This is a genomic window from Halorubrum sp. LN27 (assembly GCF_016635065.1).
Lineage (GTDB): Archaea > Halobacteriota > Halobacteria > Halobacteriales > Haloferacaceae > Halorubrum > Halorubrum salipaludis.
In genome coordinates this window covers 1559046-2455721 of the sequence record NZ_JAEPET010000001.1, presented here as the reverse complement: position 1 = coordinate 2455721, position 896676 = coordinate 1559046, and the positions used below count along the sequence as shown (strand labels likewise).

The window sequence follows — 896676 nt, the reverse complement described above, 5'->3', positions numbered from 1 at the left end:
GCGACCGCGACCGCGAAGTAGCCACTCTGCTCCATTCGCAGAGTCGCGTCGTGGGCCTCGTCAGCGACGCCCTCCGACAGCACGCCGATGAAGTCGATGACCTCCGACCGCTCCTCCTCGACCGTCGAGATTGCCGAGGTGTAGTCGTAGTGGGAGTACGTCGCGTTCCCGCTGGTTGGGGCCACGTCGTGTGCGTAGTCCCCGGTAACGGGGTTGTACGCGGTCTGTCCCGCGTCCAGCGAGACCGAGGACGGGTCGGAGAAGACCACGACGGTCTCCTGTGCCGAGCCGTCAACCTCGAAGGTCACCTCGTCGGCGTCCTCCGAGACCGGGGTGTTGGCGAGGGTGCCGGTCTCCGAACCAACATCCTCGTCAACGACCTCCGTGCCCTCAGCGGCGACAGCGTAGACGGGGTACGCGCCCTCGGTGAGCGCGTCCACGCAGTTGTCAGCCAGCGGGGAGCCGGAGCCGAAAAGTTCGCGGGCCTTCACGGGCGTCCGCACCGCATACACCGTGTTGACCGAAGCAGTACCGCTCGTCAGGTCTGCCTGCCCGACCAGACTAATCTGGGCGGAAGCACCAACGTTGATACCCGCGCTGGTAGCCGATTCCACCGAAGTCGAGACTCCGGGCAGGGTAGAATTGCCAATCTGAACCATTGTAGAGTAGAGAGAAGTCTATTTGAGAGGGGAGCAGAGCGCCCAGAAGGGGGCTACTCCGCGTCGATGTTGCGCTGGGTAGTCCCCAGCGCGTCCGCCGCCTGCGTCACCCGCTTGACGTACTTGAACCGAACCACCTTCCCGCCCTCGTACCAGTCCGGCTCGACCACGGGGTTCGAGCGCGGCTCGCTCCCACCGACCCGCCACTCGGCGGTGTCGTCGTGGAAAGCCGAACTGTCGTACTCATACGGCAGGAAGGCGTCGTCTATCTGGTCGAGGTACACATCTCGGTCGCCCTCGTCGTAGACGCGGACAACGCAATCAGCGGTGAACTCGAAATACTGGTGGAACTCCCGTCCGGTCGCGGTGCCGGTCTGGGAGTCGCGGGTGAAATCAGCAAACGGGTTCGCGCCGTTTTCGTCAGGGAGACGTTCAGAGCGCCAGCGGACAACCACATAAGGCGGCTTCGCGTCGCCGTCGCCACCAGCAGTACGGACGCCCACTTCGGCGGGAAGCGCCGAGTCGAGGGCGGCCAAGAATTGCTGGATGGCCTCTTGTTCGTTCACAGTCGTCTGAGTTCTTTAGAGATAGAATCCGCCGTCTCGTCGTCGGCATTGCGTTCCGCCCACCGCTGGGCGTGTTCCATATAGTGAATCCCCTCCAGTCCCTCTCGCTTGATTTTGTCCTGTAACCAGAACGCGAGATAGACGTGGGTTGGATGCCACTTGTCGAGGTCAACACTCATCGAGAAACGGGGAAGGGGGGTTACTCGTCAATCAGTTCGTAGGAGTCCGCAAGACCCGCCGAGACGACCTCGGAGCCGACCCTGTCGAGGGCCACTTCCGGGTCTTCGATATCGGCGGCCTCCTCACCCCAGACGGGGTAGGCGAGGCCGTCTTCGGACTCCCAGCCGCCAACCGGGCCGACGTTGCCCTCCAGTTCGGGGCGCTCCGCGAGAGCATCACGAAGGGCCTCCGCTCCGGGGGCATCCATATCCACCGAGAACGACGACTCAAAGTGATTCGCCGTCCCGATGGTGTCACCGGCTTCGTCGTAGAGGTAGAGTTTCCACGTCATACGTCGTACCCGAGTTCTTCGAGTTTGTCCGCTACGTCCCCTTGCGGCTCAAAATGCTTAAGCCACTCTTCGAGGAGCCACGGATAGTGTTCATCGAGGACTTCGAGCCGGTTGAGGTAGTCGTAGTCCGTCGGGTCTTCGGCCATCATCATCTGGGAGAACGTAGCGATGGTCTCGTGGGAGTAGTACGCTGAGTAGTCCCGTTCGAGGAACCGTAAGTGGCGCTCGCTGGGCTTGTTGCCGTTGTTCCAGTATTCGTCCTGTCCCCAGATAGACTGCTTCCACCACGCCCGGTTAACGGTTTCAACCAGACGGTCGAGCGTTCCTGCTTCATCAGACTCCCAGCCGGGGTCGTCCATACCGGGAAGTAGCAGGCCGAGGGCGTTGTTGTACGAATACTGGTTCCAGCGCGTGAACCCGAGAGCAGGCCCGTTCTCGTCGGCCTTGCGGAACATCATATGCTTCGCGTGGCTGACCGGGCCGTTCTCCAGTTCCGTGCCGTCGTCGGCCCATCGAACCTCCGTGATACCCGCGTGGGTCTTCTGGGGAAGTCCCTGTGAGTCCGCGCCCATCTCGTAGCGGTGAGCGTGGACGACCGCGTGGGAGAACTCGTGGTTGATGGTGTCCTCGTAGGGGCCGAGCAGGTACTTATCCAAGTTCTCCTGCGTGTCCCGGCTCTGCTGTTTCAGGATTTTCCGGCGACGGTCGTTCTCGTCGTCGTAATCCTGCTTCTTGAGGACGTTGAAGTTCCAGATGCCGTTGTTCCGGGGACTGATAGCCCCCATACGGAACGCGGGGCCGCTCGGCTGGGTCGCCGGTTCGACCTTGTTCAGCATATGGAGCGTCCGTTTCAGGGCGACCGTGTTCTTGAATCGGGGGAACAGCGTCCCGAACAAGTGGTCTTTCACGAAGTCGAGCCGGGCCGCGTCGAGCGTAGCCCGAGACGTAATCTGGGCGTCCCAGTAGTCTTCGAGCGTCTGCATCTGCTCGGCCCGTGTCAGGTCACCCCAGCGTTGCCCGGCGACGAGTCGGTACTCGCGTCGGTTGTCGAGGTGAACCCGAGTGCCGCCGCTGTAATCAGCAAAATCGACCTCGATGTTCTGGGGATTGAAGTCCCGAACGTAGGCCTTCAGGTACTCCGCGTTGTTTACGTCCCACAAGGCCACTTCTTGGCCGTAGTAGACCAAGTCCAAATCCCACGGCTCGTCGTCGGGAATCTGGAACCACGAGCCGGGAACCCAACTCGGGAGGGTCGCGGCGTCGAAGTCGGTGACAAGTTCCCGCTGAATAAAGTGCGGAAGCCCGTCGTATTGGACTTCGGTGTAGGTGTCGTCCGGGTTAGGGTCGGTGACAACGCCCTCGTAGGCGTCTCCGTCGAACTCCCACCGGAGGGTATCGCCCTTCGTCAACCCAGAGAGGTCGGGGTCGTCGGGGTCGAGGTCGTCCGGGGCGTACTCAACGAACTCGGCGTCCGCGAACCGCCGTCCGAGTGTGTCCTCGAAGCCGCCGTCGCGGAGGGAGTCAACCTCGCCGTACTCCCACAAGCGCCCTTGTCGGGCGTAGTAGGAGTCGCCGGGTTTGATATCCTCGACACCTCGCCGCGTGGTGCCACCAGAGGCCCCAGATTGTGCCGAGACAGCGTCCTCACTCGTCTGGGTACGATTACCCTCGGGGAGTGTGAATCGCTGTCTGGAGCCGCTGGTGGCCCCCGTGTCGCTCCCGTCGCGCTCGGGTGACCAGAGCCGGTCGGTGTCGAAGTTCTCCCCGCCACCAATCCCCCACGGGTCGAAGGATGAATCGGTCGGGAAGTGTTCTCGAACCCACGGCAGGAGGTTCCGAATCGGCGGCCCCCGAGCGCCGAACGCGCCGGGGTCAACGCCGTATTCCATCGGGCCAGCGGCCTCGTCGTCGTTGTAGACCCGGAGAGAGTCGCCCTTCCGGGCCGTTTTGAAGCCGCCGACGAGGTCGCCTTCCCAGATACCGTAGGAGTCCGACGCTTCCTTGCGTCGAATCTCCGCCTCAGCCTCTTCTTGAATCCGCTTGGCAAGCCGTTTAGTGGCCTTCCGAACACCGCGTTCTATCGACTTCTTGATATCCTTGGGGACACCATTATCGTCAACGCTGATTTGGAAGCCTATCTTGCCCATAAGGAGAGAGGAGAGGGGTTATTCAACCACGGTCGTCGTCGCCTCGAAGTGAGACGGATACGGGGTGAGGGCGTCCACTTCGTACACCCGACCGTCGGGGAACGAAACGCGGAAGCCCTCTTCTACCGCCGTGTCGTCGCGGAAAACGAGGAGCGGCGACTCGGTGCGGTAGCGGCCCCCGGAGACTCGGGCCTGTGAAGGAGCAGAACTCCGGGTGTAGGTGCGGACGACCTTCTCGGTCGCCACTCCCGACCACGATTCCGACCCGTCCTTCTTGCCGTAGCCGTTCACGGTGCCATCGCCGGGTTCCTGAATCGTGCAGGAAGCCCCGAGCCTGTGGATGGCGAGCCGGGCTTGTCGGCGCTGGGCGGGGAGAATCATCAGTTATCGAATTGGTAGGTGCGGTCAGCCCGCTCGATTTGGACGTGGCCGATAAGGCCCGTTCCACGTAGAGCGTCGAGCCGCCGGGAGAGGCTGTTCAACCAGAACCCGGCCTGCTCGTCCATCGACTGATGGCGGACTTGCAGTTCGGAAATCGAGAAGTTCGGGGCGTCAATCTCTCCGGTCTTGGCCTTCAGAAAGAGGCACGTCAACCAGAAGAGCGCCCGTTCGGCGTCGAGGTTCCCGCCGTAGAAGTCGAGGTTGTCGTCCCCGGTCTCAGCGGCGAGTTCCGACTTGGCTATCTCGATAAGCGAAAGGAGGTCGCCGTCAGCGATGAGGCCCGCGTCGTAGTCCGTCAGAACACGGACTTCCGCCATCAGAGTCTCGTCGTTAACGGCCATTTATGACCCGTTCAGGCGAGGTTGTCGATGGTGAACTTGACAGCCGAGAGCGGGTCGGCCATCTTCGCGCCGAAGCGCATCGAGCCGTAGGCACCGAGCAGGGCCGCCGGGTCACCGAAGGAGCCACCGGCACCGCCGATGGGAGCGCCCGTGTTGTCCGTCAGTTCGACGGGGCGGACGTAGTTCGTCTTGATGGGCTGGCCCTCGGAGATAACGAACACGTCCATCTCCTCGTCGCCGTTGAGCCACGCCGTCTGGACGAAGCGAACGCCGTCCTCGACCAGCGTGGTCTCGGGGAGCGCACCCTCACGAAGCCCCTCGGCCTCGGGGATGTGGTAGTTCATACCGTCCTTGCGCTCACCGACCATCTCGCCAGCGACCTCGTGAGAGACGAGGGCGACCTGCGGGCGGTAGCCGTGTTCGCGGAGGTCTTTGTTGGCCGCCCGGATGTGCTGGGCGACCGTGTGCGCCGACGTGTCACCGAACAGCGATTCGGTGTCCTCGTGGACGTGGTCGTGGGTGTTCGTGAACGTCTGCCCGGCGTAGGGCTGGGGCGTGTACCAGAGTTCGGTGCCGTCCGCGACACCGTTCTTCAGAACCTCGAAGAGAACCTCGAACTCCTTGGTGTCCGCGCCCTTGACGAGTTCCTGAAACTCCGCTCGGAGAATCTCGGAGGGGTTGTCCTCGATGAACTCGCGGGAGTAGCCGAGGGAACGCTCGTAGGACTTGACCGAGAAGGCCATCTGCTCGCTCGACAGGGTGCCGGTGCGAGCGTGTTCCATCTCGGCGGCTTCCTGCCACGTCATATCACCCGTGCGGGTGAGGAACGTGCGGCTGGAAACCTCCTGAGTGAAGTTCGCAAGGAACGAGCGCGGGGCCTCCTTGTAGGTCTCGATGAGTTCGAGACCGTAGCCGAGAAGGTCGGAGAGGGGAACGTCGTCCTTGGTGGTCAGTTCGCGCTTGCGGGAGGGGTTAACCATTGTAGAATACCTCGAAAGTGTAGAGAGATTGAGAGACTGCGCGGGCCGGATTAGGCAACCGTGTAGTCGTAGTTGATGTTCAGGAACAGCGCGTTGCCGTCCTCGATAGCGACACCGACGACCTGCCGGAGTTCGCCGGAAGCGTCCGCAGGCTCGTCCTGCGTGTAGCCGCCGCCGACCGCGAGGAAGACCGGCTCACCGGGGGTGAAGCCCCAGTCCTCGTCCGCGTTCTCCACGATAACGCCGTGGTTGATGAACGCGATACGGTCGCGGCCAACGAGACTGCGCTCGCTCTCGACAACCGAGCGAACGGTGTCGGGAGCGGTCGCATAGTTCGAGAGGTCGTCAGTAGGCGCGGCGGCGATACCGACAGCGGAGACCGCAGAAGCGGAGTCCGCGTCGGCCTTGACAACGTCGCCGTCCGCGTTGAGGCCAACGAGGTCGGCCTCTTCGACAACGGCCTGCGCGAGACCGCCATCGCGGTTGATGGGCTGTTCTGCACCAGTAGCAATACGTGCGTGAACCATTGGTAGAGAGAGTGAGAGTTAGAAGTCTGCTTACAGTCCGAGCAGGCGGGAAACGTCGTCCTCAGCCTGCTCCGAGAAGGCGCTCTTGTCGGCGTCGCTGGGGACGCGGCCCTTCTCCGGGCGCTCCGAGAAGCGGGTCTCCTCGTCGGCCTCGGCCTCCTCTTCGGGGGCCTCCGGCTCGCTGAACTCGGCCTCCTCGGCCTCGCCAGCCATCTCGATGGTCTCCGCGAGCGAGAACCGCTCGACGATTACCTCCGCTTCGAGGTGGGTGTAGTCAGCGGCTTTCTCAGCGAAGTAGGTCTGGGCCGTCTCAAGGTCGCCCTCAAGAGCCTCGACCTGCTCGCTGTATTCCGCGAGGTCGTCCTCAAGGCCCGCGTAGGCCTCGACGTTCTCGCCGTGCTTCTCCATAAATTCGTCAAGGGTGGAGCGAAGTTCGCCTGCGTCCATCTCCTCGATATCCTTGGTGAGTGAGAACTCGTGCATAGTAGTGTAGAGAGATTATTCGATTCGGTAGGGCCGAGCAAGCAGACAACTCTCTCCCCAGTCGGGCTTAGCGGGGGTCATAAAGTCGTCTACTGACTGGCTGAATTGCGGTGACAGGCCGCCGTTGTCGTAGCCTGCCGGGAACGGCGTCAGGGAGAACTCCTGAAGCCGAGCGTCCTTGAACTGGGGCGACTCGTCGGGGTCGTTCGACTTCTCGACCTTGATGGAACGGAAGTCGAACCCAACGGAGCCGTCCGAGATTGCGGGTGGGTCGTGGGTGAAGTCCTTGATGGTGTCCGTGCGGATTTGGCTCCCCGTGTTCGGGATGTGAGCCATCACCTTCAGGAACCCATCGCTGAACTTGATGTTCGAGGGGTCAATCCAGCCGACGTTAGCCCGCTGTGAGCGGGAGTGGTCGAACTGGAGCGGAAGGCGGTCTCCGTACTGGTGGGAGGCCACACGCCGCAGGAACGCCTCGGTCACTTCGATGCCCTTGCGCTCGCCCGGCTCCATCGCCGCAAAGATAACGTCGATTGAGCCGTCGTCGTGTTCTCGGACGCCGTATTCGTTGAAGCCGTCTTCGTCGCGGACGATGACCTCGGGGGCGCTGAACGAAATGTTCAGCCCGAACCCGGCTTCGTCGTCCGGCTGGGCGTCTTGTGCGGTACTCATTTTAGGTGAAATAGTGCGTTGAATTTCCCGATGACGGCGGCGAGAAGGGAGGAAAGGCCGAACGTGATTCCCGCGAGAACGGTCGTGTTCCGGGTTACCCGAGTGTCGAGGTCTTCGATTGCCTCGGCGTTCTCGGATTGCCGGTTGTCGATTCGTTCTACGCGAGCGTCCATCCGTTCCGTCCGCTCATCGAGCCGCCACAGGATTTCGTCACGCTCGCGGTCGTCCATAATACATCAGTCGTTCGAGATATCCTCCTGTGGGCGGGAGTTCCCGCCGGAAGAATCACGTTCGGGGTTCTGTCGAGTCTTGACTTCTTCGCCGCTCGACCGCGTACCACCGCCTGTATCAGAGGGACGCCCGCCGTCGGGATTCTGAACGTCGTCGCCCTTACCAGCCAACTCTTGGATGATACGGATGTGTTCGTCCAGTTCCCCGTCTTGGGGCATTTCCGTTTCAGGGTCGATGCCTACGCGCTTGGCGGCGGCTTCACGAGAGAGTAGACCATTGTTGACCAGTTTGATTGCCATATCGGCGTCCAGCCGCTCCTCCTCGCTGGAGTGCTGGCCGAACTCGAACTCCGGGGGTAGGACTCCCGCCTCACCCGGCTCGCTGTCACCAGCGAGGATGGAGACGAAAATCTGGTGCCGAACGGCGTCCCGAATCTTCGACCTGTACCGCTGGATGCGGCGGTCGAACTTCGGCATCAGGGCGACGGCCTCGTTCCGGCCACCTTCGGAATCAATATTCCCGAGGAAGGCAGGAAGGCCGAGCGCCGTGTAGATGCGCTTCAGGAGATGCTGGAAGGTGCCTTCCAGTTTCATCGCCCCTTGGTCGGACGAGGTCGAAGTGACCCCGACAACCGAGTGGTCAACGTCGTGGCCGACCGCCAACATCGACTCCGGCTCGATATCCTGAATCGTGTTGAGCCAAGTGTCGATTTGCGTCTGCGTCCACGGGCGCTCTTCGCTCCCGAGTTGCCACAGAATCGGAGGATAGGCCTTCGTGGCGATGAAGCGGGCCATATCAATCTCCATATCGCGGAGCATATCGGCCTGCTCTTCACACGCCTCGATGAGCGAGCGTCCGAAGTCCTCGCCGGGGTGCCGGTGGAACCGGAGTACCGCGAGGTCATACGGCTCGAACTCGATTTCATCGCCGTCCTCTGTCTCAAGGACGTACCCGGTCTCCTTCCCGAACTCGTCGGTCTGGATAGAGACCATCTCCGTCGGGAGGACTTTCGGGCGGAACACGTCGTTCTCGACAACGAGTTCCATAAAGGCCGTCCCGTCGATGAGAGCGTGCTTCACCCACATATCGTAGGCGTCCTCCCACGTCGGGGACATTGCGAACAGAAGTCGTAGGTCGGACACCTCGCCGTCGTCGTCGGTTTGGCCTTCGTCCACGCCGATGACGTTGAAAGGCTCGATGTTCCAACCAGACCCGATGAGATAGTCCACGAACGTCTCGACGCCCTCCTTGATGTGAGGGTCAGTATCCGCCACGAGGCGGTATTCCTGAATCTTCTCCGTCGGCGGCTCGCTCGGCCTCGGTTCGCTTCCCGACCCCTGCCGTTGCTTGATGACGGCCTTGGGGGAGTCGAGTGCGAACGTGGCCTGCTCGCGGCTTACGCCGTCGAGTTCGCCAGCCATCGCTCGGCGGAGAATTTCGTCTTTAACGTTTCCCATCGGTTAGTAGATAGATTAGCGTCTGTGTCTTGCTGTGTAGGAGCGCCGCGAACCGTATCCGCCTCTGCTCCTATTGATACTGGCTGACCCGAACGCCGCGTCTGCGTGGCGCTGGGCCGCCTCTCTCGATACGTCGCGCTTCTCGGGGGTCTGCGGGGTCTCCGTCACCCCCATCTCGCTGAAGGAGTCGTCGGGACTGCGCTGGTCGGCCTGTCGTCCCGGCTGGACTGCGTAACCCGGCGGGAAAGCGGCTAACACAGCGGCCATCGCCGTGTCGTCCTTCCCCGTCTCGGAGTTGTCCTTACCGGAGAACTTCGGCACCGACCAGTCCTCCTTCTTGATTTTCACGACGGACTCAAGTTCGTCGCGGAAGCGGTCGTCGGGAATCAAGGAGACCTGCCCGTTCCGTAGGGCATTGTTGAAGTCTCCCATCATCTCCTCGACGCGCCGCTTGTCTGAGAAGTTGAAGCCGAGAACGGCCCTTCCCAACTTCTCAGTAATCTGCCGGTCGAAGGTCTCGCCCGGCCCCGTCTTGTCGAGAACGACGAGGTCGGCGTCGAGCGCCCGGAAGAGGTGGGCGATTCGAGTGGCGACCTGACGGGCGTTCCCCCGGTCGGGGGAGCCGAACCCGTGCTGGGCCAGCACCTCGTCGGTCACGACCTCCATATAGCGGTGAATCCGCCGGGAGCCGTCGTGGTCGAACACCTGAACAACGGTATCGTCCTTCGAGATGCCAATGTCCACGCCGATAACGCGGAAGTCCGCACTCGGGAGTTCCAGACCCGTCAGCACGTTCTCGCCGCGTTCCATCGCCTCCGCAATCGCCTCCTCGGAGAAGAAGCGGTACTCGTCAACGATGGGCCGACAGAGGTATTCCTGCCCGAACCCGAGCGGGTCGGACGCCCGCTCGTCCTCTATCATCTCGATGTTCATATCCGGGCGAACCGGCTGAACATCCTGCTCGTAGAGGGGCTTGTTTATGTCAATCTCGTCGGCGTTGTAGAACGACGGTTGCTTGATGGCGATGACGCCAACACGCTTGCCGTCCGCGTCGTACCCACTCTCGGTTCCCCGATTGTGGGTAGTCATAAACAGGTCGTTCTTGACGTTCGGCGTCGAGACCTGCACCATCTTCCGGTTCTTCCCCAGAGAGAGGAAAGCCCCGAACGCACGCTTGACCTTCTTCTGGTCTTCGATGAAGGCCATCTCGTCAAGGAGAACTGCCCTTGCGGACTTGTCCCCACGAGAAGCGTCCGGGTCGCCGGAGTAGGCCTTGTAGCCCGAGCCGTTCCAGAGTTCGATTTCTCCCTTGTTGACGAAATTCGTCGGGATATCGACCTTCGCGTTGTCAATCAGGTTCTCGATATCCTCGATGCGGTTCTCGGCCTGCTCGTACTTCCGTGAAACCACGGGGTAGAACGAGTTAGGGACGAGAATCCCCTCTACAAGAAAGCAGAGGCCGTAGATGAACGAGTACCCGATACGCCGACCCTTGTAGTTGTTAATCGTGTCGGCGTCGCCGTAGAAGTAGGCCATCACGGCCTTCCGCTGGGTCTCGAACAGTTCGAGGTCTCGAACCTCGCCCGTGTCCATATCGCGGATACGGAAGATATCCTCCATCAGACGGTCTGGGCGACCGTCCCACCGTTCCTCCACGACCTCCGGCTCGACGCCGAGTTGTTCAGCGAAGGCTGTGAGGATATCTCCGTCTTCTTCCATTGATTATTCCCAAGACGACAGTTTACAGACGATATCGAGGTCAGCGAGAAGCCAGCAGGTGTCTTCGGTGTAGCCGTTTCCCTGCCAACCGACGAACAGCCGTTCGCGGTCGAACTCCTCGTGGGTCTCGATGATGACCTCTTCCGGCTTGTCCAGCCCCTCACCGGGGCCTGCGTGGGAAGAAGTCGCCATCAGCGTACTCGCAACCGTTGGTTCCCATTATGGGGAGCCGCCGAGGTCGGGAGAGCGCATAACTGCGGGAACGCGCTCACGCAAACCGGCCTCCGACAGCGCCCTCCTTCTCGACCAGCATCACGTCGCCCTCCTCGTGAGGGAACGGGAACTGGTCTTCTGGAAGAGCCAACGTGTCAGCGGGGACACCGTGTTCGGGCTTCAGTTGATACCGGACGCCCGAGACCGCCACGTAGACCGGGCCGCCGACCGCGTATTCGAGGTCAGCGTAGAGGTCGTGTGCGACGATGGCGTTCCTGCCGCCGTAGGGCCGAACGTGAACCTCCGGGGCAATCAGGTATCCCGCGCTAAACAGTTGTAGGTACGTCATTTTCCTATTCCGCAGAATCCGACGGAGGCCCGAACTCGTCCGGGTCGTAGGCCTTGTCGGACTGGGTGATGAGCGAGGCCCCGACCTCCGCAAACGACTTAATGAGGTCGCTGGCCTCGTCCGTCTTCTCGGCCTTGAGCCGGGCTTTCCGGCTGATACCGAGATTGTCCTCCATCCGCATAATCAACTTCCGCTGGCGTTGCATCATATCAGCGAGGTAGTGGGGGATATCATCGAAATACATCTCCCCAGAGGGGCTGAAGACGCGCTTCTGACCCTTCTCGCCTTCCTTGAAAATCCAACCCTCGGCTCGCTCTGCTCGAATAATCTCAAGAGCAAGCGCGTGGAACTCGTACTCCGCGTTCGGGTCGGTGGCGGTGTCTACTCCATAAGCCTCGGGCCACTCCTCCGTGACCCACTCGTAGAGTTCGACCTGCCACTCGTTGCCCTCGCGGGTCATCGTGTCGAGTAGCGCCTTGCGTGTTGCCTTCATACCGTGTTTGAGATTAGCGTATTTATCGAGCGATTCGGGGTTGCCGTGCCCGGCTCCGCCGTGGAACTTGCACCGCTTCGTCTCGTGGTCGAGATTGTGAGAGGCGCAGTAACGGTCGGGGCCGTCGTAGTCGTCGGGTTGATGCGGTATCTTAGCGAGACAGTAGCAGTCCTCGAAGTCGTAGATTCGAGAGCGCGGCTTCTCGCTGAACTCGGCCCGCATCTGGGCGAGTTCGGCTTCGGTTTTGCCGCTGACTGACTGTTTCGCCATATTAGGGTACTGAAAGGGGGAGAGTAGATGGGCAGTAGAAGATGCCCGTAGTAGACCAACCAGAAGTGACCACTCCGGTAGAGTCCAATCCAGCAGGAACGCCGACTCCCTGATTAGGAGTCTCCGTTCCCTGAATTGGGATAGAAGGGTAGAACCGAGACCAACTGGCCCCTATGAGCGGTCACCGAATAAAGACTGAAACAGAAGAACCAGACCCAACCAGTCCGTCTGAAGCCAGTTTGTCTCACTCCTAATAATATACACCCTTTTATATAGGGGGTCGTATCTTTATAAGCGACCTCTCGGAGAGTCTGTCACTTCACCCGGTGGTAGCACTCAGAATACCAGAAATTATTGCCGCTTACCAGTAAATCTACTCGATTGCCCGCGTTAAGCGGCAACGGGGGAGATTACAGGCGACCGCCCCGTGGTAGGCAAGCGGACGGTCGCCGTGTCTCTCCCGTTACCATCCGTTGTAGTTTAACTCCTCGTGCCAGCACCGTCTGCTGATCTGAATACCGTTGGAACTACTTGTCAGAGAAACCCGGTGGCTGCTGTGAGTTACGAACCACCGGATTCAGTGATTGTCGACCGGATCAAAAGAGCGTTTCCCTCTGATGAGTTGCGCGAGCGCGCTCGCGCAACGAATCTCATCCAACGAGAGCGCAAGTTCGACACTGTCGCGTTGTTCTACACCCTCTCACTGGGTTTCGCTGCTGGATCAGATCGCTCTATTCAGGCATTTCTCGAACGGTTCGTCGAAATGGCTGACTGTGACGAACTCGCTTATCCAACCTTCCACGGCTGGTTTTCACCCGCGTTCGTTGCACTCCTGCGAGAGATTCTCGATGACGCCATCGAGAATCTCGAACCGGGACAAACCGACCTCAGCGGACGTCTCGAACGCTTTCGAGACGTCCTCATTGTTGACGCCTCTATCGTCTCACTCTACCAAGACGCTACAGACGTCTACGCAGCGACTGGCGAAGATCAAGCTGGCGTGAAGCTCCACCTCACAGAATCACTCTCAACCGGACTTCCTACGCGGTTTCAAACGACTGACGCCAAAACGCAGGAACGGAGCCAGCTACCCACCGGCGAGTGGGTAGCTGGCGCACTCGTCTTACTCGATCTCGGCTTCTACGACTTCTGGTTGTTCGACCGTATCGATCAAAACGACGGCTGGTTCGTCTCACGGGTCAAAGATGACGCGAACTTCGAGATCGTCGAAGAGCTTCGCACATGGCGGGGAAACAGTATTCCACTCGAAGGCGAGTCGCTGCAGGACGTCCTCGACGACCTGCAGCGACAGGCGATCGACGCTCGGATCACCCTCTCATTCGACCGCAAGCGAGGGTCGGGCGTCAGCACGACCCGAACGTTCCGACTCGTCGGTGTGCTCAACGAGGACAGCGGTGAGTACCATCTCTACCTAACGAATCTTGCCAGAGACAACTACCACGCGCCCGATATCGCACAGCTCTATCGGGCGCGCTGGGAGATTGAGCTGCTGTTCAAGGAACTCAAATCGCGCTTCGGTCTTGATGAGATCAATACGACGGATCCCTACATTATTGAAGCGCTGATCATCGTAGCGGCGCTCTCGCTGCTGATGAGCCGCGTTATTGTGGATGAACTCCGCAAATTAGACGCAAAGCGGCAGGGAAGCGACGACGACGCAGCGGCGTCGTCGACGCGTCTCCCACGCCGTCGGTGTTCTCACGCGCTCGAACGTCACGCACACTTGGTCCAACTGTACCTGATGCTAGATCTGGGGTATGAACTGCCAGATCTCGACGAATTGCTGTTGTGGTCGTCACGGGATCCAAATCCACATCGAGCAAGATTACGTGAGCAGGTTGAGTCAGGCGAGTTCTGGTAGAAACTCGCCTGACAAGCCGGTCAGCTCAGACGTTGGTAGTAGTGACAGCTCTGGATCGGCGACGCACTCACCGGAGTGAGTGCGCCGCCTTCAGAGAGTGACACAGATCTCATCATCCGAGACAGAAGAACATCCGTTCAGTTCTCCGATCACACTTCATCAGCGATTGGACTCAACACCGTCTTGGTCAACTATCCGCACAAACACCGCCTCAACGCGCCGCTAAACTACAACGGATGCTCCCGTTACATCTACTGCTACGCCGTACCCCAATATAGCCATTTCGTGAGAACAGAGAAGCACACTTCTGGGCGCTCCACGGAACTCTTTTAGTACCCCGACGACTTCTCTCCACACGGGCACTCCGTTGGTTGCGGAGGCCCACATTTGGGTCTGGTTGGCCCCAAGGTCAACTCAGACGGCGACCGGGGGCGCGTCGAAGGGCTGGTTACCCGACGCCCCCACTTTCACACGCTTCATCGAGCCGGAGAGTGGCGGGAACGACGAGACCCCCCACACAGGTTTTTAAGACAGAAGCCCGGACTCTCACTCAACGCGATGAATCTGAGTCCTGCCATACTCTTCTTCTCCATCGTTGGTGCCGTGTTCTCTTTCTTGATTTGGCGAAGCGGCGAATCAAGAGACCTCTATTCACAGCAAGAAATCATCCGAAACGAGCATCTACACGACGAAGACGAAGACCCGATAACGATTCCGTTCCTCTTCGACGGTAGCCATCTGTTTTTGATAATCTCAATAGACTACATCAAGTGCTACGAACCTGAACCGAACCGCCTCTACCGGCTCAAGCGGCTCGTTTACGGGAGTAATGGCAATACTGCAATCAAACTATCACTCTATTGGAGCGAAACCCCCGACCAGATGCCTAAACTTGGCGCTCTAAATCTGGAACGGGCAATCAGCAGGCTGGACAACGCCGAAGAGTTTGACGGAAAGATATCCCCTTCTGGGTGGGGTAAACAAAATATCGAGGTATTCTCAACCCGACCAAGGAAGGTTAGCAGAGAACTCAATACGTTCTTCAATTTGGTTGAGGAGGCGGTCGAACAGGAGATTGAGGAACACCAAGACGCGGAGGAGACCGAAGCGAAAGAAGCGTGACACCGGCTCGTCCGTTCCCGTCGAGTAGGGCACCGCCGTCACCCAATACAGCAAGTCCTTATATTGGATAGCGCATATAGGCGGATGGCGACTTCGATGTAAAGGGGCCTTTTCCCGTGGTAGGCAAGCGGCTAAGACCCCTTTCACGGTCGCCGTTAAGCGACCATCCGGGTTTTGGGATTCTTGAGCATAAACTCGTTGACTTGAACCGGGCAGAGCCTTTCACACACGGGAATTTTCAGAAATATTATTTTTCGACCCCTTCACATACCCAAAATCTGGATATTTTCGAGGAGACTAACGTATTAAAGTCGAAGCCCCCCCGCCAAGTAGTGTAATAACCCCCACTAAGCCCCCTTATGGGGCTTATGCGCCCTTTCAAGGCCCCTTCCCGGCGGTCTCCCGACCCAGCAACCCTGCTTACTACCCAGTAGTAACACCCAGTTAGGCCCCTTCTCGGGCGTCGATACACTCAAATAAGATGACCCAGATATTACTATGCGTAATGCCCTACGGGGGCCGTTCGGCGGCCTACCCTAAAACGCCGACAGAAGCCGCGAGGGGTTAGTATTCGGGGCTTTCAGGCTACGACGCGGGAGGGACGTACACGATTGTTCACGGAGACTCTTTCACGGTGACCCTTCAAAGGCCCTTCACGGCGGTCTCAAGCCCTATTCGGCGGGAATAGCACCCCCACATCACCCTCCGCCCATCCTGTCAGTCTATCCACCACAACGGCTCTTTATATGTAAATCCGTTCTAAGCCCCCTTCTCGGCGGTCTCAAGCCCCCTACGACTATGTCACGGTTCTTTATGGTATGCTATAACACGATTTAGTATCAACTATCTGGAGACGGGGGGCTTGACCTACTCAAACCCTCACAGACAGCGTTTCCAGAGTCCACGACAAGTTTATATACTCCCCAGTCTTACGGTAGGATGCCGATGAAGGCCCCTCGGGGTTGGAGGATTTTCAACTTGCTTGCCCCCGCCGGTCGGGTAGGCCGGGGGCAAGAGTGTGGGTATGCTGGTAAGGCACCGGGCAAGTGTGGTAAACGCTCCCGAAGCCCCCGAGAAAAGGAGTATCGGTCGGCTTAGCCCCCTTAAAGGCGCGTAAGCGTCTGACTGACGGCTTGAGACCGTCTAAGGGTAGTGTGTGCGGTCGTATTAGCGGCCAAACTCGGCGGAAACGTCAATCACCGGAAAAATACAATATAGCGCAACCCCAGCATATCCAGTCTCCCTCGGGAGACAAAGACGGCAAGGCGGTTAACCAGCCTTGCTTTAAGCCCCCATACGCACGTAAAAGTGGGTAACGCCGAAAACCGGCTTAAGAAGCCCGGTATTCCCCCTTAGCACCCTTCCCGCCGGGGATTGTGCTAAGTTCCATACGTCGTGTGGCTACGGCGGGGTTTACCTATGAGACCGTAAACCGGGATTAGGACGTTTAACTAACCGGAAAACGGTAAAACACCATTATCATACGACCCAGCGGCGATTAGGCTAATCTATCCGTAGTACCTCGCGCAAGCCCCCTTCTGGGGGTTAATCCCGACTATTCCGGGCTTTTCTAAGCCCGTGGTAAGTCGGCGGGATATGCGACGGGAGAAGGGACTTATCCAGCCTATCCTTCGGGATTAAGTCGTACTAAAACCCCCGAAGCGGGGGTTAATGGACTTGATTTTGGTGGCTTGAAACCGCGAAAACGGACAAAACCGCCGACGAAACCAACTTACCCAAAAGCCCCCTTCGGGGGAAAAGAAAATGGTCGAAACAAGGCCCTAAAGGCCTTGTCGCGGGGAAATAGCCTACCTCGCCTTTGACGATGACCTTGGCTCCGTCCCTTGAGGGACGTGAAACAAACCAACCAGACCCAAACAAATGTTTGAACTCCCGACCCAGACCGACAGCACCGCTAACAACCAGACCGACAGCGACAGCAACGACGAAACCACCTTCGGTGGGGAAAGAATCGAAGAGTATGAAGACTACTGGAAGGCCATCTCGATGGTTCGACTTCTTAAGAAGTCGTGTAAGGCCCTCGGCGTCGCAAAAGTGAAGGACTCCGGTAAGTCGCCGTGGGCCGACCACTACGGCCACTTCGCGGCGATTGCCTACGGCACCGACGACGAGCCGGGGCTTAAGGAGACCTGCCAAGACCTACCGGGGAACCTTCCCGAATACAAGGACGAGTTCGAGACCCCCGAAGGGGACTTCGACGTGATTACCGCCGAGACCGCCGAGGACTTCGGCCTTCCCGCCGACGACTTCGGGGACGACGAAGACCCCATCTTCGTCCCTGTCGAATACGAAGCCCCCGAAGAGGTGTGGTACGAAGTGAGCGCCGATGAAACGACCGTTACTGAAGTCCTCGAAGGTATCTCGGGGATTGGCGAAGCCCGAGCCGCCGAGGCTTACAAGGCGCTGAAGGAGGCCGGTCTCCTGAAGGACGACGACAACTGAAGCAACCAACCAACCACCCAACCAAACCCAAATGTTCACCGATTACGACCCTGACGAAACCGACGCCGTAGCACTTGACGACCGAAACGCCGACGTTGAGCCGGACTTCGAGATGGACGAACGGCTGGCCTTCCATAATGGCTGGGGGCTTTCCGACCCCGCCGACCTCTGACCGAAACGGATAAGACCTCTTACGGGGTTTAGATGGCGGCTTGCCGAGAAGGCGGCGGGCTTCTCGCCGGGTTCAATTCCCGGCTCGGCTCTTGGCCTTTAGGCCAAAACCAACCAGACCCAACGATGAGTGACTACGACGACGGCGACGACCGGGAATCGTACCAGACCTACGACGGGGCCGCTGACCCTTCCCCCGACGACTTGTTTATCACCCACAACCGAAACCGCGAGGCGTTCGCTGAAGAGCGCGAGCGGCGTCAGGACGGCGAAGTGATGAACGACCTCTTCGAGTAAAATGTGCCACTTCACCGAAGACTGCGACGCCGAAGACGCCTACTGGGAAGACGAACCTATCCAATTGGGGATGGCTTCGCTCGGAGCGTTCGGCTGTGAAGCCTGCGGATATTCGGACTGCCTGTAAACCAACCCACCAACCAGACCCAAAATGAACCTTAGCCTTGCGAAGTGCGACTGCTGTGACGTTAACGAATACTCGACCTCGGTTCGGGGCGCTGATACCTACCGACAATTCGAGTTCGAGGACGACTTCGAGAATCTGTGTAACGACTGCGCCGAAGAGCAGAACACGCTAACAGCGGACACGATGGAGGATGCCGAACTAATCGCCGCCATCGTCTCGGATTCAATCGGCTACGCCGGGCCGTACCACGCCGCCCGCCACGTCTCCGATTACCGGGAAGGCCGAGAGGCCATCGAGGCCGAAGGCCGCCGATACGGATGCTGGTGTGAACGCGGCTCGGCCTGCTTCAAGAACGACCTCGACGCCCTGATTGAGTCGGCGGTTCGGCATTGGGGCTTCAAATCCGACGAGGAACGCGAGCGCCTTCTCGCCAAGGTCGAACGCTGGCAGGAGATTGAAAGCGACGACCGGCTCGCCGGTATGGCCCTGAGCCTCGCCGCCCCGGTCGGGGGTATCTAAAATGAACCCCGAGCAACACCGAGAGTTCCTTCGAGGATTGAACGACGACTACCTGATGAAGCACATCCGGGCTTACGTCAAGGGCGGGATGGACGCCGAAGCGGGACGAGCGATGGCGGAGCGAGACCGACGACGAGACTGAAAATGAAATACGAATTACTTGTGACGGCTGAGACGTGGGACGAAGCGGTAATCGGCTTCAACGAAGCCTTTGACGACGACGAGAACTACACGGAGGCTTACAGCCTTCACCAATACGACGACGACACTTGGGGAGTGTTCTTCACGGCGGAGAACCCGATTGATACCGACTCCGAGCCGCTGGTATTGGAGGTCGAAGACGAACTCTCCCCACGGCGAGTCGTCTAACCGCCGATACAGTTATCATCTCATACCAAGTTAGAAGGGGGGATACCCCAACACAGCAGGAACGCCGACTCTCCTAACCAGAGTAACCGACCAGACCCAAATGAACCCAGAGATTCAACTAACCCAGAGTGGAACCGCTCTTCTGACTGACGGCGAAGCGTGGCTTGAGACGGACGGATTCGTGTGGCTTGAAGACCACATATGACGCCGATTAACGTTGTCGTCCTTCACGACCGCGAGGAGGTCGAGGTCGAGGGCGTTGAAACGTGGTGGTATGACGAACTGGATTTAATTCTCCGGTTCCCGAGCGGCGAGACCAAAACGTACAGCGGGGCGAACGTAATCGGACGGTTCTAATGAATTACAGAGACGCACTTCAAATCGTAATCGGAGAGGCATCGAGACTGAACGACGAAGGGGCCTTATCGGACTTCGACTTCGAGATGGTGAAAGGCGACGTTGATACGATTGACGACGCGATAGCAACGGCTCGAAGAGCGAGCCGGGGAACGGCCACGGGGGAAGATTCGGGGGGCTTGAGAGCGGAACGCGACAGCCAGTAGCCAACTCGCGCCCGATTAAGGCGCGGCCCTGATTGGCGGCTCCGGGGTTCGATTCCCCGGCGGGGCTTCCGATGACGGCGTAACCAGCCCGAGGAACACGGAGACCAGACCCAAATGGGAGCAAACAACCACCTTACGGTGACGCCGACCAACCACCGGCTCACCGAACGACAGGTCGCTGAAACGATTGGACGAGAATACGACGAGATGGAAGTCTACGGCGAGACCTCCGAGGAACTACTCGAAGCCGTCCGGCTTCTGCTCAAGATGAACGACTACCTCTTCGACGCCATCGAGGCTCACGGTGTTCACGTCGAGTTCACCGAGGAAGACCCCTACGAGACCTACGAGGAGATGTGTTCGGATATAGTCGTTAACGACCGACTCAAAATCTTCTCCGGCGGCACCCACCCGAGCCACATTAGCCGGGATGACAACCTCAAGAGCCGAGCGGTTCACGACTACTGGGGCCACTACAAGAACGACTGCGACTTCTCCTTCTGGGGGGAGTTCCAGAAGTGGCACGCGATGAAGGCGTGGTATCCCGAGCCGGTTCACCGCCTCACATTTCAGGAAGTCGTCGGCCAAACGGGGCTGGCCTACTATTTGGAAGGGGGCTTCTCGAACCCGGAGTTCGAGCAAAAGACGTTCCTCGCTCCGACTCGGTGGGCCGACCTCTGTTACCGGAACTACCCCGGAGACCTTCAGTAACCAACCAACCCAGATGAACCTCGAAGATACCCTTCCCGACGACGTGAAACGCGAACTTAAACAGGCGGGCGAAAAAGAGGCGCGACGGAAGCGCCGAGAGAAAATGCTCCGTTGAACGCCGACGCCGTCTGCGGATCGTATCGCTGATTTCACGGGATTTGGACGCCGTCTGGCGATATGGGACGTCTCAAGACCCTCGCACAGACGTTTCACGAATTCGCCACGAACCATGTTGAACAACCAGACGTACCCGCTGTCGCCGACGGCGACAACGGGTACGCCAAGTCCACCAAAATCGCGCTCCTTCTGCTCAAAGAGGAGATCAACAAGCCGCTTCGGAGGCTCGAAGACTATCTCAACGAGATGCCGGGAATTCTCGGTGTGTTTGATCTTGACTCATCGCCGGATTACTCATCTTTCAGCGTCTGGGACGATGAATTCCCGATGAAAGAACTGCGCCGCCTGCTCCGCGCCTCCGCGGAGCAGGCGGGGCTCTCAGGCACCGCGTCGATCGACGCCAGCGGCTTTCAGCGTGACCAAGCCAGCTCACACTACCGGAATCGGGTCGGTTACTCGTTCAACGCGATGAAAACGACGCTGCTTGTTGACACGGATTCTCTTGCTATCATGGACGCTCATTTCACGACTAAGAAAGCCTATGACGGCCATATCGGGCTGCAGGTCTTTCGGCGGAACGCCGAAGACCTGCAAGCGTTACTGGCCGACAAAATGTACTCGTGGAGTAATCTCCGTGAAGCTTGCCGTGACAGGTCTACACGGCCAGTGATCAAACACTGCGAGCAAAATGCACTCAAGAAAGCCCACAACGCCAGAATTGACGATGATGTCTACAACCAGCGGTCAATGAGTGAGACCGTGTTTGCGATGCTAAAAGACGACGGCGACGAGATCCGCTCCCGGAGCTGGCACGGCCAGTTCCGGGAGCTCACACGGAAGTGTATCGTCCATAACCTCGAGCAGGCGGCGAGTTAGAGCTCGCCGCCTGCTCCCCTTCTCCGAATGTATCCGAGAGAGGCATCGCCATCGTCCACCTCATGCTTTATTTGGTATCTTGTGAAACTGATGCTTTGGTCGCCGCACAATTCCGCTCGAATCGAATCGTCCGATCTGAGAATTTACAGCTAAAGCGCTGCTACCGGTAGAAGATCGAATATCAAAAATCCGATGTTGCCGCCGTCTTGCGTTCAACACGGCAAGAGAAAACGAAGTACGGCCACCTGATGGGAGACGACCGATGAAGTTGACCCTCGCTGTCGGACGTATCTCCCTTCGGGAGTGGCGGCCCCGGCTCATCAAGGACAGGCGGGAAACTACGGTCTCCCTGCTGTTCCCGACCGGCCATTACGCCGAGGCGACTCTCCGACGCTGAAGCCGAAACGCCCCTTCTGGGGGCGTCGTTCCCGAGTGGAACTCGGGGGCCTGACGACGGCAACCAAGCGTCAGCAACCAACCAGACCCAAATGACGTTCCGACTACCTGATACCGACGACGATGAACAGTTCGAGCGGCCCGGAGACGGCCTATCTCCAAATGAACTCAAGGGGGTGATTCGGGCCTACGCCGAGACCGTGGACATAGACGTACCGCTTGACGAGGTCGAGATTCAAGTCTCAAAGCGACTCAAGCGGGCGGCGGGGAAAGCGGGGAAGAAGAACGGTGACCTCTTTATGAGATTCGCGTGGAAGGCGTACCAGTCGTGGGGCTGGGGCGACGACTTCGAGGGGACGATTCGCCACGAACTCGTCCACATCTGGGAGTACGAAACCCACGGAAAAGGGAGTCACGGCCCGACGTTCAAGCAGAAGGCCCGAGAACTCGACGCGCCCCGGCATTGCCCGACGTTCGCTGACGACGAAGCCCGATGGTTCCTCGTCTGCGAGGCCTGCGGCAAGAAGACGCCCCGATTCAAGCGGTCGAAAATCGTGGAGAACCCCGGCCCGTACCGCTCGGGCTGTTGCCGAGCGCGGATTCGTGTTGAGGACGCATAATGAGCGTCATCTCTCACAAAGAGTGGGACGACTACGCCGACGCTTACTCCCACGACTTCACGCTTGAGGCCGTCCCCCGAAAGCCGGGGGAGTACCAACCGACCGACCACTTCGTAAACGAGCGCCGTTCCCGCCGCATCGGAGGCGATGTGATACGGGGCTGTATCGAAGAGGGCGAGGTCTACGAAGCCGAGGGTGACAACCGATACAAGTTCCATTGGTCGCACCCGACGACGCTCCAGACCTACATCCTGATTGTCGAACTAAACCGCTGGGCGTTCCTCGACCCGAGGGACAAGCACGACGCTATCACCGTGTACCGATTCCAGCACTAACCAACCAGACCCAAAATGAGCGAAAATAACCACACCGACAGCGACGACTTTAGCGAACTGATTGACGACACGGACGAGTTCTACACCCAAAGGGTGGAGGAACTGATGGAGTCCGACGGTCTCACGAAGGCCGAAGCCCGGCGGGCGGCGCTTTACGCGATGAAGGACGGAAGCCCCCTTCCGTACAAGGTGGTCGAACAACTGCTCCCGCCGGAGGATTGGCACGTTCGAGACCCCGCAAACATCACCTCCGGTGAGTGCGCTATCTGCGACGACACCGTGTTTATGGCCGAGGCCGACGAGGGCTGTCACTTCTGCGGCGACGGCTCCTACGACGGCGTGAACGACTGGGGCGAACCCACCCACGTCGAGCCGGTCGAAGACCCCGGAACAGCCCGCTGGAACATCGACCCCGACGACGACCGCTGGTTCATCTGCGGCGGTTGCTACGAGGGGATGGACTACCACGGAAGTACCCTTGTGGTGGTGATGCCGGACGGTCGCCGCTGGAAGGTCACTTACGACGGTTCGGTGGTCTTCGACCACGGAGAATACAACCGCGACTACGAATGGCTTGAGACCGGCGCGGTCTACGACCTCGTTGAAGGCATTGTGCTGGGCGAGAAGCGCGTTCCCGTCGATGGCTGGCGCTCCTACTCCGACGGCCCCAGCAACGTCGAGGTCGAGGCGTGGGACGAGTTCACGACTATCGGCGGCGGATGGCACTCCACGATGGAGAAGTCCGAGTTCAGCGAGCGCATTAACGACCTCACAAGCGGCGAGGCGTTACCGCCGTTCCCGATGGCCGTCCGGTTCGGGACGACGAGCAACGTCTTCTCGATGATGGTGGACGTGTACGCCCCGGCGGACTGCGTCGATGACGCGGCGGCGTTTATGGGCCACAAGAAGCACTCGGGGATGGCTGGCGGCATCTCCTACAAGGCCGACTAAGACCCCTTCCCCGTACCGTTGCCGATGACCCCCTTCGGGGGACGGGCAGGCACGATTGAACCAACCAGACCCAACTATGGCACGACTCAACATTGAAGAAATCGGAGAGGCGTTCGCAAACGGCAACTACGACCACCACAACAGCACGATGAACGTTCGTTCCGCGACGGGCAAGAACGACAGCGGCCTGCTCTACTCCTACGGAGCCGTTATCGCGGCTCGATTCGCGGACGGTCACATCGTCTTCTATGACGGCTGGTACGGATACTCGGTGACGACCTCCGGCCACATCACGAAACTGAAGGCCGCCGTCGAGGCCGCCGGGGCCGAGTACGACGAAAGCACCGGGAAGTTCGGGGAGGAACCCGAGGCGGTGACCGCCTAATGGTGGCTCAAGAGATGGCCTGCCCGGAGTGTCGGGGCCAGCAAGTCCGACTCGACGGCGGCTGTCCTGTCTGTCTCCAATGCGGTTGGAGCAAGTGTTAGTGTGGGGACGAAGCCCGACACGGGACACCACGGCGGGAATAGCCTGTTCGGGGTAATGCGGCTCGTCGTTGAAGACCGCGACGGGAACGTTCTCGTGGCGGGATTCATCTCCGACTCGGAGTTGACCTACGACCCGAACCCCGACTTCACCGTGACTATCGACCCAGAGTAGCAGAGAGGGGAGACAATAGAGGGGAGAGTCCTATTCGGTATTCCCCTATTCGGCTTCCCCAATCCAGCAGGAACCCCGACTCTCCTGTTGGGACTACCAGACCCAGAGTACCAAGATATGACATTACAGTTAGAGCCAGAGAAGTACCGTATAGAGACCCAGACGGCTATCGTTGGAGAGATTGTGACCGTCCCGTACCATTCAGTCGGTATCAGTATCCACCCGCTGACTCCGTTCGAGCAGTCCGTGACGGTCTCCTACCTTGTCCCGAACGACGCCGATGAAAGACCCAGCGGAGCCGGTGGGGGAAACGAGTTCACCATCGAGGAGCGAATCTTCGGTCTCGGTGACCACTCCGACGTGGAAATTCCCTACTACGCTACCGGAACCACCGTGTTCAGCCCCGTAGACGACGAATCGACGTTCGTTTACTACCTCGGCTGACCCCGCCGTAGTTTGAAATATCTATGAAAGGGCGGGCGGCATCGAGCGGCAATCAACCAACCAGACCCAACAATGAACGACACCCCAATCCCCGAGATTGAACTGACCAACGACCACATCGACTTCCTATTTCGTGCCGGAGCCAGCCCGAAACTCATCGAGGTCATCCAGAAGACCCTTGATGAACTCCCCAGCACGGTCACCCGGAACAGCGCCCGGAATGAGGTACAGAAGTACGTCAAGTGGGGCAACCTCGACGGCTCGGTTTCCCCGGAAGAGTTCAGCCATATCGGCGGTCACTTCTTCACGGCGCTGTGGGACGGCGACCTCTACGAAGCCTTCTGTCGGGCTGACCTAAACAACCGCAAGATTCTCCTCGACGTGTTCGGGGAACGCCGCATCAACGCTGACCGTCCGAAGCACCGCCCCACGGTGTTCCGGCTCGCCGGAGCGGTATGAGCGAAACCGAACAATCGACGCTCTGCTCATCCGAAGAGACGCGCCCTTCCCGCCCGGAGGGGGCCTGCGTCCTCTGGGACGAGTGCGGGAATATGACTCCCGGCGGAGCGGAGTCGAACAACAAAATGTGCGACGAGTGCCTCGACGCGGCCCGCGCTCGGGGCCGAGGCATCTAATCACCCAACCAGACCCATTATGGCAAACGACGAACACCAGCACGCAGAAGTAACGGTTCGAGTATCGCTTCCCGTCAACGCGGAGTCCGACGACGACCGACGGATGAACCTAATCGCGGATGCCGTTCACGACGCCGTCGGCTCCGGTATGGCCGAGAATCACGGTGTAATCGAGACGGAACTCCTGTTTACGGAGACCCCGGCGGAAGCCGCCGAGCGGGAAATGGCCGAGGCCGAGGGCCGGGCGCTGGCGAAGGCCGAGCGTCGGTACGAACGGCACCTCGAAGAGCGAGCCGGGCGGCATCTCCGATGAAGCACGAAGACCACGTCCCGCCGACGGGGAAGAAGGGGTGGCACGAGATAGCGAACTACTCGGACTTCATCAAGTGGCAGTATTCGGACACTCCCTACCGGGTTGTCGTCCACTTGAACGACCGGGGGCACTTCGAGGCGCTGTTCACGTCGTGGTATCCCGGCCCGTCCTTCCGAATCCGGGGGAACTGCGGGGGCGGACACAAGGGCCGTATGCTCGCCGTAGCCGCCGCGAAGGATTGGATGGGCGAGAACAAGTACGGGTGCGCTCCCCCGAAGGAGATGGCCGTAGAGGCCGGTCAGATAGCGGCGTACTAACCAACCAGACCCAACTATGAAGAAAGACCTACCGGAGACCGTCGAAGTGCCGACTGAAGACATTATCGAGTGGGCGTTTGAGAACGTCAACGAACACGGGGAGTTTGACTTCCCGACTATGGACGGCGTCGATTCCGACCAGTTCTTCGACGGCATCCACCCGTCGAACGCGACCGACATAGAGATTCACGACAACGGTGTAATCGTCTACGGGCGATTCTCTGTTCACGAGGCAGTCGGTCGTATCCCCGCCGGGCCGAACCGGGGCTACGGCCCCATCAACCCGCCTGAGACCATCACCGAGAAGCGAGAGATGGCCTTCGACCTGTTCTGCCCGTGGAGTCTCTACGACGTGGCGGCGGTTCACGTCGAGTGGTACTGAACGGCGACGAGTAACGCCCCTTCCCGAGTCTGAAATATGTATGAAAGCGGCGAGAAGCGAAGCAACCGACCAGACCCAACAATGTCTATCGAAACCCAGACCCAGAGCAACAGCATCGAGACCGAGACCATCGACAACCCCGAGCGCGGATGCGGCTATCTCAAGGAGGGCAAGGCGTACCTCCGGTCGGACGTAGGAGCAGGCGGTGAACTCCCGGCGTTCGTGGAGTTCGCCCAGCCCATCCCCTTCAAGGAGAACCGGAAGCGGTCTTACAAGGAGTTCCCCGGCCTCCAGTTCGAGTTGGCCGTCACCGGCCCCGGTGGCCTGACCGAGACCGTGCCGGAAGGCGAGGCTTCCCGCCACGTCGAGCGCCTGCTCGCTGACCGCCCGACTGGAACCCACGCTGGGGAGATGGTCGAGTTTGAGAGTCACGACCTGCTCCTCTCCGTCGGGAAATCCCATTACCCGACCGCCGAGGAGTTCGTTAACGAGGCCCGCGTTCACGGCGTCTCGAAGGCCATCTCCGTGACCAGCGGGAACGCCCCGCCGGAGATTAACCCCGGACGAACGCGCCTGTTCCTCATCCACCCGAACGCGGTGGAGACGACGAAGGAGGTCGAGACGACCTTCTCGGAGTACGACCCCGAGACCGACACCCTACTCACCGTCGGCGGCGAGCCGGTCAAAGACGAGGCGAAGACCGCCGAGTTGTGCGACGGCGACGTGGAGGTGACGCTTGAACGCCGCCTTCGGACGGCGGGCATCTTCGGCTACACGTACCTCACTCGGGTCGTCTACACGGAGGACGCCGACGGTGAGATTCCGAAGTACGTCCAAGACTACGAGGCGACCGGCGACCTCGACGTGGTCAAGCCGGACACTCCGACGCCGTACAGCGAGCAAGAGGCCTTCAACGAGGATGGCGAACTCCTCGAAGAGTACCACGACCACCTTGACTCCGACGCCATCGTGGGGGAACTGGAGGCCGCCGAAGACGAGATTCGGGACTTCGCGGAGACCTACACCCCGGACGGAGAAGGGGGCTTCGAGGCCGGGCCGCTCGCTGTCGAAGAAATGGAGCGGGCTGACTTCGGAGACCTCGCCGGTCGGGGCTGGGTCGAGGCCGAAAGCCCCCTGATGGCCGACGACGCACTCGAAGGAGCCGACGACGGGGCGCTCGCGGTCGTTGACGGGGAAGCGGTCTTCCCGAGCAACAACCTCAACGTCGAGGAGAAAGGGGGTTACACGAAGGGCGTCTCGGTCGTCGGCCCGTACCGGGTCGAGTCCCGGCTCCTGAACACGGGCGGTCGCCGCGTGAAAGTGGAGAAGACCCGGTAGAGCGGAGCAATTAAGCCCTCAGCGAGCGTGAGAGACGACTATTAGCCTACGGTGAGGGCGACTAACCAGACTATGCCGAACTACGCCTGTCAACACGACGGGGACGGCTTCTACTCCGAGACGGAGACCCACTACGGCTCTTATGATGTGTGGGTTTGCGCCGAGTGCGGCCACGAAGTCCCCATAGATTCACGGAGACCAGAGCGCCTTAAACGGGCGAACTAAGGAAATCACTCCTCAGATATGTCGGGGCCGAGGAAATTCACCGTCAAAAGACGGTCTTGTAGTTCCCTATCTACTCCCAGCAATCGAAGGAGGACATAGAACACAATTGTACGGAGACTTGGAACGATTTTATGCTGATTCATAAGCCTGTCACTATTGATTTTATGAACAATTGGATTACGAATATTGCGGGCAGTTTCAACAATATCTCTAATCTCCTCGCTATCAAACCCAATATCAAGATAATCCATATACATCTTGATTTTCACTACGGAACTTGATTCATATATGTCAGTTCTATCTAAAACCCATTCAATATGGTTAATCTGGGCAGTTTCTCTACTTTCATCTGAATCCCATCTCTCAACCTCGTCTGAGGATTTGTTGATAACTTTGTCTGATTTCCAGTTCTCCCTTAACATCTCCAAAACAGAGTCACGCAATCTCTCCTGCTCATTCTCGTTAAATAGCGGCTGTCTGTTGTTGGTGTATTTGTCATAATTGTGATTGGCGTTTGATTCCAACACAATCCAAAGAAACAGGAATCTTAACATCCAGAACTCCTGTCCTTCTGACTCAAAGAACAACGCGAGACTACGTGTGATTCGAGAGCGTTCATTTTGCGATGCATCATCTAACGCCGTAAGCGCCCTATCGACAAATTCTCCAACGCCACCTCTTCCCGAACCTGTTACGATATGGATTAGTTCGTGGCCGTCATTCTCCAGCGGAAATTCGCCTTTCGATTTCCAATTTTTCCCCTGATACCCCTTCTGATATGGGTAGTAAGTTGTCCAACGGATATCTCTATTCTGCGCGAACGAATAAATAAATGATAACCAAGTCGCTAACTCTTCTGCTCGGTCACGTTCTGCTTTAATATAACACTTCGCAGTCTTCCAATACCCAACAGAGTAGGGACTGCTGTGGTCTTTTCTGTTTTTCTTAAATGTTTCTGCTCCTTTTAGCGGCTCAATTCGGATGTTATACTCCTCATTCCGGTAAGGATAGTTTTGCGGGATGTAGATGTTACAAAAGTCGAAGACATATGTTTGCATATCAGGGACAAGGGATTCATACTAAATTAATGCGAGGTCAGAAGAGGTCGGTCGCGGCGTGGATATACCACTTATCGAGCAACCGTAGCGTTTCCTGTTTTCCACCCTCGCGGTCTTCGGCCCACTTGAAGTCGAGCGTGCCGTATTTGAACGGCCACTTCTTCACGGTGCCGACAACGGCGTTCGGGTGTATCTTCGAGTAGTACCGGCCCTTGTAGGCGTCAGTCATCGTCGCTTCGATTACGACGGCGAAGTTGTCGGCCTGCTGGGCGCGGTCTATCTCGGCCTCGAACCTATTTCGGTCGGTGCCAACTGACCGGGCGAGGTCATCGAGGCTCTTGCGTTCGACAGCGAACTCCGGGTAGAACTCCTCTTTCCCGGTGTTCGGATTCACGTCGTAGTAGCCGAGGCCCTTCACGGCGTAGTCGCCGTAATTGAGGAGAGCGGTCTCGGTCTCCATCGCGGGGAAGTTGTACGGCTTCTTCTCCCGCTCGTCAACGAGGATAATCATTAGAGATGCACCCGATTCAGAACCTTCCCGAAGCAACTGTGGAGCAGATGTTCAGAGTAGTCGAGGTTGGACAGGAGGGCCACAAACAGCCCGTCGTTGGTGTTTTCGTCACGAGACGGGTGGTACATCCTCCCGTCCTCGCGGGCGACCACAGCGGCCACCATTACAGCACAGAGAGTTGCGTCAATCGACCCCGGAGACGAGAGTTCCGAGAGGTCGAGTTCGAGGAACGCTTGGCGTCCTCGGGAGTGTTGGTAGTTCGTCAGTTCGAGTTGCGATGCGATGGCGTCGAAGAGGGCGAGGTTGTCTTGCTCACGGAGCAGTTCGTTGTCGCCCCACTTGCCGTTCCGAACTCCGGTGTTGTACGCGGCGAGCCGCGAGTAGTGGTCGGAGACGGAGCCGGAGCCGTCGAGTCTGTTCTTGGTGTCGTATTGAGCAGAAGCGTCGTAGCCGTAGAACTTCGTAGCGTTAGGAGTGTCTGGTTCGGTCAGAGGCTCTGCGAGGTCTTCGTCGTATGGCATTTGCTGTCACATTTGGGTCTGGTGGAGGGCAGGGCGGGCCGGAGCCGGTGTGCTAATAGTTTCACATACCGACGTGTATCGGCTATACTCGGACTAATCGGAGTCCTAACCGGGGTTCCCCAATGCGGCAGGAACGTAGGACTCCCTGATAGGGGTAGTCTGGTTAGGAGAAGTCTGGTTAGGACTACTCCGAGTAGGACTATCCCAATAGGAGAATACCGAATAGGACTCTCCCCTCTATTGTCTCCCCTCTCTGGGCAGACCGAGGAAGAGTATCGAAATCGGGTGACCGCACCCTGTTTCCCCCATCAAAATGACAGAGACAGTATTAAGCGTGTCGGTGGCAGAGAGTGGTATAGAGATGGCCGAAAACGACTGGAGGGGACCGTATGCGGCAGGTGCCTTAGACTGGGGCGGCAACTTACAGGCCTCCCTCCGCAAGAAGGGGTCTTCCAAGCACGGCTTCGAGGTCTCCTTCGAGGTGAAGTTCGAGAAGGCCAGCCCGGAAGCGGCGGGCCTGCTGGACGAGTTCTGCGAAGACCTCGGCCTCGACCCCAAGGCGAGCGTCTTCGACCGGGACGATGGCTCGGAGCGTTACCGTGTTCGGCTCACCCGCCGCGACGACGTTCGAGGCTTTCTGGAGGCAGTCGGCCCGTTCGTGGTGGCCCGCCACGAGCAGGTCGAGATACTGCTGGAAGACGTGTTCCCCCTTCTGGACGAGGGCCGCCACCGGACGGCGGAGGGGATGGTCGAACTCGCGTCAATGCTCGACAGCGTCCAAGAAGCGGGCTTCCAGCGTGGCGGCGGACACAAGAAGTACGACGCCGAGACCGTGGCCGACGAACTCGGCGTGGACTGGTAAGGCCCCTTCTTGACCCGTCTGACCGGCAACGTTATATAGAGACATACAGTTGAGAGGGGGGCTAAGAGCGGGAGAGTCTCTCTCGACGCTTTAGAGTTCCTCAACCGATACGGTTATAGTACCTCACCAAGTTAGGATGGGGGCTAAAGGCGGTACTCGGTGGGGTACAACCACACAGCCCTTTCTGGAGACGTAGTGATAGCGGCCCATCACGGGGCACGGGTGACGATGAGAAACGTCGCCGGATAAGAAAAGATGCCCAGACGCAGGTTCAAATCCTGTCGTCTCCACTCGGGGATACGCCTCCCCCGACAGAACAACCTCTCTCTACTCTGATTGGCCTCTATGAGCGGCCACGGTAACCGGAGTTCCCCGGTTAGGACGGGGAGCGTTCCTGCTGGGTTCGACTCCCGGCTCCGGCCTTTGGGGTGACCCAAGAAACTCAGATAGTCAGTACCCCACCGAGAGCAGTACCGCCCGACAGAAGACAACCAGACGCAACCAGACCCAAAATGTACGACTACAACTCCTACGAGCAGGACAGCGGCAACAACAACAGCGGCTCCGACAACTCCGGCGGCTCCAACGAGCCGGACAAGAATCTGACCATTACCCCCTACGCCCCCATCGAGGGCGAGATGACCCGCGTGTTCGGTAACGCGAACTCGTGGGGTCAGTCCCTCGGTATTGCGATGGAGAACGTCGAACTGGTAGACGGGTGCCTCTACCACGACCCCGAGAAAGGCAAGTTCAAGGTCTTCTCGTGGCGCGACGTGGTCGGTATCGACCCGAACGACCCCGAGGCCCCCGAGGTCTCGGCGGACGACGCCAACCAGTTCCTCGTGAAAAACTACGGCGGCACCGAGAAGCGGTACGAACTCGTGGAGGCCGTCGTGATGGCGAACGACGACGACCCCGCTGACCTCGGCAACGTCATTATGTGGTACGGCGGCTCCGACCGCTTCGGCCCCAAGTCGGCGTCCAAGACGCTGGCGAAGATTCTGACCACCCACGGTCGGGACGCCGTCGTGGACGACAGCGATATCCACAACTGGCTCGCTGACACCAGCGGCGACAACATCCTGCGTGGCGACCTTCAGGGCCGCCGCGTCGGTTTCTTCGAGGTGAAGAAGCAGTCGAACCAGAGCGACCGCAAGTACCACCACCCCATCGTCAAGGACGTGGAGACCGGCGCTGACGTGACCGTGGCGAACAACACGGCGAGCGAACAGGGCACCCTCGACGGCGGGAACGCCCCCGCCGAAGACGGCGACGCCGAGCCGGAGGCCGTGGCCGACGGCGGCGCGGCGGCGGCACAGGAAGTCCCGGCGGCCATCGAGGACTTCATCTCGACGTGTCAGACCCTCGGGTACGACGACGAGGAGAAGGCCGAGGCCCTGCTGGGCGACCTCGTGGAAGACGCCGGGAACGACCTGACCGAGAATCTGGTCGAAGACTTCGGTGGCCGGGAAGCCGTCGTTGCCCGCGTCTTCCAGTAGGCGCGTAACACTCGCTGACGCGGCCCTCCTTCACTTAGACCAAGCAACCAGACCCTAATGAAAATCGACACCCTCGAAGTTACCTACGACCGCAAAGTTCAGTTAGACCAGTTCGAGCCGATTACGTTCGGCGCGACCGCGACCGTGACCCTCGAAGACGGAGACGACCCCGACGAGGTGTACGCCGAGGTGGCCGGTGACGTTCAGGACGCCGTCGAGCGCGAACTCGCCCGGCGCGTCGCCACCAAGAAGCGCGAAGAGCGCGACGAATAGGGCAGACTCGTTTTCCGCCGCATAGGAGTATGAAATAGCGCAATGAAATAGCGGCGGCGCTGTCCCGAGAGAGAACCGAGGCGTAACCAAACCAACCAGACCCAAATGAGCGTAGAAGCACAACTGTACGACACGACGAACGGAATCGACTGGGACGTTCCCGAACTCCACACCATTCTTCAGGTCACCCGAGACCTCGGCGTGGTCGGGGAAGAAGACACCTGCCTCACCGTCGCAACGGCGTCAATCAACGGTGGTCTCGAAAGCGGGGGCGGCCTATTCGTCCTGTATAGCCCCGCTCGCGGTGGAAAGGACTTCACCCTGCGGAAGACGCTGGAGGCCATCTACGGCCCCGGTATGGTGTACGAACACCCCACCGACGAGTCCGAGACCGCCCGGTACTACTCCGCGAAGGAGGCGAACAAGTACCCCATCCACATCGTCGGTGACCTTGCCCGCGTCGGGGAAGGCACCGAGAAGATGCTCAAGGACTGGGGCGAGGGCAACGACTCGATTCGGAAGGTCACGGACATTACGAAGTCCGAGGACGACGACGACCGCACCCAGACGATGACTCTGGAGTGTCCCCGGATTGTGTTCGCCACGATGGCGACCGACAACCGGAACGCCGACTTTAACGACTTCCCAGAGTTGCTGAAGCGGGCGTTTATGCAGTCCGTGGACACCACGAAGGAGCAGACCGAGCGCGTCATTATGCGGAAGGCCCGCGAACACTCCGGGCAGGTCACGCTCAACGTTGACCCCGTCGAGCGCGCCAAGATTCGGGAGTATTTCGAGGCTATCCCGGTGTCGCTGTTCACGGACAACGTGAACAACAAGGTGATGAAGCCGGGGATGGAGGAAATCGCCCGACAGACCATCGAGGATGGCGCGATGATGCCCACCGAGTTCAACGAAGCCCGCTTCGACTTCGACCGGCTCGCCTCGATGATGGGCAATATGGGCCTGCTCCACCACGCCGACCGGATGACCGTTGACACCGGAAGGGGCCTTCTCCTCCTCTCGACGCCAGTAGACTACTGGTACACGATGCAGGTGATGGGGAACAATATGGTTATGTCGGCGCTGAACCTGACCGACGAAGACCAAGCCATCCTCCGGCTCCTTCACGACCTCGACTACGCCCCTGCTCGGAAGGATATCCAGCAGGAACTTCGCCGCCTCGGTCACAACATCCGAGACAGCGACGTGAAGCGTAGCCTTGACTCGATGCGGGAGTCCGGGTACATCACCGAACACAGCGGAAGCCCCCTTACGTACTCGCTGTCGGACTTCGCCTCCGTGACGGACGTGAGTGTGAGCCTCAACTACGCGGAAATCGTTGAGGCCGCCGCCGAAGAGGTGCGGAACATCTCGGGCATCGAGCCGGAGGTCGCGGACGAGTACGTGCGGCGGTACTGCGAGGGTTCCGGCACCATCGCTGTCCACCCGTTCACGGGGGAGGCCGTCGATATCACCGAAGACGACAGCCTCGGGGAGATGACCGAGCAGGCCAGCGAGGCCCGCAGGGCCGCCTTCAACGGCGAGGAGGTGGACGACGAGATGGCGTCCATCTTCGAGGAAGAGCCACTCCACGCCCAGCAGGCGAAGGAGCAGAAAGCCCAGCAGTCCCTCGGTGGGACGCTTGAGTAGATGGTGAGATGAAGACAGAGACAGAACTCGTAGCCGACGGATTCCGGTACTGGGCGGACTCGTGGCCGCGTCGAGCGACCAAGTACCAGCGGTGGGCTACCACTCCAGAGGAAGCCGCTGAACTCGTCCTCGACGCCGAAGACGACCCCCAGAACTGGCCGTTCATCTCGGTGTATTCGTTCCCAGACGGACACACTAAGGACGGGAACATCCCGCGAATCGACCGGCTGTTCATCGACCTCGACGTTCCTGACACGGGTGATTACCGAGGGAGCGACCGGGGCGACCCGACGGCGGCGTGGATTCGTGATATGAGCAAACTCCTCGTGCGGGCGCGTAAGGTCGCTCGGTTCCTGCTCAAGACCCAAAGCCCGGAGTCGTGGCAGGTCGTTTTGAGCGGCCACAAGGGCATCCACATCGACTTGGTGTTCCCGCCGATTAGCACGTCGAACGGGGACTTCTCCCAGTTCATCAACGGCCTGAACGCCTACTCGGGGGCACTCAAGGAATACATCGTTGAGGCGACCGGGCTGGACGACCTCGATGAGTATATTGACGTGGACTCGTCCGACCTCGGGAGGATGCGCCGGGTGCCGAACACGAAGCACCTCGGGGCGAGCAAGGCCTTCGGGGAAGACCGCTTCTGCGTCCCGGTGACGCTCAAAGAGTTGGCGACCCTGCGACCGGCTGATTACATCGAGTTGACCCGCTCGCGGCGGGAACTCGACGCCCGGTTCAAGCCGACGCCGAACGAGAAGGCCGCCGAGGTGTTGACCCAGCGGATTCGGAACGCCTCGTCGTCCTCCCGGTCGGTCGGAGGCGCGACCTACGACCGGAGCCGCGTAAAGCGGTACGAGAAGAACGCGAACGACAACATCACCGTGGACGACCTCGACTTCGTCCTCTCGGACAGGCCGTGTATTATGGCCTTCCGTGACCGGGATGATGCGTTCGCTCACCGCTCCCAGTCCCATATGATGGAGATGTACGTTATCACGCATATGATGGACAAGAACGTACCCATCGACACGATGGTAGAGTTCTTTAGGGGTCTTCCAGAGTTCGAGGAAGACTACACGAGGGAGCGTATCGAGACATACATCTCACTCGACTATTCCCCAATGAAGTGCGAAACCGTATGGCAGAAGGCTCCTATCTTCTGTTTACAGGATTCGTGCGGCATCTGGGTTAGCGAAAACGCCCGACGGGAACGGGCCTGAACGATACAGTTAAGATAGAGTACCCGGTTATGATGGGGGCTAAGAGGTAGCCTTTCTGAACCGCGAGACAACCGACCAACCACCCGATTCCTCACAGACAACCGATTGAGGCGTTCCGAAGTCCAAGCCTTCCAGCAACGAAGACATATAGACACCTCTCTGCCGTTCTGCCGTCGCTCTCACCGCCGAAATCACCCGAGAGCGAGGAATCTCTGCCGACCCAAATGAATTATCTCGACCAGTTGACCACCAACCAGCGAATTGCCGCAGAAACCATCGGTGAAGACGGGGCTACCGCCGCAGAAGTGGCGGACGCTCTGGGCTACAAGTCCACTTCCGGGGCCTACGACATTATCAGTCGGCTTCGGCAGGCGGGCGTCCGAATCCCCGAGCCGGAAGAAGGGGTCTACCGCATCGACGGCTACGCGCCGACGGCGGACGGCTCCGACGAGACCCCCGGCTCGGTTGAGGTTCTGCGGACACCCACGACCACGAAACAGTCGGTGAGCCGGACGGCGACCGACTTCCTCGCGGAACTCGAATACGACCTGAAGAGCCGCCTTCAGCAGTACGCCCCCGCCCGAGCGGACGGCGGGCTTCTCGCTGAAGAGGGCCACGAGGATATAGTGTTCTTCCGCACCGACGACCACTTCGGGCAGACTGAGCGCAACGAGTACGGTGAGGAGACCTTCAACTCCGATATCGCGGAAGACCGAGTATGGCAGTACGTCGAAGAAGGCCTCCGAGAGAAGGAGCGTCGGGAAGCGGCGGGCGTCGAGTTCGACACCGCCCACCTTCTACTCGGCGGCGACATAATCACGAACGAGACCATCTACGCGACTCAGCCGCACTCGATTGACCTCCACCTTCGGGGGCAGATTGAGCGGGCCTCGACGGTCTACACGGAGGTCATCAAGCGGCTGGCCGAAGAGTTCCTGACCGTCCAAGTGGTGACCCAGCACGGGAACCACGGCGAACTCCGCACGGGTGGACAGACTTCGGCGGCCAACGCCGATGATATCGTTTACTCGATGCTCGACCTCGCCATTCGGCAGTCCGGCATTGACAACGTGACGTTCATCCAGAACGACGCGACCTACTTCACGAATTTCGAGATGCGCGGCCACCGGGGCCACATCCGGCACGGTCACGAGAAGGGGTGCCTCGCTCACATCGGCACCTCGTCTCCGAAGGCCCGCTGGGGTTCGTGGCTTATCGACAATCAGTTCGACGTGGCCTACCGGGGTCACTTCCACGAGATGAAGGTCGAGCCGGTCGCGGGTCGTCCCGTCATTATGGGCGGTACGCTCCAGAATCAGGGCGATTACACCGAAGGTCTCGGGATTGCGTCGTCCCGGCCAACGGGTATCCTCCACGGCGTCAGCGACGACGAGCCGATGGCGTGGATGAAGCCCGTCTACTTCCGGTAACGTTCGAGTTACCTGATAGACAGGACGTAGCAGAGTATTAAATTCACCGACACGTTAATATCTGCTTACTTCCCTAAAGATTACTGCCTACTACGGGGACGACGCTCCCTCCTGAAAGCCGAAATGACCCGCCCGATTAGAGGCGTGGCTATCTCCCGCTCTCTACCAGCGTCACAGAGTAACAACCTCACCTAAATGTCCGCTCACAACGAAGGCGTCCGCGCAGATAAATTCGAGATTACCGATATCCGCTCCCGACTTGTATTCGACTATCACACGGCCTCGTGGCAATGCGACCGCGAACTGGAAGACCATATGAAACCCGCACACGGGGACGACGGCGAGGTGGCCGTGGTCTGTCCGCTGTGTGATATAGACGAGTGTGAGTGGGAGATGTACCCCGGCCTGTACGGCCCGAACACGCTTCTAAAAGAGGTGTTTCACTACACGATGGGATGCCCGGAGTGCGGTTCTCCGGGGTGGCACGACAGTCGGGGAGAAGTTGTTTGTGAGGACGACGAGTGCGGTGTCGTCATTAGCGGCGACGCGCCGATGATGCTCCCAGAAGACCACTTCGACGGGCGATGCGGCGGCGATGGGGGAACCGGGATTCCCGCCATTATGGAAGCCCAGCCCGCAGAACCCGACGTACAATAAGACGACCTTATTCAACGGAAACCCGGTGTTTCCTCTCTCCTACCAGACCCAAATGAGTCAAGAAGTTGAGCCTCCGGTCTCGGACGACCTGTTCGATACCGAGACCGAGGCAGACCCCGAAGTTGAAAAGATGCTCCAGCAGGCCAAGACCTTCCACGACCAGATAGACGCGATGAAGTCGTGGAGCCATCAGGCCTTCGCTGAGGTGACCGCCCGCGCCGCCGTCCTTGAGATGGGCGACGGCGACGAGGAAGACGTTGCGGAACTCCGTGACGTGGCCCGCCACCTGCTGACGGTGGCCGACCGAATTGAGGGCGGCGACGCGAGCCGCGTGAGGCAACCGTGAGATATGAGTGGAAACACGTCCGGCCCGACGAGGATGGCGGCTTCGATGTGGCTGGTCGTGTCGTTCACGTTGCTGTTACTTCGTCTGACCCTACAAGGGGTGCGTATCTGCTGGTGCAGACTGAAGACAGGCGAAATATCCCCTCGGAGTTTGCAGAGGGTTCCGAAGGAGTAGACCTCTACGCGGCGGGAAGCGACGAGCCTGTTGCGACCATCGAAGAAGACCCGACGTGCGCCGGAAAGGGCGGGGAGTGTTCCCGCCGCGTCGAGAACCCCGGCGACCGTTGCTGGCAACACCCGGAGGACGAGTGATGCGAGCGAAGCATTACTGCGCCGACTGCGGCTGGCACTTCCGGGTTGACCCCGCCGTTCACGCCGACCTCGAACACGACGGCGGCCTCTTCCGGGGCGTCGTGAACGGGAACTTCCGCGACTACGAACGCCGTCAACGGTTCCGCGTATGAACATCCTCGCTGTCGCTTTCGTTGCGGCCCTCCTGACTGGGCTTGTCCTCGGTGGCCTCTTCGGCTACCTCGGACTCCCCAGCCCGGCACCCGGTACGCTCGCAGGCGTTCTTGCCGTCTCCGGCTCCGTCTGTGGAATCTACCTCGGATACCTGCTGACGACTACCTACCTATGAACCCCGAACACCGACTCGCAAACACACAGCCCGCTCACCAGCCCGACGACGACGAAGACGCTCCCCACCGGCTCGCCGGGGCGCTTCCCGTTGAGGCACCCGAAGGCCCCCGCGACGAGCGGGGTGACCCCATCTTCGACTAATGACTATCATCGCGGTAGACTTTGACGAGACCCTGACCCGTGACTCCGGCGACCCCTACAAAGTGGGGGGCGAACAGCCGGACGAGGAGATGGTCGAGTACGTCCGGCGGCTCAAGGAAGACGAGCAGTACGATATCGTCGTCTGGACGGCCCGCCCGTGGAAGCACGCGGGCCACATCGCGGGCCTGCTGACGATGTGGGGCGTCCCCTACAACGGCCTGAAGTGCGAGAAGGGTGGCGCTCACGTCTATCTGGACGACAAAGCGGTGAACCACAACCGAGAGGGATGGGAAGACCGCGTAACGGCCCTTGTAGACTATGACAACCACGACCCAAGCCAACGAGTCCTCGAAGAGTACGAAGAGGGACGAGACGTACAGGCGTGAATTTCACTTGATGACCGACGACGGCGCTGTTGGCTACCGAGACGTGGCCGACGCCGCCGAAGTCACCGAGGGGCGCGTCCAACTGGTCTTCCTCAACGGGGAGACCGAGATGGCGGACGGCCAAATCTTCGCCGTCTGGGAAGACGAGTGGAAGATGTGGCTCGACACCGGACGAGGCATCATCAATGCGGAGCCGGTCACCGGCCCCATCCTCACGCTCCCCTACACGAAGACGAACGACCTCATCAAGTTCGACTACGACGGCTACGAACAGCGAAAGGCCGGTCGCATCAAGCGACTGAAGCGAGCCGACCTGTGAACACCCCTTACCAACCAGACCCAAATGGCAGTCAAGAACAACCGCAACGTGGAACAGGCAGGAGAACTCGCGTCCGAGGTCGGCGGCGTCATCGCTGACCGAAACGGCACCCACGGAGACCCCATCGAGAATCACGACCACATCGCTGACCTGTGGAACTCGTATCTGGGCGGCGTCCTCGTAAGGCCCCTTCGAGGCGACGAGGTGGCCGATATGATGATTCTGCTGAAACTCAGCCGGAAGCACGTCGGCGGGATGGACACCGACCACTACCGGGACGCCATCGGGTACGCGGCCATCGCGTCCCTCTACGTCCCCCAAGACGCCGACAACTCGGTAGAGGCCCGAGAGTGACCTTCTCACTCCCCGACGCCGAGGCGGAGTCGGAGACGATTCGGAAGAGCCGGGAAGCCATCGAGACCTTCGAGCGCGACCGTAAGGAGCGGGAACGCCGACGCCTCGAACTGTCCCGTGAACTGAACGACCCCACGCTGGGGCCGGGGATGTGGCTGTGAGCGACCCCGAGGTTCCCGCCGCGACCGACGCCGAAATCGACTCGGTGCCGGGCCTGCGAACGGCGCTCGAAATCATCGGTCACGCAAATCAGACCGCCCACGAGAAGGGCAAGTGCGTCATCGAGTTCGAGAAGACCGAGAGCGGCGCGATGAACATACAGGACATTACCCAGCACGTCGAGGTGCTGGAGGGTGTCAACGACCTGCTGATGCAGGACGACGAGGAAGAAGATGCCAACCCAGAGTGACCGACTGACGAACCTGCGTGACAGCACCCCGAAAGGCGAACTCCCGTATATCAGCAAGAGTCGGCTGACGAAGTACGTGAAGTGCCCCGAGCAGTTCCGGTACTCCTACGTTCAGGGCCTCAAGGAGCCGGGAACCATCTACACCCGGCGCGGAACCATCATCCACGAGGTGCTGGAAGACTACTACTACGCCGTCGAGGCCTACGTCAACGAGACCGGGGAGTTCCCCGAAGACCTCGTCGCCTTCCTGCCGGAGTGGGACAGGTGGGCCGACTATCTGGAGCCGTACATCACGAACTTCATCAACTTCGAGTACGCCCGGATGGAGGCCTCACCCGACCCTGAGACGTGGCTCCCGGTCGGCATCGAGGCGGAGTCGTGGCTGGAAGACCCCCTACCGGACAGGGAGGGCCGACAGCCATCGTGGATGGGGTACGCGGACGCCATCTACGACGACCGCTCCGTTCCCGGCGTCGAACCCGCCGGGGGAGTGGTCATCACGGACTTCAAGACCGGGAAGACCCCCAAGAAGCAGTACCGCGACGAGGGCATCTACCTCGAAGGCGAATACTACGCCGTCCTGTTCGAGCAGGAGTGGGACGTAACAGCGGTCGCTGGGTACTACCCCAAGGGGGACGACCTGATTATCAGCCCCCTCAAGGAGTCTCGCCGGGACTTCATCTACGAGACCATCAGCGAGATGCTGGATATGATGGAGGCTGACGAGCCGCATTGGCCCATCAACGAGACCCCGCTCTGCAAGTGGGGGCCGGGCCGGAACGAGCAATGCTCCTACTACGATATCTGCTCCTCGACGTGGGGAGAAGCCCTGAAACACGACGACCAATTGAAGGAGATGCTGGACGCCGGTATGACGCCCCACGAAATCGCGCAGGAACTCGGTACGAAGTCGAACTACGTGACCTACGCGATGCGGAAGATGAACCTGTAACGGCCCTTCCTGAGTCTGAAAATGTATGAAAGCGGCAGGAAGCGAGGCGTAAACCCAGAGACCAATCAGACCCAGAGAGATGACCAACCTATTCGACTACGAGGACGTTGAAGCGCCGATACTGAAACACCAGCCCCGGCGGCATATTCGTGTCCCGGCCCCCGAGATGCACGGGGTAGCCGGGACGGTCGGTGTTCTCAGGGGGAGAGACGAGGTCGCGTACCTCTCAAAGAGAACCCGAGAAGAACACTTCTACCGGAAGCATCGTGGCTACGCAGTCTCCGACCACATCATCGACTACCTCGACCGGAAGGGCGTCAACACCGTCCTGATAGCCGAGGAAGACACCCGGACGGTCTACGAGTACCACATCAAGGACTTCCGAGACCACGGAATCGACACCACCGACGAGCCGGGCGACCCCCAGACGTGCGTTCCCGTCTCTTTCGCCGCTCGAACGTGGGAGAACCACGCCGCGTACTAACCACCCAACCAGACCCAAATGCTCGAAATACTCGTCACCAACACCGCCTGTATCGAGAACCACGACGACTCCTTCACGCTCCGCCTCTACGGGCGCGACGCCGACGAGGAGCGACACACGGTGACCATCACGGACTTCCGGCCCTACTTCTACGTGGAGGCCGCTGAGGCCCGTGAGCGGAAGAACGAACTCCTCGGAGAGTGCGGGATTCGGGAGTTCGACTTTGACGTTGACCGCACCGGCTTCTTCGGTGAAGAGGTCGCCTGCGTCTACGTCACCACCCCCGGAGACGTTCGGGACGCGAAAAAGGAGTTCCACGGCAAGACCTTCGAGGCCGACGTAAACCCCACCCAGCGCGTCCGAATCGACCGCGATGTGAAGGCGTGGATTCGCGTTCCCGCCGAAGAGGTCACTCTGGACGAGGTCGAGGCCATCGAGGCCCCCGTCGAGAACGACCCCCGGCCTCGGGTGGTCGTGTTCGACATTGAGACCGACGACCGTGGCTCGTTCCCCGAGCCGGGCGAGAAGCGTATCACCTCGCTGGTCGCCTACGACTCCTACGAGGGGGAGTACGTCGGCTTCTTCGACACGGCGGGAAGGCCCTCCGAGACCTGCTTCCCGAACGGCAAGCCGGAGGAACTTGACCGTCTCCACTACTTCCCCGACGAGCGCGTTATGCTCATCAACTTCGGGGAGTGGGTCGAAGAGCGCAACCCCGACCTGCTCACCGCGTGGAACGCTCCCTTCGACGGGCCGTACACCATCGAGCGGATGAAGAAGGTCTCGGCGCACCCCTCCCGGCTCTCCCCCGAGGGGAACGCCCACGTCACCCGGCGCGGCGACCCGAAGATTCTGGGCCGGACGGTCTACGACCTGCTCCACGCCTACAAGAAGAACTCGTGGGGCGAACTCCGCTCCTACTCGCTCGACTACGTGGCGGGCGAAGAACTGGGCGCGTCGAAACTGGCCCACGAGGAAGGGTACTTCGAGATGTGGCGGGACAACCCCGAGAAGTTGATGAACTACAACGCTCGGGACGTTCGCCTCACCGCCGGGATTGACGAGGAGGCCGGTGTGGTCTCCTTCCGCGACTCCCTGCGAAAGATGGTCGGCGTGGACTTCGAGGACACCCGAGAGAACTTCCAGTTCATCGAGATGATGGTTCGCCGCAAACTGGACGAGCGCGGCGAGGTCGGCCCGACGAAGACCCACTCGAACGCAGAAGACTACGAAGGGGGCTTTGTTGTTGAGCCGTACACCGGGAAGGCCACCAACGTCGTCGGAATTGACTTGGCGAGCCTGTACCCGGCGACGATGAAGATGCTGAACACGTCGCCCGAGGTGAAACTCGGCGCGACGGAGCCGGAACTCGGGAAGGTCGCGGTCGCTCCGAACGGGCAGGCGTTCTCGCTGGAGCGGGATGGCCTCTTCCGGCAAATCGTTGACGACGCCCTTGACCTCAAGATGACCTACAAGCGCCTCAAGCGGGAGGCGGAACCGGGTTCAGATGAAGAGGAAAGATACGCAGAAATGTATCAGGTTAGTAAGACAATCACCAACTCAATCTACGGCGTTTTGGCTTGGTCTAAGTTCTTCCTCTACGACCGCAAGACAGCAGAGGCTATCACCCTCGCCGGGCAGGCGGTTCTCAAGGAGACCGCCCGCTACGTCAACGAAGAAACTATCGCGGATGTGATATATGGCGACACGGACAGCAACTATATCAGATTCCCGAGGAATATGCGGCAGGAGTCCTGCCTCGAAGCCGCACAGGAGATTTGCGACACCCTGAACAACGAGGTCTACCCGGCCCTCGCGGAGACGATGGGCGTCCCCGCCGAGGATAACCTCTGGGAGATTGAGATTGAGATGTTCGCGCCCCGGTTCTTCCAATGGGGCCGCAAGAAGAAGTACGCCCACGCGGCCTCGTGGAAGGAGGGGATGGACTTCTCCGACTCCCTCGACCAGTACGATATATCCATCAAGGGGTCTGCCGCAAAGCGGTCGGATGCTTCCCGCCTCACTCGGGACACCGAGAAGAAGGTCATCAAGGCCATCCTCCACGACAAGGACAACAACGAGATAGCCAACTACGTCTATCAGGCGGGAACCTCGCTCGACCCCGACGACCCCGACTGGGAGAACATCGGCATCCCCGGCGGCATCGGCAAGGAGTTCAACGAGTACGACTCCCCGACGGCTCACGTCGAGGCCGCGATGAACTCGAACGAACTCCTCGGCACGGAGTTCTCGAAGGGGAGCAAGCCGATGCGGTGCTACATTATGCCCACTTACGTTGATGCGCTGGGTGAGAAGATAGACCGCATCGCCTACGAGGACGCCGAGCAGGTCGAGGACACCGGCCTGACGCCGGACGTGGGACGTATGACCCAGACGTTAATCATCAACCCGCTCGGCCCCGTCCTCGACGCGGTCGGCATTGACGTTGAAGCCGCCGTGGAAGGGCAGTTACAGACCGGCCTCGGCGCGTTCTTCTAACCACCTAACCAGACCCAAATGAGTACCCAGCAGAAACTACCCGTAGGAGATACATCTGTACCGACCTCAAACCAGCGGGAACGCGACGTAGTCTTCACAGCCCGAGGTTCCGCCGACGCTACCGAAGCGGCGTGGCGGGTCGGGGCGCTCATCGGTTACGAGTCGATGAACTACCGGCCCCCGGAGCGGTTCGACGTGGACTTCGTGGACTGGCCGTTCTCGAAGTTGAAGAAGCAGACCGTTCCCGACGTACAGGGCGCTTGGGAACAGCACTACAAGACCGTGAAAGCGGAGAAGCCGAAGTACGCGGTCGCCCCGGACGACGACGAGAACAGTCCGGGTTGGGGGTGGGTTCTCGACCGGGCCGCCGACCTCAAAGAGTACGCGGAGACCGTTATCGTCGTCCCGAAACTCCACCACCCCCGCGACGTTCCGGCTCGCTATCGGGTCGGCCTTCCCTGCCAAGAACGGTACGGCCCGAGTCCGCACCCGTGGACGGCCTACCGTGACTGCCCTGAAGTCCACTTACTCGGTGGCTCCCCGGTGAAGCAGGCGCAGGCCCGGAAGTACGGCGTCCCCGTCGAGAGCGCCGACACCACAAGTCCCCTTACGGCGGCGAACTGGATGGGCTACTTCGACGGCTACGGCTGGACGAAACTACCCGGTGAGCGGTCGGACTACTACGAGTGCGTCCGGCGTTCGTATAGCAACCTGAGGTTTGCCCTGAATCCTGACCGCTCGGTGTGGTCGCCCCGCGCCCGGAACGAACAGCACGACTACGAAGAGACCTTCTACGACTCCCACCCCGACGCCGATTGTTGGGGGCCGGGAGAGGAAGCGCCGTCTCGTATGTACGAAATGTATGCGGACTAACCAGACCTAATGACAGCATTTGACCTATTCGGAAGCATCGAGAAAGTGAAAGACGCGGCCTCTCTCAAGGCCCTCGACACAGACGACCCGACCATCGAGTTCGCCACGGAGCCGGAACTCTACGGGGCCATCCCCGAGCCGATTCCGGCTAACAAGGTTCTCCCAGAGTGGTACAAGAACCTCGAAGGCAGGATGGGCGACGGCATCAAGCAGTCAACCGTAAAGCGGTGCGCTCCGTTTCTCGATGCCCTCTCGATGGGCTGGATTATCCCCCTCGCTGGGGAAGTCCAGTTCAACTCGAACGGAGAGGGGAACGTGGACTACCAATGGGGCTTCGACCGCGACCTGATTAGCAACCACAGCCACGGGCAGGTCGGGGGAGACGAGTTCCCGACGTTCCCGGCCCCGATTATGAAGTTCCACAACTTCTGGGCCATCAACGTCCCCGACGGCTATTCGGTGCTGTTCACCAAGCCGTTCAACCGTATCGAGACCCGCTTTCAGGTGTTCTCGGGCGTTGTCGATTGCGACACCTACTACAACCACATCAACTTCCCGTTCATCTGGTCTGACCCCGAGTTCTCGGGTGTTATTCCGGCGGGAACCCCGCTGATTCAGGCAATCCCGTTCAAGCGTGACGGTATCATCTCGGACGCGGTCGTGAAGGAGATGAACGAGGACGAGCAGGCGGCCCTCCAGAAGACGAAGACGATTCTGGGGAGCCGGGAGTCGGCGTACCGGAACGAGATGTGGCAACACAAGCGCGGCTCTCGAAACATTCCTGAGCGCGACTAATCGTATGACAGAAAATCATCTACCCGACCCAGAAGTTAGCATCGAAGTCGAATACAGCGGGTTCCCGCCGTATGCGGACAAGTACGGCCTCAACTGGTACACCTGCCTCCAGTTGACGCTCGTGATGAAGTTCCCGGTCTCGGAGACTGCCCACCTCGAATCGAGGATGCCAGCGACCCCAGAGCGGGTGGCCCTGTAAGACTCTCAACAATCGAATAGAAAAAGGCGATATTATATCGAGATTATTCCTTCGGCTTTTGAAGGATTGTTGCCCACTCACACTCGATAACGCCTCCTTCGTGCTTCCTGCTCTTGAACAGGTCACGATTGGTGATGCTGTCCCACGCAGAGCCGACTAATCGGAAGCCCTCGTCTTCTTCAAAGTCCCCACCGTGCCCCTCGAATTTACCGAGGTTCTGTGCGATATCGGCAACGTATTTGTGACTATGGATAAGCCGCTCGCCAATAGTGTTCTCACCGATGACGAAGAAGTAGTAGGCTCCCGGTTTCAGGTGTTCATAGACTCGGGCCAAGTTCTTGAGCATCCCGTCTCCGAAGAATTTCCACGTCACATACGCTTTGCGCTCGGCCTCGTTGTGGTCGAGGTTGTGAATTGCTTGTATGTCCGAATCCAGATTCGGTAACCGCGTCTGTTCGTATTCCTCGTCTGTCCCGTTCCAGAGGTCTCGAAGCGTTGCTGGGAGGTTTCTGTCCACCTTGCTCATCGACACGGAGTTAGTTCCGATGATGGACTGACGGAGTTCCTTCGCGTCGAACTTTTCATCTTCTTCAAGGAAGTCGTATATCCAGAAGAGACGGAGTTTCGACCCCCTGTAGTAGTTCATCGCGTTGATATACGGAGGTGAAGTAACAGCGAGGTCTACCTCTTCGCGGTACTCTGGGATATCGAATGTTCGGGCATCACCCAGCCGAATATCGACCTCGGCTCTGTGTGCGGCGTTGTTTGCTAAGTCACCCTCTTGGTCTTCCGACCCAAACCTCTGAATGGTCTGCTGGATGGTTCCACCGCTGTAGTCCGTATCGTAGATTTCGTTCCATAACTCAACGAGTTTTCCTCGCGCTTCGTTCAGTTGTTCCGCGTGCGTTTCAAGCACATCAGGGGGGTGGTCTCCCTCCTCAATCTTCCGCCGCATCTTCTTCGATTTGTAGGCCTTGGAGATACCGGGGTCGGCGTTAGAAACCTCAAAGACCGTATTCGCAATCATCAGCGTCAACCAGCGGTTTAGACGTGACTTGATTTCGTCTGAACCTATTCCAAGGTCATCGAGAGCCGCCTGTTCATCTTCATTAAGGCCAGCGAGAGCGTCGAAGTCCTCTGCTATGAAGTCAGCAAGTGCCTTCCTGATTCGGGAAAGGTCTCGGATGGCGACCGGCTCGAACCAATGCTCCTTTCCCGTCCTATCAAGGAACTCTGCATCATATTCTTCATATACTCGTTCCTCGGTCTGCTCAAGCAGTCGAAGAAACTCTTCTTCCGCGTTCTCCAGAGAACTTGGTGGGATAGGGGACGTGGCAACTTCTGAGACCAAGCGGGAAAGAGGGTTTATCTCAATCCCCAAATAGTCTCTACCGTTGATTTTTGCTTCCAGCCCTGTAGTACCACTTCCCGAGAAGGGGTCAAGAACAAGCGGCCTTTCCCCGTCTTCGGTTTGCTCAGTTGTGAATTGACGAATGATGTAACTCGGAATATGTGGTATGAAGATAGCCGGGTGCTTGTGGATAGAGTGAGTTAGATATGTGGTGTTAGGGATGCTCCTCCCGTCATCCAGACTGTTGGCGAGGTCTCGGAAATCCATCTCGGGATATTCCTCGGGTTCGCCATCAAATGCGTAGGTAACGCCCTCTCCCTTCGGAACCTCTCCAAGAGGGTATCCGATTTTTTCCGGTGACTCGCTCATACCCGGATTTTCTTGGAAGCGGAAATCTGGGAATACGAGATTACCCTCCTTTGTCATCCTCACATCGCCGTATTGGGTGTAAATAGAACCGACTCCCGTACTTGAAGCCTCCTCAGTCATTAGTAACCCCTTCCTGCGTCATCGTTTAATACCTGCTGGAACTTCGGGAGCATCCCCTTTCATCTTGATGTGGTCGCGGTAATCCAGAAGGATACCGGCGAGTAGGGCATTATCCAGCCCAGTTTCCTGCGCTCTCTGAAGCAACTCAGAGAGTTCTGTCTGAAACTCTCCATATGACTCTATTTCGTCGCCCATTTTCTATTCCCAGTAGACCCTATTACCCCGCCCCATTTAACTGTGTTGCAAAATACGCAACACATATGATTATCGGCTTAATCCTCCATCATCCACCTGTGCCAAAGAACGCGGATGTGGATTCGTCCTTTAGTGAAACAGAACTCGAAGTTATTCACTATCTAATCGAGCATCCAGAGATGAGCCACAAAGAAATTGCTGAGGAAAGAGGAGTGGCTCGTGGTACGGTCAATAATGCGGTCGCGCGGATAAGAGATAAAACACGGACTGCTTTTGTAACACTTCTCGAAAGTCCTCATACGGAACAGGTCGCTAAGGAGATTGATGATGAGGATTTAGACGACCTCATTACACAGTTGATGGAGGGACGGAGCCGCGACTGAGCCACCCATATTTATACGGCCCGTAGTGTTGTTCTCGATTATGAACCATTTTGACCGCAAAATCATCTCTATTCACGATGATGAGGAACTCAATGAAGGCGAGGTTATACTAAAGCAGACAGTAAACACGACAGTCCGAAAACTTCCGCTGGCTACGTTTCAAGAACACGAGAAACAAGACGATGACGATGACGGTGACGGTGACGGAGGAGATAAGTTAACCAACCAGAGCGTAGGTGGTGTTCAACGGGCACGCCAACTGGCGGAAGAGAATCCCAGCGACACGCTTCCCGCTGTATACGGCGGTCTCTTCACGGTTGCCGAGTATTTCACTCGGTCATTTGACGCTATCAAGGGAAAGTTTTTCGAGAAAGTGATAGCCGCTGAAGAAGATACTCACCGGCTTGACGTAGACCGAAACCTCGGCAACCTAACCCAATATCTTCTTGAGCCGGAACTCTGCTGGAAATCGCTGGACTATACCCGCGAAACATTGACTGATGATGAAGAAGACCAGTTATCGAGTCTGGATTCAGTTACACTAAATCTCGCTAAGAATAACAAACAAGCGAACTCTGACGCCACTCTATTTCTTGAGGAAGACGGGATACTCGTCTTTGGGGAACACCGGACGAGCGTAGTTAGTGGTGGGACGACTGCAAGACCGTCGCTAATGCGGAAACCGAAGGCGTTAGTCCGTGAACTCACAAAATCGAATGATGTTGTAACGGTTTCGGACGAACTCGAACAGAAATACGGTGTTGCGGCAGATTCGTATACTCTAACCGAGTTACTGAATGAGGTCGGCATTGACGATATCCATTTCCATATCGGGATTCTGTTCAACGAGAAGCGTACACCTGCACGATGGGAAGAAGACCCCCAGCAAGGAACGAGCCGTAGACTCATAGAGCAGTTTGAGGAGGAACTACCGAGAGACCTGACCAAAGACCTTCATAATATCAGCCTCGACTCCGACAATCTTAAACTCGAATTTGAGGTTCCTGTTTCTCCCGATAGTGATGAAACGATTTCCTTCCACCTCTCGTTCCTCTATGGCGACGTTTACCTAAACACGATTTACAGCGGGTCGCTGGAGGCTGTGGGAAAAGAGGGTTCACTTGATGCGTTTGATTCTCCGCGCTCCCTTAGAGATATTATCAGCGAGAACGAGGCGGATGACCTTTGGCTCGGCTTCTCAATTGCAGAACGAGAGAACAAGGTCTTCGAGATGTCTGAAGAGGGTAGTAACAACGCGATGGCGATGGCGGATATGATTCTTGAGAGAGACGAATTAACGAAACGGCTCGCTGAGTTCCGCTCAATGTTGTTGAGTGGTGAGCGAGAAAAGGCAGACGAGGAGTTGCTATCCTTTGCCCGCGACCTCGCGGAGAAATATAACGAGAGTCGAGATAACAGATATGTCGAGGGGGTGTATGGAGGAGACCCGCTTGACTACCTACAGGATGTAGCAATTGAGGTGTTGGTCTACGATGCAATTTCCCGACCAATATTCCTTCGTGCTTTCCCGACGATGAAGGAAGCAGAAGGAGAAAAAGAAGAGGAACTTGCAGGAGTCCGGCAGACGTTTGAGAAGTACCTCTTCAAAATAGAATCGGACACAGAGAAGAAACGCCGAATATACAGGTGCGTCCGAAACCAGACGGAATATTCGGAGAGCGGAGAAAACATACCCGCAAGCGGGGAAGACGAGGTCAATTGGGCAACAGCACCGACCTCATCGGATATCGGTGGCTTGCTCGATATGCGGGCACCCACAAAGATTCTGAACTCGATGGCTGATGGGACGAAGGGCACCGATGGAGGGATTCTGGTTAACCAAGGGAGCAAATATGCGGTTCCCGCGTCTGTCGCCCAATTAATGGAGCCGTATATGAGGGAACTCCCCGAAGACGTGCGGGCGGAGCAGAGGCAGGCAAGCGCCACGGACTTCTGACCAACTAAAAAGACTCCAGTTTCTCGCGGAGTTCGACAAACTCGGTTTGGGCCGTTTCCTCATCTCTAACTCCCGTGATGACGACTTTTCCAGATGCAAATATTAGAATCGTGCAACTGTTACTGCTCGGTCGGAAGATTAGGCCGGGAAATTGCTCTGGTTCATATTCGGTATTCTCCAGCCCCAACCCAATAGCAAGAGCATTAAGATTTAGATTAGGGTGGTCACCTAACTCAGCGGTACAGACGACGTTCTGAATCTGAAATTCATCGACTACTTCGGACTCCTCCACATCTGTACCAGAAATAATCCCTAACGCCGCAAGGGCGCTGAAAAGTTGTTCTTTGGCTCTATTCACTTCCCCATAGGTGTCTGCTCCCGTAAACATATAGACACCTGATGGCACAAGAATCCCGAGAGAATCACCGTCTATGAAGTGAATTAGGAGGCGATTCCCGTGTCCTCGGTTGTGTTCCACATCCTCGATTATATCCAGTTTGCGGAGGTCTTCGGCAACTGCCGGTAAGTCTAATTCGAGGTTCAGTTTCCCCGAGGCAACGATGTTTGCTATGTCGATATCTGGATTAGATTCTACTTCTGAATCACGGCTCATATGATGCCTCCGTCCTCATTACCGATAGATAACCTGCCATATTGGCTGAACAGTATTCACACAGCCTTAGAAGACTACCGTTCGAGAGACGCAGTTCCCGCCGCACACCGAACCTCTCTGTTTTCGCACCCTTATTCAGTCCGAGCCACGGCGTCGTTAACGGCTCAGCCCCCTACCGGCAAACACAACCGCTACCCGCGTACCGGATTTTCGTAACACGGCAGTCCCCGACAGTCGATTCGGGGTTGAGTACCTTCTCTGATTACCTCGAAACACTTTTTAAGGCAACCGCTGAAATGCCTGTGTTCACCCATTAGAGCGTTTGAAGAACGGGATAGTGGGGCCGGAGGGATTTGAACCCCCGATCGACTGATATCTCCGGTGCGCCTCGGAACTCCAGAGGGTCGTCAACACGACCGATGATCAGTCGGCCGCTCGGTATATCAGTCTGGAGTGTCGTCCCGGGCGCAAGCCTCTGGAGTCAGTCGCCATGCCTGGCTTGGCCACAGCCCCGCGCTATCTCGTAAGCGTTGGTTGCCGAAACGCGGATAAAGGGGTTTCGATCGCGATCGATCGGGCGACGGGACGGCCGAGCGCGACGGAGCGAAACGGAGCGAAACGAGACGAGAGCGCGCGCGACGACGCCGCGGGGTCACTCCTCCCGGTCGTCTGCGCTCCAGTCGCACTCCTGGCACTTGTAGCCGGTGACGAACTCGGTGACGCTCGGCATGTAGCCGACGGAGATGACGTCGCCGCCGCATTCCGGACAGTCGCGGTCGGCGTCCGCGATCGATTCGGCCTCGAGGATAGACTCGCCCTCGACCAGCTCCGCGAGCTTCTCGGGCGTCACCATCCGCCCCTGCACGACGCGATTGGACATACCCGCCGTTCGCCGTCGAGCACCTAAACCCCGGCGACACGCGGGGCGCGGAACCGTTCCCGTCGACCGCGTCCGGCTCTCGGAGTCAGTCGACGCCTACAGCCACGGCGCGCGCGAGTCGTCGTCCGCGAAGGGGTCCGTGCCGTCCCCGTCGTCGCTCGCGGTCGAGGGGTCGCCGCCGTTGGCGATCACCGCCACGTCGTCGTCGACGATGGGACCGGGTGCGGTCGGCGCGTCGAGCGGGGGTTCGGTCGGGTCAACGCGACCCTCGTCGGAGGCGTCGCCGTCGGCGTCCGACCCGTCGGGGGCCTCGTCCGCGCCGTCGGCGGCGGTCTCGGCGGCGTCGTCGGGGTCGTCGGGGGCATCGCCGGCGGAACCGTCCGCCGGCCCGGCGTTCGGGTCGTAAGCGAACAGGGTCGTCACGGCCAGCACCGCCAGCGCGATGGGCGCCTCGGTCTGCATGAGATCGAAGGGGCCGAGCAGGATCGGCAGCGCGAGCACGCCCAGCGCGACGGCGGAGCCGAACCGGAAGCGGTCGATGTCCACGCGGCCGCGGAGGTGCGGCGACAGCAGCGCGATCGCCAGCGCGAACGCGACGCCGACGCCGGCCGCCGCGGCGCCGTTGAGCACGTACTCCGGAGAGGTCCGGAGCACGAACCCGGACGGCTCGAAGCTGGCGACGAGCCCGAGCGAGATGATGACGCCGGGGCTCGGCAGGTACTCGCCGATCTCCGAGCTCGCGGTCTTGGCGGCGATCGTGAGGATCACCAGCCCGGCGAAGCGCTCGAAGACCGGGAGGTTCAGGAATCCCCTGAACGTGGGCGCGAAGGCGGCCTCCAGCGCCGCGAGGGGGATGATGATCGCACCGATAAGCAGCACGGAGCCGGCCATCTGCCGGCGGCTGCCGTCCATCTCCGCGAGGATCACCGCGGCGGTCGCTGAGCCGCCGAAGATGAGGATCCCCGTCTCGATCACGCCCGTCGCGGTCGTCAGGACGCCGGCGACGACTAAGGCGGGGAAGATCCCGTCGACGAGCGGCAGCACCATCACCGTCGCGAGCAGCTTCGTCGCGCTCCCGACCTGCTGTTCCAGTCGGAGGGCGATCGGGTGACGTGAGACGCTCATTCAGGGGCGATGACCCTGACCGACGGGTACACGGTAGGAAGCGGACGACCCGCGATAGCCGAGGGCCCGGCGTACGGAGTCGAATCCGCGAGCGGCCCGACGAGCCCATGTAAAGCGTTTGCGCGGATTGCCGGCTGTAAAGCGGGCGCCGAGGTTGAGAATCGGCTGGCCGGCGATGCGCGCGTTCACGGGACTGTCGGAGTCCATACTTCATATATCTATTTCGGTTGCGTTAAAGGTTGTGTGAGACGTGCCCGCACGGAACGAGAGATCGATGTACGATATCTGTGTAAGTCTTCGATGCGTCGACGCAACGGCGACGCGACTGACGATTCATCGGAGGTTACGCCGATCGCGGCGATCGATACGTGTACGATCGTTTCACGAGTCGGTGCGTGGACCACGAACGACGATCCCGACGCATATAATCGGGGAATAGCTGCCAAATCGATCGATTCTGTCCCGTCTGTTCGCCTGTCGGCGACCAATCCGCGGTCGAACCGACGGCCGCCCGGCCGCTGGAATTAGTGAGAGGCCTACCACCCCTCCAATATCGATCCACGAAATTGCATATTACGTGGATCTGGATGACAACGACGTGCACGTCTGTGCTGACTCGCAACGCTTTTTATCGGCGACTCACGACGGTTTATATGGCGACAGACTCCGACCGATTCTCGGCGAAACTCGACGTCCCTGAAGCGTTGACGTTCGACGACGTGCTGTTAAAGCCCAAGGAGAGCCGCGTGGAGCCCGACGACGCGGACCTCTCCGCGCGCGTCTCGAAGAACGTCGAACTCACGGTTCCAGTCCTCTCGGCGGCGATGGACACGGTGACCGAGAGCGACCTCGCGATCGCGATGGCCCGCGAGGGCGGGCTCGGCGTCCTCCACCGCAACATGACCGTCGAGGAGACGGCCGCGGAGGTCGAGCGCGTCAAACGCGCCCACGAGCTGGTCATCCGACGCGAGAACGTCGTGACCGTCTCGCCCGACGACACGGTCCGCGAGGCCGACGCCGTGATGGAGCGGCAGGGCGTCTCCGGCGCCCCGGTCGTCGACGAGGACGACGCGGTCCTGGGGATCATCTCGGGCACCGACATCCGTCCCTACCTCGAGGTCGGCGAGGACGACGCCGTCAGCGAGGCGATGACCGACGAGGTCATCACCGCGCCCGAGGACGTCGACGCCCGCGAGGCGCTCGAGCTGATGTACGACCACAAGATCGAGCGCGTCCCGATCGTGGACGACGCCGACCGGCTCGTCGGGCTCGTCACGATGCAGGGGATCCTCCAGCGCCGCGAGCACGAGGAGGCCGCCCGCGACGAGGACGGTCGCCTGCTCGCCGGCGTGGCGGTGGGTCCCTTCGAGGAGGAGCGCGCCGTCGCGGCCGACGAGGCCGACGTCGACGTGATCTTCATCGACTGCGCGCACGCCCACAACCTCAACGTGCTCGACTCGGCGCGGGCGATCAAAGAGACCGTCGACGCCGACGTGGTCGTCGGTAACGTCGGGACGCGCGAGGCCGCCGAGGCCGCCGTCGACTTCGCGGACGGCCTCAAGGTCGGCATCGGCCCGGGATCGATCTGCACCACGCGCGTGGTGAGCGGCGCGGGGATGCCCCAGATGACCGCCGTCTCGCAGGTGGCCGACGTGGCCGCCGAACACGGCGTGCCCGTGATCGCCGACGGCGGTATCCGCTACTCCGGCGACGCGATCAAGGCGCTCGCCGCGGGCGCGAACGCGGTCATGCTCGGCTCGTACTTCGCCGGCACCGACGAGGCGCCCGGCCGCGTCATCACGATGCAGGGGAAAAAGTACAAGCAGTACCGCGGGATGGGGTCGGTCGGCGCGATGAAGTCGGGCGGCGGCGACCGCTACCTCAAGGAGGAGGACGAAGACGAGGAGTTCGTTCCGGAGGGCGTCGAGGCCGCGACCCCGTACAAGGGGAGCCTCGCCTCCGAGCTCCACCAGCTCACGGGCGGCATCTGCTCCGGGATGGGATATGTCGGCGCCGAGACGGTCCCGGAGCTCCACGAGCGCGCCGAGTTCGTCCGCGTCTCCAGCGCCGGACAGAGCGAGAGCCACCCGCACGACGTGATGATCACCGACGAGGCGCCCAACTACAGTCCGAACGAGTGACGCGGCGGTAGCGCCCGGCTCGACGGCGCGAACCGCGTCCGGGGCGACTGACTCCCGATCCCGAAACCGGTGACTCGGACCCGAAGAGGTATTTTAATATAGTCCGCGCAGAGACGAAACGTGTGAGCGAACACGTCGTCGCTCCGAGAATCCATGAGTGAGCAACCGCCGCTGGTCCTCGTGGTGGAGGACGAGCCAGACCTGGCCGACCTGTACGCCGCGTGGCTCGGCGACGAGTATCGCGTCCGGACCGCGTACGGCGGCCAGGAGGCGTTAGACGAGCTCGACGAGGCCGACGACGGGGTCGACGCGATCCTGCTGGACCGACGGATGCCGGGGCTGTCCGGTGACGAGGTCCTCGCCGCGGTCCGCGAGCGCGGCATCGACTGCCGCGTCGCCATGGTGACCGCGGTCGAACCCGACTTCGACATCCTGAAGATGGGCTTCGACGACTACCTCGTGAAGCCGGTCACCAGCGACACCCTCCGCGATACGGTCGAGGGACTGCTTCGCCGCGGCGAGTACGACACCGAGATGCAGGAGCTGTTCTCGCTGACCTCGAAGAAGGCGATGCTGGAGACCGAGAAGAGCGCGACCGAGCTCGCGGACCACGAGGAGTACCAGCGGCTCACCGACCGGATCGCTGAGCTCCGGTCTCGCGCCGACCAGTCGCTGGAGGCGGTGACCGAGGACGACGACGACTTCGAGAAGCTGTTTCAGGAGTTCGACACCGACGCCGAGGAGTGACGGCGACGCCGAGCTTCGGCCGGTGAGTCCGTCCCGCGCGACTTTTTAAATACGTTGCCGCCGAACCCGCAGATCGAATGCGCGTTCGCGATCTCCCGCTGTCGGAGCGGTTCGTCGAGCACTTCGCCGACCGGGGGATCCGCGAGCTGTATCCCCCGCAGGCGGCCGCGGTCGACGCCGGCGTCTGCCAGGGCGAGAACGTCGTCGCCGCGGTGCCGACCGCCTCGGGGAAGACGTTCGTCGCCGAGCTGGCGCTGCTGACCGCGGACGGGCCCGGCCTCTACGTCTGTCCTCTCCGCGCGCTCGCCCGCGAGAAGTACGAGGCGTTCGCGGCGCTGCCCGGCGTCGAGGCCGCGATCTCGACCGGCGACTTCGACGCGTCGGGCGAGGACCTCGCGGGCAACGACGTGGTGGTCGCCACGAGCGAGAAGGTCGATTCCGCGATCCGCAACGGCGCGTCGTGGGTCGACGAGCTCGCCTGCGTCGCCGTCGACGAGGTCCACCTCCTCGGCGCGGAGCGCCGCGGCCCGACCCTCGAGGTCACCCTCGCGACGCTCCGTCGACGGAACCCCGAGCTACAGGTCGTCGCGCTGTCCGCGACGGTCGACAACCCGGAGGCGATCGCGGAGTGGCTGGACGCGGCCCTCGTGGAGTCCGAGTGGCGGCCCGTCGACCTCCGCACCGGCGTCGCCGTCGGCGGGGACGTGACGTTCGACGACGGAACAGCGATGTCGGTTCACGTCGAGGGAGACTCGAACGGTGGAGGCGGTGACGACGACGGTCCGGACGACGATCCCACCGACGACGACCTCCCCGACGACGACCTCCCCGACGACGACCTCCCCGACGACGACCTCCCCGACGACACCGAGGTCACCGCCGCCCTCGTCGCCGACGCGGTCGATCGGGGCGGGCAGTGCCTCGCGTTCGTCCGGTCCCGGACGGAGGCGGTCGCGCTGGCCGAGCGGCTCGCGGACGACGGGCTCGCCGACCGATTCGGCGTCGAGTCGGCCGCGGCGACCGCCGCCGACGAGGCCGCCGACGTGGACGGTACCGCGACCGGCCGGCAGCTGGCGGACTGCCTGCGGTCCGGTGTGGCCTTCCACCACGCGGGGCTGCGGGCCGGTCACCGGGCGGTCGTCGAGGAGGCGTTCCGCGACCGCGAGATCGCCTGTATCTGCGCGACGCCGACGCTGGCCGCCGGCGTCAACGTCCCCGCGCGGCGGGTCGTGGTCCGCGACCAGAAGCGGTACGCGGGGTCGGCGATGGAGTGGCTCCCCACGCTGGAGGTCCACCAGATGTGCGGGCGCGCCGGGCGTCCCGGACTGGACCCGTACGGCGAGGCCGTGCTCGTCGGCGACAAAGACACCGAGGCCGAGCTCGTCGAGCGGTACGTCGAGGGGGAGCCGGAGGCGGTCGAGTCGACGCTCGCCGACCCGGCGTCGCTGCGGACGCACGTCCTCTCGGCGGTCGCGACCGGGTTCGCGGAGACCGAGGCCGAGATCCTCGACGTGTTCGAGGGGACCTTCTACGCGCGAGAGGCGGGCGCGGGCGGACTGGCTGACGCCGTCGCCGTCGCGGTCGACGACCTCGTCTCCGGCGGGTTGATCGACCGGGAGACCGGCGAGGGCGGCGTCGAGGCGTACCGGCTGGTCGCCACCCCGGTCGGGGAGACGGCCTCGAAGCAGTACGTCAGGCCGGAGACCGCAGAGCGGATCGTCTCGGGGCTCCGGACCGCCGCGGCGATGTCGAACGCGACGACGCTCACCGTCTTCGAGGTGGTCTGTGACACGCCGGACATGCAGGACACCTACCTCGGCAACGAGGAGCGCGCTGACATCTACCGGTTCGCGCGGGCGAACGCGGGGACGCTGACGACCGCGATGGACGAGGCTGACGACTTCGAGGAGTGGCTGGAGTCGGTGAAGACGGCGCGAATCCTCGACGAGTGGATCGGCGGCGCGACCGTCGAGGAGCTGGTCGAGTCGTACCGGATCGGGCCGGGCGACCTCGACTCGCGCGTCGAGCGCGCCGAGTGGCTGTTGAGCGCGGCCGAGGCGCTCGCGGAGACGATCGGTGTGCGCGTGCCGGCGATCACGAGGGCTCGCTCGCGGCTGTGAGCGGGAACGGGAGAGAGGACGGCAGAGAGGGAGAGAGGGAGAGAGAGAAGACGACAGAGAGGGAGAGAGCGAGGCGGAGAGACGGCGATCAGTCCGCGGGCTCGACCGCCCGGTGGAACGGCGTCCGCGCGATCGTCTGTCGGAGTTCGGCGAGCGAGTCGCGGCCGGCGTCGCCGGCGACGGACATCACCGCGAACACCTCCTGTCTGGAGATCTTCACCCCGGTCTCGGTGAGCGCGTCCTCGGGTCGGGAGCCGAGCTCGCGGAGGGTGCCGACCGCGAGCAGGTACGGGACAGTCCACGCCTCCATCGTGTTCCCGTTCGAGAGCGGCATCGTCTCGAGGTACGCCTGCGCGTCGTCGAGGAACGAGCGGGCGTAGTCGGCGGTCCGGTCGACGACGCGGGCGGACGACTCGCGGTTCTCCGGGTGGACCACGCGCTCCTGATCGACCCCCTCGTCCGCGAGCCACTCCGCGGGGAGGTAGACGTTGTTCTCCTCGGTGTAGTCGTCGTACACGTCCTTCGAGACGTTCACGAGCTGGAGGAGGAGCCCGAACTCCTCGGCGGTGTCGCGGAGCCGCTGCGCCCGGTCCTCGGTGACGTCGCCGCGGGTGAGCAGGTTCGTGATGAGGTTGCCGACCGTCCCGGCGGCGTAGTAGCAGTACTGCTCCAGCTCGTCGCGGTCGTCGATGCGGAGCCCGCCCTCGGTGGCGTGCCGGTCGACGAACATCGCCATCCCGTCGACCATCTCCAACACCGGCGGAACGATCGCCTCGCGGGCCTCGGCGTCGAACTCCGCGAACGTCGCCACGATCGTCGGCGCCTCGGCGACGACCTCCCAGTCGTCGTTGCGCTCCGCGGGGGCGGGGAGCCACTCGTCGACGGCTTCGCGGAACGCCGCGATGTCGGCCTCGTCGTCGGGGTCGATCGCGCGTCGGTACGTCCGCAACACGTCGCTCTGGGCCTCTGGAGGGATGTGGCCCGCGTCTTCGACGGTGTCGGCGACCCGACAGAGGAGGTACCCCACGCAGATGTGCGAGGCCATCGGCTCCTCCAACACGTCGACCGTCAGCGCGAAGGTCCGGGAGACGCCTTGCACCGCCTCGTGACACCACTGGAGGTCGGGCTCGACGGGACCGCGTTCTCGTCCGCTCATTCGGTTACGGACTCTTACGTCACAACGCATAAAAAGCCTCGTGGAACGCCGGGCGGGCCCGCGGTGGGACTTCCGTTCTCGTGGGTCCGGCTTCCGCCCCCGCGGTGTCCGGCTTTTCTCCGGACGAGGCCGCCAAACGCCCGGCCCGTGTACAACCGTGTGGAAACGGCTAAGTTGCCGTGCGGTCACCCCTGATCATGGACTTCTCCCTCTCCGGAGAGCAGCGTCAGATCCGCGACACGGTCGCGGAGTTCGTCGACGAGGAGGTCGTTCCGCGCGCCGCCGAGATCGACGAGACTGACGAGTTCCCGGCCGACCTGATCGACGAGATGGCCGACCTCGGCCTCATGGGGATGCCGTTCCCGGTCGAGTACGAGGGGGCCGGACTCGACTACCACAGCTACGCGATCGGCCTGTCGGAGATCGCTCGCGGCTCCGGCGGCCTCGGGACGGTCGTCGCGGCTCACACGTCGCTCGCGGGCAACATGCTCTACGAGTTCGGCGACGAGCGACAGAAGGAGGAGTACCTCACCGCCCTCAACACGGGCGAAGACATCGGTGCCTTCGCCCTTTCGGAGGCGGAGGCGGGCTCGGACGTGCCGGCGATGTCGACGACCGCCACCGCGGACGGCGACGGCTACGTCGTCGACGGCGGGAAGCTGTGGATCTCGAACGGCTCCGTCGCCGACACGGTCACGCTGTTCGCGAAGACCGACCCCGACGCGGGACGGAAGGGGATCTCCGCGTTCGTCGTCCGCCCCGAGGAGGACGACGGGTTCGTCGTCGAGGGCACCGAGGACAAGCTCGGCGACAAGGGGTGTCCGACCGCCGAGCTGCGGTTCGACGACATGTGGATCCCGGAGGAGCGCCGGCTCGGCGAGGAGGGCGAGGGGTTCGTGCAGGCGCTGAAGACGCTGAACGGCGGGCGGATCACCATCGCGGCGCGCTCGGTCGGGATCGCGCGGGCCGCCCTCGACGAGGCGACCGACTACGCGCAGGAGCGCGAGCAGTTCGATCGCCCCATCTCGGATTTCCAGGCGATCCAGCACAAGCTCGCCGACATGGACACGAAGGTCCGCGCCGCCGAGCTGCTGATGCACGAGGCGGCCGACCTGAAGATGCGCGGCGAGGACTTCATCAAGGAGGCCGCGCAGGCGAAGCTGTACGCCTCCGAAATCTCCCGCGAGGTCGCCAACGAGGGGATCCAGATCCACGGCGGCTACGGCTACACGAAGGACTTCCCGGCGGAGCGGTTCTACCGCGACGCGAAGCTGTCGGAGATCTACGAGGGGACCAGCGAGGTCCTCCGGAACACGATCGCGCAACAGCTGCTCGACGAATAGGCCGGACCCTCAACGAGCAGCGACCGAGCCGCACCGAGCAGGGGCGTCGGGTGCGGGTGAGGACCGACCCTACTTTTCGGCGTCGTCCGCGTCGGCGCTGTCGGCATCGTCGCTCTCGCGGGCACCGATCTCGTCTTCCCCGCTCACCTTGTCGTCCTCCTCGTTGCCGCTCTCGTCCTCCCCGCTCGCGTTCTCATCCTCGCGGTGGATGTCTGACGGATGTCGGTCCACCGCGTAGTCGCCGGTGTCCACTCGCTCGGCCGGTTCGGAGTAGTCGCGATCGCTGCCCGCGAAGTCTGGTCGGATCACGCCGTCGTCCGGGATCTCCGACTCGCTTTCGTCGTTCTCGGAGGGAACCCCGTCGGCGCCGTCGGCGGTCGTCTGCTCGCCGATCCGAGCGTCGGCTTCGGAGATCGGTTCGCCGGTCTCGTCCGGCCCGTCCACGTCGCCCTCGAACCACTCGAACCGGTCCCGTCGATCGCGGCGGTCCGCGACGGCGACCCGGAGCCGCTCCCGGAGGGTCTCGCGGAGCTCAACCGCCTCGTCGGTCGCGAAGTCGACGGCGGCGGCGTCGCTGCCGGCGATGGAGCTGCTGCCGGCGGTGTCTGCGACGATCGTCGCCACGTCCCAGCGCCGCTGGAAGACGGTCCGGGTGTCGATGACGTTCTGGATCCGGTAGTACGGCACGACCGTCACCGTGCGGCTCCAGAACCCGTTCCGGGCGAGCAGGTGGTCCTCGCCGAGCCAGTAGCCGCGGTGTTTCCACTTCAGGTGCGCGGCCGGCGGCACGGCGAGCAGGAGCGCGGCCGGGGCGTACCACGGGGCGCCCGCGCCGAGGTACCAGTCGACGCCGAACGCGACCGTGACGAGGACCCCGACGACGATCGCGTACCGGAACGCGTACCGCCAGCGGATCCGCTTGGGCGGGCGGTTGAAGCGCGGGTCGCCGAACGACTCGACCTCCCGCGCCAGCCGATACACCCGGTCGGTCGCCGCGATCGGGACGGCCGCCTGACTCCCCTGATCGCCGCCCTGTCCGGGGGCGTAGCCGGCGGTCTCGATCGAGAGGCTGGCGTAGCCGAGCGCGCGCTTGGCCGGGTTGTCGGCGATCCGGAGTGCCTGCACCTTCTCCGTCGGGATCGACCCGCTGTACCGGCGGAACAGCCCGCGCTCGTACCGGAGCTCGTCGCCGGCACGGGAGAGTCTGAATCCGTAGTAATTCGTGAAGGCGACCCCCGCGCCGAGCACCCACGACACGAGGAACAGCCCGCCGACGCCGACGATCGCGGTCGCCGTGAGCGCGACCGCCGACGCGTCCGGGATGAAGCTGGAGAGCACGGGAACCGACCCGGAGCTCAGAAAGGCCAACAGCCCGATGAGCCGCCCGTCGAACGACAGGGCTCCCACGAGGGCGAGCTCGCCGGGCGAGATCGCGAACAGCTCCTCTTCGTCCGGGCCGATCCGGTCCCCTCCCGCGCCCGCTCCCGGCCTCGCTCCCGTCCCCGCCTCGCTTTCGGCACGGTCCGCTCCCTCGCTCCGCGTCTCCCCGCCGGACCCGGCCGACTTGCGGCGCTGAACCTCACGCTGGAGCCGGGTCGCCTCGTTGGGCGTGACGAAGCGGATCGACCCCTCGGTGCTGGAGCCGCCGGCGGTCTCTAAGTCCACCGCGGCGACGCCGATCGCGCGCTGGATCACGCTCCGGCTCACGTCGACGTTCTGGATCCGCCGGTAGGGGATCTCCCGCTCGCGCCGGGAGATGACCCCGGAGGAGATGTCGAGGGTGTCCTCGGTCAGCTCGTAGTCGAACCGCCGGTAGTACGCGACCTCGTACGCGAACGCGGCGAGGACGACCGCGGCGCCGACGGCGGTCGCGGCCGCGAACCCCCAGTCGGGGTTGTTGTTCACGACGAAAAAGAGGACCACGACGATCCCGGACACCTTCTGGAGCGCACGGTACGGGACCGACTGGGGCGCGAGCTTCACACCGCGTCCTCCCCGTCCGCGCGGATGGCCAGGCGCTTCAGCTCCTCGCGGAGGTCGCTCGCCCCCTCCGGGGTGAGCCCCGGAATCCGGACGTCGGCGCCGCGGGAGCCGGCCGTGTACACGACGCAGGAGGCGAGCCCGACGCCGCGCTCGACGGGGCCGCGCCGGGAGTCGACGTGCTGGATCCGCACCAGCGGTACCGTCGTCCGGACCTGCGTGACCACGCCCCGGTCGAGGTACAGCGCGTCCTCCCGGATCTCGTAGCTCCAGCGGCGGTACCGGAGGAGCGCGTGCGCCACGCCGAGCACGAGGAAGGCCGCGCCGGCGGCGACCGGCACCCACTCCGGGAGCCGGTCGAAGTAGACGGCGCCGGCGAACGGCGCCGTCAGCACCGCGGCGATGAGCACCGCACGGAGGACCCACACGATCTGAACGCGGGGATGGAGCGTCTGCGTCGTCATCGACGCACCCCCGGCGAGCGTCCGAGTGTCATGGGCCGCCGTTGTCGGCGCCGACGTATAAGTCCGGGCGAAACCGACGACCGCCGGGCGTCGGGACCGCGTCGTCGGCGTCCCGTTTTTCGTGCGAGTCATTCTCAACCGAAGGTGATACTTGCCGAAACCGATATCACCCGGGGCCGAGTCGGGCCGACTATGACGGACGACCCGTTCGAGAACATGCTCGCACAGATGGACCGCGCGGAGGAGTACGCCGACGTGGACCACGGTATCTTCGAGCGGCTCAAACACCCGGAGCGAACGCTCAAAGTCACGCTCCCGGTAGAGCTCGACTCCGGCGAGGTCGAGGTGTTCGAGGGGTACCGCTGTCAGTTCGACAGCGCCCGCGGCCCGTTTAAGGGTGGCGTCCGGTTCCACCCCTCTGTCACCCAGCGCGAGGTCGAGGCGCTCGCGGGATGGATGACGTGGAAGACGGCGCTGGTTGACCTCCCGTACGGCGGCGCGAAGGGCGGCGTCATCTGCGAGCCCAAGGACCTGACCCAGAACGATCTGGAGAGCCTCACTCGGCGGTACACCGAGGGGATCCGTCGGATGATCGGTCCCGAGACCGACGTGCCCGCGCCGGACATGAACACGAATCCGCAGACGATGGCGTGGATGATGGACACCTACTCGATGTACGAGGGGTACTCCGTCCCGCAGGTCGTCACCGGAAAGCCGCTGGAGATCGGCGGGACGCCGGGGCGCGTCGCCGCGACCGGCCGCGGGGTCTCCATCGTCACCGAGCGCCTCTTCGAGTACCTCGACCGCGACCTGTCGGACGCCAGCGTCGCGATCCAGGGGTTCGGCAACGTCGGGTCGCACGCGGCCCGGCTCCTCGACGAGGCGGGCGCGCGGATCGTCGCCACCTCCGACGTGAGCGGCGCGGCCTACGATCCGGACGGGCTCGACGTGGCGGCGCTCGGCGCTCACGTCGACGCCGGCGGCCTGATCGAGGAGTACGTCGCCGGAGAGCCGCGGGCCATGCCCGAGGACCGGCGCACCAGCGGCGGGAACCAGTGGGACGATCCCGACCAGATCACGAACGAGGAGCTGTTGACGCTCGACGTCGACGTGCTGATCCCCGCCGCGGTCGAGGGCGTGATCACCGCGGACAACGTCCACGACCTCCGCGCGTCCGCGATCGTCGAGGCGGCGAACGGGCCGACGACCGTCGCCGCAGACGAGGTGCTCACGGAGCGGGACATCCAGGTCGTCCCCGACATCCTCGCGAACGCCGGCGGGGTCATCGTCTCGTACCTCGAGTGGGTTCAGAACGCCCAGGAGTTCTCGTGGCCGCTTGAGACGGTCAACGCCGAGCTGGAGCGCCGCATCGGCACGGCGTTCGACCAGACGATCGACCAGTACGACCAGAAGGAGCTGCCGGACCTCCGGACGGCGGCGTACACGCTCGCCTTGGAGCGCACCGCGAGCGCCCACGAGTACCGCGGGCTGTTCCCGTAACCGGCGAGCGATAGCGGGAGTACGTGAGTCACTGCGGCGGGTCGGTTGTTTATAAGTCGGATTGTGGTGGTGCTGGCGGATGTTTATAAGCGATCGACGACGCTGGAGTGACGGCCTCCAAAGGCCCAGCCGCTCGGCTGTACGGTGCTTATAAACCGACGATCGACACGAACGCTTCCAAAGCCCCAGCCGCGAGGACGGCGCACGCTCGCTGCGCGCTTCAGTCGCTCGCGGTGCTCGCTCCTTCCAGTGCTTCCGTCGCCTGCGCCGTCCTCGCGGCAGCGAGGCGCTTCGCGCCTCTGGCAGCCGGCGGCTCCGCCGCCGGCGACTGCCCCTTTGGGTCCCACCCACCCGCAACCGCACAGCAGCCTCACGCCTCCCCAGCCTCGTCGGCCGGCGCTTCTAAGCGCCGGCGACCTCGCGCGTGCGTCTCGCGCCCTCCGGGCGCTCGCAGGCACGCGCCGCCTCACGATTCTTTATAAGTAATCGTCGTCGCTCTTGGCTGTTTAAATACCGTATCGCCGATATCGATCTGCAACACTCCCCTCCGAAGTCGATCGCGGGACCGGGTTCACTGGCCGGCCGTTCCGAACAAGGATATGTTCGAGAACAGCATCTCACCGAACGGATCGAATCCGGTCCGCGCCCACCTCGATCGGCTCCGCGTAGCGGACGATCGGATCGCCGTCGGGGCGGTCGAAGCCGTTCGCCTCGAACAGCGTGTTCGCTCGGGTGTCGACGGTCGCCTCGCGCAGCGTCCACGGCTCGTGGGCGATCTCGCCGCGGTACAGCCGGTTTCCCTGCGCGTAGAACCGGTAGTTCTCGACGAGGAACGCGTCGAGCGACCCCGGCTCGGCCGCGAACGCCTCGCCCGTCGGCTCGTAGGTCGCGTCGAACCGCGCGTGCGGGACGCCGGAGTGCGTCCGGCGGCTGGTGAACCGGACGGGAGCGCCCGGGCCGTCCCGGGCGTCCGGGCCGCCGGCGACACCCGAGCTGTCGGCGCTCCGGGGACGGGTCACGTCCATCTCGGCGCGGTAGTACGGGAGGGCGAACAGCCGCCGCGCGACCGCGACGCCGATCGGGTCGGCGGCGTCGAGGTTGTAGAAGTACACCCCCCGACCGGCGGGCCCCTCGACGTAGGTCCGGAGGTTGAGCTCCGGGAACGAGAGCCCGACCGGCGCCCTGCGCGGGCGGATGTCGTCCATCGCGAAGGCAACGACGCTCAGGTACGCGTCGCCCTCGTGGGTGGCGACCGAGAGCCGGTCTGGCAGCGTTCCGGCCACGACGGCGGGATCGACCGGCCAGTGGCAGAACAGCGCGTCGCGCCACGTCATCTCCAGCCAGCGCCGCTTGATCATACGAGCGGTAGGGGCGCCGGCCTGGTAAGCCGCACGCCGGGGCGCGTCAGTTCCGGTCGCGGGCGTCGTCGGCGTCCTTCCACTCGCCGACGCCCGAGGGGTCGAGGTGGACGTGCACGTCGCCCACGTCCTCCAAGTTCCGGAGCCCCGTGACCAGTTCCGTCTCGATGTCGTGGGCCTCCCGGAGCGTCATCTCGCCGTCGACCTCGACGTGGACCTCGACCTCAAGATCGGTGCCGTCGTAGAACACCGTCAGGTCGTGGACGCCCTCGACCGCGGGGTTCTCGCGGAGCGCGGCGGTGACCCGCTCGCGGTCGGCGGCCGGCGGCGCCGCGCCCACGAGGTACGTGACGTTCTCGCGGGCGATCTCGACGCCCTGATAGACGACGAGGACGCTGACGAGCGCCCCGGCGACCGGGTCGAGGATCGGGAACCCGAGCAGGAGCCCGAACACGCCGACCAGGGCGGCGATCGTCGTGTAGATGTCGTTGAGACAGTCGGCCGCGAGCGCGGTCAGCGCGGTCGATCCCAGCGTCGCGTTCACCCGCTCGGTGTACCAGTAGAGGAGGTACATGTCGGCCATCGCGAACAGCAGCGCGGCGACGAGGACCGGGCTCGCGGCGACCTCGACCGGCCCCACGAGTCCGAGCGCCGACTCCCGGAGGAGCAGGAGTCCGAGCAGCACGATCGTCGCGCCCACGAACAGCGCGGTCAGCGGCTCGATCCGCTGGTGGCCGTGCGGGTGGGTCTCGTCTGCGTCGTCGTACCGCGACCCGCCCCAGACGAACACGACCGCGCTGGCGACGAGGTCGGCGACGGAGTGGGCCGCGTCGGCGAGCAGGGCGACGCTGCCGAACGCCAGCCCCGCCGCCCCCTCCACCGCGATCTTCACCGTGTTCCCGACGACGTTCACGCCCGCGGCCCGCTGGAACCGCGCCTTCTCGCCGCTTCCCCAGGGGCCCCACATACGTGTCGGTGGTCACCGCCCGGACTTAAGGACCTCGGCGTCGGGTGCGCGCTCACCCGCCGAGCGCGCGGCGGTACACCCGTCGTAACGACTAAGAACGAAACGCTCCTCGGTTACGGTAATGAACAACGAGTTTTTCGCCCGAGGTGGTTCCCGTGGGCGTCGAGATTAAGGAAACGGAGGTGAGCGACGAGGACTTCGAGGAGATGAAAGGGTTTGTGAGAGATTACCTCGCGGCAAGCGTCGAGAGCGAGGAGGACGGCGGTCGCATGCGCTGGTACCCCTGGCACTCGGCCGACTACCGGTTCAACCACATCCTCAACGTCGTCGACCTGGCGGCCGACATCGCCGAGAGCGAGGGGGCCGACGTCGACGTGGTTCGGGTGGCCGCGGTGTTCCACGACGTGGCGAAGCTGGAGGCCGAGCAGGACGTGCACGCCGAGGCCGGCGCGCGCGTCGCCCGCGAGTACCTCCAGAGCCGCGGCAACTACCCGGAGTCGTTCATCGAGGAGGTGTGCGGCGCGGTCGTCGAGCACTCCTACACGGGAGACTTGGCGGACGTACCCCTCGAGAGCCGGTGTCTGATCGAGGCCGACGTGCTCGACAAGGTCGGCGCGAACGGCGCCGTGCTGATGCTGCTCCGGATGGGGTACGAGTCGCGGACCCACATGGACGCCGCGATGATGGTCGACCGCGTGCTCCAGCGCGCCCGCGACCACACCGAGCGCGTCGTCTCCGACACCGCCGAGAGCATCGCTCACCAGCGCATCAAGCGCGTGAAGTGGCTGCGCGAGTGGCTCGAAGAGGAGGTCGCACGGATGGATCCCGAGGGCGTCACCGACCGCTGACGCGGGAGGCGACCCCTCGCTTCAGGCGTCGGTCTCGACCCGGGGGAGCACCGTCTCCACGTACCGGTCGATCCCCCGCCGAGTGTCGTCGGTCCACTCCCGATCCGTCGTCGTCGCCCAGCGCAGCATGCCCCCGGTGGCGAGCGTCTGAAGCGTCGACGCGACCTCCGCGGGCGAGACGGGGTCGGCGGTCGCGTCGGACCGGTCCGCGTCGCCCGTCTCGTCGCGTACCTCTGCGGTCGCCTCGCGTACCTCCACGGCCGCCTCGCGGACCGTGCGTTCGAGGTACGATCCGAACACCCGGTCGCTGCGGTCGAAGTGATCGCGGTACGCCTCGTCGGTCGCGGCCTGCGCCCGAAGCTCGACGATGGCGGTCATGAACCGCCCGTCGGGGCCGTACTCGCCGGGGATGGAGTCGGGATCGGTCGTCGCCGCGACGTAGGTGTCGAGCTGCTCTCGGGGCGTCATGTCGAACGCGCCCTCCGAGACCGACTCCTCGAAGCCGTCGAGCAGGAAGCCGAGCAGGTCGACCAACAGCTCGTCTTTCCCGTCGTAGTGGTGATACACGAGCGAGGGGCTCTTGTCGAACTCCTCGCCGATCCGCTTTATCGTGAGATCGGCGTACCCGTGCTCGCAGAGCGCGCGGAACGCCGCCCCGAGGATGGCCTGTCGAGTGTCGGCCGGCTCCGCGAACGGGTCCTTCATGGTCCACCTACCGCGGCCGCGCATATAGGGACCCTGATTGAACGTTCATTCAACACGCTTATGTCGGGAGCGTCCGACACGACCGTATGACTCGACTCGACGCGGTCGGTGGACGGGCTGTTGGCCTCCGCGGCGCGGACCGGGCGAACCCGCGTCACCCGGCTACCGGAGGGCGGAGATGAGCCGGGGCGCGCGGATCGCCACGCTGGCGCTGGCGGTCGTCGCGGCCGGGGCGCTCGTCGCCGGCGTCGCGCTCTCCGGCGCGGCCGCGTCCGGGTCCGGCGACGCGCTCGACCGCGGGCAGGCGGCGCTGGTCGGGACCGACGCGATCGGCGCCGATGCGACCGGCGATGGAGCCGGCGACGCCGTCGCGCAGGCCGGCGGCGAGCAGGTCCGCGGCTCGCCCGAGCTCGACCTGTTCCTCTCGCAGCGGACCGTCCCGAGCGGCGCCGAGTCGGCGGTGACGGTCGACATCCTCAACACGGGGACCATGGAGAGGGGCAACGACCTCGACCCGCGCGTGACGACCGCCCGCGGGCTCAGACTGGAGGTCGACGACGGCGACGTGCCGATCGAGGTCGGCGACGGCACGACCGTGGTCGGCGACGTGCGGACCGACGCGAGCCCAGTCTCCGTCCCGCTCGACGTCACGGTCCCCGACGACGTGCCGGACGGTGAGTACGAGGTCGAGGTGACCGCCCGCTACCGGTACACCTTCGAGGTGGTCCCCGAGTTCAACAACCACAAGGACACCCGCGGGAGCGACCGCTTCGACCTGACGGTCGTCGTCGACGACGGCGCGCGGTTCGCGATCCTCGACACCGAGACGGACGCGCAGGTCGGCGGGAGCGGCGAGGTGACCGCGACGCTGCGGAACGTCGGCGACGAGATCGCCCGCGACGCGGTCGTCACCGGGACGACCACCGGCAGCGGCGCCGTGATCGGCGGCGACGGCAGCGGCGAGGCGTTCGTCGGGGACTGGGAGCCCGGCGAGAACCGGACAGTAACCTTTGACTCCGCCGTCTCGTCCGACTTCGGCGGCGGGGCGTACGCGCTCGTCTCCACGGTCGACTACCGCGACCGCGACGGGATCGACGAGACCGCGCCCGCCTCGCGGGCGGGGGTCGTCCCGGCCGCGGAGCAGTCGTTCTCGGTCGAGAACGTCGAGGGGACCCTCGAAGTCGGCTACTCGGGGACCGTCTCCGGGACGCTCGCGAACGAGGGCCCGCTCGACGTCGACGACGCGGTGCTGGTCGCGGACCCGCAGAGCCAACGGGTGAGCGTCGGCGAGAGCAGGTACGCGCTCCCGGAGATTCCGGCCGGCGAGTCGGTCGAGTTCTCCTTCGACGCCGACGTGAACGGCAACGCCGACCCCGGACCGCGGCAGTTCCGGTTCACGACCGAGTACGAGAGCGGCGACTCGACGGTCGCGGTCGACGAGACGCGGCGGATCGAGGTCGCACCGCGTCAGCCCGAGTTCGACCTGGTCGCCGACAACACGACGGTCCCGGCGGGCGAGACGCGCCGGGTCTCATTCGAAATCACGAACCAGCGCCCGGAGACGCTCTCGTCGATCAACGCCGGCTTGTACGCCGACAGCCCGCTGTCGGCCCCCAACGACGAGGCGTTCGTCGACGAGCTCGAACCGGGCGAGTCGACCGAGATCTGGTTCGAGGTGTCGGCCGCGCCCGGCGCCAGCGTCGAGACCCACCCGATCGAGTTAGACTTCCGGTACGACGACGAGCGCGGCAACGACCGGATCTCGGACGTGACCCAGTACCCGATCGAGGTGACCGAACCCACCGACGACGGCGGGTTCCCGGTGGGCTCGCTCGTCGTCGGCCTGCTCGTCGTGGTCGCCGGCGCGGGAGCGGTCGTCTGGTACCGGCGGCGGTAACCGGATGACGGAACCCACACCGGACCGAGCGAGCGAGCGCTCCCCGCCGTTCGCCTGGCGATCGCGGTCCGACGACCGCCGGGGGCGACCGTGACCGCGGCCGACCGGCTCGTCGAGCGCGTCGACGAGTTCGTCACCGAGCAGCCGGTGACGGTGGTCGTGGTCTTCCTCCTCGTCAGCGTCGTCGCCGTCGGCGGGATCGGGGGGATCGAGACGAGCGCCGGCGCCGACCAGTTCACGCAGGACATCCCGGCCCAGCAGGCGTTAGACGACATCGACGAGGAGTTCGAGACGTCGATCGGCGGGTCGGCCACCGCCGCGCAGGTGATCGTCACCGACGACAACGTGCTCTCCCGGACGACCCTGATACGGATCTTAGAGACTCAACACCGGCTGGAGTCGCGGTCGACGCTCAGGGTGGGGTCCACCTCGAGCCACGCGGACGCGATCGCCCGGCGGCTCGACCCGACCGCGGAGACCGCCGCCCAGCGGCGCGACGCGGTCGAAGAGGCGACGCCGCGGGAGCTGCGGACGGCGATTAACGAGGCCGACGCTGCGGGCGCGGTCGAGGCGCAGGTGTCCGTCGACTACAACCCGACCGCCCAGACCGCCGACGCCGCGATCGTCGGGATCACCTACGACGTGCCCGACGCGGCGACGACCGCCCGCGTGACGGAGCTGCAGACGCGCAGCATCGAGACGCTCGACACGGTGCCGGGCAACGAGGCCGGCGAGAACGCGATCCTCTTCGGCGACGGCGTGCTCCAGTCGGAGATCACCGCGCTGCTCGGCGACACGGCGATCATCGTGTTCCCCGCAGCACTGCTTCTCATCTTGGGCTTCCTCGTGTTCGCCTACCGCGATCCGATCGACATGGCGATCGGGCTCGCGGCCCTGCTCCTGTCGCTTCTGTGGACGTTCGGGTTCATGGGGTACGCGGGGATTCCGTTCTCCGACTCCCTCATCACCGTCTTCCCGCTGCTGCTCGCGGTCGGGATCGACTTCGGGATCCACATCGTCAACCGGTACCGCGAGGAGCGGGGCGAGGGGCTCTCGATCGCGGCCGCGATGCGGACGACGACCGACCAGCTGCTCATCGCGTTCCTGCTCGTGACGATCACCACCGTGTTCGGGCTGGTCTCGAACGTGGCGAGCCCCTTCGAGCCCAACCGGGACTTCGGGATCGTCGCCGCCGCCGGGATCACCTTCACCCTCGTGATATTCGGGGTCTTCCTGCCCGCGACGAAGGTGCTCGCGGACCGCTGGCGCGAGCGGCTCCCGATCCCCGCGTTCGGCACGACGGCGCTCGGATCCGGCGGCTCGCGGCTCGGCCGCGCGCTCCGCGTCGGCGTCGACCTCTCGAAGGTCGCGCCCGTCCTCGTGGTCGCCGTGATCCTCGTCGGCGGCGCGGTCGGCGGCGCGTACGGCACGGGGGTGAACACGGAGTTCTCCGAGGAGGCGTTCTTCCCCGACGAGGACCGGTTGGAGACGTACTCGAACCTCCCGGAGCCGTTCGCGCCGACCGACTACACGTTCCTGCGCGTGCTCACGCTGTTCGAGGAGGAGTTCGAGCAGGACTTCGTCGGGAGCGTGACGCTGTACGTCGACCAGTCGGTGAGGGACGATGACGCCTTGGAGCTCATCGACCGGACCACGCGCAACCCCCCCGACACCTTCGAGACGACCGACGAGCGCCGGGCGGCCTCGACCAGCGTCGTCACCGTCATCGAGGACCAGGCCGCGCGGGACCCCGAGTTCGCGGCGGTCGTCGAACGCAACGACCGGCTCGGGACGGGCGTCCCGGACCGCAACGTCGACGAGGTGTACGACGCCCTGCTCGACTCCTCGGCCGAGGGGCAGGCCCGCGGCTACCTCGCCGCCGACCGCGGGAGCGCGCGGATCGACTACACGATCCGGCCGGGCGTCGACAACTCCGAGGCGGTCGCGGACGTGCGCGAGCTGGCCGAGCGCACCCCGCTGGAAGCGGTGCCGACGGGGGACCTCGTCGTCAACGAAGCGGTGATCGACCGGCTCACCGAGTCCGCGATCCGGAGCCTGATCGCCGCGTTCGCGCTCACGGCGGTCTTCCTCGCGATCTCGTACGCCTACCTGGAGGGAAAGGCCGTCTACGGACTTTTAAACCTCGTGCCCGTGCTCGTCACGGTGGGGCTGCTCGTGGGGTCGATGCGGCTCCTCTCGATCCCGCTAACGCCGATCAACGCCCCGATCCTCTCGGTGTCGATCGGGCTCGGGGTGGACTACACCGTCCACTTCGTCCACCGGTTCGTCGACGAGTACAAGGCCGGACACGGGATCGACGAGGCGCTGGACATCACCATCGCCGGCACCGGCGGCGCGCTCACCGGGAGCATGCTCACGACCGTCTGCGGGCTCGGCGTCCTCTGGCTCGCCGTGATCCCGCTCCTGCGGGACTTCGGCGTGCTGCTCGCGCTCGGCGTGTTGTACGCGTACCTCTGCTCGATCCTGCTCGTCCCCTCGCTCGTGGTCGTCTGGGACCGGTACGGCGACCGGGTCGGCCTCGGGCTCGACGGCGGCCTCCGCGACGGGCCCGCGGAACGGGCGGACTAGTCGCTCGTCGACCCCTCGGCCCCGTCGACGCGTTCGGGGACCTCGTCCCCGGCCCGCCGCGACTGAACCTTCCCGGCGAGCACCGCCGCGACGTAGACCCCGACGGCGACGAGGACGATGGTGCCGCCGGCGGTCGTGTTGTAGCGGAACGACAGCGTGATCCCGACGAGCACGGCGATCTGCGCGAGCACGACGGACGCGAGCAGCGCCTCGCGGAACCCCCGCGCGAGCTGGGCGGCGGCCGCGACGGGGACGACCAGCATCGCCGCGACCAGGATGACGCCCATGATCTGCATCGCGCCGACCACGACGAGCGCGGTCAGCGTAGTCATCAGGCGGTTGTACCAGGGGACGTTGACGCCGGCGACGCGGGCCGCGGTCTCGTCGAAGGTCACGTACAGCAGCTGTTTGTAGGTGACCGTCACTACCAGCGCGACGACCGCGAAGAGGACCACGAGGAGGACCGCGTTCTCCCGCGACACCGTCGAGAGGTTCCCGAACAGGTACTGGTTGATCCCGACCGCGAGCCCGCCGGTGTTCAGGCTGATGAGGACCGCGCCGAGCGCGAACCCGGTCGACAGCACGATCGCCATCGACACGTCGTTGTACGCGTCGGTGGTCTCGGAGATGAGCTCGATCGCCAGCGCCGCGATCACGGCGACGACGATGGCCGTGACGTACGGGGAGATCCCGGTGCCGAGCAGCGAGTTGACGAACAGCCCGACGGCGACGCCCGCGAACGCGGTGTGCGCGAGCGCGTCGCCGATCAGCGCGAGCTGGCGGTGGACCAGGAACGTACCGATCAGCGGCGCCATCACCGCGATGAGCGCGCCCACGAGGAGCGCGTGGTGCATGAACACGTACTCCAACATCGCGATCCCAAGCCGCTCGCCGATCCAGCCGAGTCCGTCACTCCACAGCCCGACGAGCCGGGCGAGGAGGTCGTAAGGGGCGGAGAGGAGGGGGACAGAGAGGAGAACGGCGGAAAGAGCAGCCGTCGTCACGTGACGATCCCTCCCTCCTCGCGGCGCACGTTCGTCCCGTACGCGCGGTCGAGCGCGTCGCTGTCGGCGAACTCGACCGGGTCGCCGTCGAAGTACACCTCGCGGTTGAGACAGACCACCCGCGAGGCGTGTTCGATGACGGCGCCGATGTCGTGTTCGACCAGCAGGACGGTCATCCCGTCCGCGACGAGCCCGTCGAGGAGCTCGAAGAACGCCTCGACGGACTCGGCGTCGACCCCGACCGTCGGCTCGTCTAAGACGAGCAGCTCGGCCTCCCCGGCGAGCGCCCGAGCGATGTACGTCCGCTGGCGCTGCCCGCCGGAGAGCGCGGTGATCTTGCGGTCCGCGAGGTGTTCGATCCCGACCGTCCGGAGCGCCTCGCAGGCGCGGTCGCGGTCCGCGGCCGTCACCCGACCGAACCCGGCGTGCGGGAACCGGCCCATCAGGACGACCTCGCTCACCGTGATCGGCATCCGCTTCTCGTCTTCCGTCACGTCCTGTGCCACGTAGCCGACGCGCTCGCGCTCCGCGAACGCCCGGGCGGGGCGACCGAGCAACTCCGCCGAACCCGAGTCGGGCTCGTGGAGCCCTAAGAGGAGCCGGAGCAGCGTGCTCTTCCCGGAGCCGTTCGGGCCCACGATCCCGACGTACTCGCCGCGCTCGACCCGGAGGTCCACGTCCTCGACGACCGGTGCCGCGGCGTAGCCGAACGTCAGGTCGCGGGCCTCGACGAGGGGCGCGTCGTCGCCGGCGTCGGTCGGCGCCGATTCCCGGCTCATGGCTCGAAGTTGCGCCCGTAATCGGCGAACGTTACCTCCTCGGGGTCGTCGACGCCGAGCAGGACCCGGAACGTCGGGAGGTTCACCTCGCGGGCGATGTCGAAGTACCCCCACCCCCGCTCGACCCACGACTCCGCGGTCCCCGCGTACGGCGTCACGGGGAAGTAGCCCGTCACGTCGGTCTGTTCCAATAGTTGGCGCGCCGGGTGGATCGGCTCGAAGACGGCGGCGCCAATGTGCTCGATGCCGTGCTCGGCGATCGCGTCCTGCGCGCGCTGCATGTCCGCGGGCCGCACGTCGTCGTTCGCCGCGAGGTTCACGACGAGGGGCTCGATCGTCGCGTCGTACCGCTCCGCCAGGTAGCCGAAGGCGTTGTGCGCGGCCAGGAACGCCACGTCGCGCTCGGCGGCGTCGAAGGCAGCCTGCCACTCCTCGTCGAGGCGATCGAGCTCCGCATCGATGTCGGCCGCGTTCTCCCGGATCGTCGGTTCGTCGTCGGGCGAGACCGCCGCGAGGCCGTCCGCGATGTTCGCGACGGCCGTCTTCGCGCGTCGGGGGTCGAGCCAGAAGTGGGGGTCCTTCGCGTTCTCGACGGCCTCCTCCTCCTCGTCGAGCGAGTCGGCCAGCGGGATCAACTCGACGCCGGCTCGGCTGTTTATGAGGGTCGTCTCCGCCGACTCGGCCGCGAGCGCGTCGATCGCGCGGTCGACCCACGGCTGGAAGTCGGGCCCGACGTGGACTAAGGCGTCGGCGTCGGTGATCCGGCGCTGGATCGACGGGTCCGGCTCCCAGCCGTGGCCGTGGAGCCCGGTCGGGACAAGGTTCTCGACCGCGATCTCCGTCCCCGCCGCGAGCGAGTCGGCGAAGTCGTAGAACGTGAAAAACGAGGCGACGACGGTGTACTCGGCGTCGCCGGTGCTGTCACCGCCTCCGCCACCGTCGCCATCGCTCCCGTACCCGCCGCCGGCCGACCCCCCGTCGGCCGCGTTCCCCGTGCAGCCGGCGAGTCCGCCGGCGAGCGCGCCGGCGCCGATCGCGGTGAACCGGCGTCGAGAGACGTTCGACGAACTGTTCGCGTTCGTGTGCATACCGTGTTTTAGAGAAGGCATGTATAATATACTTCTGGTCAAAGAAAAAGATTAGACTAATCTAATTTTCGCGCGGTCGTTCGGTCAGGAGGCGTTTTCCGGCCGCTCCGTCGCCTTGACCGCCGCCCGGCTCTCTCTCCGATCGCCGACACGACTTTGTCCCCCGGCGAGGACGGATACGTCGATGGCGGACACCTCCACGCGCGAGCGGTTCAGACGGAACGCGAGCGGCATCGCCTCGACGGTGGTGACGGGGACGTGGCTCGCCGCGCTGCTGCTCGGGTTCGACTGGTGGCTCGGATTCATGCTGTTCGGCTACATCGTGATCGTCCCGGTGGTCTCGATGCTATTCGACGAAGAGGAGGAGTCGGAGTGGGTCGACGACGACCCGTCGACGGAGTGGGAGACGAACCGGGAGACTGGGCGCGAGCGCGGACGAGAGGGGGGACGGAGCCCGATCGGGGACCGCAGCGGCGACCGGGAGCCCGGAGACACAGCCGACGCGCTCGACCGACTCCGGGCCCGGTACGCCGAGGGCGACCTCACCGACGAGCAGTTCGAGCGGAAGCTCGACCGGCTGTTAGAGACGGAGACGCCGGAAGACGCCGCCGAGTACGCGGATCGAGCTCGCGCGGAGCGCGAGGCGAGTGACGCCGGCGGGGACACCAACCGGGTCGTCGACCGCGACGCCGAACGGGAACGGGATCTGTAGGCCCTCCGCGAGGCACGCGATTCGCGCTGTCCGGGCCCGAACCTCAAGCTTCAATGCGCGCGGCCGACTCCACCGTGTATGAGCGACCAAGAGCTTCGCAAGGAAGCGCACGACCTCGACGTCACCGTCTGGGTCGGGAAGAAGGGCGTCGACGCGGTCGTCGACGAGACGGCCGACCAGCTCGACGACGCCAAGCTCGTGAAGGTGAAGTTCCTCCGCGCCGCGCGGGGCGGGACCACGACCGACGAGCTCGCCGCGGAACTGGCCGAGGCGGTCGACGCCGAGCTGATCGAGACGCGCGGGAACACGGCGGTGCTGCACTGATGGGCGCTCCCGCGGGGGCGCTCGGGACCGTCGCGGTCGCGGGCACGCTGGAGCCGCTCCTCGGCCCGCTGACCGGGATCGTCGTCGACGCCGCGATCTTCCTGGTCGTCGTCGTCGCGGCGTACGTGCTTCATAAGGCGGTCATCGCGCCGCTCGCCGGGCGGGTGTTCGACAGGCAGGGGCTCGACGAGCACGCCCGGCGCCCGCTCCAGAAGATCGTCGCGTTCGTCGTGCTGTTCGCGGGGGTCACGGTCGCGTTCGGCGCCGCGGGGTATCAGGGGTTCCTGCGGTCGCTGGCGACGATCGCCGCCGCGGCGACGCTGGCGATCGGCTTCGCGCTCCAAGACGTGATCAAGAACTTCGTCGCGGGCGTGTTCATCTACACGGACAAGCCGTTCCGCATCGGCGACTGGATCGAGTGGAAAGGGAACTCCGGGATCGTGGAGGACATCTCCCTCCGGGTCACCCGCGTGCGCACGTTCGACAACGAGCTGCTCACGGTGCCGAACCACGCCCTGACGAGCGACGTGGTGAAGAACCCGGTCGCGAAGAAGACGCTCCGCCTGAAGTTCGTCTTCGGGATCGACTACGAGGACGACGTGGAGCGGGCGACCGAGATCATCGTCGAGGAGGCCGAGCAGAGCGACGCGATCTTGGACGACCCCGAGCCCTCGGTGCGGCTGACCGAGCTCGCCGACTCGTACGTGGGGCTGCAGTCGCGGATCTGGATCGACGACCCCTCGCGGGCCGACTTCGTGAAGGCGCGCGCGGACTACGTGAAGGCGGTCAAACAGCGGTTCGACGAGGAGGACATCACGATCCCGTTCCCGCAGCGCACCGTCTCGGGACGGGACGCGTGGGAAGAGCCGGCGTCGTTCGGCGGCGACGCGTAGACGGGCCCACCCGAGTCCGCCGGGACCGCCGGGCGCGCCTGCGGCGCGTCCGGATCCTCGCTAGCGATAGTAACGAACTTCAGGGTCCGGTCTCTGGTTGGGCCCATGCACGTGGTCATCATCGGGGCCGGCGAGGTCGGGACCAGCATCGCTGCGAGCCTCGCGTCGGACCACGAGGTCGTCGTCGTCGACGTCGACCCGGACCGCGCGGAACAGCTCAAGTACGAGCTCGACGTGCTCACGATCGCCGGCGACGGGACCACCTCGGAGATCCAGACGGCTGCCGACGTCGGACGGGCGGACATGGTCATCGCCTGCACCGACAACGACCAGACGAACCTCGTCGCCTGCGGGACCGCGAAGACGCTCGGCGAGGGGTTCACGATCGCCCGCGTGAAGAGCACGGACTTCCTCCGCACGTGGGAGGGCAACGAGGGCGCCTTCGGCGTCGACTTCATGGTGTGTACTGATCTCCTGACCGCGGAGAACATCGTCCGGGTCATCGGGCTCCCCGCCGCCATCGACGTCGACCCGTTCGCGAGCGGGCTCGTCCAGATGGCCGAGTTCGAGATCGCCGAGGGGAGCCCCGTCGCCGGACAGACCGTCTCGGAGGCCGACCGCTTCGAGTCGCTCACGTTCGTCGGCCTGTTCCGCGACGGGGAGATGACGATCCCCCGCGGCGACACCGGGATCGCGGTCGGGGACCGCGCGGTCGTGATCGGGAGCCCGGAGAGCGTCCAGTCGTTCGCGACCGACGTGGCGCCGGAGACGACCCCCGACCGCGCCGACGAGATCGTCGTCGTCGGGGGCAGTGAGATCGGCTACCAGACCGCCCGACTGCTGGAGGAGCGCGACTTCAAGCCGCGCCTGATAGAGCGCGACGCCGACCGCGCGCGGTGGCTCGCGGAGAACCTCCCGAAGACGGTCGTGATGGAACACGACGCGACCGACACCGAGTTCCTCTCCCGCGAACACGTCGACGACGCCGACATCCTCGTCACCGCGCTCAGCTCCGACGAGAAGAACCTGCTCGTCTCGGTGCTCGCAAAGCGGCTCGGCGTCGATCGGGTGATCGCGGTGGTCGACAGCCCGGACTACGTCACCGTCTTCGAGGAGATCGGGATCGACATCGCGATCAACCCGCGCACCGTCACCGCCGAGGAGATCACGCGGTTCACCTACGAGAGCGTCGCCGAGAACATCGCCGTCCTGGAGAACGACCAGGCCGAGGTCCTCGAGCTCGAACTCACCGAGGGCTGCGGGCTCACCGGCCGCCCGATCTCGGAGATCGTCGCCGAAAGCGACGCGCGGTTCGTCATCGGGGCGATCACCCGCAACCACAGGCTGGTCACCCCTCGCGGGGACACCGTGCTCCAAGCCGGCGACCACGTCATCCTGCTCGCGGAGTCGGACGCCATCGGCAAGATCACCTCCATGGCGTGAGCAGTCCGTGACCACTGCGATCCGAGTCGGCTGGCGCGCGAGCGTGGGGCTCACCGGAGACGTCCTCGCGGCGCTCTCCGTCCCTCTGGCCTTTCCGCTGCTCGTCGCCGTGTACTACGGCGAGTCGCCGCTGCCGTTCCTCGCGGCGATCGCGGTCTCGCTCGCCCTCGGCGCGGCGTTCCGGTCGGTCCGGGACCCGACGGCGAACCTCGGCCCCCGCGAGGCGTTCCTCGCGGTCGCGATGATCTGGTTCCTCGTCGCCGCGGTCGGCGCGATCCCGTTCGTCGTCGCCGGGGTCGGAACGGTCGCGCACCCCGTCAACGCGATGTTCGAGTCGATGAGCGGGCTGACCACGACCGGGGCGACCGTGCTCGTCGACTTCTCAGTCCACTCCCGATCGGTGTTGATGTGGCGGCAGGTGATCCAGTGGCTCGGCGGGCTCGGAATCTTAATCCTGGCGACCGCGGTGCTCTCCGAGCTCGGGGTCGGCGGCGCACAGCTCATGGAGACGGAGTCACAGACCCAGGACGTCAACAAGCTCACGCCGAAGATCTCGCGGACGGCCCAGCTCATCTGGGGGATCTACGTCGGACTCACGGCGCTCGCGGTCGTCGTGTACTTCGGGCTCGGGCTCGCCGTCGACCCGCAGATGGACCTGTACAACGCGGTCGCCCACGCGTTTACGTCGGTCGCGACGGCCGGCTTCTCGCCGGAGCCGCTCTCCGTCGGCGCGTTCCACCCGCTCATCCAGTGGGCGGTCGTCCCCTTCATGGTGATCGGCTCGACCAGCTTCGTCCTCATCTACTTCGCCATCAACGGCGAGCCGATGCGCCTGTTGAAGAACGAGGAGTTTCACTTCTACCTCGGTGCGATGGGGACGCTCGCGTCGATCGTCGCGCTCGGCCTGTTCCTCGACCCCGCCACCACGTTCGGCGCTGAGGGGACGATCCGCCACGCCGTGTTCAACGTCGCGTCGATCGTGACGACGACCGGGTACGCCAGCACCGACTACGTGCTGTGGGCGCCCGCGGCGAAGCACATGCTGTTCATGGGGATGTTCATCGGCGGGATGGTCGGGTCGACCACCTGCTCGATCAAGTCGCTGCGGTGGCTGGTCGCGCTGAAGTCGTTCCGGCGGAACCTCTTCACCGCGATCCATCCCGAGGCGGTGCGCCCGGTCCGTATCTCAGGGAAAACTGTCGACGAGGCGGCGATCCGGGACATCTACGCGTACCTCCTGTTGAGCATCGTCATCTTCTTCCTGCTCGCCGTGGTCATCGTCGTCGACGCCGAGCGCGCCGACCTCCAGGTCACCGAGTTCGAGGCGCTGGGGGCGGCGGCGACCACGTTCCTCAACATCGGCCCGGCCTTCGGCGACGCCGGCCCCTACGGCACCTTTGCGAGCTTCTCGATGAGCACCCGGGCCGTGATGGTCGTCCTGATGTGGATCGGGCGGATCGAGATCATCCCGGTGCTCGTGCTGTTCACGAGGGCGTTCTGGACGTCGTGACGGCGACCGCGTCCGCCACCCCTTCGACAGTTTAATACAGCGAACGGGCGACTCCCATACCGATCGAACAACTATGTCGTGGGGCGTGAACTGGAAGGCGAGCGTGGGGCTTCTCGGGGTCGGGATCAAGTACCTCGCCGTCACGATGCTGGTGCCGCTCCTCGTGGCGCTGGCGTACGGCGAAGATATCTGGGTGTTCCTCGTCTCGATGGCGCTCGTCGCCGCGGTCGGGTTCGCGGTCGAGCGGGTCGATCCGGATCCGGACCTCGGCCCCAGAGAGGCGCTGTTGTTCGTCTCGCTCGCCTGGCTCGCCGCCGCGGTGATCGGCACCGTCCCGTACCTGCTCGCCGGGTACGGAACGGCGTCGACGGTCGGACTGCACACCGGGTCGTTCGGCGCGCTCGCCGGCGGGATCGTCAACGCGCTGTTCGAGTCCATGAGCGGGTTCACCACCACGGGCGCCACGGTCCTCGGCGAGATCAGCACGGACCGTCACTCCCACGCCCTGATGATGTGGCGGCAGCTCACCCAGTGGCTCGGCGGGATGGGGATCATCGTCCTGATGATCGCCATCCTCCCGGAGGTCGCCGTCAACGGCGCACAGCTGATGGAGTCGGAGGCGCCCGGTCCGGAGCTCCAGAAGCTCACGCCCAAGATCGCCGAGACGGCCCGGGCGCTCTGGCTGATCTACTTCGGGTTCACCGTTCTCTACATCGCGATCCTCTACGGGCTCCACCTCGTCGGAATGGCGCCGAACATGGACCTGTTCAACGCCGTCGCGCACGGCTTCACAACCCTTCCGACGGGCGGGTTCTCGCCCGAGGCCGACAGCATTGCCGCGTTCTCCGCGGCGGTTCAGTGGGTCGTGATCCCCTTCATGGTGGTCGCCGGCGTCAACTTCGCGCTGTTCTGGCACGTGTTACGCGGCGAGGTGGAGGTCATGCTTAAGAACGCCGAGTTCCGCGCCTACGCCGGCGCGCTGGCGGTCGTGACGGCCCTCCTCGCGGTGGTCCTGTTCCGCGGTGCGGCGCCCGCGATCGAACTCGGCGGGGCGACGCAGGGCGTCGCCGAGAACTCGCTCCGGCAGGCCGCGTTCCAGATCGGCTCGCTGTTGAACTCGACCGGGTACGCGACCGCCGACTTCGCGCAGTGGGACACGCACGCGCAGGTGATCCTCTTGTTCGCGATGTTCATCGGGGGCTCCGCCGGGTCGACGGGCGGTGGCGTCAAGATCGTCAGGTGGCTCATCGTGGGGAAGGCGATCCGCCGGGAGCTGTTCACCTCGGCGCACCCGGACGTCGTCCAACCGATCCGACTCAGCGGGAGCGTCGTCGACGAGGACGCGATCCGGGGGATCATGGCCTTCACGCTCCTGTACGTCGTGTTGTTCGCGCTGTCGGCGGTGTTCATCTCCCTCGACACGGCCCGGATCGGCGAGCAGCTGACGGTGCTCGAAGCGATCAGCGCCTCGCTGGCGACGATCGGGAACATCGGACCCGGGTTCGGCCGGCTCGGCCCGTTCGGGAACTACGAGTTCTTCTCGAACGCGTCGAAACTGCTGATGATCTTCCTGATGTGGGTCGGGCGGCTGGAGATCGTCCCGGTGCTCGCGGTATTCATCTCGGCGATCGACACTCGGTAACTGCGGTTCCGGAGCCCGATTCGGCGGCCGTGAGTGGCCGAGGACGCTTCTCGAACCCGCCACGCCACTGAACTGGTAGAGCGCATATTCTTAACCGGTCGGGGGGATACTGATCGGTATGACGAGCATCGACGAGACCGACGGTCAGGACCTGCTCGGCCACGTGCTCCTCCCGGTCGCTCACGAGGAGGACGCCCTGGAGACGGCGATGGCGCTCGAACCCTACGGCCCGGAGCGCGTGACCGCGCTCCACGTGGTCGAGAAGGGCGGCGGCGTCCCGGACAAGACGCCCGTCGAGCAGTCCGAGGAGCTGGCGACGGAGTCGTACGCCGCGGTTCGGCGGGTGTTTCCCGACGCCGACGAACACACCGCGTATGCCCGAGACGTGGTTGGCGCAATCCTCGACGCCGCCGAGGAGGTCGACGCCAGCGCGATCGCCTATCGGTCCCGCGGCGGGAACCGGCTCATGCAGTTCCTCTCCGGCGACCTGTCGGCGAAGCTCGTGACGAACGCGACCGTCCCGGTCGTGGCCCTCCCCCGCGCGGAGGCGGACGAATGAGCGACCGGCGACCGGGCGAGTCTCTGCCGCCCGAGCGCTGACGAGGCGGGGAATGACCGAGACCGACGCCGGACCGACGGTTCTCGTCGCGCTCTCGAACCCGCGGACCGAGGGCGCGCTTATCACGCTCGCCGGCGCGATCGCGCAGCAGAAGGGCGGACGCGTGCTCGCGATCCACGTCGTCACCGTCCCCGACCAGACCTCGCTTGAGAGGGCGGCCGAGGACCGGGAGAAGCTCGACGCCTCCTCCGAGGAGCTGCTCGCCGCCGCCGCGTCCGACGCGGAGGCGTTCGACGTGCCGATCGAGACGAAGACGATCCTCTCGCACCGCGGGATCGAGGAGGTGTTCGACGCCGCGCGAACGAACGACGCCGACACCGTCGTGATGGGCTACGGCGGGACCCGGTTCGCCGGCGGGCGCGTCGAGGGCTCGCTCGACGAGCTCACCCACGACCTCCCGTGCGACTTCCTCGTCTTGGACGGCCAGCGGCTGGACCTCTCGGACGTGCTCGTGCCGACCGCCGGCGGCCCGTCCTCCGACCTCTCCGCGGAGGTCGCGAAAGCCCTCCGGGACACGGCCGGCGCCGACGTGTCGCTGCTGTACGTCGCCGACGCGGGAGAAGCGGAGGCCGGCCGGGAGTTCCTCTCTGGCTGGGCCGAGGGTCACGGGCTGGGCGACGCGACGCTCCGGATCGAGACCGGCGACGTCGAGCGGACGATCGGCCGGCTCGGATCGGAGTACGACCTCGTGATCGTCGGCGCGACCGAGCGCGGGCTCCTGTCTCGGATCGTCCGGGGGTCGCTCGCGTTCTCCACGATAGAGCGCCTCGACACGCCGGTGCTGCTCTCGGAGCGGCCGTCCTCGCGGTCGCTCCGCGAACGCCTGTTCGGCGGGCGCTGACGGAGAGGTCGCTCTCCCGCGCCGAGGGACACAGCGGTAGGCTTTCGGTGGTCGATTTTGAATGGCCGACAAATGTATCTGATCGTCGTCGGCGCGGGCGACATCGGCACGCCGCTCGTCGAGCTCGCGACCGCGGGCGGCAACGAGGTCGTCGTCATCGAGCGCGACGAGGAGCGGGCCGAGCGGGCCTCGCGGCAGTACGACTGTCTGGTCATCAACGACGACGCGACCTCGAAGGAGACCCTACAGGACGCGGGCGCCGACCGCGCCGACGCGCTCATCTCGACGACCGACCAGGACGCGGCGAACATCATGGTCTGTCTGCTCGCACAGGAGCTGTCGATCCCGAACGTCGTCTCGGTCGTCCACAACCCCGAGCACATGAGCGTGTTCGAGCAGATCGGCGTCAACACGATGCAGAACCCCCAGAGCCTGATCGCGGAGTACCTCTACCGGGCGGTGAGCCGGCCGTCGATCGTCGACTTCATGCACATCGGCGAGGAGGCGGAGGTGTTCGAGATCACCGTGGGTTCCGACGCTCCGATCGCGAACATGACCCTGCGCGAGGCGGACGAGGCGGACCTCCTCGGGGGGCAGACCCTGATCGTCGCGATCGAGCGCAACGGGGAAGGCGAGCCGATCACGCCGCGGGGGAACACGCGCATCGAACCGGGCGACCTCCTCACGGTCTACTCCGGTATCGGCGCGGTCCCCGACGTGACGGACGTGTTCGGTCACGCCGAGGACGCCGACTGAGATGTCCGATCGAAACGCCGGTCGGATTCCCTCGGATCTGGGGGTCATCGCGCGCGACGTCGGGTCGCTGCTGCTGATGGAGGCCGGGCTGATGACGATCACGACCCTCGTCGCGCTCGGCTTCCGGGAGTTTCACGCCGCGGCGGCGTTCTTCCTCGCGGGCGGCATTACCGCCGCGGTCGGCGGCGTCGCCACCCGGCGGTTCGCCGACGCGCCGGAGCCGAAGATGAAACACGGGATGGTCATCGCGGCGGGCGGCTGGCTCATGGTCGCCGTGTTCGGGGCGATCCCGCTGTTCCTGACCGCGTGGCTGACCCCGCCGGCCGCGATGGACGCGTTCGTCCCGGCGGCGGCGGACGCGGGGTCGTGGGAGGCGATCGAGGTCGGCGGCACGACGACGCTGTCCAGCCTGGCGTACTTCCGGAACCCCTTGCACGCCGTCTTCGAGAGCATGAGCGGCTGGACGGGGAGCGGCCTGACGATGGCGATTCACGAGCCGTCGCTCCCGCGGGCGGTCCAGTGGTGGCGCTCGTTCATCCAGTGGGTCGGCGGCGTCGGCGTCATCGTGTTGACCGTCTCGATCCTCTCTCGCCCCGGCAGCGGGAGCTACGCGCTGTACCGGAGCGAGGCCCGCGAACAGAAGATCCACCCGAGCGTCGTCTCGACGGTGCGGACGGTCTGGAAGCTCGTCGTGGCGCACACGCTGTTGGCGTTCGGCCTGTTGTTCGCCGCGATCCGCGGCAGCGAGAGCGAGTACGCCGCGTCGCTGTCGGTCGGCGAGACCGCGTGGCAGGCGCTCAACCACGCCATGACGGGGCTGACGACGGGGGGGTTCTCCGTCACGGACAACTCGATCGCGACGTACAACTCGCCGCTGGTCGAGACCGCGCTGCTCCCGATCATGGTCCTCGGCGCGATCGCCTTCCCGATCCACTACGTCGTGCTCCGCGACCGGCGGGTCCGGGAACTGGTGGCCGACCTCCAGACCCGGTGGCTGTTCGCGCTACTCGCCGTCGGCGTCGCGGTGTTGTCGATCCAGAACGCGGCGTCGGTCCCTGCGACGACCGACGCGTTCTCGACCGAGCCGTTCCTCCCGCTGTCGGCGTCGCTCCTCGACGCGGCCCAGCTCGACGCGGTCCGGGACTCGACGTTCCAGTGGATCAGCGCGCTGACCTGCACCGGGTTCCAGTCGGCGCCGATCGGGCGCTGGGTCGCGGGCGGCAAGGTCATGCTCGTGGGGGCGATGGTGGTCGGTGGCGCCGCCGGGTCGACGGTCGGCGGGATCAAGATAATCCGCGCGTATACGGTCGCACGCGGGATCGCGTGGCAGTTCTCTCGCGTGTTCCTCCCGAAGAACGCGGTCGTCACCGCGCGGCTCGGAGACCGCACTCTGGACCGGACGGCGATGGAACGCGAGTTCGGGGAGGCCGCGATCGTCACCCTGCTGTGGATCGTCGCGCTGGGAATCAGTAGCGTCGTCCTCGTCAACCTCGCCGGACCGGGGTTCGGCTACGCCGACGCGCTGTTCGAGGTCGCGAGCGCGCAGGGGAACGTCGGGCTCTCGACCGGGATCACCGGCCCGTCGATGCCGCCGCTGGCCGAGGGAATGTTCGTCCTCAACATGTGGATCGGGCGGTTGGAGATCATCCCGGTGCTCGTGTTCGCCCGAGCGGCGATATACGGGCTGAACCCGTGAACTCACCGTAACGACGGGTCTCGGCCTAAGACCCGGAGGCGGCGCGGCCGGTCGCCGCGCTCAGTCGTCGTCGACGTTCACCCGGCCGATGAACGACCAGTGCGTCTCGCGGGTCGCGTCGGGGAGGGTCTCCTCGGTGACGTGGTAGAGATACGGTCCGTGCGGACAGTCGTCGCAGCCCTCCTCGCAGTGGTGCTGTTTCACGACCTCGGTGTACCCCTCGTGTTCGACGACGCGGAGAACGTCGTCGCTGGGCTCGGGGTCGATCGGGAACTCCGTCGCCTCATGCGACTGGAGCAGTTCCCGGGCGAAGACGATCGCGTTCCGCAGCTCGTCCGGCGACAGGTCCTCTAACTCGGCGGCGACGCCGTCGGGGAGCGCCTCCGGCGGATCGCGGCTCCGTGAGGTGTCGGTCATGAGTCCGCGTTCGCTCCGGAGGCAATTAATAACTCCGCGGGCCGCGGAGCGCCGTCGGAGGCGAGGCGGATCGGAACCGATCGATGTCGGTGAGACGCCGGGAGTCGACGAGGAATCGGGCGGATCCTCCAAAATATAATGAATATTTATACAGCACCGACGGGTACTCGGAGCCATGTACGACGACGACGACCTCGCCGCGATCCGCGAGGCCAAGGAGTCGTGGGAGGCGGAGACGCTCGACCCGACCCTCGACCGGCACGGCGAGCGGAACGAGCGGTTCGCGACGGTGTCGAACCGCGAGGTCGACCGCTTATATACGCCCGCCGACGTGGCCGACGTCGACTACGAGGAGGATCTGGGGTTCCCGGGCGAGGAGCCGTACACGCGCGGCGTCTACCCGACGATGCACCGCGGGCGGACGTGGACGATGCGGCAGTTCGCGGGGTTCGGCACCGCCGAGGAGACGAACGAGCGGTTCCACTACCTGATCGACGAGGGCCAGACCGGGCTCTCGACCGCCTTCGATATGCCCTCGCTGATGGGGCTCGACTCCGACGACCCGATGTCGCTCGGCGAGGTCGGCAAGGAGGGCGTCGCCGTCGACACCCTCCGGGACATGGAGGTGCTGTTCGACGGCATCGACGTGGGCGAGGTGTCGACCTCGTTCACGATCAACCCGAGCGCGCCCGTGATCTACGCGATGTACGTCGCCATCGCGGACCAGCAGGGCGTCCCGCGCGAGGAGCTCCGGGGGACCCTGCAGAACGACATGCTCAAGGAGTTCATCGCGCAGAAGGAGTGGGTGATCCCGCCGGAGCCCTCCCTCGATCTCGTGACGGACACGATCGAGTTCGCGGTCGACGAGACGCCGAAGTTCAAACCGATCTCGGTGTCGGGCTACCACATCCGCGAGGCCGGCTCGACCGCGGTCCAGGAGCTCGCCTTTACCCTCGCCGACGGGTTCGCGTACGTCGAGGACTGCCTCGACCGGGGGCTCGACGTCGACGCGTTCGCCCCGCAGCTCTCCTTCTTCTTCAACTCGCACAACTCCATCTTCGAGGAGGTGGCGAAGTTCCGCGCCGCCCGCCGGATCTACGCCCGGATCATGGACGAGTGGTACGACGCCGAGGCCGACGCCTCCAAGCAACTCAAGTTCCACACCCAGACCGCGGGCCAGTCGCTGACGGCCCAGCAACCCCTCAACAACGTCGTCCGCGTCACGATCCAGGCGCTTGCGGGCGTGCTCGGCGGCACCCAGAGCCTCCACACTAACTCCTTCGACGAGGCGCTGGCGCTCCCCTCCGAGCAGGCGGTGCGGGTCGCGCTCCGGACCCAGCAGATCATCGCCGAGGAGTCGGGCGCGGCCGACATCGTCGACCCCCTCGGCGGCTCGTTCGCGGTGGAGGCGCTCACGGACGAGGTCGAGGAAGAGGCCGTGGCGTACATCGAGGAGATCCGGGACATGGGCGACGGCTCGGTCCGCGACGGGGTGCTCCGCGGGATCGAGGAGGGGTACTTCCACCGCGAGATCCAGGAGGCCTCCTACGAGTACCAGGAGCGCGTCGACGACGGCGAGGAGACCGTCGTCGGCGTCAACGCCTACCAGATCGACAAGGAGACGGAGCCCGACCTGCTCCGCGTCGACGAGACCACCCGGGAGCGCCAGCTCGACCGGCTGGAGTCGGTGAAGGCGGAGCGCGACGACGACGCGGTCGAGGCGGCCCTCGACGACCTCCGCGACGCGGTCGACGCCGACGAGAACGTGATGCCGGCGATCGTCGCGGCGGTGAAGGAGTACGCCACGATGGGCGAGATCATGGCGGTGTTCGAGGCGGAGTACGGCACCTACCGCGAGCGGATCGGGGTCGCGTGATCCGAAGGACGGGAGCGGAAACCGAGGAAACCGAGGAAACCGAAGAACCCGGACGAACCGAGGGACCCGGGCGAACCGAGCCAACCGCCGACCGACGCGCCGACCCCGTTTCGGGCGGTCGAACCCGCCGGGCGAGACGAGACGGCCGCCTCAGACGCCGTCGACCGCCCGCGCCGACTCCGCGCACCACGCGTTACCACGGCGACCGGTCGATCGGAGCTCGAGCTCGACGATCGAACCGCTGTCGAGGTCCGAGAGCTCCGCCTCCACGTCCGGGTCGTCGTACTCGACGACGTGCAGCGTCTCGTTTCGGGGATATTCACGGAGCGTGACCGCCCCGTGGTCGTTGCACGGTTTGACGACGGTGTACTTCCCGGTTCGATTCATCACGTCGTGACAATACGTGTCGGTATGATATAATATTTATGTGGGTTGCTAACACGGCTGTCTGCGGCGCGCGCAAGCGGGGAGTTTTAACCCGACCGTCGCCAGGTACGGCCATGACGGAGACGGAGATCCCAGAGGACCACCCGCGTTACGCGTCGCTCGTGACGCGCCACCGGATCGAGGCGGGCGTCGAGAAGGGGATCACCTCGAAGCAGGGGCTCATCGCGCAGGGCCGCGGCGAGGCGTTCGACTACCTCCTCGGCGAGCGGACGCTCCCGAGCGCGGACCGCGCCGCGCGCGCGGCCGCCGCCGCCCTCCTGCTCGCCGACCGCCCGGTGCTTTCGGTGAACGGCAACGTCGCGGCGCTCGCCCCCGGGGAGACCGTCGAGCTCGCCGAGGCGGTCGACGCCGACGTCGAGGTGAACCTCTTCAACCACACCGACGAGCGGGTCCGCCGGATCGCCGACCACCTCCGCGAGCACGGCGCCGACGAGGTGAAGGGGTTCGCGGGCGACGGCGAGATTCCCGGGTTGGACCACGCCCGCGGGACCGTCGACGCCGACGGGATCGAGGCGGCCGACGTGGTCGTCGTCCCGCTAGAGGACGGCGACCGCGCCGAGGCGCTCGACGCGATGGGGAAGACGGAGGTCGTGATCGACCTGAACCCCGGCAGCCGGTCGCCGCGCACCGCCGACATCCCGATCATCGACAACCTGATCCGAGCCGTGCCGAACGTCACGGCCCACGCGCGCGACCTCGCCGACGCGTCCGCCGCGGCGCGTCGCGAAGCGATCGACTCGTTCGACGCCGCCGAGGCGCTCGCCGAGGCGGAGGCCGCCATCCGGGAGGGCTCCTTCGAGCTGCCCGACGATTCGGTCCCGGACGACGGGATCCCCGGAGACACGTCTGCTCGCTGACGGATTCCGGGGTGTCGGCGGCGGAAGTGCAAAGTTGGCTGGCAGCGTATAGCGCACATGGAACTCGACGAGACGGACCGCGCGATCCTCCGGATCCTCCAAGAGGACGCCAGAACCCCCTTCTCCGAGGTCGCGCGCCGCATCGACATGTCCAGCGCGACCGTCCACGACCGGGTGAACCGTATGGAGGAGGCCGGCGTCATCGAGGGGTATCACGCGTCGGTCGACCCCAAGGCGGTCGGCTACGGGGTCAGCGCATTCGTCGGCCTCCGGGTCGAGCAGGGGCGCGAGGAGGACGCCTTAGAGCGGCTCCGAGAGATCGACGGCGTCTGCGAGATCCACCTGACCACGGGCGAGTGGGACGTGATCCTCAAGGTCGTCGCGGCGGACACGGACAGCCTCCGCGAGCTGATGTTCGAGAGCGTCGCGGAGATGGAGGGGTTCTCCCGGTCGCAGACGATGATCATCCTCGGCACCGACTACGAGGCCGACGGGCCCCCGGTGTGACCGCCCCGGACCGAGCGCGGCGCGACGGCGCGGGACCGGAACCCTCAATTCGGGGACCCTCCCAACGGAGACCATGAGCACACGGGTCGAAGGGCGGTTCGGACTGTCGCCGGAGCGCGCGTGGGCGGCGGTCGTCGGCGCGGTCACGGCGCTTCTCGCGGTCGGGTCCGTCGTCTTCCCGCGGATCGTGTACGACCGGTTCCTGTGGCGGTACTTCTGGGGGCCGGTCGCGGCCGACGGACAGGGCGCGCAGTGCGCCGTCCGCGACGCGAGCGGGACCGAGCTGCTCGGGAGCTCGTCGGCGTGTTCGGCGGCCCTCGAGGCCGGCGAGGTCGTCGCCGAGCCGGGGTACACCACGGTCTCGACCGTGAGCTACGTCGTGATCCTGCTGGCGATGCTGATCGGCGTGGTCTTCCTCCTCCGCCGGCTGGAGATCGGCACCGAGCTGCGGTTCTTCTACGCGCTGTTCCCGTTCATGCTGCTCGGCGGCGCCCTCCGCACCGTCGAGGACGCGGGGATCGCCGCGATGCGGGCCGGCGTGGAACCGCTGATCCCCTTCCCGGCGAGCGCGCTGCTTATCAGCCCGTTCATCTACTTCACCGTCTTCGGCGTGACGCTCGCCTGCGTCCTCGCGGCGTACGCGCTCGCGGACCGAGGCGTGACCGACGACTACGCCCGTCCCCTGTTCGCGATGGGCGCCGTCGCGCTCGCCGTCGCGTTCGGCTACCTCTCGTACCTCTCGGCGGCGACCGACTACGTGCAGTTCTACCCGATCGTCCTCGCCCTGACGCTGGGTATCGCGACCGCGGCGACCGCGGTCACGTGGAAGCTCGCGACCGCGTCCGTCCCCGAGGTCCGACAGGGGACCGGCGCCGCGGGGATCGTCATCATCTGGGGCCACGCGATCGACGGGGTCGCCAACGTCATCGGGCTCAACTGGATGCCGGCGCTGACGGGGACGGCGAACCTCGTCCCGAAGCACGTCGTCAACGCGCTGATCGTCGACTGGACGGCGCGGCTGCTCCCGGGGTCGATCGTCTCGGTCACGGGGGACGCGTGGCCGTTCCTGCTGGTGAAGCTCGCCGCGGCGACGTTCGTCGTCTGGGTGTTCAACGGCGAGATGTTCGACGAGTCGCCGCGCTACACGCTGCTGTTGCTCATCACGGTGCTCGCGGTCGGGCTCGGTCCGGGGACCCGAGACATGCTGCGCGCGACCTTCGGGATCTGACGGGCCGGACGACTCGCGGCTCAGGTCCGCGCGGCTGTCACATCCCCATGTCGGCCGCGGCCTCGGGAACCGGGAGGTCGCCGACGGCGACGCCGAGCAGCTCCGCGGCGTGGTCGAGCGCCATGTCGAAGCCGTAGTACCGCTCTAGCTCGTCGCCGGTCGGTCCCGGGCGGACCTTCAACATCGCGTAGCCGTCGACGTTCTGGGCGACCGTCGCCTCCCGGCCGTCGACCGAAAACGTCAGGCGTCGCTCGCCGTCGGTCTCCTCGTAGCGCGCGTCGATCGCGTTCCCCTCGCCTCCCGCCGTGTCGCTCATACGCACGCTATGCGCCGGCCCCTGTCGAATCTGTCGGTCGGCGGGAGCGCCGTCGACCGGCCGGTCGACTTCGCCTCCCTACCGGGGGTCCCACCCGTGGAACTCGGTCCCCGGCTCCAGTTCGAGGTCGAACGCGTCGATGATCCCGCCGAGCGCCTCGTACCCGCTCGCGGCCGCGGCGATCCCGACGAGCGTCTCGTCGTCGTACCGCGCGGCGGCCTCGTCGTGGACGACCGCGTCGACATCGCCGCGGACGACCGCGAGCGCGTACTCGACGAGGGCCGTCTCGTCGCCGTCGAGGGGACCGCGGTCGTCGGCCCCGAGCGCGGCGATGACCTCGTCGTCGATTCCGACCCCGCGGGCGATGTTGACGTGCTGGTGCCACTCGTAGCGGTTCGTCGTCTCGCGGGCGACCGCGAGGATCACCAGCTCCCGCTCGCGGTCCGAGAGCCCGCTGTCGGTCCACAGCGAGCCGAGGAACGAGCGCAGCCCCGCGAGCACTGCGGGGTTGTTGCCGATCGACTGGTAGACGTGCAGTGGCTTGCCCTGCAGCGACGACTCCAGTAGCTCCTCGTACTCGTCCGGCACGTCCGACGCCTCGACGTAGGGAACGCGGGCCATGGTCGAGAGTCTCCGCCCGCGGCCATAGGTTTGTGTGACTCGGTAGCGTTCGCCGCGACCGGCCGGGACGGGTCCGCCGCGGCGTGGCGTCGCGCAGATGGCAAGCTTAAGGGACGGCACGTCCCTACCGGCGACAATGAGTACCGACGTGTCGCGACGACGGGCGTGGCTGATCGCGGCGCGCCCGCAGACGCTCCCCGCGGCGGCGGCGCCGGTGATCGTCGGCGTCGGCCTCGCGGTTCGAAACGGGGTGTTCGCCCCGCTTCCGGCGCTCGCGGCGCTCGTCGGCGCGGCGCTGATCCAGGTCGGCACCAACTTCGCGAACGACTACTACGACGCGATCCAGGGCGCGGACACCGACGACCGCGAGGGGTTCACCCGCGTCGTCGCCAGCGGGCTCATCGAGCCGGGAGAGGTGAAGCGAGCGATGTGGCTCACCTTCGCGGCCGCGATCCTCGTTGGGACCTCCCTCGTGTACGTGGGCGGCGTCCCGATCCTCGTGATCGGACTCGCCTCGGTCGCGGCCGGGATCGCGTACACCGGAGGCCCCTACCCGCTCGGCTACCACGGGCTCGGCGACCTGTTCGTCTTCGTCTTCTTCGGCGTGATCGCCGTCACGGGCACCTACTACGTGCAGGCCGTCGCGCTCGCGGGCGGGGCGTTCCCCCTGTGGATTCCGGCGGGGACGGTGACCCTCTCGGCCGTCATCGCGAGCCTCCCGATCGCGGCGCTGTCGACGAACATCCTCGTCGTCAACAACGTCCGCGACTTAGAGGAGGACGCGCAGACGGGGAAACGCACCCTCGCGGTCCGGTTCGGCTACCGGTTCTCGCGGATCCAGTTCCTCGCGCTACTCGCGCTCGCGTACCTCACCCCCCTCTGGTTTTTCGCCCGGGGGGACGGGCCGGCCGTGCTCCTCCCGCTCGTGACGCTCCCGCTCGCGGCCGGCGTGACGCGCACCGTATTGACTGAGACCGCCGGCGACGCCCTCAACCCGGCGCTCGAATCGACCGGGAAGCTGCTCGCGGCGTACGCGGTCGCGTTCGCCGTCGGCCTCGCGGTGTGACCCGTGCGGCTCAGCCCCTTCTCGCTCGGACTGACGAGCCCCCTCGAAACCGCCCGGGGCCCCATCGAGCGGCGCGAGGGGTTCCTCGTCGCCGTCGGCCCCGACTCCGACGCCGGATCGGTCCCCGCCCGCGGCCTCGGCGAGGCCACGCCGCTCCCCGGCTGGACCGAGTCTCGGGCGGCCTGCGAGGCGGCGCTTCGCGGGGTCGACGGCGGAGGCGACGACGGCGAGCCGATCGCGCCGGACGCGCTCGACCGGCTCGATCCCGTCGACACGCCCGCCGCGCGCCACGGCCTCGCGCTCGCGCTCGCGGACGCGACCGCCCGAGACGCCGGAGACGCGCTCGCCGAACGGCTCGCCCGGGCCGAGGGGCTCCCGGCGCCCGCCGAGACGGTTCCGGTCAACGCGACGATCGGTGACGGCGACCCGGAAGCCGCCGTCGACGCGGCCGAGCGCGCGGTCGAGCGGGGGTTCGACTGCCTGAAGGTGAAGGTAGGCGCGCGCGACCTCGACGACGACATCGAGCGCCTCTGGGCGGTCCGCCGGGCGGTCGGCGGCGGGGTCGCGCTGCGGGCCGACGCCAACGGCGCGTGGGACCGGGAGACTGCCCGGTCGGCGGTCGAGCGACTGGCGCCGCTCAATCTGGCGTACCTCGAACAGCCCCTCCCGGCCGACGACCTCGACGGGGCGGCCGCGCTCCGAGAACGGCAGACCGAGGTGCCGATCGCCCTCGACGAGTCGCTCGCGAGCCGCGGGCTCGACGCGGCCCTCGACGCCGGCGCGGCCGACGCCGTCGTCCTGAAGCCGATGGCGCTGGGGGGCCCGGACCGGGCGCTGGCGGCGGCGCGGCGAGCGCGGGAGGCCGGCGTCGAGCCGGTGATCACCACCACGATCGACGCCGTCGTCGCGCGCACCGCGGCGGTCCACGTCGCCGCCGCAGTCCCCGAGATCGCGCCCTGCGGTCTCGCGACCGGGTCGCTGCTCGACGCCGACCTCGCTCCGGACCCCTGTCCGGTCTCGGCGGGGAGCGTGACGGTGCCTGACGGTCCCGGCCTGGCCGGCGACGCGTTCGGGGACCTGCCGTAGCTCAGGAGCGGCGGGGTACGGGGTCCACCCGGCTCACTCGACGACCTCGATCCGACCCTCCATCCCGCGCGTCTGATGCGGCGTGCAGACGTACTCGAAGGCCCCGGACTCCGCGAACGCGTGCTTGAAGGCGTGGCCCTCCTCGCCGGTGAGTTCGGACTCGAAGGCGCCGCCCTTGTCGACGACGTTGTGCGCGCCGCCCGCGCCCGTCCACTCCCAACGGACCGTCGTTCCGGCGTCGACGACGAGGTTCGCGGGCGCGAAGGCGAACCCCGCGTCGGCGCCGACGGCGACGGTCACTCGCTCCTCGCCCGTCCGGTCGATCGGGTCCGGCTCTCCCTCCTCGTCGCCGCCGGGGACGACGGCGTCGGCACAGCCCGCGAGCGCCGCGGCGGCGACGGTCCCCACCCCTGCGAGCGCCTCGCGGCGCGTTCGGTCGATCATACCGGATCGAGGCGGCGGGCGGTATAAATCCCCTCGCGAACGGCGGCGGGGGGAACGGGTACAGAGCCGGACCGGCCGTCGTGCGGGTGGACCGTCGGCGGGCGGACCGTCGTCCAACCGGACCGACGTACGAGGGAAGGTGCTTTTACCGCCACCGCCGAAGGTGGGCGTATGAGCGAATGGACCGACGCGATCGTCGGCGAGCGCATGACCGTCGACAACCAGTTCAACGACCGAGTGTCGGCCTCGCGGTTCTCCAGCCAGGAGTGGGGGCTGATCATGACCGCGACCGAGTTCGAGATCGAGGACGCCGGCGACCCCGAAGAGGCGCGGATCGTCGCCGACACCTCCAACCTTCCCGCGATCATGCCGGAGCTCGAGAACGTCCGGTCGCAGGTCGCGGCGATGGGGGGCGCTCCCGGCGGCGACGGCGGGAAGGGGGGATCCGGCGGCGGGCTCGTCGACTCGATCAAGGGCGCGCTCGGCCTCGGCGGCGGAAACGACGGTCCCTCGGACGAGGAGCTCGACGCGGCCGAGCGGCTCGTCCAGGAGTACGCCGACGAGCTGCAGGCGCACTTAGAGGAGGTCGCCAAGTGGGAACAGGTGCGGGTCGCGTATCAGGAGTGAGGCGGGTCTGCGGGGCGACGGGTGCGGCGCTCGACGCCGATCCGACGCCTCACTCGACGTCGCTCCCGCGGAACAGCGTCAGCTCCTCGGCCTCGTAGATGTTGATGAGTTCGCTGACGATCTCGTCGTACTCCTCGTCGTCGAGCCGGAGCGCGTCCAGCCGCTCGACCGTCTCCTCGTCGAGGTGTATCTGGGGCATAGAAGGGGGTTCGTCGGCGGGGGAAATAAAAGCCCGCTGTCGTTTTTTAAGTACGACGCGATAACGGCCGTGCTACTCGAACCGATGCTTCTCGACGGTATCGATCGACCTGTCGTCTCGGGAGAGGTATTCGCGAGCCATCCGTTCGATGTCGGCCTCGCTATCGACGTCCTCCGGTAACAGGAGGCGGCCGTTGAGCTGGACGATCGAGTCGCCCTGATTGAGCAGTTCGAGAAGGGACGAAGAGTCGAGGACTGCCTCTCCCGTATGCAGTGTTCCGGATAGTTCCTCCTTTGACTGAAACTCGTCAAACAACTGCTTTAGTTCGCCCCCGATCCGTCCCGATAGCGAGAGAACAGATCCGTATGTGATATTGTGTCGGTTGGCCGATCGCGACCACGTTCGATACACCGGCATCGCAGGATGACTATGCGAGGCTATCTCGATGCCCGGATCGCCCACCATCCGCGTTTGAGTCGCGGCACTAACACCCGACAAGGCGACGCTCGGACCTATCGAGACACCGGACGACAACAGCCCGATTAGCGATCGAAATAGCTCCGGATCGAGCGGCGTCTCGGTGAGAACTGACGACAGTCCCCCGTTCTCGACGACGGAGATTCCGAATTCCTGATCCTCGACTCCCTCGAAGACGACGAGCGCTGGTGCTCCACCGAGCCCGTCGAGCGAGACCGTTCCGTCCGCAGCGACGATCCGACCGTCTTCGACCGGCAGGCCGCAGTACGCGATGTCGACCTCCGGATCGGTGAGGTTTGCCAGAAGGGTATTCGCGTCGGGGTTGGCTATCAGCTCCCACGAGCCGATTTTGTCCGGGACCGCCGGATCGGAGAGCGCACGGCGCAGACTCTCTGAACGCTCCGCGGAACCGGTTACGGCGATGACGCGGATTTCACCACGGGCCGTCGTCGTTCTCGTGAGTCGGTTCTCGTAGCCGTCAGGGACCAGCACCGCCGTTCCGGCCGGAGACGGAACCTCGTCCGGTGAGGGAACTGCCTCGGAGGTCGAGCCATCGTCGTTCCGGCTGATCCACGGTGACGTACCGAGCGCGACGGGTGCGTCCACTATCGGATCGCCCGATCCCCGGATACGAACCGGAGCGAGCACGTGCGCGAGATGCGGGAGGAGATCCGCGGCCTCGCGAACCGGTTGGAGCACCGCCTCGGTCGGCCACGCGGGCGCGTACGGAGCGACGGTCTCAGGATCGACTTCGAGGTACTCCATCAACCGCTCGCTCATCGACCTGTCGGCCAGGTTCGGCGGGTAAAACGGGAGCTTCGCCCCCACCAGTTCGTACTCGTATCGGTCGGACTTGACGTACCCGTCCGTCCGCGCCAGCGTGTCGAGGAAGAACCACGTCCGGAGTAGTTCCTCGACGCGCTCTTCGAGCGCGACGCCCTCACTCGGAAGCGACTCGACGTAGCCGGTGTCGAGTCGGATCGCCGGCGAGTCGCCGACGACCACCTCTGCGCCGAGGTAGTACGCGAGCGTAGAGAGCCGGTACACGTCGGCGTACGTGGGGCGCACGACTACCTCAATGCCGGTGTCAGGACCGACGAGCGGGCTCGGAATGTCGAGTTCTTCTCCGAGCCGGATCCGGGGCGGATACCCGCGGAGCGTCGGCCACGAGCGCTCGGGGGTGAACTCCTTGATCGAGGAGCCGAACACCGACACCGCCTCGGCGAGCGCGGCCGGATCGTCGGGGACCGTGATCGTCGCCTCCGGGCGAGTGTGCAGCGATCGCGCACCGACCGTGACGGTGGTCGGGCGATCGAAGGTCAGCTCGCCGAACTCCGACTCGGTTATTCCCGTCGCGGAGATCGCCGCGTCTTGTATCCGCACGACGACCTTCACCGGTCCGTTAACGTCGAAGTAGTACGTTTCCCGGTGGAACTCTATCGAATCGTCGAGCTGGGCGAAGAACTCACCCTCAGCATCCCGAACGGTCACTGTGTTCTGTTCCAGAATGGACATTCCTCCGGCCTCGAAGCTAACCGCGCGATCGACGGGGACGTGAAACAGCTCCGGCAGCGCCGGCCGCGGCTCCGGCTCCCGGTCGAAACGGAGCGGAAACTCCTCGCCCTCCAAGGCGTCGCGAATACGCAGCGTCCGCCCGTCCGTCTCGAACCCGATTCGGCCGTCGATCGCGTCGTCAGTCACGGCCTTCTGATAATCCGACAACAGTTATGAGGTTGTCGGTCATTCCCGAGATTCGCCGATTCTGCCGCCGTACGACCGGATTTCACCGCCTCGTGTTAACAAGCGTGACAGCAACTTTAACATGCGACACACGTGACACGCGGACATGGATCAGCGGGTCGAAACCGCTCTCGGCGAGGCGTTTCCGGACCGCTCCGTCGACCGGACGTTCGGGGTCGGCCCCTCGTGGAACGGCGCCAACGAGACGGTCGGCGTCGCCTTCGCCGACGGGGGGCGCGCGTTCTGTAAGGTCGCCGCCGACGGCGACGGGAGCCGGATCGCCCGCGAGCTGGCCGTGCTCCGGTACCTCGGCGCGGAGCGGTCGGTCGCGGGGCCGGCGGTGCTCGCCGGCGACCCGGACGCGTCGGTGCCGTACCTCGTCACCGCGCCCGTGCCAGGCCGCGAGCTGCTCGGCGTCTGGGAGGACGCGGGGGATGAACGGCGCGAGGCGCTGCTCCGACGCGTCGGCGCGACGCTCGCGGCCCTCCACGCGGAGCGCTTCGACCGCCACGCGGAGATCGTCGGGGGGCGCGTGGGCGAGGACGGCGCGCCGTCTCTCGCCCTCGACCCGGCCCCGTGGCCGGACGTGCTCCGCGCGACGATCGAGCGCACCCGCGAGATCGGCACCTCGGAGCGGCTGGCTGACCACTACGACGCCGCGTTCGACTGCGTCGAGGCGAACCGCGACCGGCTGGAGGGCGCCCCAGCCGCGCTGCTTCACGGGGACGTGGCCAAGCCGAACCTGTTCGTGGCCGACGAGGGCGAGGCGGGGGGCTCCCACGGCCGCGGCGACGACGCCGGCCCAGACGGGGTCGTCCCGATCGACTGGGAGCTCGCGCACGTCGGCGACCCCGCCCGCGATCTGGTCCGCGCGGAGGACCAGCTGTTAAACGGGTTCGACAGCAGGGGGCCGGAGCGGTACGCGGACGCCCTCTATCGGGGGTACCGCGACCGCGCCGGCGGGCTTCCGCCGGGGTTCGCGGAGCGGCGTCCGGTGTACGAGGTCGTCCGGATGCTGGGGCGCTCGGGCTTTATCGACCAGTGGACGACGTACCTCGACGAGCCGCTGGAGTCGCTCGTCGATCGGGCCGACGCCGAACTTCGAGCCCGGCTGGACGCGGTCTGATCGGCGACACGTCGGTCACCGGTTCCACGCCGCGTCGTCCGGGTCGATCCGGCGCTCGCCGGGCTCCAGCGCGTCGACCGCGTCGAGGGCGGCGTCGGGAACCTCGGCGTCGACCGCGCGCAGGTTCTCGGTCACGTGGTCGCCGGTCGCCTTCGGGATCGGCGTCACGTCGCGAGCGAGCGCCCACCCGAGCGCGAGGACCGCCGGCGAGAGGCCGTGGCGGTCGGCGATCGCAGTGAGTTCGTCGTCGCCGAACAGGTCGCCGCGGGCCAGCGGGGAGTAGCCGACGAGCCGGTGGTCGAGCTCGGCCGCGAGCTCGCGGAGCGCCGGCTGCCGGAACCGCGGGTGGCACTCGACCTGGTGGGCGGCGATCGGCGCGTCGAGGATCCGGTCGGCCTCGCGCACCAGCTCCGGCGTGAAGTTCGAGACGCCGACGTGGTCGGTGACCCCGGCCTCCCTGAGCGCGTCGAACGCCGGGAGCGTCGTCGCCGGGTCGTACGCCCTCGTCGGCCAGTGGACGTACAGCAGGTCGACGCGGTCGAGCCCCAGCCGGTCGAGGCTCTCGCGGGCCGTCTCGCGGACGTCCTCGGGCGCGAGGTTGTCGGGGTGGACCTTCGTGGCCACGGTCACCTCGTCGCGGTCGACGGCGGCCGCGGCGATCCCCTCGCCGACGGCGGTCTCGTTGTCGTACATCTGCGCGGTGTCGACGTGGCGGTACCCCGCTTCGAGGGCGGCGGTCACCGTGTCGCGACACTCCGCGGGGTCGTCGAGCCCGGACGTGCCGAGGCCGAGCGGGAGTTCGAGCGGCGGCATGGCTCCCGGTTCCGGCCCGGACGACAAAAGAGCGTGCCCACCGGAACGGCTCGCGCGGACCGCCGGAATCGGTGTCGGCCTCCGGGAAGCGTTTTCACCGCGCTGGAAACCCCTCGCCGTTATATGGCCCGTTGCGTCCCTACGTGCAGCCATGACCAACGGGATCCACGTCGAGCTCGCCGTCTCCGCCTGTGAGGGCTGTCCCGTGGCCGCGCTCTCCTCGGACACGCCGGTCGAGGAGTTCCGCGTCGACGCCGACGACGCCCGCGTCGAGTTCGTCGCGCCCGACCCGCCCGAGGACCCGCCGAGCGGCCTCGACCTCGTCGAGTTCGCCGGCGAGGCGCACGGCCGCTACGAGATCGCCTGCGAGCGCCCAGCCACCGACGGCGGCGTCGCGATGGACGCCCCGGAGGCCGAGGTGGGTACCGACGCGGACGCGGGGGCCCCCGCCGGTCCGTCGCCGACCCCGGCCGCGGAGCCGTCCGCGTCGGCGACGCCCGAGTCGGCTTCGCCTCCCCCCGCCGACGGAGTCCCCTGCGAGGGCTGCTCGTGCGGCGGGCTCCCGTCGGCGTTCGCGAACTTCCCGGTGTCGCCGCGCCGGACCGAGATGGCGGACGGGGAGCTGCTCGTCTCGTTCGTGCTGACCGGCCACGAGGAGCTGCAGGCGATCGTCGACGAGTGCGAGGCCGCCGGGCTCGGCGTGGAGCTCCGCCGGCTGTGCGTCGACCGGGGGAACCGGAGCGCGGCGGACGACTCCCGCCGCGACGTGGTCCCGGTCGACCTCGCGGGCGTGACGGACCGACAGGCAGAGGTCGCCGCGGTCGCGGCCGAGAAGGGATACTTCGACGGCGACGGCGCCTCCGCCGCGGAGATCGCCGCGGACCTCGACCTCGCGAAGTCCACGGTCTCGGAGCACCTCCGGGCCGTGACTGACACGCTCTTCTCGCAGGCGTTCGGGGACGGTACTTAAACCCCCGAACAGTTCGCCGCCAGCTATCCGGGGAGTTCGACCGTAGTGATCAGTAGCGGGGTCGAACCCATCGGTTCGGCTCCGGAACCCATGACCCAGTGGACACAGCTCGGACCGCGGGAACGCGAGCTCCTCGCCGTCCTGCGGCGCGCGGACGACCCCCTCACGGCGCGCGACCTGCTCGACGCGGTCGCTAGCCGGGGCGACGACGACGTCGCGTACACGACGGTCAAGCGGACCGTCGACCGGCTCGTCGAGAAGGGGTTCGTCGAGCGCGAGTCGGAACGGTACCGCGGCGGAACGCGGCACCGCTACCGGTTCGACGTCGAGGCCGCCCGCGAGCGGCTGATCCCGGAGTTCGCCGAGGAACTCCGGACGGTGCTCGGCGAGCCGGCGGTCGAGCGGCTCGCTCGAACGGTCCGAACGGAACGCGACGGCGACGAGGCCGACGCCACCACTCAACAATGACTACAGATCCGAACGCGAGCGACGAGCGGTCGACACGGACGGACGAACACGACGAGCGGTCGGCGGACGCGACCCCGGACGACGGGACGGGGACGCCCGCGGACGACGCGGGTCCCGCCGACGACGAGCCGGAGATCGTCGACGGGCGGACGATCGAACACCTGCTGACCGACCACGAGCGCGACATCGCCTCGACCGCGGAGGGAACCGACGCGACCGCGGCGAAGCGACCGACCCTCGACCTCCCGCGCTTGGAGCTCGGGCGGCGCGACTTCATGAAGGCCGGCGCCGCCGTCGGCGCCATGAGCGGCCTCGCCGGCTGTACGAGCATCCTCGCCGACGAGGAGGGCGACGACTCCGGCAGCGCGGTCGCCAGCGGCGAACACAAGGTCGCGCCCGGTGAGCACGACGAGTACTACGGGTTCCTCTCCGGCGGCCACACCGGCGAGATCCGCGTCGTCGGGATCCCGTCGATGCGGGAGCTGATGCGGATCCCCGTCTTCCAGGCAGAGAGCGCGCGCGGCTACGGCCACGACGCGAAGACGAGCCAGATGCTCGAGGAGGAGGGCGACGGCCACGTGTGGGGCGACACCCACCACCCGCGCGTCTCCCAGACAGACAACGACTACGACGGGCGCTGGCTGTTCGTCAACGACAAGGCGAACGGGCGGATGGCCCGCGTCGACTTAGAGTACTTCGAGACGGACGCGATCACGAACGTCCCGAACTGTCAGGGCGTCCACGGCGCGTGTATGCAGCTGCCGGACACCCAGCTCGTCTTCGGCGTCGGCGAGTTCCGCGTGCCGATGCCGAACGACGGCCGCGACGTCGACGACCCCGACGAGTACGGCTCCGTCCTCACCGCCATCGACCCCGAGACGATGGACATCGAGTGGCAGGTCGAGGTCGACGGCAACATGGACAACGGGGACGGCGGCAAGGAGGGCCGCTGGTTCTTCGCGACCGGCTACAACAGCGAGGAGGGCGTCACGGAGTCGGAGATGACGCAGGCGGACCGCGACTACGTGAAGGCGTTCGACATCCCCGCCATCTGGGACGCCGTCGAGAACGGCGAGTACGAGGAGATCAGCGGCGTGCCCGTCGTCGACGGGAGGATGGACAGCTCGCTGAACGAGGGCGACCGCCCGATCGTCCGGTACGTGGCGACGCCGAAGAGCCCGCACGGGGTCAGCGTGACGCCCGACGGGAACTACGCGATCGCCTCCGGGAAGCTCGACCCGAGCTGTACGGTGATCGACATCGAGGCGATCGCCGAGGTCGACGATCCGCAGGAGGCGATCGTCGGGCAGCCCCGGATCGGGATGGGGCCGCTCCACACCGCCTATGACGGGCGGGGCCACGCGTACACGACGACGTTCATCGACAGCGAGGTCGTCAAGTGGGACTACGAGGCCGCCGTCGAGGCCGAGGCCGGCTCCGAGGAGCCGGTCGTCGACCGCCACGACGTGCACTACAACCCCGGCCACCTCATCGCCGCGGAGTCGTACACGGCGTCGCCGCAGGGCGACTACCTGATCTCGCTGAACAAGCTCTCGAAGGACCGGTTCCTCCCGGTCGGCCCGATCCACCCGGAGAACGATCAGCTGTTCCACATCGGCGACGACGACGCCGGGTTAGAGCTGATCAAGGACAAGCCGTCGTACCCCGAGCCGCACGACGCCAGCGTGGTCCACAAAGACAAGATCGACCCGGCGAAGACGTGGGACACCGACGACTACGAGATCGACTACGTCGCCGAGGGCGAGGAGTCCTTCGAGCGGATCGACGACAGCACCGTCGAGATCGAGATGTGGGCGCGTCGCAACGAGTTCTCCTTCCCCGAGGTGACGCTGCAGGAGGGCGACGAGGTGACGCTCCGGATCTCCAACGTCGAGACCACGAGCGACGTGATCCACTCGATCGCGATCCCGGAGTACGACATCAACCTCGCGCTGGCGCCGCAGGACACCCGGGAGGTGACGTTCACCGCGGACGAGCCCGGCGTGTTCTGGGCGTACTGCGCGTACTTCTGTAGCGCGCTCCACCTGGAGATGCGCTCGCGGATCCTCGTCGAGCCGGACGAATAGAGCGCGAACCGCCTCACCCCCATTCCACCCCCACCCCACACGCCATGACCGCCTCACTCGACCGACTGACGGAGCTCAGACGAGCGCTCCCGGTAACGGCGGCGGCGACCTTCGTCGTCGCCCTGCTGGTGCCCGTCTGGAAGATCGCGTTCGAAGCGCCCCAGTACCCCGACGGGCTGCTCGTCGAGCTGTACGCGTACCCGCGGCTCGGCGGCGACTACGCCGAGGTGCAGGCGCTGAACCACTACGTCGGGTTCTACTACCCGGACCCGGTGTTCGTCGACCCGAACTACGCGGTCCACCCGGACGCGATCGCCGCGCCGGAGTGGATCCTCGGGCCGGTCGTCTTCCTCGCGGTGGCCGCCGCGGGCGTGTTCGTCGCGCTCGCGCCGACCGACCGGAAGCTCCGGCTGGGCCTGCTCGGCCAGCTGATCGGGGCGACCGTGGCGTTCGTGGGGACCTTCGCGATCGTCCAGTACCGGCTGTACCAGGCGGGCCACGCGCTCGGCGAGGACGCGCCGGTCGTCGGCGTCGAGGAGTTCACCCCGCCGCTTTTAGGCGGCTACGAGATCGCCAACATCAGCGGGGTGGCGTGGTTCGGTCCCGGCGGCTACCTCGCCGGGGCCGGCTTCCTGCTGCTGGTCGTCGCGTTCCTGCTCCGCGACTCCCGAGTGACGATCGGCGAGGCCGCCGGCGCGGTCCGCGACCGGCTCTCGGGGAGCCGGGATGAGGACGGCGACGGGGACGCCGAGGAGATCGGGCCGACCGTCGAGGAGGCGGTCGAGACCCGGACCGGCGACGGATCCGACGCGGGGGTGCACTGATGTCCCGGCTCCCGTCGGTCGAGGGGCTCGTCTCGGCGCGCGCGGCCTTCCTGGCCGCCGCCGTCGTGCTCGCGGTCGTCCTCGGCGGCGTCGTCGCGGCGGCCGGCGCGGGGGGCGCCGGGGGCGACGACGTCGGGACCGACGGCGAGCCGGTCGTCGACCCGCCGACGTACGACCCGGACCGACCGACCGAGTCGGGGACGGCGAGGGTCCTGCGCGACGGGAGCGAGATCGGGACCTACGACGACCTGTCCGCCGCCGTCGACGCGGCGGGGCCGGGCGACGCGGTCGAACTGTCGGGCGTCTTCGAGGCCGATCGGGAGGTCGTCGTCGACGAGCCGGGGGTGACGATCCGCGCCGCGTCGACCCACGGCGCCCTGATCGACGGGGGCGGAGCGGGCACGGTGATCGACGTGCGCGCGCCGAACGCGACGGTCGAGGGCGTCTGGATCGACGACACCGGCGAGAACCTCGAATCGCGCGACTCCGCGGTGTACCTCACGGAGAACGCCTCGGGGACGACCCTCTCGGAGCTGTACCTCACCGACGCCGCGTTCGGCGTCTGGGTCAACGGCGCCGATCGGGTGACGATCGCGGACTCGCGGATCGAGGGGACGAAGGCCCCGCGGTTCGCGAACCGCGGCAACGGGATCAACCTTTGGGAGACGACCGGCACCGAGGTCCGCGACACCGAGATCACCGACGTGCGCGACGGGATCTACTACTCGTGGGCCTCGAACGTCGAGGCGACGGGGAACACGATGTGGGACCTGCGGTACGGGGTCCACTACATGTACTCCGACGACAACCGCCTCGCCGACAACGTCGCCTTCGAGAACGACGTGGGGTACGCGCTGATGGTCAGCGAGTCGATCGAGCTGGTCAACAACACCGCGGTCGCGAACCGGGGCGAGAGCGGGCACGGGATCCTGCTCAAGGAGATCGATCACACCGTGGTCCGCGGCAACGACCTCGTCGCCAACGACAACGGCGTCTACCTGTACAACGCGCAGGACAACGAGGTGCGCGGGAACCTCCTGTACGCGAACGGCGTGGGGGTCCACCACTCCGCGGGCACCGAGGGGACCGCGGTCGCCGGCAACGGGTTCGTGAACAACGACGAGCAGGTGTTGACGACGACCCGCGAGCTGGTGGCGTGGAACGGCACCGACCGCGGGAACTACTGGTCGGACGCCCGCGTCGCCGACACCGACGGCGATGGGGTGAGCGACGCGCGACACCGCCCGGCCGGCGCGGCCGAGCGGCTGGTCCAGGAGCACCCGGCCGCGGCCGTGTTCGCCGACAGCCCGGCGTTCGACGCGATCCGACTGGTCGAGAGCCGGTTCCCGGCGGTCGAGAGCGCCGGGATCATCGACCACCGCCCGCTCGCGAGCCCCGCCCACGACGTCGAGCCGTATCGCCCGTACGCGGCGGCCGTCGACACGGCGGCCGAGTACGACGACGAGCCCGGAGACGAGCACCACCAGTAACCATGCGCATCGACATCACCGACGTTCACAGACGGTACGGCGACGTGGCGGCGCTCGACGGGGTCGACCTCACGGTCGAGTCCGGCGACGCGTACGGCCTCGTGGGAACCAACGGCGCCGGCAAGTCCACCCTGTTCGGACTGATCGCGGGCCACGACCGCCCCGACGAGGGAGAGATCAGGGTCGGCGACCGCGACGTGGGAGAGTTGGGGTGGCGCATCCGCGAGGCGATCGGTGTCCTCCCCGAGGACCCCGGCTTCCCCCCGGGCGAGACGGGCCGCGAGACGCTGCGGTTCCACGCCGACGTCCGGGGGATCGGTGCGGACTCCGAGGCCGCCGCCGAGCGGATCGCGGGCGCCGCGGCGACGGTCGGGCTCGCGGACGCGATCGACCGCCCCATCGACGGCTACTCGAAGGGGATGCGGCGCCGGCTGGGGCTCGCGGCCGCGCTGCTCGCGAACCCGTCCGTGCTCCTGCTCGACGAGCCGACCGCCGGGCTCGACCCCAACGGGGTCGCCGCGCTCCGGGACGTGCTCACCCGTGTCCGCGAGGAGACCGGCGTGACGATCCTGATGGCGACCCACGCGCTCCGGGAGGCCGAGCGCGTCTGCGACCGCGTCGGCGTCCTCGACGACGGCCGCTTGGTCGCCGAGGGGACGCCCGACGAGCTGGGCGGAGAGCACGAGGACGGGCTCGAAGGCGCGTTCGTCTCGCTCACCGGAGGTGGTCGCGATGCCTGACGGCGGAACCGATCCGGCCGACCGTGCGGGCGAGGCGCCCGACCCGACCGAGCCGGCCCCGGACGGCGGAGTCGCCCTCGACGGGGCGGCCGCGGCGTCCGGAGCGAGCGGGACGAGCGAGACGGGAGCCTCCGCCGAGGTCACTTCAGACGCCGACGAGACCGCCCACGCGACCGACGCCGACGCGGTCTCGATCGCGCTCCCGCGGCCCGGGATCGTCGCGCGGATCGCGCGGCGCGAGACCCGACTCACGACCCGGCGCGGGTGGACGGTCGGCCTGACCGTCGTCTTCGCGGCGTTCGGGCTCCTGCTGGCGACGTTCAGCGGCTCCGGGGTCGCGCCGACCGGCTACGAGCCGGTGGTCGCGAGCTACGTCGAGCTGGCGACGTTCCTCGTCCCGCTGGCCGCGCTGGCGTTCGGCCACGGCGCGGTCGTCGGGGCGGCCGAGCGGGGACGCCTCGGGGTCGTGCTGACGCTCCCCGTCTCGCGCGCCGAGACCGCGATCGGGGTGTACGTCGGCCGCGCGGCCGTCCTCGGCGCCGCGGTCGTGCTCGGCTTCGGCGTCCCCGGCCTGCTGCTGCTCCGCGAGTTCGGGCTCGCCGGCTGGCCGACGTTCGCGTGGTTCCTGTTCGCGACCCTCGCCCTCGCCGTCGCGCTGCTCGGGATCGGGGTGGCGATCTCCGCGGTCGCGCCCACGTCGACGATGGCGCTCGCGGGCGCGCTCCTCGTGTGGGCGTGGGTCGCCTTGGTCCACGACCTGCTCGCGATGGGCGTGCTCGCCGCGCTCGACGGCGCGGGCGGGTTCGTCGCCGCCGCGGTCGCGGCCAATCCGGTCTCGACCTACCGGCTGCTCGCGCTCGCGCCGACCGAGGCCGGCGGCGCCGGGATCGCGGCCGCGCTCGACGGCGGGCTCTCGGTCGGCGTGCTGGTCGGCGCCCTGCTCGGCTGGGTCGCGCTCGGCGTCGCCGTCGCGGCCGTCGCGATGCGCGCGAAGCGGGTTTAAAAGCGGTCCGTCGTCGGAGAGGTCGGTAGTCCGCTGCGTCCCGGGTAGACGTTTTGATGAGTGGTCGGATATCCGTGATTTCGGTGCCGCTGTCGGCCGTGGTCACTTAAAATTGGGCGGAGAGATCCAATCACTCGATGACGGAGCTCGGCCATCTTGGACGACAGACCGGAAGATATCGTCGTCGAGCGTTCCTCTGACTGTGCGAGTTCGTTTCTATAGTAAACGAACCCTTTCGGATCGCATTTATAATGTATACCAGATTCGTTGAGACGAGATTATCAGACATATTACCAACTGAAACGACCGTTCGGTGAAACGTGCGTATTCGACAAACGTGGATTGTTCATTCCGAATCCGAGGTGGTGAATCTGTTTTTCAGTAGATCTTCCGGAAGTCGAAAGCCAGTTTCATCCTGTTCAAACGGGAATATTTCGATAACTGCATCCAACGTCAGGGGTCCGTAGACGTGCGGGAACGCGCTTTTCCCGTCTTCGCCGTCCGTTTCGTATCGTACCGGTGCATCGAGGTGAGATTCATCCAGCAGAACGAGCATCAATTCGTCGTCGTCAGCGTGATTGTAGTCGGCAACTAGACCAATCTGGCCGATCTTCGAGCAATGAACGAATCCCTGTTCATCGAGTGATCGAGGGTGGTATTCCTCTTGATCTTGGAACGTATCCCAGTCCGCTCGTGAGAGGACATGAACGATGTAGGTCATACAGAGACCCATTGTAGGCTGGTGAAGAATATGGCGGAGTCAATCGATTCGAACACTGCCTCTCTTGAAAATCGCTCGACCACTCGTGCTCCCGATCGCTCTCACCGCTCCGGCGTGTCCGATGCCTCCGACGCTCTCACCGCCCCACGGACCAGCTGGACCCCACCGTGCCGGATCACGGTCCCGACCATGTTGCCGGCGAACAGCAGCGCGCCGACGACGACGAGCGCGCCGCCGACCGTGTGGACGAGCCCCCCGGTACCGGCGGCGACTGACCAGTCCGCCCCGAGCGACGCGACCGCGGGTGAGACCGCGGCGGCGAGCACCAGAACGGTCCCCCCGAGGGTCGCGGCGAGGTCGACCGTCGCGACCCGGGCGTCGTAGAGGTCGTCGATCGCGGGCACGCGCTCCAGTCCGACCCGGTCGGCGTACCGGTCGAGCCAGACGATGAAGGGGACGACGTGGTAGAGGCTCCCGACCACGACGAAGCCGATCAGCGCGCCGAGCAGGACGGGGCCGACCGCGGGGTGGCCGAACCGAACGTCCGGGCCGAGAGGGGCCCGGATCCATGACGCGAGCGCGGTCGCGCTCCACGCGAGGGCCGCGACGGCGACGACCGCGTACCGCGAGAGCATCGGGGTGGCCGCCCCGGTCGCGTCACGGACCCGGCGGAGGAGAATCGCGCCCGCGACCGCCGCGCCGCCGGTGACGAGGACGCCGCCGACCGCGGCGACGGGCGAGGCCTCGACCAGCCGGCCGGCCGCGAGCGCGAGGACGCCGACCGGGTACGCCGCGGTCTCGACCCGCGTCGCGCGCGTCTCGACCGCGAGCTCGTCCGTCTGCGTGAACATGGGCCCGAGCTGGTAGAGGGCGCCGATCACGGTCGTCACCACGGCGCCGAGGACCGCCAGCGTGACGTGGGCGTCGACGACCGCGGGCCGCGAGAGCCCGGACCCGGCGAGCACGCCCCACCGGTAGTCCGCGGCGAGGGTCCCGCCGAGGACGGCGGCGAGCGCGAAGAAGCCGACCGCCAGCGCGAAGTGCGCCTCGGTGGTGTCGAACGGACGCGCGCGCCACAAGGTTCGGGAGATGTTGTACGCGAACGCGCCGATCCCGAGGACCATGACGCCCGCCATGAGGGCGGCGTCCGCCGGCCGCCCGAGCCAGAGCCCGGCGGCGAGCCCGGTCACCCCGACCGCGACGGCGACGAGCTGGAGCGTCGCCAGCCGCTCGGAGTGGATCTCGACGCCCGACCAGACCGGGACGAACTGCGTCATCGCGCCGAGGATCGTGAGACACACCCAGCCGACGAGCAGCAGGTGCGCGACAGCGATCCCGTCGAGGCCGGGGGCCGTTCCCGCCAGCCCCGCGGCGCGGAGCAGCGCGAGCCCTCCGCCCGCGACGAGGAACGCCAGCGCGACGAGGAAGTGGCGAAGCGGGATCGTGGTCGGCGGGCGCGTCGAGGTCGTGAGGTCGCCGGGAACGCCTCGCATGTGAGCGGGTACGTCCCGCTCGGCCCTGTGGTTGTGTCCGAACGTGTTCGGGGATTGTTGTTCCCCGTCGGGGACGACGGACGACCACTACCCCCGAACACGTTCGGAACAAACTACGCGGGAGTGAGGGCCCGATCGGTACGTATGGAACTGAAAACGACCGCGCTCGAACGGACCGACGCGCCCGCCGACCGACCCGTCGAGACGCTCGACGTCCGGGAGCTCGGGCCGCCGGAGCCGCTCCGGCGGACGCTCGAGCTGCTTGCCGACCTCCCGGACGAGACCGTCCTCGTCCAGCGCAACGACCGCGCGCCGCAGTTCCTCTATCCCAAGCTCGACGACCGCGGCTACGCCCACGAGACCGTCAAGGCCGACGACGCGGTCGTCACGGCGATCTGGGCGGGAGAGGGGGACGGGGTCGGCGGCACGGGAGGGACCGAGGGGGGCGACCGATGAGCTTCCTCGGCGGCTCCGAGCCCCAGTACGATCCCGCCGACGCATTCGTCCCCGAGCACGTCCCGGAGCCGGGCGCCTTCCTCGCGGACCACGACGTGCTCGCCGGGCGCGAGCACGTCGCGCTCCACCGGGCGGTCGCGGACGCCTTCGAGGAGTACGGGGTGTACGACGCCACGTTCGGCTACAACCTCGCCCGGCTCAACCGGGACCCCCGGCACACCGACGCCGGCTTCCGGTACGCCGAGGAGGCCGACGATCCGACGACGCTCCGGGCCGAGTTCACGCCGACGACCGCCTTCTGCCCGCAGGCCGAGCCGCTCGCGGTCGGGGCGTTCCGCGCGCTCGACGCGGTCGACACCCACAGGTACGACCTGGTCCGCGTCCGCGTCGACGCCACGCTCGACGGGAGCGACGACGTCAACGAGCGGCTCGCGAAGCTGGAGTCCGGCGAACTCGACCCGAACCCGGCGTCGTCGGTCGGCCCCAAACTCACCGAGCGCGGCGGCTCGGGCTCCGGTTCGTCACCGCCCTTCTGACGCGCCCGCCGTCCGCGTCGCTCTAGCCGAGTTCCCGCCCACCCGGGCGAACATGTTCCCGCTAACGACCATGCGCGGTCCGATCGTACGGTCGGCCGATGACGGAGACAGAAACCGTCCTCGACGTGCGCGACCGAGACGACCCGCCGTTCCCGGTCATCAGCGACGCGCTCGACGACCTCGGTCCGAACGAGACCCTACTCCTCGTCAACAGCTTCGAGCCGGAGCCCCTCTACGACGTGCTGGCCGACCGCGGGTTCGACCACGAGACCGAGCGGGTCGACGACGACGAGTGGCGCGTCACGATCGAACGGGAGTAGCGACGAGGAAACGCGAGCGACCGCCGGCTCGGAGCCGGTCGATGTGACCGCGCGCCGTCCCCTTTTATACTCCGGGCCGAACAGTTCGGCCGGTTCCCCTACGATCCGGGAATCCTCGCCGAATGTATTCCCCCTACACTCCTACGTCGAACTGCAATGACCCGACGCACACTCGACCGGCGTACGTTCGTTCAGACGACTGCTGCGGTCGGCGCCACGGTCGCGCTGGCCGGCTGTGGCGGCGGAAGCGGCGGCGACGGTGGCGACGGCTCCGACGGATCGGACGGTTCCGACGGTTCGGACTCTGACGGTTCGGACGGCGGCAGCGGCGGCGAGACCCTCTCCGAGGAGCCGAACTACGACGGGTTCCTCGACGACGTGAGCAACTACGACGGCACCGTCGACATGCGGGACGCGGACGAGGTGACCGTCGAGGTCGGCGCCAACGACGGGCTCACCTTCGGGCCGGCCGCGGTGGCGATCTCGTCCGGCACGACCGTCGTCTGGGAGTGGACCGGCCAGGGCGGCGACCACAACGTCGCGGCCTCCGACGGCGCGTTCGAGAGCGATACCGTCGGCGAGGAGGGCCACACCTTCGAGCACACCTTCGAGGAGGCCGGCACGTACACCTACGTCTGCACGCCCCACGAAGCGGTCGGCATGAAGGGCGCCGTCTACGTGGAGTAACGCCTCGCACAGCAGCGCCGATCGGATCGAATCCGACTGACCGAACGCCGCCGACGACCCTCGACCCCACCCACTGATCACCCATGCCACAGGCACGCTTGCTTGTCGACCTGCCCGACGGACCGTGGATAGCCGACGTGTCGCGCGATTTCCCGGACGCCGGGTTCCGCGTACTCACCGCGGTGCCGGACGATAGCGCCGGCTTCGCGCTCATCAGACTGACGGCCCGCGACGTCGACGACGTGCTCGCGGCGATGCGCGACCACGACGTGCTCTCGAAGGTGTCGGTGATGGCGCGGGGCGACGGGGTCGCGACCGTCCGGATCGAGACGACCGCGCCGCTACTTCTGGTCGCCGCGAAGCGCTCGGGGCTCCCGATCGAGATGCCGCTCGACATCGAGAACGGGGTGGCCGAGGTCGAGGTCACGGGCGAACACGAGCGCGTCGCGGCGCTCGGCAAGCGGTTCGACGAGATGGGACTGGAGTACGAGGTCGAGCGCGTCCGCCAGCGCGTCGACCCGGTCCGGCTGCTGACGGACCGCCAGCAGGAGCTCCTGCTCGCGGCCGTGGAGCTGGGGTACTACGACGTGCCGCGCCAGTCCACGCTGACCGAGGTCGCCGACCACGTCGGAATCGCGAAGTCGACGTGCAGCGAGACGCTCCAGCGGGTCGAGCGGACCGTGGTGCGGGAGTTCGTCGACGACCTCCCGACCCGACCGCTCGGCGACGACGCGGACGCGGCCGGCGCGGCCGACGAAGGCGCCGACGCCGAGGCCGACGCAGACGCGGAATCCGACCCGAACACCGACGGCGGGACCGACGCCGAGGCCGACACGGAACCGGCTCCGAGCCGTCCGACGTACCACTCATGAGCGAAACAGACCACCACGACCACGACGAGACCGCCGAACCGATCACCGACGAGGTCCACGACAACTCCTGGTCGGCGAACCTCGAGAAGCCGAAGTACGCGGACGACGCCGAGCTGGCGGTCCGCGACGCGCTGGTCGCCGTCGACCACACGACGGCGGGCAACCACGTCAACCTCGTCACGCACGGCGACTTGGGGCACCCGGAGGAGTTCCTCTACGAGGCGATCGAACGGGAGTACGGATTCGAGCCCGAGTACGTCGAGCAGTGCGGCTGCGGCGGCCACGTCACGCGCGTACAGGTGGCCTGACTCGCGGCCGACGGACCGACTCACGGCCCGCCGCCTGACGGACCGCCGCGGAGAGACGCCTCGGGACCGCCGCCGCTCGCCGCCACGCTTATTCCGACCGCGACAGTGACACCGAGCAGTGACGTCTCCCCCGTCTCCGACCCTTCCGCTTGCCGACGGGGAGATTTCGATCGGCTCGTTCGCGGACCCGGTCGTCGTCGATCCCGATCCGGCGCTCTTGGCGGCGCTCCTCCGGGCCTACCGGGACGCCGCGCCGGCGGCGATCGACCCCGACCTCGACGCGCTGCGGAGCGGAGCGGAGGCCGGGGGGGACCCCCTCGCGCCGGTCACCGATCTCCCGGCGCTCACGGTGTTCGCGAGCGGTCGGGCGGTCGACGCGATCGCCGACCGGTTCCGGCCGGCCACCAGGCTGGCGGCGCTCGCGGAGGCGGGCGTCTGGGACCTCCGGGCCCTCGGGGAGGCCCAGCCGAACGCGGTCCTCGCGGGGCGGTCCGACGGCTGCGTACTCGTCGCGGCAGCGGGCGACGGAGGCGATGGCGGCGCAGACGCGACGCCGGCCGGCCCCGGACCGTGGTGCCGGATCGGCGACGATCCGACGCTCCGCGGCCGCTACGACGCACCCCTCGCGGACGCGGAGGGGGTGAGGATTCGGACGCCGAGCCGTCACCGGCTGTACGGCGCCCTTCGAGACCGGTGCGGGGACGGGGTCGCGGACGAGGCCGTCCGACTGCTCGACGCCGAGCGCGAGGTGGACGCGGCCCGGGGCGATTCGGCTGCCAGCGGCGGGGACGAGTCTGATCCCCTCGACCGCGGCGGGGCGCGCGTCCGGACGTACGCCGCCGGCGCGCGGCGCGGCGCGCTCGACCGCGACCTGCGGCGCGCCTGCGAGGACGCGGGGCTCGGGAGCTCGGCGACGTTCACGCGGATAAAACGCGAGCTTGCCGAGGCCGGCCTCCTCGGGACGGAGCCGGTCTCGCAGCCCGTGGGGCGCCCACGGAAGCGGCTCGTCGCGCGCGGCGCGCTGGCGAACGCGTCGTCGCCGGCGGCGGCGCTCGAAGCGCTTCGCGAAAACGGGTTATAACGGACCGCCGGGAGCGGCGTCGCTCAGTCGTCCTTCGTCTTGATGTCCGCGGAGAGCCCCTGCGCCATCTCGATCTCCTTCGAGTTGTTCAGGGTCCACGCGGTGCGGTCGGTGACCGCTTCGATCGCCTCACGGGCCGAGGGGTAGCCGTTCCCGGACTTTTTGACGCCGCCGAAGGGGAGCTGGACCTCGGCACCGATACAGGGGAGGTTGCCGTACGCCAGCCCGAGCTCGGCGTGGTCGCGGTAGTAGTTGATCTGTCGGTAGTCCTCGGAGACGATCGCGCCGGCGAGCCCGTACTCGGTGTCGTTCTGGATCTCGACCGCGCGCTCGATGTCGCCGTCGTACTCCAAGAGCGCGACGTGCGGCCCGAACACCTCCTCGTGGGTACACCGGAGGTCGGCGTCGGGGTCGGCCTCGTAGACGAACGGGCCGATCCAGTGGCCGTCCTCGTGGCCGTCGGGGATCTCGTCGGCGTCGAGCTCGGTCCGGTCGACGAGGACGTTCACGTCCTCCTCGCGGGCGAGCTGGTTGTACTCGGAGACCTTCTCGAAGTGTTCGCCCTCGATGAGCGGGCCCATGAACGTGTCCTCCTGAAGGGGGTCGCCGACCGCGACGTCCGCCGCGACCTCGACGAACCGCTCTTTGAACTCGTCGTACACGTCGGTGTGGACGATCAGGCGCTCGGAGGAGACGCAGCGCTGGCCGGTCGTCTTAAACGAGGACATCACGGCCGAGTGGACCGCGACGTCGAGGTCCGCCTCCTCGGTGACGACGATCGCGTTCTTGCCGCCCATCTCGCAGGCGACGCGCTTGCCGGGGACGCCGCCGAGCTTGTCCTGGATGTGGTGGCCCACCTCGGCGGAGCCGGTGAAGAGGACGGTCTCGACGTCGTCGTGCTCGACGATCGCGTTGCCGGCGTCGCCGAACCCTTGGACCATGTTGAACACGCCGTCGGGGATCCCGGCGTCGTCGAACATCTCCGCGATGATCTGCGCGCACCACGGGGTCTGCTCGGCGGGCTTGAACACGACGGTGTTGCCCTCGACCAGCGCGATGGCCATGTGCCAGTAGGGGATCGCGACCGGGAAGTTCCACGGGGTGATACAGCCGGTGACGCCGCGCGGCTTCCGGCGCATGTACGCGTCCTTCGCGGGGATCTCCGAGGGGACGATGTCGCCCTTCGGGTGGCGGGCGTCGCCCGCGGCCCACTCGACCATGTGGGCGGCCTCGACCACGTCGGCTTTCCCCTCCGAGATCTCCTTGCCGCACTCCTTCGTGACGACTTCGCCGAGCTCGTCGGTCCGCTCGCGCAGCTCGTGGTACACGTCCCAGAGGTACTCCGCGCGCTGGATCCGGGAGAGCTCGCGCCATTCCTCGAACGCCTCGTCGGCGGCGTCGACCGCCGCTTCGACGTCGTCCGGCGTCCCGCGCTCGAACGTTCCGAGCGTCTCGCCGGTCGCAGGGTTCTCGCTCTCGAAGGTCTCCGAGCCCGTGCCCGAGACCCACTCGCCGTCGATGTAGTGCTGATACGGGTCCGACATGGGCGGAGCTTTCCGCCGCCACGCCCAAATATCCCACCCGACCATGGTCGGCAGAGTCTTTGTGATGCGGTGCCAATGACGGGGTAACGATGGCTATCACCGACCCGAGCGGGGGCGAGGAGTGGTCCGGGACCCGGCTCACGCTCGACCTGTGGCATCCGAACTGCTGGGCGATCGAGGCGACGGGCCGGACCGACGGCGGCGTCCTCGCCCACGCGATCTACAACTCGCCGCGGACCGACGCGGACGCGCCCAACTCGGTGAACGGGCTGTTCACCGCCTTCGCGGACACGAACGAGGAGGTCGAGGAGCTGCTGGACGCGATCCGGGAATCGGATCGCGCCGGGGAACTCCTCGAATTACAGGAGCGGTTCGGGCGGGCGCGAGACGCCCCCGGCAACGTCGTCCGAGAGTTCTTCCTGGAGTACGACCCCGCGGACATGATGTGTCCGACGCTCTTAGAGCACGGCTTCGTTCACAGCGCGCCGGTCCGGATCGAGGACGGCCGCGAGGAGTGGCAGGTGTGTTTCGTCGGCGAGCGCACCGAGATCCGGGAGTCGCTCGACGCGGTCCAGGAGGAGGCGGGCGCGGAGGTGACCGTGCAGTCGATGTCGTCGTCCGGGCAGCCGGGGCGGTCGCCCCGCGGCCAGCGGCTCGACACGCTGACGACGACCCAGCGCGAGGTGTACGAGCACGCCCGCGAGGCCGGGTACTACGAGTGGCCCCGGGAGACCTCTACCCGAGAGCTCGCGGACGACCTCGACGTGTCGAAGACGACGCTGCTCGAACACCTCCGGAAGGCGGAGTCGAAGCTGCTGGACCCGTGAACCTCGATCGCTGATCACCGGTCGTTGATCACCGATCGCTGATCGCCGCTCCCTGGATCGCGGCCCGTTGATCGCGCCGGATATGCTCGTCGAAGTGGAGACAGAAGGATGTACGTTAGCTTTCGGCGGCCGTGGCTGCGGTGTCGGACTGTTCGTACTTGGTCTCGAACTCCTGAATGAGCTGTCCCATCTTCGCGTACCAGTCGTTGAGCAGACGCTGCATGTCGTCGGCGATCTTGGAGGGATCGGTCGGCGAGTAGACGTGGTAGTAGCCGCCCTGGTCGTAGTTGATCTGGTCTTTCTCGATGAAACCGGTCTGTAGGAGCCGCTGCACGGCGCGGTAGGCGGTCGAGCGTTCGCGGTCGACCGCGTCGGCGATCTCGTCGACGGTCAGGGGATCTTCGGCTTCGACGAGCGCCCGGAAACACTCCTTGTCGAGCTCTTTGAGGCCGTGGAAGCACTCCAGCAGCCCCTCGCACTCCATGTCCCGGCGGAGCTGTTCGGACATCGAATCTGGCATTGTTATCGGTAGTACGTAGGTATCCGGCTATTAAAAGACTTTTGTACAGATTGCACAATTTCGCGATGGATTACGGCGGGCGAGACGGCAACACCGCGCGAGTAACCCGGCGGTGCCCTGAACACGTCTCCGGGTCGACGGACAGAGCCTCTCGGGGTCGACGGACAGCTGACATCGAGCGGGAACCGGATCGACGTTAAAACGGATTAGTCTGCAGCCGTGGTCGCCCGGCGACGCGTCTCACGGAGCGAAGCGATCGTCGTGTAGAGGATCGCGAAGGCGACGACGACTGCCGCGCCGATGACGAGCACCAGCCCGAGCAGTTCGAGCGTCGGGTTGCCGAGGTAGGACCCGACCTCACCGATGCCCACCGCGACGGCACCGATCAACAGCATTCCGCCGAAGTAGATCTTGATGCCGTCAGCGTCGACGACGGCGGTCGCAGCGGACCCGATCCGCGCACCGAGTGCGCTCCCGAACAGCAGGGGGGCGACAATACCGAGGTTCACGCCGCCGCCCTGTCCGTAGAGGTAGCTCCCGAGGCCACCGGAGAAGACGATCTCGAAGAGGTCAGTACCGACGGCGACGGGCACCGGGACGCCGATCGCGTAGATCATCGCCGGCATCCGGATGAAGCCGCCACCGACGCCGAGGAAGCCCGACAGGAGGCCGGTCGCGAAGGCGACGGCCGTGATGACCCAGGCGGAGACACGGACGTCGCCGCGAAGCGTCACCATCGGCGGAATCCGAACGGTCCGCTGAATCCGCTTCGCGATGTCGGGAATCTCGTACTCGCTGAGGTCTTGGTCGGCCGCTTCGTGGTCGACGCCGCCACCGCCGTCGCCCTTCAGGGCGTCGCGGGTGACCATCGCGCCGACGCCGCCGAGGAGGACGACGTAGGCGACGCTGATGATGCCACCGGCGAGCCCCAGCGACTCGAGGTAGTAGACGCTGGCGCGGCCGGCCTCGATACCGATAGTCGTCCCGGTGATCATGATGACGCCGAGCTTGTAGTCGACCTGCCCGAGGTCGTGGTGTTTCAGGGTCGCGATGACGGCGGTCCCGAAGACGAACGCCATCCCGCTGCCGACCGCGACGGGCGCCGGATAGTCCAGCATCAGCAAAGCCGGAGTGACGAGGAACGACCCGCCCATGCCGAAGAATCCGAACAGGACCCCGACGACGAGGCCGAACCCGACGAACAGCGCCAACATCTCCGGGCTCGTCCCCAGGATTCCGAGCCCGTCGAGTAGACTACTGAGCACTCGCTTCACCTCCGACGAGGATCCTCATCAGATAGGGACCGAAGAGCCGTTCGAGACCACCGTAGCCCACGTACAGCACGATCGCTTCCAGTAGGATCGTACCGATGAGCACGGCCGTCTCCGGGTCCCACGTGGGAACCTCTAGTCCCGGCATCGATTCTCCCCCCGACGTTCGAAATTGGTAATTCGCTGTTGGCACATTTCTGCTCAACCCTCTCTACCTGCCTTGTGCCTATAACGGTTTTGGGTTTACTATACAATACTATATTCCGGTAACCTCAGTCGGAGTACCGATAACTTTCAGGGAACGTATGGCGCTCATCGACGCCGAGACGGATGGGAGTACGTCCCGAGAGCGGACGGCCACGCCAGATCCCCACAACTGTGTTATCCGTGCTCAGCGAAGGTGTCGATATGAGGGCCCTGTGTGCGACCGACCTATCGGCTGCCAGTGAGGCCGCAATCGAGAACGAGACCTGTCTCGAGTGTCTGGGCCGTATCGGCGTCGACACGATTCATCTCGTGACAGTCGTACCGGCGAACGTCCACTCCGGGATGCCCGGCGTGAATTTCGAGGAGCGACGCCGACAGGGACTAGACCAGTATCGAACGGTGATCGAGGCGGCCGGGTTCGACGTCGAGGCCCACGTCGTCCGCGGAACTCCGTATCGACGAATCAACGGCATCGCCGAGACCGTCCACGCCGATCTATCCGTCGTCGGATCACGAGGGCAGAGTCCGCTGGAGAACCGTATTATCGGTTCGACCGCCCGCAACCTCGCACGGACGACCGTCGTGCCGTTAGTGGTCAATCGCGTCGAGCGGGCAACGGACGATCCAGATGTCCTTCGAGAACATCTCTTTCAGCGGATTCTCTTCGCGACGGACTTTTCGGAGAACGCCGATCGGGCGTTCGATGCCTTCTCGTACCTCCGTCACGCGACCGAGGAAGCGACGCTCGTTCACGTTCGTTCGCCGAAGGACGAAGGCGCCGACGCCGACGTTGGGCCACGAGAGCGGCTGGCGTCGCACGCGAGCACGCTCGAAAAGTGGGGTATCGACACGCAGCTCGAGGTTCGGCACGGCGATCCCGCCGACGAAATCCTCGCCGTCGAAGCGGAAGTAACGCCGTCGACGATTCTCGTGGGATCGAAGGGGCGAAGCCGCATTCGCCGACTCCTGTTAGGTAGTGTCTCTGAAGAGGTCGTCGCACAGGCGACTGGAAACGTCTTCCTCGTTCCGCCGCCCCGAGCGGTCTGAGAAAGGCGGGCGACTACAACAGCAGAACACTAGCGGCGTACGCGATGCCAAAAGAGAGCATGAACGACCCCGCCCACGCCCCCACGGTCAGTAGTATTTTCCGGACGTCGACGGCGCCCCACCCGCCGACGGCCGCGCCACTTCCGATGATCGCACTGACGACGATCTCGTTGAACGAGACGGGGACGCCGAGCAGGACGGCAAGCTGTGCGATCAGAAACGAGGGGACGAGCGCGGAGATAGCGCGCCGCGGCCCGAGCGACGAGTAGTCCTGCGCCAGTGACTTGATCATCCTGGGAGCGCCCGTCCACGAACCCACAAGCATCCCCAGGCCACCGCCGACCAGCACCACGACCGTCGACACCATCTCGATCTCCCCGAGAAGCGGAATCAGGGGCCCGACCGCGAGTCCGACCTGGCTGCCGCCCGCGGAGAACGCGACGAGCGAGCCGAGGGTGAGCAGCACGCGCTGGAGACCCCCGCGTTGGTCGCGGCCGACGTCCCACCAGACCACGGCGGCGACTGCCCCGGCCGCACCGACGGTAACGAGCACAGCCGACGCGAGCCCGTCGACAGCCAGGGCTCGCTGTCCGGCTTCTCTGACGGTCCCCGCCGAGTTCGTCTCACCGAGGAACCCGAACTCGACGTTCACGAGGACCGCCGTGACGAGGCCGACGAGGACGGGGATACTGTACCGTTCAGGGACGTCAGGCCGCGGGAGGACGCTCGCGCTGGCGTACGCGATCCCACCACCCACGAACGGCGTCAGCACCCAGACGGCCGCGATCTGCTGATACTTCGCCCAGACCGGCGTCCCGCCGAGAGCGAGGCCGACGCCGATGACGGCGCCGGTCACGGTGAACGCGGTCGCGATCGGGTACCCGGTGACGATGCCGACCGCCATCAGGCCAGCCCCCAGCACTAACACGAGGATAACGCCGGCCACGGGCATGCTCATCCCGCCCACCAGACCGCTCCCGACGGCCTCCGAGACGTTCCCGCCCTGTGTAACGGCGCCGACGAACCCGAAGATGCCGACGAGGAAGGCGGCTCGCATCGTCCCGATCGCGTTGGCGCCGACAGCGGGTGCAAACGGAGTGGCACCGCTCGATCCGGCACCGATGACCCACGCCATAAACAGGCTGGCGAGCGCTGCACCGACGAAGAGGGCGACGAGAGCGGGATCCATTGAAAGGGGGAGAAGTTAGTCTGCGCCCGCCGGGGCGGTGTCGCGCGCCTGATTCTGGCTCCGCCAGTAGCCCTGCGCGTACGCGCCGAGGAACATCCCGGCGAGCGCCCAGAGGATTGTGACGTTGCCGACGCCGAGGCTCGCGTACGCCGCCCCGGGACAGATGCCGGAGAGCCCCCACCCGACGCCGAAGACGGCGCCGCCGACGAGGACGTTCCGGTCGAACGGCTTCAGTCGCCGCTCGTAGGGGTTGCCGGTGAGCGGCGCGGCGTCTCGGATCCGGGGGAGCAGCGCGAACGCGATCCCGGAGACGATGGCGGCGCCGAACATCACGAACGGCAGGCCGAGGTCGTCGAACTGGAGGAAGTTCAGCACCACTTCCGGGCGCGCCATGTGGCTGAACCCGAGCCCGAACCCGAAGATCAGGCCGCCGACGAAGATCAGCGGCTTGAACAACGGATGCCGATCCGCCATTACGGGCTCACCCCCAGTGCGGCGACGACCTGTGCCGTCCCGATCGCCACCGTCAGGAACGTCAGCACGCCGACGAGCGACGTCTTCGACGCCGAGCCGACGCCGCAGACGCCGTGGCCGGACGTACAGCCCTTGCCGACGCGGGTCCCGATGCCGACGAGAATGCCGCCGAGGAACAGCCGCCACGGCTGGACGTCGGTCGTCCAGAGCGTGACGCCGGCGACCTCGTACAGCTGTCCGGTGGTCCCGGGTTCGTACAGGGAGCTCGTGACCACTCCGGACTGGAACGTCGCGGCGAAGGCCAGTCCGCCGAGGATGATGCCGGCCGTGAACACGAGCCGCCAGTCCCGCGAAGCGACGTACCGCTGGAACCGCGACTGGCCGGACACGTACGACAGCGTCGACTCGAGGAACGTGCTCGCTCCGGCGGGGATGCCCGTTCCGAGGTAGATGACGACGGTCCCGAGGCCGACGAGCAGGCCGCCGACGGCGTATCGGCCGATCCCGTTGGGGAACAGCTCGGCGGCCGCCTGGAGCAGTGCTGGGTCAGCAACCATCGGCGTCGTCAGTCACCCGCGAGCGACTCCTGGCTCGCCGCGCAGTTGTTGGGGCCGAGTTCGAGCGTGAACGCTTCCTCGTCGTCGACGGCGTTCTGGCCGAGGTTCGTCGCGATGATATCCTCGTAGTTGGCCGGCCGCGGCGGCATGTCCGAGAGGATCAGGTCGACGAACTCCTGTTCGTCCATCGTGAGCGCGTCCATCTCCGCGACGAGCTCGCCGATGGGGGCCGTGTAGGTCCCGTCCGCGGCTGGCTCGGCGGCGTCGCTGAAGTGCGCACCCCCGATCAGCGTGTCGTCGGGCAGCGTCAGCACGCGCTCCTGCAGCGACTCGTAGAGCATGCGGGCCGCGTCCGGTGCGCCGTCGTCGCCCTCCTCGAGGTCGGGGCGAGCGACGCTCTCGATGAACAGCCCGTCGCCGGTCGCGAGCAGGCTTCCGTCGACGAGGTAGGAGGTCATCCCGGTCGTGTGACCGGGCGTGTAGACGGCCTCGATGGTGGCGTCGCCGACCTGGAAGATGTCGCCGTCCGCGGCCGTGGTCAGCTCGTCCGCGTACGTGACGCCGCGGTCGACGGCGGCCTCGGGAATGACGCCCTCGACGCCTTCCGCGTCGAGATCGCGAACCCCGGAGATGTGGTCGGCGTGGACGTGGGTGTCCAGGGCGTACCGGAGGTCGACGCCGAGGTCGTCGGCGTCCTCTAAGTAGCGGTCGGTGAACGCCCGCAGCGGGTCGATGATCGCGGCTTCGCCGTCGTCGTAGAGGAGGTAGCCGAGACAGCCCGAGGACGGGCGCTGGTACTGGAGGAGCGTTCCCGCGCCGTCGTAGTCGGTGACTTCGACGGTCTCGTAGATGCTCGCCCAGCCGTTCATGCCGTCCTCGAGGTGATCGACGTCGTACCCGCGTTCCGCGAGCGTGCCCGCGACGTACTCGCTGGCGCCGCCCTTCGCGCACAGGACGGTCACCTCGCGGTCGTCGGGGATCCGATCGAGGACATCCTCGTCGATGTCGTCCTCGAGGAACTCGAAGTACGGGACGTTGATCGACGTGACGTTCTCGCCGTCGATGCGCCACTCCTCGTAATCGGATTGCATGCGCGCGTCGAGGAGGGTAATGTCCTCGCCGGCGTCGATGCGGTCCTTCAGCGTTTCCGGCTCGACCGACGCGACTTCGACGTCAGGAGTCGGGAAGTCATCAGCGTTCATCTTGTGCAATCGTTTCTACCAGCCGGATGTACAAAAGGATTCTCATAGTATTCCCTAAATCAAACAATACTACTCGGGGCCTACAACACCACGAATCCCTAATTATCGCGCATATGCGTTGTTAGAGCTTATTTACAGCGTCTCTGGCCGAATTAGTAGTTTGTAGTAAGCACAAGAATCGACAATCTTTTAGTCGGGAGGGGGGTATTGTGCGATAGCTCCAATACAGACGAACGGAGCAGATACCCAATGAGTGCAGAATACGACATCGCGGAGACGCTTGACGTGAAGGGTGCATCGTGTCCCATGCCTGTGGTGAAGACGAAAGGCGCAATCGACGACCTCGCCCCCGGTGAGATCCTCGAAGTGCTGGCGACGGACGCCGGCAGCATGAGCGACATCGACGGCTGGGCGGCCGGCACTGAGGGCGTCGAGCTCGTCGCCCAGGAGGAAGGCGACGACGTGTACAAACACTACGTGCGCAAGACGGAGTAAGGATGAGCACGGATACGCCCGACGCGCCGACCGACGACCCGCCCTCGCGTGCGGAGCTGGCCGCACGCGTCGACGAACTCGAGGAGGCGCTCGCCGAAGCCACGGCCGACGACGGGGACAAGAAGATGAGCATCATCGCGACGAAGGGCACGCTGGACATGGCGTACCCGCCGCTCATTCTCGCCAGCACCGCGGCCGCGTTCGGCTACGACGTGACCGTCTTCCACACGTTCTGGGGGCTGGAAATCCTTCACGAGGAGCGCTCGAAGAACCTCAAGCTCAGCTCCGTCGGCAACCCCAACATGCCCGTGCCGAACGCCGTCGCGGCGCTCCCGGGAATGGACCGCGTGACGACAAAGATGATGGAGAAGAAGATCGCGGACAACGACACCGCCACCATCGAGGAGCTCATCGAGACGAGCCTCGAGATGGGCGTCGAGTTCCAGGCCTGCCAGATGACCATCGACCTGATGGGCTACGACGAAGACGAGTTCTACGACGGCGTCACCACGGGCGTCGGCGCCGCCACCGCCCTTCAGGACATGGCCGACGCCGACATCCAGCTCCTCGTCTAACCCTCGATGACGCGTTCGAGGGTCCGATCCCCCGAAACCGACGACGCAACCGAACCAACGCTCCCTCCCTCGAAGGGATTCGGTTACGAATCCGACTCCCTCGTGGCACGCTCGCGCCCGATAGCGCCCGCGAGCGTCAGCAAGTAGCCGAGCCCGTACCGGACGTCCGGGTCCCGTACCCCGCGAAGTAAGCCGACGGCCCCGACCTGCTCCGGCGGTTCACGCTCCGCCTCACCGACACTCTCCAGCAGCGTCTCCATGCCGTCACGGGTGTCGTCGTCCGCCGCCGTCTGTGCCACCTCGCCGAGCGCGGCGCCGGTTCCGGCGAGCGATCTGACCATCTCGTCGTCGAGCGCCGCCGTCGCCAGCGACCCGACCTCCGCGAGTTCGGCCAGTTCGTCGAGCGTCCCGCTCCGCTGGAGCGCGAGCAACGTGTCGAGCGCCTCGCGCAGGTCGTCGCCGCTCTCTCCGACCGCCTCGGCCAGCGCCACGGTTTCGTCGGTCGCCAGTCCGTCGGCGGACTCGGCGAGCGTCGATCCCGTGGCCGAGAGCTCGCGGACCATCTCGTCGTCGAGCGCGCTCTCGCCCAGCGAGATCACGTCCAGCAGCTCGTTGACGGCGTCGAGGTGTTCCACAAACTCGGCGACCGCCTCGGGGTTCCGTTCGATCGCCGCCTCCAACTCGGAGTGCTCGGGACCCTGCCGCTCGGCCATGGTCAGAGCAACCCCCGCGCAGTCAGCCAGTAGGCCTCGTTGTACGCCAGTTTCGACCAGTGGAGTTTCTCCGAGGGCGGCGCCGGCGACGGCGGGTTCTCGTAGTCGAACTCGACGAACGACGCCGCGTCCATCCCCGTCTCGATGAAGCACAGCGTCTTCCCGTCGTAGGTCGCCGTCGCCGGGCGGCCGCGGATCTCGCTGGCGAGGCGCCGCCCGACGACGCCGGCCTGGTAGTGCGCGACGCTGCCCGCGTTCGGGACGCCGGTGTCGGCGGTGTCACCGAGCGCGTACACGTTCTCGGCGGCCTCGGCTTCGAGCGTGTGCTTGTCGACGTCGACCCAGCCGTCGTCGCCGAGGCCAGCCTCTTCGATCAGCTCGACGCCGGTGTGAGGCGGGATCGTCACGAGGAGGTCGTAGTCGAGTTCGGTTCCTTCCATCGACGTGACGGTCTCCGCCTCCGGGTCGACCGACTCGGCGTTGAAGAACGTCTCTACGTGGATGTCCCGTTCCTCCATGATGGGCCGAGCCCACTCGGCGATGTGTGGGTTGCCGTGGACGCGCTGGATCGGGTACGTGTAGGTGATGTCGACGTCCTCCCGCAGCCCCCGCTCGCGGAGCCAGTCGTCAGCCATGAAGACGAACTCCAAGGGGGCGGCCGGACACATGTGTGGCGTTCCGACGACGCTCAACACGAGGTCGCCCTCGGTGAACGCCAGCAGTTCGTCGCGCAGGTCGGTGGCCCCCGACTCGCTGTAGTAGTCGTGGCCGCCCTCCGCGAGGCCGGGGATCCGGTCGGGCTCCAGCGTCGACCCAGTCGCCAACACGAGGTGATCGTAGCTGACTGGCGGAGCACCCCCGTCGAACTGGAGCCGCTGGGCCTCGGTGTCGATCTCGGTCACGCGGTCGATCCGGAGGTCGACGGCGTCGTCGACGAGCTCGTCGAGCGCGCGCCGACCGTCCGCCGGTTCGCGCTGGCCGAACGGCACGTACAGCCAGACCGGCTTGTAGACGTGGTCGGGGTCGTCGTTGATCAGCGTGACGCGGACCTCGCCGGCGTCGAGTTCGGGTTCGAGCCGGTCGGCGAGGTCGTTCGCGAGCACCGATCCGCCGGTCCCGCCGCCCACGATGACGACGTGCTCGGTCATGCTTTCTCCACGTAGAACGCGTCGTGGTCGTCGAGCTTTTCGACCGCGAGTAGTTCGTTTCCAGCCTCCTCGGCCCACTCGGGAACGTCGGTGAGCGACTGGTCGTTGTCGCTCAGCAGTCGGATCACGTCGCCCGACTCGGCGTCCCGAATCCTTCCGATGAGGTCCATCAGCGGACCGGGACAGGCCGCGCCTCTGGCGTCGACCGTGTCGTCTGGCTCGATGTCAGTCATGGCTCTCTCACAGGCGGCAGTTGGAACCGCCCCATATTAGTATTGTGCTTGATTTCCAAGACCATGAAAAACTAAGCGGACAGGCAACCGAGAGTCGCTCTCAGAGCCGCAAAGCTGGGATTCACGGGTGAGTCAAAGCGGAGAATCCGAGATCGATGTTACGTACTGAACACGCTGTGCCGGTAGTTACGTCTCACCCGACGACATCCGCCCGCCGGCCGAGCGATCCGGCCCGACCGGCACGTCCATCGACTGCTACCGGTCGATCCGGGACCGCCACCTCGCTGGAAGCCGAGCGTAGACGACCGCGTTGTCGACGAGTGCGTCCACCGGAACGTACTCATCCGGCGCGTGGGCGGTGTCAGTCCCCAGCGCGAACTCGACGGTCGGGACGCCCGCGTTCCGGAGCTTCTTGGCGTCACCGCCACCCGTCGCGCTCCGCCGAAAGACGCGAGCGCCCGTGACGTCCTCCGCCGTCGACGCGACAGCTTCGACGAGCGGGCTGCCGGGAGCTTCGGCGGTGCCGACGCTCCGGGATACAGCAGCAATCGTTATGCCGTCACAGTCGGCGACGCACTCCCGTATCTCCGCGAGCACGTCGGGCGTGTGGACGCCCGCCGTCAGCCGCACGTCGACCTCGGCGCGGGCGGACTGCGGGACGCTGTTGATGGCGTCGCCGCCGTCGAAGACGCCGAGATTGATCGAGGGGTACTCGAACAACTCACGAGCGACGTCCTCCCCCATCGAGGGGGCGTAGTACTCGACCGACTCCTCGACGATCGGCGCCACGTCGGCGTCGATCTCGAGCCGCCGGGTGCCGAACCGTTCGCGCATCGTCTCGACCGCGTCGTAGAGTCGGTCGATGGCGTTGACGCCGAGCACCGGCCGGGAGCCGTGGGCCCCCTCACCGGTGGCTTCGAGCGTCAGCCAGATGCTGCCACGGTCCGCGACCGTGACGGAGTGACGGCCGCCCTCGCAGGTCGGCTCGCCGATCACGCACGCGTCCGCATCGAGCCGTCCGGCGTCCAGCAGCGCCGGCAGCCCGGCGTCACCGCCCACCTCCTCGTCGCTCACGAAGGCGAACAGGAGGTCGACGGGCGGGTCGGTGTCGGTGGCCGCGACGGCCCGAATCGCGAACAGCATCGACGCGACGGCCCCTTTCATGTCGGTCGCGCCGCGACCGTATATCCGGTCGTCGACGCGCTCGCCGAGCGGATCGCGGGACCAGGCGTCTGCGTCGAAGGGCACCGTATCGAGGTGGCCGTTGTAGAGCAGCGTCTCGTCGGACTCGCCAGGGATTCGAACGAGGAGGTTCGGCTTCGCCGGGTCGACCGCGAACCGCTCGGCGTCGACCGGAAGCGGGTCGAGGAATCGCTCGATCTCGGAGACGATCGCACGCGTGTCGCCGGGCGGGTTCGACGTGTCGATCGCGAGGAGATCGAGGGCGAGCGCGACCAGCTCATCGCGGTGGGCTCGAACGTACTCGTGAGGGGTACCGTCGGTCATGAGCGGTCGCGTTCCGGCTGCGGTTCCGGTCCGCACTGACGGTCGCGTCCGCACTGACGGTCGCGTGCGCTCGGTCGTCCGAACGACGACCCGCGTCCCGAGCGTCGCCCGTCAGGGCGCGGCCGAGTCACAGATGCTTCGCGATCACGGAGCGGAGCCGTGCTTCGTCCTGCATACCGACGAGTCGTTCGGCCGGCTGGCCGTCGGCGAAGAGAACGAGCGTCGGGACGCCCCTGACACCGTGCTCGGCCGCGAGCTGTTGGTTCGCGTCGACGTCGATCTTCGCTACGGTCGCATCAGTCTCAGCGGCGATCGTGTCGACGACCGGTTCGAGCATCTGGCACGGGCCACACCAGTCAGCGTAGAAATCGGCCAGCACGACGTCGCGTTCGGCGAGCAGTTCTGACAGCTCACCGGTTCCGGTCACCGGAACCGGTTCGGAGGGACTCTGCGGTTCTGACGCCTCGTCACCGGCTGTTCGGCCCTTGTTCTGGAGATCCTCCAGCTTCCGCCGCCGTATCTCCTCGATATCGTCCGTCATTACCGTTCTGTTCGTACCGGACTCGCTTATGTGTTTTGCATTTTTAGTACAATACTGTGGTAGCACAGATGTAGAGATATCGGACAAAGCACATTGAAAACAGGTATTGGGAAACGTATCCGAAGAGATTTTGTCTTATCAACCCAAGACAGTACACGAATGTCGCTCCCTATCGACCCGAGTCAGATCGATCCTGCGGACATCGGCGAAGAAGAGGCAACCCTCGAAATGAGCCACGAAGACGCCATCGAACACGTCCGCGACGCGTTCACCGACGCCGGCTTCGGCGTCCCCGTGGAGTTCTCGCCGTCCGAGATGCTCAACGAGAAGCTCGACAGAGGGGCGCAAAGCGGCTCAGGCAGTCGGGCGGGGTCCGACGACGAGGGCCGCGATCCCTACTACGTGCTCGGCGCGTGTAACCCCGAAGTCGCCGATCGCGCGCTCGACGCGACCGACAACAAACTCGGGGGGCTCATGGCCTGTAACGTCGTCATCTGGGAATCGGAACCCGGAACGCAGGTCGTCTATCACGTCTCCATCATGCGCATCGCACGGCTGGTCGGAATGGCGCCCGATAACGAAGCAATGGCGGACATCGTCGCCGACACCGGCGAACTCGTCGACGAAGCCTTCGGGAACCTCTAACGGGAACTGTCACGCTCAACGGGCGTGATACCGATTCGATGACCGAGACTCGGCGTCAGCATCCCGCCGTCGTCGGATCGCGTTTCAATATACCCATCCGGGGTCGTCTTCCCATATCTTTCCGTACCGTTTCGACGACGTTGCGATCTCCGTCACGGACGGTTCGAACCCCCGCTGATACCGCTCAGCGCCCGACGGCCGCGCCCGCTCAGCGCCCGACGATCGCCCGCAACGCGAACAGCGCGTTCGACTTGCGCTCCCGCACCCGCCGGTAGAAGTAGGAGAACCACTTGGAGCCGTACGGGATGTACTGGTACACCTCGGCGTCGACCTCCGGGTCGGCCGCGAGGTCGAACTGCTCTGCCTCGCGGACGCCCATCAGCATCTGGACCTCGTAGGGCGTCCCGTGCTCGGCGTACAGCTCCGTCGCGTACTCGATCATCGCGGGGTCGTGGCTCCCGACCGCGACGCCGTCGTCGAACGCCTCGAACATGTACGCGAGGCAGTCGCGGTACGACTCGTCGACGCGGGCCTTCTTCTTGTACGCCAGTTCGCCGGGCTCGTCGTACGCTCCCTTGACCAGCCGGACCTTGCCGGGGAGGTCGGCGAGCCGTTCGAGGTCCTCGCGCGTGCGCTTCAGGTTCGCCTGCACGCAGACGCCGACGTTGCCGTCGGTCGCGGTCGCGTGGCGCTCGAACGCGTCGAGCGTCACGTCGGTGGTCTCGTGGTCCTCCATGTCGATCCAGACGAAGGTGTCCGAGGCGGCCGGCGACCCCTCGTTCGCCGCCTCCACGATCCGCGCGAGGTTCTCCTCGAACGCGTCGTCGCCGATGTCGAGCCCGATCTGGCTCGGCTTGACGGAGACGCAGGCGTCGAGGTCGCGGTCGGCGATCGCCTCGACGAGGTCGACGTACGCGTCGGCGTCGGCGTCGGCGTCGGGTCGCTCCTCGTAGTGCTCGCCGAGGAGGTTCAGGATGCCGGCCACGCCCCGGCCGTTGAGGCCCTCGACGTGGTCGAGCGCCGCCTCGGCGGTCTCCCCGGCGACGAAGTTGCTCGCGATGGGCGGTATCATACGATCACCGGGGCGCCCGACGGGGATATAAGGGCACCCGACCAATTATTTCACACCACGTGAGAGAATTAAACCGTCTCGGTAATGGTGGGCCGCGTGAGAGGTGCGATACGTCCCAACCGACCATGGACGGGTAGGGTTTCAGATACCCGTACACCAACGAGAACTACAGGTAAGCTATGCCACGAAATAACATGGACCTGACCGACCGGAGAACGCTGCTGAAGCTGACGGGCGGGGCGGGCGTCGCCGCGCTCGCGGGCTGTCTCAGCACGACCGACGACGGTGAGGACGGGTCCGACGGGAGCGACGGGAGCGATGGAAGCGACGGATCCGACGGGTCCGACGGTGAGGACGGATCCGACGGCGAAGACGGGAGCGACGGCGGCGACGCCGGCCCGTACGAGATCGGGATGGTCGACTCGCTGACCGGGTCGCTGTCGGCGTTCGGCGAGCGGAACCAGCGCGGCGTCGAGCTCGCCTTACAGCGGGTCAACGACGTCGGGATAAACGGGCGCGAGCTCGACCTCATCGTCGAGGACTCCGAGAGCGAGAACCAGGGCGGGATCGCGGCCGCCCAGAAGCTCGTCAACCAGGACGGGGTCCCGTTCCTCATCGGCGCGGTCGGCTCCGGCGTCTCGCTCGCGATCTACGAGAGCGTCGTCCAGGACACGGACGTGGTCCAGCTGAGCCAGAACTCCACGGGCCTCGACCTCACGAACTTCCCCGGACTCCTCCGGATGTCGCCGTCGGGGCGCAGCCAGTCGCTCGCGCTCGCGGACATCATCGCCGACGACGGCTACGACGAGGTCGCGATCACCTACGTCAACAACGACTACGGACAGAGCCTCACGGACGCGTTCGTAAACGCGTGGGACGGCGACATCGCCTACAACAACCCGCACGACCAGGAGCAGCAGTCGTACTCGAGCGTCGTCTCCGAGATGAACAGCTCCGGCGCGGACGCGTGGCTCTTCATCACCTACCAGGCGGAGTTCGCGACGATGGTCAACGAGGTGTACTCGTCGGGCTACGACGCGCAGTTCTACGGCGCCGACTCCGTCTCCGGCGACAACGTGATCGAGAACACGCCGGAGGGGAGCATGGAGGGGATGAAGATCGTCGTCCCCTCCGCGCCGGTCGAAGAGGAGAACTACCAGGCGTTCGCGGACGCCTTCGAGTCGGAGTACGGCCAGCAGCCGACCTCGTGGGCGGCGTACGCCTACGACTGCGTCATCAACGCCGCGCTCGCGGTCCAGGCGGCCGACGAGTTCACCGGGTCGGCGCTCCAGGACACCGTCCGACGCGTCTCCGGCCCCGACGGCGAGGAGGTGACCTCCTTCGAGGCCGCCAGCCAGATCCTCGCCGACGGCGGCGGCCCGGACGATGTCGACTACCAGGGCGTCAGCGGCCCCATCGACTTCGACGAGAACGGCGACCCGGTCGGGTTCCTTCAGGTCCTTGAAGTGCAGGATCACGACTACGAAGGCATCGACTTCGTCGAAGGCTAATCCCGACCGATGACCGTCCTCGGATACCTGGCGAACGGGCTGGTCTTCAGCAGCATCATCGTCCTCGGCAGCATCGGGCTGTCGCTCGTGTACAGCATCGCCGACTTCGCGAACTTCGCGCACGGCGACACGATGACCGTCGGCGCGTACGCGGCGCTCGTGACCTTCGGCGCCGTCGGCGGGCTCGGCGGGGCGGTGCTCGGGCTCCCGTACGGGTTCTTCCTCGCCTTGGTCGTCGGCATCGCAGTCGCGGCGGTCGTCGCGGTCGGCACGGAGAAGCTCGTCTACGAGCCGCTCGACATCGACTCGATCGGCCTGCTGATCACGTCGATCGGGATCGCCTTCATCTACCGCGCGGTGATCCAGATCCGGTTCGGCTCCGACTTCACTCGGTACGGGATCCAGCCGCTACGGCCGATCGAGGCGCTCGTCCCGTACGGCGTCCGCGTGACGCTCCACGACGTGGCGATCGTCGGCTCGGCGGTCGTCCTCGTCGCGGGGCTGCACGTCCTGTTGCAGTACACCGACCTCGGTCGGAAGATGCGCGCGATGGCGGACAACCCGGACTTGGCCCGCGTGAGCGGGATCCGTACGAAGCGGGTCAAGCTGTGGACGTGGGTCATCGGCGCCGGGCTCGCCGGCGCCGGCGGCGTGTTCCTCGGACTGTTCAACCAGCTCTCGCCGCGGATGGGCTTTAACCTCCTCCTGGTCATCTTCGCTGCGGTGATCCTCGGGGGGATCGGCTCCGTCTACGGCGCGATGGCGGGCGGCTTCCTCATCGGCATGATCAACCAGCTAACGCCGTTCTTCTCCGGTATCGTCGACTCGCTACCGATCTGGCCGGGGTGGCTCAACGCCGCCCTCGAGAGCCTGGTCAGCATCGAGTACGCGAACGCGATCGCGTTCGTGATCATGGTCGCCGTGTTGTTGGTCCGGCCCAACGGGATCGCCGGGGAGGGCGCGACATGAGCCTCCTCTCGGATCCGGAGGCGGCGATCGCCGACCTCAGCCGCCCCGAGAAGTGGGTGCTCGGCGTCAGCGCCGCGTTCGCGCTGTTCCTGCTCGCCGCGCTGCTCACCGGCGCGCTCGGCCCGACGTACTTCCTGTTCCTCGTCGGGCTCGCGGGGATGTACGCGCTGTTGTCCTTCGGGCTGAACGCCCAGTGGGGATACACCGGGCTGATCAACTTCAGCGTCGCCGCGTTCTTCGGGATCGGCGCGTACGGCTCCGCGCTGATGACCGCCGACAGCTCGCCGATCGCGGGCGGGTTCAACCCGCTCGTCGGGCTCGTCGTCGCGCTCGTCCTCGCGTTCGTGCTGGCGCTGCTCATCGGCATCCCGACGCTCCGGCTCCGCGCCGACTACCTCGCGATCGCCTCGCTCGGGCTGGCGGAAGTCGTCCGACTGATCGTCCTCAACGAGCGCTGGCTGACCAACGGGAGCGCGGGGGTGCGCGGCATCCCGAGCTTCTTCGAGGGGTGGCCGGTGCTCTCGACGTTCCCGGAGACGATGCCGGGGCTCCGGCTCGTGGTGATCCCCGGATCGCCGATACTCCTCGAGACGTCGTTCTGGCGGGCGTCGCTGAACGTCCTGCTCGTGCTCGCGTTCGCGGGCGCGACGTTCCTCGTCTTACGGCGCGCGCATCAGTCCCCGTGGGGCCGCGTCCTGCGGACGATCCGCTCGGACGAGGACCTCGCGCGGGCGCTGGGGAAGAACACCTACTCGTTCAAGATGCAGTCGTTCGTGCTCGGCAGCCTGATCATGGCGCTGGCGGGCGTGTTCTACACCCACCTGAACCTCTACGTCGGGCCGGGCGACCTCGACCCGATCACGACGTTCTACGCGTGGGTCGCCGTGATATTGGGCGGCAGCGGCTCCAACCGCGGGGCGCTGTTCGGCGGCATCGTCATCGTCACCATCCGCGAGGGGACGCGCTTCCTCAACGACGTGGCGCTGCCGATCGACCCCGCGCCGCTCAGGCTGCTTTTGATCGGCGTCGTGATCGTCGCGGTCATGCGCTACCGGCCGCAGGGTATCCTCCCGCCGCAGCGGGAGCTGATCTGGCCGAGCGCCGTCGACGACGCGGGGTCGGATCCGCCCGCCTCGGGCGTCCGCGAGCAGAAGGGAGGTGGTGACGATGAGTGAGGGCGCGCTGCCCAAGGAGGACGCGGTCCTCCGCGTCGACGACCTCCAGAAGTCGTTCGGCGGGCTCGCCGCGACCGACCACGCGACGTTCGCGGTGGAGCGCGGCACGATCACCGGACTCATCGGGCCGAACGGCGCCGGGAAGTCGACGCTGTTCAACCTCATCTCCGGCTTCTACGAGCCGGACGGCGGGACCGTCGAGGTGAACGGGACCGACGTGACCGGGTTGGAGCCGTACGAGGTCGCCGACCACGGGCTCATCCGGACGTTCCAGACCCCCCGCAAGCTGGAGGGGATGACGGTCCGCGAGGCAATGTTAGTCGGGCCGCGGAACCAGCCCGGCGAGTCGTTCGTCAAGCTGTTCGCCACGCCGGGGGCGGTCGCCGAGAGCGAGTCGACGAACCTGGCCGAGGCTGAGCGCATCTTAGAGGAGTTCGAGATCGACCACCTCGCGGCCCAGCCCGCGACCGACATCTCCGGCGGCCAGATGAAGCTCGTCGAGCTCGCGCGGGCGATGCTCGCCGAGCCGGAGGTGCTCCTGTTGGACGAGCCGGTCGCGGGGGTGAACCCCACGCTCGCGAAGAAGCTCAAAGACCAGATCCGGCGGCTCAACGAGCAGGGGACGACGTTCCTGCTGATCGAACACGACATGGAGTTCGTGATGGACTTAGCCGACCCGATCGTCGTCTTGGACCAGGGGAGCGTCCTGACGGAGGGCACCCCGGAGGGAGTCCGCAGCGACGATCGCGTCATCGACGCGTACCTCGGAGGCGGCACATGAGCGACGACACCACTCGGCCCGCGGGGGCCGCCGACGGAACCGACGGCGTCGATCCCGTGCTCTCGCTGTCGAACGTCGACAGCGGGTACGGCGAGGTACAGGTGCTCGACGACTGCTCGATCCGGCTCGATCCGGGCGAGATCGTCTGTCTCGTCGGCCCGAACGGCGCCGGGAAGTCGACCGTCCTCAAGACGGCGTTCGGCATGCTGACGCCGTGGACGGGAACCGTGGAGTACCACGGCCGCGACATCGGCGGGATGGCGCCCGAAGAGATCGTCCGCGAGGGGATCGGCTACGTCCCCCAGACCGACAACGTGTTCGGCTCGCTGACGATCGACGAGAACCTCCGGATGGGCGGCGTCGCCCGCGACGGCGGCCTCGACGAGGTGATCGAGACGCTGTACGACCGGTTCCCGATCATCGACCGGAAGCGGACCGCGAAGGCGCGGACGCTCTCGGGGGGTCAGCGGCAGGTGCTCGCGTTCGCGCGGGCCCTGGTGATGGAGCCCGACGTGCTGCTCATCGACGAGCCGTCCGCGGGGCTCGCGCCCAACACCGCCGACGAGGTGTTCGAGGACGTCCGGGAGGTCAACGACATGGACACCGCGATCCTGATGGTCGAGCAGAACGTGACGAAGGGGCTCGGCATCTCCGACCGCGGGTACGTCCTCGACCAGGGAACGGTCAGGTTCGAGGGCACGCCGGAGGAACTCCTCAACGACGAGGAGGTCTCCCAGCTGTACCTCGGGGGCTGACCCGGGCGCTCCGCGAACCGTTCGACCCTCCGCCCACCGCGATTCGAAACCGCATGTCCGCCAGCATCGGCCGATACGCGTTCGCCCTCGCCCCCCTCGTAGCCGCGGCGCTGTGGGGCGGCATGTACGTCGTCAGCAAGTGGGGGTTCGAGCTGATCCCGCCGGTGACGCTCGGCTTCCTCCGGGTCGCGGTCGGCGGCGGCGCGCTCTGGCTCGTCGTCGCCGGGCGCGGCGGATCCACGCCCTCGCGCGACGAGTGGCCCGCGTTCGTCGCGCTCGGGGGGTGGGTGACGCTGACGGTCGCGACCCAGTTCGTCGGCACGGAGCTGACCAACGCCAGCCAGGGGTCGCTCCTGACGGTCCTCACGCCCGTGTTCACGGTGCTGCTCGGCGCGGCCGTGCTCGGCGAGCGCGTCACGGCGGCGAAGGCGGGCGGGATGACCGTCGCCGGCGCCGGGACCGCCGTCGTCATCGCCGGGCAGTACGACCTCGCGTCGATGGCCGCGGGCAACGCGGCCGGCGTTGCCCTGCTTTTGGTCGGCAGCGGGGCGTGGGCCGGCTACACCGTCTGGGGGCTGCCGGCGGTCAGGCGCCACGGGGCGCTGCGCGCGGCGACGTACTCCTCGCTGGCGAGCGTCCCGATGCTCGGCGCGCTCGCCGCCGTCGAGCTGTGGTACCTCGGGCTCTCGCCGGCCGAAGTCCCGCTGACGGCGGAGTCGGTCGCCGCCGTGCTGTACCTCGGGCTGGCGTCGACCGCGGCCGCGTGGTACCTCTGGTACAAGGGACTGGAGTTCGTGCCCGCGGGGACCGTCGCGGTCTTCTTCTTCGCGCAGCCGGCGGTCGGGGCGGCGCTCGGGGCCGCGCTGCTCGGCGAGGCGCTGGGACCGGGGTACCTGATCGGCGGCGCGCTGATGACCGCGGGAATCTGGGCCGTGAGCCGAGAGCGCGCGGCGTCGACGGACGGGGACGAAGCACACGACGCGGCGGCGGAGTGAGCCGGCGGCGTGGGCGTCGACGGCAGAAAGTCGGCGCGCACGTCACCGCCCGCGTCGCTCACGCGGCCCGCTTGTCCAGTTCCCCGGTGAGCTCGGCGGCGTCGAACTCGTGGTCGGGCCGGATCGCGACGAAGTCGAGGAACCGCCGTGCAGCCAGTATCTCGTCGGTCGAGTAGCTGTCGAGCGCGGCGTCGACGGCGTCGGCCGCGCCGATCAACGGCTCCAGCGCGGCGAGCGCGCTCGCGAGGTCGTACGACCGCGCCGACTCGCGGCCCGCCTCGCTCACGCTCGTCGCGTCGATGACGTAGAGGTCCCCGTCCCGTACCAAGACGTTCTCCGCGCGGAGGTCGCCGTGAGCGAGGCCGGCGTCGTGGACCGTCCGGAGCGTGTCGAACAGCGCCGGGGCGAGCGCGGCCACGTCGGCGGCGGTCAGCTCGTCGAGCGTCCGGAACTCGGGGAGGTACTCCAGCACGACGACGCCGAGGTCGCCGACCTCCAGCGCCTCGATCGGCTCCGGGGCGTTGACGCCGATCTCGCGGACCCGCCGGGTCGCCTCCAGTTCGTGGCGCGCCATCTCGTAGGGGGTCTCGTAGCGCTCGAAAAAGCCCTCGGTGCCCGCGGAGAAGGCGCCGAGGTTCCGCCCGGTGGTGAACAGCGCGTGGACGAGCGTGTTCTGGCGGGTGATCACCTTCACGAACAGGTCGTCGTCGACGACCATCGGGGTCGACAGCCAGTTGTCGGCGTCGAGGAACCGCACCCGCATCTCCTCGCGGTCGTACCGGTCCGCCAGCTCGCGGACGACCCGCTCGATGTCGGGCCAGTCCACGCGACCGCGCACGATCCGGCGGAGCTCCATGGACGCTCCGAGGCGACCGCGGGTGATAAATGATCACGTCGAGAGCGAGGCGACGGGGCGTCTGCCGTCTCGGGGCCCGACCGAAATCGATCACGGTCGTTCGTATCGTTTATGCCACCGCGTCGCAATTCTTGCCCATGGACTTCGAGCTGCCGGCGGAACACCGGATGATCCGCGACACCGTGCGGGAGTTTTGCGAGGAGGAGATCCGGCCGATCGCCCAGGAGATCGAGGACGAACACCGGTTCCCCGAGGAGGTGTTCGCCGACCTGAACGACCTCGATATGATGGGGGTGCCGGTCTCGGAGGAGTACGGCGGGCTCGGCGGCGACCAGCTCATGTACGCCGTCGTCACCGAGGAGCTGGGCCGCGTCTCCGGCGGGATCGGGCTCTCGTACGCCGCCCACACCTCGCTGGGCGCGAAGCCGATCGAGCTGTTCGGGACGCCGGAACAGAAGGAGGAGTGGCTCCGGCCGCTCGCCGAGGGCGGCGAGCTCGGCGCCTGGGCGCTCACGGAGCCCGGCAGCGGCTCCGACGCCTCGGACATGGACACGACCGCCGAGTACGACGCCGACGCGGGCGAGTACGTGCTGAACGGGACGAAGCAGTTCATCACGAACGCGAGCGTCGCGAACTCGGTGCTGGTGAAGGCGGTCACCGACCCCGAGGCGGGCTACGACGGGATCTCCACGTTCATCGTCTCTCCCGACGACGACGGGTTCGAGGTGACGACCGTCTGGGACAAGATGGGCCTCAACTGCTCGCCCACCTGCGAGATCGCGCTGGACGACGTGCGGATCCCGGAGGACCGGCTGCTCGGCGAGGAGGGCGAGGGATGGACGCAGACGATGAAGACGCTCGACGGCGGGCGGATCTCCATCGCCGCGCTCTCGGTGGGGCTCGCGCAGGGCGCCTACGAGGCCGCCAAGGAGTACGCCGGCGAGCGCGAGCAGTTCGGCAAGCCGATCGCGAAGTTCGACGCGATCCGCGACAAGGTGGTCCACATGCACCGCCAGACGGAGCGCGCGCGCCTGCTCACGCACAAGGCGGCGACGACATACGACGCCGGCGAGTCGGTCACGCGGGAGTCGGCGCTGGCGAAGCTCGACGCCAGCGAGGCCGCCCGCGAGGTGGCCGAGGAGGCGGTCCAGACGCTCGGCGGCTACGGCTACACGACCGACTTCGCGCCCCAGCGGTTCTACCGCGACGCGAAGCTGATGGAGATCGGCGAGGGGACGAGCGAGATCCAACACGTCGTGTTGGGGCGCGAGCTCGGGCTGTAGGCGGACGGATATTTAGGGACGAGCCGGGTATCCCGGCACTTGCAGATGTCTCCCGTGGCCGAATATTCGCTTCTTGATCGATAGCGGGAGTAGGTTTCGCAAATTGGCTGTTCGGTTGTTTATAAGTTGGATCTGGGTGTTGCTGACGAGTGTTTATAAGTGAGCGACGATGCTGCGGTGAAGACCTGCAAAGCCCCACCTGCGAGGACTCGCGCGGCTTGCTGCGCGCTTCAGTCGCTCGCTGCGCTCGCTCCTTCCAGTGCTTGCGTCGCCGTGCTTCGTCCTCGCGGCTGCCCCTTTGAGTCCCACCCACACCGCAACCGCAGCCTCACGCCTCCCCAGCCTCGTCGGCCGGCGCTTATAAGCGCCGGCCGACTCCCTCGCGCGTGCTCCTCGGCCGCGAAGCGGCCTCGGAGGCACGCGCCACCGCGTCGTCATTTATAAGTGATCGTCGCCGTCGCTCACAGTTCTTTTAAATATCCTCTCGCATCCACTACTCTGCAATACCCACTCCCGCCGTCGTTCACCGGCACTTCGGGGGAACGCAAATATCTCGCAGCCTTACAGATTCCGCTCGATGTAGCGGTTCACCGACTGTACCCTGTCCGGGTCGAACGTCCAGAGTCCGCGCCAGGTCCGCGGTTCGATCTCGACGGCGAGCAGCCCCACGCCGCCCTCGATCCCGCGTTTGAGATCGGTTCCGGGGTCGACGTCGATCGACTGGGGTCCTTCCGGCGGACGGTACACCACGAACCAGCTGTCGGTGAAGTCCCGCGTGTCGCCGCCGTGGATCACCGCGTCGAGGTCGCGCGGGAAGTCGTCCGGGATCCCGTAGAGGTGCGTGTCGACGCCCGCCGAGGAGACGCGCTCGTACACCCGTCGCGTCCCGACCTCGTCGTCGAGCCGCGAGAGGCGCTGGAACGACGACCGGAGCGTCCCGTCGCCCGCCATCCACGCGGCCCGTTCGATGAACCGCGAGATGGTGATCAACAGGAGCTTCTGTCGGTTCGACTCGGGGTACCCGCGCAGCGAGAACGTCGTGTCGGCGAGCCCGCTGATCACCGACGGGAGGTCGATGTCGTCGAGGGTCCGGCTCCCGGTGATGTACAGGTCAGAGTTCACGAACAGCACCGCGTTGCCGAGCTCGCCGAGCGTCGATCCGGCGACCACCTCGTCGTCTTCGACGAGGAGCGCGAGGTTCTCCAACTCGTCGGCGTCGCCGTCGAAGGGCACGTCCTCGTGGCGCCGGAGGGCGTCGACGTCGATCACCGGCCCCGGATCGCCGGGCTCCGGCGTCTCGGATCCGGCGGGGCCGACGCCCTCCCCGTTCCGGTCGACGATCCGGTCCGTCGTGAACTCCCGGGTGGTGAGCCCGCCGCGGGAGTCGGGGCGGTTCGCGTCGCCGTTTCGGTCCCGGTCGCTTCCGGGCTGTCGGTCGCCTCCGGAATCCCGGTCGCTTCCGGAGCGCCCGCTCGTCTCGACCGCTCCGTCGACCACGTTCACCGCGCCCTCGCCGAACGTGTCGACCAACATGTTCAGCACGGGGTCCGGGTCGCTGCGATTGACGACGACGATGGACCGATCGGCGCCGTCGAATCGGTCGAGGAACTGTGCGAGCGTCACGTTCGCTGACTCGTCGCGTTCTGCAGATAAACGTTCCTTCGCGGTTATCTCGCGTGAAAAACGGAGATCGACGACGCAGAGGCGGCCGTCGAGTCGTGCGGTTCTACGCGCCGACCGCGTCCTCGAGCAGCTGGAGCGGGTGCTCGACCTCGTAGCCGGTGCCGTGTTCCATCTGCATCGCGCAGGTCGGGCACTCGGTCATCCCCACGTCGCCCTCGGCGTCCTCCATGTGCTCGAACATCTCGGCGCCGATCTCCATCGACTTCTCGTACTTCTCCTCCTTCCAGCCGTAGGTGCCGGAGATCCCCGAACAGGAGTCGCCGACGTCCTCTAACTCAACGCCGTCGACGTCGCGGAATGTCTCGACGGCCTGCCGGTCGAGTCCCTGATTGCGGGCGTGACACGGGGCGTGGTAGGCGAACGACTGCTCGTCGGCCAGCTCGGTCCCGGCGAGCTCCGCCTCTAAGTCCTCGTTGATCCGGAGGTACTCCAGCGCCTCGTAGGTGTGCTCGGAGACGTCCTCGATCCCGTGGATGTCGAACAGCTCGGGGTACTCCTGGCGCAGCGACAGCGAACAGGAGGTACAGGAGGCGATCACGTCCGCCCCCTCGCCGATCGCTTCGACGAGGTTCTCGACGTTCGTCTCCGCGTGCCGGCGCGCGTCCTTCAGCATGCCGTTCGCGAACATCGGCGTCCCGGAGCACTTCTGGGGCGGGACCATCACCTCGTAGCCGAAGTGCTCGTACACCCGGACCATCGCCTTGCCGACCTCGGGCGTGTTGTAGTTGGAGTAGCAGCCGTGGAAGTACGCGACGCGCTTGTCGGGGTTCTCCACCTGCGCGCCGCCGCGGGCCTTCCACCACTCGCGGAACGTCTGGGTGGCGAAGTCGGGGAACTCGCGGTCGCCCGCGATCCCGAGCAGCTTCTCGCCGACCTTCATCGCGCCCGGGATCTTCGTCGCGGCGTTCGCCAGCCGCGGCACCTTGCTCGCGATGGAGGCGAAAAAGCGGTAGTTCGAGAGGACCCGGTTGCGGATGTACTCCCGCGAGAGCTTCTCCATCTGCGACTCGACGAACTGCCCGCGCGCCTCGTTGTGCATCTGCGAGAGCGGCACCGAGGAGGGGCAGGCGTCGTCACAGCGCATGCAGTTCGAACAGGAGGTGATCGACTCGTCGATATCGTGGTCGTCCTTGCGCTTGAGCCGCCACTGCTCCGGCCCCTGGAACTTCGGCCCCGGGAACTCGTCGTCGACCTCGGCGACCGGACAGGAGGTGTCACAGCTCGTGCACTTGTAACAGGAGTCGGCGCCCTCCCGGAGGTCCAAGTCGCCGCCCGGGAACACGTCGACCGGGTCGTACGCGTCCGGGTCGAGGTCTGCCGAGTCGCTCCCGCCGGCCGCGCTCTCGACGCCCCCGTCGGTGGCCGGGCGCTCCGACGGAGTCCCTTCGGGCACCTCCCCGTCGTCCGGGACGAAGATCGACGGCTGCTCGTCGCGCCCCGCCTCGGGGACGCCGGGGGCTGGCGACGACGGGGCCGCGCCGGTCGTCGAACCGTCCGCGTCCTCCCGCTTTTCGTCCGGTCCGTCGACGCCCTCCCGCTTTTCGTCCGGTCCGTTCGCCTCCTCCGTCTCTCCGTCGTCCGTGTGTCGTGTCATTGGGTTGCCTCCGTCGCCGCTTCTCGTCCGGCCACGATCCCCGTCGCGAGCGACACCCCGCTCGCGGACTTCTCTCGCGCCGCGTCCGCGCCGCCGACGACCCCGCCGGCCGCGAAGACGTTGTCGTACTCCGGTTCGCCCTCCGCGTTCAGCGCGCGGCCGTCCCCGCCGATCCGGACGCCGAACCGCGCGTACGGCTGGTCGCCGAACGCGTCGTCGACGAACCACTCGTAGCGGTCCGCCGGCTGCGGGACGTGCAGGTCGAAGACGGGCTCCCGGACGCCCTCGCGGTCCGAGTCGAGCCCCTTCCCGACGAGCCCGCCGGTCGCGAGCACGAACGCGTCGGCGCCGTAGGGCGTCTCTCTCCCTTTTTTATCGACCGCGACCGCCTCGACCCGGCCGTCCGCTGCGGTCTCGACCCCGACGACCGGGTTGCCGGTCTCGAACCGGACGCCCGCGTCGTCGAGCGCGTCGTACAGCCGGTCCTCCAGCCTGAGCCCCGGGAGGCTCGGCGGGCCCATCGGGATCTCGAAGACGTCGGCGCCGAGCCGGTCGGCGAGCTCGGCGCGGACCTCGTCGCCCTCCTGGTCGCCGAGGAACGCCGGGAGCCCGACGCGCTCGACCCGTTCCACGCCGCCCGCCTCGTCGACGGCGTCGTGGAGGTGCGGCGCGACCGCCTTCGCCAGCGCCTCGCGGGCGGGGACCCCGTCGATCGCCTCGTCGTGGTCGAGCGCCTTCGCGAGCCGGGTGACCTTCGCGTCCGCCCGGAACGCCTCGGCGAACTCGACCTCCGCGCCGGCGACGTCGAAGGGGACGCCCGCGGCCTCCAGCCGGCCGGCGAAGGCGCGCGCGTCGTACTCGGTGAGCGACCGGAACCCGACGATCAGCGCCGGGCGGTCGTCGCTCGCGAGCCCCGCCTCGGCGGCCGCGGGGTAGCGCGCGGTCGGCTTCACGCTCCCCCCGAACGTCGGGAGGAGGGCGTTGCGGTCGGTGTGGCCCCCGCGGTACGCGTCGCCCGCGAGGTCGTCGAACAGGGCCAGCCCCTCGCGGAGTGCGTCGGCGCCGAGGATCCGGTAGGGATGCGACTCGGGAAGCCCGTCGATCGCCTCGAAGGGGTCGGCGAGCGGCCCCTCCGGGTCGGGCCACTCGTCGCGGTCGAGCTCGCGGCCCGCCGTGGGCGGCCCGTCGCGAAGCGGCTTCGCGGGCTCCGTCGCGGGCACGTAGCCGAGCGCGTCGATCAGCCCGGAGGCCTGCCGGAGCGTGCTCGCCTTGTGGGAGACGAGCCGCACGTCGGCGCCCTCGCGGGCCGCCGCGACTGCCGAGGTGACCGCCGCCAGCCCGCCGCCGACGACGAGCACGTCGCTGTCGATCGCCATCAGGCCCCTCCGTCCGCGGCCGCGTCGTCAGCTGCGCGGCCACCGTCGATGGCCACGTCGTCAGCTGCGCGGCCACCGTCGGTCGCAGCGGTTCCGGCATCGCTGTCCCCGGCAGCGTCGGAGCCGGCCGACCCGGCTTCCGAGCCGGCGTCGAAGGCGCCGAAGTCGACCTCGGCGTCGAGGGTCGCCGGGTCGCCGTCGCGGTTCATCGTCGTCGCGTGCAGCAGGTGGTTCAACATCGCCTGCGAGAGCTGCCGGCCCCACAGCGCGTGGCGCTGGCCCTTCCAGCGCTCCTGATACAGCTCGTCTTCCGCGTCGCGGACGACCGGCTCCGGGTACTCCCGCGCCAGCTCCGCGGCGATCCGGTGCGAGCAGAAGCCGCCCTGGCAGTTCCCCATCGAGGCGCGGGTGCGCAGCCGGACCGCGTTGAGGTCGCTGCCGGCCTCGCCGATCGCGTCCTGAATCTCCGCGCGGGTGACGCCCTCGCACTCGCAGACCACGGGGTTCGGGTCCCACTCGTCGAGCACGTCGTCGGCCCGCGAGCCGAGGCGTTGGCCCGAGCGCCGCGCGACGGGCGACCGGAGCCCGAACTCGTTCATCAGCTCGTCCATGCGTGCGGGGTTTTCGGAGCCGGGGAGCGGCGCCTCCGCGGTGTCGCAGGTCGCCTCGTGGTCGAGCGCCTCGCAGACGTGGTCGGAGATGGACTCCGCCATCATGCGGTAGGTGGTGAGCTTCCCGCCGACGATGGTCGTCATCCCGGGCAGGTCGTCGCGCTCGCCGTGGTCCAAGAGGAAGTAGTCGCGCGTGATGTCCGTCGGGTCCTCGGTGCCGGTTCCGGGCGGCTCGTAGAGGGGCCTGACGCCCCAGAAGGAGCGCAGCGTCCGCGCGTCCTTCAGGGCGGGGACGAGCTCCGAGAGCGTCTCGATCATCAGGTCGACCTCCCAGTCCTCCTCGGGGTAGTCCTCGGGGTCGTCGACCTCCTCGTCGGTGGTGCCGAGGATGCAGGCGGTCTCGTGGGGCACGATGATGTCGGCGTCGCCCTTCGGCCGACAGCGGTTGATCACGGTGTCGACCTGCCGCGTGTTCATCACGGTCATCACGCCCTTCGAGGGGCGCACCTCCACGTCGACGCCGGCCATCTCACCGACGTTGCCCGCCCACGCCCCGGTGGCGTTGACGACGTGGCGCGCGCGGATCTCCTCGGTCGTGCCGGGCTCGCGGTGGACCCGCTTGCCGGGGCCGGTCTCGTGTTCGACCTCGACGCCGACGACCGCGCCGTCCTCGACGAGCACGTCGGTCACCGGGGCGTGCGTCTCGATCCGGGCGCCGTGCTCGCGGGCGTCGGCCGCGTTGGCGACGCAGAGCCGGAAGGGGTCGACCGCGCCGTCCGGCAGCGCGATCGCTTTCTCCACATCGCGCGCGAGGTACGGCTCGCGGCGGCGGGCCTCCTCGCCGTCGATCACCTCGACCGGGATGTCGCACGCGCGGCACCCCTCCAGCTTCTCCTGGAAGTACTCCTCGGAGTCCTCGGGCCGCTTGACGAACAGCCCGCCGGTCTCCTCGACGCAGTGGCCCGCGATGTCGCGCAACACCATGTTCTCCTCGATGCACTCGCGCGCGCTCTTCCGGTCGGAGACCGCGTACCGCCCCCCGCTGTGTAAGAGCCCGTGCATCCGCCCCGTCGTCCCGTGCGTCAGGTTCCCCTTCTCGACGAGCACCGCGTCGAGCCCCCGCCGCGCGAGGTCCCTGACGACGCCGCACCCCGTCGACCCCCCGCCGACGACGACGACGTCCACCTGTTGGTCCATGTCGGTCCGGTCGGACTCCGCCCACTTTACTTTACCTCCTACTGAGGGCCACCCATAACAATCAGAGACGTTCAAGTAGTACAATCGTTGTCGGCGCCGATTTATTTATATACTAGATTTTTCATTCGCCCGCTAATCCGGATTTTAACAGTTAGATTATTATGGTAGTACATTATGTTCATGACTGGCGTGGTAGCTTCCGTGAAGATATGTCGCGGCGGCGGCGACACCGGCTCACCGATCGAGACGCGGACGGTGGCTCGACCGGCGGGAGAGCCGACGGGGCGACGCGAATGCCGGTCCGGGGGACGAACCGGTCTCCCGGCCGTCGGTCGCCGCGCGGGCAACGGTGGCCGCGAAGCTGACGACGCGGCCGCCGATGGTGGCCGCGCGCCCGGCGTCGACGCCGCGAGCGGACCAGCGCCACAGGAGGGATCCAACACATGACACAGTATGTCGGTGCGATAGACCAAGGCACGACCGGTACCCGATTCATGGTGTTCGACCACGAGGGGCAGGTCGTCGCGAACGCGTACGAACAGCACGAACAGATCTACCCCAACCCGGGGTGGGTCGAACACGACCCGATCGAGATCTGGGAGAACACCCAACAGGTCGTCCTCGACGGGCTCGCCGACGCGGGCCTGGAGGCGGACCAGCTCGACGCGATCGGGATCACGAACCAGCGCGAGACGACGATCGTCTGGGACAAAGACTCCGGGAAGCCGGTCCACAACGCCCTCGTGTGGCAGGACCGCCGGACCACGGACCGCGTCGAGGAGCTGCAGGAGGCGGACAAAGTCGAAGAGATCAGACAGAAGACCGGCCTCGAGGCCGACGCGTACTTCTCCGCGACCAAGACCGAGTGGATCCTCGACAACGCCGAACCGCTCAAGATGCAGAGCTCTCGGGGCGGCGACCTCCGCGACCGCGCCCGCGAGGGCGAGCTCGTCATGGGGACGATCGACTCGTGGCTCATCTACAACCTGACGGGCAACCACATCACCGACGTCACCAACGCCTCCCGGACGATGCTGTACAACATCCGGGAGATGGAGTGGGACGACGAGCTGCTCGATGAGTTCGACGTGCCGAGGGAGATGGTGCCCGAGGTGCGCCCGTCCTCCGACGAGGACTACTACGGCCACACGGACGCCGACGGCTTCCTCGGCGAGGAGGTCCCGGTCGCGGGCGCGCTGGGCGACCAGCAGGCGGCGCTGTTCGGCCAGACGTGCTTCGACGAGGGCGACGCGAAGAACACCTACGGCACGGGGTCGTTCTACCTGATGAACACGGGGACCGAGGCCGTCGAGTCCGACCACGGACTGCTGACGACCATCGGCTTCCAGATGTCCGGCGAGCCGGTCCAGTACGCGCTGGAGGGGTCGATCTTCATCACCGGCGCCGCCATCGAGTGGCTCGAGGACGTCGACCTGATTAACAACGCGGCCCAGACCGCCGAGCTCGCGCGGTCGGTCGACTCGACCGACGGCGTCTACATGGTCCCGGCGTTCACGGGCCTCGGCGCACCCCACTGGGACGGTCGCGCCCGCGGCACCATCGTCGGGATGACCCGCGGGACCAGCAAGGAGCACATCGTGCGGGCGACGCTCGAGAGCATCGCGTACCAGACCCGCGACATCGCCGAGGCCATGGAGGCCGACTCCGGCGTGGAGACGACGACGCTCCGCGTCGACGGCGGCGCGGTCAAGAACAACTTCCTCTGTCAGCTCCAGTCGGACATCATCCAGACCGACATCGCGCGGCCGGAGGTCGACGAGACCACCGCGCTCGGTAGCGCCTACGCCGCCGGGCTCGCGGTCGGCTACTGGGACACCGTCGACGAGCTCCGCGACAACTGGCAGGTCGACCGCGAGTTCACCCCCGAGAAGGACCAGGCCGAGGTCGACAAGCTGTACAGCCGGTGGGACGACGCGGTCGAGCGCTCGAAGAACTGGGCGATCGACGAGGAGGACGAGTAGATGAACGAGCTCCTCCTTCAGGTCCCGGTCATCGGCGTCGAGATCAAGCTGTTCCTGCTGCTCGTCATCACCGCGCTGGCGGGCGGCGCGTTCGGGGCCGCGATCGGCGCGCTCCCGGCGTTCATCTTCACCGGGTTCGTCGTCTTCCTCGGCGAGGGGATCGGCGTTCTCCAGCGCCAGATCGGCGCCGTCGAGGGGATCCCCGCCGGCGAGCTCGCCGCCGGGATCACCGGCGTCATCGGCTTCGGCGCGATCACCGGCCCGCACATCGCGTTCGCGGGCGGCGTGGCCGCGTCGGCGTACGCGGGCAAGAAGTACCCCGAGATGGAGCCCGCCGGCTGGGACTACCACTTCGGGAAGAACATCCTGTACGCGTTCGGCACCAAGCCGGACATCCTCGCGGTCGGCGCGATCTTCGGCCTGGTCGGCATGCTGATCACCCAGGTCGCGAACGGCGTCTTCATCAACGTCTTGGGGACGACCCCGCCGACCGACTTCATCGCGGTGTCCGTGTTCGCGACGGCGTTCCTCGCCCGGCCGGTGTTCGGCTACCCGATCGTCGGGAAACCGGCCGGCGACGGGTTCCTCGACATGTCGCCGTTCGAGCGCGAGGAGTCGCACCCGGAGGCCGAAGGCGGCCCTGAAGAACACGCCGGACGGCTGGCGACCGAGCCGTGGCTCCCCCACCAGTACAAGTGGGCGAACGTGGCCACCATCGGTCTCGTCGGCGGCGTCCTCGGGGGGTACATCTACCTCCAGACCGGGAGCATCTTCATGGGGTACGGCATCTCCGCGATCAGCCTGCTGTTCCTCAACCTCGGCGTCGAGAAGATCCCGGTGACCCACCACATCACGCTGCTCGGCTCGACCGGCGCCGTGATCGCCGTGGGCGCGTACGGTGACGTCGGTGCGGTGACGCCGCTCGCGTCGGTCGGCACGACGGGCGCGCTCGTCGCGATCGTCGCCGCCGGCGTGTTCGGCGCCGCCAGCGGGCTCCTCGGAGAGCTCACCCAGCGGCTGTTCTACTCGCACTCCGGGACCCACGTCGACCCGCCGGCAATGGCCATCGCGATCATGATGCTCATCGTCGGGATCCTCGCGATCCTCGGCGTGTTGCCGAACGCCGGATACCTCTGAGGCCGTGGGGGGATCGGCCCCGAAAGGGCGGGGAACGCCCCCGAACCGATTCGTCCGCGCGGCGCCCGCCGCGCGGTCGCAGCGCGCCAACCGTCCCGACACGCCCTCGACCGAGACCGAGACGCCGGAGACACCAATGGAACGCCACACGAGACGCGAGCCACGATCGGACCGAACCGGGAGCGACCGCGCTTCGCACCGGTTTTACCGGAGCACCGCGGAGGGCCGCCCGTGAACATCGACGACCGGATCGAGCGGCGGCTCGGCTACGACGTGGAGGCCGGCGTCGTCGTGGACCTCGACGCCGTCTCGCCGGTGTCGCACACCGAGTCGCCGGTCGGCCGCGGACCGGCGATCGAGCGGCTCCTGGACGCGTTCGAACCGGCCTTCTCCGGATCGCTCCCGCCGAGCGCCTACGTTCACGGGCCGAAGGGGAGCGGGAAGTCGGCGATCGTCTCCGCGCTGTTCCGCCGCCTCGCGGACCACAGCGGCCCCCGACGAGCGATCCAGACGTCGACGCGGGCGGTCGAGCCGACGCTCCCCGGGTTCGTCTACGTGGACGCGCGGCGGGCGTCGACGCGGTTCCGGCTCTGTCACGCCGCGCTCGACGCGGTCAGCGACGACGCCGTCCCCGAGCACGGGGTCGGCACGGACGAGGTGGTCGAGTCGCTGCGGGACGCCGTCGGCACCGGTCCCGACCTGGTCGTCGCGGTCGATCACGTCGACGAGCCGGAGACGCCGGGCGCGACGGCGGTCGTCGAGTGGCTCACGGACGTCAGCGACCGGGTCGTTCCGGTGTGTCTCGGCCGCGACGAGCCGGCGGAGATCGAGTGGACGCCCGACGAGACGGTGGCGTTCGAGCCGTACCGGCGGCACGTGCTCGTCGAACTGCTGACGAGCCGGTGTTCCACCGGGCTCGGACGCGACGCGCTCACCCACGACCAGATCCGCGAGATCAGCGAGTGGGCCGACGGCGACGCGCACGACGCGCTCGCGGCGATCGCCGGCGCGGCCATCACCGCGGAGCGCGCGGGCGCCTCGACGGTGCGGCCGGAGGACCTCGATACGGGGATCGAGTCGGTCCCGCGTCCGGGCGTCGCGCTCGGACGGGTCCTCGCGCTCTCGGAGAGCCGACGGCGGCTCCTCTACGAGCTCGTGAGCCTGCCCGACGACGACCGGGCCTCGGTGAGCGCCGCGACCGAGACGATCGCCTCGCGCGAGGCGGTGGACCTGTCGCCCTCGACCGTGCGGCGCGTGCTCTACGAGCTCGCGGACGCCGGCCTGCTCGACCGGGTGACGGCTCGCCAGAGCGGAGGGAAGGGACGACCGCCGAGCCGGCTCGTCCCGCGGTTCCCGACGCTCGTGTTCCGCGAGCTGTTCGACCGGCCCTCGTGGTCGGTCTGACCCGACGCCGCCGTCTCTTCGCCTCGCGTTCCCGCTTCCGTCGGCCGCGAACGCAAGACAGTTGCGCGTCGCGGGCCGCACGTCCGGTATGGTTCCGCCCCTCGCGTTAGACATCGACGGGACGCTGACGACGGCGAGCGGCCGGATCGACCCCCGCGTCTTCGATCTGTTGCCGGAGTGGGACGCCCCGGTGGTGCTCGCGACCGGGAAGGCGTTCCCGTATCCGGTCGCGCTCGCGCACTTCCTCGGGCGCGCGGAGACCGTCATCGCCGAGAACGGCGGCGTCGTGCACGTCGACGGCGAGACGACGGTCCTCGGCGACCCCGAGGCCCCCAGAGCCGTCGTGGAGGCGTTCCGCGAGCGCGGCGGCGACCCCGGTTGGGGCGCCCGCGACACGGTGAACCGCTGGCGCGAGACGGAGGTGGCGCTGTCGCTCGACGCGGACGAGACCCTGCTGCGCGAGGTCGCCGCGGCCGCCGGCGGCGACGTAGAGGTGGTCGACACCGGCTACGCGTACCACGTCAAGTCGACGGGCGTGAGCAAGGGCCGCGGGCTCGAACGCGTCGCCGACGCGCTGGGGATCGAGCCCGCCGCGTTCGTCGCGGTCGGCGACAGCGAGAACGACGTGTCCACCTTCGCGCTCGCCGGCGAGTCGTACGCGGTCGCCAACGCCGACGTCGCCGCCCGGAACGCGGCCGACACCGTCCTCGAAGAGTCGTACATGGACGGCACGGCCGGCGTGCTCGCCGACCTCCGGGCGCGGAGCGAATAACGCCAAAGCGAGCGGTTACTGTGGATGTCGAGTCGATTGATCCCGGGAGTGAGTGTTGCAGATCGGCGGTGGTGATAGGGTATTTAAACAGGCGTGAGGGCCGGCGACGGTCGCTTATAAACCGATTGTGGTGGCGCGTGCCTCCGAGCGCCCGCCGGGCGCGAGGAGCACGCGCGAGGGACGCCGCGAGCGCAGCGAGCGGCGCGGCTGGGGCTTTGGAGGTCGTCACCGCAGACACATCGATCACTTATAAACAACCGCCAGCACCACCACAATCCGACTTATAAACAACACCTCCACCAACGTGCGAGACCCACTCCCAAAATCGCAGACCATCGCGTCTGTGCTGAACGATCGCGTGTGTCAGACGGCCAACTGCTGGGGATTCAACGAATCGACGTAACCGCTTTCCCGCGCGGCGCCCAGCATCGGACAGTGAGCGAACTCACGGACAGCGGCTCGGACGGGGGCCGAGCCGAACCGTCGGCGCGAGCGCTCCTCCGCGAGGCGCTCGCGGGTGACAGCGAGGCGCCCGGCGTCGAGTTCGACCCGGGGACGGTCCCGCTCCCCGACGCCGACGTGCTCGACCGGCTCTCGCCGCCGGTCCGCCGCTGGTGGGTCTCGGAGTTCGCGGCGCACGTCGGTGAGAACGGCGGGCTGTTCACCCCGCCGCAGCGCGGCGCGATCCCCCGCGTCGACGCCGGCGAGAACTGCCTCGTCGCCGCGCCGACGGGGAGCGGGAAGACGCTCGCCGCCTTCACCGCGGTCCTCGACGACCTCTTCGCGCGCGACCGCGCCGGCGACCTCGACGACTCCGTCTACTGCCTGTACGTCTCCCCGCTGAAGTCGCTCGCGAACGACGTCGAGCGCAACCTCGAGGCCCCGCTCGAGGGGATCGCGGCGGAGATGGCGGCGGCGGACGGCGCAGAGGGAGGCGAAGGTGACGTGGGGGTGGCCGAAGGTGACGTGGAGGGGGCCGAAGGTGACGTGGGGGTGGCCGAAGGTGACGTGGGGGTGGCCGAAGGTGACGTGGAGGGGGCCGAAGGAGACGAAGGGGACGGCCCCGACCCCGGCGTCCGCCAGGCGATCCGCCACGGCGACACGAGCGAGGCGGACCGGCGGGCCATGCTGGAGGAGCCGCCCCACGTGCTCAACACCACGCCGGAGACGCTCGCGATCCTGCTCAACTCGCCGAAGTTCAAGGAGAAGCTCCGCACCGTCGAGTACGTCGTCGTCGACGAGATCCACGCGCTGGCGGGGAACAAGCGCGGCACCCACCTCTCGGTGTCGCTGGAGCGGCTGACCGAGCTCGCCGACGGCTCCCCGACCCGGATCGGCTGTTCCGCGACGGTCGAGCCCCTCGACGAGGTCGCCGACTTCCTCGTCGGCCGCGAGCGCGTCGCCGGCGAGGTCGGCGAGGCGGACGGCTTCGCTCCCCGCGACTGCGAGGTCGTGGACGCCCGGTTCGGCCGCGAGTTCGACCTGCGGCTCCGGACCCCGGCGGCCGACCTCATTCACACGCCCGACTCGGTCGTCACCGACCGCTTCTACGACGCGCTCCACGACCTGATCGCCGACCACGAGAACACGCTGGTGTTCGCGAACTCGCGGTCGGGCGCCGAGCGCACCCTCCGCGAGCTCCGCGAGCGGTTCGGCTACGACGAGACGGACTCGGGCTGTCACCACGGGAGCCTCGGCGAGACGCAGCGCCGCCGGATCGAGGAGGGGCTGAAGGCGGGGACGCTGGACGTGGTGACCACGTCGACGAGCCTCGAGCTCGGCATCGACATGCCGCATCTCGATCTGGTCGTGCAGGTGGGGTCGCCGAAGTCGGTCGCGGCGCTGCTCCAGCGCGTCGGGCGCGCGGGCCACAGCCCCGGCGAGACCGTGGAAGGGCGGGTGTTCGCGCTCGACCGCGACGAGCTCGCGGAGTGCGCGGCGATGCTCGCCCGCGCCGAGGAGGGGTTCGTCGACGGCGTGTCGCCGCCCGAGGGCGCCGCCGACGTGGCGGCCCAACACGTCTACGGGATGGCGATCAACCGGGTCCGGCCCGACCGTGAGATCCGCGAGGTGCTCAGCCGCGCGCACCCGTACCGCGAGTTCGGGGCCCGCGAGTACGAGCGGCTCATGCGGTACCTCACCGGCGACCACGAGGGGCTGGCGGAGCGCAACGTCTACCCGAAGGTGTGGCGCGACGCGAACGACCCGCCGGGGGGCGAACACCACCACGAGGAGCATCCGGTCGGCGAGACGCTCGTCGGGAAGCGCGGCCGGCTCGCGCGGGTCATCTACATGACGAACGTCGGGACGATCCCCGACTCGTTCGGCTGCGACGTGGTCACCCGCGACGGCGACGCGGTCGGGACGCTCGACGAGAACTACCTCGACACGCTCGCGCCGGGCGACGTGTTCGCGCTGGGCGGCGAGCGGTTCGCGTTCCGCTACCGCCGCGGGTCGAAGGTGTACGTCGACCGGACGGACGAGCGCCCGACCGTGCCCACGTGGTACGCCGAGCGGCTCCCGCTGTCAGCCGATCTGGCGGCCGAGGTGCTCGCGTTCCAGGCCGACCTGCTCGACCGACTGGAGGACGGCGGCCCCCCCGCTGTCCGCGCGCGGCTGCGGGAGCTCCCGATCGACGGCAACTCGGTGCGGGCGATCGCCCGGACCTACGCCGAGCAGGTCGCGTACGCGGGCGCGGAAAGCGTGTCGACCCCGTCGCGGCTCGCCGTCGAGGAGGTGCTCGACCGCGACGCGTACAAGCGCCGATTCCACGTCCATTCGACGTACGGCCGGCGGTTCAACGAGGGGGTCTCGCGGCTGGTCGCCGCCGAGTGCGCGGCCCGGACCGACGCCGAGCCGACGGTCGCGGTCGCCGACCGGGGGTTCAGCCTCGCGCTCCCGCTGAACCGCAAGGTCGACGTGGCCGGCGTCCTCCGCGATCTGGACCCCGAGACGGTCCGGGCGGACCTCCGGGCGGCGCTGCGGGGGACCGACCTCCTCCAGCGCTACTTCCGGATCAACGCGACGCGCTCGCTCATGATCCTCAAGCGGTACAAGGGACACGAGAAGTCGGCCGCCGAACAGCAGGTCTCCGCCGAGACGCTGCTCTCTCTGGCCGAGGGGCTCGACGACTTCGCGGTGATCGAGGAGACGTACCGCGAGTTGTTGAACGACCGGCTCGACGCCCCCCGGATCCGCGCGGTCGCCGAGCGGATCAGCGAGGGGGACCTCGCGGTCGTCGACCGGACGGTCGACTCTCCGACCCCGCTCGCGTTCGGGCTGGCGACGCTCGTCGACTCGGACGCGGTGCTCGCGGGCGACGAGTCGGCGGCGCTCCGGGCGTTCCACGACCGGGTGCGGGCGGCGATCGACGACTCCTAACCGTGCGGGCGGCGATCGACGACTCCTAAGGGCTCCCCGGCCGCGGCGGCTCCGGCGGGATCACCTCGGGGAGCCCGTCGAGGAGCGACACCGTGTAGTGGAGGAACACGGCGAGCGCGACGACCGACAGGAGCAGTAAGAACAGCAGGATCATGCGCTCGTCGCTGCGCACGACCGCGCTGGCGTCGCCGGCGAAACGCCGAGCGTCCCCGAGCCGCTGCATGCGAACGGGTACGGCGCGCGCGGCATAAAATGGCGGGGCGAGGTGGAAAAGCGGAATGAGGCGGGACGGCTCAGTCGCTCTCGGCGGTCGGGGCCTGCGAGCGCGTCAGCGGCTCCCCGTCGACCGGCTCGTCCGGGTTCGCGTCGATCGCGGCCTCGCTGAGCCCCAGCTGGGCGTCGACGTCGGCGTCCTCGCGCACGTGGACGGTGCCGCGGTGGATCGCGATGGCGTCGGCGAGGTGGAGCCGGACCGCGTCGAGTAACACGTCGGCCTCGAGGGGCTGCCCGCGGCGCTTGATCTCGTCGACATCGGCGCCCGGAGGCACGTCGAAGGCGCGCTGGGCGATCACCGGCCCCTGGTCGAGGTCGGTGGTCACGTAGTGGGCGGTGACGCCGGCGATGCGGACGCCCGCGTCCTTCGCCTGCCGGTACGCCTCAGCGCCGGGGAACGCCGGCAGCAGCGAGGGGTGGACGTTGATGATCCGGCCCTCGTAGCGGAAGACGACCTCCGGCGAGAGGATGCGCATGTAGCGGGCCAACGCGATCAGGTCCACGTCGTACTCGGCCAGCAGATCGAGCAGGCGCCCCTCGTCGGTGTTGCCGTTGCCGTCGCCCACGTCGTAGAAGGGCTTGTCGTAGCGCTCCGCGAGCGACCGGAGGTCGCCGCGGTTGCCGATCACGACGGGGATCTCGGCCTCCTCGCCGTCGTCGGCGAGGTCGCCGTTGGCCTCGGCCTCTAGGAGGGCCTCGGGCGCGTGGGTCTCCTTGGTGACCAACAGCGCGATCCGGCGCGCGTCGCGGTCGCTCGGGAACCGGACCTGGATGTCCACGTCGAGCTCGCGGCCGAGCTCGGCGAGCGCGCGGCGGAGCTCGCCCCGCGAGGTCTCCAGCTCGGAGGCGTCCACGCGGGTCGTCATCCGGAAGACGCCCTCGCGGACCGCCTGGTCTAAGTCCTCGATGTTGATTCCCCGCTCGAACAGCAGGGAGGTGACCCGCGCGATGAGTCCGGTCTTGTCTCCTCCGACGACCGTGATCTCGGTTAGTTCGCGGGTCATGCGACGATCACCTCCGCGGGTTCGAACGGCTGCATACACCCCACCCAGAACGCGGAGGGGTTTGCCCCTTTCGCTCCGGGCCGACGCTGCCGCCCGCACGATCGACCGGTATATATCCACGAATGTGGATATAAAACGCGTTCCAAAACGGTTTTTACACACGACTCCGCACTACCGGACATGACGGCATACACCGCGACGGTGACGGTCCGCCTGAAGCGGGGCGTCCTCGATCCGGAGGCCGAGACGACCCAGCAGGCCCTCGAACGGCTCGGCTTCGAGCTCGAGGACCTCCGGTCGGCCGACCGGTTCGAGGTCGACCTCGACGCCGCCGACGCCGACGAGGCCGCCGACCGCGCCGACGAGATGGCCGAGCGGCTGCTCGCGAACCCGACGATCCACGACTACGAGGTCGCGGTCGCGGAGCGATGACGGTCTCTGTTATCCAATTTGGCGGGTCGAACTGCGACCGCGACGCGGTGCGCGCGCTCGACCACATCGGCGTCGACGCCGAGCGCGTCTGGCACGAGGACGGGCTCCCCGCCGACACCGAGGGGATCGTGATTCCGGGCGGGTTCTCCTACGGCGACTACCTGCGCGCCGGCGCGATGGCCGCCAGGTCCCCGATCATGGACGAAGTCCGAGACGCGGCCGACGACGGCGTCCCCGTGATCGGCGTCTGCAACGGCGCCCAGATCGGCTCGGAGTCCGGGCTCACCCCGGGCGCGTTCACCACCAACGCCTCCGCGCGCTTCCAGTGCGAGCCGGTCCACCTGCGCGTCGAGCGCGCGGACACCCCGTGGACCGCCGCCTACGACGAGGGCGACGTGATCGAGGTCCCCATCGCGCACGGCGAGGGGCGCTTCGAGATCAGCGAGGCCGCCCACGCCGACCTCGTCGCCGACGATCGCGTGCTCTTCCGCTACTGCGACGCCGACGGGAACGTCACCGACGCGGCCAACCCCAACGGCTCCACCGACAACGTCGCCGGCGTCCTCGGCGAGCGCGAGTCGGTCGCCGTGCTGATGCCACACCCCGAGCGCGCCACGCTCCCCGACCTCGGTCGGAGCACGGACGGGGCGGGGATCCTCGAAGCGTTCGCTTAGGCCCCGGCTCCGTCAGTCTCGTCCAGCTCGCTCCGCCTCGCGGGTTCGGTCCGGGTCGCCGCTTCCCCTCGCGTTGACCCCCTCCCCGCTCTCGCGCTCCAGCTCTCGCTCCAGTTCCCGCTCGAACTCCGCCTCGGTGAGTTCGCCCTCGGCGTACCGACGCTGGAGGAGCTCGACCGGGCTCTCGTCGGGTTCGGCGTCCGCGCTCCCGTCGTCGCCCTGCGACGCGAGCGCGCGGATCCCGAGGACGCCGACCGCGGCCAGGGCCGCGACGGTAACGAGCATGAGGAGGGGGAAAACGAACATCCAGACCCCCATTCCGCCCATCATCCCGGCACCGCCCGTCATCGCCGAGCTCCCGATCATCGTCGGATCCCCCCGTCTCTGAGAACGGTCATGTGTGTCCGTTACACTTCTCCACATAAATACTCGCGGCGCGTTCGTGCGCCGCGAGAGACCGCCGCTCCGCGCGGGCGGCGAGTCGCGTCCGGTGTATGTCCGGGATCCGGTCGGGTACCGGGTGGTGATCGAAGCGCGGGAGTAGCGGAGACAGCGCTGACGTTTGTACTTTTAAGAGGACACGCATCCGACGTATCGGGAAGATGGACGAGGAGACGGTGTCGGACTACGTCGAACGCTCTCGGTCGCTCGTCGACTCGTCCCCGCAGATGGACGAGCAGAACACCCGAGCGCGGCTGATAGATCCGTTTATAAGGGACGTTCTCGGTTGGGACTTCTACTCGACGTCGATCGAGATGGAGTACTCGGTCCAGATGGGGTCGACGAAGAAGAAGGTCGACTACGCGCTGTTCGCCGACGGGTCGCCGGCGGTGTTCGTCGAAGCCAAGGGCTGTGACACGACCGTTTCCGAGTCGCACGCCGACCAGCTCCGGAGCTACATGCGCCAGGAGTGGGTCGACTGGGGGCTGCTCACGAACGGGAAGTCGTTCCACGTCTACCGACTCAAAAAGGACGGCGACAAGCCCGACGTGGAACTCCTCCGCCGTATCGAACTGGCCGATCTCACCGCGAACGACTGGCTCCTCGCGGCGCTGTCCGAGGAGTCGATCCGGTCTGGCGCGTCGACGGAGATCTACCAGCGCGTCGAGCGCCGCCGGAAGGCGATCGAGGCGCTCTCCGACGGGAAGTCGGAGATCGCCGAGGCGATCCGCGAAACCGTCGTCGACCGCGTCGGCGAGGTCGTCTCGCAGCCGGCGGAGTCGCTCTCGAAGACCTTCGTCGACGACCTGATCGCGGAGCTGGAAAGCGATCAGAACGACAGCCCCTCCGACGCGGACGAACCTACTCAATCAAACACGTCGTCAGACCTCGCCCAAAGGACCGAAACTGACGATCAGTCCGGGACATACGTGGTTGAAATTGCCGACCAAGCGAATTCCTCCTCGTTCAGCGACGACGGCCAAGCCGATCTCATGGCGACCGTCGTGGATCACCTCATAAGGGAACACGGCTTGATCGACGCGTATGCCCCGCTTCCGTACGTTCCGGGAAAGAAAATCGCGATCCTAAACGACGAACCGACTCACCCGTCGGGCGAAGAGATGCGACTGTACCGCGCGGTCGGCGGCGGCTACTATGTGTACACCTCGCTGAACAAGGGAGCGAAAAAGCGCCATCTCACCGACTTCGCCGACGCCTGCGGCGTCGACATTACCTTCGACGGCGAGTGGTGACGGGTCTGTCCCCGAACCCGTTCGCCACACCGAGCAACCCTCGCCCCGACGACGCCGTTTAAGACCCCCGAGCGACAGGGTCGAGTATGAGCGAACAGCAGCCGCGGTCGGAGGGAGCAGCCCCCCGAAACCGCGACGACGCGGACCGGTTCGCGGGCGAGAAGGACGAGGACTTACGGAGCAGAGACGTGACGGAGGGGGCCGACAAGGCCCCGCACCGCGCGATGTTCCGGGCGATGGGGTTCGACGACGAGGACCTCTCGTCGCCGATCATCGGCGTGCCGAACCCGGCGGCCGACATCACGCCGTGTAACGTCCACCTCGACGACGTGGCGGACGCGGCGATCGACGGGATCGACGCCGCGGGCGGGATGCCGATCGAGTTCGGGACGATCACCATCTCCGACGCCATCTCGATGGGGACCGAGGGGATGAAGGCCTCACTCATCTCTCGGGAGGTCATCGCGGACTCCGTCGAGCTCGTCTCCTTCGGCGAGCGGATGGACGCGCTGGTGACGGTCGCCGGCTGCGACAAGAACCTCCCCGGCATGCTGATGGCGTCGATCCGCACCGACCTCCCCTCCGTCTTCCTCTACGGCGGCTCGATCATGCCCGGCCAGCACGACGGCCGCGACGTGACCATCGTGCAGGTGTTCGAGGGCGTCGGCGCCTACGCCGAGGGCGACATGAGCGGCGAGGAGCTCGACGATCTGGAGCGCCACGCCTGTCCCGGCGCGGGCTCCTGCGGCGGGATGTTCACGGCGAACACGATGGCGTCCATCTCCGAGGCGCTCGGGATGGCGCCGCTCGGCTCCGCCTCCGCGCCCGCGGAAGACGAGGAGCGCTACGAGGTCGCCGAGCGCGCGGGCGAGCTCGCCTTGGAGTGCATCGAGCAGGACCGCCGCCCCTCCGACATCCTCTCGCGGAAGTCCTTCGAGAACGCGATCGCCCTACAGACCGCCATCGGCGGCTCCACGAACGGCGTGCTCCACCTGCTCGCGCTGGCCGCCGAGGCCGACGTGGACCTCTCGATCGAGGACTTCGACGAGATCTCGCGACGCACGCCGAAGATCGCGGACCTGCAGCCCGGCGGCAACAGCGTGATGAACGACCTCCACGAGGTCGGCGGCGTGCCGGTCGTGCTCCGCCGCCTGCTGGAGGCCGACCTGCTCCACGGCGACGCGATGACCGTGACGGGGCGGACACTCGAAGAGGAGATCGCTGAGCTGGAAGACTCGGGCGAACTCCCGGACGATTCGGAGATCGAGGCGGACTTCCTCTACACCGTCGACGACCCCAAGGAGGAGGAGGGCGCCATCAAGATCCTCAAGGGGAACCTCGCGCCCAACGGCTCGGTGCTGAAGGTGACCGGCGACGACGAGTTCTACCACGAGGGGCCGGCCCGCGTGTTCGAGAACGAGGAGGACGCGATGGAGTACGTCCAGTCCGGCGCGGTCGACTCCGGCGACGTGATCGTGATCCGCAACGAGGGGCCGACCGGCGGCCCCGGCATGCGCGAGATGCTCGGCGTCACCGCCGCCGTCGTCGGCGCGGGCCACGAGGACGACGTGGCGCTCCTGACGGACGGCCGCTTCTCCGGGGCGACCCGCGGCCCGATGATCGGCCACGTCGCGCCCGAGGCGGCCGACGGCGGCCCGATCGGCCTCATCGAGGACGGCGATCACGTCACCGTGGACATCCCCGAGCGCGACCTCGCGGTCGACCTCTCCGAGGAGGAGATCGCGGAGCGCCGCGAGGAGTGGGAGGCGCCGGAACCGCAGTACGAAGGCGGCATCCTCGCGAAGTACGCCCGCGACTTCGCCGGCGCGTCCGACGGCGCCGTGACGAATCCGCGGCTGACCCGCGATCTGTAAGAGACTGGAAGGACCGCCTCCGAGCGGTTATAAGCTGCGCGCCGTTTTCGACCCTCTCCGTCGCTCCTTACTCACCGGCCACCCCGCCGTCGGTGTGGGCCGTCCGGACCGATTCGGCGCGCCAGACGTTGCTCCGGCGGCCGGCGCGCGACAGTTCCATTTTGACCACCGACCCGACCGGGAGGTCCGCGACGCGCTCGCGCGCGTCCTCGTCGGCGTACTCGACGACGTGGTACGTCTCGTTGCGCGGATGTGCACGTACCGTGGTGCAATCGTGATCGTTCTGCTCGGAAATCACCGTGTATGCGTTTGGTCCCGACATCTTATCTCGTTATTCTTGGACATCCTACTTCAATACTCCGTATATTCACTACGGTCGTCGATCAGGTGGTAATACGAATATAAGGTGTTCACAAGCCGAACCGACGGCGGCGTTCGGTCTCGCGTTCGCGCCCGTCGACGCGGTCGCGTCAGCGTGACAACCGTCAGCGGACGACCGTCACCGGAGACGCCGACCCCCGGACGATCTTCTCGGCGATGTTGCCGACGAGGAGCCGGTCCGCGAGGCTCCCGCTGTGGCTGCCGATGACGACGACGTCGAACTCCTCGCTCGCGTCGACGACCGACCGCGCGGGGTGGCCGGCCATCACGTCCGTTTCGATCTCGATCCCGCTCTCCGCGGCGATCTCGCGGGCGCGTTCGAGCAGGTCGCTCGCCTGTTCCCGCGCCGCCTCCTCGGTGTCGTCGGCGAGCGCGAGCCCGGCCGCACCGCCCATCATGGAGGAAGGCTGCCCCACCACGTGGAGCACGACGATCTCCGCGTCCGGGTGCGCCTCCAGCGCGAACCGGAGCGCGCGCTCCGCCATCTCCGACTCGTCCATCGGAACCAGCACGCGGGATATCATGGTCGCCCTTCGCCCGACGCACGGATAAGTGGTGTGTTCGCACGGATCAAACGTGCCCCGCCAGACCAGCACGCATATCTCCGCGGGTCACGCACCGTGAGGCATGGAATCCAGCCGGTCGGACGACGACCCCGTCGGCGTGGCGCTGTTCGTCGACGGGCCGAACGTGTTGCGGGAGGAGTTCGACGTCGACCTCGACGACGTGCGGGTCGCGGCGGAGGCGGAGGGGCAGCTCGTGACGACGCGGCTCTACCTCGACGAGCACGCGACGCCGGGACTCATCCAGGCCGCGGAGGCCCGCGGCTTCGAGGTCGTCGTCACGAGCGGCGACGTCGATGTGAAGCTCGCGGTCGACGCCGCGCGCTTCGCGGCGGAGGGGCGGATGTCGACGCTCGCGATCGCCTCGCGAGACACCGACTTCAAGCCGGTCGTCGAGACCGCAAACGGCTACGGGATCCGGACGCTCGCGATCGCGCCCGGCGAGTTCGGCCGGTCCGACGCCCTCCGCAACGCCACGAACGACTCGGTGACGCTCGACGGCGACAGGGGCGGCGACGCGGACGGCGAGGGGAACGGCGCAGACGGGTCGTGATTTAACGCTCGCGGTCGTCTCGGACCGTTCGACGCGCCGCGATCCGTCCGAAGAGGAGCGCGCCGACCCCGCCGGTGGCGGCGGCGAGGCCGCCGAACCCCACGGCGGTCGGGAGGAGCCCCACCCGCGCGATCGCGGCGTCGACGCCGACGCGGACCCAGCCGAGGTTCGGGACGGCGAACAGCGCCTTGGCGGTGATCCAGTCCTCGCGGACGATCGGGGCGATCCCGGCGCTCTGGTCGTACTCGCCGTTGGCGTCACCGTAGGTGATGTACCCGTCGTAGGGGGCCGGACACCCCGCGATCGTCGCGCAGTCGCCGTCGAGCAGCGCGGGATCGGCCCGGTCGGTCCAGTCTTCGCCGGCGCTCACCGGGAAGGCGATCCGGTGGAGTATCGGCTTCTGGCCGTCGCTCGGCGGGTCGAACACGACCACGTCGCCGGCGCTCCCGAACCTGGTCGGCGCGCCCGGCTCCGCGGCGCCGACGAGCCCGCCCCACGGAAACCGGTCGGTGGACGTGACAACGACCAGATCGCCGCGCTCCACCTCCGGGGCCATGCTCCCGCTCTCGACGGCGACGAACGGGGGCCACGCGCCCGCGACCGCGGCGACGACGACCGCGACCAGCAGGACCGCGGCGGCGGGCGCGAGCAGGCCGGAGAGGTTCCGCGTCACGTGCGGTACCGGGGGAGGAAACGGCTTGAGCCTGTCGGCGGGCGAGGGCGGACGAGGGCGTCGCGACCCCGCCCGAGAGGTGTCCGATGACAAGACCTTAGGTCGGGCCAAGCGACGGTTGGTCCATGACGGACCGACGCACCCCTCTCCACGAGATCCACGAGGAACGCGGCGCGAAATTCACCGACTTCGGCGGCTGGCAGATGCCGGTCGAGTTCGACTCGATCAGCGAGGAGCACGCGGCGGTCCGCGACTCGCTCGGCGTCTTCGACGTGTCGCACATGGGCGAGATCGAGGTGTCGGGACCGGACGCGACGACGCTGATGAACCGCCTCACGACCAACGACGTGACCGCGCTCGACCCGGGGGACTCCCAGTACGCCGCGATCACGAACGCGGACGGCGTCATGCTCGACGACACCGTCGTCTACCGCCTTCCCGACGGGATCGAGGCGGGCGACGGCGCCGCCGCGCTCTCCGGGCTCGACCGCGACCTCGACGCCGGCGACGGCGACCCGGCGTACCTCTTCGTCCCCAACGCCGGCCACGACGAGCAGATGTACGACCGGTGGATCGACTACCGAGACGAGCAGGGGCTCGACGCCGCGGTCGAGAACGCGACCGACGACTGGGCGATGCTCGCGGTGCAGGGGCCGGACGCGGCCGACGCGGTCGACGACGCGACGCCCGCTGACCGGGTCGTCGGCCTCTCGAAGTTCGAGGCGACGGTCGCCGCCGTCGCCGGGGCCGACAGCTGGGTCGCCCGGACCGGCTACACCGGCGAGGACGGGTTCGAGGTGATGTGTCCCGCGGGCGACGCCGAGGCCGTCTGGGCGGCGTTCGTCGGCGAGGACGCCGGTGGACCGACCGCCCAGCCCTGCGGGCTCGGCGCGCGCGACACCCTCCGCACGGAGATGGGGTACCTCCTCTCCGGACAGGACTTCGACCCCGAGAGCGAGCCGCGGACCCCCTACGAGGCGCGGATCGGCTTCGTCGTGAAGCTCGACACGGAGTTCGTCGGCCGCGACGCCCTCGAGGCCCAGAAGGAGGAGGGCGTCGACGAGAAGTTCGTCGGCGTCCGCCTGCTCGAACGCGGCGTCCCCCGAAACGGCTACGCCGTCACCGACGGCGACCTCACGCGGGTCGGCCAGCTCACCTCCGGCACGATGAGCCCCACGCTCGACGAGCCGATCGGGTTAGGGTACCTCCACGAGCACTACACCGAGCCGGGCACCGAGGTGAGCGTCGTCGTGCGCGGCGACGAGAAGCGCGCGGAGGTCGTGATTCCGCCGTTCGTGGATCGGTAAGGTCGAGTTCGGGTTCCGTAGGTCTCCCGTCGCGTTCCCAGTCGAGCAATTCAGGTCGAGCGCTCTGGGTCGACTGATCGGCCTGGAGCGGATGTGTCAGAAGACCGTCGGGAGAAAGCATATACGCACTTCCGATCATGGGCCCGTATGAACCGCCGGCACCTTCTGATCTACTGCGGGATTACCGCTAGTATCGGTGGGTGTCTGGAACGAGAGGCTGACTCGGTCCAAAGCGGTGAGACTGAGTCTCGGAACGGTGAGAGTGACGCCGAATCCGCGAACAACGACAGCGAAGGGGGCGACGGCTCGCCGTCACACGTGATCACCGTCTCGGAACCGACAACCGATATCGACGAGGGTAGTGCTCGCTGCCGGTTTGACGATCTTCCGCCCGGAGCACAGGAGGAGGTCACGAGTGCGATAGACGATCTGCAGTCCGACGCCGACGAGACGGGACGGTACGCCACGTCTGAGAGGCCGGCGCTTTTGGACACGGACTGCTACGCCGCGTATATCCGATACGAGAACCGGTATTACTTCACCGGCGTCGATGCGCTCGGTGGGTAGCTAGAGCGACCGATATCGGTGATATGGATGCTTGAGCTCTTCTGACGGAGATGCGTCTGTTTCGGTGACGGTCACTGTCGGGAGTGAGTCTCGCAGATCGGCTGCGGCAGAACAGTATTTAAACAGCCGTGAGCGGCGGCGATGATTGCTTATAAAGAACGGTGCAGTGGCGTCGCCGGCGGCTTGCCGCCGGCTGCAAGCGAGAGCTTCGCTCTCGCCCTGCGTGCCTCCGAGGCCGCCTCGCGGCTGGGGCTTTGGAGATCTTCACCACAGACACATCGATCACGTATAAACACCCGACAGCAACGCCTTTCGATCCCGTATAAATAGCTGATCAGCCAACGTACAATACTTACTCCCGCCGTCGATCGGGAAGCACTGTTCATCGATCGGTGGCCTCCGCGTGAACGCTCCGGAGCGCCATGTAGAGGTGCCAGTGGTCGACGTCGAGCAGGTCGGCGAGCGCTCGCACCGCGTCGAGGTATCGGTCGTACGCGTCGACCGTCATCGGCTCGGGGTACTGTTCGTCGAGGTCAACACCGATGTCTGCGTCGTCGGTCAGCGCGGCGACGACCGCCCACTCGCGCTCGCCGACGACGAGGTACTCGTCCGGGTCGAGGAACCACAGCAGCGCGGAGGCGACCTCGAGGTCGACGCCCGGAATCCCCGTGAGAGCGTCGAGCGCGCGGTGGTGGGGTGGAGAGCCCGCCTCCTCGTCCAGCGCGTCGACCGCGTCCCAGATCGCCCCCCGAAGCTCCCGGGGCTCCGCGTCGGACACCGCCGACTCGACCGCGCGGCGCGCCCCGTGGTCGATGTCGGTCACCGCCCGACGGAAGTACCAGCGGACGACCCACTCCACGTCGCGCTTGCCGTACTCGCCGCTCCGGAACGCCTCCGGGAGGGACTCGATCGCCTCCGCCTCGACCGGGTGGAAGGGGGCCGACTCCCGGTACGCCTCGACGCGGTCGGCGACCCGACCCTCGATATCGGCGAGCGAGCGGTCCATACCGGTCGAAGGGCACGAGTCGGCAAAACGGTTCGGCGGCCGCCTCGGGCCCCCTTCGGCGGGAGCTTTCGTCCCCTTCGACGGGAACCACCGACACACTCATGCGAGTGGATCACGGATCGTGACACATGATCGCACGTCATGGTGAGCGCCATGTCCGCTGAGGGCGACGAGCCGGTGAAGACCATCTGCCCGTACTGCGGCGTCGGGTGCGGGATCAAGGTGAACCAGGGCGACGACCCCGGCGACGTGAACTTCATGCCGTGGGGCGAGGCGCCGGTCAACGAGGGGCGCGTCTGCATCAAGGGCGGGGCGGCGACGCAGGTCGTCGACCACGAGGACCGGCTGACGGAACCGCTGATCAAGGAGGACGGCGAGTTCCGCGAGGCGACGTGGGAGGAGGCCTACTCGCGGATCGTCTCGGAGATGGAGTCGATCCGCGACGAGCACGGCCCCGACGCGATGGGATTCTTCGGCTCCTCGAAGACGATGAACGAGGAGAACTACCTCCTCCAGAAGATCGCGCGCCGGTACGGAACCAACAACGTCGACAACTGCACGCGGATGTGCCACGCCTCGACGGTGTGGGCGCTCCGGACCAGCCTCGGCGCGGGCGCGATGACGAACAGCATGGTCGACTTGGAGGAGTCGGCCGACGTGCTCTGGATACAGGGCGCGAACCCCGGCGAACAACACCCGATCGCCAACAGCCAGTACTTCCGGCAGGCCGTGCTGGAGGGCGCCACCGTCATCCAGGTCGACCCGCACGCCAACAAGACCACCCGGTCGTTCGAGATCGAGGAGACCGAGCGGCACATGCACCTCCAGTTGAACCCGGGCGCCGACATTCCCCTCCTCAACGTCGTCCTGAAGACGATCCTCGAACGCCACGAGGCGGAGCCCGAGGCGGGCTGGATCGACGAGGAGTTCGTCGAGGAGCGCACCGAGGGGTTCGAGCATCTCAAGGAGACGCTCGCGGACTTCGACAAGGAGGCGGCCGCCGAGGAGGCCGGCGTCCCCCTCGAAGACATCGAGCTCGCCGCGGAGAAGTACGCGATGGCGAACAACGCCGCCATCTTCACCGGGATGGGGATGAGCCAGCACACCTGCGGCGTCGACAACGTGCAGAACGAGATCAACCTCGCGCTGATCACGGGGAACCTCGGGAAGCCCGGCACCGGCGTCAACCCCCTCCGCGGGCAGAACAACGTCCAGGGGACGAGCGACGTGGGCGCGATGCCGAACGTGCTCCCCGGCTACCAGCTCGTCGACGACGACGAGGCGCGCGAGAGCGTCGAGGACGTGTGGGGGTTCAAGGTCCCCGACGAACCCGGGCTCACCAACGTGGAGATCTCCCACGAGGCCGGCCGCTCGGTGAAGGGGCTGTACGTGATGGGCGAGAACCCCGTGATGAGCGAGCCCGACGGCAACGAGGTCGAGAAGCGCCTCGAGTCGCTCGAGTTCATGGTCGCGCAGGACATCTTCATGACCGAGACCGCGGAGCTCGCGGACGTGGTCCTCCCGGCGACGACGTGGGCGGAGCGCGGCGGCACCGTCACCAACACCGACCGGCGGGTCCAGCGCATGCGCGGCGCCGAGACGGTCCACGAGAACACGAAACACGACCTCGATATCCTGATGGAGGTCGGCAGCCGCCTCTTCAGCGACGACGAGTTCCGGTTCGACGACGTGGAAGCGGTCTTCGAGGAGCTCCGGGAGGTCTGTCCGATCTACCACGGGATGACCTACGACGCGCTGGGCGAGACCGGGCTCCAGTGGCCCTGCTACGAGGAGGGCGACGAGGGCGACCAGTACCTCTACGAGGACTCCTTCGACACGGAGAGCGGGCTCGGGCAGATCGAGGGCGTCCGCCACCAGCCCCCGGCCGAGGTGCCCGACGAGGAGTACCCGCTGATCCTCACCACCGCCCGGCTGGAGGAGCACTACAACACGGGGACGATGAGCCGGCGGTCGCCGACGCTCTCGCGTCAGCACCCGGAGAACTTCGTCGACGTGCACCCGAACGACGCGGAGGCCTACGGGATCGAGGACGGCGACACCGTCACGCTCCGGTCGCGGCGCGGCGAGATCGAGGTGAAAGCACAGGTGACCGAGGACATCAAGGAGGGGGTCGTCTGGACGACGCCGCACTTCGCGGCCGCCTCCGCGAACCGCCTCACGAACGACGTGCTCGACGAGCGGGCGAAGATCCCCGAGTACAAGGCCGCGGCGGCGGACATCGCGGTCACCGTCGCCGACGGCGGGGAGAGCGCGAGCGACGGGGCGGCCTCGGACGACGCGGAACCGGCGGACGACTGATCGCGCCGGCAGCGGACGGCCTTTTTCGCTGCCCGAGAACGCGTCCAACACTGATTACGCCCCCGAGAGAAGGCTCCGGTATGGTACACCAGAACCCCGCAGCCGACGGGACCGACGCGAGTGAGGTACCGGCGTCCGACCTCGCGGTCGCGCGCGCCGCGACGCCCCGGCCCGTCGAGGCGGTCGCCGGCGACCTCGGGCTGGGCCCCGACGCGATCGAACCACGGGGCGATGGGGTCGCGAAGCTCACGCGGTCGGCGGTCCGGTCGGCGACCGCGGGCGAGCCCGACGGGACAACGGTGCTCGTCACCGGGATGACCCCGACGCCGAAGGGGGAGGGGAAGACCGTGACGACGGTGGGGCTCGGGCAGGCGCTCGCGGGGCTGGGGGAGTCGGCCGCGGTGGCCGTCCGAGAGCCCTCGCTCGGTCCCGTCTTCGGGGTCAAGGGCGGCGCCGCGGGCGGCGGGTACTCGCAGGTCCTCCCGATGGAAGCGATCAACCTCCACTTCACCGGCGACATGCACGCGCTCACGGCCGCGCACAACCTGCTGTCCGCGGCGCTCGACAACCACCTCCACCAGGGGAACGAGGCGGAGGTCGACGCCCGCCGGGTCGACTGGCCGCGCGCGCTCGACGTCAACGACCGCGCGCTCCGCGAGGTCGTCGCGGGGCTCGGCGGGCCCGCGAGCGGCGTGCCGCGGGAAGACGAGTTCGTCATCACCGCCGCCTCGGAGCTGACGGCCGTCCTCGGGCTCGCGGACGACCTGTCGGACCTCAAGGAGCGAATCGGGCGGATCGTGCTCGCCGAGGACGCCGACGGCGACCCGGTCACGCCCGCGGACCTCGGCGTCACGGGCGCCGCGACGGCCCTCCTGCGCGACGCGTTCCGCCCGAACCTCGTCCAGACGGTCGAGGGGGTCCCCGCCTTCGTCCACGGCGGCCCCTTCGCCAACATCGCGCACGGGACCAACACGCTCGTCGCCGACCGCGTCGGCGCCTCGCTCGCCGACTACCTCGTCACCGAGGCCGGCTTCGGCGCGGACCTCGGCGCCGAGAAGTTCGCGCACATCGTCGCCCGTCAGGGGGTCGTTCCCGACGTGGCGGTCGTGGTCGCGACGGTCCGCGGCGCGAAGCGCCACGGACTGGAGATGTGGCCGACCGACTTCGACGCGCTGGCCGCGACCGATCCCGAGGCGGTCCGAGCCGGCGCCGACAACGTGAAACGCCACGTCGAGATCGCGGAGTCGTTCGGGATCCCCGCGGTCGTCGCGGTCAACGTCTTCGCCGACGACGCCGCGTCGGAGCTCCGAGCCCTGGAGTCCGAGCTCGCCGAGGACGGGATCCCGGTCGCGCGCTCGACCGCTTACCGCGACGGCGGCGAAGGGGCGATCGGACTCGCCGAGCTGGTCCGCGAGCGCGCCGGAACTGGGGAGTTCGCTCCCCTGTACGACCTCGACGCCCCGCTGCGCGAGAAGATCGAGACCGTCGCCCGGGAGGTGTACGGCGCCGACGGGGTGGAGTACGTCGACGGCGCCGCCGCCGACCTCGACCGCATCGAGGCGTGGGGGTACGGCGACCTCCCGGTCTGCCTCTCGAAGACGCCGTACTCCTTCGCCGACGACCCCTCGCTGACCGGCGTCCCGGAGGGGTGGACGCTCACCGTCCGCGAGGCGTCGCCGTCGGCGGGCGCCGGCTTCGTCGTCGTCAAGACCGCGGACGTGATGACGATGCCCGGCCTCCCGGCCGAACCCGCCGCGGAGGAGATCGACGTGGACGCCGACGGGAACGTGAGCGGACTGTTCTGAACCCGACCGCGGTTCGGACTCGGGGGGCTCTACTCGAGCGCCCGCTTCTCCTTCTCGACGACCTCGACCCCGGAGATGCCGGTGTCCGGATAGCCGCCGTCGCCGTCCTTCTCCGCGGCCTTCACCATGTCCCAGACCACGTTGAGCCCGGTCGTCACGCCCTCTAGCGCCTCCATCTCGCAGCCGGTCTTCCCGGTGGTCTCCACGGCGACCGTCAGCTCGATCCGGTCCTCGCCGACGGCGAAGTCGGTGTCGACGTTCGTGATCGGGATCTGGTGGCACATCGGGATCGTCTCCCACGTGTGTTTGACGGCCTGCACCGCACCCACCCGCGCGGTCGCGAGCACGTCGCCCTTGCCGACCTCGTCGGCCTCGACCGCCGCGATCGTCGAGGGCGTCAGCCGGATCTCGCCGCGCGCGACCGCGCGGCGGCTCGTGTCGGGCTTGTCGCCCACGTCGACCATCCGGACCTCGCCGGACGCGTCGGTGTGGGTCAGGTCGCCGGTGGGATCGTCGGTAGGCTCCTCACTCATCACGCATCGCCTCGGGAAGCCGATCGATTAAGTCCGTCGCCACGAGGCCGTTCCCCAGGTCCGCGGCCGCCGCGTCGCCGGCCAGTCCGTTGACGTACGTCCCGGCCGCGGCCGCCTCGAAGGGGTCGGTCACGGCCGCGAGCGCGCCGACCGCGCCCGCGAGCACGTCGCCGGTCCCGCCGACGGTCATCCCCGGGTTCCCCGTGCGGTTCAGCCGGACCGCGTCGCCGTCAGTGACCACGTCGGTCGCGCCCTTCACGAGCAGGGTGTGGCCGACCTCGTCGGCGAACGACCGCACGAGCGCCGCGCGCTCGTCCGGGTCGTCGGCCGTCTCGCCGCCCATGCCGACCAGCTCGCCCTGGTGCGGCGTGCAGATCAGCTCGGCGTCCGTGTCGACATCGGGGACGACCCGCAGGGCGTCGGCGTCGACGACAGCGCGCCCGCCGTACCGCGACAGGAATCGCCGGACGAACTCGCGGGTCCCGTCGCCGCCGCCGAGCCCCGGGCCGAGCACGACCACGTCGTTGCCGGCGGCGAGCTCCAGCGCGCGGTCGACGTGGGCCGGCCCCACGCGGTCGCCCGGGAGGCCGCGGACGATCAGGTCCGCGGAGTACCCCTGGACCGTCCGCGCCACCGTCTCCGGGCAGGCCACGCGCACGAGGTCGGCGCCGGTCCGGAGGGCCGACCGGGCCGAGAGCGACGGCGCGCCGGTGTACGGGCCGCCCCCGATCACGAGCACCTCGCCGTTCTCTCCCTTGTGCGAGGTCGGATCGCGAGCGATCCCGAGCAGGTCGCCGGGGCCGGTGAACCGCTCCGCGGCCGCGGGGATGCCGATGTCCGCGACGGTCACGGCCGCGTCGAGCGCGGCCAGCCCGGGCTTCTCGTCGTGGAAGGTGACGACGCGGTCGGCCTCGACGCGAACCTCGTCGCCGGAGCCCTCTCCGGTCGGCTCGCCGGTGTCGGCGTCGATCCCGGAGGGCACGTCGACGGCGACGACCGCGGCGTCGGTCTCGTTCGCCAGCCGCGCCGCGGTCCGCTCCGGCTCCCGGAGCGCGCCCGCCACCCCGGTCCCGAGCATCGCGTCGACGATTACGTCAGGGTCGTCGAGCGCGAGGTCCGCGGCGTCGGCCACCGATTCGGTCGGGACTCCGGCGGCGCCGAGCGCCTCCCAGTTCTCGCGGGCGATCTCGGTCCGGATCGACTCGGGGCGTCCGAGCAGGCGGACGGTGACGTCGTACGCCGAGAGGAACCGCGCCGCGACGAACGCGTCCCCGCCGTTGTTCCCGCGCCCGCAGAGCAGCTCGACCGTCGCGCCGGGGTCGGCGAGCTCCCGGACCTCGCGGGCGACCGCGTTGCCGGACGACTCCATCAGCTGCTTCCGCGGGACGCCGAGGGCGGCGGCGTTGGCGTCGACCGCCGCCATCCGATCGCTTGTGATCATGGGCGGGACTTCGCGCGCCGCGTGATTAATGGTGTGGCCGTGGGGGACGGTGGGGCCCCGGAGCGGGGTGGGCCGCGGGTCGGCGGCGCGTCCGCGTTCCCGGAGCCGCGGTGCCGGGGCCGCGCCGGTCGTGAAATGAAAATGTTGATGCACGTCCGAAGAAAATCCGCGACGTAACAACCGTGGCACAGTCAGGACGCAACGACGGCGCTACGAGACGATGGTCTCGCGCCCGGGACGAGACGGGGACGGCGCTCCCCCGACCGACAGCGGCCCCGTATGCGGCGGCGTCCCCGACCGCGGGCCGCGGCGGAACGGCGCAGCTCCCCGCCTCCGGAACGCGCTCCGGCTGCGACGCGCGACAGACGACGCGACGACGGTCAGCCCTCGCATGAACATCGGATTCTTCACGGACAGCTACTTCCCCGGCGTCGACGGCGTCACGTACACGATCCGCGCGTGGCGGAACCGGCTCGAGGACCGGGGCCACGAGGTGTACGTCGTCTACCCGGCGAGCAGCCACGACCCCGACGAGCGCGAGCTCCCCGTGCCGTCGCTGCCGAACCCCTTCTACCGCCAGTATCGCGTTCCGCTATACCGACGCCTCTCGACGCTTCCCGACCTCGACGTGGTCCACTGTCACGGCCCGGCCTCGACCGGCCTGCTGGGCCGCCGCTACGCGAAGCAGCGCGGCGTGAAATCCGTGTACACCCACCACACCCCCGTGGAGGACTACTTCGTCCAGGGGCTGAAACTGGAGGCGCTGGCCGGGGTCGCCGGGCGGGCCTACGTGGCCTACGAGAACCGGTTCCTCCGATCGTTCGACTGCGTCACCGCGTCGACCTCGCGGATCCGGCGGGACGTGACGCCGCGGAAGCTCCCGGTCGGCATCGAGACGGACACGTTCCAGCCGGTGGCCGACTCGAAGTTCGCGAGCGACGAGCCGACCGTGGGGTACAGCGGGCGGATGACTCGGAAGAAGCACGTCGACGAGATCCTCCGGTTGGCGGAGCGCCGGCCGGACCTGCGGTTCGAGCTCGTCGGCGAGGGGCCGGTCCGGGACGACCTCGAAGCGGACGCGCCGGAGAACGCGCGGTTCCGCGATTTCCTCCCGCGGGAGGACCTCCCGGCCTTTTACTCCGCGCTCGACGTCTTCGTCACCGCCTCGACCTGCGACACCCTCGGGCTCTCGACGCTGGAGGCGAACGCCTGCGGGACCCCGGTCGCCGCCGCGGACGTGCCCCCCTTCGACCGGACCATCGGCCCGGACAACGGCGCCCGGTTCGAGCACGGCGACCTCGACGACATGGAGCGCGCCGTCGTCGACTGCCTCGACGGCGACAGGCCGACCCGCGCGGCGGTCGAGACGTTCTCTGTCGAGCGAACGATAGACGAGTTAGAGGAGATATACGGGGTGTCGTAGATGGGCGCGGACAACGTCGACGTGTTCCAGCGGCTGGTGTTCAGCGTGCCGCCGCTCTCGCGGCAGCTCCCCGCCATGGCGGTCCTCTCGGTCGTCTACAGCGTCGTCGCGTTCGCCGCCTTCTCGGCGTTCACGCCGTTCTCGCCGGAGCCGTCGACGCTCCTCCCGGTCGCGGTGCTGCTCTTCCTGCTCCCCTTCCTGTTCGCCGGGGAGCTGTTCCACCGCGTCCTCCCGGAGTACCCGCGGTCGTGGAGCTTCTTCCTCGCCGCGACCAACCAGTTCGTCACGTTCGTCTACGCGCTGGTCCTCTCCGGGGCGAACGACGTGGGGAGCGCGTGGAGCATCGTCTGGCTCCTCTTCATCACGGTCTACCTGATCAACATCCTCGCGCTCGTCGTCTCGACGGGGATCGACCGCTACAAGCGGATCCTCCTCGTCGCGCTCGCGGAGCCGGCGGCGCTGATCGCCGCCTTCTACGCGTTCGCCGGCGGGGACCTGGGGTTCTCGACGTATCGCCACGTGTTCGCGTTCGCCTCGCTGCTCATCGCGGCGGCGTTTCTCGTGTTGGTGCTCGCGATCGTCGACTACCTCATCCGGAGCAACACCGACGTCTCCGCGTTCGAGCTCACCTCCGGCATCCTCCAGAACGACCGCGCCTCGCTCGATCTGGGGATCGAGGCCGAGCCCGCCGTCGAGACGCTCGCGATCGACAACGGCGACCGGCTGACGCTCGTCGCGCCCTGGGTCCACCCCGGGCCCCTCGGCGGGTTCGGCGGCGGCCAGCTGAGCGGGAACGTCATCGACGCCCTGAACGACGGCGACGAGGGCGAGAGCGGCTTCTTCCTCCACGTCCCCTGCACGCACAAGGAGGACCTCTCGAACCCGGACGACGCCGCGAAGATCCTCGACGCCGTCGCCGACCCGAACCGCGTCGACCGCGCGTCGCGGCTGGTGAGTCACGACTACGGCGAGATCCAGTTTCACGGGCGACAGATTGGCGACAAGCAGGTGATATTCCTCCACGGCGAGGGGATCGACGACTACGACACGGGGGTGTTCATGGGCGACGTCGACGAGTCCGAGGTGTTGCTCGTGGACCTCCACAAACACGACCTACAGAACGGACCGGAGAAGGAGGTGCTGTACGGCTCCGCGGAGGCGGACCGGCTGAAGCGTCACTTCGACGACTTCCGCGACCGGCTCGCCGACGCGCCCCTGCGCGACTACGCGGCGGGGTTCGCGGTCCGCCGCGCGGACCAGGACGTGGCGGCGGTCGTCGAGGCGGTCGACGGTCAGGAGGTGCTGTGGATGGGGATCGACACCAACGGGGTCACGCCCGACGTGCGCGAGCTGGCGGCCGACTACCGCGGGGAGTTCGACGAGGTCCTGATCTTCTCGACGGACACCCACGCCTCCATCCACGAGCTCGCGAACACGACGCGATCCGACACCGACGCGCTTCGCGAGGCGGTCGAGCGCGCCGCCGCCGAGGTGGCCCCCGCGACGATCGGCCTGACCAGTCGGCGGACCCGCCCCCTCAAGCTCCTGAAAAACGACTACAACGGACTCGTCTTCAGCGTCAACATCCTGATTCGGCTGACGATCATCGCGCTCGTCATCTTGTACGGACTGCTCGTCGTCTGGCTGTTCTTCTGACCGACCGCGGCCCCCTCCGCGAGAGCCCGGTGGGCGGTCCGACTCAGAACGTGATGATCTCGTAGTCGTCGTCGACGAGCGACCGGATGCTCGGGTGGCCGTCGTAGTCGTCGAGGGTGACGAGGCCGGCGTCGGCGACGGCCTCGCCGACGCCGAACGCGCCGGAACAGTAGTCACAGACCGCGACGTCGTCGCGGACCGCCTGATACAGCTCGTGGTAGTCGCTGTCCTCGTCTTCCAGTTCGGGAATCCACTGGGTCCCCGCGCCGTCGAAGATGAGTTCGAGCTCGTCGTCGTCGTTCTCCGCGAACTCCTTGGCCGCCTCCAGCGCGTTCGCCATGCGACCGTAGTCGGCGTGCGACTCGTTGCCGGCGAGAATCACGATTGCTGCTTTTGCCATCGTGCTCCTTCGTAGTGCGCATCGACACATAACCCCCCCGCGGCTGTGTGTTCGGAACGCCGATTCGCCATGTGATCGCATGGAACACGCCGTCAGCGGATACCGATCAGCCGTGATGGCGATGGTCGTGTCCGCCGCCGCGCGAGAACCGCCCGGAGAAGGCGCGGTCGACGACCTCCGAGAGCGCGGGGTGGACGTGGACCGCGTCGCGGACGTCCGCAACCGTCCCCGACCCCGCGGTCATCGCGACGACGACCTCCTCGATCAGATTCGACGCCTCGGGGCCGACGATGTGACAGCCGAGTATCTCGCCGTCCAGGTCGACGAGCACCTTCACGAAGCCGTGGGCGTGCATCGCGCTGCCGCGGGCCGTCTCGTCGTAGGCGTAGGTGTTGGTGGCGTACTCGGCGTCCGCCTCGCGGAGTTCCTGCTCGCGCGCGCCGACGCCGGCGACCTCGGGCGAGGCGAACACCGCAAACGGCATCGCAGAGTAGTCGACCGGCTCGAGCTCGTCGCCGAGCAGGTTCCGGATCACCGCCTTCGCCTCGTGGTTCGCGCTGTGTTTCAGCAGGTACTCGCCGACCACGTCGCCGAGCGCCCACACCCCCTCAGCGTCGGTCCGCAGGTACTCGTCGGTCTCCACGAAGCCGGCGTCGTCGGTCTCGACCCCGGTCGCGTCGAGGTTCAGCGCGTCCGTGTTCGGCCGGCGGCCGGCCGCGACGAGCAGCGCGTCGCCCGTGACGCTCACCGCCTCGGCCTCCTCCGGCGCCCCGACCGTCTCGCCGCCCGCGCGCACCGAGTCGGCCTCGGGGTACGGCCGGGCCTCGACGGTCACGTCGCCGTCCTCCTCGGCGGTCGTGACGGCCTCGTAGCCCGTGTACACGTCGAAACGGTCGGCGTAGCGGTCGGTGAACGCCTCGCCCACCTCCTCGTCTGCCTCGGGCAGGAGGTGCTCGCGTCGACCCACGATCGTCACGTCGCTTCCGAACGTCCCGAAGAAGTGACCGAGCTCGGCCGCGATGTATCCACCGCCGACGATTACGAGGCGCTCCGGCGGCTCCTTCAGCCGGAGCGCCTCCGTGCTCGTGAGGTACTCCACGTCCTCGATCCCGTCGATCGGGGGGACCGAGGGGCGCGTGCCGGTGGCGATCAGGACGGTGTCAGCGCGGAGCGTGGCGCCCGCGTCGTCGCCGTCGACGACCTCGACCGTCCGGTCGTCGACGAACCGACCCGTCCCGCTGAACAGGTCGTGGGCGTCCGAAGATCCTAAGCCCCGCCGGATCGACTCGGAACTCTCCGAGACGTCGTCGTTCACTTTCCGGACGATCTCCGAGAAGTCGATGTCGACCACTTCGGCGTCGATCTCGAACTCGTTTGCGCGCTCGATCGTCTCCAGCACCTCGGCGTGGTACAGCAGCTGCTTCGAGGGGATGCAGCCGCGGTTGAGACACGTTCCGCCGAGCCGGCCCTCCTCGACGACGGCGACCGATTTTCCCCGGCCCGCCATCGCGTTCGCCACGTCCAAACCCGACCCCGACCCGATCACGAGGAAGTCGAACTCCTGCATGCCGCCACCGAGCGCGGCCGGGACCATGAACCTCCGGCCGACGTGCGGGGCGCGCGCCGAGCCGCGGAGATGCGGGCGATCTCAGAGGGTGATGACCTGGTCGACGCCGACCTCGCCGAGCGCCTCGTAGAGGTCCGGGAAGCAGCCGACGGTCGCGCCCTCCACCGTGTCCGTCGGCTCGTAGTGGTCGCGGCCGTGCTCGTCGGTGTGGTCGAACTCGGCGAGCCCTCGACGAGTCGCACACTGGTCGCACAGCATGAGCAGAATCTCCTGTTCGGCCGCCACGTCTGCGAGCCGCTGGCCCAGCGGGTCGTCCTCGCGGAGCGCGTAGGTGTTGTCGTGGAAGAAGAACATCCCGACCACGTCGGCGCCGTGCGCGCCGGCCTCCAGCTGCGGGAGGATCATGTCGCCGAGCACGTAGTCGATGGTCTGTCCGGCAGTCGCGAAGACGTAGGCGACCTTCATACGCCGGGCACAGCCGGTGTCTGCTTGGCTCCGCGTTCGTCGGCAGGAATCTCCGGGGTCGGTGACGCGGGGCTCGGGATCCGGCCGTCAGACCACGACCGACCCGAACGGGTACGCCGGCGAGTCCGCGGTCCAGACGGTCCCAGAGTCGACGTCGACGAGGGAGACGCGGTCGTCGTCGTAGTGCGAGACGGCGAGCCGCCCGTCGCCGGCCGGGGTCGCGACCAGCCCGGGCGCCGCCGTCTCGACGCGCTCGCCGTCGAGCGACCGGAGGCCGGACGCCTCGGCGTCGAGCACCCACCAGCGCCCGGCGAGCCGGAACACGTCGACCGGTCTGGAGAACCCCTCGTGGACCGCGATCGGCTCCAAGCCGAGGTCGAACTCGTGGACGACGCCGTCGCCGCGGCCGGGGACGAACACGCGGCCCTCGGTGACGACGAGGTCGTAGGGATCGGCGCCGACCGCGGCCTCGTCGGAGATCGGCTCGCCGACGGAGAGCTGACCGGACTCGGCACCGGTCTCGAAGGAGACGACGCGCGCGCCGCGTTGGTCGACCGCGTACCCGCGAGTTCCGTCGGACGAGACCGCGATGCCCTGCACGCGCGCGTCGTCGCCGGCGTCGATCGCGGCGAGCCGATCGCGGGTCTCGGTGTCGACGACGTCCACGACGCCCTCGCGTCGGCTCCCCGAGTAGAGTCGCGTTCCGTCCGGCGAGACGGCGAGTTCGTGCGGCTCGGCGCCGACGGCGACCCGATCGACGAGGGTCAGGCGCTCGGGGTCGATGACGGCGAGGGCGTCGCCGGCGGAACAGGAGACGTACAGCTCGCCGTTCGCGGCCGCGAAGTGCGACGGCCCCAACACGCCGGTCTCGACCCGGGTCACCTCGCCGCTCGGGTCGACCGCGGTGACGGCGCGCTCGCCCATGGTCGCGACGACGGTCCGCCCGCGACACGTCGTCGCGTGGACCGGATGGCTCCCCACCGGGACCTCGCCGAGGCGCTCGCCCGTGTCGAGCGCGAACAGCGCGAGGCTGTCGGCGCCCTCGCAGGGGACCGCGAGGACGCGATCGCCGGAGATGCCGTCTCCGGCGTCGGTCGACGCGTCGTCCCGCTCGACCTCCTCGGTCATCCCGTACAGGAGAAGTCGCCGCCGTCGTCGTCGCCGCCGACGCTCCCGTCGGTCTCGACGACGACGTTCGTCGCCGTCTCGACCGGGTATCGCCCCCGATCGCCGTCGACGTTCGCCCACTCGCCGAAGCCGCCGTCGTACAGCCGCACGTCCGCGAAGCCGATCGCCTTCAGCGTCAGCCAGGTCGAGGTGGGGTCGACGTTGTCGTCGCCGTAGACGACGACCGGCTCGCCGCGGTCGAGCTCCGCCTCGCTCTCGTACAGCTGGACGAGCCGGGTGGGTTCGGTCATCCGGCGCCCGGAGACGTTTCCGACCCAGTGGACGTCGACCGCGCCCGGGAGGTGGCCGTGCCGGTCGTGGTCGCCGTTCAGGGCGTCCGAGCCCGCGGCGGCGAGATATGCCTCCGGGACGCGCACGTCGACGAGGCCGGGCCCGTCGGCGTTGAACGTCCCGACCCGATCTGCGATCCACTCGCGGGTGACCCACGCCGAGTCGTCCGGCTCCGGCTCGTACTCGGTCGGCGAGACGCGGTCCCGCGACCCCGTTCCGAGCCGGCCGTTCCAGGCGGAGAGCCCGCCGTTGAGGACGCGGATCGACCCCTCGTGACCGACCGCGGCGAGCGCGAACGCGACGCGGGTGACGCGCGACCCGACGCTCGCGCCGTAGACGAGCACGTCGTCGTCCGGGGACACGCCGACCTCGCCGAACGCGGACGCGATCGCGTCTGTGTCGGGCACGTCGCCCTCCTCGGTCGACTCGCGGGCCGTGACCGCGTCGAACGGCACGCGTCGGGCGCGGTAGATGCGCTCCTCGCGGAACCGCTCCGGGTCGCGGGCGTCGAGGACGACGGTGTCCTCGCGGTTGTCGGCGAGCCAGCTCGGCCCGACGAAGTGTCCCACGTTGCCCGACACCTCGTTCTGCGCCGCCACGTCCGCGGGGGTCGTCACGCCCAGACAGCCGGCGGTGCTCGCCGCGCCCGCGACGGTCGCCCCCGCCGCCGCCCGCAACAGGCCGCGGCGGGTCGCGTTCTCGGCGGGATCGGAGTCGCCGCCGTCGCCGGTCGAGTGCTCCCCCGTCATCCGCAGTAGCAGTGGTCGTCCATGCACCACGACGCCTCCATCTCGCCGAACGTGATCCCGAGCGACGCGAGCGACGCCTGGAGGCTCGCCACGGCGTCGCTCTCCGGACGGACGGTGCCGGCGGCGGCCCCCGTGGGCGCCTCGCCGACCTCGATCGTCTCCGTGACCTCGCGGCTCGCGTGGTCGATCACGGCGACCTGGTTGGCGTCCTGCACGGGGACGTACAGCTTCTCGCGGTTCGGTCCCCACGACGCGGAGATGCTGCTCCCGCCCACGTCGAGGGTCGTCTCGTACTCGAAGCTCTCTAAGTCGATCACGCCGACGCCCTCGCCGGGGATGAGGAGATAGGCGGCCTCGTTGTCCGGCGACACCTCGCTCGTGATCGGCGCGCCGGGCAGGCCGTCGTCGCGGGTGATCTTCCCGACCTCCTCGGGGTTCTCGGGGTCGGAGATGTCCCACAGGCTCTCGGAGCCCTCGCGGGGCACCTCGGGCTCGCCGCCGAGCGTCCCCTCGCCGTTCTCGACGAGGAGGTACTCCCCGTCGAACGCGGCGGTACACATGAACGGGAGGACGTTCCCCTCGGTGACCGGTTCGCCCGCATCGACGCGCGCGACCGTCTCGAACGGGTCGACGCTCAGCACGCGGATCGCCTCGTCGGCCACGTCGACGACGAACGCGTAGTCGCCGTCGGGGCCGAGCGTCATGTCGCAGGGACCGACGTAGCCGGTCTCGATCTCCGCGGTCACCTCGCCGAAGGTCTCGCTGTCGCGGTCGGCGTCGACGCGGAAGATGGCGTGGTTCTCGTCGCCCTCGGGCTCCATCCCGGTCGTCCCGCCCGAGGCGATCAGCAGGTGATTCCCGTCGGGGGTCACGTTCGGGTAGTTCGGGCCGTACCCGGTCTCGACGAAGGCGACCTCCTCGAGCGTTCGCTGGTCGATTCCCCGGACGCCGCCGGAGACGTTGAGCCAGAGCACGTCGTGGTCGTCGTCGATGCCGGTCGAGTACTGGTTGGCCGGGAACGAGGCGGTCGTCCCGAGGAACGCGGAGGTGAGCAGCTCGTCCGACTCGGTGTCGATCACGCTGACGGTCCGGTCCCCGTTGTTGAACACGAACATCGTCGGCTCGGACTCGTCGCCGCCCTCGCCGTCCCCGCCGGAACAGCCCGCGAGGGCCGCGGTCGCGCCGACGGCGCCGGAGCTCTTGAGGAGGCGCCGTCGGTCGACCCCCTCCGCGAAGGGGTTCCGTCGGTCGTCGTTCGCCAGATCGCTCCCCTTCGCGGGGCGGGGATCCGCGGCCCCCTCGGAGGGGCGCGAGTCCGCGTCGGTCGTCCCGCAGCCGCAGTCGTCGCTCATACCCCACCGACGGGTCTCACGGCTAAAGACTCCCCGGACCTCCCGCTCGTTGCCCCGTGTGCCACGTACCGGCGATTATTGCGCCGGCCTCCGACACGAGGGAGCCGTTACCGTCTCCAGCGACGCTTTACGTGCGGGAGCGTTTGGTTCGACAATGCTGCTGTCTCCCGTCGCCTACATCGGCGTCTCTATCGCGGTCGGGCTGTCGTTCGGGGTCCTGTTACAGAAGGCGCGGTTCTGCTTCGTCAGCGCCTTCCGCGACTTCGTCGCGTTCAAGGACACCCGCGTGCTGAAAGGGCTGCTCGCCGGCATCGCCGTGATGACCGTGTTCTGGAGCGTCCAGGCCACGTTCGGCTACTTCCGCGGCTTCTGGACGCCCGCGTGGGGGCTCGGATCGCTGTTCGGCGGGTTCGTCTTCGGGCTCGGGATGACCCTCGCCGGCGGCTGCGCGTCCGGCACCCTCTACCGCGCCGGACAGGGGTACCTCCAGTTCTGGCTCGTACTCTTCTTCATGTTCGTCGGCTACGTCCTCTTCGCGTTCGCGTTCCCCGTCGCGGAGACGTACTACTTCCAGACGCTGAACCCGTTCGAGGGCCAGACGCTGTACCTCTCGCTGCCGTTCTCGCCGGCGATCACCGGGGCCGCCGCGGTCGCGCTCGGCACCCTCGCGTACGCGTTCGTGAAGGGCCGGAGCCAACTCCCCGACGACCCCTCCGGGGGGGCCGGCGTGGGGGCCGACACCCGCGCGCAGGCCGCGATCGGCGCCTCCCGAACCCTCTCGGCCGTCTCGGTCGGGCTGCGCGGCATCGCCGACGGCACGGTCGAGTACGTCCGCGCGCTCCGCGACGACGACCGGCCCCTGAAAGCCCGGCTCCGCGACTCGTGGGACGCCCGGACCGCCGGCGTCGCGATGGCGCTCGTCGCCAGCCTCTGGTTCTACGTGCACGGGCACTGGGCGATCACCGGGAGCGAGGCGCGCTGGGCGGGCTACCTGCTGGCGGGCGCCGGGTTCGACGTGGCGAGCGTCGAGTACTGGGGCTCGATCCTGTTCCGCGACGGGAACATCTCGCTGACCATCGATATGGTGATGATCGCGTCGCTGATCGTCGGCTCCTTCATCGCCGCGTACGCCTCCGGCGACTTCCGGGTCCGGAAGCCGAAGCTGAACCGCGTCCCGAACTACGCGGTCGGCGGGCTCCTGATGGGCGTCGGCTCACGGCTCGCCGCGGGCTGCAACATCGCGAACCTCTTCTCCGGGGTCGCGCTGCTGTCGGTCCACTCCTTCTTGGCCGGCGCGGGGATCATCCTCGGCGTCTACGTGATGACCCACTACATGTACCGCGAGGTCGGCTGCGCGATCTGAGCGGGACGAGGCGCCTCCGGTTCCCGGAGGTCGCGAGTCGACGCCTGCGGTCTACACCTCGACGTCGAAGGCGGCGGCGACGGATCCGCCTCCCGCGCCCCCGTCGCCGAGGACTCCGTGATAGACGAACCGGTACCGTCCCGAAACGAGGTCCGGACAGACTCGGACGCGGTCCGCGTGCCGGCTCGCCTCGGCTATTCCGGCCTCGGTCAGCTCGAGGTTCCACCTGTGGCCGCCGTCGACATCCTCGTCGGTGTTGCTCGGGTCGCGGTCCGTCTCGACGGCGCGGAGCTCGACCCATCCCCCTTCCGTGAACAGCTCGACGTTCCACTTGTCCGAGTTGCCCCTCTCGGGGGCCGTCAGCGTGAGTTCGGCCGTGTCCCCGTATTCGTAGGCCAGTGAGTCGACGCGTATCGAGGCGTTTCCCGCGTCGCCCCATCGCAGTTCGTCCGGATCGTACCCCGCCGGATACCGGTCGAACGCGTCGTCTTCGCAGGTGAACTCCGCCGGCACGCGGTCCGGATCAGTGTCGGGTCGGACGGTGTCTCCGGAGGCGGCGAGACATCCCGAAACAGCCGCGAGCACCGTGCCACTGCCGACGCTCGCTACAAGATCCCGGCGTTTCACAGGCCGCCTGTCCGCCGCTCTCGGGTAAGTGCTTTCTGCCGGTGACCTCGGTCGGGGGCGTCGAACGCGCCGCGGTCCGCCGAGAGACCGCGGTCGAGAGCGGACACACCTCGTAGTTGAGACTACTCGGGACGGTCCGATCGGTTAAAACGAATCGCGTTCGCCGCTCAGGCGTCCGCGGGCGCGCCGGTTTCCAGATCGAAGTCCCACTCCTCGTAGCCGCCGGACATGCTGGCGACGAGCACGCCGTCCTCGACGCCCTCGTAGCTCTGGATCAGCATGGCGGCCTGCTTCGACGACTGGCCGACCGGACACGCGCAGACCACGTCGGTGTCGTCCCAGTCGATGTCGGGGACGCGGGCGGGGAGATCGCCCAGCGGGACGTTGATCGCGCCGGGGATGTGACCCTGCTCGTACTGTGCGGGCGGTCGCGTGTCGATGACGCGGATGTCGCCCTTCTCGACGCGCTCGTTGACTTCCTCGGGGGTGAGTTCCTCGACCATGGTTACTCCTTCCGCAGGAAGATGCGGTAGCGGCCGTCGCCCGACTTCCACACCTTGGCGGTCGCGTCGTCGCCGACCGCCTTCGGGACGTTCTCCGTGCTCGGGACGTGGTCGGTCTTCTGGACCAGCACGTCGCCGGGCGAGAGCCCCGCGATGGCCTTCTTCGCCTCGACCTGCGGGTACGGACAGACCTCGCCGGTCATGTCCTGTACCTCGGTCGCGTCTTCGAGGAGCGCCTCGGCGGTCTCGTCGTCGAGCTCGTCGGGCATCTCGACGACGTCGTCCCACGATGGTTGACTCATGGCGTGCCGTACGCGTCTGTCCCGGTAACCCCTTTCGTGACCGGCAGGCTTCTCCCGTATCTCTGACGGGCGACCGCCGCGCACGACCGCGGTAGCCGTCGAGAACGCCGTTTCCGTCGGACTCTTATTGAGGAGCGATCTACGGGACCCATGAGCGAGTACGCCGTCGACGAGTCGACGATCTTCGAGACGCCGCTGCTGGAGCTCGATCTCGACCTCGAGTCGGACGCGGACGTGTACGCCAAAGCCGAGTGGTTCAACCTCTACGACGCTCCGCACGGCGGCGGCTCGGTCAAGTCGCGCATCGCGAAGGGGATGTTGGACGGCGCAGAGGAGCGCGGGGACCTCGACTCCGGCGTCACCGTGATCGAGCCGACCTCCGGCAACACCGGCAGCGAGGTCGCGCGCCTCGCGAACGCCCGCGGCTACGACGTGGAGATCGTCATGCCGGACAACGCCGCGGGCGGGAAGGTGGAGGCGGTCCGGGACGCGGGCGCGGAGATCCACTTCGTCGACGCCAACCTCGGCTACGACGCGGTGATCGAGCGCTGCGAGGCGATCATCGCCGAGGACCCCGACGCCTACTACCGGCCGAACCAGTACGAGAACCCGGACAACCCCGGCACCCACAAGCGCACGACCGCCCGCGAGATCTACGAGGCGACCAACGGCGACGTGACCCGGTTCGTCGCCGGGGTCGGTACCGGGGGGACGATCACCGGGACGGGACGCGGCCTGACCGACCTGACCGACGGGAGGGCCGAGATCGTGGGCTTCGAACCGGACGAGCAGCTCCACGCCATCGACGGGCTGAAATACCTCAAGTCGGGCGACCACTACCACCCCGACACGTACGACGAGTCGGTGCTCGACCGGACGGAGTACGCCACGACCTCGGACGCCTACGACCAGGCGCGGGCGCTCCGCGAGCGCTACCAGGACCGCGAGATCGCGATCGCGGACCCCGGCCAACACGACGAGGCGACGGTCCGGGACCACCTCCGCGTCGACGACCAGTTCGTCATCGGCACGTCCGCCGGCGCGGGCGCCGCCGTGGTGGCGAACCTCGACGCGGCAGGCGACCTCGACGACGACGATGTCGTCGTGTTCATGCTGTGCGACCGCGGCGACAAGTACGCGGACATCCCGCTCTGGGAAGACTACTTATAAGCGAGACGTCGAACGGGCGGAGGACTGACCGGTAACGACCGGAGAAGGACGGTTACCGACCGCCGCTGGCGGCCGGGATGACGCGGACCTGCGCGTCCGCCGGGACCTCGGCGTCGAGGCCGTCGACGGGCGTTCCCTCGACGTAGACGTTGATGAACTCCTTGATCTCGCCGTCCTCGATGACGCTGTCTCTGAGCTCCGGTCCGTGTTCGTCCGCGTGGTTCTCGAACAGTTCGCGGACCGTCTCGCCGGCGACCTCGACCTCCGAGGTCGAGGATCCCCCGACCAGCACGGCCGGCAGTTTGATCGTTGCCATACCTCCGGTTCGCCGTCCTCACCAAAAAGGGGTCCGTCGACGGCAAGCTACACCCCGGCCTAACACGACCGGGTGACCGAGGAGTACCGGCCCTTTCCGCCGATCGGAGGCGATACACGGGCGGCTCGGCTGGCGGCAGAGGGGCCCGCCGAGCGGTCGTGCGCCCCGAGCGCACCTCCGAGAAGGCGGCAGTACCTCCGGTGGGCGGCTGGCTTATGAGTTTCCGGTGCGTACCGTCGTCAATGAGCGATCTCGACCTCGATCCCACTCAGCTCGATCGGTACTCCAGACACATCATCATGGACGACGTGGGCCCCGAGGGCCAGAAGGACCTGCTCGACGCCGAAGTGCTCGTGCTCGGCGCGGGCGGGCTCGGCGCGCCGATCATCCAGTACCTCGCCGCGGCCGGCGTCGGCACCCTCGGGATCGCCGACGACGACGAGGTGGAGCTGTCGAACCTCCAGCGCCAGGTGATCCACGGGAACGACGACGTGGGGCGCAAGAAGGTCGACTCCGCCGCCGACTTCGTCGAACAGCTCAACCCCGACATCGACGTACGGAAACACGAGCTCCGCGTCCGCCCCGACAACATCGAGGAGCTCATCGACGGCTACGACTTCGTCGTCGACGGCACGGACAACTTCGCGACGCGGTACCTCGTCAACGACGCCTGCACGCTCGCCGGGATCCCCTTCTCGCACGGCTCCATCTTCAAGTTCGAGGGGCAGGTGACGACGTTCGCGGGCGACGACGACTCGCCGTGTTACCGCTGTCTGTTCCCCGAGGCGCCGCCGGCCGGGATGGTCCCGAACTGCGCGACCGCCGGCGTCCTCGGCGTCCTCCCCGGCACCGTCGGCTGCCTGCAGGCGACGGAGACGGTCAAACACATCATCGGCGAAGGGGAGACCCTCGACGGCTCCATGCTCTTCTTCGACGCGCTCGACATGGAGTTCGACAAGGTGGAGATCCCCAAGCGCGACGACTGCCCCGTCTGCGGCGACGACCCCGCCATCGAGTCGGTCCACGACGTGGAGTACTCCGCGTCCTGCGCCATCGACGTCGGCGGCGACGAGGCGGAGCCGGAGATCGAAGCGAGCGACTGACCGCCTTGGCTCCCGCGCGGTGAGCGCGGGCCCGCCGCACCACACTTATCCGACGGTCCGACGAACCGTCGCCACATGACCGACGAGCCGAGCGGCCGCAACCTCGACGGCGACGCGCCGGTCGCGGAGGCCGTCGTCGAGACGGAGGAAGCGACGATCACCGAGGACGCCGAGCTCGAGCGCACCATCGGCCTGACGGGCGGCCTCGCCATCGGGATCGGGACGATGATCGGGGCCGGGATCTTCGTGTTCCCCGGCCTCGCCGGCGGCGAGATCGGCACGGCCGCGAGCGCCTCGTTCGCGGTCGGCGGGGTGATCGCGCTCCTCGTCGCGCTCCCGACCTCGGAGCTGGCGACCGCGATGCCGCGGAGCGGCGGCGGCTACTACTTCATCTCGCGCGGGCTCGGGACGCTCGCCGGGACCGTCATCGGGCTGTCGCTGTGGCTCGGACTGGTGTTCGCCACCGCCTTCTACCTCGTCGGGCTCGGGTACTACGCGCTCGACGCGCTCGCGCAGGTCGGGGTCACGGTCGGTGCGAGCTCGGAGGCCATCGTCTCCGCCATCGCCGTCCTCGCCGGCGTCGCGTTCACCGTCCTGAACGTCACCGGCACCGAGAACGCCGCGAAGCTCCAGAACGGCATTGTCGCGCTGCTGCTCTCGATGCTGACCGCCTTCCTCGGGTTCGGACTCTTAGAGGCGTTCGGGGTCATCGCCGTCGACACCCCGCCCGGGCAGGCCGCGGACGTCTGGGAGGCCGTGCCGATCCTCTCGGTCGCCGCGCTCGTGTTCACCTCCTACCTCGGGTTCGCGCAGGTCGCAACGGTGGCTGGAGAGATGAAGGACCCCGGACGGAACCTCCCGCTGGCGATGGTCGGCTCCGTGGTGATCGTCACGGTCATGTACGTGTTGACCATCTTCGTCGCGACGAACATCTTCACGCGGGACACGCTGTTGGCGTCCGGCGAGACCGCCATGGTCGAGGTCGGCCGGGCGCTCCTCGGGCCGGCCGGGGCGCTGGTGATAATCGTCGGCGGCCTGCTCGCGACGATGTCGTCGGCGAACGCGTCGATCCTCAGCACCTCCCGGGCGATCTACGGGGTCTCGAAGGACGCGCTCCTCCCGCGGTGGGCGAGCCGGATCAACCTGCGGTACGGCACGCCACACGTGGCGCTCGGCATGGCCGGCGGCCCGGTGGTCGTGCTGGCGGCGACCGGCCAGGTACAGCTGCTCGCCGAGGTCGCCTCCTTCCTCCACCTCATCATGTACGGGCTGATGTGCGTCGCGCTCGTCGCCATCCGCCGAGACCGGCCCGAGTGGTACGACCCCGACTTCGTCGTTCCCGGGGGACCGGTCATCCCCGTCCTCGGCGCGCTCGCCAGCTTCGGCCTGATCGCCTTCATGGACCGGCTCTCGATCGGCGTGGGGGCCGCGGTCATCGCCGTCACGGCCGGATGGTATTTCTACTACGCCCGCGACGTGGAACTCAAGGGGGCCCTGTAATGACACGAGTGCTCGTTCCCGTCGCGGTACTGGAGGGCGAAACGGTCTCGCCCGGCCTGATGTCGCTGCTCGGCACCGTCGACGTGACGGTGCTCGGCCACCACGTCCTGCCGGAACAGACGCCGCCGGATCAGGCGCGGCTCCAGTTCGAGGAGCGCGCCACGGCCGCGCTGGAGGACCTGAGCGAGGAGTTCCGGGCCGCCGGCGGCGCCGCCGACCACCGGCTCGTGTTCACGCACGACCGCGAGCAGACGGTCCAGCGGGTCGCCGACGAGGTCGGGGCGAACGCGCTCGCCGTCTCCAGGCCGACCGGCGACGTCGAACGGGTCCTCGTGTCGCTCTCGGGCGACGTCGACGCCGACCGGATCCTCTCGTTCGTCGAGACGCTGGTCGGCGACCGCGACGTCGGGGTCACGCTGTTCCTCGCGGCGGGGGCGGAGATGCCCGACGAGGCCGCGACGGACGACGCCGCGACCGACGACGCCGACCCGACCGATGCGACCGACCCCGGAGTGGCGGACGAGCAGAACGGCGCGGTCGACGGGAGCGACGGAGACGAAGCGCGACTGGAGGCCGCGGCCGATCGGCTCCGCGAGGCGGGGATCGACGCGACCACGGAGCGAGCGACGGAGGGGTCGGCGTTCGACGCGCTGATCGACGCGGCCGCCGGCCACGACGCCGTCGTGATGGGGGAGCGCGCGCCCTCGTTCCGCTCCTTCTTCTTCGGCGACGAGAGCGGTCGGGTCGCGGCCGCCTCGGTTGGCCCAGTTCTCGTGGTTCGGAAGCGGGAGGAGCCCGCCGAGGGCGACCCCGACGCGACGCCCGACGGCGAGGAGTAGCGCGGCGGGACGCGGCGCTATTTAAAAGGGGTCTACCGCTCGTTTAAAACACCTACCGTTCGCTTCGCACAGAGACCGTCTCCTGCTCGAACCCGTCGTCGTCGCCGCGCCAGCGCCACGAGCCGACGAACGGGTAGCCGTCGAGCGCGCAGATGACGTACGAGTGGTCGGGCCACGTGGCCCGCGCGGCGTCCGTCTCGCTCGGGTGCGTCGGCCCGGTCGGGTGCGAGTGGTAGAAGCCGACCACGTCGAGCCCGTCGTCCTCGACCGTCTCGATGAGCTCGAACTGCTCCTCGGGGTCGATCAGGTAGCGGATCTCCGGCGTCTCGGCGACGTTCTCCGCCTCGTAGGTGCGCTCGACGACGCTCGGCTCGCCGTCGTCGCCGTGCCTCCCCGCGAGGACGCCGCAGATCTCGGCCTCGCCGCCCTCGTACGCGTGGTACACGATGTCGTCGTAGACCGCCCGCGAGAGTTCGATCATGGGTGGTGTGAGGGGGCTCCGACCGATAAGTCCGTCCCGTCCGGCAAGCGACGCGCCGCGTCAGAGGTAGCGGCAGGGGTTGGCCGGCGCGGAGCCTTTTTACCGTCCCCTCCGGAAGCGCCCGTATGAGCGACACCGCGGCGGAATCGCCCGCGCCGACCGCCGACGAGGCGCTGCACACGACGCTCGACATGCCGTTCGACGACGCGGTCCCGTTCGTGCAGATCGAACACGAGCTCGCCGACTTCGAGACGGTCCGCGTCACCCGGCTCGACGAGATGATCGAGGGAATGTTGGGCCACGACGACGTGGAGCGCACCGCCCTGATCGTCGTCTGTCACCCGGAGATCGCGTACGACGCGCTCTCGATCGACCCGACGCTCGCCGGGATGTTACCGTGTACCACCCTCGTGTACGAACGCGAGGGCGACGACCGCGTGCACGTCCACCACGTGTCGGCGACGAAGGCGATCCGGGACCTGGGCTGCGCGCCGGGCGACTGCGGCGACGCCGTCGACGACCTCGTGGAGAAGACCGGCGATCTGATGACGGTCGTCTGGGAGAACATCGAGGAGCACGGGACGGAGTAGCGCGGTCGAGGCTCTTTTTAAATACCTTCGACGCGCCTGAGCTTCTCGCGCACGTCCCCCGGCGTGGCGTACGGGCCGCCCTGTACGCGGTGGTCCGGAAAGAGGATCGGGATCGGGTTCTCGCGGAGCGCGTCGGTCACCAGCTCTAAGTCCTCCGGGTCGTCGGCGTCGAGCGCGGCCAGCCGCGTCAGGCGGCTGACCGATACCTCCTCGCCGTAGGGGATCGTTTCGAGCGCTTCGAGGACCCCGCGGCGGTCGGTCGGCACCGTGAGCCCGGTTTCGACGTCGTCGAACGCGTCGCGCTCGCCGCCGACGTACGCCTCGATCCGGTCGAGCAGGTCGTGGTCGGCCGAGGCGTCGTCCGGCGCCGTCGCCGGGAACGACACCGAGATGACGCGGCCGCCGGCGAAGCCGACCTCGACGGCCCGTTCGATCCCCTCGACGTCGCGGGCGAAGACGCCCGACGTTCCCGTCGTGTCCATACCCGCGATCCGTGACCGCGACGGTTAAATCGACGGGAGACGCCGGCGTCGCGGGCCGCGATCGCGGGGGGATCGCCGGACGGGGCCCGTCGCGCAGGGACAACCGCGCCCGCAAGCCTTATGAACAGATACGTGCATTAGTGTACACTAATGGAGGATCAATCCGAGCTGGCCCCGGCGGTCAGATCGATCCTGTCGGCGGCCCGCGACCGGGCGGCCGAGGGCCGATCCGGCGAGGTCGCCGTCGATCCGCGCGGCCTGCGGGCGGCGTTCGACCGCGCGGAGGCGGACGGGCGCGTCCCCGTGATCGCCGAGGTCAAGCCCACGAGCCCGACGACGGAGGGGACCCGCGAGGACGACCCGGTCGCGCTCGCGGAGGGGATGGTGGCCGGGGGCGCGGCCGCGCTGAGCGTGCTCACCGAGCCGGAGCACTTCGGCGGGAGCACCGACACGCTCGAACGCGTGCGCGAGGCGGTCGACGTGCCGGTCCTCCGGAAGGACTTCGTCGTCGCGGAGTCGCAGCTCGACGCGGTCGAGAGCGACGTGGTCCTGCTCATCGCCCGGTTCGTGGGCGACGACCTCCCCGACCTGCTCGCCGCCGCCCGCGACCGCGGCTTCCAGGTCCTCGTCGAGGTCCACGACCGCGACGAGCTGGAGCGCGCCCTCGACGCGGGCGCCACGACGATCGGCGTGAACAACCGCGACCTCGCGGAGCTGGTCGTCGATCTCGGAACCTTCGAGTCGGTGGCGCCCCACGCCCCCGACGACGTGACGCTGATCGCCGAGAGCGGGATCGGCTCGCCCGCCGACGTTCGGCGGATGCGCGCCGCGGGCGCCGACGCCCTCCTCGTCGGCAGCGCGATCATGGACGGCGACGTGACGGCGAACACGCGGGAGCTGGTGCGGGCGGAGGCCGACGCGGAGGCGTCGGATCCGGCCGAGACGGACGCGGCGGACGCGGAGCGGACGGAGACAACGGAGCACACCACATGAGCGAGACCGACACGCGGACGACGGACGAGGCGGAGAGCGCGCGACGGCCGGGACGCGAGCGCGGCCGAGAGGACGGGAAGTTCGGCCGCTACGGGGGCCAGTACGTCCCCGAGGCGCTGATGCCCGCGATCGAGGAGCTGACCGACGCCTACGAGCGCTACGTCCTCGACAACGAGGACGGCTTCATGGACGAGTTCCGCGAGCGGCTCGCGGACTTCGGCGGCCGGCCGACGCCGCTCCAGCGCGCCGACCGGCTCTCGGAGCGCTACGACACGGAGGTGTACCTGAAACGGGAGGACCTCGTGCACGGCGGCGCGCACAAGCTGAACAACGCCCTCGGACAGGTCCTCTTAGCGAAGTACATGGGCAAAGAGCGGATCATCGCCGAGACCGGCGCCGGCCAGCACGGCACCGCGACCGCGATGGCGGCCGCCCACCTCGACATGCCCTGCACGATCTACATGGGCGAGCGCGACATCAACCGCCAGCGCCCGAACGTCTTCCGGATGAAGCTCAACGGGAGCGAGGTGAAGCCGGTCACCACGGGCCGCGGGACGCTGAAGGAGGCCATCTCCGAGACGATGCGCGACTGGGCGGCGACGGTGGAGGACACCCACTACGTGATCGGCTCGATCGTCGGGCCACACCCGTTCCCGGTGATGGTCCGCGACTTCCAGGCGGTCATCTCCGAGGAGGCGCGCGAGCAGTCGATCGAGAAGACCGGCGGCCTCCCGACGGACGTGGTCGCCTGCGCGGGGGGCGGCTCGAACACGATGGGGTCGTTCGCCGAGTTCGTCGACGACGAGGCGGTCGACTTACACGCCGTGGAGGCCGGTGGCTCGACGCTGGAGGTCGACGAGGAGGCGGGGGTCGCCCCGAACTCGGCGTCGCTGTTCGCGGGCGACGAGGGCGTGCTCCACGGCGCGCGCACGAAGCTCCTGCAGGACTCCGACGGCCAGATCATGGAGAGCCACTCGGTGTCCTCCGGGCTCGACTACGCCGGCGTCGGCCCGGAGCTCGCGTACCTCGTCGACGAGGGGCGGGTGAGCCCGGTCGCGGTCGACGACGACGCCGCGCTGGAGGGGTTCCACCGGCTCTCCTCGACCGAGGGGATCATCCCGGCGCTGGAGACCGCACACGCGTTCGGGTTCGTAGAGGAGCACCACGAGGAGCTCGGCGAGCGCGTCGTCGTGAACGTCTCCGGGCGCGGCGACAAGGACCTCGACGCCGCCATCGAGGAGACGGACAAGCGCGACATCGCCGGCGCGCCCGACATGTCGATGTTCACGGGGGGGATCTGAATGGCGGACGCCGGCAACTCGGCCGCGATCGCCGAGGCGTTCGCCGACGGCCCCGCCTACGTCCCCTACCTCGTCGTCGGCGACCCGGACTACGACTCCTCGAAGGCGTACGTCGAGGCGCTCGACCGCGGCGGCGCCGACGTGATCGAGCTCGGGCTCCCCTTCTCCGAACCCATCGCTGAGGGGTCGACGATCCAGGAGGCGCTCGTTCGCTCGCTCGACGCGGGGATGACGCCGGACCGGTTCTTCGCGTTCGCGGAGGAGCTGGACGTCGACGCCGCCCTAGTGTGTATGACGTACTACAACCTCATTTATCAGTACGGGTCCGGAAAGACGCGAAGCGCCTCGGACGCGAGCGGTGAAACCGCGAGCGCCGGCCCGCGCCCCTTCGTCGAGCGCGCCGCCGCCGCGGGCATCGAGGGGCTCGTCGTCCCGGACCTCCCGGCGGAGGAGGCCGACCCGCTGCGGGAGGCCTGCGACGAGTTCGGGCTCGATCTGGTGTTCATCGTCGCGCCGACCACACAGGGAGACCGCCTCGACCGGATCATGGCCAACGTCTCGGGGTACGTCTACGTCCAGGCGCGGCTCGGGACCACCGGCGCGCGCAGCGACGTGTCCGACCAGACCACCGAGAGCCTCGACCGGCTCCGCGAGTACGACGTGCCGAAGGCGGTCGGGTTCGGCATCTCGACGGGCGAGCACGCCGAGCGCATCGTCGCCGGCGGCGCCGACGGGATCATCGTCGGCTCGGCGCTGGTCGACATCGTGGCCGAGGGCGTCGAGGACGACCTCTCGACCGCGGCGGTCGCCGACCGGCTGGAGGCGCTCTCGCGGGAGCTGAAGGACGGCGCGGAGCGCGGCTACGCCGCCCGCGTCGAGGCGGCGGAGGCGGCGGAATCGACTCCGCCCGAGTCGCGGTGACCCCGGCTTCGAGCCAATACGTCCCCGAACGAAACCCACTTACCTACGATTGCCACACTCTCACACAACGACCGACACCAATATGACAGCAGGACTCTCGGCACGACTCGACCGCATCTCCACGAACGACCGATACCTCATCGTCCCCATGGACCACGGGCTCACGATGGGCGCCGTCGACGGCCTCGTCGACATCGAGTCGACGATCGACGGCGTAACGAGCGGCGGCGCGGACGCGGTGCTCACCCAGCGGGGGATCGCGCCGCGCGTCCACGAGCACAAGAACGACGCGGGGTACATCGTCCACCTCAACGGGTCGACGACGATCGGGCCCGACGAGAGCGACAAGCGCGTCACCGGGACCGCGGAGGATGCCGTCCGGGCCGGCGCCGACGCCGTCTCCTTCCACATCAACGTCGGCTCCGACCACGAGCCGGACCAGATCGAGGAGCTCGCGGAGCTGACCGCCGACGCCGAGCGCCTCGGGCTCCCCGTCCTCGCGATGGCGTACGCGCGCGGCCCGGGCGTCGACGAGACCGACCCCGAGGCGCTCGGGCACGCGGTGCGGCTCGCCGAGGAGGTCGGCGCCGACGTAGTAAAAACGGGATACTCCGGCGACGGCGACTCGTTCGAGCGCGTCACGGAGTCGACGCGGCTCCCGGTCGTCATCGCCGGGGGGTCGAAGGGGACCGACCGCGACACCGTAGAGATGGTCCGCGGCGCGATGGACGGCGACGCGGCCGGCGTCTCGATGGGGCGGTCGATCTTCCAGCACGATGACCCGGAGGGGATCGCCCGCGCCGTGTCGGCGGTCGTCCACGAGGACGCGTCGGTCGAGGAGGCGCTCGCCGCGGGCGGGTTCGTCGAGGCGTAGACGTCGAGCCGTAGGCGTCGAGGCGTTTCGGCGGCCCGGCTCAGCAGGCGGCCCGCATCTGCTCTTCCGGCTCCGGCTCGCCCACCGGTCCGTTCGGATCCACCGGCTGCTCGACGTGGAAGACGGTCACGGACTCCACGCTGCGGTCCGTTCGCTCACAGACGTAGTCCGCCACCGGTCGATACCGCGACTCTCCGGCGTTCTTCATCCTGAACCCGAACTGGTGCCAGAGGGTCGTCGGATACGTCTCCGCCGCGTCCGGCGGCGGGTCGTACGTGACCGCCTCCCCGTCGCGCATGTCGACCGAATCGCCCGATTCGAGCGTCCCCCGGACGACGTACCAGCCGGAGGCGTCCGGCGGGTTCGGCGCGAAGAACGACCAACTCACTTCCGACAGTTCACCGCTCGATTCCGACGCCGGGAGGTCGACGAGTCCGATCCCCGCGGCCTGCCACCACACGAGCGCGAGGAAGAAGCCCACGAGCAGCAGGGCCGATCCCACCCGGATCCCGCGACGCACCCGTGAGGGAGCCGGAGACGCGGCCGCGGTCGCGCTTTCGCCGTCGCTTCGGTCGCCCCACTTTGCGCGTCCCCCGTCGCTGCGGGACGCGCGCTCGGCGGGTCGAGCGGAGCCGCGGAGCTTCGACGTGGCGGCCTCGACGAGGTTCCAGGCCCCGGGCGGGAAAAACAGGAGCAGGACCGAGATCATGACGAACGGGAACACGGCGAGCCGCATCGTCGCGGCCATGCCGAGGTGCGCGGAGACGAACGCGAGCGCGACTCCGGCCCTGAGCCACCCGGTCGCGACGACCAGCAGAACGGACGCCGAGAGGAGCGCGATCCAGAGCCAGTTTATGATCGCGAGGACTGCGGCGTGCTCCGAGACGAACGGACCCATCCCCACGATAAACTCCTCCAACTGGAAGATACGAGGGACCGCGACCCCCGACATCCACGCGTCGCTCTGGTACTTAGAGACCGCGTTCGCCGCGTAGATCGACACGAGCGTCAGGAGCGTGACGGCCGTTCCGAGCGAACAGACTCGGGGATCGGCGCCGTGCTCCGGCTCGTCACCGGCCTCTCCCCCGGCGTCGTCCCGATCGGTATCGCCGCTCCGGCGATCCGCGTTGAGCGACCACCGAGCGTCGAGCGGGAGAAAGAGGCTCAGGAAGAGGAACACGACCAGAATCGTGTTCCCGCCGTTGATCACGTACGGGTTCCGAGCGTACAGCGACGCGAGCAGGACGAGCGAGAGACCCGTCGATGTCCGCGTTCGATAGCCGACGAGCAGGCAGCCGGCGGCGCAAACCGCGGTCGCGAGGAGCCCCGTCTGCACCCACGCCGAACCCGACACCGCGTGGATCGAAACGCGCTCTAACAGCGGCAGGACCTCCGCGAGCGTCGAGCGCGGCAGGACGCCGTCGTCCGTGTAAAACGTCCGTACCGCCGGCAGCCGATAGACCAGCAGGTCCCCCAGAAGGAGGAGCGCCACCGCGATCCGGAACGCGCCGAGCGCTCGGGGATCGATCCCGAGGTGCGGCCTGGCGCGCTCGCGGAGGGTGTCGCGCGCCGCGGCGCATCGAGAGCGCGCCTTCGAGAGGCGCTTGCGTGGTGGCGTCATTCGGGTGTGTGATCTAAACGATGTGATCTCTCTGATAAGTGCTTTGTCGTCTCCGAGGCCCCCCTATCGAGCGCAACGCCCGACCCTTTCGCAGTTTTCAAGCCCGCCCGCCGTGAGGTTCCGACAATGACACGCACGGTCTGGGTGAAAGCCGACGGCGAGGTCGGCGACTGGGAGGCGCGCAAGCGACGGATCACGGCCGCCATCGAGGCCGGCGCGGACTGGGTGCTCGTCGACGAGGGCGACGTGGGGCGCGTCCGAGAGCTCGGCGACGTGAACGTCGCCGCCTTCCGTTCGGACGCCGACGTGATCGACGACGCCGAGAGCGACGCCGAGGCCGACGCCTACTTCGTCGGGAAGGGCGGCGAGGGCGACGGCACCATCGACATGCCCGAGGACCTGTCGGGCTCCGCGGACCTGACCACGCTCCGCCGGCGCGACGACCGCGCGCAGGGCGCGTACGTCCGGGTGCTCGGCACCGAGTACGAGCGCTTCGCGCAAGAGGCGGCCGCGGACGCCGAGTTCACGGTGATCGTCGGCGAGGACTGGTCGATCATCCCGCTGGAGAACCTGATCGCGCGGGTCGGCGAGGAGACGCACCTCGTCGCGGGCGCGACCACCGCCGCGGAGGCGAAGACCGCCTTCGAGACGCTGGAGATCGGCGCCGACGGCGTCCTCCTCGACGCCGACTCCCCGGACGAGATCCGCGGCGCTGTCGAGGCCCGCGACGCCGCCGACCGCGAGACGCTCGACCTGCGACACGCCGAGGTGACCGAGATCGAACAGACCGGGATGGCCGACCGGGTCTGTATCGACACCGGCTCGCTGATGGACGACACGGAGGGGATGCTCGTGGGATCGATGTCGCGCGGGCTGTTCTTCGTCCACGCGGAGACCGCGGAGTCGCCGTACGTCGCCTCGCGCCCGTTCCGCGTGAACGCCGGCGCGGTCCACGCGTACGTCCGCAACGCCGAGGGCGGCACCAACTACCTCGCGGAGCTGGCGAGCGGCGACGAGGTCCAGGTCGTCGACACCGACGGGCACACCCGAGAGGCGGTCGTCGGCCGCGTGAAGATCGAGAAGCGCCCGATGTTCCGGATTCAGGCCGAGGTGGAGACGGACGAGGGGACCGACCGGATCGAGACGCTCATCCAGAACGCCGAGACGGTGAAGATCGCCACGAGTGAGGGGCGGAAGGCGGTCACAGAGGTCGAGCCCGGCGACGAGGCGCTCGTCTACTACGAGGACGTGGCGCGCCACTTCGGCGAGGCGGTCGAGGAGAGCATCATCGAGAAGTAGCGAGACTGAGCGAAGCGAAGTCTCGTACGCGAACGGCGAAGCCGCGAGCCGAGCGGCCAACCGAAGGGAGGCCACTACCGAGGGGGATCCGGCGGCGACTCTTCGCTCCGGATCCGGTCGGCGTCGCGTCGACCCGAACGCATTTGTGTGACACGTCTGACTGCTGTCACATGGCAGTCGCGAACGAGCGCCGGCAGGTCGCAGAGTTGGGCTTCGTCGATCGGATCCGCCACCTCGCGGACGCCGCGAATCCGGCGTTCGCGGCCGGGAGCTTCCTCGTGCCGCTCGCCTTTCTCGCCGCGAGCCTCGCGCTCGCGAGCACGGAACTGCTCTTCTACACCCACGTCGCCGCGGGCGCGGTGTGGTTCGGCTTCGCCATAATCTTCCCCGCGATCATCGGCCCGACGCTCGGCGGCCTCGACGAGGAGGCGGCGGCCGCGGTGAACGCCACGCTCATTCCGAAGGCGGTCTTCTTCCTCGTCGGCTTCTCGCTGACGACGGTCCTGTCTGGCACGGTGCTTCTGACGCCCGATCTCGGGCTCGGCTACGGGTTCGCCGGCACGTGGTCGTCGATGGCGCTCGGCGTCGGCTGGGGGCTGTTCGCGTTCGGGCTCGCCGTCCCGCACCGGCTGCAGCTGTCGGCGTACTACGAGACGCTGTCGCCCGATCCGGACGGCTCGCGGCTCGAGTCGATCGAGAAGAAGAACCTCGTCGTCGGGCTGTTCGAGGGCGCCGTGATGCTCGGACTCGTCGTGTTGATGACCGGGTTCCGGCTGTAGGACGTGGCGGCGGAGTCCCGACCGTCTCGGCTCAGATCCCGTACAGCTCGCCGTACTTCTCCTCGACGTAGTCGGTGAACGCGTCCGCCGAGAACTCCTCGCCCGTCGCGCGCTCGACGAGCTCGTTCGTCTCGTAGCGGGCGCCGTGCCGGTGGACGTTCTCGCCGAGCCACTCCCGGAGCTCGTCGAACTCGCCGGCGGCGATCTTCCCGTCGAGGTCGTCGATGTCGTCCTCGGCCGCTTCGAACAGCTGGGCGGCCATCACGGAACCGAGCGAATAGGTTGGGAAGTAGCCGAAGTTGCCGTGGCTCCAGTGGATGTCCTGCAGGCACCCCTCGGCGTCGTTCTCGGGGCGGATCCCGAGGTACTCCTCGTACTTGTCGTTCCAGACCTCCGGCACGTCCTCGACCGCGAGGTCGCCGCGGACCAGGTCCCGCTCGATCTCGAACCGGACGACGATGTGGAGGTGGTAGGTGAGCTCGTCCGCCTCGACGCGGATCAGGTTGTCCTCGTGGACCTGATTGAACGCTTGGTACGCGTCCTCGACGGTGGCGTCGTCGGTCTCGGGGAAGTGCTCTTTGAAGGTCGGCAAGAATAGCTCCCAGAACTCGCGGCTGCGACCGACGTGGTTCTCCCAGAGCCGCGACTGCGACTCGTGGACCGAGAGGTCTCGCGACTCGCCGAGCGGGGTCCCGAACTCCTCCTGCGGGAGCCCGAGGTTGTACTGCGCGTGGCCGAACTCGTGGACCGTCGAGCCGATCGCGCCGAGCGGGTCGGACTCGTCGAACCGGGTCGTCACCCGGCAGTCGAACTGGTTGCCCGCGGTGAACGGGTGCGAGGAGACGTCGAGCCGGCCGCGGTCGAAGTCGTAGCCGACCAGTTCGAGCGTCTCGCGCGCGAGCGCCTCCTGCTCCTCTTCGGGGAACGTCCCCTCGAAGGTGTCGACGGCGAGGTCGGCGTCGGACTCGCGGATCGCGTCGATCATCGGGACGAGCGTCTCCCGCAGCTCCGTCAGGATCGACTCCGCGCGCTCCATCGAGAGGCACGGCTCGAACTCCTCGAAGAGCACTTCGTAGGGGTCCCGGTCGGGGTCGATGTGCTCGGCGTACTCGCGTTTTAGCTCGACGTGCTTCTCAAGGTGGGGGGCGAACGTATCGAAGTCGTCCTCGGCCTTCGCCTCCTCCCACGCCTGCAGCGCCTCCGTACCGGTCTCGGAGATCTCCTCGACGAGGTCGACGGGGACGGCGTCGGCGCGCTCGTACTCGCGCCGGACCTCGCGCACGACGGCGGCCTGCTCGTCGGTGAGGTCGGCGTCGGCGAGTTCGTCGAGCAGCTCGCCCGTCTCCGCGTCGGTGACCATGTCGTGGCGGACCGAGGAGAGCGTCGAGAGCTGCTTCGAGCGGGCGGGGGTGCCGCCCTCGGGCATCATCACCTGCTGGTCCCAGCCGAGCACGCCGGCCGCGCTCCCGACCGCGTTCCACTTCCGAACCCGGTCTAAGAGGGCGTCGTACGCGTCCGGGGCGTCGGCTGCGTCGTCGGCCGCGGCTTCCGTTGCCATACCTCGCGGATCGGCCGCGTCGGTTAAGAAGGGACCGGACGCGGAACTCCGACGAGTCCCCCGCGTTCGGAACCGTTCCGCGACGACGCGGCGGTTCCTCGAACGCGAGATATATCCGAACCGCCGCTGAACGACCACCAACCGATGCCCGAAGCCGACGACGAGTTCATCGACCTGCGGTCCGACACCGTCACGACGCCCTCGGAGGCGATGCGCGAAGCGGCCGCGACCGCCGAGGTCGGCGACGACGTGTACCGCGACGACCCCACCGTCAACGAGCTGGAGCGCCGCGCCGCCGACGCGGTCGGCACCGAGGCCGCGCTGTACGTCCCCTCGGGGACGATGGCCAACCAGATCGCGGTCCACGTCCACACCGAGCCCGGACAGGAGCTCCTCTTGGAGCGCGAGTCGCACATCTACCGCTGGGAGCTGGCGGGCGCCGCCAAGCTCTCCGGCGCTCAGACCCGGACGATCGACGCCGGCGAGCGCTGCGTCCCGACGCCCGACGCGGTCCGAGAGGGGCTCGTCGCGGAGGACCTCCACCGCCCCGGCACCGGGCTCCTCGCGCTGGAGAACACCCACAACTACCGCGGCGGGACGGCGATCCCGGTCGAAGCGATCGCCGCGGCCGCCGAGGCCGCTCGCGACGCCGACGTGCCGGTCCACCTCGACGGCGCGCGCGTGTTCAACGCCGCGGTCGCGCTCGGCGTCGACGCGAGCGAGCTCGTCGCGCCCGTCGACACCGTCTCCTTCTGTCTCTCCAAGGGGCTCGGCGCGCCGGTCGGCTCGATCGTCGCCGGCGACGAGTCGTTCGTCAAGGAGGCCCGCCGCGTCAGGAAGCTGTTCGGCGGCGGGATGCGGCAGGCCGGACTGATCGCCGCGCCGGGCCTGCTCGCCTTAGAGAACGTCGAGCGACTCGCGGACGACCACGCCAACGCCGAGCGGCTCGCGGCCGGACTCGACGCCCTGGACGGGGTCGACGCGCCCGCTCCCGACACCAACATCGTCGTCGCGCACACCGACGACGCCGGTATCGCAGCGTCCGACCTCGTGGCGGCCTGCGAGGACGCCGGCGTCGGCTGCGTGGAGTTCGACGAGTACACGACCCGGTTCACCACCCACCTCGACGTCGGCCGCGACGACGTGGACGCCGCGGTCGAGCGGGTTCGCGACGTGATCAGGGAGCTGGCGTAGTTCCGGGGTTACACGCGACGCCGCGATCGGTTATCCGGGTTTTACTGAGGCGATTCCCAAGAGAATGTACATCCCGGTTCTCACCAGTACAGGCCGGCAGCGATCGACATCGGGGGTGAATGTAGCGAATTGGCTGATCGGTTGTTTATAAGTCAGGTTGCGACATCGCTGGCAGGCATTTATAAGTGGCTGACGGCTTAGGAGTGAGGGGCTGCAAAGCTCCAGTCGCTGCGGGCAGCGCACACTCGCTGTCGTCCGAAAGGCGCTTCGCACCTCTGGCAGTCGAGCAAAATTCGACGACACCGGCCGCGTCGTTCGTTATAAGTGCCCGTCGCTGTCGCTCACTGTCCGTTTAAAAACCGTCTTGCCACCGCCGATCTGCGAGACCCGCTCCCGCAGTTGGCGCAGGCTCGGACATCGAATGTCGACCGCGGACGTTTTCGGTCGACGTCGACCGCGGACGTGTTCCGTCGGGCGATACGCACTCCTCGCCGACCGGCTGTTGGACGCGATACCGTCTCTGAACGAAAGGACTTCGACGGGGTCGGGAGCGCGACCCTCGGAACGACCCGCCCTACTCCCGGACGAGCAGTTCGATCTCGTGGCCGTCCTGGTCCTTCGTGAACGCGTAGTTGTGGTCGCAGGACTCCGGATCGCGGTAGTCGGGCGCCTCGCGGGTCATCAGGTCGTCCCACGCCTCGTCGAGGTCGTCGACGCGGACGCAGAGGTGGCCCCAGCCGTTACCCATCGTGTACTCGCGGCCGTCGTAGTTGTAGGTGAGCTCAAGCTTCATCGCCTCCTTCGGCGCGTCCTCGGGGGCCATGAAGTAGTTCGAGAAGGTGTCGGCCTCCCAGCGCCCGGCCGGCTGCTCCGTGTACTCGAACTTGCGGGTCCAGTAGCCGAGCGCCTCGTCGGCGTCCTCGACGCGGATCATGGTGTGATCGATGCTCCACTTCGCGCCGTAGTCGCGCTTGACGATCTCGATCTCGTGGCCGTCGGGGTCCTTCACGAACGCGTAGCGGTTGCCGCACGACTCGGGGTCGCGGTAGTCCTCGACGCCCTCGTCCATCAGCTGGTCGTACGACTCCTGGAGTGCGTCCTCGGGGACGCGCACGGCGATGTGGCCCCACGCGTCGCCGACCTCGTAGGTGTGGTCGCCGTGGTTGTAGGTGAGCTCCAGCGTCGCGCCGTCCTCGTGCAGCTCCTCGGGGCCGAGGTAGACGTTGGTGAAGGTGTCCGCCTCCCAGCGTCCCTTCTCCTCGTAGTTCAGGTGGGTCTGGTACCAGTCGAGGCTCTCCTCTAAGTCCTCGACGCGGATCATCACGTGATCGAAGGTTCCGTCCATACGCGATCCGTCGGTCGCTCGCCCCAAAAGCGTACTGAAGGGATCGGCGCTGGCCGCGATCCGGCCCCGCGGGGGAGCCGTCACGGCAAACGCGTTCCGCGTTTTCTCCGGTTATTTCCGTATTAATTGATTGGTGCCGGAGATTGATACGTAACCGGCGGGACGCGCCGCGAACGGCGCCGCTCGCCGATCGATGCAAGACAAACGAGATCCGCCGTCGACCGCGATCGACGGCACCGACGAGTCGTATCACGCTGAAGCAACACTCGACGCGGCGTCGACCTCCCGGTCGAAGCCGATCGGTACCGAGGCGACGGTCGCGGCCGCGTCCGCGCCGACCGGCGCGGCGAGCGAGGCGAAGCCGACGCGCTCGGCCGAACCGAATGTGACCGAACCGAACGCGACGGAACCGAACGTAACCGAACCGACCGGCCCCGGACACGGGCTCCTGCAGTCGCTCGTCGGGCTCGCCTCCGGATCCCCGTTCGTGGCGGTCGTCGCCGCGCTCGAAACGGTCATCGCGACCGTCCTGCTGGGGGTGCCGCTCTCGGCCGCGCCGGCCGTGGTCGGGCTCGTCGCGTTCGCGGTGTACACCGTCGACCATGTCGCCGACGCGGCGGCGGACGCCCGGTCGACGCCGGGTCGTGCGCGGATCGCGCTCCGATACGGCGATCAGCTGATGATCGCCGCCGCCCTCGCCTACGGGCTCGCGGTGGCGCTTTCGATCGCGGGCGGACCGCTCGCGCTCGGCGTCGCGCTGCTTCCGGGAGCGCTCTGGATCGCGTACGCCTCCGACTGGCTCCCGAACGCCGGGCGGGCCCTCCGATCGCTCGCGCCGGAGGCCGGACTCGGGACCGGACTGCGGCTCCCGCGCCTGAAGGAGGTCCCCGTCCTCAGTTCCGTCGTCGTCGCCGCGGGGTGGGCGATCGCGGTCACGCTGCTCCCGCTGGCGTTCGCCGGAGGTCCGGGCTCGGGCGCCCCGACGGCTGGTCTCTCGGTATTCGGCGCCGCGCCGATCGAGCCGGTCGTCGCGGTCGCATTCGCGTACTTCCTCCTGCGGTCGTTCGTCGACACCGAGCTCCCGAACGTCCGCGACGTGGAGGCGGACGCCGCGGCGGGCGTCTCGACGCTCCCCATCTCGCTCGGCGTCCCCCGGACCCGGCGCGTGCTGTACGGGGTCGACCTCCTCACGGCCGCGACGCTGGCGGCGGCGACCGCGACCGGGGTCCTCGCGCCGGGGATCGCCGCGGCGCTCGGCGTCGGGCTCGCGGCATCGCTCGCGGTCACCGCGCTCGCCGGTCGCGTCGACGACGCAGGGGTGCTGGGGGTCGCCCCCGACTGCACGTACCTCGTCGTGGCGGTCGCGCTCGCGCTCGTCGCGGCGTGACGGACCGGCGGGTGTGACCGGGCCGCCGAATCCGATCGGGCGCCGCCCGACATCGGCGCGGCCTCGCTGTCCCCGCGTTTCGTTCGCAGAAGGCGGCCGCGGACGGAACGGAACTGTCTGTCCGCCGGAGTAAAATGATTTATATCCTGGACCTCTGTAAATAACCGTGATCGGCCTCAGCCCGCTTTCGGTCGCGCTGCTATGCGCCGTCGTTACGGGTACGTCAGCGGGGATCCTCGCGTGGCGCGAGCGGCCGGAGGCGGGTGCGACGTGGCTGACGTTGCTGCTCGTCGGGCAGGTCTGGTGGACGACCTTCCTCGTCTTCGAGCTGGAGGCGTCGACCCTCGCGGCGAAGTCGCTGTGGTACGACGTGCAGTGGCTCGGGGTGGTGATCATCCCCGTCGGATGGCTGCTGTTCGCGCTGGAGTACACGGGCCGGGAGCGGTACGTGACGCCGCGGCTCGTGGCGGGGGTTTTCGTCGCCCCGATCGTCACCCTCGTCGTCGTCGCGGTCGGCGACCCGTGGGGCCTCATCGTCGCCGACCGCGAGGTCGCGTCGACCGCGGTCGGCTCCTTCCTCCGCGTCGAGACCGGGCCGTGGTACTACGTCATCGCCGGGTACACCTACCTGCTCGGGCTGTTCGGGTCGATTCCGATCCTCCAGCTCGTTCGGGACGACGCGCGGCCCTTCCGGGGACAGAGCGCCGCGCTGATCGTGGGCACGGCGGCGCCGTGGGCCAGCAGCGTCTTCCACCTCACCGGGTCGCTCCCGGTCGCCGGACTCGACCCGACACCGCTCGCGTTCGCGGTGTCCGGGGTGGCGTACCTCCTCGCGCTCTCGCGGTTCCGGCTCCTCACGCTCGCGCCGGCCCCGCGCCGTCGCGCGCGCCAGCTGGTGTTCGAACACCTCCACGATCCGGCGTTCGTGATCGGGACGGAGGGGCACGTGATCGACCTGAACCAGAGCGCGGCGGACACGTTCGGGATCGACCGGCGGACCGCGATCGGAGAACCGGCCGACGCGGTCGTCCCGCGGTACGACGACGTCTCCGCCGAGGAATCGGACCGGTCGCCGCTCTCCATCGTCGGATCGGAAGGGCGGCGCCCCTACGACGTCACCCTCCGGCGCATTACCGACGGGCACGACCGCCCGACCGGCGAGGTGGTGGTGTTCCACGACATCGGCGAGTACCTGGGGCAACAGCAGCGGCTGGACGTGCTCAACCGGGTGTTCAGACACGACGTGCGGACGGAGACGAACCTCATCACCGGGTACGCCGACCGACTGCACGCGGATCCGACCGACGAGCGGGCGCTGTCGGTGGTCAAGCGGAGCGCCGCGCGCATCCTCGAGCTCAGCGAGCGCACCCGGACCGCGAGCGAGCTGTTCAACCCGATGACCGAGGCGCCCCCACCCGTCGCGCTCGGGGCGCTCGTCGACGAGACGGTCGCGGCGCTCCGGGCCGAGTTTCCGGCGGCGAACGTCTCCGTCGAGGGGGCGGTTCCGGCCGTCCGCGTCCCGGCGGTGGTACGGGTGATCGCGGAGAGCCTGTGTTCGAACGCGGTCCGGCACAACGACAGCGACCCCCCGTCCGTGTGGCTCAGCGCGACCGCGGAAGCGGGGTGGATCGAGCTCTCGGTGGCCGACGACGGTCCCGGGATCGACGAGGCGGAGCGCGAGGTCCTGAAACGCGGCACGGAGACCCCCCTGGAACACGGCAGCGGGCTGGGCCTGTGGATCGTGAAGTGGGGGACCAATCAGGTCGGCGGGAACGTCGCGTTCGACGACCGGGAGCCCCGCGGGACGATCGTCACCGTCTCGGTGCCGGTCCGGGGGGACGCCGACGGGGATGCGGACGCCGACGCCGACGCCGACGCGAACGCGGGCAGGGCGGAGACGCGAGCGCGATGACGACCGCGGGTCGGTAGGCACTTGTCCGCGGCCTGTCTTGCGAAAACCATGGACACGTATCTCCCGTACGCCCTGCTCGCGATGGGGGCGTACGCGCTGGTCTCGCCGCTGATGCGCGTCGCGACGACCGGTCCCGACGCGATCCCGAGCGACGTGGCCGTCGTCGTCTCGAACACGCTCCTCATCTGCATGGCCGTCGGAGTGCTCGCGTACACTGGACAGGGGTTCGGCGAGCACCTCGCCTCGCCGAAGATCGTCCACGTGCTCGCGGCCGGCGTCTTCCTCGGGATCGGCATCCTGGCGCTGTACCGCTCGCTCGCGCTCGGCCCGGTGAGCGTCGTGACCCCCATCTTCGCGATGTTCCTCGTCTTCTCTTCGGTGATCGGCTTCCTCTTCCTCGGCGAGTCGTTCACCGCCCGGAAGGCGCTGGGCATCGCCTTCGCCGTCGCGTCGGTGTACCTCGTCTCCGGCGCGTAATTCGCCTCCCTCCGCGTTCGTCCGCGTTCCGGTCTCCATCGATCGACTGCGCGCCGATCCGGGACGAAGTTTGAACGGAGTTTGGAGGGAGTTCGGCCGAAGTGTGTTCGACTGTTGAAAAATCCCTTTAGCCCGTGGCGACCCGTTGGAAGGTATGACAGCACACGAGAGCCGCCGGCGCGACGCGGCGGTGTCGGTCGCGGCCGGCGTCCTCGCGGTCGCCGCCTCCTACGCCGTCGCGGGCGCCACGGCGTCGTTCGTCGCCTCGCCCATCGACCGCGCGATCGTCGACGGGACCCCCGGAGCGATCGTGACGTTCATGATCGAGAACGTCGGCGAGCCGGCGCACCTGCTCCACCTCGGCGGGGCCGTCGCCGTCGCGGTCGGGCTGTTCGGGGCGTGCGTGTTCGGCGGGCTCCGCGTCGCTCACCGGGTCGGAAGACCGCTCGGCGGGACCGTCCTCGCCGCCGGCGCGGCGTGGCTGCTCGCGACCGGCCTGACCGGCGCGCCCGTCTCCGCGGTCGCCGCCGGACTCTCCGCGGGCGTCGTCACCGCGGCCGGCGTCTCCGGGGCGGTCCCGGACGCGGTCGACCCGAGCCGCCGTCAGGCGCTCGCGGCGGTCGCGGCGATAGTCGGCGTCTCCGGGGCGGCGGCGCTGATCGGACGGAACCGAGGGGGCGACGCCGCTCCGGCGGCCGCCCCCGCTCCCGGCGCTGCGGGCGCGGAGGCGCGGCTCGGCGAGGTCGAGGCGGCGTCGCTCGACGTCGCCAGCGACGACCTCCACGGGCTCGTGAGCCCGATAGACGAGTTCTACAGCGTCGACATCGCGGAGTTCGAGCCCGAGATCCCGGCCGCCGAGTGGTCGCTGACGTTCACCGGCGAGACCGGGAGCGACCTGACGGTCGACTACGACGAGCTGACCGAGCGGGAGGCCGAACACCGCCTCGTCGCGCTCCGGTGCGTCGGCGAGGACATCAACGAGCGGAAGCTCGACGCCGCGGTCTGGACCGGCACGCCGATCGCCCCCCTGATCGACGCCGTCGACCCCGAGGGCGCGTGCGACTGCGCGATGTTGCGCGGCGAGGACGGCTACTACGTCCAGTTCCCGGTCGATGTCCTCAGTGAGGGGTTCCTCGCGTGGGGGATGAACGGGCGGGCGCTCCCCCCGACTCACGGGCGCCCGGTCCGCGTGCTGATCCCGGGCCACTGGGGCGAGACGAACGTCAAGTGGCTCACGGAGATCGAGCTGCTCGAGACCGAGGAGGACGGTTACTGGGAGGAGCGCGGCTGGGAGGGGACCGGTCCGGTCAACACCGTCGCCAAGCTCTGGGACGAGGGTATCACGGACCTCGGCGACGGGCGGACCGAGCTCGCGGGCCACGCCTACGCCGGCACCCGCGGAATCGACCGCGTCGAGGTCTCGACCGACGGCGGCGAGACGTGGACGGACGCGGAGCTCTCCGCGGAACTGCCGGACGAGGACGCCTGGCGTCAGTGGCGGCACGTCTTTGAGCCGGACGGCGCCCACGAGGTGGTCGTCCGCGCGACGGACGGCGAGGGGACCCTCCAACCGGCCGCGGAGTCGGGCTCCGTGCCGTCGGGGGCGTCCGGCTGGGTCTCCCGAACGGTGAACGGATGACTGGCCCCGCCCGACTCCCCGGGCTCACCGGCCCCGCCCGCCGCCGGTCGCGTCCCCGTGACGAAACCGCTTTACAGGTACCGTGAGACGGGCAGACGTGACATGGAGAAGGCCCTGTGGTACCTCTTCGTCGGGAGCCGGGGCGGTCCCAACAGGGTCCGCATCGTCCGCGAACTCACCCGTCGCCCGCGGAACGCGAACGAACTCGCCGAGGAACTCGGCCTCGACTACAACACGGTCACGCATCACCTAGACATGCTACGAGAACACGGCGTCGTCGAATCCGGCGACCACGAGTACGGGAAGCTCTACTTCCCCACCGACCGGTTCGAGGAGCACGCGGACACGTTCGAGGAGATCGCGGCGGAGGTGGAGTGACCGTGGCGATGGGATTCCCGACCGCCCTCGCGATGGCGATCACGGCCGTCAACAGCGTCTTACTCGCCGTCCTCGTGGCGGTCTGGGCGTCGAACTACCGCCGGTTCAAGACCACGATGGTGCTCGGGCTGTTAGGGTTCGCCGGCGTCCTCCTCGTCGAGAACCTGGTCGCGCTCGCGTTCCTGTTCAACGGGATGCGGACGCTGTACAGCATGGACCCGTTCGTCGGGCAGGTCGTCGTCGGCATGCGGCTGCTGGAGCTGCTCGCCGTGAGCCTCCTGACGTACGCGACCCTGAAGTAGCCGTTCGGCGCGGCAGGGACCCGTGGCGCTTGGCACCGTCGACCCTGTCGCACCATCGCGACCGCGACGCGGTCACGTGCCCCATCCGGAGACGCCTGCCGGGTGACGAAAGGACTTTGCCGCGGCCCTGAAAAGGGGCGTGTCCGCCGTGTCTCGCCTCCAACGACTCGTCTCCTCGCTCCCGAACCCCTTCCGGGCACTCATCCTCTACATCGGCTTCGCGCTCGCCCGGGCGGGACTCATCGATCGCCACCGGGTGGTCCGGACCACGGACCTCGCGTGGCCGCGGATCGTCACGGGGATCGCCCGGATGTCGAAGAACGCGGTCGACGTGGCGATGGTCGGCGTCGCGGTCGGCACCAGCGCGGTCGCCGGCGTCGGCTTCGCCGGCCCCTACTGGGGGCTCGCCTTCGCGCTCGGCGGCGGCGTCGCCGGCGGCACCATCGCCCTCGTCTCCCAGCGCTTCGGCGCGGAGGCGTACGGCGAGCTCGGCGACGCCGTCCGGGCGAGCGTCCTCCTCGCGATCCTCATCACGATCCCCGTCTCGGTCACGTTCTGGACGTTCCCGACGCGCTTCATCGACGTGTTGAGCAGCAACGAGCGGGCGATCGCCTTCGGCGCCGACTACCTCCGGATCGTCGGGCTCGGCGTCCCCTTCGCCGCGCTCAACCTCGTCGGCAGCCGGGTGCTCGTCGGCTGCGACGACGCGTACACCGCGATGCAGGTCCGGGCCGGCGGCGCGGTCGCAAACATCGTCCTGAGCGCGCTGTTCATCTTCGGGTTCGGGTGGGGCGTCGAGGGCGCCGCGCTCGGCACCGTCCTCTCGAACGTGCTCGCCGTCGCCGGCTTCACCGTGGGGCTCGTCCGCGGTCGCGCGCCGGGGATCGGGGAGTTCCCGGTCGCGATCGACCCGTTCGGTTCGTTCGTCAACCCGGACATGCTCCGCGACCTCGTCGAGATCGGGCTCCCGGTCGGCGCGCGCAACCTCGTGTGGACCGTCGCCGAGTTCCCCATGCTCGCCATCCTCGACGTGTTCGGCGAGAACACCGTCGCCGCGTTCGTCATCGCGCGGCGCATCTGGGGGATCATGAACACCCCCGGCTGGGGCTTCGGGCTCGCCTCGTCCAGTCTGGTCGGCCAGGAGCTCGGCGTCGAACGCCCCGAGGAGGCCGAGGCGTACGCCCGCGACATCATCCGCTTCTCGGTGGCGACGTACGCCGTCTCGGCGGTGCTGATCGCGATATTCGCGACCGACATCGTCTCGCTTTTCGCGGAGTCGCCCGACAGCCCCGAGATCCCGATCGCCGTGAACCTCGTGTACGCCGCCTGCGTGGCGGTGATCTTCCAAGGCGTCTCCGGGGGCGCGGCGGGGCCGCTGGACGCGGCCGGCGACACGAAGATCCCCTTCGCGAGCCAGTTCCTCGGGATGTTCTGCGTGTCGATCCCGCTGGCGTACGTCGGCGCGCACGAGGCGACGCCCGCCCTCTCGGTGCCGGGGCTCGGCGTGACGATCCCGGAGATCGCGCTCCCCGCGATCGGGCTGTGGGGCGTGTACCTCGCGTTCCTCGCGGAGACGACGATCCCGGCCGCGATCAACTACTGGCGGTTCCACTCCGGGAAGTGGAAGAAGATAAGCGAGGCGTACCGGCCGGACGCGCCCGCGGACGATTAAGCGGAGACAGCTCTGTCAAGCAGAGACAGCTCTGTCAAGCAGAGACAGCTCTGTCAAGCAGAGACAGCTCTGTCAAGCGGAGACAGCTCTGTTGAGTTAGCAGCCCCAAGCTCCCTATCGAGGTTCGTCGATGAACGCCATCACAGCTAGTTTTTTGCACGGTAGCGCCGTCGTCTCCTTCATGAACGGAAGGACCAAGGGGTTATGTGTCGGTGCGCTTTCCGCAACGATACTCATATCCACCGCGTGGATAGTTATCGGTCCCCGAGAAGCGATCATTTTCGCGATATTTGTGATTGCATACCCCCTTCTGGCTGAGATCCTCGGACGACGGACGCCGTACTCCTGAGGACGCGACCGGCCGTTCTAGGGACAACGCATCCGGCTGTCAGAGAGGCCTTCCGTCTCTCACTACTCGCGCCCGGTGGGCGCTCGGAGGCGCGCGCCATCGCCTCGGCTACTTATAAACGGCTCACCACGTCTCGTGGAGCACGCCCTCGATCGCCTCGGGCGTCGCGTCGAGGTCGGCGGGCGCGCGGTCCATCGACCAGTCGTCCGCGATGTACTCGGCGATCGCGGGGAAGTCGTCTTCCTCGACCGGTCCGAGGTCGCGGAGCCGCGAGGGGACCGGGAGGGAGTCGCGGACGGCGGCGACCTCCCGCACCACGTCCTCGGCGATCGCGGCGTCGTCTCGGCCCGCGGTCGCGACGTCGAAGGCGTTCGCGAGCGCACGCCGGCTCGCGTCCACCTCGTCGAAGAGGTACGCGAGGACGTGCGGCGCGACCACCGCGTGGACGTTCCCCTGTTGCACGTCGTACCGGCGCGCGAACCCGTGCCCGAACGCGTGGATCACCGAGATCTTCCGGTCGAGCTGGACGAGCAGCGCGCCGACCACGGCGCGGTCGGTCGCGGCCGGGTCGTCGGGCCGGTCGCCGGCGACGTGCGGGAGCGCGTCGCGCAGGAGCCGGGTGCCGTGGACCGCGGTCGCGTCGCTCACGGGCGAGGCGTCGGCGGCGTACGGCGTCTCGATCCCCTTGTTGAACCCGTTCATCGCCGAGCCAGCAAGCGCCGACTGGGGGGTCGTCTCGAACAGCGCCGGGTCCGCGAGGTCGACGGTCGGCATCGCGCCGGCGCCGCTGACGGTCATCGGCTGTCCGGTGGGCGACGCGTCCGCGGGGAGCACCTCCAGCGACCCGCCGGTGGAGAGGTCCGCGCCCGCGAACGTCGTCGGGATCACGACGAACGGGAGCTCGGGGTCGGTCCCGGGCGCGAGGTCGCCGAGCGCGTCCGCCCCCTCCTCCGCGTCCGCGCGAAGGTCGCCGAGGTCGCGCCCGTCGACATCGAGCAGGGTCGCCTGCCGGGCCACGTCGAGGCTGCTCCCGCCGCCGACCGCGACGAGGCAGTCCGCGCCGACCTCGGCCCGGCGATCGAGCAGGTCGAACGCCTCCTCGACGCGCTTGTCCGGGGTCGTCCCGTCGAACACCCCGGCGAACCGGTCGCCGAGCCCCTCGCGTATCGGATCCATCAGGTCGTCGTTGGCGCCGACGTTCGAGCCGCAGACGACGAGCGCGTCGCCCATCCCCCGCTCGCCGAGAACGTCGCCGAGCTCGTCGACGCGCCCGCGCCCGTACCGGATCTCACAGCCCTGATAGTCGTACTCGAAGGAGTCCGCGATCGGTAGCATCGGGCGTCTGTACGCCGGGCGGCGGCTTGTAGCTGTGGGAACGGGCGGCACACGCGGTCGAAATCGGACCGCCCACCGGGCCTCCCCGGCGACCCCCAAGAGCCAACCCCCTCCGGAACCCACGCTTCGACGACTCACCGTCGCCCATCCATGCGCTCGTTTCCACACCTCCCCGACGTTCACGGACCGCAGGCCGCAGAGGGCCTCCTCACGGGTCACCTCTGGCTCCTCGAACTGATCGACGGGACGGGGCTTCGCTTCCGGATGGACGACTCGGGGCTCCTCCGTTTCGGCGACCCCGAAACGACGTTCGCGGGTCCGGAGGCGGTTCCGGTCGCGCTCCGCCCCGCCGTCCGAGCGGTTCGCGAGCGGTTCGACCGCGAGGCGCTCCGGGAGGCGGTCGACGACCCGGAGGAGGTGGTCTTCTTCGGCGTCGCCACCCACCACCGGGGGACCGACTACGACTGGGACCGGATCCCGGCGTTCCTCGGGACCGACGTGTGGATCGGGGAGCGGGAGGGGCCGGATTCGGAGGCTGGAGCCTTCCGACCCCCCGACGCCGCCGCGGCCATCTTCGAGGGCGTCGGCCTCGCCCCGGTCAACGCGGTCGAGCGCGAGGTGAACGCCCGTGACTTCGACCCAGAGGGGTACGCGGTCCCCCGATCGGCGTGGCGCGACGGTCCGGCCGCCGGAGTCGTCGTCCGCAACAAGCGCGGCGGCAGGGGGAAACTTCTCGTCGGGGACGAGACGACGGCCGCGAGCGAGAACGGCGCGGGCGGCGACCGCGACGGGTCAGACGCTGACGGTCCAGACACCGGGGATCTATATGCCGACGACCCCGAGGCGATCGCCGCGCGGTACGCCACCGACGACCGGTTCGACCGCGTCGTCGAGGGGATCGAGCGGCGGGGCGAGGCCGCGACCGTCGACGCGATCGCCGATCGGGTGGTCGAGGCGATCGCGCGGGAGACGCCCGTTCGGTTTGGGGACGGCGGCGGGAGCGCGGACCCGGAGCGGGTTCGCGCCGCGGTCATCGAGCGAGCGCGAGCAGTTTTCGAGGGGCGATAGATCGGCCGGGTGCGTCACCAATTGTTGCTTCTCGCTCACACGCCCGCGCGCGTGCGCCGGCTTTATAACCCGGCACCATCTACCTCCGCCAAGTTCTATGCCAGAGCAGAGCGACTACGGAGCCGGCCAGATCCAGGTCCTCGAGGGCCTGCAGGCCGTCCGTAAACGTCCGGCGATGTATATCGGGTCCACGGACGGTCGGGGGCTCCACCATCTCGTCTACGAGGTCGTCGACAACTCCATCGACGAGGCGCTCGCGGGGTACTGCGACGAGATCAGCGTCACGATCCACGACGACGAGTCCGTCAGCGTCAGCGACGACGGTCGCGGGATCCCGGTCGACACCCACGAGAAGTACGACCGCCCGGCGCTCGAAGTGATCATGACCGTCCTCCACGCCGGCGGGAAGTTCGACTCCAAGTCCTACCAGGTCTCCGGCGGCCTCCACGGCGTCGGCGTCAGCGTCGTCAACGCCCTCTCCGAGCGGCTGGAGGTCGAGGTGAAACGCGACGGCGGCGTCTACCGCCACGAGTTCGCCCGCGGCGAGCCCGCCGAGGACGGGTTCGAGCGCGTCCGCGACATGGAGGACGGCGAGGACACCGGGACCGACATCCGGTTCTGGCCCGACGACGAGATCTTCGAGACGACCGAGTTCGAGTTCTCGACGCTCGCCAACCGCCTGCGCGAGCTGGCGTTCCTCAACTCCGGCGTCGCCGTCTCGCTGGTCGACGAGCGCGATCCGGAGACCGTCGGCGACGCGGGCGACGCGGAGACGTTCCGCTACGAGGGCGGCATTCGGGAGTTCGTCGGCTACCTCAACGAGACGCGGACGCCGATCCACGAGGAGGTCATCTACTTCGAGGACGAGCAGGACGACATCCACGTCGAGGTCGCGATGCAGGCGACCGAGGAGCTGCAGGGCTCCGTCCACGCGTTCGCGAACAACATCAACACCCGCGAGGGCGGCACCCACCTCACCGGCTTTAAGACCGCCCTGACCCGCACCGTCAACGACTACGCCAACGAGCACGGGCTCGTCGACGACCTCGACGCGAACCTCAAGGGCGAGGACGTGCGCGAGGGGCTCACGGCGGTCATCTCGGTGAAACACCCGGACCCGCAGTTCGAGGGCCAGACGAAGACGAAGCTGGGCAACAGCGAGGTCCGCGGCATCGTCGAGTCCGCGACCCACGAGAAGCTCGGCACCTTCTTCGAGGAGAACCCCGACACCGCCCGGAAGGTCGTCCACAAGGCCGCCGAGGCCGCCAGGGCGCGCAAGGCGGCGAAGAAGGCGGAGGAGCTGACCCGCCGGAAGTCCGCGCTCGAGTCGTCCGCGCTCCCCGGCAAGCTCGCCGACTGCCAGACCCGCGACCCCACCGAGGCGGAGCTGTTCGTCGTCGAGGGCGACTCGGCCGGCGGCTCGGCGAAGCAGGGCCGCAACCGCGAGAACCAGGCGATCCTCCCGCTCAAAGGGAAGATCCTCAATGTCGAGAAACACCGGCTCGACCGCATCCTGGAGAACGACGAGATCCGCGCGCTGATCACGGCGATCGGCGCGGGGATCGGCGAGGAGTTCGACATCGACGACGCCCGGTACAACAAGATCATCATCATGACGGACGCCGACGTCGACGGCGCCCACATTCGGACGCTCCTCTTAACGCTCCTGTACCGCCACATGAAGCCGCTGCTCGAAGCCGGCTACGTGTACGCGGCCCAGCCGCCTCTCTACCGCGTCCGCTACCGCGGCGAGACGTACGACGCGATGACGGAGGAAGAGCGCGACCGGCTCGTCGAGGAGGAGTGCGACGGGAACCCGGATCAGGTCCAGCGGTTCAAGGGGCTCGGCGAGATGAACCCCGACCAGCTGTGGGACACGACGATGGACCCCGAGAACCGGCGGCTCAAGCGGATCAACGTCGACGACGCGGCCGCCGCCGACCGCATGTTCAACGTGCTGATGGGTGACGCCGTCGAGCCGCGCAAGCAGTTCATCAAAGAGCACGCCACCGAGGCGGAGTGGGTGGACATATGAGCTCGGACGTGCCCGACGTCGACCCCGACGACGTCCGCGCCGCGCAGGTGACGAACGCCCGCATCGAAGACGAGATGGAGCAGTCGTACATCGACTACGCGATGTCGGTGATCGCGGGCCGCGCGCTCCCCGACGTTCGCGACGGGCTCAAGCCGGTTCACCGACGCATCCTCTTCGCGATGCACGAGGCGGGCGTCACCAGCAACTCCTCGCACCGCAAGTCCTCCTCCGTCGTCGGCGAGACGATGGGTGACTACCACCCGCACGGCGACAGCGCCATCTACGACACGCTCGCGCGGATGGCCCAGGACTTCTCGATGCGGTACCCCCTCATCGACGGCCAGGGGAACTTCGGCTCCGTCGACGGCGACCCGCCGGCCGCGATGCGGTACACGGAGGCCCGGATGTCGCCGATCGCGGAGGAGCTTCTGGCCGACATCGAGCGCGACACGGTCGACTTCTCGTCGAACTACGACGATCGGCTCGAGGAGCCCGAGGTGTTGCCTTCGGCGTTCCCGAACCTGCTCGTCAACGGCTCCTCGGGGATCGCGGTGGGGATGTCGACGAACATCCCGCCGCACAACCTCGGCGAGGTGATCGACGCCACCGTCGAGCTGATCGAGAGCCCCGACTGCACCGTCGAGGACCTGATGGAACACGTCAAGGGGCCGGACTTCCCGACCGGCGCGAACATCGTCGGCCGGAACGCGGTCCACAAGGCGTACAAGACGGGCCGCGGGCGCCTCCGCGTCCGCGCCGAGTTCGAGGTCGACGAGGAGGAGGGCCGGATCGTCATCTCGGAGCTCCCCTTCCAGCAGAACAAGTCGCGGCTCGTCGAGCGCATCGCCGAGGACGTCAACGAGGGCGCGATCGAGGGGATCCGCGACCTCCGCGACGAGTCCGACCGCGACGGGATCCGCGTCGTCGTCGACCTCAAGCGCGACGCGATGGCCGAGGTCGTCAAGAATCAGCTGTTAGAGAGCCACCTCGAACGCACCTTCGGCGTCATCAACCTCGCCCTGGTCGACGGCTCGCCGCAGGTGCTGAACCTCAAGGAGACGCTCGAACACTACGTCGAGCACCGCCGCGACGTGGTCCGGCGGCGCTCCGAACACGAGCTCGACGAGCGGAAGGACCGCGCGCACATCCTGGAGGGGCGGCTGAAGGCGCTCGAACAGGTCGACGACGTGGTCGAGACGATCCAGGACTCCGACGACCGCGACGCCGCGAAGGCGGCGCTCGAAGCGGACTACGAGTTCTCGGAGGCGCAGGCGGCCCACATCGTCCGGATGCAGCTCGGGTCGCTCACCTCGATGGAGACCCAGGAGATCGAGTCGGAGTACGAGGACGTGACCGCCCGGATCGAGCGGCTGGAGGCTATCCTCGCCGACCCCGACGAGCTCGATCAGGTGATCGTCGACGAGCTCCGGGAGATCAAAGACGAGTACGACGACGAGCGCCGCACGAGCTTCATCGAGGACGTCGGCGACGTGACCCACGAGGACCTCATCCCCGAGGAGGAGTGCGTCGTCGTGATGAGCGAGGACGACTACATCAAGCGGATGTCCCTCGATACCTTCCGCGCGCAGAACCGCGGCGGCAAGGGGATCATCGGCACCGGACTGAAGGAGGGAGACCGCGTCTCCTCCGTGTTCGCCGCCAACTCCCACGACTACCTCCTCGTCTTTACCAACCGCGGGCAGATCTACGAGCTGAAGACCTACGAGATCCCGGAGATGTCCCGGACCGCCCGGGGGAAGTCCGCGGTCAACCTCCTCGATCTCGACGACGGCGAGGAGATCGAGGCGGTCGTCAACACCGAGGACTTGGACGACGACGAGTTCCTCACCATGGTCACCCGCGACGGGTACATCAAGCGGACCGCCGTCGACCAGTTCGGCAACATCCGGTCGACGGGGATCCGCGCGATCCGGCTGGAGGACGGCGACGAGCTCGTCGACGTGGAGGTGACCGACGGCGAGCGCGACATCGTCATCGGGAGCCGGAACGGGATGGCGATCCGGTTCGACGAGTCGGAGGCGCGCGCGATGGGGCGCACCGCGCGCGGTGTGATCGGCATCGACCTGCGCGAGGGCGACGCGGTCGCCGGCGTCGCCGCCATCGACGAGGCGTACCACAACTGGGTGCTCACCGTCACTGAGAACGGCTACGGGAAGCGCTCCGATCTGGACGAGTACCGCCTGCAGTCCCGCAACGGGAAGGGGCTGATCGACATCAAGACCGGCGACCGCAACGGCGAGGCGGTCGCCATCGAGGCGGTCACCCACGGCGACCACCTGATCGCGATGAGCGACGACGGCCAGATCATGCGGACCCGCGTCGAGGAGATCTCGACCGTGAGCCGCAACACGAAGGGCGTCATCGTGATGAACCTCGATCCGGACGACGCGGTCGCCTCCGTCGACATCGTCCCCGAGTCGGCGTACGCCGACGAGGAGGCGGACGAAGCGGTGGCCGACGACGGAGAGGAGATGGCGGATGAGAGCGACGAATCGGTCGATTCCGACGACGAGTAGGCACCGACCGGGACGCCGCTGACGGCTCATCCGTGTTCTGCCCGTCGGGCTCGTTGTCGTCCTCAGTGGGCGAGGCGATCGGTCCGGTTTCGGTTCCCAGGGACAGCGTGGCGATCGACTGCGGGAGTGGGTATAGCAAATCGGTGGGGACGATACGGTATTTAAATAGCTGTGAGCGACAGGGATGATCGCTTATAAAGGACGCCGCGGTGGCGTGCGCCTCCGAGCGGGCCAAAGGTCCGCGAGGAGACCGCACGAGGGAGTCGGCGGCGACCAACGGGAGCCGCCGACGAGGCTGGGGAGGCGTGAGGCTGCGGTTGCTGTGCGGGGTGGGGATCAAAGGGGCAGGCGTGAGGCGCCCAGAGGCGATGTAAGCACCGCAGGAACGAGTGGAACGAGTGACGAGGAGCGCAGCGAGTGTCTGGGCGCCTCACGCCTGGGGCTTTGCAGGTCTTCACCGCAACACCGTCGATCACTTATAAACACTCGTCAGCAACACCACAACTCCACTTATAAATAACCGATCAGCCAATTTGCTATACCCACTCCCGCTGTCGATCGGTCGAGCAGTCGCGTGTGCGGGATTCAAGTTCCGTAGCGACGAGCCTCGACTATGCGTCGACGAGAGCTCCTCACCGGGACGGCCGCGCTGGCGACCGCGGCCGCGGGCTGTCTCGGGTTCGGCAAGAACGACTCCGGACGACTCGATCTGACGGTCCGCAACGACGGTGACGAGCCGGTCGACGTGGAGGTGGTCGTCGAGGGTGACGACGGGACGACGTATGTAGAGGAGTCCGACCGCGTCGACGCCGGCGTCGCCCGGGCGTTCGAGGTGACCGTCGGCGCGACGGGCCGTCACGAGGTCGTCGTGACGGGCGCCGACTGGGAGGGGCGGCTCGCGTGGGACGCCGGCGTCTGCGCCCTGTACGACGGGACCGTCGCCGTCGAGGCCGAGACTGTCTCGGTCGCCGGCGAGTGCGTCGATCCGCGGTAGCCGAACGTTCAGGAAAATTACTTACGGTCACCGCGAAAACGGCCGGACGAGATGGACGAGTACGAGGGGATAGACGAGGTCGTACACGAGCCGAGCGCGGCGTTCGCCGAGTCGACGAACGTCGCCGCGTTCATGCGCGAGTACGGGATCGACGACTACGAGGAGCTAATCTGCCGGACCACCTCGGCGGTCGCGGGCGAACCCGAGTCCGGCGTCGACTGGTTCTGGGACGAGATCGTCGACTACCTCGACATCGACTTCTACGCCGATTACGACGCGGTGCGAAACAACGCCGACGGCCCGCAGTTCACCGACTGGTACCCCGGCGGCGAGATCAACGTCGCGCACAACGTCGTCGACCGCCACGCCGCCGTCGACTCCCCGGACCGCAACCGGGTCGCGCTGATCTGGGAGGGCGAGCCCGGGGACGTGCGGGAGGTGACGTTCCACGAGCTCAAACGCGAGAGCGACCGCGTCGCCAACTACCTGGAGTCGGTCGGGATCGAGGCCGGGGACACGGTCGGGCTGTACATGCCGATGGTGCCCGAGGTCGTCCCCATCCTCTACGGCTGCCTGAAGGTCGGCGCGATCGCGGTGCCGATCTTCTCCGGGTTCGGCACGGAGGCGACGGCGACCCGGATCGCGGACGCCGAGCCGTCGGTCCTCTTCACGGGAGACGGGTTCTACCGCCGCGGGAGCGAGGTGCGGCTGAAGGCGACCGCAGACGCGGCGATCGAGGAGGCGGGCCACGTCGAGCACGCCGTGGTGTACGACCGGCTCGGCGCGACGCCGGGAAGCGACGGGGAGACCGCCCCCGAAGACCCGATTCCGTGGAATCCCGACCGCGACGTGACGTGGGAGGCGGCGGTCGCGTCGCAGCCGACCGGCTACGAGACGAAGCGGCTCCCCAGCGATCAGGAGTCCATGCTGCTGTACTCGTCGGGGACCACCGGCGAGCCGAAGGGGATCGTCCACACCCACGCGGGCGTCCTCACGCAGTGCGCCAAGGAGATCCACTTCGGCTTCGACCAGAAGCCCGCGGACCGGTTCTTCTGGGTGAGCGACATCGGCTGGATGATGGGGCCGTGGACGCTGATCGGCAACCACGCGTTCGGCGGGACCGTGGTGATGTACGAGGGCGCCCCCGACCACCCGGAGCCGGATCGCTTCTGGGAGATGATCGACCGGCACGCGATCACGCAGTTCGGCATCTCGCCGACCGCGATCCGCGCGCTCCGCAAACACGGCGACGAGTGGGTCGAGGGCCACGACCTCTCCTCGCTCCGCATCCTCGGCTCGACGGGCGAGCCGTGGGACCCGGAGTCGTGGCGCTGGTTCTACGACGCGGTGGGCGGCTCCGAGTGCCCGATAATCAACATCTCCGGCGGCACGGAGATCTGCGGCTGCTTCCTGATGCCGATGCCGAACCAGCCCCTCAAGCCCTGCACGCTCGGCGGGCCGGGGCTCGGGATGGACATCGACATCGTCGACGAGAGCGGCGCGTCGGTCAGGGAGTCGGGCGAGCGCGGGTTCCTCGTCGCTCGGGACTCCTGTCCGTCGATGACGAAGTCGCTGTGGTCGGGCGACAAGCGCTACCTCGAGGAGTACTGGTCGACGTGGGAGGACCTGTGGGACCACGGCGACTTCGCGCAGAAGGACTCGGACGGCTTCTGGTTCCTGCACGGGCGCGCGGACGACGCCCTGAACGTCGCCGGCCGGAAGGTCGGGCCGGCCGAGATCGAGGGCGTGCTCATCGACCACGATGCCGTCAATCAGGCGGCCGCGGTGGGCGTCCCCGACGACACCACGGGGACTGCCGTGGTCGTGTACGTCGTGCTCGAACCCGGCGTCGAGCCGACCGACGAGCTCCGCGAGGTGCTGCGAGCGCTGGTCGGCGAGGAGCACGGGAAGCCGTTCCGGCCGCGCGAGCTGCTGTTCGTCGACGCCTTCCCGAAGACGCAGTCGGGGAAGATCATCCGGCGAGCGATCGAGTCCGTCTACCGGGGCGAAGACCCGGGCGACCTCTCGTCGATGGAGAACCCGGAGGCGCTCGAGGGACTGCGCGATCCGGCCTGAGGGCCGTGCCGGTTCAGGCCGCCTCGCCGACCGCCTCTGCGAGCGCGTCGTAGTCCGGCTCCTGTCCGGGGTCGTCCGCGAGCCAGCGGTAGCTCACGGCGCCGTCGCCGTCGATCACGAAGACCGCGCGCCGCGCGATCGTGTCGACGCCGTAGCGCTCGAAGCTGTCCTCGCTCACGTCGTACGCCTCGATCGCTCGGTGGTCCGGGTCCGCGACGAGGCCGAAGGGGAGGTCGTACTGCGCCCGGTACGCCGCGAGCGCGTGCGGGAGATCGGTGCTCACGCCGAGCAGGGTGCAGTCGTCGCGGTCGAACTCGTCGCGGAGCGCCTCCATCTCGTCCGTGCAGGTGTTCGAGAAGGCGGCCGGGAAGAAGGCGAGGACGACCGGCTCGCCGCCGAGGCGGTCGGACAGGTCGAACGGTTCGATCTCGTCGGTCACGAGCGAGGCGGTGAACGCCGGAGCGTCGTCGCCGATCTCGGGCATACGGATCGGTCACCGCGGCGGGGTATCACCGTTTCGCCGCCGGCAGCCGATTCGGACCGGCACGGACGGGAGCGCTCTTCGGATCCGAGACCGGCGCGATCGATGAGCTCGAGACCGCTCGGACGGGATCTTCGGGTCATGTATCGAGGCAAAAAGACTATAGTCGCCAGAGAGCTACGGTCGTGTAGAGATGGTAAGTGCGACTCCACTGATCGGCGGCATCCCGGCGGGCCCGGAGCTCCTCATCATCCTGCTCGTGTTGGTCCTGCTGTTCGGGGCGAACAAGATCCCGAAGCTCGCTCGATCGACCGGCCAGGCGATGGGCGAGTTCAAGAAGGGACGCGAACAGGTCGAGGAAGAACTACAGGAGATGCAGGGCGACGACGAGGAGTCGACGGTCCAGACCGACTCCGCGATCGACGATGAGGACGACACGGTCGAGACCGAGACCGAGAAAGAGACCAGCGCGTAATCGGCTCCGCGGCGCCGACCGATCCCCGCAGCGACGTTTTCTCCGCTCTTCACCGACTCGGGCGCGTGGCCTAGCGGACAGGGCGAGAGGTTCCTAACCTCTCGATCGCGGGTTCGAATCCCGCCGTGCCCGCTACTGCGAACGACGTGAGCAGTAGCGGTACAAGCGGGATTCGAAGCAGGGAACGAAGCGAGCGCAGCGAGCGGAGTGAGTGAGGTTCGAATCCCGCCGTGCCCGCTCCTTCGCTTCGCTCAGTCGCGGGCACGGCTGACCCCCACTCGCTCGCTTCGCTCGCTCGTGGGGATCCCGCCGTGCCCGCGACTGCGAACGACGTGGGAAGTAGCGGCGACTGTTACTGATCCTCGCCGAGCCGCCGGAACGACCGGCTCGCGAGCCACACCGACCCGACGCCGATCGCGAGCGTCGCGGCCGCCAGCAGGGGGCCGGGCTCGTAGAGGAGCGGCGGGTGGTAGCCGACCGCGTAGTCGAGGGCGACGTTGACGACGGCGAGCGCCAGCGCCAGCGCCAGCGCGCCGCGGGTGGTCCGGCCGAACGCCGGGAACAGCAGCGCGAGCCCGACGAAGAGCAGGTGGGTGCCGAGGACTCCCCAGTAGTAGATCCACGCGTCGGGGGCGGCGACGTACTGCGAAAAGGCGAGGTTCAGGGAGACGAGCGGCCAGAGCCCGAACTGGACCAGCCAGACGAACGCGACGGTCTGGAGGTACGCGAGCCCGCGCGAGGTCGGGGCGTCGGTCACGCGCTCCCCGCGGCGGACCGTGGGAACGAGGGTTAAAAGGGCGATCCCACCGAGCCCGACCGCGACGGCGGAGTCGGCGTATAAGGGCCACAGCGGGACCGGGACTTCCCCTGCGGTCGGCGCGTAGTACCCGATCCCGACCGCGAGCATGAACGCGGCGAACCCGCACACGACCGCGAGGCTCCGCGGCGTGCCGAGCAGCTCCTCGGCGATCGCGTCTCGGACCCGCCGCCGGACCGGCGCGCGTCGGAGCCGACCGAGCGACCGGATCCCTCCCGAGGCGTCGGAGCGTGTCACACCGCTCGTTTCGCCCGCGGCGACCTAAAAGTCGCCCGCTCCGCCCGACCCGGTCACTCCCGTTGCAGTTCCAGGGCCTGCGCAGTCGGGAGGTTCCAGCCGTACGTGACCGCAGCCAGCCGGGTTCCGACGGTCACGACCGCGCACGCCGCGGCGGCGGTCCCGCCGCTCGCGCCGATCAGCCCGACGGCCCAGTACGCGGCCCCGCCGAGGACCGCACAGCTCGCGTAGAAGTCCTCGAAGAGGATGAAGGGGGCCCGGTCGAGGAGGATGTCCGCGAACGCGCCGCCGCCGACGGCGTTGATCGTCGCGATCGCCACGACGCCGAACGCCGACACGCCGACCTCGGTCGCGACGATCGCGCCCGCCGTCGCGAACGCCGCCAGCCCGACGGCGTCCGAGACGAGGGTCACCGGATGCGTCTCCGGAGCCGACAGCACCGCGTTCAGCCCGATCGCCAGCGCGACGCCGACCAGCCCCAGCCCGATCTCGACCGGGGACTGGAGCGCGAGCGGAACGCGAGCGACGAGCAGGTCCCGGGTCGCGCCGCCGGCGAACGCCATCGCCAGCCCGACAACGACGATCCCTAGCAGGTCGAACTCCTCGCGGATCGCCTTCGACGACCCGACCAGCGCGAACGCGACTAATCCGACCGTGTTCATCGCGGCGAACGGGTCGCCGAACAGCGCCGCAGCGAGACCTGGACTCACTGCGTTCGGTTACGACCGCGAGACGCATGAGTGTGCCGCAACAGCGACGGGGCGGACCGGAACCGGCGGGACGAACCGACTCTCCGACCGGGGATTATCAGTCCCGGTGTTTTGCGAGACACCTTTTTCAACGGGAGAACCGTGGTTGGAGCTATGGAACCCGAGGACGCCGAGCGTTCGCCCCTCTCGTCCGACGAGACGGCGGGATCGCCGGCGTCCGATCGCTCCCCGTCCGATCGTCCGACTTCGGACCGATCGGCGCCGGAGCGCCCGCCGTCAGAGCCGCCGGTCTCGGTGGGCCGCTACTCGTGGCGCTCGTTCCTCCGCGAGCGCGGCCGCGACGAAGCCGCGGACGAGCTGTACGCCGACATCGGCGAGGAGCCGGTCGTGCCCGCGACCGCCGTCGAGGCCCACCTCGAAGCGGGCGTCGACCGGGTGGTCCGCGCCGCCGGCGTCGACGAGCCGTACGAGGCGGACGGCGACACTCCCGTCCCGGGACACGGGACGCTCGAGGCGGGCACCCTCGTGATCGGTCCCGACCACGTCGTCCTCAGCGGCGCGGCCGTCGTCCCCGCCGGGACCTCGACCGCGGCCGCGGCTCCCGATCCCGAGCGGTCGGCCGACGAGACGGGAGAACTGGACGACGCGGACGCGGACGACGAGAACACGGACGACGCGGACGACGCGAACGCGGACGCGGACGACGCGGACGATTCAGACACAGACGGCGCGAACACGGACGACGCTGATGACGAGGACGACGCGACGGTCGACGACGGCGTAGAGGACGAAAGCGATCGCGGAGCGCCGGACGAGCCCGCGGACCGCCCCGGCATCGCGGTCGACGGCGCGGGCGTCTCCGGGGCCGTGGTCGCCGCGGGCGCCGCCGTGGAGTCGGTCCCGCGCCGCGCGCCGACGAGCGAGGAGTGGGACCGGATCGGCGTCGACCCGAGCGAGTTCCTCGGGTTCGACCCCTCGGAGACGGGGTACCGCGTCGGAGCGGCCGCGGCGGTCGGCGACGCCCTCTGGGACCTGTGTTCGGCGCGGTACGACCTCTACTCGGTGCCGGTGCTCAAGGGGTACTACACGTGGGACGACTACCGCGACGAGTACTTCCTCGACGAGGACGGGAACCCGCCGACGGTCGAGAACGAGGAGGGGGAAGCAGAGCCGCTGGAGTTCACGCACGAGGACAAGGTCGAGGCGCTGGGGTTCGACCCGGACCGGACCGAGGAGCTGCTGGGCGCGGGCGGAAACGCCGCGGCCGAGCTCGCCGATCTGGTCGACGAGCGCACGGTCGACGTGAACCCGGAGGTCGACGAGGACGCGTTCTTCTCGACGGACGAGGGCGACACCACGCTCGCGAACCGGTACGACCTGGAGAAGGCGGTGCCGATGCCGAAGAAGCGGCACTTCCGCGAGATCGAGCGGTACTGGGTGAACAAGCCGTACGCGTTCGTGATCGTGTTCCGGTCGCGGAAGGAGAACGAGGTGAAGTACTACGCGGTCCAGCCGCACCGGACCGAGATCGAGACCGACTTAGTCGAGTTCCTCACCGGGAAGCTCCGGACCTCGATCAAGTACGCCGACGAGTCGATCGCGGGCGGCGACGAGGCGTTCCGCGAAGGCGTGATCGTCGACGAGACGCTGACGCTGCTCGACCGGTACGACCTCTACGAGCGCGACGACGACGCCCGCGGGGCCGTCGACGACCTCGTGGACGACCTCGCCGACCGCTTCGGCTTCGACCTCACCGAGGGGATCGCCGGGCGCATCTCCGAGTCGCTCGGGTACGAGCCGCCGACGGAGTCGACGTCGACGCCCGCGAAGGTGCTCGCCCGGCCCGAGCCGGCGGTGCTTGCCGAGGACCCGGAGACGCTCTCGGAACACCAGGTCGAGAAGCTGCTCTACTACCTCAAGCGGGACTTCATCGGCTACGAGCGCATCGACCCGATCAAGTACGACATCAACGTCGAGGACATCTCCTGTGACGGGTACAACTCCCCCGTCTTCGTCTACCACTCCGACTACGAGCAGATCATCACCAACGTCTACCACGGCACCGACGAGCTCGACGACTTCGTCGTGAAGCTCGCGCAGCGCTCCGGGAAGGGGATCTCGAAGCGGCGCCCGCAGGTGGACGCCACCCTGCCGGACGGCTCCCGCGCACAGCTCACGCTCGGCCGCGAGGTGTCGGACCACGGGACCAACTACACGATCCGGCAGTTCAACGACGTGCCCTTCACCCCGATCGACCTGATCAACTGGAAGACGTTCTCGCTCGACGAGATGGCCTTTCTATGGCTCTCGATCGAGAACCACAAGAGCCTGATCTTCGCGGGGGGCACCGCCTCCGGGAAGACGACGAGCCTGAACGCCGTCTCCCTCTTTATTCCCTCGAACGCGAAGATCGTCTCGATCGAGGACACCCGCGAGGTCGAGCTCCCCCAGCGCAACTGGATCGCCTCCGTCACGCGGCCCTCCTTCTCCGACGACGACAAGGGGGACATCGACGAGTTCGACTTACTGGAGGCCGCGCTCCGCCAGCGCCCCGACTACATCGTCATGGGCGAGATCCGCGGCGAGGAGGGACGGACCGCCTTCCAGGTGATGTCGACCGGCCACACCACCTACACCACGTTCCACGCCGACTCCGTCGGCGAGGTGCTCAAGCGGTTCACCACCGACCCGATCAACGTCTCGAAGACGATGTTCACCGCGCTCGATCTGGTCTCCGTCCAGACCTCCACGCGGGTGCAGGGCAAGAAGGTGCGCCGGAACAAGTCGCTGACCGAGATCAATCACTACGACGCCGAGAACGACGAGATCAACGTCCAAGACGTGTTCCAGTGGCAGGCCGAGACCGACGAATTCCTCCAGATGGGCGACTCGAACACGCTCGAAGACATCATGTTCGACCGCGGGTGGAGCCGCGCGACGCTCGACGAGGAGCTGCGGAAGCGCCGCGTCGTGCTGGCGTACCTCATCGACCGCGGGCTCAACAGCTACGCGCAGGTGGCCGCGACGTTCCAGGCGTTCATCAACGACCCGGAGACGGTGCTCGCGCTGATGGCCAACGAGGAGCTAGAGCGGTCGCTGGAGGACCTCCGCGAGATGGAGTCGGTGCTGATCAACGTCGACCGCGACAAAGAGGAGATGGTGCCGCGGCCGGAGCCGGACGAGGCCGGCCGCGAGGAGGTCGAGCGAATCCTCGCGGAGGCCGAGGACCTGTTTGCGGAGTACCGCGGCCGGATGCCGGACTCCGTCGCCGACGCCCTGCTCGACGTCACCCCGGCTCGCGACGTGGAGGCGGAGCCGGGCGCCGACCGCGAGGCGCTCGCGCAGGCGGCCGACGAGGCCGCGGCGCTGGACACGAAGATGGACCGGGAGCGCGACGCGGCACCCGCGACGGCCGAGCCCGGCGACGAACGCGCCGACTCGGAACCGCCGAGCGACGGGTTCGGAACCGGACCGGAGTCCGAAAGAGAATTCGCGGACCGGAGCCCGACGGCGGCGGCCGCAGACGACGGGATCGATGAGGTCGACGAGGGGGAGACGGTCGACGAGAGGCAGGCAGTCGACGAGGGGCAGGCGGCCGGTGCGAGCGACACCGCCGGCACCGATGATGCGGACGCCGCCGTCAACGCCGACGCCGACGACGGAATCGACTTCGACGAACCGTTCGACGAGGGGATCGACGTGCTCGATCCGAGCCCGGCCCCGCAGCCCGACGGAACCGACTCCGGGGGGAGGGCGGACGTCGACGGCGGCGCGGTCGACGGCGGAGCGATCGGCACGGACGACGCCGAGATGGTCGACGGGGGCCCGGAAGACGACGCGGACGACGCTATCGAAGCGGGGACGGACGACCCCGCAGAGGGCGCGGACGACCCCGCCGAGGACGACGGCGAAAACGGCGACGACACCGACGACGGCGACATCGACGACTGGGGGTTCGGCTCCGTCGAGTCCCCGGAGGAGCGGTAGTCGCATGATCCGGACGAGGTGGGCGGCGTGAGCCTCGACACCGGCGTCGGCGACGGCTCCGTCGACGGGAACATCCTCGCGGAGCTGTTCTACCCCGTCTTCGAGCTGCTCTTCGACGCCGACGGCGACTTCGTCGGCGACATCGAGCGCAAGCTCGCAGAGGCCCGGATGCCGGACCAGGTGGAGATGTACGTCTCCCGGGCGCTGGGCGTCGGGCTGCTCGTCGGCGGGGCGCTCTGGGCGCTCGGGACGCTGACCGGCTACGGCGTGTTCTCGCTCGGGCTGATCGACCCCGACACGCTCTCGCTCGGCGTGCCCGCGCCGACGCCGGCGGTTCAGGAGTTCCTGCGCTCGCTCGTCGTGCCCGCCGCGGTCCTCGTCAGCGGGCTCGTGTTCGGGTCGATCGGGTTCGCGATCGGGTTCGGCGGCGTGCTCGCGATCCCCTACTCACGGGCGTCGGCGCGAGAGCGCGAGATCAACCTCCTGCTCGCGGACTCGGTGTCGTTCATGTACGCCCTCTCCGTGGGAGGGCTCAACCAGCTGGAGATCCTGCGATCGATGGCGACGGCGGAGGACACCTACGGCGAGGTGTCCCGGGAGTTCCAGAGCATCGTCAACGAGACGGAGTACTTCGGCACCGACTACCGGAACGCGATCCGCCAGCAGTCGCTGGAGACCCCGTCCGACGAGCTCTCGCAGTTCCTCGCGGACATGCTCTCGATCGTCAACTCCGGCGGCGACATGGAGAGCTTCCTGAAGGACAAAAAGGAGAAACACCTCCGCACGTCAAAACAGGAGCGCGAGATGACGCTGGAGACGCTGGAGCTGTTCGGCGAGATGTACATGACGCTCTCGCTTTTCCCCCTCCTCCTCATCATCATCCTCGTCATCATGGGGATGATGGGCGAGGCCGACGACCGCCTGCTGTACGCGACGGTGTACGTCCTCATCCCGCTGACCGGCGCGGGCTTCCTCGTGCTCGTCTCCACCGTCAAGCAGGACGAACCCGGCGACGGCTACCTCCACCCCGACGGGGGAAGCGAGCGGCTGCGGCAGACCAGCCAAGAGGGCCTGCTCCACTTCGGACTGATCGAGGCGTTCGTCGGTCGCTTCGGCGTCTTCGACCGGATCCGCGACCGCGAGGGGACGTACAAGACCAAACAGATCGTCGCCGCGCCGCACCTGTTCCTCCGGGACAACCCGCTGTACACGCTCGCGTTGACCGTGCCGGCCGCGCTCGTCATCGTCGGCGTCGCGGTCGCCTCGGGGAACGCGCCGACGACGTTCGACGGGTGGGTGGACCGGCCGGTGTGGTCGACGTTCGTCTGGGTGTACGTCCCCGCGTACCTCGTGATGGGGCCGCTCGCGGTGTTCCACGAGTGGAGTCAGCGGTCCAAGCGGGCGATCACGGGGAAGCTCTCCGAGAGCCTCCGGAAGCTCTCCTCCGCGAACGACACCGGCCAGACCCTGCTCGAATCGGTGCAGACGGTCTCGGAGACGTCGAGCGGGAAGCTCGCCGAGGAGTTCGAGGTGGTCCACGCGAAGGTGAACTACGGGATGAGCCTGCGGGACGCCCTCGTCGAGTTCAACAACAAGTACGCGGTCCCGCGGCTCGCCCGGACGGTGAAGCTCATCTCGGAGGCGCAGGAGGCGTCCTCGCAGATCACGGACGTGTTGACCACCGCGGCGCAGGCCTCCGAGAACCAGGACGACATCGATCGCGAACGCATCTCCCGGACCCGGATGCAGGTGGCGATCATCGTGATGACGTACGTCACCCTGCTGGGCGTGATGGCGATCCTTCAGACGCAGTTCATCGACGTGATGGGCGGGCTCTCCTCGCAGGCCGACAGCGGGGCGGCCGCCGGGGGCGCGGGCGGCGCCGGCTTCGGGGGCGGCGGGGGGGTCGACCCCGAGGTGCTCTCGCTGTTGTTCTTCCACGCCGTGACGCTGCAGGCGATCCTCTCCGGGTTCATCAGCGGCTACATCCGGAGCGCCGACATCGTCTCCGGCGTCAAGTTCGCCGTGGTCCTGATGACGCTCGCGCTGGGGGTGTGGATCTATGTGGGATAGGCGGCTCTCACCGGTCAAGCGCCGGGACCCGACGGTCGCCCGCGCGCAGACCCCGATCGACTTCGCGGTCGGCGCCGGCGTGTTCCTGCTGACGCTCGCGTTCGTGATCGCCTTCGTCCCGACCGTGTTCGATCCGTTCTCCGGGGCGGCGACCGCCTCGCCGGTGGTGAGCGACCGCGTCGCGGCCGGGCTCGCGAGCGACGTGCTGGCCGCGTCGCCGACGGAACCGGGGGTGTTGTCGCCCGCGTGCACCGCCGCCTTCTTCGAGGGGAACGCCAGCCTCGCCGCCGATGCCGGCTGTCCCGAGGAGACCGAAGACGACGCCGCGTCGCGGTTCGGCCTCGACGAAGAGGTGCTGGTCGTGGTCCACTCGCTGAACGAGTCGGCGCCGATCGGCAACGCCTCGACGGTGGCGATCGACACCCGCCACGCGAGCCGCGACGTGACCCTGAGCCGGACCACGGACGATCCCGCTGGCCTCGCTCGCCGGGACGTCAGCGTCTCGCAGCGGATCGTCTCGATCCACGGCGACCAGTACCGGCTCACGGTGTGGGTGTGGTGACGATGCCCGCCACAGAGGACCGCGCGCAGGCGCACACCCTGGAGGCGTTCGCCGCCGCAATCTTGATCGTGGTCGGGCTGACGTTCGCGCTGCAGGCGACCGCCGTCACGCCGCTGTCGGCCAGCACGTCGAACCAGCACCTGGAGAACCAGCAGCGCGCCGTCGCCACCGACCTGCTGGAGACCAGCGCCGCGAACGGGGACCTCGAGGACGCCCTGCTCCGGTGGGACCCGGAGAACGAGTCGTTCACCGCCGACGGGAACCCCGACCACTTCGCGCGGGGCGGGCCGCCGAACGGGTTCGGCGAGGCGCTGGACCGGACCTTCGGCGAGCGGCGGATCGCGTTCAACGTCCGCGTCGCGCACGGCGAGCGGAACGAGGAGGTGACGACGATGGTGAACATGGGGTCGCCGAGCGACAACGCCGTGACGGCGACTCGCACCGTCGTGCTCACCGACGACGCGAACCTCACCATGCCCGGGTACGAGAACGCGACGCTGGCGGGGCTGTCGGACGGGAGCGACCCCGGGGAGTTCTACGCCGTCGACGCCGCCGACGGCGCGATCTACGACCGCATGGAGGTGCGCATCGTCGTATGGCAGCTGTGATCGGCGGCGACGGCGCTGACGGCGGCGACGGCTCGGGCGGCGACCGCCGTCCGGCCGACCGTCGCTTCCGGGACGCGGACCGCGGCCAGCTCCTGTTGATATCCGGGCTCGTCGTCGCCGTCTCGCTCGTGGCGCTCGTGGTCCTCCTGAACGCGAGCATCTACAGCGAGAACGTCGCGACCCGGGGCGTCGAGGCCGCCGACGGGGAGGCGCTGGAGGTCCGCGCGGCCGCGGTCGAGGAGACCGGGGCGCTGATCGACGCCACCAACCGGAACGGGACCGCGACCGGCGCGGAGATCGAAACCGGCGTCGACGAGCTCAACCGGAACCTCTCGGGGCGGTACGCGAGCCGGGGCGGGATCGCGGTCGTCGAGCCCGTCGACACGACGCCGGGGTGGTACCTCTCCGGCCCGGTCAACGACTCGACGACCGCGCCCGACGTCGATCGGATCCGCGCGTTTTCGCTCACGAACGAGAGCACTCTGCCGTCGACGGACGCGGCGAACGCGAGCAGCGAGGCGTTCGCCGCCGTGTTCAACCGCTCTGCGGCCGGCGGCACCCGCGAGGTGTACCTCTACGAGAACGGGGGAGACGTGGTGGTCGCCGGCGGCGAGAACGGCTCGACGCCGACCGAGCTGTGTCGGTCGGCCGCGACCGGGGACCCCGTCACGCTCGATCTCACCGGCGACCGGCTCGACGGCGAGCCGTGTCCCGGCGTCTGGCCGGCCGACCTGGGCGACGACGAGTACGACATCGAGTTCGAGAACGCCGACGGCGTCGGGGCGGCGGCGACCGCGACCGTGGAGTCGGCCACGGAGCCCGCAAGCGACACCGCTCTGACGGTGCGAGAGGCCGTGTACGACGCGACGATCGACCTCCGCTACCGGACCGCCGACCTCCGGTTCGAGACCACGGTTCGGGTCGCCCCGGGTGAGCCCGATGCGTGATCGGCGGGGTCCCGAGCGCCCGCGGTTCGGCGGCGACGAGCGGGGGGTGAGCACCGCAGTCGGGTACGTGCTGACGCTCGCGATCGGCGCCGTGCTGCTCTCGGGCGTCGTCATCGGGATCGGCGGGGTCGTCGACTCGCAGACCGACCGGGTCGTCAGGGGGGACCTCGAAGTGACCGGGCAGACGGTGGTCGCGAACCTCGAGAGCGCGGACCGCCTCGCGCGGGCGGCGGAGTCGGGACGCCCGGCGGGCGCCGCGCCGGCGAACGTCTCGGTCGCCGTCGACCTCCCGACGCGGCTGGCCGGGCGTCCCTACCGGATCGCGGTCACCAACGCGAGCGTGACGCTGCGGACCGACGACCCGGAGATGGCCGTCGAGATCCCTCACGCGGCGAACGTGACCGTCTCCGAGTCGAACGTTCGGGGCGGTCCGGTCCGGATCCAGTACGACAGCGGGACGGAGACGCTGGAGGTGGCGGAGCGATGAGCGACCGACGCTCTCGGACGGTTTCGATCGGAGGGATCCCCGGCGGCCCTTCCCTCGTGGAGGACGAGCGGGGGGTGAGCGACGTCGTCGGCTACATCCTCGTGTTCTCGCTCATCACGATCACCATCGGCACGGTGTTCGCCGTCGGGATCTCCGGCGTGGAGGACCGGCGGGAGGCCGAGCGCATCGACAACGTCGAGCGCGCGTTCGAGGTGTTCGACGACAACCTCCGGGACATCCAGCGGTACGGCGATCCAAACCGGGCGACTGAGGTCCGGCTGGCCGGCGGCACCCTCTCGGTCACGGGGGAGACGCGGTTCACCCTCGCGAACACCAGCGATCCCGGCGAGGTCGACAACCGCACCGTCGCCGCGTGGACGTCGAGGCCCCTCGCGTACCGGGACGGCGGGACGACGATCGCGTACGACGCCGGGGCCTTAGTCCGCGGCGACGGGGACGGCTCCGTGATGCTGTCCGAACCCCGCTTCGTCGCCGCGGACGACCGGACGGCGATTCCGATCGTCGCGCTCGTTCGCGGCTCCGGCGGCGACAGCGTCGCCGGCGAGGGGACCGTTCAGATCACGACGGTCGAGGACGCGACCACGAACTCGGAGACCGAGCGCTTCGAGGGGGACGGGGAGACGCTGTACCTCTGGGTCGAGACCGAACACCCGGACGCGTGGGGGCGGTACTTCGAGGAGACGGACGGGTTCGGGAACGCGACGCCCGCCGGGACGGAGGGGGTCGCCGTCGCGGAGCTTGGACACTCCGAGACGGTGTACGTCCGCGAGACCGTTCGGATCATCGAACTGCGTCGGTGACCGGGCGCGGACCGATCGAATGGTCGTCTCGGTCGTCTCGGCCACCGTCTGGCGGGTTAGTCGCTCTCGATCGTCACCCGGTGCGTGGAGACGTGGAGGTGGCTCACCACGGGGACCGAATCGCCTTCGAACGGCTGCAGCGTGGCGAGCGACTCGTCGTAGTGGAGGCTGAGGTCGGCGTCGTCGAACTCGAAGCTGGCGGAGGTGAACGACCCCTTGAACGTCATATCGTCTTGGAGTTCCACGCCGCTCGTCGGAGCGTACAACACCCCGGCGAAGTCGATTCCGTCGCCCTGGTCGCCTTCGAAGTAGATGTCCGCCGCGCTCGAATACCACCAGAGGTTCCGGGTCACGTCGCCGTCGGCGGCGATCGTCGCCTGGTCTTCCACGTTGACGGCGCCGGTGTTGTACAGCTCGAACCGGGTGGTATCGTCGGTCGCGATCGCGGCCTCGCCGACGATGCCGACCGGGCCGTCGACGAACAGCTGGTTCCGGTTGTCTTCCACAGTCTCTCCGGGCTCTCCAAGGTCCCCACCCACCGAGCTGATCGCGGCCGTATCTTGCATCGCGAGCTCGTGTTCGACCAAGACGGCGACGTTACCGCCGGCGTTGTCAAACACGACCTCGCTCGACCCGCTCACGTCGAGGTCGCCGCTGATGTGAACGGTCGCGCCGTTTTCGATCCGGAGGGTGCTTCCGTCTGAAACTTCCACGCCGCCGTTGACGTAGGTGTCCTCGTCGATCGTCATCTCCGAGCCGTTGTCGTGTTCGAACCCGTCCCTGAACGCGCCCTCAGACGCGAGGTTCTCGTCGCGGATCCGGTCCATGCGCGCAGTTATCGCCCCGGAGATGGGATCGACGCTCGCTCTTCCGTCCGATTGTATCAGATCGCCGGAAATATTCGTGTTATCTTGCCAGACATCGCTAGTTCTCGACGGGCTGAATGATGGAGCCACGACGTCCCCACGCACCGTGATCGAGTCCGGATCGCCGCGCCCGCCCCTTGCGTTGAGGTGGAATTTCCCGCTCGTCTGTATCCGAGCTCCGTCTCTTGCGGAGCTCGAATTGTACGAGCCGTCCGACGAGTCGTAGCTGTCGGCGTACAGACTGGTTACCTCACCGAGGGCGAGCTTCGAACTCGCCGTCGCCGAGACGCTCGTGCTGAGTGTCGGATGGACCGTCTCCGTGCGGAGCGCAACGCGGACCTCGGTCTCCGAGAGCTGCGTGACGTTCGCCGACGTGCGGGTCTCGAAGAAGCGACCCCACGCCTCCGCGTACTCGCTCTCGACGGTGATCGTGACGTTCCCGCCGAGCAGCGGGTTCGAGACGTTCTCCGAGGGGAACAGTCCCTCGGGGTGTTTCGTGTCGCCCGCGACGACCGCGGAGTCGCCGAGCCGGCCGTCCCCGTCGACCGTCACGAGCGGGAGGGTGAGCGTGTCCCCGCGGTAGTGGAACTCCGGCGGGGAGACCATCCACGACCCGTCCCCGTTCGAGCGCCAGACGCCGCCGCCCTGATACGCCACGCGGTCGTCGCCGCGCTCGTAGACGACGGCCCCGAGGGTGACGTTCTCCGTTTGCGTCTCGATGTCGCCGTCCTCGTTTTCCGCCTCCACCTCGATCCGCATCGTCCCCGCCTCGCCGTCGACCCGCACGTCGGCCTCGCGACTGGGGTCGAGCCGGACGCGCTGGCTCGTCGACCCGCCGTGGGCGACGAGGCTCGCCTTCGAGTCCACCTGCGTCATCGACCCCTCGATACGCTCGATGTCGGCGGACGACTGCGCGTCCGCGAGCGCGGTCGATCCGATCCCGACCGTGATCCCGATCGCCGCGATCGTGAGCCCCAGGAGCAGCACGGTCCCGATGACCTCGCTCTGCGCGCGCTCGGGGCTGTTCATGCGGGCACTACGTCCGGAGCGCTGATAAACGTCGACATCCGAATATCGGATCTGAGAGCAGTTTTCCCCCGATGGCGGTCGGCGGTTCGCGCCCCCGAGGGGAAGCGCCGCCGGGCGCACCACTGAAGCCCGCGGCACCGCAACGTCCGGGCATGACCGAGGAGCTCTACCTCGCGGACGACGCGGTGACGACGTTCGAGGCGACCGTCGAGCGCGTCCTCGACGACCGGGTCGTCCTCGACCGGACGCACTTCTACCCGACGGGCGGCGGTCAACCGCACGATAGGGGGACCCTCCGGGTCGCGGACGAGAAGGATCACTCGGACGGCGGCGCGGCGGATGACGGGAATGCCGGCCGACGCTGGCGCGTCGTCGACGTACAGAAAAAGGACGCCGTCTACCACACCCTCGAGCCCGCGGGAGGCACGGGGTCCGGAGTCGCCGACGACTCCCCCGCCGAATCGCTCGACGACGCCCCGGCCGGCGACGCCCTCTCCCTCCTCGAACCCGGAACGACCGTCGTTGGCGAGGTCGACGCGGCGCGGCGGCGCGCGCACTCCCGGTATCACACCGCCCAGCATCTGCTTTCGGCGCTGCTCTTGGCGGAGTTCGACGCGAGGACGACGGGGAATCAGCTCTACGACGACCACGCGCACCTCGACGCGGCGTACGAGCGCTTCGACGACGGCGACCTCGCGCGGATCGAGGACCGGCTCAACGAGCTCGTGGGCGACGAGCGCCCCGTGCGTAGCTACACGATGGAGCGCGAGACCGCCGAAGCGACGCTCGACACCGACCGCACGCGGATCGATCTCCTTCCCGACTCGATCGACGAGCTGCGGATCGTCGAGATCGGCGGAACCGGTCCGGACGCCGCCCCCTACGACCGGACCGCCTGCGCCGGAACGCACGTCGCGAACACCGCCGAGATCGGCGAGGTCGTCGTCACCGGTCGAGAGACGAAGGGGGCGGAAGAGGAGCGCGTCCGGTTCGCGCTGGCCGACCACGTCGACGGCGGAGACTGACGGCGGCGGCACGAGGTCGCACTCCTCGGCCCGCGATCCCGCCGCTTATATACGATCCGCGGTTGGTTCCGCCATGAAGTTCTGCGACGAGTGCGGATCGATGATGAAGTCCGGCGAGGGCGAGGACCACTGGGTATGCGACTCCTGCGGCTACGAGATCGGACGCGAGGAGGAGGACGATCAGTGGACCACCGAGTCGCAGGTCGAGTCGGAGATCGTCGACGTGAGCGACGCGGAGGACAAGGGGCTTCCGCAGACGACGGCCCACTGTCCGGAGTGCGGAAACGACCGCGCCTACTGGTACATGCAGCAGATCCGCTCGGCTGACGAGTCCGAGACGCGCTTCTTCGTCTGTACCGAGTGCGAGCACAAGTGGCGCGAAGACGACCACTGAGCGAGCGACCCCGCCGTCGGCCGAGCGCCGGTTCCTTTTAGGGGGCTCGGCGGAGAACGCCGCCCATGGAGCCGCCCGTCGTTCCCAGCGACCGCCTCGAGGGGTGGCAGCGCGTCGACGAGACGACGGAGCGGGCGTTCGCCGCGGGCCCCGTCTCGGTCGACGCGAGCACGGTGCGGTACGAGCGCGCCGCGCGGGAGCCGCCGCGCCCGTTCTGTTTCGCGAGCCGCCTGCGCATTCGCCCGGCGACCGCGCCGAACTCCGGGCTCACCGCGCTCGTCGAGCGACGGGCGCGGTCGGGGTTCCGGGATCGGCTCGCCGAACGCGACATCGAACGGATCGAGCACCGCGGCGACCGGGAGATCGCGATCGACGATCCGAGAGCGTCGCGGGCGACGCTCTCGACGTTTCGCGGGGTCGCCCGCGCAGGTCCCGGAGACGGCCGGGTCCCGATCGAGGCGCTGCTCGCGGTGTGGAGCGCAGACGAGTACCTCCTCGGCGGCGGTGCGTATCCCCTCGACGAGGTGTCGTATCCGGCCGGAGCGGGTCCGGAAGCCGCCCGTCGAGAGCTGCTCGGGATCGTACGCGGAATCGAGTCGCCCGGCGACGGCGGGGGACGTTCGGTGTGACTCACGGCGGCGATCTCGCTCAACCGGACTGCTCGGGAGAGACGCATCCGACGGGACCGTCGAGCCGTTATTCGGCGGGAACGTCTCGGGAGAGGGTCCGACGAGCATAGCGGTCGCGATCGGCAAGATCGAGAGCGCGTTCAGGAGGCTCTCCCGGGGAATCGAAAACTACGTGCGACCCCACGCAGCGCCCGCCACTTGGCGGCGACGAACCCCGCGAGGATGAACGCGAACCCGGCGACGGTCGCGGGCGTCACTTCCTGTCCGAGCACGAGCCAGCCCGCCAGCGCCGCGAACACGGGGATCACGTACTCGATGAAGCTCATCTCGATCGGGCCGAGGTCGTCCAGCAGCGTGAAGTACAACAGGAAGCCGCCGACGCCGGCGACCGCGGAGAGGTACGCGAGCGCGCCGAGCGCGGACGGCGTCCACGTGGCGGTCGCGAACGACTGCCCGGGGAGCGCGAACACGGCGGCGTGGAGGACGACGGCGCCGGTGGCCATCATCCACGCCTGCGTGGAGAGGAACGGCATCGACGGCGATCGGCTGTGCGTGACGACCGCGGCGACGGCGAACGCGAGCGCGGAGGCGAGCACCAGCGATACGCCGAGGACGCTGTCCGCGAAGTTCGTGGGGTCGGGGTCGGCGATGACGACGACGCCGGCGAACCCGAGCGCGACGCCGACCGCGGTGGCGGCGGTGAACTCCTCGTCGGTGGAGACGAGCCGCGTGAGCGCGGGCGTCACCACGGGGACGAGCCCCAACAGCACGGCGGCGACACCGCCCGTGACGTACTGCTGGCCGGCGAAGAGGAACGCGTGGTGGGCCCCGATAATGAGCGCGCCGCCGACGAGCACGTAGACGTAGTCGTCCCGAGTCCGAGGGCGGACGTCCGCACCGGAGGCAAACACGGCGGCGAACAGCAGCGCGGCGGCGACGTCGAAGCGCACGGCCGCGAACGGCACCGCAGGGAGATCGGCCAAGCCGACGTCCGTCGCCATGAACGCCGTTCCCCAGACGGCACACAGGAGCACGAACCGGCCGGCCGTCCCGTAGCGACTCATTCACGCGGAGGTCGCCGCCAACGGCGAAATATGCGTCGAACCGCCCCGACACTCTGAACGTCAGGACGCGGTTGGCGAGCGCTCCGACGAGGAGCAGTAAGTACACCGTCTTCCCCGAGGCTTTCTCAACGACTATTCTTCGAGGGACCTGCGAATCGCTCGGATCTCGTCACGGACTTGCTGCCACTGCGTCAGATCCCCAGGGATAGCGGATTCCCGACGATTACTCCCGCCGACACCGTCGTCGTTCGATCCCGTTCGATCGACGAGCGCCCGGATTGCACGAGGGTCTTCGATCGCTCGGAACGAGAGGTCCTCTCCGCCAGCGATTTCGAACGTAACTGAGCCGTATCCGAAGATGGACCCCGTGATGTCCTGTCCAAACGAGCTGTTCTGGACGGTTTCGAGGTTCGCCTGAGTGACAGATCGGGACAACACGCCGCGTTTCACGTAGAGTGCTTCGTCCGTTATCACGTACTGCACGCCTCGGAGAGCGAAATACTTCCAGACCGGGATCGCAACGCCGAATGGAACGACTGCGAGGAAGATCGGGGCCCCTTGAGTAACACTGACCACGATTCCGGCGACGACGAGGAGAACGCCGATCACGACTGTCGGGAGGATGGTAGTGATCCGCGGGCGGCCGGACCATTCGACCGCTTCGTCGGGGTCGAGCGGGATCGCCGGATCGATCGACTCCGTCATGGCTGGCTATCGTTCATCGGCCGACTCTCGATCGGCGGGAGAGTTCCCGGCTCTCTGGTTGCTACTCTCGATCTCGTTCCGGTTTGCGGTGTCCTCACCGGTCGATCGTTCGCCTGCCCCATCGCCGACGTCGGAGGTCGTAGCCGACGTGGATCCCGTCGTCTCCCGTTGTGCTTCGAGAGTGGAGCGGATCTCCCTGAGTTCGACGAGGATCTCATCGAGTACGTCGCGCTTGGTTTCGCCCGATTCCGTCGTCGGTTCGCCACGACTCCCCTTCACTCGCTTGTTGATGAGCTCCTGAATCTCGCGCGGGTCGGGGACTGACCGGAACTGCATCTCGATACCCGAACCGCCGGCGGTCGAGATATCGACGTTTCCGTAACCGAATCGGGAACCGAAGAAATCCTGGCTGTAAGATGTGTTCTGTACCTTTCCGAAATCGATGCGCTGGACGTCACGCGAGAGGATTCCCGTTTTCGTGTATAGCCCGTCTGTCGTCACGACGTACTGCGTATTCTCGCGTTGCAGATAGGCCCCGGCGATGATGAACAACCCGATGAGGACGATCGAGAGGGGCAGTCCGACGACGAGCGCCGGGATCAAGCTACTCTCGTGGGGTTTCCCAGACCAAATAATCTCTTCATCCGCGTCAAGAGTTAACCAGTCAGCAGTGTCTGGGTCGAGAGTGGACGACTCGGACATGGGAGGCAGTTTGTCAGATGGCTGTATTAAACTCCCGACGGAGCGAGAACACCGTCGCGATCGTGGCCTCTCGTTTGACTACCCGCCCCGGATCGCAGGTGAGACCATCCGTGAGACGCTCTCAAGTAGCAAATCGTCGGGAACGACGAAAGAGTACGCCTCGTGTGGTGTGGAGATCAGCGCGTGTCTATAAAGCGCGTCGTAGATACGGGAAGCTTCGGGGCCGTACCGAAGTCACAGCTTCCGTGACGACGAGAGACGCCCTCGAACCACTCGGCTCCGAGGCGATTCACGCTGACATTCCTTCGAGCTTCGTCGCAAGTGCCCCGAGTTCATCCGTCTCGTCGATCGTAGCCGACCATCGGTCCGGGAGCTGCGACGCCCCAAATCGCGCGCCGGCGACGGCACCGGCAATCGCGCCGATCGTATCAGCGTCCCCACCACGGTTCACGGCCGTCACGATCGCCTCTTCGGCGGTCTCTGCTCGGAGCCCATCGTGGAGCGCCGTCTGTAGCGAATGGACGACGTAGCCTGACGTCTCCAACGTGGCGGGCGTCTCGCCGCGAGCCACCGGTTCGAGCGCCGTCACGAGCTCGTCGGGCACGTCTGAGCCGACGTGATCGAGCGCAGCCTGTAACGGCGCGTCTGCGTCGTCGAGCAGACCCGCGATCGTGAGGTTCAGAACCGCACAGCCGTCGGTACACCGCGGATCGGCGTGCGTGATCTGCGAGGACTGACGGCTCACCTCCGCGAGTCGCTCCCACTCCGTCGAGTACGGGATCGCGAGTGGTGCACACCGCATCACGCTTCCGTTGCCCGCGTTCTGGCCTTCTCGGCTCTGTTCCCAGACGTGTTTTCCCGCTTCGTCCCACGCGTCGCCGCGTTTGAGCCGGCTGAGCGACCTCAACGTCATCCCTCCGATGTCGAACGGTCCGCTGTCGTACCAGTCAACGAACCGGGCCGCGACGTCCGCCGGATCGAACGCCTGCTGATCGACGAGGCTGCGGGCGATACACAGCGCCTGTTCGGTATCGTCGGTGATCGTCCCGGCGGGCTGGTTCCACGTCCCGTCTCCGACCATCTCGTCGAGGCGACCGTGTTCAGCACTGATCGCCGACGCCGATCTGAACTCGACCGGCCGCCCAAGCGCGTCGCCACACGCCAACCCGAGGAGGACACCGCGTGCTCGGTCCGGATCCATACGTCATCAACGACTACTGCCGCGAAAAATGTAGGGTCGCAGTCACGCGACGGGGTTCGTTCCTGTACGGAGGTTCTCTCGGTATTCCGCCCATGCTCGATACAGTTCCACCCTCCTCGAACCGGAGGATTTTCTTTTCATTCGATTTCCAACTTCTACCGGGCGGAGAATGGACTATTGATGCGTGAAACGCCGAGAAATGCGCCGGCCGGGATTTGAACCCGGGCCATGAGCTTGGAAGGCTCAGGTCCTACCACTAGACCACCGGCGCGCGTGGATGCGTCCGTCGCTGAACGCGTCTACACGTAGGCCGAACAGTTCTCATAAACGTTCCGTGTTCTCGACGACCGGTCCGAGAAACCCGACGATCGATCGTCCGATACGGTACTTAAAGACCCACAATATTGAGGGCCGTTACAGCACTCTTAGAACCGTTTTCAGAGGCTTAGAAGCGTTCTGGGTACATATGTGTGTATCCACCCAACGTACACCCGTAAGGTGACGACGATGTCATACCAATCGAGCAATCCCCTGGTCGACGAGGTCGAGTTCGCACTGGACGGCCCGTGGGCGGCGTACTGGATCGCCTTCCTGCGCGTCGTCACCGGCTGGTGGTTCTTCCACTCCGGGATCACGAAGGTGATCGAGAGCGGGTTCTCGTACACCTACGGGACGATGTACATGCAGGAGATGTCGGGCACGGCGCTCGGCGGCATCCCGGTGTGGATGGGGAACAACCTCGGGTGGCTCATCGAGCCGGGGGTTCCCCTGTTCGAGACGCTGATCGGGCTCGCGCTGATCTTCGGCGCGCTCACCCGGCTGGCGGCGTTCGGCGGGGTGATCTTCATGGTCCTGTTCTGGCTCGGCAACGCCGAGTTCGGACACGGGCTCGTCAACAGCGACCTCATGGGCCTGCTGTTGTTCATGACGGTGATCGTGCTCGCGGCGGGTCGGTACTACGGCCTCGACGCGGTCATCGAGAAGCTCGACGTGGTCGAACAGCACCCGAAGCTCCGGTACCTGCTCGGTTAAGAGGTGACATCCAATGACAGACATCATCGACAAGGCGGCGATGGCGCTGAGCGCGGGACTAATGCTGCTCGGGATCGTCGGCATGGGTCTCCTCGAGATCCTCGTCGGCGCGCCGTACAGCCCGGTCCCGCTGACCAACGAGGCGGGCGACGTGATCGCGACCCCGCTGTTCTCGCCGCAGCTCCGGACGGGGGTCGTGCTGGCCGGTATCGCGGTGCTCGGACTGTACGCGGCCTACAAGATCGTGACCCCGCTGGCCGAGGACGCGCGGACCGGTCACGAGACGGTCGCCGACTGAGACGACCCGCGGCTCGGCCGCCGGTAGGCGGTGCGGCTACTTTTCTGCGTTCCCGCCGGACGCGTCGTCGAGCGTCGCGTTCGTCTCGTTCGTCTTGTCCGTCGCCACCGGATCGTCCGCCTCGCGAGCGACGCCCCCGTCGGCGCTCACCGACGGGTCGGTCTCGTCCGCCGCCTCCGCCGCGTCCGCGCCGAATGCGAACGCCGAGTCGTCGGAGTTCGCTTCGGCCTCCGCTTCCGCTTCGATCGCTCTGTCCCCGTCAGCCTCTGCGCCGGCTTCGACCCCCGTGTCAGCCTCGGCTTCGACCGCCGCGGCGGCGTCCGCACCGGCGTCGGCTCCCGCGTCGATCTCGGCGTCCGTCTCGACGCTCCCCTCGAGGTCGTTCCCTTCCTTCTCCACGTCGAACTCGTCGGTCATCCGACGCAGATCGCGTGCGCGCTCCGTTAGGTCGTGCGCCTGCTCGGAGACCTCTCGCAGCGTCACGGCCTGCTCCTCGGCGGTCGACGCGACGGTCGTCGCCTCGGCGGTCGTCTGCTGGCTCACGCCGGCCAGGTCGTCGACGGCGCCGGTGACCTCGCTGACCGACGACGCCTGCGCGTCCATCGCGCCGGAGATTTCCTGGACCCCGTCGTCGGCCTCGGTCACGCGGTCGGCGACCGCCTCTAACGCCTCCTCGGCGTCCTCGACGGTGTCGACCCCGTCACCGACGCCCTCGCGGATCGCGGCCATCTCGGCGACGCTCTCGTCGGTGCGCTCGCGGAGGCCGGAGATGAGCGCCTCCACCTCGGCGGCCGACTCCTGCGTCTCCTCCGCGAGCGACTTCACCTCCTCGGCGACGACCGCGAAGCCGGAGCCGGCCTCGCCCGCGCGGGCGGCCTCGATGGAGGCGTTCAGCGCGAGCAGGTTCGTCTGGTCGGCGATCTCCGAGATCGTCTCGACGATCTCGTCGACCTCCTCCATCTCGGCCTCCAGCCGCTCGACCGTCTCGGCGGCGGACTCCGAGCGCTCCTCGATCGCGTGGAGCTCGTCGACCGCGTCGCCGGTCGCCTCGCGGCCCCGCTCCGTGAGGTCGCTCGCCCGCTGCGAGGTGGTCGCCACCTGTTCGGCGGAGGCGGCCACCTCCTCGACGGTCGCGGACATGTCCTCCATCTCGCCGGCGACGTCGGCGAGCTGCCGGCTCTGGCGTTCCGCGCCCGCCGAGATCTCGTCGACCGCGTCGCTCGTCTCGCGGCCCGCCTCGGCGACCTCGTCGGTCCCGTCCGTCACGGCCTCGCTCTTTGCGGCCACCTCGCCCGCGAACGCGTCGACCTCGGCGATCGTCGCCTCCAGCTCGTCCATCGCGTCGTTGAACCCGTCGGCGATCTCGCGGAGCGCCTCGGGGTCGTCGGGCTCGGCGTCGAGCCGCGCGGTGAGGTCGCCGTCGGCGCACTCTCCCATCGTCGCCCCGAAGGCCGCGGCGCGCTCCTCTAAGGTCCGCGCGAACGCCTCGCTCTCCGCCTTCGCCGCCTCCGCGCGCTCCCGCTGCGTCTCCGCGGACTCGATCTCCTCGCGCAGCGAGTCGCGCATCGTCGAGAACGAGCCGTAGAGGTCGCCGAACTCGTCTCGCCGACTCGTCTCTAAGTCCACGTCGAGGTTCCCGGCCTCCAGCTCGCGCGCGCGGTTCCCGAGGCGGTTCAGCTCGACGACGGTCCCTCGGCCGAGCGTCGCACCGAGCAGCCCGAGCCCGACGATCGCCACCCCGATAATCAGGAGGAGGTTCCGGCCGATCATCCCGGAGAGGGCGTACGCCTCCGAGAGGGGGACGTGGACCGCGACCGACCAGTCCTCGGAGGGGACCGGCGCGTACGCGACGAAGTACTCGGCCCCGTCGGCGAAGCCGAACGTCGCGGACGCGACGTGGCCCACCGGGTTTTCCTCGTCGAACAGGGCCGTCCGGATGCCGCCGTTGTACCGCTCGCCGGCGACGCCCGCGCGGTCGCTGGCGGCGACCGTCCCGTCCGACTGCACCAGCGTCGTGAACGCGCCGTCGGTCGGCTGCCGGAGGTCCGCGACCACCGGCGCGAGGTCGACCTCCATGACGAGGTAGTCGCGCATCGGCGTCAGCGCGACGTACGCGATCCGGTGTTCGCCCTCGACCTCGTAGGTGGGCGTGGTGAAGACCTGATCCCCGTACAGCAGGTTGTCGTCGAACCACTCCTGGCTCGTGACCGCGGCGCCGGCGTCGGAGTCGTCCTGGCTCGACGCGATCACGGTCCCCTTCTTCCGGTCGACGTGGTGGAGGGCGATCACTTCCTCGGTCGTCCGCGATTTGTGCGAGCTGAGGTACCGCGCCGTCACGTCCGCGTCGCGGGAGAACGCCTCGTTGTCCGCGATGTCCCGCACCGTCGATCGCCGGGCGCTCGTCCAGCCGTCGAGCTCGACGCCGCCGAGCTCCGCGACGGCGGTGTAGTCCTCCTGTGCGGTGGCCTCGAGCTGCTCGGTCGTCTCGGCGTAGGTGACCGCGCCCACCGCGCCGATGGCGGCGACGACCACGAGCACGACGACCGCGAACTTCGCGAGGTAGCTGCGGGTGACCGCGTCGGGACTGATCCGACGCAGAAGTCGATCCAGACGAGTAGAACTCATTACATCGACGCGGTCGTCACTGTCTCTTTAATCCACCTACGTCGGTATCGGACGTGATAATCAGGTGTCCGAAACGGTGACGGTCGCGTAGCAGTTCCCGCTCGACAGGTCCACGTCGACGGTTTCGAGGGCGCTCTCGCCGATGTCGGCCTCGAACTCCTCGGGCGAGTAGATGTGATAGTACCGCGGCACCGTCTCGCCGCCCGGGAGGGTCCAATCGATCGTCGTGTCGAACCCCTCCGCCCGATCGAACCGGTCGTGCGCCGTGCTCCACGCGCTCACCAGCGCGATCCCGCCCGGCACGAGGACCCGGGCCAGCTCGTCGAGGCTCCGGACCCGCGCCTCGCGCGACGGGAGGTGGTGGATGGTGGCGACGTAGACGGCGAGTCCGACCGCGTCGGTCGCGATCGGCAGGGCCGCGGCGTCGCCGTGGACGAACGACGCGCTCGCGTCGAACCCGTGATCGCGGGCCCGGTCGACCGCCTCGCCGAGGAGCTCGCGGCTGAGGTCGACGCCGACGACCGCGTCGGCGCGCTCCGCGAGCAGCTCCGCGTGGCGCCCGTTGCCGCACCCCAGATCGAGCGCGCGGGCCGCGGCCCGCCCGTCGAGGAACGACTCGACCTCCGGCCACGCGTACTCCCGCGTCTTCGAGAAGTGCGCGGCGATCCGGTCGTACGTCGACCGCGGGTCGCCGGCGGTCTGAGGGTCCATACGGGGCGGTCGCGCCGGACCGATTTAGCTCCGATGGACTCAGACCATCCCGATGACGAGGAACGTGACGAGCGTCAACACCAGGAGGACGACGACGTGTTTCGCGCCGTCCTTGACCGACCCCTCGCCCAGCTGCCCGGCGACGAGCCCCGAGCAGACCGCCTGTATCGCGGCGGCGTGGAAGAACAGCTGCTCGTAGGCGCTCGCGTCGATGTCCCCGAGCCCGTCCGTGATCCCCGAGGGGCCGCCCGGCGCCCCGGGGAGGTCGCTCGCGCCGGTTCCGGCGCCGGAGACCGCCGCCTCCTCGATCGCCGGGATGAACGACACCGACAGCGAGGCGATGATCCCCAGGAAGACGAGGAAGGAGATGTAGATCACGATGAGGTACGTCAACATTACCTGTCGGCGCTCACGGCGGAGCGACCACGTCGCGCGCGCCTCGTCGGCCGCGATCCGGAGCACGGGGCCGATGTCGCCGCTGGCGCGCATGGCGTTGGTGATCAGCGCGACCGCCCGCGAGGTCATCGGCGACCGCACCCGGCGCTCCAGCCGCCGGAGCGCGGTGCCCACGTCGGCGCCCCAGTCGATGTCGCGGCGGGTCCGCTTCAGGTCGTCGCTCAGCGCCTCCAGGTTCGAGTCCGCGACGCGCCGGACGCTCCCGACCACGGAGGTGCCGGCCTCGTTGACGCTGGCGAGCCGGTCGAGGAAGTCGGGGACCGCCGACTCGATCCGCCGGACGCGCCGCTTGCGCGCCTCGTAGACGACGGCGTAGCTCGCGAACACGAACGCGGTCGCGGCGACGACCGGCGTCTCGACCTGCGCGACCATCTCGGTCGGCGGTCCGAGCGTGATCGGGAAGGCGGTCACGAGCAGGCCGACGACCGCGAGCGGGACGGAGAGGAGGAACACCGTCTGCGGCGCGTCGAGCACGCTCTCGACGGGCGAGGCGACCCACCGGCGGAGCGACCGGATCCCGTCGTACGCCCGGAGGCGCTCGCGGCTCGCGGTCCAGCGGCCCTCCGACGACGACCCGCGCGGCGCGCCGCCGTCGGCCTGCATCGGGTCGTCAGCGGGAGCCGCGTGGATCACGTCGTCCGTGGGTGCGTCGCCGGCGGCGGCCGACCCGGCGTCCGAGCCCCCGTCACCGCCGCCTCCCGACTCGTCCTCGAGCGCCTCCGAGAGGTCGACGGTCTCGGTGCCGCCGACGCCCTGCGTGACGCTGTCGACGTACACCACGAACCCGAACGTCGCCAGCGGCACCCCCAGATACACCACGGCGCGCAACAGCGGCAGGGTGTCCTCCAGCACGAGCCCGATCACGACGAGGATGGTGATGAAAAACAGCGGGCCGGCCACCAAGGCGGTGACGTACGCCTCCGCGAACGTCGACAGCAGCTCGAGGTACTGCTTTTGTTTCGACTCGGCCTCCTCCTGGTACAGCTCGTACTGGTCGCTGAGGAACGCCGAGATGGGCTGGCCGGTGCCGAGCACGGACGCGAGGTTCTCCGCGAAGTCGGCCAGGTCCTCGCTGGGCGTGCGCCGGGAGGTGCGCTGGAGGGCGGTGAGCGCGTCGGTGCCGAAGGCGTTCATGTCGCGGACCGCCACCGACAGCTCCGTCGCGGCCTCCCCGTACACCGCCTCGTTCTCCGCGAGGGTGTCCATGACGCGCGGGAACGGCATCCCCGACCGCGAGAGCGCGTACATGAACGCGACGGTGCGCGGGAGGGTGGCGTCGACCTCGGCGCCCCGGGCGTGAGCGCGCTGGTCGAGCAGCTCCCACCGCCCGTAGTACGCCCCGATCGCGAGCGCGGCGCCGAGCGTCGCCGACGACAGCGTCAACAGGAGGAACAGCTCGGGCAGCCCCAGACCCGTGAGCCGGGTCACGCCGGCGACGAAGCCGAGCGACGCGGGGAGCGTCTCCCGGAGGGCCGCCTCGCTCACGTCGAGCGCCGAGAGGAGCCCGGCCGCGGCGTACACGCCGAGGACGCTGCCGGCGACGCCGAGCACGCCGGCGTACAGGAGCGTCTTCGCGGCGTACTCGCGGTGGGTGCCCGCGACGTGGGCGGCGCGCATCCGGTCGCGCTGGCGCCGGCGCCGCGGCCCGTCCTCGGCGACGTAGTCGCCGAAGAGCAGCAGCGCGACGCGGGTGACGGCCAGGTCCGCCCCGTCGTCGACCGCGGGCAGCACCAGCGCCAGACAGCAGCCGACCGCGGCGAGCAAGGGGAGGTACGCGATCATCCGTCGGTCCGGTCCCCCGGCGACCCGGAGCGATCGGCCCCCTCGGAGCCGCCGTGCGCGCCGTCGCTCCGCTCCTCGAGCCGGTCCATCACGCGCTCGGAGTCGGCGTAGTACTCGTTGACGAGGGCGGTGAACGCCCGGTAGTCGGTGACGCCGAGCTCGCGGAGCAGCTCGAGGAACCGCTCGCGCCGGCGGATCTCGCGGAGCAGTTCGGAGCGCGACCAGCCGCGCTCGTCGGCGATCTCCTCCATGAGCGACGAGTCGTTCCGGCTGAACTCGTCGGTCTCGGCGTCCCACTCGAACGCGGAGGAGTAGTCGAGCTCCCCGGTGCGCTGGTCGATGCCGCCGATCTCGCCGATCGTCTTCGCGCGCCGGACGCGCTGGTCGCCCGAGCGGGTCAGCGTCTGGATCGACAGCATGTCCAGCGACTGGACCATCGCGCGCGGCACGTTGATCGGGTCGTTCTCCAGCCGGTTGATGACCGTCTCGATCGAGTCGGCGTGCATCGTCGAGAAGGTGGTGTGACCCGTGTTCATCGCCTGGAACAGGGTGATCGCCTCCTCGCCGCGGACCTCGCCGACCACGATGTACTCGGGGCGGTGGCGCAGCGCGGACCGCAGCAGGTCGTACATGTCGATGTCGGCGCCCTCGTAGCGGCGCTCGCGGGTGACCGAGGAGAGCCAGTTGTCGTGATACAGGGAGAGCTCGCGGGTGTCCTCGATGGTGAGCACCTTCGCGCGCGGCGGGACGAACATCGACACCGCGTTCATCGAGGTGGTCTTCCCGGAGGCGGTGCCGCCGGCGAAGATGAGGCTCTTGTTGTGCTCGATACAGAGCCAGAAGTACGCCATCTGCTCGACCGAAAACGTCCCGTATTCGATCAGGTCGATCGGCGTGAAGGGGTCCTCGGCGTACTGGCGGATCGTGAACGCGGACCCGCGGGGCGTCACCTCCTCGCCCAAGGCGAGCTCCGCGCGCGACCCGTCGGGGAGCGTCGTCTCCACCATGGGGTCGCCGACGGAGATGTGGCGCCCGGACTGCTGAGCGAGGCGGATCACGTAGTTGTCGAGCGCGGACTTCCCGAACGAGACGTTGGTCTCGATGTCGGTGTAGTCGTCGTGGTACACGAAGATCGGGAGGTCGTAGCCGTCACACGAGATGTCCTCGATGTGGCGGTCGTGAAGCAGGGGATCGACCTTCCCGTAGCCGCGGAAGTCGCGGTAGAGGTAGTACGAGAGCGCGTGGAACGTGTCCATCCCGACGTCGACGCCGTACCCCTCCAACAGGCTCTCCAACTCCGCCCGCAGGGTCTCCTCGTCGGTCCGCCCGGTGCCCTCGCGGTACAGCAGCGGGTCGCGGATGTCGTCGACCACGCGGTCGAGGAGGTCGCTCTCGAACCGGTCTAAGTCGGGCTCGACCGCGTAGTACCGGTGCTCGCTCTCCGCGTCGTCGTGGGTGATCACGACGTACGCGTACGGCGCGTTCACCCAGTACCGGTCGACCTCGCGCTCGCCGTCGGGGACCGCGAAGCCGGAGAGGGGCCCGTCCTGCCCCGGTCTGAAGGGGCGGACATCGAGGTCGGCCCCCCGGAGCACCTCCCACGTCCGCGAGAGCCGCCGCCGGAGGGCCTCGATGCGGTCTTCGACACCGTCCCCGCGAGCGTCACTCGCCATCGTCGTTACGGAGCCGTATGCGGCGTGGCGGTTTAAAATCCCCCCGGCGATTATCACCGGCGACACCGAGACCGTCCGATTCCCTCGTCGCCGCCCACTCTCGCCCCTCACCGTCCCGCACGCTGACCCGGCGGGCGCCGCACTACTCGCGGTCCGGCGGCGATCCGCCCGTTACGTTCATACGGGACGACCGCAAAGGACCGCACAGGCAATGCGGCGTGACTACTTCGAGTTGACCGTCGAGGGCGTCGACGATGGCGACCGGCAGGCGACGCCGCTGGTCCGCATCGACTTCCACGGGCCGGACGGGCTCCTCCGCGACCGGCTCTCGGGGACCGACGGGGACCTCTTCGACGCCGACGACATCGACGTGGCGTTCCGGCTCCGCGAGCCCCTCTCGGCCGCGGACGACCCGGAGGGCGTCGTGGGCGTGACGAACCGCTACACCGGGGACTTCGTCCTCGAACTCAACGAGACGGCCACGGACGTACTCCCCTTCATCCACGCCGCGCGCGACTCGGCGGGCGACGAGGACGCCCACTACCGGGTCGAGATCGACGTCGACGGCGAGCGGCTCGTCAGCTACGACAAGGATACCTTCCTCGTGTACGACCACGAGGGGAACCTCCTGCGCAACGAGAGCCTGATCCCGTCCGGCGTCGAGCTGTGACTGCCGGGCGGCCGTCGGTCCCGTTTTCCGCGCACACCAGTCACCCCAGCTCGATCGTTTCGACGTAGCGGAGAAAGGACTCCAGCCCCTCGTTCGGCGTGTAGCGGACCGTTTCGGAGCCTTCGTCGAACTGGATGACACCGGCCTCGTGGAGCTTCGGGAGGTGCTGACGGACGAGTTCGGTCCGGACTTCCTCTCGCGGCGACGCCTCTCGGACCGGCAGGGATCGTTCGATGTCGCAGACGTCTTCCACCAGTCGATCGAGCGGGATCTCCCCTGCCGGACGACTCTTCAAGTAGTACAGCAGCGTGCGCCGGTTCGGGCACGACAACAGGTCCAGTACCGTCTCGAAGGAATACCGCATCGGGACCGTTTCGGGACGGTCCGACCCCGTCTTCGCCGTTCCGCCGGGCGGCGACACCGTCGAGCGGAACGACGGTCTCGTCGCCGTCTTCTCGCGTTCCGTCGGGATCCAGCCGTCGTCCGGGGTGTGCTCCACCACTGCGTCGTACAGCGGCCGAAGCGTCGCCACCGTCTCCTCGTCGTGCGCATCCGGATCGAGGTGGTGGTGAGCGGTCACGCCGAGCCGCTCGCAGAGGTCGTTGAGGGCGGTGATCAGGCCGATCACCTGCTCGGGCTCGTAGGCGGCGAGCAGCGCCGTCAGCGAGTGGAGACACATGACCGTCGGTTCGGGGGTGTCCTTCCACGCACCGAGCTGGCCGGCGATCACGAGCCCGATATCGTAGAGGTTCGCGTTCTCGGGAACCCCGCGCACCGAGATCGGACCCGATTCGGAAGTCGGGAGCTCCCGGTTCGTCATGTTCCGCCGCGCGTCGACGATCGTCGCCCGCGTCGGGAGCTCGCTGCCGGCCTCGCGCTGCCAGAGGGACAGCCGCTCCGCGGGCGACGCCGAGAGGGTAACGCTCACGACGTTGGCCTCGCCGGGCGGCTCGGGAGTCAACAGATCGATACAGGCGCCGTCGTCGGGAGACTCGTGTAACGGAGCGAGAAGCAGTATCGACGACGACCTGCCGATCTGATCACTGAGCGCGCGAGACGGGTGGGTCACGACCGCTTAGTAGAGATTTGCTGACATAACGTTGTTGGTTATATTATATGTTGGTAACACTAATCACCCATGTGAGAGACTGTATCGGCCGATCCGCGTCACGCGTCCCAATCTCGAACGGGAGACGGCCGGCACGACAGAGCGCTGCGCTACAGGCTCACGTTGTCGGCGACGATCCGCACCGAGTCCCCGGGCCGGAGGTCGAACGCGCCGTCGCCGCGCCCGTCGTTCACGTCGCACTCGACGTAGCCGTGACTGCCGACCGTGACGAGCCGGTCGCCCGGATCGACCGCGCCGAACGTCTCGGCGACCGGGGTGAGTTCCCCGTTGATCCGGACCCAGTCGCGGCCGCGGATCAGTTCGCCGGGGACGTTGGTGACGACGTTGCCGAACCGGTCGATCGCGAGCACCTCGCCCTCGACGGCGACCGGGTCGCCCGCGTCGTCGCGCTCGACGCTCGGCTCCGGGAGGACGAGGTCGACCGGATCGGTCGCCGGCGAGAGGTCGTCCATCGCGGAGAGCGCGTCGGAGACCGCCTCGGGGGTCGCCGCCGCCGGGCCGCCGTCGAGGGCCGCCCGGATCCGAGCCGCGGTCGGCGCGAACACGTCGCGGCCGTGGAACGTCTCGCTCGCGGGCTCGTCGACGTCGACGACGAACGCCTCGATCGCCTCGTCGCCGTCACCGTTCCCCTTTCCGCTCTCTCTCCCACTCTCGCCCGCGAGCGCCCGCGCCGGCGGCATCGCGAGCCCGTTGTCCGGGGCGACGAGCACGTGCGAGCCGGCGCGGACGACCAGGGCGTCGCGGTCGGTGCCGACGCCCGGGTCGATCACCGCGCAGTGGACGGCCGGCGGGAACTCCGGGAGCACGAACCGGAGCCAGAAGGCGGCGGCGCGGGGGTCCCCGCGCGGCAGGTCGTGGGCGACGTCGATCAGTTCGGCGTCGGTGTGGCGTCGAATCACTCCCTTCATCGCGGCGGGGTACGGCGAACCGAAGTCTGAGGCGAGCGTGATCATAGGCGATCGGCGGTGCGGCTGGCTCTTAAAAGGCCGGTGGAGCGGGCGGAAGCCGGTCGGTAGTCGTCACGCGTCGGAGGGCGCCTCGGCGTTCGCGTCGGTCTCCGCGATCCGTCGGATGCGCTCGGCGCCGTCGATCTCCTCGATCACGTCGACGACGGCCTCGGGGACCAGCGTTTCCCAGTCGCGGCCGTGGATCATGCGCTCGCGGAGCTCCGTCCCCTCCAGCACGTCGCGGCGGAACATCGGGGAGCCGCGGACCTCGACGCCGGCCTCCTCGAACAGTCGGACGACGAGCGGGTTGTTCGAGTACGCCACGTCGAACCGCGGCGTCATGCTCTGGACGTGGCTCACCCACACGGAGTTGCGGTCCAGGTCCTCGATGGGGACGACGTAGGTGGTGACGTCGAGGTGTTCGACGGCCTTCGTCACCATCATCACGCGTTCGCCCGCCGTGAACGGGTTCCGGGTGGTGTGGGAGTCGCCGGCCGAGCCGATCCCGAGGACGAGCTCGTCGACCTCCCCCGCGATCTCCTCGACCATGTGTCGGTGGCCGTCGTGGAACGGCTGATACCGCCCGATGTAGAACCCGCGCATGAATACACGTAGCGTGAGCCTCGTTTATAAACCTCGTGGGAGGCGTTGGCGGCAGATATCGAGGGATACGGACCGTATCGTGGCCGTTTTCGGAATACTACGCTGGGCATCTGCGGGGAGAAAGTATATCAGTAGCCGACCCTTCGTTTTCCGTAGCGAAACCCGATTCTATGAGCAACGAAAAGGACGCGAACGACCCGCCGACCGAGGACCCCGAAGAGCCGGAGGAATCCGGCGTCGAGGGCTCGGACCCGACGGGGAACGGCGAGGACGCCCGCGACGACGGCGCCCGCGCGCCGGCGGACGACGGCGTCGACGAGCCCGACCGCGCCGGCGACCCGGCCTCCGAGGAGGAGTCGGTCGCCGACGACCCGGCCGATCCAGACGCGGTCTGGGACGACGGAGTCGTCGTCGACGGACCCGGGCCGGAGGGCGCCGAGACGGGCCCCGAGGAAGCGAACGGCGCCACCCCCGAGGGTGTCACCGAACCGAACGAGGGCGGCGGCATCGACGAGCTGGGTAGCACCGTCGAGGTCGAGGGCGCCGAGATCGAGGAGGACCCCGACGAGGACGACCTGCTGGGCGGCCTCAAGATCGACACCACCGCCGAGCTCGAGATCCCCGACCGGCTCGTCGACCAAGTCATCGGGCAGGAGCACGCCCGCGACGTGATCATCAAGGCGGCCAAGCAGCGCCGCCACGTGATGATGATCGGCTCGCCCGGGACCGGGAAGTCGATGCTGGCGAAGGCGATGTCCGAGCTTCTCCCGAAAGAGGAGCTCCAGGACGTGCTCGTCTACCACAACCCAGAGGACGGTAACAAGCCGAAGGTCCGGACCGTCCCCGCGGGGAAGGGGGACCAGATCGTCGAGGCGCACCGCGAGGAGGCGCGCAAGCGCAACCAGATGCGGTCGCTCCTCATGTGGATCATCATCGCCGTCGTGCTGGGCTACGCGCTCATCATCGTCGGCCAGATCCTCGTCGGCATCATCGCGGCGGGGGTCGTCTACCTCGTCTTCCGCTACCTGAATCGCGGCTCCGACGCGATGATCCCGAACCTGCTGGTGAACAACGGCGACACGAAGACGGCGCCGTTCCGCGACGCGACCGGCGCGCACGCCGGCGCGCTGCTCGGCGACGTGCGGCACGACCCGTTCCAGTCCGGCGGGATGGAGACGCCCAGCCACGACCGCGTCGAGGCCGGGGCCATCCACAAGGCGAACAAGGGCGTGCTGTTCATCGACGAGATCAACACGCTCGACATCCGCAGTCAGCAGCACCTCATGACGGCGATCCAGGAGGGCGAGTTCTCGATCACGGGCCAGTCCGAGCGATCCTCGGGCGCGATGGTCCAGACCGAGCCCGTCCCGACGGACTTCGTCATGATCGCGGCCGGGAACCTCGACGCGATGGAGAACATGCACCCGGCGCTCCGGAGCCGTATCAAGGGGTACGGCTACGAGGTGTACATGGAGGACACCATCGAGGACACCCCGGAGATGCGCCGGAAGTACGTCCGGTTCATCGCCCAGGAGGTCGCGAAGGACGGCCGCCTGCCGGAGTTCACGGCCGAGGCCGTCGAGGAGGTCATCCTCGAGGCCAAGCGCCGCTCCGGCCGGAAGGGCCACCTCACCCTCCTGTTCCGGAACCTCGGCGGGCTCGTCCGCGTCGCCGGCGACATCGCCCGCGGCGAGGACGCCGACCTGACCACCCGCGACCACGTGCTGCAGGCGAAGGGGCGCTCGCGCTCCATCGAACAGCAGCTCGCGGACGACTTCATCGAGCGCCGGAAGGACTACGAGCTGCAGGTCTCCGAGGGGTACGTCGTCGGCCGCGTCAACGGGCTCGCCGTGATGGGCGAGGACTCCGGGATCATGCTCCCGGTGATGGCCGAGGTCGCGCCCTCGCAGGGGCCCGGCGAAGTGATCGCCACGGGCCAGCTGAAGGAGATGGCCCAGGAGTCGGTGTCGAACGTCTCCGCGATCATCAAGAAGTTCTCCGACGAGAACATCTCGGAGATGGACATCCACATCCAGTTCGTGCAGGCGGGCCAGCAGGGCGTCGACGGCGACTCGGCGTCCATCACGGTTGCGACCGCGGTCATCTCCGCGTTGGAGGACGTGGGCGTCGACCAGAGCCTCGCGATGACGGGTTCGCTGTCGGTGCGGGGCGACGTGCTCCCCGTCGGCGGCGTCACCCACAAGATCGAGGCGGCCGCGAAGGCCGGCTGCACCCGGGTCATCATCCCGCAGGCGAACGAGCAGGACGTGATGATCGAAGACGAGTACGAGGACATGATCGAGGTCATCCCGGTCTCGCACATCAGCGAGGTCCTCGACATCGCCCTGGAGGGCGAAGCCGAGAAGGACTCGCTCGTCTCCCGGCTCAAGTCGATCACCGGCTCGGCGCTGAAGGAGGGGAGCGTCTCCGGCCCCTCCAGCCCGAGCCCGCAGTAGGGGAGCGGCCCACCCGTTCCGATGCCCGACTGGGCGACGTTCGCCGTCGCGACCGTCGCCCTGACGCTGCTGCTTCTGTTCTTCACCCGTCGCTCTCGACGCACCCTCGAGAGCGCGCGGCTCGTCGATTCGCGGGACGACCTCGCCCCCGGCGCGGCCGGTTCGGCGGATACCGGCCGCGACGGTGACGGTAGCGAAGACGCCGACAACGACGGTGACGGCGACCGCGATAGGGACACCGACCGCGACAGCGCCTCTGATCCCCTCCAAGACGACGGCCGACGGGACCGGCCGGTCCTCACGACGCGACTCCTCCTCGCCAACGCGGCGGTCTCGCAGGCGCTCGCGCTGGCGGTCCTCGCCGTGATCGCGTGGCGGACCGCGGTCCCGGCGTCGGCGTTCGGGATCGGCAGGACGCAACCGACGCTCGGCGCGGGAGCGTTCGCGTCCCTCGGAAATCTCGGGTTCGTCGCCGTCGGCGTCGGCGCGGGGCTGGCTCTCGCCGCCGGCAACGAGGCCGCCGCGCGGCTGGGCGCGCGCGCCGGCGTCGCGCCCTCGACGCGGCTCCGCGAGGTGATGGCGCCGACCGACGCCGGCGAGTGGACTCTGTTGCTCGGGGTCGCGCTCCCGGTCGTCGCGGTCTTCGAGGAGGCGCTGTTCCGCGGCGCGCTGGTGGGCGCGCTGTCGGTCGGCTTCGCGGTCGACCCGTGGCTCCTCGTCGCCGCCTCGTCGGTCGCGTTCGCGCTCGGGCACGGCGCCCAGGGGCGACTCGGGATCGCCGTCGCCGGCGTGCTCGGCCTCGCGCTCGCGGGGCTGTTCGTCGCCACCGGAAGCCTCCTCGCACCCGTCGTCGCGCACTACGTCGTCAACGCGGCGGAGTTCGTCGTCCACGAGCGACCGGGCGCCGCCCGGGCGTGATCGAAGGCGAGCGCGACGAGCGCGGAGGAGGGTGACTCCGCCTCCCGCCCCTTTTTATTACGGGAACGACAACACGCATCGATGATGAGCGGGAAACCGACCGTCGGCGAGTACATGACCCGCGACGTCGAGACCGTGAGTCCCGACGAGACCGTGGAGGCGGTCGCGCGGCGGATGGCCGAAAGCGACGGCCACAACGGGTTCCCCGTCACGCAGGGGCGGACCGTCGAGGGGTTCGTCTCGGCCGCCGACCTCCTGCTCGCGGACGACGAGGCCCCCGTCTTCACCGTGATGTCCGACGACCTCATTGTGGCGCACCCGGACATGAAGGTGACCGACGCCGCGCGCGTCATCCTCCGCTCCGGGATCCAGCGGCTCCCGGTGGTCGACGACGCCGACAACCTTGTGGGGATCATCTCGAACACGGACGTGGTCCGCTCGCAGATCGAGCGCGCCACCCCGAGCAAGGTGGGGAAGCTGATGCGCACGCTCGAACAGATCCACGGCGTCGGACTCACCGAGGAGCGCCGCGAGGTGCGGCTCACGGAACTCACGCCCACGCAGGCCCGCGTGTACGCCGACGAGCTAGAGGGTCGCAAGTACGAGTTAGAGCGCGGGCTGGCGGAGCCGCTCGTCGTCATCGACAACGGCGGGACACTCCACCTCGCCGACGGTCACCACCGCGTGATGGCGGCCCACGAGGCCGGGATCGAGGAGATGGACGCCTACGTGATCGTCCCCGACCGGCCGATCGAGCTCGGCATGGCCAAGACCGCCGAGAAGGAGGGGCTCGACGACATCACCGACATCGAGATCGTCGACTACGCCCGTCACCCCCTCGTCGAGACCACGAAGCGGCTGCAGTAGGGCGGACAACGGTGCGGCCTCGCGGACGCGAAGACGCCGATCGCTCGATCCGATTGACCGGACGCGATCGCGGCGGCAGACTTTTGTCGCCTCGAAAAGAACTAGTAAGCATGAAATCACGAATCAAGAGCGCGCTGTCCCGAGCGAAGTACGCGGCGGTCGGCGCCGCCCTCGGCGCCGCCGTCGGCGGACTGATCAACCGAAACGCGGCGAGCACCGGCGGCGCCCTCGGCGGGCTCGCGGGCGCGACGATCGCGGACCTGCGAAGCGACCCCGACGGCGTCTTCGCGGAGTTCCGGTCCGGGAGCGACGACGAAGGGGACGAGGCCGACGACGCCGGCGCGACGATCGAACTGGCCGACGAGTAGCCCCGCCGGCTCCACTTTTCACGTCGGCTGCTCCCGTGATCGTTTCGGGAACGCCTATACGACCGGACGGAGTAGCCACGCGTAATGACCGACACCGAAGACGACGCCGAGGCTGGTCCCGGCGCGGGCTGGTTCGCCGGCGGTTCGTCGGACGACCAAGGGGCGCTCCGCGCCCGGATCGCCGACGGCGAGGCCGACGAGCCGCGCGACTGGCCGGGGCTCGCGGTCGACGCCGGCTTCGCCGACTCGCGAGACGACTACTACGACCGCCTGCACGAGGCGTCCGTGGCGGCGACCCGCGAGACGGTCCGCGAGCGCGAGCGCGCCGACGACCAACAGCTCGTCCACGCCGTACGGGCCTTCGACGACTGCGAGCGCACCGCCAACGAGCTCGCCGAGCGCGCCGCCGAGTGGGCGGGGAGCCTCTTCGACGACGCCGAGCCGGGGATCGAGGGCGCCCGTGCCGTGGCCGAGCGCGAGCCGGACGGCGAGCTGGAGCGCCGCGCCGTCTCGCTCGCGTCGCGCGTCGCCGATCTCGCCGACGAGCGCGACGCGCTCGCCGAGACGATCGAGCGGACCGCGCCGGCGGTGGCGCCGAACCTCACCGAGATGGCGGGCCCGGAGCTGGCGGCGCGACTGATCGCCCTGGCCGGCGGGCTGGAGCCGCTCGCGAAGAAGCCCTCGGGGACCGTGCAGGTGCTCGGCGCGGAGGACGCCCTGTTCGCGCACCTCTCCGGGCGCGCGCCCTCGCCGAAACACGGGATCATCTACACCCACGAGTACGTGCGGAACACGCGTCCCGAGGACCGCGGGTCGGCCGCGCGGGCGCTCGCGGGCAAGCTGACGCTTGCGGCCCGGGTGGACCACTACTCGGGCGAGCGCCGCGAGACGCTCCACGAGGAGCTTCGCGAGCGGATGGCGACGATCCGGGCGCGCGCTGAGGAAGGAAAGGACGACGACGGGAGCGGTGGCGACACCACTGCCGACGCGGAGGGCGACGCATGAGCGACTCAGGGCTACCGGCGGGCGTCGAGCGCCGCGAGATCGACGGGGAGACCCGGCTGGCGACGCGCGGGCCGCCGGTGTACGGCGAGCCGACCGCGGACGGGTGGCGCGCGTGGGACCCCGAGCGGTCGAAGCTCGGCGGGATGTTCGAACTCGGGTTCGACACGGGGTTGTCCGGCGGCGAGACGGTGTTGTACCTCGGCGCGGCCAGCGGGACGACCGTCAGCCACGTCGCGGACTTCGCGGGGCCGACGTACGCGGTGGAGTTCGCGCCGCGGCCGGCGCGGGACCTCGTCGAGGCGGCTGAGCCCCGCGACCGCCTGTTCCCGCTTCTGAAGGACGCGCGGACCCCGCGACGCTACGCCCACGTCGTCGAGCGCGACGTGGACGCGATCGTTCAGGACGTGGCGACGCGCGGGCAGGCCGAAGTCGCCGTGCGCAACGCGCGGTTCCTCGCGGACGACGGCCGGCTCCTGCTCGCGATCAAGGCGCGCAGCGAGGACGTGACCGAGGATCCGGAGACGGTGTTCGAGGGCGCGCTCGACCGGCTTCGGGAGGCCTACGAGATTCTGGAGACGCAACGACTCGACCGGTTCCACGAGGACCACCTCGGCGTCGTGGCGACGCCGCGGTGATCACGCCTCGGGATCGAACAGGTCCTCGATCCGGCAGTCGAAGTGGGCGGCCAGCTCGAAGGCGAGCTCCAGCGAGGGGTCGTAGCGCTCGCGTTCGATCGCGTTGATCGTCTGCCGCGTGACGCCGACGGCGGCGGCGAGGTCGGCCTGGCTCTCGCCGGTCTCGGCGCGCCGCTCGCTGATGTCGTTTCTCATGTCCGGTACTTGTGGTAGAGTATGGACGCGCCGAACACGACGTAGACTGCGAACAGCGTCCACATCGCGCCGTAGAATTCGCCCGGAAGCGCCATGACCCCGGCGTCTTCCAACACGAGGCCACCGGGGGCGCCGAGGATGAAGACGTACGCGAAGACGTTCATCGTGTTCTGGCTGGCCTTGCGCTCGATCGTGTTGTCTCGCTCGTCGTAGAGGGTGACGGGACTGAACCGCTGGACCAGTCCCATGCCGAGACCGCCGGCCCAGTAGAGGGCGACGCCGATCACGAACCGATCGAGGGCGATGGCGATCCACAGCGCGAGGATGCCGGCGCCGAGCAGTCCGTAGGCGATGCGTTTGTACCGCTTCCGCGTGGAGGGCCGCGTCGTCGCGGGGGTGGTGTGTTCGCTCATGGATGCGCGTAAAGCGAGCGGAGCCGATCCGGAACCGAGTGTAAAGCTCGCTTTACAGTAAAGGAGACTTTACGTTAGATAATAAACCTATCGCTAGGGAGGGTTCTTGAGAGAAGTGGTATGAGAACGCCTATTTCTCCCGATATTCCCGGTCTCACCACGTCGGCGGCGAGAAGCCGGCGTCCTCCAAGATCGGCTTCCAGCGCTTCTGGACGGAGAGCCTGGAGACGTCCATCGCGTCGGCGACGGCTGACTGTGACCGCTCCTGACCGCGGATCAGTGCGGCGGCGTAGAGGCTGGCGGCGGCGGCGACGCGCTTCCCGCGATCGTCGTCGGGGGCGCGCGACAAGAAGAGGTCCGTCGCCGTCGACAGCGTCTCCTCGTCGAGGTCGAGCGTCGCGCACGCGTCGTCGAGTCGGTCGATCCACGCCGCGTTGTCGACGCGATCGCTCGCGCGGTACATGTCCCCGCGTTAGGCGCACCGGTTTAAAAAGGTCGCGCGGGAGATCGAGGGGCACTCGGGTGTCGTCCCGGTCGCCCCGGTCGTCGCTCTCAAGTCCGCGCCGCCCGTAGGGCGGATATGTCGACGCACGCGTGGACCGAATCGGAGGTTCGCGAGCTTCACGACGAGCTGGTGTCGCTGTACGAGCCGGTAGACCGCGTCGCCGAGCACGGCGCCGACCCGACCGCCGAGCCCGGCGAGGGGGTCCGCCAGCTGGTGACGACGATCCTCTCACAGAACGTCGCCGACGAGAACACGAGCCGGGCCACGGCGGCGCTGTTCGACCGGTACGACGACTTCGCGGCGATCGAGGCGGCCGACCACGACGAGCTGAAAGAGACGATCCGCGTGGCGGGGCTCGCTGACCAGAAGGCCGCCCGGATCCAGCGCGCGCTGGCCGCGATCCGCGAGGAGACCGGCGGCGCATACTCGCTGGCGTTCCTCGATGCGATGGCGACCGACGACGCGAAGGCCTGGCTCACCGAGATCAAGGGTGTGGGGCCGAAGACCGCCAGCGTCGTGTTGAACTTCCACTTCGGGAAGCCGACGATGGCGGTCGACACCCACGTCGAGCGCGTCTCCAAGCGGTTCGGACTGGTGCCGGAGTCGGCGTCGAACCAGGCGGCACACGACCTGTTGGACGAACAGGTGCCCGACGAGCTGACCTACCCGCTCCACGTGCTGTTGATCCGGCACGGCCGCGAGCACTGTTCGGCCCGCGGCGCCGACTGCGACAACCCCGTGTGTGAAGCGTACTGCGACTGCGAGTTCTGCTGATACGTGGTGGCGAGGGCTGTTGGCGGCGATTTCTACGCCGATCGCGCCTCAGTCGATCGCTTATAAACGATCGAACACAGATCGATGACGGAGGCCTCCAAAGCCCCAGCCGGGAGGACCTCCGAACGTCGTTCCTGCTCGCTTCGCTGCGCGGGCTGCGACGTTCGTGGTCCTGCTCGCGGTGCTCGCGGGACTCGCGCTGCTCGCTGCGCGCTTCAGTCGCTCGCGTTGCTCGCTCCTTGCAGTGCTTGCGTCGCCGTGCTTCGTCCTCACGGCTGCCCCTTTGAGTCCCGCCCCGCACCGCGACCGCACCTCACACCTCCCCAGCCTCGTCGGTGGCGCCTTATAAGGCGCCACCGACTCCCTCGCGCGTGCTGTCTCGCGGCGCAAAGCGCCGCTCGGAGGCACGCGCCACCGCACTTATACAGATGCGTCGCCGTCGGCGGTTCGTCAGGTTCTTGAGTCGGTTTCGCCTACGCTCGGTCGCGCGCGGGTTGCCGAGCCAGGCCAAAGGCGTAGCGCTTAGGACGCTATCCCGTAGGGGTCCGCCGGTTCGAATCCGGTCCCGCGCATGAGCGAACGAAGTGAGTGAAGAGCAGGAGCGTTCGTCTCATAGTCCGGCGATTCCTTTAGTGAATGACAAGAACATAGTGAGACCTATTGCCGGGTATATCGACGCCCAATACGTAGCATGGGTAGGGATTCGTCTCTCGAAGACATCGTCGCGAAGCGGAGCGACGTTCTGACGGCCATTGAGGGGGGTCAGCGAACGAAGCGGGACATCGTCGAGTCGATCGACCGATCGCGGTCCACCGTCGACCGCGCAGTGAGGGAGCTCCTGAACGCCGAATGCATCACTCCGCTTCGCCCCGGTACCTCTCGATATCAACTCACGACCGCGGGGCGACTCGCGCTGGAGATGTACCGTAACTATCGGCGCGGGTCGGACACGGTCGAGTCGAACGCGGCACTGCTGAACGCGCTCTCGGCAGACGTCAATATCTCTGAGGACTTCATCACGGACGCCGACGTGTATTCCTTCTCGAAGACGCCGGATCTCGCTCACAACCCGTCGACGGAGCTCGTGGCGGACGCGACGCGGTTCTACGGGACCGCGCCGGTTGCGTTCGACTCCTACTTCGAGTTCCTGAACGGCTGGACGGACCGCGACGGAACCGAACTGGAACTCGTTTTTGACCGCGACCTTCTCGATTCGGTCCTCGAACACTACGACGCCGAGTTCACGGAGCTCAGATCACATTCGGGAGTCGATCTGCTCGTCACGGACGAGTCGTTCTCGCATGCGGTGTGGGTCGTCGAGAACGCTCAGGAAACCCATGCTGGACTCACGATATACGAAGACGGGGCGATGCGCGCGAACCTCCTGGCGTCCTCCGACCGGGCAGTCCTCTGGGCGGAACAGGAGTACCAGCGGTACAGAGACGCCGCGACCCCGATCGGGACAGGCGACTGAGGTTCGCGTCCGAGCCTGCGCAGACGGCTTCTTCGAGCGGGTTCGCGATCTCGCAGACCGATCACGGCGAACTGCTGTCAATCCTTGCCGGTGACGGAGTTCCCGAACAAACGCGGCCGCTATCGGGGAACCCCGACAGGGTTGGCCGTGGCGGACCGGATTAAGGCCGTACGGGGAGACGAGCGCGTATGGACACGGAATTCGCCTATTGGGTGCCGAACGTCAGCGGCGGGCTGGTCGTCTCGGACTGGGACACGGAGACGGACTGGACGTACGACTACAACCTCGATCTCGCCCGCACGGCGGAGTCGGTCGGGTTCGACTACGCGCTCGCACAGGCGCGCTTCTTCGGCAGCTACGGGGCGGACAAACAGCTGGAGGCGCTGTCGATCGCCAACGCGCTTGCGGCACAAACAGATGAGCTCCACGTGATCGGCGCGGTCCACCCCGGGCTGTGGGAGCCCGGCCCGCTGGCGAACTTCATCTCGACCGCCGACCGCATTAGCAACGGGCGCTTCTCGATCAACGTTGTCTCCGGCTGGTTCAAAGGCGAGTTCACCGGCTTCGGCCAGCCGTGGCTCGAACACGACGAGCGGTACGCCCGCTCGTCGGAGTTCATCGAGGTGCTGAAAGCGCTGTGGACCGAGGACCGCGCGACCTACGACGGCCGCTTTTACACCATCGGCAAGGACATCGACGGCTTCGAGGGCGCGCCCTTAGAGCCCAAGCCGGTCCAGGACCCGTACCCACAGGTGTTCCAGGGCGGGAACTCGCAGGCGGCCCGAGAGATGGCCGCGAAACACGCGGACGTGCTCTTCATCAACGGCGGGAGCCTCCAAGAGATCCGCGCCGTCATCGACGACGTCGAGGAGTACGCCGAGGAGTTCGGCACGGAGCCACCGCGGTTCGCCGCGAACGCGTTCGTCATCCAGCGCGACACCGAAGAGGAGTCCAAGGAGGTCCTCGAGGGGATCATCGAGAACGCGACCGACGAGGCGGTCGACGCGTTCAAAGAGCAGGTGAAACAGGCCGGCCAGTCGTCGGACGAGGGCGAGGGGATGTGGGCCGACTCCGACTTCGAGGACCTGGTCCAGTACAACGACGGCTTCAAGACCGGGCTCATCGGGACCGACGACCAGATCGTCGAGCGGATCCGGAAACTGGACGCGATCGGGATCGACATCGTCCTCGCGGGCTTCCTCGACTTCGAGAAGGAGCTCGAACGCTTCGGCGAGACGATCATCCCCGCGATCGACGAGGCCGACCCCCTCGACCCCGACGAGGTCGACGCGGTCGACGAGATCGAGGAAGTCGGCGGGGCGAAGGTGGCCCGATAGATGTCGGACCGAACGCTCCTCGGGATCGTCGGCAGCGTCTCCGCCGACTCCCGGACGCGGACCGCGGTCGAAGTCGCGCTAGACGCGGCGGCCGCCGAGCACGGCGTCGACACCGAAATCCTCCACCTCGCAGAGTACGACCTCGACACCGCTGACGGCCGCGGCATCGACAACTACGAGGGCGACACCGCCGCGGCGCTCGATCTGATCGTCGAGGCCGACGCCTACGTCGTCGGGACGCCCGTCTACCGCGGCTCGTACTCGGGCGCGCTCAAGAACCTCCTCGACATGGTTCCGCGGGGGCAGTGGCAGGGGGACGTGGCCCCCTTCGAGAACGCGGCGGTCGGGCTCGTCGCGACCGGCGCGACCGACCACCACTTCCTCGCGGTCGACCAGGAGCTTCGCCCCGTCTTCGCGTTCTTCGGCGCGCACACGGTCGGCGGCGCGACGTACGCGAACGGCGACCAGTTCGACGACGGAAAGATAACCGACGCGGACCTCTACGACCGCCTCGAACTGCTCGGCGAGGCCACGATCGAGCTGTCGGCAGCGATCGACGACGCCGACGCGCTCGGCGAGATCGGGCCGGCGATTTAGCTCGCGCGTCCTGAGGAATCTGTTCGGCGGAAAAACGGTTGGGCTTCAGGAAATCACGGAGAAAGCCAACGGCTCCAGCCGTGAGGGATGTCAAATGAGGCGGAATCCCCAGGGTCACTCAGAGGACGAATCTGACCAGAGTGTTTCGATGCGCTGATCGATCGCTTCGAACACAGTCGAGTAAACGTCCAGTGGATGCAGGGAAGAAAGTTCGAGGTTCGAGACTTCCACGCCCGTCGGCGGTTCGTGGAAGTGTACCCGAGCGTTGTGCGTGTTCGGGTGTCGGTCCCAGCGACACTCCCACTGATCTGTACCGCGCACTTCGCGGTAGTGTATCGAGAAATCGCCCGTCGTGAACCACCGGATATCGATCTGCGCCGCGGTCTCCGAACCGGGGTATCGTTCGGTATCAAGCGTCCCGCGAAGGAGCTGCGGTTCATGCGAGTCCGGTTCGAACTCCGCCACAGCGACCAGCGGATCTGACGCCAGCTGTCGCTCGAGCAAGCGCAACGTCTGGCGATCGGGCGGGCCAGTCGATCCGGACGCCGGATCCCCCGAAGAAGGGTCCATCGCTAGGCGGGAATCAGGTGGCCGTCGTTTTCCGAGAGCTGACGGGCGAGTTCGTAGAGTCGGATGTCTCGAATCACGCCCTTCCACTCGCTTACCGCCCGCATTCGGTCGTGGATCGTCTCGTGGTCAGCCGCCTCGAAGACGGTGACGGTGTCCGGATCGGTGGCCCCGAATCGTTCCTCGTATTCCGATCGTCGTTCTTCGAGCGTTGCGACCCGGGAGAGGATCTCGTCGACGGAGAGATCGGCGGCGATCCGGCTCGCGTCCTGCCATTCGAGATATCCGTCGTCTCGTTCGTACGTCGCGGGGCGATTCTCCCGATTCGCGCGAGCGATACCCATCTCTGCCAGTCGGTCGAGGTGCTTTTTCGCGGCGTTCGGAGAGCAGTCCGCGAGCTCTGCGATCTCAGTGTACGCCGTCGCCGACGTGATCCCGAGCACCACGTCGTAGACGCGTCCGAACGTGTCTGATCCCGCCTGCCACCGAGGCCGTTCGATCCCGGATTCCGGCGTCGGATCGAACTCGGTCATACCGTCGGATACGCATCGGCTATCAATATATCTTTGCGTTACTCATATATTTGAGTCTCGCGAGCCGAGACGGCCAGTCAGCGCCTCCGAGCCCGTCTCGTTACTCCTCGTCCTCGGCCGACACCCGCACCACCTGCTTGCCGATGTTGTCGCCGGCGAAGAGCCCGAGGAAGGCGTCGGGGGCGTTCTCTAACCCCTCCACGACCGTCTCGCGGTGTTTCAGCTCGCCGCTCGCGACCCACCGCCCTAGTCGCTCGCTCGCCTCGCCGAACCGGGTCGCGAAGTCGGCGATGAGCAGCCCCTGGATCCGCGCTCGCACGGGGATGATCTGCGGGAGCTTCCGCGGTCCGGTCGGGACTCCCTCGTCGTTGTAGTGGGCGATCTGTCCGCAGACCGCGACCCGCGCGTCGAGGTTCAGCTTCGTGAACACGGCGTCCGTGATGGGGCCGCCGACGTTGTCGAAGTACACGTCCACGCCGTCGGGCGCGGCCTCGTCGAGCGCGGCGCGGTAGTCGTCGGTCGTCTTGTAGTTGATCGCGGCGTCGAAGCCGAGGTCGTCGGTGAGCCAGTCGGTCTTCTCGTCGGAGCCGGCGAACCCGACCACGCGACAGCCGTTGCGCTTCGCGATCTGGCCGACGACCGAGCCGACCGCGCCCGCGGCCCCGGAGACGACGACGGTGTCGCCGGGCTTGGGCTCGCCGACCTCTAACAGTCCGAAGTAGGCGGTCCGGCCGGGCATCCCGAGCACGCCGAGGTACGCCGCCGGATCGGCGACCGTCGGGTCGACCGGCGCGACGTCGTCGGCGTCGAGGGTCGCGTAGTCGGCCCACCGCCCCTCGCCCGTCACGAGGTCGCCGGCGTCGTACGCGTCGCTCTCGCTTTCGACCACTTCGCCGACGATCCCGCCCTTGAGTGCGTCGCCCACGTCCCACGGCTCCGCGTAGGACTCGGCGTCGCGCATCCGGCCGCGCATGTACGGGTCGACCGAGAGGAACCGGGTGTGAACGAGGAGTTCGCCGGGCGCGGGGGAGGGCACGTCCGTCTCGTGCAGTTCGAAACAGTCCTGATCGGGCTCGCCGTCGGGTCGCTCGGCGAGCAGCCACTCGCGGTTGGTGTTCGTCACGGTCGCCGTAGGCGAAGGCGACCCAAGTGGGTTTGGACGCCAGCAGCGAACGGGGTCGACATAGACGATATCCGGGCGAGGGATGCCGAGACGGGGAATCGGAGCGAGCCGCTCCGGAAGTCGGCTCCACGAAGGACTAGGACGAGGTCGGAATGCGCCTCTAAGAACAGTCCTATCGAACCGGACTCACCTCACCGGTCTCGGAACTCCACGGTGTAGCCGTTGTCGCGAAGCGCTTCGACGAGGTCGTCATCGGGCTCGATCTTGAACTCGTGGAACGAGTTGGAGGGTCTGTCCGTCGAGTACAGCTCCGAGTCGATGTTGTCGGGGATCTCGTTTTGATGAGTGTTCTCTTGTACAACGACCGGTTGGCTGGGAACGCGTTTGGAACCGTCGTCTGCTGTCATTAGAGCTATCGTCTCTTAGGGGGATTCAAGGAAAAGCTTCGCGCTTCAGCGCAAGCGGCGACACTGATCGAACTGCGGAACCCTATCGAGACCCCGTCGGTGGCGCTGTGCGCTCTCGCCGGCGTGATCCCAAGGCTATTCACTGCGTTCCCCGTGGTCACACACGTGGATCACAATTCCGTCCGAGAGACGTGGGAAAACCGGGCGGGAGAGTACTCGCCCGCGTACTACGCGCATCACGGCCCCAACGAAACGAGCCGGGTGATCTGTGAGATTCTCAGCGGATCCCTCCCCCGTGACGCGTCCGTCCTCGAGCTCGGCTGCGGGTCCGGCCGCCATCTCGCACATCTCGCCGACAACGGCTTCGAGGACTTCTCGGGCGTCGACATCAACCCCGAGGCGTTCGACACGATGCGGGAGACCTATCCCGCGCTCGCCGCCGAAGGCACGTTTCACTGCGGCCCGATCGAAGAGGTCATCGAGGCGTTCGACGACGGGCAGTTCGACGCTGTCTACTCGGTCGAAACGCTCCAGCACCTGCACCCCGACGTGGAGTGGGTCTTCGAGGAGGTGGCCCGAATCACCGACAGCGTCCTCATCACGGCGGAGATCGAGCGGCCGGTGCGGGACTCGGCCCCGTCCGACCCGGACGTGAACTACGTCGACGACGACACGCCCCTCTATTACCGGGACTGGAACAGCATTTTCACCTCGCTGGGGCTCGTCGAGATCGATGTCGTCCACGGCGACCGAGACACCACGCGGACCTTTCGCGTCTCCGATTAACTGCTCGTCTCAGTGTCGCCTAGTGGGATCACCAAGTGATCGTCGCTCTGTTCGACCTCGGTGTCGAACGCCGCGGACCGCTCGGTGAGGGTGTCGCGCACCCACTCCGCAACCTCGTCGTCCGCGAGCGTCGCCGCCTCGTCGGCGATCTCGATCGGGACGACTTCGAGCGCGTCGAGGTCGCCGTCGCGCACGGCGAGTTCGAAGAGCGCGCTCCGCTTGTTGCGGACGCCCTCGCGGTCGACGTAGCTGATGTAGTCGTCAACGAAGTCCGCGGCGTCGTAGATGATCGGGCGCCCCTCGTACACCTCAACGCCTTGGAGGACGTGCGCGCTGTGGCCGTGGACCACGTCGACCCCCTGGTCGATCAGCCACCGACCGAACCGCTCGTGGACCCCGCGGGGCTCGGTCTCCCAGTTCGGCCCCCAGTGGAGCGAGGCGACGACGAGGTCGGGGTCGTGATCTGCTGCGCTGTCCAGAATCCCCTCGACGAGCGTGCGGGTCGCGGGCGCGGCGGGATCGAGCGTCGCGAACGCGGTTCCGGGGTCCGAGTCTCCCGCCGCGAACTCTTCGGCCTGATCCGTGAGCCCGAACGCGGCGACCATCAGGTCGCCCGCCTCGAAGACGGCCGGTTCGAGGGCGGCCTCTCGATCGGTGCCGGCGCCGGCGTGCGTGATCCCCGCGTCGCTCAGGTGCGAGTCGGTGTCTCGGAGCGCGCGCTCCCCGTAGTCGAGGACGTGGTTGTTCGCGAGCGAGACGAACGAGGCGCCCGCGGCTTCCAACGCCGGCACGGCGAACTCCGGGTCTGACCGGAAGTAGTATCCCTTGTCCGGCCACTTCGTGCCGCGATCGGAGACGCAACACTCCAGGTTCCCGACCAGTCCGTCGAGTGCTTCGAGGCGCGAGAGCGTCGAGCCCCAGACGTTTTCGGGCTCGTCGTCGCCGGCCCACCGCTCGTTGACGCTCCGACCCAACATGAGATCGCCCACGAACCCAATCCGGGTCGCGTCGTATTTGGTATCGTCGCCTGCGTCGTCCGAACCGGCGCCGTCGCTCGAACCGGTACCCTCGTCGACCCCGTCAGGGTTCCCATCGCCCGAGTTCGGTGTCGTACCGGAACACCCGGCGAGTCCGACCAGTCCAGCGAAGCCCGTTGTCAGCAGGGTTCGACGCATTCGCATTGTGCAGTGGTTCGGCGAGTGCCGATTTGAAGCCTGCGCCACTCACGGTCCGGACGGCTTCATCTGATGAGTAACAATGTGCGGAAAACCAACATCTATTCATGAGTCGACCCAACGCATGGGTATTGGGATCTCTTGTCTCTATTGAGAGCGGGTATCTTTTCCCCCATGCTGAGCCCACTCCGCATCGATTGCCTCATCATCGGTCAATCCCTTCCCACCGCACTATTTTTGACGAACAGATCGACATGACTCGGGTCACCGTCTCTGGTTAAACTCCTTCCAAGCGTATCTTCCCACGGCCCAAACCGGTCGTACTAGGTTCGAACAGTATATTCGCCGTGGTCACGAACTCTCGCCGTCGTTGGCCGCTCACCAAGCTTGTTGCGCCGGCGGCGGAGATCGGCGAGGCAGTTCGTCAGCCGTCACACCTGTGGTGGTGGTTCAAACCTGACGTTGATCAGTGTTTTCTGCCATGACCCGAATCGGTTTCTGTCGGTGGGCAGCCTGTGCATCCCGCGTTCTTTGATGTCTGTTGTTGTCGGCCGCTCGCCGTCTGTTTCACCGGCGAGTCAGAGAAGATCGGCGCAGAGTCTAGGTAGGTGACTTCTCTTGCTGTGAGAGTATGAATGACGCCCTGCAAAAGGCGATTCACGTGATGGTACGGTTAGTGTCCCGAAGATCGTCTTGGAACATCTCCGCTGAGGGTTGCCCGACCCAAACCATCACGCTGAGATCGCCTTACAGGTGCGTGCCGAAGCATCCGATAGCGAACGTTGGTACGTCAAACACTTACGGGTGCTTCAGCATGATTCGATACATGTTTCTACCAAATATACTTATCTCTTGGTTCAGTATTTGTTTCGATATTGATGAGAGAGATGTGGGTGAACCGGAAACCACGAACGCAATGGTGAACTCACCCCGGGTCAAGCCCCGGGGGAGTCGCCTTGCACCCCCTGTACACAATACTTGAGCGGTGACGAGTCCGATACCGTCTGTTAACCCCGGAGTATCCCTTAATTCAGGCGATGGGAGATACATCCGGATCATCTGTGAGCAAAGCCGCACAGCGACCGAGTGGGACCGAGGAAGTGATCGCACATACGGCAGATTCGACCGACAATAGTGAATCGCCTGCGGCGTACGGGTGACTCTCTTCGCTGCCGGACTGTCCACGCTGCCGGTACGAAACTTCACGGATATTGATGAGTTGGATCGCGTACGCAGACGCCCAAGGGCGTACCGCGGGCGGACGCGCTTGTGCCGGCGGCCAGCGGCCTCCTGTTGGGCGGGAACCTCGGTATCGGTGCCTGGAAGCGCCCGCAACTATCCGCTGGCAGCGTTACAGCGTTTTTCCTCGGTGTAACGCCGATGATGCACAACGTCTGGGCGGTCGACGACGAGTCACGCGATCAAGCACTTACCTCGTTCCTACAGAACGTGACACTATTTGGTGCGGCGATCGTATTCCTCTCTCGGGCCGGCGACGACGAGTGATCCAGTCGGCGAGAAACGTAGTTCATTGGGACGTTGTCAGTTTCTTTCCTCGCTACGTGACTACTCGTTCATGGGAGGCAGCAGTAAGCAGCCACAGGAACAGCCACACAAACAAAAACGCAAAGAGAAGTCCAGTCGGTAACAGTGATTGGAGCGGACGTGCAATATCGGCTAACATCGGAAGCGAGAGTAAAAAGACGATCCCGGCCGCGACGCCTCCAACCAGACACTCGAGGAGCCGCCAGACTGCACTCTCACGCGACTCGATCTCACGGGTCGAGTGATGATGCGACTCTGCCTCCGCATTGGTTGGTGTGGTCATACATACCACTCAATTAGTTATTCATATTCGATCATTAATAATTTGTTGGTGGGATGCGACCCAAGATGAACGCACGCTCACCAGTAGACTGGCAGAACTAGGAGAATCAGTGTCTTTGGCCGGGAAGAAAGCAGTATACATGAAGATCGTCCTGCTTCAGCCAGAGGCTAGCGGCATCTCAAGACAATCTGGAGCACCAAACCGGCCCGAATAGCGGCGCAGACAGTCCCTATGCCCTCAACGGTTCCGACCAGATCTGGTATGGCCACCGTGACTGGAAACCAATCTACCACGAGGAGGTCACACATCTGTGCGTCTGACGTATCTTCATACGTGTCGAGTCCATGTATTCCGATAACCATATGGATAACATGATTTGCGTCGCCGCCGCGATCGACGGACAACAGTCGCGCGCACATCTCTCTGCTGAGTCTTCATGGGGGCTCAACCGATGAAGCTCGCTACGATCGGTGTCGGAAACGCTGGAAGCAAACTCATCGATCAGATGATCGAGTTTGAGGTCGAGACCGGACGGAACCTCTGTCGGCACGCTCTTATCATCAACACGGCGCGGACGGACCTCGCAAAACCGGAGAACATCCCCGAGGACCGTCGCGTTCTCATGGGTGACACACACCGGAAGGCTCGCGGCCACGGTGTCGGTGGTGACGCCGAGATCGGTGCCGAAGTTGCGAAAACTGATATCGATGAGATCCGCCGCGTCTTCGACGACGTCGAGATCCACGAGGTTGACGCAGTACTTGTCGCAGCCGGACTCGGTGGTGGCACTGGTAGCGGTGCCGCACCGGTTGTTATCGACGAAATCCAGAAGATGTACGACGAGCCGGTGTACGGCCTCGGTGTGCTCCCAGGCAAATACGAGGGCGGACGCCCCGCACTTAATGCCGCTCGCTCGCTCCAGTCATTTGTCAACAAGGTAGATAATTTCATCGCCTTCGATAACGACGCCTGGCGCTCACGTGGCCAGACGATAGAGCAGGGCTACGAGGAGATGAATGAGGAACTTGCGACCCGAATTGTTACCCTGCTGGCGGCTGGTGAAGTTGACGAGTCTGAGGTGGGCGAGAACGCGATGGACTCGAGCGACATCATGCGTACCTTGGATACGGGCGGGGTCTCCTCGATTGGCTACGCTTCGACTGAGCTCGCGCCCGCAAAGCAAGGTCTGCTGTCGAAGTTCAACGAGTCAGATCAATCTGAAGATGAATCTACTGATGCCGCCAAAATCAAGGGTCTCGTCCGCCGGGCAGTCAACTCTCGATTGACCGTCCCCTGTGAGGTGTCGAGCGCGGACCGTGCGCTCATCGTCTTTGCCGGGCCGCCAGAAGCCATCTCACGGAAAGGAGTTGAGTCTGCTCGTGAGTGGCTTGAATCAGCGGCTGACACGGTCGACGTTCTTGCAGGCGACGACCCCCGACCTGGATCGTCGACGCTTGCGGCAGTGGTACTTCTTTCGAATGTCACAGAGACTCCCCGGATCGATGAGATACAGAATCAGGCAGTCGATGCACAGAACAAGATCAGAGAACAGGACGCAGTCCGCGAAGAAGAGATCCAGTCGTTGATTACTGACGACGACAATGATCTGGACCCGATTGTCTGAGGCCGTGGATCGCGTGTCCCCCATCGCGCGCAGAATCCGTCACCGGGGTATCCTCGACAGCTGTCCTCCCCGTTTCGATCGGTGTCTAGGTGTTGGCGGTCATTGGTCGTTGCCGGTGAGCACATGAAGCTCGCGCTCGTTGGTGTCGGTGACGCAGGCACTCGAATCGTCGATCACTTCGTTCGTCGCGAGCAGGCAACGGGACGATCGATCACTACGGGGAACATCCTCGTGTTTAACACCGACGACAGGGTCTTCGAAGACACGAGGACGATTCCCGAAGAGCGACGGGTCTTACTCGGCGACACCCACTCTGCCGTCAAGCGTCGACCGGACTCTGCGGACGTGTCGGCGTCTGCCGAAGGCAAGGGTGGCGACGCTGATCGTGTCCACACAGGAACACACGCGGACACGATTGATTCCTACGGTGTCGGCGGCGACCCCGATGTTGGTGCTACGGTTGCCGAGGCAGACCTACCAGAGATCCGTCGTGCGCTCGATCAGATTGATGAAACTGAGGTGGCCGCTACGATGCTGGTTGCTGGGCTTGGTGGCGGCACGGGTAGTGGAGTGGGAAGTGTTCTACTTGAGGAACTCAATGCAATCTACGAGACGCCTGTGTACGTTCTCGGTGCGTTGCCATCAACGACGGAACCGGACCGGCGGGCTCTCACCGCGGCCCGTGGGATCCGAACGCTCGTACCGCTCGCGGACGCCACCTTCTTAGTTGATAACGAGGAGTGGCGGCACGGCACTGACTCGGTTGCGGCACGCCATAACAACATAAATGAGGCCATCGTCACTCGCCTGTTAGCGCTCTTCGGTGCTGGTGAGCGCGACCCAGAGGCCATCTCAGAGATGCGTGTCGACTCGGCCGATCTCAGCCGGACACTCGAAGTCGGCGGTGTCGCAACCATCGGCTACGCGACTCACGAGCTCGACCGCGACGACAACGACCTGTTCGCGCGGCTGCTCCAGCTACTCGGCCTCTCGAATGACACAGACGATGGCGGTGTTGACGCTGCGACCATCAAGCGACTGATACGGCAAGCGCTCGAATCGAAGCTAACCCTCCCATGTGCGGTCACTTCTGCCGATCGGGTCTTGCTGATCCTCTCCGGCCCACCTGACACTATCTCGCGAAAGGGATTCGAGACTGGCCGGTACCTCCTCGAGGAGGAGACGACAACAGTAGAAGTACTGGCTGGCGATGAACCGGTTTCCGGTGCGACAGAAATTACAGCGACGGTCGTTCTTTCGAACGTCACGGACATCCCCCGGATCGATGAGATACAGCGACAGGCAGTTTCCATGCACTCTCTGTCGACTACGGATGATCACGATACAGCGGGCGGCAGCGACAGCGATCTCGGTGACGACGAGCGTGAAGACGAAGTCGATCCCGATCGTGTACTGACTGATGACACTGCTGGGGGCGAAGATGACGGTGATGTAGACGAAAACGACGGTTCGGAGGTCGATAATACCAACAAGCACAACGCGGCCGACTCGTCTGTTGAGGCTTTCGACGGAGAGACGGATCACAGCTTCGACTTCGAAGCCGAAAGAGACGGGTGACCCGCCTCGGGGCGTGATATTGAGGCTTTTGCGTGAGCTCTCTGTGGCCGACGACCAGGCACCTCGGGATGATTTAAGTTCTTTCCTCTCTGATAGAGGAGCGTGCAACGGACCCGACGCAACCTCCTAACCGCCGGTGCTGTGGTCTGTCTCACTGGCTGTCTCGACGTTGAGGGGGTCACCTACCCCGATGAGCCGGCACCCAATGAGAGCGATCCGGATGGGGGGATGGCGCCGGACGACGATCCGGCAGATGACCCGGCAGACGACAACCCCGGGCCACATTCCGAACTCGCCGCAGCAACCCGATCGATCGTCGACGACACGATTTGGTTCGCCGTGTCATACCCCTCCGCGATTGACACCTACCGCGAGGCGACTGCCGACGTGCTTACGGCGATTGAATCGGTCCGTGAGTCGATCGACGGACAAACGGACCCGACAGTTTTGATGGCCGAACAGCTTGAGACCGCTGGCTACGACGCAGCTGAGCGCGCAGCGGCCGCACTCGAACCACATTTTAAGCCGGCTGGACTGGTCCAAGCACGAACTGACAACCACATTCCGGTGCTCACCCGGTTCGCGCGCCGGAACGATGCTGACAGGTTTGTGGAGGAGCTCGAACGAATGCATCTGTCATTTTTCCAGATCCAGACGCCGATTTACATCGGGAGGCGGTTTTCCCGAGATCCGATCCACAACCGGCTGCTTCAACGGCTCGTACCGGGTGCTCCCGACAAAGTCCTTGCCGAACTTGCAGCTCCCGGCTACCGGCAGTTCTCGACACTCGCGTACCAACCGTACTCGGAGGAGTCAGAGACGTACCTACCGACCTTCACTGATGAGGCCCTGCCTAAAGAGCGACGGGAAACACTTCGTGAGCAGCTTGGTCCGGTTATTCAAACGAACGGCCGAACCGCAGAGCTGTTCGTCACCATCGCTTCTCGCCCGAAACCGGCCAGCCGCCGCGGTGCGGCGTTCCGTGGGCCCCCCGGGGATCTTGACGGGGTATCAGTGTACGTCCAGCGATATTCTAGCGCTGAGCGTGCCAGCAAGCGCTTAGATGCGGTTTTAGAGGCCGGCGAAACTGAGGGTCGCGAGCCGATCGTGCCGGAGACAAACACGAGCGACGACGCGATCGCATGGCATCGCTACTACCACCGCGAGGCAGGCAGTACTCGCACAGATCTCGATGATTTTCCCGGTGTGCAGTATGGCTATCTTTTGCAGGCCGGCGAGTTCCTCCTCGCGACCGGGTTCTCCGGTGATGCGTGGGAAGAACGGCCGCAGTGGCAGGGTCGGCTTGTCGATGCCTGGGTGGGGACCTGACCTCCTCCCGTGCTGAACGGAAGGTGTCAAACCCACATTGATCGAAACCAATCTTACGGGACGACCTGGCAGATCACGTCGGGCGACGCAACCGTGTCGTAGCCCTGGCGAGCTTTCGTCTGTTCAATCTCATCTTTCGATCCGGATCTGAACACCGCCAGTTCACAGATCAACAAGGCGGATACCACGGGGCTTGACCCCGAGGCTGTTGACCGGACTCAGGTTTTAATTTGGCCCGTGTTGAAAGATACGTATGACTCGCCAACGCTCACGGCGGTGGCTCCTCGCAGCTGCTGTCCCTCTCGCGCTCGCTGGCTGTCTCATTGAGGCTGATTCGGATGCGACAGACGATACTGGACAGGCAGTCGAGGAGGGAACGACACCAGAAAGCGGGGGAACCGACGACGCTCCGACGACGGAAAGCGTGGCGGGGAATGAAGAGACTGCAGCACAGACTGACGATACGGGTGCGGTCGCGAATGCGTCTGATGAGGAGAACGCAACTCCCGATCCCGCCGGGATAACGGTCGAGTCAACGAACATCTCGCGGATTATCGAATCGATATACCTGTCTCAGATCGTCGCCGATGTGACCGTTCGCAACTCTGGTGAGCACACATATGGCACCCTTAACCTCCGTATCGACGCCTACTATGAACCACCAGACGATGATCGAACGTATCACCCACCGCGGGTCGACGACCGGACAGCGGTCGGCCGGACGTACGCCGAGGACACTTTCGACTCATTCGACAGCGGAACCCGAACCTTTGAGGACGTGGTAATACGGTACGACGCTGAAGAGGCGAACAACTCAACAGACCCAGACGAATTCGATCTGGAGATCGCTGTGCGCCGCGCCGAACCCCGCTGAGGCGCGGTGCGACCGGCGATCTCACCCAAGTGTGGGTATCGGAAGCCAGAGCAACGTGGTGTGATATCGCTCCCACAACAGCACGGCAGGGGGTAACGCAATGATGGTAAACACGAACGAATACACCACACTAATCGCCATCAACAGGCCGAAGTCACCAAGAACCGGTGTGATAGCGAGTGCGAGCGCGCCAGTCCCAAGCGAGGTGGTTAGCATACTGCCGAGGAGGGCACCACCGGTCCCGGAGAGTGTGATTATCATCGACTCTTGAGCGTCAGATCCTGCGTTGAACTCGTCGATGAACCGGTGGGTCGCGTGAACGGAGTACGCGATCCCGAGACCGATCGAGATGGAGAGGATCGTTGCCGTTAGGGCGTTCAGCGACATGCCGAGGAATCGCATTGTCCCGAGCAGGAATGCGATCGCGATCAGGATCGGGAAGAGGTTCACAATTCCGAGAAGCGGCTTCCCCTCTAAGACGGCATACGCAATGATGAGGAATATTCCCGTTAGCCCCATTGCGATGATCAGCCCCTGTATCGCCGAGTCGAAGATGATATCTGTCACCGCGTCGAAGACGACGAGCTGGCCGGTCGCGGTCGTCTCAAACCGGAAGTCCTCTGCGAATGCTCGGGCGTCCACGGCGGCTTCGGACTGTGAGGCACTGGAGTCAATCGCGTAGTCGACCTGCGCGCTCCGCCGGTCCGGGGTGAGGTACTGTTCGGCGCGCTCTCCCGCTGACGACGCGAACAGTTCGTCGTAGATCCGATCGAGGTTGCGGTCGGGAATCCCGTCATTGTCGATGTCGTTGCGAGCGACTAGCTCGGCGAACTCGGGGTCCTGTTCGGCGTGCGACTGAATCACGGTCACGATGCTTGTCGGCTGCGCGCTCCCGCCGTCACCGACGGCGAGCGCTCCGGAGGCATCGTCGTTCGGATCGTCGAGGGCCGCCAAGGCGTGTCCCTCCTCGAAGTTCCCTTCAACGTATAATTTCACTGACTGATCCTGGTTGGTCGAGAAGCGGTCTTCGAGGAGGTTAATTGTCTCTGTAACAGTGTACTCGCTTGGTGCGAATGGTTCGGGTAACCCTGTCACGTAGTCTGGCTGTTCCTCTGGCGGGAGGAAGTCCTCTGTCTCGAAGGAGGTGTCGACGCCGCTGCCGTACACCGCGGCCATCCCACCGGTAACGAGCAACACAATGATAAACGCAACCGGCGCATACTTGCTAACTTGCGCCGGGAACGTCAGGATTTTTCCGATTGCCGAGTCTTCCGAAGAGATAGGCGCGGAATTGAACTCAGGGACGTTGTATTTTTCGCGCAGTTTGTCGACCTCTAGTTTCGCTGCGGGGAGGAACAGCCCGAAGATCAGGAAGGTAAAGATGATTCCGATCCCGGAGGCGATCCCCATGTTTCGGATCGGCGTGAGATCTGAGATGACGTTCGCGCCGAATCCGAACACGGTGGTCACGGTGACAATGACGAAGGCAATCATCAACTGGTTGTTTGCCTCGCGCATCGCCTCTGTCGCTTCGTATCCCGCGACGGCCTCCTCGCGATAGCGGTTGATAATATGGATTCCGAAGTCTACCCCCACTGCGAGCAGCAACACTGGTACTGATATCATCTGTTGGTTGAACGGTATCCCGGAGAATCCGAGGAATCCAAACGTCCAAATGACGGTCATCAAGAGCGACAGCAGTCCGAGCGAAAGGTCGATCGGGTCGCGGTAGGCGACGGCGAGGAACAGCAGCAACAACAGCACGACGACGGGCATCACGATGGTGAGCGAGTCGCCGATGACGTTGGCTGTCTCCGCGTTGGTCACACCAGTTCCAAACGCCGTGATCTCGCCAGGCTGGTCTGCCGCGATGGAACGGATCTCTGTCTGGACCTGCTGGAGGTCATCGTCAGAGAAGCCAGCGGGCACGTCATGAGATACCACCGTGATCGACGCCGACGCACTCGCACTCGTCGGGTTGAAGTCTGTTGCAAGCGCCCCGGAGAACCGCGGATTCTCGGACAGCTCACGGACGATCTGTCGAACCCGAGTCGCGCTTGTCGATTCGATTGCGCGTCGCTGTTCGGCCGCCGTGGTTGCCGACGGGTCGATCCGCTGCGCGACGACCGTCGCTGGGCCGTTCGCCGAGGCGACGCGTAGATCGTCGCGTGATTCTACTTCCTCGAGGACGCGGAGGTCTCTAACAAGCGCCTCCTTCGTCAGGACGTTACTACCCGAGTGGATGATCTGTGTCGATTCGCCTTCTGGTTCGAAGGGATCTTCGAACTCCTCGTTGACGGCGTCGAGTGCCTCCTGTTCGTCGAGGCCATCGGTGAACGAGTCGGTGGCTTCGGTATCCGTGCTGACGAGAGCCATCCCACCGGTGAACACGGCGGTGAGGACGAGAAACGCGACGATCACTCGCCGCGGACGGTCAACGATGGTGTCGTTGAGCCGCCGTATCCACACCTCAATCTGCTCACCGAGCGACATCGGCTACTGCCGCCTCCGGTAGACGACGAGTGCGCCTGTCCCGACGACGAGGAGCGCGACGATGATAATCGGAAGCGGTAGTCCGTCGTCCTCGCTTTCGGTCACATCAATCGGGACGCGGTAGGTATCGGTCAGTTGGCTGTCGCCGTCAGCGTCATCGTATCGGAAGTCCAGCGAGATGGGGTAGGTACTCCCCGCAGTTGCGGAGCCGGTAGTGGTTAACTCGAAGGTCATCGTCGTGGTCTCGCCGGGGTCGAGCGACTGGACGTAGCCCGTGTCGGTGTCACCAGTGTCGAGTGGGTCGTCGGCAAACAGTCTGGCCTCAACATCGCTTATGCTCTCGTTCAGGTTGTTTGTCACGGTGACATCGACGGTGCGAGTGCCACCAGCCGAAATAGTCCTGTTCTGGACTTCAACGCCGAAGCGGTCGCGCTCCGAGGCAACCTCAGCGGTCACGACAAGGCTTTCATCAGCGCGGGTTTCCCCCTCAGCGTTCCGGTACTGTACTGCCATATCGAGCGATCGGAGACCGGCTTCGGCTTCGCCGCTGATCGATATGGGTAGTGAGAAGTTTGCACGCTCATCAGGGTCGAGCGTACCGACAGTGGTCGAGCGTTCGGCAGGGAGTACGTTCTGATCCTCGCCGGCATATTGCACCACGACGGTGCGGGCCGGTACGGGCCCGTCGTTGCGGACGGTTCCGGTCAGATCACCGTCTTCACCGACGCGGAGAGTCGAGTCTACGTCTGTGATCGTGAACTCCTGTTCGGCGAGCGGAAGGATGCCGAGCGAGAGCCCCTCATCGGTGCGTGCGATCCCGTCAGGATCCTCAAACTGTACGGAGCCCGCCAGCGTGTACTGCTGAACCGGGAGATCGGGAGCGACACCCACATCGTAGGCCACGGTAGTGGTCTCGCCGGGATCGAGTTGCTCAACGCGAACCGTGTCGGATTCGCCACCGCTCACGCTGACACTCTGGCTCTGTGTGCCAAAAGTGATATCCGCGTTGTGCGCCGACTCGGCGCCGACGTTTTCGATTGTCGCCTCAACGGTGCCAGTGTCGCCGACCTGCGTGTCGCTCTCGACGTCGACGACTTGGAACCGGGCGTCCTCGCGGACGCGAAGGTCGATATCGCGAGAGACGGTCACAGTGCGATCATCACCGGACGAGTAGTAGCTGTAGGTAAGATCGAGATCGAGTGAGTAAGTACCAGGTTCGATGTTATTAGGGACATTTACGCTCACGGGAACCTCTCCCGGAGCATTTGTGGTCACGCCACCGATCGCGGTTTTACCAGATTCGACTGAGAGCGGACCGTCGGCCTCGGCGTCGACGCGAACGTTACGCGCAGTGGTCGCCGTCTCGGCCACGGAAGGATCACCGAACCGGAGGTTCCCATCATTAGCAATCGTCAACTCGACCTGATTCGTCTGGCCGGGAACCAAATTCGGGTTCGCCGCATACACATCTAGATCGGGTGAGCCACCAACGTTGCTGGTCTGTGCAGGTGTCGTTCCGCCCATGCTACTACCGGATGGTCCCATTGCGTCACTGCCAGCCACGCTTGCACCGACGGCACCGACGCCGACGCCGCTCGTGACTAGCAGGACGCTCACTAGCAGGACAGATATGGTCCGAGTCTGCATCGGTCACCGTGCCTCCGAGGACGCTGTCGACTGACAAACTGGAGAATGATGAACCGATAACAGGAGGATGAGTCGTTGCACACTCAAATCTTGGTTCACGAATCAATAAACCTTTCTTTCTTGGAATCGGAGATGGGGATATGACACAGATCGATTGCAAAAGCAGTGAGCTTGAACGATTTGCGTGTTGGTGGTTGCCGTGACACGTTTTTCCGATGAGGATCGTGAGCGTATCCGGGCGGATCTGATCAAAGCGGGTCACGACTGCTTTGCACGGTTCGGATTCGATCGCACTCGCGTAAGTGACGTGACAGACGAGGTGGGGATCGGAACGAGTACGTTTTACCAGTTCTTTGACTCAAAAGAGGCGCTGTACCTCGCAGTGTTACTCACCGAGCGTGAGCACTTGTTCGAAACGCTTGAAGCAGCAGTGGCCGACGCGGAGACACCACGTGAAGAGGCGGAGGTAACCTTACGGACGACGTTTGGAGAGGTGCGATCCAACCCTCTGATCCAGCGGCTATTTGTTGACGGTGAGATTCGACGGATTGAGTCACAGTTGGACGGTACCGCCGCCGACGAGGACTTAATCGACGACTACTCAGAATCGCCGGCAGTGTACGGACAGGTTCTCCCACAGCCGGACAAGTGGGTGGAAAGCGAGGTGGTACGGATCGATGATCCAGACATAATACGGGGGCTTTTCCGGTCAGTACTCTTCGTTACGCAGGCGCGTGAGACACCTGTCGTCCCCGATGGCACCTACGAAGCCATCGAAGAGGCGCTGATCCAAACGATCGTCGCTGGGTTGTTCACATACGAGGAGAACACAGACAGGTCAGCAACCCACGACTGAACTCCTCTCACGTCCAATGTCCAAGTATATAGATTGTACCGACGATAACGACACCACCAAATGCCTCGCGTGTCCGGATCGGAATGAGCGTTGGCGAGGCTCCCTCGTCATCATCTGTAGGCTCATCGTCGTCCGATCCCGGTTCTGCTGCATTTACCACGCCGTTGGTTCCATTACTTGACTCGGCCTCATCAGCGTCAGTAGAGTTGTCTACTGTGGATTCGTCACTGCCTTCAGCCACTTCCTCATCCGCAGTAGACTCTTGTGGTGTGCTGACAACTGGTGTGATAGAATGTGTGTACTGTCCATTCTCGTATTCGACCAGGATGTTAACAACTGTTTCTTCGGGAACTGCTGTAAGCTGCTGATCGAATTCAACAGTGGCCGTCGTTAGACCGGCATCATACACACGAGAGATATCAAGCCGTTCACCTGACCGTGTGTCGATCGTCTCAAGCGTTACTCGACTGATTTGTGCTTCAGAAACGTTGCCGACGACACGAACGGTCTCAGTTGTCGTGTTGGTCGTGTTTTCTGATAGGGTTACTTGTGGAGTTGGATCGTACTCAACAGTGAATGTCCGTTCTTGGACGTTACCAGCAGCGTCCTCAGCAACAAGTCGGAACTCGTTGTCGTCGTTATCATTGTACAGGTTAACTTCCGTATCAAGTGTGTAAGAGTGCTCCGTTGAACGCCGACGCCGTCTGCGGATCGTATCGCTGATTTCACGGGATTTGGACGCCGTCTGGCGATATGGGACGTCTCAAGACCCTCGCACAGACGTTTCACGAATTCGCCACGAACCATGTTGAACAACCAGACGTACCCGCTGTCGCCGACGGCGACAACGGGTACGCCAAGTCCACCAAAATCGCGCTCCTTCTGCTCAAAGAGGAGATCAACAAGCCGCTTCGGAGGCTCGAAGACTATCTCAACGAGATGCCGGGAATTCTCGGTGTGTTTGATCTTGACTCATCGCCGGATTACTCATCTTTCAGCGTCTGGGACGATGAATTCCCGATGAAAGAACTGCGCCGCCTGCTCCGCGCCTCCGCGGAGCAGGCGGGGCTCTCAGGCACCGCGTCGATCGACGCCAGCGGCTTTCAGCGTGACCAAGCCAGCTCACACTACCGGAATCGGGTCGGTTACTCGTTCAACGCGATGAAAACGACGCTGCTTGTTGACACGGATTCTCTTGCTATCATGGACGCTCATTTCACGACTAAGAAAGCCTATGACGGCCATATCGGGCTGCAGGTCTTTCGGCGGAACGCCGAAGACCTGCAAGCGTTACTGGCCGACAAAATGTACTCGTGGAGTAATCTCCGTGAAGCTTGCCGTGACAGGTCTACACGGCCAGTGATCAAACACTGCGAGCAAAATGCACTCAAGAAAGCCCACAACGCCAGAATTGACGATGATGTCTACAACCAGCGGTCAATGAGTGAGACCGTGTTTGCGATGCTAAAAGACGACGGCGACGAGATCCGCTCCCGGAGCTGGCACGGCCAGTTCCGGGAGCTCACACGGAAGTGTATCGTCCATAACCTCGAGCAGGCGGCGAGTTAGAGCTCGCCGCCTGCTCCCCTTCTCCGAATGTATCCGAGAGAGGCATCGCCATCGTCCACCTCATGCTTTATTTGGTATCTTGTGAAACTGATGCTTTGGTCGCCGCACAATTCCGCTCGAATCGAATCGTCCGATCTGAGAATTTACAGCTAAAGCGCTGCTACCGGTAGAAGATCGAATATCAAAAATCCGATGTTGCCGCCGTCTTGCGTTCAACACGGCATGTAAGAGAGTCGCTCTCGGTTCGGCTCAGTGCCGCTGCTGGTCAACAGGACCTGTGACGCGTTGTTGCTAGTACGGTTAATCGCAACTCGATCAAGCTTTGTCTCATCCCGAATCTCTCCGCGGATGCGAACCGAATCAGTGTAGCTCTTGTCTGGAGTGTTGAGGGTGATGTTAGGATCGGTCGCATCGTCAACGATGAGATCAAATGAGTCTGTGTTTGTCCGGCCGTTTGTGTCAGTGTATCGGGCAACAATTTCATTTTTCCCGTTACCCAGCAGCAGGTCTTGTGAAAACGAGTCACCGGGATCGGTGATACGATAGAGTTTACGGTCTGTCTGGTTGTCTTCATTTTTATCTTCGGTTTCGACGATATGAGTGCGTTCAATCTGGACTCGATCGACCTCCGAGACTGTATGGAAATCTCCGGCGAGCGTTACCTGGCCACTCGAGACGTTCGTTTCATTTTCAGGCCCACCCAGAACGGTTGTAGAAAACGGTGAGGTGTACCGTACCCGTGGGGCAGCGGTATTTTTCGTCAGCGTCGTCTTGAACGTGGAAACGCTGTCTCCGCGCGCGATTACCTCGACAGTATTCTCGTTCGGATCGAGGGCAAGCGAGACAGACTGCTCAAACGATCGGTTGTCGGGACGATATGAGTTACGAATCTCACCGTTTACACGAATTTCGATCAGATCGATCGGATCGGATGATTCAACGCTGACGTTCGCTGTTGGATCTTCCAAGACAATACGTTCCCCGCTATTGGTGAGCGGCTCACCATCAACTGTCACGTTGGTTGTCGTCGCCTGCGCGGCTCCCGTCCCGACGCCAGTGGCTACGAGTACTAGACAAAGGATAACACCGATTCCGATACGGAGCGGTACGTTCGAAACTGCTGTGTCCAGGATCATATGGAGTGGATCGCTGGATCGGGACGCTCGCTGCGTCCGATCAAGCTGTATATCGCTTCAGATTTCCCGTCAGCACTTGGCTGTAGTGATCTAGATATTAGAGTCGATAATTTCGCAGTGAGAGAAAGCCAACAACCGAGTACGTGAACGACGAGATTTTTGCCATTGAAACCCTGACAATAAGTGATTCTGAGATGGCAGAACACACCGACGAAGCGATTCTGGAAGCAACGTATCAAGCCCTTTGTAAACACGGTTATCCAGCAACTAGCATCTCCAGAATCACCGACGAGTTCGATAAAAGTACGTCGTTACTGTACTATCATTACGAGGACAAGGAAAACCTGTTTGAAGATCTCTTGTGCCATCTTTTGGATCAGCTTGAAGAGCAATTAGTGGATTTTGACCAAGAGGGACCTTACGACTATCTCATGGCAGTCATTGACCAGTTGCTCCCGACTCAAGTGAACAATAACCAGTTTCGATTCCAGCGAGCTCTCCTCGAGCTTCGGTCACAGGCACCTCACATTGATGCTTATCACAAGCAATTTGAGCGATTCGACGAGTTCGTACTCTCGGAGTTTACAACTGCTATTGAAAACGGCATAGAACGAGGGGTGTTTCGTGAAATCGATCCAGAACAGACGGCTGAATTCATATATTCGGCAGTATACGGGGCACTCGAGCGTGGTGTCACACTTGAAGATGCCAGTCTCCTGCAACAGACCCGGCAAACTCTTGAGGAGTACGTCAGGGCAAATATGCTCGTCGAGAAGTGAGGACTTATTTTTATCTGGCGATCCCGTACTTGCCTTGGCATGGTCGAGTTCGAGATATCTGCTGTGCGGGTTCGTGTTTGCGCTTGTCGCGAGCACTCTAACCGGGATCTATCCCGCGTGGAAGGCCGCTAACGAATCGCCAGTAGATGCCCTTCGAGGGTAGTCAAGGGAGATCTTTGTACTCCGTACTACAGTCCGGACAAGTTCGGATGTCGAATACGTTGTCCGGATCGTTCTTTGTCTTTAACACCTGATCGCAGTCGGCACAGGTGAGGCGCTCATACGTGTCTTTGAACAGGTCACCGTCACGGAGTCCTTTTCGTGTAGATTTCATATACCCATATCATCACTTGAACGAATAAAACCTGTTTGATAACGGGGTTGACATCCTTCTACAGTTGGGCGCACAGGAATCTTAAACGATGGTGATATCTACTGTGTTGGAATCGTGAAACAAGACAGGCGGCTCAAAAGACCAATCGCTAGGGTCGGCAGCTACTTTGACATCCTCCCCGCGCTTCACAGTAGTTGCCGAACCTAGCTGAGACTCTTGACGCTGGACTTCGTTGGTCAAAAAATGGTCCAAACAGCTGAGGCGAAACAAGCGTGTCGCGCCGCTTCAACGCTGCTGTATCCACATTTAGAATTCGGTGTGAAACCGTGCGGAGAGTACACGAGAGAGGATTTTGTCGAAATCCTCTCTCGTATTGCCTTCGATCACGAGTTCGCAAACACGGGCGGCAAAACGCTCCAACTTGACAGTGATGAGCAAGTGGATGTAACGTCTACTACTCGGAATCCGCTCGCTAAATCTCTGCTGTACCACTTGCGAAACCTCTCGACGGATGCCATCGATGACCAGTTCGATGGCGTCCGACAGCAAGTGTTCGAAGTCCTCCGATCCCAGCGCCGACTTCCCGCCTTCGTCGATGTTGCCATCGATCTTCACGAGTGGCGGTTCTACGGTTCTGCTGAGACTGATCACGTAATAACGACGTATCCTGATTTCGGCACGAACAAGGCGTTTTGCTTCGCAACGCTCTGTATCGTTGCGCCACACACGCGGTTTACGCTTGATGTGGTGCCGATGGCCACGATATCGAGATCTCTGAACACAACGGCTTGGATAGCGTCGAACAAAATTTGATTCGGCAACTACTGTTCAGCGCGGGGCTTTCTCCTTGATTCTCAGTAACCGACAGGATTCTACACTTAAAAATAGACAAGTAAAATTGTGATAGCCAATCTTATTTTACATAAGTTATTATCTGTGCGTATGCACGGTTTACGAGCAGTTGTACTCGCAATACTTGTCCTAACGGCGTTTCTCGGAGCTACTGGCGTAGGGGCTGGAGCGCCCCCCGTAGAGGGAGATCAAGATGTTCAACCAGGGGATAACGTTCTGTCTGCCGATAGCAATTACCCAGCACAGACGACAAACAGTACCACGTGTGATTTTCCGATTAATGTGACAGATGCAACAGGGACGACTATCACACTCGATGAACGACCAGACCGAATTACAACGACAAATCCGTCGGCTGCCCAAACACTCTGGGAACTCGGTGCTCAAGATCGGGTCGTTGGTGTGACCCAGTTTGCTGAGTATCTAAACGGAACTGAGAATAAAACAGATGTCTCAGCTGAGTTCGGCGTTAGTGTTGAGAAGGTAGTTGGTACGGATCCGGACCTCGTGTTGGCACCGAACGCCTCAGCCGTTCAGGTCGAAGACCTGCGGGCACAGAATCTCACAGTCTATCATTTCCCCGCCGCAACTGATGTTGATGATATTGCGACGAAAACACAGCGCACCGGCCGTCTTATTGGTAACTGCGAAGCGGCTACTGATGTTAACACAGAGATGAACGAGAGTGTTGACAATGTTATAGATAAGACAGCCGATTACAACCGAATTGACGCGCTCTATCCACTTGGGGGCGGATACGTTGCCGCCGATGAAACGTTCATTAACGAGATTATGCAGATCGGTGGTACAAACAATGTTGCGGCGTCAGAAGGCGATGGATATCCACAACTCTCTGATGAGGTTATTCTCGAAGCAGATCCAGAACTAATACTTGTGACAGATCCAGAGGCGTCGATCCTTGATGAAGAACCGTACGCAAGTACGAGTGCTGGCACAGATAACCAGTATGTTGTTATGAACAATAGTTACCTTAATCAACCAGCTCCACGGAGCGTAATCGAGTCAACAGAAACACTGGCAACCGCTGTTGAAAAGCTCCAACCAGAGGACACTGAAGAGGAACCAGAAAATGAGAGTGGTACCTGTACGTTCCCGCTTACAGTGACAGATGCAACGGGTACAACAATCACACTCGATGAACGACCAGATCGGATTACGACGACAAACCCGTCTGCTGCCCAAACACTCTGGGAACTCGGTGCTCAAGACCAAGTTGTTGGTGTGACCCAGTTTGCTGGGTACCTAAACGGGACTGACAACAAAACAGATGTCTCAGCTGAGTTTGGCGTGAATATTGAGCGTGTCGTGTCGACAAACCCGGATTTAGTACTGGCACCAAACGCTTCAGCGAATCAGGTTGAAGACCTCCGGGCACAGAACCTTACTGTCTATCATTTCCCAGCTGCTACCGATGTCGATGATATTGCGGTAAAAACACATCGTACCGGTCGTCTCACTGGCAACTGTGAGGCAGCGACCAATGTTACAACAGAGATGAACGAGAGTGTTGACGCGGTCACAAATCAGACTGCCGACCTGGACCGTATCGACGCGCTCTATCCACTTGGTGACGGATATGTTGCAGCCGATGAGACGTTCATTAACGAGATTATGGAGATCGGCGGCACAAACAACGTCGCGGCCTCAGAAGGTGATGGGTATCCACAGCTCTCACAAGAGGTTATTCTCCAGGCGAATCCCGAATTGATTCTTGTGACAGATCCAGAGGCCCCGATTCTTGATGAAGAACCGTACGCGAGCACGACTGCTGGCACAGCGGATCAGTATGTAGTCATGAACAATAGTTATCTCAATCAGCCAGCCCCGCGGAGCGTGATTGAGTCAACAGAAACACTGGCGGCTGCTGTCGAAACGTTCCAGCCTACCACCTATCCGAGTAGTGGGTCCGGATCTTCGAGCAGCAGTGCGGAAAATGGCGACCAAACCGCGGTAAACGAGACGGAATCCGACACAAATGAAACGACGAGTACAGAGAATGAGACCGTGTCTGTGGTTGATGAAGACACAAATGCAACAGCTGGCTCCACAGGCGAAAACAACGATGAGAATGAAGACGGAACAGAGTCCGATCGAACGAACACAGAGACTGGCCAAGAATCGGAATCAGACGACGCACCTGCTGGAGAAACAAACACAGAGGTCCCCGGATTTGGGATGGTTACAGCAATAGTAGCAGTACTAGTATTTACACGGCTGGGGCTCAGTTCAGATTCGGATTGAACGGAGGCTGTACGCCTGCAAAGGATATTTTGTGTACAGACCGATCGATCCCCTATGAAATGTGAACGCTGTAACGAGGATACGACAGTTACCAAGTACGAAGTAGATGGATTTTCAGGGTATCTTTGTGATGAATGTGTGGAGATGTGGGACAACATTTCAGATAGTTGTTGATGATCGCGTATATTATACTGTCCGTTAATTCTAAACATTTGTCATTTTCCTAATCTTTTTGTTGGTATCACGGGGATGGCCCGATATGGCTGCCGCTACAGGCGAAACCGAATCACTCGTTAGCCTCCCATCGCATCCAGTCGGATATATCGCTGTTATCGCTGCTGTACTCACTGCGATGATCCATCTGATGCTCGGGCCAGGGTTTCTGCAGTTCAACTGAACGGGTGCGCGGAGTCCCCTTCCTCAACGAGTGAGTCCTCTATTTATACCAGAATTGAGGGGTGAAAGGCCCATCCTATTTCGAGGCGAGAATTCTACCGTTCACGGCAGGTGTGAAGTCGACAACTCCTACGCAATCCATTGACGACAGCAGACATGAATATTATACAGACATACCTAAAATCGATAGTATTTCATGAATGTGAACTGAAATCAAAGCGATGTACGATCTCACCGGCTTTCAACGCGACCTCCTGTATGTAATCACTGGACTTGAGGATCCACACGGGCTCGCGATCAAGGATGAACTCGAAGACTACTACGAAAAAGAGATCCACCATGGCCGGCTGTATCCCAATCTCGATACACTTGTCGAGAAAGGATTCGTTGAGAAAGGCCAGCGTGATCGACGAACCAACGAGTACACGACTACTCGTCGCGCGACTCGAGAGATCGAGGCCCGAGTAGAGTGGGAAGACCAATACATCGGCCACTGAACCCCACAGCGATTCAGATCAGTTGAATTCTGTCGGACCGACAATAGTGGACCCACCACGCTGTATGGAGACTTCAATATCGAAGTTATCCGCCGACTTTGAGAGGTCGAACTCGCACCCAAGAGACCCATCAGACTCAACCGTGGCTACGCAGTTGAGGACCTGACTAATCCCACCGTTGGGCTCTTCGGCTTTCACGCGAACGATAACCGACCCACCCGGCGCAAGATTGGTGTCAGCAGTCACAGAGAACTGTGGATCAGCCCCCACAGACTGATCTGTGAACTCCGCGGCCGGCTCGACGATCGCGAACGACTCGCTGAACGAGACACGCGGCACAGACGAGGGAGCCGACTCACCGACTGTAACGTCCATCGTGTATTCACCAGTTGCGAACGAGTTCGTATCCATGGTTGCAACGAGCCCGCCAGCTGCGGGATCGTACGTGGTGTCAACTGCCGCGAGCGGCGCAGTCGGCACATCACCATTTGCCGTCTGCGGGCGAAGGTTGACCCCGTGGCCGAGTGTCCCATCGCCAGCAGGTCCGTACAGTACGGTGCCACGCTCGCGGTGGGTCGATCGGTCTCCGTGAAGCGTCACACTCACATCTGCAGCACCCGTCGTGTCGGGATTGCGCATCTCGTAGGCTGCGAGCAGCGTGTCGTTCTTTGAGACAGTGACTGGACGGTCGAAGGTGATTGTCATACGCCCATCGGTACTTGTCCGAATGTTCTGAATCGCGATGCCGACAGAGCGGTCGACGAAGCCATCGCCCGTCTCATCAACACCGATGGTATCGATGTCGCTTTGGGAAAACTGGTGGACGCCCCGTGGCGGCACATTGTCGTCGACGCCGTAATCGATGGTCAACGACTGCATTGAGACGGTCTCATTCGGGACAGTCTGAACCGTATGCGTCGACTCTGCGGTCGGTGCACTGTCACTGGCGTAGACGAGGTTGCGCGCAGGCGCTGGCGATTCAAGGAGGCCACCGATCCCACTCACACCAAAGCGTGTCCGGACGCGATCTCCACGGGCAGCCGACAGGGGTGACCCAGTGTTTGTCGAGGCCGTCGACTCATCTGTGTCGATCTCACTCGTGTTGGTCGCCGGATCGGTTTTCGAGTCGATTGCGGGCGTGTTGGGAGCGATGACGCTGGCATGGGTCTCACCTGCCTCTGGCTCGTCGACAGAGAGGACCGCCGCAACGCTCGTCGCATCAGTAGAGACGATCAGGTTGTAGCGGCCCTGGTCAAGCGCGGCGACGGTCGAAGTGTCAGACACACCTGACTCAGTCAGGAGCTCAACGGAGTCTGCGTCGCTCCCTGCAGTAAAGCGGTCGGAATCATCGATAGTGCCTCCCCGGATGGTGTTCGCGCGTACGGAGACAGTACCGTCGCCGTCACCGTCACGGACACGGAGTGCCGCTTGGTACTCTTGGTTAGCTGAGTTGATCCGGAGGGTAGCCTGATCGGTGTTACGCAACTGGAGGTCGATAGTGGCGACATCGCCCTGGGTGACCGTTGTCTGGGCGTCGCTGAAACCGACTGCTGACCCAGATTGTGCCGCTGCGGGGGCGGCGATCGGCGCGGCGATCCCTCCGAGTCCGACGAGGAGGACAGCCGCGACGAGGGCGAGACGTGTATGCATAGACATGATACGCTACCGTCGTCGCGGGTAAATACTTTCTGTGAGGCGGTGTCGGGATCGGACGTTTTGAAGGCTCTCCTTGGTGATCACACTACACAATTGACAGATTGGGATACGCACCCTCCTATCCGTTTGTTGGGCAGCGTGTTGTATGGGAGTTGACGGTTCTCTGATCGTTAGGATTGCGGCACAATCAGAGCTACACGCCAAGAGCTGCCCCATATCGCACAAAGCGACCGAGCTGCGGCGCTCACGAGTGTGGGACGAGCGTGGAAAAATGGAACCGCAAACCGCGTGAGCCGAACGGAGCGTCCGTTCGGTAGTTAGCTATCGTTAGTTGTTACGGCGGGTCGCGAGGAGCGCAGCCGCGATGAGCGCGACGAGAGCGACGAGCGCACCGAAGCCGGGCGTGCCGTCTTCGGAGTCGCCACCGTCGTCACCGCCATCGGAGCCGTCCTCACCGTCGGTACCATCCTCACCGTCGGTACCATCCTCACCGTCGGTACCATCCTCACCGTCGGTACCATCCTCACCGTCGGTACCATCCTCACCGTCGGTACCGTCTTCACCGTCTTCACCGTCAGACGGTTCTTCGCGCTCTTCGACGATTTCGATCTCGGCGCGGTCCGTGTTCGTACTGTCGTCGGATTCGACAGTGTACGTCCCGGGCTCAAGGTCGGAGGTGTCGACCGTGGCGGTCCACTGGCCGTTGTTCTCCCACTCGTCAGTGCTCGAGATCTGAATAGACTCGCCGTTCTCGTTCAGGACCTCGACAGTGATCGAGTTGTCGTCGGGGCGGAGATTGGTCGAACCGGCGACGACCATCGTCTCACCGGTTGCAACCGGGTTGATGCCATCGGCCTGCGCCTCTTCGGGGTAGACCGAGTTGATCGTCGTCTGGCTCTCCGCGTAGCGGAACGTCTGCGTGACCATCAGGTCGTCACTCGCCGTATCCTCACTCGTCTCGCTGACGAGCCGATCACTGACCTGGTTGGCGTTGAGATTGGAACTGCTGACGTTGTTTTCAACCCAGTTGACGAGGCCACTGATGTCGGCGTCGTTACCGGCAGGAAGTTCACCGTTGCCGACCGCGTTGTCGCGGCCCTGTGAGATGAAGTGCGCGGTGACCGTACCTTCAGCCAGCCGCGAATTACTGTCTGCACGCGACGGGATGTTGTAGTCCTCTTCGTCGATAGTACCGTCACTGTCGACATCGATTTCCTCTACGGCAACGTTGCCACGGCGGTCAACGAGGACTAGCGCAACGCTGCTCTGACCCTCAGCGTTACCAGTCAGATCGCCAGCATCGTCAACATCGTAGTTGACTTGACCGTTGATCGTTTCGATCTGTGCTGACAGATCACCCTCGACTGTCCGGAGGGACTGCGACGTGCTCGACGCACGGCTGAACTCCGTAGTCGTGAGTGTGTTTTGGCTGTCAGATTCGCTGGCGTCAACGACACCGTAGCGGTAGGTGCCTGCCTGGCGGAGGAGCGAATCACCGGGGTTGCCGGTGTTACTCAGCGTAACATCCTCGTCTTCGTACTCATCATCGGAATCAACTTCAATGTTGGAAACAAGCAGTTCCCAGTCGTTGTTGTCCCGGACGTAGACATCAACTGCATCGGCGCTCGACGCGGTACCATTGATGTCGACTTCGGAGCCGATAGTGTACTCACCAGCCGGGTTACCGATGGTGATGTCGCCTTCCGTCACTTCGAGCGAGTCGTCGTCCGTCGATTCAGCACCGTCGACGGCGTTATCAGCGACATTACTTTCGTAGACTTCGACATCAATAGACGTGTCGTCAAGATTGCTCGTGCGGAGCGAACCGACGCCCTGCGAGCCGTCCATCTCGATGACAGCGACAGCCTGCGTGATGTCGTCCTCACCGTCTCCGGTAGAGAACGTACTCGCATCTGCATCGAAGCTGCTACCATCAGTGAATCCAACGCGGTCGGTGTCGCCCGTGTTCCGGAAGACACGCGGGTCGTTCGACGCGTTGAACGAACTACGGAAGTCCTCGCGATCGATCGAGACAGCGTGGAAGTCACCGGAGGTACCACCGCTGACCGTAAAGTCAACGTTGGAACCACGGGTGACGCTGTCTTCAGCGAGGTTGATCGAGACATCCGTGTCAGATGTCAGTTCGAAGGTGAGTTCCTCAGTCGCACTGTCAAGGTCGTCGTCGCCTTCGAGGAGAACGGTGTATTCACCAGAGTCTTCATTGCTCATGTCGAGGTTGACCGAGTCTCCACTCGACGTGATGGTGTCACCACCGGATGTCACCTCGTCAGTGATATCTGTACCGGACGGATCTTCAACCGTCACCGCAAGGGGCTCTGCATTTTCGAAGTTATACTGAGCCCAAACGTCAAGGTCATCAGCGTCTGCCGTAGAGACCGTGGACCCAGAAATGTCTTCACCGTTGCTGAGACGAATCTCAGCGTCGTTAATGTTCGCTGTGGTAACAGTCACACCATCTGCACCAGAGGAGCTGTCCCCATTAATGGTGTAGCGACCGGGAGTCTGATCGGATCGGACATTCGGTTCGAGAACCTGCCCCTCAGCATTGCCCGACGCACCGATAAGCTGCTCTTCGCCGGCGAGGGCGTTAACGAAGGTCACATCCTCACCTTGATAGACCGTTGCTCCGCTGTCAACGTTCTTCGTCGGTGGGTTGGATGGGTTCGGACGCGAGTCTTGGCTACCGTCATCATTGGAGATGACTATATCCGCAGTTTCAACACTACCAGCGCTGCTATCCGTAGCATCGTCGAAGGTTGCTGTGATCGGTGCAGAAGTTTCCTGGTTGACGTTCGGGTAGTCAACAGAAACTGTAGCATTGATTGTGAGGTCGGTGACATCCGAACCACTGGTATCCGTACCAATGATCAGGTCTTGGCCACTATTTGCGTTGGAGATTCTCTCCTCGACGTTAACGGTATCACCAGATTCGTTTAGATATTCAACGTTATCTACACCGTTGTTGCCAGAGGTGTTGAAAGTAACTCCCTCAGGGAGGCTAACAGTGTATTCATGCGTACCACCCGATGCAACGTTTTCTGCCGTTACGTTCAAAATGTGCTGTTCAGTCGTATCCTCGCTCACATCAGTGGGCGAGAAGTTGTTGACCACAAGAGGGTCATCAACTGCGGCTGCAGGTGCGGCCGCAAAGCCGACCGCAACCATGGATACGACCATAACTGCCGCGAAGAAGACCGCGTTGACCTTCTTGCGTGTATTATTGTCGTTTGTCATTGTGTGTTGTGTTTCTGCACTGCGACAGCGTGCTTTGTCCTCACCTTACTCGCCCGTTCGTCATCGACCAACACTGCATCGAGGGTGCGACCGGACTTGGATCGGATTACTAACTTTTTGTCGCATTCGGATCGGTAGGGGTACTGCGCTCGTTACTTCCGGCGTCGAGTATAAATGCTTTGTGTGCCCCACATGGGTGTGTGAACGCAACACACAGCCAGTAGCGAGCGTCTGACGCCCGTTTTCAAAATCGATAGTTCCTGCTACACACACTCATGATGCGGAGAATTAGTCACATCGGCACGCGTCGACCGGAACATCTACGTGCGCCCATCCCCTTTCACAGTATGGGTTCGGACCCTCTCAGGCGATCGGGTACTGATTTTCAGGGTAGGGGCCTGCCCGATCGTCTGCGTCCCCACTGTGATCGACTCCCTACCGATGGTTTCGCGTCTGTGTCCACGTCGAAGGGCGCCGTAGCCGCCTCGTCCCACAAGTTGAAGCGCCGCTAAGATGTCGCGATAGCGTGGGTGCCCTCTCGACGGCACCGGTCGCGGTCAGCTGTGTCGCGAAGGCGATGCAGATTCGCGAGGAGATCGTCAGGGCTGACACGGTTCGACTGCTGTTGATCGAACTCGGCCGCCTCTAGTGCCTCGACCCACGGTCTCGTTGATACCCCGCATGTGCGCGGATCGTGATTTGCTGCAAGCCGATGGAGTTCCTCAATGAGTGCTTCATCAGTGTGTTGTCGGGAACGCCCAGTATGAGCCCCAGACGTGACAGGACTTCGACCGCTTGCGCGCCACAGATAGAGATCGTATGGTCCCTCGATATTGTCGAGGCCACGCGCGCGTCCGTCCATAATCCGAAATAGTTCTTGTACGTTGCTACCCAGTACGCACCCTCCGTGTTCATCTCACGGTGAATTAGGATATATCCGAGCTTGGCACGCAACCGATGGAGGTTGTCGATTTCGCCAACGTCGATCGCGACATCCAAGGGACCGAATTGGTCGTCGCTCGTGAACAGCGACGCGATCGCCTGAATACCTCGCTCCACATCCCATCTAAAGCACGGTAGTGCCGAACGAGTGTCGCAACGCGTTCCGCTCCAATGCGCCTATAGTGCCGTCTTCACGTCGCTCGAGAGTGGCGTGAGTCGATCGTGAGCCTGTGAGCCACCGAAATACCCTCAGGACGCAAGGCGTACGAACCGCCCTTGGACACACGCTCACCGTCGCGAACCTTGTACTGGGTGCCAGCGAGTGAGTTAAGCAAGGCGCGCTCCATTCCACGAAGCTCTTCGCGAACGACGGCGGGTGGCGCGTCGATCACGCCGACGAACTCCTACGCCTGCAGCGGCAGTTCGGTCTTCTCGGGGAGCGGGTTGATCGCGCTCGACACATCGATAGCGGTGTGTTCATCGACGATGTCACTGCTTATCGAGATCCACGTTGGCGAGGCGAGCGACGACCGGGGGCGACCACGTGCCGATCTCGTCAGCAGTCAGGCTACCTGCCCAACAGACGGTGGGAGACGAACAGCACGAAAACTACGAGCGCCAAGTCGATGATCACTGCCTGGTCGAGAGTAATGTGGATTGACCGTGTCGGTAGACTGTGCGTCCAAGGTATTGAGCCGGAATAGCGTGACCAACAGCATGATTCCTGCCGCTGGTGCCGTTGGTTCGGTGGTGGATGGTGGTTGACACATGATAGCTACCGTCGCGTAATGATGATATACTAACCAATACGAGATATAGAAATGACGAGATGTACGAACTGCGGAAAGCCTTCTGCCACAGAATATTCTCTCGAGTTTGAGAGGGATACAGAATCAATAGAGATGGATCTCCATCTCTGTCAGCAGTGTGTAGACTCATTTCGCTATGAATCAGACATCCGGTTGATGGACTAGCGAGGCGTCATCGGTTGGCTTGATGTCGGCTCTCAGGCCCGATACGCTCAACGAACGGGTCTTCGGAGAAACTGTGTGTATCAAAGCCAGATCACCTGCGGAGAAATCACAATTTATTCAGTCTTCGATTTCATCCGTCAATACGGGGCTATTCGCCCCGTTGAGAGCGGACCACCATCCGTTGCCACATCCGCGTCTCACTTGCCTCCCCTGATCGGACTCCGTGCCTGGTTCGCATCGGACAGGGGAGGTTACCGCGACTCTGGGCTGCTGTCCCCGGCGTCGCATAGATGGGATCTATCTGGGCTTTTGCCCGGATGGACTCTTCTCAGACATGCTGTACGAGGACTCTACAGATACGCAAGGCGAGTGTCTTGGGCTTGACCCGAGGTGAAGCCGACACTCAGACGTGTTCTGTTCGTTCGAGATACCGTTTAATTGGCTCCTTTGGGACTGTACCTGCTGTTCTGCTGTTGTTGGTGGTCATCAAGTCCGTTGGACGCCATTTCGATCTCGGAGACGATCGCCTCAATCTCGCTGAGCGTCGTCTTCAGTGATGTCCGCTGACAGACAAGCTGTGCCGTGACCTCCTCGGCAGCGATACAGAGCTGGTTGAGTGTCTCTTCGCTCGGAACATCGTCAGTATCGTGGTTAGACGATCGACGGAAGTTCTGCCAGAGTCCCTTTGAGTCGCTCACCTGGACACGGAGATCTGTGTATCGACTCGCGGCTGCGCACAGCCGCCTGTACAGTTCCATGTCTCTAGTCACCGTGACCGGATCACCTTCGATCACGACGTTGTTCACGATGCGTCCGTTGATCTGCGATTCGGAGTCGATGTCGATGCGGACACTTTCATTGCTGTTCCGGTACGTGAGATGCCATTCGTCCGGTTCTTCATTCGCGAAGTCGTCGATCGGCTTCCACCCCTGTCGATCAGCAAATGCGGTGAGATCCTCATAGGAGAACCCAGCAGGGATGTTCTCGATCTTGAGTGCGACATCCCCGTTCTCGTCCACAACCTGGACATCAACCACTGTGTCAGGGTCAAGATGATACGTTGTCGCGAAGTCGGCGTCAAAGTGAAGTGAGACACCCGCGCCACTCCCGCTTGCGGACAGTTTCTTCCTGAAGTGATCCACAGGAGTCGTCTCTGTCTCGTCGCCGCGGTCGTGCTTTGAGTCCACCATAGCAAGATGTGACTTCAGCAGCCCAATCATAATAAATATACAGATAAAATAGTACATATAATTCTATCTTTAAATAGTATTTCTGTCCTCAACCTCCTCACAGAAAGTTGACATCCCCTCCGCGTAAACGTGGAGGAACCCCGAGCGGTGGGAGTTTCAGGTTCGCAACCACGGACGCCGCCACTTCACAGGAACCCGTTTAACCCAGTCGTCGTGGTCGGTGGCTGTCTCGCCGTGCCAAGCGGCTGTTACTCCTATCCTCCATCGTGTTCGGACTTTCCGTGTTGTTTTTGCCACGGGAAGTCCGGCAGACTTCGACGGATTCGGAGGTATCGTCGGGCTTGCTTAAGCTGACGGGCACAGAGGTAAACCCTTCGAAGGTTCGCGTTCACCACGTCGGCGTTTAGGATACTACCTCGTTACAGCGGGCGGACAGGCCGCCTCCGAAGGTCGTCGGAATCCGCTCCGTTCTGACCTGACCCTACTACAGTATAGCGATTATTGGCACTTGAACATATGTATTGAAAACTCAAACTATGTTATCGTCGGTGGATTCCTTCGCCCGTTGTCGGATTCATCCTGCGGCTAAAGCCGCAGGTATTCTCCTCGAATCAATATAACCCCGAGACGGTACCCGGTCACTCAGAGTCGAGATCGGCCGCGTCGAGTGCTGCGTTCCACGAGCCAAAGTGCCGCTGATACGTGGTTGGGCTGTACCCACCCTTTGCAGCCATGTCGGCCATTGTTGGTGTGTCACCCTGCTTCTCTGCGAGCCGCTCGAGTGCAGCGAGCAACTTGTCGTCGGACACACGACGGTTGGCTCCGGGATCAATAGGCTCGAGACCGGCGGCATCGAGTGCGTCATCCCACGAGCCGAATCGGTCACGGTACACCTTCGACCAGTGGCTCCCACGTTCGTTCATCTGGGTGGTTGTGGGTGATTCACCCAGCTCGGCAGCCAACGTGTGTAGCGCGTCAATGAGCTCCTTGGTGGTGAGTTCCGTCTTTTGATCCCGCGGCTCAAACCCTGCGCGAGCGACTGCCTCCTGCCACGAGCCAAATCGTCGAAAGAATGTCATCACACTATGCGTACCATGAGTGCGATAATCCTGGATAGAGGGCGTCCGATCGACGACATCCGCGACGGCGCGAATGTCTGCGAGCAGTTCCTCATCGCTGTGGCCCATATCCGACAGGAGTGTCCGCGAACTGCTTGAGTGATTCGGAGGGCAGCTACGACCTTGGCGACATGCGAACGACTGGGGGGATTTGTGAAGAGGTCATGGCTCGAGAGTGGATCATCCAGTCAATAGCGACGCGATGTCGTCGGAGCCGAACAGCGACCAGTCGTCGCCGAGTTCGGCTTCGAGCCCGTCGGTGAATCCGCTCTTCGAGAAGAGCGCGAACCGCTCGGTTCGATCGGGCGGGCCCCAGCGAACCCGCTCCGCCGTCGCGCGAAGCGACTCGACGAGCGCGTGCCCTACGGGCTCGTCGGTCCATTTGCACTCCGCGAGGAGGATCCGGTCGTCGGCCGGATCCAGCCCGACGATGTCGATCTCGTCTTCGCCGTACCACCATCGCCCGACTTCGGAGTACGGATCGAGACCGCCGCGACGAATCGATGTCCAGACCGCCTCGCGACAGACGTGCTCGAAGGTTCGGGAGACGTGATCCGGTAGCGCCGGTTCGATCGTCCCCTCGTACACCACGCCGGGAACCTCCTGAATGCCGGAACGGTTCGGTTCGACGAACCGGAACCAAAAGCGCAAGAACTCGTCGGCGACACCGTACCGCGATCGCTTCGACTGTTTGGCGGACGCCGTCACAGGCACTTCTCGAATGCTGAATCGAGCGCGGCGAGCTAGTCTTGCCTGTCGTAGAAGATCATTATTGCGATAATTATTATCTGAATAATGAGTTAGATGTTTCGGCCGTCGGAGAGGGGAAAACGGACTAACGGCAACATATCCTGGGTGCGAGAGCACCTCAGACACCGTTGCTCGCGTCAGTACTCGATCGCCGCGGAGTAGCGATCAAGAACGAGTACGACCGCGGCGCCGCCGACCGCCGCGAGCGCGAACCGCGGGGTCGCTGCCCGCCACGGCTCGCCGCTCTCGGCCAGCCGGATCGACACCTCGACGAGGGGGGCGCGGAGCGCACCGACAATCAGGCTGACGAGGAACGCCAGCGTCGCGGCGCGCGCGCGATCGAGTGCGTATCGGATCGCGTGTGCGATCGTGAACAGCCCGACGATGCCGCCGAAGAGGAACGTTGCGATCGTCGGGACGACCTCGGTGAGGCCGGCAGCCCCCTCGCCGCGCGCGAGCGACACGACTCCGCCGATCACCCGGCTTACCGCGCCGGACATGTGCTCGTACTGGCCGAGCACGACCAGTAGGAGCGAGCCCGAGACACCGGGGAGGATCATCGCGCTCACCGCGACCGCGCCCGCGACGAACACAACCGGCAGCGAGCTGTCGAGTGCGGTCGACGCGTACCCCGACGCGAGGAAGGCGACTGTGAACCCTGCGATCGCGGCTCCCTGTCGACGCGGCGTGTCGAGCGCGACGCCGTCCAGAAGCACTGCCGCCGAGGCCGCGATCAGCCCGAAGAAGAAGCCGTACGTCGCCACCGGCTGTGTCGTGAGCAGGTGGTTGACCACGCTCAACACGGCGACAACCGCGGTGGCGATCCCCGCGCCAAGCATGAGGAGGAACGCGCCGTCGATCTCGTGAAACGCGGCGCGCGCGTCCGGGCTGTTGCCAGGGCGGACGCCTGCGAGGATCCGCCGGAGCCGCGTGGGGTCGATCGCGGTGACTGCCGCGATCAGCCGCTCGTAGATACCGACGACGAGCGCAATTGTCCCGCCGGAGACGCCGGGCACCGCGTCGGCGCTGCCCATCGCGACGCCTTTCAGATACAGCGCAATCCACTTTCGGCGGGTAGCCATCGGACGCGGTTACGCCTTAAGGGGCGTGAGTGGGATGGTAGACAGGGTCGCGAGCGGAGCGACAGAGTGGGCTACGAATGTCGTTGGCGCGGTAGCCAGCGAACTCGTGTTCGTGTCGCCGCCAGTGTCGCTGCTCTCGTCGCTCGTCGCGCCCTCTGCTGTCTCGCTGCCCTCACTCGTGGTCTCGTTTTCGCTGCTCTCATCGTCAAGCGTGGTCTCTTCGAGTTCGACCGTCGCGGCCGCGTCGTCTTCGCCGACGACCTGGGCCTCGCTCACGTCGACCTCACCAGTGAGTGCGGTCGGGGTGCCGTTGTCGATCGACACGCCAGCCGAGAGCTGGTAGGGGCCGGTTGCGCGAACGCTCGTGTTTGTGTAGCCATTCTCGGGCCCGAACTCGTCGTAGCCCGTCGTCGAGTACGGCACAGTCAACTCGAAATTCCCGTTCTCGTCGGCCTCTGCGTACTGCGTGTACGTGAACGTTTGTCCCGAGGACTTCTCCATCTGGACGGTTGCGCGCACCTCTTGGTCGGGCTCAGCGCCCGACCCTTCGATCGTGGCACCGGGGACGCGTTCGAATGTCTTTACGAAGTCATCTTGGAACGCCTGCAGGATAGACTCGCCGAGGACGCTCTGGACATCGACACCGAGCTGCTGAAGAACCTGCACCTGCAGCGCCGAGGGTGACTGCCCTGCCGACTGCGAGGCGTGGACGAGCCGGTGGTGTTCGAGGGCCTCTACGCGCTCCGAGGGGAGGTCGCCGACGCCGCCAACCTGGGCGCTACCGTCTTCCTCGACATACGCACGTGCGGCCGAGACGTTGTCGAACTGCCGGATGGTGGTTGTCGGGTCGGACGGGAGGGTGTCGACTTCGATCTGCTCGCCGTTCGCGGTTTGAGCGGTTTGGGTCTCCCAGTCGACGACGACTGGGCGCGGTTCGACCGCGCTACCATAGTGTTCGTACAGACGGATCATCTGGCTTTCGTGATACCGTTGGGTGTTCACCTGCATTACCGTCTGGAACCCGCCCTGCTCGGTCTGCTGGTAGAGGACGCGGTTGAAGTCCGAGCGCGTCTCATTGCCGGAGTAGAACGTGACGGGCGCGCCGAACTTGGAGTTCGGCGACGCCATCTGCGAGTCGACCATCACGTAGCGGGTGTTCTCACCCTCATCGCTCTGGCTTGCGAGCACCTCGGTGGATGCCTCCTCACTCGGCGCGAGGAGATAGTCAGCGGCGGCGCCCGCATTCTGCTGGAACGGGTTCGCGTTCGGGATGCGTTCGGCTCTGGTGGTGATCCAGTGGCCGTAGTCCCACCACGACTGCACGCCGTACGCACCCTCCGGGTAGTCGAAGTCGTCGTCTGCGGGGCGCTCGTAGGTGTCGTACGGGTCCATCGCATTGTCCGCACCTTCGAGTTCGCCTGGCTGGGGCGTCTCGTCGTTCATCCACTGAAGGCTGCCGTCCCACTGGGTGACGCTGCCGGGGTTGCTGTTCGCGCCGGCGGCCCAGACGGGAGTCGCCATTGCGACCAGCGGGACGATGAGGACGACGACGAGCACAATCGCGCCCATCGCCTGCCACCCCTCGATGTCGCGGACGTTTTCGAGCGAGGGAAGCGAGAGGAAGTCGACAGCCAGCTGAACGAAGTACGCCGCGCCGACCGCGACGACAACGGCGAGGTAGTAGTTGAAGCGGACTTGGGTGAACGCGGCACTGCCGATAAAAGCAGCCCACACGACGAAGTACAGCTCCTCAGCATCGTACTCGACGAGGAACGTCGCGCCGACGAGGAAGGCGGCCGCGATGACGAGGCCGACTACCTGCCAGCTCACGCCGACGACGCCGCCAATAGCGTCGTAGAGTTGGGGGACTGCATAGACGGAGCCGACCACAGCGAGCGCTGCTGGGACGTAGAGAGTGTGGTTCGTGTCGTCAGAGCGATAAAGGGGACGCGCGACAATGTAGAGGATTGCAGCGAGTGCGAGGAAAAAGGCGAGACCATACTGGCCAAGGACGAAGTCTGCGAAGGTGCCGTTCTGGAGGGGAGGTTGTGCCTCGCCGATGGTGCGGGCGCTAGCAGTCGCGCTGAAGCCGACAGTGTTGAGGAGGTTACTAGTGAGTGTCGACCACAGCGAGGGGATTGCGACCCAGACGACACCAGCAGATATAAGTATAAGACCACTGACAGCCGGCGGGTACGTTGAGGCATCGAGGCCACGTGCCTCCCACTGGCGGGCAAGCCACGCGAGGAAAACAGCGCCGAGCGCAACGCCCAGTGGGAGGACGATCTGGAGCAAGGAGTACCCGGTCGTATCGAAGGAGAACGTGTTGAGTGGGATAATCTGCATGAGCCCTGCGACCGTCATCGCCACTGCACCCGTGAAGGCCACTGGCTCAGGACTCTGTCCATGAGCCACATCGCTGGTGAGTTTCACCGCGAGGAATATTCCAGTGAATCCGACCAGCAGAATACCGGGTTGCCACGTCCATATGTACGCGCCGATAGCAACGCCGGCTGCGGCAGCGTACACGACGGGGCGACGCAGCGCGTCCCAATTGCGGTCGACGACGAGTTCCCAGACGGGTTTTTCACGCGTTGCAACGCCGAGCGCGACGAGGAACCCGAGGACAGCGGTGCTCTGGAAGAGGACTTCCGCCGCGCTGTGGTCAGGGAAGCCGACCAGAGAGTAGCTGAAGAACGTCCCCGGAAGAAGTGCGAGCACAACGACCGCTGCGAGAGCCATGAACCGATCGACGAACCGACGTGCGATGAAGTAGGTCGGTACCGCGACGAGTGCACCTGCGATCGGAGCCATCACGAGCATGACCTCCTCAGCGCTTCCCATGATCGGGCGGGCGATCCAGATGCTGACTGCCATGATGTGATCCCAGAGGGTTCCGAACTGACCGGCTTGAGTGCCGAAGGGGAACCCGGTCCACGGATCGAACTGTATTGTGCTTGGCCAGTTCTCTAAGAGGTATGTTGTCTCGCGGAGGTGATACCACGGGTCGTTGCCGCGGAAGTACACCTCGCCGTTCTGGACGAAGTTGCCATACGATTGCAGTCGCGTCCACAACATGAACGCGAAGACGCCGAGAAGCACCGGAACGTGATACCACCGTTTGAGCAGATCGGATGGGGATCGGTCCGATCCGTCTGGCGGATCGTTTGAGTCACTCATTACCGCAAGGAACTGCGAAAACGCGCATAAGGCTTGTCATATCCTCACGAGAGGAGTCTCAACGAGACCGCATATCCACCAAGCCAAGTTAGAACCAAAATCACCGTAATGGGACTCTTCTGTCGCCTTAAAAGCTCGACCGATTCCGTCTCAGAAACTCTTATTCGGGCCTCTATCGAAGCACCGTGTGAATGAAGGTCTCCGTCGTGGTCTGTACGTATACTCTAGATCGGTACGACGACTTCTCGGAGGCCGTCGAGAGCCTTCTCAGGCAGACGTACGATCCTATCGAGATCATTCTGGTGAGTGACGGCAACGAGGCCGTCGCCGATCGGATGTCAGAGGAGTTTGGTCACTTCGATTCCGTCTGCGTCCATTGCACCGAGGAGAACCGCGGAATTTCCTACAGCCGGACTCGAGGCGCAGAGCTCGCCACCGGCGAACTCGTCGCATTCCTTGACGACGATGCGATCGCGACCCACGACTGGATCGAAACGCTGGTTCAGACGTACGAGTCGACGGACGCGTACGCGGTCGGTGGTCGCTTGGATCCGCAGTGGCTCGCGGGAGAGCCCTCTTTTCTGCCCGAAGAGTTCTATTGGTTGATCGGCTGTACAGAGCGCGGATTCGCCGACCATCTAGAAGAAGTCAGGAACACCTACGGATCGAATATTGCGTTCAACCGCGAGGTGTTTCTCGACGTTGGCGGCTACGACGAGGAGACGGGGCGAAAGGGCGACAGTCACGTACAGGCACACGAGGCACCGGCCTGCATCCGTATGCAACAGCAGTACGGACGCGGCGTCGTGTACAACGACGAGGCGATCGTCTATCACAAGATCTTCGAGTATCGGACCCAGTTTCGCTGGCTCCTGGGACGTGCATTCTGGCAGGGATACTCAAAGCGGGTGATGAACCTCCGGCATCCCGAAGACGAGGGAAACGAAGGCGCGTATCTCCGTGCTCTCGCGACCGAGTACGTTCCGCAGCGCGTCTACAGACTGTTCAAGAGCCCCTCACGCGCCAAACTCGCTCAGCTCGTTTCGATATTCGTGTTCACGGCCGTCGTCGGATTCGGGTTCCTCTACGGGATCGCAACGTATCGCGATCGGTAGTCAAGAAGGCTTATGAGCGCCATCTGACTACACTATCCCATATGAATAGCGACCGGGACACCGTCGGGGTTGTCGGACTCGGATACGTCGGCCTCCCGCTGGCGCTCGCGTACGAGGCGGCCGGCTACACCGTTATCGGAGTCGATGTCGACGAGGAGCGTGTCAGTGACTTGCGGTCGGGGCAGTCGTACGTGACGGACGTGGACGACGAGACCGTCCAAGCCGCGCTCGACGGTGGCTTCGAGCCGACGACCGAGTACGGGGCGCTCGAACGGGTCTCCGGAATCTCGGTGTGCGTGCCGACGCCGCTCAAGAAGACCGGCCAGCCCAACCTCTCGTACGTGGTCGACTCCGTCGATCGATTGGCCCCCGTGATCCCAGACGACTGCACTGTGATCCTCGAGAGTACGGTGTACCCGGGTGCGACTGAGGAACTTGTCGCACCGACCCTGACCGAAAACGGACTCACCGTCGGTGAGGACGTGTTCGTGGCGTTCTCACCGGAGCGGATCGACCCTGGCCGTGAGGATTACGGGATTACGGAGATCCCTAAGGTCGTCGGCGGCGTCACAGCGGCGTGTGGGGACCACGCCGAGGCGCTGTACGAAACCGTCTTCGACGAGGTCGTTCGGGTCGGGTCCTCGACCGAGGCCGAACTGGTCAAGCTCCTCGAGAACACGTTCCGATCGGTCAACATCGGGCTCATCAACGAGACGGCAATGATCGCCCACGAGCTCGACGTCGACATCTGGGACGTGGTTGACGCGGCCGCCACGAAGCCGTTCGGCTTCATGCCGTTCTATCCCGGGCCCGGTCTCGGGGGTCACTGCATTCCGATCGACCCGCTGTACCTCTCGTGGAAAGCGGGACAACAGGGGGTCGAGACGGAGTTTATCGACCTCGCGGACGAGGTGAACCGCGAGATGCCCCGCCATGTCGTCCAGCGCGTGACGAAGCTGTTGAACGACGAGGGGACCGCGCTCTCGGAGTCGTCGATCCTGATCGTCGGCGTCGCATACAAGCCGGATGTCTCGGACGTGCGCGAGTCGCCCGCGTACGACGTGATCGGGTTACTCGATGAGTGGGGTGCCGCGATTTCGTATCACGACCCCTACGTCCCGACGTTTGAGGTGGAGGGGGATCAGTACGAGTCGGTTGCGTTGACGACAAACGAGATCGAAGCGCATGATTGCGTGATCGTCGTAACCGATCACGGAACGATCGATGTCGAGGCGATCGTTGACCACGGTGAGTTGGTGTTTGACACGCGTAATGCGACTGGTGGCGGAGAAAATGTGAGGAAATTATGAAAAGCAATCCTATTATTTCTGTACTGGAGAAAGCGCGGAAATCACTATATCGTGGTCCGATCAAGCGAATTGCCGTATCTCTCGGACTTGAGAAGTCCCTGCGTGAAGGCTATTCCCAACTTCTTTCGAAATTCACTACGGACCAGACCTTTACATTGGATATCGGAGATGAAATTGCGAAGTTTCACGTGACTAATGGAGTAGAGGTACAGAGGTTCCAAGAGCTAATGGAAGAAGAATCCGTTATCGAATCTGTTCTAACAGACATAACTCCACAAGATGTCTTCTATGACGTTGGAGCAAATGTGGGGTTGTATACCTGTTTTGTGGGCCAAATATCCAATCGGTGTGTCGCCTTTGAACCACATCCAGTGAACTGTGATCGGTTAAGAGAAAACATAGAGTTGAATAATATTTCGAATGTAGAAATTCGTAAAGAAGCTCTGTCAAATACAAACGGAACCGCTAACCTTGCGATTGCTGGTTCTGATGCCGCTGGTGAGGGAGCACACACACTTTCAACCGAGAATGAAACGAATACTATCACTGTTTCAACTATCCGGGGAGATGATTTGAAGGGGATTCCAGCTCCCGATGTGATGAAGATAGATGTCGAGGGCTCTGAACTATCTGTTCTTCGTGGAATGAATGAGATGCTTGAACAGTGCCGAATTATTTATTGTGAGACCCACGCTGACAAGCTTGCTGATCGAGGAGAATCTCATCAAAAGGTAGTTGACCAATTAAAAGAGGCAGGGTTTTCAGTTGACAAATTGAATTCTCGCGGTGAGGAAACTTTTCTCCGCGCAACAAAATGAGTGTATAAAACAAAATTCCTCTCGGAACCACAAATATAATGATTCATGGATATTATTGAGAATATTCTGAAAACATGCCCTAAATATGAGCAATCAATATACCGTCTTATATATAAATAATATAGGTAATATAATAATTTGTGAGTTCTTTGCTAAGAGAGACGAAGCAAAGAGGATACAATTGGGCTTGGAAATATTATTGTATTTTCCAAATTTAGAAGCCTTTATTCATAACATTGATATCTTACCCAATACCGTTCCCCATTAGGATATGACCAAAAATATACTCTGGCTCCGACCGTCAACAGGTGATCACGTTAGTGTTCGGCGTGAACGGATAGCTGAACATCTCCATGATTGTGACGTACAAGTTCAAATTCAAGATGCCAGTGGGTTAGATATGATTTCTGCAGTTCGGTGTGGGCTAACTTTCGAATTCGATCTTATCATCGGTAATGTCCGTACGGGGCTGTACGTCGGTTATCCTCTTGCAAAATTACTCACAGTACCGTTTATTGGTGATGTGAGTGACCCGATATCAAATATCGATTCTCTTCCCAGCCCTCTTTTTTCTCTGATTAAAAGGTACGAATTATTCATTCTTAGGCGTTCAGATGGCAATATATTTCTTCCAGAGACTATTAAAGGGATGTCTAAGTATGGTATCTCCGGAGAAGTAGCTGGAAATGCTGTGAATTTTAAGCAATTTTCAGATCCAGATCCAAACGTGGTCGATGAAACCAGGGATATCCTTGCTGAAGATGGTGTTGACGTTCATTCGCAAATTGCAGTATATTTAGGTAGCCTTGTTGACACCCGTAATATATCTGAGATTATTGATGCTGCTCAGAGGACCAAAGATTGGCAATTTGTGGTTATCGGAGAAGGTGAACTTGCTGACAAAGTGGAAAAAGCTGCTGATTCGATCAACAACCTATATTATCCGGGTTCCTTCGACTACGAACTTATGCCCGGGTTTCTCTTTCATTCAGATGTTGGACTCTGTCTTGTAAACGTTGAGCGGCCACTGAAAATTTTCGAATATGGGGCTGCAGGTCTTCCTACTATCGGCAGCTACGGGAAGCTGGAATCTGAATTTTCTGGGAAGGAGCTGTTTTTCATTCACCCAACCAGTGAGGAGATCTCAGAGGCACTTTATCAAATTGAAACTAATTCGGATACCACACAGCAACGAGTGAAAAACTTGCGAGAGAGGGCGAAAAAACACTCTTGGGAGGAAGTTGCGTCAACTTATTTTAATTTAATCGATTCCCTGACACAGTAACCGGTTTAACGAGATGGTTCGGAGGTAGCGCAACTATGATATCTGGGTAGTATCTCTAATGGACATGGGCGATTTAAACGTTGTAGAAGCTACCAGTCTAGGCAGAAATACCGAGGTCAAGGAATTCACTGCAATCCATAATTCGGATATTGGGGACAATTGTACTGTCTGGCGATCATCAAATATCTATGGGGCGGAAATAGGAGACGACTGTATGATCGGATCCCTCGTTGAGATACAAAAAAATGCGAAGATAGGAGATCGATGTCGGATTCAATCGCACGCCTTCATTTGTTCTCTCGTTACTATCGAAGATGATGTCTTCGTGAGTCATGGAGCAAAATTTGTGAATGACCGTTATCCACCCAGTGGAGACGAGAAAGAGTGGGAGAGAACCAAAATCAATGAGGGAGTCTCAATCGGTACCAACGCTACGATATTACCTGTAGAAATTGGTGCAAATGCTCTTGTAGGTGCTGGTGCAGTTGTGACAGAGGATGTGCCAGAGAACGCAGTTGTAGCAGGGAATCCTGCAGAGATTATAGGTTACGTCGACGAAGATATCTAGTCAATTTGTGGATTCGGATACGAGGGTCATAAAATTCTGACCACCTCGCTCTTAACTTTATGTTGTCGCCTAGTCCATCGTAACAACTTGATTTTCAGAGGACGATTTTTCACACAGTTCTAGCAGTTCAACTGTTTCGGCACCTACTTGCCCGGGTGCTCGAAGCTTGCTTCCAGACTGACATGCGTCGATGAATTCTGATACTTCGACCTTCAGTGGTTCTTTGTTCTCCGTCTTATACACTTGCTTTCCCTCATTTTGCGCTTGGAAATCGCCATTATACTCGCGCACTCTGCTATCGTGCAGTTCAACGACTGTATCTTCGAGATAGTCAACATATGCTGCCTTTTCGGAACCAACAACAGTCAGATCCCGTCGCTTTCCGTGGACCGGAACCTGCCATGATTCATTTATAATACTTGTCGAATCCCCATATTCAAGTGTGATTGTCGCAGTTTCGTCCACATTCTCTCGAATGACGCTATCTAGGTTACAGTACAGAGATTCAGGTTTTCTTTCCAGCAAGTAATTAGATATATCAATATCATGAACCGCAAGAGAATAGAGTGCTCCAGCAGTTTCTCTGGGAACACGGAAAGAGAAACGGTTTGTGTTGAGATACTTAATTTGACCAAGTTCTCCACGGTCGATCCGGTTTTTGAGCTCACTCAGTGCCGGATGGTATCGGAAGATATGCCCAACGCCCAAGGTTCTCCCATGCTCCTCAGCGGTTTCGACCATATCCCATGCATCCTCACTGTTTAGTGCCAGGGGCTTTTCAACTAGACAGTCTATCCCGTCTTCAAGGAGCTCTGTCGAAATCTGGTGATGGGTTGGCGAGGGTGTTGCGATAGTTCCCGCACCGACTCCCATCGATGCAAGTTCAGAATAATCAGTTGTGAACTCCACATCGTATGATGAAGCAAGTTCTTTGACGCGATCTTCGTCCACGTCACAGAGAACCACGCCATCAATTACCCCTTTGTCAGCGAGTTCAGCCGCGACACGGGCGTGATTCGATCCCCAATAACCCGTCCCGATGACTCCGTACTTCATGCTTCGTAATACTCCTTAATCAGAGTACAAACTTTGTCGATCTCTTCTTCGGAGATTCGGGGATGCATCGGGAGAGAGACGATACGGTCCGTGATCCGTTCGGCAGATTTTCTCGTTGTTTCGCCACAACGGTCGATCACTGCTGGATGTTCGTGAGCTGGAGTTGGATAGTGAATGCCAGTTCCGACTCCGTTCTGGTCCAGATACTCTCGGAGTCCGTCGCGGTCAGGCGCCTGTATGACGTACAAGTGATAGACGTGTTTATTGTCATCTTTCTCAACTGGGGGCATGACTGCGTCGATACTGGCTAATTTTTTATCGTAGATAGATGCTGCGCGACGGCGTCCCTCGTTCCATTCCTGAATATATTTCAGTTGCTCTCTACCAACTGCACCCAACATTTCACTCATCCTGTAGTTCAGTCCTAGGTGTCGGTGAACACCGTCTTCATCCCGCCCGTGATTACGTAACGCGCGTGCCTGTTCCGCGATGTTTTCATTATCAGTTACAAGCATGCCCCCATCACCCGCGACGGTCATGTTCTTCGAAGGGTAGAAACTGAATGCGCCAACATCTGCGATACTTCCGGCATAGTCCCCATCCCGCTTCGCAAAGTGGGATTGACACGCGTCTGCCACGATGTCCAGATCGTGAGCCTCTGCAAGTTCAGTAACCTGTTCCATCTCAGCCATCTGTCCGTAGAGGTGGACTGGGATCACCGCTTCAGGATTCTCTGAATCCACGATTCTCTCTGCCAGTTTGTCCATATCCATCGTATACGTCTGGGGATCCACATCTACGAAGACGGGATTCGCACCAAGAGAGAGAACGGGACTCACTGACGCGAAGTAGGTGTGTGCCGGAACGAAGACATCGTCTCCTTTACTCACACCGACTGCCTGAAGTCCTAGGAGTATCGCGGATGTCCCGCTGTTGACACCGACTGCATACGTAGTTCCACATTTATCCGCGAACGATTCTTCAAACTCTTCCACAACAGGCCCTTTTACATATCTGCCACTCCGGAGAACATCCTCAACGGACCCTATCGTTCGTTCGTCCATGTGAATATCCGTGAATGGTACTTCTCCAACCATGGGTAGGCTATCATCTGCGATTGATATTTAGGTTGTGATAGAGCGACGGAATTGTTAAACAGTTCTCCGATGTAACTCTCATATGACCGACGACGGAAACACCACTCCGCCAAACATTCTGCTCGTCGTCTGGGATGCATGCAGATACGATTACGCACTGGAACATGCAGAGTTCCTGAATGAGCTTGCAGCTACTAACATCCGGTTTGAGAATGCTATCGCACCGAGCCCCTGGTCACTACCCTCCCATGCTTCCATATTTTCGGGAGAGAAACCACATCAACACGGCAGTACAAAGTTTGGTGATTTGATCGAAGCGCCACTCGTTCAAGAGCTATCGTCTCACGGATATCGTACATACGGTGTTTCGGCAAACGGGTTTGCTAGTCAGCGGACGGGCTTCCACCAGAACTTCGATCACTTCCGGTACACCGGGGGCCGGGACCCATTTGTCGGTGGACTTGATGTATCTGGTATATCTCAAGATGTTCTTCGAAAAGAAGACGCGTCTTATCAAGACGCGCTGATCCAAATATTGCAAGAGATTCCCCGTCATGACCACCCTTTCAAGAGTGTTCTTAATCTTCTGGGGGTTGCCTGCGGTGAGCTTTCAAATAAATTCGAAATTTTACAGAATATCCGACATCCTGTATTTGGACCTACAAGCGATTACTCGTATAACCCTCAAAAAAATACAGATTTGATTGAATCAATAATTCAAAATGACTCAGTAAATGATCCATTTTTTCTTTTTACCAATTATATGGATACTCACCGATGCTACAAGCCGAGTCCAGCTCTACAAAAGAAACATCTTGGTCGGACGCTCGAGTATAATGAATTGGTGCGTCTCAATGAAGAGATCGCATCACCGATGGAATTTGAGTCAAGAAAATCCACGAATACATTAAGTGAAGAAGATATTCGGGCCGTGCGTGGTCTATACGCTGGAGAGGTGGAAACCGCCGATAATCATTTAGCAGAGATATTCAACCAGTTAGAAAAAGAAAATTTGCGACAGAATACGATTGTAATTGTTACAGCGGATCACGGTGAAAACCTCGGTGAGACTGACGAGATGGGTCGGCAGCGGATGGGACATGAAGCGTCAGTCAGTGACGCAGTTTTGCGCGTCCCTTTGGTCGTTGCCCATCCCGATCTTGACGCTGCGATGATTGAGAATGAGGTGTCGCTTGAGTTCCTCTATGATCTCTTCCTCTCGATTGCTGGTGATGGAACGTCGATTGAGAGGGCGATCCGCAACGCAATACCCGACAGCCCAGCGACAAGTGAGTATCCTGCAACGGGTGGCGAAGGCAAGACTCTGAAAAAATATCCTAAGGTTAGCCAAGACGTGGTCCGTAACCGGTCGGTGGAAGACTCTACTGTCGCATATGCGGATGGGTGGAAGGTAGTCGCTGAATCTGATAGTGGCAAATGGGCTTTCGAGAGAGGGGCTCCGATAGATCTCGATGACGCTCCTCAGGAACTCGTCGAAGAAACTATGGATCTTCTTGAGATGCTCGTTAGCAGTGCGTCCGCTCAAGAGCTAGACGAAGAGAGGGTGTCGCAATTAGAAGATCTGGGATATATCTAATCTAAGAGCCGACTATAGAGAGATAGCAGCTGATCTTGTTCTACCTCCCAGCAGTATTCTTGTTCGACCCTCTTTCGACCATTCTTACCCATTCTCATCAGTAACTCCTCATCGGCCAGAATCTCTGCTATTGCATCTACCTGTTTGGTAGTATCCTCGGAAACAACTCTTCCGCAGTCTTCCGGTAGATATCTTTTAGTTCCCTCTGTTTCGGTGGCTACGACAGGTAGTTCTGAAAGCATGTACTCAAACATTTTTGTCGGGATAATATACTCGGCGCGCGCCCTTTCAAGCATACAGAGGCCGATGTCTGCAGCACGTAGGTAGGGATAAATCTCGTCGGGTTCAATATATCCACAGGCTTTGACCCTGTTCTTCAAACCCCGCTGGTCACGAAACTCATCGATTACTTTCGCAGCTGCCTCGGTTATTCTGCCGATCAGGACAAGGCCAACGTCAACGCCTCTCTCATGGAGTTCTTCGGTAATTCTCAACATCTTCGTCAGTCCCCTTTCTTCCGATAAGTTCCCAACGTAGACCAGTCTGTATTGATAATCACCCTCCATATCAACATTTCCTCCCGCTGCCAATGAGATACGGGGGAAATTACGCACGAGTGTTACCTCATTGTGACCTCGTCGCCTGAAGTCCTCGGCTATCCAATCAGTGGCGGCAACTACGGCGTCGAATCTCTTTGTGATTGCGGACTGCACAGGGGGAAAAACACGACTGGACACCGGGTTCAGCGGTACCGAATCATAGAATCGAAGGGCACGTCCGTAGTCTTCGTGACAGTCGTAGATTATTTTGGCATCAGTTTTAACGGAGAGCATGAAGCCGAACGGTAACAAGCCAGGATCGTGCAGGTGGTATACATCGGCGTCAATGTTGAGAGCTTCGTGGTATATCTCGCGGGTATGCCGAAAGTTCGCACTGTCTACGTCTTTATTACCAACAGCTTTCACGGATATGCCGTCACGCACGGTGTTCACATGGTGAGGCGTTATCAGAGTGACATCGTAGCCTGCATTTGTTAAGCTACGTGCCTCCTTGTGGAATATACGAGTGTCAAAAGTGGAGTGTGAAGAGGTGAGTATTGTGACTTTCGCCATTCTGTGGCTACCATTCGAATACTCGCGTTTTTCCAATATAAGTTCAGGGAAATTACTACAAAGTCATCGTTACGAATCTATTTCTGATTCTTCTCTATCTTGCTCAGTTGAATCCGCAGATGTCGATAGGATAACGTCACCGTCAAAGAGGAAGCGAAGCAGAATAACCGAATATTTCTAACTATTCTTACGATTTGCTAAACAAGCAGCATGCTGGCTCATTAGCGCTTTGCTACCAGTCCAACGGCGGTAAGTAATCCGACTGGCAACGGAGTTCCCAGCTGGAATCATATGTTGACGGACTTTTTGCCGGGTTCACATGGACGCGACGTACCACGAGAACGTCGATTGGGCGAGTGAGATGGATCGAATCCGTGTGTTGTTAGAACTGTGGCGGACGGCATTTCCGAACCTTCGACGCTGTACAGCTCCTTTGAGAGGGCATACATGTCGATCTAGTGGGGTTCCTTCAGGAGGCTGAACAGATCTGCGATCCGAACTCGCACGGAGCCATGGTCGTGGTAACTAAAGCATCGATTCCAGCGGCCGGCAAAAGCTCGGAGTCATGATTCTACTATCGTTAGCTCCGCATTTCAAAATGTCCTCGAGCTGGATTACGATTTCATCCACCGCAACGTGATCCAGGTTCGCACCCCTCGCGGCTGTAGATGCCCTTTGAATTTAGTTATAAATATTCCAAGTTTTATCGCCGGCTTGGATGTCGTCTCTCGCTCCACAAATTTTAACTCGAATCAGTCGTTACCTCCGTTGAGACGGGCAATTTTGAGCATTGACCACTCACAGATCGCCCCGCCTCATCTTCCATCCTTATCTGAACACCGTCCTGACTGTTAACTAAAATTATAAATAACAGCGATTCAGATGGGGACTTGATGGCTGGAATCGTTTTCTCTTTAGGTGGTACAGATACACATCAAATTGCAAAATCAATATCAGATGAAATAGAGAATTATTCGACAAACCTAGTTTATATGTCAGAACAAATAGAACTATATGATGTGAGTTATCCATCATACCCTACAGAAAGATTTGATTTGGAACGATTTACTATAATTTTAGAAGGAGAGATATACGCACCAGGAGATTATCGATCTTCACTTAAAAAATTGTTTTCAGACAGTATTCCCTCAGATGAAAAATTCCAAGCGTGGGCAAAAGATATTGATGGCGATTATAATCTATATGTAATTGATGAATCCCAGAGTAAAATTCATATATTTACAGATATACTCAACCGTCTTCCAGTATATTGGGCAACATTAGATAACACATCATTTGGAGGTCGATCATTACAATTCATGCGGAGATCATTTCAGAAGAGATCGGAAATACTATCTCTAGATCAAATGTCAATAGCAGAATTCTTATTATTAGGATATTATATAGGTAAAAAAACACCTTATAATCAGGTGAATAAATCAGTCCCTGCGTCCAAACTGTCACTTAGTATATCAAAATCGAAGCACTCAGTATATAATCAGTTAACATTCGATGAGAAACATAAAAACGATCGATCAGTTAGAGAAAATGCTAAAATATTATCTGATTTGCTAAAAAAAGTTGTGGAGAATAGGTCTAATTTGGACGGATCTCATGTTGTGTCACTAAGTGGAGGAAAAGATTCAAGATTAATCGCAGCTGTGCTAGCAGATCTTGAGATGAATATTCGAGGCTATTCTTTTTACAACAACACATCTAGTGCAAATAAAGATGTCTCCATTGCATTACAAATAGCACAAGAATTAGAAATTGATTGGACCCTCTTTAGTGTACGGAATAGTGGAAGCAGCCTTGTTTCGTTATATAGGACAAAAGGAGGAATGAATTATTTAGCGATGGGATTTCAAGTTGAATTCTTACGAAAAATCATGTCCGATAACAATAAAAAGGTAAGATTTTATACAGGAGATATTGGTGACTTATTAGATGGTAGCTGGAGTTTCAATGATGAGTTTATTAGTGATCGGGATGCGGTAAAGTGGCTGATCTCAAATTATAGTTATAATAGTCCGGATATAATTGAAAAAATTACAGGCGTCACGAAAAAAGAATTAATCTCTGAACTTGTTTCCTGTATAAGTAGTCTCCCAGAGGAAAATGAAGAAGATAGGTTACAACATTTCCTCACACAGGAAAGAGGATTTAATATGGATTTCCATGGCGAGGATAGAAATAGATCATACGTCTGGACACTTGCACCACTAAATTCATGGCCAGTGATTGACCATCTAATGTCTATCCCTAAAAACCAAAAATTCAGGTATAAACTCACAAAAGAAGTGTTTAATATAATCAATAAGGATATGATTAGGATTGATTATGCACCTTATAATGCACCGATGGGAACCTATCGACAATTATTTCGGGAGAAAAACTTTGGTATCACGTCTAGATTTAATAAATTGAAAAATAAAATACCAATTAGTTCAGAAAAAACAAGTTATGAAAACGATCCGGTTGTTGAATACACAAATTACCTTCAAAGTAAAAATATTGACGAAAACATTGCACTAGATCAAATGGAGAGAGTTCTAAATATGGGTAGTTCTGAGAAGTACACGATATTAACAGTGTTAGCAATAATTGAAGACCTTGAGGATGATATACAATTTCTCAAAGAAAATCAACAAATTTCCTATTAAATATTGTATTTATAGCCATTAAACTACACATAAATGTAAATTAAATTATATATTGGAAATGGAGGGCAATCGTAGGAGACTCTTGTTGTAGTATCATATTTGATGGATTAGTGTAACTACTAATGTACCGATCAAAGATAGTAACCGAAAATGATTTTCCCCTCACCCGCTATCTCACGATATGACCGAAAGAACTATTCTGGTCACTGGAGGCGCTGGCTATCTCGGTTCCATCCTATCACGACAACTACTTGATGACGGTCACGAGGTTCTAGTATACGATGCTGAACTCTTTGGGACCTATTCTATAGACTCACTCCGTGATCGAGATCGATTCGAGTACGTACAGGGGGACATCCGAGATACAGATGAACTTGAAGCGGTCGTACAGCGGGCGACAGACGTAGTTCATATGGCTGGTATTGTCGGTGAACCAGCTTGCTCTGCGGACGTGGACGCCACCATTGAGGTGAATCTCAACGCGACGGTAGAACTCAAGCGTCTCTGTGACCGCCATAATATTGATAGGTTTATCTTTATGTCCACCTGTAGTGTTTATGGTAACTCTGAAGATGACCTCCTTACGGAGGTCTCCCCAATAAATCCGATCTCGGCATACAGCCAGACAAAGAGGCTGTCTGAGGACTCCTTGCTATCCTCGGAGGTATCATTCGCTCCAACGATCGTCCGCCTCGCCACAGTCTATGGCCTGTCGCCGCGCCCGCGATTTGATCTCTCCGTAAATTTCCTTACAAAAAAAGCAGTCCTAGACCACGAGGGGACCATCTACGGCGGTGACCAATGGCGTCCGTTTATCCATACGACTGATGTAGCTAGAGGGGTTCGTGCCGTCCTTCACGCCGACCAAGAAGTTGTCGAAGGGCAGATATTCAATGTCGGCTCCACTGACGAGAATTATCAAATGAAAGAAATCGGTCGCATCCTTGACGACGTAATCGCCGACGCGAAGATAGAGGTAGATCAGTCAATGGTTGATGAGCGGAGCTATCGCGTTTCGTTCCAGAAGATTTCGGATGTCCTTGGCTTCAAACCGGAAATGACTATACGCGACGGCATCGAGGAGATTCGAGACGCTCTCACCTCTGGGAATATCACCGATCCCGACGACAATCAATACTACAACTACGTGCCTAAGGAGGACGACGACTAAGATGGCTGACGATGAACCGATTCCTTTGTTCGAGATCGACTGGGACCGACAGGACGTTCTAAACGTTGTCGACTCAGTCACGCGGGGCAGCTATTGGGCAAAGGGCCCCTACGTGGACAAGTTTGAAGAACAACTTGAATCCTACCTCGGCGTCGAACATGCGGTGACATACAACTCGGGAACTACGGCGCTGGTTGGCGCGCTCCATGCAGCTGGGGTTGAGGAAAACGATGAAGTCATCGTGCCCGCGTTTACCTTCATCGCCACCGCGAACGCTGTCCGTCTCGTCGGTGCAGAGCCAATATTTGTTGACATAGAGCGGAATCGATACGGCCTTGATCCCGATTCTGTCCAGGAAGCGATAACAGAACGAACTACCGCTATTATGCCCATTCACAGCTATGGCAAGCCGTTCCTAATGGATGATCTACGCACCGTAGCGGACGAGTATAATATACCACTTATCGAGGACGCTGCAGAAGCGTTCGGCGCACACGATGGTAATCAAATGGCCGGGACAGTCGGCGATGCAGCAGCTCTCAGCTTTTGTCAAAACAAAATTATTGCAACTGGTGAAGGAGGAGCCGTCGTGACAGACGATCCAGAACTTGCCGAGCGCCTGCGTCTCTATCGATCCCACGGACGAAGCAGTAGTGACTACTTTGATGCTTCGGACAGTGGTGAATATATTACTCTCGGGACAAATAATCGGATGGCAGATGTCGTCGCAGCTATTGGCGCAGGGCAGATGACTCGTGTAGAGGATATTATAGAAAGGCGTCGATCGGTCGCGATAGCCTACCACGACGCGCTCGCTGATGTGGACGGTATTATTCTTCCAAGCGACCCTACCGACGGTCGCCACGTGTATCAGATATATACTATAACCTGTGAGTCACCGGCCATCCGCGAGTCTATCCTTGATACACTTGACGCCCGTGACGTGTCTGCCAAAATATACTGGGACCCACCTGTTCATCGCACCACGTTTTACGGGGGTGACGACGACACCAATCTTCCGGTTTCCGATGATCTCGCAAGTCGAGTGCTTTCGCTCCCCATGCACCCCAACCTCTCCCCGAAGTCGATAGCTCGCGTAGCTGATGCCGTTGAAGCGGGCGTAGCTTCCCATCGGAACTGAGTAGCCAAAACTACTAAACGCAGGTAAAGGTAGGTCATGGTATGAGAATTGTATTTGTCTCACACAACGAATTAGGATTAGCTTGTCTCGAAGAATTAATAGAATTAGATGCGGACGTTAAGCATGTATTTACAAAACCAAATGATGCCAATATTTCTGACCAGGTCGAATTTGAATCTTTCTGTCATTCTCACAATATTCCTATTACTGAGACGAAATCGGTGAACGATAATCTGGCAATAACAACGATGAGGAAGTGTGACCCGGACCTATTGTTCGTGGTTGGATGGTCGGAACTGGTCTCCTCGACTGTGTTAAATATCCCGTCAGTCACCGCCATCGGAATGCATCCATCTCCCCTCCCCAGAGGTAGGGGGCGAGCACCGCTTGCATGGTCGTTAATTAAGGGACTAGACGAGACGGCACTCTCATTTTTCCATCTCGTTGAAAAAGCTGATGCAGGTGATCTTGTTGGCCAACAATTGCTCTCAATTGATATCGACGATGATGCCAATTCAATGTATCAAAAGTTGATTGACGCTGGTCGCATAATGATACGGGAGTACTATCCGAAATTCGAGCAAGGTGTAATACCACGAAAGCCCCAAGAAGAAGAGAAAGCGACGTGGTGGCCCCGACGAAGACCACAAGATGGAATCATCGACTGGAATCGCTCTCCACAAGAGGTATACAACTGGATACGGGGACAAACACGGCCATATCCCGGTGCATTTTCCTATATCGACGGCAAAAAGGTGACGATATGGGACGCAAACCCACCAAATGAGGATACTGTCTTTGTGCGACCTGGTGAGATCTCTTATCAAAATGGAGACGCTATAGGCGTGGGTGTATGGGAGAGTACGATCGAAATAACTGAACTTCAAGTCGAGAATGACAAATCTGTGACAGGAAAACAGTTTTTAGAATATTATGGATTTCAGATAGGAGACCAGTTTCAAGATCACGTAGATCAGAGTGGATGATTCATATCTGACAGTCGATTTCTAATGGTCATTGATTGGACTTGCAGGAACTCCCGCCACTGTCGTTTCCGACGGAACAGACGAGATAACTACCGCGCCCGCTCCTACAACTGCTTTATCACCTATGGATATATCATCGCACACAGTCGCTCCAGCACCAACAAACACATCACGCCCGATTGTGGTTCCTCCAGCAATTGTGGCGTTTGGACCAATAGTTACGCCCTCCTTTAACGTGACATCGTGCGAAATACTCGCTGCACTCTCGATGACGACTGCGTCTGAAAGGGTGGCATCTGGACCGATGTACGATTGTGCGTTTAGTATAACGCCGTCTCCAATAGTAGCCGTCTCAGCAACCGTTGAATCTATATCAACTATTGAAAATAGATCAAAATCCAGTTGTCGTACTGCACTCATGAGTTCTAACCGTACTTTCTGACGATCAGCGAAGGCGATAATTATTTCAGTTTCATTTTGATCGAAACTATCGAATTCAGATCTACCCCCAATGATTTCAATTCCATCAACAGACTCTCCTTTAAGTTCTGGATCATCATCAATGAAGAAAACATCATTATCAACCCCCTGCCGTCGAAGAATATCAAGCACAACGCGCCCAAGTTCACCTGCGCAGTAAATCACTTTCATTCCGTAGGCGATCTCATCATTCTATATTTGACTATATAAGATTATCGTCAATACCCACACGGATAGGAACTATGTAATCCTATTGCCAGCTACCCCGTAGTAATTTGTGTGTATTTTGTGCGCATTTTATTAATTTAAATACCAAATTTTCTATATATGGGGGCTGATTATATCTTACTATCTCGAGCAACCACGAGTGAAAACGCCTCTGCAGCTTTGAATCCGGATTCGGTACCTCGAGTCGTCGCCCGTGCTTGAATCGCCTGTTCCGAGCGTGGATGTGGGAATTCACGCACCTCCATGTCGTACTCTAGGAAAGCCTCAATTTTCGTGTCAACGTACCCAGATATGTCAACATATCGATCGGGTGAGAACTGCCGTCTGCAGCCCCCCGTCCATTCCGTCGAAGACGGTGTCTCGTATGCGTAGACTCTGTCTACTCCTGACTCAGGTCGAGCTGCAACAAGTGTTGATTCGTAAACTGCGACGTGGTCTTTGTTAACTTCATGAGGTGAGTGAGTGTAGATAACATCTGGAGTGATAGCCTCTATTACCTCTTCAATCACCGCGTTGACCTCAATATGAGCGGTCGTGTCGAGCTTCATGTCTGTGAGGCCACCAAAGTGAACTTCTTTGAGGCCGAGTTTGGCAGCGCATGACCTTGCGTCTGCGCGCTTCTGTTTGACTAGGGCCTCGTCTTCGTACTGTGTAGTTGCTCCTTCAGTGATGATCAGTACGTGAACCTCGTCCCCTTTATCTGCGTGTTTTGAAAGTGTCCCACCGGGACCGAGCACTTCATCGTCAGGGTGTGCACCAACAACTAATACCGTTTCTGCCATATTAGATCACTTCTGAACCCAATTATTTCTCTCTACTGGTCCCCAATTGTTACTGGTGAGGACTATCCGCGATTGGTTCATCGAAACCAAGCAAATTGGAAGGTTGGACTAAGTGTAACCTCGTATTCCCAAATATCTCTTATAAATATGATTCATTATACTCATACACAACTGAGTTTATGTCATGTGTGTTAACTACATACTCACGACACTGTTTACCATGTTTTCTTAATTCATCGCGATCTTTAACGAGAGATTCTAATCTATTGACAAGATTCTTTGAATTTGCCTGAATAATTGGAATATCATCTGGGTAATGTTTTTTTGCTGATTGACTTACTGATGCAACAACTGGCTTTCCAAGAGCCATAGCCTCTTTACTGAACATCCCATATATCCCATAATCTAAATTCATCCAGCCTACGACAATATCTGCCGTTTTATAAATCTCTATGGCTTCAGAGTGAGGCATATCCTCAACGATCTGAAGTTCCACATTATATCCTTGGGATTGGAGAGTCGAAACTGCATCAATAACGTGTTTGGTACCTTTCATTTCGCGATTTGTTGATGCATGAACTATCTTAATCGGCTTTGAACTATCTGGGTCTGGGTAGATTGGATCAAATTGGCTTATATCAATTGGTGTTGGAACCCATGTCGCGGTGTTTGGAGCCCAATCTAGCAGATCTGGCGAGGCGACAATAATCGCATCTGAGAACTTTCGATATAACCAAGGAATTCCCTTCCAACGTATATCAGACCCGTGAAAATGCATTACAATATGTTTATTCTGAATTTTCCACAGAGGAAGATCGAGACCATATGGGATGAAAAATGTCGGTACGGATATTACACTTCTATAGTGGAAATGAATTACGTCAAAGGAAGATATCATATCCTGAATCCCTCTCACTTTATTAAATATTTCAATAGAATCAATGAGTTTCGCTGGTAAAATATCTGAATCTGGACGAACCTCCAGATTACAATCGGCTCCAAATTCGTATGTTTCGCCATTGAATACTACCACAGAACTCTTCATACCGAGCTCACGCTGTTTTTTGGCAATTATTGAGGCAACACCAGCAGTATTTCCGACATGAAGAACAGATTTATCCAAGGCTTCTTGACTAGGAGAATTGTTAGTAAAACGCTCGTTATCCTCTAATTTGTCCATACGCGAAATATAATCATCATCTAGATATATTTTACGAACATAGCCTAGCTTCGATTTCTATATATAAAACTAAAATAATTTTGGATATATTATTATGCTTTCATAATTCACAATCGATAAATATTCCTCATTTCCAAATCACGACTATTAAGTCTGCATCCTGTTAAACCTGAGTTACTTGATGACTTCCGACAGCGAACTCTCGTGGGGGGAAAAGGTCACGTCTCTCCGCCGCGTGGCAGCCTATCGTCCCATTTTTACCGTGGGCCTCGTTCTTTTCGGCGGCTTGGCTGCAGCTCTCGAAGGAGTCGGCTTGGGCTTTATCTATCCAATCCTTGAAGTCGCTCAATCCGATGGCCCAGTCGAGGGCGGCGGACCTGTTCTTGAAACCTTCCTCACATTTTACGACTTTGTCGGTGCTCCGTTCACGCTTGGGTATCTGATTGTCGGCGTCGCACTCGTTATGATTGTCCGCTATACGTTCTCTTTCCTGGTTGCTTGGCTCCGAGCTATCCTTGCAAAGCACTACGAGAAGTATCTCCGAACTCGCGCCTTTGAGAGCGCACTCGACGCACGTATCGGTTATTTTGACGAGGAGGGGTCCGACGATGTGCTCAACGCCATCATTACTGAAACCCGCTACTCCGGCCGGGTTATCCGTGATGGCGTACGGACGATGGAGTACGTCTTCCTCGTTATGGTCTACCTCGGAGTTATGCTCTACATCACGCCGACGATGACTCTCCTGGCCATCTTCCTTCTCGGTGGTATTACTGTCCTTCTACGCTTCGTCATCGAGCCAGCGGTCACGGTAGGATCTCGTGTGGCTGAGGCTAACGAAGAAGTCCAAGAAACCGTTCAAGCAGGGACCCAGGGTGTTCGAGATGTCAAGCTCTTCGGACTCTCCGACGAGGTATTTTCCTCTTTCCTTGAGTCGATCGAGCAATACGCCGACTCAAGTGTTGATCTTCTCCGAAATAAGGCCGCTATCCAGAACTACTACCAGCTCGCCGCCGCGCTGACGATCTTTGCTCTCATCTACATCGGCTTTACCTACTCCGGCCTTACACTCGGCGAACTCGGAATCTTCCTCATCGCAATGTTTCAACTTGCCCCACGTGTGAGCACCCTCAACAGCTTTTTCTACAACCTTGAAGGAAATATTTCCCATCTTGTCCGTACGCAAGACTTCCTCGATCGTCTTGACGAAAATCAAGAACAAGAAGGTGATAAGCCGATCCAGTCTGTCAATGAGATCGAATTCGAGGATGTCCACTTTGCTTACGAGGCAGATGAACCTGTTCTCCAAGGTATCTCCTTTGAGGTCAACCGCGGCGAGTTCGTAGCTTTTGTCGGCCAATCTGGCGCCGGAAAGTCAACGATCGTCTCACTGGTAGCCCGACTGTACGATCCTGACGCAGGGGATATACGAGGCGATGGCACCCCAATCGAAGAATATGAAATCGACCAATGGCGCGAACGCATTGCAGTGGTTCGGCAACAACCATATATTTTCAACGACACTCTCGAAGCAAATATCACGATTGGAAATCGAAACGCTTCTCGAAAAGAGGTCGAGGAAGTCTGTGAGATCGCCAAAGTAAATGAATTCTTGGATGAACTCCCGAACGGTTATGACTCCCAATTAGGTGATGATGGTGTTCGCCTTTCAGGCGGACAACGCCAGCGTGTCGCTCTCGCCAGAGCGCTCCTCAAAGATGCCGACTTTCTCGTGTTGGACGAGGCTACGAGCGACCTTGACTCCAATCTTGAACGACAGGTTCAACGGTCGATCGAGTCGATGGATCGAGATTACGGGATGATCGCTATTGCCCACCGCCTCTCCACGGTGAAAAATGCAGATCAGATCCACACAGTGGATGCAGGTAAAATCGTTGAATCTGGAACCCATCAAGAGCTACTCAATGCCGATGGAGAGTACGCGGAACTGTATGCGATCCAATCGAAGAAATAGTGTTTGTTTAAATTACCAAACATTCTCTCAATATCTTATATTTTCGTTGAGGTATTACTTCTCGTTTAATTCGGTAAGCGGGTTCCTCTGCTCATTTGTTGTCTCAATCTACTGACTTCTGTCATTCATCGACATATGAGATTATTGTAGAAAACTAGTAGTAGAGCTGTACACAGTTGCCTCACGTGTCCTCATTACTGAAAAGGGTGTGTCCCTATTCTTTTTCTTTTGTGATTCGTGCGTATTCCTGATTTCATATACCAGTTGGTTACGGGTTGTTTTTGTCAACTCAATGGACAATTTGGCATCCGAGCCTCAGTGTTGATATCCTCCTCACAAAGTATTTCCCACACCATCAATACCCCCTATTTATGCAAGCAGTCGTACTCGCCGCCGGCAAGGGAACGCGGCTCCGGCCCCTCACCGACGAAAAACCGAAGGTACTCGTGGAGGTAAACGGCACACCGCTCATCCAAGATGTCTTCGACAATTTGATCGACGCTGGGGCCACAGAACTCGTCGTCGTCGTCGGCTACAAGGCCGAACAGATCATCGATCGGTACGGTGACGAGTACGAGGGCGTTCCGATCACGTACACCCACCAGCGCGAACAGCTCGGCCTTGCCCACGCCATCCTCCAAGCGGAACCCCATATCGACGGCGACTTCATGCTGATGCTCGGGGACAACGTGTTCCGCGGGAATCTCGGCGACGTGACCAACCGCCAGCAGGAGGATCGTGCCGACGCCGCGTTCCTCGTCGAGGAGGTCCCGTACGAGGAGGCCTCTCGCTACGGCGTCCTCGACACCAACGAGTACGGCGAGGTCGTCGAGGTCGTCGAGAAGCCCGACGACCCGCCGAGCAACCTCGTGATGACCGGCTTCTACACGTTCACGCCCGCGATCTTCCACGCCTGCCACCTCGTCCAGCCCTCCGACCGCGGCGAGTACGAGCTCCCCGACGCGATCGATCTCCTCATCCAGTCCGGCCGCACGATCGATGCAATTCGGCTCGACGGCTGGCGGATCGACGTGGGCTACCCCGAGGATCGCGATCGTGCCGAAGTACGGCTCGACGACACGGCAGCCGACGCGGAAGACGGGGATACCGAAGAAGAAGAAGACACCCCTGACGAGGCCGTCGTCGACAGATAGGCGACCGACCTCAACGGAGAACGAACAGGAGGGACGAAGCGAACCGAAGCTATCATTCTCTTCTCGCGGCGACACACACCCATACAGAACAAGCGCGTCCTCGTGACGGGCGGCGCGGGCCTCATCGGCTCGACCCCCGTGAATCGACTCGCTGAAGGCAACGACGTGATCGCCGTCGACGACACCTACCTCGGCACGCCAGGGAACCTCAACGACGATGTGACGTTCGTCAAGGACTCGGTCCTCGACGACGACTTTCCTGTCGACGTCGTCTTCCATCTTGCCGTGCTCTCCTTGCAGAACATGCGCGAGAGCGACCCCCAGCACGGGTGCCACGTCAACGTCGAGGGGTTCGTCAACACGGTCGAGCGCGCCCGCAAGAAGGCTGTGACACCGTCGTCTACGCCTCCACCTCCTCCATCTACGGGAACCGCACCGAACCCTCGCCCGTCGATATGGACGTGGAGGCCCACACCGCCTACGAGGCCTCGAAGCTCGCCCGCGAGCGCTACGCCGAGTACTACGCCAACCACCACGACATGGGGATGGCCGGACTCCGCTTCTTCTCTGTCTATCAGGGCTTCGGCGGCAACGAGGAGCACAAAGGCGAGTACGCGAACACGGTCGCGCAGTTCGCGGACAAGATCGCCTCGGGCGAGGCGCCCGAGCTGTTCGGCGATGGCACGCAGACGCGCGACTTCACCCACATCTTGGACGTGGCCCGCGCCTGCGAGCTCGCCGCCGATCAGGGGCTGACGGGCGTGTACAACGTCGGTACCCAGAAGGCGTATTCGTTCAACGAGATGGTCGGGATGATCAACGACGCGCTCGGCACCGACATCAACCCCGAGTATGTCGAGTTCCCCTTCGACGGCTACGTCCACGACACGATGGCGGACTACTCGAACTTCCCCGAGGCGACCGGCTGGGAGCCCAAGATCGGTTTCGAGGAGGGCGTGCAGCTGGTGTGTGAGCCGTACCGTGAGGTTAGACTTTCTGAGAACAATTAACAAGACGTCGACTGACGCAGAAAGGTGTGGCCATTTCGGGCCAATTTGGAGTCCCCAGTCGACTCTTTATTCCGCGAGTACGTCGCGATTTGCTCCACGATAATCTATCTCCTCTTGAATCAGCTCATTTTGAGCTTGGTCCCTGTGGCTAATGAAGCGTGGCCACGAGCGCGAGATGCCCGTGTTGTGTTAGTTCGCGCATCCGATGTTCGATCTTGTCGCGAGCATCGTGAACGTACGACTCCTTGATCGTTGAGTCGTCTCCCGGTCTGGCCAAGTCGCCCACGTTGCACATGATGTCGAGTGCCTGCCCCGCGTCCCCAGTGTCCTGTGCGGCGAGCACAACACAGAGTGATATCACGCCCACCTCGGCGGCGTCGTCGAACAATATCCCGTCGTCGCGGTCGTCGAACCGAATCTGACGGTGGTCACCGCTGCTTGGGATATACTCGATACTGACCGTCTCGAAATAGATTCTGGAGTCGACCCCGCGGCGCTGTATGGTTGCGTCACTATTCTCATGCGTCTTGTCAGTCATGTCGTGCGACCCACTACCACCAGCCGTCGCCGGCGAGGTTGATACCGCCTCACCGGCAGCCGGTTCACTATCGTGGATCGTCTTGGTTGGCTTGTGACGCTGATATATCATTCTGTATTACGTGATATTGTCGTTACTGAACTACCCTGCCTGTCGAGTAATGCCGCGGTCAGACTTCTCGTGGGTCAGTAACTAACTCATATAATCCGCCCCGATTCAATTGCGTTACCCACCCGGCGTTTCTCAGATTTCGAAGGGCATACTCTACCTGTCCCTTATCAAGATCTGAATGTTCTCGAAGGAAGAGTGGATTTACCCGACCCCATGGTCGATTGCCATCTCTTCCCTGCTTGAATAATTCAAGAATGATTTCCTCGCGCTCGTTCGGTTCATATTTTTCGTTCACCATCTCTTGGTTCGGGATTCTACATCGCGCAACATAATCCTCAGCAATACGATTTCTCAAGATCAACTGCTTGCTAAGCATTTTGTTTAGCAAAATATTAAGTACCACCAAGCCATAGAGGAGAACAGGAAGTACGGGACACCGGTCATAAGTTGGCCGGGACGTGTTGGAGCACGTCCGACCGTGCTGCCTGGAGCCAGACAGCATGTATAACTCAACACGCAGTCAGATTGAACGCTGCGATCCCCTGCCAGCGGCAACGGCGGGTGTACCAATACCATGTGACACCTATCTTCGCTTGCTCGCTCACGTCGAGTCTCTGGGGTCGTCACAACGCTCTACGTACGAGCACCACAGCACCACAATAGACCGTCGGGCATCGTCCTTGTGGCAAGTCCGGCAAGCCAACCACTGCGACGACACTACTGGGGGAGGAGATAGCTAATGCGGCGACATCTCAGCAACGGATCGGTCGCACATCTTCAGCAGCTCACACGCATCTCACTCAACACAGAACAACCAGCTTGCCAAGTGTGTAGACAACTCTTCCGGGAAGACGACGACATCACCGCGTACGCCTATCGGGCTGCGGGCGAACCCACGTTCGCAATCGGCTACATTATGTGCGGCTTCGACAGCCACGAACACCCGACAATATTCACACGAGGCGTTCACGAATACGTTCTCACAGGCCACATCGGAACGTGTGCTGACACTCGCGCACAATCGACGACATACATCCTACTCGATCCGACGATCGTCGTCACCAGCCCCACGGCAACCTCAAGTACACACGTCCATCCGAACGCTCCGACGGAGCGGTCACCAACCCACCAATACCAGCGGGAGCCAATACCGCTTCTCACCGCTGTCCAGCACCACGCCCGTCCGGATGACGGCTCCGTATGCGTGACCGAGTGGGTGTCGAAACTGCCGACCGTCCCCAGTCGCCCTAACGCGAGCAAATCGGACGGCGACTACCAGAGGACACAGCGAACCGATGATTGACGACATCAGCCGTGACGTGTTCGTTCGCATCCAGACTGACCTGTTAGTGGTCAATGACTCGATCATGACTGACCGCCATCACGCCTCAAACGGCAACTACAACGACGACGACCCACAGAACCAGATCGGCGGCATCGTCCCTGCGTTCCCGCTTTCGGGCTGGCTCCGTCACGGGATGGAACGCATCGTCACCGAGTACGACGGTACCGTCTGCCACCCCGGCGAGGCCAACGCGAACTTCATGAAAAACGACGTCTACGAGCGTGATCTTGAAGATGGCTACCACGAGAAGGGCGCATGCGTCAACGATCCGGAAGAAGACCACGGCTGTGTGGTCTTTGACCTCTTCGGTGGCTTCGGCAACCAGCCGGGGAAAGTGATGCGTCGCCCGATCAAGTTCAGCCCTGTCCGCTCCAGCGTGGACTACACACGCGGACAGGCTGAAGGCCACTATCGGCGACTCAACCGAAATATCGTCTCCCGCAATCAGGAGGACAACCGCGAACCGCTTCGGAACACCAGGGTGGATGCCGTCGCCAATCTTGACGGGTGCTGGCACCTCTCTTTCCGAGAAATGAAACCGGAGTTCATCGGCCTGCTCGCAGAAGGGATTGACTTCCTTGATGAGCACAAGACGGACTTCATGCACCAACTCGGTGGTGCGCGGAACTTCGGCGCAGGAATCGTCGATTGCTATCTCATCAATCCGCTCTACGAGGAACGCGAACTGAAGCGCGTCTTCGACCGCGGGAAGGGCAACACAAACGCGATGGACGAGAAGGACAACCAGTGGGCCGCAAAGTACCGCCCGACGCTTGTGAAGGCGCTCGAAGAACGCATCGAGGAGAGACCGTAGATGGGCAAGAACGCCAGTCTCAGCAGCTTCCAAGGCGACGGCAGTCAGGATGTGATGGTCGCGGCCTATCGACATGATGTCCACAAACTCAACGGCAAGACGCATGGCGCGGCATCAGACACTTTCCACGGTATCTCGGTGAACCAGACCGTCCCGCACGGCGCGGACGGCCACGCGTCGGCACTCTCACGCCCCAATGGGAAGCCCGATCAGACGGTGGATACGCATAAGACGCACTACCGACTCTCGCTGCTGACGGGCGAGTCTTACTACGACTCCAAGAAGTTTTCACGCCCACACCTCTCTAAGGCCATCATCGATCTGCTGACGGATTCCGATCCAGAAACGACACACCGGGCGTGGCTCAGGTCAGACGTAGCGAGCGGCTTCAACGAGAGTATCTACTACCCGTACACGAGTCTGAAGTACCACACGCTACTCGTGGCGGCGCTCTTGGACAACTACCGCGCCGGTCACGAGTTCGCTGATCTCCTCTTGATCGTGGACGACGCTGAGGAGATCGTGCCCCACCGGACAGTCTACGCAGGCGACCGCTTCGCGCTCCGAATTGACGAGAACGCGAACGGGAAACCTTGGGCACGCCTTGGGAGCCGTCCCCGGCAGTCGTGGGCGTCGACGTGGAAGCGTCTCACCGCGCACCCGCTCGATGTCAATCACGACAAGTATGACATGATGCTCGATGCGAACCTCCGGCGAATTTGGAGTTGGAGCACGGCGCTCCAATATATCGAAGATCTCGAAACTCGGAGGGGAAATGCGTGACCCGCATCCAGCAGGTTCATTGGGAACTCGATATGGACTACATCGGGCATCCCTACTACGTCTCGGGGAACGCAATCCACCACGCGCTTGGGATACATCTAGAACACGACATCCACCAGCACATCAGCGCCAGCCACGGGATGTTCGTCCCCGGCCAGTTCGGGAGGTTCCCTGAGGAACATTCAACGAGCGGAACGCGCCCGTACATGGGATCGTCGCTCCCCGACGTGGAGAGCTACGACGATCTATTTCTCTTCCGACACCCCGACCATCCGTGGCTACTTGATACTCGTCCCCGTGATGGGCTGAACGCTCATGACATCCGGTTCCAGAGCGGAATGCCGGCGCTGGCCCACGAGACGGTCATGGGCCAGCCCGATGACGCTCGGAAACAAAAACAGACCACGCGCTGGTACGTGAACGCCTACTTACACGCCGATGATCCAAATGTTCTGCCCCTCGGCGAGGGCGTGCTAGAAGGCCTCCAATTCGGCGGTAAACGGAACTACGGCTACGGGACGACCACGCTGAAAGATACGCAGGTCGTTGAGTTGGAGGCCCTGGACTACTCGCGTCTCGAAGACAGCGAGGCGCTCATCCTCGAACTCGTGACGCCATTTGTCCTCCAGTCGGACTACCCGAATGCGAACAACGTGAACGTGCCGTGGTGGTGGAGCGTAGACGACGAAGCACACCTGCGCCACCGACTGGAGAAGATCATCGAGGGTGACGACGTCTACGAGTTGGAGACGGTCGATCACGGCGTAGTCGTCGGCTATGGCGGCGATCGTCCGGTGGAGACCGCGATTTCCGGGGTTACCCGCGTCGGTACCCACTCGAAGTACGGCTTCGGAGAACTTCGGGTGATACCAGTTACTCCGAATGAAACGAACGCTAAGAAGCGTTTAGCAAAGCCGATATCGGAACACTGACAACAGAACAATGATCGGCGAGGATTCCGCAGTGTCCCGGTCGGTCAATCCAAATAAAGTAGATCACATTGTAACAACGATTAAACAGTCCGTCTACGGGATCCACTCCGGATACCGACTCCTGTTCGAAGACCGGCCCGCAAAGCTGTGTCGACGGCTTCCCTACGAAGCCAAACCCGACACACAACTCGATCTCACGATGTCGTGGGTGGTGGCTGGCCCGACAGCCACCGCGCTGCAAGACGATATCACCACGACCCTCAGAGAGGAACTCGCCACCGTGCGTGAGGCGATCGCCGACGGAACTGAAACTGCACCCACCCTTGAGATTCCCGTCGTCGACGGCACCACCTACCCGTCCATCCGACGGGTGATCGACGGGGTTGCGATGACCCACGACATCCAGTGGACACCCCGCGAGACACAGCAACTCGTGCGGCTCTGTCTCCGCTCGTTCGGCCCGGCGGACACCCCACGGAGAGCGTGTCCGTACGATGTCGTAGAAAGCCTCCTGCGCGCACTGAAAGAGTCGCACACGCCGACGCCGGCCGCCGTCGAACGCGCGGCCGCAACCTTGCCGGCCACACGCTTCCGGCCCGATCTCACGCCGACAGCAACGAAGCTGTACGCCACGCTGCTCCGAGCTGATCGCCCGCTGGGCCGCACCGAATTGATCGAGCGCGCCGGCATCTCCGCGAGCAGCTACGACCGCCGGCTCGCGGATGTCCGTGCGCTCGACCGTGTCCGTGCCGTCCAGGTGGACGGCCACAGACGGTGGTCCACCGCAGACACGATCACGTCCACACGAGTAGGCGATACGACAACAGCCAGCCCGCTGGAGACACATCTACACCCAACCCACCGCGTCGTCGGCACCGACCGACAAACACGACGACGTACTACCCACACTCAGACAACCCTGTCCACACCACCGACCCAGACTACGATGAGAGACACCACACTTCCAGTGAACCGACATCTGCCCAGACAGCCGACAGGACGCGTCGAACACCACGACGCACCACTCACAGACCACCCAGCCGACCACCCAATGGCAAACTCACACCACCACCCAACTGAACCGTCCAGCACACCACCGCTCCACTCGAACCAGAGGGGTGACACGCAATGACCACCCCGATAATCGACCTCAAAACAACGGTGACCCGCGATCAGCCGGTCACCCAAACGACGGGCTCCATCCAGGTGGGTACGGACGAACTCGACGACGACACGATCACGCTCAGTTTCGGCGGACCGTGGGGAATCACGTACGCAGATCTCACCCCTGAAGAGGCCCACGCCGTCGCGACCGCACTCGACAACGCAGCCACCACCGCTCAGGAGGGCCCAGCCGATGAGTGACCCCAACGACGACTCCGACACAGAAATCCCCGCGGTAGGGGCCAATACCGAGGAGACTGATCAAGAATCGGTACCCGAACACGACCCCACAAACGGACGGTGGCTCGAGAAGACGGTCGCTGAAGCCCTCGAAAATTGGGGCTACCGCACGGCCCGCAACGAGTATCTCTTCGGGCTCGAAACCGACGTGATCGCGCGACGAATCCCGCTACGCAATGAGCCGGACGATTTCATCGTCGTTGAGTGTAAAGACTGGCAGACGACGCTTGTCGGCCGTGATGGCGTCGAAGCCATCTCACACCGAGCCGCACTGGCTCGGGCAATGCCCATCCTCGTCGTCGCGTGGGGCGTCACCTCGTCAGCGTGGATGCTCGCACAACGACTTGATGTCCGCATCCTCACCCTTGGTGATCTCACCAAGAGGTCGCTGCCACCCCTGACCGAACACCGGCCGCCCACCGGAACCCTCCGCACGCGCAGAGAACCCCGTGTGAGCGAGCTTCGAGACGGGATGCCAGATCTGTTGCGACGATTGAGTGCCCTCGAGATCGAGTCGCCGGTGTTCGTCGGTGCTGGGCGAGGCCCGTGTTACGTGCCCGACCGGACAGGGAACGATGCGTACGTCAACGCGTACGACAGCGACTACGACTTCGGGTGAGTTCCAATGGCTTGACCTCCGCGTGAACGCAGAGGAATCCTACCAGAGGATGTCAATCCTCACTCACTTCCCACTCCGGGCGTGGTGTTGGGGACGGAAGTTCCTCAACCACAGTTCGAAGTTCGTCTTCTGTCGTCCACGGGAAGCAGCGATCGTGGAGTTCGAACGTGCGGAACTTGTTGAGATGGACCCAGCTGTACGTTGCTGGTTCTTCCTCGTCAGCCAGCCGATCGTCGAGTACGTCCCAGACATCGTCTGTAGTGATATTGATGCCGGCGTCATGCGCACGCTCGACGAGCGATTCAATCTTCGAGTGAGCCGCATCCGCTGACAACTCGTCCGTGAACGCGAGTTCGAGGGCGGCCTGTATAACGTGTTGTTCCGATTCAAGCTTCGCGTCAGTCACCCAGGCGTAATCACGGGGGAACACGTACGATTTGGCGAAATACGGTGGATCATCGATCTCACCTAATTCCGGGGCCTCACCGCCGCTTTCCTTCTCGAAAACGCCGACGATGTAGTCGCTGTACGTCGCTAGCAAGGCAAACATGATATCGAACGTATTGAGCCGGTCAGTCGGGAGCTCGAGGAGATCGCCCATAATGAAGGGATAGGCACCAAGTTGCTTCGTGAGTTCGTTCTGAACGGCGCGAAGCCGGCGGATGTAGGGGTCACGATAGCTCCCGAGGATGAAATACGACGTTCGCTGACTCCAGAGGTACGGGAGTTCCTGTTGTGTGAATCGCCAAATATCTCGTTTCTCCGCCGGTTCGAGTTCGAGACCGCCGACTGCTTCGTGTACCACCGTCATGATGTCCGCAGCGCCCGGTGGAGGGCTTGGATCGGTCATTACTAACTGGTTTAAACTACACCACCATATCTCTTCTGAATCACTTTGGTTTTTTCTTGATTAACCAACTTGGAATACCCTAACTGTTATAGCGTCCGTCCTCGTACTGTCACGTATGAGCGAAACCGACACTGGTGTGGCCGATACGGGGCCGTTCGCGGAACAGCAGCGGCTGTTCAAGCTGCTGGCGCAGGATACACGCCATCTCATTATCCAAGAGCTGTTGGGCCACCCAGCTCATCTCATGTCGCTCGCCGAACTCGAGTATATGACCGGGAAGAGCCAGGCAGCCATCAAAGACCAGCTGGAGACACTGATCGACGCTGGGCTTCTCGCACGCTACACGTACGACCCAAGTGAGCGAAAACGGGATCTCCCGGCACAGTTCTACGGGTTCACGGAGCGAGGTATCGAGGTGCTCCACGACTACAAGTATCTCCGTGGGCTCCCGGTCGCTCGCGCGCTCTACGAGAACACGCGCAAGACCGAGAAAATCGAACGGCACGAATCAGCTCCGCGGCCGGAACTTCCCGACGCTGTTGTGGAGGCCCTCGAATTCGATGAGCCCGATCTTGATGCCGTTGCTGTTGGCACAACTCGGTGACCTCCTTCTCGCCGTAAACAGTCGTTGCTACACCTACCCGGATCGTTCGCTTGACTGGGACGCATCGCGGTGTTAGCGTTCGAGAAGTGCTCGGGTTTGCCGTTCGCCATCGCGACGCCTAGTCGCAGCGTCGCGCTCGCGCTCCTCGAAGGCCCCGCGGTGAATAGGCAAGCGCATCGAAGAGATCAGCTAGAGAGTCTGTACTCGCCCGCGACGACGTGAGGATCTTCTTCGGCATCGATCACGCATCGTTTGATATCCATAACAGTGACGCGCGTCCCCGCCACGCGCGTCTTGGAAGCAGGAAGCCCTGCCTCAAGGAGCCGCCGAAGGCGGCGAGTAGCAGGGGTATTTCAGCATCGGCGTGGCTGTCCTGTGGCCCGGTCAACAGCGCTGATGGCGACGAACATAAATATGTGTAGATCCTACACATAGCCAAATGGCCGAAGAAAAAACGCGCGTTGATTTCAACGCCCCGAAGTCCCTCGTCGAGCGCGCCGACAGCGTCGTCGAGATCCTCGATATCTCTCGAACGCGACTCCTCATTGATGCCCTAGAAGACGAACTTGAGGAGATCGCGGCCGATGAAGAGTTCCGCCGACGGCTTAGCGACGCCTACTATGACGGCCGTATCGGGTACGACACCGTCGAAGCCGTCCTTGGTCGTGAGGAAGCACTCCGAATGAAACTGCTGCGAGAATCGATCGACCGGACACCCGCCGAACCGCACCTCGATGACAGCCTCCCAAGTGGAGAAGTCTTCTACGATGGCGAGATTCCTGAATGGACGGACTCTCAGTCAGCTGATCCGTCGGACGACGAGTCACGTGCCTGACGATGTCGGAGAAAGCCGTCGCCGTTGTCGACACCAACGTACTGCTGAATCTGGCACTCCCCGTTGTTGATGGGCGACCACACGCTCCGTCTGGCGCAGACCCCCTCAAAACACTCCTTGTGGCGTATGATATCCACGTTCCCGAAAGTATCCTCGGAGAACTCACCGATGCAACAGGGAGTGGTGATCTGCTGTCTGCAGCTGCCGACCTCGTGCTCCAAGCAGCGCAGCATCTGACGACCCACGACGTCGACGATCGGATTGATGATCCCCTTGAGTACAGTCTCGACCGTGGGGAATCTGAATGTATCTGGCTGGCCAACGAGTTGGGTGCAGATCTCTTCCTCACTGATGAGTTCAATACGACGAATTATCTCTTCATCAATCTCGCACTCGACGACCGGAATATCCTCTGTACGACGCCACATATCTTGTGTACGCTCGCAAATCACGACGTTCTCCCCGTGGAATACGTTGCAGCTGCACTCACCTACTACGTCGAGACCAAAGGGTGGGATGCACAGTATATTGCCCAACTGCGGCAGCAGTACCTTTCCTAGTCAACTACCCCAGCCTACTTCGTTCGGGCGGCCGACCTGCTACTCGCTCGTGGAGGTTGGGGCTTGTCGGGGACACCTATTCTGTCTCGACAAACTCGCCGGACGGTGAGAGTGTCCTCAATACCTTGGTCCGACGGGTGTTGGCGAAGAATACAGAAGCATCACTCCCGTACACCACGCAAATGGGCAAGCAGAAAGATTCAAACCACGAATTAGCTGAAAAGGGAGGGCGCTAAGCCCCCGTCCTCAAGGAGCGAGGCGAAGCCGAGCGAGTAGGGCGGGGATACAGCGCCCGCACGAGTTATAAACGCTTTTAATCAGAATCCTTAATTAACAATAAGTCGTAGACGGAGCTACGTCGCATGAAGTACAGTCCACGCTACCGACTCTTCCCAACTGAAGAGCAACGGGACGCGATGGACTGGCAACGAGACACCGTGCGACAACTGTACAACCACGCCCTCCGCGAATTCAATAAAATCCCCGAAGACGCGGGGACGCTCCGGCAACGCGTCTGGAGCGTGCGCGACACTCTCCCCGCGTTGAAAAACTGGTGGTCAGACCTCAACGAAGTCTATTCCACGGTCTTACAGAAAGCCGTTGAACGCATCCGCGACAACATCCAGAACCTCGGGAAACTGAAATCGAAGGGCTACGACGTAGGGTCGTTGAACTGGAAGAAACCCCGAGAGTACAGGAGTTTTACGTACCGACAATCGGGCTTCGAACTCGACAAGAAGAGTGGCCCAGACAACCGCACAATACTCCGATTAAAGAAACTCCACGGTGAAACCCGCGAGATCCCAGTCCGACTTCACCGTGATCTCCCAGACCACGACACCATTACAGAAGTTACCCTCAAGAAGGAGGTGACTGGCGCGTGGTACGTGTCGTTCTGTATCAGTACCAACGAACCCGAGAAACCCGCGCCTGAAGACATCACCGCTGAAGAGACAGTCGGTATCGACCTCGGCGTTCTCAACTTCATCCACGACTCACACGGACGCTCCGTGACCCGTCTCGACTTGTCGGGTGACCGTGAGCGCCTCGAACGCGAGCAACGCTCGCTCTCACGGAAAGACCGTGGGTCGAATAGCTGGGCGACGCAACGCCGTCGCGTCGCTGAGATTCACGCACGGATGTCGAACAAGAAGCGCGATTACAAGCATAAACTCGCGCACTTCTACGCTACCGAGTACGACGCGGTGTTCGTCGAAAACCTCAACGTGAAAGGAATGCTTGAATGTCCACAGAACGCGCGGAACAAGGCCGAGGTTGGGTGGCGTGACTTCATCACAATTCTCGAACATCACGGCGACAAGCACGGCTGTCACGTCGTGGAAGTCAACCCACGCGGGACGACCACGAAATGTGCCGAATGTGGCGTGGAAACCGCGAAGCCGCTGTGGGTCCGCGAGCATTCATGTCCGGCGTGCGGATTCGAACTCGACCGGGATTGGAACGCCGCGTTGAACATCAAATCACGTGGGTTGGACAGACTAGGAGTGGTTCACTCCGAATCAACGCCTGTGGAGACTGTGACCGCTATGGACACGCTTGCCGTGTCTGCAAGTCGCGTCGTCGAAACAGGAAGCCCCTGCCTCAAGGAAGCCGCGCCAGCGGCTGAGTAGGCAGGGGTAGTTCACAGCAGTACTCACGGGGACGCTTCCTCACTCGCTTTTCTGAGTGAGTACTCAATTCGCTTGCCGACGAGGACTACGCGTTCGATTTCGAAGTCCGGCCACGAAGAGGACCCATATCATCGCGAACAGACGACACACCAGACACCGTATCCCAGTCTCCCTTCTATGTTCAATTAAAGGCCCACGAGGACTTTGAGGACGCAGAGTCCGTCTATCACGACTTCACTGTGGACTATCTCGTAGAGGATTGCTTGCGCGCCTCGGTTCCAGTCGTGCTGATGGTCTACGAGCGTGCGAACGACGAGTTCACTTGGTGTGTGCTACAGAACTACTGCTGGGACGTTCTAGACGCCGAGAAAACAGGGTGGCGTAGCCAAGAGACCGTGCGGGTTCGAATCAAACGGTCAAACTGGGGTACGCCCTCCGAGCCCCCAAAAACGAAGGCGTTCTTCGAACGGTCAGCTCTCCGCGATGCCGTTGGGGAGGCACGGCGCCGTATTTCGATGCGCAAGCACGTCTCCATAGCGCGACGGGGAACGTTCGATGCGCCACCCGAAATCGAACTCGCATCAACGAGTGATGTCATTGAATACAAGTACGGGATGGTCCTCGACGCGTTGGAATTCGCGGAAGCGGAGGATCGAGAACGAGCTCGTGAGCGACTGATGGAAGTATATCAGATGCCAGAAGAGGACGAAGCGCGACTCGAAGCACGACGTCATCTCTTGGAACTCAAAGCGATCGACGAACCGGCAATCGCATTCATGAAGATGCGCTTTGCGTTGGAGGGTCGCCACTGGAGCATGGAATACGGCCGAGACGAGCTCACAGGCGAGTTCGAGGACCACTACAGCGACGCACTGGAGTACGTCAACGAACACTTCATCGGTGCGACCTACGTCGATCGCGAGATGCGGATGTCCCTTCCTTTCCAGATACTCGAAGTACGCCAGCGAGGAAACGCAGCGAATGGGGATATCAGCTATATCGCTCACGTGGATGATACCGAACTCAGCGACCGAAACGCAATGGGAATCGGGAAGGACAGCCAGTTCGATCTCGTCGAGACAGGGAAGGGAAAACATCCCCGAGAAGACGCTTGTGCGGAGCACAAACACGAATTTGAACGCGCTGAGGACCAACAGCGGTTGGCCTATTCGAATTGTTCGAACTGTGGCCTCTCCTATGAGGTGATCAGACAGTGGCTCGGGCACGATGTCCCTGAAATCTGTGAGGAATGTCAGTCGGTTTCCTACGACATTATCGGCGTCCGAGAGGACACCACTCCACCAACCGAGCGCCTTCTCTGTTCCGACTGCCGCGGGTGAACTCCCTTCTAGTATTCCGATTACGCGCCCCTCGAACAACTTCGGGCCACGCCAAACCTCGAACAGTTCATGCTGAAGTTCATCACAAACGCCATTGCCGGCAAATCGCTTCCTGTCTACGGCAACGGCCTGAACGTCCGCGAGTGGATCTACGTCGCGGACAACTGTCGCTGGGTCGATCCCGTTTGTCGGAAGGACGATATCTGTGAGATCGCAATATCGGGAGTCACACCGAAAAGACGGATCTCGAAGTCACCGAGGCGATCCACGATGCCGTCAGTACTGACGGCTGCTCATTCCTTATGTAACAACTGGAGACATTCAGTACCTGAGTGATACATAAGGTTCTGAATCCTTCCTCCCAACCGTGAGCTCTTCAGCGATCACTCAATACCGGAGGCTTCAATCTCGTGAGAGTCACACTTCGGACACTCGTCGGTGGTCTCCTCCACGCTGTACCCACAGTGGCGGCATTCGTGGAGTGCTGTCGATGATGCTCGAGACTGACGATCTGTCGGATGCACTATTTACTAAGCATCGATGACGACGTCCGCATCCTCACTCTCGGTGATCTCACCAAGGGGTCGCTGCCACCCCTGACCGAACACCGGCCACCCACCGGAACCCTACACACTCGCAGAGAACCCCGTGTGAGCGAGCTTCGAGACAGGATGCCGGAGCTGTTGAGACGACACAGCGATCGCGACATCGAGGCGCCCGTGTTCGTCGGTGCTGGTCAAGGTCCGTGTTACGTCCCAGATCGAACTGGAAACGGAACGTACGTCAACGCGTACGACAGCGACTACGACTTCGGGTGAGTTCACCTGTCGATTCAGTAGTTACAAAAGGATACAACGCATACATTCGAATATGCCTGTTGAATTCGACGAGTACAGACGAGATCGGGAAAGCGATGAAACACTCGCGATAGATCCAGGATCAAACGCTTACGAGATTCTTTCGTTCTTAGCAGAGTATCCTGACCTCGGATTTAAGCCAGCAGAGATTGCTGACGAAGTTGATATTCCCCGTGGCAGTCTCAATCCGACGCTTGCTCGATTAGAAGAACAGGGGCTCGTAGAACATGAACCACCATACTGGTCGATCGGAGATGATGATCGAATCGCAGCGATGGGGGCGACAATGTACAGTATGCAAGCGTTTGAAGAGCGATACGAGGATGATGACTTCAGTGGCTGGGAGCAGACTGATGTCGATCCACGAGAGCATCGATGAGCGAGGAAGCGTTTGCACGAGGGGATGTCGTCTGGCATCCGGCTCCATTCAAACGTCGTCCAAAGGAACGACCTTTTTTGATCTTGAGTGACACCTCCCATCCGTTCCACGGAACAGAATATGCGGTCGTTGGGCTCACACGAACGAACCGCCCGCCTGCGGTGGAACTTCATGAAGAAGCATGGGATGTGGGTGATCCTGGTGAAGAGAGCTATGCCTCGCCGTGGTATGTATTCACAATCAAACACGCAAACGTGAATCGGCCAAAAGGTGCGTTGACGACTGTTGCGACGGATAAGGTCGCAAAAGCCGTGGCAGCGATGATCGGGGCTTGACATCCTCCCCGCGCTGAACAGTAGTTGCCGAAGCAATTCTCCCGATGATTAGTTCTATTTTTGACATGGAAATAACTGAACCACTCGAAGAGTGGGGCTATCACACGGCGCGCAACGAGTATCTCTTCGGGCTCGAAACGGACGTGATCGGGTGGCGAGTCCCCCCACGCGATGAGCCAGACGACTTCATCGTCGCCGAATGCAAAGACTGGCAGACGACGCTTGTCGGCCGTGAGGCCGTCGAAGCCATCTCACATCGAGCGCTGCTCGCTCGGGCAATGCCCGCCTTGGTCGTCGCCTGGGGCGTCACCACCCCAGCATGGTCGCTCGCGCAACGCCTCGACGTCCGCATCCTCACCATCGGTGACCTCACCAAAGACTCACTCCCACCGCTGACCGAACATCGACCACTCACGGGCACGTTCCGCACCCGCCGGGAACCACGCGTGAGCCAACTTCGAGATAGGATGCCGGATCTGTTGGGACGACACACCGATCTCGACGTCGAGTCACCGGTGTTCATCAGTGTTGGTCGAGACCCGTGTTACGTCCTCAACCGGACGGGCAACGGAGCGTACGTCGATACGTACGACAGCGACTACGACTTCGGGTGGGTGGGCACAGCCGCGTCCTGCCGTCGATGACACCATCCAAAGCTACGACGGGATCTCGATCGTAGGGTCTGTTCTCGGCGATCGTTTGCCAGGCTGTTTCAGCTCGGTGAGCCCGCCTGCCAAGGGCTTAAGACGTGTCCCAACCTACGATTCAGCATGACGACGATCGTCAGCGATCAGGACACTCGGTCGGGGTCCCCGCGTATTGAAGGGACGCGGATCACGGTCCTTGATATTAAGCGTCGCGTCGTGGACAACGACGATGACCCCCACGTCGTCGCTGGCGAATACGATCTCTCCGTGAGTGATGTCTTCTACGCGCTCTCGTACTACTACGACCATCGCGAGGAGTTCCAAGCGCACGAACGAGACGCCGAACGACGGCGGCGGGACGGCGAGCAGCGGACCCGGGAACGACTCGGCCTCGCCAATGACCGGGGCGAATCAGCAGAAGAGGCGGACTAGCAGTGCGGATCTTGGCCGACGAGAACGTCCCAGAGCCGTATGTTTCTGCGCTCCGGGGTGACGGACACGACGTTTCGTACAGTCGGAACGTGGGGGCGCTCGGCCCATCTGCTTCTGACACGGCGCTCCTCGAATACGCGGAAGAAAATGGGTTTGCAGTGCTCTCGACTGACGTGAAGGATTTCGGTCATCAGGACGTTCCAGTCTCGGTGTTCGTTGCTCCGCAGGATATGACGGGTGGCGAGGTACGGGCCGCTGTCGCTCGAATCGAACTCCTCGCGTTCGACCCGACAGACGCAGATCCGATTTGGCTGTCTAGCTTCTGAGCACCTCATTGGACGCGAGCGTATTGACGCGTCTCTCGAACAACTTCGGGCCGCGCCAAAGCTTGAACAGCTCATGCCGAAGTTCATCTCAAACGCCATCGCCGGCAAATCGCTTCCTGTCTACGGCGACGGCTCGAACGTCCGCGAGTGAATCTACGTCGCGGACACTGTGCCGCGATCGATCCCGTTTGTCGGAAAGACGATATCGATGAGATCTACACCATCGGGAGTCACGCCGAAAAGACGAATATCGAAGTCATCGAGGCGATCCTCGATGCCGACGGTACTGACGGCTGCCATACCTTATGTGACAATCGGAGCCATGTTAGTATCTGACTGACACATAATGTTCTGAATCCTCCCTACCAACTGTGAGCTATACAGCGATCACTCGAGATCGGAGGTCGGAATCTCGTGAGGGTCACACTTCGGACACTCGTCGGTGGTCTCCTCCACGCTGTATCCACAGTGGCGGCATTCGTGGCACGTTGTCGATAACGGCTCAGGCCTGACGAGCTGCCGGATGAACTGGTTACGGAGCATCAAGGGGATCGACGATCTCGCCAAAGATTCGCTTCTACCGTTGACCGACCATCGACCGCCCACCGGAACCCTACACACCCGACCGGAACCCTACACACCCGCAGAGAGCCACGCGTGAGCGAGCTTCGAGATCGGATGCCGGATCTGTTGGGACGACACAGCGAACTGGACATCGAGGCACCCGTGTTTGTCGGTGCTGGGCGAGGCCCATGCTACCTCCCAGATCGAACTGGAAACGGAACGTACGTCAACGCGTACGACAGCGACTACGACTTCAGATGAGCCGTTCTATGAAATAATCCATGCGAACATTTTTAGCTTCATGAGATTCTATAAGAAGATAGGTCAGGTTCTGTATGAGCAGCGATACGAAACATGTCCAGACGGAATTAGACGAAGGAGAGTATGAACGCTTCTGCGAGTTCGCGGAGGAACACGGATTATCGCTCAAAGAAGCTGGCCACGAAGCACTACTCGAGTGGATCGAGCGCCAACAACGCGCTGATCCGAACGATCGGGCATTTACTGTTCTTGACGAACTGGATGTGGATTCACTTCCGGAGTCCGCAGACACAGATGCTCGTAGCGAAGATGACCTTGTCGACGAGTGGGACAGTAGCGACGAGTCGTTTACGCTCGCTGATGAGCCGTCTGCGAACTCCTAAGCCCGAATGGCAGACCCAATCGAGACACCGATCGGAACGATCACAGCCGAGCATTTCCGGCCGGGCCACGTTCGACATGAAGTATTTGTTGGGCCGAAATTCCTCTACGCGCTGTTCAATCCCCGTGATCAGATGCACGCCGTCTCACGGGCGTTCATGACGTTCGTTCGTGACGGAGACCTTCCCTATCGCCGACTCATCGTGAACGATCATATCGTCGACGAGGCAGCGACACGGCTCAAAAAGAAGGCGTCGATGAAGAATGCGACCTCGTTTCTACAGACGCTCGATGAGAGTACCGTCTATAGATTTGAATCCGTTTCAGGGGATGTCCTCAGTGATGCCAAGACGACTTTCATCGACTGGACAGAGTTGGACGCTTCGTTCACTGACTTCGTCGTCGCTGCACACATGGAAAAACTGGAGGTCGATCATATCCTTACGTATGACCGCCACTACGATGCATTCGATTTAACAACTCTCCCGTACCAGGACTCAAATCGACGATAACTCTCACGGCGAAGATAGGAGTAACGGCTGTGTGGCACAGCCATCGGTACACCTGTTCGACCGCGAGATCGGGACGTTTCACACGAGAAAACCGGTCGTGTCGTAGATCGGCAAATATCCAACCTGCGGGACGGGAAGCCTCGCCGGTTCCGGCGAGGAGGATGTCAAAGCTGTCGTCACCATAGGTGACCTTCCCTTTGATGACGGTTCTGTTTCCTGTGCTCTGTTGACATCCTCCCCACGCTGAAGTGGGGGCTTTCTCCTTGAATCCAGTGAGTCGGCTCGTGACGCGAGAATTTGTACTGACATGGATGGCGCGTCACAACACATATTACGGTAGGAAGAAAAGATGGAGTAAGATGGCCACAAACAACGACAAAATCCAGTTCCGGGGGGAAACCGAGAAGAAGGCGACTCAAATTGTCGATCAGATGCGTCTTGGTGGGATTAACATTAGTGAGCTTGCTCGACAGGGTCTTCAAGAGAAACTCCGAGAAGTCCTCTCGGACGAAGAGAAGATCACCCTCCACCAACAATACAAGCAGGGAGAGCTTTCTGAAGAAGTTGCAGAGATCCTTCTTGGTGATTCCTTGGAAGAAATTAAGCGGGAGCGGGAGGCCTTTGAGGAGGCTGCGGAGCTTGATACGAGTGGCGTGTTCCAGAAGTGAAGATGGTGGATGATGCTATTCGCCATCCAGTTATAGAGAAGCGAGGAGAATACCTGCGGGTTTAGCCGCAGGATGAATCCGACAACAAGGGAACCAACTATCCTACTGATATCACAGTCCGAGTTTCTAATACATACATTCAAGTGACAAGAACCACTATACGCCGGTAAGGTCAGGTCGGAACAGAGCAGATTTCGAACGACCGTCGGAGGCGGCCTGCCCGCCCACGTAACGAGGCAGTATCCGAAAACGCCGACGTGGTGAACACAAACCCTTGAAGGATTTGCCTCGTGCCCGTCGGCCCGAGCAAGCCACGATAACTCTGAGTCCGTCGACGTGTCAGCGACTCCCTGCTGGCAAAAACAACAGATGGGAGTCACCGACACCGAGGATAGGAGTAACAGCCGCTTGGCACGGCGAGACAGCCACCGACCACGACGACTGGGTGAGACGCGAACTCCCGTGAAGTGGCGGCGTCCATGGTTGCAAATCTGAAACTCCCACCGCTCGGGATTCCTCCGCCTTCAGGCGGAGGAGGATGTCAACTAATCGTATGCCACGGGGGTATAGTCGAGAGCGAACGTCGGTTCACAACCTCCACTATCACTTCGTGTGGTGCCCGAAGTACCGCAAGTCGGTGCTGACCGACGAGGTTGCCGACCGTCTTGAACAACTCGTAGAAGAGAAAGCCGGCGAACTTGACCTCAATATCCTCCGCCTGGCAATCCAGCCCGACCACGTACACCTGTTCATCACAGGTAACCCGAAACTTGCCCCGAACAAAATCATCCAGCAGGTCAAGGGCTACACCTCGCGGAACCTCCGCGACGAGTTCGACTTCGGCCTCCCCACGCTGTGGACACGTTCGTACTTCGTCTCCTCAGCAGGAGAGGTGTCGAGTCAGACCATCGAAGAGTACATCGAAGCACAGACCGGACGATAACGATGCATCGAGAAGTCACCACCACGGTACGGGTCAAACTCCACTCGCTCACTGAGCGGAAAGCCAAACTCATCGAACGCGAGTACGGCGCGTTCCAAGATGCCGTTCACGGTGACGACGATACGAACCTCTACTCCGCCACCAAACAACAGGCGAGCAAAGTTCGGTCGAACAAGAATCCGCGAGAAGACACCGAACAGCCTGTCGTTCTCCGGAACGACTGCATCACCATCGAACACGACGAAGACACGGTTCTCTCGTCGTTGTGGTTCAAACTCCCCGTCTACAACCCCGAGAAGGAACGCGGGGATAGCATCTGGGTTCCCGTCTACGTCCCCGAGAAGGACACGCACCTCCTCGAAGACGAGTACATCCGCGACTCGGAACTGGTTCATCGAGATGGCGAGTGGTATGTCCATCTCGTCTGCAAGCGGTCTGTGGCCGTTGCAGACGAATACGGTGACGTTCTCGCCGTCGATATGGGTGCGAAGTGGATCGCTGTCAGCACGTTCCTTTCCGACCGCGACACGGAGTTCCACGGTGCGGAAGTCCGCCGCGTCCGCGAACACTACAAGCAACTCCGGAAGAACATCGGGAAGGCGAAGGTACGTTCGGGAGCGCAGGTCATCGAGCGTCTCGGTGATAAGGAGTCGCGAACGGTCGAACACGAGCTGCATCAGGTGGCAAACGACCTCGTCGCCCGCGCTCGGGAGCGCAACGCCGTCATCGTGTTCGGCGATATGACCGGATTGCGTTTCGACAACGATGAGGGCCGGTACGTGAACGACAAAATCCACAAGATGCCATACGCGAAGATGGCGAACATCCTCACGTACAAAGCCCATCTTGACGGGCGAGAGTGCCTCCCTGTGAACGAGTACGACACTTCTGTGACGTGCTGGCGGTGTGGGTCGCAGAACACATCGCGGGAAGTGCAGGGGCGTGTCGAGTGCCACGACTGTGGACTGGACGATAACGCCGACAAGAATGGCGCGACGAACATCGGCAAACGAGCCGTCGGTAAGAACATTCAGAGTCCGCTATCGACGGTGGGGGCTGTTGTGACTCAGCCCGGAACGCAGGTCGTACTCAAGGGAACCAACGGTGAGATGGAACCTGCGAACTCCCCAGAAGACGTGGGCCTAACCCTCAGTGAGGGAAGCCCACGACTTTAGTCCTGTCTCTTACCCACAACTCCTATCGCTGTAGTTCGCCGAGAAAGAGGCCAAGATGCAGAGTGGTTCACAGAACCGGCGGTCTGACGTAGACGATGAGAGTGAGCGATGTGAGACAGATGTCTCTGGCAAGGTTCGTGAGGAGTTCCAGTCTGCTGAGTTTGGTGACCAACGGCTTACGAAGCGATTGATAGAGGTCGGAGATCGGCTCGGCAGGGCACCTGCCGAGTCGATCCCAAACGCGTGCGAAGACTGGGCCTCCACAAAGGCTACGTACCGATTTTGCGACAACGAGCGTGTGGATCCGAACGAGATTCTTGATGCACATAAGCGAGCACAACGGTCACGAGTGCAGGACAACGACGAGCTCTTGGTCGTCTCCGACACCACTGAACTCGTCTTTCCGAGACATCCGTCGAAGGAAGGGCTTGGCGACATCGGCAACTCCAAGACAGATCTTGAAGGCGTCAAAGTTCACTCGACGATTGGACTTGATCCACAGACTCACCGCATGACGGGGGTCATCGATCAGCAATCGCTGATCGAGGACCAGCAAGCCAGCACGAAGCACGATGCGAATGGAAAGAACGATCCAGTCGAATTAGAGAGTGAACAGGAAAAATGGATTCGGGGAGATAGACAAGCCAGCGACTGGCTTGCCGAGGAGGTTCGGCCGATATTCATCCACGACCGAGGAGCTGACGCATTTGCCTTCTACCGCGAAGTTACAGACGACTTGGACGCTGGATTCGTCGTCCGTGCGAATCAGAACCGGTGTATTCAGACGCCGTCCGGAACGGACGGCCGTCTGATTGACTGGAGTGAAGACCTTCTTGAACAAGGTCGCACGTCTATCGAGATTGACCAAGGGAGCGGAAGAGAGGCCAGAGAAGCTGAGCTACTCGTCAAAGCCGGTTCATGTGAGTTACTCCCTCCAAAGAACGATTCAACTCATACGGATCCAGTTGAGGTAAACGTCGTACGAATCGACGAACTTGGAGAACAAGATGACCCGATTCAGTGGGTGTTACTCACCACTGAATCGGTCGATACGTTCAGTGATTCGCTGAGGGTGGTAGAGTCCTACCGCGCCCGGTGGACGATCGAAGACTGGCACAAGGTGCTGAAAACTGGATGCCGAATCGAGGAACGCCGGCTAGAAACATGGGAACGTATGGAGGTCTTGTTGAGTGTCTACTCGGTAATTGCGTGGAAGGTGCTGGAGTTGCGGGAACTTGCTCGGGGAGAGACATACTACTCACCTGATGTCCTCCTGAGCGAGACTGAACGGTCAATTCTGGAAACGAAATTTCCAGAATTGACCGACAATGGGGATCAAGCGTACGCAATTGCGGTTGCGAAGATCGGTGGCTACCTTGACCGAAGTTCCGATCCACCGCCTGGTTGGGAGACGATGTGGAAAGGTCTCAAGAAACTTCAGACCTGGGCGGAGGGATACGAACTGCACTCCTGAGACTTATGGGTAAGAGACAGGACTTTAGTCGTGGGAGAAGTCACTAGACGAAGGGAAGTGTACTGTAGCGGAGTTTTGTCAGGCCTGTGGCGAGATGCTTCGAGGGGAAGGCTGGACAGGGTATCAAGCGATTCAGGCGGCATGGGAAGCGATCCCGGTCGATTGCTCGCAGTATCTCCCGAACGATCTACTTCCATGAATACTTTTGAATCACGATCCGACAAACGGGCGGTGGCTCGAGAAGACGGTCGCTGAAGCCCTCGAAGAGTGGGGGGTCTCACACGGCGCGCAACGAGTATCTCTTCGGGCTCGAAACCGACGTGATCGCCCGACGAGTCCCCCCACGCGATGAGCCGGACGACTTCATCGTCGCAGAATGCAAAGACTGGCAGACGACCCTGGTCGGCCGTGAGGCCGTCGAAGCCATCTCGCATCAAGCCGCACTCGCTCGGGCAATGCTCGTCTTGGTCGTCGCCTGGGGCGTGACCACCCCAGCATGGATGCTCGCTCAACGACTCGACATCCGCATCTGCACCATCGGTGACTTGTCCAAAGACTCACTCCCACCGTTGACCGAACACCGGCCACCCACCGGAACCCTACACACCCGCCGGGAACCACGCGTGAGTGAGCTTCGAGATCGGATTCCAGATCTGTTGAGACGACACAGCGATCTCGACGTCGAGGCGCCGGTGTTCGTCGGTGCTGGAAGAGGCCTGTGTTACGTCTCCGACCGGACGGGGAACGGAAAGTACGTCAATGCGTACGACAGCAACTACGACTTCGGGTGAGTGGACGTAGTCCGGGACGTTCACTCTCTCAGCATAATTCAGTCGTGTGTGGCGTTCCCGTATTGGATACACCACAAGGACTATCTGCTCGTAGAGAGTATGTGTGGTATGAGCAAGGACGAACGAGAGGACTCCGGCCGATACGCCGAGACGGTCACGGTCGAAGCTGTATTCGATGTCTTCGAGAGAGTCAAGGGACCTGCCGTTACCTCAGGGGACATCGCTGAGGCGCTCGATTGCTCTCGGGAGACCGCGCGTCGAAAGCTTCACACGCTCGAAGAGCAGGGACGGATCGCCAGCCGAGAGACGGCAGGCCGGATCGTGTGGTGGATCGTCGATGATCGAGCGCCGGTACGTGGGATCGATCCGGACGATCCGTTCTGGGAGTTTGAACCCGGTGCGTCGGGAGAGTCGGACATTTCCGAACGCGTCGATGATGTCCTGTACGGGCAAGAGTCGGCATGAGCGAGATGGGTGCAACGCCCCTGTTCGTCGATACCGGCGCGTTCTACGCACGAGCTGATGAAGATGATACGCATCACGCGGATGCGATCCGGCTTTTCGGTGGGATTCGATCTGGTGAGTTCCCCTACCGACCGATATATACATCTCAGGCTGTGCTCTCCGAGTTCGCAACGTTGGCGCTGTATAAGCTAGGACACGACACCGCCACGAGAGCACTGACTGCGATCCGCGACTCACAGAGCGTGAACGTGGTTCCGGTCAGCAACCACACGTTTGCGACCGCCGCAGCACAGTTTTCAAACTACGATGACCAGCAGATCTCATTCGTGGACCATACGACTGGCGTCCTCGCTGACGAACGTGACGTCGAACATGTCTTCGCTTTTGACGGCGATTTTCGGACGCTTGGGTTCTCTCTCGTCCCTGGCGACGTGAACATACCCGATTGATACCACCGCGACGTGTTCTCCGAGTCTACCTGTTTTTGCTGGTACATGTACAGCTGTCGTCGCCACAGGTGACCTTCTCTTTGACGACGGTTCCGTTTCCTGTGCTATCGGGCTCGTCGACGGGCTCGACAGTCTCGGGAAGATTGTTGATATCGATCAATTGTTGGTGGTGCCTGATGAGCGCCCCAACATAGCTTTGTATCTCCTGGAATGTCTCCGAATCCTGTTTCGGGAGCCCTCTAGAAACGCTCCAAGTCAACAGCTACAGATCAGACTCGTTCACTCGCCGCTCGCGTTCAGTGCACTATTCAACTCGAAAAGTTCCTGTACGACGTTGCTTTTGGCGACTCGGTACCGCCGAGGAGACGAGTTCGGGATCTCTTCGACAATATCAGTTTCCAGCAGGAGGTCGGTATACTTGCTTACCGTCTGCCGGGTCACGCCAGCGTGATCCGCGAGTTCCGTCTTGGTGAATTCTCGCCCCGGTGGAAGGGTGAGGATGGCGTCGAGGAGGATCGGGACGCTCTCATGCTGGAAGAGATAGAGGACGCCGCTCGGATTCTCTAAGCGGGCCTCTTTGGTGTCTTTCTCCACTGCCGGGTGCTTCGGCGGTGACTCGCTCATGTTACTACTTTACCGGTCAACACACAAAGTGGTTTCCCTAGACGTGAACACGCGTTAACGTACCCTTATCAGAACGGCACGAAAAGAGAGCGATATGCGCAAGCCGTCAGTGAAATGTGCCCTCCTCGCAGCGATGGTAGCCGAGCATCGTTGGGGATCGCCCATCATCGAAGAGAATCTCCTCTCTGTCGCGGCCATTGAGTCGAGTGACTATCCTACCGCCAGCGACGTCTGCGACGATCTGCGTTCTGAGCCCTATATCACCAACCGCGGGAACCGAGGGATCGAACTCGACAACAGCGACTTCGGCCAGCTGGCCGACGTCCTCTACCACGAATGTGAGTGGGAGCGCTTCGAGATTAAGATCCGTCTAAGGCACTATGAGGGCTGGGAGAACCACGACTGGGCCTGACCGTGTTCGGAAAGATCTCTACAGAGTTCGAGGCACTTGCCTTGTTCATCTGTAGAGAACTCCGCGTGAGCGAGCTTCGAGATGGGATGCCAGATCTGTTGTACCGACGGAGTGGCCTCAACATCGAGTCACCAGTGGTCGTTGGTGCTGGTCGAGGCCCGTGTTACGTCCCTGAGCGAACGGGAAATGATGCGTACGATAGCGACTACGACTTCGGGTGAATAGTTGCCGATTGTGTAGCCTAAACTACATACTGATGAAAATTTTCGCTCAAATGCCGAGGCTGTCTTTGATTGCCGAGTCGATTTTCGCCATCTCTGATGACGGGACAGATCCAATATTCTTTTTCACACGTTCGTCGATGTCGACAACCCGGATTTGGCTAAGATCTGCCACTGAATCGTGATCGAGTGCAGTATCCGAAGCCAGTACTTCCACTTCAAACGGGTACGTGTCTCCGGACATGTACTGCTTTGTGAATGGAGCGATGATTGTTGTTGGTGAGTACTGATTCCCAACATCGTTCTGGATGACAATACAGGGCCGGCTCTTTCCTTGCTGCTCGCTCCCTTTCGTGGGATTCAGTTCAACGATGACAACGTCGCCGCGGCGTACCTGCACACTTGACTCCAGAATTCACTCGCTCCAGCCGGGCGCGTCACCGAGATGCCCGGTTGCTTCTGCGGATGCTTCTTCCATTTCTTCAGCCAACTCACGAGACCGCTCGGCCCTCTTTCGATATCCTTCAGCAAGCCGTTCCTCATCTGTCGGCGGTTTGAGTATGATCTCGTCATTCACTTCAACGAATTCAACTTCATCACCGCCTTCGATGCCACGACGATCCCGTAGTTCCTTCGGAATCGTCACCTGTCCCCGTTCTCCGACTTTCCGTTTGTGTTCGGGCATACATATTCATACTTTTTTCATACTGATATAGATATCGGTGGCGTGATCGTTCAATTCGCAGGCTCTTGACATCCTCCCTGTGCTGAAGCGCGAGGGTTCCCACGGCACCGCGCCGCTGGGTAGGGATATTGTGGTTCACTCGAACAGGGAAGTGAGCTCGTCCAACCCATACAGGTACAACGTGGGATGCTCGTCGGCGACGGCCCACAGCTCGTCGGTGAACCCGGCACGCGAAAAGAGGACATACTTCACGTCCCGATCGTCGCCGTGCCATCGAACCGCTGACTCGAGTGCTGTGAGCTCATCGAATAACGAGCGACCGACGGGCGTTGACGTCCACTTACACTCGCCGAGCAACAGCGTGTCCGTGTGTTGGTTGAGTCCGACAACATCGATCTCCTCACCGTCATACCACCAGCGACCGACACGCGAGCAGGACACAGGAAACGCAGACGTCTGAACCGCCTGTTGACACACGGTCTCGAAGGTTCGACTCGTATGTGTCGGGAGTGTCTCGGCGATTGCCGCCCGGACCGGTTCGGTCTGTCCCTGCTCGAGCGTTCCCTGATTCGGTGCCACGTACCGGAACCAGAACCGAAGGAAATCATCGGTCAGGTGATAGAGTCCACGACCGTCCGGATCTGTAACTGGGTGCTCCTGCTCGAGGATCGCTAACTGTGTGAGGTTCTTGAGATACCGGGAGAGACTGCTTGCATCCTTGTCGATCTCGGTAGCGATCTCGGTGACGCGGGTCGCACCACCGGCGATTGCTTCGAGGATCGCCATGTAGGTCGCAGGCTCACGAAGCTCCTGTCGAAGCAGGAATTCTGGCTCCTCATAGAGAAACGCGCCTTTTGAGAGAATGGCCTGCTCGATGTTCTCGAAGAGGCTCCGATCTGTATCGAACTGCTCGAGATACGCAGGAACACCTCCCAAAACACTGTAGATCTGGATCTGCGTCTGTATGTCGTCGTTCGGAAAGAATGCACGGACGTCTGTGAACGACAACGGCGCAAGCTCCCACTGTCCGGTACGGCGACCGTACAGTGGGCTCTCGTAGCTCAATACGCCCTCTTCCATCATCGAGATCGACGATCCCAACAGCACGAGCGAGATCTCCGTCTCAGCGAGGACGTCGTCGACGATCGTCTGAAACACCGACGGGATGGTCTCATCATCTGCAACGAGGTACGAAAACTCGTCTAGTGCAATAACGCACGGTCCGTTGACGCGATCCGCGAGATATTGAAACGCCTCTGCGAAATCGTCCACATCTGGGGAAACGTCATCAAACGCTTCGGCACACTGGACCGCAAAACGCCGCGCGTTGTGACGCGAGCCACGCTGGTCACACAGATAGTATATCGACGTCACGTTCAGATTCTTGAGTGCAGTGGTCACCAGCGTGGTTTTGCCGACTCGTCGGCGACCATAGAGGACGAGAAGCTGTCGGTCCTCCTGAGAAAGGTGAGACGTAAGCCACTCCAGTTCATTCTCTCTGTTGATCATTATGTGTGCGATAATATGATCGCGTTCATAATAGGTGTTCGGGTGAGACGCAGCGAGCAACCACGTGCCTTGGCCAGTGACTTCCGGCTCCACGCTCGACGTTCGGCGGCGACGTGCTCACAGTCATCGGTACAGTAGCGTGAACTACTTCGTCTACTCAGCCGCTGGTGCGGCTTTGGTGAGGGTGTCGTCAGAACTCTCCGAGTTCTGACTGCTCACACCACAGTCCCGAAGGACCAGTTGGCGTGGTCCAGCGGGAGAGCGTCATTCCTCGTCTACTTCATCACCATCGATGAACGCGAGGTCCGGTGAGTACACCTCCTCCGTGAAGATGAGCCGTCGATTCTCAAGCCGCTTGTTACGGGTGTCCGAGGCGTCGATCTCAAAGGAGTCAGAACAGGCGTTTACCGCTCGTCCGAACCACGTTTCGCTCGGCTCTTTGAGGTCGGTTTGGGCTCGATACCACTCAAGGAACCGCGACCGGAGCAGCGTCATCGAAATCGAATCCCCAGGAGACTCGACCGTTACCTGCTCGAGGAACGACTTGACGGCCGCCTCATAGCGTCCTGCGTGGCTCTTCCGGTACCGGGTTGCCCACGACGGGGTGTACTCGTACTCGATGAACTCGTTGCCCGACTGGTAGTGAACCGTCGTATTCGACAAGTAGTGCCAGTGAGTCAGTGGGAACGGCTTTCGAACCTTGGTGCGGTCGCCAATTGCGGCCCGCTTTGTCGGCTGTTCACGAATGACCTCGCCGTTCGACGACTCGAGCACGTAGGATGACCCATGCTTGCGGACCCGTGGGAGGTCATACGCATATGTATCCACACTTGCCGCAGCGGGCCCTGACGCGACGACCGTGCCATTGACGAGTAGCTCTCGAATATCTTCAGGGAGGTGACGCCATCGTGCCTCAGTGACTCCGTCAGGCAAGATGTGCGTGACACCCTCTTCCGGGGTGACGACAGCGTCGAGATTATATTCAATGACGCCCTTGTCGTCGGCATCCTTGATGGGCTCCGGAAGTGGTCCCATTCTGGTCGCATCGTTGAGATTCTCGAATTTTCGCCTGGCGCTTTTTTCTGACGCGGTGACGATGACGACGGGATACCCCGCGTGGGCGCCACGAGCGAGATTCGTCAGCAGTTGCGATGGTTTCGTGTCGTTTTCGATCTCGATTTCGTGACAGTAGATCTGGCCGTTGTATTTGCTGACGATGTCTGGACGCGATTCGTCGTCAAACACCGTTTGTTGAGTTGGATCGGTTCCCTCGAAGTTGTGATCGACATCCAGCTGGTCGATTGCGAGTATCTTGTGTCCGTTTCGGAGGAGATACGAGACCCACTCGGAGACTAGCTCTTGGTGCGGCTCGGACTCTTCGTGCGTATTCTCGAGTTCGCGTTTCGGGTCGTCTGGGTGTTCGGTGCCGTAGCTCTGTCGCGTACTCGCTGCGCGATCGCCGAGTTTGTGGACAGTTATGCCGTGGGCGGCTGCGGTTGCGGATCCATCCCACAACGAATGCTCGAAGAACTCCGGGATGGCGACGTGAAAGTGAAGCAGATCGCGTTTATCCATCCGGAAGACACCGTAGCAGTTGAACAGCTCTCGGTACCGCGAGTCAGGATTCATCCGGGCGTTCAGTAGCGCATGGTACTCGGACAGCCCTGATTTTAGCTCTCGGGCTGTTGTTTTCCGGCCGCTCATCTCGCCGAGTAACTCAATGGGCTGAGCATATGCCGCATCACGAGCATTTCTGCGGTGCGATTCAACTGGTAGGTCGAAGTTGTCGATGATGTCTTTATTGTCGAAATACGAACTCAGCCGGAAGTCTGGGTCGACCGTTTCAGCGAACGTCTCAATATCGGCCTCCCTGATGATGCCGTTTCCAGTGCCGAAGACGACGAGTCGAGATGTTCCAAGATAATCATATGATTTCCCGTCTGCGACGTGCGTCGTAATGGTGCTACAATCATAGGGGACGCCGCGGTCATTCAGCGTCGTGACCAGCTCATACATCGCACTCCGCTGTGAGACATCGATACGCGTGAAGCTGACATTCTCTGTCAAGAGGAGTCGCGACGTTGGTCGTGGTAACAGTCCGAGCGGTGTCAAGTCGAGATCGACGATCTGTGCCTTGATACTCGCCGGTGTATTCTCTTCAATAATACGCCGCATTTTCTCAGCGATCGTGGCCGGTGCCCGTCCAGTGGTGGTTGGGACTGCATCAGCAGTCTCGGCCCATCCGTTAAGATCGCGGCCAGCGCCCAGCGCCTTCTGTCGGGCTCGCTTGTGATTTCGGTCATCTGTGTACCCGATGAAAAAGTGCTCCTGTTGGGATTCACCAGGGGTGATTTTGAACTCGACAGCGTCGAGCGCTGTAATATCGGTGGAGAGTTTTTCGCGAACGCCATCGAGCGGGATCGTCGTCTGCGGGCGGTCTGCTGGATTATTCTGCCCATCAAAGACGAGTCGGATCGCTGCTATCCGGCCTGGCCCGCTCTGGGACGGCCGGTCAGCTTCCCGGACATACGGGCCCCGAACTGATGGGGGAATTTCTGTTGACATGTGTGGTACGTTGCTTATGAACCGAAGTTAGACGGCGTCGGTCTCGCCGTGGGCCCAGACCAGTGACTGTTCCAGTACTGGAACTTGCCAGTCACAGGCCTGAAGCCCAAGTCGTTCGTCCGTGTCGATTGTCTTCGCACAATACGCGGTGGCAGTTGGCACCGGATTGGCGCTCGTGGTGGCCCCTGACAGTCGAAGTGAGACTGACGCCAGACGTCGGGTGGATCACGTGCGGAGATCGCCGTCAGCAGTTCTTTGTGGCTATCAGCCACCACGATCGTCACCGGCCAGCCCGACTGGGCACGCTTGCCAGCAATGATGAGCCGGATCAGACCCGCTCGCCTGGAATCGCAGTGTATTCGATGGGTGTTGTACGCTCGGTCCGGAGCGCGCATCGAACGTGTTTGGTTTCGTGTCATGGGTGTGGTTGGGTATTCATGAGATTACAGCGCGTCAGTACGGGCATTCACGCGATCTAGCGAGCAGCCCCCCATCGGGACGCGCCAGTCGCGGCCGTTGAGTGCCGTGATGTCCCCGGCCGGGCCCGTTCTCGGTGAGATTCGCGCTGGCAGCCGGAGGGCCAGCATCGCCTCTGGGGGCATCTGACAGTCGATTTGGTCGTGGAGCCAGCCGTCTAGGACCTGGTTGAACTGTGTAGCGCCCGTGCCCGTACTCTGGACCGTGTAGGTGGAGACGAACGTCTGGATCGCCGTTTGCAGATCCGTGGCGGGCGCGGTCGACTGTGACCACTGGGTGTCCGGCCGGTGTGCGTAGAGCCGGTGGCCGTCTCGGTAGCTGACGGTGACAAGGCCGCGGAACGTCGGCCAGACCGACCCCACTGGGCGTGAGACACCCACATACTCCTCGGTACACTCAGCTACCGAGTCGAAGGTGTCCGTCCGCCCGTCCGGCCGCGAGACGCGGATCTGGTCGCCATCACCGGAGAATCGTGGAAGCACAAACGAGAGCTCCGTCAGCGGTGTCGAGAGCGACCCCTCCGCCAAAACCTCGCCTCCGGAGACCAGTCGCTTGGTGCTCTCGGGGCTCACCTGCCAGGTCGGCGTCGGGCTCGACTGAGACCGGACGAACACCCCGCCAGTGCCGTCCGGAATCAGATCCGGAACCGTGTACAAGACGGTGTGGCCGGTTTCGAGGACGCGGTCATACGGAACCGCAAGCACCTGGCCGGCCCACGCTGCCGCCGACGGCGACGGGGTGACGACGAGGAGCTGCTCTCCGGCTCGGACCGCGCGGTTCGCGACCATGAGGAGTTCACCCGCCGTCGAGACGGCCGGGTCGGCAGGTGAAGCCGACGGGTCGACGATCACCACCGGCGCGGCCTCCCCGTAGGGACTGCCCCGAAGATGCGGGGAGCCACGGGAGCGATCCTCGACGGGTGTGACGGTCGGTGTCTGTTCACGACACCACTGCTCGACCCACGCGCGCAGCGAGGCCGGCGGCGCCGATCGGCTCTGAGTCGGCCGCTTCGAGCGCGGCGGCGAGGCGACGGCCTCACGGAGCGTCTCGACCGGCTCGAACGCCGGGACAGAGCGCGCGCCGCCACCACGGATCGGCGTTCCCGTATACAGTGGCACGACCGCAAGCAGGTCTGCCAGCGTCGACGTCGACACCGTCAGTGTGGGCTCAACATCGAGCGGATCGTACAGCGCCGGGTCGCGTCGCCCAGAGAGGAGGTTGTCGTACGCTCGGGTTCCAGAAGCGAGCGTCAGTGCACGCCGCGCCGTCGGCGACGCCTGTACGAACTCTTCGAGCTCGCCTTGGGGTAGCTGTCCCGCCTTCCGGACATGTAAGACAGCGGTCTCGCTCAGCGAGCGAAGCGGCGACTGACGGGTCTCCCAGTACGACTGTACCAGTGCTCGACTCGACCGGTACCCCGCAGGAAGTTCCGTCGCGAGCGCATCTCTCGCGGGTTCTGTGACGGCTGCGGTGAGTGCTCGCCGGCCGAGCGGTGCTGCGCGGAATGAATCACTCGCAACTCGACAGACGCCGGTAAACCGGCCGTCACGCCGGCGTGAGCACAACAGCTGGCCCACTGTCCCGACAGCATGCGAGTCGTTAGCCTCCACGACCGCTCGGAACAGATTCCCAAGTGATCCCGTCGCTCCCGCGTCGCGAACGACGCGCGCGGTTGGCAGGGGGGCCGTTCCGAGAGCGCTAAGATCATACGGCCCGCGCGCAAGGCCGATCCAGTCCGGAAGCCTCGCTTCGAGCTCGACAGCGAGTCGATCGAGGACAGCGGATGTATTCGGCTGTTGAGCAGCTGGGTCAGTAAACACCACTTGGGTGTAGCCGTCTTGGGTCACGACGAGCGTCTCGAACGAATCACCACGATCCACCGCCGCATCAAGCGCCGCTGCACACTCGTCGCCGAACGTCCGCTCAAGCTGATACCGCCGCTCGGTCAGCCCAGGCGGCGTAATTTCGAGCGCGTCGCCCCGTTCATAGCGGGCGTCTCGCCGTTCGTTTGGGAAATGTGTCATGGGAGGCTGGTTACTCCGGACGCACTCCTGTGACCCACGTCCGGTCGACGAGCCCATGCCGGTCCGACTCGATGTCGCATATCGAGAGCAGCCGGCCGATCCAGGTGAGGGCGATCGACTCGCCGGTCAGGTTCCGGTACCAGCGGTTGAACATGTCCGCCAGCTCCGCATTCCGAATTGATTCGCCCGCTGTTGACGTTGTGAAGGCCTCCACAAATTGTTCGACGGCCCGCTCGTCGCAGGGGTGCGGTGAACGAGAGACCTCGACGATCGGAAGTTGCCGGAGGAGGCCGTACTCGGCATAATGAATCCGGACTTCCGTTTCGAGTCCTGCCGGGTGCGTTTTGAGAGAGTCTGCGACCGTAGCCGCGGTGAGCATGTCCAGACAGCAAGGCTCGACCCGTTCGATATCAGACTCAGTCACGAGCGCGAGTACTTCCTCGTGGGCGTCTCTGTTGATCGCGTGATTTTCGACCGTCGTCTCTGTTTCCACCCGGATATACCCCGGACAAAGGGGCGCATGCAGGTGTGGTTGGTTCCGACCGCCGTTCGGTCGAGACAGTCTGTGCGTGGTGGCCGATAGGTCGTCGGTTGGTTTCCGTTTCATCCAGTATACCATCCGGAGGGGAGGGAGTTGGTCGTATCTCTGACGGCGGTTCAAAAATTCGCTACCGAAAAGAGTTTATAAACAATTATATACTACATAATAGATTTCTGATGAATATGAGTAGAGATATAGCGGAAATGGATGCGGATCGTTTCTGGGATATTTCAGTTCAAATGCCTGAACAAACGCAATAAAGACTATAACACCACGATCAGAGTTTAGTTGTACGTGAAGATGAGGCAGAAGCTCAATATCAAAAAACCCCATAATGCCGCGAATACGGATATCTATGCGAGCACCGATCGAACGCTGATCGAGGACTATAATCGATCGCTTGACAAGACCAGTGAGATAGACCAGGAACAGGCCTATTTATGTCCCGATAGCTCGCTTCGAACACGACTGGTTAAATACTCCCGATCAGTCGTACCTGCAATCGTGTTTAATTCGATTCAGCATGATGCTGCCCGTATACGGGGTGAGAAGATATCTGAAGTGGAGGTCTACCCCATTAGTACGCTGGTCACACTCTATCCAAGGAACTGTTCGCCAAAGACAATGCGCCCAGCAGTAAAGTTTCTCGATAAGGTTGGCTTGTTGAAACGGACATCAAACACGTGTGGATACCAGATGACAACCCGAGAGATTGGACCAGTATACAGAGAATTAGCTGACAATCCAGATGGCACCGAGACAACCTTTCAGAACTTCGAGAAGCGGGCGGTGAGTTCTATTCCCGGAATTCTCTTCTCGAGAGCGGCACTCCGGTCGTGGGTCCAGAGACGCTTCTACCGTGAACATATTACTGGTGGGTTACTTGTGGTGCTGGCTGTGGTGACAATGTATTACTTAGCGAATCGTGTCGGAGCGACCGGTGCTCTCTCCACTGTAGATATTGGGGTCGCCGCGTTGCTGACGTGGGTTGGGCTCGTCGGTATGATTGCCCTTGTGATCGGTGTCGGACGACGGCTATTTTCAGCGATGTTTTGATCCTCGATCGAACGCTTGATGCGAGAGGAAGACCACGGGATCGTCGTCTTATCTGTAATAACATATATATTATACTTGTGCTACTACCTATCTTCATATCTACTACACATACTACCCTATTCTTCTGTGTGTCCGGCCCAATTGTAGGGTGTACACAGGACATGCTACTACATACTAAACCGCATGACGTGGCGGGGGCACACTAGCATGTCCCGAGTGAATATAATAATAAGAACAGCCCAACCAAGTTGGATGTCACAGACGACAGTGCCCGACGGCTCTCACGGAGGAACAAATATCAGTATACAATGATGTTCTGGGATAGAACCCGCTCAGATTCCGCACGAGAGACAGGATCCAGAAACCCATTGTCGGATATCGATCCACCTCCACTTTTCGAAGGGCGATCAATGGGGGCGACCGATGTCTGGATCGCCGTCGCATCGGGTCCGGAAGAGATATGTCTGATTTCAGATGATATCAAGAGTTTCGAGAGGTGGTCTCGGAACGGTGAGAGCCCCCGTTCATCTGGTGGGGTGCAAAGCGATGTCGTGGCGACGCTCCAACGCAAGCCCAGGTGGATATCCTGGGGTGTATAGAGGAGACCGGGTTCGGATCGCCTCTCTCGTGTCAGGAGTTGCGCGAGTGCCGCTGGATCCGATCCGGTGATCGATGGCTGGTCCCGTTAGGGCTGACTGATCTTCTAGCCTCCTCACCTCCGTGTTGGCCGACGGCAACCCACAGGCGTCGCCGCATCCGCTACCGCATGGCCTCATTATTGTTATTACCACTCGGTGGCTGGTAGTGTGTCTCCCCCCCGTCTGGGGAGTTAGTGTCTGATAGGGGGTATCGATCACATACTATATCGCCCGAAAACACACACTAGCAGGCCGTAGCATGTGTTTGAAGAGCGATGGATACACCGGTGTCTCGTGAGTTTTGGTGCCGCTCGGCGACGTGAGTTCTGGCGCAGTTCGCCGTGAGTATGGGCCAGGAAGCCACGAGAGTGGTTTATATACCCCGATGGGGGTGAAGGTCGGAGAAACCCCGGCCGAAGAATCCCATGACCGAGACAGCAACTCCAGTTGAGCCAGTATCGATGGCGACAGTCGCGATCGCAGACGGCGGCACTGCAGCCGAAGAGATCCAGTCGGACCCGTGTTTCACGATCGAAATCGAGTGCGAGGACGCCACGCGACGTCGCTACCGATTCGAACCGCGACAGGAGCGTCCAGGGTGGTGGCGCTCTGTCGACGAATGGACCGGGACGAGCTGGGAGTGCCACGATCGAGAGTGCGTCCGCTCGGTCTCGCTCACCGTCGACGGAGGCTCCATCATCTGAGTACGGAAGCGACGAGAGTACTAGACACCAACTCACAGACCCGCTTTTTGTTCCCCGATTCGCTCGAGTACCGCTTGTCCGCCAAACGCATTACCATCACATGGCTCATGAGCCACGAGACGCGCTATTTTTTAACTAATTTATAAAAATCTGAGCAATCACTTATATAATCACATCCAGCCAAACGGCTTGTTTCGGGAAGATCTCCTAAGTCAGCTTTAAGCTTCTGATGGGGCGCGCCTGCGAGCGGTTCGAGGTGGTCTGTCGGCTCTCGCCATTGATCGGTGACGACTTCCTCAAGCTTCGAGATGATCCGGTCGCGAGCGTATTCGTCGAGTGCGTCCAGCTGTCGCTTCGACCGATCAGTGAGCTTCCAGTCCCACTCCTCGTTCATCGCTCACTCGTATCTTCACGTCCGTACTCCGCTTTGATCTCCTCGCTGGAGTGTGTTCGACCTTCCTGAATGTCGAGCTCGCTCGCAGCGATCGCCTTGAGATCAGCACGGTTGAACTCGGGATGTTTCACCGCGTCACGAAGTACGTCGCGAACGAACTCGCTACGGCTATTGTATCCTAACTCTTCCCACGTTGCGTCGACGTCGGAGAGAAACGTCTCCGTTATGCGGATGTTGACCGTCGTTTTCTCGGGCGGCGAACTGGCTTCGGACATGCGTTTGTGTTGAAATTGTGTAGCAATAACGGTTACGCCAAATCAGACGTTGTCGAGAATTCCCCGCTGCTGTTGACGCTGTAAGAGCCAAACCTCACCCGCGTACGCCGATCCGATCGCCACCTGTGCAGGAGGTGCACAAAAGACTGATCCACTCTCATCGGTCCCTATGGAGAGGTTCCAAGAGTTCGATATCGGTCCCCGCGACCCAGTCGATCCGGATCCAGACCAGCGTGGGCAGGGCAACGGCGAGTGGCTCGAAGACCGGGCAACGTGTGCGCTGCGACGGTGGGGCTACCGGACGTGGACGCGCGTCAGAGACACCGTCGAAGAGATCGACGTGATAGGCAAACGGTCGTCACCGGGGGTTAATGGCCCCAAACACATCGTCGTCGAGTGTAAGGACTACGAGGGATCAGGGGCGCTCATCGGGCGATCAGTCATCGATCGGCTCGCCGCGGTAACCGCAACCGCACTCGATGAACGAGGCGCTCGACCGATCCTCTGTCACACCACCGATCTCGCCAACTGGGAGACTGTCAACGCCATCGATGCGTTTGGCGTCGTCGCGCTCCACGTTGAGGACCTCTCCGAGTTTTCGGTCGTCCCCGACTCGTACCCACCACGAGAAGCCTATCACAAACCCCCGTATCTGGACAGAGAGAGCACCCACATCATCCACAAAAGCCGCCTCGAGTATGACCCACACACCAGCGACGAATTCTACCGGCTCAAAGGAACCAACACTGAAGAGAGCTATTACCAATCCTAGAATAGCCTATTCCAAAATAGGCTATTCGGGATAATTATCGCAGGCGCTGTCGACGATGTGATTCGACCATAGAACACGAAAGACATCTCTCAGAGATCATAACCCGCTCGAGACGCAGTGGGATTGAAGCAAAACGAACAAAGGTATATTTTCTTGAGAAAGATATATTGTCTACACTATCGAAGAACGGATATGAGCCGCGACGATCGACCCAGCGAGACTCTCCGCGACGCCCGAGATGAGTGGCAGGAGTCGACGACGGCGCTCGAACGGGTGAACCAAGTGATAGAAGGAATCTCCACCCCACGAACGGCCGCAGAGATAGCTGAGGAGGCGCTCGTAAGCGAGCCCACGGCGAGAAAGCATCTCCGCGCACTTGTCAAGACGGGCGTCGCGTCGTCGTTCGACGGGTCGTCCGCAACGACGTACGCCCGAAACGAGGAGACCGTACTCTACCGTCGGATTCGAGAACTCTCGACCGAGCAGTCCCGCGACGAGTTGCTTGACGGGATCGAACGGATGAAACGCCAGATCGCAACCTACCGGGAGGAGTACGACGCGGTTTCACCAGAAGATCTCGCCACCTCGCTTGCGGCGGACGCATCCGACAGCGCGTGGGAAGCGGTCGCCGAGTGGCGGACGACCGAACGAAACCTCCACATCGCACAGGCGGCGATCAATTTTGGACGCGCCCGAGATCTCGGCGCAGTCACCCAGTGACGGCCCGTGACGGACGATTTCTCAGGTCCGGTCGGCCCGATCGATCTCCCCGTCTTACAGCAGATTCGTACCTTCTTCATGGAAGAGGAACCGCTCGCCGAATCGACGCGGTTCGATGACCCGGTTAACCCCACAGAACTAATCGTGGAGTTCACACTGGCGGATCGCTCAAGCGCCAGACTAGAAGTGACGTGGTGGCAAACCGGGGCCTACCGGTTTCACTACACGGAGCCAGATGGTCTCGATTTTCGGTATGACAATCATCCGAAGTCCTCTGTCCCTGACGTACACTTTCATCCACCACCGGACGCAGGGCCGGCGGAGCCGTCGTTTCTCCAGTCAGCCACGCGTCCACTCGTGATCGCGCGAGCAATCATGACTCGGATACGCGAAGCGATCGTCGACGGAGAGGGTCTCAACCAGCTCAACGAGTGACATCGATCCTGTTGTTCGGACCGGTAATAGCAACTATGTTAACTTCGACGCGAAAGTCACACAACGACGCGGGTGATCGCTGAGACTACGATCGGTCAACAGCCCAACCTACTTCGTTCATGCGTCTGGATCAGCTTCGTCGTTCTCGCGTTCTGCCCGTAATACCTCGTCAGCAAAGTCTCGGATCCGGTCTTTCTCCTCGACGCTCACGTCCACCGCCCGCGCGCTTTTGAGTTGGCCGTTCACAACCGCGTTCTGCTGTGGCCCCCATACCTCTGGCGGGTGTGTTTTGATATATTCTGCCCAGCGGGCCACCTGCTCGTAGCGTGGCGGCCGTTCTGGATCGGAGTCCGAATTCGAATTCGTCTCAGGCGTTCGTGAGTCGGTCATAACGGTCCTGGACGTCGAGTCGCTGTACCCACGCTTCGAGGCGAGTCGTGGAAAGCGTTTCTCCGAACATCGTAAAGAGGTGTGCAGCGTCCTCGAGGTCGGTTCGGTCGCCGAGCCAGAGTTTGTACGCAATTTGAAGCTCCAACGGACCTATCGGAACTGTGTCCTCGCCAACGTGGGCGTCGATCGCATTCTTGAGGGAGGCTCGGTCAAACTCATCTCCCGGAAACTTCACTTCTAGGTGCGGGGTCATCTCGCCGTCCGGTGCGACCCAGATGTTCGTCCCGCTCGTGAGGTTCCCGTACATCTCTGCGAGTGGCATCGCCGGGGCCCAGTACCCTTCCCGTTCGAGTTCGGTGACCAGATCGTCTATCCGTTCGGTCGAACACCGTTCGATGAACACGTCGATATCCTCGGTTGACCGCGACCGACCGGCGAGGATCGCCACGTAGCCCGCCACGAACACGTGGGCGATGTCGAGACGTGAAAGAATCCGAGAGAACTCGATCGCGAGGTCGTCGAGGCGATTTGGCTCTCGATCGACGACGAGTCCACGGTCAGTGAGTTCGACACCGCCCATACCAGATCCCCACGATGAAACAGTATAAAACGCCATGCCAGTTCGAGCTTCAGTGAGAACTTCATCTAGAAGGACAGTTCTTCCGGGGAGGACGGGCACATCAACGTATCTCGCACACAAGAACGAACCTCTCCGAGAGGTGTCGCCAGATCGTCGAGATCTCGCGCAACGAATCGGGTGGAGGCTCCAGTTGGTGAATCCGATATCCCCCACCCCACCGCTTCCGTTGTTAGGGAATGGCCACTACTGAGCTAGATTGACATCCTCCCCGCGCTGAAGCGCGAGGATTCCCACGGCACCGCGCCGCTTGGTTGGGATATTGTGGTTTACGACGTGACCTGTTCTTGAGGCGCGAATGCGCCAGTTTCCTTGTCAAACAGGTACGTCGATGGCTGTGCCAACCAGCCGTTACTCCTATTCACCGACGAACTCGGTGAACTCGGAGATACTTTCTGTCGAATGTTTTCGGCTCCGTTCACGTCCGCGTTCGCCGTTGTCCCACACTCGTCGCACACGTACAACCCTCGCTCGACACGATTTGCATCATGCTTGCGACCACAACACGAACACGACTTCGACGTATCACGCTCGGACTCCTCCTCAACGGTGATGCCTTCCATCTCGGCTTTGTAGGTGAGCAGTTTCGTGAAACGGTCGAACGCCCACGAATGCAAATCGAGGTTGCCGCGCTTACCCCAGCTCTTCGACTCACTGTTCTCATCTTCCTCGCGGATGTCAGAGAGATCGCCGATCACTATCGTCCCAACCCCCTCCTCAACACACCGCTGAACGATGTGTTTCGAGAGCGTGTGGAAGTAGTGTGTGCGGCGAGCCGACTTCTTCTGGTTTAGCCGCGTGGCTTGCTCAGAACCAGAGTCATCACACCGAGCGATCCGCTTGCTGAAGTAGTAGTCGTCCTGCTTCAGACAATTCAGTGGGTACAGCTCACTGTGACCGTCTTCGTAGGCGAGCGCGGCGAAGTTGTTGATCCCGAGATCAATACCGACGGTCTTCTCGCCTGGCGACTCAGATACCTCAACCTCAACTTTACAGACGAAGTGAAGTTCCCACTCGTCGCTTGTCCAAACCGCCTTCACTTGTTGGACATTCTCCACGGCGGAGAGGTCAACATCAGGCCGAGTGTGGAATTTACAGAGGATGAAGTCCGACCAGTACTCCTTGAGGTTCGAGCCTTGAGAGAGTCGGACGCGGTTGTACTGGGTGTCGAGTTTGAACCCAGCGGCTTTGAACGTGACCGTCGAACGCGGGTGATCGTCGTTGTGCTTGCGGTAGCCAGGCGGGTTCGCTTTCGTGTCCCCGTTGCGTCGTTTACCGTACCAGCCGTTGAACGCCTCAGCGAGTTCTTGCAGGACTCGCTGACTTGACTGAGAATGCAGGTCATCATAGCGTTCGTGCGACTTGAGGTAGGCGGTGAGTTCGGTGTGGTTGGGTATGTGACCGATTTCATCCCAAATCCGGCTGCATGTCCACCGCCCGACGTTCCAGAGTTTCGAGGCTGCGAATCCGAGGGCATCAAGATCGTCGGACACCCGTGACTGGTTCCGAATGGAAGCAGTATAGGTGCGTGTGACGACCTGTTTTGCCATACGTAACCTATGTAGATAAAATTACTTGAAGGTGTGGATTACGTAGCGTGGAATATCCTTCCGTGGCATCGAACTGTAGTTTGTGTAGAAGTTGTCGGATTCATCCCCGCGCTGAAGCGCGAGGCTTTCTCCTTGATTCTCCGTAAAACGGCGGCCTCCCAATTCACGCCGACTCTAACAAGGTCGATAACCCACTCCGGACTGCCGACACGGACTGCTCCAACTGATGTTCGTTGTACTTTCCGCCGCCTTTCCCTCGGTTGTGCTCTGTTGAGCTCGTGATCCCCAACTGCGCTAACTCGCCCAAGTAGTCACGCACTGAACGATCCGAGACCGGACTCACTCCTTCTGAATGCGCTACATGATGGTACGTATCCACGACTTCGCGCGTCCGTACTGGCGTCTCACCTCGCTCGTGAAGCAGTGTCAGCGCGTACAAAACGAGTTTCCCATGTTGGGAGTATTTCCGTATCCCCTCTACAACTTGATCTGCCTGGACACGCTCGCGAGCTTCCTGTACGTGTTCCTCGGTTACAACATCCGAGCCCCTCTCACGCGCCACATCGCCAGCTTCCAAGAGAAGATCTAGAGCTTTCCGGGCGTCACCGGAGTCTTTCGCGCCGTAGGCTGCACACATTGCAAGAACCCCATCTTCGAGAACGTCGTCTTGGAACGCGACCCGTTCGCGCTGTTCGAGTACGAGCCGGAGTTCGTCGGCGTCATACGCGCTGAAGGACACTTCCTTTTCACACAGCGACGATCGAACCTTCGAGGATAGTTGCGTCCGGAAATCCAGGTCGTTCGAAATTCCGATAACACCGAGCTTCGCGTCGCTGATGTCGCCGTTCGAGCGAGCACGCGGCAGTTTATACAGCAAGGAATCGTCTCCGATGTGGTCGACTTCGTCAAGGACGATAAGTACCGTTCCCCCACATGCATCGAGCTCATCGAAGAGGAACTCGTAGACACTTGCCTGTGGATACCCCGTGTTGGAGATCTGCCGTCCCGGCTCGCGGAGTTCGTTGACCAGCTTCACAGCCACCTGATATGACGTGTTCAGGCCGTCACAGTTCACTTCGATTGTGGTCAGCTCCAGTTCTGGTACGTTTGTTGCATCCTCTTCGAGCGTACGGAGGAGGTAGCGTGTGGCCGCAGTCTTTCCCACGCCACTCTTTCCATAGAGAAAGACGTTCGAGGGAGTCTCGTTGTTGATGACCGGCTGGAGCGCTGCGTGATATCGACCAAGCTCTTCATCGCGCCCGACGAGGTTGTTCGGCGTCCACTCTTCGAGGAGTGCCTCTCGATTCTCGAAGATGGAGTTATTTGGAGTGAACGAGAAGTCGCTCATACTGACTACGTTCAACTATTTATATATAAAACCAGTAGTTCCTCTGCTTCCGTTGTTATCAATTCTTTATATACCTCCAACCCCATTGGTTCCGCTGTTAGAACATCATGTCTCGTACCCCCTGCTTCTCGACACACCCCACTGGTTCCGTTAATGGGCTGATCATCATCCATTAACAGCGGAACCGGTGGGGTACGGACGAGTATACCTCTCTGAGAGCTGGTATGCTAACAGCGGAAGCCGTGGGGTGGGACTGTGAGACCTTGACGACATCTCCGCCGTAGTACAAGACCTCGACCGCTATCGAGGTACTCTCTTCGAACGACAATCGATCGACGAGGCTCATTGGTTCATTTCATAAGCCTACGCAGTCGCTCCCACGGTCCTCTCGAACATTGCGCTAGAAAATTGTCGACGTAGCACGGCGTATCCCACGGGAACGTACCACTTTGTTGCACCTCCTGCAGAGCTGTCGGATCGGGTGCTCCAGTTCGGTTTGTATCTCCCGAGTGGAGTGCAGGAGTTGGTGATTCAAGCTCCTGTGAACTATGACGAACAGAGACACATCCACACCGAGTGTGGATCTCGCCGAGCTGTACCGTACGTCTCCAACTCCATCGGGCCCAGACGCCGAAGATGTCTTCGGATTCGAGGTTCGATTCACGATCCAGCGTGGGCCACGGCGGCGCTTCCGGTTCGAACCGCGAGAGCGCAGCCCCGGCTGGTGGCGCTTCGAAGACGAGTGGACGGGCTGTCGCTGGCGCCCAGTCGGCCGTGAGGTCGTCTCGCACGTCGATCTCCGAGTCACACCAGCCGGCCAGGGAGAGCGCCGTGAGCGATAACGACCCATACGACGGGCCGGGCGAGGCCGACGCCCTTCCGCTGTATCGCAAGACGGATCTGTTCTACCTGCTGAGCCATCACCGCAAGCGCGCCGTCGTGCTCACGCTCGCTGCGGCGCCGTGGAGTCGCGTCCACCTCCGACAACTCGCAGAGGCACTCACACTCTTAGAAGCGGACGCCGAACACCAGACGCTCTCGACCGCGCAAGTGCGGACGGTCAGAACGAACCTCAAGCGGTCACATCTCCCACCGCTCATCCACGCTGGCGTGATCGCCTGGGACGACGAACAGACAGATGTCCTCGTTCCCGGTCCGGCGTTCGCGAGTGCCCTCCACACGCTCACAACGGCCGGACACTCGCTGGCACGACCGCCCTCTGATGGGTAGTACCGAACGAGACCCAACTGGTCAAGCTGAATCAGTCCACTCGCTCACAAAACACACCGCAAATCGATCGCCGAGAAAAAAACCGTCTCCGCGGTTGCTATCGGTCTTGATCGAGCGGCTCCCGATAGAGCACCTCGCGCTCGTCGAAGACGACGGCGGCCATCTTCGGCTCGGTGTCGACTGTAACCGTTGTCTCGGCGCCGCCGGTCACCTCGTCGGCGTCGGAGTCCCAGGAACGTAGCCCGTCGGTCGCTGGCTCGACGACGACGTCAACGTGGTCGGCGTCAAGTGCGTCGCCGCCGGCGTGGGTGAACGTCACGACGCCACCCGCCTCCTCGTCGGCCGGCTCGTACGCGACCTCGAACGTCGCCTGCGGCGGGAGTACGTGCTCCGTCACGGTTCGCGTCTCACCGCCGCCGGTCCACTTGACGGTAACCGTCGTGCCCGCGGACAGATCGCCGAGCGATAGCGTCTCGTCTCCGGTCAGCCGATCCGTCTCGTCTGCGGGCTGGACCGCTGCGGGCTCGCTGTCGACGAGGACCCGGAACGCGTCGGCGTCGCGGCGGACCTCGTCGACGTAGCGGAGCGTCATCCCCGACCCCCCATCGTCGCCTCTATCGCCCTCGGTGACGACGAACCCGCGGCGGGGTGCCGCCGAGAAGTGACCGATGGAGCTCGTCGCCGAACCGTTCTCGAACTCGGTGTGGACGCTAACGACGACGGTCTGATCAAGCCCGACCTCATCGACCGTGATCGCGTCCCCCGTCGTCAGCTCGTCGTGTTCGGCCGCGAACGCCGACTCCTGATCGCGTTCCCGATCCCGGGGCGCGCCGGCACCACTCATCGACACGCGTAGCCGCTCGGGATCGACGGGCTGTTCGCCGACGTACTCGATCTGCATCGTCTCGGCGTCCGCGTCGTAGGTCGCCGCAACTGTTTCGCGAGCCGTGGTCGTTCCGCCGAGATGGTGCTCGCGCTCGCCGCCCGTCCAGATGAGCCGCACCCGTGAGAGCGGCGGGATCGGGGCGGTAAAGGAGTCATCGGGACCGAACTCGTCGAGCTTGTCGGCGGGTTGGACATCGGTCGGCGTTCGGCCGGCCTGCAACTCTAACTCCGAGGCAGGCAGCGTCCGCCCACTCCGGTGCTGCACGGTCACCTCACCGGCATCCGGATCGTATTCTATGGACGCGCGTGTGTTCGGCACGACCTCCTCCTCGGCGACGACGACCGGCTCGTCCGGCTCGCGCCACTCGACGGCGACCGTACTTCCCAGTGGGAGTTCGCCGAGCCCCAGCTCTTCGTCGCCCGAGAGCGTGTCATACTCGTCAGCGAACTGGGCGTCAGCCGGCTCGCCGTCGACCAGCGTCACGAACGCATCGGCGGGGCGAGACTGCTCGCCGTCGTACCTAACGGTGGTCCCCTCCTCAGCGCGCGAGCGGATCCAGACGCGCGGGGGACGGGCGCGATAGTGGACGAGCGACCCGCCACCGACGCCCCGTGGCTGCTCGACATCGAACTCCAACTGCACGCTGTCGCCGATCGACACGTCCTCGACGGTGACGGTATCGCCGGGATCGAGCGTCCCGTCGGTGAATTCGCCGCCGACTGACTGGACACTGCCCTCGCTCCGGTGAACCAACCGAAGGCTACTGGCGTCGGCGGAACGGTCGGCCTCGTACGCGAGGTCCAGCGTCTCGGCCGCCATGTCGTAGTCGACAGTGAACGCCTCGCGGTCGACCCGCTCGCGGGCGTAGGTGTCGTAGGCGTTTGCGTCCGAGTCGAACCACCGCAGTGTAACGGTCGCGATCTGTCCGGTCTCGACGGTGATCTCGTCACCGGTCGTGAACTCGTCGCCGTCGAGGAGCGTGTCGCTCACCTCCTCGCCGTCGTGCCACACCTCCAGCTCGGCGGCCGGCACTGCTTCGCCCTCGATGTGTTCGAAGGTCACCGTCCCGGCGGCGCGGTCGAACTGCGATCGCACTCCGGCGTCCGGCGACGCCTCGCGGTCCAGCGTCGGCGGCGCCTCAACAACGGCATCGACGAGTACGAGCCCGTCGGCTCGAGTGCTGTCGAGTTCGATGGGAACTGCGGGGTCGACGCTCCGCACGAGCTGCTCGACGGTCTCATCGTCGAGATCGCCTGCGTCGGCAGTCGGTCGGATCACGTACGCGTTTTCCGCCGTTCCGTCCACGTCTCTGAGGTCTTCAGGAGCGACCTCGAATCCGGCGGCGAACGCGTCGACCTCGTCAGGGACCCTCGAGGGGAACGGACCACCGGCGGCGTCCGGAACCAAAAGCACCGTTTCGAAGCCGCCGAGCCGGGGGAGTGCGGCCGCACCGAGCGACGCCTCCGCGAAGCGGTCGGCCTCGTCCGCGGCCGCACGGCCCGCGGCGCGGGCGGTCTCGAGTCGTCGATCTCCTCTCTCCTCTCTCGACGTGCTCGACCCACGTCGCGGGGTAGGCGAGGGGCTACTGCCGTTCACGGCCGCCGCCACGCCGTCGCCGGCGACGAGTGCGGTTTCATCAGCTTCGGCGAGCCGCCAGCCAGCGGGCAGTTCGGCTGTCGTCTCTACCTCGCTGGCGGTGTTGGCACTCGACTCATCTGTCGTGTCGTCTCCCGCGCCGACTGCGAGCGTCTCGCCTTGCTCAAGCCGATCAAAGTCGCCGGCGGCCGTCACCAGTTGGAACCCGCGATCGTCCGGCGTGACTGCGACGGTCGCCGACAGCTTGTCGGCGTCGACGCCGAGGTGCTCGATCGCAGAGCGGGCGCGATAGCTCAGATCATCGGTCGCGTCGGCGTCGACGCGATCCGCGATGACCGTCGTGTACGTCGTCGACAGTGCGTTGCCCGCCGGAACCGGGAGAAACGCGTCGGCCAACGGTGCCGAGATGTCGACGTCGAGATCGGTCGGTGCTCCGGCAGGTTGGCCGGGAATCTGCGCGTCGGTTGCGGGGTCGAGAACGCCTGTCAGGGCTGCGAGCGTCAGGGCGCTTCCTCCGAGGAAGCCCCGACGGGAGGGTCGCACCATGCGTGAGGACACAATTGGAGTATTTAAAGTAGCACCGGTGACACAAACTGCTGTCATACTTACCCAGTGTCGGGTATCGGGAGTACGGGAAACCCGTGTTCGAAAATTGGTGGGGTGTGATCGACGGCACCACCACCCCACCACTTCCGCTGTTCTCTGGTGACGACCCATCCGTTGTAGTTTAACTCCTCGTGCCAGCACCGTCTGCTGATCTGAATACCGTTGGAACTACTTGTCAGAGAAACCCGGTGGCTGCTGTGAGTTACGAACCACCGGATTCAGTGATTGTCGACCGGATCAAAAGAGCGTTTCCCTCTGATGAGTTGCGCGAGCGCGCTCGCGCAACGAATCTCATCCAACGAGAGCGCAAGTTCGACACTGTCGCGTTGTTCTACACCCTCTCACTGGGTTTCGCTGCTGGATCAGATCGCTCTATTCAGGCATTTCTCGAACGGTTCGTCGAAATGGCTGACTGTGACGAACTCGCTTATCCAACCTTCCACGGCTGGTTTTCACCCGCGTTCGTTGCACTCCTGCGAGAGATTCTCGATGACGCCATCGAGAATCTCGAACCGGGACAAACCGACCTCAGCGGACGTCTCGAACGCTTTCGAGACGTCCTCATTGTTGACGCCTCTATCGTCTCACTCTACCAAGACGCTACAGACGTCTACGCAGCGACTGGCGAAGATCAAGCTGGCGTGAAGCTCCACCTCACAGAATCACTCTCAACCGGACTTCCTACGCGGTTTCAAACGACTGACGCCAAAACGCAGGAACGGAGCCAGCTACCCACCGGCGAGTGGGTAGCTGGCGCACTCGTCTTACTCGATCTCGGCTTCTACGACTTCTGGTTGTTCGACCGTATCGATCAAAACGACGGCTGGTTCGTCTCACGGGTCAAAGATGACGCGAACTTCGAGATCGTCGAAGAGCTTCGCACATGGCGGGGAAACAGTATTCCACTCGAAGGCGAGTCGCTGCAGGACGTCCTCGACGACCTGCAGCGACAGGCGATCGACGCTCGGATCACCCTCTCATTCGACCGCAAGCGAGGGTCGGGCGTCAGCACGACCCGAACGTTCCGACTCGTCGGTGTGCTCAACGAGGACAGCGGTGAGTACCATCTCTACCTAACGAATCTTGCCAGAGACAACTACCACGCGCCCGATATCGCACAGCTCTATCGGGCGCGCTGGGAGATTGAGCTGCTGTTCAAGGAACTCAAATCGCGCTTCGGTCTTGATGAGATCAATACGACGGATCCCTACATTATTGAAGCGCTGATCATCGTAGCGGCGCTCTCGCTGCTGATGAGCCGCGTTATTGTGGATGAACTCCGCAAATTAGACGCAAAGCGGCAGGGAAGCGACGACGACGCAGCGGCGTCGTCGACGCGTCTCCCACGCCGTCGGTGTTCTCACGCGCTCGAACGTCACGCACACTTGGTCCAACTGTACCTGATGCTAGATCTGGGGTATGAACTGCCAGATCTCGACGAATTGCTGTTGTGGTCGTCACGGGATCCAAATCCACATCGAGCAAGATTACGTGAGCAGGTTGAGTCAGGCGAGTTCTGGTAGAAACTCGCCTGACAAGCCGGTCAGCTCAGACGTTGGTAGTAGTGACAGCTCTGGATCGGCGACGCACTCACCGGAGTGAGTGCGCCGCCTTCAGAGAGTGACACAGATCTCATCATCCGAGACAGAAGAACATCCGTTCAGTTCTCCGATCACACTTCATCAGCGATTGGACTCAACACCGTCTTGGTCAACTATCCGCACAAACACCGCCTCAACGCGCCGCTAAACTACAACGGATGCCGCGACGCGAGGGTGGTCCACACGCGGTTCCCGGACCGCGCGTTCGAGGCGCGGACCGTCTCGCTGACCGCCGGGGTCGGCGACGACGAGACGGAGCGGTTCGTCGGCCCGGTCGCCGACGGCGAGGGGCTCGTCGCCGCGTTCGACCTCCCGGTCCGATCGACCGATCTGCCGCCCATGGACCGCCGGATCGCGGCGGTCGCGGTCGGACTCGGGGGCGCCGTCGCCGCCGCCGGAGTCGCGTGGGTGTTCGGGCCGTGGAGCTCCTCGGCGAACGCCCTGCGGCTCCTCCTCCTGTTGCCGTTCCTCGTCTGGCCGACGCGGCTGCTGTGGCGGCAGGCGTACGCGGAGCCGGAGTGAGCGGAGCTGCTGAAAGGCTCAAAAAACACCGATTTCGCGCAGTCACGCCAAATACGGAACCTGCGGGCGAGTGACAGCGGGAGTGGGTCTTGCGGATTGGCGGCAGCGAAGCAGTATTTAAGCGAGCCGTGAGCGGCAGCGACGATTCCTTATAAACGGCTGTTGCGGTGGCGCGTGCCTGCGAGCGGCCGATAGGCCGCGAGTCAGCACGCGCGAGGGAGTCGCGAGCGGTGCGAGGTGCGAGCAGCGCGAGCACCTCGATGGCGAGCGGCGAAGCCGCGAGCAGCGAGCGACGAGGCTGGGGAGGCGTGAGGCCGCGGCCTGCGGTTGTGGGTGGGGTTCAAAGGGGCAGTCGCTGTGGGCGGCGCAGGCGACGGAAGCACTGGAAGGAGGGAGCGCTAGCGACCGACTGAAGCGCGTGGTTCGAGAGAGCGTAGCTCTCTCGTCATCGCCAGAAATCACCGATTTCTGGCTAGCAGTCAGAACGCAAAGCGTTCTGACGACATCACGAAAGGCGCTTTGCGCCTTTCGAACGACAGCGAGCGTGCGCCGCCCACAGCGACTGGGGCTTTGCAGATCCTCACCGGTGTGCCGTCGATCACTTATAAACAACCGACAGCAACACCGCTCCTCCCCTTATAAACAACCGACTCACCGCAGTGATTCACGTACTCCCGCCATCGATCAGAAGCGTCCTTCGAGGACCGACCTGCTGCGAAATCTCTCCGAGCGCACCGTTACGGCGGAGTCGCGTACGGATCGAACGGCCGCCCGCGATTCACCCGTCCAGCGACCGCGCCACCATCTCGCCCCACCGCTCGAAGCCGTGGCGGTCGTAGAACGCCTTCGCGCGCTCGTTCTTGGGATCCACGTCGAGCACGATCCGGTCGAGCGGGAGGTCCTGATCGCCGGCAAGCGCGACGACGGCGTCCATCAACCGGTCCGCGACGCCGGTGCCGCGATGATCGGGCGCGACGTAGATCTCGTTCACCACGGCGGCGTCCCAGACCATGGCGAGGCGCTCGGGGAGGACGAAAACGTAGCCGACGAGGTCAGCGTCACCGGCGTCGCCGTCGCCCCCACCGTTCCCCTTGCCGCCCCCGTCGACCGCGACCGTCACGCACCGCTCGTCGTCGGCGACGCACCGGTCGACCCACGCGAGCCACCGCTCGCGGTACTCCTCGGTGAGCTTCCCCTCGTAGGCGGCGGCCTTCTCCGCCCCGCCGGTCGACGCGCCGAGCCCCCGCTCGAAGGCGGTCTTGAGGCCGTACAGCGCGTCGGCGTCGGTCTCGGGATCGTAGGGCCGGAGGTCGGCGGTCATTCGCCGCCGGGATGGTGGTGGCCGTCGTCCGCGGCGACGGCGACCTCACCGTCCTCCCCCTCCAGCACGAACTCCGCGAGCGTGGGGACGAACGTCCCGATGTCGGTGACCATCCCGACCGCCTGCGCGGAGCCGCGATCGAGCAGCTGGGTGACGGTGGCGGGGTTGATGTCGACGCAGACGGTCTTTGTCGTCGACGGGAGGCAGTTCCCGACCGCGACGGAGTGGAGCAGGGTGGCGAGCATCAGCACGATGTCGGCGTCGTGGGCCTGCTCGCGGATGGCGTCCTGCGCCTCCACCGCGTCCGTGATCGTGTCCGGGAGGGGGCCGTCGTCGCGGATCGACCCCGCGAGCACGGTGTCGACGTCGTTTTTCACGCACTGATACATCACGCCCTCCGTGACGATCCCGTCCTCGACGGCGGCCTCGATCCCGCCCGCGCGGATGATCTCCGAGATGGTCCAGATGTGGTGTTTGTGGCCCTTCCGCGGGTGTTCGAGCGTCTCCACGTCCATTCCGAGCGAGGTGCCGTACAGCGAGCGCTCTAAGTCGTGGGTGGCGAAGCCGTTGCCTGCCGAGAGCGCGTCGACGTAGCCCGCCTCGACCAGCTCCGCGAGCGCGTCGCCCGCCCCCGAGTGGATCACGGCCGGCCCGGCGACAACCATCACGTTCCCGCCGGACTCCGTCACCTCCCGGAGCTCCTCGGCGACCTCGCGGATCGTCGACTCGGAGGGGCGCTCGGAGGAGACGCCGCCCTGCATGAAGCCGAACGCGCCGCCGCCGCTGCGCGGGCGCTCGGGCGGTTTCACGCGAATTCCGGACTGGTCGGTCGCGACGAGGTCGCCCTCCTCGACCGCGTTGAGCACCTTCGTGTACGCGCGGGGGCTCCCGTCGGGGCCGCCGTCGGGGTCGACGATCAGCGCACAGTCCATCTCGATCCGCTCGACCTCGATCCACTCGCCGTCGTACAGCACCTCGGTCGGGTGGTTCGTGGTGGAGTAGAAGTCGGGCGGCACGACCTTGTCGGCGGGCGCCGCGACGAGCTCCACGTCGCTCGGGTCCTCTAACACCGCGCCGTTCTGGTGGAGCTCGTGGAGGATCGCCTGGAGGGTGTCCGGGTCGTCGGCCGAGACCGCCATCCGGCAGTACGACTCCGCCTCCTCGTGGGTCCCCACGTCGAACTGCTCGACGTCGAAGGAGCCGCCCAGATCCATCACCGCGCCGAAACAGCGCTGCATCGTCCCGCTGTCGATGATGTGGCCCTCGATCTCGACGGTGCGTGAGTGGCTCATGGGGTATGCTTTCGCCCCGCGGAGAAACCCGTTTCCCATTCGGCGAACGTCGCGGCGGGTTCTCGGGCACCGCCCATCCCGCGGTCCCGACCCGGAACTACAGCAGTCCGAGCGCCATGAGGATCCGATTGCCGAAGATCATCATGATCAGCCCGGCGAGCATGACGAGCCCGGAGGAGACCGTGATCGTCCGGACCGCGGCGTGGCGGTCGGAGACGGGGACCCGGCTCACCACCGCCTCGGCGACCATCCGGAGGATGCGGCCGCCGTCGAGCGGGAACGCCGGCAGGCAGTTGAACAGCGCGAGCTGGATGTTGATCCACCCGGTCCAGAAGAGGAGGTTCGCCAGCAGGAACGTCCCGCCGCCGAGCGCGGCGAGCGAGCCCTCGACCACGAAGAAGTTGGTCATCTCGCCGGTGAACCCCGCGAAGTTGAACGGGAGCCCGAACAGGCTGCCGAGCGGGAGGATGAGCGAGGCGAACACGAGCCCGAGCGGGGAGTCGGTGAGCCCGCCGAGCGCGAGCCCGTCGGTCGCGCCCTCGCCGCCGTCGCCGCCGAGTAGTTCGAGGTACGCGCCGGCCGGGTACTCCGAGACGCCGAAGTCGTCGAGCGCGAGCCCGCTGGAGCCGGGGAAGACGCTCACGCCGACGAACCCGCCCTCGCGGTTCGGGTGCGGGTCGAGCGCCACGTCGTAGCTGACGCGCTCGTCGTCGGCGTCGTACGCGACGACCTCCGCGGTCGCGCCCGGTTCGCGCTCGCCGAGCACCGCCGAGAGCTCGTCGTTGTTCCGGACGCGCTCGCCGTCGATCGCGACGATCGTCATGGGCTCGCCGAGGGGGGCGCCCGCCGCGTGGAGCGGGCCGTCCTCCTGAACGCCGAGCGCGTACGCGCCGATGGGGATCTCGGCGGTCTCGGACTCGACCGTGGCGTTGGCGGCGCCGTCGGCGTCGACGGTCACGGTCGCGCGCTCGGCGTCCCCGACCGCGTCGAGGAACCCCCGCTCGGTCGCGACGGGCTCGCCGTTGACGGACGCGATCGCCACCGGCTCCGACTCGATCGTCACGCCGAGCGGGTTCCCGCCGGCGGAGCCGATCACCTGGAGTTCGCGCTCGACCTCGACGGTCCGCTCCCCGTCGCCGTCGGCGGCCGTGACGCTCACCGTGTCGCCGGCGTCGGCGAGCGCGGCCTCGAACTCGGCCGCGGTGTCGACGGGCGTGCCGTCGACCGCGACCAACCGGTCACCAGACGCGATGTCGGCCGCCGCGGCCGGCGACTCGGGAGTCACCTCGCCCACGGCGTAGCCCGGGGCCGGCGCGATCGCGCCGACGACCGGGCCGAAGAGGAGCGCGAACACGAGGACCGTGAGGACCGTGTTCGCGGTGACGCCGGCGGCGAACATCCGGGCGCGGGCGCCGCGCGACGCTTCCTGGGTCGCCTCCTCGTTCGGCTCGACGAAGGCGCCGACCGGGAGGAGCGCGAAGAAGACGAGCCCCATCGACTCGATGTCGATGTCCTCGACGCGGCACAGCAGGCCGTGGGCGCCCTCGTGGACGACCATCGCGACCGCGAGCCCGGCGACGATCTCGGGCGCGACCGAGAGGGGGAGGAAGTCGTTCACGCCGGGGATGATGAGGAAGTTCTGCGGCTGCTGGATCGCGGAGGGCTGAGCGGTGCGGAGCGCGGAGAGCGCCGACGAGAGGATGAGGACGAAGGATCCGACCATCGCGACCAGGGCGCCGCCGAGCCCGAGGTTCGCGACGATCCGCCAGAACCGCTTCGGCGCGGCGAGCCGATTGAGGAAGACCCGGCCGCGGAGGGTTCTGAGAGTCAGTACCGGTCCGGAGACGCGGACGGACTCCGGGAGGACGCCGCGGTCTCGAAGCCAGATCGCGACCGCGGAGTACGCCAAGACACCGGTGAGGACCCACAGCAGCGTGTTCTCGGCGAACAACTCCGACAGGGCGTTCATGACGAACAAGTCCGTGTCGGTCGGGTGTAAGCCGTTCGGTTGTCAGTACCGGTGACGGTCGGCGTCGGCAGCGCCGGGGAGGGACGACCGCGAACTCAACACCCAAGTACCCCCCGACCCAACCCCCGGCCATGATGGCGCTCATCGACGTCGTCTCCCGGCTCGCCGGGGACGTCGGGCGGTTCGTGGACCTGTTCCTGAACGACCTGATCCTCGGGGCCGGCGACCCGGTGTCGGCGTTCCTCGTCGTCGTCGGACAGGTCCTGCTCGTCGGCGCGGTGGCCGTGCTCGGCTACGCCGCGGTCGGCGCCCTCCTCCAAGAGATCGGCGTGACGCTCCCCTCGCTCGGCGGTCGCGGCCCCGCGGAGTAACGCGTCGGGGTCCCGCGGAGCAGCGCGGTGCGGTCGCGGATCCCTTCTCAGTCGTCGTCCGCACCCGCAGCCGACGCTCCGAGGTGCTCGGTCCCGGACGCGGACGGACGACCGCCGTCGCCCTCGGGAACCTCGAACTCGTCCAGCGTCGCGAGCAGCTCGTCGGACTGGTCCGAGAGCGCGTGGACCCGCCGGGTGACCTCCGAGACCGTCGCGGTCTGCTCCTCGGCCGCCGCCGCGGCGGTCTCGGCCTCGGTCGCGGTCTGTCGACTGACCGAGGCGATGTCGTCGACCATGTCGACGACCTCCTGGGTCGTCCTCGCCTGGTCGTCGGTCGCGTCGCTTATCTCTTGGACGGTCTCGTCGACGGTCGTCACGTCCTCGACGACCTCCTCGAACTCCCGAAGGGTCGACTCGATCGTGTCGACGCCGTCCGACACCTGCGACTCCATCTCGTCCACGTCGGCGGCGGTCTCCGCGGACGCCGCCTGCACCTCGTCGATGCGCCCGGAGATCGCGGCGGCCTCCTCGCGGGTCTCCTCGGCGAGCGCCTTCACCTCGTCGGCGACGACCGCGAACCCGTCGCCGGAGCCGTCGGCCCGCGCCGCCTCGATCGAGGCGTTCAGCGCGAGCAGGTTCGTCTCCTCGGCGATCCCGTCGATCACGGAGGCGATCTCGTCGATCTCCCCGACCCGGTCGACGAGGTCAGCCACCGCGGTCGCCGTCTCGGCGATGCCGGCCTCGAGCGCCTCCAGCTCCGCGATCGCCTCCGCCGCCTCCTCGCGGCCGGCCTTCCCCCGCTCCGCCGCGCTCCGGGCGGTCGCGGCCGCGTCGTCGGCCGACGCCGCGATCTCCTCGACGGTCGCCGAGAGGGTGCTCATCTCGCCGGAGACCGACTCCAGCTCCTCGGTCTGTTCGGCGGCGCCGTCGCTTATTTCCTGGACCGAGCGCGCGACCTCCTCGCTGGCGTCGTCGACCTCGTCCATGCTCGCGCGCACGTCGTCGCTCGCGTCCGCGACCACCTCCGTGAACGATCCGACCTCGCCGACGGTCCCGCCGAGCGTGGTCACGAGCCGGTTGTAGTTCCCGACGAGCTCCGCGTATCGGTCCCCGTCGGTCGCCAGCTCCCCGCCGTCGATCGTCGCGGTCAGGTCGCCGTCTCGCGCGCGCGCCGCCGCGTCGCCGAAGGCGTCGACGAGCGACTCGAGCTCGGTCGTGTACGCCTCGAGGTTCCCGGCCATCTCGTCGAGCGAGTCGCCGAACGCCCCCGGCACCTCCTCGTCGAGCGCGGGGTCGTCGAACTCCTGGGCCGCGAGCGCCTCGGCCTGCGCGGAGACGGTCCCGAGGTAGCGCTCGACCGCGACGAAGGAGTTCACGAGGCTCCCGATCTCGTCGGGCTGGTCGCTGCCGGTCAGTGCGGTGTCGGAGCCGTCTTTCGACCCGACCGCGTCGACCTCGCCCGCGGCGATCGCGTCGGCGCCGGTCTCCAGCTGTTTGAGGGGCGCCACGAAGTCCCGGCGCACGATGAGGAGGGTGTTGTAGATCGCGACGACGGCGCCGAGAAACAGGGCGCCTGAGATCACGTACGAGAGCGTTCCAGAGACCAGAAACTGCGTCAGGAAGATCCCGACGGTGACGAGGAACTGGATCCCGACGGCCGTGACGACCTTGCGCTCTATCGATTCGGATATCCCGAGGCGGTCCATCGTTCCCCACAGGAGGTCCTCGTACCGCCCGCGGAGACCCGGCTGCCGCCGTCGTGTCGTCGACATACAGGGGGTCGACGGGAGCGGCTTATGAAGCTCACCCCGGAGTTATCAGGGCCGATTCTCGATTCTCAACGAGCGAGAATTCTGAGGAGCAACTAAAATATCCCGTCCACGGCCTCGGCCGCCAGCTCGACCGCGGCCTCCAGATCCGGACCGAGCGGCGACCCGACGACGAGCCCGTCGGCGTGCTCGGCGACGGCGGCGGCGCGCTCGCGGACGGTCTCGGGCGTGCCGGCCATACAGAACGCGTCGATCATCTCGGGGGTCACGCGCTCGAAGGCCGCGGAGAACTCGCCGGCCGAGACGCGGTCACCGATCTCGTCGGCCGCGTCCGGGTCGATCCCGTGTCGCTGCAGGACCGGCGGGGGCGCGCCACCGGCGATGAACGCGACGGGCGGCCGGGCGGCCTCGCGGGCGGCGGCCGCCTCCTCGGCGACCGAGACCGCCGCGTAGGCGATCAGCTCGAACTCGCCCCGGTGCTCCGGGCGGTCGGCGAGCCCGTCGTCGACCTGCTCGCGGGCCCACGCGAGGTCCTTCGGGTGCGATCCGTTGTACAGCAGGCCGTCGGCGTGTTTCGCGGCCATCCGGCACATGTGCGGCCCTTCGCCGCCGACGTGGACCGGAATACCGGCGCCCTGCGGCGGCTCGTAGTTGAGCCCGGCGCCCGCGGCGTCGAAGGTCCCCTCGTGGTCGACGCGCTCGCCGGCCCACAGCTTCTGGGCGGTCTTGAACGCCTCCAACACGGGCCGGAGCCCGCGCTCGTCTTCGAGACCGAGGTTCCGCAGCGTCGAGGGGTCGCCGGGACCGAGCCCGAAGACGGCGCGGCCCCCCGACAGCTCGTCGAGGGTGGCGACCTTCGAGGCGAGCGTGACGGGGTGGGTCTCGTAGGGGTTGGCGACGCCCGGGCCGAGCCGGACCGAGTCCGTCGCGGTCGCGAGCTGTGAGAGGAACGCCCACGGGTCGCGGTTGTTGTAGTGACACGTCGAGTAGACGGCGTCGTAGCCGGCGTCCTCGGCGCGGACGCCGAGGTCGACGAGGCGGGACGGGTCGTGTTCGGGAGTGAGTTCGATGCCGAGCATGGGTGGTGGTTACGCCTGGAACTCCCAGTCGCGGAGGGCCTGCCGCACGAAGTCGCCCTCCGGCTCGCGGAAGTGGTTGTCCGAGCCGTCGTGGTCGCCGAACGCCCAGTCGCGGACGACGACGACCGGAGTGCCGCCGGCGCCCTCGCCGGCGACGAGATTGGCGGCGGACGCGAGCTCGTCGATCACGTTCTGGACGGTGACGCCCATCTCGCGGCCGTCGCGGTCGCGCTCGCCGCGCCAGTCGCGGCTGGCGGGGGTTCCGGCCCAGCCGATCGCGACCCCGCGCTGGCCGTGTCTGAAGGGGCGCCCGCAGGTGTCGCTGACGACGACGCGGTCGGCCGGGAGGCCCTCGCGGATCCGCGCCGCGCTCTCGGAGGGGCGCTCCGGGAGCAGCAGCAGGTCGCCGTCGGGGACGTTCGACCGGTCGATCCCGGCGTTGACGCCGATGTGACCGAAGCGGGTCGCGGTCAGGAGGAACGGCGCCTCCATGATCAGTTCCGTCGACTCCTCGATGACGGCCTGGGCGAACCGCGGGTCCTTCTCCTCGCCGGCGATCTCCGCGAGCCGGTCCGCGACCGCCTCGGCGCGCTCGCTCGCCGGGAAGTCGTCGAGGTCGAAGACGCGCCCCTCCGCCTTCGAGACGACGGTGCTGGCGACGACGACCACGTCGTCCTCGCGGAGGTCGACGCGCTCGTCGATCATGGCCGCCAGGTCGTCTCCCTCCCGGATCTCCGGGAGGTCCGGAACCGCGAACAGCTCCATACACGCACCTGCGCGGCGACGAGGAAAAACCCCGCCGGTACCGGGCCGGTTTGACGGTATCCGGAGCGGTTTGCGGGTACCGGAGTGGGGCTTGAGTCGGAGAGGAGATAAAAAGTACACGGACAGTTGATTTTCAGAGTGATAACACCATCTCCTTAGAAATTTGCGCCGTAGTAACAAACGTGTATTAGGAGATCAGCGAAATAATGATTCTTTGGGCCGAAAAGTTATCCGTGATGAGGCGCGAGCGCCATCTGCGATGAGCGAACCACCCACCGAAGGCGAATTGGATCCGATCGAGACGCAGACCCGCGTCCCGCCCGAAAGCGGCGACTCCGAGCCGATCATGACGCGGACCCGCGCCCCGTGACTGGGGGCGGTCGACGGCCGCGACCATTTTTGCGCTGACTCCCTCCGCACGCCTTATCAACGACACCGCCAATCTCGTACCGTGGACCTGCACGTCCGGTACGAGGGCGACGACGACCCCGACAAGTGCACGGCCCGGAAGCTCGCGCGGTTCGACCTCGCGGAGCTCCACCGCTCCGACCGCGCCACGCCCTACGGCGTCGTCTTGAACCCCCACGCCGAGCGCGCGCTCTCGCCCGCAGACGCCGACCTCGCCGCCGAGAACGCCCTGGTCGCGCTCGACTGCTCGTGGGAGTCGGCCGGGGAGAAGATGTTCTCGCTGCCGGGCGAGCACCGCGCGCTCCCCTACCTCGTCGCCGCCAACCCCGTGAACTTCGGGCGGCCGATGCAGCTCACGACCGTCGAGGCGTTCGCGGCCGCGCTCGCGATCCTCGGCGAGTACGACCACGCGGAGCGAGTCATGGCGAAGTTCACGTGGGGCGAGACGTTCCTCGAACTCAACGAGGAGCCGCTCCGGCGGTACGCGGAGTGCGAAGACTCCGCGGCGGTCGTCGCGATCCAACAGGAGTACCTCGACCGGGAGTAGCCGGCCCGCCGGCTCTCCGGGTGCCGGTTCTCGCCGGGGGTGAAACAAGCCTTTTGGGCGAATCAGCCCTATCCGTAAGCGATGGTATCCACAGGCGACTCCGCACCCACGTTCACCGCGACGGTCGGCACGAGCGACCACGAACCGTTCGACCTCGACGACCACGTCGGCGACGGGCCGGTCGTGCTCGCCTTCTTCCCCGGCGCGTTCACGCCCCCCTGCACGAACGAGATGGTGGCGTTCCAGGAGCGCGCCGCCGAGTTCGACGACGCGGGCGCGACGCTGTTCGGGATCAGCGCCGACTCCCCGTTCTCGCAGGGCGCGTTCCGCGAGGAGCACGGGATCGAGTTCGACCTCGTGAGCGACATGGCCGGCGACGCGATCCGGGCGTACGGGCTGGAGATGGACATCGCCGACCTGGGCCTCCACGGGATCGCGAACCGCGCCGTCTTCGTGATCGACGACGACGGCGAGGTCGTCTACGACTGGGTCGCCGACGACCCGACCAACGAGCCGGACTACGACGCCGTCCTCGACGCGGTCGAGAGCGCGTAATACGCTGAGACAGGGTCGTTTTCGATCCAGCAGTGACCGCGTTTTGACACCGCGATATTTTATAGGCGATTGCCGAAACCGGATCGACGACGTACTCTCCCAAAGCCCCAGCCGCTCGGCTGTACGCGGTTGGTGCTCGTTCGTCTGCGAACACCACCGAAGCCCCAGCCGCGAGGACTCGGGGGCCTCGCGGCTGCCCCTTCGAGCCCCACCGACCGCACAGCAACCGCACCTCACGCCTCCCCAGCCTCGCCGCTCGCTGCGCTCGCGGCGTCCCTCGCGCGTGCGACTCCCGCCCTTCGGGCGGCCGTCGGCACGCGCCAGTCGGTGAGATCCACTCATCGATCCTACCGAATCGTCCGATCGCGAAGAAGCGAGCCTCAATCCCCGAGCACGCCGCCGATCGCGCCCGCGAGCGCCGAGTCGATCGCGAACAGGAACGTCACGAACAGCCCGACGACCAGCACGCCGGCGCCGCCGAGCAGGCTGCCGAGAGGTCCCCCGGCGAGCCCCACGAGCCCGCCGAACGCTGCCAGGACGAGGGTAACGACGACCCCGCTCACCGACCCCGCGAGCAGCCCGTGCCACATCCCCGAGAGCAGCCCGCCGCCGGCGACGTAGCCCGCGACGAACCCGCCGATCAGCCCGGCGCCGATGTGCCCCACGACCGGGGCGAACGTCGCGAGGAGCCCGGCGATCAGCATCACGACGAACCCGTAGCCGACGGCGCGCCAGTCTGTCATGACACGGGGTAGCCGGTCGCGGGGTAAATAGTCGCCGCACGTCGGTTTCCCGTTCCGACACCGGGTTCGACGGCGTCCGGGTTCCCGAGATCTATCCATCGACCGGTGCGACGACCGAATTTAAGCCGTCACCGACCCAACGAGCGCCCATGCCCTCCGAGTCCGGCGCGTCGAGCGACGGGACGCAGTTGTCGGCGGATCGAGAGCCCGTTCCTGAGTCCGAGGCCGACGCCGGCGCAATTTCCGACTCTCAGCCCGACACGGACGCCGAGACAGACGCGGACACCGGGACAGATACAGACACCGAGCCCGACCGAGGCGTCGTCGAGTGGGGGCCGGTCCGCTTCGATCGCCTGCGGTCGCTTGCGTTCGGTGCGAGCGCGACCGTGGCCGGACTCGTGCTCGTGGCCCTCTCGGTCGTCGCTGTCACCGTCGGCGCCTCGCTCCTCGACGGTGGCGGCCCGCCGGCGCCGACGTGGGCGTTGCTCGTCGTCCTCCTCGTCGGCGGCCCGGTGTCGCTGCTCTACTGGATCGTGGCGTACGACCAGATGTCCCCGGAGCGACGCCGCAAACTCCGGTCGCAGTTCGGCGACTACTCGTTCGACCGCTCGCGGTTCCGGATCGGTTGGACCCTCGCCGGGGCGGGAGTCGTGCTCGCGGTCGTGGCGGCGGCGATCGGCTCCGGCCCGGTCTCGGCCACGTTATCGCTGTTCTCGGGGTTTGCACCGCTGCTCCTCGCGTTCGCCACGCTCTTCCCCGTACTCGCCGGCTCGCGCGGGACCGACCTGCGGCTCGACCCGGCCGCCGAGACGATCGAGCGGACGTACCTGAGTCACGACCGGACGCGCTCGGACGACCTCGGCTCCGTGATCCGCACCCGTCGGATCGACCTCCCGTGGACGACCGTGTTCCTGCTCGCGTACCGCGGGAACGCGTGGTACCGCTCGACCCCGTGGCTGTTCGTCCCCGCGGACCGCGCCGACGAGGTCGAGCGGGCGCTGGACGCGACGCTCGCGCGGAGCGACGGCCCCGACCGGGCCAGCGTTCCGGAGCGCATCATCCTCGCGGTCGTGGGCTCCGCCTCGCTCGTCGTCGGCCTCGCGATGGCCCTCGCGGCCGGCGAGCCGGCGGCCGGGGCGCTGCTAGCGCTGCTGACGGCGCCCTTTAGCCTCCTCTTCCTCGCGCTCGCAGCCCGCCTGTGACGGCCGCGGAGGCGAGCCCGACGCGTCGCCGACACCGGACGTGCCACCCCCTACCACGCGACTCATATACTCCGGTCCCGTAGCCCCGCTCATGGACCGACAGCGTCTGGAGAAGGCCCTCGAGTCGGAGTTCGGCGGGACCGAAGCCGAGCGGCGGGCGGTCGCTCGGGCGGCCCGCGACCTCGCCGACTCGGGGCGACCCTCCCGGGACCGCGGGCACGCGCTCACCGTGCCCGGCGTGATCGACCACCTCGGCGACGCGCCCGACGGCTCCTCGGTCGTCGAGCGCTGGAACTGGTGGCTGGGCGCGCTCGACGCCGCCTACGGCGGTTACGACTACTTCACCGTGCGGTTCGTCGAAGGCGACGAGGAGGCCGGGCTCCGGCGGTAGTCTCGACGGCGACTGTCGGATCGTTCCCCCGCTTGGACCGTCAACGCCTCCACTTTCACTTTCACTCCGCGGATGGCTCGCTTATACGGGCGTTCCGGCTCTCGGGGGAAGTATGAGCGCGACGAGCCACGAGCAACCCCGATACGCGACGCCGACCCGCGTCGACGTCACGGAGTGTCGAACCGATCGGATCGCCGATCGCGCGCGGATGAACCGCGTGCAGGGAAGCGAGGTCCACCTCGAACGCCGCGGCGGGCGGACGTTCCTCGTGACGACGCCCGCGGAGTAAGCAACGCGATCCGCGGGAGTCCCGGTCAGTCGTCCGCGGCGACCTGATCGCGGGGAGCGCCGCCGTCGGAGAGCAGGCTGTCGATTCCGACGCCGAGCGTCTCGTTCGTTCGCGCCACCGACTCCTCCCGGGAGACATCGCCCGCGAGGGCGCGGACCGCGTCGACGTTCTCGGGCACCACGTCCGCCTCCTGGTGGACGTTCTGGAACAGGTACAGGTCCCGGCCCTGAACGCGTATCGACTCCTCCCAGACGCAGTTCTCCCAGAGGTCGCCGCGGGCCCGTCCGAGGTCGGACGCGTAGTCCTTCAGGGTCCCGGCGCCGTCGATTCCGGCGTCCTCTGGGATCAGGAAGATCCGCGTCTCGCCGCGGAGCAGTTCGCGCACCTCCTCGGTGGTCGGCTTCGCCTCGAGCGTGACGTTGACGCTGTGGGTGTGCATGCCGGTGACCGGCGCCTTCAGCGCGGCCGTGTCGACGTCGACGTCCCCGAGGATCGTGTTCACGTCGGGACCGTGGTGCGACGGCACCGTCGCCGGGTCGGGCACCACGTCGTTAATCGGTCCGCGGTTCGTCTCGCTCGGGTCGCCGCCCCGCCGCACGAGCGTGACGCGGGCCTTCTCCACGCCGTAGGACTCGTCGAGCGGGGCGAGCAGCCGCGAGAGCGCGGTCGTGTTACAGGAGACGACCCGGAGCGAGTCGGCGTTGCGGATCGGCGCGCTGGCGCGGGCGTTGAAGGAGGCGTCCGCGATCGCGGCGTCCTCGCCGCCCTGGTAGATCGCGGGCGTGTCGTGGGCCTCGTAGGTCGGGCGGTTGCGCTCCCCGACCCCGCTCGGCGCGCAGTCGACGATCACGTCGACCGCGTCGAGGAGGTCGGCGAGGGTCCCGGCGAGGTCGAGCCCGGCGTCCTCGAAGGCGGCGACTCGGTCGTCGAGCGCTGCGTACAGGTCGTAGCCGCGGCGGAGCGCGGCCTCGGCGCCGTAGTCCGGGCTCGTCTTCGTCACGCCGACGAGTTCCATGTCGGGCTGGGCCGCGACCGCGTCCGCGACACGTTTCCCGATCGTCCCGTATCCGTTGACGCCCACGCGTGTCATAGGTGTCGGTCGCTCGGGGAACAGCATAATGTTTTCGAGAGAAGCAAGAAGAAATTAACTACGCCGAGAGTAATCGGTCGGTTAATTCGCGCGCCTTCGAGACAAAACTGAATTTCGAAACAGAGTAAATGAGTCGTCGATGGGAAGGACTAACGCCCGTCGTCGCGGATCGGCGGGCATGTCGAGCGAGCTTGCGGACGCCGCCGAGACCGCCGTCGAGCAGTGCCTGCGCGTCGCGCCGGACGAGTCAGTGGTCGTCGTCACCGACGACGAGCGCGAACGAATCGGGGTGGCGCTCTACGAGGCCGCGAGCGCCGTGACGGACGACGCGACGATCCTCCGGTATCCGCCGGCCGACCAGCACGGGACCGAGCCGCCCGCGCCGGTCGCGGCGGCGATGGCCGAGAGCGACGCCTTCCTCGCGCCGACGACGAAGAGCCTGAGTCACACCCGCGCCCGCGGGAACGCCTGCGAGGCCGGCGCGCGCGGCGCGACCCTGCCGGGGATCACGGAGGACGTGTTCACGACCGGGCTCGACGCCGACTACGCCGCGATCGACGCCGCCTGCGACGACGTGCTCGCGCAGGTCGGCGACGCCGACGAGATCCGGGTGAGCTCGCCCGCTGGCACCGACACCACCTTTGGAATCGGCGACCGCGAGTGGCTCGCCGACACGGGAATGGTCCACGAGCCCGGCGACTTCTCGAACCTCCCCGCCGGCGAGGTGTTCGTCGCGCCCGAGACAGCGACCGGCACCTACGTGGTCGACGGGACGATGATGCCCCACGGGCTGCTCGACGAGGGTCAGACCCTCACGTTCGAGGTCGAGGACGGGCTCGTCACGTCCGTCGGCGACGACGCGGTCCGCGAGGAGCTCGAGACCGCCGCGGAGTCCGTCGGTGACGCCGCGTACAACCTCGCGGAGCTGGGAATCGGGACCAACGTCGGCGTCGACGAGCTCGTCGGCTCCGTCCTCTTAGACGAGAAGGCCGGCGGCACGGTCCACATCGCGATCGGCGACAACGCCGGCATCGGCGGCGAGACCGACGCCCCGGTTCACCTCGACGGGATCCTCCGGAACCCGACCGTCTACGCTGACGGCGACGAGATCGACCTGCCGAGCGCGTAGGACAGACGGTCTGCCTGGGGAGCGGTGGTTTGTTTATAAGCGATCAGGGCGGTGGCGCGCGCCTCCGAGCGGCCGCCATCGGCGGCCGTGAGGAGCGCGTGCGAGGGAGCGGCCGGCGCTTATAAGCGCCGGCCGACGAGGCTGGGGAGGCGTGAGGTGCGGTTGCGGTGCGGGCGGGTGGGACTCAAAGGGGCAGCCGCGAGGACGAAGCACGGCGACGAAAGCACCGCAGACCGCGAACGGAGTGAGCGGTCGAGGAGCGCATCGAGCCGCGCGAGTCCTCACGGCTGGGGCTTTGGACGTGCTCACTGTCGATCCGCTGTCAGCCACTTATAAGCGAGCGGCTGGGGCTTTGGACGTGTTCACTGTCGATCCGCTGTCAGCCACTTATAAGCGAGCGGCTGGGGCTTTGGACGTGTTCACTGTCGATCCACTGTCAGCCACTTATAAGCGATCCGTCGGGAATTTGGCGTTGTTCACCGCCGATCTGCCGGTAACTGCTTATAAATCGAACCGAGGTGCTACTTCGTATCTCGTCACTCCACGACCGCGAGCGCGACGCCGGCGACTCCTCGAACCCCGACGACTTGGTGCCGCCACCCGTCGCCGGCGTCGACGCAGAGCGTGCCGGCGTCGGTGACGGCCACCGACACGCCAGGACCGTACCCGAGCGCGACCGGCTCCTCGTCGACCGGGAGCTCCGCCGCGGCCCACGACTCGGTCCCCCACTCGGCGTCGTCCCCACCGTGGACGAGCAGGTCGCCGTCGACGACCGCCATCGCGTGATCGTCGACGTCGGCGGCGACCGCGGTCGCGTCGCCCGAGAGCGCCGTCATCCACCCGTTGCCGAGCCAGTAGACCCCGGCCGCGGTCGCCGCGAGGGGCATCCCGGTCCCCGCGGCGTCGCGGGCGTCGTCAAGGCCGACCGCGGCGAGTTCGGGGCCGTCGCCGACGCCGTCGCCCTCGACGACCCGGTGGACCCCGTCCGCGGCCGCGACGAGGGGGCCGTCGACCGCGCGCGGTTCCGAGACGTCTCCGACCGCGGTCACGGCCGAATCGGTGCCCCCATCGCCGACTTCGAGACGGTCGATCCGGCCGTCGTCGCCCGCGACGAGGAACGCGCCGTCGTGGACGCCGACCGCGGCGATTGGTTCCGACCCGACGGAGCCGGCGTCGACCGCTTCGAACGCGAGGTCGTCGCCGACGGGCGCGACGCGGAGCCCGTCCGGAGTCGCGACGCCGAGCAGGTCCGGGGCGTCTCGCCGCGGGAGGACCGCGGCGTCGCGGGCGGGGTCGCGCGCGACCATGTCGAACGCGCCGATCTTGTCGGCCGAGAGCGCCACCCGGACGACGCCGCTCTCGGTGGCGACGTAGGCGTCGGTGCGGCCCGCCGTCCCGGCGTACACGCGCTTCTCCTCGATCGAGATGTCGTCTTCGGCGGGTGCCATTGCCGGGGGTTCGGCCGGGGCTCCCATAAGCCCCGCGCGGCGCGGATCCGACCGGCCGTTCACGATTCCGATGGCCATTAGGTCGGCGACCGCGTAGGGCCGGTAGTGCAATCGGTCGCCGCCGAACTCGTCGCCCTGCTCGTCGAGGTCGCCCCGCGGCTCGCCCGCATCGCGGCGTTCATCGCGGTCGGCGTCTTCGCCGCCAACGTCGCGGTCGCGTTCGGGCTGATCCGGTACGTCGCCGGACTCGCCGGGTGGCTCACCCGGCCCGCGAACCTCCCCGACGAGGTCGGCACCGCGATCCTCACGACCGCGGCGTCGACGACGGCGGGGTACGCCACGCTCGCCGAGTACCGCGAGTCGGGCCTGCTGGACGACCGGGCGACGCTGGTCGCCGTGACCATCAACACGTTCTTCGGGTTCGTCCAGCACGTGTTCACCTACTACGTCCCCGTGATGATCCCGATTTTGGGCGTCGAAACCGGGGTCGTCTACGTCTCCGCGCGCGCCGGGATCGCGCTGGCGATCACGGTCACCGGCGTGCTCGCGGGCGGCGTCCTGCTGTCCGAGCGCAACGTCGACCGCGGCGCGCTCGCCGAGGTCGACGCGAGCGGTCCCGACGCCGACGACCGCACCAGCCGGGAGCGCGTCCGCGAAGCGGCCGGGAAGTCGTGGTCCACGCTCCGCCGGATCGTCCCGCGGCTCGCGGTCGTCTACACCCTCGTGATCGGACTCGTCAGCAACGTCGACGTGGCGGCCCTGACGAGCGTCGCCGAACCGATCACGGGCGCGCTCGGGCTCCCGGGCGCCGCGGTCCCCGTGATCGCCGTCTACACCCTCGACACGACCGCCGGCGCGGTGACGCTGGCCGGCACCGCCGAGGGGACGTTCACCGTCCGGACGGGCGTCGCGAGCCTGCTCATCGGGGGGATCCTCTCCTTCGCCGTCTCCACGTTCCGGCGCTCGATCCCCTTCCAGTACGGGATCTGGGGCGCCGAGTTCGGCACCAAGGTGATCGCCGTCAACACCGCCTTGAAACTCGTCTTCATCTCGGTCACGGTCGGGCTGTTGCTCGCGCCGGTGTGGTGAGCGGCCGTCAGACGCCCGGAGACGACGGATCCCGGAGATAATTATTTATAACTGTATTGTAGATCTGCGTATATGTCATCGAAAGAAGTAACACTCAGAAGTACGGTCGGCGGGTTGAGCGCGGAAGGGCAGCTCCACACCCTGAGCGTCTGGTTCATCCTCGCCCTTCGGCTCATGATGGGGCTCGCGTTCCTTCAGGCGGGGTCGAGCAAGCTGCTCGGCGGCGAGTTCAGCGCGGCCGGGTATCTCCAGAACGCGCCGGCGGCGAACGGGAGTCCGCTGGCCGACCTCTTCGCCTCGATGGCGCAGTCGCCACTGTTCATGGACTTCGTGAACGTCGCGGTCCCGTGGGGACAGCTGTTCATCGGCCTCGGGCTGATAGTCGGCTGTCTGACCCGGCTCGCCGCGTTCTGGGGCGCGTTCATGATGTTGTTGTTCTACTTCGGCAACTGGGACATCTCCCACGGCTACATCAACGGCGACTTCGCGTACCTGCTGGTGTTCCTCTCCGTCGCGGCGTTCGGGGCGGGCAGGATCTTCGGCCTCGACGCCTACATCGAACAGTACGACATCGGGGGCACCGCGCTCGTCGAACGGTATCCGTGGACGCGGTACTTCCTCGGGTGATCAGCGCCGCAGTGCCTGCGTATCGTCGACTCCGAATTCGGTGACGGCCGCGTCCGCGGTTCGAAAAAGTGTTGCCCGCGAAAACCGCTCCAGTCCGACCGTTAGAGGTCGAAGCGGTCGAGTTTCATGATCTTGCTCCACGCGTCGACGAAGTCGTCGACGAACTGCTCCTCGCCGTCGGCGGCGCCGTAGATCTCGGAGACGGCGCGGAGGCGGGAGTTCGACCCGAAGATGAGGTCGAATCGCGTCGCGGTCCAGTCGACCTCGCCGGTCTCGCGGTCGCGGAGCTCGAAGACCTCGTCGTCCTCGTCGACGGACTCCCACTCGCGGTCGAAGTCGAGCAGGTTGACGAAGAAGTCGTTCGTGAGCGTCTCCGGCTCGTCGGTGAACACGCCGCGGTCGGAGCCGTCGTAGTTCGCGTCGAGGACGCGCAGCCCGCCGACGAGCACCGTCATCTCGGGGACCGTCAGCTTCAGCAGCTCGGCCTTGTCGACCAGCTCCTCCTCCGGCTTGTGGGGCAGGTCGTCACCGAGGTAGTTGCGGAAGCCGTCTGCCTCCGGCTTGAGCGCCTCGAAGGACTCCTCGTCCGTCTGCTCCTGCGTGGCGTCGACGCGGCCCGGCTCGAACGGCACGTCGACGTCGTGGCCGGCGGCCGCGGCGGCCTCCTCGACGGCGAGGTTGCCGCCGAGGACGATGAGGTCGGCGAGCGACACCCGCGTGTCGTCGTCGCGCGACTCGTTGAACTCGGCCTGAATCTCCTCGTACGTCTCCAGCACGGACTCCAGCTCCGCGGGGTCGTTGACCTCCCAGCTGCGCTGGGGTTCGAGGCGGATCCGCGCGCCGTTCGCGCCGCCGCGCTTGTCGCTGTAGCGGAACGTGGACGCGGACGCCCACGCGGTCTTGACCCGCTCGGAGACCGAGAGGTCGGACTCTGAGATCAGGTCCTCGAGCTCGGCGACCTCCGCGTCGCCGACGACCTCGTAGTCGGCGTCGGGGAGCGGGTCCTGCCAGAGCATCGTCTCCTCGGGGACCTCGGGGCCGAGGAACCGCTCCGGCGGGCCCATGTCGCGGTGGATGAGCTTGTACCACGCCCGCGCGAAGGCGTCCTGGAACTCGTCGGGGTCGTCGCGGAACTCCTCTAACACCGCGCGGAAGTCGTCGTCGTGTTTCAGCGCCACGTCCGTCGTGAGCATCATCACGTCCTCCTTGTCGGAGGGGTCCTGCACGCCGGGGGCGGCGCCGTCGAGCTCGTCGTTCTTCGTCGTCCACTGCCACGCGCCGCCGGGGCCCTTCTCCGCCTCCCACTCGTAGCTGAGCAGGTTGTTGACGTAGCTCAGGTCCCACTGGGTCGGCGTGGCGTTCCACGGCCCCTCGATCCCGCTGGTGATCGTGTCGGGGCCCTTCCCCTCGCCGAAGTCGTTGTCCCAGCCGAGGCCCTGCAGGTCGATCGGCGCGTCCTCGGGCTCCGGGCCGAGGTTGTCGCCGGAGTCGGCCCCGTGAACCTTCCCGAAGGTGTGCCCGCCGGCGATGAGCGCGACCGTCTCCTTGTCGTCCATCGCCATGTGGCTGAACGTGTCGCGGATGTTCGCCGCGGAGCCCTCCAGATCCGGCTCGCCGTTCGGGCCCTCCGGGTTCACGTAGATGAGGCCCATGACGGTGTTACCGAGCGCGTCGTCGAGCCGACCGTCCTCCTCGAACCGCTCCGCCGAGGTCGACTCCCACTCGTCTTCGGGACCCCAGTCGACGGCGTCGTCGGGCTTGAAGTCGTCCTCGCGACCGCCCGCGAAGCCGAACGTCTCGAAGCCCATCGACTCGAGGGCGACGTTCCCGGTCAGGACGATCAGGTCGGCCCACGAGAGCTTGCGGCCGTACTTCTGTTTGACCGGCCAGAGCAGGCGTCGCGCCTTGTCGAGGTTGACGTTGTCGGGCCAGCTGTTGAGCGGCGGGAGCCGCTGTCGCCCGCCGGAGGCGCCGCCGCGCCCGTCGTGCGTCCGGTACGTCCCGGCGCTGTGCCAGGCCATCCGGATGAAGAGCGGCCCGTACGTGCCGTAGTCGGCCGGCCACCAGTCCTTCGAATCCGTCATTACCTCCTCGATGTCGGCTTTCACCTCGTCGAGGTCAAGCTCCTCGAACGCCTCGGCGTAATCGAAGTCGTCATCGAGCGGTCCGGGGTTCCCGGCGTGCTCGTCGAGGACGTCCAGGTCTAGCTGATTCGGCCACCAATCGGTGTTGTCTCTTGGCATTATCGTTGAGTTTCCGTGGTTGGTTCGGTCGCAACCGTACCGAAAGCGCCTGCACGGGACTCCACCCGTCGAAGCCGGGCCTCCCGAAATCCGGTGCCGGCGTCGCGAGCGCGACCGGCCGCGTGGAGGTCGGGGTCGCCCGTTTCGAAAGCGGAGTCGTCACGCATTCGGCGTCATCGATTCTTTATCCACCTCAAATAAAAATCTGGCTACTGGCCGCTGCGGCATTTATTAATCAGAAGTTAACTTTGGACTTCATAAATAAGAGTTTGAAAAGTCGAAACTACTGTCGGAACGCTCCGCGTCTCTCGGCCCGTCGAGACCGCTACTCTCCTCCGGCCCGCGGATCGAACTCCCCGCGTTTGAGTCCCGCTCTGACGGGGTCGTGCTCCGCGTCGGTCGGCGGCGGAGCAGTGACGAGCGAGGCCTCCAGTCGCTCCCCCTCGCTCGCCTTCACGCCGCGCGCGGTCCCGGCGGGCACGACGACGACGTCGCCAGGATCCACCTCCCGGTCAGTCTCGCCCTCTCGGACGACCCCGGAGCCGGACAGGACCGTGATCGCCACGTCGCTGTCGGGCGCGTGGACCGGGATGAACTGCCCCGGCTCGAAGTAGCCGCAGACGACCTTCATGCGGTCGCTCCGGAACACCTCGCTGGTCGAGAACCGCTCGTCGTCGTAGCGCCGTTCGGCGTCGAAGTCGGTCGCCGGCACGTCACTCACCCCTCCGGACGGACGGCGTGCGGTGGTCGCTCTCGGTACCGGTCGTCGGCGTGGCAGTGATCGCTGTCACGGCCGGGAGTTCGGGACCCGCCGGCGAGTGCGTGTCCCCGAACGTATTCGGCTCAACACGGAATTCGGACGGGCCCGACTCTCCGATCGCATGCCCAGACTCGACGTCCGCGAGATCCAGCCGGTGAACCGCCACGACACGATCCACGAGGAGTTCGAGGAGATGGAGCCGGGCGAGACGCTCACCATCGTCAACGACCACGAGCCGAAGCCGCTGTACTACGAGATGGCGGCCGAAGTCCCCGCGTTCGACGAGGAGGCCTACGAGGTGCGACAGAACGCGCCCGACGAGTTCGTCGCGGAGTTCCCGAAGACCGAGGAGTGAGGCCTCGCCGCGCGATTGCTACGCCGCGACCTCGTGACGATTGCTACGCCTCGCCGAGATCGAAGAGCCGCCGGATCGACCGCGTTCGCTCTCGTTCCCGCCCCTCCGCCTCCTGGTCTCGAGCCGCCCGCTCCAGCGTCCGATCCGGCCCTGCGATCAGCTCGTCGGCGAGCGCGGACCCGAGCTCCCGAACGGTCTCGCGCTGCTCCTCCGTGAGGCCGCCGCGCGCGTCGAGCGCCGAGACGGCCGCCTCGACCTCACGCCGCTCGATTTCGTCGGTTCGGCGGCGGAGCCGCCTCCGTAGTCGCTCCGGATCGGGCGGCGACTCGGACGGTTCCGGTTCCGAATCTGGCGGCGATTCGGTTCGTTCTGGCTCCGGATCGGGCGACGGTTCGGAACCCTCCGGGTCCGTCTCGGATCGGACAACGGCCCCCTCGGACCGGTCGGTGCTCATACCCGAGCGTCGGTCGGCGTCGGGGTGCGTGTTCCCCCGAACGTATTCGGGGGATCGATCGACCGACACGGACCTCCCCGAACATGTTCTTTCGGAGGCGTCTTCCGTCGCAACGAAGTCGATCGACGCGATGCCCGACACCCAGTCGATCTACGCCGACATCGGCGGCCGCGAGGCCGTCGAGGCCGTCGTCTCGGACTTCTACGACCGCGTCTTCGACGACGCCGTCCTCGAACCGTACTTCGAGGGCGTCGACCGCGAGGCGCTGTACGCCCACCAGGTCCAGTTCATCAGCGCGGTCGCCGGCGGCCCGGTCTCCTACGAGGGCGCGGACATGCGGGCGGCCCACGAGGGGATGGGGATCACGGAGGAGGCGTTCGGTCGCGTCGCGACCTACCTCGCGGAGGCGCTCAGAGAGAACGGCGTCGCCGAGGAGAACGTCGAGACGATCCTCGACGAGGTCGGCGCGCTCGAACCCGACGTGGTCGGGCAGTAGTCGACCGAGCCCGATCGGTCTCGACCCCGCCGCCGTCCGGGACGGAGACACACTCAAGTCCCCGCCGGAAGACGTGCCGCCATGGACACCGAACGGTTCCTGTTCGTCTCCGCGGACGCCGCGCTGATCACCGACCTCGCGTGGCAGGTCCACCGCGAGGGCCACGACGTGAAGTACTACATCGAGGCCGAAAGCGACCGGGAGATCGGCGACGGGTTCGTCCCCAAGACGGACGACTGGCGCGCGGAGGTGGAGTGGGCCGACGTGATCGTCTTCGACGACATCTGGGTCGGTTCCGACGTCGGCACTGGAGAGCTCGCACGGGAGCTCCGTGAGCGGGGGAAGGCCGTCGTCGGCGGCACGCCGAACACCGACCGACTCGAGGAGGACCGCGGCTACGCGATGGAAGTCCTTGAGGAGCACGGCGTCAACACCGTCGAACACCACGTCTTCGACGACTTCGACGCCGGGATCCAGCACGTCCAGCAGCATCCCGCGCCGTACGTGATCAAGCCGCTCGGCGAGGTGCAGAACGTCAAACGGCTCCTCTACGTCGGCAACGAGGACGACGGCAGCGACGTGGTCGACGTGCTGAAGGCATACAAGAAGGCGTGGGGCCACCGCATGAAGGGGTTCCAGCTCCAGCGGAAGGTCGAGGGCGTCGAGGTCGCCATCTGCGGGTTCTTCAACGGCGAGGAGTTCATCGATCAGGTCAACTTCAACTTCGAGCACAAGAAGCTGTTCCCGGGCAACATCGGCCCGTCGACCGGTGAGATGGGCACGTCGATGTTCTGGGCCGGGCAGAACAAGCTGTTCGAGGAGACGTTCGGCAAGCTCGAGGGCTGGCTCGCCGACGAGGGGTACGTCGGGAGCATCGACATCAACTGCATCGTCAACGAGACAGGGATCTACCCGCTGGAGTTCACGCCGCGGTTCGGCTACCCGACGATCGCCTTACAGGAGGAGTCGATCGAGTCGTCCACCGGCGAGTTCTTCTCCGATCTCGCGCACGGAAACGACCCCGAACTAGAGGTCCACAACGGCTACCAGATCGCGGTTCGGGTCGTCCTCCCGCCGTTCCCGTTCGACGACGACAAGACGTACGACGAGAACTCCCGGAACGCGGCCGTGGTGTTCGAGACGGAGCGCCGCGAGGGGATCCACCTGGAGGACGCGAAGCGCGTCGACGGGCAGTGGCGCGTCGCGGGCGACAACGGTATGCCCATCGTCGTGACCGGGAAGGGCGAGACGATGGGAGCCGCGCGCGAGCAGGCGTACGACCGGATTGACGAGATCGTGATGCCGAACATGTACTACCGCGACGACATCGGCGAGCGCTGGATCAACGGTGACGGCGATCGACTGCAGGCGTGGGGATACCTCGGACCGTAAGCCACGGCGGGAGTACGTGAATCATTGCGGTGGGCCGGTTGTTTATAAGTCTAATTGTGGTGTGCTGGTGGGTGTTTATAGGTGATTATAGGTGATCGACGGTGTTGCGGTGAAGGCCTGCAAAGCCCCAGCTGCGAGGACTCGCGCGGCTCGCTGCGCGCTTCAGTCGCTCGCATCGCTCGCTCCTTCCAGTGCTTGCGTCGCCGTGCTTCGTCCTCGCAGCTGCCCCTTTGAGTCCCACCCCACCGCAACCGCACAGCACCTCATCCCTCCCCAGCCTCGTCAGTCGCCGTCGCTTCGCTCCGGCGACTGACTCCCTCGCGCGTGCACCTCGCGCCCGAGGGGCGCTCGGCGGCACGCGCCACCGCGCCGTTTTTATAAGTGGTCGTCGATTCCGCTCACGGCTGTTTAGATACCATCTCGCCACGACCGATCTGCAAGACTCACTCCTACAGTCGATCGAAACGGGATCTCCGCCGAACAGCTGTTTGATCTCGTTCTCGCCGATAAACGGGGGTTCGACGAAGCGGGGACAGCGAACCCCGTTCACGTCCGGTTCTCGTCGGTCCGTCGTCAGCTCCCGGCGCGGAGGTCGCCGACCGTGAGCACGCGCGTTCCCACGGGTCGTTTGACGAACTCGCCGACCTCCCGGCCGAGCAGTTCGCTGACCCCGCGCTGGGCGGCGACGTCGAGCAGGCGCTGGTCGATCCGCCCGTCGACGACGACCGTGTGCGGGGCCGTCTCCGCGCTCTCGACCGCGTCGAAGGCGTCGGCCGCGTCGACCTCGGCGAGGACGCCGCGGTCGTCGCCGAGCAGCCGGGCGCGGTCGCTGCCGGCGTCGACGACCTCCTGGACGTGTTCCTCGATCGAGCGCGGCTCGTCGTCGAGGGGGGTGTCGTCGGGCGCTCCGCCCTCCGCGCGTTCGTCGTCGGTCTCGGCGTCCGCCTCGCCGTCCGACTCCGCACTCGCTGGTTCCGCCTCGCCGGTGTCCGGGTCGGAGCCGTTAGGATCGCCGCCGGCGGTGTCGGCGGAACCCGCCTCGTCGCCGTGGGCCTCCGCGTGCCCCTCGTCGGCCTCGTTGCCGTCGATCGCTGCGGACGACGAAGACTCCTCGATCACGTCCGCGAGATCGCTGTCCGTCACGCTCTGAACCCCGTCGTCGCCCGCTTGGCTCGACTCGGTCGCGTTTTCGCCTTCCCCATCGTCCGAGGGCTCGGCCGCTCCGCCCGGGAGCCCGGTCCCGTCGCCGTCGAGGGGGGAGTCCCCCGAGCCGCCCGCGGCCGCCTCGCGGAGGTTCGGCTCGTCGGCGAGGCTGCTGTACGGGACCTTCCCGCGGAGCGCCTCGAAGACGGCGTTGCGGTCGAGGTCCTCGACCGACTCGCCGGGCGGGGCGAAGGCGACGTAGTCCACGTCGCCCACCTGCGCGAGCTCGCGCAGGATGAGCTCGCCACCCCGGTCGCCGTCGAGGAACGCCGTGACGGTGCGGTCCGCGGTGAGGTCGGCGACCGCGTCGGGGACGTTCGTCCCCTCGACGGCGACCGCGTTCTTAATGCCGCACTCGAGCAGCGTCAACACGTCCGCGCGCCCCTCAACGACGATGACGGCGTCGGAGTCGCCGACGCGGGGGCCGGCCGGAAGCCCCTCGTAGTCGACGATCCCCTCGACGCGGGCGGCCTCGCGGACCTCCTCTAAGATGTCGTCGCTCCGGAGGCTGGTCTCCTCGAAGCCGCCGGCGACGAGCTCCTTGGCGCGCTCGACGACCTCGCGGCGCTTCGCCGCCCGCACGTCCTCGATGCTCGTCACCTCCACCGAGGCGTGGCAGGGGCCGATGCGGTCGATCGTCTCCAGGGCGGCGGCGAGGATCGCGGTCTCGACCTTGTCGAGGCTCGACGCGACCGTGACCTCGCCGAACGACTGGCCGTTCTCGGACTCGACGGCGACGTCGATCCGGCCGACCCGCGAGGACTCCTGGAGGTCCCGCAGGTCCAGCTCGTCGCCGAGGAGCCCCTCGGTCTGGCCGAACACCGCGCCGACGACGTCGCTCCGCTCGACGACGCCGTCGGCCGCGATGGTGGCGTGGATGAGGTATTTTTCGGTGTCTTTCATGATGAGTGAATGATGATGATCGGGCGGCGCCGGCCGCCCGTGCGTCGTTGTGCACGTCGGCGAAAATAGTTATCGCACGCCCCTGCGTGGCCACCGATTGAAGAAAAATCCTCTTCGATATACTCTATCGAACTAGACCAACACTATTTAGTCACCAGGTTCTAACCTCGTTCCACATGAGTCGATCTCGGAGAGATCTCGTGTGGATACCGACGTTCGCGGTCCTCGTCGCCTTCGCGGTGCCGTGGCCGCTGTGGGGAGTCGATCGAGTCGTCGCCGGACTACCGGTGTGGATCTGGTGGCACGTGGCGTGGCTCGGGCTCTGCGCCGCCCTGTTCTCGCTGTTCGTCCGGAGCGGCGCGTGGGAGCGCGGTATGGGTCTCCGGCCGGAGACCGGGGCGGAAGCGGGGCCGGGATCGGAATCCGGCCCGGCGCTCGGGGGTGACCGGCCGTGACGCTCGCGCTCTCGCTCGGGGTCGTCGTCGGCTACCTCCTGTTCGCGCTCGCGGTCGGCTTGGTCGCCTACCGCGTCTCCGAGGCCACCGCCGAGGACTACTACCTCGCGAACCGGTCGATCGGGACGGTCGTGCTGCTTTTCACCACGTTCGCCACCCTCCTCTCGGCGTTCACCTTCTTCGGCGGGCCGAACCTCGCGTTCGCCGCCGGCCCGGAGTGGCTGATCGTGATGGGGACGCTTGACGGGGTACTGTTCGCGGTGCTGTGGTACGCGATCGGCTACAAGCAGTGGCTGATCGGGGACCGGCACGGGTACGTCACGCTCGGGGAGATGCTCGGCGACCGGTTCGGATCTGTGGGCCTGCGGGCGCTCGTCGCCGGGGTGAGCCTCCTCTGGCTGTTCCCGTACGTCATGCTCCAGCAGATGGGCGCGGGCGAGGCGCTCGTGGGGCTCACGGGCGGCATCGTCCCGTACTGGGGCGGCGCGGCGCTGGTCACCGCCTTCATGATCCTCTACGTCGTCCTCGCCGGGATGCGCGGCGTCGCGTGGACCGACACCGTCCAGGGGCTGTTCATGCTCTCCGTCGTCTGGATCGCCGCGGTCTGGGTGGTCTCCGCGGTCGGCGGCGTCGGCGCCGCCACCGGCGCCATGCTCGACGCGCGGCCCGACTTCGGGAGCTTCGGCGGCGGCCTCTACTCGCCCGGATTCATCGTCTCCACCGCGATCACCATCGCGTTCGGCGTGACGATGTTCCCGCAGATCAACCAGCGGTTCTTCGTCGCGAAGTCGGGCGAGACGCTGAAGCGGTCGTTCGCGCTGTGGCCCGTCCTCGTCCTCCTCCTTTTCCTCCCCGCGTTCATGCTCGGCGCGTGGGCGGTCGGGATGCCCGTGGAGGTGCCGGAGGGCGCCAACGTGCTCCCCGTCGTCTTGAACGAGTACACGCCGGCGTGGTTCGCCGCGCTCGTGATCGCGGGCGCGATGGCCGCGATGATGTCCTCCTCGGACTCGATGCTGCTCTCCGGCTCGTCGTACTTCACCCGCGACGTGTACCGCCCCGTGATCAACGCCGACGCGTCAGAGCGCCGCGAGGCGTGGATCGCCCGGATCGGCGTCGCCGCCTTCGCGCTGGCCGCGTTCGTCGCGAGCCTCTTCCGGCCCGGGACGCTGATCGAGGTCGGCGACACCGCCTTCTCCGGGTTCGCGCTGCTGGCGCTCCCGGTGATCTGCGCGCTCTACTGGGACCGGACGACGCGCTCCGGCATGATCGCCGGCGTGCTCGTGCCGCAGGTCGCGTACCTCGCGGTGGTGCTGTCCGCGGTCGTCGGCGCCGTCCCGACCCTGCCCCGCACCGTCGCCGGCGGCTGGGACGTGGCGCTCGGGCTGATGGTCCTCTCCGCGCTCCTCACCGTCGGGGTCTCGCTCGTCACCGCGCCGACCGCCGAGGGCGACGCCTCGCGGTTCGCGGTCGCGGGGGACTGAGGACGGCAGCGTCGCTGCCGCTCACCGGTCTAAAAACCTCTCAAACGGAGTCAGTCGTCGAGCTCTTCGGTGACCGAGTCGGGCGCGCCGTCGACGTCGGCCGAGGGCGCGTCGCGTCCGGAGTCGCTCGCCCCCGGGCCGTCCGGCAGCGTGTCGAACTCGGGGTCGAACAGCTGGAGCGCGGTGCGGATCGTCTCCCAGTCGTCCTCGCCGGCCGCGTCGCGGAGCGACCGGGTCGGTGCCGCGAGCAGCTGCCCGACCAGCGCGTCCGCCAGGTCCTCGACGGTCTCGCGCTGCTCGTCTGTTAGCTCACCCTGCGCCTCCAGCTTCGAGACGGCCCGGTCGACCTCGCGGGCCTTCACGCGGTCGGCGCCGGCGTACATCGCCGAGATGGCGTCGTCGGCGCGCTTGCGCTTGTACGCCTGCAGGATGCGGTCGAGCTCCTCGTCGATGATCGCCTCGACCTCCCGCGCCTCCGCCTCCCGGCTCTCGCGGGTCTTCCGGGTCACGTCCTCTAACGCGTCGATGTCGTACAGCGTGACCCCGTCGCGGTCGGCGAGCGCGGGGTCCACGTCCCGCGGCTGCGCGATGTCGATACAGACGAGCCGGTCGGCGCCAGTCACGTGCGTCGACCGGATCACCGGGTCCGGGCTCCCGGTCGCCGCGATCACGAGGTCGGCGTCCGGGACCACGGTCGAGAGCTCGGCGAGCGGCACCGCCTCGGCGGGGGTGTCGACCTCCTCGGCGACGAACGCCGCGTTCGGCACCGTCCGGTTGGCCACGACGATCTCCGAGACCGCGGTGTCGTCGAGCGTCCGCGCCGCGAGCGTCCCCATCTCGCCGGCGCCGACCACGACAGCGGAGCCGTCGGTGAGGTCGATCTCGCCGGCGGCCAGCCGCACCGCGGCCGAGCCGAGCGAGACGACCCCCTCGTTGATCGAGGTCTCGTTGCGCGCCCGCTCGCCGACGTGGAGCGCCTTCGTCACCGCGTCCTTCAGCACGGGACCGATTCCCCCCGCGGACTTCGACTCCTCGTACGCCTCACGGAGCTGCCCGATGATCTGGTCCTCGCCGAGCACGAGCGACTCGAGCCCCGAGGCGACTCGCATCAGGTGTTCCAGGCTCTCCTCGTGGTCGAGTCGGCGGACCGCGCCGCCGCGGACCTCGGGGGCGAACGACTCTAACGCGACCGACCCGTCCACGGTCCGGTCGGTGACGACGTACGCCTCCGAGCGGTTGCAGGTCTGGAGGGCGAACGCCTCCTCAACCCCGTCGCGCGCGAGCAGGTCCGAGACGGTGGCGCGGACGCCGTCGCCGCCCGCGGCCTCGATCTCGTCGACCGTTGCCCGGGAGTGGGCGACGCTCACGCCCGAAATAGCGCCCGTCTCCTTCATCTGGTGAGTACCTCCTCGATCACGGAATCCGCCTCTTGCCGACCGTAGGATTCCCCCTTTTGTAAAGCCTTCCAAACCCCCTCGGATCGCACGACTCGGCGGATCGCTTCCCGGCGCCTCTCGGGGGCGACGCCCCGGTCTTTGAGCTCCTCCCGGAGCGTCCCCGACAGCTCCGCCATCGCGCCGGCGCCGTCGATCTCCGCCTCGATCCGCTCGCGGAGCGCCTTCGCGAGCGCCGGGCTCGCCCCGCCCGTCGAGAGCGCCACGCTGACCGGGTCGTCCTCGACCGTCGCCGGGACGACGACGCTCCGCGCCCCCCGACCGCCGGACCGGTCCGCGGCCGACACGTCGGTCCGGTTGACGAGGGCGCCCGCGTCGAGCGCCGCCGCCTCGGCCGCCGCGTTGACCGCCGCGTCGTCGGTGGCGGCGACGACGAGCGCGGGGTCGACCCGGTCGATCCAGTCGCGGACGGCCTCGGGGTCCGGCGCGGCGCGGGCCAGCTCCACCGACCCAGAATCCGCCTCCGCCGACCCGGTATCCGTCTCCGCCGATTCGGTACCTCCCTCGCCGAGACCGATCAGCCGTTCGTCGAACGCGGGGCTCACGACGACGACCCGCGCCTCGTCGGCGAACCGGGACGCCTTCCGCGAGCCGACGGCGCCGCCGCCGAACACCAGCACCGTCTCGCCGGTGAGGTCGTGATACAGGGGGATCACGCGGTGTTGCTGTCCGCGCGGTCGGCGATGCGGATCCCCGTCTTCTTCAGGATCCGGGTCGAGAACAGCGTGTCCCAGTCGTCCGCGCCGACCGCCCAGTACTCGTCCATCAGCTCCTTCACCTCCGCGATCCGGCGCTCGCTTTCGGCCTCCGTCCGCCCGTGCGTCATCGCGAAGAAGTTGTACTCCCAGACGCCCTCGTGGCGGGGGCGCTGGTAGCAGTGCGTGACGAAGTCCAGGGACGCGACCGCCGGGCCGACCTCGTCGAGGGCCTCCTCGGGCACGTCCCAGACGGTCATCCCGTTCTCGGTGTAGCCGAGCGCGTAGTGGTTCGGGATGACGCCGACGCGGCGCACCTTCCCCTCCGCGTCGAACCGCTTGATCGTCTCGATCACCCACTCGGTGTCGGCGCCGATCGCCGCCGCCACGTCGGCGTACGGCGTCTCGGTGACCGGGAGTCCGCCCTGGATCTCGACGACGAGGTCGCGCTCCTCGGGCGTGAGCGTCGACCGGTCGCTCGGCGAGACGGCGGGACCGAGATCCGACAGGTCCACGTCGCCGTCGGGGACCGGGCCGTCGACGAGGAACTTCGCACCGACGTGGAACTCGCGGACCTTCGGGAGGTTGTACGTCTCCTGGCCCGTCGCGGCCTCGATCTCCGCGAGCACCTCGTCGACCCGGTCGCCGCCGTCCTTGTCCGGGTCCGGGTGGTCGGCGACGCTCACCACGAACCACATGTTAAGGTGCGGGTGTTCGCGCTCGTAGTTGTGCGCCACCGCGGTGAACTCGTTGACGGTCTCCGCGACCTCTTCGTACCGGTCCTCGGGGGCGTGCATGGCCACGAGCGACGCCACCCCGCCGATCTCCTCGGCGTTGACGAGCGCCCCGAACCGGGATAAGATTCCCTCCTCGTCGAGCTCGCGCACGCGCTCGCACAGCTCCGGGCCGGTCACGTCGACCCCGTGCTCGCGGAGCGCGGCCGCGGCCGGTTCGAAGGGGCGCTCGGTCACCGGGAATCCGCCCTGGAAGGCGTTGATGATCCCGCGGTCGAGCGCCGTCAGATCCGCGTCGACCTCTTGCATACGCCGGGATCGGGTCCGCGCGAGAATAAGCGATCCGGCCTGCGCGTCGCCGGCGACGTCGGCGGGTCGAACCGGGACGACCCGCCCGAACTCAGCCGTCGAGGTCCCGGGCGATGTCCGACAGTGACGACCGGGGACCGCGGGTCGCGTCGTACACGGTCCGCTCGCCCGGGATCCGGAGCCCGTACTGCTCGCCGGGAACGACGACGTCGAGGACGACGGGGTCGCCCGGCTCCCGCCCGTTCTCGGCGAGCCACTCGGCGAGGCGATTTGCCCCCTCACCGGGCTCGCGCGCGAGCCGCCGGTTGTCGAACGCGCCCCGGATCAGTCGCCCGTCGCTGTCGCTCCGCACCGGTGCGTGGTACTCCTCGCGGTCGACCGCGACGCGAACGATGTCGCCGGCGGCGAGCGACAGCGACTCGCAGCGCCCGGACTCGACGCGCCCGTCGAGCTCGTCGTCGTTCGGGATCCGGACGCAGGGACGGCGAGTGCCGCCGCTCCGGGCGAGCGAGACGCGGATCGAGGCGATGTCCTCGTCGTCGGAGGGGACGCGAGGCATCGAAACGGGGCGTTACTCCTCGTCGGCGTCGTCGTCGGCCTCGCCGAGCGCCGCGGCGACATCGTCGCCCTCGACGACCGAGACGTTGATCTGGGCCACGTCGTCGTCGATCTCGCGGCCGCGGACGGTGATGCGCTTGCGCTCGCCTTCGCGGGACGGCTTGAAGCCGACGCCGCCCTCTAAGAGGAGCTCCTTCAGGCGGGTTCCGGAGACGTCCTCGCGCATCGGGCGGCCAGTCTCGTCGGAGCCGCCCGTGATCGCGATCGTGTGCTCGGAGAGCCCGACGGCGTCGCCGCCGATCTCGTCGCCGATCTCTCGACCGAGGAACCGGTTCGCGTCCTGTCCGTCGACCTCTTGCTGGAACGTCTCGCCGGTGTCGGGGTCGGCGATGACGACTTTGAATTCGGCCATGGGCGAACCGAGACCCCCGCGAATAAAAAGCACGTCGAAAGCGCGATCCGGCCGCGCTCCGTCCGTGGACCCCGTCGCGGACGGCGCCCGCGGATCAGTCGTCGCCGTCGATCCTGTCGATTCGAGGGTTGTGGTCGCCCCACGGGCCGTCGACGAACGCGTCTTCCAGCGCCCGAGCGACGGGATTCGGCCTCGACGGACCGCCGGCCGCGGCGACGCTTCCGACCGTCTCCGGATCGAACGGGACTCCGAGCGCGCCGTACACCGCCGCGGTGGCGTCCGCGACCGCGTGCGCGTCGCCCGGCGTCACGACCAGACAGCCGGCCACGAGCGCCGCGTCCCCGCGGACCCGCTGGGCGATCCCCGCGATCTTGCCGCCGCCAGCGACACGGACCGAGTGATCGCCCGGGCAGAACGACTCGGGCGGTTCGCCGCGCGACACCGCCGCGCCGAGCCCGCGCAGCGCGTCGACGACAGTCTCCGTCGCGCGCTCGTACCGCTCCGCGATCGACCCGGAGTCCCGCCCGTCGCCGAGCGGGACGGCGTGCGCGAACGCGAGCGTGTCGCCCGGATACGCGACGGCGCGGCCCCCCACGTCGCGTTCGATCGGATCGAACCCCCGCTCGGCGGCGATCCGCTTCGCCCGTTCGAAGCCGGTCTCCCGAGTGTCGCGGCGGCCGAAGGCGATCTGTCGGGGCGGCGCCCACACTCGGATCCCCGGCGTTCCGTCGGCCGCGCCCGCGAGCAGCGCCGCCGTGTGCTCCCGGTCCGCTTCGGGACGGGGGTCGCGACCCCTAACCACGCGCATATCGGCGAAAGGGGACCGTCGGACAAGCCGCTTGCGACGCGCGGCAGACGCGCGTCATCCCGGTTCGGGGGCGTCGCGAGCGCGTGACACAAAGGTTTTGCCGACCCTCTGACTGTGTCTGGTAACGATGAGCGATCTCGGCGCGCTGCCGGTGCAGGCGTACCTCGCAGCCTGCCTGCTGGCCGGGGTCATCGGACTGGGGCTCGGGTACGTCGCGTGGACCGACCGGGAGGAACCAGGCGGCACCGAGGTCGCGCTCTACCTGCTCTGTGGCGGCGGCATCTCGCTTCTGTACGCGGTGAGAGTCGCCAGCGCGAGCGAGCTGGCGATGGTCGTCGCGCTCAACCTTTCCACCCCGCTCGTCGCCGCGGTCCCCGGGATCTGGATGGCGTTCGTCCTTGCGTTCTCGGGTCACGACCGGTGGCGCACCGAGAATCGGACCGTCGCGCTCGCGGCCCCGCCGTTCGTCTGGGTGCTGGCCGCCTGGTCGAGCGGGACGCACGGGCTCTCGCGACGCGCCCTGACCGCGGTCGTCGAGGGCCCGTTCACGCTGCTCTCGTTCGAACTCGGGATCGCGGACGTGGCGTTCGTGCTGTACGCCTACGGACTGTGTATCGCCGGCGTCCTCGTCGTCGTCGACCTGTACCGTCGGACCGGGAACCGTTACCGGCTCCAGACGTTCGTGATCCTGCTCGGGACCCTGTTTCCGTTCCTGGGCGGGATCGTCACGGTCGTCGACGTGGGGAGCTACGCGAACCTCGCGTGGTTCCCGACAGGGCTCGTGGTCCACGGTGTCTTCCTGTACGGGACCGTCTTCTGGCTCGGGACGCTCGACGCCGCGGTCGTCGCCCGAGACACCGCCGTCGAGGTGATGCAGGACCCCGTGATCGTCGCCGGCTCCGATGGTCGGATTCGAGACCTCAACCCCGCGGCAGAGGAGCTCTTGCCCCCGGAAGCGGTCGAATCGTCGCTCTCGGACGTGTTCCCCCGCCTGGAGGTCGGCGTCGAACACCCGATCACGATCGGCGGACGCCAGTTCGACATCCAGGAGGACCCGATCACGGACCCCCGCGGGACCGACCGCGGCCACGTGTTCCTGCTCCGCGACGTGACCGAACGCGAGCGTCGCCAGGCGGAGCTGGAGCGCCGCGAGGCGGAGCTGGAGCGGCAGAACGAGCGGTTGGAGGACTTCGCGGGCGTCGTCTCCCACGACCTCCGGAACCCGCTCGCGGCCGCGACCGCGGCGGTGGAGTTGGCTCGCCACGGCGGCGGAGACAACGAGGACGCGCTCGACCGCGCCGCGAACGCCCACGAGCGGATGGACGACCTGATCGAGGGGCTGCTGTCGCTGGCGACCGCCGGGAAGTCCGTCGACGAGGTCGACCGCGTCTCGCTCGACGGGACCGCCAGACGCGTCTGGTCGCGGCTCGAGACCGCGGACGCGACGCTGACGGTCGAGGGACCCGACGCGCCGGCCTTGGCCGACGGCGATCGGCTCGAACAGCTCCTCTCAAACCTGTTCCGCAACGCGATCGAACACGCCGGCGACGACGTGGCGGTTCGGGTCGAGATCGAGCGCCGGGAAGACGGTATCGCGCTCGCGGTCGCCGACGACGGCCCGGGCGTCCCGGCGGACCAGCGCTCGGAGGTGACCGAGCGAGGCGTCTCCCTCGGCGGCGGGACCGGTCTCGGCCTCGCCATCGTCGGGGACATCGCCGAAGCGCACGGGTGGGAGCTCACCGTCGAGGAGTCGGCGTCCGGCGGCGCGCGCTTCGTGATCTCCGGGATCGAACCCGCGGACGACTGATCCGGCGGTCGGGTCCGACGCGGGGACCGACAGCGACGCTCGGCGGCCGACGCCCACTTGCCCGTCCGCCCCTACGTGACGATCCGATGACCGTCACGCTTCCGCCGTCGGTGCTCGACCGCTACCGGCGGTTCTCGCGGTTCAACTCCCCGTATCCGGCGCACGACGACGGGTGCGCGATCGACCTCTACCCGGACGGCGAAACGGGCGTCTCGCCCGTCGCCGGCGTCGTCCGCGAGACGCGGACCGTCGGCTGTCCGGACCGACCGTACGCCGCCGACGAGGACCACCTGATCGTCGTCGAACTGGACGATGACTGGTGTCGGCGGACGGGCGCGGCGACCGGAACGCTCGCGCGGATCCTTCACGTGATCCCGGAGGTGTCGCCGGGCGAGCACGTCGCGGTCGGGGACGCGCTCGGCCCGCTGACCAGGTCCGGTTTCTTCGGACGGTGGGTCGACGACCACGTCCACCTCGGGTTCAGGCCGCCGGGAGCGAACGCGCTCCGGGCGAGCGGGTCGCTCCCGGTCGACGTCGACGTGCCGGTCGAGCCCGTGCAGTGGGACGGGACCGGCGCTGTCGTCGAACGCGGGCCAACGCACGTCGTCCTCGACGCGCCGAACCACCCGTCTCCCGGTCTGCGGTTCGCGGCGCTCGCGAGCGACGACGGCGTCCCACTCGACGGCGGGCTGGCGCACTACGCCGGCGGCGGCGCGTTCGACGCGCTCCCGGACGGGACGGCGCTGTCGCTGTGGGGGACACGCGTGGGCGTCGCGCGGGGCCGAGGGGTCGCGTGGAAACCGCTCGACGTGCTCGCGAACGGCGAGCGGGTGACGGGGTTGTCGCTGTTCGCGGACAGGGACGGGGCGGTCGGCGCGAAGCTCGTCTGTCCGGACAGACCGTTCGCGCTCGGCGAGACCGTGTCGCTCGCGCTCGCGCCGAGCGACGACCCGATCCGGCTCGGCGTCGGGTGAGTCGGGGGACCTACGGCTGGCGACCGCCGTGGCGAACAGCCGGCGCGCTCGCTCCGCCGCGGCGGTGCGCCGGGCTCCCGCCTCGGCCGCCGCGGGCGACGCGTCAGGTCACGGGACGGATGGCGCGGTATCGCGGATAAGGCGTCGGACGGGACGTGCTCGTCTCGGTTCGAGCGTCTCCAACCTCGCAGCCGTTGTTGCGAGTTCCGAGGGCTACAAGCGGGGGGACGCCGACGGTGGCGTATGGACCGGAGCGAGGTCGAGGCGATGGAGCCGCTCCCGGCGGCGGCGGTCGAGCTCGTCGAGCGGCGGATCGAGGAGGAGCACGGCTACCTCTCGTGGCTGAACACGTCGGTCGACGTCGTCGAGCGCGGTCGGGTCGTCCTCTCGATCCCGTTCGACGACAAGCTGACGAACAGCGACGGCGGCACCATCCACGGGGGCGTCGCCGCGACGCTCGTCGACACCGCGGGCGGGATCGCCCAGCGCACCGCCTTCGAGGATCCGCTCTCGGGCGGCGTCGCGACGGTGAACCTCAACGCGAACTACCTCCGTCCGGCGACCGGCGACCTCCGGGCGGAGGCGACGGTCGTCAGGTCGGGCGGATCGATCGGCGTCAGCGACATGACGGTCACCAGCTCGACGAACGGCGACGCCGCCGAGGTCGTCGTCGGTCAGGGATCGTTCCGGCTGTTCCGCGAGTAGCCCGCGAGGCCCTCGAAGCGGTCGGCGGGGTCGTCCAGCGCGTCCGCGAGCTCCGTGACCGCGTCCCGTTCGACCCGGTCGGGCGCGGCGCGGACGGAGACCCGCTGTTCGCCCAGCGGAACGAACCCGCAGCCGAGCCGCTCCGCCGTCTCGCGGAGCCCGAGTCCGGCGTCGGCGTCGCCGCCCAGCACCTTCCTGACCGGGCTCTCGAACGCCCGGACCGTCAGCCCGTAGCCGTCGATCCGGTCGGTGAGATCCCGGCGCGACGCGTCGCGGTCGGCCGCGAGGCCGTCGAGCGCGTCGTCGAGGCTCCGTCGGAGCCCCGAGTCGGTCGGTCGGTTGACGAACCGCAGGTCGCCGTCGACGAGGTCGGCGATCCCCGTCACGCCCTCGGGGTTGCCGTCGGGGACGACCAGCCCCCACTCGCGGGTCCACCCGCCGAGCTCGACGGCGTCGACCTCGCGGTCGGTCGGGCCCGCGACGACCGCCACGTCCGGCACGCCGTCGCGGAGCCGCCGGAGCCCCTCGCGGGAGCCGACCGGGAGGTATCGGGGCGATCCGAGGCGGTCGAGCAGGCGGTTGAGCGCCGGGTCGTCCTCGCCGACGCCGAGCAGGGTCGGCGGGCGTACGTCGGGCGAGAACAGCTGCACCGAGACGCGCTCGCCGCGGTCGAGGTACTCGGTCTCCGGGTCGACCGCGACGACGCCGTCGGCCTCGACGAGGCTCGTCGTCGCGCCCGACCCCTTGTCGACCGGGTAGACGAGGGGGAGATCGCCGTCGTTCAGGTCGAGCAACCCCACCGGCATCAGCCGCATCCGCCCCTCGCCGTATCGCTCGCCGACGGCCATCCGCCCCTCGACGGTCGCCGTCGCGGGCTCGGGCTGGCCGGCCGCCTCCCGGATCGCGGGCGCGACGAACGTCCGGAAGATCGTGAGCGCGGAGACGGGGTAGCCGGGGAGGCCGACGTAGGCGGACTCGCCGGCGGGGGAGTCGGCGGCGTCGCTGCCGCCGCTCGCACCCTCACCGCCGCGGTCGAGCCGCCCGATCAGCATCGGCTTCCCGGGCTTGACCGCGACGCCGTGGAGCAGGAGATCGCCGCGCTCCTCGATCACGCGGTAGATCACGTCGACCGCGCTCGCCGAGGTCGACCCGGACGAGAGCACGAGGTCGCACTCGTCGGCCGCGCGCCGGAGCAGCCGCTCCATCTCATCGTAGTCGTCGCCGGCGTGCGGGTAGAGGACCGGCTCGCCGCCCGCCTCCTCGACGCCCGCCGCGATCGTCGTCGAGTTCACGTCGTAGATCTCGCCGCGCGAGGGGTCCAGGTCCTCCCCGGGACGCACCAGCTCGTCGCCGGTGGAGACGATCCCGACGCGGGGTGTCCCCGCGACGGGGACCTCGTCGACGCCGAGCGCCGACAGCAGCCCGATCTCGCGGGGCGTCAGCCGCGTTCCGGGACCGAGCGCGCGGGCGCCCGCGGCGATGTCGGCGCCAGCGCTCATCACGTGGTCGCCCGGCGCGACCGCGGTCCGGATCGCGATCCGGTCGGGATCGGATGCGGCGTCGCCCGGTCCGCCCTCCCCGCCAAGCTCCTCCGTCCGTTCGACCATCACCACGGCGTCGGCGCCGTCCGGCATCACAGCCCCGGTGGAGATCTCCGCGCAGGTCCCGGGCTCGACGGTGACCTCGGGCGCCGCGCCCGCGTGGACCGCGCCGACGAGGTCGAGCTCGACCGGGTCGGCCTCGTCGGCGCCGAAGGTGTCGCGGGCGCGGACCGCGTACCCGTCCATCGAGGCGCGGTCGAACCCCGGCACGTCGATCGCGGCGTCGACCCGCTCCGCGAGGACCCGGCCGCGGGCGTCCTCCAAGGGGACCGCCTCCGGCGCCGGTGAGAGGTCGAGCGAGTCGATCGCCTCGCGGGCGGCCTCGGGCGTCGCGAGGTCGCGGAACTCCTTGCGGTCGCTCATGGGCTCGCCTCCCACAGCTCCACGTCGACGACCTCGCCCGCGTCGAGCCCCTCGCGCGGCTCGGGGACTACGACCCAGCCGTCCGCGAGCGCGACGCTCGACAGGATCCCGGAACCGCTGGCGCGGGTCGGCGTGGCGGCGGGGAGGGCCGGCTCGCCGTCGTCACCGCCTCCGTCTGTTTCCTCCACCGAAACCCGCGCGAACGTCCGCGTGCCGGGCTCGCTCGGTACCTTCCGGGCGAGCCGCGCGCGCCGCGTCGGGAACGGGTCCGCGGTCGTCCCCCCGACGCGCTTCTGGACGGGGCGGAGGAACTGCGCGGCGTTGACGATGCAGGCGACCGGGTAGCCGGGCAGCGAGACGACCGGCGTGTCGTCGGCGACGCCGAGACACACCGGGTGCCCCGGCTTCAGCGCGACCCCGTGAACGAGCACCTCGCCGATCGAGTCGACCACCTCCGGGAGCAGGTCGCGCTCGCCCACCGAGGATCCCCCGGTGGTGACGACCACGTCGGCGTCGAGGTCCCCCTCGATCGCGGCCGCGAGCGCGTCCTCGTCGTCGGTGACCACGTCGCGGTAGCGGGCCTCTCCGCCCCACCGCTCGACCAGCCGCGAGACCGTCAGCCCGTTCGTCTCGATCACCTCGCCGGGGCCGGGGTCGGACTGCACCAGCTCCTCGCCGGTCGGGATCACGGCGACCGTTGGGGGCTCGTAGACGGGGACCGCGTCGAGCCCGACCGACTTCAGGAGGCCGAGGTCGGAGGGCCGGAGGACGTGCCCGGCCTCGAAGAGGCGCTGGCCGTCCGCCACGTCCTCGCCGGCCTCGCCGACGTTCTCGCCCTCGGCGACCGCGTCGAACGCCTCCACCTCCGCCCCGACCTCCTCCACCCGCTCGATCATCACGACCGCGTCGGCGCCCTCGGGGACGGCGCTGCCCGTGTGGACCCGCGCGGCCTCGCCCGGGGCGATCGCGTCGGCCTCGGTGCCGGCGGCGCGGAGCACGGCCGGCGACCGGTCGGACGCGCCGAAGGTGTCCTCGGCGCGGACCGCGTACCCGTCCATCGCCGCGCGGTCGTAGCTCGGGACCGGCGCCGGCGCGTCGATCGGCTCGGCGACGACCCGCCCGTCCGCGTCGGCGACCGGCGCCGGTTCGGTCCGCCCGTGGGGGGCGGCCGCGTCGAGCAGCGTCGCCAGCGCCTCCGCGACGCGGGTCCGCCGCTTGAATCCGGCCTCGCGTCTGTCGTGGCTCATGGGCGGTCGTTTCGGGCCCGCGGGCAAAAACCCGTCTCCGGCGGGCTGATACGGAGGCCTCGATCAGGTCACCCACGAGAGGACGCGCGCGGCGCGGTGCGCGCCCTGCGAGACCGCGACCCTGACGGTCGAGACCGCCTCGGCGACCCCGCGGCGCGCGGCGCTCGCGCTCCGCACCGCGCCGGTCCGCGCGTAGTACCCCGACTTGCGGCCGGCCGCGCCGACGTAGTGTCTCGCCGCCATCCGGATCGGCGCGCGGCGGCCGTCGACCCGCGTGGTTCCGTTCCGGATCGCGTCGAGCACGTCGTCGGCCGTGACCGCCTCGACCGACTCGCGATCCGGAATCTCGACCTCGGTGAACGCGCGCCCGACGTACTCGAGCTGGTGCGCGTCGCTCGCGGCGACCCCCGGATAGCCGTGCTCGGCCGCGAACCGCCGCGCGCGGCGGTTGCGGTAGCCGGTGAACAGCCACGCGTTGAACACCTCGATCGCGTCGACCTCGGGGATCTCGGATCGCTCTCCTCCCCCGGCGCTCGCCTCTCCTCCCTCGGCGTTCGCCTTCACGTCCCCGTCCCTGTCCCCGTCTCCGTCCCCATCTGCCGAGCCCGGAACCGGGATGTTCCGCTCGCGGACCCCGTGGCGCGACCGCTGGAAGGGGTGGGGGACGATCGCGACGCCGCCCTGCTCGTGGATCCACGCCACCGTCTCGTCGTAGGGGCGCCGGCGCGGCGGCATGCGCTCGACGCCGATCGCGAGCAGGTGGCCGTGCGCGGTCGACACCTCGACGCCGGGGATACCGATCAGGCCGTACTCGTCGGCCATCTCCGCCGCGCGCTTCGACTCGCCGATCACGTCGTGGTCGGTGATCACCACCGCGTCGAGCCCGATCTCCGCGGCGTGTTCCAGGATGAGCTCCACCGGCTCGTGGCCGTCGTAGCTGTCGTCCGAGTGGACGTGGGGATCGATGCTGACGGTGACGCGGGACACGGCCGAGATAGCGCCGGGAGACATATAAACGCGACCGCCTCGGGGACGAAGGGTTACGTGCCCGGGGGCGAACACGGGAGTATGAGCGATCCGGGGGCGGACGGCGAAAGCGACCAGACCGATCCGGGGGCCGACGGCGAAAGCGACCAGACCGACCGCGAGTACGTCGACAGGGCGATCGCGCTCGCCGAGAAGGCCGTCGAGATGGGCAACACACCGTTCGGCGCGCTGCTCGTCCTCGACGGCGAGATCGTCGCCGAGGGCCACAACGAGACGCTGACCGAGGACGACCTCGCCGCCCACCCGGAGATGACCCTCGCGCGGTGGGCCGGCCGCGAGCTCGACCCGGACGAGCGCGCCCGCTGCACGATGTACGCCAGCACCGAGCCGTGTCCGATGTGCGCGACCGGGATCCACTACGCCGGGATCGGGCGGGTCGTCTTCGGGGTCGCGGGCGAGACGCTCGACGCGCTCACCGGCGACGTGGTGACGATCCCCTGCGACGAGGTGATCCGCCGGGCCGACGGCGACACCGAGGTCGAGGGCCCGATCGCCGAGGCGGCCGCGATGGAGCTCCACGAGTCGGTGTACGGGGGCGAAGCGTGAGCGGGAGCGGGCGGTCGCGGCGTCAATGACGGGCCCGCCTCCGATCCTCGCGGTCGGCGCCGCGGTGATCGACGAGTGGTACGCCGTCAGCAACCTCCCGGAGCCGGACGGCGGCGCGTTCGCGAGCGAGGTGACGACCGCGTTCGGCGGCGTCGGCGCCAACGTCTGCGTCGCGCTCGACCGGCTCGGGCGCGACGCGGGGCTCGTGAGCCGCGTCGGCGACGACGAGTACGGCCGACGGGCGCGGGAGTACCTCGCGGACACCGGCGTCGACGCCTCGCGCGTCGCGGTCGGCGACGACCCCTCGACCCGGTCGGTGATCCTCAGCGACCCCGAGGGGGAGCGCGCCATCGTCACCGCGGGCGAGAGCTTCCGGCGCCTCCGACTGAGCGAGGCGGACCGCGAGGCGCTCGCCGCGGCCGAGACCGTCTTCCTCACCGGGTACACGCCCGACGCGGTCTCGCGCGCGGCCCTCGACGCGGTCGAGTCGGCCGCCGACCCGCCCGCGCTCGCTTTCGACCTCTCCGGCTCGGTCGAGGAGCTCGTCGGCCGGGGGACCGAGCCGGAGACGGTCCACCGGCTGCTCCACGCCGCGGACCTGTTCGTCGCCGACGCCGTGGCGGCCGCGGCCTACTTCGGCGGCCCGGACGCGGCGGTCGAGCGCGTCGCGGCCGCACAGCGGGGCCGTGGGGCCGGTCGTCGCTCCGCGTCGCTCGGGGACGGGTGGCCCCGCGCGGTCCTCACCCACGGCGCCGACGGGATGACGGTCGTCGCCGACGGCGAGGTCACCGCGTTCGACGCGTTCGAGGTCGACGTGGTCGACGCGACCGGCGCCGGCGACTCGTTTGTCGCCGGGCTGATCGATCGGTGGCTCGCCGAGAGCGGCGGTGGCGGGGACGCTCGCCCCGAGCGCACCGGCATCGCGGGCGGAGTCCGGTTCGCGGCCGCGGTCGCCGCGATCAACTGCACCTCCCGATTCGCGCAGCCGGGGCTCCCGAGCCGAGACGAGGTGGAGGCGTTCCTCGCGGCGCGGAGGATCTGAGCGCCTTCTAGGCCGCCGTCACCAGCGCTTCACCGCATTACCAGCGCTTCACCGCATTACCAGCGCTTCACCGCGCCTCGTCCGCCCGCGCGACGACCTCCGCCACCCGGTCGGCGTCGACCGGCGCGGTCGTCTCGCCGCCCTCCTTGAGCGCGGTGCCGACGATCGCGCCGTCGGCGAGCGAGAGCACGTCGCCGACCGTGTCGGCCCGGACGCCGCTCCCGACGAGGACCGGGGTGTCGAGCCCGTGCGCGTCGCGGTCGGCGACGACCGCCTCGAGCGCTTCGAGGTCCATCGCCTCGCCCGTTCCGCGTCCGGAGGCGATCACGGCGTCGGCGAGCCCGCGCTCGGCGGTGTCGGCGAACGACTCCGCGGTGTACCCCTCCGCCGAGAGCGGCGCGGAGTGTTTCACGTCCGTGTCGGCGAACACGCCGACGTCGACGCCGAGCCGGTCGCGGAGCCGGAGCGTCTCGTGGGCCTTCCCCTGCACGACGCCCTGGTCCGTGACCCGGGCGCCGGTGTGGACGTTCACCCGGACGTAGTCGGCGCCGACCGCGGCGGCGACCGACAGGGCCGCCTCCGCGTCGTTGCGGAGGACGTTGATCCCGAGCGGGAGGTCGCTCTCGGCCGCGATCGCCGTCGCGGCGCGGGTGACGCTCGCGACGACGTGTTTCGGCGCGTCGTCCGGGTAGAAGGGGGCGTCCCCGAAGTTCTCGACCATGATCCCGTCGACGCCGCCGCGGTCGAGCGCGCGGGCGTCGGCGGCGGCCCGGTCGAGCGCGTCGCGCATCGCGGCCGCGCCGTCGTCCGGCGCCTTCGGCGCCCCGGGGAGGGGCGGGAGGTGTACCATGCCGATCACGGGCGCGTCGGTGCCGAACGTGGCCTCGAAGTCCATGTTACCGACCGAACGCCGCCTCGGCGGATAAGTCTCCCCACACGGGCGTCGCGTCCTCCCCTCCCGGACGCTGCGCGGGTGCATCCTCCCCCATCGTTTACCCGCTCGGACGCGAACGGGCGACCGAGCCATGGGTATCGACGTCGACGATCCGGACGACCGAACCGGCGAGGTGACGCTCGTCCTCTCGCTCGGGGCCGCCCGGCGGCTTGACGACCCGGAGGCGGCGTTCGCGGACGCGCGGGAGTGGAGCCGGCACGTCGGGATCGTCGCCAACGACGCGGACGCGGTCGAGCGGTTCGTCGGCGAGACCGGGGTCGAGAACGACTACGCGCTCCGGAACTGGGACAAGTGGGGGACGCTCGGCGACGTCCACGAGGAGAGCGACGCCCCGCGGGCGGTGTTCGTCGGGACCTCCGCCGCGAACCGGCGCGTCGCGACCCACGTCGGCTTCGAGTACGTGCCGATCGACGAGGCGGCGGCGAAGGCGGACTGGGTGCTCTCCGAGTCGGAGCGATCGAGCGATCGGGGGGTCGTCGGTCGGCTGTGGCGGGCGGTGCGAGAGCGACTCGACTGACCGGCGACGGAGCTGCGAGAGAAAGAGTGGAGGGGGAGAGACGAAGAAAGACGGAAACGACGGTTCGCTATCGTTCCAGCTCGACCGTCAGATCGGTCGCGATCCACGCGTCCGTGTTCCCTTCCTCGGTGAAGACGGTGCGTTCGGGCGAACAGCGGCTGGCCTCGACCCGCGGCCGTGCGTCCGACGGCCCCTCGACCTCTCGTTCGATCCGGTCCCCGGCTGTCATTACCGATGCGTCGGAGGTGCGGGTGGTTATAGGTTTCGGTCGGCCTAAACCGCCGGGAAACCGCTCCGGACCGTTTCGGCGGCGGCGAGACGGGCGGGGGATCGGATCCCATTACTCCGTGGGGGTCGTCGGAGAAGTCGATGACGGACTCGCTTTTCACGCCGTACACGCTGCGCGACACCGAGTTCCGCAACCGCGTGATGCTGTCGCCGATGTGCCAGTACTCCGCGGACGACGGGTTCGCGAACGACTGGCACCGGGTCCACCTCGGCTCCCGCGCCGCCGGCGGGGCCGGAGTCGTGATGACCGAGGCGACCGCGGTCGAGCCCCGCGGCCGCATCACGCCCGGGTGTCTGGGGATCTGGTCCGACGAGCACGCCGAGGCGATCGAGCCGATCGTCGAGTTCGTCAAATCGCAGGGCGCGACGCCGGGGATACAGCTCGCCCACGCCGGCCGGAAGGGCTCACACCGGGTCCCCGCCGAGGGCGGCGACCCGATCCCAGCCGACGCCGAAGACGGGTGGGAGACGGTCTCGGCGACCGACGCGCCGTACCCGGACCGGGGGGCCGACGAGGACGAGCTGGCGGCGACCCGCCGGCTGGACGGGGACGGGATCGACGAGGTGGTCGACGCGTTCGCGGCCGCCGCGGAGCGCTCGCTCGAGGTCGGCTTCGAGGTCGCCGAGGTCCACGCGGCCCACGGCTACCTGCTCCACCAGTTCCTCTCGCCGGTCACCAACGACCGCGACGACGAGTACGGCGGGAGCTTCGAGAACCGCACCCGCCTCGTCCGCGAGGTCGTCGAGGCCGTCCGCGAGGTCTGGCCCGACGATCAGCCCGTCTTCGTCCGCATCTCCGCGACCGACTGGCTCCCCGACCGCGACTCGTGGGACGTCGACGACTCCGTGCGGCTGGCTCCCCTGCTCGCCGAGGCCGGCGCCGACCTGATCGACGTCTCCGGCGGCGGGATCCACCCGGCCCAGCAGCTCCCGGGCACCGGGCCGGGGTATCAGGTCCCCTACGCCGAGGCGATCCGCGAGGGGACCGACGTGCCGGTCGCGACGGTCGGCGGGATCACGGAGCCGACCCACGCGGACGCCCTGATCCGGAACGGGCGGGCCGACCTCGTCGCGCTCGGCCGCGAGCTGCTCCGGCACCCGTACTGGCCGCTGGAGGCCGCCCACGAGCTCGGCGCCGAGGTCGAGTGGCCGGTGCAGTACCGGCGCGGGAAGTTCGACTGAGCGGCGTCGGCGCGGGCGGGACGGTCGGATCCGACTGAGACCCCCTCGCACGCTCCGGGAAGACTTATTCCGCTCCCGCGACCCGACCGCACATGGAGTACCGAGAGTTCCCCGACGAGCGCGGCGACGAGTTCGACGCGTTCATGCGGTACGCCTTTTCGCCCGCCGAAGGCCCGTACGACCCCGAGGAGGCGGACGAACAGGACACCATCGCCGACACCCGAGGGCTGTTCGACGGCGACAAGCCGGTCGCGGTCTGCGCGCACCACTACTTCTCCCTGCGGATCCGCGGCGCGGACCGCGAGGTCGCCGGGCTCTCCGCCGTCGCGTCCCCGCCGGAGCACCGCCGGCAGGGGAACGTCGGGCGCATGCTCCGGGAGTCGCTGGCGGAGTACCGCGATCGGGGCGTCCACGTCTCGACGCTGTGGCCCTTCGAGTACCCGTTCTACGCCAGTTACGGGTGGGCGACCGCTAGCCGCTACCGCTACCTCACCGCGCCGCCGGAGCAGCTCGGGTTCGTCGACGACCTCGTCGCGACCGGGGGCGACGCGGCCGGACGCTTCCGTCAGCTCGGCGAGGACGACTACGAGGCCGTGAAGCCGGTGCTTTCGGCGATGGCCGACCGCTACGACCTGACGATGGACTGGACCGAGGAGTGGTGGCGCGAGCGGACCCTCCAGGGCTGGAAGACCGACCCGTTCGTCTACGGCTGGGAGCGCGACGGAGAGCTCCGCGGGCTGTGCGCGTACAGCTTCGACGACGAGCCGGACGACGCGGACGGCACCGTGATGCGCGTCACCGACGTCGCCGTCGCGGACGACGAGGCGTGGTTCCAGCTGCTGCGGTTCTGCCGCAACCACGACTCGCAGGTCGCCGAGGTCCGGATCCGCGCCCCGCCGGACGCGCCCCTGCTCGACCTCGTCGAGGACCCCCGTGCCGTCGACTGCGAGGTCCGGACCGGGCCGATGGTCCGCCTCGTCGACGTCGCCGCCGCCCTCGAGGCGCTCGATCCGGACCCCGAGGTCGAGACCGCGTTCTCGCTCGCCGTCGACGACCCCCTCGTCGAGCCGAACGACTCCGTCTTCCGCGTGGCCGCCGCGGACGGGGGCGTCTCGGTCCAGCCGCTCGACGCCGAGCCCGAGGGCGCGGACGCCGCGGTCGACGTCGGCGCCCTCTCGCAGCTGTACGTCGGGTACCGGTCGGTCGACGAGGTCGCACGGGGAGACGGACTCGACGTCGGCTCCGCGACCGCCGCCGACCTCCGCGCGCTGTTCCCGCCGCGGACGACGCACCTGCGCGAGGGGTTCTGAGGCCTCTCCGACGGGGCCGGCCGGGCTTTTTATCCGCGGACCGCCTACGACGCGGCATGAGTTCCCGCGACGACCGACGCGACGACGACCTCGAAGAGCGGCTCGACGAGCTCGAGGACGTGCTGAGCGAGCTCCGCCGCGACCTCCGCGAGACCGAGCGGGACCGCCGCGGCCCCCCGCGCCCGCCCCGGCTCTCCGAGCTCGTTCGGTTCACGGAGCAGTACACCATCCCGACCGTGATCGCCCTCCTCGAAACGACGATCAAGTCGCTCGAACTGGTGCAGGGGACGCTCCGGCTCGCCGACCCCGGCCGGGGCCTCGACGAGGGGGGGTTGGCGACCGACCGCCTCGGCGACGTGCGGGACGGCGCGAGCGCCGGGCTGTCGCGGTCGCTCTCGGAGCTCCGGACCGCCCTCTCGGAGGCCGATCTCCCTGAGGAGGCCGCCTCGCGGTCGATCATCGAGGACGCGCGCGACCTCACCGCCGAGATCGAAGCGCGGATCGAGGAGGGCCGCCGCGAGGCCGACGCCGCGCGGCGCGGGCGCCGCGATCGAGACGGACGGAATGAGGTCACGCCCGCCGACGAAGTGAGCGACGACCGCGACGACCGCGACGATCACAGCGACGACCGCAACGATCACGGCGACCGCGGCGTCAGGATCGACGTGACCGATCCGAACCCGGACGACGACGACGGGTCCGGCGAGACCGACGAGGACGACGACCCCGCGCCCGAGGTCGACGTCGAGTCGGAGCTGGAGTCGATAAAGCGGCGGCTCGACGACGAGCGGCGCGCCGAAAGCGCGGCCGACACGGACGGGGAGAGCGAGGGCGTCAGCGGGGGAACCGGGAGCGGTGAGGGCGACGGGGACGCCGACGAGGACGCGGACAACGGTGGAGGGACCGAGGGCGACGGGAGTCGCGAGTAGCGGAGTCGTGAGGGACGAGACAGTGAGGGACGAGACAGCGAGGACCGGAGCGCCGGCGCGCCCTCAGAACTCCCCGTTGACGATGTCGGCGACGCGCTCGCGGTCGAACAGCTCCTCGTCGACGCCGTACACCTGCTCGGCCGCCCGCTCGGTGAGGACGAGGTTCGTGATCGGTCCCTGATACAGCGGGCCGCCGCGGTAGACGTCGCCGTTCTCGACCGCGGTCAGGCTGCTCGCGACGGAGTGGTCCTCCATGAAGGAGACGACCGTGTCGCGGAACTCCGCCGCCGTCTTGTTCTCGTTGCCGCGGAGCAGCAGCACGTCGGGATCGATTTCGAGCAACAGCTCGTAGTCGACCTGGCCGCGGTCCGCGTGGAAGTCCTTGACGTCGGTCGTCGCGAACGCGTCTTCGACACCCAGGTCGCGCCACTGCTTGAAGCTCGTGCCCTCGTCGATGAGGTACGGGGAGAACGACTCCGGCTCGTCGATCGGCTGCGGCCACATGATCGCCACCGACGGGCGCTCCTCCTCCGGGGGGACGATCCCGTCGATCTCCGCCCGGAACTCCTCGTGGAGGGCCTCGAACGCGTCGTAGCGCTCCTCCTCTTGGAAGACCTCCGAGAGCTTCTCGAACGCCTCGTACAGCGTGGGGTACTCGTAGTCGTGCCACTCGTACCCCCGAGAGAAGATGCTGTTGGCGAAGAAGGGGGCGCCTGCGGACTCGATCTGGTCGATGTCGTCCTGCTCCCAGTTGCTCGTCCGGCCGAGCAGGAAGTTCGGGTCCATCGCGAAGAAGTCGACGCGCTCGGCGAGCGACAGGAAGTCCTCCACGTCGAGCTCGCTCTCCCAGAGCGACTGCATGTCGCTCTTGTCGACGCTCACGCCCGGAATCTCGTCGTAGAGCTGCGTGTGGTAGCGCCCCGTGAGGTAGACGGCCTCCGGCGGTCGCTGGCCGAGGGCGACCCCCATGTCCGCCCAGCTCCCGTTGTTGGCGGCCCACGTCTCGGGCACGGCGTCGAACGTGACCTCGCCAACGGACGACAGCGACACCGTGTAGGACTCGTCGGTCGTCGATTCCTCCGAGTCCTCCTCTCCCTCGGACGGCTCCTCCTCGGTGGACGCCGTGCCGGCTTCGCCGTCGGCTCCCCCGTCGCCGTCGGTCTCGCCGCCGCCGTCCCCGTCTCCGCCGCCGGTACAGCCGGCGAGGAGGGCGGCACCGAGCGCCGAGCCGCCGTACGCGAGGTAGTTCCGTCGAGTCAGCTCCGATCGCCGTGTCGGGTCGGTCGCCATACGATTTAGGCTAGCCTAAATACTTTTAGCCCTTTCGAATCTTTGGTCGGCCTAAAACAAGGGCCACTTCAGAACGACGCTCCCAGCCGGTCGGCGACGCGCTCGGCCGAGTCGAGGAGCAGCGTCTCGTCGTCGGTGAACACCTCCAGCGCGACGGTGCCGTCGAAGTCGTCGAGTTCGGACTCGACGAGCCCGTAGTCGACCTCGCCGGCGCCGACCGGGAGGTGGGTGTCGCCGCGGCGGCGGGCGTCGTGGCAGTGGAGATGCGAGATCAGGTCGCCATGGCTCCGGAGGAATCGCTTTATCGCCTTGTTGTCGCCCTCCATGTACGCGTGTCCGAGGTCGAAGCAGATCGGGGTGTCCGTCTCCCGCGCGAGGTCGCCGAGGACGGACAGCTGGAGCCCTGCATGCTGGTGGCCGACATTCTCGACGACGACCTCGACGCCCGCCTCGCGGCCGGCGTCGGCGATCCGGCGGAGCTGGTCGGCGGCGACCTCGCGGAACTCGATGTCGTCGCGGTCGGCGGAGGTCGCGTGGAGGACGGCCTTCTCCGCGCCCAGCTCGCCGGCCGCGTTTAAAAGCCGGCGCTGGTAGTCGACGATGGCGTCGTTGACCTCGGGGACGTACGTCGCCAGCCGTTGGCTGTACGGAAGGTGGACGAGCAGGTCGCGCCCCGCGAGCGCGTCGGTCAGCCGCCCCCGGTCGATCTCGCCGGGCACGAGGGTCGGCTCGCCGACCCCGAGCTCGCAGAAGTCGAACCGCGCGGGCGACGCCGCGAGCCGGTCGAGGTCGTCGCCGACGGTGAGGCCGATGTCCATGTCGGCGGTGGGTGCGGCGGGTTTGTATAACTAGTGTCGCCGTGATCGTGGCGTCGCTGCGATCCGCTTGATCGCTCTAGGTATCCCGATCGCTCAGTACAGGTACTGTAGTAATTGATATCGGGAGTAGGTCTTGCAGATCGATAGCGGCGATCCGGTATTTAAACATCCAAGAGCGACGGCGACGACCACTTATAAAACAACGCGGTGGCGCGTGCCTCTGAGTGGCCGCCACTGGCGGCCGCGAGGAGCACGCGCGAGGGAGTCGGCGGCGACTAACGGGAGCCGCCGACGAGGCTGGGGAGGCGTGAGGCTGCGGTCTGCGGTTGGGTGGGACTCAAAGGGGCAGTCGCAAGGGCAGCTTAGGCGACGCTAAGCACCGCAGTGAAGGAGCGACAGCGACTGAACGAGGCGCGCAGCGAGCGTAAGCTGCCCTTGCGACTGGGCTTTGGAAGTCTTCACCGCAAATACATCGATCACTCATGAATATCCGACAGCACCACTATCATCCGACTTATAAACAACCACTCCACTACCGTACGAGACTCACTCCTGCTCCCGATCAAGAAGCAGGCGCGTCCTCACGGCTGTCTCAGTAGAGATTATCTGAAAATATAACGACAACAGCGCCGACTCAGTCGTCGAGCGGGTTCTCGACGTCGATCTCGCCGGAGTCGATCTCGGCTTCGATCTCCCTGACCGCGGTGACCATGTTCTCGGTCTTCCCGTACGCGATCTCGCGCGGGAGCAGCTTCAGCCCGCAGTCGGGCGAGATCGTGAGCTTCTCCGGCGGGACGACGCGGAGGCCCTGCCGGATGTTCTCCTTGATCTCCTCGACCGGCTCCACCTCGGCGGTGTGGGCGTCGACGACGCCGAGCGCGAGGTCGGGCTCGAACGATGGGTCGGTGAACGTCGGGATCTGCTCGAAGTCGCCGTTACACAGCTCCACGTCGAACTCGTCGATCGGGTAGTCGTTGATCTCGGGGTAGATCCGCGAGTAGTCGCCGTAACAGACGTGGAGGCCGATCCGGACCTCCTCGTCGATGCCCGACACGATGCGTTCGAGGGCCTCGCCGACGATGGCGTGGTCCTCCGGCGTCGTCGCCAGCGCGGGCTCGTCGATCTGGATGTAGCGCGCGCCGGCCTCGACGAGCTTCTCGACCTCCTCGTTGACGAGGTCCGCGAGGTCGTAGACGAGCTCCTCGGTCGAGGGGTACGCCTCGTTGAACGCCCAGAACCCGAGCGTGTACGGCCCCGTAATCGGGACCTTGACGGGGCGCTCCGAGACGTCAGAGGTGAACTCGAACTCGTCGACCAGCCACGGCTCGTCGTATTCGACCTCCTCGACGACGGACGGCTTGTCGAAGTAGTTGTGGCCCCACACCTTCACGGGCCCGTTGAACTCGTAGCCGTCGATGCGGTCGGCGAAGAACTCGACCATCTCGTTGCGGCGCATTTCGCCGTCGACGACCGTGTCGAGCCCGGCGCGCTCGTGCTCGTGGGTGATCAGCCGACAGGCGTCGTCGTGGGCCTCCTCCAGGTCCGATTCGTCGAACTTCGAGTCGGGGTCCGCGACGAGCTCGTCGGCGCGGTTGAGCCACTTCGGCTTCGGGTACGAGCCGACGACGGTCGTGAGCAGGAACGCGTCGTTCGGGTGGTCGTGCGGGCGGAACTGTTCGCGGTTGGCTTCGGGGTTTCGGGCCATTAGTCGAGCACCTCCGCGGCGGCGGCAAGGGCGTTCAGCTTCGCGCGGTACTTGTTGGTCGGCAGGTAGAACAGCTCGGTGTTCGGCGTCAGGTACGTCCGGTCGAACGCCTCGTTCGGGACCTGCGACTCGAACCACTCGACGCGCTCAGCGACCGTCTCCGGCTCCTCGACGAGCGTGTTCTGTCCGTCGACGAGCCCGAGCGAGAGCGAGTCGGTCGCGCCGAACTCCTGGACGTTGTAGACGGTGTCGTCGCGGTCGCCGGCGACGAGGTCGAGACCGAGCGCGTCGGCGCCCGCCTCGTCGACGAGGTGGGCGTACAGCTTCTCGCCGAGCGCGCCGTACGAGGTCTGGACGACCACGTCGGCGTCGGTCGCGTCGGCGACCGCCGCGATCGCGTCGGTCGCGGCCGACTCCTCGCCCTCCGCGGGCGGGCTCGTCACCAGCGACGGCTCCAGCAGGAACAGCGTCTCGTGGGCCGGGAACGCCTCGACCTCGCCCGCGAGGAACTCGGCGATCACGGCCTGGAACTCCGCCTCGTCGCCGTAGTGCTCGTCGCTCGCGAGCTCGGCGAGCGAGTACGGGCCCGGAAGCGTCGCGGCGAGGTCGGCGTCGCCGGCCTCGCCGGCGAGCAGGTCGGTCGCGCGCTCCAGCTCGCGCGCCACGTCGCCGGAGAAGTCGAGGTCGTCGACGACCCGCGGGTCGCGGTAGAAGTTGTTGTTGTCGTAGTACCGCACGATCCCGCCGGTCTCGACGCTGTCGTGGACCGTGAGCGGGTGCGCGATCATGTCGTCCCAGCGCCCCTGCCCCTCGGTGATCAGATCGAGGCCGGCGTCGAGCTGGTCGTCGACGTACTCGGCGCGCACCTCGGCGTACTCCTCGACGATCGCCTCGCTCTCGTCGCCGCTCAGGAGGTCACCCTTCTGGTGGCCCTTGAGGTCGGAGAGCGTCTCCTTCGCCCAGTCCGGGAGCGGGTACAACCCCGGCGTGGCCGCGACTCGTTCAGTCATCACCGACCGTTCGATATGCCGCCGTATAATATTTGCTAATGCATTTTATGTTTTATAGTAATACAACATCGGTCGATGCGGCCGAAGGAGAGTGCTCCCTCACTCCCGGCGCAGCGCCACCACCGTGAGCGTCTCGAACGGGAACGACTCCTCGACGACCGGCTCGGCCGCGAACCCGGCGTCCTCCGCGAGGGCGAGCACCTCGTCGTACCCCGTCAGCGACGAGACCAGGAGCAGGACCACGCCGCCGGGCGCGAGGACGCGCCCCACGTCGTCGAGGAACGGCTCGATGAGCTCGCGGCCGGACTCGCCGCCCGAGAGCGCGTGCTCCATCCAGTCGTCCCACTCGTTGTCCGGGTCGGTCGGGAGGTACGGCGGGTTGAAGCACACGGTGTCGAACGCGTCCGCCCGGAACGGCGAGAGGAGGTCGGCGACGACCCCCTCGACGCCGCGCTCGCGGGCCTGTCGCGCCGCGTGGGGGTTGAGGTCGCTGCCGACCACGTCGAGCCCCCGCTCCTCGGCGACCTGCTGGGCGACCCACCCCGACCCCGTGCCGACCTCCAGCACCCGCCCGTGCGCTTCTTCGAGGGCCGCCTCCGCGAGCAGCCCTGAGTCCTCGGCCGGCTGGTAGACGACGGCGTCGTCGAGGCCGCGCCGCTCCGCGAGATCGGTCTCGGCGTCGTCTCCGGTCATCGGTCGGACTCCCCCGAGCCGTCAGCGTTCGACGCCGAGCCGTCGCCCCCGCCGTTCGACTCCGACTCCGCGGTCCCGCCCGTCGACCGGGACCCGCCGCGCGTCGCCGACCGGCCCTCGACCGACGCGTCCAACTGCGGCCCGGAGCTGCCCTCGGCCCGCGCGGAGAGCGTCTGCTGCGGGAACGGAATGACGATCCCCTCGTCTTCGAGCGCCGCCTTGATCGCGTTCATCGCGGCGGTCTGGGTGCGCCAGCGCTTGCGCATGCTGGGGTTCCGGATCCAGTAGCGGAGCCCTAACACGACCGCCGAGTCGGCGAACCGCTTCGTCACGGCGTTCGGCTCGGGCATCGCGGCCACGTCCTCGACCCCGGCGACGGTCTCCTCGATCACCGCCGCCGCGCGCTCGATATCGGCGTCGTAGTCGACGCCGACCTCGATCTCGATCCGCAGCCGGTTCCGCCGCGACCGGTCGATTATCGACCCCGACCGGACCGTGTCGTTCGGGAGCGTGATCACCTCGCCGTCGAACGACCGGAGGCGGGTGCTCATGATCGAGATCTCCGTGACGGTCCCCTCGTGGTCGCCGACCTCGACCCAGTCGCCCACCTCGAACGGGCGGGAGAACATCAGCACGAAGCCGGCGAGGATCGCTCCGAGCGTCTGGCGGGCCGCCATCCCGACCACGATCCCGAGGAAGCCGGCCCCGACGAGGAGCCCGCCGACGTTGTCGGTGAACAGCCCCACGACGACCAAGATTGCGAAGGTGTACACCGATATCTGGGTGAGCCGCCGGATCACCTCCTCCTGGTGGTCGGACAGCGCCGCGCTCTCGGCGGAGATCTCGCGGATGACCCCGCCGAGGAAGTCCGTGACCGCGTAGGCGCTCGCTAAGATCACCACCGCGAACACGACGTTCGACAGCTGGTCGGCGATCGCCGCCGACTCGTAGGCGTCGAGGAGCGCGCCGCTCCGGTCCCACACCGCGAGCAGCGAGAGCGCGCCGACCGCGGTGGCCCCGGCGACAGCCATCGACAGCAGGAGCCGCCGCTTCGAGGTGAGCTCCCCGTTCCGCCGCTTCGCCCACCCGGTGAGGAGCCGGACGCCGAGCACGGCGGCGACAATCAGCGCGGAGACCGCGACGCGCTCGACGTTCCCCGTCACGGCTCCGTAGAGATCGCTGAACGGCCCGGGAAGGGCGGTCGCGTTCTGCGCGAGGAGGGAGGCGATCACGGCTCCCCTCCGTCGGCGACCGCCGCGGCGCCCCGCACGGTCACGGTCCGAAACCGCCGCCGCGTCCGGCGGCCGCACCGTCGGGACCTCGGGACTCGAACGCTGAGCGGGGTCGCCGGCCACGCCATCGGCTCAGGCCTCCGTCGGCGACCCGCGCTCGCGGGCCAGCTCGGCCAGCGCCGCGAACGCCGCCGGTTCGAGGTCGCCCGGGCGGCGCCGGAGCAGGTCCTCGTCGGCGGCGTCGACGACGGCCTCGGGCTCGTCCAGCCCGGAGATGTGGCCCGTGTTTCGGATCGCGTTCCGGACCGTCTTCCGGCGCTGGGTGAAAAGCGCCTTCACGAACCGGAGGAAGAACGCCTCGTCGCCGGCCTCGTACTCCGGATCGCGGGGTGTACACCGGACGACGGCGCTCTCGACGGCCGGCTGGGGGTCGAACGCCTCCTTCGGGACGCGCTCGACGATCTCCACGTCGGCGTAGTGCTGGGCGGACACCGACAGGCGGCCGTACTCCGACTCCCCCGCCGACGCCACCATGCGCTCGGCGAACTCCGCCTGAAACATCAACACGAGGGGCCGCTTCTCGGGGAACAGCCGGAAGGCGATCTCCGAGGAGACGCCGTACGGGAGGTTCGCGACGCAGGCGGTGAACGGCGGGAGGTCGACGTCGAGGGCGTCGCCCTCGATCACGTCGAGGAGGCCGTCGTCGACCGCGGTCGCGAACTCCTCGCGGAGGAAGTCGGCGAAGACGCCGTCGCGCTCGATCACGGAGAGGTGACCCGGAGCGGCGGCGTCGGAATCGGCGTCCGGGTCGCCGCCCTCCGCGACGATCGCCGCCAGCAGCCGGTCGGTGAGCGCCCCCGCGCCCCCGCCGATCTCGAGGAGGCGGCTCGCGTCGGCGTCGTCGGGGAGGTACGCGGGGATCCGGTCGAGCACGCGGTCGTCGACGAGGAAGTGCTGGTCGCGGTCGGGGTTCGCGCGCTCCCCGGCCCGCCGGGCGAGCGCGTCGGGGTCGCGGTCCCCGTAGGCCGCGCCGGCGCCCGTCGATGAATCGGTCATGGCCGCGTTACTCCGCGGCTCCGGGTAAAAGTCCCGTTTCGGGTCGTCGCGGGCCGTCCCGACTGTCCGCCGCGAGGACGGGTCTGATCAGCCACAGAGATAGCGGCGATCGGTGGCGGGAGTGGGTATCGCAGATCGGTGGCGGCGAGACGGGATTTAAACTGCCAAGAGCGACGGCGACGCTCACTCATAAACCGATGTGCGGTGGCGTGCGCCTCCGAGCGTGCCGCCGAAGGCGGCCGCGAGGAGCACGCGCGAGGGACGCCGCGAGCGCAGCGAGCGGCGAGGCTGGGGAGGCGTGAGGCGCTGTGCGGTGCTGTGCGGGGCGGGACTCAAAGGGGCAGTGGAGGCATGAGACGCTGTGCGGTGCTGTGCGGGGCGGGACTCAAAGGGGCAGTCGCTGTGGGCGGCGCAGGCGACACAAGCACCGCAACGAGGGAGCGACAGCGACCGAGTGAGGCGCGCAGCGAGCGTGCGCCGCCCACAGCGACTGGGGCTTTGGAGGCCGTCACTCCAGAGTCGTCGATCACTTATAAACACCCGCCAGTACCACCACAATCTGACTTATAAACAACCAACCCATCGAAATGATTCACGTACTCCCGCTATCGATCGAGAGGCACGCGTCTCACCCAATCCGCCGGACGTCTGGCGCGTCGTACTCGCCCGCGAACGCCGCTGACCCCTCACCGAGACGCTCCCTCCCTCACTCCTCGTACCCGACGAACCGCCGGTACTTGAGGTCCTCCTCGCGGATCTCCTCGACGATCCGCTCGACGATCACCTCCCGCGGGCGGTGGAGACCGGCGACGCGCTCCGAAACCTCCGCGAAGCTCTCGAAGGGGCCGCGCTTCCGCTCGTCGAGCACCTTGTTCCGGAGCTGTTTGCCGATCCCCGGAAGCAGGTTGAGCTGGTGGAGCCGCAGGGTGATCGGCCCGGCCTCGTTGTAGAAGTCGACGAACCGCTCCTCGTCGGCCTCAACGATGTCCTCGACCGCGTACTCGATCTCGGCGGCCGCGTTCCGGGTGAGGTCGTCGAACGACACCTCGCGGTACCGGCCGACCCCGGGGCCGTCCAGCGCGATCCGATCGCTCACGGAGACGTCGGCCGCCTCGTCAAGCGCGAGCTCGTACAGCCGGAACGCGTCCGTCCCGAGCCCGTACGCGACCGGCGACTTCCGGTACTGCGCGCGGTCGTCGTCCGGCCGCCCGTTGGGCAACACGTCCAACAGGACGACCGCGGGACCGTCGTCCGCGTCGGGCGCGTCGGTTTCGGGATCGCTCATACGCGTTTTAGGTGTCCGCGCGGTGAAAAAACCGCGGGCGTGCGGCGGTGACGACCGGTCCCGCACGCCGGGAGCCGCCGAAAGCCAAAAGCCCGTCTGTGCCCCACGAACGGTATGAACGAGCCAGGCACCGAGGGCGTGCTGTTGGACCAGGAAGCGCTCCGCGGTCGGCTCGACGACGCGCCCGGGTGGCTCCGGGAGCACTACCGAACCTTCCGCGAGTCGATGCTCGGCGAGCGCGACGGCTCCCCGTTCCCCTGCTACTTCGGCATCGAGGTCGAGCGTGAGGGCGACCTGCTGTACGCCGCCTGCGAGTCGACGACCGACCCCGCCGCCCTGCTCCGGCTCCGCGACGTGCTCTCGGAGTACCTCGACACCTACGACGACCACGCCGACCGCGCACCGCTGGCGGTGTTCTTCCGACCGCCCGACGGAGACCCGGGCGAGGCGCACTACCACGAGCGGCTCTGGCACGTGCTGGAGTTCCTCCACGTCCACGACCCCGAGCCGTGGCCCGAGGACATCCCGACCGACCCCGACACCCCCCGGTGGGAGTTCTGCTTCGGCGGCGAGCCGCTGTTCCCGACCTCCCGCGCCCCCTTCTACGACGAGCGCAGGAGCCGGTACTCGCCGGTGGGACTGGAGATCACCTTCCAGCCGCGGGCGGTCTTCGACGGGCTCACCGCCGACACCGAGGCGGGGGAACGGGCCCGCGAGACGATCCGCGACCGGATGGGCGAGTACGACGGGGTCTGTCCCCACGCCGACCTCGGCGACTGGGGCGTCGAGGGCGACCGCGAGTGGCGCCAGTACCTGTTCCGCGAGGACGACGACGCGAGCCCGGACGCCTGTCCCCTGCGCCCGACCCGCGAGCACCCGAAGGCGCCGGACGCGCTGCTGGAGCCGGGCGCGTGGCGTCGGTTCGCCGGTTCGAGATCCGCCGACAGCGGCGGGGCGGTGACGGCGGGGATCGGTGATGACTGAGGCCTCAGTCCCGGGTGACGAGGCGGCGCTCCCCGACGACGCGGTCCTCCTGTTGATCGACTTCCAGACCGGATTCGACGAACCGGGGTGGGGCGAGCGCAACAACCCCGACGCGGAGTCGATCGCGGCCGAACTCCTCGACCGGTGGCGCGCCGAGGGACGACCCGTCGCGCACGTGCGACACGCCTCGACGGAGCCCGACTCGCCGCTGCGGTCCGACGCCCCGGGGTTCGCGTGGAAGCCGGAGACCGCGCCCGAGGCGGGCGAGCCGACCTTCGAGAAGTCGGTCAACGGCGCCCTCCTCGGCTCGGGGCTCGACGAGTGGCTTCGCGAACGGGGACACGAGTCGCTCGTCGTCTGCGGACTCACCACCGATCACTGCGTCTCGACCACGGTCCGAGCCGCGGAGAACCGCGGCTACGACGTTCGCGTGGTCGCCGACGCGACCGCGACGCACGCCCGAGCGACCCACGACGGCGACCGGATCGACCCGGAGACCTCTCACCGCGTCGCGCTCGCGCACCTGAACGGCGAGTTCGCGACCGTCGTCGAGAGCGGGGACCTGCTCGCGGACTGACCGAAAGCCCATATCCCTCCCGCGAGAACCGCGAGCGTGTTCTACGGAACTCCGAACTGCCCGGAGTGCGGGAGCCGCTTCCTCGTGAAATCGATCCGGATGAACGGGGGGTACGTCCCGCCGCCGGACCTGACCGTCTACCGCTGTTACCGGTGCTTCGCGAAGTTCACCGACGAGGACGTGGCGGCGGCCGAGGACGAGGTCGTGCCCGACGACGGGGGTCCGGAGAGGGACCGGCCGATCCGCGTCACCGATGTCGATCTCGCCGTCTCGCCAGCCGGCGAGAAACGCGCGGTCGACCGGTTCGCGGTCGCCCTCCGCAACGACGGCACCGAGCCGGTCCGAGTGGCGCGGGCGACGCTCGCGTTCGACGACGGCGAGGAGTCGGTCGCGCCGGTCGACCCCGTCGTCCTCGCCCCCGACGAGACGGCGACCGTCACGGTCACCCGCGACTGGCTCCACCCCGGCCAGGAGGCGGTGACGGTCCGGCTGTCGGGCGACGGCGAGACGGTCGGGTCGGTCCGGGTTACGGACCTCGACTGAGCCCGTCGCCGGCGGTCGGCGGCGATCGACCGCGTCAGTCGTCGGCCGCCTCCGCGGCGCTCCCGCTCGCGCCGTCGCCGGGGGCGTCGTCGGTGGTCGTGTCGTCGCGAGGCGCGGCGTCGCCGGACGTGTCGTCCCCGTTCGCGCCGTCCCCGCCCGCGTCGCCGCCGTCGCCGTCCCCGCTCGCGCGGTCGGCGGCGTTCGCGAACATGCCGCGCCGGGTCGTGTACAGGAAGTAGCCGCCCAGCCCGAGGAACCCGACGACGTTCGAGGCCGCGACCGCCCAGAAGACGGCCTCGACGCCCCAGCCGAGCCCGGGCGAGACGGAGACGCCGAACGCCCCGAACGTCGCGGCCGCGGGCACCGCGGCGACCGCGATCGGGAACCGGACCCCCCAGTACTTGACCAGGTCCGCGACGAACGAGGTCCGGGTGCGCGAGGCGCCGTTGAAGCCGGCGAGCAGGGTGTAGCTCCCGCCGAGCGCCCAGTAAGTGACCGCCAGGATCCGTAGGTACAGCACCGACAGCGACCGCCCCGCCGCGGTGAGATCGGGCGCGAGCAGATCGGCGATCCCCCCGGCGAACAGGAACTGGACGGCGCCGAGCGCGAGGAACCCGACGACGATCAGCTCGGTGCCGACGACCGTCGTCCGGCGGGCGCGCCGCGGGGCGTCCGCCCCGAGGTTCTGTCCGATCATCGACTGGGCCGCCTGCTGTACCCCGAGCGCGGGGACGACCGCCAGCGTGGCGACCCGCGCGCCGACCGTGTACGCCGCGACGCCGGCCGCCCCGCCGGCGATCGCGACCAGCCCCACGACGAGCACGCGCACCAGCTCGCTCACCCCGCGCTGGCCGCCGAGGGGAAGCCCGACTTCTACGACCTCGCGCACCGCACCGAGATCGACGGCGAACGCGTCGCGGGTGAGCCGGAACGTGTCCCGTCCGATCCCCGCCGCGTACGCGAGCACGTGGACGAGGCCGACGACGCCCGCGAGGACCGTCCCGAGGGCCGCGCCCGCGACGCCGAGCGCCGGGACCGGGCCGACGCCGAAGATGAGGACGGGCGCCGCGACGAGGTTGGCGAGGACGCTGGCGACGCTCACGTGGAGGACGGCGCGGGTGTCGCCGTAGGCGGTGAAGCAGTTCTCCACCGTGTCGCCGACCGCCCCGAGCGGGAGGACGGCGACGATGATCGCGAGGTACGTCGCCGTGGTGCCGGCCAGGGCGGGGTCCGCGCCGAGGGCCCGCACCAGCTCCTCGGCGTAGACGACGACGGGTATCGCGATCGCGCCGGTGACCGCGAGCGCGACGAGCGCGCCGTTGACCGCGACGCGGCGCGCACCCGCGTCGTCCTCGTCGCCGGCGCGCTGCGCGACGAGGATCTGCGTTCCGAGGGCGGCGACGACCACCGCCGCGCCCAGGAACGACTGGATCGGGAGGCTGAGCCCGACCGCGGCGACGGCGTCCTCGCTCACCCGCCCGAGCCAGAACGTGTCGACGAGGGCGTTCGCGACGTACACGAGGTTCTGCGCGACGAGCGGGGCCGCGAGCAGCAGGAGCACCCGGCCGACGGGCCCCCCGGTGATCGCCTCGCGGTCGACATCGAACATCGAATAGTTCCGTATCGGATTCTGATAATAAAAGCATACTGGTGTTAGATAGCATACGTCTCTCCGCGCCGGGCGCCGCGGAGCCCGCCGGTGGTCGGCCGGACCCGCCGCCGATCGATCGGATCCGCCACGCGGTCGATCGGAGCCGCCACGCGGTCGATCGGATCCTCACGTTTTTGCACCCGGCCGCCGTGGCTCCGGTATGCAACGCGGCCGTCGGAAGCCGGACTGGCTGAAGTCGCGTCCCCCGTCGGGCTCCCGGTTCACGGAGATCAAAGAGCGCCTTCGCGAGCGGGACCTCCACACGGTATGCGAGGAGGCGAACTGCCCCAACATGGGCGAGTGTTGGTCGGGCCGAGACGGGCCGGGGACTGCGACGTTCATGCTCATGGGCGACCGCTGCTCGCGCGGATGTAACTTCTGTGACGTGGAGACCGGCGGTATGGAGCCCCTGGACCCCGACGAGCCGGCGAACGTGGCGGACGCGGTCGCGGAGATCGGGCTCGACTACGTCGTTCTCACGTCGGTCGACCGCGACGACCTCGCGGACGGCGGCTCCGCGCACTTCGCCGAGACGATCCGGGCGATTAAGCGGCGGGACCCGGAGATTCTCGTCGAGACGCTGATCCCGGACTTCGGTGGCGACCCTGAGGCGATCGACCGGATCGTCGACGCCGGGCCCGACGTGATCGCCCACAACGTCGAGACGGTCGAGCGGCTCCAGTGGCCCGTGCGCGACCGGCGGGCCGGCTACGAGCAGTCGCTCGCGGTGCTCGACCGGGTCGACCGCGAGTCCAACATCCACACCAAGACGAGCCTCATGCTCGGCGTCGGCGAGTACCACCACGAGGTGTACCGCACCCTCGGCGACCTCCGCGAGGTCGGCGTCGACGTGGTGACGTTCGGCCAGTACCTCCGGCCCTCGCGCTCGCACCTCGACGTGTTCGAGTACGTACACCCCGACGTGTTCGACGTGTGGCGCGCGGTCGCCGAAGAGGAGTTCGGCTTCCTCTACTGCGCGTCGGGGCCGATGGTCCGTTCCTCGTACAAGGCGGGCGAGCTGTTCGTGGAGGCCATGCTCCGCGAGGGGCGCTCTCCCGAGGACGCACGGCGACACGCGCGCGCCGCGGGCGGCGACTGAGGCGGAGCGGGGAAGAGGGGGGACGGACCGCGGAAGACCGAGACGGATCGGCGAATTCCGACGTTCCGACAGCTGTCAGGCGTTTTCGAGGTATCGACTTTTGTCGGAACAGCGAGTTATTTACCTCTCCATAACTCACTCTGCGGCAGTGAGACGCACACATGGGAACAACTGAATCGTCGATCGTCGACTCGGCGCGGGCCCGGCCGGGGCTTCTTCTCGTCGCCCTCCTCGGCGGCCTGCTGCTCGTCGACCTCGCCGCGAAGCTCGCCGGGCTCTCCGTGGGCCCGGTCGGCGGGGCGCTCTCGGCCGATCGACTCGGCTCGAACCTCTGGAACGGGGTCGTGATCGGGCTCGTCGTCGGGCTCGCCGGCATCGGGCTCTCGATGACGTACAGCATCCTCTCGTTCGCGAACTTCTCGCACGGCGACCTGCTCAGCACCGGGGCGTTCACCGGCTGGGGGGTCGCGTTCCTGATCGCCGGGTTCGGAGACGTCCCGGTCCGGGCGCTGTTGAGCGTCCGGGACGCCGGGAGCGCGTCCGCCGGCGAGGTCGGCGCGCACATCCTCTCGACGCCCGTCGCGGTGCTCGCGGGACTGGTCGCGGCGTTCGCGATCACCGCGGCCGTCGCGCTGGCGCTGGACCGCGCGTTCTACAAGCCGATGCGGGACCGCGACGGGATCTCGATCCTCATCGCGTCGATCGGCGCCGCGCTGGTCGTCCGGTACGCGATCCAGTTCGTCTACGGCTCCGACCGGCGCGGCGTCACGGCGAGCGTCGACGCGTCGAACCTCGCGTTCGGTCCGCTTGGGCTCTCCGTCAACGCCCACGAGCTGACAATCGTCGTCGCCGCGATCGGGCTCATGCTCGCGATGCACTTCATGCTCCAGCGCACGAAGCTCGGCACCGCGATGCGGGCGATGGCCGACAACAAGGACCTGGCGCTCGTGACGGGGATCCCGGCCGAGCGCGTCGTCACCGCGACGTGGATCATCGGCGGCGGGCTGGCGGGCGCCTCGGGGTACCTCTACGTGCTGCTCCGCGGGACGATCCAGTTCGACTTCGGCTGGCTGCTGCTCCTCCTCATCTTCGCGGCCGTCATCCTCGGCGGGATCGGCTCGGTGTACGGCGCGATCGCGGGCGGGCTCGTCATCGGGATCGTCTTCACCACCTCGACGATCTGGATCCCCTCGGACTTCAACGAGGCCGCCGCCTTCGCCGTGATGATCACCATGCTCCTGTTGCGCCCCGAGGGGCTCTTCGGAGGTGTTTCGACCGCATGACCGACGCCTCGTCCTCGGGCGACCGGGACGCGCCGGCCGACGAGCGGCCGGAGAGCGCGACCGCCGCCCTGCTCGACGCCGCCAAGCGGAGCGACCTCGGGCTCGTGCTCGGGACGCTCCTCGTAGTCTACCTCGCCGCGACGGTGCTCACCTTCGCCGACGGTCTCAACAGCGTCGTCGGGCTGATGCGGACGCTGACGTTCCTCGGGCTCGTGTACGCGCTCGCGGCGCTCGCGTTGAACCTCCAGTGGGGGTACGCCGGGCTGTTCAACATCGGCGTGGCCGGGTTCATGGCGCTCGGGGTCTACACCATGGGGATCGTCGTCCGCTCGCCCGACCCGGCGTTCGGGCCGCCCGGGTTCGGGCTCCCGCTCCCGGTCGGCATCGCCGCCGGCATGCTGGTGGCCGCGGTCGTCGGCCTGCTCGCCGCGCTCCCGGCGCTCCGGCTCAAGGCCGACTACCTGGCGATCGTCACGCTCGGCATCTCGGAGATCGTCCGGCTGTTCCTCCAGTCGAGCGCGTTCGACACGTTCCTCAGGGACTCGCTCGGCGTCGGCACCGGCGGCGGCCGCGGCATGGGGATGCCGCGGAACCCCGTCCGCGACCTGTTCCTCGTCGACGGGCAGGCCGGGACGCCGACGGCCTTCGGCGAGCTCGTCTTCGGGGTCTTCGGCGAGGACGCGCTCGGGGTCTCCAACTCGATCCTCATCGACTGGGGGTACATCGCCGTGCTCGCCGCCTTCGTGATCGCCTTTTACGTCCTGCTGGAACGGCTCGGCCGGTCGCCGTTCGGGCGGACGCTCAAGGCGATCCGGGAAGACGAGCTCGTCGCCGACTCGCTCGGGAAGAACGTGGACCTGATCAAGGTGAAGGTGTTCGTCATCGGCTGCGCGCTGATGGGGCTCGTCGGCATCCTCTGGTTCGGCAGTCAGGGCAACGTCTCGCCGACGCCGCAGTTCATGCCCCTCCTGACCTTCTACGTCTTCATCGCCGTCATCATCGGCGGATCGGGGTCGAACGTCGGCTCGGTCCTCGGCGGGATCGTCTTCGCGACGGTCCTGTTCGAGGGGCCGCGCCGCGTCGGGGCGTCGGTGCGCGACGTCATCGACGCCGAGACGCCGCCGTCGTTCGCCGACGCGGTGGCCGCGCTCGACCCGACCGCGTTCCTCGCGTTCGCGACGGACAACGTCGCGCCGCTCCAGTTCATCCTCCTCGGGCTCATCCTGGTGTTCATCATGCACCGGCGCCCCGACGGGATACTCGGGGACCGGATCGAGACGGCCGCGGCCGTCGACCTCTCGGAGCGCCCCAGCGGGGGTGAGACCGATGAGTAGCGACGTTCCGGACGCCTCGGACGTCGCCGACGCGGCGGACGAGGTCGACGCGGCCGACGCGATCACCGACGAGCCCGAGGCGAACGACAGCGCCGTCGAGGAGGCGGCGAAACACGTCCCCTCGGGGGCCCCGCCGCTCCGTGTCGAGGGGCTCGTCAAGCGGTTCGGCGGGGTCACCGCCGTCGACGGCGCCAGCTTCGAGGTCGAACAGGGGTCGCTGACGGGACTGATCGGCCCCAACGGGGCCGGGAAGTCGACCACGTTCAACTGCATCACCGGCGTCCACGAGCCGACCGCGGGGTCGGTGTACTTCAAGGGCGAGGACGTCACCGGGCTCGAACCGTACCGGATGGCGCGGAAGGGGCTCGTCCGCACCTTCCAGATCGCCCGCGAGCTCTCGGAGATGACCGTCCTGGAGAACTTGATGCTCGCACCGAAGGGCCAGCTCGGCGAGTCGGCGATCCGGGCGGTCACGCCCGGCCTCCGGGGAGACGTCGTCGAACAGGAGGAGGCGATCCGCGAGCGCGCGTGGGAGACCCTCGACTTCTTCGAGATTGACCACCTCGCGACCGAACACGCCGGCAACCTCTCGGGCGGGCAGCGGAAGCTCCTCGAGATGGCGCGGGCGCTCATGACCGATCCGGAGGTGGTTCTGCTCGACGAGCCGCTCGCGGGGGTCAACCCCACGTTAGAGGAGAAGCTCCTCGACCGGATCCACCAGCTGCGCGAGGACGGCTACACCTTCCTCCTCGTCGAACACGACATGGACGTCATCATGAACAACTGCGAACACGTCATCGTCATGCACCAGGGCAGCGTTCTCGCCGAGGGGACCGGCGACGAGATACGGAACGACGAACGGGTCATCGAGGCGTACCTGGGGGAGGACGTATGAGCGTCGAGGAGGGCGAGACCGGCGACGAGCGCGTCGGCGAGAGCGGGACCGACGAGACGGCCACCGACGAGACCGTCGCGGACGACCCCGTCGAGTCGGACGGGACCGCCGAGTCCGACGCGACCGACGCCGACGCGGGGACGGCCCACACCCTCGACGGCGACGCCATCCTCCGGCTCCGCGACCTCGACGCCGGCTACGGCGACCTGCAGATCCTCTCGGACGTCGACCTCGACGTCGCCGACGGGGAGTACGTCACCATCGTCGGCCCCAACGGCGCCGGCAAGTCGACCGTGATGAAGACGGTCTTCGGGCTCACGACGTACATGGACGGCACCGTCGAGTTCGAGGGCGAGCCGATCCACGGGCTCGCGCCCGAGCGGATCATCCGCGAGGGGATCGGGTTCGTCCCGCAGACGGACAACGTGTTCCCGGGACTGAGCGTCCGCGAGAACCTCGAGATGGGGGCGTACATCCTCGACGAGGTCCCCGAAGACCAGATCGAGGCGATCTACGACCGGTTCCCGATCCTCCGGGAGCGGAAAGACCAGAAGGCCGGGACGCTCTCCGGCGGCCAGCGCCAGATGGTCGCGATGGGGCGGGCGCTCATGCTCGACCCCGATCTGCTGTTGCTCGACGAGCCGTCGGCGGGGCTCGCGCCGGACCTCGTCTCGGACATGTTCGACCGGATCGACCGGATCAACGACTCGGGGACCGCGATCCTGATGGTCGAGCAGAACGCGAAGGAGGCGCTACGGCGCTGCGACCGCGGCTACGTCCTCGTCAACGGCGAGAACCGGTACACCGACCGGGGGGACGTGCTGCTCGGCGACGAGGACGTGCGGAAAGACTTCCTCGGCGGATAGCTCGGTCGTCCGTCTTTCGGTTTGCGGGCGGCTCGTCCGGGGCGCCCCGTTCGTGATCGATGGCGGGAGTGGGTATCGCAAATTGATGCGAGCGATCTTGCATTTAAAAGGACATAAGCGACGGCGACGATCACCTATAAATGCCGTGCGGTGGCGCGCCCCGGTGAGCGGCCGCCCTCGGCGGCCGCGAGCCGACGGTGCGAGGGAGTCGCTGGCGACTACTGCCGCCAGCGACGAGGCTGGGGAGGCATGAGGTGCTGTGCGGTCGCGGTCGGGTGGGATTCAAAGGGGCAGTCGTGAGGCGGGCGGAGGCGACACAAGCACCGCAACGAGGGAGCGGTAGCGACCGAGTGAGGAGCGCAGAGAGCGTCCGCCCGCCTCACGGCTGGGGCTTTGGAGGGCTTCACCGCAGCATCATCGATCGCTTATAAACAGCCGACGGCAACAACTCAATCCGACTTATAAACAACCAGATCACCAACGTGCGAGACTTACTCCCGAACTCAATCAAGAACGACCGTATATCGGACGGGGTCAGTCGAGCGCGTCGGCGAGGACGGGCGCGACGCTGACGACGCTGCAGCCGCGTTCGAGGGTGTCGCTGCCGACGATGCGGTCGACGCCGGCGCCGCGGAGCTTCGTCACGGCGTTGGCCGCGAGCATCGGGTGGACGCAGGCGGCGAGCACCCGCTTCGCGCCGCGGTCGTTCAGGACGGCGACCGACTCGCTCATCGTCGACCCGGTGGCGACGATGTCGTCGACGACGACCACGTCCCGTCCCTCCACGGGCGCGTCCGACGGCGACACCTCGATCGCGCCCGTGTCGCGGTCGCGGTGCTTCTCAAAGTAGTCGGTCTCGCCCGCGCCGTACGCGTCCCGAACCGTCTCCGCGATGCCGACCGCGCCCTCGTCGGGCGCGAGGAACAGGGGGGAATCGAGGGCGGCCGGCAGGGGCTCCGCGAGCACGCCGGCGGCGTCGACCGTCTCGACCGGGGCGTCGTAGAAATCGGCGACGCCCGCCTCGTGGGGGTTGACGAGGACGACGCGGTCGGTCCCGGTCGATATCGCCCGGGCCATTGCCCGCGCCGAGACCGGCTCGCCGTCGCCGAACGACGCGTCCTGCCGGGCGTACCCCATGTAGGGGATCACCGTCGTCACGCGCTCGGCGCCGGCCTCGCGGACGGCGTCCTGGAGCTGGAGCAGTTCGACCCACGCCTCGTCGGAGTCGGTCGCGGCGACGATCACCGCCTCGTCGCCCGCGAAGTCGGGGACCGCCGCGAGCCCCTCCCCGTCCGGGAACCGGTCGTAGGTCGGGGTCGCCAGCGGCCGACCCGTCTCCTCGGCGAGCGCGGCCGCGAGCAGCTGTGAGCTGGATCCGGGTACGATCATGGGCGTCCGTTCCCCAGACACCGATAAACCAGTTTCCTTACTCGCCCGCCTCGGAGTCCGATCGGCCGCCGATCGAGCCCCACGCGAGCGTGTGACGCACCGCGGCCACAGGGGCGGATATTTACGCGAGCGGCGGATACGACGCCGTAATGACCGAAACCGGAGACCGAGTCGGTCTCGTCTGCCCGTCGTGCTCGTCGGGCGAGGAGACCGTCCACGAAGTGTTGCGCCCCGGCGGGCAGGCGACCGTTCGCTGTACCGAGTGCGACCACACGCACAAAGCCGAGATCCCCGAGGAGGAGACCGTCCGGCTGACCGTCGTCGTCTCGCAGGACGGCGAGTCGTTCTCGACCGAGATGGACGTGCCCGCCGACACCTACGTCGCCACGGGCGAGGAGTTCGTCGTCGACTCGCCCGACGCCCTGATGCAGGTCCGGGTGACCGGGATCGAGGTCGGCCCCGAACAGCGCGTCGAGGAGGCCGACATCGAGGCCGTCGAGACGCTGTGGACCCGCGCGGTCGACAACGTCTCCGTCCCGGTGACGCTCCACCCGAAGGACGGCAACGCCGACCAGACGCGCTCGCTGCAGGTGAACGTCCCCGGCGACTACGAGTTCACCGTCGGCGAGACCGAGGTCTTCGGCGAGGAGGAGTTCACCGTCGAGGGCGTCCAGATCCGCGAGGACGCCCCCGAGTACCGCCACGAGAAGCTGGACCACGAGGGCGACTTCGCGTACGCCAAGGACTGCAAGCGGGTGTACGCCCGCGACGAGAGTCTGACGGCGTGGTCGGCCTGGTAGACCGAAGCGGGAGTCTCGGGCGAGCGGTCGCTGTTCGGAACGAGTCCTTCGAAAAAACGGTGGCACCGATGGGGGCGACCCACATCGAACACCGTCTGTAAGTACGACCGCGGCGTGGTCGGAGCGGCGTTAGATGACGCGGTTCTGCAGGTAGTCGAGGTGTTTCGCGTTGTAGACGATCTTGACCTCGTCCGTCGCCGGGCTGCCGATGCAGGTCAGGCGAACGTTCTTCTCTTCGACCTCCTCGTCGGAGAGGATCTGCTGCATGTCCATCTCGATGTCGCCCTCCTTGACGATGGAGGCGCAGTTCGCGCAGGCGCCGGCGCGGCACGAGAAGGGCCAGTCGTAGCCCTGGGCCTCGGCGGACTCGAGGATGTACTCGCCCTGATTCACTTCGAGGGTACCGTAATCCTCGTCGTCGAGGTCGGCGTCGGCGGCCTCCTCGAACAGGTCGTCGTCGTCCATCGACCAGCCGTGGTCGTCGAGCACTTCGTAGTTGAGGTATTCTACTGTGGGCATCACCCGGCGGTTTGATGCCCACCTCATTAGGCTTTGCTGTTCCGCGTTTTTCTCGGACGATCGCCCACCCCGAACGCCCGAACACGTTCGTTCTCCATCTGTCGGCGTGTTATCACGAATGATACGTCAGGAGAAACAGTAAATACCGGAGAGCCGCAAGCAGAGTCCGATGGAAGAGTCCGTCGTCGCCGACTTCGTCGGCCGCGTCCACACCTCCGACCTCGGAAGCGGCGAACCCGTGACGGGCCGCGTCCTCCTGAGCCAGCGCCGGCTCGTGCTCGCCACCGACGACGGGAAGACGACCGTCCCCCTCTCGAAGGTGTTCGACATCGTCGTCGGCACCGTCCCCGGCGACCTCCAGTCGTTTTTCAGCGACAGCGTCACCGTCGCGTACGATCGAGACGGACAGCGGGGCACCGCCCTCGTCGAGGGAGAGCCGGACGACATGGAGCGGTTCACTCGACTGCTGTTCAAGGCCCTGTTGCGCGGCGTGACGGTCACGGTCCGCCACCCGGCGAAGCTCGGCGGCCGCGTCACCGACGCGTCCGACCACACCGCGTCGATCAGCCTCTCGCCGGGCGCGATCGGCTTCGCCGACTGCCCCGAGCCGTTCGAGGTCGACCTCTCCACGGTCATCGACTACGAGCGGACCGACCGCACGATCGCCGGCACGAAGCGTCCCGCGCTCGTGTTCCGCCACGTCCCCGAGACCCAGACTGTGACGTCGATCGCGACGGTCCCCGACAAGCGGATCTTGAACGTGCTCGGCCGGTACATCAAGCTGGAGTACGACGAGGTGATGGAGGACGTCGAGGCGTTCGATCCGACGGAGGAGCAGCTGGAGATCCTCGTGTCGATCTACTCCGCCGGCGGCGAGGCGAACATCGCCGACGTGATCACCGGCGACGTGGCGCAGACGGAGATGGTCCTCGACACGCTCCGCGAGGAGGACCTCGTGGTCGACGGCGACGCGGGCGCCGCGCTCACGCGGAAGGGCCAGATGATCGTCACCTCGTACATGGAGTCGGTCAACTCCTAGCCGGCCCTCCGGGCCCGGCGCCCTACTCCTCGCGCCCCGCGCCCCGCTTCCCACACTCCGCGCCCCGCTCTCCGAGAGACGCCGGGAGCGACCCGCGCTGGACCCCGAGCGGGGGAAGTTTCATGGCGATACGCGTGTAGGTAGTTCACATGACAGACGACCACCGCGGGCGGTCGACGCGCCTCGACGCCGCGGTCCGCGATCGGGGGATCGACGCGCCGGCCGACTCCGCTTTGGCCGACGCGTCCGGTCCCGACTCGGGGCCGCGGGTCGCGCGGGTGCCCGAACAGCACGTCCATGACACCTTCTCCGTGGAGGGGATCGACACGAAGCGCCGAGAGGGGCTATTGGAGGCCGTCCTCCGCGACCGCGACGGCGTGAGCGCCGCGTCGGCGACCGCGCGGAACGGCACCGTCGGCGTCCACCACGACCCGTCGGTGTCCCGGGACGACATCCGTGAGACGCTGACGGCGTGCGGGCTCGTCGTCGACCCCGCGGACCGGGCGTTCGAGGCGCGGCGGGCCTCGCAGTTCGCGTCCGCCCGCGTCGCTGTCGCCGTGCTGTTCGGACTGATGGTCGCGACGCCGTACATCGCCGTGTTGTACCCGACCCGCATCGAGTGGTTGTTCTACGATCCGATGACGGTGTCGTACCTGCAGTCGCTCCTCGACTCGCGGATGGCGACGCACTTCTTCGTCAACCTCGGCGCGCTGTCGGGGATCGCGTTCCTCGTCGCCTGCGCCCCGCGCATCCGCCGGGCGCTCGGCGCGCTCGCGGAGGGGCGGCTCACGACCGACGCCCTCTTCGTCGGGGGCGTGGCCGGGTTGTTCGCCTACAGCACCGCCGCCGCGTTCACCGGCTTCGACGGGACGGTCCACTACGACCTCGTCGCCTACGCGGTCGCGGGCGCCACCCTCTGGGCCCACTTCGGCGCGGCCGACCCGGCCGCCGAGGACCACGGGGCGGCGGAGTCGGCCGGAAGCGCCCCCGACGCCGAGGTCGCGGAGGGCGAACTGGCCGACGGCGATCCGGTGGCGATGACCGACGGCGGTCAGTAGTCGGCCGTTCCCGACGTACTGTCCCCCTTTTCAGTTCCCGCCGTTCGGCTCCGGCTCGACGCCCTCGATCGCGACCGCGTCGCCGACCGCGAGCGTCGAGCCCCACTCCGCCTCCGGGACGACCGTGTTGACCATCAGCCGGAAGTCGTGGTCGAACCGGTCGCCCTCGGTCCACGCCGGCCGCGTCTCGCGGCGCTTCCGGATGAACGTCTCGCGGAAGCCGTCGATCGGCTCGCCCGTGTCCGGGTCCCGCGAGGGGACGACGCAGCGCTGACACGGGTTGACGCCGAACAGCTCGCCCTCTCCGACGGAGACGCGCACGGCCTCCCCGTGGTCGGCGAACAGCCGGTCCTCCCAGAACGCCGGGCAGTCGTCGAGCACGACGCTGGGGCGGAGCCGCCGCCGCATCTCCGTCGCGTCGTCGACCTCGTCGAACCACGAGGCGACCGCCTCCAGCGTCGCCCGCGAGACGACGGTCGGTCCCGGCGCCGCCCGGTCGTCGGGGAGCCCGCCGTCCGGCTCGCGGACCAGATCGACCGCGTAGCCGAGGTACTCGCCGACCCACGCCTCCAGCGCCTCGCGGTCGTCGGGGAGCGTAAACGTTTCCTCGTCCGCGGCGGCTCCCGTCTCCGGACGCGCCGGCCGCGAGAGGGTCACCGCGGTCGGCGTCGCGTCCGTCGGGCCGGCGACTTCGTAGGTCGCCGAGAGCCCGTGGACCGCCGGCTCGCTCTTCCCGTTGACGTAACCGCCGTCGCCGCCGACCGAGGCCGCGTGCGGGTCGACGCCCGCCTCGACGAGCGCGTAGGTACGGTCGCCGCGGAGGGCCCCGTTCGGGCCGATCTCGGCCCGTTCGAGTGCCACCCCGTCGTTCGACTTCAGCGGGTACGCGACGAGTTCCGCGATGCGTGCCATATCCGCGGTTCGGCAGGCGGCGACAAAAGGGTCCGGGAGGCGGGAAAAGCGAATGACGAGCGGGAGGAAGCGGAGAAAGCGGAGAAAGGCGTCGAGAGACGAGGAGGTTACTCCTCGTCGTCGGTGTCGTCGGTGTCAGCGTCCGCCTCGCCGGCGTCCGCGTCGTCGCCCTCCTCGTCCTCGTCGCCGACCGTCAGCCCGGCGGCCTCGAACGCCTCGGCGACCTCCTCGACCGGGAGGGTCCGGTAGCCGTCCGCCTCGGTGACCGTGGCGACGGCCAGGTCTTCCGGCTCGAACTCGTCGTCGTGGGCGGCGAGCGCGGCGATGCCGAGTTCGACGCCCGCGTCGAGCGAGAGCCCCTCGGTCCACTCCTCTTCGAGGTGGCCCTGGATGTCCTGACGGCCGCCGCCGATGACGGTCGCCTTCCACTCGTTCGGGGTGCCGGAGGGGTCGGCGGCGAACAGGCGCGGCTCGCCGTTGTCGATGCCGCCGATGAGGAGCGCGGCGCCGTACGGCCGAGTGCCGCCGCGCTGCGTGTTCTCCTGGATGTGGTCGGTGACGAACTTCGTCAGCGTCTCGACGCCGACGGGCTCGCCGTAGCGGAGGCGGTTCCCCTGCGACTGGCGGCGCGCGAGGTCGATCAGCTGGCGGGCGTCGGCGACGTGGCCGGCGCTCGCGGTGCCGAGGTGGTCGTCGAGCTTGTGGAGCTTCTCGATGCTCTCGGCCTCCATCAGCGTCGAGGAGGCGCGGGACATCGCGACGAAGACGACGCCGTCGGCGGTCCGGACGCCGACGCTCGGCGCGCCGCGCGAGACCGCCTCGCGGGCGTACTCCACCTGATAGATCCGTCCGTCGGGCGAGAACAGCGACGTGCCGCGGTCGTACGCCTGCTGGTCGTTGCCGCCCATCATCGTCGATCACCCGCTCTCGCGGTGTCGCGCTGGCTCATTACCCGTTCTTATACCGGACGGTTGAAAAAGCAACCGTAACCGGTACGCTCGGATCGGGACCCCGCACCCTATCCGTCCGCGTCGACGCCGGAGAGATCGCCGCGGAAACCGCCGCCGCGCTCGTCGTCTGCGACGGGTCTTCGATCCCCGCCTGCGACGGATATATCCCCGGGACTCCCCTAAGAGGGGTGACATTGACACCCACGAGAACCACAGCCGCGCTGCTGGCCCTGCTGGCGCTCCTGGGGGCCGTCGGCGCGGCCGCGGCGGTGCCCGACGCCCGGATCGCGATCGACGGGGTGGACGTGAGTTCGAGCGAGCCCGCCGTCGGCGAGCGGACGGCGCTGAACGTGACCGTCTCGAACTCCGGCGGGAGCCCGGCGGCGGCGGACGTGACGAGCGTCCGGCTCATCGACGCGGACGGCGGCGACAACGGGGGCGCGGACCGCGATTCCCGCGACGAGGCGACCGCGGTCGGGGCGCTCTCGGCGGGCGACGCGACCGACGTGGTCCTGTGGACCCGCTTCGACGAGCCGGGCGAGCACCGGCTCACGGTCGAGGTCGTCGCCGAGGGGGAGGCGACCGACGGCGACGACGGGGAGACCGTCACCGTGACGCGTGACGTGGTCGTCGACGTCCAGCCGGCCGAGGTCGCGCTCGACGTGCGGGCCCGGGCGCTCTCGCCGGAGGACCTCCGGAGCGACGAGGAGGACCAGAGCGCCGGCGGGATCGGCGTCGACGGCATCGAGGGGGTCTTCGGCGGCGGGGGCGGCGGGCTCCAGTCGTCCGCTGACGACGCGGCCGAGTCGGTCCGATCGGCGGACTCGCCGGTGGCGGTGACCGTCGTCAACACCGGGACGTCGACCGCCGACCGCGTGCACCTGACCGCCGTCGGCACGCCGGTCGAGGCTGGCAGGGGAGATGACGGCGACGCCGGGGAGTCCGACGCGGCCGACCCGACCGTCGAGGCCGGCCCGTTCGTCGTGGAGGACGTGGCGCCGGGCGAGGAGCGGCGAGTGATCGTCGACCTCGGTCCCCTCGACGAGCGCTCGGACGTGACGGTTACGGCGGCGTTCCGGTCCGAACTCGACGCGCCCGCCGGGGCCGGCGCGAACCGGACGGCGACCTCGTCCGTCCGGTACCCGACGCGCGAGGGCGCCCCGACCGTCACCGACGCGACGGTCCGGACAACCGAGGGCGGCGAGGTGGTCGTGGACGCGAACCTCGGCAACGCGGGCACCGGCGAGCTGGAGGGGGTCGTCGTCTCGGTCGCCGGCGCCGAGGGGGTCGAGCCGACCCCGGCCGGCCGGGAGTACTTCGTCGGCGGCGTGGGGGCGGGCGACTTCGTCGCCTTCGACCTGCGGACGACGGCGAACGCCTCCGTCGCCGACTCGGTCCCGATCCGGATCGCGTACACCGAGCGCGGCGTCCGGTACACCGAGACCGCGACGGTGGCGCTCCCCGAGTCGGGCGACGGCGGCGGAGGCGGCTCCGGCGGCGTCGGGACGCTGGGGGCGCTCGGGATCGTCGGACTCGTCGGCGGCGCGGGCGTCGCGGTCGTCGGGAGCGCGGTCCGTCGACGCGATGTATAGCGTCGAACTGCGCGGCGCGACCAAGCGGTACCCCGGCGCGGGCGCCGAGCCCGTCGTGGCGCTCGACGACGTGGACTTCGCGGTCGAGCCGGGGGAGTTCGTCGCGGTCGTCGGCCCCAGCGGCTCCGGGAAGTCGACGCTGCTCAACGTGCTCGGGCTCCTCGACGACCCGACCGACGGGTGGCGCCTGCTGGACGGGACCGATGTGACCGAGCTCACCGTCGGCGAGCGCACCGCGGCCCGCAAGGAGTCGATCGGGTTCGTCTTCCAGGACTTCCACCTCCTGCCGACGCTGACCGCGGTCGAGAACGTCGCGCTCTCGACCGCGTTCGACCCGGGGGACGCGAGCGACCGCGCCGCCGACCTGCTCGGCCGGTTCGGGCTCGGCGACCGGCTGGACCACGAGCCCTCGGAGCTGTCCGGCGGGCAGAAACAGCGGGTCGCCATCGCCCGGTCGCTCATCAACGAGCCGGCGGTGCTGCTCGCGGACGAGCCGACGGGGAACCTCGACACGGAGACCGGCGAGTCGATCCTCGCCGAGTTCGAGCGCGTGAAGGAGGAGGGGGTCGCCGTCGTCGCCGTCACGCACGACCCGCTGGTCGAGGAGTACGCGGACCGTGTCGTCGAGCTCACGGACGGGGTCCTAGAGGGCGGGATCCCGGGCAGGGACCCCCCGGCCGAGGGGCCTTCGGACCGGGACGCCGACGCGGCTCTCAGACCGGGGGAACGATGACGGAGGGATCGGGGGGCCCGGAGCCCGGCGTGGGCGGCGGAAGCGAGGGCGCCAGGGGCTGGCTCCGGGGCTGGCGACCCGCCGTCTCGATGGCCGCGCGGAACCTCCGGCGGAACCGCGTGCGGACGATACTCGCGGTCCTCGGCGTCTGTATCGGCGTGCTCGCGGTCGCGGGGCTGGGGATCTTCGGGAACGTACTCGCGCTCGGCGCCGACGACGCAATCGGCGACATCGGCACGCAAGTGGTAGTCTCGCCGAACGCGGACGCCGGCGTGGAGTCGCTCTCGGCGGCCGACGTGGCGGCGATCCGCCGCGCCGTCGACGATCCGGCGGTCGGCGACCCGGCCGTCGTCCCGCTGTACTCCGACAACGCGGTCGTCGAGGGGCCGAGTTCACAGACCTTCGCGACGGTCTACGGCGTCGAGGAGCCGGGGCTCGCGTTCGAGGCCGCGGAGGGCAGGCTCCCGGACCGCCACAGGCAGGGGGCGATCGTCGGCGCGGGCGTCGCCGAGGACCTCGGCCTCGGGGCGGGCGACACCGTCGGGATCGCGGGGTCGCAGGTCCGCGTCGTCGCGGTGCTCGCCGAGAGCCAGACGTTCAGCCCGGTGGCGCCCGACGACGCCGTCTTCCTCCCGGAGTCGGCGTTCGCCGCCGACGGCTACGCGCAGGCGCTGGTCGTCGCGGAGTCGGGGGCGACCGCGCGGGCCGCCGCGGACGCGATCCGCGAGGAGGTGAACGCCCGGGAGGAGCGCGTCGACCTGTTCGAGCTGGCGGCGCTCGTCGACGAGATCAACGACTTCTTCGATCTCTTGAGCACGTTCCTCCTCGGGCTCGGCGCCATCTCGCTCGTGGTCGCCGGCGTCTCGATCCTCAACGTCATGCTGATGAGCACGGTCGAGCGCAGACAGGAGATCGGCGTGATGCGCGCGGTCGGCGTGACGCGTCGAGACGTGTTGCGCGTGCTGTTAGCGGAGGCCGGGCTTATCGGCGCGGCGGGCGCCGCGGCTGGGACCCTGTTGACCGTGCTGCTCGTCGCCGGGCTGGTGGCCGCGACGCCCGCGGTCGACGCGGCGCTCGTGCTCGACCCGACGAACGGCTACTACCTCCTGTTGGCGCTCGGCTTCGGCGTCGGCGTCGGGATCGTCAGCGGCGCGTATCCGGCGTGGAAGGCCGCGAACGAGCGCCCCGTGGAGGCGCTGCGGAGCTGATTCGGACTCCCACGAGCCTCGATACGGCGGGGCCGTCACCCCGCCCAGCCGGCCCGCATGTCGTCGGTGACGCGGTCGCGCCACGTCTCGAACGCGTCGCGACACTCGGGCTCGGCCTCGACGTGGCGCATGAAGCCCGCGCCGGGCGACGCGAGTGTCGCCCCGCAGAACGGACACCGTTTGGGCTCGATCGCGGTTTCTGACAGTGCCATGTGAACACACAACACGATGTGGCGTGAAAAATGTTTTCTCGATCGCTATTTCGCGAAGACAGTAGCCGAAACTCTGTGGTTAACGGGGATTGCTGACTGAATAGCCAGAAATAACCAGATTTGATTCCAACCTAGCAGACTTCGATCTGCCAACGGGCAGGGGAGTCGGTCCCCTTCAGTCGACGGTTCGCTCGTAGGTGACGAACGCGAGGTCGGCGGCGTCGGTTTCGTCGTTGTCACCGGTCCCGACGACTTCGCGTTCCGCCTCGGCCCACTCCTCGGGGTCCCAGTCCGGAAAGCGCGTGTCGCCGTCGGGGCGCTCGGGGACCTCGGTCAGCACCATCCGGTCGGCGCGGTCGAGGAGCTGCTCGTAGACGGTCGCGCCGCCGATCACGTAGACCGCGTCGACGCCGCGCTCGGCCGCGTCGGCGGTCGCGAGGTCGACGGCCTCCCCGACGTCGCTCGCGACGACGGCGCCCTCGGGGAGATCGAGATCGCGCGTCGTCAGCACGACGCTGGTGCGGTCAGGGAGCGGGCCGCCGATCCGGTCGGCGATGCTCTCGTAGGTCGTCCGGCCGACGATCACGGGATGCCCCGTCGTGAGCCGTTTGAAGTGCGCCAGGTCGGCCGGGTAGTGCCACGGCATCCCGCCGCCGTCGCCGATGACGCCGTTTTCGGCGACCGCGGCGACGACGACGAGGTCGATGGCCGCGACGCCGGACGCCTCGCCGTCGGACGCGTCCCCGACCATCACTCCGCGACCGCGAACGAGATGCCGTCCGCGGAGTCGTAGTCGACGACCTCGATGTCCTCGTAGGTGAGCTCGTCGAGCGGCACGTCCGCGATCTCGATCCGTGGGCGCTCGCGCGGCTCCCGCGAGAGCTGTTCGAGCAGGCCGGGGACGTGGTCGTACCCCTCCTCGCCGTCGGCCTCGTCGGGGGCCGTGCGCTCGACCCAGCTCTTCACGTCGAGGTAGTCGGCCTTGCTCTCGACGTTCGCGAGCCGGTCTTGCACGTACGGGAGGTTGTTCGCGTACCACTTCCCCCGTTCGCCGCGCCCGCAGTAAACGTGGGCGTCGACGACGGTGTGACCGAACTCGCCGACCTCGAACCCCGTCCGCTGCGCGAGCGCGTTCGCGAGCAGCGCGTAGGCGGCGATGTTGAACGGGACCCCGAGCGCGATGTCCCCCGAGCGCTGCGTGAGGTGGAGGTTGAGCCGCCCGTCCTGTACGTTCACGACGAAGGTGTAGTGACACGGCGGGAGCGTCGAGACCGCGGCGTTGGCGGGATGCCACGCGTTCACGACCATCCGGCGCGACTGCGGGTTCTCCGCTAAGGTGTCGAGCACGTACTGAATCTGGTCGAAGGTCCGGCGCTCGGCGCCGTCCGGTCCCTCCTCGACGGTCACCCAGCGGTGGGCGTCCTCGGGCCACGTCTCCCCGGGAAGCGCGTCGACGCCGTCCGGCACGGGGAACCGGCGCCAGAAGCGGCCGTAGGCGGTGTCGAGTTTGCCCTCCTCGTCGGCCCACGCGTCCCAGATCTTGGTCTCCTCGCGGAGGTTCCGGATGTGCTCCTCGCCGGAGAGGTACCAGAGCACCTCGTGGATCAGCGAGTTCCAGCGGTAGCCGTCCATCTTCTTGGTCGTGAGGAGCGGGAACCCCTCCGCGAGGTCGACGGTGTACTGCCCGCTGAACGTCGCGATCGTGTCGACGCCGGTCCGGTTCGGCTTGTACGTGCCCGTCGAGAGGGTCTCGTCGACGAGATCGAGGTACTGTTGCATGGTGGATCGGACTCTCCGCGCACTCGCCGGAGAGACGGGTTTACGTGTGCAAACGAACGGGCGAACCTAACCGTGACGGTTGCCGGTGGGTCGGTACGCCGGAGTCGTCGCGAGCGGTTTGAGAGCGAGGTGAGACTACCCGGCTAGGCAGTTCGCAAAATGCACCGGCCGAGATTTGAACTCGGGTTGCAACCATGGCAAGGTTGCGTGATACCACTACACTACCGGTGCGTGCTTCGCATTCGCTGGTTAGTCGGAGGATTACTTAAACCTGTCACATCCGACCGACCGCAAGAAGACGGGCCCGGAGACCTCGGATGAGGGGATGAGTTCCGAGGCGAGACTACTCCCCGCGCGTCGCCGCGATATCGTCGGCGTGTTCGGCTACGAGCTCGGCGAAGGCGGTCGCCTCCGCGCGCTCCTGTGCCCCGTCGTCGCGGCGGTCGCGCACCCGGCGTTTGATCGCGCGAAGCGCGTCCGGCTTTCCGCTTGCAATCTCGTCGGCGACCTCGCGCGGGTCGTCGACGACGCGGGAGACGAGCCCGGTCCGGAGCGCCTCGTCCGCGTCGAGCACGCGCCCCGAGAGCGCGAAGTCGAGGGCGTCGCCCTCGCCCATGATTCGCGGCAGACGGACGGTCCCGCCCCACGCACCGAACAGCCCGAACTGGACGCCCGGCTCCGCGAACGTCGCCGCGGGCGTGGCGATTCGGAGGTCAGCCGCGAGCGCGATCTCGACCCCGCCGCCGCGGGCCGCGCCGTCGATCCCGCAGACGACGACCGTCTCGGCGCCGGCGATCGCCTCGGCCGCGCGCTGGCCCGCGCGGGCGAACGACTCCGGATCGTCGAGCGCGGCGACGACGTCGAGGTCGGCGCCGGCACAGAACGCCTCGCCGGCACCGCGAAGGTAGGTCACAGGCGCGTCGGCGTCGGCGACGGCGGTGCGGAGCGCGGTCAGGTCCTCGGGGCGGAGGGCGTTGCGGCGCGCGGGGCGGTCGATCGTCACGACGCGGATCCCGTCGTCGTCTCGGGTGCGGATCACGGTCGCGTATCCCGTTCGTTTCCAAAGGTCTTTGCCCCTCGATCGACTACCGTTACGTAATGGACGATGCCGCGCGAGCGCGTGACGCCGCGTCTGAGGCGCTCGCCGACGTCGAGCCCGACGAGCTGCGTGAGGCCCTCGAAGACCGGATCGCGAACGCCGCCGTGACCCCGGGGGTGCTGGCGCTCGTCACCGCCCGCGCGGTCGACCCCGAGGTCGACCCCGACGCGGTGGTCGACCGGGCCGCCGGCGTCCAGCTCATCTACGAGGGCCTCCGGCTCACCCGGTCGGTGGCCCACGAGGAGCCGTGGGTGACCGCGCCCACGCAGGAGTCGGACATCGACGCCGACATGGACGTGCTCACCGCCGACGTGCTCGTCTCGCGCGGGTTCGCCCTGCTCGCGTGCACCGACGCCGCCGCGGCCGCGGTCGAGGTCGTGCGCGCGTTCGGCCGCGACCAGACGCTCCGGGACCGCGAGGGGACCGACCCCGCCGCGGCGACCGCGCTCGACCGGAACCTGGAGATCGACGCCCTCGAGCTCGCGGTCGTCGCCGGCACCACCGCCGTCGGCGGCGACCCGCCCGAGGAGCTGTTGACGTACGCCCGCAACCTGGCGGCCGACTACGACGGCGAGTTCCCGCCGCCGGGGCGCGCGCTCCCGGAGACCACGGCCGACCGGATCGCCGACATCTCCGACCGCGCCGTGAGCGCGACCGATCGCTGAGTCGCCCGACGGCGACAGGGCGGTGTGTGTCCGCGTGACGGGTCGCCCCCGAATCGAAACCCATAAAGTCGAATCCGGTCAACGACTGATTGCGTGCCTGGGTAGCTTAGCGGTAAAGCGCGTCCTTGGTAAGGACGAGACCCCGAGTTCAAATCTCGGCCTAGGCTCTTCTCTCATTTCCGCTTGAACAGCCCCGGCTTCGACTCGCTCCCGCCGCCGGCCGCAAGCCCGATATCCGTCGCCCCCGATCCCTCGACAATGACCTTCGCCGACCTCTTCGACCGAGCCGCCGAGTACGACGCGGACGCCGAGGCGGTGAGCGCGGCGCTGGCCGAGCGACGATCGGACTTGGACGCCACCGAGGCCGAGGGCGACGCCGAGACCCTCCCGCCCGTCGACCCCGAGCCGAGCCCCGCCCGTGTCGTCGCCGACGCCGACGTGCTCGCGGCCGACCTCCTCGTCGGCGGGGCGGCCCGCGAGTCGCTCGACGCGCTGCGCTCGCACGCGTGGACGACCCTCGTCGCCAGCGACCCGCTCCTCGACGACGCGGCGGCGGTGATCGCCGCGCTCGCAGACGACGAGTTGGCGGGCGACTGGCGCGACGCGGTCGCGGCGTGGCGCGAACCGGTGGCACAGCCCGCGGGCGACCACCCGGCGCTGGCGTCGGCGTACCGCGGCGGCGCGATGCAGGTCGTGAGCTTCGACCCGTCGCTCACGGGCCCGCAGGCCGCGGCGGGCCTCCGGGACCGGATGGCGGTGAGCGTCCGGGAGCCGCGGGCGTTCGCGACCGTCTTCTCGCCGGCGGGGCTGTACCCGGAGGCCGTCGGCGGGGAGTATCCGGGTCCCGACCGCGACCCGCGCTCGATGGAGCCGGTGGAGGGCGGTGTCGACGGACACCCCGACGCGGACCAGCACGGATAAACCGCCGCCGGCCGGAGCGACGGTAATGACCGACTCGGACGCGACCGCGGAGGGCGGCCCGGAGGGGCTCGCCGAGGGCGACGCCCCGGCGCTGCCGGCCGACCTCGACGCGGTCTGCGAGGCGCTCGTCGACTGGTACGAGGCCGACCACCGCGAGTTCCCGTGGCGGCGCACCGAGGACCCCTACGAGATCCTCGTCAGCGAGGTGATGAGCCAGCAGACCCAGCTCGATCGGGTCGTCCCCGCGTGGGAGGACTTCCTCGAGGAGTGGCCGACGACCGCGGCCCTGGCGGCGACCGACCGCGGCGACGTGGTCGCGTTCTGGTCGGACCACTCGCTCGGCTACAACAACCGCGCGAAGTACCTCCACGAGGCGGCCGGACAGGTCGAGGGCGAGTACGACGGGACGTTTCCGGAGACCCCCGAAGAGCTCCAGGAGCTGATGGGCGTCGGCCCCTACACCGCCAACGCGGTAGCGTCGTTCGCGTTCAATAACGGCGACGCCGTCGTCGACACCAACGTGAAGCGGGTGCTCCATCGCGCGTTCGGGGTGCCGGACGACGACGACGCGTTCGCGCGGGTCGCCTCGCGCGTGATGCCCGACGGCGAGTCCCGCGTCTGGAACAACGCGATCATGGAGCTCGGCGGCGTCGCCTGCGGGACGACCCCGCGTTGCGACGAGGCCGGCTGCCCGTGGCGCGGGTGGTGTCACGCCTACGAGACCGGCGATTTCACCGCGCCCGACGTGCCCGAACAGCCGAGCTTCGAGGGGAGCCGCCGACAGTTCCGCGGGCGGGTCGTCCGGACGCTCGGCGAGTACGACGAACTGGCGCTCGACGACCTCGGTCCCCGCGTTCGCGTCGACTACGCGCCCGACGGCGAGCACGGGCGGGAGTGGCTGCGCGGGCTGATCGACGACCTCGCGGACGACGGGCTCGTGGCGGTGGAGGAGCCCGCGGCGGGGGACGACTCCGGTGAAACCGTCGTCTCCCTCCGGCGGTGAGTCCCGGAGCCTGGGAACGCGGCGGTGAACCGTCATTCGTTTATCAGGGGAGCCGGAATAGCCGACCATGAGCGAGACCGTCGACGCCGACCTCTACACGCGGACGAAGGCCTTACTGGAGCCGGGCGACATCGAACTCGCGGGCTGTATCGTCCACACGACGCTCGGCGGCCAGGAGGACCTGGAGATGCACGAGCTCACGGTCGCGATCAACGAGGTCATCGCCGACCACGCCGGCAAGGGCGAGGCGTACATCGAGGCCGGCAACGACGACACGGACTTCTCGTCGAACCAGTTCCAAGGGCGCACCCTCGACGACGAGGAGTTCGTCTGGGAGTGCCAGCAGCTCCTCCGCGACGGCACCTTCGATCTCGTGTTCTACTACGAGGCGAACGTCGACCAGGGGGCGCTCGCGGCCGACCTCGCCGAGCTTGACGACGTTGATCGCGTGACGCAGGTCCCCTGACGCGGCGGATTTTCCGAGTCCGTGAGCGACACCGTCCTGATCCCCGGCGGCCGCGACGTGCGCGCCACCCTCGACACCGCCGCGAGCGACGGCTCTCAGTCGGAGACGGTCGTCGTCGCCTGCCCCCCGCACCCGCAGCAGCGCGGCCACCGCGGCGACGAGCGGCTGCGGGCGGTGAGCGACGCCCTGACCGACCGGGGGATCGACTGCCTCCGGTTCGACTACGGCGACTGGGACGAGGGGTACGGCGAGAGCACCGACGCCGACAACGCGGTGGGGTGGGCCGCGGAGCGCTACGAGCGCGTCGGCCTGTTCGGCTTCTCGTTCGGCGGAACGATCGCGCTCGTCACGGCCGCGTCCCGCCCCGGCCTCGCCGGGGTCTGCGCGCTCGCGCCGACCGCGCGGCTGAACCCCGACGCCGACGCGGTCGCGGCCCTCGACGACCTCGTCGAGCTCGGCGTGGCGACGGGGATCCTGTACGCGACCCGCGACTCGACGGCCGACTGGGAGCCCGTCGTGGCGAGGGCGGAGGAGCTCGGGATCGAGACGCGGGCGTTCGAGTCCGACCACTTCTTCGTGGGGCGGGCGGGAGAAGTGGGAGAGGCGGTGGCGGCGTTTCTCGGACCGCGGCTGTGGGACGGGTTATAAGTGGTCCGGCGGTTCCGGTGAACTCCCCGGCGGATGGCTGTCCGTGTTGTCCTCGGTACGGGCAGAGTGACGACCGATTACGGGAGTGAGTCTCGCAAATCGGTGGGGACGATACGGTATTTAAATAGCTGTGAGCGACAGGGACAATCGCTTATAAAGGACGCCGCGGTGGCGTGCGCCTCCGAGCGGGCCGAAGGTCCGCGAGGAGACCGCACGAGGGAGTCGGCGGCGACCAACGGGAGCCGCCGACGAGGCTGGGGAGGCGTGAGGCTGCGGTTGCTGTGCGGGGTGGGGGCTCAAAGGGGCAGGCGTGAGGCGCCCAGAGACGATGTAAGCACCGCAGGAACGAGTGGAACGAGTGACGAGGAGCGCAGCGAGTGTCTGGGCGCCTCACGCCTGGGGCTTTGGAGGTCCTCGCCGCCGATCTCCAGTTAACCATATATAAGTGATCGGCTGGGGCTTTACAGGTCTTCACCGCAGAGCCGTCGACCACGTATAAACAGCCGACAGCAACACCAAAATCAGACTTATAAACAACCGAACAGCCAATTTGCGAGACTCACTCCCGCAATCGATCAAAACGTCGTTCCGCGACCGGGTGTTTCGGACGAGATCTCGACGACAGCGTTTACGACAGAACCGATCAGTTGTACCCTCGCCACCGGTGCCCGCACTCTTTGCACTTGAAGAATCGCGTCGGGGGCTCGTCGGCGGCGCCGGTTTGTTTGATCGTGTACCACGCCTCGCCGTGGCCGCACTCGTCGCAGACGATGTCGTCGGCGGTCGGCTTCCCCTCGAAGTTCGCGCCCTCCTCCGTCTCGATCACCTCGTCGCCGGTCTGCTCGGTCGTCGACTCGAACTCCGCGGCGAGCCCCTCGTCGCGCTCGGCGGTGCCGCCGCAGTCGTCGTTCTGACACACCATCTCCCCGTCGCGAGAGACCATCATCGAGCCGCAGTCGTCACAGAACTGCATATACGTGGCCGGTAGGGCGTCGAGCCGTTTAGCTCCCGTGACTGCGGGCGGCGGGGGTGCGCGCTGGCCGCGCGCCGCGAGTGCCCCCGGTTCCGCCTCCGGAACGCCCTTGCGTTCGCCCCGATCAGTGGTGGGTGAACATGAACCACCGAACGCTCGGGAACGTCGGCGCGGTCAGCGAGGTCGGCTACGGCTCGTGGCAGATCGGGAGCGACTGGGGCGACGTGAGCGAGGCCGAGGCCGTCGAAGCCGTCGAGACCGCCCGCAACGCCGGGATCGACTTCTTCGACACCGCGGACGTGTACGGCGACGGGCGCTCCGAGCAGATCCTCGGCGACGTGCTCGAAGACGACATCGCGAGCGGCGACGTGACGGTGGCGACGAAGGCCGGCCGCCGGCTCGACCCCCACGTCGCCGACGGCTACGACGAGGCGAACCTCCGCCGGTTCGTGAACCGGTCGCGGGAGAACCTCGGAATGGAGACGCTGGACCTGGTCCAGCTCCACTGCCCGCCGACGGACGTCTACTACCGACCGGAGACGTTCGACGCGCTCGACGACCTCGCCGACGAGGGGAAGATCGCGAACTACGGCGTCAGCGTCGAGCGCGTCGAGGAGGGGCTCAAGGCGATCGCGTACCCCGGCGTCGAGACGGTCCAGATCATCTTCAACCCCTTCCGCCAGCGCCCCGCCGAGCTGTTCTTAGAGGAGGCCGCCGCGCGCGACGTGGGCGTGATCTGCCGGGTGCCGCTCGCCTCCGGCCTGCTCACCGGGGCGCTCTCGCGGGACGCCGAGTTCCCCGAGGACGACCACCGCAACTACAACCGCGAGGGCGACGCCTTCGACGTGGGCGAGACGTTCGCCGGCGTCCCCTTCGAGACCGGCCTCGACGCGGTCGACGCGCTGGAAGATCGGATCCCCGACGACCGGGCCTTACCGGAGTTCGCGCTGCGCTGGATCCTCGACCACGACGCCGTCTCGACGGTCATTCCGGGCTCGACGACGCCGGCGCACATCGAGTCGAACGCGGCCGCGAGCGAGGCCGCCCCGCTGTCCGACGCCGAGCGCGAGGCCGCGAACGCGGTGTACGACGAGTACGTCCGCGAACACGTGCACCACCGCTGGTAGCCGGCTCGACCGGTTCGACTCGACCGCCGAGAGAACGAGGCGCTTTTCTCCCGAGCCGGGTCACGTCGAGGTGACTCGTGAACGACGGATCCGGAGCCGGCGGCGACGCGGCGGGCGATTCCGCCAGCGGCGCCGATACCGCAAGCGACGCCGACACCACGAGCGACGCCGACGACGCCGTTCCCGACGACGAGCGCGAGGCGCTCGTGACGATCGCGGGCGGGGCGGTGATCACCGCCGGCGGCGTCTCCGGCCAGCGCGCGCTCACGGCCGCGACGGAGTTCGTCCTCGCGAGGGGGCTCGGCCCGGCCGCCTACGGCGTGTACGCGCTGGCGTGGCGGATCGCGCAGTTACTCTCTCGGCTCGTCACGTTCGGGAGCGTCCCGGCGCTCCAGCGGTACCTCCCGGAGTACGCGGACGACTCCGACCGGCAGGGGGTCGTCGCCGGGCTCGCGTACGCCACGACGCTCGGGTTCGGCGCCGCCATCGCCGCCGGGATCTGGCTCGCCGCGCCGCGGATCGACGCGCTCACCGTCGAGGACCCCGCGTTCCCGGCGACGATGCGCGCGTTCGGGTTCCTCGTCGGGCTGCTCGGCGTCGTGATGGTCGCGTCGGCGATCTTCCGCGCGGTCGGCTCCGCCCGCGGCGAGATCGCCTTCAACAAGCTCCTGCGCCCGGGCGTCCGGCTCGTCGGCGCGGTCGCGGCGCTCGGACTGGGGTACTCCGTCGTCGGCGTCGCCGGCGGCATCGTCGTCGCCACCGCGCTGCTCGCGGCGGTCGCCGCGCCCCTCTCGGCGCGGGTGACCGGAGTCGTCCCGTCGCTTCGGGGGGTACGCGGTGAGGCGCGGCGGTTCTACGACCACGCGGCGCCGGTCGCGATGAGCAGCCTCGGGAAGGTGTTCCAGAACCGCGTCGACGTGCTGCTCGTCGGGGCGCTGCTGACCGCGACCGCGGCGGGGGTGTACAACGTCGTCCTCGTGTTGATCGCGATCGCGTGGATCCCGCTGCTCTCGTTCAACCAGCTGCTGCCGCCGGTCGCCTCCGAGCTGTACGCGGACGACCGGACCGAGACGCTCAACGCGGTGTACGGCTCCGTAACCCGCCAGATCGTCACGAGCGTGATCCCGATCTTGGCCGTGCTCGTCGTGTACGGCCGGGAGCTGCTCGGGCTGTTCGGGGAGCCCTACGTCGCCGGGTACGTCCCCCTCGTCGTCTACCTCGGCGGGGTGTTCGTCGGCAGCGCGGTTGGCGCGACCGGCTGGCTCCTGATGATGACCGACCACCAGTACGCCCGGATGGCGCTCGACTGGCTGCTCGCCGTCCTCAACGTCGCCCTGACGTACGCGTTCGTGGTCCGGTACGGGCTCGTCGGCGCCGCGCTCGGCACCTCGCTGGCGATCGCGGTCCAGAACGGGATCCAGGTCGTCCTGCTGCGTCGCTTCGAGGGACTGTGGCCGTTCGACCGGACCTACCTCACCCCGCTCGCGGCCGGCGGCGTGACCCTCCTCGCGATGCGGGCGATCCGGGCGGTCGTTCCCGGTCGGGCCGCGATCGTCGTCGGGGCCGCCGGCGGGCTCGCGGTCTACGCGGGCGCGCTCCGCGCCCTCGGCGTCGACCCCCGCGACCGGCTCGTGGCCCGGGAGCTGGCGAGGCGGTACCGCGCGGCGCTCGCGGAGCGGCTCGGTCGGTAGGTCACACACCGCCGGTCCGGCTCGCAACGGCGACACTTTATCAGGACCGACGCGTAGTGGAGGTATGGAAACGATCGACCGCGGGTCCGCGGGCTCGGCCCGCGTCGCGATCGTCGGCGGGATCCACGGCGACGAACCCGCCGGCGAGCGGATCGTCAGGCGGCTCGCCGACGAGCTCGACGCGGAGGGAGAAGGCTCCGGCGACGGGCTCGTCCGCCTGATCGTCGCCAACGAGCCGGCGCTGGCGGCGGGGACCCGGTACACGGACGCCGATCTGAATCGCGCGTTCCCGGGCGACGCCGACAGCGACGAGTACGAGCGGGCGCTCGCGCCGCGGCTCGCGGCCGAACTGGACGGGATGGACGCGGTGCTGGCGCTCCACACCTCACACAGCGCGCCCCCGCCCTTCGCGATCCACAGCGGCCTCACGCCGTCAGTCCGCCGGACCGTGACGGCGATGCCCGTCGACTACGTCGTCGACGCGAGCGGGCTCCGCGGGACGACGCTGGACTCGACGATCCCGCACACCGTCTCGATCGAGGTCGGCCGACAGGGCAGCGAGGAAGCCGTCGAATTCGGCTACGAGGCGTGCCTGGCGTTCCTCCGGGCCCACGGCGCGATCGACGACGAGCCGCCGACGTTCACGGAGACGACGGTCGTCGCGGGCGACGAGGAGGTGCCGAAGGGGGGCGGCGAGCCGACGGTCCACTTCGCCAACTTCGAGGAGATACCCGTCGGGGAGGTGTTCGCCGAGGACGACGTGTACACCCACCGCGTCGAGGAGTCGGGCGTGGTCCCGATACTTGCGAGCGAGCACGGATACGAGGAGATATTCGGGATCTACGGGCGCGTGACGGGGACGCTGGAGCCGCCGGGCGCTGTGGACGACGCGGCGGGAAGCAAGACATCCGAAGAAGCGGACGCAACAGTCGGAGAAACGGACGGAACGGTCGAAGAAGCGGAGACGGAGTAGCCCGCGTTCACTTCGCGGTCGGCGTCACGTCGCCGACCGCGTCCATCACCTGCATCGCGGCGCTGGCGGCCAGCCCACGCGCGACCTCGTCGGTGTCGGCGTCGGCGATGCCGGCCTCGAGCTCGTCGGGGTCGGGCGTGAATCCGGCCGAGACGGGGTGACCGGCGGGCGGGTTGACGGCGACAGTTGCCTGCGGCCCGTTCGCGCCGACCGACAGCTCGGAGCCGACGGCGTAGCTGTCCGGGAGATACGATTCGGTTCGGGAGACGATTCCGGCGACCGCGCGCCGGAGCCGCCGTTTCTGGTCCGGAGAGAGGTCGACGGCCGCGGGCTCGCCCGCGTTCGTCACACCCGGTGCCCCGGCGTACGGGTTGTTGCCGTTCATCGAAGACACGCTGGATACGCGGAGCCGACTCAAAAAGGCGTCGGCGGGAGCGATCCGACGGGGGGTTCGATCGGAGCTTACAGGATCGGCTCGGACTCGCCGTACGCCGCGATGACGACCGCGGTCGTGAAGCGGTCGGGCTCCGCGGCCGCCGTCTCGACGCGGAGCTCGCGGTCCGGCAGGTCCCAGTCGCGGAGGTCGCCGCCCGCGTCGAGCCCCGCCTCGATCCGCTCGCGCACGTCGTCCGGGTCCTCGCCGGTCACCTCGTAGAAGAGCCCGGGGCCCGGACCGGTGGCCCAGCCGAGCCCGGCCGCCACGTCGGGGTGGCGGCGCGGCGCGCGCTTCGACTCTGCGTCTTCCGCGCCGGCGCGGCCGCCCTCGCGGAAGTCGACCGCGTCCCCCGGGCCGACCGTCCGCCGCGCCTCGACGACCGTGAGCCGGTTGCCGGCGGGGCCGAGGTCGGGGGCCTCGTCGACCGACTCGACGGTCGCCTCGGCGGGGACGACCGAGGAGACGGCGACGAGGTTGTAGTTGTGGAGGTTCGCGTCCGCGAGCGCGGCGTCGTAGGAGGCCATCGCCGTGTCGGCGACGCCGACGCCGCCGGCGACGTGGATGGTGTTCATCGACGGGAGGTCGGCGACCCGGGAGGTAAGGGGTTACGAAGCAGTCGTCGTCGACGACGATATTTATAAAGAACGATACGGTCGGCGCGTGCCTGCGAGCGGTCGCCCTCGGCGACCGTGAGCAGCACGCGCGAGGGACGCCGCGAGCGCAGCGAGCGGCGAGGCTGGGGAGGCGTGAGGCTGCGGTCGCGGTGCGGGTGGGACTCAAAGGGGCAGGCGCGAGGAGGGCGCAGGCGATGTAAGCACCGCAACGAGGGAGCGGTAGCGACCGAGTGAGGAGCGCAGCGAGCGTGCGCCCTCCTCGCACCTGGGGCTTTGGAAGTCTTCACCGTCGATCCGCAGTCAACAGTTTATACCCGAGCAGCTGGGCCTTTGCAGGCCTTCGTCATCGAGAACTCACCGCCAGAAACCCTACAGAACCCGAAACCGATCGCCGATCGAAACGCCTAGTACTGGTAGTTGATGACCTGCTCTTCGGTCTGCTCGGCGTCCTGCAGCTTCTCGCGGGCCGCCTCGAAGTCCGCCTGCGTCACTTCGGTGCGGCCGTCGCGGATCGCGAACATCCCGGCCTCCGTGGCCAGCGAGGCGATGTCGGCGCCGCTGTACCCGTCGAGCTCGCGGGCGACCGCGCCCACGTCGGTCCCCTCGGCGACGTTCATGTCGCGGGTGTGGATCTCCAGGATGCGCTCGCGGCCCTCGGGGCCGGGCTCGGGCACCTCGATGAGGCGGTCGAAGCGGCCCGGACGGAGGATGGCCTCGTCGAGCATGTCGAAGCGGTTGGTGGCGGCCATGATCCGGACCTCGCCGCGGTCGTCGAAGCCGTCCATCTCGGAGAGCAGCTGCATCATCGTGCGCTGGACCTCGGCGTCGCCCGAGGTCTTCGAGTCCGTCCGCTTGGCGGCGACCGCGTCGATCTCGTCGATGAAGATGACGGCGGGCTCGCGCTCGGCGGCGAGCTCGAACAGGTCCCGGACGAGCCGGGCGCCCTCGCCGATGAACTTCCGGACGAGCTCGGAGCCGGCCATCTTGATGAAGGTGGCGTCCGACTCGTTGGCGACCGCCTTCGCGAGCATCGTCTTCCCGGTGCCCGGCGGGCCGTGGAGGAGGACGCCGCTCGGGGGCTCGACGCCGACCTTCTCGAACTGCTCGGGGTCCTCGAGCGGGTCCTCGACGGCCTCGCGGACCTCGCGGATCTGGTCGTCGATGCCGCCGATGTCGTCGTAGGTCACGTCCGGCGACTCGGTGACCTCCATCGCCTGCGCCCGCGAGTCGGTCTCGTCGTCGAGCACCTGCTGGACCGCGAAGGAGTCGTTGATCGCGACGCGGTCGCCCGGACGGAGGTCGGACTCCAGCGTCGTTGACGCCTGCGTCAGCACCTCCTGGTTGTTACCGTGCTGCTTGATGACGACGCCGTCCTCCGTGATCTCCTCGACGGAGGCGATGTACAGCGAGGAGGTCTTCAGCACCTCGTTCTCGCGTTTCAGCTCGTCGACGTCCGCCTTCAGCTCGCCTCGCCGGTCCTGCGCGTCGTCGAGGCGGTCCTCGAGCTCGTCGTTGACCTGCAGTATCCGCCGGTAATGCTGGCGGATCGCCTCGAGCCGTTCCGTCTCGCTCATCTCCGGATCGAGCTCCAGACGGGGACGGTCGGGCAGTGAGGGGCTATGAGACATTGGTTGTCCCCGGTTACGAAGCGCGCGTAAATGTGCCTTTGGGTCACGGCGGTCTCCCGGTCCTATCGGAACCCCGGTTCTCACCGGGCGATCGGAACCGATCTCGGCGGCCGAATGCGAACGGCTCGCCGGCTGAGCGTCAAAATATCGCTCCTGATATCTATGGGTCAACGTTTTAACCGGTCACTCGAGTAGCTCGCGTCATGAGCGCACGAACAGCGGTCGGCCGCGCCGGCTCGGAGCCCTCGGCGGACGACCAGCAGACCGCCGTCCTCCGATCATGAGCGGCGGCGAGACGAGACCCACGGTCCTCGCGGTGGACGACGAGCCCGACCTCGCCGAGCTGTACCGCGTGTACCTCGACGCGGCCTACGAGGTGCGGATCGCCACCGGCGGCGAGGAGGCCCTCTCGATGATGGACGACTCGGTCGACGTGGTCCTCTTGGACCGGCGGATGCCCGACATGTCGGGTCACGAGGTGTTAGAGGCGATCCGCGGGGATGGGTACGACGCGCGGATCGCGATGCTGACCGCAGTCGAGCCCGACGTGGACATCGTCGAGATGCCGTTCGACGACTACAAGACGAAGCCCGTCACGAAGGAGGACCTGCTCTCGCTCGTGGAGGTGCTGCTCCACCGCGCGGAGTTCGACGAGCACAGCCAGGAGTTCTTCGCGCTGGCGTCGAAGAAGGCCGCGCTGGAGGCCGCCGGCGAGACGGGAACCGACGAGTACGAGGACCTTCTCGACCAGATGGAGGCGGTCCGAGACCGCGTCGACGACACCCTCGATCACCTCTCCGCCCGCGACGCGTTCGTCGAGGTCCCCGGCAACGTCCCGTAGTCGCTGTTCCGGCAACGTCCCGTAGTCCCCGCCCCGGAAACACCCTGATTCCGGTTTTCTACTCGATCTCCAGCTCGCCGCTCTCGTCGCCCCCCTCGCTCTCCTCGTCCCACTCCAGCTCGAACTCGACGCTGAGCTCGCCCGGCCCGTCGGCCGGTCCCTCGCGCTCGGCTTTCACCTCGAACGCCGGTCGCGCCGGCGGGTCCATCGTCAGCGACTCCTGACCCTGCTTCAGCGTGATCGCGTTGCCGGACTCCAGCGAGTCCGCGACGGTCCGGAGGTACGCGGCGATCTCGGCGCGGGTCCGACGGCTCTCCGACTCGAAGAGGACTTCCTCGGGCATGCGTGGGAGTAGGCGCCGTCGCGACATAAACACGACGCGGGTCTCGACCGACACCGCCCCCGACCGACACCGCCCCCGACCGTTTTGTAGGGTCCCGCCGAAGGCGAAACCGTGCCTGTCCCCGACTGGCTCCGGACCGCGTTCGCCGTCGTCGTGTACTGGACGGCGATCGCGGTCGGCGGATCCGTGCTGCTCGCCGACCCCACGAGCCCGCTCGCCGCGGTCCCGGTCCTCGGCGGCGGTGCGGTCGCCGCACACGCCGCGCGGACCGATCGCCTCGTCGAGCTGGGCTACGCCGTCGGCACGATGTGGCTCGCCGTCCTCGCCCTCTCGGTCGGGGCCGGCGTCGTCGACTTCGCGGCCGCCCCCGACGGCGAGATCGCGCCGCCCGCCGGCCTCCCGGGCGTCGCCGCCGCGGGGACCGTCGGGCTGTTCGCGGTGCTCGTCGGCGCGTACGCCGCGTTCGCCCGCCGGAGCGCGAGGCGCGACGCGTCCGAGGACGACTGAACGACCCGAACAACGACCGGTCGGCCCGAACGACGACCGCCCTCAGAACCCGTCCTCGAACACGAACGTCCCAGTTGCACCTTTTTCCCGGCCTCGCTCCGCTCGGCCGGCAAAAATCTGCACCAAAAAACCGCGCGTCCGAGGACGACTGAACGACCCGAACAACGACCGGTCGGCCCGAACGACGACCGCCCTCAGAACCCGTCCTCGAACACGAACGTCCCGTTCCGCTGGACGACCTCGCCGTCGACCTCGATGACGGAGTCCTCGCTCATGTCGACGATCATGTCGACGTGCTCCGCGGACTCGTTGACCTCGTTGCCCTCGCCCACCGTCTCCGGGTACGCGGAGCCGACCGCCATGTGGACCGTGTCGCCCATCTTCTCGTCGAACAGCATGTTGTAGGTGAACCGGTCGATCTGGCGGTTCATCCCGATGCCGAGCTCGCCGAGCCGGCGGGAGCCCTCGTCGGTGTCGAGGATGCCGGAGAGCAGGTCCTCGTTGCGCTCGGCCGAGTGCGAGACGACCTCGCCGTCCTCGAAGCGCAGGCGGACCCCGTCGATCTCGCGGCCGTAGCGGTACAGCGGGAGATCGAAGTGGACCTCGCCGTCGACGCCGTCGCGGGCGGGCGCGGTGAACACCTCGCCGCCGGGGAGGTTCGCCTCGCCGTAGTCGTTGAGCGTGGAGTTCCCGGACACGTCGAGCGTGAGGTCGGTCTCGTCGCCGGACTTGATCCGGACCTCGTCGGCGTCATCGAGGATCTCGACCATCTCGGCCTGGAACTCGCGCTGTTCGTCCCAGTCGAGCGAGACCGCGTCCCAGACGAAGTTCTCGTACGCCTCGGTGCTCATCCCGGCGAGCTGGGCGTGGCTCGCGGTCGGGTACTGCGTGAGACACCACGTCTTCGAGAGCCGCGTCCGCTTGACCTCCTCCATCGCGCGGTTGTAGGCGGCGTTGGTCTCCGGATCGATGTCCGCGTCCTCGGTGGCGTTCGCGCCGCCGCGGGCGATGATGAACACGTCGGCTTCCTCGTAGAGGGCGCGCCGGTGGCTCGGCTCGGAAAAGTCGTCGGCGGAGCGCTTGAAGGCGCGCTGGGCGCGCTTCGAGTAGTTGAGGTAGACGGGGTTGGCGCCGCGGTCCCCGCACACCTCGTGGAGGGCGACCGCGAGGTCCTCGGCCTCCTTCGGCAGCTGGATGACCACGTCGTCGCCCGACTGCATATCGGTCGAGTGGTCGGCGATGATCTCGGCGTGTTCGCGAACGCGTGCGTCCATACACGGCGTTTCGCGGCCGGGGAATTACGGCTTTTCCTTCGCAACGCGTTTGCCGTCGGCACCCCTACTCGCGCCCATGTCCCGGCTCGCGTTCCGCGCGGCCGCGGCCCTCGTCGGCGTCGCGCTGCTCGCGGCCTACCTGACCGCGGCGCTGTTCGTCGCCGACGCGCTGCGGTTCCTCTGGGCCGTCCGCCCCGACCTCCCGGTCCTCCTCGCGCTGGTCGCCGCCGTCGCGGTCGGCTCGGCGTACCTCAGCTACCGGATCGGGACCGCGCAGGTCCTCGCGAGCCTCGAGGGAGACCGCGTGCCCAGGGAGCGCGCGCCCGACCTCCACCGGCGGGTCGACGCGCTCGCGGCGCGGATGGACCTCAATCGGCCGACGCTGTACGTCACCGACGCCCGGACCCCGAACGCGTTCGCGGTCGGCGGCTCGGGGCGGTCCGGGGGCGGGAACGCCGGCGGCCTGGTGGTCGACCGATCGCTGTTCCGGCTGCTCACGGCCCGCGAGCTGGAGGCGATCGTCGCCCACGAGCTGGCGCACCTGGAGGGCAACGACGGGTTCGCGGTCGCGATGGCCGACGGGGTCGGGCGGACCGTCGTGGGGATCGCCACGGTGCTCGCGCTGCCGGCGCTGCTGGCGCTGTCCGGACTCGCGACCGCCTCGGCGTGGATCCGCGGGCGACCGGGCGACCGGTCGGGCCCCTTCGCGCGGCTCCACCGCGCGCTGGCGGAGGCGCTGTTCGCCGGGTTCGTGCTCACGACGCTCCTCACGCGCTCCCGCTCGCGCAGGCAGGAGTTCGCGGCCGACGACCGCGCCGCCGAGGTGACCGGCGACCCGATCGCGCTCGCGCGGGCCCTCCGGCGGATCGAGCGCGCGACCGATCCGACGTGGCCGTTCGCGCCCCGCTCCACGCACGGGCGGACCGAGGACTCGGCCGAGCGCTGGCTGTCGACCCACCCGTCGACCGACGAGCGCGTCGAGCGCCTGCGGCGCCGGGCCGAATCGCAGGGGCCGACGCGACGGATCCCCGCTGGGCCGTCAGGGCGAACCACCGGACGCGGGCGGTCGCCCCGGTGAGAGCGAGGGGGTCGACCCATCGATCTGAATGTCGTGCGGTGGCGCGTGCCTGCGAGGCCGCCCTGCGGCCGAGCAGCACGCGCGAGGGAGTCAGTCGCCGGAGCGAAGCGACGGCGACTGACGAGGCTGGGGAGGCGTGAGGTGCGGGTGCTGCGCGGTCGGGTGGGACTCGAAGGGGCAGTCGTGAGGCGGGCGCAGGCGACGTAAGGACCACAGCGAGGGAGCGACAGCGACCGAGCGAGGACCGCAGCGAGCGTGCGCCCGCCTCACGGCTGGGGCTTCGGTGGTGTTCACCGCCGATCCGCAGTCAACGACGTATCGCCGAGCGGCTAGGGCTTCGGTGGTGTTCACCGCCGATCCGCAGTCAACGACGTATCGCCGAGCGGCTAGGGCTTCGGTGGCGCTCCCATCTGGATCGACTTCAAAACTGGAGGCCCGGTACGAGGTCCCTTACAGCTCGTACTGCGCCCGCGCCGCGTCGCCGAGTCCGCGGTCGTCGAGCAGGTCCAGCGGCACGAGCATGTCCAACTGCACCACGCCCGGGAGCCGGCCGATCTGGACCCCGCCGGTGAAGGTGCAGCGGGCACGGATCTCGCCCTCGCTCATGTCCAGCAGGGTCCCGGCGCGGTCGAAGGCGTTCTGCGTGGCGTCGTTGACGGTGGCGCCGGAGCCGACGACCTGGATCGGGGCCATCTCGTCTTCGACGTCGACGCCGTGCTCCGCGCCGAGGTCGCGGCCGGCCTCGCGCTCGGCGTCCGAGTAGGGCTGGCTGATAAAGGGGAGGTCCTCCTCGTTCGGGAGCAGGATCGGGCCATCCAGGTTGAGCCCCTCGATCACCTCCACGTCCATGGTGACGGTGCCGCTCACGTCGGTGGTGTGGAGCGAGAGCTCGCCGTCGCCCTGGTTCGCGTGGAGGTCGCCGACGTACACCCCGCCGCCGTCGACGGCGACGGGACAGATCAGGGTGGCGCCCGCGCGGACCTCCGGGATGTCCATGTGGCCGTCGGTGCGCTTCTCCAGGTCGGCCTCCGTCTCGACGCCGTAGTCGTGGTCGGCGCCGATGAGGCTCTGGCCGAAGTCGCCCGCGTTGTGCGAGTCGGGCATCGTCACCGGCGGCGTCGTCCCGATGTTCCCGATGAAGGGCCGGAGGCGGCCGAGCGTGCCGGGCATCCCGTCCGGCTCGTACAGCAGGATCGGGTGCTGCCGGGCGTTCTCCGGGATGTCCATCACCTCGTCGGCGTCGAGCGCGAGCGCGTGGGCGCCCTCCTTGTCGAGGGTGATCCCGACCGCGTTCTCGTGGTCGAACGCGACGGTGTAGCCGTACTCGAAGCCGAACGAGGAGGCGTTGGCGCCGCACTCGGCACACCGGATCGCGTCCTCGCCGGTGCCCTCGACGACGGAGTCGGGCCACGTCGTCCCGCACTCGGGACAGCGGTGGTCCACGAAGGGGTCGTCGCCGAACGCGCCCTCGCGCTCCGCCATCGAGCCCGTGCTCGTCGCCATGCTCGTCACGGTCACGTCGCGGATGTGGATCGCGATCGCGTCGCCGACCTCCGCGCCCTCGACGCGGATCGGGCGCGTCACCTCGTGGCCGCCGCGGAACGAGGGCGTGACCATCGGCCCCCAACAGCCCGGCGGCGTGTACGTCTCCACCGTCCCGCCGTCCGCGACCGTGCCCGCCCACTCCTGGTCGGGCCCGACCAGCCCGAGCGTGTACTGGTCGACGTAGAGCTCGTCGTGTACCTCTTGCTGTGACATACACATTTTGGTACGGTATGGCACAGCATAATCGTGGTGCTCCCGGCACGGGAGTCGGGGAGATCGGGGAGGTGGCAAGCCGGGTGGCAATGGGCCGGAGATTGCGAAGCGAGGTGAGCCGGCCTCGGGATCGCGGACCGCCTCGGGGAGTCTGCTGGTTTTTATACCGCGAACACGGTCGATCGGGTATGCAGACGCACGTCGTACCCGTCGGGTTCGACTACGACCGGATGATCGCCCCTCTCATCCGGGACCAGTTCGACGTCGACCGGGTGATCCTCCTCGAAGGCACGGTCGGCAGCGAGGCCAACGTCGAGTACTCGCGCAACATCGCCCGGAAGCTCGAACAGGACTTCCGGAACCTGCTCGGCGCGGAGACGGTCCGCGAGAAGCTGACGGACGTGTACGACTACGACGCCGCCTTCGAGCGCGCCTACGACCTCATCAACGCGGAGCTGGACAGAGAGGAAGGCGTCGACGAGGGCGACGAGCGCGAGGTCTGGGTGAACCTCTGTTCGATGCCCCGCCCCGTCTCCTTCGCGTTCGCGACCGCGGCCCACTCGATCATGGTCGAGCGGCAGGACGACCGCGACCGCATCCACACCTACTACACCGCCCCGGAGAAGTACTTAGAGACCGAGCTCGCCGAGGAGCTGCGCGCGACCCGCGACCTCCTGGGCGACCTCGACGCCGCCGACCTCGACCCGGAGGCGCTCGCGGACGCGGGCGTCGACCCCGACCGCGTCGCCGACCGGCTCGCGAGCACCACCGACCTCCTCGGCGAGTTCGACGAGCGCGGCACCACCATCGGCGCGAAGCGCATCGGCGACAGCCACGTGATCGAGCTCCCGGTCGCCTCCTTCCAGAACGTCAAGCCGTTCGAGGAGCTCGTCTTGTTCACCCTCGGCGAGCACGGCGAGTTCGAGTCCGTCTCCGAGCTGGCCGAGACGCTCGCCGACGACCTCAACGAGGAGTACACCGACTCGTTCCGCTCGAAGGTGATCTACAACGTCGACCGCCTCGGCCCCGGCGGCAAGGGGTACATCGAACGCGAGGAGCGCGGGAAGTCCTACCGGACCACCCTCTCGCGGATCGGCCAGCTGTGGGTCCGAGCGCACGCCGACGAGGACCGGGACTTGGCGTAGGACGTGTTGGATCTGGGGGCCTCCGTCGGTTTTTTATAAGCGGTTGCTGGCGGCGGATCGACGGCGAAGGCCTCCAAAGCCCCAGGCGCGAGGACTCGCGCGGCTTGCTGTCGTTCGAAAGGCGCGAAGCGCCTTTCGTGATGTCGTCAGAACGCTTTGCGTTCTGACTGCTAGCCAGAAATCGGTGATTTCTGGCGATGACGAGAGAGCAAAGCTCTCTCGAACCACGCGCTTCAGTCGCTCGCTTCGCTCGCTCCTTCCAGTGCTTGCATCGCCGTGCTTCGTCCTCGCCCCTGCCCCTTTGAGTCCCGCCCGACCGCACGGCAACCGCACCTCACGCCTCCCCAGCCTCGTCGGCCGGCGCTTATAAGCGCCAGCCGACTCCCTCGCGCGTGCTGCTCGCGGCCTACCGGCCGCTCGCAGGCACGCGCCACCGCGACCGATCTCCGAGTGCCACGACCGTCCCGTTTTTATCCGTGGGATGGAGAGACGTACCCGATGACTCCGGCGCGGGATCCCGACGCGACAGACCGCGACGCCGCCGACCTCGACGACGACTTCGGCTTCGCCGAGCCGTCGACCGACCAGTCGTTCGAGAACGCGCTGGCGAAGGCCCGCGACGGAACCCGTCTCTCGGTCGACGACGCGACCGAACTGCTCGCCACCGGCACGGACACCGAGGGGATCGACCCGGTCCGCAAGGAGGCGGTCCTCGAGCTCGCCGACCGGCGACGCCGCGAGGAGGTCGGCGACGAGGTGACCTTCGTCGCCAACCTCAACAACAACGTCACGACCGCCTGCAACACGGGCTGTCTGTTCTGTAACTTCAAGGACTCCGCGCACGCCTTCGAGGCCGACAGCGACGCCGACCACGCGGGGTTCACGAAGACGCCCGCCGAGTCCCGCGAGATCGTCGAGGACGCCCTCGACATGGGCGTCTACGAGGTGTGTTCCGTCTCGGGGCTCCACCCGGCCTTGGCGCTGAACGAGGAGCATCACGAGATCCTTCGGTCCTACGACGATCCGGAGAGCGAAGTGAACTACAAGCCGCCGTCGGCGTACGCCACGGACCCGGGCACCTACGTCGACCAGATCGAGGCGATGTCGGTCGGCGGGATCCACGTCCACTCGATGACGCCCGAGGAGGCGTACCACGCCGCCCGCGGCACCGACTGGGACTACGAGACCGTCTACCGCGAGCTCGCCGCGGCCGGCCTCGACTCCGCGCCCGGCACCGCCGCGGAGATCCTCGTCGACGAGGTCCGCGACGTGATCTGCCCCGGGAAGATCCGCACCGACGACTGGGTCGCGGCGATGGAGGGCGCGATGGCAGCCGGCCTCGACACCACCTCCACGATGATGTACGGCCACGTCGAGACGGTCGCCCACCGGGCGGAGCACCTCGGCGTGATCCGCGACTTGCAGGACCGCACCGGCGGAATCACGGAGTTCGTTCCCCTTTCGTTCATCCACCAGAACACGCCCCTCTACCGCCACGGCGTCGTCGACTCCGGGCCCTCGCGCGACGAAGACGAGCTCGTGGTGGCGGTCGCGCGCCTCTTCTTGGACAACGTCGATCACGTGCAGGCCTCGTGGGTGAAGTCGGGCGACGCGCACGGCCTGAAGCTGCTCAACTGCGGCGCCGACGACTTCATGGGCACCATCCTCTCGGAGGAGATCACAAAGCGCGCCGGCGGCGACTACGGCGAGTTCCGCTCGTTCGACGACTACGTCGACATGATCACGGCGATCGGTCGCACCCCGGTCGAGCGCTCGACCGACTACCGCACCCGGCGCCGGATCGACCCCGACGACGGCCCCCACGGCCCCCGGCTCGGCCCCCGCGCCGACGGCACGCCGATGCTCCCGGACTCGTCGTCCGGCGCGGACCCCGACGGCGAGTCGGCGAGCGCCGACGACTGAGCCGACCGAGCGGGCGAGCCCGCCGAGGCGTCCTCCGAGGGGCGACCGCTCCCAACGAGCGAGAAGCGCCGTAATACTCTTAATATTGGTATGCGTTAACACACGCAGGATGCCCGCGTCAGACGCACCGACCGCCGGCTCGGAGAAGGGCCCGCCGCCCGAGGAGGGCGACGGCGACGGAGATCCGGACCGCCCGAGAGTGTCGCTCACCCGCACCGACGAGCGGGTGCTGGCGTACCTCGACGACGTCGGGACCGACTACCCGGCGTTCGTCGCGAGCAACACGGGGCTGTACGTCGACCACGTCGAGTCGCGGCTGGAGGCGCTCGCCGCGGCGGGGCTCGTCGAGCGAGTGACGGACGAAGAGGTGTTCCGGGTCACCGACGCCGGGCGCGACGCGCTCCGCGAGGACTGCGCCGCCTGGTCCGACTGACGGGGGTCGATCGGCTTTTCGGGTCCTACCGGCCCAGATCCGCGTGCGCCGAGGAGAGGTGTCTGGAGCCGAGCGCCGCCAGAAGCGACAGCTCGCCCGCAAGCGCGCCCACCGCGATCGCCTCCGCGAGCGCGTCGCCGTTGCTCCCGGCGGGGTCGCCGCCGCCGCGGACGCCGAGGATGTCCAGCCCGGCGGCCTGCGTCGGGAGCTTCGTCCCGCCGCCGACGGTGCCGACTTCGAGGCTCGCGAGCGACACGGAGCAGTACAGGTCTCCGTCGGGCGTCGCCTCTGCGGTCGTGATCGCGTTCGCCCCCTCGACGACCTGCGCCTCGTCCTGCCCGGTTGCGAGGAACATCGCGGCGACCGCGTTGGCGACGTGGGCGTTGAAGCCGAGCCCGCCCGCCTTCGCGGAGCCGACGAGGTTCTTCCGGGTGTTGATCTCGGCGATCGCCTCCGGCGTCGTGTGAAGCCGTTCTTCGACGACCTCGCGGGGGATCTCCACGTCGGCGCTCACGGAGCGCCCGCGCCCCTCGACCGCGTTGATCGCGGCCGGCTTCTTGTCCGAACAGAGGTTTCCGGAGAGCGCGACGAGCGAGGCGTCGGTCGCGTCCTCGATGGCGTCGCAGGCCTCGCGGGTCGCGATGGTGACCATGTTCATCCCCATCGCGTCCTTCGTGTCGTAGCGGAACCGGAGGTAGACGTTGTTGCCGACGACGTACGGCGTCACCTCGAGGAGTTCGCCGTGGCTCGTCGTCGACTCGGCGGCCTCCCGCAGCGTCTCCTCGTTGTCGCGGACCCACGAGACGAGCGCCTCCGCCTCGGCCACGTCGGCGACGCGGAAGACGGGCGCGCGGGTCATCCCGCTCTTCGTCACCCGCGCGGTCGCCCCGCCGGCGTCGTTGACGACCGAGCAGCCGCGGTTGATGGAGGCGACGAGGGCGCCCTCGGTGGTCGCCATCGGGAGGTACCGCTCGCCCGAGAGCGCGCCGCCGTCGACCGCGACGGGCCCGGCGACGCCCATCGGCACCTGCACGGCGCCGACCATGTTCTCGATGTTCGACCCGTGGGCGTCGGCCGCGTCGAAGGCGTACTCGCCGAGGGCGTCGACGTCGGCGTCGGCGGTCTCGGCGACGAGGCGACGGCGGGCCGCCGCGGCGGTGTCGGCGTCGGCGTGCTCTTCGAGCTCGTGGAAGCGGATCTCGCCGTCGCGGACGCGCGCCGCGAGCGACGCGGGAGTGGCGTCGGCCATGCCCGCGTCTCCTCGCGGCGCGTGCTAATGGCTATCGGTTCCGGCGGCGCTGGAGGGGCGCGGGGCAGGACCGTCCGCCGCCGACCTACCGCCCGACGAACCCCGAGAGCCGCTCGCGGAGCGACTCGCCGCCGAGCTTGAGGTAGTAGGCGTCGCCGCCGTCCTCGTAGTAGTCGTCGATCCGGCGGACGACCTCGAAGCCGAGGTGCTCGTAGAAGCCGAGCGCCCCGGTGTTGGTCGTGCGGGCGTGGCAGGTCACCGACCGGTGCTCCGCGGCCACGTCGGCGATGAGGCGCTCGGCGTGGCCGCGTCCCCGGTGTTCGGGGTGGACGGCCAGAAAGAGGACGTAGCCGTCGCGTCGCACGGAGGCGAACGCGACGATCTCGTCGTTCTCGACGAGCAGATGCGTCGTGGAGCGGCGGTAGGCGTCGACGAAGAACCCCCGTCGCTGTCGGAGGACGCCCTCCTCGGATCGGATCCGCTCTTTGAGCTCCCACGCCTCCGTGGCGTGGTCGGCCTCGCCGGGCGGTTCCGTCCGCTTTTCCACGTTGACGCTCACTGCAGGAGACTAACACGCCAACGCAATATAACTCCACCGCCAGCGGGGAGGGTTGCGGTCGAGGCGTTTCGACGGCACCCCGGCCGCGCCCGACGACGGAAGCGTTTTGGTGGGCTCGGTCGTGGCTCCGGTAATGGCCGGCGAGTCGCCACCGGACCGCGGACGCCTCAGACGAGCGCTTCTGACCGGCGTCGCCGTCATCGTCCCCTCCGTCATCACCCTCGCGGTGCTCGGGGTGGTGTTCAACGCGATCTACGACTACTTGGACGCGTTCTCGTCGGCGATCGTGCCGGTGTTGCCGCCGGGAACGCTCCCGGTCGGCCGCGAGATCGCCATCGAGGTCGCCACGCCGGTCGTGTTCGTCGGGTCGATCCTCCTCATCGGGATCGTCGTCGAGTCGACGCGGTACGGTCAGCGCGCGGTCGACTACGCGGACTACGCGATAGAGCAGATCCCGGGCGTCGGATCCGTGTACGAGGGGTTCCGACAGATGAGCGACGCCATGCTGGAGTCGGACGGCGGGAACTTCCGCGAGGTTGTCCTCGTCGAGTTTCCGACCGAGGGGAGCTACACGCTCGCGTTCGTCACGAGCGACACGCCGGAGACGATCGCCGCCCCGGCCGAGAGCGGAAAGATGCGGACGCTGTTCATGCCGATGGCCCCGAACCCGGTGATGGGCGGGCACGTCCTGTTCGTCCCCGAGCGCCGGATCGTCGAGGTCGATCTGACCGTCGAGGAGGGGATCCGGGCGCTGGTGACGAGCGGCGTCGCCCTCGAACGCGCCGCGGCGGAGGCCGACGGCGTGTCGCCGGAACAGGTCCGCGACAGGGGCCACGGCAAACGGATCGGCTCGCATCACTCCTCGATGTCGGACGCGGCGAAGCGTCCGGACGACGACGGGGACGGGCGAGGCAGCGAGCGGATCGCGCCCGACGACCGGGGTGACGACCGATGAGCTACGCCCTCCGCGAGCACACGGCCGACGTGGCGGTCGAGGCGACCGCGCCGACACTCGGAGGGCTGTTCGAGGCCGTCGCCGACGGGCTCACCGCCGCGAGCTGCGAGACGGTTCCCGACGCCGGAGACCGATTCGAACTCGCCGTGAGCGCCGAGAGCCGCGAGGCGCTGCTGTTCGACTTCCTCGATCAGCTGATCTACGAACGCGACGTACGGCTCGTGTTGCCCGCAGACCACGAGTGCGCGATCGTCGCCCCCGACGAGTCCGGATCGGGAGGAGCAGAAGCGACGTGGACCGTCGAGGCGACGGCCCGCGGCGTCCCGCTCGACGCCGTCGCCGCCCGCGAGATCAAGGCGGTCACGTACTCCGAGATGCGTCTCGAACGGCGGGACGAGGAGTGGTACGCGTACGTCGTTTTCGACGTGTGACGTACTCAGGCGCCGGAAAACCGCGATCCGCGTGAAAACCGTTATCCTTGCAGAGTTCATTGTTAGCGTATGTCACAATCAGGTGAGCGCGTCGCGGATTCGGACGCCGAATCGGGGACGGAAGAGGCGACGGAACGCCGACCGGACGCGGCGGCTGAGGGGGCCGCCGAGGGGGTCGGTCGGCGCTGGCGTGCGGGCGTCGCGGGCGGGGTCGTCGCCGGCGCGGTCATGGGGATCGTGTTACACGGCGCCTTGGACCTCATGCCGACGATCGGCGCCCTGATCGGCGCGGAGACGGTCGCCGCCGGCTGGGCGGTCCACCTGTTCAACAGCGCGGCGTTCGGGGGGCTGTTCGTCGCCGTCTTCGACCGCGGGTTCTTCGACGACCTGCGCGCGGACGTCGGGGGGTGCCTCTCGCTCGGCGTCGTCCACTCGGCGCTGCTCGGCGTGATCACCGGCGGGCTGCTGTTGCCGACGGCGCTCGCGCTTGAGGGCGCCACCGCGCTGCCGGTGCCGACGCTACCCGTGCCCGGGCTCACGGCGAGCTTCGAGTTCGGCGCGGTCATCGCGGTCGCGCACCTGCTGTACGGGCTCGTGCTCGGACGCGTGTTCGCCGCGTTCACGCTCGTCGAGGGCGAGATCGGGTGGCTCCCGATCGACCCGGTCGACTAGCGGTCGCGGATGCGGCCCGTTCGCGTTCGCGCCCGCTGACGCAACGCCCTTCTCCCCCCGTACCGAACGCCGGGTATGACCACGCGCGAGTTCGACGGGATCCGGCTGGAGAAGGTGCGCGAGCACGTCTGGGAGATCCCCCGCGAGGGCGACATGAACGTCCCCGCGCGGGTGCTCGCCAGCGAGAGCCTGCTGGCGGAGATCGGTGAGGACGACTCGCTCCGACAGCTGAAAAACGCCACGCACCTGCCCGGGATGGTCGAGCCCGCCCTCTGTATGCCCGACGGCCACCAGGGGTACGGGTTCCCGGTCGGCGGGGTGGGCGCGATCGACGCCCGAACCGGCTGTATCTCGCCCGGAGCGGTCGGCTACGACATCAACTGCGGCGTCCGGATGGTCCGGACGAACCTCACCTACGACGACGTGCGCGGCCGCGAGGAGGAGCTCGTCGACGCGCTCTTCGAGGCGATCCCCTCCGGGCTCGGCGGGGGCGGCGTCATCGGCGGCGACGCCGACGCGATCGAGGGCGCCTTAGAGCGCGGCGTCGAGTGGGCCGTCGAGGAGGGGTACGGGATCGAGAGCGACCTCGCGCGCTGCGAGGACGAGGGGCGGCGCCCCGACGCCCGGCCCGAGTACGTCTCCCAGAAGGCGATGGACCGCGGGCGCAACCAGATGGGGTCGCTCGGCTCGGGGAACCACTTCCTCGAGGTCCAGCGCGTCACGGACGTGTTCCGCGAGGCGGTCGCCGAGGAGTACGGGCTCCGCGAGGACGGCATCGTCGTCCTCATCCACTGCGGGAGCCGCGGGCTCGGCCACCAGACCTGCAACGACTACCTCCGGCGGATCGAGAAGGAGCACGGCGACCTGCTCGCGGACCTCCCCGACAAGGAGCTCGCGGCGGCGCCCGCCGGCTCGGAGCTGGCCGAGGAGTACTACGGCGCGATGGGCGCCTGCATCAACTTCGCGTGGGTGAACCGCCAGCTGATCACCCACCAGGCCCGCGAGACCTTCGGCGAGGTGTTCGACGCCGACCCGATCGAGGACCTCGGGATGGAGCTCCTGTACGACGTGGCGCACAACATCGCCAAGAAGGAGACCCACGAGGTCGGCGTCGACGCCGACGGCCGCCCCGCGGTCGGCGACGAGGCGGTCGACCGCGCGGACCGCGAGCTGTACGTCCACCGGAAGGGCGCGACGCGGGCGTTCCCCGCGGGCCACGAGGACGTGCCCGAAGCGTACCGCGGCGTCGGCCAGCCCGTGATCATCCCGGGTAGCATGGGCGCCGGCTCGTACGTGCTCCGGGGCGGCGACGAGTCGATGTCGGTGTCGTTCGGCTCCACGGCGCACGGCGCCGGCCGCCTGATGAGCCGGACGCAGGCGAAACAGGAGTTCTGGGGCGGCGACGTGCAGGACGACCTCGAGGACGGCCAGCAGATCTACGTGAAAGCGGAGTCCGGCGCTACCATCGCCGAGGAGGCGCCCGGCGTCTACAAGGACATCGACGAGGTGATCCGCGTCAGCGACGAGCTGGGAATCGGCGACAAGGTCGCGCGGACGTTCCCCGTCTGCAACATCAAGGGGTGAACGAGGCGCCGTCGGCCGGCGGCTTATATCGGATGCCGCGGGCACTCCGCGTCGAGATGTCGAGCCACTCGCGGGACGGCGACGCGCGACGGGAGCCAACCAGACGATCGGTCCTCGGCGGGGTCGCCGCCGTCGCCGGCGGCGGCCTCACCGGCCTCGGTGCCATCGCCGCCTCCGGTCGGCCGGCGGCCGCGGTCGACGGCGACCCTGCGGCCTTCGAGGCGGGCGACGCGCCGACGGTCACGAGCAACGACGGCCGGGTCGAGTCCGTCTACCTCTCGCCCGCCGTCGAGGTGTCGTGGGCCGACTTCTCCGAGGGCGTCGAGCGCGTGACGCTCTCGCTCGCCGTGGGAAGCGACGCCGGCGTCGACGAGGTGTACCGCGAGACGCTCACGGCGGCCGACCCCGAGGCGACGCCCGGCGACCTCGCGGCCGTCGGGGATGTCGGCGGATCTCCCACCGACGACGCCCCGCCCGACTTCGAGGCGGTCGACGGGGGGCTCACCGCGCGGTTCGAGCGCGCCGACGCGACCGCCCGAGGCGACGCGGTGACGAGCGAGGCGCTCTCCGCGGCCGAGCTGTCCGGCGGCGAGACGGAAACGACGACGCTCGACGTGGTGTTCCGCGCGCAGGTCGCCGGCGGCGGCGACGAGGCGACCGTCGTGCGCACGACGACCGTCGATCTGACTGTTGAGAACCCCGCGGGAGATGCGACGGCGGGCGGATCGGTCGGGATCGACGCCGTCTGAGAACTGACGCCGTCCGGGAGTCGACGCCGCCGCTCTCGCTTCGTCAGCGCTCCCGCTTCGCCTCCCGACCGAGATGTTCCTCGACGGCCTCGACCTTCCGGTCGGCGGTCGTCTCCTCGGTCCGCTTGTCGTCGATCTTCAGGACGGTGGAGACGCGGTCGCCGTCGACGGCGTCGTGGGCGGCCGCGGCCGCCGCGAACAGCGTCTGGGCGTCGTCGGCCTCGATCACGGTCCCCATCGGGTTCGTCTCGTAGCTCACGTCGAACTCGTCGAGCGCGGCGACGGCCTTCGCGACCTCGCCCGACATGCTCTCCTCGATCACCGGCGCGACGCTCAGGAGTGCGATCGCTGTCATACCTGGCCGTCCGCGCCGCGGACACTTAAAAACGGAGCGCCGACGCCGCGAGGGCGCCGGCGGCGGCCTCAGTCGAGGGCGTCCACTCTCCCGGTGTCCGCTACCGGTCGAGGGCGTCTTTGAGGAACGAGAGCTGATGGCCGATCGCGCCCTCGAAATCGTCGCCGAACGGGGAGAAGTGGTCCGCGGGCATCGTGACGACGGTCCCGCGAGAGAGCGCCTCGCCCGCGTCGACGACCGCCTCGCTGTCGACGATGGCGTCGTCGGTGCCGGCGAGAAGGAGCGTCGGCGCTCGGATCTCGTCGAGCCGCTCGACGGGTCGGTAGTTCGCCACTCGCAGTAGCGACCGCGCCGGCGTCTCGTTGCGCCACGTCGACTCGCGGTCGACCAGGTCGAGGTACTTCCGCTTCGTCCCCGGCTCCGTGATCGCGGCCAGCTCCTCGGTGCTCCCGACGATCGGGACCGTGCGACCGCGACCGAACCGGTGACCGAACTGGTCGCGGACGCCCTCGACCCCGGAGCGCGCGAGGTACCGCCCGCCGCGTCGCCGGGCGATCGCCCGCCCGTCGAGCATCGGGACCGCGCCGATCACGGCGTCCGGGTCGCGCCGCTCCGCCGCAAGCGTGAGGACGTGGGCGGCCGACAGCGACGCACCCCACAGCACCAGCCCGCGGCCGACCGCGTCGACACGTCGGACGCGGTCGATCGCGGCCGCGTAGTCCGCGCGCTGGCCCTCGGGATCGACGAGCTGCGAGTCGCCGTCGGACGCCCCGAACCCGCGGTAGTCGAAGAGGAACGCGGCGTAGCCGGCGTCGGCGAACCGCTCCGCGACCGCCGGGTAGCCGAAGCTCCGCTCCGCGCCGAGCCCCGGCGCCATCACGACGACCGGCGGGTCCTCGTCGTCGCCGCCCGGCAGGTAGAGGGTGCCGCGGCAGGTGTCGCCGTCGGCGTCGAACGCGAGCTCGCGGGTGGCGAACCGCTCGCGGGGCGGCCGGGCGAGGCGTCGCTGCGCGCGGTTCACCGGATTCCTGCGGGTCACGCTTCGTCCCCGGCCTCCGCGGGGTCGCCCCCCGCGGCGCGCTCGTCGGACCCGTCGGCGTGTCCAGTGGATCCGTCGGTGTCGGCGGGCTCGTCCGCGTGCGTCAGCGTCTCCAGCACGCGCGTCGAGAACTCCGTCTCGCTGATCTCGTAGCCGATCAGCTCCTCGAACCAGGTCGCCTCCGCGTGCCACGTCCCGAGCACGTCGCCCGGCGAGCGGACCACGGTCGCCTCGACCCGAACGGGGTCCCACGCGTCCGCCTCGGCTCGCTCGATGAGGGCGTTGAGCGCGCGCCCGATCTCGCCGTGGTGCACCTCGCGCCCGGGAAACGCCGTCATGTACGTGATCTCCAGCGGCTCGCCGCCGTCGACGGCTTCGACGCTGATCCCGTAGCTGCGGAGCTCCGGCTCCACCTCGGTCGTCCGCTCGTCGCCGGTCATACGCGACCCACGTCCGGGCGAGATAAATCGGTACCGGCGTCCGGGCGGCGGGGTCGCTCGGGGAGCGAAAACCGGATGGTCGCGCGAGGAACGGATCGCCTCAAAAGCCGCGGACGGGGGGGAGGCCGTCGCGATAGACGGCCGGGATCGGATTTGTCAGAGGCACACGATTGTCCCGCGCGGCCATCCCGGAGTACTCCGCGAAATTATATAAACTCTCGGGACGGTTCCGATCGGTGATCGGTTGGATTGAAATCGATCCCCGAACGGGGGGCGAGTCGCCGGTTCCCGACACCCTTTATCAGTGTCGCGTGACAGGATCGGGTATGCTCGGGGGGACGGCGACCGCGCTGACGCGCTCGACCGACGCGGCCGGCGTCCTCGTCGTCGGCGGGCTCTTGACCCTGCTGACGTGGGTCCTCACCCCGGTCTGGGTCGTCGGATCCCTCGTTTTTCCCCCGCTCCTCCTGCTCGCGCCGCTCGCGCTCGCGCCGGCGTTCGTCGTCCGCGGCTACTTCGTCCGCGTCCTCGCCGACGGCATCGCGACCGGGAACGCGGACGGAGCGCCCGCCGTCGTCGCGTGGAACGACCTGTACCGCGACGGCCTCAAGTCCGCGCTCGTGAGCGCCGTCCTCCTCGCGCCGCTCGCGCTGGGGCTCGCGCTCCCGGTCCTCGCGGGCGGCGCCCTCGGAGGCGGCCTCGTCGACCCGGCCCCCGCCGTCGACGCCTTCCGGACCGCCCTCGGCGAGGGCGGCGTGCCGGCCGTCTCCGGAGCGGCGGCCGGGCTCGCCGGGGCGGTGACGGCGACGTATCTCCTCGCGTTCGCGTACGTCAGACCCGCGGCGCTCGCGGCGTTCGCCGCCTCCGGACGGCTCCGTGACGGGCTCCGACCGAACCGGGTCGCCCGCGTCGTCGGGTCCGGTTCCTACGCCGCCGCGTGGCTCGTCGCGGCCGGAACGCTCGGCGCCGGCTACGCGCTGGCCGGCCCGTTCGTCCCGCTCGTGGTCGGCGCCGCGCTCGTCTTCGCCGTTCGCGTCGCCGCGTACGGGCTGTACGGGCGGGGCGCGGCGGCGACGCTGACGGTGGTCGACGCGGGCGACACCGACGAATCGGCCGATCCGACCGCGTCGGAAGCGGCCGGGCGGTCGACCGACCTTGCGCGTCCCCCGACGCCCGAGGTCCCGCCGGCGGTGCAGACGGGACGGACGGTCCCGGGCGTCGGGACAGAGGTCGGCAGAGCGATCGGCGGCGGCTCCGTGCCCGACGGCTCCGGCGGGACTCTCGGACCCGACGGCGGCTTCGACTGGTACGCGCCGGACGTGGACTCGATCGGGCGCGACGAGGCCGGCGGGACCGGGGATCGCGACGCTGACGCTGCCGACGACACTCGCGCCGCCGCAAGCGACGAGTTCGAGTGGAGCGTCGGCCTCGCCGACCCAGAAGACAAGAGTTGATACGCGGCCGGGGCGACGGTCGGGTATGCGCATCACCGATCGGGGCTACGGCGAGGAGGGCCGCGAGCGGCTCACGCTCGTCCCCGAGAACGTCGACGACCTCTGGCACCTCGCGCACGTCCTCGAGCCGGGCGACCTCGTGGAGGGCGACACCACCCGTCGGATCCAGCGGAACGACGACCAGATGCGGGACACCGGCGGCCAGCGCGAGCACCTGTTCGTCACGCTGGAGGTCGACGACGTGGAGTTCGCCCGGTTCGCCAACCGGCTCCGCGTGTCGGGCGTGATCGTCGGCTGCTCGCGCGAGGACCAGCTCAACGCCCACCACACGCTCAACGTCGAGGAACACGACGAGATCACGGTCGAGAAGCGCTTCAAGCCGGACCAGACGGAGCGGTTGGAGGAGGCCACCGAGGCCGCCGAGAACCCCGACGTGGCCATCGCGACCGTCGAGGAGGGGGCCGCGTACGTCCACACCGTCCAGCAGTACGGCACCGAGGAGTACGCCTCCTTCACGAAGCCGACCGGCAAGGGCGACTACTCCCGGCCGCGCGAGGAGCTGTTCGCCGAGCTTGGCGAGGCGCTCGCGCACCTCGACGCCGACGCCGTGATCGTGGCCGGGCCGGGGTTCACGAAGCAGGACGCGCTCGACTACATCGAGGCGGAACACCGCGACCTGGCCGACCGGATCACCACCGTCGACACCTCGGCCGCGGGCGACCGCGGGGTCCACGAGGTGCTCAAGCGCGGCGCGGTCGACGAGGTCCAGAAGGAGACCCGGATCTCCAAGGAGGCGACGCTCATCGACGACCTCACCGCGGAGATCGCGCAGGGCGCGAAGGCGACGTACGGGCCCGAAGACGTGGCCGAGGCCGCCGAGTTCGGCGCGATCGAGACGCTCCTCGTGGTCGACGAGCGACTCCGGCAGGAGCGGCAGAACGAGGGCGACTGGGGGATCGACGTCAACGAGGTGATCGAGTCGGTCGAACAGCAGGGCGGCGACGTGGTCGTTTTCTCCTCGGAATTCGACCCCGGCCAGCAGCTCTCGAACCTCGGCGGGATCGCCGCGATCCTGCGGTACCGACTGCAGTAGGAGACGACCGACGCAGCGTCTGTTTATAAACAAACGGTGCGGTGGCGTGTGCCGGTGAGCGGCCCACAGGGCCGCGAACCGCCCGCGCGAGGGAGTCGGCCACTCGGAGCGAAGCGGAGAGTGGTCGACGAGGCTGGGGAGGTGTGAGGCGCGGGGCGGTGCTGTGCGGGGTGGGATTCAAAGGGGCAGCTGCGAGGCGGGCGCAGGCGACGTAAGCACCGCAGCGAAGGAGCGACAACGACTGAGCGAGGAGCGCAGCGAGCGTGCGCCCGCCTCGCAGCTGGGGCTTTGGAGGTGACGACCGCGCTAGCAACCACTTATAAGCGTGTGACGAGGGCGTTGGAGGTGTTGGCCGTCGAATTACCTCAATCGTTTATTCACCAGTAAGCGCCTCGCTTGCGGGCGCGAAGTCGATCGTCTGCCCCCGCCCTCTCTCGCTCGCCCGCTCGTAGAGCATGTGCGCGGCCGCGACCGTCTCGATCCCGGTCCCCCCGGAGTCGAAGACGGTCACCTCGTCGTCGCTCGTCCGGCCGGGATGGTCCCCGGCGACGACCTCGCCGAGGTCGGCGGCGATTCCGGATTCCCCGTCGACCAGTCCCGCCTCGACCGCCGCGAGGAACGAGCCCGCGTCCTGCGCCGCCCGCTCGCGGATGTCGGGGACGTAGGTCGCGCGCGCGACCAGCTCGGGCGGCAGCTCGTTCTTCTCCGGGTGGTACTGCCCCATCGCGGTGACGTGGGTACCGGGCTCCACGTCGGCGTCCTCGATGACCGGGTCGCTCGCGGTGGTCGCGGTGATCACCACGTCGGCGCCGTCGAGGGCCGCGCTCGCGCTCCCGGCCGCCGACACGTCGGCGTCGAGCCGGTCGTCGAACGCCTCGGCGAACGCCTCGCGGTTCTCCGCGGTCGGGGAGAAGACGCGGACCGCCTCGAAGTCGCGGACGGTCGCAGTCGTCGCGAGCTGGCCGCGCGCCTGCGCGCCGCTCCCGATCACGGCGATTTCGGTCGCGTCGTCGCGGGCGAGCGCGTCGACCGCCACCGCCCCCGCGGCGCCCGTCTTGAACGGGTTCATCGAGGCGCCGTCGAGCAGCGCTAGCGGCTCGCCGGACTGGGCGTCGAAAAGCGGCGTCATGAACCACGCGTCCTCGGCGCCGAAGCCGGCGGAGTAGGCGTACCCGCCCATCGCGCCGGTCTCGGGCAGCACCGCGGCGTAGGTCGTGAGCATGCCCGGCGGCTCGCGGTTGAACAGCTTCGTCCGCGGCTCCGCGGGCGCGCCCTCGCCGATCTGGCGGTAGGCGTCGCGCACGACCGCGACGTAGTCGGCGGGCTCGGCGAGGTCGTCGACCTCGGCGCTCGTCAGGAACAGGGCGTCGGTCATATCGGTCCGGTCGGGCGCGAGCGACTAAACCGTACAGGGAACCGGAACGGCCGGTTCGTCGAGGAAATCCCGTCAGTCGGCGCCGCCGGTCCGCGATCGACCGCGCCGCGGAGCGCCCGACCGGCCGGGCGAGCCGCCCGCCGCGCGGTCGTTCCGGACGCGCGCCTCGTCCGTGACTGGGGCCTTGACGAATATCGCGTGGGCCATGACGGCCCCCGCGACGAGCGCGCCCCCGGGAAGCGCCGCCGTCAACGACAGCCCGACCAGGTTCAAGGCGGCGGTCACACCGATCAACGCTGCCGGAATGAGCCCGAGAACGTAGTCGTAGTACCCAGTCATGATCCGGTTAATACTACTGCAAAATCGCTATTAAATCTTTCTCGGGGTTCGCCGTGACACCTCGAGTGATCACTCGAAACGATCGCATAAGTTATGGCGACGTATTCGGCGAGCCGGACCGCTCGCGGGACCGCGGAGGGATGTGAGGGAACGGGTCGGAAGTGAGAGAACGGGTTGGAAGTGAGAGAACGGGTTGGAAGTGAGAGAACGAGGCGGAGAAGCGAGTTCGAAGCCGCGATCGCGACCGCCTACCGGAGCTTGAAGTACAGCGCGCGCCAGCCACCGAGCGCGACCGCGCCGAGGACGAGCATGACCGCGGCGAACGTGAGCGCGGCGCTCCCGCGGAAGACGAACTCCCGGAGCGCGAGCCCGACGATCGCGGCCGGGATCCACGACCGGATCACCAGCGGGACCGACGACTTCGCGGTCTCCACGGCGCCGGCCGAGTACGCGCCGACCAACGGCGCGACGAGGACCCACCCGATCAGGAAGGGGGCGTACACTTCGAGCAGGTACAGGGGGTTCGCGGACAGGAATTCGACGGTGCTGTGGTTGAGCGCACCGATCGTCAACAGGACGATCAGCGCGATCAGGTCGCCGACCGCGAGGGGGACGGCGTCGCGGTCGAGGCGCGTTTCGAGGAACGACGAGTCGGCCATACCGACCCGTCGGAGCCGCCCCTACTTTGTACGTACGGATTCGGTCCGGTGGTCGAGCGGGCCGCCGGCCGCGACGCCGCCGATCGGTTCGCCGCTACGCGTACAGCGGGTGCGCCTCGCACAGCTCGACGACCCGCTCGCCGACCTCGTAGATCACGTCGTCGCTGTCGACGTTGTCGACGACGCGGGCGATCAGGTTGCCGACCTCCTCGATGGCGTCCGCGTCGAAGCCGCGGGTGGTGAGGCCGGCCGTGCCCGCGCGGATCCCCGAGGGGTTGAACGGCGAGCGGGTCTCGCCGGGCACCGTGTTCCCGTTGAGGACGATGTTCGCGGCCGCGAGCGCGTCCGCGGCGTCGCCGCCGGGCAGGTCCGGGTGCGAGTCGCGGAGGTCGACCAACACGAGGTGGTTGTCGGTGCCGCCGGAGACGAGGGTGAAGCCGTGGTCCTGCAGCGTCTCGGCGAGCACGTCGGCGTTGTCGACCACGTTCTGCGCGTACTCCTCGAACGAGGGGTCGAGCGCCTCCTTGAACCCGACCGCCTTGCCGGCGATGTTGTGCATCAGCGGGCCGCCCTGCCCGCCGGGGAACACCGCCTTGTCGACGTCGTCGGCGAACTGCTCGTCGCACAGCACGATCCCGCCGCGACCGGCGCGGATCGTCTTGTGCGTCGAGCCGGTGACGAAGTCGGCGACGCCGACCGGCGAGGGGTGGACCCCCGCCGCGACGAGCCCGGTGATGTGGGCGATGTCGGCGAGGTGGTAGGCGTCGACCGCGTCGGCGGCCGCCTGGATCTCCTCCCAGTCGACCGTGCGCGGGTACGCGGAGTAGCCGGAGACGATGATGTCCGGCTCGAACTCCTCGGCGGCCTCGCGGAGCCCCTCGTAGTCGATGTAGCCGGTGTCGGCGTCGACCTCGTACTGCTCGACCTCGTAGATCTGTCCGGTGAAGTTCGCGGGGTGACCGTGCGAGAGGTGGCCGCCGTGGTTCAGGTCCAGCGAGAGGATCTTGTCGCCGGGCTCCAACACGGAGTAGTAGACGGCCTGGTTCGCCTGCGTCCCGGAGTGGGGCTGGACGTTGACGTGGTCGGCGCCCCACAGCTCCTTGGCGCGCTCGATCGCGAGCTCCTCGACGTCGTCGGCGTACTCGCAGCCGGCGTAGTAGCGACCGCCCGGATAGCCCTCGGCGTACTTGTTGGTGAGGACGCTCCCCTGCGCCTCCAGCACCGCCTCGCTGACGTGGTTCTCGCTGGCGATCATCGCGAGCGTCTGCTCCTGCCTGTCGCGCTCCCCGGCCAGCGCGTCGGCGACCGCGGGGTCGACCTCCCGGACGTGCTCGTGGTCCATGTAGGAACCCCCGTTCGATCGCGCATTAATCCTTGCGTCACGTCGGTGACCCCCCGACGCTCCCGTCGCGGTACCCCGACGATCACCGACGGCTCGCTCGGACACCCTCGGCGACTCGCACCCTGAGCGATCACCGAATCACCGAATTGGCCATTTTCGGCGGTTTCGACGCCTGAAACCGCGTTGTTCCTCCCTCGAATCCCGTTAATATTAAATACGAATCCGGCTTTTATCCGGAGAGATAGATGGTGTCGAATTTACTGGAAGCAGACGTCGAAAATGTCCTCGACGCGGCGTTCGCGGGCGACGACGAAGAGCTGTTCGTCGTCGATCCCGCCCCGGAGACGATCGTGTCGCTGGTCGAGGCGGCGATCGGCCGCGACGACCTGCCGGAGATGTCGATGCTCGTCGACGAACGAACGCTGAAGAGCGTGATGGAGGACTTCCTCGTCGCGTCGAAGGCGGCCGACCTCGTCGCCGACGGCGCGCTCGACCTCCGCGTCCTCGACGGCGCGGTCGACAACGCGCTGTTCGTCTCCCCGTCGCGGGTCGTCGTGCTCGTGAGCACCGACGACCACGTCGCCGCGCTCGCCTCGGATGACGAGGCGTTCGTCGACGAGGTGTTCGAGACGCACCGCGACGCCTTCGCGGACGCCGAGACGTACGGCCTCCGCACCCCCGCGATCAGTCGGGTGCGGGAGACCCTGGCAGCCGAGATCGGCGAGGCGACCCGCGAGGATTTCGACGCCGTGCTCGCCGCGATCGACTCCGCCACGGGCGACGGCGGGCTCGACGAGGTGACCGTCTCCCTGCTCGTCGCCGCGAAGAACGACGTGCTCCTCTACGACATCTCGAAGTGGGGCGAGGACGTGGGGATCGCCTCGAAGGCGACGTTCTCCCGCACGAAGACCCGACTGGAGGACCTCGGTGTCATCGACACCGAGAAGGTCCCGATCGACGTCGGCCGTCCCCGCCTCCGGCTCAAGCTCGGCGACGAGGGGCTCCACGACCTCGCCGCCGCCGACCTCGCGGACGAGGTCGCGGAGATGCTGGCCTGAGGGCCAAACGACGACTGTTCACAGTTTCGGCGCCGTCACCCGCGGCTTTTTTTCGCTCCTTCGCCTCGGAGGTGACATGGACATCGGACTTGTCGGCGACGGCCCCGCGGTCGAGGCCGTCTCGGCCGCGCTCGGCGACGTCGACGTGAACGTGATGCCCGTCGAGGCGGGGCTCCTCGACGGGTTCGACCTCGCGGTCGTGGTCGACACCGCCGGCTCGGAGACGTTCGCGACCGCGGACGCGCACCTCGACCGGTGGGTCGCGCTCGAGGTCGGCGGGCTCGGGGGCGTCCCGCTGGAGCCGGTCGACGCCGCGGTGACCGTCTTCGACGAGACCTGCTACGACTGCCTCCGGCGACGGGTCGCGAGCGGCGGGGCCGAGGCCGCCGACGCGCCGGCCGGCCGCCGGTCAGCCGTGCGCTACGCCGGCGCGCTGGCCGGTCGCCGCGCCATCCGGCGCTCGCCGGCGACCCGGTCGCCGACACGGTCGCGGAGGTGCCGGGCGCCGAGCGAACCCTGCTCCCGGTCCCCGGCTGCGACTGCGGCGACGACCCGGGCGACGCGCTGCCCCGCGAGGGCGAGGCGCGGGCACTCTCGGACGCGGTCGACCGCGCCGAGCGAACGGTCGACTCCCGCGTCGGTCCGCTCTCGGAGGTGGGCGAACAGGAGTCGTTCCCCGTGCCCTACTACGTCGCGCGGGTCGCCGACACGACGCCCTTCTCGGACGCGCGGGCCGCCGAGTTCGGCGGGGGCGCCGCCGCCGGCTGGGACGAGGCGTTCATGAAGGCGCTCGGCGAGGGGTTAGAGCGGTACGCCGCCGGGGTGTACCGCGAGGGGTCGTTCACCCGCGCGCCGGCCGCGAACGTCCCGAATCCCGTGACGCCCGACGCGTTCGTCCGGCCCGAGAGCGCGGAGTCGTACGCCCGCGACGACCGGCTCCCGTGGGTGACCGGCGAGGGGCTCGGCACGGGCGAAGTCGCGAGCCTGCCGGCGGAGTTCGTTCACTTCCCGCCGCCGGAGAACCGGTACCGGTCCGCGATCACGACCGGGCTCGGGCTCGGCAACTCCGGGCCGCACGCCGCCCTGTCGGGGCTCTACGAGGTCATCGAGCGCGACGCGACGATGACCAGCTGGTACTCGACGGCCGACCCGCTCGGGATCGAGGTCGACGACGAGGGGTTCGCGGAGCTGGAGAAGCGCGCCCGCGCCGAGTCGCTGTCGGTGACCGCGCTGCTCGTCACGACCGACGTCGACGTGCCCGTCGTCGCGGTCGGCGTCCACCGCGAGGGCGAGTGGCCCCGCTTCGCGGCCGGCTCAGGCGCCGACCTCGACCCCGCCGCCGCGGCCCGGAGCGCGCTCGCGGAGGCGCTCCAGAACTGGACCGAGCTCCGGTCGATGGGACCGGACGCGGTCGCGGAGCAGGGCGCGGCGATCGGTCGCCACGCCGACTTCCCGGCGGAGACGCGGGCGTTCTTCGACCCGGACGCGAGCGTCCCCGCCGAGTCGCTCGGCGAGCCCGACCTGTCGGGTGCGGAGGAGCTGACCGCCGTGGTCGACCGCGTCGAGACGGTCGGGCTGGAGCCGTACGTCGCGCGGACGACCACCCGGGACCTCGCCGCGCTCGGCTTCGAGGCGGTCCGCGTGCTCGTCCCCGGCGCGCAGCCGCTCTTTACCGGCGACCCGTTCTTCGGCGACCGCGCCCGCGACGTGCCCCGGTCGATGGGGTTCGAGCCCGACCTGGAGAAGGCGTACCACCCCTTCCCGTGAGTCGGAGAGCGGCGCTCTGATCACGCCTTTTTAAGCGGATCGCAGTCGGATATCCGCCATGGAGGTACTCCCGGACGCGGACGTCGACGCGGTCGAAGCGATCGAGGGCGTGTTTCTCACGCAGGGCGCCGCGGGCAACGAGGCGAGCATCCAGCGGTTCGTCATCGAGTCCGGCGCCGAGGTCCCCGAGCACGACCACCCGCACGAGCAGGTCGGCGTGATTACGGAGGGCGCCCTCACCTTCGTCGTCGACGGCGAGGAGCGCGTCGTCGAGGCGGACGACACCTACGTGATCCCCGGCGACGAGCCGCACGCGGCGCGCAACGACACCGACGAGCCCGTCGTCGGCTACGACATCTTCTCGCCGCCGCGCGCGAACCCGGACTGGCAGGAGTGATCGTTTATAAATCGGCACGCGGTGGCGCGCGCCTCCGAGGGGCCGCCGAAGGCGGCCGCGAGGAGCGCGTGCGAGGGACGCGGCGAGCGCGGTGGGCGACCGAAGGGAGCCCCAAGCGAGCCGCGAGGCTGGGGAGGCGTGAGGTGCGGGTGCGGTGCGGACGGGTGGGACTCAAAGGGGCAGCCGGCGAGGCGGGCGCAGGCGACGCAAGCACCGCAGGGAGCGAGTGAAACGAGCGACCGAGGAGCGCAGCGAGCGTGCGCCCGCCTCGCCGGCTGGGGGCTTTGGCGGTGTTCACCGTCGATCCGGCGTTAGAGATTTATAAGTGAGCGACTTGAGCTTTGGCGGCGTTCACCGCCGATCCGGAAGCAGCTATTTATAAACGGATGTATCGATCCGAGTCGCGATCCGAGTATGGGGGCAACGCCCGCCACTGTCACGCACCCTTTATCAATCGCCCCCGAACCACGGGGCAACCATGGCACGCGCGAGCACCGGGGCCCGGATCCACTTCGGCTTCTGTAACCTCAGCCTCTCGCACGAGCGGCTGTACGGGGCCCTCGGGCTCGGACTCGCGGAGCCGCGGGTGGTCGTCGACGCCGATCCGGCAGAGACGGTGACGGTCGACATCGACTCGGAACCCGCCGACCTTCCAATCGCCGACTCCCCGACCGCCGACCCCGCAATCCACACCGACGTTCGCGAGTACGCCACCACCGCGGCCGACCTCCTCGGCGTCGACGGCGCCAGCGTCACGGTCCGCCGAACGCTCCCGCGCCACGCCGGGCTCGGGAGCGGCACCCAGCTGGCCGCGGCGACGCTCGCGGCGGTCGCGGCCGCCCACGGGAAGGAACCCCAGGTCCGCAAACACGCCCCGGCGCTCGGCCGCGGCGGGCGCTCGGGCGTCGGCGTCGCCACGTTCGAGGCGGGGGGGTTCGTGCTCGACGCGGGCCACCCCACCGCGCGGTTCACCACCGACCGCCCCGCCGACGGCGAGTGGACCGTGCCGCCGGTGGCCGCCCGCCACGCCGTGCCCGACGACTGGCGGTTCCTGCTCGTCCGGCCCGACGCCGACCCGGGGCGGAACGGCGACGCCGAGGACGACGCGATGCGGACCGCGGTCGAGCGCGCCGAGCCCGGGCTCGCCGACCGGATCGGCGGGATCGTCACCCGGCGCGTGCTCCCCGCGATCGCGACGGGGAACGCCGAGCGCTTCGGCGCCGCCGTGGCGGAGATCGGCCGGCTCAACGGCGCGTGGTACGCCGACGAGCAGGGCGGGGTGTACCGCCCGCCGGTCGGCGACGTGGTCGCGTCGCTGTCGGCGTCCGCGGCCGTGTTCGGCGCCGGGCAGTCGTCGTGGGGGCCGACCGTGTACGGGGTCACGGACGCCGCGAACGCGGGTGCGGCTGCGACCGCGGGCGAGCGCGCACTCGACGAGGCGGGGGTGAACGGGTCGGTCTCGGTCGTCGAGGCGGCCGACGGCGGGGCGCGGGTGACGGAGTAGGCGGCGGTCGCCCGCCGACGCGACGCCTGCACGAGCAACAACACTAAGCGGAGCGGCCTCCCCATACGGGACATGCCGAGTCTTCCGTTCGGCGTCGCCCGGCTCGACTCGATCCTCGAGGGCGGGGCGCCGCCGGGGAACGTCGTGTTGCTCGCGGGCGAGTCCGGCGCCGGCGCGCGCGAGTTCCTGTACACCAGCGCGGCGATGAACGCCCTCGGGCACGCCGACCCGGAGCTGTTCGACCTCTACTACGGCGACCTCCCCGCGGACGCCGAGCTCCCGGAGGCGGTCCACTACCTCTCGTTTACCGCCGACACGGACGCGCTCACTCGGGAGATGGGGTACACGATGGCCGACGAGATCGTCGACGCCGCGGTCGACGGGATCGCGTTCCGGGACCTCTCGCCGGAGTACTTCCAGCTCAGCCCGATCCCGCGCGACTGGTACGAAGACGAGACGGCGTCGATCACGGAGCTCGGCGACCGCGGCGAGTACGAGGACGTGCTCACCGCGTTCGGCGACTACCTGTCGGCGCACGCCGACGACAGCCTCGTCTGTATCGACTCCGTGACCGACCTCGTCTCGATGGTCGACGAGGACACCGAGTGGAGCGACGTGGCGATGGTGATGAAGGGCCTCAAGAAGGCGGCCTACGACTGGGGCGGGCTCATCCTCGTGCTGGTGAACACCGACTCGCTCACCGACCGCGAGTTCGGCGCGCTGATGGACGCCGCGGGCGGGACGCTCCAGTTCACGTGGGAGAGCGGGGGGTCCCAGCGCGCCCGGACCATGTTCGTCCGCGAGTTCCGCGGGGTCCTCTCGCGGCTGGAGTCGGAGAACATCGTCCGCTTCGAGACCGAGATCCACGAGGGCGGCTTCGACATCAGCGACGTGCGCAAGATCCGGTGACGCCGCGTCTTCGACGGCCCGAATCGGCTCCCGTCCCGAGTATCGATCGGGAGAACGACGCGACAGATTACTTAAGTCTCCCCTCGAAAGGGAGCGTAGATGACGGAGGGCCCGCGATGAGCGACCTCGATCCGACCGACGACGGCGACAGCGCCGCCGCGGCCGCGGAGGCCGACGCCGACGCGGTCGCGGACACCGCGGAGGCCGCGGTCGCGGCCGCCGCCGCCGAGGCCGACGTCGGTCGCGAGGAGCTGCTGAAGCGCGCCATCGTCGCGCTCGCGGAGTCCGAGGGGATCGACGTTCCGGACGCGGAGGAGGTGGCGGCGATCCAGGCGCGGCTCGACGACCTCGACGCCGAGGTCGACGAGAAGGTCGAGGACCTCCGGGAGCGGTTCGTGGAACTGTACCGCGACCTGGAGTCGAAGGCGCCCGCGGACCACGCCCACGAGGAGACGGCCGAGCGGCTGGACGCGGTCGCGGCCGACCTCGATGCGGTCGCCGACCGGCTGGACGAAATCGAGGCCGAGGCGGCCGCGACGGCGACCGTCGGCGAGGCGGTCGAGGAGACGATCGACGCCCTCGACGACCGGCTCGCGCGCGTCGAATCTCGGCTCGACGAGGTGGGCGACGCCGACGAGATCGACGAGCTGCGCGACCGGACCGAGGCGCTCGACGACCGCACGGAGGACCTCGACGGCCGCGTCGACGACCTCGACGACCGCACGCAGGGCCTCGACGAGATCGACGAGAAGCTCTCGCGCGTCGCGAGCGCGGTCGTCAGGGTCCGCCGGCGGCTGGAGGCGGCCGAGCGCGACCGCGCCGACCGCGAGCGGCTCGACGCCCTGACCGCCGCCGCGAACCGCGGGGGCGTTCGGAAGGCCAAGTGTACGAACTGCGGCGAGACCGTCGACATCGGGCTGTTGACGGCGCCGGAGTGTCCCCACTGCGGCCGAGAGTTCGAGGAGCTCGAGCCGAACCCCGGCTTCCTCGGCACCTCGCGGCTGGTCGTCGGGGACCGCCCGGCGCTCGGCGGGGAGGTCCACGGCGACGCCGGCGGCACCGCGGACGCGGCGGGCGGCGGAACGGCAGACAGCCCCGGCGGCGACGTGAGCACCCGCGAGGGCGACGGAGGCGGTGAGCCGTGACCGAGGACGACGCGGCCGGTGACGATGCGGCCGGCGACGACGCGACCGACCCATTCGACGACGAGTCGCTCGGCGGGGGCGACGCGGCCGACGACGCCGACGGGATCGACGACCCCTTCGCCCGGTTGGACGAGGGCGAGCCGGAGGCAGATCCCGACCCCGAGAGGTCGCTGTTCGGTGAGGCGAAGCCGGGGGTCGACGACCGCGATCCGGTCGACGCGGGCGGCCCCGGCGCGGACGATGCCGGCGCGGACGACACCGCGTCCGACCCCCGACCCACCGCGAACGCGGGCCTGACGGGGGCCGACGACCCGTTCGACGAGCTCGGCCCGGCGACGGGCGAGACCGACGCGGAGCTCGACGAGGCGTTCGAGCGGATGGATGTCGGCGGCGTCGCCGAGGAGGACGTCTGGGACTCGCTCGACGAGGACGCGGCGGGCGGGGTCGGTGAGTTCGGCGGCGCGGCCTCGGAGACCGGCGCGGCGGGAGCGGGCCTCGGGGGAGACTTCGCCGGGGCCGGCGACGAGCGCGTGATCTCGAAGCGGACGTACTGCCAGCAGTGCCCGCACTTCTCGGCGCCGCCCGAGGTCGCCTGCGGCCACGAGGGGACCACGATCCTCGAGGCCGTCGGGTTCGACGAGTTCCGGGTCCGGAACTGCCCGATGGTCGACGAGGACGACCCGACGTTCGACGCGGCCCGGGAGGAGTAACCGGAACACGGTACGTCTCGCGTTCGCGGAATCGCCGACGGTTTCTGAACACGCTCAAGAGTGTCGGGTCCCGAGAGCGTTCCGTCCGTGAGAATAGTTCGGCGACGGGACGAGACGGGTGTCGATTTCGGTCGAGGAGCGCTGACCGGGGCGATAGGGGATTCGATTACGGTCATCCCGCTGGTCGTCGCGCTCGCGCTGCTGACAGACGTGTCGCTCCCGCACGCGCTCGCCGGGTTCGGGGTCTTTCAGGTCGTCTGGGGGGTCCGGTACGGGCTTCCGATATCCGTCGAGCCGATGAAGGCGCTCGCGGCGCTGGCGATCGCCGGCGCGTTAACGTACGCGGAGCTCGCGCTCGCCGGGCTCGTCCTCGGCGTCCTCCTCCTCGCGATCGGGCTCTCGGGGACGCTCGCGCGGGTCGAACGCTGGATCGGCGAGCCGGTGATCCGCGGGGTGCAGTTCGCGGTCGGGCTGGTGCTGCTCGAGACCGGGATCGACCTCGCGATCGGCGACCCGGTGCTGGCGGCCGCGGGAGTGGCGATCGCCGCGGCGGCCGCGCTCGCCGGCCACGGGAAGGCGAGCGCCCTCGCGGTCGCGGTCGTCGGGATCGCGGTCGCGCTCGTCACCGCCGGCGTCCCGGCGCCGCGCTGGCCCGGCGCGCCCCCCGGCCTCTCCCTAGCGGTGCTCTCCGGCGCGGTCACTCGGAACACGGCCGACGGGATCGCCGCGCAGCTCGCGATGACGATCGGCAACGCCGCGCTGGCGACCTCGCTGCTGTTCGCCGACCTGTTCGACGCCGAGGTCACGCCCGACGAGCTGTCGGCGACCATGGGCGCGACGAACCTGCTCGCGGTGCCGCTCGGGGCGATCCCGATGTGTCACGGCTGCGACGGGGTCGCCGGCAAGCACGCATTCGGCGCGCGGACCGGCGGCGCGAACGTCGTCCTCGGCGTCGGCTACCTCGCCGCGGTGCCCTTCGCGACGCCCGCGCTCCTCGACGCCTTCCCCGTGGCGATGCTGGGCGCGCTGCTGGCGATCGTGGCCGTCTCGCTCGCGCGCAACGCGCTCGACTCCGAGAACGTCGCGCTCTCGGTCGCGATCGGGCTCGTCGCGCTCGCGACGAACCTCGGCGTCGCGTTCCTGCTCGGGATCGTCGCGCACCTCGCGTGGGAGCGCGTCGGCGAGCGAGCGTCGGGAGAGTAGTCCCTTATAAACAGGTGGAGCGGTGGCGCGTGCCTTCGAGGCCGCCTCGCGGCCGAGAAGCACGCGCGAGGGAGTCGCTGGCGGCTGTCGCCGCCAGCGACGAGGTTGGGGAGGCGTGAGGTGCGGTCGCTGTGCGGGGCGGGACTCAAAGGGGCAGTCGCGAGGCGGCCAGAGGCGACGGAAGCACCGCAGCGAGTGAGCAACGCGAACGAGCGAGGAGCACAGCGAGCGTCTGGCCGCCTCGCGGCTGGGGCTTTGGCGGTCTCGTCAGCGCCGATCAGCGATTTATAAGCAACCACGTCGTCGTACGGCCGAGCGGCTGGGGCTTTGGCGGTCTCGTCAGCGCCGATCAGCGATTTATAAGCAACCACGTCGTCGTACGGCCGAGCGGCTGGGGCTTTGGCGGTCTCGTCAGCGCCGATCAGCGATTTATAAGCAACCACGTCGTCGTACGGCCGAGCGGCTGGGGCTTTGGAGGCCTTCGCCGTCGATCCGCAGTCAACCGTTTATAAGCGAGCAGCTGGGAATTTGAGGATCGTCGCAGTCGATCTGCCAGCAAGCGGTTATAAAGGAACGATCGCGTCACGATCGGAGCCGACCGCCGAACTACCGATCGCTTATAAAACGTCTTCGAGCGCGTCCATGACCGCGTCCACCCGATCAATCCGCGCGTTGTGGCCCATATGGCCGACCCGCAGGACGTCGTCGGCCAGCTCGCCCAAGCCGGTCGCGAGGAGCACGTCGTGGTCCTCGCGAAGCGCCTCCTGCAGCGCCGCGGCCCGCCCGGGAACCTCGAAGGCCGTCACCGTCGGGGAGGCGCGCTCCGGGTTCGGGAACGGCTCCAGCCCCAGCGCCGCGCCGCGCTCGCGACACCGCGCGGCCGCCTCCCGGTGTCGCTCTCGGACGGCGTCGAGCCCCTCGTCGAGCCACAGCCCGAGCGCCGCGTCGAGCGCGACCACTTCGGTCGTGAGGTGGGTGTACGGGAACCCCTCGTCGGTGTCCCGCCACGGGAGGAAGTTCGTGTACAGCGAGTGCGGGTCCCGCGCCTCCATCGCCGCCCACGCGCGGTCGCTGATCGCGGCCGTGGTGAGCCCCGGCGGCGCGCTGAAACACTTCTGGGACGCCCCCAGACACACGTCGATCCGGTCGGTCGGCACGCGAACCCCGCCGAGCGACGAGACGGCGTCGACGACGGTGAGGATCTCCCCGTCGGCCTCCGCGAGGAGGTCGAGCGCGGGGCCGAGGTCGTTGAGCGTCCCCGTCGGCGTCTCGCAGTGGACCATCGTCGCGACGTCGAACGCATGGTCGTCGTCCGCGAGGACCGACTCCAGTTCTGCGAGCGGAAGCGGGTGGTCGTAGTCGGCCGCGACCAGCGTCGCCTCGCCGCCGTACGACTCGACGAAGTCGGCGAACCCGTCGCCGTAGAGCCCGTTCGAGAGGCACAGCACCTCGGTCCCGGGCTCGACCAGCGAGGCGATGGCGGCCTCTAAGCCGAGGATCCCCTCGCCGCCGGGGACGACCACGTCGCGGGTGGGCTCGTCGACCGGTTCGGCGCCGGGCCCGTCGGCGTCGCCGCCCGGATCGACCCCGTAGACCGTCGCCAGCCGGTCGGTCAGCCGGTCGTAGATCCGGTGGAACTCGGGGTCCACGTCGGGGTTTATCAGCTCGCGGCTCATCGCGTCGCGGACGGCATCGGGGACCGCGGTGGGTCCCGGCGTCATGAGCATACGCCGTCACTCGCGTCCATCGGCATAAGCGCGCCGTCGCGGTCCCTCCTCCCCCGCGGATCGCCCGTCCGCGTCGACGACGCACCCTGCGCCACCCACCCGTGTGCCACCGGCCCGTGCGCCGGGGTCACAGACCTGCCGATACGTTAATACGTTTCTGTCGCCTGCGTTACGACGATGATGCTTCCGACCCACGTGCTCGGCGGGATGCTCCTCGCCGCGCCGCTGGTGCGCGTGGCACCGGAACTCGCGCCGATCGGGTTCGTCGCGGGGTTCCTCGGCGGGCTCTTCCCGGACCTCGACATGTACGTCGGCCACCGGAAGACGCTCCACTTCCCCGTGTACTACAGCCTGTTCGCAGCGGTCGCCCTCCTCGCGGCCCTGATCGCGCCGTCGGCGGCGACCGTCGGCGCCGCGCTGTTCCTCCTCGGCGCGGCCCTTCACAGCGTCGCCGACATGTACGGCGGCGGGCTGGAGCTGCGCCCGTGGGAGGGGAACTCCGACCGGGCCGTGTACAACCACTACCACAAGACGTGGATCGCCCCGCGACGCCTCGTGCGGTACGACGGCGCGGTCGAGGACCTCGGGCTGTCCGTGGGGCTCGCGCTCCCCCTCCTGCTCTTAGTCGACAGTCCGCTCCGGCAGATCGTGCTCGGCACGCTCCTCGTCGCCGCCGTGTACACGATGACGCGGCGGTACCTCGCGGAACTCGCGGCCCAGATCGCTCCCTACGCACCGGAGGCGCTGTCGCCGTTCCTCCCGGACCGATACGTCGACGACGACCCGAAGCGGTAGCGGGGAAACGGTAGAGGAGAAGCCGTAGGGCGGAGACCGGGACAGGCCCCTCAGTCGAGCCCGTCGATCGCGCGCGCCGCCTCGAGCACCTCGTCGTGGAGGTGTCCGTTCGAGACGACGAGTCCCGTGGAGTCGTGTCGCCAGCGGGTTCCCTCCAAGTCCGTCGCCTTCCCCCCCGCCTGCCGGACCATGAACACGCCGGCGACGGAGTCCCACGGGTTCGCGCGGAGGTTCGAGATCGTCCCCTCCAGCCCGCCGGCCGCGACGGTCGGGAGCACGACCTGCGCGGCGCCGAGGCGGCGCAGGTCGCTGAAGCGACGGACGATCGCCTCGCAGGCGGCGGCGTACTCGTCGCGGGAGTCGTGGTCCCACCACAGCGTGGGGTCGACGGTCCCCCGGCGCGGGTCCGACACGTCGCTGACGTGCATCTCCTCGCCGTTGCGGTACGCGCCCTCCGCGTCGGCGGTGTACACGTCGCCCAGTGCGGGCGCGACGGTGGCCGCGGCGACCGGCTCGCCGTCGACGACGGCCGCGACCGCGGTCCCCCACACCCGGATGTCCCGGACGTAGTTGTGGGTGCCGTCGATCGGGTCGATCACCCACGCGGCGCCCGACTCCGGGACCGTCTTGCGCTCGTCCTCCTCCTCGCCCACGATCGCGTCGTCCGGGAACGCCTCGCGGATCTCGTCGATGACGGTGCGCTGGGCCGCGCGGTCGGCCTCCGTCACCACGTCGTCCTCGCCTTTCGTCTCCACGTCGATGTCGCTCCGGAAGCGCTCGTTCGCGACGGCCGCGCCCGCCCGCGCCGCGCGCTCCGCGACGGCGGCGCGCTCGTCTGTGTCGGTCATGAGCGTTCTGCGACGCCGCGCGGCGTATAAACGTCGATCCCGCGAGCGCCCGAACCGGGAATAATTAACTCAGTTCCGAATCTGAGTATGCTTAAGTGCGTCCGGAGCGGACGGACGCGTATGGAACCCGAAGAAGCGGTCCGCCAGCTCGAGTACGCCATCGACGCCTCGCTCGACGACATCGGCCAGCGCGCCGCCGCCGGCTACCGGCCCACCTTCGAGCGCGTGGCCGACCGCGCGGACGGCACCGCGGTGTACGAGCTCGCCAGCCGGCTGTCCGCGTCCGTCGTCGACGGCGACCGGCCGAGCCCCGCGGCCGCGAACCGGCAGGCCGAGCGCGTGCTGGACGACCGGGCGTTCACGGACGGCGGGGAGTAAGGGCAGTCTCTACGGCGTGGAAGGTACCGCGGATCGGTTTATTTCGTGGCCGTGTACAAGTTCCCGACCTCGTCGTCGTCGAGAGCGCGATCGTAGAGACGTATGCCGCCGATATCACCGTGGAGAGGGCGATTTTGTCCGGGAGATAACCCAGCACGCGTTGTCGCATCCCCGGTGTACGGAGCACCGTCGATCGGTTCCTGTCCTTTGAACTCGCCGTCGACATAGAGAGCGATCTTCTGGTCGGCGGCGACAGTCATAGCAATGTGGTGCCAGTTGCCATCGGTGTAGTCTTCGTCGTCGGCGGTAACGTCTCGAAGATCACCGTCTGACTCGGAAGTCCTCCCAGTGATGACCTCCGCGCCGAAGTTCGATGCGTTGTCGTCGAACCAGAGAACGAACGTGCGCCGCTTCCACGGATCGCTGGCGTCCTGATCCTGGCGCGAGACGACGGTCCGGAGTCCGCGATCACCGTCAGGCGCCCTCGCCCACGCTGAGATAGTGAAGTCTCGGAAGCCGAACGTCGATCCGCTTCCGAGGTCGACGTACTGGTCTTCCGACGCGTCAGCGTCGAAGTTCGCGCCGCTGTGGTCGCTCTCCACCGCGGAAACATCGCCGGTAACGCTACCGTCGTTCGTTCCGACCGCGTCACCAGCGGTCCCGCTCTCGACATCGTCAAGCGGCCAGTAGCTCACCAGACCGTCAGTCGGTTCCGCGATCGTTCGCCCTCCGCCACCGATCACGTCACCCTCGGCGGGGTTGTTCGCATCGGCTCGGATCGTCATCGTGAGCGCCTGATCGTTGGTCGAGTCCAGCTCGCCGGTGTCGACGTGGACACCGATGTTCGCCGACCCGCCCGGCGAGAGGTAGAGCACGTCGTCGGCGCTGTCGCGGAGCTTGTTCCCCGACTCCCCGTCGGCGTAGAGCCAGACGTCGGTGTCGCTGCCGCCGACGGAAAAGTCCGTTTGGCCCCCGTCGGCGGCCGCGAACGTCGCCCAGACGTACACGCCCTGCGTGCCCTGATTCGTAATCTGGAACACGTCGTCGAAGTCGTAGACCGAGTCGAGGCCGACTCCGGAGCCGTCGTTGCCGCTGTCGGAGAAGTCGAGCCCGATCTGGTTGGCGGTGCCCTGCGTGGCGAACTGGTTCCCGTTCGGGGTGTCCAGCGGTTCCATGCCGAGATACGCGTCATTCTCGTCGGCGACGGCGACGGAGACGTCGCGGTCCGCCTCGACGCTCGAGAACGCGCCGGTACCGACCGCGGCCCCCAGCCCCGTCACGCCGCCGATCATCGCGATGTAGTTTCGTCGATCCATGTTGGTCGCTCCCTCCGCGGCGACTCGACGTTCTTGCGTGCCGACCGTCGATCGCGACGCGGAGTTCGTGAGAAGACGGATCGACTATATCCACCTAGTTATGGGGAGGGTGTAGCGGTTTCAGGGAGTGGTTGAGGTTGGAGAAGGGGGAGCTCTATGATTGAATTCGAATAACTAGATTCGTATATAAATGATCTCGAAGCCAACCTTTGATAATTGTCTCGCCGCGGCCAAAACAGTCCGAGAACTGATTGGTCTGTCGTTATCGATCCGCCGGTTTTCCACCACGTGGTGGCTCCGGTTTCGGCATCTCGGTATCTTCGTCTGAACTGTCCGTCTCGTCCTCTTGGCTGGTCGTGTCGTTGGAACTCATGCTTCGTTTGTAACGATCTTCTGGTAGTTGGTGTCCCGCAACGTGATGCTGTTTCCACTGACTGTAAGCGGGTCTGTGTAGCTCTCGATCCAGATACCGCGGTAGTAATTATCGGTCAGCGTGTTGTTTGTGACCTCGCTGTCAGTCACAGTCCAGAGCAGGATACCGGAGTAAATGTAATCCCCGACACCCTCGCCGTTGTTCTCAAGCGTGTTGTCGTCGACGACCGTTCCCGATGAGTCGTAGACGTAGATCCCTTGTGCGGCATTGCCGTTCACATCGTTGCCAGTCAGGGTATTATCCTCTGCGCCACCAAGGTAGATTCCGGGATAAGCGCTCGACGCGAATCCGTTATTCGAGACCGTGTTGTTCTCGATATCGTTGCCGGTTGCGCTTCCGGCTCCATCGCTGAGCCAAATGCCGTTGTACGTGTTGTCTGTTATCGTATTTCCGGAAAGTGTGTTGTTATCTGCCCCACTAAGGACGATTCCAGACGCCTGGTTCGAGACCGTATTGTTCTGGATCGTGTGGGCGTCCGTCGAACCACTGAACACACTGATGCCGCGGCTACTTCCTTCGCTGATCTCGTTATTTTCGATAGTGTAGTTCGACGCCCCGTTAGCGACAGTGATTCCGGTTGAACAGCTTGTAATGTCGTTCCCAACGATGTTGCTGTCCGAACCGAACGCTTCGATTCCAGTCGCGCAGTCGTTAATCTCGTTGTTCTCGACGGTATTATTCGACCCACTCGGAGTCGTCGAGACTCGGATACCTTTTCCGGACGGGAACTCATCATCTTCGAGACCGTCATCCATCGGGTCTTTGTACCAGCCACCTGGGCTGTCCTCGGTGATCCCATTGATCGTGTTTCCTTTGACGAGCTGGTCGCTGGACTGGACATCGATGGCCCTGTTGCAATTGTTGACGGTACAGTTGAGGACCTCGGTTCCGGGCTCTTGGACCCGAATTCCGTAGTCAACGTCCGACCCACCGTTGACCTCAACCCCATCGAGAATCGTGTTGGGCGCACCGCGAACACGAACGCCAGTACCGAATTCACCGGTGTTGAACCCAGATGAGCCGTCAATCGTGACATTCTCGAGTGTCACGTCGGACGCGCCAGAGACGCCGCTTATCTGGATGCCGTAGTTGAATCCTTCGCCTTCGACCGCCTGAACGGCGATATCGCGTACCTCGACACCCTCGCCGACGATCTCCAGCGGGGAGACCGGATCGCCTTCCTCTTGGTACCCGGTCCCGGTCGACTCGACGGTCGGGACCCCCTCCGCACCGACGAGCGTCAGGTCGTCGGTTTCTACGAGGACCGCCTCCGTGTATGTGCCGGGCTCGACGAAAATCGTCGCTCCCGGCTCCGCACTGTCGACAGCGGGTTGGATGTTGTTGTACCCATCTCGCCCGTCCAAGTTCTTGCTGACGATGATGGCGTCAGGATTCTGGGGAGGAGCGGGTTCGCCCTCTCCATCGCCAGTTAGCTCTTGTAACTCGTCGTTGACCCGCTTTCGCACCTCGGGGGGCACATCATCGAGAGTTAAACTATCCACCTGTTCGACGAAGTCTTTGATCGTAAGTGCCATGAGATGATATTGTTCAGTCACTCCGTTTTGACACTATCCTACAGGCAGTACACCACGTATCAGTCACGATGGGGGATCGATCCTCTTTTGCTGTAATTCGACGAACGATCCGTTCGAATCCGAGTCGGCAGCGCTCAACGTCGCATTTACCGGGAGGGAAACCGGATCGGAGAACGGATCTACTCCGGAGAATTCGATCGTCGCTGCCGTATCACCCTCTGACGGCGTTCCTTCGATACTTCCGCTCGTCCCATCAGCGCCTTCGGCGTCTATTCGGATCGCGGTGAGATCGTCGTCCGTGTCGGCGTCTTCGACCGTCGCATCGAAGTAGATGTAATACTCTCCGTCGCCCAGAGACTCCCGAGTTCCGTCGAATCCGGACGCGGTGAATCGTTCGGCAGGATCGGTCTCACCACCGCCTATCGACACGTCGAACCACTCCTGGACAGCGGCGACCTCTCCGGGTGTCATGGCAGTCCCCAGCCACCCCGGATTGACATCCAAAATCCCTCTCGTCGTCCGGTCAAGGACTTCGTTCGGGGTGTTCTCCTCGAAATCTCCCCAGGTCGTACCCGGGATCTCTTGATTCTGGAAGATCACCCGCATCGGTCCGTGTCTATCGGGCATTACGGTGCCTCCCCGGTGACGGTCATCGTATCGCTGATCTCGATGTCGGGACTCGTACCGTCCGGGAACACGTCCACGACGAGGCTGTACGTCTCAGCTCCTCCCGGCGACAGCGTCACCGATGGGAATCCTGTCTGAGGCACGATCAACACGATCAGGGTATTTCCCGAATCGGTATCTACGAACGTCAGCGGCGTGATCTCCACCTCGATATCCTGAGTGCCCTGGTTCTGTACCTCGAACATCTCTTGGAACACGGTGACAGCGTCGGTATTGACGCCTGAACCGCCTGCCCCGGTGGTGTTACTCCCCGTGAGATCGATGCCCAACTGCCCGTTGTTCGTGGTTGTATACGGTGCGTTCGAACCAATCGCGTTTAACGAGAGGTACGCGGTCGAGTCGTTGGCGACCTCTACCGCCACGTCCCGATCGGCCTCAACGCTCGTGAATGCACCTGTCCCGCTCGCGATCGCTGCCCCACCACTTATTGCCCCGAGTGCGGCCAGTACTTTGCGTCGATTCATATGTGTAATCCCTTGCGGGGAAGCCCACCGGCGGAATCGAACCGCCGGCCACCGTATCTCGAACGGTGGTACCAGTGTGGGTGTTAATTAGACGACGTTGTCGTCACTGCTGGCGTTTGCAGTGATTGTCGTAGTGCCGGCGTCATTAATCGGCGTTGAGTAGTTCGACTCTTCAGCAGTGTCGATGTAGACCCCGATGTTCTCTGTGGTCCCGGTCCCGATCTCGAGGTCGTTCGATCCGGGTGCAATGTGATGGCGACCACCCGAGCCGTCAGGAACGTAGAACTCGATCTGGGTGTTTCCGCTGTGTGCGGATAAGTCTGCAATGTTTATATACACCGTTTGAGTGCCCTGGTTTTCGATCCGGAACACGTCATCAAACTCGTACTCTGAACTCTGGCCAACGCCTACACTATCCTGGCCCGGAATCGTATTGTTGAAGTCGAGTTCCAACTGTTCGCCATCACTCTGAGACGTCTGGGTGGCGAAGGCTCCATTAGCCGTGTTCGGACTCGGAACGATCCGGAGATATGCCTCATCTTCCTCGGCAACAGCCACTGAGGCGGTGCGGTCAGCGTTAACGCTCGTGAACGCGCCGGTACCGATGGCAGCACCACCGCCGGCCGCCGCCGCACCGAGCCCGAGTACGAACTGTCTACGGTTCATTCATCTCACCTCTAGGCCTCAGCCACGAAGGTGATAGTTCCGGAGGCAGACGCCGGCCCCTGTCCGGTCGTGTCGACCTCGAGATTGAGTGTCATCGAATCACCCGGTGCTAGAGTAACAGAACTCGAGGTGAGATCAGTGCCGGAACCAGTGTACTCCGAGTTACCACTATCACCATCAGCGTTGAGAGTTACGTCGGCATTTCCGGTGTTCAGATTAGTCAGGTCAACACTAACATCGACGTTCTGCGTCCCCTGGTTAGCCACCAGCAAGAGGTTACTGACATCGGTCACGGCATCGGGATTGAACCCCGAGCCATCGACGTTACCATTACCAGAGGAGAAGTCAAACCCGATCTCACCGCTACTATTAGTCACGTACTGCTGGGAGTTCGGACTGCCAGAGATCTGCTTCAACTGGAGGTACGCGTTTGCGTCACCGGCAACTTCCACGTCCACGCTCCGGTCCGCATTAACACTCGTGAACGCGCCCGTACCAACTGCGGCCGCGCTTCCAGAAGCCAATGCACCCAGGCCAACTACGAACTTACGACGTTCCATGGTTGTGTGTCCGCGACCCGAGCTCGCGGGGACCGTCCCACGCTGGGTCGCTTCACTCCACCCATGCCTCTATACCCATATCGTTATGACACGCTCGTGGCGACCACAGGCGGACCCGGAACTCCCACGACCCCCTCTCGTGTGCGACACAACCACACCCTGAACGCCGATCGATCCGCGGTCAAGCACCCCTCGATGCGGATTATACCTATTTACTGAAACGACCCGATCTGCAGGTTTTAGCCGCTTGCTGTCGGTTCAATCAGTCCTTGACGACCGAGAAACCGGAGCGTGAAGCCGGTTCGATCCGAACCTATCAGCTACAGTATCACTCCCATTTATGTAGTCCTATACACAGGATCCTGTTAACCGCCGAACAGGAGGTCACCGGCACGGCCTCGGTCGGCGAGCGCCACACGATGCTCTCGATGAGCCAGACGGGAACGACGACCGACGTATCGCTGCCGGAACAGGAGATCTTCGAACTGCTCGCGAACCGCCGCAGACGCTTCACCATCCACGCCCTCAAGCGCGCGGGCGAGGCGATGGACGTCGCCGAGCTCTCGACGCGCATCACAGCCTGGGAGACCGGCACCGACCCCGACACGATCACCTACGACGACCGCCGGAACGTCCACACCGTCCTCACCCGCACCCACCTGCCGAAGCTCGACGAGCACGACGTGGTCGAGTACGACGCCGAGGCGAAGGTCGTCGAACCGACGCCCGCGCTGGAGGACCTCGACGTCTACATCGAAGTCCTGCGCGGGAAGGAGATCCCCTGGAGCATGTACTATCTCGGGCTCTCGGGCGTCGCCGCCGCGCTCCTGCTCGCGGTCGCGGTCGGCGTCCCCGGCCTCGCGCTGCTCGAACCCCTCGACGTGAGCGTGTTCACGGTGACCGCCTTCACCGTGAGCGCCGCGACCCACTACTACTACGGCGAGCGCGCCCGCCTCGGCAACGAGGCGAAACCACCGGAGCTCCGCGACCGGCGGTGAGCCCGGCGCGTCGAAGCCGCGATGCGACGGGGGAAACCCGGAACCGGATCGAAACCCGGACCCGATCCGATCGACGCCCGGTAACGGCCGATCGATTCCGGTAAGGGCCGATCTACTCACCCGGTAAGGACCGATCGACTCCCCCGGATCGACCGGTAACCCGGGGTTTCGACCATGTTATATGTTAGCGATCGGCTCATAACTTAGTGGGTACGTGGTGTATCGCCTCGCAAATGAGCGCGACGAGCGAGGTGATAGACCGCCTTCGGCAGCCCGAATACGTCGGTGAGAACCGGTGTGTTCCGTGTACCGTCGTCAACGCGATCATCGCCCTCCTCCTGGCGGGGGCCGTCGCACTCGCGTGGCCCCCGGCCGGGGCGGGCGTGCTCCTCCTCTCCGGCGCGGCCATTTACCTCAGGGGGTACCTGGTTCCGGGAACGCCCGAGCTGACGCGGCGCTACCTCCCGGAGCGCGCCCTCCGGGCGTTCGGGAAAGAGGAGACGATCGTGCGTCGGCGGAGCCCGGCCACCGAACCGACCGAGGCGGAGCGCGACGTCCCGGATTCGTCGGCTCCCGCGGACCCCTCCGAGGTCGAGGCGATGCTCCGGGAGAGCGGCGTCGTCGAAGACGACCCGGACGCCGACGACCTCCGGCTCACCGCCGAGTTCCGGGAGGTCTGGTGGCGGCGGATCCGGCGGTTCCGCGGCGACGACGAGGCGGCGAAGCGCCGTCTCGGGGCGGTTCTCGACCTCGATCCGGACGTGCTCGGGTTCGAGGCGGGCGACCGCGGTCGGTTCGTCGTGACGCTGGAGGGGGACCCGATATCGCGGTGGGACTCGGACGCCGCCTTCTATGCCGACCTCGCGGTCGAGCCCACGCTCCGCGAGTGGCTCCCCGACTGGGAGGGGCTCGGCGACCGCCGCCGGACCGAACTGATCGCGGGGATGCGCGCGTTCCTGGAGTCGTGTCCGGCCTGCGAGACGACGCTGACGCAGGTCGAGAACGTCCGGAAGTCCTGCTGTTCGAGCGACGTGGTGGGCGTCGACGTCGACTGCGAGGCCTGCGGCGCCCGCGTGTTCAGCGGGACGTACCGGTGACGGGGCCAAATCGGTGACGGGAACGAACCGGTGACAGGAGGGGCGAATTGGACCGCGAGAAGGGGAACCTCGCCGAGCCCACCGACCCTCCGAGTCTACTCGCCCGCGAACCGCTCGTCCGCCTCGTCCCATTCAAATTTCACCGACGCGAGCTCGTGGTCCGGACAGGGATCGCTCGGTTCGCGCGGCGTCTCGCTCCGGAGCACCGATTCGTCGGGAACGATCCACCCGTCGGGCGCGGTCGCCGCGTCGCGCGTGGTTATCACCCCCGACGCGGGCACGTCCGTCGCCACGAGGAACCTCTGGTCGCCCGGAGGGGCGCCCGGGCCGCCCCCGGTGAACAGCACGACCTCGTCGAGGGGCGCCGCGGCCTCGAAGGCGACGCTCACGGGACCGCCCGCGCTCCCGTCCGCGTCGGCCCCCTTGCGCTCGGCCGCCTCGACATCGTCGAGACCCGGCTCCGACTCGTTCCCGAAGGCGACGAAGCTGATGTCGGGGGGCGCGCCGCCGTCGTCTTCTCCGTCGTCGGTGCCGTCGCCGCCGCCCCCGCCTCCGCCGTCACCGCCGTCGACCGCACACTGTCCGTCGGTGTCGGCGACGATCCGCAGGCGGTCTCCGTCGAGCAGGGAGGTGTCGTTTGTCCCGTCGATTCCGAACGTCCGCGTCTGGATCCCGACGCAGACCGATTCGCCGACCGGCAGACTCACCGCCGACTTCGGGTCGTCAGGGTCTGCCGAAGCGGGGTCGAAGACGAGGGCGTCATCGAGCGCCGAGGAGCCCTCGTCGCGCGCGCCGGCCTGATAGAACACGACGGACGGATCGCCCGCGTCGAGCCCGCCGCCGGACTCCGGCATGTCGACCGGGTCGTACTCCAGATCGACGCAGGCGCGCGTTTTCCCCTGGTTGCTGATCTGGAAGACGCCGTCGAACGACGTGATCGCGTCCCCGTTGACGCCGGTGCCGCCGGCGCCCGACGGCCCCATGTCGATCGCGATGCGACCGCGGGCGTCGAGGCCGACGAATTCGGAGTTCGGCGTCGGGTCGCCGTCGTCGCCCCGACAGGCGTCGAAGCCGAGGTACGCCTCCGGGTCGCCGACGACCTCGACGCCCACCTCGCGCTGCGACGCGACGCGGGAGAACGCGCCCGTGCCGATCAGGGCGCTCCCTCCGAGCGAGGCGGCGCCGGTGCCGAGGATGAACTCCCGGCGCTTCATCGATACCCCCTCCCGAGTCGTGCCCGTGTGATATCGGTCATGGCCCTACCTGTCGGCCTCGTACTCGTCGAACGGTTCGTCGCCGGCGCTCGCGGTTCCCAGCGTCGTCGGCGCCGACACCTGTACGCCCTCGACGGTCATCGCGTCCGGCTCCTCGCCCGCCACCGCGACGGCGACGTTGTCGATGTCGGCGACGCTCGCTAACCCGCCGCCGAACGGGAACAGCGTGAAGAGGACGCCGTCGACGCCGGGGTTCCCGATCGCGAAACACCCCGTCCCCGAGTCGAACTCGATCGTCGCCGACGCGAGGGAGTCGGAGCCGGGGTTCCACGTGGTCGGCGACTCGTCGAACTCACCGTGGTGATCGGTGACCTGCACCGCGATCGGCGTCTCACCGTCGGCGCCCGCCTTCTCGACGCAGACCTCGACGGCGTTCGTCGCACTCGCTCCGTCGTCGAGCGCGTCGACCGCGCCGAGGGCGTCGAACTGAGACTCGAGCTCCGTCTCCGGGTCGGCGTTCGGCGCCAGCGAGATCGCGCCGGAGTCGGTCGGCGGACTCTCGTCCGTGACGGTCGCGTCCGCGACAGCGACGATCTCTTCGTCGAACAGCGTCGTCCCGCCGGTCGCGTCGACCCCGTGGGTCTCGGTGCGGACCCCGACGGTGAGACACTCGCCGAGCGGGATCGTGACCGCGGCGTCCTCGCCGACGAGCGACGACTCCTCACCGGGGGCGCCGTCGCCGTCCGGATAGTGGTAGAAGTCGAGCGGCGCGTCAGACGCCGCTCCGGGCGGGAACGCGTCGTCGTCGAACTCCCGAACGTGGAACGCGGCGTCCGCTTTCCCCTGGTTGCACACCTCGAACATGGCGTCGAACCAGGTCGTCGAGTCGGAGTTGACCCCCTCGCCGGGCTCCGCGTCCGGTCCGTCGAAGTCGTCGTGGTCGCTCACGTCGATCGCGAGGTGCCCGTCCCCGTCGATCGCGACGTAGTTCTCGCTGTTGAGCGACCCCGTCGCCGAGAGTCCGAGGTACGCGTCGGGGTCCTCGGCGACCTGCACCGTCACGTCGCGTTGCGACTCGACGCGGGAGAACGCGCCCGTCCCGAGCAGGGCGCTCCCACCCACCGAGGCGGCCCCGACGCCGAAGACGAGGTCTCGTCGGTGCATGGTCGATCAGCTCGACGGCGCGGTGTAGGAGCCCTGCTCGTACAGCAGCCCTTCGTCCGGGTCGTCGACCTCGACGTCGACGGGGCGGTTCGACCCGTCCGTCACCGGGTTCGTGGTCGTGTACGACAGCACGTACGCCTCGTCGGTGATCGAGGTCGTGATGTCATTGATGACGGGTGTGAGGCTCGAATCGGACGAGAACTCGATCCACGTCCCGTCGTCGACGTTGTCGGCGATGTCCTTCTTGTTGACGGGGTACCCGGTCGCGTCCGGAGCGACCGCGTAGTAGCTGAAGTTCCCGTCGTTGAGGAACCCCTCGACCTCGGACTGGCTGAACCGCGTATGGTCTTCGGTCTCGTCGTGTGCACCGACGTCGGTGATGTCGATCAGCACCCGCTGTGCCCCGGAACGGAACGCGGAGAGCTCCGCGCCGTCGCCCTGCTGTGCGGCCGCGTTTCCGGTGCCGACCGCGATCGCGTCCACGTTGTCTTCCGCCGCGTCGCCGCCGCCGGACGCGGACAGCCCGTCGACCGCGGTCTGGAAGTTCGCGGCGTCCGTGAAGTCGGTGTCGACCTCGACGATGTCCTTGAACGAGACGAGCGCGTATCGGGCGTCGACGCCCTCGTTTTCGAGATCCGTCGTGAAGTCGTTGACCTCCGCTTTCAGGTCGTTTATCGCCCCGCCCATGCTCGCGGTGTCGTCGAACACCACGACGATGTCGACCGCACCGCCCGACTCGAAGTCGACGCTCTCGACCGTCTGTCCGCAGCCGTCCTCACACACCGCGAAGTCCGACGCGGTGAGGTCGCCGGCGTTCCCGGCGGGGGTGTCGACCCGGATCCGAGCGTCGATGGCGGGGAACCCCGCCCCCGGTTCGGGACCGGCCGACAGCAGGTTCGAGAAGGGGTCGTCGGTCGATCCCGGCGTGAACGAGCACTCGGGACACTCGGGCTCCGGCCCCGGTTCGCCGGCGAAACAGTCACCGTCGACGTCGGCGGCGACGGTGACCTCGCCGTCGAACAGCGGGGCGTCGTCGGTCGCGTCGACGTCGAACGTCTCCGTCCGGAGGCCGATCGTCACGCACTCACCGAGCGGGAGCGGGAGGGGGTCGCCCTCCTCGATGTCGACTCGACCGCTCGTCGTGGGGTCGCCGTCGCTGTCGCCGTCGTAGTAGAAGACGAGTTCGGCGTCCTCGCGTCCGAAGTCGTCCGGCGCGGTGTAGGAGACACAGACGTCTTCTTTCCCCTGGTTACAGATGTCGAACATCCCGTCGAACCAGGTGCGGGAGTCGGAGTTGACGCCCTCGCCGGGCTCCGCGTCCGGCCCGTCGAAGTCGTCGTGTTCGCTCACGTCGATCTCGAGGTGTCCCTGCTCGTCGAGATCGACGTAGTTCATGCTGTTCGGTGTTTCGAGGGGCTGTAACCCGAGATACGCGTTCGGGTCTTCGGCCACCTGAACCGTTACGTTTCGCTGTGACTCGACGCGGGAGAACGCGCCCGTCCCGAGCAGGGCGCTTCCACCGACGGAGGTGGCTCCGGCACCGAGGATGAACGTTCGTCGTTTCATCGTTGGTGATCTTGGTGTGTCGCTGGCGCACGGCGAGGCGTCGTCGCGCACCGTCGGACGAGCGTTCGCCGTTCGGTTTGAGCGCCCACGTGCCGTCTCTCGTCGCGAATCGGTTCACGCCCCGCACAGCGCGGAGCGGTGTCGATCCCTCACGTCCCCGGGTCGTCGCCGGAGTCTTCCGCCCTGCAGGCGGTCACGTCGCTCCCGTCGAGGGAGTCGAACAGCGCCTGTTCGTCGTCCTCCCCGTCGGCCGGGATCTCGTCGAGTTCCCCTTTCCGGTCCTCGTCCTCCGTCTCCTCGACGTCCTGTGGGATGGCGATCTCGGCGACGTAGTCGTCGTCGCTGATGTCGGTGGTGTCCTCGGCGTGGTTGACGAGCCGATCGCTGAACTGGTCGACTTTCAGGTCACCCCAGGTGGGCAGATCGCAGCCGTCTGGGGCGTCCCAGAAGACGACTCCCTCCTCCGGGTTCGGGGGCGACGGCTCGATGTCCACCGACTCGCCCGGGGCGACCACCGCTCCGCCGTCGCCGGCGTCGGTGTCCGGGTCGTTGATGATGGCCCACCCGAACGTCGCCGACGCGTCGCCGACGTTGGTCACTTCGAACCGGGTGTCCTGGGCCTTCCACCACATGTCGCCCTCGGAGAAATCGTAGGTGGTACAGGAGTACTCGCCGACGAACTCGGCGCAGTCCGGCTCCGCCCTACACGCCTCTTCGCCGACGTCGGCGACGAGGCTGACCTCGCTGAGCAGCTCGTCGCCGGCGCCCGGCGCGGTGATCTCGTAGTCGTCGTCCTCGCGCGTGTACACCTGAATGCCGACGCAGACGCAGTGACCGACTTCGAGCAGGATCGAGTCGTCGACCTCCGTGAGCGTCTGGAGGTCGGGGTCGTCCTCGACGAGGTCGCCGTCCTGGAACGCCAGCTTCTCGGGCGTCGTCGTCTCCGGCTCCTCGTTCACGTAGAACGTGACGCGGTCGGGGTCGGCGCCGTCCTTCTCCGAGATCCACAGACAGACGTCCTCCTTGCCCTGGTTACAGAGCTGGAACACGTTGTCGAACCAGCTGATCGACTCGGAGTTGACGCCGGAGCCGCCGTTGCCCGACTCCCCCATGTCGACTCTGAGGTGGCCGAGGTCGTCGAGGTCGGCGAAGCTGGAGTTCGGCGTCTCGTTGCCGTCCCCGTCGATGCAGTCGTTCATCCCGAGGTAGGCGTTGTCGTCCTCGGCCACCTGGATCGTGACCGAGCGCTGGGCGTCGATCCGGGAGAACGCGCCCGTACCGATCAGGGCGCTTCCCCCGGCCGCCGCCGAGCCCGTCCCGAGCAGGAACGATCGTCGCTTCATGGTCGCTTCTCCGTGTGTGTCATGGTTGGTGGATCAGGTCCCGTCGTCCACCGGCTCGCCGGCCTCGGGCGAATCGGCCGTGATCACGACTTCCCCGTCGATGAGCGGCGAGCCGTTCGTGGCGTCGACGCCCTTGGTCACGGTGCGGACGCCGATCTCCCGGCACTCGCCCACCGCGAGCGGGACGGTGTCGCCCTCTGCGACGAAGATCCGGTCGCCTTCGTCGCCGGGGTCGTCGCCGCCCTCGGAGATGTAGTAGAAGCCGACGACCTGCTCGTCGTACCCGTCCGCGGGCGCCGTCCAGTTGCCGCCGATGTCCCGATCCTCCGGCGGGGCGGGCAGCTCGTAGCTGATGTCCGCCTCGGCCTTGCCCTGATTACAGAGCTGGAACATCCCGTCGAACCAAGTGAACGAGTCGGAGTTGACGCCCTCTCCGGGCTCGGCGTCCGGTCCCTCGAAATCGTCGTGCTCTCCAACGTCGATGTAGAGGTGGCCGTTCCCGTCGGTGTCGACGTAGTTGTTGCCGTTCGGCGTATCCATCGGGACCATCCCGAGATACGCGTTCGCGTCGTTCGCGACCTGGATGCTCACTTGCCGCTGCGATTCCACTCGACTGAACGCGCCGGTTCCGAGAGCCGCGGCGCCTCCCGAGGCCGTCGCGCCCAATCCGATGACGAACTTGCGTCGTTGCATTGGTCGTGTCACCCGTGGTGTGCGCCCCGGCCCCGATCGTTCGACCGGACGGACCCGCCGTCCGACCGGTCGGATTCGATCGCGGCGCCGGAGCGCTCGATACCGACATCGGAAGGGTGTCACTTTGTTATGAGATTCTCGCTAACACAGCACACGAAGCACGCTGTCGGAGCGATCCGACCACGCGACCGGACAGTCGCCGCTCTCTGGAGGAGCGATCACCGGTCGTTCGAGGAGCGATCCGCCCCATCCGCGGGTGGTCAACGGCGATTCAAACCCGTACGACGGCCTGAAAACCCGGTTCGAGGCGAGTCGTTCCCGGCAAAATGATCTTGTTCCGCAGAGACGGATTCATAAATATGTCGGAAGATAAATATTTTCTGGTTAATTATCCTACCTATTTATGGGCCCCCAGTGAGCATTTCCCCATAGAACCGGCAACAGTAGCCGATAAACAGCGGGGGAGGGGCGAATCTGGTGTTCACCGGATGAACGCGATCACAGGAACCACCGACAACCGAGGCGGGGCCGACCGCGAGATCTCCAGCGAGGACGTCTTCGAGATCCTCTCGAACCGGCGGCGGCGGTTCGTGATACACGCGCTCAAGCATGCAGACGAGCCGCCGGACGTCTCGGAGCTGTCGCGGTACGTCGCCGCGTGGGAGCTCGACGTCGACGCCGATGAGGTGCCGTACGAGTACCGCCACAACGTCCACAGCACCCTCAAGCGCACGCATCTCCCGAAGCTGAGCGAAACCGACATCGTCACCGTCGACGAGGACGACACCGTCAGGCCCGCCCCCGGACTCGAACGCATCGAGGTGTACGTCGAGGTGCTGCGCGGCAGGGAGATCCCGTGGAACAGCTACTACATCCTCCTCTCGGCGCTCTCGGTCGCGCTCCTGTTCGCCGTCGCCGTCGAGGCGCCGGGATTCGCCGGATTCACTCCCCTCGCCGCCGGCGCGTTCACCGCGACCGCCTTCGGGATCTCGGCGGCGGCCCATCACGCGATCGGTCGCCGAACGCGGCTGGGAACGACGGAGAGACCGCCCGCCGCCCGTCGGAAGCGATGAACCGAACTCGGTCGGTGGGCCTCACTCTCGCGCTGTTCGCGGCCGCGGGACTGGCGTTCGGGAGCCTCTCCGCCGTCGACGTCACGAGCGACCGCGGCGTCGACGTCGGCGTCGCCGGGGCGAACGAGGACCCGTACCTCGGGTTCGAGGCGGTGAACCGCAGCGCGGGGGGCGACGGCGACGCCGTCGTCACCGTGGCGTACGAGAACCGGTTCGGGGTTCCCCTCGACGGGATCGAGATCCGCGTCACCCGCGGCGCCGGGGAAGAGCCGATCGCGACCCCCGAGATCGGCGGTCCGATCTCCGCCGGCGGGTCGGCGACGGTCGACGTGACCGTCGACTGCGGGAAGTCGGGAGGGGACGCGCTGACGTTCCGCGCCGACGCCGCCGGTCCCGGCGTCCGCGCGTCGACGACCCACACCGTGGAGGACGCCTGCGACGCGGTCGGCTGACGGGATCTACGCCGACACCTCGACCCGCTCTCCCAGTTCGGGCGCGGTCGCGTCGAACCCGTCCTCGCGCAGGGCCGCCGCGAACGACTCGCAGCGGTCGCCGTGGTTCACGAGCACCCGAGCGCCGCGGTAGGTGTCCAAGAACGACTCGAGCCCGCCGCGGTCGGCGTGCGCGGAGAAGTCGAACGACTCGACGCGGGCGCTGACGGGACGCACGGTCCCGTTTATCGCCAGCCTCCCGTGCTCCTGGAGCTCTCTCCCGGGCGTTCCCTCGACCTGATACCCCGTCAGCGTCACCATGTTCGTCGGGTTCGCCCGGATCGCCGGGAGGTACGAGTGGACGGGCCCGCCGGCGAGCATCCCCGAGGTGGTGATTATCAGCTCGTTGTCGCCGGCGATCCGCTCGCGCTGGCCGTCGCGGCCGGTGACGAAGCGCGCGGCGCCCGTCGCCCGGCGGAGCGCCTCCGGGTCCCGCAGGAATGCGGGATACCGGCGGACCAGCTCGGTCACCTCGATACCCATCCCGTCGACGTACGGGGTCAGGTCGTTGGCCTCGGCGACGAGCATGAGCTCCTGGGTCCGCCCGATCGCGAACGCGGGGGCGACGACGGTGCCGCCCTCCCAGATCGCCGTCTTCACGCGCTCCGCCCAGCGGTCCTCGACGGCGCGGCGGTCCTCGTGGGTCACGTCCGCGTACGTCGACTCGCAGATCACGGCGTCGGCGTCGGGCCGCGCGGTCGTGCCGGAGACGAGCCGCTGGTCGTCGGTGTGGAAGTCGCCGGTGTACAGCAAGCGTGTGTCTCCGTCATCTATCAGGACGTGTGCCGACCCCGGAATGTGGCCGGCGTTGAACAGCGTCACCTCGTAGGCGGTGCCCCCCGCCTCGACGACGAACGGCTCCTCGTAGGCCTGCCGTTCTTCGACCTCGCCGAGCCGCGCGACGTGCTCCTCCGAGAAGGGGCAAAGCGGACTGTTGCCGTGGAGTTTCAGGGTGTCGCGGGCCAGCGTCCGCGCGAGTTCCGCGGTCGGCGGCGTCCAGTGGATCGCGGGTCGCCGGTCCCCCTTCAGGAGGGCCGGCACCGCGCCGACGTGGTCGAGATGGCCGTGCGAGACCACCACCGCGTCGGGCTCGGGGTCGCGGAGGGGGTACTGCGGGGGGTCGGCGGTCAGCAGGCCGTAGTCGACGAGGAGCGCGTCGTCGACGAGGACGGCGCTCCGACCGACCTCGCGGGCGCCGCCGAGGAACTCGACCTCCATGCCGGAACCCACTCGCCCGGCGCGTTAGTGCTCATCGGTCCCGGCGTCTCCGCGTCGCGATCCGGACGAGCCGAGCCCCGGACTGAGGACCGGCAGGGGTCCGACGGCCTACACCCACGCCGCGAGCATGAACGCGCCCGGCAGCTCCGGGAGCGCGAGTCCGGACACCGGCCACCAGCCCGCCGCGAACGTCGCCCAGACGGCGACGTGGACGGGAGCGAACGCGAGGGCGAGGCGTCCGGTCGCCGTCCCGCGCCGTGCGAGGCCGTCGATCGCGAAGACGACCGTGATAAGCGCGTAAAACCCGATCGCGGCCGGGCCGTGGAGCGGCTCCGTGAGGTCGAAGACCCCGACGCCGGCCATCGCGATCATCGCGAGCGCGAGAACGCCGGCGCGGACCCCGTCCGCGATCCCGGTTTCCAACGACGAGCGACGGAGGCCGAAGGCGTAGCCGACGCCCGCGGCGCCGCCGAGGATCAGCCCCCAGTTGAACGCGGGGGCGCTCCGGTCGCGGACCCCCAGATCGGAGAGCGCGTCGGTCGTCCACGAAAACGTCGGATCGAGGAGAATCGCGGCCGCGATCCCGCCGAGCGCGAGCAGGGTGGCCGCGGCGCCGAGCGCTCGGGTGGCGGCGACCGCGTCGCCGCCGGCGTCGGCGGAGAACATCGGAGAACGGCTTCAGTCGAGGCGCTCCGCGGCGTCCCGTTGGACCAGCGGGTCCGCGTTCTCGGCGGGGAGCGTGACCACGTCCTCGCTCGCGAGCTCGTACTCGCGCTCGTCGACCCCGAATATCGCGCCCACGTCGCGGGTGATCCGGACCGTGGCGCGGGCGGGGGCGTCGTCGGACGACGCGGCGTCGACCGGCGCGTCGCCGGCCGGTGTGTCGTCGGCGGGTGTGTCGTCGGCGGGTGTGTCGTCGGGGGCGGCGCCGCCCTCGGCCGGCCCGTCGTCGATCGCGGCCGGATCGGGGTCGTCGCCCGCATCCGAGCCAGGTGCTCCGGGGGGAGCCGGCTCCGGCGGAACCGGGGTGGGTCCGTCGCCCGCGGTCGGGTCGTCACCGGCGGTCGAGGGCCCGGCCGCCGGGGCCCCGCCGTCGGTGGTGGCGTCGAGGGCGTCCGCCACCTCCTCGTCAGAACCGCCCATGGCGCCGGCGAGCGCGTCGGCGCTCCCCTCGGCCGCCGCGCTCCGGCCGCTCCCGCCGTCCCCGTCCGACGGCGCGTCGGGCGGCGACTCAGCGGCGGAGTCGGGCTCGGGTGCGGGCGGCTCCGGCGCGGACGGCTCTGGGTCCGCCGTGGGGGCCCCATCTGTCGCATCCGCCGTCGACTCGGTCGTCACGTCCGTCGGAACCGCCTCGTCGCGCTCGGGCGAGGCGGGGGGTTCCTCGCCGGCGAGCACGTCGAGCACGCGCGACTTGTTCTCGCCGATCCGGTCGACGAGGTCGTCGAACAGCTGTCGCTCCTCCGTGGTCATGCCGTCCTCGTCGACCGGCATGTCCGCCGCCGCGAACGACGCGAGCTTGACGACCTTGCCGACGCGGCGCTCGTACAGCGCCTCCGCGACCTCCTCGGCGGTCTCGACCTCGTCGGACATCCGCCGCACGTCGTCGTCGGAGAACGGCTTGTCGACCTGCTCGGCGCGGCGGTCGCGGGCCGCGCGCAGGTCGGCGACGTAGGCGGCGACGTCGTCGTAGAAGGAGTCCCGCAGGTGCTGGAGGCTGTCCTTGCGGCGTTCCTTCGCCTGGGCCGATCTGAGCTCGTCGAGGTTCATCGTTCGGGGGCTTTCCGCGCCTCGCCGCGGGCCATCAGGAAGACCCCCGCGAACTCGGGCACGGTGTTTCTACCGGGTTCAACTCTAACGCGCTCGCCGTTTAATTCTACCGTCCGATCGGCGTCAGTCTCGATCTGAATTTCGCGGCCGACGAACCGGTCCGGCACCGCGTCGCGGAGCGGATCGAATTCGTCGAGCTCGACGCGGTCGATCGGCGTGACCACGAGCCCGGACCCGCCGTGTAGCGTGCCCGGGAGCCGGATGAGCCGCCGGGTGTCGGTGGTGACCGGCTCGTCGATCGGCGCCGTGTCGGTCGCGGTCACGCGCGCGGCGAGCGCGGAGACCAGCCGGCGGACGCCGGGGCCGCCGGCCTCCACGTTGCCCTCGCGGACCGCGGTGGGGTTGCGGTCGAAGGCGCCGAGGATCGTCTCCGCGCGCCCCTCGCCGATCCCCTCCAGCTCCGTCAGGCGCTCGCGGGCGTCGGCCTCGTCCATGTCGCGGAGGTCGTCGGCGTACTCGACCAGCGCCTCGTGGACGCGCGCGCCCCAGCCGCCCTCGGTCCGCAGGACGCGCTTCGTCGTGCCGCGCTCGGAGACCGTCCGGATCAGCCCCTCGGTGTCGAGGTCGATCGCCCGCACGTAGTCGACGATCTCGCGGCGCGCGTCGCTGTTCAGCTCCCGGACGCCCTCGTCGCGGACGTGGACGTGATACCCGCGTCCGCCGGAGAAGACGACGGTGAGGTCCTCGAACGCGAAGTCGTCGTCGAGGAAGTCGAGCAGGCGGAGGAGGGCCTGCTTGCACTCGGCGAGCATCTCGGGGTACGAGGTCGTCTCCGGGTCCACGCCGGGGAGGTGGTCGGCGTCGAGGTCGAAGATCAGGTCGGCGGAGCGCCACCCCTTCTGCGACATCGTCGACGCGCCGGGGTCGTCGTAGCGGGCGGCCGAGAAGTACGCGTGCCGGGGCGCGTTGTCTGCGAAGAACGTGTCCACGTCGCCCAAGTCGTACAGCGACTGGTGGCGGAGCATCGTCGTGCCCGACCCGGGAGTCCACGGGATGTGGCCCCACTCGCGGAGGTTCGCGTCCGGCGGGAGCGCCGGCGAGGCCCGGCGGTAGTAGTCGCCGAACCGGCCCTTGAGGTACTCGCGCGTCCGGTCGTCCATCGTCTCATCCGGTACCGGCGGTCGACGTATCAACGTATCGTTCCGGACGGGCGCGGACTGAGCGGCATAAGCGACCGGAGGACGATGACGCCCGCGACGGTTCGGACCTCCCGGTGGCGCGTGCCTGCGAGTGGCCGCCGCAGGCGGCCGCGAGCCAGCACGCGCGAGGGAGTCGCTGGCGGCCGAACGAAGGGAAGGCCGCCAGCGACAGGGCGAGAGCGAAGCTCTCGCTTGCAACCGGACGTAGTCCGGTGACGAGGCTGGGGAGGCGTGAGGCTGCGGTGCTGTGCGGTGCGGGGTGGGACTCAAAGGGGCAGGCGGGAGGACACCACAGGCGACGCAAGCACCGCAGGGAGCGAACGAAGTGAGCGACCGAGGAGCGCAGCGAGCGTGTGGTGTCCTCCCGCCTGGGGCTTTGGAAGTATTCACCGTCGGTACGTCGACAATGACCCGACAATCCGCAGCCACAACACTATCCGGGCCCGAGCCGTATCCGGACGCATGCGCTCCGAAGACGAGGTTCGCGAGCAGTACGAGTTCCTCCGCGAGCAGCTGGACGACGAGGAGATGCAGCACCGCGGCGTCGAGGAGCTGTTCACCCACTACAAGCGCGCGCTCGGCTGGGTGTTAGAAGAAGAACACATGTAGCGCGCGCTCGTTAGGTTTATCAGTCGGTACCCTGTACGAACAGGTGACGCTTCGTCTGGAGGGCCGAAGCGTCAGCGGGGACCAACGGCAGGCCCGACGCGGCTTTTTTCCGCGTCGGGCGTGCCTCTTTCCGACCGACGACAGCATCGAAGAGCGTCCACGCTGTCCTGTTTCCTGATCGCCGATCCGCACGTTCGCGCCGATCGCCTGAGCCGACCGATACCCGCCACAGGCGCCTTCACGGGCGGTCTCGACGCCGTGAGTCGATCGCTCGGTGGAGTAAATATCTCAGCGTACAGAAACAAAATTTCCGGGACGAAACCGCGTTCGAACCGAGCAGACGGTTGAACCGCTGACAGAACGGATCCCGCGAAATCCGCCGATTAGGGCGGGTGACAACGAGATGGGCGTTTCTTATAACGGTATATTTATTTATTCAGGATGGGTATGTACGGACTGTTGCATGTACGACCTCACAGGTTTCCAGCGTGACCTGCTCTACGTGATCGCCGGTCTGGACGAGCCTCACGGACTCGCCATCAAAGAGGAGCTCGAGGACTACTACGAAAAGGAGATCCACCACGGCCGGCTCTATCCGAACCTGGACACGCTCGTCGAGAAGGGGCTCGTCGAGAAGGGCCAACGCGACCGGCGCACGAACTACTACACGCTGACCCGCCGCGGGCGACGCGAGATCGACGCGCGGACCGAGTGGGAGGCGCAGTACATCGACCACTGATCGGTCGAGATCGCCGACGCCCCCGGCGGCTCCGTCGGTCCGTAGCGGTCGGTCCTTCGCCGCCGCGGCTTCGTTTTCAGTCCCCGCATCTTCCCTCTGTCCTCGCATCCTCTCTCTCCTCGCATCGCCCTCTGCCCCCGCATCTCCCTTTGCTCCCGCATCGCCCTCTGCCCCGCTTCCCCCTCTGCCCCGAATCGCCCTTTTCCCGCCGTTCCGCCCGTTTCTTCCCACATCTGGATAGTCTGCGCCGCGAGTTGGACGTTTCTCCAACTGCGCGCGGATCGCCTTTATTTTAATCTCCCCGAGTGCCACACGCAGGCATGGATCGCGACACCGCCGCCCCCGACGTGACCGACCTCCCGGGCGACCGCGCGCGGGAGTGGGTGGAGTACCACCACGAGTCTGCCGCGCCGAGCACGTACGTCTACGAGTTCGTCTGGGACCGCACCGCGCCCGCCGAGGGCCCGTTCTGTACCGACGTCGACGGCAACGTCCTCATGGACTTCACGAGCCACGTCGCCGCCGCGCCGCTCGGGTACAACAACCCGAAGATTATGGAGCCGCTCGCGGAGTTCGACCTCGTCGACCCGCTGAAGATCGCGGGCCAGGACTTCTACGTCGCCGGCGGCGAGTCGCCGGGCGACGGGCTCCCCGGCTCGTCCGGGCTGATGGAGCGGCTCACCGACATCACGTCCCACTACGACATGGACACCGTCTTCCTCTCGAACTCCGGGGCGGAGGCGGTCGAGAACGCGATCAAGATCGCGTACGACGACTCCGGCGGCGCCAAACACGCCATCACCTTCGACGGCGCGTTCCACGGGCGGACGCTCGGCGCGCTCTCGCTCAACCGGTCGAAGTCCGTCTACCGCCGCGACTTCCCGGAGATAAGCGGCGTCCACGACGTGCCCTTCTGCGACGACCGGACCTGCACCGCCGAGACGTGCTCGTGCGGCTTCTTCGCCGACGGCGTCTCGCAGCTCCGGCGGAAGCTCGATCCGGATCGCGGCCACATCGACCCCGACGACGTGGCGTACCTCATCATGGAGCCGATCCAGGGTGAGGGGGGCTACCGGTTCCCCTCGGACGCGTTCGCCGACGAGGTCGCCGCCCTCGTCGACGAGCACAACATCACCCTGATCGCCGACGAGATCCAGTCGGGCGTCGGCCGCACCGGCGAGCTGTGGGGCTCGGACCACTACGCGCTCGAACCCGACGTGATCTCCAGTGCGAAGGGGCTCCGCGTCGGCGCGACGATCTCCCGCTCGGACGTGTTCCCCGAGGAGAAGAGCCGGCTCTCCTCGACGTGGGGCGCGGGCGACATCCTCGCCTCCGCGCAGGGCGCGCTCACGCTCGACGCGATCCGCGAGCACGACCTGCTGGACAACGCCGCGGTCCGCGGGCGACAGTTCAAGGAGACGATGCGCGACGCCGACCTCCCGGGCGTCGACGACGTGCGCGGGAAGGGGCTGATGCTCGCGCTCCAGTTCGACTCGAAGGAGCGCCGCGACGCGGCCATGAAACAGGCGTTCTCGCGGGGGCTGCTCACGCTCTCGTGCGGCTACGACGTGCTCCGCGTCCTCCCGCCGCTCGACGTCACCGAACGCGAGATAGCGCTCGGCTGCGACCTCCTCGCCGCGGCGATCGAAGACGCCGCGTAAACCCGACACCGTCGTCGAGAGCGCTTCCGTCGCGGCCTACCGGTCCGCGAACCACTCCGCGAACTTCTCCAACGCGCGGCCGCGGTGCGACACCGCGTTCTTCCGCTCGGTGTCCATCTCGGCGAACGTCTCGCCGTCGTGTTCGAAGATCGGGTCGTAGCCGAACCCGTCCTCCCCGCGCGGCGCGACGATCCGACCGGGGACGTACCCCTCGAACAGCTTGACCGGGAGGGCGTCCGAGTCATCGGCGTCCGCGTCCGGTCCCGCCGCCGCGGCCGCGTCGCGGTCCCCGCGGTCGACCGGGTCAGGGCTCGCGTCGAACCCGTCGCCGTCGCAGTAGCCGAGCACGCACCGGAACGCGGCGCGGCGGTCGTCGAGGTCGGCGGCGATCTCGTGGACGCGTTCGACCCCCAGCGTCTCCTCGACGTACGAGGAGTACGGGCCGGGGAAGCCGTCGAGCCCCTCGACGAACAGCCCCGCGTCGTCGACGAGCACCGGCTCGCCGGCGTGGCGGTACGCCTCCCGGGCGCCCTGCGCGGCGATCGGACCGAGCTCGGCCGCCTGGATCTCCGGGTAGTCGAAGTCGAGCCGCTCAACCGAGCCGTCCCGGAGGTACCGCTCCGCCTCGTGCACCTTCCCGGGGTTCGTCGTCACGTATCTGAGCACGGATCCCGATGCGGGCGGCCGGAACGAATACCCGTCGGTCGCGGGCGGCGCGGTCGGTTCGACGCCCCGCTCGCCGGTACGTTTTTTGTTGATTCGTCGAAACGACAGCATATGGCCCTCCCGACGTTCGAGAAGAAGCGGCTGATCGGACTCATCGCGGTCCTCTCGTTCGGGCTCACGGCGCTTTTCGCCGTCCTCCTGCCGGGGGTCCTCGAACCGCTGATCCCGGCCACGTTCATCTTCGGCTTCCTCGTGCTCGTCCCGACGGTAGCCCTGCTCGGCGAGGACTTCCCCCTCGTCGAGTCGGAGACGGCGGACGGGGAGTCCGCGGCGGCGACGACCGAGGACCCGCTGGCGACGCTCCGCGAGCGGTACGCGTCCGGCGAGATCGGCGAGGAGGAGTTCGAGCGGAAGCTCGATCGGCTCCTGGAGACCGAGGAGCTGAACGACCGCGCCGACGGCGGGTCCGACCGCGCCGACGGCGGACGGGAGCGCGACCGAGAGCGCGACCTGGAGTTCGAGTAGCCAGTGCGGCCCGGCCGAGACTCGGGGGTTCCGCCGGTCCGACCCGAACGGACATCCTCTTAAGAGCCGACCGACAGGAACGGACGGACATGCTGATCGCCGGAACCGTCATCGCCGACCCCGAGACCGTGATCCCCGACGGCGCCGTCGTCGTCGAGGGAGAGACGATCGCCGCGGTCGGCGACGCCGAGAGCCTCCGCGAGGAGTACCCCGACCGCGAGCGCCGCGAGCTCGACATCGTCGCTCCCGGGCTCGTCGGCGGCCACGTGCACTCGGTGCAGTCGCTCGGTCGGGGGATCGCCGACGACGCCGCCCTCCTCGACTGGCTGTTCGACGCCGTCCTCCCGATGGAGGCGGCGATGGACGCCGACGCGACCCGCGCCGCCGCCGAGCTCGGCTACCTCGAATGCCTCGAGTCGGGGACGACCACCGTCGTCGACCACCTCTCCGTCAACCACGCCGGAGAGGCGTTCGAGGCGGCGGTCGAGACGGGGATCCGCGCGCGACTCGGGAAGGTGCTGATGGACAAGGAGTCTCCCGAGGGGCTGATCGAGGACACCGACGCCGCGCTCGCGGAGAGCGAGTCCCTCATCCGCGAGCACCACGGCGCCGCCGGCGGCCGGGTGCGCTACGCGGTCACGCCGCGGTTCGCCGTCTCCTGTACCGAGGCGTGCCTGCGCGGCTGCCGCGACCTCGCGGACAGCTACGACGGCGTGACGATCCACACCCACGCGAGCGAGAACGAGGACGAGATCGCCGCCGTCGAGAAGGATACCGGGATGCGGAACGTCCTCTGGCTCGACGAGGTCGGGCTCACGGGACCGGACGTGACCCTCGCGCACTGCGTCCACACCGACGAGGCCGAGCGCGAGGTGCTCGCCGACACCGACACGGTCGTCACGCACTGCCCCTCCTCGAACATGAAGCTCGCCTCGGGGATCGCCCCCGTGCAGGACTACCTCGACCGCGGGATCACGGTCGCGCTCGGCAACGACGGACCGCCCTGCAACAACACGCTCGACCCCTTCACCGAGATGCGGCAGGCGAGCCTGCTCGGGAAGGTCGACGCCCGCGACCCGACCCGGCTCCCGGCGCCGACGGTGCTGGAGATGGCGACGACGAACGGCGCGCGTGCGGCCGGCTTCGACCGCCTCGGCACGCTCCGGGAAGGCCAGCGCGCGGACGTGATCGGGCTCACGACCGACCGCACCCGCGCCACCCCCCTCCACGACCCCCTCTCGCACCTGGTGTACGCCGCCCACGGCGACGACGTGACCTTCACCATGGTCGACGGCGAGGTCCGGTACGACGACGGCGAGCACGTCGGGATCGACGCCGACGCGGTCCGCGAGCGCGCCACGCGCCACGCGAAGCGCGTGGTCGACGAGGCGGGCATCGAAACGGCCGAACTGTAGCCGGTCGGCGGAGCGGTCGCGGACGGGCACGGCGGATCCCCGCCGTCACCCGAAAAACCGGTTTGATCCGAACAAATTCGGGACGAGAATCTCCCGTTTATACCCGTTCGGGGGACGTTCGACGAGTCACCATGACGGACCGATCGCGGACGACAGGCGACGACCGCTCTCAGGACGACCAGTCACCGGACGACCAGTCTCCGGACGGGCCCACCGACGCCTTCCGGCGACGCGAGTTCGTCGCGCTCGGCGCGGGCGCAAGCGCGACGCTGCTCGCGGGCTGTGCCGGCGACGGAGGACTCTCGCCGTCCGACGGCTCGGACGGGAGCGACGGCTCGGACGACTCCGACGGCTCCGAGACGCTCACCGGCAACTTCCGACTCCTCATCAGCGACGCGCCGGCCGACATCGACGACTTCGACCAGCTGAACGTCACTCTCGACGAGGCGCGGATCTTCGAGGCGAGCGAGGGAGATGACGAGGACGACGAGGAGGAGAACGACGCAGACGAGGACGAGGGCGAACAGGCCGGCAACGAGACCGAGGAGGACGACTCGCCGAACGGAACCGCGGACGAGGACGACGACGCGGACGAGGACCCGGACGACGGGGGCGACGAGGAAGCAGACGCAGATGAAGAAGACGAGGATGACGACGAAGACGACGAATCCGAAGACGACCGCGGCTTCACCGTCGTCGCCCTCGACGGCGCGACCGTCGACCTGACGCAGGTGATCGAAGAGGACGCCATCGCCGTGTTCGACGGTGAGATCCCGGCGGGAAGCTACGAGAAGATCGAGCTCTCCGTCACCGCGGTCGAGGGGCTCGTCGACGGCGAGGAGGTCGACGTGAAGCTCCCGAGCGAGAAGCTCCAGATCACGAACGGGTTCGAGGTCACACCCGACGAGCCGGTCAGCTTCGTCTTCGACATCAACGTCGTCAAGCGGGGCCCGAACAACGGCTACATCCTCCAACCCGTGATCTCGGGGAGCGGGGTCGCCGGTCGCGATGTCGAAGTGAACGAGATCGGGGACGAGACCGACGACGAGGACGAGGATGAGGACGAAGGCGATGACGATGAGGACGAAGACGACGACGGGGAAGACGGTGCGGACGACGGCAGCGACGAAGACGAAGGCGGCGAGAGCGGCGGAAACGAGACCGACGACGGATCGAGCGACGCCGAAAACGGGACGGCGACGAACGAGACGGAGAGCTGATCCGGGTCGGCACTGACGCTGGCACCGGTACCGAAATCGCAGCCGAACCGAACGCGGCGCCCCGCGCCGATCATGCGGTCGCTTTTTGCCGAGGCGGACCCGACAGGGCGTATGACCATCGACCCGTCGGAAATCGCCGATCTCATCGAGGACGGAATCCCGAACGCCGTCGCCCGCGTGACGACCCCGCGCGTCCACGACGACGAGGACGAGGACGCCCACTTCGCGGCGTGGGTCGTCTCGCCCGCCTTCGACGGGGAGTCGCTCGTCGACCAGCACCAGCGCGTGTACGACGCCGTCGGCGACCACATGACGCGGTCGGTCCACGCCCTGGAGATCAAGACGTACACGCCCGAGGCGTACGCGGAGCACGGCGACGGCGCCCTCGACGACGACCTCCGCGAGGCGGGGCTGTTCCCGGTCGAAGGGGAGTGAGGCCGGACCGATGAACCACGTCGTCGGGCTCGCGCTGCTCGGCGCGGTCGCGTGGGGGTTCTGGGCGATGTTCGCCGACGTCGCGACGCGCTCGATGGCCCCCGAGGCGGCGATGATCGTCTCCTACACGGTCGGGATCGGCGTCGCCGGGCTGTACGTTCTCCACCGCGGGACGACCGTCCTCGGGAACGACCCGACCGCGATCGGGATCGCGGCGCTCGCCGGCGTCGCCTCCGGGATCGGCGCGGTGTCGTACTACGCCGCGCTCCAGGCCGGCGCGTCCGGGGCCGCAACCACGATCACGGCGCTGTACTTCGTCGTCGCCGCGGTGCTCGGCGTCGCGGTGCTCGGCGAGTCGCTCGCGCTCAGCGACATCGCCGGCATCGGCGCCGCGGTCGTCGCCGTCGTGCTGATCGCGTACTGAGCGAGGGCGTCGACTTTTAGGTGTCCGGCCACCGAACGCCGCGGTATGCGACTCCCTCCGTCCCTGTTACAGCGCTTGCGGGACGCCTCGTGGCTGATCGTCGCGATCGTCGTCGCGGCGTTCCTCGGCGTGCAGTTCTTCCGCGGAGAGGCGGTCGCGCCGGGATTCGGCTGGGTGCTGTTGTTGTTTTTCGGCATGACGCTCGGGTTCGTCGCGCTCGCGGGGTGGGCGACGGACCGGGAGTGAGCCGGCGACGACGCCGAGCGCGCGTCCGAGCGGGATCGGCTTCCCGCAGCGCGGGAACCGCGGCCGCTTCCAGTAGCTTTTACCCGGTCTCCCGGGAACGCGCACGCATGGGTGAGGACTACCGCACGGAGGAGGACAGCCTCGGAGAGATGCAGGTGCCGGCGGACGCCTACTGGGGCGCACAGACCCAGCGCGCCGTCGAGAACTTCCCGATCTCGGGGATCGGAATGAGCCGGCGGTTCATCCGCGCGCTCGGGGTCGTCAAGAAGGCCGCCGCGCAGGCCAACCGCGACCTGGGCCTCGTCGACGACGACACGGCGGAGGCGATCGTCGCCGCCGCCGACGAGGTGATCGCGGGCGAGCACGACGACCAGTTCCCGGTCGACGTGTTCCAGACCGGCTCGGGCACCTCCTCGAACATGAACGCCAACGAGGTCATCGCCAACCGCGCCGCCGAGATCGCGGGCGCGGAGATCGGCGACCGGGTCGTCCACCCCAACGACCACGTCAACTACGGCCAGTCCTCGAACGACGTGATCCCCACCGCGATGCACGTCGCCTCCCTGGAGGCCGTCGAGAAGGACCTGGTGCCCGCCCTCGAGACCCTCCACGCGGAGCTTGAGGCGAAGGAGGCCGAGTTCGACGGCGTCGTCAAGACCGGCCGGACGCACCTCCAGGACGCCACCCCGATCCGGCTCGGACAGGAGTTCGGCGGCTACCGGACGCAGGTCGCGAAAGGGATCGAGCGCGCCGAGCGCGCCCAGTCGAACCTCCGCGAGCTCGCGCTGGGCGGCACCGCGGTCGGCACCGGGCTCAACACCCACCCCGACTTCCCGGAGCTGGCGGCGGAGTACATCTCCGACGAGACGGGCACCGAGTTCCGCGAGGCCGACAACCACTTCGAGGCGCAGGCCGCCCACGACGCGATGAGCGAGGCGCACGGCGCGCTCCGCACGATCGCGGGCAGCCTCAACAAGATGGCCAACGACCTCCGCCTGCTCGCCTCCGGCCCCCGCAACGGGCTCGGGGAGGTCGAGCAGCCGGAGAACCAGCCCGGCTCCTCGATCATGCCCGGGAAGATCAACCCGGTCGTCGCCGAGTCGGTCAACCAGGTCCACAAGCAGGTCGTCGGCAACGACGCCGCGATCTCGGCGGGGGCGGCCCGCGGCGAGATCGACCTGAACCTCTACAAGCCCGTGCTCGCGCACAACTTCCTCGAGTCGGCCGAGATCCTCTCGAACGTCGCCGCCACCTTCGGCGAGCGCTTCGTCGCGAAGCTGGAGGCCAACGAGGAGCACTGCGAGACGCGCGTCGAGCAGTCGATGGCGCTGGCGACCGCGCTGAACCCCGCGATCGGCTACGACAAGGCCTCGACGGTCGCCAAGAAGGCCCTGAAGGAGGGGAAAAGCGTCAAGCAGGTCGCCGTCGACGAGGGGTACCTCACCGCGGAAGAGGCCGACGACGTGCTCGACCCCGAGGCGATGACTCACCGCGTCATCCTCGGCGACGAGGACTGAGCGCCGCGGACTCCCCCGAGTCGAACACCGACTTCTGGAGCGCGATTCGCGCCGGATCGGCACCATTTAAGCCGCAGTCGGTCCGGGTTCCAAACGGATGAAACTACACGAACATCAAGCGAAGACTATCTTCGCCGACGCCGGGATCCCCGTACCGGACTCCCGGCTCGCGACGAGCGTCGACGAGGCGCTCGACGCGGTCGACGAGATCGGCTACCCGGCCGCGATCAAAGCGCAGGTCCACGTGGGCGGCCGCGGGAAGGCCGGCGGCATCAAGATCGCGACCGACCGCGAGGAGGCCGAGCAGTACGCCGAGGAGATCCTCGGCATGGACCTGAAGGGGTACACGGTCGACTCCGTGCTCGTCGAGGCGGGCGTCGACTTCGTCGACGAGCTGTACGTCGGCGTCACGATGGACCGCGGCGAGGGCAAGCCGGTCCTGATGGTCTCGACCGAGGGCGGCGTGAACATCGAGGAGGTCGCCGAGGAGAACCCCGACGCGATCGCCCGCGAACACGTCGACCCCTCCTTCGGGCTCCACCCGTATCAGGCCCGCAAAGTCGTCTACGAGGCCGGCGTCGACGCCGACGTGGCGCTCGACGTGGCCTCGATCCTCTCGACGCTGTACGACCTCTACGAGGAGAACGACGCCTCCGAGATCGAGGTCAACCCCGTCATGATCACGGGCGACCGCGACGTGATCGCCGCGGACGCCGTGATGAACATCGACGAGGACGCGCTGTTCCGCCACCCCGACCTCGAGGAGCTGGCCGAGGAGTCCTACGAGGACGACCTCGAACGCAAGGCCGGCGAGTACGGCTTCGACTACGTCCGCCTGTCGGGCAACGTCGGCATCATCGGCAACGGCGCCGGGCTCGTGATGACGACGCTGGATCTGGTCGACTACTACGGCGGCAAGCCCGCCAACTTCCTCGACATCGGCGGCGGCGCGAAGGCAGAGCGCGTCACGCAGGCGCTCGACATGGTGTTCTCCGACGACAACGTCGACGCCGTCGTGTTCAACATCTTCGGCGGGATCACCCGCGGCGACGAGGTCGCCAAGGGGATCAACGAGGCCTTAGAGCAGTTCGACGAGATCCCGAAGAAGGTGGTCGTCCGGCTCGCCGGCACGAACGCCGAGGAGGGGATGGAGATCCTGAACACGGACCTCGTCGAAGTCGAGAAGACGCTGGAGGACGCGGTCCAGCGCGCGGTGCAGAACGCAGAGGAGGTGACCCAATGAGCATTTTCGTCGACGACGACACCCGGGTGGTAGTGCAGGGGATCACCGGCGGGGAAGGGAAGTTCCACGCCGGCCAGATGATCGAGTACGGCACCAACGTCGTCGCCGGCGCGGTGCCCGGCAAGGGCGGCCAGGAGGTCGACGGCGTCCCCGTCTACGACACCGTCGACGAGGCCGTCGAGGAGGAGGACGCGGACGCCTCCGTCATCTTCGTGCCGCCGGCGTTCGCCGCCGACGCGATCTTCGAGTCGCTCGACACCGACCTCGACCTCGCCGTCGCCATCACCGAGGGGATCCCGACCCAGGACATGGCGAAGGTGAACAAGCGCCTGAGCGAGACTGACACCCGCCTCATCGGCCCGAACTGTCCGGGCATCATCACGCCCGGTGAGGCGAAGCTCGGCATCCTCCCCGGCAACATCTTCTCCGAGGGCCGCGTCGGGCTCGTCTCGCGGTCCGGCACCCTCACCTACCAGGTCGTCGACAACCTCACCGAGCGCGGCCTCGGCCAGTCGACCGCCATCGGCATCGGCGGCGATCCGATCATCGGCACCTCCTTCATCGACGCGCTGGAGGCGTTCGAGGCCGACCCCGCCACCGACGCGGTCGTGATGTGCGGCGAGATCGGCGGCGAGGACGAGGAGCAGGCCGCCCGCTTCATCGGCGAGCACATGGACACGCCGGTCGCCGGCTTCATCGCCGGACGCACGGCGCCGCCGGGCAAGCGCATGGGCCACGCGGGCGCCATCGTCTCGGGCTCCGGCACGGGCACCGCCCAGTCGAAGATCGACGCGCTCAACGACGCGGGCGTCCCCGTCGGCGACACCCCGGAGGAGGTCGCCGACCACGTCGAGGACTTCCTGTAAGTCGGTTTCGGGGAGCCGTAACGGAGAACCGCCCCGAACCGGCCGTTTCGCCGCCGTTCTCAGTTTCGGATACCGGAGCGAAAGGTAAAATTACCCGTGGGGAGAGGTGTGACTATGGATACCGATCCCACGGACGGCCGGGGCGGTCCGGGAGCCGACGCCTTCCGGGGATCGGAGCCGGCCGGGGGCGGGCCGCGCCGGGTGCTCCTCGTCGACGACGAGCCGGGCGCGGCCGACCTCGCCGCAACGCACGTCGAGCGCCTCGTCGATCGGGTCGAGACGGTGACGCGGACCGCGCCGGCGGACGCCCTCGACGTCGTCCGCGAGGAGCGGGTGGACTGCGTGGTCAGCGACTACAACATGCCCGGCACCGACGGGCTCGAACTCCTCGAGGCGGTCCGAGCGATCGATCCCGGGCTCCCGTTCGTGCTGTTCACCGGGCGGGGGAGCGAGGAGATCGCGAGCGAGGCGATCTCGGCGGGCGTCACGGACTACCTCCAGAAGGGCGTCGGCCGCGACCGGTACGAGATACTCGCGAACAGCGTCGAGAACGCCCTCGACCGCCGCCGGGCCGAACGCGACCTCCGGGAGGTGAACGCGAAGGTCACCGCGATCCACGAGTTCGCGACCGAGGTGGCGGCGGCCGAGAGCGCCGACGAGGTGTTCGAGCGCGTCGTCGGCGCCGCCGAGGGGATCTTGGAGTTCGACCGCTGCGTCACCGCGCGGCGCCTCGACGACCGGCTCGTCCCCACGGCGCGCTCGGCGAACGTCGGCGAGGACGAGGTCAGGACGTTCGATCTCGGGGAGGGCGTCGTCGGGACCACGGCCGCCGAGGAGCGGACGATCGTCGTCGACAACCTCAGCGTCGACCCGGCGGACCCGGACGACCTCGAAGATCCGGAGACTCCGAGCGGAGCGTCCCCCTCCGAGGAGGGCGGTCGGAGAGAAGGGTCCGACGGCGGGGACGACGGCGACGCGGACGCCTCAGCGGACGGAGCGGAGCTGGCCGACCCGGTCGCGGACAACATCCGCTCGGCGATCAGCGTCCCGATCGGGTCGTACGGCGTGTTCCAGGCGGTCTCGGACGGGTACGCCGCGTTCGACGAGGGCGACGTGGAGTTCGCCGAGCTGCTGGCCGCCCACGCCGCGGACGCGCTCGAACAGCTCGAGACGGAGAACGCGCTCAGGGCCGAACGCGACAAGCTCTCCGCGTTTTTCCGAGACCTGCCGCTCCCCGTCATCAGGACCGCGCCCGCCGAGGGGGCCGATCGGCGGATCGACGCCACGAACGAGGCGTTCGAGGAGACGTTCGGCCTCTCCGAGGCGGACCACGGCTACGAGGAGATCCACGACGCGATCATCCCCGAAGGCAGCGATCCAATCGACGCGAGCGGCGTTCTCGAAGACGGCGAACCGGTCCGGCGGGAGGTGCGGCGGCAGACCACCGACGGGCTCCGCGACTTCATTCTGAACGTGATCCCGGTCGACCGGTCGGAGGAGACGATCGTTTACAACGTCTACGCCGACATCGACGACCAGAAGCGGGTCGAACGCACCCTCCGGCGGCTCCACGAGACGACCCGCGAGATGTTCCGCGGCGGGGACCGCGAGGAGGTCGCGGCGCTCGCCACGCGAGCGGCGATCGACATCCTGGAGTTCCCGAGCAGCGGCGTCCGGCTGTACGACCCCGAAACCGATGCGCTGCTGCCGACCGCGATAAGCGAGGAGGCGACAGAGGCGCTCGGGGAGCGGCCGGCCTTCGGCCCCGGCGACGGGCGGCTCTGGGAGGCGTTCGAGACCGGCGAGCCGATCGTCGTCGACGACCTCGACGCGGTCGACACCGCCATCGGCTACGGCGAGCATCGGAGCCTGCTCGTCGTCCCGCTCGGTGACCACGGCGTGATGCCGCTCGGCTCCCGCGAGCCGGGCTTCTTCGACGACACCGCGGTACAGCTGGCGCGGGTGCTCGGCGCGAACGTCACGGTCGCGCTCAACCACGCTCAGCGCACGGCCCAGCTGCGCGAGCGCGACGCCGAGCTCCAGCGGGAGATAGATCGGTTGGAGAAGTTCGCCGGGCTCGTCTCCCACGACCTCCGGAACCCGCTCAACGTCGCGGCCGGCCGGCTCGGAATGGCGCGGTCGGCCGTCGACGACGGCGAGGCCCTCGACGAGCTCGACCGGATCGGGGACGCCCACGACCGGATGGAGGAGCTCATCGACGACCTGCTCGCGCTGGCGCGCCAGGGCCGGACCGTCGACGAACTGGAGACCGTCTCGCTCGCCGACGCGGCCGCGCGGGCGTGGCGGACCGTCGACACCGCGGACGCGACGCTGGACCCGCCCGGGAGCTCGCTCACCGTCGAGGCCGATCCGGAGCGGCTGCGCACCCTGCTCGAGAACTTGTTTACAAATAGCGTGGAGCACGGTAGCAATCCAGCACCCGACGCCGGCGGCGTCACGGTCAGCGTCGGCGCGCTCCCCGACGGCTTCTACGTCGCCGACGACGGCGCCGGCTTCGACATCGACCCCGAGGAGGCGACCGAGTACGGGACCTCGAGCGATCCGCGCGGAACCGGCTTTGGGCTCGCGATCGTCCGCGAGATCGCGGCCGCTCACGGATGGGAGTTCGAGGTCGTCGACGGGGACGGCGCGCGGTTCGAGTTCCGGACGGGCGACTGACCGGGGTCGGACGCGCCGGCACCGACACCCTATATAAAACGGTCGTGGACGTGCGGGGCGGGCGCACACCCGGGCCACGGTTATGCCCGACTCGACCGTGTGTACCGGGTATGGACGAAGGAACCCGCGAGCTGCTCGAGCCGCTCCCGCCGAGCGCCAAACTGGTCTATTACGTCCTCGACGAGGAGGGCCGGTTCGACCAGACCGGGCTCGCCGAGGAGACCCGCCTCTCGACCCGAACCGTCCGGTTCGCGGTCGAGAAGCTCACCGAGGTCGGGCTCGTCGAGGAGGGCCTCTGCCCCAAGGACGCCCGCCGGTCCGTCTATGCGGCCGTCCCCGAGTCGGAGCGGCCGACCGGGTCCGAGCCCGAGACCGCCTCCGAGCCCGACGCGGAGGCGCCGACGGCGACCGCGGTCGCCGAGGACTGACGCCGACCGACGCGCCGCTCTCCCGGTCCGCTTCCTCCCCGATCCGTCGCGTTTTTGCCCGCGCGACCGGTAGTGAGCACACTCGATGGCGACGTATCACATCGAAACGTACGGCTGTAGTTCCAACCGGGGCGAGAGCCGGGAGATAGAGCGGGCGCTGCGCGACGGCGGCCACCGCCCGGCCGACGGTCCCGAAGACGCGGATGTCGCCATCCTCAACACCTGCACGGTCGTCGAGAAGACGGAGCGGAACATGCTCCGGCGCGCGGAGGAGTTAGCGGAGATCACCGCGGAGCTCGTCGTCACCGGCTGCATGGCGCTCGCGCAGGGCGAGGCGTTCGAGGAGGCCGACGTCGACGCCGAGATCCTCCACTGGGACGAGGTGCCCGCGTACGTGCTCAACGGCGAGTGCCCGACGGTCACCCCCGACGCCGAGCCCGTCCTCGACGGCGTCGTCGGCATCCTCCCCATCGCGCGCGGCTGCATGAGCAACTGCTCGTACTGCATCACCAAGTTCGCGACCGGGCGGGTCGACTCCCCCTCGGTCGAGGAGAACGTCGAGAAGGCCCGCGCGCTGGTCCACGCCGGCGCGAAGGAGATCCGGGTGACCGGCCAGGACACCGGCGTCTACGGCTGGGACGAGGGCGACCGGAAGCTCCCGGAGCTGCTCGACCGGATCTGCGACATCGACGGCGAGTTCCGCGTCCGGCTCGGGATGGCCAACCCCGGCGGGATCCACGGGATCCACGAGGAGCTGGCCGACGTGTTCGCGAGGAACGAGGAGCTGTACGACTTCGTCCACGCGCCGGTCCAGTCCGGCTCGGACGCGGTGCTCGAGGACATGCGCCGCCAGCACCGCGTCGGGAAGTTCCGCGAGGTCGTCGAGACGTTCGACGACCGGCTCGACCACTGGACGCTCTCGACCGACTTCATCGTCGGCTTCCCCACCGAGAGCGACGCCGACCACGAGCGCTCGATGGACCTGCTCGCCGAGGTCCGCCCGGAGAAGATCAACGTCACCCGCTTCTCGAAGCGGCCCGGCACCGACGCCGCCGAGATGAAGGGGCTCGGCGGCACCGTCAAGAAGGAGCGCTCGAAGGCGATGTCCGAGCTGAAGATGGAGGTCGTCGGCGAGGCGTACGAGTCGATGGTCGGCGAGACCTTCGAGGCCCTCGTCGTCGAGGAGGGCACCGGCGACTCCGTGAAGTGCCGCGACTCCGCCTACCGACAGATCATCGTTCAAAAGGCCACCGAGCGCGGCGTGGAGGTGGGCGATTTCCTGGAGGTCGAAGTGACCGGTCACAACACCGTCTACGCGTTCGGCGACCCGGTCGCGCCGGACTCGGCGGAGCGGGGTTCGGTCGACGGCGAGTCCGTCGAGCGCGACGACGCCCCCGGCTCGACCACCTCCTCGGCGTAGCGACTCGGGGAGCGGCTCCTCCGGCTCGACCGGCCCGTTCGACCGTCCCCGCTCGACTGCTTCCGTTCGACCGGCCCGTTTTGACCCCCTCCCCCGTCTGATCCCTACTCGTTCGGAGTCGACCCGCTCGGTTTCCAGCTCCCTCCGCCGTCGACGTCCGCGTCCACGTCTGCGCCGAGCGAATACCCCGATTCGGCGCGGTCAGGGAGCCGGATTCGGACGACGGTCCCCTGCGGGTCGTTTTCGGTGAACTCGACCGTTCCGTCCGCCCGGGTCACGGTCCAGTATATCAGCCACAGCCCGAGCCCCTCGGTGTGTTCGAGCGGCGTCTCCACGACGTTCCGTAGCGTTTGCCGTTCGATCTGTGGAATTCCCCGTCCGGTGTCTTCGATGACGAGGCTCGTCGCGCCGTCCTCGTCTCGTCGGACGCGCACCGTGATCGTCACGTCGTCGTCGTTGTGTTCGATCGCGTTCCGAAGCGCTTCCTCGAACGCGAGCGGGAGCGCCGGGTGTGTTCGGACGGCGCAGCTGTCCGGGAGCTCCGTCCGGACCGTGACCCCGGGCGACTCCGCGGTCAGCCGAGCCACCCCCTCTTCGACGACGGCGACGAGATCGAGCGACTGCACCGTCTCTGTCCGCCAGATCGACGCGATGCGTCGGGTCCGTTCGCTCGTCTCGACGAGCTCCTCCAAGTGAGTCCGAGCGATCCGCGCCCGGTCCGCGACCTCCGCCCTGTCGTCCACGTCCTCGATTCCGTCCAGGTACCCGAGCGCGACCGAGAGCTCGTTGCGAATGTTGTGCCGCAGGACGCGATCGTTGATCGAAAGCAGGGTGGAGAGCTCCCGTGATTCGGCGAGCTGTTCGTCGGCCTTCACGACGTAGGGACCCGCGCGCGATCCGACCGCCGCGCCGAGGCTGGTGGCGAACGTGATCAGAAACGAGAGCTTGAACGCGTGGTGTTCGAGCAGCCAGATGAGCCAGACGATGGCGGCGAGCGCGGCGAACGAGAGCGCCGTCAGCGCGCCGATTTGGACCGCACGCCGCTGTCCGGACGGGGATATCTCCCACTCCGGGAGCTCGTACGCGGTGTAAAAGACGATCCCGCAGAGCCCGAAGATGAGCACGGACTCGAGCAGCGCGCCCACTCCCCCGCCGTTGATCGCCAGGTGTCGCACGCCCAGAGCGGCGCAGAGGCCGCCGAGCGCGACGAACCCGACGCGAGGGGAGAGGCGGGAGACCATTGGGCGTCGTACACCGCCACGACGTTTATGCGTTTCTTGGCGGCCCGATCGCGGCGGATCGGCTCATCGGTCGTCGTAGATGAGCTCGACCTCGTCGGCGAAGCGGTCTAAGATGTTGCGCCGCTTCTTCTTCATCGTCGGCGTGAGCAGGTCGTTCTCCTCGGTGAACTCCTCTTCGACCAGTCGGAACCGCTTAATCTGCTCGTATGGCTCGAACTCCTCGTTGACCCGGTCGACCTCCTCCTGAATCCGCTCGCGGACCCGGTCGTCGCGGCAGACGTCCCGGTGATCGTCGGGGAGGTCGATCCCGCGCGCGTCCGCCCACGCCGCCACCTTCTCGAAGCTCGGGACGATCAGCGCGGAGACGAACTTCCGGCCGTCGCCTAACACGACGCACTGCTCGACGAACTCGTTCGCCGCGAACCGGTCTTCGATCGGGCCAGGCGCGACGTTCTTGCCGGTCGAGAGCACGAGCAGCTGCTTGGCGCGCTCGCGGAAGGCGATGTACCCGTCCGGCCGGAGCTGGACGATGTCGCCGGTGCGGAACCAGGGGTCGTCCGGATCGCCGCCGCGCTCCTCCGGCGGGTCGCCGGCCACGACCGTGTCCTCCGGGAGCCGGTCCGGCTCGGTGAACGCCTCCGCGGTCGCGTCCGGACGGTTCCAGTAGCCGTCGGTCACCTGTGGGCCACGCACGAGGAGCTCGCCGGCGTCGCCCGCGAGGTCCGCGACCTCCTCGCCGACGACGGTCCCGTCGATCGCGACCTCGGTGTCGACCACCGGCGGGCCGATGGTGCCGACCGTCGGCGCCTCGGGCGGGTTGACGCTGATGACGGGCGAGGTTTCGGTGAGTCCGTATCCCTCCAGGATCGGCAGGTCCATCGCGTGGTACAGCGCGCACAGCTCCGCCGACAGCGACCCGCCGCCGGAAATGAAGAAGTCGATGTTGCCGCCGATCGCCTCCCTGACCGACGAGAAGACGAGCTTGTCGGCGATCGCCCGCTTGGCGTCGAGCACGGCGCCCGGATCGTCGGCCTCGTGGTGGGCCTGTCCCACGCCGACCGCCCACTCGAAGATGCGCTCCTTGACGGGGGACTCGCTCGCCTGCTCGCGGATCGCGTCGTACAGCTTCTCGTAGACGCGCGGGACGCTCGTGGTCGTCGTCGGCCGGACGAGCCCGAAGTCCTCGCGGAGGGTGTCGGGGCTCTCTGCGTAGCCGACGGTCGCCCCCGCGGCGAACATCATGTAGTGGCCGGCGAGCCGCTCGAAGACGTGCGCGAGGGGGAGGAACGAGAGCGTTGTCGAGTCGGCGCTGATCCCCGGCACGTCGGGGTCGCGGTCCGGGCGGTCCGCAAAGCGGCGGTAACACTGGTTGACGTTCTCCCGGAAGTTGGCGTGGGTGAGCCGGACGCCCTTGGGCTTGCCCGTGGTTCCGGAGGTGTAGATGAGGCTCGCGAGGTCGTCGACCTCGACCGCGTCGATCCACGACTCGTAGGCGGCCTCGTCGAACGCCTCGTCGCCGAGGGCGTGGACCGCGCCGAGCGTGTACACGTCGTCGACGGAGAGGCCGGTGTCGTTCCCGTCGCCTCCCGCACCCAGCTCCGCGTCGAGGTCCGCCGCGTCCACGTCGTCGAACGTCACGACCGCGTCGAGCTCGTGGTCGAGGTCGCCGGCGACTCCGAGCACCTCGTCGAGCAGCTCGCGATTCTCCGCGACCACCACGGTCGCCTCCGGGTCCTCGATCAGGTAGCGGACCTGACTCGGCGAGGAGGAGGCGTACACGGTCGTGACCGTCGCGCCCGCGGCCAGCGCCGCGAAGTCGGTCTGGGCCCACTCCATCCGGGTCTGCGCGTACAGCGCCACGCGCGTGTCGCCGTCGACGCCGAGCTCGCGGAGCCCGGCCGCGAGCCGCCGGACGATCGCGCGCATTTCGGCGTAGGTCACGTCGGCGTACTCGCCCGCCGTAGCGGGCGGGAGCACGCCGCTGGAGACCAGCGACCGGTCGTAGATCCCGCCCTTGTACCGCTGAGCGAGCCGGTCCGCGTTGCGCTCCGCGGACCGCTCGAACATTCGCGGGAGCGTCTCCCGGGCGACGGCGTCGTCCGAGAACCCCCGTTCCGCCTCTCGCCAGTTCATACCACGAACTCCCGCCCAAACAGTATAAACGATCGGGTAGTTTCGAGTTCACTCGGGGGTCGGAACGCGAGGGTTTAATCCCGAGAGGGAGCGAGAGACCCCTGTGGACCCCGATCGGATCCCCGCCGAGTTCCCGGCCCCGAGCTTCCGAGGGGCACAGGAGCGGGCGCTCGCGGACATCCGCGACGCGTTCGCCGCCGGCAACGACGTGGTCTTGGTGCGCGCGCCGACCGGCAGCGGCAAGTCCCTCCTCGCGCGGGCGATCATGGGCGCGTCGGCGACCGTCGAGGAGACCGCCCCGAGCGACGCGACCGGCGCCTACTACACCACCCCGCAGGTGTCGCAGATCGACGACGTGGAGGCCGACGACCTGCTCGACGACCTGGCGGTCATCCGGGGGAAATCGAACTACGACTGCATCCTCCCCGGCGAGCACGACACCCCGGTCGACCGCGCGCCCTGCGTCCGCCAGCAGGGGTTCGACTGCTCCGTGAAACACCGGTGCCCGTACTTCTCCGACCGCGCGATCGCCTCCGGGAACCGCTACGCCGCGATGACGCTCGCGTACTTCATGCGGACCGCCGGCTCGGAGGTGTTCCGGAAGCGCGACGTGGTCGTCATCGACGAGGCCCACGGGCTCGCGGAGTGGGCGGAGATGTACGCGACGATCGAGCTCTCGCCGGACCGCGTCCCCGTCTGGGACGAGGTCGGCGTCCCCGACGTGGCGGCCGACGCCGGCCCCGAGGAGGACCCGCTCGACCGCACCGCGCGGTTCGCCGCGTCGCTCCGCGACACCGCCAAGCGGGCGAAAGACGAGCTCGTCGGCCGCCCCGAGCTCGAGCGCGAGGAGGTCGCGCGTCGGGACCGTCTCCAGGAGCTGATCAGCGAGCTCGGTTGGTTCTTAGAGGACTACCGCGACCCCGAGTCGCCGACGACGTGGGTCGTCGACCAGCCGGACGGCGAGGGGTCGGCGCTCGCGATCAAGCCGCTGGACCCGGCGCGTTACCTCCGACACACCGTGTGGGACCGCGGGAACAAGTTCGCGCTGCTGTCCGCCACCATCCTCTCGAAGGAGGCGTTCTGTCGCGGCGTCGGCCTCGACCCCGCGAACGTCGCCCTCGTCGACGTCGAGCACACGTTCCCGCTCGCACACCGGCCCCTGTACGACGTGACGCAGGGGTCGATGACCTACGAGCACCGCGACGAGACGGTGCCGAAGATCGCCCGCCTGATCGTCCGGCTGATGGCGGAACACCCGGACGAGAAGGGGCTGATCCACGCACACTCGTACGACATCGCCGGCCGGCTCACCGAGCTGCTCGGGGAGTTCGGCGTCGCCGCGCGGGTCAGACGGCACACGCGGGCGAACCGGGACGCGGAGCTGTCGGCGTGGAAGGCGAGCTCGGACCCGGAGGTGTTCGTCTCCGTGAAGATGGAGGAGGCGCTCGACCTGAAGGGCGACCTCTGTCGGTGGCAGGTGGTGTGTAAAGCGCCGTACCGCAACACCAACGACTCCCGCGTCGCGCGCCGGCTCGAGGACGACCAGTGGGCGTGGTACCACCGGACCGCGCTCCGGACCGTCATTCAGGCGTGCGGGCGGGTCGTCCGCGCCCCCGACGACTACGGCGCGACGTACCTCGCCGACGACTCCTTGCTGGATCTGTTCGACCGCGCGGAGGCCGACACGCCGCCGTGGTTCCGCGACCAGATCGACGCGATGACGACCCCGACGCTGCCCGAGTTCGACCCGGGCGCCGCGCTCGCCGGCATCGACGCCGAGCCGACCGGGCCGTCGCGCGCGGCCCGTCGAGGCGGGACGACCCTCGGCGGCGGTTCGGGCGGGAGCGGTGGCCTCGGGAGTGGCGGATCGCGAGCGAACGGCGCGGGTGCGGGCAGCTCGGGCGCGTCCGGCGGGTCGAGGACGGGAGCGACCGGCGAGGACGCGGGCGGAACGACGCGAACGCGCTCGGAGGCGGACGCGGAGCGCCGCGAGGACCACCCGCTCTCCGACGTCTGGGGCGACGGCTAGGGGTCGGCGGGAGGGGGACGGACGGAGGCGGTGACGGCCTCCGATCCGGACCGCGGTCGTGAGAGCGGATCTGTTCTGCGCTTAGAGGAGCGAGACGCCCCAAGCGGCCATGGAGCTGACCATGAGGAACGCGAAGAACAGCGCGAACAGCTGTTGTCTGTCCATACCTCGGCTACGACCGCAGAGCGTGATAACTCCTGCGGGCGCGGGTCGATTCGGTCGACGCCGGTCGGCGTCGCCCGCCGATCCGCGTCACGAACCGATCGACAGTACGTACCGGGCGACACCGCGTACCGATCGAGAGGCCATCTCGAACGCATTATATTACCACGGACTGATCAACCGTCAATATATATCGTATAAGGTGTATCAGGGACCTCAGTCAATTAGTAACCTTCATAAACCATCACGCCACTACCCTAGGTATGGCAACGAAGGGGCTGGCGACCGCGCTGACGCTGTACGGGGCGCGAACACTGACACTCTCTCAGGCCGCCGCGCAGGCCGGGCTCAGCGAGGCGGAGTTCGTCGATCAGTTGGAGCGCCGCGGGATCGACGTGACCGAGTCGGAGCGCGCCGCCGCGCTCGGCGAGGAGCGGACCGCCCGCGCCGACTGATCGGACGCGACGCGCGACGCCGCGGATTTCGATCGTTTGGATCCGTCGATATCTGGTTCGAGAGGGCTATTTTCGATCGAGTGCGGGAGTGAGTCTTGGACGTTGGTCATCTGATTGCTTATAAGTCGGATTAGGTGTTGCTGGTGGCTGTTTATAAGTGATCAGCGTGCCTATGGTGAAGACCCGCAAACCCCCAGCCGTGAGACGGTCAGACACTCGCTGTGCTCCTCACTCGTTCGCTCCGCTCACTCGTTGCGGTGCTTGCATCGTCTCTGACCGTCTCACGGCTGCCCCTTTGAGTCCCACCCGACTGCTGACCGCAGCCTCACGCCTCCCCAGCCTCGTCGCTGGCGGCAGTAGTCGCCAGCGACTCCCTCGCACGCGCTCTCGCCGGCGGCGTCGCCGCCGGCTGTCAGAGAGAACTTCGGTCTCTCCCTACTCGCGCCCTTATCAGGGCGCTCGGAGGCGCGCGCCACCGCACCGCTATTTATAAGAGATCATAACCGCCGACCACGGTCGAACGGAGTCGACCTCTTAAATCGGCGGACGGCCCCGAACCTACTCCTCGGGGACGAGGTGGACCTCGCCGCCGTGCTCAAAGGCGAGCACGGTGTCGTCGTCGCCGTCGACGAACTCGGGGTTCGGGACGGTCTTCGCCTCGTAGGTGACCGGGTCGAGCACCTGGATCGCGTTCTCGTCTTCCACCGTCACGACCGTCGTCTCCGCGGCGTCGTCCCGGCGGCCGAGCCGCGCCGCGTCCGGGGCCGCTCCGTCCTCGAACTCCGAGGTGTACTCCGCGCCCGTGGCGAGCCGGACGCCGCGGAGCCGACCCGAGACGCTCGTGACGAGGACGGGACCGTCGCCGTCCTCGGGATCGATTATCTCGCCCTCGGCGTACCGCGGGAGCCGGACCGCGAACGTCACCCGGTACACCTCGTTGCCGTCGCCGTCCTCGGTGACGAGGGTCGGGTACGACTCGAAGCTCCCGCCGAGCGACTCCGTGATCCGCGTCGCGACGTTCTGCGCGAGCCGGTTCGAGGAGAGCTTGACGTCCGGCCCGTCGTCGGTCTCGTTGACCTCCGTGATGAACGCCTCGCGGTCGCCGTCGGCCTCCTGGTCGGCGACGTACGTCTCGGCGATGGCGAGCGCCTCGGCGCGCTCCTCGGGCGTCAGATCGCGCTCGTCCGCGCGCACCTGCACGACCCCGGCGTAGTAGCCGCCGGCGATCCGCCCGCAGCGGTCGCAGGTCCCCCGCGAGATCTTCACCGGGACGGTGACCTCCGCGGAGCGGAGCGTCCCGCGGACGACCCCCGAGAAGCGGCAGTGCATCCGGACGTTGTTCTCGTCGACCTGCTCGGGCTCAACGCCCCACTCCACGTCCTCGGCGTCGACGTGCACGCCGAGCGCCTCCGCGACCTCGTCGACGGCGACATCGGTGTAGTCGCGCGCGCCCACGTCCCGCCACGACTCGCCGCGGCGGACCGCGCCGCAGCCGGAACAGACCAACACCTCGATCCGGTCGGGCGCGTCGACCAGCTCGAAGTCCTCGAAGTAGCAGTCGTCACACAGCAGCGCGTCCCGCCCTCGGGGGTCGCCGGGAAGCGGCTCGCGCCGCTCCGGGACGGCGTCGCCACACCGGGGACAGAACTCCCGCGATTCGCTCATTGCTCCCGGATACGCCAAGGAGCCGTTTAAGCGGCGCGGACCGTCCCTCGTTGGCCGGCGCCGAGCCGGCGCCGTCGCGGACGCTTCCGGCCGGATCCCTCCGAAATCGTTTTTCGCGCGGGCCGAGAACGGGTGGGTATGAGCGAGAACCCCGACGACGAGCGCCTCGAGGAACTGCGAGAGAAGAAGATGGAAGAGCTCCGCGAGCGCCAGCAGGGCGGCGGCGACGCCGAGGCCCAACAGGAGGCGCAACAGCGCGCCGAGGCCCAGCAGGAGGCCGTGCTCAAGCAGTACCTCACGGACGGCGCGCGCCAGCGGCTCAACGCGGTCGCGATGTCGAAACCGGAGTTCGGCGACAAGGTGAAACAGCAGGTCGCGGCGCTCGCACAGAGCGGCCGGATCCAGGGACAGATCGACGAAGACCAGATGCGCGACCTCCTGAAGGAACTCCAGCCCGACCAGCAGAGCTTCGACATCCGCCGCCGATAGATGGAGCTCGCGCTGCTGTACAGCGGGGGGAAAGACTCCTCGCTCGCCGCCCACCTGCTCGACCGCTTTTACGACGTGCGCTGCGTCACCGGGAGCTTCGGACTCACCGACGACTGGAAACACGCCGAGCGCGCGGCCGCGGAGCTGGGGTTCCCCTTCGAGCGCGTCGACCTCGACCGCGAGGTCGCCGAGGAGGCGACCCGGACGATGATCGACGACGGCTACCCCCGCAACGGGATCCAGCGCGTCCACGAACACGCCTTAGAGACGATCGCGGGCCGCGAGGTCGACGCCATCGCCGACGGCACGCGCCGCGACGACCGCGTGCCGACGGTGTCGCGCGCGCAGGCACAGAGCCTGGAGGACCGCCACGGGATCGACTACATCTCCCCGCTCTCCGGGTTCGGCCGCCACGCCGTCGACCGCCTCGTCGAGGAGACGTTCGACGTCCAACAGGGGCCAAGCGAGGAGGTCCCCAAGGCCGACTACGAGGACGAGCTCCGGACCCTCATCGCCGACGAACACGGCGAGGGGACCGTCAGCGAGGTGTTCCCGGACCACGATCAGACGTACGTGCACGGCCGGAACGACTGATCGGGACGAACCACCGAGTCTCGCTGTTGATATATTCAATTCATAGATATTATTCCGATGAGACGAGCGTCATCCGGTGTGTTAGGCGTTGAACCTCACCTGGAGTATCGTCCGCACACGAAAATTATCCATTTCGAGAACTCGGGGTGAGGGGTTAAAACCCGGAGCTGATTCCGGTGACGTGTGTGTCGTAACAGACGAATACCGGAACGCAGCCGTCGCGAGCTGTTGGCCGCGACGGCCGGAGCCGCCGCCCTCGGGCTCGGCGGCTGTCTCGGATCGAGCGCCGAACAGACCGACGAGAGCCGCACGCCCCTGTCGGAGCGCACCCTCCGCTACGGCGGCGTGATGGCCCTCTCCGGCGGGTTGGAGTCGGTCGGCTCCCCGATCGCCGACGCGGTCGAGCTCCCGGGGAAACAGCTCGACGCCTCGGACGTCGAGGCCGACGTGGAGTGGCGGATCGAGGACTCGGAGACGACGGCGCGCGGCGGCATCGACGCGATGCGGACGCTCGTCGACGCGGAGTACCCGGCCGTCGCCGGGCCGCTCGGCTCCGACGTGACGCTGCAGGCCGTCCAGCAGGCCTCCATCCCCGCGGAGGTCGTCAACTGCTCGCCCGCCAGCACGACGCCGACCCTCTCGATCCTCAACGATCGCGGGTTCAGCTTCCGGACCGCGCCGGACGACTCGCTGCAGGCCGTCGTCGCCGCGGGGCTCGCGGCCGACGAGCACGGGGCGTCCTCGGCGGCGACGCTGCACATCGCGGGCGACTACGGCCGACAGCTCTCGGGCGCGTTCGCCACCTCGTTCGACGGCGAGATCCAGCGGCAGGTCTCCTTCGCCGACGAGTACGAGGAGCCGCTCGCGACCGCCCTCTCCGGCGAGCCGGACCTCCTCTTCGTGATCGGCTACCCGACCGACGGGGTCGAGATATTCTCGCACTACTACGACGGCTACGCCGGCGACGAGACCGTGTTCACCACCGACGGGATGATGGACCCGTCGCTCCCCGAGCAGGTGGGCGAGCCGATGCGGAACGTCTACGGGACGGCGCCGTCCTCGAACGGCCCGGGGTACGACGCCTTCGCGGAGCGCTACGAGTCCGAGTACGGGCGGGCCCCGAGCATCTTCACCGCGAACGGGTACGACGCCGCGGCGGTGCTCCTCCTCGCGAACGCCGCCGCGGGCGAGAACGACGGGGGCGCGATCCGCGAGCGGATGCGGGCCGTCGTCTCTGAGGGCGGGACCGAGGTCACGCCCGACACCCTCGCCGAGGGCGTGCGCCGCGCCGCCGCCGGCGACCCCGTCGAGTACCGTGGCGCGTCGAGCGAGGTCGCCTTCGACGAGAACGGCGACGTCTCCGGGATCGACTACGAGTACTTCCGGTACGACGCCGACGGGATCAGCGTCATCGAGGAGGTCTCTCCGGAGGTGGGGGCATGAGCGGAGCCGACTCCGGCGGAACCGACGAGGCCGGCGGAAGCGGCGACGCCGACGAGTCGGCCGTCGGCCGGGTCGCGAGGCGGCTCACGCCGGGCGTGATCCGGCGGAACTACCGGGCGAAGTTCGTCATCTCCATCCTCCTCGTCGTGGTCGTCCTCGCCGCCGTGGGCGGCGTGAACTACGCGAGCGCGGAGGCCACGGTGGAGCGGGACGCCGAACAGCAGCTCACGTCGACCGTGGACATGCACGCCGACTCGATCAACGAGTGGGCGGTCTCGATGGAGACGCACACCCGGTCCGTCTCGTCGACGCAGGCGCTCGCGGGGGCGGACGCCGGGGCCGCCGAGGGGGAGCTGATACAGAAGCAGGCGCAGCTCCCGGTCGACGTGCGGGCGATCCACCTCGTCGACACGGCCGGCGGAGAGGTCGTCACGAGCACGTCGCCCGCCCTCCGCGGCGAGTCGGTCGACGGGGTCGCGGCCCCGTGGAGCGATGTCGAGCCCGGCGTCGACCTCACCTCGTCGAACGACGTATGGAACTCGCCGACCGCCTACGAGTCGGCGGCGATGGGCGATCAGGTGATGGCGTTCGCCAGCCCCGTCGCGGGCGACGAGTCGCGCGTCGTCGTGCTGGTCGGCACGCTGGAGTACCGGGTCGACAACCTCCGGCAGCTCCACGCCGACCAGGAGACGATGATCGTCGGCGCCGACGGCGAGACGATCCTGTCGAGCGGCGACGACGCGCTGAACGCCGACGGCGAGGTCGTCGCCGAGCTGGGGGCGTCCCGTGACGGGACCGCCTTCGACCGCGGCGACGACGAGGTAGCGGCGTACGCCTCGACCGGCGACAAGGAGTGGGTCGCCGTCACCACGGTCCCCACCGCGCAGGCGTTCGCCGCGAGCGACGCGGTCGGCACGAGCGTCCTGACCGTGATCGGCGCCGGGCTACTCTCCCTGGTCGTCGTCGGGCTCGCGCTGAGCCGGCAGACGGTCGGCCCGCTGCGCGACCTCCGCGACCGCGCGGAGCGCATGGAGGCCGGCGACCTCTCCGTCGATCTGGAGACGAACCGGATCGACGAGATCGGTCGGCTGTACGGGTCGTTCGGCGCGATGCGCGACTCCCTCAGCACGAAGATCGACGAGGCCGAGACCGCACAGGAGGCCGCCGAGGCCGAGCGCGAGCGGATGGCCGAGCGGAACGACCGGCTGCAGTCGACCGCCGACGACTACGGCGAGACGATGCGGGAGGCCGCCGACGGCGACCTCACCGCGCGGATGCGCACCGACGCGGACGACGAGGCGATGGCGGCGATCGCCGAGGAGTTCAACGGGATGATCGCGGAGATCGAGCGGACGTACGCCCGCCTCACCGCGTTCGCCGACGAGGTCGCGTCCGCGTCCGAGCAGGCGACGGCCTCTGCGGAGGAGGTGGCCGAGACGGCCTCCGAGGTCGCCGGCTCGGTCGACGAGATCTCGCAGGGGGCCGCCGACCAGAGCGAGTCGCTGACCGAGGTGAGCGGCGAGATGAGCGACCTCTCCGCGACGATCGAAGAGGTCGCCTCGTCGTCCGACCAGGTGGCCGAGGCCGCCGCGCGGACCGCGGCGGCGGGCGACAGCGGACAGGAGGCCGCCGAGGAGGCGATCGACGAGATGGAGGCGACCGAGGAGACCGTCGAGGAGGCGGTCGCGGCGATCCACGCGCTCGACGACGAGGTGAGCGAGGTGGACCAGCTGATAGACCGGATCTCGGAGATCGCGGAGCAGACGAACATCCTCGCGTTGAACGCCAACATCGAGGCCGCCCGCTCCGCCGGCGAGGCCGGCAAGGGGTTCGAGGTGGTGGCAGAAGAGATCAAGGCGCTGTCCGACGAGGTGAAGGAGGCCGCGGAGACCGCGGAGTCCCGCATCGACGCGATCCGCGCCCGGATGGACCAGTCGACGGCCGAGGTCGAGTCGACGAGCGAGCAGATCGACGACGCCGCGGAGCGCGTCGAGGCCGCCGTCGACGACCTCGGACACATCGCCGACCTCGCGGACGAGACCAACGACGGGGTCCAGGAGATCTCCGACGTGACCGAGGAGCAGGCCGCCTCCACCGAGGAGGTCGTCTCCATGGCGGACGAGGTGGCGACGATCAGCGAGGAGACCGCCTCCGAGGCGGACACCGTCGCCGCGGCCGCCGAGGAGCAGACCACCTCGATCGCGGAGGTCTCGGAGTCCGTCTCGTCGCTCTCCGAGCGCGCCGCCCGGCTCTCGGAGACGCTCGACCGGTTCGAGACCGACGCCGACGTGGACCCGGCGAGCGACGAGGCGGGCTCGCTCGGTCCCTCCCCCGCCGAGCCGGGGGGCGCCGACCCCGGAGCCGGTGACCGTTCCCCGACGGGCGAAGCGAACTCGGACTGACGGCTCGCGGCCGCTCTCGTTCGCGGACCGGCGGTCGCCCCCGAAAGGATGCTTTCAAGCGGGCGCTCGCCGAACCCACGCCCATGTACGACGGCCTCAAGGGATTCCGCGACTTCTACCCCGGCGAGCAGTCGGCCCGGCGCGAGGTGACGGACGCGATCGAGGACGCCGCGGGCCGCCACGGCTTCCGCGAGATCGCCACCCCCGCGCTCGAACGGACGGAGATGTACGTCGACAAGTCGGGCGAGGAGATCGTCGAGGAGCTGTACGCCTTCGACGACAAGGGCGGCCGCGGCGTCTCGATGACCCCGGAGCTCACGCCGACCGTCGCCCGGATGGTCGTCGCGAAGGGCCAGGAGCTCTCGAAGCCGATCAAGTGGATGTCCACCCGGCCGTTCTGGCGCTACGAGCAGGTCCAGCAGGGGCGGTTCCGCGAGTTCTACCAGACGAACATCGACGTGTTCGGCTCGTCGGCGCCCGAGGCCGACGCCGAGGTGCTGGCGGTCGCGGCCGACGCGCTGACCTCGCTCGGACTCACCGGCGACGACTTCGAGTTCCGCGTCTCGCACCGCGACATCCTCGGCGGGCTCGTCCGGGCGCTCGCGGACGACCCGGACGCGGTCGATGCGAAGGCCGCGATCCGCGCGGTCGACAAGCGCGCGAAGGTCGACGACGGCGAGTACCTCGGTCTCCTCTCGGACGCCGGGCTCGACCGCGCGACCGCCCGCGAGTTCGACGACCTCATCTCTGGCGTCGACGACCCCGCAGACCTCGACGCGGTCGCCGAGGCCGGCGGCGAGGAGGTCGAGGCCGCCGTCGAGAACCTCCGGAACGTACTCGCCGCCGCCGACGACTTCGGCGCGGGCGAGTTCTGCGAGGTCTCGCTGACGACCGCCCGCGGGCTCGACTACTACACGGGCGTCGTCTTCGAGTGCTTCGACTCCACCGGCGAGGTGTCCCGCTCCGTCTTCGGCGGCGGGCGCTACGACGACCTCATCGAGAGCTTCGGCGGCCAGCCCACGCCCGCGGTGGGCGTCGCGCCCGGCCACGCCACGCTCAAGCTCCTCTGTCAGCGCGCGGGCGTCTGGCCCGACGAGGAGCTGTCGACCGACTACTACGTGCTCTCGGTGGGCGACACGCGGAGCGAGGCCGCCGCCCTCGCCCGCGACCTCCGCGCGCTCGGCGACGACGTGGTCGTCGAACAGGACGTCTCCGACCGCTCGTTCGGCGCCCAACTGGGGTACGCCGACTCGATCAACGCCGAGACGGTCGTCGTCGTCGGCGAGCGCGACCTGGAGAACGGCGAGTACACGGTGAAGGACATGGCGACCGGCGACGAGACGACGGTGCCGGTCGACGAGTTCCCGCCCGAGGACGGACTGCCGACCTACGAGGACTACGAGTAGCGCCCCGGCTCACAGGAATCCGGGGGAGTCCGCGGCGGAACCCAGGGCGTCAGTCGCGGATCGCTGACTCGGCGCAGACCGTTTCGAGCCAGTCGAACTGCGCCGCCAGCTCCGTCCGTCGCTGCCGGGCGATGACCGTCGCGTCGAGCACGCCGCCGACGATCGCGACGTCGAGCGCGAACTCCGTGGTCGCCTCCACCTCGCTCCCGTCGGGCGCGGGCGAGACGGCGTACGTCGTCCGCATCTCCTCGAAGATTCCGTCGCGCTGCTCGTAGGCCAGATCCGCGTCGGGACGGTCGACGAGTTCGAACGCGAGTTCGATCGTCGCGATCCCCACCTCGTTCGCAACGCGGACCGTCTCGCCGTCGACGGCCACCTCGTCGAACCCCGACGCCCGCATGAAGGGGCCGATCCGGTGCATCGACTCGCGGACGGTCTCCGGCGGCGCCCGGATCCCCCGCGAGAGTGTGACCGCGTTCACGGGCCGATCCCTCCGCGGGAGCGCGGCGAACGTCTTGGATGTGTGGCGACCATCAGACGGGAGGTAATGAGCACTCCGGCCCCTTCACACGGGTCCCGAACGCGTTCGGATCCTCACACCGCACCGAGCGCGTAGGCGATCTGCCCGACCCCGGCGACGACGAGCAGCGCGCCCGCGACCGTAGTGAACCGGTCGACGCCTCCGGCGACCGCGCCCGCGCCCACCCGGTGGCCGACCGCGGTCGCAACCGTCACCGCCAGCATCAGCCCGGCGAAGCTCCCCGCGTAGCTCGCGAGGGTGGCCGCGGCGCCGGCGGTCCCGAGCGTCATCGACTGGACCGCGACCGCGAGGAACAACGGGAGCACGCAGGCGGTCGCGGCCAGCGCGTAGAGGGCGCCGAAGAGGCCGAACCCGAGGACGCTCGTCCGTCGCTCCGGAAGCGAGACGTGCGCGCCGAGGCTCCAGCCTGAGAGGACGACGGCACCGAGGGCGACGAGCGCGACGCCGACGAGTGGCTCCACGACGGGAAGCAGTCGCTCGACGGCCTCTCCGGCGGCGAGCGCGAGCCCGGAGAGGGCGCCGAAGACGAGGAGCGCCCCGATCGCCGCCGCGAGGCCGCGCACGGCGGCGCCCGCGAGCGGGACGCCTCCCTCATCGACCGCCGCGGCGTAGTACCCCACGTAGCCGGGCAGCAGCGCGTAGGCGCACGGCGAGAAGAACGTCGCGGCGCCCGCCCCGAGCGCGAAGGACGCGGTCCCGGCGAGTTCGGCGGTCATGCTGTCACCTCGCGGCCGCGATCCGTTCCCGCAGTTGCTCCGCGGACTGGTGCCCCCGCGCGGCCGAGACGATCCGGTTGTCGGCGTCGAGCACGACGGTGTACGGGACGCCGGCGGCGTCGAGGCGCTCGGTGAGCGTCAGCTCCGGATCGTAGGCGACCGGCCAGTCGCCGCCGTGGTCGCGCCACCAGTCCGCCACGTCTGCCTCCGTCACCGTCTGACCGACCGGCTCGTTCGTCACGGAGACGACCTGCGCGTCCGCGACACTCGCGGCGACCTCGCTCAGCGGCGCCATCGAGCGCTTGCAGACGCTACACCACGTGGCGAACACCTCGACGAGGGTGACGTGGCCGCGCTCGGGGACCGTCTCGGTCCCGGTCGGACTTCCGGGCGCCTCGATCCGCGGCAGATCGACTGGCGCGACCGCGCCGTCCCCGCCGAGGGAGCCGCCGTAAACGGCACCGGCGCCGAGGCCGGCGACGCCGAGCCCGGCCGCGCCCGCGAGGAGGTCGCGTCGGCGCATCTCACCACCTCTCGCGGAGCGTCCGGACGTCGTCCACGACGTCTGCGGGGTTCGGAACCTGTCCGGTGTAGGCCCGCTCGACGTAGCCGTCCGCGTTCGCCAGGACGATCAGGTTCGTGTGGACGTACGCCATGTTCTCTGCGTCCCGGTCCTCCTTCGGGATGTACTCGTACGCGACGCCGAACGCGTCAGTGACGACCGTGCGGGCGCGCTCGTCGCCCTCCGGTCGGAGGAACCACCAGTTGCCGGCCTCGCGGTCGACGCCGCGGTCCTCGCCGTACGACTCGAGCTCGGCGGCGGTGTCGTGTTCGGGGTCGAACGTCACCGGCAGGAACGCCATCTCGTCGGCGAACCCCTCCGCGACCGACTCCGCCTGCACCTGCACGAGGTTGGCGGTCAGCGCCGGACAGGTCATCGAACACCGGGCGAACACGAAGGTGAGCATCGCGTGGCGGTCACCGACGAACTCCCGCGTCGATACCTCCCGGTCGTGCAGCGGCGCCGGGACCGAGACCTCGGGGAGCTCTTCGCCGTGGATCGGGTACGGGAGGTCGGCATCGGACCGCTTCTCGTAGTTCTCCGGCGGGTCCAGCGCGACATCCTCAGCGGCGCCGGTGGACCCGAGCGGGAGTCCGGAACAGCCGGCCAGCGAAACGCCGAGCGCGGCCGTGCCGGCGCTTCGGAGGAACGTTCGGCGATCGATCGGGAGTGTGGGTGACATGGGTGCGTCGATTGGGTAGTGTAGTTGTCGCGTGCGGTTCGCCGTTCGACCTATCCGTCGAGCGCCTCGCGGCACCGGGCGTCGTACTCGGCCACGGTGTCCGCCGCGAGTCCGGGCAGCTCGTCGGCGCCCCGCTCGATCGCCGGTTCGCCGTCGAGGTCGGGTTCGCCGACCACAACGCGGCCGACGTTGCCGAACGACTCGTGGGTGCCACAGAGCACGACCGTGTCGGCGTAGTCGTAGACGCCCTCGGTCTCGAAGGTGACTGAGAACCGGCTCCCGTCGCGGATGAGGTCGCTCGACCACGGCTCGGCGTCCTCGGGGATGCGCCGGTGGTCTCCGTGCGTCTCGGGGTGATAGCTCGCGACGGCGTTCCGCTGGCCGCCCCCGACCCACGTGACCGTGCCGCCGACCTCGACGTGGACGATCCCCGGTTCGAGCGACGGACTCGGGATCGAGGCGATCGAGACGATCGCCTCGGGCGCCGGAGTACCGAGCGTCCCGGCATCGGTCGTCGCCCCGCCGACGTCCCCGTCAGAGCCGGTCGCGCCGTCGTCGGAGCCGCTCGCGGCGCTCCCGAGGCAGCCAGCGAGACCGAGCGCGGCCACCGATCCGCCGAGTTCGAGCACGCGACGGCGCGTCTGTGACTTCGTCATGGGCCTGAAGGTTCGAGTGCCGGGTCACCCCGTGCGGTTACTCGCCGTCGGGGTTCGAGTCGAAGATGTCCGTGTCCTCTTCCCCCTGCACGTCGAGCACGCCGAGGACACCCTTCCGAACGACTCGGCTCAGGGAGTGGTCGACGAGCTTGATCGGGCCGGGGACCGGCGTCTCGATCTCCGCGGCGGTGACGGTGCCGGGCGCGACCGGCGTCGTCTCCACGTAGCGGGCGGGGTCCGAGACGAGGTCGCCGTCGCGGTAGAGCTTGTCCCAGACGTTGCCGATGGCGTGCCACGAGCTGCTGAGGTTCGGGCCGCCGTTGGACATGAAGATCCGGACCCGATCGCCCTGATCGATCGGGATCCGACCGTTGCCCGACTCGGTGAACGCGTACGCCTCGCCGTTGTATGTCACGTACGTCGGATTCTCGGCCTTGGCGGCGTCGAGGTCGAACTCGTGGTGCCCCTCCTCGCCGGGCTCGCCGTTCGTGTAGATCTCGTGTTGACCGAAGTAGAGCTCGCGGTCGACCTCCGGGAGCCCGTCTTTCGGCTCGACGAGGATGGAGCCGAACATCCCGGCGCTGATGTGGTGGTCCATGTTCGGGACCGCGCAGTGGTAGATGTGGACGCCGGGGTAGGTGGCCTTGTACTGAATGGTCGCCTCCTCGCCGGGCGCGATCGTCGTGTGATCCGCCCCGCCACCGGGCCCGTACACCGCGTGGAAGTCCATGTTGTGGGGCATCCCGCTGTCCTCGGGGTTCTTCAGGGTGAAGTTCACCGTATCGCCCCGGCGGACGCGGACCATCGGCCCGGGCACCTGCCCGTCGAAGGTCATGTAGTCGAAGGTGACGCCGGGCTCGATCTCGGCGGTCACCTCCGTCGTCTCCATGGTAACCTCGTGCGTGCGCGGCTCGTCCCAGTCGACGGGGTCGGGCACGTCCGTCGGGTCCGCGGCGATGCGGTCCACGTCGACGTCCGCGGCCGGATCGAGCGAGGTCGCCTCGGCCGACGCCTCCCCGCTCTCGTCGCCCCCCGTCTCGTCCGAGGACGCCGTGGCGGCGTCGGTCTGTCTGCCGCCCATGCAGCCCGCGAACGCGGCCGCGGCGCCGATGCCTGCCGTTTTCAGGAACGCACGCCGATTGGTGTGGGAATGTCGGGTCATTGGGTCTCCCTCCAATTGGTATTTGCCGGGGGAACCCCGTATAACCGCACAAATGTTCTCAGTTCGTGAGTAAATCTCTGAACATCATCGCCGTTTTTACTTAAAGGGTATCCGGATCTAATACCGGCGACCCGAACGTGTTTGAGAGCTGTCTGATCTCGAGGAGTCGAGCGCGAAATGAGAACGGGTCGCGTCGGGGGGAGCGTCGAGCGTCACTGGGGAGTCTCGTCGACGTCGGCCTGCGGCGGGAGATCCTCGACGAACCGCTTGACGGCGATCTCTTCGGCGCGGTGCAGCGCCTCGCTGCAGGTGGACTTCGCGACCCCGGCGCTGTCGGCCAGATCGGTGAGCGAGCAGCTCCGGGGCGTGTCGTAGTACCCCGCCTCGACCGCGCGGAGAAGGAGGTCCTGTTCGGTCTCGGTCAACAGCTGGCTCGCCTCAAGCCGATCCCGGACGTGCTTGACGCGGAACTCCAGACCGAGCTCGTCGAACTGCCGGCCCAGCTCCGCGATCCGGTCGTGGGCCCCGGTGATGTCGATGGTGGCCTCCCCGTCGCTGATCTCGACGGGCATCTCGATGGGGACGCCAGAGCGCTTCGCCGCGAGGAGCAGCAGCGGCGCCGAGGTCTCGAACTGCACCGTCACCTCGTGGTCGGACCGGCCCATCACCGACGTGTCGGTGACGGCGGGATGTGCCTCCATCGCCTCGAGGACGGCCTCGACGTCCGGGGCGGTTATCCACACGAGCGCGAACCCCGGGCCGTCGCCCGGAAGCGCGGCGATCACTCGGAACGTCGCCTCCGGGAACTCGCGGGAGACGTCGGCCGCCCACGGGCCGTCCGGGAGCTCGACGACGAGACGTGCTTGCGTCATCGGGCCTCTCGGAGCGGTACTCCGGCTCGTCCGCTGGGCGTTCGGGTCGGACACGGCCGGATGCGACTCCGTCGCGATCCGGAGATCGGGTCGGTCCGCGGTCGCGGGAGCGGGCGTCCCCTCCCCGACCGCCGGAACGTGAGTCTGACGCGTCGCCGGTCGAGGTCGTGTTCAGCCATCGTCGGATAGGTGGACGTACGCCTCTAGTTAAAAGGGTTCTCCGAGTATTTTCACGAACGGATGCCATCGGCGAAACTGTTCGGGGGTTCCCTTATACCGACCTCCGATCGGAACGGGTTCAGCGCGGCGACGACCGGTGACGGCCGCAGTCCCGACGACCGGTGACGGCCGCAGTCCCGACGACCGGTGACGGTCGACGCTCACCCCTCGATGGGTCACCGGATATATGCCGAACAGGTTCGGCCGAGAACCCAATCGGCCGTGCGGACGTTATCCGTCCGAGCGATGGCTACCGAAGTGGACCTGCGCGACCGTTCCGACCGTGACCGTCGGGATCGGATATACGGCGCGCTCGACGGGGCCGAACCGGGCGAGGAGCTTCACGTCACCGCCGATCGGGGGATCGACCCGTGGCTGATCCGGTATCAGATCGATCGCGAGCGCGCGCTCGACTGGGAGCACGAGGGGGCCGACGCGGAGCCTCGGGAAGTCCGGATCGCCAAAGGGGAGGCGCTCGACGACGGGGCGTCGGGGACTTTCGACGCGCGCGATCTCGTGCCACAACGACGCCACGAGGCGCTGCTCGACGCGTTCGACCGCCTCGAACCGGACGAGGGGTTCGTGCTGGTGAACGACCACGACCCGAAGCCGCTTTACCACGAACTCCAGTCGACGCACGGCGAGGTCGTCGGCTGGGAGTACGAGAGCCGCGGCGGGGGAGAGTGGCGCGTCGCGATCGCGAAGACGGGCGCGTCGGCGGCCGACGGCGAGGACGACGACGTGATCACGCGGTTCGACGTTCGCGAGATCCCGAAGTCGGAGCGCCACGAGACGATCCACCACCGATACGGGATGATACCCGACGGGGAGACGATGGAGATCGTCGCCCCGCACGAGCCGCGACCGCTCCGCGGCGAGTTCCGGGACCGGTACGGCGACGCGTTCGACTGGGAGGTGGCGGAAAACCGGCCCGGGCGCTGTCGCGTCCGGATCACGAAGGCCGAGAAGAGCGGGGAGACCGACGACACCCCGGAAGTCGCGACGGAGCTCGACGTTCGCGACCTCCCGCCCGCCCGGCGCCACGACCAGATCTTCGAGGCGTACGCGGACCTCGACGGCGGCGAGGGGTTCGTGCTGGTGAACGACCACGACCCGAAGCCGCTCTACCACCAGTTCGACGCCGAGGCCGGCCCGGAGTTCCACTGGGAGTACCGCAAACGCGACCCCGGCGAATTCCGAGTGCTGATCGGCAAGTCAGCGTCGAGTGACGGCGGGGAGCCGGTCTCGGAGCAACCGAGCGCGCCGTTCTGAATCGACGCGTAACCGGTCATTTATCCGGCTCGTCGAACCCCACGCGGCGAGGCCCCGAACACGCCTCACGCGGCGAGGCCCCGAACACGTTCGCGAACAGGGACTCGTGGGTGGTCGACCGATCACGAGTGATGAGCGACTGCCGGCTCTGTGACCTCCCGACCCCCGACCCCCCCGTCACGGAGAGCGGGGTCGACGGCGAGTTCTGTTGCCGCGGCTGTCTGGAGGTGGCGCGTCGGCTCGACGACGTGGGCGACGCCGAGGCGGGGGTCGGCGAGGGCGAGGGCGCGACGCTCGGAGCCGAGGGCTCGACGCCCGGAACCGAGGGCTCGACGCCCGGAACCGACGAGGCGACCCTCCGAGCCGACGACTCGGGGGGCAAAGCTCCCCCGTCGGACGCCGCCGAGGCCTATCTGGCGGTCGACGGGATGCACTGCACGACCTGCGAGACGTTCCTCGGCCTGCGCGGCGACGACTGTCGCGGCGTCCGTGCGGTGGAGGCGAACTACGGCACCGAGACCGCCCGCGTCGTCTACGATCCGGCGGAGATCGACCGCGATGAGCTCCCGGAGGCCCTCTCCGGTTACGGCTACGCGCTCCGGTTCCGGAACGGCTCGGAGACCAGCGGCGGCGACGCCAGCGACCGAACGGGCGGCGGGGGTCGCGCGGGGAGACGCCGGGACGATCGGACGGTCGAACGGCTCGTCGTCGGCGGCTTCCTGGCGATGCTGATCATGCCGTGGTACGTCCTGTCGCTGTACCCGAGCTACCTCGGCATCGAGACGAACGTCCTCGCGATCGACACGACCACCGCCGCGGGGCGGTACCTGCCGCTGGCGTTCATCGCGCTCCTGACGACCGTCCTGCTGGCGTACACCGGCGCGCCGCTCCTCCGGGGCGCGTACGTGAGCGTTCGCGCGCGCCGGCCGAACATGGATCTCCTCGTCGCGGTCGCCGCGCTGTCCGCGTACGCCTACAGCACCCTCGCGCTCGCGACCGGGAGCACCCACCTGTACTACGACGTGACGGTCGCCGTCGTGATGGTCGTCTCGCTGGGCCGGCACTACGAGGAGCGGGTCAGGTCGCGGGCGAACGACCTCCTCGAGACCGTCACGGCCGCCCGCGTCGAGTCGGCGACGCGCCTCACGGAGTCGGGGCCGGAGTCCGTCCCGATCGACGACCTCGAACCGGGCGACCGGGTCCGGGTCACGCCCGGCGAGCGCGTGCCGATCGACGGGACCGTGATCGAGGGGACCGCCGACGTCGACGAGTCCGTGATCACCGGAGAGTCGCTCCCGGTGCGGAAGGAACCCGGCGAGACCGTGATCGGCGGCGCGACCCTTCTCGGCGACGTGCGGGAGACCGACGGTGGGGCGGCGGACCGCGCGAGCGAGGCGGGCGAGTCGGCCGGCGCGGTCGTGATACGCGTCGGCGAGGACGCGGAGAGCACCGCGGACCGCCTCGCCGCCGCGCTCTGGGAGGTCCAGACCGCCGCGCCGGGGATCCAGCGGTTCGTCGACGCGCTCGCGACGGTGTTCGTGCCGGTCGTGTTGACGCTCGGGCTGCTCGTCGCCGGCTGGCGGCTGGCGACCGGAGGCACGGTCGCCGCCGCGATGCTCGCCGGGCTGACCGTCCTCGTCGTCTCCTGCCCGTGCGCGATGGGGCTCGCGACCCCGCTCGCCGTCTCCGGCGGGCTCCGCGACGCGCTCGACCGCGGCGCGGTCGTCACGGACGCCTCGGTGTTCGAGGTGGCCCGGGAGGCCGACACGGTGGTGTTCGACAAGACCGGCACCCTCACCGCGGGCGAGATGCGCGTCGCCGAGACGCACGGCGACGACCGGACGCTCCGGCGCGCCGCCGCGATCGAGCGCCGGGCCGACCACCCCGTCGCGGACGCGATCCGGGAGGCGGCGGCCGGCGACCTCGCGGAAGGGACCCGAGTGGAGTCGTTCACCCGCCACCCCGGCGCCGGGATCTCGGGGCGACTCGTCCCCGGCGATGGATGGGAGACCGACTCCCCACCGGCCGACGCCCGCGTCGTCGTCGGGACCCCCGACCTCGTCGAGAGCGAGTGCGGCCCGATGCCCGACGACCTGCGGGGGCGCGTCGACGACGTCGCGGACGGGGGCGCGCTGCCGGTCGCGGTGGGGTGGGACGGCGCGGCCCGCGGGGTGATCGCGGTCGAGGATCGCGAACGGGAGGGGTGGGCGGCGGCGCTCGACGCGTTCGCCGACAGGGAGGTGGCGGTCCTCACCGGCGACGAGGGACCGCGGGCCGACCGGTTCCGGGACCACCCCGCCGTCGACGAGGTCTTCGCCGGCGTGCCGCCGGACGGGAAGCTCGAGGCGGTCCGCGGGTTCGCCGCGTCCGGGACCACCGTGATGGTCGGCGACGGCACCAACGACGCGCCGGCGCTCGCGGCGGCGGACCTCGGCATCGCGATGGGCGACGGGACCGCGCGCGCGGTCGAGGCCGCGGACGTCGTCATCGCCGACGAGGACCTGCGAGCGGTCGAGACGGTGTTCGACCTCGCGGCGGGGACGCGGCGGCGTATCCGCGAGAACGTGGCGTGGGCGCTGTGTTACAACGCGGTGGCGATCCCGCTCGCGGTCGCGGGGCTGCTCAACCCCTTCTTCGCCGCGCTGGCGATGGCCGCCAGCAGCGGGATCGTCGTGACGAACTCGACGCGGTCGGTGTTGTGAGAGCAGCGCCGTGAAACGGCAGATCGCCGAACGGTGTTTCCGGATAGATCGCGGGAGTACGTGAATCATTGCGGTGGGTCGGTTGTTTATAAGTCGGATTGTGGCGATGCTGGCGGGTATTTATAAGTGATCGGCGGCTCTGGAGTGACAGCCTCCAAAGCCCCAGTCGCTGTGGGCGGCGCACGCTCGCTGCGCGCCTCACTCGGTCGCGAGCGCTCCCTCGTTGCGGTGCTTGTGTCGCCTGCGCCGCCCACAGCGACTGCCCCTTTGAGTCCCGCCCCGCACAGCACGGCACCGCATCCTCACGCCTCCCCAGCCTCGTCGCTCGCTGCTCGCGGCTTCGCCGCTCGCCATCGAGGTGCTCGCGCTGCTCGCACCTCGCACCGCTCGCGACTCCCTCACGCGTGCTCCTCGGCCGCGAGGCGGCCTCGGAGGCACGTGCCACCGCAATAGCCGTTTATAAGGAATCATCGCTTCCGGTCACAGATCGCTTAAATACTGCTTCGCTGCCGACAATCTGCAAAACCCACTCCCGCATTCACTCGTCGCTGTCCCTCACAGAGTCCCACGAGACCGAGATCGTTCGACTCGGCTTCACCCCGACGACCCGCCCCGACGCCCCCGTCACACCGTCCGGATGAAACGCCGGAGGGTGTCGCCGTTCGAGTCCCTGAGCTCGACCTCGAACTGTTTCCCGGACGGTCCGTCCGAGAGCGACTCGCGGGGCGCCGACACCGCGTACGGCGGCTCGTCGCTGCGGTCGATCTCCTCGCCCCCGGCGAGGAGCACGACGTGGTCGACGCCCTCGGCGGTCTCCAGCTCGCAGGTGACCGGGTCGCCGTCGGTCTCGCAGACCAGATCCGCGGTCACGTCGCCGCCGTCGGCGCCGAAGCCCGACGAGAAGTCGAGCAGCATCACGCCCGGCGCGAGGGTCCCCACGACCGCGACGATCAGGAGGAACGTCGTGAAGTTGATCTTCGACCCGTTCCGGGCGATCCGCCGCACGGTGGGGTTCTCGGCGGTGCGGCGCAGCCGGATCACGGCCGGCACGACGAGCAGGTGGGTGAGCGGTCCCCACGCGATCAGGACGAAGCCGTAGGCGATCGCGTACCGGAGCGCGGTCGCGTCGATCCAGTAGGCCGTCAGGACGTTCCCGCCCATCCACAGGAAGAACCCGAGGAAGACGAGCGCGCCGCTCTTCAGCCAGCGCCAGACGGGCGTGTTGGCGTAGTACACGCTCAGGAAGTCGCGCCACGTCTGGCGTACGATGCCGCCGAGTCGCGTCCAGGGACGGGTCCGGGAAGTGTCGGTCATTCGTGGGGTGTCTCGCAGTCGTTCGATATTCGGGGTGTGATTCGGTCGGTGAGTCGGAGGTTTTCGGCCGGTGAGACGGAGTATTCGGGCGGTGAGTCGGTCAGCGGTTCCGAGAGCGGTCCGGGCGACCGGCGCTTACGCGCCGATCGACCAGAGCTGGGTCAGCAGGTACCAGTTCAGCACGTAGACGGCGGCGAAGACGCCGAGGAAGATCAGGCAGAGCGCGAACGTCCCGCGGAGCTCCACCGCGTGGATCGGCTCCCCGCCGTCGGCCTGGAGCCCGCCCTCGGGGAGCATCCCGCCGTCGTCGCCGACGGGGAGCCGGTCGCCGAACAGCAGCGAGCCGACCGAGACGCCGACGAACAGGACGCCCGAGAGGATCGCTAACAGCGCGAAGACCCCGAAGATCATGAATATCGGGATCGCGGCGGAGAAGCTGAACTCCGAGCCGGGGATGTTCCTGACGACCTCGGCGGTCCGGCGCGGCACGCCGTAGAGGATCCCCGCGTACATCAGCATGAGCGTGGCGACGCTCATCGCGGCCCCGTAGGCGTACGGGATCGCGCTCGCCAGCGTGTCCGAGATGAAGTCCCGACGGAACATCGTCTTGATGACGAATAAGACGAGCCCGAAGAACGCGAGCGTCGTCCCGAGCGCGACCGTCGCGTGGAAGTGCCCGACCGTCGCGAGGGTGTTGTGCCAGGTCATGTTCACCTGCACTTGGCCCATCACGACGCCGGTGATCCCGCCGAGGAACCCGAACAGGATGATGCTGAAGATCGTCGAGGCGAAAACGGGGTTCTTCCAGGGCGCGGAGGTGAGCCAGCCGAAGAGCCCGCCGCCCTGCCCCCGGCGACGGCGCCCGGCCTCGATCCCGGCCGGGATCGCGAACGCGTGGATCATGCTCGCGAAGGCCGCGCCGTAGAACGCGTAAGAGGTGTTCCAGATCCGCCAGCCGGCGGACATGCCGGGGTCGACGAGCAGGTGGTGGGCCGCCCCGAGGTTGATGAAGAAGAGGTAGAGGATGAAGGCGGTCCGAGAGACCTTCTCGGAGATCACGACCGCGCCGCCCACGACGTGGGTGAGGAAGTACCACACCGTGATCATCGCGAGCAAGTTGATCTGCTGGGTCCCGTGGCCGACGATCCAGTAGAGCTGCCGGTAGATCCCCGGATCGACGGAGGCGATGAGGTCGATCCGCCACGCCAGCGCGTACGAGAACGCGGCGATCCCGCCGAGGATCGCCTCGACGGCGACGATACCGGCGATGAAGGCGCCGAAGGCGACGAGCGGGAGCGTCCGGCTGCTGTCGCGGGTCTCCGTCCAGATCGTCGCGAAGAACGGGAGCGCGGCGATCGTGGCCCCGAGCAGGAAGAGGACCGCCGTGCCGTAGAACCACGGCGAGACGGGGAGCGGGACGTACGCCGTCAGAAGCGGCGCCTCGTTGGGCGCCTCGGCCAGCCAGATGGACGCGTTCACGCCGATCGCGCCGGCGAGCATCGTGACGTAGCCGACCCCCGCGAGTTTGCGGAGCGGGAGCTTCCGGCCGAGCACCATCGGCCCGCCCACGTAGAGGACGGCGACCTCCATGAACACCATCCAGAAGATGAGCAGGTTCCACGCGTGGATGCTCAGGTGCGTGTAGTAGCTGCTCGGGTCGATCAGGCCGACGAACTCCCAGCGCGTCATCGCGACCGAGAACGCGAAGCTCCCGCCGACCGCGAGCGCGATCACCGCGGTCAGGCCGAACAGCTTCACGTAGTTCTCCACGGACCGATGAACCTCGAGTCCGGTCACCGAGCACGTGCGGAACCCGTCCGCGCCGTAGTCGTTCCGGAACAGGGAGGCGATCGCCGACATGCTACCCCTCCACCACCGTGAAACGGCCGTGCATCGTCCGGTGGCCCTGTCCGCAGAACTCGTTGCAGACGACGTGGTAGGTGCCCGGCTCGTCGAAGGTCATCGGGATCACCCACTCCGAGCCCGGGAACACCTGGAGGTTGATCTGCTTGTTCAGGTTCTGCTCGGGCCTGACCGAGAAGCCGTGCTGCACGTCGTAGGCGCCGAGGTGGATGTCGTACTCCCGGCCCGCTTCGAGGACGACTGGGAGCCCGTCCCAGTTGAACCGCATCGCGCCGACGTACACGTCGTCTTCGGGCGGGATCAGACCGTCATCCGTCTCCTCGGCGGCCTCCTTGTACTCGCCGACCCGGTCCTGATACTCGTCGGGGTCGACGTCGTAGGTCGTGCCGATGGGGTTCTGGTCGCCGAACTGCGTGAACCCGGCCATCCACGAGAAGATGCCGAGCGACCACGCGCCGGCGAGGCCGAGCCAGACGCTCTCGCGGCGATGCACCGGTGTGTTCCACCAGTCGTCGTCCGGATCGTCGAGTGGGTTGCTCATGCGTCGATCACCTCACTGGAAGCGACAGGAGGTCGAGTAGTCCCCATCCGACGTAGGCCACGAGAAAGAACACGATCGCCGCCGCGGCCAACAGCCAGATACGGTTATAGAGGCGTTGCATCGCAGGTACCTCTCCGCCGTCGGTCGTCGTACGGTTGCTCATGAGTCGCTCACACGGGCAGATACACGGATATGCATGGTGAGCGTTAGCCCGCACATGTTCGCGCGCCGGCGTCGCGCCGGCTCACATCGCGAGCGTTTCCACCAAGATCGCCGCGAGGACGGCCCCGAGGTAGGCGTTCGAGGCGTGGAAGCTCCTGTAGGCGGCGGCGGCCCGCCCGTCCTCGTCCTCCCGCCCGTCGGCGTCGTACTGGCGGACCACGCTCCGCACGAACACCGCCCCGAGCGCCGTGGTGGTGACCGCGTAGAGGACGCCGAGGTCGGTGACGCTCCCCAGCAGGACCGCGGCGATCAGCGTGACGCCGAGCCACGCGAGGATCCGCCGGCGCGCGGTCCCGACGCCCGCGACGACCGGGAGCATGGGGTAGTCGGCCCGCGCGTAGTCGTCGCGGTGCGCGATCGCGAGGTTGTAGAAGTGCGCCGGAGTCCAACAGCAGACGACGACCGCGAGGAGGACCGCCGGGAGCCCGACGGTCCCGGTCACGGCGGCGTACCCGATCAGGGCCGGAAGGGCGCCGGATCCGCCGCCGATCACGGTGTTCCACCGAGTCGTGGGCTTCAGCAGGACCGTGTACACGTACGCGTAGTAGACGACCGCCGCCGCCGTGAGCGCGGCCGCGAGGGCGTTGACGAACGCGAGCAGGACCGCCATCGAGGCGACGACGAGCGCGACGGCGAAGGCGGTCGCGCGCCGGACGCCGACCCGGTCGGTCGCAATCGGCCGGTCCGCGGTCCGCCGCATCTTGCGGTCGCGGTCGCGCTCGTACACGTGGTTGAACGCCCCCGACGCGCCGGTCGCGAGGGCGCCGCCGCCGAGGGTCGCGACGACCGTCACGCCGTCGAGTTCGGCGCCGGTCGCGGCCGCAAGACCCATCCCCGCCAGCGCGAGCAGGCACAGCAACCACAGCAGCCGCGGCTTGGTCAGCTCTAGATACGCCCGAACCCGGTCGCGGAACCGGAGCGATCCGCGTTCTGACGCCGGAGGGCCGTCGCTCTCGGCGGGTAGGTCCGCGGTCGGCGCCACGCGGTCGTCCGAACCGCTCGGAGCGCCGTCGTCGGCCGGGACGTCCCCGGTCGCCTCCGCCCTGACCACGAGCGTCGCGAGGAGAGCGGCAAACACCGCGATCCCGCCCAGCAGGTGGAGCCCGTCGTCGAACGGCAGCGCGTCGGTTCGCCCCGCGAGCCCGACGCCGGCCTGCGCCGCGTAGGCGATCAGGACGGCAATCGTTCCGGCGCGGACTCCGCGAGAGGCTCCCGTTCGGTGCGCGAGAAGGGCCGTGGCGACGAGCAGTACGCCGACGGCGACCGCGGAGACGTGGTGGACGGCGACCACCGCGGAGCCGGCGTCCGCGGCGGCCGTCGCGCCGAGCGCGACGAGCAGATACGTCCCCACGGCCGCCCAGATCAGAAGCGTCGTGAGCGGCGGTCGGTCCATACGTCAGCCTCGCGTCCCGGACCCGCGGTTCTTCCCCCGAATATGTTCGAATCGGGATCTCGGGGCGACACCGAAACGGCGTCCGCGAGTGATCGAGGAGCCCCTCAGCGCCACGCCTCCCGCAGGAACACGAGCGCGCCGCCGAGCATCGCGAGGTTCCCGAAGAAGGCGAGCCGCTCGCCGCTCTTGTCGTCCTCGTCGGCGTTCCAGAAGTCGTGCATCGTCGCCGTCACCGCGGTGAGGAAGGCGACGGCCGCGCCGGTCGCCACCCGCGGGAGCCGCCAGAGCGCGATCCCGAGTCCGGCCGCGACCATCATGCCGGACGCGAACGGGGCCGCGAGGTCGGGCGCGGGCACCCCTGCGGACTCGGCGTACTCGATCGTGTCGTCCATGTCGCGGAAGTCCTCCGAGGCCTGCGCCGCGAGGCCGACGCCCAGGAGCACCCGGCCAAGCCGGGAGGGCGCGCCGCGGCCCTGGTCGTCACCCGTCACGCCGGTGGTGTCGTCGTTGTCGCTCATGGATAGCGAAACGGTAGCACGCCTCATAAATCGGGGTGTCGGCCGGGGGAGCAAGCGCGCCCGCCGCCCCGGTCCGGCGGTCGCGTCCGTCAGCCCCAGTTCCACCGGGCGTGGAGCCGGCGGACGGACAGGTCGAGCCAGAAGCCGATGAAGCCGATCACCAGCATGATGGCGGGGATCTCCGCGTAGGAGAACCGGTCGCGGGCGTCCAGGATGAGGTAGCCCAGCCCGGTGTTGACCCCGAGCATCTCCGCGGGAACGAGGATGATCCAGAGGATCCCGATAGAGAGGCGGATCCCCGTGAGCATGTCCGGAATCACCGCGGGGACGACGACCCGGCGGAGCAGCGCGCGCGTGTCGCCGCCGAGCGACTCGCCGACCGTGATCCAGTCGTCGTCGATCGTCGCGATCCCGTGGGCGGTGTTCAACACGATCGGCCAGAGGCCGGCCATGAACATCACGAACACCGCGGACCGGGTCCCGACGCCGAAGACGATGATGGCGATGGGGAACCACGCAAGTGGCGAAATCATCCGCATGAACTGGAAGAGGACGGTCGTCGCGCGCTCGGCCGCCTTGAAGTAGCCGACGACGATCCCGACCGGGAGCCCGACCGTCAGACAGAGGCCCAATGCGACCGCGAACCGGTAGACGCTGACGAGCACGTGGTCGTAGAACGACGGCGACGCGACCAGCTCTGCGAGGACGGCGAACGTCGCCGCCGGCGCGAAGTTGGTGATGATGCCGCTGCCGAGCGCCGTCACCGTCCACCAGACGGCGAGGCCGCCGAGGAGCCCGACCGCCGGCAGCAGGCGGCCGCCCTCCCCGACCAGCTCAGAACCGGATCGTCTCCTGTCTCTCGTAGCCATCGTCCTCGGGGACGTCGAACGCCGGCGGGCCGCCGGCCGCTTCCAGCGCTGTGCGAACGGGGTCGTACGCGACGAGGTCGTCGGCGACCTCACCGGGCTCTAAGTCGTCGAGGAAGGCGTCCTCGCCCTCCACGCGGGTCTCGCTCATGCGGCGGACAAGCTCCTCCGTGTACGACGGGTACGGGTACGGGTAGAAGCCGATCCGGTCGATGTCCCAGTCGGCGTTCCGGATCGCGCCGGAGTCGAGGTACGGCTCGTGGTCGTCGTAGTGGGTGAGCGCCCGGTCGATCGGCTCCGGCCCCTGCGGGAGCAGGCCGCTCCCCTCCGAGGAGAGCAGCCGTGCGGCCTCCGAGCGGTTCTCGCGGAGGTACTGCTGGGCGTCGACGATCCCGCTCATCACGTCGGTCGTCCACTCCGGCTGCGACTCTACGAGCTCCTCGCGCATCACGACGACGCAGCAGGCGTGCTCGCGCCACACGTCGCCGGTGAACCGGAGGATCTTCCCGCCGGCGTCGAGCTCGCCGATCGCGTTGAACGGCTCGGCGACGATGTACCCCTCGATGGAGCCGTTCTCGAGCGCGGCCGGCATGTCCGGCGGCGGGGTCACGACGAGGTTGACCTCGTCGTCCGCCACCTCGTCGGCCGAGGAGTCGGTCCGGGGCGTGAGCCCGTGCTCGCGGAGCCCCATCTGGAGGATGACGTTGTGGATGGAGTACCAGAACGGGACGGCGACGGTGCCGCCGCCGAGGTCCGCCCACTCGTCGATATCCTGTTGGACCGTCAGCGCGGAGCCGTCCGTGTGGTCCCACGCGACCACCTTCACGTTCGCGTCCAGCGTGTCGCCGTAGCGCATCCACACGGTCATCGGCATCAGGAAGTGAGCGACGTTGACCTCGCCGGAGAGGAACGCCTCCGAGAGGTCGGACCAGCCGCGGAACAGGGTCGGCTCCGCGGCGTCGACGCCGTGGTCCGCGAAGTGGTCGTTGGCGTACCCCGTCAGCAGGGGCGCCGCGTCCGTAATCGGGAGGTAGCCGATCTCCGCGGTCGGCGGCCCGTCGTCGCCGCCGAGGCAGCCGGCCGTGGCGGCGACGCCGGTCGCCGCGAGCGAGGCCAGCCCGGACTCCTTCATGAACTCGCGCCGGGAGAGCCCGCTCGTGCGGGCCTTCTCCGACGGGTTCCGCCAGCCGGCGCCGCCGACGAGTTCGCGCGCGCTCGCGGCGACGTCGGGGTCGACCTCGCCGCCGCGGGTCGTGGAGTGATCGTGGGTCATTCGAGTCCCACCGCCTCCAGGTGTTCGAACGTCGCCGCGCGCTCCGCGAGGAACGCCTCGTCGTCGCGCGAACGCGTCTCGCTGTCGATGCGTTCGACGTGCTCGATGCCCGCGGGCACCGGCCCCATGATCGCGACGCGGTCGCCGAGGTACACCGCCTCGTCAATGTCGTGCGTGACGAACACGGCGGTGACGCCGAGCTCGTCGACGATCCGGAGCAGCTCGTCCTGTAGCTCCATCTTCGTCAGCTGGTCGAGCGCGGAGAACGGCTCGTCCAACAGTAGCACGTCGGGATCGTTCGCGAGCGTCCGCGCGAGCGACGCGCGCTGCGCCATCCCGCCGGACAGGTCCGCGGTGTCGGCGTCCGCGACGCCGTCGAGCCCGACCAGCTCGAGCAGCTCGTCGACGTGGTCGGCGTCGGGCTCCTCGCCGCGGAGCCGCGGGCCGATCTCGACGTTCTCGCGCACCGAGAGCCACGGGTAGAGCAGCGGGTCCTGAAAGACGACGCCCCACCGGTAGTCGGGGCCCGTCACCGCCTCGCCGTCGATCTCGACGCGGCCGCCGGTCGGGTCCTCGAGTCCCGCGAGCAGGTGCAACAGGGTCGTCTTGCCGCAGCCCGACGGGCCGAGCAGACAGCAGACCTCGCCGGGGTCGACCCGGAGGTCGAGCCCGTCGAAGACGAGGGTCTCGTCGTACCGCTTCGTGAGGTCGCTGGCGACGACCGGCGCCGCGTCGGCGGCGCTCCGAGCAGTTCCGGCGCCGCCGGCGTCCTGCTCGACCGCGGACGCGGAGTCGGCTCGGGCGTCGGCCCCGCCGTCGGAGTCCCCGCCGTCGTCGTCAGTCGTCGCCGCGCGGGACTCGATCGACATCGATCAGTCCGCCGTCGCCTCGGGCTCGTCCTCCTCGGACTCGGCCTCGTCGTCCGGGAGCACGCCCTCGTCGTCGAGCTCCTCGGCGGTCCCGATGTCGGCGTCGTCCGGGACGAACCCCTTCTCGCGCATCCAGTCCGTGGTCGCGTCGATCCGCTTCTCGTCGGGGGCGCGCACGGGGAGGAACTCGCGGAGCTCGAACTCCTCGCGGAGCCGCTCGAAGTTCACGTCGTCGAACGCCGGCTTGTCACCGGCCTCGTCCTCGAGGAGCTCGACGTACCGGTCGGTGTACCCCTCGAGGTCGTCGTTGATGTCGGCGACCGCGCGGTTCAGCGCCGCGAGGAACCCCTCGAGCTTCTCCGGCTCGGGCTGCTCGCGCGTCGTGATGGCGGCGCGGCACGGGCCGTCGAACACCTCCTTCAGCTCCTCGTCGTAGCGGCCGAGGGTGACGAACGGCTCCAGCACCGCGATGGAGTCGACCTTCCCCTCCTTCACCGCGTCGAAGCGCTCCTCCGCCTCGCCGACGTGCTCCAAGACGATCTCGTCCTCCTCGAAGCCCTCGTTCTCCAGCATCTCCCGCATCGAGTAAAACGAGGTGGCGTACTTGTTGATCCCGACGGAGCGACCGCGCAGGTCGTCGATGGTCTCGGCGTCGTCGTCGGCGTCGACGAAGACGACGCGGTCCCACTCGCTGTAGGAGCCGACGATGTCGCGGTCGGTCTCGGAGACCTCTTGGACCGCGTTCCACTCGCAGACGCCGTGGGTGCCGCCGTCCTCGTCCATGTCGTCCCACCAGTCGGCGTCGAAGGCGTTCTCGCCCTCGAAGTCCTGCGTGCCCGGCGCGAAGTACGAGAGGTCGGCGTCGACGCCCTCGTCCTCGAAGTACCCGTTCTCCTCCGCCACGTCCTGGACCAGCCTCCACGTAAAGTATTCGTGGGAGACATTCAGATCTGACATCGAATACCTCTTGGTTTTATTGTAAGGTATAGTCCCGGAAACCGACAAGGATGTGCGGTGAAACCGCCTTCGCGCAAATATTGCGATCGCCGAACACGTTCGTCCGTCGACACGACCGCCGGTCAGTCGCAGTTCACTGTAGATCCGCCACAACGGGCGTTTTCGCCCGGTACCGTGATCCGCTCGTATCCGATATACCCGCAATACTTGTTGGATCCTCTGTCGGCTCCCGAAAACCGGGGGTTCAGCCCCGTTCGATCCGGTCGAGCAGGGTCGCCGTCGCGTCGGCGTCGAAGGCTAACGGTCGCCGCCACCAGGGCCCCTTGCCCGAGTCGCTTGAGAGCGCAGTGACGAGCCGGCTCGCGTCCGCGCCTGATCCGGGGCTGCTCAGGGGGACGACGCGTTCGAAGGGCCCAGACGCGTGCGGATCGCCCGCGACGACGACCCGCGCGTCGAAGGGGTCCCGCTTCAGGTGCGCGTTGGTCGGCGCGAGCGCGGCCGCCGCGTCGCGGTCGACGACGCCGGAGGAACCGGACGCGCTCGCGTCGACCGCGAGCACCCGATCGACGCGGATCCCGGCGAAGAGGTACGCGCCCCAGTCCGGAGCGAGGTCGCCGTCGGCGTCGAGCGCGTCTCGCTCGCCGCCCTCGGCGGGGGCCTCGTCCGGACCCGCCCAGCCGTGCGGCCGCAGCGACAGCGTCGCGTAGAAGAACAGCCAGTCGCCGGGTTCGAGGTCGACGATCCGGCCGGCCTTCACGCCGTGAGGGTCGCCGTAGGTCGCGCGGTCGCGGCCGTGGACGCCGGGGAGCTCCGGGTCCATGTGGACCGGCGTCTCGCGCAGGTCGGCGGGCACCGGGAAGGGGAGGTCGAGGTCGGCGTAGGTCGGGAGCGGCTCGTCGACCGGGAACCGCTCGCGCGGGAGCGTCGCCGCCGACTCGGGGATCGGCACGTACGCGAAGGAGCCGTCGGGGTACACCGGCCCGCGGAACCCCGGCTGGTTCGTGTTGGCGGCGACGTTGACGGCGACGGCGCGGGGGCCGGCGCGCTCCCGGGGTGGGCTCACCGGTCAGTCCGCGGTCGCCGCGGGCGCGCCGTGCTCGATCTCGGTGCCGAGGAGGTCGAGGAACTGCGCGATCCACTCGGGGTGGTCGGGCCACGCCTGCCCGGTTACGAGGTTCCCGTCCGTCGTGACGCCGTCGACCCACGAGCAGCCGGCGGCCTCGACCTCCGGCCTGACCGCGGGGTACGCCGTCAGCTCGTAGCCGTCGAGCACGCCCGCCGCCGCGAGGATCTGCGGGCCGTGACAGATCGACGCGACCGGCTTGTCGGCCTCGAAGAAGTGCCGCACCGTATCGAGCACCGCCTCGTAGCCGCGGAGGTACTCGGGCGCGCGCCCGCCGGGCACGACCAGGGCGTCGTAGTCGGCCGGATCGATCTCGTCGAACCCGTGCGTGAGCGCGAAGTCGTGGCCGCGGGTCTCCAGGTACGTCTGGTCGCCCCGGAAGTCGTGGATCGCGGTCTTGACCGTGTCGTCGCCGTCCTTCTCCGGACAGACCGCGTGGACCTCGTGGCCGACCGCCTGGAGCGCCTGATACGGGACCATGATCTCGTAGTCCTCGCCGAAGTCGCCGACGATCATCAGTATCCGTTGTCCTGTCATGTGTGTAACACCACGGCGAGATACGTCCCGCGGCCGCATAACGGTATTGGCGGTCGGTAGCACGGCGCAGGTTCGCTGCCGCAAAATACGAAATCGATCGGGTCGGTCCCGCGTCGCTGCGACCTCCCGACCGCGAACCGGGCTTTAAACGCCGCGGCCCTGCAGCTTCTCCTCGTCGGCCATGTCCTCGTTGGACTGGCCCTTCATCCCCTTGCCGATGCCGGAGGCGATGTCGGCGAGCTCGTCAGGGTCGTCCCAGTTGTTGACGGCCTCGACGATCGCGTTCCCCATCTCGACGGGGTCCTCCGCGCCGAAGATGCCGGAGCCGACGAAGATACCGTCACAGCCGTGGTGCATCATCAGCGCGGCGTCGGCGGGGGTGGCGATGCCGCCGGCCGCGAAGTTGACGACCGGGAGCCGGCCGGCCTCGGCGGTCTCGTGGACCAGATCCCGGGGCGCGCCGTGCTCGCGGGCCCACTCCTCGCGCTCCTCGTAGTTGAGTCCGGTGAGCGTGCGGATCTGGTTTTTGATGGTGCGCTGGTGCTGGACGGCCTGGTTGACGTCGCCGGTGCCGGCCTCGCCCTTCGTCCGGATCATCGCCGCGCCCTCGCGGATGCGCCGGAGCGCCTCGGGGAGGTTCCGGGCGCCGCAGACGAACGGCGACGCGAAGTCGCGCTTGTCGATGTGGTACTCGTCGTCGGCGGGCGTGAGCACCTCCGACTCGTCGATCATGTCGACGCCGAGCGACTCTAAGATCTCCGCCTCCTTGCGGTGGCCGATCCGCGATTTCCCCATCACCGGGATCGACACCTCGTCGATGATCTCGGTGACGTTCTGCGGGTCGGGCATCCGCGCGACTCCGCCGCGCTTGCGGATGTCGGCCGGGACGGCCTCCAGCGCCATCACCGCGACCGCGCCGGCGTCCTCCGCGATCCGCGCCTGCTCGCGCGTGACGACGTCCATGATGACGCCGCCCTTCTGCATCCGCGCGAAGCCGCGCTTGACCAGGTCGGTTCCCCGCTTCAGCTCCTCCAGATCCGTGGCCTCTGCCATGTCCGATCGGTGGGTCGCCGGCCACTTAACGGGTCGCCTTAGCGGATTGAGGCGACCGCAACCGCGAAGTCCCTCCGCGCCGAGAGTCGACTCGTGACCACCGGAGCCAGTCCCGCCGGAGCGAGCCTCACCGAAGCGACCCTCACCGGGGCCGTCCTCGCCGGCGGGCGGTCGACGCGCTTCGGCGACCGGGACAAGGCCGTCGCCCCCCTCGCGGGCGTGCCGATGGTCCGCCGCGTCGCAGACCGCCTCGTCGGCGCCGACGACCCCATCCCGCCGGGCGCAGACCGCGCCGCCGGCGGCGATCCGGTCGTCGACGAGCTCGTGATCAACTGCCGTCCCGATCAGCGGGCGGCGATCGCGGACGCGCTCTCCGGGCTCCCCGTCCCCCTCCGCTGGGCCGTCGACGAGGAGCCCGACCTCGGGCCGGTCGCCGGCATCCGGAACGCGTGTCGGGCCGCCGCCGGCGAGTACGTCGCCGTCGTCGCCTGCGACATGCCGTTCGTCGACCCGGGGTTCCTCGCCGGACTCGCGGCCGACGCCGCGGGGCGCGAGGCGGCGATCCCCCGCCTCGACGACCGTTGGCTCCAGACGACGCAGGCGGTGTACCGCGCAGAGCCGATGGCGGCCGCCTGCGATCGCGCGCTCGCCCGCGGCGACCGCAAGGTGCTGGCACCGATCGAGGAGCTCGACCGGACCGTCGTCGACGACGCGGAGATCCGCGAGCGCACCACGGAGCGGACGTTCACCAACGTCAACACGGACGCGGAGCTCGCGGAAGCGGAGACGGCGATCGGAGAGGCGCTCTCCGGGTCCGGGTCCGGGTCCGGCTCCGACGCCGACGCTCGGTGACCGGAACGAGGCTCACCGGCTCCGACGACGACGCTCAGTGACCGGAGCAACGGGAGGGGAGGGAAACAGAGCGACTACTCTTTCAGCAGCTCGTACGCCTCGTTCAGCTCCTTGAACGCCGCCTCGTCGCCCTCCTCACCGTCCGGGTGGAGCCGCTTCGCCCGCGCTCGATAGGCGGACCGCACCGCCTCGCTATCGGCGGTCCGGTCGAGCCCGAGCGTCGCGTAGGCCTCCGCCTCGGACATCCCGCTCGCCGGCGGGGCGCGGTCGCGGGGGTCGCCGGCGCCGGGACCGCGGGCGCCGGACGCGGCTCGGCCGCCGGGGCCCCGAGTTCCTCTCGCTCCGCGGCCGAACCCGCCGTCGGTCGCGCCGGCGGAACGGTGCGCGGACCGGCGGTGTTCGGCGGCTCGCGCGCGCTGTCGGGCCCGTGCGCGCTCGCCGGGCCCCACCTGCGCGGCCTCGCGGCGGACGCGGTCGCGGAGCCGGCCGCTGGCGTGGTACCAGAGGAAGTACGAGACGATACCGAACGGGACGGCGACCGCCAACAGGACGGGAGAGACGACGACGCCGGCGACGAGCAACAGGGCCGTCAGTCCGATGAACGTCGCTGCCATGCCGACGACGATCGCGCGGTTCGTCACGGGTGCTCTCGGGGCTCCAGCGTTGTAAGCGCTCGGGCGGAAGCCGCGCGCTCCCGTCGGATATCGCCGGAACGGGACCACTGAGGCGAACGGGCCGGGAGCCGGTCAGCCGAGCACGTCGTCGCCGGAGGCGCTCCCGGAGTGGCGGAGGTACTGGACCGCGATCCCGACGACGAAGGCCGCGGCGAACGCGGCGTTCGGGGGCGACGCCTGCTCGGCGAACGCCACGGGCTCGCCGGCGACGACCGCCCGCCAGACGGGGACGGTCATCGCCAGGAGCCCCGCGCCGAGCGCGACCAGCGACAGCGTGATCATGTAGTCGTAGTACCGCATCGCCAGCAGTCCGGCGACGGCGCCGACGACGACCGCGATCAGCAGGAACTGCTGGAACTCGGGCTGAGAGAGCAGCGACGACTGGATCGCCGCGTCGACCTCGACCGCGTCCAGCCCGGACGCCGACGGGTCGTAGAACTGCCGCAGGAGCGACTCGCCGGCGGTCATCACCAGCACGGCGAGCGTCGCGAAGACGAACGCCGCGATCGACACCGCGAACCGCGCCGCAAGCGGGATCAGGACGCGGCCGAGCACGGTGCCGATCAGCACGGCCGCCCCGGCCACGATCAGCCGCTCCCCGGCGGCCGGCGGAGCCGCCATGATCTCGGGGACGACCACCCACCCGACGAACCCGCCGACGATCGCGCCGCCGAGCCAGCTAATCCAACCGAGCACGTGGTCTTTGAGGTCGTACGCGGCGACGACGAGCGCGGCGCCGACGAGGGTGTTCACGGCGAGCACCGCGAGAGATATCGGATCGGCAGTAATTGACATGCGTTGACAGCATCGGTCGATCGACTTAGTTCTCCGGATTCGGGCGATTCCACTGCCTCCCTCCGCACCGTTTATGCCGGCGGGCGACCGGATCCGTGGTATGCCGACTGCGGACCGCGAGACCGTGACCGGGCTCCCGCCGGGGATCGCCGACGCCCGCGAGGAGCTGACGCCGATGCTCTCGCAGTACGCCGACCTGTGTGCCGCCCACGAGGACGCCCTCGTGCTGTTCCAGGTCGGCGACTTCTACGAGGCGTTCTGCGAGGCGGCCGCGGCGGTCGCCCGCGTCTGCGAGGTGACGCTGACGGAGCGCTCCGACTCGACCGGCGACTACCCGATGGCCGGGATCCCCATCGACAACGCCGCGCCCTACCTCGAATCGCTGCTCGACGCGGGCTACCGCGTCGCCCTCGGCGACCAGGTCGAGGACGCCGAGCAGGCGTCCGGGCTCGTCGACCGCGCGGTCACCGAGGTGATCACCCCCGGGACGGTCGTCGAGGACGAGCTGCTGGAGGCCGGGACGACGAACTACGTCGCGGCGGTGGCGGGCGGAGGCGGGGCGGGGACCGACGGCACCGCCCCGGCGGCCGTCGGCCTCGCCGCCGTCGACGTCTCCACGGGCGAGTGCCTCGTCACCTCTGGCGACCGCGACGCGGTCGCGGAGGAGCTCGACCGGATCGCGCCCGCGGAGCTGATCGCGGGGCCGGACGCCCCCGCGTTCGAGCCGTCCGACGCCGAGCGGGGTTGGACGACCCACGCGTACGACCCCGGCGCCTTCGAGCGGCGGGCCGCGGCCGAGCGGTTAGAGCCGTACCTCCCCGCCCCCGACCGGCGGTTCGACGGCGACGCCGAGCTGCGGGCCGCGGGGGCGGTGCTCGCGTACGCCGAGTACACGCAGGGCGACGACGGCCCGCTCTCGTACGTGACCCGGATCCGGCGGTACGACCCCCGCGACCGGCTCCGGCTCGACGCCGCCGCCCAGCGCAGCCTGGAGCTGTTCGAGAACCGCGGGCTGGGCGCCAGCGATACCCTGTTCGACGCCCTCGACGAGACGAGCTGCGCGCTCGGCCGGCGGTGTTTAGAGCGCTGGCTCCGGCGCCCCCTCGTCGACGCCGAGGCGATCCGGAGCCGCCACGACGCGGTCGGCGAGCTGGCCGACCGCACCCTCGTCCGCGAGGCGCTCGGCGACGCGCTCTCGGCCGCCTACGACCTCGAACGCCTCGTGGGCCGGATCTCCCGCGGCCGCGCCGACGCCCGCGACCTGCGCTCGCTGCACGCGACCCTCGCGGTCGTGCCGGAGCTGAAGGCGACGCTGGCGGGGGCAGACGGAGAGGATGTCGACGACGGCAGCGCCGACCGCCCCCGCACCGACCACCTCCGCGACCTCCGCGACCGCCTCGACGAGCTGACCGCGGTCCGCGAGCTGATCGACGACGCGATCGCCGCGAACCCTCCGCCCGAGATCACCGAGGGCGGCGTCATCCGCGAGGGGTTCGACGGCGACCTCGACGACCTCCGGGCCACCGAGCGCGAGGGGCGCGAGTGGGTCGCGGACCTGGAGGCGAGCGAGCGCGAGCGCACCGGGATCGACTCGCTGTCGGTCGGCCACAACCAGGTCCACGGCTACTACATCGAGGTGACCGACGCCAACCTCGACCGCGTCCCCGACGACTACCGCCGCCGACAGACGCTGAAGAACAGCGAGCGCTACTACACGCCGGAGCTGAAGGAGCGCGAAGAGGAGATCGTCGGCGCCGCGGAGCGCGCGGACGCCTTAGAGTACGAGCTGTTCGTCGACGTGCGCGAGCGCGTCGCACGCGAGACCGAGCGGATACAGGGCCTGGCAGACGCGATCGCCGAGCTCGACGCGCTCCGCTCGCTGGCGACCGTCGCCGTCGAGGGCGACTACGTCCGGCCGACGGTCCGGGACGACCCCGACGCCGGCGTCGAGATCGAGGGGGGCCGTCACCCGGTCGTCGAGCGCGCCGAGGAGTCGTTCGTGCCGAACGACGCGGACCTCCCCCGCGGGTCGATCGCGGTGATCACGGGCCCGAACATGAGCGGGAAGTCGACGTACATGCGCTCGGTCGCGCTCGCGGTCGTCCTGGCGCAGACCGGCTCGTTCGTCCCCGCGCAGGCGGCGTCGCTCCCGGTCTTCGACCGGCTGTTCACCCGCGTCGGCGCCTCCGACGACATTGCCGGCGGGCAGTCGACGTTCATGCGCGAGATGAGCGAGCTGACCGAGATCCTCCACGACGCCGGGACGGACTCGCTCGTCCTCCTGGACGAGGTGGGGCGCGGCACCGCCACGACCGACGGGCGCGCCATCGCCCGCGCCGCGGCCGAGTTCATCCACGACGAGCTGGGCGCGACCGCCCTGTTCGCCACGCACTACCACGACCTGACCGACCTCGCCGAGGAGCGCGAGCGCGCCTTCAACCTCCACTTCACGGCGACCCGCGAGGACGGCGACGTGACGTTCCTCCACCGGGTCGTCCCCGGCGCCTCCTCCTCCTCGTACGGCGTCGAGGTCGCGGAGCTCGCCGGGGTTCCGGCCCCCGTCGTGGACCGGTCCCGCGACCTCGTGGCCGCGGAGACGGGCGACGCGGCGGTGAGCGACGCGGAAGGCCGCGACACGGAGACGGACGGACCCGATCCCGCGGCCGACGGCGACCAGGGCGACGACGCGGACGCCTCGCTCCGGGAGTTCCTCGCGGAAGGGGACGAGAGGGAGGAAGCCGAATCGGCGGATGCGAGCGCTGCGACCGATAGCGACCCCGCGAACGACGGCGACCCGCAGACCGACCAGCCGACCAGTTCTGCGACCGATCTGACCGCCGCCCTCCGCGACCTCGACCTCGCGCGGATGACGCCGATCGAGGCGCTGAACGCCCTCCACGACCTCCAGTCGCGGGTCGACGATGACCGGTGAGGAGCGCGCCGACGGGGGGGCCGGCGACGGGAGCGACCCGGACCGCGTCCGCCGACTCGACCCCGCCACGGTCGACCGGATCGCCGCCGGCGAGGTGGTGACGCGCCCCGCCCGGGTCGTCGGCGAGCTGATCGACAACGCGCTCGACGCGGGCGCCTCGCGGGTGGAGATCGCGGTCGACGGCGACGGCACCGACCGGATCCGGGTCGCCGACGACGGCCACGGGATGGACCGCGAGGACGCCCGGCTCGCGGTCGAGCGGCACGCGACGAGCAAGCTCGCGCCCGACGGCGACCCGGTCGGCGTCGCGTCGTTGGGGTTCCGCGGCGAGGCGCTGGCGGCGATCGCCGAGGCCGCGCGGCTCGAACTCGTCACCGGCGACGGCGGCGCGGTCGGGACGCGGGTCGTCGTCGACGGGACGGCATCGGGCGGCGGGCCGGCGGGCGACCGCGGCTCCGAGGACCCAGCCGTCACCGACGCCGGGCGCGCCCGCGGCACCACCGTCGTCGTCGAGGACCTGTTCGCGACCCGCCCCGCGCGCCGGGAGTCGCTCGCGGGGCCGGCGACCGAGTTCGCGCGGATCTCCTCGCTCGTCGCCGACTACGCGCTGGCGAACCCCGAAGTGGCGTTCACGCTGGAGCACGACGGGTCGCGGACGCTGTCGACGCCGGGGTCCGGGGTCACGGAGGCGCTGCTGGGCGTGTACGACCGCGAGACTGCGAGCCGGTCGACGGAGCTCGCGGCGAGCGCCGAGATCGAGGGGGCGGGGGGCAGGGACGAATCCGTACCGATAGCCGTCGCCGGCGCCCTCGCGTACCCCTCGGTGACGCGGTCCTCGCGCGACCACGTCCGGGTCTCGGTGAACGGGCGACCGGTCCGGAACGACCGGCTCGCGGCCGCGGTCCGGGCGGGGTACGGGCGCCTGCTCCCCGACCGCCGGGAGCCGGTGGCGGCCGTCGACGTCTCGCTGCCGCCCGCCCGCGTGGACCCGAACGTCCACCCGGCGAAGCGGGAGGTCGGGCTCCGCGACGCCGACGCGGTCGCCGACGCGGTCGAGTCGGTCGTCGCCGACGCGCTCACGGGGGCGGACCTCAGACGGAAGCGCGAGGTCGACACCGGGCTCGACGGGGCGCTGGAGCCGGTCGGCGGCGACGAGGGGGAGCGGCCGGCGGCGTTCGCGGACGCGGAGCCGGTCGGGACCTTCCGGGACCTCTACGTGCTCGCCGAGGACGGTGACGAGCTGCTGGTGATCGACGGACACGCCGCCCACGAGCGCGTGAACTACGAGCGGCTCGCCCGGGCGTTCGAGGGGGAGGCGGTGCCGACCGTCCCGCTCGACCCACCGGCGACCGTGTCGCTGTCGGCCGACGAGGCCGCGGCCGCCGAGGCGCACGCCGACGCGCTCGCGGCGCTCGGGTTCGAGACGGAGCCGTTCGGCGGCGGGACCGTCAGGCTCCGGAGCGTTCCGGCGCCGTTCGGGCGGGCGGCCGACGCGGACGCGTTCCGCGACGCGCTCGCGGCGCTCTCGGACGCGGAGTCGGCCGGAACGGGGTCCGTGCGCGACGACCTGCTCGCCGACCTGGCGTGTCACCCGTCGCTGAAGCGGGGGGAGTTCGACGACCTCGACGACGGCGGCCTCCGCGACCTGCTCGACCGCCTCGGCGAGTGCGATCGGCCCTTCGCCTGTCCGCACGGCCGGCCGACGGTGCTGTCGGTCGACGAGGCGACGTTCGCGGCGGGGTTCGGCCGGAAGCGCTAAGGGACCGAGGCGCCGGTCCGGAGCCGCCTACGTGGGCCGGTCGCTCGCGCGGCCGCCGCCCGATCGCTCGTCGGCCTCCTCGTCGAACCGCTCCACGCGCTCGACGGTCTCCGCCGCCTCCGCCGTCTCGGGCGGGTACGACACGGTCCGCTGCGGGTACGGGATGGATATCCCGGCGTCCGCGAAGCGGTCCTGTATCATCTCGACGGCGGTCGCCTTCGAGCGCCACCGCGCCTGCGGGGTCGGCGGCTCGATCCAGAAGCGGAGGTCGAGCAGGATCGCGGAGTCGCCGAAGCCGGAGGGGATCACGTACGGCTTCGGGTTGTTCGCGATGGTGTCGATCTCGGTCAGGACCTCCTCGGCGATCTCGCTGGCCTCGTCGGGGTCGTCGTCGTAGCCGATCCCGACCTCCATGTGGATCCGGAGCCGGCCCTCGCGGCTCCGGTTCGTGATCGCCTGGTTTGTGACCAGGTCGTTGGGCACGACGACGTACTCGCCGTCGAAGTTCCGCATGTGGGTGTTCATGATGGTGATCTCGGTAACGAACCCCTCCTCGTCGCCGATCTCCACCCAGTCGCCGATCTCGAAGGGGCGCGCGAACATCAGCACGAAGCCGGCGATGAGCGACCCGAGCGTCTGCCGGGCCGCCATCCCGAGGACGATCCCGAGGAAGCCGGCCCCGACGAGCAGCCCGCCGAGGTTCACGCCCCAGATCCCGAGGACGGTGATCCCCGCGATCACCAGCACGCCGACCTGCATGATCCGGCTGAGCAGCTGCTCCTGGTGGGCGGTGATGCGGTCGCTGTCGGCCGAGAGGTCCTCGACGTACTCCTCTAACACGTCGCTCGCCACGTAGGCGGCGCCGAGGAGCAGCGCGGAGAGGAGCGCCTGCGCGCCGACCGTGAGCATGTTCTCCGCGACCGGCAGCACCGCGACCACGACCGCGAACCGGCCCCACAGCGCCAGGATCGCGACGGCCGCGAGCGCGAACAGCGCGAGTTGGAGCAGTCCGACGAGCAGTCGCAGCGCGAACGAGACCGGGACCGCCTCCCGCATGGTCTCGATGGAGCTCTCGCCCCGCCCGTCGAGGAACCGTTCCACCCAGCCCGTCGCGACGCGCTCTCCGGCCCGGACGGCCCGCGGGAGGAGCAGCCATCCGACGGCGAGGGTCGCGAGCAGGATCCCGGCGGTCACCGCCAGGCGGGCCTCCGTGCTCGCGACGCTCCCCAGCAGCGCGTCGAGTCGCGTTCCCAGTTGTGCGGTCACTGTCCGACGATTTTCCCTCGCGGATAAAAATGGTCCCCTGTAACTATCGTCCGGGAGAACGGGACCGCGACGCCTCGGTCACCGCCCGCGACGCAGCTCCTCGATCAGCTGCTCGATGAGCGCAGACTGCCTGTCGAGCCGCTCCGCCTGCTGTTCGACGGTGTGGCGCAGCTCGGCCACCTCGGTCGCGAGGTCTTCGCCCTCGACGCCGGCGCTCTCGAACGGCGAGCCGTCGAAGGCGTCGGCCGGCTCGGTCGTCTCCGTCGCCTCCGTCGCCTCACCCGCGTTCGCCCTCTCGGCGGCGTCGGTCGCCGCGATCTCCTCCGCCGTCGCCTCGCCCGCGGCGTCGCCCGCGAAGTCGGTCTCGGAGCCCGCCGCCGGGTCCGCGTCGACGACCGACTCGGTCGCCGACTCCGCGATCGGATCCTCGTCGAGCGGGTCGTCCGCGACGAGGTCATCACCGAGCGGGTCGTCCGCGACCGGATCGTCGCCGAGGGGATCGCCACCGACCGAGTCCGCGTCGGTCCCGTGACCGGCGGTCGAGTCCTCGATCGACTCCGCGTCGGGGGCTTCGGCGGGGTCCTCGACGACCGATCGGGAGTCTCCCCTCCCGCCGGACGCCGTCTCGGCTCCGGATGCGGTTCCAGCGTCCGGTTCCGTCCCCGAGACGGACCCCGCGTCCGGCGCCGACTCCCGCGGCTGCGAATCGCCGTCCGCCTCCTCCTCCGCGTCGGCGACCGGCGAGGCCGACAGCGGGTCGGGCCCCTCGCCGAAGTCGGTGGTGCCGCCGTCGTTTCCCGCGGGGTCCGCGGCCGCGCCGTCCTCGTCGTCGGCGACGGTCACGCGGAACTCCTCTAAGCTGTCGACGCCGTGGTACGAGCAGACGGCGTCGACGAGCGTCTCCCGGACAGCCCGCGCGGACTCGTTGGGGGCCTTGAACCGCTCCGAACGCCCGGCGTGGGTCAGCACGACCGCGGTGGCGACGGTCCCCTCCTCGAAGTCGAGGTCGGTGAGGTCGGCGTAGGCGAACTCCTCGAACTCCTCGTCCCAGACCGCGGAGCCGACGTGTTTGACCAGCCGCTCGCTGGTGACGACCAGGGTGAGCTCGGAGAAGCGGAAGGTCCGGACGACGGACTCGCCGGGGTCGGTAACGCCCGTCGCGGAGAGGACGCCAGCGAGGATCGGGTGGAGGACGTCGTCGACGCGCTTGGCCGGCACCGAGATCGTCTCGTCGCCGTCGAGGCCGTAACCGAGGGTGAGTTTCGCCTTGCGGCGACCCGTCGAGACCGCGATGCGCTCGACGTCGTGGGAGTACTCCGCGACCGACTCGTCCGACAGCAGACCGTCGCCGCGATAGACGAGCGTGCGCGTCGGCGTGACCGCGAGGCGGTCGTCTCCCCCGAGCGGGACCTCGGCCACGACCTCCTCGTCGCCGACGGTCCCCGCGAGCAGTTCGGGAAGGCTCATATCCCGGAGATCCGCCCCGTCGGCCATAAATCCGCGGGGTCCGCGTCGGCAACGGTCGCGGAGGGGCGGTCGCGGAGCGATCGAGGGTGACCGTCGCCGCCTCTGTTACGGGTTCGCAACCTTCCGACGGATGGGAAGGTTAAAGGGTTTCATCGCGGTACGGAACAGTGAGGCCGGGTGGCTTAGCTGGACATAGCGCCGCACTCATAGGGTTCGGAGATTCGGTGCGGTGACGCCTTGGAAGCGTCCGCGTCCTTCCCGTGGCTCCGCCGAGCCTCGGACCTGGGACATGCGGAGATCGTGGGTTCGGAGCCCACCCCGGCCACTCAGTTTTACACCTCGTTTCCCGTGGCGAGCCGCGCTGCCCGTCGACGGCGACACCGGGATCCGCGGCCCCTCACGTCAGCGCAGCCTGATCGCCGACAACACCGCCATAATGACCGGAAACACGGCGAAGAAGGCGATCACGCCGGCGAACGTTCGCAGGGCGATGAGCGTCGCGTCGCGCCAACCGAGACCCGAGAGACTGCCGTCGGAGAAGAGGATCACCGCGGTCACGGAGCAGAAGGCGAGCGTCCACAGCGCCGCCCCGACTCGGCGGAGGTCCCCCTCGTCGACGCTCGCGGCGGGGCCGGTGACCGGGTCACCACCGTGGGACGGCGGGTCGCGCATATGCGATTGTTATTCTCAAGTGACATATACTGTTTCGTTTATTAACACAATCGGGGTCCGGATCCATCTCCGATCGGCGCGTGTGGTCGAAACGCCTACGGGTCCCGGCCGCGACGGCGACCGTATGCAAGCCCGCGACCTGATGGAGTCCGACGTGAAGACGGTCTCGCCGGACGACGACGTGGCCGCCGTGTTCAAGAAGTTCGCTCGGTACGAGTTCAGCGGCTTCCCCGTCGTCGACGACGCGGACCGAGTCGTCGGGGTCGTCACCGAGTCGGACCTCGTCGACCTGTTCGAGCCGGACGACGAGACGCTGTGGATCCCGATCGGGCTCCCTCCGTTCGTCGACACCCTCACCTATCAGGTGAAGCCGCCGTGGGCCGATCTCGACTTGGGCGTCGACATGGTCCGGAACGCGGACAAGCCGATCTCCGACGTGATGAGCACCGGCGTGGCGACGGTGACGCCCGACACCGACGTGAACGAGGTCCTCGACCTGCTCGCCGGCGACGACCCGGACATCAACCGCGTTCCGGTCGTCGACGGCGACGGGAAGATTGTGGGTATTATCGCCCGGCAGGACGTTGTCCGGGCGTTCCGCGACAAGCGGCTGTCGTAAGATCGGTTGGAGAGTGGATCGGCGGTGAAGATCTCCGAAGCCCCAGCCGCTCGCTTATAAATCGTTGACTGTGGATCGACGGTAAACATCTCCAAAGCCCCAGCCGCGAGGACTCGGTGCGCTCGCTGCGGTCCTCGTCGCTCGCTTCGCTCGCTCCTGTGGTCCTTGCGTCGCGCGCCGTCGTCCTCGCGACTGCCCCTTTGAGTCCCACCCGCACAGCGACCGCACCTCACGCCTCCCCAGCCTCGTCGCTGGCGCCTTATAAGGCGCCAGCGACTCCCTCGCGCGTGCTTCTCGGCCGCGAGGCGGCCTCGAAGGCACGCGCCACCGCTTCGGATTTGGTTCAGGGATCGACGCGAACCAGCCACGCCGCGGGGTCGTCGAGTTCGGCGCGCGTCGGGAGGTTCTCCGGGCGCTCCCAGACCGCCCCGGCCGCCTCGATCCCGCGAGCGTCGGCGACCTCGCGGAAGAAGGCGGCGCCCTGCTCGTACTGCCGGCGCTTCAGTCCCAGTCCGAGCAGCCGGCGCGCGAGGCGCTGGATCGGGCCGCCGCCGCCCCGACGCTCGTCGAGCTTCCGACGGAGGTCGGCGTATTCGCCGTCGAACGCGCGGTCCATCAGCACCTCGGCGTACCCCTCGACCGCCGTCATCGCCGCCTGCAACTCGGCGAACGGCTCGGTGTCGAGCGCGTCGACCGGCAGCCCGCCCGCGGTCAGCCCGCCGCCGTCGAGCCCACCGTCGCCGGTGAGCCCCTCGATCCCGCGTTCGACCCGCGATTCGAGGTACTCGGGGAGCCACGGCGCCGCGCCGAACTCCGCCGCGTGCGTCACCTCGTGGAAGGCGATCCAGCGTCTGAACCGCGGGAACTCCACGTTCAGCGAGTCCGCGACCGCGACGATGTTCGGGTGGACGAAGTAGAGCCCGTGGTCGGCGTCGGGCTCGTCGGCCAACAGGAGCGGGTCGTACTGACCGAGCACGTTGCGCGCGAGGAAGCCGAGCGTGAACGCCATCGACCCGGTGTTGGCGATCCGCGAGAGGTCCCGCCCGAACCCCCGCGTGAGATCGCCGGTCGGGAGGTCGACGGGACCTCCGGTCGGTTCGACGATTCCGTCGGCCGTGTCGCCGATTCCGTCGGTCACGCCGGTCGATCCCTCGTCGCGTCCGGTCGCGGCCGCCTCGATCGGCGCCATCACGTTCCGGAACGTGTCGACGCTGGCGTCGATCCAGTGGTGGCGGTTCTGCACCTCGATGGCGTTGGGCACGTCGAACTCGATCCCAGCCACCTCGCGGAGGCGGGCGCGCGCGTCGCGCACGTCGGTCGCGTACCCCGCCCGGTCCGCGTCGGTGAGCGCGAGCGATCCGGGGTCGGTGCCGGCCTTCGCGGCCGCCGCAGCCCGCTCCCAGTCGACGACGCCCGGTCCGCTGGCCTCGGAGACGGTCCGGAGGCTTCGGAGGATGTCCATACGGACCGGAGGGGTGCGCGCCTCAAGTCCCTTGTGTCGGTGACGGCGCCGCGCCCTCGCGGTGTCCAGTCGGCCGGTATCGGCGGTTTCTTGCCGACCGCCGGACAGCCACGCGTATGCGCGACTCACAGAGAGCGTTCCTCGAGGACCTGCTCGCGACCGCCAGCCCCTCCGGGTTCGAGACGCCGAGCCAGCGGGTCTGGACCGACTACGTCCGCGGCTTCGCCGACGAGGTCTCCGTCGACGCCTACGGCAACGCCGTCGCCGTCCACGAGGGCGACCCGGACGCGCCCACAATCGCCCTGACGGGCCACGCCGACGAGATCGGCTTCATCATCCGCGACGTGCTCGACGACGGCTTCCTCCGGATCTCCCGGATCGGCGGCTCCGACCGCACCGTCTCGAAGGGCCAGCACGTCACCGTCCACGCCGACGAGCCCGTCCAGGGCGTGATCGGCCAGACCGCGATCCACCTGCGCGACCCCTCGGAGGACGAGTACGAGGAGATCGCCGGGCAGTTCGTCGATATCGGCGCGGCTGATGCCGAGGAGGCCCGCGAACACGTCGAGGTCGGCGACCCCGTCACCTTCTCCACGGGGATCGAAGAGCTCGTCGGCGACCGGATCGCCGCACGCGGGATCGACAACCGGACCGGCACGTGGGCGGCCGCCGAGGGGCTCCGCCGCGCCGCCGAGCGCGACGCCGACGCCACCGTCTACGCCGTCTCCACGGTACAGGAGGAGGTCGGCCTCAAGGGCGCGCAGATGGTCGGCGTCGACCTCGACGCGGTGGACGCGTTCGTCGCGGTCGACGTCACCCACGCCACCGACAACCCCGATGTCGACGGCGAGCACCGCGGCCCGGTCGAGCTCGGCGCTGGCCCCGTGATCGCCCGCGGCAGCGCGAACCACCCCGTCCTCGTCGACCTCGCGCGCGGCGCCGCGGCCGAGGACGACATCGACGTGCAGCTGCAGGCGGCGGGCTCCCGGACCGGCACCGACGCCGACGCGTTCTACACCGCCCGCGGCGGTGTCCCGTCGCTCAACGTCTCGATCCCGAACCGCTACATGCACACGCCGGTCGAGGTGGTCGACACCGGCGACCTCGACGCCGTCGCCGACCTCCTCGCCGCGATCGCCGGCGGCGCGGCCGACGCCGCCCCCTTCGCGGTCGACGTGTGACTCCGACGCGTGACTCCGACGCGACTTCCGCGTTTCGACGACGGCAGCGAGACTGGTGCCCACGGTAAACCGGGACACGGCGGGGTCGAAACGGAACAGTTTTACAATATCCTGCCCTACCCGTGAATGCGTCGAACGGACGCGCTCTGGTGGTGTAGTCCGGCCAATCATATTGCCCTCTCACGGCAATGACCTGGGTTCGAATCCCAGCCGGAGCATCCCAATCCGACGCATTCTCTCGGTTTTCGTGGTGAGCTAACCAGAGGTGGGTTCGCGTGGAACTGATACGTCGGCCCGCGGTCGCTACGGATGTACAGTGTCGGGTTAGAACAGATCGGCCGTCAGACCGGAGCCGTCAGCGTCGAACGGGCCGATAGTTGCCACTGCGGCCGCGCCGGCCGTGTTCCCGATCGCCGCTAACTCCTCAAGATCCGAGATGCCACCGTCCCGTGCGGCGAGGACTGCACCGGCGAACGCGTCGCCGGCGCCGGCCGTGGTAGCGACCGTCGCCGATGGCGGAGTCACAGTCACCTGCTCAGTGATCTCGCCGTCATCCACGGTCAATGCGGTCGTCTCTGCCGGCCCGTCCGTAATGAACACCATCGCCGAGCCGTTCGGCGGAAGCAGTTCGAGTACGCCCACCGGTGTGCGATCGACACCTGCCACCGCGAGGTCGTCCGTCCCGGCGAAGATCAGATCGCAGTGCTGTAACACGTCCCTGAGGGCCTGCCGATAAGCGTCAGGAGTGGCCCACTGGTTCGTCCGTCCGTTCAGATCGAACGAGACGCGGGTCCCGCTTTCCGCGGCCGCCTCGGCGAGCCGTCGAACCGCAGTCTGATTCACCTCAGTCGGCAACGTAACGCCCTGCAAATGGACCCACTCGTATGAAGCCACGAGCGTCGCCGGATCGGCGGGCGGGGTGAACCCGTAGCAGCTCCCGGCCACCCAAGCGTTCCACTGTTCGTCGTCGTCCGCGGCGACGTACAGCGTGAGCGGTGACGTCGCGTCGACGCGCGTCACGTGCGTCGTGTCCACTGGGCCGCCCGCGAGGTGCTGGGCGGCCAGCTCTCCCATGACGTCGGTCCCGATATTCGTCACGAGGCTGGTCTCAGTACCGAGTGAAGCCGCCCATCGTGCGGCGTTCGTCGCCGTCCCGCCGATGTGCCACGCGAACCGGCTGCCGGGTGAGATCGATGTCCCGTCTACCGGATAGAGATCGATCGTCGTATCGCCGACGACCAACACACCCTGTTGATTATCGCTCATTCTCGCCATCTACTCGTTTTTCGGCAGTAGATACCGGACGAGCATCATCGTCTGCGCTACCCACTCGTTCCAACCGGCCCGGTTCAGACATGTGCTCCTCATCGTGTAGTGCGTCCCTGTGGGCACCTGTACCCCGAGTACCTGAGATCGTCATCCGAGATGAGTCACCAACTGATCTCGTCTCCAACGGTGACACGTCCCGATTCGACGATCCGGGCGTCAAGCCCGCCGCGGTGTGTCAGCGCCTCCGCAGCGTCGGGCTGGTCGGCGAGTGACTGCATATACCCACACGGCTCGCATAGACCCAGTCCCTCTAACACGACCCCACCGACGTGAAACCGCTCGCCGACGAGGTGGTTGAGCGCCACGTTGCGAGTCGTGATATTGCGCCGGTGGGCTCCCGATCGGAGGTCCACTTCGTACTCGTCTTGTGCCGCGGCCAGCGCTTCCGCCTCGATGAGCGTGACGTCGCTCGGTTCGAGGTCGTCCTGTTCGTTGTAGATACCCTCGCCGTTGTAGTACCGGTCACCCTTGAGCCCCCGACCAGCGACGGCTTCGACCGAGTCTCGCGGTTCGGGAGCCCCGCCCGTTTCCGGGCTCGTATGGATCGCCTCTACTGATCCGATGCGAGGGGTCTCACGTTCGTCTTCGTCTGTCGTCGTCATAGCGGTAGTAGGGAGTCCGGTTTCTTGGCTCTAGTGAAGTTCTCTGTCGTGAACGATACTCCGTACGAAACATCGCGGGCAGCCAATGATCCTTCTGTCGACTATCACCCACCACGGGTCAGTTCTTCGATTAGCGAGCAGTCCCGACTACTCCTCGAACCCGGGCCCGACGGTGAGCGAGTCCGGTGCGCAGGGCAGCTGATTGTGTTGACACCACCGACAGTGGTCGCCGGCCTCGTACCGGTCGAAGGAGAACTCGGCGATGCGGTTCATCGACTCCGTCACGTCGGTCCGGACCGCGTCCAGCTCGCCGTCGCCGAACGGTCGCGTTTCGACCGTCGGGCCGATGTCGCCGACGTACGCGTACCCCGCGCGCGTCACCGGCTCGTCGTACAGCTCGCGGCAGGCCAGGAGGTAGATCGGGAGCTGTTTGTCACCCCGCAGATCGCGGCGGCGTTCGGTCGCCTTGTAGTCGATCACGAGGAGGTCGTCGTCCGGCGTTCGGTAGACGGCGTCGATGAACCCGACGAGTTCGTGTCCGTCGAGGTCGAGTTCGAACTCCCGTTCGGCGTCGACGACCTCGTAACCGGAGAGATTCAGTTCGAAGTACCGGTCGATGCACCGTTTCGCGGCCGGCAGCGCGTCCTCGGCGCGGCGATGACCGGCGAGGCGCTCGCAGACCTCGTACCACTCGTCTTTCCCGCTCGCGTCCCGGTTCGCGGCTTGCTCCGCGGTGTCGTGGAACAGCACTCCGATCTCGCGCTGCGACGCGCCGCTCCCGGCGTCGCTCGGTGCCGCCGGCCCGCGGTAATCGGCGAACGCCTTCACCACGTACTCCAGGTAGTGGGTCCGCGGGCACTCCTCGTAGGCCGCCAGCGAGGTGTAGCTGTGCGACAGCGAGGGCGATGGCGTCGTCGGGCCGTTCAGGGCCCCAACACGGAGCGTTTCCCGTACCGGATTCGGTGCGAGATCCCCGTCGAGGGCGGCCGTCGCGAGGTCGAGCACGCGGTCGCGCGCGGTCTCGACGGTGAGCTCCTCGCCGTCGTGCGTGACGCCGCCGCCGACGCGCCCCGTCGTCTCGTCGGCCAGCGTGTCGGTCCAGTCCGCCGCCGCGTCCGGGAGGCAGTCCTGAACGTCGGTCCAGAGGGGGAGTCGCCCCCGGTCGGGCCGCCACGGGATCCGAGGCGGCAGGATCTCGTCGACGGTCTCCGAAACCGGGTGCGCGTCCGCGGCGTCGTCGTCCGCACTCCCGCCTTGGAGGACGAGGACATCCTCGGCACGCGTGATGCCGACGTGGAACACGCGACGCGTCTCTCGCGCGTCGCGCTCGACGAAGTCCCCGGCGAACGCCGCCTCCGGCCCGTCCGAGAGCCCCGTTTCGAGCGCGTCGTACGCGCGCGAACTCGGCGCCCACTCCTCGGCCGTGACTCGCGGGATGAGGACGACCGGGAAGTCTAACCCCTTGCTCTTGTGAATGGTCATCACGTTGACCGCGTCGTCGGCGACGTCCGGCTGGCTCGTGGGCGAAGTGCCGCTCTCGTCGAACAGCGAGTCGTGGTGTTCGAGCGAGTCGACGAACGCCGGGGTGAGCGGCGGTTGGACGGCGCCGTTCCCGTACTGTTCGACGACGGTCTCGAGCCGGGCGAGGTCCCGGCGCTCCTGTTCGCTGAGGTACCACTCGATGTTCGTGAGCTCCGTGAGCTCGCGGTACAGGTGGCTGAGCGACGCCGAGTCGCGGAGGTCGAGCAGCTCAGAGGCGTGCTCGCGTGCCTCGGCGACGCGGTCGGGTTCGTCGAACTGGTCGAGCGGCGTCTCCAGGAGCGCGTCCACGAGCGGGTCGTCGCCGGCGTTGAGCGCGCGGAGGTCGGCGTCGCAGAGCCGGTACCGCATCAGGAGAACGCGGTTCCAACTCACCTCGTCCTCCGGGCTGGCGAGCGCCTTCAGGTAGGCGGTGACGGTCCCGACGCCGACCGACTCCGCGGCCAGATCGCCGGCGACCTGATACGGGATTCCGGCGTCTTCGAACGCTTCGATGACCGGCGTCGCGTGGGCGTTCTTCCGGACGAGGAGCGCGATGTCGCCCGGGTCGTACGCTTCGTCGAGGTCCGCTGCCGCCCCGCTCAGTAGGTTCTGTACGACCGTGCGAAGCTGTGTCGCGCCGTCCGCGTCGCCCTCTTCGTCCGGGAGCTCGACGGTGACGACGGCGTCCCCGTCGTACGCGGGTTCGTCGACGCGAGTGAGCGTCTTGTGTCGCTCGCGGCGGTCGAGCCGCTGAATCGCCTCGTTCGCGAAGTCGAGGATCGGCTGCCGCGACCGGAAGTTCTCCGTTAAGGGCTCGTCGGCGAGCGCCGCGAACGCGCGGTCGAGCTCGTCGGTGATGTTGGCGACGTGTGCCCCGCGCCACTCGTAGATCGCCTGGTCGTCGTCGCCGACGACGAACAGGTTGTCGTCGGTGACGAGCGACGTGACGAGGTCGAACTGGAGGCGGTCCGTGTCCTGGAACTCGTCGCAGAACACGTACTCCCACCGGTCGGCGATCTCCTCGCCGACGGGGGACTCCATCAGCGCGGCCGTCTCCGCGACGAGGCCGTCGAAGTCGACGAGGTTGCGGTCGTCGAGTTCCCGCTCGTACGCCGCGTACCCCGCCGTCAGGTCGCGGGCAGCGAGGCAGTCGGAGAGGAACGAGTCGAGCTGTTCCGTGAGTTCGAGGTCGAGGCTCCCCGGGATCCCCGTCGGCGCGCCGCTCGCGTACCCGCCGAGCAGGTACTTCGGGAGCTTGTGCGCGTTCTCCGGCAGCTCCCGCTCGCCCGCCTCGTGGGCTTCGAACGCCGCTTCCAGCGCGTCACAGAGGTCGACCAGCCGGTCGAGGAAGTCCCGCACGCTGGCTTCCATGCCGCCTCCCTCCAGTGCGTCGCGTTCCGCGACGAGCTCGGCGCGGACGGCCGGGAGCGAGTCGAGCACGCTCGACACGGAACGGCCGCCCAGGTGATCGCCGGCGATCGCTTCGACGCGCTCCGAAACGTCGGCGAGCTCGTAGACGCGGTCCGCGGGCCCGAGGAACGCGTCGACGTCGTCCGGTGAGACGCCGCTCCGCTTCATCGACCCGACGAAGTCGAGGAGCTTCGTCGCGGCCCCCGGCGCGTACCCGTCGCTCCCGTACACGTTCGGTTTCACCGACCGGTACTCGACCTCGTCGAGGACGTCCGAGACGACGGCGTACTTCTCGGCGTCCGTGGCGACCTCGAAGTCGGGGTCGAGGCCGGCCTCGTACGCGTAATCGGAGAGGATCTCGTTGCAGATCGAGTGGTACGTGTACGCGTCGACGTCGTACCCCGCCGTCCCGAGCTTCGCGTTGAGCTTCTCCCGCATCGAATCGGCGGCGTTGTTCGTGAACGTCAACGCGAGAATCCGGTCCGGGGACACGCCCTCCTCGTCGATGAGGTGCTCGATCTTCCGCACCATCGTGAACGTCTTCCCGGTCCCGGCCCCGGCGAGGACGCGCATCGGGTACGCGTCGGCGTCGATGATCGCCCGCTGTTGCGGCTCCGGGGACACGTCGTCCTCCGGGACGGGGAACCACGACGGGTAGTCGGCGCCGTCGCTCATCGCCGCACCTCCGGGGAGAGGCGATCGGCGCACATCTCCCGGTAGTCGCAGTCCGGGCACGCCTCCTCGGTGATGAGGTCGAACGGCTCCGGCTCGAAGGCGTCGCCCGTGATTCCGTCGTGGGCGGCGCGAATGAGCGCCCGGATCGTGTCGGACTGCGCCTCGTAGATCCCCGTGGTCTCTCGCGGATACCCCCGCACCGACACCTCGTACCCGTCCGGCGTGCTCTCGAACGACGTGCTGTTGAGCAGCCCGTAGAAACTGAATCGGACGTCCATCCCGTCCTCGTAGAACGGTTCGTTCTTCACGCCCTCGACGTACGTCGCCGTCTGGAACGCGTTCCGCACCCGTTTCGGTTCGTGCGCCTCCCCGTCGAGATGCGCGCCGAGATACTCGGCCGTCCCCGACGAGAGGACACCGCGGGTAGTCCGCTTGTAGTCGAAGACGTGGAGCCCGTCCGCCGTCCGGACGACGTTATCGGCCTTCCCGTGCAGCTCCCGGCCGTCCACTTCGCACTCGACCCGGCACTCCGTGGCGAGCGACCGGCGGGCGTGCTCGATCCCGTCGCCGCCGTCCGGATCGAAGAACGACTCGACGGCGGCCCGGTTCTCGGCACGCTGGTACTCCCGGTGTGCGGCCGATTCGTAGTCGTCCGGCGCGCTGTGCTCGTCCCACTTCGCGTCGAAGGTCCGCATCGCCCGGTCGGAGATGGCCCTCGGATCGTCGTCGCGGTCGGTCGCGTCGCACACGTCCTCGATCGTCTCGTGGTAGATCGTTCCCTGATTCAGGTACAGATCGGACCGGTCCGGCGTGTTCACGCCCTGCGCGTACCGGTAGTCGTACTGCCGGGGGCAGGTCGCGTACGTCGCCAGCCGCGACGGCGACAGTGACGCCGAACTCATCGCCGCACCTCCCCGTTCGCGAGCTCGACGCGGGCGCGCAACGCCTCCCGGAGCCTGTCGCCGCGCACGCCGCTCTCGTCGAGCAGGCCCTGAATCTCGCCGAGCTCCGCCTCCACCTCGTCGAGCGACACCGACACGTCCCGACTGTTGGCGCGCCGCACCTCCGCGAGGGCGTCGTCGACCCGCGACAGCAGAAACTCCTCCGCCGCCCGCTCGCTCGTGACGTGCGGGTCGTCGGCGTCGGTCACCCACGGGAGCTCGTCGTACGCCGCCGTGAGGAACCGCGACGCCTGCGCGCGCTCCTCGAGCGCCGTGCCCTCGAACTCGTAGAGACAGCAGTACAGCCGCTCCGTCGCCGCGTCGGCCCCGACGGCCAAGCGCCGCCGCGCGTGTTCCGTGTGGTACCGCGCGAACGGCCGCGCCGACGCCGTCGACGTCGTCGGGAACGTCGCCGCCACCGCCGACGCGTCGAGCTCCGTGACCGCCGGGTAATCCGGCATCGACGCGACGCGCTCCGTCGGGAACAGCCGCGTCAGGAACGCGTCACCCGGGTACTCGCCGTCGACGAGGTTCACAAGGAACACCGCGCGGAACGACTCGTTCTTGACGGCCCGTAAGTGGTCGACGCGCACGCCGCCGTCGAGGTCCGTCGCGCTCGTCTGACTCCGCCGCGGCGCGTACTCGTGGGCGCGTTCCATCATCTCTCGGAAGGGCGCCCACGTCGCGTCCGCGAACGCCGTGGTTTCGAGGAACTCGGCCATGCGAAACGCCCGCCGGACGTTCCCGAACTGCGACCGCGCCTCGAGCGGCGAGGCCCGCTCCGCGATGCGCTCTTTCAAGCCGACAGCCGTCGCCCACCACCGCACCGCGTCCTCAATCGACTCCATGCTACGCATTCGGTCCACGCGGGCACTGTCGGTATCCGCCCCGCGGTCGAGGCGGTCACCGTCGTCGTCGCCCGCGAGCTCGCGGACGACCGCGAGTAGCTCCCGGATCGCCGGGTCGTCGCCGAACCCGGTCACCGTCGTCGACGCCGTCGGGATCCCCGCGCGTTCGAACGCCTCGATGACCTCCGTGACGCCTTCTCCGCTCCCCTTCGCGGCGACCGCGATGTCGTCGTACCCCCAGTCGGAATCCCCGATGAGCGACTCGATCTCGTTCGCGATCGCGGCGAGCTGCTCGTCGCTCGACGCCGCGGCCAACACCGAGACCGAGCCGAGCTCCGGGTCGGCGTCCACCCGCCCCTCGGCGAAGTACGCCGCCGTGGCCTCCGGTCGCGTCGACGGCGGAGACGAGACCGCGCGGCGGGACGCCTCGAACGAGACGCGCTCCGTCACCGGTCCCGTCTCGACCCACGTGCGGCGCACGCTCGCGTGCTCCTCGGCGACGCACGCGAGCTCGCAGTCCGCGGTGAGCGCGTCGAGGTACGCGCGGTCGAGCGGGAGAAACTCCTCGAACTCGACCGCGAGCACCGCGTCGGCGTCGACGACGGCGTCGCGGTCGTCGCCGGCGAGCGCGTCGCGCGCCGCCGAGATGAGCTGCCCGCGCTCCATGTGGTCGTGTTCGGCGAGCCACTCGTGGAACGCGTCGAGCGCGGCCGCGATCTCCCGGAGTTCCGGGGTCTCGTCGGGCGTGACGGTTTGCCAGGAGAGCGTGTCCATCACTCGGTCCACGTCGTCGACGAACGACGGCTGCGCGGACGCCCGCCGCAGGTACTCCGCGTCCCACTCGTAGTCGGCGAGGAACCGATGTAGGAGCTCGCGCCGTAACGCGTCCGAGAGGATGACGCGGTCATCGGACTGGCTGAGGACGTCGGTCGCGTGCACGACCAGCGACGTCACGTGCGGCGTCGCCGCCCCCGACAGTTCCTCGTCCAACGCCTCGCGGAACGCGTCCGTGCTCGTCGGCGCGCCCGTGACGACGAGTACGTCCTCGGACTCGTGGTCGTCGAGGAACTCGGCGTAGACGTCCCGCGCCGTTGCTTCGACGTTGTGCGCGCCGAACGGTACCGTCACCAGCTCACCGTCGAAGCTGCGGCGATCCGTCTCGCTCATGGACGGCCCTCAGCCGGAGAAGACGGAACGGTGGTACGCTGCATACGACACGATTCTAAGACCTGGCTGATAGGTGTTCTCCCGATCGGTATCGTCCGTCGCACGTCATCGGAATTTGGCGGGCGGGCCGATACGTCGCTGTCACGACGACCGGTCGCCGATCGCTTCGTCCGGTCGCGGGCTCAGGGAGAGGAAACCGCCCGTGCCGACTCGCTGGGAACCTCGCGGAGGAGGGAGAAACGAGCGGAGAGTCTCCGGCAGAGACGACCGGTCCGGTCCGTTCGACAGCTGGATCCGAACAGAGATCGAAAGCCAAACATATAAGATTTGTATATAACATTGTAATCTGATAATTATGAAACGGACATCGTCACAGAACCGGGTTCGTTTATCCTAATCGCTCTCGGTTCGACAACAGTAACAGACATATGTCGCCCTCTAACGTCGATTTGGGTCAATTTCCATCGTCAGATAGACGGGGTATCCTTCGAAAGGGCCCATATTCACCCATATTTTAAATAATTACGCCATATATTTTGTATCTCAACCCTTTAATATCGTATTCTACTATATAATTCCGATAAATAGTCAATAAGTGAAACATTTCGCTCTTTCTAACCCCCACAAACAAATATGTTTGTACTCGTAGTATTTGAAGTATAAATTTTATTTATTATCTGTTTATAGGTGTGCCAATACAACTGGAATCCGATTCCACCGGTCCGGTATCGGACGACCAAAACGGGAAGCGAGTCGGTCGCGGACCCGACTACTCGTCGCTGTCGGCGGCGTCGAGATAGGTGATCGCGCCGCCGAGCAGCGCGAGGTTTTTCAGGAAGTTGATCTTGTTGTCGTGGCGCTCTTTCCCCTCCATCGTCCAAAAATTGTGGATCGCGGGGGTGGTGCCGAGGAAGAACGTGACGAGCGCGCCGGCCGATACTCGGGGCAACTTCCAGAACACGACGCCGAGGTTGGCGACGAACAGCATCCCGGTAACGAACGGGACGAGCAGGTCCGGCATCGGCACGCCCTTCTCTTCGGCCACCTCCACCCGCTTGTCGTTGTTCTTGAACCCGTCCACCGCCATGTACGCGAGCACGCCACCGTACAGGGCGCGGCCGATCGCGGACGGGGAGTCTGCGGTCTCCTCGCCGTCGCTCACGCTCACACCACCTCGATGCGGCTGACGTTCGCGTCGACGCGGCCGACCGTCTCGTACGCCCCGTCGTCGGTCCGGCGCATGAGGCGGCCCTCCACGTCGTCGCGCTGGTCCGGCACGTCGAACAGCCCCGAGCCGCAGATCACGTCGCCGTCGTACACGTCCCACGTCTCGATGATCTCGTGGGGCTCGCCCGGGAACGACACCCGCTCGAAGTCCCGACCGAAGTTCGTCGACTCGAACAGCGCCACCTCGTGGTCGTCGTTCACCCACGCCGGCGGCGCCTCCTCGCCGCCGCAGAAGAAGACGGTCCCGTCGTGGACGAACACGCGCCTGACGTACGAGAAGTCGTTCCCGGTGTCGATCCGCGTCCACGACTCGCCCGCGTCGGTGGTGCGCCAGAGCCCGCCCTCGCCGACCGCGTGGCCGAGCCCGAGGTTCTCCAAGTTGTGATCGAGGTACCCCGTCGCCGCCAGCCACACGTCCTCCGAGATCGGGAGAATCTGGTGGATGTCGTCGACGATCGTGTCGCGTCGGTCCGTCCACGTCTGCCCGCCGTCCGCGCTCAGGTGGATCCCGCCGGCCTCGACGCCCGCGATCAGCTGGTCCGGGCGGCCGGGGACCGCTTCGAGCGCGCGCAGCCGGGCGTAGTGCGGGTCGATCGGCGACTCCCAGTGGCCGCGCGACGGGAGGTCGCGAAACCCCTTCTGTTCGGCCCACGTCTCTCCCCCGTCGACCGAGCGGAAGACGTACGGGTCGTTCGTCCCGGCGTAGAGCGCGCCGTCCGCGGTCGCGAGGATCGACCAGACCTCGCTCTGGCCAGCGTGCCAGAACCGGTCCCCGAGGGGGACGCCGAGGTCCTCCCACGTCTCGCCGCCGTCAAGGGAGCGGTACGCCCCCGCGGTGGACGCGACGAAGACGCCCTCGGTGTGGTCCCACGACTTCACGGCGGTGACGACCCCGCAGTCGAGCACTTCGCGCGCCTCGTCGCGCTCGAACGGGACATCGTCGACGCGGTACAGACCGTCGTCTGTTCCGATCAATAGTGGCATACTCCGTGTGAGACGAGGAACCACAATAAAGGTTACCAATGTGTACATCTAAGTGCGCTCGGAGCGAGGGTAAACCATACCGACCACGGGGCGACTCGCCTCGCTCGGACTCCACTCATGACGAGACCTCACCCGACGAAGCGACCGACCGACGCGGCGTACCTCGACGAGCGAGACGACGGGACGCGAGGCGACGACGGGACACTCGACCCGCCGCGAGAGCTGCTCACGCTCCCGTGGATCGACATCCACAACCACGCGCACACGCTCTCGTGGGACGACCGGGAGCGGTACGCCCTCTCGGGCTGTCGGTCGATGATGATGGTCGCCTCCGGCTACCACTGGACCCCGTACAAACCCGTCGAGGCCGACGACATCCGCTTCCTGTGGGACGACGCGATCAACCGCCGCGAGGCGATCGAGCGCAACCACTTCTTCGAGGCGAAGCTCGGGCTCGGCGTCCACACCGGCGTCCGCATCGAGAACCCGGACGAGCTGCTCGCAGCGATGGACGACTACTGCGCGCTCGACGAGGTCGTCGCCGTCGGCGAGACCGGCGTCGTCCCGTCCCAACACGTCGAGCGCTGGGGGATCGAGGAGCAGCAGGCCGTCGTGCAGGCCCAGATGGAGCTCGCGCGTGACCACGACCTCCCCGTGCTCCTCCACACGCCGAACACGTCGACCGACGCGAAGCGGGAGTACCGCGACGGCCTCGGCGTGACGCCCGGCTACGAGAAGAACGCGGGGCTCGGCGCCGACCCGGTCCTCGACGGCGACAACCCCGAGCTCGAGGCCGTGAAACGCGACGTGGCGGCCGCGCGCGACGCCGGCCTCCCGGAGGAGCGCGTCGTCGCCTCCCACGCCGACGCCAACAACACCGCGTACCTGATGGAGGAGACCGACTGCTACCTGAGCTACACGATCGGCCACTCGTGGCTGGTCGGCGTCGACGCCGCCGACGTGGCGAACGCCATCGACGAGTACGGCCCCGACCGGATCATGGTCGACACCGACTGCGCGAACGTCCTCAGAACCGACCCGTACGCGCTGAAGCGCGCGATCTTCGAGCTGTACCGCTACGGGATCGACGTCGACGACATCCGGCAGGTGGTACTGGAGAACCCGCGGGAGGTATTCGACTTCGAGCAGTAGTCCGCGGTTCCGACCAGCACAGTCCCGTCAAAGCGTTATTCTTCAGGCAGATCCCTGAGCGACAGCGGTGATCGCTTATAAACGAGCGGAGCGGTGGCGCGCCCCGGTGAGCGGCCCGGAGGGCCGCGAGCCGACGGTGCGAGGGAGTCGGTCGCCTGCGGCGCCCGACGAGGCTGGGGAGGCGTGAGGTGCGGGGCCGCGCAGTTGGGTGGGACTCAAAGGGGCAGCCGGGTGGGCGGCGCAGGCGACACAAGGACCGCAAGGAGTGAGCGAAGCGAACGACTGAGGACCGCAGCGAGCGTGCGCCGCCCACCCGGCTGGGGCTTTGGAGGCCGTCACCGCGGAGTCGTCGATCACTTATAAATAATGGGCGACGACCCTCCGATCCAACTTATAAACAATTACTCAGAAAATCTGACACACCCACACCCGTGATCGCTACTCTCCGTCGAACGCGAACTCGGTCGTCAGCTCGCCGACCTCCTCGACGCCGATCGTGACGCTGTCGCCCTCCTCCAAGAGGACCGGCGGCTCGCGGTACACGCCCACGCCCGGCGGCGTGCCGGTGAACAGCAGGTCGCCCGGATTGAGCGTGAACGCCTGACTGCAGAAGGAGACGAGCTCGTCGATCCCGAAGATCAGGTTCGCCGTCGTCGACTCCTGGAGCCGCTCGCCGTTCACGTCGGCCCAGATGTCCAAGTCGTGCGGGTCCGACACCTCGTCCGTCGTGACGAGCTCCGGTCCGGTCGGCGCGAACGAGTCGAGGCTCTTCCCCCGGACCCACTGGCCGTCGCCGTGCTGGAGGTCCCGCGCCGACACGTCGTTGCCCACGAGGAAGCCCGCCACGTGGTCCATCGCCTCGTCGGGCTCGACCCGGCGCGCCTCCTCACCGATGACGGCGACCAGCTCCGCCTCGTAGTCGACCTTCTGCGTGAGGTCGGGATCCCACGAGACCGTGTCCTCCGGCCCCGCCACCGTCGTCGGGAACTTCGAGAAGAGCACGGGCTCGTCGGGGATCTCGTTGTCGCCCTCCTCCGCGTGGTCGCGGTAGTTCAGCCCGACGCAGACGACCTTCTCCGGGTCGGAGACGGGCGCCGCCCGGGAGAGGTCCGCGGCGTCGTAGACGCCGACGCCCGTCTCCTCGGCGTACTCGATCGCCAGCTCCGCCTTCCGCCGCCACTCCCACTCGTCGAGGAGGTCGCTCGTCTGCGGTCCGAGGTCGACGCCCGCCCCGGCCCCCGCTTCGGAGAGCTTGACGACCGTCTCGTCTCCAGTCGCCACGCCGCTCCACGGCTGTTCTGCCGGCTCCGATCGGTATTGTCCGACGCGCATACGTGTCGATACAGACGCGGCGGCGTAATAATAGTGCCTGTGCGAGCGCGGCGGGCGTCCCGCCGACCCCGATGGCTTATCCGACGCTGACCGATCACTCTCCGTCGGCGATCCGGGTCAGCCGCGGGTCAGTCGCCTCGCGCCCCTCACGGAGCCGGTGCGCGCCCGCGAACGCGACGCGGTCGCCCACGGAGACGTCGCCGTCGGCCAGCTGCGCGGTCAGTCGGACCTCGCCGAACCGGGCGATCCCGAGGTGGTTCGGACTGCGGACGTCCGGCGGGGTCATCTCGACCGTCGTCCGGGCGACGAGCACGCCCTCGCCGAGCTCGTACGTCCCGATCGCCCGCCCCGAGCAGTCCGGGCAGCGGTGTCGGTCGTAGTACCACTCGGCGCCGCAGTCGTCGCAGACGAACGCGCGGTCGACGGCGAGTTCGTCGGGTCGCCCCCCGCCGGAGGTTCCGCCGGTCGACTCACCCATGCCGGACCACCGTACAGACGCTGTTGTTTCCGAACCCCGCGACGTTGATCGCGAAGCCGACCTCGGGGTCGGGCACCTGCCGCTCGTCGGGGAGGTCGCCGCGCAGCTGCCAGACCAGCTCGACGATCTGTGAGAGCCCGGTCGCGCCGAGGGGGTGTCCCCGGGCCTTCAGCCCTCCACCCGGGTTCACCGGGAGCGAGCCGTCGAGCGCGGTCTCCCCGTCCAGCGTGGCCTCCCACGCGGTGCCAGGGTCGTAGAACCCGAGCTCCTCCAGTTCGAGGAGCTCTAAGATCGTGAACGCGTCGTGGATACACGCCACGTCCACGTCGTCGACGGCGAGTCCGGCCCGGTCGAACGCCCGCTCGCCGGCCGTCCGGACGCTCTCGATGGCGAGGGGGTCGTCGCGCTCGGCGATCGCGTGCGTCCCCGTCGCGCTCCCGATCCCCTCGACCCGGACGCTCTCTCCGTCAGAGACGCTCCCCTCGTCGGGGACGCCCTCCTCGGGCGACAGGACCACCGCGGCGGCGCCGTCGGTCATCGGACAGCAGTCGTACAGCCGGAGCGGGTCGGCGACGACCGGCGACTCGAGCGCGTCCTCGACGGTGACCGCCTTCTGGAACTGCGCGAAGGGGTTGGCGCTCGCGTTCCGGTGGTTCTTCGCGGCGACCGCCGCGAGCGACTCGCGGGGCGCGTCGTAGCGGTCGAGGTACGCCCCGGCCGCGAGCCCGCCGAACGACGGGAGCGTCAGGCCCTGCCGGTACTCGCGGTCGTGGACGAGCCGGCTGATCGACTCCGTGACGTCGGGGGTGTCGCGGACGGACATCTTCTCGACGCCGACGACGAGCGCGACGCCCTCCCCGCCGGCACCGACGGCCTCGACGCCGCGGTGGCAGGCGCTGGCGCCGCTGGCGCTGGTGTTCTCGATCCGGTCGGCCGAGGCGCCCTCGACGCCGATCGCGGACGCCAGCGCGTTCGCGACCCCGGCACGCGTCCCCAGCGACTCCGCGAGCGCGTTGCTGACGTGCAGCGAGGCGACCTCCTCGCGCGAGTGGCGGGAGTCGGCGAGCGCGCGGTCGGCCGCCGCCGCCGCGAGTTCGAGGATCGACGCGTCGGCGGCGGCCCGGAACTCGGTCATCCCGACCCCGGAGATTGCGACTCCGGTCATCGGTCAGTTCGCGTCGTCGTCGCCGAAGGCGCCGGCCTCGGCGAGCCTGTCGATCTCCGCGTCGGAGTAGCCGAGCTCGCGGAACACGTCGCGGTTGTGCTCGCCCAGCGTCGGGGGCGCGCGGTCGAAGCCGCTGTCCGCGCCCTCGTACCGGAGCGGGTGTTCGATCACCGGGATCTCGCCGAGCTCCGGGTGTTCGATCTCGGTCACCGTCCCGCGCGCGTCGATCTGGGGGTTGTGCAGCGCCTCCTCGACGTCGTACACCGGGCCCGCGGGGACGCCGGCGTCCTCGGCGATGATCTCGATCCACTCGTCGGTCGTGTGCTCGGCGAGCGTCTCCTCGATCTCGGCCTCCAGCTCGTCGAGGTGGTCGACGCGGTCGGCGTTCTTCTCGAACCGGTCGTCCTCCGGGAGGTCGGGCCGGTCGAGGGCCTCGCACAGCTCGCCCCACAGCTTCTCGTTGAGGATGCAGACGTTGATGAACCCGTCCTTCGTCTCGAACGTCTGGTACGGGGCGAGGACGGGGTCTTTCGTCCCCATGCGTTTGGTCTCCTCGCCGGCGAACACCATCCCGGCCTGCTTGGTGAGCCACGGCAGCGTCGCCTCCAGCATGCCGAGGTCGATGTACTCGCCCTCGCCGGTCTGTTCCCGGCGGTACAGCGCCGTCATCGTCCCGAACGCGGCCCACATCGCCGTGATGAGGTCCGTCATCGGCAGCCCGACCTTCACCGGCTGGCGCCCCTCCTCGCCGGTGACGCTCATGATCCCGCTCATCCCCTGGATCAGGAGGTCGTACCCGGACCGCTCGCGCCACGGCCCGGTCTGGCCGAACGCGGAGATCGCGAGGTACACCAGGTCGTCGTTGTACTCGCCCAGCGTCTCGTGGTCGACGTCGAGCCGCTCGGCGGTGCCGGGCCGGAAGTTCTGGATGAACACGTCGGCCTCCTCGACGAGCTCGTACAGCGCCTCCTTGGCTTCCGGGTTCTTCAGGTCGAGCTCGAGGCTCTTCTTCCCGTAGTTCAGCGACCAGTAGTACGGCGACTCGCCCTTGATAAAGGGCGGCCCGGAGTGGCGGACCGCGTCGCCGTATCCCGGCTGTTCGATCTTCACCACCTCGGCGCCCTGGTTCGCGAGCATCGCGGAACAGAAGCCGCCGGTGACGAAGGTGGACAGGTCCAGCACCTTCACCCCGTCGAGTATCTTTCCGGTGTCGGTCATGCTCGGTGCCCCGCGGTGGTCGCGCGCGTCGTGTCTTCGGTCATGGACTCGTGATGTGTCATGGATTCGGTCGTGGGCTCGTGGGTGGTCGCGGATCCGGCTCCGATCGGCGTCTCCGGAGCCGGATCCGCGATCCGGTTGATTCCGTGTCTCACACGTTAGCGTATCGGGTAGTAAAACTGTCGCCGGCTACGTGTGTTCGATGTGGAGTTCGAGTTCGTTGGCCGCCGCGAGCACCTTCTCGCGGATATCGGTCTCCAACCGGTCGGTCCGCAGCCGCGTCCCCGGGCCGGAGACGCTCAGCGCCCCGATCACCTCCCCGTCTCGCCCGCGGAGACACGTCCCCATGGCGTGGACACCCCCCGTCGACTCCTCGATGTTCAGTGCGTACCCGCGGTCGCGGACCTCCGCGAGGGCCTCCCGGAGCTCCGCCCGGTCCGTGATCGTGTTCGGTCCCGTCCGCTCGAACTCGAAGGCGTCGACGAGCGACTCGCGGGTCGACTCCGGCAGATTCGCGAGGATCGCCTTCCCGGCCGCGCTCGCGTAGAGGGTCCCGCGCCGCCCCATGTGCGCGCCGGTCTGGACGGGGTTCTCGCCGGTCTCCGTGTAGATGTACACGCGTTCGAGTCCCTCTCGAACGATGAACTGCGCCCGCTCGCTCGTCTGCTCCGCGAGGTCGTCCACCTTCGACTTGATCATCTGATATTCCGGGATCTCCCGCTGGAGATCGCCGCCGACCGTGAGGAACTTGAAGCTCAGTCCGTACTCGTTCCCGTCTTTGACGACGTACCCGTGCTCTTGGAGGGTGAACAGGTGCCGGTGCGCCGTGCTCCGTGTCATGTCGGCCTCGTTTCCGACCGCTTCGAGCGTCATCGGTCCCCGATCGAACAGCAGTTCGACGATTTCGAGGCTCTTCGCCGTCGTTTTGACCGTCGACGCGGGCGGGTTGTCCATACCGCTGTTACCGCCTTTTAGTATTTAAACATCCCGCATATTCGGATCCGAATGAAAATCGGATGCAACAGAAGCGATCAAAGGTGCCACAAGGCGAAGTAGATCGCATATGATCGGATGTACTCTTGGTCTGGACTCGGTCGGTACCGCACGGGACTCTGTGCGATCGGTACCTCGAGGCGGCAGATCTCTCCGCCGGTCAGATCCGGTGGCGAGGACAGGGCCAAAAATTACAAACATAGTATCGTAATGTTTGGGCCACAGACGTGCTAACTAGATCCCATATGATGAAGTGACGAGAGAGCCGGTAAAACCGCTAATAACCGGTTTATTCGTCCAATCACACCGAGATACTCACGAATTTTCGTCTCAACATGTGGGACGACAATACCTCGGACCAATTGGCTCGTCGATGATCGGTAGATACCGACAGCAGTTGGCCTCGGAGGTGTTCCAAATCATATCCGAGAAATAGTATATATTGAGTTTTGATATTATCTCCGGTCCCGCCGCGCTTCGATCCGATCTCCGGGGCCGACTCCCCACTCAGTCCTCGGAAGCGTCCTCGGACTCCACCGAGCAGCCGCAGCCGCCCCGCCGGATCAGCTCCCCGACAGGCGCGTCGGCGCCGCAGTTCGGGCAGACCGTGCGGACGTCGACGAGCACGTCGTAGTCGTCCCGATCTAACTCGTCCGCGTTCGCGAGCGACGAGATGGCCGACTCGGCGACCGCCGAGAGGCGGCCCTGGAGCTTCTCGATGGTCTCGACCTTCCGATCGGCCATGTCCTCGTCCGCCGCCGGGAGGCTCGCCTCGCGCTCCTGCGTGAGGTACGTGTGCACGGCCTGATGGGTGACGAAGTCCTTGGTGAGCGCGTCGACGTCGATCCCCTCGCGTTCGAGGCGGCGGCGAGCCCGCGTCGTCGACGACCCGGAGTCGCCGCGGAGCGCCTCGTACGTGCTCGACACGTCGACGTTGAGCGACGAGACGTTCTCCTCGCGGAGCGCCGCCTCCAGCACCGCCTCGTTGAACTCGTCGGCGAGGTCTCGCAGGCTGGTCCGCTCGCCGGACTCGCCGGTCCACGCGGCCTCCAGGGTCGCGCCCATGCCGTCGAGGCCGTACTCCCGGATCACCCGCGCGACCTTCGTGTTCGTCCCGCTCGCTTCGGTGGTCATGTTCGGGTTTCGACCCCGGGCGTGACAAAAATATCGGTGTGTCGTTCCGTCGGTCGCGGCGAGCGAGACCGAAGCGGTCACTCTCGGCGAGAGCCGACGACGACGCGATATAAACAATCAGAATCAGTACTATTCTCCAGAAATATACGTTTGAATATACTTTGGAGCGCGGTTCTCGAGTCCCCGCCGAGACCCCGCCGACGCGGTCGCGCGCGGCTGGACAGTGTTCCCCCGTTCAGTACGCTTATTATCCTCTCGCTCGGAGCGTCCACTACATGGCCACTCAAAATCCGGTCCCGGAACCCACAGCGTATCCGGATCCGGAGACGGCGGACCACGTCACGTACAACCCCTCGTTCGCTGAGCTGCGCGAACTGTCGGCGGACGAGGAGGTGACGACGGAGTACGGATCGCCGTCATACGTGAGCGACTATCGGTCGCGGAGCGCCGAGGCGACGGCGAACACCCTCGACGACGACTTCGACGACGAGGATTACGGCGTGTTCGCGCGCGGCGTCGAGTGGGTCAACGACTCGGAAAACGACGTGGTCTGCGTCGACCGCGTCGTCGGCCGGCACCCGGACACATCGTACGTGTGTCGGCTGTTCCTCCCCGCGGAGTACGGTCGGATCGCGCTCTCGTGGGCGAAGCTCCTCGAACCGTCCCACGGCCGGTCCCCGGACTTCGTCACGGTGCAGTTGCCCGATGCGACCGACGATCCGCGGATCCGGGTCCACCCGGAAGACGGCGTCACGACGGTTCTCGGGAGCGATTACACAGGCGAGGCGAAGAAGTCGTTCCTCCGGCTGTTCATGCACCGCGCGAAGCGACAGAGCGGACTGGGCCTCCACGCGGGGAGCAAGCGCGTCACGCTCGCCGACGGGGACGACGCCCGCGACGTGGGACAGCTGTTCCTCGGTCTCTCCGGGACGGGGAAGTCGACGCTGACCAGCCACGGCCTCTGGCTCGACGACCCGGAGGGCGTCGAGATGATTCAGGACGACGTGTGCGCGCTCCTGCCCTCGGGGACGGTCGCCGGAAGCGAGGGCGGCGGCCTCTACGTGAAGACGATCGGCCTCGACGCGTCGGAGCAGCCGGAACTGCACAGCGCCGTGACCGACGAGAGCGCCGTCCTCGAGAACGTCGCCGTCGACGACGACGGCACGGTCCACTTCGACGAGCCTCGCTACGGGAAGAACGCGCGGGCGACCATCCGACGGAACCGGCTGGAGAGCTCGGCGGACGACATCGACCTCGACCGCGTCGACCAGGTGTTTTTCATCACCCGGAACCCACTGATGCCGCCGATCGCGCGCCTCGACTACGAGCAGGCCGCGGTCGCGTTCATGCTCGGGGAGTCGGTCGAGACGAGCGCGGGCGATCCCTCGCGGGTGGGCGAGCCGATCCGAGTCGTCGGCACCAACCCGTTCATCGTCGGCTCCGAGGGCGAGGAGGGGAACCGCTTCCGCGACCTCATCGCCGACCTCGACGTCGAGTGTTACGTCATCAACACGGGAACGGTGGGGACCGACGACCCGATCGACGTCGGCGTCGAAGAGACCGTCGCCGTGCTGGAGGGGGCGGCCCGCGACCGCATCGAGTGGGAGCGCGACGACGACCTCGGGCTGACCGTTCCGAGCGAGGTTCCGGGGATCGACGTCGAGCGGTTCGCCGTCGCCGATCGCGTCGACGACTTCGAGGCGGCCCGCGACGCGCTCCGCGAGGACCGCCGCGAGTACCTCGCCGAGTTCGAGGACCTCGACGACGAGATCCGCGACGCGATGTACTAGCAGGCGCTCCGAGCGACTGTTCCGCGGCGACGACGGTCAAACCGTCAGTCGGCGCCGTGTCGCAGCGTGCGGCCGCAGTTCCGGCAGACGAGCGATCCGTGGTCTCTCGCGACTGTATCGCCACACCGAGGGCATATCGAACGCATACCCGAGTACTGGTTCGACGGTTACATAACTCTTACTCGTCGATCGTCGATTAGCGCCATGCTTACTACGTCGAGTTGCGACGGTTCCGCCGATCGCGAGAGACCGCAGATGACCCGCTATCTCACCGCGACGACGCACCGTCGGCGGCTCATCGCCGGACGAGCCCGAGATCGTGCTGTTCCACGACGCCGGCAACTCCCCCGCGCTGTTCGAAGCGGTTGTCGGGTGGCAATGCGACCGCTACCGAGGGCTGGGCCCCCGCTCGATCTGATTGAGTGATCCGGTCAAACTGGTCAGGTAACTCGATCGAGCCCCCTGTCGCTCGCCGTAAGCGGGACCTTATTCTCCCAATTTCGTTCTGTCTTCCAGAACACATATTACCACCGTGTATCTTGATCGATCAGTATGGACGCCAAGTATCCGGTTCGAACCACCGAGAAGACCCTCGCGTTGGTCGAGGAGCGCTGGAAGGGCTACGCTGTATCGCGGCCCCGGTCAAGGACTCCTCGGACGAGACGCTGGGCGCGATCAGCGTGTCGGCGCCCGCCAGCCGCGTCAGCGACGACGACCGCCACGGTCAGCTCCCCGAACGCGTGCTCAGCGCGACCAACGTCGTCGAACTGAACACAACTACTGATCAGGCGTTCCGTCACTCAGAACGCCTTTTCCGCGGGTTTTACGCGCCGATACGAGCAACACTGCCGCCTAGTACGATGGATATCGGTCGGTTCTCGCGATGAAAATTACAACCATATGTTTGTAACGCCCATCGGCAGTCTGTCTCGGGTTCTGTTCTGTCTTCCAGAACACGAGAGTGCCGCCCGGAACGCCGACCTGATCGGGTCGTTACTGGTCGCCCGCGCCCCGGCCGTACGCCTGCCAGCCGCCGTCGGCGTACAGCACTTCGCCCGTGACGAAGTTGTTCCGGCACGTCGTGTTCGGCCCCGCCGACTGCGAGCGTCTGCGTGAGGTTGTCGACGCCCGCCTTCGCCGCGTAGTACGGCGACAGCACGGCGATGTCGACGTCCCCCGTCGACACGTCTCCCCCGGCGTTCTTTCCGAGGCCCTCGTAGAGCGACTCCTGGTAGTCCCGTACGGCGCCGATATGGAGCTGGACCGTTCAGATCGCCGACGAACTCCAGCAGGTACTCCTCGTCGATGAATCCCATACCGAGCGCGGCAAAAGCTCGGACCGCGGCTCCCCGCCGGTCTGTACTACGGCGCCTCCCCGCCGGTCTGCTCTAACAGACCCCTCATGTACCCGATCGCGAACAGCCGCCCCATGTCGGTGTAGCCCGCCTGCGCGTCGTCGCGGTGGCCCTCGTCGAGCATCCGCGGGACGTGGTCGGGGCGGATCGGGCCGTCGAAGCCGACCTCGCGGTACGCCTCCATCGCGGCGAGCATGTCCGTGGGGCCGTCGTCCTGCCATCTCTCGACGAACTCCTCGGGGGTTCCGTCGACGTCCCGGAAGTGCACGAAGTGGATCCGGTCGCCGAACCGCCGGATCGTCTCGGGGACGTCGGCGCCCATCGCGGCGTAGTTTCCCTGACAGAACGTCAGCCCGTGGTTCGGGCTGTCGCGGAGGTCCAAGATGCGCCGGACGTTCTCCACGGAACTGACGAGCCGCGGGACGCCGCGCAGGGAGCCGACCGGCGGGTCATCAGGGTGGAGCGCGAGCTTCACGCCCGCCTCCTCGGCCACGGGGACGACCGCGTCGAGGAAGTACTCAAGGTTCTCCCAGAGCTCCTCCTCGGTCACGTCGACGGGGTAGTCCGGCGCGCGCTCCGCCTGCTCGTGGTCGTAGGCCGTCGTCCGGGAGTCGCCGCGCAGCGGGACCTCGTCGGCGGTGCGGAGGACCCCGACCGGGTTCTCCGTCCAGACCCAGCAGTAGACGCCGATACCCGCCCGACCCATGTTCCGGATGAGGTGCTTGACCGTCTCGATCTCCTCGTCGCGGCCGTCCCGCCCGAGGACGGTGTTCGTCATCGGCGGGCGGTCCTCCACCACGTCCAGCGAGAGCCCGTGGGCCGCGAACCGGTTTTTGGTCCGCAGAAGCGAGTCGTACGTCCACCACTCGTCTTCCCCCCAGAACCTGACGACGGCGGTCGAGACGCCGAGCTGACGGGCGAGGGTCCACCGCCGGTCGGGACGCGGCGGCAACATGACTGTCGTGTCCATACGACGCCTTCGCGACCCGCCCCAATAGTGGTTGCGTGGCCGAGCGGCGGTCCGGCTCCCCACGCATCTCGGGGAGGAATCCGCGATAGCGAAGTCGACGACCCGTCGTTGCCCCCACCATTTTCGGCTTCCCGGAATGGTGAGGGGTATCACCGTGAACCCCGCACCGTCCGCGCAACGCCGCGAGCGGGTGGGACGATCCGCGTTCCCGAACGCGGACGTGAGAAATCGAACCATGTTGGGGAAACGTACTTATTGCAGGCGAAACATTCAATCTATACGGTCGAGTGCTGCGAGTCACCATCTATCAACTCGACCGTGTCTTCCGTTCCGGCGAGCGATCCGCACCGCGGTGGCTCGGCGCCGTCAGTTCGTGCGGACGGTGACGAAGCCGGAGCAGTTGAGGATGAGTGTTGGGTGGTGTCGCCGAACATCGCTCTCCCGGTCGGGGATCGACGCCGTCCCGTGATGTACACGTGGTCGCAGCCGTGTTCCTCCGCGGGCTCGATAACCCGGCTCGCCCCCTGTGCGAACGGCCCTCGCACGATGTCGTCGGCGAACTGCTTCGCGACGGTCCGCGCGTCCTCGTCGGCGTAGTCTTTGTTCTCCACGCCACCGATCTCGTCGAGGGCCGTCTGCGACTCCTCGAACCGTTCCGGCGTCAGCGGGAGGGACAACACCAGATCGGCGTCCGTCCCGGCGACGTACGCTGCGGCCTCTCGAAGCGTGTCGCTGCTGCGGTCCGGATCGTCGATGGCCGCGAACGCGTCTCCACGGGCGTGTCAACGGACCCGTCCCGTATGAAAATCGTCTTCGGAAGGGACGTGGACCGGCCGTCAGTGGGACAGACGCGGCCGGTCGGTTTCGGGACGATACGTGTGGGAGCGGCGGAACCGGTTCAGTAGTTGTCGTAGACGGTCTTCTCGATCGTGTAGAACTCCATCCCCTCGTCGCCCTGTTCGCGCCAGGTCTCCGACGAGGAGCGCTTGAACCCGCCGAAGGGGACGTGGAGTTCGAGCCCGGTCGTCTTCTCGTTGACCTTCACGACGCCGGCCTCCGCCTCGTCGACGAACCGCTTGGCCTCGGTGTGGTCGTCGGTGACCACGCTGGCCGAGAGCCCGTACTCCACGTCGTTGGCGACGCGGAGCCCCTCGTCGTAGTCGCTGACCTCGATGACCGCGACCACCGGGCCGAACACCTCTTCGCAGGCGATCGTGTCGTCGTTGTCGACGTCGGTCAGGACGGTCGGCTCGACGAAGTGGCCGGTCTCGACCGCGTCGCCGGTCGGCCGCTCGCCGCCCGCCGCGACCGTCGCGCCCTCCTCGCGGGCGATGTCGATGTACTCGAGCGTGGACTCCAGCTCGTCGGCGCTGACCTGCGGCCCCATCTCGTGGTCGAGGCCGGGGCCGATGTCGACGGCCTCCGCGGCGTCGACGAGCTCGTCGACGAACTCGTCGTACACGTCCTCGTGGACGATCGCGCGGGAACACGCGGTACACGACTGGCCGGTCGTCCCGAAGCCGCCGGTCGCGACGATCTCGGCGGCCTCCGCGGGGTCGGCCGAGTCGGTGACCAGCGTGGGGTTCTTCCCGCCCATCTCGGTCTGGACGCGCTTGCCGGCGTCCGTGGCCTGATCGTAGACCATCTCGCCGACCTGCCCGCTGCCGGTGAAGGAGACGGCGTCGGTGCCCTCGTTCGTGATGAACTCGTTACCGACCGAGCTACCGGGGCCCGTCACGACGTTGAGCACGCCGTCCGGGAGCCCGGCCTCGTCTAACGCCTCCGCGAGCGCGAAGACGACGCCCGGGGCGGCGCTCGCGGGCTTGATGACCACGGTGTTGCCCGCGGCGAGCGCGGGGGCGAGCTTCCACGCCGGGATGGCGATGGGGTAGTTCCACGGCGTGATCAGCGCCGCGACGCCGACCGGCTCCTTGCGCGTGTAGAGCGTCGTGTCGCGGCTGTTCGATCCCTTCACCGTCCCGCCGAGGTCCGAGGCCTTCCCGGCGAAGTAGTGGAAGATGTCTATCGCGCGCTGTACCTCGCCGGCCGCCTCGGGACGGGCCTTCCCCTCTTCCGCGACGAGCGTCTCGGTGAGTTCGTCTTTCCGATCGGCGAGGATCGTCCCCGCCTGCCGGAGGATCCGACCGCGCTCCGGACCGGGCGTGGTCGCCCACTTCTCTTGTGCGTCCCCCGCCGCCTCGACCGCCTCGACGGCGGCCGCCGCGTCGGACTGCTGGTAGCTCGCCACCGTCTCGTCGGGGGCCGCAGGGTCGTAAACCTCGAACGTCTCTCCCGTTTCCGAGGAGACCCACTCGCCGTCGACGTAGTTCTGATTAGGCTCGGGCACGTCCCCACGTTCACGACCGACCCATACCATTCTTACGGTTTTAGCGATCCGCGAGGCAGCGTCGAGGCTTACGTCGAGTTCTGTGCTGTGATTGACTTGCTAGGCGTTTGTTCAGCCACGAGGTCGAAGCCTCGCTCCTCCATTTCATCGAGGTATCGTTCCGCGTCGAGGCCACTTGTCTCGGTGATAAAGATACCGTCCTCATCAACGTCACCGTCCGCCATGAGCTGGAGTGTGACCGATAAGGGGACGCCGACGTAACTGCCATACTCGCGCATCACCGTGATCTCTTCGACGTCGAAGAAGGGAGACGGCTGCTCTAAGTGGAAGACGGCACGGTCGTCCTGGCCGTCTACCGTTCCAGTTACCTCTGCTGAAAGGACCGTCTGGGGCGTCCACTCCGTCTCTGGGGACAATTCCTCAGGCGGTCTCCACTGCGTTTCGAGCTCTAGTCCTTGGTTCTTCACTTGCTGTTGCATGATTTCGACGGGATCAACCTCCGTTCCGTCGACTTCCACGCTGTCCGTCTCAAACGCGTTCGAAGCGTGGAGCGTCCGCTCGTAGCGTTTCCATTCGTCGTGCCATGCGCCGCGCGTAATGATACGGTCGACATTCTTTTCCTGCGCAATCGGAGACTGTGGGAAGGTGATCGGTTCGGGGTGAGAGATGACGTACGTCTCCTCTTCTCCGATCGGATCCGGAAACGTGAACGTCCTTTGTTCGCTAAACGCCGGGAGATCGTTGATCACTTCGCCGTTTTCCCACTTAGCCCGTTCGTCGACATCGGGGTTGTGTTCGTAGGTGACCGTGTCAGTGAGTCCGGGCGTCGTCTGCGTGAGAAGACGCCACATCCCCCAGTAGAAATTGACGTCTTCGACGTCGTCGAACTGGTCACAGCCAACCATTCCAAGTGCGATAGTGCTTACGAGACCACCGTTGGCGAACCAAAGCGAGTTCCCTGCTTCAGCGAACTCCTCGGAACGGTCGAGTACCTCCTCGAAGTCAAAAGCGTTCAGGTCGACCCCAGTGAGGTCGCCGACGCGTTGCATCGCGTCCAAAACGTTCGACTCGAAGGGATATGGGAGACCGTTGACCACGTAGTCGGCACCTTCGAGGACACGGACGATGTCGTCTGTGTCGGTTGCGTCCACTGGTTCGAACCGAAACCGGTCGTCGTCGAGGACGTCGACGAGCCGGCGCGCGTTCTCCTCGTCAGCGTCAGCCACGACGATTTCGTCAAAATCGCTGGTCTGGTGAAGATCGTAGACACAGCCGGATGTCATCGCCCCGGATCCGCCCAGTACGACAGTTTTGCTACTCATGATCCGTATCTGCCTTTTCGCTAATCCATAATATAAGTACCGGGAGAATAGAAACCGGCGACAGTCGATCCATCACGACTACGTTAAATCTATTATCGCGGATCGAGACCACTGAGACCACGATGAGTAAAACAGCCGCGTTTGCGGTAGGAGCAATGCTTCTGTACACCGGATGGGCGTTCCTCGCGAAGTTGGCGACGAACGGGATCCCCTCGGAACAGGCTGTCGTCTACACGTACGTCGCGGGGATCAGCGTTGCCGTGACGTACGTCGCCGTCAGTGGAGACACAATCGTGGCTGACCCCGGAAGCATTAGCATCGCGCTCGCGGCGGGGGTCTTCCTCGGCGCCGGAACCCTGTCGTATTACCTCGCCCTCAGCGGAGGATCCGCCGCCATATCGACCGCGATCAGCGGGATGTACATCCTCGGAACGGCAGTGCTGGCGATTATCTTCCTCGATGAGTCGCTCACCGTGACACAGTTGGCTGGACTCGGATGTGCGGTAGTCGCTGTCGTCTTGCTCGCACGATGAACGTGCAATACGTTCGCCCGTTCGGCGTGGAGAACGCGAAACCATCGGCGGTGACAGCAAAAGTACCACTCACCGGAACGACTCAGAATAGAGGGACGAGAACGGATAGTAAAGACGCTTCAGGGCCACAGCGGTCGGCAACGCAACGTCGATCCGCTGGGAGTGGTTATCTCGCTGTCCGGTGTCTTCCTCCTCGCTCCGGTATTGCCTGAGCGAACCTGCTGGCGTGTTTTTTCGTTGCCGCGTGTACACCGGGTCGGCGCGGACCCTGCTGAGTGGACGGTGGACACCGCTCGTTCTCGAGTAGTAAGCCCCCGATCACCAGAACTTCTTTTATCCTCTGCTCCGTGTGTGGGGTATGGCAATTGTAGCTGCCGTTGACGACTCGGAGAGAGCAGCGCACGTTCTCAAGGAAGCTGAGACGCTCGCAAATGACCTCAACGAAGAGCTGCACGCTTTGCACGTCTTCGAGCGCTCGGAACTTGTCGACGTCCTCGAAAAGGAAGTCGAAGGTCAGGACTTAACGGAGAACTGGGAGGTCCAACAGGTCGCCGAAGATATCGTCTCGCGGGCGCTACCGGACGCAGAACGAGCAGACCCAACAGTCGCCGTGCGTGTCGGCGACCCGGGTTCGGAGATTGCGTCGTACGCTGCGGAGAACGACATTCGATACGTCGTCGTCGGCGGGCGACAGCGCTCGCCGACGGGGAAAGCGCTGTTTGGAAGCGTAACGCAGGCCGTTATCTTTGACTCTCCCGTCCCTGTCGTCAACGTCGCGCTAGAATAAGACGGAACAGACGCCCGTGGAGCGACGATCTGCGCCGAATCTTCGTGAAACGAAAAGCGGTCCGCAGATGCCCCGAACCGGTCTCGTTTTCAGTGGCAGCGTCAATCGTCAGAGCTGCGCATCCAGCCCGGCCGGCGCTCCGAGAAGTAGTCTAAGACGGTCCCTCGATCTTGTGTCTCGGCGGTGTCCGAACCGTAGCGCTCGGTGAACAACACTGGTTTGTGCTGTTCAAATTCGACGGCCATGCCGATGAGACACAGTACGATGACGAACGCAATCGGGAAGCCCAACAGGACTACGAAATCCTTGAGCGCAGCGAGCCCGCCGCTGACGAGCAACAGCGAAGAGAGGAGTCCCACCAGGGCGCCCCAAATAACGCGGTTAGCGGTCGAGGGATGTTCGCTTCCGTCCGTCGTGAACATTGCAAGGCTCAGGGTCGTTGAGTCCACTGTCGTGATGAGGAACGTGAGGACGAGCAGGAGGTAGGCGACAGCGAAGACGCCGCCGAAGGGAACGAGCGTCTCGAACAGTGGGAAGGCGGCGACTTCGCGCCCTTGCTCAAACACGATGGAGAGCAGTTCGACGGAGCCCTGCGTCTCCACCCACAGGGACGACCCGCCCATAACGACGAACCACGGGAATGAGGCGCTGGTGGTGCCGACGAGTCCAGCGAACACCACTTGGCGAATAGTCCGTCCCCGGCAGATTCGCGTGATGAAGATGCCGATCATCGGCGCAAAAGAGAACCACCACGCCCAGTAAAAGACAGTCCAAGCCCCGACCCACTCGCCACCGTTCGTGGCGTTCATGAACAGACTCATGCTGACGAATTCGTTCATGTAGCCGCCGAGCGCCTCCGTGCCGGTATTGAGTAGGAACGACGTGGGGCCGAACACGAACGCCAGAGTGAGCAGCGCACCGAACAGGTACATGTTGAACGTCGAAACTCGGCGGATGCCACGCTTGACGCCAAGCGCCGCGGACGCGGTGAACCCGATTGTGAGTCCAACGGTGACCAGTATTGTGCCGAGATCACCGACTTGAACGCCGTAGTTGTAGTTCATCCCGGCAAGGAACTGCGTCACGACGAAGCCGAGCGAAACGGCGACGCCGCCGACAGAGATGACGACCATCAGCAGATCCAGCGGTTTGACCCACTTCGCGTCGAGGTTCTCAACGCCGATGAACGGCGCGAACACCGTCGACGGCTTTATCGGCGCCCCCTTTCGGTGGACGTAGTACGCGATGGTCAGGCCGACGACGAGATATGCTGACCACGGCGATATACCCCAGTGTAGCATCGTGTACTGAACTGCGTCCGGGATGATGGAGGCAGTTTCCGCTTCGCCGTTGACGAACGGCGGCCCCGAAGAGTAGTGAAATAGTGCCTCTGCCGGCCCGTAGAACACTAGCCCGGTCGAGAGACCTGCGGAGAACAGCATTGCGAGGAACGAAAAGTACGAGAACTCCGGCTCCTCGTCGTCGTCCCCGAGTTTGATGCTCCCCCACGGGCCGACGAGCAACCACACACAGAACGCGACGGCGAGGAACATCGACCAAAGGAACATCCAACCGAACTCCGTCCAGAGGAAGTTATTGATGTTCGTGAGTTCTGTTGCGGCGGCGTCGGGATTCAACGCGATGTAGCCGATAGCCAGGATAGTAACGATGGCGCCGCCGACGAAGACGAACGGATCGATCTCCTCACGGAAGGCAGCGAGGTGACCCTTGGATTCCGCGCTCATAGATACACCACAACTATTCCGTCCTCGACTTCTGTGTCGTATGTCTCGACCGGCGGTTCGTCGCCCTCGAGTTCGACATCACACCCTCCGCAACCACCGTCGGTGGCGCCAGCTTTGTCCTCGGATTCAACGCGGGCCTCGAACGTCTTGGCCTTCACCTTGTGCGGGTTGAAAACCGATTCGCCGCTTTTGACGTCGAATTCCCAGCCGTGCCACGGACAGCGGACGACCTGTCCCGGCTTGACCCACTCGTACTCGCCCGGGCTGTCAGCCTCAGTGGTTCCCCCGACTTTTCCTTCACAGAGTGGCGCACGCTGGTGGGGACAGTCGTTTTTCATGGCGTAGTACTCTCCGTCGACATTGAAGATCCCAACCGAGAATCCGCCGAGCGTCTCGATCCTCCGCTCACCCGGATCGAACTCGTCGGCCGAACAGATCTCGAACCGTTTCTCTGTCATGTGAATCACTCGAGTTTACTGCCGTCAGTCGGTAAGTCCCATAGTTCTGCTGCGTTCTCGTGTTTGATCGCCCGTTCCATCTCCTCGTCCATCGGTGGTAGCCCCCAGTTCGGATCGTCGCCGTCCCAGTGTGGATAGTCCGAGGCGTAGATGAGCATCTCGTCTGCGTGCATCATCTCAAGGATCTGGTCGTGGTGTTCCGGTCGCTCGGGCTCCTCAATGGGCTGGCTGGCGAACCAGACGTTGTTTCGGATGTAGTGGCTCGGTTTCTCTTTCAGCCACGGGACCTGCGAACGGAGTCCTTTCCAGTTTTTATCGAGTCGCCACATGAAGTGCGGAAGCCACCCGTACCCTCCCTCGATGAACGCCCAGCGCAGGTCGGGATACTCGACGAGAACGCCCTCGGTAACGATCGAGGCGAGCTGCCCCATGTAGTACGAGCCGAGAAGCGTGTGCCACTCGATGTAACTGTTTGGATGGCCGGCGCCAGTCGGCGGGTTACTCGTTCCGTGTCCTTCCGAGAACGGGTGAACCGCCATCGCAAGGTTCCGCTCTTCGGCGGCCTCGTACATCGGCCAGTACTGGGGTCGACCGTACGGCACTTCGGCACCACCGGGGAGCATCACTTGACGGATCTGTGGGTGATCGCCGTATTCCCGGATGAGCTCCGCGGCTTGCTCAGGCGCCTTCGGCGCGACGTACATCGACCCAATAAACCGATCGTCGACGGGGAAGACGTCATTCACCAACCACTCGTTAAATGCGCGTGCGAGCTCGTTAGCGTAGTCACGATGGGGCAGCGCCGCAAGATTGAACCACGAGTTCCCGGTCAACATCGCGTAGTCGATATCGTGCTTGTCCAAGTGATTCTCACAGATCTCTTCGAGATCTGAGCCCGGTTTATTCCCGTCTTCCGTCTTTTCGTCCTGCCGAAGGAACTCCCCGGGATTCCGGTAGAGAAGTTCCGGGAGGACCAGCCCATCGTCTTTGTAGCGGTCCGGAAGGTACTGAGCGATCGCGTCGTCGTCCGCCCAGCGTTGGTGGACGTCTGCGTCGACGAGTGTTAGCTCCGAGTCTGAGCGACTCTCGGTCACCATTTCTTGGGTATCACTTGTCATGCTCTACGTTGACTTACCGGCACTATTCTAAATAAGTCTTTCCTTATTTTGGATGATAAATTTGGACGTGGAGAGTCTCTATACGAAGTATTCGACGGAATAGCGGTTCGGCCGATACTTTAAACGTGGGAAGATAATTCGGTATTATCGAAGGGCAAGTACTAATCAAGTCGCCGATCGCAGCTATCGCGGCATATTCTCGCGTTGAGTCGTTTAACCGGTCTCAATATTCGACAATTCCGAATATATATGTGTGATGCCACTGAGAGACGGTGTATGGACGAAGCTAACCGGCCAATCAAGGCGTTGTTAACGATGAATGATGTCGTGGCGACGCTTGAGAGAGACGGCAAAAGAACTGTTACGGCAGTAGCGGAGGAGATCGACAGACCGTCCAGCGTCGTCCACGACTACCTGAATACGCTCCGAGAGTTGGGGTACGTAATACAAGATGACGATGGTGCATATAAACTCAGTCTTCGGTATCTGGAACTTGGAGGGCACGTCCGCGACCACGTGACGCTATACAATGTGGCGAAGCCGGAAGTGAATACCCTCTCTACAAAAACCAACAACGAATTTGTCACACTATCAGCCGAACAAAACGGGATGTGCGTCGCACTTGATGTCGTCCAGAACGACCTAAGTATCTCGTACGACTTCACCGACGGTACGCATTTCCATATGCACTCTTCCGCCGTCGGAAAAGCGATCCTCGCACAGTACGCTGACGAACGCATAACTGAAATACTTGACAGACACGGGATGCCCGCGCACACAGAAAACACGATTACCGACCGTGGGGAGCTCGAACAGGAGTTCGAACAGATCCGCAAAAACGATGTCGCGCTCGACCGCGAAGAATACAGAGTGGGGATGGCGTCGATCTCCACAGCCATCGAGGATTCGACTGGAAACGCGGTAGGCGGTCTCAGTATTACTGGCCCCGCTCACCGATTCCGAGAATCCGAAGTGCAAGAGGACCTCCGGAAAAAGATTTTGGCATCCAAAAATGTGATAGAATTGAACTACGCTTCGAGTCACGAGGCGATTTAAACCGAATCGAAACGGGCCAAAGCACTCACGATAACCAATCCGCCGACGGGCCGGTTATCTCTCACTCTCTGAAGTCACCCAACGCGAACAACGTGTGGACGATCCGAGCTATTGTCGTTTGAGTTACAATCGAATCGATAGCTCTCTCAAAATAGCTGTCCCTATCGGATGTCTCCTGCAGCAGTCGGTGTATCCGTCCCCTCAACACTAGTTCTGTACAACAGAACGCAGTATTACCTCTCGATAAGTATCCTTCCGCACTACAACCATGCTGTACAAACCCACTGCTCCAGATTATACGCATAGAGAGACTCAAATAGACAGAGATATTCGTGAAAATTAAGGCACGGCATCCTGACAAACAGAACAGTGCGACTGAGCAGTATCCTGCAAATTACATACTTAGTTATGTAATGCCTTAGGACGATGGAGGAAAAAAGGTCCAGCAAGATACAGATTAGTATAAAAAATCGAAGCTAGAGTTCTGTCGGACAGAACGAATATAGGGCCAACTACAAGTACTCTCAGCGAGTGGCCTTCTCATATGACCCGAGCAAACGCACCCGTCGAATCGATTGATACCGTCTTATCAATAGTAGAATACCTCGAACAAGCCGGTGAGGCAGGAGTGACCGAAATATCCGATTCTGTTGGGGTTTCGAAAAGCACCGCACATAACCATCTTACAACACTTCGTGAAAGAGGGTACGTCGTGAACGAGGATGGTCAATACCGGCTCGGGCTCCGTTTTCTTCGGATCGGTGAGACGACACGGATACAGACTGACCTGTTCGAGATTGCACGACCGCAAATTGAGTCCCTCGTTGAGGGGATGGAATTAGTAGGCAATCTCGCCGTGGAAGAACATAGAGAGGGTGTTTACTTGTACCGCTCCCGCGGAAGCGACGATATTCGGTTTTCGACACGGGTCGGCGAGAGACATGACTTACATTGTACGGCTACCGGGAAATCGATTCTCGCCCACGTGTCGTCGGATCGACTTGAGGCGCTGCTCGAATCGCTGGAACTGACCGGCTACACTGAGCATACAATTACGGAAAAACAGAATCTGTTAGACGAGCTCGACCGAGTTCGCGATCGCGGTGTCGCGTTTGACGAAGAGGAGTACGGTCCCGGGCTTCGCTGCGTTGGCGTTCCAATATTCGGTCCCGACGACGTAGTAATCGGCGCAATTAGTCTTTCAGGGCCTGCAGCCGACATGAAAGGAGACTGGTATCGGGAAACCCTTCCGGACCGCTTACGTGCGACAAAAAATCGTATCGAGGTGAATCTCCGCGATTACTAACCTTCGGGAGTAATTTTTGTGAAAGAGGGGGTATCAAAATAGCGGATCGCATTATCGACGGCTCCGGAGGCCTTGATTCAGCGGTCTACTGATTTCGAGGCGTATCGGCGGAGAACCGGTCGTAGAGCCTGCATGCGTTCTGACACTGAGAACGGGGTGGAGAATGGAAATTACAGACGTATTGATGTAATGTAATGGTCCGCGGACGCCGAGACCGCGAGAGCGAGAAGCGCGGGGACGGCCACCGGCGGGCGGATCAGTCGATCTGTTCGACGTAGGCGTACTCCTCGGGGAGGGCGGCGGCGTCTTCGGGGAGGAGCGCGGCGACGAGGTAGTCGGCGTGGGTCCGGAAGTAGTCGACGACGCGCGCGATCCGGTCCGAGTCGATCGCCTCAAGTGAGTCGAGCAGGACGAACGGGACCGTCTCGTAGACGTCGTGGACGAGGTAGCCGGCGAGCGCGAACACGAGCCCCGTCACCTCCCGTTCGCTCTCCGAGAGGTGGTCGACCGTGTCCTCGTAGGCCGTCCCGTCGGGCGACGAGCGAACGATGTGCAGATCGAAGCGGGTCCGCGTGACCTTGCGACGCCCCTCGCGGACCTCGGTCTCCCGGCGCTCGATCCAGATCCGGTCGAGGTTCTCGTACTCCAAGATGTCGAGAACCGTCTCCATGTGCTCGTTGAACTCCTCGACGGCGGTCTCCTCGATGCGGTCGACGCGCGTCCGCAGCTCCGTCAGCCGCTCGGCGAGCTCCTCGCGTTCGGCCTTCAGGTCCTCGCGGCGCTCGATCGCGGCCTCCCGCTCGTCGATCTCCTCGTCGATCTCGTCGATCTCGTCTTCGAGCCGCTCGATCCGGAGCTCGATCCCGTTCGCCTCGCGGTGGAGCTCTAACGCCTCGTCGTAGCCGTCGACGTCGATCGACTCGGCCTCCTCCTCCAGCTCCTCGATCTCCGCTTCCTTCGACTCGATCCGGTCTTCCAGATCCGCGATCCGCGACTCGGTCGACTCGATCTCCGTCCCGACCGCGTCGAGCCGCTCCTCGGCGCGCTCGATCTCGCGTCGGGCTTGCTTGATCGACGACTGCTTGTCGGTGAGCTCCTGGATCTCCGCGCGGATCTCGTTGCGCTCGTCGAGCTTGTCGGACCGGAGCTCTCGGAGGCGATCGAGGGTCGCCTCGATCTGGTCGGTCTCGACCTCGGACCCGCAGGTCCAACAGACCGTCTGGTCGCCCGCGGTCAGCGCGTCGGTCGGGTCGTCGCCGGGCGTCCCCTCGTCGATGTCGATCCCCGAGCCGTCGACCATGTCCTCGTTGAAGCCGATGACGCTCCCGAGCTCGTTGACCTCGTCGTCGAGGGAGCGCTTCCGCCGGCGGAGCTCGTCGATCCGACCGGCGAGCCGGTCCGCGTTCTCGTCGGGCTCTTCCGCCTCCTCGACGGTCTCTTGGAGCTCCTCGCGCTCCGCCTTCAGCTCCGCGAGCGTCGAGCGCTCGGTCTCGAGGTCGAACTCCAGGTCGTCGAGGGCGGACCGGGCGTCGCGCACCCGCTGGAACGCCTCCTCCATCTCCTCTTTGCGCGTGCGGCTCTCCTCGACGCCGGCGTCGAGCTCGTCGAGCTCCTCTCGGACCGACTCCAGCTCTTCTTGCGCTTCTTCCAGCTCCTCGAGCTTCTCGCGGCGGTCCGCCTCGAGGTCGGGGAGGTCGCGTTCGAGGCTGTCGAGCGTCTCGATCTCGGACTCCAGCTCGTCGCGTTCGCGCTTGCACTCGCGGATCTCCGCGTCGATCGCGTCGGTGTCGATCGGCCGCATGATGATCTCGCGGAGGTCGTCGCCGCGCGCCACCGCCCGCCGCGCCTCGTTGTTCTCCAGCAGGAACGCGAACAGGTCGGCCAGCTCCGGGTCGTCGAGATAGGGGTCACCGCCGAAGGCGACGGAGTCGCCGCGGCGCTGCAGCGTCCGCGTGTACGTCTCGTCGCCGAGTTCGAGGGTCACTTCGCCCTCCTCGGCGTCCCCCTTCAGGGAGCTCTGACGGCTGCCGAGCCCGGCCATGAGCGCCTGCAGGAAGGAGGTCCGGTTCGTCGCGTTTCGCCCGGTCAAGATCGAGACGCCGTCGGGAAGCGTCACCGACGCCTCGTCGATACCGCCGATGTTTCGAACATCGACGCGGACGGCGGGTTTCGAGATCTGAGCCATCGATATGGTTCGAAAACGGCGGTCGTAGTGTTAAATCTATCCTTCATCGGGTGGATCGGCAGAAATCCGAACCGACCCTGCGTCGGTCCGTCCGCTCGGGCTACCCGGTCGGCTCGGGAGTAGCTCGTCGGCTCGGGAGTAGCTCGTCGGCTCGGGAGTAGCTCGTCGGCTCGGGAGTAGCTCGTCGGCTCGGGAGTAGCTCGTCGGCTCGGGATCGCCACGGTTCGGGATCGCCACGGATCGATGGGAACCGCCGCGTGAGATGTTTCCACTTTCGAATAGTTCAGATATACAGTAAGTACGGAGAAACATCGGCGGGTCGTCGATCGTCGACGCGGCGTCGCTCGGTGCTCCGCGGCGATACGCGTCAAACACTGCCGGAGGTCGACGAGAAGAGACGGAGACGCGACGCGTGCCGTGTTGACCACTGGTGTTGATCAAAAAGAAATAAAATATAATATTATTTAGGCTGGAATGAATTTGTGTAGTCAGGACTCGTCTCGATATTTCGAAATACAGAAGATCCCGCGATTCCGGCTGTTCCACCCTGCATCGGGGTATCTCGCGATCGGAGCGGTGCGGTCTGCGGCTTCGTTGTCCCGAGCGGCGTCAGCCAATACTCTACTCGGAAAACAAATCATATGTGGAGATAGTATTCAAAATTTATTATTCAGAAGTATCATTTCCGATCCGGCTCCGAACCCGTCCGCGTCCGGCGGCCGAAGCCGCCGGGAGACCGGACGCCGAGGTCGGGACCCGACGACGGAAGCGCGAATCGCCGATCGGTCCGCCGATCGTCGTGTTCGCAAGGTTTAGTATGGGAGCCTGTCACGTGTATCGTAATGACGATTCTGCCGGTCGATACGGACGTCCTCGAGGACGTCTGTCGAGATATCGCCCAAGACAACTACGGGTTCGTGTACGTTGCGGACCAGAAGTCGGAGATCAAGTCCGGCTACGAGAGCGCGGACGTCGGAATGTTGAACGCCGGATCGCTCGCCGCGAGCGACATGCGAAAGGCGCTCGCGGAGATGTCGAACGACGAGTTCGTCGACCTCGAACAGATCCGCGACGGGGTGTACTACGTCGACCCGTTCGGCGTGAAGGGCAACATGAACATCACGCGGGAGCTGACGAATCTCTTCGGTCAGCGGCTCGTCGTCACCGGCGAGACGCTCCGCTCGCGGTTCTCCCTGGCCATCGACGACCTGGACTTCTTCGTCGACGAGCTCACCAGGCGCAACTACCTCCGCCGCATCACCGCGGGCAAGCGCGACTACTACACCATCGGGACGGACCTCAAGGAGCACGCCGACGACGTGGGGCTCGACGCCCGGCTCGAACGCGAGGCGTCGAACGGGAAGATCGCCCACAGCGACCTCGAGAGCGTCATCGACGTGAACGCGACCTCGGACGTGATCCGCTACCTCGACCGGGAGGGATACATCGTCGACCTCGACGGCGAGTACCTCGTCGAGGAGGCGATAGACGAGTACGCGACGTTCCTCGCGAACGAGATCGAAGACGCGGTCGAAGAGGAGTTCGAGGAGTCGAGCTACGTGCTCCGCGTCGGCGAGTTCGAACAGGTCGTCGAAAACGAGATCGACACCCGGTTCGATGTCCTCTCGAAGGCGCGGAGCGTCCGGGGGGAGATCCTCGAAGGGACCCGAGAGACGCTGATCGATCGGCTCGGGCTCGACGCCGGCCGCGAGATGGTGGAGGCCGTCGAGCCGTTCGACGCCGTCGCCGACGACCACGCGCGGCGGATCCTCTCCGACGTCAAAGCCGACGCCGATCAGCTCCCAGGGACGCTCCCCGAGTGGGTCGAGCTGGCGGGGGACCACGTCGAGGAGTTACAGGTAAGTAGCGCGACCGCCGTGAACGAACACGTCAGGCAAGCGGTACGCGAGCGCTACCGGAGCCTCGTCAACGAGGAAGAGTTCGGCGGAATGGCCGAGTGACGCGACGACAACGAAACCCAACGATGCCCCAGAAATACGAATTCGAACGGATCGAAAGCGACGGACAGGAGTATGTGATCGCCGACCCCCTCAACCAGACGGACGAGCCGGTTCGGCTCGAGGCCCGCTGGATCGAGGGGGACGACATCGAGGGCGAGTGGGAGCGCGCGATCCGGGCGATCATCAAGACCGACCTGCTCGGCTCGATGGAGCTCAAGGAGGGGAACGGCCGGATCGACCGGCGACAGGCCATCGAGACACTCACCGACGCGAGCGACGAGGAGGGCGACATCGTCACCAGCGAACAGCAGGCCGAGGCGCTGCTGGAGTTCTTCGCGTCCGAGGACATCTTAGAACAGGAGGGCGGACAGGTTGTGATGCTCCGGAACCCCAGCGAGAACCCCGACGAGATCAACGGGCGGATGATCCTCAACTGGGCCGCGGCGATCGACGCCTGCGTCGAGAAGATCTCGGAGACGATAGATCGGGTCAACAGCGCGAAAGAGAAGCTCGAAAACCGGATGGACGGGCTCGATCAGGAGTCGGGGCAGATCGACGAGCACCTCGCGGAGACCGCACAGGAGCTGAAGAGTCTCGGCAACGGCGCCGGCGTCCCGCAGGACCCCGCGGAACTCCCCGAGGAGGAACGTGAGCGCTTCCGACAGCTCAAACGGAAGCTCGTCTACCACAAGAAGATGAAGGAGGCGGACCAGCAGAACCTCGCCGAGAAGGTCGAGAGCGGGGCCGATCGGCTCGCCGACAACATCGAGATGCTGAAGTCGGCGAAGACGACTCTCGGGAACAAACGCGAGCAGGTCCGGACGCAGGCGCTCAAAAAGCAGACGTTCCCCGACGAGGCGATGAACATCGTCGACAACATGGGCGAACTGACGACGCAGCTCGCGGGCGTCGGCGGCATCGAGGAGACCATCGAGGAGACGGCGGACCACGAGGTCGCCTCCATGGTCGACGACGTGCTCGGGGACATCGAGAGCGTCGGCGAGGCCGCACAGCAGACGGCGGGCGAGGAGACGCAAAGCGAGACGGACACGACGGACCTCGAGATGTCGTAGGATGCGGGCTGACTCGCTGCTGTACGGCGTCCGCCGCGTCGACGAGCAGGGGGACCGGCTCCTCTCGATGCGGACGTTCTCTGGACCGGAGCCGCTCCGGTGCGTCGACGTCGCGCTCGACGCGCTCGTCGACATCGCGGAACTGTTGCGCGCCGCGGCGCCGTTCCCACCGCGCGTCGAGGCCCGCGGGGGCGACGGGCCCACCGCCGTCGGCCCCCGAACCGACGGCGGACCCGGCGCGGTCGACGAGGCGGTCGCGGGCGTCCTCGCCGCGAGCTACAACCGCGGGAGCGCGGCGCTCGACCGGCTCGATCCGGCGGTCGCGGACCGGGTCGGCGACGACGAGCGGTTCGAGACGGTCGACTCGCGCGTGCTCGTGCCGCTCTCGTCGAGCGGGCCGCACGCGCGGAACTGGCCGCCCGTCATCGAGGCGCTGCTCGACCGTCTCGACGGCGTCCGCGAGGACTTCGAGCGCGTCGCTCGGCGCGTGGAGGCGTCCGCGGTCGGCGGAACGCTCGCGTCCGGCTGCCGAGCGGTCGCGGAGATGCTCGGTACCCTCGCCGGGGTCGTCCGGCGGGCCGACGCCGACACGCGGTACGTCCGCGATCGGACCGACCACAGCCAGCGGGAACTCCTCTCGACTATCGAGACGGCGACGACGCAGCTACGGAGTGACGACAATGCTTAATCTGACGCCAATACTGAAGCAAGACCAGCCCACGTCCCGTATCAGGATCGGCGCGAAGAAGGTCGGTCCGAGCACTAACACGGTCGAGATACGCCACAACGACAGGCGGGCGTTTTTCTACGTAGAGCCGGTCGACGACTCCATCGTCGACGGGATCGGTAACAAGGTCCGCATGCACCAGAACGTGAAGACGGTGTTCGGCGGGATCGACCGCGGCGCCGACTTCCTCGTCGACCCCGACGCGGGGAAACACGACGTGGTCGAGTGCGAGTCCGCGAAGATCCACACGAGCGAGGTCGCGCCCGACGAGCTCGGTCCGTTCCTCAGGGACAACGACTACCTCCTCCATCCGATGGAGGAGGTGGTCCCGAACGGTGACGGCCTCGCGACGTTCGAGGTCGCGGCGATGGAGCCGACGGGGTACACCACGCTGCGGGTGACACCGGAGACGGAACTCGAGTTCATCGACTCCGGCGAGCTCCGGGAGATCCGCGCGACGAAGCCCGCCGCGAACACCGCGGCGACGAGCGAGGAGGGCGGCGACGACGAGGCGGTCCAGGTGTCGCTCGAACCGAAGAAGCCGACGGTGAGCTTCGAGGAGGACGTGGCGGGCCTGCCGGAGGTGAAGCGCACGGCGGAGAACCTGCTCGCGCTGTTCGACCCCGACGTGCGCGACGAGGTCGTCGACCGCTACGGCGACGAGTTCGCCTCGCGCGGCAACAGCATGCTGCTGTACGGCCCGCCCGGCTGCGGGAAGACGCTCGTCTCCGAGGCGATCGCCTACGAGGCGAAGTACAACTCGAACATCGAGGAGAGCTACGGCGAGGTGAAGTTCCTCGAGATCAAGGGCAGCGACGTGCTCTCGAAGTACTCCGGGGAGTCGGAGAAGCGCGTGGAGGCGATCTTCGAGAAGGCCCACGGGATCGCCCAAGACGGGTTCGCGGTCCTCTTCTTCGACGAGGTCGACACGCTGATCCCCGACCGGGGCGACGACTCGCTCCAGCGTCACGAGCGCTCGCTGACCAACGCGTTCCTCCAGGAGATGAACGAGATCGAGGACAACCTGCTCGTGATCGGGGCGACGAACATGCCCTTCACCATCGACCCGGCGGCGACCCGCCGGTTCCCGATCCAGCAGTTCATCCCGCAGCCGGAGACCGAAGTGATGGCGCAGGTGTGGCGGAAACACCTCGCGTCGATGAACGGGACCGACGGGATCGACTACGACCGGCTCGGGGAGCTCTCGACCGGGTACACGCCCGCGGAGATCGCCGACCGCGTGCTGGGCAGCGAGCTTCAACGCGAGTTCGTCGAGAGCGTTCACCTCCCGGACAGAGAGCCGATCGAGCCGACGACCGACTACTTCGCGGAGCGGCTCGCGGAGACCGACCCCAAGACGGTCCGGCAGTACATCGCGAGCGTCCGGACCCAGATCGACGACCTCGAAGGGTATCCCGAACTGCGGCGGTATGTCGAAGAACAGGCCGACCGGCTGGACATGCAACTCGGCAACGAGCCCTCGTCGCTGGAACAGTTGTTCGGCGGAGAGGGTGACGGCGACGGGAGCGGCGAAGGCGGAGACGACGCAGCCGGCGGTGACGAGGGCGGAGAGGGTACAGCCGGCGGTGACGAGGGCGACGGCGGCGCGGCCGGCGATACCGACGGGGACGCCGGGAACACCGGAAACGACGGCGAGAGCGCCGGGATCGAGCCCGCTCCCGGAGGCGCCGCCGAGGCGGAGACCGGGGGTGACCTCCGTGACTGACGGCTACCGGCAGGTCGGCTCCTTCGAGAGCGACGCCCCGTCGGCGGTCGGGATCGGGCGCGACGTGATCGCGTTCGGCCTCGGCGACCGCGTCACGCTGGTCTCCGGGCGGGACCGGACCGCGATCGACCACGGCGAGCCGATCGTCGATCTCGCGGTGGCGGACCGGCTACTCGTCCTCTCACCGGAGACGCTCACGGCGTACTCGCTCGACGGAGACCAGGTGTGGAGCCACGACGCGGGCGACGCGTACGCCGTGGCCGGCGCCGAATCGCGGGAGTGCTGCGGCGTGCTCGGCGCCGACGCCCTTCGGTTCGTCGAGGTCGCGAGCGGCCGCGAGCGGTTCGCGATCGACCGAACGCGGCCGGGGACGCCCGACGACGCCTTCGTCGCGACGCCGACCGGCTTCGCGATCGCGACGTGGTCGTTCCTCACCGCGGTCGACGGCGACGGGGAGATCGCCTTCGACCGCGACCTCTCGGCGGTCGTTCGGAGCGTCGGCGCCTGCGACGGCACGGTAGTCGCGGCGCTCCAGAGCGACCGGCTCGTCGGCCTCGACGGCGGGAGCGGCGAGGACCGCTGGCGCACGGAGCTCGACGCCCGGCAGGTCGCGCCGGTCGGCGAGGGGTCGGTGCTCGTCAGCGCGGCCGACGGGGTGCTCGACGTGGGGGCCGACGGGACGACCGAGACGGTTCCCGACCTCCCGACCGGCGACGTGTACGCGACCGGCGACGGGGCGGTCGTCTGCTCGGTGCGCGACGGGACGATCGCGACGTACGTTCCCGACCGCGACCGGGTCGACGTGGAGCTGCTCACCGACTCCGTCGGCGTCGGCGGGACGATCGACGTCGAGGCGTCGAACCCGACCGAGACGGAGCGGACGGTCGAGCTCGCGGTGGACGTGGAGGGCTGTGCGCTCTCCCCCGCCGAGCGGAGCGTGACGATCGACGCCGAGGGCTCCAGCGTCGTCGACTTCCCCGTGGCGTCGGTGCGGCGGGAGGGGCGGGCGGACGTGACCGTCGCGGCCGACGGCGAGGAGGCCGGGCGCGGGACCGTCGAGGTCGAGGACGCGGCGAGCGGCGGGCTGGCGGTTGAGACCGCGTTGCACACGAGGCGGATCGACGACGGCGTCGCCGAGATCGCGGTGACCGTCGAGAACGTCGGCGGGGTTCCCCTCGACGCGGTCCGGCTGTTAGAGGCCGGCACCGAGGCGACCGACGTCGCGCCCGGCGACGCGTGGGAGGGGTCGGTCACCCGCCCCTACGAGCCCGACACGCGCGTGTCGGTCGGCCTCGAGGTGGAGCGCGGCGACCGCCGGCGGGAGTACGCCCCCACGTGTACGCTCCCGTCGCTGCCGACGATCGAGGCGACGGTGGAGCGCGACGCGCTGCGGGCCAGCGTCGCCGTCGCTGACGGCGTCCCCGTCGCGGACCGGCTCGTGGTGGAGCTGCCGGGCGCCGGGCGCGTGCGGTCCCCCGTGACGATCGACGGCGACGAACTGCTGCTCCTCGTCCCGCAGTACGAGTCGGGGGTCGCCCGGATCGCGCTCGACGCGCTCGACGCCGAGGAGCGCGTCCGCGTCCCCGGAAACGGGACGTTCACGACGCCCTCGTCGACGGGCGGGATCGATCGTGACCGCGACCGGTCGCAGTCGTCGCGCGGGACGGGTCGGGGGGCTCGGTCGCCGGACTCGGCGGAGTCGACGAGCGCCGACTCGTCGTCCGCGTCCGCGACGAACCCGTCGGAGACCGACCCGTCGCCGCCTCGCGGGTCGGACCGAACCCGGTCGGGCGAGGCGTCCGAGCGACGAGACAGGCCGGACGAGTCGCCCGAGCGTCGGAAGCGGTCGAACGACTCACCGGCCGATCGATCCCGGCAGTCGCCGTCGACGGACCGAGAGCAGACGGATTCGAGCCGCGGTTCGGCGGACTCCGCCACCGGAGAAAGATCGGAGTCCCCGTCCCGAGCGCCGCAGGACGACCGCTCCCCGGGACGGTCCGAGAGCGGTCCGGCCCTGTCGGTGACGCGGCGCGCTCCGGAGCGCGCCCCCGGCGTTGGCCACGCCGTCCGCGACCGGATCGTCGTCGAGAACGAGGGCGGGCCGGCCGAGTCGGTCGCGGTCGTCCTCGACGGCGGTGACCGCGTCTCCCTCGGCGGGCTTGGTCGGGGGGAGACCGCGTCGGTCGACCGGTTCGTCGCCGCGGGCGAGCGCGGCGAGCTCGCGCTCCCCGCGGGGACCGTCGAAGCGGGCGGATCTGTCGTCGCCGAGATCGGCGCCGAGTCGCTGCCGGTGAGCGACGACGCCGTCGGCGTGCTGGCGACCGTCGATCCGGCCGACGGGACGCTCACGGCCGCGATCGAGAACGGGATCGACCGGCGGTGTCGCGTGACCGGCGTCGACCCCGGACCGGACGGCGGTCGGGAATCGCTCTCGACCGCGGTCGAGGCGGGCGCGAGCGCGACCGTCTCGACGACGGTCCCCGAGCGCCCGGCCCCCGGCGACGCGGTCCCCGTCTCGTTCTGGATCGAGTCGGACGGCGACGAGCGCCGGATCGACGCGCTGGCGGCGGCCGACGGGGATTCGGGGGGCGACGCCGGCGGTGAACCGGCGCTGACGCCCGGGATCAGTCCCGACACGCAGGTCGCCGGCGAGTACAGCTCCGTCGTGCTCGCGTTCGAGAACGAGGGGAGCGACCCGCTGGAAGACGTCTCGGTGGTCGCCGACGGCGACCCGATCGACTCGATGTTCTACTCGCCGGCCCGCCGCGAGCTCGTCGAGCCCGGCGACCGGATCGAGCACTACGTCGACCTCGAGTCCGGGCACGCGGAGCCGAGCTTCGAGGTCACCGTCTCGTACGCGGTCGACGGGGCCGAGCGGGAGTACGTCGCCCGCGCCGCCGGTCCCGCCGTCGACGACGAGGCCGCGTGGACCGACGAACTCCTCGACGCGTGGTCGCTCGACCGGATCGACGCGGCGACCGCGACGCCCGACCTCCCCGCGCGGCTCTCGACGCCGCCGCGGAGCGAGGACTGACGGCATCGCGAAGGGGGGAGTCAAAAAGCGGCGATGGGCCGTTGAACGTCTTTCAGTCCGAGCCGATCGATGAGACCTCCCCGTGATTGATGGCGGGAGTGGGTATTGCAGATCGGTAGCGGCGAGACGGTATTTAAACAGCCAAGAGCGACGACGATCGCTTATAAATGACGACGCGGTGGCGCGCGCCTCCGAACGGCCGCCACCGGTGGCCGTGAGGAGCGCGTGCGAGGGAGTCGCTGGCGCCTTATAAGGCGCCAGCGACGAGGCTGGGGAGGCGTGAGGCTGCGGTTGCGGTGTGGGTGGGACTCAAAGGGGCAGCCGCGAGGGGAGCTTAGGCGACGCTAAGCACCGCAGAGAGCGAGTGAAACGAGCGACCGAGGAGCGCAGCGAGCGTAAGCTCCCCTCGCGGCTGGGGCTTTGGAGGCCTTCACCGCGGGCACATCGATCACTTATAAACACCTGTCAGCAACACCCAAATCCAACTTATAAACAACCGAACAGCCAATTTGCGAGACTCACTCCCGTTGTCGATCGTCGCCGTGTCCGCGACGACCGCATCACACCGAGTTCACCTGCGGGGAGTTCGGCGATCCCCGCGGTCGCGGTGCCGACCTACACGAGGAAGTCGCCGCTGACCGACTCCCGCGTGTCGCGGACGTACCAGAACATCCGCCTCGCGGTCCGAACGGTCAGCCCCACGGCGACGAGCGCGTAGACGCCGATGGCGCCGAAAAGCGAGTACCGGGCGATCCCGAGCGCGGCGGTCCGCGACTCGTACTCGGCCGTGACCTCCTGAGCGCGTTCCGTCTCGCCGGCGCTCTCGAAGGCGTCGATCGCCTCCTGGTAGGCGGCGTCGATCGACGCGGTGCCCGCGACGAACCCGTCGTAGTTCGCCGGGTTCAACAGGAGCGGCTGGCCGAGGATGACGACGAACTGGTCGCCCTCCATCTCGGTCCACGTGTTCTCGGCGTCCTGCACCGACTGCTCGCCGGCGGAGACCGAGTCGGAGTAGCTGTTGAACGCTTCTTCAGCGTCGGCCTCGAGCTGGTTCGCGCGCTCCTCGTCGCCCTGCAGCAGCGCGATCCGCGCGAGCTGGCGCTGCGTGGTCGCCTCCTCGATCAGCGACATCTCGCCCGATTCGAGCCGGTCCTCGTAGTAGGCCTGCTGTTCCTGAATGAGCCGGTCGAGGTCGCCCTCCGCGTCGGACTGCGCGGCGTTCGCGAGCCCGCGCAGCTCGTCGTCTTCGAGCCGCTCGGCCTGCAGCCCCATCGTGTTGTACGCGGCGGCCGCGCGGATGATGGCCGACTGAGCCTGATCGTGCTCGCCGTTCTCCAGGTGGCCGTCGGCCTCCTGGACCGCCTCGACGTACAGCGTCGCCGCCTCGCCGAAGGTCAGCACGGTGGAGATCTCTTGGTTCGCGCTCTCGCCGCTCCGGAGGCGCTCGTCCATCGCGTCGACGAGTTCGAGGGTGCTGTCGGCGACGGGCGTGTCGTATCCGGAGAGGTCGTTGCGGATCGGTTCGAGATCGAGGGGGACCGGCGAGGCCGTGACGGTGATGGTCGCGTCGTCCTCGTCGCCGTCGACGTCGTACTCCCACGCGTAGCTCTCGCCGAGCTCCGCGCTGGTGTCGAACTCGAGGGCGAACGAGGCCGTCCCGCTCCCCCCCGCGCTCACCGAGCTCGGCGCGCTCTCCAGTGTGAGCCAGTCGTCCGGGCCGTCCGCGAGCGTCGTCTCGATGTTGTCGACGTCGTTGTAGCCGAGCTCCTCGCTGATCGTCACGGTCCGGCCGTTCGCCTCGCCGATGGCCACGTCGCCGATGTCGGCGTCCTCGGCGACGAGGCTCGTCTCGTGGACGATCTCGAAGCTCCCGTCGAGGCTCGCGTCGTCGCCGTCGAAGCCGGGCGTGTCCACGGTCGCGGAGATGTCGTAGTCGCCCTCCGGGAGGTCGCGGTCGGCGGTGACCCGGAGCGCGGCGTCGGCGGTCGACTGCCCGTCGATCTCGTTGGGGGTGCTCGACACCGACACGGAGACGCCCGACTCGGCCGAGGACGCCGAGACGCTGCCGACCTCGATCGGAGTGTCCCCGTCGTTGGGGATCTCGAGGTCGATCGTTCGGGTCAGCGTGTCCCCGTCGTTCCGGGGTTCGTCGAACCTGAACTCGTCGTCTTCGAGCTCCAGTTCGCCGAAGTAGCCCGGATAGATGACGCGGGCCTCGACGTCGACCTCGCGGGTTGCGTCCGGGTACCGTTCGTCCGAAATCTCGACGGTCCACTCCAACTCCTCGTGTTGGGGTGCATCGGAATTCGGCGTCACCGTCCAGTCGACGGTGCCGCCACTGCCGGTAACATACTGCTCCCCGGAAAAGTCGAGGGTCGCGTCTTGATCGCCGCTCACTTCGGTGATCTCGACCCCGTCGAGCGAGCCGTCACCGCTGACCTCCTCGACGGTGACCTCCCCCGAGTTACTCTGTCCGACCAGCACGTCGCCCAGATCGAGCGGTTCGTCCTCGAAGCCGGCGAGCGGCGGCGTCTCGACCGTCAGGTAGAACTCAAAGGGCTCGCCGTTGACGTTCCCGGAAACGGTTCCGCTCTCCGCGTCGAATCCGGCGGTGATGTCGAGCGGGACATCGGTCGTTGTCCCCGGCGAGAGGTACGTGTCTTCGCCGGTTACCGACACTCCGGACGGCGTTCCGGTGATCGTCACGTCCGCGTTCGTCCCGTTCTCGCCGCTGTTGGTGACCTGAATCTCGTGCGTGTCCGTCTGCCCGTCCGTCTGGACGTTCATCGTGTAGTCGTCCGCCTGCACGTTCGAGACGTTGGCCGCGCCGACCGCGGGCGCGGCGAGCAGGCCGACGACGACCGCCGCCACGAGGGCGGCGGTGAGCCGCTTAGACATCGCCGTCACCTCCGGAGACGATCGACCCGATCTGGGCCATCTCGTAGGTGCGTCGCCAGAGGAAGATCCGCCCGAGCACCGCGGTCCCGATCAGCCCGATGACGAGCCCGTAGCCGACGAGGATCGAGGCGGACGCGACCCCGAGGGAGAGTCGCGCGTCGGCCACGTCGCCGGCGAGCGCGCTCAGCTCGGACGTGCGCTGGTCGAGTCCGTTGTCGCTCGCGTCCGCCTGCGCCGCTCGGACCTCCGAGAGCGTCTCCTGTGCGGCCTGGTAGCGCTCGAACGTCCGGACCGGGTTCGTGCTGCCGCCGACCGCGCCGGCGACGGTGCCGCAGTCGAGGCACTGATCGAGGAAGTCGCCGCCGGTCGCCTCCGCGTCGTCCATGCGCTCGACCGCGGCGTCGTACTCGGCCGAGAGCTGTTCGGCCTGGAGGTTGAACTCCGCGGCCTCGTTCGGCCGGTTCGCGCGCTCGTAGGCGGTCGCCGTCATCGAGAGCAGCTCGATCCGGTCCGGTGTCCGCTCCGTCGCCGACGCCTCGTCGCGGAGGCCGTCGCCGAGGCTCGCGTAGAAGCGGGTCAACGCCAAGTCCGCGAGCGTCGCCTGCGTCTCCTCGTACGACTCCAGCTCGTCGATCGCCGCCTCGGCCTCCTCGGCCGCGGCGAGGCTCTCCTCGTACTCGCCGGCGCCCGCGCGATCGTACGCCCGCTCGAACGCCACCATCGCGTCGAGCACCGCGGCGAACTCGGCGCGGTCGTCGTCGTCGAGCGTCCCCACCTCCTGCGCGCGCGAGACGGCGAACGTCCGGATCGTCTCGAACTCCTCGTACTCCTGATACGCTTCGGTCCCCTCCATCGCGCGGAACGTCTCGAAGTACTCGTTCGCGGTCTCCGGGTCCTCCTGTGCGGCCGCCGTCCCCGCGCCCCCCGCCGCGACCGTCGCGAGGACGAGCAGGCCGGCGAGCGCGCAGGCGACCGCCGTCCGTGTCGTCCGTGTGCGTGTCGTGCGTGTTTCGGTCATGTCAGAACACCGTTCTCGTGAGCCGCTCGCGGAGGGCGTCGTGCTCGAACAGCTCCTCGACCGCGTCGAGGAGCAGCAGGGACGTGTAGCCGATCGCGACCGCCTCGGGGCCGCGGTCGGCCTCGCGCGTCAGCTCCCACGCGCGCTGTTGCATCTCTCTGGCCGGGGCGATCTCCGAGAGCTCGCCGCGCCGATCCTCGATCAGCCCGTCGACCGCCTCGTAGCGCTGTTTGACCTCGCGGCGCTTGGCGCCCGAATCGGCCTCGAGCCGGTCGAGCAGCTCGGCAAGCTCGAAGGAGCCGCTCCACCGGACGTCCGCGTCGGGCATGTCCGCGCAGGCCGCGAACAGGTCGACGTTGCGCTTCGTCGTCATCGCCTCGGAGATCGCGTCGGTCGTCCGCTCGGCGGCCGCGAGGATCCCGTCGACGGCCTCGCCGGGATCGACCTCGCGCCCGACGAACTCGTGGCCGGCGTCCGGCGTCGACTCGGCCGCGTCGAGCATCGACTCGACGACCGAGGCGTAGTACCGCGGGATCGTCCCGTCGCGGCCCCCGCCCTCTGAGAGCGACCGAACGTCGCCCCGGACCCGGTCGATCCGGTCCCGGTGGTCGGCGTCGAGCCGCCACGTGAACCGGGCGTCGACCGCCGCCCGCGCGGTCCCGGACTCCTCCACGGAGACCGTCGTCTCGGTCCCCTCGTAGGCCCCGTCTCGGTCCGCGAGGGTAGCCTCGACGCGATATCGTCCGATCGGAACCTCACGCTCCTCAAGCGTTCCGTCGGCGTCGGTCGTGACCGTCTCGACGTCGAAGCGGTCCGACAGGAACTCGTCGTCGGGGACGATCCGGAGCGGAACCGCCCCGGCGGCCGCACCGTCGACTCGGGCCGACCCGCGGAGCCGCCCGGTCCGGCGGTCGAGTTCGACGGTGTGGCTGGCGTTCTGCTGGAAGCGCACGCGCTCCGTCGCGTCCGCGTACCGCTCGTGGGACACCTCGATCTCCGCGTCGGTCGCGTCCTCCGGCGGATCGAGCGTGACCGCGCCGTTCCGGTCTGTCGTTCCCGAGACGCCCGCCTCGCCGCTGATCGTCGCGCCCCTGACCGGCTCGCCGTCGACCGCGTCGACCACGGTGAGCGTCGCCTCGACCGGAACCGTCAGCGTCGCGGACGGGTCGCTCGCGTCGACGGTCTCGACGTTCGAGCGCGCGGAGCCGTGGCGCGCGTACACCTCCCAGGTCCCGCCGCCGGGCATCTGGATCGTCTCGCGCCCGCCCCGCACCGTCACCGGGTCGTATCGGTCCCGTCCGTCGGGCTCCCGGTAGTGGACGGTGACGTCGCCGCGGAAGAGGTTCGACCCGTCGGTGACGCTCACCCTGGCGGCGAACGGGCCGGTGCCGGCGGCGGCGGCGCCACCGCCGCTCAGCAGGCGGTGACCGGCCGCGGTGACGACCGTTCCGAGGAGGACGCCCGCGAGGCCCGCGGCGTTGATGAGCTCGGCGACGAACAGGTCGGCGCCGGAGAACACGAGGACGCCGACCGCAGCCAGCCCCGCCAGCGCGAAGCCGAGGACGCCGATGATCGCGGTGTCGACGAGGTCCGGCTCCTCCCCGTTCCGATGGCCGATCACGACGCCGGGCAGCGCACCGACGGCGAGCGGAAGGAGGAACACGAGAAGCACGGGGAGAAGCCCACCGAGGCCGCCGAGCACGCCGGCGGCCGCGGCGCCACCGGACGAGCCGCCCGCCTCGAGCGTCACGGACGCGTCGCCCGCGGCGGTCGACAACAGCAGCGTCTGACCGGCGTCCGGGGCGGTCTCTCCGTCGACGGCCAGCCGCCCGTCCTCGTCGACCTCGCCGTCGATCCCGGCGTACGTCGCCCCGTCGTCGGTCTCGACGAGGGCGCCGTCGACGGCGAGCCCCGCGAGCGACCGATCGAACCGGAGGCTCCCGTCGTCGGCGACCGTGGCGTCGGCCTCGAACGGGCCCGCGTACCCGAGCGCGTCGTCGCCGGTGCGGTTGACGTACTCCGTCCCGTCGTCGTTCCACACCCGTATCTCGACCTCATCGGGCGACCGCCACGGTAACGCGAGGTGTCCGTCCTCGGTCTCGGCGGCCGTCGCGGTGTACCGCGCCTCCTCGCCGCCCGTCCTCGCGTCGACCGCGTAGGTCTCGGCGGGCGAGAACAGCGGGTGCCAGAGCGCGAGCCCGTCCTCCGTCGACCGGAGCCCGGGAGCGATCTCCGACTCGTCGCTCACCGGACCGGCGTCGGAGAGCACCTCGAATCCGAGCGTCTCCCGCGAGTCGCCCGCCGCGTCGATCAGATCGCCGCGGTCGACGACGAGCTGGGCGCCGTCGCCTCGAACGGTCGCGCTCGCGTCGGCGGTCCCGTTGCCGTCGAGGTCGAGGTCGACTTCGGACTCGCCCGGAACCCCGACCGTGTCGCCCGCGTCCAGGGGGACGTAGAGCCGGTCGAGCGTTTCGTCGTCCGACTCCACGGTGTCGCTCCACGCCGGGCTGTCGTCCGCGAACGCGACCGCGTGAAGCGCGACCGACGTCCCGTTCTCGATGGTCGTCGAATTTCCGTCGGCCAGTTCCGCCGTGACGGTCACCGTCGCGTTCCGCAGATCGGTCTCGTTGACGGCTTCGGCTCCTTCGTCGGGGGCGGCGACATCGATCCGCACCGTGTCCCCCTCCGCGTTCGTCGCGTTTTCGGTGTAGACGATGTCGGAGCCGCTGACCTCGACGATGACGGTCGCCGGATCGTCCACCTCCGAGACGTTGACGACGAGGTCGCTTCCGTCGCGTTCGAGAGTGTCCGCGGCGGCGACCCCGGGCGCGAACGCGACCGCGAGCGTGCAGGCGAGGATCAGCGCGACGACCGTCGCGGCAGCTCTGCGGTCGGGTCCGCGCTCCGCGCCGGCCGGTGATGCGGTTGAGCTCATCTCACACGATCACTCCGCGTTCCGGTCGACGTACGCTTCGAGGTTGTCGACGATCCGGTCGAGCTCGGCCTGTGTCAGCTCGCCGCCGGTCCCGCCGCCGGTTCCCGCGAGGCTGTCGCCGAGCATCTCGAACTCGTCCCACGAGTGGTCGAGCAGCGGGTTCAGGTCGAATCCGCCCAACAGCAGGAGCACGTCGACGTCGCTGCCGCGCCCCCGCTTCGGGGTGAGGCTCGCCTGCCCGGCCACGTTGATGTCGTGTTTGGTGGTCCAGTCGCGGAAGGCGTTGTACACCTCCGGCTCGCTGATCTCGTCGTCGTCGATCATGCTCTCGGGGGCGCGGACGATGGCGTACGCCGCCGTCGTCGTCCCCACGTCCATCGGCACGTAGGTGTTCTCGGCGGCCTGATCGAGCATGTACTCCAGCTCGTACACCTGCCCGTTCATCTCGGTCGCGACGGCCGGCGTGAAGTGGTACGCGTCCATCTGCGACGGGATGGTCACGTAGTCTTTCACGTCGATGACGCTGCGCGTCTCGCGCCCGGCGCCGATCATCAGGTCGATCGCCGTGATGATGGCGTCGTTGATCGAGTCGTAGTGACGTCCGTTCCCGTTCTCCTCCTCGTCGAGCTGGGAGTTCGACGCGAGCAACACCATGTCCGCGTTCTGGGTGTCGTCCGCGGTCCGGAGCAGCCGCGAGAGCCCGCACACCGCGTTGAAGTGCCGCTGCGGCTGCTCGTAGTAGTAGGGCCACACGCCGAACGCGGTGTGGATCACGCTGTCCATCCAGTCTTCCGTCGCCCCGGCGTCTTCGAGGTCGGGAAGCCCCGTTTTGAACTGCTCTATCGTGTACGGGATCGACCCGTTCCCGGTGCCGCCGCCGAGCGTCGCGACGTGCATGAACGCGTCCGAGGTCCCGAAGTCCTTGATCCGGGAGACGATGCGGTCGAGGTCCTCCCTCGCGCACGCCTCGCCGTTCGGGAAGAAGTTACCGGCGCCCTGCTGGGAGCCGAACTCCAGCGCGTGCGACTCCATCGTCTCCTCCTCGCCGCGCTCGTCCTGAAGGGTCCCGCGCATCCGGTCGATCGTGTTCCGGAGGTCGGCGCGGTTCGTGTTCATCACCAGTACTCGGTCGTCGATGCCGGGGTTCTCCGCCCGGTCGAAGAACTGCGAGGCGATGCGGCCGCCCCCCTCTCCCGACGCGATAACGCTCCATCTCGTAAACGTGTCCGTTTGTGCCATTGGTCAGTGTTCGTTGATCTCGAGTCCCGTGTCGGTCACCGCCACGCTGTGCTCGCCGTCGACGCCGCCGACCGCGTCCCGGATCACGGAGTCGGGGACCGGCGCGGAGAGGAAGTTCCGCCGCAGCTCGGCGAAGCTCACCCGGTCTCCCGGGTCGACGTTGTACCGCAGGACGTTGGTCAGTTCGCGTTCGATCTGATCGTCGTCGTACACGACGACCTCGCCGTCGCTCCGGCAGATCCCGTGGCCCGCCTCGTCGCTCCAGACCGCGAGCAGACAGGCCGCGTGGGTGTCCTGCACCGGCAGGTCCATCTCCGTGGACACGTAGCCCTCCTCGGCGAACGCCGATTCGAGCCGAGACCGCATGTCCGGGAGGACCTCCGTCATGTCGACGTCGACGTCGGCACAGAGCTGCTCGCGGAGGCCCCGTTCGAGGAACTCCACCGACACCGACGCGTCGCCGTCGATCGTCACGTCGCGCTCGATCGCGCCGAACGCGTCGTCGCCGGGGTCGGCCGACAGCTCGTGGGTGCCCGCCGGGACGTTCTCGAACGCCGCCGTCCCGGCGACCCGCGTCTCCACGGTGACGGCCTCGGAGTAGCCGCCGCCGTCGAGTTCGATCGTCGCCGTGCGCGGGCGTTCGCTCCCGTGTTCGTACGCCACCTCGACGGTCACGTCGTGGGTCTCCACGTCGCCGCGGCGCAGGACGGGGACGCTCGGGTCGAACTCCAACCCCTCGTTGCGGCGGTAGTAGAGCCCGAGGAACTGGTCGGCGTGCCGCATCGGGAGGTCGTCGCCGACGACCTCGCCGCGCTCCGCGAGCGCCGTCTCGATCGTCTCCGAGACGTCGTCGTACGCGTCGACGACGGCCGCCTTGGTGTCCGCCGTCTCGACCGCGTCTCGCAGGTCGGTCGCCGCGGCCTCCCAGCGCTCGGTGAACCGCTCGAGGTCGTCGACGTCTTCGAGCTCGGCCGCGAAGCGCTCGTCGACCGCGGCCGGCTCCGCGTAGTATCCCGGCGGGAGGTCGGCCGCTCGGAGCGTCTCCGCGTGGTCGGCGAGGCGGCGCTCCAACGTCCGGATCATGTCGAGACACACCCGGCGCAGGTCAGACCGGTGGCGGCTCGCCTCCGAGAGGTCGAGCGCCGAGTCCAAGTCCGACACCGCCGCGTCGATGCGGTCGACCTCGTCGATCGTGCTCGCCTCGACGTGCGCGTCGACCCCCGCCCGGTCCACCGCGTCGACGAGGTCGCGGATCGCCTCCAACTCCTCGTTGAACGACCCGGAGAACTCGTCGCGGAGCCGGTCGCGCGCCTCGAGCACGGACTCGACGGCCGACTCGAACTCCCCGCGGTCCAGCGCCGCCTCGGCGTCCGCGAGGTCGGCCTCGATGGCGCCGCCGTCGTCCGCGCGGTGCTGGCCGCGCCGCATCTCGCGGACGGCCCCGATCGCGTCCTCGATCGTCCCGCGAGTCGCGTCGCGCGCGCCATCGATCACGTCGCGGCACTCGGCGATGGAGGCGCTCGCGCCGGGCGCCGAGAACGACTCGTCCGGGTCCGCGAGGTCGACCTCGGCGAGCCGGTCGAGCACGCGCTCGCGCCGGGAGAGGTCGCCCGCGACGAACTCCCGGAACGTGGACTCGACCTCGTCGTCGAGGCGTTCGGTCTCGTTCGAGAGCCGCTCGAACTCCTGGAGGTCGGCCGACTTGACCCCCTTCCCGAGGTCGAACGCCCCGGTCTCGCGGTCGACGGTGACGCCCTGCGTCTCGAAGTCGCCGACCGCGGACTCGATCTGTGCGTCGATCCCCGGGTCCCAGTCGGGGTACGCGGTCCGGAGCTCCTGGACCCGTCGGAGGAGCGCCTGGAACTCCTCCGCGGTCGACCGGGCGCGGGTGCGGACAAACTGCTGTTCGCTCGTCCCGCTCCGGGTGATCACGCCCCGGACGTACAGCGCGATGCCGGCGACGACGAAAAGCGGGATGCCGATGAGGACGAACCAGGTCGCCGCCTGCGACCCGGACCAGACGAAGATCCCCGCGCCGATCGCGGCGGCCAACACGACGAGCGCCCCGATCCCGAGCGCGGTCCGACGGTTCGCGTTCATGCTATCACCCGGAGCAGCGGGTCGAGCCCGACCATCACGGCGAGGACCGCCGCGCCGGCGGCGGCGGCGACGACCCCAAGCAGGATCGGGAGCAGCGCCGTCTTCCGGTCGTAGCTCACGTCGCGGCTCAGCTTCATCTTCTCTTTGACGCGGCGCGCGGCGACCAGCGGGACCGCCGCGCCGGCGACGAGGCCGAGCGCCACGCCGGCGCCCAGCGAGCCGAGCACCGAGAGCCGCACGGTCGAGCGCGGACCCGCCACTTCGGCGTCGACCGCGCCGTCGTAGGCGTTCGCCGCCGCCGTCACGTTCGCTTCGGTGCGTCGGTACTCGTCGTCGACGGCCTCGGCGGCCGCGACGGTTCCGGTCGCAGTTCGGTTCGCGCCGGCCGTCCTGAGACGGCCGAGCAGGGCCGCCCGTGTGTCCGTCATCGTCTCGTAGTCCTCCTGCAGCGAGTATACCGTTTCGTTCGCGTCCGCGAGCTCGTCCTCGTTCGAGAGGTCGATCTCGGACGCCTCGATGGCGCCCGTCGTCTCGTTCAGCGCCGCGGTCGCGTTCTCGGCCTCGGTCACGGCGGTCCGGTACTCCCGGTACGCCGCCGCGACCTCGTCGTCGTCGACGCCGAGGTCGTCGCCCGCTCCGTCCGCATCGCCCGCGGCTCCCGCGACGGTGACGACGAGCGCCTCGTCGGGCGCCGACCGGTTCGCGTCCGCGAAGTGGTCGGCGAAGTCGACGGTCTCGTTCTCGCCGGTGACCGCGACGGTGTACGTGTGGCCGTCTCGGTCCCCGACCTCGAACCCGTCGCCGTCGGAGAGCCACTCGGACTCCACCGGCTCGCCGGCGGCGCAGTAGCCGACCGTCAGCGTCGATCCGGAGCGGAGCGTGATCTCGTCGGTGAACGCGGCGTCACCCACGCCGCCGACGACGACGCTCTCGTTCTCGCTGACCGTCTCGCAGTAGTCGGCGGGCCCCGCGGCCGACGCCCCGCCGACGGCAACAAGGGCGAGGAGACCGACGCAGAGCAGCGACGCCAGCAGGTGGCGTCCCGCTCGCCCGGTCATTCGATGTCCCGCTCGCCCGGTCATTCGAGCCGCCCCCCGATCTGTTTGCTCTGGTACCAGTACGTGGCGCCGCTCGCGAGCACGACGCCGACGCCGAGCCCGATCAGCCCCCCGCCGGCCGCCAGGTACGGGACCTGTTCGGAGAGCGTCACGGCCGCGCTCACGGTCGCCGTCGCCGCGACCGCCGACCGGACGGCCTCGCCCCCGTCGCCGAGGGCGACGCCGACGAACCCGATCAGCGCGGCCGCCGCGACGAGGGAGGCCCCGGCGACCCGGGTCCCCGTCGAGCGAGTCATGCGAACAGCTCCTCCGTCTCCTGCTCGTAGGCGTCGGCCGCGGCCTCGATCTCGTCGAGCCGGTCGAGGTCCTCGCGGCGGTACGTCAGCAGCGTCACGACCGACGCGAGGTTGCGACCGCTGAGCGCGACGCCGATGTTCACTTCGTTGAGCCGACAGCTCCGTTCGAGGTACTCCTTGATCGTCCCGGTCTCGACGCTGTGTGAGCCCGGTCCGATGTTCGCGCTCGGCGCGCGGACCAGTGCGATCGCCTTCTGGGCGTCGTTCGGGTCGGCCTTTGCGAGCGACTGCTTCGACGCGGAGAGCCGCGCCAGCGCCGCGCTGTCGATGTCGCGGCGCCCGACGAACGGGAGCAGGTACCCCGACAGCGACCGCGTCATCGTCACGGATCGACCGATGGCGCCGTAGCCGGGCTTGGACTCCCCGCCCGCGACGCCGAACGACAGGGACGTGACGATGTCGCGGACGTCGATGTCGGGGGTGTCGACGCCGTCGACCTCGCTGGCGTCGACGTTGCTCAGCATCGGTCCGACGACGATGTCGTGGAACGCGGCGGCGACGTACTCGTTGTACTCGCCGAACTCGCCGCCGGCCGAGTCGAGGTACGAGATCCGCTGGTTGTCGACCAGGACGATCCCGTCGACCTCGTCCTCGAGCCGGTCGAGCCCGTACCGGGCGTTCCACGCCTGTCGACCCGCGCTGACCTCGCCGTCCGTCTCGTCGTCTTCGACCCCGCCGCGGGTGTTCGGGAGGACGGTCACGGCGACGACCTTCGTCCGGTCGTCGGTGAACTCCTTAATTCCCCGCGCGATGTGCGGACTGATCCCGCAGCCGGTTCCCCCGCCGAGCCCGACGAACAGGAACGCGAACTGGATGGCGTCGGTGTCGGTCGCGGGCACCTCCTCGTCGTCCGCGGCGGCGGCGGTCCGCCCCCCGAACTTCGATTCGAGGATCGTCTGGAGCTCGTCGGCGTGGTCCCCCATCACCTCGTCGGCGTCGACCGGGTTCCGACCGAACCCGCCCGTCACCATCTCCTCGAAGCCGGGCTCGGTCCCCTGCACGAGCCCGTGCTGCTGTGCGACTCCGTACTGGTCTTCCGCGGGGACGTTCGAGAGGTTCTGTAAGTCCCGCATCGTCGAGTTGAACACCAACGGTCGACCCAGCGTCGAGATGTCCGTGGACTCGAACAGCCCGAGCATCGAATCGTCCGTGTACTCGAAGATCGAATCGACGATCGCTCCCCCCGCTTGCCCCGCGCCGATAAACAGATACGTCATTTAGCTGGTGGTTCCTCCGTACGCCCGCTCGGGAAAATAGTTATCGAACAGTACATGTCTCTGCTACAGATGTTACTGGAACATCGGATTATAAAGATGTTGGACGTACCAGTACGCGGACAGTCGTCAGCCGCGGAGCCGACGGAGCATCACGCTGTACTCGTTGCGCTCGTACAGCTCCTCGACGTGATCGAGGAGGTCGCTCGCCGCGGCGAGCTGACCGGCCGCCTGATGGGGCTGTTCGTCGCCCATCCGCCGCGCCCGGTCACAGAGCGTGTCGGCGAGGTCGAGGAAGTGCTTCGGGATGGTGTGGTTGTGGTCCGCGCGGACCGAGACGTACTCGTCGTTGACCGCCGCGATCCGGTCTTCGACGTCGCGCGCGCGCCGGGCCACGTCGACGCTCTCGGAGGACCCGTCCGACCGTGAGAGCCGCGGGACGAGCGTCCGGTCGTAGAAGGTGCACTCTTGGTAGATGGCGTACAGCTGCACCTCGTCGACGTCCGGTTCGTCGGCCATCGCCTCCAGCTCTCTGACCCGGTCCGCGAGGTGGCGGTAGACCGCTCCCTCTTCGCGTTCCAGTTCGCGGTCCAGCGAATCGAGCCGACGGCGAACGTCTTCAGTCCCGATGTCCGCCACCGCGGCTCGCAGCTCGGAGTACCCCTCGACGGTTTCGACGGTCGACTCCAGAACCGCGGCGACCTCGTCGCCCGGTCGGCTGGCGTCGCCCAGCACCGAAAGCAACTCCCGGGACTGCGCCGTCTGCGGCCGAGCCGCGCGTCTGACGTCGTCGACGATCGGCGCCAGGTCTCGCCCGGAGGTGCCGAAGGCGACCTCCCCGTCCTCGAGAGCGTCTGCGAGCTCGACCAGCCGATCGTCCGTGTCCGCGGAACGGAACGAAACGGCACCGGCATCGGTCGCCTCCCGGCAGACGCTTCCGGCGGCGGTCTCGAGCCGGTCGTACTGCTGTCGGTACCGATCGAGTTCGGTCTCGAGTTCGTCCATCTCCTCTCGGTGCTTCCGGTCGCGGTCCGCGTCGCGATCGGGGGCGGCTCTCGCGTCCGAGACCTCGGTTTTGAGCTCCAGCACCCGATCGAACACCGACTCGACGCCATCGGCAAGCGGCCCATTCTGGCGGGCCACCGATCGCTTCGCCGAATCGATCTGCCGCTCGTCGATCGGCTCGCCGAGGCCGGAGACCGCGTCCGCGACGGCACCGGTGCGCTCGAGTCGGTCGATGACATCGTCGAAAACGTCTTCGAGGCGGCTCCGGTCCGGCGAGTCGTCCGACAAGACGCGACACAGTTCGACGGCGAGCGGATCGCTCGGGCGGGTTCGAGACGCCACCTCGTCGGCGACTGCCGTCACAGGGTGCGGGGGTGCGGACGAGTCGGCGTGCTCGGGAGTGGACGGCTCGTCACTCCGGGTGGCGTCCGGGTCGGACTCGGACGACTCGGTCGAGGGGCCTGGCGCCGGCTCCTGCGTTCCTGTCTCGCGCGAGCGATCGTCGCGCCGCCGATCCGCATGACCGCTCTGGGGGTTCTTGATCTCTCGAACGCGCTGGCGAACCTCCGAGACGACCTCGTCGACGGTGTCCGTCGCCGCCGAGCTGATCCGGGTCGACCCCCCGCCCGAGGTCTTGATCTCGAGCTCGGTGAACGCGCCGTCTTGGTGCGACTGAACCCCGGTCACCTGGTCGTAGTAGATCTCCTTGTTGGTCCCGCCGCCGACCCCCGATCGGGACTTCATGTCGTACTCCGCGCCCTTGTTGAGGTTGATCGACGTTTCGCTGACGACGATCGTCGTGTTGTAGTAGGTGTCGGCCGGTTTGACCAGCAGCGGCGAGCTCCCGGAGTTGTACGTGAGATTGTACAGTTTCGCCTCCTCGAGGTCGATCCCGCGTTTCGCGTTGCGCTCCGACTCGCCGATGAACTTCTGGACGAACGACTGGTACTTGGCGTTGATCTCGCGGACACCCCAGTACCACGCGATCATTCCCGACAGTATTCCGAGAACGAAGAAAATACCGGCCTCATTGACTCCCGCACCGATCAGCGAGAACACGACGGTGGTGCCGATGATGATGCTCCACGGCGACCATCCGATCTTCCACCGGACGTTGTTGACGTTGCCATCGTCTGTCATTGCACAGAGCATTCGCTCACGCAATGATTAATCTTCTGGACTGATATGTTAGTAAAGCAATATTTGAGGGGCGACGCAGACGCGGCCCTTAGCCCGCGGGCTGACGCCGCCATCGGAGCCGAGGCGTCCGGGAAGCTATCCCATGTTCTCGCGGCCGAGACACGAGAACAGCGCCTCGACCTCGTCCCACACCTCGCGGACGTTGTCGGCCTGTTGGGTGTTCCCCTCCTGTTTGAGCGTCAGCGCGTGGTCGTACATGGCCTCGATCGACGGCATCTCGGGGTTCCACAGCGTCCCCCACAGGTACACGTCGTCGAGGTACGGCGTCACGAGCTGTTTGACGTGGATGTCGACCGACTCGATGCCGGTCGAGCGGCCGGCGTCGAGGAACTGCTCGTCGCCGAGGATGCTCGCGAGGGTGCCGTCGCCGATCAGCTCCGAGACCTCCCGCATCTTCTCCTCGGGACCGTACGCGAGGAAGGTGCCCCCCCACGCCGTCGTCGGGTCGAACTCGGCGAGCTTGTTCTGGAACAGCGCGTTCCGGACGAGCAGCTCCAGCTTCGACTCGTCGAACGTGTTCGCCCGCGAGCGGCCGAGGACCGGCGCGAGCACCACGGCGGGCGAGAAGTCCCGGTCGGGGTCCCGCTGGTACTTGTCCTGGACCGGTCGGAAGCTGTCCGCCGGGTCGAACACGTCGCCTTTGATCGACATCGTCGCGTCCCGGTCCAGGAACTGCGGCACCGACGACATCGTGAACGCCTCCAGGAACGCCACGAGCGGCTTGTTCGCCTCGACGTACTGCGGCGGGTTGTACTCGTCGAGCCGGTCGATCCGCGGGCGGATGTCGGCGCCCACGTCCTCCAGCCGCTTGTTGTCGAACGGGATGATCGCGTCGACGGTGCGGGAGGTTCGGGCCAGTCCGACGACGCCATTCACCTTCGCGCGGCCGCCGAACTCCGAGTACTGGGTCCCCTCCGAGGGGATCACGACGCTGCTGAACAGCGGCTTCGAGACGATCCCGTCGTCGAGCACCTTCTCCCGGAGCTTCTCGGCGAGGACGGGCGTCGCGCCACAGCCCGTCCCCTTGGTGACGCTCTGGATGAACATCACGGCCTGCGAGTCCTGTATCCGGTCGGCCCTGAGGTCCCAGCGCTCCTGAAACGGGTCGGCGTCGTCGGCGAAGTCGGCCTCGATCAGGTCGCGACCGAGGTCCCACCGGTAGCCGGCGCCAGCGTAGTCGTGTTCGCCGAAGCCGATGATGCAGTTCGGAAGGATGTCGTTTCGGCTGTACCCCTTCTCCTCCTGTGCGTAGTAGGTCTGTTCGAGCTCGCTGACGTTGGTGTTCAACAGGCCGTACCCCGCCAGCCCGCCTTGCCAGATCCGGGCGCGTCGCTCGTTGTTCTCCTCCAGCGTCGCGCGCCGGAGCAGGATCGCGTCGAGGATGTTGTTGCCCGCGCCGCCGACGCCGACGAGGTACCACTTCTTCCCGTACGCGTCGTCCATCAGGTCGTCGCTCGGCGTCTCCGCCTCCGACGGGGAGGGCGTGGCCGCTCGCCCGAACTCGTCGGTGGCGGTCGGGTCCGCCGAGTCGTCCGGATCGTCGGCCGCGGAGGGATCTCCGGAGAGCGCCGCCTCCTTGAGGTCGGGATACACCTGCTCGACCGATGCGGGCTCGTCCGCGTGGGCCCGAGACAGGTGTTCGACGAGCGACCCGCCCGCCCACTTGTTCGAGCGCTGCATACAGATCTTACAGATGTCGGTCATGTTCGGATACGGTATCGGGGGTGACGGAGATACATAAAACATTACGGACGCGGCCGGTCCCGCCAGATTTCGTTGGCGGCCGCTGATAGGAATCTCGACGCGACGCCGGCTCGTCTGCGGGGCGGAGATCCGCGACGCGTCCGCGCCCTACGCCCCGTGTCGCTCCGTGAACCGCTCGCGGAGCGCGTCGAGCCCGGCGGACGCGGTGGTGCCGTCGCGGAACTCGATCTCGAAGAAGCCGGGCGGCGCGTTCTCCTGAAGCGTCACGGACGCGACGATATCGGTCTGCCGGCGGCAGAACGTCGCCAGCGGGTCGAGTACCTCTCGGCGCGCCACCGAGTCGGGGAGCCGCTCGGTCTGGCACTCGACGGCGCCGTTCCCCCCGCGGCCGTCGAGCTCCCGGAGCACGAAGAGGATCTCGTCCGCGACCGCGTCGGGAGTGAGCTGCTCGCGTCCCCTGCCGTCCCCGTGGTCCCCCCGGTCCACCCCGCCGCCCCTCCGGCCAGCACCGCCACCGCTTCCCCTGTCCGACGCGCTCGGTCCCCCGGCCGACGGAGCGCTGCCGGAGGCCCCGCGGCCGGACCGGGAGCCCCCACCGCCGGATCGGGAACTCCCGTCCCCGAGGCGCGAGGACCCGCCGGTTCCGGACCGCGAGGGGCCACCGCCCGTGATCGCGATCTCGTCTCCGTCGAGTTCGACGTCGACGGCGTACTGTCGCTCGAGGATCGGAACGAGGTCGGCGACGAACTCGTCGGCCACGCCCTCCGGCACGCCGACCCGGCCGCTCCCGTGGTCGATCGTTCCGGTGACACCCCCGAGGAAGTCGATGGCCATCAGCAGGTCGTCGCCGACCCGTCGGGCGTCGCGGACCTCGCGGTCGGCGTCGTCGAACGCGCACGCGTGGAGCGATCGGTCCGCGGCGTCGAGCCGGCGCTCGACGTCGCGAACTCCCGGGAGCGCCTCGTGACGCCCGTCGACGACGAACTCCCGCACCCGGTCGGCGAGGGCGCCGTCGAAGCGGTCGGTCATCTCCCGGACGTCCGCGAGCGTGCGCTCCGCCTCGCGCCGCTCGTCGAGGTACGACTCCTCTCGACGGCGAACGTGCGACTCGATGTCGCGGCAGTGCTCGTGGACCGCCGCGGCCGTCCGAGCGGCCTCGTGCAGGCCGCGGCCGTCGAGCGCGTCGCGGACCGCCGCCTCCAAGTCCGACACGTGAACCGTCTCACCGCCCGGCGGAACCGCCAGCTCGCGGAACCGACCGGGCAGGTTCACAACGTCGTAGGTCCCGCCCAGCGACGAGGTCACGGTCGGGTCGAACCGCCCCCCGTCGAGGGCGTCCTCGACCGCCTGCCGGAGGTCCCGCTCCATCGCGTCGACCGCGTCCGGGGACGCGTTCCGATCGAGCGGGAGCCGGTCGCGGATCCGCGAGACCGCGTCGGAGGCGACCGGTTCGAGCCGGTCGAGAGTGCGCTCGCCGATCCGGTCGTCGAACGCCGCGGTCGCGTCGCCGGCGGTCGGTCCGTCCGCTCCGGTCGTCTCGCCCGTCGCGTCCGGAGCCCCCGCCCTCGGCTCGTTCGCTCCGCCCGCGGTCGCGTCGCCGACCCCTTCCGGGGAACCGTCGTCGCGCACGGGCCCGGCGGGCTCGGACGAGCCGGCGTTCCGTCGACGGTACGCGATCAGCGTCCCGGCCGCGGCGGCGAGAAGCACCGCTGCGGCGACTGCGGCGACGAGCAGGGTCGTTCCGGATCCGCCCGCGACGCCGACGGCGCTCCCGACGGCCTCGAAGGGGACGGACGCCCCGGGTTCGGAAGCCAGCTCGGTCCGTCCGGCGAGCGCCGACCGGACACCCTCGAAGCGGTCCACGTCCATACGACCCATGTGTAGCTGACGGGGGGTAAAGACCTGTCGTCCGCGCGAGAAGACCGTGGAGGATCGATCCGAGTTGCTAACTCCCTCCACGGGTCACCTCGAAGTATGGACCGTTTCCAGAACACGGGACAGCCGGACTGGGACTGGTGGGGTCGGGTGTGGCCGACGCCGGGCGCCACCCTCCGGCGGCTGGGGCTCTCGCCCGGGGACCGCGTCGTCGAGATCGGCAGCGGGAACGGCTACTTCGCGCTGCCCGCCGCGCAGATCGCCGACCCGGCGACGGCCTACGCCCTCGACGTCGACGGGTCGCTGCTCGCCGAGCTCGACGCGCTCGCGGCGGACCAAGGGATCGACAACGTCGCGACCGTCGAGGGGGACGCGCGGGTCCTCCCGGAGCTGCTCCCCGAGCCCGCGGAGTTCGCGCTGCTCGCGAACGCGTTCCACGGGATCGGGGACCGCGCCGCGTTCGTCGAGGGGGTCGCCGACGCGCTGGCTTCCGACGGCCGGTTCGTCGTGGTGAACTGGCGCGACCTGCCGCGCGAGGAGACGACGATCGGCGGCGAGCCGCGGGGCCCGCCCACCGAGCTGCGGCTTCCGCCGGAGGCGACACGGCGAGCCGTGGAGGAGGCGAGCGACCTGCGTCTCGTCCGGGAGGTCGACCTCCCGCCGTACCACTACGGGCTCGTCTTCGAACGCTGACGGGCGGAGAGGAGGATCAGTCCAGCGCCGCCAAAGCTTCCGCCGCCTCGCGCGCCGCCTGCAGGTGGTCACGGGCGCGCCGCGGGTTGTCCGTCTCCTCGGCGGCGCGGGCGAACCGGGTCAGCGTCCGCGTCAGCGACGCGCGGGCGTCGGCGACGGTTCCCGAGTCGGCGGGCTCGGCCGGCGGCGTTGCGCTCGGCCCGTCGCGCGGCGCCTCGGCGGTCGACGGGGACGAGGCCGCGTTCGAGGCGGCGGCGTTCCGGTCCGTCGCGTTCCGGCTCGCGTTCGGGGGGGTCGCCTGTCCCGCAGTCGGAGATCCCGACGCGTCTCGGTCCTCTCCCTGCGACGGGCGCTCGTCGCTGTCCCGGGTCTTCACGACCTTCCGCGGCGCGTTCCCCGCCCCTTCCAGGTCCGCGGCCTGCGCGCCCCCCTGGGAGTCGCCGCGCGCTCCTTTGCCCTGTGTGCTCTTACCCTGCGCGCCATCGCCTGTTCCGGTCGCCTGACACGTCGGGCAGAACTCCTGGCCGTCGTGGCGGAAGATGGGGTCGCCGCAGTCGTCGCAGTGGCGGTTCGTCATCGTCGCGCCCTGCAACAGCAGCTCGGACATCCGCTGGGTGTGTTCGCGCTTCTGTTCGTCCTCCGCGAACTTCTCGCGGAGCTTCTCGCGTTCGGCCTCCTTGTCGAACCCGTCGCTCATACGCGGACGAACGTGGTTCACGAGCAAAAGTCCGGTGGGCTCGGGACGGGAGCGGAGCAGGGGTGTTGGGGCGTCTCGGACGACCCTACTCCTCGGTCTTCGTCCGGTCGTCGGGGTCGAGCTCGCCGCGGTGGATCTTCGAGCCGTCCTGCGCGACCTGTCGACCGAGCACCGCGCACTTCACGCGCATCGGGGAGATGTCGACGCCGAGCATCTCGGTGATGTCGTCGGTGTCGAGCTCCTCGAGCTCCTCGATCGACATCCCGTGGAGCCGCTCGGAGAGCATGCTCGCCGAGGCCATCGAGATGGCGCAGCCGTCGCCGGTGAACCGCACCGCCTCGATCTCCTCTTCCGCGTCGTCGAGGGCGACCTGCATCCGGATCGTGTCGCCGCAGGAGGGATTCTCGCCGACGTGCGTGAAGTCGGGGTCCTCGAGCTCCCCGTAGTTGCGCGGATTCTTGTAGTGGTCGAGGATCTGCTGTCGGTACATGTCCGAGCCCAGTCCCATATCGCTCTCAGGTAGGCCGGTGCGAGTCAAAAGGGTTCCGTCGCTCGCGACGCGTCGAGCCGGCGACGAGAGACCGGTGACTACTCTTCCGATTGAGACGCTTTCACGGACGAGCTCGGCCTGCCCGGTGAGACCGTGGTCGCGGTGCGACTGGCCCGGGACCCGTCGCCGACGAGCCCGCCGAGCCGCTCGAGGATCCGGTCGTACTGGCCGCGCTCCGGCCGCTTCGGGAAGTAGGCGTCCGCACCGGCCGCGAGCGTTCGCGCCTCCGTCTCCCGCTCGCGGCACGTGGTGTGGAACACGACCGGAACGTCGATGCCCCGCCCCCGGATCCGGTCGACCAGATCGACGCCGGAGCCGTCCGGAAGCCGCTGTTCGGTTACGACGCAGTCGGCCGCGTCGACCGCGCCGAGCGCCGCTTCCATCCCATCGACCGATCGAACCGCGAACCCGTCGGCGAAGCGCTCCGCGAACGTCGTCAGCAGCTCGGCGGAGCGCGCGTCGGGCTCGACGTGAAGGATAACGACGGGACCGCCGTCTTCCCCGGAGCCGCCGTCGGCGGCGACGGGGGTGTCCGTTTCGACGGGGGTGTCACTTTGGGCGTCCGACGCGGTGGAAGGCCGTGTGGAATTCGTCATAGGCTGGTGATACCGGCGCAACGCCGTCGGAAACTATCGGAGGAGGTGCTCTGGGAACGGTCGTCACCGTTCGTCACCCGCGATCGGTTCGTTACCCGCGATCGGTTCGTCATGATGATTCGGCCATCGGGCCCCGTACACGTATAAGAAGAAGATACTCAGCCCGAATTTGGGCGGATTAAGCCGGGTTAACCGTCGAGTGTCGCCGTCGTGTAGAGTCGTCAGCAACCAGCCGCCGTCCGACGGTTTCGGCGCGCCCTCGCGGAGCCGAGAGACGGATCGCAGAGCGAGGCTCGGAGATCGCCGCGATGCGGCGTCAGGCGAACAGGTCGCGCGCCTCGCCGACGGCCTCGACCAGCGCGTCGACCTCCTCGACGGTGTTGTAGAGGTAGAAGGAGGCGCGCGCGGAGGCCGCGACGCCGAGCTCGTCGTGGAGCGGCTGGGTGCAGTGGTCGCCCGCGCGGATCGCCACCCCGTAGTCGTTGAGGATGCTGGAGAGGTCGTGGGCGTGGACGCCCTCGACGTTGAACGCGACGAGCCCGCCGCGGTCGTGGCCCGGCGGCCCGTAGATCTCCACGCCGCCGAGGTCGGTCAGCTCGTCGTAGGCGTACTCGGCAAGCAGGTCCTCGTGGGCCTGCACGTTCTCCATGCCGATCTCCTTGAGGTACTCGATCGCGGCGGCGAAGGCGATCCCCTGCGCGATCGAGGGCGTGCCCGCCTCGAACTTCCACGGGAGGTCCTCCCACGTGGAGTCCTCGAAGGAGACGCGCCGGATCATGTCGCCGCCGTAGAGGTACGGCTGCATCTCCGCCAAGATCTCCTCGCGGCCGTACAGCGCCCCGATGCCGGTCGGCCCGCACATCTTGTGCGCCGAGAAGGCGAGGAAGTCGACGCCGAGGTCCTCGACGTCGACCGGCCGGGTCGGCACCGACTGCGCGCCGTCGGCGAAGACGTACGCGTCGTGGTCGTGGGCCATCGCCGCGATCTCCGGGATCGGGTTGACGGTGCCCAGCGTGTTCGAGACGTGGACGACCGACACCATCCGCGTGTCGTCGTCGATGCACTCGGCGGCGTGCTCCATGTCGAGCCGCCCCTCGTCGGTCACCTCGATGAACCGCACGTCCGCCCCCGTCTTCTTGCCGATCTGCTGCCACGTGACCAGCGACGCGTGGTGTTCCATCTGCGTGAGGACGACGTTGTCCTCGGGGCCGAGCTCGTCGAGCCCCCACGCGTAGGCGACGAGGTTCATCGCCTCCGTGGTGTTCTTCGTGAAGACGATCTCCTCGCGGCCCGACGCGCCGACGAAGTCGGCGACGGTGTCGTGGGCCTGCTCGTAGGCGACGGACGCCTCCTGGCTCAGCTGGTGGATCCCGCGGTGGACGTTGGCGTTGTAGCCGCGGTAGTAGTCCGCGATCGTGTCGACGACCGGGTCCGGCGTGTGCGAGGTCGCCGCGCTGTCGAGGTAGACGAGCGGGGTGTCGTCGCCCGGCCCCTCGCCCGGCGTCTCCGGATCGCCGCCGACCAACCGATCGAGGATCGGGAAGTCGGCGCGGACGGCCTCGACGTCGAACGGGTACTGTTCCTGAACTCCCATTACCCGGATCTGGGGCCCGAGCACTAACACACCTTCGGTCCGGTACGTGTTGCCAGTGTCTCGGAGGCGGATCCAGAGAACCCCACCGGTGGTTCGGAATGATGAACTCTGTCACGATCTCTGGTACAAGAGAGGACGTTCGTGTGTTCTGCGAAATACGAGAACCACCTTTCGCCGGCTGTACAAAATATTATACTTCGTAGGTATTGTCGTCTGAAACAGCCGGTCGATAAGACCTGTGAGTTGACCGGCTAGAATCTCACCAATTCGAGACACTACATCATAATATTGAGCAAAATATTCACGGAAAGCATATATGTATCTATTGACACCGGTTCCGTGTGAAACGTCGAGATCTCATCGCTGCAGGATCTGTTTCTCTCATTGCTGCCGGTTCTGGCTGTATGAATTCCTCAGAAAGAGACGGTCAGAACGAGCCGCGGGTGAGTATGGCCGTCACTGTAGATAATATTAGAGCAGGCTTCGATACCGAACAGGTCATTGAGATATTCGACCTGACAGGGAGCCAATTACCTGAGGAAAATCAGGAGCATAACGTCAGAATAGACGTAACTCCATTAGAGCAGTATGGACCAAACAGAGAAGACATCTCTGTCGAAACGACACAAGGGACATTCGGGAGATTGGAATCAGGATCTACAGTGGATTACAACAACAACGTCGATAGCGTGGATATCACTGACGGGATTATTGATCTCGTGATACGTACGTCGGAGGATGCGTCAGATGCAGACCCAATCGCATTGAAGTTGACAGGATATCAGTTCACAGATGTTGAATCAGTGACTGAAATCCAATACGAGGTTCAATCCCCCGATGACCACGTGGAGTTCGTCCGTGGCGGTATCGGCAGTTCTAGAGACGGGAGTAAATGTGGTTTCTCACGTTCTTTTGACGGGCAGTTCACACTCGTAGACCCTCAGTTACTCCCGCCAACGCTGTGTCCGAGCCGGATTCCAATTAATGGCGATCGTCAAAGCAGCCAGTCACTCTATATTGAGTGGCTGACCCCAGAAGCCGATGAATTATCGATTACTATTGATATATCTGTGCTTGATGAATACGCAACGGTCGAAGAGGCAGTAGTTGAAATGTTAAACAGGCAATTTGATTCTGATGAGCCTAGCATCTGGGGGGCAACTCTTGAAAATATTTCAATTAATGATTGGACAGTTTCGGTAGAATTAGTACCTGATCCCGGCACTAATTACGCAGCAGTGGCCATTCGTATTGGCGGAATAAACATCACAAGTAAAAATACAGTCGATAGCTTATCATATAATATGGCTATTGAGGGGGACGCTGATGAGACGGTAGAGACTGAATCATTCGACATCTCTGAGCCCGCTGACGCTACACATTAACGGATACTGTCGCTAACCCTGCTTCGTGCGAAACCTCATGAAGTCAACCACGGTCGATTGCTATATCGCTCCTCTGTACTGAGCGATTCGTGAGCCCCGAAGATTGTGTTTATCGTGCACACAGATACTTAACGCTGAGTCGTTCATTTCGACCATCTATGAGTACAGTCGGTACAATTCGCGTCCTCCACGTCGACGATGATCCGTCATTTGCCGATCTGGTCGCGACGTTTCTTGAGCGCGAACATGACAGGATCAACGTCCATACGGAATCCGATCCGAGCGACGGGTTAGATCGCCTCGCCGAGCAGGAGTTCGATTGTGTCGTCTCTGATTACGATATGCCGAGTCGAAACGGAATTGAATTTCTCGAGGCCGTCCGCGATCGAAACCCCGACCTTCCCTTTATCCTCTTCACTGGGAAGGGGTCTGAAGAGATCGCTAGCGACGCGATATCAGCGGGTGTGACGGACTATCTGCAAAAGGGATCGGGCACCAGCCAGTACGTCGTTCTCGCAAACCGGATTAGCAATGCCGTCGAGCAACATCGTGCTCGCCAAGTGGTTCAGGAAACTGAACAGAAGCTCTCAGAACTCGCCGACCGGACGGATGATCTTTTATTCATGTTCAACGGTGACTGGAGTGAGCTGCTGTTCATCAATTCCGCGTACGAAGAGATCTGGGGCAGGTCGATCGCGGATCTCGAGGACGCCCCGAGTTCATTCTTGGACCTGATCCACCCTGAAGATCGACAGAAGGTCCGGCAGTCAATGGAACAGCTGTCGAACGGCAACTCCTCACAGATCGAGTATCGCGTCGTCCGCCCGGACGGAGACTACCGATGGGTCCGCGGTGATTCCAAACCGGTTCTCAACGAGCAAGGGGACGTCGTACGAATCGTCGGTCATGTCCGAGACATCACGGACCAGCGGGAGCGGGAGCTCCATCTCAAAACGATCATCGACAACCTTCCCGGGTACGTGTATCGCCACGAGTATGAATCGGAGTACCCGTTACAGTTCGTCAAAGGTGATGCCGAGTCGATTACTGGATATACGACGACTGAGTTGGAAGAGAACATTCGCCTCGCTGAGGAGATCATTCACCCTGACGATCGGGAGGACATCTGGACCGAGCTTCTCGAAGGCATCGAAGCGAGGGGCCGCTTCGATTCGACGTATCGCATCATTGCCAAAGACGGCGACGTTCGCTGGATTCGCGATCAGGGGACGTTGATTGAGGACCCCGCGACCGGGAACGAGGTGATCGACGGGTTCATCACCGATATCTCGTCGCAGATCGAACGAGAGCGACGACTTGAGCGACAGCAGACGTTCATGGATGAGAGCCTCGACGCGCTTCAAGACGTCTACTACGTCGTCTCCGAAGACGGGGAGCTCATTCGTTGGAACGAGCGTGTCTCGGAGATCTCCGGCTACGCTGATTCGGAGCTTGATAACATCGATATCTCGGCGCTGTTCGTTGAAGAGCATCGGGAACGGATCACCGACAGTATCGACGAGGCGATACAGACGGGTGCTTCGACGACGCGAGCCGACGCACTCACCGTCGATGGCGAACGAATCCCGTTCGAGTTTCGCAAGACCCGTGTCCGAGATCCGGTCCACGGGGAAGCAGTGGCAGTCGGGGTTGGCCGAGATATCTCCGAGCAAGTACAGCGCGAACGGGAACTCGAACGGATCCGTGATTTCTTCACCGAAGCTGAACAGTTAGGTGAGTTGGGCGCGTGGGAGTTTTCGACCGACGGGACCGTTGTGTGGACGGACGGAACTCGCCGAATCCACGACGTCGATCCCGAGTTCACGCCGACGCTCGAGGAGGCGCTTGAATTCTTCCATCCCGAGGATCGAGAGACGATCGAGCAGGCCGTCACCACCGCGCTCGAACGTGGCGAGTCGTACGAGGCGGATCTCCGGATTAATACTGCTGAAGGTGACCAGCGCTGGATTCGGACCCGTGCGAAGGTGCTCGACGGGGCAGACCCGCGAACTGTGCGGGGGTTCGTACAAAACATTACAGCGCAAAAAGAGCGCGAACAGGAGCTACAGACCGCTCACGCCCAATTGGAGAACGCGATCGAGGCGGGTGCACTCGGAACGTGGGAGTGGCACATCCAAGAGGATCGAGTTGTTGTCGACCGTGAATTCGCGAACACGTTTGACGTGGACCCGGATCGTGCACAAGACGGCGTCGAACTCAACGAGTTCGTTTCGTCGATTCACACCGCCGACCGTGACCGGGTGGAAGCCGAGATCGATGAGACTGTGGAAACGTGTGGTGACTTCGAATCCGAATACCGAGTGTTGGACGCCGATGGCGACGTCCGCTGGGTGCTCGCACGCGGAACCGTCAACGGCGATGCAGACGGGACGCCGCTGAGCTTCCCCGGCGTACTTATCGACATTACCGAACGGAAGCGGATGGAACGGGAGTTACACCAACAGAACGAGCGCCTCAACGAATTCGCCGGCGTGGTTAGCCACGATCTCCGAAGCCCACTCAGCGTGATCGAAGGTCGAGTCGAACTCGCCAGGGAGGACGGTGAAAACGAGCATCTCCCGGCGATCGAATCCGCCGTTGACCGAATGAATCGGATCATCGAGGATCTGCTCTGGTTAGCTCGTGAGGGACGGGATATTGGATCGTTAGAGCCCGTGTCGCTTCGAGATACTGTCGAGGATGCATGGGCGATCGTCGGTGATCCCGCTGCCGACGCCACGATGAACTACGGAGACGAAGACGGTGACCGGGGACTGATCAAAGCGGACTCGGATCGCCTTACGCAACTCCTCGAGAATCTCTTCCGGAACGCGATCGAGCACGGGGGCGACGACGTGAGGGTGACCGTCGGCTTCGTCGATGACGGGTTCTACGTCGAAGACGACGGGCCGGGGATTCCGGACGATGACCGCGACACGGTCTTCGAAGCGGGGTACTCAACGGCTGAGTCCGGAACCGGGTTCGGATTGCGGATCGTCAAACAGATCGTTGAGGCCCACGGCTGGGAGATTCGCGTGACCAGAGGTCGCGACGGCGGTGCGCGCTTCGAGGTCACCGGCGTGGAGTTCGACGGGTGACACGGCTCCGCGCGGACACCGAACGGCTGCCGCATGCGCTCGGGTTCCGCCGTCGGGTTCGAAGAACGCGCGAAATGCACGCGCTCAGCGTCACGCCCGAACTAGTGCGCTTTTGAACGCGGGGGACCTCGGTGCGGGTATGACCGATACGCTCAGGCTCGCCACGCGCGGGTCGGACCTGGCGCTCCGGCAGGCCGGGACCGTCCGCGACGCCCTGTCGAGCCGCCGCCGCGACGTGGAGCTCCGGCGCGTCGAGACCCGCGGCGACCAGATCCCGGACGAGATGATCCATCGCCTCGGCAAGACCGGCGCCTTCGTCCGCGCGCTCGACGAGGAGGTGCTCGACGGCGACGCCGACCTCGCCGTCCACTCCCTGAAGGACGTGCCCACCGAGGGGATGGACGATATGGTCGTCGCCGGCGTCCCCGAGCGCGCGCCCTCCGGCGACGTGCTCGTCCACCCCGACGGGCTCGGCATCGAGGACCTCCCGTCGGGCTCCGTCGTCGGGACCGGGTCGCTCCGCCGGACCGCCCAGATCAAGGCCGCGCGGCCGGACCTCGTGGTGGAGCCCCTCCGGGGCAACGTCGACACCCGGATCGAGAAGCTCCTCGCGCCCGGCCTGCAGGCGGAACACGAGCGCCGCCTGATCGCCTCGGGCGAGGCGCGCGCGGCGACGGCGGACGAGGGCGGTGAGGGCGGTGAGGACGGCGACGCCGACGAGCCGAACTGGGACGCGCTGAGCGACGGCGACGCCGACGGCGACGCAGAAGCGGGAGACGATGACGAGGAGTTCGACGAGAGCGTCGAGGAGTGGTTCGACTCGCTGTCGGACCTCGAACGCTCGGCGATGGAGCGGAAAGTGGAGACGGAGTACGACGCCATCGTCCTCGCCGAGGCCGGACTCCGGCGCTCGGAGCTGTTCTACGAGGTCCCCACGACCCGGCTCCCCCGCGAGGAGTTCGTCCCCGCGGCCGGGCAGGGCGCCATCGCCGTCACCGCGACCGACCCCGACGTGATCGAGGCGGTGCGCTCCGCGGTCGACCACCCGCGGACCCGGGTGGCGGTCACCGTCGAGCGCACGATCCTCGGCGAGCTCAACGGGGGCTGTGTCGCCCCGATCGGCGTCTCGGCGCTCGTGCAGGGCGAGCACGTCCACACGCGCGTCCGGGTGCTCTCGACCGACGGCACCGAGGAGGTGGCCGACACCCGCGACCTCCCGATCCGGTCGCACGCGAAGGCCGCGGAGGAGTTCGCGGCCGACCTCGCCGACCGGGGCGCCGCGGACCTGATCGCGGCCGCCCGCGAGGAGACCGAGGCGGAGGCCGACGAGGGCACACGGGAGGGGACGGAGGAGGAAGCGGACGATGAGTGAGAGCGACGACGCGACGACGCCGGGCGAGGAGCGAGCCGCCGACGATGTCGGCACCGTCTACCTCGTCGGCTCCGGCCCGGGCGACCCGGATCTGTTGACGGTGAAGGCCGCCGACCTGATCGAGTCGGCCGACGTGGTGCTCCACGACAAGCTCCCCGGCCCGGAGATCCTCGGGCGGATTCCTGACGAGAAGCGCGAGGACGTGGGGAAACGCGCCGGCGGCGAGTGGACCCCGCAAGAGTACACGAACCGCCGGCTCGTCGAGCTGGCGCGGGAGGGGAAGTCGGTCGTCCGCCTGAAGGGCGGCGACCCGTTCGTCTTCGGGCGCGGCGGCGAGGAGGCCGAACATCTCGCCGAGGCGGGGATTCCCTTCGAGGTCGTCCCCGGCGTCACCTCCGCGATCGGGGGCCCTGCGGTCGCCGGGATCCCGGTGACGCACCGCGACCACGCCTCCTCCGTCTCCTTCGTCACGGGCCACGAGGACCCGACGAAGGAGGAGTCGGCGGTCGACTGGGACGCGCTCGCCGCGACCGGCGGCACCATCGTCGTGCTGATGGGCGTCGGCAAGCTCCCGGCGTACACCGCGGAGCTCCGCGACGCCGGGCTTGACGGCGACACCCCGGTCGCGCTGGTCGAGCGCGCGACGTGGCCCGACATGCGCGTCGCGACCGGCACCCTCGACACCATCGTCGAGGCCCGGGACGAGGCCGGGATCGAGCCGCCCGCGGTCACCGTGATCGGCGACGTGGCCGCGACGCGCGACCGCGTGCTGGAGTTCCTCCGGAACGACCGCGAGGGGGGAAGCGACCGCGAGGGGGGAAGCAACCGCGAGCGGGGTGACGACGCGTGAGCGACGAGCCGGAGGCGGCCGGCGCCGCCACCCCCCCGAGCGTCGCGGTCTTCCGCCCGGCCGACGAGCGGATCGACGACGCGGCGGAACTGCTGAGGTCGCTCGGCGCCGCCCCCGTCGCCGACCCGATGCTCGCGGTCGAGCCGACCGGGGCGACCCCCGGCGACGCGCCGACCGTCGTCCTCACGAGCAAGACGGGCGTCGAGCTCGCCGCCGAGGCGGGCTGGGAACCCGGCGACGCAGTCCTCGTCGCCATCGGCCCCGCGACCGCGGACGCGGCCCGCGAGGCGGGGTGGACCGTCGATCTCGTGCCGGACGAGTACACCTCGGCGGGGTTGGTCGAAGCGCTCTCGGGGCGCGTCGACGGCGAGCGCGTCGAGGTGGCGCGCTCCGACCACGGGAGCGACGTGCTCTTGGACGGGCTCCGCGAGGCCGGCGCGACCGTGACCGAGACGGTGCTGTACCGGCTGACGCGCCCGGAGGACGCCGGCGAGTCCGCGGCGCTGGCCGCCGCGGGCGACCTCGACGCCGCCGCGTTCACCTCGTCGCTCACGGTGACCCACTTCCTCGACGCCGCCGAGGAGCGCGGGATCCGCGAGGCGGCGGTCGACGGACTGAACGACGCGGTCGTGGGCGCGATCGGGCCGCCGACCGCGGAGACGGCCGCCGAACACGGGATCGACGTCGACGTGGTCCCCGACGACGCCGACTTCGAGGCGCTCGCGCGGGCCGTCGCCGAGGCGGTCGGCAGGGACTGACAGGGCGGACGCGACGGAGCCGCCGACCGCCTCGGCGACGCGAACGAGCGAGTGACGACGGACGGGAGGAGCGACGATCGATCGGACGACGGACCGGACGATTCCGGGACGGTCGACCCGGCGATGTTCCGGACGATTCTCGGGACGGCGAGAAGTCTCACGACCGATACTGAGACGCAGATCGGTTATCGGATCGGGAAAACGGGGAGGAATTCGCGTGTAAGCCCTGTTCGAGCGCGATCTGAGTCTCCACTATCATCCCATTATTATCATATTTGATATCTAACCCCGCACATTTATCAGCCAACAGGTGAGAACGGATAGCATGGAACCGAGCGAGCGATGGTCGATCCGGGTCGACGACGGGGTGCTCGTCGTCGAGCTCCCGCACGGGACGGGCCTCTCACCGTCGGACGGCGAGTCGCTGCTCGACCGATGGCGGACGCTCGCCGGCGAGCGACGGGTGAACGCCGTCGTGCTCGTCGTGCGGACGACGCGCCCCTGCTCGGACGCCGGCCGTCGGACGCTCCGGCTCGCGGCGCGGGCCGCGGCAGACCGCGGCGTGACGCGGTTCGCGGTGGTGGCGGAGCGCCCCAAACGACAGTACCTCGAACGGACGATGGACGTCGAGGGGGTCGACGCCGAGCCGTTCAACGACGCCGCCGCCGCGATGCGGTGGGCGAAGTGCCCGTCGGAGCCGGCGGTGTCCGTCGTCACCGACTGAGCGGTCGCCGTCGCTGGTCGCTGGGACTTCACGAGTAACGGACGCGAACGACCGCAATCGACTCCTTACCGCCCGCTCTCGACCGCGACGTACATGTCCGTCGCGAGCCGCTCGGCCCGGTCGGCGTCGGCGGACTCGGCGTAGATCCGGATCTTCGGTTCGGTGCCGGAGGGGCGCACGAGCACCCAGGCGTCCCCGTAGTCGAGCCGGTAGCCGTCGGTGGTGTTGGGCTCCGCGTCCGCCGTCTCGACGTAGGCCCGGGCCGCCGACAGCATCTCGTCGCGCTCGTCGTCGTCCGCGTACTCGACGTTGCGCCGCACGAAGTGGTAGTCGGCGTAGGGAGCGACCGCCTCGCTGACGGGGCCGTCGGCGGCCGCGAGTAGTTCGAGGAAGCGCGCGCCGATGTACGCGCCGTCCCGCGAGAGCCGGTACGGCGGGAAGAACACCCCGCCGTTCCCCTCGCCGGCGATAGGAACGTTCGTCCCCTCCGCGTGGAGTTCGCGGGTCCGCGTGATGATGTTCGTCGCCCCGATGGGCGTGAGCTCGAGGTCGGCGTCGTTGGCGTCGCAGACGTCGACGAGCCGCTGGGAGACGTTCACCGCGCTGACGACGGCGTCGCCGGGTTCGAGACAGGCGTCCGCCATCGCCGCGAACGAGGTGTCGCCGTCGACGAACGCCCCGGTCTCGTCGACGAACACCGCCCGGTCCGCGTCGCCGTCGTGGGCGATCCCCACGTCGGCGTCGGTGGTCGCGACGAGCCGCTGCAGGTCCGCGAGGTTCGCCGGGACCGGCTCCGACTGGCGACCGGGGAAGTGGCCGTCGGGGGTCGCGTTCACGGTCAGCACCTCGCAGCCGAGCTCGCGGTAGATCCGGGGCGAGGCCAGCGACGCCGCGCCGTGGCCGGGATCGACCGCGACCGTGAGGTCCGCGTCGGCGATCGCCTCGGCGTCGACCGCGTCGATCAGCTGGTCCGCGTAGTCGTCGACGACGCCCTCGACGCGCGTCGTGGCGCCCGCGTTCCGCCAGTCGGCGTGGTCGTAGTCGTCGTCGAGGACCCGGCGCTCGACGCGTTCGAGCACGTCGACCGACAGCTCCACGCCGTCGTCGCCGACGAGCTTGATTCCGTTGAACTCGGGCGGGTTGTGCGAGGCGGTGACGAGCACGCAGGGGACGCCGGCGGACTCGCAGTAGTTGCCGACCGCGGGCGTCGGGACGACGCCGAGCCGGTCGACGTCGCAGCCGACCGCGGCCAGCCCGCTCGCGGCGGCGTTGGCGAACAGCTCGCCGGTGGTGCGGGTGTCGCGAGCGACGGCGACCCGGTCGGCGTCCCAGGTCGTGCCGGCGGCTTTCGCGATGTCGAGGACGAGCTCCGGCGTGAGATACCGGAGCGCGACCCCGCGAATGCCGCTGGATCCGAACAGCTCCATGGGCGCCCATGCGCCGGCCGACGGGAAAGCGGTTCCGAACCGGGGCAGCGGCGGGACCCGGTGACACGGTCGACGCGTGCGGTTCAAACCCGTCGCGCCCGAACCGATCCGCATGGAACGCACGCGACGGGATCTGTTGGCGACGAGCGCGGCGACCCTCACCGCGGTCGGGTCGGTCGGCGTCGCCGGATGCCTCGACTTCGCCGCCGGCGACGGGCCGCAGGGGCCCGAGGGAGTTCCGGAGACGCTGACCTGCGAGGACGACGCGTTCGTCCGGCTGACCGCGCCCTTCGACGAGCCGGTCGAGGGCACCGTCGTCGACGCCGCCGGGACGCGGTTCGAGCTGGCGACGGAGGGGAACGCCGAGACGTACGGCCAGTCGATGCGGCTCGTGTTCCGCAACACCGGCGACGAGCCCGCGACCGTCCTCGGCAAGCACGCCTACTCGCTCCAGCGCGAGACGGGCGAGGGGTGGCTCGACGTTCGGGGATCGAGCTCCGGCGAGGCGGTCGAGCTCCCGCGGTCCGAGGAGACGCTCGATCCGAGCGGCGCGTACATCTGGTCGATCGACTTAGAGGAGGCGGCGATCGCGTCGGCGGTCCCCGATCGGGACCTCGAGGTGTGCCCGCCGCTCGGCGCCGGGACGTATCGGTTCGTCTACTGGGGGATCCCCGACGCCCCAGCGCTCGGCGCCGAGTTCGAGCTGGTGGGGTAAGCGCCGAACTGGAGGGACGCGGATTCGGTGAAGGCTTCTTCTTCAGAGACATTTCGCGCGAAATGGAGGGGGTTAAAGAGCGATTCTTGATCGACTGCGGGAGTACGTGAATCATTGCGGTGGGTCGGTTGTTTATAAGTGGGCTTGTGGTGTTGCTGACGAGTGTTTATAAGTGATCGATGTGCCCGCGGTGAAGACCTGTAAAGTCCCAGCCGATCACTTATAAACGGTTAACTGGAGATCGGCGGCGAGGACCTCCAAAGCCCCAGGCGTGAGGCGCCCAGACACTCGCTGCGCTCCTCGTCACTCGTTCCACTCGTTCCTGCGGTGCTTACATCGTCTCTGGGCGCCTCACGCCTGCCCCTTTGAGCCCCACCCCGCACAGCAACCGCAGCCTCACGCCTCCCCAGCCTCGTCGGCGGCTCCCGTTGGTCGCCGCCGACTCCCTCGTGCGGTCTCCTCGCGGACCTTCGGCCCGCTCGGAGGCGCACGCCACCGCGGCGTCCTTTATAAGCGATCATCCCTGTCGCTCACAGCTATTTAAATACCGTATCGTCCCCACCGATTTGCGAGACTCACTCCCGCCATCACTCACCACTACGCCTATATCGACCGCAATCGGGTCAGAACGGATCGGTTTTGCGGGATGTCAGCGAGGCCCAGATCCTAAAACGGGATCCAGTCGGAGGGCTGCCCGACCCGACCGCGGACGCGGAACTCCCGGTCGTCGCCCTCGACGCGGGTCTCGGCGATCACGTCGAACGGCTCGTGGAGGGTGTGGACCACCTGCTCGTCGTGGGCGGTCGAGTTGACCACGCCGACGAACGGCCACCCCTCGCCGGAGGTCTGGGAGGTCATCACGCGGGTGAATCGGTAGATCCGCTCGGGGTCCCAGTACATCAGCAGCTGGGACAGCGAGTAGACGCCCACGGCGCGGTCGCGGCCGGCCGACGACTCGACCACGTCGGTGAACTTGATCCCGATGTCGGTGAGGTTGCCGGCGCTGGCGACGTACTTCGTCGTCGGCGTGTCGTCGCGTTTGTCGCCCTGCTCGTGGGTGACGCAGTCGATGACGACCACGTCGTCGCCGTCTTTTCCGGTGATCGACTCGTAGTCGCCGCGGACCTTCTCCGCGGTCCGGCCGGTGGAGATGACGACCGGTCCGTCGGACCACTCGGCGAGCAGTCGGTTGAAGAGGTCGTACTTCCCGCTCATCGGCGGCCCGGTGACGAGCACGCTGTCGGCGTCGCGGACAGCGTCGGGAAGCACGGTCATGTGTCTGGCTTGAGGGGGTGTCGGGTAAAACCCTTCCGAGGGATCACTTCCGAAGCATCGACGGGAGGTCGAGCGACGACGGGGGCCCCTCGCGGGGAGCCCGCGTGAGTGTCAGTTCCGTTATCGCTCCGGGGAGCGCGGCCGACACCGGAGCGCCGCGCGGGGAGCCGGTGCCGTCGACGAGCCGATCCCAGACCGCCTCGGCATCGGGGTCGTCGGCCTCGGCGGCGATCTCCAGCGCCTTGGTCCGCCCCTCGTCGTACGAGAGCTCGATCAGACTCCGGTCGTACGCGTTCTCGAAGGCGTCCAGGACCCGGTCGAGCTCGGCGGGGCGCTCGTTGCCGACGCCGGCGGCGACGCCGAGCGCGAACGCGCGCTCGACGGCCTCCTCGCGGCCGAGCTCCTCCCACTCCGTGCCGAAGGTCCGGTCGTACATCAGCGGCTCACCGCCGCGGCCTCGCCGACCCGGAGCCCGCCGTCGGTGAACTCGACGCCCTGGATGTCGGTGTCGACGTCGGTGCCGCGCATCTTCAGCACCTGGATCCCGCGCTGCATCCCGTCGTCTTCGAGGTAGTTGTGCATGAAGACGACGCCGTGCGCGAGGTAGTGCTCCTCGGAGTAGGCGCTCGGGTCGGTCATCTCGGAGATGAGCAGGGTCGTCGCGTCGGTCCGCTTCAGCGAGGAGAGCAGCTGGATCATCGTGTCCTCGTCGTCGTCGAGGAGGAACCGCAACAGCATGGTGGAGTCGAAGACGACCCGGTCGATGTCGCGTGAGTTGATGAATCCGGTGAGCCGGTTCGTCACCCCCGAGTGGTCCCGCCGCTCGCCCGGGAGCCCGAAGAACCGCCGACCGTCCGAGGAGAACGAGTCGAGGAAGGTGATCCGGTCGGAGTCGAGGGCCCGGTCGAACCCGAAGTCGTACCCGCCCATGTCGCGGCGGATCCCCTCTTTCGTCTCGTGCATGCTGATGTACAGCACGTCTTCGCCGTTCCGAGCGCCCTGCGCAGCGAACTGCGAGCAGAACGTCGTTTTCCCGCTGCCGGGAGGGCCGCTGACAACGTACAGGCGGTTCTCCGGGAATCCGCCGTCGACGAGGGCGTCGAACCCGGGAACGCCGCTTGAGGCGCGCATACGGATCGACTTGTCGGTCATCGGATAAGGGTTGGCACCCGGTTCTCACGGGTGAGAACGATCGCGGGCAGGCGCGGCTACCGATGTCCGGTCATTGGAAAGTGCGGCCGACGGTGTCGGTGCGAGCGGCCGACGATGTCCGTCCAGAGCGGAAACTCGCGCTACGCGTCGGCTTCCTCGCCGTCCGCGGCGAGCTCGGCGGCGTCGATGTTCTCGATGTCGTCGATGTCCGGCGAGACCCAGACCACGAAGCGGTCGTCGGACTTGACGATCCCGTTGACCCCCTCGTCGTCGACGGTCGTCGCCTGATCGACGTCCTCCGGAGCCACGTCACGGACCTGGAACACTTCGTCGACCATCCAGCCGACGGTGCCTCCCTCGTCGATCTCCGCGTCGTCGAACACGACGATCCGCTCGCGGGGTCCCTCCTCGTCGATCGAAAAGAGCGTCTTCGGGTCGACGATCGTGGTCGTGCGCCCCCGCAGGTCCATCACGCCCTCGACGTGGTCGGGGGAGTTGGGGATCCGCGTGAGTTCGCCGGCGTCGACGATCTCGTCGATGACTCCGATGTCCAGACAGTACGTCCCGTCGCCCAGCCCGAACTCCAGCACTTTCGTGGGTTCGGCGTCCGTCTCGATGGCTGCCATGGACGTGTCTGCGGCGAAGGGGCCAATAACCGTGTCCCCTGAATTATCAGGCGTGATTACCGGGTCCGTGCATTTATGCTGATTCTGGGCCCGCTTCCGTACATGAGTAGGACGACGGATCGGCGAGGCGGTCGCGACGACTCTCTGCGGGTGGTTGTCGTCGACGACTCGCCGTTCATGCGAGGGTTGATCTCCGACCTCTTGACCGACGCGGGGGTCGCGGTCGTCGGCGAGGCGGGCGACGGCGCCGAGGCGCTGTCGGTGGTCGCCGAGACGCGTCCGGACGTCGTGACGATGGACGTCGAGATGCCGGGGATGGGGGGACTCGAAGCCGTCGAGCGACTGATGGACGAGACGCCGACGCCCGTGCTGATGCTGTCGGCGCACACCGCCGAGGGCGCCGAAGTGACGTTCGAGGCGCTCGAACGGGGCGCGGTCGACTTCTTCTCGAAGCCGGGCGGCGAGGTCTCGACCGGTGTCTCCCGCGAGTCCGACCGGCTCGTCGAGGCGGTCAGGTCGGTCGCGGGCGCCGACCTCGCCGCGGCGACGCGCGACCGCCGCGAGCGCGAGGCCGCCGAGCGCGGCCCGGACGCGACGGCCTCGACCGCTTCAACCCCGCCGACCGCGACCGCCGATGTCGACGACCCGCTGACGGTCGTGATCGGCGCGTCGACCGGCGGACCGAACGCGGTCGAACGTGTCATGTCGGCGCTGCCGATGGCCGACTGCCGGGTCGTCATCGTCCAGCACATGCCCGAGGCGTTCACGTCGCGGTTCGCCGACCGGCTCGACGAGGCCTCCGCGTACGACGTGCGCGAGGCGAGCGACGGCGCCCGGATCGGGAAGGGCGAGGCGCTCGTCGCCCGCGGCGGGAGCCACACCCGGATCGACAGCTACCGGTCCGGTCGGCTCCGCGTCAAGCTCGACGAGGACGACTCGCAGTCGGTCACGCCCGCCGCGGACGTGACGATGCGCTCGGCGGCTGAGGTCGTCGACGGCCCCCTCGTGGGCGTCGTGTTGACCGGGATGGGCTCGGACGCCTCCGAGGGGATCCGGGCGATGGCCGACGCGGGCGCGCGGACCATCGCGCAGAGCGAGGACACCTGCGTCATCTACGGGATGCCGAAGCGCGCGGTGGAGACGGGCGGCGTCGACGAGGTGCACGACCTCGACGACGTGGCCGGCGCGATCGTGGGGGGTGAGGCCTGATGGACTCCCACCGCGCCGCGTTCGTCGCCGAGGCGGAAGACGGGATCACGGACCTGAACAACGCCCTCCTCGCCTTGGAGGCCGACCCCGAGGACGCCGAGGCGATGGACGACGTGTTCCGCGTCGCCCACACGCTGAAGGGCAACGCCGCGGCGATGGGGTACGAGGACGTCTCCGACTTCGGACACGCCCTCGAGGACCTCCTCGACGCGGTCCGACAGGGCGACCGCGAGGTGACGCCCGAGCTGATGGACCTCCTCTTCGAGGGGGTCGACACCGTCGAGGCGATGGTCTCCGAGATCGCCGACACGGGCGACGTATCGACCGATCCCTCCGATCTGGAGGGCCGCCTCCGCGAGATGGAGGAGCACGGGACCGTCGGCGGCGGAGACGAGGACGGCGATACCGCCGAGGGCGACTCCGGAACCAACGCCGGCGACGCCGACGCGAGCGCGGACGACGAGGGCGCGGACGATGGCGACGCCGGCGCGGACGCCGGCGAACCTGAGGAGGATTCGGGCGACGCCGACGACGTGTCCGTCCCCGACCTCCCCGACGCGGCCGCCGCCCTCGACGACCCGGTCGCGTACGCGGACGTGACGATCGGCGAGACCGCGATGGCGGGCGTCGACGCCGCGCTCGTGGTGCAGGCGCTCGGCAACCAGTTCGGCGAGTACGTCACGGTTCCCGACGCCGAGGCGCTGGAGGACGGCGAGTACGACGAGCGGTTCGACGCCTTCGTCGGCGACGCCGACCCCGACGTGGTCGCCGAGGGGCTCGGCGCGCTCACCCAGGTTGAGTCGATCGCGACGGCAGGCGTCGAAAACGGGGAAGACGGCGAAGCGGGCGACGAAGACGGCGAGTCGACCGAAGCGGGCGACGCAGCCGAGACCGACGACGCCGAAGCGACCGCGGACGACGACGACCCGGACACCGCCAGCGACACCGACGACACGGCGGATGGGGCGGACGCCGAAGAGGAAGATACCACCGAGGCCGAAGACGACGCGTCGGACTCCGGCTCCTCTTCCGACTCCAAGTCCGGCGACGAGATCAAGTCCATCCGCGTCGACGTCGACCAGGTCGACGAGCTGTACGGGCTCGTCGAGCAGCTGGTGACGAGCCGGATCAAGCTCCGCCGGGAGTTAGAGGAGCTGAACGCGCAGTCGGACGCGTTAGACGAACTGGACAAGCTCGCGTCCAGCCTGCAGGACACGGCGATGGACATGCGACTCATCCCGTTCTCGCAGGTGTCGGACTCGTTCCCGCGGCTCGTCCGCGACATCTCGCGGGACCTCGACAAGCGGATCGACTTCGAGATCGAGGGCGACGACGTGGAGCTCGACCGCACCATCCTCACGGAGATGCGCGACCCGCTCGTCCACGTCCTGCGGAACGCGGTCGACCACGGGATCGAGACCCCCGAGGAGCGCGAGGCGGCCGGGAAGGACCCGACCGGGCACGTCAGGCTCACGGCCGAGCGCGAGCGCGACCACGTCATCATCGAGGTGGCCGACGACGGCGGCGGACTCGACCCCGACCAGCTCCGCGAGAAGGCGGTCGACGAAGGGGTCAAGAGCCGCGAGGCGGTCGATGCGATGGAGGACGACGAGGTGTACGACCTCGTGTTCCACCCCGGCTTCTCCACCGCGGAGGAGGTCACGGACGTCTCCGGGCGCGGCGTCGGGATGGACGTGGTCCGGACGACCGCCCGCGACCTCGACGGCTCCGTCTCGGTCGAGAGCGAACCGGGCGAGGGGACCACGGTCCGGTTCCGGCTCCCCGTCACCGTCGCCATCGTGAAGGTGATGTTCGTCGACGTGGGCGGCACGGAGTACGGGATCCCGATCAAGTCGATCGCCGAGGTCGCCCGCGCGGACGACGTGGAGGAGGTCCACGGCGACGAGATCGTCCGCCACGAGGACGACCTGTACCCCGTGATCCGGCTGAACGAGCGGCTCGCGAACAGCGGCGCCGCGGCGGCCGGGTCCGGCGTCGGCGCCGGCGGTCCCGGTCAGTCGGAGGCGGCGGCCGGTGACGAGGCCGGAGCCGCGACGACGGACGACGACACAGCCTCCGCGACGACCGACGGCGGCGTGACCGACGAGGGGATGCTCGTGCGGATCCGCGAGGAGACCCGGCAGGTCGCGCTCCACTGCGACGCCGTGCTCGATCAGGAAGAAGTGGTCGTGAAACCGCTCGACGGGCCGCTGTCGGGGACGCCGGGCCTCAGTGGCACGGCGGTCCTCGGCGACGGCGACGTCGTGGCCGTCCTCGACGTGGTGAGCCTATGAGCGGCGAGACCGAGACAGCCTTCGAGGGCGTCCTCAGGCAGATCGACGACACGGTGCCGTTCGAGCCCGGCTACTACAACGAGTCGTACCTCGACCGCCGGATCACCGCTCGGATGCGTCGACGCGACACCGAGTCCCACGAGGAGTACGAGCGGCTGCTCCGGGAGGACGACGACGAGCGCGAGGCGCTGATGGACGCGCTCACGATCAACGTGACGGAGTTCTTCCGCAACCCGGAGATGTGGGAGGTGCTCCGCGGCGTGCTGCGCGAGCGGACGGGCGAGCAGCGGCGGGTCCGGGTCTGGTCGGCTCCCTCGGCCGACGGCCGGGAGCCCTACTCCGTCGCGATGTTGGCCTGCGACGACCCCGAGATCGACGAGTCCCGCGTCGAGGTGCTCGGCTCGGACATCAGCGAGGAGGCACTCGACAACGCCCGCGAGGGCGTGTACCACACCACCCGCACGACCGACATCGCGGCGGAGCTCGAGCCCCTCTCGGACCCAGACCGCTACGTCGAGCGCGACGGTGAGACGTTTCAGGTGCGCTCGGAGGTCCAGCGGCTCGTCGACTTCGAGACGCACGACCTGATCCGCGACGGCGCGCGCGACCCCTTCGACGTGGTGCTGTGCCGCAACCTGCTGATCTACATCGACGTCGACCACAAGGGGGCGCTGTTCGACACGCTCGAGGCGTCGCTCGCCGACGACGGCGTGCTCGTGCTCGGCATGACCGAGAGCGTCCCACCGGACCGCTCGGACAGGTACGACCCGATCGACAAGCGTCGGCGGGTGTTCCGGAGGGTCTAATGTCACTGTACCAGCACGCGAGAGACGGGAACGCCGAGCGCCTCAGGGACGCGATGGGCAGCGACAGCGCCGCGGTCCGGAAGCGCGCGGCCGAGTTCCTCGGCGAGGTCGCCGATCCGGACGACCAGCCGTCCATCGACGTGCTCTTGCGCGCCGCGACCGGCGACGAGGGCGCGCAGGTCCGCGGGGCCGCGGTCGACGCGCTCGACGAGATCGGCGAGGCCGCGCTCGAACAGCTCCTCTCGGAGCTCACGGGTACCAAGGGCTCCGAGGCTGAGTGGGTCACCGCCCGGAAGTTCGCCCGCGCGCTGCAGGCCGACCGCCCGGAGCTCCGGATGGCCGCCGCCAACGCGCTCGGCCGGCTCGACGACGCGAGCGGGCTCCAGCACCTCGTCGAGGCGCTCGACGACGAGGACCCTCGCGTCAGGCTGCGGGCGTGTCAGGCCTGCGGGACGTTCGCCGACCCGCGTGCGGTCCCCGGACTGACGGAGCGGCTCGACGACGAGCCGCGGGTCCGGCGGGCGGCCGCGAACGCGCTCGGCAACATCGGCACCGATGAGGCGCTCGCTCCCCTCCTGGACCTCCTCGACGACTCCGACGAGTCGCTCCGGCGCATCGCCGCCGGCGCCCTCGGAAAGGCGAACAACTCGGAGCCGATCGAACCGCTGGCGCGCGCGCTCGGCGACGAGAGCGCGGTGGTGCGCAACGCCGCGGTGTACTCGGTCATCGAACTCCTCTCGAACGTCCCGACCGAGCAGAGCCACGCCGTCCGGGATCAGGTCGTCTCGGAGCTGAAGCAGGCCGACGACGCGACCGTCGTGGAGCCGCTCGTCGAGATCCTCACCGACGGTCAGCAGAGCCGCCAGCGGCGGAACGCGGCGTGGATCCTCGGCCGGGTCGCGGAGCCGGAGTCGGCGGCCGCGGTCGAGGCCCTCGCGGACGCGCTCGCCGACGAGGACGCGCAGACCGCGCAGTTCGCGGCCACCAGCCTCAAGAGCCTCGGCGGGCCGATCGTCGAGGACCGGCTCCTCGACCGGCTCGGCACCGAACACCCCGAGGACGCCCGCGCGAAGGCGGTGTTCGTGCTCGGGCAGGTGGGCGGCCAGGAGACGCTCAACAAGCTCGAAGAGTTCACCGACGACGAGAGCCCCGCGGTCCGGAAGCGGGTGTTTTCGGCCGTCTCGAAGCTCCGGGCGGGGGGATCCTAAATGTCGGGGGAGAGCGGCGAGTACAAGGTCGCCGACACGCAGGCCCGGTTCGCGGTCGCCGTCCGCGACGGGCGGAAGGTGAGCGACGTCTCGTGGACGCCGGGGCGCGTACTCCTATCGAACCGGCGGCTCATCCTCGCCGGCAACGACGGGAAGCGCACGGTCCCGCTCTCCGAGCTCGAGGGGCTCGGCGGACGCCACGACGCCAACCAGTCGGTCGCGCGAGTCTCCAACTACGTCAGCTTCGATCTGGGCGATCAGGTGTTGCTCGTCGCCGCCTCCGAGCACGAGTCGTTCGAGCGCGACGTGTACCGGGCGCTGCTCGACCAGCGGACGGTGACCGCGAAACACCCCGCGATCGAGGGGGGCGTCGTGCAGGAGACCGAGTGGGAGCAGGCCCGGGTGAAGATCGACGAGAACGGGCTCAACGCGGCCTTAGAAAGCGGCGCGTTCGTGAAGTTCGACCTCGACGACATCAGCGGTCTGGACGCCGCGAAACGCACCGTCAACGGCGAGAAGAAGCCCGTGATCGAGGTGTCGCACACCGACGACGAGGGGACCAGCATCGAGACCCACATCGCCGGCGACCCCAGTCGGATGCGGTTCGTCGAGGCGTGGCTCCGGAAGGGCGAGCAGCGCTCGTCGACGAACGTCGACCTCTCCAGCCGCGACCGGGAGGTGCTGATGGCGCTGTACTCCGGCGTCTCGCCGTTCGAGATCCCGTCGTTCCTCGGGATGGACGTCGACGCCGTCGAGGAGACGTTCGAGCGGCTGATCGACCTCGAAGTGGTCGAGGAGGTGCGGATACGCCGCGAGGTGGCACTGAACTCCCGCGGACGCAACATCGCCAGCGAGGCGATGAACGAGCAGTAGCAGGCGGGCGACTTCGGGAGCGTCGCTGGCGAGCGCTGTCGGGGAGTAGCGAACAGCCGGCGCGACCGGTCTACCGCGGCGGTGCGCCGGGCTCCCGCCTCGGCCGCCGCGGACGGCGACTCAGCTCACGGGCGGGGTGGTCGCGGTATCAGTGATAAACTGCGGGGTCGCTCGGAAGGCGCACCCCGTCGTCGACGTCGAATTACTCTTAAGTCACAGCCCGACCGAAGGGGGACATGAGCTACGAGGCGGTGTTCTTCGACCTCGACAACACCCTGTACCCGTACGCCCCCTGCAACGAGGCGGGCAAGCGGGCCGCCCTCGCGGCGTTTCGCGACCGGGGGTACGAGATGGACCGCGAGACGTTCGACGAGCTGTACGCGGCCGGGCGCCGCGAGACGAAGCGGGAGACCCGCGGCACCGCAGCCTCCCACGACCGGCACATCTACTTCAAACGCGCACTGCGGCGCCACGCCGGGGAGCACGACGCCGCCGACGCGCTGGCGCTCGGCGACGCGTACTGGGAGGGATACGCGAGCGAGATGGAGCTGTGCGACGGGGTCGAGCGCGTCTTCGACGCCCTCGCCGAAGCGGGAACGGAGATCGCGGTCGTGACCAACCTCACCACGCGCGTCCAGCTACAGAAGCTCTCTCGGCTCGCGATCGACGACCGGATCGACCGGCTCGTCGCCTCCGAGGAGGTCGGCCGCGAGAAGCCGAGCGCGATCCCCTTCACGACCGCGCTCGCGGCGTTCGACCGCCGACCGAGCGAGGCGCTCATGGTCGGTGACAGCGTCGACGCCGACGTGGTCGGCGCGAACGCGGTCGGGATGGACACGGCGCTGTTCGTCGCCGACGGCGACGCGCCCCCCGTCGAATCGCTCGACGGCGACCGGCGTCCGGACCACCGGCTCGACGCGTTCGCCGACCTGACGGAGGTGGCGGCGTGAGCCGAGACGACGCCGGCGGAGATTCCGAGGCCAACCCCGACCTCCTGCGCGACGCGCGCGAGGCGGTCGTGGAGTACGCGCCGGCGCTGGCCGACCTCACTCCGGGTCGGACCGGGAACCTGAGCGTCCGCGACGGCGATCGGGTCGCGGTGACGCCCACCGGCGTCCCGTACGACTCCTTCGACGCGGTCGACGTGCCGGTGGTCTCGCTGGACGGCGACCGGCTGGCGGGCCGGATGGCGCCGTCGAGCGAGGTGCCGATGCACACGGGGATCTACAAGCACGACCGGCCGGGCGCGATCGTCCACACCCACTCGCCGTGGGCGACGACGATGGCGACGCTCCACCGGAAGCTCCCCCCCGTCCACTACATGATCGCCGCCGTCGGGCGGGAGGTGCCGCTGGCCGACTACGCGCCGTACGGCACCGCAGAGCTGGCCGCGAACGTGGTGGCCGCGATGGCCGAGGCGGACTCCGACGCCGCGATCCTCGCGAACCACGGGCTCGTCGTCACCGGTCCCGACGTCGAGACGGCGGTCGAGAACACCCACCACGTCGAGGACCTCTGCCGGCTCTACCTCCGGGCGTCGGCGGTGGGCGAGCCGCACGTCCTCTCCGACGAGCAGATGGCGACCGTCGAGGAGCGGTTCGAGAGCTACGGCCAACAGCCGGACGACGGCTCGTAGCGGGGGACGGCGGTCGAACGCCGCCGACCCGTAGCGGGGGACGGCGACCGGACGCCGGCGACTCTCGACCCGACCGCCTCCCGCCCGGTTTTATAAATACCGCGGCGGCTACTGGATCGGTATGACCGACACAGAGCCGGCGGCCCCGGTCCGGGAGACCGCCGAATCGATCGCGACGATGGAGATCCGCGGCGCGGCGACCATCGCGTCCGCGGCCGCGGAGGCGCTCGCCGAGCAGGCCGAGGCCGCGGCCGCGTCGGGAGAGACCGCGAGCGACCCCGCCGCCTTCCGGGCGTCGCTGCGCGCCGCGGGGCGGACCCTCCGCGAGACCCGGCCGACCGCCGTGTCCCTGCCGAACGCCCTCCGCTACGTCCTCCAGCGCATGGAGGGGGAGACGGTCGACGAGCTGCGCCGCAGCGTCGTCGGCGCCAGCGACGCGTTCGTCCGCCAGCTCGACCGCGCGCAGGAGGACCTCGGGCGGGTCGGCGCGAACCGCCTCGCCGACGGCGACACCGTGATGACCCACTGCCACTCGACCGACGCGCTCGCCTGCATCGAGGCCGCCGTCGAGCAGGGGAAGTCGATCTCGGCGGTCGTCAAGGAGACCCGCCCGCGCCAGCAGGGCCACATCACCGCCGAGCAGCTCCGCGACGCCGGCGTCCCCGTCACGCTGATCGTCGACTCGGCGGCGCGGCGCTACCTCGACGAGGTCGATCACGTCGTCGTCGGCGCCGACTCGATCGCGGCGGACGGCGGCGTCATCAACAAGATCGGCACCTCGGGGCTCGCCGTCAACGCTCGCGAGCGCGGCGTCCCGATCATGGCCGCCGCCCAGACGATCAAGCTCCACCCGGAGACGCTGACGGGCCACACCGTCGAGATCGAGATGCGGGACGAGAGCGAGGTGATCGACCCCGAGACCCGCGACGAGATCGGGGAGATCGACGTGCGGAACCCGGCGTTCGACGTGACGCCGCCGCGGTACATGGACGCGATCGTCACCGAGCAGGGCCAGTTCCCGCCCGAGAGCATCGTGACGCTGATGCGGGAGCTGTTCGGCGAGGGCGCCGCCGAGCCGTGGGCCGAGCCATGAGCGATGACGGCCCGGGGCGCGACGGGACCGACGACTGGGAGGAGGAGCTCGCGGAGTGGGACGAAGAGGTCTCCGAGTGGGAGGCCGACGCTGGCACCGGCGCGAACGGCGGCGGAAGCGGGGACGGAACGCCCGACGACCCCGGACCCGACCGCGACCCTGTCGACGACGATCCCGACTTAGAGCCGGAGTCCTCGGGCCGCGTCCCGAAGGTGGTCTCGGCCGGTCACATCAACTGGGACGTGACGATCCACGTCGAGCGGCTGCCGGAGCCGGACGGCGAGACCCGGATCGACTTACTCGAGCAGTCCGGCGGCGGCAGCGCCGCGAACGTCGCGGTCGGGCTCGTGGGGCTCGGCGGCCAGTCGGTTGTCTTCGGGAGCGTCGGCGGCGACGAGTCGGGGGCGCTGGCGCTCCGCGAGCTGGCGAGCGCCGGCGTCGACCCCGGACAGGTCCTCGTCGACGCGGACGCGCCGACCTCGGTGAAGTACGCGATCGTCGACGGGAGCGGCGAGCTGCTCATGTTGGCGAACGACGGCGCCAACGAGTCGTTCACGGCGGCCGAGCTCGACCGGAACACGCTCGCGGCGGCCGACCACCTCCACCTCACGGGCCAGCAGCCGGAGACCGCGGCCGCGCTCGCGACCGCGGCCGGCGAGGCCGGGACGACTCGGAGCTTCGACCCGGGACGCCGCGTGGGCGACCGCGAGTTCGAGGCCGCGCTCCACGCCGCGGACGTGCTCTTCCTGAACGCCCCGGAGGCCGACGCGATCGCCGACGCGACCGACATCGACCCGTGGGAGCCCGACGACCGCGTCGTCGCGATCAAGCTCGGCGAGGAGGGGGCGACGGTCCGGACACCCCACGGCGACGTGTCGCATCCCGGGTTCGACGTCGACGCCGTCGACACCGTCGGCGCCGGCGACGCGTTCGCGGCCGGCTTCCTCGGCGCCGCGCTCAGGGACCCCGAGATCACCGGCGGCGGGTTCTCGCACGACCCCCGTGACTACCAGGTGCCGCTGCTCGTCGCCAACGCCTGCGGCGGGATCGCGGCCGAGACGGTGACCGCCCGCGCCGACCTCTCGTGGGAGCGCGTCCGGTCGGTGATGGGGGAGTCGCCCGAGTCGGACCTGCTGATCGAGATCCGGGTGTGAGACGGCGCCGTGAATCTGGTTCTCCGGACGCGTTGTCGCACGATCGAGCCGATCGTTGAAGCGGGCCTTTTGATCGAGTTCGGGAGTGGGTATTGCAGATCGGTAGCGGCGAGACGGTATTTAAACAGCCAAGAGCGACGACGATCGCTTATAAATGACGACGCGGTGGCGCGCGCCTCCGAACGGCCGCCACCGGTGGCCGTGAGGAGCGCGTGCGAGGGAGTCGCTGGCGCCTTATAAGGCGCCAGCGACGAGGCTGGGGAGGCGTGAGGCTGCGGTTGCGGTGTGGGTGGGACTCAAAGGGGCAGCCGCGAGGGGAGCTTAGGCGACGCTAAGCACCGCAGAGAGCGAGTGAAACGAGCGACCGAGGAGCGCAGCGAGCGTAAGCTCCCCTCGCGGCTGGGGCTTTGGAGGCCTTCACCGCGGGCACATCGATCACTTATAAACACCTGTCAGCAACACCCAAATCCAACTTATAAACAACCGAACAGCCAATTTGCGAGACTCACTCCCGAAGTCGATCACGCTGCTGGGTCTGTACAGATCGGATTCGGGTCCGAACAAGTCACCTGGCGAGGAATCGATAGTATTTCGACGACCCCCGAACGCGACCGCGCTACCCGACGTAGTCGAACGCCGCCGCGACGTCGGCGGCGCCGAAGAAGACGAACCGGTAGCGACCCGGCTGCAGGTCGGGACAGACCCGGAGCCCGCCCGGCTGGTTCTCGTCGGCGACGAGCCCGGACTCGGTCAGCTCGAACTCCCACGCGACAGTCTCGCCCGGCCGGTGAGCGATCGCCTCGTCCGTGTAGCCGAACTGGTCGTCGTCGCCGCCGCGCACGTCCATCCACCCGTCCTCGGTGAGCACCTCGACGTTGTACTTCCCGTGGTTGCCGACGTATTCCTCGCGGGCGGAGACGTTGGTCAGCTCGATCCGCACGTCGTCGCCGCGCTCGAACGTCAGCGCCGCCGCGCGGTCGTCGCCGTCGTACGCGGGGTTCACGACGCGGAGCTCGAGGGGGCCGCTCCCGTCGCCGTCTTCCCCGGTACCGCCGCCCGATCCCCACGAGACGCCGTCGGAGTAGAAGCCCGGGTGGCGCTCGAAGGCGCCGTCCTCGCAGTCGAGCGGCGCTGGCACGGTTTGGGGATCCCCGTCGGGTCTGACGAATCCGTCGAGCCCGGCGGGATCCAGAATTCCCCCGTCGCCGGTCAGCTCCGCGGTCTCGTCCCAGCCGTTCGTCACCGAGAGCCGGAGCGCGTCCGGCAGCGGGTCGGCGGTGACCCGGAGCAGCGCGCCGGAAAAGGTGACCGCCTCGCCGCAGGCCTCGTCCTCCGCGGCGGTGTTCTCGACGGTCGCGCTCGCGGCGAGCGTCCCGTCCTCGACGGCGACGTCGTCGAACGCGATCCGGTCGTGGCAGGTGGTGGGTCCGACCGACTCGACGTACGCGAGCACGGACGACGAGAAGTCGGTCGCCTCGACGAACTCCCCCACCGCCGCGGGCGCGTCGTCGAACAGCCAGCGCGCCTCGTCCTCGTCGGTGAACAGGGTACAGAAGCCGCGTCGTGACTCGCGGTCCCACGCCGGCCCGGAGAGCGCGCCGCCGGCCTGCTGGACCGCCGTGTCGGTGAGTCCGTCGCCGCCGTCCTCGCCGTCTTCCCCGTCCCTGCCGTCCTCGCCGTCGGCTCCGTCGCCGGTTCCGCCGTCGCTCCCGTCGTCGCCGTCCCCCGCGCCGGGCTCGACCTCGTCGGTACAGCCGGCGAGCGCGGCGACGCTTCCCGCCCCGATGCCGTATATCGCCGTTCGACGCGTGAGTTCGGTCATGACGGGCGTGGCTACGACGCCCCCACATAAGGGCTTCCTGTAGGCGCAAAGACCTCTCTGTGTAACGCCGGCGTCGGCTGCGGTCGAGCGCCCGCTCCGTCGAGGGTGGGAATCACCGCTCCGAGAACGACTCTCTGCGGCCGATCGAACCACCGTCTCGACGATCGTCGTCGATCCGTGAAAAACCGTGAGAGGACTCGATAAAGAATTAGGGCCGATATGAGGCCGTTTTAAAACGTCGGCGAGGGGGCGAGAAACGTGGTGAAATCGTCCGAACCCTCTGCGGGCTATATGTAGTCTCCAGTCGTAGGGAGAGGTGTCCATGTCAACCCCCGCTTCCACGCGCCTCGCGTCCGGCCGGCAGGTCGCCGGACTGATGACCGGCACGGTGAAGGCCGCCGCCTTCTGGGCGGCCATCGCCATCCCGACCGCCTACCCCGTGCTCCTCTACATGGGGCTCGAAGGCACCCCCGGTCTGCTGTTCGTCGGCCTGCTGTTCGCGAACGCCCTCGCGCTCGCGCTCGGCCACGACTACAAGCGCTGAGGCCGTCACGCTCCCCGAGTCCGCACGTATCGCAGCCGAGGCAATCGTCGCCCTCCTCTCTCCCGGATCTACCCGCCCCCACGGGCCGGTCTCGAAGCGCTTACCCACCGGCCGGTCCGACTGTGGGTATGACCGACGAGACGCACGTCGAGTGGCGCGACTGGGGCGCCGAGGCCTTCGCCGAGGCCGACGACCGGGACTGCCCGGTTCTGCTCTCGCTGTCCGCCACGTGGTGCGAGGGCTGTCACGAGATGGATGCGATCACCTACGCCGAGCCGCGGATCGCCGCCAACGTCAACGAGGGGTTCGTCCCGGTCCGCGTCGACGTCGACCGCCGCCCGCGGGTGCGCGAGCGGTACAACATGGGCGGGTTCCCGACGACCGCCTTCCTCACGCCCAAGGGCGAGCTGCTCACCGGCGCGGGCTACCTCGACGTGGACGGGATGCGGCAGGTGCTCGAGTCCGTCCGCCAGATGTGGGCCGACAAGGGGCGGGACGCGGGCCGGATCCCCCGCGCGCTTGACGCCGACCTCCCGCCGAGCGGGGAGGTGACGGACGCGATCGAGAGCCACCTCGCCGGCCAGATCGAGGTGAAGTACGACGAGGAGTACGCCGGCTGGGGATCCGACGCGAAGTTCCCGCTTCCCCGCACCGTCGAGTTCGCGCTGAAGCGCGACCGCGACCGCGCTCTCCGGACGCTCGACGCGGTACGCGACCACCTCGCGGACGACGTGGCCGGCGGGTTCTTCCGGTTCGCGGGGACCCGCGACTGGGGCGACGTGGCCTACGAGAAGCCGATCGACACGAACGCGGCCGTCACCCGCGCGTTCGCGAACGCCTACCTCTACACGGGCGACGAGGCCTACCTGGAGCCCGCGACCGACGCGGTCGGCTTCCTGACCGACGACCTCTGGACCGGCTACGGCGTCGGCGGGAGCCTCGGGCCCGGGCTCGGCCGCGCCTACTACGCCGCGTCGGCTGCGGACCGCGCGGACCTCGACTCGCCCCGCCGCGACCTGACCGTCTTCGCGGGCGGGAACGCGCTCGCCGCCGACGCGCTGCTCGCGGTCGCCGCCTACACCGACCACGAGCGCGCGCGGGAGTACGCCGAGCGGATCCTCGACGGGCTCGAGCGCGACCTGATCGACGCCGACACCGGCGAAGTGACGCACTACCGCGGGAGCGACGAGGTCGGCGAGTCGGACCTGCTCGCCGACGCCGCCCGCGTCGTGAGCGCGTACACCCGCGCCGCCGGCGTGCTCGGTGAGGGCGCGGAAATCGCCCGCGCCGTCGCGGACCGAGCCATCGATCGCCTCCGCGTCGACGGCTCCTTCGTCGACGGGCCGCGGTCGGGCGCGGGCCTGCTCGACCGTCCCTTCCGCCCGCTCGACGGCAACGTCGAGATGGCGGACGCGCTGCTCGACCTGGCGGCGCTGACGGGCGAGGAGCGCTACGAGACGGTCGCCCGCGAGACGGCCGAGGCGTTCGCCGGCGCCACCGAGCGCCTGAGCGTGCAGGTCGCCGGGTACGGGAGCCTCGCGGGGCGGCTGCTCCGCGGCACCACCGTCGTCGCCGTCGGCGACGAGCCCGGCAGCGACCTCCACCGCGCCGCGTGGCGCGTCGCCGACCACGAGAAGGTCGTCGTCCCGAACGCACACCGGGAGGACGCGCCCGCCCCGCGGTCGGTGCCGGCGGGGTCGGCGGTCGTCCTCGCCGGGGACGCCGCCTCGGAGCCGGCGGAAACACCGGACGAGTTGATGACGCGCGTCGCCGAGACCGCCGAGTGACGAAGCGGATCCCGGAATCACCCGCGACGGCGGCGGCTCGGTTCGGCGCCGACACGATCCCGGCGACGCGAACGCGTTCGCCGACCACCGCCGGTTCGTGTAAACCTGCGACGCGTTTATACTGATCCCGCCGGATCGGTGGGTATGGCATCTCTCCGCGACCTCGGGCTGTCGGAGTACGAGGCCCGCGCGTACCGCGCGCTCTTACGCACCGGGCCGACGACGGCGAAGGACCTCTCGCGGGCCAGCGAGGTCCCGATGGGGCGGGTGTACGACGTGCTCAACAGCTTGGAACAGCACAACCTGGTCCGGAGTCAGGCGGCCAGCCGACCGAAGAAGTACGCGGCGGTGGAGCCCGACGCCGCGCTCGACCGGCTGTTAGAGGAGAAGAAGCGGGAGCTGGAGACGCAGGCGGAGCAGTACGAGGAGGTGGTCGATGACCTCTCGACGGAGCTCGACGCGGGCGAGCCCGTCGACGGGCAGTTCTGGACCGCGGCCGTCGGCGCGGAGGACGCGACCGACCTCCTCTTGGAGCGGATCGCGGCCGCCGAGCGCCGGATGGTCGTCGTCGCCGGCGCGCCCGCGACCGGCTTCGACCTCGGGACGGTCGGCGAACAGGTGACCGACGAGCTTGAGGCGGCGCTCGACCGAGGCGTCGAGATCCGCGTGTTGCTGTCGCCGGAGACCGTGGACGCGCTCCCGCGGAGCGTCGGCCGGCGGTACACCGCCGACCTCTCGGACATGGACGGGTTCGAGGTGCGCACGACGCCCGGGGTCGACGGGACCTTCTCCGTCTTCGACGGGATCGAGGTGTGCATCGAGGTGCCGCACCCGCTCTCCGGCGACGAGCCGTTCGCGATGATCGACGTGAAGGACGCGGAGTTCGCGGCGAGCGTGAGCGAGGAGTTCGAACCGCAGTGGGGGGAGGCGGAGCCGCTGACGTTCGGGTGAGGAAGAAGCGCTCGTGACCTCACCAAGAGGGGATAGCGATCACAGCCCGGTTAGTACAGGGACAGCGGCGATCGATCTCGGGAGTGGGTGTTGCAGATCGGTGGTGGTGATAGGGTATTTAAACAGCCGTGAGCGACGGTCATGATATCTTATAAATAGCGGTGCAGTGGCGCGTGCCTCCGAGGCCGTTTCGCGGCCGAGGAGCACGCGCGAGGGAGTCGCTGGCGCTTCGCTCGGCCGCCAGCGACGAGGCTGGGGAGGTGTGAGGCTGCGGTGCTGTAGCGGGCGGGTGGGGCTCAAAGGGGCAGTCGCTGTGGGCGGCGCAGGCGACGCGAGCACCGGAGCGAAGCGACTGAGCGAGGAGCGCGGCGAGCGTGCGCCGTCCACAGCGGCTGGGGCTTTGCAGACCCTCATCGTAGCGTCGTCGATCGCTTATAAACATCCGCTAGCGACACGCCAATCCGGCTTATAAACAATCTCTCCACCAACATGCGAGATTCACTCCCGAAACCGATCAAGAGCCGGTCTTCGGCGACGAACCGCTTCAGACGAGCGTCTGTCTGAACCGGAGGAATTCGACGGGGATAGCGACTCAGGACCGGTCAATCAGTGACGGCCGGACCGCGCCTACTTTGCGTTCAGTTCGTCCTGCAGGTCGGCCATCGTAACCTCTCGCTCGGCGTGGGCGTTGTGCTGGTGGATCGACTCGTCGTTCGACTGTTTCATGTAGATCACGGCGTCGTCCGGGAGGTGGTCGAACTCCTCGACGGCGCCCTCGGCGAGCGCGCGGACGCAGTCCTCGACGAACTTCGCGTCGGCGTGGGCCTCGTAGGTCATGTGGTCCTCGTCGGGCCGCTTCGCCATGTTGTAGATCCGGGCGCTCATCGAGTCGCGGGCGACGTCGATCAGGTCGCGGAGGTCGATGTCGGGGTGGCCGTCGGTGGTGACGGTGAGCGTCGCGTGGCCGCGCTGGGAGTGGCCCGGCTGGGGGACGGCGTCTAAGAACTCCTCGGTGGTCTCCTCGTCGACGCCCAGCTCGGCGAGCTTCTCGCGGGCGCGGGACTCGCTCATCCCCTGCGAGCAGGGACAGACGGTCATCCCCGTCACCTCGGCGCCGATCTCCTCGCGGGTCCCCTCCTCGGTCGCGGTCGCGCTGGCGACGATCGTCGCCGTGCTCTGCGTCTCGATGCCCGACGCGGGCGTGTCCTCGCGGGTGACCAGCTCCGCCGACATCGACACCTCGGCGGTGGTGGTGTAGTCGTGCTTCTCCAAGAGCCGCTCGGCGGCGTCGCCGCAGACCTCCTCGACGCGGTACGCCTCCTCGCGGGTGATCTCCTCTAAGATCTCGTCGATCGTCGCGAGGTTCCGCGACATGTCGATCCCCTTGCGACCGCTGGGAAGGTCGACGAACACCTCGAACTCCGCCATGAGGACGATGGGGCGCTTGTCCCCTCGGGCGATCTTGACGAGCTTCTCGACGCCGGTGACGCCGACCTGCGAGAGCCCGACTGAGACGTCGGGCGCCGACGCCTGGACGTCCGGCAGCTGGTGACTCATTACGAACATGGTAGGCAGTCAAAGGATTAGCCCTTTCGAAAGGGGGAGTCGCGTCGGGTTGTCTCGACGGCGGCGACCGTTTCGCCGCGGGCGTGGGACCGACTCCCGTCCGCGGGCGTGGGACCGACTCCCGTCCGCGGGCGTGGGACCGACTCCCGTCCGCGAGCGTGGGACCGGCTCCCCCTCGAGGGCGTGGTACCGGCTCCCGTCCGAGAGCCGTAACGCACCATTTATAACCGCGGCAGCGGAAGAATGCCCAAGACCATGCCGAGTTCCAATGGGCCCCAGAAGGCGACCCGCGACAAGCTCTCGAACAAACCCCGCGACCGCGGCACGTCGCCGCCGCAGCGAGCGATCCAGGAGTTCGACGAGGGGTCGCAGGTCCACCTCAAGATCGACCCGAGCGTCCAGAAGGGTCGCTTCCACCCCCGCTTCGACGGTCGCACGGGTACGGTGGTCGGCAAGCAGGGGTCCGCGTTCAAAGTCGAGATCCCGGACGGCGGCAAGACGAAGACGCTCATCGTCGCCGCCGCCCACATGAGCGCACAGCAGAACTGACACGCAATGACGATATTCAAAGAGAAGCTCGACGAGGAGTACGTCACCACCTCCGAGGCGAAGGAGATCCTCGTGGACATCGAAGCGGAGCGCGCGGAGGACGAGGACCGCGACCTGCGCTACGAGCTCGCCCGCGCGATCGAGCACGTCAACCGCTTCGCCCACCTCGACGCCGAGGAGTCGCGGGAGCTGGTCGAGGAGCTCACCGAGCTCGACCAGATCGACGTGCCCACCGCGGTGAAGATCGCGGACCTCCTGCCCGAGGACCGCACCGAGCTGCGCTCGGTGTTCGCGCAGGAGCGCTACTCGCTCGACGGCGACGAGCTCGACGACGTGCTCAACGTCGTCGCGAAGTACGCCTGACGCGTCGCCGACCGCTTTTCCGTCCGTTTCGTTCGCCGCCCGGAGCGACCGGACTCTCAGTCCCGCCGACGGGACCCCGGAACCCCTTTGACTCGGGACGACGACCCTACGGGTATGATCGACGAGACGGTCGCCGAGATCCGGGCGATGCGGACCCACAGCACGTCGGCGGTGGCCGTGAAGGCGACGCGGTCGCTCGCGGAGCTGCTCGACCGCGAGTACGTGACGGTCGACGAGTTCGAGCGCGACCTCGAACACAACGCGGGCGTGTTGCGGCGGTCGAACCCCTCTCACGCCGCGCTCCACAACGCGATGCGCGAGGTCGAGCGCTCGGTCGTCGGCGAGGCGACGAGCGTCGAGGACGGCAAACAGCGGCTCGAGGAGACCATCGACCGCGTCGCCGACGACATCGAGACGGCGAAGGGAGAGGCCGCCGCCAACGCGGCCGAGCGCATCGAGGACGGCGACACCCTGCTGGTCCACGACTACTCGACGACGGTGCTGGAGTCGATCGAGAACGCGGCCCGCGACGGCGCCCACCTCACGGTGTACGTCACGGAGGCGCGCCCGCGAACCCTTGGCCGGAAGACGGCCCGTGTGCTCGCCGGGATGGCGCGGGTCGACACCCGGATGGTGGTCGACAGCGCGATGGGGTACGCCCTCCGCGACTGCGACCGCGTCCTCCTCGGGATCACCTGCATGACCGGCGGCACGTACTACAACCGGGTCGGGACGTTCCCGCTGGTCGTCACGGCGCGCGAGCTCGGCGTACCGGTGACCGCGGTCGGCTCGGGCGCGAAGCAGATCGAGGAGTTCCGGTTCGAAAACGAGTTCCGCGACGCGGTCGAGGTGATGCGCGAGCCCGTCGAGGACGTGACGATCGAGAACCCGAGCTACGACGCGACCCCGATCGGCATGATCGACACCGTGATCACCGACGACGGGGTCGCAAAGTAGTCGGGGCGGCGGCGACCCCGCCGCCGTCGCCGAGACCGAGTAACCCGGCGGATCCGGGAACCGTCGTTTCAGCGATTGAGATCCGCCACAAGCGCTTTGTACGTGTGACGTGTTAGCGTACATAATGAGCGCGAGGCAGGGAACAGCGGGGGTGTTCCGGATTCAGGAGGCCGAGCCGACGGCGACGGCGGAGTGTACCACTCTCCCCTGTGACCTCGCCGCGATCGCGACCGAGCCCGGCGTCGTCACCGCGCTGGTCATCGCGGGTGTCGTCGCGTTCGTCGCGCTGGCGTACGTCCGCGACGCCAAGGCGGAGTGCCGAGGCGAGCGGCGGCGGGTCCTCGACGAGCGCGCCGCCTTCGAGGAGTTCGCGGACCGCGTCTCCGGGCTCGACCCCGCGCCCGCCTCGTCGACCGCGTCGTCGTTCGACGGGCCGACCGCCGCGGTCCGGACGGTCTCCCCGGTCGACGGCGGAGGCGGGGCCGGCGACGACGTCAGGCTCCGTCGCGTGCTCGCGGCGTACCGAGACACGGTGATGTCGCTGCCACACTACAGGGAGGAGTACGACGAGACGATCCCCGAGAGCCTCGCCGCCGAGCTGGGCCCCGACACGGCCACCGCGCTGGCCTCCAACGGCACCCTCTCGTCCGGGGCGCAGTCGGCGCTGGTGCGGCGGAGCCGGCGGGCGGCCGACGCCCGGTCGTCGCTGGCGGACGCGATCGACGCCGAGATCGACGCGCTCTCGGAGTACGAGTCGGACCTGTCCCGCGTCGACCGGCGCCGCCGGCGGCTCCTCGAACACCTCGACGGCGTGGAAGGAGACGGGACGGACGCCGCGATCGACGTCTGGCACCGCCTCGGCGAGCTCGAGTCCGAGTGCGACGAGGCGGCCGGCGAGCGCCAGCGCGCGCTCGACGACCCGCCGATGACCGTCGACGCCCCCGGGGACGACGCGGGTCGCCGGTCGTTCCACGAGTACCTGTACGGGCCGACAGAGGGGCCGCGCTATCCCGTGTTGGCCCAGATCGCGGAGATCGCCGGGCAGATCCGGACGGACCGCGACCGAGTCGCGAGCCGTGTCGCCGGCGGCGAGTGACCCGCGGAGCGACCCCCCCGATGCCTGACGACGGCGGGGGTGGGGACGCGGCCCACGCCAACGCCGGCTTCCGCCGGCTGTTCGGCGACGACGGGCTCACGTTCGGGCTCGGGTTCCCCCTGACCGGCGAGCGGCGCGGCACGCCGGACCCCGCCGAGGAGGTCCGGCTCGCGGAGCGCGCCGAGGCGCTCGGGTTCGACGGGCTCTGGGCGCGGGACGTGCCGACCTACTGGCCGAAGTTCGGCGACGCCGGCGGCGCGTTCGACCCGTGGGCGCTGCTCTCGCACGCGGCCGCACGCACCGACGAGGTCGCGCTCGGCACGGCGAGCGTCGTCCTCCCGCTCCGCCACCCGATCCACCTCGCGAAGTCCGCCGCGACCGTCGACCGGCTCTCCGACGGCCGGGTCGTGCTGGGGGTCGCCTCCGGCGACCGCGACCCCGAGTACCCGGCGTTCGGCGTCGACCCCGAGCGGCGCGGGGAGATGGTCCGGAACCGGATCGCGGCGATGCGCGCGTGCTGGCGCGAGTCGTTTCCCGAGGTCGACGGCGAGTGGGGCGAGCTCGACGGGGAGCTCGACGTGCTCCCGAAGCCGACGACGGAGACGCTCCCGGTGCTGCCGACGGGCAACGCGCGGCAGTCGACCGAGTGGATCGCGGAGCACGGCGACGGCTGGCTGTTCTACCACCTCCCGGACGAGACCCTCCGGAGCTACGTCGCCGAGTGGCGCGAGCTGGCGGGCGCGAAGCCGTTCGCCATCGCCGTCGGCGTCGAGTTCGCCGACGACCCGACCGCCGAGCCAGAACACCTCCACCTCGGCTACCGCGCCGGCGCCGAGTGGTTCCGCGAGTACTTCCGTCGGCTCGACGAGTTCGGCGTCGACCACGTCGTCGTCGGCCTGCGCGGCGACGACCCGGAGGGGGCGATGGAGACGTTCGCGGATGAGGTGATGGGAGCGGTCAGCGGCGGAGACGGCGGAGGCGGCGGGTAGGCGCCGCGACGGGGGACGCGGCGTCGTTCAGTAACCGGTTCCGAGGTAGGTGTGGACGGCGTCGCCCGACTCGAGCTCGTCGACGAAGGCGATCGCGAAGTCCTCCATCGAGATGTAGCTGTCGCCGTCATCGTCGGCGACGAGCTCCCCCTCGGCGGTCCGGTACTCGCCGGTCCGCTCGCCGGGTTCGATGAGCGCGGCGGGCGCGACGTACGACCACCGGATGTCGTCCGCCTCCCGGAACACCTCGAAGGCGTCGATGGCGGCTCGGGCGACCGGCTCCCACTCGTCCGGGAACTCCTCGGTGTCGACGAGCCGCGTGCCCGGAGCGACCTCCAGCCCGCCGGCGCCGCCGGTCCAGACGAGGCGGTCGACGCCCGCCTCGCGCATGCCGCCGACGACCGCCTCCGCCATCGACACGAGGGCGTCGACGGTCTCGTCCTCGCTGGGGCCGAGCGCGGACGCGACCGCGTCACGGCCCGCGGCGAGGTCCGCGATCCGGTCGGCGTCGGTCGCGTCGCCGGCGACTGCCTCGAAGTCGGGGTCGTCGACGCCGTCGACCTCGCCGCTCCGGGAGACGCCGGTGACCGCGTGGCCGCGGTCGAGGAGCTCGTTCGCGATCCGGTGACCGATTCGTCCGCTCGCACCGAGTAAGAGTACGTCCATTGTTGGAGTGGTGTGGTGGGTCGCCTGTCGACGCGAAACGAGAGACCGTAACTCGATCGCGCGTTCGCGTCGGTCTTGGCCCGTGAGCCACATATACGTTAGCTGACGGCGACCCGATCAGGTCACACCGATGTCACCGGGCGGTCACGTGATCCCCGTCAGTCGTATCCAGACCCCGAGCCCGACACCGAAGACGAGGTGGTACGCGTGCGAAGGTGTACCGAACCGCAATAGCTAGTTCCGTGGGAGCGCATCGCCCCGTATGAGAACGGAACGACGGACGGTGATCGCCGCCTCGATCGGCCTGCTCATGGCGGGGTGTGCCGGACTGAACGACGGCGGCTCGGACGGCGACGCGCCTCCGACGGATCCCGGGACGGACACGCCGCAGTGCGACCCCGACGACGTCGCTCGCCCGCCCGTGGCGACCGGGACGAACATCGAGGGCCGCGAGTACCCGCGCAAGCCGGAGACGCTGACGGAGCCGTCGATCATGGAGTACTTGGACGACTTCGAGACGTCGTTCGCCTGGAACCGGATCCTGCAGTCGGCGGAGGGCGTGACGAGCGTCAACGTCGACAACCTGAACGGGTTCACCCCGGACGAGACGGGCGACGGCTTCCTCGCCTCCAGCGGGATCCGCGCCTCTTACAGCACGGAAGCCGGGGCGTCCGACGAACGGGAGTACATCGCGAACTACTTCGTCGCTCCCGGGGCGGTGTACCGGCACGAGTCGACCGGCGACCCGACGGCGCCGGAACCGCGAGACGAGGAGACGGCGCTCGTGCAGTGCGGGACCGACGACTGAGCGAATCACGGTCAGTTTATGGTCGTCGCCGAGTTACTCCCTCTGTGGTGGCCATGACGATCCGTTACCCCCTCTGAGCCCCTTGTGACGATCAGTTCCCACCGAGCCACCACGTTCACGCCGCCGAGCCGCGGCGCTCTCGGTTTCCTCTCACGCAGTTTCGTCACCCTCAGCCTCCTCGTTCGCAGTCCCGTCGCTCGCGTCCTCGTCAGTGATCCACAACCGCGGTGAAAGTGGTTCGAACACTGATATTCCCGTCGCAGTCTTGCGGTTTCGACGAGAAACGAGCGGGTCGGGCGTTCAGTACGACGCGGCGCGCTTGTCGAGGCCGGCGGCCTCGATGTCCTCGCCGCCGACGGAGGTCCGGAGGGAGTCCATCCCGTCGTCGCGGTCGATGTCGAAGTTGCGCGCGTACAGCTCGTCGACGCGGTCGTACTCGGCGTCCGAGAGCGGCGGCACGTCGCTCGCGGCGCTCCACGCCGCGATGTCGTCGCCGTCGCGGAACGTCGGCGTCACGGAGGCGACCTCGTCGTGCGCGAGCAGCCAGCGGATCGCCGCCTGCGCCATCGTGCGAGTCCCCTCCGCGTGGTCGGGTTCTTCGAGGAAGCGGATCGCCTCGACCTTCTCCCAGCCGGTCTCGTACCACTCCTTGGGGCGGTGCGAGCGGTGGTCGCCGTCTTCGAGGACGGTGTCGGGCGTCACCTGCTCGTTGAGCAGGCCGGAGGAGTGCGGGACGCGGGCGATCACGGAGGTGTCCGAGTCGCTCTCGCGGATCGCGTCGACGAAGTGGCGCCCCGGCTGCTGCTCGAACAGGTTGAAGACGGTCTGGACCGCGTCGAACTCCTCGTACTCGATGGCGGCGTCGCCCTCGGCGAGCCAGCCGATCGAGGGGCCGAGCGCCCAGCCGAGCGCGCGGACGCGCCCCGACTCCTTCCACTCGCGGAGGAGGTCCCGGACCTCGGGCGTCACGTCGTCGACGTTGGCGTTGTGGAGCTGGAGCAGGTCGACGTAGTCGGTGTCGAGCCGGTCGAGCGAGCGCTCGAACGCGGTCTCGAGGTACTCGCGGTCGAGCTCCTTCGGGAGCTCGCCGTGGCCGGCCTGCGGGTTGTTGTAGAAGTCGTAACCGATCTTCGTCGCGAGCGTCACCTCGTCGCGGCGGCCTTCGATCGCCTTCCCGATTATCTCCTCGCTGTCGCCGTGGCCGTACACGTCGCCGGTGTCGACGTAGGTGACGCCCGAATCGAGCGCGTCCTCGACCATTCCGACCGCCTGTTCGTCCGAGCGGTCGCCCCACCAGTCGGTGCCGACGACCCACGCGCCGAAGCCGATCTCCGAGACCTCGACGCCGGAGTTCCCGAGTTCGCGGTGCTGCATACCCCTCTTTCGGGATCGGGACACTTAGCGGGTGCGGTCTCCCTCACCGGGCGGGAGCGCGGAGCGGGTTTATACGACCGACCGCTCCCGGCCCGGCCGGCGACGACCGACCGCTCCCGGCCCGGTCGGCGTGGCGCGCACGTCGCACAACCGAATCCCTTTGGGGCACGGCGACGAACGGGCGGTGATGACAAAGCGACACGTGTCCCTGCCCGACGCCGCGGAGGCCGGGGTCCGAGGCTTCATCGACGAGGTGGACGAACGCCTTTCCTCGGACGAGGACACCTGTGAGGTCGTCCGAGACACGCTTATCGACCTCCACGGCGACCGCGAGCGCTGGGAGGCGTGGCAGGACGGCGAGTCGGTGTCGAAGGCGGAGCGCGTGCGCCTCCAGGGGTACGACCCCTGTAACGCCACGCTGGAGTCGGAGTACTACGCCGAGAAGGACGAGGAGCGGTTCCAGCGCTCCAAACACCTCCAGTGGCTCTGGCGCCAGTTCGACGCCACGCCGATGGCGGACAACGTCGAGTTCGCGCTCCGGTTCCGCCAGATGCTCGGGAACCACCTGTTCGCCGAGTGCGGGGAGAACTGCCGCTTTTTCAAGGGGATCTCCGTCACCTACGGCCACAACATCGAGGTCGGCGACAACGTCGTGATCCACGACGACGTGCACCTCGACGACCGCGGGAAGCTGACGATCGGCGACCGCGCGTCGATCTCCGACGGCGTCCACCTCTACAGCCACGACCACGATCTCGTCGACCAGACCGAGGTCCGGAACTTCCACACGGTCGTCGAGGACGACGCCCGCGTCACCTACGACGCCATGGTCCGGGCCGGCTGCCGGATCGGCGAGAACAGCGTCGTCGGCGCCCGGTCGGTCGTGCAGGGCGACGTGCCGGATCACCACGTCGTCGTCGGCTCGCCCGCCCGGAGCGTCCGCGTGAAACCGGGGTGGGAGGAGGTCGCCGACGAGCTGGAGGACGGCCGGCTCCCCGACCGACAGGACGAACGCGAGATCGAGTACGAGCTCCCCGAGGACCTCGATCGGTTCGACGAGTTCCAGCGCGACCTCCGGCCGCCGAACCCGCCGCAGTGAGTCGGGAGCGGTCCGGTCGACGCCGCGGTACGAGACCCATTCTTAAGTCCCGGTCGCTCCCACGTCCGGTATGCACGTCGACCTCGGCAACGCCCTCGACACGACGCCGGGACTCACGGCGGAGACCTTGGATCGCCTCGACGAACGAGTCGCGGACGCGCACGACCGGATCGCCGCCGGCATGGCCGACGACGAGTTCGGTTACGCCGCCCTGACCCTCCCGGAGACCGCCGACCCGGACGCGATCCGCGAGGCGACCGACCGGTTCGACCGCCCCGAGGCGGTCCTGACGGTCGGCATCGGCGGGAGCGCGCTCGGCGCGGCGACGCTCGCGAACGCCCTCGAGAGCGACGTGGACGCGTACTTCCTCGACAACGTCGACCCGGACGAGACCCGAGCGCTCCTCGATCGCCTCCCGCTCGCGGACACCGTCGTCAACGTCGTCTCGAAGTCCGGGACGACCGCGGAGACGCTCGCGAACTTCCTCGTCGTCCGCGAGGCGATGGAGCGGGCGGGCGTCGACTGGACCGAGCGCACCCTCGTCACGACCGGCGATGAGGGGAATCTCCGCGCGCTCGCCGACGCCCACGACCTCCCCGCGCTCGACGTGCCAGACGGGGTTCCGGGGCGGTTCTCGGCGCTCTCGACGGTCGGGCTCGCGGTACCGGCGCTGCAGGGACACGACATCGAGGCGGTCCTCGCGGGCGGACGGGACGGGATGGCGGCCCTGTCGGGCTCGCTGTTCGAGACGCCAGCGTACGCCTACGGCGCGGCGACGTACGCGCTCGCGGAGCGCGGCGCGCTCACGAACGCCGTGATGCCGTACGCGGAGTCGCTGGAGACGTTCGCCGAGTGGTTCGCCCAGCTGTGGGCCGAGAGCCTCGGGAAGGACGGGCTCGGCCAGACCCCGGCGCGCGCGCTCGGCGCGACCGACCAGCACTCGCAGCTCCAGCTGTACCGCGCCGGCCCGCCGGACAAGCTCGTCTCCCTGATCCGCCCGACCGAGCGCGCCGAGACGGCGATCCCGGAGACCGACCTCGACGGGCTGGCGTACCTCGGCGGCTCGTCGCTCGGCGACCTGCTCGACGCCGAGTTCGAGGCGACCGAGGCGAGCCTCGCGGCCGCCGACGTGCCGAACCTCCGCGTCGAGATCGACCGCGTCGACGAGCGCAGTCTCGGCGAGCTGCTGTACGGGATGGAGGCCGCCTGCGTGCTGTACGGCGAGCTCGCGAGCGTCTCGACGTTCACCCAGCCCGCGGTCGAGTGGGGGAAGAAGGCGGCGCGGGGGCTGCTCGGCGGCGGGGACTTCCCGGAGGCCGACGCCGTGGCGGACAAACGCGAGCTGCGGATCGACGGCTCCTGAGGCGGGGAGAGCAGTGTGCGGGACGGTCGCGTCTCACGCGCGAGTCCGTTCCACTTCCGGTGCCGATAAACCGGCGCGAGCCGTACCGCCGTCGATGAGCGAGTCGCCACCCGAGCCGGTGAACCGGATCCTCCGCGTCGCCAGCGCCGCGTTCGCGGTCGTCTTCGCCCTCCTCGTCGCCAGCGCGGTGACCGAACCGGTGGCGCAGGCCGCCGTCTCGCTGGGGCTCGTCGGCGCGGAGACGACCGGACTGCAGGTGTTCCGGACCCTGCTGCAGTTCGCCGGGTTCCTCGCCGCGGTCGTCGGCTACCTCGCGATCACCGACCAGTGGGGGCTCGTCAGGCTCTCGCGGCCGACGCCCCGAGACGCCGGGCTCGTCGTCGGCGGGGGGATCGCCCTGTTCGCGTTCCAGTACGGCGCGCTGTTCGCGCTCGGACAGGTCGGGCTCACCACCGGCCAGAACCAGGCGGTCGTCCCCGCTGGCGACCCGGCGACCTACTACCTCGCCATGATCGCCGTGTCGCTGTTCGTGGTCGGGCCGGTCGAGGAGGCGCTGTTCCGCGGCGCCGTGCAGGGCGGGCTCCGGCGCGCGTTCGACGCCGCGCCGGCGATCCTGCTCGCGAGCCTCATGTTCGGGCTGGTCCACTACCCCTCCGTCTCCGGCACGCCGGGGCAGCGGTGGGCCTACGTCGCCGTCGTCGTCGTGCTCGGCGCGGTGCTCGGCCTCCTCTACGAGCGCACGGGAAACGTGTTGGTCCCCGGACTGGCCCACGGCGTGTACAACGCCGTCATCTACGTCGTGTTGCTCGCGCAGTCGATCTGATACGCGTCGGTCGGCGCGGACATCTGCGAAGCGCCGGTCGCTCACTGATAAACGCCCACCGACGCCCGATCGGCGATGAACGGGTTCTGAACCGCAGCCACTTGCTTCTAAGTAGTCGTCTGCAGATCGACGGCGGTGACCTCCTACTTTCCAGTCGATCGCTTATAAATTGGTCCTGCCGAGGGGACGGTGAACCCCTCCAAAGCCCCAGTCGCTCGGCTGTACGACGACGTGATCGCTTATAAATCGCTGATCGACGCCGACGATACCTCCAAAGCCCCAGTCGCGAGGACTCGCGCGACTCGTTGCGTTCCTCGGTCGCTCGCGTTGCTCGCTCCCTGCGGTACTTACGTCGTCGTGCTTCGTCCTCGCGACTGCCCCTTTGAGTCCCACCCCGCACCGCAGCCTCACACCTCCCCAGCCTCGTCAGTCGTCGTCGCTTCGCTCCGACGACTGACTCCCTCGCGCGCGCTCCTCGCGCCCTTATCAGTGCGCTCGGAGGCGCGCGCCACCGCACCGGGATACTGGCGTTAATACGGCTCCTTTCCCCACCGCCGGTCGTCGTACGTCGCCTGCTGGTCGCTGTCGAAGCGCTCCTCGAACTTCCGGCGGAGCGCGGCCTTCTCCGTCGCCGAGATCCGCGCCAGCTCGTCCGCCTTCCCGACCGCCTCCGGCGGTCCGCGCGTGGTCGCCACGTCCGCGAGGACCTGCCGAGTGAGTCGGTCGCGGACCGCGTCGTCGCGGGCGAACGCGTACGGCGCCTCCAGCTTGTACGTCACGTCGGTCCGCGGGTCGTACACGACCATGAACGTCGGCTCGTACAGCTCCGGGTCGAGCTCCCGGTCGATCCCGAGCGCGTCGCCGTCGGCGGCCATCGTCGCGTCGGCGCCGCCGCGGCTCCGGAACCACGTGGTGAAGGTGAGCTCGTCATCGACGCGGTCGGTCCGGCCGGCCGAGTCACCCCGACCGCCGCCCGCAGAGCCGTCGCCCTCGCGCCGCTCCAAGAGCCGGGTGAAAAGCGCCGTGTCGTCGGGCCACGGCGGCTCGACGCCCTTCCGGGCCAGCGCGCGGACGATCGTTCCGCTGGAGGGGTTCTTCACGAAGCCGGCCAGCGGCACGTCGCGCTCGACGAAGCGCTCGACGAGGCGGACGTACTTCTCGACCACGGCGCGGGGCTTCGCCTCGCGGGCGAGCGCGCCGAGCTCGGGGTTTCGGTCGTCCCACGTGAACAGCTCCTTCGGGTAGATCGGGCCGTCGAGGACGAGCAGGTCGTCGACCGCGTCGGCGTGGTCGAGCGCGTGGGTCCCCTCGGCGAGGTATAAGGCGAGCGCGTGGACGACGCCCTCGGCGTACCGGTTCACCCGGGGCGCGTGGAGCACGCGCTGGCGGGTGTGGCCGTCGTCGCGCTCGCGCCACTCGCCGTCGAAGCTCGCGGTCGAGTCGCCGGCGTGGACGGTCGCGACGATGGTCCGGTCGCGGTGGAGGTCGAGGTCGCTCGGCGCGCTCGCCATCGCGGCGTGGGCCACGTCGACGACGAGCCCGTTCTTGAACGTGGTCGGGTTGATCGTGCCGGAGTCGAGCCCGTGGACCGTCTCGAACGGGCGGTCGGTGAGGGCCACGTCGTCGATGGGGGCGCGCCGGCGCTCGTGCTCGTCGACGGGCTCGATCACGACCCGCCCGTCGCGGCGGAGCTCGGGGAGCCAGTCGCGCCACACCCGCCCCGCGAGGTCGTCGTGGTCGGTCGTGTCCACGTCGCCCGCGATCCCGTACGCGAGCTGCGCGATGTTCTCGACGTGGATCGGATCGAGCGTCACGGGCGTATCGCGGCGCGGACCGATATAAAAGTCGTCGGCTCGGGAACCGGTTCGGGCCTCACTGATCCGACAATCGACCGGGAGCCGCCGGCTCCCGAGCCGAGGGCGACCCGACGAAAAACCGACCATGAACTCACGACAAACCGACGACGAGGGCCGGGCTCCGAGCGTCGGGCGAACATGTTCGACTCGCGTCGTACAACCAGCAAGGTAGCCGGGGTTTCTCCGGCGGATCGACGGCCGCACCGATCAGCGGGCGGAACCCGGCAACAGCAAATCAGATGTCGGTTTATGCGAGGTTCGCAGTATCAACGGTAATAGTTGGAGGCGACGTTCTTTTAACCGATACGACGTTCGACGTGTATGGCAGAGCCAGCGATTGGCGCGGAGACGGGGGAGACAGCACGCGGGGGTGCGGCCGGCTCGCGAGACGACACGGAGGGCGGCGGGATCGGGGCGACGGTTCGAGACGTGATCCGGTACATCCCGGACGGCACGTCGATGCCGGAGGAGATGTGGCACGGCCGCCACCGGAACATCCTCCTCATCGTCGTCGCGCAGGTCCCGTTCCTGATCGCGTTAGGGCTGTACGAGGGGACGGAGTCGCTCGTCACGGGCGCGGAGATCCCCGCGACGCCGACGTGGATGCTCGTCGCGTTCGTGACGATCATCCTCGCCACCGCGGCGCTGGCGATGTGGGCACCGATCGACCGCCGAAAGCGGACCGTCCTCGCCGCGTTCAGCGTGATGACGGTCTCGATGGCGCTCGTCAAGCTCTCCGGCGGCTACATCGAGGCGCACTTCCACTTCTTCGTGTTCGCCGGGGTGCTGGCGCTGTACGAGGACTGGCTCCCGTTCGGCGTCGGGGTCGCGTACGTGGCGGTCGGCCACGGGGCGTTCAGCCAGATCGACTCCAGTCTCGTGTACAACCACGCGGCGGCCATCGAGAACCCCGTCGTGTGGGGCGGCATCCACGCCGCCTTCGTCCTCGGGCTCGTGGGCGCGCTGATGGTCAACTGGTACTCCATCGAGAAGTCCCGCGAGGAGGCGCAGCGCCAGCTCGACCTCGTCGCCGAGCAGAAGGCGGAGATCCAAGACGTCGAGGCGGCGAAGGCCGAGGTCGAGGAGCGCCGCGAGGAGGTCGAACGGCTGAACGACCACCTCGAACGGAAGGCCGACGACTACAGCGCGACGATGGCCCTCGCGGCCGACGGCGACCTCACGGTCCGACTGGACGCCGACAGCGAGAGCGAGGCCATGGAGCAGATCGGGAGCGCGTTCAACGAGATGATGGACGACATCGAGGCGACGATGCAGGACGTGCAGTCGTTCGCGGGTGAGGTGTCCGCGGCCAGCGAGAAGACGGTCGAGGGCGTCGACGCCGCCGAGGCGCGCAGCGAGGACGTCCGCGGGTCGATCGGGGAGATCGCCGAGGGCGCCGACGACCAGCGCGAGATGCTCGAACAGGTCTCCGGCGAGATGAACAACCTCTCGGCGACGATCGAGGAGGTCGCCTCCTCGACGGAGACGGTCGCCGACGCGGCCCAGCAGACCGCCGCCATCGCCGACGAGGGGCAGGAGACCGCCGACGAGGCGATCGACAGCGTCCGGGAGTCGCAGGACGCGATCGGCGAGACGGCCGAAAAGGTCCGGGTGCTCGACGAGCGGATGGAGGACATCGGCGAGATCGTCGACCTCATCGGCGACATCGCCGAGCAGACGAACCTGCTCGCGCTGAACGCGAACATTGAGGCGGCGCGGGCGGGCGGGAGCGGCGGCGGGAGCGACGGCTTCGCGGTCGTCGCCGACGAGGTGAAACAGCTGGCGGAGGAGACCCAGGAGGCGGCCCAGGAGATCGAGGAGCTCATCGCCGGCACGCAGGCGCAGACGCAGGCGACCGTCGAGGAGGTCCGGACCGCCGAATCGCACATGGAGGACGGTGCCGAGGCGGTCGAGGACGCCGGCGACGCGTTCGCCGAGGTGGCGGACAACGCCGGGGAGACCGACGACGGCATCCGCGAGATCAGCAAGGCGACCGACGATCAGGCCGCGAGCACGGAGGAGACGGTGTCGATGGTCGAGGAGGTCGCGGGGATCAGCCGGTCGACCGCCGACGAGGCCGACGCGGTCGGCGCCGCGGCGGACGAACAGCTCGCCGCGATGTCGCAGGCGACCGCCGAGGCCGGCTCGGTCGCCGAACAGGCCGAGCGGCTCCGCGCGCTGCTCCGGAAGTTCGACGTCGGCGGGGAGTCGGTCGACGACCCCTCGGCGTCGGGATCGCGCAACGTCGCGATGGGCGACGGCGGACAGGCGAACTGAGGCGAGACGGTCAACTGAGGCAGAAGACCAACTGAGGCGCAGGCGGACCAACGAGACGACTGCCCGCGGCGCTGCTCTCCCTTTTGCCCCGCGGCGCTACTCCCCGTTTCCGGTCGCGTCGAGTGCGGGTTCGACGACCGCTTCGAACACCGGGAGCGCCCGCTTCACCTGCGCGCCGTCCTCGACGAACACCAGCGTCCGCGGCGGGCGGACCGCCTTCGGTCTCACGCGGAGGCCGACCTCGTCGGCCGCGTCGGCGGCGGCTTCCGGGCGGACAGGCTGTTCGACCGCGTTCCCCTCTCCGCCGGCGCCCGCGACGAACTCGATCCGAACGCGGTCGGGCTGGACGTACACCTCTGCGACGGTGAGGGCGTCGGCCTCCGCGTCGTTCCCCGCACCGCCCTCCCCGGCGCGAACGATCCGGTACGCGAGCGCGCCGTCCGGGGTCGGCTCGACGTCGGGGTCGGCGTCGGCCAGCGCGAGGTCCCGCAGGCGCCCCTCGTTGCCGGAGATCTCCGACGCGAGCAGCTGACCGATCCGGACCCCGTCCGTCAGGCGGTCCTCGACCATCACTCCGCCCCCGCGGCGGCCAGCTCCTCCCGAACGTCGGCCGCGAGCTGGTCAACCGCGGCGCCGTGCTCCTTCGCGAACAGGACCGCGGCGGCCTCGATGCTGATCGCGAGGGCGCGCTGCCGCTCGTTGATGCCGGCGACCGCGCGCTGTTTCTCCACCCCGGCGGCGACGATCGCATCGAGCGCCGTCTCGAAGGTGGACTGCTCGCGGAGGATCGACTCGTCGGGCGTGAATCCCTCCGGCACGGTCACGTCGGCGGGGTCGAAGCGCGCGCGGAGGTCGCCGTCCTCCTCGGCGACCAGCCCGCGCCCGACCGCGACGTCGACGAGCCGCTTTGCCTGGTCCGGAGAGAACCACTCCCGATCGAGCGACAGCGCGACGACGAACTCGCCCTCGCCCAACCGCTCCGTCGCTCGCTGCTTGAAGGGCACGGCGACGGCGACCTCGAGACTCATGTACGGGGGAGGGCGCGGCGGGCGCGTAAACGTGTCGGACGGGGGCGGAGAACGGTGGGTAGGGGCGGAGAACGGTGGGTAGGGGCGGAGAACGGTGGGTAGGGGCGGAGAACGGTGGGTAGGGGCGGAGATAGTGGTAGGTTGCGGCGGAGACCGGTCGGACGGAGCGCGTCACCCCGCCGCTCGCGGGGCGTCGCCGTCGACGCGCCGACCGACCGCGAGCCCGACCGCCGCGCCGGCGAGCACGAGCGCGCCGGCGACGGCGAACGCGAGCCCGTAGCTGTCCGCCGCGAGCCACCCGCCGACGACGCTGCCGATCCCGCCAGCGAACGCGCCGAGCGCGGCGTACACGCCGAGGGCCTCGCCGCGGATCGCCGGCGGCGAGAGCCGCGTGACGACGGTGCCGGCGGTGACGGCGATCACCGCCCACGTGAGCCCGACCGCGGCGAACGCGGCCCCGACGGCGGCGAACCCGAGCGCGCTCGCCCCGAGCGCGGCGCCGACCACGGCGACGACCGGGAGGAGGACCCCGCGAGCGACCAGCCCACCGACCTGGAGGCGCACGACGTTCCGGTCGGCCGAGAGCCGTCCGACGGTCCCGAACGCGACCGCGGCGGCCGCGCTGTTCGTGAGGTACAGCGCGAACGTGCCGCCGGACCCGAATCCGACCTCGGTGAGGAACGCCGGGAGCGGCGCGAAGAAGGCCGCGGAGCCGGAGAGAAACAGCAGCGCGGCCGCGAAGTACGCCGCGAGCGCGGGGGTGAACCGCGCGGCGAACCGCCGGGGATGCAGTCCGCGGAAGTCGGTCCGCGTGAGGGCTCCGGGGAGCGTCGCGCCGCGGACCGCGAATCGGTCCGCCCGGCGGATGGCGCGCCGAACGCGGCTGCCGGAGGGGATCGCCGCGGCGCCGTCCGCCCCGACCGGATCCGCCGGGAGCGCCCGGACGACGACGACGCAGGAGCCGGCGGCGGCGAGCGCGAGCGGGACGAACAGCGTGCGCGTCGCGGTCGCGGGCGGAACGAGTCGCGCGCCGCCGACGGTCCAGACGGTCCCGAGCAGCAGTCCCAGCGCCCAGCCGATCCCCTGGAACCGGTTGAGGTCCGCGATCCGCTCGCTCCACGCGGACTCCGGGACGCCGGCGACCGCGAGCAGCGTCAACACGGGCGTCGCGGCCGCGAAGGCGAACCAGACGACCGCGTTGGCCGCGATCACCGCGCCCACGCCGTCGGTGAGCGGGATGGCGGCGATCGCGGCGGCGGACGCGGCCAACGCGGCGAGTACGAGGTCTCGTCGGCGGCCGGTCCGGTCCGCGACGCGACCGAACCACAGCGCGCCGGGGACGCCGACGGCGGCGGCGACCGCCGCGAGCACGCCGAGTACGAACGGACCGCCTCCGAGGTCGACGACGTACAGGGGAACGACGAGCGAGGCGCCGCCGAACGCGACCGAGCCGAGTCCCCAGCCGTAGAGCCAGCCGTCGGTCATACGCCGATCCGTGAACGCGAGAAGAAAACCGCACCGGTCGATGCCGTCGGCGGCGTCCGACCGCTCAGTCGTCGTCGGTTCCGGCGGCCGCGCCGGCGGGATCGACGGCCTCGGAGGACGCCGCGGCCGCCGCGGGCGTCGCGTTTAACGAGTAGCCGGTCGCCGCCATCGCGAATAACACGAGGGGCGAGAGGAACGCGAACAGGTAGTACGGCGCGTACTCAAGCGTCGGGACGCCGGTGACGCCCGCCATGTAGACGGCGCCCGCGTGCCACGGGAACAGCGCGCCCGTCGGCGTCCCCGCGGCCTCGACGGCGCGGGAGAGCTGGTCGGTGTCCATGCCGAACTCGTCGTAGGTGTTCCGGAGCGTGACGCTCGGGAGGACGATGCTCATGTACTGCTGCGCGGTGAGCGCGTTGATGACGATCGCGGAGACGCCGGTGCCGGCGACGAGCGACCCCGGACTCTTCACCGCCGAGGTGAACGCGTGGGCGATGACCGCGAGCACGCCCGTGCGCTCCAAGATACCGCCGAGCGCGAGCGCGGCGACGACGACCGTGATCGTCCACGCGGAGCCGACGAGCCCGTCCGTGTCGAGTAGCTCGTTCACCAGGCTGGAGCCTGACTCCGGCGCGGTGCCGTACATGAACGTCTCCCAGGCGGCGACGAAGCCGGACCCCTGCACGAGGATCGTCGTGACCGCGCCCGCGAACACGCCGGCGACGAGGGTCGGGAGCGCGGCGTACCCGCGCAGCGCCAGTCCGAACGTGACGACGAGCGGGATGAACGCGAGCAGCGTGATCGCGTACGTCTCGCCGAGCGCGCCCTGAATCTCCGCGATCCGGCCCGCCGGGATCTCGCCGCTGGCGCGGAGGCCGAGCGCGAGGAAGCCGAGCACGGCGAGCCCGAAGGCGACGGCGGTGCCGGTCCGCATCCGGCGGATGTGCGCGTACAGGTCGGTGTTCGTGACCCCCGCGGCGAGGTTGGTGGTGTCTGAGAGCGGCGACTGCTTGTCGCCGGCGTAGGCGCCCGAGAGCACCGCCCCGACCGTCATCGGGGCGGGAACGCCGAGCCCCGCGCCGATGCCGACGAAGGCGACGCCGAGGGTCCCCACCGTGGTCCACGAGGAGCCGATGGCGAACGCGACGACCGCGGCGACGACCGCGGCCGCCGGGAGGAACGTCGTCGGCGAGAGGATCTCCAGCCCGTAGTACATCAGGCCCGGGATCGTGCCGGCGCTGACCCACGTCGCGATCAGGCCGTAGATGGTGAAGATGATGAGCAGCGCCTGCAACCCCATCACGAGGCCGTTCGCGATCCCGTCGAACAGCTCCTCCCAGTCGTAGCCGAGCCACAGCCCGAACCCGCCGACGAAGGCGATGCTCCAGAGGAGCGGCGGGTGGGGGTCCAAGCCGAGGACGGCCGAGCCGATACCGAGGAACGCCACGACGGCGAGGACCGGGATCAGCGCCAGCGCCAGACTCGGGCGGCGGTCCGGGTCGAGGTCCTCGTAGGTCGTGGGCGTGAACGATCGTGCCATGTCCCCGTGTATTCCTTTGAAGCATAAATATATCTCGGAATATGCATGAGGAAGATAACGATCGTTCATCCTCTTTGCGGTCGGCGGAAGCAGCGGCGGAGTTCATCGGTGGCGTTCACCGGCGACCCTGGCGCGTCCGACCGTGTGCCGCCGTGTCGCGGGGGTCGCCGAACGGACGGTCTTATACGCGTCGGCGGTCAAGTCGGGGCAACATGATATTTGAGGGCCTCCCGACGACCCCCCGCTCGGAGGAACTCGTCGACAAGGCGTTCTCGCGGGCGGCGCGCGCGGGACGCGCCAAGCGCGGACACGAGGCGCAGGAGTCAATGCTGCGGACCGCCGGCAACGTGCTCTCGGACAACTTAGAGAACGTCGTCGTCTCGTGGCCCGACTTCGGCTTCAACGTCGACCCGTTCTACTACGAGCTCGCCGACGCCATCGTCGACGTCGACCGCCTCCGGCAGGCCCTCTCGCAGGTGATGTGGGCCAGCCGCCAGATCGAGGACCTCCGCGACGAGTACACGACGAAGATCCGCAGCTCGGACGTGGACACCGCGCGGAAACACCGGAAGCAGGCGTTCGCGCGCATGGCCGACGTGATGGACCAGATCGAGGATGACCTGCGGTACATCGGCGACTCGCGGGACCAGCTGAAGGTGCTGCCGGACGTGAAACCCGACGAGCCCGCCATCGTGATCGCGGGCTACCCCAACGTCGGGAAGTCCTCGTTCGTCAACCGGGTCACCCGCGCCTCGAACCAGATCGCGGAGTACCCGTTCACCACGAAGGGCGTCCAGATCGGCCACTTCGAGCGCGACCACATCCGGTACCAGATCGTCGACACTCCCGGGCTGCTCGACCGACCGGCCGACGAGCGCAACGACATCGAGCGGCAGGCGGTCAGCGCCCTCGAGCACCTCGCGGACGTGGTCGTGTTCGTGCTCGACCCCTCCGGCGACTGCGGCTACCCCCTCGACGTGCAGCTCGAACTCCGCGAGGAGGTCCGGGCGCTGTTCGGCGAGGACGTGCCGTTCCTCACGGTGGCGAACAAACACGACCGCTTCGACGCGGTGCAGGCGGAGTCGGTGGACGCGACGATGAGCGTCACCGACGACGAGAACGTCGAGCGCGTGCTCGACATGGCCGTCGAGGCGGCCGCGTTCGAGCCCGACCTCCCGACGCGCGACGGCGAGGAGTGAGGGGAAACCAATAGCGACGCGGTGCCGCGGCTCGGCGGTTCGTCCTTTGCTCTCCGAAAAAGTCTCCGAGCGACCGCCGCGTCAGGCCTGCTCGGCGGCGTAGACGACGTTGACGCTGACCCGCACGCTCACGTCGCCGGTCTCGACGCCCGTCGAGGCGCCGGCGTCCGCGCCGTCGCTCTCGGCGGCCATGGCCGCGTCGGACACGCGGTACGGCGTCACCCCCGCGTCGGCGGTGGAGACGCTGTAGGCGCCGGCCAGTTCCAGCCCGCTGGAGTCCGCGAGGGTGGTGGCGTCGTCCTCGGCGTTCGCCATCGCGTTCTCGATGGCGGCCTCGCGGACCTCGCGCTCGCGCTCCTCGCTCAGCCCGAACTCGATCCGCTGGACCTCGTCGGCGCCGGCGCCGACGGCGACGTCGATGACCTCGCCGACCGCGTCCACGTCGTCGAGCCTGATGGCGTAGCGGTGGGTCCCCTGGTACCGGGTTCGGTCGGGGTTCTCGCGCGTCTCGTACGACTCCCGCACGTCGTACCGGTCGGTCCGGATGTCGTCCTCGTCGAGCCCCCAGTCGGTCAGGGCGGCGCGGAGCGCGTCGTCGCTGGCCGCGAGCTCGTCCCGGACCGCCCCGGAGTCGTTTCCGGTGGCGGTCACCGCGACGCGGATCGTCGCGCGGTCCGGCTCGGCCGTGGCCTCGCCGTCCGCGGTCACTTCGACGTTCCGTTCGAGGGTCGATTCGTCTCCCGCGTCGACGCCGGCGTTGCCGGTCGAGCCGACGAGCCCCGAACAGCCCGCGAGCGCGACGAGCAGCGCGACGCCGACGGCGGTCACCAGTTTCCTGTTCATACGCGACCCGTCGTCGGGAACCGTCAAATAAGCCGCCGTAAGGACAAAGAGCCGCTTTCGTTATCGGACGGGCGACGCCGGCGCGGTCACAGCGCGCCGGTCGAGTCGTCGTCGGAGCCGTCGTCCGTCGCGTCGTCGGAGCCGTCGTCCGTCGCGTCGTCGGAGCCGTCGTCCGTCGCGTCGTCGGAGCCGTCGTCCGCCTCGTCGGGGTCGTCGTCCGGGTCGTCGTGATCCGTCACGACCGACTGCTCCGGGGGAAGCCCCTCACCGTCGAGCGCCTCGTCGTCCGGGCCGCCGTGGTCCGGATCCTCCTCGTCCGGGTCCTCGTGGTCGGTTATCACCGCCGGCTCCGCCGGTCCGTCCGCCGTGTCCTCCTCGTCTGTCCCCTCCGCGTCGCCGTCGTCCGAGCCCGTGAACGTCGGAATGGGGCCCGAGTCGTCGGGGCCGGAGAGCTCGGCGCCCCGGGACGCGTCGGGATCGCGCTCGACGCCGCCGTCCGGCGGTCCGGACACCCGCCGTCCCGAGCCGAACAGCCGCTCGCGGATCGAGCGCGTACTGGGACGCTCGGCGAGCAGCAGCGAGCAGTCCACCTCGTTGACCACGTCGAGGTGGAGAGAGCCCGAGACGAGCCGCGAGAGCAGTCCCTTCTCCGTCGCGCCGATGATGACGAGGGAGTTGTCCGCGGCCTCCCGGGCGATCGCTCCCTCGACGTCGCCGGTGTCGTCGACGATCAGCTCGGCATCCGAGAGCCCGTGCTCCGCGGCCCACCCGGCGAGGAACCCCTCGCCGTCGGCCCGGTCCTCGGGGCCGTCGACGACGTGGAGCAGGGTCACCTCGGCGCCCGCGGTCCGGGAGAGGACGCTCGCGACCTCCGCGCCCAGCGTCGAGTCCGGACCGCCGGAGGTCGGCAGCAGGACCCGCGAGGTGTCGAGGTCGCTCTCGCTCAGGATGAGGAAGTCGCAGGGGAGCTGGTTCGTCAGCTCGTCGATGGGACGCTCCGCGCGGGCCGCGCCCCAGAGCTGGTCTTCGCCCCACCCCATCAACACGGCGTCGGGGCGGGTCCGCCGGGCCATGTTGAACACCTCCTCGAAGGACCGGTGCGAGACGACCGTGGAGGTGGAGACGTCGATGTCGTACTCCTCGGCGGTCTCGCGGAGCCCGGCCATCCCCTCCTCGGAGACGTCGGCGATCCGGCCCGCGCCGGCCGACAGCGACATCCGCTCGGGCGCCTGCACGACGTGGACGATGTGGACGAGGCCGTCCTCGTGGTCGCTGGCGATCCGGCTCGCGAGCTCGACGATGGGGCCGTCGGTCCGCGGGTTCGTGATCGGGACCATGATCCGGTGGCCCTCGTTGGCGAACAGCGTCGCCTCCGTGGCGTCCAAGATCGGGACGTACGAGCGCCCCGCGGCGCGGCCGAGCACCCACTCGGGCACCGTGAGCCGGCGGGTCATCCCCTCGAAGCGCGCCTCCTCCAAGCGCTCCTCGCTGGTCTGGAAGTAGTTGACGAGGGTGACCAACACGACACCGCCGATGGTGTTGCCGAGCAGCACGGGGATCACGAAGCCGACGATCCCGGAGTAGAGGCTGATCTCCGCGCCGTACAGCGGAATGCTGTACTCGAAGAAGAGGTAGAGGACCTCGGTGAAGGAGACGACGACGTGAAACAGGTCGCCGAGCGGGATCGCGAGGAACGCGAGGTAGACGACGAGCATCCGGCTCACCGAGTCGGTGGAGGCGAAGCCGACCCAGACGACGCCGGCGACGATCAGCCCCGCCATCGCGGCCTTGAAGAACAGCGGGACGGCGCCGACGCCGAACCCGCCCTCGGAGATGTACCGCGCCGCGTCGACCGTGTCGCCGGTGAAGACGTCGCCGTACGACAGCACGAGCGCCCCGATCCCGCCGCCGACGAAGTTGCCCGCGAGCACGATTGACCAGTGGCGGAGGAGCGTGGGGAGGCTCGCGAGCCGCTCTAAGGTCAGCGCCACCGGCGGCAGCGTGTTCTCGGTGTACAGCTGATAGCCGCCGATGATGATGTAGATGAACCCGAGCGGGTACAGCATGACGCTTAAGATCGGGTGGGAGTCGGTCGCGGCCGTCAGGGAGGCGTACAGCATGAAGGTGATCGTGATCGCCAGCCCCGCCGCGAGCCCGCTGAAGAAGAGCTCGCGGCTCCCGGAGGTCACCTCCTCGTCCGCGGCCGCGATGATCCGCTGGAACACCTCGTCGGACGAGAAGCGGTCCCGGACGGCCTCGCCGACTGCCGGGGCGCCGCTCTGGGAGCGCTCGACGACCTCGCGTATCGAATCGTCGTCGGGTCGCTGTGAGTCGGTCACTGCCGGATCACTCTCGGCGCGGTAAAAAGTAGTTCCTCTTTCGGCATGTGGCACAAAAGATCCGACACGGACTGTGTTTCCTGATGAACTGAATGGGCGTTTAACTATTCGATCCAGATCGGGCGGTTCGTCAGATCGGGGAGCGGCGGTTCGTCTCTCGGAGCCGGTCGCCGCCGACGCCGCGTCAGGCCCGGTCGATCGTCACGAGGCGGACCTCGACGCGCACGTCGGCGCCGATCGTCGCCTCGATCCGGCGGTCGAGCGCGTCGGCTACCCCCTCCACGCCGCCGCCGGGCGGTGCCCCCACGGTGACGATCACGCGCTCGGTGTCGAGCGGCGGGACCGTCCCGCCGCGCTCGACCTCCAGCTCCAGCAGTTCGAGCCCGGGGTCGAGCGCGGCGAGCTCGTCGCCCGCGGCGGACCGGATGTCGGCCTCGGTGGTCGAGGCGACGTACGACTCGTAGGTGACGCCGCCGAGGAACACCGAGAGCACCGCGATCGCGGCCGCAAGCACGGCCGCCCGCTTGAGGAACGCCGCGCGCGCGTCGTCCTCGCGGAACCAGCTCTGCGGCCGGTACCCCTCGTACCAGAGCACGACCAGCGCGGAGAGGTTGATCGAGAGGACGTTCACCGCGACGATCACGCCCGCGCCGATCACGAGCCGCGGGATCCGGAAGGCGATCCCGATCCCGACGGCGGCCGCGGGAGGGATGAGCGCCACCGCGATCATCACGCCGACCAGCGTCGCCGAGACGCCCGCCATCAGCGAGACGATCCCGGCAACTCCGGCGCCGATCGCCACGACGAGCACCAGGGCGTTCGGCGCGAGCCGCTCCGAGACCTCCGCGAGCTCCAGCGGATCGAGCCCCGGGGGGACGAGCGCGAACCACCGCAGCGCGAGCGCGAACAGCGTCGCGGCCGCGACCGCGACCGCGACGCCGAGGACCTGCATCCGGACGCCGCGCCGGAACATCTCCTCGTCGTCGACGACCGTGCCGATCGCGGCCGACATCGCCGGGCCGATCAGGGGGGCGATCACCATCGAGCCGACCACCGTCGCCGGCGAGTCGAGCAGGAGCCCGGCGGTGGCGATCACGGCGGAGATGACCGTCATCAGCACGTACGTCCGGAGCCCGGAGGCGAGGTCGTCCGCCTTCGTCTGCAGCTCTTCCCGCGAGATCCGGTCGCCACCGCGTTCGGCGTCCTCGGCGTACCGGTCTTCGAGCGCCTCGAACCGGCGGGAGATGACCGTCTCGGCCGCGACGATGACCGTGTAGGTGCTCTCGTCGATCCCCGCCTCCCGGAGCCGTTCGAGCACGGGTTCGACGGCGGCGGTCGGGAGCGGGAACGTCGCGACCGCGGTGTACTCGCGGCCGCTCGTCTCGTCGGTGACGACGTAGTCGACGCCCTCGTCGTCGAGCGCGCGGACCACGGCCGCGCGCTTCCCCGCGGGGATCATGACCTGAACGAGTCGCACGGTGGGTCGTCTCGCCGGCGCGACTTATAAGGGACGGTGGCCGAAAACGGAAACCGCGGACGGCGGTCGGCGGGGGGATCTTGAGCCCGGTTCGGTCGACCCGGCGGCTGACCGCACCGCGGATCCGGAGGCCGAATCCGCGCCCGCCCCGCACGAAACGGAACTTTAATGCGCGAATCCCTCGCACGTTCAGGCAAGAATGCTCTCGCCGCTGTTCATCGACACGTTCCTGCTCGATTACCACCTCGGGCACGTCATACTGCTCGGGTTCGTCGTCTCCCTTCTGGCGGCCGCGCCCCTGAAGTCCCAGAAGGTGATCGCGTCCGTCTTCGCCGGCTTCGGGACGATCTTCCTGGTCGCCCCGTACACGACGATGCCGCAGGTGTACATCCTCGCGGGCATTCCGATGATCCTGATCGGCGCGCTGCTGTGGACGATGGCCGGGAGCTAATTCCGGCCGCCACCGAACCGCGCCCCCGAATCGCCGACTGCCGCCGTCACCGTTCCACCCTCGTTCTCCGAACCGTTCCGATCTCGTCGGGAGCGCCGCTTCCCGCCTCGCCGCGCCGCCTTCTCCCCCGCCGCGCCGTTGCTCGATCCCGCCTCTTTTTGCACCCCGAGCGACACTCCCCGCCATGGTCACGGTACGGGCACCCGCCACGAGCGCGAACCTCGGCAGCGGGTTCGACGTGTTCGGCGCGGCCCTCACGCGTCCGGCGGACGTCGTCACCGTCGAGAAGGCGGCAGAGACGACGATCGAGGTCACCGGGGTCGGGGCCCAGTACATCCCCGAGGACCCCGAGAAGAACACGGTCGGCGCCGTCGTCGAGGCGCTCGACGCGCCCGCGCGGATCCACATCGACAAGGGCGTCCGCCCGGCGTCCGGCCTCGGCTCCTCGGCGGCCAGCGCCGCCGGCGCCGCCGTCGCGCTCAACCGACTGTACGACCGCGGGCTCTCCCGCTCGGAGCTGGTCCCGATCGCCGCCGAGGGCGAGGCGGTCGTCTCCGGTGTCGCCCACTCCGACAACGTCGCCCCCTCGATCCTCGGCGGGTTCACGGTGACGACGAGCGAGGGGACCCACGCGGTCGACGCCTCGATCCCCCTCGTGGTCTGTCTCCCCGACGTGGCGGTCTCCACCCGCGACGCGCGCCGGGTCGTCCCCGAGACCGCCTCGATGGAGGACTTAGTCGAGACAGTCGGCAACGCCGCCACCCTCGCGGTCGGGATGTGCCGCTCCGACCCCGAGCTCGTGGGCGCCGGCATGAGCGACCCCGTCGTCACCCCCGAACGCGCGCGGCTGATCACGGGGTACGACGACGTGCGCGCGGCGGCCTTCGACGCCGGCGCGACCGGGGTCACCGTCAGCGGCGCCGGCCCCGCGATCCTCGCCGTCTGCCGCGACGAGCGCCGGCGGGGGGTCGCCGCCGCGATGCTCGACGCCTTCTCCGACGCCGGCATCGACGCCCGCGCCTACCAGACACGGATCGGGCGGGGGTCGACGGTGCTCGAAGAGTGAGGGGATCACGCGGAGCCGGCTGGCGTTTCAGTCGTTCGTTTATAAATCGTGCGGGCAGAAAGCGAGGGCCTCCGAGGTTTCCAAACCCGAAATAGGGATCGGTCAGTAAAGAAGACTCACGAATCGCTCAATACAGGTGACTCACACACCAGACTAGACCAAATTTTTCGTCATTACAGCTATTATTTAAAAGGTGATAGTAGAAAGAACGCGAACGCCAGTCCGAGCCCAGTACCAATCAAGCTATGAATTTCGACTGGGCCAGAAAAGAATAATACCTCAACAAAAAGTGAGACTAAAACACCAATAAAGAAGCCTAAGAGAGCATTCTGGCGAGAGGATAGATGATAGTTATTCATGTTTGACTACATCTGATAATGAGGCATAAGTATTCGTTCTCTGAATTTCAATTTCTGCTCATTATACAGGTTCGTTCAAACAGATAATTCGACTCTAATTCGGCGGAAATAACACCTGGAGAAGTGTTCTATGATATCCTCGTGGTTGTTTATAAACGGCCGATCGACGGTAAAGACCTCCAAAGCCCCAGCCGCGACGACTCGGAGGCCTTGCTGCGCTCCTCGCTCAGTCGCTACCGCTCCTTCGCTGCGGTGCTTACTGCGGCCGCCTTCGTCCTCGCGACTGCCCCTTTGAGTCCCACCCCGCACGGCACCGCACCTCACACCTCCCCAGCCTCGCGGCTCACAGCTCGCGGCTTCGCCGCTCGCGTTCGCCGCGTCCCTCGCGCGTGCGACTCGCGCCCTGCGGGCGCTCGTCGGCACGCGCCACCGCAGTTCACTCATAAACAGACCGGCGAACACCCGCTCTTCTCCGACGATTCTCGATCTGTGCCTATGGCGCGCGAGCGACGACGGCGAACGTCTCGGTGCGCTCGGAGGCGGAGATCACCTCGAACCCCGCCGCCTCCAGCGCCGCGACCGCGTCGCTCGCGGCGAAGCGCTCGTCGGCCGACGGGCCGTGTTCGCCGTCGCCCGCGGCCGACCAGTCGAAGAGCGCGAGCCGGCCATCGGTACGGATCGCGCGGGCCAGCTCCGCGAGGGCGTCGTCGCTCGCGAACTCGTGGTACGTCATCGTCGAGAAGGCGGCGTCGAGCTCGCCGTCCTCGAAGGGAAGCGACGCCACGTTGCTCTCGACGAGTTCGACGTTCTCGGGAACGCCCTTCTCGCGGTAGAACGCGTGCATCTCGGCCTGCACGTCGACGCCGTAGACGGCCTCGACGTGAGGCGCGACCGCGTCGGTGTAGAAGCCGGTGCCGCTCCCGAGGTCGACGACGGTCGCCGCCGCGCGGTCGGCGCGGGCGGCCGTCAGCGATCCGACGACCTCCTCGGCGGAGACCCAGCGGTACCGGACCGCGGGGCGCTCCAGTCGGTCGGCCTGCTCGGCGTCGAACGTGTGAAATCCCATACGCGGTCTTGTGCGTGAACCACTAAAACGCGTCCGGTCGCGGGCTCACCACTCGGCGGCGAGCGCGTCGACCAAGCGGTCGATCTCGGCCTCGGTGGAGACGGCGTGGACCGACGCCCGGACCGCGTCCGGGTGCGGCAGCGAGCGGACCACGATCCCCTCGTCGGCGAGTCGCTCGACCGTCGCCTCGGGGTCGTCGACCTCGACCGTGACGAGCCCGGTCTCGTACTCGCGCGGGCTCAGCAGCCGGTCGTCGGGAACGCCGTCCTTGAGCCGGTCGGTGAGCGACGCGATCCGGTCTTCGATCGTCGAGATCCCGACCGCGTCGATCGCGTCGAGGGCCGCGACCAGCCCGGCGTGGGCCGCCGGGGTCGTCGTCCCGACCTCGAAGCGCTTCGCGCCCTGCTTAAACGCGATCTCGTCGGCGTCGGGATCCTCGACGCTCCGGTAGCCGACCGCGCGCGGCGCCAGCTCGGCCGCGGCCTCGCGGTCGACGTAGAGGAAGCCGGACCCCCACGGGCCGAGCAGCCACTTGTGGCCCGCCGCCGCCACCGCGTCGGCGCCCCATTCCGAGACGTCCATCGCGACCTGGCCGGGGGACTGGACCGCGTCGACGAGCGTGAACGCGCCCGCCTCGTCAGCGATCTCGACGAGGTCCGCGACCGGGAGCCGCGTCCCGTGGGTCCACGTGATCGCGCTGAAGCAGACGAGCCGCGCGTCCGTCACGGCCTCGGCGTACGCCTCGCGATCGATCCGCCCGCCCTCTGTCTCGACGACCCGCACCTCGACGCCCTCGCGTTCGAGCCGCTGCCACGGGAGGACGCCGGCGGGGTGTTCCAGGTCCGTCCGGACGACGACGTCGCCGGGCTCCCAGTCGATCGCGCCCGCGATCCGGGTGATCCCGTCGGTCGTGCTCTCGGTCAGGGCGACCTCGTCGGGCTCGGCGCCGACGAAGTCGGCGACGCGCTCGCGCACCGTCTCGTACGTTCCGAAGGCGCGCTCGTACGGGTCGGTCGTCCCGGATCCGAACTCGTGGTCCGCGACGTAGTCGGACGCAGCCTCGACGACGCGCTCGGGGCTCGGCCCGTGCGCGCCGAAGTTGAAGTACGCGGCCTCGCCGAGCGCCGGCACGTCCGCGCGCAGCTCGCGGAGCTCCCGCGAGGTCATCCCGGTATCGGCCTCGAAATCGGCCATTCAGGCGGTGTGCTCCGCGATCGAGTCGGCGAGCGCGTCCTCCGTCTGCGCGCCGACCATCCGCTCCGCGAGCTCGCCGCCGGCGAACACGAGCAGCGTCGGGATGCTCTGGACGCCGTACTCGCCGGCCAGCCCCTGGTGTTCGTCGACGTCGATCTTCAGGACGGTCGCATCGGTGTCGCTCGCGACCGCCTCGACGGCCGGCTCCATCATCTGGCACGGGCCGCACCAGTCCGCGTAGAAGTCGACGAGGACCACGCCCTCGGCGACGTAGTCGTCGAACGCGTCGGGGTCGGTCAGCTGAATCGGTTCCGCGGGGGCAGCGTCAGGTGAACTCATCGCTTCGTAGTACGCGCCCCACGCGGATAATGGTTTTGAACGAGTAACACAATACCGCCCGGCCGGTCGGAGGGGCGAGGCGCGTTCGAGAGAGGGCGACGCGCGTCCGAGGGTTCAAATTCGGGGGCGACGAACCGGGGCGCATGTACGCGGTCGTCGGCTGCAACGAGTGCGCGGCGATGTGGCTCCTCGCGGACCCGCGGACGAGCGACAGCGCGCAGTGCCCCCGCTGCGGGAAGACGCACCGGACGGCGAAGCTCAAGCGGTTCTTCGAGTCGGACGACCGCGAGGCGGCCCGCGAGGCCCGGGCCGCGCTGCTCGCGAAGAAGCGCGACGAGAGCGCGGCGTTCGCCGAGATCGACCACGTCTCGGAGCTCGAACGCGCCGTCGACGAGGCGGGGATCGACGACCGCGAGTACCTGGAAGCGTCCGGGATCGACGCCGACGCCGTCGACGAGGCGGGCGCCCGCGCTGAGGGCGGCGGGTCGGGCTCGCGGAGCCGGACCGAAGTCGTCCGCGACGCGGTCGAGGCGGTCGACGACCCCACCGAGGAGCGCGTCGTGGCGCACGCGAGCGAACGCGGGGTCCCCGCCGAGACGGCCCGAGAGATCCTGACGCGGCTCGCCCGCCGCGGGGAGCTCTCCGAGTCGGGCGGGCGCTACCGGGCCCTCTGAGGGCGTCGGTCCGCGATCGAAGCCCGGTTTCCTGACGACGACGCCCGATTCCCTGACAAAGCACTTATACTATCGTTCAGACGTGTCGCGTATGGACACGCGAACTGCCCTCCTGGCGGCCGCCGCCGCGCTCCTGCTCGCGGGCGCGATCGGCGCCGTCGCCGCGCCGGACGCGATCGTCGACCCGCGCGAGGCCGACGAGCGCCCCGGCGACGTACGCATCGTGGACACGGTCGTCTCGCCGGGCGAAGTGCGCGGCGAGACCGCGGAGCTCCGGCTCGGAGTCGACCTCCGACACCGGGGTTCGGCCGTCGAGAACGTCACGGTCCGCCACCGCGCGATCGGCGCCGACTCGGGGCTGCTCGTCGACGAGACGACGGTCGACGTCGGCGACGTCGACGGCGGCGGCGAGCGCACCGTGAACGGCTCCGTCGACGTGGACCGCGAAGGCGGCTACCGGATCGAGACCGTCGTCTTCGCCGACGGCGAACGGCGGGCGAGCCAGACGACGCGCGTCGGCGGCGTCGCGGCGCTCACGCCCGACTACGCCGACTCGCGGGTCGGCTTCACCGAGGGGAACGTCTGGCCGACCGTGGCGGTCAGCGTGCGCGAGGCCGACAACGAGACGGCGACGCTGTCGGTGTCTATCTCGGTGACGAACCGCGGGGACGCCGCCTCGGAGCCGCTCGACCTCCGAGTGCTCTTCCGGCAGTCGGAGTCGAACGTGATCGCCGACGAGGCGAGCGAGACGGTCGGCGAGGTCCGGCCCGGGCGGACCGACACCGTGACGACGACCGTCGAGGTGCCCGCGAACTACAACTACTACGTCGACGCCGCGCTGTGGAGCGACGACGTGCTCATCGACGAGACGCAGGGCGTCGCCAACCTGAACCCGAGAGAGACGATCAGCGCGGACGAGACGGTCGAGGAGGTCGAGTTCGCCGTCGAGGACTTCACGCGGGGCACGGGGGGCGACGACGCGGCGGACGAAGCCGGCGCTCCCGACCGCGGAGAGGACGGCGCCGGGGACTCGACCCCCGGTTTCGGCCCCCTCGTCGCGCTCGTCGCGCTCGTCTCCGCGGCCCTCGTCGCACGGAGGCGACCATGACCGACGACCGAGACCGCGTCGACTCGGACGGCGACGCCGATCGCATCGCTCCGGACGACACCGACCACGACGACACCGACACACCACCCGGACCCATGACCGACACCACCACCGACGAGACCGCCACCGCCGACCGCGAACCGCGCACGACCGACGCCGGAAGCGACGCGACCGGAGACGCCGACGGAGGCGGCTGGTTCGATCCGATCTCGGCCGGCGACCTCCGCGGGCTCATCGACCGGATCGGGCTCGCCGCGCTGATACTGCTCGCGCTGATCGCGGGGTGGAGCTTCTACAGCCAGGCCGGCCGGGCGATCCGGACGTGGCTCGACCCGGCCTACCAGCCGATCGCCCTCGCGGCGTTCAACCTCGCGGTGCTGCTCGTCGCGCTCGCGGGCGTCGCTCACCAGCTGTACCGGATCCGTCGGAGCGAGGGAGGAGGCGGGAAGGCGGCGGAGTGAGTAGCGGTCGACTCCCCCGAAGCCGCCTACTCCTCGGGGAGGTCGTCGGTGTTCGTCGGAACCCGCTCGACCTGCCCCGCGAGCGTCGCCGCGTCGCCCGCGACGGTGGAGGCGTCGACGCCCGCCTCGTTCGCGACCAGCCGAACGTGCGCGGCCAGCAGCGCGAGCGCGCGAAGCCCCTCGTTCTCCGCGTCGCCGTCGCCCCGCTGGGCGAACGTGGTGTCGACCTCGCCGTCGCGGACGACGCCGACGTGGACCGCCTCGATCCCCTCGCCGTCGAGAAGGTCGCGGGCGCGGTCGATCTCGGCGGCGAACGAGCCGGCGTCCGAGCCCTCGTCCGAGCCGTCCGCGTCGTCCGCGTCGTCGGCCGTCGCTCCGTCTGCGGGGACATCGTCGTCGCTCATGGAACGGGGTACGCGAAGCGGGGAGAAAAGCGCGGCGCCCGGCGGAGCGCGCGGGGGCCGCGGTTGCCGCGGTTCGCGCGCGCGTCCGTTCGCCGGCTACTCGTCCGGACGAGGCCGGGCGATGAACAGCGACTCTTCGAGGGTGAACGGGTCGTACGTCGACTGGTGGCAGACGCAGTAGGTCCCGTTGGCGGCGTCGTACCGGGCGGACTCCTCTAACACCTTGTAGTCGGGGATACAACAGAAGTGCGTACAGACGTTGAGGTACGCGATGAACCCCTGGTCCGTCGAGGCGGAGACCCACTCGTCGTTCTCCGCGGCCTCCTCGATCCGCGGCGAGCGGATGACGATAGCGTTGAGGTCGGTGTCGGCGTCCTCGGAGCGCCACGTGACGGACGCCGGCTTCCCGACGCCGTCGTCGCCGACCCCGTTGCCCCACTCGGCGTAGTCGTCGAAGTCGTCGACGTGGATCTGGTCGCCCGCGTCGTAGGTCTCGTCCTGCCAGTCGTACTTCCCGGGGGCCGCCCGGAACAGGTTGTCCGACTCGAAGTTCGGATCGATGTTCTCCTGCGACTCGACGCCGCAGTACTGGAACCACTCGCCGGAGTAGGTCCGGCCGCCGAGCTGCTCCTGTGCGACCTCGATCTCTCGGCCCTCCTGCGTGACGGTCTGGACCTCGGGCCAGATCCCGCGGATGTACCCGTCGTCGGTGACCTCGACCGGGATCTGCGGGAGGCCACGCGGCGCCGGGCCGCCGGTGTGAGCGATCGACATCGCGACGGTCGACCCGCCGCCGACGCCGCCGGAGGTCGTCAGGGTGTTCACCGTTGCCGACCCCATCGCGCCGACCCCCGCCAGGGCCGCGCCCCCGACGACGCCCTTGACGAAGCGACGCCGGCCGGACTCGGCCGGATACTTGTCGGACTGACTCATACTCGCTGTTCGGGTTGGGCCGGTAAAAAGGGTGACGAACCCTCCACCCGACGAGCGCGACGACCGGGTTCCGGCGCCGGCCGTCCGGGTCGCGACCCCGTCCGAACCGATGGGGCCGAACCTGGACCCCCGCGTCTGGATCCGGGAGCTGTCGAACGATCGATCGATACGTTTACTCGAAACCGAGGCAAACCTTCGTTCGGACACCGCTTTTAACCCACCGCAATGGGTGTACCTGTGGTATGGTGTTGCACAATCGAGACGTGCGGACGGACGTCCGGGAGCTCGGCGCGCTCGTCGGGGACGTCCTCGCCGCGCAGGCCTCCACCGAGGCGTACGAGACCGTCGAGGACCTCCGGAACGCGGCGATCGACTACCGGCGCGGCGACGCGACGAGCCGCGACGCGCTCCACGAGTCGGTCGGCGAGCTGTCGACGACCCGGGAGGAGATCGTCGCCCGCGCGTTCACGACCTACTTCGAGCTGATCAACCTCGCCGAGGAGCGGGAGCGCGTCCGGGCCATCCGGGGCGCAGACGAGGAGGGAGCGCTCCACGACTCCTTCGACGCCACGATCGCCGAGTTCGCGGCGGCCGGCGTCGAGCCGGAGGAACTGGAGGAACTGCTCGCGGACGTGCTCATCGAGCCGACGTTCACCGCCCACCCCACCGAGGCGCGGAGAGCCACAGTGAAGGCGAAGCTCCGGTCGATCGCCAACCACCTGGAGGAGCTCGACGAGCGCAACCTCACCGAGCGCGAGCGCAACGGGATCTGGCGCGACGTCACCGCCGAGGTGACCAGCCTCTGGGGGACGCGGCAGGTGCGCCAGCGCAGCCCGGAGCCGGAAGACGAGGCGCGGAACGTCCAGTGGTACTTGGAGAACACCCTCTTCGACGTGGTGGGCGACGCCTACGAGGAGTTCGAGGAGACCATCTCGAAGGAGTACGACGACGTGGACTGCCCGAAGCTCTTCGAGTTCCGGTCGTGGGCGGGCTCGGACCGCGACGGCAACCCGTTCGTCACGCCCGAGGTGACCGACGAGACGCTGGCGCGGCAGCGCGAGGTCGCCGTCGAGAAGTACCGCGACCGGTGTAAGCGGCTCTCGGCCGTGTTGAGCCAGGACGGCGAGCGCTACGCGGTCGACGACAAGCTCACGGAGTCGCTCTCGGCCGACGCCGAGCGGTTCCCGACCGTCGTCGAGGAGGCGCGCGAGCGCTACCCCGACGAGCCGTACCGCCAGAAGCTCCGCCTGATGCGCGAGCGGCTCGACCGGGTCGACGACGTGCGCCCCGGCGAGTACCCCGACGGCGACGCCTTCCTCGCGGATCTGGACGTGATCGCCGACTCGCTGGCGGCGGACGGCCAGGACGCGGTCCGCGAGTCGTTCGTCGAGCCGCTCCGCCGGCAGGTGGACACGTTCGGGTTCACGCTCGCGTCGCTGGACCTCCGCGACCACCGCGAGAACCACACCGAGGCCGTCGCCGAGGCGGTCGCGACCGAGGGCGTCGACTACCGCGGGATGGACGAGGACGCCCGAGAGGAGTTCCTCACCGAGGCGATCCTCCAAGAGGACCCGGTCGTCGACGCCGACGAGCCCGGCGACGTCTCCGAGACCACCGAACGGGTGCTCCGCCGGTTCCAGGAGCTCGCCGAGTGGCAGGACGAGTACGGCGCGCAGGCGATCGACACCTACTGCATCTCGATGACCGAGGAGCCGAGCCACGTGCTCGAAGTGCTCTTCTTGGCCGATCAGGTCGGCGTCGTCTCGCTGCCGGACCACTGCGGCCTCGACGTGGTCCCCCTGTTGGAGACGGAGTCCGCGCTCAACGGCGCCGAGCGCATCCTCGGGACCCTCTTCGAGAACGAGGCGTATGCGACGGCGCTGGAGGTCCGCGACGAGGTCCAGGAGGTCATGCTCGGCTACTCCGACTCCAACAAGGAGAACGGGTTCCTCGCCGCGAACTGGGACCTCTACGAGAACCAGCGCCGGATCGCGCGGTTCTGCCGCGAGGAGGAGGTCACCCTGCGGCTGTTCCACGGCCGCGGCGGCTCCATCTCGCGGGGCGGCGGCCCCATGAACGAGGCGCTGCTCGCGCTCCCCAACGAGACGGTGACGGGGCAGGTGAAGTTCACTGAGCAGGGCGAGGCGATCGCCGAGAAGTACGCCAACCCGCGGATCGCCGAGCGGGAGCTCGAACAGATGCTCGACGCGCAGATCCGCGCGCGCCACGAGGCCAACGAGGAGCCCACCGAGGACGTGCCCGACGAGTGGGTCGACGCGATGGAGACGATGGCCCCCGCCGCCCGGAAGACGTACCGCGATCTGTTGAACACCGACGGGTTCGTCGACTACTTCGGACAGGCGACCCCGATCTCCGTCGTCGAGAACCTCAACCTCGGCTCGCGCCCCGCCTCGCGCTCCGGCGAGCGCACCGTCGAGGACCTCCGCGCCATCCCGTGGGTGTTCTCGTGGACCCAGACCCGGCTCATCCTCCCGGGCTGGTACTCGCTCGCGTCCGGGCTCGATGCCTACCTCGACGCGGTCGGCGAGGAGGAGGGCCTCGAAACCCTCCGAGAGATGTACGACGAGTGGCCGTTCTTCCGCACGACCCTCGACAACGCCGCGCTCGCGCTCGCCCGCACCGACCCCGAGATCGCCGCCGAGTACGCCGACCTCGCGGACGACGACCTCCGCGAGCGCTTCTTCCCCGAGCTGATCGGGGAGTACGAGCGCGGCCGCGAACTCGTCCTGTCGATCAGCGGCCGCGACGACCTGATCCGTCGCGAGTGGCTCGAAGAGAGCCTCGATCGGCGGAACCCCTACGTCGACCCACTCAACCTGCTGCAGGCGAACCTGCTCGGGCGGACCCACCGCACCGACGAGGAGGAGCGGACCCTCCGGCTCACCGTCAACGGCATCGCCGCCGGGATGAAGAACACGGGGTAGTCCGCCCGTTCGCTCGCCTCGGCGGCGGCTCCTCCGTTCGGAGGCGGAGCGGGCCGGCCGGAGACGGATGCCCCTGCTGTGCTACTCGACGGTCACGGTCCCGACCATCCCGGCGGCCTCGTGGGGGATACAGACGTACTCGTGGACCCCGGCCGTCTCGAACGTGTGGACGAACGACTCACCGGACTGCACGGCGCCCTCTCCCTCCTCCCAGCCGCTTCTGGCGGCCTCCTCCGAGTCGAATCCGCCGGAGGCCCAGTACTCGGCTTCCGCCGGGATCCCGTCCTGGGACGCGCTCACCGAGTGGGGTTCACCGGCCGCGAACCGCCACGCGACGGTGTCGCCCCGAGAGACGGTGAGATCGGCGGGCTCGAACGCGACCGCGGTCATGTCGACGACGTGGTCGGCGTCGTCGGGAACGCCTTCGACGACGTTCGGCCCGCCTTCGAGGTCGGCGTCGCCGTCGTCCCCGTGGTCGGACCCGGTCTCCCCCTCGCCGCCGGCGAGTTCGAGATCGAGCGGGAGCTCTTCGACGCCGTCCACGAGCGCGAACTGGGCGTACTGGGCGGCGCGAGCGAACGACTCGGCGGCGCCGGACACGTCGCCACCCTCCCGAACAGCCGCGACGTACCGGTCGAGGGCCCCCTCGAACGCCTCGTAGGCGTTCCGATCGGCCGCTTCGAGCGCGTCGTGGACGCGGGCCTCCTCGAAGCGGGCGAACGTCGCCTCCAGCAGGTCGGCCGCGGCCGACGCACCCGGTCCGCCCGCGCTCTCGACGACGGCGTAGGCCGCGGCCACCGCCTCCGCGTCGAACCGCACCGCGGCCGGGTACACGTCCTCGTCCCCGTCGGCAGCCGCGACCACGGCTTCGAGCCGCTCTTCGAACGACTCGTACAGCGACTCGTCCGCGGACTCCAGCGCCTCGTGGAACCCCGCCGCGTCCGACTCGAAGTGTTCGAAGACCCCCTGCGCGACGCTCCGCGCTCGATCGCCCGCACCGACCGCGTCGAGCGCGGCCGCGTCGAACCCCCTCGCCGTCACGTACGGCGCCTCGGCGGCGCTCGCGGTCGCGGCGTCGCCGGCCGCCGTCGCGAACTCGAGCAGCGTCGACCGCGCCCCCTCCTCGTGGGTCGCGACGGCCGGGTCGTCGCCGTTCTCGAACGCGTCGACGAGCGCACCGAGGTGTTCGTCTTCGAACCGGACGTACAGGTCCTCGCTCGTCGACTCCACGGCTTCGTGGAGGCCGAGCTCGTCCCGCTCGAAGCGGTCGAACGTCGCCGTCGCGATCGACGCCGCCGCGTCCGTCTCTCCAGAGCGGTAGCGCTCTCGGGCATCGGCCAGCCGCGCCCGGAAGAACGCCGCTTCGAGCAGCGGCGCGTCCGCCCCCGCGAGCGCGTCGATACCGGCCACGAGGGCCGAGTCGATCGCCGCCACGGCCTCGTCGACCGCCTCAAAGTCGCCCGCCTCGGCGGCCGACCGGAGGTCGGAGAGTCCGTCCTCAAACCCCTCGTACGCCCCGTGATCAGCCGATTCGATGGCCTCGTGGGCTCGGGCCTCCTCAAAGTGTGCGAACACGTCGCTCGCGACCGCGGCGGCCCGGTCGGTCTCGCCCGCCGCGGCGAGGCGTCGGGCGTCGTAGGCGCGGGCTCGGTACGCGGTCAGCGTCGCCGCGTGTGCGAACCCGGTCGACGGACCTCCCGCCGACGCCAGCGCGGCGGCGTCCCACCCGCGGGCCTGCAGCGCGGCGACGTGGCCCGCGCTCGCGGCCGACTCGGAACCGGCCAGCGCGTAGCTGCCCGCCGTCGCCGCAGAGAACGCTGCTTCGGCGTTGGACCGGACGGCCCCCGCGTCACCCTCGGCTGCGGCGTCGGCCGTCGCCCTCGCGGCGTCCGCGAAGGCCTCGCGGGCGTCGGGGTCCGCGGAGTCGAGCGCTCCGCTGACGGCCGCCTCGTCGAACCGATCCACGGCGTCTCGGACGGCGGTCTCGGCCGCCTCGAAACGGTCCGCGGGGGCGAGAAACGCCGCGTCGACGACCGCGGCGCCGAACAGCTGGAGTTCCAACGCGTCCGCCGTGTCGTCGTCCGTGATCCGACGCTGCGCCTCCGCGAGCTGCGTGTCGGCGATCACCGTCTCCTCCCGGGCGCGCTCGATATCACCCGGTTCGAGGCCGGCCGTCCGGAGCTCGCCGAGCGCCTCCTCGAACTCGGCGTAGTTCCCCTCGTTCGCCTCCTCGAGCGCCTCGTGGGCGCCGCGTTCGCCCGAGGCCTCTTCGAAGCGCGCGAACGTCTCCCGCGCGACGGCCGCCCCGGTCTCGGCGCCCCCCGCGCGCCCCAACGCCAGGGCGTCCCACAGCCGGGCGCGCATCGCGTTCCACTCGGCCGCGACGGCCGAATCCGCCGTCGGAGGCGTCGACGTCGCCGTCGACGACGGCTCCTCTCCGGCCCCGTCCCCCTGAGAGGCGTTACAGCCGGCCAGTCCGGTTCCGAGCGCTACGCCAGCGGTCGCCAGCAAATGCCGTCTGCGGAGTCGCATACGTTTTTGGCCAGCCTAAAAATTAATAACGCTGTCGGCCGTTTTCCGGTTCCGGTAATCCGGCGTTTGAAACTCATTAAACTGCGATTTCGGGAACCGAGTAGAATCGGGAGAACGTCAGCCGAGATGATCCGACCGGATCGGTCGTTCGTCAGTTGGACTGCGGGTAGACTGCAGGCCGCCGATATAATTCCATATAGCGGTATACAATATATCTAGAGCGAATCGGCTCAGTCACAGCGAAACGAGATCGGAGCGGCTCAGGGCGCGAGGCGCCGCTCTCGACGAGAGAGACGGAGTCGGAACTCGAAGTCGGCGGAGCGACGCAAGAAACGGAGCTTCGATCGACGGACCGGGAATTACGCGTAGCGTTCGAGTTCCGGCCGGTCGAGGTCCTCGAAGACGTCGGCGGCGACCTCGGAGAGGAAGGCCTCGCCCTCGTCGGAGACGCGGCGCCCCTCGCCGGCAGCGGTCGTCACGAGCCCGTCGTCTTCCAGCGCCTGCAGCGACGCGCGGATGAGCTTGCGGGAGCCGCCCTCGTGCTCGCCGGGGCGGACGGAGTAGCGGTTCGAACCGCGCTTCTTCGAGCCGTACTCGGTGGCGAGCCGCTCGATGCCGATCGGCTCGTTCTGGGCGACCTTCCGGAGGAGGCTGGCGGAGCGCACGTACCAGAAGTCCTCCTGCTCCGGCGGGAGCTCCTTGCCGGCGCCGCTCTTGGCGAACTCGACCCAGTCGGGCTCGTCGATCCGGTCCTCGAGTCGTGCGGCGACCTCCTCGATGAGGGCGTCGGCCGGCACGTCGTAGATGGTTACCATTGAGGGGAATTTCAGCCTAACGTCGTTTAAACCCATCGTATTCGAGAGGCGTCGTGTGACCCGTTTTCACGGGTAGCGGAGCCACAGAAGGGGATCGCGACGCCGGAACCGGGAGAGAAGCTCGCCGTCGACTCGCCGACCCGCTGCTCGACGGCTACTCGACGTACTCGTACTTCCGCTCGTTCATCCGGCCCCAGCCGGTGAAGACGAACTCCGCCTCCGGCTGCGTGAACTCCTCGATCTCGCGGTCCACGTCCATGTCGTACTCGTGGACGTCGTGGACGTCCTCGTACTCGTCCCACGTGAGGTCGTAGCGCGCCGCGAGCTGGTCGTCGATGTCGAGCCCCTCGATCTCCGCGCGCCAGCCCTCGCGGACCGTCTCCGCGTGGATCTCGGCCTGCGCGCCGGAGCCGTAGGAGGCGACGAGCAGCGTGTCTCCGGCGAGGTCGCGGTCACGGCCCAGGGCGTCTCGCAGGGCGCTCACGCGGGCGATGTGGACCGAGCTGGTGTACCAGTTCCCGACCTCCCGGGAGAGCCCGAGCGTCGGTTCCACGGCGCTGTCGTACCACGTCTGATACTGCTCGGTCGTCTTCAGCTCGTCCATGTAGTCGCGGATGGCCTCCTCGTAGGCCTCGCGGTCCGCGTAGTCGTCCTCGCGGGGCTGTCGGCCGATCTCGTCGGCGAGCGCGTCCTCGTACTCCGTGTCGCGGATGACGTGCCGGTACGCTAAGAGGGCCGCCTTCCGGACCATCCCCGGGAACGGCGTGTGGAACGGGGCGTACGCGAAGTCGTCGAGGGAGATGTCGTCGGTGACGGACTCGTAGTCCTCCAGCGCCTCGCGCATCCGGGCGAGGTACACCTGCACCGAGCGCTTCCCGTCGACGCTGGGGAACTGCTGGTTCGGCTTCAGGAAGTCGGTCTCGTCCTTCGAGCCGTACCCCTGATCGGTCGAGAGCGCGACGATCGAGGGATCCTCGTCGATCAGCATCGCGACGGCGCCGGCGCCCTGCGTCGCCTCGCCGGGGTCGCCGCGGGCGTACAGCGCGGTGTCGGTCGTGATGACGAGCGCGGGGCGATCGCGGTTTCGGCCGGCCCGGATCCAGTTGTACGCGTCGTCTATCGCCTGCGTGCCGGCCAGACACGCGAACTTGCGCTCGCCCTTGTTGGCGTGGGTGAAGTCGCCGTCGTACACCTGCTCCAGACAGCCGGCGATGTACGTCGACACCGGCTTCGAGTGGTCGAACGCCGACTCCGTCGCCACGTCGATCCGGCCGATGTCCTCGGGAACGAGGCCCTCGCGGTCCATCAACCCCTTCGCGGCGTTCGCGCCCATCGTGACGATGTCCTCGTACACGTCGGGGAACGAGGAGTTGTTGAGCCCGAGCCCCTTCGTGTACTTCTCCGGGTCGTCGCCCTTCTCCGGCGCGAACGTGCCCGGCAAGTCGAGCTTGAGCTTTCCGGTCCAGATCTCGACGGCGTCGATGCCGACTTCGGTCATACACGGTCGTTCATGCGGCCGGCATATGGGCTTGTCGATGGTCGATTACGTCGATCGTGGTACTATTCGTCGTCGGACTCGATCGTCGGTTCGGGGTCGAACGCCGCGCCGGTCGCGGCGACGGTCCCGCCGTCGCTCGCGATCCGGATCGTCCCGTCGGCGAATCCGAACCACGACCGCCCGGTCGCGTCGAACGCGCCCTCGCGCACGTCCACGTCCCCCGCCGCGGAGACGTCGATGTCGCCGGCTGACACGCCGAAGAGCGCTCGTGCGGCGGTCGTCACGCCGACGCCGCGCGCGTCGACGTCGCCCTCCGAACGGACCGTCACGTCGCCCGCCGACGCCCCGACGAACCGATCGCTCGACGCGTCGAGCGTCGACCCGTCGCCGAGCGAGACGCCGTGCGTGCCGACCAGTTCGATCGCGGTCGCCGAGAGCGTCACGCCCTCCTCGACGACGACGCGGTCGGCCCGCACCCCGACGGAGCCGACGACCCCGGCGTCTTCGAACACGACGAACCGCCCGTCGAGCTCGTTCAGAAACGCCAGCTCCGCCGCCGTGAACGTCTCGTCGGCCGAGCCGTCCCCGTCGCGGTCGACGTACGCGACCGCGTCGGTCTCGGCGTCCAGCACCTCGACGGTCGTCGTCGCCGTGTCGTCCTCGCTCGCGACCGCGAGTTCGACCTCGCCCGCGTCTGCCGGGAGCGTCTGCCACGCCAACGAGACCCGGCGGCGCTCGCCGCCCGCGAGGGTGATCTCCTCCCCGTCGACGACGGCGCCGGCGGCGGAGAGTTCGACCCGTTGGGTCCCCTGCTCGTCGCCGACGTTCTCGACGGTCGCGTTCACGACGACGGGATCTCCCGCGTCGACGCGGGCGTCGACATCGTCGATCCGCACCGCGAACTCGGCGGGCGCGAGGGGGTCGAGCGTGACATCCGCGGTCGTCGTCTCGTTCGATCTGACTGTGACAGACTTGCTCGCCGAAGCGAATCCGGCGGCCGACACCGAGAGCTCGTACGTTCCCGGTTCGATCCCCTCGATCCGGTACGCGCCGCCGGCGGCCGTGGTCGTCTCGGCGACGCGTCCGACGCCCTCGACGGCGACCGTCGCGCCCGACACGGGAGCGACGGAGCGGCGGAGCCCGAACGCGGCGCCCGAGGCGACGAGCGAGGGCGCCCCGGACCCGACGACCGTCCCCTCGACGGCGCCGGGTTCGGCCGTCGGTTCCGGGGTCGGCCTGAGCGAGACCCGGGCGATCTCCTCGCCGGACGGTTCGTGGACGAACCGGACCTCGTTGGTCACGTTCGCGACGAGCGCGTCGGGGAACGTCCGCTCGTCGCCGGGTCCGAAGCGGCCGTCGGGCGGCGCGAACGCGAGTCGGGTGGCGTTCCCCTCGGCCCTGACGACCGCCGTGAGCTCGTCGTTCGGGAGGGCGTCGCCGCCGAGGTGGCTGACGCGGAGATCGGTCCCGTCGGCGGTGAGATCCGCCGAGACCACGACCTCGTCTGCGTCGGAGGTCACGTCGCCGACGAGGGCCACGCCGACTGCGCCCGCGCTCACGACGAAGACGGCGAGCAGCAGGACGATGCCGACCGTCTCTGACTGAGCGCGGTCGGTGGATGTGATGCGGGATACGAGAGGCACTAACGCGTCGAATCTGGTCGGCGCGGTATTTCAATACCGGGCCACACCTATCAACGCCGATAATGTCGGCGAAAAGCGGCGGTGAAGGAGATCTACGGCTGCTCGACGAGCCGCTGGTAGTCGATCTCGAGGTCGTCATTCTGCCGATCGGCCGCGTACCGGACCGTTACGTTCTGTTGGGGATCGATCGTCCCCAGATTGAGGGAGACGACGGTGTCGGAATCGGCATTGGTGAGCGTCGTCGAACCGAGCTCCGCGCCGCTCTCGTCCTCGACGACGACATCGATCCCGGTTGAGCTCCCCTGAAGATCGACCGTTCCAACGCCCAGTTCCAGCTTGTAGTCGCCGCTCGGGACGGACTCGGTCGTCGTCTCGACGTCGAACCCAGTCGACCCCGAGCCGTCGAAGACGGCGACGGTCCCGTCCTCGTCCTGCATGTTCGGGAAGTTCGAGAGCGTTCCCCGAGTCGCCGTGTACGTGTCCGGGTAGAGCCTCGTCGCCGATCCCGGTTCGACGACTTCGACGATGAGCGGGTCCACGTCGTCGCCGCTGGACGCGTACAGATCGAACGAGTCGCCTGCAGACGCCCCGTTCGTGTCGAACTCGTTTACCGTCGTCCGACCGTCCGAGTCTGTCTCCGGGGGATCGGGAACGGTCGGCCGCCCGCTCACGGTGCCGCGCGGCGCGAAAGAGACGTCGACCGCCGCGCCGTCGATGCGCTGGCTCGAAGCACCCTCAGAGACCAAGATATCGAGCGGTGCGCTCGTCCCCTCCTCGATCTGGACGGGGTCGATCTCGTCCCACTCGACGTCCAACGTCCGGGTTCCGGCACCCCCTTCGGACACGTCAAAGGTCACGGACTCGTACTCTGGCCCCGAAGTTCCGTTGATACTCGCCGTAAGCGCTCCCGTCTCGTTCGCCACGAACGTGGTTCGCCCGTCATCGTTCGTGGTCCGGTTGACGGCGTCGAACGTCGTCCCATTGAACGAGACCGTCGCGTCCGAAACGGGGTTGTTGTACCGGTCGCGGACCTCGACCGTGGCGTCCTCGCCGCGGGCGACGCTCTCGCCGCCGACCGGGACGATGTAGGCCGGTTCGGTCTCGCCGGTGGTGTCGAGCGACACCTCCGAGAGCCGCAGCCGGTACGGATCGGAGGTGTTAGCGAGCGTGATCCGCACCGTCCCGTTGGCCTCGTCGGCGGCGGCGGTCGCCCCGGAGGGAAGCCGCTCCTCCCACCGCGTCGCGAGCGCGGCGGGATCGTCGACCGCCGTCGGGAGTTCGAGGGTTATCCGCCCGTTTTTCGGAGCCAGCGGGACGGTCGTGTCGCTCGACGAGACGGCCCGCGCGTCGACGCTGCGGCGCTCGACGCCGTTCTCGGAGACCGTGCCGGTCAGCGCGGCCAGAGAGATCCGGCCGTCGTCGGACAGGACCGTCTGCCCCGATCGGAGGAGGAGCGCGTCGTCGAACTCCGCGGCGACCACCGAGTGCTCGTACACGAGCTCCGGGGCGTCGCGGAACTCGTTGTATCCGGCGTCGTACCGGAGCGAGCGGGTCTCGAACGCCGGGCTCGCGTTCCAGAACCGGCGGACGTTCTCGTGCGGGCCGCCCTCGTCGGGATCCCCGCCGATCGTCGCGTTGCGGACCCGTATCGATCCCGTCTCCTGAGTCGCGAGCGATCCCGAGACGGGCGGCGGGTTCACGAAGAACGTCCGGGAGGGGTACCGCGTTCCGAGCCGGATCTGCGTCGATCGCGCCGACCCGGCCGCGGCGGCGTCGAGGACTCCGTTGCGGAGCTCGCCGAACCCGTCTTCGACCTGCTGGCTGTGCTCGAACTCGACGTTCGCGTTCTCCGTGGGGACGACCTGGACCTGATAGATCCCGAGCGCCAGGATGAGGAATCCGAACAGGATCACCGTCCCGACCACGACCGACTGGCCCCGACGGTCGCGACTGAAGCGCATTACCCGGTGTCGACGCCGAACGGGTATAAAATCCTCCGTCCGACCTCTCAGTCGCGAGAATCTCCCGCGCTCTCGTCTCGACGGCTCGACTCTCGGTCTCGCGGACGCTCAGCCTCCGTCCCGCCGACGCTCAGCCCTCCATTTCTCCCGCTCGGCGCGCCGTCAGCCGCGCCGACAGGACGGCGACGGACCCGGAGAGCCCGCCGATCAGCACGGCCTGCGTCCAGTTGAAGCCGAGCAGCGTCCCGGCGATCGGCGTGATGAGGAGGAACGTGACGACGAGCGCGCCGATCGACGCGGCGAGCGAGACGGCGGCGGGGTCGTCGGAGTCGCTCATGCCCGACCCTGGCGAGGGCGGGCGATAAACCGGCCGATCCGTCGGCGTCGACGCGCTCGTCGGAGAGATGGGGTCAGTCCCGATACGCCGGCTATAAATCACATTCCGCGATATCAAATCGTCATCTCGGCCGCCTTCCCGCCTCCCGACCGGTCCGTTTTTGCGCGCGGCGGGTGTCTCGCCGCGTATGGCGAAACAGCCGCACCTACTGGTCGAAGAGGGCGACGTCCACGAGATCGCGATTATCCCCGGCGACCCGGGGCGCGTCGACCGGATCGCGGACCTCTGTGACGACAGCGAGCTCGTCGCGCAGAACCGCGAGTACAAGGTCGTCAACGCGAGCTACGAGGGTGTCGACCTCACCATCTGTTCGACCGGGATCGGCTGTCCGTCGGCCGCGATCGCGATCGAGGAGCTCTCGCGGGTCGGCGTCGAGACGTTCCTGCGCTGTGGCACCTGCGGCGCCCTGCAGGCGGACATGGAGGTCGGCGACATGGTGGTCGCGACGGGCGCGGCCAAGGAGGAGGGGACGAGCAAGCGCTACGAGTCCGTCGAGTACCCCGCGGTCCCCGACTACGACGCGCTCACCGAGCTCGTCGGCGCCGCAGAGGACAACGGCGAGGAGATCCACGTCGGGCCGATCGTCTCCGACGACGCGTTCTACAACGAGAGCGACGAGTACATCGACGACTGGGAGGACGCGAACCTCCTCGCGATCGAGATGGAGGCGGCGACCGTCTTCGCGCTCGCGCGGCGCAAGGGGCTGCGGGCCGGCGCGATCTGCACCGTCGACGGCAACCTCGTCGCGGGCACGCAGAAGGGCGCGGACTCGGACGACGAGCTGCCGGAGAAGGCCAAGGACAACGTCGAACGGGCGATCCGGATCACGCTGAACGCGGTCACGGCGCTGTAGGCGTCGGTCGCAGTCGGTCCGCTACTCCTCCGCCCGGAACTCCACCAGCGTCAGGTCTCGGTCGAGCGCACAGGTGTCGTGCGGCGGCTCGCCGAGCACCTGGTCGATCACGCGCTCGTCGTCGAAGTCGGCGCCGTCTGGGACGCAGTACCCGTGGCTCGGGCACTCGGTGTGCGGGCACGGTCCCGCGAGCGACACGCGGCCGCCGGCGTACGCCTGCTTCGACGGGACGTTCGCGGGGACGGGCGCGGGCTCGACCTCGACGGCGCGGACGCCGGCGTCGTGGACGGCGCAGTCGAGCGTCTGCGCGTTCTCCCGGATCCCCGTCACGCGGTACCGGGTCCCCTCGGAGAGGTTGAGACACTGGCTCCGGTAGGGACACCCCTCGCAGTCGGGCGACTCGCCCTGATAGACGAACTCGCGGCCGGTGTCCGCGAGCCGCGTGCCGATGAGCGTGACCGTGGTCATGGGCGACACGACGCTCCGCGCCGCCGTAAGCCTCCCGCCTCGGGCGGCAAGGGCGCGCACCCGGAGAGGCGCGGCGCGCCCGGAGGGGAAGACACATCCGGGCGCTCCGGCAACCACGACCAACGATGATCGCGGCGCTGGCGCGGGACGCGAAGCGGGAGGCCGAGGCGGCGAACGAGCGGCGCGTCCTCGTGCTCGCCGGCGACCGCGACCGCGGGTTCGACGCGGCCTACGACGCGATCGAGGCGGTCGATCCCACTTCGACCGCGATCGTCTCCACGCGAGAGGGGTTCCGGTTCGAGGAGCATCGCCCGCGGAACGCCGACGAGCTGCTGGGCCGCACCCGCGAGGTCGTCGTCCTCGACTGCCACGAGCGGTTCGTCCCGAACGCGCTCGGCCGCTGCGTGGGTGCCGTCGACGGCGGCGGCCTCCTCGTCCTCCTGACCCCGGACCTCGACGAGTGGCCCGCGGTCCGCGACCGGTTCGACGACTCGCTCGCGGTCCCGCCGTACGGGGTCGACGACGTGACGGGGCGGTTCCGCGAGCGCTTCGTCGGGACGCTCCGGTCGCATCCGGGGATCGCGGTCGTCTCGCTCGGGGAAGACGGGCCGGCGGGCGACGCGGTCGAGCGCGACGGGCTCACCGGTCCGCGGGAGGAGACGACCGCGGAGTCGACCGTCCCGCCGAGCGCTCCACCGAACGCGGCGTTCCCGGCCGCGGCCTACGAGGCCTGCCTCACGGGCGATCAGGTCCGGGCGGTGGGGGCGTTCGAGTCGCTCGCGACGCCGGGACACGCGGTCGTCGCCGAGGCGGACCGCGGGCGCGGGAAGTCGAGCGCGGCCGGGATCGCGGCGGGCGCGCTCGCGCTCGCGGGCGCCGACGTGCTCGTCACGGCGCCGGCGTTCCGCAACGCGTCGGAGGTGTTCGCGCGGGCGAGCGAGCTGATCGGCGAAGGGGAGACCGATTCTGAGACCGCTCCCCGCCGCCTCGACGCGCCGGACGGCGGGCGGGTCCGGTTCCTCGCTCCCGCCGAGGCGGCCGAGCTCCCCGACGACCCGGACGCGGTGATCGTCGACGAGGCGGCCGCGCTCCCGGTGCGGCTGTTGGAGCGGTTCCTCGACGCGCCGGCGGTCGCGTTCTGCACGACGGTCCACGGCTACGAGGGCGCAGGCCGCGGGTTCGCGATCCGGTTCACGGAACGCCTGCGCGCGAGCCGCTTTTCGGTGCGGGAGGTGCGGCTCGACGAGCCGATCCGGTACGCGCGGAACGACCCGGTGGAGGCGTGGGCGTCGCGGGCGCTCCTGTTGGACGCGCGCCCGGCGGTCGACGAGGCGGTCGCGGGGAGCGCGGTCGGGGACGCGACGTACCGCGCGCTTCCGGCCGACGACCTGCTCGGGGACGAGGCCCTGCTCCGGGAGGCGTTCGGGCTGCTCGTCGCTGCCCACTACCGCACCGAGCCGAACGACCTCGCGCGGCTGCTCGACGCGCCGAACCTCACGGCGCGGGCCCTGACGGCCGAGGGCCGGGTCGTCGCCGTCGCGCTGCTCGCGCGGGAGGGCGGGCTCGACGCCGAGACGCGCCGGCGGATGTACGAGGGCGAGCGGATTCGGGGGAACATGGTGCCGGACGTGCTCACGAGCCAGCTGCGCGACGAGGAGGCCGCCGCGCCGCGGGGGCTGCGGACGGTCCGGATCGCGACCCACCACGCGCTCAGGGGCGAGGGGTTCGGCACGCGCCTGCTCGACGAGGTGCACGCGGAGTTCGGCGGGGAGGGCGAGGAGGGCAAGGAGGGCGGAGAGGACGAGGAGGGCGGAGAGGGTGGGGAGGGCGAGGGGGTCGACGCCGAGGTCGACTACTTCTCGGTCGGCTACGGCGCGACCCCGCGCCTGCTCCGCTTCTGGCGACGGGCGGGCTACCGGACGGTCCACCTCTCGACCTCCCGCAACGACGCCTCCGGGGAGTACTCCGCGATCATGGTGCGGCCGGTGACCGCGGCCGGCGAGGGGGGACCGGGAAGCGCGCTGCTCGACCGCCACGCCGCCGCCTTCCGCGACCGCGAGCGCGACGGGCTCTCGGACGCCCACCGCGACGCGGACCCCGACGTGGTCGCCGGTGCGCTCCGGGCCTGCTCGGCGTCGGTGTCCGTGGACCTGACAGAGACCGAGTGGCGCTCCGTGGTGGGCGCGTCGTTCGGTCCGGGGATGTACGACAGCGCGCCCGGCGCGTTCCGCGACCTCGCCATCGCGGCGCTGATCGAGGGCGGGAGAGAGAGCGACGACGGCGACGGCGACCCCCTCGACGACCGCGAGAAGCGCCTGCTCGTCCGGAAGGTCCTGCAGGGCCGCCCGAGCGAGTCGGTCGCCGACGAGCTGGGGTACGTGTCGGCCGGGGCCTGCATGCGCGCGCTCGGCGACGCCTACGAGCCCCTCGTCGAGCGGTACGGGACCGAGTTCGCGCTCGCGGAGCGAGAGCGGTTTGTAAACTCCGAGTGAGACGCGCGGCGAGCGGGTACAGACCGAGTCGACCGGCGCCGCGAACCGGCCGCGGCGACCGCACTCGGTCCCGGCCGTCCGCGGCCGACGCGCTTTTTCCCGCCGACCGCGAAGCCGAGGCCATGAGCCAGCACACCCTCGCCGCCGACGGGAGCGAGCTCGCCCCCGAGACGGCGGCGAAAGCGGCGGCCGCCCGCGACGCGCTCGCCGAGCGCGACGGCGTCCTCGTCGCCTTCTCCGGCGGGGTCGACTCCTCGGTCGTCGCGGCGCTCGCGCGCGACGCGCTCGGCGACGACGCGGTCGCGTGCACGGCGCGGAGCGAGACGCTGCCGGCCGCGGAACTCGACGACGCGAAGCGGGTCGCCGGCGAGATCGGGATCGCCCACGAGACGGTCACCTTCTCCGAGCTCGACGACCCGAACTTCGTCGCCAACGACGGCGACCGCTGTTACCACTGCCGGACGATGCGGCTCGGTCGGATGTACGAGACGGCAAAGGAGCTCGACATCGACACCGTCTGCGACGGGACGAACGCCGACGACCCCGGCGAGGGCCACCGTCCCGGCCTCCGCGCGGTCGAGGAGCTGGACGTGTTCTCGCCGCTTCTGGACGCGGCGATCACGAAAGACGAGGTCCGGGAGATCGCCGAGGCGTACGACCTCTCGGTCGCCGACAAGCCCTCGATGGCGTGTCTCTCCTCGCGGATCCCGACCGGACTGGAGGTGACGGAGGAGCGGCTGACCCGCGTCGAGAAGGCCGAACGGGTGCTCCGCGAGTGGGGGTTCGAGGGGTTTCGGGTGCGCGACCACGATGGGCTCGCGCGCGTCGAGATCGCGCCCGACGAGCTGGAGCGCGCCCTCGATCCCGCCTTCGCCGACGCGGTCCACGAGCACCTCACCGACGTGGGGTTCGAGTACGTCACCCTCGACATGGCCGGCTACCGCACCGGGAGCGTGAGTCCGGGCGGCGGCGATGGCGGGGAGGGGGACGACGGCGAGGACGCGGCGAGCGACGAGGGGACAGAGAGCGACGAGGGGGCGGGAAGCGGCGAGGACGCGGAGAGCCGCGACGGGACGGACGACGCGGGCGGCGACGGGACCGTCGTCGATCTCGGCAGACAGTACCCCCGCTGAGGCGTCGCGGGTCGGGCGTGACGCCGGCCGCCCGCGACGGGCCGTTATCACCCGAGAGAACCCGACGCGAACGTTTATCTTCCGTGTTGCCGAACCGACAGCTATGAGCGAGGCGAAGACGCTCGCGATCATCGCGGGCGGCGTGGGCGGAGCCGTCGGCGCGTTCGTCGGCGTCGCCGTCGGCGGGGACGCGCTCGGCGTGACTCTGACGACGCTCGTCGTCGCGGTGCTCGTCGGCGCGGCGGTGATCGCGAGCGCCGTCATCGCGGGCGACGTGGAGTTCTTCGCGAGCGCCGACGGCGAGTGAATCGGCCTTCCTGAGCGGGCCCATTGAACTCCCCAGCCGGAGGCACGTTCCGCCCCGATGGCGATTGATTGCGGGAGTGAGTATTGCAGATCAGTGGTGGTGAGAGAATATTTAAAAGGGATGTGGGCGACGGCGACGATCGCTTATAAACCGATTGTGGTGGCGCGTGCCTCCGAGGCCGCTTCGCGGCCGAGGAGCACGCGCGAGGGAGTCGGCCGGCGCTTATAAGCGCCGGCCGACGAGGCTGGGGAGGCGTGAGGCTGCGGTCCCGCGAGCGACCGAAGGGAGCGAGCGGGAGCACGGAAGTCGCAGCCCGCGCAGCGAACGGTGCGAGGTGCGAGCGAAGCGAGCACCTCGACTGGCGAGCGGCGAAGCCGCGAGCAGTGAGCGAGCAGGACCGTCTTCCGGCGGTGCTGTGCAGGGTGGGACTCAAAGGGGCAGTCGCCGGCGGCGGAGCCGCCGGCTGCCAGAGGCGCGAAGCGCCTCGCTGCCGCGAGGACGAAGCACGGCGACGCAAGCACTGGAAAGAGCGAGCGCAGCGAGCGACTGAAGCGCGCAGCGAGCCGCGCGAGTCCTCGCGGCTGGGGCTTTGGAGGTATTCACCGCGGCCACATCGATCACTTATAAACACTCGTCAGCAACACCCAAATTCAACTTATAAACAACCGATCAGCCAATTTGCGATACCCACTCCCGCCATCGATCAAGAGCAGTCGATTGGCGGCCGACCCCGTCGGATGAGACGCTGTCTGAAAAACCGTCCGACGGGGCCTCGGGATCCCTCGTAACGAGGTTGTAACCGCGGTCTCAGAACAGGCCGGGGCCGCCCTCGGCCCCCTGTCGGCGCCCGCTGATGATGCTCGGGGTGCCGCCCGTCTGGATGATGTTGAACGCGGTCATCAGGTCCGTCCGGGAGATGATCCCGACCAGCTCGCCGCTCCGGTCGACCACCGGGAGCCGGCCGACGCCGTTCTCCTGCATCGTCTGCAGCGCGGTCATCGCGTCGGCCTCGGGGCCGATGCCGACCAGATCGGTCTCCATCACGTCGTCGACTCGATAGGCGTCCCGCTCGACGTCCCGGACCGATCGGGCGTCCTCTAAGGTCACCATGCCGACGAGGTCGTCGCCGTGGAGCACGGGGTAGCCGGTGTGCCGCTCCTCGAACATCCGGCTCATCAGGTCGGCGACCGAGGTGTCCGCGGTGACCGTGTGGAGGTCCTCGCGGCGGGTCATCACGTCGGCGACGGTGACGTCCTCGAAGGCGGCCTTCAGGGTCGTCTGCTGGGCCTCGCCGGAGGCGGCGATGTAGATGAAGAAGGCCAACACGATGAGCAGCAGTTGGAAGTTCAGTACCCCGATTAACCCCATGATGAAGGCGAACACCTTACCCACGGAGGCGGCGCGCTGGGTCGCCTGCGCGTGCGGCTGGTTCCGCGCGAGGAGCGCCCGGAGGACGCGGCCGCCGTCCATCGGGAAGGCGGGGAGCATGTTGAACACGGCGAGCACGACGTTCAACAGCGCGAGGTAGCCGAAGAGGAACAGCACGGCGTTCGAGCCGACCGGCGCGAGCGCGAACACGCCGAAACAGGCGAGCCCGACCGCGACGCTGACGACCGGGCCCGCGATCGCGATCCAGAACTCGTGTTTCCAGTCCTCGGGGAACTCCGCGAAGTTCGCGAGCCCGCCGAGCAGCCACAGGGTGATCGACTCGATCTCGTAGCCGTACCGCATGGCGACGATCGAGTGACCGAACTCGTGGAGGAGGACGCCGCCGAACAGCCCGAGCGCGGCGGCCAGGCCGAGCGCCCAGGGCGTGAAGCCGCCGGCGAGCGCGGCCGGGTCGATGCCGGCGCCGAGCGACTGGTTCATCACCTCGGCGATCATTCCGACCTGCGAGCCGATGAGATAGGCGAAAAGCGGCAGTACGATCAGAAACGTCCAGTTGAGCCTGACCGGGATCCCCAATACGGTCCCGACCTTGATTCCACGCATACCCGCGAGTTAGACGGGCGGGTGGATAAACGTCGGGGGGATCACAACCGTCGATCGATCTCGAATCCGGCGTCTATCTGCGCTAACCTACCAAATTCACAGAATAATATGTAGATTGTTTATTTTCGAGTATGAGTTCGGCCAGAGGTCCGCAGCGGGACTCACAGAACAGATCTCCGGCCGGAACCGAGCCGGTCTCTGTCTCGGGGTGACGGTCGGTGGAGGGGCGGTGAAAACGGGAAGCCGTCACTTTCGCACCGATCTGTTTGAAATATACTGCTATATAAAACAGAACCGGACGAATTTTCGAAATAAACTTCTAATTCATAAAATTCGAACGGGACAATCGGTAGGTACCGTCTCGATCGACGAAACCGAGTCGACTTGGGCGTTCCGTCGAAACAGCGACCCTGTTATGAGGAGGCACGGCTCAAGTGATCGGCGCCAATTATAACAGATATCCTATTTAATATCAAAATAGTCGTTTTCTGAACTACTTGAACGCCGGCGATCGTCGGCGACGAAAACGCACCGGGTCACACCGGGTTGGGGGTGACGAACCGGCGAGCGCTCCGGAACGGATTCGGGTCCCGTTCGACCGTGTGATCGTGGGGGAACGCGAAGCGAGCCTGACTCAACGTTCGTTCGCAGAGAGGAAACGTTACACGAGTAGCTCGATCCGATCGGAGCCGCCATTCGATCCGGGACTGCGGTGAATCGGCCGCGTCCGACGCGAACCGACGCGGGTCCCGGTGGTCGACCGCTCACTGACCGGCACCGGTGGTCGACCGCTCAGTAATTCCCACGACTCGACGCGGCGGCGTCGGGGCCGAACCGGACCCGCTCGGTCCGACGCGGCCGGCCCGGTCCCACGCTCTGCGATCGACGAGCCGTCGTTTATCCGAAAACATGTGCGCCAATAGCGAACGCTGCTTCGCCCGCGTGAGCGCCCAACGACGACGGGTCCGAGTCCCGTCCCGCCGGAACCGCGGTGAGGACCGACGGACCGCCGATGAAATTACAATCTTACGTTTGTAATCTCTGTGCGGCTGGCCGTCTCGCTCGGCGCCCGTCCGGAAGCGCCGGCTTCGCGTTTCGGAACCTTTGTTCTCTGTGAGCGAATATCCGGCTCGGGGCGCCTACCCGTCCTTGTTCACGTCGACGTCGGAGAAGGCCGTGTCGCGCTCCGTCACGTCGACGGTCATCGAACCGACGTCCTCGATGGTGGCGTCGATCGTGTCGCCGTCCGACAGCGCGCCGACTCCTTCCGGCGTTCCCGTCGTGACCACGTCTCCGGCCTCGAGGGTGGCGCCGATCGACGCGTACTGGACGATGTTCCCGCACGTGTACACCATGTCGGCGGTGTTGTCGTCCTGCTTGGTGTCCCCGTTGAGCTGGAGCTCGAGCGAGAGGTTCTGCGGGTCGTCGACCTCGTCGGCGGTGACGACGCTCGGTCCGACGACCGTGAACGTGTCGTAGGACTTGCGGTTCGAGCGGTCCTGGTCGCCGCGGACGGAGATGTCGAGGAGGATCGTGTACCCGAAGATCGCGTCCCACGCCTCCTCGACCGAGGCGTCCTTGACGTCTTTGCCCATGACGAACGCGAGCTCGATCTCGTGGTCGCAGCGCCGGTCGGAGAAGGGGAGCTCGATCCCGTGGTCGGGGCCGACGACGCTGGACGGGGCCTTCAGGAAGTACCCCTTGTCCTCGATGGTGAACCACTCGTCGGTGGTGATGTCCTTGTCAGCGATCGCCTCCTCGATGTGGTTCTCGTAGTTCAGCGGCGCGGCGATCACCTTCCCGGGGCGGCGGACCGGGGCTCCGATCTCGACCTCGTCGCGGGCGACGTCGGCCGGCTCGTCGGCGTACTCGCTCGCGTCGAGCCCCCGGTCGAGGTACTCCCGAAGCGGGTCCTCGCTCTCGAGGTCGAGCCGGTCGGTGAGATCGACGATGCCGTCGCCGCCTTCGGTGAGCAGTCCCAGCCGCCCGTCGTCGTACTGGACGAATCGCATACGCCAGCCTACTCGGCGAGCGTTATAAAACATCCCCTGTCGACCAGTATCGACGGTTCCCGCGGGAACGCCCGGCGGTCGAGATCGCGTCGTCGGGGACGGGCGAACCGGGGCCCGGAGCGCTCGGCGATCAGGCCCCTGCGGATACCACAATAGTTAATGTCATTTGTCGACGTGTCAGTGGTACCCACGATGGTCATGAACTGTATCGACGCATTCGACAGGTCCGTCCGATGTCATCCGAAGCGGGACGCGGTTCGGACCGAGGACGGGCGGCGGCTCACGTACGCCGAACTCGACGAGCGGACCGACCGGCTCGCGGCCGGCCTCGATTCGCTGGTCGGTTCGGACCGCATCGCCACGATCGCCCACACGAGCGCTGAGGCGGTCGAGGCGATGATCGCGAGCCAGAAGCGCGGCGCCGCCAACGCCCAGCTCCCGTTCCGGTCGAGTCCGGGGGAGCTCGTCGGGATGCTCGAACCGACGGACGCGTCCCTGCTGCTCTTCGACGCGCCGAACGCCGAGACGGCGCTCGCGGTGCTCGATCGGACCGACATCGAGGTGGCGGTGAGCGTCGGCGGCGAGGCCACCGACCGCGACGACGTTCGCGACTACGAGGCCCTCCTCGAGGAGACCGACCCCGAACGCCCGGACCCGCACGGGAACGAGCACGGGATCCTCTACACGAGCGGGACCACCACGGCCTCCAAGGGCGTGTTGTTCGAGCAGGACCAGCTCTGGTACGGGAGCACGCAGGTCGTCATGGAACACGGGATCGACCGCCACGACGTCGCCGTCGTGACGACGCCGTGGTATCACATGGTGACGACGGACGCGTGGATCCTCCCGCACCTCCAGGCGGGCGCCACGCTGGTCATCCAGGAGGCGTTTGACCCGCCGGAGACGCTCTCGCTCATCGACGAGCACGACGCCACGGGGGTGCTCGCCGTCCCGACGCAGCTCCACGGGCTCGTCGACGCCGCCGAGGCGGGCGAGTACGACCTCTCGGCGCTCTCGTACATCCGGACCGGCGGATCGGTGGTGACGGAGGACCTCGCGACGGCCGCCGGCGAACACCTCACGGACGGGATCTACAACACCTACGGGCTGACCGAGGGGGGACCGAACCTCGCGTTCGCCGACCCCGAGATCCAGACGGAGAAGCCCGGAACCATCGGCAAGGAGTCGTTCACGTGGGAGCTCCGCGTCGTCGAGACGCCGCCCTCGCCCGACGAGTTCGACCCGACCGCGGAGGTCGACGCCGGCGAGACCGGCGAGGTGATCGGGCGCTCCCCCGGGATGTGTGACGGCTACCTCGACCGCCCGGAGCGCACCGAGGAGCTGTTCGCGGACGGGTGGTTACGGACGGGCGACGTCGCGCGGATCGACGAGGACGGGTACCTCTACATCGTCGATCGGGTCGACAACATGATCATCAGCGGCGGCGAGAACGTCTACCCACAGGAGGTCGAGGAGGTGATCGCGCGCCACCCGGACGTCGAGGAGGTCGCCGTCGTCGGCCTCGACGACGAGACGTGGGGGAGCCGGATCGCCGCGGTCGTCCGGGGAGACACCGACGAGGAGACGCTCGACGAGTTCCTGCGCGACAGCGACGACCTCGCCGACTTCAAGCGCCCCCGCGAGTACGTGATCGGCGCCGACTCCCTGCCGCGGACCAGCACCGGGAAGATCCGGAGAGAAGAGGTCCACTCGGAGTTCTTCTGAAGCGGGTCGGACGCACGTGTACTGAGACCATCATAATCATTAAACCGTTACAAAATAGGGTTACCACAAAATGGATACCGGAATACGACTGATTGAACTGTTGATCGACGGGATATCCCGCGGGATGGTGTTCGCGCTCCTCGGGGTCGGCATCACCGTCGTGTTCGGACTCGGCGGCGTGTTGAACCTCGCGCTCGGCGTGTTCTCCGTGATCGCGATCATCCTCGCGATGGAGCTGTTCGGTCTCACGGGGACCCTCTTCGCCGCGATCCCGCTCGCCGTCCTCGCGGTCTCGCTCCTCGGGCTGGCCGTCGACCGCTCGCTGCTCTCGCTCGTGTACCGCTCGGAGGGCGACGAGCGGATCCTGCTCGGGATCTTCACCACGCTCGGGCTCGCGACGTTCCTCGACGGAATCCTGTTTATCACCTACCCCTCGAGCTACTCGCTGAGCAGCGGGATCGCGTCCGTCTCGCTGGCCGGCGTGCAGATACGCGGCTCGTCGATCGCGGTGATCGCGATCGCGGCCGCGGTGTTCGCCGCGTTGTACTACTTCTTCAGCCGGACGTACCTCGGCGGGGCCATGCGGACCGTCCTGCAGGACGAGACGGGAGCGATCCTCTGTGGGATCAGCCCGCGGCGCATGCGGACGTACGTGTTCCTGTTGAGCACCGCCGTCGCCGGGCTCGCCGGTATCCTGTACAGCTTCACCTTCGAGGTCTCGGTGGCCACCGCGTTCGAGCTCACGATCTACGCGATCATCGTCTCGATCGTGGGCGGCGTGACGAGCGTCCTCGGCGCCGCCGTCGCCGGGCTGCTCCTCGGGATCGTCGTCACGTTCACGAGCGCGTTCGTCGGCGCGTACATCTCCGAGATCGTCCTCTTCGGCGTCGCCATCGCCGTGTTGATCGCCCGCCCCGAACAGATCAAGTGAACCAATGTCAACCGAAACCACACGCTCCGGCCTGACGTGGGATCGCCTCCGAATACCGGTCGTCGTCGCGGTGCTCGCGGCGCTGCCGCTCCTGTTTTTCGACCCGAGCTACACGTACATCTCGCGGCTGTTCATCCTCACCTTGGTGTTCGCCACGCTGGCGCTGGCGCTGAACATCGTCTTCGGCCACACCGACCAGCTGTTCCTGTTCGTGGGCGCGCTCACCGGGATCGGCGCGTACGCGACGGCGCTCACCGCGGACGCGCTCGGCGTGTCGCCGTGGGTGACGCTCCTCTTCGGGGCGACGCTGGCCGGCGTGCTCGGCGCGCTTGTCTGTTACGTGGCCGCCCGCCGTCGGTTCACCGTCATCCTGATCGCGATCCTCACGCTCTCGTTACAGCTGGCGATCATCGAGATATTCGTCGGCGCGCGCGACATTACCGGGGGAAGCACCGGGTTCCGGTTCTCCGGACTCGGGCTCGAGTCCGTGCAGAACGCCCTCGGCGTCCACGAGCACATGGTGCTGTACTACGTCGTGCTCGCGCTGCTCACCGGCGTGTTGGCGCTGTACCACTACATCCGGAACTCGAAGTACGGGATGGCCTTCGACGCGATCCGGCAGGACGAGATCGCGGCCGAGGCGATCGGCGTCGACGTGGTCCGGTACAAGACCCTCGCCGGGTTCGTGAGCGCGTTCGTCATCGGGCTCACCGGACCGATGTACGCGCAGCTCGAGTCGCTCGTGCTCCCGGGGATGTTCGAGTTCAACGTCATCGACGTGCTCGTGCTGATCATCCTCATCGTCGGCGGGATCCGGACGATGCTCGGGCCGATCGTCGGCGCGGCGGTCATCATCTACGTCAACGAGGAGCTCCAGGCGACCGGACAGTGGCGGACCGTCGTGTTCGGGTTCCTGCTCATCGTGCTGTTCCTCTACTTCCGGAGCGGGATCGTCCCCTACCTCGACGACGTGTTGAACGAGCGGCTGGGGCTCAAAGCCCGGATCAGATCGCTCGTCGCGGACTGACCGCGCGATCCGCTTTTCGCGATGACGCGCCGTTCGGCACCGACTCGCCGCGGCCGAGGTCAGTAGCATAAAAACATTAAAGATGGGGAAGAACGCATACACGTTTCGAAGCCGCATGACAAACGATATCACGAGATCATCGAACAGGCGACAGTTTCTGAAGGCGACCGGCGCCGGGACCGGCGTGGCGGCGCTCGCCGGGTGTCTCGTCGGCGACAGCGGCGGGGACGGCGGCGACGGCAGCGACGACGAACCGATCGTCGTCGCCGGGCTGCAGCCCTACTCCGGGCCGTTCGCCCTGTACGGTGACACTCACACGAGCGGCATCGAGTACGCGTTCGAGGAGGTCAACGCCGACGGCGGGGTCGAGGGGCGCGAGCTCGAGCACAACGCGATCGACACCGAGTCCGATCCGGGCGAGGCGTCGTCCATCCTGACGAGCGAGGTCGAGTCGGAGGACGCCGTCGCGGCCGTCGGTCCGGTGTCGAGCGACGTCGGGGTCACGGCCGCACAGACCGCCGAGGACCTCGAGGTGCCGCTGTTCTTACACGCCGCCGGCGACATCGACATCCTCAGCCGCGACTCGCGGTACACGTTCCGCACCGCGCTGCCGCCGGCGCCGGCGTTCATCCGGGGCGTCGCCGGGATCATCGACGACCGGGGGTTCGACACGGTGGGCGCGATCAACGGCGACTACGCGTGGGGGATCGCCGCCGAGACCGCCATCGAGCGGGAGTTCCCCGAGAGCCTCGATCTCACGATGTCGATGGCGCCCGCGGGCGAGAGCGACTTCGTGCCGTACCTCCGCGACATGCCCGACGACCTCGAGATCCTCGTCGGCTCCGGCCACCCGCCCGGGCTGAACGACATGTATCGGCAGATGCTCGAGGTCGACCTCGAGCCGGAGGTGTTCACCGCGGCGGTGTCGCCGCCCGAATCGAACTACGGCGCGATCGGCGACGACGTCGCCGAGGGGTTCCTCTTCGGTCACCTGCCCGACGTCTACTCCGAGGAGTACCAGTCCATCGCCGAGGAGTTCTACGAGGAGACCGGCGAGTACTTCGGTCCCACGCAGGCGGTCGGGTACGTGACCGGCCACCTCATCGCGGAGGGGCTCAGGCAGGCCGACGAGGTCAGTCGGCAGGCGCTCAGCGACGCGATGCGCGACATCGAGTTCGACACGATCTACGCGAACCCGATCCAGTACACCGAGTGGGGAGAGCTCGACCAGTACGAGCTCATCTGGAGCGGCTTCGAGCTCGAGGCCCCCGACTACTACCCGGACGGGGACTTCGACCTCGTCGAGGAGTTCCGGACGGAGAGCCTGGACGCGGTCGACCCCGAGGACTACTGACGGCGCGGGCGCTCCGTCTGCCGCGTCCCCACCGCGTTCGGCGGGAGAATTATTATCCGGGTGGCCGTATCTCCGCCGTGATCCGACGATGACAGATCCCGACGTGTCCACGGTCAAGGGCGTGGAGATGACCGACGAACAGGTGGATCGAACCCTCGAGGAGCTGGGTCACGGGACCCTCTCGCTCGCCGGCGACGGCGACGCGTACGGCGTGCCCGTCTCGTTCGGCTACGACGGCGAGCGCGTGTTCCTGACGCTGCTCCGGTTCGGCGAGGAGAGCCGGAAGCTGTCGCTCGTCGAGGAGACGGAGACGGCGACGCTCACGGCCTACGAGACGACCACCAAGTTCGACTGGCGCAGCGTGATCGCCTCGGGACCGCTGTCGGACGTGGCCGAGGCGGACGTCGAACACATGGAAGAGACGATGGACGACAACGCGTGGTTCCCGACGATCTTCCCACCGTCAGAGCCCATCACGGGATCACGACGGGTCGAGCTCCGGATCGAGAGCGCGACGGGACGGAAGGGAGAGGAGTACGACTAGCGCCCCCGCGGGCGGAACAGGGGTTACCCGCTCAGGTACGCGTCGCGGACGTGGTCGCTCTCGAGCATTTCTTGCCCGGTTCCGGCCTGCGTGATGCGACCGTTCTCGAGGAGGTACGCGCTGTCGGCCAGGTCGAGCGCGCGGTCGACGTGCTGTTCGACGAGGAGGACGGTCACGTCGTCGCTTATCTCCTCGATCTTCTCGAAGACGCGCTCCGCGAGCTGCGGCGCCAGCGCCCCGGAGGGCTCGTCGAGCGCGAGCAGCTTCGGCTGCGCCATCAGCCCGCGGCCGATGGCGAGCATCTGCTGTTCGCCGCCGCTGAGCGTCCCGGCGTCCTGATCGCGTCGCTCCGACAACACCGGGAACATCTCGTACACCTCTTCGAGGGTGTCCTCGAACTCGTCGCGGTGCTGGTACGCCCCCATCCGGAGGTTCTCGTAGACGGACATGTCGCCGAAGAGGTTCCGCCCCTCCGAGACCTGCACGAACCCGAGCGAGACGATCTCGTCGGCGTCGTACGCCGAGACGTCCTCGCCGAGCAGCTCGATCCGTCCGCTCGTCGGCTCGACGATCCCGGAGAGCGTCTTCATCAGCGTCGTTTTCCCCGTTCCGTTCGGCCCGACCAGCGCGACGACGTCGTCGTCCGCCTCGATCGTCATCGAGACGTCCCACAGCACCTGGAGGTCGCCGTAGCCGACGTTCAGGTCCTCGACCTCGAGCATCGTCATTCGTCGCCACCCCCGAGGTACGCCTCCGTGACGCGCTCGTCGTTCCGGACCTCCTCCGGCGGCCCGTCGGCGATCTTCTGGCCCTGATCGAGGACGATGATCCGGTCGGTCGCGCCCATGATCGCGTCCATGATGTGTTCGATCCAGAAGACGGAGATCCCGCGGTCGTGGCAGGTCCGCTCGAGCGTGTCGGTGAGCGTCTGCAGCTCCGCGGGGGTGAGCCCGCTCCCGATCTCGTCGACCAGCATGAAGTTCGGGTCGGTCGCGAGCCCGCGGGCCAGCTCCAGCAGCTTCCGGTCGGCGAGGTTGAGCCCCGACACCTCCGCGTTCGCCTGGTCTTCCAACCCGACGAACGAGAGGCACTCCCGGGCGGTCTCCTCGGCCGCGTCCGGGTCCTGTCCGTCGCCGAAGACCGCGCCGACGGTGACGTTCTCGAGGACGGTCGACTCGTTGAACGTCCGCGCCGTCTGGAACGTGCGGACGACGCCCTGTTGGGCGATCTCGAAGGGCTTTCTCCCGGTCAGCTCCGTGCCGTCGAGCGTGATCGTCCCCTGGTTCGGCGGGTGGACGCCCGTGATCGTGTTGAAAAGCGTCGTCTTGCCCGCGCCGTTCGGACCGATCAGCCCGACGATCTCCTCGTCGTCGACGCTGAAGCTCACGTCGTTGACGGCGACGAGCCCGCCGAACGACTTTGTCACGCCCTCTGCCTGTAACATATCCGCACCCAACGGAGCGCGGGTTATAAAATATTTGGTACGACACAACATGCCGGGAGGCGAGCGGTCTCGCGTGGCCCGGCCTGACGCCACGGTTCGACGATCCGTCCCGACGGATCAGACGAGCAGGCGGAGGATCCCCCCGCAGGCCGCGTCCCCCGCCAGACAGACGGGCGCGACGAGCAGCGCGGCGAGCGGGTACAGCGACGCCATCTGCGCGAGCACGGAGCGCCGACGGGGGCGCGCGAAGACGGCCGCCGCGCTCGCGGGACAGACGGCCGCCGCGGCCAGCGCCCCCCGGGGAGCGCGCCCGCGGCGACGGCGACGGCGACGGTCGCCCCGGCCGCGAGGAACAGCGCCGCGGCGAGCCGATCGGCCGCGGCGGCCCCGAGCGCGACCGGGACCGTCTGCTTGCCGATCTGCCGGTCGAACGCGGCGTCGAGGGCGTCGACGGAGACCGTGACGGCGACCAGCGCGAGCCCCAGCGCCGCGGCGACCGCGAGCACGTCCGGGGCGAGCGCCCCCGTCTGAAGGGCGTACCCCCCGACGAGGGCCAGGGCGACGCCGACCGCGTAGTCGGTCGCGGAGCCGACGGGAGTCACGTCGAGGTGCGGCGCGTGGAGCGCCGCGAGCGCCCAGAGCGGGCCGACCGCGAGGGCGGCCACCGGTCCGACCGTCCACCAGAGCCCTGCGACGACGGCCCAGAACGCCAGCGACGCCGCGACGAACGCCCGGCGGAGCAGCCGTGGCGTCGTTCCGCCGGGCGGCTCCTCGCCGCGGCGGAACCGGTCGACGAGGGCGTCGCGGAGGTGCGCGGCGTACACCGCGAGCCCGACCGCGAGCGCGTGCCCGACCAGGACGGGACCAGCGGGCGCCGGCGCCAGCAGCCCGCCGACGGCCGCGGTCGCGACCGCGGGACCGAGGAACGCCGGCCGGACGAGCCGAGCGAGCGCGACCGCCCGGTCTCGGTGCCCCGGCGTCTCCGAGGGGTCGGACGCCTCTGCGGGCCCGGACGCCTCCGGGCGCCCGGGGCCCTCCGGGGAGTCTGCAGCCGAGTCGGTCGGCCGAGGGTCACTCATCGGTCGACGTTGGACCCCTCGGCACTTCAAGCGCTCGACCGGGGCGAACCGCGTTACGACGACGGTTCGGCCTCGGCGTAGAAGTTGAACGCCTCGTACACCGGCCGGTCGCTCATCCCGAGGAGCGTGGCCTCGTCGTCGGGCTCGTGGTGGTGGGTGGCGTCCGGCGGCACGACGAAGATGTCCCACTTGCCCCACTCGAGCGCCTCACCGTCGACGTGGGTCGCCCCCTCGCCGTCGATGACGAAGAACACCTCGGTCGCGTTGTGGAAGTGCGGGTCGGTCGGCCCCTCGTTGAGCAGCTGCGCGCGGAACGACATGGTCGGGAACAGGGGGTCGTTCCCGGTGGCGGGGTTCACGTACGAGAGGCTGTACCCGTCGTGCGGGTCGGGGTCGTCGTTGTCGGCGCGCTGGCGGAGCGACTCGAGCATCTCGTCCCACCCGAACCGGTACGGCGGCGTCGGCTCGCGGATCCCCTCGAACGGTCCCGGGATGTCGCCGCCGGGCCGCTCGCCGGTCGGCCGACCGCGACCGTACTGGGAGTCCCAGTACCCCTGCGTCTTCGTCACCGGCTGGCGCTCGAGCTCGTGGTTCTCGAAGACGTTCGAGGCGTTGAGCGAGTCGAGCACCAAGGGGAGGTCGAGGACGTCGAGCCACGCGGCGGTCTCGTCGGAGTCGTTGACGTGGTCGTGCCACTCCCACTGCGGGGTGGTGATCAGGTCGTTGTCCTTCATCGGGAACTCCTCGCCCGCCACGACCGTCTTCATCTCCTCGGCGCCGTCGATCGTGAAGCGGAGCGCGTTCGCGCCGTGTCGGTGCGAGGGCGCGGTCTCGCCGGGCGAGACCGTCTGGATCCCGACGTAGATCGTGTTCGAGATCGCGTTCCCGATCGAGGCGTTGATCGGGACGGCCACCCGGCGCTGGAACCCCGGCGGGAGGTCGGCGATCGGCACGTCTTCCTCGATGTGGTCGATCGCCGACTGGATCTCGTCCCACTTCCAGATGTCGGCCTCGAGGTCGTCGAAGACGTTCCCGAAGTCGTCCTCGACCTCCCACAGCGGGCGGAGTCGCTGTTCTTCCAGTATCGTTCGGGTCTCGGAGCTGAGCTCTAACAGCTCCTCGGGATCCTGCTGGGCCATGTCGTACTATTGTTACCACAGCCCAATCATAAGTGTTTTGTCGCCGAGAGGGGCTGGAACGCCGCTACGCGCCGGTCGCCTGCGCGTCGAACACGTCCGTCGACCGGAACGTGCTCCGGCAGTCCTCACACACCATGCTCCCCTGGATCGCGTACTCCCAGAGCTTGCCGCCGCACTCCAGGCAGTCGAAGTGCGCTTCGACGAACGGGTCCTCGGCCGCGTACGGGTTCTCGAACTCAGCCATACCTCCAGTTGCGGTTTGGCTCGCAAAAAGATGTCGCCGGCGTCGGCGATTCCGCCGCCGCTCCGCTATCTCCGCCGCGCCGGCGCCGAGTCCGCCGCGGTACCGCCGCGTCCGCCGCGGTACCACCGCGTCCGGCACGGTGACCGCGATACCGATGCGTCCGGCACGGTAACGTTGAACACGCAGGCGCCCCGAGGGACCGACGATGACGCAGATCACCGAACTGCGGTCGGGCGTGTACGACGTGACGGTCCGCGAGGCGAACGGCGGCCGCTACCGGGTGTTCGTCCTCGACGGCGAGGTGCCGACGATCGTCGACGCGGGGTTCGCGGACACGGTCGGAGCGGTCGTCGACGCCGTCGACGAGCTGGGTATCGCTCCCGAACGGGTAGTGATCACGCACGGCGACGGCGACCACGTCGGCGGGCTGGCGGGGCTCGTCGAGGCCCTGGACCTCGAGTCGTGGGTGCCCGCGGAGTGCGAGGCCGACCTCGGCGTCGAGCCCGACCACCGGTTCGGAGACGGGGACGCGGTCGGCCGCTTCGAGGCGGTCCACGTCCCGGGCCACACCGAGGACGCCTACGCGCTCGTCGACGAGGCGGGAGACCTCGCGGTGCTCGGCGACGCGGTCTTCGGCGCGGACGCCCGGGGACTCCCCGGGGGGTATTTCGTGCTCCCCGCCGGGTACTACTCCGCGGACCTGAACCGCGCGGACGAGAGCCTCGGACGGCTGCTCGACTACGAATTCGACCTGGGGCTCGTCTTCCACGGCGAGAGCGTCACCGCGGACGCGAGCCGGAAGCTGGAGCGGTTCGTCCGGTTCGCGGGGCGGCCCGACTGACGGCCCCCGCGGGAGGCCCCGAGTCGTTGACGACGCCGAAACTGATATCCAACCGGTATCTGTAATGGGCCCATGGACGTAGGAACACTGTTTCACCCGCGGTCGATCGCGGTGGTCGGCGCGTCGTCGTCGCCCGAGAAGATCGGCCACGAGGTGATGGCGAACCTCAGTCGCTTCGACGGACGGGTGTACCCGGTGAACCCGTCCGCCGACGGGGAGCTGTTCGGGGAACCGTTCGTCGAGTCGATCGCGGCGATCGACGATCCGGTCGATCTGGCGATCCTCGCCGTGCCCGCGGGGGCCGTCCCGGACGTGGTCGCGGAGTGCGCCGCCGCCGGCGTCTCGGCGGTCGTGATCTACGCCGGGGGGTTCGCGGAGTCCGGGGCCGAGGGCGAGCGCCGGCAGGAGCGGATCGCCGAGACGGCGGCCGAACACGACGTGGCCGTCCTCGGGCCCAACACCAGCGGGTTCGTGATCCCGGGCGACGGGCTGCTCGGCTCGTTCGCGAGCGGCATCGACGAGCTCGGCGCGGGCGACGTCGCCGTGATCGCGCAGAGCGGGGGGGTCGCCCACGCGCTCGCCTTCCAGGCGCTGCGGGAGGGGCGCGGGCTCTCCGCGATGGTCGGGCTCGGGAACCGGGTCGCGGTCGGCTTCCCCGAGGCGATCCGGTACTTCGACGCGCACGCCGACACCGAGGCGATCGTCCTCCACGTGGAGGGGACCGACCGCGGCCGCGAGCTGCTCGAGGCCTGCCGCGCCGCGGAGACGCCCGTGCTCGCGTACAAGGTCGGCGAGTCCGACGTCGGCGACTTCGCGGAGTCGCACACCGGCGCGCTCACCGGCGACCACGACCTGTACGTCGCCGGGTTCGAGCAGTACGGCGTCCCGACGGTCTCGTCGACGACGGAGCTGCTCGACGGGGCGACCGCCCTCGCCGGCGGTCCCGTCCCCGACGGGCCGAACGTCGGCGTCGTCACGGCGCAGGCGGGTCCCGGGATCATCGTCGCCGACCGGATCCAGCGGGCCGGCGGTCGGCTCCCGAGCCTGAGCGACGAGACGGAGGCGACGCTCGAAGAGCTGCTCCCGGGGATCACCTACGCGGACAACCCCGTCGACACGGGCCGACCGATGCCGGCGTTCGGCGACGTGGTGGCGACCGTCGCGCGCGACGACGCGGTCGACGTGGTCCTCGTGTACGAGCTGTACGAGGCGTCGATCGGCCTCCCGGTCGACCGGATGGAGGCGTTAGTCGAGGCGGTCGACAAGCCGGTGCTGTTCGCGACCGACGGCCCCGACGCCGACGTGGCCGACGACGCCGCCGCCCTGGAATCCCTCGGCGTTCCGGTTCTCCGGACCCCCGAGCGGGCGGCGGACCTCGCCGGCGTGCTCGCCCGGTACGGGGCGCTCCGCGCCCGCGACGCGGCCGACGCGGAGGTGGTCGCCCGTGAGTGACCCGTCGCCGCTCGCGGACGCGGTCGACGAGGCCGCGGCGTCCGCCCGCGCGGAGGGCCGAACGACCCTCACCGAAGCGGAGGCCAAAGGGCTGCTGTCGGCGGTCGGGGTGGCGACACCCGAGTTCGAGCTCGCCGCGGACCCCGACGCCGCCGTCGACGCGGCCGAGCGGATCGGCTACCCGGTCGTCGCGAAGGTCTCGTCGCCGGCGGTCACCCACAAGAGCGAGTGGGGCGACGGCGCGGGCGTCGCGGTCGGCCTCGACGGCCCCGAGGCGGTCCGGCGCGCGGCCGCCCGGATCGACGAGGCGGCGGCCGACCGCGGGATCGCGGCGTCGGTGCTGGTCGAGTCGGCGGTCGACGTCGACGCCGGCACCGAGGTGATCGTCGGCGGGACCAACGACCCCTCGTTCGGCCCCGTGACGCTCGTCGGGCTCGGCGGGACGTTCACCGAGGTGTACGGGGACGTCGCGCACCGGATCGCGCCGGTCACGGAGCGCGAGGCCCGCGAGGCGGTGACGTCGCTCACCGCGGCGCCCCTGCTCTCCGGCTACCGCGGCCGGGCGCCGGCGGACCTCGACGCGCTCGTGGACGTGGTCCGGACGGTGGGCGACCTGCTCGACGCGTCGCCGGAGATCGCCGAGATCGACCTGAACCCGGTGCTCGCCGCCTCTGACGGGGCGACCGCGCTCGACGGGCTGGTGGTGCTCTCGGAGGCGGACGGAGCGGGCGACGCCGAGGCCGGCGACGCCGGGGGTGCCGACCGATGACGTACACCCGCGAGTGGACCGTGCGGTTCTCCGACAGCGACCCGTTCGGCATCGCGCACTACCCGCGGATCGTCGACGCGTTCCAGGAGACCGCCGACATGTACATGGAGTCGATCGGGCACCCGTTCTGGGCGATCCAGACCAGCTTCGGCGTGGGACTGCCGGTCGGGTCCATGGACGTCGACTTCGAGCGCCCGGTGGAGAGCGGCGACGTCGTCGACTTCGAGCTGGAGACCGAGGTCGGGACGACGAGCGTCACGTTCGAGTACGCGGGGACCGTCGACGGCGAGCTCCGCTTCTCCGGCACCGAGCGGCGGGTCTGCGTCGACGTGGAGGACGGGCGGCCGACGCCGGTCCCGGACCCGCTTCGGGAGGCCCTGACGGAATGACGGCGTCGGAGCCGGGACGGACCGAACGGAGCGCCGAGCGGGGACCCGCTCCCGCGCGGAGCGACGCCTGACACGCTCATGGCCCGGACCGTCGTCTCGGCGGCGAAGGCCCCGCGCGTCGCGTTCCCGCTCGCGCTCCTCGCCGGCGCGGCGACAGTCGCGTCGATCGGCGGCGACGGCGGCGCGATCGCCGGGATCGCCGCGGGGAGCATCGTCCTCTGGGTGCTCACGCCGGTCGCGCCCGCGTACACGGGGATCCTCGCGATCGGCGCCATCGCCGCGGCGCTGTCGCCCGCCGCCGCGCTCACGGGGTTCCGCTCGTCTGCGACGTGGCTCATCGGCTTCGGGCTGCTCATGGGGATCGCCACCCGGCGGAGCGGCCTCGCCGACGCGGCGGGCCGCGTGCTGACGCGCCGCGCGCTTCCGAGCGACGGGTCGGTCGACGCCCGGGTCGTCTACCGCCGGTTCCTCGTGGCGCTGTCGCTCGCCGCGCACGCGCTCGCGCTGCTCATCCCCTCGTCGCTCGTCCGGGTGCTGCTGCTCGCGCCGATCCTCTCGGAGATCGGGGGGCGGTTCGACTCGCGTCAGGCCCGGGTCGGCGTCTACCTCGGCCCCCTGTTCGCGACGTTCTACGGGTCCTCGGGCGTGTTGACCGCCGACCTGCCGAATATCATCATCTCGGGGCTCGGCGAGTCCGTCGCCGGGCACCCGATCGCCTGGACCGAGTGGCTCGTCCACATGTACCCGGTGATGGGGCTGACGCGGGTGTTCGTCGTCGTCGCCGTCGTGTACGCGATGTTCCGCCCGCCGGCGGGGAGCGCGGTCGACCGCTCCCTCGACGACGGGTCGGCGGAGCGCGTCGCCGGCGACGCGACCGGCGAGGCGGGGATCGGTCCCGCGGCCTCGGACGCACCGACGGGCCGGTCCCCCGCCCGGATGCTCGCGTTCCTGAGCGTCGGCGTCGCCGTCTGGCTCACCGACTTCCTCCACGGGCTCGACCCGGTCGTCGGCGCGATCGCCGTCGTCGCGCTCGCGTTCGCCCCGGGCGTCGGGGTCGCGCGGTTCGAGGAGGTCGGCGAGGAACTCGACGTCTCGATCCTGTTCTTCGTCGCCGCCGTGCTCGCGATCGGCGACGGGCTCGCGGCGACCGGGCTCTCCGAGCGCGCGGCGACGACGCTCCTCGGGACGGTCCCCGCGGACGCGCCGCTCGTCGTCGCGCTCGCGCTCGTGTTCGCGACGACGGTGCTCCTCGCGTTCGCGATGGAGGGGCTCGCCGTCGCCAGCGTCCTGACGCCCGTCGTGATCACCTACGCGGAGTCGGCCGGGCTGCCGCTGACCCCGGTGTTGATGATCGAGGCGCTGGGGCTGAGCAACTACTTCTTCCCCTACCAGTCGGCGGTGCTCATCGCCATCCTCGCCGAGGGGGACGTCGAGACGAGCGAACTGATCCGGACCACGGCGGCCTGCACCCTCGCGACGATCGCGGTGCTGCTGCCGATCCACCTGGGGTGGATGGCGGCGCTGTACTGACTCGCGGGAACGACCCCAAACGCTTTTGTCGTGGTACGTGAAGACATACGTACCTGTATGAGCGACACCAGTACGGACGAACCGGTGCTTATCGCCGGGGCCGGTCCCGTGGGGATGACGACGGCGCTGGCGTTACACGCCCGCGGCGTCGACGCGACCATTCTGGAGGCGGAGTCGGCGGACCGAGACCGGTCCGGCAGCCGCGCGATCTACGTCCACGGGTCGACCCTTCGGACGCTCGAGCGGGTCCACCCCGGGCTCGGGAAACGGCTCGTCGACGACGGCGTCGTCTGGCCCACCCGCCACACGCGCTGGCGCGGCAAGCAGGTGTTCCGCCGGACCTACGACTCGCCGGGCGGCGACGGCGAGATCCCGCACTTCACGAGCATTCCCCAGGAGTGGACCGAGGAGTACATGCACGAGGCCCTCGACGAGGCCGGCGTCGAGATCCACTGGGAGGCCGAGGTCGAGAGCGTGGAGACGACCGCGGACGGCGTCCACGTCGAGACCGCCGACGGGCGCGAGTGGGAGGGCGAGTACCTCGTCGGCGCCGACGGCGGCGGCTCGACGGTCCGCAAGGAGATCGGCGCCGAGTTTGAGGGGTCCCAGTCGGAGAACTCCTTCATCATCGCCGACGTCGAGGAGGTCGAGGAGGACCCGTACCCCTGCGAGCGGCTCTTCCACTACGACGACCCCGCGGCCGACGGCCGCAACGTGATGCTCGTTCCCTTCACCGGCGGGTGGCGGCTCGACATCCAGTGTCTCCCCGACGACGACCCGGAGGAGCTCTCCTCGGACGAGCGGATGCGCGAGTTCGTCTCCTCGGTGATGGGCGAGCGCTACGCCGACAACGTCACCTGGGTGTCCAGCTACAAGTTCCTCCAGGTGATGGCGGACACCTTCGTCGACGACAACCGGCGCGTGCTGCTCGCGGGCGAGGCCGCGCACCTGCTGGCGCCGTTCGGCGCCCGCGGGATGAACTCCGGGATCGCCGACGCCGACGAGGCGGCCTCCGCGATCAGCGTCGCGGTCGACGCGCGGACGGAAGCGGTGGCTCGCGACGAGGTCGAGCTGTACGCCGCCCGCCGCGAGAAGGCGGCGCAGTACAACCTCGAGGCGGCCGGACAGGCGCTCGAGTACCTCCAGGGGGACCACCCGGTCCCCGTCCTCCGGAAGGAGGTCGCCGCGTCGCTGGCCGACCAGTTCGAGGTCGCCGGCGAGTACCTCGACGACGCGCCGTACGGCCCCCACGGGACGCCGCCGATCGTCTCGACCGGGAACTACTGAACCGACGGGGGCACCCCACCCCCGCGAATGGGAACCATTTACATAGATCGGGGAGATAAGTGATGACGAACATGGTGCTTCAAGGCGACCTCGAGGACGTCGCTGCATCGCACGACGACCTCCCGGACGCGGAAGAGGTGTACGACCGGGACGAGCCGATCCCGCTCACGGAGGTGTTCGACGACGAGTTCGTGGGCGAACACACGGCGTTCGAGACGTTCGACGACCTCGTCGCCGCGAGCCCGTCCGACGCCGCGTCGGCGGCCGAGCTCGACTACGTGGCGGACGGCGACTGGGACGAGTTCGTCGCCGAGGAGACCGAGTTCGACGACGAGGAGGCGTTCGTGACCGCCGGCCGCGACCACTGGGTCGCGACGCGGCTCGGCCTCGTGTAACTCGTTCGCCGCCGCCTCGAACAGCGTTCTCGCAACGCCTTCCGTTCTCGCTACGTGTTCCCGGTATCGCCGGTGTCCGAGAGCGCCCGCATCGATCGGGCGCAGCCACGCCGATCGTGAGCGGACACGCCGATCGCGACGGCGGCTCCGTCTGAATCGTTTCCGTATAGCGAACATAATCGTCTTAGTCGATCATGATCGTCGTCGGACGCGGTCCCGGTCTCGCCCCGTCTCCGTCTCTCGATCGGTGATGGCGTTACATTACTATGTTTGTAATTTGTGTCGGATCCCCAATGATCGATCGGCCGAAATATGTTCTCTCACAAGAAACAGCGTGTCGTACGGCGCGTCCGCGGCCCGTGTCACTCCTCGGAGCCCCGTTCCGGTGGCACGCGATACGCGTCGGTTTCCGCCCGCGCGAACCGCTTCGAGAGCGTCGCGTAGTGTTCGTGCACCTGCGAGATCTGTTCGCGTTGTCCGTCGGTGAGGGGCCTGGTCTCGGCCGGCGTCCCGTACGCCAGGTGCCCCTCGGGGACCGTCGTCCCGCTCGGCACGACCGCGTTCGCGGCGACGAGGCAGTTCGACTCGACCGTCGCCCCCTGAAGCACGGACGACTGCATGCCCACGAGGACGTCGTCCGCGACGGTCGCAAAGTCGACGACGGCGCCGTGGCCGACCGAGACGCGGTCGCCCAGCTCGGCGCCGTGCAGCGTCGTGAACTCCTGGACGTTCGTCTCCTCGCCGACGGCGACCGGACCGCGGTCGCCGCGGAGGGAGACGAGCGGCCACACGCTGGCTCCGGACGCGACCGTCACGTCCCCGGACAGGACGGCGGTTCGGGAGACGTACGCGTCGTCGGCCACCTCGGGATCGGACCCGTCGAAGGGAATGCGCATGGGTCGCCCTCGCAGAGGCGACGTAAATGCGTGCCGGCGGGAGCGGGGCGACGGCGAGGGAACGCGATCCCGCTCAGCGGTACGTGAGGTTCAGCTCGAGGTCGTTGACCGCCGTCAACAGCCGGTCCGCGTACTCGTCGTGGCACCGCTCCTCGGTCAGCCGGTTCGCCGCCCCGGCGATCGAGAGCGCGCCCTGCACCTCCTCGCGGTGAACGATCGGCGCGCCGATCGCGTGGATCCCCGTGAGATCCTCCTCGAGGTTCAGCGCGTACCCCCGGTCGCGGGTCCGCTCGAGCTCGGCCAGCAGCTCGTCGACGTCGGTGATCGTCCGAGCGGTCCGCCGGGGGAGGCCGTGCTCGTCGACGATCTCGCGGACCCGCTCCTCGGAGAACCGCGAGAGGATCGCCTTGCCGCCCGAGTTGAGGTGGAGGTGCGTCCACGTGCCGACGAGCGAGTCCACGTTGATGTCGAGCGACCCGCCGTCGCCGAACAGGTACATCGCCATCCCGTTCTCCTCGACGATGAGCCACACCATCTCGCCGGTCTCCTCGGCGAGTTCGCGCACCCGCGGTTTCGCCTTGTGGAACACGTCGTACCCGTTCCGAACGAACGAGCCGTACTGAAACAGCCCGAGGCCGAGCCGGTACTCGTCGCCGCGCTGGACGACGCACCGCTGGTCGACGAGCGTGGCGAGGTGCTTGTGCACCGCGCTCTTCGAGAGGTCGAGCTCGTTCGCGATCTCCGTGACTCCGGCCCCGCCGCGGTCCTGTAACACGCCGATGACCGCGAAGGTCGTCTCGACCGCCCCGACCGTTTGCGGATCCGTTTCGTCCATACGTGTCGCCTGTGGGGCCAGGATAAAAAAGATCGTGTTCGTCAATCGTGAACGATCCCGAGTCGACTGTGAACGACTCCGGGGGCTGTGAACAATCCCAGAGTGGTCGTGAACGACCCCCCGGGGGCGACTCGGCGCTCCCCGCTCAGAACGGGTACTCGCGCGGCTCGTGCTGGATCGAGATCCACTTGTTCTCGGTGACTTCCCGGAGGAACTCGTCGGTGTTGTATCCGCCCATGCCCGAGGCGCCGGTGCCGCTGAACGGGACGTGCGCCTCGTCGTTGATCGGCTGGTCGCCGATGTGGACCATGCCGGTCTCCATGCGGTCCGCGATATCCTTCGCCGTGCCGAGATCACCCGCGTGGACCGACCCGGAGAGGCCGTACTCGGTGTCGTTCGCCAGCGCGACCGCCTCGTCCACGTCGGAGAACGGGATGACCGGCGCGATGGGGCCGAAGTGCTCGTTACACGCCGCCGCCATGTCGTTGGTCACGTCCGAGAGGACGGTGGGTTCGACGACCAAGGAGTCCTCGACCCCGTCGAGGTCGACGATCCCGCCACCGGTTTCGAGGGTCGCGCCGGCGTCGACCGTCTCCTCGACGTACGCCAGCATCTTGTCGCGCTGCGTCTCGTCGATGACGGGGCCGAGGTGGACCTCGTCGTGCGCGCTGCCCGCGGCCAACCCCTCGGCGCGCTCGGTCAGCTTCGCGACGTACTCGTCGTAGGCGTCCTCGTGGACGAGGTGGCGGTTGATGGAGATACACACCTGTCCCTGGTGGATGAACGACCCGAACACGGCGCTGTCGACCGCGCGGTCGACGTCGGCGTCGCCGGTGACGACGTGGGCGTTGTTTCCGCCGAGCTCCATCGCCGGCACCGCGAGGTTCTCGCCGGCGGCGGCGGCCACGCGCCGCCCGACCTCGGTCGAGCCGGTGAACGCCACCACGTCGCTCTCGGGGTGTCCCGCGACGCGGTCGCCGATCTCCGAGCCGCGGCCGGTGACGACGTTGAGCGCGCCCGCCGGGAGGTCGGTCTCCTCGAAGAGCTTCGCGAACAGCAGCCCGCCGCTTATCGGGGTGTTCGTCGCCGGCTTCAACACGACCGCGTTGCCCGCGGCGAGGGCGGGGAACACGGCCCGGGCGCTCAGGTTCAGCGGGAAGTTCCACGGCGAGATCACCGTTACCACGCCCTTGGGCTCGCGCTGGACGAGGTTCTCCTTGCCGGGGATGTTCGAGGCAATGTGCTCGCCCTTCATCCGACGGGGGAGCGTGGCGGCCTCGCCGGCCTGATCCATCGCCAGGTGGTGTGAGGTGTGTCCGTACCCGGCGGTTCCGCCCGCCTCGTGCGACATCAGCTCGACGATGTCCGCCTCGGCGTCGTCGAGCGCCTGCAGGGCCTCTCTGACGACCTCCTCGCGGGCCGCCGGGGGCGTCGCTCCCCACTCGTCGCTCGCGCTCGCGGCCGCCTCGTAGGCCGCGTCGACGTCCGCCTCCGTCGCGGCCGCCACCTCGGTGAACGCCTCCCGCGTCGAGGGGTCCTCGACGGGAATCGTCCCCCCGTCCGCCGCGTCGACCCACGACCCGTCGATGTACAGGCTGTCCCAGTCGCTGTCAGGGCTGATGTCGTCTGGCATCGTCGGTGGTAGCTCCGTCCGCCGACCTAATAGGTGTGTGGTAACAGTCGTGACACCGGGGGAAAACGCGCTCGCCGACCGGGGCCCGGCCGCCGATCGCCTCGCGGCGCCGGTCACTCGTCGGCCAGTTCGAGGAGCGCACCGACCGCGCTCGCCCCCCGCTCGGGCGCCTGAAACGTCGGGACCCCGGCGGCTTCCATCTCCAGCCGCTCCTCCTCGAAGCTCTCCGGACCCGCGACCGTAAAGCAGATCGGCTTGTCGAGGTCGTCGGCCAGCGCCTCCAGCTCCTCGACCGGATAGCCGAGCGACCGCTCGTAGATCTCGTAGACGACGACCGCGTCGACGGCGTCGTCCCGGGCGACCGCGTCGATCACCTCGCCGAACTCGGGGAGCGGCCGACCGGTGTCGACCGGGTTCTCCGTGTAGGTGATCCCATGTAACAGCTCCGTCACCCGTTCGTCCGTCTCCTCGGCGAGGGCGGGGAACGACGCCCCGCGCTCGCGCAGCTCGTCGGCGACCAGGATCCCCGGCCCCGCCTGCGCCGTGACCAGCCCGACGTTCCGGCCGTCCGGCGTCGGCGCGGACGCGACGGCCCGCGCGGCGTCGACGAGCTCCGTCACGGTGTCGACGAAGACGACGCCCTCGCCCGCCAGCGCGTCCTCGTAGGTCTCGCGGCGCTGTATCGGCGCCCCGGTGTGTGACCCGACGAAGTCGCCGAGCTCCTCGCTGCCGGCCTTGAGCATCACCACCGGCGTCTCCGCGTCGCGGAACGCGGCGATCGCGTCGTCGACGTCGTCGGTCCCCTCGACGTGGACCGCGATCGCGTCCGTGTGCGGGTCGTCGTCGAGGACCGGGATCAGGTCCGCGAAGTCGACGTTCGCGCGGTTCCCCAGCCCGAACATCGCCGAGACGCCGTACTCCTCGCGGTCGAGCTGGAAGGCCCCCGTGACGCCGATGCCGCCGCTCTGAGCGACGAGCGCGACGCCGCCCGTCTCGACGTCGCGGATCTCCGGGACGAACGACCCGTACAGATCGAGGTGCGGAATGCAGTAGCCGGCGGTGTTCGGCCCGAGGACCGTCACGTCGTACTCCTCGGCGATCGCGGCGACCTCGGCCTCGCGCTCGCGGCCGGCCTCGTCGACCTCCCCGAACCCGCCCGCGAAGATCACCGCGGCGCCGACGCCGGCTTCGCCGCACTCCTCGAGGACCTCGGGGACGACCGGACTCGGGACGCAACACAGCGCCAGGTCCGCGTCGGTCTCGCCGACCGAGTCGACGAACTCGTACCCGTAGACGCTCCCCGTACTGCCGGGGTTCACCGGGTACACGTCGCCGTCGTACGAACGGATGTTGGTCATCGCGTCGTTGCCCAGCTTCCCGGGGGTCTTCGACGCGCCGATGACGGCGATCCCGTCCGGATCGAAGAAGTCAGTGACTCCCATGGAAACCGTACTATCGAACAGTACAATGAAAATACCGGAGCCGGCGCCGGTCGCTCGGCGGTCCTCGAGGCGCGTCGCCGATCGGTGGATCCGGTGGAACCCGCATCGCGTTTCTCCCTCCGGCCCCGTAAAACTAAAAAATACGATAGTTCTGATATTATATAAGATTACGAATATAATCGTCCGAGTCGAGCTCGCGTCGTCGGTCCGCGAGGTCTCGATCGCGTCGTCACCGCTTTGTTCCGATAAATTGGCCGAATTATGTAGTTTCACGCCACTTCAGCAGACTACCGGCGTCCGCGTTGACCGATCGCTTCAGGTGGACGAACGCTCGGTCGACGCGACTTTCTCGAACGTTCGAGTCGACGTATTCGGCCGTTTTAGACTATATAGACGCTTATTATCCGTCGATCGGCCTCTCGATTCCACCGGTAGGCCAGATAGTATGGATGCAATTATGAATTTGATAGAAGATATACTTAAAATTGATAGGAAAGCCGATGCGCCGAGTGGTGTACGGGGTCGAGGGGACGTCCGAACGCGGGAATTTCGACCTTCCCAGTCCGTTATCCCTCCCGAACCACGCTCCCTCAACGCGAGGGTCGACTCCTCGCCGTGGTTTATAAGCCGTCCGCCGCCGATCGGCCGGTATGCGAGACACTACTGAGGACGCGGGCGGCGAGGCCGACGAGCCGACCCCCGTCGTGAAGCGCGGCGACGAGATCGGCTACGAGCCGGTTAGCGCCGCCGAGGGGCTCCGGAAGGGGGTCCTGATCGACGAGTCGGACGGCGCTCCGAACTTCGCGGTGCGGCGCTTCGAGCTCGCGCCCGGCGCCGCGGTCCCGCGGCACACGAACGCGGTCGAACACGAGCAGTACGTGCTCGCCGGCGAGTACGTGGTCGGGATCGGCGAGGAGGAGCACGTGGTCAGGCCGGGCGACGCGCTCCTCATCCCGGCGGGCGTCGAACACTGGTACCGGAACGAGGGCGATGAACCGGGGGCGTTCATCTGCGCGGTGCCGAACGGGGACGACGAGATCGAACTGGTCGAGTAGCGGCGGAGTCGGGCGGCGGGTCCGGGTCGCCGCGCGCTACTCCAGCGTCCCGACCCGGTCCGCGACGTAGCCGAACTGGTCGCGGTAGCCGTACGGCGACAGCAACACCGGGTAGAAGGGCTCGTCGGCGCGGAGCTGCTCGTCGCCGGCGGCCGCGAACGCCTCGCCCGTCTCGACGCGCTCGAAGTTGCGGGCGAACACCTCGTACGCCTCCGCCTCCGGCTTGGGGATCCGGTCCCGGAGCCGGAACACCTCCACGTCCTCGCGCCCGCCAGCGTCGACCACGTCCTCCGCGCCGGGCGCGGGGGCGACGCCGGTCGCCGCCAGGAACGCCCGCGCGAGCCAGTAGGCGTTGTCGGCGGCACCCTCGGAGCCCTGCAGGCCGGCCTCCACTTCGAGCGTGTGCGGGTGCTCGATGAGCCGGCCCTCGGTGAACGCGTCCGTCTGGATCACGGCGTCGACCGGGAGGTGCGGGGCGACGGCGCGGGCGACCTCGTCCATCGAGTCGACGACGGCGAACGGCTCGGCGTACGACTGCGTCGAGTGGATCGCGAGCGTGGAACAGCCGTCGAGCGCGTCGAGCAGCTCGGCGGCGAGCCGCTCCTCGTGCGCCTCCGCGTCCGGATCGCCGGGGAACGACCGGTTGAGGTCGACGTCGAGGTACCGGACCCCGGCGTCGAGCGCCGCCTCGTTGGCGACGATCAGCCGGACCGGGCGCTCGACGTCGAGGTCGGCGTCGAGGAGCCGTCGGACCGCGCGGGCGCCGCAGGGCTCGTCGCCGTGGATCGCGCCGACGACCGCGACCTCCGGCTCCCCCTCGCCCAGATCGTGTACGTCCATACCCTAGCGACGCGCTCAGTCGGTAAGTGGCGTTCGGATCGCCGGTACGCCATTAGAGCCAATCAAACACATACTCGAATAGTGGGTGATAGTCAACCCCACTCTCCTATCACGACTTGATTACGGCAACATAGGCGAATAGTCCAGTCAGCGCGGACACTATGATGGCCACGAAATTAACACCGAGTCCAACGGATCCGGGCAGGTTGCTGTTGATCACCACCCAAGTGACCAACGTCAAGATTGTCATGAGGAGTCCAATCACCTGTGCAGCTTGTCTAACCACGGTACAACACCTCTAGTCGAATCGATGCTTTAGTTGGAAGCATCAATCGATAATGAGAGCCGATAGATACTTTGAATGGCCGCTGAAACCGGGTTTTAGTGAACGAGGATAGCGATTTGGCGAACGTACATCGGCATTACGTGAACGCTGAACGTGGTGATGAAGGCATACCAGACCACTTCAAGAAACGCTTGGATAACAATCCACAAAACGAATTACTACAGGAAGCAGTATTCCGGGAGCTGTGGTACAGCGACGATACGATACATTCGCTCCGGTCGCTTGAGTCAATATTCGATAATAATCGTCAAACGATTTCGGACCGACTTGATGAAATGGTTGAGCAGGGTATTCTCAAAAAAGGATCAATAAACAATGGCGATTATTGGTGGATTAAATTTCCAGACTCTAAACACCCTCTACCGCGAGATATTGTCGTTCATCCCGAGCCAGGTTCGGAAGAAATGTCTGTCAACGAGTTCTTTGACCAAACTCACGTCATAATTGGCGCTGTCGCTCTCCTAGCAACTGCTGTCGGGGGAGCGATGGTATTACTCGGCGCGTTCCAAACGACGGGAAATACTATCTTAGGGATTCCTGTCGAAGAACTGCTGAGGCTTGGCGTATTAACGTTGCTTGCTTCATACATATTCCTGCTCTTAGCCGTCGTTATGTGGATTATCAGCAGATCAATTGTCTCCAAAAACTCAGAAATACGCTCAATTCTTGGACAAGATTGATTCCAATTTCGGTCTCTGAATAAAAAGTAGACAGGATCGTATTCCCGTTCTAAACACTATCTAATCGATCCGCTCCGCGTACTCGTAGTCGGCCGGGTACGCTTCCGGGCGGGCGCCGTCGATGGGAATCTTCCACCCGTCGATCGCGGCCGGGTCGTCGAGCGCGGCCCGGAGCGTCGCCCGGACCTCGTCGAGATCGACGCCGTAGAAGTCGCCCGGGAGCCCGCGGAGGTACTCCAGCGCGGTCTCGAACAGCGACCGCATCCCGTCGTCGTTCCCGAAGTCGACGCGCTTGTACGCCCCCGCCGCGACCTGCACCATCCCGTGGCAGAAGGCGCTCTCGGCGGTGCCGCTCCCGTAGTTATACCACTCGTCCTCGAAGCAATCGTGCGATTCGTGGTAGTCGCCGGCGTTGAACAGCCGGACGCCGTGCTCGGTCGCGCGCCGGAGGGTGGCGTGCTCCCAGTGGCCGCCGGCGATCCGCGCGTCGGCGGGGGGCGCTTCGTCCGCGGCGTCGCCGCTCTCGCCGTCAGCGCCCTCCCTCGCGACGCCGTCGTCCGCGACGCTCTCGCCCCCCGCGTGCCACCCGGTCGGATTCCCGAGCGGCGGGGCGACGCCGGGGTCCCGGGTGTGCTCGTCCATGGGAACGCGTCGCGTCCGCAGCGACCTAACCGTTTCGCGGGGATCGAACGGTTCTTTCCCCCGCCGGGCGTCGGGTCCGCCAATGGACGTCGGCCTCCTCTCAGCGATCGGCGCCGCGGTCGTCTGGGGGACCTACATCTTCGTGCTGAAGCGCTCCTTTGCCGGCTACCCGCCCGCCGGACTCACGGTGTTGATCAACGCCTCGGCAATCGCGTGGTTCCTCCCGGTCACCGTCGCGACGACCGATCTCCCTCCCGACGGAATCGGGGGGAGCGTCGGGGCCGTAACCGGCGTCGACCCCGCCGCCGTCGCCGTCGTCGCCGGGACCGCGGCGGCGACCGCGGCCGCGTTCGTGCTCTTCCTCCGGGCGATAGACGAGGGCGACGTGTCGTACGTGACCCCGATCAACAAGGTCGTCCCGATGTTCGTGCTCCCGCTGGAGGTGCTGTTGCTCGGCGAGGTGCTCGCGCCGATACAGGTCGCCGGGGTGGTCGTCGCCACCGCCGCGGTGTACGTCGCGAACTACGAGCCCGGCAGCCTGATCGCGCCGCTGGTCGGCGCCGTCCACTCGCGACCGGCCCAGCTCGCGCTGCTGAGCGCGGCGTGTTACGCCGTCTCAGACCTCGGGAAGCGGGTGGGGCTCCAGGAGCTCGCGATCCCGGGGACGCTGTGGGTCCCCCTGCTGCTCGCGGGCGCCGGGCTGATCCTGCTGCCCGCCGCGGTCCGGACCCCGCCCGCGGTGAACAGAGCCGACGTACCGAAGTTCCTCGCGGCCGGCGCGCTGGTCGCGCTCGGCGAGCACCTGACGACGGTCGCGTTCGCGGCGCTGCCCGCGAGCGTCGCCTCTCCGGTGATCAACACGCAGGCCATCGTCGCCGTCGTCCTCGGCGGGGTCGTCCTCGGCGAGCGCTACTTCCGGGTCCGGCTCGTCGCCGCGCTCCTCGCGGTCGTCGGCGTCGCGATGATCGCGCTGTGACGGCCCGGCGAGAGTCCTGCCGCTACCCGAGACACACTTGTTCGCTCGGCGCCTTCCCCGGGTATGAACTCCGCGCCGGGATCCACGCCGATCGACCACGCGGGGTCGGTCGTCGACGCCCTCGGCGACGGCGCGTACGTCCTCGACGCGGACCGGAACCGCGTCTTCGTCAACGACCGGCTCCGCGAGGTGACCGAATTCGACGAGGAAGACCTCCACGCGCCGCACCCGGAGCGGCTCGTCGAGGAAGGGTACTGGAGCGTGGACGCCGGCGAGCGCTACCGCGAGGCCGTCGAGCGGGTGCTCGCGGGCGCGTCCGACGACGAGCGCGTCCAGCTCACGACGACGCTCGGCGACGGGTCGACGGTCACGACCGAGACGCGGCTGACGCCGATCGAGCGCGACGGGGTGGTCGTCGGTGTCGTCGGCGTGATCCGCGACGTGACGGACCGCGTCGAGCGCGAGCGCGAGCTGGCGCGGCTCAACGAGCGGCTCGAACGCCTCGCGGGGTTCCTCTCGCACGACCTCCGGAACCCCCTGTCGGTGGCGAGGGGATACGTCGACCTCGCCCGGGAGACCGGGGAGGTCGACGGGCTCGACGCCGCGGAGAGCGCCCTCGGTCGGATCGAGGCGATGATCGACGAGGCGCTCGTGATGGCCCGCGATCCGGACGAGGTCGACACCGCGGCCGAGCCCGTCGACCTCGCTGCCCTCGCGGCCGACTGCGCCGAGTCCGGCGACTTCGGCGACGAGGTGGACCCGGCCGCGCTCGTCGTCGAGGACCCCGGCCCCGTCGGCGGCGACCCGACGCTGCTGCGCCGGGCGCTCGGGAACCTGATCGGGAACGCCTTCGACCACGCCGGCGCGTCCCCCACGGTCCGCGTCGGCGTCGACGACCGCGGCGTCTACGTGGCGGACGACGGCCCGGGGATCGACGCGGACGACTTGGACGAGGTGGCCGCGTTCGGCGTCTCCCACGGGGGCGGCACCGGGATCGGGCTCGCCATCGTCAAGCGCGTCGCGGCTGCGCACGGGTGGGAGCTGGACCTCGGCGAGTCCGACGCCGGGGGGTTCCGGGCGACGCTGGTCGGTGCGGAACCGATGAAATAAAAAGCGCCGCCGTCGAACGACGACTCGCGTGCGAGGGTAGCCAAGCCCGGAAACGGCGGCGGATTCAAGCTCCGCTCCTGTAGAGGTCCGTGGGTTCAAATCCCTCCCCTCGCATCGCCGGGGTCCACCCCCGTGATGCGGAAGACCGCTCTCGGAGCGCTCTTCCCTCGCAACACTTCACTCGAACTCGCCTAGCGTCGGCTATTTATAAACGGGATCGGGAGCGGCGATCAGCGACATCGATCACAGAGTCACTACGGATGCGGTGGCGCGCGCCTCCGAGCGCCCTGATAAGGGCGCGAGTAGTGAGAGACCGAAGGTCTCTCTGACAGCCGGCGGCGACGCCGCCGGCGACGCCGCCGGCGAGAGCGCGTGCGAGGGAGTCGCTGGCGCCTTTTAAGGCGCCAGCGACGAGGCTGGGGAGGTCTGAGGTGCGGAGCGGTGCGGGGCGGGACTCAAAGGGGCAGCCGGGAGGTGGGCAGAGGCGATGCAAGCACCGCAACGAGTGAGCGAAGCGAACGAGTGAGGAGCGTGGTTCGAAACGGCGGAGCCGTTTCGTCATCACGAGACGCCGAAGGCGTCTCGAACGACAGCGAGCGTCTGCCCACCTCCCGGCTGGGGCTTTGGAGCTGTTCACCGGCGATCCGCAGTCAACGACTTATAAGCAAGCGGCTGGGGCTTTGGAGGCGTTCGCCGCGGAGCCACCGATTACTTATAAGCGGCCACCGAGACCGCTGAAGCCGTTCTCCACTCCACCGCTAACCGCGTATCCGCGATCGACCCAGCGCGATCCCGGCGAACGCGACGACGGCGAGCTGGACGCCGACGGCGACCGCGGAGCCGAGCGTGGTGACGGCCGAGATCACCTCCTGACTGGGGCCGGTCCACAGCAGCACCGCGGCGGTCCCGACGAGGTACACGAGTCCGCCGACGGCGCCGGTGGCCAGCGTCGTCGCCCGGGCGTCGACCGCGCCGCCGGCGCGGCCGACCCGATACGCGGCGCCGAGCAGCAGCCCGTAGACGAGCACGAACGCGGCGAAGCGGCCTCCGAGCGTGTACAGGCTGAGCGCGCGCGGGCCGGGGACGCCGATCGACGACTCCATCACGACGGTCGGAACGCGACGCGTGACGCTGAGCGCGGCCGCGACGACGGCCGCGACCGCGGGAGGGAGCGGGGACCAGGTCATGGGTCGACCAGACGGTGCGCCCGCCCGCGATGAGTGCTTTTCGCTCCGTCGCGCCCCTTCCGTTCCGCGGTCGCGCCCGGTCCGCACGGCCGCCGCGGAATCCTCACGAACGTCCACCCGAAACGAAGGGTCCGAAACGGTTTTGCCGGCCCCTGACGGACGGTCGATATGCCAACGGATCCCGACACAGGGTACGACCCCTCGCTGGGTCGGAAGTTCGTGTTCGTCACGGGCGGGGTGATGTCCGGACTGGGCAAGGGTATCACCGCCGCCAGCACCGGGCGCCTCCTCGCGAACGCGGGCTTCGACGTCACCGCCGTGAAGGTGGACCCCTATCTCAACGTCGACGCCGGGACGATGAACCCGTACGAGCACGGCGAGGTGTACGTCCTCAAGGACGGCGGCGAGGTCGACCTCGATTTAGGCAACTACGAGCGCTTCCTCGGCACCGACATGACGTTCGATCACAACGTCACCACGGGGAAGACCTACCAGCACGTCATCGAGCGCGAGCGCGCCGGCGACTACCTCGGCAAGACCGTCCAGATCATCCCGCACGTCACCGACGACATCAAGCGGCGCATCCGGGAGGCCGCCGAGGGGAGCGACGTTTGTCTGATCGAGATCGGCGGGACGGTCGGCGACATCGAGTCGATGCCGTTCCTCGAGGCGCTCCGCCAGTTCGCCCACGAGGAGGACGACGAGGACATCCTCTTCACCCACGTCACCCTCGTCCCGTACTCGAAGAACGGCGAGCAGAAGACGAAGCCCACCCAGCACTCGGTGAAGGAGCTGCGGTCGATCGGGCTCCAGCCGGACATCCTGGTCGGGCGCTCGGAGGACCGGCTCGACCCCGAGACGAAAGAGAAGATCGCCCTGTTCTGTGACGTGCCCACGGACGCCGTCTTCTCGAACCCCGACGTCGAGGACATCTATCACGTCCCTCTGATGGTCGAAGACGAGGGGTTAGACGAGTACGTGATGGAGCGGCTCGGGCTCGCCGACGAGGCACTCCCGAAGGCGGAGCGCTCGACGGAGTGGCGCGACCTGGTCACCCGGGACCGCGAGGAGGAGATCGACGTGGCGCTCGTGGGCAAGTACGCCCTCGAAGACGCCTACATGTCGATCCACGAGGCGCTGAAACACGCCGGGATCCAGACGGAGACCGAGGTCAACGTGCTGTGGGTCGACGCCGACGAGACCCGCGCGGAACACGAGGAGCGCCTCGCCTCCGCCGACGCGGTCGTCGTCCCCGGCGGCTTCGGCTCCCGCGGGACGGACGGGAAGATCGAGGCGGTCCGGTACGCCCGCGAGAACGACGTGCCCTTCCTCGGGCTCTGTCTCGGCTTCCAGATGGCGGTCGTCGAGCACGCGCGCAACGTGCTCGGGCTGGAGGGCGCCCACTCCGCGGAGATCGACCCCGACACGCCCCACCCCGTCATCGACCTGCTCCCCGACCAGTACGAGACGGAGGACATGGGCGGGACGATGCGGCTCGGCGCCCACGAGACCGACATCGAGCCCGGCACGCTCGCCGCGGACGTGTACGACGCCGACTCCTGTACGGAGCGCCACCGCCACCGCTACGAGGTGAACCCCGAGTACATCGACGAGCTGGAGGCCGACGGGCTCACCTTCTCCGGGCGGGCCGACAACCGGATGGAGATCCTCGAACGCGCGGATCACCCGTTCTTCTTCGGCACGCAGGCACACCCCGAGTTCCGGTCGCGGCCGGACCGCGCGAGTCCGCCGTTCGTCGCCCTCGTGAAGGCGGCGCTCGGATCGACGGACACAACCGAACGGAACGCGGACGTGAGGCTATAGATGGTCGAGACGGAGGAATTCATCGAGGAAGCGAAAGCGGAGATCCGGGAGGCGATCGGCGACGCGAACGCCGTGATCGCGCTCTCCGGGGGCGTCGACTCGTCGGTCGCGGCGACGCTCGCGTACGAGGCGGTCGGCGACCAGCTCACCCCGGTGTACGTCGACACGGGGCTGATGCGGAAAGGGGAGACCGAGGAGATCCGCGACACGTTCTCCTTCATGGAGTCGCTGCGGGTGATCGAGGCGCAAGACCGGTTCTTCGACCGGCTCGCCGGCGTCACCGACCCGGAGGAGAAGCGCCACGTCATCGGCGAGGGGTTCATCGACGAGTTCGAGACGGTCGCCCGCGACGTGGGCGCCGACTACCTCGTCCAGGGGACGATCTACCCCGACCGCATCGAGTCCGAGGGGAACATCAAGTCGCACCACAACGTCGGCGGGCTCCCCGAGGTCGTCGACTTCGAGGGGATCGTCGAGCCCGTCCGCGACCTCTACAAGGACGAGGTCCGCGAGGTCGCTCGGGCGCTCGGCCTCGAGGAGATCATCTCCGAGCGGATGCCGTTCCCCGGCCCGGGGCTCGCCGTCCGGATCGTCGGCGAGGTGACTCCCGAGAAGGCCGCGGTCGCCCGCGAGGCGACCCACGTCGTCGAGGAGGAGTTAGAGGAGTACGACCCGTGGCAGGCGTTCGCCGCGGTCCTCGGCAAGGCGACCGGCGTGAAGGGCGACAACCGCGTGCACGGCTGGGTTGTCGCCGTGCGCTCGGTCGAGAGCCGCGACGGGATGACCGCGCGCGCCCAGGAGCTCGACTGGAGCACGCTCCAGCGCATCCAGAGCCGGATCACCGGCGAGAACGAGAACGTCGCGCGTGTCGTCTACGACGTGACCCACAAGCCGCCGGCGACGATCGAGTACGAGTGATGGCGGACGCCACCGCCACCACCGACGACGCTCGCCCCGACGGCGGTCGCGCCGAGGGTCGGATCGCCGTCGTCGCCGGCCCCGACGAGCACGGGCTCGGCGAGGAGCTCGCGGCACTCGGCGTCGAGATCCGCCGCATCGAGGGGCTCGTCACCGCCGACGCGCTCTCCGAGGCCGGCATCGACGAGGCCGCGTACTTCGTCCTCACCGACGTGGAGGAGGCCACCGGGATCCCGATCGCGAAGGAGCTGAACCCGGACGTGCTCGCGGTGACGTACGCGGAGCGGTCGCTGCCGGAGTTCGTCTCGGGCGTCGCCGACCTCGCGGTCGACCCGGCGCTGATGGACCCGGAACTGGTCGCCGAGGAGCTGGAGAACGGGACGATCGACGGCTGAGGTTCGGGGGAGCGGTCGCCCCGGGTATTCCGGGCTACTCGTCGCGTTCTCCCCCGCTGCTCGAGCCGACGCGCCGCCGTTTCCGGAGCGACAGCCACGCAGCACAGCAGAAGGCGACCGCGACGGCCGCCGTCGTGAGCGCGAACGCGACGCGGTAGCCGGTCTCGGTGTAGACGACGGTCCCGGAGACCACGTCGCCGGTGCGGTACCCGTCGAGGACGACCCCCATCGCGGTCGGGAGGACGGCCCCCCCGAGGAACCCCGCCCCGTTCACGGTCGCCGTGGCGACGCCGCTCGCCTCGGGCGGGTACTTCTCTTTGATTATCGGGAGCGAGAGCATGACGAACCCGAGGCTGAACCCCACGAGGAAGAACACGCCAGCGACCGCGACGAGCGGCGGATCGCCGACCGCGGGCACGACCGCGAGCACGGCCGCGAACAGTCCGAGCCCGGCGATGAGCGGGCCGTGACGGCGACCGACCCGGTCGGAGACGCGTCCGACCGTCGGCGCGCCGACGAGCATTCCGACCGCCCCCGCGAGCGTGAACGAGGAGGCGGTCGTCACGTCGAGCCCGTACACGACGACGAGGTACGGCACGCCCCAGAGCCCGATCACGGTGAGGATCGTCCCCATCGCCGAGAAGAAGACGACAGACAGCAGCCACTGGTCGGGGTCGCCGAGCAGCGTCCGGAGGTGGCCGCCGGTCTCGCGGAGGCTCGCCGTGGGCTGTTCCGGGACGTTCGCGATCGGTTCGAGGCCCGCGTCGCTCGGCGAGCGGCGCACTAACGCGGCCACCGCGACCGCCGCCGCGAGGCCGACCGCGGCGAGCGCGCGCACGGTCGGGCGCCACCCGATCAGGTCGATGGCGACCGCCAGCGGCACCGTCGCGAGGATCGCGCCGAGCCCGGCGATCCCGGTCGTCACGCCCGTCATCGTCGCGAACTCGTCGACGCGGAACCAGCTCGCGCAAAAGCGGAGCGTGGCGATGAAGATCACGCCGCTGCCGAGGCCGATCACCGCCCGGGAGAGGAACGCCGCGAGGTAACTGCCGCTGAGCGTGAACGCGACGGCGCCCGCGCTGAGGACGACCGCGCCCGCTGCGCCGACGTACCGCGCGCCGTACCGGTCCGCGACGACGCCGGTCGGGATCTGGACGACCGCGTAGACGACGAAGAAGGAGGCGTGGAGCGTCCCGAGCTGCGAGGCGGAGATCGCGAACGCGTCGACCAGCTCCTCGGACAGCACCGCGGTCGAGAGGCGGTGGACGTTGACGAGCAGGAAGACGGCCGCCAGCGACCCCCACCCGAGCCAGCGGCGCTTCGCGGGGTCGGTGAGCGCGCTCATGTGGGGCGATCCGCGAGCCCGGACCTAAAAGCGTGGCACACCGGAAAACGAGGCGTCACGGCGGGGGGACCGTCCGTCTCCCCCGGGGATCGGTCGCCCGGTCAGGCCGTCTCCATCTCCCGCTCTAAGTCCCGGAGCCGCTCGATCCGGTTCTCCGTCGACGGGTGCGTCGAGGCGAGCTTGCCGACGATCCCAGACTTGATCGGGATGATGAAGAACGCGTTCATCTCCGCCTCCTCGCGGAGGTCCTCCTTCGGAACCCTGTCCATCCGGCCGTCGATCGTCATCAGCGCCGAGGCGAGCGCGCCGGGCTTCCCCGTGATGAGCGCGGCGCCGCGGTCGGCGGAGTACTCGCGGTACCGCGAGAGCGCCCGGATCAGCAGGAACGAGACGATCCAGACGACGATCGACACCAGGATGGCGACGATGACGGGCGCGCCCTGGCGGTTGTCGCCGCTGAACAGCCACCCCCACCGCACGATGAAGAACGCGATGGTCGAGAGGAACGAGGCGATGGTCATCACCATCACGTCGCGGTTCTTCACGTGCGCGAGCTCGTGGGCGAGCACGGCGTCGAGCTCGTCGTCGTCCAGCGACCGGAGCAGCCCGGTGGTCACGGCGACGGTCGCGTTCTTCTTGTTCCGGCCGGTCGCGAACGCGTTCGGCACCTGCGTGTCGGCGACGGCGACCGTCGGCTTCGGGAGGTCGGCCTGCTGGCTCAGCCGGTCCATCCGCCGGTGGAGGTCCGGATACTCCTCGGGGGTCACCTCGCGGGCGCCCATACTCCGCAGGGCGAGCTTGTCGCTGAAGAAGTACTGCGCGATCGAGAACCCGCCGAGCATGATCAGCGGGAACAGGAAGTCGCCGAAGTACACGGTCAACGCGCCGACGAAAACGACGTAGAGGGCGAAGAGCAGGAACATCGTGAACGCCATCCGTCCACGCAGTCCCCAGTCGGTCTTCCATTCCATACCCGAGTTTTACCGTTCGCCGGATTAAAGCCTGCCGGGGTTCCGAGCGGACCGACGTGACGGCGGAACCGTCCGACGACGGTGCGCTTTTGCCCCGCCCCGGCGATCCGCAGGCATGGAGACCGTTCTCGTCACCGGCGGCCGCGGCGCCTCCGGGCGCTGGGTCGTCGACCGGCTCGCGGGCGACCATGAGGTCGTCGTCGTCGACTACGAGCACCCCGGCCCGGACGCCGACCCGGCCCCGAACGTCTCGTTCCGCGCCGCCGACCTCGCGGACCGGGGCGAAGCGCTCGACACCGTCGCCGCCGTCGACCCCGACGCGGTCGTCCACTGGGCGGCGATCCCTGTCGCCGGCACGCACCCCGACGGCCGGGTGTTCGAGACGAACGTCGGCGCCGCGAAGAACGTCCTTGACGCCGCCGGGCGCGCCGACGCCCGGATCGTGCAGGCGTCGAGCGACGGCGCGTACGGGTTCTTCTTCGCCGATCCGACGCCGTTTCCGGACGAGCTGCCGGTCACCGAGGACCACCCGCTTCGGCCGGAGGACCCGTACGGCCTCTCGAAGGTGACCGCGGAGGCGGCCGCGGGGGCGGTCGCGCGCCGCGAGGGCGTCCCGGCCGTCTCGATCCGCCCCTCGTGGATCCAGTTCCCCGGCGAGTACGCCTGCCGGAGCGACGGGTACGTCGCCGATCTGGACGCGGGCGCCGGCAACTTCTGGTCGTACGTCGACGCCCGCGACGTCGCCGACCTCGTCGCCGCCGCGCTCGCGGAGACGGGGGGTCCGGAGCCGGCCGTCCCGTCCGGCACTCACGAGGCGGTCAACTGCGTCGCGACCGACAACGCGCTGGGTCGGCCCCTGCTCGACCTGCTGCGGGAAGCGTACGGGGAGATCCCCGACGACTGCGCGGTCGACGGGAGCGCGCTCGCCGAGGGCGACGACCGGGGCGCGTACGCGATCGCGAAGGCCGAGCGGCTGTTCGGGTGGACACCCTCGCGCTCGTGGCGCGAGGCGGCGAGCGACGAGATCCCGGAGCCGACGCTGTTCGAGCGATAACGCGATCGACGACCGCTCGACGCGCGGCGCGAGAAGAGCCGACCCCGCCGGGGTCGCCCCCGACGCCGACCGACCTCAGCCCTCGAGCTCGAACGCGACCTCGACCTCCGCCTGATACTGTCGGTCGGCCGCGCTCTCCAGTTCGACGCCGAACTCCTCGACCTCCGCCCAGTAGACGTTCTCCAGCGTGTCCTCGGCGCGGTCGATCGCGTCGTCGGCGGCGGCGTCGAAGCTCTCGTCGCTCGTCCCGATCAGCGTGATCTTTTTAAACACCATGTCGCGTGCTAGTTGGACGCACGGGCGTATAAAAGCAGGTGGAAATCCGCGACAGGGCGTGCGCCTCCCGTCGCGGTCAGGGACTGCCGGGCGCGCCTTCCATCACCGCGAACTCCTCGCCGTCGGCCTCGATGCCGATCACCGCCCAGTCGTACGGGGGCTTCTTGGAGACGAGCTGATCCCGCAGATCGGCCGCCCGGTCGCGCCACGTGACGAAACAGCGGAGCCGCGGGGCGTCGCCGCCGTCCGCGAGATACGGGTCCAGATCGTCGGTCTCCATACACAACACGGTCACGAGCACGCGCCGCCATTTCCGCTCCGCGACGAACTCCTGTCCGCCCTCGGAGACGGTGTACCCGAGTTCACGAAAGACGTCTCTGGCCTCCGTCGTCGGTGGGATGCTCGCAGTGGCCATCTACGCGGGGATTCGTCGCCATCCGTGATAAACTTTCTCACGATTTCACGCCGTCGCGATCGCCGGGGTCGGTCCCGTCGTGATCGGCCTCGTCGGCGTCGCTGCCGTCGGAGTCGTCTCCGCGGTCGCCGCCGCTCGACGCGGCCGAAAAGCGCACGAGCAGCAGGCCGCCGAGGACGACCGCGAGCCCGGCGATCGCCGCGAAGACGACGAAGAACGTCTCGGTAGACCCGTACGTCAGCACGGCGCCCGCGAGCGCCGCGCCGGCGGCGCCGACGCCGTACACGCCCAGGTAGAAGTAGCCGAACGAGAGCCCGCGGACGTCGGCCGCCGAGTACGCGGCCAGGAGCGCCTGCCGTATCGGCGCGGTCATGTATATCCCGGCGCCGAGCGCCCCGCAGACGACGAGCATCGGCGCGATCCCCGCGCTCGCCGCGGGGAGAAACGCCAGCGAGACGGCGACGATCCCCGCGTACGCGCCGATCAGCGCGTGTTCGATCCGAACGCGGTCGGTCAGCTTCCCGCCGACGTACTGCCCGCCCGCGCCGAGGAGCAGCAGCCCCGCGAAGACGTACTGGCTCGGCTCGAACGACTCCGCGCCGATCGGCACGGGCGCGAAAAGCGGGAGGTCGGCGAGTATCTCGGGGAGAAACGAGATGACGCCCCGGGAGTAGACGCCGTGGACCATCATGATCGCGAACGCGACGACGAACCCGCCGGTGAACAGGCGTCGCGACTGCGCGAGGAACGCGGCGACTCCGGTCTCGCCGTCGGTCGCGGACGGGGCGTCGGGCTCGGCCGCCGGATCGACCCCCGCGGTCTCGTCGAAGTCGAACCGAAACGCGAGCGCCGCCGCGGCGACGGCCGGGAGCGCGAAGGCGAACGCCACCCACTCCCACGAGGCGAAGGTCAACAGCACGGCGGCCGCGAACGGACCGATCGCGGTGCCGACGTTGCCGGCCGCGCCGTGGTACGCGAGCGCGGTGCCCTGCTCCGCGGTCCCGCGGGTCAGGAGCGACAGCGCCGCGGGGTGATACAGGCTGGAGGCGGCCCCCCACGCGAGCAGCGCGAGGGAGAGCACCTCGATTCGCGGCGACAGCCCGATCAGGACGAAGGACCCGCCCATCCCGAGGATCGAGGCGGTCACCAGCCGCGCCGACCCGTACTTGTCCGCGAGCACGCCGCTGCCGAGCGCGCCGACCCCCACGAGCGCGAGCCCGCCGCCGACGACCGCGCCGATCACGGCAGCCGACACGTCGAAATCGGCGAGCCAGTAGACGATGAAAAGCGGGATCGCGAGCTCGTAGAGGTGGAACGTGGCGTGACCGATCGTGGTGAACCCCACGATCGCGCGGTCGTTTCGGTTCATCGGCGGTTCTGTGGGCCCGTTCGCCCACCGCCGAGCTAAAGGTACACCTCCCGGCAATTCCGCCGCCGACCCGCCCTCACCGGTCGCGGCCGGCTCTCGGGGACCGTTCGCGGTCGGCTCTCTGAGGGTGGTCGGGTCCCGGGGATCCGGTTACCGGCGGGAACCCGGTCACTCGTGTGCGGCGTCCCACTCGTCCGGCTTTCGGAGGTTGCCGCACTCCGTACACTGGATCCGCCCCATCGTGTCCATCGCGGTGTCGAACGACTCACAGTTGCCGCAGCGGTACCCCCACCGCGAGGCGCCGTCGGCGTCGGCGAACACGACGTAGAAGGGGCCGTCGGCGCCCCGCTCGACCATCGCCCGGTCGGTGTACACCCGCTCGCCGTCGGCCGTCGTCGACGCGTCGAGACTCATGCGTGTCCGTATCGGCCGGAACCGCTTAAAAGCGTGACTCGACTGTCGGGACCGTCGGCCCCTTCGTTACGTCCGGAACGACTCGCCGCAGCCGCACTCGGAGACGACGTTCGGGTTCTCGACCTCGAAGCCGGCGGCCTGCAGGCCGTGCTCGTAGTCGAGCTTGCTCCCGCCGATGTAGTTCCGGCTCGCCGGGTCGACGAACACGCGCAGCCCGTGGTGTTCGACCACGAGGTCGTCGTCTTCCGGCTCCGTGTCGAAGCGCATCCCGTACGAGAGGCCCGCGCAGCCGCCCTGCTGGACGAACAGCCGGAGTCCGGCCTCCTCGGTGTCGAGGCCCTCGCCCTCCAAGAGCGAGAGCGCCTCCTCCGCGGCGTCTGCGGTCACCTCGATCGCCGGGTCGCTTCCATCGTTCCCCGTATCGACCGTATCGGTGCTCATGCGAACACGTTCTGTCCGAACGATAAAAACCCTGCCGGCGCCGGCGGTGGGGACGGGCCCGCCGCGGCGCGGGGCGCGGACGCTCAGTCGTCCGTCGACTCCGCGGCCGCCACCGGCTCGTCGACGTCGCCCGCGACGCTCCGGTCGGTGAGGTCGCCGCGGCGCCACGTCCCCCGGCGGTACCACGCGTACGCGACGACCGCGCCGACGACGTTCGATATCGCGAACGACAGCCAGACGCCGGTCTCGCCGAGCCGGCCGGCGGCGACCCACGCAATCGGGAACCGGACGACCCCAAGCATCAGCACCGAGATGGCCGCGGCGGTGAGCGTCTTCCCGGCCCCGCGGAAGCTCCCGGTGTACGCGCGCATGATGCCGATGAAGCCGAACGTCAGCGCGACGATCCGGAGGAACTGCGAGCCGACCGCCACCACGCGGGCGGCGTCGGCCTGGTCGGCGCCGACGAACACGGAGACGATCGGTTCGGGGACGAGGAAGACGACCACGCCGGCGGCCGAGAGGACCGCGAACAGCGTCTTGGCCGCCAGGTTCGCGGCCCGTTCGGCCCGGTCGGGCTTCCCCGACCCGATGTTCTGGCCGGTCATCGTCTCGACGCCGCGGGCGACCGCGATCGCCGGCAGGAAGATCACGGAGAACACCCGCGTGCCGATCCCGTAGGCGGCGACCACCGGGTCGGGGAACAGCGCGACGATGAAAAGCAGGAGGTTCATCGAGACCGCCCGCCCGGTCCCCTCGATCGAGGCCGGCAGGCCGATGCGGAGGAGCCGCCGCAGGTAGCTCATGTCGGGGACCATGTCGGCGACGTTGATCCGGACTCCCCGCACCCCGCGGAACATGATCGCCAGCCCGACGACCAGCGCCAGCGCCCGCGAGAACACGGTCGCGATCGCCGCGCCCTCGATGCCGAGCGCGGGGAACGGTCCCCACCCGAAGATGAGGAACGGGTCGAGCGCGATGTTGAGCACGACGGAGCCGAACATCACGAGCATGGGGGTGATCGTGTCGCCGTACCCGCGCATGAGCGCGACGAACACCGCGAAGCCGAACATGGCCACGAGCCCCAGCGAGATGACCTCCATGTAGCTCGACGCGAGGGGCAACACGTCCGCCGACGCGCCCATCAGCTCGAGGAACCGCCCGACGAAGAAGTAGCCGACGCCGCCGAGGAGCGCCGAGGCGAGCACCGCGAACGTCACCGTCTGCGAGGCGGCGTACTCCGCCTCCCGCGCCTCGCCCGCGCCGGTGTACTGGGCGACGAGCACGCTCCCCGCGACGGAGATCCCCATCCCGAGCGAGATGAGGAGGAAGACGAGCGGGAACGCGAAGCTGATCGCCGCCAGCGCGTCGGTGCTGTACTGCCCCAGCCAGAACGTGTCCGCCAGGTTGTACGCCGTCTGGAAGAGGTTGGTGACGACGATCGGCATCGAGAGGAAGAAGAGCGGCTTCGCGATCCCGCCCGACGTGAGGTCGAACTCCTCGGGGCCCTTGAACAGGGCGTCGACGCGGTCGATGAGTCCCATCAGGGCCCCTCCGCCGGCGTCCACGGCCCGTCAGGCGCGAGTCCGATCTCCGAGCCGCCGCGATCGCGGTCGGTACGGAACGTCGCGTCCGGGGTCGCCGCAGCTCCGTCTTCCATCGTGGTGATGTCGTACTTACTGACCAGTTAGTCAAAAGTCTTCGGAAGCCGGTACTCTCGTTTGAAAGGACCTCACTACCCGGGAAAGAACTGATACGCCGATGACTGTACGGTCAGATCGTTCGAGCGTCCGGGCGGCTCGGCCGCAATGGTTATTCGCCCGCGGCCGGAAGCGACGCGACATGGCCGAGCCATCGGGGCGGACCTTCTCGGAGACGGACGAGGAGATCATGGGGGCGACCTATCGAGCGCTCCGCGAGCACGGGTACGCCGACCTCACGATCAAGCGGATCGCGGCGGAGTACGGCAAGTCGACCGCCGCGATACACTACCACTACGACACGAAAGAGGAGCTGTTGGCGGCGTTTCTCGACTACATCCTGAACCGGTTCGTCGCCTCCGTCCGCGAGGTCGAGACGACCGACCCCGAGGAGCGCCTGACGATCCTGCTCGACAGGCTGCTCGTCGCGCCGCAGGAGAACCCGGACCTCTCGGTCGCGCTGCTGGAGATGCGGAGTCAGGCCCCCTACAACGAGGCGTTCGCAGAGCGGTTCCGGCAGAACGACGAGTACATCCGCTACCTGGTCAAGGCCGTCATCAACCACGGCATCGACGAGGGCGTCTTCGCCGATGTCGACGCCGACCGCGTCACGCGCTCGCTGATGACGATCGTCGACGGCGCCCGCACCCGATCGGTGGTGTTCGACGACGCGGGCGAGTACGAGCGCGCGCGGGAGACCGCGGCGGAGTACGTCGACGCGACGCTCCGCGATCCCGACGCTTAGCGTTCCGACCCCCCGTTCTCGGCGGCACCGGAGCCGGCCTCCGCACCGGCCGAAAGCTCCGCCGTACACCAGTGACAGAAGTCGAGCTCCGGGTCGACATCCTTCCCGCAGTTCGGACAGGAGTCGACCGTCCCCTCGACCCCGTTCCCGGTTTCAGTTTCGGCCCGCGAGTCCGTGCTCCGCGTCTCTCCGGTCGCCGCCGTCGCCTGCGCGATGGCGTTCTGCGCGCGGGCGACGACGTACGCGTCCACGACGCTGGCGCCGCCGACGATCAGGGTCGGGGCGACGCTCAGCGGGTCGACCGGCTCGCCGGCCGCGAGCGCCTCGATCGCCGCCGGATCGACGAGGACGTACGTCACCGCGAACAGCGTCGCGAACCAGCCGACCGCGCGGCGCCACCGGCGGAGATAGAGGTGGCCGAATCCGGTCGCGAGCGCTCCGAGCAGGGCGGCGAGCCACGGCCGCTTCTGCGAGGTGGTTCGCTCCATGGCCGAACTTATCGGTCGGTCAGCCATAAGCCTTCTACCCGCTCGGGGCGGTCGCCGCTCCCGGTCCGGACCGTCACGGCGCGCCGTCGATCGCCTCGCCGTCCGCCGGATCCGAGCCGGCGGGTGAGGGCGTTCCCGCGCGGACGGTTTCGACGCCGGAGTCCGGTCCGACGACCTCTCTGACTGTCACGTCGCGTTTCGGGTACGGGATCTCGATGTCGGCCGCGGACAGCGCCTTGTACAGCGCGCGGTTGAGCTCGTGTTGGGCGCGCCGCCGGCGCGTCGGCCCGTCGACCCAACAGAGGAGCTCGTACCGCAGCGCCGAATCGCCGAACGAGCGGAACCGGGCCCGGGGCGTCGGCGAGTCGCGGACCAGCGGCTCCGCCTGCGCGACCTCGATCGCAAGCGCCTCGAACGCGTCCACGTCGGTCCCGTAGGCGACCCCGATCGGGACGCGGACGCGGCGCCGGCGCCCCGGCGCGGACTCGTTCGTCACCTTCGCGGCGTTGAGCACCGCGTTGGGGACCGTCACCAGCACCTCGTCGCGGGTGAGGACCGTCGTCGAGCGCACGCCGACCTTGATCACGGTCCCCGCGGTGCCGTCGTCGAGGACGATGTAGTCGCCGATCTTGTAGGTGTCGTCGAAGTAGAGGGCGATCCCGCCGAAGAAGTTCGCGACGGTGTCCTTCGCGGCGAAGCCGACCGCGATGCCGGCGACCCCGGCCGCCCCGAGGAGCGGCGTGATCTCGACGCCCCACAGCCACAGCAGCGTCCCGACGCTTCCGACGAGCACCGCCAGGGTCCAGACGTTCGAGAACACGGGGGCGAAGTCGAACCGACCGCCCTCGGCGTTGACCTCGGCCACGAGCCGGTTCACGACGGTGTTGGCCGCGTACGCCCACACGAGGACGATGACCGACAGCGACGGGCGCCCGAAGATGTCGTCGAGCAGTTGGGGGTCCAACAGGACCGACCCCCGGACGGCGGGGACCTGCGTGAGCACGAACACGCCGGCCAGCGCGGCGGTGACGACGAGCGGGGCGCGCAGCGAGGCGATGACGATGTCGTCGTAGCCGGTGTCCGTGTGCGAGACGTACCGGCGGGCGAGCCGGAGGACGACGAACTCCATCGCCACGGCGGCGACGACGGAGACCGCGAGGACGGCGACCGTCGCCTCGATTGCCGAGAACCCATCGAACAGCGCGGACAGCGACGGTATCATGCCTTCGAGACGCGGCTGGGCGAGATAACCGTTGCTGCGGGCGACCGCGGCCGCTAACGCTCGGAGCGACCCGCTCGGAGACTCGAACCGCCGCTACTCGAACCGCCGCTACTCGAACCGCTTCCGGACGCTCTCGGCGTGCGCCTCCAGCCCCTCGGCCTCCGCGAGCGTCGTGATCGTGTCCGACAGTCCGGAGAGCGCGTCGCGGTCGAGCCGCTGGACCGTCGACGACCGGAGGAAGGTGTCGACGGAGAGCCCGCCGTACCGCTTTGCGCCGCCGTTCGTCGGTAACACGTGGTTCGTCCCGGTCGCGTAGTCGCCGGCGGCGACGGGCGAGTACGGGCCGAGGAACACCGAGCCCGCGTTGGAGATCCGATCGAGGAGCGCCTCGTCGTCGGCGGCGACGATCGAGAGGTGCTCGGCCGCGTACTCCTCGGCGAACAGCACGGCCTCGGGCATCGACCGCGCGTGAAGGACGCCGGAGGCCTCGTTGTCGAGGGCGGCCCGGATCGTCTCCTCGCGCTCGCGGCCGGCAGCCTGCTCGTCGACCGCGTCCGCGACCGCCTCGGCGAGGTCGGCGTCGCTCGTGACCGCGACCACGGAGGCGTTCGGGTCGTGCTCGGCCTGCGCGACCAGATCGGCCGCGACGAGGTCGGGGTCGGCCGTCTCGTCGGCGAGCACGAGCACCTCGCTCGGCCCGGCGAGGAAGTCGATCTCGACGTCGCCCTGCACGACCGCCTTCGCGGCGGTCACCCATTTGTTGCCGGGGCCGACCACCTTCTGTGCGTTCGTGACCGTCTCCGTGCCGTACGCGAGCGCGCCGATCGCCTGCGCGCCGCCGACCTGGTACACCGCGTCGGCGCCGGCCTCGTGGACCGCCGCGAGCGTCACCGGGTTCAGCTCCTCGGCGGGCGGGGTTGCGACCGAGACGTGGTCGACGCCCGCGACGGTCGCCGGGATCACGCCCATCAGCGCGCTTGAGGGGTACGCCGCTGCGCCGCCGGGCACGTACACGCCCGCGCGGTCGAGCGGGCGGAACCGGCGCCCGAGCTCGCGGTCGCCGAACGCCTCGCGCCAGTCCTCGGGGCGCTGTCGCTCGTGGAACTCGCGGACGTTCGCGGCCGCCTCTTGGATCGCGTCGAGCACCGGGTCGTCCGCGTCGTCGAGCTCGGCGTGTGCGCGCTCCGCGTCGTCCGTCACGTCGATGTTTCCGACGGTGACGCCGTCGAACTCCTCGGAGAACTCCCGCAGCGCCACGTCTCCCTCCGTCCGGACTCGGTCGACGATCTCGCTCACGTCGTCGCGGACCGCGTCGACGCCCGCGTCGCGCTCGAAGAAGGCGCGGCGCTCGGCCGGCGAGAGGTCGGCGACGGTTCGTACGTCCATACCCGTGCTCGGAGCCGCGGTCAAAAGGGCGTTCCGACTCTCACTCCGGGCATCGACCCCGACGCGCCGACGCCTAACTCGGTCACTCAAGCGGCCGGATCCCGGTCGCGTCCAGCGCCGCGAGCGCGATCAGTCCGACCAACAGCGCGGCGGCGGCGAAGAGGATCGGCGCCGACAGCGCCACGGCGACCTCGTAGGGCGCGACGAGCCGGGTCGTGCCGCGGACGACGAACGACAGGAAGACGAGCCCGAACGCGGCGAGCGCGAGGCCGACGAACCGGGACCTGTTCACGGCGCCCCCGCTCAGTCTGACTGGGGGATCCCCGACCCGTGGGGCCCGTGGTCGCGGTGTTCGCGAGACGTGTCGAAGCCGCCGCACATCTCCTCGAACACCGCCTCGGGGTCGCTGTTCCACTGCCACTTCCAGCGGGTCCGGACGAGCAGCGAGATCTTGCGGACGAAGGAGAGCTCCGGGGTCGTCGACACCGTGTCGTACCCCAGGTCCCGGATCAGCCGGTGGTGGTCCGCGTACAGCACCGCCGCGAGCAACACCGCGAGCTGGCAGTCCTCGGGGAGGTACTTGATCCCGGCGACGCCCTCCTCGTAGAGGCGCTCGGTCCGGGCGAGCTCCTCGCGGACCGCGGCCGCGACGTTCTCGTCGAACTCCAGGTTCAGGATCTGCTCCTCGCTCACGCCGTGTCGTCGGAGCGTCTCGAGCGGGAGGTACACCCGGTCGCGCTCGACCACGTCCTCGCGCACGTCCCGGATGAAGTTCGTCATCTGGAACGCCTCGCCGAGCTTCGTCGCGTGGGGGAGCGCCTTCGCCTCCGCCGCCTCGTCTAACTCCATGATCGCCGTCATCATCCGGCCGACGGCGGCCGCGGAGCCGTCCATGTACGACTCCAGCTGATCGTACGTCTCGTACCGGTCGGTGTCGATGTCGCTCGCCATCGCGTCGACGAACGCGTGCACGTCTTCGTCCGGAATGCCGTGCTCGTCGCAGACCGCGGCGAACGCCTCCAACACCGGGTCGTCGGTCTCCCGCTCGCCCAGCGCGGCCCGGCGGAGCCGGTCGAGCTCCGCCCGCTGTTCGTCCGGCGGCGCCGTCTCCTCGGCGTCGACGACCTCGTCCGCGATCCGGAAGAAGCCGTACAGCACGTAGGTCGGGTGGCGGATCCGCTCCGGGAGCAGCCGGGTCGCGACGTGGAACGTCTTCCCGGTCCGGCGCTGGATCCGCTTCCCGCGGGCAACCTGCGTTTTCTCTACCATGCTGACCTCTGGCGGTCGGCAGGGAGGGTCGAGAGCGGGTCGCCGATCATAACATACGGGTCGGACTGCAAGAACATAACAGTTCGCACAGCGCGGTCGGGTGCCCGCCGGCACGCGTTCGGGGGCGTCAGTAGAAGGTGTCGGCGCAGTCGTAGACGACCCCGTGCGCCGGGCAGACGTACTTACAGTGCCGGTGGTACATCGGCGTCTCGCAGCGGGGGCAGGGCCGGCCGCCGGCCGTCTCGTTCCCCTCGGCGTCGCTCATACCGGATCGAAGGGCGCCGCCGACATAACCGCTGTCCTCCGGCGGAGAGCCGTCCCGGTCAGGCGTCCGCCAGCGAGTCGTACACCGACTCCGCGACCGACGCCTGACCGAACGGGAGCGTCAACACGCCGCCCCACTCCTCGTCGGTCAGCGCGGAGACCGTCGCCTCGTCGAGCTCGACCCGCCGGACCTCGGTCCCGTCCAGCGCCATCGACACGACGAACCCCTCCGGGTCGTCGGTCGCGCCGGCGTCCGCCAGCCCCGACTGCAGGGCGTCGATCCCGGCCTCGCCGAGCGAGACGTACACGAGGTGCTCGTCGTTCTCGGCGATCACGCCCTGCACGCGGTCCAGATCGCTCGCGCCGAAGAGGCTCCGATCGTCGTCGCCGTCCCGGAGCAGCCGCGCCTCGAAGGGCGCCTCGGGGTCGACCGGGACCGACCCGGACTCGCCGCCCTCGTCGCCCGCGCCGTCGGCGCCCGTTCCGACCGCGTCTCCGCCGGGGCCGCCCCCGTCGCCGACCGCGTCGCCGTCCGTCACCGAGGCGGCGCCGGCGAACCCGACGGCGCCCACCGCGAGCGCGGCCCCGACTCCGCCGAGCATGCCGCGTCGAGAGAGTTCCATACCCGACGGTCCCCGTCGGCGGTGAAAAGGGTTACACGCCGATTCACGCGGCTGATAACGGGAACGGCGACCGAGCAGTCGATGCTCCCGCGATCACAGTATGTCCGCCACGCGAAACCGACGGTAGCCGAACGCGAGCGAGAGGACGAGCCAGGCCGCGAGAACGGCGAACCCGGCCCACTTTGGAGGGTAGAACGACGCCGACACCGGGTACGACATCAGCTCGTCGAAGGTGGGAATCACCGCCCGCGTCGCGTAGTCGACCGCCGCCGTCGGGTTGAGCGCGTAGACGACGATCAGCCACGGGGGAGCACCGGAGTCCGGCGGAGTGTAGCCGACGGTGACCGTCTGCAGCACCGCCGTGACGACGTTCCATCCCAGCAGAAAGGTCACGTAGAGGCCGGCTGCACCGATAAACGCCGTCTGCCGAGTCCGCATCGCGGACGAGAACCCGATGCCGATCGCGACGTAGACCGCGCCGTAGAAGACGGTCAACAGGGTGTAGAGGAGGAACTCGACGGCCGCGAACGACTGGTAAGTCGCCAGTGCGAAGGCGGCGACGACCGCGTAGCCGCTGAGGATGGCGACGGTCAGAACGGCACACCGACCGACGAACTTTCCGAGAACGACGTCGCGTCGCGAGTTCGGCAGGCCGATCAGGAGCTTGATGCTCCCGCTGTCCCGCTCGCCGGCGACGGCGGCGTAGGAGATGCCCAGCCCCAGCATCGGGACGAAGAAGGACATCGGCTGGCCCATGCTGTTGAGCAGCGCCAGCGTGCTTGTCGGGACCTCGCTGTCGGCGTACATCCGCGGGACGTGTTGAATCGCCGCCCAGAGCCCGGCGGTGAGGACGAACAACAGCGTGGTGGCGAGGAACGCTCCCGAACGGATCGCGTCGTTGAAGTCCTTTCTGGCGACGGCGGCGAGGGACATTTGTTAGATAGTTGTTACTCTCCGTCAATAAACCTTGAGAGGCGCTCCCCCCGATCTGCCGTCAGTTGCCTTCGAACGCGACCGACTCGCGGGTCGCCGTCTCGCCGAACAGCCAGTCGGCGTGGTCGACCGCGTACTCGCGGTGCTCCTCGGTGATGTAGCCGAGCGCGTCCTCGACGACGACGGGGCGGTAGTCGCGGAGCCCGGCGCTGCCGGCGGTGTGGAGCACGCAGACGTTCGCGAGCGTCCCGCAGATCAGCAGGTCAGAGATTCCGTGCGCGTCGAGGTACCCCTCCAGATCCGTCCGGTAGAAGGCGTCGTACGTGTGTTTCTCGACGACGTGGTCCTCGTCGCGCACGTCGAGGTCGTCGACGAGCTCGGCGTCCCACGACCCCTCGACGACGTGTTCGCCCCACCGGTCGAACTCGTCGTAGTAGTGGGCGTCGTCGAACTGCTCCGGCGGGTGCACGTCCCGGGTGTAGACGACGCTCGCGCCGGCGTCGCGGGCGCGGTCGACGAGGGCGGTCACCGGCTCGATCGCCGCCTCGCTCGGCTCGGCGTACAGGCTCCCGTCGGGGCGGCAGAACCCGTTTTGCATGTCGACGACGATCACCGCGGTCTGGGTCGGGTCGTACGGCATACGCGGTCGTTGTGCGCCCGGGTGCAAAAACGCACGGCGCGGCGGCGCCGCACACCGATTTCGCGGCGCGATCGGGCGGAACGGGCGGCCGGCACGGGCCATCCCCTCGATCGACACCGGGAGTGGGTGTTGCAGATCGGTTGTGTTGATTCGGTATTTATACCGATGTGAGCGACGGCGACGATCGCTTATAAAGAACGAGGCGGTCGGCGCGTGCCTCCGAGGCCGCTTCGCGGCCGAGGAGCACGCGCGAGGTCGCCGGCGCTACGCGCCGGCTGCCAGAGGGACCTTCGGTCCCTCGCTGGAGTCAGTCGCCGGAGCGAAGCGGAGGCGACTGACGAGGCTGGGGAGGCGTGAGGGTGCGGTACTGTGCGGGGCGGGATTCAAAGGGGCAGCCGTGAGAGTGGCGTAGGGGACGTAAGCACCGCAGGAACGAGCGCAGCGAGTGACGAGGAGCGCAACGAGCGTACGCCACTCTCACGGCTGGGGCTTTGGTGGCGTTCACCGCGGAGGTTTCGATCGCGTATCGCCGAGCGGCTGGGGCTTTGCAGGTTTTCACCGCGGAGTCATCGATCACGTATAAACAGCCGCCAGCAACACCACAACACCACTCATAAACAACCGACTCATCACAGTGATTCACGTATTCCCGCCGTCGATCAGCGACCAAGCACGTGCTTTCGCGCGTCGAAAAGCGGGGAGAGAACCGCGGGTCGCAGGGAGCCGTCGCCGACTCGGAGCCGTCGCCGGCTCAGTCGTCTTCGAGCGCCTGCGCGATGCGCTGGAGCTGGCGGGTGGCGTCGCGGACCTCGTCGCGGAGCTGGCGCACCTCGCGGACGAGCTCCTCGTTGCCGGCCTGATCGCCGCGCTCCTCGCCGCGACCGCCGGCGCCGCCCGGACCGCCGCCCATGCCCGGCGGGCCGCCCGCGCCGCCCGGACCGCCGCCGCCCATCATGCCGGACATCATCTGCGCGAAGGGGTTGCCGCCGCCGCCACCGCCCATGCCCGGCGGGCCGCCGCCGCCCATCATCTCCTCGGGGTCGGGCCGGTCGCCCTCCTCGCGCTCCTGCTCGCGTCGCTCGCGGATCTCCTCGACGCGCTCGCGGAAGGACTTCTCCTCGCCGTCGTCGCCTTCGGCGGCGCTGTCGCCCTGTTCCTCGCCGGCGTCGCCGTCGGTGGCGTCGTCGTCTGCCATGGACCTCGGTTCGGCGTCCCGGCCGAAAAGGGTTGTCGTGCCGCCCGCGACGGTGCGTTTATAAGCGATCGACGGCTCGGCCGGCGTCGGCGAACCCGATCCCGCCGCGCGAGCGGACGGAAGTCGGACCGAGGTCCGGGGTCGGACCGAGATCGCCACCGGCGTCACGCCCGAACCGTCCGATGGCAGTTCGGGCACTCCGCCGCCTCCCCGTCTCCGCCAGCCATCGGGACGCGGTCGCCGCAGTTCGGACACCGCCTCCGAGTGCGCGCGTACTCGGTGCGCGACCGGACGGCGGATCGGTCGGTGTCGTCGGACATACACCATTGTCAACAAATTGCATACAAATAGCTTATCGGTATATTCCTAAAACACGATTTAGGCGGCTCACGGGACGATTCCCGGAGCGGCGCTACTCGTGGCCGGAGACGCGGACCGGCTCGTACGGCTCTTCGAGCCACTCGACGTCGGAGTCCGACAGGTCGATGTCGAGCGCCTCGACGGCGTCTTCGAGGTGTTCGACGCTGGTCGTTCCGACGATGGGGGTGTCAACCCACTCCTTGTGGAACAGCCACGCCAGCGCGATCTGGGCCATCTTCACGCCCTTCTCGTCGGCCAGCTCCGCGACGCGCTCGTTGACCGCCGGTCCGCCGCCCTCGCGGTACGGGTGTTCGTAGAGGTGCTCCTCCGTCTCTCCGCGGAGCGTCGCGTCCACCTCCTCGTGCGGGCGCGTGAGGTACCCGCGCGCGAGCGGGCTCCACGGCATCACGCCGATCCCCTCCTTCTCACAGAGTGGAAGCACCTCGCGTTCCTCCTCGCGGTACGCGAGGTTGTAGTGGTTCTGCATGGTTGCGAACCGCTCGTACCCCTCGCGGTCGCTCGCGTGCAGCGCCTCGGCGAACTGGTGGGCCCACATCGAGGAGGCGCCGACGTGCCGGACTTTGCCGCGTCGGACCGCGTCGTCGAGCGCCGCGAGCGTCTCCTCGATCGGCGTGTCGTAGTCCCAGCGGTGGATCTGGTACAGGTCGATCGTCTCCATTCCGAGCCGGTCGAGGCTGTGCTCCAGCTCCTGTTCGATCGCCTTCCGCGAGAGCCCGCCCGAGTTCGGGTCCGACTCGTCCATCTGGAAGTACGCCTTCGTGGCGACGACGAACCGGTCGCGGTCGTACCCGTCGAGCGCCTCGCCGAGGACGCGCTCCGACTCGCCGTTCGAGTACATGTTGGCGGTGTCGAAGAAGTTCACGCCGAGCTCGACGGCGCGCTCGACGAGCTCTTTCCCCTCCTCCTCGTCTAACACCCACTCGCGCCAGTCCGAGTCGCCGAAGCTCATGCAGCCGAGACAGATCTTCGAGACCGTCGTCCCGGTGCGTCCGAGCGTCGTGTACTCCATACGCCGGCCAGACGGAGCGGGAGTAAAAAGCTATCCGCGCCGGGGACGGTCGAGGGGGACTAGCTGTCGCGGAACGACGCGGTGTACACGAGGAAGGCGCCGGTGAGGAGCACGAACGCGAGGAACGTCACGAGCGCGAGCACGTTCGCGACCGGCGCGAGGGGGGCGAGGAACGACTGTCCGGTCGAGTCGAGCACGAGCACGGCGAGGAGGGCGGCGATCAGACCGAGGAGCCAGTTCGTGAGGATCTCGTCCATACCTCTCCCGTCGCCGACCCCGAGTAAAAAGGCGGGGATGTCGCGGGCCGAGGGCGGTTGCCGCGGGCGCTCGCCCCCCACACCTACGTCGACCGCGACCGTGTGGGTGATCCATGAGCGACGACGCCGTCCGCTGGCTGTTGGGCGATCAGCTCAACCCCGACCTCGACGCGCTCGGCGACGCCGACGAGGTGCTGTTGATCGAGGCGCACGGCTTCGCCGACCGGAAGCCGTACCACGCCCACAAGCTGACCCTCGTGTTCTCGGCGATGCGCCACTTCCGCGAGGAGCTCCGCGAGCGGGGCCACGACGTGACGTACCTGCGGGCCGACTCGTTCGGCGAGGGGCTCGACGAGTTCCTCGCCGACCGCCCCGGCGCCGACCTCCGGCTGATGCGCCCCGCGAGCCACGGCGCCGGCGACCGGCTGCGCGAGCTCGTCGCCGCGCGGGGCGGCTCGCTGGAGCTCGTCGACAACGAGCTGTTCTGGACGACGCCCGACGACTGGCGCGAGTGGGCCGGCGAGGAGGGAACGGCGATCGGTGACGACGGGACCGCGGCCCGGACCGTCCGACAGGAGCACTGGTACCGCCACGTCCGCCGCGAGACGGGCGTGCTGATGGACGGGGACGAGCCGGTCGGCGGCGAGTGGAACTACGACGACCTGAACCGGGAGACGCCGCCGGACGGGTGGGAGCCCCCGGAACGGCCGCGGTTCGACCCGGACGAGCTCACCCGCGAGACGCACGCGTGGGTCACCGACCGGTTCGACACGTGGGGGGACGACTCGCTCGACCGATTCGCGTGGCCGGTGACTCGGGAGGAGGCCCGCGAGGCGCTCGACCGGTTCGTCCGCGACGGCCTCCCCGCGTTCGGGCGGTACCAGGACGCGATGGTCGGCGGGGAGCCGTTCCTCTCGCACTCGCTGCTCTCGCCCGCGATCAACCTCGGACTGCTCGACCCGCGCGAGGTCGTCCGCGCGGTCGAGGCCGCCTACGAGGAGCGCGGCGCCGAGCCGGGCGCCTACGAGCCCGCGGAACGCGGAGAGACGGACGCGGGCGCCACCTCCCTCGACGACTTCGGCGGGGACGGCGACGGCGACGATGACCCCGGCGCCAACGACGCCGGTGACGACGAGCCCGCCACCGACGACTCAGCCTCCGACGACCCTGCCCCGGTCCCGCTCAACGCGGCCGAGGGGTTCGTTCGGCAGGTGATCGGGTGGCGGGAGTTCGTCCGCCACGTCTACCGCGAGGCGATGCCGGAGCTGGCGGCGGCGAACCGCCTCGATCAGGACCGCGACCTCCCACCCGCCTACTGGGACGGCGACACCGACATGCAGTGTCTCGCCGAGGCGGTCGGCCACGTCCGGGAGTACGGCTACGCCCACCACATCGAGCGGCTGATGGTGCTGTCGAACGTCGCGCTGCTCTATGGAGCCGACCCCGCCGACGTGAACGAGTGGTTCCACCTCGGCTTCGTCGACGCCTACCACTGGGTGACGACGCCGAACGTCGTCGCGATGGGGTCGTTCGGGACGGACGTGCTCTCCTCGAAGCCGTACGCCGCCTCCGGGAGCTACGTGAACCGCATGAGCGACCACTGCGCCGACTGTCGGTACGCGGTCTCGCGGACCACCGGGGAGGGCGCGTGCCCGCTCAACGCGCTCTACTGGGACTTCCTGAAGGAGAACGAGGAGACGCTGCGCGGAACCGGTCGGATGGGGCTGATGTACTCGCACCTCGACGACAAGGGGGACTCGGAACTGGCCGCGATCCGCGAGCGAGCGACCGCGGTCAGGGAACTGGCTGCTGAAGGAGAACTATAGGAGCTATAGGAGCGATCGACCGCCGACGCTTCCGGCGGAGCCGGTCACTCGCCGGCGGCGAGCCGGCGGATCCGGGGGAGCGCCTGCTCGTAACCGAGCCCGACGACGCCGACGTACAGCGCGAGCAGCCCCATCCCGACGGCCCACGCGCCGAGCACGAGGTCGCCGGCGGTGGCCGCCGAGAGACCGAACTGTTCGAGGAGGACGCCGACCACGGCCGCTGCGCCGGCGCCGACCGTCACCGCGAGGAGTTCGATCAGCTCGACCGCGACAGCGGGTACTTCGACCATACCCGAGGACGGCGGTCGCCGATTATGACTCTTTCGGGACGGTGGGACGCAGATGCGGGCGCTAACGGCGGAACGCGGGCGAGGGAAGCGACGACGGAACGCGGGCGAGGGAAGCGACGACGGAACGCCGCGGGGGAGCGGGTCGACCGGACTCGGGACCGCCGACGCTCACTTGAGCCCGAACGACCGCATCACCGAGTCGGCGATCCCCTTCGCGATCAGTCCGAGCCCGGCCAACAGGATCGCGACGCCGGCGCCGACGATCGGGTCGTGGACGGCCAGTATCCCGATCCCGACGAGGACGACCACGACGCCGGCGATGCCTTCCGACCCGAGGGTGTCGCGCATGTCCTCGGATCGCCGCCGTCGTGGTTTAAAAAGGACGCTTCCGCGCGAGAGCGGCCCTTTTATTTCCGGGAGCGCGTATCACCGCGTACGCATGAGCAACGGAGACGGCGGTGGCCGGAACGACCTCCGGATGCCCGACGACGACGAGGTGTTCGCGGAGGTCGTCGAGATGCTCGGCGCGAACCGGGTCAGGGTGCGCTGTGCGGACGGGAAAGAGCGGACCGCGCGGATCCCCGGGCGGATGCAGAAGCGCGTCTGGATCCGGGAGGACGACATCGTCCTCGTCGAGCCGTGGGACTGGCAAGACGAGAAGGGCGACATCTCGTGGCGCTACGAGAAGAGCGAGGCCGAACAGCTCCGCGAGGAAGGCCACCTGCAGTAGCGCGGGCGGAGCTCTCCCTCGCGATTTTTAAGTCCGAACGGTCCCGATCGGACGTATGCTCCGGCTCGCGATGACGACGGACGCCGAGACGTTCGACCGCGTGCGCGAGCCGCTCGCCGACCGCGGGATCGCGGTCGAGCACGTACAGGCGAAAGAGCGGTCGCTTCGCGTCTCCGGCGGAGAGAACGGAGAGGCCGTCGACGCCTCGGTAGGCGCCGACCTCCCGACGGGCGACGGCACCTCAGCGGGTGCCGCCGCCGAGCGCGGCGAGTTCGCCGGCTTCGACGCCGGCTTCGTCTACCCCTCGCGGCTCATGGAGGGTGCCGTGGTCGACGCGCGGCTCTCCGTCCCGTGGGTGAACGACCGGGAGGCCGTCCTCACCTCACGGAACAAGGCGGACGTGCTCGCCGCGCTCGACGACGCCGGGCTCCCGACGCCGCGGACGACCCTCGTCTCGAACCCCGTCGACGAGGCGGTCGTCACCGAGGCCGCCGCCGACTTCTCCTACCCGGTCGTCGTCAAGCCGAACTCCGCGACCCGCGGGGTCGGGGTCGCGACGGCGACCGACCTCGACTCCCTCTTGGGCGTCGTCGACTACCTGAACCTCGTCCACGACTACCGCGCGACCGGCGACAAGTCGTACCTGATCCAAGAGTTCCTCCCGGACGCGCGCGACTACCGCGCGATGGTCGTCGACGGCGCGTACGTCGGCGCCGTCGAGCGGAAGCTCCCCGCGGACGCCCTCGCGGAGGGCCGGTGGAAGCACAACGTCCACCGGGGCGCCGAGGCGACCGGGATCGACCTGCCCGACCGCGCCCGCGAGCTGGCCGAGCGGACCGCGGCGGTCCTCGGGATCGACTACCTCGGCGTCGACCTCCTAGAGACGGACGGGCGGCTCGTCGTCAACGAGACGAACGCGCGGCCGACGGTCGACGCGGCGACGAAGTACGAATCCGACTTCTACGACCGGCTCGCGGGGCTGATCGAGCGGACCGCCGCGGAGAACTGAACCGCCCGGCGACTACTCCAGATCGATCGACGCGGAGTCGTCGTCGCGGTCGAACGCGACCTCGAGCACGCCGTTGTTGAACGTCGCGTCGGCCGAGTGCTCGTCGACCGGGACGGGGAGGTCGACAGTCTCGTCGTACTCCCGCCGGTCGGACGCCGCGGAGATGGTGAGCGCCTCCCCGTCGCACTGTAAAGAGAGCTCGTCTTTCGAGACGGCCGGGAGGTCGGCGACGAGTCGCACGCCGTCCTCGGTCGTGTACGCGTCCACGTGGGTCGCCGAGCCGAAGCCGGCGTCCTCGCTTCCGGGGTTCCCGTTGGCCATCTCGTTCATCATCCGTTCGATCTCCTCGAAGAAGTCGCCGAACGGATCGTCACGGTCGTCTCTGTCCATGTCTCACGTGAGGTGGGTGACCCCGATAAGCCTTCTGTCCACGACCGTCTTCGCCGCCGTTCGGGGTCGTACGGGCGGTACGCGGCGTCTCCGGCGCTCAGATCTCGGCCCCGCTTCCCGCCCGCCGATCGCTTCGAACCCCGAGGCGGCGGGCGCGACCGAAAACCGACCGTCCGTAACAAAATCGAACGATAGTGACCGTCTCACGGCGACTCGGTCGGATTTAAGTGTCTGGGCTCTCCTTTTTCGAACATGAGTAAATCATATCTCGCCGCGGGCGACGACGTAAGCGACGACGAGGTCGTCCGGGTGGGCCTCAACGGCTTCGGCCGTATCGGGCGGAACGTGTTCCGGGCGGTCTTAGAGAGCCCGCGGATCGAGCTCGTCGGCATCAACGACGTGATGGACTTCGACGACATGGGCTACCTCGCGAAGTACGACACCGTCATGGGCCGGCTGGAGGGCGTCGAGCGCGACGGCGACGAGCTGACGATCGGCGGCACGTCGGTCTCGCTGTACAACGTCCAGGACCCCGCGGACCTCCCGTGGGACGACCTCGACGTGGACGTCGCGCTGGAGTGTACGGGCGTGTTCCGCACCCGCGAGGACGCGAGCGCGCACCTCGACGGCGGCGCCGACACCGTGATCATCTCGGCGCCCCCGAAGGGCGAGAAGCCCGTCGAACAGCTCGTCTACGGCGTCAACCACGACGAGTACGACGGCCAGGACGTGATCTCGAACGCCTCCTGTACAACCAACTCCATCACGCCGGTCGCGAAGGTGCTCGACGCGGAGTTCGGCATCGACGCCGGCACCCTCACCACGGTCCACGCGTACACCGGCTCGCAGAGCCTCATCGACGGCCCGATGGCCAAGCGCCGCCGCGGGCGGGCCGCCGCCGAGAACATCGTGCCGACCTCGACGGGCGCCGCGGGCGCCGCGCAGGACGTCCTCCCGCAGCTCGAAGGGAAGATCGACGGGATGGCGATGCGGGTCCCGGTCCCGACCGGCTCGATCACCGAGTTCGTCGTCAGCCTCGACGAGACCGTCACCGAGGAGGAGGTCAACGCCGCCTTCCGCGACGCCGCCGACTCCGGCCCGCTCGCGGGCGTCCTCGGCTATACCGACGACGAGGTCGTCTCCTCGGACATCGCCGGGCTCCCCTTCTCCAGCTACGTCGACCTGGGGTCGACGAACGTCATCGCCGGCGGGAAGCTCCTGAAGGTCCTCACCTGGTACGACAACGAATACGGCTTCTCGAACCGGATGCTCGACATGGCCGCGTACGTCCACGACGAAGCGTAAGCGCTCGGGTCTCGTGTACCCGGTTCACTGCGGCGACGCACTGTGCAGAAACTTACCTCTAAGTACCTAATCGACGACCCCACACACATGTCCACGTTCGACACCATCGACGACCTCCCGGCAGACTCCCGCGTCCTCGTTCGGCTCGACCTGAACTCCCCGATCGAGGACGGCGAACCGCAGGACAACCGCCGGTTCGAGCGCCACGCGGAGACGGTCCGCGAGCTCGCCGACGCCGGCCACCGCGTCGTGCTCATGGCCCACCAGGGCCGTCCCGGCCGCGACGACTTCACGTCGCTTGCGGGCCACGCCGACATCCTCGCCGACCACGTCGGCCGCGACGTGGCGTTCGTCGCGGACACCTACGGCGACGACGCGCTGGAGGCGATCGACGCCCTCCGTGCGGGCGAGGTGCTCCTCCTGGAGAACACCCGGATGTGCGACGACGAGCTCCCCGAGGCGTCGCCCGCGGAGAAGGCCGAGACGGCGTTCGTGCAGACCTTGGCACCGCACTTCGACGCGTACGTCAACGACGCCTACTCGGCGGCCCACCGGAAGCACGCCTCGCTGGTCGGGTTCCCGCTCGTCCTCCCCGCGTACGCGGGCCGCGTGATGGAGACGGAGTACGAGGCCAACACCGCCATCGCGACCCGCGAGTTCGACGGCCCCGTCACCATGGTCGTCGGCGGGACGAAGGCGACCGACGTGATCGGCGTGATGGACGCGTTAGACGAAAAGGTGGACCGCTTCCTGCTCGGCGGGGTCGCGGGCGAGCTCTTCTTGCGCGCCGCGGGCCATCCGGTCGGCCACGACGTGGGCGGGATGGACCTGTTCGACGAGCAGTGGGAGCGGAACCGCGAGCTGATCGAGTCGGTGCTCGACGAGCGCGGCGACGCGATCCGGCTCGCGACCGACCTCGCGTACGAGGGCCCCGACGGCGGCCGCGCGGAGGTCGCCGTCGACGAGATCGACGAGAAGACCGACGGATATCTCGACGTGGGCTCGGAGACCGTCGCCGACTACGAGCAGCCGATCCGCGAGTCAGACGCGGTGTTCGTGAAGGGCGCGCTCGGCGTCTTCGAGGACGAGCGGTTCGCGGACGGCACCGTGGGCGCCCTCGAAGCGATCGCCGAGACCGACTGCTTCTCGGTCGTCGGCGGCGGCGACACCTCGCGGGCGATCGAGATGTACGGGTTAGACGAAGGGGACTTCTCGCACGTCTCGATCGCGGGCGGGGCGTACATCCGGGCGCTGACCGGCGAACCGCTGCCGGCGGTGGAAGTGCTGGAGGCGGCGGCCGCGGGGCAGTAGGCGGCGGATCAGTAACCCACGGATCGGAAGGCGGGAGACGGCGAAGTCGTCGTCGCGCGCTCGACGGCGACTACTCCTCGTTGAGGTCCAGGTCGAACTGCTCGTTTTCGGTGACGGGGTTGAGGACGACGCTGGTGTTCGACTCGCGGATGTCGGCGTCGGTGAGGATCGACTTGATCTGCTCGTTCATCCCGTCCGTGTCGGTGAACTTCCCGATCGCGATCACGTCGTAGTCGCCGGTGACCTCGTAGACGCTCACCATCTGTTTCTCCTGACGGAGCTTCTCGGTCACGTCGGGCAGCGCGCTCCCCTCGACCTTGAGCTGGAGCACCGCGGTCACGTCGTAGCCGAGCTTGTCGTAGTCGACGATGGGCGTGTACCCCTGGATCACGCCCTCGTCTTCGAGGTCGCGGAGGTGGTTCGACACCGTCGTCACCGATACGTCGAGCTCGTCGCCGAGGCTCCTGAGGCTCGCCCGCCCGTTGCTCAGAAGGGAGTTGACCAGCTTCGCGTCGAGGTTTTCGTACGTCATCACACCTATCCACGTCGTCAGGGGTTTATAATTTTACGAACGTCCAGCATTCTTGCGCGACTGGCGGTTCATGCGCCAAGCGATAAGGCCTTTATACTGGCAGATAACGAATGAACCGTCCAGAACATGACGGACGAACACGCGAAACCGGACGGCGGCCTCACGGCCGAAGAACAGGCGGTACTCGACGAGATCGAAGAGGAGAACGTCGATTTCCTGCGGCTCCAGTTCACCGACATCCTCGGCGTCGTCAAGAACGTCTCCGTGCCCGCACACCAGGCGGAGAAGGCGTTCACCGAGGGAATCTACTTCGACGGCTCCTCCATCGAGGGGTTCGTGCGCATCCAGGAGTCGGACATGCGGCTCGTCCCCGACCCCGACACGTTCGCCGTGCTCCCGTGGCGCAGCGACGGGAGCGGCGACAGCGGCGCCGCGCGACTCATCTGTGACATCGTCACCACGGAGGGCGAGCCCTTCGTCGGCGGTCCGCGTCAGGTCCTCAAGAGCGTCCTCGAGGAGGCCGAGGAGATGGGCTACTCCGTCTCGATCGGTCCCGAGCCGGAGTTCTTCCTGTTCGAGAAGGACGAGGACGGCAACGCGACGACGATCCCGCACGACAACGGCGGCTACTTCGACCTGGCCCCGAAGGACCTCGCGTCCGACGTGCGCAAGGAGATCATCTTCACCCTCGAGAAGATGGGCTTCGAGATCGAGGCCTCTCACCACGAGGTCGCCGAGGGCCAACACGAGATCAACTTCAAGTACGACGACGCGCTCTCGACGGCGGACAACATCGCGACGTTCCGTGCCGTCGTCCGCGCGGTCGCGGAGCAGCACGACCTGCACGCGACGTTCATGCCCAAGCCGATCGCCGACATCAACGGCTCGGGCATGCACAGCCACATCTCGCTGTTCGACGAGGACGGCAACAACGCCTTCGCCGACAACGGCGACGAGTTCAACCTGAGCGAGACCGCCTACCAGTTCATGGGCGGCATCCTGAACCACGCGCCCGCGTTCACGGCCGTCACCAACCCGACCGTGAACTCCTACAAGCGGCTGGTGCCCGGCTACGAGGCGCCCATCTACGTCGCCTGGTCCGACACGAACCGCTCGGCGCTCGTCCGCGTCCCCGACGCCGCGGGCGTCTCCGCGCGCTTCGAGGTCCGCAGCCCCGACCCGTCCTGTAACCCCTACCTCGGCATGGCGTCGCTCATCGCCGCCGGGCTCGACGGGATCAAGACCGGCGCCGACCCCGGCGACCCGGTCCGCGAGGACATCTACGAGTTCGACGACGCGAAGCGCCAGGAGTACGGCATCGAGACGCTGCCGCCGAACCTCGGCGCGGCCGTCGAGGAGCTGGAGACCGACGAGGTGCTCCAGGAGGCGCTCGGTCCGCACACCTCCGAGAAGTTCGCCGAGGCGAAGTCCCAGGAGTTCAGCGAGTACCTCACCCAGGTGTCGCAGTGGGAGGAGGACCGCTACCTCGAGACGTTCTGAGGGGCTGAGGCGGCGACGCGGTCGCGGTTTTCACGGTTCTTGCTGTTCTCGCGGTTTTTTCAGCCGTCCGGTTTTCACGCCGTCGCGCAGTTTTCGGGCGGCGGCGAGTCGGTCCGTGTCGATCGCGTGGACTCGAGGACGATCGATAACGGGAGTACGTGAATCACCGCGGTGGGACGGTTGTTTATAAGCGGGTTGTGGTGTTGCTGTCAGCTGTTTATAAGTGAGTGACGTGTTCGTGGTGACGGCCTGCAAAGCCCCAGTCGCCGAGGGCGGCGCACGCTCGTTGCGCGCTTCAGTCGGTCGCTAGCGCTCCCTCCTTCCAGTGCTTACGTCGCCTGCGCCGCCCTCGGCGACTGCCCCTTTGAGTCCCCACCCGACCGCAGACCGCAGCCTCACGCCTCCCCAGCCTCGTCGCTGGCGCCTTATAAGCCGCCAGCGACTCCCTCGCGCGTGCTCCTCGGCCGCGAAGCGGCCTCAGAGGCACGCGCCACCGCGCCGTTGTTTATAAACGATCGCCGCCGTCGCCCACATTGCTCTTAAATATCCTCTCGTGACCACGGCTCTGCAACACTCATTCCTGCCGTCTATCGCGGCGTTTCCCGTGGAACCCGCTCAGTCCCGGGCTCCCGACAGCCGCCCGATTCGGTCCGGGAGCGCCGGCAGCGCGACGACGGCGGCCACGGCGGCGGTCGTCGCGGCCAGCGTGACGCCGAGCGTCCCTGCGAGCGCGTATGCGCCCACCCAGAGCCCGCCGGTGACGGCGAGCGCGGGGACCGCGATCCGGACCGGGACCGCGGGCTCGTCGCCGCCGACGACCCGCCAGCCGATCGCGCCGCCCGCCCCGGTGGCGATCCCGATCCCCGCCTCGACCACCTCGCCGGTGTGTCCGCTCGCGACGGCGACGGCCAGCGCGCCGACCGAGACGATCGCCGCCAGCAGGAAGGGGAGCGTGGGATCGAGCGCGGCGGTCGGGGACGAGGCCCTCGACGCGGCCGAGCCGCCCCGGAGCCGCGGGTCGCCGGCGAGCCACAGCGAGCCGAGCACGACGCCGCCCCCGACGGCCAGCCCCGCGAGCACGTCGACGACGTAGTGGACCTCGATGGCGACCCGCGACGCCGCGACGGCGACCGCGACCGCGCCGCCGGCGAGGAGCCGCTTCCGCGCGGTCCACGCCCGGTCGTACACGAGCGCCAGCGCGAGGTACGCCGCCGCGCCGCCGGTGGCGTGACCGCTCGGGAAGCCGAAACCGTCGGAGAGCACCTGCGCCTCGTACCACGCCGACAGGAGGCCGGGGAGCCACGTCGGCACGTCCGCGGGACCGACCGCGCCGGGCGGGCGGGGGACCGCGAACCACGCCTTGCCGAGCGCGGTGGCGGCGTACGCGCAGGTGACGGCCGCGATCGCGGTCGCGCCGGCTCGACGGGGGGCAGCCGCGAGCCGGTCGCCGGCGAACCAGTAGCCGACCGCCAGCAGCCCGAACAGGAACCACGGGTCCGCGAGATGGGTGACGGCCGCGAAGACGACGACGACGGCCTCCGGGAGCGCGTCGACGAGAGAGGTCTCGCCGATCCCGCGCTCCGCGCCGACGAGTCCGGTCATCGTTCCGCTCACCGGCTAGTCGTCGCCCCGGTCGCGGGCGTAATCGAGCGCCTTGCCGGGCGTTTCGAGCAGGTTGAGGCCGATGCCGACGATGATGAAGAGGGTGTACAGCCCGAGCGTCGACAGCCCGAGGATGAGCATCGCGGCGATGGCGTACGCCCCGTCGAGGAACGAGAACGCGCCGAGAATCAGCACCGTGCCGTACAGGAGCACGAGGTACGGTCCCCAGCCGCGGGCGTGGCCGCGCCGCATCCGCGATCGGACGTACCGCTTCAGCTCCGACTCGACGGCCGGCTTGTCGACGGTGCGTCGCTCGACGTCATCCTCGAACGCGTCGAACTCCGCCCGCAGCCGGCTCACCTCCTCCTGTAGCGCCGCCACGTCCGGCGCTCCCGCCGGGCGTTCCTCGTCCCCGGCGTCGCCCGCGCCGTCCGACTCACCGTTCATATCCGTGGGTCGGCCGCGGTCGTGTTGTAACTGCCGGTCCGTCTCGTCGTCGTCGCCGTCGCCGTCGGGGCCGGCGATCCCGCCGCTCCGCCCCGCGAGGACGACGTTGACGACGCCGCCGACCACGACGACGACGGCGGCGAGGTACAGCCACGTGACGAGGAGGAGGATGCCGCCGATCACGCCGTACACCTGGTACTGGCCGGCGCTCGCGGCGTACACCTGAAAGCCGGCCTGCAGCAGCGTCCAGCAGACGGCGGCGAAGACGGCCCCCGGGAGCGCCTCCCGGACCCCGATGGCGGGCTGCGGGAGGAGGTAGTACATCGGGAGGAAGACGACGGCGAGGAAGGCGGGCAACGCGAGGACGCTCGCGGCCCCCAAGAGGGGGACTCCGTCGGCGGCCGCGACGAACGCGCCGACGGCGACCATCACGCCGATCCCGACGCCGACGCCGAGCACGACCGAGGCGGCGTCGGCCAGCTGCTTGAGGAAGTCCGGCGACTCGTCGCCGCCGTACAGCTCGACGAAGACCGTGTCGAGCCCGCGGAACACCTTCAGTGTCGACCAGAGCAACACCGCCAGCCCGAGCACGCTCGCGCCGGTCCGCCCGCCGGCGGAGGAGACGGCGCCGACGACAGCCTCCTCGCCGGCGGGCGTGAGGAACTCCCCGGCCGCCGCCACGAGCTCGGCCGCGATCGCCTCGCCGAAGACCGCGCTGGCGACGACGATGAGCAGGAGCAGCGCGGGGATCAGCGAGACGAACGCGTAGTAGGCGATGGCGGCGGCGAGGAACGTCACCTGCCGGTCGAGCGCGGTGTCGACGACGCGGCGGACGGTTCCGAGCGCGGCGGTCGAGTGACGGGACACGCTCGCGGGTTCGGGCGACGGCGACAAAAGCGGGGCGGATGCGGGCGCCTCCGGTGGACGAGGCGGTGGGGAGGGAGGAGAGGCAGAGGCGGGTCGGAGCCGTCAGTCGCCGCCGAGGACCGCCTCGCGCATCTCGGGGATCGACGCCGTGCTCTTGACCGCCGTGCCGCGGTAGTGCGCGCGGCTCGCCTCGTGGCCCGCCCCGCGGAGGCGCTCGACGAACTCGTCCATCCCGATGGCGGGCTCGCCCCACTCCTTGTACAGCCGGTGCTGGTCGTAGTGCGTGGGGGTGTCGAGCTCGCGCGCGACGGTGCCGAGGAGCTTCCGAGCGCGCTTCGCCTCGCCCATGTCGTCGGTCACCTCGCGGCGGACCGCGCGGGTGAAATCCGGGTCCGCGACCGCGCCGAGCCAGAGCGGGCCGGCGGTGAGCACGCGGTCGCTCCCGCAGACGGGACAGGCGTCGACGGGGTCCGCGATCAGCCCGCGGGTCGGCTCGCGCCAGAGGCAGTCCTCGCAGTGATCGACATACCCGAGCTCGTCGACGCAGCCGTCGGCCGCCTGCGCGCCCGACTCCAGTTCGAGGTAGGTCCGGGCGTAGTGACGCGAGACGTGCGAGACGATCGGGCGCGCCGCCTTGTCGTAGCGCGCGGCGGTCCGGACCAGCGCGGAGATCAGCGTCCGGAGGCCCATCTCGGGGTGGTAGTCGGTGTTTCGCGGGACCGCGCCGTACTTCCGGATCCCGCTGTTGAGGTGGGCGCCACACAGCGGCGCGGTGTCGGTCGCAGTGACGCAGACGAGGTTGCGGCCGTTCGCCAGCGCGGCGTCCGCGAAGGGGATCGGGGTCCCGTACGGGTCCAGATCCACGATATCGAAGGGGCCCTCGTCGTACAGCAGCGCGTTGACGTCGCGGTGGGCGGTCTCGCCGTCCAGGCCGTTGGCGGCGAGGTTCTCGGCCGCCAGCTCGACCGCGTCGGGGTCCACGTCGGCGCAGGTGACGTCGTACCCCTCGGCGGCGGCGCGGACGCCGCGGACCCCGGAGGCCGCCATCGCGTCGAGGTACGACGCCGCGCGCGGCTCGCGGTCGCGGTACGCGCGCAGCACCGCGACGGTCACGTCGCGGTTCAGCTCCTGCGTGGGGTTGAAGAAGACTCCGCTGCCGGTGCCCTCGCTGGCCCCGTCGCGGGCCTCCGGAACGGAGACGGTGAGACCGCCCTCCTCGATGTCCATACCCCGCGTTCGGCCATCCGCCACAAAAGGACCCCGCTCCGCGCGCCGGGCGGAGCATTCGCCCTCCGTCCCCGACCGCGAAGCGGGAGTTTTAGCCCGTCAGCCCGGAAAGGGGGACACATGACTACCACGTGGAGCCGACGGGCGGACATCGGCGGCGGAGCGACTCGCGGACGCGTCGCGGTCTCGGCGGAGGGCGGACGATGGTGAGTCCCGCCCGCGTCGACGCGATCACCGACATCGCCTACGGCGCGCTGATCGCGCTGGCGATCGTGCTCATCGCGACGCTCAACGCGAACGACATCGGGGTGGCGTTCGGGATCGGGGTGTTCGCCTCTTATGTCGTCCACGTCGTCTGGAAGATGGCCCGGTTCGACCCGGACTGGATGACCCGCGAGGTCGCCGATCAGGTTGGCAAGGAAGTGGAGAAGAGCGTGGGCGAGACCGTCAACAAGGAGGTCGAAAAGAGCGTGGGCGAGACCGTCAACAAGGAGGTCGAAAAGACGGTGGGCGACACGGTCAGCAAGGAGGTCGAAAAGAGCGTTGGCGAGACCGTCAGCAAAGAGGTGGAGAAGAGCGTGGGCGACACGGTCAGCAAGGAAGTCGAGAAGACGGTCGGCGACACGGTCAGTAAAGAGGTCGAGAAAACCGTTGGCGAGACCGTCAACAAGGAGGTCAGCGAGGTCGCCGACGAGGTCACCGACAGCGTCAGCGAGGAGGTCACCGGAAAAGTCGAGGAGACGGTGGGCGAGAAGGTCGAGGAGACCGTCGAAGAAACCGTCGAGAAGACCGTCGAGGAAACGGTGGGTGAGAAGGTCGAGGAGACCGTCGAAGAAACCGTCGAGAAGACCGTCGAGGAGACGGTGGGCGAGAAGGTCGAGGAAACCGTCGAAGAAACCGTCGAGAAGACCGTCGAGGAGACGGTGGGCGAGAAGGTCGAGGAAACCGTCGGTGAAACGGTCGAAGAGACGGTGGAGGAAACGGTGGGCGAGAAGGTCGAGGAGACGGTAGACAAAAAGGTCGAAGAGACGGTGGAGAAGACCGCCGACGAGAAGCAGTCCGGCGGCTCGTAGTCGGCCGGTCCGCGAGCGACCGCGGCGCGGAGCGAACGGTATTTCCCCGGCCGTCCGCGATCGACCCGTGGAGTTCAGCGTTGTCCGAGCCGACGAGCCTCGCGGACGTGCGCATCACTGCGTACTCTGAGGACGAGTACCGGACCGCCGCGGCGATCGCGGACCGAGTTCGCTCGAGGAACGAATGACCTCCGACCGCGCGCGCACCGGGTCGCGTACGACTCGCGTACGACTCGCCGCCCGCGACGAACGGGGTCCGTCGGCGTGGGTGGCCGTGACCACCCGTCGTTTTGACCCGCTCTACCGATGGCGGATATGACGATTTCAGAGAGTCCTATAAACGTTCTAAGAGCCCTTGAACAGTTTTTAAACGATCGGTGAAACCCGGTGAACGGTCCGAAACTCACCGCCGAGACCGTTAATCCGGCTAAAGACGCGGCAACGCTCTGGCCCTTATATGCTACCGGCGCTCCATGCGTCGAGCGAAGACGGTGTTCCCCATGTCAAGCCAAACGTCCTCCTCATCGATCCGGGCGCCGATCCAGATCGGGTCCAGCCTCTCGACCGCCTGCCGGAACAAAGCGATCGCGGGCGTTCGCGCCGCGGCGTTCTGGGCGGCGATCGTCCTCCCCCTCGCGTACGTCCCCGCGGCGTACGGCGCGATGGGCTTCGACGGCGCGTGGAGCGCCCTCGCGCTCATCGCCGTCCACGCGGCGTGTATCGCGCTCGGTCACGAACACGACACCCCCTCCACCCACGCATGAGTACCACGCACACCTCCGCGCAGACGGCCGACCAGCCCACCGAATCGACCGCCTCGAAGGCCGATCGACTCGCCGCGTTCCTGCGCGAGGAGGCGGCCGACGGCGAGACGTACTTCAAGGCGAAGTTCATCAGCGACGACGTGGGGCTCTCCCCGAAGGAGATCGGCGCCCTGATCGTGCAGCTCCAGGACTCCGTACAGGACCTCGAGATCGAGAAGTGGTCGTACACCGGCGCGACGACCTGGCGCGTCTCGACGGCGTAGCGCTCGCGCCCGGGGAACCCGACCGCTCGACGTGCCCCCCGCGAGCGTCGAGAATCGGTCAACGCTTTGTGTGACGGTTGCGATCGGGAGACATGGATCGACTGGCGTGTTACGACTGCGGCGAGACGTACCCGTTCGGGGAGGCCGCCCGGTGTTCCTGCGGCGAGCCGCTCTGGTTCGAGACCGACCCCGACGCCGTCTCCTGGCCCGATACCGGCGGACGCGGCGCCGAAGCTGGGGCCGCCGGCCACGACTCCCTCTGGCGCTACGAGTCCGTCCTCCCCGCGGCGACGCCCGTCGGTCTCGCCGCGGCCGCCGGCGGCACGCCCCTCCTGCGAGCCCCGTCAATCGAACCGGCGGACGGCCCGCGACTGCACCTCAAGCTCGAGGGCACCAACCCGACGGGGAGCTTCAAAGACAGGGGGACGGCGGTCGGGATCGGTCGCCTTGACGGACCGATCGGGACCGTCTCGCACGGGAACATGGCGCTGAGCGTCGCCGCCCACGCGGCGGCCGACGGCCGGGAGGCGGTGATCCTCGTCGCCGAGGACACGCCTGACTCCCGGCTGGCGATGATCGCTCAGCACGACCCGCACCTGTTCCGGGTCCGCGGCGACTACGGGCGGCTGTACGAGGACACCCTCGAACGCGACCTCGGCGTCGCGTTCCTGAACTCCGACAGCCCCCTGCGGGTCGCCGGACAGAAGACCGTCGCGTACGAGATCTGCGAGGCGTTCCGCCCGGACGCGCCCGACGCGATCGTCCTGCCGATCAGCAGCGGCGGGCAGGCGAGCGGGGTCTGGAAGGCCCTCAGAGAGCTGCGCGCGGCGGGCCTGATCGAGGCCGTACCGCGGATCTACCTCGCGCAGGCCGCGCGCTGCGACCCGATCGCGCGAGCGTTCCGGCGGGGAGCGACACGCGTCGAGCCCGTCACCGGAGAACCGACCGCCGCCGTCTCGATCAACAACGCCGATCCGCCGAGCGGGAACCGGGCGCTGGCGGCGGTCGAGGCCACGGACGGCGCGGTCGCCTCCGTCTCGGAGGACGCGCTGCTGGCCGAGACGGACCGACTCGCGGCTGACGCCGGAATCTCCGTCGAACCGTCCTGCGCCGTGGCGACGGCCGCCGTTCGCGACCTCACCGAGTCCGGCGACCTCGGTCGAGACGAGGACGTCGCCGTAATCTTGACCGGGTCGGGGTACAAGTACGGAACGCCCGGCGCCGGTACCCCGTCGGTCCGCGAGATCGACCGCGAGGACGTGCCCGCCGCGGTTCGAGAACTCTCTACGTGAGTCGGCTCCCGGCTTTCTCGTACGACGGCCTTTCCCGTGTGGCGCGTCTCCCGTTCGTATGCCGATAGCTACTGGCGATTCCGTGACCCTGGAGTACACTGGCCGACTCGACGACGATACGGTGTTCGACACCTCCCGGAAATCCGTCGCCGAGGAGACGGGCCTCGCCGAGGCCCAGCCCGAGCGAGAGTACGCGCCGCTGACGGTCGAAATCGGCGAGGAACAGGTCATCGAGGGGATGGAAGAGGGACTGATCGGCTTAGAGGCCGGCGAGACGGACACCCTGACGATCCCGCCCGAGAAGGCCTACGGCGAGCCCAGCGACGACCAGATCCAGGAGTTCGAAACCGCGGAGCTCAAAGAGATGCTCGGCGGCCAGACGCCCGAGGAGGGCGCCTACCTCGAGGCCCAGAACGGCAGCCAAGGCGAAGTCGTCCACGTCGACGAGGAGGTCGTCCGGGTGGACTTCAACCCCCGCCTCGCCGGCGAAACGCTGACGTTCGACGTCGAAATCGTCGACGTCAACTGAGACCGAACGCGGTGACGTCTCTGCGGTCGTCCGTTGGTTCCCGGTTCACTCGGCGAAACCGCGGACCTACTCGTACTCCTTCAAAACCAGCAGGGAAACGTATGGGTTGGGGCGGATTCGAACCGCCGACCTGCTCCGTGTGAAGGAGCCGTCATAACCTGGCTAGACCACCAACCCGCGCGTATCGACGTATCCGACCTCCGGACTTAAGGGTTACTTTACGAGAGGATGCGGGTAGCGGGTCGGCCGTACGAATCGGTGGCCTCGCTCGGATCGGGTTCGCTACTCCGATTTGGCGGCGTCGCGGCCGCGGTATTCGGCGACGCGCTCTCGCGCCGACGCCACCGCCTCGCGGGCCTCGCCCTCCGCGCGCTCCTCGAGCTCCTTCAAGTCCGCTTGGAGCTTGTCCAGCCGCGAGGGCTCGGGCTCCTCGTCTTCGCCGCGGCCGACGATGTCTTTCACTCGCGCTTCGACGGGCTCCAGTTCCTCTTTCACGCCCGCCTTCGCGTGTTCCGCCGCGCGACCGAGGTAGTACCGTGCGTCTTCGAAGTGTTTGCTCATATCTGTCCTTTGGTATGCGACGGATATATCCTTTGTGGCTGTGAGGCGGGGACAGATTGGCCTGGCCGCGCAGTTACCGGTTCGACGCCACGGCTGCGCACCGCGAGAGCCGGCAGAGAGGAGAGAACGTCGGCCCTGTTGAAATTCTCTTCTTCAGATATAAACCACCCTGAAACAGCCGGGCGCTGAAGAGTGCCCATCGATCGACGGCGGGAGTGAATCTCGCAGATCGTCGGTAGTGAAACGGGATTTAAACCGATCGTGAGCGACAGCGACGATCGCTTATAAATCCGGTGCGGTGGCGCGCCTCCGAACGGTCGCCGCCGGCGACCGTGAGGAGCCCGCGAGGGAGTCGGCGCGGCGCTTATAAGCGCCGCGCCGACGAGGCTGGGGAGGCGTGAGGTGCGGTGCTGTGCGGGGCTGGGTGGGACTCAAAGGGGCAGCCGCGAGGGCGAAGCACGGCGCAGTAAGCACCGCAGCGAAGGAGCAACGCGACTGAGCGAGGAGCACAGCAAGCCGCGCGAGTCGTCGCGGCTGGGGCTTTGGAGGCGTTCACCGCACTGTCTAGAACTTATAAACAGCCGCCAGCAACACCCCAATCCGGCTTATAAACAACCACTCGATCAACGTGCAATACTCAGTCCCGAGATTGCTCACAGCTGCGCCGATAGTGACCCCAACCGGGTCAAACGCTGTCACGTGCTGAGAATTTCGACGAAATCGAAACGCCGGGATCAGTACGTGGGCGACTCCTCGGGCTCGCCGTCGCGCGCGTTCGCGACGCGACCGAGGGTGAACAGGAGGTCGGAGAGCCGGTTGAGGTAGGTGACGACCGTCTCGTTGATCGGCTCCGACCGGGCCAGTTCGACGACCCGCCGTTCCGCGCGTCGGGTCACCGTGCGGGCGTGGTGGAGTCTGGCGCCCGACTCGCCCCCGCCGGGGAGGATGAACGACCGCAACGGCTCCAGTTCGTCGTCGAGCGCGTCGATCTGTTCCTCGAGCGTCTCGACGTGTGCGGTCTCGACCGCGGGGTCCTCCGGATCGGGATCCGGATTCGCGAGGTCCGCCTGCACGACGTGGAGGTGATTCTGAACCGTCTCTAAGAGGTCGTCGAGATCGTCGTGGCCGGTCGGGCGCACCGTCCCGATCAGCGCGTTCGCCTCGTCGACCGTCCCGTACGCCTCGATCCGGGGGCTCGCCTTCGACACCCGGCTCATGTCCCGGAGGTCGGTGTCGCCCTCGTCGCCGCGGCCGGTGTAGATGGTCATGCGAGGCTCTTCTCCACGTACTCGACGATGTTCGCGCTCTCAGCCATCGTCACGCCGCGTTCCTCGTCCACGAGGACGGGGACGCCGCGCTGGCCGCTGACTCGCTTGACCTCGTTGCGGTCGGAGTGTAACGCGTCGACCCACTCGGTCTCGTACTCCACGCCGGCGTCGTCCAACGCCTCTGCCGCCTTCTCGCACCACGGACACCCGTCGAGGGCGTACAGTCGAACGCTCATACCGATCGATCCGGCCCCGGCGTCAAGAAGGTGTGCGTCCGGCAGTCGACGCCCCGTCCGCTCCGCCCCCGCTCCGCCTCGCTCCGCCCCCGCTCCGCGAAGCCGCTCAGAGATCGTGATACGACGCCATCTCGGACCGGTACGCGTCCGGGATCGGAGCCGGTTCGCCGGAGTCGGGATCGAGCGACACCAGCGTCGCCTCGGCCTCCGCGACGATGTCGTCCCCGGTCCGGACCTCGTGGGTCATCGTCGCGCTCGACCGACCGATCTCCGCCACGTCGACCGTGACGGTGACGCTGCCGTCGACCAGCTCGACCGGTCGGCGGAAGTCGAGCGACAGCGACGCCAGCACGGTCGACGCCCGCGAGATGTCGGCGTCGAGCACGTCGCGGAAGTACGCCGTGCGGGCCTGCTCGATGTAGGTGGCGTAGACGGCGTTGTTGACGTGGCCCATCGCGTCGATGTCGCGGAACCGAACGTCGATCTCGGTGGTGTAGGTGGTCACGAGGGGGGCTCAGTACAACAGCTCGTCGTCGTTCTCGATCATGTACAGCGAACGCGCCGCGATGTTGACGGCGTGGTCGCCGACGCGTTCGAGGTCGCGGATCGTGAGCAGGAGCCGCGAGACGTTCTGCATCGTCCCCTCCACGTCCTCATCGTCGCGCAGCTCGTCGCGCTCGATCAGGTCGCGCACGACGAGGTCGCTCGCCGCCTCGCAGGCCGCGTCGACCTCGTCGTCCGCCTCCGCGACCGCGAAACAGCGCTCCGGATCCGACTCGGCGTAGGCCGCCATCGCGTCGTCGAGCATCGCCAGCGTGTCGTCGCCGATGCGCTGGACGTCCACGTCGGGGAACACCTCCCGGTCGGCCCGCTTGGCGTACCCGCCGAGGTTCGTCGCGAGGTCGGCGATCCGCTCGAGGTCGGTGATGATCTTGAACGACGCCGCGATGAACCGTAGGTCGCCCGCGACCGGCTGCTGAAGGGCGATGAGGTCCGTGCACTTCCCCTCCAGTTCGAGGTACAGGTCGTTGATCTCGGCGTCGCCGGTGATGACCTCATCGCCCAGCTCGGCGTCCTGCCGCTCTAAGGCGTCGAGGCCCATCCGGAGCCGTTCCGCGACGAGCTCGCTCATGTAGAGCACGTCGTCGCGGAGCCCCTCCAGTTTCGTTTGGTACTGTTCGCGTGGCATCGTGTTGCCGTATCACCCTCACCCGACGTATAAAAACACGTCGCCGATCGGGGCGCTCCCCGCCGATCGAACGTCCGGGAGAGAACGGCGCGACTACCGACCCCGCAACCCCAACAGCTCCCGCGTCTCCCCGGGCGTCGCCACCGGTCGGCCCAGCTCCTCGGCGAGCCGCGCGGCCCGCGCGACGAGCCGCTCGTTGGTCGCCAGCTCCCCCTTCTCGTAGTACCTGTTGTCCTCCAGTCCGACCCGGACGTGTCCGCCGAGAAGTAGCGACTGCGTCGTCATCGGGAGCTGGTGGGGCCCGAACCCGATCACGTTGAACTCGACGCCCTCGGGGAGCGCCTCGACCCGGTTGAGCAGGTTCCGCGGGTGCGGCGGCGACGTTGTGCCGCCGCCGAACAGGAAGTTCAGGTACGGCGGATCCTCCAGGTCCTCCAGGATCGCGAGCGACTCGTTGAGGTGCCCGTCGTTGAACACCTCCAGTTCGGGCTTGATCGACCGCTCCCGCATCTCCGCGTGCAGCGACGCCACCAGCCCGCGGGTGTTCTCCGAGGTGAGCCGTTCGTACCGGTTGAGCGGGCCCATGTCGAGCGACGCCATCTCCGGCGCGGGGTCGGTCCGCAGGGGCTCGTGCCGGAGGGCGTCGGGCGCCGCGGTCCCGCCGGTCGAGTGCTGGAGCACCGCCTCGTCGGTCGCCTCGCGGACCGCGTCGGCGACCGCCTGGAAGCGCTCGGCCGAGAAGGCGCGCTCGCCGTTGTCGCGGCGCGCGTGCAGGTGGAGAACGCTCGCGCCCGCGTCCTCGCAGGCGGCCGCGGCGGCGGCGATCTCCTCGGGGGTCTCCGGGAGGTCCGGATGGGCCTCCTTCCCGTGGACGCCCCCGGTCAGCGCCGCGGTGATGATCGCCGGCTTCCCGTCGAGGTAGTCGTCGTAGGTCATCGGTCGGCGGTCTCGCTCCCGTCGGACGCACCCGGATCGACGTAGAACTCGCAGTCCGCCGCCGGATCGAGCCCGTACCGCGCGTTACAGACGTCGGCGCGCATGGGCTGGACGAACGACTCCGTTACGGTACAGAACGCGCGGGCGGTGTCGAACGACTTCCCGTCGCCCTCGGTCCGATACGCCAGGTGCGGACACGTCTCGGCCATGGCCCGTCGACGGGGCGAGGCGGCTTGAAACCACGCCCCGAAAGCTCTCCCGGAAGTCCTCCCGAAAGCCCACGAGACGCCCCGCGGTCGGTCCGGGGTGACCGACGGGATTTAACCGACCGCCCGAGAACGTGCCCGCATGGAGCCGGTCGACGACTGGCGGGCGGCGATCGCGGAGGCCGGGGAGCTCACCGGCCCGATCGCCGCGGCCGTCGTCGACGAGCACGGCGACCGCGGGAAGCGCGCCATCGAGGCGGTCGGGGAGGGACGCGTGAAGCGCTACCGGGACTTCACCGTCGTCGTCGGCCACGACGACGAGTACGTGGTCGAAGACGGGGAGTGCAACTGCGCCGACGCGACCTACAACCTCGACGCCGAGGACCCCTCCGAGCGCTGCTGGCACGCGATTGCGGTCGATGTCGCGGACGCGGTCGGCGCGGTCGACCACCACGACATGTGGTACTCGGAGGTCCGGGAGTTCCTGTGATCCGGCGCTGATCGGAGCGCGGAGAGCCGAACCAGCCGCCGTTCACCCGGATGAGACGCCGATACGCCAAAATTTCGCCCGGCCAGTCGAAAACGTTTACAACGGCGGCCGGTCTCCCCTACGGTATGGCGGACTGTCCACTCGCCGACGACTGCCCCAGTTTCGACGAACGAATCGAGGGGATGGGGTGTCAACACTACGGCAACAAGGGCGGCGCGGAGTGGTGTAACCACTACGACATGCCCATCTACGAGCTGAAACAGCAGCCGGTCCAGCCCGGCGAGGAGGTCGTCGTCGAGGTCGACGACATCCACGAGAGCGGCGCCGGCGTCGGTCGCACCGACGACGGGTTCATCGTCCTCGTCGACGGCCTACTCCCGCCGGCGCGCGCGGAGGTGCGGATCCACCGCGTGAAGTCGAGCCACGCGACCGCGCAGGACGTCGTCGAGCGCCTCCCCGACGATCCGGAGGAGGAAGCGGACGCCGACGGCGACGACGCCGACGCCGACGGGGAAGCCGGCGAAGACGACGAGGACGACGAGGGCGACCGGCGCCGCGACCGCCCCGACCGCGAGCGGCTCGGCAGCCGCGAGAACTTCTGGGGCAAGTAGGTCGCGTCCCGGGGGCGGCCCCACCCCACGGACAGTCCGGACGCTACCGATCCGCCGCCGACGCCGTCCGCTCTCCCCGTTTCGCTTTCCTCGCTTCGGCCTCGTCGCTTCGCCCGCTCCGTTTCGCTCCGCTCGGCTCCGACCGTCGCCGAAACCTCCGTTTTTTGAGCGCGCACCTCCTGACGACACGTATGGTCGCAGACGACGGGGGCCCTGGATCCGATTCCGATTCCGAGCCCGACCCCGACCCCGACCCCGACGACGTCGACGCCGACGCGCTGTTGGAGCGCGCGGGGTTCGACGCGGACGAGAGCGTCCTCACCCGCCGGCAGGCCGAGGTGCTCGCCCTCCGCGAGCGGGGGCTCCGGCAGTCCGACATCGCTGACCGGCTGGGCACGTCGCGCGCGAACGTCTCCAGCGTCGAGGCCAGCGCCCGCGACAACGTGGCGAGCGCCCGCGAGACGGTCGCGTTCGCGGAGGCGCTCGCCGCCCCGGTCCGCGTCGAGATCGAGGCCGGGACCGACCTCTACGACGCGCCGAAGCGCGTGTACGACGCCTGCGACGAGGCCGGCGTGAAGGTGAACCAGACCGCGCCCGACCTGATGAAGACCATCGGCGAGCGCGCCGGCGACGCGGTCCGGGGACGCGAGGTGCGCGACCGGCTGTTCGTCACCGTCGACGCGACGGGGACGATCCGGGTGCGACAGCCGTAGCGCGGGCGCCGCCGCGGTCCGCCAATTGTTCTACTCCTCCAGTCGCGTGTCACTCCTCCAGCCGCTCTGCCACCCCCACGAGCGTCGCGCCCGCGGTGACGGTCGCCTCGCGGGCGATCGAGTAGACGATCCCGTCGCGGTCGGCCGCGGCGGTCTGGAGCGGCTCGAAGGTGGTCGGGTCGTGGACGACGCCGAGCCGGTCGCCCGCCGCGACCTCGTCGCCGACCGACAGCCCGCGCTCCGGCGTGAACAGTCCGGAGTCCGCGGCCTCGACGCGCCCGAGGTGGTTCCGCGCGACCGTCCCGCTCCACGGCGCCGGCTCGCCCGGCAGGAGCCCCTCGTGCCGGAGCACGCCGACCATTCCGTCGACGCCGGCGTCGACCGCCTCCGGGACGACCTCGCGGCTGTGCGCGAGCTCGGGGGTGACCGTCGGGATCCCCTCGCGGGTGGCGGCGACCCGGAGCTTTCCCGCGAAGCCGCGCTCCGCCCACTCCGCGTCCGCCTCCTCGCCCGCGGCCTCCGCGAGCAGGAGGTCGGTGCCGAACGCCTCCGCGAGCCCCCGGCAGGCCGCGTCGTCGCGCATGTACACCGCGTGGGTGAGCATCGCGGGCGACCCGGTGTGGAGGTCGACGACCGCGTCCGCCGCGCCCGCGAACCGCCACAGCCGGGCCGCCATCCGCTCGTGGAGGGTCCCGTCGGCGTCGCCGGGCCAGCAGCGGTTCATGTTCGAGTGGATCGCGTCGAGCGACTCCGGCGTGGTGTACGAGACGCGGTCGAAGGTGAGCGGGTCGGCGACGGGAACCGTCACGAGGGTGCCCGCGAGACCGCCGTCGCCGAGGTCCCCTTCGGGCCCCGCATCGGTTGCGTCACCGCCGGATCCCGTGAGCCGCTCGTGGAGTCGGCGGAGCACCGCGGTCCCGTTCACCTCCCGGCCGTGTTGGGCCGCCTGCGCGTAGACGACGGGGCCGCCGTCGGCGGGCGCGTCGAGTTCGGGGCCGTCCGGCCCGTCGACGAGACGGCCCTCGCCGTAGACGTGGACGGTCGTGCGGACCGGGACCCCCGACGGGAGCCGCGCGAGGGCGAGATCGCGAGCGTCGTGCATACCGGGGCGTCGCGCCTGACGGGCTTATAAATCGGGGCGCGAGGAGGACGCCGCCAGAGTCCGGGAGTGACCGCGGACGCTAAGTCGGTGGGCCGTCGACCTCGAACCGAGATGCGGGTCACCCTCCTCGGCACCGGCGACACCACCGGGACGCCGACGGTCGGCTGCGACTGCGACACCTGCGCCGCGGCGCGCGAGCGCGGGGTGTCGCGCTCGCGGTTCTCGGTCCACGTCGCCAACGAGCGCACGGGCGAGTCGCTGCTCGTCGACTTCAGCCCCGACTTCCGGAGCCAGTTCCTCGACAACGACGTGTCGCTGCCGGACGCCGGGCTCGTGACGCACATCCACTTCGACCACCTCGACGGGCTCGGCAACGTCTACCGGCTGGTCGACGGGCTCCCGGTCCACGCCCCGTCGGAGACCGACCCCGCGACCGACGAGAGCGTCGCCGAGACGATCCGCGACAAGTACGACTACCTCGAAGACCGGATCGGCGTCCACTCCCGCGACCCGTTCGAGCCCTTCGAGACGTGCGGGCTACGGGTCCGGTTCGTCCCCGTCGACCACCCGCCGCTCCTGTGTTACGGCGTCGTCATCGAGGACCCGGAGACGGGCGGCAAACTGTCGCTCACGGGAGACACGAGCTACGACGTGCCGGAGCGCTCCCGGGAAGCGCTGTCCGATCCCGACCTCCTGCTCGCCGACGCCATCGTCCCCGCCTCGCTCTGCGAGCACCACCCGATCGGTGGGCGCCACGAGGGGCCGGACGGCGTCCCGCGCACGTTCGGCACGAAGCACATGACCCGCGAGGGCGCGCTCGCGCTCGCCGACGAGCTCGGCGCGGACCGCACCCGGCTCGTCCACCTCGCGCACTACTACCCGCCCGACGAGGCGTTCGAGGAGCCGCTCGCGGTCGACGGGGAAACCTACGAGCTGTAGCGCCGAGCGACGAACCGTGACGACGCTTTTGTCTCGCTAGCACGTAGCACGGTCGAGATGGGGACGCGACCAGCACTCGGAGACCGCCTCCGCGCCGCCCTCGACCGCTTCGAGCCGCCGCCGCGAGCGGTCGACTGGTCGCTGTTCGCGTTCGTCGTCGCGGAGGCCGCGACGGGGCTCGTCTCCTTCACCGTGGGGGTTCCCGAGGGGTGGCCCCTCTTCTGGCTCCATCGAGCGCTCGGCGTCGGGATCGTCGCGCTGCTCGCGTGGAAGCTCGCGCGGGTCCGCCGGCGGCTCACTGATCCCGGTCGCTGGCGGCGGTCGACCGCGCTCTCCGTCCTCACGCTCCTCGCCGCGCTGGGTGCGCTCGCGACCGGGATCGCGTGGGTGTTCGGGCTCGACGTGCGCATCTCCTACTGGACGCTGCTCTCCGTCCACGTCGGCTTCGGGCTCGCCCTGGTCCCGCTCGTGGCCGCGCACGCGACGACCCGGTTCCGGCTCCCGCACCGCGTCGACTTCGAGCGCCGCCGGACCGCGCTCCGGTACACGGTCCTGCTGGCCGCCGGCGGCGCGGCGTACCGGCTCCAACAGGGGGTCAACGACGCCCTCGACACCGCCGGCGCCGACCGGCGGTTCACCGGCTCGCAGCCGCGAGGGGGCGAGGGGAACGCCGCCTTCCCGATCACCTCGTGGGTCGCCGACGACCCCGACCCGATCGACCGCGACGACTACCGGCTGCGGGTCGGAGGGCTCGTGCGCGACCCCGTCGAGCTGACCGCCGACGAGCTCGCGGCGGGCCACGAGACGGAGGCCCTGCTCGACTGCACCAGCGGCTGGTACACGGTCCAAGAGTGGGGAGGGATCCGGGTCGGCGACTTGTTGGACGCGGCCGGCGGCGTCGAGTCCGGAGCGGGCATCGACGCCAGCCCGACCGACCGCGACCCCGCCTACGTCCGGTTCACCTCGGTCACCGGCTACCGATGGAGCCTGCCGATCGACGAGGCCCAGGACGCGCTGCTCGCGACGCACGTCGGCGGCGAGCGGCTCTCGCACGGCCACGGCGCGCCCGCCCGGCTCGTCGCCCCCGACCGCCGCGGCTTCCAGTGGGTGAAGTGGGTGACGCGCGTGGAGGTCAGATCAGAGTACGACCTCGGGCAGTGGGTCGTGACGCTGGTGAGCGGGGTCGAGTAGTCGGGCCGTGCGGCGAGTCGGCCGCAGCGGCGCGTCACTCGTACTCGCTCCCGACGACCTCGCGGATGCGCTCGGCGGTCACCGGGCCTACGCCGTCGACCTCCAGCAAGTCGTCCTCGGGCGCGGTCATCACCGCCTCCACGGTGCCGAAGTGTTCGAGGAGGGTGCGCGCCGTGACCGGCCCGATGTCGGCGATGGAGGAGACGACGTACTCCTGCTGTTCCGCGCGGGTCTTCGTCGTCTTCTCGCCGTGGACGCTCACCTCGCGGTCGCGCGTCTCCTGCTCGCGCTTGGCGATCGTCGCGAGCAGCTCGGTGGTGTCGTCCTCGCCCTCGGTCCGGAGGACGCTCACGTCGAAGTCGACCGCGAGCGACGCGAGCGCGCCGCGGATCGCGTTGGGGTCGATGTCGCGCTGGCCGTAGAGGTTCGTCCCCTCGACGACCATCACGGGACGGGCGTACGCCCGCGAGAGCTCGCCGATCTGCTCGAACATCGACCGGTCCGAGTCGAGCATCGAGTCGACGAAGTCCGCCGCCGACTTGCGCTCGACCGCGACCCGGTCGGAGAGGACGTAGTCGCCGACCGCGAGCGTCTCCAGCCGGGTGACGAGCCCGTCGCGCGTCGAGAGGTCCTTCGCGATCGAGGAGTCGAGCTCGCGCTGGTCGACGACGACCTCGACGCCCTCGTCGACGCCGGCGGTGGCGACGACGGCGTCGTCGTCGGCTCTCGCACCCTCCTCGGTCGCCTCCTCCCCGTCGGTCGCCTTGCTCTCGCCGGCGCCCTCCTCGCCGGCTCGCGCTTCCTCGGCGAAGTCGGTGAGTCCGGCGTCGGCGTTCTCGCCGTCATCGACATCGTCGTCGCTGTCGTCGCTGTCGACGCGTTCGCCCGCGCCATCGTCGGCTTCCGGCTCGGAACCCTTCCCCGAAGATCCCCCCGAGAACGCGTCGAGTCCCGCCTGCCCGTCGTCGCCGACGGTCTCCTCGATGTCGTCGGTGGCCTCCTTCAGCTCGGCGAGCTGGCTGGCCATCTTCTTCTCGCGGCGCCGCGAGATCCAGAAGAACGCCTCGTCGCGGGTGTCCTCGGCCATCAGGACGACCACCTTCCCCTCGGCCTGCCGGCCGGTCCGCCCCTTACGCTGGATCGAGCGGATCGCGGTCGGGACGGGCTCGTAGAAACAGACGAGGTCGACCTCGGGCACGTCGAGCCCCTCCTCGGCGACGCTCGTGGAGACGAGCACCTCGAACTCGCCGGCCTTGAACTCGTCGAGCGTCTCCTGCTGCTGCTTCTGGCTCATCCCGTCGGAGCCGTCCTTGTCGCCCTGCCCGACGAACTTGCGCACGTCGAAGCTGGCCGAGAGGAACTCCACGAGCGCCTCCGCGGTGTCGCGCGACTCCGTGAACAGGATGGCGCGCTCGCCCTCGTTGATTCCGAGGGTCTCCGCCAGCAGGATCCGGGCCTTCGAGAACTTCGGGTGGAGCCCGTCGAACGACTCCGCCTTCCGCATCGCCTCTCGGACTTTGGGGTCCGCGACCATCCGCTGGCTCGCCTTCGACGCGCCCGACGACCTGGCCGCCTCGCGCTGGCGCTCGAAGTAGCGCCGGACGGACTCGACCGACTGGGTCTCGACCAGCTCGGTCGCGCGCCGGAGCTTCATCACCTCGGCGTGGGTGCTCATCCCCTTGTACCCCTCCGACTGGTCGTTGTCCATCATCTGTTTCAGCTGCCCCCGCATCTTGTTGAGGTCCTTCTGCGAGAGGTCGGGGTTCGTCGTGTTCGTCACGCCCAGCGACTTCAGCTTCTCCAGCCGGTCGGTGATCACCTCGTTGAGCGCGTCGCGGATCGCCAGCACCTCGTCGGGGAGGGTGACCTGCTCCCACTGCACGTCGGTGTCGTGGGTGTACTCGTCGACGTCGGCGTCCTCCTCGGTCATCACCTCGACGTTGACCAGCCCGAGGTTCTCACAGACCGTCTCGATCTCCTCGGTGTCGCCTCCCGGCGAGGCGGACATCCCCGTGACGAGCGGGTCGGCCGCGTCGGCGTGGTAGCGCTCCGCGATGTACACGTACGCGTAGTCGCCGGTCGCGCGGTGGCACTCGTCGAAGGTGCAGTGCGTCACGTCGCGCAGCGAGATCCGGTTGCCGACGAGGTCGTTCTCGACGACCTGCGGGGTCGCGATCACGATCCGGGCGTCGTCCCACAGCGCGGCGCGGTCGTCCGGCTTCACGTCGCCGGTGAACACGACGATCTCGTCGTCCGGAATCTCCAGCGCCTCGCGGTAGAAATCCGCGTGCTGCTGAACGAGGGGCTTGGTAGGGGCCAGAAAGAGGGCCTTCCCGCCCGCCTCGTGGAGCCGTTCGGCGGTGACGAGCAGGCTGACCGTCGTCTTGCCGAGGCCGGTCGGGAGACAGACGAGGGTGTGTTCGTCGGCGGCGGCGTCCGCCAGCTGGAGCTGGTAGCGACGCTCCTGGAGGAAGTCGTCGACGAGCAGGGGTCTGTCGATACCGGCGGCCTCGGTCGCCATCGGCGGCCCTTGGCCGGCACCGGCCTAAAGCCTTCGCGAAGCGGGGTGAAAGTTATCGCTCGCCGGAACACTCCTCTCGGAGCTCCTCCGGCACGTCCTCGTCGACCAGCTCCGCCCACTCGGCGAGCCGGTCTCCGGATGGGGTCTGCGCACTCATCACGCGACGGATCTCAGTGGTACGTATTAACACTTACCCCGATTCCAGCCGCGTCGGCATCGGTTGGCCGTCGACTCACCCCGGAGCCGACTCGCACGCCTTTTACCGCTCACGCGCCTCGGGCCGGCATGAGCAACCTCGACGAGTTCCTCGCGGGCGAGCGGCTCGACGACGTGGTCTTCTACCTGAGCGACGCGTACCTCGACGACGACTCCCGGCTCCGCAACGTCGGCACCGAGACGGACGGCGGCGTCCGGCTGATCCTCGACGGCGAGACGGGTCGGTCCGCGTTCGAGGCCGGCACGGGCATGGGCGCCATGGAGTTCGCGAAGACGGCGATGGGTGCGGAGGGCGAGATCGCCCGCACCCTCGACGGCGGGGCCTGTCCCTTCGCCGAGGAGGCCCCCGACGACGAGCACGCGGTCCGGTTCGTCTTCGCGTTCGCGGAGGCGCAAAACGACGAGGTCGGCGGCCTCTACGCCGAGGGCGACGTGGTCCACGCGTACGCCCACTGCACCTGCGGCGAGAGCTACTCGCACAAGTGGGTCGTCGGCGACCGCGACGACTGAGCCGCGGGTCCGGCGGCGGGCGCCTACTCCCCGTCTGGCGCGTCCGACTCCGGCACCGACCCCTCGACCAGCGACTGGTCGGCGTATCGCTCCCGGAGGTCCTTCTTCGAGAACTTCCCGGTGGCGGTCTTGGGCACCTCGTCGATGAACTCCACCGCGTCAGGCACCCACCACTTCGGGTACTCCTCGCGGAGCCCGGTCTCGATCCGGTCGACGAGTTCCTCGCGGTCGACCCCCTCGGCGACGACGACGAACGCCACGGGGCGTTCCTGCCAGCGCTCATGGGGTACGCCGACCACGGCCGCCTCGCTGACGCCGTCGTAGGCCATGATCGCGTTCTCCAACTCGACGCTGGATATCCACTCGCCCCCCGATTTGATCACGTCTTTCGTCCGGTCGACGAGCTGCATGTAGCCGTCCTCGTCGACGGTGACCACGTCGCCCGTCTTCAGCCAGCCGTCGACGAACTCCCCCTCGTTGGCCTCCGGGCGCTTGAAGTACTCCTTCGTGACCCACGGGCCGCGGACGCGGAGCTCACCGAAGTCCTCGCCGTTCCACGGCACTTCCTCGCCGTTCTCGTCGATCACCTCGAACTCCAGTCCGGGGGCGACGAGCCCCTGTTTCGCCCGCTTGTTCACCTGCGTCTCGTAGTCGGCGTCCCGAAGGTCGCTCTTGAGGTGCGAGACGGTGCCGATCGGCGACAGCTCGGTCATCCCCCACGCGTGGAGCACCTCGACGCCGCGGTCGTCGTACCACTCGATCAGCGCCTGCGGCGCGGCCGCGCCGCCGACGATGACGGTGTCGAGCGTCGAGAGGTCCACGTCGTTCCCCTCCTCGATGTACTCGCGCAGGCCGAGCCACACCGTCGGCACGCCCGCGGAGACCGTCACGCCCTCCTCCTCGATGAGGGCGGCGAGGTCGGCCGGCTCCGGCGATGGCCCGGGGTAGACATGTTTCGCGCCCGCCGCGGTCGCGGTGAACGGCATCCCCCACGCGTTCACGTGGAACATGGGGACGACGGGCATGATCACGTCGGAGTCCTCCATCGGGATCCCCTGGGGCGTCTGGGAGGCCATCGTGTGGCTCCACAGCATCGAGTGGGTGTACTCGACGCCCTTCGGCTTCCCCGTCGTGCCGGAGGTGTAACAGAGTCCGGCGGGCCGGTCGCCGTTGAGGTCGGGCCAGTCGTAGTCGGTCGGCTGTCCCGCGACGAACTCCTCGTAGGGGGTCGCGTCGAGCGCGTCGATCTCCTCGGAGCCCATGACGACGAAGTCGACGCCCTCGAACTCCGCGGCCCCCTCGGCGGCGCCGGCGAGTTTCGGCGCCAGCGACGGGTCGACGAAGACGATTTCGTCGTCGGCGTCGTCGACGATGTACCGGATGTGCTCGTCCGGCAGGAGCGGGTTGATCGTGTGGAGCTGCGCGCCGGTGTTCGGGACGCCGAAGTACGTCTCGAAGTGCCGGGTGTGGTTCCAGCAGAACGTCGCGACCCGGTCGCCGCGCTCGATCCCGTGCTCCGCTAAGGCGTTCGCGAGCCGGGCCGTGCGGTCGGCGTACTCTGAATAGGTGTGTCGCGTGCGTCCCTCGTGAGTCCGGGAGACGATCTCGGTGTCCGGATACAGTCGTTCGGCGCGCCACAGGAACGGTCGGAGCGTCTGGGAGTGTCCGCCGGGCATACCTCTCACACCACGCGAGCGCGTACCATGAACGTTCTCATGGTCGATCGTGATAAATTTTGGAGAACGATCGCGGCGTTTCCGAGACGGAGAGTGGGAGTGCCTTCGGCGGAAAGCCGACGGTCAATCCTCGAACAGCCGACGGGTCACCCCCGAAACAGGCTCGCGTGGACCGGCGCGTGGTCGGGTTCGGGTCGGGCGGACTCGTCGCCCCCGCCCCCGCCGTCGGAGACCGCGCGGCCGGCGGTGCCCTCCGCGAGGAAGTCGCGGAGCGGCGGGCCGACGTGCTCGGGTTCGACGAGGAACGCGTCGTGGCCGTGGTCGGAGTCGATCACGTGGTGCGCGACCGGCGCGTCGCCGGCGCGGAACGCGTCGGCGAGCGACGACGACTGCTCGACGGTGAAGTGCCAGTCGGCGGTGAAGCTCAACAGGAGCGCCTCGCCCTCGAAGGCCGCGAGCGCGTCGGCGTCGGTGCCGTGGCCCGCGGAGAGGTCGTACTCGTCCATCGCGCGCGTGAGGTAGAGGTAGCTGTTCGCGTCGAACCGGTCGCTGAACCCCTCCGCCTGGTAGTCGAGGTACGACTCCACCTCCCGGTACGGGAAGAAGGCCGCCGTCGGCTCCGGCGGAAGCCCGAGGTCGCCCTCCTCGCGGGTCAGCGAGTCGCGGCCCGCCGAGCGCCGCCCGAACTTGCGCTCCATCGACGCCTTCGAGAGGTACATGATGTGGCCGATCTGACGGGCCAGGGCGAGCCCCTCGTCGGGGCCGGGCCGCCCCTCGCCGTAGTAGTTCCCCCCGTTCCAGTTCGGGTCCGCGCGGATCGCCCGCCGGGCGACCGCGTCGAGCGCGAGGCACTGGGCGTCGAGGCGGCCGGCCGTCGCGATGGCGACCACGCGGTCGACGTCGTCCGGGTAGCGCTTCGCCCACTCCAGGGCGTTCATCCCGCCGACGCTCCCGCCGACGACGGCGCGGAGCCGCCCCACGCCGAGGTGGTCCAGCAGCCGGCGCTGCGCGCGGGCCCAGTCCTCGACCTGCACCGGCGGGAACGCGGTCCCCCACCGGTCGTGGTCGGGGTCGTCGGGGTGATCGAGGTCGGCGGGGCGCTCGCTCGCCGGGCCCGTGGTGCCGTAACAGGAACCGGGGACGTTCGCGCAGACGACGTAGTACTCGGTGGTGTCGATCGCCTTCCCCGGCCCGACGATGTCGTCCCACCACGCGCGGGCCTGCCCGGCCTGCCCGGCGCCGCGGGTCTCCTCCTCGCGCTCCGGCGCGGGCGACCGGGCGACGTTCTGGCTGCCGGTGAGCGCGTGACACACAAGCACCACGTTGTCGCCGTCGAACTCGCCGTGGGTCTCGTAGGCGACCTCCAGGTCCGGGACCGACTGGCCGCACTCGAAGACGAACTCCCCGAGCGAGGCGACGCCGTGGTCGGCCGGGACGGTGCTCACGGCGTCACACCTCCGAGTCGGTCGCGTCGGTATCGGTCGCGTCGGTATCGGTCGCGTCGGACCCGTTCGCGGCGCGCTCGCCGGCCGCGAGCCCCCGATCGAGGTCGGCTATCACGTCGTCCGCGCCCTCGATCCCGACGGAGAGGCGGAGCATCTCCGGGTAGACGCCGGCGAGGCGCTGTTGGGTCTCGTCCATCTGCGCGTGAGTGGTCGAGGCCGGGTGGATGACGAGCGTCTTCGCGTCGCCGATGTTCGCGAGGAAGCTCGTCAGGTCGACGGCCTCGCAGAACGTCTTGGCGGCCTCGAAGCCGCCGTCGACCCCGAAGGTGACCATCCCGCCGTAGCCGTCGAGGTACTCGGCGGCGTTGTCGTGGCTCTGGTGGTCCTCGAAACCGGGGTACGCCACCCAGTCGACGCGGTCGTCGTCCCGGAGGAACTCCGCGACGGCCCGGGCGTTGTCGCAGTGGCGCTCCATCCGGAGCGGGAGCGTGTTGAGCCCCTGGATCGTCTGCCACGCGTCGAAGGGGGACTGCTGGCCGCCCGTCGGTCGCACCCCGCGCTGGCGGGCGACGTTGGCGAAGGCGGCGTCGCCGAACTGCTCGACGAAGTCGATCGGGAACGCGGGCGACTCGCCGTCCAGCTCGTCGTAGTCGGCGTCGGGGTGGTCCCACGGGAACTGCCCCCCGTCGACGACGACGCCGCCGACGGTGGTGCCGTTGCCCGTGATCCACTTCGTCGTCGACTCCCAGACGATGTCGGCGCCGTGCTCGAACGGCCGGCAGAGGTAGGGGGTCGCGAACGTGTTGTCGACCACGAGCGGGACCGCGTGGTCGTGGGCGATCTCCGCGAGCCGCTCGAAGTCGGGCGTGACGAGCGAGGGGTTCGCGACCGTCTCGACGTGGACGAACGCGGTGTCGTCGTCTATCGCGTCCGCGTACGCCTCGTAGTCGAGCGTGTCGACGAGCCGCGCCTCGACCCCGCGGCGGCTCGCGATGCTCGTGAGGTACGCGGCCGTCCCGCCGTACATCTCGGAGCTGGCGACGACGTTGTCGCCCGCGCTCGCGAGCACGGTGGCGATCGCGTCGAGGGCGGCCATCCCCGAGCCGGTCGCGACGGCGTCGGAGCCGCCCGACAGGTCAGCGATGCGGTCCTCTAAGACGTTCACGGTCGGGTTGGAGAGCCGGGAGTAGATGTGGCCCTCCGCCCGGAGCGCGTACATCTCCGCCGCCGTGTCCGCGTCGTCGAAGACGAAGGAGGTCGTCTGGTGGATCGGGGTCGCGCGCGACCCGGTCGCCGGGTCGGCCGCGGCGCCGGCGTGGAGACTCCGGGTGTTGAACCCACGTGTCATGTGTGTAGTGCATATATCTACAAATATCTATAACCCTCAGTTACGGCAAGTGATGCCCCTGCCTGTGTCGAAGCGGCGATGGCGACCCGGACGCCGTCGTCCCCGGCCGACCGAAGCGTGAGTTTATCCCCGATCGCGAGCCAACGCTCGGTAATGGCTGTCGCCGATCCCCCCGTGCCGGAACTCGCCGCGCGCGCGAGCGCCTGCGCCGACCGGCTCCGCGCCGCGGACCGCGTGCTGCTCGCGTCCCACATCGACGCCGACGGACTCACCAGCGGCGCGATCGCGTCGACGGCGCTCGAACGGGCCGGGATCGACCACGAGGTCGTCTTCGAGAAACAGCTCGACGCCGAGTCGATCGCCGGGATCGCGGCCCGCGAGTTCGACGTGGTGCTGTTCACCGACTTCGGCTCCGGCCAGCTCGACGTGATCGGCGAGCACGAGGACCGGGGCGACTTCGTCCCCGTGATCGCCGACCACCACCAGCCGGCCGACCGCGAGACGGAGTTCCACCTCAACCCGCTGCTGGAGGGGATCAACGGGGCGAGCGAGCTGTCTGGCGCGGGCGCGAGCTACGTCCTCGCCCGCGCGCTGGAGGGGTCGGACGGCGACAACCGCGACCTCGCCGCGCTGGCGGTCGTCGGCGCCGTCGGCGACATGCAGGACTCCGACGGCGGGCTCGTCGGCGCCAACGAGGCGGTCGTCGCCGACGGCGTCGACGCCGGCGTCATCGAGACGAAAACGGACCTCGACCTGTACGGCAGACAGACCCGGCCTCTGCCGAAGCTGTTGGAGTACGCCTCGGACGTGAAGATCCCGGGCGTCTCGAACGACGAGGCGGGCGCGATCTCCTTTCTGTCCGACCTCGACATCGACGTGAAACGCGACGGGGAGTGGCGGCGCTGGGTCGACCTCGACGGCGAGGAGCGACAGGTCCTCGCGTCCGCGCTGATGCGCCGCGCGGTCGCCTCCGGCGTTCCCGCCGACCGGATCGAGGCGCTGGTCGGCACCTCCTACACCCTCGTCGACGAGGAGCCCGGCACCGAGCTGCGGGACGTGAGCGAGTTCTCCACCCTCCTCAACGCCACCGCCCGGTACGAGCGGGCGGACGTGGGACTGGCGGTGTGTCTCGGCGACCGCGGCGACGCGCTCGCGGAGGCGCGCCGGCTCCTCCGCAACCACCGGAAGAACCTCTCCGAGGGGCTCCAGTGGGTAAAAACCGAGGGCGTCACCGACGAGGAGCACCTCCAGTGGTTCGACGCCGGCTCGCGGATCCGCGAGACGATCGTCGGCATCATCGCCGGGATGGCGATCGGCTCGCCGGCAGTCGACCGCTCGAAGCCCGTGATCGCGTTCGCCGAGGAGAGCGCGGAGGAACTGAAGGTGTCCTCGCGGGGATCCCACGCCCTCGTGCGGCGGGGACTCGACCTCTCGGCGGTGATGCGAGAGGCGAGTCAGGCGGTCGGCGGCGACGGCGGCGGCCACGACGTGGCCGCGGGCGCGACGATCCCGGTCGGCGAGCGCGACGCGTTCCTCGCCGAGGCGGACCGGCTGGTCGGCGAACAGCTCTCGTAGGGGACGGTCCCGGCGGCCGGCGTTTCGATCGGAGGCCGTCAGTCGTCGGCGTACAGCGAGCTGAGGACGAAGTCGTCGATCGCCGCGCGGGCCTCCTCCGGTGCGTCCGTGTGCCCCAATGCCATCCGGCGGCCCCGGGCGGCGTGGATGACGTCGGTGATGAGCTGTCCCATCCGCTCGGCGTCGACGGGTTCGAACACCCCCTGTTCGATCCCGTCCTCAACGACGTCGACGATGCTCCCGCGGACGCGGTCGTAGTGCTCGTCGAAGATCTCCCGGTGGTCGCCGTCGTTTTGCGCGTGCGTGTACAGCTCGTGGTACACCTTCATGCGCTCCCAGTGGCCGAACTCCTCGAACTCGGGGCCGAAGAGACACTGGTCGATCCGGGCGTCGAGCTCGGCGCGGGGGTCGTCGGTCTCGTCCACTTCCACGCTCCCCTCGTACTGATCGATGACGTACTCCAGGAACGCGGACAGCAGGTCGTACTTGCCGTCGAAGTGGTAGTGGATCACCTGCCGCGTCAGGTCCATCTCCTCGCCGATGTCGCGCATCCGGAGGTCCGTGTACCCGTGCTTGCTCAGCGCACGGAACGTGGCCTCCATGATCACCTCCTCGGTGTCCTTGGAGGAGACCGTCTCGCGGGATTCGCTCATACGGTCCCCTCCGGCGGTGAGGTACATAAGCGATCCCTCCGGACCCGACTTTACCATGCAGTAAATTTTTAACCTCATGGTCAAACGGTACAGTCACGCATGACACGAAAGATCATACAGGACGGGATGGTTCTCTCTCTCGACCCCGACATCGGCGATCTGGAGGAGGCGGACGTGCTGATCGAGGACGGAGAGATCGTCGAGGTCGGTCACGGGCTCTCGACCGAGAACGCCGAGGTCATCGACGCGTCCGGCCAGATCGTCGTCCCCGGCTTCGTCGACTCGCACATTCACCTCGCGCAGACGCAGGTCCGGGGCATCGCCGGCGACTGGTCGCTGATGAACGAGTACTTCGACCACATGCTCGGCAACATCACCGGGCTCTACCGGCCCGAGGACATGTACCTCGGCGGCCTCTTCGGCGCCTTCGAGAAGCTCCACACGGGGACCACCACGGCCCTGGACTGGTCGTACCCCAACACGCTCGAACACGGCGAACGCGCCGTCGACGCGCTGAAAGACGCCGGACTGCGTGCGGTGTACACCTACGGGCCGCCGGGCGACGACTCGGCGAAGTGGTGGTACGAGAGCGACGTGGGGCTCCCCGAGGAGAACATTCGCGCACTCCACGAGGGGAAGATCCGCGACGACGACCTGCTCAGCCTCGCGCTCGGCCTCCGCGGCCCGGACTTCTGTACCGACGAGACCGCCCTGGCCGACCTGGAGCTGGCGCGCGATCTGGGGGCGCTCTCGACGATCCACATGGGCGCCGCGCTGTGGCCGTCCTCGGAGTACGGCGGCGACTACCAGGGCTTCGGCTGTCTCGAAGACGAACTCGGCCCCGACGTCAACGTCGCCCACGGCAACCACTTCTCACAGGAGGACATCGACCACGCCGTCGAGCAGGGGGTCTCCTTCTCGTCGACGCCGGAGGTCGAGATGCAGATGGGCCACGGCATCCCCGTCACCGGGAAGGTGCTCGAGGCGGGCGGTCGCCCGTCGTGGGGCGTCGACGTCTGCTCGAACGTCAGCGGTGACATGGGGAGCCAGATGCGGATCGGGATGCAGCTCCAGCGCATGTTCGACAACCAGGCCGTCTTAGAGGGCCACGAGGAGGTCACCGAGGTGAGCATCGCCGCGCGCGACACCCTCGAAATGGCCACTATCGAGGGCGCGAAGGCGCTCGGACTGGCAGACGAGATCGGGACGATCACTCCCGGGAAGCGCGCCGACCTCGTCTGCTTCGACGCGGACGACTTCCTGACGGCCCCCTCGCACTCGCCGGTCGAGACCGTCGTGTTCCAGACCGACACCTCGCACATCGACACCGTCCTCGTCGACGGCGAGGTCGTCAAGCGCGACGGCGAACTGACGAACCCGAAGGTCCGCGAGGAATTCGACCGGTTCGTCGCCTCCGGCGAGCGCCTGATCGACGAGGCCGGGATCGACCTGTAGGCCCGCCGATCTGAGCCGCGATCCGCGGGCGAATCGGACGACAGGCGTTTTACGGTCCGGTAAAACTTTAGCCACCTCGGGCACACGTACGGGTGTATGATACTCTTAGACGGAACGGATAGCGAATCGTACCGGGGCGGGCTCGCCGCGAATCCCGACGGCATCGAGGTGGTGTCGGCGTGAGCGACGTGGAGTCGGCCGACGAGCCCGAGTCGGCCGCCGACGCGACCGCGGGCGGCGATCCGCCGTCGGCGATCGGCCGCGCGCTGTACGGCGGGGTGCTCGCGTACATGGCGGTGGACGGGTTCAAGAACAACGACAAGCGGGTCGAGGTGGCCGAAGAGAAGGGCGTGCCGATGCCGGACCTGCTCGTCCCGTTCGTTACCGGGATGCTGTTCGTCGCCAACCTCGGCGTCGTGTTCTGGAAGTTGCCCCGAGTATCGGCCGGCGCGCTCGTCACGTTCTTCCTCGGCACCACCCCCGCGATCCACAATTTTTGGACGATGGAGGGGAAAGAGCGCCACGACAACAAGATCAACTTCCTGAAAAACCTCGCGCTGCTCGGCGGCGCGATCACCTATCTCGACGCCGCCGACAGCGACGAGTAGTCCGCTGAGGTCCGTCGTTCCGTCCCGATCAGTGAAATCGGGTTCTACCGGAAAGCCGGGTCTTGATCAACGGCGGGAGTAGGGATACCGAGGCGGTGGTTCGGGCGTTTATAAGGATCCGGGTGGCGTTGCTGTCGGGTCCTTATAACCAGTCAGTAGCGTTGCGGCGAGCACTTCCAACCCCCCAGTCGCTCGGCTGTACGATGTTGTTTATAAACAGCTGATCGACACGGACGGTTCCAAAGCCCCAGTCGCGAGGCGGGCGCACGCTCGCTGCGGTCCGCAGTCGCTCACTCCGTTCGCTCCTTGCGGTCCTTACGTCACCTGCGCCCGCCTCGCGACTGCCCCTTTGAGTCCCTCCCGGCCAGCATAGCACCGCACCTCACGCCTCCCCAGCCTCGCGGCTTCGCCGCTCGCGTTCGCCGCGTCCCTCGCGCGTGCTGACTCGCGGCCTGTCGGCCGCTCGCAGGCACGCGCCACTGCACTTGTTCGTTTATAAGCGATCGTTGCCGTCACTCACATTTCCTTAAATATCCTCTTGTACCCACGGCTCTGCACGGCTCACTCCCGTCATCGATCGCTTCCGCTCCCGTACTGTCTACGCCGGCTGTCACCGAGTGAGAGGGTCCGTCGTCGACGGCGTCAGGGATCGGCGATCCCGCGACCGACAACGGTTCGAAGGTGGACGCAGTACCCGGACTCAACGAATCGTCGACCTCGATATGGAAGGAACGCGCACACGCGACGACGGACTCCCGGACCGGCTGACGCTTCACGTCGGCGACGAAGAACGGCTGTTCGAGCGGGCCCGAACCCGCTCGCACCCGAACGAGCTCGTCGTCTCTCCGGTCGAGCTCCACCAGCGGAACGTCCAGCGCCGGCTCCGCGAGGCGCGACTGCCGGCGGACGCGTTCCGCTTCGCGGACCCGGTCGAGATCTGTCTCCGGGTGTTGGAGGCGGCGGGCCGCCCGACCGCGGCCGTGGACCGCGTCGATCGGCTCGCGCTGATCCGGTCAATGCTCGGGGACGAGCCGGCCGACTCGCCGGACGACCCGCCGGCCAACCTTTCCCTCCCGACGGGGCCGTCGTCTCGCGATCCGCAGCGCGTCGAGCAGATCCGGACCGAGGCGGAGGCGATCACCAACTTCCACCCGGAGCGGATCGCGGCGTGGAGAAAGACGGCGGGAGAGGTCGACGATCCGATCGACGACGAATCGAGGGGTCTCCTCGACGCCGCGCTCGCGGTCGAGCGCGAGCTGCGGGACCGGACCGCGAAGCCCGTCTCCGAGACGGCGCTCCTGCGCCGCGCGACGCGGTCGATCGCCGCGACGAACGGGGCGGCGTGGGCGGAGGCGCACCCGAACGCGGAGCGGCTCACGCTCCTCGGGCTCTCCAGTTTGTCGGCCCCGCACACCGACCTCGTCAACGCGCTGTTGACCGCCACTCCCGTCGAGGTCCACGTCCACTTCCGAGCGGGGACCGGGGAGTATCTCCGGCGCCGGGTCCCGGACCTCCTCGCCGTCGACGACCCCGGGACGGTGGCGCTCTCGGAAGCGGAGGCGCTCTCCGGCACGGAGGCATCCGAATGACGGGCGCCGACCGGCTCGCGCTCTCGGCGGCGATCGACGCGCCCGACGTACCAGTGATCGAGGTCGCCTCCCCGACCCGCCGCGACGAGGCCCGCAGCGCGATGGCGGCGGCGGACGGGCTCCGGGACCGAGGCGTTCCGGTCCGAGATATCGCGGTCGCGGTCCGCGACCTCGATCCCTACGAGGAGCCGCTGTTCCGGGCGGCGATCCAGCACGAGATCGCGCCCGTGTTCTGGACGCAGCTCCGCGTGACCCGGACCCGCCCGTACGCCCTCGTCGAGTCGGTGTGCGAGGCGCTGGCCGGAGACGCCGTCGACCGCGAGACGCTCCTCCGGCCCCTCGAACTCCGGTGGTCCCCGGCCGCCTCCTCCGGCGCCGATCCGGGGTCCGCGGCGTGGCCGATCGAACCCGCGGCGGTCCACCGGGCTCGGGAGGCCCTCCCGGAGGGCGCGCGGCCGGTTTCCGAGTGGACCGAGGCGATCGATTCGGCCGCCGCGGTCGACGACCGGTTCCGCCGGTTCGCCGGGTGGCTCGACGCCGCCCCGGCGCCGGAGCCGGCGTCGGTCGCCTCGGTGCTCGGCGAGGCGATCGAGGGGTACGCCGACCGCGGGCTCCCGGAGACGGAGGCCGCCGACTCGCCGGCGCTGCTCGACACCGAGACCGACGCGCGGGCTGTCGTGCGGGTCCGCACCCTCGTCCGACAGCTGTGCCACAAGTTCGCCGACCGCCTCGCGGAGGGGACGCTGGAGCGCTCGTGGGCCGACGCCGCCGACCTCGCCCGCGTCATCGCCACGCAGCGGCCCGGTCGGCGGGAGCACTCGAACGCCCGCGCGCTCGACGTCTTCGAGGCGAACGATCTCTGGGCGCTCGACGTCCCGTACGTGATCGCGGTCGGGCTGACGGCCGAGGAGTGGCCGCGGCCGTCGCAGTCCGCGCTTCCCCCGGAGTTCCGAGAGGCCGTCCTCCGGGGCGAGGGCCCGACGGGAGCGCTCGCGCCGCAGCCGGCGTGGGTCGGCGGCCGCGACCGCGACCAGTTCGTCGACGCGCTCCGGACGGCGGGGGACTGCGTCGTCGTCACCCGTCACACCCGGACCCCGAGCGGCGACGACGTGGCGCGGTCCCCCCTGCTCGACCACGTCGAGACGCGGCGGGTCTCCGAGGAGTCCCGGCGGCGACTGGTCGGAACGGATCCGGAGCTTCCGCCGGAACTTCGGGCGATCGTCGACGGGGACACGGAGGGAGACGATGGCTGAGGACGGCGAGGACGGCGACGACGGCCCCCTCAGGCTACGAGGCGCACAGCGGGAGATCCGGGACGCGTACGTCGCGTCCGACGCCGGGCTGTTCACCCTCGACTGCGTTCCGGGCGCCGGCAAGTCGGTCGTCGCCCACCACGTCGCCGCCGAGGACCTCCTCCGCCGCTACGCGGCCGGGGATCGGACCCCCGAGCAACACGTCGCGGTCGTCTCGTTCAACCGCGACGAGGCGGCCGAGATCGTCCCGGCGATCTGCGACCGGCTGCGGGCGATCGTCGAGGGAGACCTCGTCCCCGCCGCGGCCGAGGTCAGCGAGGCGGAGCTGCGATACCTCCAGCAGCGCGTGCGACAGGCGCCCTACGCGGGCACGATAGACGGGTTCCTGCGCGGGATATTCCGGGAGTTCGCCGCCGACATCGGCTTCGACGAGGTGCCGTCGGTCGGGAACGACGCGCTCCTGCGTCGCGTCCACCGCGACTGCTACGAGTCGCTCCGCGGCGAGTCGGACCACGCCCGGCGGCTCCGCCGCCTGGAAGACGCGTACCCCGACGGCGAGTACGACGCCGGCGTCGAGGAGATGCTCGCGGACGCGCTGCGGTACTGCCGCGACCGACGTCTCTCGACCGAGGCGTTCCGGTCGGCGCTGACGCGGACGCGCGACTCCGTGTACCCCGACGGGAAACCCGACTCGTTCGACGACATCGCGCGGTCGGTCGCGCGGTTCGTCGAGGGAGAAGGCGAGAGCGTCGAGGGAGAAGGAGAGAGCGTCGAGGGCGAGGACTCCAGAGACGGGGGCGCCGCCGACCGCGTCCGCGAGGCGGTGACCGACTCGGACCGGGAGCGCCTGCTCGCCGCCGACCGCGAGTTGTACGACGCGTGGGACGCGCGCATCGACGACTTCTGTGCCGTCCTCTCGGCGTATCGGGCTCGTTACCGCGAGGCGGTCCGCGAGCGCGGCGTCGTCTCGCACACCGACGTGGCGTACCTCGTGGACGCGTACTTCGCCGACCCGGAGGAGCGGCCGGACGTTCCGGATCCGCTCCGCGCGGTCGACGCCACGCACCGCGACCGGGTGCTCCGGACGTACCGGTCGCGGATCCGGAGCCTGGTCATCGACGAGGCGCAGGACGTCTCGGCCGTCCAGCACGCCGCGCTCTCCCACGTCGTGACCGACGACTCGCGCGTGTTCGCCTGCGGCGACGTGCGTCAGGGCATCTACCTGTGGCGCCACGCCGACCCGCGGTGGTTCGCCGCCGCGACGACCGAGGGGACCTACCTCGGCGTGGACTGGGACGTTCACGAGAACCGGACGGCGACGGCCACGTACCGGTGCGCACCCGATGTCGCCGCGGGGATCAACGCGATCGCGGAACCGGTGTTCACCGACCCGGCCCGCGGGGGGCTCGGCGACCTCGACGCCTCGTACCCGCGGTTGGACGCGGCCCGCGAGGGGGCTCGTGATCTCGACGGCGACGCTGACTTCGACGGCGATTCCCCCGCGGTCCACGTCTCGTCGTTCGCCGGCGTCGGCCGTCCCGGCTCCGCGACGTGGGCGGATCCCGACGGAGCGACCGGGGAGGCGAACGTGCTCGCGACCCACGTCTCGCGGGGACTCGCCGACGGGACCTTCCGCGACGCCGACGGCGACCCGCTCGGCGTCACGGTGCTGTTCCGCCGCGGGACGCGGATGCCCGAGTACGAGGCGGCGTTCGCCGCCGAGGGGCTCCGCGTCCGCACCGCGACCGACGCGTTATTCGACTCCCCCGCGGTCGAGGCTGTACTCGCCGTCTGCGAGTGGCTGATCGCGCCCGGATCCCCGGAGCGCACGGCGGAACTACTCACCGAGTCACCGCTGAGCGGTACCTTCGACTCGGCCCCGTTCGAGGCGGGCTCGTGGGACCTCGATCGGGCGCTCGACGACGACTCGGCCGACCTCTCGGACGCGCAGCGACGGGTCGTCCGCGGGCTCGTCCGGCTCCGCGACCGGCGCGACGCCGTCGACCGGCTTCCGGCGAGCGCGTACGTCGAGGACGTGATCGAGGCGCTCGCGCTGCGGGCCGACCCCAACGGGTGCGTCGACGAGACGGAGCCGGCCCAGCGGGTCGCGAACGTGGACGCGCTCGTCGAGACGGTCGCCGAGTGGGAGGGTGACGCCCGTCTCTCACCCGCCGAGCTGGTCGACCTCGCGGAGCCGTTTCGCGAGGACCCGAGCGTCGGCCCGGCGCAGCCGAGCGCGGCCGGCGCCGACTACGACGTCGAGTTCCGCACGGTTCACCGGGCCAAGGGGGACCAGGACGACGTGGTCGTCGTCGCCGACCCCGCCTTCGAGGTCTGGGCGCGCGGGCCCCACACTCGGCGATTCGTCGCGCAGGGGGAGATCGCAGGGCTCGCCCCGCCGACGGACACGGACGTGCCCGAGGACATCGCCGTCCCGCCGTTCGACGGCGAGCTGTACGGCGCCGGGGACGGCTGGGGCCGCGACGCCGGGCTCCGCTGGGTGACGGCCCGCTGGCGGGACTCGGTTGCCGATTCCCTTGCCGGGTCCGCCGAGTCCGCCGGTCGCGACGCCCTCGTCGGCCCGGAGCGGCTCCGCCGCGTGGCAGAGAACGAGCGCGCCGAGGCGTGGCGGCTGCTGTACGTGGCGCTGACGCGGGCCCGGGACCACCTCGTCGTGCCCCTTCCGCGCTCGGACGGGGGCGAGGACCGGCCGCGGGACCGGTGGCTCGACGCGCTCCGCGACGGGCTGGCGTTCCCCCGCGACGGCGGCGACTCCTACGAGCTGCGGCTCGACGCGGGCCAGGACCGAGACCCGAACCGAGACGCGATCGAGATCGGCGTCAACGACGTGGACCTGTTTGCCGGCCGCGACGGCCCAGCGCCTCGAACCGGGCGCGACCGCGTCGCCGCCTCCCCGCCGCGCCGCGACCGGCTCGACCCGTGGATCCCCCGGTTCCTGAGCCCCAGCACGATGTACCCGCTGACGGAGGACGCGGACCGGTACGCGCTCGCCCACCTGCTGAACGAGCCGCTGCACACGACGGCGAACGATGTCGACGACGACCTCCCGCTCCGATTCGACCGGCTCGGCCCCGAGTCGGTGGGGACGTGTCTCCACGACGCGCTCACGGAACTGGTCGCTCGCGGCGTCGACGAGCGGGCGATCCGGACGACGGGACCGCAGGTACGCGCGGCGTTCGACGAGGCCGTGACCGCGCTCCCGAAACGCGTCGGCGAGGCCGAACGCGAGGGGATGTTCGCGTTCTTCGAGACCGTTCTCGGCGACTTTCTCGACTCCGACCTGTGGGACCGGATCGCGGACCCGGCGACCGCGGTCGCCGTCGAACGCCCGCTGGACGGCCTGGCCGAGGTCGGCGACCTCGAGGTCGAAATCCACGGCCGGGCGGACTTCGTCGTCGAGTACCCGGACGGGGACCGGTTCGTGACCGACGTGAAGATCGCCCTGGCCGAGCCGACCCGCGAGACCCGACGCCGGTACGAGCTCCAGATCGCGGCGTACGCGTTCCTCGCGGAGCAGCGCGGCGCGTCCGACGCGACGGTCCGCCGGACCGTCGAGACGTTCGGCGTCGCGCGCGAGACGACGACGAGCTCGTGGCCGGCCGACATCGTTCGCCGGCGACTGCGACGGCTCCTCGACCGATGAGATCGCCTCCGACGCGGTTCCGACGAGAGCCTTTATCAGCGTTCGGCGGCAATAGTGTGTATGAACTCCAATACTGGATCAGAGACGCGCGGATCCGCCGGCGGTGCCTCCGAGAACGACGCCTCCGCGGACGTCCGGCGGCCGGCGTCTCTCGCTGACGAGAACGCGCTCGACGCGTTCGTCGCCGATCGTGACGCCGCCCTCGTCGAATTCTACACCGACGGCTGCGGCATCTGCGCGAGCATGGAGCCCGTCCTCGGCAACGTCGCCCGCGAGCTCGACCTCGCCGCCGCCACGGTGAACCCCCGCGACGACCCGCCGCTCGTCGAGCGGTTTGACGTGCGGAGCGTCCCGCTGTTCGTGCTGTTCGTCGACGGCGAGCCGGTCGCGCGCCGCGCGGAGGGGTTCATCCCGGGCGACGACCTCGCCGCGTGGATCACTGATCGCCTCGCGTGAGGCTCGCGTCGCGAACCAGTCCTCGGATCGGAGAGCCGTGGCTCTCCGATCGGGGAACGGTCGGTCGTGAAAATGCGTTTTCGCGTCGTCCGCGGGGAGAACGAAGTCGCTTAGAGGCGACCGACGTTCTCGACCGCGACGGACTCGACGCCGTCGACCTCGTTGAACGCCTCCTCGACGGCCTCGGTGCCGCCCGCGCCGTCGGGAACGATGACGGTGGGCAGGAGGGCGACGAGGCCGAACGCGACGTCGTCGCGCTGGAACCCGCGGATCTTCGCGCCCTGCGGGAGCGACTCCTCCAGTCGGTCCTGCAGGTCGTCGAGGTCCACTTCGGGGCTGTCCGGCATGACCTTGATCTTGGCTGCGACGTCCCCCATGGTTAGGGCCCTCGGAAGCCGCAGTCGGGACACTCGTAGAGGTTGCTCTGCTTCCGGCACTTGGCGCACCGGTGGATCGTCTCCCCGCAGTCGGGGCAGGAGAACCGCGCGGCGTTCATCCCGGCCACCTGAATGCCACAGGAGACACACTGCCGGGTGCCCTGCGTTTCACTCTCGCTCATACAGTAAACCACCACCGCGCGACTTTTAACCGTTGTTCTTTGCCCTCGCCCTTCGTACGGCCGATTGCGACGAGATACCGTGGCTCACCCGACGATGAGGGGGCCGATCAACACGCCCATCAGGTGGACCCGCCGCGCGCCGACCCGTGGCGGAACGAGCCCCAGCGCCCCGGAAACGACGAACACGCCGACGCCGAACGCCCCCGCGAACGCGTACGAGAGCCCCGCGAGCAGCCCCAACACGCCCACGGAGAGACGCGTGTAGTCCACGTTCCCGACGATGCGGAGGTACGCGTCGCCGACCAGCAGGACGAGCGCGAACCCGCACGCCGCGGCGGTCGCGGCCGCGACGAGCAGGATCGGGAGCGCGAAGGGGACCTCGGCGCGGTCGATCGCGACGGTCACGCCCGTCCGCGGCGTCCCGAGCGCGACGAGCGCGAACAGCGCGAAGATCGTGTTCGCCGTGTTCGCCCCGCTCGTGGCGACGACGAACCCGCGGTCGCCCTCCTCGCGCGGGACCGCCGGCAGCGCCGCGACCGCCGCGATGGCCGCGGAGACGCCCGGCACGTAGCCGACGACCGCGCCCGCCAGCGACCCGCCGCCCGCGCTGAGACCGAGTCCGCGGCGGCTCATCGCGATCCGGGCGTCGGCCTGCGGCGGCACGCCCCCGCCGCCCATCGCGTCGACGAGCACCGGGGCGCCGAACAGCCCGGCGAACAGCGGTGCGAGGACGCCGCCCGCGTCCAGCGGGGCTGACGGGTCGACATCGAGGGTCGCGAGGCCGAGCGCGGCGCTCGCGAGGAACGCGACGAGCCCGCCGAGCGCGGCCCGCCTCGACGACTCGGTGAGGACGAGGAAGGCGACGACGCCGCCCAGAAGCAGCGGGAGGTGTTGTCTGACGACGGGGTAGCCGCGGACCATGACCCACGTGATCGGCACCGCGAGGGGGACCGCGAGCGCGACCGCCAGCCCCGATCCGACCGCGGAGAGCCGGACCGCCTCGCGACCGCGCCCCGCGATCACGAGTCGATGGCCCGGGAGCGCGGCGACGGCCGTGGCGGCGTCGGGGACGCCGAGCGCGAGCGCGGGCACGATGTCGAGGAAGGAGTGGACCACGCCTGCGCCGAGCATCGCGACGCCGACGAGCAGCGGGTCGGCCGACACCGAGGGGGCGAGCCCGGCCAGAAGCAGCGCGAAGTTGTTGGCGTGGAGCCCCGGGACGAGCCCGCTCGCGGTCCCGAGCGCGACGCCCCCGCACAAAAACGCCAGCGCCGCCGCCGCGAACCCCGGGTCGACGACCGGTCGGACCAGCGCGTCCATCGCGACGAGGTGGCCGCGGCTTCGGGAATAAACGTGGGGAGGCGAACGACCGACCGGAGACGAACGGTCGACGACCGCCGACGCCGACCGCCGACGCCGCGGCTCGACGGTGACGGAGCGAATCGGCGGAGAACTCGAACCCGCTTACGCCTTCTGTGCCGCCTGCGACTTCTTCTGCGTGACGTAGCCGGCGATCCGGTTGCGGACGCCCTTCGACTCGACGGTCGTCAGCGCGGTGACGCTCTCCTTGTTCGTCTCGAAGTCCGTGTTGAACGAGTCGGGGTACCGCTCAAGCAGGACGTTCCCGAGCTGCTTGATGTACTTGGGCTTGATGGCCATACCGAGCGATACCGCCGGCCCGAACTAAAAGGGTTCGTTACGCCGCGAGCGGGCCGCAGGCGCGTTCGCGTCGGGGGCGCTCGGTTTCGTCACCGCTCGTCCGCCCGCTCCCGCCACCCGGTCACCTCGTCGATCGCGGCGAACGCCTCGCGCTCGGCGGGGCCGCCGCACCGCTCGACCACGTCCGCGAAGTACCGCAGCCGGTCCAAGAGCTCGTCCGTGTCGAATCCGGGTACGCCCAGCCGCGAGGCGGCCACCGTCGCGTCGACGACCGCGCCGAACCCGCGGTTGACCGTCGGGACGCGCTCTCTCACGACCGCGCCCTCGACCGGGTCGAGCGCCCACGTCCGGATCGTCGTGTCGTCGTCGGTCTCGCTCCCGACCTCCTCGACGGTCACCTCGACCCACGCGTCGGCGGTCGGGAGCACCGGCTCGTCGACCTCGCGGACCGTCAGCGCGGCGTCGACGAACGTCCGTGGGTCGGTCGTGAACTGGACGACGCCGCCGCCGCGCTCGGCGAAGTTCCGCCACGTCCGAGTGCGCCCGTACGTCCGCGCGGTGACCGGCTCGTCCGGGTCGTCCGGCGCGTGGAGTCCGAGCGCCGCGACGTTCCAGCGGTCGTTCGGCCCGAGCGTCGTCACGACCGACTCGGTGACGCCGCGGAGGGCGACGGGCCACCCTTCGGGGACGGCGTCGGAACCGTCCTCGCGGTCGCTCCCGCTCACGGCGCCCCCTCCGATTCGGCTCCCTGGCGAAGTGCCACGTACAGCGCCGCGCACGTGAGGTCGGCGGTCGTCCCGGGGTTGATCCCCTCGTCGACGAAGGCGGTCGCCAGCCCCTCGGCGTCGTCGAGGTCGGCGCCGTGGACCGCCGCGGCGTCGATTCCGTCGAGCCCGACGAGCGCGTCGGGGTTCCCGTCAGCTCCGCCCAACACCGCGGCCGCCCGCTCGCTGGCCTCGCGGGCCGTCTCCGGGCCGTGATTCGCCGCGACAAGGGTGTCGGGCTCGGCCGCGAGCAGGCCGAGGTACGCCCGGGCCGCGCGGTCGGTCAGCGGCCCCTCGTCGCTCCGGATCCACTCGGCCGCGCGGAACGTCCGCGGGAACCCCTCGACCCACTCCCGCGCGTTGCGGTCGGGGACTCTGTCAGCGTCCTCGGAACCGCCGGCGTCCGCGGGATCCGCGGAGAGCGCCATCACGTCCCGCAGGGTCGTGCCCCGCTCGCGAAGCGCGGGGGCCGCGTCGCTCCCCCGTCGCACGTCGAGGTCGGCGGCGTCCGCCGGCGGGTCCGCCACCGCGACGTCGACGTGCTCGAAGGCGCGGTAGAACGCGACCGCGTCGTCGACGGTCGTCGCTCGGGCCGCCCGGTCGGCGGCTTCCCGAGAGAGCCCATCATCGACTCCTCCCGCGACCGTCGCTCGGAGGAGGGGCACGAGCAGGAGCAGACAGCCGAACTGGGTGTTCGTTCCGGCCCGTTCCGCCATCCCCGCGACGCCGCGCTCGAAGGCGCGACCGATTCCGGTCACCCCGTCGGCGGCCAGCTCCAGCCCCTCGCGGGCGCCGACCGCCCCGCCGAGGAACGCTTCGAACCGGAGGTCGTCGAGGTCGCGGTGCCGGTCGACGTTCCCGGGTTTCGGGGTTCCGGCCACCTCCAGCAGGAGCGCGAGCGTCGCGTCGTCGACGGGGTTCGATTTCACGGCGGCGCCTCCGGCGGCTCCGCGCCGCCAGAACCGGGCAGCTCTCCCTCTCGCCACGCCGCCACCGCGTCGGCGACCCGAGAGAGGGCGGCCGGGCGCTCGCTCGGCCGCCCCACGCTCACGGCGTCCGCGCCGTACGCGGCGTACTCAGCGACGGTCGCTCTCCCCCGCACGCCGTTGTTGGCGATCACGGTGAGACCGTCGCGGGGGCGTTCGGCCTCCCGACGCTCCCTGCCGCCGGTCAGCTCCGAGACGACCGCCTCGGAGTCCATCGCGTCGACGTGGAGCCAGTCGGCGCCCGCGTCCGCGACCGCGTCCGCGACGGCGGCGAGGTCGACGCCGGGGACCTCCGCGCGGACCTTCACGCTCGTCGTCGCGCCGGTCTCGGCGGCGGCGCTCACGTACTCGGCCAGCCGGTCGGCGTCCCGGAGGAGCGACTCGCCGCAGCCGACCGCGCGCAGCTCCGGCTGTCGGCAGTGCGCGTTCACCTCGCAGACCGCGCCGCGCTCGGCGCAGACCCGCGCCGCCTCGCGAACGGGGTCGACGGTCGCGCTCCGGACGTTGACGCCGGGGCGGAGAGGGGTGTCGGCGAGCCGACCGAGCTGACGGTCGATCCACGCGAGCGGGTCCGCGGGGAGGAACTCCGAGCGGTCGCGGGCGACGAGGTCGCGCGCCGCGGCCCGACTGGCCGGGTCGAGCGCGATCCCGCCGAGGACTGCGGCGTCGACGTGCGGGGCTGCGGCCCGCGCCCAGTCGGCGTCGGCCGCGCCGCTGAGGCTGGCCGCGGCGAGGAAGGGATCGCGCTCGCTCATCGGATCTCCTCCGGGTCCGCCACTGCCTCCACCGCCCCCAGCGCCCGCTCGCACGCCCGAGCGACGCGTTCGGCGTCGTCGGCGTCGTCGATGCGGGTGTCGGTGCGCTCGACGTGTCGGCCGGGCAGCTCGGTCGGGTCGTCGTCGTCGAGGACGAACGCGTCCGCGAACGGGTAGGCGTCGGCGACGCCCGCGGTCGAGGGCTCCTTCCCCACGCCGTCCATCAGGTCGGCGGCGGGCCCGGAGAACACCTCGTCGCCGACGAACGGCGAGACGGCGACCACGGGGGTCGACGCCAGCGCCGCCTCGACGCCCGGGAGCGCGAGCATCGGGCCGACGCTCGTCACGGGGTTAGAGGGGCCGACGACGACCGGCTCGGTGAGCGCGTCCTCGACGGCGGGCGTCGGCTCCGAGTCGTCCGCGCCCCGGAACTCCACGTCGGCGACCGCGGGCTCGCCCCGGCGCGCGACCCAGTACTCCTGGAAGTGAATCGTCTCCCCCGACTCGGTGTGGATCAGCGTCGCGACCGGGTCGTCGGACATCGGGAGGAGGTCGACGTCGAGGTCAAAGGCGTCCGCGAGCGTCCGAACGGCCTCGGTGAGGGTGTGCCCCTCGTCGAGCAGGCTCGTGCGCGTGACGTGGACCGCGCGGTCGCGGTCGCCGATCTCCATGAACTCGCCGACGCCCGAGAACCGCCGCCAGCGGGCGATCTCGCGGCCCGCCGTCTGCGCCTCGTCGTCGAGGTACCGGGGCACGGTCCCGCGTCCGACCGCCTCGGCGAGCCGGCGGAGCTCCTCGTGGGTCGCCGTCGTGTCGTCCGCGATCCCCCACCACGTCTCGCGGTCGAGGACGCCGCCGCCGGCGAACAGCACGGTGTCGACGTCGGGGCAGACGAGGTGGCCGCCGAGCTCGACGTCGTCGCCCGTGTTGGCGACGACCGCGATCTCGTCGGGGTCCCACACGCGGGTCGCCCCCTCGAGGAGCTTCGGCGTCCCCGTGCCGCCGGCGAGGAACGTGACCATACCCGAGGAAGACGGCGGGCGGATTTGTATCCTCGCCTCTGCGGGCGGTAGGGCGAAACACGGGAGACGACGAGTGACCGACCGGATCGTTTTATATCGAACGACGACGCTCGACCGATCTTTCACGTCGGCGCGTGCCGGTGAGCGGGCCAGCGGCCCGCGAACCGCACGCGCGAGGGAGTCGCTCGGCGCTTTTTAAGCGCCAGCGACGAGGCTGGGGAGGTGTGAGGTGCGGTTGCGGGGCGGGATTCGAAGGGGCAGCCGCGAGGGCGGCGCAGGCGTTCACGAGAGCGGGGCTCTCGTGAGCCAATCAGAACGCGAAGCGTTCTGATGACGACGCAAGAACCGCAACGAGGGAGCGTTAGCGACTGAGTGAGGACCGCAGCGAGCGTGCGCCGCCCTCGCGGCTGGGGCTTCGGAGGCGTTCGTGCCGATCAGCGGTTTATAAGCGAAATCGGAGGGTTAACCTCCCGATTTGCCGGAAGGGATCACGCCGTTCACTTATAAGCGATGCTCGTCTGCATTCCATCCGTATTGAACGCGCTCCCGGCGCCGTCCGCCCCGAGCACGATCACGCCCGCCCCCGAGCCGGTGATCGCCTCGAACTCGTCGATCGCTCGGTCGGCCGCCGCCTGCGCCTCGAGCCCGTCCTCGAGATACCCCACTGCCCGCCGCGACAGCGTCACGCGGGCGATGTCCTCGCCGGCGCCCGTCGCGCTCGCGCCGCCGGCCTCGGTACAGAAGAACCCCGACCCGACCTGCGGCACGTCGCCGACGCGCCCCGCGAGCGCGAACGAGCGCCCGCCCGTGGAGGTCGCCGCGGCGAACGTCTCGCCGTCGGTCGCGACCGCGCCGACGGTGTCGTGGTCGGGCGCTTCACCTTCTGAGCGCTCCCCCGCCTGATCGTCGCCGGACCCGAACCGCGTCGCGAGCCAGTCGAGGTGCTCGCGGGGCCCGCCCTGCGGCGGGTCCTCGGCCTCGTAGCGCTCCCGTTTCTCGTCGGTGAGGAGGTCGACCTCCGTCTCGATCCCGAACTCGTGAGCGAGTTCGACCGCGTGCTCGCCAGAGACGAAGATGTGCGGCGTCTCGGCGTGGACGACCCGGGCGACGCTCGCCGCGTGTTCGACGCCGGGCATCGAGCAGGCCGCGCCGACCTCCCGATCCGAGGTCATCACGCCCGCGTCGGTGCGGACGACCCCGTCGGACTGCACCGCGCCGCCGACGCCGGCGTTGAACCGCGGGTCTGATTCGAGGACGCCGAGCGCCGCCTCGACCGCGGCGAGGGGCGTCTCGGCGTCGACGCCGCGCCGGGTCGCCTCGTCGAGCGTTTCCTGTCTGGGGGCCGGCTCGTCCGGGCGCCCGCCGGCGCCGCCGTGAGCGATAACGCGCATACGCGAGGGTCTCGCGGCGCCCCAATAAGCGCCCGGAAAGCCGTGGCGAGGGCCTTCCCTCCGTCCTCCTCCCCGCCGCGCGACCCCGCCGCGCCGCCGCAAGACCTATCGTCGCCGCTCGGGGAGTCGTCACCATCGTGGCCGAACGCCGAGACGCCGCCGTCGACTCCGGGCCGGCAGTTGGCGGCCTCCCGGCCGCCGATCGCCTCCGCGCCGCGCTCCGGCGTCGGATCGGCGTCGACCCGCGCGCGCTCGCGGCGTTCCGATTCGCGCTCGGCGCCGTCCTCCTCGTCGACCTCGCGCTGCGCGCCCGGAACCTGACGGCCTTCTACACCGACGCCGGCGTACTCCCGCGGGACCTCCTCGCTGAGTCGTACCCGCTCGCGCGGTTCTCGCTGTACGCGCTCTCCGGCGAGGCGTGGGCGGCCGGGGTGCTGTTCGTCGTCGCCGCGGTCGCCGCGGTCGCGCTCGCGGTCGGCTACCGGACCCGGGTCTCGGCCGCGGTCTCGCTGGCCCTGCTCGCGTCGCTGCAGGCGCGGAACCCGTTCGTGCTCAACGCCGGCGACACGCTGCTCTGGCAGCTGCTCGGCGCCGGCCTGCTGTGCCCGCTCGGGGCGCGCTGGTCGGCGGACGCGGTCAGGCGGCGCGGGGCGCCGCGAGACGACGGGAGCCCGCCCAGAAACGCCCGCTTCGCCGGCCCCGCCTCGGCGCTCTTGCTGTCCGTCGTCGTCGGGGTGTACGTCTCGAACGCGGTCGTGAAGCTCCGCGGCGAGGCGTGGCCCGCGGGCGAGGCGGTCGAGCGGGTGTTCCGACTCACGTACCTCCACGGCCCACTCGGGGGGCTCATGCCGGAGAGCCCGGCCCTGATGGTGGCCGCTACCTACGGCTGGCTCGGGCTGCTCGTCGCCTCGCCGCTGCTCGTCGCGGCCACCGGGCGGCTCCGGGCGGCGCTGGCCGGAACCCTCGTCGCCGCCCACCTCTCGATGGCGTTCACGCTCCAGATCGGCGTCTTCTCCGCGGTGTCGGCGATCGGTCTGTTACCCTTCTTCCCACCGTTCGTCTGGGACCGGACCGAGTCGTTGGCCGCGCCGACAGCCGGACGGGTCCGGTCGGCGGTCGCGGGGATCTCAGGGTCGCTGAGCGAGGGACCGGCCGCGATCGACCCGCCGTCCCGACTCCTCCCGGACCGACCGACCCGCGCCCGCGCCCTCGCCGCCGTCGCCGCGCTCCTCCTCGTCTCGCTGCTCGCGTGGAACGCGATGGGACTCGGCGTCGTCGCCGCGCCGGAGCCCGTCGCCGCGGTGTCCGACCCGGGCGACAGCGACTGGGACATGTTCGCGCCCTCGCCGCCCTCGACCGATTCGCTCGTGCTCGCGACCGCGACGACCGCGGACGGCGACCGAGTCGACGCGCTGTACGGCGACCCGGTCGCGGCCGACCGCCCCACGTCGGACGCTCGGGGGTACCCCACGGCCCGCTGGCGCAAGCACGTCTCGCTGCTGTCGGCCAACGAGCCCAAGCGCACCGACGCCGAGCGCGTCGACGCGACGCTCGCGTATCTCTGTGACCGCGCGGCGGATCTCTCGGGCGAGGAGACGGCGTCGATGACGCTCGCGTCGGTCGAGGTCGACGTCACGGGGAGCGGCGAGGTCCGGGTCCGGGAGATCGGGACGCGCGAGTGCCGGTGAAGATCGGGGCGTCCGACGGTCGGCGAGCGGGAGCGCTCGGACGGCCGTGTGACCACTTATCAGTCCCGCGCGCGAACCGAGCGACGTGACCAGCACGGATCAGGACCGCACGCCGACCTCCGTCCTCCTCCCGACCGTGCGCTGGGCCGACGCCTGCGACGAGGTGGCCGGACAGCTCGGCGCCCGCGACGAGCTGCTCGTGATCTGCGACACCGCCGACGACCCGGTCGCCGACCGCCGGGGAGCGACGCCGGAGGGCGTCCGGATCGTCCTCGCCGGCGAGCCCGAGGGCTGCTCCGGGAAGGCGAACGCCATCGCCGCGGGGATGGAGGCGGCCGAACACGACCGGATCGTCTGGACCGACGACGACTTCGCGCATCCAGACGACTGGCTCGCGACGCTCGACGCCGACTACGAGCGACAGGGACCGACGACGGAGGTTCCGGTCTTCGTCGGGGAAGACCCCCTCGCCCGCCTGTTCGAGCCCGCGTACGCGATCGGCGGGACCGCAGCGGTGTCGGCCGGGGGGATCGCCTGGGGCGGCGCGGTCGTCTTCGAGCGCGCCGACCTCGACCGCCCGGGGTCGGTCTCCGACGCCGCCGCGACCGCCGACGGCGCGGCGGCGGCGCTCCTCGCGGACCTCCGGCGGACCGTCAGCGACGACGGGACCCTCTCCGAGTACGTCGACGTGACCGCCGCGGACCGGACGCGGACCGTCCCCTGCGGCGGGTCGCTCCGCGGATCGCTGGAGCGGTTCGTCCGGTTCTTCCGGATCGTACGGTTCCACGCCCCGCGCGCGGCGGCGTTCAACGTCGCCCTGGCGGTCGCGTTCGCCGCGCTGTGCCTGTTCGCGCCGGTGGTCGGCGTGACGCTCGTCACCGCGACCTCGGCCGCGGTGTACGCCCGGTTCGGGATCCGCCGGACGACGTTCCTGCTCGCGGGACCCTCGGCGCTCGTCTCGCCGGTCTTCCTCGCGTACGCGCTGGCGCGGCGGACGTTCGTCTGGGGCGGCCGGCGCTACCGGTGGCGGTCGCTGTTCGACGTGGCGGTGCGCCCCGTGTGACGGCGGGTCGCCCTCGAGGCCGGTCCCCGCGTAAGGCCGGCAAAGCCCGCCGATTCCGGCGCTCGAGCGCCAAGCGGCAAAGCGGCAGGCACTTTACGCGGGTCCGACAACGCACGCACGTTCATGAGCTACGAGAAGGTCGACGTCCCTGCGGACGGCGAGGCGATCGAGCTGGCGGACGAGGAGACGGGAGAGCTGACGGTGCCGGAGAACCCGATTATTCCGATCATTTACGGCGACGGGATCGGGACTGACGTCGGGCCGGCGGCTCAGAAGGTACTGGACGCGGCCGCGGAGGCCACGGGCCGTTCGATCGCGTGGATGCGCGTCTACGCGGGCGAGAGCGCCCGCGACAAGTACGGCGAGAATCTGCCCGAGGACACGGTGTCTGCGATCCGGACCCACCGCGTCGCGATCAAGGGCCCGCTCACCACGCCCGTGGGCGCGGGCTTCCGCTCGCTGAACGTCGCGCTGCGCAAGACGCTCGACATGTACGCGAACGTCCGGCCGACCTACCACCTCGACGGCGTGCCGTCGCCCGTCAAAAACCCCGAGGCGATGGACATGGTCACGTTCCGGGAGAACACCGAGGACGTGTACGCCGGCATCGAGTGGGAGGCCGGCACCGACGAGGTCGAACAGGTCCGCGAGTTCGTCGAAGACGACATGGGCATCGACGACATCATCCACGACGGTCCCGTCGGGATCGGCGTCAAGCCCATCTCCGAGTTCGGCTCGAAACGCCTCATCCGTGAAGCGATCGACTACGCGCTCGCCAACGACCGCGACTCCGTCACCCTCGTCCACAAGGGCAACATCATGAAGTTCACCGAGGGCGCCTTCCGCGACTGGGGCTACGAGCTCGCCGACGAGGAGTACGGCGAGGACGTGCTCACCGAAGACGAGCTCTGGGACGAGCACGACGGCGAACAGCCCGAGGACACCGTAGTCGTCAAAGACCGCATCGCCGACAACATGCTCCAGCAGGTGCTCACGCGGACGAGCGAGTACGACGTGGTGGCGACGATGAACCTCAACGGCGACTACTTCTCGGACGCGGCCGGCGCCCAGATCGGCGGACTCGGCATCGCGCCCGGGATCAACCGCGGCCACGGCCGCTGTCTCGCCGAACCCGTCCACGGCTCCGCGCCCAAGTACGCCGGCGAAGACAAGGTCAACCCCACCGCCATGATCCTCTCAGGCCGCGAAATGCTCGACTACCTCGGCTGGGACGACGCCGCCGACCTGGTGCGTGACGCCGTCGAAGAGACGATCTCCTCGGGGAAGGTCACCTACGACCTCCACCGCCAGATCGACGGCGGCGAGAAGCTCGCCACCAGCGAGTTCGCCGACGCCGTCGTCGAAAACATCGAGGACCTGTCGTAGACAGGTCCTCTAGCCTCCGGCCGCTGGCCGGAGACATCGAAAAGCTCTCATAGAGCTTTTCGAGCACCCGGAAATCCGAGATTTCCGGGAACATCAACGAGCTCGCCTAAGCGCGGTCATCGCGACGCCGTTTTCCATTCTTTTTCGAGCACGAGAGACATCGCTGTTTATGAACAACCGCTGATCGCGGATCGGCGGCGAACACCTCCAAAGCTCCGGCCGCCTACTTATAAATAGTTGACAACAAATCGCCGGAGAGCGCCTCCAAAGCCACACCCGTCCGGGGCTGCACGGCACCTCATGCCTCCCCAGCCTCGCCGCGGCCGCGTTAAAAGCGGCCGCGACTCCCTCGCGCGTGCGGTTCGCGCCGCGTTGCGGCGCTCACCGGCACGCGCCGCCGCAGATCGATTTATAGGGAATCGCCGCTCGTCTACCCCAGCCGCTCGTCGAGGATCAGCCGCGTCTTCGTCGACTTGACCTCGTCCATCTCCCTCGCCTGCGAGATGAGCTCGTTGACCGCGCGCGTGTCGACGGCGTCGACGACGAGGACGATGTCGTCCTCGCCGGAGACCTGCCAGACGAAGTCCACCTCCTCCCAGTCGACCATGCGTTCGCCGACGGCGGCGGTGTCGACGTTCATCTCCACCGAGATCTCGATCATCGCCTTCACGTTGCCGGTGCGGGTCGTGACGGTGAACCGCTCGATGATCCCCTCCTCGGTCATGCGGTCGACGCGGTTGCGGACCGTCCCCTCCGACGTGCCGACCCGGTCCGCGATCTCCGTGTAGGGGGTCCGCGCGTCCCGTCGCAGTATCGAGAGGATCCGGCGATCGAGGTCGTCCATACCAGACCCTTTCGCCCCGTCGACTTACTCGTTACGAATATCGTAACGAATCTACGAACGACGCATTTATTACCCTTTGCGCGTACGTTTCTCGTAATGTCGGACGCCTACATCGCGCTGGCCGACGGACGCGTGCTCGAAGCGCGCGCTCGTGCGCCGGGGCGCACCCGTGGCGAACTGGTGTTCACGACCGCGTACACCGGCTACGAGGAGTCGCTCACCGACCCCTCCTACGCCGAACAGATCCTCACCTTCTCGTACCCCCTGATCGGGAACTACGGCGTCCGAAGCGAACGGTTCGAGTCCGACTCGGTCCGGCCGAACGCGGCGATCGCCCGCGAGCTGACCGACGACGTCGCCGAGTGGCTCGCCGGCGAGGACGTGCCCGCCGTCGACCACGTCGACACCCGCGAGATCGTCACGACCGTCCGCGAGGAGGGCGCGATGGCCTGCGGGATCGCCGCCGGCCCGGACGCGACCCCCGAGGACGCGGTCGCGGAGATGGAGGCGTGCGAGCCGATGAGCGACCACGTCGACATCGGCGCGCAGGTGTCGGTGACCGAGCCGACCGTCCACGAGGGCGGCGGAGACGCCACCGTCGCGCTCCTCGACTGCGGCGCGAAGGGCTCGATCATCTCCTCGCTCACCGAGCGCGGCGCCGACGTCCACGTCCTCCCGTACGACGCGACCCCCGAGGACGTGGCCGACGTGGACCCCGACGTGCTGTTCGTCTCGAACGGCCCGGGCGACCCGGAGAACTTCGTCGCCGCCCAGACGGTCGTCGACGAGTTCGCGGGCGACCTCCCGCTGGCCGGCATCTGTCTCGGCCAGCAGGTGATCACGAGCGCGCTCGGCGGCTCGACCGAGAAGATGGCGTTCGGCCACCGCGGCGTCAACCAGCCCGTGAAGGACCTCCGCACCGACAAGGTCGTGATGACGACGCAGAACCACGGCTACACCGTCGACGACACCGGCCCGCTCGAGGTGACGCAGGTGAACGTCAACGACGACACCGTCGAGGGGCTCGACAGCGAGGAGCTCGACGTTATCACCCGCCAGTACCACCCCGAGGCGAACCCCGGGCCGCACGACTCGCTCGGCTTCTTCGACGAGGTGCTGGAGCTGGCGCGATCGGAGCCCCCCGTCGCGGCCGACTGACGGCGGCTTCGGCCCCGCGCACGACCCGCCCCGCTCTCCGGGCCCTCCCGCTGACCACCAGAGTACCACCCGGCCGACGTTCGCGGCCCCGTTCGCTCATCCGTCACTCCCGCCCGTCGACTCTCTCCGCCCGCGACCGGCGACGTTTTCCGCCGTCCCCCCGCAGTGACGGCCATGACGACGGAGATCCTCCTCACCAACGACGACGGCATCGACGCCGTCGGGCTCCGGGCGCTTTCCGACGCGCTCTCGCGCGAGTACGACGTGACGGTGGTCGCGCCCGAGAGCAACCAGTCCGGCGTCGGCGGCGCGCGCTCGTGGTGGGACACGACGGTTGAGTACGCCGAGACCGACCTCGGCTACGCGGTCGAGGGGACGCCCGCGGACTGCGTCGCCGTCGCGGACGTGGCGCTCGGGCTCGACCCGGACGTCGTCGTCTCCGGCTGTAACCACGGGCCGAACATCGGCGCGCACATCCTCGGCCAGTCGGGGACGGTCGGGGCCGCGATGGAGGCGTCGTTCCTCGGCACGCCGGCGATCGCGGTGTCGCTGTACGACCGCGGCAACCTCCCCGTTCCGCCGACGCTCGACAACGACGACTTCGCGGTCGCCGGCGAGGTCGTCGCCGACCTGCTCGCCCGCGCCGAGGTCGGGGGCGACGCGAACGCCGACGGTTCTCCCCTCGCGCTCCCGTTCGGCGCCGACGTGCTGAACGTCAACGTGCCCGCGGCCGACGACGAGGCGGCCGCGGATCCGACCTACCGGTTGACCGAACCCGCGCGCGGCTTCGACGTGATCGAGTTCCGGCCGGGCGACGAGGCCCCGGAAGACGAGAACGTCCCCGACGACTGGAAGTTCAGCGAGCGGCGCGGGGAGATGGGGATGGAGCTCCGCGACCGCTTCTGGCGGGAGTTCCTCCGCGGCGACATCGCCGACGATCCCGGCTCCGACCGGCTCGCGGCGGTCGAGGGCGAGGTGAGCATCTCCCCGCTGTCGTCGTCGCGGTCGATCGCCGGCGACCGCGCGGGCGAGGTCGTCGAGCGGGCGGCGCCCGAATCGGCGGCCTCGCGGATCGAACAGGACTGACGGACGAAAATTTCTCGGTGCTCCCCCGACCTCAGCGCCGCCGGCCCGGCCGCCGCGAACCGCCGGTGAACTCCCTCCCCAACCGGCCGAGGTACCACACGACGACCAGTCCCAACGCGACGCCGACGCCGAGCGCGGCGAGCAGTTCGATCGGGGAGGGGTCGAACTGGAGCGAGATGAGCGGCGGCGACACCGCCACGACGAGGAGGATGACCGCCTTTATCCGCCGGTTTCCGGCGTCGCGCTCCGCCTCCGACATGGGCCCTACCACGCCGATCCCCCCGCGGTCCGCGCTCGGGCCTCGATCGCTCCCGTGTCCATGGGCCACCCACGGCTCGCCCCGATATCAACCCGGCGGAGCCGGTCGGGCGACTGCGGAGTTGAGGGCGGACGAGCGCGACCTTGCGATCGATCCGCACACCTACGTCGTCGCGTCCTGATAAGCCTCTCGACCGTTCACGCCGGTAACGGTGGGCTACCGCCGTGAACGGTCTCGACTGTTTAAGCCGATCCGGGTCCACGTCTCCGACACCCCTACCCGCGGTCCCGACGGCCCCGTTTCGCGGGAGCCGCTCCTTCGGGCGCCGTTCCGCGGCGCTTTTGAGCCGACCCCGACAAGCGGGACGCATGGACGACGAACTCCGCGAGCGCGTCGAGGCGGCCGGCGAGGCCGCCGCGCTGTTCAACGCGCTCAAACACGGCAGCGACCCGGACGTGGGCGCCATCATGGGCCCGCTGATGGGCGAGAACCCCGAGTTCCGACCGCACGGCGACGAGATCCCCGGCGTCGTCGCGCCGATCGTGAACCGGGTCGCCGGCATGGACGAGGCGGAGCGCCGGGAGCGGCTCGGCGAGCTCGCGCCCGACAAGCTCGCGGAGCTGGAGGCCGACGACGAGGCGGACGAACACGTCCTCCCCGACCTCCCGAACGCCGAGGCTGGCGAGGTCGTGATGCGCGCCGCGCCGAACCCGAACGGCCCGTGGCACGTCGGCCACGCGCGGATGCCCGCAGTCATCGGGACGTACAAGGAGCGCTACGACGGCGAGTTCATCTGCCGGTTCGACGACACCGACCCCGAGACGAAACGACCCGATCTGGACGCGTACGACGCCATCTTAGGGGACATCGAGTACCTCGGCTTCGAGCCGGACCGGGTGCTCCGCGCCTCCGACCGGCTGGAGACCTACTACGACCACGCCCGCGAACTGATCGACGCCGGCGGCGCGTACACCTGCTCGTGTTCCGGCGAGGCGTTCTCGGCGCTGAAGAACGACGGCGAGCCGTGCCCGCACCGCGAGAAGGACGCCGAGACGGTCCGCGAGGAGTTCGACGCCATGATCGACGGCGAGTACTCGGCCGGCGAGATGGTCCTCCGCGTCCGGACCGACATCGAACACAAGAACCCCGCCCTGCGCGACTGGGTCGCCTTCCGGATGATCGACACGCCGCACCCGCGCGAGGCGGCGGCGGAGTACCGGTGCTGGCCCATGCTCGACTTCCAGTCGGGCGTCGACGACCACCTCACGGGCGTCACGCACATCATCCGCGGGATCGACCTCCAGGACTCCGCGAAGCGCCAGCGGTTCGTCTACGACTACTTCGGCTGGGAGTACCCCGAGGTGCTCCACTGGGGCCACGTGCAGGTCGACGAGTACGACGTGAAGCTCTCCACCTCGACGATCAAGGAGCTGATCGAGACCGGCGAGCTGACCGGGTGGGACGACCCGCGCGCGCCGACCATTCGGTCGATGCGCCGCCGCGGCATTCAGGGGCAGGCCCTCGTCGACTCGATGACCGAACTGGGGATGTCCACCTCGGACGTCGACCTGGCGATGTCCTCCGTCTACGCGAACAACCGCGACCTGGTCGACGACGGGGCGAACCGCTACTTCCTCGTGCGCGACCGCGACGACGCGCCCGCCGTGGAGCTGCCGATCGTCGACGGCGACGCGCCCGCGCCCGAGGCGGGCCACCCGCCGCTCCACCCCGAGCACGCCGACCGCGGTGACCGCGAGGTGCCCGCCGGCCGGGTCGCGATCGAGTCCCCGGACCTCCCGAGCGAGGGCGAGCGCGTCTGGCTCAAGGGGTACGGCTGCGTCCGGTACGAGGGCGACGAGCTGGTCTTCGTCGACGCCGACATCGACGTGGTCCGCGAGGGCGGCGTGGACGTGATCCACTGGGCGCCGGTCGAGGAGGGGCTCGACACGCTCCTCCGCACCGTCGACGGCGACGTGCGGGGGATCGCGGAGCCCGCGCTCGCCGACGTCGATCCCGACACGGTCGTCCAGTTCGTGCGCGTCGGCTTCGCCCGGATCGACGCGTTCGGTCCCGCGGCGACCGACGAGCCGGACGGACCCAACGGCGAGGAGGACCTGCTGGCGTACTACGCGCACCCCTGAGTCGGGTCGTCGTCGCGCTGAATGGTCTCCGTCTTCCGGACCGCGTCGCGGAGTTTAAACCCCCGAGCACCGAATCACGGGCAAGATGGCCATCGACTCGAACTTCGAACAGAACCGGGAGCAAGTCGGCGAGGAGGACGGCGTCGCCGTCTGGGGGCCCGTCGAGCCGCCGGAGAAGCAGGGGATCCGCGGCACCCACGTCGCCGTCGACTTCGACATCTGCCTCGCCGACGGCGCGTGTCTTGAGGACTGTCCGGTCGACGTCTTCGAGTGGGTGGACACGCCGGGGCATCCGGAGTCCGAGCGCAAGGCGAACCCCGCCGACGAGGACCAGTGTATCGACTGCATGCTCTGCGTCGACGTCTGCCCGGTCGACGCGATCGACGTCGATCCCGGCCGCGAGAACCGGTTATAAGCGATCGAGTGGGTGGGGCGCGGGCGATTTTCGACCTCCGTGGTGAGCGATAACCGGCTGACTGCGGATCGACGGCGAACCCCGCAAAGCCCCGGCCGGCGGCAAGCCGCCGGCGACCGCGCAGGCGCGCGCCGACACCCCCTATCCTTTTGCGCGTTGCCGCGATATCCGCGGACAGATGGAGTTGGAGGCGATCCCCGGCGTCGGCGCGAAGACGGCCGCGGCGCTGCGCGAGCTCGACGACCCGGTCGCGACAGTCGAGTCCGGCGACGTGGCCGCGATCGCCCGCGCGCCCGGCGTCAACGAGGCCCGCGCGGCCCGCATCGCGCGCGGCGCGATCCGCCGGCGACACGGCGATGACGGGCGCGTGCTGGCGACCGACCGCGCCCGCGAGGTGTATCGAGAGGCGATCGACCTGCTGCGCGAGCGCACCGTCACCGACTACGCCGCCAAGCGGCTGGAGACGTTCTACCCGAGCGGCTCGGCTTCGCGGATCGAGGAGGCGCAGTCGTTCGCCGAGGCGGCGACGGAGCGAGAGCCGGATCCCGCGGTCCGGGAGGCGCTCGCCGGGGTCAAACCCCTGACTGACCCGCCGACGGTTCGGGTGCGAGACCGCTGTCTCGCGACGGCCGACGCCGAGACCCTCGCCCGTGCCGAGTCGGCGGTCCCGGAGCTGTCGGTCGAGACGGTCGAGGAGGCACGCGACGTCTCCGAGCTCGCGCGGTCGTACGCGACCGTGATCGTCTTAGACGAGGCGTTCGCCGGGCTCGACGTCGAGGGCGACGTGCACGTCCGCCCGGACGCCTTAGAGACCCCCGCAGAGACGGTTCCGGAGCGACTGCTCGCCTTCTTCGCCGCGAACCGCGAGCGGCTGGAGGCCGCCGCGGCGGTCCACGAGGCGGCGGACCTCTCGCCAGCGGCCGACCTCGACCGCCTCCGCGACGCGCTCGCGCGGCTCGACGACGACGGGACGGTCGTCGGCGACGCGGAGCTGGACCGGCTGACGGCCGCCGTCGACGACCTCGACGCCGCGGTGTCGACCGCCGAATCGGTCGCGGACGACCGGCTCAGGGAGGCGATCCGCGAGCGCGACGTGACGATCGAGGGGACCGACTTCCTCTCCTTGGTCGAGCAGGGCGCCCGCGTCGACTCCCTCCTGGACCGCGAGCTGGCCGACGAGTACGACGAGGCGATCGAGCGCGCCCGCGAGCACCTCGCGGACGCGCTCCGCTTGGAGCCCGGGGAGGCGGAGCTCGCGGACCGCGTCTTCGGCGGCGACCCCTCCTTCCCGGTCGAACACGAGGAGAGCGCGGTCTCCCGGCTCCGAACCGAGCTCTCGGCGGCGCGGGACCGGCGGGCGGCCCGGCTCAAGTCCGAACTGGCGAGCGACCTCGGCGACCTGCGGGAGCCCGTGGAGACGCTCGTGCGCGACGCCCTCGAACTCGACGTGGAGCTGGCGATCGCGCGGTTCGCGCGCGACTTCGACTGCGTCATGCCGGAGGTCGTCGGACCGGAGGAGACCGCCGCCGGCGACGCGAAGGGGTTCCGCATCGAGGGCGGGCGCTCCCCCCTCCTCGACGTCGACTTCGTGGACGTGGAGCCGATCGACTACGCGGTGTCGGGCGCGACGCTCCTCTCGGGGGTCAACTCCGGCGGGAAGACCTCCACCCTCGACCTGGTGGCGCTCGTCGTCGTGCTGGCCCAGATGGGGATGCCCGTCCCCGCCGAGTCGGCGACCGTCGAGCGCTTCGAGGAGGTCCACTACTACGCGAAATCGCAGGGGACCCTCGACGCCGGCGCGTTCGAGGCGACCCTCCGGGACTTCGGCGACCTCGTCGAGGGCGCCGACGGGCGGCTCGTCCTCGTCGACGAGCTGGAGTCGATCACGGAGCCGGGCGCCTCCGCGAAGATCATCGCCGGCATCCTAGAGGCGCTCGACGAGCAGGACGCCACCGCCGTCTTCGTCTCCCACCTGGCCCGCGAGATCCGGGACGCCGCCGACTTCGAGGTCGCCGTCGACGGGATCGAGGCGGCCGGGCTCGTCGACGGCGAGCTCCGGGTGAACCGCTCGCCGAAGAAGGGGCACCTCGCGCGGTCGACCCCGGAACTCATCGTCGAGAAGCTCGCAGAGGACCGTGGAGGGGACTTCTACGGGGACCTCCTGGAGAAGTTCTGAGGCGGTGAGTGGGTCACACCGACGACGACCCCCGTTCGACCCCGCGTGACCACCATCAGCTTCAGGTGTCGGTCCCGCGAAACGGCTCCCATGCCGGCCGTCACCCCGCTCGCAGTCCTCCTCGGCGCGGTCCAGCTCGTCGTCGGCCACCGGGTCTCGCTGTCGGTCACCGGTCTCTCCCGCGTCGCCCGCGCGCTCGTCGCCCTCGCCGTCGCGGCGCTCGGCGTCGCCGCGCTGCTCGGGTTCGGGATCGTCGGCATGGTCCTGTTCGACCTGCTCGCGCTCGCCCTCGCCGCCGTCGGCGGACAACGCGAGACGAGCCCGGCCGCCGGGTGACAGAGGCCTACAGCAGCACCGCCCCGGCCAGCCCGAGGAAGACGAAGAAGCCGAGCACGTCGGTCGCGGTGGTGATGAAGATCGTCGCCGAGGTCGCCGGGTCGTACCCGAGCTTGTCGAGGACGAGCGGCGTGAGCGCGCCGAAGAAGCCGGCGATGACGAGGTTCGCGACCATCGACACGCCGATCACGGCGCCGAGCAGGATTCCGAATTCACCGTACGAGAAGGCGGTCGCGATGACCGCGACCAGGGCGCCGGTGATGAGCCCGTTGACCGCGCCGGCGATCGCCTCGTTCGCGATGACCCGCTTCCCGGTCGAAAGCGACACCTGCCCGAGCGAGATCCCGCGGACGGTGACCGCCATCGACTGCGTGCCGGCGTTCCCGCCCATCCCCGCGACCACCGGCATGTAGGCGGCGAGGATCGCGACGGCGGCGATCGTCGACTCGAACAGCCCGACCACCGCCGCGGCCATGAACGCGGTGCCGAGGTTGAGGATGAGCCACTTGTACCGCCGCCGGACCTTCTCGACCGGCCCGTCGAGGACGCTCTCCTCCTCCGCGACGCCGGTGAACTCGTAGAGCGTCTCGCCCGCCGCCTCGTCGATCAGCCGCAGCAGGTCCTCGGCGTGGATAACGCCGAGGATGTCGTTCTCCTCGTCGAGCACGGCCACGGTCCGCTCGCTGTTCTGCCGGAACACCTCCAGCACCTCCTCGTCCTCCCGGTCGTACCTGACCGACGGCGTCTCCCGGACGTGGTCGGGTATCGACTCCGACGCCGCGTCGGCGACGGAGAGCGCCGCACCGGGGAGCTCGCCGAGCAGCTCGTCGCCGTCGGTGACGAATATCGTCGGCACCTTCCCGGTTCGCTCCTCGAAGCGACGCACCCGCTCCGTCACCTCCGCGAACGACCGACCGGCGTCGACGGTGACGTAATCGAGCGTCATCACCCCGGCGGCGCTCTCGGGATCGAACGACAACAGGAAGTCGACCTTCTCGCGTCGACTGTTGTCGAGGCTGGTGAGGACCGCCTCGCGTGTCTCCTCGTCGACGTAGCCGAGCGCGTCGGTTATCTCGTCCGGGTCGAGCGGGTCGACGAACGACTCCAGCTGTTCCGGGGTCATGCCGGTCGCGACCGCCTCGCGCGCGCTCTCCGAGAGCGCGAAGAAGACGTCCCGTCGCTCGCGTCGCGGCAGCGACGCGAACTCCGCCGCCGGCTCCGGCGACATCGCGATCGCCTCCTGTACGTCGGTCGTCTGGCTGCTCATACGCGGCCGTCACGAGAGTCGCACTAAACGGTGCCGGACGGCGGCATCGCGCGTCTCGCGGTCGCCGCCGAGCGCCGGGCTCAGTCGTCGTCGGCCACAGCCGGCTTCCGACGGTCGTCGCGGGGGCCTTCGAGGTCGACGTCCGGAAGCAGGTCCCGCAGGTACCGCCCGGTGTGCGAGTCCTCCTCGCGGGCGACCGCTTCCGGCGTCCCGCTCGCGACCAGCTCGCCGCCGCCGTCGCCGCCCTCGGGACCCAGATCGATCACGCGGTCGGCGTTCTTGACGAGGTCGAGCTCGTGTTCGATGACGACCACCGTGTTGCCGGCGTCGACGAGCCGGTGGAGCACGTCGATCAGCTTGCGCTCGTCCGCCTTGTGGAGCCCCGTCGTCGGCTCGTCGAGCAGGTAGAGGGTGTCGCCGGTCGCCTTCTTGCCCAGCTCCTCGGCGAGCTTCACGCGCTGCGCCTCGCCGCCGGAGAGCGTGGTGGAGGGCTGGCCCAGCTCCATGTAGCCGAGCCCCACGTCCTTCAGCAGCTTCAGGCGGCGCTGGAGCCCCTGGTGGCTCTCGAAGAAGTCGTACGCCTCGTCGACGCTCATGTCGAGCACGTCGGAGATGGTCGCGCCCTTGTACTCCACGTCGAGCGTCTCGTCGTTGTACCGCGCCCCGCCGCACTCCTCGCAGGGGACGTACACGTCCGAGAGGAAGTTCATCTCGATCTTCACGGTCCCCTGGCCGCCGCACTCCTCGCAGCGCCCGCCCTTCACGTTAAAGGAGAAGCGACCCTTCTCGTAGCCGCGGCGCTTCGCGAGCTTGGTCTCCGCGAACAGCTCCCGGACGTAGTCGAACACGTCGGTGTACGTGGCGGGGTTCGAGCGCGGCGTCCGCCCGATCGGCGACTGGTCGATGAGCCGCACCGTCTCGATCTCGTCCACCCCGTCGATCGCGTCGTGTGCCCCGGGGTCGACCGAGGTGTTGTCGTTCATCTCGCGGGCGAGCCCCTTGTACAGGATGTCGTTGACGAGCGTCGACTTCCCGGAGCCGGAGACGCCGGTGACGGTCGTCAGCGTGCCGAGCGGAATCGACACGTCGAGGTCCTTGAGGTTGTGCTGGCGGGCGCCGCGCACGGTCAGCTCCCCGTCCGGCTCGCGGCGCTCGTCGGGCACCGGGATCTCCTTGCGGCCCGCGAGGTAGTCGCCCGTGATCGACTCGTCGGCGTCGATCACGTCGTCGAAGTCGCCCTGCGCAACCACTTCGCCGCCGCGCTTGCCGGGGCCGGGGCCCATGTCGATGATCTCGTCGGCGCGGCGCATCGTCTCCTCGTCGTGCTCGACGACGACGAGGGTGTTGCCGAGGTCGCGGAGCCCCGCCAGGGTGTTCAGCAGGCGGTCGTTGTCGCGCTGGTGGAGCCCGATGGAGGGCTCGTCCAACACGTACAGCACGCCGACGAGCCCCGACCCGACCTGCGTCGCGAGCCGGATGCGCTGGCTCTCGCCGCCGGAGAGGGTCGACGCCTCCCGATCGAGCGTGAGGTACTCTAAGCCGACCTCCTCCATGAAGCCGAGCCGCGCGCGGATCTCCTTTAAGATCTCCTCGGCGATCGTCGTGTCGCGCTCGTTCAGTTCGGCCTCCATCCCCTCGAAGTGCTCGCGCGCCTCCGCGATCGACATCTCGTTGACCTCTGTGATCGCGGTGCCGGCGACGAGCACGTGCCGCGACTGCTCCTTCAGGCGGGTGCCCTCACACTCCGGGCACGTCGTCACGGCCATGTACTCCTCGATGTGGTCGCGGGCGCGCTCGGAGTCGGTCTCGACGTGACGGCGCTCTAAGTTCGGGATGACCCCCTCGAAGCGCTCGGTCTTCTCGCGGGTGCCGTTCTTCGTCGTCCACTCGAAGTGGACCAGGTCGTCGGTGCCGTAGAGGAACTGGCGCCGGATCGACTCGTCGAGCTCCTCGAAGGGCGTGTCCAGCGAGACCCCGAAGTGGTCCGCGACGTTGTCGAGCTGGCGGGAGTAGTAGGTGCGGTCGTAGCTCCACGGTTCGAAGACGTTCTTGAGGGCTTTCGAGGGGTCCTCGATCACGAGGCCCTCGTCGACCTCCTTCGTCGAGCCGATCCCCTCGCACTCGGGACAGGCGCCGTAGGGGCTGTTGAAGGAGAACGAGCGCGTCTCGATCGCGGAGAACTGCACGTCGGAGTTGGGGTTGCCGAGCTCCTCGGAGAACTCGACGACGAGCCGGTCGTCGCCCTCGGCGTCCGCGGCCAGCGACCCGGTCGAGCGCGCGTTCGAGGCGAAGGGAACGTCCTCGGGCGGGTCGGGGACGATCAGCTTGAGGGCGCCGTCGGCCTCCTCTAGGGCGGTCTCCACGGAGTCCGTGATCCGCGAGCTCGCGTCGGGCGAGACCGTCACGCGGTCGACGATCACGTCGATCGTGTGGTCATAGTTCTCGTCGAGCTCCGGGTCGTCCAAGGTCAGGTCGACCGGCTCGCCGTCGACCTCGACCCGGGCGTACCCGTCGGCGACGAGCTCCTCGAACAGCTCCTCGAAGGCCCCCTTCTGGTCGCGGACGACCGGCGCGGCCACCTTCGCGCGGGTCCCCTCGGGGAGGTCGAGGATCTGGTTCACCATGTCCTGTGCGGACTGCTCGCCGACCTCCTCGCCGGTGACGGGGTCGTACTGGGTGCCGATCCGGGCGTACAACAGTCGGAGGTAGTCGTGCAGTTCGGTGACGGTCCCCACGGTCGAGCGGGGGTTGTTCGCGGCGTTCTTCTGGTCGATCGAGATCGCGGGGGAAAGCCCCTCGACCGACTCCACCTGCGGTTTGTCCATCTGCCCGAGGAAGTTGCGGGCGTACGCCGACAGCGACTCGATGTAGCGGCGCTGCCCCTCGGCGTAGACGGTGTCGAACGCGAGCGACGACTTCCCCGACCCGGAGAGCCCGGTGACGACGGTGAACTCCTCGCGCGGGATCCGGACGTCGAGGTCCTTGAGGTTGTGCTCCTCGGCGCCGCGGACCTCGATGTAGTCCTTGCTCATCTTGTGCCCCCGTTTCGTGCGCGCGCGGGAATACCCGTCGGTCTCGGCGGTCTGCGGGGCTGACGGGACGGCGGTCTTCGGCGCGGTGAGAAGGGAAGTGGACCGGATCGGAGCCCGAGCGCCCGTCAGCGCCCGACGAGCTCCGAGGGCGGCGAGAGGTTCCGCCGGCCGCCGAACGTGACGAGGAACAGGACCCCGACGCCGACGCCGTACGCCGCCATCAGCGGGAGCGTCGCGAGGATCATCGTGATCACGTCCGCGGGGGTGAACACCGCCGCGAACAGCAGGATCCCGACGGTGACCTCGCGCCAGCGATTCCGGAAGACCCGGTACGGGATCCCGGCGTTGTTCAACAGGAGCATCGCGATCGGGATGTCCGCGAGGAAGCCGATCCCGACGGTGGTGTAGATGACGAGCCAGAGGAAGTCGCTCACCTGGTAGGTGATGATCATGTTCGCCAGCTTGGCGTCGGTGACGAGCCAGCCGATGATCCCGGGGGCGATGTAGGAGTACCCGAGCGCGAAGCCGCCGATCAGCCCGGCGAACAGCGCTCCGGTCCAGAGGTACACCGTCCAGATCCGTCCGGCGACGAAGCCGCGCTCGCGGAGGGCGGGCCACGCGTAGTAGAGTGCGACCGGGAACACGGCGACGATCCCGAGCAGCACCGAGAACTTCACCATGAAGATCAGCGCCTCGACCGGGTGGAGCGTGATGATGCTGATCCCGCCGTCGACCTCGGCCGGGACGCGGGACTCCAGGTCGTTTCGCACCGTCGCGAGCCCGCCGAGGTAGAGCCACGTGAACGCGGCCGCCATCACGCCGCCGAAGACGGCGACGAGCCGGAACGACCGCGAGCGCAGGGAGTCGAAGATGAACTTGAGGTCTTTGTAGTAGCCGCCGATGTCGTCTTCGGCCTCCTCCTCGTCGCCGTCGGTGAGCTCGGAGAGGAACGTGGAACTGGCCCGAGAGGTCCGGTCCTGGACGGTCCCCATCAGCCCGTCGCCGCCGGCACCGCCCGCGCCGCCGCCTCCGGACCCGGTCGCGTCGGCGTCGGGGTCGGCCTCGCTGCCGTCGCCGTCGCCGTCACCGTCGTGTACCGCGTCGAACCGGTCGAGGATCGCCTGGGCCTTCTCGGGCTCGTCGTCGTCGATCGCGGCCTGCGCGAGCGCGAGCGACTCCTCCTCATCCATCTCCGCGAAGGCGTCGTCGGGGGCGGCGCGCACGCCGGCCGCGTCGAGTTCGCTCACGTCGATGGCGGCGGGGTCGCCGTACTGGTACCCCGCGCTCGTCGTGTCGAGGTCGGCGTAGACGGCCCACAGCGTCGCGACCGCGACAAACGCGATCGCCCACGCCACGGCGTAGATCCCGGCCGCCGTCGCGGGGTCGGTGCCGAGCCCGGCGCCCGGTTCGAGGAAGCGCCAGTCGCTGCCGACGAGCCGGAGGAGGTCGTTGACGGCGCTGCGCCCGCCGTACTCGTAGAAGGCGTACACGATCCCGCCGCCGAGGACGGCCGCGCCGCCCACGACGTTCCAGTGGTTCCGCGCGGCGCCGAGCACGTCGATGCGGTCGGAGCTCCGCTTGGCCGTGACGACGAGCTTCGCGAGGTAGAGGCTGAAGCCGTATAAGGCGATCAGCGGGAACGCCCACATCAGCTGCGTGAACGGGTCCGGCGGCGAGAAGAGGGCGCCGAAGACGAAGATTGCGACGACCGCGTAGCGCCACTTGTCGCGGAACGTCTCGTACTGAACGATCCCGGAGTAAGAGAGCCCGGTGATCAGAAGCGGCATCTGGCCGGCGAGCCCGAAGGAGAGCGAGAGGAAGACGATGAACTCCGTCCACATCACGATCCCGTAAGTGGGCTGGAGTCCGGCCTCCAGCCCGAAGCCGGCGAGGAAGGAGAACATGATCGGGAAGAACGCGTAGATCCCGTAGGCGACGCCGACCCCGAACAGCCCGAACCCGAGGAGCGCGATCCCGGCGAGCTTCCAGCGCGGGACCGGCGACTGCGGCCACGCCCCGCGGGCGCGGAGCTCGTCGCGAGCGACGTAGATGAAGGGCGGAATCGCGAAGATCACGCCCACGATCAGCCCGATCTTCGCCTGCAGGAGGATCACCTCGAACGGGGTCGTCGCGATCACGTCGGAGGCCGCGGCGACCTCGGGGGACATGTTCGCCTGCGTGACGGCAAAGAGGAAGTCCCAGACGTACACGCGGAGCGCCCAGAACGTCGCGAGGAATCCCAGCAGGAAGACGACGAACACCTTCTGGAGGTCTTTCTGAACCGACCGGAGGAAGGCCTTCGCAGACTCGCGTCCCTCCGCGAGCGACTGCTGGGTATCCTCGTCGAGGGCACTCGCCATACGGGACCGGAAGTCCGTCGCCGTTATCAACCTTTTCGACCGCGCTCGCGTCCGCCGCCCGGGTGGACGCTCGCCGCTATCCGAAAAGGCCTATAGTCACCCGGTTGCCTAGAAGAAGTGAATGGACGATTCGGACCGGTCGCGCGACGACTCCTCGGCCCCCGAGGACGGCTCGGTCGACGACGAAACGGTCGACAGCGCCGACGCCGGCGGTGCTGAATCGCCCGAATCGGCCGAGACGGCCGATGATACCCACGACGACGGGTCCGACGGCGATGACCGCGACGCCGACGAGTCGGCGTCCGTGGAGCCCGAGGTGTCGTCCGAGGTCACGCCCGAGGTCGGCGCGGGCGAAGATAACGAGGAGGCTGCGGGCGAGACCGGCGCGGGCGCAGACGCCGAGAACGACGAAACCGAGGACGGCGGCGAAGACGAAACCGAGGACGACGCCGAGAACGACACTTTCGACGCGCACGAGCCGGGGAGCGCGAAGTACCTCGACGACAGCGAGAAGCCGGACCTCTCGGGCGCTTCGTCCGACGACGATACCACTGACGCGCCGACCGTCGAGGACGGCGGCGTTGCCGAGGGGGCGACCGGCGGCGACGAGGAGTTCGCGGGGTTAGAGGCGCCCGAGACGGACGAGGAGATGCCGCTCGCGGCCCACATCGAGGAGATGATGCGGCGGCTCGCGGTCGTCTTCGTCTTCGGCGGGCTGGCGACGCTGGTCGTCGTCACCGAGTCGACGGAGCTCATCAACTACTTCTGGAGCTACCACATCCCGGCGCCGATGGAGAACCGGCCGCGGCTGTACGGGCCCCTCGAACTCCCGCTCACGCGGCTGAAGGTCGCCGGGCTCGCGGGCGTCGTCGTCGGGCTCCCGGCGTTCGTCTACCAGACCTATCGGTTCATGCGGCCGGGGCTGTACGAGAACGAGCGACGCTACTACCTCGCGGCGGTTCCGACCAGCCTCGTCCTCGGCGGGATCGGGATCGCGTTCGCGCACTTCCTCGTGTTGCCCGCGATCTTCTCGTATTTCACCACCTACACCTCCGACGCCGCGACGATCGCGTTCGGGCTCGCGGAGACGTTCAACCTGATCGTCATCATGCTCGCGTTCATGGCGATCGTCTTCCAGATCCCCCTTTTCATCATGCTCGCGATCATGATGAACCTCGTCACCCGGCAGTGGCTGGAGGCGAAGCGGCTGATCTTCTGGGGGTCGTTCCTCGGGATCGCCTTTTTGTTCAGCCCCGACCCGACCGGGATGGCGCCGATCATCGTGACGCTCACCATGATCGTCCTGTACGAAGGGACGCTGGCGGTGCTGCGCTGGACCGGGAACTAGGCGGAACGCGGCGATCCCCCGGTTCCTTCGTCGAAGCGCTCTCGTTCAGGCGACGTCTCGGCGAGCGACTCGGTCGACAGCGACCGGGGGCCGGCAACGACACTCCGTGCTGTTCTCCCGTCTCATCGTATTGACATCCAGAAAGAATATCGACAAGTGGCACCGATCGGGTGGTATGGTCTCCCGCGAGAACGAGATCGTGTTCGGCTGTGTCATCGTCGGGGCCGTCGCGGCGTTCTGGCTCGCAGACACGGGTGCGCCGGCAGGGATTCCGGCAGGCGCCTTCGCTCTCGTCGCGGCGGTCGTTCCGATGGCGATCAACAATCGGCTCGACGCGACGGCCTCCGCAGAGTGAACGCCGCCTCCGGCGTCTTCACCTTGAAACCGCTCGGTTACGGAGTCGCCTTCCGCTCCACCGATCTCGACGACCTAGACGCCGGGGACGCCGAACGCGCCGACGCCGAGTCCGAAGACGGAGTTAACGACGAAGAGCACGACGAGCGCGGCGACCCACGCGCCGCCGCCGATGATCGCCGCCTTCACCCAGCCGCCGGGGTAGCGCCAGTTGATGACGCCGACCCACACGACCAGCGCGATGAGCGGGCCGACGAGCGGGACCCACGACGTGAGCGCCCAGCCGAGCGCGCCGAGCAGCGCGGTGACCAGGGCGTGGCCGTAGTCATCGACGTCGACGACGACCCGCGCGCTGAGGTAGATGGCGAGGCCGCCCACGAGCAGCGCGACGACGAACGAGGCGATCGATCCGATGAACGGGAGTGTCACGGGAGAGAACGCCGGAGCAGCCGTATAAAACCGGGGCAGACGCCTATTCCCCGCCGAGCAGCTCGACGAGCAGCGCGTTCTGCGCGTGCATCCGGTTTTCGGCCTGGTCCCAGGCCAGCGCGCGGTCCGACTCCAACACGTCGTTCGTGATCTCCTCGCCGCGGTGCGCGGGCAGGCAGTGCATCACCTTCGCGTCGGTGCCGGCGAGCAGCTCCTGATTCACCTGGAACCCCTCGAAGGCGGCGAGCTTCTCCGCGCGCTCGTCCTCCTGTCCCATCGAGATCCACACGTCGGTGTAGACGATGTCGGCGCCGTCGACCGCGACCTCGGGGTCGGTGGTCGGCTCCACGTCCGCGCCGAACGCCGCGGCGCGGTCGAAGACGGCGGGGTTCATCCCGTACTCCGCAGGGGTGGCGACCGCGACGTCGATCCCGGCCATCGCGGCGCCGACCACGAACGACTGCCCGACGTTGTTGCCGTCGCCGACCCACGCGACCGTGGCGTCCTCGCCGACCGTCTCGCGGATCGTGAGGAGGTCGGCGAGCGTCTGGCAGGGGTGCGCCTCGTCGGTGAGCCCGTTGATCACGGGGCAGTCGGCGTGCTCGGCGAGGGTCTCGACGTCCTCGTGGTCGAACAGCCGCGCCATCACGCCGTCGACGTAGCGCCCGAGCACGCGCGCGGTGTCCCGCAGCGGCTCGCCGTGGCCGAGCTGGATGTCGTCGGGGCCGAGGAACATCGCGTGGCCGCCCAGCCGGGTCATCCCCGTCTCGAAGGAGACGCGGGTGCGCGTCGAGGGCTTCTCGAAGATCATCCCGAGCGTCGCGTCCGGGAGTCGGGGGTCGGTCTCGCCCGCCTTCATCGCGGCGGCGCGGTCGATCAGGGCGTCCAGTTCGGCCGGCGTCACGTCGTCGATATCGAGGAAGTCGTCGGTGGCGAGTGGCATGGGTGGGTCGTGGGTGATCGGATCGGTGGTGGTGTCGGAGTGCTCGTGCGTCGTTACGCCGGTTCAAAAGGAGGCGGCGTCACGGCCGGTGCCGTGACGCCTACGGTCGGTCCCGGCAGACGTCGCTCAACACCGCCGTCGCGCGGTCCAGCTCGGAGAGGGGGAGCCGCTCGTCGGGCGCGTGGTCGAGGTCCGAGTTCCCGGGGCCGTAGGTGACCATCGGGCAGTCCCACGCGGCCGCGAACAGGTTCATGTCGCTCGTCCCGGTCTTGCGCAGCAGGCGCACGTCGCCGCCGGCGCCGCGGATCGCGACGCGGAACGCCCGCGCCAGCTCCGTCCGCGGGCTCTCCATCACCGGCGGGATCGGCTCCTTCCAGTGGACCGAGCCGGTCGACAGCTCCGTCTCCGCCAGCTCGTGGATCTCGTCGACCGTCCGGTTCGGGGGGACGCGCAGCTGCACGTCCATCGTCGCCTCGACCGCGAGCCCGTCGTCGGTGAGCCCGCCGTCGACCGAGACGGGCTTCGTCGTCACCTGCTCGAAGACGGGCGTCTCCTCGTCGGCGGGCTCGAACGTCTCCTCGACGCCGTGCCACCAGTCGATCGCGTGCTGGATCGCGTTCGGCTCGGGCCGCGAGGTGTGGCCGGACTCGCTCGTGTTCACGTACGTCCCCGCGAGGAACCCGCGGTAGCCGAGGGTGACGCCGTCCCAGCCGGAGGGCTCGCCGTTCACCACGGCCTCGGGCGCGTCGCGGTCCTCGACGAGGTGGCGGGCCCCCCGCGAGTTCGTCTCCTCGCCGGCGACGCCGACGAACGAGACGCCCGTCTTCACCGCCGCGACCGCCATCGCGACGAGGGGACCCGTGGCGTCCACGGTCCCGCGCCCCCAGAGCACGGGCTCGCCCGGTTCGCCGACCTCGTCGTCCTCGGCGGCCGGCTTCACCTCGACCGGGATGTCGCCCGGGACGGTGTCGACGTGCGAGGTCAACAGGACGGCGTCGCTGGCGGGCGCGCGGACGTTGCCGACCTCGTCGATCCACGCCTCCCGCCCGTTCGCCTCGAAGAAGTCGACGAGGCGCTTCGCCGCCTGCTCCTCCTCGCCCGAGGGCGAGGGGATGGAGACCATGTCGTACAGCAGCTTCCGGGCCGGCGTGTCGCAGGCCTCGGGGTAGCCGCCGCCCGCGACCACGTCGGTCCCGGCCGACGAGGAGTCGGCGGCGGTGGACTCGGTCGCCGCGTCCTCCGATTCGCGCTCCTTCCCGGTCGACATCACCCGATCACCTCCGCGAGCGCGTCGACCACGGCGTCGGCGTGCTCGCGCTCGATCGTTAGCGGCGGGAGCAGGCGCAACACGGTCCGGCCAGCCGGCAGCGCGAGCACCTGGTGTTCGATCGCCAGGTCGCGGAGCAGGCGGTTCGAACCGCGCTTCACCTCGATGCCGATCATCAGGCCGTCGCCGCGCACCTCGCGGACGTCGTCGCCGAGGCGTTCCTCGATCTGTCCGCGGAGGTACTCGCCCGTCTCGGCGGCGTGTGCCGGGAGGTCCTCGCGCTCGATCACGTCGAGGGTGGCCCCGGCGGCCGCGGAGACGACGGGCCCGCCGGAGAACGTCGAGCCGTGGTTGCCGGCGTCGTCGGCGATCCAGTCGCGACACAGCGTCGCGCCGATCGGGAGCCCGCTCGCGAGCCCCTTCGCGGTCGTGAGCACGTCGGGCACCACGCCGTGGCGCTCGGCCGCCCAGAGCGTTCCGGTGCGGCCGAGCCCGGTCTGTATCTCGTCTAAGACCATCGCGGCCCCCGCCTCCTCGGTCGCCTCGCGGACCGCTTCGAGGTACGCGGTGGCGGCGGGGTTGATCCCGCCCTCGCCCTGCAGAGGCTCTAAGATTACCGCGGCGGTCTCGTCGTCGACCGCCTCGCGCATCGCCTCGGCGTCGCCGTAGTCGACGAACTCGACGCCGCCGGCGAGCGGCTCGAACCCCTGCTTGTACTTCTGCTTCCAGGTGGCGGCGAGCGCGCCCATCGTCCGGCCGTGGAACCCCTGCGTCGTCGCGACGATCTTCTCGCGACCGGTCGCGTGGCGCGCGAACTTCAGGGCGGCCTCGTTGGCCTCCGTGCCGGAGTTACAGAGCCAGACGTTGTCCACGTCGCCCGGGCCGGCCGCGGAGAGCTGCTCGTACAGCCCCGTCCGCGCCGCGTTCGGGTAGGACGCCTGCACGTACATGAGCTCCTCCAGCTGGCTCGTCGCGGCGTCGACGACCTCGGGGTGACAGTGGCCGACCGGCGTGCAGGCGTAGCTCGCGCCGAAGTCGAGGTACTCGGTCCCGTTCGTGTCGGTGAGGTGGACGCCGTCGCCGGAGGCGATCTCGATCGGCTTCTCGGAGAAGACGAAGCCGCTCATGCGGTCTCGCCCTCCGTTTCGGCCTGTTCCGCATCGTCACCGTCCGCGTCGCCGAGCACCGACCGTTCGATCGCCGTCCCCGCGCCGCCGAGCGCGGCGACGATCGGGTCGCGGACGTTGGCGTCCGCCACGATCACGCGCCCGGATCCGCCCGAGAGCGCCTCCTTCGCGGCCATCACCTTCTTGCCCATGAACCCCTCGGCGGCGTCCTCGACCGCGTCGAGCTCGTCGGGCGTCGCCGCCGACTCGATCAGCGTGTCGGGGTCGTCCGGGTCCGCGTACACGCCGGCCACGTCGGTCAGGAGGACGAGGTCGGCACCGAGCGCACCGGCGACCGCGGCGGCCGCCCGGTCAGCGTCGGTGTTGACGGGCGTGACGCCGCCGTCGCCCTCTCTGCCTTCCATGGGGGGCGAGACGACGGGGGTGTAGCCGTCGGCGAGGAGGCCGGAGAGGAGGTCGGCGTTGACCGACTCGATCCGCCCCGAGTGCTCGCCGCGGCGGATCTTCTTCTTGCCGCCCTCGATCACCCGGACCGCGGACTTGCGGGGCCCCGAGAGGAGCCCGCCGTCGACGCCGGAGAGGCCGACCGCGTCGACGCCGGCCTCGCGGAACAGCGCCGTCAGCTCGGTGTTGAGCTTGCCGGCCATCGCCATCGTGAACGCCTCCATCGTCTCCGCGTCGGTGAACCGACCCGTGACGCCGGAGGCGGACTCGACGTACTCGGGCTCCATGCCGAGCCGCTCGATGGTCTCGTCGACGACGGTGGAGCCGCCGTGGACGACGACGACCCGCCGCCCGTTGGCGGCGAGGTGGGCCACGTCGCCGACCGCGCCGGCCGGGTCGACCGCCTTCGCGCCGCCGATCTTGACGACGACGGGCGGCTCGTCTGCGGGGTCCGTCGCGGCGTCCGCCGCGGCCGCGGCGGCGCCGTCGCCGCCGGTGTCGAACCCCGTCACGGCGATCCCACGGGGTGGAGCCCCTGGAACTCCAGACCGGCGTCTTCGGGCAGTCCGAGCGCGACGTTCGCCGCGTGGACCGCCTGTCCGGCCGATCCCTTCATCATGTTGTCTATCGCCGAGAAGACGACGATGCGCCGGTTGCCGGGGTCGAGCTCGAAGCCGACCTCGCCGTGGTTGGTGCCGGCGACCGCCTTCGGCTCGGGGGAGCGGTAGACGCCGCCCCCGCCGGAGACGATCCGCATGAACGGCTCGTCGGCGTAGGCGCCGCGGTACGCCTGCCACAGGTCCGCCTTCGAGACGGGCTCGTCGGGGAAGACGTGACAGGTCGCGCTCGCGCCGCGCACCATCTCGACCGCGTGGACGGTGAAGGAGACGTCGAGCCCGAGGTACGCGCCGATCTCCGCCTCGTGGCGGTGGCTCGTGGGCGCGTAGGGGCGCACGACGCCCGACCGCTCGGGGTGCGAGGAGGCCGCGCCGCCGCCGGCGCCGCCCTCCGAGGAGCCCACCTTCACGTCGACGACGACCTCGCCGGCGTCGGGGCCGAGCGCGCCCGCGTCGACGAGGGGCTTCAGCCCGAGCATCGTCGCGGTCGCGTTGCAGCCGCCGCCGGCGATCAGGTCGGCGCCGGGCAGGTTCTCGCGGTTGAGTTCGGGGAGCGCGTACTCCGCGCGCTCTAAGTACTCGGGCGACTCGTGGCCGTCGTACCACTCGTCGTACAGCGCCGCCTCGGGCAGGCGGAAGTCGGCCGAGAGGTCGACGACCGTGTCGGCCGCCTCGAAGTACTCGTCGATCCGCCCCATCGAGACGCCGTGGGGGGTCGCCGAGAACAGCACGTCGACGGATTCCAAGTCGTCGGGGTCCGAGAAGCGCAAGTCGAGCCCGCGCAGGTTCGGGTGCGACCGACCGACCGTCATGTTGTCGGCCGACCGCGACGTTGCCTGTACGACCTCGAACTCGGGGTGCCCCGAGAGGATCCGCAGCAGCTCGCCGCCGGTGAAGCCGGTGCCGCCAACGACGCTGGCGGTGTACGTCTCGCCGGAGTTCGCGTCAGCCGCCGAGCCGGCCGCGTCGTCTGCGCTCATGCCGTGACCTCCTCGCCGTCGGCCGCCGCGGCCGCCTTCGCCTCCAGCCAGTCGACGACCTTCGCGGGCACGTCGACGTCGGTGGCTGAGTCGAGCGCCTTGAACTCGACCGTGTGGTTCACCTCGTGAACGGTGTACTCGCCGGACCCGGTGCCGCCGACCTCCATCAGGTCGACGCCGAGCATGCCGCCGCCGACCGCCTCGGACGCGCGCTCGACGAGGTCGAGCGCGCGGTCGTCGAGGTCGAACGACTCCGTCTCGCCGCCCTTCGCGGCGTTCGTGAGCCAGTGGTCCGAAGAGCGGGTCATCGCGGCGACCGGCTCGCCGTCGACGGCCAGCACGCGGATGTCGCGGCCGGGCTTGTCGACGAACTCCTGGACGTAGAACACCTTGTGCTCGTAGTGGCCCAGCGTCTCCTTGTGCTCTAAGATCGCCTCCGCGGCGTTGCGCGTGTCGATCTTCGCCATCAGCCGGCCCCACGAGCCGACGACGGGCTTGAGCACGCAGGGGTAGCCGAACTCCTCGATGGCCTCCATCGCGGTCTCCTTCGTGAACGCGACCTCCGTCGCCGGGGTGGGAATGTCGGCCTCCGCGAGCGCGAGCGAGTTCTTCGCCTTGTCGGCGCAGACGTCGCCCGTCTCGGGGGCGTTGATCACGGGGACGCCGTAGCTGTCGAGGAACTTGGTCGCGTACAGCGACCGGCTCGTCGACAGACAGCGGTCGACGACCAGATCGAGGTCGTCGACGTCGGCCGTGGTGGACTCCAGCCCGAACCGCTCTTTGCGAACGTCGATCTTCGTGACCTCGTGGCCGCGGTCGCGGAGCTCCCCGAGCAGCAGCTTCTCGTCTTTCCGGATCCGCGAGTAGAGGATCCCTATTTGCATGTCGACCACTCGCGTGTCGCGGTCGTGGCGGTCGTCGCCATCTACTCGCCCCAGTCCTCCTCGAGTTCGGGAGCCTCTTCGAGCACGACGGGGTCCAGCGAGATGACCTCCAGCTCGGTCCCGGTGACCGGGCTGTCGATGATCTCGCCGACCTCGACGTCGGCCGGAAGCTCGATCTCTTCGCCCGTGATCGGGTCCTCTGCCAGCACCGGGTCAGTGTCGCTCGTCATCGTACCTCCTACTCGACCGTGAACCCGCATAAACCCTTCGAACTTGTAATCTAGTTTACAATAAATAGACTACCCGCTAACGGAGCAAAATCGGCCGTACAATCGCCGTGTGAAATCCGATGTCAGATTTCAGTAGTTAGTGTGTCCCCTCGCGGGGACGGCGGCGTCGTCGGCGGTCGCGGATCGACCGTCGACGGCGCCGGCCGCGGTCGCGGTCGTCGCGGCCGGCGAAGCCGCCGATCCGCGGCGGTCGTCGGGTCGCGGACGCGCACCGGCGACTCACGCATATGAGTCCACCTCCGCGTCCAGCAGCGCCGCCGCCGCCGCGAGCGACTCCCGCTCGTCGGCAAGCGCCGCGTCGTCGGCCTCGATCCCCGCCTCGGCGGTCGCGAGCTCGTCGGCGACCGCCTCGGGGGCGGGCCCGCCGGCGGAGTCGCGGCTCGCGACGCTGGCTGCGGGGTCGAGCGCGGACTCCACGTCCTCGCGGCTCACGTGCGCCGAGAGGGGCTCGCCCGTCACCTTTCGAGTGGCCTCGTCAACTTTTGCGGCCGCGGCCGCCGGCGAGTCGGCGTCGGAGACGGTCTCGGCGGCGGTCGCGACGATCTCGTGGGCGGTGCGGAAGGGCATTCCGCCCATCGCGAGCAGGTCGGCGACGCCCGTCGCCGTCGAGAACCCCTCGCCCGCGGCGTCCGCGAGCGCGGCCTCGTCCCAGTCGGCGGTCGCGACCGCGCCCGCGGCGACCGCGGTCGCCTCGCGCACGTCGTCGGCGATATCGAACACGCCCGCGTGGGCCCGCTGGAGGTCGCGGTTGTACGCGCGCGGGAGCCCCTTCAGCAGGCTCAGGGTGCCGGTCGCCTCGCCGATCGCGTCGCCGGCGACGCCGCGGGTCAGCTCCAGCGTGTCGGGGTTCTTCTTCTGGGGCATGATCGAGGAGGTCGAGGAGTAGGCGTCCGACAGCTCCACGAACCCCTTGTTCGAGAAGAGGATGAGATCCTCCGCGAGCCCCGACAGCGTCGTCGCGAGCGTCGCGCACGCGGTCGACCCCTCCGCGAGGAAGTCGCGCGCGGACGCCGCGTCCGTCGAGTTCCGGACCGTCCCGTCGAACCCGAGCAGCTCCGCGGTGCGGTCGCGGTCGATATCGAAGGGCGTCCCCGCGAACGCCGCGGCGCCCAGCGGCGACCGGTTGACCCGGTCGTACGCGTCGAGCAGGCGCTCGGTGTCGCGGGCGACCCCGCCCTCGTAGGAGAGCAGGTAGTGCGCGACCGTCGTCGGCTGGGCCGGCTGGAGGTGCGTGTAGCCGGGCATCGCGGTCTCGGTGTGCTCGCTCGCGACCTCGACGAGCGCCTCGCGGAGCGTTAGCGTGGCCTCGGCGGCCGCGAGCAGGTCCTCGCGCAGGCGGTACCGGATGCAGGTCGCCACCTCGTCGTTGCGCGAGCGGGCGGTGTGCATCCGGCCGCCGTCCGGGCCGATCCGATCGATGACCGCCGTCTCGATCGCCTCGTGAACGTCCTCGCCGTCTGGCAGGTCGCCGTGGCCGGCCGCCTCCACGTCGTCGAGGGCGGCGAGGATCTCGCCGGCGACCGCGCTGTCGACGATCCCCTGCTCGGCGAGCATCACCGTGTGCGCGCGGTCGACCGCGAGGTCGGCCTCGAAGATCGCCGCGTCGGCGGCGAGGCTCGACAGGAACCCGCGGGCGGGGCCGCCGCTGAAGCGGTCGCGGCGGACGGCCGTGCCGGGGTCGTCGTCGGTCATTTATTCGGACTCGTCGTCGATTCCGCTCCCGTCCGTCGCGAGCTCGGGCTTCGAGACGTTCGCCTTCACGTCGTTGGCGAGACGCTCCTGGAGCCCGTGGTACTTCGCGACGCCCGTGGCGTCCTCCTGGGCGATGCCGGCCACGTCCTCGGTGTTGAACGAGGCCATCTCCTCGGAGTAGACGGCGTACTCGGAGTCGCGGGCGACGACGCGGCAGTTGCCGCCGGAGACCTTCACCGTCGCGGTGCCGGTCACCACGTCCTGCGTCTCGTCGACGAACGCGTTCAGCGCGTCGACGACGGGCGCGAACACGAGCCCCTGGTACGCCTTCTCAGACCACTCCTGCTCGATCCCCTTCTTGAAGGAGCGCTCGTTCTTCGTCAGGACGAGGTCCTCGAGCGCCTGGTGGGCCGTCAGCAGGACGGTCGCGGCCGGGTGCTCGTAGTTCTCGCGCACCTTCAGCCCGAGCATGCGGTCCTCCATCACGTCGGTGCGGCCGATCCCGTAGCCCCCGGCGTACTCGTTGAGGTGCTGGATGAGCGAGACGGGGTCCATCTCCTCGCCGTCGACGGCGACCGGGACCCCCTCTTCGAAGGCGACCTCGATGGTCGTCTCGCCTTCCGGCTCCGCGGTCCACTCGTAGATGTCCTCCGGCGGCTCGTAGTTCGGGTCCTCCAGCTTCCCGCCCTCGACCGCGCGCGACCAGATGTTCTCGTCGATGGACCAGACGCCGCCGTCGCCGGCCTCGACGGGCAGGTCCTTCTCGGCCGCGTAGTCGATCTCCCACTCGCGGGTGAGCCCGAGCTCGCGCACGGGGGCGATCACTTCCAGATCGGAGCCGCGCCAGACGGCCTCGAACCGGAGCTGGTCGTTCCCCTTCCCGGTGCAGCCGTGCGCGATGGCGTCACAGCCCTGCTCCTCGGCGACGCCGAGGATCGCCTCGGCGATGACGGGGCGCGCGAGGGCGGTGCCGAGCGGGTAGCCCTGATACGTCGCGTTCGCCTTCACCGCGTCGTAACAGAGGTCCGCGAACTCCTCTTTGGCGTCGACGACGTGGATGTCGAGCCCGAGCGCCTCCGCGGTCTCCTCCGCCTCGTCGAACTCCTCGGTCGGCTGCCCGACGTCGACGTTGACGCCGATGACCTCGTCGTAGCCGTACTCCTCTTTCAACAGCGGCACGCAGACTGTCGTGTCGAGTCCCCCACTGAACGCGAGTGCAACGGTTGCCATTACCGGAGTAGAATGGACTCTATCCCTTAAATTCACCGATTTAGATGCTGTAAGTAAGTGGCGGCGGCGACGCTATTCGACGACGTAGCTGTCACTCTCCGGAACGGTACGGCGCGAACGCGACGAGGGAGGAAATTACTGGCCCGAAGGGGCCGGTCGTCGCGCCGCGCCGGAAGCCGGTCGCGGCGGTCGGACGCCTCGTCGCGGTCGCGGGGCTCGTCGGCCTCGGATGAGGGCGGCGTCGAGACGAGCCTCCGCGGTCATCACGTGTACCTACCCGAGTTTCCGTATAAAAAGATTCCGCACCTGACGGGCGATCGCAACGTTTGCCGCCCGAAAACGTCGGTCACGGCGCTTTCCGACTTCCCTACACGCCGCCGGCGCTTACAGCGCCTCCCGGTACGCCGCCAGCGTCTCCTCGACATCCTCCTCCGTGTGCGCATAGGAGGTGAACTGACACTCGAACTGGTTGGCCGTGAGGAACACGCCCCGGTCTTTCATCTCCTGCCAGAACACGCGCTCCCACCGGTCGGTGGCGGCGCGAGCCACGTCGGCGCCGGTCTTCGGACAGCTGTCGTAGCGGTCGCAGTCGGGATCCTGCCGACAGCCGTCCGTACAGCAGGCGTCCGGGTCGTCCGGCGCCTCGCGGGTGAAGATCGTCTTGAACATCGAGTCGGTACCGACGACGGTGTACTCGGGCGCGCGCTCGGCGCAGATCTCGGCGATCCCCTCGCGGAGCTTCCGCCCGAGGCGGTTGACGTGGTCGTACACGCCGTTCTCGGCGGCGTACTCCAGCGTCGCCTTCCCCGCGGCCATCGTCACCGGGTGCCCGGAGAAGGTTCCGGACTGGAACACGTCGCCCGCGGGCGTGAACTCCTCGATTATCTCGGCTTTGCCGCCGACAGCGCCGACCGGGAAGCCGCCCCCGATGATCTTCCCGAACGTGGTCACGTCCGGGGTGACGCCGAACTTCGACTGCGCGCAGCCGAGCCCCCCCACGCGGAACCCGGTGATCACCTCGTCGAAGACCAAAAGCGAGCCGTGGTCGTCACAGAGGTCGCGCAGGATCTCGTGGTAGCCGTCGATCGGGGTGACGATGCCCATGTTAGCTAAGATCGGCTCGACGAGGACCGCCGCGATGTCGTCGCCGTGTTCGGCGAACACCTCCTTGGCCGCCTGCGGGTCGTTGAAGGGGATCGGGAGGGTGTGCTCGGCGAACTCCTCGGGGATCCCCTTCGTCGACGGGTGGGGGTCGTCGGCCGATCCCTCGACGAGCGTCGACTCCTGCGCGCCGTGGTAGCCGCCCTGCATGACGACGATCTTGTCGCGGCCGGTGTGCCCGCGCGCGAGCCGAACCGCCGAGACGGTCGCCTCCGTCCCGGAGTTGACGAACCGGATCGACTCGACGCTCGGGACGTGTCGCGCCACGAACTCCGCGTGTTCGACCTCGATCTCGGTGGGCGCGCCGTACATCGGCCCCGCGGCGACGTGTGACTGGATCGCCGCCTCGACCGGCTCCGGGAGGTCGTGGCCGTACAGGAGGGGGCCGTACCCCATCACCCAGTCGACGTACCGGTTCCCGTCGGCGTCGATCACGTGCCCGCCGTCGCCGCGCTCGATAAAGAACGGGTGCGGCATCGTCGCCCGGACCGAGGAGTTGACGCCGCCCGGCATGACCGACAGCGCGCGGTCGTACAGTCCGCGCGAGCGCTCGTGGTTCATGGCCGGCGGTAGGGTTTGAGGGGTGAAAGTAGTTGCCGAGTCGGCGCCGCCGCTCGGCCGTCGGCGTCCCGGAAAAGCGATCGGTTAGTCGGTCGATTCCTCGCCGGTTCGGTGTCGGTCCGGTGGCCGGCTTACACCGCCTCCGGACCGGTCTCGCCCGTGCGGACCTGCAGCGCGTCCTCGACGGGCATGATGAAGACCTTGCCGTCGCCGGGCTCGCCGGTCTTCGCGGCGTCGGCGATCGCGTCCGCGACCTCGTCGGCCGGGATGTCGGCGACGACCACGTCGATCTTCACCTTCTGGTGGAGGTCGACCGTGAACTCCTCGCCGCGCCACTGCCCGGTCTTCGCGGGCTGGCTGCCGCGGCCGGAGACGTTCGTCACCGTCAGCGAGGGCGCGTTGACCTCCGCGAGCGCCTGCTTGATCGCGCCGAGCTTGTCGGGGCGGACGACCGCGGTGACCATCTTGATCTCCGTGCCCGCCTCCTCGCCGCCGTCGGCGCGCGGGGTACCGTCGGGGCTCTCGGTCGTGTCGACGACCGAGGGGCCGCCGTCGGTCGCCACGTTGGCCTTGCCGAACTCGGGGTACGTCTCGACGCCGTGTTCGCTGACGTCGAGGCCGTCGCGCTCGTGTTCGGGGGTGACGCGGGCCTGGCCGGCCGCCTTGAAGGCGCCGAAGACGAGCGCGGTCGCGACCACGGTCCAGGCGCTGATGACGACCACGCCGATCACCTGCGAGACGAGCAGGTCGGCCGAGAACCCGTTGATGTGCACGAACGGCAGCGCGAGCACGCCGAGGACGCCCGCGGAGCCGTGGACCGGGAACACCGCGCAGACGTCGTCGATCTTCAGCGTGTCCGAGACGAACTCGAAGACCAGCGGGAGCTGGAGCCCGCAGAGGAGCCCGACCGCGATGGCGCCCCACCAGGTGACGAGGTTCGCGATACCGGTGACGCCGACGAGCCCCGCTAGCAGTCCGTTCGCGACGTACAGCGTGTCGACCTTCTTCGAGAGCGCCACGGAGGCGAGCGCGGCGCCGACGCCGCCGGCGGCCATGCCGAGCGTCGTGCCCAGCGAGACGCGGCCGACGGAGGCGTAGCCGTCCAAGACGAGTTCGCCGCCGTCGACCGCGAACACCGTCGCGGTCGTGCCGACGTTGAAGCCGTACCAGCCGAACGCGAGGATGAGCGTGCCGAGCACCGCGAACGTCATCGAGTGACCGGGGATGACGTTCGTGGTGCCGTCCTCGGCGTAGCGGTCCATCCGCGGACCGAGCACGTACGCCGCCGTGAGGCCGGCGATACCGCCCATGCCGTGGACGATCATGCCGCCCGCGAAGTCGGTGAAACCGAGGCCGCTCCCGCCGAGGAAGCCGCCGCCCCACGTGATCCCCGCGACGACGGGGTAGATGACCGCGGAGATGGCGATGGTGTACGCCACGTACGCGCGGAGCTTCGCGCGACCGGCGACCGCGCCGGAGACGATCGTCGCCGCCGTCATCGCGAAGACGGCGCCGAACAGCCAGCTGTTGACCCAGCCGCCGTCACCGAGGGCGGTCGCCGCCGAGAAGCCGCCGCCGGCGGCGAGCCCCTCGACGCCGAAGCCGACCAGGAAGTAGAGGAGCACGCCGACGCTCCACGTGAGCAGGTTCTTCGTCAGCTGGTTCGCCACGTTCTTCGCACGCACCTGCCCCGCCTCGAGCATCGCGAAGCCGGCGTGCATGAAGAAGATGAGGAAACAGACCACGGCGACCCACATCAGGTTCACGCCCTCGGCGAGCACGCTCGGATCGATGCTCGCCAGTACGCCGGCCGTCACGCGTCAACCACCTCGGGTGAACGTTCGTCCGTCATACAGCGCGTTTCGTTCGTGTTCATGTGCTGAATCACGTTTCGACAGGGGGTAATGGGAATATATAAACGTTTGACTTGAGTTTCACAATAAATTTGGTTGATGATACGAGAAACGTACAATATTAGACCAACTTGGTGTTGTATAAGGACATATAGTCGGGAGATATCTGGCAATCATTGCGTTCAAATCGGACGCTTGTTTTATCTTTGGATTGTCACTTAGTGCCGCAGGCCGCGATTTCGGGGCGCAAAACGCCGTGCGCGGTGTGGAGTGGAAATACTTGCCGGCCCGCCGATCGGGTCGAATCGACCGATCTGCCCTCTCCGTCCGGATATCGGGCGACTCAGCGGCTGATCAGAGAAAATGACGTTTGTCAACCCGATCTCGAGTCCGCCGTCCCGTCCGGGGATTCCGGACGGACGATATCGACCGATCTCCGCGAATTTTTCGCATTTCCCGCCGAATTCGGCCGATCGATCCGCGAGCGGTGTCCCGTTACTCCGGCTTCAGGCCTTCGCCCTGCACGCGCATCACGGCCTCGCCGTCGGCGAGGTTCGGGGCGTCGACGAGCCGGACGATCCGCTTGTCCCCCTTCGACTTGCGGAGGTAGATCCGGAACGTGGACGCGTGTCCGAGGATGTTGCCGCCGATCGCCTGCGTCGGGTCGCCGAAGTAGGAGTCGGGGTTAGAGGCGACCTGGTTCGTGACGAGGATGGCGGTGTTGAACAGGTCGCCGATCCGCATCAGGTCGTGGAGGTGTTTGTTCAGCTTCTGCTGTCGCTCGGCCAGCTCGCCCCGGCCGACGTACTCCGCGCGGAAGTGGGCCGTCAGCGAGTCGACGCAGACGATCCGGATCGGCCACTCGCTCTCTTCGTGTTCGCCGGCGAGCTCCTTGGCCTTCTCGGCCAGCAGGATCTGGTGGTTGGAGTTGAACGCCTTCGCGACGTGGATCTGGTCGAGGAAGGCCTCGACCAGCGCCTCCATCGCCTCCTCGTCGTCCGGGGTGCCCTCGATCTCGCGGCGTTCCATCTCCTCGGCGAGGATCTCGTCGTCGAGGCCGCGGACCATGTCGTCGATCCGCTCCGGACGGAACGTGTCCTCGGTGTCGACGAAGATGCAGCCGCCGTCGAGCCCGCCGTTCTCCGGCAGGAGCTGGACGTTGACCGCCATCTGGTGGGTCACCTGCGACTTGCCGGACCCGAACTCGCCGTACACCTCGGTGATCGACTGCGTCTCGATCCCGCCGCCGAGGAGGTCGTCGACCTCGTCGATCTGCCACGAGAGCTTCCCGATCTCCTGTCGGCGCTCCAGGACGCTCGCGCCGGTCTCGAAGCCGCCGACGTCGGCGGCGTCGCGGGCGGCGTTGATGATGTCCGCGGCCGAAGACTCGCCGATGTCGGCCGTGTTCGACATCTCGCCGGGGCTCGCGACGGCTATCGACTGATAGCTCTCGAACCCGTTCTCGACGAGCTTGTCTGCGGTGGCGGGGCCGACTCCGGGGAGGTCCTCGAGTTCGTCTTCAGGCATGTACCCGTCCCTTGTTCGCCATCCCGTATAAAGACTGGTTTACACCCGAGTGAAAGTGAAAATCCGGCGGGAACGGCGTTCCGGACTGGCTCGCTTCCGTATATAAGGCTCAGTACGGACGCGGCGGTGAGCCGCCGCGGCGGAACTGATCGGTCCCGCCGGTCGCCGGCGGCGGTCGTCCCGGCTCACCCGGCCGGCTCAGAACCCGGCTCACCCGGCCGACTCAGAACCCGACGCGGCGGACGTACGACAGATCGCGGATCTCGACGAGCAGGTCGCCGGAGACGTCGGCGTCGGTGATCACGTACAGCTTCGGGTCGTCGGTGAACTCCGGGTCCTCGCTCAGCACCTGTCGGATCGAGACGTCGTGGTCCGCCAAGATACCGGTCACCTCGGCGACGATTCCGGCCTCGTCGGCGGCCGCGACCTCGATCGTGAGCACCGTGAGATCCAGTACGGGGGCGAGGTCCATCAGGCTCGGCACCGACGAGATGTTGGTGAAGATGCGTTTCAGCTCCGGGTCGGCCAGGATCGCGTCCGTCGTCGAGTCGACGACGCGCCGGTCGACGTCGAGCTCGCGCGCGATCCCGGTGTAGGGGATCTCGATCCCGCCGGAGACGACCCGTCCCTCCTCGTTGACGGAGAAGCCGCGCTCCAAGAACAGCCGGATGACGGCCTGTTGGCTGGGTGACCCCTCGAACTTCTCGAGGATCTCGTCGAACATTCGTTGCTACGGTGCTCGTCGCCGAGGGTTAAAAAGCGGGGCACTACGGGCCTCAGTTCGCGAGCGCCGCGTAGACGCCGCCGAGAACCGTCCCGTAGACGGCGTGCCCGACGAGGCTCTCGACGCCGACGTTCGGCAGCGGCGGCGCCCCCGGGAAGCCGACGGCGCCCAGCCAGATCGGCATCACGATCACCGCGAGCGCGGCCCACACGAGGAGGCCATAGCCCGCGCCGACGCCGAGGCTCGTTCCGACCGAGCCGCCGAGATCCGGCTTCAGGTCCCCGATTGCGGCGAAGCCGACGCCGATGACCGCGCCGTGGGACACGTGGATCGTCCAGCCGACGGTGCCGGCGGGGCCTTCGATGCCGTACATCGCCGGAATCCCCATCTGCAGGACTCCGGGAGTCATTATCGACATCATCGCGCCGAAGACGAGGCCGCCGACCAGCCCGCCGGCCACGCCGGCCTTCCAGTTCGCGGTGTCCGTCGATACGTCCGTCGGCGTCGCGGTTTCGGTCGCCATAGCAGGTCGTGGGTCGGATGAGAACCGGTAATAAATTCCGGGAACGTGTGTTCACGGTGCACAAGACCAGAACTGTTATCGTCGCTGAAACGACGTCGCCGGGGCGTTCCCCCTGTCGACCACTTCCGCTCCGGCACCCGACCCCTTTTAGCCGGTGACGCCGAACTCACCCCCGTGTCAGAAGCGCCGCATCTGCGGTTCTTCCCGTACGAGGAGCCGTACCCGAACCAGCGCGAGGCGATGGACAGGGTCGCCAACGCGCTGGACCGCGGACAGGACGTGCTGTTCGAAGGCGCGCCCGGGACGGGGAAGACCCTCTCCGCGCTCGTGCCCGCCCTGGAACACGCCCGCGAGCACGACCGCACGGTCGTCATCACGACCAACGTCCACCAGCAGATGCGGCAGTTCGTCGAGGACGCCCGCGCGATCACCCGCGAGGAGCCCATCCGCGCGGTCGTGTTCAAGGGGAAGTCCTCGATGTGCCACATCGACGTCGACTACCAGGAGTGTCAGACCCTCCGTGACACCACCCGCGAGATGGTCGAGACGGAGAGCGAGGTCCGCGAGCTGGAGGCCCGCCAGCGCGAGCTGCTGGCCGAGAGCCGCGAGGGCGACGCGGGGGCCGCCGAGGCCCGCGAGTCGGTCATGGAGGAGCTTGACGAGCTGGAAGCCGAGATCGAGGAGTACGAGACCGCGAACGTCTGCGCCCACTACCGAAACAACCTCGTCGAGGACACGGACGAGTTCTTCGGGTGGCTGTTCGAGGACGTTCGCACTCCCGAGGACGTGTACGCGTACGCGGACGAGCGCGAGCTGTGCGGCTACGAGCTGCTGAAGGAGGGGATGGAGGGGGTCGACCTGGTGGTGTGTAACTACCACCACCTGCTCGACCCCCAGATTCGAGAACAGTTCTTCCGGTGGATCGACCGCGACCCCTCGGAGATAATCACCGTCTTCGACGAGGCCCACAACGTCGAGGACGCCGCCCGCGACCACGCCACCCGCACCCTCACCGAGAACACGCTCGACGCCGCCCTCGACGAGCTCGCGGAGAGCGACGACTCCCGCGCCGAGCCCGCCGAGAACGTGGTCCGCGCGTTCCGCGACGCGCTGGTGGAGACGCGCGAGGACGCGCTCGGTGCCGGCCAGCGCGAGTCGGTCGGCGAGAACTGGGAGGACCTCGCCGTCGCCAACGACGACCGCCGCGACGACCTCACGCTCGCGTTCCTCCGGAACTACGAGGGGAAGGGGATCGACACCGAGACGGAGCTCGCGGTCCAGCTCGGACAGGCGTTAGACGAGGAGTACGACCGGCGCTACCGCGAGGGCGAGACCACGACCCGCACGGAGTGTCAGACCCTGCAGGTCGCCCGGTTCGTCTCGACGTGGATGGAGGAGGGGACCGAGCTGGGCCAGTACCCGGTCGTCTCCGTGCGCCGCGACGGCGCCACGGAGGAGGTGTACGGCCGCGCGGAGCTGTACACCTGCATCCCCCGCCGCGTCACCCGGGAGCTGTTCGACGAGGTCGCCGCCTCGGTGCTGATGAGCGCGACGCTCCGCCCCTTCGACGTCACCGAGGACGTGCTCGGCTTAGAGGACGTGGCGTCGCTCGCGTACGAGATGGGGTATCCTGAGGAGAACCGCCGGACGTTCGCGGTCGACACGCCCCCGCTGTTCGCCTCCGAGCGCAACGACCCGGCGACCCAAGAGACCGTGGCGTCGCTGCTGCGCGACGCGATCCGCTTCACGCCGGGGAACACGCTCGCCTTCTTCCCCTCCTACGCCGAGGCCGAGCGCTACTACGAGCGGCTCGGCGGGTCGACCGGCGGCGCGGGCGACACCGGCGCCGGCGCCGGGCTCGCAGGCGCCGGCCTCGGAACCCTCTACCTCGACGGGCCGGGAGAAGACGAGGAAGACCTGCGCCGGCGGTTCGTCGAGAGCGACGACGCGACCCTCTTTACCTCCCTGTGGGGGACGCTCGCCGAGGGCGTGAGCTTCGACGGCGACGACGCCCGGACGGTGGTGGTCGTCGGCGTCCCGTACCCGCACCTCTCCGACCGGATGGAGGCGGTCCAAGACGCCTACGACCGGGCGTTCGCCGACCGCGACCGCGCCCGCGACCCCGGCTGGGCGTACGCGGTCGAGATCCCGACGATCCGCAAGACGCGGCAGGCGCTCGGCCGGGTCGTCCGCGGCCCCGAGGACTTCGGCGTCCGGATCCTCGCGGACCGTCGGTACACGTCGGCGGACATGGGGAAGTACTCCGTCCGCGGCGCGTTCCCGCCTGAGGAGCGCGAGGAGCTCCTCGATCTCGACCCGGAGAAGCTGAAGTTCGCGATGCTGAACTTCTACGGCGATCACGACGCGTACGACGGGACGCCGCCGGAGCCGTGAGCCGGCGTCGGCGAACCGGTGTCCCCGAGCGTTGCCGACGGCGACCCGTCGCGCTCTCCCTCCCTACCCCGGCCGCGCCGCGAGCAGCACCGCGACCCCGAGCAGCACGATCCCGAGCAGCGTCGTGATTACCGCGTGGATCACGGTCATCCCGACGACGAGCCGCCGGGGCTGGTCGTAGCTCCACGCGAACATGGCGCCGTCGACGAGGAGCGCGGCCGTGACGATCAGCGCCTCGGGGAGCCCGAAGGCGCCGCCGACCACGCCGATCACCGCGGGGAGCGGGCCGACGTAGAGTGCGCGGCGCGGGTCCACGTCGCCGAGGACGTTCCGGGCCGCGAGGTGGGCGGTCACCGAGAGGAACAGCGCGAACAGGACGGTCGTCCCCAGCACCGACGCCGGCGTCACCGTCTGCAGGAGCATGGGCGACCTACGGGACGGCGGGTAAAAGTGGTCGCGGAATCGGCACGGGGAGGAGAGTAGGGGGAGGAGAAGCGGGGAGGAGAGTAGGGGGAGGAGAAGCGGGGAGGGAAGCAGAAAGGGCAGAGAGCGGAAACGGCGGAGAACGGAGAGAAACGGAAAGCGCGCCGACCGCTACGCCAGCAGGCCGAGGCCGTCGAGCTCCTCGACGATCACATCGACGGCGGCCGCGGCGTCGTCGGGGCTCGTCCCGCCGGTGACGACGAGCTTCCCGCTGCCGAACAGAAGCGCCACCACGTCGGGCTCGTCGATCCGGTAGACGAGGCCGGGGAACTGCTCAGGCTCGTACTCGATGTGTTCCAAGCCGAGCCCGATCGCGATCGCGTTGAGGTTGAGGCTCTCGCCGAGGTCGGCGGAGGTGACGATGTTCTGGACCGTGATCTCGGGGTCCTCGATCGGGATCTGGAGCTTGCGGAGCTCGTCGAACACCAGGTCGAGGCTCTCGTGGACGGCCTCGATGGAGTTCGCGCCCGTACAGACGATCTTCCCCGACCGGAAGATCAGCGCGGCCGACTTCGGGTCCGTGGTGCGGTAGACGAGGCCGGGGAACTGCTCCGGGTCGTAGTCGGCGCCCTCGAGGTCCATGGCGACGCTCTGGAGATCGAGCTCCTGCCCGATCCCCGTGGAGGCAACGACGTTCTCTATCGTGATCGTCTCCTTCGGATCGGCCATTCTTACATCGATACACACTTGAAGCACGTAAAAAGGTGGCTGGTCGGAACCGCTATCCTCTTGCGACCGGCGGCCCGACTCCGCGGCGTGTACTGGCTCGAACTCGCCGGCGAGGAGGACGCGTTCGCCGCGCGCGAGGCCGCCGTCGCGGCGACGGGCGTGGAGCTGCTCGCGCCGGGGATCGCGCGCGCCGGGAGCGTGGGCGGGAGGGACGCCGACGGTCGGGTGAGCCCGATCCGTCGGCTCGCGTACACCCGCGCCGCCCACGAGGCGATCGCCCGGACCGACGCCGACCTCGACGCCGCCGCAGCGGCCCTCGACGCGGCGCCCCTGGACCGGGCGGGGACCGTCGCGGTCCGCGCCCGCAACGTCCGGAACACGGCCGACGTCTCGACGAGCGCGGCCGAGCGCGAGCTGGGGGGTGTCCTCGTCGACCGCGGGTTCGAGGTCGACCTCGACGACCCTGACCACGTCCTGCGCGCGCTGTTCGCGGCCGGCGAGCGCGACGACCACGAGGCGGTCCCGGGCGCGGACGGCGGCGACGCCGCGGTCTGCGCGCTCGGGTGGGTCGCCGTCGAGGCCGCCCGCGACTTCGCGCCCAAGCCGACCGACCGGCCCTTCTTCCAGCCTGGGAGTATGGCGCCGGCCGACGCCCGCGCGTACGTCAACCTCGCCGGCGCGGCGCCCGGCCGGACCGTCCTCGACCCGATGTGCGGCACCGGCGGGCTCCCGCTGGAGGCGGGGATCGTCGGGAGCGACGCCGTCGCGTGCGACGCTCAGGCGAAGATGGTCCGCGGGACGCGCGAGAACCTCCGGGAGTACGTCGGCGTCGATTCCGGCGATTCCGACGGCTCCGCCCCCGACTGGCACGTCGCCCGCGGCGACGCCACGGACCTCCCCCTGCGCGACGACGCGGTCGACGGGGTCGCGTTCGACGCCCCCTACGGCCGCCAGTCGAAGATCGCCCGCCACGAGCTCGCCGATCTCGTCGGGGGGGCGCTCGCGGAGGCCGCGCGGGTCGCGCCCCGAGCCGTCGTCGTCGCCGATCGCGACTGGCGGCGAGAGGCGCGGGCGGCCGGCTGGACCGTCGACGCCGCCTTCGAGCGCCGGGTTCACCGGTCGCTGACGCGGCACGTGCTCGTGCTCGACCGGGAGTGACGAGAGCAGGGCGGAGAAACCGCAGCGAGGAGGCCCGAAAACGCACCGAGACCACCGCCCCGAGAGTGAACGATCGGTCGCCGATACCCGTGGCGTGAGCGTCGCAGGCGACAAGTTTCAGTTTCACCCTCCCGGCGGGCAACGGTTAAGTGGGCGGCCTGTCGTGGTGTTCACATGACCGGGGACGCCGGCGGCGACATGCTCTCGTGGGACGAGTCGGTGTTCCGCGACGAGTCGGTGTTCGAGATCGACCACGTCCCCGAGACGTTCCGCCACCGCGAGAGCCAGCTGGAGAGCCTGAAGTACGCGCTCCGCCCCGCCGTCCGCGGCTCCCGGCCGCTCAACACGATGGTGCGCGGCCCGCCGGGTACCGGGAAGACCACCGCGGTCCAGAAGCTGTTCGGCGAGCTCGGCGCCCGCACCGACGTGCGAACGGTCCGCGTCAACTGCCAGGTGGACTCGACGCGGTACGCGGTGTTCTCGCGGCTGTTCGAGGGGATATTCGACTACGAGCCCCCCTCCTCCGGGATCTCCTTCAAGAAGCTGTTCGGGCAGATCACCGACCGGCTCGTCGAGGAGGACGACGTGCTCGTCGTCGCCCTAGACGACGTGAACTACCTCTTCTACGAGAACGAGGCGTCCGACACCCTCTACTCGCTGTTGCGCGCCCACGAGGCGCACTCGGGCGCGAAGATCGGCGTCATCGTCGTCTCCTCGGATCTGGGGCTCGACGTGATCGACGACCTGGACACCCGGGTGCAGTCGGTGTTCCGCCCCGAGGAGGTGTACTTCCCCGTCTACGACGCCACCGAGATCTACGACATCCTCCACGAGCGCGCGAAGCGCGGGTTCCACGACGGCGTCATCGGCGACGCCGAACTGGAGCGCGTCGCCGACCTCACAGCCGAGAGCGGCGACCTCCGGGTCGGGATCGATCTCCTCCGTCGGGCCGGGCTCAACGCGGAGATGCGCGCCTCGAAGACGATCGCCGAGGAGGACGTGGAGTCGGCGTACGACAAGTCCAAGCACGTCCACCTCTCCCGGTCGCTCCGCGGGCTCTCGGAGTCCGAGCGCGCCCTCGTCCGCGTGCTCGCCGAGAACGACGGCGAGCGCGCCGGAACCGTGTACGAGTCGTTCCACGACGAGACGGACCTCGGCTACACCCGCTACTCGGAGATCATCAACAAGCTCGACCAGCTCGGCGTGATCGACGCGGAGTACGCCGACGTGGAGGGACGCGGGCGCTCGCGGGAGCTCTCCTTGGCCTACGAGGCCGAAGCGGTGTTAGACCGGCTGGAGTAGCCCGACGCGTCACCACCCGATCGGCCTCGGACCCCGACGCCTTTTCAACGGCTCCGTACGCACTCGACTGCATGAAGACGAGCGGCGGGAGCGACGCGATGAAGCGACGCGCCGGCGAGTCGGCGGCCGAGGCGGTCGCCGACGGCGAGGTGGTCGGACTGGGGACCGGGTCGACGGCGGCCCACGCGATCCGGCGGCTCGGGGACCGGATCGACTCGGGGCTCGACGTCAGAGGCGTCGCCACCTCCTTCGCGAGCCGCGAACTCGCGACCGACTGCGGGATCCCCCTGCTCGACCTCGACGAGGCGGTGGGACCCGACGCGCCCGGGATCGACGTCGCGATCGATGGGGCGGATCAGGTCGCGGTCGGCGGGGAGGAGAGCGAGGGAACGGGGAGCGAGGGAACGGGGAGCGACGAACCGGCGGCCGGGGTCGGCCCCCTGATAAAGGGGGGCGGCGCCGCCCACGCCCGCGAGAAGCTGGTCGACGCCGCCGCTGACCGCTTCCTCGTCGTCGCCGACCCCTCGAAGGAGGTCCCGGTCCTCGACCGGTCCGTCCCGGTCGAGGTGCTTCCCGCCGGTCGCTCCGCGGTCGCCGAGGCGGTGCGGGCGGCCGGCGGCGAGCCGACCCTCCGGCGCGCGGAGCGGAAGGACGGGCCGGTCGTCACGGACAACGGGAACCTCGTGCTCGACTGCGCCTTCGGCGAGATCGGCGATCCGGCCGCGCTGGCGCGGACGCTGTCGGCGACGCCCGGGGTCGTCGAACACGGGATCTTCGTCGGGCTCGCGGACGAGGTCCACGTCGGGACCGAATCGGGCGTTCGGGTCGCCAAGCGCTGACCGCCGCTCGACGCCCGCCCGACGGACGCGTCGCTCGCCGGTCGGCGGTCGCTCAAAAAATGAAGGGCTGAAAGCGCGTCCGTCTTAGAGGTCGCGAGGCTGGACCGTCTTCCGGTCGTTGGCCTCGGCGCGGCGCGCGGCGTCTTCGAGCAGCTCGTCCACTTCGTCGTCCAGCGCGTCGTAGAAGTCCGAAGCGACGTTCTTGTCGTCCAGGGCTTCCTTGACGGCCGCTTTGACAATAAGGTCTGCCATGCGCTCGACGATATCCGTCGACCGTTAATAAGAGTTCCTGAATTCGACCGCGAGGGACGCCGTGCCGGCGGTTCGCGGCGGTGTCCCGGAGCGCTCCCTTATAAACTTTGTGAGAACAGGAGACGGTCGGCGACCGAATCCGGTCGAGATCGATAGGTACGACACCGCTCGGCCCCCACGATCGGCCATGCGCGACACGCTCGAGGCGCTCGACGCCGGGGAGATCGGCGTCGCGGAGGCGGAGTCACGGCTCGCGGGCTACGCGACGACGGCGGCCGGGCGGTTCGACGCCGCCCGCGAGGGGAGACGCGGGATCCCCGAAGCGATCCTCGCGGAGGGGAAGACGCCGGCGGAGGTCGCCGCGCTGACGGCGACCGCGGTGGAGACGACCGGCCATGCGCTCGTTACCCGGACGGACGCGGACGACGCGGCCGCGATCGAGACGGCGATGGCGGACCTCGAACTCGACACCGCCGACGCGCTCGACGCGACCGTCGACCACGACGAGCGGACCGGCACGATCGTCGTCCACGCCGGCGACTTCGAGGGGCCGGATCTGGACGCGACCGTCGCGGTCGTCGCCGCCGGCACCGCGGACGCGGCGGTCGCAGGCGAGGCGGCGGTCGTCGCCCGCGAGATCGGCGCGACGATCGATCGGATCGACGACGTGGGGGTCGCGAACCTCGACCGGATTCTGGATCAGCGCGACCGCATCCGGGAGGCCGACGTGGTCGTGGTCGCCGCCGGCCGCGAGGGGGCGCTCCCCACCGTCGTCGCGGGGCTCGTCGCCGCGCCGGTGATCGCGCTCCCGGTCTCGACCGGCTACGGCGTCGGCGGCGAGGGAGTCGCGGCCCTGGAGGGCGCGCTCCAGTCCTGCTCGGTGCTCACGACGGTGAACGTCGACGCCGGCTTCGTCGCCGGCGCGCAGGCGGGCCTGATCGCCCGCGCGGTCGACGCGGCCGGGCCCGACTGACCGCCGAGTCCGACGCCCGACTGGACGCAGGCATTTATAAGCACTTTTCCGGAAGCTGACGGGGGTGAGAAAGGGTATTTGTTCGTCGAACACCTACATCGGCCGCCGGTGAACACCGGTACCGAATGCCACGATGTGACCACTGCGGGTCGCACGTCTCGGACCGTTTCGCACGCGTGTTCGCAGACGAGCACGGCGACCTCAACGCCTGTCCGGACTGCTCTGCGAACGCCGGGATCGCCGAGGTCTCCCGGGAACGCGCCGGCACCGGAGACTGACTCGCCGATCCCGCCGCGAAGCCGATCCACCGAGCCGCGTCGAGACCGGCAGCTATTCGTTTCGGTCGACCCGATCCGGTGGCGTGTCGACGCCGAGCCAAGACTCGTCCCATCACGTCTACGTCATCGAGTGCGCCGACGGCACGCTCTACACCGGCTACACCACCGACGTGGAGCGGCGCGTCGCCGAACACGACGCCGGCGAGGGCGCCAAGTACACCCGCGGGCGGACTCCCGTGACCCTGCGCCACGTCGAGTCGTTCGACTCGAAGTCGGCCGCGATGTCGCGTGAACACGCGATCAAATCGCTCACGCGCGCCGAGAAGGATCGGCTGATCGGCGACGCGTAGCGTGCTCTCGCTCTCCATCTCGCTTTCTTCCGGCCTCACTCGACGAGTCGCTCGATCTCCGTGACGAGGATGCCGGTCGCGCCGACCGACTTCAGCTCCGAGATCGTCGCGAACACGTCGCGCTCCTCGACGACGGCGTGGACCGCGACCATGCCGTTGCCGTCCTCGTCGGCCTCGACGTTCATCACCGTCGGGCCGCCGAGCCCGGGGATCACGTCTTTCACCTCGTCGAGCCGCTCCTTGGGGGCGTTCATCATCAGGTACCGCCGACCGTCGGCCGCGAGGACGGACTCGAAGGCGGTCAGCACCTGCTCGACCTTCGGGTCGTCGACCACGTCGGAGCGGGCGAACAGCCGCACCGAGGAGTCGAGCACGTCGTCGATCACGGCGAGCCGGTTCACCTTCAGGGTCGTCCCCGTCGAGGTGATGTCGACGATGGCGTCGGCCATGTCGACGTGGGGGGTCAGCTCCGTCGCGCCCGTCACGGTGACCACGTCGGCGTCGACCCCCACGCGGTCGAGGTAGTCGCGGGTGACCGCCGGGAACTCGGTGGCGATCGTCCCGCCGGCGAGGTCCGCGACGCTCTCGATGTCGCCGTCCTCCGGCGCCGCAAGGACGAGCTTACACGAGCCGTATCCCAGATCCAGGAGGTCGACGAGGTCACCCTCTTCGGCCGCGCTCGCGGAGTCGGCGACACCGCCGGACTCCGCGGCCTGATCGAGCCCCGTGATCCCCACGTCGGCGGCCCCGTCGCGGACGTACTCGGGGATGTCGGCCGCCCGGGCGAACAGCACCGTCACGTCGGGGTCGACGGTGTCGGCGTACAGCTGGCGGTCGGCGGTCTCCTCGACGTGGAGCCCCGCGCGCTCTAAGAGCGAGAGCGTCGGATCGTGCAGGCGGCCCTTGTTGGGGACGGCGATGCGCATACGGAGAGCGTCGCGCGGGGAGGGGGAAACGTTTTCGTCCGGACAGCGGCGGCGGACGTCGACACGAGACTACTTATAAATGACCTCGTGCGGAGGCGCGCGCCTCCGAGCGGCCGGTAGGCCGCGAGTAGCGAGGGACCTTCGGTCCCTCTGACAGCCGGCGGCGAAGCCGCCGGCGAGAGCGCCGCGCGAGGGACGCGGTGAGCGCTCGGAGAGCGCGAACCGCGAGGCTGGGGAGGTGTGAGGTGCGGGGCAGTGCGGTGCGGGTGGGACTCGAAGGGGCAGTCGCGAGGCGGGCGCAGGTGACGCAAGGACCGCAAGGAAGGGAGCGAGCAGCGCGAGCGACCGACGAGGACCGCAGCGAACGTGCGCCCGCCTCGCGACTGGGGCTTCGGGGCAGTTCGTGTCGGTCAGTAGTTTATAAGTCTCAACGTCTAGCCGAGCGGCTGAGACTTCGAGAGACCCCGAGTCCAACGGATCGGCGGATTACCCCTCTGTCGCGCCCAACCTCGTCCGAACCAGCCAGTACGCGACGGGGAGACAGCAGACGAACGCGAATGGCCAGACGATCATCTGTGCGATCGGGTCGGGCGGCGACACGAGGCTCCCCACGATCATCCCGCCGATTCCGGCGACTGCGACGGCGGCGGCGGAGCGCTCCCATCGAGACGGCGGATGCTCGCGCGATCGTCCGCGACGCCACCACAGCAGGTAGTACAGTAACACGACGCCCGAAAGCGGCGCGACCACGCCCCAGAAGGCCGGATAGTCGCTTCCGCGAGCGTGCGCGTCGAAGTTGATCCAGACGCCGGTCGCCATCAAGACGAACAGGAAGAGGGCCATCCCGAGCACGACGATGGGCGGGAACGCGAGGGACACGGGCGGATTTCTGTCGGGCGAGTCATCAGTGTGATCCCTGCGAGCGTCCACACCGGACCGAATGCCTCGCTGTAATCCCCCTATCCGCGCCGCTCAAGTGTCTCGCCGACCAACCACGGGTATCGTGAGCGACGCCGACTCCCCCCTCTCGGAGGACCGCCCGACCGTCGACCGTCCCCTCCGCGTCGACGCCCCGTTCGAGCCCGCGGGCGACCAGCCCGAGGCGATCGAGAAGCTCGTCGAGGGATACGAGTCGGGCGCCGACAAGCAGACCCTGCTCGGGGTCACCGGCTCCGGGAAGACGAACACCGTCTCGTGGGTCGCCGAGGAGCTCGACCAGCCGACGCTCGTGTTGGCCCACAACAAGACGCTCGCGGCCCAGCTGTACGAGGAGTTCCGCGAGCTGTTCCCGGACAACGCGGTGGAGTACTTCGTCTCGTACTACGACTACTACCAGCCGGAGGCGTACGTCGAGCAGACGGACACGTTCATCGACAAGGAGATGTCGATCAACGAGGAGATCGACCGCCTGCGCCACTCCGCGACGCGCTCGCTGCTCACCCGCGACGACGTGATCGTGGTCGCGTCCGTCTCCGCCATCTACGGGCTGGGCGATCCCCAGAACTACCGGGACATGGCGCTCCGGTTGGAGGTCGGGGAGGAGGTGGGCCGCGAGCAGCTGCTCGCCGACCTCGTCGACCTGAACTACGAGCGCAACGACGTGGACTTCACGCAGGGGACCTTCCGCGTCCGCGGCGACACCGTCGAGATCTACCCGATGTACGGGCGGTACGCGGTCCGAGTGGAGCTGTGGGGCGAGGAGATCGACCGGATGATCAAGGTCGACCCGATGAAAGGCGAGGTCGTCTCGGAGGAGCCCGCCGTCATGCTCCACCCCGCGGAGCACTACTCGATCCCGGACGACCAACTGGAGCAGGCGATCACGGAGATCGAAGACCTGATGGAGAAGCGGGTGAGCTACTTCGAGCGGCAGGGCGACCTCGTGGCGGCCCAGCGCATCGAGGAGCGAACCACCTTCGACCTGGAGATGCTCCGCGAGGCCGGCTACTGCTCCGGGATCGAGAACTACTCGGTCCACATGGACGACCGCGAGTCCGGCGACGCCCCCTACACCCTGCTGGACTACTTCCCCGACGACTTCCTCACCGTCGTCGACGAGTCCCACCAGACGATCCCCCAGATCAAGGGCCAGTACGAGGGCGACAAGTCGCGGAAGGACTCGCTCGTCGAGAACGGGTTCCGGCTCCCGACCGCCTACGACAACCGCCCCCTGACGTTCGACGAGTTCGAGGCGAAGACCGATCGCACACTCTACGTCTCGGCGACGCCGGGCGACTACGAGCGCGAGACCTCCGACCGGATCGTCGAGCAGATCGTCCGCCCGACCCACCTCGTCGACCCGAAGGTGGAGGTGACGGAGGCGACGGGACAGGTCGAGGACCTCTTAGAGCGGGTCCACGACCGGATCGAGCGCGACGAGCGCGTCCTGGTCACCACGCTCACCAAGCGGATGGCCGAGGACCTCACGGAGTACTTCGAGGAGGCCGGGATCGACGTGTCGTACATGCACGACGAGACGGACACGCTCGAGCGCCACGAGATCATCCGCGACCTCCGCTTAGGCAACATCGACGTGCTCGTCGGTATCAACCTGCTCCGCGAGGGGCTCGACATTCCGGAGGTGAGCCTCGTCGCGATCCTCGACGCCGACCAGGAGGGGTTCCTCCGGTCGACGACGACCCTCGTGCAGACGATGGGGCGAGCCGCGCGCAACGTCAACGGCGAGGTCGTCCTCTACGCCGACCGGGTGACCGACTCGATGGAGGCGGCCATCGAGGAGACCCAGCGGCGCCGCGAGATCCAACTGGAGTACAACGAGGAACACGGCTACGAGGCGACCACCATCGACAAGCCGGTCGGGGAGACGAACCTCCCGGGCGCGAAGACGGACACCTCGTCGGTCAGCGTCGGCGACGTGGAGAGCGAAGCCGAGGCGAAAGCCCAGATCGAGGCGCTCGAAGAGCGGATGGACGAGGCCGCGAGCAACCTGGAGTTCGAGCTGGCGGCCGACATCCGCGACCGGATCGCGGAGCTGCGGCGCGCGTTCGAGCTCGACGGCGGCGACGACGGCGTGCCGGCGCCGATGGTCGACGAGTAGTTCTGACGGTCGACGAGTAGGCGAGCGCGACGGCCCGTCCGGGGGCGCTTCAGTCGACCAGCGTCGTCTCCACCACGGTCACCGATTCGTCGACGACCACCCGGAGCTCGTCGCCCCCGCAGGGGAGCGAGAGGCGCACCCGAAGCGGGTCCTCTGAGACGACCGTCGTCCGCTCGTCGCTCACGCACCAGTCGAACGTCCAGAACGGCTCGGTGTTGAGGTCGACGCCGCGCTCGGAGAAGAACAGCAGCGTCTCGGCGTGGTCCAGCAGGGTGACGCCCACCGTCGACCGCAGTCGGTAGTTACACCGCCGGCAGACGTGTTCGACGGCGAGGTCGAGGTCCTCCTCGTCGGGGTCTCGGACGAGCGTCGTCTCGACCGCGCCGGTGCACTCGGGGCAGACGCCGTCAGCGGCCAGACAGTAGTGGTGGCGGACGTAGTGGTGGAACGCCTGCAACAGCTCGTCGGTCGTGCGGTCGTCGAGCCCCCCCGAGGGGAACGGGTAGCTCACCTGAATGGCACCGCAGTCGGCACACCCCACGGTGAGCGTGTCGTCGACGTACCAGCCGTGGAGGTCGCCGTCGCAGTCGTAACACGACCCCTCGACCGGGAAGAACCCGACCTGCGCGCGCTCGGTGAGGGTCCCGGTGAAGATGGCGCTGACGACCTTCCGGCCGGGGTACCGGAACTCGTAGCCGTCGTCGCTCCGCTTGACGAAGTGGCCGGTGAGCTGCCGGAGGTGGTAGTTGAAGTTGGCGCTGTCGTCGATGTCGACCCGCTCGAAGAGGTCGGTGAAGCTCACGGGCTCCTCGTCGGCGCCGAGTTCGAGGAGGGCGCGCAGGATGTCGACGCGCGTGTCGTTGCCGAGGGTGGCGAACACCTCCGCGGGGAGCACGCGGGACTCGGTCCGGAGGGCGGCAGTCAGGTCGCGGTCGGCGTCGTCGAGATCCGCGGCCGCGTCGGTCTCCGCACCCGCGTCCGCGCCGGCGGTCCGGTCGAACTGACTCACACCGGATCCACGCGGCACGACCGCATAAAACCCATCGAACGGAGAAAGTTCGTCGAACCAACCCGACTCCGAGGCCGAACCGGTCGGCAGGCTTTTCGACCGGACGCCCCTACCGCGATCCCATGTCGGACGCCACCGCGATCGCCAACCGCTCCGCGGTCCCGGAGGGCGGGTCGTACCGCTTCACCGCCGAGGACGCCTTCGGAAACGAGACGGAGGTCATCCTCGTCCCCTGCGAGGAGGACCCCGGCGTCAGGGCGTGGGTCAACAACTGCACGCACGAGGACCAGCGCCTCGACACGGGCCGCGGCGCGGCGATCCGCGACGGCGAGATCATCTGTCCGCGACACGGGTCGATGTTCGACGCCTGCTCCGGTGACTGCGACAACGGAGAGGCGTCGGGCACCACGCTTCCCGGCGTCGACATCACGGTCGAAGGCGACGCCGTCCTCCTCACCGACGAGCACTACGACTACCTGCACGACGGCGGCGTGAACGACGGCGACGACGGACCGGGGTCGACCTCCCACCTCTCGTTTTGAACCGCCGTTCGCTCCGACCGACCGCCGTCAGCCTCGCGGCGGTCTGCACGGTCGGACCACCGGCGCGTCGATCACAGCCTGGGGTGCCGCGCCGCCGCGGTCGGCGATCCACCTGACTGCCTCCGAACCGAGCGCGACCGTCCCGTCGAGGTCCGCGATCCGGACCGCCGCGAGCGACGCCGCGAGGGACGGCCCGTCGTACGCCCCGGGTTCCGCGCCGGCGTCGGTCGGAGCGGCGCCCGGAACGACCGCCAACGCGCCGCGGAACTCCGAATACACCTCCCGCGCGAGCTCGCGACGGGCGTCCCGGCGTCGGTTCCGCAGCCGGTCCCGGAGTTCGAGGCGTCGCTCCCGGGCGTCCCGGGCGTCGGCGGCCCGCTCGCGGGCGCGTTCGAGCGCCTGCTCGGCCGCAATTCGATCGCTCTGTGCGGCCGACAGCTCCGCGGCCGCCGACTCCAGATCGCCGAGGGCCTCGTCGGTCTCTGCCCGGACCCCGTCGGTCTCAGACTCGATCTCCCGTCGCGCTCGCACGCCCCCGCGGAGGGCCGCGACGCGCTCTTTCAGTCGCTCTTCCTCGCCGCTCGCGGCCGCGACTCGGCGCCGGGCCGCGTCGAGGTCGACCGGTTCGACCTCGATCGCCGCGATGGCGTCCCGAATCTCGATCAGCTCGTCGCCGATCGACGACGACAACCCGAGCGTCCGAGCCGCCGCCGCGAGCTCGCGCCGAAGTCCCGCCCCCGTCGGAACGCGACCGATCACGGCGGCCGGTTTGGGGATCGCCGGCTCGGGAGCGGTAGCGACGATCCCGTCGCTCCCGGGCGTTTCGTCTGCCTCCGTCCGATCGCGCCGCCCGTCCGTCCCGCTCACAGGTCGTCGCCCCGCATCGAGTCCGGGTCCGGGTGGTCCGTCCCGGCGGCGAACGCGGCGTACGGCGTCGACTTCGCGTCGCGGTTCGCGTACGCCCTCGCCGCCTCGCGGACCGGCTCGTCGAGCGCGACGAACTCGTTGAACGGCTCCGTCCGCTCGATCTGTACGTCTCCGCCGTGCGACTCGCGCAGGCGGAGCGCGAGGAACGCGGCGTACACTGTCCCGTCGAGCAGGGCCGCCCGGCCGAACCGCCGCGCGACCGCCCCCTCGTGGCGGCGGCACAGGTTCCGGAGGCCGGTGCGGGCCGCCGACGAATACGTCACGACCAGCAGCACGGACGCGGCTGATCGGTTTCGCCATTTAGCGGTTCCGGACCGGAACGTTTCAGTCGCATTCAGCGAAGCCGGTGCAGTCCATCGTTTTCCGACGCGGTCGACGCCGCGTTCGGCGACTCCGCCCCACTCAGACGCGCTCGATCTCGAAGGCCGGGCCGTCAGCGTCGCCCGGACCATCACCGTCGCCCGGGTCGAGTCCGTTCGCCGCGAGGAGCCGTTCGCGGGCGGCCGGCTCCGAGGGGGCGACCACGACCGTCCCGTCGACCGGCTCCTCGCCGACCGCGCGGAACACGTCGTCGTCGCCGTCGAACTCGGTGGCGTACGTCCGGAGGACCGCCGCCACGCGCCGCTCGGTGTCGGCGAGGTCGGCGTCGCCGTTCTCGAACGCGCGAAGCGCGTCCTCGACGTTCCGGATGGCGGAGATGCGGTCCATCTACGTCGTCCGGAGGTGGCCCTGCTTGGGCTCGTACACTTCGCCCTTCGTGCGAAGCTTCTCGATCTCCTGTTCGGCCTTCCCCGGGTCCATCCCGATCTCGCCGGCGCGGTCGAGCACCTCGTCGACGGGCGCGCCCTCCTCGAACTCCTCTTCGATGTCGGCGATGAGCCCCTTGATGTTCTTGATGCGGTCGCGCTGGCTCTTCGAGGTGCCCGTCTCGACCACGTCGGCGTCGAACTGCCCCGTCTCCGGGTCGACGCCGATGTCCTTGAGACACGACTCGACGATGTCGGTCGCGCGGTCGGCGTCCTCGCGCTCGACGGTGTCCGAGAGCCGGACCCGCGCGCTCGCCTCCGAGAGCCGCACCATCGCCTCCAGCTTCCGGGCCGTGACCGGGACGGGAGCGTCCTCGTCGGCCCCCTTCGAGCGCAGGTCGACGTAGAACTCCTCGATGAGCTCCTTCGCCTCCTCCGTCATCGTCGGGTAGCAGGAGCGCTTCGCGTGGGCGATGTACTTCCGGAGCAGCTCGGCGTCGATCTCCGGCGCGACCTCCTGGGTCACCTCCGCGACCTGGTCCGAGGTGAACTCCGAGCTCGCCAGCTCCTCGCGCTGGGTGTTCAGCTCGCCGGCGTAGTTCGTCTTGATGATGTGTTGGGCCAGCCGGGAGTCGTGTTCCGGGTCCGGGCTGTCCGTCACCGTGAAGATCAGGTCGAACCGCGAGATGAGCGCGGGTTCGAGGTCGATCTGCTCGCCGATCGGCTCGTACTGGTCGAACCGGCCGTACTTGGGGTTCGCTGCGCCGAGCAGCGAACAGCGTGCCTTGAGGGTGGCGTTGATCCCCGCCTTCGAGACGGAGATCTTCTGCTGTTCGAGCCCCTCGTGCATCGCGGAGCGGTCCGACGAGTTGTGGACGACGAGCCCGTTCGCGACGAAGTTGTGCGTGTCGTCGACGGTCAGGTCGTAGACCTTCGGGCGCCGACCGTCGTCGATCCGGGACAGAATCGACCGTAGTTCGTCCTCGACGGCCCTCAGTTCCTCTGCGACCGCCTCCCGGAGGTCGTCGATCCGGTCCGTCTCGACGGTTCCGGAGAGCCAGCGCGAGACGGTCGCCTGATCCACGTCGAGCGACGAGGCGACGGCCGTCTGGCTGACGCCGTACGCGTCGAGCGCCGCCGCCAGTTCCTCCCGCGTGTCCCCGACCGGCCCCCGTTCGAGGAGGTCGCGAGCCCGTCGTTCGACCGTCTCGATCGATCCGCCGATAACGTCCGCCAGCCGCTGTCGGAGTACCTCACTGCGGTGTTCGGTCGACTCCGGCGGCACGGTTTCGACCGACTCGACACGTCGCCACTTCACGTCTCCGCGCACGAACTCGCGGAGGTCGTCGAGGTCGGTCTCGGTGACCTCCGCGAGGACGTCTCGGAACCGCTCGGCGACCGTTCGTCGAACGTCGTCGCGCCCGCCCCACAGACGGGAGATCTGCTGTTGTGACAGCGTCGTCTCCTCGGCGATCTCGGACTGTGAGACGTGGTACCGATCGCGCATCTCGGCGAGGAGTTCCCACGACGGGTCGTCGTCGAGCACGCGACGGTCCTCGGTTGCCGCCTCTAGTCGCTCCTCGAAGGCGGCGAGGACCCGTTCCGCGCGGTGAAGCGACGCGTTCGCCGCTCCGTTTTCGAAGTCGCAGTACGTTCCGGCGTCGAGTCCGCACTCGCTCTGATGGAGCCGAAGCGACTCGCGATACTCCGCAAGCACCTCGTCGACCTCCGGGATCACGTCGAGGATCGTGCGGTCGCCGTCCGCGGCCTCGACGACGCGGTCGAGCGCCTCGGCCTTCCAGGCGGCCGTGAAGCCGACGTACCGTCGGAACGCGGCCAGCGACTCCGAATCGGTCACGGTGAGGTAGTACACGTCTCGACCGCCGTCGCGGGCGCGACGCTGTAGCTGGCTCGACACACCGAACTGTAAGAGGAGGTTGCGCGTGCCCCGCAGCAGGTCCCGGCTCGCGGAAGCCACGCGGACGTTCCCCGCCGACTCGTCGACGTGGGCCTCGCTGTCGGCCAGCGCGCGGACAAACGCGGCCTTCGCCGCCCGGTTCCCCGTCGAGACCGCGGTCGGGAAGCACTTCTCGTCGTACCGGCCGAGGTTCATCCCCGCGTCGAGGACGGCGTCGGCGTGTTCTTTTCCGTGAACGCGAACCGTCTCGACGCCGCCGTCTCGCTTCTCGCTCGGCGGGCGCGTCGGCTCCGCGTCGAACGCCTCCCGCGCCGCTCGCTCGAAGTCGTCCAACAGATCGGCGGCGGCGTTGGTGAACCGAACGCCGTAGACGCCCTCGTCGCGGTCGTAGTAGACGTTCCCGTCCCCGGAGAGGTAGCCGAGGACGCTCGCCATCGCGGGAGAAACCCCTTTGTCTTCGCCGGGAACCCCGGCGTCGACGCCACCGCTCGGAGCCGCCACCGCTCCCGCCCCGTCCGCGGCCTTTGTCGGAATCTCCCGGGGGACGTACACCCAGTCGCCGTCGTCGAGCGCGGCCGCCTCGCGTTCGACTCGTTCCCCGTCGTCGAGGACGAAGAACGGGTGATCCGCCGTCGCGCGCAGCGACTCGCCGGTCTCCATGGTCACGCGGGTCAGCTCCGAGGGCGCGTCGTACTCGTGAACCGCGGAGACGGGACGCTCGACCAACTGCCCGTCCTCGTCCATCGACCAGACCGTGAGGTCGACATCGCGGATGTGACGCCCGTTCGAGAGCTCGTCGATCTCGCCGTCCTCGGCGGCCTCCCGCGCCAGCTCGTCGATGCGCTCCACGCGTCCGTCCGCGAGCGTGACGAGGGTGTCGCCAGTGACGCAATCCATCTTGTCGAGCTCGTCGACCGCGGCGATCCCCTTGTCCGCGAGGACGAGCGCGCCCGCTTCCAGCGACCACTGCTGACCGTCCCCGAAATCATCTCTTACAGCAGCGGCGGTGAGGCCTGCAGCGGATGATCCTTTTCCGGACGTATAAACTGACCTTGGAGCAATATTCTCGACATAACTGATCATCTGCGACTTTCCAGTACCGGGGTCGCCGATCAGGAGCATGTGCAAGTCGCCCCGAATGCGCGAGCCGTCGGGGAGGTGCTTGGTGACGCCGGAGAAGAGCTGGAGGATCATCGCGAGCTTCTCCTCCTCGTAGCCGTAGATGGCGGGCGCGATGGAATTAACCATCGCCTCGTAGATGTCCTCGCGGTTGGAGAGCTCGATGATCTCGCGTTTGTCCGCCTCGGTGATGTCCATGTCCTCGAACTCCTCGTCCTCGATGCCGATGGAGACGCCGTCCATGTAGAGGTCGAAGATGGCGGACTTCTCGTTGCCCTGCTCGACCTGTTCGATGTGGAGGACGCCGACGCAGGTGACGTGGTCGCCGGGGCTCACCTCGCCGGTGATGTCGTCGACGATGTCGACGTCGATGCTCTGGGGCGTCTCGCCGCCGCGGAGCCCCTCGGGCGACTCCTGGATGCGGAGCTTCTGGGAGTCGATGAACTCCGACTGGTCGAAGTTGACGCGGAACGGGCCCTGTCGCTCACAGCCCTGACACTCGTGGGGCTCCTGAAAGCCGCCGTCGCTCTGGGGGATGTACGTCATCGTGCCGCAGCGCTGGCACTCGAAGGCGGCCTCGGTCACCTTCGGGCGCACGTCGGTCGCCTTGCGGACGATCCCCTTGATCGAGACGAGCTTGCCGATGTGGTCGTCGTGGACGCGAATGCCGCGAATGTCGATGCTCTCGGGGAGGTTCTCGATCCGGACGTGCGCGCGGCCGAGACTGACGTCCGCGGGGAGGTCGTAGAGCCGCAGCGCCTCCTCGGCGTACTCGCGCATCTGCTCCGGCTTCGTGCGGAAGTCCTCGGCGAGGTCGCGGTCGAACTGGTAGAGGTCGTCGTACTCGACGTACAGCGAGCGCTGTTCGTTGGGGTATCGCTGCGCGAGGGTGCCGATCTCCTCGCGGTAGTAGTTGCGGTAGAACTGAATGAACCGCTCCGTGAGGTCCTGATTCCCGGCCTGAGCCATTACGAAATCACTTCGTCGCCATCACGTATGAACCTCATGTTCGGGGCGGAGGTTATCGCCATCGACCGCTCGTACTCGCGCAGCTTCGCACCTGATTCGGTCTCAATAATATCGTACAGATGAAATCAGTGGGGCAGATCGACGGCTGTAACGGTGCATAGTTTATACATTCTGAACCATGTGGATTTATAATACTCTGAATTAACGGTTGAAGTACATGTCAGCTGAAAATGACACTGGAAGTCCGATAATAGTAGCGCTTATCTCCTTTCTCATCCCTGGAGTCGGACATATCATCGGCGGGATGAAAGGCCGCGGTCTCTACTGGCTCGGCGGCTTCGTGATCTACATGCTGATCTCCGTCATGCTGGTGTTCGTCGGAATCGGGATCTTCATGCTGTTCCTCGAACCCGTGTGGCATATCGGATCGGCGATCGACGGGTACGTTCAGGCCAACGACTGAGGCGTCGACGGCGAGCGCGCCGTCACTACGGCGGCTTTTCTCCGCGAGTCCCGCGTGAGGCGATCGGCACGGGACAACCGGCGCGAGACGGGTGTAGCCTACGCCTTGGTCACGAACGTCGCGTCGGCGGAGGTGCGACCCTCGTTGAACGAGAGCACCTTCGCGCGGATCACGTCGCCTTTCCCCACGTCGCGGGGGATGTCCTCGGTGAAGACGACGAACCCCTCGACCTTGCCGACGGCGACCTCCTCGCCCGAGTGGTGTTCGGTGAGCTCGGTGACGCCGAACTCGTACGTCTCGCCGATCTCGACCGGGGGTTCGCGCTCCTGGGCGGCGTCGTGGGCGCGCTTCGACTCGCGCGCGTCCGAGGACGGAGCGCGCAGGCGGCGCACGAGCACCAGCAGGACGAGCAGGGCGACCACGGCGGCGGCACCGATGACGGCCGGCGACGACGGTAACATACCGGGCGGTCGACCCGCTGTCACGTAAACGCTCGGGGTCGGCGGGGCGGTTCGGCGCCGCCTACGTCGGCCGCGGCCGCGCGGACCGCATGAGAAACGCCTTTGCTCTCGAAGCCCCCAGTTCGACGTGATGCGAACGACTCTCGGTCGCCGTGGAGTCGCCCACGGGCGTGGTGCGGCGTGAAGGTCGCGGACGCGGTGCCGGAGTTCGCCGACGCCTTCGGGTTCGAGGAGTTCAACCGGATGCAACGCGAGGCGCTGCCGGGCGTCCTAGAGACAGACCACAACGTGGTCGCGTCGGCGCCGACGGCCTCCGGGAAGACCGCGCTCGCCGAGCTCGCGATCTGCAAGACCCTCTCGGAGGGCGGGACCGCGCTCTTCGTCGCGCCGCTTCGCGCGCTCACCAACGAGAAGGAGAGCGAGTGGGAGCGGTTCGAGGAGCTCGGCTACTCCGTGTACGTCGTCTCCGGCGAGCGCGACCTCAACCCCCGCCGCGCCGAGCGCGCGGACGTGCTCGTGACGACCCCGGAGAAGGCCGACAGCGCCACCCGAAAGCACGACTCCGGGCGCTACTCCTTTATCACCGACGTGGACTGCGTCGTCATCGACGAGGTCCACTTACTCGACAGCGAGAAGCGCGGCGCGGTGCTCGAAGTGACCGTCTCGCGGCTCCGCCGCCTGCAGGACCCCCGCGTCGTCGCGCTCTCGGCGACGATGCCGAACGTCGCGGACGTGGCCGAGTGGCTCGACGCGCCCGCGGAGACGACCTACGAGTTCGGCGAGGAGTACCGTCCGGTCGATCTGGAGACCGGCGTGAAGACGTACTCGCACGGCTCGAACGCCTTCGCCGACAAGTACCGGCGGCTCTACCGCGCGCTCGACCTGGCCGAGCCGCACGTGCGGGAGGACGGGCAGGCGCTCGTGTTCGTCTCCTCGCGGCAGGACACGGTGCAGGCCGCCAAGAAGGCGCGCGACGAGATAACCGAGCGCGACATCCCGATCGACTCGCGGGGCGACTACGACTTCCACAACGAGGCGAAAGAGCTCACCAACGACACGCTTCGCCAGTCGGTCACCGACGGCGTCGGGTTCCACCACGCGGGGCTCGGGAAGGAGGACCGCGACCGCGTCGAGGAGTGGTTCAAGCAGGGGAAGATCAAGCTCCTCTTCTCGACGTCGACGCTCGCGTGGGGGGTGAACCTCCCGGCGCGCTGCGTCGTGATCCGCGACACCAAGTACCACGACCCGCTGGAGGGCGAAACCGACATCTCGCCGCTCGACGTGCTCCAGATGCTCGGGCGCGCGGGCCGTCCCGGCTACGACGACGTGGGGTACGGCTGGGTGGTCTGTGACCGCGGAGACGCCGACAGGTACCGTGCGCTGCTGAAGGAGGGCAAAGAGATCGAGTCGCGGCTCGCGGCGGACCTCGAATCGCACCTCAACGCCGAGATCGCGATGGGCACCATCCGCGGCCTCGAGGACGTGATGGCGTGGTTAGAGACCACCTTCTACTACGTCCGGGCCGAGTCGAAGCCCGACGAGTACGCGTTTGCCACCCTCCGGGACCGCGTCCGCGACACCCTCGACTCGCTCGTCGAGGACGGGTTCGTCGCGGCCGACGACGACCTCGCGATCGAGCCGACGGCGCTCGGTCGCCTCGCCTCGAAGTACTACCTGCGCTTGGACACGGCCCGCCGATTCCGGCGGCTCGCCGACCGCGAGACCCTGACGGTCGACTCCGTGCTGGAGACCGTCGCGTCGGCCGGCGAGTTCGACTCGGTCTCGGCGCGCTCGGCCGAGTCGGACGCGATCGACCGGATCCTCGACGGCCGCGACACCGAGTTGGAGGACGGCCACCGCAAGGTGTTCGCCATCCTGCTGGCCGGGATGGCCGACTCGATCCCCTCGGACCTGCGCTCGGACGCGTGGGTGATCCGGCAGAACGCGCTCCGGCTGCTCGCCGCGCTCTCGGAGTTCCTCGACCGGTTCGCCGGTCCCCGCGCCGCCAACCTCGCGTGCCGGGTCGAGGCGCGCGTCGAGCACGGCGTCTCCCGCGAGGCCGTCGCGCTCACCGCGATCGACGGGGTCGGCTCCGGCCGCGCCGAGCGGCTCGCGGACGCCGGGCTCACCTCCCCCGCCGCGGTCGTCGACGCCGGCGCGAGCGAACTCGAGAACGCCGGCATGAGCGGCTCCGTGGCGGACCGAATCGTCGACGCCGCCCGCGATTGCCCCCGCGTCGACGTCGACTGGGGAGAGTTCCCCGAGGCCGTCGCAGTCGGCGAAAACGAGATGTGCGAGGTCGCCGTCGCCGCCGTCTCCGGGAGCGCCCGCGCGGGGATCCGGGTCACCGTCAACGACGTGGAGATGACGGCGACGACGACGTACCTCGACGGGGAGACGACGGTCCCCGTCGGCGTGTTCGGACCGCCGGACGCCGACGAGCTGGAGTTCGTCGTCGAGGTCGTCTTTCCGGACCTGCCGCTGATGCCGGTTCGGGCGACGCGGACGGTTCGGGTGGCGTAGGAGCCTCTCGTCGTCGGCCCCCGCTTTTCATCCCGCATAAACCCCCGCGCCGACCGCTTAACACCGATACCGCGGCCACCCGTCGTATGCCGGAACGACTCCGCGTGTTCGCAGGCGACTGCCGAGTGACCGAACGCGGCGACCGCTCCCGCACCCACCGCGGGCGCGTCGTCGTCCTGATCAAGCCCGACGACACCACGCTCGTCCACGACGCCGACGGCTACCAGCCGGTCGCGTGGCTCACCCGCCCCGACTCGGTCGTTGTCGAGGGGGACGGCGACGGGTTCTCGATCACCGCCCGTGACGGCGCCCGCCGGCTCCGGGTCGTCGCCGAGGAGGCGACCGCGAGCAGGGCGCTCCCCGTCACCGAGGCCGGGCTCCCGGTCGGGACCTGCCCCGAGGACGGCGGGGTGCTCGTGCGCTCGCGCGGCGACGTGACCTGTCTCGACTGCGAGGAGCGATGGGGGCTCCCGGCCGGCGCGAGCGTCACCGACGGGGTCTGCGACGACTGCGGGCTCCCGAAGATCCGGATCGAGCGCGGCGAGCCGTTCCACCTCTGTCTCGACCCCGCGTGCGACCCGATGGAGGCCGCCGTCAGCGACCGATTCGACCGCGTCTGGGGGTGTCCGGACTGCGAGGGCGACCTCACCGTCCAGTCCGCGCCCGGCCGCGTCTACCTCGCCTGCGAGAACGACCCCGACTGCGAGACCACCGTCTCGATCCCCTCGGGGGTCGTCGTCGACGACTGCGACTGCGGGCTCCCGGTGTTCGAGACCGCGGCCGGCCGCGGCTGCCTCGACGGGAGCTGCGAGCTGAGCGGTCACACGGCGGCCGACGGGTAGAAGAGCGCGACCGCGGGTAGAAACGCGCGAGCCGCGGTCGAACCGCTACTCGGCGAGCTGTTCGCGTCCCGGCGCGATCAGCCGGTCGAGGTACTCCGCGAGCGCGCCCTTGGCGTCGGCGGGGTGGAGCTCGCCGGACTCTAAGTCCGCTTCGAGCGCGTCGTAGGACTCGTACTCTAAGTCGCCGCCGTACTCCTCGGGCCGCTCGACGACGACGGCGTCGAACCGCGGGAACACGTGGTACTCGAACACCTGGAGGACCGGGTTCTCCCGCGCCTCGCCGTCGTCGGTCGGCTCGGGGTCGGCCGTCGGCGGGCAGTACGCGTCGTTCACCTTCGACTCGATGTCCTCGCGGGAGTCCTCCATCGAGATGGTGACGCCCTCGCTGGAGGACATCTTCCCGCGTCCGGTGCCCAGATCGGCGATGAGCGGGGTGTGGAGGCTCGTCGGGGGCTCGCGGTCGATGCTCGGGAGCACGTCGCGCGCGAGCATGTGCACCTTGCGCTGCTCCATCCCGCCGACGGCGAGGTCGACGCCGAGGTACGGGATGTCGAGCGCCTGCATCAGCGGGTACACCGCCTGCGACACCTTCACGGAGTCGCCAGAGGTGATCTCTGCCATCGCGCGCTCGGCCCGCGCGAGCGTGGTCTCCAGCTCCAGCGAGTGGAGGTCGAGCGTGTAGTCGTCGTCGAGCTGGAAGTCGGAGCCCAGGACGAACTGCGTGTTCGACTCGTCGAGCCCGTACGCGATGAACTGGTCGCGCATGCGCTCGGCGGTGTGGCGGATCTCCTCGAACGACCCCTTGTCGTTGAGGTAGGCGTGCACGTCGGCCAGGAGGACCGTCACCTCGAAGCCCGCCTCCTGGAGGTCGATGAGCTTGTTCGCGGTGAGCATGTGCCCGATGTGGAGGACCCCCGAAGGCTCGTAGCCGACGTACGCCCGCTTCCCGTCGGGGTCGTCGGCCAGCGCCTCGATCTCCTCCTCGGTGACCACCTCGGCCGCGTTCCGGGTGATCCGCTCGTAGGCGTCCATACGCACGACTGCGCGGTTGTCGGTCATATGACTTCTGGAAGCGTGTTGTGACGTGACGAGGGCGCGCGGCCGGCGCGGCCGATCGACTTACTCCTCGGTCTCCGGGAGGGTCCGCCCCGCCCGGTGCCCCGAGATGATCCGGTCGAGGTACTCCTGTTTCTCGGCCTTCCGCCGGCGTTCGGCGCGGCGCTCCCAGTCGCCGAGCGCGGCCTCCAGCTCCTCCTCGCTCGCGACCGCC

At 67.4% G+C, this 896676-nt stretch carries 856 protein-coding genes, 11 tRNA genes, 1 other RNA gene and 8 pseudogenes (2 of these 876 running past the window's edge); 461 read left to right on the top strand and 415 right to left on the bottom strand.

Going from position 1 to position 896676, the window contains the following annotated elements:
- From JIN95_RS12040 to JIN95_RS11965, 16 genes are all read right to left on the bottom strand, one after another.
- Window positions 1-614: the 5' portion of a hypothetical protein gene (locus tag JIN95_RS12040; protein WP_200531626.1), read on the bottom strand. The gene continues 610 nt to the left of window position 1, outside the view; 614 of the gene's 1224 nt are visible here — the first part of the coding sequence; its start codon is at window positions 612-614; its stop codon lies off the left edge, out of view.
- Window positions 615-712: 98 nt separating this feature from the next.
- Window positions 713-1225: a hypothetical protein gene (locus tag JIN95_RS12035; RefSeq protein WP_200531625.1), complete on the bottom strand. Its 513-nt coding sequence runs from the start codon at window positions 1223-1225 to the stop codon at window positions 713-715.
- Between the two features lie 199 nt (window positions 1226-1424).
- Window positions 1425-1736 carry a hypothetical protein gene (locus JIN95_RS12030; RefSeq protein ID WP_200531624.1) on the bottom strand — a complete coding sequence of 104 codons (312 nt, stop codon included), beginning with the start codon at window positions 1734-1736 and terminating at the stop codon, window positions 1425-1427.
- Window positions 1733-3883: a hypothetical protein gene (locus JIN95_RS12025; RefSeq protein WP_200531623.1), complete on the bottom strand. Its 2151-nt coding sequence runs from the start codon at window positions 3881-3883 to the stop codon at window positions 1733-1735. The genes JIN95_RS12030 and JIN95_RS12025 overlap by 4 nt, the downstream gene beginning before the upstream one ends.
- Before the next feature lie 18 nt (window positions 3884-3901).
- Window positions 3902-4264: a hypothetical protein gene (locus tag JIN95_RS12020; RefSeq protein WP_200531622.1), complete on the bottom strand. Its 363-nt coding sequence runs from the start codon at window positions 4262-4264 to the stop codon at window positions 3902-3904.
- The gene (locus tag JIN95_RS12015; RefSeq protein ID WP_200531621.1) at window positions 4264-4665 is read right to left on the bottom strand and encodes a hypothetical protein; all 402 of its coding nucleotides are present in this window, start codon (window positions 4663-4665) and stop codon (window positions 4264-4266) included. Before JIN95_RS12015 ends, JIN95_RS12020 begins: the two co-directional genes overlap by 1 nt.
- A gap of 11 nt (window positions 4666-4676) precedes the next feature.
- Window positions 4677-5645 (bottom strand): hypothetical protein, encoded by a 969-nt coding sequence (locus tag JIN95_RS12010; RefSeq protein ID WP_200531620.1) that lies wholly within the window; start codon window positions 5643-5645, stop codon window positions 4677-4679.
- A 50-nt stretch (window positions 5646-5695) separates the two neighbouring features.
- The gene (locus tag JIN95_RS12005; RefSeq protein ID WP_200531619.1) at window positions 5696-6172 is read right to left on the bottom strand and encodes a hypothetical protein; all 477 of its coding nucleotides are present in this window, start codon (window positions 6170-6172) and stop codon (window positions 5696-5698) included.
- Between the two features lie 30 nt (window positions 6173-6202).
- Window positions 6203-6655 (bottom strand): hypothetical protein, encoded by a 453-nt coding sequence (locus tag JIN95_RS12000; protein WP_200531618.1) that lies wholly within the window; start codon window positions 6653-6655, stop codon window positions 6203-6205.
- A gap of 15 nt (window positions 6656-6670) precedes the next feature.
- On the bottom strand, window positions 6671-7327 hold the full coding sequence (locus tag JIN95_RS11995; protein ID WP_200531617.1) for a hypothetical protein: 657 nt from the start codon (window positions 7325-7327) through the stop codon (window positions 6671-6673).
- The gene (locus tag JIN95_RS11990) at window positions 7324-7557 is read right to left on the bottom strand and encodes a hypothetical protein (RefSeq protein ID WP_200531616.1); all 234 of its coding nucleotides are present in this window, start codon (window positions 7555-7557) and stop codon (window positions 7324-7326) included. Before JIN95_RS11990 ends, JIN95_RS11995 begins: the two co-directional genes overlap by 4 nt.
- A gap of 6 nt (window positions 7558-7563) precedes the next feature.
- Complete coding sequence (locus JIN95_RS11985; RefSeq protein WP_200531615.1) at window positions 7564-8979, bottom strand: hypothetical protein; 1416 nt, start codon at window positions 8977-8979, stop codon at window positions 7564-7566.
- A 51-nt stretch (window positions 8980-9030) separates the two neighbouring features.
- The gene (locus JIN95_RS11980) at window positions 9031-10734 is read right to left on the bottom strand and encodes a hypothetical protein (RefSeq protein ID WP_200531614.1); all 1704 of its coding nucleotides are present in this window, start codon (window positions 10732-10734) and stop codon (window positions 9031-9033) included.
- A 3-nt stretch (window positions 10735-10737) separates the two neighbouring features.
- Window positions 10738-10926 carry a hypothetical protein gene (locus tag JIN95_RS11975; RefSeq protein WP_200531613.1) on the bottom strand — a complete coding sequence of 63 codons (189 nt, stop codon included), beginning with the start codon at window positions 10924-10926 and terminating at the stop codon, window positions 10738-10740.
- Window positions 10927-11002: 76 nt separating this feature from the next.
- Window positions 11003-11296 carry a hypothetical protein gene (locus JIN95_RS11970; protein WP_200531612.1) on the bottom strand — a complete coding sequence of 98 codons (294 nt, stop codon included), beginning with the start codon at window positions 11294-11296 and terminating at the stop codon, window positions 11003-11005.
- A gap of 4 nt (window positions 11297-11300) precedes the next feature.
- The gene (locus tag JIN95_RS11965; RefSeq protein ID WP_200531611.1) at window positions 11301-12059 is read right to left on the bottom strand and encodes a hypothetical protein; all 759 of its coding nucleotides are present in this window, start codon (window positions 12057-12059) and stop codon (window positions 11301-11303) included.
- Between the two features lie 547 nt (window positions 12060-12606).
- On the opposite strand from JIN95_RS11965, the gene JIN95_RS11960 reads away from it, so the two are divergent.
- The 24 genes from JIN95_RS11960 (at window position 12607) to JIN95_RS11845 (ending at window position 27665) form a co-directional block, all read left to right on the top strand.
- A complete protein-coding gene (locus tag JIN95_RS11960) occupies window positions 12607-13941 on the top strand; it encodes an IS4-like element ISH30 family transposase (protein WP_200530629.1) in 1335 nt (444 codons plus the stop codon).
- 558 nt (window positions 13942-14499) lie between these two features.
- Complete coding sequence (locus tag JIN95_RS11955) at window positions 14500-15063, top strand: hypothetical protein (protein WP_200531610.1); 564 nt, start codon at window positions 14500-14502, stop codon at window positions 15061-15063.
- A gap of 1881 nt (window positions 15064-16944) precedes the next feature.
- Window positions 16945-17526, top strand: a complete 582-nt coding sequence (locus tag JIN95_RS11950) for a hypothetical protein (RefSeq protein WP_200531609.1) — start codon at window positions 16945-16947, stop codon at window positions 17524-17526.
- 31 nt (window positions 17527-17557) lie between these two features.
- The gene (locus JIN95_RS11945) at window positions 17558-17698 is read left to right on the top strand and encodes a hypothetical protein (protein ID WP_200531608.1); all 141 of its coding nucleotides are present in this window, start codon (window positions 17558-17560) and stop codon (window positions 17696-17698) included.
- Window positions 17699-17823: 125 nt separating this feature from the next.
- Window positions 17824-17994: a hypothetical protein gene (locus JIN95_RS11940; protein ID WP_200531607.1), complete on the top strand. Its 171-nt coding sequence runs from the start codon at window positions 17824-17826 to the stop codon at window positions 17992-17994.
- 151 nt (window positions 17995-18145) lie between these two features.
- Window positions 18146-18640 (top strand): hypothetical protein, encoded by a 495-nt coding sequence (locus JIN95_RS11935; RefSeq protein WP_200531606.1) that lies wholly within the window; start codon window positions 18146-18148, stop codon window positions 18638-18640.
- A gap of 1 nt (window position 18641) precedes the next feature.
- Window positions 18642-18782 (top strand): hypothetical protein, encoded by a 141-nt coding sequence (locus tag JIN95_RS11930; protein WP_200531605.1) that lies wholly within the window; start codon window positions 18642-18644, stop codon window positions 18780-18782.
- Between the two features lie 2 nt (window positions 18783-18784).
- Window positions 18785-19009 (top strand): hypothetical protein, encoded by a 225-nt coding sequence (locus JIN95_RS11925; protein WP_200531604.1) that lies wholly within the window; start codon window positions 18785-18787, stop codon window positions 19007-19009.
- 201 nt (window positions 19010-19210) lie between these two features.
- The gene (locus tag JIN95_RS11920) at window positions 19211-19366 is read left to right on the top strand and encodes a hypothetical protein (RefSeq protein WP_200531603.1); all 156 of its coding nucleotides are present in this window, start codon (window positions 19211-19213) and stop codon (window positions 19364-19366) included.
- A complete protein-coding gene (locus JIN95_RS11915) occupies window positions 19366-19572 on the top strand; it encodes a hypothetical protein (protein ID WP_200531602.1) in 207 nt (68 codons plus the stop codon). The genes JIN95_RS11920 and JIN95_RS11915 overlap by 1 nt, the downstream gene beginning before the upstream one ends.
- A 114-nt stretch (window positions 19573-19686) precedes the next feature.
- Entirely contained in the window at window positions 19687-20283 is a 597-nt protein-coding gene (locus tag JIN95_RS11910; protein ID WP_200531601.1) for a hypothetical protein, read from the top strand.
- Between the two features lie 177 nt (window positions 20284-20460).
- Entirely contained in the window at window positions 20461-21276 is an 816-nt protein-coding gene (locus JIN95_RS11905) for an IS5 family transposase (RefSeq protein ID WP_200530319.1), read from the top strand.
- Window positions 21277-21673: 397 nt separating this feature from the next.
- An RNA gene (locus tag JIN95_RS11900) (hammerhead ribozyme type II) lies at window positions 21674-21742 on the top strand.
- A gap of 22 nt (window positions 21743-21764) precedes the next feature.
- Window positions 21765-22292, top strand: coding sequence for a SprT-like domain-containing protein (locus JIN95_RS11895; RefSeq protein WP_200531600.1), 528 nt, complete (start codon window positions 21765-21767; stop codon window positions 22290-22292).
- On the top strand, window positions 22292-22627 hold the full coding sequence (locus JIN95_RS11890) for a hypothetical protein (protein ID WP_200531599.1): 336 nt from the start codon (window positions 22292-22294) through the stop codon (window positions 22625-22627). Before JIN95_RS11895 ends, JIN95_RS11890 begins: the two co-directional genes overlap by 1 nt.
- Before the next feature lie 15 nt (window positions 22628-22642).
- Window positions 22643-23578, top strand: a complete 936-nt coding sequence (locus JIN95_RS11885; RefSeq protein WP_200531598.1) for a hypothetical protein — start codon at window positions 22643-22645, stop codon at window positions 23576-23578.
- Between the two features lie 76 nt (window positions 23579-23654).
- On the top strand, window positions 23655-23963 hold the full coding sequence (locus tag JIN95_RS11880; protein WP_200531597.1) for a hypothetical protein: 309 nt from the start codon (window positions 23655-23657) through the stop codon (window positions 23961-23963).
- 102 nt (window positions 23964-24065) lie between these two features.
- Window positions 24066-24236: a hypothetical protein gene (locus JIN95_RS11875; RefSeq protein ID WP_200531596.1), complete on the top strand. Its 171-nt coding sequence runs from the start codon at window positions 24066-24068 to the stop codon at window positions 24234-24236.
- Between the two features lie 117 nt (window positions 24237-24353).
- Window positions 24354-24680: a hypothetical protein gene (locus JIN95_RS11870; protein ID WP_200531595.1), complete on the top strand. Its 327-nt coding sequence runs from the start codon at window positions 24354-24356 to the stop codon at window positions 24678-24680.
- Window positions 24681-24752: 72 nt separating this feature from the next.
- Window positions 24753-25139 (top strand): hypothetical protein, encoded by a 387-nt coding sequence (locus JIN95_RS11865; protein WP_200531594.1) that lies wholly within the window; start codon window positions 24753-24755, stop codon window positions 25137-25139.
- 195 nt (window positions 25140-25334) lie between these two features.
- Window positions 25335-25628, top strand: coding sequence for a hypothetical protein (locus tag JIN95_RS11860; protein ID WP_200531593.1), 294 nt, complete (start codon window positions 25335-25337; stop codon window positions 25626-25628).
- On the top strand, window positions 25625-25945 hold the full coding sequence (locus tag JIN95_RS11855) for a hypothetical protein (protein ID WP_200531592.1): 321 nt from the start codon (window positions 25625-25627) through the stop codon (window positions 25943-25945). The genes JIN95_RS11860 and JIN95_RS11855 overlap by 4 nt, the downstream gene beginning before the upstream one ends.
- Before the next feature lie 16 nt (window positions 25946-25961).
- Complete coding sequence (locus JIN95_RS11850) at window positions 25962-26327, top strand: hypothetical protein (RefSeq protein WP_200531591.1); 366 nt, start codon at window positions 25962-25964, stop codon at window positions 26325-26327.
- An 81-nt stretch (window positions 26328-26408) separates the two neighbouring features.
- Complete coding sequence (locus tag JIN95_RS11845; RefSeq protein ID WP_200531590.1) at window positions 26409-27665, top strand: hypothetical protein; 1257 nt, start codon at window positions 26409-26411, stop codon at window positions 27663-27665.
- Window positions 27666-27895: 230 nt separating this feature from the next.
- Here JIN95_RS11845 and JIN95_RS11840 read toward each other — a convergent pair whose 3' ends face one another.
- The 3 genes from JIN95_RS11840 to JIN95_RS11830 are packed head-to-tail and all read right to left on the bottom strand — an operon-like array spanning window position 27896 to window position 29980.
- Entirely contained in the window at window positions 27896-28948 is a 1053-nt protein-coding gene (locus JIN95_RS11840) for a hypothetical protein (protein WP_200531589.1), read from the bottom strand.
- 37 nt (window positions 28949-28985) lie between these two features.
- Window positions 28986-29459 (bottom strand): ERCC4 domain-containing protein, encoded by a 474-nt coding sequence (locus tag JIN95_RS11835; RefSeq protein WP_200531588.1) that lies wholly within the window; start codon window positions 29457-29459, stop codon window positions 28986-28988.
- Complete coding sequence (locus JIN95_RS11830) at window positions 29459-29980, bottom strand: hypothetical protein (protein WP_200531587.1); 522 nt, start codon at window positions 29978-29980, stop codon at window positions 29459-29461. Before JIN95_RS11830 ends, JIN95_RS11835 begins: the two co-directional genes overlap by 1 nt.
- Window positions 29981-30341: 361 nt before the next feature.
- Between JIN95_RS11830 and JIN95_RS11825 the strand changes: the two genes are divergently transcribed.
- From JIN95_RS11825 to JIN95_RS11715, 23 genes are all read left to right on the top strand, one after another.
- Window positions 30342-30842, top strand: coding sequence for a hypothetical protein (locus tag JIN95_RS11825; RefSeq protein WP_200531586.1), 501 nt, complete (start codon window positions 30342-30344; stop codon window positions 30840-30842).
- A 186-nt stretch (window positions 30843-31028) separates the two neighbouring features.
- Window positions 31029-31132: transfer RNA gene (locus JIN95_RS11820), tRNA-Thr, on the top strand.
- 222 nt (window positions 31133-31354) lie between these two features.
- Window positions 31355-32341 (top strand): hypothetical protein, encoded by a 987-nt coding sequence (locus JIN95_RS11815; RefSeq protein WP_200531585.1) that lies wholly within the window; start codon window positions 31355-31357, stop codon window positions 32339-32341.
- 57 nt (window positions 32342-32398) lie between these two features.
- Window positions 32399-32614: a hypothetical protein gene (locus JIN95_RS11810; RefSeq protein ID WP_200531584.1), complete on the top strand. Its 216-nt coding sequence runs from the start codon at window positions 32399-32401 to the stop codon at window positions 32612-32614.
- Window positions 32615-32719: 105 nt separating this feature from the next.
- The gene (locus JIN95_RS11805) at window positions 32720-34267 is read left to right on the top strand and encodes a hypothetical protein (RefSeq protein WP_200531583.1); all 1548 of its coding nucleotides are present in this window, start codon (window positions 32720-32722) and stop codon (window positions 34265-34267) included.
- 8 nt (window positions 34268-34275) lie between these two features.
- Entirely contained in the window at window positions 34276-35487 is a 1212-nt protein-coding gene (locus JIN95_RS11800; protein ID WP_200531582.1) for a hypothetical protein, read from the top strand.
- 224 nt (window positions 35488-35711) lie between these two features.
- On the top strand, window positions 35712-36917 hold the full coding sequence (locus tag JIN95_RS11795; protein WP_200531581.1) for a hypothetical protein: 1206 nt from the start codon (window positions 35712-35714) through the stop codon (window positions 36915-36917).
- Window positions 36918-37112: 195 nt separating this feature from the next.
- A complete protein-coding gene (locus JIN95_RS11790; protein ID WP_200531580.1) occupies window positions 37113-37574 on the top strand; it encodes a hypothetical protein in 462 nt (153 codons plus the stop codon).
- Between the two features lie 52 nt (window positions 37575-37626).
- Window positions 37627-37920: a hypothetical protein gene (locus JIN95_RS11785; protein WP_200531579.1), complete on the top strand. Its 294-nt coding sequence runs from the start codon at window positions 37627-37629 to the stop codon at window positions 37918-37920.
- Window positions 37917-38231: a hypothetical protein gene (locus tag JIN95_RS11780; RefSeq protein WP_200531578.1), complete on the top strand. Its 315-nt coding sequence runs from the start codon at window positions 37917-37919 to the stop codon at window positions 38229-38231. Before JIN95_RS11785 ends, JIN95_RS11780 begins: the two co-directional genes overlap by 4 nt.
- Window positions 38231-38383 (top strand): hypothetical protein, encoded by a 153-nt coding sequence (locus JIN95_RS11775; protein WP_200531577.1) that lies wholly within the window; start codon window positions 38231-38233, stop codon window positions 38381-38383. The genes JIN95_RS11780 and JIN95_RS11775 overlap by 1 nt, the downstream gene beginning before the upstream one ends.
- Window positions 38380-38559 (top strand): XapX domain-containing protein, encoded by a 180-nt coding sequence (locus JIN95_RS11770; RefSeq protein WP_200531576.1) that lies wholly within the window; start codon window positions 38380-38382, stop codon window positions 38557-38559. The genes JIN95_RS11775 and JIN95_RS11770 overlap by 4 nt, the downstream gene beginning before the upstream one ends.
- Window positions 38560-38701: 142 nt before the next feature.
- Window positions 38702-39088 (top strand): hypothetical protein, encoded by a 387-nt coding sequence (locus JIN95_RS11765; protein ID WP_200531575.1) that lies wholly within the window; start codon window positions 38702-38704, stop codon window positions 39086-39088.
- 10 nt (window positions 39089-39098) lie between these two features.
- Window positions 39099-39407, top strand: coding sequence for a hypothetical protein (locus JIN95_RS11760; protein ID WP_200531574.1), 309 nt, complete (start codon window positions 39099-39101; stop codon window positions 39405-39407).
- 24 nt (window positions 39408-39431) lie between these two features.
- Window positions 39432-39761 (top strand): DUF6378 domain-containing protein, encoded by a 330-nt coding sequence (locus JIN95_RS11755; protein WP_200531573.1) that lies wholly within the window; start codon window positions 39432-39434, stop codon window positions 39759-39761.
- Window positions 39758-39922, top strand: coding sequence for a hypothetical protein (locus tag JIN95_RS11750; RefSeq protein WP_200531572.1), 165 nt, complete (start codon window positions 39758-39760; stop codon window positions 39920-39922). Before JIN95_RS11755 ends, JIN95_RS11750 begins: the two co-directional genes overlap by 4 nt.
- On the top strand, window positions 39919-40170 hold the full coding sequence (locus tag JIN95_RS11745) for a hypothetical protein (protein ID WP_200531571.1): 252 nt from the start codon (window positions 39919-39921) through the stop codon (window positions 40168-40170). Before JIN95_RS11750 ends, JIN95_RS11745 begins: the two co-directional genes overlap by 4 nt.
- A complete protein-coding gene (locus JIN95_RS11740; protein WP_200531570.1) occupies window positions 40154-41122 on the top strand; it encodes a PD-(D/E)XK nuclease family protein in 969 nt (322 codons plus the stop codon). Before JIN95_RS11745 ends, JIN95_RS11740 begins: the two co-directional genes overlap by 17 nt.
- A gap of 79 nt (window positions 41123-41201) precedes the next feature.
- Window positions 41202-41606, top strand: a complete 405-nt coding sequence (locus JIN95_RS11735; protein ID WP_200531569.1) for a hypothetical protein — start codon at window positions 41202-41204, stop codon at window positions 41604-41606.
- 18 nt (window positions 41607-41624) lie between these two features.
- Window positions 41625-44105 carry a DNA-directed DNA polymerase gene (locus JIN95_RS11730; RefSeq protein ID WP_200531568.1) on the top strand — a complete coding sequence of 827 codons (2481 nt, stop codon included), beginning with the start codon at window positions 41625-41627 and terminating at the stop codon, window positions 44103-44105.
- Window positions 44106-44123: 18 nt separating this feature from the next.
- Complete coding sequence (locus tag JIN95_RS11725) at window positions 44124-44978, top strand: DUF6610 family protein (RefSeq protein WP_200531567.1); 855 nt, start codon at window positions 44124-44126, stop codon at window positions 44976-44978.
- A 9-nt stretch (window positions 44979-44987) separates the two neighbouring features.
- Window positions 44988-45773 (top strand): hypothetical protein, encoded by a 786-nt coding sequence (locus JIN95_RS11720; protein ID WP_200531566.1) that lies wholly within the window; start codon window positions 44988-44990, stop codon window positions 45771-45773.
- 4 nt (window positions 45774-45777) lie between these two features.
- Window positions 45778-45972 (top strand): hypothetical protein, encoded by a 195-nt coding sequence (locus tag JIN95_RS11715; protein WP_200531565.1) that lies wholly within the window; start codon window positions 45778-45780, stop codon window positions 45970-45972.
- A gap of 43 nt (window positions 45973-46015) precedes the next feature.
- Here JIN95_RS11715 and JIN95_RS11710 read toward each other — a convergent pair whose 3' ends face one another.
- Both JIN95_RS11710 and JIN95_RS11705 read right to left on the bottom strand, forming a co-directional pair.
- Window positions 46016-47812 (bottom strand): DNA methyltransferase, encoded by a 1797-nt coding sequence (locus JIN95_RS11710; protein WP_200531564.1) that lies wholly within the window; start codon window positions 47810-47812, stop codon window positions 46016-46018.
- 18 nt (window positions 47813-47830) lie between these two features.
- Window positions 47831-48007 carry a hypothetical protein gene (locus JIN95_RS11705; protein ID WP_200531563.1) on the bottom strand — a complete coding sequence of 59 codons (177 nt, stop codon included), beginning with the start codon at window positions 48005-48007 and terminating at the stop codon, window positions 47831-47833.
- Window positions 48008-48072: 65 nt separating this feature from the next.
- On the opposite strand from JIN95_RS11705, the gene JIN95_RS11700 reads away from it, so the two are divergent.
- Window positions 48073-48390, top strand: coding sequence for a helix-turn-helix domain-containing protein (locus JIN95_RS11700; RefSeq protein WP_200531562.1), 318 nt, complete (start codon window positions 48073-48075; stop codon window positions 48388-48390).
- A gap of 40 nt (window positions 48391-48430) precedes the next feature.
- Window positions 48431-50347, top strand: a complete 1917-nt coding sequence (locus tag JIN95_RS11695) for a hypothetical protein (RefSeq protein ID WP_200531561.1) — start codon at window positions 48431-48433, stop codon at window positions 50345-50347.
- Between the two features lie 4 nt (window positions 50348-50351).
- On the opposite strand, the gene JIN95_RS11690 is transcribed toward JIN95_RS11695, so the two are convergent.
- From JIN95_RS11690 to JIN95_RS11675, 4 genes are all read right to left on the bottom strand, one after another.
- Window positions 50352-50960, bottom strand: a complete 609-nt coding sequence (locus JIN95_RS11690; RefSeq protein ID WP_200531560.1) for a TATA-box-binding protein C — start codon at window positions 50958-50960, stop codon at window positions 50352-50354.
- 338 nt (window positions 50961-51298) lie between these two features.
- Window positions 51299-51473 (bottom strand) — tRNA-Trp (locus JIN95_RS11685).
- Window positions 51474-51612: 139 nt separating this feature from the next.
- Window positions 51613-51840 carry a DUF5795 family protein gene (locus tag JIN95_RS11680; RefSeq protein ID WP_095635999.1) on the bottom strand — a complete coding sequence of 76 codons (228 nt, stop codon included), beginning with the start codon at window positions 51838-51840 and terminating at the stop codon, window positions 51613-51615.
- A gap of 96 nt (window positions 51841-51936) precedes the next feature.
- Window positions 51937-52965: a DUF5794 domain-containing protein gene (locus JIN95_RS11675; RefSeq protein ID WP_200531559.1), complete on the bottom strand. Its 1029-nt coding sequence runs from the start codon at window positions 52963-52965 to the stop codon at window positions 51937-51939.
- Between the two features lie 653 nt (window positions 52966-53618).
- Between JIN95_RS11675 and guaB the strand changes: the two genes are divergently transcribed.
- From guaB to JIN95_RS11660, 3 genes are all read left to right on the top strand, one after another.
- Window positions 53619-55106, top strand: coding sequence for an IMP dehydrogenase (gene guaB, locus JIN95_RS11670; protein WP_095636003.1), 1488 nt, complete (start codon window positions 53619-53621; stop codon window positions 55104-55106).
- A 153-nt stretch (window positions 55107-55259) separates the two neighbouring features.
- Entirely contained in the window at window positions 55260-55853 is a 594-nt protein-coding gene (locus JIN95_RS11665; RefSeq protein ID WP_095636004.1) for a HalX domain-containing protein, read from the top strand.
- 77 nt (window positions 55854-55930) lie between these two features.
- On the top strand, window positions 55931-57973 hold the full coding sequence (locus tag JIN95_RS11660) for a DEAD/DEAH box helicase (protein WP_200531558.1): 2043 nt from the start codon (window positions 55931-55933) through the stop codon (window positions 57971-57973).
- 88 nt (window positions 57974-58061) lie between these two features.
- Here JIN95_RS11660 and JIN95_RS11655 read toward each other — a convergent pair whose 3' ends face one another.
- Window positions 58062-59129, bottom strand: a complete 1068-nt coding sequence (locus tag JIN95_RS11655; protein WP_200531557.1) for a phytoene/squalene synthase family protein — start codon at window positions 59127-59129, stop codon at window positions 58062-58064.
- Between the two features lie 197 nt (window positions 59130-59326).
- Between JIN95_RS11655 and JIN95_RS11650 the strand changes: the two genes are divergently transcribed.
- The gene (locus JIN95_RS11650; RefSeq protein WP_095636007.1) at window positions 59327-60472 is read left to right on the top strand and encodes an acyl-CoA dehydrogenase family protein; all 1146 of its coding nucleotides are present in this window, start codon (window positions 59327-59329) and stop codon (window positions 60470-60472) included.
- A 69-nt stretch (window positions 60473-60541) separates the two neighbouring features.
- Here JIN95_RS11650 and JIN95_RS11645 read toward each other — a convergent pair whose 3' ends face one another.
- Both JIN95_RS11645 and JIN95_RS11640 read right to left on the bottom strand, forming a co-directional pair.
- Window positions 60542-62455 carry a PH domain-containing protein gene (locus JIN95_RS11645; RefSeq protein WP_200531556.1) on the bottom strand — a complete coding sequence of 638 codons (1914 nt, stop codon included), beginning with the start codon at window positions 62453-62455 and terminating at the stop codon, window positions 60542-60544.
- Complete coding sequence (locus JIN95_RS11640; protein ID WP_095636009.1) at window positions 62452-62916, bottom strand: PH domain-containing protein; 465 nt, start codon at window positions 62914-62916, stop codon at window positions 62452-62454. Before JIN95_RS11640 ends, JIN95_RS11645 begins: the two co-directional genes overlap by 4 nt.
- Window positions 62917-63108: 192 nt before the next feature.
- Here JIN95_RS11640 and JIN95_RS11635 point away from each other — a divergent pair, with 192 nt between their 5' ends.
- Window positions 63109-64416 (top strand): Glu/Leu/Phe/Val dehydrogenase, encoded by a 1308-nt coding sequence (locus JIN95_RS11635; protein WP_200531555.1) that lies wholly within the window; start codon window positions 63109-63111, stop codon window positions 64414-64416.
- 617 nt (window positions 64417-65033) lie between these two features.
- Here the strand turns inward: JIN95_RS11635 and JIN95_RS11630 are convergent.
- Together JIN95_RS11630 and JIN95_RS11625 are read right to left on the bottom strand one after the other, a co-directional pair.
- The gene (locus tag JIN95_RS11630) at window positions 65034-65774 is read right to left on the bottom strand and encodes a DUF2071 domain-containing protein (protein WP_200531554.1); all 741 of its coding nucleotides are present in this window, start codon (window positions 65772-65774) and stop codon (window positions 65034-65036) included.
- Between the two features lie 46 nt (window positions 65775-65820).
- Window positions 65821-66741: a cation diffusion facilitator family transporter gene (locus JIN95_RS11625; protein WP_200531553.1), complete on the bottom strand. Its 921-nt coding sequence runs from the start codon at window positions 66739-66741 to the stop codon at window positions 65821-65823.
- 146 nt (window positions 66742-66887) lie between these two features.
- Between JIN95_RS11625 and JIN95_RS11620 the strand changes: the two genes are divergently transcribed.
- On the top strand, window positions 66888-67589 hold the full coding sequence (locus JIN95_RS11620) for an HD domain-containing protein (RefSeq protein ID WP_095636013.1): 702 nt from the start codon (window positions 66888-66890) through the stop codon (window positions 67587-67589).
- 21 nt (window positions 67590-67610) lie between these two features.
- On the opposite strand, the gene JIN95_RS11615 is transcribed toward JIN95_RS11620, so the two are convergent.
- A complete protein-coding gene (locus JIN95_RS11615) occupies window positions 67611-68294 on the bottom strand; it encodes a TetR/AcrR family transcriptional regulator (protein ID WP_095636014.1) in 684 nt (227 codons plus the stop codon).
- 178 nt (window positions 68295-68472) lie between these two features.
- On the opposite strand from JIN95_RS11615, the gene JIN95_RS11610 reads away from it, so the two are divergent.
- Window positions 68473-70191 (top strand): hypothetical protein, encoded by a 1719-nt coding sequence (locus tag JIN95_RS11610; protein ID WP_200531552.1) that lies wholly within the window; start codon window positions 68473-68475, stop codon window positions 70189-70191.
- Between the two features lie 90 nt (window positions 70192-70281).
- Window positions 70282-72780, top strand: coding sequence for an MMPL family transporter (locus JIN95_RS11605; RefSeq protein ID WP_200531551.1), 2499 nt, complete (start codon window positions 70282-70284; stop codon window positions 72778-72780).
- Here JIN95_RS11605 and JIN95_RS11600 read toward each other — a convergent pair.
- The 3 genes from JIN95_RS11600 to JIN95_RS11590 all read right to left on the bottom strand — a co-directional run bounded on the left by JIN95_RS11600 (window position 72777) and on the right by JIN95_RS11590 (window position 75651).
- Window positions 72777-73700 carry a metal ABC transporter permease gene (locus JIN95_RS11600; RefSeq protein ID WP_234699355.1) on the bottom strand — a complete coding sequence of 308 codons (924 nt, stop codon included), beginning with the start codon at window positions 73698-73700 and terminating at the stop codon, window positions 72777-72779. The two genes, JIN95_RS11605 and JIN95_RS11600, sit on opposite strands and share 4 nt — an antisense overlap.
- Window positions 73701-73780: 80 nt before the next feature.
- Window positions 73781-74563, bottom strand: coding sequence for a metal ABC transporter ATP-binding protein (locus JIN95_RS11595; RefSeq protein ID WP_200531549.1), 783 nt, complete (start codon window positions 74561-74563; stop codon window positions 73781-73783).
- On the bottom strand, window positions 74560-75651 hold the full coding sequence (locus JIN95_RS11590) for a metal ABC transporter substrate-binding protein (RefSeq protein WP_200531548.1): 1092 nt from the start codon (window positions 75649-75651) through the stop codon (window positions 74560-74562). Before JIN95_RS11590 ends, JIN95_RS11595 begins: the two co-directional genes overlap by 4 nt.
- A gap of 184 nt (window positions 75652-75835) precedes the next feature.
- Between JIN95_RS11590 and JIN95_RS11585 the strand changes: the two genes are divergently transcribed.
- From JIN95_RS11585 to JIN95_RS11540, 10 genes are all read left to right on the top strand, one after another.
- Window positions 75836-76363: an SHOCT domain-containing protein gene (locus JIN95_RS11585; RefSeq protein ID WP_095636020.1), complete on the top strand. Its 528-nt coding sequence runs from the start codon at window positions 75836-75838 to the stop codon at window positions 76361-76363.
- Between the two features lie 78 nt (window positions 76364-76441).
- Window positions 76442-76687, top strand: a complete 246-nt coding sequence (locus JIN95_RS11580) for a YhbY family RNA-binding protein (RefSeq protein WP_095636021.1) — start codon at window positions 76442-76444, stop codon at window positions 76685-76687.
- A complete protein-coding gene (locus JIN95_RS11575; RefSeq protein ID WP_200531547.1) occupies window positions 76687-77580 on the top strand; it encodes a mechanosensitive ion channel family protein in 894 nt (297 codons plus the stop codon). The genes JIN95_RS11580 and JIN95_RS11575 overlap by 1 nt, the downstream gene beginning before the upstream one ends.
- A gap of 105 nt (window positions 77581-77685) precedes the next feature.
- A complete protein-coding gene (gene trkA, locus JIN95_RS11570) occupies window positions 77686-79023 on the top strand; it encodes a Trk system potassium transporter TrkA (RefSeq protein WP_200531546.1) in 1338 nt (445 codons plus the stop codon).
- Between the two features lie 7 nt (window positions 79024-79030).
- Window positions 79031-80533 carry a TrkH family potassium uptake protein gene (locus tag JIN95_RS11565; protein ID WP_200531545.1) on the top strand — a complete coding sequence of 501 codons (1503 nt, stop codon included), beginning with the start codon at window positions 79031-79033 and terminating at the stop codon, window positions 80531-80533.
- Window positions 80534-80606: 73 nt separating this feature from the next.
- The gene (locus tag JIN95_RS11560; RefSeq protein ID WP_200531544.1) at window positions 80607-82175 is read left to right on the top strand and encodes a TrkH family potassium uptake protein; all 1569 of its coding nucleotides are present in this window, start codon (window positions 80607-80609) and stop codon (window positions 82173-82175) included.
- A 118-nt stretch (window positions 82176-82293) separates the two neighbouring features.
- Complete coding sequence (locus JIN95_RS11555; protein WP_095636026.1) at window positions 82294-82734, top strand: universal stress protein; 441 nt, start codon at window positions 82294-82296, stop codon at window positions 82732-82734.
- Window positions 82735-82786: 52 nt separating this feature from the next.
- The gene (locus tag JIN95_RS11550) at window positions 82787-83635 is read left to right on the top strand and encodes a universal stress protein (protein WP_200531543.1); all 849 of its coding nucleotides are present in this window, start codon (window positions 82787-82789) and stop codon (window positions 83633-83635) included.
- A 72-nt stretch (window positions 83636-83707) separates the two neighbouring features.
- Entirely contained in the window at window positions 83708-84391 is a 684-nt protein-coding gene (locus tag JIN95_RS11545) for a TrkA family potassium uptake protein (protein ID WP_200531542.1), read from the top strand.
- A gap of 1 nt (window position 84392) precedes the next feature.
- Window positions 84393-86087 carry a potassium transporter TrkG gene (locus JIN95_RS11540; RefSeq protein WP_200531541.1) on the top strand — a complete coding sequence of 565 codons (1695 nt, stop codon included), beginning with the start codon at window positions 84393-84395 and terminating at the stop codon, window positions 86085-86087.
- A gap of 60 nt (window positions 86088-86147) precedes the next feature.
- On the opposite strand, the gene JIN95_RS11535 is transcribed toward JIN95_RS11540, so the two are convergent.
- Window positions 86148-86504 carry a hypothetical protein gene (locus tag JIN95_RS11535; RefSeq protein WP_095636030.1) on the bottom strand — a complete coding sequence of 119 codons (357 nt, stop codon included), beginning with the start codon at window positions 86502-86504 and terminating at the stop codon, window positions 86148-86150.
- 175 nt (window positions 86505-86679) lie between these two features.
- Between JIN95_RS11535 and JIN95_RS11530 the strand changes: the two genes are divergently transcribed.
- The gene (locus tag JIN95_RS11530) at window positions 86680-88380 is read left to right on the top strand and encodes a methylmalonyl-CoA mutase family protein (RefSeq protein WP_200531540.1); all 1701 of its coding nucleotides are present in this window, start codon (window positions 86680-86682) and stop codon (window positions 88378-88380) included.
- Between the two features lie 150 nt (window positions 88381-88530).
- Here the strand turns inward: JIN95_RS11530 and JIN95_RS11525 are convergent, their stop codons facing one another.
- Entirely contained in the window at window positions 88531-88767 is a 237-nt protein-coding gene (locus tag JIN95_RS11525; protein WP_095636032.1) for a hypothetical protein, read from the bottom strand.
- A 113-nt stretch (window positions 88768-88880) separates the two neighbouring features.
- Here JIN95_RS11525 and JIN95_RS11520 point away from each other — a divergent pair, with 113 nt between their 5' ends.
- From JIN95_RS11520 to JIN95_RS11510, 3 genes are all read left to right on the top strand, one after another.
- On the top strand, window positions 88881-89684 hold the full coding sequence (locus JIN95_RS11520) for a 4-phosphopantoate--beta-alanine ligase (protein WP_095636033.1): 804 nt from the start codon (window positions 88881-88883) through the stop codon (window positions 89682-89684).
- A gap of 57 nt (window positions 89685-89741) precedes the next feature.
- A complete protein-coding gene (locus tag JIN95_RS11515) occupies window positions 89742-90191 on the top strand; it encodes an Lrp/AsnC family transcriptional regulator (RefSeq protein WP_095636034.1) in 450 nt (149 codons plus the stop codon).
- A 73-nt stretch (window positions 90192-90264) separates the two neighbouring features.
- The gene (locus JIN95_RS11510) at window positions 90265-91419 is read left to right on the top strand and encodes a DUF63 family protein (RefSeq protein WP_095636035.1); all 1155 of its coding nucleotides are present in this window, start codon (window positions 90265-90267) and stop codon (window positions 91417-91419) included.
- A 37-nt stretch (window positions 91420-91456) separates the two neighbouring features.
- Here JIN95_RS11510 and JIN95_RS11505 read toward each other — a convergent pair whose 3' ends face one another.
- Window positions 91457-91735, bottom strand: coding sequence for a hypothetical protein (locus tag JIN95_RS11505; RefSeq protein ID WP_095636036.1), 279 nt, complete (start codon window positions 91733-91735; stop codon window positions 91457-91459).
- A gap of 78 nt (window positions 91736-91813) precedes the next feature.
- On the bottom strand, window positions 91814-92356 hold the full coding sequence (locus JIN95_RS11500) for a carboxymuconolactone decarboxylase family protein (RefSeq protein WP_200531539.1): 543 nt from the start codon (window positions 92354-92356) through the stop codon (window positions 91814-91816).
- Window positions 92357-92492: 136 nt separating this feature from the next.
- Here JIN95_RS11500 and JIN95_RS11495 point away from each other — a divergent pair, with 136 nt between their 5' ends.
- Both JIN95_RS11495 and JIN95_RS11490 read left to right on the top strand, forming a co-directional pair.
- Window positions 92493-93422 (top strand): 1,4-dihydroxy-2-naphthoate polyprenyltransferase, encoded by a 930-nt coding sequence (locus JIN95_RS11495; RefSeq protein ID WP_200531538.1) that lies wholly within the window; start codon window positions 92493-92495, stop codon window positions 93420-93422.
- A gap of 3 nt (window positions 93423-93425) precedes the next feature.
- Window positions 93426-94508: an enolase C-terminal domain-like protein gene (locus tag JIN95_RS11490; protein WP_200531537.1), complete on the top strand. Its 1083-nt coding sequence runs from the start codon at window positions 93426-93428 to the stop codon at window positions 94506-94508.
- 33 nt (window positions 94509-94541) lie between these two features.
- Here the strand turns inward: JIN95_RS11490 and JIN95_RS11485 are convergent, their stop codons facing one another.
- A complete protein-coding gene (locus JIN95_RS11485) occupies window positions 94542-94952 on the bottom strand; it encodes a halocyanin domain-containing protein (protein WP_200531536.1) in 411 nt (136 codons plus the stop codon).
- Between the two features lie 171 nt (window positions 94953-95123).
- Between JIN95_RS11485 and JIN95_RS11480 the strand changes: the two genes are divergently transcribed.
- Complete coding sequence (locus JIN95_RS11480; RefSeq protein ID WP_200531535.1) at window positions 95124-95579, top strand: DUF5799 family protein; 456 nt, start codon at window positions 95124-95126, stop codon at window positions 95577-95579.
- Between the two features lie 49 nt (window positions 95580-95628).
- Here the strand turns inward: JIN95_RS11480 and JIN95_RS11475 are convergent, their stop codons facing one another.
- Complete coding sequence (locus JIN95_RS11475) at window positions 95629-95778, bottom strand: hypothetical protein (RefSeq protein WP_198951492.1); 150 nt, start codon at window positions 95776-95778, stop codon at window positions 95629-95631.
- Between the two features lie 72 nt (window positions 95779-95850).
- Window positions 95851-97260 carry a hypothetical protein gene (locus tag JIN95_RS11470; protein WP_321169264.1) on the bottom strand — a complete coding sequence of 470 codons (1410 nt, stop codon included), beginning with the start codon at window positions 97258-97260 and terminating at the stop codon, window positions 95851-95853.
- 366 nt (window positions 97261-97626) lie between these two features.
- On the opposite strand from JIN95_RS11470, the gene JIN95_RS16490 reads away from it, so the two are divergent.
- Together JIN95_RS16490 and JIN95_RS11465 are read left to right on the top strand one after the other, a co-directional pair.
- On the top strand, window positions 97627-97986 hold the full coding sequence (locus JIN95_RS16490) for a hypothetical protein (RefSeq protein WP_321169263.1): 360 nt from the start codon (window positions 97627-97629) through the stop codon (window positions 97984-97986).
- A gap of 115 nt (window positions 97987-98101) precedes the next feature.
- Window positions 98102-99121, top strand: a complete 1020-nt coding sequence (locus tag JIN95_RS11465; protein ID WP_200531533.1) for an aminoglycoside phosphotransferase family protein — start codon at window positions 98102-98104, stop codon at window positions 99119-99121.
- A gap of 15 nt (window positions 99122-99136) precedes the next feature.
- Here JIN95_RS11465 and JIN95_RS11460 read toward each other — a convergent pair whose 3' ends face one another.
- The gene (locus JIN95_RS11460; protein WP_200531532.1) at window positions 99137-99934 is read right to left on the bottom strand and encodes an aldo/keto reductase; all 798 of its coding nucleotides are present in this window, start codon (window positions 99932-99934) and stop codon (window positions 99137-99139) included.
- Between the two features lie 151 nt (window positions 99935-100085).
- Here JIN95_RS11460 and JIN95_RS11455 point away from each other — a divergent pair, with 151 nt between their 5' ends.
- From JIN95_RS11455 to JIN95_RS11425, 7 genes are all read left to right on the top strand, one after another.
- Entirely contained in the window at window positions 100086-100904 is an 819-nt protein-coding gene (locus JIN95_RS11455) for a helix-turn-helix domain-containing protein (protein ID WP_095636045.1), read from the top strand.
- Window positions 100905-100994: 90 nt separating this feature from the next.
- Window positions 100995-101372, top strand: coding sequence for a BlaI/MecI/CopY family transcriptional regulator (locus JIN95_RS11450; RefSeq protein ID WP_095636046.1), 378 nt, complete (start codon window positions 100995-100997; stop codon window positions 101370-101372).
- The gene (nosZ, locus tag JIN95_RS11445) at window positions 101369-103459 is read left to right on the top strand and encodes a TAT-dependent nitrous-oxide reductase (RefSeq protein ID WP_200531531.1); all 2091 of its coding nucleotides are present in this window, start codon (window positions 101369-101371) and stop codon (window positions 103457-103459) included. The genes JIN95_RS11450 and nosZ overlap by 4 nt, the downstream gene beginning before the upstream one ends.
- Window positions 103460-103503: 44 nt before the next feature.
- Window positions 103504-104283 carry a hypothetical protein gene (locus JIN95_RS11440; protein ID WP_200531530.1) on the top strand — a complete coding sequence of 260 codons (780 nt, stop codon included), beginning with the start codon at window positions 103504-103506 and terminating at the stop codon, window positions 104281-104283.
- A complete protein-coding gene (gene nosD, locus JIN95_RS11435; protein ID WP_200531529.1) occupies window positions 104283-105773 on the top strand; it encodes a nitrous oxide reductase family maturation protein NosD in 1491 nt (496 codons plus the stop codon). The genes JIN95_RS11440 and nosD overlap by 1 nt, the downstream gene beginning before the upstream one ends.
- Window positions 105774-105775: 2 nt before the next feature.
- On the top strand, window positions 105776-106513 hold the full coding sequence (locus JIN95_RS11430; protein WP_200531528.1) for an ABC transporter ATP-binding protein: 738 nt from the start codon (window positions 105776-105778) through the stop codon (window positions 106511-106513).
- Window positions 106506-107516, top strand: a complete 1011-nt coding sequence (locus tag JIN95_RS11425; RefSeq protein WP_200531527.1) for an ABC transporter permease — start codon at window positions 106506-106508, stop codon at window positions 107514-107516. The genes JIN95_RS11430 and JIN95_RS11425 overlap by 8 nt, the downstream gene beginning before the upstream one ends.
- Window positions 107517-107862: 346 nt before the next feature.
- Here the strand turns inward: JIN95_RS11425 and JIN95_RS11420 are convergent, their stop codons facing one another.
- Both JIN95_RS11420 and JIN95_RS11415 read right to left on the bottom strand, forming a co-directional pair.
- On the bottom strand, window positions 107863-108237 hold the full coding sequence (locus JIN95_RS11420) for a DUF952 domain-containing protein (RefSeq protein ID WP_200531526.1): 375 nt from the start codon (window positions 108235-108237) through the stop codon (window positions 107863-107865).
- 101 nt (window positions 108238-108338) lie between these two features.
- Entirely contained in the window at window positions 108339-109730 is a 1392-nt protein-coding gene (locus JIN95_RS11415; RefSeq protein WP_200531525.1) for a hypothetical protein, read from the bottom strand.
- Window positions 109731-109874: 144 nt separating this feature from the next.
- Here JIN95_RS11415 and JIN95_RS11410 point away from each other — a divergent pair, with 144 nt between their 5' ends.
- The 7 genes from JIN95_RS11410 (at window position 109875) to JIN95_RS11380 (ending at window position 113990) form a co-directional block, all read left to right on the top strand.
- Entirely contained in the window at window positions 109875-110186 is a 312-nt protein-coding gene (locus JIN95_RS11410; RefSeq protein WP_200531524.1) for a DUF2249 domain-containing protein, read from the top strand.
- Window positions 110183-110722 carry a hypothetical protein gene (locus tag JIN95_RS11405; protein WP_200531523.1) on the top strand — a complete coding sequence of 180 codons (540 nt, stop codon included), beginning with the start codon at window positions 110183-110185 and terminating at the stop codon, window positions 110720-110722. Before JIN95_RS11410 ends, JIN95_RS11405 begins: the two co-directional genes overlap by 4 nt.
- Before the next feature lie 98 nt (window positions 110723-110820).
- On the top strand, window positions 110821-111042 hold the full coding sequence (locus tag JIN95_RS11400; RefSeq protein WP_200531522.1) for a DUF2249 domain-containing protein: 222 nt from the start codon (window positions 110821-110823) through the stop codon (window positions 111040-111042).
- Between the two features lie 156 nt (window positions 111043-111198).
- Window positions 111199-111729, top strand: coding sequence for a halocyanin domain-containing protein (locus tag JIN95_RS11395; RefSeq protein WP_200531521.1), 531 nt, complete (start codon window positions 111199-111201; stop codon window positions 111727-111729).
- Window positions 111730-111866: 137 nt separating this feature from the next.
- Complete coding sequence (locus tag JIN95_RS11390; protein WP_321169262.1) at window positions 111867-112601, top strand: helix-turn-helix domain-containing protein; 735 nt, start codon at window positions 111867-111869, stop codon at window positions 112599-112601.
- On the top strand, window positions 112598-112909 hold the full coding sequence (locus JIN95_RS11385; protein ID WP_095636059.1) for a CGCGG family rSAM-modified RiPP protein: 312 nt from the start codon (window positions 112598-112600) through the stop codon (window positions 112907-112909). Before JIN95_RS11390 ends, JIN95_RS11385 begins: the two co-directional genes overlap by 4 nt.
- A 118-nt stretch (window positions 112910-113027) precedes the next feature.
- Window positions 113028-113990 carry a DUF5821 family protein gene (locus JIN95_RS11380; RefSeq protein ID WP_200531519.1) on the top strand — a complete coding sequence of 321 codons (963 nt, stop codon included), beginning with the start codon at window positions 113028-113030 and terminating at the stop codon, window positions 113988-113990.
- Between the two features lie 23 nt (window positions 113991-114013).
- Here JIN95_RS11380 and JIN95_RS11375 read toward each other — a convergent pair whose 3' ends face one another.
- Window positions 114014-115534, bottom strand: a complete 1521-nt coding sequence (locus JIN95_RS11375) for an aldehyde dehydrogenase family protein (protein WP_095636061.1) — start codon at window positions 115532-115534, stop codon at window positions 114014-114016.
- 89 nt (window positions 115535-115623) lie between these two features.
- On the opposite strand from JIN95_RS11375, the gene JIN95_RS11370 reads away from it, so the two are divergent.
- Window positions 115624-116361, top strand: coding sequence for a helix-turn-helix domain-containing protein (locus tag JIN95_RS11370; protein ID WP_095636062.1), 738 nt, complete (start codon window positions 115624-115626; stop codon window positions 116359-116361).
- A 115-nt stretch (window positions 116362-116476) separates the two neighbouring features.
- On the opposite strand, the gene JIN95_RS11365 is transcribed toward JIN95_RS11370, so the two are convergent.
- The 3 genes from JIN95_RS11365 to JIN95_RS11355 form a co-directional block, all read right to left on the bottom strand.
- Window positions 116477-116881 (bottom strand): helix-turn-helix domain-containing protein, encoded by a 405-nt coding sequence (locus JIN95_RS11365; RefSeq protein ID WP_095636063.1) that lies wholly within the window; start codon window positions 116879-116881, stop codon window positions 116477-116479.
- 206 nt (window positions 116882-117087) lie between these two features.
- Complete coding sequence (locus tag JIN95_RS11360; protein WP_200531518.1) at window positions 117088-118146, bottom strand: sulfite exporter TauE/SafE family protein; 1059 nt, start codon at window positions 118144-118146, stop codon at window positions 117088-117090.
- Window positions 118136-118300, bottom strand: a complete 165-nt coding sequence (locus tag JIN95_RS11355) for a hypothetical protein (RefSeq protein ID WP_198951493.1) — start codon at window positions 118298-118300, stop codon at window positions 118136-118138. Before JIN95_RS11355 ends, JIN95_RS11360 begins: the two co-directional genes overlap by 11 nt.
- A 260-nt stretch (window positions 118301-118560) precedes the next feature.
- Here JIN95_RS11355 and JIN95_RS11350 point away from each other — a divergent pair, with 260 nt between their 5' ends.
- Entirely contained in the window at window positions 118561-119406 is an 846-nt protein-coding gene (locus tag JIN95_RS11350) for a universal stress protein (RefSeq protein WP_200531517.1), read from the top strand.
- A 13-nt stretch (window positions 119407-119419) separates the two neighbouring features.
- Here the strand turns inward: JIN95_RS11350 and JIN95_RS11345 are convergent, their stop codons facing one another.
- From JIN95_RS11345 to JIN95_RS11330, 4 genes are read right to left on the bottom strand one after another with little or no spacing between them, the layout of a single operon-like run.
- Entirely contained in the window at window positions 119420-120595 is a 1176-nt protein-coding gene (locus tag JIN95_RS11345) for an inorganic phosphate transporter (protein WP_200531516.1), read from the bottom strand.
- 15 nt (window positions 120596-120610) lie between these two features.
- A complete protein-coding gene (locus tag JIN95_RS11340; protein WP_200531515.1) occupies window positions 120611-121069 on the bottom strand; it encodes a YeeE/YedE family protein in 459 nt (152 codons plus the stop codon).
- Window positions 121069-121626 carry a YeeE/YedE family protein gene (locus JIN95_RS11335; protein WP_095636069.1) on the bottom strand — a complete coding sequence of 186 codons (558 nt, stop codon included), beginning with the start codon at window positions 121624-121626 and terminating at the stop codon, window positions 121069-121071. The genes JIN95_RS11340 and JIN95_RS11335 overlap by 1 nt, the downstream gene beginning before the upstream one ends.
- Window positions 121627-121634: 8 nt before the next feature.
- Window positions 121635-122828 (bottom strand): MBL fold metallo-hydrolase, encoded by a 1194-nt coding sequence (locus JIN95_RS11330; protein ID WP_095636070.1) that lies wholly within the window; start codon window positions 122826-122828, stop codon window positions 121635-121637.
- A 249-nt stretch (window positions 122829-123077) separates the two neighbouring features.
- On the opposite strand from JIN95_RS11330, the gene JIN95_RS11325 reads away from it, so the two are divergent.
- Window positions 123078-123323: a sulfurtransferase TusA family protein gene (locus tag JIN95_RS11325; protein ID WP_095636071.1), complete on the top strand. Its 246-nt coding sequence runs from the start codon at window positions 123078-123080 to the stop codon at window positions 123321-123323.
- A 2-nt stretch (window positions 123324-123325) separates the two neighbouring features.
- The gene (locus JIN95_RS11320; RefSeq protein ID WP_095636072.1) at window positions 123326-123898 is read left to right on the top strand and encodes a DsrE/DsrF/DrsH-like family protein; all 573 of its coding nucleotides are present in this window, start codon (window positions 123326-123328) and stop codon (window positions 123896-123898) included.
- Window positions 123899-123981: 83 nt separating this feature from the next.
- On the opposite strand, the gene JIN95_RS11315 is transcribed toward JIN95_RS11320, so the two are convergent.
- From JIN95_RS11315 to trxA (JIN95_RS11295), 5 genes are all read right to left on the bottom strand, one after another.
- Window positions 123982-124611, bottom strand: coding sequence for a DUF1641 domain-containing protein (locus tag JIN95_RS11315; RefSeq protein ID WP_095636073.1), 630 nt, complete (start codon window positions 124609-124611; stop codon window positions 123982-123984).
- A 2-nt stretch (window positions 124612-124613) separates the two neighbouring features.
- A complete protein-coding gene (locus tag JIN95_RS11310) occupies window positions 124614-125759 on the bottom strand; it encodes an FAD/NAD(P)-binding oxidoreductase (RefSeq protein WP_200531514.1) in 1146 nt (381 codons plus the stop codon).
- Entirely contained in the window at window positions 125756-125992 is a 237-nt protein-coding gene (locus JIN95_RS11305) for a sulfurtransferase TusA family protein (RefSeq protein ID WP_095636075.1), read from the bottom strand. Before JIN95_RS11305 ends, JIN95_RS11310 begins: the two co-directional genes overlap by 4 nt.
- A 255-nt stretch (window positions 125993-126247) precedes the next feature.
- Window positions 126248-127498, bottom strand: a complete 1251-nt coding sequence (locus JIN95_RS11300; protein WP_200531513.1) for a M20/M25/M40 family metallo-hydrolase — start codon at window positions 127496-127498, stop codon at window positions 126248-126250.
- A gap of 127 nt (window positions 127499-127625) precedes the next feature.
- Window positions 127626-128039: a thioredoxin gene (trxA, locus tag JIN95_RS11295; RefSeq protein WP_095636077.1), complete on the bottom strand. Its 414-nt coding sequence runs from the start codon at window positions 128037-128039 to the stop codon at window positions 127626-127628.
- Between the two features lie 159 nt (window positions 128040-128198).
- Here trxA (JIN95_RS11295) and JIN95_RS11290 point away from each other — a divergent pair, with 159 nt between their 5' ends.
- Window positions 128199-128684 (top strand): DUF302 domain-containing protein, encoded by a 486-nt coding sequence (locus tag JIN95_RS11290; protein WP_095636078.1) that lies wholly within the window; start codon window positions 128199-128201, stop codon window positions 128682-128684.
- A gap of 208 nt (window positions 128685-128892) precedes the next feature.
- On the opposite strand, the gene JIN95_RS11285 is transcribed toward JIN95_RS11290, so the two are convergent.
- A complete protein-coding gene (locus JIN95_RS11285) occupies window positions 128893-129756 on the bottom strand; it encodes a proline dehydrogenase family protein (RefSeq protein WP_095636079.1) in 864 nt (287 codons plus the stop codon).
- 194 nt (window positions 129757-129950) lie between these two features.
- On the opposite strand from JIN95_RS11285, the gene JIN95_RS11280 reads away from it, so the two are divergent.
- Genes JIN95_RS11280 through JIN95_RS11255 form a run of 6 tightly spaced genes read left to right on the top strand, consistent with a single transcriptional unit; the run spans window position 129951 to window position 135942 of the window.
- Window positions 129951-131267, top strand: a complete 1317-nt coding sequence (locus JIN95_RS11280; RefSeq protein ID WP_200532152.1) for an ABC transporter substrate-binding protein — start codon at window positions 129951-129953, stop codon at window positions 131265-131267.
- Between the two features lie 9 nt (window positions 131268-131276).
- Window positions 131277-132236, top strand: a complete 960-nt coding sequence (locus JIN95_RS11275) for a branched-chain amino acid ABC transporter permease (RefSeq protein WP_200531512.1) — start codon at window positions 131277-131279, stop codon at window positions 132234-132236.
- The gene (locus JIN95_RS11270; protein ID WP_095636082.1) at window positions 132233-133411 is read left to right on the top strand and encodes a branched-chain amino acid ABC transporter permease; all 1179 of its coding nucleotides are present in this window, start codon (window positions 132233-132235) and stop codon (window positions 133409-133411) included. Before JIN95_RS11275 ends, JIN95_RS11270 begins: the two co-directional genes overlap by 4 nt.
- Window positions 133404-134192, top strand: coding sequence for an ABC transporter ATP-binding protein (locus JIN95_RS11265; protein ID WP_095636083.1), 789 nt, complete (start codon window positions 133404-133406; stop codon window positions 134190-134192). The genes JIN95_RS11270 and JIN95_RS11265 overlap by 8 nt, the downstream gene beginning before the upstream one ends.
- Window positions 134189-134947 (top strand): ABC transporter ATP-binding protein, encoded by a 759-nt coding sequence (locus tag JIN95_RS11260; protein WP_095636084.1) that lies wholly within the window; start codon window positions 134189-134191, stop codon window positions 134945-134947. The genes JIN95_RS11265 and JIN95_RS11260 overlap by 4 nt, the downstream gene beginning before the upstream one ends.
- Window positions 134948-135000: 53 nt before the next feature.
- The gene (locus tag JIN95_RS11255; protein ID WP_095636085.1) at window positions 135001-135942 is read left to right on the top strand and encodes a DMT family transporter; all 942 of its coding nucleotides are present in this window, start codon (window positions 135001-135003) and stop codon (window positions 135940-135942) included.
- Window positions 135943-136000: 58 nt separating this feature from the next.
- On the opposite strand, the gene JIN95_RS11250 is transcribed toward JIN95_RS11255, so the two are convergent.
- Window positions 136001-136798 (bottom strand): RIO1 family regulatory kinase/ATPase, encoded by a 798-nt coding sequence (locus JIN95_RS11250; RefSeq protein ID WP_095636086.1) that lies wholly within the window; start codon window positions 136796-136798, stop codon window positions 136001-136003.
- Between the two features lie 137 nt (window positions 136799-136935).
- On the opposite strand from JIN95_RS11250, the gene JIN95_RS11245 reads away from it, so the two are divergent.
- Window positions 136936-138081, top strand: a complete 1146-nt coding sequence (locus JIN95_RS11245) for an acyl-CoA dehydrogenase family protein (RefSeq protein WP_095636087.1) — start codon at window positions 136936-136938, stop codon at window positions 138079-138081.
- Between the two features lie 561 nt (window positions 138082-138642).
- On the opposite strand, the gene JIN95_RS11240 is transcribed toward JIN95_RS11245, so the two are convergent.
- The 4 genes from JIN95_RS11240 to glpA all read right to left on the bottom strand — a co-directional run bounded on the left by JIN95_RS11240 (window position 138643) and on the right by glpA (window position 144542).
- Window positions 138643-139704 (bottom strand): hypothetical protein, encoded by a 1062-nt coding sequence (locus JIN95_RS11240; RefSeq protein ID WP_200531511.1) that lies wholly within the window; start codon window positions 139702-139704, stop codon window positions 138643-138645.
- A gap of 103 nt (window positions 139705-139807) precedes the next feature.
- A complete protein-coding gene (locus JIN95_RS11235; protein WP_200531510.1) occupies window positions 139808-141358 on the bottom strand; it encodes an anaerobic glycerol-3-phosphate dehydrogenase subunit C in 1551 nt (516 codons plus the stop codon).
- Window positions 141355-142734 carry a glycerol-3-phosphate dehydrogenase subunit GlpB gene (gene glpB, locus JIN95_RS11230; protein WP_200531509.1) on the bottom strand — a complete coding sequence of 460 codons (1380 nt, stop codon included), beginning with the start codon at window positions 142732-142734 and terminating at the stop codon, window positions 141355-141357. Before glpB ends, JIN95_RS11235 begins: the two co-directional genes overlap by 4 nt.
- Window positions 142734-144542 (bottom strand): anaerobic glycerol-3-phosphate dehydrogenase subunit GlpA, encoded by a 1809-nt coding sequence (glpA, locus tag JIN95_RS11225; protein WP_200531508.1) that lies wholly within the window; start codon window positions 144540-144542, stop codon window positions 142734-142736. Before glpA ends, glpB begins: the two co-directional genes overlap by 1 nt.
- A 443-nt stretch (window positions 144543-144985) precedes the next feature.
- On the opposite strand from glpA, the gene glpK reads away from it, so the two are divergent.
- From glpK to JIN95_RS11200, 5 genes are all read left to right on the top strand, one after another.
- The gene (glpK, locus tag JIN95_RS11220) at window positions 144986-146524 is read left to right on the top strand and encodes a glycerol kinase GlpK (protein ID WP_095636092.1); all 1539 of its coding nucleotides are present in this window, start codon (window positions 144986-144988) and stop codon (window positions 146522-146524) included.
- Window positions 146525-147661 (top strand): hypothetical protein, encoded by a 1137-nt coding sequence (locus JIN95_RS11215; RefSeq protein WP_200531507.1) that lies wholly within the window; start codon window positions 146525-146527, stop codon window positions 147659-147661. It abuts the gene before it with no gap.
- Between the two features lie 231 nt (window positions 147662-147892).
- Window positions 147893-149065 carry an AAA family ATPase gene (locus tag JIN95_RS11210; RefSeq protein WP_095636094.1) on the top strand — a complete coding sequence of 391 codons (1173 nt, stop codon included), beginning with the start codon at window positions 147893-147895 and terminating at the stop codon, window positions 149063-149065.
- An 88-nt stretch (window positions 149066-149153) separates the two neighbouring features.
- Window positions 149154-149837, top strand: a complete 684-nt coding sequence (locus JIN95_RS11205) for an HAD hydrolase family protein (protein WP_095636095.1) — start codon at window positions 149154-149156, stop codon at window positions 149835-149837.
- Window positions 149838-150272: 435 nt separating this feature from the next.
- On the top strand, window positions 150273-153218 hold the full coding sequence (locus tag JIN95_RS11200) for an ATP-dependent helicase (RefSeq protein ID WP_200531506.1): 2946 nt from the start codon (window positions 150273-150275) through the stop codon (window positions 153216-153218).
- Between the two features lie 25 nt (window positions 153219-153243).
- On the opposite strand, the gene JIN95_RS11195 is transcribed toward JIN95_RS11200, so the two are convergent.
- Together JIN95_RS11195 and JIN95_RS11190 are read right to left on the bottom strand one after the other, a co-directional pair.
- A complete protein-coding gene (locus JIN95_RS11195) occupies window positions 153244-153441 on the bottom strand; it encodes a hypothetical protein (protein ID WP_095636097.1) in 198 nt (65 codons plus the stop codon).
- 70 nt (window positions 153442-153511) lie between these two features.
- The gene (locus JIN95_RS11190; RefSeq protein WP_200531505.1) at window positions 153512-154495 is read right to left on the bottom strand and encodes a formyltransferase family protein; all 984 of its coding nucleotides are present in this window, start codon (window positions 154493-154495) and stop codon (window positions 153512-153514) included.
- A gap of 180 nt (window positions 154496-154675) precedes the next feature.
- On the opposite strand from JIN95_RS11190, the gene purS reads away from it, so the two are divergent.
- Both purS and purQ read left to right on the top strand, forming a co-directional pair.
- On the top strand, window positions 154676-154927 hold the full coding sequence (gene purS / locus JIN95_RS11185; protein ID WP_095636099.1) for a phosphoribosylformylglycinamidine synthase subunit PurS: 252 nt from the start codon (window positions 154676-154678) through the stop codon (window positions 154925-154927).
- Window positions 154924-155601 (top strand): phosphoribosylformylglycinamidine synthase I, encoded by a 678-nt coding sequence (purQ, locus tag JIN95_RS11180; RefSeq protein ID WP_095636100.1) that lies wholly within the window; start codon window positions 154924-154926, stop codon window positions 155599-155601. The genes purS and purQ overlap by 4 nt, the downstream gene beginning before the upstream one ends.
- Window positions 155602-155613: 12 nt before the next feature.
- On the opposite strand, the gene JIN95_RS11175 is transcribed toward purQ, so the two are convergent.
- Window positions 155614-155967 (bottom strand): SHOCT domain-containing protein, encoded by a 354-nt coding sequence (locus tag JIN95_RS11175; protein WP_234699201.1) that lies wholly within the window; start codon window positions 155965-155967, stop codon window positions 155614-155616.
- Between the two features lie 236 nt (window positions 155968-156203).
- On the opposite strand from JIN95_RS11175, the gene JIN95_RS11170 reads away from it, so the two are divergent.
- Window positions 156204-157295 (top strand): type I restriction enzyme HsdR N-terminal domain-containing protein, encoded by a 1092-nt coding sequence (locus JIN95_RS11170; protein WP_200531504.1) that lies wholly within the window; start codon window positions 156204-156206, stop codon window positions 157293-157295.
- Between the two features lie 86 nt (window positions 157296-157381).
- Window positions 157382-159169, top strand: coding sequence for a dihydroxy-acid dehydratase (ilvD, locus tag JIN95_RS11165; protein ID WP_200531503.1), 1788 nt, complete (start codon window positions 157382-157384; stop codon window positions 159167-159169).
- A 67-nt stretch (window positions 159170-159236) separates the two neighbouring features.
- On the opposite strand, the gene JIN95_RS11160 is transcribed toward ilvD, so the two are convergent.
- On the bottom strand, window positions 159237-159491 hold the full coding sequence (locus JIN95_RS11160; protein ID WP_095636103.1) for a hypothetical protein: 255 nt from the start codon (window positions 159489-159491) through the stop codon (window positions 159237-159239).
- Between the two features lie 163 nt (window positions 159492-159654).
- Window positions 159655-160074: a universal stress protein gene (locus tag JIN95_RS11155; protein ID WP_095636104.1), complete on the bottom strand. Its 420-nt coding sequence runs from the start codon at window positions 160072-160074 to the stop codon at window positions 159655-159657.
- 103 nt (window positions 160075-160177) lie between these two features.
- On the opposite strand from JIN95_RS11155, the gene JIN95_RS11150 reads away from it, so the two are divergent.
- A complete protein-coding gene (locus JIN95_RS11150; protein WP_095636105.1) occupies window positions 160178-160666 on the top strand; it encodes an NYN domain-containing protein in 489 nt (162 codons plus the stop codon).
- A gap of 1 nt (window position 160667) precedes the next feature.
- Here the strand turns inward: JIN95_RS11150 and JIN95_RS11145 are convergent, their stop codons facing one another.
- A complete protein-coding gene (locus JIN95_RS11145) occupies window positions 160668-161339 on the bottom strand; it encodes a S26 family signal peptidase (RefSeq protein WP_200531502.1) in 672 nt (223 codons plus the stop codon).
- A gap of 125 nt (window positions 161340-161464) precedes the next feature.
- Between JIN95_RS11145 and gcvT the strand changes: the two genes are divergently transcribed.
- Window positions 161465-162646, top strand: coding sequence for a glycine cleavage system aminomethyltransferase GcvT (gene gcvT / locus JIN95_RS11140; protein ID WP_200531501.1), 1182 nt, complete (start codon window positions 161465-161467; stop codon window positions 162644-162646).
- 147 nt (window positions 162647-162793) lie between these two features.
- Window positions 162794-163213 (top strand): hypothetical protein, encoded by a 420-nt coding sequence (locus JIN95_RS11135; protein WP_200531500.1) that lies wholly within the window; start codon window positions 162794-162796, stop codon window positions 163211-163213.
- A gap of 382 nt (window positions 163214-163595) precedes the next feature.
- Here JIN95_RS11135 and JIN95_RS11130 read toward each other — a convergent pair whose 3' ends face one another.
- Window positions 163596-164219, bottom strand: coding sequence for a hypothetical protein (locus tag JIN95_RS11130; protein ID WP_095636108.1), 624 nt, complete (start codon window positions 164217-164219; stop codon window positions 163596-163598).
- 153 nt (window positions 164220-164372) lie between these two features.
- On the opposite strand from JIN95_RS11130, the gene fdhF reads away from it, so the two are divergent.
- On the top strand, window positions 164373-166538 hold the full coding sequence (gene fdhF, locus JIN95_RS11125; RefSeq protein WP_200531499.1) for a formate dehydrogenase subunit alpha: 2166 nt from the start codon (window positions 164373-164375) through the stop codon (window positions 166536-166538).
- A gap of 80 nt (window positions 166539-166618) precedes the next feature.
- A complete protein-coding gene (locus tag JIN95_RS11120; RefSeq protein WP_200531498.1) occupies window positions 166619-168343 on the top strand; it encodes a formate--tetrahydrofolate ligase in 1725 nt (574 codons plus the stop codon).
- A gap of 29 nt (window positions 168344-168372) precedes the next feature.
- On the opposite strand, the gene moaC is transcribed toward JIN95_RS11120, so the two are convergent.
- Together moaC and JIN95_RS11110 are read right to left on the bottom strand one after the other, a co-directional pair.
- Window positions 168373-168876 (bottom strand): cyclic pyranopterin monophosphate synthase MoaC, encoded by a 504-nt coding sequence (moaC, locus tag JIN95_RS11115; RefSeq protein WP_200531497.1) that lies wholly within the window; start codon window positions 168874-168876, stop codon window positions 168373-168375.
- Complete coding sequence (locus tag JIN95_RS11110) at window positions 168869-170317, bottom strand: NAD(P)H-hydrate dehydratase (RefSeq protein ID WP_200531496.1); 1449 nt, start codon at window positions 170315-170317, stop codon at window positions 168869-168871. The genes moaC and JIN95_RS11110 overlap by 8 nt, the downstream gene beginning before the upstream one ends.
- Window positions 170318-170708: 391 nt before the next feature.
- Between JIN95_RS11110 and JIN95_RS11105 the strand changes: the two genes are divergently transcribed.
- On the top strand, window positions 170709-171740 hold the full coding sequence (locus JIN95_RS11105; protein ID WP_200531495.1) for a glycosyltransferase: 1032 nt from the start codon (window positions 170709-170711) through the stop codon (window positions 171738-171740).
- Entirely contained in the window at window positions 171741-173396 is a 1656-nt protein-coding gene (locus JIN95_RS11100; protein WP_095636112.1) for a DUF2070 family protein, read from the top strand. It begins immediately after the preceding gene.
- 43 nt (window positions 173397-173439) lie between these two features.
- On the opposite strand, the gene JIN95_RS11095 is transcribed toward JIN95_RS11100, so the two are convergent.
- The 6 genes from JIN95_RS11095 to JIN95_RS11070 all read right to left on the bottom strand — a co-directional run bounded on the left by JIN95_RS11095 (window position 173440) and on the right by JIN95_RS11070 (window position 179387).
- Window positions 173440-173796, bottom strand: a complete 357-nt coding sequence (locus JIN95_RS11095) for a DsrE family protein (RefSeq protein WP_200531494.1) — start codon at window positions 173794-173796, stop codon at window positions 173440-173442.
- A 106-nt stretch (window positions 173797-173902) separates the two neighbouring features.
- Window positions 173903-175390: a dihydrolipoyl dehydrogenase gene (locus tag JIN95_RS11090; RefSeq protein WP_303646642.1), complete on the bottom strand. Its 1488-nt coding sequence runs from the start codon at window positions 175388-175390 to the stop codon at window positions 173903-173905.
- A gap of 54 nt (window positions 175391-175444) precedes the next feature.
- Window positions 175445-175828 (bottom strand): SaoD/DsrE family protein, encoded by a 384-nt coding sequence (locus tag JIN95_RS11085; RefSeq protein ID WP_137703798.1) that lies wholly within the window; start codon window positions 175826-175828, stop codon window positions 175445-175447.
- 87 nt (window positions 175829-175915) lie between these two features.
- Complete coding sequence (locus JIN95_RS11080) at window positions 175916-176956, bottom strand: YncE family protein (RefSeq protein WP_200531493.1); 1041 nt, start codon at window positions 176954-176956, stop codon at window positions 175916-175918.
- Window positions 176953-178062 (bottom strand): rhodanese-like domain-containing protein, encoded by a 1110-nt coding sequence (locus JIN95_RS11075; RefSeq protein WP_321169261.1) that lies wholly within the window; start codon window positions 178060-178062, stop codon window positions 176953-176955. The genes JIN95_RS11080 and JIN95_RS11075 overlap by 4 nt, the downstream gene beginning before the upstream one ends.
- Window positions 178032-179387 carry a twin-arginine translocation signal domain-containing protein gene (locus JIN95_RS11070; RefSeq protein ID WP_095636117.1) on the bottom strand — a complete coding sequence of 452 codons (1356 nt, stop codon included), beginning with the start codon at window positions 179385-179387 and terminating at the stop codon, window positions 178032-178034. The genes JIN95_RS11075 and JIN95_RS11070 overlap by 31 nt, the downstream gene beginning before the upstream one ends.
- Before the next feature lie 154 nt (window positions 179388-179541).
- On the opposite strand from JIN95_RS11070, the gene JIN95_RS11065 reads away from it, so the two are divergent.
- Complete coding sequence (locus JIN95_RS11065) at window positions 179542-180750, top strand: YeeE/YedE family protein (protein WP_200531492.1); 1209 nt, start codon at window positions 179542-179544, stop codon at window positions 180748-180750.
- Between the two features lie 51 nt (window positions 180751-180801).
- Here JIN95_RS11065 and JIN95_RS11060 read toward each other — a convergent pair whose 3' ends face one another.
- The 3 genes from JIN95_RS11060 to JIN95_RS11050 form a co-directional block, all read right to left on the bottom strand.
- Window positions 180802-181377, bottom strand: a complete 576-nt coding sequence (locus JIN95_RS11060; protein WP_200531491.1) for a hypothetical protein — start codon at window positions 181375-181377, stop codon at window positions 180802-180804.
- A 167-nt stretch (window positions 181378-181544) separates the two neighbouring features.
- Complete coding sequence (locus JIN95_RS11055; RefSeq protein ID WP_200531490.1) at window positions 181545-181880, bottom strand: rhodanese-like domain-containing protein; 336 nt, start codon at window positions 181878-181880, stop codon at window positions 181545-181547.
- Window positions 181881-181882: 2 nt separating this feature from the next.
- Window positions 181883-182182 (bottom strand): sulfurtransferase TusA family protein, encoded by a 300-nt coding sequence (locus JIN95_RS11050; RefSeq protein WP_095636120.1) that lies wholly within the window; start codon window positions 182180-182182, stop codon window positions 181883-181885.
- 150 nt (window positions 182183-182332) lie between these two features.
- Between JIN95_RS11050 and JIN95_RS11045 the strand changes: the two genes are divergently transcribed.
- On the top strand, window positions 182333-183352 hold the full coding sequence (locus JIN95_RS11045; RefSeq protein WP_095636121.1) for a pyridoxal-phosphate dependent enzyme: 1020 nt from the start codon (window positions 182333-182335) through the stop codon (window positions 183350-183352).
- A 52-nt stretch (window positions 183353-183404) separates the two neighbouring features.
- Here the strand turns inward: JIN95_RS11045 and JIN95_RS11040 are convergent, their stop codons facing one another.
- The gene (locus tag JIN95_RS11040) at window positions 183405-183668 is read right to left on the bottom strand and encodes a MoaD/ThiS family protein (RefSeq protein ID WP_095636122.1); all 264 of its coding nucleotides are present in this window, start codon (window positions 183666-183668) and stop codon (window positions 183405-183407) included.
- A 242-nt stretch (window positions 183669-183910) separates the two neighbouring features.
- Here JIN95_RS11040 and moeB point away from each other — a divergent pair, with 242 nt between their 5' ends.
- The 3 genes from moeB to JIN95_RS11025 all read left to right on the top strand — a co-directional run bounded on the left by moeB (window position 183911) and on the right by JIN95_RS11025 (window position 187110).
- Complete coding sequence (moeB, locus tag JIN95_RS11035; protein ID WP_095636123.1) at window positions 183911-184771, top strand: molybdopterin-synthase adenylyltransferase MoeB; 861 nt, start codon at window positions 183911-183913, stop codon at window positions 184769-184771.
- A gap of 75 nt (window positions 184772-184846) precedes the next feature.
- Window positions 184847-186271 (top strand): APC family permease, encoded by a 1425-nt coding sequence (locus tag JIN95_RS11030; protein ID WP_095636124.1) that lies wholly within the window; start codon window positions 184847-184849, stop codon window positions 186269-186271.
- A complete protein-coding gene (locus tag JIN95_RS11025) occupies window positions 186271-187110 on the top strand; it encodes a universal stress protein (RefSeq protein WP_200531489.1) in 840 nt (279 codons plus the stop codon). Before JIN95_RS11030 ends, JIN95_RS11025 begins: the two co-directional genes overlap by 1 nt.
- 52 nt (window positions 187111-187162) lie before the next feature.
- On the opposite strand, the gene JIN95_RS11020 is transcribed toward JIN95_RS11025, so the two are convergent.
- Window positions 187163-187591 (bottom strand): desampylase, encoded by a 429-nt coding sequence (locus tag JIN95_RS11020; RefSeq protein WP_200531488.1) that lies wholly within the window; start codon window positions 187589-187591, stop codon window positions 187163-187165.
- 125 nt (window positions 187592-187716) lie between these two features.
- On the opposite strand from JIN95_RS11020, the gene JIN95_RS11015 reads away from it, so the two are divergent.
- Window positions 187717-188181, top strand: coding sequence for a DUF302 domain-containing protein (locus tag JIN95_RS11015; RefSeq protein WP_200531487.1), 465 nt, complete (start codon window positions 187717-187719; stop codon window positions 188179-188181).
- A gap of 17 nt (window positions 188182-188198) precedes the next feature.
- On the opposite strand, the gene JIN95_RS11010 is transcribed toward JIN95_RS11015, so the two are convergent.
- Window positions 188199-188663, bottom strand: a complete 465-nt coding sequence (locus JIN95_RS11010; protein WP_200531486.1) for an MGMT family protein — start codon at window positions 188661-188663, stop codon at window positions 188199-188201.
- A 150-nt stretch (window positions 188664-188813) separates the two neighbouring features.
- Here JIN95_RS11010 and trpC point away from each other — a divergent pair, with 150 nt between their 5' ends.
- From trpC to JIN95_RS10990, 4 genes are all read left to right on the top strand, one after another.
- Window positions 188814-189656, top strand: coding sequence for an indole-3-glycerol phosphate synthase (gene trpC / locus JIN95_RS11005; RefSeq protein WP_200531485.1), 843 nt, complete (start codon window positions 188814-188816; stop codon window positions 189654-189656).
- Complete coding sequence (gene trpB, locus JIN95_RS11000) at window positions 189653-190957, top strand: tryptophan synthase subunit beta (RefSeq protein ID WP_095636130.1); 1305 nt, start codon at window positions 189653-189655, stop codon at window positions 190955-190957. The genes trpC and trpB overlap by 4 nt, the downstream gene beginning before the upstream one ends.
- Window positions 190958-191878, top strand: coding sequence for a tryptophan synthase subunit alpha (trpA, locus tag JIN95_RS10995; RefSeq protein ID WP_200531484.1), 921 nt, complete (start codon window positions 190958-190960; stop codon window positions 191876-191878). It begins immediately after the preceding gene.
- Window positions 191879-191960: 82 nt separating this feature from the next.
- Window positions 191961-192752: a 2-amino-3,7-dideoxy-D-threo-hept-6-ulosonate synthase gene (locus JIN95_RS10990; RefSeq protein ID WP_200531483.1), complete on the top strand. Its 792-nt coding sequence runs from the start codon at window positions 191961-191963 to the stop codon at window positions 192750-192752.
- A gap of 40 nt (window positions 192753-192792) precedes the next feature.
- Here JIN95_RS10990 and JIN95_RS10985 read toward each other — a convergent pair whose 3' ends face one another.
- Entirely contained in the window at window positions 192793-194373 is a 1581-nt protein-coding gene (locus JIN95_RS10985; protein ID WP_200531482.1) for an HTTM domain-containing protein, read from the bottom strand.
- 126 nt (window positions 194374-194499) lie between these two features.
- On the opposite strand from JIN95_RS10985, the gene JIN95_RS10980 reads away from it, so the two are divergent.
- On the top strand, window positions 194500-195672 hold the full coding sequence (locus tag JIN95_RS10980; protein ID WP_095636134.1) for a 3-dehydroquinate synthase II: 1173 nt from the start codon (window positions 194500-194502) through the stop codon (window positions 195670-195672).
- 170 nt (window positions 195673-195842) lie between these two features.
- The gene (locus JIN95_RS10975; RefSeq protein WP_200531481.1) at window positions 195843-196451 is read left to right on the top strand and encodes a hypothetical protein; all 609 of its coding nucleotides are present in this window, start codon (window positions 195843-195845) and stop codon (window positions 196449-196451) included.
- Window positions 196452-196482: 31 nt separating this feature from the next.
- Here the strand turns inward: JIN95_RS10975 and JIN95_RS10970 are convergent, their stop codons facing one another.
- Entirely contained in the window at window positions 196483-198009 is a 1527-nt protein-coding gene (locus JIN95_RS10970) for a carboxypeptidase M32 (protein WP_200531480.1), read from the bottom strand.
- A gap of 144 nt (window positions 198010-198153) precedes the next feature.
- Between JIN95_RS10970 and JIN95_RS10965 the strand changes: the two genes are divergently transcribed.
- Window positions 198154-199203, top strand: a complete 1050-nt coding sequence (locus JIN95_RS10965; protein ID WP_200531479.1) for a GntG family PLP-dependent aldolase — start codon at window positions 198154-198156, stop codon at window positions 199201-199203.
- Between the two features lie 574 nt (window positions 199204-199777).
- On the opposite strand, the gene JIN95_RS10960 is transcribed toward JIN95_RS10965, so the two are convergent.
- On the bottom strand, window positions 199778-200548 hold the full coding sequence (locus JIN95_RS10960; RefSeq protein WP_200531478.1) for a VOC family protein: 771 nt from the start codon (window positions 200546-200548) through the stop codon (window positions 199778-199780).
- 193 nt (window positions 200549-200741) lie between these two features.
- On the opposite strand from JIN95_RS10960, the gene JIN95_RS10955 reads away from it, so the two are divergent.
- From JIN95_RS10955 to JIN95_RS10920, 8 genes are all read left to right on the top strand, one after another.
- Window positions 200742-201935: a UbiA family prenyltransferase gene (locus tag JIN95_RS10955; protein WP_198951494.1), complete on the top strand. Its 1194-nt coding sequence runs from the start codon at window positions 200742-200744 to the stop codon at window positions 201933-201935.
- Between the two features lie 166 nt (window positions 201936-202101).
- Complete coding sequence (locus JIN95_RS10950; RefSeq protein WP_095636139.1) at window positions 202102-203847, top strand: histidine kinase N-terminal 7TM domain-containing protein; 1746 nt, start codon at window positions 202102-202104, stop codon at window positions 203845-203847.
- Window positions 203848-203895: 48 nt separating this feature from the next.
- Window positions 203896-204324: an EamA family transporter gene (locus JIN95_RS10945; RefSeq protein WP_095636140.1), complete on the top strand. Its 429-nt coding sequence runs from the start codon at window positions 203896-203898 to the stop codon at window positions 204322-204324.
- 154 nt (window positions 204325-204478) lie between these two features.
- Window positions 204479-205963, top strand: a complete 1485-nt coding sequence (locus JIN95_RS10940) for a molybdopterin-dependent oxidoreductase (protein WP_095636141.1) — start codon at window positions 204479-204481, stop codon at window positions 205961-205963.
- 102 nt (window positions 205964-206065) lie between these two features.
- Window positions 206066-206341: a winged helix-turn-helix domain-containing protein gene (locus JIN95_RS10935; protein ID WP_200531477.1), complete on the top strand. Its 276-nt coding sequence runs from the start codon at window positions 206066-206068 to the stop codon at window positions 206339-206341.
- A gap of 8 nt (window positions 206342-206349) precedes the next feature.
- Complete coding sequence (locus tag JIN95_RS10930) at window positions 206350-206643, top strand: hypothetical protein (protein WP_095636248.1); 294 nt, start codon at window positions 206350-206352, stop codon at window positions 206641-206643.
- 148 nt (window positions 206644-206791) lie between these two features.
- The gene (locus tag JIN95_RS10925) at window positions 206792-208315 is read left to right on the top strand and encodes an MATE family efflux transporter (protein ID WP_233138760.1); all 1524 of its coding nucleotides are present in this window, start codon (window positions 206792-206794) and stop codon (window positions 208313-208315) included.
- Between the two features lie 130 nt (window positions 208316-208445).
- Entirely contained in the window at window positions 208446-208664 is a 219-nt protein-coding gene (locus JIN95_RS10920) for a hypothetical protein (protein ID WP_144049517.1), read from the top strand.
- A 123-nt stretch (window positions 208665-208787) separates the two neighbouring features.
- On the opposite strand, the gene JIN95_RS10915 is transcribed toward JIN95_RS10920, so the two are convergent.
- Window positions 208788-209999, bottom strand: coding sequence for an iron-containing alcohol dehydrogenase family protein (locus JIN95_RS10915; protein ID WP_200531476.1), 1212 nt, complete (start codon window positions 209997-209999; stop codon window positions 208788-208790).
- 150 nt (window positions 210000-210149) lie between these two features.
- Between JIN95_RS10915 and JIN95_RS10910 the strand changes: the two genes are divergently transcribed.
- The 5 genes from JIN95_RS10910 (at window position 210150) to JIN95_RS10890 (ending at window position 218709) form a co-directional block, all read left to right on the top strand.
- Window positions 210150-211067: a hypothetical protein gene (locus JIN95_RS10910; RefSeq protein ID WP_200531475.1), complete on the top strand. Its 918-nt coding sequence runs from the start codon at window positions 210150-210152 to the stop codon at window positions 211065-211067.
- Window positions 211068-211164: 97 nt separating this feature from the next.
- Window positions 211165-213102: a DNA topoisomerase (ATP-hydrolyzing) subunit B gene (gene gyrB / locus JIN95_RS10905; protein ID WP_200531474.1), complete on the top strand. Its 1938-nt coding sequence runs from the start codon at window positions 211165-211167 to the stop codon at window positions 213100-213102.
- A complete protein-coding gene (gene gyrA / locus JIN95_RS10900; protein WP_200531473.1) occupies window positions 213099-215639 on the top strand; it encodes a DNA gyrase subunit A in 2541 nt (846 codons plus the stop codon). Before gyrB ends, gyrA begins: the two co-directional genes overlap by 4 nt.
- Before the next feature lie 613 nt (window positions 215640-216252).
- Window positions 216253-216633: a hypothetical protein gene (locus tag JIN95_RS10895; protein ID WP_200531472.1), complete on the top strand. Its 381-nt coding sequence runs from the start codon at window positions 216253-216255 to the stop codon at window positions 216631-216633.
- A gap of 51 nt (window positions 216634-216684) precedes the next feature.
- Window positions 216685-218709: an AMP-binding protein gene (locus JIN95_RS10890; RefSeq protein WP_200531471.1), complete on the top strand. Its 2025-nt coding sequence runs from the start codon at window positions 216685-216687 to the stop codon at window positions 218707-218709.
- Between the two features lie 13 nt (window positions 218710-218722).
- Here JIN95_RS10890 and JIN95_RS10885 read toward each other — a convergent pair whose 3' ends face one another.
- The gene (locus tag JIN95_RS10885; RefSeq protein ID WP_200531470.1) at window positions 218723-219193 is read right to left on the bottom strand and encodes a redoxin domain-containing protein; all 471 of its coding nucleotides are present in this window, start codon (window positions 219191-219193) and stop codon (window positions 218723-218725) included.
- A gap of 190 nt (window positions 219194-219383) precedes the next feature.
- Between JIN95_RS10885 and JIN95_RS10880 the strand changes: the two genes are divergently transcribed.
- The gene (locus tag JIN95_RS10880; protein ID WP_095636151.1) at window positions 219384-219665 is read left to right on the top strand and encodes a twin-arginine translocase TatA/TatE family subunit; all 282 of its coding nucleotides are present in this window, start codon (window positions 219384-219386) and stop codon (window positions 219663-219665) included.
- Between the two features lie 59 nt (window positions 219666-219724).
- Window positions 219725-219797, top strand: a tRNA-Arg gene (locus JIN95_RS10875).
- Window positions 219798-220017: 220 nt separating this feature from the next.
- On the opposite strand, the gene JIN95_RS10870 is transcribed toward JIN95_RS10875, so the two are convergent.
- Together JIN95_RS10870 and JIN95_RS10865 are read right to left on the bottom strand one after the other, a co-directional pair.
- On the bottom strand, window positions 220018-220719 hold the full coding sequence (locus JIN95_RS10870; protein ID WP_200531469.1) for a DUF1405 domain-containing protein: 702 nt from the start codon (window positions 220717-220719) through the stop codon (window positions 220018-220020).
- Window positions 220720-220772: 53 nt separating this feature from the next.
- Window positions 220773-221429, bottom strand: coding sequence for a TRIC cation channel family protein (locus JIN95_RS10865; protein ID WP_198951495.1), 657 nt, complete (start codon window positions 221427-221429; stop codon window positions 220773-220775).
- 153 nt (window positions 221430-221582) lie between these two features.
- On the opposite strand from JIN95_RS10865, the gene JIN95_RS10860 reads away from it, so the two are divergent.
- From JIN95_RS10860 to JIN95_RS10830, 7 genes are read left to right on the top strand one after another with little or no spacing between them, the layout of a single operon-like run.
- Window positions 221583-225416: an ATPase, T2SS/T4P/T4SS family gene (locus JIN95_RS10860; protein WP_200531468.1), complete on the top strand. Its 3834-nt coding sequence runs from the start codon at window positions 221583-221585 to the stop codon at window positions 225414-225416.
- Window positions 225417-225443: 27 nt separating this feature from the next.
- Window positions 225444-227489 carry a type II secretion system F family protein gene (locus JIN95_RS10855; RefSeq protein WP_095636154.1) on the top strand — a complete coding sequence of 682 codons (2046 nt, stop codon included), beginning with the start codon at window positions 225444-225446 and terminating at the stop codon, window positions 227487-227489.
- Window positions 227479-228051 carry a hypothetical protein gene (locus JIN95_RS10850; protein ID WP_200531467.1) on the top strand — a complete coding sequence of 191 codons (573 nt, stop codon included), beginning with the start codon at window positions 227479-227481 and terminating at the stop codon, window positions 228049-228051. Before JIN95_RS10855 ends, JIN95_RS10850 begins: the two co-directional genes overlap by 11 nt.
- A 2-nt stretch (window positions 228052-228053) precedes the next feature.
- Window positions 228054-228659 carry a hypothetical protein gene (locus tag JIN95_RS10845; protein ID WP_200531466.1) on the top strand — a complete coding sequence of 202 codons (606 nt, stop codon included), beginning with the start codon at window positions 228054-228056 and terminating at the stop codon, window positions 228657-228659.
- The gene (locus JIN95_RS10840; RefSeq protein WP_200531465.1) at window positions 228647-229606 is read left to right on the top strand and encodes a hypothetical protein; all 960 of its coding nucleotides are present in this window, start codon (window positions 228647-228649) and stop codon (window positions 229604-229606) included. The genes JIN95_RS10845 and JIN95_RS10840 overlap by 13 nt, the downstream gene beginning before the upstream one ends.
- Window positions 229599-230093: a hypothetical protein gene (locus tag JIN95_RS10835; protein WP_200531464.1), complete on the top strand. Its 495-nt coding sequence runs from the start codon at window positions 229599-229601 to the stop codon at window positions 230091-230093. The genes JIN95_RS10840 and JIN95_RS10835 overlap by 8 nt, the downstream gene beginning before the upstream one ends.
- Complete coding sequence (locus tag JIN95_RS10830; RefSeq protein ID WP_200531463.1) at window positions 230090-230914, top strand: hypothetical protein; 825 nt, start codon at window positions 230090-230092, stop codon at window positions 230912-230914. Before JIN95_RS10835 ends, JIN95_RS10830 begins: the two co-directional genes overlap by 4 nt.
- A gap of 56 nt (window positions 230915-230970) precedes the next feature.
- Here the strand turns inward: JIN95_RS10830 and JIN95_RS10825 are convergent, their stop codons facing one another.
- Window positions 230971-232809, bottom strand: a complete 1839-nt coding sequence (locus tag JIN95_RS10825) for an archaellin/type IV pilin N-terminal domain-containing protein (RefSeq protein ID WP_200531462.1) — start codon at window positions 232807-232809, stop codon at window positions 230971-230973.
- Window positions 232810-232961: 152 nt separating this feature from the next.
- Here JIN95_RS10825 and JIN95_RS10820 point away from each other — a divergent pair, with 152 nt between their 5' ends.
- The 3 genes from JIN95_RS10820 to JIN95_RS10810 all read left to right on the top strand — a co-directional run bounded on the left by JIN95_RS10820 (window position 232962) and on the right by JIN95_RS10810 (window position 234857).
- Window positions 232962-233834 (top strand): alanyl-tRNA editing protein, encoded by an 873-nt coding sequence (locus JIN95_RS10820; RefSeq protein WP_200531461.1) that lies wholly within the window; start codon window positions 232962-232964, stop codon window positions 233832-233834.
- A 73-nt stretch (window positions 233835-233907) separates the two neighbouring features.
- Window positions 233908-234228, top strand: coding sequence for a transcription factor S (locus JIN95_RS10815; protein ID WP_095636162.1), 321 nt, complete (start codon window positions 233908-233910; stop codon window positions 234226-234228).
- A gap of 65 nt (window positions 234229-234293) precedes the next feature.
- Entirely contained in the window at window positions 234294-234857 is a 564-nt protein-coding gene (locus JIN95_RS10810) for a hypothetical protein (RefSeq protein ID WP_095636163.1), read from the top strand.
- Window positions 234858-234997: 140 nt separating this feature from the next.
- On the opposite strand, the gene JIN95_RS10805 is transcribed toward JIN95_RS10810, so the two are convergent.
- The 5 genes from JIN95_RS10805 to JIN95_RS10785 all read right to left on the bottom strand — a co-directional run bounded on the left by JIN95_RS10805 (window position 234998) and on the right by JIN95_RS10785 (window position 238800).
- Window positions 234998-235921, bottom strand: a complete 924-nt coding sequence (locus JIN95_RS10805) for a DMT family transporter (RefSeq protein ID WP_200531460.1) — start codon at window positions 235919-235921, stop codon at window positions 234998-235000.
- A 132-nt stretch (window positions 235922-236053) separates the two neighbouring features.
- Window positions 236054-236626 carry a PH domain-containing protein gene (locus JIN95_RS10800; RefSeq protein WP_200531459.1) on the bottom strand — a complete coding sequence of 191 codons (573 nt, stop codon included), beginning with the start codon at window positions 236624-236626 and terminating at the stop codon, window positions 236054-236056.
- Window positions 236627-236632: 6 nt separating this feature from the next.
- Window positions 236633-237328 carry a PH domain-containing protein gene (locus tag JIN95_RS10795; RefSeq protein ID WP_095636166.1) on the bottom strand — a complete coding sequence of 232 codons (696 nt, stop codon included), beginning with the start codon at window positions 237326-237328 and terminating at the stop codon, window positions 236633-236635.
- A gap of 289 nt (window positions 237329-237617) precedes the next feature.
- Window positions 237618-238529 (bottom strand): ADP-ribosylglycohydrolase family protein, encoded by a 912-nt coding sequence (locus JIN95_RS10790; protein WP_200531458.1) that lies wholly within the window; start codon window positions 238527-238529, stop codon window positions 237618-237620.
- A gap of 200 nt (window positions 238530-238729) precedes the next feature.
- A tRNA-Gly gene (locus JIN95_RS10785) sits at window positions 238730-238800 on the bottom strand.
- Between the two features lie 236 nt (window positions 238801-239036).
- Between JIN95_RS10785 and JIN95_RS10780 the strand changes: the two genes are divergently transcribed.
- Window positions 239037-239561 carry a DoxX family protein gene (locus tag JIN95_RS10780; RefSeq protein ID WP_200531457.1) on the top strand — a complete coding sequence of 175 codons (525 nt, stop codon included), beginning with the start codon at window positions 239037-239039 and terminating at the stop codon, window positions 239559-239561.
- A gap of 13 nt (window positions 239562-239574) precedes the next feature.
- Entirely contained in the window at window positions 239575-239859 is a 285-nt protein-coding gene (locus tag JIN95_RS10775) for a hypothetical protein (protein WP_095636168.1), read from the top strand.
- Between the two features lie 36 nt (window positions 239860-239895).
- Here the strand turns inward: JIN95_RS10775 and JIN95_RS10770 are convergent, their stop codons facing one another.
- From JIN95_RS10770 to JIN95_RS10755, 4 genes are read right to left on the bottom strand one after another with little or no spacing between them, the layout of a single operon-like run.
- Window positions 239896-242484 (bottom strand): methyl-accepting chemotaxis protein, encoded by a 2589-nt coding sequence (locus tag JIN95_RS10770; RefSeq protein ID WP_200531456.1) that lies wholly within the window; start codon window positions 242482-242484, stop codon window positions 239896-239898.
- A gap of 60 nt (window positions 242485-242544) precedes the next feature.
- On the bottom strand, window positions 242545-243195 hold the full coding sequence (locus JIN95_RS10765) for a class I SAM-dependent methyltransferase (RefSeq protein ID WP_200531455.1): 651 nt from the start codon (window positions 243193-243195) through the stop codon (window positions 242545-242547).
- A gap of 39 nt (window positions 243196-243234) precedes the next feature.
- Window positions 243235-245433, bottom strand: coding sequence for a type II secretion system F family protein (locus JIN95_RS10760; RefSeq protein ID WP_200531454.1), 2199 nt, complete (start codon window positions 245431-245433; stop codon window positions 243235-243237).
- Window positions 245430-247106, bottom strand: a complete 1677-nt coding sequence (locus JIN95_RS10755; RefSeq protein ID WP_200531453.1) for a type II/IV secretion system ATPase subunit — start codon at window positions 247104-247106, stop codon at window positions 245430-245432. The genes JIN95_RS10760 and JIN95_RS10755 overlap by 4 nt, the downstream gene beginning before the upstream one ends.
- A 211-nt stretch (window positions 247107-247317) precedes the next feature.
- On the opposite strand from JIN95_RS10755, the gene JIN95_RS10750 reads away from it, so the two are divergent.
- Window positions 247318-247776: a DUF5793 family protein gene (locus JIN95_RS10750; protein ID WP_095636173.1), complete on the top strand. Its 459-nt coding sequence runs from the start codon at window positions 247318-247320 to the stop codon at window positions 247774-247776.
- Window positions 247777-247816: 40 nt separating this feature from the next.
- Here the strand turns inward: JIN95_RS10750 and JIN95_RS10745 are convergent, their stop codons facing one another.
- From JIN95_RS10745 to JIN95_RS10735, 3 genes are all read right to left on the bottom strand, one after another.
- On the bottom strand, window positions 247817-248845 hold the full coding sequence (locus tag JIN95_RS10745) for a hypothetical protein (protein WP_198951496.1): 1029 nt from the start codon (window positions 248843-248845) through the stop codon (window positions 247817-247819).
- Between the two features lie 149 nt (window positions 248846-248994).
- Complete coding sequence (locus JIN95_RS10740; RefSeq protein ID WP_200531452.1) at window positions 248995-249858, bottom strand: SAM-dependent chlorinase/fluorinase; 864 nt, start codon at window positions 249856-249858, stop codon at window positions 248995-248997.
- Between the two features lie 66 nt (window positions 249859-249924).
- A complete protein-coding gene (locus tag JIN95_RS10735; RefSeq protein ID WP_095636175.1) occupies window positions 249925-250455 on the bottom strand; it encodes a nicotinamide-nucleotide adenylyltransferase in 531 nt (176 codons plus the stop codon).
- Between the two features lie 170 nt (window positions 250456-250625).
- Here JIN95_RS10735 and lonB point away from each other — a divergent pair, with 170 nt between their 5' ends.
- From lonB to JIN95_RS10705, 6 genes are all read left to right on the top strand, one after another.
- Window positions 250626-252911 (top strand): ATP-dependent protease LonB, encoded by a 2286-nt coding sequence (lonB, locus tag JIN95_RS10730; RefSeq protein WP_095636176.1) that lies wholly within the window; start codon window positions 250626-250628, stop codon window positions 252909-252911.
- Window positions 252912-252932: 21 nt separating this feature from the next.
- Window positions 252933-253829, top strand: coding sequence for a CPBP family intramembrane glutamic endopeptidase (locus JIN95_RS10725; RefSeq protein ID WP_200531451.1), 897 nt, complete (start codon window positions 252933-252935; stop codon window positions 253827-253829).
- An 84-nt stretch (window positions 253830-253913) separates the two neighbouring features.
- Window positions 253914-254696, top strand: a complete 783-nt coding sequence (locus JIN95_RS10720) for a CBS domain-containing protein (RefSeq protein ID WP_200531450.1) — start codon at window positions 253914-253916, stop codon at window positions 254694-254696.
- Between the two features lie 110 nt (window positions 254697-254806).
- Window positions 254807-255064: a hypothetical protein gene (locus JIN95_RS10715; protein WP_200531449.1), complete on the top strand. Its 258-nt coding sequence runs from the start codon at window positions 254807-254809 to the stop codon at window positions 255062-255064.
- An 84-nt stretch (window positions 255065-255148) separates the two neighbouring features.
- Window positions 255149-256069 carry an NOP5/NOP56 family protein gene (locus JIN95_RS10710; protein WP_200531448.1) on the top strand — a complete coding sequence of 307 codons (921 nt, stop codon included), beginning with the start codon at window positions 255149-255151 and terminating at the stop codon, window positions 256067-256069.
- Window positions 256066-256704 (top strand): fibrillarin-like rRNA/tRNA 2'-O-methyltransferase, encoded by a 639-nt coding sequence (locus JIN95_RS10705; protein ID WP_200531447.1) that lies wholly within the window; start codon window positions 256066-256068, stop codon window positions 256702-256704. Before JIN95_RS10710 ends, JIN95_RS10705 begins: the two co-directional genes overlap by 4 nt.
- On the opposite strand, the gene JIN95_RS10700 is transcribed toward JIN95_RS10705, so the two are convergent.
- The 3 genes from JIN95_RS10700 to JIN95_RS10690 all read right to left on the bottom strand — a co-directional run bounded on the left by JIN95_RS10700 (window position 256705) and on the right by JIN95_RS10690 (window position 257775).
- A complete protein-coding gene (locus JIN95_RS10700; protein ID WP_200531446.1) occupies window positions 256705-256899 on the bottom strand; it encodes a helix-turn-helix transcriptional regulator in 195 nt (64 codons plus the stop codon).
- Window positions 256896-257312, bottom strand: coding sequence for a DUF2178 domain-containing protein (locus JIN95_RS10695; protein WP_095636184.1), 417 nt, complete (start codon window positions 257310-257312; stop codon window positions 256896-256898). Before JIN95_RS10695 ends, JIN95_RS10700 begins: the two co-directional genes overlap by 4 nt.
- A 154-nt stretch (window positions 257313-257466) precedes the next feature.
- The gene (locus tag JIN95_RS10690; RefSeq protein ID WP_128904525.1) at window positions 257467-257775 is read right to left on the bottom strand and encodes a transcription initiation factor IIB family protein; all 309 of its coding nucleotides are present in this window, start codon (window positions 257773-257775) and stop codon (window positions 257467-257469) included.
- Window positions 257776-257892: 117 nt separating this feature from the next.
- Between JIN95_RS10690 and nth the strand changes: the two genes are divergently transcribed.
- The 5 genes from nth to JIN95_RS10665 all read left to right on the top strand — a co-directional run bounded on the left by nth (window position 257893) and on the right by JIN95_RS10665 (window position 261999).
- On the top strand, window positions 257893-258591 hold the full coding sequence (gene nth, locus JIN95_RS10685; protein WP_200531445.1) for an endonuclease III: 699 nt from the start codon (window positions 257893-257895) through the stop codon (window positions 258589-258591).
- A gap of 487 nt (window positions 258592-259078) precedes the next feature.
- Window positions 259079-259163, top strand: a tRNA-Leu gene (locus JIN95_RS10680).
- Window positions 259164-259510: 347 nt separating this feature from the next.
- A complete protein-coding gene (locus JIN95_RS10675) occupies window positions 259511-260065 on the top strand; it encodes a hypothetical protein (RefSeq protein ID WP_200531444.1) in 555 nt (184 codons plus the stop codon).
- Window positions 260066-260253: 188 nt separating this feature from the next.
- Window positions 260254-261402: a dimethylsulfone monooxygenase SfnG gene (gene sfnG / locus JIN95_RS10670; protein ID WP_200531443.1), complete on the top strand. Its 1149-nt coding sequence runs from the start codon at window positions 260254-260256 to the stop codon at window positions 261400-261402.
- Entirely contained in the window at window positions 261403-261999 is a 597-nt protein-coding gene (locus JIN95_RS10665) for an NAD(P)H-dependent oxidoreductase (RefSeq protein ID WP_200531442.1), read from the top strand.
- A gap of 114 nt (window positions 262000-262113) precedes the next feature.
- Here the strand turns inward: JIN95_RS10665 and JIN95_RS10660 are convergent, their stop codons facing one another.
- The 4 genes from JIN95_RS10660 to JIN95_RS10645 form a co-directional block, all read right to left on the bottom strand.
- Entirely contained in the window at window positions 262114-262464 is a 351-nt protein-coding gene (locus JIN95_RS10660; protein WP_233138769.1) for a hypothetical protein, read from the bottom strand.
- 107 nt (window positions 262465-262571) lie between these two features.
- The gene (locus JIN95_RS10655; RefSeq protein ID WP_200531441.1) at window positions 262572-263099 is read right to left on the bottom strand and encodes a helix-turn-helix transcriptional regulator; all 528 of its coding nucleotides are present in this window, start codon (window positions 263097-263099) and stop codon (window positions 262572-262574) included.
- 100 nt (window positions 263100-263199) lie between these two features.
- Window positions 263200-264222, bottom strand: coding sequence for an NADP-dependent oxidoreductase (locus JIN95_RS10650; RefSeq protein WP_200531440.1), 1023 nt, complete (start codon window positions 264220-264222; stop codon window positions 263200-263202).
- 191 nt (window positions 264223-264413) lie between these two features.
- Window positions 264414-264629, bottom strand: a complete 216-nt coding sequence (locus JIN95_RS10645; RefSeq protein ID WP_095636193.1) for a hypothetical protein — start codon at window positions 264627-264629, stop codon at window positions 264414-264416.
- A 165-nt stretch (window positions 264630-264794) separates the two neighbouring features.
- Here JIN95_RS10645 and JIN95_RS10640 point away from each other — a divergent pair, with 165 nt between their 5' ends.
- Complete coding sequence (locus tag JIN95_RS10640) at window positions 264795-265415, top strand: class I SAM-dependent methyltransferase (protein ID WP_200532148.1); 621 nt, start codon at window positions 264795-264797, stop codon at window positions 265413-265415.
- Here the strand turns inward: JIN95_RS10640 and JIN95_RS10635 are convergent.
- The gene (locus JIN95_RS10635) at window positions 265412-266596 is read right to left on the bottom strand and encodes a CapA family protein (protein WP_200531439.1); all 1185 of its coding nucleotides are present in this window, start codon (window positions 266594-266596) and stop codon (window positions 265412-265414) included. The genes JIN95_RS10640 and JIN95_RS10635 overlap by 4 nt on opposite strands.
- A 1263-nt stretch (window positions 266597-267859) precedes the next feature.
- Here JIN95_RS10635 and JIN95_RS16340 point away from each other — a divergent pair.
- The 5 genes from JIN95_RS16340 (at window position 267860) to JIN95_RS10610 (ending at window position 273823) form a co-directional block, all read left to right on the top strand.
- Window positions 267860-268096: a hypothetical protein gene (locus JIN95_RS16340; protein ID WP_233138772.1), complete on the top strand. Its 237-nt coding sequence runs from the start codon at window positions 267860-267862 to the stop codon at window positions 268094-268096.
- A 773-nt stretch (window positions 268097-268869) separates the two neighbouring features.
- Window positions 268870-270042: a tubulin/FtsZ family protein gene (locus tag JIN95_RS10625; protein WP_200531438.1), complete on the top strand. Its 1173-nt coding sequence runs from the start codon at window positions 268870-268872 to the stop codon at window positions 270040-270042.
- 123 nt (window positions 270043-270165) lie between these two features.
- Window positions 270166-271620 carry a tubulin/FtsZ family protein gene (locus JIN95_RS10620; protein WP_200531437.1) on the top strand — a complete coding sequence of 485 codons (1455 nt, stop codon included), beginning with the start codon at window positions 270166-270168 and terminating at the stop codon, window positions 271618-271620.
- 102 nt (window positions 271621-271722) lie between these two features.
- Complete coding sequence (locus JIN95_RS10615) at window positions 271723-272949, top strand: hypothetical protein (protein ID WP_200531436.1); 1227 nt, start codon at window positions 271723-271725, stop codon at window positions 272947-272949.
- Between the two features lie 253 nt (window positions 272950-273202).
- Window positions 273203-273823: a hypothetical protein gene (locus tag JIN95_RS10610; RefSeq protein ID WP_200531435.1), complete on the top strand. Its 621-nt coding sequence runs from the start codon at window positions 273203-273205 to the stop codon at window positions 273821-273823.
- Between the two features lie 21 nt (window positions 273824-273844).
- On the opposite strand, the gene JIN95_RS10605 is transcribed toward JIN95_RS10610, so the two are convergent.
- Window positions 273845-276316 (bottom strand): MMPL family transporter, encoded by a 2472-nt coding sequence (locus JIN95_RS10605; protein WP_095636200.1) that lies wholly within the window; start codon window positions 276314-276316, stop codon window positions 273845-273847.
- A gap of 3 nt (window positions 276317-276319) precedes the next feature.
- On the bottom strand, window positions 276320-277933 hold the full coding sequence (locus JIN95_RS10600; protein ID WP_321169260.1) for a CARDB domain-containing protein: 1614 nt from the start codon (window positions 277931-277933) through the stop codon (window positions 276320-276322).
- 214 nt (window positions 277934-278147) lie between these two features.
- Between JIN95_RS10600 and JIN95_RS10595 the strand changes: the two genes are divergently transcribed.
- Window positions 278148-278819 (top strand): TetR/AcrR family transcriptional regulator, encoded by a 672-nt coding sequence (locus tag JIN95_RS10595; protein WP_321169259.1) that lies wholly within the window; start codon window positions 278148-278150, stop codon window positions 278817-278819.
- Window positions 278820-278826: 7 nt separating this feature from the next.
- On the opposite strand, the gene JIN95_RS10590 is transcribed toward JIN95_RS10595, so the two are convergent.
- Window positions 278827-279228 carry a hypothetical protein gene (locus JIN95_RS10590; RefSeq protein ID WP_200531434.1) on the bottom strand — a complete coding sequence of 134 codons (402 nt, stop codon included), beginning with the start codon at window positions 279226-279228 and terminating at the stop codon, window positions 278827-278829.
- A gap of 344 nt (window positions 279229-279572) precedes the next feature.
- Here JIN95_RS10590 and JIN95_RS10585 point away from each other — a divergent pair, with 344 nt between their 5' ends.
- Window positions 279573-280388 (top strand): IS5 family transposase, encoded by an 816-nt coding sequence (locus JIN95_RS10585; protein ID WP_200530319.1) that lies wholly within the window; start codon window positions 279573-279575, stop codon window positions 280386-280388.
- A 212-nt stretch (window positions 280389-280600) separates the two neighbouring features.
- Here the strand turns inward: JIN95_RS10585 and JIN95_RS10580 are convergent, their stop codons facing one another.
- The gene (locus tag JIN95_RS10580; RefSeq protein ID WP_200531433.1) at window positions 280601-281404 is read right to left on the bottom strand and encodes a hypothetical protein; all 804 of its coding nucleotides are present in this window, start codon (window positions 281402-281404) and stop codon (window positions 280601-280603) included.
- A gap of 263 nt (window positions 281405-281667) precedes the next feature.
- On the opposite strand from JIN95_RS10580, the gene JIN95_RS10575 reads away from it, so the two are divergent.
- Window positions 281668-282303 (top strand): TetR/AcrR family transcriptional regulator, encoded by a 636-nt coding sequence (locus tag JIN95_RS10575; protein ID WP_198951497.1) that lies wholly within the window; start codon window positions 281668-281670, stop codon window positions 282301-282303.
- A gap of 10 nt (window positions 282304-282313) precedes the next feature.
- Window positions 282314-282466, top strand: a pseudogene (locus JIN95_RS16335) (ABC transporter permease); the annotation flags it as partial.
- Here the strand turns inward: JIN95_RS16335 and JIN95_RS16455 are convergent.
- Complete coding sequence (locus JIN95_RS16455; protein WP_303645736.1) at window positions 282467-282637, bottom strand: HVO_0758 family zinc finger protein; 171 nt, start codon at window positions 282635-282637, stop codon at window positions 282467-282469.
- Between the two features lie 243 nt (window positions 282638-282880).
- Here JIN95_RS16455 and JIN95_RS10570 point away from each other — a divergent pair, with 243 nt between their 5' ends.
- The 3 genes from JIN95_RS10570 (at window position 282881) to JIN95_RS10560 (ending at window position 286644) form a co-directional block, all read left to right on the top strand.
- Entirely contained in the window at window positions 282881-283450 is a 570-nt protein-coding gene (locus JIN95_RS10570) for a hypothetical protein (protein WP_234699200.1), read from the top strand.
- A 129-nt stretch (window positions 283451-283579) separates the two neighbouring features.
- Entirely contained in the window at window positions 283580-285751 is a 2172-nt protein-coding gene (locus tag JIN95_RS16415; RefSeq protein WP_200531432.1) for a PGF-CTERM-anchored ABC transporter substrate-binding protein, read from the top strand.
- Window positions 285752-286368: 617 nt separating this feature from the next.
- The gene (locus JIN95_RS10560; RefSeq protein WP_200531431.1) at window positions 286369-286644 is read left to right on the top strand and encodes a helix-turn-helix transcriptional regulator; all 276 of its coding nucleotides are present in this window, start codon (window positions 286369-286371) and stop codon (window positions 286642-286644) included.
- Between the two features lie 18 nt (window positions 286645-286662).
- Here JIN95_RS10560 and JIN95_RS10555 read toward each other — a convergent pair whose 3' ends face one another.
- Together JIN95_RS10555 and csg are read right to left on the bottom strand one after the other, a co-directional pair.
- On the bottom strand, window positions 286663-288294 hold the full coding sequence (locus JIN95_RS10555; protein ID WP_234699199.1) for a hypothetical protein: 1632 nt from the start codon (window positions 288292-288294) through the stop codon (window positions 286663-286665).
- 333 nt (window positions 288295-288627) lie between these two features.
- A complete protein-coding gene (gene csg, locus JIN95_RS10550) occupies window positions 288628-291555 on the bottom strand; it encodes an HVO_2072 family ArtA-dependent S-layer glycoprotein (protein ID WP_200531430.1) in 2928 nt (975 codons plus the stop codon).
- Between the two features lie 526 nt (window positions 291556-292081).
- On the opposite strand from csg, the gene JIN95_RS16410 reads away from it, so the two are divergent.
- Window positions 292082-292204: a hypothetical protein gene (locus JIN95_RS16410; RefSeq protein ID WP_255521264.1), complete on the top strand. Its 123-nt coding sequence runs from the start codon at window positions 292082-292084 to the stop codon at window positions 292202-292204.
- A 1701-nt stretch (window positions 292205-293905) separates the two neighbouring features.
- Here JIN95_RS16410 and JIN95_RS10545 read toward each other — a convergent pair.
- The 5 genes from JIN95_RS10545 to JIN95_RS10525 all read right to left on the bottom strand — a co-directional run bounded on the left by JIN95_RS10545 (window position 293906) and on the right by JIN95_RS10525 (window position 300791).
- On the bottom strand, window positions 293906-294691 hold the full coding sequence (locus JIN95_RS10545; RefSeq protein ID WP_200531429.1) for a hypothetical protein: 786 nt from the start codon (window positions 294689-294691) through the stop codon (window positions 293906-293908).
- A 608-nt stretch (window positions 294692-295299) separates the two neighbouring features.
- Window positions 295300-295848, bottom strand: coding sequence for a hypothetical protein (locus tag JIN95_RS10540; protein WP_200531428.1), 549 nt, complete (start codon window positions 295846-295848; stop codon window positions 295300-295302).
- A 111-nt stretch (window positions 295849-295959) separates the two neighbouring features.
- Window positions 295960-296487, bottom strand: a complete 528-nt coding sequence (locus tag JIN95_RS10535; protein WP_321169258.1) for a DUF234 domain-containing protein — start codon at window positions 296485-296487, stop codon at window positions 295960-295962.
- A 179-nt stretch (window positions 296488-296666) separates the two neighbouring features.
- Window positions 296667-297611, bottom strand: coding sequence for a DUF368 domain-containing protein (locus JIN95_RS10530; RefSeq protein WP_200531427.1), 945 nt, complete (start codon window positions 297609-297611; stop codon window positions 296667-296669).
- A 9-nt stretch (window positions 297612-297620) separates the two neighbouring features.
- Window positions 297621-300791, bottom strand: a complete 3171-nt coding sequence (locus JIN95_RS10525) for an oligosaccharyl transferase, archaeosortase A system-associated (RefSeq protein WP_200531426.1) — start codon at window positions 300789-300791, stop codon at window positions 297621-297623.
- Between the two features lie 191 nt (window positions 300792-300982).
- On the opposite strand from JIN95_RS10525, the gene aglG reads away from it, so the two are divergent.
- The 5 genes from aglG to JIN95_RS10500 all read left to right on the top strand — a co-directional run bounded on the left by aglG (window position 300983) and on the right by JIN95_RS10500 (window position 305887).
- On the top strand, window positions 300983-301906 hold the full coding sequence (gene aglG / locus JIN95_RS10520; RefSeq protein ID WP_200531425.1) for a glucosyl-dolichyl phosphate glucuronosyltransferase: 924 nt from the start codon (window positions 300983-300985) through the stop codon (window positions 301904-301906).
- Window positions 301907-301947: 41 nt separating this feature from the next.
- Window positions 301948-303216 carry a nucleotide sugar dehydrogenase gene (locus JIN95_RS10515; protein ID WP_200531424.1) on the top strand — a complete coding sequence of 423 codons (1269 nt, stop codon included), beginning with the start codon at window positions 301948-301950 and terminating at the stop codon, window positions 303214-303216.
- Window positions 303213-304034, top strand: coding sequence for an FkbM family methyltransferase (locus JIN95_RS10510; RefSeq protein ID WP_200531423.1), 822 nt, complete (start codon window positions 303213-303215; stop codon window positions 304032-304034). Before JIN95_RS10515 ends, JIN95_RS10510 begins: the two co-directional genes overlap by 4 nt.
- Window positions 304035-304434: 400 nt before the next feature.
- The gene (locus JIN95_RS10505; protein ID WP_200531422.1) at window positions 304435-305319 is read left to right on the top strand and encodes a glycosyltransferase; all 885 of its coding nucleotides are present in this window, start codon (window positions 304435-304437) and stop codon (window positions 305317-305319) included.
- 64 nt (window positions 305320-305383) lie between these two features.
- Complete coding sequence (locus JIN95_RS10500; protein ID WP_200531421.1) at window positions 305384-305887, top strand: acyltransferase; 504 nt, start codon at window positions 305384-305386, stop codon at window positions 305885-305887.
- 69 nt (window positions 305888-305956) lie between these two features.
- Here JIN95_RS10500 and JIN95_RS10495 read toward each other — a convergent pair whose 3' ends face one another.
- Window positions 305957-306943: a Gfo/Idh/MocA family oxidoreductase gene (locus JIN95_RS10495; protein ID WP_200531420.1), complete on the bottom strand. Its 987-nt coding sequence runs from the start codon at window positions 306941-306943 to the stop codon at window positions 305957-305959.
- Window positions 306940-308040: a DegT/DnrJ/EryC1/StrS family aminotransferase gene (locus JIN95_RS10490; RefSeq protein ID WP_200531419.1), complete on the bottom strand. Its 1101-nt coding sequence runs from the start codon at window positions 308038-308040 to the stop codon at window positions 306940-306942. Before JIN95_RS10490 ends, JIN95_RS10495 begins: the two co-directional genes overlap by 4 nt.
- A gap of 82 nt (window positions 308041-308122) precedes the next feature.
- Here JIN95_RS10490 and JIN95_RS10485 point away from each other — a divergent pair, with 82 nt between their 5' ends.
- Window positions 308123-309637 (top strand): sulfatase-like hydrolase/transferase, encoded by a 1515-nt coding sequence (locus tag JIN95_RS10485; RefSeq protein WP_200531418.1) that lies wholly within the window; start codon window positions 308123-308125, stop codon window positions 309635-309637.
- Here the strand turns inward: JIN95_RS10485 and JIN95_RS10480 are convergent.
- Window positions 309634-310749, bottom strand: coding sequence for a glycosyltransferase family 4 protein (locus JIN95_RS10480; protein ID WP_200531417.1), 1116 nt, complete (start codon window positions 310747-310749; stop codon window positions 309634-309636). The two genes, JIN95_RS10485 and JIN95_RS10480, sit on opposite strands and share 4 nt — an antisense overlap.
- A gap of 893 nt (window positions 310750-311642) precedes the next feature.
- Between JIN95_RS10480 and JIN95_RS10475 the strand changes: the two genes are divergently transcribed.
- The 4 genes from JIN95_RS10475 to JIN95_RS10460 all read left to right on the top strand — a co-directional run bounded on the left by JIN95_RS10475 (window position 311643) and on the right by JIN95_RS10460 (window position 316710).
- The gene (locus JIN95_RS10475) at window positions 311643-313412 is read left to right on the top strand and encodes an asparagine synthase-related protein (RefSeq protein WP_200531416.1); all 1770 of its coding nucleotides are present in this window, start codon (window positions 311643-311645) and stop codon (window positions 313410-313412) included.
- A 181-nt stretch (window positions 313413-313593) separates the two neighbouring features.
- Complete coding sequence (locus JIN95_RS10470; protein WP_200531415.1) at window positions 313594-314583, top strand: SDR family NAD(P)-dependent oxidoreductase; 990 nt, start codon at window positions 313594-313596, stop codon at window positions 314581-314583.
- 1 nt (window position 314584) lies between these two features.
- The gene (locus tag JIN95_RS10465; protein WP_200531414.1) at window positions 314585-315724 is read left to right on the top strand and encodes a DegT/DnrJ/EryC1/StrS family aminotransferase; all 1140 of its coding nucleotides are present in this window, start codon (window positions 314585-314587) and stop codon (window positions 315722-315724) included.
- Between the two features lie 41 nt (window positions 315725-315765).
- On the top strand, window positions 315766-316710 hold the full coding sequence (locus JIN95_RS10460) for a methionyl-tRNA formyltransferase (RefSeq protein ID WP_200531413.1): 945 nt from the start codon (window positions 315766-315768) through the stop codon (window positions 316708-316710).
- Window positions 316711-316731: 21 nt separating this feature from the next.
- Here the strand turns inward: JIN95_RS10460 and JIN95_RS10455 are convergent, their stop codons facing one another.
- The 3 genes from JIN95_RS10455 to JIN95_RS10445 all read right to left on the bottom strand — a co-directional run bounded on the left by JIN95_RS10455 (window position 316732) and on the right by JIN95_RS10445 (window position 319380).
- Complete coding sequence (locus JIN95_RS10455; protein ID WP_200531412.1) at window positions 316732-317361, bottom strand: acetyltransferase; 630 nt, start codon at window positions 317359-317361, stop codon at window positions 316732-316734.
- Window positions 317362-317528: 167 nt separating this feature from the next.
- Window positions 317529-318200, bottom strand: a complete 672-nt coding sequence (locus JIN95_RS10450) for a PIG-L family deacetylase (RefSeq protein WP_200531411.1) — start codon at window positions 318198-318200, stop codon at window positions 317529-317531.
- A gap of 139 nt (window positions 318201-318339) precedes the next feature.
- Window positions 318340-319380: a glycosyltransferase gene (locus tag JIN95_RS10445; RefSeq protein WP_200531410.1), complete on the bottom strand. Its 1041-nt coding sequence runs from the start codon at window positions 319378-319380 to the stop codon at window positions 318340-318342.
- Window positions 319381-319561: 181 nt separating this feature from the next.
- Between JIN95_RS10445 and JIN95_RS10440 the strand changes: the two genes are divergently transcribed.
- From JIN95_RS10440 to JIN95_RS10430, 3 genes and pseudogenes are all read left to right on the top strand, one after another.
- On the top strand, window positions 319562-321355 hold the full coding sequence (locus JIN95_RS10440) for an ABC transporter ATP-binding protein (RefSeq protein ID WP_200531409.1): 1794 nt from the start codon (window positions 319562-319564) through the stop codon (window positions 321353-321355).
- Window positions 321356-321726: 371 nt separating this feature from the next.
- Entirely contained in the window at window positions 321727-322509 is a 783-nt protein-coding gene (aglF, locus tag JIN95_RS10435; RefSeq protein ID WP_200531408.1) for a UTP--glucose-1-phosphate uridylyltransferase AglF, read from the top strand.
- A gap of 81 nt (window positions 322510-322590) precedes the next feature.
- Window positions 322591-323519, top strand: a pseudogene (locus JIN95_RS10430) (NAD-dependent epimerase/dehydratase family protein).
- Window positions 323520-323667: 148 nt separating this feature from the next.
- Here the strand turns inward: JIN95_RS10430 and JIN95_RS10425 are convergent.
- Window positions 323668-324057, bottom strand: a complete 390-nt coding sequence (locus JIN95_RS10425) for a hypothetical protein (RefSeq protein ID WP_200531407.1) — start codon at window positions 324055-324057, stop codon at window positions 323668-323670.
- Window positions 324058-324907: 850 nt separating this feature from the next.
- On the opposite strand from JIN95_RS10425, the gene JIN95_RS10420 reads away from it, so the two are divergent.
- The 7 genes and pseudogenes from JIN95_RS10420 to JIN95_RS10390 all read left to right on the top strand — a co-directional run bounded on the left by JIN95_RS10420 (window position 324908) and on the right by JIN95_RS10390 (window position 330065).
- Entirely contained in the window at window positions 324908-325471 is a 564-nt protein-coding gene (locus JIN95_RS10420; protein ID WP_200531406.1) for a hypothetical protein, read from the top strand.
- Entirely contained in the window at window positions 325464-326327 is an 864-nt protein-coding gene (locus tag JIN95_RS10415; protein WP_200531405.1) for a hypothetical protein, read from the top strand. The genes JIN95_RS10420 and JIN95_RS10415 overlap by 8 nt, the downstream gene beginning before the upstream one ends.
- Complete coding sequence (locus JIN95_RS10410; RefSeq protein ID WP_200531404.1) at window positions 326328-327110, top strand: hypothetical protein; 783 nt, start codon at window positions 326328-326330, stop codon at window positions 327108-327110.
- Window positions 327107-328042 (top strand): hypothetical protein, encoded by a 936-nt coding sequence (locus JIN95_RS10405; RefSeq protein ID WP_200531403.1) that lies wholly within the window; start codon window positions 327107-327109, stop codon window positions 328040-328042. Before JIN95_RS10410 ends, JIN95_RS10405 begins: the two co-directional genes overlap by 4 nt.
- A gap of 82 nt (window positions 328043-328124) precedes the next feature.
- Window positions 328125-328826, top strand: a pseudogene (locus JIN95_RS10400) (plasmid replication protein RepH); the annotation flags it as partial.
- A gap of 344 nt (window positions 328827-329170) precedes the next feature.
- Window positions 329171-329407, top strand: a complete 237-nt coding sequence (locus JIN95_RS10395) for a hypothetical protein (RefSeq protein WP_200531402.1) — start codon at window positions 329171-329173, stop codon at window positions 329405-329407.
- Window positions 329400-330065 carry a restriction endonuclease gene (locus tag JIN95_RS10390; protein ID WP_200531401.1) on the top strand — a complete coding sequence of 222 codons (666 nt, stop codon included), beginning with the start codon at window positions 329400-329402 and terminating at the stop codon, window positions 330063-330065. Before JIN95_RS10395 ends, JIN95_RS10390 begins: the two co-directional genes overlap by 8 nt.
- A gap of 52 nt (window positions 330066-330117) precedes the next feature.
- Here JIN95_RS10390 and JIN95_RS10385 read toward each other — a convergent pair whose 3' ends face one another.
- On the bottom strand, window positions 330118-330915 hold the full coding sequence (locus tag JIN95_RS10385; RefSeq protein WP_200531400.1) for a hypothetical protein: 798 nt from the start codon (window positions 330913-330915) through the stop codon (window positions 330118-330120).
- Window positions 330916-331030: 115 nt separating this feature from the next.
- Here JIN95_RS10385 and JIN95_RS10380 point away from each other — a divergent pair, with 115 nt between their 5' ends.
- The 12 genes and pseudogenes from JIN95_RS10380 to JIN95_RS10325 all read left to right on the top strand — a co-directional run bounded on the left by JIN95_RS10380 (window position 331031) and on the right by JIN95_RS10325 (window position 338861).
- Window positions 331031-331519, top strand: a complete 489-nt coding sequence (locus tag JIN95_RS10380) for an ArsR family transcriptional regulator (protein ID WP_200531399.1) — start codon at window positions 331031-331033, stop codon at window positions 331517-331519.
- A 439-nt stretch (window positions 331520-331958) separates the two neighbouring features.
- Window positions 331959-332354, top strand: a complete 396-nt coding sequence (locus JIN95_RS10375) for a hypothetical protein (protein WP_200531398.1) — start codon at window positions 331959-331961, stop codon at window positions 332352-332354.
- A gap of 2 nt (window positions 332355-332356) precedes the next feature.
- Window positions 332357-332914: a hypothetical protein gene (locus tag JIN95_RS10370; protein ID WP_200531397.1), complete on the top strand. Its 558-nt coding sequence runs from the start codon at window positions 332357-332359 to the stop codon at window positions 332912-332914.
- 362 nt (window positions 332915-333276) lie between these two features.
- Window positions 333277-334545: an RNA-guided endonuclease TnpB family protein gene (locus JIN95_RS10365; RefSeq protein WP_200531396.1), complete on the top strand. Its 1269-nt coding sequence runs from the start codon at window positions 333277-333279 to the stop codon at window positions 334543-334545.
- Window positions 334546-334637: 92 nt separating this feature from the next.
- A pseudogene (locus JIN95_RS10360) lies at window positions 334638-335885 on the top strand (DUF4365 domain-containing protein); the annotation flags it as partial.
- A 69-nt stretch (window positions 335886-335954) separates the two neighbouring features.
- Complete coding sequence (locus JIN95_RS16320) at window positions 335955-336221, top strand: NAD-dependent epimerase/dehydratase family protein (RefSeq protein ID WP_234699198.1); 267 nt, start codon at window positions 335955-335957, stop codon at window positions 336219-336221.
- Between the two features lie 314 nt (window positions 336222-336535).
- On the top strand, window positions 336536-336703 hold the full coding sequence (locus JIN95_RS10350; RefSeq protein ID WP_200531395.1) for a hypothetical protein: 168 nt from the start codon (window positions 336536-336538) through the stop codon (window positions 336701-336703).
- Window positions 336704-336755: 52 nt separating this feature from the next.
- Window positions 336756-337121 carry a MarR family transcriptional regulator gene (locus JIN95_RS10345; protein WP_144049524.1) on the top strand — a complete coding sequence of 122 codons (366 nt, stop codon included), beginning with the start codon at window positions 336756-336758 and terminating at the stop codon, window positions 337119-337121.
- Window positions 337118-337456, top strand: coding sequence for a type II toxin-antitoxin system PemK/MazF family toxin (locus JIN95_RS10340; RefSeq protein WP_144049525.1), 339 nt, complete (start codon window positions 337118-337120; stop codon window positions 337454-337456). Before JIN95_RS10345 ends, JIN95_RS10340 begins: the two co-directional genes overlap by 4 nt.
- 65 nt (window positions 337457-337521) lie before the next feature.
- A complete protein-coding gene (locus JIN95_RS10335; RefSeq protein ID WP_200531394.1) occupies window positions 337522-338100 on the top strand; it encodes a hypothetical protein in 579 nt (192 codons plus the stop codon).
- A gap of 126 nt (window positions 338101-338226) precedes the next feature.
- Window positions 338227-338535, top strand: a complete 309-nt coding sequence (locus tag JIN95_RS10330; RefSeq protein WP_095636222.1) for a DUF433 domain-containing protein — start codon at window positions 338227-338229, stop codon at window positions 338533-338535.
- 2 nt (window positions 338536-338537) lie between these two features.
- A complete protein-coding gene (locus JIN95_RS10325) occupies window positions 338538-338861 on the top strand; it encodes a DUF5615 family PIN-like protein (RefSeq protein WP_200531393.1) in 324 nt (107 codons plus the stop codon).
- Window positions 338862-339014: 153 nt separating this feature from the next.
- Here JIN95_RS10325 and JIN95_RS10320 read toward each other — a convergent pair whose 3' ends face one another.
- Complete coding sequence (locus JIN95_RS10320) at window positions 339015-339161, bottom strand: hypothetical protein (protein ID WP_200531392.1); 147 nt, start codon at window positions 339159-339161, stop codon at window positions 339015-339017.
- A 599-nt stretch (window positions 339162-339760) separates the two neighbouring features.
- On the opposite strand from JIN95_RS10320, the gene JIN95_RS10315 reads away from it, so the two are divergent.
- From JIN95_RS10315 to JIN95_RS10275, 10 genes and pseudogenes are all read left to right on the top strand, one after another.
- Complete coding sequence (locus JIN95_RS10315; RefSeq protein ID WP_200531391.1) at window positions 339761-340069, top strand: hypothetical protein; 309 nt, start codon at window positions 339761-339763, stop codon at window positions 340067-340069.
- Between the two features lie 6 nt (window positions 340070-340075).
- The gene (locus JIN95_RS10310) at window positions 340076-340579 is read left to right on the top strand and encodes a type II toxin-antitoxin system VapC family toxin (protein ID WP_234699196.1); all 504 of its coding nucleotides are present in this window, start codon (window positions 340076-340078) and stop codon (window positions 340577-340579) included.
- A pseudogene (locus JIN95_RS16315) lies at window positions 340560-340685 on the top strand (RNA-guided endonuclease TnpB family protein); the annotation flags it as partial. The gene JIN95_RS10310 and the pseudogene JIN95_RS16315, both read left to right, overlap by 20 nt.
- Before the next feature lie 253 nt (window positions 340686-340938).
- Window positions 340939-341247 carry a hypothetical protein gene (locus JIN95_RS10305; RefSeq protein ID WP_200531390.1) on the top strand — a complete coding sequence of 103 codons (309 nt, stop codon included), beginning with the start codon at window positions 340939-340941 and terminating at the stop codon, window positions 341245-341247.
- Between the two features lie 553 nt (window positions 341248-341800).
- On the top strand, window positions 341801-342190 hold the full coding sequence (tnpA, locus tag JIN95_RS10300) for an IS200/IS605 family transposase (RefSeq protein WP_200531389.1): 390 nt from the start codon (window positions 341801-341803) through the stop codon (window positions 342188-342190).
- Between the two features lie 2 nt (window positions 342191-342192).
- Window positions 342193-343365 carry an RNA-guided endonuclease TnpB family protein gene (locus JIN95_RS10295; RefSeq protein ID WP_200531388.1) on the top strand — a complete coding sequence of 391 codons (1173 nt, stop codon included), beginning with the start codon at window positions 342193-342195 and terminating at the stop codon, window positions 343363-343365.
- A gap of 55 nt (window positions 343366-343420) precedes the next feature.
- Window positions 343421-344839, top strand: coding sequence for an IS4 family transposase (locus tag JIN95_RS10290; protein WP_200530274.1), 1419 nt, complete (start codon window positions 343421-343423; stop codon window positions 344837-344839).
- A 455-nt stretch (window positions 344840-345294) separates the two neighbouring features.
- Window positions 345295-345630 (top strand): hypothetical protein, encoded by a 336-nt coding sequence (locus tag JIN95_RS10285; protein WP_200531387.1) that lies wholly within the window; start codon window positions 345295-345297, stop codon window positions 345628-345630.
- 108 nt (window positions 345631-345738) lie between these two features.
- Window positions 345739-346095, top strand: coding sequence for an HTH domain-containing protein (locus tag JIN95_RS10280; protein WP_200531386.1), 357 nt, complete (start codon window positions 345739-345741; stop codon window positions 346093-346095).
- Complete coding sequence (locus JIN95_RS10275; protein WP_200531385.1) at window positions 346092-346544, top strand: PIN domain-containing protein; 453 nt, start codon at window positions 346092-346094, stop codon at window positions 346542-346544. Before JIN95_RS10280 ends, JIN95_RS10275 begins: the two co-directional genes overlap by 4 nt.
- Before the next feature lie 279 nt (window positions 346545-346823).
- On the opposite strand, the gene JIN95_RS10270 is transcribed toward JIN95_RS10275, so the two are convergent.
- On the bottom strand, window positions 346824-347168 hold the full coding sequence (locus JIN95_RS10270) for a helix-turn-helix domain-containing protein (protein WP_200531384.1): 345 nt from the start codon (window positions 347166-347168) through the stop codon (window positions 346824-346826).
- Window positions 347169-347262: 94 nt separating this feature from the next.
- On the opposite strand from JIN95_RS10270, the gene JIN95_RS10265 reads away from it, so the two are divergent.
- Window positions 347263-347580, top strand: coding sequence for a hypothetical protein (locus JIN95_RS10265; protein WP_200531383.1), 318 nt, complete (start codon window positions 347263-347265; stop codon window positions 347578-347580).
- 270 nt (window positions 347581-347850) lie between these two features.
- Here JIN95_RS10265 and JIN95_RS10260 read toward each other — a convergent pair whose 3' ends face one another.
- The 6 genes from JIN95_RS10260 to JIN95_RS10235 form a co-directional block, all read right to left on the bottom strand.
- The gene (locus JIN95_RS10260; protein ID WP_200531382.1) at window positions 347851-348201 is read right to left on the bottom strand and encodes a type II toxin-antitoxin system PemK/MazF family toxin; all 351 of its coding nucleotides are present in this window, start codon (window positions 348199-348201) and stop codon (window positions 347851-347853) included.
- A gap of 15 nt (window positions 348202-348216) precedes the next feature.
- A complete protein-coding gene (locus JIN95_RS10255) occupies window positions 348217-348486 on the bottom strand; it encodes an AbrB/MazE/SpoVT family DNA-binding domain-containing protein (RefSeq protein ID WP_200531381.1) in 270 nt (89 codons plus the stop codon).
- A gap of 135 nt (window positions 348487-348621) precedes the next feature.
- Window positions 348622-349995, bottom strand: coding sequence for an ATP-binding protein (locus JIN95_RS10250; protein ID WP_200531380.1), 1374 nt, complete (start codon window positions 349993-349995; stop codon window positions 348622-348624).
- A gap of 264 nt (window positions 349996-350259) precedes the next feature.
- A complete protein-coding gene (locus JIN95_RS10245; protein WP_200531379.1) occupies window positions 350260-352560 on the bottom strand; it encodes a hypothetical protein in 2301 nt (766 codons plus the stop codon).
- Window positions 352561-353003: 443 nt separating this feature from the next.
- The gene (locus tag JIN95_RS10240) at window positions 353004-355061 is read right to left on the bottom strand and encodes a hypothetical protein (protein WP_200531378.1); all 2058 of its coding nucleotides are present in this window, start codon (window positions 355059-355061) and stop codon (window positions 353004-353006) included.
- 10 nt (window positions 355062-355071) lie between these two features.
- Window positions 355072-355554: a hypothetical protein gene (locus tag JIN95_RS10235; RefSeq protein ID WP_095636229.1), complete on the bottom strand. Its 483-nt coding sequence runs from the start codon at window positions 355552-355554 to the stop codon at window positions 355072-355074.
- 342 nt (window positions 355555-355896) lie between these two features.
- On the opposite strand from JIN95_RS10235, the gene JIN95_RS10230 reads away from it, so the two are divergent.
- Both JIN95_RS10230 and JIN95_RS10225 read left to right on the top strand, forming a co-directional pair.
- On the top strand, window positions 355897-356658 hold the full coding sequence (locus JIN95_RS10230) for a hypothetical protein (protein ID WP_144049610.1): 762 nt from the start codon (window positions 355897-355899) through the stop codon (window positions 356656-356658).
- A 1063-nt stretch (window positions 356659-357721) separates the two neighbouring features.
- Entirely contained in the window at window positions 357722-358000 is a 279-nt protein-coding gene (locus tag JIN95_RS10225; protein WP_200531377.1) for a hypothetical protein, read from the top strand.
- A 124-nt stretch (window positions 358001-358124) separates the two neighbouring features.
- Here JIN95_RS10225 and JIN95_RS10220 read toward each other — a convergent pair whose 3' ends face one another.
- A complete protein-coding gene (locus tag JIN95_RS10220; RefSeq protein WP_200532169.1) occupies window positions 358125-358394 on the bottom strand; it encodes a hypothetical protein in 270 nt (89 codons plus the stop codon).
- Complete coding sequence (locus JIN95_RS10215) at window positions 358391-358669, bottom strand: ribbon-helix-helix domain-containing protein (protein ID WP_200531376.1); 279 nt, start codon at window positions 358667-358669, stop codon at window positions 358391-358393. The genes JIN95_RS10220 and JIN95_RS10215 overlap by 4 nt, the downstream gene beginning before the upstream one ends.
- Before the next feature lie 169 nt (window positions 358670-358838).
- Between JIN95_RS10215 and JIN95_RS10210 the strand changes: the two genes are divergently transcribed.
- The 3 genes from JIN95_RS10210 (at window position 358839) to JIN95_RS10200 (ending at window position 360596) form a co-directional block, all read left to right on the top strand.
- Complete coding sequence (locus JIN95_RS10210; protein WP_200531375.1) at window positions 358839-359441, top strand: restriction endonuclease; 603 nt, start codon at window positions 358839-358841, stop codon at window positions 359439-359441.
- A gap of 192 nt (window positions 359442-359633) precedes the next feature.
- On the top strand, window positions 359634-360161 hold the full coding sequence (locus JIN95_RS10205) for a winged helix-turn-helix domain-containing protein (protein ID WP_095638265.1): 528 nt from the start codon (window positions 359634-359636) through the stop codon (window positions 360159-360161).
- 6 nt (window positions 360162-360167) lie between these two features.
- Entirely contained in the window at window positions 360168-360596 is a 429-nt protein-coding gene (locus JIN95_RS10200; protein ID WP_200531374.1) for a hypothetical protein, read from the top strand.
- Window positions 360597-360713: 117 nt separating this feature from the next.
- On the opposite strand, the gene JIN95_RS10195 is transcribed toward JIN95_RS10200, so the two are convergent.
- The 4 genes from JIN95_RS10195 to JIN95_RS10180 form a co-directional block, all read right to left on the bottom strand.
- Window positions 360714-360986 (bottom strand): hypothetical protein, encoded by a 273-nt coding sequence (locus JIN95_RS10195; RefSeq protein WP_200531373.1) that lies wholly within the window; start codon window positions 360984-360986, stop codon window positions 360714-360716.
- On the bottom strand, window positions 360964-361566 hold the full coding sequence (locus JIN95_RS10190) for a hypothetical protein (RefSeq protein ID WP_200531372.1): 603 nt from the start codon (window positions 361564-361566) through the stop codon (window positions 360964-360966). The genes JIN95_RS10195 and JIN95_RS10190 overlap by 23 nt, the downstream gene beginning before the upstream one ends.
- A gap of 326 nt (window positions 361567-361892) precedes the next feature.
- Window positions 361893-363173: an RNA-guided endonuclease TnpB family protein gene (locus JIN95_RS10185; RefSeq protein ID WP_200531371.1), complete on the bottom strand. Its 1281-nt coding sequence runs from the start codon at window positions 363171-363173 to the stop codon at window positions 361893-361895.
- A 163-nt stretch (window positions 363174-363336) separates the two neighbouring features.
- Window positions 363337-364521, bottom strand: a complete 1185-nt coding sequence (locus JIN95_RS10180; protein WP_200531370.1) for an orc1/cdc6 family replication initiation protein — start codon at window positions 364519-364521, stop codon at window positions 363337-363339.
- Window positions 364522-365352: 831 nt separating this feature from the next.
- Between JIN95_RS10180 and JIN95_RS10175 the strand changes: the two genes are divergently transcribed.
- Window positions 365353-365751, top strand: a complete 399-nt coding sequence (locus JIN95_RS10175) for a hypothetical protein (RefSeq protein ID WP_200531369.1) — start codon at window positions 365353-365355, stop codon at window positions 365749-365751.
- 97 nt (window positions 365752-365848) lie between these two features.
- Here JIN95_RS10175 and JIN95_RS10170 read toward each other — a convergent pair whose 3' ends face one another.
- Complete coding sequence (locus JIN95_RS10170) at window positions 365849-368779, bottom strand: hypothetical protein (protein ID WP_234699195.1); 2931 nt, start codon at window positions 368777-368779, stop codon at window positions 365849-365851.
- Window positions 368780-369027: 248 nt separating this feature from the next.
- Between JIN95_RS10170 and JIN95_RS10165 the strand changes: the two genes are divergently transcribed.
- Window positions 369028-370362, top strand: coding sequence for an IS4-like element ISH30 family transposase (locus JIN95_RS10165; protein ID WP_200530629.1), 1335 nt, complete (start codon window positions 369028-369030; stop codon window positions 370360-370362).
- 240 nt (window positions 370363-370602) lie between these two features.
- Window positions 370603-370962 (top strand): annotated as a pseudogene (locus JIN95_RS10160) (hypothetical protein); the annotation flags it as partial.
- 778 nt (window positions 370963-371740) lie between these two features.
- On the opposite strand, the gene JIN95_RS10155 reads toward JIN95_RS10160, so the two are convergent.
- The 3 genes from JIN95_RS10155 to JIN95_RS10145 form a co-directional block, all read right to left on the bottom strand.
- Entirely contained in the window at window positions 371741-372283 is a 543-nt protein-coding gene (locus JIN95_RS10155; protein WP_200531368.1) for an N-acetyltransferase, read from the bottom strand.
- The gene (locus JIN95_RS10150; protein ID WP_095637720.1) at window positions 372280-373575 is read right to left on the bottom strand and encodes a TIGR00300 family protein; all 1296 of its coding nucleotides are present in this window, start codon (window positions 373573-373575) and stop codon (window positions 372280-372282) included. The genes JIN95_RS10155 and JIN95_RS10150 overlap by 4 nt, the downstream gene beginning before the upstream one ends.
- Before the next feature lie 97 nt (window positions 373576-373672).
- Complete coding sequence (locus JIN95_RS10145) at window positions 373673-375544, bottom strand: site-2 protease family protein (RefSeq protein ID WP_200531367.1); 1872 nt, start codon at window positions 375542-375544, stop codon at window positions 373673-373675.
- Between the two features lie 131 nt (window positions 375545-375675).
- Here JIN95_RS10145 and JIN95_RS10140 point away from each other — a divergent pair, with 131 nt between their 5' ends.
- Window positions 375676-375915: a hypothetical protein gene (locus JIN95_RS10140; RefSeq protein WP_095637718.1), complete on the top strand. Its 240-nt coding sequence runs from the start codon at window positions 375676-375678 to the stop codon at window positions 375913-375915.
- Between the two features lie 47 nt (window positions 375916-375962).
- Here the strand turns inward: JIN95_RS10140 and JIN95_RS10135 are convergent, their stop codons facing one another.
- The 3 genes from JIN95_RS10135 to JIN95_RS10125 form a co-directional block, all read right to left on the bottom strand.
- Window positions 375963-377621 carry a methyl-accepting chemotaxis protein gene (locus JIN95_RS10135; RefSeq protein ID WP_200532141.1) on the bottom strand — a complete coding sequence of 553 codons (1659 nt, stop codon included), beginning with the start codon at window positions 377619-377621 and terminating at the stop codon, window positions 375963-375965.
- Between the two features lie 158 nt (window positions 377622-377779).
- Window positions 377780-378763, bottom strand: a complete 984-nt coding sequence (locus JIN95_RS10130) for a 5,10-methylenetetrahydromethanopterin reductase (RefSeq protein ID WP_095637717.1) — start codon at window positions 378761-378763, stop codon at window positions 377780-377782.
- A 9-nt stretch (window positions 378764-378772) separates the two neighbouring features.
- On the bottom strand, window positions 378773-379528 hold the full coding sequence (locus tag JIN95_RS10125; protein WP_200531366.1) for a coenzyme F420-0:L-glutamate ligase: 756 nt from the start codon (window positions 379526-379528) through the stop codon (window positions 378773-378775).
- 451 nt (window positions 379529-379979) lie between these two features.
- Here JIN95_RS10125 and JIN95_RS10120 point away from each other — a divergent pair, with 451 nt between their 5' ends.
- On the top strand, window positions 379980-380483 hold the full coding sequence (locus JIN95_RS10120) for a DUF367 family protein (RefSeq protein WP_200531365.1): 504 nt from the start codon (window positions 379980-379982) through the stop codon (window positions 380481-380483).
- Between the two features lie 81 nt (window positions 380484-380564).
- On the top strand, window positions 380565-381038 hold the full coding sequence (locus tag JIN95_RS10115; RefSeq protein ID WP_095637714.1) for a redoxin domain-containing protein: 474 nt from the start codon (window positions 380565-380567) through the stop codon (window positions 381036-381038).
- Window positions 381039-381418: 380 nt separating this feature from the next.
- Here JIN95_RS10115 and JIN95_RS10110 read toward each other — a convergent pair whose 3' ends face one another.
- Window positions 381419-381781, bottom strand: coding sequence for a DUF5518 domain-containing protein (locus JIN95_RS10110; protein ID WP_200531364.1), 363 nt, complete (start codon window positions 381779-381781; stop codon window positions 381419-381421).
- A gap of 149 nt (window positions 381782-381930) precedes the next feature.
- On the opposite strand from JIN95_RS10110, the gene JIN95_RS10105 reads away from it, so the two are divergent.
- The 3 genes from JIN95_RS10105 to JIN95_RS10095 all read left to right on the top strand — a co-directional run bounded on the left by JIN95_RS10105 (window position 381931) and on the right by JIN95_RS10095 (window position 383663).
- The gene (locus JIN95_RS10105) at window positions 381931-382983 is read left to right on the top strand and encodes a hypothetical protein (RefSeq protein ID WP_200531363.1); all 1053 of its coding nucleotides are present in this window, start codon (window positions 381931-381933) and stop codon (window positions 382981-382983) included.
- 91 nt (window positions 382984-383074) lie between these two features.
- Window positions 383075-383374 (top strand): hypothetical protein, encoded by a 300-nt coding sequence (locus JIN95_RS10100; RefSeq protein WP_095637711.1) that lies wholly within the window; start codon window positions 383075-383077, stop codon window positions 383372-383374.
- A gap of 112 nt (window positions 383375-383486) precedes the next feature.
- A complete protein-coding gene (locus JIN95_RS10095; protein WP_198951569.1) occupies window positions 383487-383663 on the top strand; it encodes a hypothetical protein in 177 nt (58 codons plus the stop codon).
- A gap of 25 nt (window positions 383664-383688) precedes the next feature.
- Here JIN95_RS10095 and JIN95_RS10090 read toward each other — a convergent pair whose 3' ends face one another.
- Window positions 383689-384753: a type II glyceraldehyde-3-phosphate dehydrogenase gene (locus tag JIN95_RS10090; protein ID WP_095637710.1), complete on the bottom strand. Its 1065-nt coding sequence runs from the start codon at window positions 384751-384753 to the stop codon at window positions 383689-383691.
- A gap of 178 nt (window positions 384754-384931) precedes the next feature.
- On the opposite strand from JIN95_RS10090, the gene JIN95_RS10085 reads away from it, so the two are divergent.
- Window positions 384932-385882, top strand: coding sequence for an aminopeptidase (locus JIN95_RS10085; protein ID WP_200531362.1), 951 nt, complete (start codon window positions 384932-384934; stop codon window positions 385880-385882).
- Between the two features lie 536 nt (window positions 385883-386418).
- Here the strand turns inward: JIN95_RS10085 and JIN95_RS10080 are convergent.
- Entirely contained in the window at window positions 386419-387330 is a 912-nt protein-coding gene (locus JIN95_RS10080) for a hypothetical protein (protein WP_200531361.1), read from the bottom strand.
- A 105-nt stretch (window positions 387331-387435) separates the two neighbouring features.
- On the opposite strand from JIN95_RS10080, the gene JIN95_RS10075 reads away from it, so the two are divergent.
- Together JIN95_RS10075 and JIN95_RS10070 are read left to right on the top strand one after the other, a co-directional pair.
- A complete protein-coding gene (locus JIN95_RS10075; protein ID WP_095637706.1) occupies window positions 387436-388419 on the top strand; it encodes a nucleoside recognition protein in 984 nt (327 codons plus the stop codon).
- 72 nt (window positions 388420-388491) lie between these two features.
- Window positions 388492-389046 carry a DoxX family protein gene (locus JIN95_RS10070; protein ID WP_200531360.1) on the top strand — a complete coding sequence of 185 codons (555 nt, stop codon included), beginning with the start codon at window positions 388492-388494 and terminating at the stop codon, window positions 389044-389046.
- 101 nt (window positions 389047-389147) lie between these two features.
- On the opposite strand, the gene katG is transcribed toward JIN95_RS10070, so the two are convergent.
- Window positions 389148-391289 (bottom strand): catalase/peroxidase HPI, encoded by a 2142-nt coding sequence (gene katG, locus JIN95_RS10065; protein WP_200531359.1) that lies wholly within the window; start codon window positions 391287-391289, stop codon window positions 389148-389150.
- A 325-nt stretch (window positions 391290-391614) separates the two neighbouring features.
- A complete protein-coding gene (locus tag JIN95_RS10060; RefSeq protein ID WP_095637893.1) occupies window positions 391615-392001 on the bottom strand; it encodes a cupin domain-containing protein in 387 nt (128 codons plus the stop codon).
- Window positions 392002-392170: 169 nt separating this feature from the next.
- On the opposite strand from JIN95_RS10060, the gene JIN95_RS10055 reads away from it, so the two are divergent.
- The gene (locus tag JIN95_RS10055) at window positions 392171-392404 is read left to right on the top strand and encodes a DUF2249 domain-containing protein (protein WP_095637703.1); all 234 of its coding nucleotides are present in this window, start codon (window positions 392171-392173) and stop codon (window positions 392402-392404) included.
- Window positions 392405-392447: 43 nt separating this feature from the next.
- On the opposite strand, the gene JIN95_RS10050 is transcribed toward JIN95_RS10055, so the two are convergent.
- Complete coding sequence (locus tag JIN95_RS10050; protein WP_200531358.1) at window positions 392448-392858, bottom strand: glutamyl-tRNA reductase; 411 nt, start codon at window positions 392856-392858, stop codon at window positions 392448-392450.
- A gap of 130 nt (window positions 392859-392988) precedes the next feature.
- Here JIN95_RS10050 and JIN95_RS10045 point away from each other — a divergent pair, with 130 nt between their 5' ends.
- Both JIN95_RS10045 and JIN95_RS10040 read left to right on the top strand, forming a co-directional pair.
- A complete protein-coding gene (locus tag JIN95_RS10045; RefSeq protein WP_200531357.1) occupies window positions 392989-393354 on the top strand; it encodes a group 1 truncated hemoglobin in 366 nt (121 codons plus the stop codon).
- Window positions 393355-393435: 81 nt separating this feature from the next.
- Window positions 393436-394746: a phosphoribosylamine--glycine ligase gene (locus JIN95_RS10040; protein ID WP_095637701.1), complete on the top strand. Its 1311-nt coding sequence runs from the start codon at window positions 393436-393438 to the stop codon at window positions 394744-394746.
- 573 nt (window positions 394747-395319) lie between these two features.
- On the opposite strand, the gene dnaG is transcribed toward JIN95_RS10040, so the two are convergent.
- Window positions 395320-396852, bottom strand: a complete 1533-nt coding sequence (gene dnaG / locus JIN95_RS10035) for a DNA primase DnaG (RefSeq protein ID WP_200531356.1) — start codon at window positions 396850-396852, stop codon at window positions 395320-395322.
- Between the two features lie 176 nt (window positions 396853-397028).
- Here dnaG and JIN95_RS10030 point away from each other — a divergent pair, with 176 nt between their 5' ends.
- Complete coding sequence (locus tag JIN95_RS10030; protein WP_200531355.1) at window positions 397029-397307, top strand: DUF3311 domain-containing protein; 279 nt, start codon at window positions 397029-397031, stop codon at window positions 397305-397307.
- Window positions 397304-398788, top strand: a complete 1485-nt coding sequence (locus tag JIN95_RS10025) for a sodium:solute symporter family protein (protein ID WP_200531354.1) — start codon at window positions 397304-397306, stop codon at window positions 398786-398788. The genes JIN95_RS10030 and JIN95_RS10025 overlap by 4 nt, the downstream gene beginning before the upstream one ends.
- A gap of 50 nt (window positions 398789-398838) precedes the next feature.
- On the opposite strand, the gene hemA is transcribed toward JIN95_RS10025, so the two are convergent.
- From hemA to JIN95_RS09995, 6 genes are all read right to left on the bottom strand, one after another.
- Window positions 398839-400182 carry a glutamyl-tRNA reductase gene (gene hemA / locus JIN95_RS10020; RefSeq protein ID WP_200531353.1) on the bottom strand — a complete coding sequence of 448 codons (1344 nt, stop codon included), beginning with the start codon at window positions 400180-400182 and terminating at the stop codon, window positions 398839-398841.
- A complete protein-coding gene (locus tag JIN95_RS10015; RefSeq protein ID WP_095637696.1) occupies window positions 400179-400898 on the bottom strand; it encodes an NAD(P)-dependent oxidoreductase in 720 nt (239 codons plus the stop codon). The genes hemA and JIN95_RS10015 overlap by 4 nt, the downstream gene beginning before the upstream one ends.
- Window positions 400895-401980 (bottom strand): Lrp/AsnC family transcriptional regulator, encoded by a 1086-nt coding sequence (locus JIN95_RS10010; RefSeq protein WP_200531352.1) that lies wholly within the window; start codon window positions 401978-401980, stop codon window positions 400895-400897. Before JIN95_RS10010 ends, JIN95_RS10015 begins: the two co-directional genes overlap by 4 nt.
- A 91-nt stretch (window positions 401981-402071) precedes the next feature.
- Window positions 402072-402539 (bottom strand): hypothetical protein, encoded by a 468-nt coding sequence (locus tag JIN95_RS10005; protein ID WP_095637694.1) that lies wholly within the window; start codon window positions 402537-402539, stop codon window positions 402072-402074.
- A gap of 12 nt (window positions 402540-402551) precedes the next feature.
- Entirely contained in the window at window positions 402552-402950 is a 399-nt protein-coding gene (locus JIN95_RS10000; RefSeq protein ID WP_095637693.1) for a 30S ribosomal protein S6e, read from the bottom strand.
- Between the two features lie 94 nt (window positions 402951-403044).
- Window positions 403045-403758 (bottom strand): lipoate--protein ligase family protein, encoded by a 714-nt coding sequence (locus tag JIN95_RS09995; RefSeq protein ID WP_095637692.1) that lies wholly within the window; start codon window positions 403756-403758, stop codon window positions 403045-403047.
- A gap of 127 nt (window positions 403759-403885) precedes the next feature.
- Between JIN95_RS09995 and JIN95_RS09990 the strand changes: the two genes are divergently transcribed.
- The 3 genes from JIN95_RS09990 to JIN95_RS09980 all read left to right on the top strand — a co-directional run bounded on the left by JIN95_RS09990 (window position 403886) and on the right by JIN95_RS09980 (window position 407244).
- Window positions 403886-405565: a histidine kinase N-terminal 7TM domain-containing protein gene (locus JIN95_RS09990; protein ID WP_200531351.1), complete on the top strand. Its 1680-nt coding sequence runs from the start codon at window positions 403886-403888 to the stop codon at window positions 405563-405565.
- A gap of 86 nt (window positions 405566-405651) precedes the next feature.
- The gene (locus JIN95_RS09985; protein WP_200531350.1) at window positions 405652-406539 is read left to right on the top strand and encodes a hypothetical protein; all 888 of its coding nucleotides are present in this window, start codon (window positions 405652-405654) and stop codon (window positions 406537-406539) included.
- Window positions 406540-406782: 243 nt separating this feature from the next.
- Complete coding sequence (locus tag JIN95_RS09980) at window positions 406783-407244, top strand: PaaI family thioesterase (RefSeq protein ID WP_095637689.1); 462 nt, start codon at window positions 406783-406785, stop codon at window positions 407242-407244.
- Here the strand turns inward: JIN95_RS09980 and JIN95_RS09975 are convergent.
- The 3 genes from JIN95_RS09975 to JIN95_RS09965 all read right to left on the bottom strand — a co-directional run bounded on the left by JIN95_RS09975 (window position 407214) and on the right by JIN95_RS09965 (window position 411442).
- Window positions 407214-409208: a molybdopterin biosynthesis protein gene (locus tag JIN95_RS09975; RefSeq protein WP_200531349.1), complete on the bottom strand. Its 1995-nt coding sequence runs from the start codon at window positions 409206-409208 to the stop codon at window positions 407214-407216. The two genes, JIN95_RS09980 and JIN95_RS09975, sit on opposite strands and share 31 nt — an antisense overlap.
- Window positions 409205-410455 (bottom strand): gephyrin-like molybdotransferase Glp, encoded by a 1251-nt coding sequence (gene glp, locus JIN95_RS09970; RefSeq protein WP_095637687.1) that lies wholly within the window; start codon window positions 410453-410455, stop codon window positions 409205-409207. Before glp ends, JIN95_RS09975 begins: the two co-directional genes overlap by 4 nt.
- 63 nt (window positions 410456-410518) lie before the next feature.
- Window positions 410519-411442, bottom strand: coding sequence for a PHP domain-containing protein (locus JIN95_RS09965; protein ID WP_200531348.1), 924 nt, complete (start codon window positions 411440-411442; stop codon window positions 410519-410521).
- An 81-nt stretch (window positions 411443-411523) separates the two neighbouring features.
- On the opposite strand from JIN95_RS09965, the gene JIN95_RS09960 reads away from it, so the two are divergent.
- Entirely contained in the window at window positions 411524-412048 is a 525-nt protein-coding gene (locus JIN95_RS09960; protein WP_200531347.1) for a nucleoside deaminase, read from the top strand.
- A gap of 25 nt (window positions 412049-412073) precedes the next feature.
- Entirely contained in the window at window positions 412074-413090 is a 1017-nt protein-coding gene (locus tag JIN95_RS09955) for a carbohydrate kinase family protein (RefSeq protein ID WP_200531346.1), read from the top strand.
- A gap of 67 nt (window positions 413091-413157) precedes the next feature.
- Here the strand turns inward: JIN95_RS09955 and JIN95_RS09950 are convergent, their stop codons facing one another.
- Window positions 413158-413985 carry a BtpA/SgcQ family protein gene (locus JIN95_RS09950; RefSeq protein ID WP_200531345.1) on the bottom strand — a complete coding sequence of 276 codons (828 nt, stop codon included), beginning with the start codon at window positions 413983-413985 and terminating at the stop codon, window positions 413158-413160.
- 130 nt (window positions 413986-414115) lie between these two features.
- On the opposite strand from JIN95_RS09950, the gene JIN95_RS09945 reads away from it, so the two are divergent.
- Window positions 414116-414562 (top strand): hypothetical protein, encoded by a 447-nt coding sequence (locus JIN95_RS09945; protein WP_200531344.1) that lies wholly within the window; start codon window positions 414116-414118, stop codon window positions 414560-414562.
- A gap of 67 nt (window positions 414563-414629) precedes the next feature.
- Here the strand turns inward: JIN95_RS09945 and JIN95_RS09940 are convergent, their stop codons facing one another.
- Window positions 414630-414791 carry a hypothetical protein gene (locus JIN95_RS09940; RefSeq protein WP_198951568.1) on the bottom strand — a complete coding sequence of 54 codons (162 nt, stop codon included), beginning with the start codon at window positions 414789-414791 and terminating at the stop codon, window positions 414630-414632.
- A gap of 140 nt (window positions 414792-414931) precedes the next feature.
- Between JIN95_RS09940 and JIN95_RS09935 the strand changes: the two genes are divergently transcribed.
- The 3 genes from JIN95_RS09935 (at window position 414932) to JIN95_RS09925 (ending at window position 418271) form a co-directional block, all read left to right on the top strand.
- Window positions 414932-416032: an NADH:flavin oxidoreductase/NADH oxidase gene (locus JIN95_RS09935; protein WP_200531343.1), complete on the top strand. Its 1101-nt coding sequence runs from the start codon at window positions 414932-414934 to the stop codon at window positions 416030-416032.
- 92 nt (window positions 416033-416124) lie between these two features.
- Window positions 416125-417342 (top strand): GNAT family N-acetyltransferase, encoded by a 1218-nt coding sequence (locus JIN95_RS09930; protein ID WP_200531342.1) that lies wholly within the window; start codon window positions 416125-416127, stop codon window positions 417340-417342.
- A gap of 56 nt (window positions 417343-417398) precedes the next feature.
- Window positions 417399-418271, top strand: a complete 873-nt coding sequence (locus JIN95_RS09925) for a hypothetical protein (protein ID WP_200531341.1) — start codon at window positions 417399-417401, stop codon at window positions 418269-418271.
- A gap of 63 nt (window positions 418272-418334) precedes the next feature.
- Here the strand turns inward: JIN95_RS09925 and JIN95_RS09920 are convergent, their stop codons facing one another.
- From JIN95_RS09920 to JIN95_RS09885, 8 genes are all read right to left on the bottom strand, one after another.
- A complete protein-coding gene (locus JIN95_RS09920) occupies window positions 418335-419561 on the bottom strand; it encodes an ABC transporter substrate-binding protein (protein ID WP_095637679.1) in 1227 nt (408 codons plus the stop codon).
- 68 nt (window positions 419562-419629) lie between these two features.
- Window positions 419630-420379: a sugar phosphate isomerase/epimerase gene (locus JIN95_RS09915; RefSeq protein WP_095637678.1), complete on the bottom strand. Its 750-nt coding sequence runs from the start codon at window positions 420377-420379 to the stop codon at window positions 419630-419632.
- A 634-nt stretch (window positions 420380-421013) separates the two neighbouring features.
- Window positions 421014-422084: a methionine synthase gene (locus JIN95_RS09910; protein ID WP_200531340.1), complete on the bottom strand. Its 1071-nt coding sequence runs from the start codon at window positions 422082-422084 to the stop codon at window positions 421014-421016.
- Entirely contained in the window at window positions 422084-423094 is a 1011-nt protein-coding gene (locus JIN95_RS09905) for a 5-methyltetrahydropteroyltriglutamate--homocysteine methyltransferase (protein ID WP_200531339.1), read from the bottom strand. Before JIN95_RS09905 ends, JIN95_RS09910 begins: the two co-directional genes overlap by 1 nt.
- A 99-nt stretch (window positions 423095-423193) precedes the next feature.
- Window positions 423194-423787 (bottom strand): HemK2/MTQ2 family protein methyltransferase, encoded by a 594-nt coding sequence (locus tag JIN95_RS09900; protein ID WP_095637385.1) that lies wholly within the window; start codon window positions 423785-423787, stop codon window positions 423194-423196.
- A complete protein-coding gene (locus tag JIN95_RS09895; protein ID WP_200531338.1) occupies window positions 423784-425019 on the bottom strand; it encodes a mechanosensitive ion channel family protein in 1236 nt (411 codons plus the stop codon). Before JIN95_RS09895 ends, JIN95_RS09900 begins: the two co-directional genes overlap by 4 nt.
- A gap of 132 nt (window positions 425020-425151) precedes the next feature.
- On the bottom strand, window positions 425152-426075 hold the full coding sequence (locus tag JIN95_RS09890) for a 16S ribosomal RNA methyltransferase A (RefSeq protein WP_200531337.1): 924 nt from the start codon (window positions 426073-426075) through the stop codon (window positions 425152-425154).
- A 706-nt stretch (window positions 426076-426781) separates the two neighbouring features.
- Window positions 426782-427360, bottom strand: coding sequence for a DUF655 domain-containing protein (locus tag JIN95_RS09885; RefSeq protein ID WP_095637388.1), 579 nt, complete (start codon window positions 427358-427360; stop codon window positions 426782-426784).
- A gap of 114 nt (window positions 427361-427474) precedes the next feature.
- On the opposite strand from JIN95_RS09885, the gene JIN95_RS09880 reads away from it, so the two are divergent.
- Genes JIN95_RS09880 through JIN95_RS09870 form a run of 3 tightly spaced genes read left to right on the top strand, consistent with a single transcriptional unit; the run spans window position 427475 to window position 429464 of the window.
- A complete protein-coding gene (locus JIN95_RS09880) occupies window positions 427475-428344 on the top strand; it encodes a YqcI/YcgG family protein (protein ID WP_200531336.1) in 870 nt (289 codons plus the stop codon).
- A complete protein-coding gene (locus JIN95_RS09875) occupies window positions 428337-428921 on the top strand; it encodes a cysteine hydrolase family protein (RefSeq protein ID WP_200531335.1) in 585 nt (194 codons plus the stop codon). The genes JIN95_RS09880 and JIN95_RS09875 overlap by 8 nt, the downstream gene beginning before the upstream one ends.
- Before the next feature lie 36 nt (window positions 428922-428957).
- Entirely contained in the window at window positions 428958-429464 is a 507-nt protein-coding gene (locus tag JIN95_RS09870; RefSeq protein ID WP_200531334.1) for a hypothetical protein, read from the top strand.
- Between the two features lie 34 nt (window positions 429465-429498).
- Here the strand turns inward: JIN95_RS09870 and JIN95_RS09865 are convergent, their stop codons facing one another.
- The gene (locus JIN95_RS09865; RefSeq protein WP_234699193.1) at window positions 429499-431073 is read right to left on the bottom strand and encodes an MATE family efflux transporter; all 1575 of its coding nucleotides are present in this window, start codon (window positions 431071-431073) and stop codon (window positions 429499-429501) included.
- 202 nt (window positions 431074-431275) lie between these two features.
- On the opposite strand from JIN95_RS09865, the gene lipA reads away from it, so the two are divergent.
- The 5 genes from lipA (at window position 431276) to JIN95_RS09840 (ending at window position 436592) form a co-directional block, all read left to right on the top strand.
- On the top strand, window positions 431276-432214 hold the full coding sequence (lipA, locus tag JIN95_RS09860; RefSeq protein WP_200531333.1) for a lipoyl synthase: 939 nt from the start codon (window positions 431276-431278) through the stop codon (window positions 432212-432214).
- Between the two features lie 161 nt (window positions 432215-432375).
- Complete coding sequence (locus JIN95_RS09855) at window positions 432376-433497, top strand: branched-chain amino acid ABC transporter permease (RefSeq protein ID WP_095637393.1); 1122 nt, start codon at window positions 432376-432378, stop codon at window positions 433495-433497.
- Entirely contained in the window at window positions 433494-434831 is a 1338-nt protein-coding gene (locus tag JIN95_RS09850; RefSeq protein WP_200531332.1) for a branched-chain amino acid ABC transporter permease, read from the top strand. Before JIN95_RS09855 ends, JIN95_RS09850 begins: the two co-directional genes overlap by 4 nt.
- The gene (locus tag JIN95_RS09845; protein WP_095637395.1) at window positions 434824-435726 is read left to right on the top strand and encodes an ABC transporter ATP-binding protein; all 903 of its coding nucleotides are present in this window, start codon (window positions 434824-434826) and stop codon (window positions 435724-435726) included. Before JIN95_RS09850 ends, JIN95_RS09845 begins: the two co-directional genes overlap by 8 nt.
- Window positions 435723-436592 (top strand): ABC transporter ATP-binding protein, encoded by an 870-nt coding sequence (locus JIN95_RS09840; protein WP_234699192.1) that lies wholly within the window; start codon window positions 435723-435725, stop codon window positions 436590-436592. The genes JIN95_RS09845 and JIN95_RS09840 overlap by 4 nt, the downstream gene beginning before the upstream one ends.
- A gap of 534 nt (window positions 436593-437126) precedes the next feature.
- Here JIN95_RS09840 and prs read toward each other — a convergent pair.
- Entirely contained in the window at window positions 437127-437981 is an 855-nt protein-coding gene (prs, locus tag JIN95_RS09835) for a ribose-phosphate diphosphokinase (protein WP_200531331.1), read from the bottom strand.
- Window positions 437982-438130: 149 nt separating this feature from the next.
- On the opposite strand from prs, the gene JIN95_RS09830 reads away from it, so the two are divergent.
- The gene (locus JIN95_RS09830) at window positions 438131-438781 is read left to right on the top strand and encodes an HVO_0476 family zinc finger protein (RefSeq protein WP_095637397.1); all 651 of its coding nucleotides are present in this window, start codon (window positions 438131-438133) and stop codon (window positions 438779-438781) included.
- A gap of 129 nt (window positions 438782-438910) precedes the next feature.
- Here JIN95_RS09830 and fer read toward each other — a convergent pair whose 3' ends face one another.
- Window positions 438911-439300, bottom strand: coding sequence for a ferredoxin Fer (gene fer / locus JIN95_RS09825; protein ID WP_095637398.1), 390 nt, complete (start codon window positions 439298-439300; stop codon window positions 438911-438913).
- A 169-nt stretch (window positions 439301-439469) separates the two neighbouring features.
- Between fer and JIN95_RS09820 the strand changes: the two genes are divergently transcribed.
- Together JIN95_RS09820 and JIN95_RS09815 are read left to right on the top strand one after the other, a co-directional pair.
- Window positions 439470-440339: a CheF family chemotaxis protein gene (locus tag JIN95_RS09820; protein ID WP_095637399.1), complete on the top strand. Its 870-nt coding sequence runs from the start codon at window positions 439470-439472 to the stop codon at window positions 440337-440339.
- Window positions 440340-440488: 149 nt separating this feature from the next.
- Window positions 440489-441397: a hypothetical protein gene (locus tag JIN95_RS09815; protein WP_200531330.1), complete on the top strand. Its 909-nt coding sequence runs from the start codon at window positions 440489-440491 to the stop codon at window positions 441395-441397.
- A gap of 30 nt (window positions 441398-441427) precedes the next feature.
- Here JIN95_RS09815 and JIN95_RS09810 read toward each other — a convergent pair whose 3' ends face one another.
- Together JIN95_RS09810 and psmA are read right to left on the bottom strand one after the other, a co-directional pair.
- Window positions 441428-442309 (bottom strand): MOSC N-terminal beta barrel domain-containing protein, encoded by an 882-nt coding sequence (locus JIN95_RS09810; protein WP_200531329.1) that lies wholly within the window; start codon window positions 442307-442309, stop codon window positions 441428-441430.
- 107 nt (window positions 442310-442416) lie between these two features.
- A complete protein-coding gene (psmA, locus tag JIN95_RS09805) occupies window positions 442417-443217 on the bottom strand; it encodes an archaeal proteasome endopeptidase complex subunit alpha (protein WP_200532140.1) in 801 nt (266 codons plus the stop codon).
- A gap of 230 nt (window positions 443218-443447) precedes the next feature.
- Between psmA and JIN95_RS09800 the strand changes: the two genes are divergently transcribed.
- From JIN95_RS09800 to JIN95_RS09790, 3 genes are read left to right on the top strand one after another with little or no spacing between them, the layout of a single operon-like run.
- The gene (locus JIN95_RS09800) at window positions 443448-444851 is read left to right on the top strand and encodes a hypothetical protein (protein WP_200531328.1); all 1404 of its coding nucleotides are present in this window, start codon (window positions 443448-443450) and stop codon (window positions 444849-444851) included.
- On the top strand, window positions 444844-445584 hold the full coding sequence (locus tag JIN95_RS09795; protein ID WP_200531327.1) for an ABC transporter ATP-binding protein: 741 nt from the start codon (window positions 444844-444846) through the stop codon (window positions 445582-445584). The genes JIN95_RS09800 and JIN95_RS09795 overlap by 8 nt, the downstream gene beginning before the upstream one ends.
- Window positions 445581-446792 (top strand): ABC transporter permease, encoded by a 1212-nt coding sequence (locus JIN95_RS09790; RefSeq protein ID WP_200531326.1) that lies wholly within the window; start codon window positions 445581-445583, stop codon window positions 446790-446792. Before JIN95_RS09795 ends, JIN95_RS09790 begins: the two co-directional genes overlap by 4 nt.
- A gap of 35 nt (window positions 446793-446827) precedes the next feature.
- On the opposite strand, the gene JIN95_RS09785 is transcribed toward JIN95_RS09790, so the two are convergent.
- The 5 genes from JIN95_RS09785 to JIN95_RS09765 form a co-directional block, all read right to left on the bottom strand.
- A complete protein-coding gene (locus tag JIN95_RS09785) occupies window positions 446828-447004 on the bottom strand; it encodes a hypothetical protein (RefSeq protein WP_200531325.1) in 177 nt (58 codons plus the stop codon).
- 175 nt (window positions 447005-447179) lie between these two features.
- On the bottom strand, window positions 447180-447755 hold the full coding sequence (locus JIN95_RS09780) for a dihydrofolate reductase (RefSeq protein WP_200531324.1): 576 nt from the start codon (window positions 447753-447755) through the stop codon (window positions 447180-447182).
- The gene (gene thyA, locus JIN95_RS09775) at window positions 447755-448783 is read right to left on the bottom strand and encodes a thymidylate synthase (protein WP_200531323.1); all 1029 of its coding nucleotides are present in this window, start codon (window positions 448781-448783) and stop codon (window positions 447755-447757) included. The genes JIN95_RS09780 and thyA overlap by 1 nt, the downstream gene beginning before the upstream one ends.
- A 160-nt stretch (window positions 448784-448943) precedes the next feature.
- Window positions 448944-449014 (bottom strand) — tRNA-Gly (locus JIN95_RS09770).
- 112 nt (window positions 449015-449126) lie between these two features.
- Window positions 449127-449822 (bottom strand): enoyl-CoA hydratase/isomerase family protein, encoded by a 696-nt coding sequence (locus JIN95_RS09765; protein ID WP_200531322.1) that lies wholly within the window; start codon window positions 449820-449822, stop codon window positions 449127-449129.
- A gap of 59 nt (window positions 449823-449881) precedes the next feature.
- Here JIN95_RS09765 and JIN95_RS09760 point away from each other — a divergent pair, with 59 nt between their 5' ends.
- The 6 genes from JIN95_RS09760 to JIN95_RS09735 all read left to right on the top strand — a co-directional run bounded on the left by JIN95_RS09760 (window position 449882) and on the right by JIN95_RS09735 (window position 453585).
- The gene (locus JIN95_RS09760) at window positions 449882-450547 is read left to right on the top strand and encodes a hypothetical protein (RefSeq protein WP_200531321.1); all 666 of its coding nucleotides are present in this window, start codon (window positions 449882-449884) and stop codon (window positions 450545-450547) included.
- A gap of 95 nt (window positions 450548-450642) precedes the next feature.
- A tRNA-Thr gene (locus tag JIN95_RS09755) sits at window positions 450643-450714 on the top strand.
- A 91-nt stretch (window positions 450715-450805) separates the two neighbouring features.
- Window positions 450806-451468 (top strand): hypothetical protein, encoded by a 663-nt coding sequence (locus JIN95_RS09750; RefSeq protein ID WP_200531320.1) that lies wholly within the window; start codon window positions 450806-450808, stop codon window positions 451466-451468.
- Window positions 451469-451493: 25 nt separating this feature from the next.
- Entirely contained in the window at window positions 451494-452471 is a 978-nt protein-coding gene (locus tag JIN95_RS09745; RefSeq protein ID WP_200531319.1) for an A/G-specific adenine glycosylase, read from the top strand.
- 67 nt (window positions 452472-452538) lie between these two features.
- The gene (locus JIN95_RS09740; RefSeq protein ID WP_200531318.1) at window positions 452539-452937 is read left to right on the top strand and encodes a DUF5778 family protein; all 399 of its coding nucleotides are present in this window, start codon (window positions 452539-452541) and stop codon (window positions 452935-452937) included.
- 21 nt (window positions 452938-452958) lie between these two features.
- A complete protein-coding gene (locus tag JIN95_RS09735) occupies window positions 452959-453585 on the top strand; it encodes a CocE/NonD family hydrolase (RefSeq protein WP_200531317.1) in 627 nt (208 codons plus the stop codon).
- Between the two features lie 643 nt (window positions 453586-454228).
- Here the strand turns inward: JIN95_RS09735 and JIN95_RS09730 are convergent.
- The gene (locus JIN95_RS09730; protein WP_200531316.1) at window positions 454229-454558 is read right to left on the bottom strand and encodes a transcription factor S; all 330 of its coding nucleotides are present in this window, start codon (window positions 454556-454558) and stop codon (window positions 454229-454231) included.
- Between the two features lie 140 nt (window positions 454559-454698).
- Here JIN95_RS09730 and JIN95_RS09725 point away from each other — a divergent pair, with 140 nt between their 5' ends.
- The 3 genes from JIN95_RS09725 to JIN95_RS09715 all read left to right on the top strand — a co-directional run bounded on the left by JIN95_RS09725 (window position 454699) and on the right by JIN95_RS09715 (window position 458349).
- The gene (locus JIN95_RS09725) at window positions 454699-455685 is read left to right on the top strand and encodes an aldo/keto reductase (RefSeq protein WP_200531315.1); all 987 of its coding nucleotides are present in this window, start codon (window positions 454699-454701) and stop codon (window positions 455683-455685) included.
- A gap of 77 nt (window positions 455686-455762) precedes the next feature.
- Window positions 455763-457376 carry a lipopolysaccharide biosynthesis protein gene (locus tag JIN95_RS09720; RefSeq protein ID WP_200531314.1) on the top strand — a complete coding sequence of 538 codons (1614 nt, stop codon included), beginning with the start codon at window positions 455763-455765 and terminating at the stop codon, window positions 457374-457376.
- A 64-nt stretch (window positions 457377-457440) separates the two neighbouring features.
- Entirely contained in the window at window positions 457441-458349 is a 909-nt protein-coding gene (locus JIN95_RS09715; protein WP_200531313.1) for a succinylglutamate desuccinylase/aspartoacylase family protein, read from the top strand.
- Between the two features lie 7 nt (window positions 458350-458356).
- On the opposite strand, the gene JIN95_RS09710 is transcribed toward JIN95_RS09715, so the two are convergent.
- The 3 genes from JIN95_RS09710 to JIN95_RS09700 form a co-directional block, all read right to left on the bottom strand.
- Window positions 458357-458734, bottom strand: a complete 378-nt coding sequence (locus JIN95_RS09710; RefSeq protein ID WP_095637418.1) for a DUF5811 family protein — start codon at window positions 458732-458734, stop codon at window positions 458357-458359.
- 77 nt (window positions 458735-458811) lie between these two features.
- Complete coding sequence (locus tag JIN95_RS09705) at window positions 458812-459357, bottom strand: pyruvoyl-dependent arginine decarboxylase (protein WP_095637419.1); 546 nt, start codon at window positions 459355-459357, stop codon at window positions 458812-458814.
- 446 nt (window positions 459358-459803) lie between these two features.
- The gene (locus JIN95_RS09700; RefSeq protein WP_095637420.1) at window positions 459804-461027 is read right to left on the bottom strand and encodes a proteasome-activating nucleotidase; all 1224 of its coding nucleotides are present in this window, start codon (window positions 461025-461027) and stop codon (window positions 459804-459806) included.
- 280 nt (window positions 461028-461307) lie between these two features.
- On the opposite strand from JIN95_RS09700, the gene JIN95_RS09695 reads away from it, so the two are divergent.
- Window positions 461308-461868, top strand: coding sequence for a response regulator (locus JIN95_RS09695; RefSeq protein ID WP_095637421.1), 561 nt, complete (start codon window positions 461308-461310; stop codon window positions 461866-461868).
- A gap of 58 nt (window positions 461869-461926) precedes the next feature.
- Here the strand turns inward: JIN95_RS09695 and JIN95_RS09690 are convergent, their stop codons facing one another.
- Window positions 461927-462211: an amphi-Trp domain-containing protein gene (locus JIN95_RS09690; RefSeq protein ID WP_095637422.1), complete on the bottom strand. Its 285-nt coding sequence runs from the start codon at window positions 462209-462211 to the stop codon at window positions 461927-461929.
- A 111-nt stretch (window positions 462212-462322) separates the two neighbouring features.
- Here JIN95_RS09690 and JIN95_RS09685 point away from each other — a divergent pair, with 111 nt between their 5' ends.
- On the top strand, window positions 462323-462718 hold the full coding sequence (locus tag JIN95_RS09685; protein ID WP_200531312.1) for a hypothetical protein: 396 nt from the start codon (window positions 462323-462325) through the stop codon (window positions 462716-462718).
- A 194-nt stretch (window positions 462719-462912) separates the two neighbouring features.
- On the opposite strand, the gene JIN95_RS09680 is transcribed toward JIN95_RS09685, so the two are convergent.
- On the bottom strand, window positions 462913-463992 hold the full coding sequence (locus JIN95_RS09680; RefSeq protein WP_200531311.1) for an aminopeptidase: 1080 nt from the start codon (window positions 463990-463992) through the stop codon (window positions 462913-462915).
- Window positions 463993-464068: 76 nt separating this feature from the next.
- Between JIN95_RS09680 and JIN95_RS09675 the strand changes: the two genes are divergently transcribed.
- On the top strand, window positions 464069-465070 hold the full coding sequence (locus JIN95_RS09675) for a M48 family metalloprotease (RefSeq protein WP_200531310.1): 1002 nt from the start codon (window positions 464069-464071) through the stop codon (window positions 465068-465070).
- 450 nt (window positions 465071-465520) lie between these two features.
- Here the strand turns inward: JIN95_RS09675 and JIN95_RS09670 are convergent, their stop codons facing one another.
- On the bottom strand, window positions 465521-466828 hold the full coding sequence (locus tag JIN95_RS09670) for an acetamidase/formamidase family protein (RefSeq protein ID WP_200531309.1): 1308 nt from the start codon (window positions 466826-466828) through the stop codon (window positions 465521-465523).
- 188 nt (window positions 466829-467016) lie between these two features.
- On the opposite strand from JIN95_RS09670, the gene JIN95_RS09665 reads away from it, so the two are divergent.
- The 3 genes from JIN95_RS09665 (at window position 467017) to JIN95_RS09655 (ending at window position 470329) form a co-directional block, all read left to right on the top strand.
- Window positions 467017-467973, top strand: a complete 957-nt coding sequence (locus JIN95_RS09665) for a DUF6293 family protein (protein ID WP_200531308.1) — start codon at window positions 467017-467019, stop codon at window positions 467971-467973.
- Between the two features lie 498 nt (window positions 467974-468471).
- The gene (gene cofH / locus JIN95_RS09660; RefSeq protein ID WP_200531307.1) at window positions 468472-469896 is read left to right on the top strand and encodes a 7,8-didemethyl-8-hydroxy-5-deazariboflavin synthase subunit CofH; all 1425 of its coding nucleotides are present in this window, start codon (window positions 468472-468474) and stop codon (window positions 469894-469896) included.
- Between the two features lie 109 nt (window positions 469897-470005).
- Window positions 470006-470329, top strand: coding sequence for a DUF2250 domain-containing protein (locus JIN95_RS09655; RefSeq protein WP_200531306.1), 324 nt, complete (start codon window positions 470006-470008; stop codon window positions 470327-470329).
- Window positions 470330-470354: 25 nt separating this feature from the next.
- Here JIN95_RS09655 and hmgA read toward each other — a convergent pair whose 3' ends face one another.
- Window positions 470355-471578, bottom strand: coding sequence for a hydroxymethylglutaryl-CoA reductase (NADPH) (gene hmgA, locus JIN95_RS09650; RefSeq protein ID WP_095637430.1), 1224 nt, complete (start codon window positions 471576-471578; stop codon window positions 470355-470357).
- 85 nt (window positions 471579-471663) lie between these two features.
- Window positions 471664-472137 (bottom strand): N-acetyltransferase, encoded by a 474-nt coding sequence (locus tag JIN95_RS09645; RefSeq protein WP_095637431.1) that lies wholly within the window; start codon window positions 472135-472137, stop codon window positions 471664-471666.
- Between the two features lie 133 nt (window positions 472138-472270).
- On the opposite strand from JIN95_RS09645, the gene JIN95_RS09640 reads away from it, so the two are divergent.
- The 5 genes from JIN95_RS09640 (at window position 472271) to JIN95_RS09620 (ending at window position 476528) form a co-directional block, all read left to right on the top strand.
- Window positions 472271-473092 carry a DUF502 domain-containing protein gene (locus JIN95_RS09640; protein ID WP_095637432.1) on the top strand — a complete coding sequence of 274 codons (822 nt, stop codon included), beginning with the start codon at window positions 472271-472273 and terminating at the stop codon, window positions 473090-473092.
- Window positions 473089-473523, top strand: a complete 435-nt coding sequence (locus JIN95_RS09635; RefSeq protein WP_200531305.1) for an archease — start codon at window positions 473089-473091, stop codon at window positions 473521-473523. Before JIN95_RS09640 ends, JIN95_RS09635 begins: the two co-directional genes overlap by 4 nt.
- A gap of 228 nt (window positions 473524-473751) precedes the next feature.
- Window positions 473752-474195 carry a hypothetical protein gene (locus JIN95_RS09630; RefSeq protein ID WP_233139183.1) on the top strand — a complete coding sequence of 148 codons (444 nt, stop codon included), beginning with the start codon at window positions 473752-473754 and terminating at the stop codon, window positions 474193-474195.
- A gap of 75 nt (window positions 474196-474270) precedes the next feature.
- Entirely contained in the window at window positions 474271-475779 is a 1509-nt protein-coding gene (locus JIN95_RS09625) for an RtcB family protein (RefSeq protein WP_095637435.1), read from the top strand.
- 56 nt (window positions 475780-475835) lie between these two features.
- The gene (locus tag JIN95_RS09620) at window positions 475836-476528 is read left to right on the top strand and encodes a hypothetical protein (protein ID WP_200532139.1); all 693 of its coding nucleotides are present in this window, start codon (window positions 475836-475838) and stop codon (window positions 476526-476528) included.
- 43 nt (window positions 476529-476571) lie between these two features.
- Here the strand turns inward: JIN95_RS09620 and JIN95_RS09615 are convergent, their stop codons facing one another.
- The 3 genes from JIN95_RS09615 to JIN95_RS09605 all read right to left on the bottom strand — a co-directional run bounded on the left by JIN95_RS09615 (window position 476572) and on the right by JIN95_RS09605 (window position 478362).
- Window positions 476572-476883, bottom strand: a complete 312-nt coding sequence (locus JIN95_RS09615; RefSeq protein WP_200531303.1) for an MTH1187 family thiamine-binding protein — start codon at window positions 476881-476883, stop codon at window positions 476572-476574.
- A gap of 100 nt (window positions 476884-476983) precedes the next feature.
- Complete coding sequence (locus tag JIN95_RS09610; protein ID WP_200531302.1) at window positions 476984-477922, bottom strand: alpha/beta fold hydrolase; 939 nt, start codon at window positions 477920-477922, stop codon at window positions 476984-476986.
- On the bottom strand, window positions 477919-478362 hold the full coding sequence (locus JIN95_RS09605; protein ID WP_095637438.1) for a hypothetical protein: 444 nt from the start codon (window positions 478360-478362) through the stop codon (window positions 477919-477921). The genes JIN95_RS09610 and JIN95_RS09605 overlap by 4 nt, the downstream gene beginning before the upstream one ends.
- 326 nt (window positions 478363-478688) lie before the next feature.
- On the opposite strand from JIN95_RS09605, the gene JIN95_RS09600 reads away from it, so the two are divergent.
- Entirely contained in the window at window positions 478689-479816 is a 1128-nt protein-coding gene (locus tag JIN95_RS09600) for a DUF4013 domain-containing protein (protein ID WP_200531301.1), read from the top strand.
- 25 nt (window positions 479817-479841) lie between these two features.
- A complete protein-coding gene (locus JIN95_RS09595; protein WP_095637440.1) occupies window positions 479842-480909 on the top strand; it encodes an mRNA surveillance protein pelota in 1068 nt (355 codons plus the stop codon).
- Between the two features lie 373 nt (window positions 480910-481282).
- On the opposite strand, the gene JIN95_RS09590 is transcribed toward JIN95_RS09595, so the two are convergent.
- From JIN95_RS09590 to glyA, 4 genes are all read right to left on the bottom strand, one after another.
- Window positions 481283-482284 (bottom strand): ornithine cyclodeaminase family protein, encoded by a 1002-nt coding sequence (locus JIN95_RS09590; RefSeq protein ID WP_200531300.1) that lies wholly within the window; start codon window positions 482282-482284, stop codon window positions 481283-481285.
- 72 nt (window positions 482285-482356) lie between these two features.
- A complete protein-coding gene (locus JIN95_RS09585) occupies window positions 482357-482623 on the bottom strand; it encodes a hypothetical protein (protein WP_200531299.1) in 267 nt (88 codons plus the stop codon).
- Window positions 482624-482871: 248 nt separating this feature from the next.
- On the bottom strand, window positions 482872-483282 hold the full coding sequence (locus JIN95_RS09580; RefSeq protein WP_200531298.1) for a DUF3054 domain-containing protein: 411 nt from the start codon (window positions 483280-483282) through the stop codon (window positions 482872-482874).
- Window positions 483283-483376: 94 nt separating this feature from the next.
- Window positions 483377-484624 (bottom strand): serine hydroxymethyltransferase, encoded by a 1248-nt coding sequence (glyA, locus tag JIN95_RS09575; protein ID WP_200531297.1) that lies wholly within the window; start codon window positions 484622-484624, stop codon window positions 483377-483379.
- 245 nt (window positions 484625-484869) lie between these two features.
- Between glyA and JIN95_RS09570 the strand changes: the two genes are divergently transcribed.
- The 8 genes and pseudogenes from JIN95_RS09570 (at window position 484870) to JIN95_RS09535 (ending at window position 493317) form a co-directional block, all read left to right on the top strand.
- Window positions 484870-485682, top strand: coding sequence for a DUF5821 family protein (locus JIN95_RS09570; protein WP_095637445.1), 813 nt, complete (start codon window positions 484870-484872; stop codon window positions 485680-485682).
- A 76-nt stretch (window positions 485683-485758) separates the two neighbouring features.
- Window positions 485759-487449: pseudogene (locus tag JIN95_RS09565) on the top strand (YcaO-like family protein).
- A 58-nt stretch (window positions 487450-487507) separates the two neighbouring features.
- A complete protein-coding gene (locus JIN95_RS09560; protein ID WP_200531296.1) occupies window positions 487508-487846 on the top strand; it encodes a cupin domain-containing protein in 339 nt (112 codons plus the stop codon).
- A 478-nt stretch (window positions 487847-488324) separates the two neighbouring features.
- On the top strand, window positions 488325-489350 hold the full coding sequence (locus tag JIN95_RS09555; RefSeq protein WP_200531295.1) for a beta-ribofuranosylaminobenzene 5'-phosphate synthase family protein: 1026 nt from the start codon (window positions 488325-488327) through the stop codon (window positions 489348-489350).
- Window positions 489351-489422: 72 nt separating this feature from the next.
- Window positions 489423-490259 carry an HTR-like protein gene (locus tag JIN95_RS09550; RefSeq protein ID WP_200531294.1) on the top strand — a complete coding sequence of 279 codons (837 nt, stop codon included), beginning with the start codon at window positions 489423-489425 and terminating at the stop codon, window positions 490257-490259.
- A gap of 116 nt (window positions 490260-490375) precedes the next feature.
- Entirely contained in the window at window positions 490376-491404 is a 1029-nt protein-coding gene (locus JIN95_RS09545) for a hypothetical protein (RefSeq protein ID WP_200531293.1), read from the top strand.
- Entirely contained in the window at window positions 491401-492114 is a 714-nt protein-coding gene (locus JIN95_RS09540) for a hypothetical protein (protein ID WP_200531292.1), read from the top strand. Before JIN95_RS09545 ends, JIN95_RS09540 begins: the two co-directional genes overlap by 4 nt.
- Window positions 492115-492201: 87 nt before the next feature.
- A complete protein-coding gene (locus JIN95_RS09535) occupies window positions 492202-493317 on the top strand; it encodes a putative sulfate/molybdate transporter (protein ID WP_200531291.1) in 1116 nt (371 codons plus the stop codon).
- Window positions 493318-493934: 617 nt separating this feature from the next.
- Here JIN95_RS09535 and JIN95_RS09530 read toward each other — a convergent pair.
- Window positions 493935-495044 (bottom strand): alanine--glyoxylate aminotransferase family protein, encoded by a 1110-nt coding sequence (locus JIN95_RS09530; protein ID WP_200531290.1) that lies wholly within the window; start codon window positions 495042-495044, stop codon window positions 493935-493937.
- 177 nt (window positions 495045-495221) lie between these two features.
- On the opposite strand from JIN95_RS09530, the gene JIN95_RS09525 reads away from it, so the two are divergent.
- The gene (locus JIN95_RS09525; RefSeq protein WP_095637453.1) at window positions 495222-495839 is read left to right on the top strand and encodes a hypothetical protein; all 618 of its coding nucleotides are present in this window, start codon (window positions 495222-495224) and stop codon (window positions 495837-495839) included.
- A gap of 50 nt (window positions 495840-495889) precedes the next feature.
- Here JIN95_RS09525 and JIN95_RS09520 read toward each other — a convergent pair whose 3' ends face one another.
- Window positions 495890-496687: an inositol monophosphatase gene (locus JIN95_RS09520; protein WP_200531289.1), complete on the bottom strand. Its 798-nt coding sequence runs from the start codon at window positions 496685-496687 to the stop codon at window positions 495890-495892.
- Between the two features lie 120 nt (window positions 496688-496807).
- Between JIN95_RS09520 and JIN95_RS09515 the strand changes: the two genes are divergently transcribed.
- Window positions 496808-497065 carry a hypothetical protein gene (locus tag JIN95_RS09515; protein WP_200531288.1) on the top strand — a complete coding sequence of 86 codons (258 nt, stop codon included), beginning with the start codon at window positions 496808-496810 and terminating at the stop codon, window positions 497063-497065.
- A gap of 38 nt (window positions 497066-497103) precedes the next feature.
- On the opposite strand, the gene JIN95_RS09510 is transcribed toward JIN95_RS09515, so the two are convergent.
- From JIN95_RS09510 to JIN95_RS09485, 6 genes are all read right to left on the bottom strand, one after another.
- Window positions 497104-498381, bottom strand: a complete 1278-nt coding sequence (locus JIN95_RS09510; protein WP_200531287.1) for a LamG domain-containing protein — start codon at window positions 498379-498381, stop codon at window positions 497104-497106.
- Window positions 498382-498750: 369 nt separating this feature from the next.
- Complete coding sequence (locus tag JIN95_RS09505) at window positions 498751-500349, bottom strand: right-handed parallel beta-helix repeat-containing protein (RefSeq protein WP_200531286.1); 1599 nt, start codon at window positions 500347-500349, stop codon at window positions 498751-498753.
- 63 nt (window positions 500350-500412) lie between these two features.
- The gene (locus JIN95_RS09500) at window positions 500413-500976 is read right to left on the bottom strand and encodes a hypothetical protein (protein ID WP_200531282.1); all 564 of its coding nucleotides are present in this window, start codon (window positions 500974-500976) and stop codon (window positions 500413-500415) included.
- Window positions 500976-501500, bottom strand: a complete 525-nt coding sequence (locus tag JIN95_RS09495; protein WP_200531275.1) for a DUF1102 domain-containing protein — start codon at window positions 501498-501500, stop codon at window positions 500976-500978. Before JIN95_RS09495 ends, JIN95_RS09500 begins: the two co-directional genes overlap by 1 nt.
- 87 nt (window positions 501501-501587) lie before the next feature.
- Window positions 501588-502166, bottom strand: a complete 579-nt coding sequence (locus tag JIN95_RS09490) for a DUF1102 domain-containing protein (RefSeq protein WP_200531273.1) — start codon at window positions 502164-502166, stop codon at window positions 501588-501590.
- An 11-nt stretch (window positions 502167-502177) separates the two neighbouring features.
- Window positions 502178-502726 carry a DUF1102 domain-containing protein gene (locus JIN95_RS09485; RefSeq protein ID WP_200531272.1) on the bottom strand — a complete coding sequence of 183 codons (549 nt, stop codon included), beginning with the start codon at window positions 502724-502726 and terminating at the stop codon, window positions 502178-502180.
- A gap of 419 nt (window positions 502727-503145) precedes the next feature.
- Here JIN95_RS09485 and JIN95_RS09480 point away from each other — a divergent pair, with 419 nt between their 5' ends.
- On the top strand, window positions 503146-503724 hold the full coding sequence (locus JIN95_RS09480; protein WP_200531270.1) for a transcriptional regulator: 579 nt from the start codon (window positions 503146-503148) through the stop codon (window positions 503722-503724).
- A 233-nt stretch (window positions 503725-503957) separates the two neighbouring features.
- Entirely contained in the window at window positions 503958-504821 is an 864-nt protein-coding gene (locus JIN95_RS09475) for a hypothetical protein (protein WP_200531268.1), read from the top strand.
- Window positions 504822-504916: 95 nt separating this feature from the next.
- Here JIN95_RS09475 and JIN95_RS09470 read toward each other — a convergent pair whose 3' ends face one another.
- From JIN95_RS09470 to JIN95_RS09450, 5 genes are all read right to left on the bottom strand, one after another.
- Window positions 504917-506035 carry a hypothetical protein gene (locus JIN95_RS09470; protein WP_200531266.1) on the bottom strand — a complete coding sequence of 373 codons (1119 nt, stop codon included), beginning with the start codon at window positions 506033-506035 and terminating at the stop codon, window positions 504917-504919.
- A 45-nt stretch (window positions 506036-506080) separates the two neighbouring features.
- Window positions 506081-507199 carry a hypothetical protein gene (locus JIN95_RS09465; protein WP_200531264.1) on the bottom strand — a complete coding sequence of 373 codons (1119 nt, stop codon included), beginning with the start codon at window positions 507197-507199 and terminating at the stop codon, window positions 506081-506083.
- Window positions 507200-507205: 6 nt separating this feature from the next.
- Window positions 507206-508765: a VWA domain-containing protein gene (locus JIN95_RS09460; RefSeq protein WP_095637464.1), complete on the bottom strand. Its 1560-nt coding sequence runs from the start codon at window positions 508763-508765 to the stop codon at window positions 507206-507208.
- Between the two features lie 149 nt (window positions 508766-508914).
- Complete coding sequence (locus JIN95_RS16310) at window positions 508915-510108, bottom strand: hypothetical protein (RefSeq protein WP_234699190.1); 1194 nt, start codon at window positions 510106-510108, stop codon at window positions 508915-508917.
- A gap of 33 nt (window positions 510109-510141) precedes the next feature.
- The gene (locus tag JIN95_RS09450; RefSeq protein ID WP_234699189.1) at window positions 510142-510801 is read right to left on the bottom strand and encodes a hypothetical protein; all 660 of its coding nucleotides are present in this window, start codon (window positions 510799-510801) and stop codon (window positions 510142-510144) included.
- A gap of 488 nt (window positions 510802-511289) precedes the next feature.
- Between JIN95_RS09450 and JIN95_RS09445 the strand changes: the two genes are divergently transcribed.
- Together JIN95_RS09445 and JIN95_RS09440 are read left to right on the top strand one after the other, a co-directional pair.
- Window positions 511290-511874, top strand: coding sequence for a transcriptional regulator (locus JIN95_RS09445; RefSeq protein ID WP_095637467.1), 585 nt, complete (start codon window positions 511290-511292; stop codon window positions 511872-511874).
- Complete coding sequence (locus JIN95_RS09440) at window positions 511871-512326, top strand: hypothetical protein (RefSeq protein WP_200531259.1); 456 nt, start codon at window positions 511871-511873, stop codon at window positions 512324-512326. The genes JIN95_RS09445 and JIN95_RS09440 overlap by 4 nt, the downstream gene beginning before the upstream one ends.
- Window positions 512327-512332: 6 nt before the next feature.
- Here JIN95_RS09440 and JIN95_RS09435 read toward each other — a convergent pair whose 3' ends face one another.
- The 4 genes from JIN95_RS09435 to priS form a co-directional block, all read right to left on the bottom strand.
- Entirely contained in the window at window positions 512333-513583 is a 1251-nt protein-coding gene (locus JIN95_RS09435) for an MBL fold metallo-hydrolase (protein ID WP_200531257.1), read from the bottom strand.
- A 108-nt stretch (window positions 513584-513691) separates the two neighbouring features.
- Window positions 513692-514249 carry a DUF998 domain-containing protein gene (locus JIN95_RS09430; protein ID WP_200531256.1) on the bottom strand — a complete coding sequence of 186 codons (558 nt, stop codon included), beginning with the start codon at window positions 514247-514249 and terminating at the stop codon, window positions 513692-513694.
- 12 nt (window positions 514250-514261) lie between these two features.
- A complete protein-coding gene (locus JIN95_RS09425) occupies window positions 514262-515350 on the bottom strand; it encodes a hypothetical protein (RefSeq protein ID WP_200531255.1) in 1089 nt (362 codons plus the stop codon).
- Window positions 515347-516510 carry a DNA primase small subunit PriS gene (gene priS / locus JIN95_RS09420; protein ID WP_095637472.1) on the bottom strand — a complete coding sequence of 388 codons (1164 nt, stop codon included), beginning with the start codon at window positions 516508-516510 and terminating at the stop codon, window positions 515347-515349. The genes JIN95_RS09425 and priS overlap by 4 nt, the downstream gene beginning before the upstream one ends.
- A gap of 501 nt (window positions 516511-517011) precedes the next feature.
- On the opposite strand from priS, the gene JIN95_RS09415 reads away from it, so the two are divergent.
- The 3 genes from JIN95_RS09415 to JIN95_RS09405 all read left to right on the top strand — a co-directional run bounded on the left by JIN95_RS09415 (window position 517012) and on the right by JIN95_RS09405 (window position 519558).
- Entirely contained in the window at window positions 517012-517158 is a 147-nt protein-coding gene (locus tag JIN95_RS09415; protein WP_200531254.1) for a hypothetical protein, read from the top strand.
- A gap of 463 nt (window positions 517159-517621) precedes the next feature.
- A complete protein-coding gene (locus JIN95_RS09410) occupies window positions 517622-517897 on the top strand; it encodes a PadR family transcriptional regulator (protein WP_095637473.1) in 276 nt (91 codons plus the stop codon).
- Between the two features lie 320 nt (window positions 517898-518217).
- Window positions 518218-519558 (top strand): aminotransferase class III-fold pyridoxal phosphate-dependent enzyme, encoded by a 1341-nt coding sequence (locus tag JIN95_RS09405; protein WP_095637474.1) that lies wholly within the window; start codon window positions 518218-518220, stop codon window positions 519556-519558.
- A 36-nt stretch (window positions 519559-519594) separates the two neighbouring features.
- Here the strand turns inward: JIN95_RS09405 and JIN95_RS09400 are convergent, their stop codons facing one another.
- The gene (locus JIN95_RS09400) at window positions 519595-520224 is read right to left on the bottom strand and encodes a non-canonical purine NTP pyrophosphatase (RefSeq protein ID WP_200531252.1); all 630 of its coding nucleotides are present in this window, start codon (window positions 520222-520224) and stop codon (window positions 519595-519597) included.
- 111 nt (window positions 520225-520335) lie between these two features.
- Here JIN95_RS09400 and JIN95_RS09395 point away from each other — a divergent pair, with 111 nt between their 5' ends.
- The 12 genes from JIN95_RS09395 to JIN95_RS09340 all read left to right on the top strand — a co-directional run bounded on the left by JIN95_RS09395 (window position 520336) and on the right by JIN95_RS09340 (window position 532642).
- Entirely contained in the window at window positions 520336-520749 is a 414-nt protein-coding gene (locus JIN95_RS09395; protein ID WP_200531251.1) for an SHOCT domain-containing protein, read from the top strand.
- Between the two features lie 89 nt (window positions 520750-520838).
- The gene (locus JIN95_RS09390; protein ID WP_200531249.1) at window positions 520839-522164 is read left to right on the top strand and encodes a 5'-deoxyadenosine deaminase; all 1326 of its coding nucleotides are present in this window, start codon (window positions 520839-520841) and stop codon (window positions 522162-522164) included.
- Window positions 522165-522295: 131 nt separating this feature from the next.
- Window positions 522296-523384 (top strand): DUF4382 domain-containing protein, encoded by a 1089-nt coding sequence (locus JIN95_RS09385; protein WP_200531247.1) that lies wholly within the window; start codon window positions 522296-522298, stop codon window positions 523382-523384.
- 111 nt (window positions 523385-523495) lie between these two features.
- On the top strand, window positions 523496-523819 hold the full coding sequence (locus JIN95_RS09380; RefSeq protein WP_095637478.1) for a BolA/IbaG family iron-sulfur metabolism protein: 324 nt from the start codon (window positions 523496-523498) through the stop codon (window positions 523817-523819).
- A gap of 10 nt (window positions 523820-523829) precedes the next feature.
- Window positions 523830-524243 carry an EamA family transporter gene (locus tag JIN95_RS09375; protein WP_200531246.1) on the top strand — a complete coding sequence of 138 codons (414 nt, stop codon included), beginning with the start codon at window positions 523830-523832 and terminating at the stop codon, window positions 524241-524243.
- Window positions 524244-524288: 45 nt separating this feature from the next.
- Entirely contained in the window at window positions 524289-524489 is a 201-nt protein-coding gene (locus JIN95_RS09370) for a hypothetical protein (protein ID WP_200531244.1), read from the top strand.
- A gap of 107 nt (window positions 524490-524596) precedes the next feature.
- Window positions 524597-526006: a class II fumarate hydratase gene (locus JIN95_RS09365; RefSeq protein WP_095637481.1), complete on the top strand. Its 1410-nt coding sequence runs from the start codon at window positions 524597-524599 to the stop codon at window positions 526004-526006.
- A 97-nt stretch (window positions 526007-526103) separates the two neighbouring features.
- Window positions 526104-527249, top strand: a complete 1146-nt coding sequence (gene sucC / locus JIN95_RS09360; protein ID WP_095637482.1) for an ADP-forming succinate--CoA ligase subunit beta — start codon at window positions 526104-526106, stop codon at window positions 527247-527249.
- Window positions 527246-528115 carry a succinate--CoA ligase subunit alpha gene (gene sucD, locus JIN95_RS09355; protein WP_095637483.1) on the top strand — a complete coding sequence of 290 codons (870 nt, stop codon included), beginning with the start codon at window positions 527246-527248 and terminating at the stop codon, window positions 528113-528115. Before sucC ends, sucD begins: the two co-directional genes overlap by 4 nt.
- 114 nt (window positions 528116-528229) lie before the next feature.
- Window positions 528230-530794: a GAF domain-containing protein gene (locus JIN95_RS09350; protein WP_200531243.1), complete on the top strand. Its 2565-nt coding sequence runs from the start codon at window positions 528230-528232 to the stop codon at window positions 530792-530794.
- A 110-nt stretch (window positions 530795-530904) separates the two neighbouring features.
- Window positions 530905-531222 (top strand): ArsR family transcriptional regulator, encoded by a 318-nt coding sequence (locus tag JIN95_RS09345; RefSeq protein ID WP_200531242.1) that lies wholly within the window; start codon window positions 530905-530907, stop codon window positions 531220-531222.
- An 85-nt stretch (window positions 531223-531307) separates the two neighbouring features.
- A complete protein-coding gene (locus tag JIN95_RS09340) occupies window positions 531308-532642 on the top strand; it encodes a tRNA (N(6)-L-threonylcarbamoyladenosine(37)-C(2))-methylthiotransferase (RefSeq protein WP_095637486.1) in 1335 nt (444 codons plus the stop codon).
- A gap of 104 nt (window positions 532643-532746) precedes the next feature.
- Here the strand turns inward: JIN95_RS09340 and JIN95_RS09335 are convergent, their stop codons facing one another.
- Together JIN95_RS09335 and JIN95_RS09330 are read right to left on the bottom strand one after the other, a co-directional pair.
- Window positions 532747-533883 (bottom strand): HAMP domain-containing sensor histidine kinase, encoded by a 1137-nt coding sequence (locus tag JIN95_RS09335; protein ID WP_200531240.1) that lies wholly within the window; start codon window positions 533881-533883, stop codon window positions 532747-532749.
- A gap of 63 nt (window positions 533884-533946) precedes the next feature.
- Window positions 533947-536016, bottom strand: a complete 2070-nt coding sequence (locus tag JIN95_RS09330) for a long-chain fatty acid--CoA ligase (protein ID WP_095637488.1) — start codon at window positions 536014-536016, stop codon at window positions 533947-533949.
- A 103-nt stretch (window positions 536017-536119) separates the two neighbouring features.
- Between JIN95_RS09330 and JIN95_RS09325 the strand changes: the two genes are divergently transcribed.
- Together JIN95_RS09325 and JIN95_RS09320 are read left to right on the top strand one after the other, a co-directional pair.
- Window positions 536120-538045, top strand: a complete 1926-nt coding sequence (locus JIN95_RS09325) for an ATP-dependent DNA helicase (RefSeq protein WP_200531238.1) — start codon at window positions 536120-536122, stop codon at window positions 538043-538045.
- Between the two features lie 425 nt (window positions 538046-538470).
- Complete coding sequence (locus JIN95_RS09320; protein WP_095637490.1) at window positions 538471-538662, top strand: UPF0175 family protein; 192 nt, start codon at window positions 538471-538473, stop codon at window positions 538660-538662.
- 558 nt (window positions 538663-539220) lie between these two features.
- Here the strand turns inward: JIN95_RS09320 and JIN95_RS09315 are convergent.
- Window positions 539221-540327, bottom strand: coding sequence for a 60S ribosomal export protein NMD3 (locus JIN95_RS09315; RefSeq protein WP_095637491.1), 1107 nt, complete (start codon window positions 540325-540327; stop codon window positions 539221-539223).
- A 138-nt stretch (window positions 540328-540465) separates the two neighbouring features.
- On the opposite strand from JIN95_RS09315, the gene JIN95_RS09310 reads away from it, so the two are divergent.
- The 5 genes from JIN95_RS09310 to hisS all read left to right on the top strand — a co-directional run bounded on the left by JIN95_RS09310 (window position 540466) and on the right by hisS (window position 546661).
- Window positions 540466-540816, top strand: coding sequence for a DNA-binding protein (locus JIN95_RS09310; protein ID WP_095637492.1), 351 nt, complete (start codon window positions 540466-540468; stop codon window positions 540814-540816).
- Entirely contained in the window at window positions 540817-541410 is a 594-nt protein-coding gene (locus JIN95_RS09305; RefSeq protein WP_200531233.1) for an asparagine synthase-related protein, read from the top strand.
- 228 nt (window positions 541411-541638) lie between these two features.
- Window positions 541639-542853, top strand: coding sequence for an ABC transporter substrate-binding protein (locus tag JIN95_RS09300; protein WP_234699187.1), 1215 nt, complete (start codon window positions 541639-541641; stop codon window positions 542851-542853).
- Window positions 542850-545255 carry a methyl-accepting chemotaxis protein gene (locus tag JIN95_RS09295; RefSeq protein WP_200531230.1) on the top strand — a complete coding sequence of 802 codons (2406 nt, stop codon included), beginning with the start codon at window positions 542850-542852 and terminating at the stop codon, window positions 545253-545255. The genes JIN95_RS09300 and JIN95_RS09295 overlap by 4 nt, the downstream gene beginning before the upstream one ends.
- 83 nt (window positions 545256-545338) lie before the next feature.
- A complete protein-coding gene (gene hisS, locus JIN95_RS09290) occupies window positions 545339-546661 on the top strand; it encodes a histidine--tRNA ligase (RefSeq protein WP_200531228.1) in 1323 nt (440 codons plus the stop codon).
- Window positions 546662-546710: 49 nt separating this feature from the next.
- Here hisS and JIN95_RS09285 read toward each other — a convergent pair whose 3' ends face one another.
- The 7 genes from JIN95_RS09285 to JIN95_RS09255 all read right to left on the bottom strand — a co-directional run bounded on the left by JIN95_RS09285 (window position 546711) and on the right by JIN95_RS09255 (window position 551852).
- Complete coding sequence (locus JIN95_RS09285; protein ID WP_200531227.1) at window positions 546711-547142, bottom strand: SRPBCC family protein; 432 nt, start codon at window positions 547140-547142, stop codon at window positions 546711-546713.
- Window positions 547143-547255: 113 nt separating this feature from the next.
- Window positions 547256-547918, bottom strand: a complete 663-nt coding sequence (locus tag JIN95_RS09280; protein ID WP_095637497.1) for a cytochrome c biogenesis protein CcdA — start codon at window positions 547916-547918, stop codon at window positions 547256-547258.
- A gap of 4 nt (window positions 547919-547922) precedes the next feature.
- On the bottom strand, window positions 547923-548441 hold the full coding sequence (locus JIN95_RS09275) for a TlpA disulfide reductase family protein (protein WP_200531225.1): 519 nt from the start codon (window positions 548439-548441) through the stop codon (window positions 547923-547925).
- A 1-nt stretch (window position 548442) separates the two neighbouring features.
- Window positions 548443-549162, bottom strand: a complete 720-nt coding sequence (locus JIN95_RS09270) for an SCO family protein (protein ID WP_095637499.1) — start codon at window positions 549160-549162, stop codon at window positions 548443-548445.
- A gap of 50 nt (window positions 549163-549212) precedes the next feature.
- The gene (locus JIN95_RS09265) at window positions 549213-549818 is read right to left on the bottom strand and encodes a halocyanin (protein ID WP_200531223.1); all 606 of its coding nucleotides are present in this window, start codon (window positions 549816-549818) and stop codon (window positions 549213-549215) included.
- A 37-nt stretch (window positions 549819-549855) separates the two neighbouring features.
- Window positions 549856-550980 carry a copper-containing nitrite reductase gene (nirK, locus tag JIN95_RS09260; protein ID WP_200531221.1) on the bottom strand — a complete coding sequence of 375 codons (1125 nt, stop codon included), beginning with the start codon at window positions 550978-550980 and terminating at the stop codon, window positions 549856-549858.
- A 212-nt stretch (window positions 550981-551192) separates the two neighbouring features.
- Window positions 551193-551852 carry a helix-turn-helix domain-containing protein gene (locus JIN95_RS09255; protein ID WP_200531220.1) on the bottom strand — a complete coding sequence of 220 codons (660 nt, stop codon included), beginning with the start codon at window positions 551850-551852 and terminating at the stop codon, window positions 551193-551195.
- Between the two features lie 465 nt (window positions 551853-552317).
- On the opposite strand from JIN95_RS09255, the gene JIN95_RS09250 reads away from it, so the two are divergent.
- A complete protein-coding gene (locus JIN95_RS09250) occupies window positions 552318-553343 on the top strand; it encodes a DUF2249 domain-containing protein (RefSeq protein ID WP_200531218.1) in 1026 nt (341 codons plus the stop codon).
- 131 nt (window positions 553344-553474) lie between these two features.
- Window positions 553475-556045, top strand: a complete 2571-nt coding sequence (locus tag JIN95_RS09245) for a cation-translocating P-type ATPase (protein WP_200531217.1) — start codon at window positions 553475-553477, stop codon at window positions 556043-556045.
- Window positions 556046-556669: 624 nt separating this feature from the next.
- On the opposite strand, the gene JIN95_RS09240 is transcribed toward JIN95_RS09245, so the two are convergent.
- The 13 genes from JIN95_RS09240 to pdxS all read right to left on the bottom strand — a co-directional run bounded on the left by JIN95_RS09240 (window position 556670) and on the right by pdxS (window position 568574).
- Window positions 556670-557359, bottom strand: coding sequence for a hypothetical protein (locus tag JIN95_RS09240; protein WP_095637505.1), 690 nt, complete (start codon window positions 557357-557359; stop codon window positions 556670-556672).
- 135 nt (window positions 557360-557494) lie between these two features.
- Entirely contained in the window at window positions 557495-559219 is a 1725-nt protein-coding gene (locus tag JIN95_RS09235) for a cbb3-type cytochrome c oxidase subunit I (protein WP_200531215.1), read from the bottom strand.
- A 1-nt stretch (window position 559220) separates the two neighbouring features.
- Window positions 559221-559763 (bottom strand): hypothetical protein, encoded by a 543-nt coding sequence (locus tag JIN95_RS09230; RefSeq protein WP_200531214.1) that lies wholly within the window; start codon window positions 559761-559763, stop codon window positions 559221-559223.
- A gap of 7 nt (window positions 559764-559770) precedes the next feature.
- Complete coding sequence (locus tag JIN95_RS09225; RefSeq protein ID WP_198951558.1) at window positions 559771-559926, bottom strand: hypothetical protein; 156 nt, start codon at window positions 559924-559926, stop codon at window positions 559771-559773.
- An 81-nt stretch (window positions 559927-560007) separates the two neighbouring features.
- Complete coding sequence (locus JIN95_RS09220; RefSeq protein ID WP_200531212.1) at window positions 560008-561378, bottom strand: heme o synthase; 1371 nt, start codon at window positions 561376-561378, stop codon at window positions 560008-560010.
- A 104-nt stretch (window positions 561379-561482) separates the two neighbouring features.
- Window positions 561483-561896, bottom strand: coding sequence for a DoxX family protein (locus JIN95_RS09215; protein WP_200531210.1), 414 nt, complete (start codon window positions 561894-561896; stop codon window positions 561483-561485).
- A gap of 89 nt (window positions 561897-561985) precedes the next feature.
- Window positions 561986-562765 carry an ABC transporter permease gene (locus tag JIN95_RS09210; RefSeq protein WP_158224045.1) on the bottom strand — a complete coding sequence of 260 codons (780 nt, stop codon included), beginning with the start codon at window positions 562763-562765 and terminating at the stop codon, window positions 561986-561988.
- Window positions 562731-564035, bottom strand: coding sequence for an ABC transporter substrate-binding protein (locus JIN95_RS09205; protein WP_200531208.1), 1305 nt, complete (start codon window positions 564033-564035; stop codon window positions 562731-562733). Before JIN95_RS09205 ends, JIN95_RS09210 begins: the two co-directional genes overlap by 35 nt.
- Window positions 564032-564904: an ABC transporter ATP-binding protein gene (locus tag JIN95_RS09200; protein ID WP_200531207.1), complete on the bottom strand. Its 873-nt coding sequence runs from the start codon at window positions 564902-564904 to the stop codon at window positions 564032-564034. Before JIN95_RS09200 ends, JIN95_RS09205 begins: the two co-directional genes overlap by 4 nt.
- Before the next feature lie 3 nt (window positions 564905-564907).
- Window positions 564908-565807: an ABC transporter substrate-binding protein gene (locus JIN95_RS09195; RefSeq protein WP_200531205.1), complete on the bottom strand. Its 900-nt coding sequence runs from the start codon at window positions 565805-565807 to the stop codon at window positions 564908-564910.
- Window positions 565808-566105: 298 nt separating this feature from the next.
- Window positions 566106-566924: a hypothetical protein gene (locus tag JIN95_RS09190; RefSeq protein WP_200531204.1), complete on the bottom strand. Its 819-nt coding sequence runs from the start codon at window positions 566922-566924 to the stop codon at window positions 566106-566108.
- A 3-nt stretch (window positions 566925-566927) separates the two neighbouring features.
- Window positions 566928-567521 (bottom strand): DJ-1/PfpI family protein, encoded by a 594-nt coding sequence (locus JIN95_RS09185; RefSeq protein ID WP_095637515.1) that lies wholly within the window; start codon window positions 567519-567521, stop codon window positions 566928-566930.
- A gap of 144 nt (window positions 567522-567665) precedes the next feature.
- Window positions 567666-568574, bottom strand: a complete 909-nt coding sequence (gene pdxS / locus JIN95_RS09180) for a pyridoxal 5'-phosphate synthase lyase subunit PdxS (RefSeq protein WP_095637516.1) — start codon at window positions 568572-568574, stop codon at window positions 567666-567668.
- A gap of 93 nt (window positions 568575-568667) precedes the next feature.
- Between pdxS and JIN95_RS09175 the strand changes: the two genes are divergently transcribed.
- Window positions 568668-569426 (top strand): molybdenum cofactor guanylyltransferase, encoded by a 759-nt coding sequence (locus JIN95_RS09175; RefSeq protein WP_200531203.1) that lies wholly within the window; start codon window positions 568668-568670, stop codon window positions 569424-569426.
- Between the two features lie 74 nt (window positions 569427-569500).
- Here JIN95_RS09175 and JIN95_RS09170 read toward each other — a convergent pair whose 3' ends face one another.
- Both JIN95_RS09170 and JIN95_RS09165 read right to left on the bottom strand, forming a co-directional pair.
- Window positions 569501-570067 (bottom strand): J domain-containing protein, encoded by a 567-nt coding sequence (locus tag JIN95_RS09170; RefSeq protein WP_200531201.1) that lies wholly within the window; start codon window positions 570065-570067, stop codon window positions 569501-569503.
- A gap of 105 nt (window positions 570068-570172) precedes the next feature.
- A complete protein-coding gene (locus JIN95_RS09165) occupies window positions 570173-570895 on the bottom strand; it encodes a hypothetical protein (protein WP_234699186.1) in 723 nt (240 codons plus the stop codon).
- 100 nt (window positions 570896-570995) lie between these two features.
- Between JIN95_RS09165 and mutS the strand changes: the two genes are divergently transcribed.
- Window positions 570996-573827 carry a DNA mismatch repair protein MutS gene (gene mutS / locus JIN95_RS09160; protein WP_200531200.1) on the top strand — a complete coding sequence of 944 codons (2832 nt, stop codon included), beginning with the start codon at window positions 570996-570998 and terminating at the stop codon, window positions 573825-573827.
- Complete coding sequence (gene mutL / locus JIN95_RS09155) at window positions 573817-575586, top strand: DNA mismatch repair endonuclease MutL (protein WP_200531199.1); 1770 nt, start codon at window positions 573817-573819, stop codon at window positions 575584-575586. The genes mutS and mutL overlap by 11 nt, the downstream gene beginning before the upstream one ends.
- Window positions 575587-575613: 27 nt before the next feature.
- Here the strand turns inward: mutL and JIN95_RS09150 are convergent, their stop codons facing one another.
- Complete coding sequence (locus tag JIN95_RS09150; protein ID WP_198951559.1) at window positions 575614-576852, bottom strand: mechanosensitive ion channel family protein; 1239 nt, start codon at window positions 576850-576852, stop codon at window positions 575614-575616.
- A gap of 78 nt (window positions 576853-576930) precedes the next feature.
- Window positions 576931-578319 (bottom strand): hypothetical protein, encoded by a 1389-nt coding sequence (locus tag JIN95_RS09145; protein ID WP_200531196.1) that lies wholly within the window; start codon window positions 578317-578319, stop codon window positions 576931-576933.
- 171 nt (window positions 578320-578490) lie between these two features.
- On the opposite strand from JIN95_RS09145, the gene JIN95_RS09140 reads away from it, so the two are divergent.
- A tRNA-Met gene (locus tag JIN95_RS09140) sits at window positions 578491-578644 on the top strand.
- Window positions 578645-578721: 77 nt separating this feature from the next.
- Here the strand turns inward: JIN95_RS09140 and JIN95_RS09135 are convergent.
- Window positions 578722-578991 (bottom strand): hypothetical protein, encoded by a 270-nt coding sequence (locus tag JIN95_RS09135; protein WP_095637523.1) that lies wholly within the window; start codon window positions 578989-578991, stop codon window positions 578722-578724.
- Window positions 578992-579115: 124 nt separating this feature from the next.
- On the opposite strand from JIN95_RS09135, the gene JIN95_RS09130 reads away from it, so the two are divergent.
- The gene (locus tag JIN95_RS09130) at window positions 579116-579610 is read left to right on the top strand and encodes a CBS domain-containing protein (RefSeq protein ID WP_200531195.1); all 495 of its coding nucleotides are present in this window, start codon (window positions 579116-579118) and stop codon (window positions 579608-579610) included.
- Between the two features lie 343 nt (window positions 579611-579953).
- Here JIN95_RS09130 and JIN95_RS09125 read toward each other — a convergent pair whose 3' ends face one another.
- Window positions 579954-581072, bottom strand: coding sequence for a zinc-dependent metalloprotease (locus JIN95_RS09125; RefSeq protein WP_200531192.1), 1119 nt, complete (start codon window positions 581070-581072; stop codon window positions 579954-579956).
- Between the two features lie 116 nt (window positions 581073-581188).
- On the opposite strand from JIN95_RS09125, the gene JIN95_RS09120 reads away from it, so the two are divergent.
- Together JIN95_RS09120 and JIN95_RS09115 are read left to right on the top strand one after the other, a co-directional pair.
- Window positions 581189-582253 carry a M20/M25/M40 family metallo-hydrolase gene (locus JIN95_RS09120; RefSeq protein WP_200531191.1) on the top strand — a complete coding sequence of 355 codons (1065 nt, stop codon included), beginning with the start codon at window positions 581189-581191 and terminating at the stop codon, window positions 582251-582253.
- A gap of 143 nt (window positions 582254-582396) precedes the next feature.
- Window positions 582397-582471: transfer RNA gene (locus JIN95_RS09115), tRNA-Glu, on the top strand.
- Between the two features lie 106 nt (window positions 582472-582577).
- On the opposite strand, the gene JIN95_RS09110 is transcribed toward JIN95_RS09115, so the two are convergent.
- The 7 genes from JIN95_RS09110 to JIN95_RS09080 all read right to left on the bottom strand — a co-directional run bounded on the left by JIN95_RS09110 (window position 582578) and on the right by JIN95_RS09080 (window position 592957).
- Window positions 582578-583519 carry a PfkB family carbohydrate kinase gene (locus tag JIN95_RS09110; protein ID WP_200532136.1) on the bottom strand — a complete coding sequence of 314 codons (942 nt, stop codon included), beginning with the start codon at window positions 583517-583519 and terminating at the stop codon, window positions 582578-582580.
- 164 nt (window positions 583520-583683) lie between these two features.
- Window positions 583684-584184, bottom strand: coding sequence for an MOSC domain-containing protein (locus JIN95_RS09105; RefSeq protein ID WP_200531190.1), 501 nt, complete (start codon window positions 584182-584184; stop codon window positions 583684-583686).
- A gap of 147 nt (window positions 584185-584331) precedes the next feature.
- On the bottom strand, window positions 584332-587790 hold the full coding sequence (locus tag JIN95_RS09100) for an ATP-dependent DNA helicase (RefSeq protein WP_200531189.1): 3459 nt from the start codon (window positions 587788-587790) through the stop codon (window positions 584332-584334).
- On the bottom strand, window positions 587787-588692 hold the full coding sequence (locus tag JIN95_RS09095) for a PD-(D/E)XK nuclease family protein (protein WP_200531187.1): 906 nt from the start codon (window positions 588690-588692) through the stop codon (window positions 587787-587789). The genes JIN95_RS09100 and JIN95_RS09095 overlap by 4 nt, the downstream gene beginning before the upstream one ends.
- Window positions 588689-590746 (bottom strand): DNA helicase UvrD, encoded by a 2058-nt coding sequence (locus JIN95_RS09090; protein ID WP_200531186.1) that lies wholly within the window; start codon window positions 590744-590746, stop codon window positions 588689-588691. The genes JIN95_RS09095 and JIN95_RS09090 overlap by 4 nt, the downstream gene beginning before the upstream one ends.
- Window positions 590747-591515: 769 nt before the next feature.
- Window positions 591516-591914, bottom strand: a complete 399-nt coding sequence (locus JIN95_RS09085; protein ID WP_095637534.1) for a DoxX family membrane protein — start codon at window positions 591912-591914, stop codon at window positions 591516-591518.
- A complete protein-coding gene (locus tag JIN95_RS09080) occupies window positions 591911-592957 on the bottom strand; it encodes a sialidase family protein (RefSeq protein WP_095637535.1) in 1047 nt (348 codons plus the stop codon). The genes JIN95_RS09085 and JIN95_RS09080 overlap by 4 nt, the downstream gene beginning before the upstream one ends.
- Window positions 592958-593074: 117 nt before the next feature.
- On the opposite strand from JIN95_RS09080, the gene JIN95_RS09075 reads away from it, so the two are divergent.
- Window positions 593075-594109, top strand: a complete 1035-nt coding sequence (locus tag JIN95_RS09075; RefSeq protein ID WP_200531184.1) for a TatD family hydrolase — start codon at window positions 593075-593077, stop codon at window positions 594107-594109.
- Between the two features lie 438 nt (window positions 594110-594547).
- Here the strand turns inward: JIN95_RS09075 and JIN95_RS09070 are convergent, their stop codons facing one another.
- The 6 genes from JIN95_RS09070 to rdfA all read right to left on the bottom strand — a co-directional run bounded on the left by JIN95_RS09070 (window position 594548) and on the right by rdfA (window position 600429).
- The gene (locus tag JIN95_RS09070; RefSeq protein WP_200531181.1) at window positions 594548-595441 is read right to left on the bottom strand and encodes a fumarylacetoacetate hydrolase family protein; all 894 of its coding nucleotides are present in this window, start codon (window positions 595439-595441) and stop codon (window positions 594548-594550) included.
- Window positions 595442-595535: 94 nt separating this feature from the next.
- Window positions 595536-595919, bottom strand: coding sequence for a hypothetical protein (locus tag JIN95_RS09065; protein WP_200531180.1), 384 nt, complete (start codon window positions 595917-595919; stop codon window positions 595536-595538).
- Window positions 595912-597084, bottom strand: coding sequence for a thiolase family protein (locus JIN95_RS09060; protein ID WP_200531179.1), 1173 nt, complete (start codon window positions 597082-597084; stop codon window positions 595912-595914). The genes JIN95_RS09065 and JIN95_RS09060 overlap by 8 nt, the downstream gene beginning before the upstream one ends.
- A gap of 3 nt (window positions 597085-597087) precedes the next feature.
- Window positions 597088-598302: a CoA transferase gene (locus tag JIN95_RS09055; protein WP_095637539.1), complete on the bottom strand. Its 1215-nt coding sequence runs from the start codon at window positions 598300-598302 to the stop codon at window positions 597088-597090.
- A gap of 189 nt (window positions 598303-598491) precedes the next feature.
- On the bottom strand, window positions 598492-599256 hold the full coding sequence (locus tag JIN95_RS09050; RefSeq protein WP_200531178.1) for an IclR family transcriptional regulator: 765 nt from the start codon (window positions 599254-599256) through the stop codon (window positions 598492-598494).
- Window positions 599257-599802: 546 nt separating this feature from the next.
- Complete coding sequence (rdfA, locus tag JIN95_RS09045; RefSeq protein WP_095637541.1) at window positions 599803-600429, bottom strand: rod-determining factor RdfA; 627 nt, start codon at window positions 600427-600429, stop codon at window positions 599803-599805.
- 275 nt (window positions 600430-600704) lie between these two features.
- On the opposite strand from rdfA, the gene JIN95_RS09040 reads away from it, so the two are divergent.
- Together JIN95_RS09040 and JIN95_RS16485 are read left to right on the top strand one after the other, a co-directional pair.
- The gene (locus tag JIN95_RS09040) at window positions 600705-602219 is read left to right on the top strand and encodes a phosphoenolpyruvate carboxykinase (ATP) (protein WP_200531177.1); all 1515 of its coding nucleotides are present in this window, start codon (window positions 600705-600707) and stop codon (window positions 602217-602219) included.
- Window positions 602220-602830: 611 nt separating this feature from the next.
- Window positions 602831-602992: pseudogene (locus JIN95_RS16485) on the top strand (IclR family transcriptional regulator C-terminal domain-containing protein); the annotation flags it as partial.
- A 589-nt stretch (window positions 602993-603581) separates the two neighbouring features.
- On the opposite strand, the gene JIN95_RS09030 reads toward JIN95_RS16485, so the two are convergent.
- The 4 genes from JIN95_RS09030 to JIN95_RS09015 form a co-directional block, all read right to left on the bottom strand.
- Complete coding sequence (locus JIN95_RS09030) at window positions 603582-604544, bottom strand: mannonate dehydratase (RefSeq protein WP_234699185.1); 963 nt, start codon at window positions 604542-604544, stop codon at window positions 603582-603584.
- 275 nt (window positions 604545-604819) lie between these two features.
- The gene (locus tag JIN95_RS09025) at window positions 604820-605299 is read right to left on the bottom strand and encodes a universal stress protein (RefSeq protein ID WP_200532134.1); all 480 of its coding nucleotides are present in this window, start codon (window positions 605297-605299) and stop codon (window positions 604820-604822) included.
- 143 nt (window positions 605300-605442) lie between these two features.
- Entirely contained in the window at window positions 605443-606891 is a 1449-nt protein-coding gene (locus JIN95_RS09020; RefSeq protein ID WP_200531176.1) for an aldehyde dehydrogenase family protein, read from the bottom strand.
- 68 nt (window positions 606892-606959) lie between these two features.
- Window positions 606960-608213: a saccharopine dehydrogenase NADP-binding domain-containing protein gene (locus JIN95_RS09015; protein ID WP_200531175.1), complete on the bottom strand. Its 1254-nt coding sequence runs from the start codon at window positions 608211-608213 to the stop codon at window positions 606960-606962.
- A gap of 122 nt (window positions 608214-608335) precedes the next feature.
- Here JIN95_RS09015 and JIN95_RS09010 point away from each other — a divergent pair, with 122 nt between their 5' ends.
- Window positions 608336-608746 (top strand): EamA family transporter, encoded by a 411-nt coding sequence (locus JIN95_RS09010; RefSeq protein ID WP_200531173.1) that lies wholly within the window; start codon window positions 608336-608338, stop codon window positions 608744-608746.
- Window positions 608747-609104: 358 nt separating this feature from the next.
- A complete protein-coding gene (locus tag JIN95_RS09005) occupies window positions 609105-609533 on the top strand; it encodes a universal stress protein (RefSeq protein ID WP_200531171.1) in 429 nt (142 codons plus the stop codon).
- A 101-nt stretch (window positions 609534-609634) separates the two neighbouring features.
- Here JIN95_RS09005 and JIN95_RS09000 read toward each other — a convergent pair whose 3' ends face one another.
- Genes JIN95_RS09000 through JIN95_RS08990 form a run of 3 tightly spaced genes read right to left on the bottom strand, consistent with a single transcriptional unit; the run spans window position 609635 to window position 612854 of the window.
- Window positions 609635-611278, bottom strand: a complete 1644-nt coding sequence (locus tag JIN95_RS09000; protein ID WP_200531169.1) for a BCCT family transporter — start codon at window positions 611276-611278, stop codon at window positions 609635-609637.
- Window positions 611275-611736: a Rieske (2Fe-2S) protein gene (locus JIN95_RS08995; protein ID WP_200531168.1), complete on the bottom strand. Its 462-nt coding sequence runs from the start codon at window positions 611734-611736 to the stop codon at window positions 611275-611277. The genes JIN95_RS09000 and JIN95_RS08995 overlap by 4 nt, the downstream gene beginning before the upstream one ends.
- A gap of 5 nt (window positions 611737-611741) precedes the next feature.
- A complete protein-coding gene (locus JIN95_RS08990) occupies window positions 611742-612854 on the bottom strand; it encodes an amidohydrolase family protein (RefSeq protein ID WP_200531166.1) in 1113 nt (370 codons plus the stop codon).
- A 276-nt stretch (window positions 612855-613130) separates the two neighbouring features.
- Between JIN95_RS08990 and JIN95_RS08985 the strand changes: the two genes are divergently transcribed.
- Together JIN95_RS08985 and JIN95_RS08980 are read left to right on the top strand one after the other, a co-directional pair.
- The gene (locus JIN95_RS08985; protein ID WP_200531164.1) at window positions 613131-613910 is read left to right on the top strand and encodes an IclR family transcriptional regulator; all 780 of its coding nucleotides are present in this window, start codon (window positions 613131-613133) and stop codon (window positions 613908-613910) included.
- A gap of 544 nt (window positions 613911-614454) precedes the next feature.
- Window positions 614455-615216 (top strand): IclR family transcriptional regulator, encoded by a 762-nt coding sequence (locus tag JIN95_RS08980; protein ID WP_200531163.1) that lies wholly within the window; start codon window positions 614455-614457, stop codon window positions 615214-615216.
- 256 nt (window positions 615217-615472) lie between these two features.
- Here the strand turns inward: JIN95_RS08980 and JIN95_RS08975 are convergent, their stop codons facing one another.
- The gene (locus JIN95_RS08975) at window positions 615473-617401 is read right to left on the bottom strand and encodes an archaea-specific SMC-related protein (protein WP_200531162.1); all 1929 of its coding nucleotides are present in this window, start codon (window positions 617399-617401) and stop codon (window positions 615473-615475) included.
- An 842-nt stretch (window positions 617402-618243) separates the two neighbouring features.
- On the opposite strand from JIN95_RS08975, the gene JIN95_RS08970 reads away from it, so the two are divergent.
- The 5 genes from JIN95_RS08970 to JIN95_RS08950 are packed head-to-tail and all read left to right on the top strand — an operon-like array spanning window position 618244 to window position 625922.
- Window positions 618244-619362: a hypothetical protein gene (locus JIN95_RS08970; RefSeq protein WP_200531160.1), complete on the top strand. Its 1119-nt coding sequence runs from the start codon at window positions 618244-618246 to the stop codon at window positions 619360-619362.
- A gap of 23 nt (window positions 619363-619385) precedes the next feature.
- Window positions 619386-620435 carry a hypothetical protein gene (locus JIN95_RS08965; RefSeq protein ID WP_200531158.1) on the top strand — a complete coding sequence of 350 codons (1050 nt, stop codon included), beginning with the start codon at window positions 619386-619388 and terminating at the stop codon, window positions 620433-620435.
- A 1-nt stretch (window position 620436) separates the two neighbouring features.
- Window positions 620437-621123, top strand: a complete 687-nt coding sequence (locus JIN95_RS08960) for a hypothetical protein (RefSeq protein WP_200531156.1) — start codon at window positions 620437-620439, stop codon at window positions 621121-621123.
- The gene (locus JIN95_RS08955; RefSeq protein WP_200531155.1) at window positions 621116-622888 is read left to right on the top strand and encodes an ATP-binding protein; all 1773 of its coding nucleotides are present in this window, start codon (window positions 621116-621118) and stop codon (window positions 622886-622888) included. The genes JIN95_RS08960 and JIN95_RS08955 overlap by 8 nt, the downstream gene beginning before the upstream one ends.
- A complete protein-coding gene (locus tag JIN95_RS08950) occupies window positions 622881-625922 on the top strand; it encodes a hypothetical protein (RefSeq protein WP_200531153.1) in 3042 nt (1013 codons plus the stop codon). The genes JIN95_RS08955 and JIN95_RS08950 overlap by 8 nt, the downstream gene beginning before the upstream one ends.
- A gap of 615 nt (window positions 625923-626537) precedes the next feature.
- Here JIN95_RS08950 and JIN95_RS08945 read toward each other — a convergent pair.
- The 11 genes from JIN95_RS08945 to JIN95_RS08895 form a co-directional block, all read right to left on the bottom strand.
- Complete coding sequence (locus tag JIN95_RS08945; protein ID WP_234699183.1) at window positions 626538-628820, bottom strand: hypothetical protein; 2283 nt, start codon at window positions 628818-628820, stop codon at window positions 626538-626540.
- On the bottom strand, window positions 628813-629838 hold the full coding sequence (locus tag JIN95_RS08940; protein WP_200531151.1) for a hypothetical protein: 1026 nt from the start codon (window positions 629836-629838) through the stop codon (window positions 628813-628815). The genes JIN95_RS08945 and JIN95_RS08940 overlap by 8 nt, the downstream gene beginning before the upstream one ends.
- Before the next feature lies 1 nt (window position 629839).
- A complete protein-coding gene (locus JIN95_RS08935) occupies window positions 629840-632773 on the bottom strand; it encodes a hypothetical protein (RefSeq protein ID WP_200531149.1) in 2934 nt (977 codons plus the stop codon).
- 9 nt (window positions 632774-632782) lie between these two features.
- The gene (locus JIN95_RS08930; RefSeq protein ID WP_200531148.1) at window positions 632783-634012 is read right to left on the bottom strand and encodes a hypothetical protein; all 1230 of its coding nucleotides are present in this window, start codon (window positions 634010-634012) and stop codon (window positions 632783-632785) included.
- A gap of 3 nt (window positions 634013-634015) precedes the next feature.
- Window positions 634016-636112, bottom strand: a complete 2097-nt coding sequence (locus JIN95_RS08925) for a hypothetical protein (protein ID WP_200531147.1) — start codon at window positions 636110-636112, stop codon at window positions 634016-634018.
- Window positions 636109-637170: a hypothetical protein gene (locus JIN95_RS08920; RefSeq protein ID WP_200531146.1), complete on the bottom strand. Its 1062-nt coding sequence runs from the start codon at window positions 637168-637170 to the stop codon at window positions 636109-636111. Before JIN95_RS08920 ends, JIN95_RS08925 begins: the two co-directional genes overlap by 4 nt.
- Before the next feature lie 20 nt (window positions 637171-637190).
- Complete coding sequence (locus JIN95_RS08915) at window positions 637191-637466, bottom strand: hypothetical protein (RefSeq protein WP_200531145.1); 276 nt, start codon at window positions 637464-637466, stop codon at window positions 637191-637193.
- Window positions 637463-638743, bottom strand: coding sequence for a cell division protein FtsZ (locus JIN95_RS08910; protein WP_200531144.1), 1281 nt, complete (start codon window positions 638741-638743; stop codon window positions 637463-637465). The genes JIN95_RS08915 and JIN95_RS08910 overlap by 4 nt, the downstream gene beginning before the upstream one ends.
- Before the next feature lie 126 nt (window positions 638744-638869).
- Window positions 638870-640885, bottom strand: a complete 2016-nt coding sequence (locus JIN95_RS08905; protein WP_200531143.1) for a hypothetical protein — start codon at window positions 640883-640885, stop codon at window positions 638870-638872.
- A gap of 135 nt (window positions 640886-641020) precedes the next feature.
- A complete protein-coding gene (locus JIN95_RS08900; RefSeq protein ID WP_200531142.1) occupies window positions 641021-642649 on the bottom strand; it encodes a cell division protein FtsZ in 1629 nt (542 codons plus the stop codon).
- Window positions 642650-642796: 147 nt separating this feature from the next.
- Window positions 642797-644518 (bottom strand): hypothetical protein, encoded by a 1722-nt coding sequence (locus tag JIN95_RS08895; protein ID WP_200531141.1) that lies wholly within the window; start codon window positions 644516-644518, stop codon window positions 642797-642799.
- 105 nt (window positions 644519-644623) lie between these two features.
- On the opposite strand from JIN95_RS08895, the gene JIN95_RS08890 reads away from it, so the two are divergent.
- Complete coding sequence (locus tag JIN95_RS08890) at window positions 644624-645217, top strand: class I SAM-dependent methyltransferase (RefSeq protein WP_200531140.1); 594 nt, start codon at window positions 644624-644626, stop codon at window positions 645215-645217.
- A 16-nt stretch (window positions 645218-645233) separates the two neighbouring features.
- On the opposite strand, the gene JIN95_RS08885 is transcribed toward JIN95_RS08890, so the two are convergent.
- The 4 genes from JIN95_RS08885 to JIN95_RS08870 form a co-directional block, all read right to left on the bottom strand.
- A complete protein-coding gene (locus JIN95_RS08885; protein WP_200531139.1) occupies window positions 645234-645914 on the bottom strand; it encodes an Sjogren's syndrome/scleroderma autoantigen 1 family protein in 681 nt (226 codons plus the stop codon).
- A gap of 85 nt (window positions 645915-645999) precedes the next feature.
- Window positions 646000-646422, bottom strand: a complete 423-nt coding sequence (sufU, locus tag JIN95_RS08880) for a Fe-S cluster assembly sulfur transfer protein SufU (protein WP_095637548.1) — start codon at window positions 646420-646422, stop codon at window positions 646000-646002.
- 80 nt (window positions 646423-646502) lie between these two features.
- On the bottom strand, window positions 646503-647060 hold the full coding sequence (locus JIN95_RS08875) for a response regulator (RefSeq protein ID WP_200531138.1): 558 nt from the start codon (window positions 647058-647060) through the stop codon (window positions 646503-646505).
- Between the two features lie 316 nt (window positions 647061-647376).
- On the bottom strand, window positions 647377-648654 hold the full coding sequence (locus JIN95_RS08870; protein ID WP_200531137.1) for a cysteine desulfurase: 1278 nt from the start codon (window positions 648652-648654) through the stop codon (window positions 647377-647379).
- A gap of 341 nt (window positions 648655-648995) precedes the next feature.
- Between JIN95_RS08870 and JIN95_RS08865 the strand changes: the two genes are divergently transcribed.
- The 6 genes from JIN95_RS08865 (at window position 648996) to JIN95_RS08840 (ending at window position 656841) form a co-directional block, all read left to right on the top strand.
- Window positions 648996-650039, top strand: a complete 1044-nt coding sequence (locus JIN95_RS08865) for a hypothetical protein (RefSeq protein ID WP_200531136.1) — start codon at window positions 648996-648998, stop codon at window positions 650037-650039.
- A gap of 158 nt (window positions 650040-650197) precedes the next feature.
- The gene (locus JIN95_RS08860; protein ID WP_200531135.1) at window positions 650198-653137 is read left to right on the top strand and encodes a PAS domain-containing protein; all 2940 of its coding nucleotides are present in this window, start codon (window positions 650198-650200) and stop codon (window positions 653135-653137) included.
- A gap of 139 nt (window positions 653138-653276) precedes the next feature.
- The gene (hemC, locus tag JIN95_RS08855; RefSeq protein ID WP_095637552.1) at window positions 653277-654509 is read left to right on the top strand and encodes a hydroxymethylbilane synthase; all 1233 of its coding nucleotides are present in this window, start codon (window positions 653277-653279) and stop codon (window positions 654507-654509) included.
- Entirely contained in the window at window positions 654502-655359 is an 858-nt protein-coding gene (gene cobA / locus JIN95_RS08850; RefSeq protein WP_095637553.1) for a uroporphyrinogen-III C-methyltransferase, read from the top strand. Before hemC ends, cobA begins: the two co-directional genes overlap by 8 nt.
- Entirely contained in the window at window positions 655356-656117 is a 762-nt protein-coding gene (locus JIN95_RS08845) for a uroporphyrinogen-III synthase (RefSeq protein WP_095637554.1), read from the top strand. Before cobA ends, JIN95_RS08845 begins: the two co-directional genes overlap by 4 nt.
- A 325-nt stretch (window positions 656118-656442) precedes the next feature.
- Window positions 656443-656841: a hypothetical protein gene (locus JIN95_RS08840; RefSeq protein WP_095637555.1), complete on the top strand. Its 399-nt coding sequence runs from the start codon at window positions 656443-656445 to the stop codon at window positions 656839-656841.
- Window positions 656842-656906: 65 nt separating this feature from the next.
- On the opposite strand, the gene glmM is transcribed toward JIN95_RS08840, so the two are convergent.
- Entirely contained in the window at window positions 656907-658268 is a 1362-nt protein-coding gene (gene glmM / locus JIN95_RS08835) for a phosphoglucosamine mutase (RefSeq protein ID WP_095637556.1), read from the bottom strand.
- 112 nt (window positions 658269-658380) lie between these two features.
- Between glmM and JIN95_RS08830 the strand changes: the two genes are divergently transcribed.
- Complete coding sequence (locus JIN95_RS08830) at window positions 658381-658983, top strand: hypothetical protein (RefSeq protein ID WP_200531134.1); 603 nt, start codon at window positions 658381-658383, stop codon at window positions 658981-658983.
- 666 nt (window positions 658984-659649) lie between these two features.
- Here JIN95_RS08830 and JIN95_RS08825 read toward each other — a convergent pair.
- From JIN95_RS08825 to JIN95_RS08810, 4 genes are all read right to left on the bottom strand, one after another.
- Window positions 659650-660258: a hypothetical protein gene (locus JIN95_RS08825; protein WP_095637558.1), complete on the bottom strand. Its 609-nt coding sequence runs from the start codon at window positions 660256-660258 to the stop codon at window positions 659650-659652.
- 43 nt (window positions 660259-660301) lie between these two features.
- Window positions 660302-660694 (bottom strand): hypothetical protein, encoded by a 393-nt coding sequence (locus JIN95_RS08820; protein WP_095637559.1) that lies wholly within the window; start codon window positions 660692-660694, stop codon window positions 660302-660304.
- Complete coding sequence (locus tag JIN95_RS08815; protein WP_095637670.1) at window positions 660694-661389, bottom strand: ATPase domain-containing protein; 696 nt, start codon at window positions 661387-661389, stop codon at window positions 660694-660696. The genes JIN95_RS08820 and JIN95_RS08815 overlap by 1 nt, the downstream gene beginning before the upstream one ends.
- 161 nt (window positions 661390-661550) lie before the next feature.
- Window positions 661551-662036 (bottom strand): chemotaxis protein CheW, encoded by a 486-nt coding sequence (locus tag JIN95_RS08810; protein ID WP_095637560.1) that lies wholly within the window; start codon window positions 662034-662036, stop codon window positions 661551-661553.
- Between the two features lie 102 nt (window positions 662037-662138).
- Here JIN95_RS08810 and cheB point away from each other — a divergent pair, with 102 nt between their 5' ends.
- The 9 genes from cheB (at window position 662139) to JIN95_RS08765 (ending at window position 672309) form a co-directional block, all read left to right on the top strand.
- A complete protein-coding gene (cheB, locus tag JIN95_RS08805; RefSeq protein WP_198951560.1) occupies window positions 662139-663245 on the top strand; it encodes a chemotaxis-specific protein-glutamate methyltransferase CheB in 1107 nt (368 codons plus the stop codon).
- On the top strand, window positions 663245-665539 hold the full coding sequence (locus tag JIN95_RS08800) for a chemotaxis protein CheA (protein WP_200531133.1): 2295 nt from the start codon (window positions 663245-663247) through the stop codon (window positions 665537-665539). Before cheB ends, JIN95_RS08800 begins: the two co-directional genes overlap by 1 nt.
- Window positions 665536-666345 carry a protein-glutamate O-methyltransferase CheR gene (locus JIN95_RS08795; RefSeq protein ID WP_200531132.1) on the top strand — a complete coding sequence of 270 codons (810 nt, stop codon included), beginning with the start codon at window positions 665536-665538 and terminating at the stop codon, window positions 666343-666345. The genes JIN95_RS08800 and JIN95_RS08795 overlap by 4 nt, the downstream gene beginning before the upstream one ends.
- The gene (locus JIN95_RS08790) at window positions 666345-667553 is read left to right on the top strand and encodes a HEAT repeat domain-containing protein (RefSeq protein WP_200531131.1); all 1209 of its coding nucleotides are present in this window, start codon (window positions 666345-666347) and stop codon (window positions 667551-667553) included. Before JIN95_RS08795 ends, JIN95_RS08790 begins: the two co-directional genes overlap by 1 nt.
- Window positions 667554-668426, top strand: coding sequence for a CheF family chemotaxis protein (locus tag JIN95_RS08785; RefSeq protein ID WP_095637565.1), 873 nt, complete (start codon window positions 667554-667556; stop codon window positions 668424-668426). It begins immediately after the preceding gene.
- Window positions 668427-668662: 236 nt separating this feature from the next.
- Window positions 668663-669376, top strand: coding sequence for an HAD family hydrolase (locus tag JIN95_RS08780; protein WP_200531130.1), 714 nt, complete (start codon window positions 668663-668665; stop codon window positions 669374-669376).
- Complete coding sequence (locus JIN95_RS08775) at window positions 669373-670062, top strand: class II aldolase/adducin family protein (RefSeq protein WP_200531129.1); 690 nt, start codon at window positions 669373-669375, stop codon at window positions 670060-670062. Before JIN95_RS08780 ends, JIN95_RS08775 begins: the two co-directional genes overlap by 4 nt.
- A gap of 121 nt (window positions 670063-670183) precedes the next feature.
- Window positions 670184-671155: a ribose 1,5-bisphosphate isomerase gene (locus tag JIN95_RS08770; RefSeq protein WP_200531128.1), complete on the top strand. Its 972-nt coding sequence runs from the start codon at window positions 670184-670186 to the stop codon at window positions 671153-671155.
- Window positions 671152-672309 (top strand): PfkB family carbohydrate kinase, encoded by a 1158-nt coding sequence (locus tag JIN95_RS08765; RefSeq protein WP_200531127.1) that lies wholly within the window; start codon window positions 671152-671154, stop codon window positions 672307-672309. Before JIN95_RS08770 ends, JIN95_RS08765 begins: the two co-directional genes overlap by 4 nt.
- 616 nt (window positions 672310-672925) lie before the next feature.
- On the opposite strand, the gene JIN95_RS08760 is transcribed toward JIN95_RS08765, so the two are convergent.
- Window positions 672926-674131 (bottom strand): hypothetical protein, encoded by a 1206-nt coding sequence (locus JIN95_RS08760; protein ID WP_200531126.1) that lies wholly within the window; start codon window positions 674129-674131, stop codon window positions 672926-672928.
- A gap of 322 nt (window positions 674132-674453) precedes the next feature.
- Between JIN95_RS08760 and JIN95_RS08755 the strand changes: the two genes are divergently transcribed.
- From JIN95_RS08755 to JIN95_RS08745, 3 genes are all read left to right on the top strand, one after another.
- On the top strand, window positions 674454-674675 hold the full coding sequence (locus JIN95_RS08755; protein ID WP_095637571.1) for a hypothetical protein: 222 nt from the start codon (window positions 674454-674456) through the stop codon (window positions 674673-674675).
- 128 nt (window positions 674676-674803) lie between these two features.
- Window positions 674804-676462 (top strand): DUF255 domain-containing protein, encoded by a 1659-nt coding sequence (locus tag JIN95_RS08750; protein ID WP_200531125.1) that lies wholly within the window; start codon window positions 674804-674806, stop codon window positions 676460-676462.
- A gap of 144 nt (window positions 676463-676606) precedes the next feature.
- Window positions 676607-677413 (top strand): TrmB family transcriptional regulator, encoded by an 807-nt coding sequence (locus JIN95_RS08745; RefSeq protein ID WP_095637573.1) that lies wholly within the window; start codon window positions 676607-676609, stop codon window positions 677411-677413.
- 627 nt (window positions 677414-678040) lie between these two features.
- Here JIN95_RS08745 and mptA read toward each other — a convergent pair.
- Window positions 678041-678970, bottom strand: coding sequence for a GTP cyclohydrolase MptA (mptA, locus tag JIN95_RS08740; protein ID WP_095637574.1), 930 nt, complete (start codon window positions 678968-678970; stop codon window positions 678041-678043).
- Window positions 678971-679234: 264 nt separating this feature from the next.
- Here mptA and JIN95_RS08735 point away from each other — a divergent pair, with 264 nt between their 5' ends.
- The 5 genes from JIN95_RS08735 to JIN95_RS08715 all read left to right on the top strand — a co-directional run bounded on the left by JIN95_RS08735 (window position 679235) and on the right by JIN95_RS08715 (window position 682933).
- Window positions 679235-679528, top strand: coding sequence for a 50S ribosomal protein L21e (locus JIN95_RS08735; RefSeq protein WP_095637575.1), 294 nt, complete (start codon window positions 679235-679237; stop codon window positions 679526-679528).
- A gap of 6 nt (window positions 679529-679534) precedes the next feature.
- Window positions 679535-679891 carry an RNA polymerase Rpb4 family protein gene (locus JIN95_RS08730; RefSeq protein WP_095637576.1) on the top strand — a complete coding sequence of 119 codons (357 nt, stop codon included), beginning with the start codon at window positions 679535-679537 and terminating at the stop codon, window positions 679889-679891.
- Between the two features lie 114 nt (window positions 679892-680005).
- Window positions 680006-680848: a translation initiation factor eIF-2B gene (locus JIN95_RS08725; protein WP_200531124.1), complete on the top strand. Its 843-nt coding sequence runs from the start codon at window positions 680006-680008 to the stop codon at window positions 680846-680848.
- A gap of 124 nt (window positions 680849-680972) precedes the next feature.
- Window positions 680973-681944 (top strand): hypothetical protein, encoded by a 972-nt coding sequence (locus JIN95_RS08720; RefSeq protein ID WP_095637578.1) that lies wholly within the window; start codon window positions 680973-680975, stop codon window positions 681942-681944.
- A gap of 20 nt (window positions 681945-681964) precedes the next feature.
- Entirely contained in the window at window positions 681965-682933 is a 969-nt protein-coding gene (locus tag JIN95_RS08715; RefSeq protein WP_200531123.1) for an LLM class oxidoreductase, read from the top strand.
- Window positions 682934-682960: 27 nt separating this feature from the next.
- Here JIN95_RS08715 and JIN95_RS08710 read toward each other — a convergent pair whose 3' ends face one another.
- Window positions 682961-683599, bottom strand: coding sequence for an NAD(P)H-binding protein (locus tag JIN95_RS08710; protein WP_200531122.1), 639 nt, complete (start codon window positions 683597-683599; stop codon window positions 682961-682963).
- 262 nt (window positions 683600-683861) lie between these two features.
- Between JIN95_RS08710 and JIN95_RS08705 the strand changes: the two genes are divergently transcribed.
- Window positions 683862-684407, top strand: a complete 546-nt coding sequence (locus JIN95_RS08705; RefSeq protein ID WP_200531121.1) for a hypothetical protein — start codon at window positions 683862-683864, stop codon at window positions 684405-684407.
- Window positions 684408-684707: 300 nt separating this feature from the next.
- On the opposite strand, the gene JIN95_RS08700 is transcribed toward JIN95_RS08705, so the two are convergent.
- On the bottom strand, window positions 684708-685781 hold the full coding sequence (locus tag JIN95_RS08700; RefSeq protein WP_200531120.1) for an aldo/keto reductase: 1074 nt from the start codon (window positions 685779-685781) through the stop codon (window positions 684708-684710).
- Window positions 685782-685968: 187 nt separating this feature from the next.
- Between JIN95_RS08700 and JIN95_RS08695 the strand changes: the two genes are divergently transcribed.
- The 3 genes from JIN95_RS08695 to JIN95_RS08685 all read left to right on the top strand — a co-directional run bounded on the left by JIN95_RS08695 (window position 685969) and on the right by JIN95_RS08685 (window position 689066).
- Window positions 685969-686880: an acyltransferase gene (locus JIN95_RS08695; RefSeq protein ID WP_200531119.1), complete on the top strand. Its 912-nt coding sequence runs from the start codon at window positions 685969-685971 to the stop codon at window positions 686878-686880.
- A 70-nt stretch (window positions 686881-686950) separates the two neighbouring features.
- Complete coding sequence (locus JIN95_RS08690) at window positions 686951-688243, top strand: glucose-6-phosphate isomerase (RefSeq protein WP_200531118.1); 1293 nt, start codon at window positions 686951-686953, stop codon at window positions 688241-688243.
- A 94-nt stretch (window positions 688244-688337) separates the two neighbouring features.
- On the top strand, window positions 688338-689066 hold the full coding sequence (locus JIN95_RS08685; RefSeq protein WP_200531117.1) for a type II CAAX endopeptidase family protein: 729 nt from the start codon (window positions 688338-688340) through the stop codon (window positions 689064-689066).
- Window positions 689067-689596: 530 nt separating this feature from the next.
- Here the strand turns inward: JIN95_RS08685 and JIN95_RS08680 are convergent.
- Window positions 689597-690880 carry a DNA double-strand break repair nuclease NurA gene (locus JIN95_RS08680; protein WP_200531116.1) on the bottom strand — a complete coding sequence of 428 codons (1284 nt, stop codon included), beginning with the start codon at window positions 690878-690880 and terminating at the stop codon, window positions 689597-689599.
- A 501-nt stretch (window positions 690881-691381) separates the two neighbouring features.
- Between JIN95_RS08680 and JIN95_RS08675 the strand changes: the two genes are divergently transcribed.
- Window positions 691382-693199, top strand: coding sequence for a methyl-accepting chemotaxis protein (locus JIN95_RS08675; RefSeq protein WP_303646644.1), 1818 nt, complete (start codon window positions 691382-691384; stop codon window positions 693197-693199).
- 96 nt (window positions 693200-693295) lie between these two features.
- On the opposite strand, the gene JIN95_RS08670 is transcribed toward JIN95_RS08675, so the two are convergent.
- From JIN95_RS08670 to JIN95_RS08655, 4 genes are all read right to left on the bottom strand, one after another.
- The gene (locus tag JIN95_RS08670) at window positions 693296-693769 is read right to left on the bottom strand and encodes a hypothetical protein (RefSeq protein ID WP_200531114.1); all 474 of its coding nucleotides are present in this window, start codon (window positions 693767-693769) and stop codon (window positions 693296-693298) included.
- Window positions 693769-694227 (bottom strand): DUF2240 family protein, encoded by a 459-nt coding sequence (locus JIN95_RS08665; RefSeq protein ID WP_200531113.1) that lies wholly within the window; start codon window positions 694225-694227, stop codon window positions 693769-693771. Before JIN95_RS08665 ends, JIN95_RS08670 begins: the two co-directional genes overlap by 1 nt.
- Window positions 694228-694398: 171 nt before the next feature.
- Window positions 694399-695814: an MFS transporter gene (locus JIN95_RS08660; protein WP_200532132.1), complete on the bottom strand. Its 1416-nt coding sequence runs from the start codon at window positions 695812-695814 to the stop codon at window positions 694399-694401.
- Window positions 695777-697252, bottom strand: a complete 1476-nt coding sequence (locus JIN95_RS08655; RefSeq protein WP_200531112.1) for a Na+/H+ antiporter NhaC family protein — start codon at window positions 697250-697252, stop codon at window positions 695777-695779. Before JIN95_RS08655 ends, JIN95_RS08660 begins: the two co-directional genes overlap by 38 nt.
- A gap of 212 nt (window positions 697253-697464) precedes the next feature.
- On the opposite strand from JIN95_RS08655, the gene JIN95_RS08650 reads away from it, so the two are divergent.
- On the top strand, window positions 697465-698451 hold the full coding sequence (locus JIN95_RS08650) for a GTPase (RefSeq protein WP_200531111.1): 987 nt from the start codon (window positions 697465-697467) through the stop codon (window positions 698449-698451).
- An 81-nt stretch (window positions 698452-698532) separates the two neighbouring features.
- Here the strand turns inward: JIN95_RS08650 and JIN95_RS08645 are convergent, their stop codons facing one another.
- The 3 genes from JIN95_RS08645 to JIN95_RS08635 all read right to left on the bottom strand — a co-directional run bounded on the left by JIN95_RS08645 (window position 698533) and on the right by JIN95_RS08635 (window position 703092).
- Entirely contained in the window at window positions 698533-699294 is a 762-nt protein-coding gene (locus JIN95_RS08645; RefSeq protein WP_095637593.1) for an SIMPL domain-containing protein, read from the bottom strand.
- 86 nt (window positions 699295-699380) lie between these two features.
- Window positions 699381-701633, bottom strand: coding sequence for a formate/nitrite transporter family protein (locus JIN95_RS08640; protein ID WP_200531110.1), 2253 nt, complete (start codon window positions 701631-701633; stop codon window positions 699381-699383).
- A gap of 184 nt (window positions 701634-701817) precedes the next feature.
- Window positions 701818-703092, bottom strand: a complete 1275-nt coding sequence (locus tag JIN95_RS08635; protein ID WP_200532131.1) for a TIGR00341 family protein — start codon at window positions 703090-703092, stop codon at window positions 701818-701820.
- Window positions 703093-703309: 217 nt separating this feature from the next.
- Here JIN95_RS08635 and JIN95_RS08630 point away from each other — a divergent pair, with 217 nt between their 5' ends.
- The gene (locus JIN95_RS08630) at window positions 703310-703561 is read left to right on the top strand and encodes a hypothetical protein (protein ID WP_095637595.1); all 252 of its coding nucleotides are present in this window, start codon (window positions 703310-703312) and stop codon (window positions 703559-703561) included.
- A gap of 184 nt (window positions 703562-703745) precedes the next feature.
- Entirely contained in the window at window positions 703746-704627 is an 882-nt protein-coding gene (locus tag JIN95_RS08625) for a homoserine kinase (protein ID WP_200531109.1), read from the top strand.
- Window positions 704628-705479: 852 nt separating this feature from the next.
- Here the strand turns inward: JIN95_RS08625 and JIN95_RS08620 are convergent.
- The 3 genes from JIN95_RS08620 to trxA (JIN95_RS08610) are packed head-to-tail and all read right to left on the bottom strand — an operon-like array spanning window position 705480 to window position 707585.
- Window positions 705480-706052 (bottom strand): class I SAM-dependent methyltransferase, encoded by a 573-nt coding sequence (locus JIN95_RS08620; RefSeq protein WP_200531108.1) that lies wholly within the window; start codon window positions 706050-706052, stop codon window positions 705480-705482.
- Window positions 706053-706097: 45 nt separating this feature from the next.
- Window positions 706098-707246 (bottom strand): aminotransferase class V-fold PLP-dependent enzyme, encoded by a 1149-nt coding sequence (locus JIN95_RS08615; protein ID WP_234699182.1) that lies wholly within the window; start codon window positions 707244-707246, stop codon window positions 706098-706100.
- Window positions 707247-707585, bottom strand: a complete 339-nt coding sequence (gene trxA, locus JIN95_RS08610; RefSeq protein ID WP_095637598.1) for a thioredoxin — start codon at window positions 707583-707585, stop codon at window positions 707247-707249.
- 143 nt (window positions 707586-707728) lie between these two features.
- Between trxA (JIN95_RS08610) and JIN95_RS08605 the strand changes: the two genes are divergently transcribed.
- The 3 genes from JIN95_RS08605 to JIN95_RS08595 all read left to right on the top strand — a co-directional run bounded on the left by JIN95_RS08605 (window position 707729) and on the right by JIN95_RS08595 (window position 709828).
- The gene (locus tag JIN95_RS08605; protein ID WP_200531107.1) at window positions 707729-708259 is read left to right on the top strand and encodes a DUF5817 domain-containing protein; all 531 of its coding nucleotides are present in this window, start codon (window positions 707729-707731) and stop codon (window positions 708257-708259) included.
- Window positions 708260-708350: 91 nt separating this feature from the next.
- Window positions 708351-709367 carry a PGF-CTERM sorting domain-containing protein gene (locus tag JIN95_RS08600; protein ID WP_200531106.1) on the top strand — a complete coding sequence of 339 codons (1017 nt, stop codon included), beginning with the start codon at window positions 708351-708353 and terminating at the stop codon, window positions 709365-709367.
- A complete protein-coding gene (locus tag JIN95_RS08595) occupies window positions 709364-709828 on the top strand; it encodes a hypothetical protein (protein ID WP_200531105.1) in 465 nt (154 codons plus the stop codon). Before JIN95_RS08600 ends, JIN95_RS08595 begins: the two co-directional genes overlap by 4 nt.
- Before the next feature lie 26 nt (window positions 709829-709854).
- Here the strand turns inward: JIN95_RS08595 and JIN95_RS08590 are convergent, their stop codons facing one another.
- Together JIN95_RS08590 and JIN95_RS08585 are read right to left on the bottom strand one after the other, a co-directional pair.
- Window positions 709855-710232 (bottom strand): hypothetical protein, encoded by a 378-nt coding sequence (locus JIN95_RS08590; RefSeq protein WP_200531104.1) that lies wholly within the window; start codon window positions 710230-710232, stop codon window positions 709855-709857.
- 96 nt (window positions 710233-710328) lie between these two features.
- A complete protein-coding gene (locus JIN95_RS08585; RefSeq protein WP_095637603.1) occupies window positions 710329-711165 on the bottom strand; it encodes a cytochrome B in 837 nt (278 codons plus the stop codon).
- 242 nt (window positions 711166-711407) lie between these two features.
- On the opposite strand from JIN95_RS08585, the gene ppc reads away from it, so the two are divergent.
- Entirely contained in the window at window positions 711408-714110 is a 2703-nt protein-coding gene (ppc, locus tag JIN95_RS08580) for a phosphoenolpyruvate carboxylase (protein WP_200531103.1), read from the top strand.
- An 81-nt stretch (window positions 714111-714191) separates the two neighbouring features.
- Here the strand turns inward: ppc and JIN95_RS08575 are convergent, their stop codons facing one another.
- The 6 genes from JIN95_RS08575 to JIN95_RS08550 all read right to left on the bottom strand — a co-directional run bounded on the left by JIN95_RS08575 (window position 714192) and on the right by JIN95_RS08550 (window position 722896).
- On the bottom strand, window positions 714192-716642 hold the full coding sequence (locus JIN95_RS08575) for a DUF5059 domain-containing protein (RefSeq protein ID WP_200531102.1): 2451 nt from the start codon (window positions 716640-716642) through the stop codon (window positions 714192-714194).
- A gap of 359 nt (window positions 716643-717001) precedes the next feature.
- Window positions 717002-717457 (bottom strand): 30S ribosomal protein S19e, encoded by a 456-nt coding sequence (locus JIN95_RS08570; protein ID WP_095637606.1) that lies wholly within the window; start codon window positions 717455-717457, stop codon window positions 717002-717004.
- Between the two features lie 154 nt (window positions 717458-717611).
- A complete protein-coding gene (hmgB, locus tag JIN95_RS08565; protein ID WP_200531101.1) occupies window positions 717612-718955 on the bottom strand; it encodes a hydroxymethylglutaryl-CoA synthase in 1344 nt (447 codons plus the stop codon).
- A gap of 62 nt (window positions 718956-719017) precedes the next feature.
- Window positions 719018-720598 (bottom strand): carboxypeptidase regulatory-like domain-containing protein, encoded by a 1581-nt coding sequence (locus JIN95_RS08560; RefSeq protein WP_200531100.1) that lies wholly within the window; start codon window positions 720596-720598, stop codon window positions 719018-719020.
- Window positions 720599-720690: 92 nt separating this feature from the next.
- Window positions 720691-722559: an Ig-like domain-containing protein gene (locus JIN95_RS08555; protein WP_200531099.1), complete on the bottom strand. Its 1869-nt coding sequence runs from the start codon at window positions 722557-722559 to the stop codon at window positions 720691-720693.
- A gap of 130 nt (window positions 722560-722689) precedes the next feature.
- Window positions 722690-722896, bottom strand: a complete 207-nt coding sequence (locus tag JIN95_RS08550) for a hypothetical protein (RefSeq protein ID WP_200531098.1) — start codon at window positions 722894-722896, stop codon at window positions 722690-722692.
- Between the two features lie 187 nt (window positions 722897-723083).
- On the opposite strand from JIN95_RS08550, the gene JIN95_RS08545 reads away from it, so the two are divergent.
- Window positions 723084-723809 (top strand): nucleoside phosphorylase, encoded by a 726-nt coding sequence (locus tag JIN95_RS08545; RefSeq protein ID WP_095637610.1) that lies wholly within the window; start codon window positions 723084-723086, stop codon window positions 723807-723809.
- A 21-nt stretch (window positions 723810-723830) separates the two neighbouring features.
- Here JIN95_RS08545 and JIN95_RS08540 read toward each other — a convergent pair whose 3' ends face one another.
- Entirely contained in the window at window positions 723831-724277 is a 447-nt protein-coding gene (locus JIN95_RS08540) for a UPF0179 family protein (RefSeq protein WP_200531097.1), read from the bottom strand.
- Window positions 724278-724402: 125 nt separating this feature from the next.
- Between JIN95_RS08540 and tmcA the strand changes: the two genes are divergently transcribed.
- The 3 genes from tmcA (at window position 724403) to JIN95_RS08525 (ending at window position 728209) form a co-directional block, all read left to right on the top strand.
- Complete coding sequence (gene tmcA, locus JIN95_RS08535) at window positions 724403-726769, top strand: tRNA(Met) cytidine acetyltransferase TmcA (RefSeq protein ID WP_200531096.1); 2367 nt, start codon at window positions 724403-724405, stop codon at window positions 726767-726769.
- Window positions 726770-726891: 122 nt separating this feature from the next.
- On the top strand, window positions 726892-727902 hold the full coding sequence (gene larE, locus JIN95_RS08530; RefSeq protein ID WP_200531095.1) for an ATP-dependent sacrificial sulfur transferase LarE: 1011 nt from the start codon (window positions 726892-726894) through the stop codon (window positions 727900-727902).
- A gap of 103 nt (window positions 727903-728005) precedes the next feature.
- The gene (locus JIN95_RS08525) at window positions 728006-728209 is read left to right on the top strand and encodes a hypothetical protein (protein ID WP_200531094.1); all 204 of its coding nucleotides are present in this window, start codon (window positions 728006-728008) and stop codon (window positions 728207-728209) included.
- An 807-nt stretch (window positions 728210-729016) separates the two neighbouring features.
- Here the strand turns inward: JIN95_RS08525 and JIN95_RS08520 are convergent.
- Both JIN95_RS08520 and JIN95_RS08515 read right to left on the bottom strand, forming a co-directional pair.
- A complete protein-coding gene (locus JIN95_RS08520) occupies window positions 729017-730201 on the bottom strand; it encodes a M50 family metallopeptidase (RefSeq protein WP_095637615.1) in 1185 nt (394 codons plus the stop codon).
- A 1139-nt stretch (window positions 730202-731340) separates the two neighbouring features.
- A complete protein-coding gene (locus JIN95_RS08515) occupies window positions 731341-732213 on the bottom strand; it encodes a fumarylacetoacetate hydrolase family protein (RefSeq protein WP_200531093.1) in 873 nt (290 codons plus the stop codon).
- 192 nt (window positions 732214-732405) lie between these two features.
- On the opposite strand from JIN95_RS08515, the gene JIN95_RS08510 reads away from it, so the two are divergent.
- From JIN95_RS08510 to JIN95_RS08490, 5 genes are all read left to right on the top strand, one after another.
- Window positions 732406-733938 (top strand): AMP-binding protein, encoded by a 1533-nt coding sequence (locus tag JIN95_RS08510; RefSeq protein ID WP_095637617.1) that lies wholly within the window; start codon window positions 732406-732408, stop codon window positions 733936-733938.
- A 70-nt stretch (window positions 733939-734008) separates the two neighbouring features.
- The gene (locus JIN95_RS08505) at window positions 734009-734869 is read left to right on the top strand and encodes a branched-chain amino acid ABC transporter permease (RefSeq protein WP_198951561.1); all 861 of its coding nucleotides are present in this window, start codon (window positions 734009-734011) and stop codon (window positions 734867-734869) included.
- Between the two features lie 4 nt (window positions 734870-734873).
- Complete coding sequence (locus JIN95_RS08500) at window positions 734874-735896, top strand: branched-chain amino acid ABC transporter permease (protein ID WP_095637618.1); 1023 nt, start codon at window positions 734874-734876, stop codon at window positions 735894-735896.
- 115 nt (window positions 735897-736011) lie between these two features.
- Window positions 736012-737250 carry an ABC transporter substrate-binding protein gene (locus JIN95_RS08495; RefSeq protein WP_095637619.1) on the top strand — a complete coding sequence of 413 codons (1239 nt, stop codon included), beginning with the start codon at window positions 736012-736014 and terminating at the stop codon, window positions 737248-737250.
- An 88-nt stretch (window positions 737251-737338) separates the two neighbouring features.
- A complete protein-coding gene (locus tag JIN95_RS08490; RefSeq protein WP_095637620.1) occupies window positions 737339-737794 on the top strand; it encodes a pyridoxamine 5'-phosphate oxidase family protein in 456 nt (151 codons plus the stop codon).
- Window positions 737795-737817: 23 nt separating this feature from the next.
- Here the strand turns inward: JIN95_RS08490 and JIN95_RS08485 are convergent, their stop codons facing one another.
- The 5 genes from JIN95_RS08485 to JIN95_RS08465 all read right to left on the bottom strand — a co-directional run bounded on the left by JIN95_RS08485 (window position 737818) and on the right by JIN95_RS08465 (window position 741700).
- Window positions 737818-738516: an ABC transporter ATP-binding protein gene (locus JIN95_RS08485; RefSeq protein ID WP_200532129.1), complete on the bottom strand. Its 699-nt coding sequence runs from the start codon at window positions 738514-738516 to the stop codon at window positions 737818-737820.
- Between the two features lie 2 nt (window positions 738517-738518).
- Complete coding sequence (locus tag JIN95_RS08480; protein WP_234699180.1) at window positions 738519-739238, bottom strand: ABC transporter ATP-binding protein; 720 nt, start codon at window positions 739236-739238, stop codon at window positions 738519-738521.
- A 23-nt stretch (window positions 739239-739261) separates the two neighbouring features.
- The gene (locus tag JIN95_RS08475; protein ID WP_200531092.1) at window positions 739262-740317 is read right to left on the bottom strand and encodes a hypothetical protein; all 1056 of its coding nucleotides are present in this window, start codon (window positions 740315-740317) and stop codon (window positions 739262-739264) included.
- 53 nt (window positions 740318-740370) lie between these two features.
- Window positions 740371-741456, bottom strand: coding sequence for a cupin domain-containing protein (locus JIN95_RS08470; RefSeq protein ID WP_095637624.1), 1086 nt, complete (start codon window positions 741454-741456; stop codon window positions 740371-740373).
- Window positions 741457-741520: 64 nt separating this feature from the next.
- The gene (locus tag JIN95_RS08465; RefSeq protein WP_095637625.1) at window positions 741521-741700 is read right to left on the bottom strand and encodes a hypothetical protein; all 180 of its coding nucleotides are present in this window, start codon (window positions 741698-741700) and stop codon (window positions 741521-741523) included.
- Between the two features lie 205 nt (window positions 741701-741905).
- On the opposite strand from JIN95_RS08465, the gene JIN95_RS08460 reads away from it, so the two are divergent.
- From JIN95_RS08460 to JIN95_RS08430, 7 genes are all read left to right on the top strand, one after another.
- A complete protein-coding gene (locus JIN95_RS08460; RefSeq protein ID WP_200531091.1) occupies window positions 741906-742541 on the top strand; it encodes an MBL fold metallo-hydrolase in 636 nt (211 codons plus the stop codon).
- Between the two features lie 72 nt (window positions 742542-742613).
- Window positions 742614-743993, top strand: a complete 1380-nt coding sequence (locus JIN95_RS08455; protein ID WP_095637626.1) for a CoA-binding protein — start codon at window positions 742614-742616, stop codon at window positions 743991-743993.
- Window positions 743986-744762, top strand: coding sequence for an acetate--CoA ligase family protein (locus JIN95_RS08450; protein WP_200531090.1), 777 nt, complete (start codon window positions 743986-743988; stop codon window positions 744760-744762). Before JIN95_RS08455 ends, JIN95_RS08450 begins: the two co-directional genes overlap by 8 nt.
- A complete protein-coding gene (locus JIN95_RS08445; RefSeq protein ID WP_095637628.1) occupies window positions 744759-745151 on the top strand; it encodes a thioesterase family protein in 393 nt (130 codons plus the stop codon). The genes JIN95_RS08450 and JIN95_RS08445 overlap by 4 nt, the downstream gene beginning before the upstream one ends.
- A gap of 78 nt (window positions 745152-745229) precedes the next feature.
- Complete coding sequence (locus JIN95_RS08440) at window positions 745230-746681, top strand: SLC13 family permease (RefSeq protein ID WP_200531089.1); 1452 nt, start codon at window positions 745230-745232, stop codon at window positions 746679-746681.
- A 57-nt stretch (window positions 746682-746738) separates the two neighbouring features.
- Window positions 746739-747968 (top strand): FAD-dependent monooxygenase, encoded by a 1230-nt coding sequence (locus tag JIN95_RS08435; protein WP_095637630.1) that lies wholly within the window; start codon window positions 746739-746741, stop codon window positions 747966-747968.
- A 71-nt stretch (window positions 747969-748039) separates the two neighbouring features.
- Window positions 748040-748363: a hypothetical protein gene (locus JIN95_RS08430; RefSeq protein WP_200531088.1), complete on the top strand. Its 324-nt coding sequence runs from the start codon at window positions 748040-748042 to the stop codon at window positions 748361-748363.
- A 362-nt stretch (window positions 748364-748725) separates the two neighbouring features.
- Here the strand turns inward: JIN95_RS08430 and JIN95_RS08425 are convergent, their stop codons facing one another.
- The 4 genes from JIN95_RS08425 to JIN95_RS08410 form a co-directional block, all read right to left on the bottom strand.
- A complete protein-coding gene (locus JIN95_RS08425) occupies window positions 748726-749259 on the bottom strand; it encodes a gamma carbonic anhydrase family protein (protein WP_200531087.1) in 534 nt (177 codons plus the stop codon).
- 73 nt (window positions 749260-749332) lie between these two features.
- Window positions 749333-750094, bottom strand: coding sequence for an IclR family transcriptional regulator (locus JIN95_RS08420; protein ID WP_200531086.1), 762 nt, complete (start codon window positions 750092-750094; stop codon window positions 749333-749335).
- 145 nt (window positions 750095-750239) lie between these two features.
- Window positions 750240-751727, bottom strand: coding sequence for an aldehyde dehydrogenase family protein (locus tag JIN95_RS08415; protein WP_200531085.1), 1488 nt, complete (start codon window positions 751725-751727; stop codon window positions 750240-750242).
- 113 nt (window positions 751728-751840) lie between these two features.
- Window positions 751841-753169 carry a CoA-binding protein gene (locus JIN95_RS08410; RefSeq protein ID WP_200531084.1) on the bottom strand — a complete coding sequence of 443 codons (1329 nt, stop codon included), beginning with the start codon at window positions 753167-753169 and terminating at the stop codon, window positions 751841-751843.
- A 650-nt stretch (window positions 753170-753819) separates the two neighbouring features.
- On the opposite strand from JIN95_RS08410, the gene JIN95_RS08405 reads away from it, so the two are divergent.
- Window positions 753820-754224 carry a cupin domain-containing protein gene (locus JIN95_RS08405; RefSeq protein ID WP_200531083.1) on the top strand — a complete coding sequence of 135 codons (405 nt, stop codon included), beginning with the start codon at window positions 753820-753822 and terminating at the stop codon, window positions 754222-754224.
- Between the two features lie 36 nt (window positions 754225-754260).
- Here JIN95_RS08405 and JIN95_RS08400 read toward each other — a convergent pair whose 3' ends face one another.
- Window positions 754261-755064, bottom strand: coding sequence for a succinylglutamate desuccinylase/aspartoacylase family protein (locus tag JIN95_RS08400; protein ID WP_095637636.1), 804 nt, complete (start codon window positions 755062-755064; stop codon window positions 754261-754263).
- A gap of 384 nt (window positions 755065-755448) precedes the next feature.
- On the opposite strand from JIN95_RS08400, the gene JIN95_RS08395 reads away from it, so the two are divergent.
- Complete coding sequence (locus JIN95_RS08395; RefSeq protein WP_200531082.1) at window positions 755449-756090, top strand: hypothetical protein; 642 nt, start codon at window positions 755449-755451, stop codon at window positions 756088-756090.
- 60 nt (window positions 756091-756150) lie between these two features.
- Here the strand turns inward: JIN95_RS08395 and JIN95_RS08390 are convergent, their stop codons facing one another.
- Window positions 756151-756732 (bottom strand): DUF309 domain-containing protein, encoded by a 582-nt coding sequence (locus JIN95_RS08390; RefSeq protein WP_200531081.1) that lies wholly within the window; start codon window positions 756730-756732, stop codon window positions 756151-756153.
- A gap of 82 nt (window positions 756733-756814) precedes the next feature.
- On the opposite strand from JIN95_RS08390, the gene JIN95_RS08385 reads away from it, so the two are divergent.
- The 3 genes from JIN95_RS08385 (at window position 756815) to JIN95_RS08375 (ending at window position 758932) form a co-directional block, all read left to right on the top strand.
- On the top strand, window positions 756815-757708 hold the full coding sequence (locus tag JIN95_RS08385; protein WP_200531080.1) for an EamA family transporter: 894 nt from the start codon (window positions 756815-756817) through the stop codon (window positions 757706-757708).
- Between the two features lie 63 nt (window positions 757709-757771).
- The gene (locus JIN95_RS08380; RefSeq protein WP_200531079.1) at window positions 757772-758818 is read left to right on the top strand and encodes a PAS domain-containing sensor histidine kinase; all 1047 of its coding nucleotides are present in this window, start codon (window positions 757772-757774) and stop codon (window positions 758816-758818) included.
- 30 nt (window positions 758819-758848) lie between these two features.
- Window positions 758849-758932 (top strand) — tRNA-Leu (locus JIN95_RS08375).
- Between the two features lie 644 nt (window positions 758933-759576).
- Here JIN95_RS08375 and JIN95_RS08370 read toward each other — a convergent pair.
- Window positions 759577-760005, bottom strand: coding sequence for a hypothetical protein (locus tag JIN95_RS08370; RefSeq protein ID WP_095637640.1), 429 nt, complete (start codon window positions 760003-760005; stop codon window positions 759577-759579).
- A 168-nt stretch (window positions 760006-760173) separates the two neighbouring features.
- On the opposite strand from JIN95_RS08370, the gene JIN95_RS08365 reads away from it, so the two are divergent.
- From JIN95_RS08365 to JIN95_RS08355, 3 genes are read left to right on the top strand one after another with little or no spacing between them, the layout of a single operon-like run.
- Complete coding sequence (locus JIN95_RS08365) at window positions 760174-761829, top strand: CTP synthase (RefSeq protein WP_095637641.1); 1656 nt, start codon at window positions 760174-760176, stop codon at window positions 761827-761829.
- Window positions 761830-762747, top strand: a complete 918-nt coding sequence (gene guaA / locus JIN95_RS08360; protein ID WP_200531078.1) for a glutamine-hydrolyzing GMP synthase — start codon at window positions 761830-761832, stop codon at window positions 762745-762747.
- The gene (locus JIN95_RS08355) at window positions 762747-763142 is read left to right on the top strand and encodes a CTP synthetase (protein ID WP_234699179.1); all 396 of its coding nucleotides are present in this window, start codon (window positions 762747-762749) and stop codon (window positions 763140-763142) included. Before guaA ends, JIN95_RS08355 begins: the two co-directional genes overlap by 1 nt.
- Window positions 763143-763176: 34 nt before the next feature.
- On the opposite strand, the gene JIN95_RS08350 is transcribed toward JIN95_RS08355, so the two are convergent.
- Both JIN95_RS08350 and htpX read right to left on the bottom strand, forming a co-directional pair.
- Window positions 763177-764487 carry an MFS transporter gene (locus tag JIN95_RS08350; protein ID WP_234699178.1) on the bottom strand — a complete coding sequence of 437 codons (1311 nt, stop codon included), beginning with the start codon at window positions 764485-764487 and terminating at the stop codon, window positions 763177-763179.
- A gap of 101 nt (window positions 764488-764588) precedes the next feature.
- Window positions 764589-765458, bottom strand: a complete 870-nt coding sequence (htpX, locus tag JIN95_RS08345) for a zinc metalloprotease HtpX (RefSeq protein WP_095637643.1) — start codon at window positions 765456-765458, stop codon at window positions 764589-764591.
- A gap of 115 nt (window positions 765459-765573) precedes the next feature.
- On the opposite strand from htpX, the gene JIN95_RS08340 reads away from it, so the two are divergent.
- Window positions 765574-766512 carry an NAD(P)-dependent oxidoreductase gene (locus JIN95_RS08340; RefSeq protein ID WP_200531077.1) on the top strand — a complete coding sequence of 313 codons (939 nt, stop codon included), beginning with the start codon at window positions 765574-765576 and terminating at the stop codon, window positions 766510-766512.
- A gap of 75 nt (window positions 766513-766587) precedes the next feature.
- Here JIN95_RS08340 and JIN95_RS08335 read toward each other — a convergent pair whose 3' ends face one another.
- The 6 genes from JIN95_RS08335 to JIN95_RS08310 all read right to left on the bottom strand — a co-directional run bounded on the left by JIN95_RS08335 (window position 766588) and on the right by JIN95_RS08310 (window position 770968).
- Window positions 766588-766788: a dodecin gene (locus JIN95_RS08335; RefSeq protein ID WP_095637645.1), complete on the bottom strand. Its 201-nt coding sequence runs from the start codon at window positions 766786-766788 to the stop codon at window positions 766588-766590.
- Between the two features lie 76 nt (window positions 766789-766864).
- On the bottom strand, window positions 766865-767203 hold the full coding sequence (locus JIN95_RS08330; protein WP_095637646.1) for a hypothetical protein: 339 nt from the start codon (window positions 767201-767203) through the stop codon (window positions 766865-766867).
- A 37-nt stretch (window positions 767204-767240) separates the two neighbouring features.
- Window positions 767241-768572: an MFS transporter gene (locus JIN95_RS08325; RefSeq protein ID WP_200531076.1), complete on the bottom strand. Its 1332-nt coding sequence runs from the start codon at window positions 768570-768572 to the stop codon at window positions 767241-767243.
- Window positions 768573-768740: 168 nt separating this feature from the next.
- Entirely contained in the window at window positions 768741-768986 is a 246-nt protein-coding gene (locus JIN95_RS08320; RefSeq protein WP_095637648.1) for a DUF5816 domain-containing protein, read from the bottom strand.
- 66 nt (window positions 768987-769052) lie between these two features.
- Complete coding sequence (locus tag JIN95_RS08315; RefSeq protein WP_095637649.1) at window positions 769053-769427, bottom strand: iron-sulfur cluster assembly accessory protein; 375 nt, start codon at window positions 769425-769427, stop codon at window positions 769053-769055.
- Between the two features lie 83 nt (window positions 769428-769510).
- Entirely contained in the window at window positions 769511-770968 is a 1458-nt protein-coding gene (locus JIN95_RS08310; protein ID WP_200531075.1) for an MATE family efflux transporter, read from the bottom strand.
- A gap of 298 nt (window positions 770969-771266) precedes the next feature.
- Between JIN95_RS08310 and JIN95_RS08305 the strand changes: the two genes are divergently transcribed.
- Window positions 771267-771869, top strand: coding sequence for a TetR/AcrR family transcriptional regulator (locus JIN95_RS08305; protein WP_200531074.1), 603 nt, complete (start codon window positions 771267-771269; stop codon window positions 771867-771869).
- Here JIN95_RS08305 and JIN95_RS08300 read toward each other — a convergent pair.
- The 13 genes from JIN95_RS08300 to JIN95_RS08240 all read right to left on the bottom strand — a co-directional run bounded on the left by JIN95_RS08300 (window position 771866) and on the right by JIN95_RS08240 (window position 781536).
- Window positions 771866-772357, bottom strand: coding sequence for a zinc ribbon domain-containing protein (locus tag JIN95_RS08300; protein ID WP_200531073.1), 492 nt, complete (start codon window positions 772355-772357; stop codon window positions 771866-771868). The genes JIN95_RS08305 and JIN95_RS08300 overlap by 4 nt on opposite strands.
- Before the next feature lie 73 nt (window positions 772358-772430).
- A complete protein-coding gene (locus JIN95_RS08295) occupies window positions 772431-773579 on the bottom strand; it encodes a mechanosensitive ion channel family protein (protein WP_200531072.1) in 1149 nt (382 codons plus the stop codon).
- A gap of 108 nt (window positions 773580-773687) precedes the next feature.
- Window positions 773688-774965 carry a histidinol dehydrogenase gene (gene hisD / locus JIN95_RS08290; RefSeq protein WP_200531071.1) on the bottom strand — a complete coding sequence of 426 codons (1278 nt, stop codon included), beginning with the start codon at window positions 774963-774965 and terminating at the stop codon, window positions 773688-773690.
- 82 nt (window positions 774966-775047) lie between these two features.
- Window positions 775048-775257 (bottom strand): hypothetical protein, encoded by a 210-nt coding sequence (locus tag JIN95_RS08285; RefSeq protein ID WP_095637655.1) that lies wholly within the window; start codon window positions 775255-775257, stop codon window positions 775048-775050.
- An 11-nt stretch (window positions 775258-775268) separates the two neighbouring features.
- A complete protein-coding gene (locus tag JIN95_RS08280) occupies window positions 775269-776234 on the bottom strand; it encodes a phytoene/squalene synthase family protein (RefSeq protein ID WP_200531070.1) in 966 nt (321 codons plus the stop codon).
- A gap of 127 nt (window positions 776235-776361) precedes the next feature.
- Complete coding sequence (locus JIN95_RS08275) at window positions 776362-776499, bottom strand: HVO_2523 family zinc finger protein (protein ID WP_198951563.1); 138 nt, start codon at window positions 776497-776499, stop codon at window positions 776362-776364.
- A 58-nt stretch (window positions 776500-776557) separates the two neighbouring features.
- Window positions 776558-777121, bottom strand: coding sequence for a hypothetical protein (locus JIN95_RS08270; protein ID WP_095637657.1), 564 nt, complete (start codon window positions 777119-777121; stop codon window positions 776558-776560).
- A gap of 93 nt (window positions 777122-777214) precedes the next feature.
- The gene (locus tag JIN95_RS08265; protein ID WP_095637658.1) at window positions 777215-778054 is read right to left on the bottom strand and encodes an ABC transporter permease; all 840 of its coding nucleotides are present in this window, start codon (window positions 778052-778054) and stop codon (window positions 777215-777217) included.
- 61 nt (window positions 778055-778115) lie between these two features.
- Window positions 778116-778694 carry an isochorismatase family cysteine hydrolase gene (locus JIN95_RS08260; protein WP_200531069.1) on the bottom strand — a complete coding sequence of 193 codons (579 nt, stop codon included), beginning with the start codon at window positions 778692-778694 and terminating at the stop codon, window positions 778116-778118.
- A 751-nt stretch (window positions 778695-779445) separates the two neighbouring features.
- Complete coding sequence (locus JIN95_RS08255) at window positions 779446-779889, bottom strand: hypothetical protein (RefSeq protein WP_095637660.1); 444 nt, start codon at window positions 779887-779889, stop codon at window positions 779446-779448.
- 164 nt (window positions 779890-780053) lie between these two features.
- Entirely contained in the window at window positions 780054-780209 is a 156-nt protein-coding gene (locus JIN95_RS08250; RefSeq protein ID WP_198951564.1) for a hypothetical protein, read from the bottom strand.
- 92 nt (window positions 780210-780301) lie between these two features.
- The gene (locus JIN95_RS08245; protein ID WP_200531068.1) at window positions 780302-781279 is read right to left on the bottom strand and encodes an aldo/keto reductase; all 978 of its coding nucleotides are present in this window, start codon (window positions 781277-781279) and stop codon (window positions 780302-780304) included.
- A 59-nt stretch (window positions 781280-781338) separates the two neighbouring features.
- A complete protein-coding gene (locus JIN95_RS08240; RefSeq protein ID WP_200531067.1) occupies window positions 781339-781536 on the bottom strand; it encodes a hypothetical protein in 198 nt (65 codons plus the stop codon).
- A 113-nt stretch (window positions 781537-781649) separates the two neighbouring features.
- Between JIN95_RS08240 and JIN95_RS08235 the strand changes: the two genes are divergently transcribed.
- The gene (locus JIN95_RS08235) at window positions 781650-783362 is read left to right on the top strand and encodes a cryptochrome/photolyase family protein (RefSeq protein WP_200531066.1); all 1713 of its coding nucleotides are present in this window, start codon (window positions 781650-781652) and stop codon (window positions 783360-783362) included.
- Between the two features lie 44 nt (window positions 783363-783406).
- On the opposite strand, the gene JIN95_RS08230 is transcribed toward JIN95_RS08235, so the two are convergent.
- The gene (locus JIN95_RS08230; protein ID WP_200531065.1) at window positions 783407-783652 is read right to left on the bottom strand and encodes a hypothetical protein; all 246 of its coding nucleotides are present in this window, start codon (window positions 783650-783652) and stop codon (window positions 783407-783409) included.
- Between the two features lie 168 nt (window positions 783653-783820).
- Window positions 783821-784000, bottom strand: a complete 180-nt coding sequence (locus JIN95_RS08225; protein ID WP_095638234.1) for a hypothetical protein — start codon at window positions 783998-784000, stop codon at window positions 783821-783823.
- Window positions 784001-784091: 91 nt separating this feature from the next.
- Between JIN95_RS08225 and eif1A the strand changes: the two genes are divergently transcribed.
- Both eif1A and JIN95_RS08215 read left to right on the top strand, forming a co-directional pair.
- Complete coding sequence (gene eif1A / locus JIN95_RS08220) at window positions 784092-784382, top strand: translation initiation factor eIF-1A (RefSeq protein ID WP_008847545.1); 291 nt, start codon at window positions 784092-784094, stop codon at window positions 784380-784382.
- A 55-nt stretch (window positions 784383-784437) separates the two neighbouring features.
- Complete coding sequence (locus JIN95_RS08215; RefSeq protein WP_200531064.1) at window positions 784438-785391, top strand: RimK family alpha-L-glutamate ligase; 954 nt, start codon at window positions 784438-784440, stop codon at window positions 785389-785391.
- Window positions 785392-785403: 12 nt separating this feature from the next.
- Here the strand turns inward: JIN95_RS08215 and JIN95_RS08210 are convergent, their stop codons facing one another.
- Entirely contained in the window at window positions 785404-785781 is a 378-nt protein-coding gene (locus JIN95_RS08210) for an Hsp20/alpha crystallin family protein (protein WP_095638236.1), read from the bottom strand.
- Window positions 785782-786033: 252 nt separating this feature from the next.
- On the opposite strand from JIN95_RS08210, the gene gap reads away from it, so the two are divergent.
- Together gap and JIN95_RS08200 are read left to right on the top strand one after the other, a co-directional pair.
- Window positions 786034-787086 (top strand): type I glyceraldehyde-3-phosphate dehydrogenase, encoded by a 1053-nt coding sequence (gap, locus tag JIN95_RS08205; protein ID WP_095638237.1) that lies wholly within the window; start codon window positions 786034-786036, stop codon window positions 787084-787086.
- A gap of 87 nt (window positions 787087-787173) precedes the next feature.
- Window positions 787174-788397 (top strand): phosphoglycerate kinase, encoded by a 1224-nt coding sequence (locus tag JIN95_RS08200; RefSeq protein WP_095638238.1) that lies wholly within the window; start codon window positions 787174-787176, stop codon window positions 788395-788397.
- 70 nt (window positions 788398-788467) lie between these two features.
- Here JIN95_RS08200 and lrp read toward each other — a convergent pair whose 3' ends face one another.
- Complete coding sequence (lrp, locus tag JIN95_RS08195) at window positions 788468-788929, bottom strand: HTH-type transcriptional regulator Lrp (RefSeq protein ID WP_095638239.1); 462 nt, start codon at window positions 788927-788929, stop codon at window positions 788468-788470.
- A 126-nt stretch (window positions 788930-789055) separates the two neighbouring features.
- Between lrp and glnA the strand changes: the two genes are divergently transcribed.
- On the top strand, window positions 789056-790429 hold the full coding sequence (gene glnA / locus JIN95_RS08190) for a type I glutamate--ammonia ligase (RefSeq protein WP_095638240.1): 1374 nt from the start codon (window positions 789056-789058) through the stop codon (window positions 790427-790429).
- Between the two features lie 615 nt (window positions 790430-791044).
- Here the strand turns inward: glnA and JIN95_RS08185 are convergent.
- The 3 genes from JIN95_RS08185 to JIN95_RS08175 all read right to left on the bottom strand — a co-directional run bounded on the left by JIN95_RS08185 (window position 791045) and on the right by JIN95_RS08175 (window position 794572).
- A complete protein-coding gene (locus tag JIN95_RS08185) occupies window positions 791045-792031 on the bottom strand; it encodes a phosphatase PAP2 family protein (protein ID WP_200531063.1) in 987 nt (328 codons plus the stop codon).
- Between the two features lie 15 nt (window positions 792032-792046).
- The gene (locus JIN95_RS08180; protein WP_095638241.1) at window positions 792047-793345 is read right to left on the bottom strand and encodes a YihY/virulence factor BrkB family protein; all 1299 of its coding nucleotides are present in this window, start codon (window positions 793343-793345) and stop codon (window positions 792047-792049) included.
- A 102-nt stretch (window positions 793346-793447) separates the two neighbouring features.
- Entirely contained in the window at window positions 793448-794572 is a 1125-nt protein-coding gene (locus tag JIN95_RS08175; RefSeq protein ID WP_200531062.1) for a tRNA (guanine(26)-N(2))-dimethyltransferase, read from the bottom strand.
- 203 nt (window positions 794573-794775) lie between these two features.
- On the opposite strand from JIN95_RS08175, the gene JIN95_RS08170 reads away from it, so the two are divergent.
- The 5 genes from JIN95_RS08170 (at window position 794776) to JIN95_RS08150 (ending at window position 798493) form a co-directional block, all read left to right on the top strand.
- Window positions 794776-795645 carry a hypothetical protein gene (locus tag JIN95_RS08170; protein WP_200531061.1) on the top strand — a complete coding sequence of 290 codons (870 nt, stop codon included), beginning with the start codon at window positions 794776-794778 and terminating at the stop codon, window positions 795643-795645.
- A gap of 500 nt (window positions 795646-796145) precedes the next feature.
- Window positions 796146-796409, top strand: coding sequence for a hypothetical protein (locus JIN95_RS08165; protein WP_095638252.1), 264 nt, complete (start codon window positions 796146-796148; stop codon window positions 796407-796409).
- On the top strand, window positions 796406-796672 hold the full coding sequence (locus JIN95_RS08160) for a hypothetical protein (protein WP_095638243.1): 267 nt from the start codon (window positions 796406-796408) through the stop codon (window positions 796670-796672). Before JIN95_RS08165 ends, JIN95_RS08160 begins: the two co-directional genes overlap by 4 nt.
- A 92-nt stretch (window positions 796673-796764) precedes the next feature.
- Window positions 796765-797964 carry a pyridoxal-phosphate dependent enzyme gene (locus JIN95_RS08155; protein ID WP_200531060.1) on the top strand — a complete coding sequence of 400 codons (1200 nt, stop codon included), beginning with the start codon at window positions 796765-796767 and terminating at the stop codon, window positions 797962-797964.
- Between the two features lie 58 nt (window positions 797965-798022).
- Window positions 798023-798493, top strand: a complete 471-nt coding sequence (locus JIN95_RS08150) for an FKBP-type peptidyl-prolyl cis-trans isomerase (protein WP_234699176.1) — start codon at window positions 798023-798025, stop codon at window positions 798491-798493.
- A 102-nt stretch (window positions 798494-798595) separates the two neighbouring features.
- Here the strand turns inward: JIN95_RS08150 and JIN95_RS08145 are convergent.
- The 8 genes from JIN95_RS08145 to JIN95_RS08110 form a co-directional block, all read right to left on the bottom strand.
- Window positions 798596-798670, bottom strand: a tRNA-Val gene (locus tag JIN95_RS08145).
- A gap of 105 nt (window positions 798671-798775) precedes the next feature.
- The gene (locus tag JIN95_RS08140; RefSeq protein WP_200531059.1) at window positions 798776-799054 is read right to left on the bottom strand and encodes a hypothetical protein; all 279 of its coding nucleotides are present in this window, start codon (window positions 799052-799054) and stop codon (window positions 798776-798778) included.
- Window positions 799055-799788: 734 nt separating this feature from the next.
- Window positions 799789-800322, bottom strand: coding sequence for a cob(I)yrinic acid a,c-diamide adenosyltransferase (locus JIN95_RS08135; RefSeq protein ID WP_095638198.1), 534 nt, complete (start codon window positions 800320-800322; stop codon window positions 799789-799791).
- Complete coding sequence (locus JIN95_RS08130; protein ID WP_095638199.1) at window positions 800319-800558, bottom strand: glutaredoxin family protein; 240 nt, start codon at window positions 800556-800558, stop codon at window positions 800319-800321. Before JIN95_RS08130 ends, JIN95_RS08135 begins: the two co-directional genes overlap by 4 nt.
- Before the next feature lie 106 nt (window positions 800559-800664).
- Window positions 800665-801063, bottom strand: coding sequence for a thioesterase family protein (locus JIN95_RS08125; protein WP_200531058.1), 399 nt, complete (start codon window positions 801061-801063; stop codon window positions 800665-800667).
- Window positions 801064-801072: 9 nt separating this feature from the next.
- The gene (phoU, locus tag JIN95_RS08120; protein ID WP_095638201.1) at window positions 801073-801747 is read right to left on the bottom strand and encodes a phosphate signaling complex protein PhoU; all 675 of its coding nucleotides are present in this window, start codon (window positions 801745-801747) and stop codon (window positions 801073-801075) included.
- Window positions 801748-801840: 93 nt separating this feature from the next.
- Window positions 801841-802683: a 3-keto-5-aminohexanoate cleavage protein gene (locus JIN95_RS08115; protein WP_200531057.1), complete on the bottom strand. Its 843-nt coding sequence runs from the start codon at window positions 802681-802683 to the stop codon at window positions 801841-801843.
- On the bottom strand, window positions 802680-802892 hold the full coding sequence (locus JIN95_RS08110; protein ID WP_095638203.1) for a hypothetical protein: 213 nt from the start codon (window positions 802890-802892) through the stop codon (window positions 802680-802682). The genes JIN95_RS08115 and JIN95_RS08110 overlap by 4 nt, the downstream gene beginning before the upstream one ends.
- 139 nt (window positions 802893-803031) lie before the next feature.
- Here JIN95_RS08110 and JIN95_RS08105 point away from each other — a divergent pair, with 139 nt between their 5' ends.
- The 3 genes from JIN95_RS08105 (at window position 803032) to JIN95_RS08095 (ending at window position 804703) form a co-directional block, all read left to right on the top strand.
- Window positions 803032-803379, top strand: a complete 348-nt coding sequence (locus JIN95_RS08105) for a hypothetical protein (RefSeq protein ID WP_095638204.1) — start codon at window positions 803032-803034, stop codon at window positions 803377-803379.
- Window positions 803380-803504: 125 nt separating this feature from the next.
- Window positions 803505-803990, top strand: a complete 486-nt coding sequence (locus tag JIN95_RS08100) for a TRAM domain-containing protein (RefSeq protein ID WP_200531056.1) — start codon at window positions 803505-803507, stop codon at window positions 803988-803990.
- 191 nt (window positions 803991-804181) lie between these two features.
- Complete coding sequence (locus JIN95_RS08095; RefSeq protein ID WP_200531055.1) at window positions 804182-804703, top strand: Tfx family DNA-binding protein; 522 nt, start codon at window positions 804182-804184, stop codon at window positions 804701-804703.
- Between the two features lie 49 nt (window positions 804704-804752).
- Here the strand turns inward: JIN95_RS08095 and JIN95_RS08090 are convergent, their stop codons facing one another.
- The gene (locus JIN95_RS08090) at window positions 804753-805805 is read right to left on the bottom strand and encodes a succinylglutamate desuccinylase/aspartoacylase family protein (protein WP_200531054.1); all 1053 of its coding nucleotides are present in this window, start codon (window positions 805803-805805) and stop codon (window positions 804753-804755) included.
- 111 nt (window positions 805806-805916) lie between these two features.
- Between JIN95_RS08090 and JIN95_RS08085 the strand changes: the two genes are divergently transcribed.
- Complete coding sequence (locus tag JIN95_RS08085) at window positions 805917-806744, top strand: MBL fold metallo-hydrolase (RefSeq protein ID WP_200531053.1); 828 nt, start codon at window positions 805917-805919, stop codon at window positions 806742-806744.
- 57 nt (window positions 806745-806801) lie between these two features.
- The gene (locus tag JIN95_RS08080) at window positions 806802-807935 is read left to right on the top strand and encodes a molybdopterin-dependent oxidoreductase (RefSeq protein WP_200531052.1); all 1134 of its coding nucleotides are present in this window, start codon (window positions 806802-806804) and stop codon (window positions 807933-807935) included.
- 34 nt (window positions 807936-807969) lie between these two features.
- Here the strand turns inward: JIN95_RS08080 and JIN95_RS08075 are convergent, their stop codons facing one another.
- A complete protein-coding gene (locus JIN95_RS08075) occupies window positions 807970-810456 on the bottom strand; it encodes a DEAD/DEAH box helicase (RefSeq protein WP_200531051.1) in 2487 nt (828 codons plus the stop codon).
- Between the two features lie 285 nt (window positions 810457-810741).
- Between JIN95_RS08075 and JIN95_RS08070 the strand changes: the two genes are divergently transcribed.
- Window positions 810742-811182 (top strand): DUF5807 family protein, encoded by a 441-nt coding sequence (locus JIN95_RS08070; protein WP_095638211.1) that lies wholly within the window; start codon window positions 810742-810744, stop codon window positions 811180-811182.
- Between the two features lie 23 nt (window positions 811183-811205).
- On the opposite strand, the gene JIN95_RS08065 is transcribed toward JIN95_RS08070, so the two are convergent.
- The 3 genes from JIN95_RS08065 to JIN95_RS08055 all read right to left on the bottom strand — a co-directional run bounded on the left by JIN95_RS08065 (window position 811206) and on the right by JIN95_RS08055 (window position 815651).
- On the bottom strand, window positions 811206-812858 hold the full coding sequence (locus JIN95_RS08065) for a long-chain fatty acid--CoA ligase (RefSeq protein ID WP_095638212.1): 1653 nt from the start codon (window positions 812856-812858) through the stop codon (window positions 811206-811208).
- 146 nt (window positions 812859-813004) lie between these two features.
- The gene (gene metX / locus JIN95_RS08060) at window positions 813005-814303 is read right to left on the bottom strand and encodes a homoserine O-acetyltransferase (RefSeq protein WP_200531050.1); all 1299 of its coding nucleotides are present in this window, start codon (window positions 814301-814303) and stop codon (window positions 813005-813007) included.
- Window positions 814304-814307: 4 nt separating this feature from the next.
- Window positions 814308-815651, bottom strand: a complete 1344-nt coding sequence (locus JIN95_RS08055) for an aminotransferase class I/II-fold pyridoxal phosphate-dependent enzyme (protein WP_200531049.1) — start codon at window positions 815649-815651, stop codon at window positions 814308-814310.
- A 153-nt stretch (window positions 815652-815804) separates the two neighbouring features.
- Here JIN95_RS08055 and JIN95_RS08050 point away from each other — a divergent pair, with 153 nt between their 5' ends.
- Window positions 815805-817226 carry a DHH family phosphoesterase gene (locus JIN95_RS08050; protein ID WP_200531048.1) on the top strand — a complete coding sequence of 474 codons (1422 nt, stop codon included), beginning with the start codon at window positions 815805-815807 and terminating at the stop codon, window positions 817224-817226.
- Between the two features lie 38 nt (window positions 817227-817264).
- Here JIN95_RS08050 and JIN95_RS08045 read toward each other — a convergent pair whose 3' ends face one another.
- Complete coding sequence (locus JIN95_RS08045; protein ID WP_095638216.1) at window positions 817265-817879, bottom strand: TetR/AcrR family transcriptional regulator; 615 nt, start codon at window positions 817877-817879, stop codon at window positions 817265-817267.
- A gap of 99 nt (window positions 817880-817978) precedes the next feature.
- On the opposite strand from JIN95_RS08045, the gene JIN95_RS08040 reads away from it, so the two are divergent.
- The 6 genes from JIN95_RS08040 to JIN95_RS08015 all read left to right on the top strand — a co-directional run bounded on the left by JIN95_RS08040 (window position 817979) and on the right by JIN95_RS08015 (window position 826904).
- Window positions 817979-819334, top strand: coding sequence for an amidohydrolase family protein (locus JIN95_RS08040; RefSeq protein ID WP_200531047.1), 1356 nt, complete (start codon window positions 817979-817981; stop codon window positions 819332-819334).
- 188 nt (window positions 819335-819522) lie between these two features.
- Window positions 819523-819942 carry a DoxX family protein gene (locus JIN95_RS08035; protein WP_200532125.1) on the top strand — a complete coding sequence of 140 codons (420 nt, stop codon included), beginning with the start codon at window positions 819523-819525 and terminating at the stop codon, window positions 819940-819942.
- Window positions 819943-820664: 722 nt separating this feature from the next.
- Complete coding sequence (locus JIN95_RS08030) at window positions 820665-821531, top strand: hypothetical protein (protein WP_200531046.1); 867 nt, start codon at window positions 820665-820667, stop codon at window positions 821529-821531.
- Entirely contained in the window at window positions 821528-822784 is a 1257-nt protein-coding gene (locus JIN95_RS08025; RefSeq protein WP_200531045.1) for a hypothetical protein, read from the top strand. Before JIN95_RS08030 ends, JIN95_RS08025 begins: the two co-directional genes overlap by 4 nt.
- Window positions 822777-826448, top strand: coding sequence for a UvrD-helicase domain-containing protein (locus JIN95_RS08020; protein WP_200531044.1), 3672 nt, complete (start codon window positions 822777-822779; stop codon window positions 826446-826448). The genes JIN95_RS08025 and JIN95_RS08020 overlap by 8 nt, the downstream gene beginning before the upstream one ends.
- A gap of 60 nt (window positions 826449-826508) precedes the next feature.
- On the top strand, window positions 826509-826904 hold the full coding sequence (locus JIN95_RS08015; protein WP_095638220.1) for a thioredoxin family protein: 396 nt from the start codon (window positions 826509-826511) through the stop codon (window positions 826902-826904).
- 110 nt (window positions 826905-827014) lie between these two features.
- Here the strand turns inward: JIN95_RS08015 and JIN95_RS08010 are convergent, their stop codons facing one another.
- From JIN95_RS08010 to JIN95_RS07970, 9 genes are all read right to left on the bottom strand, one after another.
- Window positions 827015-827281, bottom strand: coding sequence for an elongation factor 1-beta (locus JIN95_RS08010; RefSeq protein ID WP_095638221.1), 267 nt, complete (start codon window positions 827279-827281; stop codon window positions 827015-827017).
- Window positions 827282-827283: 2 nt separating this feature from the next.
- Entirely contained in the window at window positions 827284-827463 is a 180-nt protein-coding gene (locus JIN95_RS08005; protein ID WP_004047107.1) for an HVO_2753 family zinc finger protein, read from the bottom strand.
- A gap of 84 nt (window positions 827464-827547) precedes the next feature.
- Window positions 827548-828783, bottom strand: a complete 1236-nt coding sequence (locus JIN95_RS08000) for a tripartite tricarboxylate transporter permease (RefSeq protein WP_200531043.1) — start codon at window positions 828781-828783, stop codon at window positions 827548-827550.
- 144 nt (window positions 828784-828927) lie between these two features.
- Window positions 828928-829122 (bottom strand): 30S ribosomal protein S17e, encoded by a 195-nt coding sequence (locus tag JIN95_RS07995; protein ID WP_094525791.1) that lies wholly within the window; start codon window positions 829120-829122, stop codon window positions 828928-828930.
- Between the two features lie 89 nt (window positions 829123-829211).
- Window positions 829212-829847: a DUF447 domain-containing protein gene (locus tag JIN95_RS07990; protein WP_200531042.1), complete on the bottom strand. Its 636-nt coding sequence runs from the start codon at window positions 829845-829847 to the stop codon at window positions 829212-829214.
- Window positions 829844-830815: a triphosphoribosyl-dephospho-CoA synthase gene (locus JIN95_RS07985; protein WP_200531041.1), complete on the bottom strand. Its 972-nt coding sequence runs from the start codon at window positions 830813-830815 to the stop codon at window positions 829844-829846. The genes JIN95_RS07990 and JIN95_RS07985 overlap by 4 nt, the downstream gene beginning before the upstream one ends.
- A complete protein-coding gene (locus JIN95_RS07980) occupies window positions 830812-831627 on the bottom strand; it encodes a tRNA-dihydrouridine synthase (protein WP_200531040.1) in 816 nt (271 codons plus the stop codon). Before JIN95_RS07980 ends, JIN95_RS07985 begins: the two co-directional genes overlap by 4 nt.
- Window positions 831624-832649, bottom strand: a complete 1026-nt coding sequence (gene cofD / locus JIN95_RS07975) for a 2-phospho-L-lactate transferase (RefSeq protein WP_200531039.1) — start codon at window positions 832647-832649, stop codon at window positions 831624-831626. Before cofD ends, JIN95_RS07980 begins: the two co-directional genes overlap by 4 nt.
- Window positions 832650-833146: 497 nt before the next feature.
- Window positions 833147-834040, bottom strand: a complete 894-nt coding sequence (locus JIN95_RS07970; protein WP_095638227.1) for an isoaspartyl peptidase/L-asparaginase — start codon at window positions 834038-834040, stop codon at window positions 833147-833149.
- A gap of 137 nt (window positions 834041-834177) precedes the next feature.
- Here JIN95_RS07970 and JIN95_RS07965 point away from each other — a divergent pair, with 137 nt between their 5' ends.
- The 3 genes from JIN95_RS07965 to icd all read left to right on the top strand — a co-directional run bounded on the left by JIN95_RS07965 (window position 834178) and on the right by icd (window position 838177).
- The gene (locus JIN95_RS07965; protein ID WP_200531038.1) at window positions 834178-835728 is read left to right on the top strand and encodes an HTTM domain-containing protein; all 1551 of its coding nucleotides are present in this window, start codon (window positions 834178-834180) and stop codon (window positions 835726-835728) included.
- A gap of 85 nt (window positions 835729-835813) precedes the next feature.
- Window positions 835814-836791 carry a glycosyltransferase gene (locus JIN95_RS07960; RefSeq protein WP_200531037.1) on the top strand — a complete coding sequence of 326 codons (978 nt, stop codon included), beginning with the start codon at window positions 835814-835816 and terminating at the stop codon, window positions 836789-836791.
- 123 nt (window positions 836792-836914) lie between these two features.
- Complete coding sequence (icd, locus tag JIN95_RS07955) at window positions 836915-838177, top strand: isocitrate dehydrogenase (NADP(+)) (RefSeq protein WP_200531036.1); 1263 nt, start codon at window positions 836915-836917, stop codon at window positions 838175-838177.
- A 430-nt stretch (window positions 838178-838607) separates the two neighbouring features.
- On the opposite strand, the gene JIN95_RS07950 is transcribed toward icd, so the two are convergent.
- On the bottom strand, window positions 838608-839021 hold the full coding sequence (locus JIN95_RS07950; protein WP_050026908.1) for an Lrp/AsnC family transcriptional regulator: 414 nt from the start codon (window positions 839019-839021) through the stop codon (window positions 838608-838610).
- Between the two features lie 96 nt (window positions 839022-839117).
- On the opposite strand from JIN95_RS07950, the gene carA reads away from it, so the two are divergent.
- Together carA and surE are read left to right on the top strand one after the other, a co-directional pair.
- Window positions 839118-840179, top strand: a complete 1062-nt coding sequence (gene carA / locus JIN95_RS07945; RefSeq protein WP_200531035.1) for a glutamine-hydrolyzing carbamoyl-phosphate synthase small subunit — start codon at window positions 839118-839120, stop codon at window positions 840177-840179.
- Window positions 840180-840353: 174 nt separating this feature from the next.
- A complete protein-coding gene (gene surE / locus JIN95_RS07940) occupies window positions 840354-841265 on the top strand; it encodes a 5'/3'-nucleotidase SurE (RefSeq protein WP_200531034.1) in 912 nt (303 codons plus the stop codon).
- 31 nt (window positions 841266-841296) lie between these two features.
- Here the strand turns inward: surE and JIN95_RS07935 are convergent, their stop codons facing one another.
- Entirely contained in the window at window positions 841297-841524 is a 228-nt protein-coding gene (locus JIN95_RS07935; RefSeq protein WP_095636739.1) for a hypothetical protein, read from the bottom strand.
- 368 nt (window positions 841525-841892) lie between these two features.
- Here JIN95_RS07935 and JIN95_RS07930 point away from each other — a divergent pair, with 368 nt between their 5' ends.
- From JIN95_RS07930 to JIN95_RS07915, 4 genes are all read left to right on the top strand, one after another.
- A complete protein-coding gene (locus tag JIN95_RS07930) occupies window positions 841893-843665 on the top strand; it encodes a glutamate--tRNA ligase (RefSeq protein ID WP_200531033.1) in 1773 nt (590 codons plus the stop codon).
- Between the two features lie 85 nt (window positions 843666-843750).
- Complete coding sequence (locus JIN95_RS07925; RefSeq protein WP_095636741.1) at window positions 843751-844080, top strand: ferredoxin family protein; 330 nt, start codon at window positions 843751-843753, stop codon at window positions 844078-844080.
- A gap of 178 nt (window positions 844081-844258) precedes the next feature.
- Complete coding sequence (locus tag JIN95_RS07920) at window positions 844259-846256, top strand: helix-hairpin-helix domain-containing protein (RefSeq protein ID WP_200531032.1); 1998 nt, start codon at window positions 844259-844261, stop codon at window positions 846254-846256.
- Window positions 846257-846346: 90 nt separating this feature from the next.
- Window positions 846347-846592 (top strand): hypothetical protein, encoded by a 246-nt coding sequence (locus tag JIN95_RS07915; protein WP_095636743.1) that lies wholly within the window; start codon window positions 846347-846349, stop codon window positions 846590-846592.
- A 7-nt stretch (window positions 846593-846599) separates the two neighbouring features.
- Here JIN95_RS07915 and JIN95_RS07910 read toward each other — a convergent pair whose 3' ends face one another.
- The 3 genes from JIN95_RS07910 to JIN95_RS07900 form a co-directional block, all read right to left on the bottom strand.
- Window positions 846600-847859 carry a magnesium transporter gene (locus JIN95_RS07910; RefSeq protein WP_200531031.1) on the bottom strand — a complete coding sequence of 420 codons (1260 nt, stop codon included), beginning with the start codon at window positions 847857-847859 and terminating at the stop codon, window positions 846600-846602.
- 80 nt (window positions 847860-847939) lie between these two features.
- Window positions 847940-850891 (bottom strand): excinuclease ABC subunit UvrA, encoded by a 2952-nt coding sequence (gene uvrA / locus JIN95_RS07905; protein WP_200531030.1) that lies wholly within the window; start codon window positions 850889-850891, stop codon window positions 847940-847942.
- 125 nt (window positions 850892-851016) lie between these two features.
- On the bottom strand, window positions 851017-853251 hold the full coding sequence (locus JIN95_RS07900) for a twin-arginine translocase subunit TatC (RefSeq protein ID WP_200531029.1): 2235 nt from the start codon (window positions 853249-853251) through the stop codon (window positions 851017-851019).
- Between the two features lie 121 nt (window positions 853252-853372).
- Between JIN95_RS07900 and JIN95_RS07895 the strand changes: the two genes are divergently transcribed.
- A complete protein-coding gene (locus tag JIN95_RS07895) occupies window positions 853373-854599 on the top strand; it encodes a twin-arginine translocase subunit TatC (protein ID WP_200531028.1) in 1227 nt (408 codons plus the stop codon).
- A 175-nt stretch (window positions 854600-854774) separates the two neighbouring features.
- Window positions 854775-854954 carry a hypothetical protein gene (locus tag JIN95_RS07890; RefSeq protein WP_095636748.1) on the top strand — a complete coding sequence of 60 codons (180 nt, stop codon included), beginning with the start codon at window positions 854775-854777 and terminating at the stop codon, window positions 854952-854954.
- Between the two features lie 74 nt (window positions 854955-855028).
- Here the strand turns inward: JIN95_RS07890 and JIN95_RS07885 are convergent, their stop codons facing one another.
- From JIN95_RS07885 to JIN95_RS07815, 15 genes are all read right to left on the bottom strand, one after another.
- Window positions 855029-855382: a hypothetical protein gene (locus JIN95_RS07885; RefSeq protein ID WP_095636749.1), complete on the bottom strand. Its 354-nt coding sequence runs from the start codon at window positions 855380-855382 to the stop codon at window positions 855029-855031.
- A 43-nt stretch (window positions 855383-855425) separates the two neighbouring features.
- On the bottom strand, window positions 855426-856325 hold the full coding sequence (gene argF / locus JIN95_RS07880; protein WP_200531027.1) for an ornithine carbamoyltransferase: 900 nt from the start codon (window positions 856323-856325) through the stop codon (window positions 855426-855428).
- A 100-nt stretch (window positions 856326-856425) separates the two neighbouring features.
- Window positions 856426-857592 carry a [LysW]-lysine hydrolase gene (locus JIN95_RS07875; RefSeq protein ID WP_200531026.1) on the bottom strand — a complete coding sequence of 389 codons (1167 nt, stop codon included), beginning with the start codon at window positions 857590-857592 and terminating at the stop codon, window positions 856426-856428.
- Window positions 857592-858719: an aspartate aminotransferase family protein gene (locus JIN95_RS07870; RefSeq protein ID WP_200531025.1), complete on the bottom strand. Its 1128-nt coding sequence runs from the start codon at window positions 858717-858719 to the stop codon at window positions 857592-857594. Before JIN95_RS07870 ends, JIN95_RS07875 begins: the two co-directional genes overlap by 1 nt.
- A complete protein-coding gene (locus JIN95_RS07865; RefSeq protein WP_321169257.1) occupies window positions 858716-859675 on the bottom strand; it encodes an acetylglutamate/acetylaminoadipate kinase in 960 nt (319 codons plus the stop codon). Before JIN95_RS07865 ends, JIN95_RS07870 begins: the two co-directional genes overlap by 4 nt.
- Window positions 859672-860760 (bottom strand): N-acetyl-gamma-glutamyl-phosphate reductase, encoded by a 1089-nt coding sequence (gene argC / locus JIN95_RS07860; protein WP_200531024.1) that lies wholly within the window; start codon window positions 860758-860760, stop codon window positions 859672-859674. Before argC ends, JIN95_RS07865 begins: the two co-directional genes overlap by 4 nt.
- Window positions 860757-861644 carry a lysine biosynthesis protein LysX gene (gene lysX, locus JIN95_RS07855; protein ID WP_200531023.1) on the bottom strand — a complete coding sequence of 296 codons (888 nt, stop codon included), beginning with the start codon at window positions 861642-861644 and terminating at the stop codon, window positions 860757-860759. Before lysX ends, argC begins: the two co-directional genes overlap by 4 nt.
- Window positions 861645-861685: 41 nt before the next feature.
- On the bottom strand, window positions 861686-861874 hold the full coding sequence (lysW, locus tag JIN95_RS07850) for a lysine biosynthesis protein LysW (protein WP_008001778.1): 189 nt from the start codon (window positions 861872-861874) through the stop codon (window positions 861686-861688).
- 279 nt (window positions 861875-862153) lie between these two features.
- Window positions 862154-863626 (bottom strand): argininosuccinate lyase, encoded by a 1473-nt coding sequence (gene argH, locus JIN95_RS07845; RefSeq protein ID WP_200531022.1) that lies wholly within the window; start codon window positions 863624-863626, stop codon window positions 862154-862156.
- Entirely contained in the window at window positions 863627-864856 is a 1230-nt protein-coding gene (locus JIN95_RS07840; protein ID WP_095636754.1) for an argininosuccinate synthase, read from the bottom strand.
- 384 nt (window positions 864857-865240) lie between these two features.
- On the bottom strand, window positions 865241-866578 hold the full coding sequence (locus JIN95_RS07835; protein WP_200531021.1) for a glutamate-1-semialdehyde 2,1-aminomutase: 1338 nt from the start codon (window positions 866576-866578) through the stop codon (window positions 865241-865243).
- Between the two features lie 131 nt (window positions 866579-866709).
- Window positions 866710-868395, bottom strand: coding sequence for an ammonium transporter family protein (locus tag JIN95_RS07830; RefSeq protein WP_095636756.1), 1686 nt, complete (start codon window positions 868393-868395; stop codon window positions 866710-866712).
- Between the two features lie 531 nt (window positions 868396-868926).
- Window positions 868927-869958, bottom strand: a complete 1032-nt coding sequence (radA, locus tag JIN95_RS07825; protein WP_095636757.1) for a DNA repair and recombination protein RadA — start codon at window positions 869956-869958, stop codon at window positions 868927-868929.
- A 223-nt stretch (window positions 869959-870181) separates the two neighbouring features.
- Window positions 870182-870682 (bottom strand): ACT domain-containing protein, encoded by a 501-nt coding sequence (locus JIN95_RS07820; protein WP_095636758.1) that lies wholly within the window; start codon window positions 870680-870682, stop codon window positions 870182-870184.
- A gap of 52 nt (window positions 870683-870734) precedes the next feature.
- Entirely contained in the window at window positions 870735-871205 is a 471-nt protein-coding gene (locus JIN95_RS07815; RefSeq protein WP_200531020.1) for a histidine kinase, read from the bottom strand.
- 174 nt (window positions 871206-871379) lie between these two features.
- Here JIN95_RS07815 and JIN95_RS07810 point away from each other — a divergent pair, with 174 nt between their 5' ends.
- Window positions 871380-873599: an ATP-dependent DNA helicase gene (locus JIN95_RS07810; protein WP_200531019.1), complete on the top strand. Its 2220-nt coding sequence runs from the start codon at window positions 871380-871382 to the stop codon at window positions 873597-873599.
- 63 nt (window positions 873600-873662) lie between these two features.
- Here JIN95_RS07810 and JIN95_RS07805 read toward each other — a convergent pair whose 3' ends face one another.
- Together JIN95_RS07805 and JIN95_RS07800 are read right to left on the bottom strand one after the other, a co-directional pair.
- Window positions 873663-874022: a hypothetical protein gene (locus JIN95_RS07805; RefSeq protein WP_200531018.1), complete on the bottom strand. Its 360-nt coding sequence runs from the start codon at window positions 874020-874022 to the stop codon at window positions 873663-873665.
- Between the two features lie 171 nt (window positions 874023-874193).
- Complete coding sequence (locus JIN95_RS07800; protein ID WP_008005776.1) at window positions 874194-874751, bottom strand: TATA-box-binding protein; 558 nt, start codon at window positions 874749-874751, stop codon at window positions 874194-874196.
- Window positions 874752-874838: 87 nt separating this feature from the next.
- Here JIN95_RS07800 and JIN95_RS07795 point away from each other — a divergent pair, with 87 nt between their 5' ends.
- From JIN95_RS07795 to rpiA, 3 genes are all read left to right on the top strand, one after another.
- Complete coding sequence (locus JIN95_RS07795) at window positions 874839-875909, top strand: THUMP domain-containing protein (protein ID WP_200531017.1); 1071 nt, start codon at window positions 874839-874841, stop codon at window positions 875907-875909.
- A 174-nt stretch (window positions 875910-876083) separates the two neighbouring features.
- The gene (locus JIN95_RS07790; protein ID WP_095636763.1) at window positions 876084-877211 is read left to right on the top strand and encodes an ORC1-type DNA replication protein; all 1128 of its coding nucleotides are present in this window, start codon (window positions 876084-876086) and stop codon (window positions 877209-877211) included.
- Window positions 877212-877282: 71 nt separating this feature from the next.
- A complete protein-coding gene (gene rpiA, locus JIN95_RS07785; RefSeq protein WP_200531016.1) occupies window positions 877283-878050 on the top strand; it encodes a ribose-5-phosphate isomerase RpiA in 768 nt (255 codons plus the stop codon).
- An 84-nt stretch (window positions 878051-878134) separates the two neighbouring features.
- Here the strand turns inward: rpiA and JIN95_RS07780 are convergent, their stop codons facing one another.
- Complete coding sequence (locus JIN95_RS07780) at window positions 878135-878302, bottom strand: DUF1931 family protein (RefSeq protein WP_004047560.1); 168 nt, start codon at window positions 878300-878302, stop codon at window positions 878135-878137.
- Window positions 878303-878489: 187 nt separating this feature from the next.
- Between JIN95_RS07780 and larB the strand changes: the two genes are divergently transcribed.
- The 3 genes from larB (at window position 878490) to JIN95_RS07765 (ending at window position 879903) form a co-directional block, all read left to right on the top strand.
- Window positions 878490-879275 (top strand): nickel pincer cofactor biosynthesis protein LarB, encoded by a 786-nt coding sequence (larB, locus tag JIN95_RS07775; protein ID WP_200531015.1) that lies wholly within the window; start codon window positions 878490-878492, stop codon window positions 879273-879275.
- Between the two features lie 125 nt (window positions 879276-879400).
- Window positions 879401-879553, top strand: a complete 153-nt coding sequence (locus tag JIN95_RS07770) for a hypothetical protein (protein ID WP_198951533.1) — start codon at window positions 879401-879403, stop codon at window positions 879551-879553.
- 83 nt (window positions 879554-879636) lie between these two features.
- A complete protein-coding gene (locus tag JIN95_RS07765) occupies window positions 879637-879903 on the top strand; it encodes a GIY-YIG nuclease family protein (protein ID WP_095636766.1) in 267 nt (88 codons plus the stop codon).
- Between the two features lie 35 nt (window positions 879904-879938).
- On the opposite strand, the gene hisG is transcribed toward JIN95_RS07765, so the two are convergent.
- Window positions 879939-880829 (bottom strand): ATP phosphoribosyltransferase, encoded by an 891-nt coding sequence (gene hisG, locus JIN95_RS07760; protein WP_095636767.1) that lies wholly within the window; start codon window positions 880827-880829, stop codon window positions 879939-879941.
- A 486-nt stretch (window positions 880830-881315) separates the two neighbouring features.
- The gene (locus JIN95_RS07755; protein WP_321169256.1) at window positions 881316-881708 is read right to left on the bottom strand and encodes a hypothetical protein; all 393 of its coding nucleotides are present in this window, start codon (window positions 881706-881708) and stop codon (window positions 881316-881318) included.
- A gap of 124 nt (window positions 881709-881832) precedes the next feature.
- On the opposite strand from JIN95_RS07755, the gene uvrB reads away from it, so the two are divergent.
- A complete protein-coding gene (uvrB, locus tag JIN95_RS07750) occupies window positions 881833-883887 on the top strand; it encodes an excinuclease ABC subunit UvrB (RefSeq protein WP_200531014.1) in 2055 nt (684 codons plus the stop codon).
- 49 nt (window positions 883888-883936) lie between these two features.
- On the opposite strand, the gene JIN95_RS07745 is transcribed toward uvrB, so the two are convergent.
- Entirely contained in the window at window positions 883937-884896 is a 960-nt protein-coding gene (locus tag JIN95_RS07745; RefSeq protein WP_200531013.1) for a helix-turn-helix domain-containing protein, read from the bottom strand.
- A 122-nt stretch (window positions 884897-885018) separates the two neighbouring features.
- Between JIN95_RS07745 and JIN95_RS07740 the strand changes: the two genes are divergently transcribed.
- Entirely contained in the window at window positions 885019-885438 is a 420-nt protein-coding gene (locus JIN95_RS07740) for a Rieske (2Fe-2S) protein (protein WP_200531012.1), read from the top strand.
- A 27-nt stretch (window positions 885439-885465) separates the two neighbouring features.
- On the opposite strand, the gene JIN95_RS07735 is transcribed toward JIN95_RS07740, so the two are convergent.
- From JIN95_RS07735 to JIN95_RS07720, 4 genes are all read right to left on the bottom strand, one after another.
- Window positions 885466-886305 carry a hypothetical protein gene (locus JIN95_RS07735; RefSeq protein WP_200531011.1) on the bottom strand — a complete coding sequence of 280 codons (840 nt, stop codon included), beginning with the start codon at window positions 886303-886305 and terminating at the stop codon, window positions 885466-885468.
- Window positions 886302-886640 (bottom strand): hypothetical protein, encoded by a 339-nt coding sequence (locus JIN95_RS07730; RefSeq protein WP_095636772.1) that lies wholly within the window; start codon window positions 886638-886640, stop codon window positions 886302-886304. The genes JIN95_RS07735 and JIN95_RS07730 overlap by 4 nt, the downstream gene beginning before the upstream one ends.
- 127 nt (window positions 886641-886767) lie before the next feature.
- On the bottom strand, window positions 886768-887073 hold the full coding sequence (locus JIN95_RS07725) for a hypothetical protein (RefSeq protein ID WP_095636773.1): 306 nt from the start codon (window positions 887071-887073) through the stop codon (window positions 886768-886770).
- On the bottom strand, window positions 887074-891117 hold the full coding sequence (locus JIN95_RS07720) for an LAGLIDADG family homing endonuclease (protein WP_200531010.1): 4044 nt from the start codon (window positions 891115-891117) through the stop codon (window positions 887074-887076).
- A gap of 304 nt (window positions 891118-891421) precedes the next feature.
- On the opposite strand from JIN95_RS07720, the gene JIN95_RS07715 reads away from it, so the two are divergent.
- On the top strand, window positions 891422-891580 hold the full coding sequence (locus tag JIN95_RS07715) for a hypothetical protein (protein WP_158224034.1): 159 nt from the start codon (window positions 891422-891424) through the stop codon (window positions 891578-891580).
- A gap of 98 nt (window positions 891581-891678) precedes the next feature.
- Here the strand turns inward: JIN95_RS07715 and JIN95_RS07710 are convergent, their stop codons facing one another.
- Entirely contained in the window at window positions 891679-892041 is a 363-nt protein-coding gene (locus JIN95_RS07710) for a hypothetical protein (RefSeq protein WP_095636775.1), read from the bottom strand.
- Window positions 892042-892221: 180 nt separating this feature from the next.
- On the opposite strand from JIN95_RS07710, the gene JIN95_RS07705 reads away from it, so the two are divergent.
- Both JIN95_RS07705 and JIN95_RS07700 read left to right on the top strand, forming a co-directional pair.
- Entirely contained in the window at window positions 892222-894564 is a 2343-nt protein-coding gene (locus JIN95_RS07705) for a DEAD/DEAH box helicase (RefSeq protein WP_095636776.1), read from the top strand.
- Window positions 894565-894650: 86 nt separating this feature from the next.
- Window positions 894651-895406, top strand: a complete 756-nt coding sequence (locus JIN95_RS07700; RefSeq protein ID WP_095636777.1) for a topoisomerase DNA-binding C4 zinc finger domain-containing protein — start codon at window positions 894651-894653, stop codon at window positions 895404-895406.
- Window positions 895407-895451: 45 nt separating this feature from the next.
- Here the strand turns inward: JIN95_RS07700 and JIN95_RS07695 are convergent, their stop codons facing one another.
- Together JIN95_RS07695 and JIN95_RS07690 are read right to left on the bottom strand one after the other, a co-directional pair.
- On the bottom strand, window positions 895452-896438 hold the full coding sequence (locus tag JIN95_RS07695) for a tyrosine--tRNA ligase (RefSeq protein ID WP_095636778.1): 987 nt from the start codon (window positions 896436-896438) through the stop codon (window positions 895452-895454).
- An 87-nt stretch (window positions 896439-896525) separates the two neighbouring features.
- Window positions 896526-896676, bottom strand: partial view of a DUF460 domain-containing protein gene (locus JIN95_RS07690; protein ID WP_200531009.1) — the 3' portion only. 1898 nt of this gene lie beyond the right edge of the window; 151 of the gene's 2049 nt are visible here — the last part of the coding sequence; the start codon falls outside the window, past its right edge; the stop codon is at window positions 896526-896528.

What these genes read in the sequence shown, in the direction of transcription:
- JIN95_RS12030 (WP_200531624.1), bottom strand. Translation starts at nt 1,736, where the DNA reads ATGACGTGGAAACTCTACCTCTACGACGAAGCCGGTGACACCATCGGG.
- JIN95_RS12025 (WP_200531623.1), bottom strand. Translation starts at nt 3,883, where the DNA reads ATGGGCAAGATAGGCTTCCAAATCAGCGTTGACGATAATGGTGTCCCC.
- JIN95_RS12020 (WP_200531622.1), bottom strand. Translation starts at nt 4,264, where the DNA reads ATGATTCTCCCCGCCCAGCGCCGACAAGCCCGGCTCGCCATCCACAGG.
- JIN95_RS12015 (WP_200531621.1), bottom strand. Translation starts at nt 4,665, where the DNA reads ATGGCCGTTAACGACGAGACTCTGATGGCGGAAGTCCGTGTTCTGACG.
- JIN95_RS12010 (WP_200531620.1), bottom strand. Translation starts at nt 5,645, where the DNA reads ATGGTTAACCCCTCCCGCAAGCGCGAACTGACCACCAAGGACGACGTT.
- JIN95_RS12005 (WP_200531619.1), bottom strand. Translation starts at nt 6,172, where the DNA reads ATGGTTCACGCACGTATTGCTACTGGTGCAGAACAGCCCATCAACCGC.
- JIN95_RS12000 (WP_200531618.1), bottom strand. Translation starts at nt 6,655, where the DNA reads ATGCACGAGTTCTCACTCACCAAGGATATCGAGGAGATGGACGCAGGC.
- JIN95_RS11995 (WP_200531617.1), bottom strand. Translation starts at nt 7,327, where the DNA reads ATGAGTACCGCACAAGACGCCCAGCCGGACGACGAAGCCGGGTTCGGG.
- JIN95_RS11990 (WP_200531616.1), bottom strand. Translation starts at nt 7,557, where the DNA reads ATGGACGACCGCGAGCGTGACGAAATCCTGTGGCGGCTCGATGAGCGG.
- JIN95_RS11985 (WP_200531615.1), bottom strand. Translation starts at nt 8,979, where the DNA reads ATGGCTGGCGAACTCGACGGCGTAAGCCGCGAGCAGGCCACGTTCGCA.
- JIN95_RS11980 (WP_200531614.1), bottom strand. Translation starts at nt 10,734, where the DNA reads ATGGAAGAAGACGGAGATATCCTCACAGCCTTCGCTGAACAACTCGGC.
- JIN95_RS11975 (WP_200531613.1), bottom strand. Translation starts at nt 10,926, where the DNA reads ATGGCGACTTCTTCCCACGCAGGCCCCGGTGAGGGGCTGGACAAGCCG.
- JIN95_RS11970 (WP_200531612.1), bottom strand. Translation starts at nt 11,296, where the DNA reads ATGACGTACCTACAACTGTTTAGCGCGGGATACCTGATTGCCCCGGAG.
- JIN95_RS11965 (WP_200531611.1), bottom strand. Translation starts at nt 12,059, where the DNA reads ATGGCGAAACAGTCAGTCAGCGGCAAAACCGAAGCCGAACTCGCCCAG.
- JIN95_RS11955 (WP_200531610.1), top strand. Translation starts at nt 14,500, where the DNA reads ATGAATCTGAGTCCTGCCATACTCTTCTTCTCCATCGTTGGTGCCGTG.
- JIN95_RS11950 (WP_200531609.1), top strand. Translation starts at nt 16,945, where the DNA reads ATGTTTGAACTCCCGACCCAGACCGACAGCACCGCTAACAACCAGACC.
- JIN95_RS11945 (WP_200531608.1), top strand. Translation starts at nt 17,558, where the DNA reads ATGTTCACCGATTACGACCCTGACGAAACCGACGCCGTAGCACTTGAC.
- JIN95_RS11940 (WP_200531607.1), top strand. Translation starts at nt 17,824, where the DNA reads ATGAGTGACTACGACGACGGCGACGACCGGGAATCGTACCAGACCTAC.
- JIN95_RS11935 (WP_200531606.1), top strand. Translation starts at nt 18,146, where the DNA reads ATGAACCTTAGCCTTGCGAAGTGCGACTGCTGTGACGTTAACGAATAC.
- JIN95_RS11930 (WP_200531605.1), top strand. Translation starts at nt 18,642, where the DNA reads ATGAACCCCGAGCAACACCGAGAGTTCCTTCGAGGATTGAACGACGAC.
- JIN95_RS11925 (WP_200531604.1), top strand. Translation starts at nt 18,785, where the DNA reads ATGAAATACGAATTACTTGTGACGGCTGAGACGTGGGACGAAGCGGTA.
- JIN95_RS11920 (WP_200531603.1), top strand. Translation starts at nt 19,211, where the DNA reads ATGACGCCGATTAACGTTGTCGTCCTTCACGACCGCGAGGAGGTCGAG.
- JIN95_RS11915 (WP_200531602.1), top strand. Translation starts at nt 19,366, where the DNA reads ATGAATTACAGAGACGCACTTCAAATCGTAATCGGAGAGGCATCGAGA.
- JIN95_RS11910 (WP_200531601.1), top strand. Translation starts at nt 19,687, where the DNA reads ATGGGAGCAAACAACCACCTTACGGTGACGCCGACCAACCACCGGCTC.
- JIN95_RS11905 (WP_200530319.1), top strand. Translation starts at nt 20,461, where the DNA reads ATGGGACGTCTCAAGACCCTCGCACAGACGTTTCACGAATTCGCCACG.
- JIN95_RS11895 (WP_200531600.1), top strand. Translation starts at nt 21,765, where the DNA reads ATGACGTTCCGACTACCTGATACCGACGACGATGAACAGTTCGAGCGG.
- JIN95_RS11890 (WP_200531599.1), top strand. Translation starts at nt 22,292, where the DNA reads ATGAGCGTCATCTCTCACAAAGAGTGGGACGACTACGCCGACGCTTAC.
- JIN95_RS11885 (WP_200531598.1), top strand. Translation starts at nt 22,643, where the DNA reads ATGAGCGAAAATAACCACACCGACAGCGACGACTTTAGCGAACTGATT.
- JIN95_RS11880 (WP_200531597.1), top strand. Translation starts at nt 23,655, where the DNA reads ATGGCACGACTCAACATTGAAGAAATCGGAGAGGCGTTCGCAAACGGC.
- JIN95_RS11870 (WP_200531595.1), top strand. Translation starts at nt 24,354, where the DNA reads ATGACATTACAGTTAGAGCCAGAGAAGTACCGTATAGAGACCCAGACG.
- JIN95_RS11865 (WP_200531594.1), top strand. Translation starts at nt 24,753, where the DNA reads ATGAACGACACCCCAATCCCCGAGATTGAACTGACCAACGACCACATC.
- JIN95_RS11860 (WP_200531593.1), top strand. Translation starts at nt 25,335, where the DNA reads ATGGCAAACGACGAACACCAGCACGCAGAAGTAACGGTTCGAGTATCG.
- JIN95_RS11855 (WP_200531592.1), top strand. Translation starts at nt 25,625, where the DNA reads ATGAAGCACGAAGACCACGTCCCGCCGACGGGGAAGAAGGGGTGGCAC.
- JIN95_RS11850 (WP_200531591.1), top strand. Translation starts at nt 25,962, where the DNA reads ATGAAGAAAGACCTACCGGAGACCGTCGAAGTGCCGACTGAAGACATT.
- JIN95_RS11845 (WP_200531590.1), top strand. Translation starts at nt 26,409, where the DNA reads ATGTCTATCGAAACCCAGACCCAGAGCAACAGCATCGAGACCGAGACC.
- JIN95_RS11840 (WP_200531589.1), bottom strand. Translation starts at nt 28,948, where the DNA reads ATGCAAACATATGTCTTCGACTTTTGTAACATCTACATCCCGCAAAAC.
- JIN95_RS11835 (WP_200531588.1), bottom strand. Translation starts at nt 29,459, where the DNA reads ATGATTATCCTCGTTGACGAGCGGGAGAAGAAGCCGTACAACTTCCCC.
- JIN95_RS11830 (WP_200531587.1), bottom strand. Translation starts at nt 29,980, where the DNA reads ATGCCATACGACGAAGACCTCGCAGAGCCTCTGACCGAACCAGACACT.
- JIN95_RS11825 (WP_200531586.1), top strand. Translation starts at nt 30,342, where the DNA reads ATGGCCGAAAACGACTGGAGGGGACCGTATGCGGCAGGTGCCTTAGAC.
- JIN95_RS11815 (WP_200531585.1), top strand. Translation starts at nt 31,355, where the DNA reads ATGTACGACTACAACTCCTACGAGCAGGACAGCGGCAACAACAACAGC.
- JIN95_RS11810 (WP_200531584.1), top strand. Translation starts at nt 32,399, where the DNA reads ATGAAAATCGACACCCTCGAAGTTACCTACGACCGCAAAGTTCAGTTA.
- JIN95_RS11805 (WP_200531583.1), top strand. Translation starts at nt 32,720, where the DNA reads ATGAGCGTAGAAGCACAACTGTACGACACGACGAACGGAATCGACTGG.
- JIN95_RS11800 (WP_200531582.1), top strand. Translation starts at nt 34,276, where the DNA reads ATGAAGACAGAGACAGAACTCGTAGCCGACGGATTCCGGTACTGGGCG.
- JIN95_RS11795 (WP_200531581.1), top strand. Translation starts at nt 35,712, where the DNA reads ATGAATTATCTCGACCAGTTGACCACCAACCAGCGAATTGCCGCAGAA.
- JIN95_RS11790 (WP_200531580.1), top strand. Translation starts at nt 37,113, where the DNA reads ATGTCCGCTCACAACGAAGGCGTCCGCGCAGATAAATTCGAGATTACC.
- JIN95_RS11785 (WP_200531579.1), top strand. Translation starts at nt 37,627, where the DNA reads ATGAGTCAAGAAGTTGAGCCTCCGGTCTCGGACGACCTGTTCGATACC.
- JIN95_RS11775 (WP_200531577.1), top strand. Translation starts at nt 38,231, where the DNA reads ATGCGAGCGAAGCATTACTGCGCCGACTGCGGCTGGCACTTCCGGGTT.
- JIN95_RS11770 (WP_200531576.1), top strand. Translation starts at nt 38,380, where the DNA reads ATGAACATCCTCGCTGTCGCTTTCGTTGCGGCCCTCCTGACTGGGCTT.
- JIN95_RS11765 (WP_200531575.1), top strand. Translation starts at nt 38,702, where the DNA reads ATGACTATCATCGCGGTAGACTTTGACGAGACCCTGACCCGTGACTCC.
- JIN95_RS11760 (WP_200531574.1), top strand. Translation starts at nt 39,099, where the DNA reads ATGACCGACGACGGCGCTGTTGGCTACCGAGACGTGGCCGACGCCGCC.
- JIN95_RS11755 (WP_200531573.1), top strand. Translation starts at nt 39,432, where the DNA reads ATGGCAGTCAAGAACAACCGCAACGTGGAACAGGCAGGAGAACTCGCG.
- JIN95_RS11740 (WP_200531570.1), top strand. Translation starts at nt 40,154, where the DNA reads ATGCCAACCCAGAGTGACCGACTGACGAACCTGCGTGACAGCACCCCG.
- JIN95_RS11735 (WP_200531569.1), top strand. Translation starts at nt 41,202, where the DNA reads ATGACCAACCTATTCGACTACGAGGACGTTGAAGCGCCGATACTGAAA.
- JIN95_RS11730 (WP_200531568.1), top strand. Translation starts at nt 41,625, where the DNA reads ATGCTCGAAATACTCGTCACCAACACCGCCTGTATCGAGAACCACGAC.
- JIN95_RS11725 (WP_200531567.1), top strand. Translation starts at nt 44,124, where the DNA reads ATGAGTACCCAGCAGAAACTACCCGTAGGAGATACATCTGTACCGACC.
- JIN95_RS11720 (WP_200531566.1), top strand. Translation starts at nt 44,988, where the DNA reads ATGACAGCATTTGACCTATTCGGAAGCATCGAGAAAGTGAAAGACGCG.
- JIN95_RS11715 (WP_200531565.1), top strand. Translation starts at nt 45,778, where the DNA reads ATGACAGAAAATCATCTACCCGACCCAGAAGTTAGCATCGAAGTCGAA.
- JIN95_RS11710 (WP_200531564.1), bottom strand. Translation starts at nt 47,812, where the DNA reads ATGACTGAGGAGGCTTCAAGTACGGGAGTCGGTTCTATTTACACCCAA.
- JIN95_RS11705 (WP_200531563.1), bottom strand. Translation starts at nt 48,007, where the DNA reads ATGGGCGACGAAATAGAGTCATATGGAGAGTTTCAGACAGAACTCTCT.
- JIN95_RS11700 (WP_200531562.1), top strand. Translation starts at nt 48,073, where the DNA reads ATGATTATCGGCTTAATCCTCCATCATCCACCTGTGCCAAAGAACGCG.
- JIN95_RS11695 (WP_200531561.1), top strand. Translation starts at nt 48,431, where the DNA reads ATGAACCATTTTGACCGCAAAATCATCTCTATTCACGATGATGAGGAA.
- JIN95_RS11690 (WP_200531560.1), bottom strand. Translation starts at nt 50,960, where the DNA reads ATGAGCCGTGATTCAGAAGTAGAATCTAATCCAGATATCGACATAGCA.
- JIN95_RS11680 (WP_095635999.1), bottom strand. Translation starts at nt 51,840, where the DNA reads ATGTCCAATCGCGTCGTGCAGGGGCGGATGGTGACGCCCGAGAAGCTC.
- JIN95_RS11675 (WP_200531559.1), bottom strand. Translation starts at nt 52,965, where the DNA reads ATGAGCGTCTCACGTCACCCGATCGCCCTCCGACTGGAACAGCAGGTC.
- guaB (WP_095636003.1), top strand. Translation starts at nt 53,619, where the DNA reads ATGGCGACAGACTCCGACCGATTCTCGGCGAAACTCGACGTCCCTGAA.
- JIN95_RS11665 (WP_095636004.1), top strand. Translation starts at nt 55,260, where the DNA reads ATGAGTGAGCAACCGCCGCTGGTCCTCGTGGTGGAGGACGAGCCAGAC.
- JIN95_RS11660 (WP_200531558.1), top strand. Translation starts at nt 55,931, where the DNA reads ATGCGCGTTCGCGATCTCCCGCTGTCGGAGCGGTTCGTCGAGCACTTC.
- JIN95_RS11655 (WP_200531557.1), bottom strand. Translation starts at nt 59,129, where the DNA reads ATGAGCGGACGAGAACGCGGTCCCGTCGAGCCCGACCTCCAGTGGTGT.
- JIN95_RS11650 (WP_095636007.1), top strand. Translation starts at nt 59,327, where the DNA reads ATGGACTTCTCCCTCTCCGGAGAGCAGCGTCAGATCCGCGACACGGTC.
- JIN95_RS11640 (WP_095636009.1), bottom strand. Translation starts at nt 62,916, where the DNA reads ATGACGACGCAGACGCTCCATCCCCGCGTTCAGATCGTGTGGGTCCTC.
- JIN95_RS11635 (WP_200531555.1), top strand. Translation starts at nt 63,109, where the DNA reads ATGACGGACGACCCGTTCGAGAACATGCTCGCACAGATGGACCGCGCG.
- JIN95_RS11630 (WP_200531554.1), bottom strand. Translation starts at nt 65,774, where the DNA reads ATGATCAAGCGGCGCTGGCTGGAGATGACGTGGCGCGACGCGCTGTTC.
- JIN95_RS11625 (WP_200531553.1), bottom strand. Translation starts at nt 66,741, where the DNA reads ATGTGGGGCCCCTGGGGAAGCGGCGAGAAGGCGCGGTTCCAGCGGGCC.
- JIN95_RS11615 (WP_095636014.1), bottom strand. Translation starts at nt 68,294, where the DNA reads ATGAAGGACCCGTTCGCGGAGCCGGCCGACACTCGACAGGCCATCCTC.
- JIN95_RS11610 (WP_200531552.1), top strand. Translation starts at nt 68,473, where the DNA reads ATGAGCCGGGGCGCGCGGATCGCCACGCTGGCGCTGGCGGTCGTCGCG.
- JIN95_RS11595 (WP_200531549.1), bottom strand. Translation starts at nt 74,563, where the DNA reads ATGAGCCGGGAATCGGCGCCGACCGACGCCGGCGACGACGCGCCCCTC.
- JIN95_RS11590 (WP_200531548.1), bottom strand. Translation starts at nt 75,651, where the DNA reads ATGCACACGAACGCGAACAGTTCGTCGAACGTCTCTCGACGCCGGTTC.
- JIN95_RS11585 (WP_095636020.1), top strand. Translation starts at nt 75,836, where the DNA reads ATGGCGGACACCTCCACGCGCGAGCGGTTCAGACGGAACGCGAGCGGC.
- JIN95_RS11580 (WP_095636021.1), top strand. Translation starts at nt 76,442, where the DNA reads ATGAGCGACCAAGAGCTTCGCAAGGAAGCGCACGACCTCGACGTCACC.
- JIN95_RS11575 (WP_200531547.1), top strand. Translation starts at nt 76,687, where the DNA reads ATGGGCGCTCCCGCGGGGGCGCTCGGGACCGTCGCGGTCGCGGGCACG.
- trkA (WP_200531546.1), top strand. Translation starts at nt 77,686, where the DNA reads ATGCACGTGGTCATCATCGGGGCCGGCGAGGTCGGGACCAGCATCGCT.
- JIN95_RS11560 (WP_200531544.1), top strand. Translation starts at nt 80,607, where the DNA reads ATGTCGTGGGGCGTGAACTGGAAGGCGAGCGTGGGGCTTCTCGGGGTC.
- JIN95_RS11555 (WP_095636026.1), top strand. Translation starts at nt 82,294, where the DNA reads ATGACGAGCATCGACGAGACCGACGGTCAGGACCTGCTCGGCCACGTG.
- JIN95_RS11550 (WP_200531543.1), top strand. Translation starts at nt 82,787, where the DNA reads ATGACCGAGACCGACGCCGGACCGACGGTTCTCGTCGCGCTCTCGAAC.
- JIN95_RS11545 (WP_200531542.1), top strand. Translation starts at nt 83,708, where the DNA reads ATGTATCTGATCGTCGTCGGCGCGGGCGACATCGGCACGCCGCTCGTC.
- JIN95_RS11540 (WP_200531541.1), top strand. Translation starts at nt 84,393, where the DNA reads ATGTCCGATCGAAACGCCGGTCGGATTCCCTCGGATCTGGGGGTCATC.
- JIN95_RS11535 (WP_095636030.1), bottom strand. Translation starts at nt 86,504, where the DNA reads ATGACCGACACCTCACGGAGCCGCGATCCGCCGGAGGCGCTCCCCGAC.
- JIN95_RS11530 (WP_200531540.1), top strand. Translation starts at nt 86,680, where the DNA reads ATGTACGACGACGACGACCTCGCCGCGATCCGCGAGGCCAAGGAGTCG.
- JIN95_RS11525 (WP_095636032.1), bottom strand. Translation starts at nt 88,767, where the DNA reads ATGAATCGAACCGGGAAGTACACCGTCGTCAAACCGTGCAACGACCAC.
- JIN95_RS11520 (WP_095636033.1), top strand. Translation starts at nt 88,881, where the DNA reads ATGACGGAGACGGAGATCCCAGAGGACCACCCGCGTTACGCGTCGCTC.
- JIN95_RS11515 (WP_095636034.1), top strand. Translation starts at nt 89,742, where the DNA reads ATGGAACTCGACGAGACGGACCGCGCGATCCTCCGGATCCTCCAAGAG.
- JIN95_RS11510 (WP_095636035.1), top strand. Translation starts at nt 90,265, where the DNA reads ATGAGCACACGGGTCGAAGGGCGGTTCGGACTGTCGCCGGAGCGCGCG.
- JIN95_RS11505 (WP_095636036.1), bottom strand. Translation starts at nt 91,735, where the DNA reads ATGAGCGACACGGCGGGAGGCGAGGGGAACGCGATCGACGCGCGCTAC.
- JIN95_RS11500 (WP_200531539.1), bottom strand. Translation starts at nt 92,356, where the DNA reads ATGGCCCGCGTTCCCTACGTCGAGGCGTCGGACGTGCCGGACGAGTAC.
- JIN95_RS11495 (WP_200531538.1), top strand. Translation starts at nt 92,493, where the DNA reads ATGAGTACCGACGTGTCGCGACGACGGGCGTGGCTGATCGCGGCGCGC.
- JIN95_RS11485 (WP_200531536.1), bottom strand. Translation starts at nt 94,952, where the DNA reads ATGATCGACCGAACGCGCCGCGAGGCGCTCGCAGGGGTGGGGACCGTC.
- JIN95_RS11480 (WP_200531535.1), top strand. Translation starts at nt 95,124, where the DNA reads ATGAGCGAATGGACCGACGCGATCGTCGGCGAGCGCATGACCGTCGAC.
- JIN95_RS11475 (WP_198951492.1), bottom strand. Translation starts at nt 95,778, where the DNA reads ATGCCCCAGATACACCTCGACGAGGAGACGGTCGAGCGGCTGGACGCG.
- JIN95_RS11465 (WP_200531533.1), top strand. Translation starts at nt 98,102, where the DNA reads ATGGATCAGCGGGTCGAAACCGCTCTCGGCGAGGCGTTTCCGGACCGC.
- JIN95_RS11460 (WP_200531532.1), bottom strand. Translation starts at nt 99,934, where the DNA reads ATGCCGCCGCTCGAACTCCCGCTCGGCCTCGGCACGTCCGGGCTCGAC.
- JIN95_RS11455 (WP_095636045.1), top strand. Translation starts at nt 100,086, where the DNA reads ATGACCAACGGGATCCACGTCGAGCTCGCCGTCTCCGCCTGTGAGGGC.
- JIN95_RS11450 (WP_095636046.1), top strand. Translation starts at nt 100,995, where the DNA reads ATGACCCAGTGGACACAGCTCGGACCGCGGGAACGCGAGCTCCTCGCC.
- nosZ (WP_200531531.1), top strand. Translation starts at nt 101,369, where the DNA reads ATGACTACAGATCCGAACGCGAGCGACGAGCGGTCGACACGGACGGAC.
- JIN95_RS11440 (WP_200531530.1), top strand. Translation starts at nt 103,504, where the DNA reads ATGACCGCCTCACTCGACCGACTGACGGAGCTCAGACGAGCGCTCCCG.
- nosD (WP_200531529.1), top strand. Translation starts at nt 104,283, where the DNA reads ATGTCCCGGCTCCCGTCGGTCGAGGGGCTCGTCTCGGCGCGCGCGGCC.
- JIN95_RS11430 (WP_200531528.1), top strand. Translation starts at nt 105,776, where the DNA reads ATGCGCATCGACATCACCGACGTTCACAGACGGTACGGCGACGTGGCG.
- JIN95_RS11425 (WP_200531527.1), top strand. Translation starts at nt 106,506, where the DNA reads ATGCCTGACGGCGGAACCGATCCGGCCGACCGTGCGGGCGAGGCGCCC.
- JIN95_RS11420 (WP_200531526.1), bottom strand. Translation starts at nt 108,237, where the DNA reads ATGACCTACATCGTTCATGTCCTCTCACGAGCGGACTGGGATACGTTC.
- JIN95_RS11415 (WP_200531525.1), bottom strand. Translation starts at nt 109,730, where the DNA reads ATGCGAGGCGTTCCCGGCGACCTCACGACCTCGACGCGCCCGCCGACC.
- JIN95_RS11410 (WP_200531524.1), top strand. Translation starts at nt 109,875, where the DNA reads ATGGAACTGAAAACGACCGCGCTCGAACGGACCGACGCGCCCGCCGAC.
- JIN95_RS11405 (WP_200531523.1), top strand. Translation starts at nt 110,183, where the DNA reads ATGAGCTTCCTCGGCGGCTCCGAGCCCCAGTACGATCCCGCCGACGCA.
- JIN95_RS11400 (WP_200531522.1), top strand. Translation starts at nt 110,821, where the DNA reads ATGACGGAGACAGAAACCGTCCTCGACGTGCGCGACCGAGACGACCCG.
- JIN95_RS11395 (WP_200531521.1), top strand. Translation starts at nt 111,199, where the DNA reads ATGACCCGACGCACACTCGACCGGCGTACGTTCGTTCAGACGACTGCT.
- JIN95_RS11385 (WP_095636059.1), top strand. Translation starts at nt 112,598, where the DNA reads ATGAGCGAAACAGACCACCACGACCACGACGAGACCGCCGAACCGATC.
- JIN95_RS11375 (WP_095636061.1), bottom strand. Translation starts at nt 115,534, where the DNA reads ATGTCGGACCCGTATCAGCACTACATCGACGGCGAGTGGGTCTCGGGC.
- JIN95_RS11370 (WP_095636062.1), top strand. Translation starts at nt 115,624, where the DNA reads ATGGCTATCACCGACCCGAGCGGGGGCGAGGAGTGGTCCGGGACCCGG.
- JIN95_RS11365 (WP_095636063.1), bottom strand. Translation starts at nt 116,881, where the DNA reads ATGCCAGATTCGATGTCCGAACAGCTCCGCCGGGACATGGAGTGCGAG.
- JIN95_RS11355 (WP_198951493.1), bottom strand. Translation starts at nt 118,300, where the DNA reads ATGCCGGGACTAGAGGTTCCCACGTGGGACCCGGAGACGGCCGTGCTC.
- JIN95_RS11350 (WP_200531517.1), top strand. Translation starts at nt 118,561, where the DNA reads ATGAGGGCCCTGTGTGCGACCGACCTATCGGCTGCCAGTGAGGCCGCA.
- JIN95_RS11345 (WP_200531516.1), bottom strand. Translation starts at nt 120,595, where the DNA reads ATGGATCCCGCTCTCGTCGCCCTCTTCGTCGGTGCAGCGCTCGCCAGC.
- JIN95_RS11340 (WP_200531515.1), bottom strand. Translation starts at nt 121,069, where the DNA reads ATGGCGGATCGGCATCCGTTGTTCAAGCCGCTGATCTTCGTCGGCGGC.
- JIN95_RS11335 (WP_095636069.1), bottom strand. Translation starts at nt 121,626, where the DNA reads ATGGTTGCTGACCCAGCACTGCTCCAGGCGGCCGCCGAGCTGTTCCCC.
- JIN95_RS11330 (WP_095636070.1), bottom strand. Translation starts at nt 122,828, where the DNA reads ATGAACGCTGATGACTTCCCGACTCCTGACGTCGAAGTCGCGTCGGTC.
- JIN95_RS11325 (WP_095636071.1), top strand. Translation starts at nt 123,078, where the DNA reads ATGAGTGCAGAATACGACATCGCGGAGACGCTTGACGTGAAGGGTGCA.
- JIN95_RS11320 (WP_095636072.1), top strand. Translation starts at nt 123,326, where the DNA reads ATGAGCACGGATACGCCCGACGCGCCGACCGACGACCCGCCCTCGCGT.
- JIN95_RS11315 (WP_095636073.1), bottom strand. Translation starts at nt 124,611, where the DNA reads ATGGCCGAGCGGCAGGGTCCCGAGCACTCCGAGTTGGAGGCGGCGATC.
- JIN95_RS11310 (WP_200531514.1), bottom strand. Translation starts at nt 125,759, where the DNA reads ATGACCGAGCACGTCGTCATCGTGGGCGGCGGGACCGGCGGATCGGTG.
- JIN95_RS11305 (WP_095636075.1), bottom strand. Translation starts at nt 125,992, where the DNA reads ATGACTGACATCGAGCCAGACGACACGGTCGACGCCAGAGGCGCGGCC.
- JIN95_RS11300 (WP_200531513.1), bottom strand. Translation starts at nt 127,498, where the DNA reads ATGACCGACGGTACCCCTCACGAGTACGTTCGAGCCCACCGCGATGAG.
- trxA (WP_095636077.1), bottom strand. Translation starts at nt 128,039, where the DNA reads ATGACGGACGATATCGAGGAGATACGGCGGCGGAAGCTGGAGGATCTC.
- JIN95_RS11290 (WP_095636078.1), top strand. Translation starts at nt 128,199, where the DNA reads ATGTCGCTCCCTATCGACCCGAGTCAGATCGATCCTGCGGACATCGGC.
- JIN95_RS11285 (WP_095636079.1), bottom strand. Translation starts at nt 129,756, where the DNA reads ATGATACCGCCCATCGCGAGCAACTTCGTCGCCGGGGAGACCGCCGAG.
- JIN95_RS11280 (WP_200532152.1), top strand. Translation starts at nt 129,951, where the DNA reads ATGGACCTGACCGACCGGAGAACGCTGCTGAAGCTGACGGGCGGGGCG.
- JIN95_RS11275 (WP_200531512.1), top strand. Translation starts at nt 131,277, where the DNA reads ATGACCGTCCTCGGATACCTGGCGAACGGGCTGGTCTTCAGCAGCATC.
- JIN95_RS11270 (WP_095636082.1), top strand. Translation starts at nt 132,233, where the DNA reads ATGAGCCTCCTCTCGGATCCGGAGGCGGCGATCGCCGACCTCAGCCGC.
- JIN95_RS11265 (WP_095636083.1), top strand. Translation starts at nt 133,404, where the DNA reads ATGAGTGAGGGCGCGCTGCCCAAGGAGGACGCGGTCCTCCGCGTCGAC.
- JIN95_RS11260 (WP_095636084.1), top strand. Translation starts at nt 134,189, where the DNA reads ATGAGCGACGACACCACTCGGCCCGCGGGGGCCGCCGACGGAACCGAC.
- JIN95_RS11255 (WP_095636085.1), top strand. Translation starts at nt 135,001, where the DNA reads ATGTCCGCCAGCATCGGCCGATACGCGTTCGCCCTCGCCCCCCTCGTA.
- JIN95_RS11250 (WP_095636086.1), bottom strand. Translation starts at nt 136,798, where the DNA reads ATGGAGCTCCGCCGGATCGTGCGCGGTCGCGTGGACTGGCCCGACATC.
- JIN95_RS11245 (WP_095636087.1), top strand. Translation starts at nt 136,936, where the DNA reads ATGGACTTCGAGCTGCCGGCGGAACACCGGATGATCCGCGACACCGTG.
- JIN95_RS11235 (WP_200531510.1), bottom strand. Translation starts at nt 141,358, where the DNA reads ATGACACGACACACGGACGACGGAGAGACGGAGGAGGCGAACGGACCG.
- glpB (WP_200531509.1), bottom strand. Translation starts at nt 142,734, where the DNA reads ATGGCGATCGACAGCGACGTGCTCGTCGTCGGCGGCGGGCTGGCGGCG.
- glpA (WP_200531508.1), bottom strand. Translation starts at nt 144,542, where the DNA reads ATGGACCAACAGGTGGACGTCGTCGTCGTCGGCGGGGGGTCGACGGGG.
- glpK (WP_095636092.1), top strand. Translation starts at nt 144,986, where the DNA reads ATGACACAGTATGTCGGTGCGATAGACCAAGGCACGACCGGTACCCGA.
- JIN95_RS11215 (WP_200531507.1), top strand. Translation starts at nt 146,525, where the DNA reads ATGAACGAGCTCCTCCTTCAGGTCCCGGTCATCGGCGTCGAGATCAAG.
- JIN95_RS11205 (WP_095636095.1), top strand. Translation starts at nt 149,154, where the DNA reads ATGGTTCCGCCCCTCGCGTTAGACATCGACGGGACGCTGACGACGGCG.
- JIN95_RS11195 (WP_095636097.1), bottom strand. Translation starts at nt 153,441, where the DNA reads ATGCAGCGGCTCGGGGACGCTCGGCGTTTCGCCGGCGACGCCAGCGCG.
- JIN95_RS11190 (WP_200531505.1), bottom strand. Translation starts at nt 154,495, where the DNA reads ATGACCCGCGAACTAACCGAGATCACGGTCGTCGGAGGAGACAAGACC.
- purS (WP_095636099.1), top strand. Translation starts at nt 154,676, where the DNA reads ATGACGGCATACACCGCGACGGTGACGGTCCGCCTGAAGCGGGGCGTC.
- purQ (WP_095636100.1), top strand. Translation starts at nt 154,924, where the DNA reads ATGACGGTCTCTGTTATCCAATTTGGCGGGTCGAACTGCGACCGCGAC.
- JIN95_RS11175 (WP_234699201.1), bottom strand. Translation starts at nt 155,967, where the DNA reads ATGATCGGGAGCTCGGCGATGACGGGCGGTGCCGGGATGATGGGCGGA.
- JIN95_RS11170 (WP_200531504.1), top strand. Translation starts at nt 156,204, where the DNA reads ATGGACGAGGAGACGGTGTCGGACTACGTCGAACGCTCTCGGTCGCTC.
- ilvD (WP_200531503.1), top strand. Translation starts at nt 157,382, where the DNA reads ATGAGCGAACAGCAGCCGCGGTCGGAGGGAGCAGCCCCCCGAAACCGC.
- JIN95_RS11160 (WP_095636103.1), bottom strand. Translation starts at nt 159,491, where the DNA reads ATGTCGGGACCAAACGCATACACGGTGATTTCCGAGCAGAACGATCAC.
- JIN95_RS11155 (WP_095636104.1), bottom strand. Translation starts at nt 160,074, where the DNA reads ATGATATCCCGCGTGCTGGTTCCGATGGACGAGTCGGAGATGGCGGAG.
- JIN95_RS11150 (WP_095636105.1), top strand. Translation starts at nt 160,178, where the DNA reads ATGGAATCCAGCCGGTCGGACGACGACCCCGTCGGCGTGGCGCTGTTC.
- gcvT (WP_200531501.1), top strand. Translation starts at nt 161,465, where the DNA reads ATGACGGACCGACGCACCCCTCTCCACGAGATCCACGAGGAACGCGGC.
- JIN95_RS11135 (WP_200531500.1), top strand. Translation starts at nt 162,794, where the DNA reads ATGAACCGCCGGCACCTTCTGATCTACTGCGGGATTACCGCTAGTATC.
- JIN95_RS11130 (WP_095636108.1), bottom strand. Translation starts at nt 164,219, where the DNA reads ATGGACCGCTCGCTCGCCGATATCGAGGGTCGGGTCGCCGACCGCGTC.
- fdhF (WP_200531499.1), top strand. Translation starts at nt 164,373, where the DNA reads ATGTCCGCTGAGGGCGACGAGCCGGTGAAGACCATCTGCCCGTACTGC.
- JIN95_RS11120 (WP_200531498.1), top strand. Translation starts at nt 166,619, where the DNA reads ATGGTACACCAGAACCCCGCAGCCGACGGGACCGACGCGAGTGAGGTA.
- moaC (WP_200531497.1), bottom strand. Translation starts at nt 168,876, where the DNA reads ATGAGTGAGGAGCCTACCGACGATCCCACCGGCGACCTGACCCACACC.
- JIN95_RS11110 (WP_200531496.1), bottom strand. Translation starts at nt 170,317, where the DNA reads ATGATCACAAGCGATCGGATGGCGGCGGTCGACGCCAACGCCGCCGCC.
- JIN95_RS11105 (WP_200531495.1), top strand. Translation starts at nt 170,709, where the DNA reads ATGAACATCGGATTCTTCACGGACAGCTACTTCCCCGGCGTCGACGGC.
- JIN95_RS11100 (WP_095636112.1), top strand. Translation starts at nt 171,741, where the DNA reads ATGGGCGCGGACAACGTCGACGTGTTCCAGCGGCTGGTGTTCAGCGTG.
- JIN95_RS11095 (WP_200531494.1), bottom strand. Translation starts at nt 173,796, where the DNA reads ATGGCAAAAGCAGCAATCGTGATTCTCGCCGGCAACGAGTCGCACGCC.
- JIN95_RS11090 (WP_303646642.1), bottom strand. Translation starts at nt 175,390, where the DNA reads ATGGTCCCGGCCGCGCTCGGTGGCGGCATGCAGGAGTTCGACTTCCTC.
- JIN95_RS11085 (WP_137703798.1), bottom strand. Translation starts at nt 175,828, where the DNA reads ATGAAGGTCGCCTACGTCTTCGCGACTGCCGGACAGACCATCGACTAC.
- JIN95_RS11080 (WP_200531493.1), bottom strand. Translation starts at nt 176,956, where the DNA reads ATGACCGAGGAGGTCGAGCGGGACGACGCGTCGACCGACGCCGGAGAC.
- JIN95_RS11070 (WP_095636117.1), bottom strand. Translation starts at nt 179,387, where the DNA reads ATGAGCGACGACTGCGGCTGCGGGACGACCGACGCGGACTCGCGCCCC.
- JIN95_RS11065 (WP_200531492.1), top strand. Translation starts at nt 179,542, where the DNA reads ATGCTGCTGTCTCCCGTCGCCTACATCGGCGTCTCTATCGCGGTCGGG.
- JIN95_RS11055 (WP_200531490.1), bottom strand. Translation starts at nt 181,880, where the DNA reads ATGGTCGAGGAACTCACCCCCGAGGAAGTCAACGAGCGCGTCGAGAAG.
- JIN95_RS11050 (WP_095636120.1), bottom strand. Translation starts at nt 182,182, where the DNA reads ATGAGTCAACCATCGTGGGACGACGTCGTCGAGATGCCCGACGAGCTC.
- JIN95_RS11045 (WP_095636121.1), top strand. Translation starts at nt 182,333, where the DNA reads ATGAGCGAGTACGCCGTCGACGAGTCGACGATCTTCGAGACGCCGCTG.
- JIN95_RS11040 (WP_095636122.1), bottom strand. Translation starts at nt 183,668, where the DNA reads ATGGCAACGATCAAACTGCCGGCCGTGCTGGTCGGGGGATCCTCGACC.
- moeB (WP_095636123.1), top strand. Translation starts at nt 183,911, where the DNA reads ATGAGCGATCTCGACCTCGATCCCACTCAGCTCGATCGGTACTCCAGA.
- JIN95_RS11030 (WP_095636124.1), top strand. Translation starts at nt 184,847, where the DNA reads ATGACCGACGAGCCGAGCGGCCGCAACCTCGACGGCGACGCGCCGGTC.
- JIN95_RS11025 (WP_200531489.1), top strand. Translation starts at nt 186,271, where the DNA reads ATGACACGAGTGCTCGTTCCCGTCGCGGTACTGGAGGGCGAAACGGTC.
- JIN95_RS11020 (WP_200531488.1), bottom strand. Translation starts at nt 187,591, where the DNA reads ATGATCGAACTCTCGCGGGCGGTCTACGACGACATCGTGTACCACGCG.
- JIN95_RS11015 (WP_200531487.1), top strand. Translation starts at nt 187,717, where the DNA reads ATGAGCGACACCGCGGCGGAATCGCCCGCGCCGACCGCCGACGAGGCG.
- JIN95_RS11010 (WP_200531486.1), bottom strand. Translation starts at nt 188,663, where the DNA reads ATGGACACGACGGGAACGTCGGGCGTCTTCGCCCGCGACGTCGAGGGG.
- trpC (WP_200531485.1), top strand. Translation starts at nt 188,814, where the DNA reads ATGGAGGATCAATCCGAGCTGGCCCCGGCGGTCAGATCGATCCTGTCG.
- trpB (WP_095636130.1), top strand. Translation starts at nt 189,653, where the DNA reads ATGAGCGAGACCGACACGCGGACGACGGACGAGGCGGAGAGCGCGCGA.
- trpA (WP_200531484.1), top strand. Translation starts at nt 190,958, where the DNA reads ATGGCGGACGCCGGCAACTCGGCCGCGATCGCCGAGGCGTTCGCCGAC.
- JIN95_RS10990 (WP_200531483.1), top strand. Translation starts at nt 191,961, where the DNA reads ATGACAGCAGGACTCTCGGCACGACTCGACCGCATCTCCACGAACGAC.
- JIN95_RS10985 (WP_200531482.1), bottom strand. Translation starts at nt 194,373, where the DNA reads ATGACGCCACCACGCAAGCGCCTCTCGAAGGCGCGCTCTCGATGCGCC.
- JIN95_RS10980 (WP_095636134.1), top strand. Translation starts at nt 194,500, where the DNA reads ATGACACGCACGGTCTGGGTGAAAGCCGACGGCGAGGTCGGCGACTGG.
- JIN95_RS10975 (WP_200531481.1), top strand. Translation starts at nt 195,843, where the DNA reads ATGGCAGTCGCGAACGAGCGCCGGCAGGTCGCAGAGTTGGGCTTCGTC.
- JIN95_RS10970 (WP_200531480.1), bottom strand. Translation starts at nt 198,009, where the DNA reads ATGGCAACGGAAGCCGCGGCCGACGACGCAGCCGACGCCCCGGACGCG.
- JIN95_RS10965 (WP_200531479.1), top strand. Translation starts at nt 198,154, where the DNA reads ATGCCCGAAGCCGACGACGAGTTCATCGACCTGCGGTCCGACACCGTC.
- JIN95_RS10960 (WP_200531478.1), bottom strand. Translation starts at nt 200,548, where the DNA reads ATGGACGGAACCTTCGATCACGTGATGATCCGCGTCGAGGACTTAGAG.
- JIN95_RS10955 (WP_198951494.1), top strand. Translation starts at nt 200,742, where the DNA reads ATGCAAGACAAACGAGATCCGCCGTCGACCGCGATCGACGGCACCGAC.
- JIN95_RS10945 (WP_095636140.1), top strand. Translation starts at nt 203,896, where the DNA reads ATGGACACGTATCTCCCGTACGCCCTGCTCGCGATGGGGGCGTACGCG.
- JIN95_RS10940 (WP_095636141.1), top strand. Translation starts at nt 204,479, where the DNA reads ATGACAGCACACGAGAGCCGCCGGCGCGACGCGGCGGTGTCGGTCGCG.
- JIN95_RS10935 (WP_200531477.1), top strand. Translation starts at nt 206,066, where the DNA reads ATGGAGAAGGCCCTGTGGTACCTCTTCGTCGGGAGCCGGGGCGGTCCC.
- JIN95_RS10930 (WP_095636248.1), top strand. Translation starts at nt 206,350, where the DNA reads ATGGGATTCCCGACCGCCCTCGCGATGGCGATCACGGCCGTCAACAGC.
- JIN95_RS10920 (WP_144049517.1), top strand. Translation starts at nt 208,446, where the DNA reads ATGAACGCCATCACAGCTAGTTTTTTGCACGGTAGCGCCGTCGTCTCC.
- JIN95_RS10915 (WP_200531476.1), bottom strand. Translation starts at nt 209,999, where the DNA reads ATGCTACCGATCGCGGACTCCTTCGAGTACGACTATCAGGGCTGTGAG.
- JIN95_RS10910 (WP_200531475.1), top strand. Translation starts at nt 210,150, where the DNA reads ATGCGCTCGTTTCCACACCTCCCCGACGTTCACGGACCGCAGGCCGCA.
- gyrB (WP_200531474.1), top strand. Translation starts at nt 211,165, where the DNA reads ATGCCAGAGCAGAGCGACTACGGAGCCGGCCAGATCCAGGTCCTCGAG.
- gyrA (WP_200531473.1), top strand. Translation starts at nt 213,099, where the DNA reads ATGAGCTCGGACGTGCCCGACGTCGACCCCGACGACGTCCGCGCCGCG.
- JIN95_RS10895 (WP_200531472.1), top strand. Translation starts at nt 216,253, where the DNA reads ATGCGTCGACGAGAGCTCCTCACCGGGACGGCCGCGCTGGCGACCGCG.
- JIN95_RS10890 (WP_200531471.1), top strand. Translation starts at nt 216,685, where the DNA reads ATGGACGAGTACGAGGGGATAGACGAGGTCGTACACGAGCCGAGCGCG.
- JIN95_RS10885 (WP_200531470.1), bottom strand. Translation starts at nt 219,193, where the DNA reads ATGCCCGAGATCGGCGACGACGCTCCGGCGTTCACCGCCTCGCTCGTG.
- JIN95_RS10880 (WP_095636151.1), top strand. Translation starts at nt 219,384, where the DNA reads ATGGTAAGTGCGACTCCACTGATCGGCGGCATCCCGGCGGGCCCGGAG.
- JIN95_RS10860 (WP_200531468.1), top strand. Translation starts at nt 221,583, where the DNA reads ATGGAACCCGAGGACGCCGAGCGTTCGCCCCTCTCGTCCGACGAGACG.
- JIN95_RS10850 (WP_200531467.1), top strand. Translation starts at nt 227,479, where the DNA reads ATGTGGGATAGGCGGCTCTCACCGGTCAAGCGCCGGGACCCGACGGTC.
- JIN95_RS10845 (WP_200531466.1), top strand. Translation starts at nt 228,054, where the DNA reads ATGCCCGCCACAGAGGACCGCGCGCAGGCGCACACCCTGGAGGCGTTC.
- JIN95_RS10840 (WP_200531465.1), top strand. Translation starts at nt 228,647, where the DNA reads ATGGCAGCTGTGATCGGCGGCGACGGCGCTGACGGCGGCGACGGCTCG.
- JIN95_RS10835 (WP_200531464.1), top strand. Translation starts at nt 229,599, where the DNA reads ATGCGTGATCGGCGGGGTCCCGAGCGCCCGCGGTTCGGCGGCGACGAG.
- JIN95_RS10830 (WP_200531463.1), top strand. Translation starts at nt 230,090, where the DNA reads ATGAGCGACCGACGCTCTCGGACGGTTTCGATCGGAGGGATCCCCGGC.
- JIN95_RS10825 (WP_200531462.1), bottom strand. Translation starts at nt 232,809, where the DNA reads ATGAACAGCCCCGAGCGCGCGCAGAGCGAGGTCATCGGGACCGTGCTG.
- JIN95_RS10820 (WP_200531461.1), top strand. Translation starts at nt 232,962, where the DNA reads ATGACCGAGGAGCTCTACCTCGCGGACGACGCGGTGACGACGTTCGAG.
- JIN95_RS10815 (WP_095636162.1), top strand. Translation starts at nt 233,908, where the DNA reads ATGAAGTTCTGCGACGAGTGCGGATCGATGATGAAGTCCGGCGAGGGC.
- JIN95_RS10810 (WP_095636163.1), top strand. Translation starts at nt 234,294, where the DNA reads ATGGAGCCGCCCGTCGTTCCCAGCGACCGCCTCGAGGGGTGGCAGCGC.
- JIN95_RS10805 (WP_200531460.1), bottom strand. Translation starts at nt 235,921, where the DNA reads ATGAGTCGCTACGGGACGGCCGGCCGGTTCGTGCTCCTGTGTGCCGTC.
- JIN95_RS10800 (WP_200531459.1), bottom strand. Translation starts at nt 236,626, where the DNA reads ATGACGGAGTCGATCGATCCGGCGATCCCGCTCGACCCCGACGAAGCG.
- JIN95_RS10795 (WP_095636166.1), bottom strand. Translation starts at nt 237,328, where the DNA reads ATGTCCGAGTCGTCCACTCTCGACCCAGACACTGCTGACTGGTTAACT.
- JIN95_RS10790 (WP_200531458.1), bottom strand. Translation starts at nt 238,529, where the DNA reads ATGGATCCGGACCGAGCACGCGGTGTCCTCCTCGGGTTGGCGTGTGGC.
- JIN95_RS10780 (WP_200531457.1), top strand. Translation starts at nt 239,037, where the DNA reads ATGTCATACCAATCGAGCAATCCCCTGGTCGACGAGGTCGAGTTCGCA.
- JIN95_RS10775 (WP_095636168.1), top strand. Translation starts at nt 239,575, where the DNA reads ATGACAGACATCATCGACAAGGCGGCGATGGCGCTGAGCGCGGGACTA.
- JIN95_RS10770 (WP_200531456.1), bottom strand. Translation starts at nt 242,484, where the DNA reads ATGAGTTCTACTCGTCTGGATCGACTTCTGCGTCGGATCAGTCCCGAC.
- JIN95_RS10765 (WP_200531455.1), bottom strand. Translation starts at nt 243,195, where the DNA reads ATGGACCCTCAGACCGCCGGCGACCCGCGGTCGACGTACGACCGGATC.
- JIN95_RS10760 (WP_200531454.1), bottom strand. Translation starts at nt 245,433, where the DNA reads ATGATCGCGTACCTCCCCTTGCTCGCCGCGGTCGGCTGCTGTCTGGCG.
- JIN95_RS10755 (WP_200531453.1), bottom strand. Translation starts at nt 247,106, where the DNA reads ATGGCGAGTGACGCTCGCGGGGACGGTGTCGAAGACCGCATCGAGGCC.
- JIN95_RS10750 (WP_095636173.1), top strand. Translation starts at nt 247,318, where the DNA reads ATGCGGCGTGACTACTTCGAGTTGACCGTCGAGGGCGTCGACGATGGC.
- JIN95_RS10740 (WP_200531452.1), bottom strand. Translation starts at nt 249,858, where the DNA reads ATGATCACGCTCGCCTCAGACTTCGGTTCGCCGTACCCCGCCGCGATG.
- JIN95_RS10735 (WP_095636175.1), bottom strand. Translation starts at nt 250,455, where the DNA reads ATGCGCGGGTTCTACATCGGGCGGTATCAGCCGTTCCACGACGGCCAC.
- lonB (WP_095636176.1), top strand. Translation starts at nt 250,626, where the DNA reads ATGAGCAACGAAAAGGACGCGAACGACCCGCCGACCGAGGACCCCGAA.
- JIN95_RS10725 (WP_200531451.1), top strand. Translation starts at nt 252,933, where the DNA reads ATGCCCGACTGGGCGACGTTCGCCGTCGCGACCGTCGCCCTGACGCTG.
- JIN95_RS10720 (WP_200531450.1), top strand. Translation starts at nt 253,914, where the DNA reads ATGAGCGGGAAACCGACCGTCGGCGAGTACATGACCCGCGACGTCGAG.
- JIN95_RS10715 (WP_200531449.1), top strand. Translation starts at nt 254,807, where the DNA reads ATGAAATCACGAATCAAGAGCGCGCTGTCCCGAGCGAAGTACGCGGCG.
- JIN95_RS10710 (WP_200531448.1), top strand. Translation starts at nt 255,149, where the DNA reads ATGACCGACACCGAAGACGACGCCGAGGCTGGTCCCGGCGCGGGCTGG.
- JIN95_RS10705 (WP_200531447.1), top strand. Translation starts at nt 256,066, where the DNA reads ATGAGCGACTCAGGGCTACCGGCGGGCGTCGAGCGCCGCGAGATCGAC.
- JIN95_RS10700 (WP_200531446.1), bottom strand. Translation starts at nt 256,899, where the DNA reads ATGAGAAACGACATCAGCGAGCGGCGCGCCGAGACCGGCGAGAGCCAG.
- JIN95_RS10695 (WP_095636184.1), bottom strand. Translation starts at nt 257,312, where the DNA reads ATGAGCGAACACACCACCCCCGCGACGACGCGGCCCTCCACGCGGAAG.
- JIN95_RS10690 (WP_128904525.1), bottom strand. Translation starts at nt 257,775, where the DNA reads ATGTACCGCGCGAGCGATCGCGTCGACAACGCGGCGTGGATCGACCGA.
- nth (WP_200531445.1), top strand. Translation starts at nt 257,893, where the DNA reads ATGTCGACGCACGCGTGGACCGAATCGGAGGTTCGCGAGCTTCACGAC.
- JIN95_RS10675 (WP_200531444.1), top strand. Translation starts at nt 259,511, where the DNA reads ATGTACCGTAACTATCGGCGCGGGTCGGACACGGTCGAGTCGAACGCG.
- sfnG (WP_200531443.1), top strand. Translation starts at nt 260,254, where the DNA reads ATGGACACGGAATTCGCCTATTGGGTGCCGAACGTCAGCGGCGGGCTG.
- JIN95_RS10665 (WP_200531442.1), top strand. Translation starts at nt 261,403, where the DNA reads ATGTCGGACCGAACGCTCCTCGGGATCGTCGGCAGCGTCTCCGCCGAC.
- JIN95_RS10655 (WP_200531441.1), bottom strand. Translation starts at nt 263,099, where the DNA reads ATGACCGAGTTCGATCCGACGCCGGAATCCGGGATCGAACGGCCTCGG.
- JIN95_RS10645 (WP_095636193.1), bottom strand. Translation starts at nt 264,629, where the DNA reads ATGACAGCAGACGACGGTTCCAAACGCGTTCCCAGCCAACCGGTCGTT.
- JIN95_RS10635 (WP_200531439.1), bottom strand. Translation starts at nt 266,596, where the DNA reads ATGCGAATGCGTCGAACCCTGCTGACAACGGGCTTCGCTGGACTGGTC.
- JIN95_RS10625 (WP_200531438.1), top strand. Translation starts at nt 268,870, where the DNA reads ATGAAGCTCGCTACGATCGGTGTCGGAAACGCTGGAAGCAAACTCATC.
- JIN95_RS10620 (WP_200531437.1), top strand. Translation starts at nt 270,166, where the DNA reads ATGAAGCTCGCGCTCGTTGGTGTCGGTGACGCAGGCACTCGAATCGTC.
- JIN95_RS10610 (WP_200531435.1), top strand. Translation starts at nt 273,203, where the DNA reads ATGACTCGCCAACGCTCACGGCGGTGGCTCCTCGCAGCTGCTGTCCCT.
- JIN95_RS10605 (WP_095636200.1), bottom strand. Translation starts at nt 276,316, where the DNA reads ATGTCGCTCGGTGAGCAGATTGAGGTGTGGATACGGCGGCTCAACGAC.
- JIN95_RS10585 (WP_200530319.1), top strand. Translation starts at nt 279,573, where the DNA reads ATGGGACGTCTCAAGACCCTCGCACAGACGTTTCACGAATTCGCCACG.
- JIN95_RS16455 (WP_303645736.1), bottom strand. Translation starts at nt 282,637, where the DNA reads ATGAAATCTACACGAAAAGGACTCCGTGACGGTGACCTGTTCAAAGAC.
- JIN95_RS10570 (WP_234699200.1), top strand. Translation starts at nt 282,881, where the DNA reads ATGGTCCAAACAGCTGAGGCGAAACAAGCGTGTCGCGCCGCTTCAACG.
- JIN95_RS16415 (WP_200531432.1), top strand. Translation starts at nt 283,580, where the DNA reads ATGCACGGTTTACGAGCAGTTGTACTCGCAATACTTGTCCTAACGGCG.
- JIN95_RS10560 (WP_200531431.1), top strand. Translation starts at nt 286,369, where the DNA reads ATGTACGATCTCACCGGCTTTCAACGCGACCTCCTGTATGTAATCACT.
- JIN95_RS10555 (WP_234699199.1), bottom strand. Translation starts at nt 288,294, where the DNA reads ATGCATACACGTCTCGCCCTCGTCGCGGCTGTCCTCCTCGTCGGACTC.
- csg (WP_200531430.1), bottom strand. Translation starts at nt 291,555, where the DNA reads ATGACAAACGACAATAATACACGCAAGAAGGTCAACGCGGTCTTCTTC.
- JIN95_RS10545 (WP_200531429.1), bottom strand. Translation starts at nt 294,691, where the DNA reads ATGATTGGGCTGCTGAAGTCACATCTTGCTATGGTGGACTCAAAGCAC.
- JIN95_RS10540 (WP_200531428.1), bottom strand. Translation starts at nt 295,848, where the DNA reads ATGGGCCACAGCGATGAGGAACTGCTCGCAGACATTCGCGCCGTCGCG.
- JIN95_RS10530 (WP_200531427.1), bottom strand. Translation starts at nt 297,611, where the DNA reads ATGGCTACCCGCCGAAAGTGGATTGCGCTGTATCTGAAAGGCGTCGCG.
- JIN95_RS10525 (WP_200531426.1), bottom strand. Translation starts at nt 300,791, where the DNA reads ATGAGTGACTCAAACGATCCGCCAGACGGATCGGACCGATCCCCATCC.
- aglG (WP_200531425.1), top strand. Translation starts at nt 300,983, where the DNA reads ATGAAGGTCTCCGTCGTGGTCTGTACGTATACTCTAGATCGGTACGAC.
- JIN95_RS10515 (WP_200531424.1), top strand. Translation starts at nt 301,948, where the DNA reads ATGAATAGCGACCGGGACACCGTCGGGGTTGTCGGACTCGGATACGTC.
- JIN95_RS10510 (WP_200531423.1), top strand. Translation starts at nt 303,213, where the DNA reads ATGAAAAGCAATCCTATTATTTCTGTACTGGAGAAAGCGCGGAAATCA.
- JIN95_RS10505 (WP_200531422.1), top strand. Translation starts at nt 304,435, where the DNA reads ATGATTTCTGCAGTTCGGTGTGGGCTAACTTTCGAATTCGATCTTATC.
- JIN95_RS10500 (WP_200531421.1), top strand. Translation starts at nt 305,384, where the DNA reads ATGGGCGATTTAAACGTTGTAGAAGCTACCAGTCTAGGCAGAAATACC.
- JIN95_RS10495 (WP_200531420.1), bottom strand. Translation starts at nt 306,943, where the DNA reads ATGAAGTACGGAGTCATCGGGACGGGTTATTGGGGATCGAATCACGCC.
- JIN95_RS10490 (WP_200531419.1), bottom strand. Translation starts at nt 308,040, where the DNA reads ATGGTTGGAGAAGTACCATTCACGGATATTCACATGGACGAACGAACG.
- JIN95_RS10485 (WP_200531418.1), top strand. Translation starts at nt 308,123, where the DNA reads ATGACCGACGACGGAAACACCACTCCGCCAAACATTCTGCTCGTCGTC.
- JIN95_RS10480 (WP_200531417.1), bottom strand. Translation starts at nt 310,749, where the DNA reads ATGGCGAAAGTCACAATACTCACCTCTTCACACTCCACTTTTGACACT.
- JIN95_RS10475 (WP_200531416.1), top strand. Translation starts at nt 311,643, where the DNA reads ATGGCTGGAATCGTTTTCTCTTTAGGTGGTACAGATACACATCAAATT.
- JIN95_RS10470 (WP_200531415.1), top strand. Translation starts at nt 313,594, where the DNA reads ATGACCGAAAGAACTATTCTGGTCACTGGAGGCGCTGGCTATCTCGGT.
- JIN95_RS10465 (WP_200531414.1), top strand. Translation starts at nt 314,585, where the DNA reads ATGGCTGACGATGAACCGATTCCTTTGTTCGAGATCGACTGGGACCGA.
- JIN95_RS10460 (WP_200531413.1), top strand. Translation starts at nt 315,766, where the DNA reads ATGAGAATTGTATTTGTCTCACACAACGAATTAGGATTAGCTTGTCTC.
- JIN95_RS10455 (WP_200531412.1), bottom strand. Translation starts at nt 317,361, where the DNA reads ATGAAAGTGATTTACTGCGCAGGTGAACTTGGGCGCGTTGTGCTTGAT.
- JIN95_RS10450 (WP_200531411.1), bottom strand. Translation starts at nt 318,200, where the DNA reads ATGGCAGAAACGGTATTAGTTGTTGGTGCACACCCTGACGATGAAGTG.
- JIN95_RS10445 (WP_200531410.1), bottom strand. Translation starts at nt 319,380, where the DNA reads ATGGACAAATTAGAGGATAACGAGCGTTTTACTAACAATTCTCCTAGT.
- JIN95_RS10440 (WP_200531409.1), top strand. Translation starts at nt 319,562, where the DNA reads ATGACTTCCGACAGCGAACTCTCGTGGGGGGAAAAGGTCACGTCTCTC.
- aglF (WP_200531408.1), top strand. Translation starts at nt 321,727, where the DNA reads ATGCAAGCAGTCGTACTCGCCGCCGGCAAGGGAACGCGGCTCCGGCCC.
- JIN95_RS10425 (WP_200531407.1), bottom strand. Translation starts at nt 324,057, where the DNA reads ATGACTGACAAGACGCATGAGAATAGTGACGCAACCATACAGCGCCGC.
- JIN95_RS10420 (WP_200531406.1), top strand. Translation starts at nt 324,908, where the DNA reads ATGCGGCGACATCTCAGCAACGGATCGGTCGCACATCTTCAGCAGCTC.
- JIN95_RS10415 (WP_200531405.1), top strand. Translation starts at nt 325,464, where the DNA reads ATGATTGACGACATCAGCCGTGACGTGTTCGTTCGCATCCAGACTGAC.
- JIN95_RS10410 (WP_200531404.1), top strand. Translation starts at nt 326,328, where the DNA reads ATGGGCAAGAACGCCAGTCTCAGCAGCTTCCAAGGCGACGGCAGTCAG.
- JIN95_RS10395 (WP_200531402.1), top strand. Translation starts at nt 329,171, where the DNA reads ATGACCACCCCGATAATCGACCTCAAAACAACGGTGACCCGCGATCAG.
- JIN95_RS10390 (WP_200531401.1), top strand. Translation starts at nt 329,400, where the DNA reads ATGAGTGACCCCAACGACGACTCCGACACAGAAATCCCCGCGGTAGGG.
- JIN95_RS10385 (WP_200531400.1), bottom strand. Translation starts at nt 330,915, where the DNA reads ATGACCGATCCAAGCCCTCCACCGGGCGCTGCGGACATCATGACGGTG.
- JIN95_RS10380 (WP_200531399.1), top strand. Translation starts at nt 331,031, where the DNA reads ATGAGCGAAACCGACACTGGTGTGGCCGATACGGGGCCGTTCGCGGAA.
- JIN95_RS10375 (WP_200531398.1), top strand. Translation starts at nt 331,959, where the DNA reads ATGGCCGAAGAAAAAACGCGCGTTGATTTCAACGCCCCGAAGTCCCTC.
- JIN95_RS10370 (WP_200531397.1), top strand. Translation starts at nt 332,357, where the DNA reads ATGTCGGAGAAAGCCGTCGCCGTTGTCGACACCAACGTACTGCTGAAT.
- JIN95_RS10365 (WP_200531396.1), top strand. Translation starts at nt 333,277, where the DNA reads ATGAAGTACAGTCCACGCTACCGACTCTTCCCAACTGAAGAGCAACGG.
- JIN95_RS16320 (WP_234699198.1), top strand. Translation starts at nt 335,955, where the DNA reads ATGCTGAAGTTCATCACAAACGCCATTGCCGGCAAATCGCTTCCTGTC.
- JIN95_RS10345 (WP_144049524.1), top strand. Translation starts at nt 336,756, where the DNA reads ATGCCTGTTGAATTCGACGAGTACAGACGAGATCGGGAAAGCGATGAA.
- JIN95_RS10340 (WP_144049525.1), top strand. Translation starts at nt 337,118, where the DNA reads ATGAGCGAGGAAGCGTTTGCACGAGGGGATGTCGTCTGGCATCCGGCT.
- JIN95_RS10335 (WP_200531394.1), top strand. Translation starts at nt 337,522, where the DNA reads ATGGAAATAACTGAACCACTCGAAGAGTGGGGCTATCACACGGCGCGC.
- JIN95_RS10330 (WP_095636222.1), top strand. Translation starts at nt 338,227, where the DNA reads ATGACGACGATCGTCAGCGATCAGGACACTCGGTCGGGGTCCCCGCGT.
- JIN95_RS10320 (WP_200531392.1), bottom strand. Translation starts at nt 339,161, where the DNA reads ATGGCAGCCGTCAGTACCGTCGGCATCGAGGATCGCCTCGATGACTTC.
- JIN95_RS10315 (WP_200531391.1), top strand. Translation starts at nt 339,761, where the DNA reads ATGAGCAGCGATACGAAACATGTCCAGACGGAATTAGACGAAGGAGAG.
- JIN95_RS10310 (WP_234699196.1), top strand. Translation starts at nt 340,076, where the DNA reads ATGGCAGACCCAATCGAGACACCGATCGGAACGATCACAGCCGAGCAT.
- JIN95_RS10305 (WP_200531390.1), top strand. Translation starts at nt 340,939, where the DNA reads ATGGCCACAAACAACGACAAAATCCAGTTCCGGGGGGAAACCGAGAAG.
- tnpA (WP_200531389.1), top strand. Translation starts at nt 341,801, where the DNA reads ATGCCACGGGGGTATAGTCGAGAGCGAACGTCGGTTCACAACCTCCAC.
- JIN95_RS10295 (WP_200531388.1), top strand. Translation starts at nt 342,193, where the DNA reads ATGCATCGAGAAGTCACCACCACGGTACGGGTCAAACTCCACTCGCTC.
- JIN95_RS10290 (WP_200530274.1), top strand. Translation starts at nt 343,421, where the DNA reads ATGCAGAGTGGTTCACAGAACCGGCGGTCTGACGTAGACGATGAGAGT.
- JIN95_RS10285 (WP_200531387.1), top strand. Translation starts at nt 345,295, where the DNA reads ATGCTCGTCTTGGTCGTCGCCTGGGGCGTGACCACCCCAGCATGGATG.
- JIN95_RS10280 (WP_200531386.1), top strand. Translation starts at nt 345,739, where the DNA reads ATGAGCAAGGACGAACGAGAGGACTCCGGCCGATACGCCGAGACGGTC.
- JIN95_RS10275 (WP_200531385.1), top strand. Translation starts at nt 346,092, where the DNA reads ATGAGCGAGATGGGTGCAACGCCCCTGTTCGTCGATACCGGCGCGTTC.
- JIN95_RS10270 (WP_200531384.1), bottom strand. Translation starts at nt 347,168, where the DNA reads ATGAGCGAGTCACCGCCGAAGCACCCGGCAGTGGAGAAAGACACCAAA.
- JIN95_RS10265 (WP_200531383.1), top strand. Translation starts at nt 347,263, where the DNA reads ATGCGCAAGCCGTCAGTGAAATGTGCCCTCCTCGCAGCGATGGTAGCC.
- JIN95_RS10255 (WP_200531381.1), bottom strand. Translation starts at nt 348,486, where the DNA reads ATGCCCGAACACAAACGGAAAGTCGGAGAACGGGGACAGGTGACGATT.
- JIN95_RS10250 (WP_200531380.1), bottom strand. Translation starts at nt 349,995, where the DNA reads ATGATCAACAGAGAGAATGAACTGGAGTGGCTTACGTCTCACCTTTCT.
- JIN95_RS10245 (WP_200531379.1), bottom strand. Translation starts at nt 352,560, where the DNA reads ATGTCAACAGAAATTCCCCCATCAGTTCGGGGCCCGTATGTCCGGGAA.
- JIN95_RS10240 (WP_200531378.1), bottom strand. Translation starts at nt 355,061, where the DNA reads ATGACACATTTCCCAAACGAACGGCGAGACGCCCGCTATGAACGGGGC.
- JIN95_RS10225 (WP_200531377.1), top strand. Translation starts at nt 357,722, where the DNA reads ATGACCGAGACAGCAACTCCAGTTGAGCCAGTATCGATGGCGACAGTC.
- JIN95_RS10220 (WP_200532169.1), bottom strand. Translation starts at nt 358,394, where the DNA reads ATGAACGAGGAGTGGGACTGGAAGCTCACTGATCGGTCGAAGCGACAG.
- JIN95_RS10215 (WP_200531376.1), bottom strand. Translation starts at nt 358,669, where the DNA reads ATGTCCGAAGCCAGTTCGCCGCCCGAGAAAACGACGGTCAACATCCGC.
- JIN95_RS10210 (WP_200531375.1), top strand. Translation starts at nt 358,839, where the DNA reads ATGGAGAGGTTCCAAGAGTTCGATATCGGTCCCCGCGACCCAGTCGAT.
- JIN95_RS10205 (WP_095638265.1), top strand. Translation starts at nt 359,634, where the DNA reads ATGAGCCGCGACGATCGACCCAGCGAGACTCTCCGCGACGCCCGAGAT.
- JIN95_RS10195 (WP_200531373.1), bottom strand. Translation starts at nt 360,986, where the DNA reads ATGACCGACTCACGAACGCCTGAGACGAATTCGAATTCGGACTCCGAT.
- JIN95_RS10190 (WP_200531372.1), bottom strand. Translation starts at nt 361,566, where the DNA reads ATGGGCGGTGTCGAACTCACTGACCGTGGACTCGTCGTCGATCGAGAG.
- JIN95_RS10185 (WP_200531371.1), bottom strand. Translation starts at nt 363,173, where the DNA reads ATGGCAAAACAGGTCGTCACACGCACCTATACTGCTTCCATTCGGAAC.
- JIN95_RS10180 (WP_200531370.1), bottom strand. Translation starts at nt 364,521, where the DNA reads ATGAGCGACTTCTCGTTCACTCCAAATAACTCCATCTTCGAGAATCGA.
- JIN95_RS10170 (WP_234699195.1), bottom strand. Translation starts at nt 368,779, where the DNA reads ATGGTGCGACCCTCCCGTCGGGGCTTCCTCGGAGGAAGCGCCCTGACG.
- JIN95_RS10155 (WP_200531368.1), bottom strand. Translation starts at nt 372,283, where the DNA reads ATGACCGCCGACCTCCGGCCCTACGATCCCGAGACCGACGCCGACGCG.
- JIN95_RS10150 (WP_095637720.1), bottom strand. Translation starts at nt 373,575, where the DNA reads ATGAGCCACTCACGCACCGTCGAGATCGAGGGCCACATCATCGACAGC.
- JIN95_RS10145 (WP_200531367.1), bottom strand. Translation starts at nt 375,544, where the DNA reads ATGAACGCCCTGTCGGAGTTGTTCGCCGAGAACACGCTGCTGTGGGTC.
- JIN95_RS10140 (WP_095637718.1), top strand. Translation starts at nt 375,676, where the DNA reads ATGATGGCGCTCATCGACGTCGTCTCCCGGCTCGCCGGGGACGTCGGG.
- JIN95_RS10135 (WP_200532141.1), bottom strand. Translation starts at nt 377,621, where the DNA reads ATGGACCGCCTCGGGATATCCGAATCGATAGAGCGCAAGGTCGTCACG.
- JIN95_RS10130 (WP_095637717.1), bottom strand. Translation starts at nt 378,763, where the DNA reads ATGCTCGGCATCGAACTCACTCCCGAACACGACCCGTCCCGCCTCGTC.
- JIN95_RS10125 (WP_200531366.1), bottom strand. Translation starts at nt 379,528, where the DNA reads ATGGAGCTGTTCGCGGTTCCGGACCTCCCGGAGATCCGGGAGGGAGAC.
- JIN95_RS10115 (WP_095637714.1), top strand. Translation starts at nt 380,565, where the DNA reads ATGGTATCCACAGGCGACTCCGCACCCACGTTCACCGCGACGGTCGGC.
- JIN95_RS10110 (WP_200531364.1), bottom strand. Translation starts at nt 381,781, where the DNA reads ATGACAGACTGGCGCGCCGTCGGCTACGGGTTCGTCGTGATGCTGATC.
- JIN95_RS10105 (WP_200531363.1), top strand. Translation starts at nt 381,931, where the DNA reads ATGCCCTCCGAGTCCGGCGCGTCGAGCGACGGGACGCAGTTGTCGGCG.
- JIN95_RS10100 (WP_095637711.1), top strand. Translation starts at nt 383,075, where the DNA reads ATGGACCGACAGCGTCTGGAGAAGGCCCTCGAGTCGGAGTTCGGCGGG.
- JIN95_RS10095 (WP_198951569.1), top strand. Translation starts at nt 383,487, where the DNA reads ATGAGCGCGACGAGCCACGAGCAACCCCGATACGCGACGCCGACCCGC.
- JIN95_RS10090 (WP_095637710.1), bottom strand. Translation starts at nt 384,753, where the DNA reads ATGACACGCGTGGGCGTCAACGGATACGGGACGATCGGGAAACGTGTC.
- JIN95_RS10085 (WP_200531362.1), top strand. Translation starts at nt 384,932, where the DNA reads ATGTCGAGCGAGCTTGCGGACGCCGCCGAGACCGCCGTCGAGCAGTGC.
- JIN95_RS10080 (WP_200531361.1), bottom strand. Translation starts at nt 387,330, where the DNA reads ATGGCACCCGCCGAAGACGACATCTCGATCGAGGAGAAGCGCGTGTAC.
- JIN95_RS10070 (WP_200531360.1), top strand. Translation starts at nt 388,492, where the DNA reads ATGTCATCGAAAGAAGTAACACTCAGAAGTACGGTCGGCGGGTTGAGC.
- katG (WP_200531359.1), bottom strand. Translation starts at nt 391,289, where the DNA reads ATGCCAAGAGACAACACCGATTGGTGGCCGAATCAGCTAGACCTGGAC.
- JIN95_RS10055 (WP_095637703.1), top strand. Translation starts at nt 392,171, where the DNA reads ATGCCCAGACTCGACGTCCGCGAGATCCAGCCGGTGAACCGCCACGAC.
- JIN95_RS10050 (WP_200531358.1), bottom strand. Translation starts at nt 392,858, where the DNA reads ATGAGCACCGACCGGTCCGAGGGGGCCGTTGTCCGATCCGAGACGGAC.
- JIN95_RS10045 (WP_200531357.1), top strand. Translation starts at nt 392,989, where the DNA reads ATGCCCGACACCCAGTCGATCTACGCCGACATCGGCGGCCGCGAGGCC.
- JIN95_RS10040 (WP_095637701.1), top strand. Translation starts at nt 393,436, where the DNA reads ATGGACACCGAACGGTTCCTGTTCGTCTCCGCGGACGCCGCGCTGATC.
- dnaG (WP_200531356.1), bottom strand. Translation starts at nt 396,852, where the DNA reads ATGAAAGACACCGAAAAATACCTCATCCACGCCACCATCGCGGCCGAC.
- JIN95_RS10030 (WP_200531355.1), top strand. Translation starts at nt 397,029, where the DNA reads ATGAGTCGATCTCGGAGAGATCTCGTGTGGATACCGACGTTCGCGGTC.
- hemA (WP_200531353.1), bottom strand. Translation starts at nt 400,182, where the DNA reads ATGAAGGAGACGGGCGCTATTTCGGGCGTGAGCGTCGCCCACTCCCGG.
- JIN95_RS10010 (WP_200531352.1), bottom strand. Translation starts at nt 401,980, where the DNA reads ATGCAAGAGGTCGACGCGGATCTGACGGCGCTCGACCGCGGGATCATC.
- JIN95_RS10005 (WP_095637694.1), bottom strand. Translation starts at nt 402,539, where the DNA reads ATGCCTCGCGTCCCCTCCGACGACGAGGACATCGCCTCGATCCGCGTC.
- JIN95_RS10000 (WP_095637693.1), bottom strand. Translation starts at nt 402,950, where the DNA reads ATGGCCGAATTCAAAGTCGTCATCGCCGACCCCGACACCGGCGAGACG.
- JIN95_RS09995 (WP_095637692.1), bottom strand. Translation starts at nt 403,758, where the DNA reads ATGCGCGTGGTTAGGGGTCGCGACCCCCGTCCCGAAGCGGACCGGGAG.
- JIN95_RS09990 (WP_200531351.1), top strand. Translation starts at nt 403,886, where the DNA reads ATGAGCGATCTCGGCGCGCTGCCGGTGCAGGCGTACCTCGCAGCCTGC.
- JIN95_RS09985 (WP_200531350.1), top strand. Translation starts at nt 405,652, where the DNA reads ATGACCGTCACGCTTCCGCCGTCGGTGCTCGACCGCTACCGGCGGTTC.
- JIN95_RS09980 (WP_095637689.1), top strand. Translation starts at nt 406,783, where the DNA reads ATGGACCGGAGCGAGGTCGAGGCGATGGAGCCGCTCCCGGCGGCGGCG.
- JIN95_RS09975 (WP_200531349.1), bottom strand. Translation starts at nt 409,208, where the DNA reads ATGAGCGACCGCAAGGAGTTCCGCGACCTCGCGACGCCCGAGGCCGCC.
- glp (WP_095637687.1), bottom strand. Translation starts at nt 410,455, where the DNA reads ATGAGCCACGACAGACGCGAGGCCGGATTCAAGCGGCGGACCCGCGTC.
- JIN95_RS09960 (WP_200531347.1), top strand. Translation starts at nt 411,524, where the DNA reads ATGAGCGATCCGGGGGCGGACGGCGAAAGCGACCAGACCGATCCGGGG.
- JIN95_RS09955 (WP_200531346.1), top strand. Translation starts at nt 412,074, where the DNA reads ATGACGGGCCCGCCTCCGATCCTCGCGGTCGGCGCCGCGGTGATCGAC.
- JIN95_RS09950 (WP_200531345.1), bottom strand. Translation starts at nt 413,985, where the DNA reads ATGGACTTCGAGGCCACGTTCGGCACCGACGCGCCCGTGATCGGCATG.
- JIN95_RS09945 (WP_200531344.1), top strand. Translation starts at nt 414,116, where the DNA reads ATGGGTATCGACGTCGACGATCCGGACGACCGAACCGGCGAGGTGACG.
- JIN95_RS09940 (WP_198951568.1), bottom strand. Translation starts at nt 414,791, where the DNA reads ATGACAGCCGGGGACCGGATCGAACGAGAGGTCGAGGGGCCGTCGGAC.
- JIN95_RS09935 (WP_200531343.1), top strand. Translation starts at nt 414,932, where the DNA reads ATGACGGACTCGCTTTTCACGCCGTACACGCTGCGCGACACCGAGTTC.
- JIN95_RS09930 (WP_200531342.1), top strand. Translation starts at nt 416,125, where the DNA reads ATGGAGTACCGAGAGTTCCCCGACGAGCGCGGCGACGAGTTCGACGCG.
- JIN95_RS09925 (WP_200531341.1), top strand. Translation starts at nt 417,399, where the DNA reads ATGAGTTCCCGCGACGACCGACGCGACGACGACCTCGAAGAGCGGCTC.
- JIN95_RS09920 (WP_095637679.1), bottom strand. Translation starts at nt 419,561, where the DNA reads ATGGCGACCGACCCGACACGGCGATCGGAGCTGACTCGACGGAACTAC.
- JIN95_RS09915 (WP_095637678.1), bottom strand. Translation starts at nt 420,379, where the DNA reads ATGGACATCGGCCTCACCGTCGGCGACGACCTCGACCGGCTCGCGGCG.
- JIN95_RS09910 (WP_200531340.1), bottom strand. Translation starts at nt 422,084, where the DNA reads ATGGCCCGAAACCCCGAAGCCAACCGCGAACAGTTCCGCCCGCACGAC.
- JIN95_RS09905 (WP_200531339.1), bottom strand. Translation starts at nt 423,094, where the DNA reads ATGACTGAACGAGTCGCGGCCACGCCGGGGTTGTACCCGCTCCCGGAC.
- JIN95_RS09900 (WP_095637385.1), bottom strand. Translation starts at nt 423,787, where the DNA reads ATGACCGGAGACGACGCCGAGACCGATCTCGCGGAGCGGCGCGGCCTC.
- JIN95_RS09890 (WP_200531337.1), bottom strand. Translation starts at nt 426,075, where the DNA reads ATGACCGATTCATCGACGGGCGCCGGCGCGGCCTACGGGGACCGCGAC.
- JIN95_RS09885 (WP_095637388.1), bottom strand. Translation starts at nt 427,360, where the DNA reads ATGAGCGATCCCGAAACCGACGCGCCCGACGCGGACGACGGTCCCGCG.
- JIN95_RS09880 (WP_200531336.1), top strand. Translation starts at nt 427,475, where the DNA reads ATGAACGAGCCAGGCACCGAGGGCGTGCTGTTGGACCAGGAAGCGCTC.
- JIN95_RS09875 (WP_200531335.1), top strand. Translation starts at nt 428,337, where the DNA reads ATGACTGAGGCCTCAGTCCCGGGTGACGAGGCGGCGCTCCCCGACGAC.
- JIN95_RS09865 (WP_234699193.1), bottom strand. Translation starts at nt 431,073, where the DNA reads ATGTTCGATGTCGACCGCGAGGCGATCACCGGGGGGCCCGTCGGCCGG.
- lipA (WP_200531333.1), top strand. Translation starts at nt 431,276, where the DNA reads ATGCAACGCGGCCGTCGGAAGCCGGACTGGCTGAAGTCGCGTCCCCCG.
- JIN95_RS09855 (WP_095637393.1), top strand. Translation starts at nt 432,376, where the DNA reads ATGGGAACAACTGAATCGTCGATCGTCGACTCGGCGCGGGCCCGGCCG.
- JIN95_RS09850 (WP_200531332.1), top strand. Translation starts at nt 433,494, where the DNA reads ATGACCGACGCCTCGTCCTCGGGCGACCGGGACGCGCCGGCCGACGAG.
- JIN95_RS09845 (WP_095637395.1), top strand. Translation starts at nt 434,824, where the DNA reads ATGAGTAGCGACGTTCCGGACGCCTCGGACGTCGCCGACGCGGCGGAC.
- JIN95_RS09840 (WP_234699192.1), top strand. Translation starts at nt 435,723, where the DNA reads ATGAGCGTCGAGGAGGGCGAGACCGGCGACGAGCGCGTCGGCGAGAGC.
- prs (WP_200531331.1), bottom strand. Translation starts at nt 437,981, where the DNA reads ATGATCGTACCCGGATCCAGCTCACAGCTGCTCGCGGCCGCGCTCGCC.
- JIN95_RS09830 (WP_095637397.1), top strand. Translation starts at nt 438,131, where the DNA reads ATGACCGAAACCGGAGACCGAGTCGGTCTCGTCTGCCCGTCGTGCTCG.
- fer (WP_095637398.1), bottom strand. Translation starts at nt 439,300, where the DNA reads ATGCCCACAGTAGAATACCTCAACTACGAAGTGCTCGACGACCACGGC.
- JIN95_RS09820 (WP_095637399.1), top strand. Translation starts at nt 439,470, where the DNA reads ATGGAAGAGTCCGTCGTCGCCGACTTCGTCGGCCGCGTCCACACCTCC.
- JIN95_RS09815 (WP_200531330.1), top strand. Translation starts at nt 440,489, where the DNA reads ATGACAGACGACCACCGCGGGCGGTCGACGCGCCTCGACGCCGCGGTC.
- JIN95_RS09810 (WP_200531329.1), bottom strand. Translation starts at nt 442,309, where the DNA reads ATGGCACGCATCGCGGAACTCGTCGCGTACCCGCTGAAGTCGAACGAC.
- psmA (WP_200532140.1), bottom strand. Translation starts at nt 443,217, where the DNA reads ATGGGCGGCAACGACCAGCAGGCGTACGACCGCGGCACGTCGCTGTTC.
- JIN95_RS09795 (WP_200531327.1), top strand. Translation starts at nt 444,844, where the DNA reads ATGTATAGCGTCGAACTGCGCGGCGCGACCAAGCGGTACCCCGGCGCG.
- JIN95_RS09790 (WP_200531326.1), top strand. Translation starts at nt 445,581, where the DNA reads ATGACGGAGGGATCGGGGGGCCCGGAGCCCGGCGTGGGCGGCGGAAGC.
- JIN95_RS09785 (WP_200531325.1), bottom strand. Translation starts at nt 447,004, where the DNA reads ATGGCACTGTCAGAAACCGCGATCGAGCCCAAACGGTGTCCGTTCTGC.
- JIN95_RS09780 (WP_200531324.1), bottom strand. Translation starts at nt 447,755, where the DNA reads ATGGTCGGGGACGCGTCCGACGGCGAGGCGTCCGGCGTCGCGGCCATC.
- thyA (WP_200531323.1), bottom strand. Translation starts at nt 448,783, where the DNA reads ATGCAACAGTACCTCGATCTCGTCGACGAGACCCTCTCGACGGGCACG.
- JIN95_RS09760 (WP_200531321.1), top strand. Translation starts at nt 449,882, where the DNA reads ATGGACGATGCCGCGCGAGCGCGTGACGCCGCGTCTGAGGCGCTCGCC.
- JIN95_RS09750 (WP_200531320.1), top strand. Translation starts at nt 450,806, where the DNA reads ATGACCTTCGCCGACCTCTTCGACCGAGCCGCCGAGTACGACGCGGAC.
- JIN95_RS09745 (WP_200531319.1), top strand. Translation starts at nt 451,494, where the DNA reads ATGACCGACTCGGACGCGACCGCGGAGGGCGGCCCGGAGGGGCTCGCC.
- JIN95_RS09740 (WP_200531318.1), top strand. Translation starts at nt 452,539, where the DNA reads ATGAGCGAGACCGTCGACGCCGACCTCTACACGCGGACGAAGGCCTTA.
- JIN95_RS09730 (WP_200531316.1), bottom strand. Translation starts at nt 454,558, where the DNA reads ATGCAGTTCTGTGACGACTGCGGCTCGATGATGGTCTCTCGCGACGGG.
- JIN95_RS09725 (WP_200531315.1), top strand. Translation starts at nt 454,699, where the DNA reads ATGAACCACCGAACGCTCGGGAACGTCGGCGCGGTCAGCGAGGTCGGC.
- JIN95_RS09715 (WP_200531313.1), top strand. Translation starts at nt 457,441, where the DNA reads ATGGAAACGATCGACCGCGGGTCCGCGGGCTCGGCCCGCGTCGCGATC.
- JIN95_RS09710 (WP_095637418.1), bottom strand. Translation starts at nt 458,734, where the DNA reads ATGAACGGCAACAACCCGTACGCCGGGGCACCGGGTGTGACGAACGCG.
- JIN95_RS09705 (WP_095637419.1), bottom strand. Translation starts at nt 459,357, where the DNA reads ATGAACACCATCCACGTCGCCGGCGGCGTCGGCGTCGCCGACACGGCG.
- JIN95_RS09700 (WP_095637420.1), bottom strand. Translation starts at nt 461,027, where the DNA reads ATGTCTCATAGCCCCTCACTGCCCGACCGTCCCCGTCTGGAGCTCGAT.
- JIN95_RS09695 (WP_095637421.1), top strand. Translation starts at nt 461,308, where the DNA reads ATGAGCGGCGGCGAGACGAGACCCACGGTCCTCGCGGTGGACGACGAG.
- JIN95_RS09690 (WP_095637422.1), bottom strand. Translation starts at nt 462,211, where the DNA reads ATGCCCGAGGAAGTCCTCTTCGAGTCGGAGAGCCGTCGGACCCGCGCC.
- JIN95_RS09680 (WP_200531311.1), bottom strand. Translation starts at nt 463,992, where the DNA reads ATGGACGCACGCGTTCGCGAACACGCCGAGATCATCGCCGACCACTCG.
- JIN95_RS09675 (WP_200531310.1), top strand. Translation starts at nt 464,069, where the DNA reads ATGTCCCGGCTCGCGTTCCGCGCGGCCGCGGCCCTCGTCGGCGTCGCG.
- JIN95_RS09670 (WP_200531309.1), bottom strand. Translation starts at nt 466,828, where the DNA reads ATGTCACAGCAAGAGGTACACGACGAGCTCTACGTCGACCAGTACACG.
- JIN95_RS09665 (WP_200531308.1), top strand. Translation starts at nt 467,017, where the DNA reads ATGCAGACGCACGTCGTACCCGTCGGGTTCGACTACGACCGGATGATC.
- cofH (WP_200531307.1), top strand. Translation starts at nt 468,472, where the DNA reads ATGACTCCGGCGCGGGATCCCGACGCGACAGACCGCGACGCCGCCGAC.
- JIN95_RS09655 (WP_200531306.1), top strand. Translation starts at nt 470,006, where the DNA reads ATGCCCGCGTCAGACGCACCGACCGCCGGCTCGGAGAAGGGCCCGCCG.
- hmgA (WP_095637430.1), bottom strand. Translation starts at nt 471,578, where the DNA reads ATGGCCGACGCCACTCCCGCGTCGCTCGCGGCGCGCGTCCGCGACGGC.
- JIN95_RS09640 (WP_095637432.1), top strand. Translation starts at nt 472,271, where the DNA reads ATGGCCGGCGAGTCGCCACCGGACCGCGGACGCCTCAGACGAGCGCTT.
- JIN95_RS09635 (WP_200531305.1), top strand. Translation starts at nt 473,089, where the DNA reads ATGAGCTACGCCCTCCGCGAGCACACGGCCGACGTGGCGGTCGAGGCG.
- JIN95_RS09630 (WP_233139183.1), top strand. Translation starts at nt 473,752, where the DNA reads ATGGGGATCGTGTTACACGGCGCCTTGGACCTCATGCCGACGATCGGC.
- JIN95_RS09625 (WP_095637435.1), top strand. Translation starts at nt 474,271, where the DNA reads ATGACCACGCGCGAGTTCGACGGGATCCGGCTGGAGAAGGTGCGCGAG.
- JIN95_RS09620 (WP_200532139.1), top strand. Translation starts at nt 475,836, where the DNA reads ATGTCGAGCCACTCGCGGGACGGCGACGCGCGACGGGAGCCAACCAGA.
- JIN95_RS09615 (WP_200531303.1), bottom strand. Translation starts at nt 476,883, where the DNA reads ATGACAGCGATCGCACTCCTGAGCGTCGCGCCGGTGATCGAGGAGAGC.
- JIN95_RS09605 (WP_095637438.1), bottom strand. Translation starts at nt 478,362, where the DNA reads ATGACCGGCGACGAGCGGACGACCGAGGTGGAGCCGGAGCTCCGCAGC.
- JIN95_RS09600 (WP_200531301.1), top strand. Translation starts at nt 478,689, where the DNA reads ATGCTCGGGGGGACGGCGACCGCGCTGACGCGCTCGACCGACGCGGCC.
- JIN95_RS09595 (WP_095637440.1), top strand. Translation starts at nt 479,842, where the DNA reads ATGCGCATCACCGATCGGGGCTACGGCGAGGAGGGCCGCGAGCGGCTC.
- JIN95_RS09590 (WP_200531300.1), bottom strand. Translation starts at nt 482,284, where the DNA reads ATGACCGACGCCCTGTTCCTGACGAGCGCCGAGGTCGACGACCTCGCC.
- JIN95_RS09585 (WP_200531299.1), bottom strand. Translation starts at nt 482,623, where the DNA reads ATGACTGGGTACTACGACTACGTTCTCGGGCTCATTCCGGCAGCGTTG.
- JIN95_RS09580 (WP_200531298.1), bottom strand. Translation starts at nt 483,282, where the DNA reads ATGGCCGACTCGTCGTTCCTCGAAACGCGCCTCGACCGCGACGCCGTC.
- glyA (WP_200531297.1), bottom strand. Translation starts at nt 484,624, where the DNA reads ATGGACCACGAGCACGTCCGGGAGGTCGACCCCGCGGTCGCCGACGCG.
- JIN95_RS09570 (WP_095637445.1), top strand. Translation starts at nt 484,870, where the DNA reads ATGGTGTCGAATTTACTGGAAGCAGACGTCGAAAATGTCCTCGACGCG.
- JIN95_RS09560 (WP_200531296.1), top strand. Translation starts at nt 487,508, where the DNA reads ATGGAGGTACTCCCGGACGCGGACGTCGACGCGGTCGAAGCGATCGAG.
- JIN95_RS09555 (WP_200531295.1), top strand. Translation starts at nt 488,325, where the DNA reads ATGGCACGCGCGAGCACCGGGGCCCGGATCCACTTCGGCTTCTGTAAC.
- JIN95_RS09550 (WP_200531294.1), top strand. Translation starts at nt 489,423, where the DNA reads ATGCCGAGTCTTCCGTTCGGCGTCGCCCGGCTCGACTCGATCCTCGAG.
- JIN95_RS09545 (WP_200531293.1), top strand. Translation starts at nt 490,376, where the DNA reads ATGAGCGACCTCGATCCGACCGACGACGGCGACAGCGCCGCCGCGGCC.
- JIN95_RS09530 (WP_200531290.1), bottom strand. Translation starts at nt 495,044, where the DNA reads ATGCTCATGACGCCGGGACCCACCGCGGTCCCCGATGCCGTCCGCGAC.
- JIN95_RS09525 (WP_095637453.1), top strand. Translation starts at nt 495,222, where the DNA reads ATGATGCTTCCGACCCACGTGCTCGGCGGGATGCTCCTCGCCGCGCCG.
- JIN95_RS09520 (WP_200531289.1), bottom strand. Translation starts at nt 496,687, where the DNA reads ATGACCGACACAGACGAGCGCGCCGCCGTCGCGGAGCGCGCGGCGCGG.
- JIN95_RS09515 (WP_200531288.1), top strand. Translation starts at nt 496,808, where the DNA reads ATGGAACCCGAAGAAGCGGTCCGCCAGCTCGAGTACGCCATCGACGCC.
- JIN95_RS09510 (WP_200531287.1), bottom strand. Translation starts at nt 498,381, where the DNA reads ATGGATCGACGAAACTACATCGCGATGATCGGCGGCGTGACGGGGCTG.
- JIN95_RS09505 (WP_200531286.1), bottom strand. Translation starts at nt 500,349, where the DNA reads ATGGCACTTACGATCAAAGACTTCGTCGAACAGGTGGATAGTTTAACT.
- JIN95_RS09500 (WP_200531282.1), bottom strand. Translation starts at nt 500,976, where the DNA reads ATGCCCGATAGACACGGACCGATGCGGGTGATCTTCCAGAATCAAGAG.
- JIN95_RS09495 (WP_200531275.1), bottom strand. Translation starts at nt 501,500, where the DNA reads ATGAATCGACGCAAAGTACTGGCCGCACTCGGGGCAATAAGTGGTGGG.
- JIN95_RS09490 (WP_200531273.1), bottom strand. Translation starts at nt 502,166, where the DNA reads ATGAACCGTAGACAGTTCGTACTCGGGCTCGGTGCGGCGGCGGCCGGC.
- JIN95_RS09485 (WP_200531272.1), bottom strand. Translation starts at nt 502,726, where the DNA reads ATGGAACGTCGTAAGTTCGTAGTTGGCCTGGGTGCATTGGCTTCTGGA.
- JIN95_RS09480 (WP_200531270.1), top strand. Translation starts at nt 503,146, where the DNA reads ATGCTCTCGATGAGCCAGACGGGAACGACGACCGACGTATCGCTGCCG.
- JIN95_RS09475 (WP_200531268.1), top strand. Translation starts at nt 503,958, where the DNA reads ATGAGCGCGACGAGCGAGGTGATAGACCGCCTTCGGCAGCCCGAATAC.
- JIN95_RS09470 (WP_200531266.1), bottom strand. Translation starts at nt 506,035, where the DNA reads ATGAAGCGCCGGGAGTTCATCCTCGGCACCGGCGCCGCCTCGCTCGGA.
- JIN95_RS09465 (WP_200531264.1), bottom strand. Translation starts at nt 507,199, where the DNA reads ATGCACCGACGAGACCTCGTCTTCGGCGTCGGGGCCGCCTCGGTGGGT.
- JIN95_RS09460 (WP_095637464.1), bottom strand. Translation starts at nt 508,765, where the DNA reads ATGAAACGACGAACGTTCATCCTCGGTGCCGGAGCCACCTCCGTCGGT.
- JIN95_RS16310 (WP_234699190.1), bottom strand. Translation starts at nt 510,108, where the DNA reads ATGAAGCGACGATCGTTCCTGCTCGGGACGGGCTCGGCGGCGGCCGGG.
- JIN95_RS09450 (WP_234699189.1), bottom strand. Translation starts at nt 510,801, where the DNA reads ATGCAACGACGCAAGTTCGTCATCGGATTGGGCGCGACGGCCTCGGGA.
- JIN95_RS09445 (WP_095637467.1), top strand. Translation starts at nt 511,290, where the DNA reads ATGAACGCGATCACAGGAACCACCGACAACCGAGGCGGGGCCGACCGC.
- JIN95_RS09440 (WP_200531259.1), top strand. Translation starts at nt 511,871, where the DNA reads ATGAACCGAACTCGGTCGGTGGGCCTCACTCTCGCGCTGTTCGCGGCC.
- JIN95_RS09435 (WP_200531257.1), bottom strand. Translation starts at nt 513,583, where the DNA reads ATGGAGGTCGAGTTCCTCGGCGGCGCCCGCGAGGTCGGTCGGAGCGCC.
- JIN95_RS09430 (WP_200531256.1), bottom strand. Translation starts at nt 514,249, where the DNA reads ATGTTCTCCGCCGACGCCGGCGGCGACGCGGTCGCCGCCACCCGAGCG.
- JIN95_RS09425 (WP_200531255.1), bottom strand. Translation starts at nt 515,350, where the DNA reads ATGAACCTCGACGAGCTCAGATCGGCCCAGGCGAAGGAACGCCGCAAG.
- priS (WP_095637472.1), bottom strand. Translation starts at nt 516,510, where the DNA reads ATGGACGACCGGACGCGCGAGTACCTCAAGGGCCGGTTCGGCGACTAC.
- JIN95_RS09415 (WP_200531254.1), top strand. Translation starts at nt 517,012, where the DNA reads ATGCGCTCCGAAGACGAGGTTCGCGAGCAGTACGAGTTCCTCCGCGAG.
- JIN95_RS09410 (WP_095637473.1), top strand. Translation starts at nt 517,622, where the DNA reads ATGTACGACCTCACAGGTTTCCAGCGTGACCTGCTCTACGTGATCGCC.
- JIN95_RS09405 (WP_095637474.1), top strand. Translation starts at nt 518,218, where the DNA reads ATGGATCGCGACACCGCCGCCCCCGACGTGACCGACCTCCCGGGCGAC.
- JIN95_RS09395 (WP_200531251.1), top strand. Translation starts at nt 520,336, where the DNA reads ATGGCCCTCCCGACGTTCGAGAAGAAGCGGCTGATCGGACTCATCGCG.
- JIN95_RS09390 (WP_200531249.1), top strand. Translation starts at nt 520,839, where the DNA reads ATGCTGATCGCCGGAACCGTCATCGCCGACCCCGAGACCGTGATCCCC.
- JIN95_RS09385 (WP_200531247.1), top strand. Translation starts at nt 522,296, where the DNA reads ATGACGGACCGATCGCGGACGACAGGCGACGACCGCTCTCAGGACGAC.
- JIN95_RS09380 (WP_095637478.1), top strand. Translation starts at nt 523,496, where the DNA reads ATGACCATCGACCCGTCGGAAATCGCCGATCTCATCGAGGACGGAATC.
- JIN95_RS09375 (WP_200531246.1), top strand. Translation starts at nt 523,830, where the DNA reads ATGAACCACGTCGTCGGGCTCGCGCTGCTCGGCGCGGTCGCGTGGGGG.
- JIN95_RS09370 (WP_200531244.1), top strand. Translation starts at nt 524,289, where the DNA reads ATGCGACTCCCTCCGTCCCTGTTACAGCGCTTGCGGGACGCCTCGTGG.
- JIN95_RS09365 (WP_095637481.1), top strand. Translation starts at nt 524,597, where the DNA reads ATGGGTGAGGACTACCGCACGGAGGAGGACAGCCTCGGAGAGATGCAG.
- sucC (WP_095637482.1), top strand. Translation starts at nt 526,104, where the DNA reads ATGAAACTACACGAACATCAAGCGAAGACTATCTTCGCCGACGCCGGG.
- sucD (WP_095637483.1), top strand. Translation starts at nt 527,246, where the DNA reads ATGAGCATTTTCGTCGACGACGACACCCGGGTGGTAGTGCAGGGGATC.
- JIN95_RS09350 (WP_200531243.1), top strand. Translation starts at nt 528,230, where the DNA reads ATGGATACCGATCCCACGGACGGCCGGGGCGGTCCGGGAGCCGACGCC.
- JIN95_RS09345 (WP_200531242.1), top strand. Translation starts at nt 530,905, where the DNA reads ATGGACGAAGGAACCCGCGAGCTGCTCGAGCCGCTCCCGCCGAGCGCC.
- JIN95_RS09340 (WP_095637486.1), top strand. Translation starts at nt 531,308, where the DNA reads ATGGCGACGTATCACATCGAAACGTACGGCTGTAGTTCCAACCGGGGC.
- JIN95_RS09335 (WP_200531240.1), bottom strand. Translation starts at nt 533,883, where the DNA reads ATGGTCTCCCGCCTCTCCCCTCGCGTCGGGTTCGTCGCGCTCGGCGGC.
- JIN95_RS09330 (WP_095637488.1), bottom strand. Translation starts at nt 536,016, where the DNA reads ATGAACTGGCGAGAGGCGGAACGGGGGTTCTCGGACGACGCCGTCGCC.
- JIN95_RS09320 (WP_095637490.1), top strand. Translation starts at nt 538,471, where the DNA reads ATGGCAACGAAGGGGCTGGCGACCGCGCTGACGCTGTACGGGGCGCGA.
- JIN95_RS09315 (WP_095637491.1), bottom strand. Translation starts at nt 540,327, where the DNA reads ATGAGCGAATCGCGGGAGTTCTGTCCCCGGTGTGGCGACGCCGTCCCG.
- JIN95_RS09310 (WP_095637492.1), top strand. Translation starts at nt 540,466, where the DNA reads ATGAGCGAGAACCCCGACGACGAGCGCCTCGAGGAACTGCGAGAGAAG.
- JIN95_RS09305 (WP_200531233.1), top strand. Translation starts at nt 540,817, where the DNA reads ATGGAGCTCGCGCTGCTGTACAGCGGGGGGAAAGACTCCTCGCTCGCC.
- JIN95_RS09295 (WP_200531230.1), top strand. Translation starts at nt 542,850, where the DNA reads ATGAGCGGAGCCGACTCCGGCGGAACCGACGAGGCCGGCGGAAGCGGC.
- hisS (WP_200531228.1), top strand. Translation starts at nt 545,339, where the DNA reads ATGTACGACGGCCTCAAGGGATTCCGCGACTTCTACCCCGGCGAGCAG.
- JIN95_RS09280 (WP_095637497.1), bottom strand. Translation starts at nt 547,918, where the DNA reads ATGACCGCCGAACTCGCCGGGACCGCGTCCTTCGCGCTCGGGGCGGGC.
- JIN95_RS09275 (WP_200531225.1), bottom strand. Translation starts at nt 548,441, where the DNA reads ATGCGCCGACGCGACCTCCTCGCGGGCGCGGCCGGGCTCGGCGTCGCC.
- JIN95_RS09270 (WP_095637499.1), bottom strand. Translation starts at nt 549,162, where the DNA reads ATGTCACCCACACTCCCGATCGATCGCCGAACGTTCCTCCGAAGCGCC.
- JIN95_RS09265 (WP_200531223.1), bottom strand. Translation starts at nt 549,818, where the DNA reads ATGACGAAGTCACAGACGCGCCGTCGCGTGCTCGAACTCGGCGGATCG.
- nirK (WP_200531221.1), bottom strand. Translation starts at nt 550,980, where the DNA reads ATGACCCGACATTCCCACACCAATCGGCGTGCGTTCCTGAAAACGGCA.
- JIN95_RS09255 (WP_200531220.1), bottom strand. Translation starts at nt 551,852, where the DNA reads ATGACGCAAGCACGTCTCGTCGTCGAGCTCCCGGACGGCCCGTGGGCG.
- JIN95_RS09250 (WP_200531218.1), top strand. Translation starts at nt 552,318, where the DNA reads ATGGCTACCGAAGTGGACCTGCGCGACCGTTCCGACCGTGACCGTCGG.
- JIN95_RS09245 (WP_200531217.1), top strand. Translation starts at nt 553,475, where the DNA reads ATGAGCGACTGCCGGCTCTGTGACCTCCCGACCCCCGACCCCCCCGTC.
- JIN95_RS09240 (WP_095637505.1), bottom strand. Translation starts at nt 557,359, where the DNA reads ATGACCGACACTTCCCGGACCCGTCCCTGGACGCGACTCGGCGGCATC.
- JIN95_RS09235 (WP_200531215.1), bottom strand. Translation starts at nt 559,219, where the DNA reads ATGTCGGCGATCGCCTCCCTGTTCCGGAACGACTACGGCGCGGACGGG.
- JIN95_RS09230 (WP_200531214.1), bottom strand. Translation starts at nt 559,763, where the DNA reads ATGAGCAACCCACTCGACGATCCGGACGACGACTGGTGGAACACACCG.
- JIN95_RS09225 (WP_198951558.1), bottom strand. Translation starts at nt 559,926, where the DNA reads ATGAGCAACCGTACGACGACCGACGGCGGAGAGGTACCTGCGATGCAA.
- JIN95_RS09220 (WP_200531212.1), bottom strand. Translation starts at nt 561,378, where the DNA reads ATGGACCGACCGCCGCTCACGACGCTTCTGATCTGGGCGGCCGTGGGG.
- JIN95_RS09215 (WP_200531210.1), bottom strand. Translation starts at nt 561,896, where the DNA reads ATGAGCGACAACGACGACACCACCGGCGTGACGGGTGACGACCAGGGC.
- JIN95_RS09210 (WP_158224045.1), bottom strand. Translation starts at nt 562,765, where the DNA reads ATGGCTACGAGAGACAGGAGACGATCCGGTTCTGAGCTGGTCGGGGAG.
- JIN95_RS09205 (WP_200531208.1), bottom strand. Translation starts at nt 564,035, where the DNA reads ATGACCCACGATCACTCCACGACCCGCGGCGGCGAGGTCGACCCCGAC.
- JIN95_RS09200 (WP_200531207.1), bottom strand. Translation starts at nt 564,904, where the DNA reads ATGTCGATCGAGTCCCGCGCGGCGACGACTGACGACGACGGCGGGGAC.
- JIN95_RS09185 (WP_095637515.1), bottom strand. Translation starts at nt 567,521, where the DNA reads ATGACAGGACAACGGATACTGATGATCGTCGGCGACTTCGGCGAGGAC.
- pdxS (WP_095637516.1), bottom strand. Translation starts at nt 568,574, where the DNA reads ATGGCAGAGGCCACGGATCTGGAGGAGCTGAAGCGGGGAACCGACCTG.
- JIN95_RS09165 (WP_234699186.1), bottom strand. Translation starts at nt 570,895, where the DNA reads ATGTCAATTACTGCCGATCCGATATCTCTCGCGGTGCTCGCCGTGAAC.
- mutS (WP_200531200.1), top strand. Translation starts at nt 570,996, where the DNA reads ATGCCGACTGCGGACCGCGAGACCGTGACCGGGCTCCCGCCGGGGATC.
- mutL (WP_200531199.1), top strand. Translation starts at nt 573,817, where the DNA reads ATGACCGGTGAGGAGCGCGCCGACGGGGGGGCCGGCGACGGGAGCGAC.
- JIN95_RS09145 (WP_200531196.1), bottom strand. Translation starts at nt 578,319, where the DNA reads ATGAGCCTTCCCGAACTGCTCGCGGGGACCGTCGGCGACGAGGAGGTC.
- JIN95_RS09135 (WP_095637523.1), bottom strand. Translation starts at nt 578,991, where the DNA reads ATGCGCGACCCGCCGTCCCACGGTGGTGACCCGGTCACCGGCCCCGCC.
- JIN95_RS09130 (WP_200531195.1), top strand. Translation starts at nt 579,116, where the DNA reads ATGCAAGCCCGCGACCTGATGGAGTCCGACGTGAAGACGGTCTCGCCG.
- JIN95_RS09125 (WP_200531192.1), bottom strand. Translation starts at nt 581,072, where the DNA reads ATGGACATCCTCCGAAGCCTCCGGACCGTCTCCGAGGCCAGCGGACCG.
- JIN95_RS09120 (WP_200531191.1), top strand. Translation starts at nt 581,189, where the DNA reads ATGCGCGACTCACAGAGAGCGTTCCTCGAGGACCTGCTCGCGACCGCC.
- JIN95_RS09110 (WP_200532136.1), bottom strand. Translation starts at nt 583,519, where the DNA reads ATGAGCGATAATCAACAGGGTGTGTTGGTCGTCGGCGATACGACGATC.
- JIN95_RS09105 (WP_200531190.1), bottom strand. Translation starts at nt 584,184, where the DNA reads ATGACGACGACAGACGAAGACGAACGTGAGACCCCTCGCATCGGATCA.
- JIN95_RS09100 (WP_200531189.1), bottom strand. Translation starts at nt 587,790, where the DNA reads ATGAGCGACGGCGCCGACTACCCGTCGTGGTTCCCCGTCCCGGAGGAC.
- JIN95_RS09095 (WP_200531187.1), bottom strand. Translation starts at nt 588,692, where the DNA reads ATGAGTTCGGCGTCACTGTCGCCGTCGCGGCTGGCGACGTACGCGACC.
- JIN95_RS09090 (WP_200531186.1), bottom strand. Translation starts at nt 590,746, where the DNA reads ATGAGCGAGACGGATCGCCGCAGCTTCGACGGTGAGCTGGTGACGGTA.
- JIN95_RS09080 (WP_095637535.1), bottom strand. Translation starts at nt 592,957, where the DNA reads ATGCCACTATTGATCGGAACAGACGACGGTCTGTACCGCGTCGACGAT.
- JIN95_RS09075 (WP_200531184.1), top strand. Translation starts at nt 593,075, where the DNA reads ATGACGAGACCTCACCCGACGAAGCGACCGACCGACGCGGCGTACCTC.
- JIN95_RS09070 (WP_200531181.1), bottom strand. Translation starts at nt 595,441, where the DNA reads ATGCGCGTCGGACAATACCGATCGGAGCCGGCAGAACAGCCGTGGAGC.
- JIN95_RS09065 (WP_200531180.1), bottom strand. Translation starts at nt 595,919, where the DNA reads ATGGGTGAGTCGACCGGCGGAACCTCCGGCGGGGGGCGACCCGACGAA.
- JIN95_RS09060 (WP_200531179.1), bottom strand. Translation starts at nt 597,084, where the DNA reads ATGACCGGAGTCGCAATCTCCGGGGTCGGGATGACCGAGTTCCGGGCC.
- JIN95_RS09055 (WP_095637539.1), bottom strand. Translation starts at nt 598,302, where the DNA reads ATGACCGACACCGGAAAGATACTCGACGGGGTGAAGGTGCTGGACCTG.
- JIN95_RS09050 (WP_200531178.1), bottom strand. Translation starts at nt 599,256, where the DNA reads ATGGACAACCCGCCCGCGTCGACGGTCAAAACGACGGCGAAGAGCCTC.
- rdfA (WP_095637541.1), bottom strand. Translation starts at nt 600,429, where the DNA reads ATGACCACCGAAGCGAGCGGGACGAACACGAAGGTCGCGCGGGTGATC.
- JIN95_RS09040 (WP_200531177.1), top strand. Translation starts at nt 600,705, where the DNA reads ATGGCCACTCAAAATCCGGTCCCGGAACCCACAGCGTATCCGGATCCG.
- JIN95_RS09030 (WP_234699185.1), bottom strand. Translation starts at nt 604,544, where the DNA reads ATGGACACGACAGTCATGTTGCCGCCGCGTCCCGACCGGCGGTGGACC.
- JIN95_RS09015 (WP_200531175.1), bottom strand. Translation starts at nt 608,213, where the DNA reads ATGAGTAGCAAAACTGTCGTACTGGGCGGATCCGGGGCGATGACATCC.
- JIN95_RS09010 (WP_200531173.1), top strand. Translation starts at nt 608,336, where the DNA reads ATGAGTAAAACAGCCGCGTTTGCGGTAGGAGCAATGCTTCTGTACACC.
- JIN95_RS09005 (WP_200531171.1), top strand. Translation starts at nt 609,105, where the DNA reads ATGGCAATTGTAGCTGCCGTTGACGACTCGGAGAGAGCAGCGCACGTT.
- JIN95_RS09000 (WP_200531169.1), bottom strand. Translation starts at nt 611,278, where the DNA reads ATGAGCGCGGAATCCAAGGGTCACCTCGCTGCCTTCCGTGAGGAGATC.
- JIN95_RS08995 (WP_200531168.1), bottom strand. Translation starts at nt 611,736, where the DNA reads ATGACAGAGAAACGGTTCGAGATCTGTTCGGCCGACGAGTTCGATCCG.
- JIN95_RS08990 (WP_200531166.1), bottom strand. Translation starts at nt 612,854, where the DNA reads ATGACAAGTGATACCCAAGAAATGGTGACCGAGAGTCGCTCAGACTCG.
- JIN95_RS08985 (WP_200531164.1), top strand. Translation starts at nt 613,131, where the DNA reads ATGGACGAAGCTAACCGGCCAATCAAGGCGTTGTTAACGATGAATGAT.
- JIN95_RS08980 (WP_200531163.1), top strand. Translation starts at nt 614,455, where the DNA reads ATGACCCGAGCAAACGCACCCGTCGAATCGATTGATACCGTCTTATCA.
- JIN95_RS08975 (WP_200531162.1), bottom strand. Translation starts at nt 617,401, where the DNA reads ATGGCTCAGATCTCGAAACCCGCCGTCCGCGTCGATGTTCGAAACATC.
- JIN95_RS08970 (WP_200531160.1), top strand. Translation starts at nt 618,244, where the DNA reads ATGACGATTCTGCCGGTCGATACGGACGTCCTCGAGGACGTCTGTCGA.
- JIN95_RS08965 (WP_200531158.1), top strand. Translation starts at nt 619,386, where the DNA reads ATGCCCCAGAAATACGAATTCGAACGGATCGAAAGCGACGGACAGGAG.
- JIN95_RS08960 (WP_200531156.1), top strand. Translation starts at nt 620,437, where the DNA reads ATGCGGGCTGACTCGCTGCTGTACGGCGTCCGCCGCGTCGACGAGCAG.
- JIN95_RS08955 (WP_200531155.1), top strand. Translation starts at nt 621,116, where the DNA reads ATGCTTAATCTGACGCCAATACTGAAGCAAGACCAGCCCACGTCCCGT.
- JIN95_RS08945 (WP_234699183.1), bottom strand. Translation starts at nt 628,820, where the DNA reads ATGTCTAAGCGGCTCACCGCCGCCCTCGTGGCGGCGGTCGTCGTCGGC.
- JIN95_RS08940 (WP_200531151.1), bottom strand. Translation starts at nt 629,838, where the DNA reads ATGACCGAAACACGCACGACACGCACACGGACGACACGGACGGCGGTC.
- JIN95_RS08935 (WP_200531149.1), bottom strand. Translation starts at nt 632,773, where the DNA reads ATGAGCTCAACCGCATCACCGGCCGGCGCGGAGCGCGGACCCGACCGC.
- JIN95_RS08930 (WP_200531148.1), bottom strand. Translation starts at nt 634,012, where the DNA reads ATGGCACAAACGGACACGTTTACGAGATGGAGCGTTATCGCGTCGGGA.
- JIN95_RS08925 (WP_200531147.1), bottom strand. Translation starts at nt 636,112, where the DNA reads ATGAACGCGAACCGTCGGACCGCGCTCGGGATCGGGGCGCTCGTCGTG.
- JIN95_RS08920 (WP_200531146.1), bottom strand. Translation starts at nt 637,170, where the DNA reads ATGACCGGGCGAGCGGGACGCCACCTGCTGGCGTCGCTGCTCTGCGTC.
- JIN95_RS08915 (WP_200531145.1), bottom strand. Translation starts at nt 637,466, where the DNA reads ATGACTCGCTCGACGGGGACCCGGGTCGCCGGGGCCTCCCTCGTCGCG.
- JIN95_RS08910 (WP_200531144.1), bottom strand. Translation starts at nt 638,743, where the DNA reads ATGACGTATCTGTTTATCGGCGCGGGGCAAGCGGGGGGAGCGATCGTC.
- JIN95_RS08905 (WP_200531143.1), bottom strand. Translation starts at nt 640,885, where the DNA reads ATGACAGACGATGGCAACGTCAACAACGTCCGGTGGAAGATCGGATGG.
- JIN95_RS08900 (WP_200531142.1), bottom strand. Translation starts at nt 642,649, where the DNA reads ATGACCGACATCTGTAAGATCTGTATGCAGCGCTCGAACAAGTGGGCG.
- JIN95_RS08895 (WP_200531141.1), bottom strand. Translation starts at nt 644,518, where the DNA reads ATGGACGTGGACCGCTTCGAGGGTGTCCGGTCGGCGCTCGCCGGACGG.
- JIN95_RS08890 (WP_200531140.1), top strand. Translation starts at nt 644,624, where the DNA reads ATGGACCGTTTCCAGAACACGGGACAGCCGGACTGGGACTGGTGGGGT.
- JIN95_RS08885 (WP_200531139.1), bottom strand. Translation starts at nt 645,914, where the DNA reads ATGAGCGACGGGTTCGACAAGGAGGCCGAACGCGAGAAGCTCCGCGAG.
- sufU (WP_095637548.1), bottom strand. Translation starts at nt 646,422, where the DNA reads ATGGGACTGGGCTCGGACATGTACCGACAGCAGATCCTCGACCACTAC.
- JIN95_RS08875 (WP_200531138.1), bottom strand. Translation starts at nt 647,060, where the DNA reads ATGACGAATTCCACACGGCCTTCCACCGCGTCGGACGCCCAAAGTGAC.
- JIN95_RS08870 (WP_200531137.1), bottom strand. Translation starts at nt 648,654, where the DNA reads ATGGGAGTTCAGGAACAGTACCCGTTCGACGTCGAGGCCGTCCGCGCC.
- JIN95_RS08860 (WP_200531135.1), top strand. Translation starts at nt 650,198, where the DNA reads ATGAGTACAGTCGGTACAATTCGCGTCCTCCACGTCGACGATGATCCG.
- hemC (WP_095637552.1), top strand. Translation starts at nt 653,277, where the DNA reads ATGACCGATACGCTCAGGCTCGCCACGCGCGGGTCGGACCTGGCGCTC.
- cobA (WP_095637553.1), top strand. Translation starts at nt 654,502, where the DNA reads ATGAGTGAGAGCGACGACGCGACGACGCCGGGCGAGGAGCGAGCCGCC.
- JIN95_RS08840 (WP_095637555.1), top strand. Translation starts at nt 656,443, where the DNA reads ATGGAACCGAGCGAGCGATGGTCGATCCGGGTCGACGACGGGGTGCTC.
- glmM (WP_095637556.1), bottom strand. Translation starts at nt 658,268, where the DNA reads ATGGAGCTGTTCGGATCCAGCGGCATTCGCGGGGTCGCGCTCCGGTAT.
- JIN95_RS08830 (WP_200531134.1), top strand. Translation starts at nt 658,381, where the DNA reads ATGGAACGCACGCGACGGGATCTGTTGGCGACGAGCGCGGCGACCCTC.
- JIN95_RS08825 (WP_095637558.1), bottom strand. Translation starts at nt 660,258, where the DNA reads ATGACCGTGCTTCCCGACGCTGTCCGCGACGCCGACAGCGTGCTCGTC.
- JIN95_RS08820 (WP_095637559.1), bottom strand. Translation starts at nt 660,694, where the DNA reads ATGTACGACCGGACCTTCGGCACGGAGTGGGAGGAGCTCGGCCGCGAG.
- JIN95_RS08815 (WP_095637670.1), bottom strand. Translation starts at nt 661,389, where the DNA reads ATGCGCGCCTCAAGCGGCGTTCCCGGGTTCGACGCCCTCGTCGACGGC.
- JIN95_RS08810 (WP_095637560.1), bottom strand. Translation starts at nt 662,036, where the DNA reads ATGGCAGCCATCGAGACGGACGCCGAACCCACGAAAGTGCTGGAGTTC.
- cheB (WP_198951560.1), top strand. Translation starts at nt 662,139, where the DNA reads ATGAGTAGGACGACGGATCGGCGAGGCGGTCGCGACGACTCTCTGCGG.
- JIN95_RS08800 (WP_200531133.1), top strand. Translation starts at nt 663,245, where the DNA reads ATGGACTCCCACCGCGCCGCGTTCGTCGCCGAGGCGGAAGACGGGATC.
- JIN95_RS08795 (WP_200531132.1), top strand. Translation starts at nt 665,536, where the DNA reads ATGAGCGGCGAGACCGAGACAGCCTTCGAGGGCGTCCTCAGGCAGATC.
- JIN95_RS08790 (WP_200531131.1), top strand. Translation starts at nt 666,345, where the DNA reads ATGTCACTGTACCAGCACGCGAGAGACGGGAACGCCGAGCGCCTCAGG.
- JIN95_RS08785 (WP_095637565.1), top strand. Translation starts at nt 667,554, where the DNA reads ATGTCGGGGGAGAGCGGCGAGTACAAGGTCGCCGACACGCAGGCCCGG.
- JIN95_RS08780 (WP_200531130.1), top strand. Translation starts at nt 668,663, where the DNA reads ATGAGCTACGAGGCGGTGTTCTTCGACCTCGACAACACCCTGTACCCG.
- JIN95_RS08770 (WP_200531128.1), top strand. Translation starts at nt 670,184, where the DNA reads ATGACCGACACAGAGCCGGCGGCCCCGGTCCGGGAGACCGCCGAATCG.
- JIN95_RS08765 (WP_200531127.1), top strand. Translation starts at nt 671,152, where the DNA reads ATGAGCGATGACGGCCCGGGGCGCGACGGGACCGACGACTGGGAGGAG.
- JIN95_RS08760 (WP_200531126.1), bottom strand. Translation starts at nt 674,131, where the DNA reads ATGACCGAACTCACGCGTCGAACGGCGATATACGGCATCGGGGCGGGA.
- JIN95_RS08755 (WP_095637571.1), top strand. Translation starts at nt 674,454, where the DNA reads ATGTCAACCCCCGCTTCCACGCGCCTCGCGTCCGGCCGGCAGGTCGCC.
- JIN95_RS08750 (WP_200531125.1), top strand. Translation starts at nt 674,804, where the DNA reads ATGACCGACGAGACGCACGTCGAGTGGCGCGACTGGGGCGCCGAGGCC.
- JIN95_RS08745 (WP_095637573.1), top strand. Translation starts at nt 676,607, where the DNA reads ATGGCATCTCTCCGCGACCTCGGGCTGTCGGAGTACGAGGCCCGCGCG.
- mptA (WP_095637574.1), bottom strand. Translation starts at nt 678,970, where the DNA reads ATGAGTCACCAGCTGCCGGACGTCCAGGCGTCGGCGCCCGACGTCTCA.
- JIN95_RS08735 (WP_095637575.1), top strand. Translation starts at nt 679,235, where the DNA reads ATGCCGAGTTCCAATGGGCCCCAGAAGGCGACCCGCGACAAGCTCTCG.
- JIN95_RS08730 (WP_095637576.1), top strand. Translation starts at nt 679,535, where the DNA reads ATGACGATATTCAAAGAGAAGCTCGACGAGGAGTACGTCACCACCTCC.
- JIN95_RS08725 (WP_200531124.1), top strand. Translation starts at nt 680,006, where the DNA reads ATGATCGACGAGACGGTCGCCGAGATCCGGGCGATGCGGACCCACAGC.
- JIN95_RS08720 (WP_095637578.1), top strand. Translation starts at nt 680,973, where the DNA reads ATGAGCGCGAGGCAGGGAACAGCGGGGGTGTTCCGGATTCAGGAGGCC.
- JIN95_RS08715 (WP_200531123.1), top strand. Translation starts at nt 681,965, where the DNA reads ATGCCTGACGACGGCGGGGGTGGGGACGCGGCCCACGCCAACGCCGGC.
- JIN95_RS08710 (WP_200531122.1), bottom strand. Translation starts at nt 683,599, where the DNA reads ATGGACGTACTCTTACTCGGTGCGAGCGGACGAATCGGTCACCGGATC.
- JIN95_RS08705 (WP_200531121.1), top strand. Translation starts at nt 683,862, where the DNA reads ATGAGAACGGAACGACGGACGGTGATCGCCGCCTCGATCGGCCTGCTC.
- JIN95_RS08700 (WP_200531120.1), bottom strand. Translation starts at nt 685,781, where the DNA reads ATGCAGCACCGCGAACTCGGGAACTCCGGCGTCGAGGTCTCGGAGATC.
- JIN95_RS08695 (WP_200531119.1), top strand. Translation starts at nt 685,969, where the DNA reads ATGACAAAGCGACACGTGTCCCTGCCCGACGCCGCGGAGGCCGGGGTC.
- JIN95_RS08690 (WP_200531118.1), top strand. Translation starts at nt 686,951, where the DNA reads ATGCACGTCGACCTCGGCAACGCCCTCGACACGACGCCGGGACTCACG.
- JIN95_RS08685 (WP_200531117.1), top strand. Translation starts at nt 688,338, where the DNA reads ATGAGCGAGTCGCCACCCGAGCCGGTGAACCGGATCCTCCGCGTCGCC.
- JIN95_RS08675 (WP_303646644.1), top strand. Translation starts at nt 691,382, where the DNA reads ATGCCGGAGGAGATGTGGCACGGCCGCCACCGGAACATCCTCCTCATC.
- JIN95_RS08670 (WP_200531114.1), bottom strand. Translation starts at nt 693,769, where the DNA reads ATGGTCGAGGACCGCCTGACGGACGGGGTCCGGATCGGTCAGCTGCTC.
- JIN95_RS08665 (WP_200531113.1), bottom strand. Translation starts at nt 694,227, where the DNA reads ATGAGTCTCGAGGTCGCCGTCGCCGTGCCCTTCAAGCAGCGAGCGACG.
- JIN95_RS08655 (WP_200531112.1), bottom strand. Translation starts at nt 697,252, where the DNA reads ATGGCACGATCGTTCACGCCCACGACCTACGAGGACCTCGACCCGGAC.
- JIN95_RS08650 (WP_200531111.1), top strand. Translation starts at nt 697,465, where the DNA reads ATGATATTTGAGGGCCTCCCGACGACCCCCCGCTCGGAGGAACTCGTC.
- JIN95_RS08645 (WP_095637593.1), bottom strand. Translation starts at nt 699,294, where the DNA reads ATGAACAGGAAACTGGTGACCGCCGTCGGCGTCGCGCTGCTCGTCGCG.
- JIN95_RS08635 (WP_200532131.1), bottom strand. Translation starts at nt 703,092, where the DNA reads ATGATCCCCGCGGGGAAGCGCGCGGCCGTGGTCCGCGCGCTCGACGAC.
- JIN95_RS08630 (WP_095637595.1), top strand. Translation starts at nt 703,310, where the DNA reads ATGCTCTCGCCGCTGTTCATCGACACGTTCCTGCTCGATTACCACCTC.
- JIN95_RS08625 (WP_200531109.1), top strand. Translation starts at nt 703,746, where the DNA reads ATGGTCACGGTACGGGCACCCGCCACGAGCGCGAACCTCGGCAGCGGG.
- JIN95_RS08620 (WP_200531108.1), bottom strand. Translation starts at nt 706,052, where the DNA reads ATGGGATTTCACACGTTCGACGCCGAGCAGGCCGACCGACTGGAGCGC.
- JIN95_RS08615 (WP_234699182.1), bottom strand. Translation starts at nt 707,246, where the DNA reads ATGGCCGATTTCGAGGCCGATACCGGGATGACCTCGCGGGAGCTCCGC.
- trxA (WP_095637598.1), bottom strand. Translation starts at nt 707,585, where the DNA reads ATGAGTTCACCTGACGCTGCCCCCGCGGAACCGATTCAGCTGACCGAC.
- JIN95_RS08605 (WP_200531107.1), top strand. Translation starts at nt 707,729, where the DNA reads ATGTACGCGGTCGTCGGCTGCAACGAGTGCGCGGCGATGTGGCTCCTC.
- JIN95_RS08600 (WP_200531106.1), top strand. Translation starts at nt 708,351, where the DNA reads ATGGACACGCGAACTGCCCTCCTGGCGGCCGCCGCCGCGCTCCTGCTC.
- JIN95_RS08595 (WP_200531105.1), top strand. Translation starts at nt 709,364, where the DNA reads ATGACCGACGACCGAGACCGCGTCGACTCGGACGGCGACGCCGATCGC.
- JIN95_RS08590 (WP_200531104.1), bottom strand. Translation starts at nt 710,232, where the DNA reads ATGAGCGACGACGATGTCCCCGCAGACGGAGCGACGGCCGACGACGCG.
- JIN95_RS08585 (WP_095637603.1), bottom strand. Translation starts at nt 711,165, where the DNA reads ATGAGTCAGTCCGACAAGTATCCGGCCGAGTCCGGCCGGCGTCGCTTC.
- ppc (WP_200531103.1), top strand. Translation starts at nt 711,408, where the DNA reads ATGGTGTTGCACAATCGAGACGTGCGGACGGACGTCCGGGAGCTCGGC.
- JIN95_RS08575 (WP_200531102.1), bottom strand. Translation starts at nt 716,642, where the DNA reads ATGCGACTCCGCAGACGGCATTTGCTGGCGACCGCTGGCGTAGCGCTC.
- JIN95_RS08570 (WP_095637606.1), bottom strand. Translation starts at nt 717,457, where the DNA reads ATGGTAACCATCTACGACGTGCCGGCCGACGCCCTCATCGAGGAGGTC.
- hmgB (WP_200531101.1), bottom strand. Translation starts at nt 718,955, where the DNA reads ATGACCGAAGTCGGCATCGACGCCGTCGAGATCTGGACCGGAAAGCTC.
- JIN95_RS08555 (WP_200531099.1), bottom strand. Translation starts at nt 722,559, where the DNA reads ATGCGCTTCAGTCGCGACCGTCGGGGCCAGTCGGTCGTGGTCGGGACG.
- JIN95_RS08550 (WP_200531098.1), bottom strand. Translation starts at nt 722,896, where the DNA reads ATGAGCGACTCCGACGACCCCGCCGCCGTCTCGCTCGCCGCGTCGATC.
- JIN95_RS08545 (WP_095637610.1), top strand. Translation starts at nt 723,084, where the DNA reads ATGGCGAAACAGCCGCACCTACTGGTCGAAGAGGGCGACGTCCACGAG.
- JIN95_RS08540 (WP_200531097.1), bottom strand. Translation starts at nt 724,277, where the DNA reads ATGACCACGGTCACGCTCATCGGCACGCGGCTCGCGGACACCGGCCGC.
- tmcA (WP_200531096.1), top strand. Translation starts at nt 724,403, where the DNA reads ATGATCGCGGCGCTGGCGCGGGACGCGAAGCGGGAGGCCGAGGCGGCG.
- larE (WP_200531095.1), top strand. Translation starts at nt 726,892, where the DNA reads ATGAGCCAGCACACCCTCGCCGCCGACGGGAGCGAGCTCGCCCCCGAG.
- JIN95_RS08525 (WP_200531094.1), top strand. Translation starts at nt 728,006, where the DNA reads ATGAGCGAGGCGAAGACGCTCGCGATCATCGCGGGCGGCGTGGGCGGA.
- JIN95_RS08520 (WP_095637615.1), bottom strand. Translation starts at nt 730,201, where the DNA reads ATGCGTGGAATCAAGGTCGGGACCGTATTGGGGATCCCGGTCAGGCTC.
- JIN95_RS08515 (WP_200531093.1), bottom strand. Translation starts at nt 732,213, where the DNA reads ATGCGATTCGTCCAGTACGACGACGGGCGGCTGGGACTGCTCACCGAA.
- JIN95_RS08510 (WP_095637617.1), top strand. Translation starts at nt 732,406, where the DNA reads ATGGTCATGAACTGTATCGACGCATTCGACAGGTCCGTCCGATGTCAT.
- JIN95_RS08505 (WP_198951561.1), top strand. Translation starts at nt 734,009, where the DNA reads ATGGATACCGGAATACGACTGATTGAACTGTTGATCGACGGGATATCC.
- JIN95_RS08500 (WP_095637618.1), top strand. Translation starts at nt 734,874, where the DNA reads ATGTCAACCGAAACCACACGCTCCGGCCTGACGTGGGATCGCCTCCGA.
- JIN95_RS08495 (WP_095637619.1), top strand. Translation starts at nt 736,012, where the DNA reads ATGACAAACGATATCACGAGATCATCGAACAGGCGACAGTTTCTGAAG.
- JIN95_RS08490 (WP_095637620.1), top strand. Translation starts at nt 737,339, where the DNA reads ATGACAGATCCCGACGTGTCCACGGTCAAGGGCGTGGAGATGACCGAC.
- JIN95_RS08485 (WP_200532129.1), bottom strand. Translation starts at nt 738,516, where the DNA reads ATGCTCGAGGTCGAGGACCTGAACGTCGGCTACGGCGACCTCCAGGTG.
- JIN95_RS08480 (WP_234699180.1), bottom strand. Translation starts at nt 739,238, where the DNA reads ATGTTACAGGCAGAGGGCGTGACAAAGTCGTTCGGCGGGCTCGTCGCC.
- JIN95_RS08475 (WP_200531092.1), bottom strand. Translation starts at nt 740,317, where the DNA reads ATGAGTGACCCTCGGCCGACCGACTCGGCTGCAGACTCCCCGGAGGGC.
- JIN95_RS08470 (WP_095637624.1), bottom strand. Translation starts at nt 741,456, where the DNA reads ATGGCCCAGCAGGATCCCGAGGAGCTGTTAGAGCTCAGCTCCGAGACC.
- JIN95_RS08465 (WP_095637625.1), bottom strand. Translation starts at nt 741,700, where the DNA reads ATGGCTGAGTTCGAGAACCCGTACGCGGCCGAGGACCCGTTCGTCGAA.
- JIN95_RS08460 (WP_200531091.1), top strand. Translation starts at nt 741,906, where the DNA reads ATGACGCAGATCACCGAACTGCGGTCGGGCGTGTACGACGTGACGGTC.
- JIN95_RS08455 (WP_095637626.1), top strand. Translation starts at nt 742,614, where the DNA reads ATGGACGTAGGAACACTGTTTCACCCGCGGTCGATCGCGGTGGTCGGC.
- JIN95_RS08445 (WP_095637628.1), top strand. Translation starts at nt 744,759, where the DNA reads ATGACGTACACCCGCGAGTGGACCGTGCGGTTCTCCGACAGCGACCCG.
- JIN95_RS08440 (WP_200531089.1), top strand. Translation starts at nt 745,230, where the DNA reads ATGGCCCGGACCGTCGTCTCGGCGGCGAAGGCCCCGCGCGTCGCGTTC.
- JIN95_RS08435 (WP_095637630.1), top strand. Translation starts at nt 746,739, where the DNA reads ATGAGCGACACCAGTACGGACGAACCGGTGCTTATCGCCGGGGCCGGT.
- JIN95_RS08430 (WP_200531088.1), top strand. Translation starts at nt 748,040, where the DNA reads ATGGTGCTTCAAGGCGACCTCGAGGACGTCGCTGCATCGCACGACGAC.
- JIN95_RS08425 (WP_200531087.1), bottom strand. Translation starts at nt 749,259, where the DNA reads ATGCGCATTCCCTTCGACGGGTCCGATCCCGAGGTGGCCGACGACGCG.
- JIN95_RS08420 (WP_200531086.1), bottom strand. Translation starts at nt 750,094, where the DNA reads ATGGACGAAACGGATCCGCAAACGGTCGGGGCGGTCGAGACGACCTTC.
- JIN95_RS08415 (WP_200531085.1), bottom strand. Translation starts at nt 751,727, where the DNA reads ATGCCAGACGACATCAGCCCTGACAGCGACTGGGACAGCCTGTACATC.
- JIN95_RS08410 (WP_200531084.1), bottom strand. Translation starts at nt 753,169, where the DNA reads ATGGGAGTCACTGACTTCTTCGATCCGGACGGGATCGCCGTCATCGGC.
- JIN95_RS08405 (WP_200531083.1), top strand. Translation starts at nt 753,820, where the DNA reads ATGCGAGACACTACTGAGGACGCGGGCGGCGAGGCCGACGAGCCGACC.
- JIN95_RS08400 (WP_095637636.1), bottom strand. Translation starts at nt 755,064, where the DNA reads ATGGACGTACACGATCTGGGCGAGGGGGAGCCGGAGGTCGCGGTCGTC.
- JIN95_RS08390 (WP_200531081.1), bottom strand. Translation starts at nt 756,732, where the DNA reads ATGGACGAGCACACCCGGGACCCCGGCGTCGCCCCGCCGCTCGGGAAT.
- JIN95_RS08385 (WP_200531080.1), top strand. Translation starts at nt 756,815, where the DNA reads ATGGACGTCGGCCTCCTCTCAGCGATCGGCGCCGCGGTCGTCTGGGGG.
- JIN95_RS08380 (WP_200531079.1), top strand. Translation starts at nt 757,772, where the DNA reads ATGAACTCCGCGCCGGGATCCACGCCGATCGACCACGCGGGGTCGGTC.
- JIN95_RS08370 (WP_095637640.1), bottom strand. Translation starts at nt 760,005, where the DNA reads ATGACCTGGTCCCCGCTCCCTCCCGCGGTCGCGGCCGTCGTCGCGGCC.
- JIN95_RS08365 (WP_095637641.1), top strand. Translation starts at nt 760,174, where the DNA reads ATGCCAACGGATCCCGACACAGGGTACGACCCCTCGCTGGGTCGGAAG.
- guaA (WP_200531078.1), top strand. Translation starts at nt 761,830, where the DNA reads ATGGTCGAGACGGAGGAATTCATCGAGGAAGCGAAAGCGGAGATCCGG.
- JIN95_RS08355 (WP_234699179.1), top strand. Translation starts at nt 762,747, where the DNA reads ATGGCGGACGCCACCGCCACCACCGACGACGCTCGCCCCGACGGCGGT.
- JIN95_RS08350 (WP_234699178.1), bottom strand. Translation starts at nt 764,487, where the DNA reads ATGAGCGCGCTCACCGACCCCGCGAAGCGCCGCTGGCTCGGGTGGGGG.
- htpX (WP_095637643.1), bottom strand. Translation starts at nt 765,458, where the DNA reads ATGGAATGGAAGACCGACTGGGGACTGCGTGGACGGATGGCGTTCACG.
- JIN95_RS08340 (WP_200531077.1), top strand. Translation starts at nt 765,574, where the DNA reads ATGGAGACCGTTCTCGTCACCGGCGGCCGCGGCGCCTCCGGGCGCTGG.
- JIN95_RS08335 (WP_095637645.1), bottom strand. Translation starts at nt 766,788, where the DNA reads ATGGTGTTTAAAAAGATCACGCTGATCGGGACGAGCGACGAGAGCTTC.
- JIN95_RS08330 (WP_095637646.1), bottom strand. Translation starts at nt 767,203, where the DNA reads ATGGCCACTGCGAGCATCCCACCGACGACGGAGGCCAGAGACGTCTTT.
- JIN95_RS08325 (WP_200531076.1), bottom strand. Translation starts at nt 768,572, where the DNA reads ATGAACCGAAACGACCGCGCGATCGTGGGGTTCACCACGATCGGTCAC.
- JIN95_RS08320 (WP_095637648.1), bottom strand. Translation starts at nt 768,986, where the DNA reads ATGAGTCTCGACGCGTCGACGACGGCCGACGGCGAGCGGGTGTACACC.
- JIN95_RS08315 (WP_095637649.1), bottom strand. Translation starts at nt 769,427, where the DNA reads ATGAGCACCGATACGGTCGATACGGGGAACGATGGAAGCGACCCGGCG.
- JIN95_RS08310 (WP_200531075.1), bottom strand. Translation starts at nt 770,968, where the DNA reads ATGGGACTCATCGACCGCGTCGACGCCCTGTTCAAGGGCCCCGAGGAG.
- JIN95_RS08305 (WP_200531074.1), top strand. Translation starts at nt 771,267, where the DNA reads ATGGCCGAGCCATCGGGGCGGACCTTCTCGGAGACGGACGAGGAGATC.
- JIN95_RS08300 (WP_200531073.1), bottom strand. Translation starts at nt 772,357, where the DNA reads ATGGAGCGAACCACCTCGCAGAAGCGGCCGTGGCTCGCCGCCCTGCTC.
- JIN95_RS08295 (WP_200531072.1), bottom strand. Translation starts at nt 773,579, where the DNA reads ATGATACCGTCGCTGTCCGCGCTGTTCGATGGGTTCTCGGCAATCGAG.
- hisD (WP_200531071.1), bottom strand. Translation starts at nt 774,965, where the DNA reads ATGGACGTACGAACCGTCGCCGACCTCTCGCCGGCCGAGCGCCGCGCC.
- JIN95_RS08280 (WP_200531070.1), bottom strand. Translation starts at nt 776,234, where the DNA reads ATGGTAGAGAAAACGCAGGTTGCCCGCGGGAAGCGGATCCAGCGCCGG.
- JIN95_RS08275 (WP_198951563.1), bottom strand. Translation starts at nt 776,499, where the DNA reads ATGAGCGACGCCGAGGGGAACGAGACGGCCGGCGGCCGGCCCTGCCCC.
- JIN95_RS08270 (WP_095637657.1), bottom strand. Translation starts at nt 777,121, where the DNA reads ATGGAACTCTCTCGACGCGGCATGCTCGGCGGAGTCGGGGCCGCGCTC.
- JIN95_RS08265 (WP_095637658.1), bottom strand. Translation starts at nt 778,054, where the DNA reads ATGTCCCTCGCCGCCGTCGCCAGAAAGGACTTCAACGACGCGATCCGT.
- JIN95_RS08260 (WP_200531069.1), bottom strand. Translation starts at nt 778,694, where the DNA reads ATGCCGTACGACCCGACCCAGACCGCGGTGATCGTCGTCGACATGCAA.
- JIN95_RS08255 (WP_095637660.1), bottom strand. Translation starts at nt 779,889, where the DNA reads ATGGCAGACGACGACGCCACCGACGGCGACGCCGGCGAGGAACAGGGC.
- JIN95_RS08250 (WP_198951564.1), bottom strand. Translation starts at nt 780,209, where the DNA reads ATGTCCGACGACACCGACCGATCCGCCGTCCGGTCGCGCACCGAGTAC.
- JIN95_RS08245 (WP_200531068.1), bottom strand. Translation starts at nt 781,279, where the DNA reads ATGGAGTACACGACGCTCGGACGCACCGGGACGACGGTCTCGAAGATC.
- JIN95_RS08240 (WP_200531067.1), bottom strand. Translation starts at nt 781,536, where the DNA reads ATGGACGAGATCCTCACGAACTGGCTCCTCGGTCTGATCGCCGCCCTC.
- JIN95_RS08235 (WP_200531066.1), top strand. Translation starts at nt 781,650, where the DNA reads ATGAGCGACGACGCCGTCCGCTGGCTGTTGGGCGATCAGCTCAACCCC.
- JIN95_RS08230 (WP_200531065.1), bottom strand. Translation starts at nt 783,652, where the DNA reads ATGGTCGAAGTACCCGCTGTCGCGGTCGAGCTGATCGAACTCCTCGCG.
- JIN95_RS08225 (WP_095638234.1), bottom strand. Translation starts at nt 784,000, where the DNA reads ATGCGCGACACCCTCGGGTCGGAAGGCATCGCCGGCGTCGTGGTCGTC.
- eif1A (WP_008847545.1), top strand. Translation starts at nt 784,092, where the DNA reads ATGAGCAACGGAGACGGCGGTGGCCGGAACGACCTCCGGATGCCCGAC.
- JIN95_RS08215 (WP_200531064.1), top strand. Translation starts at nt 784,438, where the DNA reads ATGCTCCGGCTCGCGATGACGACGGACGCCGAGACGTTCGACCGCGTG.
- JIN95_RS08210 (WP_095638236.1), bottom strand. Translation starts at nt 785,781, where the DNA reads ATGGACAGAGACGACCGTGACGATCCGTTCGGCGACTTCTTCGAGGAG.
- gap (WP_095638237.1), top strand. Translation starts at nt 786,034, where the DNA reads ATGAGTAAATCATATCTCGCCGCGGGCGACGACGTAAGCGACGACGAG.
- JIN95_RS08200 (WP_095638238.1), top strand. Translation starts at nt 787,174, where the DNA reads ATGTCCACGTTCGACACCATCGACGACCTCCCGGCAGACTCCCGCGTC.
- lrp (WP_095638239.1), bottom strand. Translation starts at nt 788,929, where the DNA reads ATGACGTACGAAAACCTCGACGCGAAGCTGGTCAACTCCCTTCTGAGC.
- glnA (WP_095638240.1), top strand. Translation starts at nt 789,056, where the DNA reads ATGACGGACGAACACGCGAAACCGGACGGCGGCCTCACGGCCGAAGAA.
- JIN95_RS08185 (WP_200531063.1), bottom strand. Translation starts at nt 792,031, where the DNA reads ATGACCGGACTCGTCGGCGCGGAGCGCGGGATCGGCGAGACCTCTCTC.
- JIN95_RS08175 (WP_200531062.1), bottom strand. Translation starts at nt 794,572, where the DNA reads ATGGACATCGAGGAGGGCGGTCTCACCGTCTCCGTTCCGGAGGCCCGC.
- JIN95_RS08170 (WP_200531061.1), top strand. Translation starts at nt 794,776, where the DNA reads ATGGTGAGTCCCGCCCGCGTCGACGCGATCACCGACATCGCCTACGGC.
- JIN95_RS08165 (WP_095638252.1), top strand. Translation starts at nt 796,146, where the DNA reads ATGTCAAGCCAAACGTCCTCCTCATCGATCCGGGCGCCGATCCAGATC.
- JIN95_RS08160 (WP_095638243.1), top strand. Translation starts at nt 796,406, where the DNA reads ATGAGTACCACGCACACCTCCGCGCAGACGGCCGACCAGCCCACCGAA.
- JIN95_RS08155 (WP_200531060.1), top strand. Translation starts at nt 796,765, where the DNA reads ATGGATCGACTGGCGTGTTACGACTGCGGCGAGACGTACCCGTTCGGG.
- JIN95_RS08150 (WP_234699176.1), top strand. Translation starts at nt 798,023, where the DNA reads ATGCCGATAGCTACTGGCGATTCCGTGACCCTGGAGTACACTGGCCGA.
- JIN95_RS08140 (WP_200531059.1), bottom strand. Translation starts at nt 799,054, where the DNA reads ATGAGCAAACACTTCGAAGACGCACGGTACTACCTCGGTCGCGCGGCG.
- JIN95_RS08135 (WP_095638198.1), bottom strand. Translation starts at nt 800,322, where the DNA reads ATGACCATCTACACCGGCCGCGGCGACGAGGGCGACACCGACCTCCGG.
- JIN95_RS08130 (WP_095638199.1), bottom strand. Translation starts at nt 800,558, where the DNA reads ATGAGCGTTCGACTGTACGCCCTCGACGGGTGTCCGTGGTGCGAGAAG.
- phoU (WP_095638201.1), bottom strand. Translation starts at nt 801,747, where the DNA reads ATGCCACGCGAACAGTACCAAACGAAACTGGAGGGGCTCCGCGACGAC.
- JIN95_RS08115 (WP_200531057.1), bottom strand. Translation starts at nt 802,683, where the DNA reads ATGACCTACGACGACTACCTCGACGGGAAGCCGGCGATCATCACCGCG.
- JIN95_RS08110 (WP_095638203.1), bottom strand. Translation starts at nt 802,892, where the DNA reads ATGGCCGAGACGTGTCCGCACCTGGCGTATCGGACCGAGGGCGACGGG.
- JIN95_RS08105 (WP_095638204.1), top strand. Translation starts at nt 803,032, where the DNA reads ATGGAGCCGGTCGACGACTGGCGGGCGGCGATCGCGGAGGCCGGGGAG.
- JIN95_RS08100 (WP_200531056.1), top strand. Translation starts at nt 803,505, where the DNA reads ATGGCGGACTGTCCACTCGCCGACGACTGCCCCAGTTTCGACGAACGA.
- JIN95_RS08095 (WP_200531055.1), top strand. Translation starts at nt 804,182, where the DNA reads ATGGTCGCAGACGACGGGGGCCCTGGATCCGATTCCGATTCCGAGCCC.
- JIN95_RS08090 (WP_200531054.1), bottom strand. Translation starts at nt 805,805, where the DNA reads ATGCACGACGCTCGCGATCTCGCCCTCGCGCGGCTCCCGTCGGGGGTC.
- JIN95_RS08085 (WP_200531053.1), top strand. Translation starts at nt 805,917, where the DNA reads ATGCGGGTCACCCTCCTCGGCACCGGCGACACCACCGGGACGCCGACG.
- JIN95_RS08080 (WP_200531052.1), top strand. Translation starts at nt 806,802, where the DNA reads ATGGGGACGCGACCAGCACTCGGAGACCGCCTCCGCGCCGCCCTCGAC.
- JIN95_RS08075 (WP_200531051.1), bottom strand. Translation starts at nt 810,456, where the DNA reads ATGGCGACCGAGGCCGCCGGTATCGACAGACCCCTGCTCGTCGACGAC.
- JIN95_RS08070 (WP_095638211.1), top strand. Translation starts at nt 810,742, where the DNA reads ATGAGCAACCTCGACGAGTTCCTCGCGGGCGAGCGGCTCGACGACGTG.
- JIN95_RS08065 (WP_095638212.1), bottom strand. Translation starts at nt 812,858, where the DNA reads ATGCCCGGCGGACACTCCCAGACGCTCCGACCGTTCCTGTGGCGCGCC.
- JIN95_RS08055 (WP_200531049.1), bottom strand. Translation starts at nt 815,651, where the DNA reads ATGACACGTGGGTTCAACACCCGGAGTCTCCACGCCGGCGCCGCGGCC.
- JIN95_RS08050 (WP_200531048.1), top strand. Translation starts at nt 815,805, where the DNA reads ATGGCTGTCGCCGATCCCCCCGTGCCGGAACTCGCCGCGCGCGCGAGC.
- JIN95_RS08045 (WP_095638216.1), bottom strand. Translation starts at nt 817,879, where the DNA reads ATGAGCGAATCCCGCGAGACGGTCTCCTCCAAGGACACCGAGGAGGTG.
- JIN95_RS08040 (WP_200531047.1), top strand. Translation starts at nt 817,979, where the DNA reads ATGACACGAAAGATCATACAGGACGGGATGGTTCTCTCTCTCGACCCC.
- JIN95_RS08030 (WP_200531046.1), top strand. Translation starts at nt 820,665, where the DNA reads ATGGAAGGAACGCGCACACGCGACGACGGACTCCCGGACCGGCTGACG.
- JIN95_RS08025 (WP_200531045.1), top strand. Translation starts at nt 821,528, where the DNA reads ATGACGGGCGCCGACCGGCTCGCGCTCTCGGCGGCGATCGACGCGCCC.
- JIN95_RS08020 (WP_200531044.1), top strand. Translation starts at nt 822,777, where the DNA reads ATGGCTGAGGACGGCGAGGACGGCGACGACGGCCCCCTCAGGCTACGA.
- JIN95_RS08015 (WP_095638220.1), top strand. Translation starts at nt 826,509, where the DNA reads ATGAACTCCAATACTGGATCAGAGACGCGCGGATCCGCCGGCGGTGCC.
- JIN95_RS08010 (WP_095638221.1), bottom strand. Translation starts at nt 827,281, where the DNA reads ATGGGGGACGTCGCAGCCAAGATCAAGGTCATGCCGGACAGCCCCGAA.
- JIN95_RS08005 (WP_004047107.1), bottom strand. Translation starts at nt 827,463, where the DNA reads ATGAGCGAGAGTGAAACGCAGGGCACCCGGCAGTGTGTCTCCTGTGGC.
- JIN95_RS08000 (WP_200531043.1), bottom strand. Translation starts at nt 828,783, where the DNA reads ATGGACGCGCTGGTCCGACCGGTCGTCGACCCGGGGTTCGCGGCGGCG.
- JIN95_RS07995 (WP_094525791.1), bottom strand. Translation starts at nt 829,122, where the DNA reads ATGGCCATCAAGCCCAAGTACATCAAGCAGCTCGGGAACGTCCTGCTT.
- JIN95_RS07980 (WP_200531040.1), bottom strand. Translation starts at nt 831,627, where the DNA reads ATGAGCGAGCGCGATCCCTTCCTCGCCGCGGCCAGCCTCAGCGGCGCG.
- cofD (WP_200531039.1), bottom strand. Translation starts at nt 832,649, where the DNA reads ATGGTCACGTTCCTCGCCGGCGGCACGGGGACGCCGAAGCTCCTCGAG.
- JIN95_RS07970 (WP_095638227.1), bottom strand. Translation starts at nt 834,040, where the DNA reads ATGCGCGTTATCGCTCACGGCGGCGCCGGCGGGCGCCCGGACGAGCCG.
- icd (WP_200531036.1), top strand. Translation starts at nt 836,915, where the DNA reads ATGAGCTACGAGAAGGTCGACGTCCCTGCGGACGGCGAGGCGATCGAG.
- JIN95_RS07950 (WP_050026908.1), bottom strand. Translation starts at nt 839,021, where the DNA reads ATGGACGACCTCGATCGCCGGATCCTCTCGATACTGCGACGGGACGCG.
- carA (WP_200531035.1), top strand. Translation starts at nt 839,118, where the DNA reads ATGTCGGACGCCTACATCGCGCTGGCCGACGGACGCGTGCTCGAAGCG.
- surE (WP_200531034.1), top strand. Translation starts at nt 840,354, where the DNA reads ATGACGACGGAGATCCTCCTCACCAACGACGACGGCATCGACGCCGTC.
- JIN95_RS07935 (WP_095636739.1), bottom strand. Translation starts at nt 841,524, where the DNA reads ATGTCGGAGGCGGAGCGCGACGCCGGAAACCGGCGGATAAAGGCGGTC.
- JIN95_RS07930 (WP_200531033.1), top strand. Translation starts at nt 841,893, where the DNA reads ATGGACGACGAACTCCGCGAGCGCGTCGAGGCGGCCGGCGAGGCCGCC.
- JIN95_RS07925 (WP_095636741.1), top strand. Translation starts at nt 843,751, where the DNA reads ATGGCCATCGACTCGAACTTCGAACAGAACCGGGAGCAAGTCGGCGAG.
- JIN95_RS07920 (WP_200531032.1), top strand. Translation starts at nt 844,259, where the DNA reads ATGGAGTTGGAGGCGATCCCCGGCGTCGGCGCGAAGACGGCCGCGGCG.
- JIN95_RS07915 (WP_095636743.1), top strand. Translation starts at nt 846,347, where the DNA reads ATGCCGGCCGTCACCCCGCTCGCAGTCCTCCTCGGCGCGGTCCAGCTC.
- JIN95_RS07910 (WP_200531031.1), bottom strand. Translation starts at nt 847,859, where the DNA reads ATGAGCAGCCAGACGACCGACGTACAGGAGGCGATCGCGATGTCGCCG.
- uvrA (WP_200531030.1), bottom strand. Translation starts at nt 850,891, where the DNA reads ATGAGCAAGGACTACATCGAGGTCCGCGGCGCCGAGGAGCACAACCTC.
- JIN95_RS07900 (WP_200531029.1), bottom strand. Translation starts at nt 853,251, where the DNA reads ATGGCGAGTGCCCTCGACGAGGATACCCAGCAGTCGCTCGCGGAGGGA.
- JIN95_RS07895 (WP_200531028.1), top strand. Translation starts at nt 853,373, where the DNA reads ATGGACGATTCGGACCGGTCGCGCGACGACTCCTCGGCCCCCGAGGAC.
- JIN95_RS07890 (WP_095636748.1), top strand. Translation starts at nt 854,775, where the DNA reads ATGGTCTCCCGCGAGAACGAGATCGTGTTCGGCTGTGTCATCGTCGGG.
- argF (WP_200531027.1), bottom strand. Translation starts at nt 856,325, where the DNA reads ATGCCACTCGCCACCGACGACTTCCTCGATATCGACGACGTGACGCCG.
- JIN95_RS07875 (WP_200531026.1), bottom strand. Translation starts at nt 857,592, where the DNA reads ATGTCGACCGGGAAGGAGCGCGAATCGGAGGACGCGGCGACCGAGTCC.
- JIN95_RS07870 (WP_200531025.1), bottom strand. Translation starts at nt 858,719, where the DNA reads ATGAGCGGCTTCGTCTTCTCCGAGAAGCCGATCGAGATCGCCTCCGGC.
- argC (WP_200531024.1), bottom strand. Translation starts at nt 860,760, where the DNA reads ATGAGCGCAGACGACGCGGCCGGCTCGGCGGCTGACGCGAACTCCGGC.
- lysX (WP_200531023.1), bottom strand. Translation starts at nt 861,644, where the DNA reads ATGCAAATAGGGATCCTCTACTCGCGGATCCGGAAAGACGAGAAGCTG.
- lysW (WP_008001778.1), bottom strand. Translation starts at nt 861,874, where the DNA reads ATGACGAGCGACACTGACCCGGTGCTGGCAGAGGACCCGATCACGGGC.
- argH (WP_200531022.1), bottom strand. Translation starts at nt 863,626, where the DNA reads ATGACCGACGACGACCCCGGCACGGCCGTCCGCCGCGACCGCTTCAGC.
- JIN95_RS07840 (WP_095636754.1), bottom strand. Translation starts at nt 864,856, where the DNA reads ATGGCAACCGTTGCACTCGCGTTCAGTGGGGGACTCGACACGACAGTC.
- JIN95_RS07835 (WP_200531021.1), bottom strand. Translation starts at nt 866,578, where the DNA reads ATGAACCACGAGCGCTCGCGCGGACTGTACGACCGCGCGCTGTCGGTC.
- radA (WP_095636757.1), bottom strand. Translation starts at nt 869,958, where the DNA reads ATGCCTGAAGACGAACTCGAGGACCTCCCCGGAGTCGGCCCCGCCACC.
- JIN95_RS07820 (WP_095636758.1), bottom strand. Translation starts at nt 870,682, where the DNA reads ATGTTCGACGAGATCCTCGAGAAGTTCGAGGGGTCACCCAGCCAACAG.
- JIN95_RS07815 (WP_200531020.1), bottom strand. Translation starts at nt 871,205, where the DNA reads ATGGCGACCGAAACCGCGACGCCGACGGACGTATCGACGGACACCGCG.
- JIN95_RS07805 (WP_200531018.1), bottom strand. Translation starts at nt 874,022, where the DNA reads ATGCTCCTGCAGACGGTGACGCCGGCGTCGGTGCTGGGGACGACCGTC.
- JIN95_RS07800 (WP_008005776.1), bottom strand. Translation starts at nt 874,751, where the DNA reads ATGGCCGATCCGAAGGAGACGATCACGATAGAGAACGTCGTTGCCTCC.
- JIN95_RS07790 (WP_095636763.1), top strand. Translation starts at nt 876,084, where the DNA reads ATGACCGGGGACGCCGGCGGCGACATGCTCTCGTGGGACGAGTCGGTG.
- rpiA (WP_200531016.1), top strand. Translation starts at nt 877,283, where the DNA reads ATGAAGACGAGCGGCGGGAGCGACGCGATGAAGCGACGCGCCGGCGAG.
- JIN95_RS07780 (WP_004047560.1), bottom strand. Translation starts at nt 878,302, where the DNA reads ATGGCAGACCTTATTGTCAAAGCGGCCGTCAAGGAAGCCCTGGACGAC.
- larB (WP_200531015.1), top strand. Translation starts at nt 878,490, where the DNA reads ATGCGCGACACGCTCGAGGCGCTCGACGCCGGGGAGATCGGCGTCGCG.
- JIN95_RS07770 (WP_198951533.1), top strand. Translation starts at nt 879,401, where the DNA reads ATGCCACGATGTGACCACTGCGGGTCGCACGTCTCGGACCGTTTCGCA.
- hisG (WP_095636767.1), bottom strand. Translation starts at nt 880,829, where the DNA reads ATGCGCATCGCCGTCCCCAACAAGGGCCGCCTGCACGATCCGACGCTC.
- JIN95_RS07740 (WP_200531012.1), top strand. Translation starts at nt 885,019, where the DNA reads ATGTCGGACGCCACCGCGATCGCCAACCGCTCCGCGGTCCCGGAGGGC.
- JIN95_RS07725 (WP_095636773.1), bottom strand. Translation starts at nt 887,073, where the DNA reads ATGGACCGCATCTCCGCCATCCGGAACGTCGAGGACGCGCTTCGCGCG.
- JIN95_RS07720 (WP_200531010.1), bottom strand. Translation starts at nt 891,117, where the DNA reads ATGGCTCAGGCCGGGAATCAGGACCTCACGGAGCGGTTCATTCAGTTC.
- JIN95_RS07715 (WP_158224034.1), top strand. Translation starts at nt 891,422, where the DNA reads ATGAAAGGCCGCGGTCTCTACTGGCTCGGCGGCTTCGTGATCTACATG.
- JIN95_RS07710 (WP_095636775.1), bottom strand. Translation starts at nt 892,041, where the DNA reads ATGTTACCGTCGTCGCCGGCCGTCATCGGTGCCGCCGCCGTGGTCGCC.
- JIN95_RS07700 (WP_095636777.1), top strand. Translation starts at nt 894,651, where the DNA reads ATGCCGGAACGACTCCGCGTGTTCGCAGGCGACTGCCGAGTGACCGAA.
- JIN95_RS07695 (WP_095636778.1), bottom strand. Translation starts at nt 896,438, where the DNA reads ATGGACGCCTACGAGCGGATCACCCGGAACGCGGCCGAGGTGGTCACC.